Origin of the sequence: Zobellia sp. OII3, assembly GCF_002211465.1 — a bacterium.
Taxonomy (GTDB): domain Bacteria; phylum Bacteroidota; class Bacteroidia; order Flavobacteriales; family Flavobacteriaceae; genus Zobellia; species Zobellia galactanivorans.
The window spans coordinates 115,344-1,038,089 of sequence record NZ_MWRZ01000001.1 but is presented as its reverse complement, the minus strand read 5'-3'; the positions used below and the strand labels follow the sequence as shown (position 1 = coordinate 1,038,089).

Below are 922,746 nucleotides of genomic sequence, written 5' to 3'. Positions count from 1 at the left end.
TTCTTTTTAGCGACATCCTGGTCATACCCCAGGCCATGAATATCGAAGTAGAGATGAAGCCGAACTTTGGCCCCTACCTACCCAACCCTATTCGCTCTCAAAAAGACCTTGATAGCGTTATCGTTCCCGATGTGAACGAGGCTTTGGGCTATGTAATGGACGCCATAAAGCTTACTAAGGAAAAACTGAACAACGAAGTACCTCTAATCGGTTTTGCCGGATCACCCTGGACCATTCTGTGCTATTGTGTACAAGGACAAGGAAGCAAGACCTTCGACAAGGCCAAAGAACTTTGCTTTACCCAACCGGTAGTGGCCCACGAACTTTTACAAAAAATAACGGATACCACCATTGCCTACCTAAAGGCGAAAATCAGGGCCGGCGTAGACGCCGTACAGGTTTTCGATTCTTGGGGCGGTATGTTATCCCCCACCGATTACAATGAGTTTTCTTGGCAGTATATCCAACAGATCATCGACGCCCTAAAAGACGAAAGTCCCGTTATCGTATTCGGTAAAGGTTGCTGGTTCGCCCTAGGCGACATGGCCAAATCGGGAGCGGCCGCTCTTGGTGTAGATTGGACCTGCTCCGCGCGAAACGCACGATACCTCACTGGAGGAAAAGTTACCTTACAGGGTAATTTTGACCCGGCCCGATTGCTCTCTCCTCCTTCCGAAATAAAGAAGATGGTGACGCAAATGATCAATGAATTCGGTAAAGACAGCTATATCGCCAATCTCGGCCATGGTATTTTGCCCAACGTTCCCGTAGAGAACGCAAAAGCTTTTATCGACGCGGTAAAAGAGTGGAAGCCCGTAAGCTAGACCCGCACCGACTATGGAAAACGAAAACGCCCAGATTGCCCTTTTCGAACACTTTTCCATAGAACCCATACATGAAAAGTACGCTTGGCGTATGTGCGACTTCGTAACAATAAACACCAAGCGTTTACAGCGCTACTTTCCAAAAACCTTGGCCGCAAACCTAAATCCCACCCTTTCGCAAATCTTTGTGGAAGAAAAGGTACGCGAGTACATGAAAAGGGAGGAGTTTCTTTTTGTGCTAAAAGACAATGAAAGCCGAGCCCTTATCGGACTTGTCTATATCAAGGAACTGGACTGGGAAAAACGACAGGCCGAATTGGCCTACTGCATCGGATATCAATACGAAGGAAAGGGCATCACTTCGCTGGCCGTAGATACCTTATCGAAATACGCCATTAAGGAATTAGGACTCAAGACACTCAACATCATCGCCCATAAAACCAATACAGGTAGTGTAAGAGTTGCCGAAAAATGCGGCTACACATGGCGAAAGCAACTCCCCAAAGAACACACCCCGCCTAATGAAGCCCCTCTTGACATGGAGCTCTATGTGCTTTCGGTATAAAATCGCAGCTTACTAAAATAAACCGCTTTTGTCGAGCATATCGCTTCATAGCTTCCCCCGTAAGTCGTAAATTTACAGCCGATTCGCATAAAACCATTTCTCTTGATGAAAGACAAATTCTTTAGCTACATTCAAAACCTTCAAGATTCGATTACCAACAAACTTGAGGAAATCGATGGTAAAGTCAAGTTCCACGAAGACCTATGGGAGCGGCCGGAAGGTGGCGGTGGACGTACCCGCGTCATCGAGAACGGAGACGTTTTTGAAAAAGGAGGGGTAAATATATCTGCCGTACACGGCGCTTTGCCCAAAAGCATGCAAAGCTACTTTGGTGTTGAAGATGCCGATTTTTATGCCTGTGGATTGAGTTTGGTGCTACACCCGAAAAATCCCATGGTACCCACCGTTCATGCCAATTGGCGGTATTTTGAAATGTACGACAAGGAAGGAAACATTGTAGATCAATGGTTCGGCGGCGGACAAGACCTAACCCCTTACTACCTTTTTGATGAAGATGCCATTCATTTTCATACCTTGTGCAAGGCCGCCTGCGATGCACATGACCCCAATTTCTACTCGACCTACAAGAAGAAATGTGACGATTACTTTTGGAATGCCCACAGAAATGAAGCTCGTGGTATAGGCGGACTCTTTTTCGACTATTGCAAGGCTACCGAAGGGATGGACATGCAGAATTGGTACGATTTCGTAACCGAAGTAGGCAACAGCTTTCTAGAAAGTTATGTACCGATTGTTTTAAAAAGGAAAAATCTGGACTACACCTCTGAACAAAGGGACTGGCAAGAAATCAGAAGAGGACGTTATGTTGAATTCAACTTGGTTCACGATAAAGGCACCTTGTTCGGCCTAAAGACGAACGGGAGAATAGAAAGCATTTTAATGAGTTTGCCTCCCCATGTTCAATGGCGCTACGATCACCAGCCGGAAAGCGGAAGTAAAGAAGAGCGCTTACTCAACATTCTTAAGTCTCCCAAGGACTGGGTATAAATTTATAAGGCCTCATTATGTCAAAAAAAGGCAAAGAAAAGAACAAGGCCAACAAGGCCAAACACACCAAGCTTCTGAACCGAAAGAAAAACAAGCTCAAATCAGAAAAGTTGAACCGTAAGCAGCGTCTGAAAGAAATCATTTCGCTGAGTAAGCAAAAAGAAAATCGATCCGGGGATCATGAGTAAGCAAAAACCGTTGCGTTTTTTCTTTTCGGGGGTAGTCCATTCTACCACCTACCTCCTTATTTCCCTATGTTTTTTATCGTCTTGCCAGTCGAAAAAAACGAAAAGCGACCTAGACATTGTCTTTACCCAAGACACCCTAAACGTTGGCTACACCTATTGGTGGGAAGAATCAGGCCCCTTCATCGGCTACTGCGGAAAAGAATACGGATTGGTATTTTCTGGTATCGTCACACAAATCGACTCCCCGACCAATGAAGCCGCCCCACTGTATATCTCCCAACGCGGGACCATAGCCATTGAGGAAGTCTATAAGATAAAGCCTTTGGAAAGTCACGGCTACGCCAATCAAAAATACTTTGTTTCCGATTGCTTTAACAACCTAGATGTGTCAGTAGGGGATAAAGTACTGGTGTTCTGCTACGATTATGAAGATCAAATCAGCATCCCAGGACCCAACTCGATTGTCCCAATCAGTGATTTCGACCACCCTTTGGTTCAAGCGACCAAACGGTATATCGATGAAGATGAAGATGCGGCGGCCATAAAAAGGGATTCCAGCCTATGGTCGGCCTATGGTTATGGTAAACAAGTGGACCAGCTGCTACGCTGTAAAGAACATACCGAAGATGCTATTTCCAAGTAATCGTCTTTTCGGAAACCTCCTTAAATTGATAAACCACATGGGCCAAACGCGCCTTTAGCAGTTCCCTTCTACCCGACCGGGTTCGTGTATACAGGAGTTCTGAATCGTCTACGTGCTTCTTCCAAAAGCGATGAAAGCTTAAGGCATCTTCTTTTCGCCTCCCTAAGCTTTGTGGTACTACATAATACTTGCGGATACCCCATTTTTTCTTTAACCCATGGTTGCCGATCAATAAGTACCTCGGATTCTCAACAGGGGCCAGTATTTCGTGCAGCAATTGTACAAATAAATTACATTCGTAATTACTAGCTCCTTTTAGGTAACAAACAAAGGCACCATTGGCCTGCTGTTCGGCCGAAACGGAAACCCTAGAGTCTTCCGTATGGATCTGCCCTGTTTGCATGAGATAGTCTAACAAAGCATTAGCTATCTTCTTGGTCTTCTTAAAAGCGTTTCCGAATAAGAAATACAGCTTTAGGGCCTTATAGGTTTTTGGGGCAAAACCAATGATTATACCCGCCAATAAAAAATACATAAAGGCAAAAACACCCTTGTTCAGTAGCGTTGTTATATTCTTCATCAGAAACTCAGGCAGAAAGAGCCCCAAACCGGCGACCACCTCAATAAGCAGATATTGTGCCGCATCTACCGAACGCATTTTTTTGGCTTTTCTAAAAGGCGTTTTTCCCGCATAGGGTATCTTCACCTCCCTTACCAGCACACTACCCTTATCTATAGCCTCATGCCACCTCCCCTTTAACGTTTCGCGATTTGAGGCCGAATCAACCATGGTTTTGTTCAGTTCGTCAAGCTGGGCTTCCCCACTAAAGAGTTCTGGCAGCTGCAGTCTATCCAGTCCATTTTCAATATAAGCCTCGCCCACTATAGAAACCCCTGAAAAAGCGGTAAACCTCCGCTTTAGTTTTTCCAAGTCCTTACCGCCATCGGTCGCAGTAGGGTCCAAACAAGCCAAGTGCCAAATGTTTCCACTCTTGTCGGGGTCATTGGTATCGGTTCGAATCGCCCTACCCCGCATTTGGTTTGAAGACACAAAAGACCCAACATAAGACGCCAATACCAAGGTATTTATAGCAGGGGCGTCCCAACCTTCCCCCAAAAGGGATTTTGTACCAATGAGTATTTTTATTTTCCCTAACTGAAAAAGCCGGGTGACCACCCCTACAATCCTATTCTTGTGAGTCCCCGAAACCGAAATCTCTACAAAATCGCGATCCGAAGACATGGGTTTCATACCAATGGCCCCATCATCGCCCAACAACGCTTCAAAATCGGCGGTTAGTTTTTTATGAAGCACCACTAGAGAGCCCGTAAGAATGGCCAAATCATCCTTTTGCCCGAATTTTATCCGGAGGTACTGAAAAATAGATACCACTCCCAATTTATTGAGTGGGCGCGTCGCCTCCCCTTTAAATTCTAAAAATTCCTTTCGTATAAAATCAGTAAGTACTACCGCCTTCAAGCGATTGCCTAGCACCTTGTGTTCTTCCTCAAGAATATTATGAATACTTCTCAATTTACTAGAACTACTCGCCAAAGTCCTATAGAGCCGCTCATCTCCAACAAAATTTACCCTTTTCTTTTCGTATACCCCAATACGGGCCAGTCGCTTTTCAATCTTATTCAAGATGGACTCGTATGTGATCAACCCTTCACGCTGGACCACCAAGAGCTCTTGCAACAACAACTCTATCCATTCATACGTAAGCGCGGGAAACTCAACCGTTTTGCCCTCAAAACCGAGAAATAGCAATTTCTCTTTATCAATCTGAACCCCTGCGGAATTCAGAAAAATCAAGATGGCCGACAAAAACGAAGGTTTGGCATAAATTTCCTCAAGTCTATCTTCGGTTTCCGCATAAAAGGGATGCTCCAAAAGAAGCTTTTGAAACCCTATATCGGCCTTCAGTTCACTCATAAACCGAATAATATTCTCCCTATACGTGACAATAGATTTTATCTGTGCCTCTGAAGGTTTGGAGAAATACACAAAATCTTGATGCGGACAAAGGTCTCCGTTCTTTATAAGATCAGGTACGGCAATTTCATCATCTATAGGACCACAGAGCTCAAAGTACTTTTCGAGTTCCCCTCCTGAACTATCATAGGGCGGTGTTGCCGTCAACGCGATAACGGTCAAGCCCTTGATTTTCTTTAAGGCCATCAGACATTTATACCATTCGTTTTTTAAATGATGTGCCTCATCCAGCACAATGGTTTTTATACCATTCTTCGTGATGAATTGCAACAGGGAATCCTCTCCGTCGCCAGCAAAACGTTTGCTTAATGCATGTAACGACTGGTAGGTAGAAAAAGTCAAAAGTTGAGGCACCCTAAGATCCATGCTATAATCGGAAAACGAAGGGTCTTTTAAAAAAAACGATACCAATCGGTCTTTCCATTGGTTCCTAATAGTCAGTGTGGGCGCCAAGACCAAGGTGCGCTTATTGACCCTACGCAGCACTTCCAATCCTAAAATGGTCTTTCCTGAGCCAGGAGGGGCCACCACATGCAAATGATTATCCTCTATATGGTCTTCGAAATTATCTAGAAAACCCTGCTGATAGCTACGCCATTCAAACTTAAATTTTAGGAGGTCTATAAGTTGCGTCAAGAGTTGGTCCGTTTTCTGTTTTTTAGGAGGATAATAAGTAACTTTGGGTATTCAAAAATAGGCAAAAGTATGTACCCACTTAGAAGAAACCGTAGATTAAGAACAAACGATTCCATCAGACATTTAGTACGCGAAACCATTTTATCTCCCAAGGATTTTCTGGTACCGCTTTTTGTGACGGAAGGCAAGGGCATCAAAGAAGAGATCGCCTCTATGCCGGATTATTACAGATTGAGCCTCGACCTTCTAGAAACCGAGATCAAGGAACTATGGAATATGGGCTTACATGCCGTTTTGCTTTTCGTAAAAGTACCGGACGAGCTCAAGGACAATAAAGGCACCGAGGCCCTCAACGATGACGGACTCATGCAACGTGCCATAAAAACCATAAAAAACGCATGTCCGGACATGTTGGTAATGACCGATGTCGCCATGGACCCCTATTCTTCGTTTGGCCATGATGGTATAGTGGAGAACGGATTGATCCTCAATGATGAAACTTCAGAATTTTTGGCAGAAATGAGCGTTTCCCATGCCTTGGCCGGGGCAGATTTTGTTGCGCCGAGCGATATGATGGACGGTCGTATCCTTTCGATTCGTGAGGCCTTAGAAGATGAAGGCCTTATCAATACCGGAATCATGAGCTACAGTGCCAAATACGCCAGTGCCTTCTATGGCCCCTTTAGAGACGCCTTAGATTCGGCTCCCGTGGATGTAAAGAACGTCCCCAAGGACAAAAAAACCTATCAAATGGATTATGCCAATCGGTTTGAAGCCCTAAAGGAAACCGAAATGGATGTCGATGAAGGAGCGGATATCGTTATGGTAAAACCCGGACTCTGCTACCTAGATATCGTACGTGAAATTCGCAATGAAGTAGATGTACCCGTTGCCGTATACCAAGTAAGCGGCGAGTATGCCATGGTAAAAGCAGCCGCAGAAAAAGGATGGCTAGACCACGATGCCGTAGTAATGGAGCAATTGACCGCCATGAAAAGAGCCGGCGCCAATATCATTGCGACATATTTTGCCAAAGATGCTATTCGCTTGTTAGATTAAACCGACCCACAAAGTTATGCGATCGTGAAACAGCTATATTCCATCTTCCTGATTTTCGCACTAAACGTAATGTTAGCGCAGGAAGATGGACCTATACCCCTTAACTTGGACAAAGGCGAGGATGTACTCACGTACGCGCATCCATCGGAGGTGGGTTTGGACTCTTCCTATATATACTCCGAGGTCTCAAAAATTATAACAAACGGTATAAAAAAGAAGGCCTTTCCGGGTGCCCAAGTATTGGTCGCCAAGAACGGGAAGATTATCTTCCACCAAGCCTATGGCTATCATACTTATGACAGCATTCGGGCCGTTGCTCTGAACGACATTTATGACCTAGCCTCGGTCACCAAAATTACGGCGGCCCTTCCCGCCTTGATGAAACTCGTTGACGAAGGCGTACTCGACCTTGACCAAGCTTTTAGCACCTATTGGAAACCCTGGCGCAAGAGGAAGGACAAACGCGATATTACCCTACGGCAAATCTTGGCTCACCAAGCCGGCCTAGAACCTTATATCGTGCTACTGAACACCGTGCGAAAAAAAAATGGCACCTTAAAAAAACGCTTCGTGAGAACCAAACCAAATCCACGCTTTAGACGACGCGCCTATGATAACATTTATGTTAAAAGCAGATTTATAAAAAAAGCACATCGTCTCATCGACCGATCTCAGGTTTCAGATAAAAAAAGCTATAGATATTCCGGATTGGCCTTCCTTATTTTTCCTGATCTCATACAACAACTAACTGGCCAATCATTCTCCGAGTATTTACAAAGTAATTTCTATGGCCCAATCGGCTTAAATACCGTAAATTTTAATCCTAAGCTAAAATCGTATACGAATTTTATCGTGCCTACCGAGCAAGATTCCACCTTTAGAAAGGCCCTGACACACGCTTGGGTACACGATGAAAACGCAGCCTTGCTGGGTGGGGTGTCGGGCAATGCCGGACTCTTTGCTTCCGCTACCGATTTGGCCCAACTAATGCAGATGTACCTGCAATATGGCGTGTATAACGGCAAACGCTATTTCTCAAAAGCTGTCATCGAGGAATTTACCCGCGTACAATTTCCAGAAAACGATAACCGAAGAGGCCTAGGCTTCGACAAGCCCTTATTGAACAATGCGGAGCTAGCCCTCTCCAAGGCATACCCAGCTCCCGAAGTAAGTCCCGACAGTTTTGGACACAGTGGTTTTACAGGGACTTTCGTATGGGCCGACCCCGAAAACCAATTGGTATATATTTTCCTTTCCAACCGGGTATATCCCTCCCGTTCCCATCGACAGATCTACGACCTCAATATTCGTCCGGCCGTGCAACAGGTTTTCTATCAAGCTAGGCTCGCTATCGAATAAGTGCATTTCGTTTTCTAATAATTGGTATCTTCGTAAGATAAAACCGATTTATGGGCTTACTAATTTTTTACGCTTTCGTATCGATTTTCTTTTCTTTCCTCTGTTCCATTCTTGAAGCTGTGTTACTAAGCATCAACCCCACCTTCGTAAACGTCAAGAAAAAGGAAGGAAAAGCCTATGCCTTAATTTTAGAAGAACTAAAGAAGGATGTAGACAAGCCACTAATCGCCATTTTGACCCTTAATACCATTGCCCATACCGTTGGAGCCATTTTAGTAGGGGTACAGGCCAAGGTAGCCTACGCGGAACTGTACGGCACCACCACACGCCGTATATTCGGAATTGCTTTTACCGAAGACCTCATGGTAGGTGTGGTATCTACTTTGATGACCATACTCATTTTGGTAGCCTCGGAAATCATACCTAAAACCATTGGCGCCACCTATTGGCGACAATTGGCCAATTTTACGGCCAAGGCCCTACGTGTTATGGTCGTTGCCTTAAAGTATACGGGACTCTTATGGGTTCTGCAGATCTTTACCAAACTTGTAGGCGGCAAAGGCCACCACGGCAGCGTCTTAAGCCGGGAAGATTTTACCGCCATGACCGATATGGCCCGCGAAGAAGGTGTTTTCGAAAAATCTGAATCGACCATAATAAAAAACCTATTACGTTTTGACCAAGTATTGGTCAAGGATGTAATGACACCAAGGGCCGTGATGAAAATTGCTCCGGAAAGTAAAACAATAGCGGAATTTTTTGCGGACAACCCTAAAATGCGTTTTTCACGTATTCCGGTATATGGCGATAAAATGGACCATATAGACGGTTTTGTGCTGAAGGATACGATTTTGGAGGAAATGGTAAATAACAATGGGAACACGCCTCTTTCAGAAATAAAACGAGAAATTTTAATCACCGAAAGAAATACACCCATACCACGCCTTTTCGATACATTCATTTCCAAAAGAATACATATTGCCCTTGTTGTGGATGAATATGGCTCAGTAAGTGGATTAGTGACTATGGAAGATATTATAGAAACCCTTCTCGGCTTAGAAATAATGGACGAGAGCGACAATGTTGCCGACCTGCAGGAGCTAGCTCGAAAAAATTGGGAAACCCGTGCAAAACGCACTGGAATACTCGACAAGTAGATTTCGGGGCCGTTCCAATGGCCCACCAACACCAAAAATACCACAAGCTATGGAAACCGCCTTTATTCGCACCCCCCTCGGCATAGCCAAACTTGAAGGTGATGCCAATGGCCTGGCTTCCATAATTGTGCTGAATACCGAAGAAAACGTTTCATCCGTCATTCCGAAAAACCTTGAAGCGGCCGTAAGTCAACTGCAAGAATATTTTGCCGGCGAACGGAACAACTTTGATCTTGCGTTAAATCCCACGGGTACCGACTTTCAAAAACGTGTTTGGAAGGCCTTATCAAAAATACCCTACGGCAAAACGGTCTCTTACCTTGAACTTTCCAAGACCTTGGGCGACGTAAAGGCGATTCGGGCAGTAGCTTCCGCCAACGGAAAAAATCCTTTATGGATTATAGTTCCCTGTCACCGTGTCATTGGCACCGATGGCTCCTTAACCGGTTATGCCGGCGGTCTGCACCGGAAAAAATGGCTGCTAGACCATGAAAATCCCGTAAAACAGCAATCGCTCTTTTAAAAAAACCGACCCCCTGGTCCGTTGTTCCAAAAAATTCGCCCGATGCGTTCGCCGTTTGGCCAATCATCGATCAAAACGTATATTTCATTTGCATTCGACCTAACCCAAGCACATTCGCAAAAAAAGAAACCGACGCTAGGGTCGGTTTCTCTTAAAACGGTAAAAAAGACCTTCGGCTTAATTACACCTCGTCTCGCTTAAGTTTGCATCGTCGGAAATGGCATCCGCTTGGGTAATTAAATCATTAAAAAGTATGAATCGATCGATACCATGACCGGAAGACCTCGCTGAGATTTCCATGGTATAGACTCCCGCTTTCGCAAACACCACATAAATATTATGCCCATTATTATCGAAAGTACTGGACTGCCACTTAAAATCGAGATTATTTCCGCTACGGTAAATTTTAAACCATCCGTCTTTTGATGCACCTTCCGGGTTGGGAGTTTTTCCGGTGTCCTTCGGATAGACGATACTGTCGTCCTTCTGGGCATAAAAATCATCGGCATCGTTAAATCGTAGCCACGTATCGTTGTGGTCTGAGCCACTATTTCCCGATTTTACCGCAGATTTCCACAAAAATCGATAGGTACCCGTATTTTTTATCTCAATTTTAAAACTGGTCTTTCCCTTACCTGGGCTTCCTAAATACTGATCTCCTTCCCAAACCATATAGCCTTTTCCCGAAAAACTATCACCATCGTCCTTTAGCACCCAACCATCAGGGAACTGTGCATTTTCAAACTCGACATTCACCAAACCGTTCTTTTCCTTAAAAATATAATTGGCAACATCGGTACATGGCGAATTTCCAACTCCCTCGGTTTCGTCAGTCTCATCGCTCTCGTCAGTTTTATCGGTATCATCGGCTTCGTCGACCACATCGATTACATCGGTTTTATCTTCGGAATCATTGTCCATATCGGCATCTTTACTACAAGCCGCCAAGACCGTTAACAATACCAACACAGACAAGCCGCCCATTAATCGGCACCCTGTTTTAAAGCGATTTTTCATCATGATAAATACGTATAATTATAGTTTACAAACCCCAAACGTTACAATTTCAAAAAAAAGTGGACGCGATTCCATTATTTCGATGAACACCCACCAGGATCAGAAAGGAAGAAGGTGGTATGGGAACAAATTTGGCGGCAAACAGGATTAGTTTGTATATTTCAGTTGCTATTAAACAAAAAATAAGGTGCTATATAAAATCAATCTTGAACACATTCTTTTCCTTGATATCGAAACCGTTCCCGAAGAGCCGAATTTCGAAGCCCTGAACGATGAGAAAAAGGAGCTATGGGAGCAAAAATCAAGATACCAACGCAAGGATGAATTTACCCCCGAAGAGTTTTACGAGCGCGCCGGCATTTGGGCGGAATTCGGCAAAATCGTTTGTATCTCCGTCGGTTACTTCAGGTTTGTAGGGGAGAACAAAACTTTTAGAACCACCTCCTTTCACGGTGACGAGGCCACATTATTAAAAGAGTTCAAAAACCTCTTGGACGGTCATTTTAACTCCCCAAGACATTTACTTTGTGGCCATAATGCCAAGGAATTCGACTTTCCCTATATCGCACGTAGAATGATCATACACGGTATACAGTTACCTTACAAACTCAACCTGTTTGGCAAAAAACCTTGGGAAATCCCGCATTTAGACACCATGGAACTGTGGAAGTTCGGCGACTATAAAAACTTTACATCCTTAAAACTATTGGCAAATATATTGGGCATACCGTCGCCCAAACAAGACATTGATGGCAGTATGGTACGCCACGTCTATTACGAAGAAAACGACATCGACCGTATTGTTACCTATTGCGAACTTGATGTGGTCACTACTGCCCAAGTATTCTTGCGCCTACGCGGGGACGACCTTATCGATGAGGCCTACATCAAAAGTATATAGGCGTTATTAAGCGTTATACTTTAGCTGGATATAGACAGGAAAATGATCACTATACCCTCCTAAGTACCTATTCCCAACATAGGTGCGATAAGGCGAACCCATATATTTCCCTTTAAATTCAGTCAAAAAGTGCTCATCAAAAATATTGGCATGGGCAAAACTATGGGTACCTTTTTCAAAATTCAAAAAACTGTGCGAAACCATAATCTGGTCAAACAGCATCCACGACCTCTTATAATTGGCGCTACCCCTATCGGGTGTCAATAATTTTTCCATGGGATTGTAGAGGGTCTTGGTGTCGATAAGCTTTTTGATACTATCCGATTGCGGACCATCATTAAAATCGCCCATAATTATATAGTTTGGCTCGGCCTCCTCTTCTTCGATACGTGCCATAAACCGGATCATGGTCTCGGCGGCAATCATCCGCTTGTGCTCGGTAGTGGTATTTCCGCTTCGACGCGACGGCCAATGGTTCACGAATATATGCACCTGTTCGTTATTGAGCTTGCCTTTAACGTAAAGAATATCACGGGTGGTATCCCGTCTTTCATCCTCCTCATAAATCAACACGGCTATCGGTTCGGAGTACAATACCTCAAAATGATCTTTGTGATAAATGAGTCCACAATCAATACCCCTCTCGTCGGGCGAATCGTAATGGACATAATCGTAACTGATGTTGGCCAGAGGCTCGCTCGCCAAAAGGTCTTGCATCACCTGTTCGTTTTCAATTTCGGCCACACCGACCAGGACGGGCGGACTTTGGGTCTCCGTATTCCCGATTTCCGCTATAGTCTTGGCCAATTTGTACAGCTTTTTTTTGTACCTTCTAAGAGACCACTTTTTGCGCCCCTTTGGCGTAAAATCGTCATCAAGGGTTTTAGGGTCGTCTATCGTATCAAATAAATTCTCGAGGTTATAAAAGCTAATGGTGTTTAAATGGCTTCCCTTTTTCTTTCTGAAAAATGAAAAAATCATAAATTTCTCGATTGGAACCTTAAATTTACGAAAATAGCTCGGTCGGTATTACTTAAATTTGCATTTTAGTTTCGATATGTTAGAAAAGAAGACCATAGATCACGAAAAGGCCGTATTAATCGGCATTATAAACCGCGAACAGAGCGAGGGCAAAGTTACCGAGTATCTCGACGAGCTTGAATTTTTAACCTATACCGCAGGTGGCGAGGTAGTTAAACGATTTGTGCAACGCATGGATGTTCCCAACCCCAAGACCCTAATAGGTACCGGTAAGATGGAAGAAGTGGAAGCCTTTGTCAAAGCGAACGATATTGGTTCGGTAATCTTTGATGATGAGCTTACCCCGGCCCAACAGCGAAATATAGAAAAGCTACTACGCTGCAAAATTGTGGACCGTACCAGCCTTATTCTCGATATTTTCGCCCAACGCGCTCAAACGAGCTATGCACGCACCCAAGTGGAGCTGGCCCAATACGAGTACTTATTGCCCCGTTTAACGGGACTTTGGACCCACTTGGAACGCCAACGTGGAGGTATCGGGATGCGCGGACCCGGTGAAACCGAAATTGAAACGGATAGACGTATCGTAAGGGACCGTATTTCTTTATTGAAGAAGAAGCTCCTAAAGATCGATCGACAAATGGAAACCCAACGCGGTAACCGTGGTGCTTTGGTACGTGTGGCACTCGTAGGATATACGAATGTGGGTAAATCTACCCTGATGAACGTTATCAGTAAGAGCGACGTATTTGCGGAAAATAAGCTTTTTGCCACATTAGATACCACAGTGCGCAAGGTTGTCATAGGCAATTTGCCGTTTTTACTCAGTGACACGGTCGGTTTTATCCGCAAACTCCCCACCCAACTTGTGGAAAGTTTTAAAAGTACCCTAGACGAAGTTCGCGAAGCGGATCTTTTGCTACATGTTGTCGATATCTCCCACCCACAATTTGAAGAGCATATTGAATCGGTAAATAAAATATTGGACGAAATCGATAGTGCCGACAAGAATACTATCATGGTTTTTAACAAAATCGACCTCTACAAACATGCCGAAATAGATGAGGACGATTTGGTTACCGAACGCAGCGAAAGACATTTTACGATTGACGAGTGGAAAAAAACGTGGATGCAGCGTGTGGGCGACAAGGCCCTCTTTATATCGGCCCTGAACAAAGAAAACCTAGACGAGTTCAGAAAAAGGGTCTACGACGAAGTACGCGACATTCATGTGACGCGTTTTCCGTACAACAACTTTTTATACCCCGAACATTTAGACGAGTATTAGAATTTATAGGTTTTTGGCTTACCGTTCGTCGGATAAACCGAACCGCTGGTATTTTTCACAACAAGCTGCCTAACGTACACAACAATAATTTAGACAGCTAGGTATTCCGACGTAGGTTTACAGTGTAATTAAATGATAGTAATGACCCCAAATCGACTCTTGAACTTAACCCCAACAGCTAACAACCCCCAAATGTGTTAACTGACCTAAAAAGACAAACACCAAATTGACCAAATCTACTTGATAAAAACCTCTTTATAGAGGTTTTTTTTATGCCCTTACTTTCATAAAAAATACGCTTTGCCACTAGGGGATGCCGTTCATCGGATATACCGAACCACTGGTATTTTTCACAACAATTTGAGCTGCGTACACAACAATAATTTAGACCACAGGGCAAACCTATGTAGATTTACACTGTAATTAAGTGAGAGTAACGACCCCAAATCAATTCTTGAACTTAACCCCAACAAGTACGAATCCCAAATCCGGACTTGACCTACGAAACGCTTATAAACCGTGACCCCAAATCACGACCAAATCTTACAAGAATACCTACAAAACAAAAAAGCCCGTGTGAACGGGCTTTTTTGTTTTTGCATTTAACGCTCTTATCCGAGGGAAGAAATAAGCTGCATTTCATCGAACAAAAGTACATTTTAACGAGTTACACCACAAATTGGGCATGCTTTACAACAAAAATTTAGTGTTCACGACCTTGCCGATTACATTAGTCTTGTATTTGAAATTTAGTGTACGTCCCAAATAAATTACTTAATCAAGGTTTGATTTATTATTGACTGTACAACCAAACTTAACGTATCCTACTTAAAAACAAAACGCCCCGACAAATGTCGGGGCGTTTCGTTTATACTGAAACAAACAATTCTCGATTAGAACGAATAGTTAAGACCGAAAAGGTAGTAACTCTGCAAATCATTATCGATATTATCAAAAGTCGGGGCAGGAGTTGGAACCGGAACGGCGGCCAATGCATTGCCCAAAGCCTCTTGCTTATTGTTTCTCAATCCGAATTCAAAACCTACACCAATACCTTTCCAAAGTGTGTAACCAAAAGAGTTGATCCATGTCCAGTTTGAAAGGTCTCCACTCTTATAACTCTGAAATGTAGAGAAATTGGTCTTAAAGTTGATAGCACCCAATTTTTTGGTATAATCCACAACAATCTTAGCACCCGCAGATGATTCGTAAGCCGCATCGTTATCGGCAAAGACAAAGTTGTAGTTCAATGGGTGAATAACCACTACCATATCAGGAATAGGAGTCCATGTAGCACCAACACCAAAATCGAGGTAACCCGGGTCATTGAAATTGTTGATAATAGACGTTCTGTATTCCCCTAAGGCAGAAATTGCAAAGTTCTTGTTCAACTTATACCCGTAGAGGGACACAATGTTAAAAACATCGGTAGTTCCGTTAAATCCTTCTTCGTCTGCAGGGTTATCCTTATCATCGAGTTTTACCCACTGCAAGTTAACATTGGCAGAGTTCTTCCAGAAGAACTTCTCTCTATCTAAATTGGCATATGCGTTTACCGTAACCCCTATGTTTCCAGAAGAGTTGTTCGGTGTTCCTTGCGAATACCAATTGTTGAATTTTGAAAGATTGGCTCCAATGGTACCAAAAGCACCGATTTTCCATCCTGGAAAAGCATCGATTTGACCTTGAAGGGCATCTACCCTAGCCTGTATGGCGCTGATAGAATCTTTTTTAGCGGCCTGTTCCGCTTTTAATTCATCCACTGTTTGAGCAAAACCGAACGAAAATGTCAGAATTGCCATAGATGATAGAAGTAATTTTCTCATGGTTAATGTGTTTATTAGTTAAGACACGCAAAAGTACTAATTGTCACATTTCTTTGAGAAAAAATACTACTTTCTTTTATATAAAGGTACCGAAGAGCAGGCTTCGCCATACATAAGGGACTTAACAACAGGCTGTAACTTGCTTGTTGCTAGAAGGTAAGCATTTGAAGGAACAGGTTTATTGCTACACCCCTTGATGATTACCATCTTATCTTTAAACTCCGAAATTTTCAAATTGGAAAGGGTTTCGGTGTACAAAACGGTCTCCAAATCCTCTAAAGAGCCTTGAACACACTTTTTGGCAAAGGGATGTAGGTGTGTAGCCAATAACATATAAGCCCAACCCGGCACAATGGCATCGGTAGAACAATGTAGGGCCACATAGGCATCTTGATATTGAGACCAATCATGCTCCGCCGCACGGGACCGGAAATCCTTTTCCTTCAAAAGAAGTCCCTCAAACAGCCAGTTCGAAATATCAAAAAGCACACGCCTCCCCTGAACATAATAATCTTCCAAGTTAAACGTAACCAATTTGCTTTCGGCTACCCTATTGATGATTTCGTCAGACATAATCAACTTTTATAATAAGCCTAGTTCCAATTTAGCCTCTTCACTCATCAGATCTTGGGTCCATGGGGGATCAAAGGTAATCTCTACCTCGGCATCGCTTACCAAATCCAAAGATTTCACCTTCTCCTCGACCTCGGCAGGCAGTGACTCCGCAACCGGACAGTTGGGAGAGGTAAGGGTCATTAGAATTTTAACCTCATTTTCTTCGTTCACGAATACATCGTAAATCAACCCGAGTTCATATATATCAACAGGAATTTCAGGATCGTATATCGTTTTAAGTACGGTTACTATTTTTTCGCCCAATTCTTGGCTATCTACTGCTATTTCTTCGCTCATGTTCCTTAGATTAGTTCTTTTAAAATTCAGGCAGGTCACCCATCGGCCCACTACCTAGTTCAATTGGGTTTGGTACGCCACCGCATACAATTTCAATTGTTTTATCATGCTTACCAGACCATTGGCCCTGGTAGGCGAAAGGTGCTCTTTTAATCCGATTTCATCAATAAAATCGGTATTGGCGTCGATAATATCCTGTGGTTTTTGGTTGCTAAAGGCCCGAATCAAAATAGCGATTATACCTTTCGTTATAATTGCGTCGCTATCAGCGGTGAACACCAATTTATCATCATCGAGTTCCGCATGTACCCATACTTTGCTCTGGCATCCTTTGATGATATTGTCATCGGTCTTATATTTCTCGTCTATGAGCGGCAAGCTCTTGCCCAGCTCGATCATATACTCGTAGCGCTGCATCCAATCATCAAACATTGAAAATTCGTCTACTATTTCGTCTTGTATTTCCTTTATCTGCATTATCGCTATTTTCGGTAAAAATACAACAAGTATCTATGGATTTCAATACTTTAAGAGAATGATAACGCCCTAAGCTATTCCAACATCGCTTTTGCGCGTGCTACAGCCTTGACCAAGGTATCTACCTCATCCTTGGTATTGTAGAAACAAAAACTCGCCCTTACCGTGCCTGGAATCCCGTAAAAATCCATTATAGGCTGGGCACAATGGTGGCCTGTACGCACGGCAACCCCCAGTTTATCTAAAATAGAGCCGATATCATAGGGATGGAGCCCTTCAATATTAAACGATATCACCGAAGTTTTGTCTTTGGCCGTTCCGTAAATTCTAAGTCCCTCTATCTTCAGAAGTTCTTGGGTAGCATATTCAAGCAGACCGTGTTCGTATTCGGCAATTTCGTCAAAACCGATATGGTTCATGTAATCGAGAGCGGCACCAAAGGCGATACCTCCGCAAATATTAGGCGTTCCGGCCTCAAACTTATGTGGCAGATCAGCATAAGTCGTTTTTTCGAAGGTTACTTCGGCAATCATCTCTCCACCTCCTTGATAGGGCGGTAACTTATTTAGCCATTCTTCCTTTCCGTAGAGCATACCTACACCCGTCGGTCCGCACATTTTGTGGGCAGAAGCTGCGTAAAAATCGACATCCAGTTGTTGCATATCCGCTTTAATATGGGGAGCCGCTTGTGCCCCATCAATTAAAACAGCAGCGCCGACCGCATGTGCCTTATCTATAATTTCCTTGATGGGGTTAATGGTACCCAATGCGTTCGAAATATGGTTACAGAATACCAGTTTGGTCTTATCGGAAAGCAATTCATCATATACTTCCATCAATAACTCACCCTCCATATTCATCGGAATTACCCTTAAAACAGCACCTGTTCTTTCGGCTAACATTTGCCAAGGCACGATATTAGAATGGTGCTCCATCGCCGACACCAGTATCTCATCACCTTTTTTCAATAAGGTGGTAAACCCGTTGGCAACGATATTAATACTGTGCGTTGTACCTGAGGTAAATATAATCTCGTATGAATTCTTTGCATTGAAGTGCTCCTGAATCTTTTGCCGAGCTACTTCATACTTATCGGTAGCTTCTTGCGAAAGCGCATGCACACCTCGGTGTATATTGGCATTGTAATTATGGTAGTAATCCACTATAACATCAATCACCTGTTGTGGGGTTTGAGATGTAGCGGCATTGTCTAAGTATATTAAAGGCTTTCCGTTCACTTCTCTTTTCAGAATGGGAAAATCTTCTCTTATTTTTGTTATATCTAACATAGTCGGTCTTCTTAGATACAAAGATACCCGATCGTAAAAACAAATCGGGTATTAGAGTACTTGAATTTGTATCTGAGAATTAAAACCTAAAACCAACTCCAAATTTTAAATAACCCCGATTATAATCTACTCCTACGTTAGACCCATCATAATCATATGTATCCTTATCATTGATATAATCATATTGAGCTTGTAAAAAAAACCTATCCGTTATATCGTAGGAAAGTCCTAGGTTCAAATTAAATCCACCTGATGACACAGTATTTTCGTACGGTTGACCAGAAACCAATCCATCGTACTTAGATTCAATAATAGCATATCCTAATCCAATACTAGGGTGAAGCTTTTTTATTACCGGTATGTTGAACTCAGCGAAAATTTTAGGCTGTATCAACCAATTAGTTTCGTCAAAATCCATATTAGCTGGACTGACTTGATCATTTATATTTTCTTTAAAAACCCCTGTATTAATACCGGCACCAATTTTTACAATACTTAAATCTAAAAATAGATATTTTATACCAAGATCTATAATGCCTGGCGCATCATTTCCTAATTCATCTCCAATGGATAATGGATAATTTGCTTCCACACTCCATTTGTAATCCTGAGCAAATAAACTGGCTCCTAGAAAGAAAATTAAAACAGATAAAAAGTAGATTTTTTCATACGAACGATTCATTAATGGTTTATAATTCGGTCGTAAATTTATACGAAAATTCCTTCAAAAAAATAACGGCACTATTAAAGTGCCGTTAAAAAAATTCTATGTTTTAAGATAATTTCTTGTTAAGAAATCAAACAATTCTCTTTATAAGTCAAACCCAAGATTAACCCCCAACTTTTTGGCTATCAATTTATTGATTCGCGCTTTAAGTTCAGGGATGCGTACACTCTCCAAAACATTATTGGCAAAGGCATACATTAACAAGGCTCGTGCTTCTTTCTTAGGAATACCACGGGATTGTAAGTAGAACAAAGCGTCTTCATCTAACTGCCCTATGGTACAACCATGGGAGCACTTTACATCGTCGGCAAAAATCTCCAACTGTGGTTTGGTATTGATAGTTGCCTTATCGCTTACCAAAATATTATTGTTCTGTTGAAAGGCATTGGTTTTCTGTGCAATCTTATCTACGATGATCTTACCGTTAAAAACCCCTGTGGAACTATCCCCATAAATACCTTTATAATCTTGGTGACTTTCGCAATTGGGCTCTATATGATGCACTAGGGTGTGGTGGTCAACATGCTGCTTATCTCCCAAAATGGTAACCCCTTTCATGGTAGAATCGATATACTCGCCGTTCTGATAGAAATTGAGGTTATTACGGGTCAATTTGCCCCCAAAAGAAAAGGTGTGGATTTTTACCACGCTCTTGTCTTTTTGATCGATATAGGTGTTGTCTATCAAAGAAGCCGAAGGCGCATCGTTCTGGATTTTATAATAATCGACAATGGCGTTTTTGGCCGCAAAGATCTCGGTAACCGAATTCGTCAAAACTTCATTGGAAGTCAAACTCTGGTGACGTTCTATAATTTGAACTTCGGCGTTTTCTTCAGCAATGACCAAGTTTCTAGGCTGCAACAAAAGGGAAGCCTCATTACCTGTGGCGAAATGAATAATTTCGATAGGCTTTTTAGGCATTTTGTTTTTTGGGATGTATATATACGCCCCTTCCCTACTGAAGGCCGTGTTCAAACTTGTGAGCGATTCGTCTTTAGAGGCTACTTTATTGAAATATACATCAATGACAGGCCTGTACATGGGCTTGGTAAGGGCAGCGCTCATAAGGCAGATATCTACCCCATCATGGGTAGTTTCAGAAAGATAAGAGCTGTAAATACCGTCTACAAAGACAATTTTATACGAATCGACTTCGTGTAAAAAGTACTTTTTAACGTTTTTATACTCAAGGGTATTTTCTTCTCGTGGAAAAATGCTGAAATCTATCTTTTGAAGACTGTTCAAGGAAGTATACTTCCATGCCTCCTCCTTTTTGCTGGGAAAGCCTTTGCGTTCAAAATTCTTCATGGCCTCGGTTCGAACGTCGTGCACGGGGTGCTCGATATCTACGTTGTTTTCGAAGGCCATAAAAGATGATATCAATTTGTCTTTTAAATCCATATTTTCTAATATTTAGCAACAAGCACAAAGTATAAAGTCCTTTGTCCTCTTTACTAGGTACTTCCGTACTATTTTAAACCGCGGTCTCTTGCTTTAACCAATCGTAGCCTTTTTCTTCTAGTTCCAATGCCAATTCCTTTCCTCCGGACTTAACAATTTTACCATTGTGCAGTACGTGGACAAAATCAGGAACGATGTAATCCAACAAACGCTGGTAGTGCGTAATCACTATTACCGCATTGTCTTTACTCTTGAGCTTGTTTACCCCATTGGCCACGATGCGAAGGGCATCGATATCCAAACCTGAATCGGTCTCATCCAAGATGGCCAATTTAGGCTCTAACATAGCCATTTGAAATATCTCGTTTCTTTTCTTTTCCCCTCCGGAAAAACCTTCGTTCAATGAGCGCGACAAGAACTTACGGTCAATTTCCAAAAGCTCCGATTTTTCACGTATCATCTTCAACATCTCGTTAGCGGGCATATCGGCAAGACCTTTGGCCTTTCTAGATTCGTTTATGGCGGTTTTCATAAAGTTGGTAACGGAAACCCCTGGAATCTCAACAGGATACTGAAAAGAAAGGAAAACCCCTTTATGGGCGCGCTCTTCAGGAGACGTTTCTTCCAAATCCTCACCTTCCAACATCACGCTGCCTTCAGTTACCTCAAATTCCTCTTTACCTGCAATAACAGATGCCAAGGTACTTTTACCGGAACCATTAGGCCCCATTATGGCATGAACCTCACCGGCTTTCACCTCAAGATTGATCCCCTTTAATATTTCTTTGTCCTCTACACGGGCGTGTAAATTTTCTATTTTAAGCATTTTACGAATCTTATTTATTATTCAAACTATAAACTGCATTTGGCAAGATTAACCTACCGAGCCTTCTAAACTAATTTCCAACAATTTTTGGGCCTCTACGGCAAACTCCATAGGCAACTTGTTCAATACTTCTTTACTGAACCCGTTTACGATCAAGGCTATGGCTTTTTCGGTGTTGATTCCCCTTTGGTTACAATAGAAAATCTGGTCTTCGCCAATTTTACTAGTGGTCGCCTCGTGCTCTATTTGGGCGGACTTATTCTTCACCTCGATATAGGGAAAGGTATGCGCCCCACATTCGTTGCCCATTAAGAGCGAGTCGCATTGTGAAAAGTTTCGCGCATTCTCCGCACGGCTGTTCACTTGTACAAGCCCCCTATAACTGTTCTGTGATTTTCCTGCCGATATACCTTTGGAAATAATGGTACTACGGGTATTTTTACCCAAGTGTATCATTTTGGTACCGGTATCGGCTTGCTGATAATTATTGGTAACGGCAATGGAGTAGAATTCCCCAATTGAGTTATCGCCTTTCAATATACAAGAAGGATATTTCCAAGTAACGGCGGAACCGGTTTCTACCTGTGTCCAAGAAATCTTAGCGTTTTTCTCGCATAGCCCCCTTTTGGTCACAAAGTTGTAAACGCCCCCTTTTCCTTCCTTATTCCCCGGGAACCAGTTTTGTACCGTTGAGTATTTTATCTCGGCGCCATCTAGTGCAATAAGCTCTACGACCGCGGCATGCAATTGGTTTTCATCCCTTGACGGTGCCGTACAGCCTTCTAGGTAACTTACATAACTTCCCTCATCGGCTATGACCAAGGTTCTTTCGAACTGGCCCGTACCCGCTTGGTTGATCCTAAAATAGGTAGATAGCTCCATAGGGCAACGTACGCCTTTTGGAATATAACAGAAAGAACCATCTGAAAATACGGCCGAGTTCAACGCGGCGTAAAAATTATCTTTCTGAGGGACTACCGAACCAATATATTTTTTGACCAATTCGGGGTGCTCTTTGATTGCCTCCGATATGGAACAGAAAATTATCCCTTTTTCGGCCAAGGTCTTTTTAAAGGTAGTGGCCACTGAAACGGAGTCCATAACGATATCCACCGCAACACCTGCCAGCTTCTTTTGTTCGTCGACCGAAATCCCTAATTTTTTAAAGGTGTCCAACAATTCGGGATCCACCTCGTCCAAACTATCGTATTTGGGCTTTTTATTCGGGGCCGAATAGTATGATATGGCCTGAAAGTCGGGCTTCGTATAATTGACGTTCGCCCATTCGGGCTCCACCATTTCTTTCCAATGTTTAAAAGCTTCCAAGCGCCAAAGCGTCATCCATTCGGGCTCTTCCTTCTTTTTCGAAATGGCGATAACGATTTCTTCACTCAATCCTTTCGGAAAGGTGTCGGAATCGATATCCGTATAGAAACCGTACTCGTACTCCTTGGTTTCAAGTTCTTTTTTTAGTTCTTCTTCTGTATATGCCATCTTTTCCTGTTAACCAATTACCCGGAGTAATTGCATAAATATTTCGTTTTTTTGCTTTTCGCCCTATAACGAAAAACTCTCACCACAGCCGCAAGTACGTTGTGCGTTCGGATTGTTGAAGACAAAGCCTTTTCCGTTGAGTCCGCCCGAATATTCCAAAGTGGTACCCACTAAATAGAGAAAACTCTTTTTATCAACGATAATACGTACTTCGTTATCTTCAAAAACCTTGTCGGTCTCCCCCATTTCCTTGTCGAAATCGAGTTCATACGACAGGCCACTACAGCCCCCGCTCTTGACGCCTACGCGAACAAAGTCCTTAGAGGCATCAAAACCTCCTTCGGTCATCAAGTCGATCACTTTCTTTTTTGCTGTCTCAGATACTTGAATCATAAGCATTTGGATTTAATCTAAATAGTTCACAAATATACAGTATTAGTAGGGTTTTACCATAAGAACTAACATTATTATAACGCATATCTACATAAGCGTTTTCTATAGTTGCCTCAAAATTTGCACATTAAGCAAAAGACAGGCTTCCCCCTACCAATACACTTATTATATTCTAATATAAACAAGATTACCAAAGTGTTTTATAAGCTGCCACACTCAAAAAAACCGTTTTTGCGTTACCATAAAGCATAACGATTCTACCAGACTGTGCCCAGAAAGATATTTATTGTACGCTATTGCCTTAAAATTAGGTCTATGAAGATTTTCATTCTTACTTTTGCAAAATGTTAGAAGATAAAAATCCACAACGTACATCTTTGGAGAAATTGGGTGAGTTCGGACTCATTGACCATTTGACCAAAAATTTCGAAATAAAACACAAATCGACCTTAAAAGGGATTGGCGACGATGCCGCGGTCTTTGACCATAAGCAGCAGACGGTATTGACCACCGACTTTTTAATTGAGGGCGTACATTTCGACCTTAGCTATATGCCCCTAAAACACTTGGGCTATAAAGCGGTAATGGTCAACCTTTCCGATGTATACGCCATGAACGCCAAGGCGACCCAAATTACGGTATCCTTAGCCGTTTCGAACCGCTTTCCGTTAGAGGCCCTTGAAGAACTCTATGCGGGTATCGCCCTGGCCTCCAAGGTATATAATGTAGACCTCATCGGAGGCGACACGACCACCTCAACTTCGGGCATGCTTATCAGTATTACGGCCGTAGGCGAGGCTAAAAAAGAGGAAATCACATACCGTAGCGGCGCAAAACCAAACGACCTTCTTGTGGTCAGTGGTGATTTGGGAGCGGCCTATATGGGACTGCAGGTTTTAGAGCGGGAAAAAGAAGTCTTTAAAGTGAACCCGAACAACCAACCTGACCTTTCCCCCTATTCGTACATAGTAGAACGTCAGCTTAAACCGGAAGCGCGAAAAGATATCGCCGAGCTATTGAAGCAACTCGATGTGCTACCGACGGCCATGATAGATATAAGTGACGGACTTTCTTCGGAAATTCTCCACCTCTGCAAAAACAGCAAGGTCGGGTGCAATCTGTTTGAAGAGAAAATTCCATTAGACCCTACCGTAATAACTACATGCGAAGAGTTTAATATAGATAGCACCATGGTCGCCCTTAGCGGAGGCGAAGACTATGAACTCTTATTTACCATTGCTCAAAACGATTTTGACAAGATCAAAGGAAACCCCAACCTGACCGTAATCGGACATATGACCGAACCCAGTGAGGGAGCACACCTGGTTACAAGGGCCAATACCAAAATAGAATTGACCGCCCAAGGCTGGAATTCGTTCAAATCAAACGATTAGACCCTTATGAAAAGGCATAAAAGCACTGTAAAATGGGGACTACGGTTTTCTGTTTTCACCCTAGTTTCACTTTTCTTTTATGCTTGCGCATCGGTACCCAAACTATCGGATGAGACGGAAAGTATGATCAAGGAAGTCATGCACCAACCCGTGCCCGAAATGGTTAAGGGCCATACCGGTTACGCGATTTCGAACGGATGGAAAGTGTGGTACGAAAGTATTCCTCCCCAAGACCCCAAAAAGGGAAGCATTATTTTGATCATGGGCGCGGCCAATGACGCATTGAGCTGGCCTTCGGACTTTATCTCAAAACTTACTGATGCCGGATATGAGGTAATCCGTTACGACCACAGGGGAACAGGACTGACCGAGCGCCTAAAAAAAACGGACAAGGACTACTCCCTTACCGACATGGCCCACGACCCTATCGCCATTCTCGACAGCCTGAATATAAAAAAGGCCCATATTTTAGGGGTTTCCATGGGAGGTATGATCGCACAAGTGGCCACTATTAAAAATGAAGGGCGATTTAAAAGTTTGACTTCCATAATGTCATCGGCCGATCTCTTCGACAACTCACTACCGACCCCATCTGCCGAAGTACTGCCCAAAATGATCAGTGCAGTACTGAAATACGGTATTTTCGGAGGCAAGAAAAGCCAAATAAAACTACAGTTCGTTCACAAGAAAATCCTAATGGGTGAAGCTACGGGCGATATCGCCAGCCGAGAGCTTGCCGAAGCGGCCCTGTACACCTTAAAGAAGCGCAGCGGATACCATTTTATCGCGGGCAGGCAACACCAGAAAGCTATTGAAGGCTCCGAATCGAGATATACGCCCTTATCAAAACTGAAGATTCCTGTACTGGTCATCCATGGCGAACAAGATCCGGTCATACCTATTTCCCACGGCAAAAAAATGGCTTCGATCATACCAAATGCCGATAGCCTTTGGGTAGAGAATATGGGCCATGACCTGCCAGAAGCAAAAATGGACCTGATATGTGATAAGATTTTAAGGGGAATGGAAAAGAAATAATACGCTACCTGTTGATTTACTATTAACTACAAACAGATTCCGTGCGATTTAAAAACAAAAAATTCCCGAAAATAAAGGACATACCTAACTTGTACTGTTGTGGGGCGAACGACAGTGGAGAACGAGGCTGTTTCCTAAATTTCCGGAAATAAGTTTAAAATCCCGATACCTTTTAAAGCTCAGGATTTCGGTGCCAAAGCATAGTTAAGCGGCATGCTCTGCTGCCCTATGTCTTTTTTGAAATATATTTTCTAAAGTTTTATTGATGTCTTGCAGTTCTGGGGTAAGCGTCGAGAGGTTACCGCTTACATCCGTTGTTACTTGCTTGCCACAATGGATACATTTATACTCTTTAATGTGTAGGGTTACTTTCTTAGACACCGTGTAATGATGCCCGAATAAACTGCAAAAAAACTTCTTCATGATTGTAGGTTTTAAAACGCATCATCGGTTTTTGGGAAACCGCTTACTGCAAAAATTTGGGTCTAAAATTAAAAGTGTTTCCAATTACTTTATTACATCAACGCACACCTATCTTTTTTTATTGGATGCTATACTATCATTGCACGATTTTTTCGATGAAATACATTTTTTTCGACAAACGGAACACTAAAATGGATGAAGCCATCATTTGTTATCAAGTGAATTTACGGTATCTTTCCACGATTTTATCACTAAAAAAACAACCTCACGATTTAAGGGTATCCGTTCGTCGATTTCGATGAACAACCACCCTTTTTTCGATGAAGTGCCAAGCAAGCAATGGATAGTTAGCCGTGAAGTACCTTAATATTTTTTCTCGATGTATCTTATAAGAAAGGAAACCAAAGAGGTTTTAGTAACCGCATTTGCGCTATTCTCTTTATTCTTTGGGGCCGGCAATCTCATACTACCTCCCTTGTTAGGAAATCAATCGGGGGACCTGTGGTGGCTCGTTGCCTTGGGCTTTTGTGCCTCCGCCGTACTCATTCCCATTATGGGCATTATGGCACACGCCAAGCTTCAGGGCACCATATTCGATTTTGGCAAGAAAGTGTCCCCCACCTTTAGCCTTGTCTATTCTTTGTTAATTTACGCCATCTCCATTAGCCTGCCTTCACCACGAACGGCAGCGGTTACCCATGAAATGGCGATCGAACCTTTTTTCAACTCGCCTCCCCTACTCACCAGTATTATCTATTTCTCCCTGGTATTCGTTTTCGTAATCAATCGCTCAAAAATTCTGAATATTCTCGGGAAGCTTTTAACGCCGGCCATTATCCTTATTTTGTTCCTTATAATAGGTACGGCCATTTTTTCCTATGATTTTGCATTTGACGAAACCGTATTTCAAAATCCGTTTTCAGAAGGTATTCTTGAGGGCTATCAGACTTTTGACGCCATAGGTGCCGTAGTAGTGGGCGGCGTGATCATCATTTCGATCAACCTAAGGAAAAAAGAAGCCACCTATGAAGAAAAGAAAATGCTCATCAGGCGCTCAGGCTGGTTGGCAGGCTTAAGCCTCTTTCTAATTTATGCCGGACTCATTGTTACCGGGGCGCTCATGCACGGTGAATTTAGTGCCGATATTTCACGTACCGCCTTATTGGGCGGAATCAGCACCAAAACCTTGGGCGGCACCGCCAATTGGTTTTTAAGTATTTTGGTCAGTCTTGCCTGCTTTACTACCGCTGTAGGTATAGTAACGGGAACGGCCGATTTTATCAAGTATCGTTTTCACGATTCCCAAACCGTATATTTAACTACGGCCATACTAGGTTGTATTTTAGGAATAGTGATGGGCCAATTTAATGTGGGCTATATAATTGCGGTAGCCCTCCCCGCCCTTATGTTCATCTACCCGATTACCATTGTGCTTATTCTTTTAAATATAGTGCCGGATAAATTGGCTTCCCAAAAAGTGTTTCGGGCAGTGGTACTTACCACCATTATCTTTAGCATTCCCGATTTCTTGGGAAGCATTGGCTTTGCCGAAGCCTTATCGTACGTACAAACGTTCATTCCTTTGAGCACCTATAGCCTAGGATGGGTATTACCGGCAGGGGCGGTTTTTGCAATGGTCAATGTGCTCGATAAAGAACAGACCTAAAACTACCCCTGCCGGCTTCACCACTTAAACTATTTTCAGTAAGCTTATTCCGCGATCTCTGGGGAAAGCGCTTTGTAAACGAGTCCTGCCAGTGCGGCACCAACGATCGGGGCCACCCAAAACAACCACAGTTCACCCAAGGCCCAATCGCCCACGAATATCGCCTGGCTCGTACTACGGGCCGGGTTTACCGAAGTATTCGTGACCGGTATACTGATAAGGTGGATCAAAGTCAAACAAAGACCGATGGCCAATCCCGCAAAACCTCTTGGCGCCTGTGTATAGGTAGAACCAAGAATTACGAACAAAAAGACAAAGGTCATTACCACCTCGCACACCAAGGCCGCCATCATACTATAGCCTCCCGGGGAGTGTTCGCCATAACCGTTCGCGGCAAAGCCGCCCAATTCAAATCCGGGTTGACCGGAAGCAATAACATACAAGATACCTGCGCCGGCGATACCGCCCAATACCTGGGCTACGATATAAGGAACCAGGTCCTTTACATCAAAACGGCCACCGATCCAAAGACCAATGGATACCGCCGGATTCAAATGGCAGCCCGAAATATGGCCAATGGCATAGGCCATGGTCACGACCGTTAGACCAAATGCAAGGGCCACGCCCACAAAGCCAATTCCCAATTCAGGAAAACCTGCAGCCAATACTGCGCTTCCACACCCCCCTAGAACCAACCAAAGGGTACCGATAAATTCTGCTACTAATTTCTTCATTTTGAAATATTTAGTTAATGGTTATACAAAAGTACAACCCTAAGGTAGCAAAATTTTAAGTTTATTTTTGTAAGTTAAAGATTACTTTTTATTGAGCGATTTACTTTTCCCACTTCAATAGAAATTGGATTATTGAGATAAAGGGTTCTCCCCTTCTTAGTCTTTTCTACTTTTTTTAGAGAAGTAGTAAAGGGCATAGGCCACCAAGGCCAAAACTACAAATGGAAGGTAGGTACCTATGGTCAAACCTATTTCATAGGCATTATCCGGGGCCGCTTCGATTTTCTTTTCGATTTCGGAAACATCTTGCCAAAATAGAAACATACCCATACCCTAAAATGATATTTCAAGACTAATAGGGCAATGGTCGCTTCCCATTACCTGATCGTGAATTTCAGCTGATTGAACCTTGGGCCAGATAGATTCACTGACCAAAAAATAATCGATACGCCAACCAACATTACGCCCACGGGCGCCTCCGCGCATACTCCAAAAAGTGTATTTATCAAAGGTGGTCGGGTGCAAGGTTCTAAAACTATCTACCAAGTTCAACTCTTTTAATATAACATCAAAGCCATCTATCTCTACCTGTGTAAAGCCCGAGGTTTTATTGTAATTGGACTTAGGGTTGGCCAAATCGTTGGCGGTATGGGCCACATTGAAGTCCCCCGTAATTATCAAGGGTTTGCTCTCCGACAACTTTTTAAGATAGGCCGTAAAATCCTTGTCCCATATCGACCTATAATCCAATCGCTTTAGACCACTGCCACTATTGGGCACATATACATTGACCAAATGGAATTCTTCGTACTCTACATGGGTAATCCGCCCTTCGGTATCGTGTTCCTCTTTTCCCATATCGACGGTAAAGGTCAGTGGTTTTTTCTTGGAAAGGATTGCCGTACCGGAATAGCCTTTTTTTTCGGCACTGTTACAAAACAACTCGTAATCGGAAATCCCCGCCAAGGCTTCTTTAACCTGATCGTCTTGGGCCTTGGTTTCCTGAACACAAAACACATCCGCATCAAAACTTGATACAACTTCTTCAAAGCCCTTTTTCACCGAGGCCCTTATTCCATTAACATTCCACGATACTAATTTCATAATGCGGTATTATTGGTTCATCAATTCTTCAATTTCCTCGACTTCAATAGGAATATTGGCCATTAGGTTGAACGGTTCGCCACTCTCTTGGATTACCACATCATCTTCGATACGTATACCCATTTTTTCTTCAGGGATATAGATACCTGGCTCAACGGTAAAGACCATATTGGCTTTCATAGGGGCCTTTAGTTCGCCATAATCATGGGTATTCAATCCGATATGGTGACTGGTACCGTGCATAAAGTACTTTTTATAGGCGGGCCAATCTTTGTTTTCGTTCTGAACATCGGCCTTGTCCAATAGCCCCAAGCCTAAAAGTTCGGAGGTCATCAGTTTTCCGCATTCCACGTGATACTCGGCCCAAATAGTTCCCGGAACAAGCATTTTGGTAGCTTCGTTCTTAACGCGAAGAACCGCTTCGTATACCTCCTTTTGTCGTGGGGTAAACTTTCCGCTTACAGGTATGGTTCGGGTAAGGTCACTAGAATAATTGGCATACTCGGCGGCAACGTCCATTAAAATCAGGTCCCCGCTTTTGCACTGTTGGTTATTTTCAACATAGTGGAGTACATTCGCATTGTTTCCCGATGCGATAATAGGGGAATACGCAAAACCTTTTGAACGGTTTCGAATGAACTCATGCAGCAATTCGGCTTCTATTTCGTACTCCCAAACTCCGGGCTTTACAAACTCAAGCACACGACGGAAGCCTTTTTCCGTAATGTTGCAGGCCGTTTGCATCAACTCGATTTCTTCAGGTTCTTTTACCCCCCGTATCTTTTGTAAGATAGGATTACTTTTGGCCACCTTATGGGCCGGAAACTTGCGTTTACATTCTATAATAAACCGATCTTCGCGGGTTTGGGTCTCGACGGCCTGACGATAGTGCTCGTTGGTATTGAAGTAGATGGTTTCGGCCTCCGTCATTAAATCGAAGAACACTTTATCAAAGTCTTGTAGCCAATAAATGGTTTCAATTCCTGAAACTTCGGTCGCCTTCTCCTTGGTCAGCTTTTCGCCTTCCCAAATGGCTATATGTTCATTGGTTTCACGTACAAAGAGAATTTCACGATGCTTTTTTACCGTTGCATCGGGAAACAAGACCAAAATAGTCTCTTCTTGGTCGGCACCGCTTAGGTAAAAGATATCCCTATGCTGCTCAAAAGGTAAGGTGCTGTCGGCACTAATGGGATATATATCGTTAGAGTTGAAAACGGCAATGCTCTTCGCTTGCATTTCCGCCATGAATTTTTTCCTATTCTTTACAAATAGACTACTCTTTATTTGCTCGTACTTCATATCTATTTTGAATTTGATCAAAATTAATGATTTAGGACAACTCTCAAATGGTAAGGCCCCAAAGGTTTGTTAAAACCTTTGGGGCCCCTAATTTAAGTTGGTTATGTTACTTATTTGAAAGTCATCCGTTTCTGTACGAAACTTTAAACCATCATATGAATTTGAAACTTAGGTTGATTATCGTTTCAATTCCTTATTTCCAATAAATTAACAAAATTTTAAGCTCTCCTGCAACAGTATCTCATTTTTTTAACGATTTATTGCCCAACTGATCATTATAAAACGTTTTAACAGATCTACATCTCAGATTTACCGTAAACGACCCTATTTTTATATTTGAGTTTTGCTAACTTTCCTAACTATAGCAAAACTGTTTGCCCATGAAATCGTTTTTCCTTTCCCTTCTCTTTATCTGCCCTTTAATAGGCCTATCTCAAATTACGGCTACCCCAGCGGAAACCAGGGCTCAAGCCTTGGAACTCAAGGCACGTATGGCCAACCGTTCCCTGGTTAAAAACCTTCCGCTAAAGAGTATCGGTCCTTCAATAATGAGCGGTCGGGTAGTAGATGTAGACGTTAATCCCGACAATCCCATTGAATTTTACGTAGCCTATGCCAGTGGCGGACTGTGGTACACGAACAACAACGGAACCTCCTTCATTCCGGTAATGGACAGCTCACAAACCCAAAACATCGGTGATATTGCCGTGCATTGGAAAACGCGTACCCTATGGGTCGGCACAGGCGAAAACAACGCCTCAAGATCTTCCTATTCGGGCATCGGCATCTTAAAGTCGACCGACCAAGGCAAGACATGGCAAAATATGGGCCTGCGCGATTCGCACCATATCGGTCGCATCCTTATAAACAATAAAAACCCCGACGAAGTTTTAATCGGTGTTACCGGACACCTGTATTCACCAAATACCGAAAGGGGCGTCTACAAAACGACCGATGGCGGCAAGACATGGAAGAAAACCCTTTTTATTAGCGATACGGCAGGAATCATCGATTTGGCCCAAGTACCGGGCAATTTCAATATACTGTTTGCGGCCGCATGGGAAAAAGATCGTAAAGCATGGGATTTTTTAGGAAGCGGTAACGACTCGGGCCTGTACAAAAGTATTGACGGAGGAAGCTCTTGGACCAAAATATCAAACGAGGGAAGTGGATTCCCGACCGGTTTCGGCGTCGGCCGTATTGGTTTGGCGGTCTATGATGAAAACACAGTCTACGCCCTCCTCGACAATCAATACCACCGCGAGAAAACTGAAGTGCCGAAATCAAAGTCGAACGGACTCACAAAAGAGGACTTCAAATCGATGTCGGCAAACGATTTTGTAAAGCTCGATGACAAAAAACTCAACGCTTTTCTCAAAACCAATGGCTTTCAAGAAAAATACCGTGCCGAGAACATTAAGCAAATGGTACGCAGTGGTGTAGTCGCCCCAATAGATATTACCAAGTATCTGGAAAACGCCAACACTTCCCTTTTTGACACCCCCGTTATCGGTGCAGAGGTGTACAGAAGTGACAACGGAGGAAAAACATGGCAAAAACAGAATGAAGACTATATCGATGGCCTGCTTTATAGCTACGGTTACTATTTTGGTGAAATACGGGTAGCGGCCTATGATGCCAACAAAATATATTTGGGAGGAGTACCCCTTATCCGATCCGACGATGGCGGAAAAACCTATATATCCATTAATGGCGATAACGTTCATGCCGACCACCACGCCTTATGGGTGAACCCCAAAATGCCGGGCCATTTGATCAATGGCAACGATGGGGGCGTCAATATTTCTTATGACGACGGAGCCCATTGGACCAAGAACAACTCCCCTGCAGTAGGACAATTTTACGCCATTAACGTTGACGACCAAAAGCCTTATCACGTCTATGGAGGACTACAGGACAATGGGGTATGGGAAGGACCGCACAATGCCAAGGAAAATTCAAGATGGCACCAGACCGGCGACTACCCTTGGAAGTCCCTTATGGGAGGCGACGGCATGCAGATCCAGATCGACAAGCGCAACCCTAAAATCGTATATACGGGTTACCAATTCGGAAACTACTATCGTATTGACAAAAGTACAGGCAAGCGCCATTACATCCAGCCGAAACATGAATTGGGTGAAGCCCCCTACCGTTTTAATTGGCAAACCCCTATTTTGCTTTCACCACACAACCAAGACATCCTTTACCTAGGCGGCAACAAGCTTCATCGTTCCATGAACCAAGGCGACGATTGGGAAGCCATTTCGCCCGACCTTACCCGAGGCGGTAAAGGAGGCAATGTGGCCTACGGCACCCTAACGGCCCTATCAGAATCTCCCTTTAGCTTTGGATTGCTTTACACCGGAAGTGATGATGGCCTGGTTCACGTATCAAAAAATGCAGGGGGCAGTTGGGAAAACATTTCAAAGAACATCAATATCCCTGAATTCAAAAACCCAAAGCATATTGAAAAAGAGGCCCATCTTTGGGTAAGCCGCGTTATAGCCTCCAAACATAAAAAAGAGCGTGTCTACCTTACACTAAACGGCTACCGCTGGGACGATTTTACGCCTTATGTCTTCAAGAGTGATGATTATGGAAATACTTGGACCTCAATTTCCGGGGGAATTCCAGATGCGCCGGTAAACGTGATCATCGAAGACCCCGAAAACGAAAACCTTTTATTTGTGGGTACGGACAACGGGCTCTATGTTTCCTTTGACCAAGGAAGTTCTTGGGAAAACTTTCAAAACGGGATGCCCAACGTAGCCGTTCATGATCTTGCCATTCAACCCACGGCCAAACACCTTCTGGTGGCCACCCACGGCAGAAGCATTTACAAAGCGGACATTGCCCCTTTACAAAAAATGACGACCGAACTCTTAGCGAAAGACCTACATCTGTTTGAATTGGAAGATATCAAACACCTTAAAAACTGGGGCAACCCAAGCGGTGCATGGGCCAAGGCGAACACGCCCGGCCTAGATATCACCTTTTATAGTGCCCAGCCCCATACGTACGAAGCCATCATTAAAACGGAAGAAGGCTTAGTCGTCAGTGAGACGGAGCTTCAAGCGGACAAAGGATTGAATATTCTCTCCTACGACTTGGCCTTCTCGAAAACGGGTTTAGAGGCATACCTTAAGAAAAACAAAGCCAAAATCGAGGAAGCAAAAGACGGAAAGACCTATTTACCAAAAGGGAAATACACCGTACAGCTCAAAGGCAACCGCACCACGGAAGAAGCAAGGTTTCAGATCAAATGACACAAATAAAAAAGCTCCGAATCGGAGCTTTTTTTAAGTAGGTTTTGATTTTTCCGGTGGGGACCGGGATTTCTTGTAAGCTTGCGTAGGTTAAGTAGCGGACTTGGGATTCGTTACTTGTTGGGGTTAAGTTCAAGAATTGATTTGGGGTCGTTACTCTCACTTAATTACAATGTAAATCTACGCCAGTATAGGCTACTATCTAAATTATTGTTGTGAACCGGTCCATCCGTGTTGTGAAAAACACAAGCGGTCAATTTCTTCGACAAAATACCTCTTTATCAAAGCTTTAACTTCTCTATTTCCATAAAAAAAGTCCCTGCGCAAGGCAAGGACTTTATATTACTTTCTATATGCTTTGACCTAGAATTGATTAGGCATGTTGTTCCTCATGCTTACCTTCCTTGATCTCTTCTACCAACTTAGAATTGAAGGCAGGCAAATCGTCAGGGTTCCTACTGGTTACAAAACCTTGGTCTACTACGACCTCTTCATCAACCCAATGGGCACCGGCATTGACCAAATCGTCTTTTATAGAGTGGAAACTGGTCATTTTACGGCCTTTTACCACCTCGGCACTAATGAGCGTCCATGATGCATGACAAATCGCCGCTACGGGCTTCTCTTGCTTAAAAAAATCCCTTACAAAAGTCAATACTTTCCCTTCCCTTCTCAGTTTGTCGGGATTAATGACTCCCCCGGGCAACATCAAGGCATTGTAGTCTTTTGCCGCCACTTGGTCTATAGTCTTATCCACTTTATACGAATTGGACCAATTACCATCGGCCCATCCTTTGATTTCCCCAGATTCCAAGCTTACGATATCCACTTGAAAGCCTTCTTTCTCCATGGCCTCCTTGGGAGATTTCAATTCACTTTCTTCAAATCCATTTGTAGCTAATATGGCTATCCTCTTCATAGGTATAATTTTTAATGATTTATAATTCGTTATACCGCAATTTAGGTGTAAGCATAAGGATAGCTTGACGGAAAACAAATAGATGCTTGCTCTATTGAAGCGACCGTAAATGCTGAAGTACAGCACCCAGACATCTATCCAGTTCCTTTTTTATTTCGGTTTCCCAAAACCGGAATACTTTATACCCCAACCGTTCCAATTCAACATTGACCTCTTCGTCGCGTTGAATGTTCCGCTCTATTTTAGCGATCCAAAACTCACGGTTGGTCTTAACCTTGGGCTTTCGTTCTTCCCAATTATAGCCGTGCCAATATTCCCCATCTATAAATATGACCGTCTTATACTTTTTTAAGGCGATGTCGGGCTTACCGATAAGTTTCTTATAATCGACACGGTAGCGGTAGCCTGCTGCGTACAAGGCTTTACGAAAGGCCAGTTCGGGCTTGGTATTCTTTCCTTTGATCTTGCTCATGATCTTAGAGCGCTTGGCCGTCGTGTAGAAACCCGATTCCTCGTTGAAACGGGGCACTTTAATTCGTTCTTTCGGATAGTCTTTGGGCATGGTTTAAAATAACAAAAAATCCCAAACTCCATAAAGAGAAGTTTGGGATTTTATATTGTTTTAACGGTACCGGATAGGCACTCGTATTTTTATCCTTTTACGGACGCGCTTAAATATTCGCGGTTCATACGGGCGATGTTCTTCAAGGAAATTCCCTTAGGACATTCCACTTCGCACGCACCGGTATTGGTACAGTTTCCGAAACCTTCCAAGTCCATTTGGCGCACCATATTCTGCACACGGTCTACGGCCTCTACCCGTCCTTGGGGCAACAACGCAAACTGCGATACCTTGGCCGAAGTGAACAACATGGCACTTGCATTCTTACAAGCCGCCACACAAGCACCACAACCAATACAGGTTGCCGCATCCATGGCTTCATCGGCATCGTGCTTGTTAATAGGAATAGCATTGGCGTCTACGGTATTTCCTGAAGTGTTCACGGAAATATAGCCACCTGCTTGTTGAATTCTATCAAAAGCACTTCTATCTACCACTAAATCGGTGATTACCGGAAAGGCGGTTGCACGAAACGGTTCAATAACGATCGTATCGCCATCGTTGAATTTTCGCATATGCAATTGACAGGTGGTAACCAAACGGTCAGGCCCATGGGGCTCACCATTAATCTGTAATGAACATGCTCCACAGATACCTTCACGACAATCATGGTCGAATTGTACCGGCTCTTCTCCTTTATTGATCAATTGTTCGTTGAGCACGTCTAACATCTCAAGAAAAGACATATCGCCCTCTATACCTTTTAAGGTATAATCGACTAATTCACCTTTGGTCTTAGCATCTTTTTGACGCCATATTTTTAAATTAAGCTTCATAGCTATCTATTTATAACTTCTTGTCTTCAACTCGATATTTTCGTACACCAACTCTTCCTTGTGCAAGACGGCATCTTTAGGCTCGCCTTTGTACTCCCAAGCGGAAACGAACTTAAAGTTTTCATCGTCACGTAGCGCTTCACCTTCAGGAGTCTGGTATTCTTCCCTAAAGTGACCTCCACAAGATTCGTTTCTAGTAAGGGCATCTTTAGCGAAGAGTTCGCCTAGTTCTAGGAAATCGGCCACACGGCCCGCTTTTTCCAATTCTTGGTTCATTCCATCGGCCTTACCGGGTATTTTTACATTCTCCCAAAAATCGGCCCTTAGGGCGGCAATCTCTTCAATGGCCTCTTGAAGCCCTTTTGCGTTTCTTGCCATACCACATTTATCCCACATGATCTTTCCTAGTTTCTTGTGGTAATAATCTACGGAGTGCTGTCCACTACCCGACATCAATTTTTGCAAACGCTCTTTTACCGCAGCTTCTGTAGCTTCAAACTCGGGCAAGTCGGTAGGTATGGCACCAGTTCTAATATCTTTCGACAAATAATCGCCGATAGTATATGGCAATACGAAATAGCCGTCAGCAAGACCTTGCATCAGTGCCGAAGCCCCCAAACGGTTGGCCCCGTGATCACTAAAGTTCGCCTCGCCCGCACAGTAGCAACCCTCTATGGTAGTCTGTAGGTTATAATCGACCCATAGTCCGCCCATGGTATAGTGAACCGCTGGATATATCATCATTGGAGTTTCATACGGATTCTCGTCAACGATTTTTTCGTACATCTGAAAAAGGTTTCCGTATTTGGCCTCGATGACCTTTTTACCCAAGCGTGTTATTTCTTTCTCATCAGGATTCTTGATACCGTGAGTAAGGGCCTCTTCCTTACCGTAACGTTGAATGGCCGAAGCAAAATCCAAATAAACGGCCTCCCCGGTTTTATTCACTCCGAAACCGGCATCACAACGTTCTTTTGCTGCACGCGATGCCACATCACGAGGCACCAAGTTTCCGAATGCGGGATATCTTCGTTCTAGGTAGTAATCACGATCTTCTTCTTTTAATTGGACTGGTTTTAACCGACCTTCCCGAATGGCAATGGCATCATCGATACGTTTTGGCACCCAAATCCGTCCATCGTTACGAAGTGATTCCGACATCAGGGTCAACTTAGATTGATGATCTCCGGAAACCGGAATACAGGTTGGGTGAATCTGCGTAAAACATGGGTTCGCGAAAAAGGCTCCCCTACGGTGTGCCCTCCAAGCCGCCATCACATTACTGCCCATAGCATTGGTAGACAAGAAGAATACGTTTCCATATCCCCCTGTAGCCAAAACTACGGCATGTGCCGAATGACGCTCAATTTCGCCGGTAACCAAATTACGGGCAATGATACCCCTTGCTTTTCCGTCGACAAGCACCAAATCCATCATTTCATGACGGTTATACGCTTTGATCTTACCGCGATTGATCTGTCTATTCATTGCGGCATAAGCCCCTAACAATAACTGTTGGCCGGTTTGTCCCTTGGCATAAAAGGTACGCGAAACGAGTACACCACCAAAAGAACGGTTGTCGAGCAATCCGCCGTATTCCCTGGCGAAGGGTACACCTTGTGCCACACATTGATCGATTATGTTGGCCGATTCTTCCGCTAAACGATATACGTTGGCTTCACGCGAACGATAATCGCCCCCTTTTATCGTATCATAAAAGAGTCTATAGGCACTATCGCCATCCCCTTGATAATTCTTCGCCGCATTGATCCCTCCTTGAGCAGCAATGGAGTGAGCCCTACGTGGGGAATCTTGATAACAAAAAGTTTTTACGTTATAGCCCAATTCCGCTAAAGTAGCAGCGGCGGAACCACCTGCAAGTCCGGTACCCACAACGATAATATCAATATTACGCTTGTTGGCGGGGTTTACAAGATTAATGTCGTTTTTATGTTGGGTCCATTTATTGGCCAATGGCCCTTTAGGAACTTTAGAATCCAATATGCCCATAATTAATGTGTTATTGGGTTAAAATGATGGTATAGCGCGATAAATATGAATCCCAAAGGAATAACTATCGCATATATTTTTGTGAAAGTCTGTATGCCGGCCGAATACTTGTTATTGACACCCATAGTTTGAAAAGACGAGGCAAAACCGTGCCATAGGTGTAATGACAAGAGTACAAATGAAATAACATAGATTATAGTACGCGCGAAAGGCTCGAACTTATGTACCGTTTCCTCAAGGTATCGGGTCGGGTCTTCAGGACCCACCTCTATATACTTATAGGTTATCTCATGTATCCAAAAATCATACAAGTGCAACCCGAGAAAGGCAAGTACGACCAAGCCCGTGATGATCATGTTTCTCGACATCCAAGAAGCATTGGCACTACCCTTGTATTGTTTGTACTTAATTGCCCTGGCCTTGTTGTTTTTTATCTCCAATGCAATACCCATGGCAAAATGCACTATAACCCCAGCAATCAAAACAGGCTGAAGAATGTACTGGACCAACCCGTTGTAACCCATGAAATGAGACCACTCGTTGAACGTGTCGGGTGCAATTACCGAAGTAATGTTGATAATAAAGTGTTGCAAAAGAAAAAAGACCAAAAAAAGACCCGATAGGGCCATGACCACTTTTCGGGCTATCGAAGATTTTGTCAATCCGCTCATTTTATAATAAGTTGGAGTTAGTTTAAAGACTGTTCACAAAATTAGGGCATAAGCTCGGCTTTAACAAACTTTTGGGCATTTAGTAAAGGTATTTAGAAACGTTTTAAGCAAGCCTTCCCTACCCATGTGCCAAGGCCCGCATAGTCTTTGAACACTATCGGGCCACGCCATGACGTCAGCTACAAAAAAGAAGTCGCCCCTATATTTTTTTCCTTGTCCTTCGTCTTATTGCAATTTTTGACCGATATTCAAGTCGCAAACGACCACTAACCTTCTCTTTTAATTATGGATATTGGCCTACTATCAATGAGTATGAACGTCTATTCAACCCGGCGAATAGCGGATGAAGCCAAAAAGCTGGGACATTATATCGAATGGGTCGACCATACCAAATGCGCCATAAAGATAGGAGCCCACCCGCCCCAGATTATCTTTCGCCAGGAAAACATCATCGATGCCTTTGATGCCATCATACCCCGTATCGGAACAAAGGTCACCCGACATGGGGTCGCCGTTGTCAAACAATTTGAGATGAACCGTGTTTTCAGTACGGCGCACTCATTGGGCATTTCTAGGGCGCGAAACAAGGCAAGGGCCCTTCAAATCGTAGCCCATAATAAAATTGCCGTACCCGATACCTTATTCTCTATCGACCCCGAAAATATCTCGGCACAAATCGACGCTTTAGGAGGTGCCCCGGTAGTCATCAAATTACAGGAAGGCACCCAAGGTTTAGGGGTGATACTCGCCGAAACCAAAAAATCGGCAAAATCGATCATCGACACCTTCTACAAAATGGAAACCCATATTCTTGTTCAAGAATACATCAAAGAAAGCAATGGCGAAGACATTCGCGTCTTTGTAGTTGGCGATAAGATTGTTGCCGCCATGAAACGCAGCTGTGAGCTCGATGATTTTCGGTCGAACCTACACCGCGGTGGCACCACGCAAACGGTTAAGCTTTCTTCCAAAGAACAGGACATGGCACTAAATGCCGCCAAATACATCGGTCTAGGGGTGGCAGGGGTTGACCTGATCCGCTCAAAAAAAGGCCCTTTACTATTGGAAGTGAACGCCTCTCCCGGATTACAGGGCATTGAATCGGTATCGGGCGTAAACGTTGCCAAAGAAATCATTTTGTTCGTTGAACGTAGTTGCCGCAAAAGAAAACGATAGCCTATATAAAAAGTTACTAGTACCCTATGCACAAAAATAAAACCATAACCATTGGAGGTGAAAGCGTAAAGCCCGGTGAAAACAAGTTGCTGAAAATTCCTATCGACCGTTTGCCCACCGGAACCTTGATCGATATACCTGCATATGTTTTCAATGCCAAAAAACCAGGGCCGACCCTTTTGGTCCAGGCCGGACTACACGGAGACGAGATCAACGGAATTGAAATCGTAAGGCGCATGTTGGCCGAAAAACTATTCCATATTAGTGCAGGCGCCATTATAGCGGTGCCGGTATTGAATATTTTTGGTTTTATCCACTTTTCAAGGGATGTTCCTGACGGGAAGGATGTCAACCGTAGCTTTCCAGGTACCAAATCGGGTTCTATGGCCGGACGTATCGCCTATCATTATATGACTTCCATCCTTAACCAAATCGACTACGGTATCGACCTACATACCGGAGGAAGCCAAAGACACAATTTTCCACAGGTACGCTATACCGAAAAGGATGAAGAGAGCGCAAAACTGGCGGAAATTTTCAATGCCCCAATTTCCTTCCCTTCAAAGTTGATAAAAGGTTCTTTTAGAAATGCCGCCTTCTTGATGAAAAAACCCACCATCGTTTATGAAGCCGGGGAGAGTATGCGGCTTGACGATTACTCCATTCTCGAAGGAATGCAAGGCATTTTAAATATTATGAGCCACTTCGGCATGGCACAGCCCATAGCCCCTCCTTACGTACAACGCAGCAAAACCGCCCATATAGATAGCCGGAAATGGCTCAGGGCCCCAACTGCAGGTATGTTCATACCCAAAATATCGAATGGCAGTGAAGTTCACAAAGGACAGATATTGGGCATCGTTTCCGATACCTACGCCAAACATACAAAAACCATCAAGGCACCTTTTGATGGACTCATATTTTGCATCAACCATCAGGCCGTGGTTAACCAAGGAGAGGCTCTTTTTCATGTCGGGAAAAAAACCGTAGAACTTAAACGCCGGTAGCCCTAACCCAGACCCCTTGGCCCAATAAACTTTTAAAGGTCCCAAAACCTACATGCTATTGCGTCTTTGGTCGGTAAGGGCAAACCATTTGCCTGTCGAAACCAAATTTTTACAAGAAAAACGAAAAGAAAAACCGACCTCAAGGTCGGTTAATGGGGAACACGTTTTAAAACAACACCCAAATCCTGTTCTGCATCAATCATAGTCTATGCTATAGTCAACGGGCGGAACGCCTTCGGAATCGGATACAACCGAAAAACCCACCAGTTGCCCATTTTCGTTCCTGACCTCATTTTCATAAGTAAAACCATACTCCCCATATCCGTAGGATATGATGTTCTTCTTGTTTAAAAAGTACAGTTCCGAAGGGTTCAAGTAGTAGGTATTGGCATACCAAAGCAACATGGTCGTAGAAATATCGGCTTCGTGGAAAAGACCTTTTTCCGAATTACTGGTTACAAGTTCCAGCTGGGTTTCGCCAACACCAACTTCCCCTATATTCATATCGGAATCAAAGCCAAGGGTTATAGAAAGGCCCATATCGTAGTTAAGTCGGTATCTATGGTTCGGCACATCGTGCAAGAATTCGGTGTCTTGCTGCGACCCGCCATAAAATACGGCCACGTCGGAAAGAGTATCCGCTCCCGTATAGGTAAAGAACATTTCATACCCAGTCCCATTGGGTACATCTTCAAAAAAAACCGCCATTAGGTTTCCATTCGCATCGTACTGAAATTCAGAAAAAGTATGGTATCTATCACCCCCGGAGTCTCGATACATTTCCAATGTAAGTATCTGTTTTGCCCCGTTATAGGCTATTGTATACGTTACGGTTTGATCGTCGTTGTAATCTATGGTTATCTGGTGCGGAAGTCCGGTCTCCTTTTCGACCCCAGCTTCTTCAATTTTCGATTTATCGTTCTCTTTTGAACACCCTACGATCCAAAATATCAACACGTAAACTAGAAGGGACTTATTTGTATGTAGCTGTTTCATTTTAAATTATTAGTACGACACAGGGTTATTTCGAAAGGCAGAATTATACGGCCGCCCGAAACCTGTACCATGTCCTATTCGACAGTGACCCGGGGCAATAATAGGCGGGTGGGCCCATTTTATTAATCGTAATTTGCATTTGATATTCTACCTCCGAACTGCCCCCATAGGGTCGATGAATCGGGGTCGAACCGTATTATATACCACTGTCCCTGAATACTCGCCCCATCACTGCCATAATTGACCAAGGTTCCTGAATAGAAAGAATGTTCATCATAAGTCGGAACCTCCAATGAATCTGCGACTTCACAAGAAAAGCAAACATGCATTTCAAAAAGATTCCCGTTCAGGGACCACACCCCAACACCTAAGGAACCTTCTTCGTTAATGATCTTTACTTGCAAGGTGCCGTCGGAATTTAGTTTGAGTTGACGGGAAATCACTATGAGTTGGTGAGCATCGCCTTCTTTGTCATTGTTTCGGCCGAAGAGCCAATACGATTCCGACAAGGTACTCTCTACGGTCAAAGAAATTTCAACCCGGTCATTTCCGTTCTCGACCACAACCACTATGGGGGTAGCTCCTACCGCCAAGGCATTGTTCCAAGAAATAATGCCGGAATTTGCGTCGATGGCAATCCCTTCAACCTCATTTTTTAGTGAGAATACACCTGCGTCACCATTTCATTTCACATAGGGTGCCGGGGTTTCGCCCTCGGACCTAAAATCGACATCGAGCGTCTGAAGTCCATAAGAAACATCGATTTGGTGCGAAGCTTCCTTGCTACAGGCCGACAAAAGGAAAAGCGACATTATCAAAAAAAATCCTGTAATCGTTTTTAGTATCATATCTGTACATTTTACTGGTTCGATAACTTCAAAAACCGTCACCAAGGGGTATTGAAGTCCATTGACCGGCATGCTTGTTACCTAATATTGATTTCCCTTAGCCCTGCCCAAGGTCCATCTTGATCAAACCCACCGTTGTAACAAAGGGGGTAAGTGGTTTGCCCGGTCGTATCGAAACTCCCGGGCAATACCGGCCTACCTCCTTGCCGACTATCTTATTTGGGAATACCGAAGTAATCCACGACTTCGTCGTAAGACATTTTAGAATAATCAACAGCGGCCGCTTTTGTAGTGACCCCGCCAATTCCATCGCTCGCTTCCGTCCCTCCGGGGATTAATACATACCGATAGGTAGAAAATAGGGGCGAACCAATATCAGAAGTCCCGTCGGCCGTTGCCAGTCGTATATTGATTTCCTCCAAATCGAAGTAGTAATAGTAACTGACCCCTTGATTTCCAAGGTATGGCAAGGCATAGACAGTCCCGTTCGCCGCAACCTTACCGTATACCAAAACGGTTCCATAGTCGACGATTTCTTGACTAAGTCCCGCCACTTCCATAGAGGCGTTTGCGGTAGGAGACATAATGTTATTGTTTACAAAGGGCGAGTCGACCCAACCGGAATAAATAACGTTGGCCGTACCCGGGTCTCCTTTTTCGCCCTGTTCCCCTGTGTCACCCTGTTCACCGGTGTCACCCTGCTCTCCTTGAATACCCTGTTCACCTTGTGGGCCCTGTGGACCAACGGCTCCATCTTCCCCATCCTTGGAACAGGCGATAATAGATAAGGTCGCCACAAAAACACATAATAATTTAGTTTTCATCATATTATTTTTTAATTAGTTCCCCAAAACTAGATTTCACACAAATTCAAGTGTCCTATATTTTACAAATCGCAAAAAACAGGACTCCAAAAAATGTATTGACTATCAGTTATTTATATGTTTTTATTACTAATTGTAATCGATATATGACCTATTGTGTGCCATTTGAAACCATTTATACAAAATATTCCAAAGGAGCATTTTTGAAGGTTTTTTTAAGAGGAGAGAACCCCTATATATGCCATTGGAATACCGAATCACGGATAAGACAAAGAAATTATGATCTTCAGTGCTTTACGCCAACGCCTTTTTTAGCCTTCCCATCCCCCTTTCTGAACCCTGTTGGGGTAAGTCCAGTGTGCTTTTTAAAAACGGAGTAAAAAGTGGACTTAGAATTGAAGCCTGCTTCCAGGCCGATGGAAAGAATGGTATAATCATTATATTTTCCGTCGGCAAGCATATCTTTTGCGTCAAGTATCGAATAATGGTTTATGTGGTCGGAAAAGTTATGTCCGCCCAACTTATTGACCAAATGTGAGAGATAGGTTTCACTAATATTTAAAACGTCGGCCATGGCGCCCAGACTCAAGTTGGAATCACGATGCACCCTTTCTTGCGTCAAAAGTCGCACCCACTGCCCAGAATAAACCACCCCGTTGATCAATGGTTTGGAATTCTGAGTGCTTATACGCTCTAATTTTATGCCCGTGAGCTTGGCTATAAGTTGAAAAATAAGCACATGGCTTTCGGTAAAAAAGTTCTTTTCCGAATGTTCAAAATCAAGAACCCCCAATAAGTCGCCCGATCTCATTATAGGAACGGCCAATTCGGAAAACCTTCTTTTATCGTCCAATATATACCTCGACTCCATAGAAGTATCCGAGAGCAATATGGGCTGTTTGATTTGAGCGACCCGCCCACAATACCATCGCCCACTTTAATTTTCAAGGGACTCAATATTTGCCGTCCGCAGTATTTTCATTTCTTAATCTCCCAACACGAACGGTCTTGACCACAAAAAAAGAAAAGACCACTAGAATAGCGATAATTACGATGTGGTAGACGGTCAATCCCATAAGCTTGTATTGAACAATGCGTTTAAAAAAACCGACCGAACAGTTTGCCCATCCCCCGTCAAAAGGATTGGAACCCCTAGTTTTGGCAGTTTATCGATAATCGGCCCATAGAAAACGGGATTGTAATCTGGCGGTCTGTACCACTTACAACCTAGGAACCGACCCTTGGGTCGGTTCCTATAATTTTGCACAGAAAAGGGAAAGCTATCAGATTTTGCCTCAAATGTCAGTGGATTCAAGACTCAAAAAAAGCCTTTTGAACGCGGTCTGCCTACCCAGTATTGAAAACCTATTTAGTGAACTTTCGTGAACTGGTCTGCCCGGCGGTAGGAAAATCGGCAGGAATAGGCTGGCTTACCGCGCCTGTGGCCGCCCATTCGGCTCCTCTAAGCATACTGGTCAAAAAGCCGACACATTCTACCGAATAATCGACATGACCCATGATGTTATGAAAGATACGGCCCTTACCGTACTCTAGGCTCATAAGCGCAGGTTCGTGCCTACCTGTACCCTTGTTTTCCGGATCTGAATACGCGGTTGCCAAAACCTCCATATTCTCCGCAGGGCCACGAAGACTATTATACAACTCATCTTTGGTATGGAACCACACTTTGGGCATACCCTTGGTAATCGGATGGTCTTCATTTCTTATTTGAACCTGATATTCGCTTTGCGGACCATGGGAACCGGCATTTCCAGGACTATTATCCCTAATAAGCTCACCTGCATCATTGTAATACACATAAGGTCCGTCTTTTTCGGTACGATCGCCCCAACCGCCTAAACCGATCATTTGGTTATAGGCTTCCCATTCAGGAAAAGAATTGTCCGCAGCATGGAAAACGACCAATCCGCCTCCTTTTTTTATATACTTTTCAAACTTCTTCTGGGTCTTTTCGGGCCATGGTGCAGCGTTCCATCCAAAATTACAGATGACCACATCGTATTTTGAAAAATCGGGACTATAGTTCGGGTCGGCCATGGGCTTTTCCTTTGCCTCCGTTTTAGGTAAATCTTTTATTGGAAATTCAGCGATAAAGTTATCTCCTTTCCAAGTATATGCCGAACGGGCGACCTCTACGGTAAACAAGCCGGTGTTCTCCATTTCCGTTTTCAACATATACGTAATCTTCGGCCATTGATCGTGATTGTTTTGACCATCAACAATAAGTGTTCTTATTTTTTTGGATGAAGCCGTTTGTGAAAAAAGGGTATTTATGGTAAAAACCATGGAAAAAACTAAAACTAGAGTTCGAAAATTGCGCATATCATATGTTTTGGATGCATAAATATAAGGGATCACAATTAAGTTTATTAAAAAAAGAAAAAGTATATGCCCCATAAAGTTGTAAATTGAAATCTTAATTGAACAGTACCGAATGACTTCCTCTAATTTGAGATTTTCATCTAAACTCCCCAAGGCAAAAACCACCATTTTCACTACGGTGGGCAACTTGGCACGAAAGAATAAGGCCATAGACCTTTCCCAAGGCTTTCCAAATTTTGAAATAGACCCCAAACTGAAGGAGTTGGTCACAGATGCCATGGAAAACGGCCATAACCAATATGCCACCATGCAAGGCTATTATGGTTTAAGGGAAATTATTTCAGAAAAAATAGAAAAACTGCATAAAAGGCTTTACGATCCCGAAAGCGAAATTACCGTTACCGTAGGCGCAACACAGGCCTTGTTTACGGCAATTACCGCCTTCGTAAACCAAGGGGACGAGGTCATTGTAATAAAGCCTGCCTATGATTGTTATGAACCGGCCATACTATTGAACGGGGGAATTCCCGTTTATGTACAACTCGACGCCAATGGCTACGAGATCGACTGGCAAGCCTTGAAAAGCAAGATTTCCGAAAAGACGCGTATGGTCATCATAAATACGCCCCACAACCCGAGCGGACGTATATTTTCAAGGGAAGACATGCTGCAGTTACAGGAAATCCTTAGGCCCACCAATTGCATCTTGGTGAGCGACGAGGTATATGAACATATTATTTTCGATGGAAAGGAACACCAAAGTGCTTCCCGCTTCGACGATTTGGCCCAGCGCAGCTTTGTATGTGCCTCTTTCGGCAAAACTTTTCACGTCACCGGATGGAAAATCGGCTATTGCGCCGCACCTGCCGAATTAATGCAAGAATTTAGGAAAACACACCAATTTGCCGTGTTTTGTGTGGACCACCCCGTGCAAAGGGCAATGGCTTCCTACCTTAAAAACGAGCAAAACTATTTGGGCCTTCCTTCATTTTATCAAGAAAAACGAGATTTGTTCCTAGAAGGATTAAAAGGCTCCAGATTCAAGTACAGACCCTCGGAGGGCACCTACTTTCAACTTTTGGATTACACGCAAATCACGGAAGAAGGCGATGAAGCTTTTGCCATACGATTGATCCTTGAGCACAAATTGGCCAGTATACCTATATCGTCCTTTAATGTCGGCAATCGGCAAGACGGTGTATTGCGGTTCTGCTTTGCCAAGAAAAATGAGACCTTAGAAGAGGCCGTTCGCATTCTGCGTTCACTCTAGCAAGCACTATTTCGGCCCGAGACCAAAATATAGCGCATAAAAAAAGCGGCCTTTGGGTGAGCCGCTCTTTTAATTTCTTTTTCAAAACATTTTACAACATAAACAACTTCTTGGTCAGCATTACGATTCCGCTGAAAAAGTCATTTTTATAAACTTGTATTTCTTCTTGTGTGTGATTGATTTGAGCTTCCATAGGTTTTTTATTTGGGCAAAATCGGATTTGGGATGCGATTTTCGATTAATAACAATATAAATATACGAATCACTCTTTAAACGGTAAAAAACTTGTTGTGAAGTGTTCCCACATTGTTGTGAAAGCCAATTTTTATACGCCCTACAACAGAGAAACCCCTTCCTTTAGCCTAAATCGGCATTTCAGGAACAGTGCCTTCCACGATCAAACGGCCTTCGGTAGCCGCCTTAATTTCATCTACGGTCACCCCCGGGGCCCTTTCTACAAGCTTAAAACCAGCGGGCGTTACTTCAAGAACGGCGAGGTTGGTGACAATCTTGGTAACACACCCCACGCCCGTAAGGGGTAGGCTACACCTTTTTAAGAGCTTAGATTCGCCGGCCCTATTGGTATGCATCATGGCTACGATAATATTTTCCGCCGAGGCCACCAAATCCATGGCGCCGCCCATTCCCTTGACCATTTTTCCAGGTATTTTCCAATTGGCAATATCCCCGTTTTCGGCAACTTCCATAGCCCCCAAAATGGTGAGGTCTACATGTTGCCCACGGATCATACCGAAACTCGTGGCCGAATCAAAAAAAGAGGCTCCCGGCAAGGTGGTAATGGTCTGTTTTCCGGCATTGATAATATCGGCATCCTCTTCCCCTTCAAAAGGGAAAGGCCCCATTCCCAAGACGCCGTTCTCACTTTGAAACTCTACATTGATATCATCCCTGACAAAATTTGCGACCAAGGTAGGTATACCAATACCCAAGTTTACGTAGTAACCGTCTTTTACCTCTTGTGCTATTCGCTTGGCGATTCCGTTTTTATCTAACATAACAGTTAATTTGAAATGTGTCAATTTGAAAATTGAACAATTACGATTTTTTACTTGTTGATATAATTTTCGAAACAATCAAAGTCACAGAATTTAAATGAAGTAATTTTCAAAGGGTATACTTATCGCTTCCTAACCGTTCGTTGTTCTATACGCTTTTCATAGTTGCTCCCTTGAAAAATACGTTGTACGAAAATGCCCGGTATGTGAATCTGATTGGGATCTAGCTCACCTGCGGGAACCAACTCCTCCACTTCGGCGACCGTGATCTTCGCGGCCCCGCACATACAAGGATTGAAATTTCGGGCCGTACCTTTAAAGATCAGGTTTCCGGCTTCATCGCCCTTCCAGGCCTTAACAAAGGAAAAATCAGCTTTAAAGGCTTCCTCAAGCACATACATTTTTCCGTTAAATTCTCGGGTTTCCTTGCCTTCGGCGACTTCGGTACCATAGCCGGCTGGGGTATAAAATGCCGGGAAACCAGCTTGCGCGGCACGGCATTTTTCCGCCAAAGTTCCTTGGGGCGTAAGCTCTACTTCGAGTTCGCCACTGAGCATCTGACGTTCAAATTCTTCGTTCTCGCCTACGTAAGACGATATCATTTTTTTAATCTGGTGCTTGTGAAGTAAAAGTCCCAATCCAAAATCGTCTACACCGGCATTATTGGAAATACAGGTGATATCCTTGATATTGGAAGCGACCAATTCGGCAATGGCGTTTTCCGGAATCCCGCAGAGACCAAAACCGCCCAACATAAATGTCATGCCGTCTTGAACACCATCTAAGGCTTCTTTAACACTTGCTACTTTCTTAGAGATCATATAATAAGGAATAAAAGATTTCTATTGCAGTCAAGTTACAATTTTTAAACGAAAATTGCCCGTGACTTCTATTGAAAGTCACGGGCAATTCTTGTTATACCTTTATGTAGTAAGACCTTAGAAATCTAGGTCGTCTAAATCATCCTCTAGATCTGAATCTTGTTGATTGTCACCCGAGCTCTTGCTACAATCTACCTTGATAGACAGGTTTTCGGGTTTTTCAAAGGCTCCGTCAGAGATACCCAAGTCTTTATTCTCATAATTCTTTTTCATGTACAGTCCCCAAATCGGCAACGCCATAGAGGCACCTTGGCCATAGGCGATCGATTTAAAATGTATAGAACGCTCTTCACCGCCGACCCAAACACCGGTGACAAGGTTTGGTACCATACCCATAAACCAACCATCACTTTGGTTTTGTGTCGTACCCGTTTTACCGGCAATGGGGTTTGTAAACCCGTAAGGATAGCCCGTGATAACCTTTTTGTACACCGTAGAGTTCTTTGCCCCTGAATGTCTTAAACGCGTACCTGAGCCTCCTTGGGTAACCCCTTCCATAAGGTTTACCATAGCGTAGGCCACGTCTTTACTCAACACATCCTTGGTCTCGGGCACATATTCGTAAAGCACCGTACCGTTCTTATCTTCAATACGCGTTACCATAACAGGCTTTACATAAACTCCCTTATTGGCAAAAGTACCATAGGCACCTACCATTTCATAAACGTTAAACTCAACCGTACCCAGTGCAATGGAGGGTACTTCGGGGATTTCCTTCGTAAGTCCTAAATTCTTGACAATAGACACCACCGAGCGTGGCCCTACCCTGTCGATCAACTGGGCCGTAACCGTATTCACAGAATTGGCCAATGCATCTTTAAGGGTGTACATCTTACCCGAATATTGGCCTACGGCATTCTTAGGACACCAAGGGTCTGGATTACCGTGCTTATTGGCCTCAATACAATATTGCGTATCGGGAAGTGAATCACAGGGAGACAAGCGCAACTGATCAATAGCTGCCGCATATACAAAAGGCTTAAAGGTAGATCCCGCTTGACGCGAACCTTGAATAACATTGTCATACTGAAAATGTCTGTAGTCAATACCCCCGACCCATGCCTTAACATGTCCGGTCTGTGGCTCCATAGACATCATGGCCGCCCTTAAGAAGTTTTTATAGTATCTGATGGAATCTATCGGCGTCATAATGGTATCGCGTTCACGGCCATCGCTATTCCAGTCAAAAACGGTCATCTCCGTTTTTTTGGTGAACGATGCCCGGATAACCTCTTCAGATTTCCCTTCAGCCTTCATCTTGCGCCATCGATTCGAACTTTTCATTGCCCGCTCTAGAATACGTTTTTCTTCAGATTTATCTAAATCCAAGAAAGGTGCGGTCGGGTTTTTATCCGGTGTGTTTTGGCGAGAGAATTCATTTTGAAGATTGGCCATATGCTTCCGTACGGCATCTTCGGCATTCGCCTGCATACGTGAGTCTATGGTCGTATAGATTTTAAGTCCATCTAAAAATAGATTCCACTTATCCCTGCCACCTTCCATAGCTGGCTTAGGGTTTTTGGAAATCCAATCGTTCATAAATCTTTGGAGGTACATTCTAAAATAAGTAGCCAGGCCTTCCTTATGCGATTCTGGATTAAAGTTGATATCCATTTTCAGGGCCTGTAACGAATCTTTTTCCTTTTCAGTGATATAACCGTACTTCGCCATTTGGCCTAGCACTGTATTTCTGCGGTTGGCCACCAATTCTTCCCTTCTTATAGGGTTGAAGTATGAGGAGTTTTTAAGCATTCCGACCAAAACGGCAGATTCTTCGACCTTTAGCTCTTGTGGTTCTTTACCAAAGTATATTTTCGCCGCTGATCGAATACCATCGGCATTATTCAAAAAGTCGTACTGGTTCAAGTACATAGCAATAATCTCTTGCTTGGTGTACTGCCTTTCCAATCGAGTGGCCAAGACCCATTCCATCACTTTCTGCTTTATGGTCTCAAACTTGTTCTTTGACCTGACCCCCACAAAAAGCTGTCGTGCCAATTGTTGGGTAATGGTACTAGCCCCCCCTTTTTTTCCTAAATAGACAAAGGCCCTTAGGGTTCCTCGGGCATCGATTCCCGAGTGGTCAAAAAAGCGGGCATCTTCGGTAGCTACCAGGGCATCTACCAAGTTTTGTGGAAGACTGTCATAAGGCACCGGGGTTCTGTTATCGTCTAAATAGAACTTGCCCAATGTTTTTCCGTCTGAAGAAATAATCTCGGTAGCCAGATTGGTCTGGGGATTTTCGAGATATTCATATTCGGGCATGTCGCCCAAAAGGCCCCATGAAGCCGACAAAAATATTAATGCAACCAATAGAATACCTGAAACAAACAGGATCCAGAACCATTTGATATATTTAAAATACCCGGCAGGCTTTTTCTTTTTAACAACTTTGGACATAAGTTATTCGTTACTTTTTTCTATTTCAAATCCAACATCGGTGATTCCTTTCAAATCTTCAATACCGTTTACGCTTCCATTTTTGCGCATGGCGTGCCAAACGCGTAGATTATATACGCCCGAAGAGGGAAAAACGATGTTTTCTTTGTACCATAATTTATTTTCTTTGATACTTCCGTACCCTTTACCCAACCACGAACCATCGGGCAAGGCCATTTCGTACTCCAACGTATCTTTAACGGTTTCTCCCGAAGGAAATTCAAGTTCGGTAATCAAGAATAGGTTATTGTATGGAAAAGTGGCATCGTTACGGACCGTAATGAACATATTGTGCCTTTGCATGGTATCGATTTCAGAGAATGAAAAGTGAATGCTGTCGGTTTTGTTCCAGACGCCGCCTTTTGTGGCCTGAAATTCAGATTTCACCAAATTATCGTTACACGAAACGAGCCCTACGGCAAGGGCCAAAGCTAGCAAGACCCTAGCCATTTTTTTGCTGCCTTTTTTGATTGTTGTTTCTACGACCTCTTTTCTTTTGGGGGTTCGCGTTGTTTCCGCTATTGTTGTTATTGTTCTTCCCACTATTGCTCTTCGCCTTGTTTCTCTTACGGTTTCTGTTCCTAGGTCTTTTCGGCTTATCGAAACGGGTAAGGCTATCTTGGCCCACCACGTTCTCAAACACCTTTTCTTCCTTAACGAAATTATCTACCGTATATTCCTCTAGACTGGCAACTTTTTCTTTCTTTTTGTTTTTTTCCAGAATTTCCTGCACTTGTTCCTTGGTCAGGGTATGCCAATTGGAAGGGTCTTCCTTGTATGAAAACCACAACATTCCCTTGAAAATATCGGTCTTTTGACAGAAGGCGAGTCCTTTTTCGGTAAATAGTTTGGTGTCTTGTGAAGGAAAATCTTTTAAGGCCTCCAAGTACATATCAAGCTCATAGTTCAGGCAACATTTGAGCTTTCCGCATTGTCCTGCCAATTTTTGGGGATTCAATGACAGTTGTTGATACCGTGCAGCGGAAGTACTGACCGACCTAAAATCGGTCAACCATGTAGAACAACAGAGTTCACGCCCGCACGAACCGATTCCGCCCAAACGTTGGGCCTCTTGGCGGTATCCGATTTGGCGCATCTCGATCCTAATACCGAAGGCTTTGGCCATATCTTTGATCAACTGTCTAAAGTCGACCCGATCTTCGGCCGTATAATAAAACGTGGCCTTTGAACCATCACCTTGAAATTCTACATCGGAGATCTTCATTTGAAGCTTTAGGATGATAGCTATTTCTCGAGCACGTTTTTTTATTTCCTCTTCGCGGTCACGGCATTTTTGCCATTTATCGATATCGTTCTGCGTAGCCTTTCGGTGTATCTTAGGCAGGTCTTTATCTTTATAGTCTACCTTTTTGCGCTTCATTTGCACCTTGACGAGCTCGCCCGTTAAGGTTACCATGCCCACATCGTGGCCCGATGACGCCTGTGTTGCCACAATATCACCAATGGAAAGCGTAAGGTTTTCCGTGTTTCTGAAGAATTCTTTTCTACTGTTCTTAAATCGAACTTCGACGCAATCGAACGGCTTTTCCCCATTGGGAAGCGACATGTTGGAAAGCCAATCAAAGACCGTTAATTTATTACAACCATCGGTACCACAAGTTCCGTTGTTCTTGCAACCACGAGGTTGTCCGTCCTTACCGGTCGAACAACTGCTACAGCCCATATATTATATCTTGGTTTGGCCCAAACGGGGGTTTACGGCCAAATAGGGTTCGTACTAATTTTATATGTAAAGGTACTAATTTTTTAATGTGAACGAAAGTTATCTCAACTTACACGGCTTCTTCGTTTCTTTGCACGACATATGCATATGTTTAAAAAACAGGGAGACGGTCTTTATGGAAAAACCCAGAACACTAAGTAACGCGGTTCTCTACCTCATGAGTATCTCGGCAGGCCTGGTTGCTGCCAACCTCTACTACAACCAACCTTTGTTACACTTGATTTCCATGAGTTTTGAGGTAAGCGAATCGGCGGTGAGCAATGTGGCCCTAGCTACCCAGTTGGGCTATGCCTTCGGTTTACTTTTCGTAGTTCCGCTTGGTGACATGGTAAACAACCATAAAATCTTGAAATTGGATTTTATTTTAATGCTGCTCTCCCTTGTGGCCGCAGGCTTTGCCCCCTCACTATGGTTTCTGGTCATTGCCAGTTTCTTTATAGGATGCACTTCTGCCCTGCCCCAATTATTCGTACCTATGGCCGCCCAATTATCGAATGCCGAAAACAGGGGGCGGGCCATTGGCATCGTTATGAGCGGTTTGCTCATAGGTATTTTGGGAAGCCGTACCATAAGTGGTTTTGTAGGGGAACAGTTCGGATGGCGCAGTATGTATTTTGTGGCGACCCTTATCATGCTCATTCTTTTTATCGTCCTCAAATTTAAACTTCCGAAAATAGAACCGATCTACAAGGGCAATTATGCCGACCTTATGACATCCCTCCTACACTATTTCAAGTCGGAACCCCCGTTGCGACTAGCCGCAGTGCGAGGCGGACTCTCATTTGCCGGACTAAGTGCTTTTTGGACCACCTTGGTCTTTTTGATGGAAGACAACTTCGGTTATGGCAGTGGTATCACCGGAACTTTCGGACTCATTGGGGTAGTTGGGGCCTTGGCAGCCAGTATCGTCGGCAAATTAAGCGATAGGATAAGCAAGAACCTCATCATTATAACTTCTACCGTAATCTTGATCCTTTCTTGGTCGATTTTTATGATTTCGGCACATTCGATCATAGGAATCGTTCTCGGGGTCGTATTTGTCGACCTCGGGCAACAATCGCTTCACATTGCCAATCAGAACATTATATTCTCTAGAAACGAAAGTGCCCGAAACCGGATCAATACTATTTATATGGTCATTTTTTTTCTTGGAGGTGCCTTGGGCACTACCCTAGGAGCCTATGCATGGCAACATTACCAATGGATAGGAGTATCGGTGCTAGGCCTTAGCCTTTCGATACTTAGCCTTATCGCACATTTGATCTATGGTGACAAAAAAATGTAAAGTGAGCCTTTAACGCTTAAACTTCAACACCTCTGAACGGCCTTTTTTAAAGATTTTATTGCTAGCTCCCTTACCCTTACGCAGCTTTTTCTGTTCTTCGTAAGGCAATGCGTGTATTTCTTTACACTTATCGGAACAACAATCATCCATCTTTTTGGCACATTCCTCGCATTGTATAAATAAGAGGTGGCAGGCTTCGTTGGCACAGTTTACATGGGTATCGCAAGGTTTTCCGCATTGGTGGCAATTTGCAATTACATCATCGGTAATGCGTTCACTACGTCGATGGTCAAAAACGAAATTTTTTCCCAAGAACTTATTTTCGAGTTTTTTCTCTTCAACCTGTCGGGCATAGTCGATAATACCGCCCTCCAGCTGATAGACCTGCTTAAAACCTTTGTGCTTGTAATAGGCACTCGCCTTTTCACATCGTATACCGCCTGTGCAGTACATGACCAGCTTTTTGTCTTCCTTATAATCGGCCAGGTCTTTTTCTATAATATCCAAAGAGTCACGAAACGTATCGACGTCAGGAGTTATGGCATTCTTAAAGTGGCCTATCTCGCTTTCGTAGTGGTTTCGCATATCGACCAAAATGGTGTTGGGGTCCTCAATAAGTTCATTGAACTTTTCGGCACCTACGTGAACCCCTTTGTTGGTCACATCAAAGGTACTGTCGTTCAAGCCATCGGCTAGGATTTTCTTTCTAACCTTAATCTTCAGTTTTAAAAACGAAAGGTTGTCTTGTTCAATGGCGATATTAAGCCTTACGTTCTCTAAAAACGTTATGCTATCCAAGTGCTTTTTAAAAGCCTCGAAATTCTCGGCAGGAACCGATAATTGGGCATTTATACCTTCGTGGGCTACGTAAATACGCCCTAGAACCTCAAGTTCGTTCCAGTGTATAAAGAGATGGTTCCTAAAGAGTTGTGGGTTGCCGATTTGTGCATATTTGTAGAAAGAGATCGTCAAGCGCTCTTGTCCGGCTTCCTTAATAAGGGCCGCTCTTTCTTTTGCACTTAAATTATTGTACAGTTGCATTCTATACTAATGTTTTAAGTTTATAAAGATTTTCTAAGGCGGCAAAGATAAGAAATAATGTCACGTTGTTATGACCCCATACGCCCGGATTAAGTCGGCATGGTAACATCACAAATAAAAAAGAGCCCTGATGTGATATCAAGGCTCTTTATTGGCCACTCCATTTTTTTTCTTTTTCATAGCATCTTTTCAAGTACAAAAAAGGAAATGACCACCAACACTCCTCAACACTTAAACTAGAGAAGTCTATCAAGTATACGTACTTGGTTATGACCATAGACACTATTTCATACAATAGATGCAAAAACAGCTTTTCGGTTGCGTAACACCAAGTACCATAAATCTTTATCGCATAGGCTTAGTCGGCATAACCTATTCAAACTTACACGATTTCAATAAAAATTTTCAAACTTTCACTTCGTCAAAAAAAGCCTTGCGAGTTAATTTTTCTTTTTATAAAATGCAGGCTTTAACTGGCATTATGATAAAAGAAATGCTAATTTAGCATCCCTTAAAAAAAGAAAATATGAGCGCGGAAAAAGAAGCAAAACTAAAAGCCCTTAAATTAACCTTAGATAAATTGGACAAGACTTACGGTAAAGGTGCCGTAATGAAAATGGGCGATAGTGTGGTGGCAGATGTAGAAGTCATTCCTTCAGGCTCATTAGGTCTAGATATAGCTCTCGGCGTTGGCGGATACCCACGCGGAAGGGTCATTGAAATATATGGTCCTGAATCTTCAGGTAAAACGACCTTAACCCTTCATGCCATTGCCGAAGCACAAAAAAACGGTGGTATTGCCGCCTTTATCGATGCGGAACATGCCTTTGACCGTTTCTACGCACAGAAATTAGGTGTCGACATAGACAACTTGATTATATCGCAACCCGATAACGGGGAGCAGGCCTTAGAGATTGCCGATAACCTTATCCGTTCAGGTGCCATCGATATCGTAATCGTGGATTCCGTTGCCGCATTGACTCCAAAAAGTGAAATCGAGGGAGAAATGGGAGACTCTAAAATGGGGCTCCATGCAAGATTGATGTCACAGGCCTTGCGTAAACTGACCGGTTCGATCAGCAAGACCAACTGTACCGTTGTTTTTATCAACCAGTTGCGTGAGAAAATTGGCGTGATGTTCGGAAACCCAGAAACCACTACCGGTGGTAACGCCTTAAAATTCTATGCCTCCGTTAGGTTAGACATTAGAAGGTCTACCCAAATCAAAGATACCGACGGCAGCGTTCAAGGAAACAAGACACGGGTAAAAGTGGTCAAAAACAAAGTAGCCCCGCCATTTAGGACTGCTGAATTCGACATTATGTACGGTGAAGGAATCTCCAAAGTAGGAGAGATCATCGACTTAGGCGTTGAATATGAAATCATCAAGAAGAGCGGATCTTGGTTCAGCTATGGCGACACCAAGTTAGGACAAGGGCGAGATGCGGTTAAATCGTTATTGCTCGACAATCCCGAACTTTTTGAAGAGCTGGATGAAAAAATTCGTGCCGCTATTAATGCCCTTAAGAAATAATTTAGGCCATTAGCCTATTCCCGTTTTACAATTTACGCCTTAAAGAATGGTTGTCAACCCTTTCTTTAAGGCGTATTCTTTTTCAGCCTTTATGTGGTAAACTACGCAACCCTAGCGCCCTTTTTTCATCTTATATGTAAAAATCAAAACCACATGAAGAGAATATATCTAAAGCTACTTACCATAGCTTTCACCCTAGCGATTGCCTCCTGCAGTCTTGACGACGACGGGACCAACTTTCAGTACGCCCCCTTGGAAATAACGGGCGCCAGCTTGCCGGACACTTTTGAACTCGGGCGTGTATACAGCATAGATGTCAAAATCTTAAGACCTGACGATTGTACCTTGGTCGACCGTTTTGACGTAAGCCGTTCGTTTACCGATTCGACCCAGATCAGAACCGTCTCGGCAGTAGGTATTATTTTAGACAAAGAAAAATGCAATACGGTAGATGACGAAGTTCAAGATTCGTTTCAATTTGAAGTGCTTTATGACAAACCCTATGTTTTTAAGTTCTACAAGGGGAACGATGATCAAGGTGAACCTGAATTTTTAGAAATAGAAGTGCCTGTAAGCCAGAAACCTTAATTATCTTTAACCTAAGGAACCGTATGTGCTTTGCACAAAACCCATAAAATCGGTTTTAAAGGCATGTATAACCCCAAGAACACCTTGTAAAATGATGCGACCTTGAGTCTTGAAGAACTCATACATAACTGTAAAAAAGGAAACAGACAGGCACAGGAACAATTGTACCGTGATTATTCACGGGTATTGTTCGGTATCTGCCTGAAGTATTCGCGTAACCGTACGGAAGCCGAAGACAACCTGCATGACAGTTTTATGGTCATCTATGAAAAAATCGGCCAATTCAAGAATAAAGGCTCTTTTGAAGGATGGCTTAAGCGCGTTACCGTAAATACCGTTTTACAAAAATACCGAAAAGAAGAACCCCTTTCCTTGGTGACGGAATACGCCGAGAAAATCGATACGGACGATGAAAACGACTATGAAAGCCTAAGCTTGGACACCTTGCTGAAACACATACAAGAACTGCCGGATAAATACCGGTTAACATTTAACCTTTATGTCCTCGACGGATATACCCATAAAGAAATAAGTGAGCTCTTAGGTACCTCGCCAGGCACATCAAAAAGTAACCTGGCCCGTGCCCGCAACCTACTTAGAGAAAAAATAGCCACGTCTAAAAATAAAGCCATCATTGGAATGTTGCTTCCCTTGCTATTGCAAATATGCACCTGACCGATGAAAAACTATTACATCAAAAGAAAAAACCTTGTACCTAAGGCATTGAATAATGAATAAAAAAAATATAGACGAACTGTTCCAAGAGAAGTTTCGAGACTTCGGCGAAGTGCCGGACAAAAAAGTCTGGAATACCATCGAAGCTTCCTTGAACAAGAAAAAGAAGAAAAGGGTCATTCCCATCTGGTGGAAACTGGGTGGAGCGGCAGCCATCTTAACCGGTGTAGTGCTGGCAATAAACCTCTTTTCCACCCCGACCGATGCCGAAGGCAGTATCACCGACACCAAAACCCACGACAACAAACAGACCGAAGGAATAAAACAAGGTGAAGACAAGGACTTTCAGGAATCGTCCATCAGCAATGAAAATGCGATAACCCATACACAAAACGATTCCGGTTCGGAAGAAGGCGACGTAGAAAACACCGCCCATGATCAGGATGTAGAACACAAGTTAAACACCCTTCCCAAAGAAAATACCAATCGTTCTAAAAATTCAAAAACCAATAGAATTGCCCCTTCGGAACTAACCGAGGCCGGAAACCCAAGTAAAGACAAAACACAGGAGCCCTACAACGCCAAGAAGGAAGCTAGCGACAATAACCTAATAAACCCCGAAGCGGAAAATGCCCTTGCAGGCAGCCCCTCTACCGGTCAGGATACATATGCTTCGGACGATGGAAAAGAAGGGGCAACATCCCCTATCGACCAAGACCAAGAAAAACACCCAGATCCTATTGGTCTTAAACCCTCCGAAGGCATAGTACAGAATGCTATCGAAGACGAATCGCCAAACATCCCCGAAAATCAAGAAGACATTACTGAAAAGAAGTCCATTTTTGATGAAATCGACCCTGAAGAGGAAATTGCAAACAACGACGGGGAAAGCCGCTGGTCCCTTGGGCCGAATATAGCCCCAGTGTACTATGACGCCTTAGGCAACGGATCACCCGTAAACGCCATTTTCAGCTCCAATTCAAAATCGGGCAGCACCAATATGAGCTACGGCCTCTCAATAGCCTATGCCGTCAACGACAAGCTAAGGGTCCGTTCCGGCGTCAACAAGGTCGATTACGGTTACGACACCCAAGGCGTGGAATTTTCCGGCACCCTACAGGCCGTCGCCTCAGACTTATTGAAAAACATATCATATTCCGGCACTTCGAAAAACGTAGTCTTACAAAGCGAGACTGCCAACATTAAAAATTATGAGGTTTCCGACAATTCCTTTGCTCCTTCCCCAGGGCTCACGGAAAAGCCCGGGGGTCTACGCAACGGGTCGATGGCGCAGCAATTCGGGTATCTGGAGGTGCCCTTAGAGCTAGAGTACGCCCTAATCGACCGAAAGCTAGGACTAAACCTATTGGGCGGTGTAAGTTCGTTGTTTTTGATCGACAATTCAATCTCGCTTTCCTCAGGAGACCTCACCACCGAAATCGGCGAAGCCAACAACGTAAACTCGGTCAATTTCAGCACCAATGTGGGTTTTGGGGTAAACTATAAATTCACTCCCAAAATACGATTGAACATCGAACCCGTTTTCAAATACCAATTGAACACGTTTTCGAATGTTTCCGGAGATTTCAGACCCTTCTCGGTAGGGGTTTACAGCGGCCTGAATTTTATGTTTTAATTCCGCTCATCGACAGGAAGGAAACGTAAAGCCTTTCGCACTAGAACAGCATCAAAAATTTGAACGACTGATGAAGCAAAAATTCCAAATTTTCAAGGCAGCAGCGAACCATCTGAGCTTTACAAAGGCCTCTGAACAATTGTTCATATCGCAACCAGCGGTTTCAAAAGCCATTCGCAGTATTGAAGAAGAGTACAAAACCACCCTTTTTCTTCGCAAGCGGAATTCCATAGAACTCACCGAAGAAGGCAAGGCCTTTTTATTGTATACCAATAGAATATTGGACATACATGCGGAAATGGAGAATCAATTTCTCTATCAAAAGGAACACATCCCCGAAATGATCCAGTTTGGCGCCAGTACTACTTTGGTCAATCATATCGTTCCCAAAATAATTGCCCGATTCAGAACACAGCACCCACGTACCAATTTTGATATTAAAAGCGGCAACTCTGAAGAAATAGAGGAATATATCTTAAACCAACAATTGGATTTTGGGATTACCGAAGGAAATAACACCAATCGTAAACTACACTATAAAAAGTTTATAAAAGACGAAATCGTACTTGTCACGAACGCCAAGAACAACGGCATCAAACAAAGTGCCATAAGCGTAGACACCTTAGAACAACTACCGATCATAGAACGCGAAATGGGTTCGGGAACACGAGAGATTATTTATGATGCCTTAAAGTCGGTCTATATCAAAAAACTGAACAATGTAGTGACCCTGAACAGCACGGAAGCCATAAAAAACTACCTCAACAACTCCGATGCCTTCGCCTTGCTTTCCATTAGCGCCATTCACGAAGACCTGGTCACCAACAAACTCAAGATCATAGATATTAAAAACCTTACTATAGAACGCTGGTTCTACTTTGTTTCCAGAACCGGTTACCAGTCTCAGGTAATGGACTATTTTGAAAAGTTCGCCCGAAGCAATTATAACTTTTAGTTATTTCATATAGTATTTTAAATTGCTTAAAAGTAATTTGCCGACCCTACTTTTGTATCGTAAAAGAAAAATGATATGAAAGATAGAATCGCGAAAATTACGTTTCTCCTAATGGCCCTTATCGTTTTTAGTGGGTGGGTCAATAGTCCAACCGCCCTACTGCTCGGTTTCGGGTTTACCCTGTTTTTCAACAATCCATTCAAGGCATACTGCCACAAGGCCATTCACTCGTTTCTCAAGGTTTCGGTAGTTGGGCTCGGTTTTGGCATGTTCATCAAAGAGACCCTAGAAACGGGCAAGGAAGGTTTTATGCTGACTTTTTTATCGATCACCTTGACGGTAGGCCTCGGCTTCCTGCTGACGAAAGCACTAAAACTAGACAAAAAATTAGGCCACCTTATCACATCAGGAACCTCAGTTTGCGGTGGTAGCGCCATTGCGGCCATCTCACCGGTGATCAATGCCAAAAGCAAGGCCATTAGCATTGCATTGGCCGTTGTATTCCTACTTAACTCCATAGCCCTTTTCGTCTTTCCGGCCATAGGCCACTATCTTCACCTGAGCCAACATCAATTCGGACTATGGTGTGCCGTAGCCATTCACGATACGAGTTCGGTTATCGGTGCTTCCATAGGCTACGGTGACGAGGCATTGCGGACCGCCACAACCGTTAAGCTCTCCCGTATGCTCTGGATCGTACCTTTATCCATATTGTCTATGCTCGTTTTTAAGACCAAGGGTGAAAAAGTAAAAATGCCTTACTTCATCTTGCTTTTTATAGGGGCTATAATCGTAAACAGTTATCAGCTTATTCCGGCCATGGCAAGTTTGACCATCGTCTCCATTTCCAAAAAACTTTTGATACTAACCCTGTTTTTAGTAGGCTCTACCCTTTCTATTGAAGATTTACGCGCCATGGGAACAAGGCCTATGGTCTTGGCCGTATTACTCTGGGTCTTCATTTCGGCACTCTCATTGCTCTATATCCTATATTAAAGGCAAGAGGGGCGATATTACAGGCTTAACGGTTATCTTGTTTGCAGTTCTTTCAAGATAACCGTTCGTACTTTCTCCCTTAGGCCCGCCTTGTCGTCTTCGGAAAGGTTCTCGGTTTTGTAAAATGAGTGCACTTTGGCACGGATTCTTCCCGGTCCTCCACTGAAAAAAGAGAAAGAAAATCGCTTTTTGTTATCGTAGAAGGTCATCGGAACGACAGGAATCGTATGGGCTATGGCCATTTTAAAGGCCCCATCCTTAAAGTTGTCCAATAGGACACTTTCATCATCGGGCACTCCCCCTTCAGGAAAAATACAGATGCTCAAGCCTTGGTTCAACCTCTTTTGTGCCCGTCGATAAACGGCGGTTCTGCTCCTCGCATCGCCCCGATCTACCATAATACAGACCCGCTTATAGAAAAACCCGAAAACTGGAATTTTCGCCAGCTCTTTCTTCCCCACAAAAACAAAAGGGTTTTTACTGATGTAAAGCATCAGCATAATATCTAACATACTGGTATGGTTGGCAACGAGCATATAACTCTTTCCCCGCTCCAATCTTTCATCCCAATATACTTTTGGCGGGCAACCCATACCGTACAAAATGGGCAAGGCCCACAGGTTTCTGGCCAACCAAAAAAAGTACGGATACCATTTTTGCGACAAGGTGGTCAACAATAAAAAAGGAAAAAACAAGAAGATGGGTAGGGCTACCAAAATATAGAACCAAATACGGTACAAGGTGTAGCCAATTTTTTTAACTAATCTGGGCATAAAATCAAAAGTAACAATTTTATCAGGTATAATCGATTTCTTTTATCTTTGTGCTCCTTTGAAAATCGACAAATGGCTAGAATCTTAACAGGAATACAGAGTACGGGCATTCCGCACCTAGGAAACATTTTGGGCGCTATTATGCCCGCAATAGACATGGCGCAGGACCCAAAGAACGAATCGTTTTTGTTCATTGCGGACCTACATTCGCTCACACAGATCAAAAATGCGGAAGAACTTCGAAAAAACACCTATGCCATAGCTTCTACTTGGCTGGCTTTCGGACTGGATATTGAAAAGACCGTTTTTTACCGTCAGAGCGATGTCCCACAGACCACCGAGCTCTCTTGGTACCTAAGCTGTTTCTTTCCATATCAACGATTGACCTTGGCACATTCGTTCAAAGACAAGGCGGACCGCCTAGAGGATGTCAATGCCGGACTCTTTACCTATCCGATGTTGATGGCCGCCGATATTCTTCTGTACGATGCCAATATCGTTCCGGTAGGAAAAGACCAAATGCAGCATATTGAAATTACCCGCGACGTGGCTTCGCGTTTTCATGCCCAATTGGGAGAAACCTTCGTACTTCCTGAAGGAAAGGTACAAGAGACCACCATGTACGTTCCTGGAACCGACGGAGAAAAAATGAGCAAGAGCAGGGGCAACTTGATCAACCTTTTCCAGACCGATAAAAAGCTGAGGAAACAGATCATGGGCATACAGACCGACAGCACCCCCATGGAAGACCCAAAAGACCCAACGAAAGACAATGTATTCGCCCTGTACAAATTACTGGCCACTCAAGAACAAATTGAAGAAATGAGTGCCAACTACCTTGCGGGGAACTACGGGTACGGCCATGCCAAGCAAGCGCTTTACGAAGTCATTGTCAACAAATTTGGCGATGCCCGGGAAAAATACGAGTATTACATGAACAACACCCAAGAAGTAGACGAAGCATTGGCAATCGGCGCGGAAAAAGCCGGCAAAGTAGCCGATGGGGTACTTCAAAGAGTACGTGAAAAACTAGGATACTAAAATTTAACAAAACCGACCCTGAGGTCGGTTTTGTTTTTATACGGTCTTCCCCATATTCATAAACCTTTCGATTTGGGGAGGTTTTTTATCGATAACCGTCATTTATACCGATACAGCACCGGCATACACCAACTTTACAGACTCGTTGGTCGGTTGACCCATCATCACAGCTTCCGGTTTTGTTAAATCGCTTCGAACAATTTTCCGGGCAAAGGACGCACAACGCCCTTCATTTCCATATTCAACAAAGTAGAAGAAGCCTTAAAGACAGGTAAGCGACATTCCAAGGCAATACTATCGAGCAATTGCTTTCCATTCTTTTGTAAATAATCATATATCGATTGTTCGTCAGGCTCAAGATCCACGAAGAGCTGTTTTTGAACGGGCTTGGTTTCTTTCTCGGCCACATCCCATCCTAGGAGATATACCAAATCGGCAGCGGAAGTGAGTATATGTGCCTTTTGCTGTTTTATAAGATTGTTACAACCCGAACTGTACTTGTCCTGCGCCCTTCCCGGTACGGCAAAGACCTCGCGATTATAACTGTTGGCAATATCGGCCGTGACCAAACTCCCCCCTCTTTCGGCCGATTCAATGACCACCGTAGCTTCCGTCATACCGGCGATAATGCGGTTTCGTTTTAAAAAATTCTCCCTATCGGGCCGGGTCGTACTGCGAAATTCGGTGTAAAACCCTCCATTCTTCTCTACATCACTGACATACTTGCTATGGGCTTCGGGATAGATTTGGTTGAGGCCATGGGCCAGACATCCTATGGTTTGCAAACCATGTTTGATGGCGGCCTTTTGCGCGGTAATATCCACCCCGTAAGCAAAACCACTTACGATAACGGGATTCAAGGGCGCTATTTCCTCAATAAACTTTTCACAGAAGGCAGTGCCATAACTTGTAATCTTACGAGTGCCCACAATACTGATAAGCCTTCGGCCCTCCAAATTAATATTACCTCTTTTGTAAAGCAATACCGGACTATCGATACAGTGCTTTAGATAGCTGGGATAATCGGCATCTTTAAAATACGAAAAACCAATCTGGTTCTTTTGGATATAACCATATTCGCGTTCTGCGGCTTCTTGATGTTCCCCATCGTGCAAACCTTTTAAGATATGTGTGCCAATACCATCGATCTTTAAGAGATGGTGTCGTTTTTCCTCAAAAACGGCTTGGGCACTACCACAATGCTCAATAAGCTTTTTAATGGTTACATCTCCAATTTTCGGAACACTTTGTAAGCGCAAAATCGCAAGCAATTCATCTGTAATCATTTATACTAGCATCAAAGTTATCCACAAAATACACAAATTATAATGTTAATAAAAAGTGAGGTGGACTCTAGTCTTACCCTATAATTTTTTCCATATTTGCGTCATATGGGATTAGAACGCTATATATCTGAGTTAATGTACAGGTACAACTGTGTAGTTGTGCCAGGTTTCGGTGCTTTTTTAACCGAACAGAAATCTGCTGTCATACATGAGAGCACCAATACTTTTTACCCTCCAGTAAAAACCGTTTCATTCAACCAACAGTTATTGTCTAATGACGGCCTTTTGGTTTCATACGCTGCCGAGGCACAAAATATTTCCTTTGAGGAAATGCTCGGGCAGGTCAACGAAATTGTGACCGAGTGGAAAGCGGAATTAAAAAAAGGCGGTCAATTGCAATTGGCCGATATCGGAACCCTTTGGTTCAGCTCAGAAAATAAAATACAGTTTCAACCCTCCGGAAATGTCAACTACCTGACCTCTTCCTTCGGAATGTCCTCTTTTGTTTCCGCACCGGTAACCCGAGAGGTCTTAAAAGAAGAAGTGTCTCAGTTGGAGGAAAGCATTCCTTTGGCATTTACACCGGAAAAGCGGGAAACCCTGACCCTTCGCCCGTACTTAAAGTATGCTGCGGTCGCTTTGATTGCCTTAACATTGGGCGTTACAGGATTTCAGTTTTACAAATCTAACGCGAACAACCAACAGTTAGCTCGCGAAGAAGCCCAAGAACAGGTTTCAAAACGCATTCAAGAAGCCACATTCTTTGATGCACAACCATTAGAACTACCCACGATTACGCTTAAAACTTCCAAAAAAGAAGCGGCCGATAAAGCGGAGAAACGCATGCACCACATTATTGCCGGGGCATTCCGATACCGTACCAACGCCGACAGAAAAATAGAGGAATTAAAGCAGAAGGGATACAATCCATCTTATATAGGAACGAATCCGTTCGGCCTGTACTTGGTGGCCTACGACAGCTTTACCGACCCGAACAAAGCGTTAATGGCCCTTCGTGAAATCAAGCTTACCCAAAAGGATGCTTGGTTAAAATCAAGCCACTAACATTCCTTTAGACTTACGGTTTTACGCCTAAAACGTTCAATAGTCCATCTTTTTTTCAACTTGCCCAAGGCGAAAAGGTTCTGCTATGGAGCCCATTAAAAAAAGTATCTTTGACAAAAAATTGATTTATGCAGGCTAAAAATCCCAGCGATTCTAGAACGATACTGACCGATATGGTACTCCCCAGTGAGACCAACCCCCTTAACAATCTCTTTGGAGGCGAATTATTGGCCCGAATGGACCGTGCCGCAAGTATAGCCGCTCGTCGCCATAGCCGTCGTATTACGGTTACCGCTTCGGTGAACCATGTAGCCTTTAACCAATCCGTGCCCGTAGGAAGCGTTCTCACGGTAGAAGCAGCAGTTTCACGGGCTTTTAAGACCTCTATGGAGGTTTATATCGATGTGTGGATGGAAGATCGTTTTACAGGTGAAAAATCAAAGGCAAACGAAGCCATATACACCTTTGTAGCCGTTGACGATACCGGAAGGCCTACGGTAGTGCCCCCTTTACAACCCGAGACCCAGCTCGAGCAAGAACGCTACGATGGCGCTTTGCGCAGAAAGCAATTAAGCCTTGTCTTGGCCGGAAAAATGAAACCTCACGATGCCACCGAACTAAAGGCATTGTTCATGGAATAACCCTTCTTTAAAAATCGAAATTGTCGGGATCGGGTCCGGTGTGCTCACCTTTATCGAGACTATCTAGATAGTTGATATCCGAATGAGTAAGTTCAAAGTCGAAAATATCGGCATTGGACTTGATCCTATTTTCATGTATCGATTTCGGAATGGCCACTATGCCCTTCTGTAGATTGTAGCGCAAAATAATCTGTGCAATGGATTTATTGTATTTGCCGGTCAGCCCATCAAAGACATCGGACTTTGCATCAAAGACCTTTCCGTGCATAAAAGGCGACCAAGATTCGTACTGAACACCCTTGTCATTGCAAAAATCGATCAGGTCTTGTTGCACCAAATATGGATGGAATTCCATTTGATTGACCATTGGGACAATTTCGGCCGTTTCAAGCAAGTCTTCTAGGTGATGTCGTAAAAAGTTGCTCACACCGATCGCCCGAATACGCTTTTCGCGGTACAACTTCTCCATGGCACGCCAAGTATCCTTGTATTTTCCGGCCACTGGCCAATGAATTAGATACAAATCGAGGTATTCTACCCCCAGACGCTCCAAACTCGCTTCAAAAGCCTTTAAAGTGCTTTCATAGCCCTGATCGGCATTCCATACCTTAGACACCAGGAACACCTCTTCGCGCGCGACATTACTTTGCCGAATTCCCTTGCCAACCCCCTCTTCATTTTTATATATTGCGGCAGTATCAATATGTCTATAACCCAGGTTCAAAGCCGTTTTAACCGCATCAACCACATCTTGGTCATTATCGGCCAAATACGTTCCCAAGCCTAAATAAGGGATTTCTACCCCATTGTTTAATGCAAATGTGCCCTGTAAGTCTGTTATCTTCTTCATATCATTCCTATAATTGATACACCCACTCCTCTGGATTGAGCTTGGAAGTGTTCTGGTGTAAGTAAAACTTTAATTTGGTCTGTCCGTTAGACCGATTGGTATAAATCTCGCCCAATTCGGTTTTGGCTTCAACGCGATCTCCCTTCTTAACATAGAGTTTGGAAAGGTTATAATAGGTACTGATAAAGTTACCATGCTTCAATTGCACGGCCTTATTCCCCCCCGGTATAGACAGAATGGCTATAACCTCTCCCCTAAAAATAGCCCTCGCCTTCGCCCCTTGGTCGGTAGTTATGATGACCCCGTTACTCTGGTGTTTTATTCCCGGGTAAATGGCATCGGCATAAACACCGAAACCTTGGCTCTTAAACCCTTTCTCCACCGGCCATATCAAACGGCCCTTATTGGCGGTAAAACTATTGGCAACAATAGCGGCCTCCGGCGTCAATAAGAATTTACTCGGATCATCACTTTTCTTTCCGCTGTCTTTGTTCGACGCGGCGATGGCCTCACGGATCAAACGTTCGATTTGACGATCGATTTGCTTGGCTTGATTTTGTTTATCGCGTATTTGGGCCGCATATTTGGTCTCACTCTTACGAATAGACCCCAAAAGTTCTTGGTGGGCCTTTTTTTCGGTAGTCATGGCCTTCTTTGCCTTCAAGTTCTCGGCCACCAAACGTTCCTTTTCTTTTCGTTGTATGGTAAGTCCCGCATTAAGCTTGCCCAACTCTTCGGTCTTGACCACAATTTTCTCCCCCTGTTTACGCCTAAACTCGGTATATTGCTTGATATACTGCATCCGCTTAAAGGCTTGATAAAAATTTTCGGAGGAAAGAAGGAACATTAATTTACTCTGCTGGATCTTACTCTGATACCCCTTTTGTATCATCATGGCGTAATCATCCTTGAGCGCTTCCAATTCTTCCCTCAATTTGGTAATGACACGAATATTATCATTGATTTTCTTGTTCAGCAAATTCGATTGTTGATTGGTAACATCGATAAGCTTTTGGCGCACCTTTATCTTATTGTCAAGGGCTTCCATTTGATCGAGAACATTGCCTTTTTTCTTCTTTTGATCAAAAAGCAAGTAATTGATCTGCTCTATTTCCTTTTGCAACTGTTCGCGTTTAGCCTCTAGGGCTTCCTGCTCTTCGCTTTGGGCACAAAGCGTGCTCCATCCAAATAAACAGAAACCAAGAAAAATAACAAGAAAGTACTTATTACCGCGCATCGTCAGTTAGTGTGATTTCTTTAAAACCTTTCGGTATTTTATATGGAAAGTTCATGGGTTGGTCAAATTCAATATTGCGATATTCGATATCTACCGTATTTCGGTCGGCACCCTCTATGGCCGCAACGGCAATACGTTGGGGAAGAATATATTTTCCTATTTTTTGATAATCGGTATAGTTGACCTGCAGCAATCTTTTCTTTAAGGGTTGCGAGAGCTGTTGTGAGGCCATCTTAAAGTTTTTCGGTTCTATCTGAAAAACGACCTTGAACAATTCCATGGCTTTTTTAGGCTTCAACTGATAATCACCATTAACCACGGTAGCATCGTACTTTGCTTCCTTAAGGTTAAAAAGGGCCTGGCCCATTAGAAGGTTCTGCACCTGCTCAAAATCGAGTTCAGTACCTAAGAACTTGCTCAAATAAGCAAAATCACCATCAAAATACTCGTTCTGCAGTTTGTTGTAGAAAGTAACCCTTCCCGGGGTAATATAAGCCTTGACCATGCCCAAGGGGGCACTCATCCAAATGGCCTTGTCCTTTTCCATACGCAAGCTAACCGAAACCCCTTGTGTCGATTCACCGTCGGAATAATCAATACGCATTTTACCGCTCAAGGTATTGAAATCGGTAGTATTGGCATAATGGTTTTTAACTATGGCCTTCGCCGAAAGATTGCCATCGACCTTTCCGTCTGCCAAAACCTTGTTCGACTTACAGGAAAGAGAAAGGGATAGTACAACAAGCGCCATCAAGCGCAAGACAATTCGCAATGGTAAGGCCATAATTTTTGTAACAGTTTAAAACCCGGATTTTATCTTACGAAGATACATATTTGCCTTGACTGAATTGTTAATGGAATTATAAGCATCGGACAGCTCTTGATAAAATTTATTGGCCAGGGAGATATCGCCCACCAAGTAATCAAGTCCCGTTTCAAGCGTTTCAATGGCTTCGCGTGCCCTTCCTTTCCTGTTCAGGGCAAGTCCTTGGGCGTAATAAAAATAAGGTTGCGAAGGATAACTTTCCAAGGCTTCGGCCGCAACCCGGTCTAAGGCGAGGTAATTCTTGGTTTGAAGCATTCCTTGAATACGGCTTCTATATTGCTCAAAAGACCCCGATTCAGAACCGCCGTCATTGGAGAAGGTAAAGGAACTTTTGCTGGCCGCGGCTTCCTGTGCCTCGATTAAATCGGCCACTTTTATGGAAAGCTGTTGGGTAAAACTAGACTTAGGTGTTTCCTTTAAAACGGACTGTGCCTCCTTGGCCCTTCCCTTCCTGAAGAAAATCAGGGCGAGGTTTTCCTTAAATTTTACATTGTCAAAAGGCAATTGCTCCCTTGAGGAATCTACGGATTTTTGCTGCTTCAACGCGATATCAACGTAAGTATCGACATACCAAGGATTGTCGGGCCGGGCCAAAAGTGCGGCCAAGGCATACTCTTCGGCCACAGGATATTGTTTTTCCTTTAAATAGAGCTTTGCGAGCTCATGGTCTACCACATCGTTTTCGGCGTCGAGCTGTTTGCACTCGAGCATGAGATTAATGGCCCTATCATAGTTCTCGATACCCTTTTGCTTCAGGGCTTCAAAAAATTTCTCTTGAAAGTCGTCCGAATAATCCTCCAAAAAAACTTCGGCACTCTGGTTTTCATCTATAGCGGGCGTTTCTTGGGCATACGCCAATAGGGAGACCCAAAAAAATCCCCCTACAAATAGCAATATAAGCTGTCTCGTTTTCATTTGATACCCAAGGTAAATACTATGTTAGCCCTTGCCTATTTAACACCGGTACTTCCGAATCCACCCTCACCTCTGGCGGTTTCCGATAATTCTTTTACTTCCTCCCATTCCGCACGTTCGTGTTTGGCAATTACCAATTGCGCAATACGTTCACCATTTTCCACGGTAAAACTTTCGTTGGAAAGGTTGACCAAGATCACACCAATTTCACCACGATAGTCGGCATCTACCGTGCCCGGGGCATTCAATACGGTAATTCCTTTTTTAGCGGCCAAGCCACTCCTTGGCCTCACTTGGGCCTCAAAACCGACCGGAAGCTCTATAAATAGTCCCGTTTTAATAATGGCGCGCCCTAGAGGTTGTAACGTTACCGATTCGGAAATATTGGCTCTTAGGTCCATTCCCGCAGATGCTCCCGTTTCGTAATGGGGAAGTTCGTGCTGCGATTTGTTGATGATCTTTATTTGCATACTCTGTTTTTGAATGTCAACTATTGGTCTTATCCGCCCATTGCCATCTACGTCCGATGCCTGAAGGCAGATTTAATTCTTCTGTCTAAGGAAAATCTGTGTCAATGTATCCTTTTCAAGCTTATACACCAACCCCAGGAACAACAAAAATAAGATACTCCCCACAATTAAGTTCCTATCGAAAATATAAAAGGACAGTATAGAAAAGAGAATGGAAACCCCCAGATAGAAAACAATTTTTCTAAAATTGTACGGCACCGGATAGCGCGATTTTCCCAAATAGTACGATAGCACCATCATACTACCATAGGCCATGAGCGTTGCAATGGCACTGGCCATATAACCGATATAAGGGATAAAAATATAGTTTACGACGATGGTTATAAGTGCCCCGAAAACAGAAATAAACGCTCCGTAGCGTGTTTTATCGGTCACCTTGTACCAAACCGATAGGTTGTGGTAGATTCCAAGAAAGAAACTGGCCAAAAGTATGATAGGCACGACGGACATGGCTTCCCAATACGCCGGGTTTTTAACAAAAAGCACCTTGAGTACATCGGCGAAAACGACGACCCCCAATAAGATCACACTACCCAATACCACAAAATAATTGGTGATCTGCGCATAGGCCTTTTGCGGGTTTGCCGTACCCGCATGACTAAAAAAGAACGGCTCTATCCCCATACGGAAGGCAGTAGAAAACAAGGTCATGAACAAGGCTAGCTTTACACAGGCGTTGTACATGCCCACCTCTTTATTGGCAATTTCCTCAGGCAAGAGCGCTTCGAGCATTACCCTATCAAAAACTTCGTTAATGGTGAAGGCCACGCCCGCAATCAGTACGGGAATCGCATATTTCATCATTTGCTTCCAAAGCTTGTCATCAAAAGTATAGCGACTGATCAAATAGGGTTTCAGCATCAATAAGAGCGTAACGCCACTGGCGCAAAGGTTGGCTATGATGATATACGAAATTTGAAAATTGGGCCTGTACAAGGCGGCTAGAAGTCCATCTGGATTACTTGCGGCAATACCCGGTAACAGCAGTAAGAAGAACACATTGAGCCCAAAATTGATGACCACGTTCAAAATCTTGACCACGGCATACCTTAACGGCCTTTCATTGGCCCTCAACCACGCAAAGGGTATAATGACCAAGGCATCTAAAGAAAGGATGAACACCACGTACTTAATGTACTTTGGATCTATGCTCAAAAGCCGGGCCATTCCGTCTTGAAAAATCAGGGAAACCACCATAAAGAGCATAGTGGAGGCCAAAATAGAAATCAAGGAGGTAGAAATTACCGTCTCTTTATCGTCCGATTTGCTGTAAAACCTAAAAAACGCCGTTTCCATTCCATAGGCCAAGACCACATTGAACATGGCGAAATAGGCAAAAATCACTGCTAGCTCGCCATATATTTCCGGGGGCATGGCATCGGTATGCACCCTGACCAAAAAGAAGGAAATCATTCTGGGCAATACAGTGGCCAGACCGTAGATAGCCGTTTGCTTGAACAATTTTTTAAGCGGATTCAATAGAGCTGCATTTATATCCAAAAGTACCTATTTAAAGGCATCTAGCAAAGTGAAGTTAAACACGGATGGATTTCTTTTTAACAACGGCGGCTTTTTTTGGTTGAAAGGGAGGCGAAATAAACCAAAAGGGGGCCGTATCCCGCCCTTTAACGAGCTCTGCACAACCAAGCCCCATGCAATGAAAAAAGAACCCGTTTGGTCTTTAAAATAGATATTAGATGAAATATTACAGGGCTCTAAACCGTAACGAACGACACCGCAGTTTCACGTGGCGAGTTCGCTACGGCCCCATATAAAAAAAGAACCCCCACATGACTGTGGGGGTTCTTCTTATATCTATCATTTACTCCGACGAGGTCAAAGCAATGGTTAAGCCTAATTGTTCAAGGCTTCCGCACCACCTACGATCTCTAAGATCTCGTTGGTAATGGCAGCCTGTCTAGCCTTATTATAAGTTAATTTCAATTGGTCCCTCAATTCCGTAGCGTTATCGGTAGCCTTGTGCATTGCTGTCATTCGGGCCCCGTGCTCACTGGCAAAGGAATCACGAATACCTTTGTACAATTGTGTCTTTAACGACTTAGGTATCAACTGCTCTACGATTTCCATTTTTGATGGCTCAAAAACGTAGTCGGTGCTCAAGTTTTCCGCACCGGCCATAGGAACGATCGGCAAAAACTGCTCGGTCATTACAATCTGCGTAGCGGCATTCTTGAATTTGTTATATACGATATCGATACGATCATAATTACCTGAAGTGAATTGCTCCATTAAATCTTCGGCAATAACCGATACCTTATCGAATGTCAAATCTTCGTAAAGGCTACTATGATTGGCAATTACTTTAGATCTTTTGGTCAGGAAATCGTTGGCCTTCTTACCAATGGCAACAAAATCAACCTCTTTACCGGCATAGGTTTCGTTAATCAAAACCGTACACTGTTTTAAGATATTAGAGTTAAAGGCACCGGCCAAGCCCCTATTGGAAGTAATAGCTACTACCAAAACTTTCTTCACCTCTCTATTATCGGCATATTTACTACCAGAATCGGCATCTAAACTTGCACTTAGACCTTGTAACAACTCGGTAAGCTTATCGGCATAAGGTCGCATTGCAGTAATGGCGTCTTGTGCTTTCTTCAACTTTGCAGCCGATACCATTTTCATGGCACTGGTAATCTGCATGGTCGATGATACCGATGCTATTCTGTTTCGTATTTCCTTTAAGTTCGCCATTTGATTCAGTATTTAGTAAGCGGTACAAAGTGTTATTTTGAGGATAACACTTTGTACCTGCCACTCAGTACTCAGTACTTATTTAACTCTTATATTTACCAGAAAGGTCTTTGGCCACAGCAGTCAAGGTATCGGTTACCTCATCGGTAAGTTTACCGGACTTTAAGGTATCCAATACATCCCTGTGCTTAGCGTTCAAGAATTCCAAATAATCCCTTTCGAATTCCTTTACCTTTTCTACGGGAACATCACGTAACAAGTTTTTAGAACCTGCATAGATGATCGCGATTTGGTTTTCAACGGTATAAGGATCGTTTTGGGCCTGCTTCAAGATCTCAACGTTACGACGTCCTTTTTCAATAACGTTCAACGTAGCGGCGTCCAAATCGGAACCGAACTTGGCAAAAGCTTCCAATTCACGGAACTGGGCTTGATCCAATTTCAGTGTACCTGCCACTTTTTTCATTGATTTGATCTGCGCATTACCACCCACACGAGATACCGAAATACCCACGTTGATCGCTGGTCTTACCCCTTGGTTGAATAAATCTTGCTCCAAGAAAATCTGTCCGTCGGTAATCGAGATTACGTTCGTAGGAATATAGGCAGAAACGTCACCTGCCTGAGTTTCGATAATAGGAAGGGCCGTTAAAGAACCACCACCTTTTACCATGGGCTTCAACACATCAGGTAAATCGTTCATGTTCTGCGCGATCTTATCATCGTTGATGACCTTAGCGGCACGCTCCAACAATCTAGAGTGAAGGTAGAAAACGTCACCTGGGTAAGCCTCACGTCCTGGTGGTCTTCTCAAAAGAAGGGATACCTCACGGTAGGCTACGGCCTGTTTTGACAAATCATCATAGATGATCAAAGCAGGACGGCCAGTGTCACGGAAATACTCACCGATAGATGCACCTGCAAAAGGAGCATAAACCTGCATTGGCGCAGGGTCGGAAGCATTCGCGGCAACAATGGTAGTATATGCCATGGCCCCTTTATCTTCTAAAGTTTGCGCAATTGCAGCAACGGTAGAAGCTTTTTGGCCAATAGCAACATAGATACAATATACTGGTTCACCAGCATCGTAAAATTCTTTTTGGTTCAAAATGGTATCGATACAAACGGTAGTCTTACCTGTTTGACGGTCACCAATTACAAGCTCCCTTTGACCACGTCCCACAGGGATCATGGCATCGATTGCCTTAATACCGGATTGCATAGGCTCGGTTACCGGCTCCCTAAAGATAACACCGGGTGCCTTACGCTCCAATGGCATTTCGTAAGTTTCACCAGCGATAGGTCCCTTACCATCTATAGGAGTACCTAGGGTATCTACCACACGGCCAACGATACCTTCACCTACTTTGATAGAAGCAATTCGTTGTGTACGTTTTACGGTAGCACCTTCTCCAATAGCCTTGGAGTGTCCCAAGAGCACCACACCAACGTTATCTTCTTCAAGGTTAAGAACAATTCCTTCAAGGCCGCCTTCGAATTCCACCAATTCGCCGTATTGGGCGTTTGATAGACCGTAGACCCTGGCGATACCATCACCAACCTGTAGTACTGTTCCCACCTCGTCCAATGTGGCGGTGGCTTCAAATCCTGATAATTGTTTCTTTAAAATTGCTGATACCTCAGCGGCTTTTACTCCTGCCATTTTTATAGATATAAGACATGGAACTTAAGAAATTCACCTCAAGTCCTAGTTATTATTATAAACTACTTGAAAACTCTCTTTTTAAATTATTCAATTTATTAGAAATGCTGGCATCATACTGCAAATCGCCAACACGTAAAACAAATCCTCCAATAATACTTTCATCGATTTTGTTTTCGATGGTTACCTCATTACCGGTAATCTGAGCTAATTGCTTAAGCACCTTCTTCTCAAGGTCGGCGCTTAAAGGAACGGCTGTGGTAACATACGCAACACCCTCACCTTTTAAATCTTCGTTAAGAATGATGTACTTTAAGGCAACCTCGTTCAAAATAGATATCCGTTTGTTCGCGGCAAGTGTATTGATCAAACCCAAGGTAATCTGGTCACTACCGTCGAACACGGCCGCCAAGGCTTTCTTTTTGGTCTCCCCGTTCACTACAGGGCTGGCCAACATGGCTCTCAACTCTTTACTATCGGCAATCGTTGCCACAACCGAACGCATGTCTTTCTCGACTGCATCCGTGGCCTTGTTCTGTACCGCTAGGTCTAAAACCGCCTTTGCGTAACGTATTGCTGCTCTAGAATCGCTCATTTTTTATTTTGTTTTATTGTTCTGTCGGCAGACCTTCATCGGCACAACAAAAAGCAATATAGCTACTTAATTCAATTTAACATCGCCCAACATACTTTCCACCAATTTCAATTGCTGGTCTTTGTTGGATAGTTGCTCTTTCAACACCTTCTCTGCAATCTCTACAGAAAGTTCGGCCACTTGGTTTTTGATGTCGGCTACAGCGGCTTTCTTCTCACTCTCGATAGCGGCTTGGGCCTGCTTCAACATTTTGTCGCCTTCCACCTTGGCCTGCTCCTTAGAATCCGCGATCATTTTCTCTTTGATCTCACGGGCTTCCTTCAACATTGCCTCGCGCTCCGCACGGGCTTCCTTCAACAACTTATCGTTATCGGCCTGAAGGTTCTGCATTTCGGCACGGGCTTTTTCAGCGGCGTCCAATGCACCCTTGATTCCTTCTTCACGTTCGTTCAATGAAGTCAAAATCGGTTTCCAGGCAAATTTCACCAATAGGAATATCAAACCTAATAATAATATCGTCTGAACAACGAAAAGGCCTGGTGAGAAATCGTTTAATAAAGTTTCCATATATAATATTACTTTAAAATTCTAAACTTGATTAAAACACTTCCTGCAACCAACCGTTGCAGGAAAATGTTTTTTTGGTTTTTAAACCCTTAAGCTTTACCTAAGAACAAGGCACCGAATGCCAAACCTTCTAAAAGTGCAGCAATGATAATCATCGCAGTTTGTATTTTTCCGGTTGCTTCTGGCTGACGGGCAATACCTTCCATTGCTTTACCACCAATTTGACCAAGACCGATACCTGCTCCGATTACGATTAAACCAGCTCCAATTAAGTTGTACATAGTAATTGATTTATATAATTAAATTAAAAAACTCTCTTTTAGATGAAATCCCCTCGAACGTCTTCCGCGTCTGGAATCTCATGTCCTGTAGCATCGTGCTCATGATCGTGATCGTGCTCAGCAACGGCCATACCAATAAACAAGGCTGACAACATAGTAAAAATATAGGCCTGTAAAAAGGCGACCAATACTTCAATAAGCGTAATGAAAAACGACAACACCAATGATAGCCCTGTTGCCCCGACTACACCTAAGCTTTCCTTAAGCGTAAACATGATGGCGATCAAACTCATTACTACAATGTGACCTGCAGATATGTTCGCGAACAAACGTACCAACAATGAAAACGGCTTGATCAAAAAAGCACCGGCCAGTTCTATAATCGCAAGAATCGGTCTGATCAAAACAGGAACCCCCGGCATCCACAACATGTGCATCCAGTAATCCTTGTTTCCGCTAAAGGTATAAATGACCAAAGTAAAAATTGCCAAGGCAGCGGTTACGGCCAACTGGCCCGTTACGTTAAAACCTAATGGCGTCAAACCTAAAAGGTTCAAGATCCATATAAAGAAAAACACGGTCAACAGGTAACCTGTGAATTTGCGATATTTTTTCTCGCCGATGTTCGGCTTGGCGATCTCATCCCTAACATAGATTACCAATGGCTCCAATACCCTACCAAAACCGGTAGGTACTTTTTTACTGGCGTATTGTTTTGCCAATGAAGAGAATCCCCAAAGCATAAGAAGACCCACCAACAATATTCCAAAAACACTTTTGGTTATTGAAAAGTCAAGGACTTTGGCGGCATTTTTCGCATGGTGATGCTCATCAAACTGAACTTCGGAAGCTCCTGGGTTCAGTTCATATATTTTACTGTGAAGTTTTACAAATTTAGAACCACCTTTCTCGACAACGACCTTACCGGCATCGTCATGATGAAATTCAGAAGACATGAAAGTTACCAATCCGTTGCTCGACCAAAGGATGACCGGCAAAGGAAAACCAACGTGCTTACGCTCCCCATTATCACTTGTGTATGAAAACAAGTGAAAGTCATGAGCGTCCTTAATGTGGTGTTGGATATATTCACCTACCTCATCTTTTGTGTCTACCGCTCCTTGATCACCTCCCTCGGAGAATGCAAAACCCTGAAGAGAAATGCATAGTGTACAAAGTAATACTAGTGTTCTGATCATTTTTGAAACTTCCTTCATTATTTTTTATCAAAAAATTATGCTCCTGAAATTTTGCGCAAAAGTAGGTAATCTTGCCGTAATACAAACCATTTTTGTCCTTTAAAATTTTGAAACTATTCGCGTTGCAAAATTTTTGAAACAAAAAAGACCTCTAGGCACAAAAAAACAAACACTGGAATCAAAAGTGAAGCTCTATAAAATCTGGGTAAATGCTCATCTCCCATCAGTTGCGGGTAGCACATTGCAGTATATGCGGCAATTTTAAAAACCAAAAGGCCGATATAAACAAAACCCAATTGAACGAAGATTTTTTCGCTTTTGGAGAGTAGACGAAAGGCTATAATCACCGATAAAGAGAAAATGAAATGAAAAATATAGGCTTTTTGAAGCAGGGTATTGAAACCCGAATTGTCATCTGCCAATAAAAATTGATGAAGAAAAAAAGAAGCCGTGCCCACCAAAATGAACACGACTATATATTGTACTAATTGTTTGACCAATGCTACTTATTTAATGTCATCACTTTTTTGATGACGATATACATCGACAAAAATACGGCAAGTAAAGTAATTGTATCTTCTAAAAACGTTTTTTCAAACTTTACATCTAACCAGGCCCCCAAAAGATTGCCTAAATAGATGGTTGCCCCCATTTGTATGGCAATGCCCGAAAAACCGGCCGCTGTTCGTATTAAATTGGAATTATCACGAGGCTTTTGCTGCTTCATTGTTTTTGCTTAGCGGCGACTTAAACCCAGAGGAAGTACTACTGTTCAAGCTCCCCCCTTTACCTTTCATGGTACAAGACGCGTTAAAAGTAGCACCGGGCTCTACCGCCAACTTGGTTACCGACACTGTACCTTCTATTACTGCCGAAGACTTAAGCGACAATAGGTCCGACACCAAAAGCTCTCCGTTGAAGCTTCCCTCTATGTCGGCATTGACACACTCTACCTTACCATGGATGTAGCCATCTTTACCAATAACAACCTTACCTGTTGTCTTTACGTTGCCGTCTAATTTACCGTCAATTCTAAAATCAGCTTCAGATTCGATATCCCCTTTAATTTTTGTGTGCTTGGAGATCCTGTTGGGTTGTGCGCCTATTTCGTTCATAGTTCTTGGTTTTTTGTTATCAGAAAACATTGTTTATGGTTTTGGGGTTAAAATTTGACTTTTATACTCTTGTAAGTTTTTATGTACTTGAATAATTTTATAATTGGTAGATAAAATTACAAAATTCTCATTCTCAATACGGTAATCCTTGTTAAATTTTATAAGCTCGGCAAAACCGAGGGCGTAATCTTTAGATTTAAAGCCATGTACGACGACGAATTGGTCTTCTAAAGTATAAATATCTTTTGAAACCTTGTTCTTGTACCTCAAATCGATAATGGCGTCTTCTAATTCTTTCTTTACCCTTTTGGCTATTTCATCATTACTTCTTCTAAAGGGAAATACCACTTTCCAATTACCCGTTCCGGTTGAACCTAGTTCGGTAGAAAATTCCTTTACCGCTAGTTTAGGAAGCTGTTCGGCTACCATGGTCTCCGCTTTTTTCCCTTCCGGATTGTTAGGATAGGTCAATGCCACATAGTTGAGGGCCTCTTCAAACGCCTTAAAACCGTTAAGCCTTCCGATGGCGTTGGCCTTCAACATTTCGAACTTGGGAACTATGGGGTCTCCCGTGTACTTTTCTATATTCTCTTCGGCTCCCGTAATGGTCTTCAAGTATTCTTGCTGTCGATATAGGCGATATAGGGCCGCATAACGTGCCTCTGGGCTATCGGCATCGTCTTCGAGCACCGCTCTCGGGTTTAATATGATTTCGGCATAGCGCGAATCACCATGGTTTTGGAGAATATCTTGTTTCATGGAGGCCAAAAGCGGACTCCCCTCTTCTTCGTATATCTTATACAGGTTGTATTTGGAAGGAAGCACTAAACGCTCCTCAGGATCGGCATCCAAAACCTTTTCGAGTTTTTCGGCCGCCAATAGATTTTCCTTGAACTTCTCCTTGTAGATCAATCCGAGTTGATAATTGGCAAAATTTCGTTCGCCCTTAAGACTATCTATCACTGCTACATCCGTAGGCACTCGGTCCAAATAATAGTCCACAGAAAAGTTTTCCTCATCGGTAACCGTTCCCAAACTATCGTTCGAAACCGTGGCATTACCCGCTACTTCTTGTGGCAAGACTCGTCTTTTATCGCTCCAACGCCAGTCGTCTTCAAGCGTTCTCTTGCCCCATCTCTGAACAAAGTCGTTTTTACCATAGCCCAAACTGGTCAGGTTGTAGAAATAGAATTTTCCCTTGTTCTCTTTTCCGCCTTTGCTCTTTGCAAACTGGGCAAAACCGGCCGCCAATCTTCTTTCCTCTTTCTTGGCCGCGGCCTCTTTTGCCGCCTTGAGCTTCGCGATATGCTCTTCAAAATAAGCCGTACGCTCGGCCAAGGGAAGGTTGTACAAGCTTATGATACTGTCGGTACGATGTGCAATATCCTCATACTTGATAACGTCTTCAAGGTTATCGAGCTTTTTCTTGGTCCTCCTATATCTTTTTGTGTTTTCCTCTAAATTACTAACGACACTGTCGTAGTAGGCCCCCGCCAATTTATATTCGTTTCTATCAAAGTGGTAGACGGCCAGGTTTTCGTAATTGAGCGCGTTCAACTTCGGTTCGTTCTGTGTGGCGCGTAGCGACTTGTTGAAATAGACTACGGCCAAACTATCGTTTTCACGATCGAGGTAGTACTCCGCCATCTGGCGATAAATTTTATCCAAAAACGGGCGGTTCTCACGATTTTCCTGAAGGTCGGTCAGGTATTCCAATATTTCCTCGCTGTTCTCCGAAGTAATTTCGGTATTTCTCAACTTCTGTATTTCGGCATTGATCATATAGACCCTTGGTGACCTACGGTTTAGCTCAATTACCTTATTGAATGCGTAATTGGCACTGTCTTTATGGCCCAACCGATTGTACAATTGTCCTATAATGTAGTAATAACGCCCTTTTTCTGGGTTTTTCTTAGTGTAGTGCGATGCGATCTTTAAGTTTTGAACGGCAGTATCAAGTACCTTTTCATTGATGTAGGCTTGGGCGATCATAGCCCGTGTATCGGCATATTCTTGGTCGCTGAGCTGTTCATATTTCAAAAGCCGCTTTAGGTTTTTAATGGCCAGTTCCTCGTTTTCGAGGCGAATGTTGACCTTCTCGCGCCAGATATGGGCCTCGTTCAGTTTATCGCTGTAGTTGTATTTCTTTATAATGTAGTTGAAGGCCTCAAGTGCCGGCATATAGCGTTGATCAAAATAACGCGCCTTGCCCAAAAGTAAAAAGGCCTCGTCCGTTTGTGGGTTGCGCTCCACATCCTTAATATCCATACTGTGCTTTTGTATGGCCTTGGTCGCCTTTTCTTCGGCAATGATAAAGTTGGGGTTGTTATCTTCGGAATCTAACTTGATATCTTCGGTAACCTCCAAACGTTCAATAGGAAGTATTTCCCAATAGTCATCTTTATAGTTCAGGTTGAGTTCTTCCCTACCTTCATCAAAGGCAATATTGCCATTGTACAAGGTGTTGTACTTGGTATTGAGCGCGTGCCAATTTCGGTTCACGAACGCGTCTTTTTTGGTGGAACACGAATTTAACGCGATACCTCCTAGAACCGTACATAAGATGAGTTTAATGTGAAGTTTCATCTGCTCAAGTCAATCATTGTTTATGGTCAGATGCAATTTGCCCCAAACTGTTTTCATACTTTTTCCGTGTGTAAATGGCAGATTTTTATAATGTTCACCTGCTTACTTAACTCTAACTAAAAAAGAACCGGATTATTATGCAGTTGGTCGATAAAAAGTTAATTGTTCGGACCTTGCGTTGCCCAAAAAAAATAAAATCAGCCACAACCCAAATTCTATTTTCAAGGGATTATCCGCCGCTAACCGCCACTTTCTATTCTCGATTTCGATTTACCGCTTCAAATTGGGCCCTTATTTACTTGCTTTTTGCGCAAAATACGTGAAGTTAAAAAAAAGTGGAAGAAGTCGCTTTTATTTTTTACCGACCCAGCGGTCTGTGATTGCCCTTTTTAAAGATCAGGAGCCCGTTTTATACACATTAGACGGCAATAGGCAACAACTTATCGATGCATTTGCCAAAGTGCCGAATCGCCAAAAAAACAAGAACCGACCCAAGGGTCGGTTTACGGGTTTAGCATCATAGCGCAGATATTTCATCATGCGGAGCTTCGCTTCCCCCAAAAAACGACTCCAATTCCTTTAAGGTAGCCTCTGAAGTCTTTATATCTTTGACAATTTCCCCTTTGTTCAACACGACAATGCGTTCGCATACCTCCGTCACATGGATCAGGTCATGGCTAGAGACCAGTACGGTGACCCCTTGCTTAGATGCCAAGTCTTTAATTATACCTTTTAATCGTATTTGGGTCGTGGGGTCGAGATTGGCAAAAGGCTCATCTAAGATTACCACATCGGGATTGCCTATAAACGAGGCGACGATTCCGGCTTTCTTTTGATTCCCTTTGGAAAGGTCGCGCAAGTACTTTTTCTGGTTTAGGATCTCGCCGTGAAAGAAATCGTCAAAATTCATCAATAGCGTATCCACATCGGCCTTATTTTGGTTACGCAATTCGCCGATAAAATAAAAGTATTCCTCAGGGGTCAGGTAACCGATCAAAAAGCTCTCATCTATAAAAGCCGAGGTAAAAGGCTTCCATGCTTCGCTCTGGTCTACTTGCACCCCATGGTTCACTATATGTCCCGTAGTGGGTTGGATCAGATCTAATAAAAGGCTGAAAAAAGTAGTCTTGCCAGCACCGTTGTTCCCTACAAGTCCAAAACTCTGTCCTTTGGGTATATCAAGCTGTTCGATATTCAATACGGTTTTACCAAGATACTTCTTGGTGAGATTCTGTACGGTAAGCATAGATTCGATATAAAGTTCCTGTTTCGTTTAAAGCGTCATAAAGTAAATTGGGGTTTAGCTGTTCCGCTCCTTAAAGCCGGCAATCATCACATATTTTTTCTTCCTGTAGGCCCTAGTAATTAGGTCCAGCAATATATTTCTTAGGGAAAAACCTATAATTCCAAGGAGACAAAGGGCAATTATGGCCGCTTCAAAGGAGACGAAAAAGGACAATAGCCCATAAATCGCCATAGGCATTCCAAATAGCGGGAGGGCTACCAAAAACTGGGTTGCACTCGTTCCCTGCATATTACTAAGGGCACTTTTGGTCAAATCGATACGCTTTTTGTTCATAGACCCAAAGAAAAGGATTACCGGAACGTTGACACCTAGATTGTACAAGGCACAACTAAAATTTATGGCCAAGGAGTCCCACCCAAAATAAACATAGGGAATAGAGAGCAAAAACATAATTCCGATACTAACCGAAATCAGGGCCGCCTTAGACTCCAGGTATTTTCTTAGGGGAATGTTCTGCGACATCATCATACTGTAATAAGCGCTGTCCCAAGCCGGAATAAACTGCCCGAAGTTCATTAAAAACACCCCGGTCATAAAAATGCCGACAAAAACCAACATTCCAGACTGCATACCAAAGTCTTCCATAGTATAGAAGACCAATCCGTAAAAGGCCATTCCCAATGACACAAAGACCTGTGACCTCGTCCGCTTGTTTCGCCAAATGAGTTTTAGGTCCAACTGCAAAAAGGGCGCTATGGCTCCGAAACGGCGGGTCCATGCCAACTCCGAAGAACTTGCCTCTGCCATTTCCTTTTTTAGGGAGACATCTAAAAAAATGCGTTTCCTTAGATAGGAATAATTGATAAAATAGGACAATGCCGCAAGACCCAAGGGAAGCATGGCATAAAACGGATTTTCATAAAGGGCGTAAAATAATCCTCCGGCATAGGCCCTTATGGGGAGGAGTTGAAAATAATCCAAACCGTAGCAAGCCAACAAAAGCGTGCCGACCACGATCAAAGCCTTATCACTCTTATTTATGATAAAATTGATGTAGTTGACACTCAACACGATTCCTATAATCCCCAGCATCCAAAACGAAACGTTCAGAAGGGCATAGCCTTTTATAAGAAGGACCACCCCAAAGGGCACAAAGAAAAACAGGGCTAAAAAATTATAGAAAGAAACCGCCGAACGGCCTAGAATGTAATGTGCAATACTGCTTTTTTTTATAGGAAGGACCAGAAACGGCTTGATATCCATAACCGGAAGCTTTTGCATAAAATACCGTAGAAACAGTTCGGCGAGTACCCAATACACTAGATATTGGCTTAAGATGGCAAGCGGATCCGTATCGGGAAAGATCTTTTCTAAAGCAAAGAACAATGTGGACCCCAAGACGGACAACATACCCAAAAAGTACAGCGCGAAAAAGCCCATCATTATTTTCACCCCAAGGCTTTTGCCTAAAGATGAAGACCTAAAGAAGGATTTCCACTGCAGCCAACTGAAACTTTTAAACATAAGAAAGGGGTTACCTGTTCGGTAAGTTAGTATTTAAAGCGATAGGGTTTGTTACAAGCCATTACAATAATTTATATTCAGGATAAGTCTTCCCTAGCAATTCATCAGCCTTTGACGGAATAACGAAAATGGTAACATAAGAAAGAATAAGGGTAAGAACAATGCCTATGGCAAAAGCCATTAGCACCCAAAAATTATCCATGGGAACCCTATCTCTTATATAACCCATATTAAGGGTTAGGGGTAGAAGGTTTATCATATGGATTAAATTTCCATAGGAATAGATTACGTCTTTAAGCATCCATTTTTTACCATATTTTTTCGCTTCCAATTCATTATCCCTTCTGCTTTTGAAAGCCGAGTAAAAGACGGTCAGAACTATTAGAAAAAAAATCGCTATTACCGCGTTATACCGAAACACAAGCGGAATAAAAAGAAGTAAGGTCGTTATGAACAAGACCAAACCAAATATGAGTCCTATTTTAGGCCATCTAAAGAACTCTTTATAAAACCCCCATAGGATATGGCGGTATTTTTTTCGTATGGCTTGGCCCTTTTTATCTATGACATCTTGAAAACCGGCGACCCCAAACTTTTTAAATTCTAAACAACAGGCCTCGTTAAAACTGAGTTTCGGGTGACGTTTCCACTGCTCTTCTATACCATTGGCCAAGTGGTCGACCAATTCGGTCTGCAGATCGTAGTGCTCTACAAAATGTATCCGGGTAAACTTATAGAGTTCTTGTATTTGATTTTGGGTCAGGCCTACCATAACACTCAATTATTGTATAATTTGCTTTCGTAAACAGACGAAGCATCGCTTATTATGTTTTGAATTTAAAGCATCAATCAATGCTCCAATTCGGATTCACTAATTGCTGCATACTACGGATAAACTCCTCCAGTTCGGCCAAACGGTTTACGGTTTCCTTTTCTCCTGCTTCGGTCAGTTTATAATATTTGCGCAAACGGTTGTCGACCTTGGCCACTTCAACATCGAGCAGGCCTTCCGCCTCAAGCTTGTGAAGCGCCGGGTAAAGCGCCCCTTCGGTTATGTGAAGTTCGCCCTTGGTAAGGGCCTTCACTTTTTGGGTAATTTCATAACCATACATTTTTCCCTGTTCTTCCAACAGTTTTAAAATAATGGTGTTCAGACTTCCTTTATAAAGTTTTGAATTTGCCATTACTTCAAATATATACATAAATACCTTATGCATAAGATATTTATGTATTCTTTTTTTCATCTTTTCCGTTTCAATTGGCTATTTCAATGCTTATTTTCGCGTTTACATTACACCCAAAAAATTAATAATGGTGCATTTTCATTCCTTGACCGTAAAACATATCAAACCGCTCACGCCTAGTTCCGTGGCCATAACTTTTAGCTTACCTAAAGATCTTATACAAGCCTTCGATTTTATTCCCGGGCAGTATATTACCATTAAAACCGAGCTGAAGGGAAAAGAAATTAGAAGAGCCTATTCGCTATGCTCTTCGCCCAAAAGCGATTCTATCACCATTGGGGTCAAAAAAGTAGACAGGGGCGGATTTTCGGATTATGCGAATACCAAGCTTAAGGTCGGCGATATACTTGAGGTCATGCCTCCCGAAGGTAGATTTACCTTTCAACCTACCGGGAAGCCCAAGAATATAGCCGCTTTTGCAGCCGGTAGCGGTATTACCCCGATCATGAGCATTGCCAAGGCGGTATTGGCCGACAACCCCAACAATAAGTTCGTGCTGGTATATGGAAACAAGTCGTATAAAGAGACCATGTTCTATACCGATTTGGCAAAACTGGAATTGGACTACGCAGGCCGATTCAATGTATATTTCATTACCAGCCAGACCCAAGAGGACGACTCCCTTTTCGGACGCATTGATGTCTCAACCGTTAACTATGCCCTTAAGAACAAGCATAAGGATGTAAATTTTGACGGCTATTACCTTTGTGGCCCCGAGGCCATGATCCATTTGGTTTCTGATACCTTGCAAGAAAATAAGGTTCCAAAAGACAAAATACACTTTGAACTTTTTACCTCCACCGAAATTTTAGATGAAATGCCGGTGCAGGCCGAAGGCAAAACCGAGGTTTCCGTAGTGGTCGATGACGAAGAGTTCACCTTGACCATGGATAAAAAGGAAATCGTTCTCGATGCCGTTCTAAAACAGAATATCGATGCCCCCTACTCTTGTCAGGGCGGTGTTTGTAGTAGCTGTATAGCACGAGTGACCGAAGGCAAGGCCGAAATGGTAAAAAATCAGATCCTTACCGATGGGGAAATCGCCGACGGCCTAATTTTAACCTGTCAGGCACACCCAACAACACCAACTTTAAAAATCGATTATGACGATGTTTAAAAAATACATCGCCTAAAAATAAACCGAGCCACAAGCGTACCTTACACTTGTGGCTTTTTTAGTAGTTCCTCTAACCTGCGACAGGTGTTTTCATATCCTACGAGATAGGCCTTCTCTATTCCTTTACGGTCTAATACACCGATTTTTTCGAGTTCCTTAAACTCCATCAACAGATTACAAGCATTGAGTTTTTTGCGGTTGATGGCATAGATCATGAGTCCTGTTACCCTTCCGGTCAATTGCAAGGAATTCTTCAAGGCGTTTTTATTCAGTTCGCCCACCACCGATACATTGCTACCAATGATATAATCCGCTTGGCCCATTATGGGTTCCAAGGGGAAGTTGTTCATGATGCCGCCATCGGCATAAAGTTGCCCTTCCATCTCTACGGGACTAAAAACCGGAGGCAGGGCAGCAGAGGCCAATAGGGGCCGGATCAGTTCACCTTCGGAAAAATATTCAAGATCTCCCTTTTGAAGGTTCGTGGCCACCACGTGCAATTTCTTTTCGAGGGTATCAAAGCTGTTCTGGGGGAAATAGGTCTTGAACACATCAAAATACCTATCGGTATCAATGAAGCCCGGTTTGGCTATGGTCAAGAAATTGTACCGAAACAAGGGAGTTTCCTTAAAAAAGGCCATCATATCCAAAACAGAATTCCCATTAGCGTACAAGGCCCCTACCAAGGCTCCCACGCTACTACCTCCTACTACCTGTGCCGAAAGGCCAAACTCGTTCATCGCTTGTATAAGGCCAATATGCGCCATACCGCGCACCCCTCCGCCCGAAAGCACAAGACCAATTGATTTTGTTTGTATATCGTTCATTGTAGTTTGTCTGAAAGTCGCACTACGAAGGTATTTATTTCAACAGACTATCCATTAATTTTTTATGATAACCCGAAACTACATCATAGCAGTACTTCACGGGGAATCCTTCGCTTTTATCGCAGAGCAGATAGGCTTTAAAAACCTGTTTGTCGTTTTCCCGAACGGTATCGTCTTGGTGTATTTCAAGCCGCGCGTTCAGTTCTTCGCATACAATATCTTCCGGGGCGATGATATAGTGACTTGCCAGTACGTCAAAGGGGTTGAAACCCTCAGCACCTTGGTCGAGCCATTGTTGCAACCATGCCCTAGAAGCCTTGGCCAACCATTGGTTGCCCTTGTCCCCTTGCTCCAAAAGATCTAAATCTTCCGCTTTTAACCACACCTTGCTCGAAATTTCGAAGGGACAAAGGGTTACCGGCACACCGTGTTCGAACATTACCCGAAAGGCAACATTATCCAAATCAAAATTAAGGTCTTGTGCATGATTGCCCTTATTGCCGATCTTAAAATAATCTTGGGGGGTTCTACGGCCGGCGACAAGCACGACCTCCAAAATTCGGGATTTCAACTCAGGATATTTTAAAAGCAAAAGCCCTATGTTCGTGGCCGGACCGATGGCCATGATGACCATAGGCTGTTTTTTTAGCGCTTCTGCCAAGGCTTCTACCGCTTCGTTACTCTTTACCTCGTTCAAATCTATAGCTTCACCAGCCCCTTTAAAAACCGGTATTTCACCCAAGGCAAAATCTGAACTCATTTGTTGACTCAGCGGATAGGAGTTTTCGATAAGGGTATTTCCAAAAACGGCACTGATACCACATATTTCAACATTTTCGGCCTTCATCAATTGTAAAACGGCATATCCATCGTCTACATCACAGTAGCCTTCACGCTTATGTCTTGTCATACCTACGGAAAGATCGGTGTCTATCCATACCATTTTCTTCGTCATCATTATCTAATTTTACTATTGTCTTTTAACTCAACTTTTTTAGGGATTATTATCTTAGGCCTCCCCAAAATTCTATTTCATTTTGAACTCCTGTTTGCGGGTCTTGAATAAAATCTTTCTTGTCGTTATAAACGGTTAAGAGCCCGTTTTGCATAAAACCGATTTGGTCGCCCATCAATACGGCCTCCTTTAGGTCGTGGGTCACAAAAAGGGACGTAATATCATATTCCGCGGTCAGTTTTTTGAACAGTTCTTGCATCCGTTGCCTTGTGCCCGTATCTAAACTACCAAAGGGTTCATCCAAGAGTAAAAGGGAGGGATTGGTACTAATGGCCCGCCCAAAGGAAACACGCTGCCGTTGGCCGCCCGAGAGCTGGGTCGGCATTTTTTCGCCCTGCCCCTCAAGTTCAAGGCTATGCAGCATATGCCCTACCTTTTCCTTAATTAAACCTTCCGGTATTTTTTTTAGCCTTAATCCGAAAGCAATATTTTCGTATGCGTTCAAATGTGGAAACAATAAGTCTTCCTGATATAAATAAACGATGTTGCGCTTCTCGGGTCGGGTCTCCGTAATATCCTCACCATCCAACAGGATCTTTCCCGAATCGGGCGATATAAGCCCCCCTATGGTCTTGAGCATGGTGGTCTTGCCACAGCCCGATTTCCCCAAAATACTCAAGGTCTGCTTGGCCCGCAGCGAAAAACTCAGGTCTTTGACCACTTTTTCGGCACCGAAACTTTTTACAATATGCTGAACCTCAAGAAACATCAAACCAATTTTTTAAACACATAACGTTTGTTAAAATACAATAAAACCACGGGTGGAAAAATCAATAGGCAACAACTTAAGGCCCCATAATAATAATTGGCTTCCTTAATGAACATGAACACCTTGATGGTCAGGGTCTGCACTTTTCCGATACCAATGATCGAGGTGAGTCCGTATTCGAACCAAGAAATAAGAAAGGTCTGAAAAAAGCAGATCATCAAAAGGCCTTTGGCCAAGGGCAATACTACTTTTGTATAGGTCTGCCACTTGTTGCCGCCCAAGGTAGCCACCAAATCTTCATAACTCTTTACCTTTTCATTCCAAAAACTACTGAAAAACAGCAGTGCATATGGAAAGGCGATGATAAACTGAGCCACCACTACACCGGTCATATTGCCGAACAGGCCCATCTTTAAAAAGAAAAAACTCAAACACGCCGCAAACACGACCGGCGCCAAGATGTACGGGAAATAAGCCAATAGCGTTAAGGTTCTTTTCTTGGGATGGTAAAAAACCGCTTTACTGATCATAAACCCGGAAGCCGTAGAAAACACCGCCACGGAAAGCGAAATCAATAAGGATGAGAAAAAACTCTCTAGCAGTCCCGTTTCCGAACCAAAAACAGTGACCCAGTTCTTCAATCCAAGGTATGAAGGCCATACTTCGGGAAAGCGCCACTCTGAAGCCAATGATAAAAATACCAGGTACACGAAGGGAAATAGGATCAACAGCACTACCAGGCTCAATACAAAAGGTTTCCAATTAACTCGCATAGGCTCTTTTTCTTTTAGGGAGAAACAAGGCAAGGGCCGCTACCGACACCAATAAGGTGTATAATACGGCCACCACATATCCTTCTGAAATCTTATCCAGGTCATATTGTTTGATTTCCTGAATAATAAGCACCGATAGCATTTGTGGTGATTCTTGTCCTAAAATTAAAGGGACTTCATAGGCGCCCAATAGAAAGATAAAATAGAGCACGATAAGCACCCATGTCTTTCGAATAAGAATAGGAAGAAACACGCGCCGCACCACTTGTCGGCTATTGGCCCCGAGGGATTGTGCCAGTATTGAAAGTTCTTCTATCCGTTCGTTCTTGTACACATTCAAAAAGAGCAGTACAAAAAAGGGCATGACCATAGTAATAAAAGAAAGTATGATTCCGACGGCCAGGCCATCATTGACCAAATCGGGAAACTGCGAAGCCTCGGTAATAAAACCGAGTTTATGACTTATCCGAGCAAAAAAACCGCCCTTGGAAAAAAGTTGAAAGGTAAAGAAGCCCGTAACAATGCCCGGTATGGCCAAGGGCAAATAAATGACGAACGACAAGATCCGTTTTTCCAACTGCCTTCTAAACTTGAGGGTTATCCATAGGGCCCCTCCTACGGAAAGGCTTGCGGCCACGAACGCAATTACAACACTATAGCCCAACGATTTAAAAAATGTGCCCGAAGCCAACACCGACTTCCAGAACTGCAGGGTAAAACCGTTGTTCGCCACGCCTATTATACCAAAGCTATACAATAGCGCGTATACAAAGGCTGCAGCAAATGGCAGCACACCAATGACGACAAACAATACTATTCCTATGTTCGGTTTTTTAGTTTTCAATCACCTTTTTTCTAAAATCTTCGTACAAACGTATCATATATTCGGGGGCGGGTTCGGCAATGGCATTGGCCTCCAGTTCCTCTAAGATAGGCCCATATTGGCGTTTACGTGCTTCCAAGAACTTATCTTTCCATTCGAGTTCAAGCTTATCCATGGCCAAAACGGTATTGGAATCCATTCCATTTGCATCTGCCTTTTTAAATTGCGCCTCAGGGGAAAGCAAAAAATTAATGACCTGCATGGCCCCCGCTTTTTGCGGTGAATTATAAAGAATCCCCAAGTAATTTGAGTTTCTTATGGTGCCGTTTTCCCAGGCGTATCCTTTTGTGGTTTTAGGATAGAGACCGTTCAGTACTTTATCTTCTATTCCCCCTTCACTAAATCCATAGGCAATAAGCAATTCCCCGTTGGCGTAAAGCTGGTTCATTTTAGATTGTTCCTTGGGAAAAGTACGTCCTTCCTTCCAAAAATACCGTTTGTTATCATTAATGAATTTCCAAAGTTTTTCAGATAGCTCAATGTATTTTTTTTCATCGAACGGGCCATTTAATGCATTGGGACTTCCACCCAATTCTGCCAATAAACTCTTTAAAAGGGTCATTCCTGTAAAATCGTTCGATATGGTAAATGTACCAGGGTGCTCTTTGATGAAATTTTCAAGTTCGGGAATGCTTTTGGGCGGGTTCGGCACCTTCTTATAATCGTATACGATTGCAAATTGATTTATGCTCCACGGGGCTTCCATGCCATTTATAGGCTGCTGAAAATCGGTACTGATGAAACGGTCTTCAAAATTGATCAAAGCGGAGTTGGGAAGCTGTTCTACGAATGGCCCCCATAGGCCGTTTATCTTTCTTAATTGAAAAAAGGTCTCCCCATTGATCCACACCATGTCTACTTGGCCCTCTTCTCTATCGGCTTGTTTTTCGCCCATGACCAACTGCACAATTTCCGGACCTTGCCCTCCGCTGATCTGCAAGTCGATATCATATTTTTCCTTTACGGTAGGAACCACATAATTATTGATATAATCATTAATGGCGGAACTGCCCTGCCACATCATAAAATTGACCGTGGTTCCACGCGCCTCGGACGCAATCGATTCCCAGGTCGCCGTTTTGAGCCGCTCATCGTTCTTTGAGGCTTTCTCCCCGCAGGAAAGCAGTATCGCCCCCAATAATAAACCGACTAGTATATAATTGATTTTCCTCATTTTTTAAACTTCATGGTTATCTGTGGCCCTTAGTCGCTTAATCCGCTGAACCTTTAAAAAACTTCGCTATCATCTTTAATTAATCTTTTTCCCACCAGGATGGGCTGTTGATATTATCCCCGCCGATACGTTCTGCCGCAGCCTTGTAATTGACACTATTGGTCGCTTGCTCGGATTCCGGATATAAATACCGAACGGGATATTTATTGTCATTCAAATTGTCCGGCCCGGGCTTCAGCTTGGGAATGCCCGTTCTGCGTACGTTAAACCACGCTTCATGACCATTGGAAATAAGACTGAGCCACTTTTGGGTCATAATCTTGGTCAAGTTATCGCTACCGTTGAGGGTCACTGCCTCTTGGTCTAGGTACCCTTCTGGAAGCCCCACCTTATAATATTCGAAACTGGCCGCAATACCCGCTTCGTAATAAGCTTCAACATCACCGGTAATATATCCTCTTTCCGCAGCTTCCGCCAAGGCGAATTGAACCTCTGAATACTGCATAAATTGGGCATCTACCGCGTCGGGTACATCCCTAAAAATGGCACCGAACAAAGAAATATCATTTAGGTCGATTCCCTTTTCCGCGATGGTTTCGCGGTCTTGGCCGTTACGCAACCCTTTATATTCAGGTGTGCCCGCATTAACACTGGCCTGTGTTGGTTTGTATAGCACCTCTACCCTTGGGTCGTTCCACAAGGTCAATACCGAATCTACGGTAGTTGTCATACGGTGCTCTTGGTATAATCCCAAAGACGACAAGGCCATAGGGTATTGGTTCGGGGCGGAATTTAAATAGGGCAATACCGCATTGTCGGCATTCGACTGCATCAGTTTGCCAGAACTGGCCAAAGCCTGTATCTCCGAATAATCGCTTAAGCGTTTACTGATGCGCATAAGGTACCTTAAACGCAATGAATTGGCAAAACGTACCCATTTGTTCAGGTCTCCGTTGAACAACACGTCACCATTTATAGTCGCATTGGAATTTTCCAAGGTAGTCGCGGCACGCTCCAAAACGGCGAGAATTCCTCTTTCCGGGTCGGTATAAATACTTTCCTGGGTGTCGTAGGCAGGTGTAAACTGCCCGTCGAGGGCCTTTACGGCTTCGGTGTAGGGCACATCTCCCCATAAATCGGTGAGTTGAGAGAATAAAAAGCTCTGCATAATATCGCCTACGGCATTGTAAGCTTCGTTAGTTCCGGGTAGTTCCCGCATCGATTTTATGTCGCTCAGCAATTGAAAAATGATATTCCAATATTCACTGTTCGTTCCCATTTCATAGCGGTCGATCCGTTCAAATTCGACACTGGCGGCAAACTGTTCGATATAATTTGCCAAACGAAACCCTTGATAGAAGGCATTTTGATCCGCTTCAACTGAAATAACGTTCGCCAATAAAAACTGTGGATCTACGTTTTCCGGGGCGTTGGGATTTTCATTGAGTTCCTCGAAATCATCAGTACAAGCACCCAGCAGTCCGATACACCCTATAAAACCCAGTATATATAATTTGTTCATTGTTTTAATTTTTTGATTTCCGCTCATTGTTCCTTCCCTTTAAAAATCAGTTTTAACACTAAAGCCGAAACTTCTTGTGGACGGATATGAAAAGTCTTCCACCCCATAAACAATCCGCTGTTCTTGTAGCGCATTCAGTTCTGGATCGAAATGCGGGTTTTCGGTAAATAGCAATAAATTACTACCTACCAAGCCCAATTTAATGTTCTGAAAACCGATAGATTTAGACACTTTTTCAGGAAGGTTGTAATACAGGCCAACTTGGCGCAACTTCACATAGGAAGCACTGTAGAGGGCGCTGTCTTCATTTCCTCGATCATAAAAATTATTGTAAAACTGGCTGGCAGGTACCGAAGTGGTATTCGGTACATATTGCGGGTTTTCTACCGTGCCCACGTTCACGACCCCATCGCCGATAATGCCCTCTTCACGGCCGACCAAGGTTTCTTTTAAAACACCGGAAGTACTCCCTAACGCCTTAATACGGGAAACAATGGTTCCGCCCTTTCGCCAATCGAAAAGCACGGTCAAATCGATATTTTTATAGGAAAACCTATTATTGAAACCTAGGGTAAAATCAGGATTGTAATTGCCCAAAAGCCTTAAGTTTCCATCTTGGATCGGAAGTCCGTTGGCACCGTACAGGGTTTTTCCATCGATCTCAACAAAACCGGTACCGTACATATCGCCTACACGACCATTTTCCCTAGCGATATAAAAAACGGTATTGGAGCCTCCCCCACCGGAAAAAATATTGGCCGTGCCCGTTACAAACTGGTCGACCCCATCGGGCAACTTGGTGACTTCACTGCGGTAGGTTGAGAAATTCACCGATGATTGCCACCCGAAATCTTCAGAACGTACCAAGGCGGCACTCGCCAAGGCTTCAAAACCACGGGTTCTCACCTCTCCCCCGTTTACGTTAAAGTTCGCGAAACCACTGGTCTGTGATATGGGCCGTGAGATGATCTGGTCGATACTGGTGTTTTGATACCCGGCCAGGTCCAATTGAAGCTTTCCGTCTAAAAACCAAGCTTCTACACCCGCTTCCAAGGCATTCAAGCGCTCGGGCCTTAGATTGGCATTTTTCAAGACCGTTTCATTGGTCACCTTAAAACTAGAGCCGTAATTTTGGTTGAACACAAAATTCTGCACGTTCTGGTAGGGGTCGGTGTCATTACCTACACTGGCCGCGCTGAACCTCAGGTTTAGATACGATATGGCTTCGGGCAAGGTAAACATGTTGCTCACCACATAACTGAGTCCCGCTGAATAATAGCCAAATGAATTGCTATCACTTGGCAGTGTACTACTCCAGTCGTTTCGGAAAGTGGCATCAAAATAAAGGGAGTTTTTATAAGACAGGTTGCCGCTCGCATACACACTGTTAATGCGTTTACGGAATTTCTGACTGTCGCCCTTTAAAGGAGTCCGTGAATTGGCCAAGGTATAAATGCCCGGAATGGCCAATTGTGAGGCTTCGGAATATTTGTATTGAATATCTTGATCGAAACGATTGCCTCCTACCGATAGGTTGTATTTTACATCTTCATTGATCCTATCGGAATAAGAAAGAAGAAAATCGGTATTCAACTCCCGAAAACGTACATCGTCTTCGCGGTAGGTACCCAAGGGATTCTGGTTGGTACTGACCGCTCGGCGAAACTCCCTTTTATCATCGTAGGTATCGATACCTGCCCGAAGGCTTAAGCGCAATTTATCGGAGATATCGTACGTAGCGGACGCATTACCTAAAATCCGGTTTTTGTTGAAGCTATTGGTGTTCTCAAAAACGGTCAGGTACGGATTGGTCAGCCACAGGTAGTTAAAGTCAAAATGTTGTATTCCCTCTTGACCGGCCTGCCAGTAGTCGCGCAACGATTCAATATTGGTCTGGCGGCCCGTCCAGTTGAACCCATATAGCGGATTTTCATATCCATAGCCCAAATTAGGACGGTTGCCACTACGCGTATTGATATAGTTAAGGAAGGCCTTGACCTTGAGTTTCCCATGTAGCTTTTGGTCGACGCTAATGGCGAGACCGTTTCGTTTTAGGTCCGTATTGGGAACGATGCCGTCGTTCTTCAGGTTACTGTACGACAAGCGTGCACTCCCTTTTTCGCCGCCCGTGCTGATCGAAATATTGTTTTGATAGGTTACGCCCGTTTCAAAGAAATTGCGAACGTTATCGGGCCTTGATACCCAAGGTGTCGGGGTAATCTCGGTAAACGAGCCGTCGGACCGTGTCCTTGAGATGACATCGCCCGCACGAACGGGGTTTCCTTCAATATCAACGGAAGGGCTATCGAACTGGGCGATCAACTGTCCTTGATCCAAACGCGGACCATAACTACTGATTCCCCCGTCGTTTATACCGGCCCCTATTCCGTTCTGAAAGGCATACTCGCCATTCGACCCTCCACCGTATTCATTTTGATAATCAGGTAAGGTCAACAAAGTCTCTACGGTCAATGTGCTGTTAATACTTATGCCAAGACCTTTCTTCTTTCTGCCCCTTTTGGTCGTGATGACGACGACACCATTGGCCGCCCGCGCCCCATACAAGGCCGCCGAACCTGCTCCCTTTAAAATGGAAATGGAAGCAATGTCATCAGGACTGATATCGGCGCCCCCATTACCAAAGTCCACTTCTTGAAGTGCACCATCGTTTACTAGGTCACTCGTAATCTGCTCGTTGCTAATGGGCACCCCATCAACCACGAATAAGGGCTGGTTGCTTCCGCCCAAAGAATTCTCGCCACGGATAACGATACGTGAGGAAGAGCCCACACCCGATGAGCCATTCGTAATCTGAACACCGGCGACACGACCCGCCAGACTGTTTACCATATTGGTAAGGGGTACTTCGGTAAGCTGTTCGGCCTTAACGGTCGTTACGGCGGAGACCAGTGATTGTTTCTCGCGTTCAATTCCCAAAGCCGTTACCACGATTTCATCGAGCTGTTCTGAAGACAGTTCAAGGATAATTCGGTCGGGCAGGCTTCCGTTGACCGTTTTTATTTCTTTCGTTGTGTAGCCTATAGAGGCAATACTAATGGTAAAATCAGAGGCATCGGTCCGAAGGGTAAAAAAACCCGATTCATCGGTGACTACATAATTATTGGTTCCAAGTTCGTTTACCGTTGCATAGGGTACGGGCAAATTCTCGGTATCCACTAACTTTGCAGTATATGAATTGGCCTGGCCAAAAGACAAGACCGCACATAGCTGCATAAGCGCTATCATAGCTGTTTTCATTAAAAATCTTATAAGGAAGTTGTTATTTGCTTTTCGAGAGGGAAACCGCCACGTTATGGCCGTCTTCTCCCCTTAACCTAAAAATAGGTTTCAACTAGGCTGCTATGAAGGATGCAGGAGGGCCCCTTAAATAAGAAGAAAGCGAATGTTCGTTGGCATATAGCAAAACCGCCCCCTTAAAGGTCCGGTCAGTATAAACAAGCAAATGGGTTAAAATAAAGTCTACGAGGACTGCGTCTTCAGAACTATAGGCAAATTGAAGCAGTTGACGTACGGTATCAATATCCGAAAGTTCCTCAAGGCAATAGGCTCGGGCCCCTTTCGAAAAAGAGCCGTTTAGCATTGTCTTCAACAGATCCGATTGCAACCAAGGTAGGGCCTTGAATTTATCAAGCTCGAAGAATTCGCGGTGCATTCCCAGTAAATAGACCCCTCCATCGGACGAAGGCCCGACGAGCAAATCGTTTTGCTGCATCCGTTCAATGGCCTCAGCAAGAATATCGGAGGTTAAATCGGGCGTATCGTTCCCTATGGATATGACCTTGTCATAGCCTTGATTAAAAAGTCCTTGAAAGGCATTGGCATAGCGCTCGCCAAAACTTCGGCCTTTTTGTTGATGCTCATCCACCACAACCACATCGGCGCCGGTTCGGCTGGCCGTAGTCTTGGTAAGTTCGATGAGCATATCAAAAAAACTTTCGGTGGTCTTTTTGCCCCGTTTGCCAAAAAGCGTTTTACGCTCTGCTTCCCGACGTGCGGAAAGAGAGAATATCAATATGGCGGTATTCGTTTTGGCTTGCCCCATTTGCGGAACTTGGTCGTAAAAGTTGAAGAACCTTACTTGAATTCGCCTGCAAGATAGTAAAGAAGTGATGATACTTCTTTTCCGCGTGTGTATTTTCACACATTATATAGGTTATGAAGTCCAAAACATATCCATTGCTCGAAAAAAACAAATTTTATAAGGCCTCGAATGGATTTTCACTCGGCAATCGGCATCAATTTTCCGACTAGCCGGTTTGTAAGCAACTCGATGAATGACCACTTATGCAACGATTTTTACCTTTCATCGAAAAAAATGGTAAAACATCCCCCCATTTCTCACATAGCCCTAATACCGAAGGTTCTTTGTATGAGACCAATCGGTCGGTTTAACCCAAATCGTGAAATTATGACCAAGAGTTTAAAACGCATGGCTACCATGCAAAGAATGCAAGTAACAGGACTGGAGCTTTTTTACAGAAACGGTTATTACAACACTAGTATTGATGACATATTAAAAGAATTGTCATTGTCAAAAGGAGCTTTCTATTATCATTTTGAATCAAAGGAAGACTTCTTTATTCAAATCATAGAAAATCTTTTGGTCAGAAAAATGTACAGTATGCTCATAGAACCTATCGAAGGGCACGAAAACACCCTGGACCTTATTACGCAGTGTTTTGAGGAAGCTTTGGAAACCGCTGTACACAACGAATTCGACTTTGGATTTGTACTGAGCAATTTTATCAGCGAATTCAATGGCAAGAATGAAACCATAATGAAGCACTTGAACGATATCTTGCGTATTTGGGAAGTGAACTTGGTATCTGCGGTACAACGCGGAAAATTCAACGGATATATAGATAGACACGTAGACAGTGAAGGCGTTGCGGTGTACCTTATGAGCTCGTATATCGGTGTTAGGACCCTAATGGTGGAAACGGCCCCAAGTGCCCGTAAATATCGTTTTATGTCGCAATTACGCCAATACTTTAAATCATTGGAACCTAAAACGACTACAGCGTAAAACGGTTCAGTCCCTATCTAAAATGAGTTGGAGTTTATCTACAACGGTTTTGGGTAGTATAGTATGCATGGCCTTTTCGTATCCTTCCGGCATTTTATTACCATAGACCGATGTCGGAATCAGGGGATAAGTATTGCGATCGGAACATAGGGCGTTATCCAGATCTTGACCAAAGGGGGAAAAACCGGCGAACGGATGGGTAACCCCCCAAAGCGTAACCACGGGAACGCCATACATGGCGGCAAGGTGCGCATTTCCGCTATCCATTGATAACATGAGGTCTAAATTTGAAATCAGGGCGAGTTCTTCACCAAAAGACAGTTTCCCGACCAGGTTCAAGCAGTTTTTGAACTTCTTCTTAAAGCCTTCAAGCGTTCGCTCTTGATCGGCCCCTCCTCCAAATAGGAAAATAGTATACTTTTCACTTTCATTAAGTTCGGAAACGACTTCCTCCATTAATTCCAAGGGATAGGTTTTACCTTCAAATGCCGCAAAAGGGGCAATACCGATCCATTTTTTTGAATTCGCCCCGATCAGCCCCAGGGTTTTTTCGGATAAGCGCTGTTTAGACAACACCTGTTTTTTCGATACGTCTACGGGAAGTCCCGATTTTACGAATACATCGATGTATCGCTGATGCGTGGTCTTAAGCGGTTTAAAAAATTTTGGATTACCCGATGTCAGGGCCTTCTTTTCAGCCCGGCCCTTATCGATTTGAACAACGGGAATTCCCCCGAACTGAAAATACCTCTTCAAGACCTTGCTCCGCAACACATTGTGCAAGTCGGCAACAGCATCGATTTTCAATTGAAGGAGCTCTTTGTAGAGTTTCCAAAGTCCGAAGACCCCTTTATGCCTTCCCTTTACATCGGCCTCGTACACACTAAGGTTCGGTATGCTTTCGAACATCGGGGCAAAGAACTTTCGGGTAAGTACCGTCACCTTCAGTTTGGGGTGCTGCTGGGTCAAAGCAATAAGCACAGGCACTGTCATGGCCACATCGCCCATGGCAGATAGCCGAATGACCAATATATGTCCCGGTTTATTTTTGACCACGTAGGATAGGGTTCATCTCATCGTCATTGTACATCTTCATCTGCTTGTATACCTTCATGTATTTATCCCCGGCCTCGATATCGGCCAACAATTGGTCGATTGCCATGGAAAGGTCTTTACGCTGTTCGAGCAGTATGTTCAGTTTTTGGGTACATTTTTCAATGTGTTCGGAAGAAGCATCGGTGCGGCCGACCTCTTCTTGCATATGGTAAACTTTCAATGCCAGGATGGATAGACGATCTATGGCCCAAGCCGGACTTTCGGTGTTGATCGTTGCGCCCTCCTTCACCTCAACATCTTTGTACTTGTTAAGGAAATAACTATCTATAAATTCGACCAAGTCGGTTCGGTCTTGATTGCTCGCATCAATTTTTCTTTTTAGGACCAAGGCATCGGCAGGAGCGATGTCAGGGTCACGAATAATATCTTCGTAATGCCATTGTACGGTATCTATCCAGTTCTTACGATAGAGCAAGTGTGCAATATCATCTTTGGGATAAGGGTTTTCGAAAGTTTGATAAACATCGTCTATGACGTGGTACTTTTGAATACTTTCTTCAAAAATTGAGTAGGCGAACTTACTGAACATCTCTTTATAGCTTTAAAGGCAAAGTTATTCATAAATTATTTGATGGCAATGCCCGTTGCCAATACCAAAAAAGGAATTACTACGGCGGCCATAAGTACGATTTCGCGCATGCTCGCCTTTCTGAGCGACTCGACATATTTGGTCATGAACACTACGGATGGAAAAAAGGTGATCATCACCGGATACACGTTATCGGTCAACATAAATACGTTCAGTACAAGGCCTATAACAAAGGAGAAAGCTATTAAACGCATGGTAACCACCTTGCCAAAGCCCGCCTTTCCCAGTTTTAAAAAAGCCAGTAGCCCCGCAACAAAGGTAGCCAAGGCGAAAAGTATCAACTTGGAACTATGCCCCCAATAGGAAAAATAATTTACATCAAATGAAGCCTGAAACGTATAATGATCCACAAAAAATTGTTGATTATTGGCCAGCACAAGCACGCATTCGGTTATCATAACCACGGTAAAAACCCCGGCCAAGGGCACAAGCCAGTTCCTGAAATTTTTCGGTTCATAAAAATAGATGGCGGCAAAAACGAGGATCATGTACAACAAGGCCCAATCATAAAAAAGGCTGGCCGCCAGGATCCAAATGGTGGCATCAAAAATCTTAAACTTTATATTTTTCAGGGAACGCAAGCTAATAAGCCTACGTGTGGCCAGTAAAAGAAAAAAACTACAGAAGACCGCATTGGAATCGATCAGGGTCTCAGGAAAAATAACGACCAAAAGACCGTAGAAAAGGATGGCATAGGAGTTTAGCCCGGTAACCTTGTTTCGCTTCACTATAAAATTGACGAGAAAAACACTGAAAAACAGTACCGCTAAAATAAAAACATGCCATATCAGGTCAAAGGGTTCGTAAACTCTTTGGAAAAGATAGTAATGGGCGAACCAATAGAAAACAAAAAGAAACGAATAAACGATTATAAAATTTATTGGCTTTGTCTTGCCAAAAATGATTGATATCATCTGAAAACTATCTATTTATAAATGAGACGGCCTGAATATTGCCGGTACGAGCTTACCCCAAAACTTTCCGAAATACCTCTTAAACACTACGACCAACGACAGGTAAAAGAGGGAGCTGCCCGATAGCAACGATTAAAATTTAGAAAGTTTCTCAGCTTTTTTATACTTTTGCACACGTAAATATAGCTAAGATGACATCATTTTTTAAAGGAATAGAAGATTTGTTCGTAAACCACTTGTTTTGGCCACTTGATCAATTGCGTCACATGCACAGCTGGTGGGGCGCCAATACATTGAATTGGATCCTTATGGCCATTTGTTTTGCCGCATTTGTTTATTGGATGCTGCAATTGAAACAATACAGTGACAATGATGAAGAAGACAAATCGATTTCTTCCCATTCATACCTATAAATCCTAGTACCTTATTAGCTAAGGATTTTAAAGACATTGGATTCTTTCTTAAAGATCGAACCCAATGTCTTTTCTATAATTCATCTTATCGAACTTGATTTTTTCGATGTTCTTGTAGGATGTAGCCAAGGCTTCCTTAAAATCGTTGCCATAGGAAGTAATCGCCATTACCCTACCCCCACTGGTAACCACCTTGCCGTCTTTCAATTGTGTACCTGCATGAAAGACCAATGAATCCTCTACCCCTTCAAAGCCTTTGATCTCTATTCCCTTGGTATATGCTTCGGGATAACCGCCCGAAACCAACATTACGGTCGATGCCGTACGCGGATCGAGCTCTAAATCTATTTCATTGAGCCTTCCTTGGGCCACGGCTTCCAAAACGTCAACTAGGTCATTTTTGATACGTGGGATTACAACTTCGGTCTCGGGGTCTCCCATACGAACATTGTACTCGATAACCTTTGGGTCCTCGCCCACCTTGATCAGACCGATAAAGATAAAGCCCTTATAAGGCAAATTATCCTTTTTAAGCCCCTCTACGGTCGGTTTTACGATACGCTCGTGTATCTTACCCATAAAGCTGTCATCTGCGAAAGGGACGGGGGATATGGCCCCCATACCGCCTGTATTCAATCCGGTATCGCCTTCACCTATGCGTTTGTAGTCTTTGGCCGTGGGCAAAACCTTGTACCCTTCGCCATCGGTCAATACAAAAACGCTAAGTTCGATACCCGATAAAAATTCTTCAATGACCACTGTAGTGCTTGCAGCGCCGAATTTAGCATCGACAAGCATGGTTTTTAGTTCTTTCTTGGCCTCTTCGATATCTTCAAGAATGACAACCCCTTTACCTGCTGCCAATCCATCTGCCTTTAACACATATGGCGCTTGTAGGGTTTCGAGAAAATCATACCCTTGTTGTAAGGTTTCAGAAGTAAAGCTTTGGTAGGCCGCCGTAGGTATGTTATGGCGCATCATGAATTTTTTGGCGAACTCTTTACTGCCTTCAAGTTCGGCACCGGCCTTTTGCGGACCGATAACCGGTATATGCCGAATAGCGGCATCGTTTAAAAAGAAATCATGAACCCCGTTTACCAACGGGTCTTCGGGGCCGACCACGACCAAATCGATATCATTTTCCAAGACCGCTTCCTTAATGGCCTCAAAATCGTTTACCCCAATTGGCAGGTTGGTAGCGACTTCGCGTGTACCGGCGTTTCCGGGTGCGACAAAAAGATGGTTCAATTTGGAACTTTGGCTAAGCTTCCATGCCAAGGTGTGCTCACGACCTCCGGCACCTAAAATAAGAATATTCATGTTCTAAGGTTTGCGCAAAAATACGTTTTGAAGTGGAATTAGCACTAAAATGCACAAAATATTCATTTGTTGTGCCAGCTCTATGGAACCCAGCAATGGCAGCCCTAGGAATCACCAGGTTAAACGCCCCTGGAAAACAGAACTGTGGTCACGGTTTTGAACAATATTCGAAAATCGAGTGTTATGGATTTGTTCTTGACATAATACAGGTCGTACTCAAGCTTACGGATCGAGTCTTCAAGGTTTTCCCCGTATTTATATTTTACTTGGGCCCATCCGGTAATTCCCGGTTTGATCAAGTGCCGAACCCCGTAATAAGGTATCATTTCGTTCAATTGGTCTACAAACACCTTACGCTCGGGTCTCGGGCCGATAAATTGCATATCGCCATTGATTATGGAAATAATCTGTGGCAACTCGTCAATTCGGAACAACCTCAATATTTTACCAAAGGGGGTAATTCGCGCATCATTGGCCTTGGCCATGGCCGCACCACTTTTCTCGGCATCGACGACCATTGACCTGAACTTATATATCTTGAATTCCTTACCGTGTAAGCCGACCCGCTTTTGGGTGTAAAATAAGGGGCCCTTATTGAAAAAAAGGTTTAAGAACCAAACTATGGGGATACAAAAGACACAAATGAGCCCCACTACAATAGAGAGTATAAAATTTACACTGAAGGTAAAGATTCTACCTAGGTATCGTATTTTTCGATTTCTCAACTGCAATATCTCGTAAAAGCTATCATTTCGAGATCTAATGGGCAAAGCTTCGTAAGTATTCTCGTAGAACGAAGTAAATGTTACCACTTCCCTTCCCAACAAAATAGCCCTTAAGAGCATTTTCTCTAAATCTTTGGGCAAGTCGTCATAGCTTCGGAGGTTTATAATGTAGGCATCAATTTTATCGGCTGCCGAAATAAACGATGGCTTATTAAAGTAATTGGCGTCATCTAAGGGGTAGGTCAGCTTAACCTTGTAAAAGGTCTTCATCTCGTCCCCGTTGATTAATCCGATGTCGTCCTTTACCGTGCCCATTGCATGCCCGTCGTAGATATAAAGCACATTCTTAGTAACGGGAATCACGCTAAATATATTTCTAAAGAACAATCGCCAAAGACCGATTTCTATAGGGGTAAGTACCAAAAAATACAATAAGGGCATTCGCCAAAAACTGACATCGTAAACGATGACCAAGAAGAGGAAGACCGCCAAAACATATAATCCGCTTATATAGAGCGATTGCGAAAAAACCTTCTTGCGATTCGATACTTTCTCAAGATTATAAAATTCTAGAATATACGCTAATACCAAGTAACTAGTTATTCCGAATGAAAAAACAATTACTTTAATGCCCATTAGGATATACTTGGCATCAATAGCATTATTGACAAGTACATTCAACGATGCCAAAATAATAATTAAGTCACCTACAAACAGTATAAACTTTCGTTCTACAGAATTTAAAATGGAAGGCCTAGGCATTTCTTAATAATTTTGAACTACCAAATGTAGCTTTTCAATTTTAAAATGATTGCGGAAACGGTATAAAATATAGATTGTAAGAGGGATAAGCCTTCTACTTCTCGGTAAATTCGCCATTCATATTTAATCAATTTAAACTTATTGGAAGATATTGATTCATTGCCTATTCTGTAAGTAGATAATATCTTGTCTAAGCCATAGGCGTCGGTTTTCTTCAATAATTTCAGCCAAAGTGCATAATCTTGGCGCTTACGAATCTCCGGCATATATTGTTTCCCAAAAAAATCTACATCATACATTGCGGTCAAACAGCCAATAGGGTTTTTGAATAAAGCAGAACGGTAGGTGGTTTTAGATTTTACATTTACAGGTTGATTCAGAGATTCACCCAATTCATTCATTTTGTCATAGGCCGTATACGTAAAATAATAGTTGTTATCCTGCATAAAGGATACTTGCGTCTTTAACTTTTGGGGAAGCCAAGCATCATCACTGTCCAAAAAGGCTATATAACGCCCTTTGGCGGCTTCTATGGCCGTATTTCTTGCTATACCCGCACCACTATTACTCTCTAATTGCAAAAGACGAATTCGTGTGTCGTTTTTCGCATACTCAGATATTATTGCAATACTCTTATCTGTAGAACAGTCATCAACAAGAATATGCTCCCAATTACCGTAGGTTTGGGCGAGTACAGACTCAATACAATGAGTAATATACTTTTCTGAGTTATAGACGGGTGTTATTATACTAACCATTAAAAAAAATTAATTATTCCCCCTTCAGCTTCATCACACAAATTGACCTTACACCGGTATGGACAGAATCAAAACAGATCATATTCCCCAATCTATCCCATCTTGGATGCAAATCACACCTGTAGGTTTCCTTATATTTTAATGGCGAAAAAAAGGAGCCTAACACTTTTTTCTCTTGCTCAGCGACATCCAAGAGAAATAATTGTTGCATCCTGGACCTGTTAGGATAGGTGTCAGATACTATCAACCCGTTATTATTACAAAACTGAGGGTGACCATCTGAGTTAAATTCATCAGGATTTAGAATCGCAACATCTTCCGACTTATCCGTAAAAATAGTGTAAGCATCACCATATTTTTTTGTTGAAGCATAGGCTAAAATCTTATTCCCCCCAAACCACGTTAAGTGAGAGACCATCCCATTGCTATTGAGGAGATAAAGGTCTTTCCCTTCCAAATCACTTGTCAGTAGCCTGGTATTAACCCTTTTACTAGAACCTTCTTGCCACCTATGTAGAAATAAAAATCTTTTTGAATCTGGTGAAAATTGTGTGTGGGTCAAAAAGTGATACGCCCCATCCATTGATTCTTCCCTCTTATAATTGGCAATAGTCTTTACAGAAAATAACATCTTAAAGGTGTCCCCTTTGTAATCATAAAGGTAGATTCCACTATCCTCAGGTTCCTGAATAGAAACGTCTTCACCCCTGTCTACATGTTCATACCCATATCCCGGCATTCCAACACCAAGTCGATTGAATGAAAATGAAAGGGCAAACTGTCCACAATTGGAAACTACGCTAACCGGATAGTTAAGGTTTCTGATAACCTTTCCCGTCAAATCAATTATTCTAGCTCCATTGCCCTTTCCGTCCCAAACATTAAAAATAATCTCTTCACTATTTACCCACTGCAACATACTTCCCTGTTGCCAATTCCAAGATGAGGTTACCCCTAATGGCTCGAACGTTTCTAAATCTTCATGGAAATACCCAATTTCAATTTCCCCTTCACTATTGATTGAATTTACATTTTTGATTCGGTGTGCCAAAAGCTTAGAATTGTCATAAGACCATGGAATTTTATCATGAAATCCAAAAAAAAAGCCTTCTCGCTCAATAACATTATTGTCTGTTACTTTCTTGCTTTTAGGAGGAGAGACCATAACCATTATGCCCTGATAGACATCACGAACAAATGATTTCAAAAATGGAAATTTCTTAACCGTATTGTAAACGACCTTCTCGAACTTATTCATTTATTTCTATATTTAAAAAAGCCTTTAATTCCTGAAGAAATACCATTCATAAAGTTGAGCCCAGAATCCTTCATTTCTTTTCTTTTCTTAATACAAAAAACAATAATTATCGCTAATCCTTTTAAACCAAACATCCTTCTAAATACCGCTCCCTTTGCAAAAAGGTGTCCTGCATTTAGCACTCGTCCGGAATTTTCAAAAGGGTGAATTACGATTGTTTCGGGAACATACCCCATTAGCAGTCCTTTTCTATGAGCGTCGAAAAGAAAGATATTGTTCTCACCCGTATTATACTTGGCACCCAGACCGAACTGTTCATCAAATTTTACGTCAGAATTCAACTCACTAACATTCAACACCATATCAATCGACGAAACCTTTAGAAGACTCCTTGCATTATGCTCAAAAGCTTCACTAGCATAATCCTTGAAAAATCCGCCCTCGGGTGTTTCGATCCTAAATGTAAGTATAGCTCGCTTTTTGAACTTTTGAAAAGCCTGTCTTATTCTTTCTTCAAATCCATCAACATATACCACATCATCGTCAGCTACGATTGCATACCCGGACCTAACCTCGTTCAATGCCAAATTCCTACTGACGGACAATCCTTTTGTCTTACTGTTTATGATTTTACAGTGATCTCTCTGAATAGATAACGGCACATCGTTCTTTATCATTTGATTTACGATTACCATATTCAAACTAGTTGAAAGAGGCATGTTTAAAAGGGTGTCGTTCCGTAATATTCCACCGTCAACCGTTGATACCAAGATTGTAATTTTAGTCTCTGACATAGAGCTTATTTAATTTGATATTGACCATAATGTAAGAGACAAGAGGAATCAGAAAAAAAACAGCACTAATTCTATGTCTATAAGCTCCGGAAATATTTGTTTCAAATAAAGCCGGAACAACTAAGAAAATCAAAAACAGCAATAACCAACCCTTCATATATTTTTTATAAAACAGCAGAATCGGTGTAATTAGCACAAAAATAATATAGAATGAATCAATTAATGGAATTAATTTATTCATGGTTACCGTTGGGGAAACCAAAATAGGTAGAGGAGACAGTAAATATTGTAAAACTAAAAACATAACATTCTTAACGTAGTCAAAAGGTCCTGACCAGTTCATCGTAGAATAGCCTTCCGTTCCAAACCTTGCATTGGAAGCGTCACGATAAGATATAAGCCAAGCCATATTAAAGTCCAACTGGTATAAATTTGAAACCACTGTCTTTATACTAAAATTCACAATTACAATTATTACGGCCAACCAAATAAAGTTCTTTAAGGAATAGAGTTTGTTCTTATAACAATACCCCAAGAAAAGGGCGATTACCGAACACACCCCAGTTAGTGGCCTAGTTACAAAAACAAGGGTTAAAACAAAAAGGGCCATTAGCATCGTGCCTTTTTGGGTTACGATATATCTAATCAACAAATAACTAAATATAGCCAAGAACATAAGAGCCATAGACTCCCGTAAAATACTGGCATTAATAATGACTGTGATTGGATAAAACGAAGACAAAACGACAAGTATAGCATAAAACTTTCGCTTATCCACTATTTTGTTGTGGTAAACAAGAAAGGTCTTAAATGCCTTATAAACAAATAGAACGGCAACCTGATAATAGAAAATGTTAAAGACAACAAAAACAAAGGGCCTTTTAAAACAAAGTTGATACTGAAGGAAATTAAGGATAGAATACCCTTTTACACCAAACGAGTAAAAATTGAAATAAGTGCCAAAATCTTGTATTATACTTGCGTATACCACGCTATCAGGTGGGGTTGATTTGAAATTTACCACCTCATTTACAATGAAGAAAAAAAGGGGCCACAAAAAAGAAGCCATAACCAATATACAAACGACAAGGGAATTAAGTTTTTCTCTTTTTAGCAAAACAAAAAACAGTGCAAACAAGAAACAGGAATATACCCCCATCAAGAGCAATCCCAGAGCATCTAAAGTGAAAACCTTATCTAATTCAATCATCTAACCGGTTTTTTCAAATTCAACAAATGCAGTTGAAAAATAAATGCCATATATATTACCCCCATTTCCCGAACTAAGGTGCTTTCGGTCAGGGAAAATAACAGAAAGATTAAAAGTACGCCCAAGAAAAGGAAATCTTTGTATTTAATAAAGAAATAAAAACAAACTAGAACGAATAAAAACAAGACAATTATCCCCAATACTCCGTATCGCAAACCGAACTCGAGAAAATTATTGTGTGCGTTTTTTTCGACTAATTCTTCCTTGTTCGTTTTATCAAGTCGAGACCATATTTGTTCTTTGGTGTCCATACAGAAACGGCCAAAAGGGTTCTCTTCAATAAGCGTAATACTGGTACGCCAAATATGAATTCGCTCAGAAGCGGGACTGTTATTGTCTAAAACAAAATTTTTAGAAGCAAAGGTGCGATAATCTACGGTAATCCTATCTTTAATTGACGGTAAGGTATGGTACAACACGGATATCAGAACAACAAACACAAATAAAATACCTCCAACCCATTTCAATTTATTCGCTACAATTAGCCTAACTACAAATAGAACGAATAAAACAACTAAAATTAAATATGCCATCTTAGATGATAACAGCACAAGAAAAGTGAGGTTCAAAGCAAATACCGCTAATGACAGCCCACTAACTTTATTCTCCAATATGCTCCTATACAATCGCTCTAAATTTCCATTAATGGCAACCAAAACGAGCATTGAAACATAACTTGGGTGAAGGTTCAAAACAGATACCAAGGACCGGTGGACAAACAAATTCCACCAATATTTAGGAACATTATGGCTTAAGTCCAAAATAACATCCCCTAAGCATAATACAAATACAATTGCGATAATAACATTCAACGATTCGTACAAAAAGTGAATCGTTCTATTTTCGGAGAAACTCTTTGAACCAAATATGAAGAAAAATAAGGGAACAATAATATTAAGAACTACTACTTGGCCGCTACAATAGTTAACAAGAAAAAAAAGTAACGGCAAAACAAATAAAAACTGCAGAAGAAAAGAGGATGCCTTAAAAGAAACATCTCTTTTTTGTGAAACATAATCAAATATTGAAAAAAGCAGCATTCCCCCAAGGGCTATTCTATTGGGCACTAAGGTTCGCTCCAATAAAAATATGGATAGCACATACAGAAATACGAATAAACGAACGAATCCCTTCCTTAATCCTGGTGTATAGTATTTTTTAAGTTCCGTTTTCAAAAAGAAGGTCTATTCTAATTAATTACTTTGACGAAGAGCGTAATGACGCAAAAAATCAATATTTTACTATTTTGTTTTTAAGAAAAAATCAAGTCTTCTTTTCTCGAGAAAAGACACATCTATATATTGTAGAACATCTTCTTGCTTAATATCAAATGTGGCACACTGCATTAAGAACTTTTCTATTTTCGACGCATTCTCGGCTATCGAATAATTCTGAAAATCAACATTCAAAACCCATTCCGGGTAGCCATTAATTTCAAATGCCGTATCCTTATAAGGCAGGATCAGCGGTAGACAACAAGCTATATACTCCCTTACCTTAAGCGGGCAGGCTTCTTCCATTCTATTTCTAAACAGGGCCAATGAGCCAAGAGCAGCCGATGAATTCAATAAAATTTTCATATAATCTTCCTTGTCCAAAAAGCCGTGTAAAATTACATTTGGGGAAACATCTTTAACATCCCCTTCCTTGTAACCTATTAGATTAAAATCAACAAGAGGGAGCTCTTTCGCTAGATCCCTTAATATATCAATGCCATGCCAGGCCATGCCAGGGGTGCCCAAAAAAACAATACTGGGTTTTTTGGATCCGACAGGAACTTCACTCAATTCATAATTAGATACTTTTAGAGAGTTCGGCACCACTGCCACGGGTAGACCTTTATATTTTTGGGCGATTTCAGTGGTCACAGCAACTACACCCGAAACACTTTTTAAAAATAAAGAGTCTGTGCACTTAAAATATAGAAACCTAAGATACCTTTTAAGGTTTTCCTTTCGTATCAGATAGTACTCCGACGCAAAATCTGTATTAATTTCAACTATGAGCTTAAATTTTTCACCAATCCTACGGTAAAAAGGTTGAAACATACTGTATCTAGCATAAACTACATCAGGATGATAATCATCAAGGACCTTGCGTGCTTTTTTAAAAGATGAAGGTAAGCCTAACCAATCACCAATAACATCCGTAGGAAGCAAGCCTAGGCTCTTAACCTTGTATAATTTTACCATGCCGCTTTTAGCCAATGAAGAAAACGAGGTGCTATCTAGGTCTACTTCACTATCCCCTGTCATTATAATTAGCTTTACTTCATGTCCCATTGACTGCCAAGCTTCAACTTGATTCTTGATTTTATTGATAACCCCATTGTTTTTATAAAGGTTAATTTGGGCGAAATAAGCAATTTTCATATTGAACGGTTTTAGAAGTAGGCACTTTTGGATTAGGACTTGAATTACCTTAATACCCCATTAAGGGAATTTGGGCTAGGTTTTCACTCAATTGATTTAATAATCTTCGCAGGGTTCCCAGCTATGACCAAACGTCCCTGAGGGAAGCTTTTTGTAACAACAGAACCCGCTCCTACAACGGTATGATCTCCAAGGTGGACACCCGGCAAAAGAACAGAATTCATACCTATCCAACACTTTTTACCTAAAACAATATCCTTACCTTCTAGATGCTTGTCTAAATCGTTTAAATCGTGGTTCGTTGTTATGAGGCCAACGTTAGGAGCAATATAGCAGCCTTTTCCTAAAATAATTTTAGCCGAAAAATTTTGAAAATAGCAGCCTGGTGATTGAAAATTATTCAAATCGTCTACATGGAAATCTATATTTCTCCAGTTTGAAAGCGTTGAAGTATGGTTCATGGGCCAGGGTATGGACTTGTTGAACCCTAGAATTTTCTGTTTGAATAAACCATGGGCAACCCATCTCCAACCAATTTTTGAATCTTTAAAATATTTTCCATTAAGATATTCCTTTTTAAAAAAAACAGGGGCTATCAGCTTTACAAAAAAAAACAAGATACTTTTCATACTGTATAAAATTTTCAATAAAACCTATGCACTTATTAAACTGTTTCGTTTAAACGAACTATAGATATATCCTAGAATCAAAATGTAAACCACACTTAAACCTATTGCATATAGTTCAATGGCGTTTTTAATGCTCATTTCATAGATATATGCAAAAAACCAGATTAAGCCTGTGCCTATAATGATGGCAACGTGCATCAATAATTCTTTGTCTTGCTTTTCCATAACTGTTAGCGATATTGACAATGTTGAGACAATAAACCTAACGCCCATCAAAGGTGTCAATATTTTGGCATATTCTCCCGCAACGACCCATTTTTCTCCAAAGAAAATTGGGAAAAAATCTTCTATAAAAAAATACGCAGGCAAGAAAACGATAACAGCTATCAGAATTATTTTTTTTAAACTACCCAAAAAAATCTTCTCCATAGATTTGGCATTTCCACGTTGAGAAGAAAGTTTTTGAAAATAAACCTGACCTATTGATTTGCCTATTAAAGTGATGGGGACCGTTAAATATCTATAAGCATGGGCATATTGACCTAATATCACCATCGAATAGAACCAAGAAACAAAAAAGTTGGTTACATTAATAGCCAGTGTATTAAGAAAAATACCCCACATTGAAAATTTAGGAAAATTAATATATCTCTTCGCCAAAACTTTCAAATCTAATCTGGAAGTACTTCTAATTTCTTCCTTATATCTTAAAAAAGTCTTTGCCATTTTAATATTCCCAAAAAGATGGGACACTACTTGACCAATGATTAGCCCTCCACTTGTAAATTTTGCAAGCCCCAGAAAAAGTTGTGTTAAATTACCTCCAAATGATTTAAAAATATTTGCCTTAGCAATATTTTTAAACTTCTTCTTTCTCGTGTTGAAGTAATTCAAAGCATTAAACAACCCCATTAACAAAACACTAAGAGGAACTAAATAAAGCCACTCTGACAACTTTGGATCCCCAAGAGCAATGGCTATGTCATTCGAAAAGAAAAGAACAGCCAATAAAGTAACTGTTGAAAATATAAAAGTAATTATAATAGAAAGCAGTGTAACCTGAACTCCTTCTTTTTGCTTTTTAGGCAACATTATTGCCAACTCATAACGACCACTTGATACTACTCCTAAAACTTGAACAATTGACAAATATAAAGCCAATCTACCAAACTCCTCTGGGTTATAAATTCTAGATAAAAATGGGGCTAGTAGTAATGGTATTAACTGAGCAAACGCCGTTCCAGATGTCAGTGTAAGTACATTCCTAACGAACTCCGATTTGATTGTGAACTTCTTGGTCAAACTCCGGTTTATTGCAAAAATTGAATAATCTTATCAATCATTTTTGATCCACTAGCGCCATCACCGTACAAGGTTTCATCCCATTTTTTTGGGAGTTTTTGCAATTCTTCTTTTATTTTCAACAAATCCGTAAATACAAGAACATTTGCGTTGTCTTCCAAGGTTTCCCTCCACTCTGTCTCTTTTCGTATGGTCACGCATTTCTTTTTGAGCCAAAAAGCTTCTTTTTGCATGCCCCCACTATCTGTAATAAGACCATCCGAGTTTTGAAGGTACCCCAGGTTGGAGAAATAGGATTGTGGTTCTATAAAATTGATGTTGGTATAGTCTTCTAGATTTAAACCATAGCTGGAAGCCAAGTTTTTCGTTCTTGGATGAAGTGAAAAAACAACTTTTTTATCCAGTTGTTCAAGAACGTCCAACACATGTTTTAGTCGATCTTTTTCATCGGTGTTATAGGGCCTATGTATGGTTGCATAATAAAAGTTCCTTTCTTTTGGAACATGCTCCCTCAATAAATCGTTTTGGGTTACATATTGCACTAAATCCTTCATTATATCCCCAACTACATGTACTCCTTTTCGAACCCCTTCGTTTTCAAGGTTCTGTACAGAAATAGCACTAGGTACGAACAGTAAGTCTGAAATATGATCGGTAAGCACGCGATTCACCTCTTCGGGCATTTTTTTATTAAAGCTTCTCAAACCCGCTTCGATATGAAACAAAGGAATATGCATTTTTGATGCCACCAATGCACCAGCTAGAGTTGAATTGGTATCGCCATAAACAACCACCCCATTTGGCTTCGTCTCTTCTATGATTTTTTCTATCTCGATCATCATCTTCCCCGTTTGCTCACCGTGGGCACCACTTCCAACATGTAGCGTATAATCGGGCTGGGTCATTTTCAGTTGATTGAAAAAAACCTCACTCATATTTGCATCATAATGTTGCCCCGTATGAATCGTTACCAGTTCAACCTTCCCCTTACAGGCCAGTTCAAATGGAAAATGTTTGATAAACTGGGGCCTCGCTCCAATTATGGCTACTATTTTCATAAAATTTATTTACTATTTCAAAAAACTGTGATACTCCCCCTTCAAACCCACAGGCTTCGAGTTTCGAATATCATGAACGATTTCTATAGCTGTTCTGGCGGCATCAACGCCATAACCTTTGCCATCAAGTATATCTTTATAGACCATGGTGTGAAGGTCCGTAAAACCGCCGCTAAATTCCAATTCCTCGCCATTTATGGTAATCGACCTAAAGGTGGTCTGCCCTTTTTCCTTAATTTCTTTCGGCAAGTACTTTGAACTGATCGAAAGAAACCATTTTACCCTGGCGTTCTCGAACTCCAAATAACCCGCAGCACGGTCGTTTTCGTGCACGTGTACGATATTTTGCTGTACATCTCCGAATATCCAAGAGAGCATGTCATAAAAATGCACCCCTATGTTGGTAGCTATACCCCCTGACTTTGTCTTGTCTCCTTTCCATGAGGTATGGTACCAGTGTCCCCTAGAGGTAAGATAGGTAAGGTCTACTTCAAATTTTGTATCCTTCTTGGCGTTCTTTACTTTCTCCCTCAAGGCAATAATACTGGGGTGTACCCTTAACTGTAAAATGTTGTATATTTTCTTGCCCGTCTTTTCCTCAACATGCTGCAACTTATCTACATTCCAAGGGTTGAGTACCAAGGGTTTTTCACAAATGGCATCGGCACCACTACGCAATGCGAACCGAATATGCGCATCATGAAGATAATTGGGCGAACAGATACTTACATAGTCTAAGTAAGTATCCTTTTCATATTTCAACTTTTCTATATGGCGATCAAAACGCTCGAATTCGACGAAAAAGTCCGCATTGGGAAAATAAGAATCGATTACTCCCACACTATCGCCTTTATCGAAAGCCGTAAGTAAGTTGTTTCCTGTATCCTTAATGGCTTTCATGTGCCTGGGCGCTATATAGCCTGCTGCGCCAATTAGTGCGAAGTTTTTCATCTAAAAGAGTTTATTATGTTTGATGTTATATATTCTATTTCGTCGGTGGTTAAATACGGATTCATGGGAAGGCTCATGACCTCTGAAGCACAAGTCTCGCTAATGGGAAAATCACCCTTTTTGTGTCCTAAATAAGCAAAACATTCTTGTAAATGCATGGGTATCGGATAGTGTACCGCGGTAGGAATACCAGCTTCCTTCAGTTTAGACTGGAGCTCTTCCCGGTTTTTGATTCTAATGGTATACTGTGCCCAGACCGAAGTTCGGTCTTCTTTTATGCTCGGTGTCAATACATGGCCCTTGAGCAATTCGGTGTATTGCTTGGCAACCTGCTGCCTTCTTTCAATATCTTTCCCGTAATGTCGAAGCTTTACGTTCAGGATAGCGGCCTGAAGGTTGTCCAATCGTCCGCCCATACCGATATATTTGTGGGTATAGCGCTTTACCTGTCCGTGTACGCGCATCGCTTTCATTTTCTCGTAAAGCACCCGGTCTTGTGTAAAGACCGCTCCCCCGTCACCAAAGCATCCCAATGGTTTTGCGGGAAAGAAACTGGTACAGCCAATGGTTGAGGCCGAACAACTTCGTTTTCCCTTGTAAAGGGCCCCAAAGCTCTGTGCGGCATCCTCGATCACCACCAAGTTATGTTTAGCAGCAATGGCGTTGATTTCGTCCATATCGGCCATTTGCCCATATAGCGATACCGGCATAATAGCCTTGGTCTTGTCGGTTATGGCTTTCTCGATTTGAGAAACGTCTATATTGAAGGTTTCTTCATCTATATCGACAAAAACCGGTTTTGCTCCCAAACAGGCAATGGTCTCGGCCGTAGCTATAAAGGTAAAAGGCGTGGTTATGACTTCATCCCCTCCTCGTATGCCCAATGCCATCATACTTAATAACAACGCATCGGTGCCCGATGAGACCCCTAAAGCATAATCGCTTTTTACATATTCTCGCAAAGATGTTTCAAGCTCTTCCGTTTCCTTGCCCAAAATATACCTGGCCGATGACATCACATCTAAAGATACCTGCTCAAATTCGGCGCTATGTTCGTCATACGCCTTGGTCAGGTTGGCAAAATCGATTTTCATATAGGGTCTATGATTTAGTATTATTTTATTCGTATTACACTATTGCCCTCCAACTTGTATTCTTGTCCACTTTCTGGGCATATGGCCAAATGGTCCTCGTTAAATTTTAGACGGTGGCCGTACTCGCTTACCCAACCTATCTGCCTCCCGGGGTTTCCGACAATAAGCGCATAATCGGGTACTTCCTTGGTCACTACCGCACCGGCACCAATAAGACAAAACCTTCCTAAGGCATTGCCACAGACAATGGTAGCGTTGGCACCGACCGAAGCTCCTTCCTTTACGAGTGTCTCCTGATAACTATCGCGACGGATAATGGCACTTCTAGGATTGATGATATTCGTAAAGACCATGGATGGCCCTAGAAAAACATCATCCTCACAGATAACGCCCGTGTATATCGATACATTGTTTTGAACTTTAACATTGTTACCGAGCACTACCTGGGGCGAGACTACGACGTTCTGCCCAATATTACACCTTTGCCCTATTTTGCAATCGGACATGATGTGGGAAAAGTGCCATATTTTAGTACCTTCTCCAATGGTACAACCTTCATCGACAACGGCGGTTTCATGGGCAAAAAATGTAGGGGTAGACATATTGGGAAATTTATTCTATTATTTTTTTAAGACACTATACTTAGGCCTTCTAGCAAAAGTACGATAATTCTTCGCTTTCTCAAGCCGCACCTTATCCGCCAGATTATTTTCACTTAGTATTTTTTGTGCGAAACCGTACCAACTTAAACTTTCTTCATCCGTAAAATGGTGAATGCCATAAGTTTCACGGTCTTCTACGACTAAATCCAATACATATCTGGCCAAATTTTCTGCATGGGTCGGGCAACCGACCTGCTCATCGGTCACACTAAGATCAGCTCCTTCTTTGGCTTTTTGAAGAATCGTCTTATAGAAGTTTTTTCCATACTCCGAATAGAGCCAAGACGTTCTTACAATAAAATAGGCGCTCATCAAATTTTGGATATGCTGTTCCCCTTCCAACTTAGATGCCCCATAGACATTGATGGGATTCGTTGTATCGGTCACCAAGTATGGAGAACCTTTCTCCCCGTCAAAAACATAGTCCGTTGAAATATGGATCAGTACCGTTTGTTGTTCTTGACAAAGCAACGCCAAGTTCCTAACGCCCTGTGAATTGACTTTAAACGCCTTCTCAGGCTCTTTTTCAGAGTTTTCTACATTGGTATAGGCAGCACAATTGATACAATGGCTAAAGGCCTTATTCGAAAGTTTTTCCGCAATGGATTTTGGATCCGTAATATCTAAATCTTTGGAATCAGCGAATGTAAAGTGTAATTGTGGGTAGTCAGAAGCGATTTTCTGAATACTTTTCCCCAACTGCCCCTTGGCCCCGGTAACGAGTACGGACTTCATTGAAAAAATTCTTTAAAGGTAGGAAGTAACTTGTCTTTTTCAGAAATAATGGGCGACTCTACCGGGCCCTCCCAATCAATTTTTAAATCCTCATCATTATAGATTATACCACTTTCGGAAGCCAAGTTGTAAAAAGCATCGCACTTATATATAAAGGTGGCCTCTTCGCTCAAGGTCAAAAAACCATGGGCCATACCTTTTGGTATAAAAATAGAGGTTCTATTTTCACTTGACAATATTTGCTTAAAATGCTGTCCGAAAGTAGGACTTTCAGGCCTTAAGTCGACTACCACATCCAATACTTCCCCATGGGCTACCTGCACCAATTTGGCCTGGGCATGAAGCCCTGTCTGCAAATGAAGTCCTCTAAGTACTCCTTTTTTCGATACCGAGATATTATCTTGGACAAATTGGACTTCTTTCCCGATAGCGCTTTCGAATTTTTTCTGTTGATACGATTCAAAAAAGAGACCTCTCTCATCTCTAAATAATCTCGGTTGTATTATAAAACAGCCTTTTAAGCTGGTTTCCGTTATTTTCATATTGCGGTTTTCCGTCGATTATAACTCTAACAAATAGCTGCCGTAACCACTTTTTACCAGCGGTTTGGCCAATTTATGTAGTTGTTCCCGAGAAATATATCCCATCGTATAGGCCACCTCTTCAATGGCTCCCACCTTTAGCCCCTGACGCTCTTCAATTACCTCAACAAATTGCGAGGCCTGCATAAGGGAACTGAAGGTTCCGGTATCTAACCAGGCCGTACCGCGATCTAAGATACTCACCGTCAATTTTTCCTTAGCGAGATACTCTTTATTGATATCGGTAATTTCCAATTCGCCCCTAGGGCTGGGTTTAATGCGCTTTGCTATTTCCAATACCTCATTATCGTAGAAGTAGATGCCTGGAACCGCATAATTAGATTTAGGGTTCTGGGGTTTTTCCTCTATGGAAATTGCCTTTCCGTCCTTATCAAACTCCACTACACCGTAGCGCTTCGGGTCTTGTACGTGATAGCCATAAATAATACCACCATCAGGGTCGTTGTTCGCCTGGAGTAACTTTGCAAGGCCAGAGCCATAAAAAATATTATCGCCTAAAATAAGGGCAACTTTATCGTTTCCTATAAAATCAGCTCCTATAATGAAAGCTTCTGCCAATCCGTTCGGGTTCTCTTGTACGGCATATTGAAAATCACAGCCCAATTGGCTTCCGTCTCCCAATAATTTTTGAAAAAGGCCAATATCCTGTGGGGTCGTTATGATCAAAATTTCTTGAATACCTGCGGACAAAAGGGTGGCCAATGGGTAATATATCATCGGCTTGTCGTAAATGGGCATAAGCTGCTTGCTTACGGCCAATGTAAGGGGATGTAAGCGCGTTCCTGACCCTCCTGCTAAAATGATACCCTTCATACGCTAAACCTTCTGATATTTGTTTATATACCACGAAACCGTCTCCCGAAGTCCGGAATCAAAATCCGATTTCGGTCTCCAATCGAGTTCCGTCTTAATCTTGGTCGCATCTATGGCATATCTGAAATCATGTCCCAAACGATCTTTAACAAAGGTTATCTGTTCCGTATAGCTTCCTCCCTGCCTCGGATGTACTTCGTCTAAAATAGCACATATTTTTTGGGCAATGAAAATATTGTTGTGTTCATTATTCCCTCCAACAACATAGGTTTCTCCTGCTTTCCCTTGGGTAAAGGCGGCATTTATACCCGTACAGTGGTCCAGTACATATAACCAATCCCTAACATTCTTCCCATCTCCATAAATGGGGATTTCCTCTCCCGCCAAGGCCTTTCGGATAATGGTCGGGATCAATTTTTCATCGTGCTGTTTAGGCCCGTAATTATTAGAACAATTGCTGGTAACCACATTAAGTCCATAGGTATGAAAATAACTTCTCACCAAAAAATCGGAAGCCGCCTTCGAAGCGCTATAAGGACTATTGGGGGCGTATGCGGTATTTTCATTAAAAAATCCCGATTCCCCTAAACTACCATAGACCTCATCCGTAGAAATATGGTGAAAACGCGAGGTTTCAAAACCGGTCTTTGCACGGTTCGCCGTATCCAGCCAATGTTTCCGCGCAGCTTCCAGCAAGGTAAAGGTTCCGTTGATATTGGTCTTAATAAATGCCTCGGGGCCTTCTATTGAATTGTCTACATGAGACTCTGCCGCAAAGTGAATAACATCCGTAATGCGGTCGTTGTTAAAAATTGACCCCACCAAACCGGCATCGCAAATATCGCCCTGAACAAACTTATACCGTTCGTTATTTCTAACTTCTTCGAGATGGTCAAGGTTTCCCGCATAGGTAAGTTTGTCAAGGTTCACGATGGAAACATCGCGATGTTCCTCCAAGAAAAACGGAATGAAGTTGCTTCCTATGAAACCCGCCCCACCTGTTATAAGAATTGTTCTATTAGGCATTTTTGCTTTTCTATAACTGCAACTCTTTAGCTCTCCTGTTTAAAAACCGTATAAAGGATATCACAAAAAACAAAACCACCAAGGCCATAGGCACCAAGAAGAACTTATCGTTAAAAAAAGGCTTTTTAAAGACTTGGGGGTTTCCCATGTTGATAATACTAAGGATTTCTCCTTGATTCGTAAGTTCCGCTTTCTTTTCCTCTATTTCCTTTAAAAAATCGTTCTTTAGGGTCAATAGGGAAGCTATGTTCAAGGCACTTTCGTTTTCCATATAAACCGAACCATTTGCCTTTTCGGAACCCTCCCTCAATAAGGTTTTGGAGTAGTTCTCCAAAAGCTGATCAATTTGAGCAATAAGCCCGGTATTTTTGTCGATCCGCATTTGAGCATTTTCCTTAAATGTCTTTATAACTTTATCATAATAGGCGTTACCGTTAATATAATCCAATATTTTCCGGGCCGCTTCGGTTCCCTTGTCAGCATCGATATACGTAAAGGTCACACGGTGGGCCAAAATACTCTTTTTGGTAAGTTCTGAACGTACAATATCGACGACAAAGCTCTCCTCCTTAAAATTCTCTAAAAGCTCCAGATAACGCAGTTCCTGCTCTTCCTTCTCCTTAGCCTCCTCTAGGTCTGAAATAGGTTGGATCTCAATTTTAAACCCTTTTAAATCGTGTACCGAAATCCCCATTTTTTGAAAGAAGGCCGTGTCTTGACTGTAAATGTTGGACTGTATTTCCGCAATGGCATCGTACACATAATCCGTACTGTCAAAATTGGGCCTTACAATGGTCTCCGATTTCAATTTTTCATTCCCCAGCATGCTCAATACAAAACTAATGACCACGCCCAGCACAATCAGACCGATTAATATGAGTGCATTCCTCTTAAGGTATAAAAACACACGTAAAAAAGCGATCCCCACACGGTTAAAGCCATTCGCAATCATCTTGAGCAACTGCCCCAAATCGATTTCATCAGAGGAGGTAGTACTGTTTGGTTTGTTATCGGTCATCTATTATGAATTAAAAATTTGTTCCAATATTTTCTCGGTTATGAGATAGGTAGGCTTTACCCCTGTAGTTCCCAAGCCGCCCGAGGCCAAGGTACTTCCGGTTTCCAATGGGTTATCGGAGGCATAGTACGCATATCGTACTTTAACATTATCCTGTATGCTTTTACGAATCTTGGAGGCTGATTGTATGGCCTTTTGATAATGAACCCCTTCCATTTCAAGGCCTACCACGTTCCATGTACTTTGGTGAAAAAACTCGAGCACATCCTTGTTTTGAAGGGAAGTACCCAAAACAGTTACCATGGTACCTTCAAAAACCTTAAGTCCGTGTCCTTTAAAATCGTCGGCACACAGTTCGTTTTTGAACGGATAATTGTCTGCCGTACCTTCAAAGATATGGGCCGAAGGAATCATCAAATCTCCTTTTCCTCCTTCAAGAATACCCGCCTTTCCCATCACGGAAATAGAAGCTACATTCAGAAAAACCGGTTCTTTGCCCGGTTCCTTATAAGGCTTCAAGAGTTCATCAATGGTTTCATAGGCTTGTTCGCCAAAGGCATAATCCATTACAAAGATTACCGGCTTTTCCTCTTCCTTTATCCCTTTGGGCAAAGTATAACCACAAGCGTCCGCACTCATTTTTGCCGTATCGAACAACTGTACGTCTATGTTGGTACCTGAAAAATCATCAATAGCGATCATCCCGTTCTTTTTGGCCACTACCGTAACCTTGGCTCTCAGTTCTTCATTTAAGGAAGAGCTTAAGGCTTCATAGATTTTTAAGGATTCCTTTCCGGAAAATTCCTTTTTTAAGGCATTTTTGGCGAATAAGGTATTCATTACACTGTGCATATTCGCACTGATGATATGAATCGGCCGATGTAAGAGTCCGTTCTTTCGCAAGGTTTCCTTAATGGTGTCCGCCCAACGTTCCCCGTGGATATGGTGGCCCAAACGCTCGCGCAATAGCGAACTGAAGGTTATCGCCCTTTTATTACCGGTAATTTCTTCTTCTATGGCCAATTTGCCCAACCAATAAACAATTTCCAAAAAGCGATCGGGTTGTTCTTCGGTGGCAAATTGCTCATGAACCTCCATAATTTCAATAAAGGAGCGGCCTAAGATATTTGCGGTATGTATAACGGCCACCTCTCTTTCTGCCAAACTAAGTTCATCCTTATTGACGGCCTCTTCCAATTTAGACCAATCACGTATCGTACGATCGGTATCTTCGATCAACACCCTTTTACAGATTTTCTCCGACTCAATGAACAGAAACGTAAGGTGGGTCAAAATATCGTAGATATCTGAGCGTCCACGGGTAATTTCGATGTTCATTTGTTCGTCATCGATACGATAACAATTTCTTCGCCGTTTGGGAGGTACTATAGGTACAAAGTGGGATTTGCTATACCCTTCATCTGAGGTCAAATTGATAAATCGGCATTGTTCGATGCCCTTTGGCAAGCGTTCAAGGACATAAATGAGTCCGCTCAACTCGGCCTTTTCTTCAGCTATGGATCCGTATATTTCAGGTCGAAGTTGCAGCAATGCGTTTTTCAACGATTCACCCGATACGCCCGTAGGTTTATAGAAACCACGGTTGAACAGATGGCGCATTGTGATATAGAGGCGTTCAATGGCATTTGTAGATTCTTGAGCCCTCGTATTGTTAGTTGTATTTCCCATAACTAATTTCGTTCAAAATTACAATATTTTTCCCGGTATCGAGAACAAGGTAAATGTTGGTTTTTTCTTTGCTCGATATCCGTCTTCAATTGTTCTTAAGATTAAAAATATGGCAACTATTGCGCCCTACCAAAAAGAAAATATTCTTCTTCGTATTATTTCTTGAAAGAAACCAATCCATCCGCCACTTTACGGTCGTTGGCCAAACGTTGAACCTTGTTCTGCCCCCCCAGTTTTCCAATCGATTTCATATAAGCGTTGAAACCGCCTTCCTTTATTGGTGTGACCTTTAGGGTCTGCAAGATTTTCCCATCGATCAGGTCAAAATAATAACTGTTCTGCTTTTGTAAGGAAACATCTAGAATTTCTATGAACTTCGCCATATCGGTGGGTTCCTTTTCAAATTCCACCAACCATTCGTGATAGGGCAATTGATTGCCCTCGGGAGTAATTTGGGGTGCTACCGTAAACTCGTTTATACTGGCCCCGGTTTCGTTCACCGCCAATTGCATGGCTTCTTCCACTTCTTTCGCGATTACGTGTTCACCAAAGGCCGAGATAAAATGTTTGATTCGCCCAGAAACAATGATTTTATAGGGCTTTAAAGAAATAAACTGAACGGTATCCCCTAAGTTATAGGCCCAAAGACCGGCATCTGTGGAAATGATCATCACGTAGTTCACGTGCAGCTCTACATCTTTGATGGTAATCCGTTCGGGATTCTCATCAAAGAATTCATCGGCCTTAACAAACTCATAGAATATTCCCGAATCCAACAACAAAAGCATCCCCTTTTCATTTTGGGCATCTTGATAGGCAAAGAAGCCTTCACTTGCCGGAAAGAGCTCTATACTATCTACCTTTTTGCCGATCAAACCTTCAAATTTGGCCCGATACGGTTCGTAATTGACCCCTCCGTAAATAAAGAGTTGAAAGTTTTTGAAGAGGTCCCCTATTTTCTGTCCCGACTTACTTTCCAACTTTTCAAAATACATCTGAACCCAAGAGGGTATGCCCGCAATAACGGTCATATCTTCGTTCATGGTCTCTTCGACAATGGTATTTACCTTGGTCTCCCAATCTTCAATACAATTGGTCTCCCAACTGGGGAGGCGGTTTTTCTGGAGATAGTTGGGCACATAGTGAGCCGAAATGCCTGAGAGCCGACCCAATTTGATTCCGTTTTTTTCATCCAGTTCGGGACTCCCTTGTAAAAAAATCATCTTCCCGGTAACAAAATCGGCATTTCCGGTTTCGTCAATATAATTGAGAATGGCATTACGCGATGCGTTTACCTGATGTTTGATGGAAGTATCGGTAATGGGGATATATTTCGCCCCTGAAGTCGTTCCCGAGGTTTTGGCAAAATAAATGGGTTTGCCCGGCCAAAGGATATTTTCCTTGCCTTCTACAACTTCTTGTACATAAGGTTTTAAGGCCTCATAATCACGTATGGGCACCTTTTTCTTAAAATCTTCGTGCGATTTTATGTGCTCAAAACCATGGTCGACACCGAATTTGGTACGCTTCGCCTTTTGAATCAATTCACGAAAGACGGCTTCTTGGGTCGCTACAGGGTTATCTCTCCACTTCGCCGTTTGCTTGGCGATGCGTTTTGCGAAAATTTTTGCTGCAAGTGATTTTATCGACATATTAAGAATCAAATATCCAGGTTTAGGTGAGCACATCGGCCACGGCACTTCCGTAATTAATTAGGGGTATAAACTTAAAAATCTATGTAGTCTAAGGGGTTTACCGCATTACCATTGCTCCATAATTCAAAGTGTAGATGAGGTCCGGTGGTGAATTCGCCGGTATTGCCTACGGAGGCGATCACTTCTCCGGCCCTGACCACTTCGCCTTGCCTTTTATTGAGTGAACCATTGTGCTTGTAAACACTTATGAGTCCGTCCTTATGCTCTAGAATAATGACATAACCTGTATCGGCCGTCCATTCGGAGAAAATTACGGTACCGTTGGCAACTGCTTTTATAGGGGTGTCTTTAGGGGCCGTTACATCAACCGCGTAGTGTTGTTTTTCGGGATCGTAAGCGTTTGATATTTCACCGCTCAAGGGAGGAAATAGTTCGATTTCGGCCCCTGTGGCATTACGCTCGAACAAATTGTATTTATCTTCCAGGGCCACCTCGGCCCTTAATAGCGAATCTTCCTTTATTGGGGTAAGGTCTATACTCGATGGGTCAATTTTAAAACGTTCGCGCAATGAATCCAAATTCACTTCCTGTGATGCCACATCCCCTCGTAAGACCATACGTATACTCTCTAAATATCGATTCGTATTATGTAGGGACGCCACCAAAGAATCGGTTTTATAGGTCAGATCAGTAGCCTGTTTCTTAAGTTTGGTACTCGAGTAGCCCGGTATATATTCCCGCAGTGGCGTAAAGGCAATCAGCAGGGTGGTGAGTGCGATAAGACCAATGGTACAGAGCGAACCCGTAACAAAAACGTTCAGGCGACTCAGCTTGAAAGAGATTTTCTCTTCAAAGGTAGACTCATTAAGAATGACCAAACGGTACTTGTGCAGTAGCTTGCGTTTGATTTCTTTTCTCTTTTTGACTTTTTTCGCCATAAAGCAAATATAAAGGATGGAATCGGATTCTTATACGGTTGCCCGAAATTAATGATTCTTTGAAATACCACGGTCTAGCTTATAATACATTTAAGAAAACTCGGGCATATCTGTTAAAATAATTGCGTTGCCACTACATTTACGGTGATCGGAGTAACTTTTTTAGTATCTTTGAATCTGTTTAAAAACAAAACTATGACAACTTTACAGATATTTTTGGCGATAGGACCATGGCAAATAGCCATCGTCGTGTTGGTGGTTCTTTTATTGTTTGGAGGAAAAAAGATTCCTGAATTGATGCGCGGACTTGGTAGTGGTATAAAAGAATTCAAAGATGCTTCTAAAGAAGACGAGCCCCTAGAAGAAAAGAAAGACTAATTTATTACGACATAATTTTAGTTAGAAACCTTTGCCCAAAGCAGAGGTTTTTTTTGTTCCACAAATATACCATTTAGTATATTTATATTGCGGATTACGGGGAATCACTTGTTCCCTTCGACCTCCCAGACTTGAGAAGGCCTACTCTTCAGGCATCGTTCGTATAGGGTTTCATGCCTCAAAACCAGCATTTCACAACAAAAGAAAGCTCGCGTATAACCTTCACCTGAAATTTACGTTATCAAAGAATAATAGTTAAGGTATCCCCCTATCCAAAATAGCCTTAGCACCTACGTTTTTTAAAAATCCTACATGCCGTATCTTATGGATCGGCAAATTTTTTTCAACATACCAAATCATGAAAAAACTAATCGCCGCCTATATTTTTCTAGTGTCGTTCACCTGTATGGCCCAAGAGTTTCAGAATATCGACTCGGAAGAAATCGCACCCCCTTCCGAAACCCCAAGTGTTGATTTTACCCCAGTCTCGGAAGAAAGCTTTTCCGTCACCGAAACGTTTGAAGCGGCTGCCGATCGGCACGGTATTCCCAACCGAACCTTCAGCGACCTTGAAGGTGTTGAAAACGGCTATTACCTCATTTCCGGGGTTTTCACCGATTCTAAAACACTTGACAAAACCGTCAAAAAGTTAAAAAGAAAAGGCTTTGAATCGGCCAACTATATCAAAAACACAAACAATGACCTCAATTACCTCTATATAGCTTATTATCCTTTTGGACTAGAGGCCGTAGATGCATGGGTTTCAAAACTAGACGGTACATACAAAAATGATCTTTGGATATTGGAAATTGAAAACAGTGAAGCTATTGGTGGTGAAGGTATAATGTTCGACGACGAAGCCAAAACTATTGAAAGTGGCATAGCCTCTCTCAAAGACCAACCGGCCATGCCTGTCATTGAAACACGTGAAGACGGGATGTCCGCCGTTACTGAAACCACACCAAAGCGCGGCATCAGTGAATCTTCCGACAAGACCAAACTCATTCAAAGAGCCGATCATTTCTTTGATAAAATGTGGTATGCCGAAGCCGCCGAACTATACGAACAGGCATTGGAAAAAGGTGATAAATACCGATCAAAAGATGTCATCCAAAAAGCGGCCGACGCCTATTATTTCAACACCAATATGGAAAAGGCATACGAATGGTACAACGTACTTTATGAAAACTATGGCGAAGAGATGTCTTCCGAGAATATTTTTAAGTACGCCCATTCCCTAAAAGGCACCGGAAAATTTGCCCGATCCAAACGCCTTATGCGCCTCTACAACAAAAAAGTTAAGGATACCCCTAACGACGCATTGGCGAACAGGGCCCAAGCGAATGAGACCACCTTGGACAACATCCTAAGTTCCAAAAGCGATTTAGAACTCAAAAATTTGGCCATAAATACCCAGTACTCCGATTTTTCCCCAATGTTCCTTGATTCAAATCAGGTGGTTTTTTCCTCCGCCAAAGACTCCTCTATATTTACCTCCCGTAAGTACAAGTGGAACAACCAGCCTTACCTCGACCTGTACGTGGCCAAAATAAACGAAGAGACCAACGACCTAAAGGAAGCCTTAAAGCTTTCCAAAAAAATTAATACCAAATACCATGAAGCCTCGGTTACGTTTTCCCCCGATAACAAGACCATGTATTTTACCCGCAACAACTACGGTAAAAAACTCAAGAGGGATAAGAAGGGCATAAACCATTTGAAAATCTACAAATCGATCAAAGTGGACACCGAATGGACCGAAGCGACGGAAGTCTCTTTCAATAGCGATAATTACTCCACGGGCCACCCCGCATTGAGTCCTGACGGCAAGCAGCTTTATTTTGTTTCAGATATGCCAGGTAGCTTGGGCAAAACCGACATCTTTGTTGTAGACGTGCTTGATGACGGCAGTTTCTCCGAGCCCAGAAACTTGGGTCCGAGCATCAATACGGAACAACGCGAAATGTTCCCTTTCTTTAATGGGGAAAAGCTATATTTTTCTTCGGATGGATTAACCGGTCTTGGAGGATTGGACATCTATGAGAGCGCTTACGATCCCGAAAACGGTTTTCAAGAAGTAAAAAATCTCGGACAACCGATAAACAGCAATAAGGATGACTTTTCATATATCGTGAACGAAGCCAAGCAACAAGGATATTTTGCCTCGAACCGTGAAGGCGGCAAAGGCGATGACGATATTTATTCGTTCAAACGTTTGACCCTAGAGGAAACACCTGCCAACCATAATGCCATTGCCGGTGTCGTCACCGAACTGGTAACGGGTGAAGTAATGCCCCAGGCCTTGGTCGAGCTTTTAGATGAAAACGGGATAAAACTTAAAGAAACGATTGCCGATGATGAAGGGAATTTCATTTTCGAGGACCTCGACAGCTCAACCAAATACCTTCTTAAAACGGTTGAAGACAAATTTGTAGATAACGAAAGATTGATAGAAACGACGAAAAACGATACCGTAAAAGTCGATATCGCCATGAAACGTCTTGAAGAAATGATTGCCATTGAAGATGGTATCAAGAAAATCAAGACCGAAATGATCTATTTCAATTTTGACAAGTCGCACATCAGACCTGATGCCGCCAAAGAATTGGATAAGCTCGTCAATGTAATGAAGGAATACCCGAGCATGGTCATCAAAATTGAATCGCACACCGATTCAAGGGGTAGCAAAGTATACAACGAATACCTATCCGATAAAAGGGCCAAATCCACTAGGGACTATATCGTTTCCCAAGGTATCTCCCCTGAACGTATAGAGAGTGCCATCGGTTACGGTGAGAGCAAGCTTCTTAACGAATGTGACGGATCTACGCCTTGTTCGGAAGCGGACCACGTACTCAACCGAAGATCTGAGTTCATCATTACACATATGTAAAAACCAAAAAATATGGAAAAAGAAACCGCTGCCCTACCAACAGCGGTTTTTTTATGTCTTAAAGACACGGGATACTTTCAACATTAAGAGAAGTTTTTAAGTGACCCTACCCTCATTTACAGATGATAACACCCTAGGTACAGCGACTGTAAAAAGAGTTTGTTAGAATCCTTATGGCTACCCCAAAACGATTAGTTAAAATAGGTTTTGACATGGAAGCCAAATGTGTCAATACTTGTTTTAAGCGTATTTAAAAGTCGTTTCCTCCCTAATCGAGGTTCTTCTACTATGTCCGGGCGAAAAGACTAGGCAAAAGCCCCTATTTGCCCAAATAAAGCGTTTAGGCACCAAACAAATACGGCCATCTTTGAAGATGGCCGTATTTGCTGTTTTATGTGAGTAAAATCAGTTTTTGACTCCCTCTATTTTAAATGTCTTCAAGATTGCCTCCAATTCAAACAGATCGTTTCTTTTTTCGGTTGCCGGGGCAAATACAAAGCCTTCCAACACCAGTTTCCGATTGTTTTCCTTATCGTTTAAGATGTAGGTAAGAAAGGGTCCTGCCATAGGGAAGTTCTTAATATCCCAAAGGCCTCTTACTTCAACTCCTTTTAAACCACCGATTTCGGCAGGATAAACATAGGGAGCAAATGCAGGCTCGGTGCGCATATGGGTGATCTTGTTGGGCACATCGGGTCCGGGAATGTATAGGGCCCCTATAGAATCACGCATGGCCACAATATCCTTTACCAAGGTAGAATCGTTCGAAAAACTATCGCCGGGCATTTCATATACGGTGATATTGGCGGTGCCTCTTTGTATCTCTCTATCGATCCAAACAAAATTGTCTTCTTGCTTTCCCACCTTGTAAATAGAGGGTATGTTCAGGGAAATACCGAACTTGTCTTGCAATACGGTCTCTTTGCTCAATGAGCGTTCAAACCGTTTTTGGGCCGCCTCGATTTCCATATCCTTAAAAGCGGTGATGATATCATCGGCCTTGGCCTTTACATTTTCTATTATCTCGTCCTTGCTCGTACCCTTAATAACACCAACACGCTGCGGTGAGGCGTACATATCGGTTTTTACGTGGGCCAGGTTCAGAGAGTCTTCCATCACGTAAAGAATAGATCGTGTATTTCGAATTGATCCCGTGAAAAATTTTGGGGCGACCTGATCAATAGTGAACAAAGGCTCGTCCATAGGCATTCCGACCACGGGGGCCGCAAAGTGTCGCCTTATGGTATCACCCACGCTCCCCTTCCATAGTTCGTTATCTATAACAACGACCATAGAATTGATCGCGCCAACTGAAGATGGCAGGTATTTTTTGCTTTTTGATTCTTTACAAGAAGAAAATAAGAGGGTTAAGAGTAAAAATAATGTTCCAGCTTGTTTCATTTTAAGTTTAGGTTTACGATGAACATTCGCACAATTTCAATTTTGTGCCCGGTTTTAGGTTTTTACCACTAATACCGTTCCATTGTCGTAAATTTTCAACAGAAATTCCTGGATATTTTTTCGAGATGGTCCAGAGTGAGTCCCCGCTCCTTACTGTATGGGTCTTTGTCCCAGATGCGTAGTTTTTTGAAGAAGTCGATGTTTTGGTCGACGCCACCGTTGAACCTGGCATTCTTCTCGGGTAAATGGTAAGGCGCTGGCCAATTCTAAGATTGTTGCTTCTAAGACCGTTCCATTGTTTGATCTGGCTTACGCGCACCCCATAGAGTTCTGCGATACGTCCGAGAAAATCGCCGCTGCGTACCTTGTAGCGAACACGGTTTTCCTCTGCCTCCTTCACCAATTTCGGCAGGGGACTCTCCTCGCTCTCCAATTCTTTTTTTACATGGGCATAAATGGCCTCTTCGTTATGTACAAAACTGCCAATAGCATATTTCGGTAAGCGCAAAACGTGTTTTTTTCCCTCAACATAAGGGATAACGTTCAACTTGTACGAAGGGTTCAAAACGATGAGCTCTTCTTTTCCAACACCCGTAAGTTCGGCTAGCTGATCAAAGGTAATAAGGCTCTTTACATGAACGGTATCGGTTTCAAAATAGGCCCTTTCTACCTGTTGCCCCTTTAGACCGTGCTCTTCGGCATATTCAAACAAGTACATTGTAGCCAAAAAAGCCGGTACGTAACCTGCTGTTTCACGTGGAAGATAGCGACGAATGTTCCAGTAGTTCTTATAGCCCCCTGACCTTCTTATCGCCTTGTTCACGTTACCCGGACCGGAATTGTATGCGGCCAAGGCCAAATCCCAATCCCCATAAATATCATATAATTTCGCTAAGAACTGGCATGCGGCGGTGGTCGATTTAATAGGGTCGCTCCGTTCATCCACAAAACTGTTCACGTTCAGATTATACTGTTTTCCGGTACCGTACATAAATTGCCAAAGACCGGTAGCACCTACACGTGACCTTGCCCGCGGGTTCAATGCGGATTCAACAATGGAAAGGTATTTCATTTCCAAAGGAATATCGTAATTGTCAAGCTCTTGTTCAAACAAAGGAAAGTAGAACTGGCTTACCGTTAGCATGCGTTCCATTAGATCCCTTTTTCTGAAAAGAAAAGATTTGATGACATTTTCCAACGAAGGGTTATAGGCAATATTGAACGGAGTCTTTTGGTTCAATCGCTCCAAACGGGCTTTGAGGGTATCAGTAGGCAATGAGGTCGGATAGGATTTGTCGTAATCCAGCTTTTCAACTTCGTTGAACATCTCTTGTGAGAGGCTTGCGTTGGCGTAAAGTTCCTTCATCCACAGACTATCGTACTTAGCGGCTTCCGGCAAATCACGCAATTTCACTTTTAAGCCGGTACTGTCCTTTAAAAGCACAATGGGACTGTCGTTCAATGCGATACTGTCATGGGCCATTTGCTCCATTTGTTCAATACCGTTCAAATCCATCGCCAAGGTATCGGATACCATACCGACCGTTTCGTCTTGAGGGCCTGTAACAGAATCTCTTTCCTGTTCTTGGGCCACTATAGGCAAAGCCAATACCAGACTTGAGAATATCGTGAGAAAATGTTTTCTGTTCTTTGTCATCAAATGTGTTTATAAAACAAGGCGAATTTATTTATACAAATAGGGTTACAGCATGCCGTAACCCTACTAAAATCGTTCTTTTTTATTGAATAATAAAATTTTTAACCAATAAAGCGGTGGCGCACAGCCTCCCCGTTTATCGATAACGCCTTTACTAGCCCTTTATTGCAGCAATACCGGGTAGTGTTTTTCCTTCTAGGCTTTCTAACATGGCACCTCCACCGGTAGACACATAACTTACCTTGTTCTCAAAACCGAACTGTTTTACGGCCGCAACCGAATCACCTCCACCTACAAGTGAAAATGCCCCATTTTTAGTGGCCTCATCAATAAAATTCCCTACGGCTATGGTTCCTTTTGCAAAACTCTCCATTTCAAAAACACCGATAGGTCCGTTCCACAAAATGGTCTTTGACTTCAAAATGACTTCCTTGAAGATTTCCAAGGTTTTTGGACCGGCGTCCAATCCTTGCCATCCGTCAGGTATTTTAGTGACATCGACTATTTGGGTATTGGCATCATTGGCAAAATCGTCAGCTGCCAAAACATCAACAGGAATATGAACTTCAACGTTCTTTTCCTTGGCCTGCTTTAGAATATCCATTGCCAAGTCCATTTTATCGTCTTCGCAAATGGAGTCCCCAACGTGTCCTCCCTGGGCCTTGATGAAAGTATAGGTCATTCCCCCACCGATAATCAAGTGGTCAACCTTGTCCAAAATATTCTCGATAATGGTAATCTTTGACGAAACCTTAGCTCCCCCTAAAATTGCAAGAACCGGTTTTTCACCCGTTTGCATCACTTTATCGATAGCTTCGATTTCCTTGGCCAATAGTAGTCCAAAACATTTCTCTTCCGGAAAGAACTTGGCTATAATAGTGGTCGATGCGTGGGCCCTGTGTGCCGTACCGAATGCATCGTTGATATAAATGTCTCCCAACTTTGAAAGTTGCTCGGCAAAGGCTTCATCGCCCTTTTCTTCCTCAGCATGAAACCTTAGGTTTTCCAATAACAAAATTTCGCCCGGCTTCAAGTCGGCAACGGCCTTTTCGGCCACCTCACCAACACAGTCGGCTACGAATTTTACGGTTACGCCAATAACATCGGAAACCGTACTGCAGATATGCTGTAAAGACAGATCCGGATTGCTTTGTCCCTTTGGCCTTCCTAAATGGCTCATCAAAACAGCGCTACCGCCATCTTCAAGAACCTTGATAATAGTAGGTTTGGCCGCTTGAATCCGGTTGGAATCGGTCACATTGAAATGCTCGTCCAACGGAACGTTGAAGTCAACGCGAATTAGGGCTTTCTTATTTTCAAAATTAAAGTCGTTTACAGTTTTCATATCGTGCAGTTTTAGAGAGTCGCAAATGTAATAAAAAGGATGTTAGACTGGTAACCGAAAACCATTAGACTTATAGATATTAACCATATTTAAGAAGTGGCCCACCTAAGAATGTATGTATTAAAAAAGTTATCTTTGGGCCATGCTATTCAACACTATTTTAGGGCTATCGCACATTAAGAACCATTTGGCCACTAGCGCAGATGCTGGCCGAATTCCACATGCCCAATTATTCGTAGGGCCCGAAGGCTCGGGAACCTTGCCCATGGCCATTGCCTACGCCCAGTACATCATCTGCGGAAACTCAGGAGGGGAAAACGACGGAAGCAACGAAAGTTGCAACCTAAAATTCGGTTCGCTTTCGCATCCCGATATGCACTTCGCCTTTCCGGTATCGAATTCCGACAAGATAAAGAGCCATGCCGTGAGCGATCATTATATGGAAGAGTGGCGCAAATTCGTAAAAGAACAGCCCTATGGCAACCTTTTCGATTGGTACCAATTGATCGGTATAGAAAAAAAACAAGGCCAGATCGGGGTTGACGAAGCCCAAGATGTGGTTAAAAAGCTCGCCTTGAAATCGTACGAAGGCGGGTACAAGGTCATGTTGATCTGGATGGCCGAAAAAATGAATACCGCGGCCGCCAACAAACTCTTAAAATTAATAGAGGAACCCCCCAATAAAACGGTTTTTATATTGATTGCCGAAGACGAAGAACAAATTATACAGACCATACGTTCACGCTGTCAAGTATTACATTTTCCCCCACTGGCCGAAGAGGTAATGGCCAATGCCCTAGTCGAAAAAGGCGCCCTAAGGGAAGAAGCCTTGCGTATTGCCCATGAGGCAAACGGCAACTTTAACAAGGCCCTTGACCTCATGAACTCCGACTCAGAAGATTTGGTATTTGAAAAATGGTTCGTGCAATGGGTACGTAGCGCCTTTAAGGCGAAGGGCAACAAGAGTGCCATTCAAGACCTGATCATGTGGAGCGAGGAAGTGGCAAAGACCGGGCGCGAGACCCAAAAGAAATTTCTACTCTATTGCCTTGCGGTAATGCGACAGGCCATGCTTATTAATTTCAATGCCGACGAGCTTGCCTTTATGAAGGTTCACGTAGATGGTTTTAGCCTTGAAAAATTTGCTCCCTTTATTCACGAAAACAATATCATCACTATTACACAGGAGTTGGAAGACGCCATATATCATATTGAACGCAACGGAAATTCGAAGATTATCCTTACCGACCTATCGATAAAATTGACACGTCTTTTACACAGAAAAGCGGCCTAGTCTGTGCTATACTACGGAATTTTTGGTAACTTAATAGCAACCAACCGTATAACCAAGCCAGTATGGACACTTTTTTTCACTTTATTACCGAAATATTGATATTGATTTTTCTGATTATCGTCTTTATTCAAAGCGGTATCGATAAAGTATTTGATTGGAAGGGAAACCTCACATGGCTACAAGAGCATTTTTCAGATACACCTCTTCAAAAACTGGTTCCGATCTTATTGGGCACATTACTCCTAATGGAAATGGCCTCGGGCATCCTCTGCGCCGTTGGCTTATACCAAATGCTAATTATGGGGGAAAGCCATGTTGCCCTATACGGAAGCATATTATCGTGCATAACCTTGCTGATGCTGATGTTCGGTCAGCGTTTGGCCAAGGACTATGAAGGAGCGAAGACCATAGCCGTGTATTTTGTCCCTGCCATCTTTCTGGTATACATCTTACAGAAATAAAAAAAGCGTGCTTAGGGCTATTCCTAAGCACGCTTTTAAGACCCTGAAAGGCCTTATTATTTTTTCTTGTACTTCTCGTTCAGTAAGCTAACAATTTCGCTCGTTAGGTCGTTTGCATCTTTTCCATAAAGCACTGAACCGCCATCGCCGCCACCAAGTATGTAGCTATAGCCATTGGCTTTTCCGTACGCCTTGACTTCTTTCTTTACCTTGCTGATGATACTATCCATCTCGGTCTGCCCTTCTAATTGCAATTGTTGGTCTTCTTGCTGCAATTGCTGCCCGATCATCTGACCTTTTTGCTGCATCAAACCGTACTCTTCTTGCGCCTTTTGCTGCGATAGTTTTTGAGCCTTTATTTGGAAAGCCTGGGCTTCTTGCTGAAAAGCTTGGGAAATACTGTCTCTTTTCTTGGCTAAAGCATCGGCCTTAACTTTAAAATTGGCTTCAACGTCAATCTTTTCTTGATACTCTTCCATCAACTTTACGTTGTCTACAAATCCGATCTTTTCTTGTTGGCAAGAGGCCAATACCAAAATCGCCAATACCCATACTACGTTTTTCATAATTCTGTTTTATTTAAAATCTGCTTTGGTTGCTTCAAACCTGAAATCGAAAAAATTATTTGTGATGAAAGTTTATCGACCCATTCGAAGTTGGGCAAAAATAGAAAAGCTTTTCTAATTCACGAGAACTATTTTTTTTATGTGGACCCAAGACATGGTTCTCCATAAAATCCCTTCCCATCATCAAAATTACAGCAAAAATAGCAGCATAAACAATTCCTATGACATCTACAAGTGAGTATCAGAAAAAGCTATAAAAAACAAGCTTCTCAAATGCGCTCATTTAAACGATTAAAAATGAATCGACCCAATACACGTCAATTGGGTCAAAACGCCATTAAATCGCTCGACAATCAATTCTAACCTTGATTTTAAGGTCTAAGCTTCCTTTTTTAGAATGTATATCAATGAAGATGCCTGTCCGTTGAACAAGGCGAGGATATTCGACCACAGGCCAACACAAAATGCCCTAATAAAGTTTTGCTTGCCTGTTTTATATTTTTCGGAAAGCATGGACACATAGAACGAATCGAACCACATCGGTTTGATCTTTATCAATTTCATTTGATGCGAAGCAAACTTACCTTCGATAGCTTCACGCGAAAAATGCCACAAATGTCTGGGCACATCATAAGCCGCCCAAAACTCTTTATAGAACTTTGCGTCCTTGGATTTAAAATTTGGAACGGCAACAACAAGAACCCCGTCCGTTTCCAAAAGTGACAATATGGTCTTTATTTGATTATCGAGATCGGGTAAATGTTCAAGGACATGCCAAAGTGTAATGACCTGAAATTTGTTTCCGGCGACAAAAGACAGATCGGAAACCAGTTCCATTTTTTTTTCGCGCGATCTCATACGCGCATCAAGACTGGGTTCTACCCCATCAACGGACCACCCCCTACTTTGGGCATGCAATAAAAAATCGCCCGTACCGGCACCCACATCTAATAACGTTTTGTTCTTTTTTGCATAACGGCCGATCAGGTTTACTTTATTCCATAAACTAAACTTTTTGACCGCATGGTACATCTTATCCAGAGTAGACTTTCTGGAATCGGTGTGTGAGATATAGGCATCACTCTCATAATATTTTTGAAGATCTTTCGGCTGCGGTTGGGTCACCAACATTTGTAGATCTTCATCTAAAAGCAATTCAAATTCTTCACCGCTAACGGAGAAATCTTTAGTTCTTAAAAATGGTTTCATTTTAGTTCTGCGTGGTAAGGTATTCTTTCTTGAGGTAACGAAGATAATTTAAAACAACGGCTCTGGAAAACGATTTTCTACAAAGACCATCCTTGACCAAATTTGGGTATACTTCCATGGCCGTATATCAATTTTCATTTCGAACATTTGTACCACAATCCTGTAAAATTTCATCAGCATTTTTCAAAAACCAAATCTAACCGACATTGTTTTTCGTCGGGACAAAGTTTAAGGCTCCATTCGATTTCCCTACTCCATAAAGTGGAAAAAAAATCAATTCTCCCCCCTCCTCTTCAAATGAAACATCGTTATAAGCATTTTCATAATTCAACTCAAACTTGGCATCTACATAATCACAAAATTACTTCTCTTTTTGTTTCGCCAAGGATGAACCTATTCTGTTTTGAAAGCGACCGTTTAAATTCTTTCGCACCGATGACTTGATGTATTTTTTAAGGATGGCCCCATTCGAACAGGAAGCCAGGAGGGAAATAAAAGCAGACATGAAATCCCCCCAAAAAGTAATTTCATTGCTGCAATTTTCAATCTAGTTTTTATCGCCACAAAAATAAAATTCAACACAATTTTCCGCCTAAGAAAAACGTTCATAATACAAGGCCGCCTGGTTGTTAAAACAGCTCGACCCAATAATAGATTTCTCTGGTTCTATTTATTTTTTTTAAAGGCCTTAAATAAAAAACCTCGCCCGATTAAGGCAAGGCCATCTATATCCTCCAACCGATTTTCATTGGTGTCCGGAGGAAACCATCATTGTTCCACGTGGAACAATCAAGAAAATTATCTCCCCAAATACACCAAGAGAACACTTATATCGGAAGGGTTAACCCCACTCACCCGCGCCGCTTGTGCAATGGTAACAGGCTGTATAGAGTTGAGCTTTTCACGTGCTTCGTACGACAAGGATTTCAACTTTGAATAGTCAAAATTTTTGGGAATTTTTACGCCTTCCAAACGCAATAATTTATCGGCATTATGTTTTTCCTTCTCGATATATCCTGAATATTTCACTTGAATCTCGGCCTGCTCCATCACTTCCCTATCTAGATTATGTTCTTCTACAAACCCGGAAACAGCATCTAATTGAAGCATGTGCTCCATCGTAACTTTGGGTCTAGAAAACACCTTGAACATCTTATCGGATTGTTTCACTAAAGCGGAATTCACACTGTCCAAAATGGGATTAATTTCTTCGGGGCGTACACTTGTTTCCTTAAAAAAACTCACAAAGGCATCGGACTTTTTCTCCTTCTCCTCCATTCGCTTTAAGCGATTTTCCTTCGCCAAACCAATCTCAAAACTACGGGGTGTCAATCTCAAATCGGCATTATCTTGACGCAACAGCGTTCGATATTCAGCCCTGGAAGTAAACATTCGATAAGGCTCTTCAGTACCCTTTGTAATTAAATCATCGATAAGAACCCCGATATAGGCCTCATCCCTTTGTAGTATAAAATCTTCCTTTTCATTGATTTTAAGATGGGCATTTATACCCGCCATCAAGCCTTGGGAAGCTGCCTCTTCATAACCAGTTGTACCGTTAATCTGTCCGGCAAAATATAAATTCTGAACAAGCTTCGTCTCTAGCGTATGCTTCAATTGCGTAGGCGGAAAATAATCGTATTCTATCGCATAGCCCGGTCTAAAGAATTTTACATTCTCAAAGCCTTTTACCGATCGCAAGGCCTTGTATTGAACATCTTCAGGAAGGGATGTAGAAAATCCATTTACGTAGACTTCTACCGTATTCCAACCCTCTGGTTCGACAAAAATTTGATGGCTATCCTTATCCGCAAAACGATTGATTTTATCTTCGATGGAGGGACAATATCTCGGTCCGATACTTTTAATTCTACCATTGAACATGGGAGAACGATCAAAACCTTCACGCAATAAATCGTGAACCAAAGCACTGGTATGCGTCATATGACAATCACGCTGTGTTGTAAGAACCGGTGTATCTAAATAGGAAAATTTTTCGGGAACCACATCTCCTGGTTGGGGTATCATCACCGAATGATCTAAAGAACGGCCATCGACCCTAGGTGGAGTTCCCGTCTTCATTCGACCACTTTCAAAGCCTAAATCAACCAATTGTTCGGTAATACCGGTAGCAGCTTTCTCTCCTGCCCTACCACCTCCAAATTGCTTTTCCCCGATATGGATCAAACCATTTAGAAAAGTTCCATTGGTCAACACCACGGCTTTAGAGCGAATATCTATGCCAAGCGACGTCTTTACCCCGACCACCTTATCCTTTTCAATAAGTAGTCCGCCAACCATTTCCTGATAGAAATCTACATTAGGCGTACGCTCCAATGCCAATCGCCATTCCTCTGCAAATCGCATTCGGTCGTTTTGCGCCCTTGGACTCCACATAGCAGGGCCCTTAGATTTGTTCAGCATCTTAAACTGAATGGCCGATTTATCGGTAATTATTCCGCTATATCCACCCAAGGCATCAATCTCACGTACAATCTGCCCCTTGGCAATACCGCCCATGGCAGGATTACAGGACATCTGCCCAATAGTTTGCAAGTTCATGGTCACCAACAAGGTTTTTGAACCCATATTGGCAGCAGCGGCAGCAGCCTCTGCTCCGGCATGACCTCCACCAACAACAATTACATCATATTCTTCTCCAAACATTCTACACTCTCTTAATTACATGAAACCATGTCAATCCGTTAGAAACGGACGGGCATATTCTTCCTATTGTTCCACGTGGAACATTGCCATTTTTTCTTCTTCCTTAGTACGCATCAAACTGGCTTCCTCATCCGTCTTATCCTTATAGCCGAACAGATGCAACACGCCATGTGCCATAACCCGGCGCAACTCTTCTTCAAATTCGGTGTTTAAATCCTGGGCATTGTCCCTGACCCTATCGACCGAAATAAAAATGTCACCCGCTATGGCTTTATCCTCAGTATAATCAAACGTCAAAATATCGGTATACGTATCGTGCGAAAGATATTTTTGATTCATATCCAAGAGCTCTTCATCAGAACAAAAAATATAATCCAATTGCTCTAAGGAACCCTGTTCGGACTCAATAAGCTGTTCTAACCAACGGCTATATTTTTCTGGGTTCTCCAAAGAAAAATCAGTATTAAAATGAAAGTCAATCATTGCTCTTAAAATATTCTTTTACCTTATTTTGAAAATTGTGGCGCAAAGGTAGTGCTTGTCGGTTTAAAATCTCAATTTCATCCCGATAATTCTCTAATACTGAAGGCTTGGAGGTGATAGGGTTTTTAAACTGATTGGTATTGGTGTTGCTCTCCCTTTCGGACTTCTTCCCTTGCTTCAAGGTAGCATTCTCCAATTTCAACATTTCGTACTGAATGTTATTTATTTTCGAAAGACTTCGCTGGGTCACCCCGTTTTCCAACAGGTCATTTTCAAAATCTTCCATTTGCTTCACCAGCTTCTGGCCCAACTTCCTGTCGCCGGAATTCATCATATCCTTCAACTGCTGCTCCAACTTCTCCCGCAACATTTGCTGTGTTTTATAAATTTCGTAAATCTCTTTAAGTTCTTCTTCCGAAACTTGGTTAGAGTTCCCGCTCCCCTGTCCACCATTGGCTCCGGACTTCCCACCGTTCTCTCCTTCTCCATTCTTTCCTTGTCCCTTTCCCTTAGGGTCTCCTTGGTCACCACCTTGACCTTTACCCTTCTTCTGGCCTTCTCCTTCTTTACCCTCGCCCTGTTGGCCTTGGCCCTTCCCCTTTTGTCCTTGACCTTGGCCTTCGCTCGGTTTTCCTTGGCCTTCCTTTCCCATGCCTTCCATTTTCTCCTTAAGCTCCTGCTGGCCCTTGATAATATCTGGAAGTTGAAATTCCTCTCCTTCACCCTGCCCTTTACCGGACATCATACTTTCTTGCATATTGTCCAATATCCGAGCTAGAAAATCAGCTAAGCTATTCGATGCCGTAAGTACATATTTTTGATAAGATACACCTTGGTATATTTGATTCTCGGCCACGCTTTCCAAAGTCTTGTCGATATTGTAATACACCTCGGTGATTTGCTCATTTACAAATTCAGAAAGTTCGGCACGACGCAACGACAAGGCAAATAAGCTATCGTCAACATGTTCGAAAAGATCTCGTAATTCTTGTTGCTTACGGATGCTATTCGAAAACTGTGAGGTGTTGGCATCGACTTCCTCCAAATTTTCATACAAGCGCTCTTGCTTAAAACTAAAGGTAACTAGGTTATCTAAAATTTGTCGGAGCATTTCAGCATCTTCAGTAATGGAAGACCCCCCACCTCCAGCGGCCGCCTTAGATAAGGCTTCACTCATTTCCTTCATCTTTTGGGCTGCCGATTTTTGCTTCTTTGTGGCCTTTTCCCCAGACTCTTTCGGTTCTCCGGATTGCCTCTCTTTCTCTAACTTTTCAAGGGCATCCTTAGCTTCTTCCTGATCCTTTTCAACAGCTTCCTTCTTCTGTTGATCCATTTCTATACTCATTGGTTTTTTAAGATCTTGATTGTCCTTTTCCAACTCTTCAAGTTCTTTACCCAACTCGCTAAACTTCTGGTTCAACTTTTCCTGCTCTTCAAGCGATTTGGCTTCTGCCTTTTTTTGTGCTTCTTTTTCTTGTTCTTCGGCCAATTTTTCCAACTCCCTCCCTAACTGGTCCGCCTTTTCCGTAACATAATACCGTTTGGTCAATTCCAATAATTGCTCAAGGTTTCGCTCGCTGTTCTGTTGTTTTTTACCTAGTTCTTCGAGCTTCTTCGCCAATGATTGCTTATCAATTTTGTCAGCCACCTTATTCAATTCCTCCAGTAATTTTTCATTCTTTTTGGCCTCCATCTCCTGCCGTTCCAATCGCTCTTGCAACAACTGGTTCAACTTATCGTCCTTGTCCCCCTTGTTCAGATTTTCCTTTAACTGCTTCGAAAACTTTTGCATCTGGTTCTCTTGCAGCTGTTGTTTCCTAAGGAAGTCCTTGATTTGATTCTTATCATTAAAATTCAGTTGTTTTTTTTCCTTCTGGTTCTCGTTCAATTCCTTTAACTCGGTCTTTTGCTCCTTGAACTTGTTCAGCGATTTATCCAAATTATTAATAATGGCCTGCTGCGATTCCAACTCCTTATTTTTAAGCTGGGCTTCATCCAACAAAGCCAAAGAAAAGACTTGACTCTTACTACTCTTTCCTTTATGGATCGCGTCATTATCGGTGGCCTCAAAATAAAAGCTATAGTCTACCCCAGATTTCAAATCCAATCCCGAGGGGAAGGTATAGTAAAACTGATCAAAATTGGTCTCAGGTGTAGATATGGCGATACTTTGTCGGTCTTCAGGCTGGGAAGTCGAATAGCACACGAGTCTCACCTTACTCAACCTATAGTCATCGGAAGCCTCACCCACATAATAGGCCACATTGGGATTCAAGCTATCACGTATCTGCTGTACTTTAATTGTCGGATAGGCATCTCGAATTACCTTGAACTTATATCCCAATCTCTCATAATCACTCACATTACTGTTCGATGTGGTAATCTCATAGGCCAGATCGCGATATATACTTTTAGATAGTGTGAAGAATTGCTTCGACATCGTAAAATCCTGAACGGTGTCCTTGGTCAACAACCGTATCGATTCGGTGTTTTTTCCGATGACCTTCCACGTTACCCTTGTACCTTCCGGAAAGGTAGCGTTGCCCGTACTTTTTAGGGTTTCGGGAGGCATGTTCAAATAACTCGGGTACTGCAAATTTACCTCAAAGTCCTGTACGGTCGGTGTTCTCAATACCTTTAGGGTATATTCCCTAGAACGCACACCATTTGCCGTAAAAGCGAAACTCATATCACCTACCGGCGCATCAAAGGTATACTGGTAACGGCCACCAAATTCTTGTAAAACCGATTGCTTTCCATCGATTTCAATATAAACCATCTCAGGACGCACTTCCCCCTTGGTCATCACTTCAATGGTCAAGGACTCGGTGTCGAGTACACTCAGGTCATTGGATAAAAGGTGAAAGCTAAAAGGTGCTGGGGGTTCATAGGCCATGTTATAATTTACGACCCGATCCGCAGATCCGAAAAAAGGCCTAAGGTTGCCGGTAAGCCACATTATCAAAATCACAAGTAACGGTATACCCAAGTATTTGAGGTACTTCAGGTTTTCGCGAAAATCCACCGCCTTGGTAAAGGGCACGACCCCCATCTGCTGGCTTCGCTGTTCTATACTGGCCAAAAGCAACTCGGAACGATCCTTGTCCTCGCCCAACTCTATTAGGTTATACAACTTATCCCCTACCTCGGGAAAATGCTTTCCGATCAATACGGAGGCTTCCTTCTTGTCCATTCCCCGCTTTAACCTAAAAAGATAGAACAAAGGCGTTAAAATGTATTTAAACAACAATAACAGTTCCACGGCTATACACCCCAACAAAAGCAGCAAACGTCCCGTAGAATTGAGCCAAAGCATGTACTCGATGCCCAAAACCACAAAAAAGAAAAGCAAGCCCAAGGCAATAAACAGCAAAATGCCTTTAACCAGCATCTTGGTATAGTACTTTCTAACGAAAGCGTTGAGCTTGTGAAGTATGTTCTGATAGGCGTTCATAGATTGTAAAGATAAGGAAAAAAGGGCCTGGGCTCTTAGAAGCGGAATCAGGCGAATATAAGCGCGGTTTAAAGCTTATACCTTTGGGAGCTAGGGCGCTTTTTATACCTTTACGGCATAAATATTTTAGCCATGAGCCAAAGAGTACGCGTACGTTTTGCACCCAGCCCTACAGGGCCCTTGCACATCGGTGGTGTCCGCACTGCCCTATTCAATTATTTATTCGCCAAAAAACACGGTGGCGATTTTATATTAAGAATCGAAGACACCGATCAGAACCGCTATGTAGAAGGTGCCGAACAGTATATTATCGATGCCTTGAACTGGTGCGGACTCGCTTTTGACGAAGGTCCGGGATTACAGGGTGACCATGGTCCCTATAGGCAAAGTGAACGCAAACATTTATACAAGGAATACGCGGAAACCCTCATTGCCAAAGGAAAGGCATATTACGCCTTCGATACCTCGGAAAGCCTTGATGCCCACCGCAAAGGTCACGAAGCGGAAGGCAAGACCTTTATATATAATTGGCACAACCGACTGAAACTGGACAATTCTTTATCATTATCGCCAGAGGAAGTCAAAAACCGCTTGGAATCCGGTGAAGACTACGTGGTACGTTTTCTTACCCCTCCAGATGAGAAGTTGCATCTAAAGGACCTTATTCGCGGAACGATTGAAATCGACACCAATATCTTAGACGACAAGGTTCTTTTCAAAAGCGACGGTATGCCTACCTATCATCTCGCCAATATTGTAGATGACCATTTAATGGAAATTACCCATGTCATTCGGGGTGAAGAATGGTTGCCCTCTTTGGCCCTACACCAACAACTCTATGATGCCTTTGGCTGGAAGGCCCCTGAATTTGCCCATTTACCGCTCATTATGAAGCCGGTAGGAAAAGGTAAACTCAGCAAACGCGATGGTGAAAAGTTAGGCTTTCCCGTCTTCCCCCTAAGTTGGAAGGAATCGGAAGGCTATAAGGAAGCCGGATATTTTCCGGAAGCAGTTGTAAACTTCTTGGCCCTTTTAGGCTGGAACCCTGGTACCGAACAGGAGATTTTTAGCCTTCAGGAATTAATCGACACCTTTAGCATAGAACGCGTGAACAAATCAGGGGCACGATTTGATCCTGATAAAACCAAGTGGTACAACCAACAATATCTTCAAAGTAAAGATGACACGGAATTGGCCGCTCTTTATGCCGAAATCTTGAAATCAAAGTCGGTGGCAGTCGATGACAAACCCAAGGACTATATTGAAAAGGTCGTTGGCCTGATCAAGGAACGCGCCGTATTCGTGTCGGATTTTTGGGATTTATCGGATTATTTCTTCGAAGCCCCAACATCTTACAACGAAAAGGCCGCCAAAAAACAATGGAAGGCCGATACCCCTGACATTTTAAACCGTTTGGTATCAGTACTAGAAAGTATAGAGGACTTTAGCTCGGCACATGTTGAAACTACCGTAAAAGCATGGATTGGAGAAGAAGAACTATCCTTCGGTAAAGTCATGCCGCCCTTGCGCTTGGTCATTGTCGGCGATATGAAAGGTCCTCATTTGTTCGATATCATGGCCATGATCGGAAAAACGGACAGCATCGCCCGTATTCAAAAGGCGATGACCGCTTTAGCATAAATTATACCCACTATATTCCGATAAGGGGCAACGATTGGTTTTTGCAATCGTTGCTCCTTTTTTTGTTGGTCCCAACCAAGAATACTAGCGGCGTGTAACAAACTCACGAAAAATACTACATATATATAAAGCATTTCGTAAATTCAGTAATTCATTAAATCATCTAAATCTAAAATTATGGGCAGTTTTCTCTGGATACCAATTGCATTTTTCGTTATTGTGACCATCCTCTCAGGAGTCTTTATCGTCAAACAACAAACCGCGGTTTTAATTGAAACCTTCGGAAAATTCACTAGTGTCAGACATTCGGGCATTCAATTTAAGATACCCTTCGTTCAACGTATTTCCGCAAGGGTCGGACTTAAAATACAGCAATTGGATGTTATTATTGAGACCAAGACCTTAGATGATGTATTCGTAAAACTCAAGGTTTCGGTGCAATATGTAGTGATAAAGGAAAAGGTATACGACGCCTTCTATAAATTGGAGTACCCGCACGAGCAGATTACCTCCTACGTATTTGATGTAGTCCGTGCAGAAGTGCCAAAAATGAAATTGGACGATGTTTTCGTAAAGAAAGATGATATCGCCATTGCCGTAAAATCGGAGCTACAGGATGCTATGTTGGATTATGGTTACGACATTATTAAAACCTTGGTAACGGATATAGACCCCGATGCCCAGGTAAAGGAAGCCATGAACCGTATCAATGCGTCGGAACGTGAAAAAATAGCCGCCCAATTCGAAGGTGACGCCGCCCGTATCCTTATCGTAGAAAAGGCTAAGGCCGAAGCGGAAAGTAAAAGACTCCAAGGTATGGGTATTGCCGACCAGCGTCGTGAGATAGCACGAGGACTCGAAGAGTCAGTAGAGGTACTGAATAAAGTTGGTATCAACTCGCAAGAAGCCTCGGCCCTTATCGTTGTTACACAGCATTATGACACCCTACAATCCATAGGTGAAGAAACCAACACCAACCTGATCCTGTTGCCTAATTCACCACAAGCGGGTAGTGACATGCTAAACAATATGGTCGCCTCCTTTACGGCAAGTAATATGATCGGCGAGTCGATGAAAAAAACACATAAGAAAAAAGACAGCGAGTCATAAGGTACGGGAGCTTCACCTCCCCTGTCCCAATAATTAAAAAATGGCCTTAGGAAATTTATACCTAAGGCCATTCTTTAGTCTAAAGTAATACTAGTTGAACTTCTTCAACAGCTTTTTCGCCACCATGGACAGGGTCAGTTTTTGAATAATTCCGCTAAACCCACCCAACAAATGGCTTGGATATAGACTATTCTTTGTAATCTGTACATGCATCTTAAAATTTTCACGGCCTATCTCCTGCTCCAATTTCAAGATTTTCAAGTCTTGATCGATCTGTTCGAACGTAGTATATTTTTTTGGTATCATATTTCTTCAAAATAAAGTTCGGAAAAACGGGCCATGAGCGGTTTGACCAAGGTACGTCGGAATACAAAAACCAAAATACCCAACAGTATATAAAATCCCCCGACAATAAGAAAACCTAAAGCCGTATCCTCCAATTGGCCACCTAACCAAAAAGCTGCCCCTAGTGACAGGAACAGAAGGGCCAATATTAGCGCCACGGATAGAAAAGCAGCTTGGGCAAAGCCTGTAATTCCTTTCATAAGCAGCTTAAAAGCCTTTAACTTATAAAACTCCCTACTGCTATCAAGGTATGACTTGGCGCTTGCCTCGGCTTCTGATATACTTTCCTTTAGTTCCTCAAATGCCATATGCTATTTCTGTAGTTGTGCATTCTTCTTCTTCAGCTCGGCCAATTTAGCTTCCAAAGTCATGATAATATCATCAGCCTTATAGCTCATATTTGAAATGCTATCCTCAAGCTTCTGTTCAAAATCCACTTTCTTGGCCTCGGCAGTTTTCGTCAACTCATCGGTAGCCTGTGATATTCTGTTTGAAATATCCTCTTTGGTCTTTAAGGCATTCTTTTTAATTCTCTTTCTTGTTTTCTCTCCTTTATCAGGTGCATACAAAATCCCCGCTCCTACTCCAACAATTGCCCCAGTCAATACGGCTAATAATATATTTCCACTATCATTTGACATAATCTCAATTTTTTAAATTCATAATCCGTTAAATCTGTTCAGAAATATTTTAGGGAAGACCTAAAAAAATTTCACCTCCAACAGATACCATGCAAGTTAGCATGAAGAAATTCTAAAAATTACCTCAATCGAATCTAAAATTGACGTTTAAGTACATTTTAGGTGGACTGACGCCATTTAAGCCGATTTAAAAGCGCCGAATCACCCAACTAAAGCAATCTATAGGGAGAATTTTAAAACAGCCTGAAATCCCACGGAAATAAGTCGTTTTTAATATATATCATCAATACTCATTATGCTTTCCATAGAAATTAATTATACCGAGGAAAATGGGTGTTGCGCATAAAAAAAACTCCTTAAAAACAAAATTGCCTTTAAGGAGTTTCAACAAGTAAAAATATTAAATCTATTTGCTTTGAATTTTTGCCCAAGTATCCCTTAAGCCGACCGTTCTGTTAAAAACCAATTTTTCATCTGAACTATCGGGATCCACACAAAAATAACCCAAACGTTGAAACTGATAACGATCACCTGCTTTGGCCTCGGACAAACTCGGTTCCAAATAACCGGTAATCACTTTCAAAGAATCAGGATTTACAAATTCCATAAAATCTTTGTCCTTATGTGTATCGGGACTCTCATCGGTAAACAAGCGATCGTAAAGACGAACTTCTGCTTTCAAGGCATGGGCCACCGACACCCAATGTAAGGTTCCTTTTACCTTACGAAGGCTTTCCTCGGTTCCACTTCCACTTTTACTCTTAGGGTCATAGGTACATTGCACCTCTATAATATTCCCATCGGTATCTTTTGTACAGCTTTCAGCCTTGATGATATATCCAGATTTCAATCGTACCTCTCCCCCTAATTTTAAACGGAAGAACTTTCGGTTGGCTTCCTCCCTGAAATCTTCCTGCTCAATATAAAGTTCCCTTGAAAAAGGAATCTGCCGTGTACCGGCCGATGCATCTTCGGGGTTGTTTTCGGTATCCAACCACTCTACTTCTCCCTCTGGGTAGTTCGTGATCACCACCTTTAAGGGGTTAAGTACACCCATTACCCTAGGCGCAATTTTATTCAAATGCTCACGAACGTGGAATTCCAAAAGGGAAACATCAATAAGGTTATCACGCTTGGCTATACCAATGGTATCTACAAAATTACGGATAGATTCAGGCGTGTAACCCCGCCTTCTAAGTCCTGATATCGTGCTCATTCTCGGATCGTCCCAACCTTTGACCACCTTCTGCTCAACCAACTGTAGCAGCTTCCGTTTACTTACCACGGTATGGCTTAGGTTACGTCGCGCGAACTCACGCTGCTTAGGTCTAAGCTTTTTGGAGTCTACTACTTGATCCAAAAACCAATCGTAAAGTTCACGGTGCATAGCAAACTCTAGGGTACAAAATGAATGTGAGACCTGTTCGATATAGTCGCTCTCGCCGTGGGTCCAATCGTACATTGGATAAATACACCAATCGGTATTTGTTCTGTGATGGGCTTTATGTAACACTCGGTACATTATTGGGTCGCGCATTAACATATTGGAAGATGCCATATCGATTTTCGCCCTTAATACATGTGTGCCTTCGGCAAATTCACCGGCTTTCATCCTTTCAAAAAGCTCTAAATTCTCCTCAACGGAACGATTTCTATACGGACTCTCGGTTCCGGCTTGTGTGGGTGTACCTTTTTGGGCCGCCATTTCCTCTGAAGATTGCTCATCTACATAAGCCTTTCCTTTTTTGATCAACTCAATCGCCCAATCATATAATTGTTGGAAATAATCAGACGCATACCGTTCGGTATCCCATTTAAAACCGAGCCATTCCACATCTCTTTTAATGGCATCTACATACTCTTGTTCTTCCTTTGCCGGGTTGGTATCGTCAAACCTCAAATTTACCGGTGCGTTATACCGCAATCCCAATCCAAAATTCAAACAAATCGAACTTGCATGGCCAATGTGTAGATAGCCATTCGGTTCGGGCGGAAAACGAAAACGTAAATCTTGCTTTGAATAACCATTTTTCAGGTCTTCCTCAACTATGTGTTCGATGAAATTCAACGACTCGACTGCCTCGCTCATAGGGTTATTTTTTAGAGCCACAAAGGTAGTCAAAATGCACTAATCGCACTGCTTTGAATTTGCTTTCATACAAATACTGAGGTTTCACAACACTTTTTTCCCTTGATACAACATTAAATTCAGTGCGCGTGATATATAAGCCATATTTGTTTATAGAATTCCTTGTATCAAACCCAAATTGATCGATGAATTTGTAGTAAACCCAAAACTACGCCTACTTATGAGACAGAAAAGAAATCACATTCCGCGCACAATTTTGATGGCCGTTTTATTGATGGCCACCGTACAACTCTCTGCACAAACGGTTGTTTTACAAGCACCGAAACCTGCAGGAAACCCGAATTTTGGCGACCAGCCCAACGAAAACCAGTGGACGCAAATCTGTGCTGGTAACGCAGGCTTCAACCAATACTTCGCTACGATCGACTGGGCAGGCAACCCGAACAGTGACAACGAATGGATCCTTGAACTCTCAGATTCCAGTGGTAGTTTTTCCAACCCGGTTGAACTAGGGCGCGAATCAAGCAACACCACGGTTAAAAACCCCGGTTTTGAGTTTCAGTTGCCTACAACCGCTAGAGGTTCAGGTTACAAAATGAGGGTAAGAAGTACAAGTCCTGCCACAACAGGCCCAGAAACAACCGCTTATTCTATGTACTATTTAGGCTATACATCGAACTTACATATGAGTCCTAATGGAGACGGAACCACCCCTGGTACCGTCGAATCTTGCGGTGGTACCCAAATAACCCTAACGGTCGATAACATTCCGGCCAGCGAATTAAATACCTATCAGTATTCTTGGTACAGAAGCGGAACCAAGTTAGCTGAAACCGGCCCTTCCATAACCACCGATGGCGCAGGTGAATATTTTGTCTTTTTAGATTACGGTGCATGTACGGGTTCTGCCAATACGGAATCGAATCATATTATACTGAACTCAGGAATATCTACGGGAATCGCCATAACGGCCCCGGCAGCAACTTCCTTATGTGCAGGAGATACCGTGGCCCCATTGGAAGCTACCGTACAAAATGCTAGTTATACATATACATGGTATAGAAACGGAACCGAAGTACAGGCTGCCCAAACTGGCGGCTTTACCTATTCTATCGATACCAACGACCCCGCATTTATAGGGGACTATACCGTTGAAGTAAAAGGAGCCGGCATCTGTACCGAAACCTCGGCACCCGTAACCATAACAAACGCCGGTGCCTTTACGGTAACAAGAAACAACAATGCCAATTTAGTGGTGTTGCCTTCGCAGAGCCAAACCTTAAGTGTAACTACCGATGCCAATGCACCGACTTATGAATGGTTCAGAAACAATACACCCATACCAAGTTCCAACAACGCCACGTTAACGGTAACTCAAGCCGGAACGTATCACGTTGCGGTTACACAAACCGGGGGTACGTGTTCATCGACTACCATCAATTCGGAAAAAACCGTAGTGGTAGCACCGACTTCCTTCAAAACGGAAATCAACTATGCGACTTCTTACGAAGCGTGTAGCAGTACGAGCATAGCCTTGACCGCCGATAAGATATATGCCGTTTTAGGCGATGGAAGCGAGGTAGACGTTACTGCCGATGTAGCTTCGTCATTCACCTATCAATGGCAAAAAGACGGTGTAGATGTCACCGGTGAAACCTCACAATCGATCAGCTTGACCGATAGTGACCACAACGGTTCGTACCATGTAAACACCGAACAAGGCGGTATGACCACGGTCTCGAATACCCTACCGGTACAACTAGCTTCAAACCAATCGGTATCAATAACGGCTTCCAGTACGGTATACTGTAGTTCCTCCGATGTAATTACCATTACCACAGATGCCGATCTAACCGATAAGACCTTCGACTGGGAACGTGATGGAACAGTAGTAAACTCTACCGATACTTCCTTAAGCATAACCGAACCTGGGACTTATAGATTGGTCATCAAAAACGGTACTTGTAATCAAGTTTCGAATGAACTTTCCATTACGCCCCTAGATCCAGACCTGATCACTTTAGATGTTGACGGTGATGTTATTTTTCCTGAAGGAAGTTCAAAAACGGTGAACGCTAGTGGAGGTACCGCCTACAGATGGCTCGATGCCAATAATGTAGAGATTAGCAGCTCGTCTTCTGCCACATTCACTACTGAAGGAGACTATCTCCTAATTGCGAATATTGACAATTGTGAAGTAAGCAAACCGATTACCGTATCATACCTAGACCTATTTAATATACCAAACGTTATTACACCTAATGGTGACGGCGCCAACGACCAATGGGTTATTCCTAATTCATATTCGAACAAGTCAGACGTGAACGTCATCATCTACAATGCCAAAGGTGTAGAAGTCTTAAATGCAACCAACTACCAAAATAACTGGCCGGAGTCTTCGGTAAGCTTCGCTAAGCAAAACATGGTATTCTACTATGTCATCAAAAACGCTAGCGAAACTTTGAAGCAAGGCACCATAACAGTTATTAGATAATCTAACCACCATGAAATTTGTAAAATACCTTGCACTAACCCTACTAGCTGCCCTGACGTTTGCAAACGTTCAGGCGCAGGAAGACGATCCAGTACTGCTGTATAGTCCAGCATCACAGAATTTGTTGAAATTCAATCGATTCTTGATCAACCCAACGTTTTCGACGGTACAGGAAGATAAATCGTACATCAACCTGCTTCACAGAAACCAATCGGTACAATTTAAGGATAACGACCAAACGTATTTCTTAAGTTATAGCGGTAGGATCGGTGATAGGAGTGGACTAGGGCTTAGCCTTTATACACAGAGTATAGGTCCCGTTTCAAACATTGGGGTTTTGGCCAACTATGCCTACGGTATCAAGTTGAGTGACAAGAGTAATTTTACCTTTGGTGGTAACTTGGCCTACTATAGTACCGGCCTTGATCAAAACAGCATCGATGTTGTAGATTTGAACGATTACCGACTAAACGGTACGGAAGACAGCAATGTGCTTTCGTTTCAACCCGGTTTTAACATTTCCTATGGTAATTTTGACTTCGGTGTTTTTGCAGAGAATCTATTCGATTACAATTTAAAGACCAGCGAATCACTTACCGATTTCGCAGATAAGACCTATTCTAGTCACCTTCAATATACCCATAGTTTCAAAAACGGAGAGGGTATTATGGAAGGCAGTCGTCTAATGCCCATTGCACGAGTGCGGATGAATGGTCAAAACCGGTTTGCTTCCTCGGATGGCGAATCGCAAGACCTCACTTTTGGGGGTGGCGTAATTCTCGATCTACCTAAACTAGGTTGGCTGCAAGGAGGCTATGATAGCTTCTACGGAGCCTCTGCCGGAGCCGGATTTAACATCAACAAAAGACTTTCCTTAGGCTATACTATGGAAAAGGGATTTGGTACGGACTTCGACAACTTGGGGGTTACCCATGAAATCTCCTTCGCGTATTCCTTCACTCCGAACTTGACCGAAGACCGTGTAATGTTAGAGGATGATTATGAGGATAGCTTGGTAGAAGAAGACGAAATCGAAAAGAACAACTTGGTCGACAATGATGAAATAGAAGAGCTCAAACGCAAATTGGCCGAAAACGATGCCATAATCCAAGAGTTGATGTTCCGACAAGATTCATTGGAAGCCGACCGTCAAAAAGACCTTGAACGTCGTTTCAACATGGTCATGAGCATGGTCAGAAACGAAACCAATGGCAAGCGTCCCGACCTGGAAGACCGTGCCGAAAAACTCTTTTTAGGTCAGACCGATAAACCTACGGTAGCTTCAAATACTACGACACAAAACAATAATATACCGAACGGCACAACCGATGCCCTTGCCCAAAATACAGTTCGTCCCACTAGACCAACAGTAGCAAGAGACAAAACCCAAAACCAGCTTACGCGGCCGACCTCCACAGAGAGCAGTAGCAAAACCACTGCCCGTAGTGGTGTAAAAAGCCGAAAATTCAAGGACCTTGATGGCGTAACCGATGGCTACTATGTTGTGGCCAACGTTTACAAAGGAGGTCAATACATGCACAAGTTTATGGACAAACTTCAGCAAGATGGCTTTGAAAGCGACTATATAGACAACCCAAAAAACGGTCTGAAATACGTCTACCTAAAGCGTTATGATACTTGGGATGAAGCCGTAGCGGCACACAATAGCAACATGAACGGAGCCTATGATGGCGATACGTGGATCATGAACGTAGACAATCGCTATTCAAACGAAGCTTATGCCAATAACGTAAACAAGCTAAAAGAAAAATCGGCCAAATACGATACCGATGTCCTACAGACGAAAACCGTAGTAAAAGACCAAGTGGTATCGAACGAGATAACACCAAAAACACATAAAATAGATGGTATCGGCTCAGGCTATTATATCATCGCAAATGTATTTGCCAACCCAAAAAATGCAAATCGTTTTGTAAAACTTCTTAATTCTTACGGGCTTAGTGCCAGTTACTTCATCAATCCTGAAAACAACTGGAGGTATGTATACCTGAAAAGACACCAATCTTGGAACAACGCCCTTTTATCTTATTACACCAACCTAAACGATGCGTACAACGACAAAATGTGGATTATGCGTGTCCGACCAAACCTAATGGCCTAGATGAAATCTAATTTTTTCAAAAAATTATTAGTTGCCAGTATTTTACTATTGGCTTATTCCGGTTTTTCACAAGAGTACAATTCCTTTGAGGTTCGCTACCAAACCAACATTAAGGGAGATCTCACCTTTATTTCAAATAATATTTTGAATAGGGATGGAGGTACCTCAAGCACCGAACCGGAAGACCCGTATAATAATATTTCCACTAGCTGGAGTTCTAACCCGGAAACCGGTGGCTACTTCAATTACAACGATGACAAAAATATGCAGTACATCGATGTAGATGGCGACCCTTCTACATTTAACTCGAGTTCTGCGACATTTTCGTTTCCCAATGCCGATTGTAACCTCATTCGGTACGCAGGTCTATATTGGTCCGCTACCTATCCTAGTGCTACGGCCAATGGTCAGACTTATTGGTGGGGTGCCGTAAACAACAGTATACCCATAGGTCAAGGCCGACAAAACGATTTTAACCAAGTAAAACTTAAGGTTCCTGGCGGTACTTATGTAGATGTAACCGCTGATGAAGTACTCTTTGATGGTTTCACGAGTGCGGATAACTCGGTTAGAGGCAATAGTCCGTACGCCTGCTATGCAGATGTTACCCATCTCATAACGCCATTGGGCGATCCAACAGGAGAATATACCGTGGCCAATATTAGGGCTACATTAGGTTCATTAAAAGGACAGGGGGGTTCATCCGGTGGTTGGACCCTTGTGATCGTATATGAAAACCCCAATCTAACCGGAAAACTCATCACTACTTTCGATGGGTTCGCGCGCGTTAGGGATACCGATAGGGTAGATATCAACTATTCAGGCTTCAATACCATTCCCGTGGGTCCCGTTAGGGCCAATGTTGGTGCTGCCGCCCTCGAAGGAGATTATAGAATTACCGGAGACCGTCTAAGAATACGTGCCGCTAGCAGTGGTGGGTACACGACCCTGAGTAACGGAACCAACCCATCCAACAACTTCTTTAACAGTAACATTACCCTAAACGCGACCCTGACCACCAACAGAACACCCAACAGTAGAAACACATTGGGTTATGATACGGACATGTTTTATGTCTATAACCCGGCCAACGCCGTAATACCCAATAACGAAACCTCGGCAACGCTCAGGTTCGAGACCAACGGTGACCAGTATTACCCCTTCTTCAACTCCTTTAACATTGAAATCATCGAACCCGATATCGTTCTTGAAAAGCGGGTTGAAGATATTAGCGGTGTCGATATCACAGGGCAAGGTGTAAACTTAGGGCAAACCTTAGATTACGTACTTACCTTCCAAAACACGGGTAACGACAATGCGGTAAACTATACGATCCGTGATGTTTTACCGGTGAACGTAACCCTAGACGAGGCCAACATCACCATGCCTAGCGGTACCACCTATACCTATGACCCCGCAACGCGCGCCGTTGAATTCCGCATTCCCAACAGATATGTAGAGGTCGGCGACACCCCCGCAAACATTCGTATGCGGGTAAAAGTAGCGGAAAACTGCTTTGATTTTATAGATGCCTGTACCGATCTAATCGAAAACTTGGCCTATTCGACCTACCGTGGAGAAATTAACGATAACCAAATTACCGATGACCCCAGTGTATCTGACTTCGATGATTGTGGTTTTGTTACCCCAGGGGCGACGAACTTTTTGTTAGACGATCTTTCGGACTGTAATTTTAACCGCACCGTACAACTTTGTGGGCTCAATGTTACCCTAGATGCAGGTGACAATTTTGACGACTATATTTGGGTTCGCGATGATAACGAAAACGGCGAGATAGACGCATCCGATACCGTTTTGAACGATGGCGACCCCGACGGAGACCCTAGCACCTTGGTCGTTTCCGACATAGGTACCTACATTGTTGATAAAATCGTAGCCGACCCATGTAAAGGCTTTAAGGAAATCATCGTAGTGGAACGTTTTGGTACTACCCAAACCAACCCTATTGTAGATTATTTCAATGCCTTGAACAGCGATGCTGATCCAACTAACGATATTCAGGGAGAAATTGCCCAATGTAGTATTGATGGTGATCTTTTGCCCAAAATTTTTCTCTGTGGGTCGGGCGATACCCAACCTTTTCAGATAAACATAACCGATGCGCAAAGCCTAACATGGGAGCGTCTTGACGAAGGTAGCTGCTCTAGCGTTACCGATGATTGTGCCAACAAAAACTTGGGTTGTACTTGGAATACCGTTGGAACAGGAAATAACTTTAATGCCACATCTGCAGGTAAATACCGACTTGTCATCAACTACCAACTAGGATGCTTTAGCCGCTTCTATTTTGATGTTTACCAAAACAACCTAGACCTTCTCTTCAATAAGAGGGATATTATTTGTTCTACCGATGGAAACATTACCATCACCAATTTGGGCAGTAATTACGGTTACCAATTGGTAGACATAACCAACAACACCATTGTAGTGCCATTTAGCGCCAATAACGGCCCTAGTTTTGACATCTCTACCAATGGGGCCTATAGAGTAGACGTAACGCAATTAGACAGCTCTGGAAACCCTATTCCTGACGCATGTATTTTCAGTACGCCCGACATAGGTATACTCGACCGAGATTTTCAGGTCGACGTAAGCACGACCCCATCTAATTGTAATGCCCAAGGTATTATAAAAATCGACGTTCTTAATGTAGAGCCTAATTACACCTATGTACTTAGAAGAAGTGATGGAACCCTAATTGACGATGAAACCGCACAATCGGATAACACCCACTCCTTTAATGTAAATGCCGGTGATTATACCATTGAAGTTTCAACCGATGATGGGTGTTCGTTTAGCCAAGACGTAACCGTGGCCAGAACACCTGACCCAACCCTTATCGCACAAACGACAAAAGATATCGGCTGTACGGCTGGAACCATACAACTTACCGGTAGCGGAGGCTTGCCTAGTCCTGGCTATTCTTATGCTATTTGGAGTAAAGACGGCACCAATTTATATTCCGATGTAGCTTCAATACCCGGTGATGCCTATGAAACCGATCCTATTTTTACCTTCGGATGGCGTGACACGAATAGTGACGGTACAGACGAATATTTTGCAGGAGAAGAAGGGGATTATGTTTTTGTAATCGTTGATTCCAACAACTGTTTTGCCTTTTCCAACGAGGTGACCATAAACGATAACGGGGCCATGGCCCTTGACTCGATTACCGAGACATCGCCTTCTTGTAGTGGTGATTCAGACGGGGCCCTTACCATAAACACTACGGGCGGTGTCGCTCCATTTGCGTACAGCATCGATGGTGGAACCACTACCCAGGGATCGCCAAACTTCGTAAACCTTATTGCCGGCACCTATGAAGTACTGGTAACCGATTCTTCCGGTTGTAGTTTATCACAAACCGTAGAATTGACCGAGCCCTTCCCATTAAGCGCTTCGGCAGGTGTTTCTCGTGACGCTACCTGTGACCCGAACGGCGCGGAAGTCCGTGTAACCAATGTGGTGGGAGGAACGGGCTCATATCAATATAGCTTTGACGGCGGTGCAACCTATGGCGCCTCAAGTATAGCTGTACTTCCCCCTGGAGACTACACCGTAATCGTAACCGACGGTTCTTGTGAATATCCCATGAACGTAACCGTTGAAGATGAGCCGGCAGAACCGACCGTAACCCTTACTCCCGAGGTTAGCTATGATTGTAACGGAACGGGAACTATTACGGCTACCCCAGATATTGCTACGTACAACTATACTTATGCCTTAGATGGCGTACCCAATTCACCAGACCCCACAAGCAATGTTTTCCTTAATGTTGCTCCCGGCACCTATACGGTGAGCACCAGTTATGTATCTCAGACCCCTCCAACCCCCAGTTTATTGCTTACCGAGGATTTCGGAAGTGGGCCCACCATACCTAGCCCAAACACCAACGGCTATACCTACGAGGATCAAACTACAAACCCTCCTGGCGATGCCAACGAAAACATCAATGACTTTGAATATTCCGTAACGAGTGAAATAGTCGCTCCATTCGGCACATGGATCAATCCTATTGACCATACAACGGGAACAAGAACAGGTCAAGGCCGTTATTTGGTCATGAACGTAGGTACACCTACACCTACCCAAATCATATATTCCAAGGAAATAAACGATATTATTCCAAATCAAGATATAAGCGTAACCTTGTATATCATGAACCTGCTACGTCAGGGCACAAGCGGCCTTGACCCCAATTTGACCATAGAGATCCGAGAGCCCGGAACGGGCACCGTAGTACGCTCGATCACCACGGGAACGATCGCCAAAAACACAGGGGCCGACGATTGGATCGAATTTACGGCAGAACTCAACCCGGGAAGTAATACCACTCTAGATTTTGTAATACGTTCCGAAATACCTGGAAATGGCGGTAACGATTTCGCCCTAGACGACATTGTTATACACCAAGTACCCGAAGTCTGTGAACAGACGGTTGAAACCCCGGTTACCGTGGTTGCCGGTAAGCTTTTCTCAGCAACTATTACAGGTGCTACCGATACGAGTTGTAACGGACTTGACAACGGTTCCATCACCTTTGAAGTAGAGAACTTTAACGCCGCCGGATTTGAGTATTCAATAGACGGTAGTGCTTTTGTAAGCTCCACCACTTCACCGATTACTACTCCTGCCACCCTAAGTTCCGGTTCCCACACCGTGGTGGTCAGAAAGGTAGACGAGCCTAGTTGTTCTAGAACACTGACACATACCATCAATGCTCCGGAAGCCCTAGTGGTTTCGGCATCGATTACCACAGAATTAAGCTGTACCAATGGCGGTGCTACCATTACGGCCAGTGCCACTGGCGGTACCACGGCCTACGAATATCAATTGGAAGACCAGCTGGGCAACGTTATCGGGAGCTATGATTTTGCGACCAACGGAAACAATACCGTTTTCCCGAACCTTGTTGCAGGCGATTATATCGTACGCGTCAGGGATGCCAATACATGTGAAGACGTCATTGATACAGCCCTTACCGTTGCTCCAACAAACCCGATTACTTTCGATGTAACCCCTACGGCTTGCTATACGGGCGGAAATACGGCCTCCATCCAAGTTGATGTTACCGATGGTAACGGAGATTATACCTTCAGTATCAACGGAAACCCATGGATAAGCCCAAGCCCTGCGAACAGTACAACACATACGTTTTCGGGACTATCGAACGGAACATATACCATCAATGTACAAGATGGTTTGGGCTGTACGGGAACACCACAGACCATTACCATCGACCCACAATTGACCGTTAGCGCCACGGCCCCAAGAATTACGGCTTGTGCTACGGATACCGATATCAGCATTTCGGCCTCCGGCGGGGACAATAACTACGTTTATGCGGTAGTGGACAATGGTACCGCCGTAACCGACGGGGACTTTAATACGACCAATCCCGTGACGGTTGCCATCGCCGGCGATTACGATGTGTACGTACGCGACAACAGTGGCGCTGCAGACTACTGCCAGGCCATGTATACCGTAACCGTAACCAAAGACGACCCTATTGCCATAACCGCAACACCAACGGCGGTAAGCTGTTTTGGAAGTTCGGACGGAGCCATTTCAATTACCGTCGATTCAGGAGGAAATGCACCCTTTATGTACAGTATCGATAACGGCGCCACCTATGTACCCGGAAACAACTTCCCGAACCTATCGGCAGGAACCTATCCTGTACGTGTCAGGGACGCCAGCAATTGCGAAACCGTAGCGCAGGATGTAATCGTTACAGAACCGGCCCAATTGGTCGCAGAAGCGGTTATTACACAAAACTATACCTGTCTTGTCGATGGAGAGATCACCGTTGGAAGCATCACCCCAACATCAGGTGGCTCAGGAAACTATCAATACAGCATCAATGGAGGCGCTTGGACGGCCTCTACCACAGGCGGACATACCTTTACCGGTCTAAACGACGGAACGCACAGTATTCGCGTTAGGGATGCCAATGCCACTTCGTGCGGGATTACTTTGGCAGACATTATAATTTTGCCATTGCCCACCGAACCTACGCTTTCTACTTCCGTAACATACAATTGTGATGGAACAGGAAACATTACGGTATTGCCCAACGACCCTTCATATACCTACAGTATTGACGGAGGAACGGCCCAAACGGCAAACCTATTTAGCAATATCACTTTAGGAAACCATACCATTACCGTTAACTACGGCAGTGATTGTACCGTTGATACTACCGTTATTGTAGAAGACGGTCATGCCTTTGAAGCTAATATTACGGCTTTCGAAAACCTTGACTGTAACGGTGACAACTCAGGTAGCATTACCATAGATGCCAGCAATTACGGGGCAGGCGGATTCGAATATAGCTTGAATGGAGCGGCCTTTGTCGGTCCCTTTAGCGCACCGGAACAAATTACCGGTCTTGCCGCCCAAGCGCACAGTATTGTCGTAAGGGATGTAAACGACCCTGTTGCGGGTTGTACGGTTACCTTAACCCAAACCTTGACGGAGCCCGATGCCCTAGATGCCTCGGCCAGTATCACGGAACAGTTTACCTGTAACAATACCGGCGCTACCATTACGGCCAGTGCCATAGGGGGTACGCCCACCTATGAATACCAGTTGGAAGACGACCTGGGCAACATCATCGGAAGCTATGATTTCGCGACGAACGGCAACAACTCGGTTTTCACGAATATTCCTGCGGGAGACTATATCGTAAGCATCAGGGACAGTAACAATTGTAGCGATGCCATCGATACCCCGATTACCGTAACCGCTCCCTTAGTACCGACCTTTGACGCTACTCCTACAGCTTGTTATTCTGGTACCAACGATGCTTCCATTCAGGTGGATGTTACCGATGGAAACGGCGGATACACTTTCAGTATCAACGGCGGACCCTTTGTGGCTCCAACACCGAGCACCGATGTTACGTACACCTTTAACAACTTATCGAATGGCACCTACACCATAGATGTTAGGGATGCCTTTGGATGTACAGCCGTGCAACAAAGCATTACCATAGACCCACAGCTTGTAGTATCTGTTGACGTTGTTGACATCAATTCGTGTAACGACGGATCGATAACGGTCAACGCCACAGGCGGAAACGGAACATTGGTGTATGCCATTGTACCGGCCGGAGACGACCCATCAGGACTTTATACCACAACCAATACCTTGACCGTAACCAGTGCCATGGCAACCGCTCATCCGGCCGGTTATGATGTCTATGTACTTGATAACAATGGAGCATCACCCTCTTGTTCCTTTGTTCAGGAAGATATTATATTCACTCCTGCCACGCCTTTATCGGTAAGCGGAACGGCCACCGATCCCGAGTGTTTTGACGGACTGGGATCCGTAGATGCCACCGTTACAGGCGGTACGGCCCCATTCACCTATCAACTGGTAGATTTAACCCCAGCGGATGGTATCGATTATGGCAATACGAGCACCAACGTATTTACCCCTTCGCTAACCTTTAACGGTATCGGGGCAGGTGATTACGAAATAAATATTACGGATGACAACGGTTGTACCGTTACCTCAACAACAGTAACGATCAACAATGCCGTGGAAATTACGGCCGATATCATTCCTATACTACCTGCTACATGTGATGATCCTGATCTTAATCTATACGGATTTGAATTTGAGAATATAGTAACTCCAGCTGGAGGTACTGTTGAATATAGTGCGGATGCAGGTGCTACTTGGGAGCTTACCAATGAATTGAGAGGACATGATTCAGGTACGGTAGTATACCCTTCCATTCGAGTTACCCTTCCTAGTGGTACCATTTGTCAAAAAGATTTTGATCGATATATCATTCCTTATCCTTTAGATGACTTGGATATTACTTTGGCGGCCGTGGTTGTCAATTGTAACGACCTTCAGGTTCGCGTATTGGGTAGCGAAGGAAACCCGGTTCCTGGCTACGAGTACACCTATAGCGACGATCCGGCGAATTTTGACCCTGCCACCGCTATTTGGACCGCTCCAATCCCTGACGGAACGCCTCATATTTTCCAAAATATCGATGCTACCACACCCCAAACCCCAGGCTTGCCCCTTTTGGTTCCTGGAAGAACCTATGTCTTTTATGTTAGGGATGGTTCGGGCTGTGTACGCCAGAGCAACGAAAATGTAAACGAATTGCCCGGTGTCAATCTACCGATTGAGATTACTACGGATATAGTTCCTAGCTGTTTTGGTTCGTCAACAGGTAAAATAACGTTCAACATTAATCCAAATACAGCGCACCCTTTCATGCGCTATGAAATCTATGAGCTTGGCAACCCAACCCCTATAGAGGTCAGTGGACCTGGGCCGGCGGCCAGTAATGTTACCTACGATGACGAAATTGAAATCACCGGTCTTGGCGAAGGGGAATACTATATTCGACTCGTTCAGGTAGATGGAACAAACACCGATGCCTGTATTGGTGGTGGTGAAAATGCCCTTCTTGAAGAATTGGATGCCATCAACGCTACGCCAACGGTTACGCGTGATATTTCCTGTAATCTTCCGGGATTGATTACCATTACCGATGTTACCGGTGGTGGTGGGGCTCCGTACACTTATGATGTTACCGGTCCTGGTGGATTTACCTCCTTGACGGGAACGACTTCGAATCCTATTGAAATTCCAGTAAATTCCCCACCAGGAAGCTATACCGTTACGCTTTATGATCAATATAATTGTTCCGTAACCTTGGCTCCGGTGAATTTAGACCTTTCACCGAACCCGACCATAGACTCGGTTACCCAAGACAACTGTAGCGCTCCTATCGACCTTAGCGTTGTAGGTAGCTCTGCTGCAGGAAACATACGATATGCCATTGTACCGGCAGGAGATCCCGCACCGACAACCTATTTAAACAATGCCGGCTTATTTGAAAATGTAGCCGCAGGTTCATACGATATTTACATTATGGACGGCAATGGTTGTACCAACTCACAATCGGCCTTCGTGGTCAACCCCGTACTTTCGGCCAAAGCAGAGCTTACCAAGGTATTGGATTGTACCGGATCACCCGATGCCCTTATTAGCATTGAAGTATTGGATGGATCGGGAAGCTATGAGTACTCTATAAGCAATACCGCGGGTGTACCGGCAGTTGCACAAACGGCCATCCCGGGTAATCCGTTCGATTATCAAGCACCGGCGGCAGGAGATTATACGATTACCATCTATGATACCAATACACCGAACAGTGCGGCGTGTAACAGGCAATTTGTTGTAAACGTTCCAACCAGGGTCGAGCCTGTAATCGATACCTTTACAGCAACCGATGTTACTTGTTTGGGCAGTTCGGATGGTAGCATTACCATTTCGGCCATAGATAATGCCACGGGGCCATATACCTTTGAAATTACGTCATTTGATGGAACACCGGTGAGCATCCTTCCGGCAACTACCACAAATACCTCGGCTACGTTCACCGGTCTTGCTCCGAATTCAACTACGCTGCCAAGTGGCTATGTAGTTACCGTTAGGGGCAATTCGGCCACGAACAACTGTACTACGGATAGCGCTCCTATTACCATTGCGGAGCCGGCCGACATTGCCGTGACCCTAGATCCCGTTGTAGAGTTTGGCTGTACCACGGCCAACAACCAGAACGATGCAAGCATTTCCGTAGCCAGTGCAACGGGAGGTTCGAACAACTTTGTACGATACGAATTCATTAAAAACGACAACCCCGCCACCGCTGCGGTAGAACCCAATGTTGTGGTTCAGGACGGCTCTAACGACACCTATATCGAAACCGACCTCTTAGGTGGTGCCTATACCATCAACGTATATGACGATAAGGGTTGTGTTGGTACTACCACGGCCATAATAGCTCCTTTTGTAGCCATAAGCAATCCTACGGTAAGCATCGATACCGATGTAAGCTGTAACCCTGGTGATGATGCTGTCGTTTCCATAGGGGTAGACTTAACACCTCCTTCAGGAAGCCCAACACTCGAATATTCCGTAGTAGGTACCGATAATGCCTATAGCCAGCTTGGTCAAACTTCCAATTCATTTAGCGGAATAGGAGTAGGAAACTATGAAGTGACCGTTACCAATACCGATACCGGCTGTTTCGTACAGACTACCTTTGAAATTGAAGATCCAAATACCTTTGAAATCGATGCCACCACGGTCGATGTGGTTTGTCATGGGACAGATGGTTCCGTTAGCTTTACCATAAGCGATAGCACCAAGCCCTATACCGGCGGTTTCACATGGCAAATTTATAATTCACAAGGTACGGTCGACCCAGTCGATGATACCCTCATTGCCTCGGCAACCGGAACCTCGGCCAATGCAGGTCCCACAACACCTTTTGCCATTGGCGCGGGAGAATACCGCGTTGAGGTTACCCAAGATAGCAATCCTTCTTGTGTCGCTTCCGAAATGTTCACCATTGCAGGTCCGAGCGATCCGATCAGCGCAAACCGGGTATTTACCGATATCACTTGCGTACCTGGTAATAATGGAACCATAGAGGTTACCGAGGTTACCGGAGGATGGGGCGGTTATTCGTATCTCATTTTCGATACGGCCGGCCCAGTTATCGACACCAACGATGCTGCAAACTATGTTTCGAATCCAAAAGCAGAAAACCTAAGCGCGGCTACCTACGAGGTTTGGGTTATGGATTCAGAGGGATGCGCACATCAATTGCCCGATGTTACGCTTAACGACCCAACGCCGATTACGGCGGACCTAAGGATAAACCAACCGAATTGTACCGATTTGGAGGGAGAAATAGAGGTTATCAACGTACTTAACGGTCAGGGTAGCAACTATAGTTACCAGTTGCAGATGTACAATACAGGTACTTCTGCTTTTGAAGACCTAAGACCGATACAGACTTCTCCTATATTTGGTGGTTTAGGTGCAGGCGAATACCAAGTGATCGTTAGCGATCAATGGGGTTGTAGCAGTGCCACAAGCGCGAGCATCGACCTACACGAGCCTATTTCACCATTGGCATCCGTGGTTAAGACCATAGATTGCTCCGTTACCGATCCGGGAGGACAGATTACTATTAGCCAAACGGGAGGTTCGGGCAACTTTAGATACGATGTCCAATACCCATCATCGGCCCCTGCTACCGTAGATGATAGCAACACGACCGGTGTGTTTACAGGCCTGACCGAAGTTGGTGACTACGTGTTTACGATTACCGATTTAGATGCCGATCATAGCTGTAGTACTACTATAACCCAAAGATTGGAGCCAGCGGTAATACCTGTAATAGGCGTAGATTCATCTACCAATGTAAGCTGTAACGGCGCTGATGACGGTACAATTTCAGTTAGTGTTACCGACAATGGCGTAGGCCCCTATACCTTTACCATTACGGCGGGACCAGGAAGTACGGCAACATTCCCAATAACTGCTACTTCCTCTACCTCGACCTCCGCTTTCTTTGATGGACTCGAAGGTTCAACGACAGGAATAACCTATACCATTGAAGCCCGTGGTGCCAACAACTGCGCCATAACCACCGATGTTACCATTACCGAACGGGAAGCTATTACCGTAGATCCTATGAGCATTGTTCAGTATGGATGTACGGATGGCAATAACGGAAACAATGCCAGCGTATCGTTTACCAATGCATCGGGAGGTACGGGTACTTATGTAAGATATGTATTCGTACGTGACGGAAGCGTTGTTCAAGACGGTTCCAACACTACCTATTTTGAAACCGACGGTTTAGGCGGTTCATATGAAATAAGGGTATATGACGATGCAGGATGTTCCGCCATCTCGGCCGCGAATACAGTATTGCCTTTTGTAGAAATCAGCGATGCGATCGTAACCACTACCCAAGAAGCGGCTTGTTCGCCATTGAACAACGGTGAAATCGAAGTTGGACTGACCGTTAGCCCTGCTGCGGCAACACCTAACCTAGAGTATACCGTTGACGGAATCAACGTGACCTACACGAACACGATCGCCTCTACCAACAATCCCGAAACCTTTACAGGATTGGAAGTAGGTAACTACAGGGTAACGATCACCAATTTAGATACAGGTTGTGTTATCGAAACGGTACACACCATAGACGACCCAGATGTAATTGAAGTAATAGCCACAAAATTGACGGACGAACAGTGTTTGAACAATGGTGTGGACGACGGTAGCTTTAGTGTCGCTATCAATAATTATACGGGGCCGTATAGCTATCAAGTATATGACGTTAACGATAACCCGGTACCTGGGGCCGCATTCAGTGGAACCGGAGATACCAGTACGCCATTGATCATAACAAACCTTCCTGGAGGAAGCTATCATGTACGTATTGCGGAAACCAACGCGCCATTGTGCGACGACGATTCCAACATCATAACCATATTGGCGCCAAGTGACCCGATTACGGCCACAATAACTGAAGAAGCCAATGTTTCATGTAGCAATGACAAAGGCGAGATACTTGTTGATCCCGTCGGAGGCGAAGGTCCGTATACCATAGTATTGGATAATACCACTACTTCTCAAGTATATACGGAGACCAATGTTGAGGCTTTCATTTTCAGAAACCTATCTGCCGGTGATTTCCATGTAACCGTAACAGACGCCTTTGGTTGTGTGCTTTCTGATAACATCACCCTAATTAGACCTGATGATATCGTGGCCAATATTTCAGCAACGCCCCTATCGTGTTTCAATGGAAATACGGCAAGCGTCTTGGCTACCGTTGACCCTAGAAACATTACGCCTACATACCAGTTCCAGTTGAATACCTATGACGATCTTGCAGGAAGCAACTTGTTGACCACTTCAGTAGGTCGCAGTACCGGTAACTTCAACAATTTGGCTGCTGGTTTCTATAGTGTTACCGTAAGTGACGACGTAGGATGTTCAGTGGAAACCGCTATTGTCGAAATCGTTAATCCAACGGAAGTTGAAGCCCAACTGATAAGAACAAGTCCGTTGACCTGTGCTACCGGTGTTGAATTTGAATTGAGTGCAACAGGAGGAAGCGGAACCTACGAATTCAGTGAAGATAACGTGACATGGACAGCAATGCCCGGAAACAGTGTCAATTTACCTCTAAGTGGTATGTTGGGTGCCGGTATTTATCGCTACTATGTTAGGGATGCCGTAAACCTATGTACCGCGGTACAATCAAATTCGATAGAAGAAGATATTATCGAGCCCTTAACACTTACTGTAGATACGACAGCTGCCTTTATTAATTGTAATGGTGATAATACCGCTACGATCTATGCAGAAGCTGATGGAGGTCTTGGTAACTATCAATTTGCCCTGTACACCGATGCTACCTTAAGTGTGGCCTCACGTGTGGCCGGACCACAAAGCAATGGTATCTTCAGTAATCTGACAGCAGGCACCTACTATGTAGATGTAACCAGTCAAGACTGTACGACCACTGCGGAAAGTGTGGTTATTACCGAGCCTACGGCCCTTAGCTATACCGATGCGGTTACCAACGTTACCTGTAATGGTGAAGAAAACGGTTCCATTACGGTTACCTTATTGGGTGGTTCAGGAGGATATCAATATGCCATATCTCCAAACCTTAACCAGTTTGATGATAAAAATACCTTTGATAACCTTGCCCCTGGTGATTATACCGTAATAGCACAAGATCAAAACGGTTGTTTTATCCAATTGGAATACACCATTGATCAACCTGCTATAATCGAAGTAACGGCCACCTCAACACCTGAAATTTGTGTTGGCGAAGCCAATGGTACCATCGACCTTACCATCAGTGGTGGTACACCAGGTTATAGCACCCGTATGCATACGGAATCGGATTTTGTACAAGACAGGACGACCTTTACCGGTCTGGCTGAAGGAACATACATCATTTTTGTACGTGACGCCCAAGGCTGTGAAGAGGATATAACCGTAACGGTTGAGCCCGGTGTGAACCTTAACGCATCCGTAGAACCCGTGTATGGTTGTAACGGCAACATTCCGAACAACTATATCAATATTTCCCTTGAAGATACAAGTATTGCCGATCAGGTTCTTTATGGGGTGGATACTATGGATCCCGCAGAAATGCAACTGAATCCATATTTCAGGGACTTGTCTCCTGGTACGCACTATGTAGCCATATCACATGCCAATGGTTGTATTGTTACCTATGATGTAGAAATTGAAGATTACCAACCATTGAACATTACCCTAGAGCAATCCAATATCAATGAGATAACGGCCAACGTTTCTGGAGGTAGGGGTACATACACCATCACTTTTGATGGCAAAAACAATGGTTCAGATAATACTTACTATATCACTCGTACCGATACATACGTAGTTACCGCTACGGACGAAAACGGTTGTGAGGTGATGGCCACCATTGATATGGAGTTCATTGATCTTGATATTCCCAACTTCTTTACCCCAAATGGAGATGGGCTAAATCAGACCTGGAAACCTAAAAATGATGAAGGCTTCCCACAGATACTAACCGTCATATTTGATCGTTATGGTAGGGAGGTGTACCGAATGGGTCTTGGTGATCCAGGATGGGACGGTCTTTACAAACAAAAAGAACTCCCTTCCGGTGATTACTGGTATGTTATCAAACTCAACGGAGAGAACGATGACAGGGAATTCGTTGGACACTTTACCCTATATCGCTAAATAAAAAACTTAACCTACAACCTACAGTACCATGCGCAAATTTATATGGACCTTGCTGCTCTTATCGGGCATTACAACCGCGAGAGGCCAGGAGCTCAATTCGCCCCAACTCTCTCAATATTTGGCAGATAACCCATTTGTTCTCTCTCCGGTCTATGCCGGTATCGGAGATCATGTAAAAATCAGGCTTAACGGTCTTACCCAGTGGGTAGGTATTAAAGATGCCCCACAGACCCAATCTTTGGCAGCAGATATGCGTTTAGGCGAACAATCTGGTTTAGGACTGTTCTTGTACAACGATAAAAACGGCTATACGAAACAACAGGGGGCAAGGGTTTCTTTTGCACACCACTTGACCCTTGATAGATACGATGACGAATTTCTATCATTCGGTATTTCGTATAACTTTAACCAGTTTAGAATAGATGTCGATAAGTTTGTAGATGCCAACCTGGATCCCGGGGTTATCAACAACCGCCAGACCAGTAACCATAACTTTGATGTAGGTGCTTTGTACCGATACGGTAAATTCTATATCAGTGCCAACGCTTCTAACCTTTTAGGTAAAGATCCCAGTAATTTTACCTTTAATGTGGACGAACCTAACGAACTAAGAAACTACTATGTATATACCGGTTACCGTTATAGGAAAAACAAGAACAGTGACCTGGAAATAGAACCCTCTTTATTGTTCAAAATGTTCGAAAGTGATGGTCGATCGGAAACCGATTTAAACCTAAAATTCAGATGGTACAATTTTGAGGACTATTTTTATGCAGGTGTGAACTATCGTTTCCTAAATGACCAGATCGGTAGTCCGCTCTATATTGCACCCTTTGCCGGTCTAAAAAAGAACAATTTCTATTTTGGTTACTCGTATCAAATCATTCTTAATGAGATTATTACCTACAGTACTGGTACCCATGTAGTTACCATTGGTGTAGACTTGTTTCAAGGGCTTAGTAACTGTCGTTGTACGTATTAATAAAAAACATAGCAACAGTTTTCAACATGAACATATTTCTAAAAATTACATCTTAGCTTTTTATCCTTATTTGGCCTGTTTCAATTAAGTTTGCAGAAATAAATTTTATTTTGGATAAGGTTAAGGTTAATAACATAAGGGTATATGCCCACCATGGTTGTTTGGCGGAAGAAACCGCTATAGGTAGTGAATATTTGGTCAATGTTGCCGTAGATGCCGACCTAAGCAAGGCATCGGTTTCCGACAAGTTATCCGATACGGTAGATTACGTTCACATCAACCGAATTGTAAAGGAGGAAATGAAAATTCCCTCCAAACTTTTAGAGCATATCGGTAAACGGATCTTAGATCGAATATTTAAGGAAATAGCCATCGTTCAAAAAGCGGAGGTCGAGGTTTCAAAAATCAACCCTCCCATAGGTGGTGACGTTGAAAAGGTGACCATCGTTTTGAAGCAAAAACGAAAAAAATAGTTTTTTTAAGCGCTTTTAACATCATCCTAAACAACTGTAAATCTTTACCCTTACCCGTTTCCTTGCACTTTGTAAGTAGAACCGGTGAAAAAAAAGTAAAGTAAAAATAACATTTCCATCAAAAAAACTATCTTTGCACCTGCAAATGGCATCGTGGCCGAGTGGCTAGGCAGAGCTCTGCAAAAGCTTGTACAGCAGTTCGAATCTGCTCGATGCCTCAACAAAAAACCTTCGTAAAATACGAAGGTTTTTTTGTTTCCATTAGTGTACCATATCTTCAATAATCCAAATGACACCGGTTTCTTCTATAATTTTTCAATACGCTCTATACCGTTTTCAATATTGAACCGGTCTTTTGGTAAGAAGCCTTTGACTATAAGTACAATTCCGCATATGATAAGGATAATACCTATGCCCTTTTTTATAAGATAAATTCTATTGATCGTTAGCTTTTTCTTCAATTGTTTCGCCAGGAGAATTTTAAAGATATCGGTTACAAAATAAGCCCCGACCATGGTCGAAAAGAATACGATGATACGATTGGGATCATTATTCAGGCTCGGTCCGACCACAATGATAATCCCCAACCAAAAAACAAGTACACCGATGTTGATAAAATTGAGCAGAAAACCTTTGACGAACAGCCCCAAGTAATCACTTTTTTTGACTTTGATGCTCGTATCGACCTGTTTAGGAGGTTTTTTAAAAATGGTGGTAATCCCATAAACCAGAAGAATCACGCCCCCAAAGACATAGAGTCCGGGTTGGTTACTCAAATTTTCTAGAAGTTGAAAACTACTGAAATAGGCGATAACAAGAAAAAGGCCATCGGCAAGGATAACCCCGAAATCAAAAACGATTGCGGCCCTAAACCCTTTAATGGCACTAGTTTCAAGAAGCACAAAAAACACAGGCCCGATCATAAAGCTCAATAAAAAGCCTAATGGAACTGCTGCCTGAATGTCTTCCCACATGCGTTTTCTGCGTATTATAATTAATCGTTCGGGTACGGTGCAATCATTGACGCTATTGGTCTAAACGACAATGTTCATCATACAAAACTACGGGATTACAACAGGAATGAAAAAATTACATTCGAATTACCTTACCTCCAAAAACCGTTTTCTCATCCATTTTTGTTGGATTTCCATAAACCAGTACTTCTCCACCTGCCTTTACCGTAGCCTTTACATAGTCTGAGGCAAAGATTTCGGCCCTCGATCCCGCATTTACGTTAATGGTTGAAAACTTTGTCTTGAACTCCTTCCCTTCATAGATACCACCGGTATTAATGGCTACGTCCTGCAAATTTGAAGAGCCCTTGGTGACTATAACCCCACCTGTAACCGTCTTTATCAACATTTGTTCAACTTCTGCCTTGATGTCGAGCTCACCACCCTCTTGGGCCTTTAATTCAAGAACCTCTTGTTTTATAGACTGTTCACTTATGATGCGGGCATCTTCGTTAACGTCTATAACTACCAAGTTTTCGGTATAGTACAACTCTACAAAAGTGCGGTAACCACTAAAGATCTTTCCTATTTGCATTCGGATCTTAAGCACCCCATCGTTATTAACAATGGCCACCTTGTTGATATTCTCACCGGTTATGATCGCTTTGTTCACATCTGATTTTATCAGTTTAACCGATAGACCATCAAACGCCTTGACCTCAGTAAACTTCGTAAGGTCTTGTGTCATTTTTTCCCCTTGGGCCTCAAGTAAATTTTGCCCGAGTATAAAAACGACAAGCCACACAACTTTTTTCATGATGTACCTTTTAGGTTTATTATCGTTCAAAAACAAAATCCATTCAAAGAAATGGACTATCCCTCATGTTTTCCTAGCAGTGAAAAATCGAGATGGCGTTTGACCAAATCGGTATTTTTAACCATAACTACGACTTCATCGCCTAACTGATAGGTTTTCTTTGTTTTTTCACCTACAATAGCGTACTCCTTTTCATCAAAGGTATAATAATCATCTTTTATATCGCTTATCCTGACCATGCCCTCACATTTGTTGGCAATGATCTCGACGTAAACGCCCCATTCGGTGACCCCGCTGATTACCCCCACAAACTCTTGGTCTTGGTGGTCTTGCATAAACTTGATCTGCATGTATTTGATCGAATCGCGTTCAGCGCTAGAGGCCAAGTACTCCATATCCGACGAATGCTTACATTTCTGTTCGTAAACCTCTTCTTTGGCCGAATCGCCCCCATCTAGGTAATGTTGCAACAAACGGTGCACCATGACATCGGGATATCTTCTGATCGGCGAAGTAAAATGGGTATAGTAATCAAATGCCAAACCATAGTGCCCAATATTTTGGGTCGTATAGATGGCCTTGCTCATACTACGTATGGTCAGCGTATCGACCAAATTCTGTTCCTTCTTGCCCTTAACGTCGCTCAAGAGCTGGTTTAGAGAGGCGCTAATGGACTTTTTATCTTGAAAGTCGATCTTATGCCCGAACCTTGATATCAAGCCGTTAAGCGCGATTAATTTGTCTTCGTCCGGATCATCGTGGATACGATATACGAAGGTTTTTTTCGGTTTTTGTTTTCCGATAAACTCGGCCACCTTTCTATTGGCCAGTAGCATAAATTCTTCGATCAATTTATTGGCATCCTTAGATTCCTTAAAGAAGACTCCTATAGGCTCGCTATTTTCGTTCAGATTAAAACGTACTTCTACCTTATCGAAAGAAATAGCCCCTTGTTGCATACGTTTATCACGCATAATTTTTGCGAGACGGTCCATCTCCAGGGTCGCCTTAACTACATCATCGGAAACCGAATAGGCCTCTTCGCGTATAGAAATATCCTCAGGGATATGGCCTTCGCCGGTTTCTATAATATGTTGGGCTTCCTCATAGGCAAAACGTTCGTTCGAATTGATGACCGTTCGACCGAACCATTGGTTCTTTATCTGTGCCTTTTTATCGATTTCGAAAATTGCCGAAAAAGTATATTTTTCTTCATTCGGCCTTAGGGAACAGGCATTGTTCGACAAGACTTCCGGAAGCATGGGTACCACTCGATCCACCAAATAGACCGACGTAGCCCTTTCATAAGCTTCATCATCTAAAATGGTATCGGGTTCAAGGTAATGCGAGACATCGGCAATGTGGATACCGATCTCATAATTGCCATTTTCTAGCACTTCAAAGGAAAGGGCATCATCAAAATCCTTGGCATCCTTGGGATCGATAGTAAAGGTCAATGTATCTCTCATATCCCTTCTTTTGGCAATCTCCTCTTCCTTTATGGAAGTATCTATCTTATCGGCAAAATGTTCTACTTCCTCAGGAAAATCGTAGGGAAGTCCGTATTCGGCCAAAATAGCGTGAATTTCGGTATTGTGTTCCCCGGGTTTTCCGAGAACCTCGGTAATTTTTCCGGTAGGGGAATCGTCTCCATCAGGCCAACTTTCGAATTTTACGACTACTTTGTCACCATCGTTGGCATCCTTTATCTGGCCTTTCGGGACAAAGAAATCGGTATACATCCTAAAATCGGTAGGACGGACAAAGGCAAAGGTCTTCTGCAGATCGACTATACCGACAAACTCGGTTTTCTTACGTTCCAATACTTTGGTAACCTCACCTTCCAGCTTCTTTCCTTTTCTTCTAGGAAAGATATATACCTCAACGGTATCGCCGTGAAAGGCCTTGTTTACTTTATTGTACGGAACGAATACGTCATCGTCTAGACCTTCTATAACGATATAGGCATTCCCACGTCCGGTAAGGTCAACCGTACCGACACTGTATTTTTTAGTACTAGAGGCGATAGCCTTGTAACTTCCTTTGGCTTCTTCCTGTATTCTATTCTTTTCTTTGAGCTGCCCTAACCTTTTTATCAATTGGTTCCGGTCTTGAGTGTTATCTAGACCAAGTAAGGCGGCCATTTGTTTATAATTAAAGCTCTTCTGAGGTTCTTTTTCAAGAATAGTGAAGATACCTTTGGTTATCTCGTTGTTTTTATGGTTACGAGATTGTTTTTTCTTTTTTGACATTAACTGTTTTTATTTGAACGTAAATTACGAATTATAATCGACTACCCTTTATTGTTCCCCTCATCTTGATCTAAAACAAGGTTATCAACAAGTATATTATAATTTCTTTTTCTTTTAAATTTTTAAAAAATAAAATGGTGGTTATGATAGCTTGTTAATAGTGCTCATAAAATTATGGGAAAAAATTTGCTGTGAACGTGTTTAAGAAGTTGTTGACAATCTATACAATTATCATTTATCGGAAAACCAATGCAATAGAATAATTATCCATAATCGTTCATAAGGTTTATCAACATAAATTTTTTAATAAGTAAACGTAAATTTAATGTTAATTAGAGTAGATAAGATTTTAATAGCGGATTATAAAAAGAGGAAAAATATATTTCTCATTTCACGAATAGTTTTGTAGAGTACTATTCCAACGAGAAATCAAAATTTAAGATCTAATTTCTATTGTAAGGTTATTAACAATAAATACACCTTTTAACAATGACAAATTAACAACGTACATCCCTTGTAATAAAACTTATGTTGTGAGTGTATCATAAATTGTGGTGAATCAGTTCTATTTGTACCTTTACGCCTAAAATCAAAGGTTTTTTAATAGGGACATACCTCTATATATAATGTCAAACCATTCGTCCCATATAAGAAGTAAGATACAATGAAAATAGCTATTGGTAACGATCACGCAGGTACAGATTATAAATTGGCCATTGTTGGGCTGTTAAAATCTATGAGTATAGAGATAACGAATTATGGTACCGATACTATCGATAGCGTAGACTATGCCGATTTTGTACATCCTGTGGCGACCGATGTTCATAACGACGATGTTGATTTTGGTATCATTATATGTGGAAGCGGTAACGGCGCTTCAATGACGGCCAATAAGCATCAAAAAGTACGTTGCGCCTTGTGTTGGACAAAAGAGATCGTTCAACTAAGTAGGGAACATAACGATGCCAATATATTGAGTATTCCTGCACGTTTTGTTTCATTGCCCCAGGCATTGGAAATGGTAAAGACATTTTTAGATACGCCTTTTGAAGGCGGTAGGCACGAAAGAAGAATAGAAAAAATTCCTTGTAGTTAAAAAGGTAAAGCCCTACTTTTATAAAAGGGTTTACCAATTACCTTTCAATCGACCACCACACCAGTTTAGATACCATGGGCCTATAACGTGCAATGCACTTTATGACCTTGCCATTACCGTTAAGATAACTGTTAATTTATTTTTGAGACGAAATGGGAAACTTACATGATCGTTCCCACGGCCATTCGCATTCCGATTTAAAGGGAAGAAACCTAATCATATCTATTTTCCTGAACCTGTTGATAACGGTTTGTCAAGTTATTGGGGGCCTCGTTTCAGGTAGTTTGTCCTTGCTTTCGGATGCCTTGCACAATTTTAGTGATGTACTTTCTCTTATCGTTAGTTATATCGCTACGTTGCTAGCCAAAAAAGAGGCCTCTACCAATAGAACTTTCGGCTATAAACGCGCCGAGATCATTGCTGCCTTTATCAATGCGGCTACATTGATCGTAGTGGCCATTATTTTAATCAAAGAAGCTTCGGAACGTTTTTTGCAACCCCAAAAGGTAGAATCGGACCTGGTTATTTGGCTTTCGTTATTGGGTATTGCCGCCAATGGTTTTAGTGTACTGTTGTTGAAAAAAGATTCACAGAGCAGTATGAACATGAAATCTGCCTATTTGCATCTGTTAACGGATATGTTGGCTTCCGTAGCGGTACTTATCGGTGGCTTGGTAATGAAATTTTATGAAGTATATTGGGTAGATGCGGCCTTAACCCTGGTGATTGCCCTTTACCTGATTTTTGTAGGGTATGATTTATTAAAGGAATCGACCCGGGTCTTAATGCTCTTTACACCTAATACCATTCAGGTTCGGCAAATTGTCGAAGAGGTAGGCATGATCGATTCGGTGAAGAATATACATCATATTCATATCTGGCAATTAAATGAAAATGAGGTACACCTAGAGGCGCATGTAGATTTCAAGGAAGACATCAGGCTTTCTGAGTTTGACAAGGTTTTGGGGCAAATAGAGGAAATTGTATATCACAAATTCGGTATCAACCACGTTACTATACAGCCTGAATACGGTAAGAGTGATAGCAAACAGATAATAGTTCAAGATTGATAGAATGAAAATACATATAAAATCGTTTGAAGAACTAACGACAACGGAGCTTTATGAGCTACTTAAGATAAGAAGCGAAATATTCGTTGTTGAACAAGATTGCGTGTATTTGGATATCGACGGCAAAGACCAGAAGGCCCTGCACGTCATAGGAAAGAGAAACAATGAAATTGTAGCGTATACACGTATTTTTAAAGGGGGGGATTATTTTGAAGAGGCCAGTATCGGTAGGGTAGTGGTCAAGGCTTCAGAAAGAAAATACGGCTACGGAAAAGAAATCGTTAAGGCTTCAATACATGCCATAGAAGATCATTTTAAGGAAAGGCGTATAAAGGTATCGGCACAATTGTACCTTGAACGCTTTTATCACACCTTAGGTTTCAATCAAATAGGCGATGGTTATCTCGAAGATGGTATACCCCATATTGCAATGATCAGAAATAAGTAAGGCCCGTTTATACGGACCTTTTATTTTTATAATTACAAAATGTACGATTAAATACGAATAGGTTCTTTGTTGGTAAGGTTGATATCTTCCAACATATTATCGGTGAACTTGTAGTGTCCCTTGGTGGTAATGATACGGAACCGGTTCGAGTTCATTCGACTTAAAGTATCCAAGAAAAGCCATTTGGTTTTTAAGAGTCTTGGTTTAGATGATTTAAGGCTAATTTCAAAGTAATATTTTCTACCGTTCTTAAGGGCTACGATATCTGGTGTAATCTTTGAATCGCTTCCTTTTCTAACATAGGATTTAGGAGTTTCGTACCCCTCTATATCCGCTTTAATATCTTCAAAGCCGGTAGCTTCGAGATGATTGATCGACTTCTCTAAAAATTCCTTGTTTTCTGACTTTTCTGTTGTTACCATAAAGGATAAGATAGTAAAATTTTGCACAAAAACAAGTTTTTAGTATTGATTAACAGCATTTTAAGAGCTTAAGACCACTTATCAATTTTTATAGTACTATTTGTCAAAACCGACCAAATAGTCTGTTAGCGATTGGTCCGCTTGGGAAATAGAAGATTCTCAACCGATAAAAAGAAGCTTTCAATCGGTGTAAACCTATACTGCTGTATATATTCATGTGTTTGCCCAATTTACCGACCAAGCGGTCTGTAAAAGTTTTAGGCCAGTCTTTTGGCCACACCGGATTCCTCTAAAAAATCGAGTTTCAAAATAAGGTTTAAAGGCCTTTCCGCCTTGTTTTTGGTTGACGAAAATAGATATCCTTCGCTTCTATGGTGTAGCATATCCAGTTTTATTTTGCCGTGCAGCTTTTGGCGCAATAAGGCATACTTTTTTATGGAGGCCGCGGTAATGGAACGGCGTTTCAAAAGGGCAATGAGTTTTTGCCGGTTTACCAAGGTGATTTTACATGAGGTAAAAGTGTTCGGGGCATCGGCATAAATAGAAGTAATCAAAGCATAGAAATCCGTTTTCTTTGAGGTATCGAATAACCAACCTTTCTTTAATGAACCTTTCTTTTCATAACTCAGTTCAAAGGCAAAGGTGGGCAGGTTTTCATTGACATAATCGAGCTGTGCCTTTTCGTCTATAAAAAATTGCTTTCCATTGGTTTTATGCGTAAAGATGAGGTCTATACCTTTCAATTGGCGTCTTAGATCGCTTACCCGCTCAAAAGTGTAATGTTTAAGGTAGTGTTTGTAATAGCGGTCCAGTAAAATATAAAGCCTTTGTTCCCGCTCTAGATCCGATTTGAAATTACTCTGAGTGGACATATTACATTGATGGATGTAATTTTTAAGGGATTAAACTTCAATTTTATCCGCTAGGGCTTCGGCTATTTTTTCAACAACGCCGACAACCAGGGCATTGCCCATAAAAAAAGCCCGTTTGGTATCGCTTATGCCCTCTAAAAGGGTGTGATTGTCAGGAAACATATTCAGGCGTTCGAGTTCTATGGGCGTTAAGCGTCTCAATCCCTTTTTGGTCTGTACCACATGCTTGAAACGAGAAGGCGATTTTCCGCCCTCTCCGGTAATGATCGTCCTTGAAGCATTGTCCAATGCATCGGGAAATATCATTCCCCCTTCGCTGTAGTTATAAGTAAAACCTGATTTGGCCGTTCGTACTTCCTTTTTGGCCCCTTTTAAGTATTCCCATTTAGGATAGTCCTCTTCGGGAATGAAAAAGGCTTCGGTGACTTCCCCGTTTTGAAGCACATCGCCCAAAACGGTACGTTTGCCATCGTAGCTAGGTGCCGTTTTTACGGTAAAGACCTTTCCGTCGATAAATACCCCAGAGTTTTGAAAAGGGGAAAGTCCTTCTCCCAAATTAAAATTCTCCGAAATATGTACCAAATCTCCCTCGATTTCGAAGGAGGTGGGCTTTTGTACCGTTTGTTGAACGGGAAAAGCAGCGGGCATCGTTCCCGATGTATGTACCCAATCGGCGGCATCCGATTTTTTAAGGGCATTATAAAGGGGGGTTGATTTGTGGTAGCCCAAGAAAAAAATACGTCTACGGCGTTGGGGCATACCATAATCCGCAGCGTTTATCACGCGCCATTCGACGGCATAGCCCAGGTCGTCCAAACTTTTCAACATAATGGCAAAATCACGGCCACGTTGGGCGGAAGGTGATTTTAACAGGCGGTCTACATTTTCAAGAAATAAGTACTTGGGTGGGTTTTTCTTTTCAGACAATATGCGGTGTATGCTCCACCAGAGGACCCCTTTTTTACCGATCAGCCCTTTAGAATTTTGTAAAGTGGTCGCTACCGAGTAATCTTGGCAGGGAAAACCACCAACCAAAAGGTCGGCATCGGGAATGGCGTCGGTAGGTACTTCGGCTATATCTTTGTTGCAATGGTTCGCCTTACCGAAGCGGGCCTCATAAACGATAGAGGCATGTTGCGTTTTTGTAGAAGGTTCCCATTGGTTGCTCCAGACCACCTCGTATTGTCCGGTTTTTTCGAGTCCGAGGCGGAATCCCCCGACCCCTGCAAAAAGTTCTATTGCCTTGAGTTTGCTCATTTGCGATAAAATTACATAATTTCACGAAGAGACTGTTTCAAAATAGCCTCTAATGCAACGAAAAAATGATAATAAATTTAAGAATGAAGGGATATAAGATAGGTGGTTTGATCATTGGTTTTTTAGTATTGTTTTTGGTTTCCTGTACCGAAAAAAGCAAGAAGGAAGCCAAACTTTTAAAGACCATTTCTGAAATACGGGAGGAATATGCACCGGATAAAAGAACCGCACTTTTTGATGTACACGTTTTTACCGATACCGAAAAATATATATTAAAAGGAGAAAGCAACCTGCCGGAAGCTATAGGGAAATTAAGGGCCACCTTAAAGGCAGAAAACATTACCTATACCGATGCCATAGAAATATTGCCTTCAAAGGAACTCGGGAAAAAGACATGGGCCGTTGTCAATATCTCGGTGGCCAATCTTAGGAGCAAGCCCAAACATTCTGCAGAATTGGCCACACAGGCTACCTTGGGTACCCCGGTAAAGGTTTTTAAGAAAGACGATGACTGGTATTATATTCAAACTCCCGATAAATATCTGTCTTGGGTCGATGCAGGGGGAATTGTTCTGATGGATAAAAGCCAGGCTGAAAACTGGAAAAGCAAGGACAAACTTATTTATACCGCAACGGCAGGATATTCCTATCAGGATGCCGAGGAGGAACAACGGGTTTCCGACTTGGTTGCCGGTGATATTTTGGAAATGATAGGGGAGACCGAAGAATTTTTTGAAGTGCAATATCCCGATGGAAGAAAAGCTGTTGTAAGCAAAGAAGAATCGGAACCGTACCAAAGCTGGTTGGAAAAGTTGGAACCTACCCAAGAAAGCCTTGTCGCCACCTCAAAAACCCTAATGGGGGTGCCGTATTTATGGGGAGGGACCTCGACTAAGGGAATGGACTGTAGCGGTTTTACCAAAACTATCTTTTTCCTTAACGGAATGGTCATTCCCAGAGATGCTTCACAGCAGGTACATACAGGTAAAGCCGTTGATTCTGTAAAGAATTTTGATAAGCTACAAAAAGGCGATTTGTTGTTCTTTGGAAAAAAAGCAACGGATTCGTCCCCTGAAAAAGTAGTACATGTAGGTATGTGGATCGGCAATAATGAATTTATTCACGCCTCGGAGATGGTACGCATTAGCAGTATGGATAAAAATGCCGATAACTATGACGAGTTCAACCACGACCGTTATCTACGCTCAAAACGCATCTTAAAGGAAAATGATGATGCCTTAATTAGTTTGGTTAAAAACCCTGTTTTTAAGGATTAATGTTCGTTATGGGCACGAGCATGATGCTGGCGCAAGCATCATGCTTGTGCCAATGGCTATGGATGGTTTTACTTAGCACCAGTATGAGGCGTGCCTTAGCGGGCGGTATGAGCAGGTATGAAATAGAAGCTTAATGGCCCGTCCCAATTTTAACTGTAGAAACAATGGTTTCCATATCTTCAAGGCTCTGATGAATACTTACATAAGCGTCCAATTGGAGCAGTCCATCATAATCAATAGGTTCTCCGTTATCTAATTTTGAAACAACGGTTTCTCCAACGGAACACGTACATTTTTTGAGCGTGATAGCAATATTATCTTTTTCATCACCACTACTGTACCTAATGTAAGCAGGATGTTCATCCGTATTGGAATCGACTAATTTTACCAATACGTTTGTCGTGCCATCATCTCCTTCCGTAAAGGTTACTGTACCGGTAACATTGAAACCTTCCGTGGCTTCAAGTTGATATACTGTGCTTCGTAAGGCCTCTTCATGATCATCATCTTTGTTACAAGCCACTGATAAAACCACAATTACAAATAAAGACAGAAGTGATATATACCTTTTCATTCTACAGTTTATAGATTTTAATTACTTTTTTTCGACCCTTTTAAATAGATAATAGGGCCACCCAAAAAAAGATGCTAATGTAGATATTAAAATATTACGGAAATTAAGAAATTAAGAAATAATAGGGATTGAAAAAATAATTTACGTTCGTAGCGAAACCCTTGCTTAAAATAGCGGGTTCTTTCTTAATATTCTCTTGGTGATGTGTTTAACACTCCCCATGGTTTTGTCTATTCGTCTTCAAAGGAACTACCCGCCCTTCGGGAACTGCCTTCAAAGGGGTGTTTTTTACTTAACACGGGCATGATGTTCGTGCTAGCGGGGGACAATTTACTTTTCTTGTAGAACACCTTCTTTATAGTGCTTAACGGTTTTTGATTGCCCTGTTTCATCATAGTAACACCATTCCCCTTCCTTTTTACCGTTTTTATAACTGCCTTCTTCCCTTAGAATGCCTGATTTATAATAGAAATCTTTAAATCTGCCATCCCCGTTTAGTCCAAAATTGGTATTATAGAGCATGTTTCCATTGGTATCATAAACCTTATATACTCCGAACAAAAGGCCATTCTTGAAGTTTTCTGTCTTTATCAATTTATTCTTGAAGGTGGTTTTCCAAAGACCATTTTTATAACCTTTTACAAAAGACCCGAGTTGATTAAAATCGGTTTTCAGCCCTTTGAAAGGAGTGTTGGGAATATCATTTCCTTCCCCGTCATAATCTTGCTTTCTCTCTTTTTCTTTTCGAATCGATATAGAATATTTCCCCCTTAGAGCCTTTCCTTTTGGGGAACAATATTTCAATTTACCATCAACATTTTTTGCAATTATATCGAGGGAACCGATAGGAGTAGTTATTGGTTCCATTTTTTTTTGGGCAGACAACAACGTCATTGTACTGAAATAAACAAGTAATAAATATCTCATATTTATGGATTAGCGTAAAACTTTAAGACTTCTTCCTGCAATACCTTCCATTGAAACTTCCAAAAGCTTATACGGTCATCTGAATAGTCCATCAGATTTTCAGTACTTTTCTTATCAAATTTATAAGGGTTTCGATAGTGCGAATTTAAATAGCCTCGATACTTAGCATAATCTTCCTGATAATATCGCCATAGCTCCGATATTTCATTTTTAGGATCGTTGTTTGCTAACATAGAATTCATTTGATTATCAACAGCTATAATGTATTCATTCATTGCATGAATATCAGTTTCAGGAACATCATCACTCCCTTTAAAAGAATGCTCTAAGCCAGCAAAGTGGGCAATTTCATGCGCAAAAGTAGTAAGAGAATTTAAATTTGAGAGATAAATAGCCAGCTGTCTGGCATCCACATCCCTTAAATTGCCTTCTCCGCCTGCATCTTCTTTTTTTAATGGATTTAAGAAAACGACCATATCCTTTTTGTTCGCTTTATTAGGGTGTTGTTTTTGAAATTCTTCAAACAATTTATCAAGAACAGCATCTCCTTTAAATATGCACCCTTCATCTAAAATAAGGTCATCGGCTATCCATTTATTTTCATCGATGACTATATCATAAACTTTGCCAATGGTACATTGTAATAGGGCTTGGTTCAACGATCGCTTGTTTAGATATGTTTCCAAATTTTGTAAATCGCCTTCTATGTTACTATTCTTATTCCCAAAGCCATTTACACCATCTATTGTGTCCTCTATAGTTTTGGCGTCGTTAGCAGCTATTCCTTTTCTTAATACACGCACTGGAGTAATATTAAAATGCAATTTTTTATGGTGCGCATTTTTATAAACATTCAATTTACCAACAATTTCATCATCCCTGTTTAAAATGTCTATACTTACGTCATTAGTTAAGGGCTGATCACAAAAGACAGTGATAACATCGTTATCTTTGGTATCCTGTAAGGTCATTTGTTCAGGCTCAAATCGGATACCACTTTTTGCCTTGAACTTTATAATATCGTCTTCTGTAGGCGTACCTATGTTAGTATGGTTTTCCGGTTCGATCAGAACAAGTTTAAGCTTAACACCTTCTTGATTGGGAAACATACTCAACCAAGGCACGAAATATTCCTCGCCCTCAATTTCAGTAGGCGTATATTCATTCTTCAACTTATCATAATCGGCGCAACTATTTTTATAATCTGAACGCATCCAATCAAAACCAAATTCTCCAGAATAGTCATCCGGTCTTTCTAAGATCGCAAAGAATCTTATATCATTCACTATAACGTCCAAAGTTTTGGTTTGGCCCATTACTTCTAGCTTAAACGAATTCTTTCCCATTACTTTAGCTTTTGTCTTACTACTTCCAATTCGATTTTTTCTTTATTTTTTGAAATGGTCAAATCTTTTAATGTATCGTTCTCTAAAACCACTCCTTTATACATAAAATCTACAGTAGGGTCGTTCAAACCAATCGTCATGGTTTCCCCAATCATATCTTGGGTAATTATATTCAAGGTAATCGTTTCCCCTATCCTTGACTTCTCTATGCGATTACCATCTTTATCCGTTATATAGTAATCTTTAATGGTGGGTACCGTCTTTGGTTCGGCAATTTGAACCTGCTCGTCTTTTATTGCCAAATCAGATAATTTCCACCATTTTTCGAAGACCATATCTCCAATACGCAGGATTCCAGGAGAAAAAACATATTGATCAGTGGTAACCTTACCGCAAGTTCCATCATAATTTCGTCGATAGTTTACTATATACGTGTCAAAAAATTCATAATCCACCAACTTGGCCATACCACCCCTTTTGTAAAAACGTATATACCCCTCACACATGGTGTCGGGTGAAAGGGCAAGACCTAAGAGATCTGTGGCGCCGTCAGCTTCTATCGTAAGGCTGAATACCCCTCCCATTGGCAAGGATGCAGGTTTAAAATTATCGGAATCAACTTGTTGGTAAAACTGTATATTCGTATCCAATACATTAATTATCCGACTGTTGATAAATAGTTTAGCAAGAAAACTCATTAATTTATCTCTTTATTTTCTGAATTTAAAGTACAGTTTTCCTATTTAAACTAAGATGAATTATAACTGTATTCGTCAAAATACAAATTCAGAAGCCTTTTTCTTTAGGAAAAACGTCTTATCGATTATTGGTTGACCGAATCTTTTCTGTGTTTTTGGCGGGGTAGTAGTGGTGTTACTCTCTTAAACAACAGAATCTTTGCGGGATGTTATACTACCTCCGAATGTATTGCCCAAAGCTCCTTTTACGTTCGCCATGTATTTACTCAATATTCACTCCCCATATTTTTATCTTTTCGGATGTAAAGAAACATCCTCCGCCCTTCGGGCACTCCTTTTCAAAGGGGGGATTTATTTAAAATACCGCTGCAATATTTGCGTAACGGAGGCTTTGTACGAGCTTTCAAAAAGGTTGAGGTGTACTAAGAGATAGTAGAGTTGGTAGAGGTCGTTCCTTTCGTTTTCATGGCCTACAGGCCTAAAATGTTCTTGATAGGCACTATAGAAAGAAGGGCCAAAACCTCCAAAGAGCCGGGTCATGGCCAAATCTACTTCGTGATGGCCGTAATACACCGCCGGATCTATTAAATAGGGAGTTCCGTTTTGTGAGATCAAGTAATTTCCGCTCCATAAATCACCATGCAGCAAAGAAGGTTTTGCGTTTGGAAATAGATTTTGACAAGATTGCAGCAGCTTGTCTTCTGTAGGGATTTCGCCATCATTTAGCTTACCCGTTTCTTTTGCCAGTTGCAATTGGGGCATAAGTCGTTCCTGCACATAAAATTCGCCCCATTGCATGTGGTTTGAATTAGATTGGATGAGGTTGCCGATAAAGTTGTCGGTAGAAAATCCAAATTCGTTTTGGGTCGTATGGTGATGTAGGGCCGCCAGTTGATGGCCCAAAAGTTCAAAGTCGGTTTCTGTGGGGCGTTTGGGTTCGATATAGTCCATTACCAAAAACCCGCCTTTTTCAAGGGACTCACAGAGTAGAATCTTCGGTACGCCTATGGTTTTGGATTGGGCAATAGCCTCCAAGCCCAATTTTTCGGCCTTGAACAGCTCATAACCGTTTTTCCCATGATTGATTTTACAAAAGAAACGCTCCGTTTCGGTTTCTAGGAGATAGGCCTCTGAAATATCACCTCCGGAAACGGATTGAATCCGGTCAATATTCACACAGAGCAAATACGCGATATGTTCCTTTAGGTGCTTATCCACGCCGCTAAGTTAATACTATCGATTGATTTGCGCCGTTGGAGCAAGCTTCAGGCTTGTGGCACATCCGTATAATTTCTCGTCTTTCAAAGGGGACGTCATACCCCGGATATTACTCCAAGGCAAAAGCGATGATCGTATTTCCCTTTTTCGTTCCCAATTTTTCGCCCCCACAGGCCAGGGCAATAAATTGTTTTCCGTTTACTTCGTACATCGCCGGGGTGGCAAAGGCCGGGGCGGGCAGTTGGTATTCCCATAACTTGACTCCCGTATGTTTGTCGAAAACCCTAAAATAACCATCGCGCGTAGCGGCTATAAATAGGAGTCCGTTTTCCGTAACCACGGGCCCGCCGTAGTTCTCGGTTCCTGTCCCGGTGATGCCTTTTTTTAGGAGTTCGGGAGATTCGCCTAAGGCAATGGACCATATATACTCTCCGGTATTTAAATCGATGGCGTGCATCGTTCCCCATGGGGGATTTAGGGCCGGCAGGCCGTTTTTATCCAAAAATTTGTTGTAGCCCATATGTTTGTAGGGCGTGCGGTATCCTTTTTCGGCATTCGTGTTTTCCGCAAGGTTATGTTTGATTTCCTGGTTGAACAAAAAACGGATAAGGGCGTCTTTTTCCTTTGGCTTCAATTGGGGAAAACCCGTCATCATACCTTTACCATGGGTAATAATCAAAGCAACCTCATCTGCCGATTTACGGAGTTCAATATCTACCAATGAAGGAAATCCGCTCGCGGCCAGTCCTTTTCTATCTTCTTGATGGCAGCTTACGCAATATTGGGTATAGGTAGCCTCGCCCAAGGGCAGGGTTTCTAGCTTGGTGTCGTTTAGGCCCATTTGCATGATCCAGGGCATCTCGTTTGAATTCACGTAAATAATCCCTTCTTCGGGGTCTGCCGCCGTTCCGCCCCATTCCGCCGCTCCGTCGTAACCGGGCAAGAGCAAGGTGGGCTCCAAACTTGGCGGGGCATAGATGCGCTTGTCCAGTTTTCGTAAAATGGCCCTGAGCGAATCGGGGTTTTCGGCATAGGGACTCACATTGTTTTCGGTGATGTCGGTAGATTGTCGTGCAAAGGGTTTTGGTTTTACGGGTATGGGTTGGCTAGGCCATGCTTCTTCTCCTTTCAAAGTGGAGGCCGGTACAGGCACTTCTTCGATATCAAAAAGGGGTTCGCCCGTTTTTCGGTCAAATACGTACACATAGCCTTGTTTGGTCACTTGGGCGACGGCGGCAATTTTTTTCCCTTCCCGCTCTACCGTTAAAAGATTGGGCGGGGCAGGGGGGTCGCGGTCCCAGAGGTCGTGATGGGTAAATTGAAAGTGCCATAGCCTTTGGCCCGTATTTGCATCCAAGGCGAGCAGGCCGTCGGAATAGAGGTTACTTCCTTTGCGGGCTCCCCCGTAAAAATCGGGGGCGGCGGAACCTATAGGGGCATAGATAATTTCGAGTTCCTTGTCTACGGCCATACCGGCCCAATTATTTGCCGCACCGACCTCGTCGCTTCGATAGGCGTTTTCTTCCCAAGTATCATAGCCTTCCTCCCCAGGATGCGGAATGGTATGGAAAACCCATTCCACGGCCCCTGTAATTACGTTGAAGGCCATAAGGTTTCCCGGAGCGGCCCCAGCGCCTTCGGAGAGCCGAAGCGGCATTACAATAAGGTTTTTGAAGATGCTTCCGGGGGTGTTGGATATTACAAACTTTTCCCGTGCGCTTTCGGGCATTCCCGAACGCAGGTCGATTTTGCCCTTATCGCCAAAAGTGGGTACAGGCTTTCCCGTAAGGGCATCCAAGGCATAGAGATGGGGTCCGCGGGTACAAAGGATCCGTTTGTCATCGCCCTCTTCCCAATACGACACCCCCCTGCTGGTAGAGTGCCACACTTGTATGGAATCGCCAAACTGCCAAATTTCCTTGCCTGTTTCGGCATTTAGGGCCACTACCCGTAGCGCTGCGGTAACCCCGTACAAGATACTGTCTACGACCAAGGGGTTCATCTGCATCTGGCCCCAATCCTTGGCTTCATAGGTCCAGGCCACTTTTAGGTCTTTGACATTTTCCTTGTTTATTTGGGATAGCGTAGTGTAGTGGCTACGACCCGGGTCGCCCAGATACGACGACCAAGTCGTATAGGCCTTATGGGCCTGCCCTTTTTCGGTGTCTGATCGACAACTGAAAAGCACGCTTCCCAAAACAGTGCACAACACGGGTAAAACTAATTTTTTTAAAGACATCTAGAAGAAAGTATAGCTCCCCTAAATGTAGTCAAAAACTGAAAACTAGATTGTTACCAATTGAATTCTACGGTTTCATTGGGTTTTAAAGTAAGTTTCTTCTGCTTTGTGCCGTGCTTTAAAACAGTAGACCCTCCGGTAACGGAATGTATTTTTACCTGGGTAGGCACTTTGTTGTTCCAAGTAATGGCCACTTCAAAATTTCCACGCGCTTTCAAGCCCTCGACGGAACCATTGGCCCAAACATCGGGCAAAGCGGGTAAAAGGCGAATCTCTTGCAAAGTGGACTGTACCAACATTTCCACTACCGCAGCGGCACCACCAAAATTCCCGTCGATTTGGAAAGGGGGGTGTGCATCAAACAGGTTCGGATAAGTTCCGCCTCCTTTTTCATAGGAAGCCCTTACACCATCTGGGGCCACATAACGTAGCAGCTCACGATATTGTTTGTATGCACGGTTTCCGTCGAGCAAGCGGGCCCAAAGATTAATACGCCATCCTTTTGACCACCCCGTAGTTTCGTCGCCCTTAATGTTCAAAGTGGCCCTTGTAGCATCCGCTAATTCGGGAGTTTTTTCCGGACTGATATGATGCCCTGGGTAAAGGCCGTACAAGTGTGATTGATGACGATGCTTGGGGTCTACGTCTTCCCAATCGTGGTACCATTCCTGTAAATTACCTTTTTTTCCCACTTGATAGGGATAGAGCTTGGCCAGGGCCTTTTCCAGCTGGGTCCTGAACGCTGCGTCGGTTTTTAAGGTTTCAGAGGCGGCTATGGTCTGTTGAAAGCATTCTCTGATCATGGCAAGGTCCGATGTGGAACCGTACAAGGTAGCGCCTTGATATCCGTCTGGGGTGATGAACTTATTTTCTGGTGATGTTCCGGGCGAAGTCACCAAGTTTCCATCTTTATCTTCTACGAGCCACTCCAAACAAAATTCAGCAGCTCCCTTCAGGAGGGGATAAGCTCTGTTTTTTAGAAAATCCAAGTCTTGGGAAAAAGTGTAGTGTTCCCATAAATGCGAGCTTAACCATGTTCCGCCCATATTCCAATTGGCCCAGTTGATTCCGCCTTGACCAAAATCGCCCACAGGGTTGCTCATCGCCCAAATATCCGAATTATGGCATGCGGCCCATCCACCGGCACCGTAAAAGGTCTTCGCGGTAATTTTCCCTGTTTGGGCTATATTTTCTATAAAGCCCAGCATAGGCTGGTGCATTTCGGAAAGATTGGCATTTTCGGCCAACCAATAGTTTTCCTCGGCATTGATATTGAGGGTGTAGTTACTGCTCCATGGCGGTCTGATGTAGGGGTTCCAAATCCCTTGTAAATTGGCAGGTACATTCGGTGTTCTAGAGCTTGAAATCAACAAATATCGTCCATATTGAAAATAGAGCACTTCAAGGTTTTTGTCTTCCTCCCCTTTTGCGTAGCGTTTTAGGCGCTCGTCGGTAGGCAAGTCTTCCGCAGTGCTTTTTCCAAGGTCTAAATGCACCCGGTTAAAGTATTTTTGATGGTCTTTCAGGTGGGCTTCAAACAAGGCGTCAAAAGGCTTTGAACTAGCTTTGGAGAGTTGTGAACTTGCCATTGCTTTATGGTCGAGACCTTCGGTGGCCGGGTTTTTGTCAAATCCGTTAAAACTCGTGGCTATGGAAACATAAACAACAGCTTCGGTGGCGTCTTTTAGGGCTACCGTATTGTCCGTGCCGATGAGTTTTCCATCAGTGTGCTTTATTCTGAAGAGTGAGGTAAAACGCGTGCCCCTATTCGGGTCAAATTGCACCGGATTGGGCATTTTTCCGCGATAACTGGGCTCTACGTGATAGGGGGCATAGCCGTTCACTTCTAAGGTAGGGCCATTGGTGGCAAGCTCATATTTGAGCAAACTGTTGAATCCGATATTAAAATTAAGGGCCCCTTTTTTACTGCTCTTTAGCCGAATGACCATGGCTTGGTCGGCATGTGAAATAAAGTATTCGCGCGTAAAAGTGACGCCATCGACCTTGTAGGTCACCGTAGACAGTGCTTTTTCGAGTTCAAGCTGGCGGTGATAGGATTGGGGCTGGTTTTTGTGTTCAAAATTGAGGTATACCGTACCCAAGGGCATGTATGATTGTGAGAAACTCCCCTGTAATTTGCTTTGCAAGGAATCTGCCAGTTTGTAATTCTCGTTTTTTAGGGCCTCGCGAATGGCGGGAAGGTTTTTGTACGCTTCCGGATTCATATACGGGTCTACGGGTTCGCCGCTCCACAGGGTGGCATCGTTCAAATAAATGGAATCTGTGGCAACACCTCCAAAGATAGAAGCACCGGCCTTTCCGTTGCCCAGAACCAAGGTTTCCTCAAAATGTTCGGCCGGTCGGTCGAACCAAAGCGTATGGGCCGATTGAGATGAGAGTAGGTTTACCGAGACCAAGGAAAACAAAACGGGAAGTACTGAGGCTATTTTCAGCAAATAAGCGAACGGTTTTACCATGAAAATGAAGGTATATAAAATTAGACCTTAGCAAGATAGCAGCAATTAGTAAATGACAATGGTATTATTTTTTCTAAATTAGGGCAAATTTCAACCCAAGAGTCCCGATTTATCACGTTAGGGCAAAATATTCCCCTGAGGGTGAAATTCTAACTTGATCCGACCAGCCTATGTCTCAATTAGCCGAAAATGTATCGAAGCGTCTTTTTTCCTTGGATGTTTTTAGAGGTCTTACCATGTTTCTATTGATTGCGGAAGCAGCAGGTTTTCACCATAACTTTTCTGAATTGACCGAAGGCACGGCCTTTTCCGGCTTAGCAGATCAATTGCACCACCATCCGTGGAACGGACTCCGGTTTTGGGATTTGATCCAGCCCTTTTTTATGTTTATCGTAGGGGTGGCCATGCCCTTCTCTTTGCGAAAACGACTGGCCTCGGGAGATAAAAAAGGGGTGACCAAACACATTTTACGGCGTTGTTTTTTACTGTTCGCCTTCGGGGCGCTCCTGCATTGCGTATACAGTCATGCCTTGGTTTGGGAACTGTGGAACGTGTTGGTACAGTTGGCCTTCACCATCTTGATCGCCTATGCGGTAATGAACCTTTCGAATAAGACACAGATAGGCATATCTGTGGGGTTGCTTGTGCTTACCGAAGTGTTGTATCGCGCTTATAACCCTGAAGCGCCCTATGTGCAGAACCATGAGAGTTTTGGTGCGTATGTCGATATGCTGGTCATGGGGCAGGTAAATGATGGCTATTGGGTGTTCGTAAACTTTATACCGACGGCGGCACATACCATTTGGGGGGTTATTTGCGGAAAGGTCTTATTGTCGCACATCCCTTCAACCCAAAAGATCAAACCTTTTTTGATTTGGGGAGCGGTTTTGGTGGTTCTTGGGTTTGCTATGGATTTTGTCGGCATCACACCGATAGTTAAACGTATTGCTACTAGCTCTTTTACCTTGGCATCGGGAGGCATCGCCATTTTGACCCTAAGCCTTTTCTACTGGCTTATCGACATAAAAGGACATCAAAAAAATTGGCTGAAAATTTTCTCGGTAGTAGGCACTAATTCCATTTTTATCTACCTATTCGCCGAAACGGTAGGGGCACAATGGTTTCGGGGCTTTGGAACAATTTGGACGGAAGGCCTGTTGGCGCCCATTGGGGTTTCAGAAAAAGTCATTATGGTCATCAACGCCTTGTTTGTACTGTACATCTTTTGGTACATTACCTACTTTTTAGACAAGCACAAGGTCTACTTTAAAGTTTAAAACTCATATCTCAAATATAATTTTACTCAATACGCATACTATGAATCGCACTAAAATTGCCCTTTTTATTTCTTGTATGGCCCTAATGGCCTGTAACTCTACTAAAACAACGGTTACCGACGGGGGCTGGGAAGATATGTTCAACGGAAAAAATTTGGATGGATGGACCACCAAAATACACCATTACGAAACCGGCGATAATTTTGGTGATACCTTTCGGGCCGAAGACGGTATGATCAAGGTACGTTATGATAAATACGACGGTGATTTTAACGATAGGTTCGGGCATTTGTATTATGACAAGCCCTACTCGTATTTTCACCTTTCCCTTGAATATCGTTTTGTAGGGGAGCTGCATCCGGGTGCACCGGTTTTTACCGTGATGAACAGTGGGGTCATGTACCATTCACAGGATCCGCGTACCATGTTAAAGGAGCAGAACTGGCCCATATCCGTTGAGATGCAATTTTTGGGTGGTGTGAATGAGGGCGAAGAAAGGCCAACGGGCAATATGTGCTCGCCGGGCACTGAAATCGTTTATCAGGGCGAACTCTACCCGAGCCACTGTTTGAGCTCTTCTTCCAAAACCTATTACGGAGACCAATGGGTAAAGGCCGAATTGATCGTAAGGGGCGATTCTTTGGTAACGCACATTATAAATGGGGAAGTGGTTTTAGAATATACAAAACCTCAGATCGGCGGGGGTACGGTAGAGGGTTATGACCCCAAGGTAAAAATTGATGGTAAGCTGTTAAAAGAGGGAATGATTGCCTTACAGAGTGAAGGGCAGCCTATAGATTTCAGGAATATCAAGATCAAGAACCTGAAACCCTGATATTTCAGAAATTATTTTTCGTACAGTTCAAGGGGAAGTCCATCGGGATCGGCAAAGAAGGTGAATTTACGACCAGTAAATTCGTCGGTTCTGATGGGCTCGACGCTTATGCCTTGGTCTGACAGCCTTTTACTTTCCTGGGCAACATCGTCTACCTCAAAGGCCAAGTGGCGCAAACCTTGGGCCTCGGGCCTAGAAGGACGTTTTGGCGGGTCGGGAAAGGAAAAGAGTTCAATGATGTACTCCCCATTGAGGGCGAGGTCTAATTTGTACGACTGCCTTGCTTCCCTAAATACTTCGCTAAGAATCTCCAGGCCTAGAATATCTACATAAAAATGCTTTGATTTTTGATAGTCGGAGCAGATGATCGCAATATGGTGGATCTTGTTCAAGGCCATGGTCGAATGATTTGGAGTACAATTATTTTAAGATGCTCCAATATTTACTTTCGTTACTCAAAAGTTCGGTAGCGGCCAAGATGGCCTCATCGTTCTTAAGGTAATAGTCGTAAAGACCTTCGCGGTAGAAATAGCGTTTGACGATTTCATCTTCCAGCTTGTTCTTTATTTCGTTTTGGTAGTCTTCCAAGGCCGTGATCTTGCTTTTTTCAATATCGAGCAAAAGCTTTTTAAAATCGTTTTCTATGGCGTCGTTAAAAATAACCTCTTCGCGGTTGGTCATGGCCGTCTTCAGGGTTTTTTCGGTCTTGGTCTCAAAGGAAAAATCGCTTTTCGAGACGAAGTTTTTAAAGTCCTGATAGTCGCTATCGGAAAATTTGAACGTGTTTACATCGTTCACTTGGTGCTCGTAGAAATATTTAGTGGCATAGTCGAAGATGACGTTGTTTTGCAAGAGGGCCATGGTCAATTCGTTGGCCTTTGTAGCGGCTATTTCAATATCGGGCAGTACACCGCCACCATCTTGAACCTTGCGTCCGTTTCGGGTGGTAAAATCATGAATATCGGTTTTTTTAACGGCGTTGCCGTCCTTGTCCCTGTTCCAATAATCAAGCGATTGGATGCATCTTCCCGAAGGGGTGTAATAGCGGCTAATAGTGACCTTTAGTTGGGTGCCATAGGTCAGTTTCAAGGGGCGCTGTACCAAGCCTTTTCCAAAGCTACGGGCTCCCATGATCACGGCACGGTCAAGATCTTGGAGTCCGCCCGAAACGATTTCACTCGCCGAGGCACTACTTCCGTTTACGAGTACTACCAAGGGGATTTCCATATCCACAGGCTTGTTCTTCGTCTTGTATTCCCTATTGAATTTTTTGACCTTTGATTTGGTGGTCACGATCAATTCCCCTTTGTCAACGAAGAGATTGGTGACATTGATGGCTTCGGAAAGCAATCCTCCGGGGTTGTCCCTAAGGTCCAATATAATTTTTTCGGCACCTTTACCCTTGAGGTCTAAAAGGGCGGCCTTGGTTTCGCTTGAAGCCTTGGCGTTGAATTTAGAAAGAACGATATAGCCGGTTTTGTCATCTACCATCTTATAGAAGGGTACCGCATCTACTTCAACGGCGGCACGTGTTATGGTGGCCACCTTGGTCTCGCCCTGTCTTTTAAAGGTAACTTCGACCGAAGTATTGTTGGCCCCTTTTAGAAGCTCGCTGGCGTTATCGTCAAAATCGGAAACCTTAATGGCGCCGATCTTGATAATTTCATCACCGGCCTTGAGTCCGGCTTTGTCGGCAGGGTAGCCCTTATACGGCTCTATGATCAATAGTCGGTCTTTGAACGAGCGTACTAGGGCGCCTATTCCCGAGTATTCCCCCGCATTGTTGATACGGTAGGTCTCTACGTCTTGTTCGTTTAGAAATTTGGTGTAGGGATCGAGGTCGTCTAACATGTTCTTTATAGCCGTATCCATCAACTCTGCAGGGTTAGTCTCGTCTACATAGTTCATGTTAAGCTCTTTAAAGAGGGTAGTGAAAATTTCGATTTGTTTGGCAATCTCGAAGAAATCACTTTTTACAAACCCACTACCTATTACCAGAATAAGCACGGCAAAGGTGGAAACCAGCAGTTTTTTGCCGAAAAATTTTTTCATGTTACTTGTCGTTTGTGAGGGTTTTGGTTCTTAAAACCCATAAATTCTTGTTGTTTGGACGCCTTTTACGATTCATTTTTAGCTACAAACCGTTGAAGCAAGGCTTTCATGCTTCGCTCGGTAGAGGCATATGAAGGCATATCTTTACCAAGGTATAAAAATAAAAACGCAAAAGAGCCTTCCGTATTGTTAAGAATGTCGGGTTTGTTCAAACGGTAACTTTCACGTAATAAGCGCTTGATGCGATTGCGTTTCACGGCACTTTTAAAGTTCTTTTTAGGTACGGCCATACCGGCCTTAAAACGGACTTCATCGTTAAAAGGGGTGGGTAGGTATATGAGTTTTATCGGATAGACGGAAACGGACTTCCCCTCGGCGAACAAGCGTTCGATAAGCTTTTTGCTTTTCAGCTTTTCTTTTTTTGGGAAAGTGAAGTTCGACATCTACCTATGTTTAAAAAGTCGCCCCCTGGGAAGAGGGGGCGATTACAAATTTAATTCTTGAAATGGAAAGTAGTGTATATTATGGCGTTTTTTGCCAAACATTGTCTTCCAAGTCGATATCGGCCATTAATTGTGAAGGGTCGATCACTACTGCTTTTACGTTTTCAAGCGGTTTGTCGAAAGTGAAGCTGTAGTTGGACTGCGCCCATGGCCAATCTTCTAATACCGTACGGTTTATTTGTGGATAAGGATTTTCCTTTTCCCCACGCATCATCCGCAATGGCGCGTAAAAGATCTCTTTTGTTCCATCTTCATATATCACTAGGATATCTATAGGCATAGGCATGGCCCCTTTACGGATCAGGGAAACTTCGGTTTTGCCCTCCTTGTCCTTAACATCGGTAATACCGTAATCTATGGTGTTGGTCGTCTGTGTCCAGTCGGTTAGATACCAATCGAGTTCCATGCCCGAGACTTTTTCGGCGGTACGTTTGATATCGTTGGGTGTGGGATGCTTGAACTTGAAATCTTCATAATATTTGCGAAGGGTTTCCATCAATTTATCCTGACCGATAACATAGCCCAATTGTGATAAGAAAATAGACCCTTTGCTGTAAGCGGCTATTCCGTAGGCAAAGTTGAGGTCGTAACGATCGGCATGGGTGGTCTGGGGTTGTTCCTTACCGGAATTTACCATGCTGTAATAGCCTTTGTAGGTACCTTCAAAAGGATTTTCCTTGTTCTCTTGCATGACTTCGTTCATGGCCAAGGAAGAGATAAAGGTGGTAAAGCCTTCGTCCATCCATTCGTGTTTCGATTCGTTGGAGGCCAAGATGTGTTGAAACCAGGAGTGTGCCATTTCATGGGCCGTAACCCCGACCAAGCTTCCAAATTTTCTTTCACCGGTAATCAATGTGGCCATGGCGTACTCCATACCACCGTCACCGCCTTGTATCACGGAATACTGCTCGTATGGGTATTCGCCTATGTTCTTGTTGAAAAACTTCATGAGCTCCGCTGTTTTGGGCTGAAGTTTTTTCCAGTTGTCTATAATCTCTTTATTGTCTTTGTACAAAAAGTGAAGCGTAGGTCCGTTTTCTACTTGAAGGGTATCGTGTATATAATCGGGATCTGCCGCCCACATAAAATCGTGTACCATCGGTGCCTTAAAGTGCCATGTAAGGGTCTTGCCTTTCTGTTTTTTCACTTTGGTACCGGGAGCTTCATAGCCGTGACCGATTTCTTGAGGGTTTTGCAGGTAGCCAGTTCCTCCCACTACGTACTTTTTGTCTAGGGTCAGCTTTACGTCAAAATCGCCCCAAACGCCGTGAAATTCACGTGCAATGTAGGGGTCGGCATGCCATCCTTCAAAATCGTATTCGGCTAATTTCGGATACCATTGGCTCATAGATAGGGCTACACCTTCGGCACTGTTTCTTCCGGCCCTTCGGACCTGTAACGGAACCTGTCCCTTGAATTCCATTTCAAAGGTGGTCTTTCCGCCAGGAGGTATCGGTTGGGCCAATTCGACCACTAAAATCGTTTCCTCTTCCACAAAATCGACCTTAACACCGTCTTGGGTGAGCGAGTTTACGTGCAAATAACCGATTTCACTTTCCTTTAGGCTGGCAATACGGCTCTTTTTTTGATCATCGGTCATTCTACCGTCGGGATCCGGAATGCTCTGTAGTCGCATGTCCATTTCACTTCCCGGCTGAAATGCGTTGAAAAACAGGTGGTAGTATACGCGACTAAGCTCGTCTGGGGAGTTGTTGGTATAGACCAGTTTTTGTGTACCGGTATATTGAAAGTTGTCAACGTTCATATCAACTTCCATGGTATAATCCACGTGCTGTTGCCAATATGAACCGTTTTGCGCAACCGCCGCTTGCCCCAATAAGAGCATTACGGCGGCTATTCCTTTAAAGAAGTGTTTCATACTAATTATAATTTAATTTTGCCTTTTGCCACGTTATCGGCCATAATCAAGGCGTTGTAGGCATTTACGATTTTACCGGAGGTCGAAACCTTGTCCAAGCTTGCGGTTTTGGCCGCATCACCTCCCAAAATCACCTTTACCCTTGGAGCCAAACCAGATTCCATGATAATGTGTTTTACTTGGGAAGCGGTCAATTTAGGATAGTAAGAACGAATTAAGGCCGCAACACCGGCAACGGCGGGAGCCGCCATTGAGGTTCCTCCTTGAAAATCATATGAATTGTCGGGCATAGTTGAATAGATTTCGTCACCAGGGGCAAAAACGTCAACATTAACAGCTCCGTAATTTGAGAATGAAGCAAGCATTTCCGATCCGTATTTTGAAGACAATGCGCCTACGGTCAATACGTTATCGGCAATTTCAGGACCGTTGTCCACTTGGTCGTTCGGAAAGTTGGGATTTGCGGGATCGTCTAGGTCGGCACCTTCGTTACCGGCGGCATGAACAAAAAGCACATCGTTGTCGGCTGCGTATTTAATGGCGTCGTAAACCCATTCGGCCTTTGGGCTAAATCCTTTTCCGAAACTACCGTTAATAACCTTGGCGCCGTTGTCTACCGCATAACGGATGCCCAAGGCGATATCTTTGTCGTATTCATCACCGTTAGGTACCGCGCGAATACTCATAATGGCCACATTGTTGGCCACTCCGTTGGCCCCTTTGCCATTGTTGCGCTTGGCGGCGATAATACCTGCTACGTGCGTTCCATGGCTTTCGTCTTCTACCCTGTTTTTAGGATTTCCGTTTCCATAGCCCAAATCGGTAATGTCGTAGGGATCGTCTCCCACTACCTCACGGCCATTGAAATCAACGTTGTAGTTGTAGTTCAATTGATCGGAAAAATACTTGATACCCCCTTCGATTTGCTCTAAAACTTCAGGAATGCTGTCTTCGTAAGTGAGCATTTGTGTCAAGATCCCAATATTCTGCTGCATGGCCTCATCTTTGGGCTCGATAGCGGCAAGGTCTTTTTTGGTATAGGTCTCCTTACCCAATTCTTTTTTAACGGCATCATCGGCGTTTTTGACCGCTTGGTAGATTTGCTCGTACTGCTGTTTTTGTTGACCGGCCTTGGCGTATTCGCTGTCTACTTTAGCTTTGGCCTTGGCCTGCAATGAGGCATCGCCCAATTTCAATTTTACGATACGGGTTGCTTCCAGTTGTTCGTTGTACGACTCGCCTAAAAAGTTATATCCGTGGATATCATCGATGTATCCATTTTTATCGTTGTCTATACCATCACCGGCTTTTTCGCCTCTGTTGGTCCATAGAACGTCCTTTAAATCCTCATGGTCTAAGTCCATGCCAGAATCAAGTACGGCAACGATGACCGTTTCGCCTTTTTTATTTTTTATGATTTCGGCGTAGGCCTTGTCAACACTCATACCGGGAATGGTATCCGCTACAAGGTCTAGATGGCCCCAGTTTTTTTTCTGGGCATCGGTTAAATCGGATATTTTTAAGGGAGTGGTATCAATGTTCGCAATTGGGGTAGATACCAAGGCTGTTGAACCACAGCCCATAAGCAAAAGACCGGCGGATAAGCCTAATAAGGGTCTTGAAAAGAAAGGTGTCATATAGTTATATAAAGTTTAGTGTTTAATTGTTTTATCCATTTTTCGGGGTCAAATACATCAAAATAAGTGGATTACCATTGGAAAGCAAATTATTATTTTAACAGAATTGCTAGCAAAGGTAATATTTGGCACAATTTTTTAACCCAATCGTAATCTTTTTATGATTTTTTTATAGAGAATTTTACTGGGTTATTGTTTTTTTATGGGGTCAATATTGCCGGTCTCCCCATAAAATTTATCGCGGGCAATATGAGCCCCCAAGACATGTTTACAAATTTATTGAGCTCGTCTATGCTAGTGGAATCAGGGGCGGATGCGTTTTCGTATACGATTATAATCCGTAGCAAATACTTGAAGCCTTGGGTAAACGAGGGGTGAATTAGCCATAAATTGACTCAAAACGGAACGTTTCGTTTAACCGTGCCCCTTTTTCGGTAGCCTTTAGGGTACAGATCTCGTTATGGGCATCATGTTCAAAGAACAGATAGTAGTCGTTGGCAATGGCATCGTTCAAAAAAGCTTCCTTTTCGGTCAAGGTCAAAAGGGGCCGTGTGTCGTAGCCCATGACATAAGGCAAGGGAATATGCCCGACCGTAGGAAGCAAATCGGCCACAAAGACCAATTCCTTTCCTTTATAAGATATATGGGGCAACATCTGCTTATCGGTATGGCCGTCTACAAAATGTACCTTAAAACCAAGTTCAGGAAGCATTTGATAGGTGTCGGAGGTTCTTTCAATAAACTTTAACTGCCCGCTCTCTTGCATGGGCAGTAGGTTTTCCTTTAAAAAAGAGGCCTTTTCACGGGCATTGGGTTTTGTTGCCCATAGCCAATGGTCTTCGTTTGTCCAAAATGTGGCATTTTTAAAAGCGGGCTCGTAACCCGTTCTATCCTTATTCCATTGGATGCAGCCCCCACAATGGTCAAAATGCAAATGTGTTAAAAAGACATCGGTGATGTCATCGCGGTGAAAACCTAATTTCTGTAGTGAAGCGTCAACGGAATGATTGCCCCATCGGTTGTAATAGCTAAAGAATTTCTCCGATTGCTTTTGGCCCATACCGGTATCCACCAGGATCAACCTATTACCTTCTTCTATGAGCAGGCTGCGGGCGGCAATGTCAATTTGATTGTTGGCATCGGCAGGATTGGTACGTTGCCAAATAGTTTTGGGCACTACGCCGAACATGGCTCCGCCGTCGAGCTTAAAGTTTCCGGTTTCTATGGGATATAGTGTCATCGATCGTGGTTCAGAAGGGGTGCAAATTAAGAAAAGCGTTTATGAAGTACAACAAATGTGTAAATATCGAAAGAAACACCGAAGTAACGGAATCCCATAAAAAATACCGAATATTATATTTTATGGGATACCCATGGCGGACGGCCTTTCGATTTCGCAGATTAAGGCTTGGCGAGCCCGTTATACCCGCTTAGGCGGATTATTGGATATAGATTACATGCTCTCCGGGTTTGATGGTGTCGTTGTAGTGAAATGGTCGCTTAACCCCGTGCCCATCAAGAATCAATATGGGTAGCACCTCCTTGTCTTTTGAGTTTTTCTTTACCCAGTCCCTAGGGGTCATCTCTTTGTCGACCTTTTCTTCCTTTTCCTCAAAATCACCGGCCGAAATCTTGTACGACCAAGCGGCCATATCGGTTTTGTTGGCAAATAGGGAAGAGGCCTCCATGTGGTTCAATAGATTGGGGCCGGCCCCGTTTTCAACCGGGGACATCAGCACGATTCGATTGGGGATATAAAACGAATTATAGGCCAATTGTGCCGAGAGGAGGTTGATTTCACTGTTGCCCGTCAGGGCAATAAAGGTGTGTTTCGAAAGGGCGTCGGCGGTTTCGAAGGCCTCTTCCTTCAGTGCGTTTCCGTATATGGCCTTTAGTCCTTGTGCTTGGGCTTCGTTTACATGGTCTTTATTGGAGTCTATAAGGGTAACCTCGCTCTGTTGGGCGAGTTGTTTTGAAATGTACAGGCCCAAGGGGTTGGCACCTAGTACCAAGTAGCCTTTTCGGGCATCTTGTTTTACCAGTTCGCCCCGTTTCCTGAGCCAATTGGTGGTCCAGGTGAGTAGTACGGGAACGGTAAGCGTTGTGGAAATAGCCATAAACACCAATATGGAAAAAATCTCTTGGGAAATGATGTTCATCTGCAGTCCGATACCGGCAATAATGATCTCTACGGCGCCCCTTCCGTTCATTCCTGTACCGATAGTAAGTCCTTCGCGCCATCCATAGCCGCTTGGCAGGTAAAATAGGGCCGTTCCTAAAATTTTACCCACAACGGCACCTATGATGATCAATACCAATAGGGCGAGGTCGGTTTGAAAGACCTCCAAGGTAACATGAAAACCGGCCGTGACGAAAAATATGGGGGCCAGGAAACCGATGGAGATATCGTGAAAGACCCCGGTAACCTCTTTGAGCACCGGTCTTGAAAAGACGCCGTCGCGTATAAAGAGTCCGCCCATAAAGGCCCCTAAAATCCCGTGAAGCCCTGCGAGTTCGGCCAATTCGGCAAAACCCAATACGATGATGACCATGATGCTGAAATAGGCCGTACGCCCCGTGAGTTTGATTTTGGTAAGTAATTTTCCTATCAGGGGGAATAGGTAGACACCCGTTAGGCCCGAGAAGGCGAAAAACAGAATGGCCTTGGCCGCCACCCAGCCCAGACCAAGGGCATCGATACTGCCGGCATCGACAAAACCGATAATTCCGGCAAAAATAATCAGTGCCAAGGTATCGGAAATCAGGGCGCCGGCCATTAACACATAGGCTATACGGGTATCTAAAAGCTTAAGGTCTACCAAGATCCTGCTTTTTGTGGCCAAGGAAGTAACGCCTACGGCGATACCGACGAAGAGGCCGGCTATTTCCGTGCCACCAAAGGCCAAAATGGTATAATAGCCCAAGGCAAAAGGCACTACAAACCCACCAATGGCCGCCAGTAGACCGGCCCATGAGGCCTTGCCCAGATCCTTGAAATTAATTTCCATTCCGATATAGGCCATAAGAAAGAGAATTCCTATTTCGGCCAAAATGTTCAGGGCTTCGGAGGTATCGAGAATTCCCAGTATGGCAGGACCCAGTACGATCCCGATAAGGAGTTCGCCCAAAATGGAGGGGAAGCCCATACGTTTTGCCCCTATTCCTCCGATCCAGGCGGCGAACAATACCAATAGCAGGTTTACGATACTAAGTTCTTCCATAGGTTAAATTTATGGGGTTCAGGAAATTAAGATGAAAAAATAACCAATTAAAAATTATCCTGCAAGAGCGCCAAAAAGATAATTTCCAGGCCATAATCGCCAGTTGTCTGTAGGGCTTTGCTTACAGCGTCTTTTGTTGATTTTGCATGGAGCCTTTTTTAAGATGGGTTCAAGGTTTTTTTTGCTGTAGATGGATTTTTTCTATATTAAAACTTATCTTGCTTCAAATTTTTTTATGGTAGAATTAGCGGGAATAATTATCCTTGGAATTATTGCACAGTGGGTAGCATGGCGATTTAAACTACCGGCGATTTTGCCCCTTATCCTGATAGGCCTATTGGTGGGGCCCATATCTACGTTGTTTACGGAAGACGGCACCAAATTGATCCGCCCTATCTGGAATGAAAAGGAAGGGCTCTTTCTTGGGGAAAGCCTTTACCATTTTGTATCCTTGGCCATAGGCGTTATCTTGTTCGAGGGCGGACTCACCCTGAAACGTTCTGAGGTGACCAGGGTAGGCCCCGTAATTACCAAGCTGATTACCGTAGGTAGTGCAGTGACCTTCTTTTTGGCAGGTACTGCCGCCCATTTTATTTTTGAGCTAAGTTGGCAAATATCATTTTTGTTTTCGGCCCTTATCATTGTTACCGGGCCAACGGTAATTACCCCTATTCTTAGAAATATTCCTTTAAAGAAAGATCTTTCGGCCATATTGAAGTGGGAGGGTATTCTTATAGATCCCATTGGAGCCCTTGTGGCGGTATTGGTATTTGAGTTCATTAGCATCGGTGAGGGACAAGGGTATACCCAAACCGGCCTATTGGAATTTGTAAAGGTACTGTTGTTGGGCTTTACCTTTGGCTTCACCTTTGCGCACGCCTTGACCTTGGCCATAAAAAGGAACTATGTTCCCCATTATTTGTTGAATGTGGTGTCTTTGTCCGTAGTGCTTTCTGTTTTCGTTATTTCGGAGTTGTTTGCACACGAATCCGGTTTGTTGGCCGTGGTGGTCATGGGGATGGTCATGGGAAATACCCAGCTGCCCAATATTAAGGAATTGCTCTATTTTAAGGAATCTATCAGTATATTGTTGATTTCCATGCTTTTCATACTGCTCTCGGCAAGTATGAATTTGCCCGAACTTGAACTACTGTACAACTATAAAACCCTTATTCTTTTTGCCATAGTGGTGTTTGTCGTAAGGCCCTTGGGCGTATTTTTGAGTACTGCGGGATCCAAGCTCAACTTTAGGGAAAAGCTGTTTATCAGTTGGGTAGGCCCTAGGGGTATCGTAGCTGCGGGTATTGCTTCCCTTTTTGGCTCTAAATTGATCTTGAGAGGAGAGCCCGGGGCAGATTACATTACCCCATTGGTCTTTATGATCGTTTTGGGTACCGTTCTGCTCAACGCATCCACGGCGCGCTTCATGGCGAAGTTACTGGGCGTGTTCTTGGAAAAATCGGAAGGCATTGTAATTATCGGTGCGTCAAAAGTATCAAGACTGATCGCCGATTATCTGCATAAGAACAATCGACATGTCGTATTGGTAGATAACAACCAAACCAATATCGAGAAAGCCCAAAAGCTGGGCATAGAAGCCATTACGGCCAATATCTATTCCGATAACCTGACCGATAATATCGAGCTGAACGATGTGGGCTATCTTATGGCCCTTACCGGAAACTCCGATATCAACAAATATGCGGTTGAAAAATTCGGCAGTCAGTTCGGAGAGAACGGTTCGTTCAGGCTGATCGACTCCGATGAAATGAACGATCCGGAGAACAATCCGAAAGAAGGGCTATTTTCACATACGGACGATTTTATCAAACTGACCGAAACGGCCCGCATGTTCCCTATTATCCATGAGATTGAGATAAAGGACAAGGAACACTATGAGGGCCTTATAGAAATTACCAAGGCAGACGATCATGTGGTGCCCATTTTTCTTAAAACCCCTGATGGCGACCTTAAAATCATACCTTCGTTCAGTACGGATTTTGAGGATATCAGCGGAGGATACCGATTGGTGTATTTAGGAAAGATCTTAGAGGTTGACGAAACCGAAGATGAGGTCGAAACCAAGCATCAAGACGAAGAATAACCCCTTATTCTTTCATATGATTCCGTATTAACCTGAAAACGGCAAGGTCTCGTGTACGGTAATGTCGATATCGTCGAGTTGCACTTCACCTTCATAATTGTCGGCGACCAAGCTATAGAAGTGTAGTGCCGACTCCCTTTTTATTTTGTTGACGAGTAGGGTTATGTCTACTTCCCCACTTTCTTGTTGCCAAATAAAGATAGAGTTCTGTTCGGTCGGAATAATGCGGTGTCCCGCCGTAAAATGTGCAATGTAAGTTGTCATTTTCTATGTGCAATAATTTAACAGTACTAAAACTGAATGCAGGTTTAAAAATTGTGCTGTGCAAGAAGTATTTGTAAGAAAAAAATTAATTTCCGCTGTCGGAATGAAGAAAAGACTTGACAACGAAGAAATTATCTTTTTTAGCCATTTATGTCGAATCTATGGAAACAAAAACTTGTATTATTTTCTTACAATAATTAAAAATTGTTTGCGTTTTTGTGGTAATTCAATTTTATTAATATTAACGCATATTACTATGAAAAAAATCGTTTTATTCTTTGCTTTAGCCAGTACCGTTGCCTTTACCAGTTGTTCAAAAGATGAGGATGACACTGATGCAATCGTAGGGACTTGGGTATATGAAGTGAGCGCCACTCCCCAGGGCGGCGAAACGACTACCCGTGAAGATATATGGCTTTTTAAAGCGGACCACAGCGGGGAGTTTAAAAAGACAACGAATGGCGAAATTGATGCGGAGACAAGCTTTAGTTGGACCAAATCCGATGAGGGTTACCAAGTTGACTATAAGGAAGCGGTACGATCCAATGAAGTATTTACCATAGGGGAACTCTTAGGAAAACGTATATTGGAAAAAGGAGGAACTATGGTTGCCACTAAAAAATAAGGCAGAGGCTTTATAAAAAGAAAAAGTCCCTTACGTTCAACTCGTAAGGGACTTTTTTTAGTCGTTCAGTTTTAAAACGGCCATAAAAGCTTGTTGTGGTATTTCAACGTTACCCACTTGGCGCATACGTTTTTTACCTTTCTTCTGTTTTTCAAGCAGTTTTCTCTTACGTGAAATATCCCCACCATAACATTTGGCGGTAACATCTTTACGTAAGGCCTTTATGGTTTCCCTAGAAATAATTTTAGCACCGATCGCAGCTTGGATAGGAATATCGAACTGCTGTCTCGGAATCAACTCCTTTAATTTCTCGCACATTTTTTTACCAATGTTCTGGGCATTGTCAAAATGGATAAGTGCCGATAGGGCATCGACAGGCTGTGCGTTCAATAGAATATCTACACGGACCAATTTTGAGGTCCTCATACCGATCGGGGCATAGTCAAAAGAAGCATAGCCTTTTGAAACGGTCTTTAATCGATCGTAAAAATCAAAGACGATTTCGGCCAAAGGCATATCGAAGGTAAGTTCAACACGTTCTGTGGTCAGATAGGTCTGATTGGTGATGATTCCCCTTTTCTCGATACAAAGCGACATTACGTTACCGACAAAATCGGCTTTGGTAATAATCGTAGCCTTGATATAAGGTTCTTCTACGCGATCTATGGTCGAAGGGTCGGGAAGGTCCGAAGGGTTGTTTACGATCAATGGCTTTTCGGGATCCTTTCGGGTATAGGCGTGGTAACTAACGTTAGGTACGGTAGTTATTACCGTCATATCGAATTCGCGCTCTAAACGCTCTTGAATGATCTCCATGTGGAGCATGCCCAAGAACCCGCAACGAAAACCAAAACCTAGTGCCGCACTACTTTCGGGTGCGAATACCAACGAGGCATCGTTCAGCTGTAATTTTTCCATGGAAGAACGAAGCTCTTCGAAATCTTCGGTGTCAACAGGATAGATTCCCGCAAAAACCATGGGCTTTACATCTTCAAAACCTGCAATGGGGTTTTTGGTCGGATTGGCCGAATCGGTAATGGTATCGCCCACTTTTACTTCACGGGCATCTTTGATACCTGTAATCAAATAGCCCACATCCCCGGTTTTTATCGACTGTTTTGGATGTTGTGTTAATTTCAAGGTACCTACCTCGTCGGCAAAATAGCTTTTGTCGGTAGCTACGAATTTTATCTTTTGTCCCTTTTTGATCTCTCCGTTGATAACCCTAAAATAAGTCTCTACCCCACGGAAAGGATTATATACCGAGTCAAAGACCAATGCTTGTAGGGCTTCATCGGCATTTCCTTTCGGAGCGGGTACACGTTCAATAATGGCGGAAAGAATTTCCTCAATACCGATACCGGTCTTCGCACTGGCGGGAATTACTTCCTCTGCCGTACAGCCCAAAAGGTCTACGATGTCGTCGGTGACTTCTTCAGGGTTGGCACTGGGCAAGTCTACCTTGTTCAGAACGGGAATGATCTCTAAATCGTTCTCTAAGGCCAAGTATAGGTTCGATATGGTTTGGGCCTGGATACTTTGCGCTGCATCGACGACCAAAAGGGCTCCTTCGCAAGCGGCAATGGAACGCGATACCTCATAAGAGAAATCTACGTGGCCCGGGGTGTCGATCAAGTTGAGCACATATTGCTCACCTTTATAAATATATTCCATTTGTATGGCGTGGCTCTTAATGGTGATACCACGTTCTCGCTCTAGATCCATATTGTCTAGTAACTGTTCCTTTTTTTCTCGGGCAGTTACAGATCCTGTGAAATCTAAAAGACGGTCGGCCAAGGTACTTTTACCGTGGTCGATATGGGCGATAATACAAAAATTTCGAATATTCTTCATTGATGCTGAGCTCATTTCGGTAAGCAACTCCTTATTCATTAAGTAGGCAAAGATACGTTATTTTCGTACTGTTTTGTACAATAACGAAAAAGCAAGCCTAATTGTAGATGTGATCAGGGCAGAACCCGCGGATTTTCAAGGGTATCCTTTACGCTCTTGGGGGGCAATGCCCCAGCTTGAGCTGTATTTCATGTTCGTCCATTTACAAGCCAAGGCTTACGTCAGAAGGATTTAGGGGCTGAAATAAGGACTACGGCTGACATTTAATGTAGGCTACGTAGGGCTTTGTAATTTTTAAGGCTACATTTATTGTAGGATTTTACCGAAAATTGTTAGATTTGAGCAAGAATCCTACAGTTTTATGAAGCGTTTTTTATGTCCCTTATTTTTTATGTTCTTTTTTAATGGTGTGCTTTATTCCCAGGAACTAAGCATAACGGGTGTTGTAAACGACGAAGAAGATCACGCGGTTTCTTTTGCCAACGTACTTTTGTTGAGTGCTACCGATTCTAGCTTGGTGACAGGAACTTCTACCGATGAAGCGGGCGCCTATGAACTACAAAATATTACGGCTGGCCGTTACCTGATCAAGGCCAGTTATATCGGAAACGAGAGCGATGTAATGGCATTTGATCTCGATACGGACAAAGAGTTGGCCCCATTGGTGTTGGAAGATACCGATCAAAAATTGGACGAGGTGGTGGTCACCTCACAAAAACCGAGGTTGGAAAGAAAAATAGACCGATTGGTTTTTAATGTGGAAAACACGGCCTATGCGGATGGAGACGTCTGGGATGTACTCAAAATAACCCCTAGCGTGATGATCGTAAACGATAAGTTGAGCGTTAAGGGCAGTAACTCGGTAGGACTCTTGATCAACGGGCGAAAAATAAACATTCCCCATGACGATATCGTAAACCTCTTGTCAGGTACTTCCGCTTCCAATGTCGAGAATATTGAAGTCATAACCAATCCACCGGCCAAATACAGTGCGGAAGAAAGTGTGCTTATCAATATTGTGATGAAAAAGAACATAATAGCAGGCTATAACGGTGCGGTTTATAATAAATACGTACAAGGCGTATTGCCGAAGCATACCATAGGCACCGACCATTTTTTTAAGGGGAAGAAAACCCAATTATCCTTCAATTATAATTTTGGACATGACAGAAAGGTGGTCTACTATACCGATATCACCAATTTTCCACAAAATGATGGCTCCCTATCTACCTGGACGGCAGAGCAAGAACATTTGAATCGAAACAAAGAGCACAATTTCTCCCTCTTTTTTGACTACGATATTAGCGAAAAGAGCCGGTTGAGTTTTACGAGCATTACCCTGTGGGAACCCGAGATTGCGCGAGTATACGATACCGATACCGAATTGACCGGCGATAGCCGTTGGTCGAGTTTCGAGACCTTGAACAATGCGGAAAGGGAAAAACTGAACACCTCGTATTACATCGATTACATTCAAGATTTGGGCGAAAATGGCGAGCAATTATCCTTCAATGCCCACTATACCTTTTATGACGAGACCGACGCACAACTACTCAATACGGCTTTTTACAATACGACAGGCGGATTGGCCGGGGAAAACGATTTTACTACCGATGCCTCACAAAAAATCAACCTGTACAGTTTTCAGGGAGACTATGAGGCTCCTTTAGGGGATAACGGAAAAATAGAAACGGGCCTTCGCTATGCGGGAATAGCCTCTAACAGCAGTATTCTGCAAGAAGGCTTCGATCGTGACCAACCGGGTATTGACCCTTCGGCCTCGAGTAATTTCGACTATGACGAGTCTATTTATGCGGCCTATGTTTCCTATTCGGGCAAATGGGACCGTTGGAAGTTAAAGACGGGCCTACGTGCCGAATACGCCCAGACGGAAGGGGAATGGGATATGGAGCCTCAATTCAACGAACGTAAAAATTTTCAGTTGTTCCCTTCCGGATCGATCCAATTTAGTCCCAATGAGAAACACGACCTCAACCTGTATTACTTTAGAAAGATTTCTAGGCCCAGATACAATAGCATCAATCCCTTTCAAACCTTTCAAAGTACCTTTTCTACTATTGAGGGCGACCCAGAACTATTGCCTTCCACCAGATATTATATAGCCACAGGATATACTTATGACAAGTCCTATACGGTAGAATTGTTCTATAAAAGGAAGAAAAACGGACTCGCACAATTGATTTTTCAGAACAATGATAACAACTTGTTGCGCTTTATTTCTTCAAACCTAGACCAAGAATGGGCCTACGGGATAGATTTATCGCTCAATAAAAATTTTACCGATTTTTATAATTGCTATGTCTTGGCCAGTTTTTATAATGAAACCTTCCGTTTTTCCAACTTAAGTACCAATGAGCCGGTAGAACTGGACCAGTTTAGCTGGTTTGTAAGAACGAGCAATAGTTTTTCCTTCTTGAGCGATCGTTCCCTTACGGCCGACCTTAATTTGGTCTATACGGCACCTATGCTTTCGGGCAACTCTAAATTCGATGCCTTCGGGGCATTGAACCTCATGTTCCGTAAGACCTTTTACAATAAGAAGCTGAGCATATCCCTAGGGGTGGAGGATATCTTTAACCAAGGCAACCAGTTCAATACACGAAATTACCAAGACCAGAACGGAACCTCATTGCAAAGAGGGGAAAATAGATTATTGGTTACCGGTCTACGCTACAGGTTCGGAAACTCTAAAATACGCGATAACAAGAAGTCTAAGAGGGTTGATGAACGCAACCGGATCTAAATCTGCGACCTTACTTCGTATCCAAGCTAAAATTACTCAGCATAATTCCGCAAGTACCAAAGCTTATGAGCAGGTAAACACCGGTTAGAATAAAGAAAGTCTTGGCCATTTTTTTCTTTTTGCTCGCCAAACCTACAATGGCCAGAATCAAGAAAATTATAGGAGGCCCTATCATTAGAAATACAAGCGTAATCATACCGTTTCGTTTTGTAGTTGTTCTAAGTACTTTACTTTGTCATCCCTATAAAACAAGTTCATCGTTTCAAAAGGAATGATTTTATAGTCTTTGTTCACGATGTGTACACATGATTTTTTAATGGCACGTACATCAAAGTTATGGGCGTCTATAAACTGCATGATGATAATACGGAAGAGGTTGTCGTAACCGAGTTCCGGGGCATCGATCTCTGGCAAACAGCACATGATGCTCTTTAAGTTCTCCGAAGCTTTTTCAACGGAATTACCGGTACTGAAGAGCTCTATCATTTTTCCGTGAAGCGCCTCGTCTTGCTCGTAGATAATGGTGTTCTTGCCCTCGTTCAATAGATCGTCAGGGTTGATGTAGCGGGTAAGCGGACTCACCTCATCGCCCAATTTTAAGGCGTAGGCCATGACCAGGGCGTCGGGGTTGCAGGGTACGGGGATCAGGTCGTCGCTTTCAAAAATGGGCGATTGTTCCAAAATCTTTCTCCGTACCTCGGTAAGGGTTATTCGGTTGTCATCTACTTCAAAATTCTCTAGACGGCCCGCAATTTGCGTGGGCTGAAAAGTAACCCCGCGTACGCATTTTTGTTTGAGGGCAAAATCTATGGTATCGCCCATTTCATGGTCGTTCAATCCCTTTTGTAAGGTAACGACGAGCGTGGTCGACAAGTTGAGCCGGTTCAGGTGTTCCAAGGCCTTTAAACGTATATCGGCCATATCGGCGCCCCGTAGCGTTTGTAGTACCGCATTGTCCAACGAATCGAACTGTAGGTAAATTTCAAAATCGGGGGCATAGCTCGCCAGTCGCTCCGCAAAGGCAAAATCCTTGGCAATTTTAATCCCATTCGTATTTACCATCAAGTGTCTAATGGGCAAGGTCTTGGCGTAATCCAGAATTTCGAAAAATTGGGGATGGATGCTAGGTTCACCTCCGCTAAGCTGTACCACATCGGGCTCGCCCTCGTTCTTGACGATAACGTCGAGCATTTTTTTGATTTCCTCCAAGGTGCGATGCCTTCCATAGGAAGGGGAAGACGAAGCGTAACAGGTAGGGCAGGTAAGGTTACAGCGATCGGTGAGCTCAATTACCGTAAGGCAAGAGTGTTGCTCGTGGTCGGGGCATAGGCCACAGTCATAAGGGCAGCCATAATGCGTTTTGGTATTAAAGGTCTTGGGGTATTCGGAAGCCTTGTTGTAGTTTCTGATGTTTTTATAGTATTCGATATCATCGGCAATAAGCACTTTGCTCCTTCCGTGTTCCCTGCAGTTTTTGAGCATATAGACCTTGTCGTTCTCAAAAATGATCTTGGCATCTACACGCCGTAAACATTGGGGGCAAAGGCTTAGGGTAAAATCATAGTAGGTGTAATCTTTGGTAGGCATAGGCAATTCCTTGACGGATCGTTTTGTAGTAGTACAAAAGACAAATTAAGCATAATATTTGGATGCTGCTGAGCCCAAGAACAAAAAATGTATTGGGTTTCAAGAACTCGATAAAGAAGCGGAAAGAGAAGTAAAGGATCATAAAAATTTTAAAGAGCATGCCGCTTTCCAAGGCTTGGGCCCTGGTTTTTATCCGTTTTAAAAAAACGAAGAGCACGATTAGAAAAAGGACTTCGTAAAGGGCAATGGGATGCCTGCTGAGTCCGTCCCCCAAATCCATCCCCATAAAAAAGGAAGTTTCCTTTCCATAGGTAAATTCCTTGGTCCCCGCTAAAAAGCATCCTATCCTACCGATGATAATACCAAGAACAATAGGCAGGGTAAAGAGGTCTCCCGACGATTGCTTTTCCCCGATGATCCTCTTGGCCAATTCCACGCCCAATAGGCCTCCGAACAGCCCGCCCATAATGGTCTTGTTGTTCATGAGTACCATCCACCCCTGTTGGTAATGAACTAGGGGCTCTTCCAAAAAAGCCACGAGCCTGGAAAGTAGCAAGGCCCCAAAAATGGCCCCGATGATTATGGTCAGCCTATTGTTGGAAGAAATGGCGTCGGTGCTGCGTTTACGGGAAAATACATAGTACCTAAAGGCAATGAAAAACGCCAGATATTCGAGAATCAGGTGCATATTCCATTTTATACCGAAGAGTATGGGTTCAAAAGGTAGTGTTAAATCCATAGAACGGGGTAAAGATAGTTATGTTCTGCATTTTAATGCCTTGTAGATTAGTTGTAAATTTGCGGCCATGCCAAAAATAGGAGACATTCAATTGCCTGATTTTCCGTTGCTTCTTGCCCCTATGGAAGATGTAAGCGACCCACCCTTTCGTGCCCTCTGTAAAGAGCAGGGTGCCGACGTGGTGTATACCGAGTTTATTTCTTCGGAAGGATTGATTCGCGATGCCGCGAAAAGTGTAATGAAGTTGGATATCTATGAAAAGGAAAGGCCCGTTGGCATTCAGATTTTCGGGGCCAATCTAGACTCTATGCTGCAATCGGTAGATATTGTAGAGCAATCGAAGCCGGATATCATCGATATCAATTTTGGCTGTCCGGTGAAAAAGGTGGTCAGCAAGGGTGCCGGTGCCGGTATTTTAAAAGATATAGACCTTATGGTATCGCTCACCAAGGCCATGGTGGAGCGCACCAATTTGCCCATTACGGTAAAGACCCGCTTGGGATGGGACCATGATTCCATTAAAATAGTGGAGGTGGCCGAGCGTTTGCAAGACGTTGGCTGCAAGGCCATAGCCATTCATGGTAGGACCCGGGTGCAGATGTATAAGGGCGAGGCCGACTGGAAGCCCATTGCCGAGGTAAAGAACAACCAGCGTATGCATATTCCCGTGTTTGGAAACGGCGATGTAGATTCGCCCGAGGCCGCAATGCGAATGCGTGACGAATATGGACTTGATGGTGCCATGATCGGCCGTGCCAGCATTGGTTACCCCTGGTTTTTCGATGAGGTAAAGCACTATTTCAAAACCGGAAGCCACAAGGCGCCCCCCAGCATGCAAGAACGTGTAGACGCCGCCCGCCGCCATTTGCAAATGGCCATCGACTGGAAGGGCGAAAAACTAGGGGTCTTTGAAACCCGAAGGCATTATACCAATTACTTTAAAGGCATTCCCAACTTTAAGGAATACCGTATGAAGATGGTCACCAGCGACGATTCCGTCGATGTATTTTCGGCCTTTGACGAGGTGCTTGAGAAATTTGGCGACTACCAGTTTACTTCCTAAACCAAGGAAGATTAAATCGCGATCATTTTTTTGGTAATCCGGCTACTCGCAATTTTAGAGGCGATGATTCCCAAAATGAATATGGTACCGAACACGATCAGAACATTGATCCATTGGTATTCTACGGGATAGGCAAGGGAAGGCGTTATTTTCAGCCATCCAAAAGCCAGTTGCGACCAGATCAGCAGTGAAGCGAAGACCACACCTATAAATCCGCCCAAGCCCGTAACCAACACGCCCTGCATAAAATAGATGCGACGCAGTTCCTTGAGGGTCGTGCCCAGGCTGTATAGGGTTTTTAGGTTTTGCAGCTTATCTAAGATCATCATAATAATGGCGCCGACGACATTGAACAGGGCAATGCCCAAGACCAGGGTAAAGATGAGATAGGTGGCCAAGTTTTCGGTATTGAGCATGCGGTGCAAGGTGCTATTGAGCTCTTGTCGGTCTTTTAAGACCACTTTGTTTCCGAAAACCGCGGCAATTTTGCTTTTTACCGCGCCCAATTGCGTTACATTTTGCACTTTAAAGTTGACGCCCGATACCTGGTTGGCTTTCTTTTCCAACAGTTGCTGTACCGAAGGCAGATCGGCAAAAACGTATTTTTTATCTAAGTTTTCCTCAACGGAGTATACCCCACTGAGCACCAAGGCCTTTGTTTTTAGCGATTTTTGGGTGAGGGAGCCCTTGCCCGGCTTAAGGGCAAGTACCACCAAGGGGTTTTGGTACTGGTTGATGGTAAGCCCGAGAATGTTGGTGATGCCGATACCGGCCACGGCTTCTTGGCTATTGATCCGCCAAGTACCGTACAAAAGCGTGCTGTCAATACCCGTAACATGGGTGTAATTGGTGTCAATGCCCTTGATAAAGGCAATATGGCCCTTTTCGCGATGTTTGAGGTATACCTTTTCCTCCAGTTCCTTAGAATAGAAGGCAAGGCCTTCGATCTGGGCAAGTTCTGCTTCCTGTTCGGGGGAAACGCTAAAGAATTTGCCCGTTGCGGGCAAGGCTTTTAGGTCGGGGTCAAAGGTATTGCTGAACGAAAGGCTGAACGATTTGAGTCCCGCAAATCCCGAAAGCACGATAAATAGGGCTGCCGAGCCTATAACCGTTACCAAAAAGGTAATGAAGTTTATGACGTTCACCGCATTTTGACTGCTTTTGGAACGCACATAGCGCTTGGCGATGTAAAACGGAAAATTCAACCTTATAGTTTTTTTCTCTTGTCCAAAAGGTCTCTGTTCTCAATAGGGTTCTCTTCGCCCTTAAGCGATTTTTCAATGTTCTCGATATAATCGAGTGAATCGTCTAAAAAGAACAATAACTCGGGCACCCTGCGCAATTGGTGCTTGGTGCGCTGTGCCAATTCGTGCTTGATGAGGGGCTGATTTGATTTTATGCCCTCCATAAGTGCCTTGGCCTCTTTGTTCGGAAAAATACTGATATATACTTTTGCAATGGAGAGGTCGGTGGTCACCGAAACTTTCGTAACCGAAATCAACGTACCTTTTAACCCTCCTTCAATGGCGGCCCTTTGTAGAATATCTACGATATCTTCTTGTATGACCCCCGCAATCTTTTTCTGTCGTTGTGTTTCCATACCGCAAAAATACGGAGAAATAGCGTAAATTAGGGGGATAAACACCGATAGGGACAAAAATCATCGATCATTTGGAAAAAATTGAGCACATCGGCATAGCCGTAAACGATTTGGAGGCGGCCAATGAACGCTTTGGGAAGCTTTTGGGCCAAGACCACTATAAGGTCGAAGAAGTGCCCAGCGAAGGTGTCCGCACCTCGTTTTTTAAGACGGGCGACAGTAAGATAGAACTGTTGGAAGCCACCGACCCAGAGGGCCCGATCGCCCGGTTTTTGAGCAGGAAGGGCGAGGGCGTTCACCATATAGCCTTTGCGGTAGACGATATTGAAAAAGAGATGGAAAGGTTAAGGGGCGAGGGCTTTGTCTTGATTAACGAAAAACCCAAGAAAGGGGCTGACAATAAGCTGGTTGCTTTTCTGCATCCGAAGAGCAGCAACGGGGTGTTGATCGAATTATGTCAAGAAATACGAAAGTAGCCGTTAAAATAGCTTGCACCACCAAAAAATAAGTAGTAATATTGCAGTCCAATTTTTGGTCCTATAGCTCAGTTGGTTAGAGCACCTGACTCATAATCAGGTGGTCCCTGGTTCGAGCCCAGGTGGGACCACGGAAAACCCTTAGAAACACTATGTTTTTAGGGGTTTTTTAATTTAAGGGCGGCAGAAAGGGTGACATTTTTTTTTGGCTGTCAAACAAGGTTAGTTCTTGGGCTTTAAAAATGAGCTTATTTCTAGCCTTATTTTGGTAAGTTTGAAAATAAGAAGGTGAAGTATGGAAATTAAACTAACCAACAAGGAAAAACAATATATCTCCGAACAAATGGAATCCGGAAGATACACCAGCCCCAATAAGTTTTTTTCCGAAGTACTTTTGATTCATTCTTTATATTCGAACGAAGAACATACTCTATTAAAAAAACAAATTTTGAAAGGTTGGGATGGACGGAATAGTAAACTTACTATTCAAGATTTGGTTAATTTTTACAAAACACATTAAGGTATTTTCTATAAGCTTAAACCCCCACTTTACTTTAGTCTTTATGCTTCTCGTAGAAAGGCTTATAAAAACTCTTTTACAACACAAGCTTTAATCTTTTCAAAAATTTTCTATCAACAATAGCATCAAATAACCATTATATATGAATTTTTGAATTTCAGTGTAATCCCACTATCTTAGAAAGTATAAAATTAAATATCCGAAAGTAACATGGAAAAAGTACTTGATAAGTTAGACCGCCTGGAAAAATCGCTTAATACAAAGTATAATGTGATGTTGGGCATGACGGCTTTTCTTGGAATTGTGATAGTTCTCGGTTCTATTCTAATTGGTCCTATGTGATAGATTTTAGCTATGTTGATGTAATACTTTTTTGCGCATTGTCTTCTGTTATACTTTAAAAACAGAAAAAATGTTTAGTAATAGTCAATCAGGGAGATATAACTATAATTTATTTTTTTGTAAAAGGTTTTGGGCGAGAAAAAAAGGGCCTTTTGCATAAAGGTTTTACAAAGAATAGATGTTAGATTTTTCTTTTCTCTGTTTTTAGATATGGTTTCTTATTTTTGATTATAATTATTTACTCCCCCTTAAAAATCCAGTATACACTATATATGGCCAAAGCAGATATTGATTTTGAAAAAGAACTATGGGATGCCGCCAACGAACTTCGTGGTGCGGTTTCCGAGAATAACTATAAGAATTATATTTTACCATTGGTCTTTTTAAAACACCTCAGTGAGCGATTTGATATTGTAAAAGAGGAACTTGAAAACACCTTGAACGAACCAAGTTCCGAGTATTACACTACCGATCATGAGGAAAAAGACTATGTATTGAGCGACCCGGACGAATATCGTTCGCGTAATACGTTTATGATACCGAAAACCGCTTCTTGGCAGTATTTAAAGGATAACGCGGAGCAAGACGATATCAAGGTAAAGGTAGATGACGCTTTTGATACCATCCAAGATTTACTTACCGCCTACAATCCGCAGCTGAACAACCTTCTACCAAGAATATTTGTAAAGAGCGAACTTTCGGCAAAACAAACCGGTGGTATCATCAACCTGCTCTCCCATCCTAAATTCTCGGAAAAGGAAAACCCCGAGAGCGACATTCTAGGCCGTATCTACGAGTATTATATTGGCCGTTTTGCCATGGCAGAAGGTTCTGGTGCGGGGCAATTCTTTACGCCAGGAAGCATTGTACGTCTTTTGGTGGAACTATTGGAACCTTATAAAGGAAGAATCTTTGACCCTGCCTGTGGTAGCGGCGGTATGTTCGTACAGTCATTGAAATTCATTAAGGAACACGGCGGCAATAAGAGCGACATTTCTATTTACGGTCAAGAAATGACGGCTCAAACCCTGCGTTTATGTTTAATGAACCTGTTGCTGCGCAATCTTTCTTTTGATATCAAATTAGGGAATTCTCTGTTAGATGATAAGTTCCCTGATTTAAAGGCCGATTTTGTAATCGCCAACCCTCCTTTTAATGTCAGCAATTGGCACCCTGAGGATCTGCCGGAAAACGACACCAGGCTTTTTGGTCCACGGGAAGAATTCACTACAGATGGCAGTGCCAATTATATGTGGATGCAAACTTTTTGGCACCATCTGAACGACAGGGGTACGGCTGGCGTTGTAATGGCCAACGGCGCCATGACCTCCAATACCAAAGGAGAAAAAAATGTACGGCAATATATGGTAGATAAGGGCATGATCGATTGCATCGTTCGTATGCCCGATAAGCTTTTTTTGACCACTGGCATACCTGCCTGCTTGTTTATTCTTAGCAGAAATCGTGACGGTAAAGATGGCGAGCACCGCGAGCGCATGAACGAAATATTGTTTATAGATGCAGCAAAGATGGGTAAAATGGCCAGTCGTAAACTACGGGTTTTTGAAGATGCCGATATTAAAAAAATTGCAGACGCCTATCATGCGTACCGAACGGTTCCCGAGGCTCTTGAAGGGCGCTCATTAGCCCCCTATAAAGATGAGCTTGGCTTCTGTAAGGCAGCCACTGTAGAAGAAGTACAAAAGCAGGATTATAAACTTACTCCCGGCATTTATGTGGGTACAGAAGCTGAAGAAGATGATGGAATCCCCTTTGAAGAAAAAATGGAGGGTTTAAAGGCTGCTTTGTTAGAGCAGTTTGAAAAAGGAGAAAAATTGAAAAAACAAATAGTAGCCAATTTCGATAAATTTTAAACGCGGTGTTCACTAAAACCAAATGTTCATGTTACATGAACAATGAAAAAAATGAACAAAAACTATAATAAATACATGTCATGGCAGTGTTCGAAGACAGTCAAATAGATTATAAAAGTTTGAAGAAAGTCACGGGAAAAACTGCTGACTTTTCGAGTCTTGCTGAGACCTGCGTGGCTTTTGCCAATGCCCAGGGGGGAGAGCTAGTCATAGGAATTGAGGATAAAGAAGCTGCTCCAGACGAGAATCAAAAAATATCAACTGAAATAATGAATAAGACGGTTGCTAGGTTAAGAGATATGACCGATGCCGTTGGCTTTGTTAATCCAGAAATAATTACTCATGAAAATGGTGGACAGTATTTTAAATTCTCAATTTTTCCAACTACAAGGACAATTGCCACTACATCTAGTGGAAAAGTTTTTGTCAGGGTAACAGATAATAGTGTACCAATAGCCGGTGAGGAGTTAACCAATTTGGCGGCTGAAAAAAATGCATTTCAATGGGAATTGGTTTCTGTAGGGAAAATTACACTTGATCAAGCGGATATAAACGAGGTAACATACTTTGTTGAACAAATTCAGGAATCAAAATTAGTATCTGATTTCATCAAACAGAAAACCACAGAGGAAATACTAGAGCATTATCAATTAATCAATCAAGAAGGGCATCTTACCAATCTAGGAACAATTTGGTTGGGTAAAGCATCTCAAAGGGCCCGTTTAAGTTATCCGATAACCGTTCAATACATTGTTTATAATGATTTAGAGGAAAAAATACGAAAAAAGGATTGGCATTTTCATTTACATAATCCGAAGAAATTATTGTTAGAAATTGAAAAGGAAGCTGTTGAATTAAATTACTCTACAGAGATATCTAGTGGTCTTTTTAGAAAACAGATAAGGAATTACCCTACTGAGGTTATTAGAGAATTACTCACCAACGCCATTGCCCATAAGAGATATACACTTTCCGGGGATATTTTTATTGAAGTTTATCCTGATAGGATGGTGATTTCTAATCCAGGTGGTCTCCCGTTAGGTATAACTGCAAATAATATTCTGCATGAGAGGCAAAGACGTAACCCTCACTTAATTCTCACTCTGCAAGACTTAGGGCTGATGGAAGGCGAAGGGTCTGGTTATGATTTAATTTATGAAAAACTAGCCAGGGAGATAAAGCCCTTGCCGAATATTGAAAGTAATTTTAATAAAACATCGGTCACAATCTATTCTGGGGTAGTTAACAAAGAGGCTTTGGAAATACTTGATTACGTTGCACAGCATTTTAAACTATCCCAAAAAGAATTCACGGTTCTGGGTATAATAGCTTCAGAGAAAAAAATATTATCTACACAGTTATCCCAAAAATTACAGTTGAATACAGAAGATAGATTAAGCAGTTGGATTGGCAGTCTATTGGAAAAAAATATTCTAATGTCTAGGGGCATTAAAAAGGGAACAGAATATCTTTTAAATCCTGCTTTGTTTGCCCAGTCTAAACTAAATATTAAGCCATCATTAAAAACGATAGACAAAGAGCAATTGAAACATTTGATTATGGAATATCTAAAATATAATGGTGAACGCTCTAAACGAGAAATACATCAGCATATTCAAGACGTAGAAATTGATGATGTTCAAAAATGTCTTTACAGATTAGTTGAATCAGAAAAACTGACTACTACAGGCGCACGTAGGAATAGAAAATATATTTTACATAAAAAAAATAAATAAAAAATAAAATCGAAAATAAAAATTACAAAATGCTGATTATCAATATCTTATTTGTTTTTAAATATCTAAACATGTAATAAAAATAATTCTTGAACTAATTAAATAAATGAAAGAAGGCGAATACATACGCATACTAGAAAGGAATAAAGCCGAGTTGGAATTTTTTCAATCGGGTAAGTATGTTTATCGCTTTCTTCCTTTAGAACGTTTACTTGAAACTTTGCACAATAAGCAACTTACTTTCGTATCACCAACGAAATGGAATGACCCTTTTGACAATTTTCTCTTTCGACAAAATGGTATTTCAAATGATTCATTTTTAAATCGTTTGTATGTCATGTGCTTTACACATAATCCACATAGTCAAGCCTATTGGAAAACCTATTCGCCCAATGAACATTGTGTGCGTTTAAGGTTACGCAAAGATGTACTTATTCAAGTAATTCAATCTATCCCAGAAAAAGTTTGGTTGGGCAAAATGAAGTATGAATATGAAACTAAATTGGTTGAAAAATTAAAAGGAACGAAAGGCTTAAACGCCTCTTTAAAAAAACAAGATCCAGATGAAGTTTTTCTTAAAACATTTCATCTTAAACGTATGCCTTTTAAGTATGAAGAAGAATCGCGGATTAGTATTTTAACTACCAAAGCAAATCCAAAAGGTCTACGAAAAATAAGCTTTGACCCAAAACAACTAATCAGTCAAATGTACTTAGACCCTAGAATGGGTGATCATGAAGTGAAAGCTTGGAAAGAATATTTTAAGCAATTCAAAATACCTGTTCAACGTTCTTTACTTTTTAAAAATAAAAAAATTACAATTCAATAAATGCCCGAAAACTGGAAAACATATAAGCTTGGAGATTTAATCGAAGTCAATTCAAATTCAATTCGAAAAGGAGAATTAGAATGGTTACATTATATCGACATTAAATCGGTTGGATCTGGCTTTTATGAAAGTCCAACAAAACTCGATTTTAAGGATGCACCGTCAAGGGCAAGAAGGTTACTTTTAGAGGGGGATACTGTAATATCATCCGTGAGACCAAACCTCAAGTCATTCTTTTATGCAAATAACCTTAAAGAAAATACCATCGCATCTACTGGTTTTGCTGTTTTGACTCCTAAAAAAATTGACCCGCGTTTTCTTTATTATTTAACCACTAATGACAATTATATTGATTTTCTAGTTCAATCTTGTACTGGGAGTGCTTATCCAGCTTTTGGACCAAAAGTAGTTACTGATTCAACTGTTACAATCCCCGAAATCAAAGAACAACGCGCCATCGCCAGTATCCTCTCGGCCATAGACGACAAAATAGAGAACAACCTGGCCATGAACAAAACCCTCGAAGACATGGCCATGGCACTCTATAAACATTGGTTTGTAGATTTTGGACCCTTCAAAGACGGCAAGTTTATCGACTCTGAATTGGGTAAAATTCCTGAGGGGTGGGAAGTAAAAACATATTCCGATATCACAACAAAAATCACAGACGGAGCTCATTATAGTCCTAAAACTTATGATAAAGGTTTTCCTATGGCATCAGTAAAAGATATGAATGCTTGGGGATTTAATCTTAATACATGTAGAATAATTGGAGAAGATGACTACAATAAATTGGTCTCACAAGGTTGTCAACCTTTGAAAAATGATATAGTTATTGCAAAAGATGGAAGTTGGTTAAAACATGCATTTGTAGTTGAGCATGATTTGCCATTGGTTCTACTCTCTTCAATAGCAATTCTTAGACCTAATGGAACATTAAATCCTCACTTAATTAATTTAAATTTAAAATTGGAAGAAACAAAAGGCAGAATGGCTTCAATAGTTACTGGAGCCGTTATTCAACGAATTGTTTTAAAAGATTTTAGAAAATTTGAAGTTGTAGTTCCTGATATCAAAAGTCAAGAAAATGCTTGTAAAGACATCGTTCCACTTATTGAAAAATGCTGGGCAAACAACAACGAAAACCAAACTCTCACTCAACTCCGGGACACCCTACTCCCCAAACTTATTTCAGGCGAAGTGCGCCTAAAGGAATTTAAAGAAAAAATAACCGCAGCCCTATGAGCCTAAACGAACATACCGCCCAAAATGCGGCCATTGCTTGGTTACAGGGCCTGGGCTATACCCATATACCGGGCAATGCCTTGGAGCGCGACCTTAAAAAGGTGGTGTTGGAAGCGGAGTTCAAGAACTTTCTAAAAACTACCTACCCAGAGGTACCCGAAACAGCACGCAATGAGGCCTTTGCCCAGTTTACCCAACATGAGGGTATGGAGATTGCTTATCGTAACCGTGATTTTCACCGCAAACTCACCCAAGGTTTGGACATCGCTTGGAAAGATGCCCAAGGCAATGAAAAGGCAAAACACCTATACCCCATAGATTACACCCATCCTCAAAACAACAGTTTTATCGTAGCTGACGAAGTCAGTATCGTAGGCAAAAACAGCCGCCGCACGGATTTGCTTATTTTTATCAATGGGTTGCCGCTTATTGTCTTTGAGTTTAAGAACCCTTTTGACTCCACCGTTGGGGTTGAAAATGCGCATAGGCAAATCCATAACTATGTGTTAGATATTCCACAGCTGTTCGATTACAATGCCATTTGTGTGGCATCAGATGGTCTGGAGGCCTTGCACGGTATGTATTCCTCCGCCTTGGAATGGTTCGCCCCCTGGAAAAGTTTGGATGGGGACGATACCGAGCAAAAAGCAGAGCTACAATTAGAGGTGCTTTTGCATGGGCTATTTCCTAAAGAAACGCTATTGGATTACCTACAGCATTTCATTTTTCACGAAGACCATAACGGTAAGATCATAAAAAAGGGAGCCAAATACCACCAATATTGGGGCATAAGCCGTGCCTTAGAAAGTAGTTTAAAAAACATAAAACCCCATGGCGACGGTCGTTTGGGGGTCATTTGGCATACCCAAGGCTCCGGTAAGAGTATTAGTATGGCCATCTTAACGGGCATCTTACGCCAACGCCCGGAACTGAAGAACCCGACCATTGTAATACAGGTAGACCGTAGCGATCTGGACGAACAATTATATGACAATTTTGTACTCGCCAAAGATCTGGTAGGCGATGTACAGCATGCCAAAAGTACCGACCACCTCAGACGTTTATTGAGCTCCGATGGCGGTGGGGTAATTTTTACCACTATAGAGAAGTTCAGGTTAAAAGAACTAGCGGACGGAAAAGAAGTACAACACCCTGTTTTGAGCGAACGCTTTAATCTTATTGTCATGGCCGACGAGGCGCACCGAACCCAATACGGATTTGAAAGTGGCGGTTTTGCACAAAACATTCGCCGGGCCTTGCCCAATGCCTCATTTATTGGTTTTACCGGTACGCCGGTAGATAGTAAGGATGCGGATACCGAACAGGTTTTTGGCCCCACCATTCACACCTACGATATTAAACAAGCCGTAGAAGACGGTGCCACGGTGCCCATTTACTACGAGCCCAAAATGGTACCGCTCAACATAAAGGCGCAATACACCCAAGAATTGGAAGAGGTAGAGGAACAGGCCGAAGATACCACGGTAGGGGTTTGGGCTGCGGTGGAAGATGCGGCAGGTGCCGAGGATCGCGTAAAGACCGTTGCAAAGGATATTTTAGAGCACTTTAACGCACGTACTGCAACGTTGGACGGCAAGGCCATGATCGTATGTATGAGCCGCAGAAACTGCGTAAAAATGTACGATGCCTTGACCGCTTTGGAAGGTTGTCCCGAAATTGCCGTGATTATGACCAGCAACCCGGGCAAAGACCCCGTGAGCTGGAATCCCCACATGCGGACCAAAGATGCCATGGAAGCGGTAAAGGCAAGATTCAAGAACCCGGAAGACCCGCTTAAAATGGTCATTGTACGCGATATGTGGCTCACCGGTTTTGATGCTCCCTGTGCCCATACCATGTATGTGGACAAGATTATGAAAGGCCACAATTTAATGCAGGCCATTGCCCGTGTCAATCGGGTTTTTGAAGGTAAACCCAATGGATTGGTGGTCGATTTTATCGGTATCTCAGGTTTTCTGGCAGAAGCCACCAAAAAATACACCGGTAGCGGCGGGGCGGGTAAACCCACTTTAGATCTGGATGCAGCGGTCGAATTGTGTTTAGAGCAATTAAGCATAGTCAAATCCTTAGTGGGAGGGTTTGAATTGGATACCATCAATGGAATGCCTGCCACGGAGAAAATGAAGTGGACAACAGATGTCGTAAACAGGTTGTTAAAAGACGATGCCACGACAGAAGGCTATCTCAAGGAAGAACGAAAGTTGAGCGAGTTGATGGCCATGACCAATTCAGATGAACGGATTTGGGCTATTCAAGAAGAGGTGGCCATCCTTCAAAAATTTAGGGAGCAAATACGAAAAATAAAATATCCGCCAGGAGCACAACGCACCAAAAACGACCGTATAAAGGACCTCATCAGCAGGTCTTTGGAATCACAGGCCATTGTAGACCTAGCGGCCATGTACAACCTCGATAAAATCGATATCTCTATTATAGACGACTCCTTCCAGGCTATTGTAAAGGACAAAGGCGCCGAAAACATAAAAATAGAGCTCCTGCGCCGCATTATCAACGATGAGTTGAAAGTGCGTATGAGCAAGAACATCAAAAAAGGACGTAAGCTCAAGGAAGAACTAGAGAAAGTACTGGGCAAATACCATAAGAATAGTTTGGATTCCATCGCCGCAATAAAGCACTTGCTGGATATTGCGAACGATATGAAGGAAGATGATAAGCGAACCAAGGAACTAGGGCTTACCGAAGACGAACTCGCTTTTTACGATCTGCTTTCCGCCAATAGTGCCATCTTGAACGAGGCCGGCCCAGTTCAGGATTTGGTACATAACGTGGTAGCGTCCGTAAAGAAAAACCTGCAATTGGACTGGACCAAGAAAGAAGATGCCAAAGCAGCTATTCGCTTGGCGGTCAAAAAAGAACTCCGGGGCAAAGTCCCTTTCTCAGAATTGGACAAGCTACTAAAAGAAGTTATTGAACAGGCCGAAGGGCAGTATGCGGAGTGGCCGTTGCTTGGTTGATATTTTGGAAAAATTTATTCGTAAAATAATTAGGAAAAATAAGTTTAAAAAGAGATTGTAAGATGAGATTATTTTTGTTTTTATTTATGGTCAATACCTTGGCATTTTCGCAAATAGAAGTAGATAATGGCCAAGTCATTTGGCGAAGTATAAGGCAGTACAAGGGTACCTCTGAACAGCTACTGAAACAGCTAAAATCATCTGGCAAATTCTCTTCTCTAGAATTGAATACCAATTCTATTATTGGAAAATTTGCCGATGCCCCCATAAACTATAAAGGTACCACTAGTATGTATCTAATGGCTTCTAATATGATGGGCAGCTTTGTAATTCAATTCAAAGAAGATAGATACCGGATAACTGCCAAAAACCTGAAGTTTAAAAGCCAGACAAGTGTAGGTATATTTGACGAAGGAAGTATATACCCTATAGAAAAATACGCCCTTAATGGAAATGGTGAATTTAGAAAACGTTTTAAATCAAAAGACGTCCCAATAATTGAAGATAATTTAGCCAAGCTTTTTGAGTTCTCACAAGAAGATGATTGGTAAAAATGGTATGTTTTAATATTTAAGTTGTCACTGAATGTTGGATAGTAACTGTAGATACCCCAAATTTTAGGACAGTAAGTTTAATCATTAAATTTACTGATTTGACACGAGTATAATTCCCGTCAAAACTCAAGACCAAGATGTTCTAGAAGCGCTGAAAAAAGAGAAACCTTCAATGTCGTATTACTTCAACGATGAATCAAGGCCTCCTCTTAGCAAACCTTATCCAACTAACCCCTTTTAGGTGATTTTGTATAGGCGTATAAGGCGAGGTAATTAAAACCTAATACTAGAAGCCCTAAACCTACAATGATGCCCGAATGTATCAAATTCAATAGGATAAAATTTCTACTGGCCCCTGATAATATAGCATACCAAAGAAAAGGGCAAAATACCCCGACCAGTGCAATGTTTCGCCCCGTTTTTATACCGGCTTTAAACAAATGTGTTTTATTTTTTGCAGGCTTAGGGCTACTCGGCTGGCCCTTAAGCACATCCTTACATTGCTTTCCTAACAGCGCATACGGACAAGCTTTGACAAGCTTTTTAAAAAAATTGGAGAGTGATTGCATACAAATGGTTTTAGAAGAAAAAGTAAAAGATAAAACCACCGACTATGGCCATGGTCATTACAGAACCCACAAATGCGATTATAGCCTTGGGCTTTAGCATGGAAGAGATAATGGCAATCTCTGGCAAGCTTGCTCCCGTTCCCCCAATGATCAAGGCCATGGCCGCACCCATACTCATCCCCTTGACGATAAGTGCCTTTAGTATGGGAATCGCCATTTCTATTCGTAAATACAGGGGAACACCTATGCCCGCCGCTATGGGGATGGCAAGTGGACTATTGTTTCCGAGATATTTTTCTACCCATGCATCAGGTACGAATACGGCTGAAACCGCACTGATTACCGCACCAAGTAAAACGTAGGGGAAAATTCGCTTGAATAGTGCCCAGCCAAAAGTAAAGGCTTCTTTAAGTTTTGGATTCGATTCAGGGCTTGCCCCACAGGCCCCGGTAGAAGGTGGCGGGGTATCTGAACACGGACTTTGAACGGCTCCGCAAGAGGCTGTTGGACTACTTGAGACGGTGGCACAATCCGTAGCGGGTTGGGCCGTACAAGTATTTGTGGCGGCTTTTGAATTTAGATCGATGCGTTTTACGCAGTTTTTAAGAGAGGTCTTTCCGGCAATGCTACCAAAAAATATGGAACCCAAAAAAACGATCAAGAAGTAGACCAAGGCCACTTTCCATCCGAAAACACCAAAAATAAAGCCAACCACAACAAAATTGGCCAATGGGGCAGAAAGCAAAAAGGAAAACACCATGGCGAAAGGGGCTCCCATTTCTATCATTCCCATAGAAACGGGCACCATAGACGCACTGCAGAAAGGAGTAGGGATGCCGAGTAGGGCTCCCATTAATCCACTGTACTTTCCTGTTTTTGATAAGCGTTTTTGAAGTTTTTGCTGGGGTATAAAAGCCCTGATTAAACCGGTAACTAGCGATACTAGGGCAATTATAAGTACCAATACTACCCCTACATGTATAAACTCGTCTAATGCTAATTTTAATTTTTCGTTCATGATATTTGTTTTAATAGCGTTATAATATATGCGCCAAATCACATATGTTATGGCAAAAAAAAGCGAATGCTTTAGTTTTCTCTTTATTTAGGGCGTTCTGCCAGTAATATTTTGCATTTGTGTATTTCGTTATTCATCTGCGATTCGGGAATCGTTTTTATGGCTTCTTGAATCAATTGCCTGAATTCGCTCTTGATCGGTGTCAAATAGTAAAACACCCACTTTCCTTCTTTAACCTCTTCTACCAAATTGGCTTTTTTTAATATTTTCAGATGGCGCGATACATTATATTGATATTCGTCCAATACCTCTACAATTTCCGAAACGCAAATCTTTTCATCGATGTTCGTCAGCAGCCAAACAATCTTTAATCGCGTCGCATCCGATAAAGCTTTGAATATATTAATATGCTCGTCCATCTATCTTATTTTTTAACATATGCGTTTTTGCACATGTAAAAACTGGATTCAAATATATAAAAATAAAATAAACGGTCCTCTAATTTTTTTATAGGGCCTTCGCCCTTTTTTAAAGGTCATAATTTGAATTACTACCGTAAAGAACTCAAAGCTTTCATGGATGAAGGAGAATACAGAAGAATTACCATAATTAACTTTTTCACCGATTTGATACGGACAAAGACGGGCAACTGAGTGAAGCAGAGTTCGCCAAAGTTAAACCCGAATATGGTTTTAACGGCCCAGATGCCAATGCAGTGAACAAAGTCACGCCAACAGAAGTGGAAGCAGCACACGAAAGGGGACTTCTAGCACGTTCTAATACAAATGACATTTGGCGGATAAGGGCATCTTAAGCGAATAACGTATCTAATTTATAATCAATTCCAGCTTAGTCGTGAACCGCTACGCGTCGACATTCAATTCGGTACTTGATCGAAGTGACAAATCTTATATAAGACCGATTGCGCATATGCATAATAAGAGTAAGAAATGATAAAAAAACTAGGTGTTCTTCTTCTAATAATCTTGGCCACGTTTATAACATATCAGTACTCAAAACCTCCTTTTGAAATTAATAATACGGAAGCAAGGGATATTGATTATAAGGTAAGACCTTTTAGAGATAGTATGTTTATATACACACCCTATAAAATAACCATATTCAATAATCGATTAAGCTCTTTAAAAATAAGTAGTGTTTACGATGGATTACGAGAATATAGACCGAACTTATTATATAATGATGATGGAATGGAATTGGGAACGCTCTTCGGAGAATCCCGCGAACGATTTGAAAATGAACTTTTCCTTTTTAAAATAAAATACAGTAAAACTATTTTTCCTTTTACGAAAAGAGACTTCTACTACTACAAAAAATATACGATTAGTAATAAAAATGATTTGTTTGGGGTAAAAAACATCCCTAAAGATTCCATTTACAAACAACTTGCCGAACAAGACTATAATGTGTCTACAAATAGGCACGGGAACATTATTGATAGCCTATACAAAACCAATGATCAGAAAGTATTTGTTGTTTACTTCTACAATGACTCGGGAGATTTTGAGCCAAAATATGTAAAGACAAAAATAAATAGCAATCAACAGCTTGCGGTTAACATTTCCGATTCCATACAGAACATGAACTTGATGCAAAAAAAAGAGTATTTGTTAAAAGTATTGAAAACAAACCCGTTAACGGGCGACTTTTAAAAAAGACCCGATAGCCGCCTGGCAGGGCTTTTTTTCTACTTGGTCAGAAAGGAAAATCGTTAAAACGCTTTTTGGGCCAGCGTCGTTTTCCAACATACCAAAACCGAGGATGCAACGTTCTTTGGAAGGGTCAAATACATTTTTTATTGTAAAAACGGCCCATACATTACTACGACAATAAACCCCAAATCTTATGTTGAAAAGATTATTTAAGAAGAAAACACCTGTTGAACAATACTTGGCCCATTTAGACAGAATTTTTCAAACCGAACCTGAGTTTTTTAAAGGGGATGCCCATACGGATGGGACTCCGGGAGTTACGAATATTGTGTATAGGGATGTTCCTGAAAAAGGAATGATCACGGCAATTACATACGGACTTTCACTAGGGAACCACCCCGACTGGAAACTGGGGCGACCCGAATTGATCATTACGGTCGATTCAAATGATACTTCTTGGACCCAAGTGGCGGGATATGTCGCCGATACCTTAAGAGGAAATTGCCCCTTCTTTTATGGTAACACCATAAACTTTAGGGAAAAAATATCGGACGAATCTGAAATGGATGCCTTTTTGGTTTTTGCACCTTCCATCTTAGAGAGAAAAGACTTTGCCAATATCGAGATCGGCCTAGACTACAAGATCAATATTGCCGGACTTTACCCGATTTATGCCTCTGAAATGGATGTCATTGCTAAAAACGGCGTTCAAAAATTCTGGAAGCATCCGAACTTTGACCTGTATAACGTGAATCGAAAAAGAATAACCGAATAGAATTCTACCCGAAAGAGGGCAAGGATATTGGCGTGAAAAGGAAATTTGCAAAAAAAAGTAGCGTGGAGCGTTGTCGGACTTTGTTCGAAAAGCTGTTGAACATGCTATTGCTTGGGTGCTCGAAATAGGGAAACTTCCCTATGTCAATACCTTTTTAAGAATGTATATCACTGATGTCTCGGTCACTCGAAGCAATAAAATTTCAACCCACAAAGCCAGTCAAACTTCCAAAACAATATGTGCTTTGTTGATTTGGGGGGCTAGCCTGACAAAAAAGTGCTTTTAGCCTGATACTTAGGGGGTAATAAAATTGAATCTCTCTAGGGGGTAAGTCATGTTGGTATCCGCTCTAGAAATTTAGATTATATTTGCCGTACTGATTATTAGTAATTTGGATAAAAAACAAACGACTTTAAAAGATATTGCAGCCGAGCTGAAAGTTTCGGTTTCTACCGTTTCAAGGGCGCTGCAAGGTAACCCCCGTATTAGCATAAAAACAAGGGAAAGGGTATTGGAGCTGGCCCAACAATACGGCTACTTTCAAACCAAGTACATCACCCCTTTTTCCGCAAAGAAAATCAATGCCGTAGGCGTAATCGTACCGAGTGTCAAGTACCACCTTTACGCCATGGCCATTTCGGGCATTGAAGAGGTTCTGGAGCGGCACCATATGCAGATTATCATTTGTCAATCGAACGAATCGTACGAGAGGGAAAAGATCTTGGTCAAAGAACTGACCGATATCGGAGTTGCCGGCCTTATTGTAAGCTTGGCCAGTGAGACCAAGCAATACGAGCATTTTGCTACCACCAAAAAGAAAAAGATTCCCTTGGTATTCTTCAACCGCCTTTGCGAAGAGGTGGTGTCGGATAAGGTGATCATCGACAATTTTAAGGCGGCCTATGATGCTACACAACACCTCATTGCCGTAGGCTGTACACGCATAGCATATATTGGCGGACCTGAAAAACTACAGATTAGCGAAACCCGGCTTTCGGGCTATAGGGCGGCCTTGCAAGATGCCCAAATGGCAATAGACGAAAAGCTTATTGAAAACACCGATTTTACACGTGATGGCAACCTGAGTACGGCGCGAAAGCTCTTGTATTCCCCTGACCACCCTGACGGTATCCTTACCTTTAGCGATCAAGTGGCCATTGGTGCCATGATGGCCGCCAAGGAAAGGGGCTTGCGCATGCCCGAGGAACTGGCCATAATCGGGTTTAACAATGAACCGGTAGACCAATTGCTCGAGCCTACCCTTACCAGTATCGACCAACCGAGTTACGAAATGGGCAAAGAATCGGCCCAACTCATTGTAGATCGTATTGCCGATTTTGACAGGGCCGTAACGCGCAAGGTCTTGAAATCGCAATTGGTGATACGGAACTCCACCAATAGAAACCGGTCGTAAAACCCTTACCAAAACACATTTTTTTAAAGCTGTTAGTATTCGCCATCGGTAACGACCAATGGGGCATTCAAATTGTATTGACAATCCATCACCATTCGGTCTAGAGGTGTGCTTATCCGGTTAATGCCGGGCGAAGCCTAGTCTCCATGGTCGGCTGTTGATTTATGAAAGAAATTGAAAAAATGAAACATATACCTTATTCGATATTGGAACTGGCCACCGTGGGCGCAGGAAAGACCCCGAAACAGGTCTTTGATAATAGTCTTGAACTGGCCCAAAAGGCCGAGAGCTTCGGTTACAAGCGTTTTTGGCTGGCCGAACACCACAATATGCTCAGTATTGCCAGTTCGGCTACTGCGGTACTTATGGGGCATATTGCCGGGGGAACGAAAAGTATTCGTGTGGGCTCGGGCGGTATTATGCTGCCCAATCACTCCTCACTGCTTATAGCGGAACAGTTCGGCACCTTGGCGTCCTTATACCCAGGGCGCATAGAACTAGGCTTGGGAAGGGCCCCGGGCACCGACCAGCTGACGGCCAACGCCATCCGCCCCGACCGGATGCAGGCCGTCTACCGTTTTCCCGAGGAAATGCATAACATTCAACGGTATTTTTCAAAGGAGAACCAACAGGCAAAAGTTAGGGTGCCCATTGCCGAAGGGCTAGATGTACCTATTTATATATTGGGCTCGAGTACCGATAGTGCCCACCTAGCGGCCAAAGAAGGACTTCCCTATGTGTTTGCGAGCCATTTTGCCCCAGGACAGCTTTTAGAGGCCTTGGACATTTACTACAACAATTTTCAGCCTTCGCAATACCTAAAGGAGCCATATACCATGGCCGGTATCAATGTGGTCGCCGCCGAAACCGACGAAGAGGCCGATACCATATCGACTTCCATGTTGCGATTGATGCTAGGGGTGATGACAGGGAAAATCGATTATATGCAGCCCCCGATCAAAATGACGCCCGAATTGAAACAGGTCTCCATAGATCCGGCATTTCAGCGTATGTTAAAGTATGCCTTTGTAGGAAGCAAGGATAGCGTTAGACAAAAAACCAAGGCCTTTATCAAACAGACCGGGGTCAATGAGATCATTGCGGTTTCGCATATTTACCATCAGGAAGATAGAATAAACTCGTTCCGATTGTTTTCCGAGGCAATGAATGAGATCTAAAGGGCTACGGACGAAAAGGAGGTCGGGTTTTGTTCAATAGCGAGAGATTTTGATCGGTTTGGGTCAAGGTAGTTTGAATTGATTACCTTTCTTTGGAAACGGTAAACCGATCAAAAAATGGAGTTGTCGAAAATTCTTTTAGCCGGACTTGTGGGAACCAGCCTTATGACCGCCTTTAGTTATATGGTCGGCAGGGTGTGCGATTCCGATCTCGGAGAACCGAAGCTGCTCAACAAACTTTTGGACCGTTCAAAACGATTGGATGTAGAGGTGGGGCCAGATAGCATTTGGGGCTGGGTGTTTCACTACTTAACGGGCTTTCTCTTTGCGGGGGCCATGGCCTTGTATTTCTGTTTGACGGAAAACGATCCGACCTGGTGGTTGGCCATTGTTCTAGGTTGTGTTTTAGGGCTTTTCGGAGTGCTATGCTGGATAACCATGCTACGTATACACAGTTCCCCTCCGGAAATGGATTTAGAGCTTTTCCTATTACAGTTGGTAGGTGCCCATATTATTTTTGGTTTGGGGGCGACCTTGGTATTTCGGTTTTGGGCCTCGTGCTATGGCCTTTAGAAATCGGGGCGACCGGCAGTTTTAGGGTTCCTTTTTGTTGACCAGGCCCTTGGTAAACTCGTTAAGGGTCTCTACCTTTTCCTCAAAATCGCCTTTGATCGTCTTTCTGAATTCATTGAGGTTCTTGACCAAGTCATCTATGTTTTCGGGGATGACATCTTCAAAAAATTGCCGTAAGCGCTTGGCCGTAGTCGGTGATTTTCCGTTGGTGGAAATGGCCACTTTTACGTTTCCTTTGGTTACGATCCCTCCCATATAGAAATCACAAAAAGGGGGGTTGTCCGCCACGTTTACCAATATACTCTGTGCCCGACAGTCGTGGTATACCTGTTCGTTTACTTCTTCCTTATCGGTAGTGGCTACCACCATGTGCTTATTTTTCAGGAAGCTTTTGTTATAGGCGCTCGTATGCATGGTGATGCCGAATTTCCCGGCCAAAGCAATGGTTTCTTCCCTGAATAGGGGCGAGACCATTTCAACCTGTGCGTTCGGACTCGATTTTAGCAGGAAGCTCAGTTTTTCCAAAGCTACATTTCCGCCACCCACGATCAAAATGTTCAAGTTGGATACTTTTAGAAATACGGGGTACAGTTCATTCCGCTCCATGGTCTTCTTCTTTTTTGGTTTTATAATTGATGGTAACTCTTGTTCCCTCACCGGGTATGGAGTTGATAAACAATCGGCCGTTGATATAGTCTATGCGTTCTTTCATAAAGAAAAGGCCCATTCCGCCCTCGCTGTTGTTCTGGGGCGGGGTGTTGAGAATGGAATCGTCAAAACCCTTTCCGTCGTCATCGATGACCACGCTTAAAATATGGTCTTTGTAATTGATGGTAATCAAAATATAATTGGCCTCGGCGTATTTGATGGCATTGTTGACGGCTTCTTGAACGACACGGTATACGTTGGTTTCCGCCAAAGAATCGAATCGGATGTTGTCATCGGTCTTATTGTCGAAAAGAATGGTCTTTCCTGTCAGTTTTGAAAGTTCTACCGTCATTTTATGAAGGGCAGGAAAAATACCATGGTCGTCCAGTTCCGGAGGGGTAAGGTTGAAGGTGGCCGTACGTACGCCCTTGATCAGGTCTGAGGTCAATGACTTCAGGTAGGCTATTTTTTCCACCGTTTTTTCCTTGTTCTCAGGGTCGATGGATTCAATATTGAATTTAAGGGCGGTCAACATTTGTCCGATACCATCGTGAATGTCTTTGGCGATCCGTTTGCGCTCTTCCTCCTGTCCCTCGACAATTTGGCTGGCCTGTACTTTTTTCTGTAACATTCGGGCCTCAAAGTTCTGTTGGGTCAGCTGCTCGACCTTTATGCTGTTTTCCTTGCGTTCGGTAATATCGGAACACAGAATAAGAATACTCTGCTGTCGGCTCGATTGGTGCATGGGTACAATGGACATGTCGAGCCAAAAGTGTGCTCCCTTGACCGTTGTGATCTTTATTTCCTCACTACGGATGACATTTTTTCGGTTGCTCTTGAGTACTTCGCGAAGGTAGGCTTGTTGGCCTATGTCCGCCGTCAATATTTCGGAAAGGGGCTTGTTCAGTTCGTTTTGGTCAATCCCTAAGAGGTTCAGGAACTTTTTACTGATGAAGACAACGCTACCATCGCTTCTTGCACTGGCAAAGAGGGCCGCATTGTCTATTACAAAATTCAATTCTTGAAGCTCTTGTAGCGATTTTTCCTTTTCGGCATAGAGTTGCTCGATTTCCTTGGCACGGGCCTCTGAGTTGGCCTGATTTTGCACCAGCTGGGCAATGGTCTTACGTATTTGGATCGATAGGGGCCTAAAAACGAAGCCTATTTCGAGTACGAGGATCAAGAGCGAGAAGGCCAGGAGTAAAAGCTCTTTACGTTTTAGGTTTTGTAATTTTTCCTTACTGTTCTGGTCATAGGCATTTACAATGGTGTCCATCAACCTTAGAAAGGAGCGCTCATTTTTCAACAGTACGGAAATTTCCTTTCCTAGCGCCTCCTTGGCTAGGCTATCCTTGGCTGCCAGGCGTAATATGTTCTCTGCGGCCTTGGCCATGGCCGAATAATGGGGTTCTATTTCATGGAAGTGGGCAATGATGTTTTTATCCCTTTCCGGGGGGAGTCCCAGTTCGGCATCTCCAGCTTGTAGGCCTTCTTGGGAAGCCTTCCAAACGGTAAGCGTTTTCTTGATTTCGGAGGTGATTAAGCTGCGTTTTTCATCGGAAGTGGGCATCTCTTTCAAGAGCAGGGCCTCTTTGACCAATTTTTGGCTATTGGCACGTTGTCGGCCCGCCAGGTTGATAACACGGGAATCGCTCAATTGCGTGTTCAGATGGAATTGTATCAGGATTTGGGCGACAATAATGGTCACGGCAATGCCTGCCAAAGCCAAAAGATACCATTTTCTGATACTCAGAAACGTCTCTGAATCAAGAGGCAATTTTTTTTTATCTTTTGGCATAGGTCTATTTCTTGTTCCTGTAGGCCCAGCTTAGCCCTTGATCGCTTTTGAAACCAGTTCCAATGCCGGTTTTGAAAGCGGAAGCTTTAATGCGGCCTGGTGGCCTGCTTCAGACATTTTGCGCCAGGTCTTCTGAAGAATGTCTATCACCTTTTCCTCTTGGTGCTCGGCCGAAAAGGGTTCAAAGTAATACTGTAGAAAAACCAGACAGACCACGTCTTCCAAAGTCTGGGTCTCTTGGTTCTTTTTGAGTTGTTTTTTTTCCAGCAAGAAGGTCACCTTATCTATGGTTTCCTGGTCGTACCCCACTTCCTTCAATATTGCCGAGGCTTTTTCGGCGTGAAATGTTTTAAGGTCTTGACGCCATTTCAAATAGCCCGCACGGTTCATTTCGTATGCGTCACGGGGAATTTCCCAGCGGCAAATATGCTGGCACCTTGCGGTCAGCTGTAGGGCCTCGGAGGCGTTGGGCGCAAAATCGTTCAACTTCTCCGTCATACGAAGGGCATAAAGCAATTCCTTAGGGTATGTTTTTCCCGAAGGCACGGTTTCTGTATGGGGATCTTGTTCATTCGCCTTGTCGAACAAAGAAAAGGCTTGCTGTAATTTATCGGGCGATGCCATAGACTTATTTTTTGCCCTAATATACGAATACCGTGCAACCTATGGTACTTCAATTTGTAGGGAAACAAGTCTGGACCCTAAAGTTATAAATCACACCTAGCGTCCGTCGGTCTATTCCATAAAGCCAACGTAGACGGTTTCATCCTCTACCTTAACGGGATAGGTCGCGATGGCATCGAGGCTTCCGTTGAGGTTTTCCCCTGTTTTTAATGAAAAGGTGTTTTTGTGAAGGGGGCACGCAATCTTGGGGTGCCTATCTTCTTCCCCGATCATACCACGGGAAAGCACCATTTCCATTTTATGCGGACATAAGTTTTGACAGGCATACCACTGGCCTTGACGCGTAAAATTGAAAACGGCGATCTGTTTGTCTTTGTATTTGATGCAGGCTCCTCCGTTTTTTGGGAATTTATGTACAGGTCCGGCCTTGAACCAGACCTTTACTTCTTCGGTTGTTACGCTTTCGTATGTGCTTAGATTTGCGATCATAATGTTGTGTTTTTGTTTGGGATACTATTGAACCGATGCCGCTCAAAGCCGATGGGGCGGAAGCATCATTTCATTTTTTAGGCCCATTCCTTAGGCATTTTTTGCTCTCGTAAGGATACGAACTCAATATTGTCATCGGTTTCGTCAGAGTTGATAAAGTGGGTGTAGCGTTCCCTTATTTCGGGAGTCTCTACGGCCTCTTTCCATTCGCATTTATAGGTGTCGACAAACTTCTGCATATCGGCGTCCAATTCTTCTGCAATGCCTAGGGAATCGTTGATGACTACATTCTTAAGATAGGTAATGCCCCCTTCCAGTTTTTCAAGCCATGCGGCGGTTCTTGTAAGTGGCGGTGCCGTTTTGATATAGAACATCATAAAGCGGTCTACATATTTTATGGCAGTCTCCTTGTCCACTTTTTCGGCCAGTAATTCGGCATGTCTTGGGTTGGCGCCACCGTTCCCGCCGACGTATACGTTCCATCCGCCTTCAACGGCGATAAAACCAAAATCTTTACCACGGGCTTCGGCACATTCGCGAATACAGCCCGAGACACCACCTTTAAATTTGTGGGGGGAGCGTATACCCTTGTACCTGTTCTCTATTTCGATGGCAAAACTCACACTTTCATCCATACCGTAGCGGCACCAGGTAGAACCGACGCAACTTTTCACGGTCCGGAGCGATTTTCCATAGGCTTGGCCGGTCTCAAAACCTTCGGCGATAAGCTCTTCCCAAATCAAGGGTAGTTCGTGCAGTTTGGCGCCGAACATATCGATGCGTTGTCCTCCCGTAATCTTGGTATATAAGTCGTATTTTTTGGCGATTCGTCCCATGGCCATGAGTTGTTTTGGGGATATTTCCCCTCCGGCCACCCTAGGTACAACGGAATAGGTCCCGTTTCGCTGTATGTTGGCCAAATAACGGTCGTTACTATCTTGAATGGTTTCTTGGCGGTTGGCCGTTTCATTGTAGATGCTGGCAAAAATAGAGGCGGCTAACGGTTTACAGACTTCACAGCCATGGCCTTTCCCCACCTCGTCCAACAATTGGTCGTAATCTGTGATCTCCCTGAGTTTTACGATATCAAAAAGCTCTTGTCTGGAGTAATCGAAATGCTCACAGATGTTTTCCTTTACCGTTTTCCCCAAGGTCTTTAGGCTTTCCTTTACCAAATCGGCCACCATGGGTTTACACCCTCCGCAGCCCGTAGTGGCCTTCGTGGCCTTGGCGACGGCCTTTACGGTTTCGTTGCCATCGTCGATTACCGAACAACAGACGGCTCCCTTGGTTACGGCCTCGCAAGAACAGATAACGGCCGTGTCGGGCAGGTCCATGGCACTTCCGAAGGCAGAACCGCCTTCGCCCCTTGCGCCAACAATAAGCTCTTCGGCATTGTCGGGCAAAGGGATGTTGTTGAGGTACATCTGGTGAAGAATGCTGTAATCGGCGGCATCACCGACCATGATCCCTCCCAACAGGGTTTTTCCATCATGGCTTACGTTAATTCTTTTATATAGGCCTTTGGTCTTATTTTCATAGATAATGGAGAGCCCTTTGTCCGCAGGCATATACGGTACCCCAAAACTGGCAACATCTACCCCAATAAGTTTTAGTTTGGTAGACATGTCTATTTCCGCCCTCATTATAACCTCATGGCTTTCTACGATTTGGTTGACCGCCACTTCTGCCATTTCATAACCGGGCGCTACCAGGCCATATATCATTTGGTTGTATAGGGCCACTTCGCCAATGGCAAAGATAGAGGGGTCAGAGGTCTGCATTCTGTCGTTTACCACGATACCACCACGAACGCCCATTTCAAGGTTACAGGTTCTTCCGAGTTCGTCCCTTGGCCGTATTCCGGCCGAAATGACCAGCATATCCACTTCAAGGGTGTCGTCTTCGCCAAAATCCATTCCCGTTATGGCGCCGTTGCCCAGAATCCGGTTGGTAGCCTTTCCCGAGTGGACGTTGATACCCATATTTTCTAAGGTAAGTTGTAGCACATTGCTACTTCGGGAGTCGAGCTGTCTCGGCATCAATTTTGGGGCATATTCCACGACGTGGGGCTCTAATCCCATATCCATTACGGCTTTGCCCGCTTCAAGACCTAGGAGTCCCCCACCTAAAATGGCCGCTCGTCCGTTGGTCTTCTTTGACTTTATCTTTTCGGCATAATCGAGCATGGCTTCCAGGTCCTCTATGGTTCGGTATACGAAGACCCCTTCTTTTTCAACGCCGTTTATAGGGGGCACAAAAGGGCTGGAACCCGTAGCGAGTACCAAGTAGTCGTACGTATAGGTTTTATCGCTTCCGGTAGTTACCGTCTTTGTCTTGCGATGGATGTCGGTAATACGTTCGTTTACGATGAGTTCTATTTTGTTTTCGGTATACCAGTCCATGGGGGCAAGTTCCAATGCCTTTGCATCTCGGTTTCCAAAGAATTCACTGAGATGCACGCGGTCATAGGCGGCTCTTGGTTCCTCACCGAAAACGATGACCTTAAAATTTTCAGATTCTTTGCGGGCGGCGAATTTTTCACAGAACTTATATCCGACCATGCCGTTTCCGACAACAATAATAGTTTTCATAGGCTTCGATTTTAAACTACTTAGCAATATTACGTATAAATACGTACACTACATCAAATTTTATCGAAATAATTACGTAGTTTTGTTGAGGAATTACCAAAAGAAGCTTATAAAATCATTAGGGATGAAAATTGAAAAAGAAGCAAAAGTTACATTGATAGGAGCTGGCCCAGGTAGCTCAGACCTAATAACAGTTAGGGGTTTGAAGGCTTTGAAGGCTGCCGATGTCGTATTGTACGATGCCTTGATAGGGGAAGAGCTGTTACGTCAGATGGATACCCGTATTCCGAAAATATACGTAGGAAAACGATGTGGACAACATGCGTTTACCCAAGATGATATTAACGTTCTCATTGTGGAAAAAGCCTTTGAACATGGTCATGTGGTCCGCTTAAAAGGCGGTGACCCCTTTGTTTTTGGACGTGCCCACGAAGAAATAGACTATGTGGAATCTTTTGGTATACCTGTAACGGTGGTCCCAGGCGTATCAAGTGCCATTGCCGTTCCGTCCGGTCAGGGCATACCCATGACGCGTAGAGGGGTGAGTAGTAGTTTTTGGGTGATGACGGCCACCAAAAGGGACGGCTCCTTCTCCGAAGATTTAAAGTTTGCCTCACAGTCTTCTGCCACTATGGTTATACTAATGGGGGTTAGGAAACTCGCGGAGATTTCGGCCGAGGTAAGTAAATATAGGGGTTCCTTAACGCCGATGGCGGTCATTCAAAATGGTACCATGCAGAATGAATCCTGTATAGTGGGGACATTGGGGGATGTGGCATCGGCTATTTCCGATATCGATACTTCCAAACCGGGCATTATTGTAATTGGCGATGTGGTTGCCGAGCATCCTTCCTTTTTTGAGGAAGAGGTTCAGCGTGTGCTTCATTCGAGTCTCTAGGAACGGCAATTGCGCCGGGTGCGTATTCCTTGATATAATAGGTATCATCGCCCTAAAAAATACTTGTACTAAGTGTTTTGTAGGGCGGTTTTTTTTGTTTCGAATCCGATTTCGTCAATTTTCATAGATCTTTTTTTACGATATCTGATTTTTAACCTCATTTAGTTTACATCCTCATAAAAATACGTAGTATTCATATCCTTTTTTAAAATATACGTACTACTACGTATATTAATACGTAGTTTTGGTTATCCTTAAACCTAAAACATTAGTATTATGGAAACACAATCTAAAAAAGCGACTACCTTAAAACTGACCGATTTAAAAAGTATGCCTATCCGTACATTTTGGATTACTTCAATAGCCTTCTTTATTTGTTTTTTCGCATGGTTCGGTATTGTACCCTTTATGCCTGACGTGGTAAAGGACTTGGGACTTACTCCCGATCAAAAATGGAACTCGATCATATTGGCGGTAACAGGAACCGTATTCGCACGTTTACTAATAGGTAAGCTTTGCGATAAATACGGACCACGCCTATGTTATACCTATCTATTGGTTTTGGGCGCCATACCCGTTATACTTCTCGGTTTTGTACAGACGCCGACCCAATTTTTGATTTGCCGTCTATTTATCGGCTTTATTGGAGCATCTTTTGTTATTACGCAGTTTCATACTTCTATAATGTTTGCCCCTAATATTGTCGGTACGGCTAACGCCACATCTGCGGGTTGGGGAAATTTAGGTGGTGGAGCCAACCGTTTAGGGATGCCTTTAATTGCGGCGGCAGTTGTTAGTTTTGGTGTTGCCGATGAAATAGCTTGGCGCTATTCAATGGTAATAGCTGGTGTGATTGCTATGCTAATGGGTGTGGTGTATTACTTTTTTACACAAGACACTCCCGAAGGTAATTTTGCACAATTAAAGAAAGAAGGCAGAATGCCAACCATTAAAAAAGATGAAGAAGGCTTTTTAAGTGTCCTAAAAGATTATAGGGTTTGGATTCTTTTTGTTGTTTATGGAGCATCTTTTGGTATAGAGCTTACGGTTTATGGAACAATGGATGATTACCTTCAGAATACCTTTGGTATTTCACGGTCAATGGCGGGTAATTTAGTGCTTTCATTTGCCTTAATGAATATTTTCGCCCGTACATTGGGCGGCTTTTTTGGAGATAGATTTGGAAGGTTAAAAGGCCTTCGTGGTAGGGTTCTTTTTTTAACCATGATTCTTGCAGTAGAAGGGGTAATGTTGACAATTTTTTCAACTACCACAAGCATTGCTTTCGGTATGATTTTCTTGATATTATTTAGTCTTTCGGTACAAATGGCGGAAGGCGCAACTTTCTCCGTGGTTCCTTTTATAAATAAAAAAGCGATTGGCTCTATTTCCGGTATCGTAGGTGCAGGAGGAAACGTGGGGGCATTCATGGCTGCTATGTTTTTAAAATCAAAATCTTCAGTTGCCGAGACGGCAGCATTGGCTACAAATTCTAATTTGGGAGAAGAAGCTATGAAAGCTGCGCAAGCGGCAGCAGCTTCTGGTGCTGTTTCAAGTGGTTATTTCGTAATTGGCGGTTTCGTTGCTGTCACTGCACTAGTGACCTTAGCCATTAAATTCTCTACTGCCGATGAAAAAGCGGTAAAAGAAGAGTTAAAAGTTGAATTAGCGTACGCAGCAGATAAATAAAATTGTGGTAGACTATGATTTCAATCTCAAATAAAACAAGTGGATTAACCGATGATGTAAATTTGGTGAATACCGCTTGCGTGGCTTGTTCTAATGAATACTGCTTGATAAAGAGAAACATGAAATCTTCGGTTGGTTCTACTTTTGTCAAACAACGCAAGGAGATACGTTGTAAAAAGGGACAACAATTCATTATGGAAGGTGCCGCAGTAACTGGCCTTTTCTTTGTGTTAAAAGGGAAGGTTAAAGTACTGCGCACAGGACTTCATGGTAAAGAACAAATTGTGCGTTTTGCTAAAGAAGGCGAAATTATTGGTCATAGGGGGTTTGGAACAGAAGAATCTTATACTATAAGTGCTGTTGCCCTAGAAGATTGCACGCTATGTTATTTTTCCAAAGAAAATCTGCAAGAGGTATTGCGAACGGAACCCACATTTACTTATGATCTCATGTTATTCTATGCAAACGAACTGAATAAAAGTGAAGCCAAGGTAAAGACGCTTTCACAAATGAGTGTTCGGGAAAGGGTTATAGATACCCTGTTGTATGTTCACAGAAAATTCGGACAGCAACATAATTTTATATCCGTATTATTAAGACGGAGGGAGTATGCCGATTATGCCGGCACTACTGAAGAGCAGGTAATCCGTGTTTTTTCGGCCCTGAAAAAAGAAGAACTTATCGTAACCAAAGGTAAGCATATAGGTATTAACGATACCTCACTTTTGCAGCAGGAAATATCCGAACACAACTTCTATCTAGATAGTTAAGTCTCATTCCGCCTTACGCTTTATCACATTTTTTAATAAGTAGCAATACGTATCTATAAGTATATAGGTGCGTGTATTTGAATGCCCTGCTATTGTTTGTGTTACCTGAACAACCTGTTTTTTCGTAGGTATTGGTATGGTGTAAAAAGAGGAAACAACCTATTGTATCCCATGTGTGAAAAAGTTAATTACGTATACATTTGTCAAAAGTAAGTATTAATACGTAGTTAAATTAAAAACCATACTATTATGAAAACCATTTTTACAAAAGCATCATTACTAGCAACTATAGCTGCAGTAGTTATGGCTTGTGGAGGAAAAGAAACAAAAAAGACAAATGCAGCCGCTACGGAAGATGCGGTCGCTTCAAAAACAAAACAACTAGATATTGAAAAACCACAACTTACGTTCGGTTTTATCAAACTAACGGATATGGCACCTCTAGCCATTGCAAAGGAAAAAGGATTCTTTGAAGATGAAGGCCTCTTTGTTTCCGTTGAAGCACAATCCAACTGGAAAAATGTTTTAGACCGTGTTATTGATGGTCAATTAGATGGCTCGCACATGTTGGCAGGCCAGCCTATTGCCGCTGGTGCCGGTTTTGGAAGACAGGCTGAATTGGTGACTCCTTTTTCAATGGATTTAAACGGAAATGGAATTACAGTTTCTAACGATGTTTGGTCTAAAATGAAGCCCAATGTACCCGTTGGTGCAGATGGTAAACCAGTGCATCCTATTAAAGCAGATGCTTTAAAACCCGTAATTACGGAATACAAAAACAGCGGTAAGCCTTTTAAAATGGGAATGGTATTTCCTGTTTCAACACACAATTATGAAATACGTTATTGGTTAGCTGCTGCCGGAATTCACCCAGGTATGTATACTGCTGATAATGTTCAAGGTCAAATAGATGCCGAGGTTTTACTATCTGTTACGCCTCCGCCACAAATGCCGGCCACTTTAGAATCTGGTACTATTTATGGCTACTGTGTAGGTGAGCCTTGGAATCAACAAGCTGTTTTTAAAGGTATTGGCGTACCTGTAGTAACCAACTATGATATCTGGAAAAACAACCCTGAAAAGGTATTTGTAATGACGAAGAAATTCGTAACGGATAACCCAAATACTGCAATTGCGGTTACCAAAGCAATGATTCGTGCAGGAAAATGGTTAGATGAACCATCAAATAGAGCAGAAGCAGTAAAAATTCTTTCCATGTCTCAGTACGTTGGTGCACCAGAAGAGGTATTAGCCAATTCTATGACGGGTACTTTTGAATTTGAAAAAGGGGATAAAAGGGATATGCCAGATTTCAATGTGTTCTACAAGTACAATGCTACCTATCCTTTCTACTCAGATGGTATTTGGTTCTTGACACAAATGCGCAGATGGGGACAAATTCCTGAAACAAAAACTACGGAATGGTATAGCGAAACGATCAAAGAGATTTATCGTCCTGACATCTGGAAAAAAGCAGCAGACTTGCTAGTTGCCGAAGGACAAATTCCTGCAACGGATGTTCCTGAAACAGATGGCTTTAAACCAGCAACAACAGATTTCATTGACGGTACCTCTTATGATGCAAAAGACCCTATTGGTTACATCAATAGTTTCTCAATCGGAAACAAAGATTAAGGTTTACAGTACAATTTATCGAAGCAAAAGCATACTATCATGGAACAAGACATCACATTAAAAAAAGAAGGACAAGGCCTAGCGTTTTTAAAACCTTTGGTAACCAAATTTACTCCTAAGTTTCAAAAGGGAGATTTATTACCATGGCTTAAAAAATCGGGCATTACCTTACTATCTATCCTGTTATTTTTAGGGCTCTGGCACATGGGTTCTAAAGCATTATATAATAAAGAGGCGAATTACAAGATCGAAAAAGCATTGACAGAACAAGGTCAGGCAGCTGCCGACGCAGAACGTGATTGTATCGCTTCCGGCGATAGTAGTTGCCAGCCTAATACTTTGCCGTCTCCTACCCAGGTTTGGGTGTCGTTGCAAACTTTAATTGCAGATCATAAAGTGATTAATGCAGATAAAGCCGCTTTTAATGAAAAGATGGCCGCAACAAACGCCAAATTAGTAGCACAAGGTAAAAATGCTATTGTTTATACCGGTCGTGCCTCGTTTGTTGATATTGTGCTTACAAGTATAAAAACGGTTTTTGCAGGTTTCTTATTGGCCCTTTTAATTGCGGTACCTATTGGTGTTGTAATAGGTTTGAGTCCATCATTACGGAGTGCTTTTAATTGGTTCATACAAATCTTTAAACCGGTTTCTCCTGTAGTTTGGTACTTGCTTGTGTTCATGATCGTAAAAACTTTGTATATCGGTGATAGCTCTGATAATGCTTTTGTGATTTCATTTATAAGTGTAGGCCTGTGTGCCATGTGGGCCACTTTGGTTAACACGGCAATGGGTGTCTCCTCCGTAGATAAAGATTACATCAATGTAGCAAAGGTTCTAAAACTAGGAACTTTTCAAAAAATATTTAAAGTGATTTTACCATCATCATTACCATTAATATTTACGGGATTACGAATTACGCTTTCGGTCGCTTGGATGGTATTGATTGCTATTGAACTGTTAGCACAAAGTCAAGGTTTAGGCTTATTCGTTTGGGAGGAATTCCAAAACGGAGCTAACGATTCCAACGCGAAGATTATCGTTGCCATGTTTGTCATTGGTATTATCGGTTTTCTATTGGACAGAATTATGTTAAGTGTTCAGAATATGGTGTCTTTCAACAAAAACGAAGGAGTATAACCTCACCTAAAAAAATAGAAGATGGCATACTTAGAATTAAATAACGTCTACAAATCCTACGGAGAAGGAGATAACAGAACGGATGTATTATCCAACATTAACCTTTCTATAGAAGAAGGGGAGTTTGTAGCCATTGTAGGTTTTACTGGCAGTGGAAAAACAACCTTGGTAAACTTAATTAACGGCCTATTAAAACCCACAAGTGGCGAGGTTTTATTTAAAGGAGAACCGGTAGTTGATACCAGTCATGAACGAGGGGTTATTTTTCAGAACTACTCTTTGTTACCGTGGTTAACCGTTGGACAGAACGTATATATGGCGGTTAAGGAGGCATTTCCAAAAGAAAAGAAAGCTTTTCTAATGAAAAGAGTAAAGGATTATGTGGGGATGGTAAGTTTAACACCGGCCATTAATAAAAGACCCAAAGAATTATCCGGAGGAATGCGCCAACGTGTTGCGGTTGCAAGGGCCTTAGCGATGAATCCGGAAATGATAATCATGGATGAGCCTTTAGGCGCTTTAGATGCTTTGACTCGAGGAAATTTACAAGATGAAATATTGAATATCTGGAGCCAAGACAAGCGTACCGCTTTATTGATTACCAATGACGTGGATGAGGGTATTTATATGGCAGATAGAATTATCCCTTTAAAACCGGGTCCCAATGCAACTTTAGGTCCGGAATTTAAAATTGATATTGAACGACCTCGTGATAAAACCGCAATGAATGACAATCCTAATTTCAAAAAGACTAGAAATGCCATCATAGAATATTTAATGGATATTGGTGAGGCACGTAAATCGGTTTCTAACGAAACCTATGAGCTTCCTGATATAGCACCTAAAAGTTTTGTGGCCTAATAAAAAAATAACCTATGAGCACAGAAACCATACTTAACAAAGGCACAACGCAGAACGGAATTGTATTCCCTTCAAAAGTGATGCTTGATTTATCTAAGCTAAAGAAAGTGTACCCTACACCTAAAGGTGACTATGTGGTACTGGAAAATCTAAACCTTCAGATTATGAAGGAAGAATTTGTGACCATCATCGGGCATTCGGGCTGTGGAAAAACTACTATGCTTTCTATGATTGCAGGCTTGAATCCTATTTCTGGGGGAAATATTGCCGTTCTAGGAAACCCTGTTAAAGGGCCGGGACCAGATCGTGGCGTTATTTTTCAATCTCCCAGTTTAATGCCTTGGATGACCGCTTTGGAAAATGTGCTTTTAGGCGTGAACCAGGTATTTCCTCATGCTACCAAAGCACAACGCAAAGATATTGCCAAATACTACTTACATAAGGTAGGCCTTGATGGTGCTTTTGATAAAAAAGCTATTGAATTGTCACAAGGTATGCAGCAACGTGTTGGTATTGCAAGAGCTTTTGCAATCAAGCCTAAAGTGCTGTTGTTGGATGAGCCTTTTGGAATGCTTGATTCTTTAACCCGAGGGGAATTACAAGATATTTTAATTGAAATCTGGAACAAAGAGAAAATTACTGCGGTGATGATTACCCATGATGTGGACGAGGCTATTTTCTTGGCCGATCGCGTTGTAATGATGACCAGTGGGCCAAGGGCAAAAATCGGGGATATTCTTGACATCGAATTTGAAAGACCGCGTACTCGAAAGTCGGTATTAGAACATGACGACTACTACACCTATAGAAAACACTTGATTGACTTTTTAGAACATTAAACCATAACAACAAACTTTTTTAATATACCTAGATTATGAAAAGACAGTACACATTAATAACCCTACTAGCCCTATCGATTCAGTTTGCTACGGCACAATTTGAACTCGATGGGGAGCTTAAGCCCCGTACCGAATACCGTAATGGTTTCGGTAGTATTATTCCAGATGCTGCAGATGCGGGCTTTGGAATCGCTACGCGATTACGTTTGAACGCGGGCTATCAAACGGAAGCGTTTAAATTTTATATGAGTCTTCAAGACGTTATGGTTTGGGGAGAAAACAGACAATTAAAACCTGAGGACAGTAATAATTCGTTTTCTGTTTTTCAAGCATGGGCAGATATCAAATTAAGTGAAGGGTTCTCTACAAAAATAGGTCGCCAAATGCTTGTGTATGATGACCAAAGAATTCTTGGAGGAGTGGACTGGGCTATGCAAGCACGTAATCATGATGCAGCTTTGTTAAAGTACAGTAAAGGAAAGTTAATGATAGATCTTGGTCTGGCTTTTAATCAAGATTTTACGGCTACCACTGCAAATCCGGGAGGATTTCAGTCTGCAGGTACGGCTTATAATACCACGGGATTCTTCTCGTATAAAAGTATGCAGTACTTGTACTTAAAACGTAAAGGGGAAGCCTTTTCTATTAGCGGTCTCATATTGAACAACGGTTTCCAGAATTTTACAGGCGAAGCAGATGCACTTGTAGCGGATGGTGTTAGCAATTTAATTACTTTAGGTACGCATTTAGACTATAAAAAAGGAAGTTTTGGAGCTGCATTTAATGGGTATTTGCAAACCGGGGAGCGCCAAAATAGTGTAGATGTTAGCGGGGCATATCTTTTAGGGTTAGACCTAAGCTATAAAGTATCAAAAGGTGTTTCTTTAGGGCTTGGAGCTGAGATTATTAGCGGAAACGATGCAAGCACCACAGATAAGACAGAAGCTTTCTTTCCATTATACGGAACCAATCATAAATTCAATGGGTTTATGGATTATTTCTACGTAGGTAATCATGCCAACTCAATAGGACTTACAGATATTCATGCTAGTGCCAAATTTGCATTAGGTGAAACTTCTAGCTTATTGGTGAAAGTCTTGAATTTTAGTGGGGAACAAGAATTGGGAAGTGGTGAAAAATCACTTGGCACCGAAGTTGACTTGGTTTTTGCCAAAAACTTCAAAGGATACGGATTGGCCATAGGGTATTCGCAAATGTTTGCTAGTGATGGCATGTACGAATTAAAGGGAATTACCGAAGATGCTGCCGCTAGTGTTCAAAACTGGGCATGGGTGCAATTGACCATGAAACCTAAGTTCTTAAACACGGCAAAAGAATAGTTCATATTTATAAAGATGCTTCGATAGGGCCGTTACGACCTTTTTGTTGTAGCGGTTCTTTTGTTTTTAAATGGATCGAGGCCAGGTATAATGGCTTGTGCATCGCTCTTTATAAAAAACCAATTATATTTGTACGTATAATTACGCATATTTTGGACCAAACAACAAGTATCATTTTAGCGGACGACCATTCTTTGGTTCGAGACGGCATTAGGGCTTTACTGGAAAGTGAATCTGATTTAAAGGTTATCAGTGAAGCTTCCGACGGTATCGAAGCGATTGAAATGGTGAATAAAAAAAAGCCGGACCTGTTGATCATCGATATCCGAATGCCACGGATGACCGGTATAGAGGCCGTTGAAAAACTAAGTGCCCAAAATTCGCCCGTAAAGTGTATTATTCTTTCCATGCACGACTCTGAAGAGTATATTTTACAATCAGTGAAAGCTGGCGCACGCGGATACCTCTTGAAGGATACGGGTAAAACGGAATTCATCAAGGCCATTCATACGGTGCGTGAAGGAGGTAAATACTATAGTGGCGATATTTCAAATGTTTTGGTCAATAGTTTGTTGAGTTCTACGGCCCCGGCAGTTGAACGTCCTAAAAAGGCGACGCCGACCAGCAATCCGTTTGACCTGACCAACAAAGAGCTTCAGGTGTTGGAGTTGGTGTTATCCGGTTTAACGAACAAACAGATTTCCGAAAAACTAAAGAACAGTAAGCGTACTGTAGAAACCCACCGCTTTAACCTGATGCGTAAAATGGAAGTCAAGAATCTCATCGACCTTTCAAAAAAAGCGCAGCAGTATAATTTGGTATAGTACCGCTGTTTTAAACTTGCCCAGTAGTCTTGCCGAATATGGATTGCGCCATTTTTTATCATATTTATCCCTTAGGGCTTCTCGGTGCTGATAGAAGCAATAATTTCACGGCCGCTCCGGTTAATCGGTTTTCGGAGCTTCATATATGGCTGGAGCATATGGTAGATCTAGGGTGCAACGCACTTTATATCGGTCCGGTGTTTGAATCATCAACCCATGGCTACGATACTACGGACTATTATAAGGTTGACCGTAGATTGGGCGACGATACTGCGTTAATCGCTTTCGTAGAGAGGGCCCATGAGTTGGGTATACAAGTGGTTTTGGACGGCGTGTTCAACCATGTGGGAAGGGATTTCTTCGCTTTTAAAGACCTTCAGGAATGGGGGAAGCACTCAAAATATACCGAATGGTTTTCAAATGTGAATTTTAGGAAACGTAGTCCCCTAAAAGATCCCTTTATCTATGATACTTGGGCAGGTCACTATGAATTGGTAAAATTGAACCTTGCCAACAAGGAAGTGCGTGACTACCTCTTTGGGGCCGTTAAAAAGTGGATAGACACCTATAAGATCGATGGCCTGCGTTTGGACACTGCAGATGTATTGGATTTCGACTTTATGAAAGAACTGGCCCTTTTTTGTAAAAGGGAAAACCCCAACTTCTGGTTAATGGGAGAGGTGGTACATGGCGATTACAATCGGTGGGTAAATCCCTTTATGTTAGATTCCGTTACCAATTATGATTATCATACCCCTATTTATGAAAGCTTCAATCTAAAGGATTTCGGTAAAATATCCGAAACGGTGGAAGAAGATTTCGGTCCTAAGGGAGTTTATAAAAATCGGGCCCTCTATTCCTTTGTAGACAATCACGATGTTGACCGGGCCGCCAGTAGCTTGAAGAAACCTGAGCATTTATTTCCATTGTACCTTCTACTGTTTACGTTGCCAGGAATACCAGCTATTTACTACGGAAGCGAGTGGGGCTTTGAAGGGAGGAAATCTCTCCATAGTGATGAATTATTGCGTCCATCGGTAAAACGGAATGACCTCGGGAAGCTGGCCAAGCATCCAAAATTATTAGGGGCCATAAAGCAATTTATAGCGGCACGTAAAAGTAGCGAAGCCTTGGTTAAAGGCTCCTACCAGACTTTGTTGGTCACCGGGCAATACTATGCTTTCTCTAGAAAAAGTGATAACAAGACGGTCGTGGTCGTCGTTAATGCTTCGAACAGGTCGGCACGTATACACATCCCCTTTAAGGAACCGTCAGCAATGGTCCTTACGGATTTGCTCAGTCCGGAATATAGCCTTACGTCTGACAAAACAGGACTTTATGTTGAAGTTCCTCCATGTTGGGGCCGCATCTTGTGCCATTGATCGAAAACTAGTGAAAAGCGGCTTTTTTTGTTGATGTACGATTAAAACCTCAAACTATTACGAAAAAAACACTACGTATAAATACGTAATTTTCTAACTTGCTGTATCGAATTTTGGTGCTTGGTACCAGAAAGGAAAAAGCAATGTTAAAAAAGAAAACACATAAGACCGTTTGTTCCTACTGTGGCGTAGGTTGCGGTATACTGGTAGATGTAGACCATAAAGGAAAGATAGAGGTAGACGGTGATCCGGAATATCCTTCCAATAAGGGCATGCTCTGCTCTAAGGGGAGAAACCTGAATTATGTTGCCCAAGATACCAGTGACCGGATTATGCATCCGGAAATGCGATGGAGTAGGAACCATCCCCTGCAAAAAGTAAGCTGGGATACGGCTTTTGAGCGTGCCGCCGCCGTTTTTAAAAGTATCATTGCCAAACACGGACCCGATAGTGTCGGTTTCTACGTGTCAGGGCAATGCCTTACCGAAGAATACTATTTGGTGAATAAGATTACCAAGGGCTTTATAGGAACGAACAATGTAGATACCAACAGTCGCCTATGTATGAGTTCTGCGGTTGTGGGCTATAAAAAAGCCTTGGGCGAAGACTCCGTACCCATTTCCTATGAAGATATAGAACTGGCCGATTGTTTTTTGATCGCCGGAGCCAACCCCGCCTGGTGCCACCCTATTCTTTATAGACGCCTGGAGAAACATAAAGAAGAGAACCCCAACGTAAAGATTATAGTTGTAGACCCCCGAAAAACACAGACTTGTGCCTCGGCCGATTTGCATTTACAAATCCTTCCGGGTACCGATGTCATTCTTTTCAATGCCATAGCGAGATGGCTCATCGAAAAGAAAAAAATAGATAAGAATTTCATTAAAAAACATACCTCCAATTTCGATGCGTGTAAAGAGAGTGCCTTTACGCTTTCACTTCGCCAAGCGGCCGAAAAATGTGGAGTGCCCGTTGCCGATATCCGAAAGGCGGCCCAGTATATTGGCGATGCCAATAGGTTTATAAGCATGTGGACGATGGGACTCAATCAAAGCGTGATCGGGGTGTCAAAAAACGTGTCTTTGTTGAACCTGTCCTTGTTAACGGGACAAATAGGAAAACCTGGTTGTGGGCCATTTTCGCTAACAGGCCAGCCCAACGCTATGGGCGGTCGTGAAGTAGGGGGCATGGCAAGCCTTTTGGCAGCGCATAAAGATTTGGGCAATCCGCAGCACCGGAAGGAAGTCTCCGATTTTTGGGGAGGGAAGGAAATCAAATCCGAACCGGGCTATACCGCTACGGAAATGTTCGATGCCCTAGAGAGCGGGAAATTAAAGGCAATTTGGATTATTTGTACGAATCCCGCAGTGAGTATGCCCAACGTAAAGAAGGTTGAAAAAGCTCTCAAAAACGCGGCATTTGTAGTCGTTCAAGATATTAGTCATAATTCCGAAACCACAAAATTTGCCGATCTTCTATTGCCTGCGGCAGGCTGGTTGGAAAAGGAAGGTACCATGACGAATTCTGAAAGGCGCATCAGTTATTTGCCCAAAGTTATCGATGCTCCGGGAGAGGCCTTGCCCGACGCCGAAATTCTTTGGCGCTTTGCCCAGGCCATGGGTTACGAAGGTTTTGATTATAACAATGCTAGCGAAGTGTATGACGAGCACTGTCTTTTGACCAAAGGTACCAACATAGATATTACGGGTCTATCTCACGAACGCCTGAAAAATGAAGGAAGTTTCCAATGGCCGGTTCCCCACAAAACCCATCCGGGTACGCCGCGCTTGTTTACGGATTTCAACTTTCATACCAACGATAAAAGGGCCCACTTTAATGCGCCACAGAGTCTCTACAATAAATCTGAGGAAACCGATATTGATTTTCCTTTGGTATTGAATACAGGAAGGGTAAGAGATCAATGGCATACCCGAACCAAAACCGGAAAAGTAAAACGTTTGCTGACCCATATTCCGCAACCCTACCTAGAGATGAACAAGGTAGACGCCTATCTGCGAAAGTTAAAAGAAGGGGATGTCGCGGTCATTAAGAGTAGAAGGGGCGAAGTACAGGTGAAGGTAAAGATCAATTTTGATATTCGCGAACGCGTTGTTTTTCTGCCGATGCACTGGGGGAAAGTATTGAACAATGATTTTGGTAGGGCCAATAACCTTACCAACGACCTCGTTGACCCAGTCTCCAAAGAACCCGATTTTAAATACTGTGCCGTTCAGGTTGAGAAGTTTGTAAAACCTGTTCAGAAAATCATTGTTGTCGGGGCCGGTGCGGCCGCGTATCGTTTTATTCAGTCGTATCGGGAAAAAAATAAAAAGGACGAATTGCATGTGTTTTCCAAGGAGAAAGACCCTTTTTACAATCGGGTTCTGTTGCCTGAATATGTAAGTGATGAGCTTTCTTGGGAAGCTTTGGAAAAGCTAAAGTCAGGAGAATTACAAAAGCTGAACGTGAACTTGCACTCAGGGATTGGAATCAGTGATGTAAATACATCGATGAAGCAGGTTACCGATAGTGACGGATTGATTCATTCGTATGATTTGCTCATAATGGCCACAGGAAGCCGTGCCTTTGTGCCCAGTGAGGTACAAATAGACCTTCCCGGTCGTTTTACCATGCGTGAACGCGGCGATGCCGATAAATTGAAGCAATACCTACAAAAAACAGGACTTCCGGCAAACGAACAACATGTAGTGATTGTCGGTGGCGGTTTGCTAGGTTTGGAGTTGGCCGCCGCACTTAAAAAGATAGACATCAATATAAGCATCGTACAAAGGGCACCACGCCTTATGGAACGTCAGTTGGATAGTGTGGCTAGTCGTCTTTTGGCCGAAGATGTTTTCGAAAGAAACATCAACCTGTATTTTGATAGTGAGGTAAGTACTGTTTTTGAGGAAAAAGAGAATCCGTTTCGCTTACTGGTGAACCTAAAAACAGGAAGAACCATTCAATGTAATGCCATTGTTTACGCTATAGGAACAAGGCCCAATATTGAATTGGCAAAAAAAGCCGATTTGAATACCAGACGTGGGGTAATTGTCAATTCATACTTACAGACCAGCGACCCATCTATTTTTGCCTTGGGTGAAATAGCGGAGTTCAATAACTCGCTTTTCGGAATAACATCGGCTGCGGAACAACAGGCAGATATTGCCGCCAACTATATTTTAGGCGATTATGGCAGCATTTATAACGGCTCCGTCCTTATGAATATCCTGAAGTTCGAAAATCTTGACCTCTGTAGTATCGGTATGGTAAATGCACCTTCGGGAGATAGTAGTTACGAAGAGATTATTTTGATGGATGTCAGCAAGCGCTTCTACAAAAAATGCATCGTTAAAGACGATACGTTAAAAGGAGCCATATTAATGGGCGATAAGAATGAGTTCGCCGAGTTTAAACGTCTGATAGAGGAAGAAATTGAACTATCGGAGAAGCGAAACGAGTTGCTTAGGGGAGCAACGACCACTATTCCTTTAAAAGGAAAAATGGTCTGTTCTTGCAGCCAAGTGGGTGAAGGCAATATTATTGATGCTATAGCCGGTGGTTGCTCCGAATTTAACGCATTGTGTTCGGAAACCGGGGCAGGATTAGGCTGTGGTAGCTGTAAACCGGAAGTAAAGGCCATAATGAACAAACAACTACAATTAGCAAATTAAAAAATCGGGATTATGAACGATGATCTGCACCGTATATTGATAAAAGGAGGGGTTACCTCACCAGGGGAGCTTAAGGATATTATTGGTCTGTTGGAAACTGCCGGACTGAGCGAAGTCTACTTCGGGTCAAGACAAGATTTGCTCTTTCCGCTAAAGGGTGTAGAAGAAGGCCAGTTGGAGCATATATCAAAGTTCAACACCAATATCATTACCGAAAGGCTATACCAGAATATCGTAAGCTCGTATGTTTCTGCCGATATTTTTGATATGACCCATTGGTTAAAAGGTTCTACCTATCTCTATATTTTAGAGGGGTTTGATTTTCTGCCCAAACTAAAAATAAATATCACCGACCCCAAACAAAGATTGGTTCCGCTCTTTAGTGGTAACCTGAATTTTATAGCTTCGGAGAACGAAGACTATTGGTATTTGAACGTTAAACTGCCCCATTGGGAAAAAGCGGCCTATTATCCTGTTTTGATATATAGTTGGGATATTACTGCCGTTTCCAAGACCATTGAACGTATTTACGAAGATATTCAAGATGTAGAAGAACTGTTTTTTGTCCTGAACAGAAACCTGGATACCAACAACAAGACCATAGAAAAAGAGCTAAAAGTTCCCTACCTGACCTTCCCTTATTATGAAGGTATGAACCGTATGGGACTTGATCAATATTGGTTGGGCCTGTATTGGCGAAACAACAGATATGATCTTTCCTTCCTTAAGGAATTTTGTGGATTTTGCCTTGACAATAGCATAGGGAAGATTTGTATTACCCCATGGAAATCGTTCATCGTAAAAGGGATACAAAAACAGAGCAGGCAGGCATTAGAACGGTTTTTGGGGCAATGGGGGATAAATGTGAGGCATTCGCAGTTGGAAATGAATTGGCACCTTCCTGTAGACGATAATGAGGCTTTGGAACTCAAAAAGTTCTTGGTACGTAGTTTTGACCAGAACGATATTAGTACATACGGACTAACGTTTGGCATTAGCAACGATGTGGGCAAGCGGTCTCATTTTGCATCGGTCATAATCGAAAAAAACAGTTCGCCTACGATTGTAAAAGACTTTGACGTGCGCCCCACGTACAACGTACTCCACTTTGAAAATTTTGACCCCAATACCCAAAAATATTTGGCCTACGCCCAAGATGTAGATAAAATCGAGTTGCCAGGTCTGTTGATGGAACTCAGTAAAAAGTATTTTGACCAACTAGGTAGAGAGGTAGAAAAAACTGAAGCGCCAAAAAAGGCTATAGAGCAAGAGACAAAGACTATTCATCAATGTCAATCGTGCTTTACGGTCTACGACCCCCTCTATGGCGATTCAATAGCCGGAATTCCTGTAGGTACGGCGTTTGAAGATTTGCCTGAAACCTATGTTTGCTCGGTCTGTGAAGCTCCTAAATCTCAATTTGAAAAAGCCGAACTAAAATTCTCAAGCTGATTTTTGCTACATTTGGATAAACCTAAACATCATTCCAAATGAACAAAAAATATATGGTCTTATGGGGTTGTGTTCTACTATTCACGGCCTGTAAGAACCATTCCGATAAAAAAACGGAAGTAGCAGATCCGGTAGATCAGATAACCATTCAGAAGCCCACTATGAAATGGGAGCAAGTTGCGTCCGTAGATGGTAGTAAGCCCGTGGCACGCCATGAGGCGGCATTTGTGAGGGTAGGTGATAAATTCTATTTATTGGGAGGAAGGGATATTCGTCCTGTGAGCATATATGATACAAAGACCCAGACATGGTCGGAAGGAGCAAAACCACCTATTGAAATTCATCATTTTCAACCCGTAACCTATCAAAATAAAATATACCTAATTGCGGCTTTAACAGGCAAATATCCTGCAGAAACCCCCACGGAGCATATCTATATCTATGACCCGGCCACGGACAAATGGTCGAAAGGGGATGAAATTCCTGAGGAAAGAAGACGGGGTTCTACGGGAAATGTACTGTACGAAGGCAAAATTTATATTTCCTGCGGAATAAAGAACGGCCATATAGGAGACCATAAAAAATGGTTGGACCGTTACGACCCCAGTACGGGTGAATGGGAAGTACTGGCAGATGCCCCTCGTGCAAGGGATCATTTTCAGGCGGTTTTAGCGGATGGAAAAATTTATGTCCCTGCTGGGAGGAATTCGGGTATTGATCCGAATTCTGTTTTTGGGGGCACCATAGGCGAGGTTGATGTCTATGATATAAAAAGTGACACTTGGGAGACTTTACCGGAACATATTCCTACTCCGAGAGCAGGCAATGCCGCTGCACTTTATAATAATGAATTGATAGTTGTTGGAGGTGAATCTACAACGCAGGAAAAAGCACATGCTGAAGTTGAGGTTTTGGATTTGAACACACATAAATGGCATACGCTTCCCACTATGGTAGAGGGCAGACACGGTAGTGGCTTAGTGCTTTTTAAAGATGATTTATATATAGCTTCAGGATGTGGAAGTAGAGGAGGTTCTCCTGAACTCACTACAATGGAGAAGTTTGGTGTAGAAGATTGATTTTCAGACGTGTAATTTTAAAATTATTTTTTACATCGTGACCAAAAACATATTACATTTGATAGGGTATTTGCCCACATCAAACTGTAAAAATGGATTTAAGGGACGGGGTGAAAACCGCAGAAAACAAGGTGTCTTCCGAGACCAAAAAACTAAGTGAATTTGTTAGGGACAAAAGGAATTCGCTAGTTGATCGTTTGGAGTCGTATGAAGATATTATAAATCTCGAGGTCGGCGATACGGGCCTACATCGTGCCAAAGCCTTCGAGCGTGAGTTTGATATTCGCCAGCTTTATATCAAGTACGAAGGTGATAATCCTACCGGCACCCAAAAAGACCGAATTGCTTTTGCACAAATCTACGATGCCCTCCGAAGGGAGTTTGAAATGGTGTCTTTGGCTACTTGCGGCAACTACGGGGTTGCGGTGGCCTTGGCGGCTAACTTGGCGGGTATTGCTTGTAGAATTTATATTCCCGAGAGTTTTCATACCGATCGTGTGGTGGAGATGGAATTACTGGGGGCAGAGATCGTTCGTAGGCCGGGCAGTTATGAAGACGTGGTAAAGGAAAGCAGTGAATTGGCAAAAACCCATGATTGGTACGATGCCAACCCGGGCGGGGCGAATACGCCTTTACAGATTAGTGCATACTCCCAGATTGCGACGGAAATTTTCGAAGATTTGGGAGATGCGCCCAAGTATTGTGCCGTTCCCGTTTCCAACGGAACCTTGTTCGCAGGAATCTATCGTGGTTTCGTTAGTTTGTACAAGAGAGGGAAAACTTCTAGAATACCCAAAATGGTAGCGGCCTCATCCTCTAGAAAAAACCCGATTATTCAATCGTTTTTGCAGGGATTGGACCATTGCAAGGATTTGAATCCCGATACGATTAAAGAGACCAAATACAATGAGCCGCTCATCAACTGGCACAGTTTTGATGGGGAGGAAGCGCTGTATGCCTTAAGGGAATCCGATGGCGAAGCCTACAATATCAGTGATAAAAAATTAAAGGACATGACGGCTTTATTGGCCAAGAAAGAGGGTTTTCGCATTTTACCGGCATCAACTGCAGGACTTATAGCATTGCTGGAACTTGATGAAAAAATGAATTTTGAGCCAGACCGTTTTGTTGCGGTGCTGACAGCAAAAAATTAATACGAAGAGAATGAAAAAATCAATTGATGGAAAGGCCCTGGTGTATTGCGATGGGGCTTTCAATACCCCTAATGGAAAAACTGCACACGGCTTGGTTCGTTTTACCGAACGTTACGATATTGTGGGCGTATTGGATGCAAATTACGCTTCAAGGGATGCGGGCGAAGTACTTGATGGAAAAGCCAATGGTATTCCCATTTTTGCAACGATAGACGACGCCATTGAAACCTTGGGCGCTTCGGGAAATACCCCTGGGTCGCTGGTTATCGGTTTGGCTCCCGATGGCGGAAGATTGCCACAAGAAGCAAAGGCTACCATTTCCAAAGCCTTGGAAATGGGCTGGAATGTAGATAGCGGACTGCACGACTTTTTGACCAACGATACCGCATTGATGGCAATCGCCGCTAAACATAATTGTCGGGTACGTGATGTACGTAAAACACCGGATAGGGATAAACTCCATTTTTTTACAGGGGAAATAGAAAAGGTAGATTGTCTGAAACTAGCCATTTTAGGAACGGATTCCGCACTGGGAAAACGCACTACGGCTTGGTTATTGGTCCACGGTCTAAGGGATGCCGGTCAGAAGGCAGAAATGATAGGGACCGGGCAGACCGCTTGGATGCAAGGGGCAAAATACAGTATGGTAATGGACAGCTGCATCAACGATTTTGTCTCGGGTGAGATTGAACATGCCGTTGTGAGCGCGTATAAAAATGAAGACCCCGATGTTATCGTTATTGAGGGTCAGGGAAGTCTTATGAACCCGGCCTACCCAGGTGGTTTTGAGATTTTGGCAGCGGGAAGGCCTGATTATGTCATATTGCAACACGCCCCAAAGCGATTGGAATATGATGGGTTTCCAGGCTATAAAATGCACTCCTTGACCGAACAGATCAATGCCATTGAAGTGATTTCGGGCAAAAAGGTAATAGCCATTACCGTAAACCATGAAGAAATGGAGGAAGATGAGATTTTAGAGGCGTGCAAACAAATTACCTTAGAAACAAAACTCCCTGCCTTTGATGTCTTGAAATATGGCACCAAAGAATTGGTGGCCTTGGTAAAGGAAAGAATGATATGAAAATAACCAATGTATCTTACGAGCGACTTGACCTTAAGCTCTCCATTCCCTATACCATTGCTTACGAAACCATTGATCATACGGTAAATTTTATCCTTAAAATAGAGACCGATACGGCCATTGTTGGCTACGGTTGTGGAGCTCCCGATAAGATAGTGACGGGAGAGCATCCTAAAGAAGTAGAGGCGGCCTTAAAAGACATTATCCTTCCTTATTTAAAAGGCAAGGACCCTTTTACCTACGCCTTTATTCTTAAAGACCTTAAAAAGCTCTTAGGGCGCAAGTCATCTTCTTTGGCCATGGTAGATATGGCGCTTTTCGATGTCGTTTCAAAGAAGGCCGATGTGCCACTGTATAAGTTTCTAGGCGGTTACCGACAGAGCATTCCAACAAGTATAACGATTGGTATATTATCTTTGGGAGAGACCATGGCGCAGGCCAAGGAGTTTGTGCAACAGGGTTTTTCTATCCTTAAAGTTAAAGGAGGACATAGCTTAGCGGAAGACATTGAAAAAATGACCTTGTTACACGAAAAATTTCCCGAGGTGACTTTTCGCTTCGATGGAAACCAAGGGTATTCGGTAGTAGATTCGGTGGCATTTGTAAAGGCGACCAGCCAAATAGGGATCGAAATTTTTGAACAGCCAACGAAGCAGGAAAGGGAAGAACGCCTAGGTCAGGTCATGGATCAGATCGACATTCCGCTAATGGCCGATGAAAGTTTAAAAACCCTGACCGATGTATTCCGGCTGGCCCAGAATGAAAGGGTAGATATGGTAAATATCAAGTTGATGAAGGTAGGGGGCATTTTTGAGGGAATGCACATCAATTCCGTAGCCAAATCGGCAGGTATTGAAACCATGGTGGGCTGTAACGACGAATGTGCCTTGGGAATTTCGGCAGGACTTCATTTTGCACTCTCCCGACCCAACATAGGTTACGCCGATCTAGACGGGCATTTAGATGTGGTAGATGACCCTTTTAAAGGCTTGTTCTTACTGGAAAAAGGGGTGTTATACCCGTCCGATGTCCCGGGCTTGGGAAAAATAAATTGGTAATCGACTATTTTTCCTTGGTCTCTTGAATGGAATAATCTCTTCGAAAAGGAATAAACAAGGGGTCTACATCCTTGGTTTCTCCGACTACCGATTCGATTTCCCTTTTCAAATAGTTCAAATGGGCAATGGTCAGCCTATCGGTCATTACCGGGATGGTTCGCTTTATTTTGCTTTGCAGGTTGATAAGGTTGTCAAGGGCCAAGGAACGTACGTCGGTATTGGCGGTGTAACCTTCCGATAATTTGGCCAAGATACCTTCGACCAGACCTTCCGCTTCATCGGGTTTGTAAAGGGTAATAAGGTTGGAAACGTATGATTTTTGCAGTTTTCTACGGTAGGCGTTGGTTTGATAGAAAACGTTCATATCCCCCCAGACCAACTGGTTCAAATCATCCATATATTCCTGGGGATGATAGGGGTCTTCGTCTTCGTAGCGCTCGGCAATAAAGGTCATTCGGCTCAAACGGCTGCCGCCCAAAAGGTTCATCATGACGCTTTCCATGGTCTTGGTTACCGATTCTTTCGATTGGGGAGACTGAATGGCGTTCAATATATCGTTCCGCAACAACCATTTCGGTTCCTTAAAGATATAATTGCTCAAAAACACCAAGGCCTGTTTTTGCTTTTGCTTTTCAACCGGACGGTAGACTTCTCCTTCTTCACCCATGGTCTTCGGGGTAACATAGATGCCCCCAATGTTTTTCGCTACGTGAAAAATATAATCGCTATACTGCCCTACGAGGTCCTTATAGATTTGATCGAGGTTGGCGTAGTCATCGCTACTTTTTTCCTGCGTCCATTTTTTTAGATAGGGCGCAATACGCTGTAAGTTCAGAATGCCGTACATACTGGCTTGCATGGCATCGTCACCAAGGTCTTCGGTCTGTGACCTAGGGTCGAAATCACGGCCTTCGCCACCGAACCAAAGTCTTGGGTTGGCCGAAACACTGTCGACTACCATTTGGCTCAAAAGTTCTTTTTCTTCCTTTAACGACAAATCATCCGCAAACCTTGAATAGCCCCATTGTATGGCCCATTTATCGTAATCGCCGATGCGGGGCATTAGATCTTCCGCAGGAATACTGTCTTCAGGTTGCGCTACGTAATTGAAACGGGCATAGTCCATGATCGAACTGGTATGTCCGTTCTTACGTAAAAATTCCGCATCTCGTAATTTCTCTACGGGCGTTGCCGAGCTGGCGCCCATATTGTGTCTCAATCCTAACGTATGTCCGACCTCGTGGGAAGCGACAAAACGGATAAGGTTTCCCATAAGTTCGGTGTCGTATTCCATTTTTCTTGCGCGCTCGTCTACGGCACCTGCCTGAACCATGTACCAACTGTGCAATAGGCTCATCAGGTTGTGGTACCACCCAATATGGCTCTCTAATATTTCACCGCTTCTGGGGTCGACAATATTGGGGCCGTATGCATTTTTGGAAGGAGAGGCAAAATAGCGTAAAACGGAAAAGCGGGAATCTTCCAGGCTCATGCTTTTGTCGTTCTCTGGCCAAGGTTTGCCGATGATGGCGTTTTTAAATCCGGCCTGCTCGAAAGCCACTTGCCAATCGTTGATTCCTTGTATCAGGAAAGGCCTCCACTTCTTAGGGGTGGCCGGGTCGATATAATAAACGATCGGTTTTTTCGGCTCTACCAATTCGCCGCGCTTCCATTTCAATGAATCTTCAGGCTTGGGTTCTAGTCTCCATCTGTGAATGTAGGTATTGCGGTCGACCTGTTGCTGGTCGTCGCCGTATTCCAAGTACGAACTGGCAAAATAGCCTACGCGGGCATCGTACAGTCTTTTTCTCATGGGCTCCTTCGGAAGCAAGATAAAAGAGTTGTTGATTTCCAAGGTGACGACTCCTGCAAGAATGGCCGCAGGAAGTTCCTTTCTTTTATTGGAACCCGATTTGGCCTTATAGGTCTTAACGGTCTTGATTTCCGTATTTACGGGAAATGAATTGATTTCCTTTATATATGATTTGTCTTTTTCAAGCGAGGTAAGCTTGTAATCGTCTTTTTGGTCACTACTAAGGGCCAAGAGCGGATTTTCGCTATTGATGAAATCGGTAACCTCTATTACATGCGATTGTCGGTCTTCATTGGTCGCCTTAATCGGGAAGGCTTCAAGAATGGGGGTAATGTTGGAATTGTTGACCGCCTTTGATATGGCATCGTCTTCACTGGCAGCGCTTACCAAGGTAGAAATACGAAGAAAAATATTGTTTGAAGGTCCCCTTTCAAAGGTAATGGTGTTCTCTGAAATTTTTTCACCACCGTAGTTTCCCGCACCTGAAGGGGTTTTTATGAATCGGGTCACGACCAGCATCTCACGTTTGAAAAGACTATCGGGTATTTCAAAATAATACTTGTCCCCTATTTTGTGAACATCAAAAAGTCCGTTGTTGGTATCGGCTTCACTGGTAATCAAGCGGTCATAGGCCTTGGCACTGGTCGAGGCAAAGCTTTCGACCTTCCCTTTTTTATTTGATTTTCGGGCTACGCCTATGGAGCTGCACGATACAGCAAACAATAGCAAGCCTATATATGTAAAAAGTTGTTTCATTGCTATAAAAATTTACCGTCCCCTATAATTGGGAATTATAGGTGTTCGTCGGTATTTGCCCCTTAAAATCTGCCCGCGATGGGTCTTCGTATAAGTAGCGAACGCATCAGCGTATACTTTTAGTATGGTTTTGGCCGGGTCTTGGTCGCTTTTAACAGAAAATTGTACTGAACTTAAGTGGTTTACGCCCGTAATGATAAATATATACGACCATCCCAGCAAAAAAGACGAGTTCAATATACAATTCTGCCAGCTTGATATCAATTTAAATTTGAAAAAGCGTAGGCGATATGCTTTTAAGGGTAGAATGAAGCCGAAATCGTTAAACCGTATTAGCGTATCAGGATCATTATGGCCCCAAGGGCCGTAAGTACCAAAATCATCTTTCGGTAGAAATCCTCTTTAATGATCTTCACCAAACGTATGCCCAAGAAGACCCCTAAAATAATACCCGGTATCAGTTTCAGGTCGAATAAAAGGGTTTCAACGGTTATGGTCTCCCAAACAAAGATGTGCAGGGGTAATTTGAGTACATTGATAATAAGGAATAGCCAAGCGGCCGTTCCGATAAACTCATTTTTGGGTACCCGCATGGCCAAAAAGTAGATATTGCTGAAGGCCCCACCTAAATTACCGATCATGGTAGTGATGCCGGCAACGGTTCCTACAAGGCCCGCAAAGAGCCAATGCGTTGGTACGGATTTCGATTTACGCCTGTCCCACCAATACATCATAATGACGCTGACCAAGATGATAATGGCCATGGCAATTTTAAATACGGCTTCATCCAAGTCGTTTCCAATTAATACGCCGCAAACGATACCGACCAGGATCCACGGCAAGAACTTCACGATATGTGACCATCTGGTGTGGCGGTTGTAATAAATGACGGCAAAAATATCGCCCACGACCAGTAGCGGAACTACGATGCCCGTAGATGCCTTGGCGCTAAAGGCAAGGGCCATAAGGGTTACATTAACGATTGCAATTCCCTTAATACCAGCCTTTGAGAGTCCGATAACGATGGCGGCCGTAAATGCAAGGGCCCAAGCGGTAAGCGTAATGTCGAAAGAAGTGGTTAAAAACACAAGAAGAGGTTTGATTGATAAACAGCAAAAGTATTCTAAAAAAACAATATCTTTAACGATTCACCGAAAACCCTTAATTATTAATGGAGTTATCTACATTAGACTACAGTTTTATCATTGTTTTTTTTACAATTGTTCTTGGTATAGGTTTTTATGTTTCTAAAAAGTCGGGTAAAGATTCTTCGGAATTTTTTCTTTCGGGACGAACCATGCCTTGGTGGTTGTTGGGGCTGTCAATGGTTGCGACTACCTTTTCTACCGATACACCCAATTTGGTGACCGATATCGTTAGAACCAATGGCGTGTCGGGCAACTGGGTCTGGTGGGCGTTTTTGATTACGGGGCTTTTAACGGTTTTTGTCTATGCTAAACTTTGGCGTAGGTCAAATGTCAATACCGATTTAGAGTTTTATGAAATGCGTTATGGTGGTAAACCCGCTAGTTTTTTGAGAAAGTTTAGGGCCATTTATTTAGGGGCCCTTTTTAATATAATCACAATGGCTTCGGTTACCTTGGCGGCCATTAAGATCGGGGGTATTATGCTAGGCTTGGAACCATGGGAAACCGTGGTCGGAGCGGGTTTGATTACCGTTACTTTTAGCGCCCTAGGTGGTTTTAAAGGAGTGGTTTATACCGATTTTCTTTTGTTCTTCGTGGCTATGGCAGGAGCAATAGGCGCCGCGTATTATTTGGTGAACATTCCCGAAGTAGGCGGTATCGAGGCATTGATGGCCCACGAAAATGTAATGAACAAGCTTGATATCGTACCTGACTTTAGCAATAGAAAGGCGTTGATAACCCTCTTTATAATTCCTTTGGCCGTACAATGGTGGTCCTCTTGGTATCCAGGTGCGGAACCCGGTGGTGGGGGATATATCGCCCAACGTATGTTGGCGGCAAAAGATGAGAACCATGCTATCGGTGCCACTTTCTTTTTTAATATCATGCACTATGCCCTAAGGCCTTGGCCTTGGATTTTGGTAGCCTTGGCCTCATTGGTCGTATATCCTGATATTGCCAGTATCCACGAAGCCTTCCCGAATATTGCCGAAGACAAGTTGGGGCAAGATTTGGCATATTCCGCTATGTTGACCAAATTGCCGAGCGGACTCCTTGGGGTGGTTCTGGCTTCCTTGATCGCGGCTTATATGAGTACCATTTCAACCCAGCTAAACTGGGGGTCCTCCTATATTGTGTTTGATTTTTATAAGCAACAGGTAAATCCTAATGCTACGGAAAAGCAAATGGTGGCCGTGGGAAGAATCTCTACGGTGGTGCTTATGGTTCTCAGTGCAGGTTTGGCATTGGCCCTTGAAAACGCACTACAGATATTTGATATATTGTTGACTTTTGGTGCAGGTACGGGACTCATTTTTATCTTGCGTTGGTTCTGGTGGCGAATTAATGCATGGAGTGAGATTACCGCTATGTTCGCTTCCGGGATTATATCTATATTATTGAAGACAACGGCCTTAGGTCCTTTACTGTTTGCAGAAACGACCGGGGTTTTTCCAGATTGGGCCGAGTATCCCTTTGTGGTAGTGCTTACTACTACCATTTGGTTAACAGCGACCTTTATGACACAACCCGAATCGAAAGATACCCTTCGTTCTTTCTACAAGCGTATTCAACCCGGTGGTCCAGGATGGGCAAAAGTGGTAGATGAGGCCGAAGTGGACGGGGAAGTCATCAAGAAAGAAAATGAAAAGTGGAGTGTACCTCAAGGTATCACTGCAATGGTTCTTGGTTGTGTGTTGATCTATACCATTATGTTCGCGACGGGTTATTGGATCTATGGAAGAACCGAGTCCGCACTATGGCTTACCGGAATAGCCGTAGTATCCGGTATCTTGCTTATAAGGGCATGGGGCAAGATGAAAGAAAATATTCTGTAACCTCATAAAAAAAACAGGGGAAGCGTTCTAAAGCGCTTCCTCCAAGAAAATTTTAAACACCGCGTTTTTCTTGATCTCGACAATAGAGGTCGATTTGATTTCTTTTTTATTGCCTTCGGCATCAATGGTGTAGGCGCTATAGGGGATTTCTTCGCCTTCCGCAAATACCTTTATTTGGTAAATGGTCCGCGCTCCTTCCTCTAGCTCGGTATAACTGTATGTATCGAGACTTTGTCCGTATTCTTTTTCGGCATTGGTGCCATGCCTTAGCTTGAAGGTCACATGGTCGGCAGTGAAGCCTTGCGAGTTTACAAATGATAGTCCGGTTTCATTCGATATTTTGGCCTCTCCGTTTATAAGGTCGGGTTCCTTTTCGTCTTTTGAGCAACTTAGGGTCATCGACGCGAAAACAGTGCATAGTAGGTATACAAAGTACTTTTTCATAATGGCAGGTTTAGGGAGTGATTTGGGACTCCTGATTAGTGTAGATGTATGGGCAACATCTTATGAATCAACGCTGGTTGTTCGCTCTTATTGTGTTTTGGCCGATGGGTCGGTGCTCCTAATTTAGCGGGTTTAGTGGTTACATCTAGTTTTCCATATCACGTATACCAATTATGGGAAACCTGCGTTATCATCTATCCAAACCCAACAAAACCTGCCTCTGCCATGAGATTTCTTCGCATTTTGCTCGTAGTTTGTGCCCTGTCCGTTTTTTCCGTCCAAGGCCAAGAAAACACCAAATTGGAAACCCATTGGCAATACCTCTTTCAAAATCGGCAGTCTGAGGCACTCTCAAAGTTCGAAAAGAAGAAACAGAAAACCCTACAAGAAATACTCACTAGGGAAATTATTAAGAACGAGAACGGCATCTTCGCCAATGATGAAGGCTTTATAGAAAAAGTCAGTTCCTTTCCCGATTACGAATACTATCTCTATGCCCTTTGGAACCATAATTTCTTCTTTGATACCTATCTCAGCACGGGTTTTAACGGAAAAAACGTAAGGAACATAAATGAGCTAAAACTTGATGCGATCCAAAACCCAACGGTAAAGGAATCGCTTCGGTACCTAAAATCGGCCGTGGCCCAACATTCCGATGACTGGGAAACCTACTATCAAATAAATGCTGAAATACCCGCGATCAAAGCATGGCAATTCTGTGGTAGTTTTGAAAATTTGAATGGCAGTGGACTTGACACGGAATACGGTCCTGAAAAATATGCCGTGTCCCAAAATGATTTTAATGCCAACAGCAATGGTTTTATAAACTGGTATGAAATCGATGAACGTAAAAAGGAAGCCTACCAGTATTACTCGAACCATAGCGAATACGGAGGAGGGGTCAATTATGCCCAAACATTCATTTATAATCCATCGGATAGAAAGGTGGTAGTGCGCTTGGGCAGCTCGTCTTTTTCAAAACTCTGGTTGAACGATGTACTGATCTATGAGAATACTAATGATGGCATTACCGACTTAGATGCGTATAACGTTTTGGTCAACCTTCCCAAAGGCAATAACCGACTTTTAGTAAAAAATGCGGATACGAACGGCATTGCCTATTTTATTGTTAGGATTACCGACGAAGAAGGTCGCCCTATCAGTGATTTGACATATAGCGCCAAGCCGAGCGATTACCAAAAAAGTACCTTGGCTAGAATCGCCCCGCAACCGGTAGACCATCCGATAGAAGCTTTTTTTAAGAAGAGATTAGAGGCAAGCCCCAACGATTTTATGAATAAGCTGTGCCTGATCAACGCCTATTTGCGTAATTCAAAGTACAACGAGGCCAAGGCTTTGTTGCAGCCTTTGCTGGCAGCATACCCGCAAAGTTCGTTTTTGCGAAAGTACCTGATCGAAAGCTACTCCAAAGAAAACGATTACGTCTCGGCCAAAGAGGTGCAGAAGAATATTCAAAACGATGACGAAAATTATTATTTGTCGTATGTATACCAATTTGAAGATTCGCGTGAATTATTCAAGCTTCCCTTGGTTGAGTTTGAAAAATTTGTAAACGATTTTTCGGCCTCTACGGATATGGATGTTTTAAAGGAATCGGCCCAATTGTTATTGCATATTAGAAAAGAAGATAAGGGTGCCGTAAAGCAGAGTCTAAAGGAAATTACAGAAAAGCACCGTGACCAATTGGGCGTAGTAAAGGCCTATATCGGAATATACTCGGGCTATTTGAACGAAGACGACAAGGCTATTGAATTGCTTGAAAACATAAACGCCAGCTATTTTGATTACGCCGCCCTGAAGACCCTGGCCAGTTTTTACAATAAGCAAAACCGAAAAGACGAGGCCTTGTCCCTGTTTGAAAATAGATATGACCTGGTCGCCCATGATAATATCTATCTCTCAGATTATATAGCCTATCTGCACGAATATAAAAAGTATGAAGCGTCATTGCCCTATATTGACCAGATGCTCAAGAACTTTCCGTATTCCTTTGTTGCCATGGAATTAAAAGGAACGGCATTGGAACAGTCTGGCCGCAAAAAGGAAGCCTTGACCTGGTATAAAAAGTCATTGAAGCACAATAGCGCCAACGCCGCGCTCCGTAAAAAAATCGACGACCTTTCGAACGCCAAAGACTATTTGGAAGAATTTGCCACCCCAAATATTTACGAGTTTATGGCCGAGAACAGGAGCAGGGGCGTTAAAGGTCATTATGGTTTTAATTATTTGTTAGATGAAAGCCTGTTGCAACTCTATCCTGAAGGGGGAGGCAAATCAAGAACCCGTTATGTGGTGGAAGTCACCAGTGACAGTGGAATAGAATCGTTGAAGGAAGTAAACTTGGGGCTTTCGGGAAATTACCACATCACGAAATCCGAAATCGTAAAGCCGAACAAAAAAATCGTTCCGGCATCGAGGAGCGGTTCAAACCTTGTTTTCAATAACCTTGAGATCGGCGATATTCTCTATGTCGATTACGAAAGTAGTTATGCCAATAGCGGACGCTTTTATAAAGACCATGTCGAGTATTTTCAATTCGATTCCTATCACCCTATTTACAAGAACAGTTTAAAGGTATTGGTACCCAAGGGTAAAGAGTTTATAAGCAAGACCCTAAACGGAGAGGTGCCCTACCGCACCGAAGAGGTAGATGACTATGTCTACCATGAGTGGGAAACCACGGGTCAAGAAGAATTGGAGCCCGAAGAGAACTTTATGCCCAGCCTTGGCGATATTGCCAGGTATGTGCATGTAAGTACCATTGGTTCCTGGGATGATATAGCCCATTGGTATTCTGATTTGGTGCGACCGCAAATGGTGGTCAATTCAGATGTTCAGGAGGCCTTCGACAAAATCTTTCCAAGGGGAAGTGCATCCCTAACCGACGACGAAAAGGCTTCAAGGATCTACTACTATATTATGGAGAACTTCAGTTATAGCTATGTAGGTTTTAGGCAGAGCGGATACGTGCCACAACGGCCAGCGAAAACTATAAAGTCCAAACTGGGCGATTGTAAGGATTTTTCCACCCTCTACGTGACCTTGGCCCAAATGGCCGGGTTAAAGGCCCACTTGGTTTTAGTGCTGACTTCAGATTACGGGGAAAAAACCATGACCTTGCCCAGTCAAGATTTCAACCACTGTATCGCCAAGGTGTTTATAGAGGGCAAGCCCCAGTACTTGGAGCTAACGGACAACAATATGCCCTATAGGGCCATACCTACCAGTTTAGAGCATGCGACCGCTTTAGATATACCTAATAAATGGGTAAAGGACGTCAAAAGCGGTATTTACAAGCTAGACGATATTGCCCATATCGCCACGGAACTTGAAAGTAAAATGGAATACAACATAGGTGAGGGGAGACATCAGTTACGGATAGAATCTATTTTAAAGGGAAGCATCAATTCGCATTATGCGGCTATTTTTAAGGAGAAGAACTATGAGGTCATACGAAAGAGCCTTGCCGATGATTTTAAAAGTAGGATTTCGGAAGACTTCACCTTCGATAGTATTCACGACATTCATTATGAACTGCGTTCCCCGGTATTAAAATATGTGTCAGATCTTACCGTAAACGAAAAGTTCGATGAAATTGGCAGTATGAAGGTATTTCGTATTCCGGCCGTGAACAATGCCTATAATACTTCGATCATACAAGATGATGAGCGGGCCTTTCCCATAGATTATCTATTGTATGAGAATGCCGACACCTACAAATCGAGTTATGTGATCAAATTGGAGGAGGGTCAGCGCTTTGTTGAAATTCCTGAAAGTGCCGATTACAGTTTTAAAAAGCATCGTTTCAAAATCGATTACGATTTGGTCAAAGACAATGAACTACATATTTCCATAGAGGCAAATACCCCCAAAGTACGTATTGCCGCAAGTGACTACAAAGCCTTTAAGGCCTATGTAAAAGCGGCTTTGGATGCCAAGCAGCAACTGATCGGTTTTAAAAAGGACAAAAAGGGCACCAAGGTGAGCTTTTCGGAGAAAAAATAGTTTAAGCCTCGTTTCGGTGAGACATGAGCTTGGCTACATACTTGCCGATAACATCGAACTCAAGGTTGACCACCGTGCCGATTTGGTACGACTTAAATCGGGTGTGCTCGTAGGTGTAGGGAATAATGGCAACACTAAAACTGTTCTTGCCTGAATTTACGACAGTAAGGCTCGTGCCGTCAATAGTAATGGAGCCTTTTTCTATGGTAGGGTTTCCGGTAGCGGCATCGTATTCGAAGGTAAAGAACCAACTTCCGTCTTTTTCCTCAATGGCCGTACAGGTTCCGGTCTGGTCAACATGGCCCTGAACGATATGGCCGTCTAGGCGCGAACCCAAAATCATGGCGCGTTCCAAGTTTACCTTTTCGCCTACCTTTAATTCCCCTAAATTCGTTTTTTGTAGGGTCTCGTCAATGGCGGTTACGGTATAGGTGTTTTCATCTAATGAAACTACGGTAAGGCAGACACCGTTATGCGCTACGCTCTGGTCAATTTTGAGTTCTGGGGCCAAAGAAGATTTTACCGTTATGTGAAGGTTTCCGCCTTCATGTTGTAATTGCTGTATTTCGCCCAAAGTTTCGATAATGCCCGTAAACATGTTCCGTTAAATTTAAGTAGTTTTGTACCCTATATGATTAGGCAAAGGTAAAGAATAAGATGCAGGAAGAAGGAAAAATTAGACTCGGTATTTCAATAGGCGATTTGAACGGAATAGGTTGCGAGGTCGTACTCAAGACCTTTGAAGATGCCCGTATGCTCGATTTTTGCACCCCGGTTATCTTTGCTTCGAACAAAACCATTTCTTTTCAGAAAAAGGAATTGGGGCTCGATATCAACTATCACGGTGTAAGTGATGCCTCAAAAGCGGTGGACGGCAAGATAAACGTGGTAAATGTCTGGAAGGAGGTTCCTAAAATCAAATTCGGCGAAGCCACCCCAGAAGCCGGTAAGTTCGCCATTGCATCTTTACGTGCGGCGGTCGAGGCATTGAAAAACGACAGCATAGACGTTTTGGTTACGGCCCCGATCAATAAGAACAATATTCAGGCCGATGATTTTAAGTTTCCCGGACATACCGATTTCTTGGCGCAAGAGCTGGAAGGGGAGAGCTTGATGTTCATGGTCACCGACGATCTTAAGGTGGGCTTGCTTACCGATCACCTTGCGGTAAAAGATGTTTCTGCCGCAATCAACCCGATTTTAATTCGGGATAAAGTGCGCACCATAGAAAAATCACTTCAGATGGATTTTGGCATACGTGCGCCTAAAATAGCTTTGTTGGGCATTAACCCGCATAGTGGCGATAACGGCGTTATCGGCAAAGAAGACGATGAGGTGTTGAAGCCGGTCATTAAAGAAATGTCAGATGCGGGCCATTTGGTTTTCGGGCCTTACTCGGCCGATAGCTTTTTCGGTTCCGATGCCTATAAGAGTTTTGATGCCATATTGGCCGCATATCACGACCAAGGGCTTATCCCTTTTAAAACCTTGTCGTTTGGCAAGGGGGTCAACTATACGGCAGGCCTTTCAAAGGTGCGGACTTCCCCCGATCACGGTACGGCCTACGAGATTGCCGGAAAAGGAGAGGCCGACCCCAGCTCCTTCAAAGAAGCGGTGTTTACCGCCTTGCATATATTTAAGAACAGAAAAGAGTACCAAGAGCTTACTGCAAACCCCTTGCAAAAGCAGCGAATTCGCCGTTAAAATTGGGTTTTTGCCGTATACAAGCCGCTAAAATTCAATAAATGGGCTAAAAGATAGGCGAACTTCTTGAAATCCAATTAAAAAAGCGTTGGAATTTTACTAAAAAATAGTATCTTTGCACCCGCCTTTAATCAGGCGGTATATTAAAATCAGTGTTGAAATGATGAAGCAAAAGGAGTTTTACATTCCTTTCTCGGGGTTAGGACAAGGAAAACACGAATTTGAGTATACGATTAACAACCCGTTCTTTGAATCTTTTGGGTACGACGAATTCAACGCCGCCGACATCGATTTGCATGTGGTCTTGAATAAAATGAGCACTATGCTCGAGTTTGAGATGAAAGCCCAAGGCACGGTTAATGTAAATTGCGACCTGACCAACGAACCTTTTGATCAGCCTATTGGGGCAGATTTGGAATTAGTGGTCAAGTTCGGGAGTGAGTTTAATGACGAAGATGATGAGATTTTGATTATTCCCCATGGAGAACATCAGGTCAATATTGCGCAATACGTATACGAAATGTTAGTGTTGGCCGTACCACAAAAAAGAATTCACCCAGGGGTTTTAGATGGTACGTTGCAGTCGGAAGCTTTAAAAAAGCTAGAAGAATTGCAGCCCAAGGAAGAGAAAAAAGAGAGTGATCCCAGATGGGACGAATTAAAGAAACTGTTAACGGATAAATAAGTTTTAAATGGCACATCCTAAGAGAAAAATATCGAAAACCAGAAGGGATAAAAGAAGAACCCACTATAAAGCGGTAGCGCCAACTTTGGCAAAAGACCCTACTACTGGCGAGATGCACCTGTTTCACAGAGCACACTGGCATGAAGGTAAGCTTTATTACAAAGGTCAGGTTTTAATTGACAAGACTGAAGAAGCCGAAGCATAAATGTCTCCGGTTATCTTATAATGAATTCACGACTCCCGTATTTTATGACGGGAGTTTTTTATTTCTAGTACTCAAATCTCAAAAACGCTTAGTTTTAAAACAAAAATTCGTAAAAATTGATTAATTTTCACCAATTTTGAGGCATTTTTGAAGGTTTCTGATATCAAATCAACTTTAAGATGAGTAAAACAACAGCAGCGATTACAGCTGTAGGAGGATATGTTCCTAATTTTGTTCTAACCAATAAAATGCTGGAAGATATGGTAGAGACAAATGATGAATGGATCGTCTCTAGAACGGGGATTAAAGAAAGAAGGGTGCTGAAACCCGAAGAAGGTCAGGGTACTTCGTACTTGGCCATAAAAGCCGCTGAAGATCTTATCAAAAGAAAGAATATTGATCCAAAAGAAATAGACCTTGTTATTGTTGCCACGGCCACACCTGATAGTATGGTGGCATCGACCGCAGCGTTTGTAGCATCTAAAATAGGTGCCGTTGATGCGTATGCCTACGATCTTTTGGCCGCCTGCTCGAGTTTTTTGTTCGGTATGTCTACCGCGGCAAGCTATATTGAATCGGGAAGGTATAAAAAAGTACTATTGATCGGGGCCGATAAAATGTCGTCGATCATAGATTATACGGATCGAACCACTTGTATTATTTTTGGCGATGGTGCCGGTGCGGCGTTGTTCGAACCGAACGAGGATGGTTTTGGTCTGCAAGACGAATACTTGAGGGCCGATGGTTCGGGAAGACAATATTTGGGCATGGATGCCGGAGGTTCCCTAATGCCGGCTACGGAAGAAACCGTTAAGAACAGAAAACACTTTATCTATCAAGATGGTAGAACGGTGTTTAAGTTTGCCGTTTCGAATATGGCCGATGTTGCCGAAAAAATAATGAAAAGGAACGACCTTGAGCATACCGATGTTTCTTGGTTGGTGCCCCATCAGGCGAACAAAAGAATTATTGATGCCACGGCCAATAGAATGGGTCTCGACAATTCTAAAGTGCTAATGAACATAGAAAAATACGGGAATACCACATCGGCTACCCTGCCTTTGTTATTGTCCGATTTTGAAAGTAAATTGAAAAAAGGTGACAACCTTGTTTTTGCCGCTTTTGGAGGCGGTTTTACATGGGGTTCCATCTACCTAAAATGGGCCTACTAATAAAATACCGATCATTTAAATAAAATCAAATTCCATGGATATTAAAGAAATTCAAACCCTGATCAAATTTGTTGCAAAGTCGGGAGCCAGTGAAGTAAAGTTAGAGATGGAGGATTTAAAAATTACCATCAAGACCGGTTCTTCCGATTCTGGAAACGAAACGACTTACGTACAACAAATCCCAATGGCGCAGCCTCAAATGATGGCTTCCCCCCAACCGCCTGTGCAGAGCATTGAAGCAGGTTCGACCGATAAAAAGGCCGAGAAAAAGGAAGACGATTCAAAGTATATTACTATCAAATCACCTATCATAGGTACTTTTTATAGAAAGCCATCACCAGATAAGAGCCCCTTTGTAGAGGTGGGCAGTACTATCGGTAAAGGTGATGTCCTCTGTGTTATAGAGGCCATGAAACTTTTCAACGATATAGAGTCAGAGGTTTCAGGTAAAATTGTGAAGATTTTGGTTGAAGATTCCTCTCCGGTAGAATTCGACCAGCCCTTGTTTTTGGTAGATCCTTCATAAATGTAAATTCTGAATCCCAAATTATTGTCCCCGAACCGGGATTGCATTTTTGGTACTTGGATTTTAGAATTTAAATTGAAAAAGTATGTTCAAAAAAATATTGATTGCAAATAGGGGAGAGATTGCGCTTCGGGTTATACGTACCTGTAAGGAAATGGGTATAAAAACCGTTGCCGTCTACTCTAAGGCAGATGAAGAAAGTTTGCATGTGCGCTTTGCGGATGAGGCTGTCTGTATAGGTCCGGCCCCGAGTAGTGAGTCGTACCTTAAAATACCGAATATTATTGCGGCGGCTGAAATTACCAATGCCGATGCCATTCACCCAGGTTATGGTTTTCTTTCGGAAAACTCTAAGTTTTCTAAAATTTGTGCCGAACACGATATAAAGTTTATCGGTGCTTCCGGAGAGCATATTGACCGTATGGGAGATAAGTCTTCCGCCAAAAAAACCATGAAAGAGGCCGGTGTACCTACCGTTCCTGGATCCGATGGTCTTTTGAAAGATGTTGCCGACGCTAAAAAGATTGCCAAAAAAATGGGCTATCCCGTTATGATAAAGGCAACCGCAGGTGGTGGAGGAAAAGGTATGCGTGCCGTTTGGAAAGAAGAGGAAATGGAAGACCTCTTTGAAAGTGCCGTTCAAGAAGCTACGGCTGCTTTCGGTAACGGGGGTATGTATATGGAAAAATTGATCGAAGAACCAAGGCATATTGAAATCCAGATTGTAGGAGACCAATATGGTAAGGCCTGTCACCTTTCTGAAAGGGATTGTTCCATTCAACGTAGGCACCAAAAGCTGACCGAAGAAACGCCTTCTCCGTTTATGACCGACAAGCTTCGTGAAGATATGGGCAAAGCGGCCGTAAAGGCAGCCGAGTACATCAAATACGAAGGTGCGGGTACCATTGAGTTTTTGGTAGATAAACACCGGAACTTCTACTTTATGGAGATGAATACCCGTATTCAGGTAGAGCATCCTATTACCGAGCAAGTTATCGATTACGATTTGATCCGTGAGCAGATCTTGGTAGCGGGCGGCGTGCCGATCTCAGGTAAAAACTACCTGCCGAAATTACATTCTATAGAGTGTAGGATCAATGCCGAAGACCCGTATAACAACTTTAGGCCTTCTCCAGGTAGAATAACTACCTTGCATATTCCAGGTGGCCACGGTGTTCGTATGGATACCCATGTGTACAGCGGATACAGCATTCCTCCGAACTATGACTCCATGATCGCCAAACTGATAACCACGGCGCAAACCCGTGAAGAGGCTATCAATAAAATGAAAAGGGCGCTTGACGAATTCGTAATCGAAGGCGTGAAAACGACCATTCCTTTTCACAGACAATTAATGGATCATCCTGATTATTTGGCCGGTAACTATACCACCAAATTTATGGAAGACTTTAAAATGGATCCTCCCCCAGCGGAATAATCCATATTCTATAAAAAAAAAAGACCGTGATCATATCACGGTCTTTTTTTGGTTTTATCCTTTAATTAAAAGTGGTAAAATCTTTTAAGGGAGCGGTAACCATCTGCATCAAATGTAACTACTCTTGTAAAGTCGGGACTCGCAATAATCTTATTATATTGCTCAAGGGTTACACTACCGCTCAAGCTTACTTCATTTGCACCACCAATTTGATTTACGAAGTAGTTCTTTATCTCAATACCTCCAATCTTCAATTGGTATATGTCGTAATCTTCCGCCTCACTTATTAAATTGTTTTCAAACTTTACAACAAATTGTAAGGGTGTTGTTTCGTGTTCCGGTCCATAAAGTACAACACTCTCAATGTTGGCAGTAGTAGGACTGTACTCGGTTACGCGTACTTGAAGATTTTCATTATCGCTTTTTGAGTAGTACATGGTTCCATTCCAATCGGTATCCCAGCCAAGTTCAAACTGTAAATTGTACGTTTTATTGGTTTCTGGTACATCTTCTGAATCAAAATTATAGGTAATTGAACCATCCTGATTTATACCGAATGCCCCAGTAAACTTTTCACCGTCTAAGTAAAAGTTTACCTCATTCAATCCACCCTTGTCGTATAGATTTGGTATGGTGAATATACGTTTTGGTTCATTGGTCTCTTGCTCTATGGTAAAGGTAGCTGGGGGAGCGGGATCAGTGCTTATTTCCAAGGTATTACTAAAGGTTCTGCCTCCTTTGCGGTCAGTAGCCCTTACTTGTACCTTGTAAGTGGTGTTGGCCTGTAGACCATTTTGTCTGGCGCCACCGCTTCCTATGGTTACCGTTCCTCCATACTTCTCTTCGGTAGCATTCACATCATCTATAAATAGTTCATATTTTAAACTACCATCGTTATCAGGGTCTTCCGATTCGCCCACGTCTATTAGAAATGAATAAAAGGTGGTTTCCAAAAGGGTTATGTCAAAAGCTGTCGGAGGTGCGTTGTAGAGCGTCTTAAATTGAAACTCTTTCACTCCTAATTCCTTTCCGTCTTGCTTGGCCACTATCTTACCCTGATATTCGGTATCGTTTTCCAGCACGAAAAATTCGTATTTTTTATAGGTTAAATCGCTTTCGCGTAGTTCGTCCATAAAATAGAGGTCGTACTTGATTTCCCCTGAATTACTGGAAGTATAAGACCATGAAATTTTTGCATTGGTATATTTTGCATAATCTAAGGTAATGTTTAGGTTGGCATCTACCTTGGCCTTGTCCGTGGTGTTGAAGTTCAATTTTTTCTCATTGCGGTTGCCTTCTGGGTCGGTTGCGATGAGTTTCACTTCGTAGTTGGTCTTGCTTTCGAGTCCCGTTAGGTTGTAACTGTTTGTGCTAAGCCCTTCTACAATTGAAGAATTGTTCAGGTAAAGCGCATAGGATACAACACTTCCTTCAGGGTCTATGGCGGTGGTCCAATTTATTTCGGCCGTAGTGGCCGAAACTTCGCCTAGGCTTAGTTCAAAATCTTTGGGAGAAAGGTTGCCGTTTTCGTCTTTTGAACACGAAGAGAGGGCAAGCACCGCTATCAATAAAAGTGTGAACACTTTATTTTTCTTTGGGTACTTTAGGGGAACAAATTTGAGCATATGTTTATTTTTAGAATATTTTAACGAAGCTATGGTCTATATATTTCGATGGCGTGCGCTAAATAAGCTATTTAAAAACCAAGTAATTTTGTAACTAATCTTAACTGTCTTGAAACTAAGTTATTGGGAGTATAACACCTGGTTGACCGATATCGACTTTACCATTGTTGGCAGTGGTATCGTAGGGCTTAACTGTGCCCTGCGACTTCGTGAGCGATTTCCAAAAGCGAAAATATTGATTTTGGAAAAAGGCTTTTTGCCCCAAGGGGCCAGCACCAAAAATGCCGGTTTTGCCTGTTTCGGGAGTATTTCCGAGGTTATGGCCGATTTGGGGAGCCATAGCGAACAAGAGGTGATAGACCTCGTGGCCCAACGTTGGAAAGGCATAGGCTTGCTCCGAAAGAAACTCGGGGATCAAAGTATCGATTTTCAAGTGAACGGCGGACATGAACTGTTTCTCGATTCGGCCGAGGCACTTTATCTCGACTGTGCGGAACGGCTTCCTGAAATCAACAAACTCTTGCAATCGGTCTATGGGGCCGATGCCTTTCACTTGGGGCCCAATACGTTCGGCTTCCATAAAGTGAAGGAAAAATACATTACCAATAGCTTCGAAGGGCAATTGCATACCGGTAAAATGATGAACGGACTATTGCGCTTGGTACAGGCGGCAGGGGTTCTGCAATTGAACTCCATTACCGTAGAGGATTTCTCGGGGAAAGCATCGGGCGTGCACGTAAAGACCGACAGGTTTGAGTTTGTAACCCGTAAGTTGTTTATTGCCACCAATGGTTTTGCCGCCCAATTGTTGAACGAGGAAGTTCAACCGGCCAGGGCACAAGTATTGATTACCGAGCCTATCGCCGGTCTTCATATTAAGGGGACTTTTCATTTCGATGAGGGCTATTATTATTTCAGGAATATCGATAACCGTATTTTGTTCGGGGGAGGAAGGAATCTCGACCTAAAAGGTGAGGAAACCGACCGGTTCGCTTGTACGCCACGCATTCAAGAACGTCTGGAAATGCTGCTTAAAGAAGTCATCTTGCCCGATACACCCCATAAGGTTGCCCAAAGGTGGAGCGGGATCATGGGCACGGGGCCACAGAAGAAACCGATTGTTAAAGCGATTTCCGACCATGTTTATTGCGGACTGCGTTTGGGAGGGATGGGAATAGCCATAGGAAGCGCCGTAGGGGCAGAGTTGGCCGACTTGACCCAATAGGCCGTTACCCAAAAGAACCGTCTTTAAAACCGAAAAAATGTCTTTTTCTAGGGAATTGGTTTTTCGTTTTGTCAACATGGTTAGAATTGCTACTTTAACTACTTCCAAGTAATTTCTCCTTGATTTATGAAAGACAAGAAACACCTCCGCAGTAGTGAATGGTTTGGCGGAAAGGACAAAATGGGCTTCGTACATCGCTCATGGTTAAGAAACCAAGGTTATCCCGACGATTATTTTAAAGGCAAACCCGTAATAGGCATCTGTAATACCTGGTCTGAACTCACTCCTTGTAACGGACATCTGCGCGATTTTGCCGAAGTGGTCAAAAGGGGAATTTTGGAAGCCGGCGGTTTTCCTATGGAGTTTCCGGTCATGTCTTTGGGCGAAACCATTATGAGACCAACCTCAATGCTGTTCCGTAACTTGGCCAGTATGGATACCGAAGAATCGATACGCGCCAATCCGCTTGATGGCATCGTTCTATTGACGGGCTGCGATAAAACCACGCCCAGTACCGTAATGGGGGCCTGTAGCGTTGACCTGCCTACTATTGTCGTACCTGGCGGACCCATGCTCAGCGGAAGGTTTCGCGGTGAGAAAATGGGGTCGGGAAGTATGAATTGGATGATCAAGGAAAAACGCAGTGTAGATGGTTTTACCGATGATGATTTTACGGAGGCGGAAGTCTGTGTGGCACGGAGTATCGGGCATTGTAATACGATGGGAACGGCATCTACTATGGCTACTATGGTGGAAGCCTTAGGGTTGACCTTACCCGGGTTTTCGTCCATTCCCGCTGCCGATTCGAGAAAAAAGTTGTTTGCCCAGCTCTCGGGAAGGCGAATCGTAGAGATGGTAAAAGAAGATTTGACCTTGTCTAAAATATTGACCCGACAGGCCTTCGAAAATGCCATAGTGACCAATGCCGCGGTCGGCGGGTCTACTAACCTCATTATCCATTTGACGGCCATAGCGGGACGGATTGGGGTGGACTTAAACCTTGAGGATTTCGATACCTTGGGAAGTAAGGTTCCCCTTTTGGTCAATATGAAACCTTCAGGGAAGCACTTAATGGAAGACTTCTTTTATGCGGGCGGAATTTCCGTAGTGTTGAAGGAACTAAGTAAAAAATTACATGCCGATGCATTGACCGTAAACGGAAAGTATATTACCGAAAACTATACCCAGGCCGTCTGCTATGATGACGATGTGATCGGGACCATGGAAAAACCCTTTCAGCAAGAAGCGGGCATAGCCGTACTCAAGGGGAACCTGTGCGAAGATGGTGCGGTCATAAAACCATCGGCGGCCTCAAAGGAATTGATGAAGCATTCGGGTAGGGCCGTGGTTTTTGAGAGTATGGAAGACTACCATACCCGAATAGACGACCCTGATCTTGATATTGACAAAAACAGCGTTATCGTATTAAAAGGTGTGGGGCCAAAAGGTTATCCCGGTATGCCCGAAGTGGGTAACGTAGACCTTCCAAAAAAACTACTGATGCAAGGGGTTACCGATATGGTGCGTATTTCCGATGGGAGGATGAGCGGAACGGCGGCAGGAACCGTTATTCTACACGTTTCCCCTGAATCTACCGTGGGCGGTACACTGGCTTTGGTGCAAAATGGCGATTGGATCACACTCGATGTCGAGAACAGAAAGCTTCATTTAGACATTTCAGGGGAGGAATTGGCAAAACGTAAGGCGGCTTGGAAAGCGCCCGAACCCTTGGCGGATAGGGGCTATGTAAAAATGTACATAGATCATGTGGAGCAGGCGCACAAAGGGGCCGACCTAGACTTCTTGGTCGGTGGTTCGGGGTCTAAGGTGGATAGGGATTTACATTAAGCCATATGATAAGCAAAGAAGAACTCTACCGGTTTTGTAGCACTTTCGTAGCCGAGCGTATCGCTAGGATCCAAAAAAACATTGAAGACATTCAAACGTCGTTGACCTCAGAAACCAAAAGTAGTGCGGGAGACAAGCATGAAACAGGGCGTGCCATGTTGCAGCTGGAACGTGAAAAACTCGGGCAGCAGCTGGCGGAAGCTGAAAAAATGAAGCAGGTAATGTCTAAAGTTCCCAAAGACGGGAATACCGCCACCGTGGGCCTAGGCAGTTGGGTGGTCACGGCAAGGGCCGATTACTTTTTGGCGATTTCCGCAGGGGAGTTTAAAACCCGGCAAAAAAGCGTCTATTGTATTTCTGCGGCTACGCCGATCGCTAAATTGCTTTTCGGAAAACAAATCGGGGATGCCGTGGTTTTTAACGGGCAAGACCTAAAGATTGTAGATATAAAATAATCACGGCACGAATAAGGGAAATGCTAGCCCATGCCCTTCATTGATGCCAAGGTGGCCGACCAAACGATTACCGAAGAAAGAAAAATACCTATGGTATTGGCCCAAAAGGCTTTCGTTTTCTCGATTTTAAAGAGGTATGAGGCAATACTTCCGGCATATACGCCCGTACCGGGCATAGGAATCATCACAAAAAATATAAGGCCCCAAAAGCCGTAACGTTTTATTTTGTCGCCCGAACCGGTCTTGGCCTTTCGTGCAACGAATATGGCCGATTTCTTATAAAAGCCCCAACGCAAAAAATAGCGGTTGATCTTCTCAAGAAAGAAGAGCATTAACGGAAATACAAGCACATTGGCGGCAAAACAAAAAAGAAATACGAGATAGATATTAAGACCATTGAGCAACCCATAGGGTATACCTACCTTGGCTTCCCCAAAGGGGGAAAGGCTCCATAATATGGCAATGATAAAATCTATAATCACAATAATTTTTTTTAGAGGGCTAAACTACTAATCCACGGGATTTAAGCATCATTTGAACTCATAAATAATTCCAAAAATTGCATTGTGGCAAGATAGGTGGTCAAGTTTAACAATTTTTAACTATTCGACGTATGGTGCCATATTGTCTATAAGGGTTTGCGAATATAATTCAATTCAATAATCCGGCTTTCTCAAGCTAACACTTTCTAAACTAGGATGCCTTGTTTTTCTGTTAATATGCACCTTTTTTATAGGGTGTAAAATCGAAAATGGAGATATGGCCCTTGATGATGAAGAAAACAATAATGCCCGGGCCAAAGTGATCAAATTTGATGACAATCACTTAGTTGGTAGCGTTATACATGGGAAAAGGGAACCCGTTCAGGCTCCCTTTTTTATACTTATAAGTTCGTAGAACCCCCTGATGTTCCGCAAATTACTTAACAAGAATAGTATTGTCGGTAGCGGTTGGGTTCATGGGACAGAAATACACATACTCCCCGGCTTCCAAAACTGTGGGTTTAGACAATTGGGTTTTTCCGGTAGCTACCACTTCGGTAACATAAGCGGTTTGAATATGGTTTTCCGGCTTGCTGATATCTTCGCCCTTTTTAACCAAAACAAAACCGACATCGTGTCCAACATCTTTGTTGGCAATTTCAAAGATATAAGTCCCCGGGCTAACCGTAAGTTGCTTTTGGGTAAACTCCCCTGGAGTTTGTTCCAAGGCAATTGTCTTGACCTCTTTTTTGCTCATTTCATTTTGGGCATTTGCTGAAAATGCTAGGGTAAAAACCAATACTACTGCTGTTATTATATTTTTCATAATTTTTAATTTTTGTCCTTTGTTTGTTTTAAAAAGACGGTTGCTTGTAAAAAATGTGTAAATCAAATATCATAGGAGGCCCTAGGTGATATGGTATTGCCTAGGGCTTGTTTTTAAGCTTCTACGGCCTCTAAGGGTGCGGCTACGGGAAAGTCTACGGGAACATCGGTGGTTTTGTGCAGATAGTTAGAGATGGTTTTGTCGCCCACCAATACTATGGTGTCTACTAGGTTCTCTTTCGTCCATCCTGCATTTAAGAACTTTTCAACTACGGCCCCATCGGCTGCACCTCGGTTTTCCGTGACGTCTTTGGCAAAATTGGCCAAGGCGTCGAGTTTATGGTCAAAAGAAGCTTTTCCGGCCCTAAGTTCAAGAATTTCCGAATCACTGAAGCCGTTCATTTTTCCGATTGCGGTGTGTGCCGCAAGACAGTAACTACAATCGTTCACCTGGCTTACGGCTAGGTTTACCACTTCTTTTTGCTTGGCGGTCAAGGAAGTCTTGGCACTGCTCAATGCCAGGTAATTGGCCAAAGCGTTTTCCGAATAGGCATAAGTGGCATAAAGATTAGGTACAAAGCCTACCGCTTTTTCTAGATTATCGAATATGGCTTGGTTGTTTGAACTTACTTCTTCTCTTGTGGGTACGTTAAATTTGCTCATAATTTGTGACAGTTATATCATATGCCCGAACTGTTGTTTTTTCGCTACGGGAAATGACTGTTAATACGATGTTGTTTTAATATTTTATGTAGGGTCTTTCGGCATCACAATAAAAATCGTGATGTTGTTTTTGCTCACAATGGGTTTGCACATCTACGGTTTGTAGTTGTCTAGTGGGCCGAGAGAAAATCTCGATAAGGTTAAAAAGTGATATATGTTTTAGTTTCATCTTGCGTTGTTTTTAATTACAAGGCAAAGATGCGAATGAAAGAGGGGTAGGTGTTAGGAGCGATTGCCCGACCGCTTGTACAAATTTCCCTTTACAGGGCTATTTCTGGTGTTTCTCGGTATTGTGAGGGGGAACATCCCGTCATTTTCTTGAAAAACCGACTAAAATGGGCCGGGTCGTTAAAACCAAGGTCATAGGCTATTTCTTGGTTTTGCTTGTCGGTAAAATGGATCAATCGCTTTGCTTCAAGGGCCAGGCGTTCAAGAATAATTTGTTGTGGCGATTTTTGATTGTATATGGAAAAGAGGTTCGACAGCGTTTTCGGACTCTTAAAAAGAAGTTCGGCATAATCGCTTACCTTTCTTTTGGTCTTGTAATGGGTATCTACCAATACGTTGAACTTTCTTATAATTTCTACTTGGTCGTTGTTCAGCTTCTTTACGATAAGTTGCTCTTTGGCCAAGCGCGTACAAATAATGATCAATCGTTTTAAGAGCATTTGAAGCATATCGCCCTGTATGGCGTCAGGGGTGGAAAACTCATCTTGAAACACCTCGTATAGGGTGTCGAATTTTCGTTTTTGTTCTTTGGGAATGGAAATTATGGGAAGGTCTTGGGTGCCGAAAAATAGTATGCCGTTGCAAGACACTTCGTGGTCATGGTCATTGATGCAGTAAAATTCCCGATTAAAATGAAAGGCGGTCAAAGGTAATTCCGTTTTTTCATAGGAAACATGTTGCAGGTATGTGGTGGTGACCAATTGATTGGGCAATAGCTCTACAGGTATGCCGTCAACATGGAGTTCAAGGGAGGCTTGATTTCTATTCCACAGCATATAAATGTTCCCCGATTTTACCGAAAATTGCTTTTCATGCGCTTTGATGTCATCGGTAAACCCTAAATGCGATCCTATTTTGGTATCGTTGAACTCGAATTTCATATACGGTAAATAGATTGATTCTAGCTTTTGGTCTGTCTATAGGATAAAAACTTACGAAAGGCAACCAGCGTTAAACATTTGTTGTAATTTGTTAAACAAAATAGCTTTTTGTACTATTGAGGCCTAAGTAAAGCATGGAAGTAATTATATCTTTTGAAAAATGAAAGCGTACGATAAGGCGGCAAAAAAGTATTACGGTTCTTTAGATTTAGCACCTTTGCCCTTGTTGTCTTGGGATGTACATGCAACTCATGTTCGCGTACTGTGTGAAACCGGTAATGCCTTGGTCGATTTGTGCCAGTTTGCCGAAATGAATCGCTGGGCTTATTCAAAATTGAAGGATTTGGTTTTGGGGGAAGACCAAGTAGTCGTAATTACCGACCCCCAATTGAGTATAGTCCATACGACTCCCAATATAAATACAATGACGGGTTATCGACCCGATGAAATTATAGGGAAAACCCCTAAGATGTTCCAGGGGAAAGATACCGACAGGCAGGTCCTTTTAAAAATAAGAACGGCCATAGAAAGGAAAAAACCCTTCAAGGCCGTTGTTCTTAATTATAGGAAAGATGGCAGTGCGTATTCATGTCAAATACAGGCAGAACCTGTTTTCGACAAAGCCGGCCAACTCGTGAATTTCATTGCGTACGAAAGGGAGGTGGCCTAAAAGCTTCCCTCCTTCGAACCTTGAAATTACACTTATTCTATTTCTGTCACCCTTAGCGTGTTGACCATACCTTTGTCTTTGATCGGCATTGCCGCCAAACTGATAAGCATATCTCCAGTTTCTAAAAGGCCTTTATCACATGCCATTTTGTTCACGTCTTCGATCGTTTGATCGGTAGATACGTATTTGTCATAATAAAAGGCACGCACGCCCCATAAAAGGTTCAATTGCGTAAGTATACGTTTGTTTGAGGTAAACACCAAAATGTGTGCACTAGGTCGCCAAGCCGAGATTTGAAAGGCCGTATACCCACTATTGGTCAATGTAGAGATGGCCTTGGCCTTGATTTCATTGGCCATAATTGCGGCATGGTAACAAATCGATTTTGTAATATATCTTTTTGTACGGATATGTGGTGGATCGTGTGGTACTTGAATAAGTTCAGAGCTTTCTACACTTTGAAGGATACTGCTCATTTTTTCGATAACCTGTACCGGGTAATTCCCCACTGAGGTTTCCCCAGAGAGCATCACGGCATCGGCACCGTCCATTACGGAGTTGGCTACATCGTTCACCTCTGCACGTGTCGGTGTAAGGCTGGTAATCATCGTTTCCATCATTTGGGTAGCGATTATTACGGGGATACGGGCTTTTTTGGCCCTAAGCACCAATTGTTTCTGAATTAATGGAACCTCTTGGGCGGGAACTTCAACACCTAAGTCGCCACGGGCTACCATTAGTCCGTCGCAATAGGCAACGATTTTGTCTATGTTTTCAACGGCTTCCGGTTTTTCGATTTTCGCGATAATCGGAATTTTTACGTCTGTATGTTCTTTAATGATCGCTTGAAGATCAATAAGGTCTTGGCTAAAACGGACGAAGGAAAGCGCGATCCAATCGACATTTTGCGAAATGGCAAAAATGGCATCTTTTACGTCTTTTTCGGTCAAGGCGGGTAAAGAGATATTTGTATTGGGAAGGTTTACGCCTTTTTTAGACCGCAAAGGTCCTCCTTGTATCACCTTGGTTTTTACTTGCTCCTTTCCGTCAGTGGTTATGACTTCGAACATCAACTTTCCGTCGTCTAGCAAAATACGCTCACCGGGCTTGACGTCTTGAGGAAAAGCATCATAGTTCATATATACCCTTTCGGCGGTACCTTCAAAAGGTTCGCCCGTAACAAAGGTAATTTCGTCTCCAGGGGCTACAACGACTTCACTGGCCATAACACCGACCCTAAGTTTCGGGCCTTGTAAATCGGCCAGAATAGAGGTGTTTCTACCTGTTTCTTCATTGAGTTCCCTAATCATTTTTATACGTTCGGTAACGTCGTTATAATCGGCATGTGAAAAATTAATGCGAAAGACATCTACGCCGGCTTCCATCATATCTCTCAGCACTTCCTTTTTGCTCGTGGCCGGCCCTAGGGTGGCAACGATTTTTGTCTTTTTGTTACTTGGCATTGATTAAAAAATTAAATTGTTCTTAGATTTGAGTTTGTCGGTTTCTATGGCGTAAGCCGTAATAATCTTGGGTATGTTCTGTAGTGTTTTCACAAGGTTTTCCATATTGATGAATCCATCTTGTTCGATTTTTAAAAAGTAATCTACATCTCGATGTTCAGGAACCATGTGAAAAGTTGTGAACGAGGGCTCGTTTTGAAAAAGCCCATTTCTTTCCGCGGTGTCCTCTACAAAACCATTGTTGGTAAACAATGTCCAATACCTATCGTTAATGTCGTCTTTCCATTCGAAAATTGGAACGCTAACATGCCCCGAAAGGTCAAGGTCTTTACGACATCTCTTAAATTGTGTTTTCAACCCGAGATTAAGGGCGTAGGCCAAGGCGTAATCTTCAAGGCTGCTGTGCAAGGCAACTAAATCGAATGTATCTTCGTAAAAGTCGTTCGTAATTTTATGTACTGCTACCATAAGGCACAAAGTGGTAAAGATAATATTAATACCGTACAACGCCTAAATCAAGAAAGAGTAAAATTGGTTTTGAACAAACTATAACATTTTGGTTACATTAAACCACAATTTATGACTTGTCCATCTTGTCTTGAAGGGCGTAATAGGCCCTTTTTGAGGCGCGTTCTTCCGCTTTCTTTTTAGAGGTGGCCCTTGCTTTTGCAACAACATTGTCCGCAATGGTGAGTTTTACGGCAAAATGTTTTAAAGTGTCGTTTCCGGTGTCTTCGTAAACATCAAAATCAAATGATTTTTTCTGTTTCTGACACCATTCGATAATCAGGCTCTTATAGCTAATGACCTGTCCCTCCAATTGTTCGATATCGACGTACGGGGCAATTACTTTTCGATGAATGAACTTTTCACAGAACTTATACCCCCGATCGAGGTAAATGGCCCCGACCAAGGCTTCAAAAACATTGCCATGTATGTTTTCCCCAAAATGCGATTTTGGGATACGGCTTTTTACGAAATGGATCAGGCCCAGATCTTTTCCCAGTTCGTTCAGGTGTTTTCTACTCACTATTTTCGATCGCATCTTGGTGAGGTAGCCCTCGTCGCCTTCGGGTACCTTGTCGTACAGGTGCTTTGAAATTATAGTGCCCAACATAGAATCGCCCAAAAATTCAAGGCGTTCATAGTTCAATGGGTTGCCGTCTTCGTCTTTTTCGTTGGCCGAGCGGTGTAGAAATGCTTTTTTGTACACCGAAATATCTTTGGGCTTGAACCCTAATATTTTGGTCATCCCTCCAAAAAAATCCCCATCCTCTTTAGAATGGGAATTGAATATATTGGAAGGAAATCGCATAATAGACTACTCGCTAAATTTTTTGAAAATTACGCAAGCATTGTGTCCGCCAAACCCAAAAGTATTGCTCAAGGCAACATTTACTTCGCGTTTTTGCGCCTTGTTCAATGTGAGGTTCAGTTTGGGGTCAATATTTTCATCTACCGTGCTGTGGTTTATAGTCGGTGGTACCAGACTGTGTTCCATGGCCAAAATGGATGCAATGGCCTCAATGGCCCCGGCGGCACCTAGTAGGTGACCGGTCATCGATTTGGTAGAGTTGATATTGATGTTCGGGGCATGGTCGCCAAAGACCTCACTAATGGCCTTTAGTTCCGCTACGTCACCAAGAGGGGTAGAAGTACCATGGGTATTGATGGCATCTACATCTTCGGGCTTTAGTCCGGCATCCCTTAAACAGTTTTTCATTACTTGAACTACCCCTATTCCGTCAGGATGTGGAGCGGTCATATGGTAGGCATCGCTTGATAGTCCGCCTCCGGCAACTTCTGCATATATTTTTGCCCCACGTGCTTTGGCGTGCTCGTATTCTTCAAGAATCAGAGCTCCTGCGCCTTCACCCAGAACGAATCCGTCGCGAGTAGCATCAAATGGCCTAGAGGCCGTTTCGGGACTTTCGTTACGGGTCGATAATGCGTGCATGGCACCGAAACCGCCCATACCTGCTATGGTAACCGCCGCTTCACTACCCCCGGTAACTACTACGTCACAATGGCCCAAGCGAATATAGTTGAGCGCATCGATCATAGCGTTGGCCGATGAGGCACAAGCTGAAACCGTAGTGTAGTTAGGCCCCATAAAACCATGTTTGATAGAAATATGCCCTGGGGCGATATCAGCTATCATTTTAGGTATGAAGAAGGGGTTGAATCTTGGGGTACCATCACCTTGGGCAAAATTAATTACCTCGTTTTGAAAGGTTTCAAGACCGCCGATACCGGCGCCCCAAATGACGCCAACGCGAAATTTGTCTACTTGTTCTAGGTTTAATCCTGAATCGGCTATCGCTTCATCGGAAGAGACCAAGGCGTATTGCGCGAATCTGTCCAATTTTCTCGCCTCCTTGCGATCAAAATGATCTAGAGGGTTGAAATTCTTGAGTTCACAGGCAAATTTCACCTTAAATTTTTCGGTATCGTAGTAGGTAACGGGAGCAGAACCGCTCTTTCCGTTTTTAAGACCTTCCCAATATTCATCAATATTGTTACCAATGGGAGTCAACGCACCCAACCCGGTAACCACAACTCGCTTTAATTGCATTGAACCTAATTTTTGGTTTACTTAGTAAGTCAAGCGTAAATTAAAAAAATTATCCATGCGATAAAGGTTACCACATGGATAATTTTGAATCTCGTTCAAGAAATCATAAAGATTACTTCGCTTCTTCTATATAGCTAATGGCCTGGCCAACTGTTGCGATGTTCTCAGCTTGATCGTCGGGGATTTGAATATCAAATTCTTTCTCGAATTCCATGATCAACTCCACGGTATCCAATGAGTCTGCCCCTAGGTCGTTAGTAAAGCTAGCTTCCGTTACTACTTCGTTTTCATCCACACCTAATTTATCAACGATGATAGCTTTTACTCTTGATGCAATGTCTGACATAATAATATTGTTTTTAAAAAATTAAATTGATGGCAAAAATAAAAAACTTTGGACTAAATCCACTATTTGTCGTTAAAATGTCTTGTAATTTATAAAATTTCAGGATAAGAGCGGTATTTTTGATCTAAATAATTCGCTATCAGTAACGTTTAAAGGCTACATGAAAAACATCGTACTATTTGCTTCCGGTTCTGGATCCAATGTTGAAAATATCGTTCGCTACTTTCAAGATAATTCAAAGGTAAACATCAGCGCCGTACTTTCGAACAAAAAAGACGCTAAAGTATTGGATAGGTGCAATAATTTGAAAATCAACGCACTGTATTTTAATCGAAACGCTTTTTATGCCACTGAATGTGTGCTCGATATTTTAAGGGCATTCAATCCCGATCTTATCGTTCTGGCGGGCTTTTTGTGGAAAATACCCGAGAACCTTATCGCTGCCTTTCCCGATAAAATCGTAAATATTCACCCAGCCCTTTTGCCTAAATATGGGGGAAAGGGAATGTACGGAAATAATGTACACGAAGCCGTTCGGGCCAATAATGAGACCGAAACGGGCATTACCATCCACTATGTCAATGAAAATTACGACGAAGGCGCCGTTATTCGGCAAGTAAAAACGTCAGTTTGGACAGATGACACCCCAGAAAGCATTGCACGGAAAGTACATGAGCTTGAATACGAATATTTCCCGAAGGTTATTGCGCAATTGTTAGAGGTAGAATAATGGCGAAAAAGGCAAAATTCTATACGGTTTGGCAAGGGAAAAAACCAGGTATCTACGACTCGTGGGCCGATTGCAAAGCGGCCATCACGGGCTTCAAGGGCGCTCAATATAAGTCTTTTGAGACCTTTGAGCAGGCCAAAAAGGCCTTTAATGGCAATTACAACGATTTTAAAGGAAAGAAAAAAGGGAAACCCGTAATGACTCCCGAACAACTGCAAAGGTTCGGCACTCCCAATTACCATTCCATTTCGGTAGATGCGGCCTCCAGTGGAAACCCTGGGGTCATGGAATATCAAGGGGTCGATACCAAAACGGGCAAAAAACTTTTTAGACAGGGGCCTTTTGCCCAAGGAACGAACAATATTGGGGAGTTCTTGGCCATTGTGCACGGGTTGGCCTTTTTAAAACAGAACAAAAGCGACCGTATTATCTATACCGACTCCCGTACGGCTATGAGCTGGGTGCGTAAAAAGACCTGTAACACCAAATTAAAGGAGACGCCGCAGAACAAAGAACTTTTCGATTTGATCCGAAGGGCCTTGGATTGGTTGAAGAACAACTCGTACCAGACCCCCGTTGTAAAATGGGAAACTAAGGCTTGGGGCGAGATACCTGCCGATTTTGGAAGAAAATAAGCTGTTATTGGTATCGGTGTAAGGTTTAAAATATGCTTTGTGCGGCAATTGAATTGTTAAAAGTGGTTTGGGTTTTTGGGGCTGCATTCTTGTCAGTTGCCGTAGCTGCGGAGCTGAAAAAATCTAAGCTGACCGATCACTGTTTTTTGTAAGGGTATATTTGCACATATTCGCATTACAAAACCGTATATTTGCAGCTAAATTAAAAAACTTACATGGGCAAACTTCTAATCGTGGGCACTGTTGCCTTTGACGAAATTGAAACTCCTTTTGGTAAAACCGATAAAATTTTGGGTGGTGCGGCCACCTTTATTGGTCTTGCCGCTTCACAGTATAACGTAGAATCTGCAATTGTATCAGTCGTAGGTGAAGATCTTCCACAGGCTTACTTAGATGTATTAAAGGCCAAGAACATCGATCTTACTTCCCTAGAAATTGTAAAAGGGGGTAAGACCTTTTATTGGAAAGGAAAGTATCATAACGACCTTAACTCTAGGGATACCTTGGTTACGGAACTAAATACCTTAGCGGACTTTAACCCGGTAGTGCCTGAAGGTTTTAAAGATGCAGATGTGGTAATGTTAGGGAATCTTCATCCAAGCACCCAGTTGAGTGTTATTAATCAGATGAAAGAACGACCAAAGCTAATAGTATTGGATACTATGAACTTTTGGATGGACAATGCCCTACCTGAATTGACCGAGGTCATCAAACATATAGACGTGCTTACCATCAACGATGAAGAAGCACGCCAATTGACCAAGGAATACTCCTTGGTAAAAGCGGCGAAGGTCATCCAGGAAATGGGACCTAAATACTTGGTCATAAAAAAGGGAGAGCACGGAGCACTCTTGTTTCATGAGGGTAAAATTTTCTTTGCCCCGGCCTTGCCCCTAGAAGAGGTTTTTGATCCCACAGGAGCGGGAGATACCTTTGCAGGTGGTTTTTCAGGCTATTTGGCGGCAACGGAAAACCTTTCGTTCAACAATATGAAGAATGCGGTAATACACGGTTCAAATTTGGCATCGTTCTCCGTTGAAAAATTCGGCACCGAGCGTATGCAAGAACTGAAGAAGGACGAAGTGAACAAAAGGCTGCATCAATTTAAGGCCTTGACCCAATTTGATATAGAATTACAATAACGACACGCCCCAAATTTAGGGGCTTTTTTAATATGCAGATTTACAATGAGTGACGCTATCAAACATGAATGTGGTATTTCGGTAATTCGCTTGCTTAAGCCTTTGGAATACTATAAGGAGAAGTACGGTACGGCCTTTTACGGGGTGAACAAAATGTACCTGATGATGGAAAAGCAGCACAACCGAGGCCAAGATGGTGCCGGCTTTGCCAGCATAAAGCTTGATGTTGCTCCGGGGGAGCGTTATATGAGCCGGGTGAGGTCAATAGCCCAGCAGCCGATACAAGATATTTTTGCCCAAATCAACGACCGGATCAATAGTACCCTTCAGGAACACCCCGAATATGTTGACGACGTTGCAGCGCAGAAAAAGAACATACCTTATATAGGGGAAGTACTTTTAGGGCACGTGCGCTACGGGACCTTTGGTAAGAATAGTATAGAGAGTGTACACCCTTTCTTAAGGCAGAACAACTGGATGCACCGTAATATTATTGTTGCGGGGAACTTCAACATGACCAATGTTCATGAGTTGTTCGACAATTTGATCCAAATAGGGCAGCACCCTAAGGAAATGGCCGATACGGTAACCGTAATGGAGAAAATCGGTCACTTTTTAGATGATGCCGTTGCCAAGTTGTACAAGCAGATCAAGAAAGAAGGGTACACCAAGCAGGAAGCTTCACCGATTATAGCAGAACGCTTGAAAGTGCATAAAATATTGAGAAGGGCCGCCAAAAACTGGGATGGGGGCTATGCCATGGCCGGTCTTTTGGGCCATGGGGATGCTTTTGTACTCAGGGACCCCGCAGGTATTCGCCCTACCTATTATTACCAAGATGATGAGGTGGTCGTAGTGGCTTCCGAACGTCCGGCGATACAAACCGTTTTTAACGTGCCTTACGAATCGGTCAAGGAATTGGATCCGGGACACGCCATTATTGTCAAAAAAGACGGTACTTCTTCCATAAACCAAATTTTAGAACCTGTAGAGCGAAAGGCCTGTTCTTTTGAACGGATCTATTTTTCTAGGGGAAGCGATAAAGAAATTTATCAAGAACGAAAGAAATTGGGGCGCCTGGTTTTTCCACAAATCCTTAAGGCCATTGACCATGATATAAAGAATACCGTGTTTTCCTATATACCCAATACGGCCGAAACTTCTTTTTTCGGAATGGTGAGGGAAGCACAAAATTACCTGAACAAAAGAAAAGAAGAGCAAATTCTTTCCATTGGTTCAAAAATTACCAGCCAAGAGTTACATGAAATTTTGGAGGTTCGTCCGCGGATCGAGAAAGTGGCCATCAAAGATGCAAAGCTGCGCACTTTTATTACACAAGATAGCAGCCGAGACGATTTGGTGACGCACGTATACGACATTTCATACGGTTCTGTGAAGAAAGGGGACAACCTGGTCATTATAGACGATAGTATCGTTAGGGGAACGACCTTAAAGAAAAGTATACTTCGCATACTCGATAGATTATCGCCCAAAAAGATTATTGTAGTATCGTCGGCACCGCAGATCAGATACCCTGATTGCTATGGTATAGACATGGCCAAGTTAGAAGACTTTATCGCTTTTAGAGCGGCCTTGGCCTTGCACGAAGAGCGCCAGACCATGAATGTTGTAGAAGACATCTATAATAAATGTCTAAAACAGTTAAATACTAAGGATAAAGACGTAATCAATTACGTTAGGGAATTCTATGCACCGTTTACCGCAGACGAGATTTCACAAAAAATCGGAGAGCTGCTCAGTCCTGAAGATATTCGAGCTGAAGTAGAGATCATTTATCAGAGCGTTGAGTCACTTCATGAGGCTTGTCCAAAGAATTTGGGGGACTGGTATTTCACCGGAAACTACCCGACACCAGGGGGCAACCGCGTGGTGAACAAGGCCTTTATCAACTTCTATGAAGGAAAGAACGAAAGGGCATATTAACGATTTGTTTCGATGAAATGCATTTTTTAATGTAGTTCGTCGATCATATAAGCTATTTAGCGTGTTTTTAACTTCTTACAGCTGTTGTGGGACTACATTTGGTCTTGCCATAGCATAAGTAGGTTAAGTTCATGGTAAGATTTGGGGCAAAAAGGTGGAGATTTCTCCACCTTTTTATTTTTACAGACTTTTCTAACCATCTATAAGGTTTTTTACCCTTCACCTGTATTGCGTTTCTATTCACAATATCTCTTTTTCGCTCATTTCGTGTCTTTTATCCGATTTTTATACGGTTCGGCAAAGATGTTTTCACTCGCCTTAACACGGCTGTATATTTGTAGGACCATAGCATAAGTAGGTTAAGTTCATGGTAAGATTTGGGGAAAAAGGCGGAGTTTATCTCCGCCTTTTTATTTTCCAATATTTTCAAAACCATTTTACCCCCTTCCTCGGATAGTTCTCCTTTCCATAGTATAGCTCCAAAATATTGTAAATAATCCGGATTTTATTGATAAAGAGGTATTTCAGCCACGGTTTTAATCGTTCGTCCGAAACCTTTTTCTTAAGCCTCTTGAGGGCTTACATTTGTAGGACCATAGCATAAGTAGGTTAAGTTCATGGTAAGATTTGGGGAAAAAGGCGGAGTTTATCTCCGCCTTTTTATTTTCCAATATTTTCAAAACCATTTTTAACTCCTTCCTCAGATAGTTCTCTTCTCCATAGTATAGCTCCAAAATATTGTAAATAATCCGGATTTTATTGATAAAGAGGTATTTCAGCCACGGTTTTGATCGTTCGTCCGAAACCTTTTTCTTAAGCCTCATAACGCTTTATATTAGTAAGACCATAGCATAAGTAGGTTAAGTTCATGGTAAGATTTGGGGAAAAAAGGCGGAGTTTATCTCCGCCTTTTTATTTTTTCAATACATTCGAAACGATTTTAACTCCTTCCTCAGATAGTTCTCTTCTCCTTAGTATAGCTCCAGAACTTTAGAAATAATCCGGGCTTTATTGATAAAGAAGTATTTCAGCCACGGTTTTGATCGTTCGTCCGAAACCTTTTTCTCAAACCTGATAACGCTTTATATTAGTAGGACCATAGCATAAGTAGGTTAAGTTCATGGTAAGATTTGGGGAAAAAAGGTGGAGCTATGCTCCGCCTTTTTTATTATACAAACCCTTGTAAACATCAGACTTGACGGGCTTTTCAGGCGTTTTTGTCAACAATTGGGTTGAAAAAAAACCCCGAAAATAGTTTTTTTATTTCCCACAATACCAGTATTTTAGTATCGCCATAGCATAAGTAGGTTAAGTTTATGGTAAGATTTGGGACGAAAAGGGTGGAGTTTACTCCGCCCTTTTCTATTTTAAATAAGGAACTAAAAAAACCGCTACGATCTAAATCGTAGCGGTTTTTTGTGTTTTACAAGAGTAAATTCTCGGCTGCTTCTTACTTGTTGGCAGCGTAAAGTTCGGCAACTTTATTCCAATTGATAACATTGAAAAAAGCGCTGATGTAATCAGGTCTCTTGTTTTGATAATTTAAGTAGTATGCGTGTTCCCAAACATCAAGACCTAGGATAGGAAATCCGTCACAGCCTGTTTCGGGCATCAAAGGGTTGTCTTGGTTAGGAGTGGAGCACACTTCCAACTTGCCTCCCTTATGTACGCAAAGCCATGCCCAGCCTGAACCAAAACGGGTAGCGGCGGCGGCACTGAATTTTTCCTTGAAAGCCTCAAATGAACCGAAGGCACTGTTGATGGCATCTGCAAGTTCGCCAGATGGTTCTCCACCTCCATTAGGTGACATAACTTCCCAGAAAAGCGAGTGGTTGTAAAAACCGCCTCCATTGTTTCTGACGGCGCTGTTAGACATGTCTAGGTTCTCAAGGATTTCTTCGATCGATTTGCCGGCCAATGCAGTTCCTTCAATGGCACCGTTCAATTTGGTAGTGTAACCATTGTGGTGTTTTGTATGGTGGATTTCCATTGTTCTAGCGTCGATATGTGGTTCCAATGCGTCGTACGCATAGGGTAATTTTGGTAAATCAAAAGCCATTTTTATGTGTTTTTAGATTAAAAATTAACGAAACCAAATTTACAGTTTTTAACATACAAATTCACTAAATAATTTGTTAAGAACCTTTTTAGAATTAGTATTTTGCATAAAAAAGCACTTGCAACACAGCACTTTTAAAATATATAACGCTTCCGCGGGCTCGGGCAAGACCCATACGCTGACCAAAGAGTACCTTAAAATCGTACTCTCGCCAGGAGACCGTTTCAGTAAAATTTTGGCCATAACGTTTACCAATAAAGCGGTAAACGAAATGAAACACCGTATTTTGGACAGTTTGTTCAAATTTGGTCAGGTCAAGGACGAGGCCGGGGCTCCCCCACTTTTTCTTGACCTGATGAAAGAACTTGGTATCGATGCCGCTGAGTTGCGCCAACGTTCTAAGCAGACCTTAAAGGAAATTCTGCACAACTATGCCTTTTTCGATATTTCTACGATCGATAAGTTTACCCACAGGTTGATCCGAACCTTTGCCAAAGATTTAAAATTGCCCCAAAATTTTGAAGTGGTCTTAGATACCGACCTATTGCTCGATGAAGCGGTGGCAAAACTCGTGCACAAAGCGGGAACGGATAAACAGTTGACCCAGGTTTTGTTGGATTTTGCCCTGGAAAAAATTGACGATGATAAGAGTTGGGATATTGCCTATGACCTAGGAAACATAGGTAAGCTGCTCTTTAGGGAAAACCATGCCGAGCACCTGCAGAACCTCAGGGATAAAAATATTGACGATTTTGTGGGCTTGAAAAAAACCTTGCGCTCCAGAATAAAGGCTACCCAAGAAAGCCTTGTAGGCTTTGCTGACCTGGCCCTGCAGTTGATCGAGCAAAACGGATTGGAATTCCCTGATTTTACGAGGTCTTATTTCCCGAAATTCATGGAAAAAATTTCCAGCGGGGATTTGGCTATAGATTTCAACGCAGGGTGGAAGCAGAATTTTGAAGATACCGTACTTTATAATAAGTCTACTGCAGATGCTACAAAAGCCATATTAGATGATTTGCATCCACAGTTCTCTGAAATCTTCAATAAGATAAGGCATACGTTCTATGAGCTTTCCTTTCTGAAAAATGCCTATTCGAACCTAGTACCTTTAACGGTGCTGAACGCCATACAAGGGGAGGTCAAAAATTTACAGAACGAACGCGATCAACTTTCCATTGCGGAGTTCAATACTATTATATCAAAAGAAATAAAAAATCAGCCTGCGCCTTTTATTTATGAGCGTTTGGGTGAAAAATACCGCCATTATTTTGTTGATGAGTTTCAAGATACCTCAACCTTGCAATGGAATAACCTTATCCCTTTGATCGGTCATGCCTTAGAGGGGGAAGACCTGCAAGGAAATAAGGGCTCCTTGTTTTTGGTGGGCGATGCCAAGCAGGCCATTTATCGCTGGCGAGGTGGCCGCGCAGAACAGTTTCTTGATTTGGTCAATAAAACGGCGAGTCCGTTCGCAATCCCTGCCGAAACCGAATCCTTGCCTACCAATTGGCGTAGTTATGATGAGGTGATCAAATTTAATAACGACTTTTTTACCGCCACCAGTCCCTTTTTGAACAATGCCATGTACAATGCCATGTTCGTAGAAGGGAACCAACAGGGCTGTAATTCAAAACAGGGGGGCACCGTACAGCTCAAGTTTATAGATAAAGACGACGATAAGACCAAAGACGAACAGTACTGTGAGGAAGTACTGGCCACTATTGCGGCCGTCATCGAAAAAAAATACGGCTACGAAGACATTTGTATTTTGGTCAGGGGCAATCGGCAAGGGGTCTTGTTGGCCGATTTTCTCACCCAAGAACAAATACCGACCATTTCGTCAGAGAGTCTTTTGCTCAACAGTAGCGATAAGGTGCGTTTTTTGGCCGACCTCATTGGGTATATCGGTAACCCCGAAGACCTGGAAATCGCCTATAACCTACTTACCTTCCTTTCAAAAGGAAGACAAAGCAGGCACCAATACATTTCAGGGCACCTAAAAAGGCTGCCCGAACTGCTTAAAAATGAATTCGGTCTTGATGTAGACGAACTAAAAGAACTTTCGGTCTACGATGGTATGGAACGGGTGATACGCCAATGTAATTTGGTGGAAGGCTCTGACGCCTATGTTACTTTTTTTATGGATTTTGTTCTGGAAACCGAGCAAAAAGAAGGTACGGGCATTCAGGCTTTTTTAAACCTTTGGGAGAAAAAGAAAGGCAAACTCAGTATTTCGGCACCCGATAATATCGATGCGGTTCGTATAATGACCGTTCATAAATCGAAAGGGCTCGAATTTCCGATCGTGATATTTCCTTTTGCCAATGAGAATATCTACAAGCGAATGGATAAAAAGATATGGCTTCCGCTAAATGCCGAAGCTTTTGACGGGTTCGAGGAAATTTTGGTGACCGAGAAAAAAGAGGTTGAGCACTATGGCGAAGAGGCGGCACAGATCTATTCCGAAGAAGAACACAAAATGGAACTTGATGCCCTTAACCTTTTGTATGTAGCATTGACACGGGCCGAAAAGGCACTTTATGTTATATCGGAAAAGGATTTGGCCAAGGGGCAGCATAAAACGGATTATTATTCGGGACTCTTTATTGAATACCTAAAAGGAAAGGGCTTGTGGTCCGATGACGAATTGACCTATGCCTTTGGCGAACTTGAGGAAGCACCGCAAGTGCATCAAACAAAGGCCTTACGGCAAATCGATTATAGCTTTACCCATAAGGATAGGTCCGGGTTTAAGATTTTGACGCGTTCCGGAATGTTGTGGGATACCGATAGGGAAACCGCAATTTCAAAGGGAAACCTTATACATTATATATTAGGATGTATAGAAAGCGAAGAGGATATAGAGGCCGCATTAAACAAGGCGGTTCGGCAAGGTGAAATAGAAAAGCAGGAAATCGAGGAGGTGCGGGGTAAGTTAGAAGGCATCGTAAAACATCCGAAGTTAAATGCCTATTATACAAAAGGTAATACGGTCAAGAACGAAAAGGATATTATTACCGCCGAGGGCCAAGTTGTACGGCCCGATAGAATTGTCATAAACGGAAACCGGGCGACCCTTATCGATTACAAGACCGGTAAGGCCAATCCGAAGTATAAGGAGCAGCTCTATTTCTATGCCGATGCCTTGACCGACATGGGCTATGTTGTAGAAAATAAGATCATTGTCTATATTAATGATGACATAACACCAGAATTCATATAATAGAGGAAAAGATGTACGGAAAAATTCAGGAGCACCTAAAGCAAGAACTGGCGCAGATCAAGGAAGAAGGTCTTTATAAAAGCGAACGGATTATCACGTCGCCACAAGGGGCGGTGATCAAAATTTCAACGGGAGAAGAGGTCATCAACTTCTGTGCGAACAATTATTTGGGACTTTCGTCCCATCCGGAAGTGATACAGGCGGCCAAAGATACCCTTGATAGCCATGGCTTTGGTATGTCGTCGGTACGTTTTATTTGCGGTACCCAAGACATACACAAAGAGCTCGAAAGGAAAATAGCCGATTTTTACGGTACGGAAGATACCATATTATATGCTGCGGCCTTTGATGCCAATGGTGGGGTCTTTGAGCCCTTGTTTACAGCCGAAGATGCCATCATATCCGATGCACTCAACCACGCATCCATTATTGATGGGGTGAGATTGTGCAAGGCCAAACGTTACCGCTATGCCAATAGCGACATGGAAGACCTTGAAAAACAATTGAAGCAGGCCGATGCAGATGGGGCACGGTTCAAGATAATCGTAACGGATGGCGTATTCTCTATGGATGGTCTCGTGGCTCCATTGGATCAGATCTGTGACTTGGCGGATCAATACGATGCCCTCGTTATGATAGATGAATGTCATGCAACCGGCTTTATAGGCCCGACCGGAAAAGGCACTTTGGAAGAAAAAGGTGTTATGGGCCGTATCGATATCATTACGGGTACCTTGGGCAAAGCCCTTGGTGGTGCCATGGGCGGATATACTACCGGTAAAAGGGAAATTATAGAAATTCTACGGCAACGTTCTAGACCCTATCTGTTTTCCAATTCTTTGGCGCCCGCTATCGTAGGGGCTTCCATTAAGGTATTCGAACTTCTTGAAAGGGATGCTTCGCTACGCGATAAGGTGCAGGAAAACGCGGCCTATTTCAAGGAAGGAATGAAGAAAGCCGGCTTCGATATTATAGATGGGGAATCGGCAATTGTGCCCGTAATGCTGTATGACGCCAAATTAGCGCAGGAAATGGCGAGTCGTTTGTTAGAAAAAGGAATTTATGTAATAGGATTTTTCTTCCCAGTAGTCCCAAAAGGGAAGGCGAGAATTCGTGTTCAGCTATCTGCTGCCCATGAAATCAAGCATTTAGACCGTGCTATAGAGGCATTTATCGAGGTTGGAAAGGACTTAAAAATCGTTTAAATGCACTATTTACGGCATTAAATGCGTTAAAAAAAATAAGAAATTGATTTTGTTAATAATATTTAACAACTTACATTTGCAGCTAATAAACACTTAAACTTAAAAATTTGAACATGAAACATCTTAGCAAATTATTGGTTGTTGCTGTCCTTATTGTAGGCATCAATAACATACAAGCGCAAGACGAGAATAATCCATGGCAAGTACAATTCGGAGTTAATGCCATAGATGTGTACCCGACAAGCGATGACAATTTCCCGACACAGACTAGTTCTTTCGGTAATGAGCTTATGAACGCTTCGGACCACTGGAATATTCTTCCTTCTATCTCCTATGTTGGTGTGTCAAGATCTGTAGGTGACGGTCTTTCCGTTGGTGTTAGAGGATCTTTGAACAAAATCAGCAAATTAGGTGATATAGGTGTAGACGATCTTTCGCACTACGCTTTAGATGGTACAATTAAATATAACTTCCTTAAGGAAAAAGTTGTAGATCCATTCGTAGAAGTAGGTGGAGGTTATACCTGGGTTGACGAAATTGGTGCTGGTACCGTTAACGGTGGTGTTGGTGTAAACTTCTGGTTTACTGACAACATCGGTCTTACTGTACAGACTGTTTACAAGCACGCTTTCGAAGATTACGGTCGTAAGCACTGGCAACATTTAGCCGGTATCTCTGTTAAATTTGGTGGTACCGATACTGACGGTGATGGTGTATATGACAAAGATGATGCCTGTCCAGAAGTTGCTGGTCTAGAAGCTTTCAACGGTTGTCCTGATGCTGACGGTGATGGAATCGAAGACAGCAAAGATGCTTGTCCTAACGAAGCTGGTTCTAAAGAAATGAACGGTTGTCCTGATGCTGACGGTGACGGTGTTGCCGATAAAGATGACAAATGTCCTAATGAAGCTGGATTGGCTAACCTAGCAGGTTGTCCTGATGCTGACGGTGACGGTGTTGCCGATGGTGACGATGAGTGTCCTAACGAAGCAGGTCCTGCTGAGAACAAAGGATGCCCATGGCCTGATACTGACGGTGACGGTGTATTGGACAAAGATGACAAATGTCCAGAAGTTGCAGGTACTGTAGCTAACGCTGGTTGTCCTGAAGTTACTGAAGAAGTTCAAAAACAATTGAACGACTACGCTAGAACTATCTTGTTCGATACAGGTAAGTCTTCTATCAAAGCTGAGTCTACTTCTGTAATGGTTGACATCATCACTATCTTGAAAGAGTACCCAACTGCTAAATTTACAGTAGAAGGTCACACTGATAGTGTTGGTAGCAAGAAATTGAACCAAAGCCTTTCTGAATCAAGAGCACTTGCTGTAAAAGAGTTCTTAGTAGAAAAAGGTATCGAAGAGTTCAGATTGTCTGCTATCGGTTACGGTGAAGAAAAGCCAATCGCTTCTAACAACACAAGAAGTGGTAGAAAAGAAAACAGAAGAGTTGAAATCAACTTAGTGAAGTAATTTCTCTCAACTAAATAAATTGAAAAGCCCTGACATTTGTCAGGGCTTTTTTTATTTTTGGCTATGCAGAGTTTTCTAGAGGAAGTAGTCAAAGAAGTTTGGAATAAGCACAGTTCACATGAGCATATCGTTTTTGTGCTGCCGAGCAAGCGTGCGGGTACGTTTCTGAAAAATGCTATTGCCAAATCGGCCGACAGTACCTTTTTTGCCCCTGAGATATACAGTATCGAAACCTTTATCGAACAGATTTCGGGTTTATCGTATGCTACCAATACCCAGCAACTCTTCATCCTATACAACACCTATCTTAAGGAGTCTTCAAAAGAGAAGGACAGCTTTTATAGTTTCTCCAATTGGGCGCAGACCCTTTTACAAGATTTTAACGAGATCGATCGATATTTAGTTGACGCCAAAAGGCTATTTTCGAATCTTGCCGCCATTCAAGAACTGACACATTGGTCGGTTCAGAAAGAGAAGACCCAAATGATGGAAGATTACCTTCGTTTTTGGCATAATCTCGAATCGCTCTACAGCAATTTTAACGAGGCCCTTTTGTCTTCTGGCCTTGGACATCAGGGTTTGGTATATCGCGAAGCGTATGATAAGTTGGGCGACTATCTCGATGAGAACCCTGGCAAGTTCTTCGTTTTTATTGGGTTCAATGCCTTGAATACGGCGGAAACCAAAATCATACAGCATATACTCGAACATGCCGACTCCGATATCTATTGGGATATTGATTCTTATTTTCTTGAGGATAAGGTACACGATGCAGGCTTTTTTTTAAGACAGCATCTTAAAACATGGCCTTATCTTAAGAACAACGCCTTAAAAGGAGTAAGTTCCTATTACCTTGGCGATAAGAATATCAATATTATCGGTGTGCCGAAAAATGTATCGCAAGCAAAGTATACGGCACACTTACTAGAGGAAATACAGGCCAAACAACCCGCTGATTTAGCCCGTACCGCGGTAGTGTTGGGCGATGAATCCCTTTTGAACCCTGTCTTGAATTCCATACCTGAAAGCATCGAAAGGGTCAATGTTACCATGGGCTATCCTTTGAACAAGATTCCCTTGGCCAGTTTGTTCGACCAGTTCATCAATTTGTATATCAATCGCAACGAACAGGGTTGGTTTTACCAGAACCTTTTGTCGTTTTTGGCGCATCCGTACGTGCAGACCCTTTTGCACGCCGGGAATACGGCCGAAAGGGGGAATTCTATTGAGGAAACTATTAAAAGTAAGAACTGGGTCTATATAAATGCGGATCAGATCAAACAGATAGAAGGGGGCGAAGGAGGGGCTACCCAGCTTCTTTTTCATAAGGAAACACCTTCTCCCAAAGAAATTCTGGAACTCTGTTTACGTATCATCGCGGTCCTTAAAGACCGGCTTCATAACGCTAAGGATGCCCTGGCATTGGAGTATCTTTATAGGTATTTCAATCTGTTCAACCAGCTATCGGACCTGGTTACCAAGTACGAGTTTATAACCGACCTTAAATCTTTATTGGGACTTTACCGTGAGCTATTGTCTTCTGAAACCCTTGACTTTCAAGGGGAGCCTTTAGAAGGCCTACAGGTAATGGGAATGCTCGAAAGCCGTAACCTAGATTTTGAGACCGTAATCATTACTTCGGTCAACGAAGGCATCCTACCTTCGGGAAAATCGAACAACTCTTTTATTCCCTTTGATCTTAAGGTGCAATTGGGCCTTCCTACCTATAAGGAAAAGGATGCGGTTTACACCTATCACTTTTACCGCTTGTTACAAAGGGCTAAAAATGTCTATATCCTTTACAACACCGAACCTGATGTATTGGAAGGCGGTGAGCGCAGTAGGCTTATCAACCAATTGCTGACCGATGAAAATAGAAGCTTGAACATACATGAGAGCGTGGCCTCTCCTGCAATAGTGCCGAAACTGCACGCCTTGGAATCTATAGAAAAAGACGCGGGTTTAATCGAATTGATAAAGGCCCATGCCCTAAGGGGGTTTTCACCGACCTCGCTGAGCAATTATGTACGCAACCCCATTGATTTTTACAAGCGCAATTTACTCGGTATAGACGATGTGTTGGAGGTGGAAGAAACCATAGCCGCCAATACTTTCGGAACTATCGTTCACGATACCTTAGAGGAACTCTATACACCTTTTATAGGAAGCATCTTGACTGAGGAAAAGCTGGTGGATGCTAAAACAAAAGTGGTGGAACTGGTAAAAAAACACTTTGCCAAGACCTATTTGGATGGTGATATTTCGAGGGGGAAGAACCTTATAGCATTTAATGTAGTGCTCCGTTATATCGAGAATTTCATCAATCTTGAAATTGCCGATGTCAAAAAACATCAGATCAAGATCATTGGTTTGGAGGAAAATTTAAAGGTGGCCTTAGACATTGATGGGATTGACTTCCCGATCAACCTAAAAGGAAAACTCGATAGGATCGATGAGGTTGATGGTACCTTGAGGATCATAGACTACAAAACGGGTAGTGTTGAACGGAATCAGTTGGAAATTGTAAATGGTACATCCATTACCTCCGATTATAAGTTCAGTAAAGCGTTTCAGCTGCTGTGCTACGCGGGCATGTATGCATCGGAACACCCAGGGGTGCTTATGGAAGCGGGGATCATATCGTTTAAGAAACTGGGGTCGGGCGTTATGAAGTTCGCTACCAAGGATAAGGCGGGGAACGGGGCTAAAAAGGAAACAAAAATAGGGAAAGAAACCCTTTCCCTATTCTCTACCGAGCTTAGCGCCCTAATTACCGAAATCTGTGATATAAACATTCCCTTCACCGAAAAGGAAGTCTAGCTTATACCATAGGTTTCCTATTTATTTTTTATCCGGTCTTGTAGGTCGTACCTCTATTTTACTTGGCAAGGTACGCGGATGCATTTTCAGCAGGTCATATACAAGTTCGCCAATGTCTTCGGGCTGAATTTTCCAGGCATCCTTTTCATTGGTTTCGTTACCGGCAAAATCGGTCGCCACCGAACCGGGCATAATGGTAGATACCTTGATGTCATACTTGCGCAAATCTAGCATGGCCGCTTGGGTAAAACCGACCACCCCGAATTTTGAGGCGTTATATCCGGCTCCCGAAGCAAAAAAGTTGGTGCCGGCCAAACTCGCCAGGGTAATGTAGTAGCCCTTTGATTTTTTCAAGGCTTCTACCGACGCCTTCAGGGTGTGGAATACACCGCTCAAGTTCGTGTCTATCATTTGGTGCCAGGCATCCTCTTCAAGTTCGTCTACCGGGGCAAAATGGCCTACACCGGCGTTGGCTACGACCACATCTAACTGGCCCCAAGTATCCAATATCTTTTGAACCGCTGCCTTTTCATCGCCATGTTTGGCAACGTTTGATGCCAAGGCTAGAACACGGCCTTCCGCGTCGAGCTGCTTTGCAGCTTCCTGTACGGTTTCAAGCGTGCGTCCACTGATGGCCACTCGGGCCCCTGACTCTAATAATTTGGCGGCTACCCCGTAACCGATTCCCTTTGATCCTCCCGTGATATATACTACTTTATCCTTTACATCCATGTGTTTCGTTTTTTTTATAAAATTAAATCGATTTAAACAGAGAAGAAAGAGAAGGGCGTTATACTTTTCTTAAATGCGAGATCTTGGCCGTTTTAATTCTGAATGTGGTCAATACGATACTATTTGTGCAATTTTAACAGTCGGCTTTGTTAATATTGACTAGTGTTTGTTGCCCTAACGTTGATTGTGTAGTTTTTCTTGCCTATACCAGAATAGTAACCTATTTTAGAGGCAGCAGGTTGTTTCTAGAACCATGGAAAGCCCTGTAAAAGAAAAAAGAAGTTTGAACTACGTTGAAAAACCAATAAAAGTGACCAAATTTTTAGACGATAATTTTTTGCTCGAGAGCAAGCAGGCACAGACCCTCTATCACGAGTATGCCGCCCAGATGCCCATTATCGATTACCACAACCATTTACCGCCTAAAGACCTAGCCGAAAACCGGGTTTTTACGAGTATTACAAAGGCTTGGATCGATGGGGACCATTACAAGTGGAGAGCCATGCGTACCCTAGGTATCGATGAGAAATACATAACGGGCGAGGCTACCGATAAGGAGAAGTTCATGAAATGGGCCCAAGCGGTTCCGCATACGATGCGCAACCCATTGTACCATTGGACGCATCTGGAGTTGTCTCGGTATTTTGGAATTACGGAGACCCTGAACGAAAAGAACGCTTCAGCGGTATACGATGCCACTACGGAAATGCTACAGTCCCAAGACTTTGGTGCCAGGGGGCTTATCACAAAAATGAACGTAGATGTACTTTGTACTACCGAAGACCCGATCGATACACTGGAATATCACCAACAATTGGTGAAAAGCGATTTTAAGACCAAGGTGAGCACGGCCTTTAGGCCCGATAAGGCTATCTTGATCGGTAGCGAAACCTATAATGATTATGTCGATAGTTTGTCAAAGGTTTGCGACACCGAAATTACTACCTATGACGAGCTGTGTGATGCACTTCGGCAACGAATCGAATATTTTAATTTTAACGGTTGTTTCGTGTGCGACCACGGTCTATCGCACCTGTATGCCGAAGATTTTACCGAATCGGAAGTAAAAGCTATTTTCAAACAAAGAAGAAGCGGAAGTCAAGTAAGTCCCTTGGAAGCGGCGAAATTTCAGAGTGCCCTTTTGTTGTTCCTTTCAGAGACTTACCACGAATTTGGTTGGGTACAACAGTTTCATTTGGGGGCCTTGCGTAACAACAATACGAGAATGCTTTCCGAATTGGGTCCCGATACGGGATGGGATTCCATAGGTGATTATAGCCAAGGCGAGAGTCTCTCTAAATTTCTTGATACCCTCGATAGCAAAAATAAACTTACCAAGACCATACTCTATAACTTAAACCCCAGGGACAATGCCTTAATGGCAACCATGACCGGAAACTTTAACGATGGAAGTGTCAAGGGCAAGGTACAATGGGGCTCCGGATGGTGGTTCTTGGATCAAAAGCACGGTATGATCGATCAGATCAACACCTTGTCGAATATGGGACTTATCAGCTGTTTTATCGGGATGCTTACAGACTCAAGAAGTTTCCTTTCCTTTCCTAGGCACGAATATTTCCGTCGGATTCTCTGTAACCTGTTCGGCAATGAAATGGCCAAGGGCGAACTTCCCAACGATATGGAGTGGATCGGTACCATGGTACGGAACATCTGCTACAATAATGCAAAAGAATACTTCGATCTTTAATTAAGAGCTACATGAAACTATATTTAAAAGTTGTTTTTTTCAGCCTAGGTATGCTGTTGGTAAATGGCTGTGGCGAGCTTAGCGGGACCCGTACCTTGCGTTTGGCCCACGGCCTCGATGTCAATCATTCGGTACACAAGGCCATGGTTAAGATGGGTGAGGACCTGAAAAGGGTCTCAGGGGGCAAAATGCGCCTCGAAATTTACCCGAACCAGCAATTGGGTACAGAGCGCCAATGTTTGGAACTCCTGCAAATAGGCAGCTTGGATATGACCAAGGTGTCGGTAGGGACTTTGGAGAACTTCGCGCCAAAAATGAAGGTATTGGGCCTGCCCTTTTTGTTTAGGGACAGGCAACACTCATTCGATGTGTTAGACGGCCCTATTGGGCAGGAACTGTTGAACGACGGTGAGCAATATTGGCTCAAGGGATTGGGGTATTACGATGCCGGAAGCCGTAGTTTCTATACCAAAGACCGCCCCATAAATAGTCCGGAAGACCTTGAAGGTTTAAAGATCAGGGTTATGGAAAGTGTTACGGCCATGGACATGGTAAAAGACCTAGGGGGTTCACCAACGCCCATTTCTTGGGGCGAACTGTATACGGCCCTACAACAAGGTGTTGTCGACGGTGCGGAGAACAACCCGCCTAGCTTCTATCTTTCCCGACATTACGAAGTCTGTAAATTTTATACCCTAGATGAACATACCGTATTGCCCGATGTACTTTTGGCAGGTACCCATTTGTGGGATAGCCTTTCCGAAGAAGAACAAGGCTGGCTCAAGCAGGCCGTTGACGGATCCATCGGTTACCAACGTAAACTATGGGCCGAATCGGAAGAGGAAGCATTGGCCGAGGTAGAAAAGGCAGGGGTTGAAATTATCAGGCCCGATAAAAGTCTCTTTTCCGAAAAAATCAAGGATTCCTTTGACAAGTACAAGGATGACGAGGCCATGTATAAATTGATTCAAGAAATTCAAGCAACCAAATAATATGGAATTACGGAAAAACATAGACAAGGTGTTGGCCTATTTTCTCGTTACGATAATGGGCGTTATGGTGTTAAACGTTCTGTGGCAGGTGTTCAGCCGATTTTTATTGGGCTCTCCGAGCTCCTTTACGGATGAATTGGCTAGGTACCTTATGATTTGGATCGGGATATTGGGTGCGGCATATGTGTCGGGAAAAAACCTGCACGTAGCCATTGATGTTCTGCCAAAACGCTTCAGTGAAAGAACCCAGCGCAAACTACAGCTAGTGGTCCATTGGTTGGTGATACTCTTTAGCCTAGGGGCCTTGGTCATCGGAGGGTCTCGATTGGTGTATATTACGCATGTACTCGACCAGCATTCTCCGGCCTTGCAAGTTCCTTTATCCGTGGTATACTTGGTGATACCCATAAGTGGCTTGCTCATTATCTATTATAAAATATCTGACCTTCTTAACGATTAAGTATTATGGAGTATTTACCAATTTTAGTTTTGGTGCTGAGTTTTGTGGTTTTATTGGCCATTGGAACCCCCGTTGCCTGGAGTATCGCCATATCATCTGTGCTTACCATGTTGGTGAGCATTCCGGTATTACCGGCATTCACAACGGTTTCCCAACGTATAGGGACAGGACTTGACAGTTTTGCGCTTTTGGCGATTCCGCTCTTTATCCTTTCTGGGGAATTGATGAACAAGGGAGGTATCGCACACCGCTTGATCGCCTTTGCGAAGACCCTAGTGGGCGCTTTGCCCGGAGGTTTGGCCTTGATCAACATTGTTTCCGCCATGCTCATGGGGGCCATTGCAGGCTCTTCTATGGCCGCTGCGTCTGCCATGGGAAGTATTTTAGGGCCGGAGATGGAAAGGGAAGGCTATTCCCGTGAATTTGGTGCTGCCGTAAATATAACGGCCGCTACGACCGGTCTTGTCATTCCCCCTAGTAACGTGCTTATCGTCTATTCCTTGGCAAGTGGAGGGGCTTCGATCGCGGCCCTGTTCTTGGCTGGGTATATTCCTGGAATATTGACGGGACTCTTCCTGATGATCGTTGCTTCGTTCTGGGCAAAGAAAAAGGGCTATAAGGTTGGGAAACGCAGCTCGTTCAAACAGATCTTTAAGACATTTGTCGATGCCCTTCCAAGTCTTTTTATGTTGGTAGTCGTTATTGGCGGTATAGTTGTGGGAGTCTTTACGGCAACCGAAGCTTCGGCCATAGCCGTACTGTATAGTCTGTTGTTGGGACTCTTTTATAAGGAGATTTCATTCGAACGGCTTCCTAAGATTTTATTGGATTCTACCTCTACGACCGCTATTGTCATGCTCTTGATCGGAGCTTCAATGAGTATGTCTTGGGCCTTATCATACGAGAATATTCCCCAAGAAATAAGCTCTGGGCTTTTGGGCATCAGTGACAATAAAATCGTAATACTGCTTATCATCAACTTACTGCTTTTGTTCGTTGGTATTTTTATGGATATGACCCCGGCGGTATTGATCTTTACGCCCATATTCTTGCCGGTGGTAACCAAATTAGGATTAGATCCCGTGCATTTTGGTATTATTATGGTTCTGAACCTTTGTATCGGACTCTGTACGCCGCCCGTGGGCTCAGTGCTCTTTGTGGGAGTCGGTATTGCCAATACTACCATAGAAAAGGTCATAAAACCGCTATTTCCATTGTTTATCGCCATGATAATAGCCCTACTGCTCGTAACCTATATTCCGCAGCTTAGTCTGTGGTTGCCTAGTTTGTTCGATTTGTAGGATGCCCTAGCGTATTGGACCGATTTATGAACGGATTATATTTGTGGGGTGCTCGTATGCACCCCACTCTGATTTTAAGGGTAGCGAGGTAATTTCATGCTTAACACAAGCATAATAAAGCCCTAATCTTAGGGTTACGGTCAGGGCCCGAATAAGACCCATCTTTGCCGTGCAATATCCGGCATACGTTCTTATTTGAATTAGCTTGAATAATATTCAGCCGATGGGGACATCGGTTTTTTTGGTTTTAATGGCTTTCGTGTGTTTTCTTCCTTTTAAGAAATTACCGTACCATTTTCCCGAAGCCTTGATGGTGCGCTTTAAGGTTTGAAAATCGATATGCACCAAACCGAACCGCGGATAATAGCCTTCGGCCCACTCAAAATTGTCGGTAAAGGTCCATACAAAATAACCCGATACTTTTAATCCTTCCGAACGGGCCTTGTGGACCTGTGCGAGATAGTTTTGAAGATAGGAGGTTCGTTGGGTGTCATTGACTTCCCCTTCCTCCATACGGTCTTTAAAGGCGGCTCCATTTTCGGTAATCAAAATCTTGTTTACACCCTTGTAAGCGTTGAATTTTTTCAACATTTCGTATATGCTGGGCGGGTAAACCTCCCAATCCATTAAGGTCGTTGGGACGTTTCGCTCCGTGGCCTTTACAATTTTAGCCCTTAAATAGGGTACCGTATAGCTGTGGCGAACGACTTCCCGCGTATAGTTTTGAATACCGATAAAATCAAACTCAAAAACGCTGTTCTGGGCGTCTTCGGGTCTTTGGTATTTTTTTATTTTCCGAAGAACGGGTATACTTTCATTAGGGTAACCAAGGCCCAGGCTCGGTTCAACAAACAGTCGGTTTAAAAGCGCATCGGCCTTGTGGGCTGCCTTGATATCCTTTTTGCTTTTGGAGCGAGGTGTAATTTGCGAACAGGAAAAAGTGGTTCCGATTACGGCCTTTGGTACGGTTTTGCGTAATGTCTTTCCGCCCAAGGCCTGACATAGAACGGCGTGGTGTATAGCGGGAAGAAAGTTTTTGAGTCCCTTTTTACCAGGGGCGTGTACGCCTAAAAAATAGCCCGCCCCGGTAAATACCATAGGTTCGTTGAGTACCATCCAATGTTTGACGCGGTCACCGAAATTTTCGGCGCAAATTTGTGCATAGGCTTCGAACCAATGAAGTATTTTTCTATTGGTCCAACCGCCTAGGTCTTCAAGGGCCTGGGGTAGGTCCCAATGGTAGAGCGTGACCCAGGGGGTAATGCCGCACTCGAGACAAAAATCAATGAGGGCGTTATAGAAGTCGATTCCTTTTTGATTCACCTTGCCCGTACCGTCGGGCAGTATTCTCGACCATGATAATGAAAAACGGAAATGGTCGATATTCATTGATTTCATCAGGAGAATATCGGCTTTGTACCTGTTGTAGAAGTCACAAGCGATCTGCCCGTGTTGGTCTTGAAAAATGTTTCCTTTTTTGCTTACGAAGCCATCCCAAATTGATTTTCCCTTTCCATCGGTTTTATAGGCGCCTTCAATCTGATAGGCTGCGGTAGAAACGCCCCAGACAAAATCGGTTCCAAAATCTTCAGCTTGCAAGTCAAATAGGGGAGTCCCACTGGTATGCGTCATTTAAAGAGGTCTGTTTTTTTGAACCGTTAACGATTCTTGTAATACCGATTCTATTATTTCATCGGTAATATCGGGGTAGTGTACATCTAACCTGACTTCGGTGTCTACCCAATCTTTTATCTTGTCAATATGCTTCATCTTTAGTGATTTGATTACCGGAACCCCCATTTCTTTTAGGGCGGCGGCATTGCACTGCTGTTCATATTGACCTTTCATGGGGATGACCAAAAGTTTCTTCTGCATATGTAAGGCTTCGGCCGGGGTCTCAAAACCTGCGCCGCAAAGCACCCCCTTGCTGCTTGCCATACTTTTTATAAACGCCTCATTGGTAATGGGGCTAATGGTAATATTGTTCGAAAAAATCTCTTTTTGGTTGTGCTTAGAGAATACCTGCCATTTTACAGCCTTTATTTGAGAGAGCATATGGAGGAGTTTCTCATCGCTGTACGAGGGAAGGTAAACGGTGTAGTGTTCTCCCGAGGTGCGGGTAGTGGACCTAACATCTTGTCTGATGATCGGGGTAAATATACGTTCGTCATAAGATTTAAAATGGAATCCGTATTGGGTAGTTGACGGTGCGTATTTTTCGAGTATGATCTTACCTATGGGGTCGTTTTTCTTTGGTTTGGGCGCATAGCGAGATAAAACGGCCGCCTGGTGGCTCAATGCCACACAAGGAAGGTTCTTGGTCTTGCAGGCCCATGCCGAAATGGGTTCAAAATCGTTGATGACCAAATCATATGCCGCCACCGGAACGCTTTTTATTTCCTTCTTTATCCTGGCGGAATTTGTCTTTAGATAGGTGCTCCACATATCAACGCCACCTTTTTTTCCGAATATAAAACTCCATCCGCTTAGCTGGTATTTTACGGGAAAGGGAAGTTTAATATCGGCTTGGGTGCCACTGACCAGTATATCTAGTTCTATATTCTTTTTCATTAAGGCGGGAATGATGTCGCGAGCCCTGCTCAAATGCCCATTTCCCGTGCCTTGTATGGCGTAGAGTACTTTCATCTACCTTGTTTTTTGAGGTGGGTCATTTACTTACTTTTGATGCGACCATATCGTTGAACTCTGACATAAGGCTCTGGAAAAGTTCTTTTTTTTCCAGCATATCAACATGGTCGTTATGGTCTGAATTGTAGGATTGAATGTACATGTCGTCTTCGTACCTGTATAGTTCCCATTTGCCTTTGGTGTATTCAAGTGCGGTAAGGTTTTCGATCCAATCTCCCGAATTTAAGTAGATTACCGAACCGTTTTCGGTTTCTATGGATTTGATCTCGGGTTGGTGAATATGGCCACATACGACGTAATCAAAATCGTTTTCTATGGCAATATCCGCAGCGGTTTGTTCGAAGTTGTTGATAAACTTTACTGCCGATTTTACACTGTTCTTTATTTTTTTGGACATGGAAACAGGACCCCTACCAAATTTTTTATAGCAGAAATTTACGGCGCTATTGATGAGTATGAGGGTATCGTATCCAATGGCCCCCAACTTTGCCAACCATTTCGAATGCTGCATGGTAACATCAAAAACATCGCCGTGAAAGATCCAGGCCTGCTTGCCATGTACCGTTAAGACCAGTTTATTGACGATACTGAAGGAGCCAAGCTTAAATCCGGAAAATTTACGCATCATTTCATCATGGTTGCCGGTAATGTAGTGTACCTGTACACCTTTGGCAATCCACTCCATAAGCAATTTTACCACCTTCATGTGCGATTTGGGCCAGTAACGTTTGTTGAACTGCCATATATCTACAATATCGCCGTTGAGCACTACTTGCTTCGGGTTGATAGATTTTAGGTACTTGATAAGTTCTTTGGCATGGCAACCATAGGTGCCAAGGTGTACGTCTGAAATGACAACAATATCAACAGGTCTTTTTTTCATGGTAACGAAGGGGGCTAGGCTTTCTGGGTTTTTTGAATTTTAGGAGGCGAAAAATAGCTTCTAAGTTGCGAAATTAGAATGTGGGCCATAAGGGCGGATAGGTATACCGGAACTATTTTCATACAGAGAAAACAAGTTTCGATAAAGATTGGGTTTTTAGTTGACACGGCCGTAAACTCTAGATTAACAATTTGTTAGTTAATCTTTACGTGTGAAGAGGTGGTTTTTCGGCATGAAAAAACCGGTGCATGAGACAAATACACCGGTTTTACTAAACTAACTCAAACTAGACTAACTCAAATAATCACAGGGTAAAATTCGTTTAAACACACTGTTGGGGAGTTAACTTAATATCAAGCTATCATTATGAAAATCATTGTTTCAATCTTTGTTTAAGGATAGGACTTTTCCGGGCATGTTCGGCGCTTCGGTTTTAAGGTCCAAAGCCTTTAGAACCGTTGGTGCTATCTGGTTGCTGTATAGTTGTTTCGGACTTGAGATTTCACCATGGGCGGAAACGCCTTTTCCAAATAAAATCATCCATACCTGTCCGGCACCTTTTATTTTGTCGCCGTGGCTTTTCCAAGTTTCCAAAGGTTGGGTGCCCCTTCCGTGGTCTGTAGTGATTATAAAGAGGGTCTTGTCTTTGTAGAAAGGGTCTTGTTGAGTGAAATCGTACAGGTTTTTGAGCAGGGCGTCGGTGTTATGGGCCGATGTCAAGTAGGCTTCGTAATTGCCGTCATGGGCAAAGTCATCGGTTTCCCCATAGGCGATATAAGTTAATTGGGGGTGGTTTTTCTTCATATGCTCAATAGCATAATAGTGGGTAAATGCATCCAAACGAACGGTGCCCCATGGGCTGGGGACCTTTGGCTGTAGTTCGTTCAAGAATTTTTCGCGCTCGTTGAGCTGATCGCCTTTGGTAATTTCAAATCCGGCATTTACCGGTACCCCGGAACGTTCTTCGTTTACGATGAAAGGAAAAACATCCCAACTGCCAAAAGCGGCGACTTTGTTCTTATAGCGCTCATCCGAATGGGCGATTTCAAGAATGGTGGTGTTGGGATTGGGAATTTTGTCGTTACTGTTTATGCGTTTATCATCGGCCTTTCCGGTCAATATTTCATTGTAGCCCGGATATGAAAACCACATTCGGTTGGTAAGGTCTACCTTACTCCCGAGGTTTCGATTGCCATGTATTTGTCCTTTTTGCGAGAGGGTATTCCAAACAAAGGGCATTAAGGCCTTTCTTCTTTCTTGGGGCGTTGGTTTCCAAAATCGGGATTTCAATGCCGTGGTATCGTGAACGTAGGCGCGGTTTGACACCAAAAGGGGATCCGCTCCGGAAAAGAGTTCTTGCCATCGTAGTCCATCCAAAGTAATCAATATCACTTTTGTATCGCTCTCTTGAGCTTGGGCATTTACAAAAAGAAGTCCAAAAAGACAGAATATCAGTTTTTTCATGGGGTGTTGGTTTTAAAGGTTAAGGTGTTCGACCAGTCGCTCCAATTCAGGTGTTGGTCACGATAACGAACGCGCCAGAAATAGGTTGTGTCTGGCTTTAGTCTTTTAGAAGCTTCATCGGTAAGATCGTCACCTTCTTGTCTATTTTCAAGATAATACCAATTTTCCGACTGTTTCCAACTATCTAAGATCAAATCTGAAAAATCGGCATTGGTAGCAATTTGCCAATGCGTTGCGGCATGATAGGCTCCCTCAAATGAACTGGCGAAACTGCCGGCTTTAAGTGTGGTTCCGGTAAATGCGATGTTTTCTCCCTTGGGGGAAATGGCTTCGGGCGTTTCGGGCTTGTGGCTTTTGGCGTAAATGGTAATTTCATCGGTCTTTTCGTTGGATCTTGAGATGTTTTCATTGCCCCTGCTTATTCGTTTTAAAGTGAATTTAGGACGGCCCTCGGTGGCATCTACCTCTACCATGACAAAGCCATATTCATCTTGGGTTACGGTAAATTCGTCGTAATCGCGACCCTCAAATTCGCCCCAGTTGTCTATAGCACCACCGGCCGAAGCAACATTTACCCAAAGGTGTTTGTGGTCTTTCGATTGCCCTCGCGAATAGCCATGGGTGTGTCCGAAGAAGTGAATACTGGGTTTGCCGGTTTTTGTGGTGAAATCTTCAAGGAGCTTAATTACTTTTCCGGTAGATTCCTCTTCTCCGGGTATCCATAATTCCGATTTATGCGGATGGTGTAATTGGGCGAATACAAAGTCGATATCGGGGGTTTTGGCGGCTTCTGCCAAAACCTCCTTCAACCAGGTGTATTGTTGTTCTATATCTCGGTAGCCTTCGTTGGAATTCAGGCCGATGATGCGCGTATTGCCATAATCTTTATACCACCAGTGTTCGGCATAGGCAGGTGTTCCATTTTTTGGCAGGCTGAAGTATTTGAAGTAATAGGCCGAATTTTTTTCATGGTTGCCCAGTACGGGGTAAACGGGAACCTCCGAGAACAGTTTTTGTGCTGGGGCAAAGAAGTCGTCTTTCCACTGGTCGTATTTGGTGCCGTTTTCAACAAGGTCGCCAGGCACTAAAACCAATGCGAGGTTATCGGGAAGTTCTTTACCGTACTCCGTTTTAATATAGGGAAGAATACCCTCGTTTACGATTTCTGAAAACTTATCAGGATTCAAGTGGTCTTTTTGTATATCGCTCATGGCAAGCATATTGAACGATTGGTTGTCGCTTGCAAAAGGGGGAGTCTTGAACTGAAAGATGTCCGATACCGTTTTTCCGGTGCGTACACGGTAAAAATAGGTGGTAAACCTTTTAAGGTTTTCTAGTTGAACTTCGTGTATTCTAGAATCGGTAAAGTTGACGTCGAAGGCTTTGCCCTTTGTTTTTTTTCCCAGTTTCTGGGTCGTGCCCCACTCTACGATACTCTCTTCCCCACTAGAGGTTTGCCACATTATTTTGATGGAATTTGGGGTGGCGTCTTGTAAGTACGGAGATACCAATAAGCTAGATTGGACTTTTTGCCCATGTACTAGCGTAAAGAGCATAAAGGTTAAAATTAAGAGAGGTAAGGTATTTTTCATTTTTTGAGTTGGTTTAAAGGTTTAGCGAAGTAAGGGAATTATCGACAATTTGAATGGCCTCTTTAAGCTTATCTTCGGAAATAGTGAGGGCTGGGGCCAGTTGGAGTACGTTACCGGCCGAGACCTTAAAACTAAGTCCGTTTTTTAGACATTCGTACATAACTTTCTCCGCTTCGTGTATAGCTTTCTTTTTGGTCGTATGGTTCTTTACGAGTTCAATGCCCCAGAGTAGTCCTAAGCCGCGAACATCGCCTATAATATCATGCTTTGCTTGAAGCCTGTTCATTTCTTGGTACATGAAGTCCTTATCTTTTTTCACTTTGCTCAGCAGTCCTTCTTCTTCGATGATTTCTAGGGTTGTCAAAGCTGCAGCAGCTCCAAGGGGGCTCTTTTCATGGGTGTAATGGCCCAAGGAAATATCACTGAATTTATTATAGGAATCACGGGCAACGATGGCGGCCTGAGGAAAGATACCACCTCCAAGGCCTTTTCCCAAACAAAGTATGTCCGGTTCTATGTTGTAATGTTCAAAAGCGAACATTTTTCCGGTCCGGCCCAGGGCTATGGGGATTTCGTCTAAAATCAATAGCACGCCATATCTATCGCAAAGTTTGCGGGCTTCTTTCCAAAAAGCTTTGGAGGGAACCTGTACATCGGTATTCCGTACGGTCTCGGCCAAGAAGGCCCCTATATCGCCTTCCTTTGCAAATACATACTCTAGATATTCTAGGCATTTAGATTCGTTGTTTTCATAGATACCACGGTAGGTCACTGGTGGCGGTATACGTTCGACCCCGGGCATCATCGGCCCCATGTGCTCGCGAAAAACAGATTCCCCACCTACGCTTATGGCATCTAAAGAGGCACCGTGAAAGGAATCCCAAAATGAAACTACCTTGAATTTACCGGTGACCGCCCGTGCCAGTTTAAGGGCGATGCCAATGGCGGCACTACCATTGGGGGTCATAAGTGTGCGGTTGAGGTCCGATGGCAAAAGCGAGGCCAGTTTCTCGGCAAAATTAATGGCCGTTTCATTGGTATAACGCCGGGTAGAAAAGGTCAGTGATTGCAGTTGTTCGGTAAGGCGCTGTACGAGTTTGGGGTGTGAAAACCCCAACTGATGTACGTTATTGCCATGAAAATCAAGATATTTTTTACCGGAAAGGTTTTCTATATAGGGCCCCTCACAGTTTTTAAGTACGTCGAGACAGGGAGATGATAGGGCTTGGTGAAAAAAATAACGGGCATCTTTTTCAAGGAGGACTTTTGTAGTTTCATCGATTTCGTGGTCTAACCAAGCCTGTCTGGCAGGGGTGTAATTAATATCGCCCTCGGTTCTTTTGTTGGGTTTGATTTTTTTATTCGGATGCATAAGGACCGTGTTCTGATACAACTTCCCGCGTTTCTGAAGTATCGTTCAAAATAAATATTCTATAAGATGCCCCTCCTTTTTCAACCCGTAAGACTACGTGGCCGTTTTGACTTTTATATTGGTCAAGTCGCTCTCCGATGACATCTTTGTTGGCTTGCAGCATTGCCGTACTGAAAACATCCCGCTCACCCGGATAGAGTTCCCTAGATGTAATCCGGCGTAAGACTTCTTCGCCCGGATGGTCGCTAGACCAATTTTGTTGTATCCAGACCCGGGGCCTTAAGCTTCGTACGTAAAAGCTATTTTGGGAATCGCGATTGCCATGGTGGTTTAAGGTGGCCACATCAACAGCGCCGATGATAGGGGCAATGTTAGACTCCAATGAAGTAATATCGGTGCCGCCAAAAGCGTCAATACCGCTGATATCCCCTCCGGTAAAATAGTCGAAATCGCCATAACTGATTTTAAGGCAAGTGCTTAAGGGGTTCTCACCAGAATATTCGCCCTTTTTGAACAGTGAAAAGGTTTCGTTTGAACGGCCCGTCCATATATGGCCGTTAACCGCAATGTTTCGAATATTGAAATCTGGAAAATCTTTGGCTTGTGTTTTAAGGGCGATCTGGTTCACTTGACCCGCTTCAAATATTTTATGTTGGAGTCCGGTGGTCTTTGTTTGATGGGAAATGAACTTCCAGTAGTTTTGAAGCGTGGGAATCATTCCATAGGCATCGTTTTTATTGATTTCCTTTTGGATTTCAGTATCCTTGAGGTCGATAGGAAAATGGCTTCCGCGGTCTAGAAGGGTTTTAATGGGGATGTGGTGGCCTACTTCGGTTATTCCAGTCAGGGCGTAATCCCCTTCTTTTATTAGTTTTCGATTGGCATCCATTTCCCCGAAATGATCATCATGGTAATGGGTGATGAGGGCGTAATCGAGTTGTAGGATTTTGCCTTTTGGAGCGAATTGCCCAATATAGTCAACAATCCATTCCGGAGCCGATTTAGAATTATTAGGTACCCGTTTGGCATTTCTGGCGGAAAGGGTCCGGGCATGGGTCTCAGATAGGTCTCCAGCGTCTATCAAAAGGGTTGTGCCGTCCGGAAGAATGAAAAAAGCGGCATCGCCCCTGCCTGTGTTGATATGGTGTATGTCTAGCATGCCATATTTCCAGGGAGTCAGTTCATTGCCATTTTGCTGGGCACAAACTGTAGTACCCAGCGAAAACAGTGTTATAAAACAAAAATTGAGAAACTTCATTTAATCGGTGGTTAATAAGGGAGGGGTAAGTATTTGTTTGGCAGCATCGCCTTCTTCTACAAAAACATCCAACCAACCATCGCCCCCACCATTGAACCAAAGTACTTTAATGGCGTGCTTGCCTGGTTTTAGGTTGATTTGGCCATCTTTCGTCTTGACACCATGATCCCCATCATTATCCACTATCAGTTGGTTGTCAATAAAGAGTTGGCTTCCATCATCTGAGCGAAGGTAGAACCTATAATTGCTGTTTTCTTTCACCTGGATATACGAGGTGAACCTTACTACGGTATTGCTCTTGACCTTGTCTTTTATTTCATCTGAGGTTATTTCGAAGGTGTTGCCCGTTGCATTTGGTTTTTTTTCGCCCAAGGCAGGTAAAAACAAAAGCTTGTCCATGTAAAAAAGCTCGTATTTTACGGGTTTTGATAGGGTTTTGGGTTGTATTCTGAAAAAGGCCTCTGCTACCGGACTATTAATTTTTCCACCTCTGAACATCGCACTTTTTACTACCGTATTTTGGGTTAGCGGGATAGTCTTTTCGTAAGATTTGGAAGTTTTTGTGGGCAATGAACCGTCAAGCGTATACCGGATCACTCCCGTTACATTGGGGTTTTCGATTTTCAGGGAAGCCTTTTCGACGAAAACTCCGCCCGCTTTTTTATAGCCTTCCGCCTTAGGGGAAATAAGAGGTTCCTTCAACTGCTCAAGAACGGTATAGCCATCTTTTATTTCATGACCTTGAAAGGCCGATATAATAGGTTTTCCTATCCATGCATGTGGAGTTTTGATTCCGAGGGCAAAGGCTACCGTGGCAGCGTTGTCGTATTGGTATACCGGATGGGTGATTTTATGGTTTTGCTTCACCCCTTTTCCCCAAACGATAAACGGAATTTCGATTTCTTTGAGCGATTCGCCTCCGTGGCCTTTCCCCAAGCCTCCGTGGTCGGCACTTACGATGACCAAGGTTTTATCCGCTAAATCGGCCTGTTTTATGGCCGTGATGACTTGTTTCAAAAGGGCATCGGCCTTTTCGACCGATTCGTAATAGTGCGGTGTGCCATGGCCAAATTCGTGGCCCGCATGGTCTACATGGTCAAAATGGATGAAGGTCAGTTTTGGTTTTTTGCTTTTAATGTAGGCGCTGGCCAAAACAGCCGTTTCGTCTTCCGTTTCCGGGTTCACGTCATAATCAACCGCACTTTTCTCGAACAATCTTCCAAAACCGCTCCAATGATAAATGCTTCCTATTTCAGCGGAGGCTATTTGGTCGTGGGTCAATTGAAAAATGGTCGGAAAGATAAACTCTTCGCTTTGTGTTACCGCCGGAAGGGTAAAATTATCGCGTTCCCAAGCGTTGGAGGTAATACCGTGTTGTTCGGGGCCGGCACCCATGATCATTGAGGCCCAGTTGGAACTTGAACTCGTAGGAAGCACTGCCCTGGCATGCAAGGAATAGGCGCCTTCTTGCATGAGTTTATCAAAAGTCGGGGTATGTGCATTTTGCAGTCCGTCTGGACTCAGTCCGTCAAAACCTATGACCACTACGTGTTCGATGCCGAGGTTTGGTGCTTCTTGTGCCGTTGCGTAGTGGGAACATATTCCACAGAGCGTTAAAACACGAATAAGCGATTTTAGTAGTTTCATTTTTTGGGTGTAAGATTAAAATCAACAAGGAGGGTTGCCCCGATTGCAAGCCGAGGCACCCCCTGTTTTTACAATAAATGTTTTAATAGCGGCTTCCGGTTTCCCACCATCCTTTGGAATTAATGTTATCTCCACCGATGCTTTCAACTGCAGCTTTGTAATTGACCTCGTTGAGTGTTTGTTCGCTAGAAGGATATAAAAATCGAACAGGGTAACGACCTTGGTTCTCGTTGTCAGGTCCGGCCTCGAGTGCAGGTAGACCAGTTCTTCTATAATCGAACCAACCTTGGTAATCGACGTTCCATAGGGCCAGTGTTTTTTGGGTCATTAGCAATTCTACGCTTCCATTGTATGCTACGGAAGGTTGTGCCAAATAAGTATCGATTACGGCATCATCGGTTACGCCCCAGTATTTCATACTTTGTCGGATGCCTTCATTATAAAATGTTTCGGCATCACCTGAAATGAACCCTCTTTCCGCTGCTTCGGCCAAAATAAAATAAACCTCGGAGCTTTTTATAACGAAAGCCTCGGCTTCGGTTCTGGAGAAGTAGAACAATTCAACATCCAATCGGCTAGGGCTATTTGCATCATCGTAAGCCCTGGCATTATCTTGGTTCAGTCCAATGGGTATGCCAACATACTCGCCATTGCTATTGCGGTCAAACCAAATATCCAATCTAGGGTCGTTGAAACGGGTCAGATATTCCAGTCCTGTAGTACACAAACTTTTTTCGTCAAAACCACCGATACGTCCTGTGCTTTCGGGCCAGGAATCTGTATTCGAGGTGCCGCTAAAGGTAAGGGTCGCGTTGTCGTCGTTTGTGGTAATGTAGTTGCCGTCGTTAACAATGGCCTGCATTTCTGCGGATACATCCCTTTGTTTGGAGATGCGCAATAAGTAACGCAATCGCAGGGAATTTGCCAGTTTTCTCCATTTGGAGGCATCCCCATCGTATATCACATCGCCGGTAGCTCCGGTTATGGGTTGACCTTTGGACAAAACCGCATCGGCTTCGGCTAAATCAGCAAGTATACCATTGTAAATAGTTTCTTGGTCATCATATTTGGGGGTAAAAACACCCTCGGATTTACCTACAAGGGCTTCTGTATATGGAACGTTGTTATAAAGATCCGTTAAATTGGCAAAGCAAAGTGCCCTTAACGATAAGGCTATACCTTCATAGGTACTGTTCTTAGTGCCTTCTGTCCTCGATATTTCCAAAATATCGTTCACCTCCGGTAAAATCTGATAAAAGAAGTTCCACAGTCCTTGATCTCCCCATTCAAATTGGCCAAAACCTGGAAAGTTGTTTTTTGCCATGAGCTGGGTAATGGTGTTTCCGTCAGAATACCCTTCTTGGGTCAAGGTACGTACTATTTCAGAAGTAGCCGTAGCCGTAAGCAGATTTGCGCTTACTGCCTCAGGGGCATTGGGGTTTGAGTTTATTTCTTCAAAATCATCGGTACAACCAAGTAGGTTTAACCCCGTGATAAAAATTATCGCTATTATTTTTGATGTTTTCATCTTGAATTTATTGTGTTGATTAATTCTATTTAGAACTCAATGTTCAAATTAATACCATAGCTTCTTGTGCTAGGCAATGCCATATCTTCTACTCCGGGAACTACGGTGCCTCCTGAAAAAGAGATGGTTTCCGGGTCGACATGGGGGTTTTCCGTCCATAAGGCTAGATTACGGCCAACGAAAGAGATACTGGCCGATGTAATAGGCGATCGGTCAAATAGTTTTTTAGGGAAGTTATAGCCCAACTTGACTTCTCTAAGTTTCACATAAGTAGCATCGTACATTGTGGTTTCTTCGTTACTTCGGTTATATACTGTAGCGTAGTAACTAGAAGCTGGTACATTTATGGTGTTTTCTACGTATACAGGGTTTTCTTCCGTTCCTGTATTTATAACCCCTTCGGCAACAATACCGCTTTCCCTTCCTTCTGTTGTAAAATCCAAGAGGCCTGTAGTGCCGCCAATGGAGACCGTTCTTGAATGGTAAACACCACCTTGCCTCCAGTCGAAGAGCACACCTAAATTAAGGTTCTTGTAGCGGAAGCTATTTTGAAGTCCGACCATAAAATCAGGATTGTAATTGCCTAGGTTTCTAAGCTCACTGTCCCTCGAAGGGAGCCCGGTATCTTGATTGATGATCCATTGGCCAAAATGTGGGCTGTTGTCATCGGTTACTTCAACAAAACCGGTACCATATAAGTCACCCATTTTCTCTCCTACTTCCGCACCTACAATAAGGTAGTTTTCCTTGATTTGATAAAAATCAAGGCCATCGGTAAGTTCCGAAATTTCACCCCTGTTCGAAGTGAAGTTGATATTTGTGTTCCATGCAAAGTTTTTGGTTTTGACCGGAGTGGCGTTCACGGTGATCTCAAGACCTTCATTTTGCACTTTACCGGCGTTGATTACCCTTTGGTTATACCCTGAGGTATTGGAAACGGGAAGGGAAATGATCTGGTTTTCCGTTATGGATCTATATACCGCAATGTCTAGGCCTAAGCGACTACCAAAAAACCTGAGGTCCGTTCCTATTTCGAAAGAATTGGTTCTTTCGGGTTTCAATTCGGGCAACTTTAATTCCGATGGTGAGTTTACCCTTGAAAAACCATTGAAGGTAGTTCCAAATCCGTAGGTGGGCAATAAATTGTAAGGGTCGGTATCATTGCCGACACTTGCCCATCCAGCTCTTAATTTTGCAAAGGAAACGCTTTGAGGAAGGTTGAACATATCCGAAAGAATAAGGCTAAGCCCGGCCGATGGATAAAAATAACTGCTGTTCTCGAGTGGAAGCGTAGAAGACCAGTCGTTTCTGCCCGTTACGTCTAAAAAGAGATAGTCTTTGAAACCTAAATTTGCGAAGGCATATAAGCTGTTTACTTCTTTTTTATCGTCATAGTCGCTAGAAGTGAGTGGTTCTGCAGTGTTCCCAAAGTTGTATATGCCGGGAATAGACAGCGAGTTGGCGGTTATACGTTGGTAGCTACTCTTAAAAGTCCGGTTGTTGCCCCCAAATGAAACCGCGAGGTCGAAATCTTCGTGGAAGGTAGTGTTGTACCCAAGTAAAAAATCCGTGTTCTGCTCAAACGAATAGATATAATCTTCCCTGTATTGGCCTTTAGGAAAGCGCTGTGTTGAATAAGCTCTTTTTCGCATATCGACTTCGTCTGCATAGTCGAACCCGGTTCGGAACATAAAATCTAAACCTTTGGCCAATTTGATGTCTGCGCGCATGTTGGTAATTACACGATCTTTATCAAAACTATTGGTGTTTTCATAGACATTAAAATACGGGTTGTCATGGTAGTTGTAGTTGTAATTGTATTGTTGTACCCCCTCTAAGCCCGGTTGCCAGTAGTTTCGAAGCGAGTTCATGTCTACCTGTTGTCCGAACCAAACCCAGAGGTACATTATGTTTTCCGTACCATAGGAATTTACGGGTCTATTGCCGGAGTTACTGTTTATATAGTTCATGGAGCCCGAAATCTTAAACCATTCTGCAAGTTGGTAGGATCCGTTAAGGGCATAAGAACGTCTATTGTAATCTGTGTTGGGAACTATGCCTTCGCTCTTTAAGTCTGTAAATGACAATCTAAAATTACCGAATTCGTTACCGCCCGTTAGGGCAATGTTATTGCTTATCGTATGGCCGGTTTCAAAGAAGCTTTTGATATTGCCCGGTCTTGATAAAAAGGGTGTAGCGATAATTTCATCAGAAAAAGTGCCATCGGCATTTCGCGGGCGTACATGTACGTCTCCGGCAAGGAGTCCGCTGGTAGTCGGACTGTCGTGCTGTGCGATCAATTGCCCGTTAAGGGCGGGACCCCAGCTTTCATCAACATGGTCGTTTACACCTCCGGTAATAGAGCGGTTTTGACCGCCGTCTCCAAAAGCGAACTGACCATTGGAGCCTTGGCCGTATTCGTATTGGTATTCAGGAAATGTTAAAATAGATTCAAAAGTGGTATTGTTGGTATATGATACGCCTAGTCCTTTTTTATTCTTGCCCGATTTTGTAGTGATCAGTATAACCCCGTTCGCTCCCCTTGAACCGTAAAGGGCGGTAGCACTTGGCCCTTTCAGTACATTCATGGTCTCGATGTCGTCGGGGTTGATATCCTGTGCGCCATTTCCGTAATCTACTTCCATATTGTTTTCGCTTCCCCGGCTGTTGACGCTGTTGTTGATGGGGATGCCATCAACTACGAATAAAGGTGAATTTGCATTGGGACTTGGGTTCAGGGAACTTTCGCCGCGAATAATTATTTGCGAAGAAGAACCTACACCGGAATTACCGCCAGTAACCTGTACACCGGCCAATTTACCCGACAAAGAGTTGACTACATTGGTTTCCTTTGCTTCGGAAAGATCGTCCCCGGAAACCTTTTGTACCGAATAGGCCAGTTTTTTTGCTTCTCTTTTAATTCCTAAGGCGGTAACTACAACCTCGTCCAATTGTTCTGAGTTGGGTTGTAAAACGATGGTTGCCGTTGTTTTTCCGGAGGTGTTGAATTCGGAGGGGATGTATCCGAGATACGATACTACAAGAATTTCATTCCCTTGAGGTAGCTCTATGCTGAAATTACCGTCAAAATCAGCGGCTACACCGGTAGCGCTTCCCTTGATAACCAAAGAAGCGCCCGGAAGGGGCATGTTGTTTTCGTCGAGTACCGTTCCCGTAAAATTCGTCTGTGAACGGACGGCCATACTGACCATTAAAGTGAATAAGGCTAAAAGAACTGTTCTTTTCATTTTTTTCGTATTTGTAAACTTTGGTTAATTATTATGCAACAAATATCTAATGAACAGGTTAAGCGAAATGTCTTTAAATATTAAGTTATTGCAAGATTTTCGTAGGTGTTATTATAAAAATGTTATCTTAATGTTATTTACAAATAGTCAAATAAACATTTTGTAATTATGACTAAAAATTTGGAATTTTATCACCTAAAAATGTTATCCTATTTTGTGTGTTTAGGTGTCATAAAATCATTTAATAGTATGTTTGTATATTAAGTTTTAGATATGGAAGACTACCTTATTGGTATAGGAAAACGAATTAAGGAAATACGAAAGGAGAACAATAAGACCATTAGCGATATTGCGCGTGTTGCCGAAGTGACCGGTGGTTTGATTTCGCGTATAGAAAACGGGCGTACCATTCCGTCGTTACCTGTGCTGTTGAAAATTATCAATTCACTTGAAGTTGAGGTTACCGACTTTTTCAACGGCATGGCCAAGGTAAACGGCGCCAAATTTATCGTTTCCCGTAAAGAGGATAATTCCAGTATAGAAAAGGAAGCTAATGCCGTTGGTTTTAACTATACCTATATCTTCGGAAAACAACTTTCATCATTAGGGTTTGAAACTGTCTTGTTGGAAGTGCAGCCCAATTCGGAAAGGGAAAAGGTAACTACGGACGCCTATGAGTTCAAATATATGCTCAGTGGGGAGTGCTATTATATAATTGACGAAGAAGAGGTATTGTTGAAAGACGGCGATTCCATTTTCTTTGATGGTCGTATTCCGCATGTTCCTGTCAATCGAAGTGATGCGCCGACCAAGATGTTGGTGGTTTATTTCTTTATATAGAAATCAAAACCCTCGTATAAACAAAACGATCCGTTCCCAGGTTTCCTGGAACGAATCGTTCGTTGTAGCCCTATACCGCTACGGTAGCAACTCAACCTTTTATATAATCGGTGAGTTCCACAAGAGAATGTAAGACATAAGTAGGTTCAGCGGATTTTAATTGTGCAGCGGTATGGGCACCGGTGGTAACACCGACCGTAACCCCACAGTTTGCGTTTTTGCCTTCTTCGATATCAATGATCGAATCGCCGGCCTTCAACACTTTATTGGCATCGCTTACTTCTAGAATTTCCATGGCTTTACTGATCATAGCAGGGTTCGGGCGTCCTTCCAAAACATCGTCCGCCGTAACAAGTGCGTCGTATTGCTCTCCCTTGACCCAGTTCATTTTTTGTAACAACAGCTCGGCTATTGTTTTGTTGTAACCCGTATTAAGGGCTATTTTGATGCCTTGGGCTTTTAGTGTGGCCAATACCTCTTCCACACCTTCAAAGGAAGTCACCTTTAATTCACCGTAGGCTTCGTCTAACAAGTGCTTAAAATCTAAAAAAATAGGTTCTGAGGCTTGGTTTGGTAGATTGCCAATGGCTTGTAAAATATCTTTTATGGCCTGGTGTTTTTCCTTTCCGGCACCATGTTCCAGAACAAAATCTAGTGTTAGTTCATGTCCTGTTTTGTTAATGGCTTTTTGTAGGGTCTTGTAGACGATGTTGTCTTCGTTAACGACCGTACCGGCCATGTCAAATACTGCTAATTCTATGTTATGCATCTTGTAAATTGAATATTGAATTGATATTTTCTTTGGCAAATCCCGCACTACCGGTCATGCCTTTACCGCCTATGCCGGTCACGATATGGATGTTTCGGTCTATGGTCTGTTGGTAAATATCTGCCGATTTGCATTGGGAATAGAGACCGTACCAACGGTTTTGGATTCTATAGGTGGGAAGGTCGAATATTTTTTTGGCTTCTTGAAGAATGAAGTGATCAATGTCCATATTCAAATCCATTCCCAATTCTTCTATGCGGGATGCCGGTGCATATTCATGGGAATCGCCAATAATAACGGAGCCATCGGCAGCTTGCTTAAAAAGAATGTGTACTCCCCATTTTCTTTCAAGGGATTCATGGTTTTCCCTAGCCTTGATGGCCGAATAGGAGGGGCATTCTGAAAAAGCCTCGTAACGACGTATGGAAAGACCGGTCAGAACGGAGCTGGGTAATTTGTAATTGGGTTGTGGTTTGGTCTGCATCATCTGTAATTTTGATACCACAAGGTCGCTTTCGGCAAACCTGTTCGGGTATAAATTTTTAAAATCGCTACCGTTACAAATAATGACCTTGGTGCCCGAAAGGGTGGTATTGTCCGTGCTGTGTACCTGTACCCAGTTCGTAAGGGCATTGCACTCTATGACCGTTTTGTTGAAAAAGATTTCCAGGCCTAATTCTCGAAGATAGTCTTGGAGTCTGCCTATCATCAGTCGGGGTTCAACCATTATCTCTTCGGGAAAAAAGAGTCCCATTTTCACGTAGTCCGTACGCAACCCAGGATATTTTTCAAGGCATTCCCCTTGGGTCAATAATTTTGAAGGATATGCATTGGCAAGGTTTATGGCGTTAAGCTCGAGCAAGAGTTGCGTTTCTTCTTCGTTGGAGGCTATATAGACGCTGCCCTCCTGGCGGACCGATATATCGAATTTCGATTGGATGTTTTTGTAAATGGCTAAGCTTTCGCGTCCGTAAAGTTGCCATTTGGAGTCCATGCCCGAGGGTACTACCTGGCCAAAATTCCGTACCGTGGCGCCTTGGGGTTTTCCGTCTTTTTCAAGCAAGGCCACCTTAAGGCCTTTTTTTATGGCATGGTAGGCATGAAAGGTTCCTAGAATACCTCCGCCAACTACGATCAGGTCATATTTATTCTCCATGGTCATACTATCTGTAGTTCATTGTTTAATGTCTGTTGTTCCTGTCTGTATTTTTTTTTGAAGTAGAGTAATGAGCAAGTGGCCGCGACAAGACCGATAAGGGCTATGGCATAGGTTCCATAGCTAAAGAACTGTAGCCACGAGACGGAACCTTGGCCGAAATTCTTGTAGAGTAAAACGGCCATGCTTCCTAGGTATCCGAAGGCATCGGCTATATAGATGAGGTATCCTGCATTACCTTCGATCTTAAACGTGGCTATCATCCTGTCAAAAAATATACAATTGAAGGGGACGTAGCAGATGTACAGTCCCAAGCCAATTAGAATCATCCAAAGTACAGGGCCTATGGCCTGGTTTTGAAATAGAAATGTACTGATGCCAATTAATAAGGCGCCGAAAATTAGTAGGTAGTGATAGGTGACAAAGGCGCGGTAGTTGTTCTTTACAAAAGCAAAGAGTCCGATGGACAATAGTACGATTACTGCTACCGGAAGCTCCGAAAGTGTATAGATAGAGGCATTGTCTTCAAAGCCGACGGCGTCCCATATTTCTCGTGAAAAATTATCGCGAAAATCGCGTATGGCCGTAAGGCTGATATAGAAAAGGACAAGAATCAGGATAGGAAAGAAGAAGTTCGACAACACCTTTTTGCGGTCGGCCCGACTCATGGGCTTGCGTTCTTTTCGCAAGATTTTATCTTCTTCCGTAGGTTTTGGAATACGGTCGAGCATTATGGCAAAGATTAAAAAGGGAATGAGAAAGACGGCACCGGTCAAAGCCGGCATCCAAATTTCGGAAGCACCCGTGGCCCGCATCAATAAGAGTCCCGATGATTTTACGGCCCCACTGGAAACAATGAAACTCGAGCAGAGGGTAACTCCCAAAATTTCTGTAAATTTTCTTCCTTCCAGATATGAAAAAACAATACCCCAAATCATTCCTAATGAGAGACCGTTAAAAAACATAAATACAATGTTATAAGGAGGAGGGGCTAGCCCGAAAAGAACCAAACTCAATTCGGCAAGGGATATCATGAGAAGAAGGTAGGGCAGTCTCTTGGTCGCCCGAAGCTCGGAAATAAGCTTAATACCAATGAATTTGGAAAGCATATACCCTAAGACCTGGGTGATTATCAAAATGATTTTATAATCGATACCCATAAAAGAAAGTTGCTCGTAAGTGGCAACGGTAAACGGTTTGCGAAATGCGTACATACAGAAGTAGGTGCCAAAGGAAGCAAAGGTACCATAGGCAAGAAATCGTATGTCTTTGTATTGTATCTTGAAAGTTATCAAAAGTTTACAAATAGTAAATATTGAAATGCAAAATTCAATATAATTTCACTATTTGTAATTTTTTGGGCGTTAAGAAAAGCTTATCGAGTAATTATTTAATTGTGAAGTGAAGGGGGTAAAACGTACTCTTTTTTTTGGGGAAGGGGGTTAGTGTTCTGATTTGGTGAAATCGATAGATACGGAACCGTTGACCAATCTATTTTCGTTATCGATACCACTAAAGACCCCATCATGTTTTTCGCTATCTTCTTTTAAGAAGTAGGTTTTAAAGTAAACATCTACATGGTCAAAGGCTATAATACCTGCAAAATTAAAACTAAAATGTACTACGGAACCTTTATTGAGTAAATCCAGGTTATCCTTTTCAAAATAGACATTCTCTGTTTGAACAATCATTCTATAGTTGGTAGGCAAAATTTTAAAATAGAGTTTTTCTTCAAATCCGTTGGGAAAATAGAAAGTCAACATATAGGAGCCCGCAAGGCTTTCGTAAATTGATGCATATGGGCTAGCTTCGGAAATTTCAAGAAAGTGCTTGGGTACTATGCTTTTGTTTACAATTCTTTTGCTCCTGACTTCCATGGCAATGTAAGGGGGGATGGTCGGGTTTTTCGACCGCTCCTCCATGTCTTCCTTAGAATCACATCGTTCAAGAATCGATTGGCCTGCCACGGTATTTGTGTAGATGTCAAAAGTACAGTAGGTGCCTATTAAATACCTTACGTTAGAGGGGTCGGTATGCCCTATGTAATAGATTTCACTGGCTCCCTCCACCAATTTGCCGTCTAACAAGGTTTTGGAATTAATGTGTAAGGTGTCTTCTCTCCGGACTATATTTCCAAAATTGTAATGCTCTTTATTCGTTCCATCTTCTTGAGGGTATACATAGGTATGCTTTATCTTTTTCCAGTTGTTGGATATAATGGTTTCTCCTTTTAGGATAACATCATCCTCCCCATAGTAATAGTTTATGTAATAAAAAGTTTTGTTTGCCTGTTCATCATACAATAGGGCAAGCTGTTTTTTTTCCTTTGATTCTTCTAGCCGGTTTTCATCAAGAAAACTATCAACGGAATCATAACCTAAGTATAAAAGTAGAACGGATTTGTAATATTGGTTGATTTTTATGATCGGTTTTCCCTTTCTAAAGTCCCTAACTTTGTCATAAAGATACTTTCCATTGATAAAATCGCTTCCAATATGTTCTAAGTCTTCTTTAAGGTTTGGCTTCTCGGAATCATAATTTCCATACCCATAGAATTGCATGGATTTCGGTATCTCTTTTATACCATGCTTTTTTTTAAAGGTTTCTTTTAATTGCGCTATCAAAATTTCAAAATACGCAGCGGTGAGGGGCAGACTAAAAAATTCCTGTTTTTTCATGAATTCCGATTTATGTTTTAAAATTATTAAATAAACTTTTAGTAATCGTAAATAATTGATAAGAATATGTGCGAACTACTTTTATCAAACTAATTCAAAGCATATCTAAGCCAGTCACTTATGAAAAAACTACTATTTATTTTAATGTTGATGCCAATCGTAATTTTGGCACAAGAAAAGACGGTAAGCGGCACCGTAAATTTTAACGGAGAGCCTTTGCCGGGGGTAAACATTGTTGAAAAAGGAACAACAAACGGGGTAACCACAGATTTTAATGGAAATTTTGAAATTACATCCGCTATAGGTGCCGTATTGGAGATTTCGTATATCGGCTTTAAAAAACAAGAAGTAACGATAGGAGAGAACGCTAGCATAAACATTGTTATGGAAGAAGATGCACAACAATTAGACAATGTTGTGGTACAGGGCTTTGCCGGTGTAATGGGTAAATCTAGAAAGCGTACAGCTTCAATTCAGACAACTCCAGAATCCGTTACAGCCTTTAATTCTGACGGGATTGAAAAAGCGGGTATAAATAATGTAGCCAACTTTGCCAATTTAGTGCCTAACCTTAAGTTGAGCGAAAGTCAGGCTATCGGGGTAAATTCTTTGGTAATTAGAGGGATACCTCAAATTCGAAATTCTGATGCTCCTGTCGCATTCGTAATAGATGGGGTTACAATAGCAGACCCTAGTCTGTTGAATCAAGAATTGTTTGATTTGGCTTTGATAGAAGTTGTAAAAGGACCACAAGGTGCTCTTTATGGAAAGAACGCTATTGGAGGTGCCATTAATATTTACTCTAAGGAACCTACCAATACCATGCAGAATAAAGTAACCTTGGGTTATGGTAACGGTAATGCAATAACTGGAGGTTTGGTATCATCGGGAGCCGTTAAAAAGGATAAGATTTTTTACCGTCTTTCAACTCAATACAAAAATTTTGACGGCCTGTTAACTAACGAGTTTTTAGATAAAAAAGTAGATTTCAGAAAAGAGTTTACCCTTAGAGGGCAAATGATGTTTAAACTTTCATCACAATTTAAAGCAAGTGTTACGGCTCAATACATTGATTCTAAAGGTGGAGCTACATATTATTCTACAAACCCTAGTTCTGCAGACAATGATTTCTTTGCTGTTGGTTTAGATTATTTGAATCCAAACCCGGATAAAGGTGATAACGTTATTTCGCAAGATACTTTTGGAGATTCTGAAATGCAGAATTTCTATACCAATCTTAATTTGGAATACAGTTTAGAAAATGTAAAACTACAAAGTATTACATCTTATAATAACGTGAAAAGAAAAACAGTTGGTGATTTAGATTTTATCGAAGTTTTTTGGCTCGATCAAGGCGAAACCAATGATACCAAATCTTTTAACCAAGAGCTGCGGTTAACAAATAGAAGAACAGACACAAAATTTGACTGGAGCTTAGGGGGTTTTTATCAAAATATAGAGCGTCCATTTTTTCAAAGTGATTATTTTTTAAGCGATGAATGGGCCGTTACAGATTATGTTGCCACTTTTAAGACCTTGGCAGTTTTTGGTTTCTTTGATTATAAGTTAACAGATAAATTAACTGCTTCGGCAGGTCTACGTTTTGATAGCGATAGATTTGATTTGGATGATTTGTTAAACGGCCAAACCAATGAGAAAAAAGAGAATGTACTTCAACCTAAAGTCTCCCTGTCTTATCAATCTACAGAAAACGTATTGCTTTATGCAAATTATGGGCGTGGATATCGTGCGGGAGGGTTTAACCCAAAAGTAACCCCACTATTCAATAGGGATTTTAAAGGAGAATTTTCCGATAATTATGAGGTTGGGTTTAAAACGTCTTCTTGGAACAATCGTTTTATCTTGAATGGCTCAGTATTCTTTTCTGACTTTACCAACAGACAACAGTTTGCTATTACTGGTGATGATTTTACACCCGGTAATTTTAATTATGATAAGAGTACTATTGTTGGGTTTGAATTTGACACCAAAACCAGAGTGTCGAAATATTTAGATATTTTGTTCAATTACGGATTCGTGAAATCTAAAATAACTGAAGGCGGATTTACCGGAGGCGAAAGCGGAACCGAAAGAGACCTAAATCAGTTTAATGATAAAAACACCTCCTTGGTTCCTCAAAACAACTTCAATTTAGGTTTGGCGTCAAACATTCCGTTCAATGAGAAAACTACGCTAGATCTTAGCGTGAACTACAACGGAACCGGAAAAATATATTGGGAAGATTCCAATTCGGCAGATTACACATCAGACGCGTATCAACTGTTGGATGCGCAAGCAACAGTATCAATCAACAAAATTAAGTTGTCTTTATGGGCACGTAATATTTTAGATAAAAAGTATTATTTAGAATATTCTGAATCTGGATTTGGTTGGTTAGGAACACCTGCTACAGTTGGAACTACATTTACGTTTAGCTTTTAAAAAGAGATTGATAGGAAATAAACAAAACAAAACGATGAGTAACACATATAATTCAGAAACAGCAAAACTATCTCAGATAATGATAGTGGAGATGTTTAAAGTGCAACCCGGTGAAACCGTTGCTATAACGGGAGATAATGGTTCAAATAGAGATTTAGCCGATGCTTTGGCGGCAGAGACGAAAGCTGCAGGAGGTAAATCATTAATTTTATGGACCCCAAAAGCGGAACAAGACGGAGAAGCCGGTATGAAAGATTGGCCATCAGAAGTCTTAATAGCTGCTTTGAGCCATGTTGATGTTTGGATTGAATTAAATTCTAAAGTCTTTCTCTATTCAACCATTTGGGAAAAAGCATTTGAGAACAACAAGAAATTGAGATATTTAATTATTGGCGAAAGTTCTATTCCTTCTTTAATACGTACGTTTGTAGGTTTTGGGATTGATATTTTAGAAGAGTTTTTGAATAAAATTAAAGTAATGACGATGAAAGCAAAAGTCATTACCATAACCAGTGCCAATGGTACCAAACTTACTTATGAAACGGATTCTAATTATTCATTTGACATAGATAGTGGAGACTATTCAAAACCCATTTTTGGCACGGCACCGGGTTATGTTAACATTGTGCCTAAAACAAATACCATGAATGGTAACATTGTTTTTGATATGATACAGCATGCAGATGTGTATAACACTGACAATCATTTAGAATTTATAATGAAAGACGGAAGGATTGCTGAAGTAAAAGGTGGGGCTGAAGCTGAAAAATACAAGACCTATTTAGCTTCTTTCAATGATCCAAATATGTATAAGATTTCTCATAATATGTTTGGCTTTGGTCCAAATATTAGAAAATTATGTGGGGAAATTGTAGAAGATGAACGTATTTGGGGCGGCGTAGATTTTGGCTTCGGTCATACGAGTCCGATGGATATGCCACCTCTTGGCCAGCCGGCTAAATCTCATTTTGATGGTGTGGTCGCAAAAGTAAGTATCTTTTTAGATGATATCCAAATTGTGGATGACGGTGTCGTTTGCCATCCTGAATTAAAGCCATTAGCGGAAAAATTACTAAACAACTTGTAATGTCAAATGCAGCAGAAGAAGGTGTTGATGATTATTCAAAAACAAAAGTACCTCAAGATAAAACGGTCCATGGTATTCATATAGCTTCTATAATTGTGGGTATAGGTGTAACCTTGCCCACTTTTTTTTTAGGGGCAGAAGTAGCACAATCCATCGGGCTCTCAAATGCCTTTTGGGTTTTTCTAGGGGTAAACCTTGTCTTAAGTGTGCTTTGCGGCATTACGGCTATTATAGGCAATAGAACAAGATTGTCAACCTATATGCTTTTGCATTTTTCCTTCGGAAAAAAAGGAACCTTGCTCATAAATTTTTTAATAGGAATAACCCTTTTAGGATGGTATGCAGTAACGGTTGAAATATTTGGGGAAGCACTTACCGATGCTTTTAAACACCTTTTGGATATTGATGTACCATTATATGTTAGTATTATTTCAGGAAGTATTTTAATGACACTAACTTCTATTTATGGCTTTACAGTTGTAGAACGTTTTTCGGCAATTGCAGTACCTTTAATGATTGTTTTTCTGGTGTATGTACTTTACGTATGTACAAATGAGAATAGTATTGGGAGTCTGTTGGCTATTGAGGGTAATGGAAACATGACCATTATACAGGCCATTTCTGCTATTGTAGGTATGACCATTTTAACACCGGTTTTGATGCCTGATTTTACTCGCTTTGCCCGTACTGATAAAGATAGTTTAATATCTGTTTTGGCATTAGCATTTGGTTTTCCTTTGATTTTGTTGGCAGGGGCAATTCCTAGTTTGGCAACCGGTGAGATTGATATTATGAAAATAATGATAGGACTAAGTTTAACGGTACCTGCATTTGTGATTTTAATTTTTTCTACATGGACTACAAACACCTCTAATCTATATTCCACTCAACTTACCCTATCTACTGTTTTTAAGAAGCAGAGGTATGCTGTTTTAGGACTTATTGGTAGTTGCGTTGCAACTTTAGTAGCTGTAATTGGTATTGCTACTCATTTTATATCTCTATTAAACGTATTAAGTATTTTAATTCCTCCTATTTCTGCAATTTTTATAGCTGATTTCTTCTTCATTAGAAATCAAGATTATGATCTAAAAGATTTTGATAAATTACCAGCATTTGGTATACCGGCAATTATTAGTTGGTTGGTGGCCTGTGTAGTAGCTTTTCTAGGTTCTTATGATCATATTACGCTAACAGCTATTTCTTTTTTTGATTCCTTTTTAGTGGCCTTCATCTTATATTTTATCTTAAAAAAAATCTGGAAATAATGCAAATAACCAAATTAGAACCAAATGCTATTTGGCATCATTTTGAAGCCATTAATACTATACCGCGGGCTTCTACAAAAGAACAAGAGATTACGGGGTTTATGGTTGCTTTTGGGAAGTCGTTAAACTTAGAAACTTCTGTTGATGCAATTGGGAACGTTATCATCAAGAAACCGGCCACTAAGCGAAAGCTAGATGCTAGAACCGTTGTTTTACAGGGGCATTTAGATATGGTACATCAAAAGGAGGCGACCTCAAATTTTGATTTTGCAAGCCAAGGCATAGAAATGTTCGTTGATGGAGATTGGGTAAAGGCAAAAGAAACCACATTGGGAGCGGACAACGGGATTGGTGTGGCGGCCATTATGGCGGTATTAACGTCCAATGATATAGAGCACCCGCCAATAGAGGCCTTGTTTACGATTGATGAAGAAATGGGAATGACGGGCGCCATGGCATTGACCAAGGAACAATTGCAAGGTTCCGTTTTGTTGAATTTAGATTCGGAAGAAGACGATGAAATTACCATTGGTTGTGCCGGTGGGGTAGATGTCGCTATTGATGGATCGTATGATATAAAGCTTCTTGATGCCAAAGAATATAGCCTTAAGGAAATCAAGGTAGGCGGTTTGACCGGAGGTCATTCGGGAGTGGATATTCATTTGAACAGGGCCAATGCCATTGTCGTACTGGCCGAGTGTTTAGAAGAGTTGGCTACCCGAATAGACGGGAGGTTGCACAGTGTCAACGTGGGTACCTTGACCAACGTAATACCAAGGAACGGTTCGGCAATCATTGCGATCAGGGAAGACAAATATGAACTATTTGCCCAAGCATTGAAAGATATTGAGCAGGAACTTAGACGAAAATACCAAAAGACCGATCCCGATTTGGGCATTGAAGTTTTTAGGTCTGAAAACACTATGGGTGTTTTGGATATTAAGACCCAAAAGAGACTGATCGAGGCGATATTGACCATGCCCAATGGGGTGTATGCCATGACCGAAGGAATAGAAGGTTTGGTACAGACGTCGAACAATATCGCTATTTTGAATGTGGGTCAGGGCAGTTACCATATAGGCTGTCATACACGTAGTTCTGTAGATGGGGAGCGCGACGAACTTGTAAATAAGATAAAAGGTTGTTGTCCTTTTGCCAAAGTCTCTGAAAACGGTCCTTATCCAGGTTGGGAGCCTAAGCCAAATAGCGAATTGTTGGCATTGGCAACACGTTGTTACAAGGAACTGAATGGAGAGTTGCCCGCTATTAAATCGATACATGCCGGTTTAGAGTGTGGAATATTATCGGGCACCTTCCCTAATATGCAAATGATTTCTTTTGGCCCGAATATCTTGGGCGCGCATTCGCCGGAAGAACGGTTACAAATAAGTTCTACCCAGAAATTCTGGAAACTCTTGGTCAAATTACTTAAAGAATTGGATTGATCCATGCATTATGGCCGAGAATAATCAATATACAAACACCAAAGTACAATCTAAAGATTTTACTTCTGGTTGGCTTATTGCATTGCTTATTGCCGGCACAGGGTTAACGCTCCCTATTCTTTATTTGGGGTCTGAAGTTGCGTTGGGCATAGGGTTTAAAGGTGCTTTATGGGCTTTTGGTATAAGTACAGCCGTATTAACGCTAATGTGTCTGGCTACCACTAGAATCGGTAACCGTTCTCGTCTTTCGACCTATATGATACTTCATTTTAGCTTTGGTAGGCAAGGGGCCAAGATTATGAACACCATTTTTGGTATCACTCTTTTGGGCTGGTTTTCCGTAGCCTTGGAATTATTGGCTATAGCGGTCGCAGACACTGCATTCGCTACGTTTTCTGTAGTATTGCCACAGTGGATTATAATCTTGGTAATGGGGGTGTTAATCACCGCAACCACTTTTCGAGGTATACGAAGTTTGGAACGATTGGCAAATATGGCTGTACCGGTACTTACATTGTTTTTAATTTATGTTATTTATGTTTCCTTCGATCAAGGCATGTCTTTTCACGAGGTCTTGGATTTTGTACCGGAAAATCCGAGTATGACCCTGTTTGAAGCTACTTCCATACTGGTTGGTTCCTCTATTCTTTTTCCTGTGTTAATGGCAGATTTTTCCCGTTTTATATACAATGACAAGCAGAGTATGGTCGCCGTACTGGGTATAACGATCGGTTTCCCCATAGCCTTGATTTTAAGTGCTATTCCTTCGATACAAACAGGCGAAGTGGATATTATAAAAGTTATGCAGGAATTCGGACTGGTATTGCCGGCATTCGCTTTGTTATTGGTTTCTACATGGGTAGGCAACGCCTGTAACCTCTATTCTACAGCGCTCACTTTTTCTACGGTAAAAACGGGTTGGTCCTTTCAAAAAATGACCTTAACATCAAGCGTTCTTGGTATTATCTTTGCCCTACTCGGTTTTTCGAATTATCTGTTCGATTTTCTTAGTTTTCTAGGCGTTTTGGCGCCTGCTATTTCCTCAATCTATATCATCCATTTTTATTGGGTTAAAAAACAACACTACGAGTTGAGCGAAATTGCAGAATGGGAGCCAAAGGCCTTGATCAGTTGGGTTATTAGCTCGGGAATAACCGTGTTTACCTATTTGGACATTTTTCAATTGACCCACGCTTATTTTATTGATTCCTTTCTGCTGGGAGGGTTGACTTATATCCTTTTACAGTGGAAGGAGTTAAGGAAAAACAAAGCCTAAGCTATTCATACCTTTATAATTGACGACTTGTCACAACTCAGGGAACCCTTTAATATTTCTTAATAAAATGTTAATTCAAATATTCTTGATTTCAAGGGGGTTTTTCTGATTGATTCAAGATTATACTTTTTTAAATTGAATTATCATCTTGTTTTTAAGCGAAGTATTGATAAATGTATATCGATTTCATTATATCTGTGAAAATAATTTATCGATATGCTATTTTCTCGGTGAAAGATGTATTTACTTTAAGCTTTATAAGCATACCTACTTTTGTTGCAAATTGAAGAAACGTAGTAAATCAAGGCCCCCATTTTTTAGGTTCCTTGGCTTGCCTTCCCCAATGTTTTTTCACTTTCATTTGGCTTCAACCTATTGAATACATAGGAGTCTATTTTGAGGGGCAATGTCATATCCCCATATTTTAGATTCCGGTAATAACAGTTCAATAGTTGATACTTTTTGGTCCTAATAACTTAAAGAGATGATGCGTATGAAAAAGTCTTTGTTAATCATTCCGTTTTCAGTTTTAATACATTTATGCATTGTTAATGGGGTACTTTACTTCATGACCCCCCTTACATATTTAGAAGGAACCAATGCGCTCTATTATAATTTGGCTTGGCTCATTGCAGCCTTCAGTCTTAATTACTACCCTACGGAAAGAAGGGAAAGGTTTGAGACCAATCTGGGCAAATATTTTAGGTTGCTAGGTATTTTCGGGCTCGCCTATTTTGCGCTTTACGGCTTTAAATCTAATGGAGTTTATGCTTTTGAATACCGTGCTACGGTCTATTTGGTCGTTTGTTTGTTCATAACCGTTTATAGGTCTTTCTTCTATTGGGTTAGGACCAAATACAGGTTGTACGGCGGAAACTTTACAAACGTAGTTGTGGTAGGCCGGGATAAAAACCTTAAGAAAATCAGGAAGGTGTTCGATCAACCGGAATTGGGGTATCGGTACAAGGGTTTTTTTGACGACCGCCCTTCTGTGAGTCCCACGTATTTGGGAAAGATGAACGATTGTTTTAAATACGTGCTTGAAAATGATGTTGACTATATCTATTGCGTTACATCGAACCTTTCGAAAAAGGAGCTGGAGTACTTGATTACTTTCGCCGATAACAATTTGAAGAAATTGATGATTATTCCCGATAACAAGGAGATTTTTACACGTTCTATGTCCATTGAACTCTATGACAATATACCGGTTCTCGCAATGCGAAAATCGCCCTTAGAGCTTGAATATGCTCCGATCATAAAAAGAACTTTTGATTTGTTGTTTTCTTCCTTTGTGATTCTTACGGTATTGTCATGGCTTACGCCTATCCTCTTTGTGTTGATGAAATTAGAGTCAAAGGGTCCCTTGTTCTTCAAGCAAAAAAGACATGGGGTCAATAGAAAGCCTTTTTGGTGTTACAAATTTAGGTCTATGACACAGAATGCGGAGTCAGATACCCTTATGGCCACTAAAAACGATATGCGGGTTACCCGTATCGGTAGAATATTACGTAAGACCAGTATTGATGAGTTACCTCAGTTTATCAACGTTTTTTTGGGCAATATGAGTGTGGTTGGCCCAAGGCCGCATATGGAGTCGCACACGGAAATGTACGAGACTTCTATTGATAAGTACCTAGTTCGGCATTTTGTAAAACCGGGCATTACGGGCTTGGCACAAATAAAGGGTTATCGGGGCGAGATTATGAAAAAGGCCGATATTGTCAACCGCATTCGGTTCGATATTTTTTATACCGAGAGCTGGTCTCTCGGGCTTGATTTGAGTATAATTTATTTTACGGTAGTAAATGCCATCCGTGGAGAGGAAAAGGCATATTAGACGGGTTAAGATGATCGGGTTTGAATCGTCCGCCAGCGAAGTATAAAAGGGAACCGCCAATTGTTTTTGGCGGTTTTTTTTGAAGTATTATGAAGACCCGGCCCAGCTACGTGATTCGCTTATAGATGATGGATATTTCGGCCTTTCCATGTTTTAGAATCTATTTTTCCAAAAATAAAAAGATGCTTAGATAATGTAATTTGTAAACTATGGAATTGTGATTGTTTTGGGGTTTGACATTCAGGGATTTGCAATCTTAAAAGAAAGTTTTTACCTACACTTTTTTGTTGTACATTAAATGAATCTAAACCTTGGTGAATGATTAAACCGGAAATTCCACTTAACGAAGAGTACAGGCTCAAGGCCTTGGAAAGTTTTCATATCCTGAATACCTTGGAAGAGGAAGAATACGATGCCATAACCCATATTGCCGCGGATATCTGTAATACGCCTATGGCCTTGGTCTCCTTGGTAGATTCAAATCGGCAGTGGTTTAAATCGCATTACGGTATCGATGCTACGGAAACGCCGCGTGACCTGGCTTTTTGTGCCCATGCCATTAATGCGCCGGAAGATTTGTTCGTTGTTGAAGATGCGAGTCAAGATGAGCGTTTTCACGATAATCCTTTAGTTACGGGCGGACCAGGGGTTCAGTTTTATGCCGGGGCACCTTTGACAACGAAAGAGGGGCATTCCATAGGCACCTTATGCGTTATTGATACCAAGGCTAGAGACAACTTCACCGATCGACAAAAGGCTTCCTTAAAGGCATTGGCCAATCAGGTAATGACCCAATTGGAACTTCGGCGCCAAAACATCCTTCAAAAAAAAATAAATGATGAACTAAGTATAAAGAATGCCCAACTCAAGCATTTTACCTATCGTTTGGCCCATGATTTAAAGACCCCCCTCTTAGATATAAGCGCTTTGGTCGGGTTTATAAAGGAAGATTATCTGCACTTATTTAAGAATACCGAAATTGTTGGGTGGCTCGATACCATAGACAATCGTGTGGGATATATGGATACTTCTTTCAATGGTATTATGAACTACACCAACATCATGAACGATGAAATCGAGTTGCAAGAATTTCACATTGAAACGCAAATCAATGAAATTGTAAAAAAAGCGGGTGGAGCCGCTACTATCGATTTGAAACTTGAAAATTGCGGGCACGAAATAGTTCAGTCTTTAAAAAGTTTCGTTCAGATATTTTTTGAATTGATAATGAATTCCGTAAAGTTCTCGGAACGATCGGTGACCGAACTTCTAATTGCATTCTCAGAAGACAACGAGGGTTATAATTTTACCTACCAAGATAACGGACCGGGCATACCGGAGAAATATTGGGATAAGGTTTTTGTCATGTTCGAGACCTTAAGTTTTGAAAACACTATGGATACAGGCATCGGTCTAGCCACGATCAAGGCTATTGTTGATAAGCTTGGGGGAAAAATAGAGTTAGGCCATAGGCCCGATAAGAGACCGGGGGTCTATTTTTACCTGAGGCTTCCCAAGTGAACATAGGGGTCGACCCAACGTATTCTACATTGTTTTGTACAATGAATGGTTAGAAAACGCCGGGTAAACGTGTTCCCCCTATGCCTTTGGGGCAACTTCTCTCTTGCAACCCGCTATGGGTTGGGTGAATACCCGTACTTCCACAACTATTTTTATCATTCCATTATAGCTTGGAGCCGTCACAAGAATGTAAGGTCGTTTTTTAGTTCAATTTGTTGAGCTTTTACCTAGTTTACTATGGTAGAATCTTTGTTGCTACGAATGGCGGGCAATAGAAATAGACGAAAGAACGCGATTTTTTATGGGTTTACTTAAGTTCATAGGTTACCATAATATCGTAGTAAAACTCACCTGGCGGTCTGTCGTAGTATAGGCTAACCCCATATTGTTTTCCGAAAACGCTTCCATTTTCTTGTACCGATAAAATGTTTCCTAAGTCCTTATTCATGGTTTTGGCAAGAAGCGAGGCTTGTTTATATGATTTGTCAAAGGCCATCTGGGTGATTTTTTCTGCTTCGCGGTCATCGATTTGAATATTTGAGGTCATATTCAGGCTCTGAATAAGGGGCGATTTAATTTTCAAAAACTGTTTCATGTTCTCGGCCGATTTGGTCTTATATTGATAGATAATACCTTCTTTATTGTATCCCATGGTTTCAAAGCCAAAGGTGCCCGGATGCTCTTTTATATCGTTCCAAGACAAGCCGTTATCCTCAATGATTTTTTTAAAATGCGCTCTCATTTGATCGATCTGCATTTTGTTGATGCTTTGGTCCGAATAACTGTCGGTTAGGGAGACGTCCGCTTTAAAAACAGGGTCGGGGTCGATATAGATAGCCCGTGCGCTCACTCTTATCGTATTCGGCTGTTGTTGCGCCATTGATAAGCTGCAAAGGAATAATAGAATTAGTGTTATGCTTTGTGTCTTCATATCTGTTTTTTATGGAAATGTAATTTGGGTGAGGATGTTTTGTTCTTGTACCGTTGCTAGACTTTTGCCTTAAGATGAAAGTCTATTGCCAAGGTTTTGGTAGAAAAAAGGAGGCCGTTAACAGCCTCCTTATAGAACTGGCTTTATTTGGGAATATTAAAATGTGCCACGATCTCGTCATAGCTCATTTTTGAAAAATCCATAGTTTCCGTCTTGGTAGTCACTCCCCCAATTCCATTTTTAGCTTTAACGCCTCCGGGAATCAACACATAGCGATACGTACCGAACAAAGTCGTCCCTATATTCGAACCGTCTACGGTAGCCAGCCTGATATTGATTATGCCCTCGTCAAAATAGTAATAGTAACTGACCCCTTGGTTGCCCAAATAGGGCAGGGCATACACATTGTTGTTCGAGGTTACCTTACCGTATACCAATACGGTGCCGGTCTCGACGAACTCTTCGCTAAGTCCCGCCACATCTACAGAGCCATTGGCCGTCGACGACTCTATATTACCGTCATCGCCGAGAATAGGCGAATCAAACCAATCGGAATAAATCACATTGGCCGTACCTGTTTCCCCCTGCTCGCCATCGGCACCTGCTTCACCTTGTGGACCCGTCGGCCCTTGTTCCCCTTGTTCCCCTTGTTCCCCTTGTGGTCCTTGAGGCCCAATATCACCGTCTTCACCATCTTTGGAGCAGGCAATGGTAAGCAATCCGAAGAATGTTAGGAAAAGTACGTTTCTTAAAGTTTTCATAGTAATTGTTTTTTGTTTATAATTCACTTGATTTAATAGAAAGGAATCGTTGATTCCCCTTATTTTTAATTGTTGTTGTTCTCGAATGTCAAAGTGTTCTATTGGCTTGCCAGGGTCGATTTTTTTCGACAAGAAAAATTTCCTTATTAAGGTTACAGGTGCAAACCTAATCGTTAAGTCAAGGGGGGGAGTCCTGTATCTTTTGGATTTAAAAAATCAGGATAATACGCAGCAATCGTTCTTGTACTGCAGTGGGGTAAGGCCCGTATGTTTTTTAAAGGCCGAATAAAAAGCGGATTTGGAATTGAACCCGGCTTCGAGGCCTAAAGAAACGATCGTATAGTGGGCATAGCGGTCAGAATTTAGATTTTGTTTGACATCTGCAATTCTATACTCATTGATAAAATCGATAAAACTTTTGTTCAAAAGACTGTTGACCATACTTGATAGGTAGCATGCGGAAATGCCAAGTGCTTCGGAAACCGAGTTCAAGCTCAGGTTGGGGTTGCGGTACAGCTTTTTGAACCGCATGAGTTCTTCCAATTTTTTAAAGTATTGGTTGGCCTTGGTAAAGTTTTTTTTGGTTTTTAAGTTGAGCGCTTTGATCCTTTGTGCACAAAGTGCGGCAATGATATTCAATAGATGCAGGTGCTTCTCCGTAAAAAACGCTTTTTGCGGATGCTCAGAGTCTATAATGCCGAATAGGGTGTCATTTATAATAATGGGCACGCATATTTCCGAAAGGCGTGATGCATCGTCAACGATATATCTTGGGTCTTTAGAGGTATCGTTGATGATTTCAGCTGATTTTGACATAGCCACACTACCTACGATTCCCTCGCCCAATTCGAGTTTAATCCGATTGTGTATACGCTCATCGAACGGATTTTTAACACCATAAGCGGCATGTTGCGTTAGTTGGCATGTTTCGTAATCGTAAGTGTAAATAACGCAGTCAATGAATCCCAATCGATGGATCACGTTTTTGGTAATATCCCAAAGTATTTCATCAATCGTTTCTTTGGAACTTAAAGAGGTTGAAAAGAAGCTAATGGCCCTGATTTCTTCTAGGGTACTCAATGTGGTGGAATCTTGCATAATCCAAGGGTTTTAAATTTGAGGGGGAAAGGACAAATACCGTTCGGAATATCATAGATGTGAGTTAGGTGGGATTTTGATGATTTTTGATGATGGTAAAATTGGTATAGAAAATGCCTGCTGAAGCCGTTTGCAACGAAATTACACGCTGTATGGGAACTAGACCTTTAACATTGTTGTCAAAGTCTGGATTATTAGCTCATGATGCAGAATATTGTTGGAGTATTGTTGCCTTATTTAAGATAAGGAAAGGGTTAAAATACTGTTTTATAGGTTTTTATGTGTTTCACTTGGCGGATGGCCAAAAGCTTTTGAAAAGACCCTTGAAAAGTAGGCTGGATCGTCAAAACCGACTTCATATGCCACTTCCGAGACGTTTTTTTGTGAGGTTTTTAGAAGCAAACGGGCTTTTTGAAGCCTTACGGTTTGTATAAACATACTGGTTGATGAACCGGTAAGTGCCTTGAGTTTTCGATGTAGATGGCTTCGGCTAATGCCCAATTCCCTGCAAAGTTCTAAAATGCCGAAACCGCTATTGTCTATATTTTTTTCTATGATACTTCTTACTTTAAGAACAAAAGCATCGGTTTCGATGGCACCTTTTGAATTTTGGCCGTCCCAAAAAACGGGATTGCGATATTTATCGCGTAACACTTCCCTTTGCTGCAGTAGTTGGGCCATACGAATGATAAGTTCCTTTTCATCAAAGGGCTTTTTCAAATAGGCGTCGGCACCAAGTCTTAATCCCTCAAGTTTCGACTGGGCATCTGATTTGGCCGTAAGCATGATTACGGGTATATGATTGGTGACAGGATTCGACTTTATGGCGTGGCAGAGCTCGAATCCGTCTTTTCCGGGCATCATCAAATCGGTTATTACCAAGTCGGGTACGGATTCGAGAACATTTTCCCATCCACTATTACCGGTCTGGCTAAAGTTCAGTCTATACTCTTGGCTTAAAATAGTCTCCAAATACGAACAGATGTCCAAGTTGTCCTCTATGATTTCAATCAAAGGCAGTTGGTCGTCTATGCCCTTGCAGTCTTGGGTCGGCTGGTTTCTAACGAGATATTCTTTAGGTTCTTGATCGTATGGAATTTGCTCCGAGGCTTCGTTTAAAATAGGGAGGGTTATTTTAAAACAAGAGCCTACTTGCAGCCTGCTTTCAACCTTGATAGCCCCCTTCATAAGATTCACCAATTCTTTGGTAAACGATAATCCGATACCCGTTCCGGCCAATTGCCCTTTGGCTTGGTAGTACCGGTCGAAAATCAGTTCTGAATCTTCCTTTGAGATACCGATACCATTGTCTTTAACAACAAATTCGGCCTTGTCGTCTTTCTGTGCTATTTGAAGATAGATGTCTCCCTTAATACCCGTGTTTTTAATGGCATTGGAAATCAGGTTAGAGAAAATATGTTTTATTTTCTGGGGGTCGAAATCCATGTAGAGCGTTTCTACTTCGGATAAGAAATGCAAGCGTATTTCTTTTGCGCCGGCCAAGGATTCGAACGAACTCGATATATATTTGAGGTACACGATAATATCGCCGTGCACCATCTCTAGTTCCAATTTTCCCGCATCGAGTTTTGAAAGGTCAAGAATTTGGTTGATAAGATCGTTCAGTTCATTACTGTTTCTACTTATGGTCTTTGCGAAATGGGCTGTTTCTTTATTTCCTTTTTTCTGTAGGGTATTGGCCATACCTGAAATAATGGTCAAAGGTGTTTTTAGTTCATGGGCAACGTTGTTGAAAAAGCTCGTTTTAAAGGAATCGAGCTCTTGAAGTCTGTTTTTTTCCGCCAGATCGAGCTTCCTTTTCAAAAGGTAGCTGTGAACGGCAAAGAGCAAAGATATGAACAGCAATACGTAGGAGGCGTATGCTAGGTTGGTTTTCCACCAAGGCGGGTTGATTACGAATGTCATTCGTATGATGTCGTTGGTAAAATCTAGATCGGGGTTAATGGCGGCCACTTCAAGTCCGTATTCGCCCGGAGGCAAACTATTGAAGGTTACACTGCGCTCATTACCATTGTCTTGCCAAGTGTCGTAGAGGTTGTCTACTTTGTACTTATAGGTCGTTTTTTCGGCCAAATGGTAATTCAGGGTCGTATAGTTGACCGTGACCGAGTTGTTGTTATGGGTTAATACCAAGTCTTTATGTTTCGGAGAAAGCTTTCGTACTTGTTCCTCGCCCGATTTCGAAAGTAATCGCGTGTCAGTAAAAAAGAAGTCGATTTTAGGTCTTTCAAAATCCCTGAAGGCACTGGGGTCAATAATTTCTATGCCATTGTCGTTTCCGAAAAATAAGGAGCCATCGTGGTTTTTGTAGACCGAAGACAGTAGAAAGTTGCTGCTTTTTAAGCCATCTTCCTGACCAAAGAAATTGAAGACACCTGTATTTTGGTTCAGTTGAAAAATACCGTTACCAATGGTGCTGCCCCAGATATTGCCAAAATTATCCTCTACCATGGCCATGATTTTTTCATCTTTTAGCCCGTCTTTTTTGAGGTATCTCTTAATTTCAAAGCTTAGAGGGTCTATGGCGTTCAAACCGGCATCGGTTCCTACCCAGATAGTACCGTCGGAAGCTTCTAGTAAGGAAGTGGTCAAGCGATTGGAAAGACTGTTTTCATTTCCCGGCACATAATTGATGTTTTTAAATGCCGCGGTATCGCCCGATTTCAGTCTTTGGGGATTCTCTAAAAGATAGACGCCCGATTTTAAGGTACAGGCCCATAATCTACCTTTGGAATCGATGAGCAGGTCAATTCTCGGAATGTCCTTTAAAGTAGGAATGTCGGCTATGTCATAGGTTTCAAATCGATCCGAAGCTTTGCGGTAACATACCAGGCTTTCATCGGAAATCATCCATAGATCTCCCGTTTTGTCTTCGGTTATAGACCAGCCTCCCTTGAAATATGAAGCTGATAATACTTTTGTTTTGAAGGAAGCGGTATCTATCTCAAATAGGCCATTGCCGATAGCGAAAAGCCTCCCGTCATCGGAAAGGTGCATACCGTAGATTTTCTTCGGAAGAATTTCTTGAAGCCTTTTTTTCTTATCCAATGAAAAGAGTCCTTCGTTGGAAGCGATGAGCAAGGTACTGCCCACCTGATAAAACTCGCGTATATCGTTGAGGTTTTTGCCTTCAGGAAGCAGATGGCTCGAATGAAACCTTGAAGTAAAAGTAGAGATGAGCGCCAAGCCTTTGTTGGTGCCTATCCACATATTTTTATGAAGGTCTTCGAAAAAGCTGAGCGCCTGTACGCCCGTCATATCTTTTTCGAACATGCTTTCGTAAGAATGAAATTCTACCGAATCGAGGTTTTCGTCCACGATTGAAATGCCATTTTCCCCACCGATCCAAATTCTATGGTCCGAATCTTCAATAATGGGACTATTGGCAAAAAACAGCGATACCAGGTTGTCGATCTTAAGACGTTTAGAGATGTTGTAGGTTCCGTTTGAACCTTCAAAGACCAATAATGAATTTTTCTCAAGGACTAAAAGCCTATTCTTTGAATCAAAAAAGCTTTTTTCTATGCGTTTTCCCCCATTTTCAAACAATAGGGTATACGATTGGGTTTGGTCATTATAGGAGTAAACTTCTTTTCGGCCTAGAAAGAAAATTTGGCCCGATCGATTGGTGGTGATATCGATGACTCTTTTCTCAAATATTCGATCAAAGGTATTTTTGTTCTGTCTTTTTAGAAAAAGGCCATCTTCGCTCGCTATATATAAATCTCCTTCTGTAGAAGCGGTCATTTTATTGATCGATGTAATGGTGTCATTTTCGTAGACAAAGGCCTCGTGGGTAAATTCATTTTTCTCTACATCGATTCGGTCGAGGCCTCCATAGGCAACACCAAGCCATAGTTCGTCTTTCGATTTTTTTTCGATGCACTTGACCCAATTGGCTATCGGACTGTTAGAGTCGTCGGGGCTATGGGTATAGCTTTTAAAGGTATAGCCATCAAAGCGGTTGAGGCCATATTGGGTGGCTAACCAAATGTAGCCCTTGTCGTCTTGTGTAATATCGGAAATCCAGTTGTTTGAAAGCCCATCACGGGTATCCCACACCTTGGGTTTATACTGTGCACTGGCACTGTATGAGAAAAGTACCAAAAGAACTCCACAAAGCTTAGTAATGAAACGCATAAGGTTTAAATGGCCATGTTATTCAAGATTGCTCCTTTGGTTTGGGTATGTCCTTTAGAAGGCAATCTAATTTATAAAGGTACACAGTTGTTGTATCCCAAGGGTCGATTTTTTGTATCAATTGCCGTATTTCCGGTGTCAATTGACATGAATTAAGTGTTGCCGGAAAACTCTAATTAGTTTCCGCAAGTATAAACACTTTCCGTACCCAAAGCATAACTGGAAAACCAAAAAATACGAGTATAAGTTAAGACCTATGCCCTATTTGGGCAAGCCCGACGACTATATTTTGATATTCTAATTATGGCACATGGCCGATGGGTAGACTATTATTTTTCTGTTTTTTGAAAGGCGGAAAAGTATTGGCTGTCATTTGGTTATCCGCCGACACTTAGATAAACGTATGGTTTATTTAGGTAGGGCAAAATAACCCAAGATCAATTCTATCGAAATAAAAAAGGCTCCAAGAAATGTATCTTGGAGCCCTGTAATAGCTTGGTGGAGAATACCGGAGTCGAACCGGTGACCTCTTGCCTGCCAGGCAAGCGCTCTAGCCAGCTGAGCTAATCCCCCGTTTTGGCTAGGTGCAAAGGAAATACTTTTTATGAAAGTATCAAAATAGTTGGGCAAGTAATTATCGCAACTTTTTTAATCCTTCTTTACACTGAGTACAAGTACCGGAATACGGGCCGAGAACTCTGATTTAGGTATGGTATTCTTTTCCCAAAGTTTTTTGAAAAACCCTCTTTTGTGCCTAAAAACGCACAATAGGTCCGGATGTTGCGCCTGCATGTGTTCGAGTACGCCTAGGTAGGTCGTTGGGGCCTCGGTCATGGTTATCTGTGAGCTGACATCCATCAATGCCGTGTTGATCCGTAGATCGGCATCGGAGTAACCCGGTGTTTTTACCAAAAGTAGGTTTACCGTAGACCCGAATTTTTTCTTAATGTCCAACAAGGGGTTTAGAATACGGTTTCTTTTGAGTATACCCGATTTAAAGGCGGTCAGAATATTTTTAGGAGGGGCCATTACGCTGCCCTTGGGTACGATCAGGGTTGGGATGTCGGTCTGTTTGATGATTTTCCCCGAGGTATTGCCCAAATACAGCTCTTCGGTAACATCATTACTCCGTGGCGCCATGATGATCAAATCGATGCCCAGTTCCCTGTCGATATCCTTTAGGCCATCGACGATGCCTCCATTGTAGGTGGCAATCTTGATGTTAACACCTTTGGCGTCTATCTTTTCAATGACCTCCTTTAGGCGTTCTTTTCCACTTTCGGCCAGTTTTTGCGGAACATTGGCCAAACTTTTACCGGCCCCTACCGAAACATTGAAAACTTCCATCACATAGACCTGTGAGGAAAACACCGCGGCAAAGTCTACGGCATATTGTAAAGTACGGTGTGCATCGGGTGAAATACCTATAGGTACTAGTATGTGTTTCATATTGTTTTCGGATTTATCGTTTAAATTTACAATTTAATTGGATTTGAAAAAATGATTCGACCCGCTAAGAGATCCGAAATTGGTAAAATTCTGAATTTGACCCAAGCTTGTGCGGCCGCAATGATGGCTAACGGCATTTATCAATGGAACGAGCATTATCCTTCTCGGCAGGCATTTGAGTGCGATGTCGATAGAAAGGAACTGTACGTTTTGGAGGAAGATAACCAAATTATCGGAACTATGGTCATCTCTACTTTTATGGATGAAGAATATAAACCGGTTCGCTGGTTGACGCCTACCGATAAGAATATCTACATACATCGGGTGGCGGTACATCCTGATTTTCAAGGCAAGGGTTATGCCCAACAACTAATGGGTTTTGCCGAAAACTACGCGCGGGAAAAGGGGTTTTCTTCCCTACGCTTGGATACCTTCAGCCAAAACAAGCGCAATCAACGGTTTTATGAAGCTAGGGGATTTCAACGTTTAGGCGATATTTTCTTTCCGAAACAGAGTGGGCATCCCTTTCATTGTTATGAATTAGTGTTGTAATTTCGCCCCCTTGAAGGCTGAAATCAATTTTAGGTCCATTAATAAATTGGCGATACCTGCTACCGTTGCTGGTATTGCAGAACCCCTATTGTCCATTACCGATACGGCCATTGTGGGGAATATTCCCGTAGACGGACTTGAATCGCTTGCCGCGGCAGGTATTGTCGGCTCCTTTCTTTCGATGTTGATATGGATTTTGGGCCAGACCCGAAGTGCCATATCGGCCATTATTTCCCAGTATTTGGGTGCCGGACGTATCGCTGAGGTAAAGACCTTGCCGGCCCAAGCTATTTTTCTGAATATCGGCTTGAGTATTCTCGTTTTGCTATCCACCATTTTTGTGGTAGAGGATATTTTTCAATTGCTCAATGCTACGGGCAAGATCCTTGACTATTGTGTTTCGTACTATTCCATACGGGTTTGGGGCTTTCCGTTGACCCTTTTCGTTTTTGCCGTCATGGGTATTTTTCGAGGGTTGCAGAATACCTATTACCCGATGTTGATCGCCATTGTCGGGGCCGTTCTCAATGTAGGCCTTGATTTTGCCTTTGTTTACGGAATAGAGGGGCTCATAGAACCTATGTATTTGGAAGGAGCGGCATGGGCGAGCCTTTTGGCGCAGGCTGTTATGGCCATTATGGCTTTTGTCTTGTTGGTGACAAAGACCAATATAAGCCTTCGCTTGAAATTGCCGGTACATGAAGAGTTGGGCAGATTGGTGGTTATGAGCCTCAATCTCTTCGTTCGTGCCTTGGCCTTGAATACCGCATTGATATTGGCGGTGCGTGAAGCAACCGATTTAGGGCCGAAGTTTATTGGCGCCCATACCATTGCCGTTAATATTTGGCTGTTCTCCGCATTTTTTATCGATGGGTACGCCGCAGCCGGAAATATTATGGGAGGTAGGCTCTTGGGAGCAAAAGATTATAAAGGCTTGTGGCAATTGGCAAAGAAAATCGTCTACTACGGTCTATTGGTCAGCGTGGTATTGGTGGTGGCCGGCTTTTTGTTCTATAAGCCGATCGGACTCCTCTTTTCAAAGGAGGCCGTAGTGCTCAATGCATTTTATGCCGTATTTTTTATCGTGATCTTAGGACTGCCCATGAATACCATAGCTTTTGTTTTTGATGGAATTTTTAAGGGGATGGGGGAAATGAAATATCTTAGAAATACCCTGTTGGCGGCAACTTTCCTCGGGTTTGTACCTGTTGTCTTTTTAGGAAAGTATATGGGTTGGGGACTCTACGGAATCTGGATCGCCTTTACCGTATGGATGGCTATACGGGGCGGGGCCCTGGTCGTTAAGTTTATCAGAAAGTTTCGGCCCCTATTGCAAAACCATTAATTTTGATTGATACCTTTGTTCAACAATTAAATTACAGCTATGGGAACTACCCGGGAAAATGGAAGCCTTTATACCAAAATCGATAATAAGGTCGCTACTATAGAATTTGGTCACCCTGCGAGTAACTCTTTTGTAGAGGAGCTCTTAGATCGGTTGACCCTAGAGTTCAAAAAACTCTCTGAAAACAATGCTATAACGGTTATTGTGCTCAGATCTGAAGGAGACCGCGCTTTCTGTGCGGGTGCATCATTTGACGAACTTATGGCGGTCTCGGATCTAGATGAGGGTAAGGTGTTTTTTAGTGGTTTTGCCCATGTCATCAATGCCATGCGCCAATGTAAAAAGGTAATCGTGGGCCGTGTTCAGGGCAAGACCGTTGGCGGAGGTGTAGGCCTAGCGGCTGCGTGTGACTATGTCTATGCTTCGGAAGCTGCCTCCATACGGTTGTCTGAATTGACTATAGGAATCGCTCCCTTGGTAATAGCCCCAGCTGTAGAAAGAAAGATAGGAACCGCCGCTATTTCTGAACTTTCATTAGCTCCGACCGAATGGAAAAATGCCTATTGGGCACAGGAAAAAGGACTCTTTTCAAAGGTTTTCGACGATATGAGGGAATTGGATAAGGAACTTGATTTTCAGGTACAAAAACTGGCCGAGTACAATCCGGAAGCCCTTGAAGAATGGAAAAAAGTACTATGGCAGGGTACCGACCATTGGAACGAACTTTTGGTAGAGCGTGCCGCTATTACGGGAAGGCTGGTACTTTCTGAATTTACCCGTAACGCCCTTTCAAAATTCAAAAAATAACAATAACCCACTGTAGTTGACGTTTTACTTTTTTAAATCTCAGTTATGAATATTTTAAATTTCTTGAATGGTGACCTTGTTTTTCCCATTCTCGCCCTTTTTGTAGTGGTTGTCTACTTTGTAAACCGCGTTCGCACAAGAAGAAAGTTCAAGAGGTAGGTTCTACATTTTCAAAATCAACGGGTTTTTAACCAGCCGGTAATGCTAAGGCGTTCCCGTTTTGCGGGCTTCACCTCATGCTCCAAATCGCGACTTTCAAAGATGACCGCCCTGCCCGGAAATGGGTAAACGGTTTTTGGTATTTCGCCATTTTCCCCGTTTAGATAAAGTACCAATTCACCTCCGTGTTCAGGTTGCCAGTCGTCTTCGTTCAGATAACAAACGATGGAGAGCTTTCGTCGGTCATCGTTTTGAAAGGTATCTAAATGTCTTTCGTAGAATTTTCCTTCCGGATATACGGCATAGTGAAATTCCTTCCTTAAAATTCCCAAGAAACAGGTGCGGTTCAGGTAGGAGGCTAAATCGTTGATTTGGTCGAAAAACAAATTTTGGGCGTCGTTGGTATGGCTTTCGTCCATCCAAAGAATAAAATCGCCCCGAATACCGGTCTGTATCACTTCGTTCAGTCGGTTGCCAATGGCCGCTTTTTTGAAGAGGTCGTCCTCGTATTTTTCCAAGAGGTCCGTGCGCAATGCACTTACCGTGCTTTCCGAAAGTAAATCGTCTACAATACTATAGCCGTTTTCCAAGATGTCGGAAATTATCTTTTCGTATTGCGGGTTCACCGCAAAGTCTAGTTGCCCATACAGTTCTTCCACTTAAAACAAAATTAAAAAGCCGGTAAATGTAATCTAAAAACGAATTGGTTTTACAAATTGAATACCTTTGTGGCACAATCATATTTCATGGGTATAATCAGGATCACCAAGCAGTTTAATTTTGAGACCGGCCACGCGCTTTACGGCTACGACGGAAAGTGTAGAAATGTGCACGGCCATAGTTATAAATTATCGGTAACCGTTATCGGTAGGCCCATTACCGACACCTCTCATGTAAAATTGGGTATGGTCATCGATTTCGGTGACCTGAAGAAAATTGTAAAGGAGGAAATTGTAGATCAATTTGACCATGCTACGGTTTTTAATAAAAACACCCCACATGTAGAGTTGGCCAAAGAGCTGACCGATAGGGGGCACAACGTTATCTTGGCCGATTATCAACCGACCAGCGAAAATATGGTCATCGATTTTGCAAAAAGAATAAGGGCAAGGCTTCCTGATAATATCAGTCTACACTCCTTAAGACTTCAGGAAACCGATACTTCGTTTGCCGAATGGTATGCATCGGATAATCAATAATACTTCTTTAAAAAGGGTATTCGTTATATTTGACCTCAGATGAAAACCATTACCGTTCCACAAGGCAAAAAAGTCTATTTTTCCAGCGACAACCATCTCGGGGCGCCCACTAGGGCCGAAAGTCTTCCGCGCGAAAAAAAATTCGTCGCTTGGTTAGACGCCGTAAAGGAAGATGCCGCTGCCATTTTCTTGATGGGAGATCTTTTTGATTTTTGGATGGAATACAAGACGGTAGTGCCCAAGGGCTTTACCCGTACCTTGGGAAAATTGGCCGAAATATCGGATTCGGGCATACCGATTTATTTCTTTGTAGGAAACCACGATCTCTGGATGAACGGTTATTTTGAGGAAGAACTCAATATACCGGTCTTTCATAAGCCACAGCAATTCAATATAAACGGGGTCTCCTTTTTCGTGGGTCATGGTGATGGCCTTGGTCCTGACGACAAGGGGTACAAACGTATGAAAAAGGTGTTTACCAATCCTTTGGCCAAGTGGCTGTTTCGATGGTTGCACCCAGATATAGGCGTGCGTTTGGCCCAACACCTTTCGGTTAAGAATAAACTGATTTCAGGTGATGACGACGCCCAGTTTTTAGGAGAGGACAAAGAGTGGTTGGTGCAATATGCCAAGCGAAAGTTAGAAACCCGTCATTACGATCACTTCGTCTTTGGACACCGTCACTTGCCCATGGAAATAGAGGTGGGCGAAAATTCAAAATATACCAATCTGGGCGATTGGATCCATTACTACACCTATGCCGTTTTCGATGGCGAAGAGTTAAGCCTTGAAAAATTCGAACTCAAGCATTAGCCTCGTGCTCATCAATATCCTTTTGTAGATCCAGTTTTCTAAAGGAAGGCGAAACTATCGCCGTTGCACCAACGGTCAGCAAGGTCATGGCGCCGCCAAAGACTACTGCGGTTACCGTGCCCATCAGTTTTGCGGTGAGTCCGCTTTCAAAAGCTCCCAGCTCGTTAGACGAACCTACGAACATCGAGTTGACAGATGCTACGCGTCCTCGCATATTATCGGGGGTTTTAAGCTGCAATATGGTCTGGCGGATGATCATAGAGACCCCGTCTACGGCGCCACTCACGAACAAGGCTATTACCGAAAGCCAGAAATAGGTAGAAAGGCCGAAGACAATCATACAGATACCAAAACCGAATACGGCGAGCAACAGTTTCTTCCCGGCATTCTTATGTAGGGGGAAGCGGGTAGATCCCAACATGGTGAGTGCTGCGCCCACGGCGGGGGCGGCCCGTAGCACCCCAAAACCTTCGGAGCCAACGTTGAGGATGTCTTGTGCGAAAATGGGAAGAAGCGCTACCGCCCCGCCAAAAAGTACGGCGATCATATCTAAGGTCAACGCCCCAAAAACGGCTTTGGTACTGAACACAAAGTGAAGCCCTTCGCGCAGGCTTTGAAATACGGGCTCTCCAATTTTAGGGTTGAGAATGGGTTTTTTTGAAATCTGTAAGAGGGCTATGAGGGCCATGACCGAAAAACCGAATATCAGGCACATAGACCAGTGAACCCCTATCCAGCTTATGGAGAACCCGGCCAGGGCGGGACCTAAAACCGATGCCAATTGCCAAGTAGTACTGCTCCATGTGGCCGCGTTGGGATATATTTTTTTGGGAACGATCAGGGCAATCAGCGAAAAGATGGTAGGCCCGAGAAAGGATCGTACAATACCGCCAAGGAATACTAAAAAGTAGATGCCGTATAAAATGGTTCCGGTGTCGACCTTTTGGTCAAGGGAGGGCCAGCTGAGCATAAAGAGCCCGAAGCTGATGACCGAGAATCCGAAGATGCATTTGACCAAGAGATTCCGCTTTTCGGTTTGATCTACAATGTGTCCTGCAAAGAGTGCCATCGATACGGCAGGGATGACCTCCATGAGGCCGATGATTCCTAAAGAAAGCGGGTCTTTGGTCATAGAATAGACCTGCCACTCAATAACGATAAACTGCATGGACCAAGCAAATACCATGGCAAAGCGAACCAACAAAAAGATATTGAATTCTTTAAAACGTAGGGCGGCATAAGGATCCATAAAAACGCTTTTTCAAGAGAAATAGGGCGCAAAGGTATTACTATAAACCGACGAAATGTATGTGAATACGGCAATTTTTTTGTGGGGATTCCATTTTGTAAAACCGACTGTTCGGTCGGTGAACTAAGGCGTTGTAATGACCGTAAAATGGAGTTTTATCGATAAACGGTTAGTTTGTAGATGGGAAAAGTACAAAAGAGAGGCAAGCATTGGAAGGGAAGAAATAAAACCGACCGAGTGGTCTGTTGCCCGGTTTAAAGCGTGTTGGCCCAAACATAGAAATCGGTTTTTGTTGGTACTGAAATCGAGTCCGACCTTAGATAAAAGATCGTTAAACGGTAATTTCGATTCGGTTGCCCTCTGGGTCTTTGATAACACTTTCATAATAGCCGTCTCCTGTAGTTCTTGGTTCACCAGGAACCTGAAATCCGTCAGACCTAAGTTGTTCGGTAATGGCATCTACTTTTTCTTTTGAGCCTACGGAGAGCGCGAAATGAATAAAGCCCAAATGTTCTTCTGTAGAATCTGATGCTTTAGTAATGTCCGGTTTGTGCATAAGCTCCAATCGCGAGCCTTCATCAAAACTTAAAAAGTGAGACGTGAAGTTTTTATTCGGGTTGTGATACCGTTCTCCGCAAACAGCACCAAAGTAATGTTCATAAAAATGACGGGTGGCTTCAAGGTCAGATACCCATATGGCGAGGTGTTCTATTTTCATTGTATGTCTTTTAGTTTCATTTGCAAGCTTACGTTTCCTTGCCATTCATTTTCATCCAAGGAAAAAACGGCACTGAAAGGCTGCCTGTTCGCCACTATGGAAAGCTTGTCGCCCATGTTAAAACCGATGCCCCCTATGGGTCCGATTCCGTTTTGGGTGGCGGCCAATTTTAAATGGGCCCCATCTTCGCCGACGCCTTTGGCGTAGCCTGTATCCTTGAGGTTTTCTGCCATGAATACCGGGGTCATGTTGCCGGGGCCAAAGGGGGCAAATTGTTTGATGATGCGCATGAGCTTTGGGGAAATATCCCTAAAATCGATTTGGGCGTCTACGGAAATTTCCGGAATCAAGAGGTTCGGGTCTATGGTTTCAGCGACTACCTTTTCAAACCGGGCCTTGAATTCTTCGTATTGCGATTCCTGCAGGGTGAGGCCCGCAGCATATTTGTGTCCCCCGAACTGCTCAATACAGTCGGCACAGCCCTGTAGGGCGTTATAAACGTCGAAACCCTTTACCGAGCGGGCCGAAGCGGCCAGTTTCTCGCCACTCTTGGTAAAGACTAGGGTTGGGCGATAATAGGTTTCGGTAAGGCGGGAGGCTACAATGCCGATTACACCCTTATGCCAAGATGCTTTATAGACTACCGAGGTAAAGCGCTCTTCCTCTTTGTTTTCTTGGATCTGTTCTAGGGCTTCTTGGGTAATCTCTTTGTCGAGTCCGCGCCGGTCTTCGTTGAATTTTTCGATTTGGGCGGCAAAAGTCTCCGCTTGGGCCAGATCGGTTTCGGTCAACAGGTTTACGGCATGTTGCCCGTGTTTCATACGGCCCGCCGCATTTATCCGCGGAGCGATCACGAAAACTACATCGGTAATGGTGAGCACCGTTTTCTTGATTTGGTGGATGATCGCCTTAAAACCGGCTCTCGGATTGGTGTTGATTACCTGTAGTCCGTAATAGGCCAAAACCCTGTTTTCTCCCGTAATAGGCACAATGTCGGCGCCAATGGCGGTAGCCACTAGGTCAAGGTAGGGAATCAGGTCGTGAATGGTATGTCCTTGCCTTGAGCCCAAGGCCTGAACGAGCTTGAAGCCTACCCCACAGCCACAAAGTTCGTCGTAGGGGTAAGTGCAATCACCGCGTTTGGGATCGAGAACAGCCACCGCATCGGGAATATGGTCGCCTGGTCTATGGTGGTCGCAAATAATAAAGTCTATTCCTTTTTCTTTGGCGTAGATTACTTTGTCAATGGCCTTTACCCCACAGTCAAGGGCAACGATCAATGAAAAGCCGTTGTCGTCGGCGAAGTCGATTCCCTTAAATGAAACTCCATATCCTTCGGCATATCTGTCGGGAATATAGGTGGCCACGTTAGGATAGTAACTCAGTAGGTACGACGAAAGTAGGGCCACGGAGGTAGTTCCGTCTACGTCGTAATCGCCATAGACCAAGATGTTCTCGTTATGGGCAATGGCTTTTTCTATACGGGCTACGGCCAAATCCATGTCCTTCATTAAGAAAGGGTCGTGCAAATGGCTCAATTGTGGGCGAAAGAACTTTTTGGCTTCTTCGTAAGAAGAGATTCCCCTTTGTAATAACAATTGGGCCACTAATCCATCAACATGAAGCGCTTGTGCCAATTGGTCGATTTCATCTTGTTGGGGTTTCGGTTTAATGGTCCAGCGCATAGGGTGTATTGTGTGAAAGTTTTAGGTTAAAATCAAGTTCAAGTTTGAAGTGCAAGCTTAAAGTTCAAAGTTCAAAGTTCAAAGTTCAAGTTCAAGTTCAAAAGTCAAGCTCAAGTTCAAGATTTAAGTTCAAGCTCAGGTTCAAAGCTCAAGTTCAAAAGTCAAGCTCAGGTTCAAAGTTCAAGTTCAAGTTCAAGATTTAAGTCCAAAAGTTAATTTCAAAGCTCAATTTAATATGGATGTGCGATAATATACTAAGAAAATTAACTGTGTTTTTTGTTCCTGATAATGGCGGCAATGATTTTAATTAATTGTTGAACCTCATCTGTCAGGAGATTTCTTTTGGCTTCGTTGCCATACTCTATTTTGTTCAAAATCTTCAAGTTTACCCTAGACTCCTTTAGTTCTTTTAAACAAATACTTGCTTTGTGAACGTAATCTTTGGAGGTGTGCGTGCCTTGGGCTTCACCAAAATTAAGCGCAGAACTTCCGGCCGAACGTAAGAGTTGGTTACCGTAATATTCCCCGGTAAAGTCTTTAGGGATTTCTCGACAAAAAATAGCAATATCGGCAGCAAAGTTTACCAATCTATCTTCTAAATCATACTTTTTATCGTCCACAATGTTAAGCTTAGCCTTCAACTTAAAATTTCAACTTGAACTTGAGCTTAAATCTTGAACTTAAAACTTAATCCTTATGAAAAAAAGTCTTGATTTCCAATTTAGCAAATTGACGGAACATTTCCATAACGCCACAGTATTTCTCGACGGAGAGGTCTACCGCTCTTTGTAATTTTTTCTCGTCAAGGTTTTTTCCGTGGAAGTGGTATTCGATGGTAACGGCGTCGTAGAATTTTGGGTGCTCATCGGTAAGGTTGGCAATGGTCTCTATTTGAAAATCATCGACCTCCAACTTCATTTTTTTGATAAGCGAAGCTACGTCAAGTCCTGAACAACCGGCCAAACCAGATAGCATCAGGGCTTTTGGGCGTAGCCCTTTTCCTTCTCCGCCATCATCGGGGCTTGCATCTATAGTTAAGTTTAGACCTGATGGGTTAGTGCTTTCAAATTGCATGTTGCCCAGCCATTTGGTAGTGATATGATTTGTAGTAGCCATAATTTTTATGTTTTTTGTAAATATCAAAAATACGATTAATTGATAGATTTTAAGGGTCTATCACGGCTTGACTTTTTAAGGGAAGTCAAAACACATCAGTCGTTTCTGCCCTAAGAAAATAACGCGGAAGTAAAGATTTTGGGAAGAAGTATAAATTAGGAAGGTATTAGGCAAGTCTTTAGGTTTAAGTGTTACTCAAAACCACCTGAACCCTTTTCTGTAATTCTTTCACCACTTCCACCTCAAACCAAGGATTCTTTTTAAGCCAAAAGCGGTTGCGGGGCGAAGGGTGGGGAAGTGGAAAATACTTGGGCAAGTAGTTGTGGTAGGCCCTTACCGTTTCCGTTAGGTTTTTTTCCTTTCTCTCCTTTAGGTAGTATCCTTGGGCGTAAATGCCGATAACGATAATCAGTTGTAGGTGGGGCATTTGTTGAAAAAGGGCTACGTGCCAAAGTGGGGCACATTCGGGTCGCGGAGGTAGGTCGCCCGATTTTCCTTTTCCCGGATAACAAAAACCCATAGGGATCAAGGCAAATTTCTTTTCGTCGTAAAACTCCTCGTCCGTAACGTTCAGCCATTTTCGCAATTGCCTGCCGCTGGGGTCGTCCCATGGAATTCCGGTTTCGTGGACCTTGGTTCCGGGGGCTTGGCCGATGATCGCAATTTTTGATTGGCTATGTGCGGCTACAATGGGTCTTGGGCCGAGAGGCAAATGCTTACTGCAAACTTCACACGCACGTATTTCAGAAAGCAGTTTTTGCATTTGGTTTATTTTTTCTTCAAGGGGTCTTGTGCAAAGACCAGGCCTTGAAATCCGGTTTGCATAAAGTTCCTGATGTTCTGGTGTCCAGTTCCCTCGGGGTCATCAAGCACATCGTTAAAGTAGTAGCTTCCAAAGCAGGCCAAAGTCTCTTCTTTGCTCAGTTGTTGGTCTTTGGCGAAGGCAAAAAGCTTGCATGAGCCTGAATTTTGACCTTCGGCATTCTCTAGGGTGCCATTGGTAAAGGCCGAGGGAGTAAAGTGGTAATGTGCTTCGATCACCGACATGGTTTCTGAAAATTCAATGGCTTCCGGGGTAGATTTTAGTTTCTTTATAAACGTATCAATGGTCATCTGCTTTATTTTTTTCCTGCAACAACAATAACAATTTCGCCTTTTGGCGGTTTTTCGGTAAAATGACGTACCAGTTCTTCCGAGGTCCCCCTTAAGGTCTCTTCGTAGAGCTTGGTGAGCTCACGGGAAACGGAAATTTGTCTATCCTCCCCAAAATATTCGGCAAATTGACCAAGGGTCTTTACCAGTTTGTAGGGCGATTCATAGAAAATAATGGTTCGGGTTTCTTCCGCCAATAATTTCAATCGGGTCTGTCTTCCTTTTTTCGGAGGTAGAAATCCTTCGAAAACAAATTTATCGTTCGGTAGGCCGCTATTGACCAGTGCGGGAACAAAGGCGGTAGCTCCGGGCAGGCATTCTACCTCTATGTTTTTTTCAACACAGGCGCGGGTCAGTAAAAAACCGGGGTCAGATATGGCCGGAGTTCCTGCGTCGGAGATTAGGGCAATGGTCTCACCGGTCTGTAAACGCTTGACAATGGTGTCTACGGTCTTGTGCTCATTGTGCATATGGTGACTTTGCATGGGGGTGGCAATTTCAAAGTGCTGTAGCAGCTTTCCGCTTGTTCGTGTGTCTTCTGCCAGAATACAGTCCACTTCCTTCAGAATGCGAATGGCACGCAAGGTCATATCCTCAAGATTACCGATAGGTGTCGGCACCAAATATAATTTTCCCATAGAATTTAAGGTCGTAACTCTCTGCCCATAAAATATGCGCTCAATGTGGCTATAAGCCCGATAAAGGCGAAAAGATAATTATGGCCGTCGGTTATATAATGTGCAAAGAACGCCAAAAGCGTATCAAAAAAGAAACCGGCATAGGCCCATTCTTTAAGCCAAGACGAAAAATTGCCCCATATGGCTATAAGGCCTAATATTTTTGCGATGGCCAAGGGGTAAATAAGATAGGTGGGATAGTTTAGGTGTTCAAAAAAGCCGGATATCATTTCGTACTGAGTGAAATATTTATATACCGAAAACAGCATTATTCCAGTCAAAACCAAAAGGGCTGACCAGTAAATTGATTGTTGTGTTTTCATGGCGCGGCAATTTTCACCCTAAAATAGATATTTAGGTTGAAAACAGGACTGGTTTTGCCTCAAAAAACGACGTACTGCCCTAAAGAACCCAATGTTTTATCTGTGTCCCGGACAAAATCAAGAAAATTTCCGTTCAATAAACTGCATGAAGCGCTGGGCGTATTCTTCTTTTCCGACCCAGTTGTTGTAATCCGGTTTTACCATGTTTTCTATAAACGATAAGGAACGTTCTTCACTGTCAATGGTGTTCAATTGCGATAAAACACGATTGTAATCTTCCGTACTACCATTAAAAAGATGCTTTACAAAGGCAAGCCTATTGTTTAGGTCGATCTTAAGTTCTTTGGTAGATAGTTTGTCGTTTAAGGACTTGGTGTGCACCTCCTTTTTAGGGGAAGACCCATTGTGGACGGGAACGGCGGGGGTTTGTGGTTCAAAAAGCTCCTTGTCGTTCTTCATATAATCGGGTTTTGACAAGAACTCTTCTAAAACCTCGTCTACGCGCTCTTCATGGTTGGGCATCTCCGATACAATGTCCTTAATGGTATCCATGCCAGGGATGATGATGTCTTCCTCATGTGGGTTGCTCTCGGGTACCGAGGCATTTTCGTTCAGCACGGCATTGGCCATTTTTTCGAATTTCTGTGCAATGACGTTTTTCGATACGTCTATTTCAATATCGTTCAACTTCTCTTCGATGTATTTCAGAACGGCAAGCTTTTCATACAGACCTTTTGCGGCATCGTACATTTTACTAAGGTCCATATCGCGGGACGTAATGATTTCCGTAGATAATTTTCTCAGTTCTTCCTTTAATTTTTTCTTCATCGGTCAATTTTTTTTATTCTCCCGAGTTCGGGTAAAAAAGGTATCTCTATCTTTGTAAAACTATAGTTTAGGACTTAACACGGGGATTTTTTATGGAGTAAAAGAACAACTCGTGATAAGTTCTCTAATAATAAGAACGAAAAGCCCTGTATTTTCGTCTAAAATTACAAAATGTTTCTCGAAAATACTGTTAATCATAAAGAACAATTCGGTTGGATAGAGGTTATCTGCGGATCGATGTTCTCAGGAAAGACCGAAGAACTTATACGTAGGCTAAAACGTGCCCAATTTGCCAAGCAAAAGGTGGAAATCTTTAAGCCTACCGTAGATAATCGCTACGATGAAAGTATGGTGGTGAGCCACGATGCGAACGAAATTAGGTCGACACCGGTACCGGCTGCGGCAAACATTCGCATCTTGGGCGATACTTGCGATGTTATCGGTATAGATGAGGCCCAATTTTTCGATGATGAAATTGTTACGGTCTGTAACGATTTGGCCAATAAGGGGGTGCGTGTCGTAGTGGCCGGACTGGATATGGATTTTAAGGGAAACCCCTTTGGACCTATGCCCGCCCTTATGGCCACGGCAGAATATGTGACCAAGGTGCACGCCATATGCACCCGAACCGGAAATTTGGCAAATTACAGTTATCGAAAATCAAGTAACGATAATCTGGTACTTCTGGGCGAAACCGAAGAATATGAACCCCTAAGCAGGGCGGCATACTACAAGGCAAGGTTGAAGGAAAAGGTAAAGCACCTTAACGTAGATAGCGAAGAAGTGTCTTCAAGCAACAAAGATGCAGATGACAAAAATGGGTGAAACGGTGTTGGAGATCGATCTTTCGGCGCTAGAACACAATTATAGGTTTTTAAGGTCGCGATTGAAGGATACGACCAAATTTTTAGGCGTTGTAAAAGCCTTTGCCTACGGAAGCGATTCGGTGGCCATCGCCAAAAAACTTGAAAGTCTGGGTGCCGATTATCTTGCGGTGGCCTATGTAAAGGAGGGAATCGTTTTAAGGGAGGCGGGCATACGGCTTCCGATATTGGTGCTACACCCATTACCGGTGAGTTTTGATAGACTCTTGGCCTATGAGCTTGAGCCCAACATCTATTCGGTAAAAATACTGGCCGATTTTCTACAGTTTGCCCAAAAACAAGGGTTAAAGCGGTATCCCATACATGTAAAATTCAATACAGGACTGAACAGATTGGGCTTTTCCGAAGCCCAGGTCGATGAATTGGCACATGTCTTGGAGGGGCGAGATGAGGTAGAGGTAGTTTCGGTATTATCGCATTTAGCGGCCTCCGAAGATTTGAACGAGCGGGAGTTTACCGAACAGCAGATCGCTTCGTTTGAGCGTATTGCCCATGCACTTTTACCGAGGTTGAAAAGAAGGCCTGTACTGCATTTGTTGAATACTTCCGGCATAATCAATTATGATAGGGCACAGTATGACATGGTCCGTAGTGGAATCGGACTTTACGGTTTCGGGAACGAGGCCAGTATAGACAGGCAACTTAAGCCCGTAGCTACGCTAAAGACGGTTATTTCGCAAATCCATACGATTGAAAAGGGTCAAAGTATCGGTTACAATAGGGCGTATAAGGCTGATGAGAACGTGGTTACGGCGACTTTGCCCATTGGGCATGCCGATGGTATAGGAAGGCAATATGGCAATGGAAAGGCCTATGTGACGATCAATGGGCATAAAGCTCCCATTATCGGCAATGTCTGTATGGATATGATTATGGTAGATGTAAGTGGGATCGATTGCCAAGAAGGTGATGAGGTGGTGGTATTTGGGGAACGGCCTACGGCAGAGGAATTTGCCATGGGGGCCAAGACAATTTCCTATGAAATACTTACGGGCATTTCGCAACGTGTGGAAAGAAAAATTAAAAATTAGCCTTCAGAATTTACAAGTGGTTCTTTTTTTGTTAATTTGCATACTGTAAAACACTAATATTTAACCATTAAAAACATTCAATCATGTTAAAGGAGTTCAAGAATTTTATTATGACCGGCAATGTCATCGAGTTTGCCGTTGCCGTTATAATGGCAGGAGCCGTTGGCCTTGTGGTAAACGGGTTTGTCAATGATATCATAATGCCTATTGTAGGTGAGTTTGCGGGAGGTGTTGATTTCGCCAACCTGAAATACATCCTTACACCAACTTCAGGAGTTGAAGGGGAAGCAGGCTTCGTACCTGAAAATGCAATCCGTTACGGTGCATGGATCAACACTATCGTTAACTTGTTGATCGTAGGTTTCGTTATGTTCCTTATCGTTAAGGCCTATAACAAAATGAAAGCTCCGGCTCCAGCACCGGCACCATCAGGTCCTTCTCAAGAAGATCTTTTGATAGAAATCAGGGATTTGCTTAAAAAACAATAAGATAAAGGTCGCCTTTTAAGGCAGACTACCGCTGCACTGCAGTTTCATCTTAAAACCGTCACGGAAGCTTCGCAACTTCTTTGACGGTTCTTTTTTTATTTCAATGTTAAATTTGTAACATTTTGTTAAATAATGATTACACCCGTTTAAAAGGCTTGTCAGGTCAATAGGCTTGCACTACATTTGTGCTTCTAAATTAATTAAAGATGAAAGTAGCCGTTGTAGGTGCCACCGGTATGGTAGGCGAGGTGATGCTCAAAGTGTTGAGCGAACGTAATTTTCCCATTACGGAATTGCTATTGGTCGCTTCTGAGCGTTCGGTAGGAAAGAAACTCTCTTATAAAGATAAAGAATATGCTATTATAGGCTTGGCCGATGCAGTAGCGGCAAAACCTGATATTGCTATCTTTTCCGCTGGAGGTGATACTTCATTGGAATGGGCGCCCAAGTTTGCCGAAGTGGGTACTACGGTTGTAGATAACTCCTCTGCTTGGCGAATGGACCCTACCAAAAAATTGGTGGTTCCTGAAATCAATGCCAACGAGCTGACCAAAGAAGATAAGATCATTGCCAACCCTAACTGCTCAACCATTCAATTGGTAATGGCCTTGGCCCCCTTGCATAAGAAATACAAGATGAAACGCGTCGTTATCTCTACATACCAGTCGGTATCGGGGACAGGCGTAAAGGCGGTACGTCAGTTAGAGAACGAAATGGCCGGTGTACAGGGCGAAATGGCCTATCCTTACCCTATCAACCGAAATGCCTTGCCACATTGTGATGTTTTCTTGGAAAACGGATATACTAAGGAAGAAATGAAATTGGCGCGTGAGCCACAAAAAATATTGGATGACCGAAGTTTTTCAATAAGTGCTACCGCAGTGCGCATACCTACGGCCGGAGGTCACTCCGAATCGGTAAACGTTGAGTTTGAAAACGATTTCGACTTGAATGATGTGAGAAGGTTGTTGAACGATACGCCAGGCGTTACCGTACAAGATAATCCTGATACCAACACCTATCCGATGCCCATCTACGCCCATGATAAAGATGAGGTTTTTGTAGGGCGTCTTCGTAGGGACGAGTCGCAACGAAATACTTTGAATATGTGGATCGTTGCCGATAACCTTCGAAAAGGTGCGGCTACCAATGCGGTTCAAATCGCTGAATACCTGGTGAAAAACCAATTGGTATAAAAATTATATACTTTCTAAATTTTTAGTTAAAACCTATGCTGTGCAATGCCAGCATAGGTTTTTTTATGGTACTTTTAGCGAATTTCAATCGTCAAAGCATGAAGAAATATCTTTTACTTTTAGCATGGGCAGCTGCTATTATGGCCTGTAAATCATTACCAAATAAAGAGCATATTACCGTGAATTACCCAAAGACCCATACATCAGAAACCGTTGATACCTATTTTGGAACTTCCGTAGCGGATCCCTACCGTTGGCTCGAAGATGATATGAGCGAAGAAACCGGAGCTTGGGTCAAGGCCCAAAACGAAGTGACTTTCGGCTATTTGGAAAAAATTCCCTTTCGGAATGCCCTAAAGGAAAGACTGGAAAAGCTATGGAATTACGAAAAGCTGGGGTCTCCGTTCAAGGAAGGGGACTATATCTATTTCTATAAGAATAACGGCTTGCAGAACCAATACGTGCTGTATCGAAAAAAAGAAGATGGGCAAGAGGAAGTTTTCTTGGACCCCAATACTTTTTCAGAAGATGGAACGACCTCTCTTGCGGGCTTAAGTTTTACCAAAGATGGTTCCCTAGCGGCCTATCTGATTTCAGAAGGCGGTAGTGATTGGCGTAAGGCCATTGTCATCGACACCGAAAGCAAGCAGGTTGTAGAAGACACCCTTACCGATATCAAGTTTAGCGGAATTTCCTGGAAAGGAAATGAGGGTTTCTATTATTCGAGCTACGATAAACCCGAGGGGAGCGAGCTTTCGGCCAAGACCGACCAACATAAGGTCTACTATCATAAAATGGGAACTTCCCAAAAAGAAGATCAATTGGTATATGGGGGAGTAGCGGCTGAGAAACATAGGTATATTGGTGCTTCGGTAACAGAAGATGAACGTTACCTTGTGATTACGGCTTCGGTATCGACCTCTGGTAACAAGTTGTTCATTAAAGACCTTTCAAAGCCTGAAAGTGGTCTGGTTACGATTGTTGGGGATACCGATTCCGATAACTATATTATTGAGAATGAAGGCTCAAAACTTTATATCGTTACCAATAGGAAGGCCCCGAACAAAAAAATCGTCACCGTTGATGCTGAAAATCCCGGTGAAGGGAATTGGGTAGATTTTATTCCTGAAACGGAGAATGTACTTACTGCCGGTACGGGCGGAGGCTACTTCTTTGCCGAGTATATGGTTGATGCCATCAGTAAAGTATTTCAATACGATTATGACGGTAGGTTGATCCGTGAGGTGAAGCTTCCAGGGGTGGGGAGTGCTTCCGGTTTTGGGGGCAAGAAGGAAAATAAGGAGTTTTATTTTTCCTTTACGAACTATATCATTCCGGGCTCATCCTACAAATACAATGTAGAAACGGGCGAGTATACCTCGTATTGGAAGCCTGATATCGACTTCGATTCCGACGTCTATGAGTCCAATCAGGTGTTTTTTACTTCGAAGGATGGTACAAAGGTACCCATGATCATAACCCATAAAAAGGGATTACAACGCAACGGAAAAAATCCGACCATCTTATATGGTTACGGTGGCTTTAATATCAGTCTAACCCCTGCTTTCAGTATCGCCAATGCCGTTTGGCTGGAGCAGGGCGGGATATATGCCGTGCCCAATTTAAGGGGAGGTGGCGAGTATGGTAAAAAATGGCACGATGCCGGTACTAAAATGCAAAAGCAGAATGTATTTGATGATTTTATTGCTGCTGGGGAATACCTGATCGAGAACGATTATACTTCTTCAGAATACCTTGCCATTCGTGGTGGTAGTAACGGGGGACTGCTTGTTGGGGCTACCATGACCCAAAGACCCGACTTGATGAAGGTGGCCTTGCCGGCCGTAGGGGTCTTGGATATGTTACGCTATCACACCTTTACCGCTGGTGCGGGATGGGCCTATGATTACGGTACGTCGGAGGAGAGTAAAGAGATGTTCGAATACTTAAAGGGCTATTCGCCCGTTCATAACGTGAATGAAGGGGTGGCCTATCCGGCTACCTTGGTGACTACCGGTGATCACGATGATCGTGTGGTACCGGCCCACAGTTTTAAGTTTGCCGCGGAACTGCAGGCCAAACAAGCTGGAGATAACCCTACCTTGATCCGAATCGAGACCAATGCCGGCCATGGTGCGGGAACACCGGTAAGCAAGACCATTGAACAGTATGCCGATATTTTCGCCTTTACCCTATACAATATGGGATTCGAGAGACTTCCGATGGACGCCGGAAAAGACGTAAAATAGCTAGGAACCAACAAAAATACAGAATAGATTTTTTTTGACTGAAGGTCGTTGAGACAATTGAAGATGAAGATATGTTACAAGTAGATCATGTTTCTTTTAGCTATGTAGACGATATTCCCGTTTTGGAGAATATCAACCTTAAGGTGGCCAAAGGAGAGCATGTATCCATTATTGGTGAAAGTGGCTGCGGAAAGAGTACGCTTTTAAAAATTATTTACGGACTCTTGGATGTTAAAGTAGGCGAAGTCTACTGGAACGATACCCAAGTTTTAGGCCCCCTCCATAACCTGGTGCCGGGCGAACCATATATGAAGTACCTTTCTCAAGATTTTGACTTAATGCCCTTTACCACGGTAGAGGAAAATATTAGTCAATTTTTGTCGGTTTTTGAGCCTGAGGAGCTTGAAGAACGTACCCTTGAGCTGTTGGAGATGATCGAGATGACCAAATTTGCCAAAACCAAGGTGAAGTTGTTAAGCCGTGGACAACAACAACGTGTCGCCTTGGCCCGTGTGTTGGCGCAAGAGCCCAAGGTTCTCCTTTTAGACGAGCCCTTTAGTAATATCGATAACTTTAGAAAGAACAGTTTAAGACGCAACCTTTTCGGTTACCTAAAGCGGCAAAAAATAACCGTAATCACGGCTACACATGATCATATGGACATGCTTCCGTTTGCGGACAGGGTAGTCGTACTCAAAGATAGGTTCATTGTGGCTAAGGATAGCCCTAAGAACTTATACGAGCATCCTAAAGACCTTTATGTGGCCTCCTTGTTCGGTGAGGCCAATAAAATTCCTATAAACATTGTAAAATCGTATGCCGATACCAAAAGGCGGATCATTGTATATGCACACGAATTTAAGGTTTCTGGAAAATCGGGTTTGGAGTGTGTGGTAAAGGGAGCCTATTATATGGGAGGGCATTATATGATCGTGGGTATCTATGAAGGTGAAGATATCTATTTTCATCATGATAGGCCCCTAGAGGTCGGCAAGGTAATTTTTTTAAATCTTTCGTTGGAAACGATCAACCAACGTATGGCCGATTCTTAAATTATGAACAAGGCCCAACTGATACAAGAGTTAAATTTCAAGGCCGTTCGCAGCAGTGGTGCCGGAGGGCAACATGTAAACAAGGTGTCGACAAAAATAGACCTTAGCTTTTCGCTTGAAGATTCTAATGGACTTGCTACTACCGAGAAAGAGCGCATCTATAGAAAAATAGGACATAGGCTTACCAAAGATGGCGTTTTGCAAATGCAATGCGACGAAACCCGAAGTCAGCACAGAAATAAGGAACTGGCCATTGCCCGTTTTTTGACCCTTATGGAAGAGGCCTTAAAGGTCAAAAAGAAACGTCGCAAAACAAAGCCGTCTCGATCTTCCATTGAGAAGCGGTTAAAGCACAAAAAGAAGAACGCCCAAAAAAAGACAAATAGAGGAAAGCCCCAAATCGACTAAAAATCATTGGGGCTTTCTTGTTTGGGGTTGAAAACCCGATTCGTACTAAACATCAACTAATCGTTAGAATTCTTGCTTACCGAATTCACTATCAATGAATTTCGATTTATTCTTGTTTTTATTGAAATTATACGATAGGTTCAACAATACCATATCAACTTCATATACATAGTTCGTGGTCGTATAGAACTCACCTTCTCGGTAGGTCGTAATACGTTGTTCGTTCGTGTCCAATAGGCCCATATCTATATTTTGCCATTGTAATGTAGCCGTTAGACGGTCGTTGAGAAACGACTTTTTAAAGGTCAGGTTGGGCGAATAGAAACGCGAATCTTCCCCTTGTGCCGTAATCCGTTCCGATAGATAGTTAAAGGTGAATTGTAGGGAAGTGGTTTCGGTAAAGTCGTAGGTGCTATTCGCATTTATCGAGTAAACAAAAGAACTACTGTCTATGTTCCGACCGTCGTAGGTGCCGTCAATGGAATAATTGTAGAGGTTGGCCCCAATAAAATTCGACCAGTTTTTGGTGGGTTTTAGCTGTGCGCCTAATTCCAATCCTAATGATTTGGCCTTGCCTACATTAGAGTAGATTCGGTTTAGAATCGTATCGTTGTAGATGGTGTTTACCCTATTCACCAGATTTTTGGTGTCGCGGTAATAGGCCGTTGCAAAAATCGAATTTCCACCGTCGAAGTTTTTACTTATACCTACTTCCAACAAGTCTATAAATTCGGGTTTTAGGGTGGGATCTCCTTGCTCTAAGGTTTCAGAGTGCTCACGTTCCGGAAATGGATTCATCTTAAAAGTAGTCGTGCGTTCGACCCTTTTGCTGTAGGCGGCCTTCAATTTTGTGTTGTTTTCAAAAGTGTATTGAACCGAAGCGGACGGAAACGGTTTTACATAGTCGTAAGCATAGGTGGTATCGATAAGGCCTTGCTTGTCACGAAGGTCAAGTTCGCGGTCCATAGCTTCAATCCGTACGCCTGCGGCATATTCCCATTTATCTTTTGCTCCCGTCAATTGTGCGTAACCCGAATGGATGCTTCTTTGAAGGTCTACTTCACTTGAAAACTCGGGAACAAGTTCAAATGTCCCACCGGTAGTATCATCTTTTCTTTCGTAAACGAAATCACCCGTATGATCGAGGTTCCGGTATTGGTAGCCTGTTTCGAGCTGTCCTATGGCAAAGGGCTTCCAGGCATAATCCAACGATAGGCGAATACCGTTCAATGGGTTGTCGTTGGTGTTGTACTCTTGCTGGTATATGATATTTCTGTCGGGCTCGCCCAAGTTGTCGCTTTCCGTAGGACCGCCCAACAAGGTGTATTCGTATAAGAAGGAGGTCGATAGTTTTGAAGTATTGTCGAAAATGTGGGAATAGTCAAAGCTTCCCAATACAAAATCACTTTTTCGGGTCCTGAGGTTGTGGTTATAATACTGAAAGGTATAAAGTCGTTCCCCTCCTACCGCGGGGCTTATACCGTGGTTGTCGTAATACACAATATCGGCTAGACGGTCTTTTTTTCTTTTCCCCCCGTAAAAACCCAATGAATACGCATTTTTATCGTCTGGGGCATAGTCTACGGTAAACCTTCCGCTGTAGTTGATTTCGTCAAAACTGCGCTCTCCAGTGGAAGGAAACTGCGTAAGGGTGTTGTTTATAATGGTGAAAACATCGCCTTCACGTCTTCCGCCCAGGTCGTTACGTTGGTAGTTGGCCCCCATCGAGATGTTCCAATCCCCTTTGCGAATGTTGTAGGTGGCATCGGCCCCGTAGCGCTGGTGCGCCTTATCGTTTCCGTAAGTTTCAATGGAGGGAAGTCCCCCTTTTAGGTTTATTTGGGCAAAGCTGCCGTCTGCAGCACCTTTTTTGGTTATGATGTTCAAAATTCCCGCTTTTCCTTCGGGGTCGTATTTGGCCGAGGGTGCCGTAATCACTTCCACCCGCTCTATGGCATTGGCCGGAAGCTGGTTCAACAAGGTAGAAGCATTGCCCTGCACCGGGTTGCCGTTGAGCAATACCACAAAACCCGTACTGCCGCGAACACTGATCTCGCCTTGGCCATCGACACTTACCGAAGGTATGTTCTTGACCACGTCGGTAGCACTGCCCCCAAGGCTGTTCTGAAATTTTTTGGTATCAAAAACCTGTCGGTCTATTTTATTGATCATCGTGGCCCGTTCGCCCTTTACCACCACCTCTTCCAGTTGGGTTCCGCCCATGGTCAGGGCTATGGTGCCGAGGTCGGCTCCCTTCCTGTTTTCCACTACAATATCTTTGATGGTCTTGGTTTCGAAGCCGATAAAGGAAGCTTCGAGGTAGTAGGTGCCGTTTTTAACCTCGTCGATGGTGAATACCCCATCGAGGTTGGTGATTACCCCTGTGACCAGTTCGCCGCTCTCTTGGTCGAAGAGGGCCGCAGTGGCATATTCCAAGGGATAAGCGTTGTCCGCATCCGTTATTTTTCCCGTAATCTGGGCGGACAGGGATAAAGGAATTAGGCCGATCAGAAAAAGTAAAAAATGATAAAACTTCATATTCAATAGGTTTGGTAATAATTAGGTGTCGAAATTACCCTTAAGCCCTATTGAATTCTGGTCTGTTTGAAAAATTTAAGGTACGATCGCTACTTTTTTGTACTGTAGCGGGGTTTGGCCGTCATGGCGCTTAAAATATTTGACAAAATGCGAAACATCGGAAAAGTCGAAGTTGTACGCAATTTCGGTAACGGAGAGGTCGGTATAGAGGAGTAAACGCTTGGCCTCTTTTATAATGTGCTCGGCAATTACCGCCGAGGCCGTTTTTTCGTGTTTTTTTCTACACCAGGCGTTAAGGTTCTGCGCCGTGGTATTCAATTGTGAGGCATAATATGCCACATCGTTTTTTAATTTGTTTTCAAGCAATTCGGAAAAACGTTCGTCCAAATCATTGGTAGATAGATCCTCATCAATTTGTACATAGTTCAGAATTTTAGAAAAAAGGGCCTTAAGTACCCCTTCTACCAGAACATCCCTGCTGGAACAATTTTCCTTTATTTCTTTTGAGGCGATTTCAAAGAGCGACTGAATGCTCGAATCATAGGCAGGGTTGATGACCCTTTTGTTTCCTAGCTGCCTTAGTTGTAGGTTGATGTGCTTATCCAAGGTCTTTTCCATAAAACCTTCCTTGATAATGATGACGAAACCTTCGGGCAGGGTATCGATTTCCCAATGGTGCACTTCATCCTTCTTAATTATAAAAATTATGGGGGGTTCAATGGCGTAGCCGGTTTCATCCATGTAGTGTACACCGCTGCCTTTACTGAAATAGACCAGCTCCATATATTTATTATGGCGGTGCGGTTTGGTATATCGCTTGTTGACGTCGAAGGGCTCGATCTTGATATCTTCCAAGGCCGAAATCTTTGAATAGGTATTTATTTTTGTTCGTGTCAAGCGGTAGATTTTTTAGCAATCGAAATTTGGGAATCAAGGACTGTAACTAAGGAGCCCGATATTTTTGTAATCGTTAAAATGTGAGTTGTAAAGGTAGTGGATCAAAATGCAATCCAATAGTTGAAATGCCGCCGAATACCCAAAGATTCTAATACAAAACGTTTAAAATATAGGTCTTTTGGTTATTTGTTTGAAATTCCGTCAGTTTTGAAGTGAAATGCGCTTCAATTGCTAGAACTCGAACTTCAGTTGAACTGAAATGGATTCCTTGTCCGTTGTTTTTTCTTTTTTCTCCGTATTGAGGTTGGCGAGGGAAATACCGAGCAGGCGTACCGAGTTCTGTAGCTTTTCTTGATACAAAAGTTCCTTGGCCGTTTCCAATATAAGGCTCTTGGAGGATATATAATAAGAAAGGGTCTTGCTTCTGGTATTAAGGGTAAAATCGCTGTATTTGATTTTAAGTGTGACCGTTTTACCGGCAATATTGGCTTTTTTCAAGCGTTTTTCAAGCTCTTCGGCAATATGGTCTAGCCGTTCGAGCATAAATATTTCGCTACTCAGGTTTTCGTTGAAGGTACGTTCGGCTCCTACGGACTTTGGAATACGGTGTGGTTTTACGGGACTGGTATGAATACCGCGGACCACGTTGTAATAGTAGCTTCCGTTTTTTCCGAAATTCCCTTCCAGAAATTCAAGCGTTTTTAGTTTTAGGTCTTTACCGGTAAAGATGCCCAGTTTGTACATTTTTTCGGCAGTGACCTTTCCCACACCGTAAAATTTCCGGATTTCAAGCTCTTCCAGAAACAGCGATACCTCTTCGGGGTTTACGGTTTTTTGTCCGTTGGGTTTGTTGATGTCGCTGGCGACCTTCGCAATGAATTTATTGATGGAAATACCTGCGGAGGCGTTCAGGCCGATAGTGTCGTAGATTTTTTGCCTAATTTCCTTGGCGATCAATGAAGCGGAGGGATTTCCCTTCTTGTTTACGGTAACATCGAGATAGGCTTCGTCCAATGACAGGGGTTCTACCAAATCGGTATACTCGTAGAATATGTTTCTGATTTGATGCGAGATTTCCTTATAACGCTCAAAACGGGGTTTAACAAAAATAAGTCCGGGACAATTACGCTGTGCCAAAACGCTGCTCATGGCGCTACGAACCCCGTATTTTCTAGCTTCGTAGCTGGCCGCGGCAACAACGCCCCTTTTTGAGCTTCCGCCAACGGCAATGGGCTTTCCACGTAAGTCAGGATTGTCCAGTTGCTCTACGGAGGCATAAAAGGCATCCATATCCACATGAATAATCTTTCGTAATGGAAAATCGTTTGGCATACAGCAAAATTAGGTTATATTTAGTTGGATGGAAACACAAAGAAAGACAGCAATAATACTTGGGGCCACAGGTCTTACCGGAGGCATTTTGTTACGGCTTTTGTTGGAGGACGACCGGTACGGGAAAGTTAAGTTGTTCTCTCGTTCCAGCACAGGGCTCTCCCATCAAAAAATAGAGGAGCATTTGGGCGATTTGATGCAATTGGAACAATTTGAAGCCGACTTTACGGGTGATGAGGTGTTCTGTTGTATCGGTACCACAAAGTCAAAAACACCGAATAAGGAAGCCTATAGAAAAATCGATTATGGCATTCCCGTAGCGGCCGCCAAGCTTTCCGCCAAAAACGGCATTTCAAGTTTTTTGGTAATGTCCTCTATGGGGGCAAATGCCAAGAGTAACGTTTTCTACAGCCGTCTAAAGGGCGAAATGGAGGAAGCGGTACTTGGTGAAAATATAGAGAACACCTACCTCTTTCGACCTTCGTTGATCGGGGGGAAACGCGAGGAAAAACGAATCGGCGAGTTGTTGTTCAAACAATTGATGAAAGTTGTGAACCTTGTTTTGGCGGGTCCGCTTGAAAAATACCGCTCCATTAAGCCCGAAACCATAGCGAAGGCTATGATACGTGTGGCCAATGGAACATATACGACACCTATAATAGAATCCGATAAGATTAAAAAAATAGCAGGGGAGAGTGATTGAAATTGAACGTAAATTTTTGGTCACGTCAAGGGCGTACCAAGGGCAGGCCACATTGAAGGAACGAATTGTTCAGGGGTTTTTGAACACGCATCCCGAGCGTACCGTAAGAGTGAGGATCAAGGCCGATTCGGCATTTTTGACCGTAAAGGGAAAATCGAACGAGGCCGGAACTATGCGATTTGAATGGGAAAAGGAAATTCCGGTATCCGAAGCAGAACAACTTTTGCTTATTTGTGAACCAGGGGTTATCGATAAGGTGCGCTACAATGTTCCCGTGGGGCAACATATTTTTGAGGTAGACGAATTTTATGGTGATAATAAGGGCTTGGTAGTGGCCGAAATAGAATTGGCCTCTGAAGACGAGGACTTTGAAAAACCCGAATGGTTGGGGCAAGAGGTGACAGGTGAGGTTAAATACTACAATTCGCAACTGGGTAAAAACCCCTATACATCTTGGTAGGCTTACAATAGAAAGATCGAGTCGTTTTTGTTGAGGTATTCCTTTGTGGCAATACCTCTTAGGTTGTTGATTATGATGTGGTTCAAGAGCTCTTCGGGCGTAAATTGTTCATAGAAATTCTTGTTTTCGGCCTGCACGATGTATTCCATGCGATTGTAATAAAGTTCATAGGTCAGGTCTATATCGACGTCTTTTCTGATTTGTCCTTTCCCCTGTCCGTTTAAAAGTAGATCTTTCACCAGAACGGAAACGTCGTTTTCACGAAAATCGTTGAACAAACGGTACACATTGGGGTAGTACTTTTTTAAACTTCTTAAAAAGGTGGGACTGAAAGATTTAAAGGTATCCAACCCTATCCTATAAATGGCTATTACAGCTCGGATAGGGTCGGATTTTTCCTTTTCTACACATTCGTTTATTTGATACCTTAATTTGTTCAAAAGGGCTACCAAACTTTCTTGAATGATTTCTTCCTTGCCCTTAAAGTTCTCGTATATCGTTTTTTTAGAGATACCGAGTTCATGGGCCAGGTCATCCAAGGTAAAGCGCTTGCTTCCAAATTTTGTAAACTTGGAAAGGGCAAATTCTAAAAAGCGGTCCTTATTGAACATGGGTCAATACATTTTAGTGCCATCCACCACCTAGGGAACGGTATAGCTCTACTGTTGCGGATAATTGGGCCAACTTGTTGCTGACCAAGTTAAGTTCCGCGTTCAGGGAGTTTTCCCTTGCGGTCAACAGGTCCAAATAGGTCAGGTATCCACTGTTCAACAATTCTTCCGAATTGCTTTCCGCACGTTTGAGGGCCACTACCTGTTTGGTAACATAGGCTTCTTTTTCAACGGCAGTGTTATAATCGTATAGCGCATCCGACACTTCTTTACCTGCGGTAAGCAGGGTCTTTTTAAAGTTAAGAAGGGCTTGTTCTTGCTGGGCCTTTGCCACTTCGTAGGCGGTTCTGACTTTTCGGCCGTTCAAAATGGGCTGTGTAAGGCCACCAATAAGGTTGGCGAAAATAGAACTGCTGTCGATCCAATTATCGATTTCCAGACTTTGAAAGCCTCCTTGCGCCGATAAGGTAATGGAAGGATAGAAGTTGCTTCTGGCCACATTCGTCAGCTCAAAACTATTTACCAAACCGAATTCGGCCTGCATAATATCGGGTCTGTTGCGCAACAACAAGGCGGGAACCCCAAGTTGCATATCGCTGGTCAGTTCTTGGTCGTCCAATGAACTGCGGTCATAGGTTTGTGGTTGTTCTCCCAAAAGAATGCTCAAGGCCGTCTCGGTCTTAAAAAGCGAGTTTTTAAGATCCAACAGTTGGCTTTGGGCGCTGTACAATTGTGCGGCCGTTTGATCGACACCCACTTGGTTCGCCTGCCCTGCCTCTTTAAGGGCGGTAATGGTCTCCAAGCTTCTCATACGGTTTTCAATGGTCTCCACGGTTACGGCAACTTGCTTGTCTAGGGCCAACAATTGGTAATACGTGGTGGCAATTTGCGACACCAGACTGGTTTTAACGGCTTGGTGGGCCGCTACGGTCTGTAGGTAGCTGGCATCGCTTGCCCGTTTGGTGCTTCTTATCTTTCCCCAGATATCGGCTTCCCAAGATAGGGTTCCCGAGGCCTCGAATTGATTATAGGGTTGGGAAAAAATACTTCCGAACTGACCGTTTTCACTGGTTCTTGCCGTTCTTGTCGCACTTGCGGCACCGTTAATGGTGGGTAGGTAACCTGCCTTCCCTTGTTTTACATAAGCTTCGGCTGCCGAAATGTTTTCCAGCGCAATACGAATGTCAAGGTTGTTCGCTAAACCTCGTTCGATATAGGTCTTTAAATACGAATCCGTAAAAAGGTCCTTATATGATATCGAAGCAAATGACACGCTGTCTTGTGGCAGCTGGTCGGTTCGATATAGGTTTTCGGTCTCGACGGCCGGCCGCTCATAGTTTTTTGCCACAAAACAGGATTGTAGCAAGAGCGGAAGCATGGCTACCAATAAGAATTTATTTATTGCAAATTTCTTCATGATTTCTCTAGTTCTTTGATTCTTCAATAGTTTCTTGCGGCGCACCGGTGATACGCTCCTGGATGGTTTGGAAGATGACATATAGGGCGGGTATTATAAACACACCAAATATGGTTCCTATCAACATACCACCAACAGCACTCATACCGATCGAGCGGTTTCCTACGGCTCCAATACCTGTAGACAATGCCAATGGCATCAGTCCGAAAATAAAGGCGAAGGAGGTCATTAATATGGGCCTAAGTCGTGCTTTTGCACCATCAATGGCCGACTCAAGGATCGACATGCCGTGTTTTCTTCGCTGCAATGCAAATTCTACGATAAGAATGGCATTTTTAGAGAGCAGACCGATCAACATGATCAAGGCGATTTGAAAATATATGTTATTCTCAAGACCTGCCATACTTACAAAGCCAATGGCACCCGCAATGCCTACCGGAAGCGATAATAATATCGAGAAGGGTAGTATATACGATTCGTACTGTGCACTCAATAGGAAGTAAACGAAGATCAAACTCAATATAAAGATGATGGTCGTCTGGCTACCCGCACTGTTTTCCTCCTTGGTAAGTCCCGAATACTCATAAGTATAGTTGTTCGGCAGCACTTGGGCCGTAACTTCTTCAATGGCTTTAATGGCATCACCTGTAGAATAACCAGGGTTCATGGCTCCGTTAATTTTTACGGAACTTAAAAGGTTGAACCTGCTCACTACTTCCGGGCCGTAAATTTTCTTTAATGAAACAAACTGAGATACGGCAACAGATTCACCATTGGCATTGGTGACAAAAATGTGGTTCAACGAATTTTCATTGGCCCTATCTTCGGGTTTTGCCTGGATCATAACACGGTACTGCTTACCGAATTTATTGAAGTCCGTGGTATATAGTCCACCGTAATAGCCTTGCATGGCACTAAAGACATCGGTTACCGCTAAACCGGCCATTTTGGTTTTCTCTACATCTACCTCTACTTCGTATTGAGGGAAGTTGGCGTTGAAATTTGTAATGGCGTATTTTACTTCTGGTCTTGCGTTTATAGCCGCTAAGAATTCATTGGTAACCTTGTTTACGGTTTGCCAATCGTCGGCATCTTTGCTCTGTAGGTTCATCTCAAAACCGGTGGAGTTACCAAAGCCTCGTATACTTGGTGGCGTAAAGAAGAAGATTTTGGCATCTTTTAATCCGGCTGTTTTAGCGAACAGGCTTCCTACTACGGCATTCACCGATTCGGCATCACCTTTACGTTCGCCCCAATCTTTAAGACGGAGAACCGAGAATGCGTAAGAACCACCGTTAACACTGTTCAAAATACTAAATCCGGTAATGTTCATCCTAGCCTTTATGATATCCATAGATTGATAAATGGAATCTAACTGCTTCACGGTCTTTTGTGTCTGCTCTAAAGTAGTACCGGGAGGCATGGTAACATCGGCAAAGACAATGGCCTTATCTTCGTTAGGTATAAAACCGGTAGGTGTCGATTTGAATAACAAAAGTACTATTACTACAAATATGACAAGAGACAATCCGGTTACCCATTTTCTTTTGGCGATAAATTTCACCGAACCGACATATTTATTGGTTATGGCGTCAAAGCCGGTGTTGAAGGCCGAAAAGAAACGTTTTGTAAGTCCTTTTTTATGTTCTTCCGATGGATTATGGGGCTTTAGTAAAAGCGCAGCCAAAGCAGGGCTCAAGGTTAAGGCGTTTACCGCGGAAATAAGAATGGCAATAGCCAATGTTATACCAAATTGTTGGTAGAACACTCCTGATGAACCGCTGATAAAAGATACCGGAATAAATACGGCCGACATGACCAAGGTAATGGAGATAATGGCACCTGATATTTCTGACATGGCCGATTTAGTCGCCGTTTTGGCATGGGTGGCACCTTCTTCCATTTTGGCGTGTACGGCCTCCACTACCACAATGGCATCATCCACCACAATACCAATGGCCAGAATCATGGCGAACAAGGTCAACATGTTGATGGAATACCCGAATAGGGAGAGGAAGAAGAACGTACCAATAATCGCTACGGGAACGGCAATAGCGGGTATTAAGGTAGATCTAAAGTCTTGTAAGAATAGGAATACTACCAAGAACACCAATAAAAAAGCTTCGATCAATGTCTGTATAACATGTTCTATAGAGGCACTTAAGAAGTCTTTGGTGTTATAAGGAATTACATAGTCCAATCCTTTGGGGAAATCCTTTGAACTTTCCTGTAGAATCGTTTGAATTTCGTCGATAATGGCATTTGCATTCGATCCTGAGGTTTGGAATATACCAACAGCGGTACCGGGCTTGCCCATACCTTCGTTCTTTGTACCATAATTAAAGGCGCCTAACTCTATTTCGGCAACATCTTTAAGCCTTAAAAACTGTCCGTTTTCTTGAGCCTTGATTATGATGTTTTCATATTCAGCTTCATCTGAAAGGCGCCCTTTATATTTTAGTACATATTCGTAGATTCCATCGGCATTTTCCCCGATTTTCCCCGTTGCGGCCTCAAGGTTCTGTTCCCTAAGGGCATTTTGAATATCTGAGGGCATGAGTTTGTACGCCGCCATCTTTTCTGGGTTGAGCCATACGCGCATAGAATAATCCTTAGAACCGAAAACGGTAACGTTACCAACACCTTCGATACGTTGTAATTTCGGTACGATGTTGATTCTAGCGTAGTTCTCAACAAAAGTGGCGTCATAATCTTCGTTATCCGAGAATAGGGAGAAGAACAAAAGGGCACTCGTCTGGGACTTTTGGGTGATAACACCCGTTTGTACTACGGCTTGTGGTAAAACACTGTTGGCCCTGGCAACCCTGTTCTGAACGTTTACCGCAGCAATATCGGGGTCGGTACCCAATTTAAAGAATACGTTGATCGTAGCGGCACCATCGTTACTGGCGCTAGAGGTCATGTACAACATGTCTTCAACACCGTTGATCTGCTCTTCCAAAGGAATAACAACACTCTTTAGTACCGTTTCCGCATTTGCACCTGTATAGGTACTCTTAACCTGTACGGTTGGTGGTGCTATTTCTGGATATTCTTCAATGGGCAAGGTCGTTAGGCCTAGTATACCTAGAATAACTATAATAATCGATATTACCGTAGATAGTACGGGACGATCTATAAATTTCTGAAACATTGTTCTTTATTTATGTATTATGATGAATAGCGGATGCTTACTTGACCGGGCTAATGGTCATTCCGTCTTTGATTTTAGTCACACCTTCAAGAACAATGGTAGTTCCCTTTTCAATTCCATTTTCTACAATGTATCCTTTTTGGGTATTGGCAATGATATCTATAGGCATTGTTGTAATGGTGTTATCGTCTTTTAAGACGTAAACCAGTTTTTTACCTTGTAAATCTATTGTTGCCGCCTGTGGAATTTCATAGGCATTCTTGTAAATGGTTGGAATCTTGATCTTACCGGTGCTACCGCTGCTAAGAATATTATTTTTGTTTTCAAAATCGGCCCTAGCGGTCACACTACCCGTAGTACTGTTGATAATGGTGTTGATCATGGCGATTCTACCGGGCTCTGGGTATTCTTTACCATTGATCATTACAAGCTTTACCTCTGGGGCCTTTTCAAGATCCATTTGGTTTTTATCGTTTTTGGGCATAGATTCCTTCAACTTTAAAAGCTCTTTTTCATTTAGGGAAAAATAGGCGCGAACCTGGCTTATATCGGAAACGGTAGTCAAGGGCTTGCCCATGTTAGAACTTACCAAGGCCCCGGTCTTAAATGGAATTTCCCCGATATAACCGTCAACAGGGCTGGTAATACGTGAATAACTGATATTGGAAGCTACACTTTCGTAGTTGGCCTTGGCCTGTTCCAATTGGGCTTTTGCAGTTTCAAGCTGAACCTCGCTAATGATGTTCTTTTCAACCAAGGGCTTAAGCTTGTTTACTTCTACTTGGGCCACGTTAACCGAAGCCTTGGCAGCATTGGCATCTTGGTTTAAGGTTTGGGTCTCCAATTTGAAAAGCAATTGTCCTTTTTTGATTTTTTGACCTTCCTCTACGTACACGTGTTGAATGAAGCCAGAAACTTTTGGCCAGATTTCTACGTTTTGCTTGCCTTCTAAGGTGGTAGAAAATTCATTGTAAATGGTGATGTCCTGTGGAGTCAACTCACCGACCTTTAAACTCGGGGGAGGAGGGGTGGCACCACCGGCAGGAGGGGTTGGGGTGGTTCCAAAGCAGGAGCTTAGGAGAAGTCCTGCACTTAATAATCCTAATATAGATAGCTTTTTCATTTTTAGATGGATGTTATAATTCTTGTTAAGGTTTTGTTAATTCAGAATGTTCGGTAGTAAGCGAACTAAAATGGTAAAAAAATTATTGTTTTAGGTTTTTCAAATCGGCGATTGTCTTTCTATAAATTTCACGGGTGTCTTCCAGGCATTTCATGTAGATGCGTTTTTTCTCTTTGTTTTCTTCATGTTTTTGTGGGTTGTGGACTTTATTATATTCCGCAACTTTTTCTATCATCTGAGACTCATTCTCTATTTTTTTGAGCGTTTGATTTAACTTCTTGATAAAAAAGGCATCTTTCTCCGCTACTTTAAAATAGCGTTTCCGGTCACCCGATTTGGTGAAATAATTTATAAATCCAGTTTGTTGTAATAAGTTCAATGACGTGGAAATAGAGCTTTTGCTTGCACCTCTTTTGGTCAAGCAGTCGTCAAAAGTGAGGCCTTCTTCCTCGGTTACCACTAAATTTGCAAAGATTCTAGCGGCCAAAGGAGGTAGGGAATATTCAAATTCAAAGTGAACCCCTAGTTCCTCGATCAATATCTGTTTGCATTCTTCTTTGTCCATAATTAAAAAATTGAAAGGGCAAAGGTAGTATTAGTTCGGTATCAAACAAACCAAAAGAACTTAAATTTTCTAAAAGAGGGTTAAATATTCGTTAAGAGGTGTGGTTTAGCGAGGAAGTATACCTTCTAAATCGATAAGGGGAATGGGTTGTAGATCCCTTTCGTTTATCGTGTTCTTGGGAAACACGAAGCGTTTTTCAAAAAGCTTTCCCTCGGCAAAGAAAGTAACGAAAAACTCATTGTCAAGGGCAAGGATGTCTTCTTGTAGCACCTCTATCTTAGCAAAAGACTTGGCTGCAATGAGGCCTAGGCCATGGCGCATGGTCGAAGTTTTGCGTTCGTCGTCATAGCCCTTTGAGACTACAATGGTCATTTCTATGGCGTCGGTACGGTTGTTTAGAATATAGGCGTTCCAGTCTTTGGAGAGAAACTCTTCGTTCCACTCCCGAACAACCGCAACGTGAACGTCTTTGGCAATAGGTATCTCTATATCTTTTTTCACCTAGATAAAATTACAGTGCACTTTTGAACTGTTCAAGGAAGCGAACATCGTTTTCGCTCAACAGGCGAATGTCCGAAATTTGGTGTAAGAGAAGCGCGATACGGTCGATGCCCATTCCGAAAGCAAATCCGGAGTACTCCTTTGAGTCGATTCCGCAATTGTCGAGTACGTTTGGGTCTACCATACCACAGCCCATGATCTCTAGCCATCCAGTGCCTTTGGTCATTTTATAATCGGTTTCGGTTTCTAATCCCCAATACACATCTACCTCGGCGCTGGGCTCGGTAAACGGAAAGTATGAAGGACGTAACCTGATTTTCGATTTTCCGAAAAGTTCGGTAGTAAAATATTGCAGGGTTTGCTTTAGGTCGGCAAAGGAAACATCCTTGTCGATATACAAGCCTTCCACCTGATGGAAAAAACAGTGCGAACGCGCGGAAATAGCTTCGTTACGGTATACCCTACCCGGTGATATGGTACGGATTGGGGGGGTGTTGTTTTCCATGTAACGTACTTGAACCGAAGAGGTGTGGGTACGCAACAATATATCGGGATCGGTTTGAATGAAGAAAGTATCCTGCATATCCCTTGCCGGATGGTATTCGGGCAAGTTCAAGGCTGTAAAGTTGTGCCAATCGTCTTCGATTTCTGGGCCTTCGGAAACGTTGAAACCTATTCTTGAGAAAATCTCTATAATTTGGTTCTTGACTATAGATATAGGGTGGCGTGCACCCAGTTCTATGGGTTCGCCCGGCCGTGTCAAATCACCGTAGATGCCTTTTTCGTCGCTTTTGCTTTCAAGGGCGTCACGTAAGGTATTGAGCTTTTCGTTGGCGGCCTGTTTTAACTGGTTTATGGTCTGACCGAATTCTTTTTTCTGCTCATTGGGAACGTTTTTGAATTCTGCGAAGAAATCATTTAAAAGTCCCTTTTTACCTAAGTATTTGATACGGAAGCTTTCGAGTTCTTCCTTGTTGGTAGCGGTAAATTTTTCTACCTCTGTAATGTGCTTTTTTATGGTATCGATCATGATGTTCGGCTAATGCCGCAAATTTAGGACATTTGCGGCATTACCGAATACATAATTCATCATAAATTGGTCTAAATTCTACAACGCGGCTTCAACTTTCGGTGCTATAGTCTTCTGTTCCAAGTACTGTATACAGTCGTCAAAGGTGTCGAAAATGTGTTCCGTGGGTATTAAATCGGGTATAAGGTCTACCCGTTCCATCATGTAACGCGGTTGCTTCAGTACGTCTACGAACAATACCTCAATTTTTGAGTTGTGCAGGTCGATCAATACGTCTTCTAACGTGTAGAGTCCTGATTGATCCATATACTGCATACGGTCCATACGAATGATTACTGTTGAGGCGCTACGCGGTATTTGGTCGGCCAGTATTTGAAATTCGCTGGTAGATCCAAAGAACAAGGGGCCTTTAAGGTGTTTGATAAAAACCGATTCTTTTAGGTTTTGGGGGAAACGGGCTTCATCTGCCCAACCTTGTTCTTTTTCCAATGATTTTACATCCGAGCGTTCTGCGGTAAGGTCGCCCATCTTCTTCATGAACATTAAGGAAGCTATGACCAGGCCTACACCTACGGCGTATACCAAGTTCCAAACGGAAGAAAGAACCAATACAATAATCATAATCACTACTTCGGAACTGAATTTGATCGGTCCTAGACTCATGTCTTTTGGTAAACTAGGTATCGCTTTCAATCCTTTATAATCCATTACCCCTATACCCACGGTTACAAGAATACCGGCAAGTACGGCGGCAGGTATCTGTGATGCGACCGGACCTAAGGCCAAAAGAACGACCAATAGCAGAACACCGGCCACCATACCGGATAACTTGGTCTTACCACCGGCATTAATGTTGACAACGGTACGGATAGTTGCGCCCGCTCCTGGGATTCCGCCAAATATGGCCGCAATAGTATTTCCTATTCCCTGACCTACCAATTCCTTGTTGGGTTGGTGCTTGGTCTTGGTCATGTTATCGGCCACCACAGAGGTCAATAAGGAGTCGATGGCCCCCAGTAGGGCCAATGTTAAGGCGGTAAAGATGTAAGGGGTTACCGAGTTGAGATCAAAGTTGGTAAAGATGCCGAGGTTGGGTACGGGAAAACCACTTGGAATTTCTTCAATGGGTCTATAGTTCAAGCCGAAACCATAGGCTACGCCGGAAACTACGATAAGTGCTACCAAAGCACTCGGTATGGCGGTAGTTATTTTTTTGAAACCATAAATAATGATAATCGTGGAAAGGGCCAAGATAAACTCTAGCCAATTGATGTTTTGCAAAGCTCTGGGCATAACTTTAAGGGCCCCTAATACGCCTGAAGCTTCACTTTTTGCCAAAGTACTGGCTTCTTTGAGCATTTCCTCTTGGGTTATGGTCTCCGCGCGTTTAATGGTCTCCTCGAAATCTTCTAGAACGAGAATGCCCTCCCCGGCTTCCTCCTTTAGAATATTCTCCAATATAAGTTCTTCGGCCATTGGTTTGTACTGATCTACGAACTCTTTATCCTCATTAGGGTAATAGCCTACTGCAGGCAATATCTGGGTAACTAAAATGATAACACCGATAGCGGTCATAAAACCGGAAACTACCGGATACGGAATGTAGCGGATGTATTTTCCTATGCCGAGCACACCAAGGCCGATTTGCATAAGTCCGGCCAATAAAAATACGGTCAAGATGGCGGGTACCGCCTTTTCGAGACTACCATCGTTTATGGCGATAATTCCCGCTATGACGACCATACTTACGGCCGTCATGGGAGCCGTGGGCCCCGAAATTTGGGTGGGTGTACCACCGAAAAGGGCGGCAAAAAAACTAATAAAAATAGCGCCGTAGAGTCCGGCACTGGGTCCGAGACCTGAACTTACACCAAAGGCCAATGCCAAGGGAAGGGCAACGATACCTGCCGTTATGCCCCCAAATAGGTCTCCTTTAAAGTTTGAGAAAAGATTTTTCATACAATTACTTTTAATGCTGATGATTAGTATATATTTTGCTTTCGAATGTATGGGCCTGTTCAACGTTTTGGCCCCTACCGAATGATATGGATCAATCTAAATGATAGATTTCCATAATGTTTTTGAGATAGCCTTCAAAGTCTATTTTTAGATCTATCAATTTTCCGGTATGGACGTCAAATATCCATCCGTGTACTTTCAACCCGTGATCGCGAAATGCTTTTTGCACCACGGCCGTTTTGATTAGGTTTACGCATTGTTCCTTTACGTTCAGTTCAACCAACCGATCGTATTTTTTGGTCTCGTCTTCAATGGCGTTGAGTTCTTCTTTATGAAGGCGGTATACATCGCGTATATTACGTAGCCATGGGTTCAAGACACCTAAATCTGCCGACTGCATGGCGGCTTTGACCCCTCCGCAGGCGTAATGTCCACAAACGATGATATGTTTTACTTTCAAGTAATCTACGGCATACTTTACCACCGAGAGAACGTTAAGGTCTATACTGATTACCATATTCGCGATGTTGCGATGCACGAACACCTCGCCCGGCTTGGCGCCCATAACCTCTTCTGCGGTAACCCTGCTATCTGAACAACCAATATATAATAACTCAGGGTTTTGACCCGTGGCCAATTCTTTAAAATAATCAGAACTAGTTTCCAGTTTTTCAGCAATCCATCTTTCGTTGTTCTCAAAAACAGTTTCTAGGTTCATAGTTTTATTTTTTACAAAATAAGGCTAATTCTACGGTAATATTTTAAAAAAGGCCAATGCCATCACTGGCCTTTTTGTATTTACCTGGTCCTCAATATACTAGTAGAAAGTTACTTCGCCATTAGATATGTCGTACATGGCGCCAACAATCTTGATTTCTCCTTTATCTTCCATTTCTGTCAGTACAGAACTGTTTTTACGAATATTCTCTATTGTTAAGAGTACATTCTTTTCAGAAACTTTATCTACAAAATCAAGGTTTTTTGAATTTCGCAAGCTTTCGTCCGTTGGTTCTTTAACAGCTTCAACTGCTGGCTCTATTTTGTTGATTAAAGCGGTTAAGTTGCCCAATCTAGCATGATCGCAAGCCCCTTTTATGGCCCCGCAACTGGTGTGGCCCAAAACAACGATCAATTTGGTGCCGGCTAGTTTGCAACCGAATTCCATACTGCCCAAAATATCTTCGTTTACGAAGTTACCGGCAATACGGATGCTGAAAATATCACCAAGGCCCTGGTCGAAGACCAATTCTGCGGAAACCCTCGAATCGATACAACTCAAGATGGTTGCAAAGGGAAATTGACCTTCACTGGTATCGTTTACCTGTTCTAAGAGATTTCTGTTGGCTTTCAGGTTGTTTTGAAAGCGTTGGTTACCTTCTTGTAAAAAGTTTAACGCTTTTTCCGGAGTCATCGTTGCTTGTGTCTCCTTAGTATGTGCTTTCATATTTATCTATTTAATTATGCTATTTTTAAAATATTTTGATATTTGAGATGCAGGCGTTTTTCGCCGGCAATCATAAGGGTAATTCCTAGTTTCTTTACTTTGTCATACATGGCTAATGGTGAAGAAGTGCTTTCTTTTTCCTTCTTTTTTCTCTCTACGAATAATAGGTTAATATTACTCTTAGATAAATAAGTTGGAAGTTTCTTCAACGTATTTTCATTGTAGTCAAATACGTATTCCACAGTCTTCTGTCCCAAAAATTGCTGAGATTGTTGTTGCTTTGTGTGAGAGCCGTCTACAATGTTAAAAGACGTTAATGGGCTGTCCGTATAAGCAAAAAGGGCTTCAGGAAAGGAAGAACTAGATGATTCTTTGGAACAGTTTAGTGTTCCAATGCCAATCTTCATATCTGGTTCTAGGCCATTTTCTTCAGAGACAATCATTACGGAGCCTTTAAAGATGGTTAGAACATAATTAGCAATCCTATCATCTATTCTACTGAAAATTCTCGTTTTTCTCCTACCAAGGACTATAATGTCCGGATTGTTTTTAGCTAAATACCGTTCAATTTCGGTTTTTACGTTGCCAAAGGTACTTGAGTAGCTAATGTTCACTCCGTAATCTTTAGAGATAGGCGATAATATGTTTTTCATTCGCTTATCGGTTAAGATGTATTCACGATTTATAGTCCGAATAGCCGATAGTTGATTGTCTTTTTCAATAATATCAGTAGGCTTCCTCACATTAAAAACCTCTATCTCGCCATCTACCATTTTAGCTAGGCTAACCGAGCTCTTTAAAAGGTTATGCATGCCATCTCCCAAATCTGAGAATAAGGCTACTTTATATTTGTTTTCTTTCATAGCGCTTAACTTAAACTTAGTTTAGATTTAGGTCTTGTCTTAAAAAACTCAATAAAACTTGTTGGGTTTTCTACTGCACCTCGTTTTGAAACGAGTTGAATGTCTATGTTTCGCTCTTTGGCCTTTATGGAGAAATCTTCTAGAATTTCTATAATATCTAAATCAAGGTATCTTGTTTTAAGTAAATTTAGTTCTAAATAGGTATCTCTTGGTAAGCTGTCAAGCTCTTTAAGAATGACGCCTTTGTTAAAAAAGGTCACTTCTTCCGCAAGGGTCATTTTTATTCTATGTTTTCCGTTACTAACATCTTCAATATGTAGAAAGTGTGAGTTCTGGTAACTCTTGATTAAAATAACTACCACACCAACGGCTAAACCTAGGCTAATTCCAACAAGCAAATCTGTAAATACAATTCCTGCTACCGTAACTGAAAAAGGAACAAATTGCTTCCAACCTAATTTATACATTTTTGCAAAAAGGGCAGGCTTTGCCAGTTTGTAACCAACTATAAAAAGAATGGCCGCCAATACGGACAAAGGAATCATGTTCAATAACTTTGGAATAAGGATAACAGAAATCAATAAAAGAATACCGTGTAGAATAGCTGACATCTTTGATTTTCCTCCTGATTGTATGTTGGCCGAGCTACGAACAATAACCTGAGTGATAGGAAGCCCTCCTATTAAACCAGATAATACGTTACCTGCTCCTTGAGCAAGCAATTCACGGTTTGTAGGTGTCACGTTCTTTTGAGGATCTAACTTGTCAGTAGCCTCAACACATAATAAAGTCTCAAGACTGGCTACTAAGGCAATGGTGAAAGCAGTAATCCAAACCTCGGGATTTGTAATGGCTGAAAAATTAGGGAAACTGAACTGCCCTAAGAATGAGGCCGCATCCTCAGGAATTGGTACGCTTACCAAATGATTTGTAGAAATAGCCAATACCTCGCTATTTTGAGTTACTATGAAAAAGATAATTCCTACTGCAACGGCAACCAAAGGCCCTTGAATCAATTGAAAAATTCTTCCTTTTTTGGAAAGTACCTTGTCCCATAATAATAAAATAGACAACCCAATGATAGCAACCAATGTAGCGCCTGGGCTAATATTATTAATGGTATTGAAAATTTCTGAGAAGGTATTTTCTCCATCTACTTGAAAAAAGGCCCAATCTCCTTCTGGATCAGGGTCATAACCAAAAAAATGTGGAATTTGTTTTAGTATGATAATGATACCTATACCGGTAAGCATTCCTTTAATTACCGAAGACGGAAAATAATATCCTATGATACCTGCTTTTAAAATCCCAAATATCATCTGGATAGCTCCACCTAGAACTACGGCAACCAAAAAGTTTTCAAAACCTCCTAAAGTACCAATAGCGGTCAATACTATTGCGGCTAATCCTGCCGCCGGACCACTTACACCAATTTTTGAACCACTAAGTGCTCCAACAAAGATACCACCAATTATACCGGCAATTAAGCCCGAAAACAAAGGGGCGCCACTGGCTAAGGCTATACCCAAACATAGGGGTAGGGCCACAAAGAATACTACGACACTTGCGGGAAGGTCGCTTTTTAAATTTTTGAACATATAATAAAATAGTTTCGTCCCCAATGAAAATCGAGGACAAGTTTTTAGCTAATCGAAATAAATTGTCTGAAAAGATTAACTAATATGTTCAGGTGGAGGAAGAATAATGTCAAGAGTGAAATCTATATAGCCCATCATGTAATAATGGCCCATAGTTGTCTGCTCTGACAGTGCTATCAGGGAAAAGTTGAAGTAATTATCGTTTACGAATTTTTCTTCTAACGGAGATTTTTTGCCAGTTTCTTGTTGCTCCTCTTCATTGAGGTTCGTTACAATAATTGGGTTGTCAACATCTAGTAAGGTTATGACGCTCGGAGCCGTAATGGCAAATAGCCAAAAAGAAAGCAAAAGAAAACGAGCAAAAATTTTCATAGAAGTTTGTAACAAACGCAAATATAACACCAACCTTTTTAATCCTCGTTAAGGAAATATTAAAAATCTTTTAAGATTTTTATGTCCTCAGTCTGAATCCAACCTGTAGTACCGTCAGGAATGCGAATCTTTTTCCAGTCGTTGAGTTCTTCTAGAACATTGACTTTGGTGCCCTCATGTAGTGTAAACGCTTCAAGGCTTCTTTTATTGGGTTCGGATTTTACGCTGGCCTCTTTTGCAAAGACAATGGCGGGGTCGTCGGCCTCGAATTCACTGTGTTGCAAAAAGGCGAACACGACCGAGGTGAGCATGGCTAAAAGCGAGATCATACTGAAAATAAAGGCCAATCGTTTTCTCGAAGAATAGTGAAAATAGTAGAAAGCGATGTACAGCAGTACAAAGAGTATCATAAAAACAATGGAGGCATAGGCCCATTGGTCAAAAGAGAGAATGCCGATCGAACTGTCGTAGATCTTTGTAAGCCCTGTGGCCGGCATACGGTCTATGGCATCTAATGTCATATTTTGGGCATAGCCCAGATTGTTCTTTATTTCGCTATCATTGGGTTTTAGCAAAAGGGCCTTCTCATAATAGTAGATACTCGGGGCAATTTGGTTGAGCTTGTAATAGGCGTTGCCTAAATTGTAATAGAGTTCCGCAGAGTGTTGCCCGTTCTGCAATATCTCTAAGTAGCTGTCTACCGCTCTTTGATATTCGCCCACGTTATAGGCTTCGGTGGCCTGGTCGAACAATGCCTTGTTCTGGCCTGACACCGTAAGGGTCACAAAAGCTATTACTATGAAAAATATCTGTCTCACTTTATTATAATTGTTTATCTAGATGTGAGATTACCTCACTGGCCTTATCGTAATCATGCTGCATCTGTACCTCTGAAAAAGGACTGTAACGGGCCATTTCGCAATTCTTCAGCAAGGCGATAAAGCCATCGTTCGTAGTGTCATCAACTTGTTTTTCGTTGAGCAAGGTGGCAATTTTATCTTTGCTGAATTCCGATGTCTCTATCTTTAGCTTAGCCTTTAAATAATTGTGCAAGGCCTTCTCGAGGGCGATGTAAAAGCCTTCTTTGTTGCCAAGTTCCTTTTTGGCCTTAGAAAGGTATTTCCGGGCAAGTTTGTTCGCTTTACGTACCTTGTTCCCCACGACATCACTGGCGATGGCCTCCCGTTTTTTACCTAGTATTATGGCAATAGGAATCAATATCAACGGTAGTAGTAACCAAAGATAATATTGGGTGGAACCAAAAAAGAAATTTGATTTTATAGGTGACAGGTTCGGGTTCAGCTTCAGGAAGTTGAATTGGTTCCCGACGGTAACGGCCTGTTTTTGACCTCCTGTCGCTACGGCAGTCCCGATACTTGAATTGGTCGGTCCCTCTTTTACATTGATCAAGATCTCATCGGAGGTAAGGGTCTTGTACGTTTTTGCTTTGGGGTCAAAATAGGTGAACGATATGCTCGGTATAGGGTATTTCCCCTTAAACGAAGGAACGATAGTATAGTTGTTGCTCACCTTGCCCTGTGATCCCGATAGGGTGGTGCGTACGTTCTCGTTGAACTCAGGTTCGTAAACTTCCAATGCGCTGGGTAGGTTCGGCTCGGGAAGTTGAAAGAGCTTTAGGTTTCCCTTACCGCTCACTTCTACCTTCGCTTGTAAGGATTCTGAAGCGTTCAAAGTGGTTTTGCTGGTGCTTACCGAAAAATCAAAACTACCTACGGCACCACTAAAGTTGACCGGCTTCCCTTTTTCGGGCAGTGGCTTTACATTGATGGTGCGTTTTCCCGCAGAAACGGTTTTGTTCGTTTGGGTATAGATACGTCCTCCGAAAAAATCGCGTTTGTTGGTGGGTACGTCTACCGTAACTTCCAGCGAAAGCGGTTCTATTTCTAATTTACCCGATTTCTGGGGATATAATACCACGCGCTTTAATACTACGTAACGATAGGGTTTGCCCTTGTAGGTGCCATTTTCCGCCACGGGTCTTGAAACCGGAATGTCTTGGCTCCAAAAGTTGTTGTATTTGGGGTTGTCGAGCGGTTGATAGTTCGATACGCTTATGGAAGGACTCACATAAAGTTTGTAGACTACGCTAAGGCCTTCGTTAAGATAGGGGTCCGTTTTAGATACTTCGGCCACAAGGTGAAGGCTTTCGTCGGCCACATCGTCTACGGTCATCTCGTCACTGGGCTTGTCAACGGCCGCGGTTACCTCTACCTTTTTGGGAAGGGACTTGTAGGTTTTTCCCGCGATGACAATAGAGTCCTGCTTAATGGTTACGGTTCCCCTAGTGGTGGGTGCCAAAGTGTAGGAGTATGTTTTTGAATAGCTGCGTACCCCATTGATCCATGACGAACTTATCGATTGTGAAGGTCCCATGAGCACCCGGAATCCTTCAAAGTCGGGAGGATTGAAATTGTCACCGTCTTTGTTCATGGTGAAATCGACCCGTAAGCGTTCGTTGATGCCCAGCTTCTCCTTGCTGAGTTTCATTTCAAAGGTAACGGCATCGTCTTGTGCGTTCATCGAAAAAACGACGAGCAGCATAGCGATGATTGCAATCAGATTTCTATGTAAAGCGCTTTTTACCAATCTTTTTCGTTTTTAACCTTAACACCTTTTACTTTTTGGGCGTCTATTTTTTCTTGAACTTTTTTCTCTTCGTTTTGCATGGCCTCCAACAAATTTTGGATCTGTTGTTTGCTTAACTGGTTAGGCCTGGGCTGTTGTTGCTGTTCTTGGGGCTTATCTCCTTGTTCGGGCTGCTTTTTCTGTTCTTCCTTTTCATCGCCTTCACCCTCTTTGTTTTCGTCTTTCTGTTCTTCGTTCTCGTCGCCCTCGTCTCCCTTGTCGCCTTCGTTTTCTTTATCTTGGTCTTGGTTGTCTTCTTTGTTGTCGCCCTCTTTCTTGTCTTCGTTCTGGTCTTTTTGGTCGTTTTTGTCCTGCTGGTCTTTATTGTCTTGGTTTTGGTCGTTCTGCTCTTGTTCTTTTTCGAGCATTTTTTTGGCCAAGGCCAGATTGTAACGTGTTTCGTCGTCGGTAGGGTCGTTTCGAAGGGCTTCTTTGTAGGCCTCTATCGCTTTTTGATATTCCTTTCTTTTCATGAACACATTGCCCATGTTGTGGTAGGCGCGGTGTTTGTCTGCCTTGTCCGTAGCGAGTTCACCGGCTTGTTTAAAGCGTCCGAAAGCTTCGCTATAGGTTTCTTTGGCGTAGTAGGCATTTCCTAAATTGTAGGGTGCGGCCGAATTTTCGTCGCTTTTGGCAATGGCCTTTCTATAATCGGCCTCGGCTTCTATAAAATTGTCTTCCGAAAGGGCCTTGTTGGCCTCCCAGGTCAAGTTTCTCGATTCGTCAAGGGCCTTTGCGCGTTCTTTTTCCCCATCCTGTGCAAAAGAAACGAAACCGATGCAGAACAATACCAGTATAAGTGAATGTTTCATCTATTCTATCTCTTTTTCGTTAAACAAATTCAGCTTTGCAAGCCACTTTGTACGTTTCTCTAAAATAAAGACATCTAAAATCAAGAATAAAAGGCCAATGCCTAAGAACCATTGAAACTGGTCTTTGAATTCGGCAAACTGTTTGGCTTCAAATTCCTTTTTGTCCATTTGTAACAGTTGTTCTGTTATTCTTTCTACCGCAGCTTCGGTATTTGTACCGTCTATATACTCTCCGTTGCCTTCTTCGGCAATATCGATGAGTACCTCTTCGTTCAATTTTGTAATGACCACTTCGCCTTGGGCATCCTTTTTAAGGCTCTCGACCACGCCATTGCGTTTTATGGGAATGGGTGCTCCCTTGGCCTTTCCTACGCCGATGGTAAATATGCGGATACCTTCCTCTTCTACTGCTTTTTCTACAGCGTCTTTGGTATTGCCTTCCGAATGGTCCTCGCCATCGGATATAATGAACAATACCCTGTTGGTCTGCTCTTCATCGTTATAGAACGTAGTGGCCAGTTCAATGGCCTCGTTGATGGCCGTTCCTTGGGATGTAAGCATGTCGGTGTTCATGCTTTGCAAGAACATTTTTGCCGCACCGTAATCAGTGGTAATGGGCAATTGGGGAAAGGCTTGCCCGGCATAGGCGATAATACCGATCCGGTCGCTCGCCAATTGGTTTATGATCTCGGATACCAAGCGTTTGGCCTTTTCCAAACGGTTGGGCGCTATGTCTTCGGCCAACATACTCTTAGAGACGTCTACCGCAAAAACGACATCGACACCTTCGCGTTTTACCGTCTCCAATTTCGTGCCAATTTTCGGATTGACCAATCCGAGGGTGAGAAAAGTTAGGCCCAAAAGGAAAAACAAAAGCTTAAGGGTCGATTTAAATGTAGATTTGTCAGGTGACAGCCGCTTGAGCAATTGGCTATCGGCAAATTTGTTTTGGGTTCGCTTCTTCCAAAGTTGAACCACAATGAACAAGACGACAATGACCGGTATAACGGTCAGCAAATAAAAGTAAATCTTTTCGTCTAATTGAATCATTCTTGTTCTGTTCGTTTTCTAAAATTCAGTGAGGTACGATGGGGTTTCAAAAGGACGTGCTTAGATAAAACTTCTAAAAAGTGTATTTCTGAGTAGCCATTCGAACACTAACAAGGCCATTGCCAAAAATATCCAAGGCCTAAATTTTTCCTCGTACTTGTAATATTTAAATTCTTCTATTTCGGTTTTTTCAAGCTTGTTGATTTCGTCGTATATAGCTTCTAACTTTTGGTTATCCGTAGCCCTAAAATACTTTCCTCCCGTAACTTTTGCAATATCTTTTAGCAAATCTTCGTCGATTTCCACTTGGCGCATACCGTAGCGGAATGAACCATCGCTGTTGTAGGCAATGGGGGAAAGTGCGTTTCCGTTGGTGCCTAGACCTATGGTGTAGGTCTTGATGCCGAATTCCGTGGCCAAGTCGGCGGCGGTCTGCGGTTCAATAAAACCAGAGTTGTTCACCCCGTCGGTGAGCAGGATGATGATTTTACTGGAAGCCTTGCTTTCTTTCAGGCGGTTGACCGATGTGGCCAGTCCCATGCCTATGGCCGTACCGTCGTTCAACTGCCCATATGTAATTTCTTTTAATGCCCTTAAGACGATTGATTTGTCACTGGTAATCGGGGTCTTTGTATAGGCTTCGGCGGCATAGGCAACCAGACCGATACGGTCGTTGGGCCGTTCCTTGATAAATTCGGCCGCTACTTCTTTTAGGGCGGTCAAGCGATTGGGCTTGAGGTCTCTGGCCAACATACTTGATGAGACATCGATGGCCATGACAATGTCGATACCCTTGGTCGTTTTTGTTTTGGTGGAAATATCCTCGGTCTGCGGTCTCGCCATGGCTACTATAACCGCCGTCAAGGCCAGAAGACGTAGAATGAACAACAAAGGTTTTAGTTTAGAAAGAACATCCGTATGGCCAAAACCCTGTATGGTCGGAATCTTTAGAGAGGCTACATGCTCGTTGCGCTTGTAGAAATACCACAAGATGGCCAACGGAAGCAAAAGTAGCAACCAAAAGAATTCCGGATTTGCAAAGGTTACGTTATCCAACATCTATAATTCCGTTTTTACTTCGACCGAACCTAAAATACGATCGACAATTTTTTGTGCATAGGTGTCTCCGTCCAACCAATTTAGAATAACCTGTTGTTGGAAGCCTTTTCCGCCAAATAGCAAAATGGCATATTTTCCGTCTACAAGCTCTTTCGACTGGGGTATGGGGAACTTTCCGCTACCGAAAACCTTAATGCCCTTTACACCGGTCAAGGTGGTGAACTCTTCCTGTTTGGTAATAATGTTCTTTGCACCTTGTTTTTCAAGGTTTTCTATGAATGACTCAATCGATTTGTTGAATTCGGGTTCTACTTCTTGGGTCAAGGTGGTCGAGCTAGCACCAACGGTAAACAAGCTTTCCGTATTACTGTATGAGAACATTTGAAGGTCTTTTATGTTGGCCTTCATTTCTGGACTGAGCTTGGTCTCCTGTCTTTTCAGTACGTGGGGTGTCTCTAGGTTGATCGGTGGATAACCATATGAACTCGCTACCCATTCGCCTTCCAGGAGTTTTTTGGTCGGATGCCCCAAAAGGGTGTCTTTTACATAGGTGAAACCGTAATACGCGGTAACGGCCGATGTGCCGATTACAAGAAGGCCAAAAAGGGCCAAACTGGCATAGACTATTTTTTTCTTCTGCTTCTTCCTTTCGAGTTCCTCCTTGAATTCCTCCTGTTCCATCAATTCTTCTTCCGTGGGTTCAGGTAAGGCCTCATGTGTTTTTATTACGATTTCCTCTATGGCCTTGCGGTCTTGTTCGGCTACGGAACTTTCGGGTTTTGATTTGGCAAATTTTACTAAATCCGCAGTCTGTAGAATGCGTTTGAACTGAAGTAAGGTGTCGTCTTCAATTTGAAGTTCGCCCGCATCTTTAAGTAGCTCAAGTTTATTGATCAGTTCATCGGTAGTACTCTCCAAGGCCGAAACGTGAACATCTTCCTCTAGGTAAGAACGGACAATGTCGGTAAGTTCGGAGTAGTACTGCTTGTACTCGTCTTGAATGATATATCTCGAGTTTTCCAGTTTTTTTAGCTCTAAGAGGGCACGGTCATAAGGGGGTAACAACGCCACTTTCTCCTCCTCGGTCAAGGGCTTTTTCTTAAAGAAGAACCAATATACTAGGGCACCTATAAGCAATAGGCCTAAAAGAACGCCTAGAATCCATAGCCATAGTTTAGCGTTGCTTTTTTCAACCTCCATTAAAGGTTTGATGTCGTACATCTTTTGCGCCAAGGTATCTACCGCTACATTGGCTACATTGATGGTCGTGGTGGAGTCGGTCAAGAAACCGTTGCCGTTAATGTCTATACGTTGGGCCGGTATTTTGTACGATCCCGAATCAAATTGGGTAAGGGCGTAGATTTTTTGCAGGGTCATTCGGTCGTTCTGCCGTGTTGTATCGGTAGCAAAGGCTTCTACGGTTTCCAAGGGCGAAAAGGTCTGGCCTTCGGGAAAAATAACCTGGGCCGTAGTGTCGGCCTCGACGGTAACGGTAAATCTGACCTGTTCGCCAATTTTAATCGACGTGGTATCGACCTCGGTGCTTACCTTGGGGCTTTTTTGGGAGAATGCTGAAAAAGCCATCAACAAAAAGCATAGCAAGGTGAATCGCCTTATGGGCAATAGTTTGTTATTTCTTTGGTTTAGCAAGTAATTTTTTAGCATTAGCCTCTGCGCTTAAAATAGCCCAATAATTTTTTTACATAACTTTCGTCGACCCTACAATCCAACACGCCACAGCCCGATTTCGTGAACGTTTCCTTGAAGTAATTGACACGCTGCCGGTAGTATTCGCCATAGGCCATACGTACTCTTTTAGATTGGGTGTTTACCAATCTTATCTTGCCGGTTTCGGCATCCTGCATTTGTACCATACCTAAATTAGGTATGTTCTCTTCGCGTTCATCAAAAACCCTGATGCCCGTAAGGTCGTGCTTGTTCCCTGAGATCTTCAAGGTCCTTTCATAGTCTTCGGCAATAAAGTCGGATAGTACAAAAACAATCGCTTTTTTCTTCATTACGCTGCTCAAAAACTTCAAGGCTTCGGCAACGTTCGTACGATTGCTTTTCGGTTTGAATTCCAACAATTCCCTAATAATCCGCAGCACATGGCTTTTTCCTTTTTTAGGAGGAATATACAGCTCTACTTCATCGGAAAACAGGATGAGTCCTGCTTTGTCGTTGTTCTGAAGGGCGGAGAAGGCCAAGGTGGCCGATATTTCCGTAATTACATCTTTTTTGAACTGATTGGTCGTGCCAAAATGTTCAGAGCCACTTATGTCGACCATAAGCATCATGGTCAGTTCGCGTTCTTCTTCAAAAACCTTGATGTAGGGTTCGTTGTAACGCGCTGTAACGTTCCAATCAATATTTCGTACGTCATCGCCAAATTGGTATTGGCGTACTTCGCTAAAGGTCATACCCCGACCCTTAAAAGTGGAGTGGTATTCCCCACCGAAAATATGATCGGAAAGACGCCGTGTCTTGATCTCGATCTTACGTACTTTTTTAAGTAGCTCTTTCGTATCCATTCTTCAGTAAACAGTTTTCAGCAAGCAGTTTCAGGGGTAGGGACAAAACGTCAAATACTACCGACCACATCTGCCAACTGCCCACTTTTTAGGGTACTTCAATCTCGTTAACGATCTTGTTGATGATTTCTTCGGAAGTAATATTTTCTGCTTCGGCCTCGTAGGTGATACCAATTCTGTGCCTTAACACATCGTGAACCACGGCCCTTACATCTTCGGGGACTACATATCCCCTTCTCTTGATGAAGGCATAGCATTTTGCCGCATTGCCCAGGTTGATACTACCCCTTGGGGAAGCACCGAAGCTGATCAATGGTTTTAAATCGGGCAAATTATATTTTTCTGGGTATCGTGTGGCGAAAACGATATCGAGAATGTATTTCTCTATCTTTTCGTCCATATACACATCACGTACCGCTTTTTGGGCGCTTAGTATCTGTTCTAGGCTTACTACCGGTCTTACCGTTTCGTAGGCTCCTAGAAGATTCTGCCGCATGATCATTTGTTCTTCGTTTAGCTTCGGATAATCGATTACCGTCTTGAGCATAAAACGGTCGACCTGTGCTTCGGGTAAGGGGTAGGTACCTTCTTGCTCTACGGGGTTCTGCGTGGCCATTACCAAAAACGGCTTGTCCAGTATAAAGGTCTCGTCGCCAATGGTGACCTGCTTTTCCTGCATGGCTTCCAAGAGTGCCGATTGTACCTTTGCGGGGGCACGGTTAATTTCATCCGCCAGCACGAAATTTGCGAAAATAGGACCTTTCTTTATCGAAAAGTCGTTTTCCTTCATGTTGTAGATCAAGGTACCGACTACATCGGCAGGCAAAAGGTCGGGCGTAAACTGAATTCTGCTGAAGCTGCCCTTAACTGCCTTTGATAGGGTGTTGATCGCCAAGGTTTTTGCAAGCCCGGGTACACCTTCCAATAAAATGTGGCCTTGACCAAGAAGTCCGATCAGTAAGCGTTCCACCATGTGTTTTTGGCCAACGATTACTTTGTTCATTTCTAATATCAACAGGTCGATAAAAGCGCTCTCCTGAGCAATTTTTTCGTTTACCGCATTAATATCTACCGTAGTATTTTCTTCCATATAACGCTACAAATTTTGGTTTGGGTCGGTTGTTGTTAGAATAGACATGCAAATTGAAAATTTATTAGTTGCTTAGCTGTTAACGATTGGTTAAAAAAAAAGTACGAGCCCTCTTTTTGTGAAGTTTTTAAGGGATTTCTTTTTAATTTAACGCACCTATGCAAAAGAACAAATTTTATTCTAAAGTTATAGCGGGAACTATGACTTGGGGAAGTTGGGGAAAAGGTTTTTCAAAATCGGAAATGATCGAAGTGATGAATCACTGCGTCAATGTAGGAATCACAACTTTTGACCACGCCGATATTTACGGTGGGTATACGACCGAAGAAGATTTCGGGAAGGCCTTTGTCGAAGCTGGAATTTCTAGGGAAAACATCCAGTTGATTTCCAAGTGCGGTATCCAACTCGATGCCGATGCCCGGCCCAACCGGGTGAAGCACTATCAATATGATGCCGAATACATCGTTTGGTCAGCGGAACAATCGCTTAAAAAACTGCGGACCGATTATTTAGACCTTCTTCTCTTGCATAGGCCCAGTCCGTTAATGCGGCCCGATGCCGTGGCAGAGGCCATCGTAAAATTAAAGGATCAAGGAAAGGTCAGGGCCTTTGGGGTGTCTAATTTTTTGTCATCGCAAATAGCTTTGATAGAAACGGAAACGCCCATTGCGGCAAATCAAATAGAGTTTTCGTTGACCCATAACGGGCCCATGTACGACGGTACGCTCGATGATGCATTGGTAAATAAGAGAATGGTCATGTCTTATAGTCCGCTCGGTTCCTTTTTTAGGGAAAAAGATGAGGTGTATAAGCGCGTTTCAAGAGCAATGGAGCCTATGTTGCCCAAATATGGGGCTACTGAAGACCAATTGCTTTTGGCTTGGGTAATGAGGCATCCTTCAAAAGTATACCCGGTAGTAGGTACCACTACAAAACCACGCCTATCGGCGGCGATAGAGGCTACAAAAATAGAAATGGAACTGACCGATTGGTTTGTCTTGTTAGAGGCGGCCCAGGGACACGAAGTACCATAAACGAAAAGAATAAAAACCATGAACAAAACTGTATTAATAACCGGAGCCACGAGTGGCATAGGTAGGGCAACGGCAATTCTCTTTGCCGTTCAGGGCTTTAGGCTGGTGCTCTGCGGAAGGAGGCAAGAACGTCTTGATGCCCTTGAGGTTGAGTTGGGCAAAAATTGCGAGGTGCACACGTTGAACTTCGATGTGCGTGATAAAGATGCCGTTTTTGAGGCAATTGGCTCGCTTCCAAAGGAGTTTTCGAAAATAGATGTATTGGTCAACAACGCGGGTAACGCCCATGGTCTTGATCCTATAGACGCAGGTGATATTGACGATTGGGACGCTATGATCGACATTAATGTTAAGGGACTATTGTATGTTTCAAAAGCGATTATTCCGAGCATGGTGGAACGCAAGTCGGGGCATATCATCAATATCGGTTCAACGGCGGGAAAGGAAGTGTATCCCAAAGGAAACGTGTATTGCGCGAGCAAGCATGCCGTAGATGCGCTTACCAAGGGAATGCGCATGGATTTGAACCCCTATGGAATCAAGGTCGGGGGCATTAATCCGGGGGCTGTCGAGACGGAATTTAGCAATGTCCGCTTTAAAGGGGACGATGATAAGGCCGATTCGGTTTATGAAGGCTTTGACCCCTTATTGCCCCAAGATATTGCCGAAATCATACATTTTGTAGTAACCCGGCCCTATCATGTAAATATTGCCGATTTGGTGGTCATGCCAACCGCACAGGCCTCCGCAACTATATTGAACAGGTCGTTATGATCAATAAACGCTTACTTGTAAAAAACCTACTTGCCCACAATGATGAGAATAGTTTTTATGATAAGAAGCGTTTTATAAGCATTGGGGAAAAAGAAGGTAAGGCCAAGTTTTTAAAGCACGTTTGCGCCTTGGCCAACAGCAACCCTAAAAATAATTCTTTTATCGTTATCGGGGTGGAGGATGAAGACAACAAAATTGTAGGGGTCGATTTCTTTGATGACAGTAAGATCCAAAACTTGGTCAATGCCTACCTAGACAATCCTCCCTTGATTTCGTACGAAAACATTCCCTTTCCTAATTTAAAAGAAGGCAAGGTGGTCGGCCTGGTTACTATCAGGTCTAATGGAAAGGTATGCGCCCTGCGCAAAAACATTTGGAAATACTATGGGGGCATGGTCTTTTTCCGGGAAGGGAGTATCAGTATGCCGAAGGCCTATGGAGTAGAATTGAAAGATATCAATTCCGATACGGTGGCCACCATTGAGCAGCACGCCCGTAACAATATTGAACTAACCTTAGATGGTGTAATCGACTTCATCAATAACCGACATAAAAACCTAAGTAGTAACTACAAGGTTTTTAAAGAGCAGTTTGTGGTCTGTTGGGCAGGGAATAAAAAGAAGGTGAAAAATGAGGTTTATTTTTCCAGGGTCGATATTGAGTTGATCAATGAACAGGTAAAACTGTTTTATTCGGCCTTGGATGAAATCCGTATTGCCTATACGGAAGACTCTTTTACTACTGTGGAATATGTACAATTGGGGCTTGGTACAAAGCAAAGATATTTTCCTTTGGAAGAGATGGTCATTCATTTTTTTGATAACGGAACGTACAAAATAGAGAGTAAACTCATCTTTGAGCCCCCGCAATACGATAAGAAGTCGCTTTTTCATATCTGGAATGCGAATAATGCCCTTTTGCAAAAAATCCGAAATAATATAAAACTGACGCCTTCCGATAAAATAGACCTCAAGAGTCTGCCCGATACTTATCTTATTTGTTACCTGAACGGTTTTGACGAAGCCAAGAAGCAGATGGAAGCTTCCCGTTCCTTATTGAGAAAAGATTACCCTAAAGTTTATACGGGCATTAAGGAGTCGTTGCGTATCATTAGAAAGGTGACCTACAACTAGCTGTCTATTCCCCGAAAACCATGCTGTTGTCGGGAAGTGAAGGAATGGCCCCGTAACCGGTAGTGGTAATGGCTCCTGCCTTATTGGCCATGGCAACCATTTCGATCAATTGCCCATAATCGGATAGGATGAGGTGTGGGTCTCCTATGTTGGCAATTTGGTACAACAAACAGCCGATAAAGGCATCGCCGGCCCCAGTGGTGTCTATGGCCCTTACTTTTATACTGGGTACTATGGTCTTCTTTTTAGGGGTGCTGACCAAGGTGCCTTCGCTCCCCAAGGTAAGGGTAATAAGGGGTGACCCTATTTCATGTATGGTGTTACAGGCACGTTCAAGGTCTGACTCTCCCGAGATAAGTTGGGCTTCCTCTTTACTGAATTTGCATAAATGCGATTTTTCAATGAAGCGCAAACACTTTTTAACAAAGGTGCTTTCTTCTCCTTTCCAAAGGTCTTTCCTGAAGTTAGGGTCAAAGCTGATGAAGGTGTTTTGGGTCAGGGCATCGAAGAGGTAGCGGTCGTAGGCTTCCTCTAGCCCTCCTCCTAGCAAAGCGGTGGCCGCCCCAAGGTGTATAATGCCATTCTGTAGCTGTTTTTTCAATGTGGGGTCGTATTTCAGCTTCTTGTCGGCACCCCTGCTAAAAACAAAATCCCGTTCCCCATCTTCGGCCAAGGAAACAAATGCCATGGTCGTAAATGTTTTGGAACGCTGCACCAATGAAGTGTCCACTCGATTTTCTTTCAATACGTTCAGCAAAAAGGTTCCGAAGGGGTCATTACCTATGGCTCCTATAAACTGGCTTTTACCCCCTAATTTAGCTATGGTGCAGGCTACGTTGGCGGGAGCTCCTCCCGCTTTTTTCGTGAATTCGGTCGCCTTTGAAAGGTCGTTGCCTTGTTTTATCGCTACAAAATCTATGAGTAATTCTCCAATGCAGTATACGGTTTTCATAGGCGTTCTTGAAGTGATGGGTGTTTAAAAGGGACTCTCTTGTTTCGTAAAAGTACTTAAATTATAGGGTTTAAGAAGTATCTTGTTTTTTTGATGTGTGTGGCGATTCGAAAATTCATTTGCACAAAAAAGCCACTTCACGAACGAAGTGGCTTTTAGTGAAAATTTCAAGGTCTTGTTGCGATTAGTACCCTGGGTTTTGTGAAATATTCGGATTTTGATCTATTACATTTTGGGGAATAGGGCTCATATACTGACGTGCTTCGAACTTAGGGGTGAATTTTACCTCTGGCTCGACACTATAGGTCCAAACTCCCGAATTGTCGGATGGTACTGTGTTTCTAATGACCATGTTGTGTCTGGCAACGCCCATTGTTTCTTCTTGTTGCATCCATCTTTTGTTGTCGTAGTAACGCTTGTTTTCAAAACAAAGCTCGACTCTACGCTCAGTGTGTAGGGCATCCCTCATTTCATCCTTGCTTAGACCGGCAGGAAGGTCGGGGAGATCGGAACGGTTCCTGATTTTATTGGGAAGCGTCCATTTTTGTGCAAAAAAGTGATTGCTTTGGAAGCCACTTTTGTAAGTAAGATGGGGTGTTTTGTGGTATACCCGCCTAAATTGCCCTTCCCTTCTTTGTGCCTTTTCTAGAAATCCACTACCTTATTAAAAAATTTAAAACAGGGTGTAATGGACATATTCAACGAAATAAAAAACAAACTAAGTCATGAGTTTATCGATATCATTGAATGGTTAGACCCGACCAATGATACTATTGTACACCGTTTTGAACGCTATCAGAACGAAATAAAGAACAATGCCAAGCTTATCGTTCGAGAAGGGCAGACCGCGGTATTTATAAATGAAGGCCAGCTGGCCGATGTGTTCAAGCCCGGTACCTACACCCTAAACACGAAGAACCTACCTATATTGACTACCCTGAAAGGTTGGAAATATGGTTTTGACAGCCCTTTCAAGGCTGAGGTCTATTTCGTGAATACCCGTTTGTTCACCGATGAAAAATGGGGGACCAAAAACCCCTTTATGCTGAGCGATGATCGTTTCGGACTAGTGGAAATACGTGCCTTTGGAACCTATAGCTTTAGAATAAGCGATGCGGGGAAATTTGTTGTAGATGTAGTCGGAACGGATGCTAATTTTACGAGTTACGAGATTAATGAGCATTTAAAGAGTTTGATCGTTACCCGTTTTACCGATACGGTCGGCGAGGCCAATTTGCCTATAGAACTCTATGCGGCCAATACGAGCGAATTATCGGAAACCTGTCAAGAGGTGATGCAACCCGAATTCGGAAGGGTCGGTATAGCGTTGGAGCGCTTCTATATTGAAAATGTTTCTATGCCTGAAGAGCTTAAAAAAGAGATTTTCGAGTATAGTAGGTTAGATAAGTTGGATATGGTGAAGCTTTCCCAATTTAAGGCCGCAAAGGCCATGGAAGCCGCGGCGAAAAACGAAGGAGGTACGGCAGGAGCTGGAATGGGCATGGGTATGGGCTTTGTTCTGGCCCAACAAATGGGCAATATGATGGCGCCACAAGGCCAAAACCCCGTCTTTGGAGCGCAAAAAACCGATACGCCCGCACCACCGCCAATGCCTGCCCATACCATGTATTATTACGGACTTAACGGCCAGCAGAGTGGCCCCGTGACTTTTGATAGGCTCAAAGAACTGTTTGCCAATAGAACGATTAACAGGGAAACCTTGGTTTGGAAACAGGGCATGCAAAACTGGACGGCCCTAAAAGACGTGGACGAACTCAAATCTTTTTTGGGAGGTAATACACCTCCACCCCTGCCAACGGCCTAAAACGTCATTTCTTTAGGGTGAACTCTCTTGTTTAGTGGAAATGACCTAAAATACCAATGGAAGATACCAAACGATCCGAACATAAAAAGGCATGCGCCAACTGTGGTGCAGAACTTAAATTCAAGCCAGGTACGCACCAGCTTGTTTGCGAGTATTGCGGGTACGAAGAGTTTATCGAACAGGCCAAAAGCAGCTTAGAGGAACTTGAGTTACAGCATTATTTAAAAGTGGTGGGCGATAACGCCTATACCAAAACCATTGATGTACTGCACTGTAAAAATTGTGGGGCCAATCAGCATGTTCAAGAAAATTATAAATCGCTACAGTGTATCTATTGTAGTGAACCCCTGATTATAGAAGATGTTGAAGAGGAAGGCTGGATACTGCCCATGGCCTTGGTTCCTTTTCAAATCGATGCCCAGAAGGCGAAAGTCTTGTTTAAAAACTGGGTGAACGGTCTTTGGTTCGCCCCGAACAAGTTAAAACGTGCCGCACTCGACCCCGAAGGTCTTCATGGTTTGTACGTGCCCTATTGGACTTTCGATGCCAATCTTTCTGCCCGGTATGAGGGGCAGAGGGGCGATTATTATTACGAAACTCATCGGGTTAAGACGAAGAATGGAACGCAGACCCGGCAGGTTCGAAAAACCCGATGGTCTAGGGCGTCGGGTTCCGTTAATGGTTTTGTAGATGACATCTTGATCAATGCTTCCCAAAAGAAACGACAGGAAATCCCCCCTAAGGTGGCCCAGTGGGACGTAAAGGAGCTGGTAGCCTTCAATTCCAAATACCTCTCGGGCTTTGTAACGGAAAAATATTCGGTTTCCTTAAAGGAAGGGCACCACTTGTCTTTTCAAGAAGCCAAGGAAATAGCATACAGCTGGATCCGTCGTGATATCGGTGGTGATACCCAACGCATTACACAGTCCGATATCACTTTGACCGATGAAACCTTCAAACACATTCTGCTGCCGGTATATATCAGCTCGTATCGGTACGACAACAAAGAGTATAATTTCTATATTAACGGCCAAACCGGAAAACTCAGTGGTACTCGACCCTATTCTTTTTATAAAATATTTTTTTTGGTACTTTTTATTGTGGTAATCATTGCTATTATTTCGATTTTTGCAAAATGAGAACTTTTGTAGTAGGTGATATTCATTCAGGATTAAAAGGATTAAAACAAGTATTTGATCGGGCGGGTGTAACACCCGACGACCAACTTATTTTTTTGGGCGATTATGTCGACGGGTGGAGCGAAGCTGTCGAAACCGTCGATTTTTTAATTGAATTGGGCAATTCCCACAATTGCATTTTTATACGGGGAAATCACGATGAGCTTTGCTTGGAGTGGTTGCGCGATGGCAAAGACAACCCACTTTGGCTTCAACATGGCGGCGGGGCTACCTTGGCTTCGTACGAGAAGGCCGATGCCCAAACTAAACGGAACCATATTCAGTTCTACGAAGGTTTGAAAAACCATTATGTCGATAGTAATAAACGTTTGTTTTTACATGCAGGATTTACTAACTTGAAGGGGATTGAATACGAGTATTTTAAGCAGACCTTCTATTGGGACCGTACACTGTGGGAACTGGCTCGTTCGCTCAATCCGAAATTGGAGCGGTCTAACCCAGACTACCCCAAACGGTTGACGCACTACAAAGAAATTTTTATTGGCCATACCCCTATTTCCAAAACCACGGTTGCCCAGCCTACAAGGGCCGCCAATGTTTGGAACGTAGATACGGGGGCCGCATTCAAAGGCCCGCTTTCTATGCTCGATATCGATTCGAAAACTATATTTCAAAGCGATCCGGTACATCAGCTATATCCTGGTGAACCTGGAAGAAATTGAAATTAGATATCGTATTTTTATATTTTAATTATATTATTGACGAACTTTGTTAAAAACACACACATATGCCTGAAAAGAATATTCGATTAGAGGTGATGCAGGCGATAGAGCCACAAGTTGAGGGATTTATGGATTCTTTTCTGATTCCCGTAGAAGATATTTGGCAACCTAGTGACTTTTTGCCCGATTCCGAAAGTGAAGGCTTTCTTGAAGAAGTTCGCGAACTTCGGGGCGAGTCTAAGGAACTAGGATACGATTTTTGGGTGACCATGGTTGCCGATACCATAACGGAGGAAGCATTACCGACCTATGAATCTTGGTTGATGGATGTTGAGGGAATTGACCAACACGGACCAAATAAGACAAATGGGTGGTCAAAATGGGTAAGGGCCTGGACGGCTGAAGAAAATCGTCATGGTGATGTACTTAATAAGTACCTCTATCTATCGGGTAGGGTAAATATGAGGGAAATTGAATATACTACCCAGCACCTGATCGCCGATGGTTTTGATATCGGAACCGATAGGGATCCTTACAAAAACTTTGTATATACTTCCTTTCAAGAGTTGGCTACCAACATTTCGCATAAAAGGGTAGGCCAAATGGCAAAGAAAAAAGGAAACGCCCTATTGGGTAAGATGTGTACCATAATTGCAGGCGATGAAATGCGACATCACTTGGCCTATAGGGAGTTTGTAAAAACCATTTTTGGTGAAGACCCCTCGGGTATGATGTTGGCTTTTGCCGATATGATGAAAAAGAAAATTGTTATGCCGGCCCATTTCTTACGTGAATCCGGTGGAACCATAGGTGCGGCTTTTGAAAACTTCTCTAACTGTGCACAACGCCTTGGGGTATATACCGCTCAAGATTACGTGGATATTCTTAGAAAATTGAATGCTTATTGGGAGTTGGAAAAAGTAAGAAGCCTTAATGATGAGGCAGAAAAAGCTCGTGATTACCTGATTAAATTGCCAGAACGATTGGAGCGTATTTCAGAGCGAATGAAATTTCCTGAAGATCAATACCGGTTCAAGTGGGTTGAGGCCAACGGTATGATATAGGTTTTATGGTTCGTCATAAAATAAAATAAGAAAATCCGGTCTATCTCTAGGCCGGATTTTCTTATTAAGTAGGTTTTAACTTGTTGTAGGTCAAGCTTCGATTTGGGATACGTAACTTGTTTTCGGTTAAGCTCTAGGATTGATTTGGGGTCATTACTATCACTTAATTACAATGTAAATCTACCTTGACATTTTCTTTTTTCTAATTATTTGTTGTGAACGGAGCCCAATTTGTTGTGAAAAATATGAGCGGTTCGCTTTCTTCGATAAACGGTATGGTCTGCTTGTTATGGAGCGATATGATGGGGTATAAAAAAACCCCGCATAGCGAGGTTTGGATTTGAAATATAAGGAAGGTTTATAACTTTCCGTGGTCGTGTTCATCTTGCCATTTTGCAAGTTCCGTCCATTTTCCTTCATAGCACATCTTGGCCTGCATTGGCCAAGACGCCGGGTCATGGATCTTGTAGCGATCACCACCGCCTTTTAGAACTTCTTGGCAGCGGGCAACGGAGGTTTCCGAAAGATCCTTCCATGTTTTGATACCCTCGGCATGAAAGAGCCCTTCTATTTTAGGTCCAATGCCCTCTACGACCTTTAGATCGTTTTCTTTTACGGTTTTACCGATTGCCGCTTTTGCCGCAGCAGCGTCGAAGGGAATAAGGATTGGAACGGCGGCCATGGGCGTAGCGCCCAATGAAGATGAAACATCCTTGGTTTCGGGCATGGTGATCAGTTGTTGCTTGCAGGCCTCAAGTTGGGCCCGTAGTCTCGAATTATCGTCATTACAGCGCTTTAACTCGTCAGAATTATCGATAACCTTGGTGTTCGACTTGCCTAAGAGATACCCTAAGATTCCACAAATGATCCCGACAAGAAGTGGGATCAACCAGCACATCATATTTATATTTCCAGATTCCATTTTATTTTAGTTTTAATTATTGATTATTTAATAGATATTACGGTTCTTCTGTTCTTGGCCCTTCCCTCTTCGGTAGCATTACTGGCTATGGGGTCGTTGGGTCCCTTTGATGTTGTCGCTACTCTATCGGCCGCAATCCCGTTTTGAACAAGATAGGCTTTGGCAAAATCGGCCCTACCTTGCCCGAGACGGAGGTTGGTCTGTCTACCGCCCTTGCTATCGGTATATCCCACGATGTTGCATTTGGCATTTTCGACCTTGTCAAGGTACCTTACGATGTCCGCGATTTTTTGGCGCTGTTCTTCGGAAGGATTTATAGAGGCTTCCGCCGTATCAAAATAAAGCACCAAAGGATCTGATGTTATTTTTTCGTAAAGTGCCTTTATTTCATCATCGTCATTACCTGATTTTTCGCTAAAAGCATAGGCAATGGGGCCTTTGAATATGTTGCCGTCGGCTACCATATCGCCCATCAATTTCCCTTGAATGTCGATTTGTGAGGACGGAATTTCAAGTGATGTGAGGTGGTTTTTGACCGAGTTTGCCCGTGCGAGGCCCAAGTTCGGAAAAGCGGTGTTGTTGTCTTCGTCACTTTGGTAATATCCGGTAAGGGTCAATACCTTGTCTTTATGGGTGGCCAAATAGTCCTTTAGGCCCGGGCTGATACCACGGGTAACGTTTTCCGATACCGGTTCTAAAAAACGGGGGCTAGATCGATTAAAGTTATAATTGTCTTGGGTCTCATAGTTAAAGTCGCCGTCACTCAGGGCAAAAGGATATGAACTGGCCTTAGGAGGGGCCGGGGTAGGTGCTACCTCTTGTTTAGCTTCCTCTTGTTGTTGAACCATTGGACTACAATAACTACAGCAGTTGATGTAAAAATAGATACCTACTATTATGGTAATGATGATACCAAGTAGGTATAGGGTTGAACGTTTCATCGTAATGGAGTGTTAAGTGTTTAGACTACAATGTATTAAAAAAAACAAGACAAATGTTAAAACCGACTAATTAATAAGTAAAGTATTACAAAATGCATTTCGGTTTTCGATGAAATACGGTTGTAGAAGGGGAGATATGTTAACCTTTTCTATTTAGGCCACATTAATAGGTGGAAGATAGGGTTGCCGATTGCTATTCCCAACGGATTGACACGGCGACCGATTATACAGGAAATCTAACTAGTTGTGTATCTAATGGATGGGCCTATACATTATTACTTTGGGGACAAGACTTAGATATATACTTTTATAAGGCAGAAAGGATAATTCTAAAACGAGAAGTTATGAAAACTGAAATTATCAAAATAGCGAATTTTATGTGCATGTTCATTGTGTTGGGCATGCAAGCTCTACTCCACGGAAGTTGGAAAATGCCCAAGACCGCAACCGTACGCGGTAATAGGGAAGGAATTAAAGGTATGTAATGAAAAAGGAAAGTGTATACAAAGATGTTTGAGTTAGTCTAGTGTTTAAAAACCCGCTATTTTTTTGCTTGTCTATTCGGGGGAAGGTCAAGTAATTAACGGCGGGTTTTCACATAAACACATTTCACTTCTATAAATCGAATTTGATGCCTTGCGCCAAAGGAAGCTCGGTAGTATAGTTAATGGTATTGGTCTGCCTGCGCATATAGACCTTCCAGGCATCGGAACCTGATTCGCGACCGCCACCGGTTTCTTTTTCCCCTCCAAAAGCACCTCCAATTTCAGCACCTGATGTACCTATATTTACATTGGCAATACCACAATCGCTACCTGCAACCGATAAGAAGTACTCGGCTTCACGAAGGTTGTTGGTCATAATGGCCGAAGACAGGCCTTGGGCCACGTTGTTTTGAATATCGATGGCGTCTTCAACGCTTCCCGAATATTTCAAAAGGTAAAGTACCGGGGCAAAGGTTTCGTGTTGTACGATTTTAAAATCGGGTTGCGCCTCGGCAATGGCCGGTTTTACATAGCAGCCACTTTCGTAGCCCTCGCCTTCGAGAACACCTCCATCCACAATAATTTTTCCTCCTTCTTCAACTACTTTATCAAGGGCATTTTTATAATGGGCCACCGCATCGGTATCGATTAGTGGGCCTACATGGTTGTTTTCGTCCAATGGGTTGCCGATTCTAAGTTGTTTATAGGCTTCTACAAGGGCCGTCTTGACCTGGTCGTAAATACTTTCGTGAATGATGAGCCTTCTGGTGGAGGTACAGCGTTGACCTGCCGTTCCTACCGCACCGAATACCGCGCCGATTACCGTCATCTTAATATCGGCATCGGGGGTGACGATTATGGCGTTGTTGCCACCCAGTTCCAAGAGCGATTTGCCTAAGCGGGCCGCTACGTTCTGGGCTACGATTTTGCCCATACGGGTAGACCCTGTGGCCGATATCAGGGGGATTCGTGTATCGGTGGTCATCATCTCACCTACGCGGTAGTCACCGTTGATCAGGCAAGAAATACCTTCGGGCAAACCGTTGGCCTTAAAGACCTCTACGGCAATATTTTGACAGGCCACCCCGCATAAGGGTGTTTTTTCAGATGGTTTCCAAACGCAAACATCACCACAGATCCATGCCAAGGCCGTGTTCCATGCCCAAACGGCAACAGGAAAGTTGAAAGCCGAAATAATTCCGACCACACCCAGTGAATGATATTGCTCGTACATTCGGTGACCTGGGCGTTCGGAATGCATGGTAAGACCGTGCAACTGCCTCGAAAGACCTACGGCAAAGTCACAGATGTCGATCATTTCCTGTACTTCTCCCAAGCCTTCTTGGTAGCTTTTTCCCATTTCGTACGATACCAATTTGCCTAAGGCTTCTTTTTTCTCCCTTAACTTTTCTCCAAATTGCCTTACGATTTCACCTCGTTGCGGTGCCGGCTTGCTTCGCCATACCTTAAAGGCCTTGGTCGCGGCGGCCATCACTTGTTCGTAATCTTCTTTAGCGGTCGTCTTGACTTTAGCGATCAGGGCCCCGTCTACTGGCGAGTATGATGAAATAATTTCTCCGGAACCAAAATGTGAGGAGCCTGTTGAGGTACCGTGGTTTATATCCATTACACCTAAATCCTTAAGTGCTTTTTCGATACCGAATTGCGATGCTAAATGTGACATTTTATAACTTTTTATTGCGTTATTGTTATATTTTTTGATAAAGGTACTGCAACTATTCCAGAAAAGTAAATTTTAATCGCATGTATACCGGCTAGGAATGCAATCAAAACTAAGGGACCATTATGCGGCCTAGTTTAGATTAAGATAAGGACAATGGCCAATAGGGCGGGAAGGGCCTGTATGTATAGGATTTTTTTGTCTACCGAATAGGCTCCGTAGATTCCGGCGATAGCAACACAGCTTAGAAAGAAGAGCGCGATGTTTTGTTGCCAGAGTGGGTCGGTTATAAAAAAGGTCCATGCTAATCCAGCGGCGAGAAAACCATTGTAGAGCCCTTGGTTGGCGGCCATGGGTTTGGTGGCCTCAAAGAGTTCGGACGGAAACTTTCTAAAAATCTTTTTCCCCTTGGTTGTCCAAGCGAACATTTCAAAATACAGGAAATAAAAGTGTAGGAGCGAAATAAAACCAATAAGTATTTTTTCAGCCATAACGCTTCTGTTTTTCTATGTTTGGTTATTAAAAATAACACTAAAGTTGGTGCCGGTACTGTCTGAATTATACGAAAGCTCGGCTGAAATCTGTCGGCAAAGTGCCTTTATGATATCGAAACCTATGCCTTCGGCGTTTTCGATGGCAAAGCCTTCGGGAAGGCCTTTACCGTTATCGCGTATGGTCAATGAGATATTCGATTTGTCTAATTTTTTTACGTCGATACGGAGTTCGTTGTAATTTTTTTTGTCAGGGTAGGCGTGCTTTACCGCGTTGGTCACAAGTTCGGAAATGATCAAGGCCAGCGGAACCGCCTTATCTAGGTCAATCGATATTTCCGGGCAATCGATCTTGTAGCTGAAAGAGGGTGATATTTTATTCTGGTACTCCATAAGGTCTTTCAGGTACTCATGCAGGTTCACGGCTTTTGAATCTTTGTCTTGATAGATTTTTTGATGGGTGAGCGCTATGGCCGATATGCGCGCTTGACTGTCTTCTAAGGCCGTTATGGCCTCTTTGCTTACCAATTTGCGTTTCTGCATGTTGATCAAGCTAGAGGTGATCTGAAGATTGTTCTTTACCCTGTGGTGGATTTCCCGTAACAAGTTTTCCTTTTGTTTGTTCGATTCCTCAAGTTCGGCCGTACGCAATAGTACACGGGCTTCAAGGCGGTCGTTATGATTGTCCCTCCTTCTGGCCAAATGGGCCAAGAGCAGTGTTGTGGCCAGGCCGAGGATAAGAACTACATAAGATTCGAAGACGTGCGGAAAGGAGAGGTACTCTTGTTTGGGCACGAAATGAACGTCCCATTTGCGATCTATTGCATTGATGCTTTTTTTGATAACGGTTTTCTCGTACTGATCTTTATGGGTCTTGCTGGTGTGTACATTTGAAAACAATAAGGTATCGCCGGCTTCGTGATCGTGGATGCATAGGTTGAATACCTTAATTTCAGATTTTAAGGTTTCGGAAATCAACTTATCCATGCGGTATACCCCAAGAACAATTCCCTTGTTTTCGGGAGATATGGCCGAGCTTACCGATTTTAAGGCAAGGATTCCCCCGACCCCGTCAGCTTCCGAAATCAATTGGATGGGGCCTGAAATGGCAGGTTTGCCGGTTTCTATGGAACGTAAGATGGCCTCTCTTTTTGTACTATCGGAAAAAACGTCGTAACCCAAGACCTGTTTAAATGGTACTACGGGGTTTAAGGTGGTAACCGGGTAATGTACATTATTTGATGTTGTGGGAACGAGCTGACCGCTAGAGTCGATTTGGGTAATCGTTCTATATTCTTCAAATTTTGTCCTCAGCGAGTCCTCGACCTTTGGAGCCCAGGCCAAGGCCTTGATACCGTTGAGTTCTTTGATAAAAGGGTCGGTAAAGCGCTCAAAAAGCTTTTGGGGTATATAGCTTTTATTCTCGTAGAAAAAAGCCATTGACTCGACTACCAAATTTATTTTGTTGAGCTCGTCTTCAAGTTTTATCACCGACTTGGTAACGGCACTGTCTACGGCCGACTTGTTTTGAAGTAGGTACCTGTTATTGATCGAAAAGAAAATAAATAAGGCTAAACTACTTCCGATAAGGAGAACGGCCAAGTATTTTAGAATTTGCAGAGTGGTCATAAGAGGTTGGTATGGGGAATCCTAAAAACTTCGGCGACGCTAATGCCATTACCAAAGAACGACAATTTTATGTTGATAAGCCAACAAAAATGTCAATCATCAGCGATAAATCTCTCATCTACGGGCATTACCGTCCCACAATTGTCGCAAGTGCGAAGTGTTTCAGAGCTGTAAAAATGCTTGAAGTGTTTTAGGAAATCTACTTCAATATCATTGAGTTTAAAGTAAACGTCATAAAGCTTATGGTTGCAATTGTCACAGAACCATAGAAGTCCATCCTCAACATCCATGTCGGCGCGCTTTCTTTCGATGACCAAGCCTATGCTTCCTTCATGGCGAACCGGGGAATGCGGTACTTTTGCGGGGTGTAGGTACATGTCGCCAGGACCGAGCTTCATGGTTTTCTTTTGTCCGTCTTCTTGTATGTGTACTTCTATTTCGCCCTCCAATTGGTAGAAGAGCTCTTCGGTTTCGTTAAAATGATAGTCTTTTCTGGCATTTGGGCCAGCTACTACCATAACAATATAATCACCGGCGTCTTTATACAGGTTTCTATTGCCTACCGGAGGTTTTAGGGTATGTCTGTTTTCATCAATCCAGCGATTGAGGTTGAAGGGAGCTTTTATGGGCATTTTGTTCAAAATTTACGATCACTTCTCCTTCCCAAATAAAATTGAAAATGGGAATAGTGGTTGTTACAATCTCAAATTTATGAAAAAACTCGTCCTTATCCCTATAAATATCAGACGATAATGCTCGTTTAAAGCTGAAAAATTACCTATAAAAGATTTGTGTAAAGTACATTTTGCCATTGCTGCCTTTCTTGACACTTACCGCGGTATGGGTAAACTCCCCTTCTATGGTTCGCTTATGACTGGCACTGCTTAGCCAGCCATCTAAAGCCTGTGAAGCGTTGGCGTAATCCCGACCTACGTTTTCGGCAACAAATTTAGCGGCTTCTTTCGCGGAAATATCCGAAGCCCTAGTACTAAAATTATCGTGGTTAAGGGTGCCTTTGGCAATCATGTAATCGGTATGTGCGTTGGCGTGGGTGTAGGCCACGGCGCTGAACTCCAGTGAGTTTTGTCCGATAGAGACGCGGTGTCCGTTCACGGCTTCCAATAATTCTTTTTCTACTGCTTCGGCAGTCTCGGCCTCGGTAATATTTGTAGTGTCAACAGACTCTTTACTGCAAGAGGCCAAGGTACATACAAATAAAACGAGTGCAGCAAAGTGCATTCTCATTTTCATACAAAGTTCTATTTGTAAGTAGGCGTATTCTAGAAAAGTAGGAAGGAAGAATGGGGTATTCTCGTGTTCTAAACGTGATAAGGGGAGTTATCGTCTGGCTAATATCTAAAATATTATGATTGCTAGGCTCTATAATTTACTCTTTTCGATGAAATACACCCTTCAATTTTGCGTTGTAAGTCAAACCGTACGATAGGCCCGTTATTTGATCTACGGTAGAAATTTTAATTGTTCGGCGAATTTGAAATGCTTGGTACGGTCCTTGTTCAGATGCGACTTAATTCACGGTAAACCGTGATGGATTCCATAATTCTATCCGCTAATTTTGTAAGAAATAGGTTTTTATGAAAATCAACATCCGTTTTTACGTTTTGCTCCTTTTGTTAGGAATCGCTTCTTGTACTTCAAAGAAGGAAGGCGCCCATATGCAATTAGACGATATCAGCAAGTTTCAAGACTATGTTACCCAAGTCTCACATGGAGTTATTTCGGCGCATAGCGATGTTCGCGTGGTACTGACCGAACCTGTAGCGTCTTGGGAGAGCGGAAAGGAGCTTGAACCTGACCTTCTTACCGTGGAACCGAAAGTCAAAGGAAAGATCGTGGCGCTCGATGCACGAACTATTGCCTTTACCCCCAACACCCAATTTGAACAAGACACCGAATACCGTTTTACGCTCGATCTTGAACGTATCAAGAAAGGGCTTCCTGAAGAACTCGAAGAGCTTAATTTTAGCGTAAAAACGTTAAAGCAGCAATTTAATGTTTATACCAACGCCCTTCAGTCTTACTCTTCCTCGTTGCAATATGTAACGGGGCAGCTTCGTATGGCCGATGTTCTTCCTCTGGAAAAAGCAAAACAACTTATAAGCGTAAAACATAATAGTAAGTCCATTCGTGTACGCTTCGACGATGCGGTACAAAAGGGAACCCTGTTCGCCTTCACCATCGATAGTATACAGCGACTTGAAAACGATTCGGAACTTGAGGTAGAGTGGAACGGAGATAAGTTCGATATTGAAAGTAGCGGCAGTAATACCATACGAATACCGGGAAAAAACAACTTTACGGTCTTAGATGCAACCGTAGAAACCGGTGAAAATGCCCGGGTCTTGATCAATTTTTCAGACCCCATAAAAAAAGGACAGAATTTTAAAGGTTTGGTGGTGTTGGAACAGGACGATGATCCCAAATACTCCGTTGACGGCAATACGCTTAGGGTGTATCCTTCCAAAGATATACAGGGTACGGTCAATATCGATGTTTTTGAAGGTATAGAAAGTACGGAGGGCCGTAAACTGAAATCGAAATTTACCGAGCGCGTGGCTTTTGAACGGTTAAAGCCCCAAGTGCGACTGATTTCCAACGGTACCATACTTCCTTCTTCCAATAATCTAAAGATCAATTTTGAAGCGGTAAGCCTGAAATCGATAAAAGTTTCCGTATTTAAGATTTATGAAAATAATGTCTTGCAGTTCCTTCAGGGGAACAATTTAGGGGGGCAGGGCAATTTACGGGCCGTAGCTAGGCCGATTGCACGTAAAAAAATTGTGTTGGACAACGCCGCCGGCCATAGCGAAAAATGGAGAGCCCATGCCATAGACTTAAAAAACTTGATTTCGCCCGAAACGGGTGCCATGTACCGCGTTGAATTCGACTTCGGCCCCGAAGACAGCGCCTATAAATGCGATAGTACCAATTTTGACCTTTCGTCCGATGAAGAGGAAAATTACGATGAGGAAAGCGAGGACAGCTCGTGGGACAATGTAGAGGATTATTATTATAACGATTATTACTACGATTATAACTGGAACGAACGTGATAACCCTTGCGATCGCTCCTATTACTACAATAAGAAGATCGGGACGAATATTTTGGCTTCCGACATAGGCCTTACCGTTAAAAGGGGAACGAATAAAAGTTACTTTGTAGTGGCAACAAATATTCTGGATGCCATGCCTATGGCCGGGGTAAAGGTCACCTTTTACAACTACCAGCAACAAGCCCTTGGACATGTGATTACCGATGCGGAAGGGAAGTCCATTTACGATGCCGATGCCATGGCCTATTTTGCCGTAGCCGAAAGCAACGGTCAAAAAACCTATGTAAAGCTCAATGATGGCAATACGCTATCGGTAAGTAAGTTCAAAGTGGCCGGAGTGCAATTGCAAAAAGGATTGAAAGGCTTCATTTTTGGCGAACGCGGGGTCTGGAGACCGGGCGATGAAATTTACCTATCCTTTATCTTGAACGACAATGCGAACAAGCTTTCCGCGGGGCACCCCGTTAAATTGGAGCTGTTTGACCCCTACCACAAGGTGGTGCACCGGGAGATGAAGACGAGCGGCCTCAATAATTTCTATCAGTTCAATGTCAAGACCGATGCAAACGCGCCTACGGGAAATTGGATGGCCAAAATATCCGTCGGAGGGGCCTCCTTTAGTAAGACACTAAAAATAGAGACGATAAAACCCAATAGGTTAAAAATAAAGACCGATTTTGACGAGGACCTTCTTAAGGGAGACAAACCTATTTCGGTAGACATGTCGGTCAATTGGTTGCACGGCGCCGTGGCCAAAAACCTCAAGGCCGATATTACGGCAAAGTTCAGCCCTGCCTTAACGGAGTTCGATAAGTTTCCTGGCTATGTTTTTGATGATCCTACCCGCAATTTTTCGGTAGAGGATCAGGTCGTCTTTACCGGTAAGGTAGATGAACAAGGTAAAGCCCGGTTTACGATTGCCCCTCAGCTGAAGAGCAAGGCCCCGGGTATGTTAAAGGCTGCTTTTATTACCAAGGTTTATGAAAACGGAGGCGATTTTAGCACCGATGTCTTTACTAAAAAGTACGCGCCTTACAGCACCTACGTAGGTTTGAACGTGCCCAAGGGAGATAAAAGCAGGGGAATGCTGCTTACCGACACCCCGCATAATTTTGAAATCGTTACCGTTGATGAAAACGGAAAAGCCAAAGCGGTCAAGAACCTGAACGTTACGGTGCACAAGGTCAATTGGCGATGGTGGTGGGATACTTCTGCCGATAACCTGTCGAATTTCAGTAGCAGTCAATACCGCGAAAAAGTTTTTGAAAAGACGATAAGCACAGGTTCGAACGGAAAGGCGGAGTTTCAGTTTGAGTTAAAATATCCAGAATGGGGTAGATACCTTGTTTACGTAGAAGACCCGAACGGAGGGCATGCTACCGGAAAAACAGTATATATCGATTGGCCGGGATGGGCCGGAAAATCTAGAAAGACCGACCCTTCGGCCGCAACCATGTTGGTTTTTTCAACCGATAAGGAAACCTACAATGTTGGGGAGTCGGCTACGGTTACCTTTCCGAGTTCCGCCGGTGGCCGGGCCTTGGTTACGGTAGAAAACGGTTCTGAGGTGCTTGAAAGCCTATGGGTAGGGACAACCCAGGGCGAAACCAAGTTTCAGTTGCCGATAGAGGCGGCTTACACGCCTAACATTTATGTGCACATCTCCTTGCTACAACCCCATGCCAGTACGTTGAACGATAGCCCTATTCGATTGTACGGGGTGGTGCCGGTTTCCGTAGAGGATCCCGAAACAAAGCTAAGTCCGGTAATATCAATGCCCGAAGTGCTTAGGCCCGAAGAGACCATCACGGTAAAAGTAGCGGAAAAGAGCAAAAAAGCCATGACCTATAGCATTGCCATTGTCGATGAAGGACTGCTCGACTTAACACGATATCAAACACCGGATCCATGGAATACATTTTATGCGCATGAGGCATTGGGGGTAAAGACCTGGGATGTTTTTGACGAGGTCATAGGTGCGTTCGGGGGCAAGGTCAACCAAGTCTTCGCTATCGGCGGCGACGGGGAACTGGCAGGAGCCAAAAATAAGAAGGCCAACCGCTTTGAGCCCATGGTGGTCCATTTAGGGCCTTTCAGCCTTAAAGAGGGGGAAAGTAAATCGCATCGGATCAAGATTCCGAAATATATAGGTTCGGTACGTACCATGGTCATTGCCGAAAACGAAAAGGCCGAAGCTTATGGTATGGCCGAGAAAACCGTTCCGGTGCGCAAACCTTTAATGGTACTTGCATCTTTGCCCAGAAAGATTACACCAGGTGAAAAAGTGACTTTACCCGTTACGGTTTTTGTTATGGAAGAAAAGGTGAAGAACGTAACCTTAAGGTTGAAGCCCGACCCATCTTTTGTTATTTCGGGGGATGCGCAACAATCGCTTAGCTTTGCCCGGCCCGATGAAAAGATGGCCTATTTTGAACTGAAGGTTGCCGATTTCAAGGGAATAGGAAAAGTAGTGGTGGAAGCTTCCGGAAACGGGGAAAAAGCCTCTTTTGAGATTCCTATCGATGTGGTCAATCCGAACCCGGTAACATCCGACAAGCAAGAAGTAGTGCTGGAAGCGAATTCCTCAAAAAACATTTCCTTGGAAACCTTTGGCATATCTGGAAGCAATTCGGCCCAGATAGAATTTTCTACCCTACCGCCAATGGACTTCAACGGGCGTATGCAATACTTGATACGATACCCACATGGATGTGTCGAACAAGTTACTTCGGCCGCATTTCCGCAACTCTATCTGAACGATATTTTTGATTTGGACGGAAACAAAAAGAAAAGGATTCAACAGAATATCGTACGTGCGGTAAAAACTCTGGGAGGCTATCAAAATGCCACGGGCGGTTTCTCTTATTGGCCCGGTCAGAATTATTCTAACGATTGGGGCACAAGTTATGCCGGCCACTTTTTACTGGAGGCCGAAAAGAAAGGCTATGTTCTTCCCTTGGGTTTTAAATCGAGTTGGCTTCCCTATCAGCAGAACAAGGCCAAACAATGGCGTTCGGGTTCGGGTGCGAGTGCCTTGGCGCAGGCCTATCGCTTATATACCTTGGCCTTGTCGGGTAATGCCGATGTGGCCAGTATGAATCGATTGCGAGAGAAAAACGGCCTGTCGAACGATGCGAAGTTTCGTCTTGCGGCAGCCTATGCCCTTATCGGACAGCATAGTGTGGCCGAAAATATTCTAAAAATGGCCCAAACCAATTTTAACGACCATAAAGGGAATACCTACGGTTCTGAAGATAGAAATCGCGCTATGGCCCTAGAAACCTACGTGCTCTTAGACGAAAAGACAAAATCACATAGCCTTGCCGATGATTTGGCCAAGCGGCTTTCGTCGAATCAATGGATGAGCACCCAAACTACGGCATACAGTTTGATCGCCATGGCCAAATTTGCAAAAATGGTGGGCGGTAAAGGTATAAAAGCGAGCTTGACGGTCAACGGAAAACAGGAAGATGTGAGTACTTCCAAAAGCTTGGCCAATCGTGAAATCGCCATTAAAAAAGGAAGCAACCAGCTCATCCTTGAAAATAAGGAATCGAATACCTTGTTCGTAAGCCTTGTCAACCAAGGGGTACTGCCGGTAGGTGAAGAGAAGGCTATCCAAAGAAACCTAGGGGCGCGGCTAACGTTCAAAGGGAGAAACGGCAATGTTTTAGATGTATCGCAAATAACCCAAGGAACTGATTTTGTTGCGGAGGTGAGCTTGACCAATACTACGGGGCAGGCAATCAAAAACATGGCGCTTACCGAAATATTTCCGAGTGGATGGGAAATTGTAAACACCCGCTTTACCGATTTTGGCGACTTTGCCGATAACCAAGTCACCTATACCGATATTAGGGATGACCGAAGTAACTTCTACTTTGATATGGAAGCCAATGAAACCAAAACGTTCAGGGTACTTTTGAACGCCTCGTATTTAGGACGTTATTATTTGCCCGGTATACAGGCCGAAGCCATGTACGACAACGATTATGTAGTGCGAACCCAAGGTCGATGGGTAGAGGTGGTGCAATAAAAGTACCTTCTGAAATTCAACAACAAAAAAAGACCTTCCAGAAGGTCTTTTTTTGTTTAGGTGCCGTAGTTAGGGGGCTATTTCTTTTTGTATTTCTTTTTATATGTTCCATTTCCTTCATCAAAGGTAAGGGTCAGGATGTCACCTGAAATACTGAATTTGGCAACAGTAATATCTGGGTTGTTTTCGGTACCATAGTCCAATCGTACCTTGCTGTCGAATTGATAGGTCCAAGAGCCCGAGGAATGGGTGCCTTCTATGCACTCATCGCCTGCTGTACTGGCAAAGTGGTATTCATAATCAAAAACATTACCGTTTTTAAAGCGAAGCAGGTCCATACGCGCACATTCATCGGCGGGTTCTTCGCCATTGTCATCGGCATAGGCAATATATGACCAAGTACCCAAAATGTCGCCATCACCTCCGGAGTCATCTTTTTTACATGAAGTAAACATACAGCCTAGGGCCATGGCGAATAGTAAAATCGGTTTTTTCATCTTGTTTCCGTTTGGTGAGGCCTTAAAACGGACCAATTTTTGGGAAATTATATATGAAGACGTCTTTTAGGGGAAATACAGGGTTTTATGGGTGAAGTCGAAATGAAAAATCGATGTCTTGCACACTGTCTAGCCCTAGGCCACATTTGTATTTTTATATTTGAGAGAGGTCATTTAGGCTTCCCAAGTGTTGGAAAAGGTAGCGGAAGGTCAAAAAAATGTTTAATAGCCCGTAATGTATCTCGCATATTTGGGCATGATTTTCTTAAGCAATAAGGCCAAGAACATACTGCCAAATATGAGGGCGGTCCATACCAAGAAATAGGTAGCCCAGGGGTGCGGAATCGGAATTTGGAATTTTGCCTTTAAAACCGTGAATAATTGCAGTACATAACCATGAAGAAAATAGATGGCAAAACTTGTGGAGGCCAATATTGACAATAATTTGTTTTGATTGTTTTCAAAGCGATGTAAGAAAAGCATAAAGAAAACACACAGTATTGACTTTTGAAGTAATATAAGGTCGATGCCATCATATTCAAACGCGTGTTTTTGATAGTTGTCGTACCTGCCGAGCGATGCCTGTAATGCCGCAATCGAGAGAACGATTGTCAGGAGTAATAGTTCTTTGTTTTTGAGGCTTTTGTAAATAAAGGTTTTGTTCTGTGAACAGAGGATGCCCAATAGATAGGGGGGCGTAAAGTATACCACGGACTGAAGTACGTTAAGTTCGTCTACCGGTCTGTGTATGAGAAGTGCGATTACAAATAATAGAAAGAGTATTGAAAGCTGATAGGTCGGTTTCAGTTCAATAAATTTGATATGGATGGGATACATTATAAATAAACAAACGGCAAAGGGAATGTACCAATAGGCTACCAAGTGTGCACCCGTTATGTAATAGAGGATTGTAGGAATGAGGTATCCGTTTACAAAACCGTCTGATCCTAAAGGGAAATATTGGCCCCAGAAGTTGGGTTCTAGCTGTAATTTGAGGAAGATGGGGACAATCGATAAAATGGTATAGGGAATTAAAAGGCGTCTTAGTTTTTGTGTCAAAAATTGCCTGGTTTTTTCCCTGAGATAAAAAACGTGATGAAACAAAAAGCCTGAAATAAAAATAAAATTTATGGTGCTTCCTGCGGTAAGATTGGCAAATAGGGCTTCCGGGAAGGTGTCGATTTTAATCTCTGAAATAGAATAGCAATGTGCCGAGACAATAAGCAAAATAGAAATCCCCCTATAAATATTGATTGAGTTTAAGTACATAGAAAAGTCGATTGTGGGGGGAGCACATCATGGGTATTGAAAATTCGGTTTTAGATAACTACACTTTCGATTTCTTCGGTTTCTTCCTTTGGTTCAATGGGGCTATCTTCCTTTAAAACCTTCGAAAATACGAAAGCCCCAATTTCTTTAATGGGTCCGTATAATACCGATTCTTGCATGGTCTCATCTTTTACGACCCCGGCAGAATTGTTGACGCGTTCAAAGAATATAAGCAAGGCCCCCAATATCACGGCCACTTTAACCACGCCAAAAATGCCTCCAGCAACTTTGTTAAGTAGTCCTAACATGGCAAAGTTGGCAATTTTGGTCAAGAACTTGCCGGCCAGTTGTACTGCCAATACGATTACGATAAAAGTAATGACAAAGGCGGCAATAGTAATGTACCGTTCGTTCCAATCCATGTTTTGTGAAAGGTAGTCGCCGGCGTAATATGAAAAATGAATGGCGCCATAAATTCCCGCAATTAAGGCGACAATAGAGGCAAGTTCCACAAAAAGCCCGTTTTTTAAGCCTTTCCAAAGGCCGTATAAAAGCAGTAATCCTAAAATAATATCCAAGAAACTCATAAGGGTAGTCTTTACACAAAAGTAGTGTTTTGATTCGTACCTTTGTGGACTACAGCGCAGTAAACAAAAAACGCGAGAATAGATGTCTAGAGATGAAGAATTAAAAGGAAGATGGAGTGCATTGGTAGAGAAGTTGTCGGCCCAGTTCGCCGATGGTGACCCCTTAGAGCTCGATGCCATTATCTATTTGGTTGGCGTACAGGAATTAGGACAGTACCATCGAAAATACAGGAAAGACGACAAATTAGACCTGATGCACATTGCCATCTGTCGTTTGTTGGAGCCCTATGGCTATTATGAATTCGATTATTTTGATGAGGAAGGATGGCCTCACTACCATGTCAAGGAAGAATTGCCGCCTTTGAAAGCGGGGGAACAGGCCGTATTGATGAAGGAAGCCGTTGTCGGCTATTTTCTAGAGAAGGAATACATTGTTTGATGCCTTCGAAAATACGTCCTATAGGCGACTTGTCTTTAGGGGTGCATAAGGGAAGTAAAGGTTTCAAAAGATAGGCCTTCTGTTAGTTTGATGGCGCAAGTACGATTTTAAGAGATGAAAGGTTTGATCCAGTTTTTTAAGAGACACCCCATAAAACTTACCTTGTTGTTTGTGGCTGTGGTGGCATATTACTTTTGTCTTCCCCGGAACCTCTTTGATGCACCAACGGCCACAGTAGTGGAAAGCAGGCAAGGAAGCTTGTTGGGCGCCCGCATTGCCGACGATGGCCAGTGGCGTTTTCCTGTTGCCGATAGTGTTCCGGAGAAGTTTGAGCAATGTATTTTGCAGTTTGAAGATGCCCATTTTTATGAGCACTTTGGCTTCAATCCGATTTCAATGCTAGAGGCCCTACGGGAGAATGTTGCCCGAGGAAAGGTAGTGAGGGGCGGTAGTACGCTCACCCAACAGGTCGTACGTCTGTCAAGGGGCCAAAAAAAGCGTTCGTATTTTGAAAAGCTTATCGAGTTGGTATTGGCTACCCGCCTAGAAATACGGGAGTCAAAACGGAACATTTTAAAACTCTACTGTGGGCATGCGCCTTTTGGGGGCAACGTTGTAGGACTTGAAATGGCGGCGTGGCGGTATTTCGGACTCAGGCCTTATCAGTTGTCTTGGGCGGAAAGCGCAACATTGGCGGTGCTTCCTAACGCCCCAGGCCTTATTTATCCGGGAAGGAATCAAGATCGACTTTTAAAAAAACGCAATCGGCTGCTGAAAAAGCTGTTTGACAATATGATCATTGATCGAGTTACTTACGACCTTTCCTTACTTGAACCACTTCCTGCCAAACCTTTTTCCTTGCCCGATAAGGCTCCGCACCTAGTGCAGTATATGTCAAAAATCAATAAGGGAAAACGTATGGTAAGCAGTGTTGATGAAAAATTGCAACAGCATGTGAACGCCATCGTTAAAAAACACCATGCCAACCTCAAGCAAAATCAAGTGCACAATGCTGCGGTAATGGTAGTCGATGTACACACACGTAAGGTTTTGTCATATGTGGGGAATACGCCTACCGATGCTGAGCATCAAAAAGATGTCGATATGGTACGGGCCAACCGCAGTACCGGAAGTGTACTCAAACCATTGTTGTATGCGGCTATGTTAGATGCAGGAGAGCTATTGCCCGATATGTTGGTGGCCGATGTGCCTACCCAAATAGCGGGGTATACCCCTGAGAATTTCAGTGAAAATTATAGTGGGGCGGTCGCGGCCAAAAAAGCGTTGGCACGTTCGTTGAATATACCTGCGGTGCGACTTCTACAAGCGTACGGATTGGAAAAGTTTAGAGACCAACTCGATGTTTTTAAGCTAAGGGGTATAACAAAATCTGCCGACCATTACGGACTTACCCTTATTTTGGGAGGGGCCGAAAGCAATCTGTGGGATCTTTGTAAAACCTATGCGAACTTGGCCGGAACCCTTAACCATTTTAATGCCACATCGAGCGAATATTACACCGGGGAGTTTACCGATTTGGACTTAAAAACCGACGCAACGGTCGATTATGGAAAAAAATCCCTTGAAAAAACGGTTTTCGATGCCGCAAGCATTTACCTCACTTTTGAAGCTATGAAGGAGGTAAACAGGCCCGAGGGCGATGAATCTTGGCAGTTCTTCGATAGTAGCAAGGAAATTGCCTGGAAAACCGGAACGAGTTTCGGTAACAAAGATGCATGGGCCATAGGTGTTACTACCGACCATGTGGTCGGTGTGTGGGTCGGGAATGCCGATGGCGAAGGACGGCCCAACGTAAGCGGTGTTTCAAGTGCCGCTCCACTTATGTTCGATGTTTTTGATGTCTTGCCCCGTAGCCAGTGGTTTCAAAAACCCTTCGACGAGTTTACCGAAATCAACGTATGCGCCGAGAGCGGTTATTTGGCAACCGACCTTTGTCAAGTAAAGCGGATATCTATTCCTAATAAGGAGAATTATGTAAGTTCTTGTCCGTATCATCAAATGGTCCACTTAAATGTCCAACGGCAATTTCAGGTCAACTCTTCATGTGCCGACGTGTCGAATATCGTCTCGGAACCATGGTTTGTGTTGCCTCCCTTAATGGCCTATTATTACCGCTCGGCAAATCCATCGTATCGCGAGCTACCTCCTTTTCAGGCCAATTGTCGCAATGACGGCGACCCGCCCATGCAGTTTATCTACCCAAAAAACGGAAGTCGTATCACGCTCGCCACGAATTTTGAGGGGAAGACGAACGAATTGGTCGTAAAATTGGCCCATATAAAAGCGGGCGCCGATGTTTATTGGTATCTCGATGAAACTTTTGTGGGGCAGACCCATACCTTTCATGAAATCGCCCTATTACCCAAGGAAGGCCGTCACAAGATTATGGCCCTAGACGGTTTTGGTAATGAAGTTTTCGTTACCATTACCATTGAATAAAATTCCTACTTTGTAGTTGCGTAATATTCGAGTATATTTATATATCTTTGCTGTGCTACACTATGCTACTATTGTGTGGTTTTGGCTTTAAAACTTTCGCAAATGAAATACATTATATCTCTAGACCAAGGTACCACCAGTTCTCGCGCATTGCTTGTAGACCAAGAAGGCAAGATTCAGGGCATGGTGCAGAAAGAATTCAAACAGATCTTTCCAAAGTCGGGTTGGGTAGAACACGACCCCAAAGAAATTCTTGAAACCCAATTAGGGGTGTTAAAAGAATTGTTGAAGAACGAAGGTGTTGCCGCAAGTGACATTTTGGCCATTGGGATTACCAATCAGCGTGAGACCACAATGGTATGGGACAAAACTACGGGCGAGCCCGTTTATAACGCTATTGTTTGGCAAGATAAACGTACGGCAGATATTTGTGAGCATTTAAAAAAGAGTGGATTATCAGAGCACGTTGGGCAGACTACCGGACTTGTAATTGATTCTTATTTTTCCGGAACCAAGGTAAAGTGGATTTTAGATAATTTAGAAGGGGCACGTGCAAAAGCCGAAAATGGTGATTTGTTAATGGGTACTGTAGATACTTGGTTGGTATGGAATATGACCAATGGTGCAAACCATGTTACAGATTATACCAATGCATCACGTACCATGATTTACGATATCGTAAACCTAAAATGGGACGATAAGATGCTCAGGGCCCTTGGCATTCCAAAATTGATGCTTCCCGAAGTAAAACCATCGGCACATCATTTCGGTGATTATGAAATCGATGGGGTTAAAATTCCGATTGCCGGTATTGCCGGTGATCAACAGGCCGCTTTGTTCGGACAGGCCTGTTTCAATAAGGGGACGGCAAAAAACACCTATGGAACCGGTTGTTTTATGTTGATGAATACAGGGGAAAAACCTCAATTTTCCAAAAACGGACTCCTTACTACCATTGCTTACGGATTGGATGGAAAAGTGAACTATGCACTTGAAGGAAGCATATTTATTGCAGGTGCAGCCATTCAGTGGCTTCGCGACGGATTGGAAATTATTAAAGATGCCAAGGAAACAGAAGCGCTTGCCGATTCCGTTGAAGGTGAAAACCCGGTTTATGTGGTTCCCGCTTTTGCAGGTTTGGGAGCGCCCTATTGGGATATGTACGCCAGGGGAGCGGTATTTGGATTGACCAGGGATACGGGTAAGGCACATTTGGCCAAGGCTACTTTAGAATCATTGGCTTACCAGACCAAAGATATTTTAAAAGCGATGGAAGATGATTCTGGAATTCAGTTGAAAAACCTTCGTGTAGATGGTGGTGCTTGTGCCAATAACCATTTAATGCAATTTCAGGCCGATATATTAGATTCTGAGGTTCACCGCCCAGAGGTAATAGAGTCTACAGCTATGGGTGCCGCGTTTTTGGCAGGTATTCAAGTGGGGCTGTGGAAACAAGAAGATGTGGATCAAAATAGACCTATGAACAGAATCTTTAAGCCTACCTTTGACCGCGTAAAACGGAAACGTCTTTACAAAAAATGGAAGCAGGCCGTAGAGCGAACCAAAGGATGGGAAGAACAATAAAAGAAAGACACAGCAGTATAATACCGCAATACAGTAAAAGAATATTATGAAAAATATTAGGTTTTCAAATTTGGATAGGGCAAAAACGATTGCCGAGCTTACCTCCAGCACCTACGATCTTGTCGTTATCGGTGGAGGTATTACAGGCGGGGGGATTGCCCTTGATGCCGCCTCACGTGGACTCAAAGTGGCCTTGGTCGAAAAAGGGGATTTTGCCTCCGGAACCAGTAGTAAATCGACCAAATTGATACATGGCGGACTGCGATATTTAAAGCAATTCGATTTTTGGCTGGTAAAGGAAGTCGGATCTGAACGTGCCATCGTCCATAAACTGGCACCACATTTGGTCCTTCCCGAAAAAATGTTGCTTCCCCTTATTGAAAATGGTTCATACGGTAAGTGGCTGACTTCAATCGGTCTGAAGGTATACGACATTTTGGCCCAGGTAACCGGTGACGATAAGCGTCAAATGCTTGAGAAAAAAGAAGCTTTGAAGCTTGAGCCTTTGCTTCCAAAGAAAATATTGAAAGGCGCCGGCTATTATGCCGAATACCGTACCGATGATGCGCGATTGACCATTGAGAATATCAAGTCGAGCCTATTGTTCGGGGCACAGGCCTTAAACTATGCCGCGGTTGAGGATTTTATTTACGAGGATGGAAAAGTAGCGGGGGTTCAAGTAAAAGACGGGGTCTCAGGGGCTACTTTCAATATTAAATCGAAATACGTGATCAGTGCTGCGGGCCCATGGGTCGATGAATTGCGAAGTACCAATAACTCTAAAAAAGGAAAGCAATTACATCTGACCAAAGGGGTGCATTTGGTCTTTCCTAAAAAGAAATTACCGATAAAGCAATCCGTTTATTTTGATGTGCCCGACGGTAGAATGATGTTTGCAATACCGCGCGGTAAAGTGACCTATATCGGTACTACCGATACCAATTACAATAAGGACAAGGATAACGTTCGCACAGACTTGGCCGATGCCATCTATCTCATATCCGCAGTGAACAACATGTTTCCCGATATCAATCTGGAAATGGACGATATTATATCATCGTGGGCAGGTCTGCGTCCCTTGATCCATGAAGAGGGAAAATCGGCTTCCGAACTTTCTAGAAAAGATGAAATATTCACTTCCGATACAGGCCTGATAAGTATTGCCGGAGGTAAGCTTACCGGGTATAGGAAAATGGCGGAAAGGGTCGTTGATCGCATAGCCAAAAGAATGGAAGAAGAAGAGGGTACCGAACTAAAAGAGTGTTATACCGAGAAGATATTTCTTTGTGGCAACGTAGATTTTAAAAAGTTCAAGCATGTTGAAAAATACATCAGTGAAGTTTACGGCCGTATCAAAGGGGATGGTTTTACCAAACACGATGCTTGGTTCTTGGTTACCACCTATGGAAAGCAGACCGAAATGATTCTAGAAAATTACGACGGTTTTAGCGATACCGATAAATACGTACGTTTGGCAAAGGCCGAACTGCGTTTCTGCATCGACTATGAAATGGTGCAGAATCCCATGGATTTTTTCATTAGAAGAACGGGCCGACTGTACTTTGACATTGATAGCGTGAGAACGCTAATGGAGCCTATTCTGGAAGAATTTAAATCCATTTTTGCCGTAACCGATGAACAACTGGTCTCATGGCGAAAGATTTTGGAAAACGAATTAGACGAGCATTCTAATTTTTCCCTAGATCGTGGATAACCTATTTGGGTAATTTTAAAAATAAGTTGAGTTGGAAATCGGGCCGTAGTTGTAAACTGCGGCCCGATTCTTTTTTACCTTTATCTGGTATGGTTAATCTAATTTATCGGTAAGGCCCTTGAAGACTTTACTGGCACTTTTTCCTTCGTAGAGAACGGCGTATACGGCATCGATAATCGGGGTTTTGACCTTCTTCTTGAAGCTCGATTTCAGTTTGTAGGCACTGGCCGTGGCATAATAGCCCTCGGCTACCATACGCATCTCCATTTGGGCGCTTTTTACGGTGTATCCCTTGCCGATCATATTACCGAACATGCGGTTACGGCTAAAGGTAGAATAACCGGTTACTAACAGGTCTCCCAAATAAGCCGACTCGTTGATGTTGCGGTCTATTTTGTGTATGCGCTTGGTAAAGCGTTTCATCTCACGAATGGCATTGCTCATGAGTACGCTCTGAAAATTGTCGCCGTAACCAAGGCCATGGGCTATACCGGCTGCTATGGCATAGATGTTCTTTAGCATGGCCGCATATTCCGTACCGATGATATCATTGGTGGTCTTGGTCTTGATGTAGCTACTGCTCAGGTTTTTGGCTACAAATTTGGCTTTTTTCGTATCTGCACAGGCTATGGTCAGGTACGATAGACGTTCTAGGGCAACCTCTTCGGCATGGCAAGGCCCGGCAATAACGCCAATGTTCTCAAAGGGTATTCCGTATTTTTTGTGAAAATGCTCGCCCACGATCAATCCTGTTTCGGGTACAATGCCTTTGATGGCCGAAAACACGATTTTATCTTTTAGCGAACCTTTGATTTTTTGCAACTCGCCCTCAAGAAAAGCCGAAGGTATGGCAAATATGAGAATGTCAGAATTGCTGACCGCCTTGTTGATGTCGTCGGTAAGCTCAAGTTTATCGGTGTCAAATGTTACCGATGTTAGATAATTGGGGTTGTGTTTTTGAATGTTGATAAAACCTACGGCATCTGAATTTCGCATGTACCAACCCACTTTTTCTTGGTTCACACAAAGCATTTTTACAATGGCCGTAGCCCAGCTTCCGCCGCCTAATACTGTAAATTTTTTGGTCATGGTGCTATGATAAATGACTTAGTTACTATGGTATGGTTGGTTGTGGGTATTGGGGTTTCACTAGGTACAAAACTAGTTAATTTAAAAATTGAAACCTTAAGTGCTGATTAACAGTTTGTTAAAAAACTTGGCACGGTGATTGATTTTTGAAGTGTGAACTATAATACCAAGATTATGAAAGCAAAACTACTTTTGACCTCCGTACTTATGGGCGTTTTAATGACGTCATGCTACACTGAAGTTATCGTTGAAGATGAATATATAGATGAACCCGTATACAATACAAGTCAAGTGCTACACGCATATGACCTGTGGTATGTTGATATAAACGCTACTAGGGGAAATGGGGAAGTACCTTTTTTACAACGGGCGTTTACGATTTCCTTTGATAGGGGGACCTTGTACGCTAACAATAATATTGTAGGGATAGGAAAGACCGGAAACGGTTTTGGAATCGATGTAGGTTTTTACGATACGGTACGTGGTGCCGTGGAAATCGATCACGATGTAGATGGACAATGGTTTTTAGATGTGTTTGCCGTAAACGGTAATACCATAGAACTCTATGATGCACGCTCCGATACTTCGTATTTTTTAAAGGGATATCAGGTGGGTAACTTTGATTATGACATGGTGTTCTATGATAACATCAACTATTTCTTACAAGAATATGATGCTTGGGAAAAGACATATACAAGTCTTGAAGGTGCCTTGAACGAATTTGACAACGAGAACTTTTTACAGTTTAATCCGGGCTATTTTAGATCGTCGATCGATGCCCCTGGAACACGCTTGGTAGACCTTCAGTGGGATTTTGAAGGGAATTACTCGGTGTATGACATAGAAAACGATGAAACGCTCAAAACTTTAACACTGGACTACCGTTTATCGAGCAATGATTATTTTGAATTGTACGTTATTAATGATAGTACTATCGAGCTGTATCACCCCCGTAGCAAAACGGTTTACGAATTTAGGGGAAGAGGCTATCAACAGTACTTAAAAGCCGGAAAAGGCGCAGTTGAAAAAAAGAGAAAAAAGACTTCCAATCCCATTATGAAGGTGAAAAGAAGTAGAGATATATAAACGTTTTTTGGTTGGTTATTTAGTTAGGAATCGCCCTGGGCAGCAATGCTTGGGGCGGTTCTTTTTTTATAGGATCGGTTTTTCTGTTATATTTCTTACGGGCTATTCTTTGTAAGGAAATAAGCTTAAATAGTAATATTTTGATGTTCAGATATTTATAGTTGTAATTTCTTCAAATGCATTTAATCCCCTAGTCTATGGCTTATAGGGTATTTTGGTGTATTTTTGCCCGCTCAAAATCCTACTGTCGTGAAGAAGTATTTCAATTTATTCGATTTTAAGCAAAAGGTAGATTACAAGACCGAGATTCTATCGGGTCTTACCGTGGCCTTGGCCTTGGTTCCAGAGGCCATTGCATTCGCCCTTATTCCGGGGTTTTCTCCGTTAACGGGTTTATATGCGGCCTTTATTCTTTGTTTGGTAACTTCTATTCTCGGAGGTCGTCCTGGTATGATTTCCGGAGCCACGGGCGCAGTAGCCGTAATTTTTGTCGGATTGATTTTAGAGTTGAAACGCACGTTTCCGGGTATTGAGCCCGAAACCATATTGAACTATGTTTTTGCTACCGTCATCATTGCGGGAGTACTACAGATTCTGGCCGGTGTACTAAGGTTGGGTAAATTCATTCGCTTGGTGCCGCATCCGGTAATGTTTGGATTTGTTAATGGTTTGGCCATTATCATTTTTATGGCACAGTTTCCTAACTTCTATCAAAAGGGTACGGATCAATTGTTGACCGGGCCATCTATGTATATTATGCTAGGACTTACGTTGTTGACCATGGTTATCATTTGGGGTTTTCCAAAGTTGACCAAGGCCATCCCCTCTTCATTGTTGGCCATTGTTGTAGTCTCTGCAATAGTTATCGGTTTTGGCGTTGACACCCTTACCGTGGCCGATACCATGGGTGAAGGAGAAACGATCAAAGGTGGTTTTCCCCCGTTGTCCATTCCCCAATTGCCAATGACGCTTAAAACACTTAGTATAATTTTCCCTTACGCCGCCATTGTTGCAGGTGTTGGCTTGATTGAAAGTTTGTTAACCTTGAATATTATCGATGAAATTACGGATACCAGGGGTAGCGGAAACAAAGAATGCGTTGCCCAAGGAACGGCCAACATCCTTTCCGGTTTCTTGTCAGGAATGGGCGGTTGCGCTATGATCGGTCAGAGTTTGATCAATACCTCTTCAGGAGCTAGGGCACGTTTGTCAGGTATTACTGCAGCGATTATGCTATTGGTTTTTATCATGTTTGGCTCTAGTCTTATCGAACAGTTGCCTATGGCCGCATTGGTCGGGTTAATGTTTATGGTGGCCATCGGTACTTTTGAATGGGCGAGCTTTAAGACTTTTGGAAAGATGCCAAAGTCCGATGTAGTGGTTATGGTCTTGGTAACCTTGATTACCGCCATTACCCACAACTTGGCCATTGCCGTTCTATTAGGTGTGATTATCTCTGCATTGGCCTACTCTTGGGAAAATGCCAAGCGTATTCGGGCTAGGAAATATACCGATGAAAACGGAGTAAAGCACTATGAAATATACGGCCCCTTATTCTTTGGCTCAACGACCTTATTTTCTGAGAAATTCGATATCGCGAACGACCCCAAGGAAGTGGTTATAGACTTCAAGGAAAGCCGTGTGGCCGATATGTCGGGTATAGAGGCCTTGAATAAGATTACGGAGCGTTATGCCAAAGCCGGTAAAAAGGTACACCTTCGCCACCTAAGCAAAGATTGTATCCGTCTATTGGCGAACGCCGAAGATATTATCGACGTTAACGTTATGGAGGATCCTACCTACAAGGTTGCCGTTGACAAGCCTGAGATCGAAATCTAATATTTAGAGCGGCCGTGATCTATATGATACGTTGGTGTTTATTCGCCTCCGTAAAGTTTATATACTTCAGAGCCTGCACTTAAGAAAGCCCCTGTTCCGTATACTTCGGTTTTATCGGGCCAAGCTTTTCCTGGGGCTGCGCCAATAGGTTGCACATAGCCTAGCATACCGTCTTTTGTTACATGGCTTACCATGGCGTTCCAGCCTTTTTTTACGGCCGGTTCGTAAGTCTTTTTGTCCAGTATCCCATTGTTGATACCCCATGCCAGGCCGTACACGTAAAAAGATGATCCGCTTGTTTCTGGGGTAGGGTAAAACTCTTGTCCCAACAGGCTCATGGCCCAATGCCCTTCGGAAGTCTGTATCGCAATTAATTTTTCGGCCATTTTTTTATAGATGTCCAAGAAATAGGCGTAGGCTTCACTCTGTGGGTCAAGTTCGTTCATGATATTGACAAGACCGGCAAATACCCAGCCGTTTCCTCTAGACCAAAATACTTTAGTGCCATTGTCCAATTTGTCGAAGTATCGTTCGTCACGGTAATATAGGCTCTCTTCCTTATCAAAAAGAAAATCGGTGGAAGCCTTAAACTCGGAAAGCATGAAATCTAGGTATTTTTCTTCGCCCGTAACCTTATACAATTTAGCCCATACAGGGGGAGACATAAAAAGGGCATCACACCAGTTCCAACGGTCTTGGTGGTATGGGGTAGCCCAATTTAAGACACTTTGTGAGGGGTGGTACATTAAAAAATTGAATTGCTCTTTGGTAGGGGCAATCATTTTTTCGTCTTTGTATTTTCGATACAGCTCAATATACATTTGACCAACCGTATGGTCGTCTGCGTGGTATTTTCTTCTGTACAATTGCCAGGCGTTTTCTTCACCTATCTTCTTTAGCCATTCGTAATAACTATCGTTGTCTGCCATAGCGGCCCATTTGACCATGCCTACATAGAGTGCGCCATTGGTCCAGTCCAATGGGTGATGTGGCTTCTTATGGTCGCTGTACAATCCGTCAAAGTGGTCAATTTGCCAATCGGCAACACGTTGCATGGTTTCCTTTACTTTCTTTGGCTTTATCTTTTGGGAAAAAGACGTGCCCGTACACGAAAAAATAATAATGGTAGTAAAAAAATGGCGTAGTAGTTTCAATGTAAATGTTTTTTTGGATGGGTTAAGAACCTCTAATATATTCAAAAAAAGTATGCCGTTACCCTAAGATAGAAGGATAACGGCATAATAATATAAAAAATGTCGACCTTAAAGGGTGCGCAAGTATTCCGCAACCGCTCTTGTATCTTCGTCAGAAAGATTTTGGTTCAACATTATGGCGTTGTTGTATTCTTTTAGAAGTGCTTTAGCAATCGGGTCTTCTTTCAACATTTTATCAGGGTTGGCGATCATGTTCATAACCCAAGCCGGACTCCTTCTTTCGTAAACACCTTTTAGTGCTGGGCCTATCAAACGTTTATCGACCATGTGACAAGCCGTACAAACCGCTTTGAACTTGGCTTCACCGGCAGTGGCCAACTCGGCATTGATATCGGCATCAAAGGAAATATCTTTATACGGGCCTACACCTTGGTTGTCCATGTCTACCGGAACACCTTCGGATTTAGCTTCTACCGCTTTGGTTTCGGTTTTGGTACGGTTCATTTCAAAACCACCCTTTTTTTCTTCTTTTTTTTCTTCGCCACAACTGGCTAGTAGTGCACCTAGTGCCAATACGCTTAATAATTTTTTCATTTTATGCCTTATTTCAATATTCAAGCCTTTATTGTGGCTTTTTGTTTGCGGCACTAATATAGCGAATCACTAAATTTAAACCATGTCTTGCACAAATTTAATTGCTGTTTTTTCGGAGTAATAAAAGTTTGAAGAGCTTACGAAGCCCACATGACCCCCATAATCGGGAAGGTTTAAATACAGATGCCGATTTTTGTTGGCTTCGGTCACCGGATAACATTCCTCGCCCAAAAAAGAATCGTTTTTGGCATTGATGATTAAGGTAGGGATTTTTATGTCGGGCAAGAACTGTCTGCAACTGCATTGTTGGTAATAATCAATGGCGTTTTTAAAACCGTGTGCCCTGCTCGTATAGATGTCGTCAAAGTCTTTTAAGGTTTTAATATTCGTGATATCCTCCATTGATATGTTATTGGGAAACATCTTTTGTTTGGGATATAATTTTTCGACCAAATGTTTTTTGAAACGTTTGGCATAGAGGTAGTTGTTGGGCGATAGGAGCGCTCTGAGCGAGCTGTAAAGGTCACAGGGAACCGACACACCGATTACCGCTTTTAGCTCAGGGGGCAAGTCCCTTGCTTCTCCGGCATATTTTAGGGCCATATTTCCGCCCAGACTAACGCCTTTTATATAAATTTCAGAATAGTTTTTGTTTTTTACGATATGTTGAACAACGGCGTCGAGGTCTTCGGTGGCACCGGAATGGTACGAACGAAACAAGCGGTTGGTTTCACCGCTGCATCCCCTGAAATTTACGGCGCATGCATCGATACCATCTGCATTAAAGGCTTTGGCGCTTCCTGTGATATAGGGGCGTTGGGCATTGCCTTCTAGGCCGTGCAATAGTATCACCACTTTTTCTGAGGCAATTTTGGCATAGCTCCAGTCCAAATCCATAAAATCCCCATCGTCAAGCTCAATGCGTTCTCGGGTTTGCTGTACTCCTTTTATGCGTCTAAAAAGACCGGAATATACTGTAGAGAGATGTCCGTTCTTAAATATAAAGGGGGGATTGTAATGTGAGGTAACTAAAGGCATTTTGGCAAGATATATAAAATGATATTAAGGAAAACGGCCGTGTGAAACTTTATTGTAAATTTAAGCATGTCAAAAATAGCCCAAAAATGTGGTCATTTAAATCAGATCACGGAAGTAAAACAGGCAAAGGCACAGGAATGTGCCAAATGTGTGGAAACCGGAGATAGTTGGGTTCATTTACGTACCTGTCAATCTTGCGGCGTTACACTTTGTTGTGACAGTTCACCCAATCGACACGCCAGCAAGCACGCCCATTCAAGTGGGCACCCCGTAATAAGTAGTGCAGAACCTAACGAAAGATGGCTTTGGTGCTATGAAGATGAACAAATCGCTAGATATTAAATTATGAATGATCCCAGATTTCCGCAATTGCCCCAAAGCCATGTCAATATTTTAAAGGGATATGGGAATATTGAACACTATAACGAAGAAGCGGTAGTATTCGATTTAGGCCAACTGAGGTATGATTTCTTCGTTGTACTCGAAGGAGAAATTGCCATACTCAACCCTAACAATGAAAAAAAAGTAATAGTTGTACATGGTAAGAACGAGTTTTCGGGAGATAGTGGAATGTTATCTGATCGCGGAGCGCAGTTTAGGGCCGTTGCCAAAGCGGGTTCGGAGCTTCTTAGGGTGAGTCCCTATAAATTAAAAGAGGCCATAGCCAAACATAGTAATCTAAGTGATTTGCTGCTTAATGCTTTTTTGCAGCGTCAAGATACCATTTTGAACGAGTACGTAGGAGGTATCAAGTTGGTAGGGTCGGGCAACTCAAAAGAGGCCTACGCCATTCGCGATTTTATGGATAAGAACTATATCTGGTATAACTTTTTAGATGTAGATCAAACTTCGGAAGCCAATGATTTGCTCAAAAATTTTGACCTTTCCGAAAAGGATCTGCCTCTTATGATCTGCAACGGAGGCCAGCTTCATATGAAACCTTCCTTAGATGAAGTGGCCCGTTTTTCTGGGGTGTTAATGGATTTTGAAGACAAGATATTCGACCTGTTGGTCATCGGCGCAGGTCCATCGGGCTTGGCGGCCAGTGTCTATGCGGCTTCTGAAGGATTAAGTGTCGTTACCATAGATAGCAATGCCCCGGGAGGCCAGGCCGGAAAGAGCTCTAAAATCGAGAATTATTTGGGATTTCCTACGGGAATATCGGGGCGTGACCTTGCGAATCGGGCCTATGTACAGGCCCAGAAGTTCGGTTGTAATATTTCCATTCCCCATAGGGCGGAAAAAATAGAGCATACGGGCAACCATTTTGTGCTTTCGGCCACTAACGGAAAAGTAATAAAGGCAAAGTCGTTAATGGCGGCTACGGGAGCCAATTATCGGCAATTACCTATTGATACCATTCAAAAATACGAAGGTAGCGGGGTGTATTATTCCGCTACGGGGATGAATGCATCGGCTTGCAAAAGTGAATTGGTAGGCGTTGTGGGAGGAGGAAATTCGGCTGGTCAGGCTGCATTGTTTCTTGCCGATTATGCCAAAGAGGTACATGTGGTATTACGGGGAGGTGACCTCGGGGCGAAAATGAGCGATTATCTCGTACAGCGCATTGAGGCGGCACCTAATATTTACGTGCAATTGAACGCCCAAGTAACCGAATTGAAAGGAGATCATCATTTGGAATCGCTTGTATTGCGTAAAAAGGATGGCCAGGAAACCGAAATGAACATTACCAACCTGTTTACCTTTATAGGGGCCAAACCATGTACCGAATGGTTGGAGGGCATTGTGGCCACCGATGAAAAAGGTTTTGTTTGTACAGGGCCGGGAATTAATGAAGAAGACCTGTATATGTGCGATATCTACAGCCAACGGAAACCACAGTCCCTAGAGACTAGTATACCGGGTTTTTTCGCGGTGGGCGATGTGCGCAAGGGTTCTGTAAAGCGGGTTGCTTCCGCGGTAGGCGAAGGGTCGATGGCGGTAAGTCAAGTCCATCGGTTTTTGGCCGATTTGAGGGCTAGGGAATCGGCAGGTGTAAAAGCCTGGTCAATAAAATAAGGGACCGCCGAGAGAGTTGATTCCACGAGGGTCCCTTGCAAACTTTTAATTGGTTTTACTTCGGATATTTTTCCAATACCTTTATTTGTTCTTCAATGGCCGATTTGAATTCGCTTTTTAGTTGGGAAATCAACTCTGAAACCGGAAGCGTATTGTCGATCAAGGCCGAACCTTGACCTGCCGACCAAATGGTCTTCCATGCTTTGGCCTCGGTATCGAGCTCTTTCCCAAAATCGATTTTCCTGTCCTTTTTAAGGTCTTCCTCGGTCAGTCCCGCCGCTTTTAGGCTTGCCCCTAGAAAATTGGCATGAACCCCTGAAATGGCAGCCGTATAGACTACGTCATTCGCTCCGGCATCAATGATCATCTTTTTGTATTCGGGAGATGCCTTGCTTTCTTCGGTATTGATAAAGCGCGTGCCCATATAGGCCAAGTCGGCGCCCATTTGTAGTGCAGAGGCAATATCGCGCCCCGTACTGATACATCCTGAAAGAATGATGGTCTTGTGAAAAAATTTCTTTATTTCGGAAACCAATGGCATTGGGTTGGTCGTACCTGCATGCCCGCCTGCACCTGCGGCAACTAGGATCAAGCCATCGACCCCAGCTTCCTGGGCCTTTTCCGCATGACGTTTTTTGATGATATCGTGAAATACGAGTCCGCCATAACTATGAATGGCATCAACCACCTTGGAGACCGCCCCAAGAGAGGTGATGACCAGGGGGACTTTATGTTTTATGCAGAGTCTTACATCGGCCTCGAGCCTTGGGTTGGTCGGGTGTACAATAAGGTTTACGCCATAGGGCGCTGGCTTCTTACCGGTTTCTTTTTCAAAATTTTCAAGTTCGGTTTTGATCTCGATAAGCCACTCTTCAAAACCCTCGCTAGTGCGCTGGTTAAGGGCGGGAAATGTTCCGACAATACCGTTTTTACAACATTCTACAACCAGTTTTGGGCTTGATATCAAAAACATGGGGGCTGCAATGGCTGGCAGCGCCAATTCGTCTATAAATGAAGGTTTAGCACTCATATGTATCGGTATTAGATAGAATTAAATTAGCAGTAAACTTTAAGGCTAGAAATTCCTTTGTTTTTCAAAACTATGGTATTTTTGCTATTCTTATGCATGCATAAGAAATTAATTCGCAAAATATGTATCTAAAAGAGTTTGAAATTCGCTGGAGCGATGTTGACGCAAACCGGCATTTGGCCAATTCTGCTTATCTGAATTTTATGAGCCACACACGGATGAGTTATTTGACCGAAATCGGTTTTAGCCATCGAACACTATTGGAGAGAGAGATCGGTCCGGTGGTTTTTTACGAACATATGTACTACTTCAAAGAGGCTTTTCCCGGTAAGCCCGTAAAGGTTTCCATGGAAATTATGGGAATGAGCGAAGATGCACAGTTCTTTGAATTCCATCATAATTTTTACGATTATAAGGGAAGGAATTTTGCCCATTGTGAAATGATGGGTGCCTGGATTGACCTGAAGACCCGTAAGCTCACCGGTTTGACCAACGATTTGTTGGAAAAATTCAGTGCTATTGAAAAGGCCGAAGGGTTTAAGGTATTGACCAAAGAGGATACTAGAAGGTTCGCTAAGGCTCCAAGGGATTTGGTTTAGGTTTTTTACTGGCCAAGTATACGCCTAAAAATACCAAGCAACCAGCGAGTATTTTAAGTGTGGTAAGTTTGTCCTGCCCTGTGGCCACTGCAAAGAGGATGCCTATTAAGGGTTGAATGTATACAAAGGCACTTAGGGTAGAGGCTTTCAACTGGGTCAAGGCAAAAATGTTGAATAGATAGGTGCAAAATGTAGTTCCTAAAACTACAAATGCAATTTTCCACAAGGCTTCAAAAGGTAGGTTGGGCCAGTCTATGGCCATAAGTTCATGATATCCGAACGGAAGACAGATAAATATGCCGATGGTAAAAAGCCATTTCATAAAGGTAAAGGGGTGGTACTTGGCAATTAAGGTTTTTGCTCCGATCAGGTATGAACCGTAGAATACCGAATTCATAAAAATCAGAAAATTTCCCAAGGGAATATTGGGGGCGTCCGCTCTTAGTTCCGTTCCGAAAAAGATAAGTCCAAGTGCGCCTAAAAGGCCTATCAAGATACCTATCATTTTTTGGGGTATGATTTTTTCCTTGATCAAAACCGCCGAGAGCAATACCACTATAATCGGTGTGGTGGTGATTAAGACAGCGCTATTGATAGGGGTAGATAAAGAAAGGCCCTTGAAGAACACCAGCATATTGAGGCCCATGCCCAAAAGCGCGCAGATGAACATTCTCGGATAATCCTTTTTTTCAATCTTTTCCTTGGGGCCAAAGAAGGAAACGCTCCAAAACAATATCGATGCGCCAATGACCCGCAACATGATAAACCCAAAGGGCTGTACATGGTTCGGCATTACCCCTTTGGCAATCGTATGGTTCAAGGCGTAGATTATGGTTGCGCCGATGGCGGCCAATATGGCTAGTGTGCGCCGGCTCAATGGTGTAAGGCGACTTTGGCTTCTTCAACTGTTTTTTTGCTGTTCCCCACAAAAATTTGCCCGTCTACAATGATGACCGGCCGTTTCAGAAAAGTATAGTGCTTTAGGATCAAATCTTTCAACTCGCTTTCCGAAGGCTGCTTTTCGTGTAGTCCCAGTTGTCGGTAAAGGCGGGCGCGTTTGCTGAACAAGGCTTCGTAGCTTCCGGCAAGTGCTTGCATTTGTTCTACCTGTTCGGGCGTCATGGCCTCCGTTTTGATATCTTGAAGGGCAATGCCATCTAAGGGCGCTAATTCCTTGAGTATTCTTTTACAGGTGTCACAGGTGGAGAGGTAGTAAATCTTTTTCATTCTTCTTAACATAAATTCACTTTGCAAAGAAACCCAATTCAGTTCAATTGTACTATTTTTGGGGCCTACTATTAAAATTCAATTGCCGTGGAGAAAATTTTTGATGTTACTCTAGAGAACAGAAAACGTCTTTATAAGATACTTACCGAAATCCCTAAGGAGCAACTGCTTGAAATACCCAAGGGTTTCAACAATAACGTTTGGTGGAATATTGCCCATACCGTAATCACTACACAAATATTGGTATACAAATTGGGTAAGCTTCAAATGCGGGTTCCCGGTGAGCTTGTTGAAAAGTTTATGAAGGGCACCAAGCCTGACGGAACTGCCACGGAGGAAGAAATGAAGCTTATTGCCGATTTCTTGATCTCTACGGTAGAATGGGCCAAGGAAGACTACGAGGCAGGTCTTTTTCAAGACTACACTACCTATACTACCAGTGCGGGGGTTACCTTAACATCGGCTGAAGATGCACTTACCTTTAACTTGTATCACGAAGGATTGCATGCCGCTGCCATTATCGCCTTGCTCAAAGTGGTAGGAAAGTAATATTTACGATTTGTTTTTGGCCAAATATGGTTTTATTTCTGAGAATGGTAAGGTTAGAACTATGGGGCCATCCGCATAGGACGCCACCTCATAAGGGTTGTATAACAACCTTATGCCTTCTTCGGTAAACCCGATGTTTTCAGGCAAGTGGAATACATCGCTATCGAACATAAACCCGGTACTATTGATCGGACTGTCTTGGGGGATGTGTTCTTGGTCCCTGAATTTTTGTTCGGCGAACTTTTCAAAATCTTTACGGTCTTGAAAAAGTTGCCAGTTCTCCAGTTCTTTGGCTTTGTGCTTGTCAAAATTCAAAAAACGCTGAGAGCCGTAACCGTGGGCGCCTCCGGTGAAAATATAGGAATTTAGCTCAATGGTAAGAAAGTCGTTGTCTTCATACGACACCTTACCTTCTATATTGGCCTCCCAACGGGTAGCCTCTTCGGGGTATAGCTTTTTAAGCTCCCAATAGCCATTGCTAAAAGATTCAACGGCATCTTTTATCGATGATGCCTCTAGCTCATCGTCGTAGTTTAGGGTTTCAATGATTTCTTCTTTCAGGGCGGTATTGATCGTCTTGGCCATCTTTGAATTCTCAAGGGCTTTTGGAATCTGTATTTCAACCGTCGGACACTCCGAACAGCGTGTCTCATCGAGGTTTAAGGTCTCAAAGGTCAGTTTGTTTTCTTTTTGGCAGCCGACAAATACCAAAAGTAAAATGATATAGGTAACTTGGGTTCTCATAGTGAAATTTAGTTGGGGTAGAATAAAAATAAGCTGGATTGTCCAGCATCAAAGATAATGATAGATTTGAACGAATAAATATAAAAAATGGGCGAAAAAACGTTAAAATTCAACAGTAAGACAATACACGGAGGGCAGCAGCCAGACAAGGCCTATGGCGCCGTTATGCCTCCTATTTATCAAACATCTACCTATGCACAGACCACTCCTGGTGGACATAAGGGCTACGAGTATTCGCGAAGTGCCAACCCCACCCGAACGGCATTGGAGAATTCATTGGCCAGCATTGAGAATGGCACCTATGGTTTGGCCTTTGCAAGTGGCTTGGCGGCTATTGATGCCGTTATAAAATTACTTGGCCCAGGTGATGAGGTGGTTTCAACAAACGACTTATACGGGGGAAGCTACCGATTGTTCAAACAGATATTCGAGAAATATGGCATAAAATTCAATTTTGTCGGCATGCAAGATACCGATACCATCGAAGCGGCCATTACAGGAAATACGAAGTTGATATGGGTCGAGACCCCGACCAACCCTATGATGAATATTATAGATATAAAGGCGGTGGCCGCAGTTGCCAAAAAACACAATGTGTTGTTAGCGGTAGATAATACATTTGCCACACCGTATTTGCAGACTCCCTTGGATTTGGGGGCGGATATCGTTATGCATTCCGCGACCAAATATTTAGGCGGGCATAGCGATGTGGTCGCAGGGGCCTTGGTCGTTAAGAACAAAGAACTGGCAGACCAACTTTATTTCATCCAGAATGCTAGTGGGGCGGTATGTGGACCTATGGATAGCTTTTTGATTTTGAGAGGTATAAAAACATTGCATGTGCGTATGCAGCGCCATTGTGAGAACGGCGAAGCCGTTGCGCGATATTTGGAAAATCATCCCAAAATCGAAAAGGTGTATTGGCCCGGTTTTGAGAGCCACCCCAACCATGAAGTCGCCAAAAGTCAAATGAACGGATACGGGGGCATGATTTCCTTTGTAACAAAGGGCAGTAGTTATGAGGAGGCTATAAAGATAGTTGAGCGGCTTAAATTGTTCACCTTGGCCGAATCCTTGGGAGGGGTGGAGAGTTTGGCAGGACATCCGGCCAGTATGACCCATGCGAGTATACCCAAAGAAGAACGGGAGAAGAGCGGGGTGGTCGATGCTTTGATCCGCTTGAGTGTGGGTATCGAAGATAAGGACGATTTGATAGCCGATTTGGAGCAGGCTATAGGATAAGCGTCACGGGGGATTTTTTGAAAAATCGGCTTTTTTATTCTTAATAATAACATAATTTTACCGAGACTATCAAAATCTAACAAAATAATTCTATAGGACATCTGTTTATGGATTCAAAAATTAAAGACTTCATGGATGAAGTCAAAAAGCGAAACGGACATGAGCCCGAGTTCATTCAAGCGGTGCAAGAGGTTGCTGAGACGGTAATCCCATACATTGCGGAAAATGAAATATACAAGGGCAAAAATATCTTGACCCGAATGGTAGAGCCCGAAAGGCTGATATCGTTTAGGGTGGCATGGGTAGACGATGAAGGTGTTATCCATGTAAACAGGGGATATCGCGTTCAGATGAACTCAGCCATTGGTCCATATAAAGGAGGTTTGCGTTTTCATCCTTCCGTAAATGCCAGTATCTTAAAATTCCTAGCTTTCGAACAGGTGTTCAAGAACAGTCTTACGACCTTGCCTATGGGCGGTGGTAAAGGAGGCTCCGATTTTGACCCGAAGGGCAAGTCAGACGATGAGGTTATGCGCTTTTGCCATGCGTTTATGACGGAGCTTTGCCGTCATATCGGCCCGAATACCGATGTGCCTGCGGGAGATATCGGTGTTGGCGCCCGTGAAATCGGGTTCTTGTTCGGTATGTACAAGAAAATTAGAAATGAGTTTACCGGGGTATTGACGGGAAAGGGACTCTCATGGGGAGGCTCTAGGATCCGTCCGGAAGCTACAGGGTATGGAACGGTATATTTTGCAGAAAGTATGCTCAACACCAAAAATGAAAGTTTTGAAGGTAAAACCGTGGTTATTTCGGGATCCGGTAACGTGGCGCAATACGCGGCGGAAAAAGTGTTGCAGCTAGGCGGTAAGGTGGTTACACTTTCCGATTCTGCCGGGTATATCTACGATCCAGAAGGTATCGATGTCGAGAAATTGGACTATGTAATGGATCTTAAGAACAATAAACGCGGTAGGATTTCGGAATATGTGGAAAAATACAGTGGGGCGCAGTATCATAAGGGTAAGACGCCTTGGAACGTAAAATGTGATATAGCCCTTCCTTGTGCTACCCAGAACGAGTTAACAAAGCACGATGCGGAAGCTTTGTTGAAAAACGGTTGTATCTGCGTGGTCGAGGGAGCCAATATGCCGTGTAATGCGGATGCCGTGCATAAATTCCACGAAGCCAAAATTTTGTTCGCACCAGGCAAGGCTTCTAATGCCGGGGGCGTGGCAACCTCAGGTCTGGAAATGTCGCAAAACTCATTGCGTATCAGCTGGACAAGGGAAGAGGTCGATGAACGACTCCGTGATATCATGAAGGAAATTCACGATTCTTGCATCAAATACGGTAAAGAAGACGATGGCTACTGTAACTATGTAAAAGGCGCAAACATCGCTGGTTTTGTAAAAGTTGCCGATGCCATGTTGGCCCAAGGGGTGATTTAATAGGTAACTTAATAATAGTAAATAGACGAGACCCGTAGCTTTTGAAAGTTACGGGTCTTTTTAGGGTTGACCGTGTTTTCCACTACGTAGATTTTAAAGCTATATTTGTGCTAAACCCTATCACATAAATGCAGCTAACCACCAAAGCTATAGTACTTTCTTCGCTTAAATATGGCGACACGAGCTTGATCGTAAAGGCTTTTACGGTTTCCGATGGGGTAAAACCCTATTTGCTGCGAGGGGTTCTGGCATCGAAAAAGGGAAAATTGAAATCGGCCTATTTTCAACCCTTGACCCAGTTGGAGATTGTTGCCAACCATAGAAATAAGGGAGCCCTCGAAAGTATACGGGAGGCGAAGATACATTATGCGTACCAGACGCTGCATTCCGATATCTCAAAAAATGCCATGACCATGTTTCTCTCTGAAATGTTGGCCAACAGCATTCACGAGGAAGAGCCCAACCCTTCGCTTTTCGAGTTTATAGAGGTAAGCTTGCAATGGCTTGATACACAGGTTGATTTTGCTAATTTCCATATTTACTTTTTGATTCGGCTTACCAAATATTTGGGCTTTTACCCAGATACCGAACAGATGGGCGCAAGTAGTTTTGATTTGCTCGAAGGGGAGTTTACCGATACGCCATCGTTGAACCCTATTCTTAGTGGGGAAAATCTTACCTACTTTAAAACCTTCTTGGGCATAAATTTTGATGGGATACATCATATCAAAATGAATAAAGGCAACCGTCAAGAACTTTTACAATCGCTTGTGCTGTTTTACGAGTTGCATTTACAGGGGTTTAGAAAACCAAAATCCCTGGCCATCTTAAACGAAGTATTCAGCTAGTATGAACAAAGTTCTGTTTTTGCTTATTTTTTTGTGTGCCCAAGTTGTCTTTTCCCAAGAGGTAACGGTCTTGGATTTTGATACCCGTGAACCTATTTCCAATGTGGCCATATATAATTACGATCGAACGAAAACGGCATTGACCGACTTTGACGGTAAGGTAGACTTGAAGGTGTTCGGGGTTGACGAACGTATTACCTTTCGGCACTTGAGTTATCAACTCGGAAGAACTACAAAAGCCCAGATACAAAGGCATGGAGACCGATTTTTTTTGAGCGTGAAGGCCGAAGAGCTTGATGAGGTGGTGATGTCGGTGTCGAAGTGGGAACAGCAGAAAAAAGATATTCCCAACAAGATTGCGGTCATCAACGCCCGTGATATCGCCTTTACTAACCCACAGACTTCGGCAGACCTGTTGCAAAGCAGTGGAAAGGTATTCGTTCAAAAGAGTCAATTGGGGGGAGGGAGCCCTATGATACGGGGCTTTGCTACCAACCGCTTGTTGTTGTCGGTAGATGGGGTACGTATGAACAATGCCATTTTTAGGGGAGGGAATCTGCAGAATGTAATCTCCATTGACCCATACACCATACAGAACACTGAAGTTATCTTTGGTCCGGGCTCTGTAATTTATGGTAGTGATGCCATAGGCGGGGTAATGAATTTTTATACCAAAAAGGCCGAATTTTCAACCTCCGACAGTCTTTCGTTCTCAGGTGGGGCCAAGTATCGTTTTGCTTCGGCCAATTCTGAGAATACCTTTCATTTCGATTTTAATTTGGGAAAAAGGAGGTGGGCGTTTTTGACCAGTGCTTCCTATAATGATTTTGGTGATTTAAAAATGGGGGGCCACGGTCCGGAATCCTATCTTAGAAAAAACTTTGTCGGCAGCTTGAACGGTACGGATGTCTTGCTTCCTAATGAAAATCCTAAAAAACAAACCCCAACAGGCTATAGTCAACTTAACCTAATGCAAAAAATAGCCTATACACCTAACAATACTTGGGAGCACAAGCTTGGGCTACACTATTCCGAAACCTCCGATTACGCTAGGTACGATCGCTTGATACGCCCGAATAAGGCAGGTGACGGACTTCGGTCGGCGGAATGGTTCTATGGGCCACAAAAATGGTTTATGGGCAATTTGCAGATGAGCAAAAGGGGGAAAGGTATTTTTTACGACGGATTAAAAATAACTACTGCCTACCAACATTTTGAGGAGAGTAGAAATGATCGTGATTTTGGAGATCTGCTACGTTACACCACTGAAGAAAAAGTAGATGCCCTTTCTGCGAATGTCGATTTTGAAAACAAGAAAATCGGAGACCTTCGCTTGTACTATGGAGGGGAATATATCTTCAACAAGGTCGGGTCAACGGGAGAGCAGGTAAATATTGAAACCAAGGAGCTGGTCGAGGGCGCTTCGCGCTATCCCGATGGCGCCACTTGGCAAACCTTGGCCGGTTATGTGAACGGGGAGTATAGGGCAAAGCCTAATTTTACCCTTTTGTCGGGCCTTAGGTACAGTCACGTCTGGATCAATGCCGTTTTCGACAAAACCTTCTACCCCTTCCCTTTCGATGATGCAATGCTTGATAATGGGGCATTGACGGGAAGCATCGGTTTTAGTTGGTTCCCCAAGGCCGATTTACAGATTACCTTGAACGGCTCTACCGGTTTTAGGGCGCCGAACCTTGACGATGTAGGCAAGATATTTGACTCGGAACCTGGGGCGGTAGTGGTGCCCAATCCCGATTTGGAACCGGAGTATGCCTATAACGTGGAACTGGGGGTACAGAAAAACTTTAATGACCGGGTGGTGCTTAAAAGTGCCGCTTTTTATACCTACTTGGTAGATGCATTGGTACGAAGGGACTATAAGTTCAATGGGGAAGATGCCATTATGTACAATGGGGAACTCAGTAGTGTGCAGGCCATACAGAATGCCGCTAAGGCCTATGTATACGGGCTTGAGTTTGGGGCTGAGGTGTTTTTTGGGGATAAGCTCTCGGCCGTGGCCAACCTTACGCTTACGGAGGGTATCGAAGAGGAAGATGACGGTACGGAATCTCCGGGAAGGCATGTGGCACCTACTTTCGGCGATTTGCACTTCATTTACAAAGGCCAGAAGCTAACGGCCGATTTGTTCCTGAATTATAATGGCGAGATTTCCTATGGTGATTTGGCGACTTCCGAAAGAAGTAAAACATATATCTATGCGGTCGATGAAGAGGGCAATCCTTTCTCCCCTTCTTGGTACACCCTCAATTTACGCGCACAGTATGCTATTACCAACGCATTAAAAACTTCCCTTGGAGTTGAAAATATTACGGATCAGCGTTATCGTTCATATTCTTCGGGTATTGTGGCGCCAGGTGTTAACTTGGTATTGGGAGTCGACTATCGGTTTTAGTGCTGGCCTGTTAAAAAAAATAAAGCCCCCCGACCATTGGTCGGGGGGCTTTCGTTGTAATATGTATAAGATATATTAGTTGACGGCAGCCTTGGCTTTGTCAGCAGCACTGTTGGCGGCGTCTTTGGCCTTGTCCGTAGCATCGTTGGCGGCATCTTTAACATCACTGGCAGCTTCATTGGCTTTTTCCTTGATGTCGTCACCAGCTTCTTCAGCTTTTGATTTTAGGTCGTTGGCGGCATCTTCTGCACCAGCTTTGATTTCTTCACCGGCTTCTTCGGCCTGCTCCATAGCTTCGCTACCAGCTTCTTTGGCGTCTTCCATGGCTTCGGTGCCCATTTCTTTGGCATCCTCGCCAGCTTGTTCCATTGCGGCACCAGCTTCGTCGCTAGCGCTTTTTGCTTTGTCTGCGGCGTCTCTACAAGAAACGAAAGAGATACTTAGGGCAAGCATCAAAACGGAACTTAAAATTACTTTTTTCATGATTTTGTGTTTAAAGTTTTTGTTTAATTGTTTTCTGAATATACGTATGAAACGACATTTTAGACGCTATATTTTAACATTTTCTTACAAGCTTGTTTAATACGGCGTATTTCAATTCTTTCAAATCGACTTAATTCGGGTAAAAATTGCTAATTTTGCAGCCTTAAATTAATGCAGTAGAGCCACTTATTATGAAGTTTGCGGAATATAAAGGATTGGATTTGCCCAAAGTAGCTGAAGATATACTCGATTATTGGAAGCAAAACCAGATTTTCGAGAAAAGTATTTCCTCTAGGGAGGGTAAACCTAGTTATGTTTTTTATGAAGGTCCGCCGTCGGCAAACGGTATGCCAGGGATCCACCATGTCATGGCGCGAACGATCAAGGATATCTTTCCGAGGTACAAGACCATGAAGGGTTTTCAAGTGAAGCGTAAGGCCGGTTGGGATACACACGGATTGCCTATTGAACTGGGTGTAGAGAAAGAATTGGGGATAACCAAGGAGGATATCGGTAAAAAAATATCCGTAGAAGAATATAATGCGGCCTGCAAGAAGGCGGTTATGCGCTATACCGATGTGTGGAACCGAATGACCGAACAAGTAGGCTATTGGGTAGACATGAACGACCCATATATTACCTACAAGCCAAAATATATGGAGTCTGTTTGGTGGTTATTGAAGCAGATATACGACAAAGGCTTGATCTATAAGGGGTACACGATACAGCCGTATTCACCTAAGGCGGGTACGGGCTTAAGTTCGCATGAGCTTAACCAACCGGGTACATATCAAGATGTGACCGATACTACGGTAGTGGCACAATTTAAGACGATAGAAGAATCGCTGCCCGATTTTCTCCAGAATGAGGGTGATGTATATTTCTTGGCGTGGACGACCACCCCATGGACACTGCCTTCGAACACCGCGTTGACCGTAGGGCCAAAAATAGAATATGTCTTGGTAGAAACTTACAACCAGTATACTTTCCAGCCTACCAAGGTAATATTGGCTAAAAATTTGGTAAAAAAACAGTTCGACAAAAAAACTTTTTTTCAAGTTCCTAATTCAATTGAGGTTTCGCAATTGGATGCAAAAATTGATGGAGATAATCGAATAAATCTTATTTGTGGTAAGAATTTAATTAAAGAACAATTTCAGACTTTTTTCGATATCCTAGTTGGTGAGAAAAGAAAGAAGTATGATTTGAAAACAGAATTTTCTAAACATGGATATGATTTTGACGATGAAACTGTTCAGCTTTTAAAGGATGCCGATATCCAGAATATAAGTAATAAGACTCCTTATAGAGTTTTATCGGAATTCGCGGGAAAAGATTTAGTGGGTATTCGATATGAGCAACTCCTTGAGTATGCACTTCCTTATCAAAACCCTGAAAATGCATTTCGTGTAATTGCCGGTGATTTCGTAACTACGGAAGACGGTACCGGTATTGTACATACGGCCCCTACTTTTGGTGCCGATGATGCCTTGGTGGCCAAACAGGCTGTGCCCGAAGTTCCCCCCCTATTGGTATTGGATGAAAATAAAAATCCGGTTCCATTGGTAGATTTGCAAGGGAAGTTCCGTCCTGAAATGAAAGAGTTCGGGGGCAAATATGTTAAAAACGAATATTATACGGCAGGGGAAGAGCCCGAACGTTCGGTCGATGTGGAAATTGCCATAAAGCTCAAAGAAGAGAACAAAGCATTTAAGGTGGAGAAGTACGTACACAGTTATCCCAACTGCTGGCGTACCGATAAGCCTATTTTATATTACCCCTTAGATTCATGGTTTATTAAGATCAGCGATGTGAAGGATCGTATGTTCGCCTTGAACCAAACCATTAATTGGAAGCCGAAATCTACCGGGGAAGGCCGTTTTGGTAACTGGTTGGCGAATGCCAATGACTGGAACCTTTCTAGGTCTAGGTATTGGGGCATACCACTTCCTATTTGGAGGACCGAAGACGGAAAAGAGGAAATGATCATTGGATCCGTGGCCGAACTGAAGTCGGAAATGGCAAAGGCCGTGGCTGCCGGTGTAATGGAAAAGGATATTTTTGACGATTTCGTGGTTGGTGACCTATCTGACGAAAACTATGAAAAAATAGACCTTCACAAGAATATCGTTGATCAGGTGGTTTTGGTTTCCGCTTCGGGCAAACCGATGAAGCGCGAAAGTGATCTGATCGATGTTTGGTTCGATAGTGGTTCCATGCCTTATGCCCAATGGCATTATCCATTTGAAAACAAAGACTTGATCGATGAGGGCAAGACCTATCCTGCCGACTTTATTGCCGAAGGGGTCGACCAGACAAGAGGGTGGTTCTATACCTTACACGCCATAGCTACAATGGTTTTCGATTCCGTAGCCTATAAAAATGTAGTGTCTAACGGACTTGTGTTGGACAAGGAGGGCAAAAAAATGTCAAAGCGCTTGGGCAATGCCGTGGATCCCTTCGATACCATGAACGAACATGGGGCGGATGCTACACGTTGGTACATGATTTCGAATGCGAACCCTTGGGATAATTTAAAGTTCGATACCGAGGGTATCGTTGAGGTGAAGCGCAAATTCTTCGGAACACTTTACAATACCTATTCGTTCTTTGGCCTTTATGCCAATATCGATGCTTTTGATTATTCAGAGGCGGAAATTCCGCTGAACGAAAGACCTGAAATCGATCGGTGGATCTTATCGGAACTACATTCGTTGATTAAAACCGTTGACGAAGCCTATGCCGATTACGAGCCTACCAAGGCTACACGTGCCATTTCAGATTATGTTCAGGAGAATTTGAGCAACTGGTATGTGCGCTTGTGTAGAAGACGCTTTTGGAAAGGAAGTTATGAAAAGGATAAGATATCGGCGTATCAGACTTTATATACCTGTTTGGAAACCGTAGCCAAACTTTCGGCACCCGTGGCACCCTTCTTTATGGACCGATTGTACAAAGATTTAACGAATACGACCAAAAAGGAAGCATTTGAAAGTGTACATTTGGCCGAATTTCCGAAGTATGATGAGGCAGTCGTAGATAAGGACCTAGAAAGTAAGATGGAAAAAGCACAGACCATTTCGTCCTTGGTACTCTCGATCCGTCAGAAAGAAAAGATAAAGGTCCGTCAGCCCTTACAAAAGATAATGATACCTGTTCTTGATGAAAATCAAAAGCACGAGATCGAAGCGGTGGCCGATTTGATCATGTCGGAGGTGAACGTAAAGGAAATAGAATTGCTTGATGATGCATCGGGCATTTTAGTGAAGCAAATTAAGCCGAATTTCAAGGTGCTAGGCCCTAAATACGGTAAGGATATGAAGAAAATTGCCCAGGCCGTTGCGCAATTGGGTCAAGATGATATCCAAAAAATTGAGCAGAATGGCGAAATTTCGCTTGACATTGACGATAAAATTATTACATTACAACTGCAAGATGTAGAGATAGCCTCGCAAGATATCGAAGGTTGGTTGGTTGCAAGTTCTGGTACGCTTACCGTAGCGCTGGACGTAACAATCAATCAAGATTTGAGGGAAGAAGGTATAGCTCGAGAGCTTGTAAATAGAATTCAGAACTTGAGAAAAGATTCTGGGTTCGAGGTGACCGATAAGATTGATATCAAGATTCTTAAAGACGGTTTTGTTGAAAAAGCGGTATCGAATAACCTCGGTTATATCAAAACCGAAACGTTGACTGCCGAACTTGTTTTTGAAGAAAGCTTGGATAGGGGAACTGAGGTTGCCTTTGATGAAGTTAAAACTAAATTATTTATTGAAAAACATTAAGATAATGGCAGAAGATTTAAAAGTTAGATATTCGGACAAGGATCTGGCCGAATTCAGGGAGTTGATCGAAGACAAGATCGAGAAGGCTAAGAGTCACTTGGAGTTATTGAAAAGCTCATATATGAACGACGGTAATAATGGTACGGACGATACTTCGCCTACCTTTAAGGCTTTTGAAGAAGGGTCCGAAACCATGAGCAAAGAGGCGAACACCCAATTGGCCATCCGCCAAGAGAAATTTATTAGAGACCTTAAGAATGCGCTTTTGCGTATCGAGAACAAAACATACGGCATTTGTCGGGTTACCGGTAAGCTTATCGCCAAGGAACGTTTGAAGTTGGTTCCCCATGCTACTTTGAGCATCGAGGCGAAGAACATGCAAAAGTAATTTGCTGCTCTGTAAAAATTATCGAACCCACGAGAAGTGTATTCTTGTGGGTTTTTTTATATCTGTACCTATGAGGTTGTTCGTGTTTTTATTTTTGTCCTTCCATCTTTTGTCGGCCCAAAAGGTGGTGAGAAAATCATTGGTAAACAGCGAAATCACCTCAATTAACATTGATGTGACCAATTGCTACAAATTAGCGGTGGAAACGGCACCAGGGGCCGAAATGTCGGTAGAGGCCACCATAGACGGGGAGTACATGAAAGACCTTTTGGTTTCGGTAAAAAAAGAGGGTAACTCTATTATGGTCAGTAGTGGGTTCCAACCCAATTTTCACAATCCTAACGATAAGCTTAGTGCCCATAAAGTGGTTTCAATAGAATTGAAAGTGGTGTTGCCTCAGTACAAATACGTGACCGTGTTCGGTACAAGCTGTAACGTGTTGATGAGTGGAGACTATACGGATCTGAACGTTTCTTTAAACGACGGCCGCTGTGCGCTTTCAAACGTTTCTGAAAACGTGAACGTGCATACCCAAAGCGGGAGCATATTGCTTGCCGCGAAAAGCGGGAATATCCATGTGATTAATAAATACGGTAGTGTTGAAAGGGATAATATTCCCGTTGGGGATACGAAGTATACGCTTACTACCGTTACAGGGGATATTCAAATTACGAAAACCGAATAATATACTTATTTTTGCGGATTCAACTTGTATACGTACCATGAACTTAAAGAAATCGTTGCTCATTATTATAGCTGTTTTAATCATAGATCAGCTGAGCAAAATCTATATCAAGACCAATTTTCAACTGGGCGAGTCGGTTGAGGTTTTCAGTTGGTTCAAAATATTGTTCATTGAGAACTCTGGTGCGGCCTGGGGAGCTAAACTAAGTGATTTCCTTCCTATATCGGAACCTTCCGGTAAGTTGGTGCTGACCGTATTCCGTTTATTTGCCGTTGCCGGAATCGGATATTGGCTATACGATACCATACGTAAAAAATCTTCCCAAACACTCGTTCTTGCGGTGTGTCTGATCTTTGCCGGTGCATTGGGCAATATAATAGATTCGGTTTTTTACGGCGTAATATTTAGTGATAGCTATCAACAGCTGGCTACTGCCTTTTCCGATGAGCCTTACGGAAGTCTTTTTTACGGAAAGGTCGTAGATATGCTCTATTTTCCTATGGTAGATACTACCTGGCCTTCATGGGTACCCTATTTGGGCGGGTCTAGTTTTCGCTTCTTTGAACCTGTCTTCAATATTGCCGATATGGCTATAAGTACAGGTGTAGGTATACTTTTGGTATTTAATAAGAAAGCCTTTGGCAAAGCAGGTGATGAGTCTGTAGAAGAAACGGAGTAGTTTTTAAAAAGAATACGTTTTTACGGGCGTTACGCAGTAATCTAAACCCACATCGTTGCTATTGGTGTCCTCTATTAATTCTTCTTCTGGAGAAAACAGGGATAGGCCTATCTTGACGACATCGGGTCGGCATTGGGCTAAAAAGCCATCGTAAAAGCCTTTGCCGTAGCCCACTCGGTTTCCTTTTTTGTCAAAGGCCAGCAAGGGAATGAAAACAACATCGATTTTATTTAGCGGTACCTCAATACCGTCAATGGGTTCGGGTATATTCCAATGGTTTTTCTGGATACGGGTAGAGTCGGTCAGCAGATAGTGTTGTAAAGTTGCGCCATCGGCCATTTTGGGCAAGACGATATTCTTGTCTTTCCCTTGAAGGATAGTCAGAATGAAAGAGGTATCTATTTCCTTATTTTCGGTAATCGGCAAAAAGATATGGTAATAACTGAAAGACCATATCGGCAAGTGGAGTAATGCGTTGGCAATACTTAAACTAGAATCGGAGAGGGATTCTTGATCTAAAGAAGCTCTTTTGGTCTTGTAAAGAGATCGTAAATCGTTCTTAAGCATTGAGCGTAATCTCTTTTGAAATGGGAAACTTCGAGTACGTCTATTCTTTTACAGACACTGCGTAATATATCTTAAAAGATATCATTAAGATAAGATACAGGCCGAGGGTTATGATATATTTATCCATGTGGTATGTGATTTTGATGTTTAAATCTAAATAAAAAAATGATTGAAAACACTTTTAAGTGCAAGTTTTTATCGGTGAAATACATTTTTTAGTGTTTTTTTAACAGAAATGGGTCAAATCATGTGCAACAGTGTGCAAATATTTTCTTAAAACAAACAAAACAAAGAGGTTTCCTACTTTTGCTTCTTACGTTAAAAATAGCCTTAGATGTTTCGTTAAAAAAGCGTAAAAGACCTAGTCCTTTTAATAAAACGTAGTAATTTAACGTGGTAGAACCACGATGGTCTGCCGCTACAATTGATAAACGAATTTATAATGCCCCAAGTACCTATAGACGTACAGCTTAGTACCTTGCCCAAAAGTCCCGGTGTTTATCAATTTTATGATGCTGACGATAAAATATTATATGTAGGAAAAGCAAAAAACCTAAAAAAAAGGGTCTCCTCTTATTTTACCAAAAATCACGAGTACGGTAAGACGAGAGTGCTGGTCAAAAAGATCCGAAGGATCAAGCATATCGTTGTGCCGACCGAATCCGATGCCTTGCTTTTGGAGAACAACCTTATTAAAAAATATAGGCCGAGGTACAACGTCTTGTTGAAAGACGATAAATCGTATCCGTGGATATGTATCAAAAATGAACGCTTCCCCAGAATATTTCCTACGCGGAAAATGATTAAGGATGGAAGTGAATATTTTGGTCCGTATACCAGTATGAAAACGGTTCGGACCTTGCTTGATTTGGTCAAGGGGGTGTATCCCCTGCGAACATGTAACTACGACCTTTCCAAGGAAAAAATAGAGAGTGGCAAGTATAAGGTCTGTCTCGAATACCACCTCGGCAACTGTAAAGGTCCCTGTGAAGGCTTGCAGGATGCCGAAGAGTATCACGCCCAAATTGAGGATATCAGAAAAATCATAAAAGGTGATTTTAAATCATCGTTGAGCTATTTTCGAACGCAAATGAAATCCTTGGCATCGGAAATGAAGTTTGAGGAAGCCCAGCAAGTAAAGGAGAAAATAGAGATACTTGAAAACTATCAGGTGAAATCTACTATTGTTAACCCGAAAATCAATAATGTTGACGTGTTTTCCATTATTTCTGACGAATCCCACGGTTATGTGAATTTCTTGCAATTGTCGCACGGGTCCATAATACGTTCGCATACGCTCGAAATGAAGAAGAAACTCAATGAGACCGATGCGGAGTTGTTGGCCTTGGCCATTATAGAAATCCGCCAGCGGTTTAATTCCCTTTCAAGGGAGATTTATCTGCCGTTTGAAGTGCCGGTCGAGTCTCATCTTAAAGTTACGATACCAAAATTGGGTGATAAGCGGAAAATTTTAGATCTATCGGAGCGGAACGCCAAATTCTATAGGCAAGAACGGTTCAAGCAGATCAAGATCATCGATCCCGATCGGCATACCAACCGTATTATGGCCCAGATGAAAAAGGACCTGCACCTGTCCGCAGAGCCAAGGCATATAGAGTGTTTTGACAATAGCAATATTCAAGGAAGCAATCCTGTGGCCGCCTGTGTAGTCTTTAAGGATGGAAAACCTTCAAAAAAAGATTACCGGCATTTCAATATTAAGACCGTTACGGGGCCCGATGATTTTGCTTCTATGGAGGAAGTGGTTTTTAGGCGCTACAAGCGTTTGTTGGAAGAAGAAGAGCCCTTGCCGCAACTCATTGTTATCGATGGGGGAAAGGGGCAATTGTCGTCGGCCTTGAAAAGTCTCGATGCTTTAGGGCTTAGGGGAACAATTGCGATTATAGGCATTGCCAAGCGTTTAGAGGAGATCTTTTTTCCAGAAGATCCGATTCCGTTGTATCTTGATAAAAAATCGGAAAGCTTAAAAATAATACAACAGCTCAGGAACGAAGCCCACCGTTTTGGTATAACTTTCCATAGGAATAAAAGGAGTAAGGCCGCTATAGATTCCAAGTTGGAAAGTATAGATGGTATCGGGGCAAAAACAGCGGAAGAGCTGTTGAAAAAATTCAAATCGGTAAAACGTATAAAGGAAGCATCCATAGAAAACTTGACCGAAGTGGTGGGTGTGTCTAGGGCCAAAAAAGTTTATGAAGCATTTCATTAAATATTACTGTGGGTTGCGTTTCGTGAGAACATGTATGTTCTTATTATGCCTGTTTTTTGTGGTTGGGCCTGCTATGGCGCAGCCATCAGGGGAAGATGGTATAAAGGTAGGCCTGGTTCTCAGCGGTGGTGGGGCCAAGGGTATGGCACATATCGGCGCGATAAAGGTGATAGAGGAAGCGGGTATAAAAATCGATTATATCGGGGGCACCAGTATGGGGGCTATCGTCGGGTCTTTGTACGCGGCGGGTTATACCGGTGATCAATTGGATTCCATTTTTAGGGCAACGGATTTTACCAACCTGATACAGGACAACCTGCCCCGTAGCGCAAAAACGTTTTATGAAAAGGAAAATTCCGAAAAATATGCAATAACCCTTCCGTTCGATGGATTCAAGGTTTCCGTGCCTCCGGCCTATTCAGGTGGACAGAACGTGTATAACGAACTTGTGAAGTTTTTGTACCCGGTAAGAAATATAACCAAGTTCGACGAGTTGCCGATCCCGTTCGTTTGTATCGCAACCGATGTCGAAACGGGCAATGAGGTTATTTTAAAGGAAGGCTACCTTCCGGAAGCGGTAATGGCAAGCGGAACCTTGCCCTCGCTTTTTGAACCGGCAAAAATTAACGGAAAAGTGTTGATCGACGGTGGGGTGGTCAATAATTACCCTATTGACGAGGTGAAAGAAATGGGGGCCGATATCGTCATAGGGGTCGACGTGCAGCACGGACTCAGAAACCGTGAATCGCTATTGACGGCAACCGAAATCCTATTACAGATAAACAATTATAGAACGGTGCTCGATATGAAGGAAAAGTCTAAAAAGACCGATATTTATATCAAGCCCAACATGAGTGAGTTTTCTATGATGGATTTCGATTTGCACGATGTGCTGATCAAAAGTGGGGAAGATGCGGCGCTCAAAAATATAGATGCCTTAAAAGCATTGGCCGAAAAACAAAAGGAAAAGCCTTCGGAGCGGGCTAAAATTGTGCCTTCGGATACCTTGTCCATAGACCGTTTGATCATTCGTGAAAGTCCTAATTACTCTCGAGGTTACGTAAAGGGTAAGCTTAGGTTCGATACCGATAAGCCTACTACGTTCTCTAAACTTCAGCAAGGGATCAGCAATCTTGCGGCGACCGGAAATTTTCAAACCATTCACTATCAATTACGCGATAATGACGATGAGCGAATAATCGAGCTTGACCTCGACGAAACCAAGACCAAATCGTTTATCCGCCTCGGGGCCCATTACGATAATCTCTATAAGACCGCTGCAATACTCAATTATACAAGGAAAAGCCTGATTACCCGAGATGATGTTTCTTCCTTTGATTTTATTGTAGGCGATAACCTTAGGTACAATCTACAATACTATGTCGATAAGGGGTTTTACTGGAGTTTTGGCTTCAACTCAAGGTTCAATAAGTTTGAAAAGGAGGTTAATTTCGATTTATTGCGCGAAAACTTTGATGTTCAGGCCGGATTGAATGTAAATACCATTAACATGGATGTTACAGATCTTACCAATCAGGTGTATGTCCAAACCGTACTTCGGGAAGAGTTTGCCTTTAGAATGGGCTTGGAACACAAATTTTTAAAATATACCACTAAAACCTTGAGGCGAGATGTAAATTTACCTGCCGGTCAAGACCAAGATGAGCGGACCATATTTGAAAAAAGTAATTTTTACAGTGCTTTCGGGCAGTTGACCTTTGATACGTACAACGATAAATACTTCCCCTCCAAAGGACTGTATTTTGACGGGGATTTTCACTTTTATGTATTGTCTTCCGATTTTAATGACAACTTTAAGGAGTTTTCAATAGCCAAGGCCAGGGCGGGCTTGGCCATACCCTTGATCGGCAATCTGTCTTTGAATACGGAAATTGAGGGAGGTTTTAAATTGGGGACCTCAAATGTCACCTCTTTCGATTTTGTACTTGGGGGTTACGGAACGAACCTTATCAACAACTTTCGGCCCTTTTTCGGCTATGATTTTTTATCGTTGCCCGGAAACGCCTTTGTAAAGGGGTATGGTCGCCTCGACCTTGAGTTTGCGCCCAAAAACCATTTTATGTTCACCGCCAACTATGCCAATGTTGATGATGACCTTTTTAGAACTGGCGAATGGTTTGACCTGCCCATTTATTCGGGGTATGGTGTCGGTTATGGATGGGAGTCTTTTTTAGGTCCGCTACAAGTACACTACACCTGGACCCCAGAGGGTAGTCAGGGGAATTTCTTCTTTAGTTTTGGGTATTGGTTTTGATGAGGTTTGCCGGTCTTTATTATTTTTTGCGATATTTGTAAGTATGTTAGAGCTACGAGTTGATATTACCTCGCACTTGAGGGCTATGTGGTAAGTGAAATGAATTGGGGCGGGTTTCCGCTAAGGGCATTTTATTGCCTTAAAGGCCTTTGGTTATATTATTTCACTTTCATTTAAAAATACGCTTATGTCAACTTTAGATAATACCTCGTTACAATTACCAAAAGAAAACCCGCAGGCAGAAGATTTTCTTCCGTTATTGGGAACCGATTATGTAGAACTATATGTGGGTAACGCCAAACAGGCCGCCCATTATTATATGTCGGCTTGGGGCTTTCAGCCACTAGCGTATGCCGGTCTGGAAACGGGCCTGAAAGACCGTGTCTCTTATGTATTGGAGCAGGGGAAAATACGTTTGATACTTACTTCACCTTTAAAACCTGGAGGCGAGATCAATAAACATATAGATTCTCACGGTGATGGCGTAAAGGCCATAGCCCTTTGGGTAGATGATGCGCGCCATAGTTTTAATGAGACCGTGAAACGTGGGGCGGAAGCCTATTTTGAGCCTAAGACCTTACAAGATGGGGAAGGGGAGGTTGTACTATCGGGTATTCACACTTATGGGGAAACCGTACATATTTTCGTAGAACGAAAAAATTATAAAGGGGTATTTATGCCAGGCTTCAAAGCTTGGAAGCCTTATTACCAGCCAACCAACGTAGGCTTGAAGTATGTGGACCATATGGTCGGTAACGTGGGTTGGAACGAAATGAACAAGTGGTGTGAATTCTACGCCAAGGTCATGGGCTTTGCCCAGTTGGTGTCTTTTGACGATAAAGACATATCTACGGAATACACGGCCTTGATGAGCAAGGTTATGAGCAATGGAAACGGTCGTATAAAGTTTCCGATAAACGAACCTGCGGACGGCAGAAAAAAATCACAAATAGAGGAGTATATAGAATTCTATAATGGTGCGGGGGTACAACACATGGCCCTTGCTACGGATAATATTATAGAAACCGTCTCTTCTTTACGTGACCGCGGTATTGAGTTTTTGACCGTACCCGCGAGCTACTATGAAGACGTTTTGGATCGTGTGGGTGAAATTGATGAGGATTTGGTACCGCTTAGTGAGCTGGGGATTCTTATCGATAGGGATGATGAGGGCTACTTGCTTCAGATTTTTACAAAGCCTATTTTGGATCGCCCGACAATGTTCATAGAAATTATTCAACGTAAAGGGGCCAAATCGTTTGGCAAAGGAAATTTTAAAGCCCTTTTTGAAGCGATTGAAAGGGAGCAGGAATCTAGGGGTACCCTGTAAATTCGAAATTTTTCCACGGCCAAACTTTGAGCTTTGAAGGCCGCTATTTTAAGGCATAGCACAGCACAACTTCTTAATGAAATGCCAAAATCCTTGCTGTAAGTAAAAAGAACTGTTAATGTAATAGTTAAAGTAAGTTAAAAGGGTTTGAGGTTTAAAGGTTTGCCTTAAATTTGTTGGCGTAAGGGGTGGTTCCCTTACAACTTTAAGTATTGGTTTTTCATAATTTAAAGTTTGGTTGGTTATTTAGGAAAAGCCCTGACATATAATGTTGGGGCTTTTTTTCTGTATAAAGGGGTCGTTCCTTTGTTTTCGCCCCGAGGAGTTGTTTTATGTAAATTCGGGACCTAGTTTTTAGGTCGCGTCAAAAACTAAATAGTCAGGCATAGCGATACATGCAATACTTTGGAATAAATTTTGTTTAAGTAATTGTGAGTCCGTGATAATATACAAGTGCATTTTGTATTTTTATCGTAATACTATAGCTATGAAAAACGCCTTTGCCCTATTTTTGCTCTTTACTGTTTTTTCTTCCTATTCCCAGCAAAGTAAATCTGCTTTTCAACCCGGTGAGTGGTTGAAGTTTAGAATGCATTACGGTTTTTTGAATGCCAGTTATGCGACCTTGCACTTAAAGACTTCTGATATTGATGGAATTCCGGTATATCACGTCGTAGGAAAGGGCCGAACAACTGGGTTTGCCAGTGTGTTCTTTAAGGTAGACGATACCTATGAAAGTTACTTCGGGAAGGAAGACGGTCGCCCGTATAGGTTCATTCGTAAAATTGACGAAGGTGGTTATACCAAGGATATTGAGATAAATTTCGATTATAAGGAAGATAAAGCTGTCCTGTACGATAAAAAACACAATAAAAAGTATAAATTTGAACTAAAGGACAGTATTCAAGATTTGCTATCTGCCTTCTATTATCTTCGAAACAACTACGAACCAAGCGATTTGGTAGTTGGGGAAGCCATAAAATTGAAAATGTTGTACGATGATGACGGAATTTTCAATTTTAAGCTTAAATATTTGGGAACAGAAATACTTAAAACCAAGTTCGGTAAGGTAGAATGTTATAAATTTAGACCCTTGGTGCAGTCCGGTCGTGTTTTTAAAGAAAGGGAGAGCCTTTCGTTATGGGTTTCGGCAGACGATAATAGGATTCCTATCCGTATACAAGCAGATTTGGCGGTGGGGTCTATTAAAGCCGACCTTGACGGTTATAACGGACTAAAACACCAGTTCAAGATAATAATGGACTAAGCCTGATGAGAGATAAAGAGCGAATAGATTCACAAATTTCAAAACTAGAAGAAAAATATAAAGATTCTGGTCAAGATTTGAGCTCTTATTTAGATGGCCTTTTGTACCAACGTTACCTTACCTATTGGGATTATATCCATCTTGATACGCTGTTAAGTCTACAAGTTCCCCGTACCTACTTTCCCGATGAGGAAATTTTTATCATGTACCATCAGATTACCGAGCTTTATTTTAAGCTTATTTTGCACGAACAAAAGCAGTTGGTAGATGATAAATCACAGAATATTGATTTCTTTATAGAAAAGGCCAGGCGGATCAATAGTTATTTCAAAGCCCTGATTTCTTCTTTCAGTATTATGATCAAAGGTATGGAGCGCGAGCAGTTTCTACAGTATAGAATGGCTTTGTTGCCTGCTAGTGGATTTCAGTCGGCCCAATACCGAATGATCGAGATTTATGCCACGCCTTTAGAAAATTTGGTGCATCACACCCAACGCGACAATTTTTCGTCGGCGAACAGTATAGAGGAACTGTACGAGGAGATATATTGGAAAAAGGGGGCTACGGATTTGGCTACCGGGGAGAAGACCTTGACATTGAAGCAGTTCGAGTACAGATATACGCCGCGATTGATACGAATTGCCAAACAAATAGAAGGAAATACCATATATCAAAAATATCTGCAATTGCCTGAGGGCAAGAAAGATAATAAAGAGCTGATAGATGCGTTAAAGACTTTGGATATGAATGCGAACGTCAACTGGCCTTTGATGCATATGGGCTCTGCCCATCGTTACTTGGCAAAGGACAAAGAGGAAATAGAGGCCACTGGTGGAACCAATTGGAAAAACTATTTGCCGCCAAGTTTTCAAAAAGTCATATTTTTTCCTGAGATATATTCTAAACAAGAGTTAAATGATTGGGGCAAAGAGTGGGTAGACCATATCTTTAACCCAGAAAAGAAACAAACACATTAGCATGCAAAAATATTGGGGCCTTTTTTTAATCGTTTTATTATCCTTATCCTGTAAAGATGATCGGCCAGTCCTTAAGGAGCCGGTCGATAAAGAGTTGGCTGTTGTAGTACCCGAAAAACCCGTAATGAAACAGTTTGGGTTCAATCTAGATGAGTTCACCGTGCAATTGGACACCGTGAAAAATGGTGATAGTTTTGGGGAGCTCATGTTACAGCATAAAGTGGAATACCCCAAGATTGCCAAGATAACCCAAGATTTTAAAGATACTTTCGACGTTCGGAAAATCCGTGTGGGCAAACCCTACCTGATTTTAAAGTCGAAGGATACTACGGAAGCGGCTCAGGTCTTTATTTATGAGAACGATGCGATCAATTATACCGTTGTCGATTTAAGGGATACCGTAAAGGCCTATAAAGACAAAAAGGAAGTTACTTATGTAGAGCGTGAAGCTTCTGGGGTAATTGAAACTTCTTTGTCGCAGGCTATTCTAGATCAAGGGATAGACTATACGGTAACCAATAGCCTTTCTGAAGTGTATGCTTGGACCATTGACTTCTTCCGTCTTCAAAAAGGAGATAAATTCAAGGTAATCTACAAGGAAAAATACATAAACGATTCGATATATGCTGGAGCCGGCCCAATTGAAGCAGCTTATTTTGAGCATAATGGAAGACCGATTTATGCCTTTTCTTACGAGAACGATTCTTTAAAAAACATTCGCGATTATTTTGATGAGGAAGCAAACAATTTAAGAAGGACCTTTTTAAGGGCTCCGGTTCAGTTTAGCCGTATCTCATCGAGGTATAACCTTAAACGTAGAATAAAATATTACGGAAACCGCATCAGGCCCCATAAGGGAACCGATTATGCTGCGCCGTTAGGAACGCCTATTTTGGCCACTGCCGATGGTACGGTTACGGAATCTACAAGAAGGGGTGGTAACGGTAAGTATGTAAAAATCAGGCATAACGGAACCTACTCTACGCAGTATCTGCACATGAAAAAGCAGAATGTAAAACGTGGTCAGTATGTAAGACAAGGCGATGTGATCGGTTGGATCGGTATGACAGGTAATACCAGTGGTCCACATGTTTGCTATCGTTTCTGGAAAAACGGTAGGCAGGTAGATCCGTTGAAAGAAGAACTTCCTTTGGCAGAGCCTTTGGACGAATCGTTGCAGCCCGAATACTTCGACTACATCGGTCCGATAAAGGATCAACTTGACTGTATGTCTTACCCGGAAATTCCAACGGAAGAAATTATAGAGGCCGAAGATTTGGCGTCGGCAGAAAAATAAGGTCTGTAGAGGTTTTGGTTTAGTTTGAATATGGCTTATTTTCGCCATGGACAATTGCTAACACCTAAAATAAACCAGAATGTCTTTACAGAGCACGAACCCTACGGAAACTCCTATTTGGGAGAAACTTACCCAACACTATACAAACAGTCAGGCGGAAAAGGTAAAAGACCTTTTTGCGTCCGATCCGTCGAGGGCGGAGAAGTTCACTTTAAAGTGGAACGATTTCTTGGTCGACTTTTCAAAAAACAGAATCACGGAGGAAACGATGGAGTTGCTTTTGCAGCTGGCCGAAGAAGTAAATTTGGCCGAGGCCATTAAAAAACAATTCGATGGCGACCTGATCAACCAAACCGAAGGGCGTGCGGTACTACATACGGCATTAAGGGCCAAAAAGTCCGATACCATTCTCGTTGACGGCAAGAATGTTGTAGAGGAGGTCTATCAGGTGAAGGAACATATAAAGGCGTTTGCTGATAATGTAATTTCAGGAACAGCCACAGGATATACCGGCAAAGCGTTTACCGATGTCGTAAATATTGGTATTGGTGGGTCTGATTTAGGTCCCGCAATGGTCGTTGAGGCCTTAAAATTCTATAAGAACCACCTGAAACTTCATTTCGTCAGCAATGTAGATGGCGACCATGTCAACGAGGTGTTAAAAGACCTAGATCCAGAGACCACTCTTTTCGTTGTGGTGTCGAAGACCTTTACCACGCAGGAAACCCTCAGTAATGCTACTACCATAAAAAAATGGTTCTTAAAACATGGCAGACAAGAAGATATTGCCAAGCATTTTGCTGCGGTATCTACAAATACCGAGGCCATTGCCGAGTTCGGTATTGCTGCCGAAAATGTATTTCCTATGTGGGATTGGGTCGGTGGCCGTTTTTCCTTATGGAGCGCTGTAGGACTTTCGATTGCTTTGGCAGTGGGTTTTGATCATTTTGATGAGCTGCTATCGGGAGCCAATGAAATGGACGAGCATTTCAAAAACACCGATTTTAAAGATAATATTCCCGTTGTATTGGCGCTATTGAGCGTTTGGCACAATAACTTCTATGGGGCCGAAACCGAGGCCATCATACCCTATGCCCAATATTTGAGTAGGTTTTCCGCCTATTTGCAACAAGGTATAATGGAGAGTAATGGTAAAAGCGTAGATCGCAATGGTAAACGTGTTGGTTATGAAACCGGCACCATTATATGGGGCGAACCGGGAACCAATTCACAACACGCCTTCTTTCAGTTGATCCATCAGGGAACAAAAATCATCCCTGTTGATTTTATTGGTTATAAGAAGTCCTTGCATGGTGATGTGGATCACCACAATAAACTCATGGCCAATTTCTTTGCACAGACCGAGGCGTTAATGAACGGTAAAACCGAAGAGCAGGTGCGTGAAGAGTTGGAAAGTAAGGGAATGAGTGAAAACGAGATGGAAAAATTATCGCCTTTCAAAGTCTTTGAAGGTAACAAGCCCACCAATACAATTCTGATAGACCAATTGACGCCTAAGAGCTTGGGTAGCTTAATTGCGTTGTACGAGCATAAAATATTTGTTCAAGGCGTGATTTGGAATATCTTCAGTTATGATCAATGGGGTGTTGAATTAGGCAAGCAGTTGGCGGGTACAATTTTGAAGGATATTCAAGGTTCGGAAATTGCTGATCATGACGGTTCTACTTTGCAACTTTTAAGATATTTTAAGAGTTAAAATGAAGTTTTCTCAGTTTTTGTAAATGTGGGCGTAACTTCCTGTTTTTAAGGGGTAATTCGTCTTCATATTAGTATATTTGCGAAAAGGTTATTTAACCTTCCCTTAACATTCGTACACCTAAAATGCAGCACTTTTGCAGCAAACTGAAAAAACGTAAAAACAGAACAAATGAAAAAAATGTACTTCGCTTGGGTCGCATTTCTAATGACGACTATCGCATTTTCACAGGGAACCATTACAGGTACTGTTATTGATGGCGAACTTAATGAACCACTGCCAGGGGCTAGTGTTGTTCTGCAAGGAACGACCAACGGAACCTCGACAGATTTTGATGGTCAGTTCAAAATTGAAACGACCAAAAACACAGGAACGCTTCTCGTTTCTTATATTGGATATACATCTAAAAAAGTGGCCTTTACCAGTGCTGGTGATATCGGTCGGATTGTGTTGGAACCAGATGCGGAGCAATTAGGTGAAGTTGTTGTAATTGGTACAGGTATTATCGATTTAGCAAATGATAGAGAAACTCCTATAGCAGTATCTTCTATTCCTGCTAAGCAAATTCAAGAGAAGATTGGGACGCAGGATATTACCATGACAATGGTCAACACTCCATCTGTATACGTCGCTGGACAATCTAGTGGTTATGGGGACTCTCGAATGTCAGTTCGTGGTTTTGGTCAAGATAACACCGCCTTTTTGTTAAATGGACAACCAATAAACGGTATGGAAGATGGATTAATGTACTGGTCTAACTGGTCTGGTCTGGCTGATATAGCGAATGGTGTTCAGATTCAAAGGGGGCTTGGTTCTTCTAAACTAGCAATATCTTCTGTTGGTGGTACAGTTAATTTTGTTACCAAGGCTACTGATAAAAAAGAAGGTGGTTTTGCTTCTTTTGGTATGGCAAATGATAGTTATTATAAAGGTACTTTAGGTTATAGTACAGGAATGAATGAAAATGGTTTTGGAGTAAGTGTTATGTTGAGCCATTGGCAGGGTAACGGGTATAATGATGGTACCGAAGGGTATGGTCAAAATTATTTTATTTCCTTTGGCTATGCCCCAAGTGATCGTCATAATTTGAACTTTTTGTTGACCGGAGCCCCACAATATCATGACCAGAATTACTCAAAACCTATTTCTACATATTTGGAGTATGGACGAAAGTATAATAATAATTATGGTTATCTGGGGGATAAGTTTATTTCTGAGCGTGGTAATTACTATCATAAACCTGTAGCTAATTTAAACTGGGATTTTGATATAAATGATAAATCACAGCTTTCAACAGTTTTATATGCTTCTTGGGGTAGAGGAGGAAGTGTAGGTAATGTTGGTAGCAGAGTGCGTACGGAAGACGGTTATATAAATTGGGGAGCTATAGTCGCTAATAATGAGGCAAGTGCAGATGGATCGTCAACTTATGCTTTGCGTAACTCGGTCAATAATCATTCTTGGTATGGTTTGGTAACCAACTACAATCTTGAATTGAGCGATAATCTTGATTGGAATGTAGGTTTTGATTTGCGTACTTACAAAGGGTCTCACTTTAGGCAAATTCACGATTTGTTAGGTGCTGATTATTTTGAAGATAATGGAAATGTAAGGTATCCTTCTGGAAATCAAATTACAGCAACTTTTAAAGCTAATCCATGGAGCGCGCTTACTAATTATGCGGATGAAGGTGAAAGGTATGCGTGGGATTATGATGAGAGAATTAATTACGGTGGAATATTCACCCAACTTGAGTATGCTGTTGATGATTTCTCATTGTTTGTGCAAGGAGCAGCATCTTCACAGTCACATGTTCGATGGGATAGGTATCAATATGATGAAGCTAACGAAGAGTCTGAGAAAGTGACTAATCCTGGCTTCAATGTAAAAGCGGGAGGAAGCTATAAAATTGATGGGGTTCATAGTATTTATGCAAATACCGGATACTATTCAAGACAACCTTATCATGATAATATTTATCTGAATTTTGGAAATGAGATAAACCCACTTACAGAGAATGAGAAAATATTCGGTTTGGAAGCGGGTTATGGACTACGTCTGAATAATTTCTCTGCTAATATAAACCTATATAGAACTTCTTGGGAAGATAGAGTGGTTACTTCTGCGACTACCGACGATATAACTGGTGAGCAAATCTATACATCTAACTATGGGGTAAAACAGCTGCACTCGGGTATTGAGATAGATGCTAAAGGTCATATCAACCAATTAATGTTGCGAGGGTTTTTATCCATAGGTAATTGGGAATACTCGGGGGATTCAAGAACTGTTGTGAGAGACGAGGATAGAAACCTTTTATCTGAGGTAACTGAAGATGTTGATGGAGGAAAAGTTGGTGATGCTGCTCAATTAACTTTTGGTTTAGGTGCTGATTACCAAATACTGGAGAACTTTTCGGCAGATGCTGATTATAGATTTTATGATAAGCTTTACGCGGATGTAGGTGCTGTCAAAGAGAATTTGGAACTACCTAGTTTTGGTATTCTTGATTTAGGGGCTACCTATAATTTCCCAATAAGTGCAGAAAATAATCTAAGTTTGAGGGTTAATGTTAATAATGCATTGCACAAAATATATATATCTGAACTAACCTCTGCAGATTTGCCAGTTGCGGGTGAGCAAACCTATGATGGGATTGCATTATCTAACTATGCTTATTTTGGTTTAGGTAGAACTTGGAACGTAAGTCTTAGGTATAGCTTTTAATTAAAAAGTAATACGGGATATAACCCTGCCCATCGGCAGGGTTTTTTTATGCTCAAAATTCAGTACATTTAAAGCTTAAAATATAACTACTATGTACGAAATTATTCAAGTTGTTCACTCTTACTTGGCTTATGTTGTTCTTGGCCTTTTATTCTTTGCGGTCGCCAATGCCATAATCGGCTTGGTAGGCAATAAAATGTTTACCATGGAAAAGGACTTGCGCCTAAGTCTTTTTACCTTGATTCTAGCCCATATTCAGCTGTTGATAGGCCTAATCTTATATTTTGTCTCTCCGAGCGGAGTACAGGCAATTCAAACCCTTGGTATGGGAGGACTAAACACTGCGTCACGATTATTGGCAGTAGAGCACCCGTTCATTAACATTATCGCCATTGTCTTGATTACCATAGGTTGGTCACGTCATAAAAAGTTTGTGGAAGGGAATAAAAAATTCAAGAGCATTGCCATTTTCTATGGTTTGGGACTTGTATTGATTCTCAGTCGTATTCCTTGGGGCCAATGGCTCAATTAGTTCCAGGCGAATATCACTTTAAAAACCAACTTAAATTTTATAAAATGAAACACATTACCCTAGCCGTATTGCTGCTTTTTACGTTCACGACCTTTGCTCAAGAAAAAGAACTTTTTAACGGGAAGGACCTTGAGGGATGGACCGTCTATGGCACCGAAAAATGGTATGTAGAAGACGGGCTGTTGATTTGCGAAAGTGGTCCCGATAAACAATATGGTTATTTGGCCACGGATAAGCACTACAAAAATTTTGAGTTGACCTTAGAATTTAAACAAGAGGCAAACGGGAATAGTGGTGTCTTTATTCGCTCAACGGTAGATGGTACCAAGGTAAGCGGTTGGCAGGTAGAGGTAGCTCCTCCTGGGCATAGTACCGGAGGTGTGTACGAATCATACGGTCGTGGCTGGTTGATAAAACCTGAAGCCGAGAAAGATAAAGCCCTGAAAATGGGAGAGTGGAATACCATGAAAATTAGGGTCGATGGAGATACCATTACCTCATGGTTGAACGGTACCGAAATGATTACGCTTACCGATGAGACCATTGGTGCGGGAGAAGGTTCTGTAGCACTTCAGATTCACGATGGTGGTGGTATTAAAGTGAAATGGAGAAATATTAAGATTAAATTACTTCAGTAAAAACGAGTCTACAGGCTTGATTAGATGCTCCGTCGAGAGCGGAATAATCAATTTTTTTTAAGTAGAATAGCATTTGGTCGATGTCTCGAAGGTAGGGTCTTCTAAGGGTGCTTTCAAATACCGGTAAAAATTATTTTTTGCTAGAATCCCTAAAATATTTTCAGACATTAAGACGTTATCGAATAGGTGTAAGCAGAATAAACTTACACCTATTTTAGTTTTTTATGTCAAATTTGTAAAGGAAGGGCAAATGTGAGTTGTTCGGCCTTTTATAAATAACAGATAATTGTAATCTCATTATGAAATCCAATAGTAAAAAATCACCTAAAGGTATTTTAGTTTTATTTTTAGTAATGTTCGTAACGACTATGGCTATTGCCCAGAAGAACGGGGCAAAGACTATAGAGTATGTGCGTACGGCTAAATTTGGGAAGGAAATTGTTTATTATGGCGAAAACAACGAGGTGCTCAATGGTACTTTTAAAATAGCCGAAAGGTCGGGCGCTTACAGTGAAGCCAATTTTATAGATGGAAAACCGGATGGAAAATGGATGGCTTACGATAGTTCTGGGAGACTTGAGTTTTACTCTACTTTTGCTATGGGAGTGGGTCATGGTAAAGGAGAATCATATGCCCAAGATGGTAGCGTACTTAATACATATATGTATAAGAATGGGGAAAATGACGGGGAATGGACCTATCGAAATGCCAAGGGAGTATATAAAATAGAGAATTACAAAGAAGGTTCAAAAGAGGGAAAATGGACAAGTATTACTCGAGATTCTAACGGTAAGGTAACTTCAACGACAACGGAGTATTATAAGGCAAATCAACCAACTGGAAAATGGGAGAGCAAAAATGGAGAAGGTAAGACGATTTGGTTAAAAGTCTATACAGGTGCCAAATCATATACCGAAACCAAATATTTTGAAAATGGAAAAGTGCGATCGTTGGAGACTTATGCCGACGGGAAAAGAAACGGTAAACAGGAATCGTACTATGCTAACGGTTTTAAAAAAGAAGAATCCAAATACGATCAAGGTCTCAAGGTCATGGAAAAAAAGTACCATGACAATGGTAAATTGGCCTTTTCCGCTACTTATAATGCTAATGGACCTATTGGGGTTAGGGAGGAATATAATAAGAAAGGGATAAAAACAAGGCATACCCCTTATGTTGACGGACGTTTGCAAGGCGTAGATATTACCTATAATTTCAATACAGGTAACAAATATGTTGAAAAAGAATATAAGGATGACATCGTAGATGGTATCTATAAGGAATATTATCCTAGTGGGGAATTGGCCAAGGAAGGGCAATATGTCAAGGGGCAGCGAGAAGGGAAATGGAAGTATTACAAAGCGGGAAAAGTAACTAGAGAGATTCAATTTGAAAACGGCAGTCAGGTTTCCGAAAAAAGATTTGATTAGCTGCAGTTCCTAATGTCGTACATTGAGTACTTTAATGGCCTTTCCGGTTCGTTTTTTTAGGGGTGTAATATCGGTTTGATTAAATATATATAGACCGGAAAATGGTCCGAATACCCGCCCGTATAACTGCCTCCCGAATAGGTCCGTTTCGGATACCCTTTGTATCGACCCTTTTTTGTGACCAGGTAAGGGGCGTTGAAAATCCCTGCTTTCCAAAATTTATAACCTCCTTCCGAAGCTTGCAACAGGTTTTGGGTGAAGAATATCTGGTCAAACAAATTCCATTGGTCCCTATAGGCCAAAGAACCTATTCCTTTTTTGTATAATTTCTCCATGGGGTTGTATAGGTCGTTACCTTTCAGTTGACTGACTTTGCCAACGGTTTTGAGCACTTTTTTGAAGCTGTCGTTGGTCGGATCATCGTTAAAATCGCCCATGCTTATAATTTTGGCATTCGCATCTAGCCGCTGAACCGAATCCATAATGTGTTTGTTGAGTTTGGCGGCGGCCATTCGGTTGGGTCTACTTCTCGCTTCTCCCCCACTACGCGAGGGCCAATGGTTTACGATAAAAAATAGTTGCTCGTCATCCAATAGGCCGCTGACTATGAGTTGGTCCCTAGTATAGTTTCTTTCGCCGTCCTCGTTAGTCAATACCAAACGATGACTTGAAGATGAGGTGGGCAAGAATACCTTTTTTTTGTAGAGTAGGGCAACATCTATACCTCGTTCGTCGGGCGAATCGTAATGTACGACGCCGTAATTTTTTGTAATCAAATTTGGGTGATGTAGCAGGTCTTCTATAACCTTGCGGTTTTCAACTTCACAAACACCGATGATATCTGGTGAAGTCTTACTGATGTTAGATCCAATTTCCGATAGAACCTGGGAAAGGTGGTCAAGTTTCTTTCTATAACGTTCCGGGGTCCATTGGTCTTTTCCTTCGGGTGTGCGGTCGTCATCGAATGTAAGACTGTCGTTTTCGGTGTCGAATAGATTTTCGAGGTTGTAGAATGCAATGGTGCGAATACGGTAGGGTTTGTTTTGCTGTGAATTGGCCAAGAATACGAGCAAAAGAAAAACAAGGGTAATTCTAAATTTCATAGTATCAGCGATATAAAAATTTCAATTAACGAAAAAACAGTGATTATTGTAGGGTATTTTTGTAGGAATTTATAAAATTTTTATATATTGAAAGGGTTTGTGGAATATTAAATCTTGGTTAATGCGATTTTCCTTTGTCGCTTTTTTCATGGTTTTCTGCTATGGCCCCGCATGGGCTCAAACGAGCTTTTCCGTAGAGGGAAAAATTGTCTCCCGTCGGTCGGAATTGCCAATCACCAATGCTAAAATCGGTCTTGAGGGACTTCTGATATCTACCCAAGCGGATGACCAAGGAAGGTTCGGGCTTAAGGTTCCCGACGCAGGCGAATATATTCTAACGATTACGGCCGCCGACTATTCGGTAAAACGGCTTCCTATTTCCATAGAAAATGAAAATATTGATTTAGGAGCACTTTATTTAGAAGAGGATATTCGGGCGGAACAAGCCGATAACCTCATTTCCTTAAGCGATTCCGAGCTGTTGGATGATGAGGTCAACTCTAATTCTTCGGCCTTGCTAAGGGCTACTCGAGATGTATTTCTTAATAGGGCCGCCTTTGATTTTGGACAAGCTTTTTTTCGTGTACGGGGCTATGATTCGCAATACGGAAAAGTGCTTTTGAACGGAATCGAAATGAACAAATTTTACGATGGCAGGCCCCAATGGAATAATTGGGGAGGAATGAACGACGTTACGCGAAACCAACAGTTCTCAAATGGCCTGGAAGTATCCGATTATACTTTTGGAGGTATTTTTGGGAGCACCAATATAGATACACGTCCTTCCGGTTTGCGGCCGGGCACCAGGTTGTCCTCTTCATATTCCAATCGTACCTATGCTGGTCGCCTTATGGCTACTTATACATCGAGACTCCATAAAAATGGCTTGGCCTATACGGTATCGGGTTCGAGAAGATGGGCAAAGGAAGGGTATATAGAAGGGACCTTGTATGATGCTTTTTCGCTTTTTGGCGCTGTGGAATACCAATTCGACCAAGACCATAGCATTGCGCTAACTGCGCTATGGGCTTCAAATCGTAGGGGGCGTTCATCGGCCATTACCCAAGAGGTTTTTGATTTAGGGGGGAGTACATACAACCCTTATTGGGGAGAACAAGACGGTGAGATCCGAAATTCTCGGGAACGTATGATCGCAGAGCCTATCTTTATGTTTAACCATTACTTCAGTTCCGATAAGTTTAATTTAAATACGGGCGTTGCCTATCAGTTCGGAACAAATTTTAGAAGTAGATTAGGTTACTTCAACGCCCCGAACCCCGACCCGACATATTATCGCTACCTCCCCAGTTTCTATATTAATAGTCCTATTGGGGCCAATTTCATCAGTGCCCATACGATAAAGGAAGGTTTTTTGAAAAATGCGCAAATCGATTGGGACCTGCTCTATAGTGCGAATGCACAGGGGCAGGCGGCCTATGTATTGTATGACGATGTTTCCGACGACACTCAATTGAGTTTCAATACCACTGGAAACCTGTCTTTGGCCGATGGGCTTTTTGCTGATTTTGGTGTGAGCTATAAAAACCTGGAATCTCATAATTATGCAATGATCGACGATTTGCTGGGCGCGGATTATCATATGGATGTCGACCCCTTTTCAAATACCTTGAACGATAGTAATGGTTCGGTCGAGAAACGGGAAGATGATGTGTTCGGTTATAACTATCGAATGACGGCCGATGCCCTTGAATCGTTTGTTCAGTTTAGGTATGAGCGTAAAAAATGGAATGCCTTTGCCGCAGCAAAGTATGCCGCTACCCAATACCGTCGTAAGGGATTTTTTCACAATGGGCGCTATCCCGATAGTTCATTGGGAGAGAGTGATGAGATTACATTCAATACCTATGGCCTTAAATCGGGGTTGGCCTATAAATTGACCGGAAGGCACTGGTTTGCCGCACACGGGGCATACCTTGTGAAGCCTCCGGTATTGCAGAATGTTTTTGTCAACCCGCGTGAGAATAATAGTGTCGTACCCGACATTCAGGCTGAAACGAATACGAGTCTTGATCTTAATTATTTTTATCGCCTTCCCCAAATGACCGGTAGGCTTACGGGTTTTTATACCCGCTTTCAAAATACCACCGATGTAAATTTCTTTTTTGTCGATACCGGTGTGGGGTCGGACTTCGTTCAAGAGGTCCTCACGGGGCTTGACAAACTGCATATGGGCACCGAACTAGGATTGGAGTATAAAGTGTCGTCTTCTGTGAAATTAAGCGCTGTAGCGGCCGTAGGTAAATATGTCTATGCGAGTGACCCGAATGTAACGATCAATTTTGATACCGCGGGCAGGGAAGAGGATCTGATCAACCTAGAAGGTGCCGTGGATTTAGGGGTGGCCAAAATCAAAGATTACAAATTGGCACAGGGGCCGCAACAGGCCTATGCAATAGGTATAGAGTATCGTGACCCGAAATATTGGTGGGTAGGGGCAACAGCAAATTATTTGGCGAACAACTACACCAATATTTCTACGGTTTCCAGAACCCGAAGCTTTTATTTGAACCCTGAAACAAATGAGCCTTTTGTAGATGCTACGGAAGAAAATGTTCATAAGATATTGGCGCAAAAACCCTTGGACAATTTTTATCTTCTGAATCTAGTCGGAGGCAAATCTTGGTTAAAAAACGGAAAATATATCAGTGTTTTTGCCAGCATCAACAATGTATTTGACGGTGTGTTCAGAACAGGTGGGTATGAACAAAGTCGCAATGGGAATTACGGACAGTTCAAACAGGATAATTTGAGTGGCACCCCATCTTTTGCCCCAAAATATTGGTACGGTTACGGTCGCACTTACTTTTTGAATTTAGCGTACAGCTTCTAAAATACAGTAAATGAGAAACACATTTTGTTGGAAGAGGGTGTTTATGGGATTTTCGGCGCTTATGGTCGTATGGCTTGCCGCTTGTGTAAAAAACCGCAGTTATGATGTGCCTCCTGTCGCTTGCCTTTCCAATATAAAGGCCAATGCCACTTATTCCGAAGTGAAAAATTTGTATAAGGGTGAGACGATCCAGATTCAAGAGGATCTGATCATAGAAGGCTTTGTCGTTTCTTCCGATGCGGCGGGTAATTTTTTTAGTGTATTGTATTTTCAAGACAGTCCCTCAAATCCGACACAGGGCTTTCAAATTGAGATCGACCTCCGTGATTCGCATTTGTTTTATCCGGTAGGCAGTAAGATCGGAATCAAATTAAAAGGCTTGTACTTAGGTAAGAGTAAAGATGTGTTCAAATTGGGAGGAAGCTTTATGTCTTTCGGGAATATTTCCGTGGGGAGACTGCCTGCAGCTGTCGTAAATGAACATATTTTTAGGTTTTGTAATGGGGATGCCGTCATCGAACCTACCCAGATTGTTATTTCGGATATAGAAAAAGAACAGACCAATACCTTAGTGACCTTGAACGATGTGGAGTTTGTGGAAAATGTCTTGGAGCAGAATTTTGCCGAAGTCGGAGAGGAGACCGAACGTCTTTTAACCGATTGTGCCGATAAGGAGATTGTGGTCTTGAATAGCGGTTTTTCCGATTTTCAGTCAGAGACACTTCCTGATGGTAGGGGTAGATTAACGGGAGTTTTGTTACGTGAGAACGATAGTTATATGATGCGTATCCGGAACTTGGACGATGTCGATTTTGACCAAGAACGATGTGCTGAGTTGATAGATGAGTTTACTTCTGAACATATTCTTATTTCAGAATTGGCCGATCCCGACAATAATGCTTCCGCCCGGTTTGTGGAGCTCTACAACGCTTCCGATGGGGCACTGAGCCTAAAGGGATGGACGTTGGAACGATATACCAATGCAAATACCGAAGTGGGGTCGAAAATCGACTTGTCTCCCTTGACCATAGATGCTGGTGGTTATGTGGTGATTTCCCCTAATGCAGCGGAGTTTGAGTCCGTTTATGGTTTTTCGCCCGATTTGGCCGTAGGTACGAATAGTCCGGCAGATTCAAACGGAGATGATAACCTTCAGTTGGTAGATCCTTTCGGAAAAATTATAGATGTATTTGGTGTTGTTGGTGAAGACGGCACCGGAACAAATCATGAATTTGAAGATGGCAGGGCCATACGTAGGCCAGAAGTTTTAAAAGGGAATGCAAACTTTAATTTTGATGAATGGCAAATATGGAACGACTCTGGCAGTATGGGAACAATTAAACAGGTGAAAATAGCACCGGATGATTTCTCTCCCAAAGAAAAAGATTAATAACTATAATTAGACCAGAATGGCTTGCAATGCTTCCGCGTAAATAGGTTTAATAAGGTAGTTGTTTTCTAATTTAAAGGTTTTGGCAGTCTCAATATCCATAGGGCTAAGAGAAGAGGTCATCATATAAACGGTTGGTTCTTCTTTGTCTTTAGGCCAGATTTCACGCATTTCTGAAATAAAATCCCATCCTCCCATCACGGGCATATTAATGTCAATTAAAATTAGCGAAGGTAGGGTTGTGTCTTCATCGATCATTTCCTGAAAGCTCTCTATGGCGTCAAGGCCGTTCTCGTAAACTAATAGCTCCGATGAGAATTCAAGAGCTTGCATTGCTCGTTTTAATCCAAAAACGGCTATGGCGTCATCGTCTACGATGCATGTTTTTTTTAAATTATTCATTCAATAAAAAGTGTGAATTGCTAGATTTTAAGGATGCTGTTATACTGTCCTAGCGGTCTAAAATAAGCAAATACCCTTAGCTACCCACATGTTTAAGAATATTATGTAGGTCTTCTACTGAAATAGGTTTTAGAATGTAATTGTTAACAACCTTATATTCATGTATCCTTGCAATATCCCGCGGGTCAACAGAAGAACTTATAATGTAAATGGTAATATTTTCACTGTTGTTATTGGGTAATTGAACAAATTCATCTAAAAACTCCCACCCGTTCATTATGGGCATGTTTATATCCAAAAAAATCATAGATGGCAGTTCCTCTCCCTTTTTAGTCATTGCCTTTAGTCCGTCAAACGCAGCGAGGCCATCATTATAAACAATGATCTCGTCAGCAAAGTCAACTTCGTTCATGATACGTTTGGTACCGTAGATAAAGATAGGGTCGTCGTCTATAATGCAGACACTCTTAATTTTAGTGATATTCATATTCATGTCAATGGTTTTTTAAAGTGTAGTTTAAAGGTACTTCCCACACCTACGGTGCTTTCTACCTCAATTTTTCCGTTCATGGCTTCTATTTGGTTTTTCGTAATAAACAGACCTATGCCTTTGGCGTCTTTATTGCGATGAAACGTTTTGTACATACCAAAAAGTTTTTCCCTATGCTTGTTTAGGTCTATTCCCAAGCCATTGTCTTTAAATGAAAGAATTATATTTTCTTCGTTTACTTCTGAACTTATTTGGATTAAAGGTTTTCTGTCTGGTGAACTGTATTTAATACCATTAGAGAGTAAGTTTAAAACAATGCTGTCTAAATAGGCAGGGATAGCACTAACCATCAGATTTTCAGGAATGTTGATTTCGCAAACCGCATTTTTTTCCTGTATTATAAGATTGAGGTTTTTCTTTACATTTTTGATGCTATCATATAGGTTGATGCTCTTCATCTTTTCCAAAGCACCTACTTTTACCTGAACCACCTCGTTTAAATGTAAAATGGTCTCATTAAGACTGTCTGATGCGCCACTAAGCATGCCCAAAAGGTTTTGGCGCTCTTCATCACTTTCTTCTTTAACAAGAAATTTAGTAAGCATTGCCAAGTTACTGGAATGTGATCGTAGGTTATGTGATACGATATGGGCAAAATTTAGAAGGCTTTCATTTTGTTCTGATGTGATATCTACTAAGCGAGTCAATTTTTTCTCATTCTCTATCTGAGGTGTGATATCCGTAATCTGTGAAATGAAATGTAATATTTTACCATTAATATTTCTGACCGCGGTTACCGTAAGTATTCCGTGAACAATACTGCCATCTTTATGGAAATAACGTTTTCCCATTCTATAGCTGGGTATTTCTCCGGCAATAGTTTGGTTTAATAGTTCAATATCGTTCTGTAAATCTTCTGGATGGGTAATTTGCTGAAAAGTTAATTTAAGAAGCTCCTCTTCTTCATACCCTAGACTAGAACAAAGGCTTTGGTTTACTTTTATCCATTTGCCATTTATACTTACAATGGCCATACCTGTATCCGAGTTTTCAAAAGCACCAAAAAATGATTCTTGACTTTTGGAAAGCATCATTTGGGTATTCTTCAACTCGGTAATGTCCCAATTGGTCCCCGTCATTTTAATGGCCTTCCCATCGGCATTTCGTTGGGTTACTGCAGAGGCCTTTATGTATCGTGTCTCGCCGTTGGGCCATACGACTCTAAACTCGGTATCGAACTCTTTTTCACCTGATATGGCCATTGCAATTTCTTTCTCTCCCCGTATCTTGTCACCTGGGTGAAGGCCCGATTGCCAAGCTTCATACACGCCATTAAAATCTTTTTTGTCAATTCCGTAGAGTAGATACATATTATCGTCCCACACGAGTTGGTTGTTTACGATGTCAAAGTCCCAAATGCCAACATTTGCCCCTGTAGTAGCAATTTCCAGTCTTTGGGTGGCCTCAAAAAACTTAAGTTCTGTCTTCTTTTTTTCATCAATATCTTGAAAGGTGCCAAAAAGTCGTACACATTTGCCATCTAAAAACTCTACTTCGCCCTTTGCCCTAACCCATACTTCATTACCTTTTTTGGTAATGATTATCAATTCTGTATCCCAAGGGGTACCATCCGCAATAGCGTTGGTTATTAAATTCGTTATTTTCTCTCTGTGCTCTCCTTTTTTATAAAAATTTATTCCAGTTTCAAGGTCAGGTTTAAAATCTCTGGGTACTTCATGTATGTCTTTTGTAATATCTGTCCAGTATATAAAATTTGTGGTCATGTCAACCTCCCAACCACCAATTCTAGCTACACGCTCTGCTTTTTGATAAAGTTCTTCAAGACGCTTAGTTTTGGTTACATCTTCCAGAAGAACAATGAGACCGCCAATTTCTTCGTCACTATTGGTCCAAGCATTTATTTTCCACTTTAACCATTGGATTTTACCACTTGGGAAAATGAATTTTTCACCCTCGCTAAGGTTTCTTGATCCGTTTTCAAGGCATTCACATAATATAGATTTTAGTTTTTCTGGAGTATGTGGAATAACGTCAAAATAATTTTTGCCTAAGATTGATTCGTGATCAGGACAAAAATCATTGAGCCACACTCTGGAGTTTCCTGCAAAACGTAGTTGCGTGTCTAAAATAGCAACTGCGCTGGGGGAATCTTTTATTAGGGATGTGATTGATAGTGTTTGCAAGTTGGGGGATTTATGTTAAAAATATGAGCGCTACACTTTGTTGTGAGAATTTACCGTCCCAGTCGATGTCTGTATTCCAACAAGAGTTATGTAGCTATAATCTAAAAAGATACTGAAAAACTTTCTAATCTGTATGAACAAAGCCTGAAAATCTTCAATAGGGGCAAATTCATGTTCTATTAACGCACTGCTTAGTATCTTATTTAATAGTAAAAATCTATGTCAAGATAATTATTTAATATAAAAATTTTATAGTTGTCTTTGTGTTTTAGGTAAATTTACAAATAGAATTGCTTGATTATCAATTTAATCACTCATTATACAACATATATAAACAACAATTAGAACCATGAAGAAAAAACTAACTACATCAGCAGGAGCACCGGTATCTAATAATCAACGATCAAAAACCGCAGGAGAACGAGGTCCGGTAGTCGTTCAAGACTACAAGCTTTTAGAGAAACTTGCACATCAGAATAGGGAAAGAATACCCGAACGTGTAGTGCATGCCAAAGGTTGGGGCGCCATGGGTACCTTCACCGTAACACACGATATATCAAAATATACTTGTGCGAAAATATTTTCCGAGATAGGAAAGAAGACGCCCGTTCTCACAAGGTTTTCTACCGTGGCCGGAGAAATGGGAGCAGCCGATACCGAACGTGATGTTAGGGGGTTCTCGGTCAAGTTTTATACCGAAGAAGGCAATTGGGACATGGTGGGTAACAATACCCCCGTTTTCTTCTTAAGGGACGGTTATAAATTCCCCGATTTTATCCATACCCAAAAAAGACATCCTAAAACCAATTTGCGTTCGCCGGAAGCCATGTGGGATTATTGGTCACTTTCACCTGAAAGCCTTCATCAAGTAACCATATTGATGTCGGACAGGGGTATCCCTATTACGCCAATGCATATGAATGGCTACGGCTCACACACGTATAGCTTTTGGAACAATGATGGCGAGCGGTTTTGGGTAAAGTTCCATTTCAAGACCCAACAAGGACATAAGCATTATACGAATGAAGAATCGGCGGAAATCATCGGTCAGACCCGGGAAAAGTATCAAGAAGAACTTTTTGGGGCCATTGAAGCGGGCAATTATCCGAAATGGACATTGAAAGTGCAGATTATGCCCGAAGCCGATGCCGAAAAAACACCTTATAACCCTTTCGACCTTACCAAGGTATGGCCACATGCCGATTACCCTTTAATCGAGGTAGGTGAGCTAGAGTTGAACAAGAATCCCGATAATTATTGGCAGTTTGTTGAGAATGCGGCGTATTCGCCCTCTAATGTTGTACCGGGTATAGGCTTTTCTCCCGACAAAGTATTACAGGCCCGTATTTTTAGCTATGCCGATGCACATAGGTATCGTTTGGGAACCCACTACGAGGCACTGCCTGCAAATGCACCTATCAACGAACTGAACCACTATCATAAAGACGGGGCAATGCGCTTTTTTACGAATGATTTTGGTAATCCGGATGCGTATTATGAGCCTAATTCAAAAGGAGGGCCGGAAGAGGTGCCAAGTGCAGAGGAGCCGCCAATGAAAATAAGTGGTGATGTGATGCGATATGAAGAAAACGATACTCTGGGCGACTATAAGCAGCCGGGAGATTTGTTCCGTATGTTCGATGAAGGCCAAAGACAACGTTTGTTCAATAATATTGCTACGGCCATGGAAGGCGTTTCCGAAGAAATAGTGCAACGTCAATTGAAACATTTTTACGCAGCCGACCCAGCCTATGGGGCAGGGGTTGAAAAGGCGCTAAGTGACCAAAAAGGAGGACTCGACCCTAATTCAAATGTAAGGCCCGAAGAGGTCGGGGCATAGTTCCTGAACCGAACGGGGATTTCCAAAATAGAAATCCATTAATAAAACACTAGGGTCACGGCGCATACCGTGGCTCTTTTGTTTAAATTTATAAAACGAAAGTTTATGGTTGAATACCATAAGACAAATAAAGACAAGTGAGATTATGAGCGATAGGTTTTTTAATGAAATACGCCTGGGCAACCTAGAAGCGGTAACCCATATGTTAAATGATAATCCCGAATTGGTAGATGCCGTAGATCAAAGGGGCTCTACCCCCCTTATTTTGGCTACGTATTACGATCAAATGGAAATAGCCGAATTGTTGTTGGACAAAGGTGCTAAGATCGATGCCATAGATGGGTCCGGGAACACCGCGCTAATGGGGGTGTGCTTTAAGGGATTTGCGGGCATTGCAGAAATGTTGATCGAAAGAGGGGCGAATGTGAACGAACGGAATTCTATGGGGGCTACCAGCCTTATTTATGCCGCTACCTTCAATCGGCCGGAAATTGCCAAACTCTTGCTGGAACACGGGGCCGATACTACGGCTAAAGATGCTAGGGGCAACACGGCCCATGATCATGCAAAAATGCAAGGTGTGCCCGAATTGATAGAGTTGTTGGCCGCTGAGCTTTAATTTAGGGAGGGAATGAAGCAATTAGAGCAAATTAAACGTATAAAGGCGCTGGCGGAAACGGGACTTGTATATGCCGAAGATGAATACAACCGCGAACGCTATACCGAACTCAAACAGCTTGCCCTTGAACTTTTGGCCTCGGTAGCCGATAAACCTTTGTCGGTTTTAGATGATTTTTATATGCCGGTTACGGATTATCCCACCCCTAAAGTCGATGTACGTGGATTGGTCCTTAACGAGAAAAATCAGATTTTGATGGCCAAGGAAAGTGTAGACGGCAAATGGACCATACCCGGTGGATGGGCGGAGGTGGGTTATTCGCCCTCGGCTTGCATTATGAAGGAGATAGAAGAAGAAACGGGGTTGATTACCAATGTGGTAAGGCTTATGGCCGTTTATGATAAGCAATCGCATCCGCATCCGCCACAGCCTTTTTACGTATATAAACTGTGTTTTTTATGCCGACTTAGCGGGGGCAAGCTTACCCCTGGTTTCGATATGCGTGGGGCCGCTTTTTTTGATATTGACGATTTGCCCGAAATATCAAAAGACCGTATTTTGGTTTCCCAACTTAAACAATTGCACGCCATGGCAATTGAAAATAAAACGGAAGTGTATTTTGATTGATGTTTTCTATGGATAAACTATTGAAGGTAGCCTTGGTACAAACCGCACTGGTATGGGAAGACCCCCGTGCGAATCGATTGGAACTGGAAAAGAAATTAGGGGGGCTTGCTTCAGATGTTGACCTGATTGTGCTTCCTGAGATGTTTACCACCGGTTTTACCATGAATCCGCAGCACATAGGAAAAGAAGAAGGGCCCAAGACCCTTGATTGGATGAAAACGATGGCGCGACAAAAAAACGCCGCCATCACCGGTAGTTTGGTGTACTTCGATAATGCAGTCTATACCAACCGACTCTTCTTTGTAGAACCTGATGGTACAACTTCGGTCTATGATAAACGGCACACCTTTACCCTTGCGGGGGAAGATAAGGTGTACCATGCGGGCAATGAACGTTTATTGGTGCGTTATAAAGGATTTAGAATATGCCCGTTGATCTGTTATGATCTCCGTTTTCCCGTATGGGCCAGAAATACCGAAGACTATGATGTATTGCTCTATGTTGCCAATTGGCCGGAGCCTCGAATCAATGCGTGGGATGCTTTGTTAAAAGCACGGTCTATAGAAAATATGGCCTATTGCATTGGTGTAAATAGAATCGGGGCTGATGATTCGGGACATCAATACCCAGGGCATTCTGTGGTTCTTGACGGTTTGGGACAAGAGATGGTGTTTAGCACAACTGAAGAAGTCGTGACCGTTACCTTGTCGAAAAAACATATTAAGGAAGTTCGCGACAAACTAAAGTTCTTGAACGATAGGGATTCTTTTATTCTGGAAGAATAAAGGTTTGTTCCATTTCCCAATTGGCCCTTACCTCAATAATGTCGGGGTAGTAACTAATTTTTTCGGGTTGTCGTTTTTTAAGAAAATTACCGGTATCCCATTTCCCGTTACCGTTGGCATCAAAAATGACCCGAATTAGGTATTTAGCGGGTTCAAGGTGGTTGAATTCAAAAACTTTTGGCTCGGTGGCTATAATTTCCCTTTTTAAGACGCCTTTTTCGTCGGTCAACTGAACGATTAAAGGGTAGTCTCCTCCTGTGATATTAAACCTCAAGTTTCCGTAATCGGCATAGCTTCCTGTAGATAGGTAATATGATATGGTGTCATTCGACTGTCCGAATAAATCGCTGATGGCCCCGGGAAGAAGGTCCAATTGGTAGCTTTGGTTCGGTTCAATGGTAAAATCGATATCTATTTTATTCTCTACCGTGTCTAACTCGGTTTTGAAATTGACGGCAAGCGAATCTTGGTCCGTCATGAAAAATAGGGTTGAGTCGATTGTGGTGATAGGGGTATTGGCGGCAATGTAGAAAGGGTCGCTGAAATTGAGTGTGCCGTTCTGATTGGGGCGCAACTGTAAAGAGTCAACACCTACTTTTCGACTCTTTACGGTAAAGGTGTCTATTACTTTTAATTTTTCGTTGGTGGCCGTAAACACGATAGAATCCATTTCATAGGGCGTAAACCAAAAATTAAGGGTGTCTTTGTTTTTTTCCTTTAATATTTTGGTCTTTACGGTATCGGGCAAGACGGTTAAGGGCTTGATCTCGACCCCGGAGGCATCCCCGTAATAACCGAAAATGATACGGTTTTTGGCCACTAAACTCGGTACGGACATACTGTAGTTGGGTACTTCCTTAAACAGGGTCAACACATAGGTAGAATCTGTGGGAAGGGTGATCGTGTCTTGAAGAAAGGCTATTTTGTCTACGTTTTGATCGAAGATGTTATTTTTTGCCTCGTCTTTTAGGGCAAATAGTTTGTACTGTCCTTCCTTTAGGTTTTTCAATCTAAAAATAACGGCACTGTCCAAGGTATTGGTGATGTAGTTGGGCGGTTTTTTAAAGATGGTAGAATCGGTATAGGCCGTATCGATTTTGTAGAGCATCACACTGATGAACTCGTCCGCTTTTTTCTTAAAGGCATCTTTTACCGCACCCGTAAGGGCAAGGGAATCGATATAGTCTCCCGTGGAAAAAACATAGGTTAGAAAACTACTGGGATTGCCTTCGTTGTTGTCTTGAATACTTTGACCGAAATTTAAGGTGTAGGTGGTGTTTTCGTGTAAGGTGTCCTTGAATTTTATCTCAACATATTTACTGGCCCCGCCCTGTGGTGTTATGTCGGGTTGGTATTTTAGCGGAGGCGAGACGATCAATTGTTCCTGAATATCCTTTAACTTGATGAATTCATCAAAATAAAGACGAATACGACTGGCCTTAAAGTTGGTAGTCATACTGTCGGGCTCCGTCTTGGTAAGCGTAGGTGGGGTAATATCTTTCGGGCCACCGCTCGGGCTACCTCTTCGCGCGCACTGCCACAATACCGCAACGATTAAAAATAAAAATAAAAAAGACACAAAACGACGCACCATATTGCTCAACTATGACACAAAGAAACAACTAATTTTTCTTAATTCCATAACTTGTGTACTACGGCCATACTGGCTACGTACAAGGTGGTTCCCGGCGCTTTGGCCAGTGCCCGGGCGCACAGTTCCATAGTGGCGCCAGTGGTGATTACGTCGTCTACCAACAGAATATGTTTGTTCTTGATGAATTCAATATCGGTTACCGTGTAAAGCATCTTGTCGCTTTGCCATCTCCCGATTCTACTTTTTTTAGTCTGGGTTTTGGTGTTTGCGGATTTGACCAAAATATGGTCGACATAGGCCGTTTTAAGATGAAAGGCCAATCGCTTGGCGAAGGAGGCAACCTGGTTATAGCCGCGTTTCTTTAGTTTTTTTCGATGTAGTGGAACAGGTATGACCATGTCGATGGTATCGGTGAGCTCGTGGTTGTCTTTCAAGATTTGCCCGTACCAATCCCCGAGAAATGTGCCTATTTGCTCTTGATTTCTGTACTTTAGGTAGTGAATCAGTTCGCGGACGATGCCCCTGTTTGAGAAAAAAAGCATAGAACTGGCCTTTTTTATGTTAATTCTACCGTAAAATATACGGTCTACGGGGTTTTCATCGTTAAAAGAATAATCGGTAAGCGGCAAATCGTTTCGGCAAATGGTACAGAGGAGTTGCTCTCCTCCGTATAAATGAGCATTACATCCAAAACAGACCCGTGGAGCTAAGATTGAATTGATATCATTTAGTATATTTGTTAACATTTTAAACTTCAATTTCTTAGCCAAACCAAGCTTACCATAAAAGCCCAACACGCCCCAATGGACGTTCAAGATACTAAATTCAACTATAAAATAATACTTACTGCATTGGTTGCCGTTATAATAGGCATTTTGATAGCCTTTTATTACAGCTATGCCCAATCAAGAAGTCAAATTGCCTTTTTGGAGCAAGAAAAGGAACTGCTTGTAAAAGATTTGACCTTAATGAAGACCGACGTAGATCGGCTTTCGGCACTTAACGAGGTCAACGAAATAGAACTGGAAAGCTCTAAATATAGGGTGCAACAATTGTTGGATTCTGTTGGGAGGTTAAACTTTACGGTAGAGAAGCTAAGGGAGTACAAAAGCGAACTTAGGCGCTTAGAGGCCAAGAACGATAGCCTGAAGTTAAAGAACAACTTCTTGAAATATAACAACATGGTGTTGTCCGAGAAGTATCAAGAAACCAAAAAACAGATAGAGTTACTGCGCGGGAAGAGCAGTTCTTTGGCCGAGGCCGAGGCCATGCAGCGAAAAAAAATAACCGAACTGAACAAAGAACTTAAGGCGAAGCGATATTTGGCCTTGAACAATCCCGAAGGAAGCGGTTTTCGCTTGCGTTCGGGCAAACCCATAAAGACCAACAAGGCCTCCTTGATCGAAAAATTACGCGGCTGCGTTACTGTAGCGCCCGATGGCAATGAGCCTAATTCGGAAAAAGTCATCTATTTCCAGTTTTTGGATCCCAATATGCGCGTACTGGAAGATAATGCCAATACCATTTCGGTCAACGGAAACATTTACAGCAAGAGGGTGCAGTTTTTATTCAGTGGCGAAGAGACCAATATTTGCGACTTTATTACGCTTCCTCAAGGCTCTCTGAAGGAAGGGGTCTATAGGCTGAATATTTTTGAAAATCAAAAACTCCTCACTTCATCCGAATTTGAGCTAAAATAAATTTTCTGACATTGGGCTAATATCCTATTTTTGCCGCATGGCAAAACAAGAAGACGATTTTAAGAAAGTAATATCCCATGCAAAGGAGTATGGGTACGTATTTCAATCAAGTGAGATTTACGACGGACTTAGTGCCGTTTACGATTACGCACAAAACGGTGCGGAACTCAAAAAAAATATAAGGGAGTATTGGTGGAAAGCCATGGTTCAGCTCAACGACAATATTGTCGGGATCGATGCGGCCATATTTATGCACCCCACTACTTGGAAGGCTTCAGGACACGTTGATGCTTTCAACGACCCATTGATCGATAACAAAGACTCCAAAAAAAGGTATCGTGCCGATGTATTGGTTGAAGACCATGTGGCAAAAATCGAGGCCAAAATAGAAAAAGAGGTGGCTAAGGCGGCCAAACGCTTTGGCGATAAGTTTGACAAGGAACAGTTTTTGGCTACCAACCAAAGGGTAGTCGATTACCAAGAGCAGGCCACTGCCATTTTGAAAAGATTGGGCAGGTCTCTCGAAAACGAAGACCTTGCCGATGTTAAGAAGTTGATAGAGGAATTGGATATTGCCTGCCCTATGTCAGGTTCAAAGAACTGGACCGAGGTAAAACAGTTTAACCTTATGTTCGGTACAAAATTAGGGGCAACGGCAGACAGCGCCATGGATCTGTACCTTCGCCCCGAAACCGCACAGGGTATTTTTGTCAACTTTTTGAACGTTCAGAAAACCGGACGGATGAAAATTCCTTTTGGAATCGCACAAACCGGAAAAGCCTTCCGAAACGAAATTGTTGCCCGTCAGTTTATATTCCGCATGCGCGAATTTGAACAAATGGAAATGCAATATTTCATTAAACCGGGTACGCAGCAAGAGTGGTACGAAAAGTGGAAGGAGAATAGAATGAAGTGGCACCTTTCATTAGGTCTTGGTGAAGATAACTATCGTTTTCACGATCACGAAAAATTGGCCCACTACGCCGATGCCGCTGCAGATATAGAATTCCGTTTTCCATTCGGGTTCAAAGAACTGGAGGGAATTCACTCACGAACCGATTTCGACTTGTCTAGCCATGAGAAATTCTCAGGAAAGAAACTTCAGTATTTTGACCCGGAAACAAGGGAAAGCTATGTGCCTTATGTGCTAGAGACTTCCATAGGTCTTGATCGTATGTTCTTGGCGGTCTTTTCAAACTCTTTGGTCGAGGAAGAACTCGAGAACGGATCAACTAGAACCGTACTTAAGCTTCCTGCGGTCTTGGCACCGACCAAAGCGGCTATCTTGCCATTGGTAAAAAAAGATGGTCTTCCCGAAGTGGCCCACGAAATTATTGAAGACCTGAAATGGGATTTTAACGTCACTTACGATGAAAAGGATGCGGTAGGACGTCGTTATAGGAGACAAGATGCCAATGGTACTCCTTTTTGTATTACCGTCGATCACCAGACCTTGGAAGACCGAACGGTTACCATTCGTCATCGTGATTCTATGGAACAAGAACGTGTGTCCATTTCTAGCTTAAAAGAAATTATTCATAAAGCCGTAGATATGAAGACCTGGCTTATGAAAATGCAGAAACTCTAGAGTTTCAGCTTAAGGTTAAGGCCCCCGTACCAATTTCTTCCGTTTCCAGGGTAGAAGTATCGGGGCTCCCTTCCTCCAAAACCGGTAGCGTTTATAAGTACCGATTGGGCATATGCGGTATCGAAGATATTGTTCACGCCCAAGTTTAGGCCTAGGTCCAAACGGTCTGAAAACTGCCTTCTATAGCCTATTTTCATATGTGCTAGTTGAAAAGGGGCACTGTATAGGGTGTTGGCGTCCGTCAATGAAATTTTATCCACATACTGGTAGGTCGTGTTCCAGAAGAAGCCGTTCTTGAGCTGAATTTGCAAGCCAGAACTAATTCGGTGTTTTGGTACGCCGGTCAAGGGGTTTCCCGAATAATCATTGTCGCCGTCAATGAATTCCATAAAACTAAAATCGCTGAGCGTATAGTTGAAAAATGGGCGTAGACGTAGCTGGCGACCTATTTCTATGGTGTAGTTCAACTCTGAGTCGATACCTTGGTGTCGGGTACTTCCGGCATTTTTTCCAATATATTGGTCTTCGCCAATGCGTTGGTCTACCAATAAGTTTTTTATGTTCATACGGTAGAGGGCTATATTGATGTAGAGTTTCTTTTTTAAGAAATAAGTATCTCCGCCCACTTCATAGTTTGTACCCGTCTCTTGGGCAATATCTGGGTTGATAACTCCATCCGGGGTCAGTGATTTTTCTAAACTGGGGTTCGAGAACCCTTTACTTATATTGGCAAATATATTTAAGCCTGAGGGGAGGCGATAGTTTAGGTTTAGGCTAGGGAGGGCAATGGTATTGAAATCTCGTTTTGCACTTTTGTTTTGGCTTCCTAGGTTGAACTTATCGCGAAAATCATAATGGGTCTTGTTGATATTCAGGCCGAATTGGGCCTTAAAAGCTTCCGAAAGGGCCAGTGTGAGCGTTCCGAATACGTTGAATTGCCTTCTGAACTCTTTGTTGTCGCTAATGCGGCTTCCTTCTAGGCTTCCCTTACCGTTGTTTTCCTCGTATAAATTTTCAATTGTGGCCCACTGGTATTCATCTTTGTAAAGCTCTCCTCCAAAAGTGTATTCGGCTGGGCGCCGAAGGAGGTCGAATGTTCCATAAAACCGGGTTCTGAAACCATAGCCGTTCGTAATTTCATCTAGAATATTGAACGGTCTGGGTTCGTAGTGGTCGAGATAGGTGTAGAAGATGCTAGTACTGTTTTTGAGATGGGGGCTGAGGTCATGGGTGTACGACAGGCCTGCCAAGGTGTATTTGTTGGCTTCGTAGCCTTGGGCGGCATTCCAAGTGAAATCGGCTTGTTTGGGATTTGTTTCAAAGGCCGTTTGGCCCAATGAACTTGGAATTTCGGCGGAATAATCGATATGGTTCAGTAAGACGGAAATCTTTTGGTTCGGTTTGATTTTATAGGAAGCGTTTAAAAGGATACCGTCTCTTTCGAAGGCATTGTTTTCACGATAGCCATCGTTTTCCATATGTCCATATTGTAACTGAAGGGAAAGTTTGGAATCGGTATGTGAAAATTTGAGGTTGTCTTTTAGAAGTCCGTAAGAGCCCACGGTAAGTTTGTTGTTCAAGAAAGTGATATCGGCGTCGCTTTCTTCGGAAACAAGTATGATGGCACCTCCAAGCCCTGCGCCATAAGCCGTGCCCTTGGGCCCTTTTATAACTTCAATGGCCTCTAGGTTTTCAAGGTCGTAGGCTTCAATGGTAGAGGCTCCTGTGCCATTGGTAATGGGAATATCGTTGTAGTAGAGGTGTAGCTTGTCCGTACCGAATTGTGAGCGGGCGCCAATGCCCCTAATAGTAATCCTATTGGTATTGAGGGCTCCGGAAAGAACAAAGACCCCGGGAATTTGATTGATGGCCGACACCATGTCTACCGGACTGTAATTTTGAAAGGTTTTTGGTCCGATCAAGCTGGAGGCTACTATGCCTGTGGCGTTCTTGACGGTGAGGGTGTCGGTCAGTACAATTTCATCAAGTATCGTAACACGGTCTTTTTGAACGTCGTCTTGTGCGTGAATATGAAGAGGTAAAAGGAAGGAAAGGAAAACAAAAAAGAGATGCTTCATAAAGGCTTTTGTTGTGGGAAAAGTAAAAATAGGAAACTTAGCGGCCATCTTTGTCAACAATGTGTATTTTCGTAAAAAGCATACCTGTGAAAATAATTTCTTATAACGTAAATGGCATTCGAGCCGCATTGAACAAAGGTTTTTTAGATTGGCTGCAAGCCGTAGATCCCGATGTAGTCTGTCTACAGGAAATCAAGGCCATGGAAGAACAATTGGACCTTTCGCTTTTTGAGGAGGCGGGCTATAGTAATAACTACTGGTTCAGTGCCCAGAAAAAAGGTTATAGTGGTACTGCGATTTTATCAAAGAAACAGCCTGATGCGGTTCAGAAAGGGACAGGTATCGATTATATGGATTTTGAGGGGCGCAATATCAGGGCCGATTTTGGGGATATATCCATCATGAGCATGTATTTGCCCTCGGGGACCAACTTGGCGCGTTTGGAACATAAACTCATGTATATGGCCGACTTTCAGAAATATACCGATGAACTTAGAAAGACCCACCCGAACCTTATTGTTTTGGGTGATTATAATGTCTGTCATCAGGCCATAGACATTCATGATCCGGTGCGCAATAAGAATGTTTCGGGCTTTTTGCCAGTCGAGCGTGAGTGGATCGGTAATTTTATGGATAGCGGTTTTATCGACAGTTTTCGTCATTTTAATAAGGAACCCGATAATTATACCTGGTGGAGTTACCGCGCCAATGCGAGGAACAACAATAAAGGGTGGAGGTTAGATTACGGAATGGTGGCCGAACCGTTGAAAGATAGGCTAAAGCGCTCCGTGATACTTTCAGAGGCAAAACACAGTGATCATTGCCCCATTTTGGTCGAGGTGGAAACGCCCTGATGGGGGGCTTTTAGGTCTACTAAGGAAGACTGTGTGTATTCGAATTTTCGGAAACATGCGATTCGCTTTGTTTGCTAACCTATGAATTGCTTAAATTTGAGACTTTTTCAATCAATACCCCAAAGAATACATGGAATATACTACTTTGCCCCACACCGATATTGAGGTCAGTAAAATTTGTCTCGGCACTATGACCTGGGGCAACCAGAATACGGAAGCGGAAGGTCATGAGCAGATGGATTTTGCCTTGGATAAAGGGGTCAATTTTTTTGATACGGCCGAATTGTACCCGGTTCCTGCGCACCCAGACCGTCATTCCGATACCGAAAAGATCATCGGTACCTGGTTTAAGAAAAATGGCAATCGCGATAAGGTGATTTTAGGAACCAAAATTGCCGGAAAGGCCGATTTTACGAAATTTATCAGAACCACAGGCTTTACACCTGACTCCATCCGTAGTGCGGTCGATGCCAGTTTAGAGCGTCTTCAGACCGATTATATCGACCTTTATCAACTGCATTGGCCGGAAAGGAATACCAATTACTTTGGAAAAAGAGGGTATACGCACGATGTTTCCGACCATTGGGAAGATAACATTCACCAAGTTCTTGAGACCTTGCGAGATTTGATACGCGAAGGAAAGATCAGGCAGGTCGGGATTTCGAACGAAACGCCATGGGGAACCATGCGTTTTTTAACCGAAAGCAAGGTGCATGCCAGTTTGCCAAGGGCGATTACCATTCAAAACCCCTATAGCCTGTTGAACCGTCAATTCGAAGTGGGACTGTCGGAAATATCCATTCGCGAGAAAGTCGGACTTTTGGCTTATTCCCCTTTGGGTTTTGGTACCTTGTCAGGAAAATATTTGGGAGGTATGCAGCCGGCCACGGCAAGAATTACCTTGTTCCCCAATTATAAGCGGTATAGTAGCGAGCAGGCGGTAAGGGCCACTGAAAAATATCATAAACTGGCCCAAGAACACGGGCTCTCAATGGCACAAATGGCTTTGGCTTTTGTAAATACACGACCGTTCGTTACCAGTACCATCATCGGTGCTACCTCAATAGAGCAGTTAGACCAAAATATAGCAAGTATAGACTTGACCCTAAGTGAAGAGGTGCTCAAGGGCATAGATGAAATACATAACGCCATACCCAATCCGGCACCCTAAACCGTAATTATGTTTTTTTTAAAAGTAGGCCTCGGGCAATTGATCGTAATCGTTGCGGTAATCTTGATTATCTTGGTTACTGCCCGTATACTCCGCGATAAGCGATAGAGGAAGATATAGTTTCGGGATTAGCCGAACAAAGCGCTGACCATGTCTTCGATTTTTGAAACGAGATGGATTTCGATTTTCGTGTTTTTCAGGGTGATTTTGTTATTCTTGGAGACATAGATTGATGTGAAGCCAAGTTTTTCCGCTTCCGAAATCCGTTGGTCGACCCGTTGTACGGGCCGTATCTCGCCTGCAAGTCCTACTTCCGCAGCAAAGCACACCCCTTTTTCAATGGGTATATCCTCGTTGCTCGATAGTATGGCGGCGATGACCGCAAGGTCTATGGCAGGGTCGTCTACAGATATCCCTCCGGTAATATTCAAAAAAACATCTTTCGCCCCCAATTTGAATCCGGCCCTTTTTTCAAGTACAGCCAATAGCATATTGAGCCGTTTGGCGTTATAGCCCGTGGTAGAGCGCTGAGGTGTACCGTAGACGGCCGTACTCACCAAGGCTTGTATTTCTATCATCAGGGGGCGCATACCCTCTACGGTGGAGGCTATGGCCGTTCCGCTTAATCCTTCGTCGTTTTTGGAAATCAATATTTCGGAAGGGTTGTTGACCTGTCTGAGTCCTCCTCCCTGCATTTCGTAGATGCCTAGCTCGGCCGTTGACCCGAAGCGGTTCTTCAGGGCCCTAAGAATGCGGTATACGTAGTTGCGGTCACCTTCAAACTGCAATACGGTGTCGACCATGTGTTCCAGGATCTTTGGTCCCGCAATAGAGCCGTCTTTGGTAATGTGGCCAATTAAAATGACGGGGGTGTTGGTTTCTTTGGCAAACTTGATGAGTTCAGCAGTGCATTCACGTACCTGCGATATGCTTCCTGCGGCCGATTCTATATAATCGGAATGAAGGGTTTGAATGGAATCGATGACGACAATGTCGGGTTCGGTGGCCTCTATTTGCCTGAAAATGTTCTGGGTCTTGGTTTCTGTTAAAATGAAACAGGTTTCGCTATTGGGGTGGATCCTATCCGCCCGCATTTTGATTTGTTTCTGGCTTTCTTCCCCTGAAACATAAAGCGTTCTGTACGGAAGTTTTAGTGCGATCTGCAAAAGCAAAGTACTTTTACCTACGCCGGGTTCGCCTCCCAGTAAAACCAATGCCCCTGGAACGAGCCCCCCTCCAAGAACACGGTTGAATTCTAGGTCAAAAGTGTTTAGGCGAAGCTCCTTGTCCGTGCTGATTTCGTTGACACGTAAGGGTTTGGCTATTTTTGAAACAGTTGTAGTGTTTGCCTTCCAGCTTGTTTTTTCTTCCTTTTGAATGACTTCCTCAACTACGGTATTCCATTCTTTACAAGCGGAACATTGTCCCACCCATTTGGCGTACTGAGTGCCGCAGTTCTGGCAGAAAAAGGCTGTTTTTGTTTTGGCCATACTTAGTTTTTAAGTTGGCCTTAAAGGTAAAACTTTGTTTGATATTTGCGGGGTGTACCTTGTTGTTATTTAGTATCCGAAATCAGCCTTCAAGGCATCGATTTTTTCCAAGGCCATCTCTTTGGTCAAGAAATCTATTTCATCCATGGCAAAGGCCTTTTCAAAGGTTTTGAACGCTTTTTTGGGTTCGCCGATCTGCTCGTAGTATTCACCCTCAAAATAGAAGCCCATCATGGTTTCCGGAAACTCTTTTTTACAAAGATCGGCAAGAGGTTTTAAGGATTCTACGTCTTCCTTTTTTCGGCATGCGGCGTATATGGCCATGATGTCGTTAAGGTCTACTGTTTTTTTGAATCCGAATAAATCTTCTATGCTTTGATACTTGGTCTCTAGATATTGAAATGCAGGATCTTCGGAAGTCAATATTTGCGTTTTATACTCTTTTGGACTAATAGGCTTGAACATGCCGAAAATGTTGTCGAATGCTTTTCCTAGTCCGTAAGTGGCTATAGAAATATGGTCGGCGCCTTCGTATTGTAGAAAAGTGTAATGGAGCGATTCTTTGTCAATGGCCTTAATGGCCTTGTCCATTTGAAGAATGCGCGGGGTGTTTTCGTTTTTCTCGGTTTCGACTATTAGCTGATAGAATATCTGTTTGTCAAAAGAGGCCAAGCGAGCGGGCACCCTAGTTTCCATTTCGGGGGCCAAGTCGGGAGATATGTTTATATAGGCGTTGAAGAGGGAACTCTCTTTAAATAACCAGTAGTTGGTGAAATTGGCCGTAATATCATATCCGACGATCATTTTGAACGGGGCTGTGCTATAAGTGAGGTCGAGGAAGGGTATCATTTCCATCCCCAAAAACTCAAAGAAATTCTTGGCTTTTTCAGAAGGGAGTCCGGTGTCGGGTTCATAGGCGCAATCGTCAAGGCGAATGCTCTTCTTGCCTTGTTGTATACCTACGATGATACTGGCGGGCATACCGTGGAATTTATTGTAAAACTTAGCGTTGGCCACTACCTGGTCGAACAGGTATTCGCCATCCAGTACCACGATTAGAGGGTATTTTTTTTCTTTGTCGTAATCTTCTGGAATGTAGTATTTTACATCTCTTCGTTCTTGTAGTTTGAACGATTCGAAAATCTCTTGGGTAACCTGGGCATTCAGGCTAGCGCATAGTAGGAATGCAAAAAAAGTAAGTTTGCGTAACATGGTTTAGTTTTTGGGTACAACGAAACCTTATCGGTTTCTGTTGAATAACGGTAATACCAGAAAAGATATTGCCCCAAAAACTACGATCATGAGAGTTTGTGCGATCCACATAATCCAACCGAAGGCATCGCCCGATACGGCGCTGATGCCAAAAATGGCCAATGCACTGCTCACGGCAATGGGGTAAAGGCCTATACCGCCATTGGTGGCGGTCATTGCGAAGGAGCCCGCTACAAAAGCAACCATAAGCTGGCTCAGTGATAAATGTATGGTTTCGGGCACGGTAAATTTAATTACCCACAGCATACCGACATAACAAGCCCAAATGAAAAGGGTGTGGAATACGAAGGCCCACTTTTTTTTCATTTTAAAGATGCTAAAAACACCTTCCATCAGTCCCTTGATAAAGCCTTTGATCTTCAGGGCGATCCTATGTGATGATTTTTTTATGAAAATAAAAAAGAGAACCAGTCCGAACAGTCCCGCGCCCATTAAAAGCAGCAGTCCTTTTAAGTTAAATCCTTTGTTTTGTAAAAAGCCTAGAATGCTGTCGGTCTGCAAGAGTAAGGTGAGGCCAATAAGCATTAACAGCATGATGACATCTATGACCCGTTCGGTTACAATGGTGCCAAAGCCTTTTTCGAAGGGTACGTCCTCGTAAGTGGTCAAGGCGGTGGCCCGAAGGATTTCCCCGGTTCTGGGGATGCCTAAATTTGCAAAATAGGCCATTAGGATAATAAAAATGTTATTGATGATTTTGGGCTTGTACCCCAAGGGCTCCAGTAGGTAATTCCAACGTACGGCACGGGAAATATGCCCGAGTATGCCGAGTACGATTGAAATGCCGACCCAGAAAAGGTCCGCGTCCTTAATGTAATATAATATCTGCTCCCTGTCTTCTGGTGAAGTCTTGTAGTAAGAGTACCAAACTAAAAAAACTCCCAAGGCTATTGGGAGTACTGTTTTTAGTGTTTTTTTGAGTTTTTGGTTCAAGTCTACTTCAACAAATTAGTCTCTTCATTGGGGAAAACCAACGCGGGGTTGAACGTTTTGGCTTCTTCGATATCCATACGTGCATACGTAATCAGAATAAGTATGTCGCCTACGGCTACCTTTCTGGCCGCGGCCCCGTTCAGTGTAAGTTCTCCACTGTTTCGTGGGCCCGGTATGGCGTAGGTCTCTAGGCGTTCGCCATTGTTGTTGTTGACGATCTGTACTTTTTCGCCACGAATAATATTGGCGGCATCCATCAAATCTTCATCAATAGTTATGCTGCCGATATAGTTCAGGTCGGCCCCGGTAACTTTTACACGGTGTATTTTAGATTTTACAACTTCTATTTGCATGTGACAAAGATAATTAATTATAGGGCAATATTGTCTATAAGTCGGACTCCGCCAGCATAAACGGCGATAAATGCCCTATATTTTAGGTTTTCGTTTTTTATTGTAATCGGACGTAGCGTGTTTACATCGGTTATTTCTATGTATTCCAGTTCTAGGTCTTCGTGTTGGTCAAATTCTTTCTTGACCCAATCCACTACATAACCAGCACTTTTCGTGCCAAATTTTTCCTTGGCAGCAAGTAGGGTGCTGTAGATGAACGATGCCTTTTGTCGCAATTCGGGCGATAACCTTTCATTGCGCGAACTCATGGCCAGTCCGCTAGGTTCCCTGACAATCGGACAGCCTATGATTTCTACGGGTATTTGTTGCTGTTCGACCAGTTTTCTGATAATCTGTAGCTGCTGGAAATCTTTTTCGCCAAAATAGGCGCGATCGGGTTTTACGAGCAAAAGAAGTGCCTCTACTATAGTGCCTACGCCATTAAAATGGTCTTCTCTAAAGGCACCTTCCATAACTTGGTCCAATCCTTCAAAATCATAAGTCTTGGCTTTGACGTTCTTATCGTAGACTTCTTCGGCCGATGGGGCGAATATGATGATGTTTTCGGAGGTAGCTGACAGTAGGTCGAGGTCGGCCTGCAGCGTTTGTGGATATTTTTCTAGGTCTTCTTTGTTGTTGAACTGGGTGGGGTTTACAAAGATGCTCACCACCACGGTCTCATTTTCGGCAATGGCCTGTTCGACCAATGATACATGACCTTTGTGGAGTGCTCCCATGGTAGGAACCAATGCTAAACGGTTCGTTTTTGGGAGTGCTGAAACGTGCTCGGTCAGCTCTTTTTTCGTTTTGAATACCAACATAGGTTTGTTTTAAAAGCGAGCAAACTTACTATAATTACGGCTAATGTGCATAATTTTTGTAATTTTGCACGCACGTTGCACCAAATACATAAAACATTGCAAATATGAATGGTAAAAAGATATTGTTCGTATCATCGGAGTTGGTACCCTATCTTCCGGAGAACGAAGTTTCCCTAATGTCTTATGAAACGCCAAGGATGGTCAACAGCAATGGTGGCCAAATTCGCATATTCATGCCTCGGTACGGAAATATTAATGAGCGAAGGCATCAACTTCACGAAGTTATACGTCTGTCAGGGATGAATCTTGTGATCAACGATATCGATATGCCGCTTATTATAAAAGTCGCTTCCATACCGAGAGAGCGTATTCAGGTGTATTTCATAGACAATGACGAATACTTCAAGCGAAAGGCGACCTTTACCGATGCTGAAGGCACTTTGTTTCCAGATAATGATCAGCGCGCCATCTTTTTTGCAAAGGGTGTAGTTGAGACCGTCAAGAAATTGAATTGGTCTCCCGATATTATCCATGTCCATGGTTGGATGGCTTCTTTATTGCCATTGTACCTAAAGAAATACTATGCAGACGAACCTTTGTTCAATGCCAGTAAAATTGTGACATCGGTATATGGTAAGTCCTTTGAGGGCGAGCTTGATTCCGACATGATCAAAAAAGTGGCTTTTGACGGTATTGCCGAAGAAAGTATAGCTCCGCTAAAAACTCCTACATATAATAATTTGTTAAAGGTTGCTGTAGATCATTCCGATGCCATTATTTTAGCGGCGGAAGATATTCCAGAAGATTTACAAAGCCATATATCCAACCTTGAAAAACCTGTGTTGCCGTACGTTACCCTTCAAGAATTTGAAGAGGCATACGCCAATTTTTATAACACTGAAGTTTTAAATTAGCCCGAATGATTTTTTTGAACAGATTGAAGCTCCCTGCGCTGGCAGTAATAGTATTTGTCACCATTTTTGCATCATGTGAAGAAGACTTGACAACCATCGGCTCGGGCGTAGTCGGGGGTGAACCGTTCAAAAATAATAAGGCTAGCTACGATGTCTTTGCCTATAATAAAAAAATAAAGGCCGTATCTGCGAACCGGTTGGCCATTTACCAATTAGGTGTATACGATGATCCCCTTTATGGGAAAACCGAGGCAAGTGTGACCTCTCAAGTGTTATTGCCCAGTGCGAACCCTATTTTTGGTTCGTATACCCAGGAACAAGAAGAAGAGGAGGATCCGAGTTCCGTTTTGCAGATTCCCGAAAATGAAACGATCGATTCGGTGTATCTTTATATTCCTTTTTTGACCAACCCTTCAGGTGATGCCGATTTAGACGGACTTATAGATGCATTGGATAAAGATCCAACGGATCCCAATAGCGATACCGATGGCGGTGGTCTTACCGATAACCAGGAAAAAACAAAAGGTTCGAACCCGTTAGACCCCAATGATGACGAAGACGATGCCGATTTTGTAAAGGACCAGTTTCGTAAGGCTTTCGATTTGGACAGTATTTACGTAGGTGGAAAACTGTACGATGAATTGGAAGATCCGGTGCCTAGCTTTAACCTGAAAGTGCAGCGGTCTACATTTTTTATGCGAGACCTGGATCCTTCGGCTAATTTTGAGGAAGCGCAAGAGTATTATTCAAGTCAGGAATTTGCGCCGACTTTTGTTGATGAAGTGATTTATGATAGTGCCGAGTCGGAACCTATCGTGGTCAGTTCAAAGCAGATTCAATTGAAGAAGCGAGACGATGAATCAACTGAAGATGTTGATGAATCTACCCAGTATAGTTATTTGTCGCCTGGTATCCGCGTGGCTTTGGACAAAGATTTTTTCCAGGAAAATATCTTGGATAAGGAAGGGTCGACCGAACTCTTCAGTCAAAGCAATTTTAAGGAGTTTTTACGAGGCTTGCATTTTTCGGTTTCCGGAGTGGAGAGCGATGTTATGTTCTTGTTCAACATAAGGGCGGCGAACATTACAATTTCCTATAGTTATGATAGTGCCGATTCCGAGGGGAATGTTACTCCTCAGGGTAAGCAAAAAGACGTTGTCTTGGGCTTTGTAAGGGAATCGTATAGTTCTCAGGGCCAGCTTACCGGAATAGATGGTAATGCGGTGAATACTTTCGTTAATGAGGCTTATCCTACTGAAATAGCGGAAAGTCTTGATACGGGCGAAAATGCATCGAAGATTTATTTAAAGGGTGGAGCGGGTAGTTTTGCCGAAATCAAATTGTTCGATAGTGCAGGTAGTCGCGAGGTAATCGATGAGATCAAGTCTAAAAATTGGATTATCAATGAGGCCAATCTTGTATTTCATGTGGCCGATGATAATCTAGGGGAAGAGCCTAGCCGACTTTATTTGTACAATATGGATACCAATACCGGACTGCCTTTGTCGGCTAGTGATGCTGATGGTCAATCTGCTGAATATGACGGGTATTTGGTCAAATCGAATTCAGATGGGAGTTCTACGTATACGATAAATATTACCACCTACCTTAATAGTTTGGTGTCGGGCAGTGCCGAGAATGTGAGCTTGGGACTTACCGCTACGGCCAATGCGTTTATTACGGCAACTGGCAATGCAATGCTAGAGAATGGTGGCGAACAACAATTACCCGTGGCAAATACCTTGACACCTTTGGGTACCGTTCTTTACGGTAGCTCGGTCGACGGTGCTGACTCCGATAAGAAATTGGAGCTTGAAATTTTCTATACTGAAACCAACTAATTGTTTTTAAGTCGACTACGATAACAATAACTCGTGAGTTTGTTGATATGGGGCATGCTTTTTGCTTTATCATACCAATTAACGATAAATTACGTTTTATAGGAGTATTCTGAGGGGATTTGGGCAGCATCCATTACATTTGCGCCGAAGTATATGTATTTCCCCAACTTTAATTAACTTAGATAGTATGTGTGGAATAGTAGGTTATATAGGTCATAGAGAGGCTTATCCGATTATAGTAAAAGGTTTGCAACGTCTTGAATATAGAGGTTATGACAGTGCCGGTGTTGCAATCTTTGACGGCGAAAAAATAAACTTGGCTAAGACCAAGGGTAAGGTGGAAGACCTTAAGAAAAAGGCGGAAAGTACCATTTCATTAAAAGGAAATCTAGGTATAGGTCATACACGTTGGGCTACCCATGGGGTACCCAACGACATCAACTCCCACCCACATTATTCCAATTCGGGTGATTTGGTAATCATTCATAACGGAATTATCGAAAACTACGAATCGGTAAAGAAGGAGCTCACCAAAAGGGGCTACACTTTTGAATCGGATACCGATACCGAAGTTTTGATCAACCTGATCGAAGAGGTGCAAAAAACCGAAGGTGTTAAACTGGGTCAAGCGGTTCAGATTGCGTTGAACGAAGTGGTTGGCGCATACGCCATTGCCGTTTTTGACAAAAAGAAGCCCGATGAAATCGTGGTGGCCAAATTGGGAAGTCCATTGGCAATAGGTGTTGGCGACAATGAGTTTTTCATTGCTTCCGATGCTTCACCCTTTATCGAGTTTACCAACAATGCCGTATACCTTGAAGATGAGGAGATGGCAATTATTCGATTGGGAAAGGAAATCAAACTTCGTAAAATAAAGAATGACGCCGTAGCGTATCCGAATATTCTTGAGTTGAAAATGAACCTCGAGGAAATTGAAAAGGGAGGTTACGATCATTTTATGTTAAAGGAAATTTACGAGCAACCAAGAGCTATTTTAGATACGTATCGAGGAAGGTTACGTGCATCGCAGGGTCTTATAAAGATGGCGGGTATTGACCAAAACCTTGAGAAGTTCATGAATGCCAATCGCATCATTATTGTGGCGTGCGGTACCTCATGGCATGCAGGTTTAGTGGCCGAATACATTTTTGAAGATTTGGCAAGGATTCCTGTTGAGGTCGAATATGCTTCTGAGTTCAGATATAGAAATCCGGTGATTACCGATAAGGATATTCTTATTGCCATATCACAATCGGGAGAGACGGCAGATACCTTGGCCGCCATTAAATTGGCTAAAGAAAAGGGAGCCTTTGTTTTCGGTGTATGTAATGTAGTAGGTTCTTCTATTGCACGAGAGACCGATGCGGGTGCTTATACCCATGCCGGTCCTGAAATCGGGGTGGCTTCAACTAAGGCTTTTACGACCCAGATCACGGTACTTACCTTATTGGCCTTGAAATTGGCGAAAGAAAAAGGAGTGTTTTCCGAGTCTAGGTTCCATGAGTTTTTGACCGAGCTTGAGACCATTCCGGCTAAAGTAGAGAAGGTTTTGGAGAGCAACGCCCTTATAGAGATCATTGCCGATGTGTATAAAGATTCTACCAACTGCCTCTATTTAGGTAGGGGGTATAATTTCCCAGTGGCCTTGGAAGGAGCGTTGAAACTTAAGGAAATTAGTTATATCCATGCCGAGGGGTATCCAGCCGCAGAAATGAAACATGGACCTATCGCGTTGATTGATGATCAAATGCCGGTTTTCGTTATTGCTACTAAAAAAGGGCATTATGAAAAGGTGGTCAGTAATATTCAAGAGATAAAGTCGAGAAAAGGAAAGATAATCGCCATAGTTACTGAAGGTGATACGCAGGTGACCGAACTCGCCGATCATGTGGTAGAAGTTCCAGAGACCCTTGAAAGTCTTTCTCCCTTATTGAACACCATTCCATTGCAATTATTGTCTTATCATATTGCCGTTATGCGTGGCTGTAATGTAGATCAGCCTAGAAACTTGGCAAAATCGGTTACTGTAGAGTAGGCGCTTAAAACCATATAATTATCAGCATTTAACAGGCCTTGACGTACGTCAAGGCCTGTTTGTTTTGGTAAATATGTAATTTCAAGGGGTGTTTTTTAGCAAATATATACTATGCATGCATAATTTTTTTCATTTTATGATTATTGGTCGAAAAAAAAATGTAACTTCGGGTTACTAACATATTTAACTTAAACTTAACATGAGAGCAATACTATTTTTAGCCTTGCTGTTGGCGACTAGCTTTGGATTTTCGCAAACGACGGTAAACGGAAAAGTGGTAGATCAGAACAGTCAACCCGTACCAGGGGCCAATATCGTTATCGAAGGAAAGGCGATTGGTGCCACAACGGATTTTGACGGAAATTTTAGCTTACAAACCTCTGAAGTACCCCCTTTTCAGTTAAGAATTACGAGTATCGGATATTCCGATGTTACTGAGGAAGTTACCTCGAACAATCAAACCTTGACCATTGTAATTAATGAGTCGCAAACATTTTTAGATGAAGTGGTTATTTCTGCTTCAAGAACGCCCGAGCGTATTTTTGAATCTCCGGTTACAGTAGAAAGAATTGGAGTTTCTGAAATAAAGAACGGTACTGCCGCAGATTTTTATGGAGGTCTTGAGAATCTAAAAGGAGTTGATGTTAACACCAACAGTTTAACCTTTAAATCTGTCAATACAAGAGGGTTTGCGTCTTTTGCCAATACGCGTTTTATGCAGTTGGTAGATGGTATGGACAACTCAACACCGGCATTGAACTTCCCTATCGGGAACTTGGTGGGTTTAGTTGAACCTGATGTTTTAAGTGTTGAATTATTACCGGGAGCATCATCTGCACTTTATGGGGCAAACGCCTTTAACGGTATTTTGTTTATGCGAAGTAAAAATCCTTTTGATTATGAGGGTATCAGTGTATCCATCAAACGAGGGATAACTTCCCAAGAAGCTGCCGGTGACAATGCGTACACCGATGTCGGTATTAGGGCTGCATATAAATTCAGTGATAAATTTGCGGGAAAAGTCAATTTCGGATATTTGAAGGGAACCGACTGGGCGGCGAATAATATAGATGATAAGAATACACCGGGAGGTACAAGGGATAACTTGAACTATGACGGTGTTAATGTATATGGAGATGAGGTTGCTACAAACATTAAGGATGTTGCGCTTACTTTAGAGGGCTTAGGCATCTTGCCTGCCGGTGCCAATGCCTTGGTTCCTTCGGAAATCGTAAGTAGAACGGGTTATGATGAAGGTGATCTTACCCAGTATAATGCAGAAAGTATAAAGGCCGATTGGGGTTTATATTATAGACCGATTGAAGATAACAGTTTGGAGATTTCTTACGTAGGTAAGGTGGGTACAGGTACTACTATTTACCAAGGTACCAATAGATATAATATTGATGGATTTTTTCAAGAACAACATAAGTTTGAAGTCAAGAATGACAACTTTTTCGTAAGAGGGTATTTAGTTGGTGATAAGGCTGGAGATTCTTATGATATGGTGTTCACCGGTATCAATATTAACCAGATTTGGAAAGATAATAATACTTGGTTCGGAGAATATACAGGGGCCTATGTTCAAGCAACCTTGGCAGGGGCTACAGATGCCGAGGCGCATGCTGCAGGTAGGGCACAAGCGGAGTCGGGAAGATACTTGCCCGGTACCCCTGAATTTGAAGCGGCCTTCAATAAAGTTATTAAAGACCCGGATTTGAGCAAGGGGTCCCAGTTTTACGACCAATCTAAATATTATCATGCAGATGGTAATTATAACTTCAGTCATTTGATTGATTGGGCGGAAATTCAAGTCGGTGGTTCTTTTAGGGAGTATAGTTTAAATTCCTTAGGTACGATTTACACCGATATAGATGGCCCAATTGATTACTCCGAATTTGGAATTTACTCGCAGGTTCAAAAGACCTTGCCTTTTGAAGGGGAAAAAAGTTTGAAGTTAACGGGATCTATCCGTTATGATAAGTCTGAGTTCTTTGACGGATTTTATTCGCCAAGATTGTCCGCTGGTTATACCATCAGTAGAAACCATAACATTAGGGCTTCTGCCCAAACCGGATTTAGAAACCCGACTACCCAAGATCTTTTTATTGGTCTAGATGCGGGAAGGGCCATTCTGGTGGGGTCTGCGCCGGAGAATTTGAATCGATATTCAAGAGATTACGATATCAGCGCTACCGGGCAACTTCAGTATCAACAACCATCATCGATTACGCAAACTGGTGCGGCAGCATATAATAATTCGTACTCTGCGGCTTCTGTAGCGGCTTTGGGTGAAACAGGGGATCCTTCGGTTCTGGAAATTGCCAATCCCGATTTAGTTAAACCTGAAAAAGTTACTTCTTTTGAAATTGGATATAGAGGTAAAGTTGATAAGTTGGTAATTGATTTCAGTACATACTATAACACATACAAAGATTTTATTTCCCAAGAAGTTGTGGTTTCCCCTTTCTACGGAGAAGTTGGGGATGGGGGACTCTCTGTCGCGGCAATAGCCAATGGAGATTACCAACCATACAGTACGTATACCAATACTGATGCCGATGTTAGTTCATACGGCGCTTCTTTAGGTCTTAATATGAAAGTATTTGGCGACTATAATTTAGGAGGTAGTTATACCTATACAAAATTAGATTTTGACCGTGATGCCAATCCAGATGTAATGCTGAATTTCAACACTCCGGAGCACAAGTTCAAGGCGTCTTTTGGAAATGAGCAATTATTTAAAAATTTCGGATTTAACGTGTCGTACAGATTCAGTGATGATTATTTCTGGGAAGCTACTTTTGGTAACGGTGTTATTCCAGAATTTCATGTAGTCGATGCACAAATCAATTATGAAGTTCCAAGTATTAAATCCTCTTTTAAATTAGGGGGTACAAACCTAACCGGTAAAGAGTACTACACTGCATTCGGTACCGGACATATCGGGTCTATGTACTACTTGTCTTGGACAATTAATAATTAATTTTTTAATCTAAAGTCGAAATGAAAAACTTAAAATATATATACATCTCTTTGGGTATCTTGGCTTTTACGGCCTGTAATGATCCTGAAGATGTTGACCTTGAGCCAGAAGTAATAGCGGAAGCGCCCGTTGAATTAAATGCGGGTTCAGCGGATTTTTCAACTTATGTTTCCTTAGGGAATTCCTTAACCGCAGGTTTTACGGACAATGCCCTTTTCAAAGCGGGTCAGGCCAACTCTTTTCCGAATTTGTTATCGACCAAGTTTGCCTTGGTAGGTGGCGGTTCTTTTACGCAGCCCTTGATGAACGACAACGTTGGGGGGCTTTTGGCTGGAGGGGCCCAATTGGAAGGTTTTGATCCAAGATTGGTTTTTTTTAGTGGAAATGACGAGCAATCTGCTGGTCCTGTTCCCTTGGCATTTTTAAATAGTGAGGCAACTGTTACTACAGATATTATTTTAAACAACCCAACAGGTCCTTTTAATAATTTAGGGGTTCCTGGGGCAAAGAGTTTTCATTTATTGGCTACCGGTTACGGTAATGCCGCAAATTTGGAAGCCGAGTTGGCCAATCCTTATTTTGTTAGAATGACAGGTGCTACGCCAGATGCCAAGGTTTTGGAATTGGCCATGGCGCAATCACCTACCTTTTTTAGTCTGTGGATCGGTAATAATGATGTATTGGGTTATGCGCTTTCGGGCGGTGACGGTAGCAATCCTATTACCGATAAGGCCACTTTTGATTCGGCCATAGGGGCCTTGGTGACCACATTGACTTCCGGCGGGGCGAAAGGTGTGATGGCGAATATTCCCTATGTTACCTCTATTCCCCATTTTACGACCGTTCCCCATGATCCTATAGATCCGAATGAGAATGATTTTGCGGAGCAAGTGCCGACATTGAATAGGGTTTACGGTGCCTTGAACCAAGTGTATGATGCTCTTGGTGAAACCGAGCGAATGGTTGTTTTTTCAGATTCCTTAAATAATGCGGTAGTTATAAAAGATGAAGCCCTTGCTGATATATCGGCGCAAATTACCGGGGCCTTTAACGCCAATCCGAATTTTCCAATATTCGTTCAGGGCTTAGGTTTGCCTGAGGCGGCAGCACCTTTGGTGGCTACGCTCTTAGGAAATGCCTATGGACAGACAAGGCCTGCTACCGAAAACGATTTGTTAGTGTTGTCAAGTAGCCAGGTAATCGGAAAGGTTAACCAAGAATCTTTTGCTGCCCTTTCTGCTGAAAATCTTCCACCGGCAGTGGCCGGTCAGTTTTCTGTGGAGGGTATAACGCTTCCTTTAGCCGATAAGTGGGTTTTGACGCCTGAAGAACAAGATGAGATCAAGGCGGCAACCGATGAGTTCAATGCTACGCTTTCGTCGGCGGCCTCAGGAGCTGGTTTGGCCTTTGTCGATGCGAACCGATTATTGCAAGACCTGGCGCAAGGTGGGGTTACCGATGGGGATTTTACCCTTACGGCCAACTTGGTCACCGGCGGGGGCTTTTCCTTAGACGGAGTGCACCTTACGGCTAGGGGCTATGCCTTAATGGCCAATGAATTTATGAAAGCGATTGATGCTACTTACGGATCTAACTTTGAAGCTTCGGGTTCATTGTTCAATATTGGAAACTATCCAACAAATTATTCACCTGCATTGCAGTAGATGTTGTTTTTGTAACATTTTATAGGGCGCCTTATCAAGGCGCCTTTTTTTATGCGAAAAAAGAACAAAAAGTAGTTTTCAATTCGAGTTGAAAAACATACCTTTGCAGCCTGAAAAACACGGCTGTATAAAGGTGTTTTTCAATACAGTAAGTAATTTGAATTCATAAACTAATAAAGTAATGTCAAAAGTTACAGGTAAAGTTTCCCAGATTATTGGGCCGGTAGTCGATGTGGAATTCCAATCGGGAGATGCCCTTCCAAAAATATACGATTCTCTGGAAATCGCTGGTAAAGATGGTTCTAAACTAGTTTTAGAAGTGCAATCCCACGTTGGTGAAAATACAGTAAGAACAATCTCCATGGATTCTACTGATGGTCTAAGTAGAGGAACAGATGTGCTTTCGACAGGTAGCGCAATTCAAATGCCGGTCGGTGATGATGTATATGGTCGTCTTTTTAATGTGATCGGTGATGCTATCGATGGTTTGGGCGATTTGCCTAAATCAGGTAAAGATGGTCTTCCAATTCACAGGGAAGCACCAAAATTTGAAGATCTTTCCACTTCTACAGAAGTTCTTTTCACTGGTATCAAGGTTATCGATTTGATCGAGCCTTATGCAAAAGGTGGTAAGATCGGTTTGTTCGGTGGTGCCGGTGTGGGTAAGACCGTATTGATTCAGGAATTGATCAACAACATCGCCAAAGGCCACGGTGGTCTTTCTGTATTTGCAGGTGTTGGTGAACGTACCCGTGAAGGAAACGATTTGCTTCGTGAGATGTTGGAATCGGGTATTATTAAATACGGTGACGACTTCTTGCATTCAATGGAAGATGGCGGATGGGACCTTTCCAAAGTGGACAAAAAGGCCATGAAAGACTCAAAAGCAACCTTCGTGTTCGGTCAGATGAACGAACCACCAGGAGCACGTGCCCGTGTGGCATTGTCAGGTTTGACCATTGCCGAGTATTTCCGTGATGGTGCCGGGGAAGGCCAAGGTAAAGACGTACTTTTCTTTGTAGATAATATTTTCCGCTTTACACAGGCAGGTTCAGAGGTGTCGGCCCTTTTAGGTCGTATGCCGTCTGCAGTGGGTTACCAACCAACTTTGGCAACAGAGATGGGTGCCATGCAAGAGCGTATTACATCGACCAAAAGAGGTTCTATTACATCTGTACAGGCGGTTTACGTACCTGCGGATGATTTAACGGATCCGGCTCCGGCAACAACGTTTGCCCACTTGGATGCTACAACGGTACTTTCACGTAAGATTGCGGAATTGGGTATTTACCCAGCGGTGGATCCATTGGATTCAACTTCCCGTATCTTAACGGCGGATATTTTAGGTAACGATCATTATAACTGTGCACAACGTGTAAAAGAGTTGTTGCAACGTTATAAAGAGCTACAGGATATTATCGCCATTCTTGGTATGGAAGAACTTTCAGAAGAGGATAAATTGGCGGTAGGACGTGCAAGACGTGTTCAGCGTTTCCTTTCACAGCCTTTCCACGTAGCGGAACAGTTTACCGGTATACCAGGGGTATTGGTTGATATTAAAGAAACCATCAAAGGATTCAATATGATTATGGACGGTGAATTAGACCACCTTCCTGAGTCAGCTTTCAACCTAAAAGGAACCATCGAAGAAGCTATCGAAGCCGGTGAGAAAATGTTAGCTGAAGCTTAATTAGTACAAGTACATAGTATTTAGTATCCTATACTAACTACTTATTACTAACTACTCAATACTATAAGGATGTATTTAGAAATTGTATCACCAGAAGCCACATTATTTTCAGGCGAGGTAACGTCGGTAACCGTACCTGGGGTAAATGGGGAGTTCCAGATTTTGAACAATCACGCACCCATCGTTTCCTTGCTTCAAGAAGGTAGTGTTCGTGTTGAGGGAAATATAACAATAGATGAAGCGTACGCCTCTAAGTTCTCTAAAGACGCTAGTGGAAAGGTCATTCTTCCCATAGCTAGTGGAACTGTTGAAATGAGTGATAATCGGGTAATTGTATTGGCCGATTAAAAAGCGCAATCATATTATAATTTCTAAAAGCCGTACTTAATTGTGCGGCTTTTTTTTGTTTTGGCATGAATGAAAAATGAATGGAATCGTTCCAGAAGGCAATCATGCATTTTAGAATAGTGTTGGCCGCTTACGGCAGTTTAAAAAATGAAAAAGCCCAAAGGATAAGTTTTGGGCTTTTTCTATGGGGATTTATAATTGATGTGGTTTTATTTGATAATCACTTTTCTTAAGGTTTTTCCATAGGGGGTTTCAAGTAATACGGCATAGACGCCTGCGGGAAACCCCGAAAGGTCAAAAGGAATGTTGTACGATGATTCCCCACGATCTTTTTTAGAGGCTATAAGCGCATTATTTGCCAAGCTGAATACTTTGATACTGATGTTGCCCCTTTCGGAGAGTGTAACGTCTGCAGTGAACTCACCGCTACTGGGGTTCGGGTATACGATAAACTCATCGATAAGTTTTTTACCGTTTTCGGTATTTTCCTTTTTAATTGTGGCGTCGGCCTCCAACACAATTATTTTTTTAGTCTGTTGTGCCCAGCAGTCGCCTCTTGAGGTTATGATTCCTATCTCGTATTCACCAGGTTGATCGAACCTAAACTCCGCCTCATCGTTATCGGTCTTCAATATGGTCGCCTCATCAGGTAGTATCCATTCCGATTTATCGGGCAGGGGATAGCTGATATCAACGGCAACGACCGTTTCGTTAACAAATACTTGGGTAGAAGCCGCAAATTCGGCATCTATTTCTTCGGGACTTACATCTACCCTTACGCTTCCTTCTGCCGAGCAACCTGTTGGTGTCGATACCCTGACCGTATATGTACCGCTCTCCACCAAGCTTACCTTGGCTTCATTGCTCGTAAACCCATTATCGGATGACCAAGTGTAAGATGCTTGCCCATCTTCCACACTGGCATCTAAAACTAATTCTTGACCTGCACATAGGGTGCGGTTTTCCCCAAGGTCTACCTGTAGGGGTAAGGGGTCTTCAAGAATATAGGTCCGGGTTAAAGGGCCGTCACCAAATCCGTCTATGGTTACCGTGTAACTTCCCGCACCAAGGTTTTCAATATTGCTAGTGGTGGCCCCGGTACTCCATTCGTAGGTAAACGCGCCATTGCCTTTGTTTACCAAAATGGAAATACTACCGTTGGTATCGCCATGGCAGCTAGGCCGTACAATAGTTTCCTCTACGATGTCGGGCTGGGTAATCTCATACGTTTCGCTTATAGAGCAGTTGTTATCGTCGGAAATAGATACTAGGTAAAAACCGGCAGATAGCCCGGAAATAGTCTCTTGGTCACCGATAGGGCTATTGTCGGATAAGCGTAGCCAGCTGATGTCGAATGGAAATGCACCACCATCAAGTTGTAGGGAGATGCTACCGTCATTGGCTTGGTATTCAGAGGCATGGGTTATATTGGTGTCTGTGATCTGCAAGGGGTCAGGTGCTGGTTTTACTATAGCCGTAGTCGTAGCGGAACAACCATTATCGTCGACTACCTCAAGGATATACTCCCCTGCCGTTACTCCGACTAGGTTCTGATTGCTTTCCCCATTGCTCCATATATAGATGTACGGGGGCGTGCCCCCTTCAACTTTTACGGTCACGGCACCTGTTGCCTCTCCATCACAAAGTATATCAGTGGTGTCTTCTATAGAAACCTCTAGCAGGTCAGGTTCGGCAATGGAAATAGGATTGGCGTCCTTAATTATACCATTGGCATCGGTTACCCTTAAAAAATAGGTTCCTGCGCTTAGGTCCCCCAAGATTGGTGATTCCTCGTTTAATAGATTGTCGGAGCCGAGAGAACTTTGGTACCATTCAAGGGTGTAGGGCTCGACCCCTCCTTCGATACGGGCCATGATTTCGCCGTAGTCATCGCCATGGCACAATAAGAATTCGGTTTGTTCAAGAACGACGGTCAGTTCTCCGGGTTCTAAAATCTCAAAGTTTTCTTGAAGGGTACACCCGTTACTGTCCGTTACTGTAACGGTATAGGCGCCTTCCATTAGGTTATTGATGTCTTTGGTGGTCGTTCCATTTATACCAGGGCCTGTCCAGTTATAGCTGAAAGGAGGTGTTCCGCCTGTGAATACCGGGGATATGGCCCCATCACTCCGACCGGCGGCACTTATGTGAACGACGATGGTATTATCGGAATCCCACGTTATTATTGGGTATTGGTCAACGGTAACATCGGTCTGGACGAATTCACATCCATTGCCATCGCGTACTATAACGGTATAATTACCTGCGGGAACATTTTCGAACAGGGGAGAGTTTTGAAAGGAATTGCCGTTGTCGATACTATAGGTATAGTCTTGCAAGGCTCCGGGCGTACCCCCCGTAACGTTAGAGATACTAATCGTACCCCTATCGATACCGGAACAGGTAGAAGAGCTGGCGACATCGGCCATTAGGGTACTCGGAGCGACGAGTTCAATGATAGTACTCTCTAGGGGTGTTGGCACGGATGGATCTTTTAGGAAAAGTTGATACTCCCCGGGTGGCAGATCGGAGATGGTATTTTGGTCGACCAGCACGTCGTATAGTGAGCCGTTGCGCCACCATTCGAAGGTAATGGGCGTATTACCGATAACATCGGCTCTTATAGAACCGTCATTGGAAGCGGAACAAGTTATCTGGTTTTCAATTTCCACATTGTTTATGGCCAAGGGACCGGGTTCCGTAATTTCAATCGACAAGGTGGCGGATGTACAAGAATTGGCGTCGGAGACGGTTACTTCGTAGAATCCTGCGGTAAGTCCGCTTATATTTTGAGTGTTACTAGAGAACGAGGTGTTGTTAGGTCCTGTTCCTATCCAATTAAAGGTGTATTCTTCATTAGGATCGATTTCCGGTAGTCCTCCCGAGACGTTAATGACTATGGAGCCATCGTTACCTCCGTTTGAGCTAACATTCATGTGTGCATCGGTATTTTCCGAGACTATAATTTCGGAAGGCTCTTCTACGAGGAAGGAGTCTAGCAATGGAGTGGCCTCACACTGGGTATCCTTGTCCCGCAGGTATAGGTCGTACACCCCTCCCGTAGCGATGGGGATGGTAAAATTGACCAAATCTTGCCAATCGTCATAGGCATCGAGCTTGTATTCATAGTTTGTCGCACCCGATACGGCCACGAGAATACTTCCATCTTGGGCACCGTAACAGCTAATAGGTGTAATCGACGTATTTCCTTGATCTATAACAACTGCTACAGGGGCTTCAAGTTCGATGGAAGTGCTAACGTAGCCTGAAGCATCGTCAAAATCAGTAAAACCATCGGAGGCGACTTTTAGAACATACGTCCCTGGTTCGGTTAAGTTGTTAAGCGAAATTTGAGGGGAAGAAGTCGTTTGTGTTGCGGAAACGCTACCATTAATGGTCCATTGGTAGTTATAAGGGGTTAGACCGCCGGAAACCGTTACTGCTATGGTAGCTTGGTCGCCAGAGCACGACATAGGGAAAGATTCGACCGTTTCAATGGTTGGGGGAGGAGATGCGGTAACAATGGTATTGTCGGAGGTTTCGGTGCATCCATTGCCGTCGGTGATTACGATTCTATAAGTGCCGATTTCCAGACCGGAAAATTGGGCACTTTTATTAATTGAATTATGCAAAAAATCAGGGTTTGCGACTACTTCAAAGCTCGAGGTGGACGTATTCAGTTTTTCGAGTTGAAAGGTATAATTCGGTACTCCACCTTCGTAGTTTAAGGTAATGAAATAATCGGGACCTCCGGCAGAGGGAGCAACACCTGCCTTTGTCTCCAAAATTTCCAAATTGGGGATAGCGGCATTTATTTTGGTATCTAAAAGCACGGTTGAGCTGCCACATTGGTCCTCTTCACTCTGTCCGTTTAAGCGGTAAAAAGCTTGTATGTTGACTGTTTGATCTGTATCGGTAGGGGTAATCTCTACCTCGTTCCCGGTAACATTGTGCCAATCGCCCGCACCATTAAGCTGGTACGAGTAGTAGTAGGTGCCACTTGTATCCAAATTATTACCTCCCGTTGCCGCGAATTTTATGACGGCATTGGGGTTATCGCAAGAGGCTTGGGTTATGGTGGCCGAGGGGATGATTTCGGAGGGTTGGTTGATGGTGAATGAAACGGGGAAACCATTACCTATGGGGTATTCTGGATTGTTTCCAGGGCCATCTGGGTCAATCCATGATTGATAGTGGATTAGATAGGTGCCTTGTACAAAATCATAAGGGAAACTGAAAGAATTGGTTGAGTCTAATACATCTATGTTGTAACTATGGCTTGGAATAATAAAACCGTCAGGTGTGTCATTGAACTCTACTAGGATGTATTCATTTTCTTCGGTGTTTAAAGCACGTGAAAAGCTTAACTCTACAGAACCTTTACTATCAAAACAAGATGCGTGTATAGGATGGACTTCTACTGATGGGGTGCATTCTTCAATCGTGACTTCTATAATATTGGAATAGATAAAACCTGAATAACCCATAAAAAATTCCACTTTACTTCCAGCGTAATTTTTGATTTGCTCACCTATAAGGTCGTACATTGTAAATGAGGCTCTTGTTTTTTCAGGAGTTAAAAACTCGTTAGGTATTTGACCACTAACACTGGGGAAACCGTTATGTGTTTGCACCCTAAAATTCCAGATTCTAGCTTGACTAGGGTAATTGTCTGTGTTACTCAAGTCTATCGTTCCTCCAATGCACTCCGAATGGCTATCGGTAGAAATACTCATATTCTCAGGAATGGCCTTTACCTGAAAATTAGATTGACAATAGTCTATTGATCCAGGAAAAGTGGGGTCTACATTGTCAGGTGAGGGGATTAATTTTTCAACAGGACTAGTTTTGCTAGTAGGTGTTGAAGGAGTACAAGAACTTGGGGCTGGGTAATATTGCGTGCGTAGATATAATGAACTGAAGGATTTGTTTTCTAGTTCTTCGTTAATGAGCACATTTTGCTTGTCATTATTTCTGAAGGTGAAGTTTACATTTCCACCTAAAACTGTGATTGTTCCATCACCCCCTGATGCCGAATAAGAAGGTAGTCTACCTTCTATAATGACTTTATAAGTTGTAGGGTTTTGTCCGAATACTCTTGTGCCAAATAAGCAAAGGGCTAAAAAAAGAAAATACTTCATAAGCTTATTTTATTATAGACCATGCTCTTTAATACATTACGTCAATTTTTTTTATTACAGACTGTTTGCCCGAGTTTAAAACAATTTGTAGTGCGTAGCTGTATTTAGAGTTTATTTTCAATTGATAATCAGAATACTTTGTTGTTTTTCCATCGAAAGTTTTAAAAAGTTTTAAACTCTCTTCCCCAACTGATTTGTATAAACGATACTCGGAAACATTGTCGTGGGTTGCTTTCCATGTTAAATGAATAAAGCGTAGTTCTCGATTGGGAACTGCACTGAATTTTCCAATTTCGCCCTTAGATGTTTCACCGAGGTAATTAATCTGAATTGGTTTTGATGGATTGCTTTCCAGTCCCCCCTTCGTTTTTGCTATTATTACATAATTATAAATATTTGTTTCCTTTTTTTCGGTGTCAACAAAAACAGTTTTTTCGTTAATAGGAATCGATGCAATAAGTTTCCAATACGATTTTTTTTCGATTGATGCATTTCTATATACGTCGTGGGATATAATATCTCTACTCGTACTTGGCGTCCATGTAATTTCAATACCGTCGTTCGTAACCTTATAATTATTGATGACGGGAGGAGAAGGGGCTGACATTGTTGGTAATTCTATTTTTAAAACCTCTGAAAATTTGGAAGCATTATATCTTTGGTCTAACGCTTTTATTTTATAGTAAATATTTTTGTTCAATTTCATGTTTAATGTATCGACAAATACATTTTTCTTGAGATTTTCCTTTGTGACTTCAAAAAATTCTATAGAGGGGTCCTTGCTCCGGAATATTCTGTATCCTGAGAAATCTTCCTCGGTGTTTTTAGTCCATTCAAGTTTAATGAGACCCGTTGTATCTGCCTCTCCCTTAAGGCCAGTCGGGGGGCTTGGAGGAATCGAATCTATTGGTTGTACGATTGTGGCATATGAAGCAGAAGAACTATTGTTTTTAGCTTTAGCTATTACCTTAAAATAATTGATTCGCTTTAGATTTTTATAGGTAGCTTTTCTACTGGTTGGTGGTATATTGGTTATTACGGCTTCATATGGACCATTTATATTATTACTTCTGTTTAATTCAAAACCATTTATCAATTTATTGGCGTCTTCTGGAAATTCCCAAAATAGTATTGCAGTATTATCGTCCGGAATTTCTTTCTTATATATTCTAGGGGTGAATTTCAAGGCTTCATAACCAATACCTTCAATTATATCGGAGGGAGGACCGTTTTCCCCGAATGGAGAAATGCCTCTTACTCGATAGTAATACTTTTTATTGTTAACAATCGAATCGGTATAAAAAATCGATGCGGATGGATTTTTGCTATCATTATTATGGGCTTGGAACAGGGGGTGGCCCGTTAGTTGGTGGAATGTTACTCTATCTTCTGATCTTTCAATCAAGTAACTCGTATAAATGTCTTTTAAAGATTCGAAATCCCAATTTAGCAAAACAGTTTTGTCCCCAAAGGTTGCAACCAAACCAATTGGTTTGGGAAGCGGTTGGAAATAATCCAGACTAGCGTCAACAGTGCCCTCTTCTATGTAGATTTGAGTGCTGTCAGGAATGGCCACGGAAACTTTGTAAAGATAAGTTTCTCCTTTTTTAACCAAAGTGTCCTCTAGACCCCATCCTGCTATTTTTGCGGTATCATAACTTTGATCAGCCGCGAGTAGGGCAAATGTGAAGCGTCGTTCCATTTCTTCGTTTATTGTCATGATTTGATTTCTGACAGAATTGGAAATGTTTACTTCAAAAGATTTCCCGTATAGAGCTTGGGCGACAATGGCTGCATTCTTATTTTTTTTTGCTAAATCTTTCCACTCCTCTATAGGCTTAGGTTTAAGGGGTACAGGTGTAAGTGTTTTTCTTTCCATTGGAAGAACAGGCTCTTCATTTCTTGTGATAGTTATTCTTTCTACCAAAAAGCCATAGTTGTTTGCTTGTTGCCATTCTAATGGTTGGTCTACGGCCCATCTTAGGAGTACTTTGTCCTCTAAAGGTCTAGCTAAGACTTGAACCTTTGCCATTTCTTGACTCCAAATAATATTATGAACCAGAAGGCTTAATAAAATAGGAATTAATTTTGTCATCAAAACTTAAATTTTTTTAATCAACGCGTTTAAATTGTATACTAGAGCTATTGGTATGAATACCTCCTGGGGTTCTATATATTAACTTAGTATCATATTTTTCCTTTCTTAAAGCAGGAAAATGCTTTTTAGTTAAAATGTGTTTATATTTTATAAAGTAGTCGAAACTTTCATTTTTTTCATATCTAGATAATAGAGTCAATTTTGTATGCATAAAATCGGATCGATAAGTTGATGGTAAGTTATAGATTAAAGGGTATCGAGTTGTTACGTAAACATTTTGATTGTCGTTTAGTAAATAGAATTTATACCAATTGGGAAGGGACATTGCTTTGACAGGAGGCAACCCAAGAATGTCGGGATTACGGTTGACAACGATGCTATCAATAGGATAGCCATCGTACGTAATGGGAAAAATGTCGTTTTTGTAATATTTGTCGTTTAGAATTGCTTCTCCATAAACCATCGGTTCGTTTTCTGTATATTTTGATCCAAGAAGTTCAGAGACTTCAAAATTTTCATATTTTTCTAATGTAAGATGAATGGCATGCACATTCTCCGTTTTGATATCCGTTATATAGTCGGTGACGGATAGAGAACGAACTTTGTTTTTGAATGTATTGTGCTGGCTAGTTTTAAATTTATACTCAAAAATAGATTTTGGGGCGGCATTCGAAATGGTGACACTTGATGCTTTTTTGTTAGCGACTACTGCGCTGGCCGATGTGTTTTTGATGCTTTGCGTATCTGTGTTGGGATCGAACCATGTCGTGTCCCCAGCATCTTCATCTTCCAACAATTCGGTTTCCTCAACCACGATTTCGGTAGGGATTTCTTGTCCCGAAGGAAAAACCATTAGGTTTAGGTCGTATTCTGCATCAAGGACCATATCAGGAATATCAAAAAAGACCATGCCCTTATTTTTATCATAACTTACAGGGGTTCGGATACCTTGCCCTGAAGCTCTGGATACAAATTCGGCCCTAATTTCAAAGCCTTTATTGAAGAGATTGTCTTGGGGCTGGATCATTTTGACATAACCCATCTTGTATTCCTTTGGATAGAAATTTCGCTGCTCTTTCACGGGATACAAATAAGCCACGTTTTCCCATACAATATGGTCAGGTGCCTTATCGGTAACAAAGGAGATTTCTTTTTTTTCTACAACAGGCTTGCCGTCTTCGGTCATGGTTTTATATGTACCGTTAATTTTTTCGTCAAAACTCACTTCGACTATCACTTTTACTTCTTTTTCCGAAGGCAAAGGCCGTTCCGGTTTGAACGTAACCGCGTCGTTAGTGTCATTCCATTCCAAGGTGCCTTTTATTTTTTTTCCTTCAGAAGTGACGGTAAAGTTTTGCAGCTGTAACTTAAAGGTCCTGACCTCCTCTTCTATGTCAACGGTAAAGTCTGAATTGACGGCGTAATTGAAAACGGCTTGGGGTGCGGCAAACACCGAAATATCATCGTCTCCATCCCTAGGTGTAAGATCGGATATCATCGGCACCCCAATAGTGTCGTTTATGTTCTCTAATTCACATTTTTCCCCTAATTCTACCTTCATCCTCATCCTTCCCTTAACACGTCCGCCTAAGATTTTGTAATACATGCCCACATAGCCTTGAATATAAACGGGGTTTGGAAATTGACCTCTTAACGCGGTAGCAACGCCGGCCTCTACGATCTTGAAATTTCCTTTGATAAAGGCGAGGTCTACCTTAACACCAAATTCACCGTAGAGATAGGCGTATACTTGCCCCATACTGTACCACCCATTGTTTCCGACAGGCCCTGGTCGGCCAACACATTTTGCATTCGGGTAATAGGCATGCATAACATCGAAACCGGCACCGATTTCTAACATTGCGTAGAATAAGCCCCAATCAAAATTATAGCCGTAGCCGAAATTCATACCGAAGGCGAAGCCTTTTCCGGATACCAGTTGATTGTCTTTGCGTTCGCCACTTAAGATGTCATTACCCAAAATTTCGATAACTGTTGGGTGTGGACTGATGTCACCTGGGGCCGGTAATTTTGTTCCCGTCATAAAGTAACCGCCGACCCTTACCTGAACACCGGAGTTAAACAATAAATCTATCCGTTGGTCGGGCGTACCGATGTACATGTACCAGTCGTTGGGGCCAGTGTGTATTTTGGCATAGCCGGCCAAATTATTGGCTCCACCCCCTTTAATGGCCCCAAGGTCTAGATAGAGTTCAAACTCCCCATCAAAGGTGTCGTTAACAAAGTCTTTTTCGATACCCACGTAAACTCCAACCTTGCCCGATGCGGCTACATCGTGTATGGGAATCGATTCTTTGGCAGTGGTCATAAAATTACCGTACCGTTTATTTGCCGCGGCGGCGGAGTTATCCCGTAGCGACTTGTCAACTTTCTCCGCTACTTCGGCCGATTTCTTCAAGTCATCGGGACCTGATTCGTCCTTGCCCATTATGGCCCCTTCGCCCATAAATCCGATTCGGTTGAGTCCGCCATGGGCATTGAACTCCATTTCCAAGTATGCTTTGCAAGAGAAGGCATCGGCATTTTCTGTGGTAATCTTGACTCCTGCGCGTACCCCTAGCCCGGTATTGGCATCGGGTTCGTAAACTGCGGTTCCCGGTTCAAAACCGGAACTGTTGCCGCTGACCTTTTGCATTTTGTACGATAGACCACCAACAAAGGCTTTAATGGGTAGTTTTGTTGTTCCTTCATTTTGTATGGAGTTAGTGGCGATGTCCACGGTCCAATATCTGAAATCTGTATTTCCAAAGATGGCATTCCCTTCTGCACTAAACTTTAATTTTTTAAAAGTGGCGGTGAGATTCCCCTTAAACCCGTTGCCGTAGACGGGGTCGTCTTCCATTACGTCCAATTCACCCTTAATTTGAAAATTGGCTTTGGTGTAGTCGATCTCAATTCCATCGACCGATACTTTTTCAAATTTCCATTTGTGGATTTTGGAACCGTCTTCCAACTTGCCGATAATGTCCATGCTGGTAGTGGCATGTGATCCATCGCCATCAAGGTTGATCTTTAGGTCAAAGGATAGGCCCACTTGATTCTTTGGGGTGACCAACTTCAGGTTTTCTACGGAGGCCGGAAAGTTCATGAGTTTCATTTCTCCCGTAAAACCGAACTTGTCGGCACTGATGGTTTTTTTGCCGGGCTCGGTCTCCAATTTTAGTTCTTGAAACTCGATTCCTGGAAAGCTGAAGCCCTTTCCACTCGCTTTCGCTTCTTCGGCGCTAGGGGATGCTTCCCCCTCTTTTTGGCCTATTTCACCGATAACGGATAGCTGTCCGGTCAGGTTGGCCGAGGGGTAAACATTGCCATCTTTCACATTAATGGCTACGCTAGAGTTGCGTTCCAGTTGCATTTCACCCAAGAATACAGGGGTTTTGTAATTGCTCTTGAGTCCCACTTCCAGACCATATCCGTTTTGGGCTATGTATCCCTTGTAGTCCATGGGCTCTTCGAAGATGGGAACGGCAATATCTCCGCCGATGGATCCGTCGGTCAAGGAATTTCTGGAGAGGGAAATGCTTACGTCGTCAATGGTAAAGGCCCATTTGCCAGCGGCGCCTTCGCCTGTTTTTAAGACGTTTTCTCCGTGGAAAGTGCCCGAGACACCTTGACTGTCCAATACCAAATTTTCGGCTACGAATTCAACCCTGCCATTCGATTTTTTAGTGTTCTCTATACCTTTGGGTAACATGATTTTCACTTCTTCGGCATAGAAGCCCCGCCATAGTTTTTTGTCTTCACCGGGGTAGATCTGGTCATACTCCTCGGGGAGGTCTAGTTTGGGCGCGTTTCTGCTATCGCTTAAATCTAAGACTACCTTAGTTAGGTCAAAGCCCCAGCCTTTGAGGCCCACCACTTCAAAACGCGGTAGATTGACATCGACCAACAGGTCGTTCCAACCTTCGGCCTTGACACTGAACGAGGTGCCCACATAACACTTGTTGTCGACAGCCTCTTCATTGTCTTCCATGTATTGGTTTTCACTGCTGTCCCCACAGACGTAGTTCCCATTCTTGTCAATGGGCAAGAGCACGTTTCTGGAAACACGTAAATCCCCTTCAAGGCTGATGCCTTTTAGTTCGGAGCAGTCAAATTCAATATATGATTGGTCGTCGAAGGTATTTTTTTTAAGGTTGATCCCCCCTTTTAGGGTCAATAGCCAGTTGTCGCCTTGAATGGGGATGGCCTGATTGCCCAAGAGCACCAGTCTCATGTCGCCCGATAGGCCGCCGTCATAGGATAGTTTTACGTTTTCGGCGCCAAAAAAGAGTTCACGTTCAATGCCACGATCTTTTTCGTTTTTAACTTCGCCCTTTTCGGGTATGATCAATCGGGCCCATACTTTAAGAAGGGCATAGCCGGGGGTGAACTGTACCTCGGTAATGGCGAGCTCCACGGAGTTGTTGGAGGTCTGGTCGGTCTTTTTGAGTCCCACCGGGAGTTCCAATAGGTCTTCGCCGGTTATGATGTCTACAAAATTGCCGAGCTCCTTGACGGCATCGAGGGCGCCTTTGGCATTGTTGATCAGTTTTTCTACGGCAGGGTTTTGCTGGAAGTTTTCGGCCAGGTAGGCTTCGTTGAATTCAGGTGCGCGATTGGCAAAGGATACGTTAAAATCTTGGCTTTGGGCCAACTGCTGGTCCAAGGAAGGGAAGGAACGGAACACCTTTTCTTCCTCAACGGCTGCTTCTTCTGTTTTTTGGGGGATAGGGGCCGTTACGGCGGGTGTCAATACCGAGCCGCGAAGGGCCGCCAATTGTTGTAAGTGGACCAACTGTTGAGCTTTGGCTTTTTTGAGTCTAACGCTGTCGCTTGGACTTGCCGAGGTCGAGTCTTTTTCCGTTACGGGTGTCGATAGGCTTTTTGACCCGATATTGTTGGTCGGGAGGGAATAGCTTGAATGTGCCCAGGGGTTGCCATGGGCGTACGCCGATTGGCCGAACACGACGGCAGCGAAGCATAGGAGTGAAACTATGTACAGGTAGTTGTTTTTCATACTACGTGAATTTTTTCGTGTTTATGTACCTCCCCAGGGAACTAGGGAGGCTCAATCATTTTTTATTTTTTCTTCTTTTTGTTTTATTCACTTTTCTGTTTTTTCCTTCTATCTGCATCGGTTCTATCCTATATCCCCGCCCTCCGGGCACCCCCTTCGAAGCCTGCATGGCACTTGTCGTAGTGGGGGATTTACGAGCGTGAGGCTTGTGGTAGCGGGGAATACAATTATAAAATAGCAATCCCTATTCGTTTTTTGGAAAAATACTATTGTTCTCAGTTATTATGGTTGCCAACTTTTTTATGTCAATTGCGCCATTTTCATTTTTAATTTGGGGTTTTAACTCGTTTAGTTCGGGATAATCGGGATTATCTCTGTCATTGAAAATTTCAAAAAACATTTCTACAGAAATCTCTTTAAATATTTGCTCCAACAATGCTGTTTCCTCATCATTTTCTACATTTACATTCCACTTATTTTCCCTACGTACCGTTTTAAAAATCTGTTCTTCGGTTTCTTTATCGTTCAATCTGGTCGAATATTTAATAAAGCATAATCTATCGGAGTTGATATCTACTAACAACCTGGATTTTAAAAGAATCTCAAAAGAGGTCGAATCCCTTTCGCGTTCCATAATTTCAGCGGCATACCTTTCGGTTAATAAACCTTCGGGAATAGTGGAGCTTAGCTTTCTGGTGATTACGGAGTCTTCCTTGCTTGCATTTACTTCATAGTCATAAAGATTGGCATAGGAATATTCTTTGCTGAAAGAAATTTTGCCGGATTCCCCAATAAAACTTTCATAGTCTAACTGCGCAATTACTGAATGCGAAACAGTCCATATAAATAAGAACAATAGATTTTTCATGTTGAGAGCATTTTTTTTGATTACCATGTTCTTGGGTCTTTGTACAACTCAATTTTGGTTTCATCTATTTCAGGACTGTACCAGCTGCCGAATTCTTCTTCAAGTAGTGATAGATCCAAGCCCGCTTCAGTGGATACCCTTTCGGCAATGGCCTTTATATTTGGGTCGTCTGAATTTTGCAACACAATACCTTCAAGCACTTCAGACTTCATTCGCATTACAATAATAGAAAGGGTTGATAATGATGGGTGCGAAGTTTTTTGCCATCTACCATCTACGAATTGCATAACAGCGGCTCCGGACAAGACATCCATACCTTCAAAATGTGTGAAAAATTTTATAATAGCGGTGGGAACATCTCCAACTGTAAACGTGAGTTTATGGTCAAGTTCAAAATAATTATTGTCCTTGTCCATAGTCATTATTTTGTCAAAATGGCTTTGCTTTTTCTGTGATGCCTTTTCGGCACCTCCTAAAGTGTTGTAATTGACCCATTCTTGATTCGTAGCTGAAATAATGGACTCTAATAATTGTTCTGGGTATACATTAGTCGCCTCTGCTTGACTTTTATAGATTGCCTTGGCGAAAGTTCCTTCGGGATATTGAAAAAAGGAAATTTCGGATTCCTCTGGGTAGCTTAAAATTAAGTTGGCATCTTCTTCTTGGGCATTACAAGAAATTGAGAAAAATAACAGGATTAAAATTTGTATTAATTTATGCTTCATGCTTTATGTTTTTTGTAGTTTACAAAGTATCTGACACAAAGAATAGTAACTAGTATTAGAAAAAGATTAAAGATTAGTTTGTATTGAAATGATGTTACATCCAATTCTTTTTCGTTTTTAAAACCATATAAATTCGATTTGGGGCCTTGCCAAACGCTAATTGAATCACTTGAAAAGTGGTTAAGCCAACCATTCTCTTTTAAAATGTTTTTTTCAAAATCTTCATATATTTTATTTGTTCTTTGTGAAAATGAAAATCTGTTTTGATCTACTATAGGTATTTGTAATTTTTCTTTTTTGTCATTAAAAAAAACATTATAACTAGTTGCTTCATCAGGCAAACCACTAGAGGACATAATCCCCGTAGAAATAGAATCTATTTTATATCTTTTTAATAAATATTTATCCTTATTGACTAAAATGTTGGCACATCTATATACATTAATTATGTATGCTGGGGACATACATATTATGAAAAGAAAAATTAGGTTAAATAGTACTTGTTTAAAGGAAGTTGTATTTTTCATAATAACTTCATTAATCTAGAAAATCCACACTTTTTCGATCTGTAACTTTAAAGCTATCTTTCCATTCTATCAATTCAAAATCCAATAACCCTTTGGATTTAACCTTTACCCAGCCTGAAAGAACTAAAGGGTCAAAGTAAAGCTGGCCCTCCCATTGTTCTGTAGCAAATTTATATTGAATAATACCTCCTATGCAGGAACTGACATCTCCGCCAATATCTATTTCTAGTAAATTTTTTGCGACTAGTAATTCGGCACCCAATTTAAGTGTTGCACACCCATAAGGGTTGAATTTTATATAAGGGTCATCATTTTCAAAATAGTCATTCTCTACAATTTTTATTTTTTCAACGCCCCCTTCTAATTTGACACCCGCTTGAAATTCTAGAGTTAAACCAATTTTTGCAACCCCTGTCCTTTCTAATAAAACCAGTTGCGGAGGTGAGAAAAATTTATCAAAGTATACGGAGAGCCCTCCGTTTATATATCCTTTTTCTACATATTTGTATTTTCTACTATCTGGTATTTCAATATTAGCTTTTGAACCACCTACTTTTATTGGGTCAATTACGACAGGTATACTACCTATACTATAATCATCAAATATCCCAAATATTTGTTCAAGAGAACCATACTTTGAAACTATGACATTATAAACACCGGTAGGCAGAAAATTAAATTGTGAAGTGCCGCCTTCAACCCAAACCACATCAATCCCCTTCTCAATTAAATCCGGTTTACCCGCTTTTACATTTACCGAATAAGTAGATTCTTGTTCTGTTAGGTTTAAATGGATGTCTTTTATACCATAGTCCTTACCTAAATTAGATTGTGTGTTGGGAGTATCATAATACCACGTAATATGTTGTGTAGAAATATCACCTTTTGATAAATCAGGACTGATATGGACACTAAAATCTACCTTACGTTTAGGGCTGATTAATGATGTAGGAGACTTTTTTACTAGATATAATTTTTCGCCACTTTTCGCAATCCTTTTTGGACTGTCTTCAGGCTTGGCATAAATATCTACCAATTCAAAGTCTTGAAGTTCCCTTTTTAACCTAACCTGTATTTTTTTGTCGTTATAATTTGCTACAACATCTAATTTGGAAACCTTTTTCATGTCAATACCCAAGTTGTCGTATTTGGGTTCATTGGTAACATACTTGGAAGTGTAGTCTGTTCCTTGATACAATACTTGCCAATTGAATGTTGCGTTTTCCGGGTGATTTTTTAATGAAAACGCATAGTGGGAATTGTTTTTATCATAGGGAACAACAATTACTTCACCATTCTTATATTCGATACCATTATGAACTATAACTACTTCCTCACCACTGGATGCCGTATTTTCTGATTCAGTATCTGGTGTAGAGGCTATATTTCCGGTATCAACCGTATTTTGACCTGTCCCAGAATCTGCAATTCCTGTTCCGTTCCCGCTAGAGGGATTCGCCGAGGTATTTCCTTGGTTTCCACTTGTGGTTTCCGATACCGTGATGTCGGGTTCTCCTTCATTGATTTCCGGATCCATTGGCGGAGCATTTTCTTCATCCGCGTCTTCTTCTCCGAATACGTTCTTTAAAATGTCGTCTATGCTTTCACCCAAATCCCCCACAGCCTCCACTGCATTATCTACAGTCGCAATGGCCTCATCAACATCCAAAATGTTCTTTAAACTCGGGTCGTAGGTGGTGACTACCGTGCCTTCGGCCAATTTTTTGTCGGTATTGATAAGCACGTTGGTAAATTCTACGCCCACTCGAATGTTGTTCAGGTAGGGGATGGTCACGTATCCTTTGCCCGTAAAACGGCCATTGCTACCGCTTACCGTTAAAATATTTACGGGGAAGTCGCCTGCGATAAATTTTTCACCGGAGGAGATGCTGGGCAGGGGCTCTTTGTTCGAAACGTCAAAATCGGGCGTAATGCCACAATCGTAGACACTGGCTTCGTCATCGGCGATAAAGGTAGTAAACTCCTTGGCCGTGCTCCAATCGCTACCGGTCACCGTACATTGTTTCTGCACCTGGTATTCGTAGGTGGTGCCTGGCTTAAGGTCCCACAGGGTGGTTTGGTTCGAAGTGGTCTTGTTCGTAAACCACTCTGCCCCCTCGAGGTTCTTTTGGCGGTAGCGCACCGTATATTCGGGTACTTCGGTAGCGAAATCGTCCCAAAAGATATTGGCATTGGTACTGCCCTTTACCTCGTGGTTGATACCGATGGGCAGGTCGCAGGTGCCGGCATAACTGAAGGAATAAATCTCGCTATAGCCTTGGTTTTTAAAGAGTCCGATTTCCTCGACCCCTTGCTTGGCCTTGGCCTGTACGCGCCAGGCGTAGTTTTTTCCCGAAAGAAAAAGCGGGTCGGCCGGACCGTATACGTAGGTGGTGGCGGTAGTCGTGACCTGAAAAACGGGGGGCGAGCTTAAAAAGGCCTGTTGCGGGTCTACTTGGGTGTCCCAGATTTCCACGATGCTCAGTTCGTATTCCACATTGCTCACGTTGATGTGGCGTGGCGTCCATTGGAAGACGATGTTCTGCGGATTGGTTTCCGTTAGGTTGGACTTGTTTCTCGGTGCGACCAGAAAGGGCGGTTCGTTTTGAAAGACTACGCTGGTGGCGCAACTTTTCTGCGACAGGCGGTTGCCGGTCAGGGCGTCGTACACCTCAAAACAAAAGGAGTAGGCGCCTTCGGGAATGGCCTTTCCGTATACGTTGGGCGATATTCCGCTAATGTTCTCGAACCTAAAGTACGGGGCCAGTTGTACGTTGGTGAGTATCAGGGGAACACCTCCTTCCAAATAGTGTTTTTCGGCACCTGCTACAACGTCGTTGCTCTGAAAACTGATGCCCCCGCCCTCAAAATAGGTGCGCAGGCGTATCTCGCGGTTGGCGATCTCAAAATCGTTCAAGACGATCTGCACGCGCAGCGGACTGCTCAAGGTACTCGCGTCGGCATAATCGGAAAAATAGATGGGCGCCGGCGGGGTAACCTGCGGAATCACCTGAACGGGGAAGGACTGGGCGGTTGCGGGGAGGCAGGTCAGGGTCAATAGAAAGAAAAAGAGGGCATGAAAAAGAACAGTTTGCAGTCTGCAATTTATGTCTCGCAAGAGACCACGGTAATTTGTCAGCGCTTTATTGAAATGCTGCAATTGTAACCTGCTGTTTTTCATGTTTTTTAGAACTCTGTAAACCATTAACTACTCAATGTTTTTTAATTTTCTTAGCACTAATTACTGTCCACTGCCTACTGCTTATTAATATATCTCAGTTCAAACAGTTCGGGGTTGACTGTTTTTAGCGATTTTTTATAATAGAAATCGATAATCTCGTTTTCTAGATAGTATTCCAGTTTTTCTTGATTTTTGGTTTTTTCATAAAGCTCAAAGGCTTTTACGGCTTGATTTTCCTTAAACTCTTGCAAAAAGCCTGTGCCTTTCAGTATGGCTTCCTTAGAGGAGAACTCGTCGAACTGGGTTTCCATCCACCTATGCCCTACCAGTTTTTGTAAACGGGTCTCCCGTTCTTCTAAAAGTGCTTCGTACCGTGGCACCAGTGCTTTGTCCTTGTTCGTATAGTCTTTCGGGGCCTTTCCGTTCAATGGGTGTTTGTCGGCTTCCAGTTTTTTGACTACGAAGAGCTTTTCCAAGGCCATGTCCACTTTCTTCATATCGTCTTTTATCGACATTACTATGTTATAAAGGGCATCGTCATAAATGGTTTGAAAATCGTCATAGGCGTAGAGTTCCTCAAGAAAAGTGAGGGCCTGCTCCTTATACTTCTCCTCTCGTTTTTGCTCTTTAACAGTGGCCAAAAGGATTTTAAGCTCGTCTTTTTTAAACTGGGGAATATTGGCAAATTGTGAACTTTCGTATACGTTGGTCAGCTGCTCGTTCAGTTCGGGTATTGTACCGCTGTAGGATACATTGCGGTAACGGAAGCTCAAGGTGTTCTCCCTGCTGCGGGGGTCGCGTTCGTTGGGACTGCGCCTATGGGAATCAAGGTCGAGCTTAAAGTTGTCAAAGGCATAGCTGTAGCCGAAGGTTAGGGTCAGGTCGCGTCCCGTATTGAGTTCCGAATTCCTGAAAAGCATCAGAAAATTAAGGCTGAGGTTGTGTTTTTTGTACAGGGTATAGTTGCTGCCCAGCCTAAAATTAAATATGTTGTTCTGCTGCTCCCCATTGGCGAAGCTCGTATTGTATGAACTTGAAAAATTGGTTCGGAGTTGCTTGTCGAAAAACTGCTTGCCGACAGATAGGGTGGGGCCAAGGGTCATGTTGTCGTCCTCGGCTACGGTGTTGTACGAAACGTTGGCGGCCAAGGAAATATTCAGGGCCTGTTTGGGGTATCCCAGGGTGTAGCCCGCCATACCGTTATAAAACGAATTTTCCCCGCCTTCTATGGTTTCGCCTTCTTGTTGATTGGTACTGTTTTGATAGACCAGGTTAAGGTTGGTACTGTGCTGTTTGGTCTCAGTTTTTTTTAGGATATAGTTGATGCCCAAGTTGGCATTTTGAGAGACCTGGCGATAGTTCAGTGTATCTACATTGTCATAGGTCCCTACTTGGTTGATGTAGTCGAACTGGTCGCGAATATTGGTGTACGATTGAAAGTTGCTGTACGATGCATTGAACCCCAAGCGGTCGGAGGCCGTGTAATTGGCGTTGACGGCACTTACGACGCGCTGTTGGTCCGATGATTTGGTATTGTCTAAGTTATCACGTTGCAATCCTGCGTTTACGCTGAGGTTGAGTTTGTTGTCGAAAACCGACTGGCTCGCGTTTACCGTAATGTTTTCGAGGTCGTTGTTGAAATAATAGGCTCCCAAGGTCTTATATTCGGGGTCGATACGTTCATATCCTAGTCCCAAGGTTCCGTTGCCCGCGGGATAATCGAAAGAAGCATTGAGGGCCTTGTAGTATTGGGTGCTTATGTTTTCTTTTAAGAGGAAGGACAGCAGGCCGGTAGATGAAGGATCTTCGGTCAGTCTAGTGTCCTCCGTAACACCTGAAATAGCGTATTCTACGTGAATCCTAGCCTTTTCGAAAAGTCGGAATTCCGATTCGAACGAGAGCACCGCATTGTCTTTGGGGGAAAGTCCGAGTTCCAAGGGAAAGGGAGTTTTCAGGGAGTTCTCCTGGTCGTTGGCCTTAAAGAGAATAAGCCCTAGTTTCATAAAATCAAAATCATAGGCGGTCTTTACCCCGTAGCCCATGCGTTTGTAGGCGGTAAGGGCTTCGGGATATTCTTCGTTGTATTCGGTGGCCTTTAAAAAGCGGCCGTACATGGCGCTTATTTGAAATTTCCCTTCGGGATTCAGGTCGAAACCGCCACCCGTAAATTGGTGGCCGGCCAAGGTATATGGTGAAAAGGTCATGCTTACATCGCCGATATGTGCAGTAGCCCATTTGTAGGACGGATGTAGGCTTAAGCGGTTAAAGTTAAAGGGATTGGGGAAATTGAACTCTTGATTCGAATAGGTGAACGAAAGCGGAATATTGTACACCCCGGCAATGTTGAAGTTTAAGCTTCCGGTGAGATAATAAGTCAGTGCCTGTCGGTTGGCGGTACCGTCATAGTATACAGCATTGGCGGACACACCACCATTATATCGGAGCCATTTCTCCTTGCCCAATTGATCAAAGTTGATACTTTGGGAAAAACCAAGTGTACAACACATAAGAAGGGGGACTAATAATCGGTACAATGATTCGTATTCTTAACGCGTTAAATTTAAGTTAAAAAGCGAAAAATACTACAAAAATTTCGATGAAATGTAATGAATTTCAGATTTTTTATAATTAATATATCGTGTTTATAATGAGAAAAGTACGTGTTGTGTATTGTAAATATGGGCCTTGTGGGGACTACAAAAAAATTAATGTTTGTGTAGGAAGTGTTGTTTTGTTGTAAGTATTTAATACGCCCGGTTTTCCAGTCCTGGGCCCACTTGCTGGTCCGCGTGGCCAGTACCGAAGACAATTCCAAATGCATAGCAGCGAACTATCCCTAAGGCGAAACATTCCCCGCCCTTCGGGCACCCCCTTCGAAGCCTTGCGCCGAGCCTGCCGAAGTGGGGGGTCATTGTCTGTTGCGGACACGAGCGTGAGGGAACTATTAGAAATTTATATTTTTTTAATTGATGATTTCCGCAATATGTTTGAATAGTGTGCTTATCTTGGCTCTAATGTTTTCCCCAAGTAATTTATTGAATTCAATAGCCTTAGAAATTAATGGATGCTTTTTATCCATGTCATTAGTTAGACTATAGGTTACCATAAAGTTCTCGTCAATTTTGTAGTTCTTCCAAAAAGGGATCCAAAAGCAAACACTGAGTTCTCTTTTTTCTTTTTTCCAGATAAATTCTATATGGTCATCTTGACTTCTTGCATCACCAAACCCACATTTTAAAAAATTAAACCCAAGTTCTGAAAATGAATCATCTTCCTTTTCGATTAAGTCTTGAAAAGAATGAAGAATTTCGTCTTTATTTCTATTATAATCTTTTAGATAGCCCATTGAAATTATTAAAAGTATTAATCGAAAATTATATCCGTTTCCATATCATAAAATGCACTAGAATCTGGTAAATTTTGTCTGTCATCTGAGTTAATAAATTGACCTGGATTATCACCTATAACATAATAATCTTCAATAGCACGAACAACTCTTTCCATTTTACGCTCAATACTTGTTGTACCCCAAAGTGATTCTTGGTCATTATATTTCTTTTTAAAAGCTTCATAACTAAAATTATTATCTTTTTTGGGCGTATAAATAGTATAGGTGTCATATGTTTTTGAGATAAAATCTTCCTTACTTTTTTTGAATATATCTTTCGGGTAGTCCTCATTGAAAAGGGAAGCAGAACTTTACTATTTTTTTACACTTGCTTTGAGAAGACCTGTACTATCGTATAAGGCTTGCATTTTGTTTTAAAATCTTCGGTGAAAAGCGTAAAATTTTCCTCTTTTTGTTGACCCCATCCACTAAAAAAACTATTTGCGTAGTTTTTTGGCAACTTAAGGTATTACAGTCCTCAGGAAATAGAGGGGTTATAAGTTCTATGTCATAAACTGTAAAAGCTACATACGTCAACAAATCACTAGCTGCATTTATTGAAGCTATCTTACTGTTCATATTGGACAAATACGAATCATCCATATGTTCGGTTTGATCCAAAATATGCTCTAACTGTTTTACATCGGCACCTAGAAAATAAATGTACCATTGCTCGGAAGGCTTACATTCTTGAACTTTTTTTCGTTATAGTCGATTAAGAAGTTAATCTGATCAGCTGCATTTTTTACCCATCCATCATTTGACTTATTTCCACGAACAATCGTTACATGCATTGATAAAAAGCATATAAATATTGTCAATAAAGTTTTGTTTAATTTTTTTTCAAATTATGACTCATTATTAGTACTATTTTTTTGTAAATATTCCTTTATCAAATGATAAATGGGTTTTAATCCAAGGATAAGAAGACCAATCTTAACTAGATAATAGCTAATAAGGTTATTGCTTGCGTAGTAGATAATGATACGTGCCAACGATGATTTAGCTGATCCACGGCTGATGAACTCTTTGGTTAAGTTTTGTTCAAATAAATAACACATATACAAAAAGACTGCGCTTAATGCGAGTTTCCCTAAAATATTTCTCCACTCTATTTTCTTCATCTTTCTAAAATTCTGGTAAACCATCTACTAGTATCAAACTAAAACTACGTCTAAGTTCTTCTTTAAGGAAGTCGATAATTTCTTGTTTCGTCTTATTTTCTCTCTTTAAGGTCTCAATTTCAACAATAAATTTGATGTCAATACTTTCTAGTTTTTCTAAGAAAACCTCTAACTTTTGATTATCTGGATCTTCTTGACTTAATAGCTGCGCAAATACATATGTAGCTATTTTGGATTCAGCCTCATTAAGGGCCTCTTGTTCTTTATTAATAAGTGAAATTGAAATTTCACTTTCTTCAACCATTTCATTATCCAAAAAAATTATATCTCCCAGATTATTTAAAACGTTTTTGCGTTCTTCAATTATAGTTTGATATTCGGTAATTAAGGTGTTTTCAACTTCCTTTCCCTCCCTATATAAATCAAGTATAGCTTCCTTTAACAAATCAACCACCTCATCTTTATATTTATCCACTTCTTTTTGAGCTTCTTCCAAATTACCTTGAGCAATATTAAAATTGTTTTGAGCAGTTTCCGCTGCTGTTACATCACCATTTGCATTATCATATTGCTCTTTTGCTTCTTTGATTTGAGCTGCAGCGGTTTCAATTTTGTTTTTTAGTGTTGTGTTCTTGGAATATACTTTATGAGATAGTCTTTTTATATATATTTTTTTGCGGTAGATTGCTAATATGACCCATTTGCTTTCCCTTCCATTTTCCTTAGATCCTTCCCATCCAGATTCAAATTTGAGCCGTCCTTAAACCTTGCGATTTTGCCCCCTTTAAAGTCTGTACGGCACTTGTCGTAGTGGGGCGGATTGAGGACGCCATAGCGTAAGCTATGGGCGAGATGGTGCGCTGGCAAAGCAAGGCAAGAGTTGCTTTACAGGGGTGTTTTGAACATGGTTCGGGCGTGACGCTCGCGCCAGCGAGGATGCTTTCTTGCTTAAGTCTAATCTTAAACAACAGTTGGGGTAGTTTCTTCCTCTTCAAAAACAATTGAATATTCAATTGTTTTTTCTAAATCATCACTAGTGACTTCAGACATCTTCTTTAAAAACCCTGTTTTTTCTAGTTCTATTAGTTCTTTTTCCCCTACACCATCCCAACCGCTAGGAATATCATATTTATTTAATAGCTCAATACCTGAGATTTTTAATGAATGAGATGGTGCCCCAAACCAAAAATGAATTTCATAAATAACTTTGTTAGAATTCAATTCTTTTGATGCATTCTTCAACGCTATTTTTAGTTTTTCAATCATATCAAGGAATTAAATCTGTCATTCGATATTTTTTAAGTGTCGGTAAAGTTTTATTTCCAACAACATCAAATAAAGCTTTACCCAAAACTTGTTTATCTCCTAAAGGAGTCGAAGCTCCTTGAATTATTCTATTGTAATCTGTAACACCTTCTTTTACCACGAATGATATTATAACCAGCTAAAATGGCAAGTAAAAGGGCGCTTTTCCATGTGCCAAAAAAACTATTATTACTAGTCTTTTCTGTTTTGTTATCCGGAACATCTTTATGAATAAAATATTGGCACTCCCTTTCAAAAACTGGTGGGGCAGAGGTCAAATCACAAATGATATTTTTGTCATAGTCCAAAGCCTTGTTCTTACATTGTTGGCAATATTTAAATCGTTTTTTTTATGTTCATTTTGTATTGTGACAATTTTTTGCCCTTTCAAACCTTGCATTAGGTAGATATTTTTAAGTCTTGGCGTACAAGATTACTCACGGACAGGGTTATTAATTTTCTTATAGTATAACATACTTTATACATCTTCATTAAAAGTTAAAACCTCGTACTAATAGTGGGATCGACAATTTCCCAAATTCCATGAACATGAATAATATTTTCTTCAAAATCCGTACTTCCTTTTTTAGCAAAAATTATGAGATAGTAATTCTGGCTTGTTTTTTTTATCGCACCATAACAGGAATAACCAAATGAATCAGATATATTAGGGATCTTGGCGATAAGAGTAGTTTTCGATAATGGATGTTGAGATGTTTCTAATGAAAATTCCTTACAAAAATTTTTCAATTCTTTTTTATTAAAAAGTTCACTCTCAATTAATACAAATTGTTTTATTTCATTTCTATCATAGTGTATTAAGTCAATACATATTGATTTTTTATTTATTTGAAAACAAACCTTTTGCTTTTTTGACCTATTAGGAAATGTGATTTCCTGACCAACTGATAGATTAGATTCTTGAAAAGAGTCGTCACCTACAACAAAAAAGTTCTCTATTTGTCTTAATTTCTTCATATTCAAGGTGTAATAGTTGTCCATTGTCCATTTTGATAAACTAACTTTTCTATAACATCATAATGAACATCTTCAATTAAATCGCTAAACTTATAACTGGACTTTATTTGGTCTGCATTACCCAATGCACCTCCCCAAGGAACTAAGGGAGGCTCAATCATTTTTTATTTTTTCTTCTTTTGTTTTGTTCACCTTTCTATTTTTCCCTTCTATCTGCATCGGTTCGATCCTACATCCCCGCCCTTCGGGCACCCCCTTCGAAGCCTTGCGCCGAGCCTGCCGAAGTGGGGGATTATTTAAATTCATATTTTGCTTAGTATTGTTCAAACTAAATTGATTAAAAGCTAACGATTTTCCATTGTACTATATACTTCTCCCGTATTGGCGTCAATCCTTTTTTTAAACTCCCCAACATAAGCGGTCAATAATTCTTTACCTCTAAACAGTTCTAAAAACTTTTCAAAATGTTTCTTTGAAACGAAATCCGATTCTCTTTTTTTGTCTATTGATTCCGGAAAAACCGCTTCTACATTTGCTAGTTCCCAGAGTAATACTTTGTCTTTTTTTGATATACAGACCAAAGAACTTTCACTTTTGTTTTCTAGTAAATCTTTAGAGTCTTCTGTTTGCGGAAAAGAAAGGAAAACTATTACTTCGGTAAATTCGATTATGGAATGAATTCTATATTTAAGTTCATAAAACTCCCCGTCAATTCGAACTTGTGTATTTGCCTTGTTCTCAAATATTATGCTTTTCATTTTATTTGTTTATAAATTGGTTAATATTACCCATGTTCTTGAACCAATCACCCATATACTGCCAATCGAAATTTATTATCTCAAATTGAGTGGCTCCACCAGATAAATGACCTTGACCACCCCAATCTTGTGGTCTTGCAACACTTTTTCGAATTGTAGTTCCTGCTGGAACTTTAACAAGAACAAGTTTGTCTGGTTTTTGTATGCTACCAAACTCATCTACTACGGGCAGTGCTGTTTTATTTATAAAATCATCGACTGAATTAAAATTAGGTATATCCTCAATTGACACCAACCATCTACCTATTTTATGCTGATTAAAGGCACGAACAAAATAAGCAGACTTTATTCGATTTTTAGCTTCCTTTTTACTTATATCCATGTCTTGCACAATACCATTTTGATTCTTGAATATGACCTGCCAACCCTCTGTATTCTTATGCAATACAGCATTGAATTCTTTATATACTCCGTAATAACCGAACCTGAATTTCATTCTATTATTTTTTTACAAATTTTCCCTTAACTATAACACCTCTTAGAATTTCTGTACCATCATTCATTATTTCCCATAATTCTGCTCCATTATCCATTTTAATATTTTGAGGCAAATGCCATTCCGGAGCACCCGATCTTCCATTTTTTCCTGCACTAAACCCCTGCAGCGAATCGTGTTTTGTTTTCCTTTTTTTCTTTCATTTTATTAGGTTATATCTTCATCATCCTCCGGAATCAAAGGGTCGGGCAAGGGTTTATCTATATTATAATATACCCTGCTGGGTTCACTGACTTCCCCGTTCTTATAAAAGGTTCCTTTTAGGGCATCACCGTTTAAGAGTATTTCCCCTTTAAAGATCAATTCAATATCTTCTCCGTAATAGAAATTCCATCTCATTTCTATTTGGTTGTTATCCAATAAGGAATACTTTCCAATAGAAACCGGGTCCTTGCCTTTTTCAATAGATTTAATAAGATTTTTTCTTCTTATTTCTGATAAATCGTTTTGAATCGTTCCATAAATATTACCATTGTTATCTTTCCTATCTATTGAGGACCACCTAACAACTATATTGTCATTATATATGTACAGAAATCCCCATGTGAATTCGGTATAAATAGATCCTTGAACATCATTTTCTTGTACTGTTGGAGTTGACGTCATTTGACGAAATTCTTTACCTATTATCTTCATATTAGTATTTCCATTTAGACCAATCCATATTACTTAAATCTACCTCATCTAGATTCAAATTTGAGCCATCACCTGCTAGCGCCGGTGTCACGCTTGTGCGGTTAAAAATTTGTTGCAAACCCATATTCGTTTTGCTTTTATAGCCTACTGGGTATTATCGCTGTAGCGGGTACGGTCGTGAAACTGCGGTAAGCTTAGTTCAAGTGTTCGCGCTAGCGGGAGTTCTAACTCAATTTTGTTCGCTCCCAAAAAGTATATATACCATGTCTTGTCTGGGTTTCCTTTAACAATTTGAGTTTTATTGTGTTCATATAAAAAAATTAACTGTTCGGTAGTATTTTTTACAAGCCCATCATTTGAGTTTGCTTGAACCCAAGAACTCAACCACATCAACAATAGAAAGAAAAGATTTTTCATTTTTTTTTGACTAAAATTTTAGCGATATTAAAAACGGACAGCGCAATAAAAAATGTGCATACCCCTTTTAAAATGTAGATTGAAACCTTGTCGGAAAAAAGGAGTTCAAATACCAATTCCATAATTTTTAGATTACGATGTCTATAAGATATTGGAGAGGGATTATTGACAAGAAATAAGAATAAGGAGAAAAGCACGAGTACAAAAATCCATTCAAAGAGACCAAGTTTATTTTTATCCTCTTTCATAGCAAAAATCTGGTAAGTTGTCTATCAATGTACTTAGTGTTGTGTTCTTGGAATATACTTTATGAGATAGTCTTTTTATATATATTTTTTGCGGTAGATTGCTAATATGGCCCATTTGCTTTCCAATCCATTTTCCTTAGATCCTTCCCATCCAGATTCAAATTTGAGCCGTCCTTAAACCTTGCGATTTTGCCCCGTTCGAAGTCTGTACGGCACTTGTCGTAGTGGGGGATTGAGGACGCCATAGCGTAAGCTATGGGCGAGATGGCGCGCTGGCAAAGCAAGGCAAGAGTTGCTTTATAGGGGTGTTTTGAACATGGCACGAGTGTGAGGCTCGAGCTGGCGGGGCATATAGTAGAATTGATAAGTAAATAAGCTTAATTTTCATTAGTTTAACTTTTCTAAGATTTTTTTTTACGTTTTTGAATTTGATAACGAATAATATACCATGTACAAGGCAAAAAGAGTATCCACGTTATAATATTGACATAAGCGTCAATTTGTCTTATTGAATATAGTTTGGGAAATTTTTCGGAAGTTCTTATTGAAATTGCACCGTCCATAGTATTGTACCATACGGGTATTTTGAACTCATTCTCAGGATAACCATCCGTTGTCCATATTTTTTTCATTGACTTTTCATTAGCAAAAACTCTCTTTTTTGTTTTGTATTTTTTTTAATGTTCCATTGAAATAGTACATGTCTCTACCCCCGCTGCCAGACCCCATGGTCTGGCTCTCATATATTAGGACATCCTTCCTAAAGTACTCTGTAGGATAAAAAGATGCATATAGCCGTTTAAATTCCGAATAATCGTGTAATACACTGTCTAATAGCCCGGAAAGCGCTAAAACAACTACTATCCAACTAAAAACGTATTTTGTTCCTTTACTCATAGTTAGGTCCGATTGAGGAAACCCCTACAGTACCATTATCAGATGCCTTTAATCCCATTTTTGGGTCTAATCCCATTTTTGCGTTAAAGTGATTTCTGAAGGGATGGCATGTTAAATATAAATTTAACGGAGAAAAATACTACAAATTATTCGACAAAATACAGGAGGTATTGTATTTATAATGAGGTAAGTATGTGTGGTGTGCCATTCGTATGGCGCTAACAAGGATTACAGCTTTAAAAAAATATGCAGGAATTTTGTTTTTTAAAGGTGCTGAAAACGGACGTTTTTGGCGTTTGGAAAGGAATCGCACCTACCGGGATATCTAGGTCTACTAGAAGGTTTGTGTTAGGGACTCGATCATTTAGTTCTGCTATTGGAGTAGAGGGTATCTACAGATATTATTGTAATCTTTTATAATATCCTCATCTAAGGATTTAAACAATTCGGGATTTAGATTCCATAATTCTTCTGCTTTCTTAGGGTTTTTAAATATATTCTGAAAAGCTAGTTTGGCCTCCTCTGCATTGCCATTATAATAGTACCTAAATTCATTTTTACTTTTGACATACTGGTAAAACTGACTTGTTTCATCCGCGGCAATCGTTTTTACCTCTTTCCAATTTTTAAGTTCTACAGATCGGTAAAAGTTGGTTGATGGATTTCTGAATAACGCATCTAGTTTGTGGCCCGTTTCTATATCTGGTATACTACCCTCAAACCTTGTGAAAGTGTAACCGCAGTAGGAACACCTCCAACATCAAAAGTGAGTTTATGAGCCAATTCAAAGTAATTTTTATCCTTATCCATAGTCATTATTTTGTCGAAATGACTTTGCTTTTTTTGTGATGCCTTTTTGGCACCTCCCAAAGTATTGTAATTGACCCATTCTTGATTCGTAGCTGAAATAATGGACTCTAATAATTGTTCTGGGTATACATTAGTCGCCTCTGCCTGACTGTTATAGATTGCTTTGACAAAAGTTCTTTCAGGGTATTGAAAAAAGGAAATTTCGGATTCCTCAGGGTAACTTAAAATTAAGTTAGCATTATTATCTTGTGAATAACAATAAGTGTAAGCCACAATGAGAAAACAAAAGATAATTGTTGAATTTTTCATACTTATTTTTTCTTTGCTTTAAGTTCATTAATATGATAATGTAAACAGCCAAAACCTATTAGGCACAGTACAATAAAGAGGATTCCTTGTAGCCAGAATGCTTTTGTGTTAAACATTTTTTCATGAGGCAAAGCATAAAAATCTTTAGCTTCTTGGTTATGCCAAACCCAAATTGAGTCATTTTTATCAACAGGTTTAAAGCCTCCGAAAATGCTATCTTCTTTGCCGGCATTCATAAAATGCACAAATTTGTCATTGGATTCTCTCAGGTCTACTTTTGATTCTAAAATTTCACCATTTTCCACAACATCATATATCAACCGGTATTTAGTATATTCTAAACCTCTTCTACCTGATGATAAATCAACCACTTCCTTTACTTGAACTTTTTTTAAGCGATAATTACTTTTTTGACTAATGAAATAAAAATTTTGGTATACCATGTACAGGGATATTGGTAAAGCAAATACGTTGCCTACCAATAGAAAAATTATTATTTTTTTAATGATTTGCATACGCACTAATCCCTTGGGTATATTTTAATTTCATTAGTTACAGTTATGCTTTTTTGCCAGTCTACCAGTGTGAAATTTAACATACTTGAATCTTTTGTTTTAATTGCTGCTCTGCCAGATAGTACAACAGGAGGGATGGACACGTTTCCTTCAAATTCTTCCGTGTCAAATTTATATTTTAATGACCCTTGCAGACACCCAATTGCGCTACCCAAAATTTCAATGTCCACTAATACCTCTGCAACTAAGAGTTTTGCACCAAGTTTCCCCCGCTGCCAGCTTCCTTGCTCTGGCTCTCATATATTAATACATCCTTGCTAAAGTATTTTGAAGGATAAAATGATGCATATAGCCATTTTAATTCCGGAAAATCGTAGAGCAACCCAAAGAATAGCCCAGAAAGTTCAAAATAAACTACAATCCAACTAAAAACGTATTTTGTTCCTTTACTCATAGTTAGGTCCGATTGAGGAAATCCCTACAGTGCCATTATCAGATGCCTTTAATCCCATTTTTGGGTCTAATCCCATTTTTGCGTTAAAGTGATTTCTGAAGGGATGGCATGTTAAATATAAATTTAACGGAGAAAAATACTACAAATTATTCGACGAAATATTGTGTTTTCAACGATTTTTGGCTAGGGTTTATTGTGTTTGTAATCAGGTGGGTATGGTTAATAAATCAAAAATATGGAATTGGTAAGGACGACGGGTCAAATAAGCTACATGTAGGAGTGTTCGGGTTTTTTACAGGTATCGAAAACGCACGATTTTCCACTCCCGGGCTCCCGACGTATAGCTGTGCAGTTCTTTGAAGCCAACGGCGAAATGCGCCTGTAGGGAGCGGGTATTGACCGCGTCGATCTCGGTGATGATACTGCTAAAGTCCTTTTTTGTCTTGGGCTGCATGGTTTCGTACAATTTTCTGAAAACGCCCTGCCTGCGAAAGTCCTTGTCGATACAGATTTGGCCCATGACGATATAGTTTTCCTCGGGGGGAAGAATGCCTTCGATCTCGTCGAACATGGGCTTTAAGACCTCGATGGCATCCGAAAACCTAGGATGCATACAGAGGGCATAGCCGATGACCGCATGCTCCGATCGGGCAATGATATGGGGGCAGACAGTGTTCATGGCCTTTAAGGTTTCAAAGGTATGCACTACGGTTACAAAGCCTTCTTTTGCCTTTTCCGAATCTGAAAGCCCGGAGGGCAGGTTTCTTTCCTGAAGGGCGAGGATCTGCTTCAGTTCGTCATCGGTCGATGCCGTGCCGTAACGTATCACCGCGTTTCGGTTTTAAGCCATTCCTTTCTTTGGCGCATTTGTTTTTTCGATGGCTTTCCGCCTTCCTTCTCCATTAACGATAGCCGGTAATCGGGATTTGCCCCTAGAACGACCGTACAACGCTTTTCTGTCCCAAAACGCTCGAAGGTGATCTTTAGGGTGTCGCCGACCTTGAGCTTTTCGATGTAGGCGCTGAATTGCTGTCCGTCCGGAAAACCGCTCCCGTTGATATCGGTAATGATATCGCCCTTGTCGAGTCCGGCTTCATAGGCCGGTGTGCCTATTTTGGGGTTGGACCGGATTTCCCCGTGGCCATCGCCATTTAAGGAAACGGCGGCACCAAAATAGGGGCGTTCGGAATCCTGTTGCAAAGTAACCCCGACGGAACCTAAGAGCGATGCATAATCGGGCATTTCGCTACGGTAGATGTACTTGTCGAAATAGGTCTCGGCAAAATCGCTTCCGGCATATTCGGCTAGTGATTGCCGAAGGTTTTCGAGGGTATAGGGTTTTTCGGTTTTTCCGTACTGCTTCCAAACCAGCTTCATAAAATCGTCGAGGTTCAGTTTTTCCTCGCGAAGCGATAGATCCAAGGCAAGACCGAGGACGCTTCCGTACGAATAATAGGAAATAAAGGTATTTTCGCGGTTCACGGGATCTACCGAGGTAGCGGCGTCCACAAAGGGGGCTTGATAGCTCATTTCTATGGGATTGAAGAATTGGCGGGCCGGTGAGTTCCATACATAGTTGAAGGTACCCGAAATGCCCTCTACGTATTTTTCGGGGGAGATGATGCCGGCCCTGCAAAGGATGAGGTTGGTGTAATAGCTCGTAAAACCTTCGGCAAACCATAGGGCCCCGCTCATGTTGGCTTCCTCAAAATCGAAAGGTTCCAAGGATTTGGGGCGGATGCGCTCTACGTTCCACGCATGGAAGAATTCGTGGGAAACCGTGCCGATGTTGCCTTCCATACCCCCGCCCGAAAGACTGCGCGTACTGGTCAAAACGGTCGAGTTGCGGTGCTCCATCCCGTCGCCCGATGCATTGGGCACATAGCACGCCAAAAAGGTGTAGGTGCCGTAGTCGAAATCGGGCAGTTCACCATAAACCTCTTTTTCGGCGAGGACCACCTTTTTAACCTGTTCAAAATAGGCGTCGAGTTCTTCGTCCGTGCCGTTGTGGTGCAGTACAAATCGTATGTTCTGCTGCTTTCCGTTATGGTCTACTTCAAATTCACGAACGGCATGGTCGCTTATCTCCGTTGGGCTATCCATAAAATAATAGAGGTTAGGGGCGGAATAGGTAGTGCCTGACACCAAGGGGAGCTGGGTGGCGATTTTCCAGTTTAAATCTTCCCGAAGCTTAAAATCCACTTCAATTTTTCGATCGCTTAGATCGGGGCCATACATAAAGGTGGCCGGTATGTTCAGGTGGGCGTGGGTCTCGTCTACCTGCGAATAGGTGCCGCCGCCTCGGTTGGCGAACAAGGTGTAGCTTATGGCGATTGTGCCGTCGTGCCCGATTACCTGCCACGAATAGGGGTCGGGGCGTAAGACCTCAAGGGCCTTCCCCTTGCTGTCGGTGGCTTTGAAATTGTACACGTTCTTTGCGAATTCGTGCAGGGCATAGCGTCCGGGCGACGTGCGGCTCATACGAAAAGCGACCGTGTCGGCTTTCAGCTCTATAAAAGTACCCTTTACTACCGCTTCGTGGTGTACGGCATTGTCAAAGGAAATTTCGTAGCGGTTGGTTTGGGCATAAAGAATGCTGGCGGTAATACACAGAAGGAAGGATAAAGAGAATTTCATTAAATCAGGATTGTGGATGTTCAATAGGTTAAAGGTATAATATTCGTCAAAAAAACGGTAGAATAGGGTAAGGAATAGAAAGGACCTCGATCCGGATGCCCGCCGTGGTTTTTCTATTCGTTCAAAGATGCTACATTTGGGTTATGGTAGACCTTCCCGAAAAATTAGCGAAAAAGCTAAGCGATAGAAATGCTGTTAATGCCTTAAGGAGCTTGCCCGTATCCCATGGTTTGGTCGATTTTTCGTCCAATGATTATTTGGGACTTTCAAGGAGCCAATCCGTTTCTAGCGAAGCCTTGCGTCTTATGGAAGGGCATAAGGTCTTGCAAAACGGGGCAACGGGTTCGCGTTTACTTTCGGGGAACCACTCTCTTTATCAGGCCTTGGAGGCTGAGCTATGTCAGTTTCACCAAACCGGGGCGGCCTTGGTCTTTAACTCGGGTTACGACGCCAATATCGGCTTTTTTAGTTCGGTGCCCCAACGCGGCGATGTCGTTTTTTATGATGAGTACATTCATGCGAGTATTCGCGACGGTATTCGTATGGGCAATGCCAAGAGTTATAAATTTAAACATAACGACCTCGACGACCTGAACAACAGATGCCGGATGGAACGGAGTCGAAATCTCGCCGACACCGAAATATACGTGGTGACGGAATCGGTTTTTTCGATGGATGGCGATGCCCCCGATTTAAATGATTTAGCGGCCCTATGCAAAGCTCAAAATTGCCGTTTGGTGGTCGACGAGGCCCATGCCCTTGGTGTCTTTGGAAGCCATGGGGAGGGATTGGTGCAAGTCTTGAACTTGCAGGACAGCGTATTTGCCCGCTTGGTTACCTTCGGAAAAGGTGTGGGCTGCCATGGTGCTGCAATTTTGGGCAGCGAAGGCCTAAAATCGTACCTGGTGAATTTTGCCCGTAGTTTTATCTACACGACAGGGCTTCCGCCTCATTCGATAGCCTCGGTACTATCGGCATATGGCCATTTGAAGATGCCTAGTGATGGATTGGAAAAACTGAGGCACAACATTTCCTATTTCAACCGTAAACAAAGCGATTTGGGCCTGAAGGAACAATTCATCATCAGTGATTCGGCCATTCACTGTTGTCTGGTCCCAGGGAACCACAAGGCCCGGAACATGGCCAAGGCCATTCAAGATAAAGGCTTCGATGTTCGCGCGATCCTTTCGCCCACCGTTCCGGAGGGACAAGAACGATTGCGGATCTGTCTGCATAGTTTTAATACCGAAAAAGAGATTGATAACCTACTGGAAGAAGTGGCCAGCCTATTGTAATATGAAAGAGAAGTTTTATACCATAGCCTCCTTTGAATATCCCTCCGACGTTCAAATACTTAAAGGAAAATTAGAGTCCGAGGGCATTCCTGTTTTTCTGAAGGATGAGCATACCTTAAATTCCGACCCGCTCATCAGCAATGCCATTGGTGGGGTCAAATTGCAGGTGTACACCGAAGATAAAGAGAAGGCCATTGAAATATATAACGAGGTTAGGGCTTATGCCCTAGATGATAAAGGGAATTTAGTGGTCTGTCCGAATTGTAAAATGCAAAAATCTGAGGTGTATTATAACAGAAAAGGAATTTTATATAAACTTTTTCCTTTTTTTGAAGAAAAAAAATACAAATGCCTACATTGTAACATGATAACAAAACCTCAATAGCATGCAGCAAATTTTTGTGACAGGAATATCTACCGAAGTAGGAAAGACCATAGCTTCCGCAATTATTGCCGAAGCCCTTGAAGCGGATTACTGGAAACCCGTTCAGGCGGGAGAGCTGGATCATACCGATAGTGACAAGGTGAAGTCTTTGGTTTCAAATGATAAAACGGTCATTCATAAAAGCAGCTATGAACTGAAAACACCTATGAGCCCACATGCGGCGGCGGAAAAAGAAGGGGTAAGTATAGATCGACTTGATATTGTTTTGCCCGAGACGGATAATGCCTTGGTGATCGAAGGGGCAGGGGGGATTTTAGTTCCTTTGAACGAAAACGACACCGTGCTAGATATCATTATGCCTACTTATCATGTTGTAGTAGTTTCGAGACATTATTTGGGCAGTATCAACCACACCTTGTTGACCGTGGGTTGGTTACAACAAAAAGGATATGATGTTTCCATACTCTTTAGTGGGGATGCCAATCCGGAAACCGAAAATATCATCCTGCACAAAACAGGGGCGTCGTTGATCGGTCGTATAGATGAGGAGCCTGTTTTTGACAAGGCCGTCGTTAAAAGATACGCCGATAAGTTCGCTTCCATATTGAAAACGCTCTAGGTAGGCTCAGTCTATTTTTACCAAGGCCAAATCTACCTTGCTTATGGTGAATTCGTATAGGGGTTCGCGGCCTTCTAGGTTCTGCTTGTTGAAAATATAGTAGCCGGGCAACTCACACTGATCCGTATTCATTACGATTGACTTGCGCAACATTTCTAGATATGATGCCGTTTCGTATAATTTGAACGGCGTTTGGATGTGGGTCCGTAAATCTTCCTGTGTAAATACGTAAAGCGGAGTTTCGTCCTCGCCTATAATCTTATAAATGTCCTCAGCATAGCTCTTGTGTGCTGCCCCGGATGAGGTCAAGGCCTTCATGGGTAGGGCCACATGGTCAAAGACCAATCTACAGAGTACGATAAAGGTAATAACGAAAAGGTGTTTGGTATATCCGATGGTCTTATGGTGAAACACAAGGGTGAGCACAAGAAGCAGTCCGAAAAGCGGCATGGTGTATTTTAGATGAGGTAAAATGGAAAAATAGCCCACAAACGGAATCACCATACAGGCAAGGGCGGCAATGGCCATGATTACCTTAAAAAGAGTGTGATAGGCCTTGTGTTTCCAGTTGGTTTCTTTTAGCCGAAGAAACAAAGGGTAGCTCAATACGGTTACTACCATGGGGAAGAACATATAGGTGTACCTGATTCTAGCTCCGGGAGAAACCCAATACACCAAAAAGTTGGCGATAAAGGCGATGACCAGAAAAACAAGGTAGGGTTGTGCCTTGATGTTTTGTATCTGTTCTTTTTTCCAAATAAACAATAGGAACAGGGTAGAGGGAAAGATCACGCCTAAGAAATTCAAGGGAAACATGAAAAGGTGTTTTACGATTCCATCAAACCGGTCGCTGAGTAAGGTGCGCTGTTGTGTTAGGCCCCACATTTCCGAAATATACCTGCCTAGGTTCTCATAACTTCCGTAAATATAAAAGTAGAAATAGACCGCAGCCGCAGATAAGAGGGCACAAAAGATATGTGGCCAAGAGAAAAGTCGCTTGAGGTCTTTTTTATACAATAGGTATGAGCCCAAGGTGATTATTATAAAGGCGAAAGAGGCAAAGCCCTTGGTCAAAAAGGCAAGGGTAATAAAAAAATAGGCAGCACCAAAAAGACGGTAAAACTGTTTCTGTTCGTAAAAATGAAAGATGCTGAATATGCTAAGGGTGACCAGTAGGGAGTAAAAGATATCGATTTCGGCGGTTACGGAAAAATAGAAATAAAGGTCGGCACAGACCAAGTAATAGAAGGCGCTTAAGATGCCGAATTTGGTGTTAATGTATTTTCTGCCCATGTAAAAGGCAAGAATGCCCGTGAGCAGAAGTGAAAATGCCGAAGGAAAACGAAGGGCAAAGGTGTTGTAACCAAAGAGCTTTATGCTTCCGGCGAGTACAATGTTCCATAATGGCGGGTGGTCGTAAAAGGTTTGGTTTAGAATGGTGGTGACTACAAAGTTGTTGTTCAACAGCATTTCCAAGGCTACCAATGCACGCCGTGGTTCTTCCGAATACAAGGGTGCGAGGTGCAGATTGTAAAAAAGGGATATCGTGTAGAGGACAATGATTAAAAACGATAGCCGATATAGGTTTTTTGTATTGGTCGGGTGTAAAAATCCGACATCAAAAAATTTCATTTTCCTTTGATTTTTCTAGGCTAAAGATCAACAAAATACTTCAAAAAAAAAGTTTTAATTTCTCATCTTTGCATTATGAAGAAGGCAAACGCGTCAGAAACCCTGGTAAGGGAAAGTTTATCACTTAGGGATAAAAAGCACTTATGGCACCCTTTAACACAGCATAAGTTGCATCCTGATATGTTAGGGATCGCCAAGGCGAAAGGTGCGGTTTTGTACGATGAGGATGGAAAGGAGTATATAGATGGTATCGCTTCTTGGTATACCAGTGCCTATGGCCATTGTAATACCTATATCACCGATAGGGTCTACGCCCAGATGCAAAAATTGGATCAAGTGGTCTTCAGTGGTTTTACCCATGAGCCTGCCGTAAAACTGTCGGAAGAACTGATAAAGTTACTGCCCGAAAACCAAGAGAAACTTTTCTTTTCCGATAATGGCTCTACGGCTACGGAAATCGGGATCAAAATGGCCTTGCAATTCCATTTTAACCAAGGCAGAAAGCGCAAGACCCTTCTGGCCTTTGAGGAGGGGTTTCATGGGGATACCTTCGGGGCGATGTCCGTTTCTGGACTATCGGTTTACAACGGTCCGTTCGAGGAGTTTTTTATTGATGTGGAGCGAATAGCCGTGCCCACCGATGAAAATATAGAAAGCATTCTGCTACAATTGGAAGCCAGATTGCAACAAAACGATATTGCAGGGTTCATTTACGAGCCTTTGGTACAAGGCGCCGCGGCCATGAAGATGCACAAGGCCGAAAACCTAGACCGCATATTGGTGCTTTTGAAAAAACACGAGGTACTTACGATCGCCGATGAGGTAATGACGGGCTTCGGTAAGACCGGAAAGGCTTTTGCTTCCGACCACATAGCTTCCAAACCCGATATCATATGTATGTCGAAAGCCCTAACGGCGGGACTGGTGCCTATGGCAATTACGAGTTGTACCCTAGAGGTTTACAACGCGTTTTATAGTGATGACCTGGCAAAAGGCTTGTTCCACGGGCATACCTATACGGCCAATCCCTTGGCCTGTACGGCAGCTTTGGCAGGCTTAGACCTGCTACGGTCACAAGAGATCCAAGACAGTATCAAAAGAATAATCGCCTCACACCAGGGCTTCGATCTTAAAATAAAGAATCACCCCAAGGTGGCCCGTACACGACAGTGTGGAATCATATATGCGTTGGACCTGAACGTGAAAATGGAGCGTTATGGCAATTTACGCGACCAAATTTTCAGGCATTTCATGAATAATGGGGTATTTTTGCGGCCTTTGGGTAGTACCGTTTATATTTCTGCACCATATGTCATTACCGATGCGCAGCTGCAGAAAATATATGCTACCATAGAGGATCTACTGAACCGTATTTAAATCCAACGCTTGAAAGAACAACCGATATCCATTACCGCAATAGGCTCAATTTCCCCGTTGGGAAAAACGTCAGGGGAAACCTGGGAGAGCTACCTTAAAGACAGCCATCTTTTTGAACAAAAGGATTTTGGTGAAACCAAGGAATGGGCCGCTCCCTTGTCAAAGGACTCAAAGGAGGAGATAGAACAGCTAAGAAATTCCGACAACAAATACAAAAGCCTTGACGATTCGGTCTTGTTCGCACTTTATGCCTCGAGGGATGCAATTGCCAAAGCCGGATGGAAGGCGGGCGATGATTTTGGCGTCAATATCGGTTCATCACGGGGGGCAACGGCACTCTTTGAAAAATACCATCAAGAATTCCTTGAAAACAATAGAACGGCAACACTCTCGTCGCCTACCACCACCTTGGGGAATATTTCGTCTTGGGTGGCACACGACCTAAAGACCAAAGGTCCCGAGATTTCGCATTCCATTACGTGTTCTACGGCCCTTCATGCCGTTTTAAACGGAGTGGCATGGCTAAGAAGCGGTATGGCCAACAAGTTTCTGGTAGGGGGAAGCGAGGCTCCATTGACCCCTTTCACCATTGCGCAAATGAAGGCCCTCAAAATTTATTCGCAGTATCGGGAGGAGAACGCTTCCGAAGGAAATGGAGGTTTCCCCAGTCGTGCTTTGGACTTTGAAAAGGAAAAAAGTACTATGATCCTCGGTGAAGGGGCTTCTGTAATCTGCTTGGAAATGGGGTTGACAGAGAAGACCTTGGCCGTTATCGAAGGAGTGGGCTACGCAACGGAACCCTTGCGCCATAATATCTCTATTTCTACAGATGCCGAGTGTTTTCAGGCCTCCATGAAGATGGCCTTGGGCGAAATTCATCCCGATGAGGTAGATGCCATCGTAATGCATGCACCGGGTACTGTCAAGGGCGATATATCTGAATATAAGGCCATTGAAAAAGTATTCTGTAACAACTTACCGTTTTTGACTACAAATAAATGGAAAGTAGGGCATACTTTTGGAGCGTCGGGAGCGTTAAGCATAGAACTGGCGGTCTTGATGTTGCAAGAACAACAGCTGATAAAAGTACCATTTGTTACGAATGCTTCAGCACCGGGAAAGCTTGGAAAAATACTGGTAAATGCAGTAGGTTTCGGTGGTAATGCGGTTTCCATTCTGTTGTCCCGTAAGGTCTAGCCTGCTTTTTGAATTCGATTGAAGTGAGATTATTCTTATCTTTAATCGCCAACCTAAACTTTTTTTTAGCTTATGGAACTAGGGTTCGAAATGATGACGTTGTTCGAAAAAATCTACTGGGTCACAGCCATAACGGCATCCATTATTCTCATTATTTTATTGATAATGACCTTTATCGGAGGGGAGATAGACGACATCGAGGGTGATGTCGATGTTGAGATAGAGGGCGACACCGGTATAGAATTTCAATTTTTATCCTTTAAAAACCTTGTCGGCTTTTTTACCATATTCGGATGGTCGGGCATTGCTTGTTTAGACGCCGGAGTAGCAAAAGGCCTTACGGTGGTTATATCTGTCATATGCGGTTTGCTTATGATGTTGGCCATGGCTTCGCTGTTCTATTATTTAGGCAAATTGCAGAGCAGTGGAACCCTAAAACTAAAGAATGCATTGAACCAGATCGGCGAGGTGTATTTGACCATTGGGGCCAATCGCAAGAGCATCGGTAAAGTAAGTATCAATGTGCAGGGCACGCTACGTGAATTGGAAGCATTGACCAACGCTGATAAAGACCTGGTGCAGGGCGATGTGGTCGTCGTAAAGGAAGTGACCGCGAACGGAATTTTAATTGTTGAACCCATAAATAATTAACTAAATGCTATCAGTACCCCTACAACTTGCGGGAAGCGCTTCGTTGCTTGCCATTGGCTTTGCCATTCTTTTCTTTTTTATCATTATCATATCGTTTATCAGACGGTACAAACGCTGTCCTTCCGACCGTATCCTTGTGGTTTACGGAAAGGTGGGAGAAGGTAGTTCTGCCAAGTGTATACACGGTGGTGCAGCCTTTATCTGGCCGGTTATCCAAGATTACGAATACTTGGACCTGACGCCTATTTCAATCGAGGTAAACCTGGTAAATGCCTTGAGTAAACAGAATATTAGGGTAAACGTACCTTCCCGTTTTACCATCGGTATCTCTACCGAACCCGGAATCATGCAAAATGCCGCCGAACGTCTTTTGGGTCAGGGTATGCAAGAAGTGCAAGACTTGGCCAAGGAAATTATTTTCGGTCAGTTGCGTTTGGTAGTGGCTTCAATGGATATTGAGGAAATTAACTCGGATAGGGATAAATTTTTGACCAATATCTCTCAGAGTGTAGAATCGGAATTAAAGAAAGTGGGACTAAAACTCATTAACGTAAACATTACGGATATTGTTGATGAGTCGGGCTATATAGAAGCACTGGGTAAAGAAGCTGCGGCACATGCCATTAACGCGGCAAGAAAATCCGTTGCGGAGAAAAACAGGGACGGTTCCATTGGTGAGGCCAATGCCGTTCAAGATGAGCGTACCCAAGTGGCCGCTGCCAATGCCCAGGCCGTTGAAGGGGAGAACATTGCGAAAATTAATGTGGCGAATTCTGATTCCTTGCGTCGTCAGCGCGAGGCCGAGGCCGAAAGAACCGCGATCGCAGCGGAGAAAGTACAGGCGGCAAAAGCTTTGGAAGAATCGTATGCTGCTGAAAAAGATGCGGAAATTGCAAGGGCCGAAAGGGTTCGTAGCTCACAAATGGCCGATATTGTAGTTCCTGCGGAAATCGATAAAAAGAAAGTAGAGATCGCTGCCGAAGCCGAAGCGGAAATGATCCGTAGAAGGGCAAGAGGTGAGGCCGATGCAATCCTTTTCAAGGCACAGGCCGAAGCGAAGGGTCTTTTTGAAATATTGACCAAACAGGCACAAGGTTTCGATGAAATCGTAAAAGCGGCAGGTAACAGTCCTAAAGACGCCGTACTGTTGTTAGTGGCCGATAAGCTTCCTGAACTGGTGAAAACCCAGGCCGAAGCTATCAAGAATATCAAAATAGATAAGGTGACCGTATGGGATTCTGGCGCCAAGACGGGTGATGGAAAAGGCTCCACCGCCAACTTCATCTCCGGAATGTACAAGTCCGTTCCACCTTTACAGGAAATGTTCAATATGGCCGGAATGCAATTGCCCGACTACTTGAAGGGTAAGGAAGTGGCCGAAGCCGCCAGGGCACAGGAAAACGAAGCGAACGAGATCGATAAGGAATCCGATAAGGAGTAACGCGATTCTAAATCATAAAGAACAAAAGCCCGTGGATTCATTTTTACGGGCTTTTTTATGGGCTTGGGTAGGATTGTTGGGGCGAATTTGGAATATCAATTTTAGAAAGGTTATTTTTGAACCGAGATTTCAATAAGACTATGAGCGAAACAAGACATAATTGGACGAAAGAAGAAATTCTTGATATATATAATAAACCTTTGATGGAACTGCTTTACGATGCGGCCACCATTCATAGAAAACATCACGATCCGAATACGGTTCAGGTTTCGACCCTACTTTCGATAAAGACCGGGGGCTGTCCCGAAGACTGCGGCTATTGTCCGCAAGCGGCCCGCTATCACACCGATATCGAGGGCAATGACCTGATGTCGGTTTCGCATGTAAAGGCGCAGGCGCTAAGGGCCAAGGCCTCGGGAAGTTCGCGTGTTTGTATGGGGGCGGCTTGGCGTAATGTAAAAGACGGACCCGAGTTCGATCAGGTCTTAGAAATGGTTCGCACCATCAACAAGCTTGATATGGAGGTTTGCTGTACCCTAGGTATGTTGACCGAAAACCAGGCACAACGTTTGGCCGAAGCAGGTTTGTACGCTTACAATCACAACCTGGATACTTCTGAAGATTATTATAAGGATGTAATCTCTACCCGTGCTTTTGAGGATCGCTTAGAGACCATAGATAACGTTCGTAAGAGCAATGTAACGGTTTGTAGCGGTGGTATCATCGGTATGGGCGAGGCTATTGAAGACCGCGCCGGAATGTTGGTGGCCTTGGCCAGTTTGAATCCCCAGCCCGAATCTGTTCCGATTAACGCTTTGGTGGCCGTAGAAGGTACTCCGATGGAGGATATGGAGCCCGTTTCTATTTGGGATATGATCCGTATGGTGGCCACTACCCGTATCGTTATGCCCGAAACACAGGTGCGTTTGTCCGCCGGCCGTACCGAAATGAGCAGGGAAGGGCAGGCTATGTGCTTCTTTGCGGGGGCCAATTCGATTTTTGCTGGAGACAAGTTGTTGACCACTCCGAATCCTGACGTAAACGAAGATATGGAGATGTTCAAAATGTTGGGTCTGAACCCCCAGAAGCCCTTTACCAAAGTTTCCCAACCCAAGACGGTGGAAGCTGCGGAATCAAAATTGAAGCCCTTGGGCGAGAAGCCCAAATGGAGCCGACCGGGGCATACCATAGAACGTAACGAAGAAGCCAAGGCAAAGAGCAAAGTGGTAGATTAGTCATTTAAATTAATTTTAATAAAATCTTTCCACAACGTTATTTAAATTTGCCGCTTAAACTGCAATAAAGATTCCATTGAAGTTAACTGCTGTTCCTAGGGTATCTACTATAACCAAGGAAGACTTTTTAGAGCATTATTTTAAGCCGCAGAAACCTGTGGTGATAGAGCGTGCGATAGAAAATTGGCCCGCTTTTGAAAAGTGGAACCTTGATTATATCCGTGAGGTCGCGGGAGACAAGGTCGTTCCCCTGTACGATGATCGGCCCGTAAGCCATAAAGATGGTTTTAACGAGCCCCACGCCCAAATGAAAATGTCGGAATACATAGATTTGTTAAAGGCAGAGCCTACCAAATACCGCATTTTTCTTTGGAATGTACTCAAGGAAGTGCCCCAGTTGCAAAAAGACTATCAATTTCCCGATTTCGGATTGAAATTAAAGAAAAAGTTACCGATGCTTTTTTTTGGAGGAAGGGAATCGTATACCTTCATGCATTACGATATTGATATGTCGAATATCTTTCATTTTCACTTTGAAGGAAAAAAGGAGTGTATCTTATTTGCACCATCCGAAACGAAATACCTCTATAAGGTTCCAAATTCGCTTATAGCGCACGAAAGCATAGACTTCTCCGATCCCGATTATGAAAAATGGCCGGCCTTGCGGAATGCCAGAGGTTTTAAGGCGGAACTCAATCACGGGGAGGTGCTCTATATGCCCGAAGGGTATTGGCATTATATGAAATATAAAACCCCAGGTTTTTCCATGAGCCTAAGATCTTGGCCAAAGAATCCTATAAATTTCGCCGAGGGGCTTTATAATGTTTTCGTAATGCGTAATTTTGACGTTTTAATGCGAAAGATACAAGGTCAGAAATGGATAGACGGTAAAAATAAAAGGGCGATTGAGCGAACCACCAAGTTAGCAGCTAAATAATTTTTTTGAATATCCTTTTCCTTAAAAAACACTTTAAATGAAATTCTACGTTTTATCCGTTTGCTTACTTCTTACGACTACTTTTGTTTCTGCACAGGCTTATGAAGGTAGAGATGATCAAAAGTTTCAGGTAGGTGCCAATTTGCAGAATAATGGTACCGGAATAATGGCGTCATATGACTTTGGTCTGGGCGAAAATATATCTATTGGCGCAACTTCGACCTATTTGTTGGGTATAGATGAAAGCGTTTCGGCCAGTACTTGGGACCGGTTTGATCTAAAGGCCCGCTTTAGTGCCCATTTGGGGAATATCATCGGCCTTAGCGATGAAGTCGATATATATCCGGGTTTGGATCTAGGACTTAAGAATTTCGGGTTTCACACAGGGGCGCGTTTCTTTTTCTCCGACGGACTGGGTATTTATACCGAAATCGGTTTCCCTATAGCAAAGTATAAAATAGAAGATTTGGAACCTGCCGAGAAATTACACAACCAGTTTATGGTGAATATCGGGGCAGTGTTCAATTTTTTATAGGAGGAATTTGTTGCTAGGGTACGAGCTCTTTTAGCTTTTCATAGACCAAGTGGCTTTCCCATCCTCTGTACAAGAGGTAGTCTGCCAATTTTTTCTTTCGTTTTTGCGGATTGCGTTCCGTAATCTGTGCCAATCTTTTCTCTGCTAGGGCGTCTAAGGTCTTTAGGTAGTCTTCAGGGTCTATTTCCTTAAGGGCCGTGGCAATGTTGTATTTTGAGATATTGCGTTGCTTCAGCTCGCTTACAATGCGGTTTCTACCCCATTTCTTTATGGAAAACTTGCCTCGGGCAAAACTTTGGGCAAAGCGTTCTTCGTTCAAAAAATTTTCTTGGATCAAATGCACCACGATTTGGTCGATCGCTTCGGGAATCATGCGCATTTCACGAAGCTTTGCGACCACTTCCTTATGGCAACGGTCTTGATAGGCGCAGTAGCCTTCCAGTTTTCTTTTGGCTTCTTCTATGGAATAAGCGCGTTCCGTTTTCATGGGGGTATTGGGTTGGATTGAAGTGTTTCTTTATGCGAAAATACACTTTACGCACCAAACGGTTGGGGTGGTGATCGTAAAATAGTGGGCATAAAAAAAGCGACCATCGTAGTCGAAGGTCGCTTTTAAATTCTTAATATATGGTTTTACCGTCTTTATCCTTAAAGCGGTATTCAAGATACGTATACGCATCCCTAGGTTGAATTTTAATCCATTTTTTATGCTCTAAGAACCACTTAGAACGTATGGAAGGAAAACCTTTAGTAATATAGGCCGCGATAAACGGATGAATGTTAAGTGTAATTCCGTTATCTTTCTTGGGTCCTTTCAACAACTTTTCAAGGTCGGCGTTAATTTTGTCTATCAAGACAATTGGGGCTTCTATTTCTTTGCCCCCACCATTCGGATTCTCCTCGGTGGTCTTGATGTTCATTTCGGGCCGTACCCGTTGTCTGGTAATCTGTATAAGTCCGAATTTACTCGGAGGCAATATTTTGTGCTTGGCCCGGTCATCTTTCATCTCATCACGAAGATGGTCAAAAAGTTTTCTACGGTGCGGCGCTTTTACCATGTCTATAAAATCGACTACGATAATTCCGCCCATATCGCGCAAGCGCAACTGTCTGGCTATTTCTGAAGCTGCCAAAAGGTTGACTTCCAAAGCTGTGTCTTCTTGATTCTTGGCCTTGTTCGAACGGTTACCGCTGTTTACGTCTATAACGTGCAATGCTTCGGTATGTTCTATAATGAGGTACGCGCCCTTGCTCATGCTGGCGGTACGGCCAAAAGAAGTTTTTATCTGCCGCTCGATCCCGTATTTTTCAAAAATAGGAACGGTCGAGTTATACAGTTTTACTATAGATTCCTTTCCAGGTGCAATCTCTAGCACATAATCTTTGATCTGCTCGTAAAGGGTTTCGTCATCTACGTGTATTCCTGTAAAGGAATCATTAAAAACATCCCTAAGGATGGAAGATGCCCTATTGAGCTCGACCAACACCTTTGAAGGTGCTTGTGCCTTGTACAATTTTTTACACATTGTCGACCATTTGGCCAACAAGTTTTCTAGGTCTTTGTCTAATTCCGCTACTTTTTTGCCTTCGGCCACTGTTCTGATAATGACACCGAAACCTTTAGGTTTTATACTTCTTACGAGTCTTTTTAACCTGTCTTTTTCTTCGTTGCTTCCAATTTTTTGGGATACGGAAACGCGATCAGAAAAGGGTACCATCACCAAATAACGCCCCGCAATGGAAAGTTCGGAGCTAATTCTGGGTCCTTTGGTAGAAATGGGTTCTTTAACGATTTGAACCAGTAATGATTGATTTGCTTTAATGACGTCTGTAATAACGCCATTTTTGTCAATGTCTTTTTCGAATGGAAAGTTGGCAAGTGAGTAATCCTTGATTTTGTTGGTACTCACGCCCTTGATGAATTTAAGCATAGTGGCCAATTGTGGCCCGAGGTCATGATAGTGCAAAAAGGCATCTTTTTCATAACCTACGTTTACAAAGGCAGCGTTCAAACCGGTTACCGGCTTGCGTACCTTTGCCAAGAATATGTCACCAACAGAAAAATTGTTGTTGTCTTCTTCTTTATGCAATTCAGTGAGCTTTCCATCTTTTAACAGGGCAAAATCGACGGCATCGGAACTAGATCTTACGATTAATTCTCTATTCACCTGAATGTATTTGTATTCGTTCGGCCCCTATATAAAAATAGATATATAGTGTGAACGAATAGATTAAACAATGCTTGAAACGGACTATAAAATCCGCCGAAATTTTCTTAAATCTCTATGTCAATGAACGTATGTGATGAAAAAACAAGCAAAGGGGCTGAAAATTTTTTCAACCCCTGGCAATTATTTTTTCTTGTGTCGGTTAGCTCTCCTACGCTTCTTGCGTTTATGGGTAGCCACCTTATGTCTTTTTCTTTTTTTACCGCTCGGCATAAAATTCTACTTTTAGTTAGTATATTTATTTAACTTGTACGTTGCTTTTGACACCTTCTACAAAGACCTTAGCGGGCTTAAATGCAGGAATATTGTGTGCCGGTATTTTAATGGTGGTGTTCTTGCTGATGTTTCTTCCGGTCTTCTCAGCTCTTGTTTTAATGATAAAACTGCCAAAACCACGAAGGTAAACATTATCTCCACCTTCCAAAGAAGATTTTACCTCTTCCATAAAACTCTCAACTGTGGCCTGTACATCTCCTTTTTCAATTCCCAGCTTGTCTGAGATTTTCGATACAATTTCTGCTTTCGTCATCTTTCGTGTTAAATTTTCAGTATAATTTTTTTGGGATGCAAATATATAAATTAAAATTAATCTTTCCTGCTAAAGACTTAATTTTAAGTCGTTCACCGTTTCTTTTTATTTCTGGCGCCTTCTTGGCAATACATATCGATCGCGAAACCATTAGTTTTGTGGTTTAACCTTAGGGCATAATGAACTTTTCAGAGGAAATTCTCAAGTGGTACCAAGTTAATAAAAGGAGCCTGCCTTGGCGTGGTTCTACGGATCCCTACAAGATTTGGTTGTCAGAGGTCATATTACAACAAACTCGGGTGGTACAGGGTATTCCCTACTACCTTAAATTTGTTGAGACCTACCCGAAAGTAGATGATTTGGCCCGTGCTTCGGAGGCTGAAGTCTTGAAGCTTTGGCAAGGTTTGGGCTACTATTCAAGGGCTAGAAACCTGCATGCCGCGGCCAAGATGGTGAGTGAACAATATGGGGGTGTTTTCCCTGAAACCTATGGCGGATTACTTGGGTTAAAAGGGGTGGGCGACTATACGGCAAGCGCTATTGCAAGCATTTGTTTCAATGTGCCCGAACCCGTTGTAGATGGTAATGTTTATCGGGTATTGGCGCGTTACTTCGGAGTCGATTTGGCCATCAATAGTACCGAAGGTGTTAAATATTTCAAAAAATTGGCGAGAGAGGTGATGGATGTGGGCCAAATTAGGGATTATAATCAGGGTGTCATGGAATTTGGGGCCATTCAATGTGTGCCTAAAAGTCCTGATTGTGAGGTGTGTCCGTTGAATGAAAGTTGTGTGGCGCTTCAAATGAAGCGCGTGGGTGATCTTCCGTTAAAATTAAAAAAGGCCAAGGTCAGGACGAGGTACTTTAATTATATTGTTTTTGTTTCCGAAGATGGCCGAACGGTGCTTGAACAGCGCAAAGGGAAGGGAATCTGGGAAAATTTATGGCAATTCCCGCTTATAGAATCCCCCGAAAAACTTTCGCCATCCCATTTTCAACGGTATTTTGAGGGGATAAACCATAAGGTAGACCCGGTTTCCATAGACCTTTTCAATCCAGAGACCATTGTTCATAAATTGTCGCACCAGCATTTGTATACCAGCTTTTGGGTGGTACGTACAAAGGAACTTCCTAAGAATGGAATTTCGTTCGAAGAAGCCGACACATACCCCGTACCCGTGTTAATTGCAGACTTTTTAAGAAGCTTTAAAAAATCGTATTTTTGAAAGGGTCCTTTGTTGTGAATTTCTTTTGGGGCAGGGTTATCCCGTAAATTTTAGGCTCCCATAGGAAACACTTGGTAGCGAAGGCCAAAAAACGAGTATATTTGTAGATTCAAATTGCAAAAAAGGAAGATTATGAGTGGTACGTTGAATAAAGTTATGTTGATCGGGCATTTGGGCGATGAGGTTAAAATGCACTATTTTGAAGGAGGAGGATGCATTGGCCGCTTTCCTATTGCCACCAATGAAACCTATACCAATAAGCAGACCGGAGAACGCGTAACCAATACGGATTGGCATAATGTCGTGGTCAGGAATAAAGCTGCCGAAATATGTGAAAAGTACCTGAGCAAGGGTGATAAGGTGTATGTTGAAGGTCGCCTTAAAAATAGGCAGTGGCAAGGTGAAGATGGCAATACACGCTATAGCACCGAGGTTCACGTACAAGATTTTACATTTCTTTCTACCAAAAAAGAAAGTATGGCAAATCAGCAATCGGGAGGGCAACAAGCTCGCCAAAATACCGTTTCAAATACATCGAGTGCCCCTAAAGAGGCTCCGTTAGTTAGACCAGAAGAAGACGATGATCTTCCATTCTAAATAAAAATGAGTAATTTTAGTAAACAAGAGGTATAGCCAAACATTATGATACGATTGTTTTCAGACCGATTTAGTGTTAAGAAGTATCGCAACTTTACTTGCTCTTTTGAAAAGGGGTGTGGATCAAAGTGTTGTTCACGAACCTCCGTTTATTATTAAATTACTGACCGTTGGACCCTGACCCCCTTAGTTTACAGCCTTACTTTATCAATTTCGGAAGTGCTTTTGCACTGGAAATTACTATTCTATTACTCCTACTGATATGCTCGGCCCTTATTTCGGGTGCTGAAGTGGCCTTTTTTGGCCTTTCGCCGACCGATGTAAACGAGATTGCGGAAAAGAAAAGTGTGCGGGGCAATATTATAGCCAAGCTCTTGGAAAGGCCCAAAAAGCTTTTGGCTACCATTCTTATCGCCAACAATGCGATCAATATTGGGGTGGTACTGCTGTTCAGTACCATTGGCAACAGCCTTTTTGCCAATATAGAACTTGAATGGCTCAGGTTTTTATTGGAAGTTGTAGTCGCTACTTTTCTTATATTGATGTTCGGTGAAATCTTGCCTAAGGTGTATGCCAATCGAAACCGGGTGCTCTTTGCACATTTGATGGCCTATCCGTTGAAAATGCTCGATTTCCTGTTTTCGCCGTTGAGCCTACCTATGAGGGCCGGTACCCTATTTCTCTACGATAAGTTGGGAAAACAAAAATCCAATCTTAGTGTAGACCACCTTTCACAGGCGTTGGAGCTTACCGTAGATGGCGATACCACTAAGGAGGAACAGAAGATTCTACAAGGAATTGTTACTTTTGGCAATACCGATACCAAACAGGTGATGCGCCCGCGTATAGATATTTTTGCGGTTAGTGAGGATATGAAGTTTATAGAGGTCTTGGCCGAGATCAAAAAGCATGGATATTCGCGTATCCCCGTCTTTTCCGAAAACATGGACAATGTATTGGGGGTGCTCTACGTTAAAGACCTGTTGCCCTATATCGATAGAAAGACATTCAATTGGATGTCGCTTATTCGGGAACCTTATTTTGTGCCCGAGAACAAAAAGCTTGACGATCTTTTACTTGAATTTCAAGAGAAGAAAAACCACCTGGCCGTCGTGGTCGATGAATATGGAGGTACTTCGGGGATCGTAACCTTGGAGGATATTATTGAGGAAATAGTAGGTGACATCAGTGATGAGTTCGATGATGAGGACTTGGTGTTTTCAAAATTGGATGATTTTAATTTTGTTTTTGATGGAAAGACGGCATTGAAAGATTTTTACCGTGTGACCAAAATTGAAGACGAGAACGAATTTGAAGAGCAAAAAGGAGAGTCGGAGACCATTGCCGGTTTCGTACTCGAAATAGCGGGAAGCTTCCCTAAGCGGGGAGAAACCGTGGTGTTTAAAGACTATCGATTTGTTGTGGAGAGTTTAGACAAGAAAAGACTGAAACAGATAAAAATTACCTTGCCCCAAAATGTTGAAATGTAGCCCATTGCTTTTTATTGTTTTTTTAATGGCCATCGGCTGTAAGGAAGATGTGTTGCCCAAGCCCAAGGCGCAATTGCGTTTGGAGTACGAGGCACCGAAGTTAGGCGAGCTGCAAACCGACCATTTCGAGTTTACGTACAACACCAAGGCCAAGATCAAGACACGTACCGAAACCGCGTTGACCCTTGAATATCCTGAAATGAAGGGTGAAATCTATATCAACTATAAAAAGGTGGATGGCAATATCGATAAATTGCTTTCAGATGCCCAAAAGTTGAGTTATGAACACTCGGTAAAAGCCGACGGAATCACGGAACAGCCTTTTGTAAACGATGAGAAAAAGGTATACGGAATGTATTATCAAGTCAGTGGGAATGCCGCTTCGCAGGCGCAGTTTTACGCCACTGATAGCACCGATAACTTTGTGATGGGTTCTTTGTATTTCTATACAAAACCCAACTACGATTCCATTTATCCGGCAGCGGCCTATCTTCAGAACGACATTCGCGGTATCATGGAAACCCTTAAATGGAAGGAATAAGGGGGTAAAATTTAAAATAAAAAGGTATTTCTTATTCTATGCCTAAGGTAGTTTTTGCTTGGGCGATACTCAAATCTATCTCTTCGTCGAGCAAGGCAACTTTCTTTTCCTCTTCCAACAGCCATTTTTTCTTTTGTGCGCTTAGCTTTTTGCCTTTGAACATTTCGTCGGCCGTAAAACGCTTACCGAAATTCTCCATCCAGGTCATCATGGATTTATTGGCATTTTTAAGGTCGGCTATCGCGTTCTCGTATTTCGTTTTTTCGTAAGAGGCATTGGCCTTGGTCTGTAATTTGCTTATGAGTTTAGAGACCATGGGCATTTTGTCCATGACCCTGTCGTGCGATTCCATAACCTCTTCCATTTTAGTGGGTTCGGCAGCGTCATTTTGTGCACTAGCGCTAGGTGTACCCAAAACCAAAACAGTGGTAAGTAGTAAGAATAAGTTTTTCATAGCCATATAACCGTTGTAATTAAGCAAGGTAAAAATACGGTTTCGGTAGAGCCAAGGCCCTGTTTGTCCGTTAACGCTATGTTTTTTCGTTGTACGGTAGCTTTTGCCCTACTTTTTTAATAATTCTTCGGCATTTTTGATGCTTCCGTTTATCTGGTCGCGCACTTTTTCAATGTTCGTTTCTTCCTCGTCCAACCAGGCTTGCTTTTCTTTTGATAGCGCTGCTCCGTTCAAGATTTCATCTGAGGTAAATCTAGAGCCAAAATTCTGCATCCAGTCCATCATAGATTTGTGGGCCGCTTGAAGGTCTTTACGGGCTTTTTTGTATTCGAGGCCTATTTCGGTGCTGTCTTCCTTGCTGCTCAACTCGCCAACTAATTTGCCTATTTTTCCCATTTCGGGCATTACTTCATCGTGAATGGCCATCACGGTTTTCATTTGGTTGCTTTCTTCTTTTGACTTACATGAAACCGTAATTACGGTACATGCTATGACCAATGCCATTATTATTTTTTTCATTGTTAGTTCTTTTTTGCAAATATAATACTCCTGCGATGGTTAAGGTGTGTCTGTGGCCCGAATTGATCTTTTTGTTAGGGATATATCTAATTTTTTTGAATAAAAAGGCATGTAGATACGGGGCTAAATTCGAAAGCTTCTCAATAAAAAATCGCACTTTTGTGGCTTATTTCCAATGACGGGATATAATACGGCAAGACCTTGAGCGATTACAACAAAAAGTGGCTATACTTGATTCTTTTATCGTTGGTCTGGGGCTCTTCCTTTATTTTGATAAAGAAGGCCTTGGTTGGGCTTACGCCTATGCAATTGGGAGGTCTGCGCATTGTATTTGCCTCCTTGGTCCTTTTTTTGGTGGGTTTTAAATCGGTACGTTCCTTAAATCTAAAAGATTGGAAATGGATAACCTGGGCCGGTTTGTTAAGTTCTTTTTTTCCTCCTTTTTTATTCGCCTTGGCGCAAACCCAGATCGATAGTGGGGTGACTTCTATTTTTAATTCGGTAGTACCCTTGTTGACCACTATCGTTGGGGTGCTTCTTTTTGGCGCAATTATTACCAAACGACAGGTGCTTGGCGTGTTCATTGGTTTGGGCGGAACGATAGCCCTGATCGTTGCCGGAATGGACTTTAATCCGGATCAGAATTATTGGTATGCCATATTTATATTGTTATCGGCCTTGGGCTATGCCTTGAACATCAATATTGTTAAGAAGCATTTGTCTCACTTGAGTCCTTTGGCGGTTACCACATCTAGTTTTGCCATTGCGTTTCTACCTGCCTTGGCCTTGGTCGTTTATTCCGGTTTTTTTAATGAGGTCCAAGGAAACCCGAGTATGCAGACTTCCTTGTGGTATCTGTTGGCCTTGGCCATCATAGGGACGTCGATAGCCAATATCTTTTTTAATAAGTTGATATACTTGTCCAGTCCGGTTTTTGCAGCTTCCGTAACTTATACCATTCCTTTGGTGGCTATTTCTTGGGCCGTGCTGGATGGAGAGTCTTTAAACGCTTACCAGCTTATTGGTGGGGTAATTATCTTGTTGGGGGTATGGATGGTCAATAGACGAAAGAAGTAGTAAATCACTGGTTTTTCCTACTTGGGTCGATTGTAAGTAGTGGATTTCAAATTACTCAAATTAGGGTGTTGGTGAAGTATATGTGGCTTTAACCCGTCAAGCTATTCGAAAAGGGTTTAGTGTTGCTCAGCCCTTTGCGAAAGATGCTAAGGTCATGAAATAAAAAACGGTCGAGGAATGGGAAAGAACCCACACCCTCGACCGCGTAAAAATTTTATTCTATAGTCGCCTCTACTCAAAATCGGAGTCTGAAACCCCTTCGTTGATTTTAATTTCGGAAACTATAAATTCAAAACGTTGTGGCCCGACGGCCTGGGCCATGATAAACGGAAATTGTACGCCGGAAACCTCTTTGTAATCCATATAGTTTATCGTGCTGGTGATGGTCTGCTCTCCCATTTCTGCGGTGGTCACCTCTTGTAGTTTGAGTCCGCTTTCCACATCGTAGAAGGCCGTTTTTTCTTCCGACAATTTAATTTTATAGGCTTTTTTATCTTCTACGACCTCAATGCCTTCTAAAGTGATATCGGTGCTGAGGTAGTTCAATTCGGGAAAGGGTGCCGATTCGGCTTTTACCTTTTCGATTTCATCGTCGCCCATATCTTTTCTTTGTCCTTGCATGACCATATAGCCCTTGCCTCCGTTAAGAACCTGTTTGCTCATGGAATTTCCGGCTACCTTTATATCTTGCATAAACTGGGCTTCGGTCGTTTTTTTAACCTCTAGGTTCAGTTTTGTGCCCTGCATTTCGGCTTCTGCCAAAAGGAAGTACGATTTTACGCCCTCTAGTTTTTCCTTGCCACCTATGGCCTCAATGTACTTGTTCAGTACTGTAGTGGCCGAAACATCAGAGGGTACATTCGCACTATAGTCTGGTTTTTCTACGGCATTGGCATATTTGTCAAAGTACCAAACCGGAATTTTTTTGCCTTTGAAGCTTATCTTTTCAAGGTTTTCGAGTACCTCGCTTCCCTTTCCTGCCACAACAATGCGGATGTTGCCCGGTTTCATGTATTTCTGTGCCGCCCGTTGTACATCTTCAATGGTAATGGCGTTGATTTTTTCAAGATAGGTTTTGTAAAAATCCTTGGGGAGGTTCTCGGTTTCTATGTTTAGGGCATAATTGGCAATGGTAGAAGGGTCTTCCAAAGCCATTACGAAGCGACCGGTATATTTGGCCTTGGTGTTTTCTAGCTCTTCTTTGGAGACCGGTTCGGTGCGGATGCGATCGATTTCCTTGAGGATCTCTACTACGGAGCTATCGGTAACGGCGTTTCGGACACTGGCGGTAGCCCTAAAGCGTGCCGGAGCATATTTGTCGTTGCCCAATCGGGAGTAGGAACCATAGGTGTAGGCCTTGTCTTCTCGTAGGTTTAGGAATAAGCGGCCTTCCCCGCCACCGCCTAAGATTTCGTTTACCATTAGTGCCGGAAGGTAGTCGGGATCTTTCATTTCTAGGTTGACCAAGTTTCCGACGGTGATTTCAGATTGAACCGCATTAGGTACGTCTACAAAATTGATTTGTGCATATTGGGCATCACTGGGTTTGGAAAAACCAAAAGAAGGCGGTACGGCCTTGGTCCATGGGGTAAAATGTTCTTCTACCAAGGTCTTTACATCGTCGAATTTGATGTCTCCCACAACCACCAAATATGCGTTAGCGGGAACAAAATAATCCTCATAGAATTGAATGACATCGGTAAGGGAAACCTTGTTCAGGGTCTCTTCGGTCATAAATTCCCCATATGGGTGTTTTTTGCTATAGGCCAAGGCCAGACCGACCCGTTGGGAGATGGCGGCCACACTTTTTTCTTCCGACTTGAGTCCGGTGATAATCTTTTGTTTTTCCTTGTCGAACTCATCTTGGGTAAAGTTCGGGTTTAAAGCGGCGTCTGCCATCAGCTCTAAGATTCTAGGAAAGTATTTTGAAAGCGAAGAAGCATAGGCCCCTTGGTAATTGAAATTGATACGGGCCCCGAGAAAATCGACTTCCTCGTTAAAATCGTCTTTTTTAATGTTTTTGGAACCCTTGCCCAACAGGCTTCCCATCAAGGAGGAAACCCCGGCCTTGTCAGCCTCCAATACGGGGGGGTTGTCAATGCTCAGTTGAATGGAAACCCGAGGTAGTTTGTGGTTTTCCACGACTAAGACCTTGAGTCCGTTCCTCAGTTCAAAACGCTGTGCGTCTTCGAGCTTGATTTCTGGTGCCGGACCGGCTTCGGGCATTTGACTACGGTCTATCTGTGCTTTTGCAACAAAGGCAAAAGCGAGAAAGAATAAGCTTGTAAATATATGTTTCATGAATAGTGTTTTTGCTTTTTAAAAAGAAAAAATAAGGTGGCGAGTGTAAAGCACGCCCTGATTAGTTTGATTGCGGTTCTTTCGGAAGGTAATCTATGATTACGCGCTGATCAGGTCTTAGGTATTTGTTCGCGACTTCCATGATTTCCTCACGGGTAATGGACCTGAAGATGTCAATTTCCTTATTGATCAGCTCCGTATCCCCATAGAGTAAGTAATATTGGGCCAATGAATGGGCTATTCCTTCTACTCCGGAATTGGAATTGACGAATTGGTTTTCAAACTTGTTCAGCAGTTTTTGGTGGTCTTTTTCAGATATCAAGCTGTCCCTTACCTTGGCTACTTCCTCTTCCATTTCGGTAATCAGGGTTTCAAGGTCGGTTTCCCCAACGGGAAGCGCATATACCAAATACATGCCATAATCTTCTTGGCCTACATTAAAGGCGCCTACCTGTATCGCCTGTTTCTGCTCGTCTACCATTTTTTTGTAGAGTTTCGAGCTGCGCCCGTCACTTAGGTAGGTGGAAATCATATCGAGAACATAGGCGTCCCTTTCCTTAAAGCCTGGGGTCCGATAGGAAATAACCGAGGCGGGAAGCTGAATATTAGGGTCGTAGGCCTTGGTCCTTACCTCTTTTAAGATAGGGTCTTCTTTTGGGTAGTTGCGCACTACGTCTTTTCCCTTGGGTATCGGCCCGAAATAGTCTTGGATCATCTTTTTGGTTTCGGCTAGGTCAATGTCGCCCGCAACTACCAAAACGGCATTGTTGGGTACGTAATATTTGTGGTTGTAGGCAATTACATCGTCTAGGGTGGCTGCGTCCAAATCTTCCATATACCCAATGTTAGGGTCTTTATAAGGATGCTTTTTAAACAGGTTTTTGCCAACTTCCGAAATCAGTTGGCCGTAAGGCCTATTGTCGTATCGCAGTCGTTTTTCTTCTTTTACCACTTCTTGTTGGGTCTCTACTCCCTTTTGGTCGATCACGGGGTGCAGCATACGCTCCGATTCGAGCCAGAGCCCGAGTTTTAGGTTGTTCGATGGAAAAACTTCGTAGTAGTAGGTGCGGTCTTGGGAGGTGTTGGCGTTGTTTATTCCGCCGTGGGAAGAAACGATTTCAAACCATTTTCCGCGTTCTATATTTTTAGTGCCCTCAAAGAGTAGGTGCTCAAAGAAATGGGCGAAGCCTGTACGGCCTTCGGTACGGTCTTTGCCCCCAACATGGTACATGACCGAAGTAGTGACCAAGGGAGCCGAGTTGTCTTGATGGAGAATGACATGGAGGCCGTTATCGAGGTCGTACTCTTCATATTTTACTTCTTGCGCTCGCAGGCAAAGCCCGATGAGAAGGAGAAAACCTCCTATAAGTAATTTTTTTTTCATGATATAGTGTGTTAGTTGCATTATTAGTGGACGATTGCCAAAGATCGTTACACGAAGATATTCATTTTTTGTAAGAAAAATAACCTACAATAACATCCTTTAACACGCTTTTGTGGTGTTGCTTTATTTTTTTTATTAACTTAAAGAATTGAACTTCAAAAACTTAGAAAATGAAACAATTTGCACAACCCATTCGATTCGGAATCGCTACGAGCGGTTGCCTAATTGCTTATTTTTTAATACTCTCTTTGTTTGATTTGCACACCAATATATTCTTTAGTCTGTTTAACGGTTTTATAACCGGTTTCGGAATTTACGAGGCCATTAAGTATTTTAAACTGAAGAATCCCGATAGCTTTAACTACGGGAAAGGCTTTACGGCCGGACTTGTGACCGGTTTTGTGGCTACATTGGTGTTTACCATTTTCTTTGCATTTTACAGTACGGAAATCAACTTGTTGTTTTTAGAACAACTTTCTACGGTGTGGTTTAAAGACTACAAAAGTTTTGAGGGAATCGTATTTTTTACCGTTGCGATAATGGGCTTTGCCTCTACTTTGGTGTTGACACTTTCGTTTATGCAGTTGTTCAAAACAAGCCGTAATCTTAAAAGAAAATTGGTTAAACATAGTTGAGGATTACCTCGAATAAAGTAAAGTTGGAGCCGCAAAGATGATTTGCGGCTTTATTTTTGGACTTTCAGCGTGAAAAATGAGGGTAAAATATATAAAAAACGCTTGTAGGTTAACGATTTAGGCGTATATTTGCATCCGCTTATTGAAAAAATGGGCGGAAACAATAAACTAATATATACACAATTATGTACGCAATCGTAGAGATGGCAGGGCAGCAATTTAAAGTTGCGAAAGACCAAAAAGTGTATGTTCACCGTTTACAGGCAGAAGAAGGAAAAAAGGTAACTTTTGACAATGTACTTCTTTTAGCTGACGGATCGGACATTACTGTTGGCGCCCCGGCTATAGATGGAGCCGCTGTTGAGGCAAAAGTCGTGAAACACCTAAGAGGTGACAAAGTAATCGTCTTTAAGAAAAAGAGACGTAAAGGGTACCAAGTGAAAAATGGTCACCGTCAAGCTTTGACCGAAATCGTAATCGAGAGTATCGTTGCGAAAGGTGGAAAGAAAGCTGCTGCTCCTAAGAAAGAGGAGAAGCCTGCCAAAAAGGAAGCTGCGCCAAAAGCCGCTCCCAAGAAAGCAGCAAAAGCAGATGATTTGAAAAAAATTGAAGGTATCGGACCGAAAATCGCCGAGACCTTGATTGCAGCCGGTGTTTCTACCTTTGCCGAATTGGCAAAGACTGATGCCGCCAAAATTTCCGAGATCATCGCCGATGTACGTGGTAACCACGTAACCGATACTTGGCCTGCACAAGCTAAATTAGCTGCTGAAGGTAAGTGGGACGAGTTGAAGAAATGGCAAGACGAATTAGACGGTGGTAAGGCCTAATCGCCAAACCCCACAAAGTATAATCAATATAGTGTATCCTTTAAGTGATTACTGAGGGAAACACTTTTTAAAACCTAATATCATGGCACACAAAAAAGGTGTAGGTAGTTCTAAAAACGGTAGGGAATCGGAATCGAAACGCTTGGGCGTTAAGATTTTTGGTGGCCAAGCCGCTATTGCCGGAAATATCATCGTTAGACAACGTGGTACAAGACACAATCCAGGTGAGAATGTGTATGCCGGTAAAGACCATACATTGCATGCCCGTGTAGACGGACTAGTAAAGTTTGAAAAGAAAGCTGGTGGAAAATCTTATGTTTCCATAGAGCCGTTCGAGGCTTAAGAAGTTTTTCTTTTATCGTATAAAAACCCTTTCCAAGATTCTTGGAGAGGGTTTTTTTGTTTGAATGTTTGTACATTAAGATAATGTTGGGGTAATATAAAGGCAATGTTAGCAACGTAACTTGCTCGATTCTTACCTTCCTTATGTACCATAAAATTAGAACCACGTTTTTTCTTTTTAATTTCTTGGCAATTCCGTTTTTGATGGTGGGGCAATATTCCAATGATAAGGGTATTGATGCTATTTTTGTCGAGTTAAGTGAAAACCTAAAAACGGAGCAGGCCAAGGGGGGCGTTAAAAACATTGCCCTGGCCCATGCGGAACTAGGTTATTTCTGTCAAGAAAACGGTGTTTATATAGAGGCTTTAGATCAATTTAATAAAGCTCTTGTCTTGTTGGAGAACGAAGTCCACGATACGCTATACGTTGACCTGGTCAATCGTTTGGGCTCAATTCATCTGGGGCTAAAAAATTATGAGGCCGCCATTACCCATTTCGAAAAATGTATTCTAGAAGCGCAGATTATAGATGCGGGATATATTGTCGCTACCACAAAAAGTAATCTAGGTACCTGTTATGAAAAGAAGGGTGATTACGCCAAGGCTTTAGTCTATCAGAATGAAAGTCTTAAAATGTATTTAGAGTTAGACGATTCCAATGGTATTTCCTTGGTAAATGAGAGTATTGGTAGTATTTATGAAGATTTAGAAGATTTTGAAACGGCCCAGGGTTATTTTGAAACGGCATTAAAATACCATTCCACTCTCGATAAAGGACGGGCCAATATTTTGAACAATTTAGGTGATGTCCATAGAAAAACGGGCGCCCTTGATGAAGGACTGCAATTTACCCTAGAATCTTTAGACGTAGCTACACGTGTTGGTCATACTGGAGAACAGGCAAGTGCGCACAAAGATTTGTCTAAAACCTACTATCTGATGGGGGAAGGGGAAAAGGCATACGAAGAACTTACCGCTTTTTTAGAATTGGACGAGCGAAACAAGTCCTTGTACAGAAGTAATCAAGCCAGTGCCTTACAAGTAATCTACGATACCAAGGAAAGGGAAGCCAAAATACAACAGCTTTTACACGAAGGGGAAATAGATCGCGCCCAAAAGTATCTGTTGGTCTGTGCTATGGCGACCTTCGGTATACTCGGTATACTCTGGTTGTTATATGTTAAACGAAAAAAAAGGGAAGGTCAAAAAATAGCGGATTTTGAAAAGCGTATTCTTGAGGCGGAGCTTGAAAATAAGCGTATGGAAGAAATAGGCTTGCAGAAAGAGGTGTACCTTAAAAATGCCGCACTATCACGGTACAGTTTGCATCTCGCACAAAAGAATAAGATGTTATCAGGACTTTCTCATACCTTGAAAAATAGTCTTGGGCGTTCCAATATAGATTTAAAACGAAAGTTGCGGGAAGTAGTCAATGAAATTGATTTTAGTTTATCTCAAGAACATGAGTGGGACGAGTTCTTGGTTCTTTTCAATGAAATCCATCCAGATTTTATAAAGCAATTGCATGCTAAAGTTTTAGGCCCCCTATCGCCTGCAGAATTACGGTTGTCTATTTTGTTGCGCCTTAATTTATCTTCCAAGGAAATCGCGGCAATCTTACGGCTGACTCCAGACAGTGTACGTGTATCTAGATACCGGCTTCGTAAAAAATTACCTATTGGTCCAAAAGAAGAATTGAGCCGTTTTTTGTTGACTTTTTAGCCCTGTGTTTCCGGAAGGTTACTTCTATGTAAACCCAGTATTATTGTTGCCTTGTTGTTTCCTTCTTTTTTTCGATTGTTGCCTATTTGTTTCCTTTTAGAAAACATTGTATGTGATTGATATCCATATTTTTGGAATCGTAAAACCAATCAAAAATGAATTCGAGAAAAGCATTTAAAAGTCTAGTGCTATTACTATTTGTTGCCTGCTCAAATATGGTTGTTTCGGCTCAGTTAGGAAATGTAGAGGGGACAATTTCAGATGAAAACGGTATTAATGTACCTGGGGCCAATATTATTATTTCTGAACTAAAAAAAGGGGCTATTTCAGATTTTGACGGTCGTTTTTCACTTGTTGGTATTCCTGCTGGTAACTACACCTTGAACATTACTTATTTAGGGTATGCTGATATTACCCAAGAAGTAGTGGTCAAAGAAAGGGAAACGGCATCGGTATCTATTTTTATTACACCTAAGACCTTAGAATTGGATGGAGTGGAGGTTACTGGTTTCGGGTTGGGTAGCCAAGCTAGGGCGTTGAATACACAGAGAACCAATATGAATATTACCAATGTGGTAGCAACCGATCAAATCGGGAAGTTTCCCGATGCCAATATTGGTGATGCCGTAAAGCGTATCCCCGGTATTACCATGCAGGTAGATCAAGGGGAGGCTAGAAATATTATTGTTCGCGGACTTTCACCGCAGTTAAATTCCGTTTCGCTTAATGGGAGTCGTGTGCCATCGGCCGAAGGCGATAATAGAAATGTGCAGATGGACTTGATTCCTGCCGATATGATACAAAGTATTGAAGTGAGTAAAGCGGTCACTCCCGATATGGATGCAGATGCCTTGGGAGGTTCCGTAAACTTGGTTACTAGAACGTCGCCGCAAGGTTTTCGGCTTTCTTCGACCTTAGGCTCAGGCGTGAACTTTATAACCGATAAGCCAATTATTAATGGGTCTTTCCTGTTGGGCAATAGAAGTGATAATGGCAAATTTGGGTGGATGGTCAGTGCTTCGTATAATGATAATGATTTTGGTTCCGATAATGTCGAGGCAGAATGGTCGGATGAATTTGAATACTATACGGGTTCAGATGATGTTGACGGTGAACCTATTTTAGAAGAGGTTGATGTGAATCCGTATACAAGTGCCTTTGAGCAACGTGAATACTTGGTGCAGCGGGTGAGGCGTAGTCTTTCGGCCAATTTTGATTATAGGTTCGATGCCAACAACTCCATCTTTCTTAAATCGATATACAATTGGCGTGACGACCGCGAGAATCGATTTGTACTGCAGAGTGAAATACTGGATGGCGAAGATATAGAAATAGGTGATTTTACGGTAAATCAAGGCAATTTGACACGGTTCCCCGCTGAAATTACCAGAGAGACAAAAGGCGGAATTGATAATAGCCGTAACAAGAACAGACGCCTAGAAGACCAACGAATGCAAAACTACAGTCTTGGAGGCAACCATTTATGGGGAAGTTTAAAAATGGATTGGATGACCTCCTTTGCAAAGGCTTCCGAAGAGCGGCTAAATGAACGGTATATTGTATTTGAAAATGAATATGCCGTACGAAACGACAATAGTAGTTCTAGATACCCTTTAATGACTGCAGAAAACAGTGCCGATGCAGATTTGTCGAATTTTGAATATGACGAGGTGACCGAAGAAAATCAATTCACTAAAGAAGAAGATTTTAATGTTTTTGTAAACTTTGAAGTCCCTTCCGATTTTTTTGGAAACGGAGATGGGAGTATAAAATTCGGCGGAAGGGCAAGAATGAAAACCAAATTAAGGGATAATGATTTTTTTGAATATGACCTGGAAGATGATTTTCCCACATTGGCAGATGTTGCCCAAAGAGACCTTTCCGACACCAAATTTCTGGCCGGTAGCCAATATGTAGCTGGGTCTTTTGCTGATGAAAAATGGCTTGGAGCATTGGATTTGGTAGATGGGGAGTCCGTTCCGGACGAATTTTTGAGAGCTAATTTCAATGTAGATGAAAATGTTTTCGCGGCCTATGCCATGACCAATCAAAAGATTACTGAAAAACTAAGTGTTCTGTTTGGGCTTAGGTTGGAGGCGACTAAAGTCACCGCGGTCGGTAACAGTATCATTGATGAAGAGGATTTAGTAGGAAAAATAACAGAGGAGAGTTCGTATACTAACGTCTTGCCGGGCTTGCATCTCAAGTATGACCTTAGTGATGCAACTATTCTGCGCCTTGCATGGACAAATACCTTGGCTAGACCCAACTATGAAGATTTGGTGCCTTCTTTGGATGTTGTTTCAGGCGATGAGGAAATTTATTTAGGTAATCCGGAATTGGCGGCGACCACATCGATGAATTTTGATGTTATGGCCGAACATTATTTTAGGAGTGTGGGTATTCTTTCCGGGGGACTTTTTTATAAGAACATCGATAACTTTATATACTTGTCCAGAAGTGAGACTAGTGATGATTTTTACGGAGATGATACAGCGGGTTTTGAAATTTTTCAACCCTTAAATGGAGATGGTGCCCGAATTTTTGGAGCGGAGATTGCTTTTCAAAGGCAGCTTGATTTTCTGCCAGGTTTCGCACGAAACTTTAGCTTATACTTAAATTACACTTTCATTTCTTCTTCTGCAGAAGGTATTAAGAACGAAGATGGAGAGGATCGAGAAGGTATAGATTTGCCCAATACCACTCCAAATACCTTTAATGCTTCTTTGGGGTATAACGATAAAAAATTCTCGGCTCGTATGTCCGTTAATTTTTCAGATGCATATATAGATGAGCTTGGGGGCAACGAATTTGAAGACAGGTATTACGACACACAGCTTTTCTTAGATTTTAATGCTAGTTATAAGATTACCAATAGCCTAAGTGTGTATGCAGACCTAAATAATATAAGCAACCAACCGTTGCGTTATTTTCAAGGTGTTAAAGGCCGCACGCAACAGATTGAGTTCTATGGAAGACGATTGACATTTGGTCTTAAATATGATCTCTTTAAAAGGTAGCTCCTAGATCGAAAGAACAATTCCAAAATCTAGTCTAAAATATCAATCTCCCTATACGATGAAAAATATATTCTTATTTCTTTTGGCCCTTATGGCCATGCAGTCTTGTAACACTTCAAAGCTACCTGCTGTAGCCCCAAATGTGATTACCGAAAAAACGGTTAACGATACAGATGATCCCGCTATTTGGGTCAATCCTATGGACGCATCGAAAAGTATTGTTTTTGGAACTGATAAGGAAACCAATGGGGCTATCTATGCTTTTGATCTTAATGGTAAGATACTTGAAGAAAAATCCATAAGCGATATTCGTCGACCTAATAATGTCGATATCGCTTATGGCTTTGCGATAAACGATACAACAAAGGTCGATATTTTAATGTTTACGGAGCGAGAGAAAAGTCAAGTTCGTTTGTTTTCGGTGCCGGATATGAAGCCGTTGGATAATGGAGGTTTTCCGGTTTTTGCAGACGAGAAAAACCCTGAAATGAGGCTGCCTATGGGGGTCAGTTTGTACAAATCCTCAAAAGACCAGAGCATATACGCCATAGTGGGACGAAAGACGGGGCCTACGCAAGGCTATCTGTACCAATATAAAATAGTGGCTAATGACAAGGGCCAGGTAAATGCCGAGTTGGTGCGTAAGTTTGGAAAATTTAGTGGGAAAAAAGAGATTGAGGCCATAGCGGTAGATCATGAACTAGGCTTTGTCTATTATTCAGATGAGCAACATTGTATACGGAAATATTATGCTGAGCCGTCCATGGGGGATGTGGAGCTAAGTTGTTTTGGCGGCGAAAATTTTAAAAGTGATATAGAGGGCATTGCTATCGCACAATATCCGAATGGTGAGGGGTATATTATTGTTTCCGATCAACAACGTGGACAGTTCAATATCTATTCAAGAAAAACGAATGCTTTTGTAAGGGCGGTCAATCTTTCAACTTTGGAAACCGATGGGTGCGAGGTTGTAACCGTCCCGTTGAATGATACGTTTAAGAGCGGCCTATTTGTCGCTATGAACGATGAAAAGAATTTTTATTTCTACGATTTGGAAAAATTAGGAATAGAATAGGCCATTTCCTTTATCCGGTTAGGCATGATTGGGTGTTAAGATTTGGCAGTTATGGTAAACGATGGCAGGGGTTTTTGCTTTATGCTAAAAGTCAGGTTCGGAAAAACAAAAAACCCTCACATTGCTGTAAGGGTTTGGGGTTTTATATTAGGATTGGGCCCTTGGCCCTGTATTAAGACCGAGTGCGGTCGAAGGCCTAATATCTGTAATAGTCCGGCTTGTAAGGCCCTTCTACGGTTACGCCGATATATTCGGCCTGTTCCGGTTTAAGCTCCGTTAATTCGGCTCCTAAACGCGACAAGTGCAAGGCGGCTACCTTTTCATCCAAGTGCTTGGGCAACATGTATACTTCGTTGTTGTACTTTTCGCTGTTCTTCCAAAGTTCGATTTGGGCCAAGGTTTGGTTTGTGAACGAGTTGCTCATTACAAAGCTCGGGTGTCCCGTGGCGCAACCTAGGTTTACCAAGCGACCTTCGGCCAAGACGATAATGTCTTTTCCGTCTATGGTGTACTTGTCTACCTGTGGTTTGATTTCGTCTTTGGTGTTGCCATAGTTCTTGTTTAACCAGGCCATGTCAATTTCATTGTCAAAATGGCCAATGTTACAAACAATGGCTTTGTCTTTCATTGCCTTAAAGTGTTCGGGGCGAATGATGTCTTTGTTCCCTGTAGTGGTAATGACAATATCGGCCTTGCCAACAACAGTTTCCAATTTTTTTACTTCAAAACCGTCCATACACGCCTGTAGGGCGCAAATAGGATCGATTTCGGTAACGGTAACGATAGAACCGGCGCCTCTGAAAGAAGCGGCAGTACCTTTACCGACATCACCGTAACCGGCAACTACTACTTTTTTACCGGCTAGCATGGTGTCGGTTGCACGGCGAATGGCATCAACGGCACTTTCGCGACATCCGTACTTGTTATCAAATTTCGATTTGGTAACCGAGTCGTTTACATTGATGGCCGGCATAGGCAAAGTACCGTTCTTTACGCGTTCGTACAAACGGTGAACACCGGTAGTGGTTTCTTCGGAAAGACCTTTAATGGCCTTGGCCAATTCAGGATAATCGTCCAATACCATATTGGTAAGGTCGCCACCATCGTCCAAGATCATATTCAAGGGCTTGCGCTCCTCGCCAAAAAACAGGGTTTGCTCGATACACCAGTTAAATTCTTCCTCGCTCATGCCTTTCCAAGCATATACAGGTACGCCCGCAGCGGCAATGGCGGCGGCGGCATGGTCTTGTGTAGAGAATATATTGCAAGAGCTCCAAGTAACATCGGCGCCCAATGCCACCAAAGTTTCTATAAGAACAGCGGTTTGAATGGTCATGTGAAGACATCCGGCTATTCGTGCACCTTTTAAAGGTTGCTCTTCTCCGTATTCTTCGCGCAAAGCCATAAGGCCAGGCATCTCGGCTTCTGCAAGTTCGATTTCTTTTCTTCCCCAGTCCGCCAAAGAAATATCTTTTACCTTATAAGGCACATAAGAAACAGTTTTGGTATCCATATTCTTTTTTATTTTTTACTTTCGTTATATTAGCTATACAGCTATTTGTGGTTGCAAAGTTAAGAAAAACGTATAGAACCCTATGCCTCTTTATAAGATAGTCAAGGTAAATAAAGACACCAAGGTGTATATCTGGAAGGTTACCGAGTCGGAACAGGAACTTTCTAAGGGTATAGACCTGACGCCGCATTGCCAAAAAAGAATGCGGGGCATGAAATCTGAAATGCATCGCAGGGGGTTCTTGAGCATCAGGCACTTGATGGCCGAAGCTGGATATGTAGATGCCGATTTGTATTATGATGAATTTGGAAAGCCCCATTTAAATGATGGTAACAAGATAAGTATTACCCATTCAAACCATTTTACGGGAATCATCGTAAGCAGTAAGGACGATGTAGGGATCGATATTGAAATGCAAAGGGAAAAAATCTTGCGAATAGCACATAAATTCACCCCTATAGAAGAATACCGGACCATAGCCAATACCGACGCCCTTATACGAAAATTGACTATTGTATGGGGAAGCAAGGAGGCCCTCTATAAAATATATGCCCAGCAAGGTCTAAGTTTTATACATCATATTGATGTAAAGGACTTTGTTTTCGACAGTGCGGCGACCACTGCGGAAATATTGTACCAGGGCGACCTCTCTATGTACCATATAAGGTTTATGGAGTTCGAAGGGTTTACCTGTGTCTATGCCTTAAAAGGCTAGCCAGAATAAAGAGGGGGCAAAAACATATTAAAAATTGAAGGTGTACGTGATTGTTGTAACGCTTGCGGCCATAATCGACGAACAACCAAATATAAAATAGAATGAACATATCGGTAGAGCTTACCTTTTCTCCCTTACAGGATGATTTTGAAGAACACATTATCAACTTTATTAAAAAGTTACGGGCTTCAGGACTTACTGTTTTGGAAAACCCTTTAAGTACCCAGGTCTATGGTGAGTATGATGAAGTAATGGACCTTCTTAAAGAAGATATTAAGGAAGCTTTTGAATTGATGGACAAAGGGCTGTTGTATATGAAAGTGGTAAAGTCTGACCGAAGCGATTATGAGCCACATTTTTGATTGGATTTTTGCACAGTACGAAGGTGTTCCCATCCATTTGGTGGTCTTGGAAATCATAGGTGTAATCTTCGGGTTTTTAAGTGTACGGTTTTCAAAAAAGGAGAATATCCTGGTTTTTCCTACCGGTATAATTAGCACCGCTATATTTGTTTATATCCTCCTGATTTTTGGCTTGTTGGGCGATATGCTTATCAATGCCTACTATTTTTTAATGAGTATATATGGATGGTATTTCTGGACGCGAAAAGTAGACCAGACCCATTTTATACCGATTACACGAACGACAAACAAAGAGAAGCAATGGTCGGCCCTGTTGTTTGTGGGGACCGTCATTTTCGTGTGCTTGGTCTATTACCTTTTTGATAAGTTCAACAATTGGACAGCGTATGTAGACACCTTTACCACGGCTATTTTCTTTGTAGGAATGTGGTTGATGGCAAAGAAAAAGCTTGAAAACTGGGTGTATTGGATTATCGGGGATATTATCAGCGTTCCCCTTTATTGGTACAAAGGCCTTATATTTACCTCCCTGCAATATTTCTTGTTTACGATTATTGCGGTTTACGGTTATCTCGCATGGAAAAAAAGTTTGAACAAGAGCCCTCAGATGTTGTTAAAATAGTACTGTTCGGTCCTGAATCTACAGGAAAGACCACGCTTTCCGATCAGTTGGCCCGTGAGTACAATACGGTTTGGGTACCCGAATATGCTAGGGAGTATTTGCAAAACAAATGGAACAACGAGCGAAAGACCTGTGAGCCCAAAGATTTATTGCCGATAGCCGAAGGTCAGATGCGGCTTGAAAACGAACTTGCCAAAAAGGCTACAGAGGTACTTATCTGCGATACCGACCTGCTTGAGACCAAGGTATATTCGGAAGCCTATTATCTGGGCTATTGCGATCCGGTCTTGGAAAAGTACGCGTTAAATAATCATTATGATTTGTATTTTCTTACGTATATAGATGTGCCCTGGGTGGGCGATGATCTAAGGGATAAACCCAATGAACGTGAGCGTATGTTCAATTACTTTAAAGAAACCCTTGAAAAATATAATCGTAATTTTATTATATTGACCGGAGGAAGGGAAGAACGCTTGGCGACCGCCGTAAAACATATAGATAACTTATTGAAGAATAAATGACACTAACAGAAAATGATTTGGCCCTGCTGGCCAAAAAGGGAATTTCGGAGAAAAAGGTAAACGAGCAAATAGAGACCTTTAAAGAGGGTATTCCGTTTGTACAACTTGAAAAGGCCGTTACAATAGGTGAAGGGCTTTCAAAATTTACCCCATCCGAAGAAAAGGATTTGATTCAAAAGTTCGAAGCCTCGAGTACCGGGCTGTCTTTGTTGAAATTTGTGCCTGCTTCAGGGGCCGCATCGCGTATGTTCAAGGCTTTGTTCAATTTTTTGGATGCTTACGACCCTAAGGAAGAATCGTTGGAAGCGTATTTTGAACGTACGGACGATAAGGCCATGAAAGCCTTTTCGGAGGGTATAACCGACTTCGCCTTCTACGATTTGGTCAAACAGCGCATTGCGGGAAAGACTTCTTCCAAAGATGAGGAACTCTATCTTTTAGTAAAGGAAATGATGTCTGAAGATGGTCTTAATTACGGGTTTTATCCAAAAGGATTATTACCTTTCCATAACTATGGGGACCATACGGCTACGCCTTTTGAAGAACATTTAAAGGAAGCATCGGTGTATGCCAAGACTGGTAATACCGCAGAGTTGCACTTTACCATTAGCGAACAGCATGGCGATATGTTCAATGCGGAGTTCAACGCCGTAAGTGAGAGGGTGTCGAAGGCTACCGAGACCTCTTTTAAGGTGAGTTATTCCTATCAAAAACCATCGACCGATACTATTGCGGTAGATATGCGGAACGAACCCTTTCGAAACAGTGATGGTTCCGTCTTGTTTAGACCTGGAGGCCATGGTGCCCTAATCGAGAATTTGAACGAGCAAGATGCCGATATCATATTTATCAAGAATATCGACAATGTTACCGTTCCAAGATTTGCAGGCGAGGTAGCGGATAGTAAAAAGATATTGGCAGGGGTGCTCTTAAGTGTCCAAGAAAAGGCCTTTGCCTATGCCAAAAGTCTCGATAACGATGAACTGACCTCAAGTCAATTAGACGAGATCAAGAGCTTCTTGGAGAACGAACTTAACGTGCGTTTCTCAGATAATTTCGCAGGATTCAGTATCGGCGAACAAATTGAAGTGTTAAAAGATAAGATTGATAGGCCCATACGTATCTGTGGGATGGTCAAGAACGAAGGAGAACCCGGAGGCGGCCCATTCTGGATCAATGACCGAAAAGGAAATATTTCGTTACAGATCATTGAGTCAGCCCAAATTGATATGGATAACGCGCATCAGGCCGCGATCCTCAAAAACTCGACCCATTTCAATCCGGTCGACTTGGTCTGTGCCGTGAAGAACTATAAAGGGGAAAAATACAACCTGATGAACTACATCGATACCAAGCAAGGGTTTATTACGGGCAAGACCAAAGAAGGCAGGGAGTTAAAGGCCCTGGAACTTCCAGGATTGTGGAATGGCGCCATGGCGTTTTGGAACACCATATTTGTAGAGGTACCATCTTCAACTTTCAACCCGGTAAAAACCGTAAACGATCTATTGCGGCCCGCACATCAGGTCAAATAGCGCGTCATAAGCTGAAGTACAGTATAAGGTTTACCTAAAAAAGTGTGTATTTTTTACACACTTTTTTATGTTTTTACACACCTGTATACAAGTGATGTATGAGGTGGTTTTAAATTAGTTATCTGTTAATCAGGTGTTTAGTGTGTTCTAGGTGGGGGTGTTTCGAGTTGGCATCATTTTCTCTTAGTACTAAGAGATTATCAAAACAAATCAATAATTTAAAACACACACAAAATGAAAAACTTAATGTTTGCTGCAGTATTGTCTTTAGGTACAATGACTGCTTTTGCACAAGAAGAAGAAACAGTAGTAGAAGAAACAGTAGCAACTGAGGTTGTTGAAGCTCAAGATGCTTTTGCTGAAGTAGCAGTTGAAGAAGTTCCTGCCGCTATCTCTGAAGCTTTAGAGGCTGCCCACCCAGGTGCAACTATTTCTAAAGCCTTCATGAACGAAGATGCCCAGTACAAATTGGAAGTTGCCAAAGAAGATGGTGAAACTGCTGAATTGTATGCTGACGCCGAAGGTAACTGGATCGAAAAATAAGCTAATACTTTTATTAGTAGCATAGTTAGATAGTTAGTAAAAGGCCCCATCTTCATTTGAAGATGGGGCTTTTTTAATATATCTAGCTATAGGGTTTCAGTTCGAAAGATGCTGTATGCGAAGGAAGGTGTTGCTGATACTTCGCTCGGGTGTGGATCATGGGTATTCGTATACATTTTACACACCAAAGTACTAGAAATACACACAATTACACACTTTACATATTTTAAAAATATGTTATATAACTGTAAATCAAATATTTATGTTTGTTTTGCGATTTTGGTATCATTATTTCTTTAGAGTATACAGTTATTAATTCTAAAGAACACATCATGAAAAAGATATTTATCACAGCAATATTGGCATTAGGAAGTCTTTCGGCTTTTGCCCAAGAGGAGTCTACGGCAGTTGAAGCTGCAGCCACTGAGGCCGCAGCGACTCAAGATGATTTTTCTGAAGTATCTGCCGATGAGTTGCCCGAAGCGGTGACCGCAGCAGTTGCTAAAAACTATCCTACTGCATCTATTGATAAAGCATACGTGAACGAAGCAAAGCAGTTCAAGCTAGAGGTTTCCCTAGAAGATGGTACTGCCGGTACTTTGTACGCTGACGAAAATGGTAACTGGATTGAAATGTAAATAACTTGAGTTATTTGTTTTGTATCAAGTTGGTTTGGTCAGAAAGGGGTTGCATCTGCAGCCCCTTTCTATTTTGTATAAGGTCATAATTTTTTGAGTGTTCGAAAATATAAAGTAATAGGGCATCGTCTAATTTATAAAGAAGTGAGAATAACGATATTGATGTAGCTTCCTAGAGTACCGATACCGGCTTATCGATTAAAGGAAAAAAGAAGAAGGTCTTAATGTAAAATGGTCCGGCATAAGTTGCCCGGATTTTTTGCTTTTAGACCTGATCCATCCCAAGAAAGTAAAAAAGCCCAAGGCTAGGGTTTTACATCGCGATGGTTGAGTTGTGAAATTATTACCCAAATGAAACAGAATTTTACAATAATACACAGTTTTGAAAATCGACAAAATATATAACCAACTGTTTTTTAATTGATTAGGGGTTTTGGCTTTTTTGGTATCATATTTTCTATATACTAACTGAAATTAATTAATAACACTTAAAACCTGAATATCATGAAAAAAATATTTATCACTACCGTTTTCGCATTAGGAAGTTTAACTGCATTCGCTCAAGAAGAGCAAGCTACTGACGCTACAGAAACAGCTACTGAAGCTGTAGCCCAAGACGCTTTTGCCGAGGTTGCTTTGGAAGAAGTTCCGGAAGCCGTAACTACAATGGTTGAAACCAACTACCCTGGAGCTACGATCAACAAGGCTAGCAAGAATGAGGCTAACCAATACAAATTGGAAGTTTCTTTGGAAGATGGTACTTCTGGTGCCCTTATCGTTGATGAAGAAGGCAACGCCGTTCAACAATAAAAAGCGCCTAGCGTTTAGTTCCCCTACATTGAATATTACCATTAATTAGTTACACATATAAAATAAGAATATTATGAAAAAATTATTTATTACCACCGTTTTCGCACTAGGAAGTTTAACTGCATTCGCTCAAGAAGAGCAAGCTGCCGACGCTACAGAAACAGCTACTGAAGCTGTAGCCCAAGATGCTTTTGCCGAGGTTGCCTTGGAAGAAGTTCCAGAAGCCGTAACTGCAATGATCGAAACCAACTACCCAGGTGCTACGATCAACAAAGCAAGCAAGAACGAAGCTAACCAATACAAATTGGAAGTTTCTTTGGAAGATGGTACTTCTGGTGCCCTTATCGTTGATGAAGAAGGTAACGCCGTTCAACAATAAGAAGAACTAAATTGTCGGAAGAAATTCCGAACCAATTTTGAGAAAGGAACCGTGATATAACGGTTCCTTTTTTGCGTTTTGGCCCTTTTTTAAAAATATCTTTTATGATAAATTTAGAGGAGAGACAGCTTTCTTGTACTATTTTTACGTAGATAGATACAGAATACTAAACAGCTTTATGCCAAACCTTTTAATCATTGAAGATGACGCCGCTTTTTGTCAGATGCTTCAAAAGTTTTTGACGAGACACGGCTACGAAGTAGAGACGAGCTTTACAGCCCCAGATGCCAAGGAAAAATTCGGGAAAACCGATTTTGATTTGATATTAACCGATTTGCGTTTGCCCGATTATGACGGTATACAGTTACTGACCGATATAAAAGGAGTGAGTCCAAAGACACAGGTAATCGTTATGACCGGTTATGCTGAGGTTGGTACGGCCGTAAATGCCATGAAAAAGGGGGCCTTCGACTACATTTCAAAGCCTTTTACCCCTGATGAAATCGTAATGATCTTAGATAACGCCTTAAAGGTGGAGGTCAGTATGGCCCAAACCGCCCCAACAGAGGGAGACGGGTCTAAAAAGGACTCAAGGCAAAATGGTTCCAAGGCTACCCGCCCAGTGGGAGGAACGAATACTATAGTTAAAGGAGTGAGTGAGGCTTCCAAAAAATTGGAAGACTATATAAAATTGGTAGCCCCTACCGATATGTCCGTTTTAATTACCGGGGAAAGCGGTACGGGTAAGGAGGTGACGGCCAAGGCCATTCACGATAACAGCAAGCGCAAGGACTTTAATTTTATTGCTGTCGATTGTGGTGCCATACCCAAAGAATTGGCGACAAGTGAGTTTTTCGGACATATAAAAGGAAGTTTTACCGGAGCGGTAGAAGATAAGATAGGGAATTTTGAGGCTGCCAATAAAGGGACCTTGTTCTTGGATGAGGTGGGTAACCTATCGTACGAGAACCAAATACAATTGCTTCGGGCCTTGCAGGAACGAAAAATAAAACGGGTTGGTAGTACGAAAGAGATTGATGTAGATGTGCGTATCATTACGGCTACTAACGAAGATTTGACCGAGGCGGTGGAGAAAGGTACTTTTAGGGAAGACCTTTTTCATAGATTGAATGAATTCTCCATACAGATTCCTTCCCTAGAGGAACGATTCGAGGACTTGATGTTATTTGCCGAGAATTTTTTGAACAAGGCAAATGCAAGTCTGGATAAAAACGTTGACGGATTTTCTTCGGAAGTTTGGGAAGCTTTTCAGCAATACCACTGGCCGGGTAACCTTCGTGAACTACAGAATGTAGTGAAAAGGGCCGTGTTATTGACCACGGGCGATGAGGTTCAAATGGAAGCCTTGCCACGAGAGGTGCTTCAACCGCAAGAAAAAACGACTACCATAGAGAATTTTTCAAAATCGGAATTTGAAAAGGACCGTATTATCAAAGCCTTGAAAAAAACCAATTTCAATAAGTCGAAAGCGGCAAAATTACTTCAGGTGACACGGAAAACGCTTTATAATAAAATCAATCATTATAATCTGGACTTGTAGCCAGGCGCTCTTTGAGTTCGCTTGTTAAATCCGCTACATCTGATTTCAAATTCGCAAATGAATCTGAAAGGGTCTTATGGTCCATGGCTTCAGGGGTTGCAACTTCCATGTGTTCCAATGCAACTACACAGCTTTCGGCTTTCAGTTGCCTGAACATGGGCAGCATACGGTGTGCTACTTGATTTACTTGGGGGTAGTCTTGTGTGCCAACCGTTTCCTCAAGAAGTTTCATGTTGGTTTCTGTATCGCTTAAAAAGGTGCCCAGTACGTCTTGTATCGCATCTTCGTTCCTTCCTAAAAAAGAATGGATGATGTCAAGGTTGTATAATTTGGGTTCACGGTCAAGGGCCTCTGTCTTTCCTTCTTTGGGCGCTTCGTCTTGGGTGGTAATGCCCAATAGCTTGAGTGTGGCAATAAGTTCCCCTTTTGGAAAGGGCTTTTGTAGCACTTGGGAAAATCCGACCCCAATATAGGCTTCCGGCCCTAGGTCCCTTCTGCCGGTCATGGCAACGATAGGTTGGTCGGTATAGTGCTTGTAGGCCCCCGATTTGAGTTTTTTCAATACTTCGAACCCCGTTACCTGTGGCATTTGAATATCGGTAAGTACTATGTCATAGGCTAAATGGGAGTCTTTTTCAATGGAAAGAAAATTGGTAAAGGTATGTGCCGTAATGCCCATACTCTCTGCCAGTTCGCGTAGCATATGTAATAAGGCCGTATCGTCGTCAATGATCAGCATACGTAGTTTGGGGGCCAAATAGGGCATTTCCTTATTTGGTTTTTTTACCGCATCGGTAATTTCAAGGGGTAGCTGTAGGGTAAAGGTACTTCCTGAGCCCAATTGGCTTTCAAGGGTCAAGCTGCCCTTTAGGAGCTCGGCCAATTTTTTTGAAATGGTGAGTCCCAGACCGTGACCGCCAAACTTTTTATCCGTATCACTGTCGGCTTGGGTGAATTCCTTGAATATTAAATGTTGTTTTTCCTTGGCTATGCCTATGCCTGTGTCGACCACTTGAATACGTGCCGTTATGGCCTTGTCCTTGCCCTTGGTTGCGGTGGCTATAATCTTGATTTGGCCCTGCTCCGTAAACTTAAAGGCGTTGCCCATAAGGTTGGTCAGTATTTGTCGAATCCTGAACGGGTCGCCCAATACGGTTTGTTGAAGTTGTGGGGCGATTTCCAAGACCAATTTTAGGCCTTTTTGCATGTTTAAGGCCTGAAGGTTTTCGGCGGTTTCTTGAATCAGATGGGCCGGGATAAAGGGAACCTTTTCGATTTTGAGCTTACCTGCTTCCAGTTTTGAGAAATCGAGTAGGTCGTTCACTAGATTGCCGACATATTCCGAGGCCGATTTTACATTCTTTATATACCCGTTTTGCTTGCGGGTAAGTCCCGTGCTTTCGAGTAGTTCCGAATATCCACTAATGGTGTTTAACGGTGTGCGCAAATCGTGGCTTACGGTAGAGATCAGCTGCTCGCGACTCTTTAAAATCGACTCGGAGAATTTTTTCTCTTTTTCTAACCGCATTCGATAGGTCTGTACTTTCCAATAATCCCTTGTAATCAAAAAAGAAAAGATGCCCACGATCAAAAATCCTAATAGAGCCGCCAAACCGGCGATCCGGGTAGTTCTTTTTAGGGTTTCCCGTTTTACGATACTGGTGTTGTAACTGCTGGCTATAATTTCTTTTTCAAAGGCGGCAATGATATTTTGGAGCTGGCGCGAGAGTTCAAGGTCGTTACGGTTTACCTCGATTTCCTTTTGCGCCAAGGAGCGTTGCGATCGGGTATCGGCCAATTTGGCCTTTCTCAACATGGCTTTTGAAACGTTCAAGATAGAATCTACATAGGCGGCGTTCTTGGTGTTATCGCCTGAATTCGGAACGTTTTTACTGATCAGGTCGGCATAGTCCCTTAGGGATTGCTGCACCTTTGGGGACAACTGGTCGAAGTCGGTAAAAAGGTTTTCTGCTGAAAACTTGCCGAAAGATTCCTCTATTTTTTCAAATTCCTTTAAGGCCTTGTCCAACGAATTGGCCGACTTGCTTTTGACTTTCAATTTTCGCAACTCGTTGTTGTTGCTTACTTTTTGGCTCAATAGAACCTGCAGGCTATCTAACAGGCTTTTTTGTTCTTCGCCCAACATTAGCTGCTTTAGGGTGTCGATTTCTATTTGTATGGAGTCTATTTTAAGGGCGTAGGCGTCAAAATTGATTTTCTCGTCGCTCTGTAAGGCGAGCTTAGAAAGACTTTCGGCCTCGTAAAGATTGGTCATCAACGAACTTGTCCGTAGTAATTTTTCATCGTTTACATCGGCGGTTTCGGTTGAAATATAGGTTTGTATCTCGGTATATACGAAATAACCAACGGCTGCCGCCAGTATAGCCAAAATGAGATAGCTGGCGACAATTTTTAAGGTGAATTTGTTTTTAGATTTTTTAGAGGCGTTTACCATGTTCGTATGTTGCACAAAAGTCTTTCTAAAAATACGGATATAATGTTGATAGGGTTTACCGATAAGCGTTAATTGTTTGCAGGCTATGGCACGATCGATGAACGAAGCCCTGTCTTTTGATCAAATTAGTTATGAAATGTAAAAGGGCCGAGCTATATTTGCGCCATCTCAAAGGGGTGCGAACCCTTGAAACGGTCAAGGCCAACATAAGGCCTTGGTTGAATCAAGATAAGCTGAGATTATACCCAATGAACCTGGGCGGGTAATGCTGCCAAGGGACAGTGATTTTTTTTCACTTCTTGGATTTTTTATGCCGGTCCATAATTGGACGAATTTTCAAAACAACATATAGAATAAGGCCCCTTTTATTCGTAGCTAATTTATACGAATGAAACACATTGTAATGCTTTTGGTCGGCCTGTTGATTACGGGCCAGGTTTTTGCCCAAGAAAAGGAAGTCGATTCCCTTACCGGCAAAGAAATAAACCTAGATGAGGTTTTTGTTTCTGCTATTAGGGTCAATAAGGCTACTCCCGTAACTTTTTCCAATCTTAAAAAAGAAGAATACGCTTCGCGTAATTTGGGTCAAGATATTCCTATTCTCATGAATTTTCTGCCTGGGGTGGTAACTACCTCCGATGCGGGAGCCGGAGTTGGCTATACAGGTATTCGCGTACGTGGTAGTGACAATACGCGCGTTAACGTTACCATAAACGGTATACCTTACAACGATTCTGAGTCGCATGGTACCTTTTGGGTCAATATGCCCGATTTTGCCTCCTCTACCGAAAGTTTGCAACTTCAGCGTGGTGTGGGTACGTCTACCAACGGTTCAGGAGCCTTTGGAGCTAGCCTGAACCTATTGACGGATGCCGTTTCTGAAGAAGCCTATGGCCAGGTTTCATCGTCCGTAGGGAGCTTTAATACGCTTAGGAACAATATCAAGTTCAGTACGGGTCTACTCAATGATCGGATAGAGATTTCCGGTCGATTGTCGCGAATAACTTCAGATGGCTATGTGGATAGGGCTTCCTCCGATCTGGATTCTTACTTCTTGCAAGCGGCCTACAGCGACGGTAAAACACAATTGAAGGCCTTACTCTTCGGTGGGCATGAGGTGACTTATCAGGCATGGAACGGCGTTGATGCGAAAACCTTATTAGAGGATAGAACTTATAATTCGGCGGGGGCCTACACCGATGAAAACGGAGACGAGCAATTCTATGACAATGAGGTGGATGACTACAAGCAAAACCATGCCCAATTTCTTTGGAATCAGAAGCTTTCTGGGAATTGGAGTTCTAATGTAGCCCTTCATTTTACCAAAGGGAGCGGATTTTTTGAACAGTACAAACAAGAAGATGACTTTGCAACATACGGCTTTGATCCCATAGTGGTGAATGGTGATTTGGTTGAAACGACCGATTTGATACGTCGTCGCTGGTTAGATAACAAGTTCTACGGCCTAGTCTTTTCGGCCAATTATACCAAAGACCGTTTAGATGTTATTTTAGGGGGAGGATGGAATTCGTATCAAGGGGATCACTTCGGTGAAGTTATTTGGGCACGATATGCTACCGATAGCCATATTCGCGATAGGTATTATGAAGACGATTCCAATAAATCGGATTTCAATGTGTATTCAAAGGTGAATTATGGTCTAAACGATAAATGGAGCCTCTTTGGCGACCTTCAATATAGAAGGGTGGGTTATTCGGCCAACGGTGAAGATACCGGACTTGTTGATGATACCTTTGGTTTTTTCAACCCTAAGGCGGGGGTGGTATTTAACTTGGATGCCAATAACAATTTCTATTTCAGTTATGCCGTTGCTAATCGTGAGCCGAATAGGAACGATTACGAAGGGGGAAGCCCTAAATCGGAAAAATTGAACGATTTTGAGTTGGGGTGGCGTTATGTCTCCACTTCGTTCCAACTGAATGCCAATGCCTATTATATGAAGTACAAAGACCAATTGGTGTTGACAGGGCAGCTCAACGATGTAGGGGCTCCGTTGCGTGCCAACGTTGGGGATAGTTACCGACTCGGATTCGAGTTGGATGCAAATGTTCAGATCGGGAAGAAGTTTTTTTGGCGACCGAATTTAGCCGTAAGCTCTAATAAGAACATAGATTTTTTTACGGAGAACAATGGCGTTTTAGAAGAATTGGGCAATACCACCATCGCATTTTCCCCTAATATCATTACGGGTAACGTTTTGGGCTACAATCCCCTTTACAACCTGCAGTTGTCCTTGTTGAACAAATACGTGGGAAAACAATACATGAACAATATTCATAACGAAGACTCGGTGTTGGATTGGTATTCCCAGACCGATTTCAATATTCAATATCAAATTGATGTAAATACTTTTGTTAAGAGCATCACCCTATCCGGTTTGGTGAACAATATCTTTGATTCAAAGTTTGTTTCGAACGGAGCGGATTATGGAGGTGGGTATATCTATTACTATCCACAGGCAGGAACGAATTTCTTATTGGGAGCTACGGTTAGGTTTTAATGCCGAGGTTGTTTTTCTTCGTAATCGGATGGCGTTAAAAACTTATGGAATTAGTTTCATCGCGGCTTAGAAGCTGTTCTTAAATCCGTTATTTTTACGCGATAATCGAGATGAAATGCTTCGAGGCTTGCCTCGAAATCAAGATGTATTCCCTTTAATGCCTCGCCGGCTTGCCCCGAGGTTGTTTACTACAGATTCAAAGTGTCGATGGTATGGAAGAAAGAAAGAAAATTCGCTGGGGTATTTTAGGTTGCGGAAATGTAACCGAAGTCAAAAGCGGACCGGCCTATCAAAAAACAGAAGGTTTTGAAGTCGTGGCCGTTATGCGGCGCGATGCCGGGAAAGCTGCTGATTACGCCAAAAGGCATGGTATTCCTAAATACTATTCAGATGCCGATGCCCTTATAAACGATGAAGAGGTAGATGCCGTCTATATCGCCACGCCTCCCGATAGTCATAAGCGATATGCGCTAAAGGTTGCTGCTGCGGGAAAGCCTTGTTGTATTGAAAAACCGATGGCTCCGAGCTATGCCGATAGTCTTGAGGTCGAGCAAGCATTTGCAAAGAAAAACATACCCCTTTTCGTAGCGTATTACCGTCGTTCCTTACCGCGTTTTTTAAAGGTGAAGGAATGGTTGGATACCCATCAAATAGGGGAAGTCCGCCACATTCGTTGGTTTTTGGGAAAACCGCCCAATGAAGTCGATTTAATCGGGCAGTACAATTGGCGTACCGATGCCCAAGTGGCCCCGGGCGGGTATTTTGACGATTTGGCCAGTCACGGCCTAGATCTCTTTGCCTATTTGTTGGGTGATTTTGACGAGGCTTACGGAACGGCACTGAACCAACAGGGCTTGTATACCGCCAAAGATGCCATAACGGGGCATTGGCTTCATAAAAAGGGCATCACGGGTTCGGGTACATGGAATTTTGGAACCCACCAAAGGGAAGACTTGGTCGAGATTTACGGAAGTGAAGGTAAGATCGGTTTTTCCGTTTTTGAGGAGGCCGATGTGGTCTTGGTCAATGCCAAGGGCGAAGAGCGCTTGTTTATAGCCCATCCCGAACATGTGCAGCAATTTCATGTTGAAAATTTAAGGGAGGATCTGTTCGGGGGTAAAAGCCATCCGTCAACAGGAAAGACGGCCTTGCATACCAGTTGGGTAATGGACCGTATTTTAGGTAGTCTATAGACGGCCTGGCCCTGCAGTTTTACTGAAGTATAATGGTTAAAAATACCCAAGAGCATATGAAAAAAGTACCGGCCTTTGGAAGTAAGCTGCGGAAGAATATCGTAGCCGTCCCTGAAATTATAGACGAGTGCTCGGGTATTCGTGTTTTCGGGCAATTGTTAAAGTCTTTTTTGTTCAGTACCGATGTGGCCATCATACGCAATACCAATGCCAATGCCATTATTGCGGTCTACCCGTTTACACCACAGCCCACCATTTCCAATGCCTTGATTTTGGCGGCCGATAAGCCTATTTTTTGTGGCGTAGGGGGAGGAATCACTACGGGTAACCGGTCTATTGAGTTGGCCGTACATGCCGATTTTCAAGGGGCCTTAGGGGTAGTCTTGAACAAGCCGGCCCCCAATGACCTGATCCGGCAGTTGAAAGACCGAATCGATATTCCGGTAACCATTACCATTGTATCTGAAAAAGATGATATTAAGGGAAGGATACGGGCCGGTATCGATATCTTTAATGTTTCAGGGGCGGGTAAAACTACCGATATCATTAAGCGTATAAGGGATATCGATGATGAGGTTGCGATCATTGCCACTGGGGGAAAAACGGATGAAACCATTGTGTCGGCCATCGAGGCCGGGGCCAATGCTATTTCTTACACCCCGCCTAGTACGGGTGAACTTTTCAAGGCCATTATGGAGCGCTATAGAAACGAGTAAAAGTGCTAGTTGGTGACCAGTATGATCCTGCCGCTGCGTGTAGCGCGATATTCGAGCATGTCGTAATACCGTTTGCCCTCTTCCGGTGGGTTGATCAGTTGACCGGTGAATAGGTTGTAAACAAGGTCGTCGCACGAACAGGTAACCTCTAGGCCGTTCTGGGTCATGGTAGAGCAATCGTTGGGCACGTGGTTGGGGCAGGTGGCCTCGAAGGCACGGTATTGGTCAATACCCGATTGAATGACATAAATGCCTCTTATGCCCACACCCGCATTGTCGACGAAAACGATACTTCCGATATTGGTCAGCTGACTGTACAGGGGAAGGTTGAGGTTCATATCGAACCGAAAACCCACCTCTTGCAAGTAGGGATTGCGCACAACCCCATCTTTGCTACACGATAAGGTTGATAAGACAATAAGTATGCTGAACAAACGCTTCATAGAAAAGGATGTAGGTTAAAAATCCGTACAGCAAAAGTGAACAAAATTTATGTATATTTGCGTTAAATCCTCTCTAAAATGGCTGCAATGTTACGGTCTATGTAGAGGATTTTCCTATTTTACCTGATATATTAAACGAGTATCATATGAGTAACGTATCTTACTATACAAAAGAAGGACTACAAAAATTAAGGGACGAGTTGAATCAATTGAAAGATGTTGAACGACCCAAAGCTTCCCAAGCCATTGCCGAAGCACGTGATAAGGGTGACCTTTCCGAAAATGCGGAGTACGACGCGGCCAAAGAGGCCCAAGGCCTATTGGAGCTCAAGATCTCTAAGATGGAGGAAATCCTTTCCAATGCGCGTCTTATTGATGAATCTCAATTGGACACCTCTAAGGTACTGGTGCTTTCTACCGTTAAATTGAAGAACCAGACCAACGGTATGGAAATGAAATACACCTTGGTAGCCGAGAGCGAGGCCGACCTGAAAACAGGCAAGATTTCGGTAAGCTCACCTATAGGTAAAGGACTGTTGGGTAAGAAAGTAGGCGATACCGCTGAGATAACCGTACCGAACGGAACCTTGAAATTCGATATTTTAGAGATTACAAGAGCATAAAATTTTAGAGCGCTATGGCATCGATCTTCACAAAAATCATCAACGGCGAAATTCCCTGTTATAAAATAGCGGAAGACGATGACTATTTCGCCTTTTTAGATATCAACCCCAACGCCAAGGGGCATACTCTTTGTATTCCGAAGAAAGAGGTAGATAAGATTATGGATCTTGACGAGGCTACCTATATGGGACTCATGGCCTTTTCACGAAAAGTGGGGAAGGCCATTGAAACTGCCATCGATTGTAAACGGGTAGGAATGACGGTCATTGGCCTTGAGGTGCCGCACGTTCATGTTCATCTTATACCTTTGAACAGTATGCAAGAGGCTACTTTTCAGCACAAGGTCTCACTTGCCAAGGAAGAATTTGAAACGATTGCCGCGAAGATCCGCGCCGAACTAGGCTAGGTCTATTGAATCGTAAAATAAATACCAGCGGCCACTATGGCCACGATAAGCAAGATTAAAACCCAGAATAGGGGAGTAAATTTTAGGGTGTTGCGATCAGGGGTCACCATTTTTTGGTAGTACTTGAAACTACGCTCAATATCGTCCGTCCAACTTACAGGATAGATTTTCGACTCACATTTATTGCATACGATTTCATGCGTAACCTCATTCGTAATGGAATGAAAGAGTTTGCCATACTTGTGTTTTTGGTAAAAAGAAACCTTTAAATCTTGATTGAAGCATTCCGGGCAATTGTTTGTCAGTTCCGCTTCCTTGATCATCACTAATTTTTCCTTTGCCATTTCAACTGCTTGTAAAAAATAAAATCTCTTATTTCTGAATATACTCTTTTTATACGAAAATAGAGGTCTTAGGGTTTTCGACCTTCTAACTTAAAGCCTTTAGGGTAACCTGCATAACTGTACCCTGCTTATTCGACGAAAGTACTTTTATCTTCCCCTTATGGTACTCTTCAACGATTCTTTTTACCAACGAAAGGCCCAAGCCCCAACCTCTTTTTTTGCTGGTTACCCCAGGGTTGAAAATGGTCTGGAAGTCACTTTTGGGTATGCCGTGACCGGTATCCGAAACTTGTACGTGTACTTGTTTGCCCTCGCTTCGTATCTCTATGTGGATGCTTCCCTTGCCCTTCATGGCGTCGATACCGTTTTTGACCAGGTTTTCTATCGTCCAATTGTAGAGGGAGCGGTTCAGTAATACCGGAAGCTGCCCTACATTTGAAGAGAACGAGAAATCGATCAGTTTTGAGCTACGCAATTTTAGGTAGTCGTAGGCATCTTTGGTTTCTTTTACAATATCGTGGGGGTCGAGCTTGGGTAGCGAACCTATTTTTGAAAAGCGTTCGGTAATGGTCTCTAGCCTAGAAATATCCTTTGAGATTTCCTTGGTAATCTGGGGGTTGATGTTTTCGCTTTTTAAAAGTTCGTTCCATCCCAATAAGGAAGATAAGGGCGTACCGATCTGGTGTGCCGTTTCCTTGGCCATGCCCGCCCATAGTTTGTTCTGTTCAGAGGCCTTGTTGGTCTTGAAAAAGAAGAAGATTACCGCCCCGAACAAAAACATGATCAATAAGAGGGCTATGGGGTAGTATTTCAATTTGTTCAAAACCTCCGAATTGCCGTAATAAAGCGTAGCCAAATGTTCGCCCTGTTGGTTTATTGAAATGGGTTTGTTCTCGCTTTCGAACTTCCGTATTCTATTTTGAACATAAACAGAGTCGCTTACTTTCTGCTTATCCATGTTATTGGTCTTGTACGAACCGTCTTTGTTGACCAAGATCATGGGGGTCGAGGTGTTGTTCTGGAAAACTTTGAGGTGTAGGTTGCCCAGATCGGTATCTTCCGACGATTGTTGGAATTCCGATTGTGCCGTGGCCCAAATTTCCATCTTAAGCCGTTCTTCTTCCTTGAACTTTTTAAAGAAACTGTTCGTATTCCACAGTATAAGGCTCACAATACCAAAGGAGGTAATGAGTAAAATGAAATTCGATGTTTTATTTTTAGGATTGAAATTCATCCGCATAAATACCTATTGAATGGGTCCAAGCCCGTATTTCGTTAAGGGTTGAACCCGTCAAAGATAAGGTAAATATGAAGAAAAAGATGTAGGGTAGATGGGCATCGGTGTTTTTGATGGATTCTATTTTCTTATCTTTATGCTATGGCAAAAGAAATGATTTCAGTACTACCCGAAGCGGTTTCTACCGCTCAGTTGCATGCTTATCTTTTGGGGGCCGTAGGTCCCAGGCCAATTGCGTTGGCCAGTACGGTAGATGAAAAGGGAAACCCCAACCTGTCTCCCTTTAGTTTTTTTAATGTGTTCAGCGCCAAGCCTCCTATTTTGATTTTCTCACCGGCACGTAGGGTGCGTGACAACACCACAAAGCATACCTTGCAGAACGTGTTGTTGACCAAAGAGGTGGTTATAAATGTCGTCAATTACAATATGGTACAGCAAATGTCTTTGTCGAGTACCGAATACGCCAAGGGAGTGAACGAATTTGAAAAGGCCGGCCTGACTATGCGATCTTCAGATATCGTAAGGCCTTTCCGTGTGGCCGAATCGCCTGTACAATTTGAATGTAAGGTAAGCAAGGTGGAGGCCTTGGGGCGTGAAGGCGGTGCGGGTAACTTGGTGTTTTCCGAAGTGGTAAAAATACATGTCGACCCCGATATTCTTGATGAAAACGGGGTAATCGACCAATGTAAGATCGATCAAGTGGCGCGTATGGGAGGCAATTGGTACAGCAGGGCCAATCTAGGATTGTTCGAAGTGCCCAAGCCCTTGTCTTCCTTGGGGATCGGCTTTGATCAAATACCCGAACATATTCGTTTGAGCAAGACCCTCACCGGTAACGATTTGGGAATGTTGGGCAATATAGAGGAAATACCCGACCGCAAATCGGTAGAAGATTTTGTTGCGAAGCATATCGAAATAAGGTCTTTGCTCAGTGGAGGGGAAAGAAAGCCGCTAGAGTTAAAGGCCCAAGAATATTTACATAAGAACGATGTGCTTTCCGCATGGAAGGTATTGTTGGCGGAGTAATCTACAGGAAAACCAGTATTTTAGTAGGGTTTATATGGGTTGAAGTGTTTTAGGTGAAATTAACGATCATCTATTCCTTTGCGTATTATGAAAACCCACCTGTCCGTTTTGCTCTTGTTACTTCTGGTCGTGCCCCATGCATTTTCGCAGGAAAATGATGTGGCCCGTCAAAGTGGTGCCTCTTCGTATATTGCTGTTAGTCCTTTTTCATCTTTGGATATTTATGCCCCTAGGTTGCGGCTTGGCTATATCCAGCATGTAGCGCCCCATGTGAAAATGGGTGTCGACATCGGTTATGGCAATAAGGGAATAGGCTTCTTGAGCAATCATCTTGGGGATAGTTACCGCTTATGGGAAATAAGGCCCGAGTTTCATTATGTGCTCAACCCTAAGGCGAGAACCCTAAAATATATTTCTGCCGAACTGTTTTATATCGACCAGGCCAATATCTTTTCCAATGGGGAGTACCAGACTGAAAACGGTGAAGATTTTCGTTATGACCGGGCTCGGTTCGAACGTCAAAAATATGGAATGCACCTTAAGTTTGGTTTGTTTTTGAACTTGGGACAAAAGGTCGGATTGAACTTTTATGGAGGAATCGGTTTCCGTTGGCGCAACAGTGAATATCTCGATGTGGAAAACCTAGAAAGCACCGATGTTTTTCGCGAATGGTATTCTTCCTTGTATGATAAGGAAGGCCGGGATTTTGGTCCCAACCCATCTTTGGGGGTAAAATTCTATTATCGCTTATAGCTGATAACCTTTAATAACTTCTATTTGTTTTTTTAGGTGGATTATGCGATTAAAACTACTTTTATCCACTATAAAAATTAGTTCACATATAATTCATAATCATGGAAGTTCAAGGAAAAGTAAAAATGATCGGGGAAACCCAAACCTTCGGGAATAACGGGTTTAGAAAGCGCGAGATAGTGGTAACTACCGAAGAACAGTACCCACAACATATAATGGTAGAGTTTGTACAAGATAAAACCGATTTGTTGAATAACTTTAGTGTAGGTCAAGACGTAAAGATCAGTATCAACTTAAGAGGTAGGGAATGGACCAACCCACAGGGTGAGGTTAAATATTTCAATTCTATCCAAGGTTGGAGAATCGAGGCTGTTCAAGCGGAACAAAGCGCGCCTGGAATGCCGCCTGTGCCACCAGCGGAAGCGTTTCAACCTGCTGACAACCTAAATGAGGAAGATCACGACGATTTACCCTTTTAAGTTTTACATGGGCTGATCAGGCCCGTGAAGAAAATTATAGAAGCCCCGTTAGCTAGACTGCCTAACGGGGCTTTTGGCTATTTTTGCAATATCTCTAAAACGAAAGGGTGAAAGGAAACGAAGCTCAAAACAGTTTATTTTTTCTCGGCGAAGCCTTGGTGTTTCCTCCGGTGGAATATGCCCAAGACGATGGCCTCTTGGCGGCCGGGGGCGATCTGTCGGTCGAACGTTTGTTGTTGGCCTACAAAAGCGGTATTTTCCCCTGGTTCAATACTGATGCGCTATTGCTGTGGTGGAGCCCCGACCCTAGAATGGTGCTTCGTCCAAAGGATGTGAAAATCTCTAAAAGCATGCGTAAAGTATTGCGCGACGACAGGTTTAAGTTGACCAAAAACCAGTCTTTTGAAGCTGTCATCGAAGCCTGTTCCAGCATTGAAAGAGAAGGCCAAGACGGCACGTGGATAACCGATAAGATGAAAAGGGCCTATCTGCAACTGCATGAAAAAGGATATGCCACCTCGTACGAAGTCTGGGAAAACGATAGGCTCGTGGGCGGACTCTACGGTGTAGACCTAGGGACTGTTTTCTGCGGGGAAAGCATGTTCAGCAAGGTGAGCAATGCCTCAAAGTTTGCCTTCATCAAAATGGCTCAGGAACTGGAAGCAAAAAACTATAGGCTCATCGATTGCCAGATCTATACGTCCCATCTTGAGAGTTTGGGCGCCCAAGAAATCCCCCGTTCTGAATTCATTCAAATTCTAAAGGCTGAAAATAAGCGAGGTGAGTAAGAAGAAGATATGCTGTGTCGCCTGTGTATAGTCTTCTGCGCGATACTCGGCACCGATTTCCAATTTTGTTCCGTGGTCGAGCAACCAACCGAAGTGCGATGTGAGACGTTGGTCGTATATGGGGCTCTCGCCTTTGGAGACACTAAGGAGTGGTTCTGCGGAAGCGGAAAAATATGGGTCTCCTACGTCAAGTTCTTCACCTTTTAAAGGAAAGTCGATCGCGAAGCGATACCGAAAGCGATGAACGGTCAATGAAGGCGTGATGCGCTGTTCGGCCCGAAAACGGCTACCCATGTTTAGGTTTTTGTTGCTATGCGAATATTTGTACTGCTGTACCGTTCTTAGTTCGTTCTCTTCCGGTTCATCGAAAGTGTGCCTGAAGCGGTACTGTACCCCAAGGGCCAAACTTTGTTTCGGGTCGATTTTAAAAGAGGAAAAGTGAACAAGGTCAATTTGTCTGATACGATATGAAAAATCATCTTCGTAAATATAGGCGCGCTGGGCTGCCTTGAAACTATGTGAATAATTGGTGCTCACCTTATATTTCAACGAAATATCGGGCTGAAAATAGCCTGTGAGATTCTCTTGGCAGAACCCCAAACTGCTCAACAACAAGCTAAAAAGAACAAAGAGCTTTTTAATATAGTATATGGTCATAGTTTGGAGGTAGGGCCTTTTTGATCAATTCCAATTTACCTTCGGCATTAAAGATGATTTCAAATTTTTCAACATCCTTACCGTTCTTCCTGCCTTTGACGGCAAATTTGTAGGTAATGGAGGGAAGCATCAGGTTTTGAAAGGCATCTTTCAGGCTTTGGTCTATGTCGTTACCTTCGGTAAGATATTGTTGTTGTATTTTTTGTACGCGGTATTTTTCGAAATTATTTTCCAGATAAGCGATGATTTGGGAATAGGAATCGTTGGGGATGTCTACCGGCTTTATTTCAAATTCAATGTCTTCGATATTGCTGTCGTTGTTGAATTTTATACCGTATCGCAAACGGTCTTTTTTAAACTTAACCTTGTAGCTGACCTCGTTGCTGTCTATTTCCTTGTAAAAACGTATTTGCCTCGCATTTTCCAATTTTTCCTCGATGCCCATAAGGGCCTTTTCCGGAAATTGTGATTTTCGAATACGGTGTTCGCGCTCACTTTTGACTTGGGCGAAGAGTGTACCGGTACCAAAGGAGAAAATAAATACTAAAAGGAAAATAGACTTAAAATTCATATCGCTATACTTTCTGTAAGGTTCATTTTTTAACTACACTTGCTCATACCTAAAACATGAGATTTCATGGTCGTTGACCATACCTACGGCCTGCATAAAGGCATAGGTTACGGTACTGCCCACAAACTTGAAACCTCGTTTTTTCAGGTCTTTGCTCAGGGCATCCGAAATTTCTGTGGTGGCAGGGCCATTTTTGTAATTTTCTACCCTGTTCTTTATGGGGCTATGGTTAACAAAACTCCAGACATAATCGCTAAAACTTCCAAATTCATCTTGCACCTTCATAAACGCCAAAGCATTGGAAACTGTTGCTCCTACCTTTAATTTGTTTCTGATGATTCCGGCATCGTTCAGTAAGGCTTGTATCTTACTTTCTTCGTACCGGGCTATTTTGCGGTAATCGAAATTATCTAGGGCCTTTCTGAAATTTTCGCGCTTCTTTAAAATGGTAATCCAGCTCAATCCGGCCTGAAAGGTTTCCAAGACCAAGAACTCGAAAAGGGTATCGTCGTCCTTTACCGGTGCCCCCCATTCTACGTCATGGTAGGCCTCGTAAAGGGGGTCGCCTTTGCACCAACCGCATCTTTGTTTTTCCATTTTGTTTTTTGAATCGCGAAAATACGTCTTTATGAACAAAAGGTTATGCTTGTGTTACTTTCAATCGATGTTTTGCAGTCCAATATTAAGAAATTATGAATCAAGGTTTGTCTAGTAATCGTTTTTTAGTGGAAGGTGCCCTTTGGATCAATGCATTGAAAGTGCGTTTTAGTATCGTAAATCGGACTTTGTTCTTGTTGAGGCCCCGTTCAACGATGCAGATGTAAGTTCTTGTGGGAAAGTGCTACCAATGTTACCCAAGTTACGCAAGCTGTACCGACAGAGTGTTAACTTTGTAACGAATTAAAGAAGATTGAAATGGCAATACCTACAACATTGAACAATACGCAGCAATTACTTGAAAAAGCCTTGTCGCAAGCAATTTCGTACGACGATTATCGTGCCATGGTTAGCCAATTGGCCATAGAGGGGAAGTCTACCGGACCGAACCAGACGGAAGCCTTGGCCAATTATACCATGCTTAACGATAGACGGATGAAACGTTTTGATAAGACCGTTAAGCTTAGTGATGAGCATGTTGCGCAAATTGCCAAGCTCGGCAAAAAATTGCAACTGATCGTTTTGACCGAAAGTTGGTGTGGGGATGCTGCGCCGGCCTTGCCCGTTATCAATAAGGTGGCCCAGTTGAACGAACATATCGATTTTAAAGTGGTTTTGAGGGATGAGAATATAGACCTTATGAACCAGTTTTTGACCAATGGCGGAATGTCTATCCCTAAATTGATTTTTTGGGATCGTGAAAACCAAGAAGTACTTGCTGATTGGGGACCGCGGCCTGAGCCTGCCGCAAAATTGGTGGCCGACCATAAGGCAAAACACGGAACGCTGTTGCCTGAAATCAAAGAGGATTTACAGCAATGGTACAATAAAGATAAGGGGCAAACAATGTTGAAGGAACTCTTAGCGCGCCTTCCCTTGAAATAGGTAGGTAATCGTACCTTTTTGTATGGACTTTTCACCAGAGCTAAATTTCGCCTTTAAAGCGTAGGCTATGGCGTTGTCTATGAGACAGCCGTTTGTAGTTCCGGAACTTTTGGCGTTGTAATCGGCATCGACAACATTGCCTGTGGCATCTACTTGAATGTTTATGACCACTTTTCCTCCTTCGATACAGGTGTATATGGGAGGGGGTAACTTGTAGTAGCTACGGTTTACCAAAGAATAGGAAACCGAAGTTCGGCGTTTGGCCAAGTTATTGGTGAATTCTTTCTTCTGTGCTTCTTTTTCGCCTAATAGTTGCTTGGCTTCCTGGCGCTTCTTTTTAAGTTCCTTTACGCGTTCCGCGTATTCGGAATCTGAAAGCATGCCCGTTGGGTCGTCGTTATTCTCGGCGGCCAATTTTTCCTCCATCAACTCCTCTAGGGTTTTTAAGGGTTCTGGGTTACCGTAGCTCGGCTTTGCCGTTTCGTTGTACGCCATGTGGCTTTTAAGGGGCTCCGATTTTTCAATTTCTTCTTCCAGCTCTTCCTTTTTTTCGAGAAGCTCTTCAATATCTTCTTCCAGCATCATTTCCACCACGTACTCATCCTGCTCCTTGTCTTGTCCTAAATGAATGTTGTACAAGGCCAACACGATTATGGACATCGAAAAGATGGTGATAAGAAACGATAAGTGTTTACGGTTCAAGGTCATGGTGGTATAACCACAATTTTAAAAAAATATTTTAATTATTCGTTGAACGGAAAGACTAAGGTGTTCTTTTTACGATTTTGTCGTTTTTCCCAGTAGATTTTCCGCAAAAACATTAGGATCTGTGGCTGTATTTACGTTGTATTCTCCTATTTTGGTTCTCCTGAGTTCAGATAAATGGCCTCCGCTCCCTAATGCTTGCCCCAAATCGTGTGCCAAAGATCTAATGTAGGTGCCTTTACTGCAAACAATCCTGAATTTTAGCTCGGGCAGCTTCATTTGGGTGATTTCAAAAGTCGAAACGTTTACGATCCTTGTTTTTATTTCCACGTCCTTTCCTTCGCGGGCATATTCGTAAAGGCGCTTGCCGTCTTTTTTTAGGGCCGAAAATACAGGGGGGCGTTGCTCGATATCGCCTATAAATTGTAAGAGGGTCTCGTTGAGCAAGGCTTTGGTGATATGTTCGGTAGGGTAGGTTTGGTCGACTTCGGTTTCCAAATCGTACGAAGGGGTGGTGGCGCCGAGGGTTATGGTGCCCGTATATTCCTTTACCTGGCCTTGAAGCTCCGGTATTTTCTTGGTGAACTTTCCGCAGCAAATGATGAGTAGTCCTGTAGCTAAGGGGTCTAAGGTTCCCGCATGGCCGATTTTAAACTTCTTGAGCTTGAATTTTGAGCGAATGGCCCATTTTAATTTGTTTACGGCTTGAAAAGACGACCATCCTAGCGGCTTGTCGATAAGCAATATTTGTCCGTCAAGAAAGTCTTCTTTGCTACGCGAATCCATGTAAAAAAATATTAATCCCTTTTTAGCGAAACTGAAATCGCTCTAACTCATAAAACCGTAGGCAATGGCGATCAGCCCTACAACAAAGCAGTAAATGGCGAAGTAAGAAAGCTTGCTCTTCTTGACCAATTGGATCATCCAGGTGCAGGCAGCGAGACCGGCTACAAAGGCGGCGATAAAACCTGCGCCCATGGCAACATTGTTTCCGCCGTCAAAGTTAAGGTCGCCGCTCATAAGGTCTTTTGCTATTTTTCCAAAGATCAGGGGTACGACCATCAAGAACGAAAAACGGGCCGCCTTGGTCTTATCTACGCCCAAAAGTACCGATGTGGAGATGGTGGCGCCACTTCTTGAAATACCTGGTAACATGGCTATGGCCTGTGAGATGCCGACGATCAGTGCGTTGCCGAAGCTAACTTTTTTATCCGTGTCCTTGGCTTTGTCCGCAAAATATAAAAGAACGGCCGTTATCAATAGCATGAAGCCTACAAAGCGAACGTTGCCCCCGAAAAAGGCTTCCAGTTGTTCCTCAAAGAAGAGGCCCACAAAAACGGCGGGCAACATAGATATGATAATCTTTACCGAGAATTGCGCTTCTTCGTTCCATTTAAAAGTCAAAAGACCGCTGATGATTTCCCATATGTCTTTCCTGAAAACAACAATGGTGCTTAAGGCGGTGGCAAAATGCAGTACCACGGTAAACAAAAGGCTTTCTTCGGGTACGGAATGGTCGCCTAAAATGGCTTTTCCCAATTCTAAGTGTCCACTTGATGATACGGGTAAAAATTCGGTCAATCCTTGAATGATACCGAGAATGATGGCGTCTAGCGTCTCCAAATTAGTCTTTCTTCTTGTGCGGATTCAACAATATGGCGTATATCTCAATACCTAATCCAATTAATACTAGGGTAGGTGCTAAGCGTATCCTTCTGAAACTGTAGATGTCTTCGTTGAATACATTAGGGTCATCACTACCGCCGCCGCTCATGAGTATAAAGCCGATGGCTATAAATGCAAGACCGACGAAAAAGAAGGTGTAGTTCTTTTTCTGAAAAATGAATTCTTGCGTGACCTGTTTGCCTGTGTGTTCTTTTTGTTTCTTACCCATGCTGCAAATTTAACGAAGTTCTATTTAAAAAAGTTTATGGTCGTAAAGGTTTATTGTTTCAAGGGTATTTCTGCCGATATTGGCGGGCTTAATAATAGAGTTCATCGGTCCTGAGGTTCAAGAACCGTTGTGTTGCGAAAAAGGTGCTGATCAGTGAGATGAAAATACCCAAGACAAAAATTGCCGCATAGAGCATGCCCAGTTGTTCCATATCTTTAAAAAGTTCCAGTTCCGGAAAGTTTTGGTCTAAATAATACAAGATCCCGGTCAAGGCCAAAAGCGCGGTTAGGGCCCCGAACATACCCAGTTTGATATTCATCCATATAAAAGGACGACGAATAAAGGTCTTGGTGGCCCCTACCATTTGCATGGTCTTGATGATAAAGCGTTTGGAGTAAATACTCAATCGTATAGAGCTGTTGATGAGTAAAATAGCGATAAACGTAAGTACGCCACTGGCGATCAAGATCCAAAAGCTGATCCGTTTTACGTTCTCGCTCAACAGGCCGACCAAGGGCTTGTCATAACTTACTTCTTCTATATAGGTCTTTTGGGCAAGGGTGGTGGCCAATGAATCGATTTCTTGGGGGGTGACATAATCGGCCCGTAATTGCAGGTCGATGGAGTTTTTAAGCGGATTGTACCCTAAGAAATTCTGAAAATCCTCACCTATTTCCTCGCTGTGCTGTTCGGCGGCCTCTTCTTTTGAGACGAATACCGCACTTTTGGTGTGTTCGGCCTGTAAAAGGTTTTTTTGTAATTGGTCTATTTCAGACTCTTTGGCTTCATCCTTTAGGAAAATGGAAATGGTGATCTGTTCTTTAAAGTGATCGGCCATCTTCTTGGTGTTGATGACCAAAAGACCCAAAATTCCTAATAAAAATAGCACCAAAGCAATGCTCAATACCACCGAAAAATAAGATGATATCAATTTTTGTTTCTGATATTGTTCAAAAGACTTACCCATAATCGCGTATACGGGCGTAAATTTAGGAAAGTAAATTGAATAAACTTATTTTTGCGCCACATTGAAAAGAAAGATATCAGATGCACTACGATTTTAGGAAAATAGAGAAAGATTGGCAAGACTTTTGGGCCAAGAACGAAACCTTCAAGGCCGAGAACAATTCCGATAAACCAAAGTACTATGTGTTGGACATGTTTCCTTACCCTTCAGGTGCCGGATTACATGTGGGGCATCCGCTCGGGTACATCGCCAGTGATATCTATGCACGCTATAAAAGACACAAAGGTTTTAATGTCTTGCACCCGCAAGGCTACGATTCTTTTGGCTTGCCGGCGGAGCAGTATGCCATCCAGACCGGACAGCATCCTGCCATTACTACGGAAGCCAATATAAAAACCTATAGGAGGCAACTGGATCAGTTGGGCTTTTCTTTTGATTGGAGCCGTGAGGTACGTACTTCCGATCCGCAGTATTACAAATGGACGCAGTGGATCTTTATTCAGTTGTTCAATTCGTGGTACAATAAAGCTTCGGATAAGGCGGAAGCTATTGAAGATTTGATTTCCATATTCGAACAAGAGGGGAATGCAAATGTACAGGCGGTTTGTGATGAAGATATAACGCAGTTTTCGGCGGCCGATTGGAAGGCCTTTTCAGCTAAGGAAAAGCAAGAAATTTTATTAAAATACCGCCTGACCTATTTGGCGGAAAGCGAGGTCAACTGGTGTCCCGCCCTAGGTACGGTCTTGGCCAACGACGAAATCGTCAATGGGGTCTCCGAACGCGGGGGGCATCCGGTAGTCCGTAAAAAAATGACCCAGTGGAGCATGCGTATCACAGCCTATGCCCAGCGTTTGCTAGATGGCTTGGATACGGTAGATTGGCCGCAGCCCCTGAAAGATTCACAGATCAACTGGATCGGTAGAAGTGAAGGTGCCGAGGTGGAGTTCGCCTTAAAAGGGTCGGAACATAAGATAGCCGTATTTACGACCCGTCCCGATACTATTTTTGGGGTGAGTTTTATGACCTTGGCCCCAGAGCACGAACTGGTCACCAAGATAACCACGCCCGAACAGAAGGCGGAGGTGGAGGCCTATATAGAAGCTACGGCCAAACGTAGCGAACGGGAACGTATGGCCGATGTAAAGACCATTTCAGGTGCTTTTACCGGAGCCTATGCCGAGCATCCGTTTACCAAAGAGCCGATTCCGGTTTGGATCGGTGACTATGTGTTGGCCGGATATGGTACGGGAGCCGTAATGTCGGTGCCTTGTGGGGATCAAAGGGACTACGATTTTGCAAAGCATTTCAATATTCCTATCCCAAATATTTTTGAAGGGGTCGATATATCGGAGGAAGCCTTTGCCGATAAGGCGACCACCGTTATTGCCAATTCCGACTTTTTGAATGGCTTGGGCTATAAGGAGGCTACTTCAAAGGCCATTGCCGAATTGGAAAAATTGGGTGTGGGAAAAGGTAAGGTCAACTACCGTCTGCGCGATGCCGTTTTTAGCCGTCAGCGCTATTGGGGCGAGCCTTTTCCTGTGTATTATGTAGATGGAATGCCACAGATGATCGCTCCTGAACATTTACCTATAAAATTACCGGAGGTCGATAAATATTTGCCTACCGAAACCGGGGAGCCGCCTTTGGGCAATGCTACCGTTTGGGCTTGGGATACAGGGAAAAATGAAGTTGTAGCCAATGATAAGATTGATAATAAAACTGTTTTTCCTCTTGAGTTGAACACTATGCCAGGTTGGGCGGGAAGCTCACAGTACTTTAATAGGTACATGGACCCGCATAACGAGAACGAGATCTTCTCTAAGGAAGCCATAGAATACTGGCAAGATGTGGACTTGTATATTGGCGGTAGCGAGCACGCTACCGGCCACTTGCTCTACAGCAGGTTCTGGCAGAAGTTTATGTTCGATCTAGGTTTGGTGCCTAAAGATGAATTTGCTAAAAAGTTGATCAACCAGGGGATGATTACGGGGACGAGTGCTTTTGTGTATGAATTGTTAGGTACTTTGGGCTTGCCAAAGGTTTATTTGTCTTTAAAAGTTAAAAATGATAATAAATTTGAGGTAATAAATAAAGCCTTAAAGGTTGTACATGAAAAATATGGCCCTAATTCGGAGTTTAAGGCTTTGACATTAGGTATTAGGCCAATTAGAGTTGATGTTTCTTTTGTAAACGCTTCAGATGAATTGAATCTAGAGTTATTCAGGAATTGGCGAGAAGAATATGGGGAAGCTGTTTTTATTGGAGAAAATGGGGAGGTGATTGATGGAGATAATGATAAATACATTGTTGGCCGCGAAGTAGAGAAAATGTCCAAGTCCAAGTACAACGTGGTCAACCCCGATGCCATTTGTGAGGAGTACGGAGCCGATTCATTGCGTCTGTACGAAATGTTCTTAGGGCCCTTGGAGCAATCCAAGCCATGGAACACTGCGGGTATCACGGGGGTGCACAGTTTCTTGAAAAAACTATGGCGTTTGTACCATTCGGGTCCTGAAGGTGCCTTTGAGGTGTCGGAAGCAGAACCGTCAAAAGACAGTTACAAGACCCTGCACAAGACCATTAAAAAAGTTGAGGGAGATATTGAGAACTTTAGTTTCAATACCTCGGTATCTACCTTTATGATCGCAGTAAACGAATTGAGTTCGCAGAAATGTAACAGCCGTGCGGTATTGGAGCCCTTGGCAATTTTAGTATCGCCCTACGCCCCCCATATTGCCGAGGAGCTTTGGAGCAAGTTGGGCCATGAGGGTTCGATCGCTACGGTACCTTTTCCGAAATTCGAAGAAAAATACCTGGTGGAAAGCAGTAAGGAATACCCGGTTTCCTTTAACGGAAAAATGCGTTTTAAACTTGAACTCCCGCTAGACTTGAGCAAAGATGAAATTGAGGCGGCGGTAATGGCCCATGAAAAAACGCAACAGCAATTGCAAGGGCGTACGCCTAAAAAAGTAATCGTGGTGCCCGGTAAAATTGTTAACATCGTAGGCTAAGCTATACGGCCATCAACTTGGTATAATATGGACTATATTGAAATTCTCGGGTTGGTGGCCGCTATTTTGACCACGGCCGGCTATGTACCCCAGGTCTACAAAACTTGGGTAGACAAATCTACCAAAGACATTTCGCTTACGACCTATCTGGTGCTATTTGTAGGGGTGGTCCTGTGGCTGGTATACGGTTTGATGATCAGTAGCCTGCCTGTTACCTTGGCCAATGCCGTAACGGCCTGCCTCCTTTTTTTAATGCTGGTTTTAAAGTTCAAGTACAAATAAGCCAAAGACATTTTGGCAGAATCTATCTCGTAAAACCTTGTCAATTCCTTTTGGCGGGGTTTTTGCTTTTGCTAAGGTAACGGATTGCAGAGGGTCTGCCTTCGTCTGGATTATGAAAAGCCGCACTTCGCTTTCACGGGAAGTGAGCCGGTATATGAAATGAAGAGTTTTTGATTATCTTTAAATTTAATTTTAAAAAGGAATATAGTTATGATGGGATATTATATTTTGATAGGAGCCATAGCTTTAGTAAGCTGGTTGGTGAGCAGTAAGCTCAAGAGCAAGTTTAAGTATTATTCCAAGGTGCATTTGAGCAATGGAATGAGCGGTGCCGAAATAGCCGAAAAAATGTTGGCCGACCATGGTATTCGCGATGTTAAGGTTGTTTCTACCGCCGGTATGCTTACCGATCATTACAACCCAAAGAACAAAACGGTAAATCTAAGTGAAGGTGTGTATAACCAAAGAAATGCGGCCTCTGCTGCGGTAGCGGCCCATGAATGCGGACACGCCGTACAACATGCACAGGCGTATGAATGGTTGACCATGCGTTCTAAATTGGTGCCTGTAGTAAGCGTTACCTCAGGAATGTCTATGTGGGTCGTTTTTGGCGGTCTGATGCTAGGTGCTGCCGCAGGTGTCGGTCTTGGGTACTGGATTGCGGTTGCCGGATTGGTTATGATGGGCATGGCCACCCTGTTCAGTTTTATCACCCTACCTGTAGAATACGATGCCAGTAACCGGGCCTTGGCTTGGTTGAAAGCAAAGAACATAGTAACCCCGCAAGAATACAAGGGCTCAGAGGATGCCTTAAAGTGGGCTGCGCGAACCTACTTGGTAGCGGCTATCGGTTCTTTGGCTACCTTGGTCTATTGGGGAATGCAAGTACTTGGAGGAAGGGATTAATTCAAGAAACCATAAGCATATAAAAAAGGCTGTCTAAATATTTAGACAGCCTTTTTCTTGAGTTAGTCTAAGTGTTATGCTGCATTGATACGTTCATCGATCAGTTTTAAGGCGATACCGTCGCGGCCCATCAGTTCAAATAGGTCTAAGATGTCGCGTATTGACTTTTCCTCTTCCAATTGTTCGGTAATGAACCACTGCATGAAGTTTTCAACGCCAAAATCGCTGTTCTTCCTGGCTGTGGCAACTATTCGATTGATCGATTTGCTTACTTCTATTTCTTGGGTCAAGGCCGTTTCGAAAACTTCCTCCAAGGAAGAGAAATCATGGTTGATATTTGTTACTTCGGGTGAAATGGCATTTCCGCCACAATCGTTGACGAACTTGAAAATCTTCATCATATGCTCCCTTTCCTCGGCCGCTTGTTGGTACATAAAGTCCGCGCTGCCCGTATAACCCCGTTGATCGCACCAAGAGGCCATGGCCAAATAAGAGGCAGATGCTTTTCCCTCCATTTGTATTTGGGCGTTAAGCATATCCATGCTTTCCACCTTTATACTCATCTGTTGTCTCGCTATATCTTTCATTGTCTTTTTCTTTATCTGTCTAACGTAAAGTTATCACAAAAGCGTGTACAGAGCTAGTGGGTTAACCAATTTATAACTGGTTTTAGACTGGTTAAAAATAGGAAGGTTTAAATTTTGGAGGTAAGGGAGGGCGTTTGGGCGGCAATACCGAGCACAAAAAATACATCGCTAAGTAAGGCCTTGAGGTCGAGAATTTCCAAGGTGTTCAATACGAAAAGGTGTTCTCTGTTGCAAAGGGTCAGGATCTCTATTCCATGGGGGTTGATTTCCTCGTCAAAGTGATGTTCAATGGTAATGCCCCACACTTTTTGACGCAGCGATAAGAGTTGGCAAAACGATAAACGCACCAACTTCTGACCGAGGTCTATATAAAAACATCTTTCCTTATCCGATTGGAAAAATGAGTAGTATTGTGATGAATGAATGCGTACCATTGAGGACAAAAATAATCCTTATTTAGATTTAATACAAATATTAGATCTGAATTTGTCGATCAATTTGCTGGGCCAAGGAAATAAAGGTTTCCGTACGCGATACCCCTTCTATCTGTTGAATTTCCTTGTTCAGCACGTGCATCAGGTGTTCGTTGTCTTTACAGAGCACTTTTATGAGAATAGACCAATTGCCCGTGGTATAGTGGCATTCCAGTACTTCGGGAATCTTTTCGAGTTGTTTTACTGCAACAGGGTTGCTCATGGCCTTGTCGAGGTATATGCCTATATAGGCCATGGTGGTGTAGCCCATGACCTTGGGGTTGATTATAAATTTTGAACCGGCCAGTAATCCCGATGCCTCTAATTTTCTAAGGCGTTGGTGAATGGCCGCCCCAGATATACCAATGTTTCGGGCAATTTCCAGAATGGGCTTTCTGGCATCTTCCATCAAGTACCTTAGAATCTTTTTGTCGATACCGTCAATTTTTACTTTATCGTTACTTGGTTTCATGTCAGGGTTTCAATTTGATGGTAAAAGTAGCTATTATTGTTTGAATTTCATACCGCTAGTAAATGCCGTTTTGGATAAAGCCTAAATGAATATGCTTAATCTTCATTGGACACGGAATCAGGATTATAGCCTAGGTATGGTACTTTGTATTCCTTAAAATGGATCCCATATGATTTAAGTTCTTCTAATAGGGGTTGGTACACTTCTTTTTTGATGGGTATTTGTATGCCGGGGGTGCTTATCTTTTTGTTCAGGATGGCCAAGGTGGCGATGGCTACGGGTAGTCCTACCGTCTTGGCCATGGCCGTATGGATTCGGTTCTCGCCAATGACGACCATATTGGCATCGATTTGGTATTTGTGGCCTTGAAGTTCGTAACCTATTTTATGGTACATAACGATCATGTCCTTATCATCGTCGTTGAGGTTCCAGCTCTTTTCCAGTATGTATTGAAGAATCTGGGCCGGGGTGGCATGTTTTAACGGAATGGACTTTTGGTCGTTAAAAAGGTCGAGCTCCAAGAGCTTTTCCCACATAATGTCGTCTTGGTCGATTTTAAGGTAATGCCTAAGTTTTAGTTCTACCGAATCTGTTGGGGAATACGGCAGAAATAGGTTGGTGAACTCGCGGTAAGACATGTTCTCGGAGTTCTCAATGGTATAACTGTCGTCGGTCATGCCCAGTTGTACGAACATGTTCCAGGCTTTTGAAAACCCCACCCGGCGCATCGTACCCCGATAGAGGGTGAGCACATCTTGCAGGCCGTAGGCTTCCCTGTAATTTAAAGAGTTTCGATTGGCGTAGCCTTCAAAACGGCCATAGCCTTCAATGTCGAAAAATTCGGTGCGCCGGAACAGTTTATGGTAGGGAAGATATTTGTAGGTGCCTTCCTGAATAAACTTTGCCGCACCACCTTGACCTGCAAGGACAACGTTTCGCGGATTCCAGGTGAATTTGTAATTCCATAGGTTGTCGTCACTTTCAGGAGCGACCAATCCCCCGCAAAACGACTCAAAAAGCAGTATTTTTCCGCCTTTGTCCCTGATCCTGTCAATGATCTGCATGGCACTCATATGGTCGATACCGGGATCGAGGCCTATTTCATTCATAAATACCAGTCCCCTCTTCTTTACCTCTGCCTCCAAGTCCTTTAGGCTATCGCTTACATAGGAAGCCGTAACCAAGTGCTTGTTCAATGCCAAACAATCGACGGCAACCTTACTGTGCAAGAATGCGGGAAGCATAGAGACCACAATGTCGCTTTCGAATATGGCTTTCTTTCTTGCGGCTTCGTTCTGTATGTCGAGTTGAATTACCGTACAGTTTTTATGGTCTTTGACGGCTTTGTAAATGGACTCTGGATTGAGGTCGCCAATGGTAAGGTGAAGTTGCTCTTCATTAGATTTTTCGAGAAAATAATCCAGAAGATAGGAGGTAGATTTCCCTGCTCCGATAACAAGTATATTTCGCGACATTTAGTTTTGTACTTTTAATAGGTATAACGAGAGACTAAGGTAGTGATTGTTATATTTATAAAAAAATACATCATATAAGTTATGAACAAAACAATATTTCTAACAGGAATCGTCCTAGGGGCTATGGCTGTCATTTTGGGTGCTTTTGGTGCTCATGGTTTGGAAAAATTAGTAGATGCCGATGCGATTCAAACTTTTGAGACCGGGGTAAGATACCAAATGTACCATGCCTTGCTGTTGTTGGTTTTAGGTAATATGCAAGCATTGCCCGAAGCTAGTAAAAAGTTGGTTTTCTATTTTGTGTTGGTGGGAATTTTTTGTTTTTCTTTCTCTATTTACCTCTTGGCGATTAACAGTCTGACCGATTTTGATTTTAGGGTAATCGGTCTGGTAACCCCATTGGGCGGTACCTTGCTTATTGTAGGTTGGGGCCTATTTGGATATCGGGTATATAAATATTTGCGCTAATAAATTCTCATTTTAAGGCATATAAAGTTATTATTTTGATAATTTTATACCCGAAAACAAACTCTGAATTAACAATTCACAAAAAATGAGAAAATCTATTTCTTTAAAATCGTACGGTATCACGCACGATAATCTGCATTATCAGCTGTCTCCTTCAGAGCTACATGCCATTGCTCTTGAGAAGAAGATGGGAAAGGAAGCCTCTTCTGGGGCCTTGGCGGTAAATACCGGGGAATTTACCGGTAGGTCGCCTAAGGATCGGTTTATCGTAAAAGATAAGATTACCGAAAAAAAAGTATGGTGGGGCGATATCAACCTTCCCTTTGAGCCCTCTAAGTTCGATGCGCTTTATGACAAGGTGATTGCCTATCTGAATGAAAGGGAGTTGTACGTGCGCGATTGTTACGCCTGTGCCGATCCTAATTATCGAATTGATATTAGGGTCATCAATGAGCATCCTTGGGCAAATCAATTTGCCTATAATATGTTCATCAGGCCTACGGAAGAGGAATTGCGAAATTTTGACCCGGAGTGGACGGTGATAAATGCCCCGGGCTTTAGGGCCGATGCCGAAATCGATGGTACGCGACAACACAATTTCGCAATTTTGAACTTCACCCGAAAAATTGTGCTTATCGGGGGTACGGGCTACACTGGCGAAATTAAAAAAGGGATTTTCTCAGCGCTGAACTTTATACTTCCTGTAGAGAAGAAAACCTTGCCGATGCACTGCTCGGCAAATGTGGGTAAAGATGGTGATACGGCTATATTCTTTGGTCTTTCGGGTACTGGAAAAACGACTTTGTCTACCGATGCCTCACGAAAACTTATTGGTGACGATGAGCACGGTTGGAACAATGAGAATGCCGTTTTTAATTTTGAGGGTGGTTGCTATGCCAAGGTCATCAACCTTTCGCAAGAGAACGAACCCGAAATCTTCGGTGCTATCAAAAAAGGCGCCATTTTAGAGAATGTGGTCATGGATGAGGCCGGTAATGTCGATTTTGCCGATACTTCCATAACACAAAACACAAGGGTGAGTTATCCTATCTACCATATTGAGAACGTGCAGCGACCTTCCATGGGTAAGAATCCTAAGAATATATTCTTCCTTACGGCCGATGCCTTTGGTGTATTGCCTCCCATATCGAAATTGACCCCGAGCCAAGCGGCCTATCATTTCATTTCGGGCTATACCGCCAAGGTTGCGGGCACCGAAGCTGGGGTAGTCGAGCCTGTTCCTTCTTTTTCCGCCTGTTTCGGAGCACCGTTTATGCCCTTGCATCCGGCCAAATACGCCGAAATGCTAAGTAGGAAAATGAAAGAAGCCGGGGTGAACGTTTGGCTGGTCAATACAGGGTGGACCGGAGGTCCTTACGGAGTAGGTACGCGTATGAAGCTAAAGTATACCCGGGCTATGATCAATGCCGTGCTCAATGGGGACTTGGGGCTATATACCTATGATGATTACCATATCCATTCGGTGTTTGGTGTTGCACAGCCAAGGGAATGCCCAGGGGTACCTACCAGTGTATTGAGTCCGCGTACGACATGGAACGATGATGAAGCCTATTATACTACGGCCTTTAAGTTGACGAATGCCTTTAGGGAGAACTTTAAGAAGTTTGAAGCCTATGCCAGCGAGGAAATCCGAAGGGGTGGACCGCAGCGCTATGCGTTTTAAATGTCGACCGAAAGACTGGAAATATAGAAAACCCTCTGTTCGTGAACAGGGGGTTTTTTATATGTTTTTGAATCAAGAAGTCTTATTTCTTGTTTACCGTAGTAATGTACTTTTGAAGTGCCATGGTCATAGACGGTGTTTCAGGCGTTGGAGCCTTGATGTCTATGCGTAGGCCGGCTTGGGTAGCGGCATCTATGGTCGAGTTGCCGAATACGGCAATGCGCGTATCGTTTTGCTCAAAATCCGGAAAATTCTGTAGCAAGGATTCAATACCCGAAGGGCTAAAGAATACCAAGATATCATAGTATACATCGCGAAGGTCAGATAAGTCGCTTATCACGGTCTTGTAAAAAATACCACGCTTCCATTCAATGTCCAATCCGTCCAAAATTTCTGGAATGATGGGTTTGAGGGCATCAGATGAAGGTAAAAGGAATTTTTCGCCTTTGTACTTTTTGAACAAAGGAACCAAATCGGCAAAATTTCGCTTGCCGACATAGATTTTACGCTTCCGGTATACTACATATTTTTGTAAATAGTACGCTACGGCTTCCGACTGGCAAAAATACTTCATAGAGTCGGGTACCTTAAAGCGCATTTCTTCGGCAATGCGGAAGAAATGGTCAACGGCGTTGCGGCTGGTCAAGATGATAGCCGTATAGTTTTTCAAATCTATTTTTTGCTGGCGCACATCTTTAGCATCCACACCCTCAACATGAATAAAAGGCCTAAAGTCTACTTTGACTTTTTCCTTGTCAATCAGTTTCGAATACGGTGAGTTTTCCATCTTCGGTTCTGGTTGCGAGACCAAAATCGTTTTTACTTTCATATAAACCTATTGTTTAAGATAACTGCCAATGATAACAAATGGGGAAATTTCGAGAGCGCAAAGGTACAAAATAAAATAGAAAAAGTAGTTGGTGATGAATTTTTGATGATTCCTTAATACTGTAACCCACCCGATTACATTGATTAAGAGGACCAACAATATGGCGATATACACCACGGTTTTCGAGCCCTGCGCAACGTAGGCCAATATAACGTTGGCCAAAAACATGATAATACCACTATAATTTAGGTATGATAATTTTTTAAAAATAAGTTCACCTATGGTCTTTATGGAGCCAAAAATGAAGCCGTTACCTAGCTGTAAGATAATTTTTACGACAATAAACCCAAAAAGACACGCTAAAATAATAGGATATATAAACGGGTAAATGTCTTCGGTGCTTTCCCTTAAAACCTGTCTAGCCAAGAAAATGAACAAGGCAAAGTTGATGACCTGAAAAATGGTAAAAAAGATATGAAACCAGTTCATCAGTTTTTCTTTTTTGCCATACATGAAAATGTACTTGTTGTTGAAGGGCAGTATAATAAAATTCAAGAACCGACTATAGAACAGGCGCTTTGCCAAGACCAAGAATAAGATACTGCCGATAAGTATTATCGTAATCCAGTCGGCTGTTCCCGCGGTGCGTAGTATCGGTTCCATTTATTTGATTTTGGTGTTTTTTCCGTTGATGCCGTAATTCATGCCGTTCTCCATAATACCTATTCTAACGTATTTTGGGTCTTTTAATTTTTTGGGCTCTGGAAATTTAAAGGTGTAGGTGATCGTATCCTTCGCCCCAATGCTCGTTATGTTCGGGTCATTGGGTTTTGGGCTAATGGGCAGGCGGTCAATGACGATCTTGAAATCGGTCATATACGCTACATTAAAGCGCAATTTGCTCAGGTCGATTTCAAAATCGTAGGGATTGTACAGTTGAAAGGTCTGTTCTTTTTCAAGGTTGAAATCGATAGGTCCATCGAGCAAGGTTTTTAGCTTTCTGAACGATTCAAAGTTGTCGATGTATCTGCCGTAGATTTTACTGCCGTTACTTTTTGTGAAAGTAAGGTCGGCATTCGAGGCACGGCCAGAAAGGTAAAGTACTTTTTGGTGCTGCACCTTCGATTCGGAATCGTCTATGGAATATTGGTTTCGGCGATAGCTTTCGTTGTTGAGCGAGTAGGTAGTGTTGCCGGAATAAAAGGCGAACATAGGGGCTTTTCTATAAGAGTTCTCAAAGACCAAGGGCATGTCGCCTACGGCTGCCCGTACATCTTCGGCCAAGGCTATGTTCCCATGGGTTTCATAATAAATGGGCGACATGGGTTCGTATACCAGTCCTACCCTGAGGTATAAGATCAGGGCGATGTTTGTCAGCCCCATTCTATAGATCCATTTTTTCGCCACCTCATTTTCCATCATAAAACGGAATACGATTATGACAAGCGGAATGGATATGACAATGATCCATTGGGTCTGTATTCTTCGGTTAAAGCTTGAGATAAAGAAGAAAATAAGTACCCCGTAAACGAGAAATAATAAGGCCCTTGTAAATTTATCGTTGGCCTTGGTCTTAAAAAGGGCCCAATACACCCATGGAAAGGTGAGGCCGAAGAGCGCCAATAAGTTTACAAAATAGCCGAGGGTGTATTTATTAAAATTATAGGGGTCGTTGGGGCGGTCGAAAAGATGGTAGTTTATGGTGACGAACTCGTTTTCGTAAAGCCAGATGAAATGGGGGGTGTAACATAACAGCGCAATGAATACCGAGAGCCATGCATATTTGTTGAAGACCAGTTTTAGGTTAGACAACAGAATGAAGATGATGACCAGGGCGGCGTGGTATTTACTGTACATCAAGCCTGCCATGGCGATGCCCATAGCAATGCCCCATAATAATCCGGGCTTTTCCAGGAATTTTTTATAGAGGAAGAGCAAGAGTGCCGTAAAGAACAACAATGGGGTGTCGGGCAGTGTAAAAAAACCATAGGCGTTCAAGAGCGTCATCGAGTAGGCGAGTACAAAATAATGCACTACATATTGGTTTTTTTTCGGGTGGTCTATGGTGTTCCACAAAATCAGCAATGTGGCGGTAGACAGTACACAGCTCATAAAACGAACCCCAAGCTCGCCATCAAAGAAAAAGCTGCTGATCTTAATGAGCAGGGCCACTAGGGGCGGGTGGTCAAAATAGCCCCAAGACATCTTTTTTGCGAAATGCCAATAATAGGCCTCATCAAAAATGAGCGGTGTAAAATACGACTGAAGCAGGTTGATCAGAAAACCAATTCCTAGTATAATTAAAAATAATCGGGGTAGTTTAGACTTCATTCTTGGTCGGGATCTCGGGTTTAGGCTTGGCCTGTCACAATTAACAACGCTCAAAATTACAAATTCTGATAGATAGCCAACCTTTAAAAATATCACAATTCGATAGTTGTCATTTTTCGGTGACTTTTAAAATGCTATTTTTGTCAAAACTCAATCGTATCCGTGTCAGATAGTCTAGTTATAATCCCCACCTACAATGAGATAGAGAATATAGAAGCTATAATTCGAGCTGTCTTTGTCCTCAATAAGAAATTTCATGTTTTGATAGTTGATGACAACTCTCCCGATGGGACATCTGCAAAGGTAGAGGAGTTGCAGCAAGAATTTCCGGAACAACTCTTCCTGGAAGTACGTAAAGAGAAATCGGGTTTGGGTACGGCCTACATTCATGGGTTCAAATGGGCCATTGAAAGGAAGTACGATTATATTTTTGAGATGGATGCCGATTTTTCACACAATCCCGAAGACCTGTTAAGGTTGTACAGGGCTTGTGCCAATGGAGCCGATGTGGTGGTAGGTTCCCGATATAAAAAAGGGGTGAACGTGGTCGATTGGCCGCTTCAACGTGTCTTGCTATCGTATGGGGCCTCGTTTTATGTAAAGATGATTACCGGAATGCGCGTTCACGATCCGACGGCTGGTTTTGTGGTCTATAGGCGTCATGTCTTAGAAAATATCAATTTAGATTCCGTTCGCTTTGTAGGTTATGCTTTTCAGATAGAAATGAAATTCAGGGCCTATCTAAAGAATTATAAGATAGAAGAGGTTTCCATTATTTTTAGGGATAGGGTCAGGGGAAAATCGAAAATGTCGGGATCTATAATAAAAGAGGCCATCTTTGGTGTTTTTATGATGAAAATACGGAGCATGTTTCAAAAATCTAGGTTTTAGTATGGGAAAAGTGTTGATAAAGAATGCCAGAATCGTAAACGAAAACTCGATTTTTGAAGGAGATCTTTTGATAAAGGGCGACTTGATAGAGAAGATAGCCGCCAATATCTCAGATGATACTGCCGAAGTAATCGATGTTCAGGGCAGGTACCTTTTACCGGGGGTAATCGACGACCAGGTACATTTTAGGGAGCCGGGCCTCACTCATAAGGGCGACATTGCCTCAGAAAGTAGGGCGGCGGTAGCCGGAGGGATTACCACTTATATGGAACAGCCCAATACCACACCTCAGACGACAACCATTGAAAAGCTCGAAGAGAAATTTGAAATGGGCGCCCGGTCTAGCTTTGCCAATTATTCTTTTCTTTTTGGGGGTACCAATGACAACCTGGAAGAGTTAAAGCGATTGGATAAAAATGCCTGCTCGGGAGTGAAACTCTTTTTGGGGTCTTCAACAGGTAATATGCTGGTCGATGACGAGGAGGTTATAGAGAAGATTTTCAAGAACACCGAAATGGTGATTTCCGCCCATTGCGAAGATGAGGGGACTATAAAAAGAAACCTCGCCGAGTATAAGGCGAAGTACGGAGATGACATTCCCGTAAAATACCATCCTAAGATCCGTAGTGTCGAAGCGTGCTACCTTTCGTCTTCGAAAGCCATAGCACTGGCCGAAAAAACCGGGGCGAGACTGCATGTGTTTCATTTGTCTACCGGAAAGGAAACGGATCTTTTTAGAAACGATATCCCGCTAGAGCAGAAAAAGATAACGGCCGAAGTATGTGTGCACCACCTTTGGTTTTCCGAGGAGGATTATGACACCAAGGGCACCTTGATCAAGTGGAATCCGGCCGTAAAGGCCGCAGAGGATAGAGACCGCTTGTGGAAGGCCTTGCTGGACGACCGTATAGATGTGATCGCTACTGACCACGCCCCACATTTGTTGGGCGAAAAAGATAATGTATATACCAAAGCCCCTTCGGGCGGTCCCTTGGTGCAACATGCGCTTCCCGCCCTGTTGGAAAAGGTTCGGGAAAAGGTGATTTCACTGGAAAAGGTAGTACAGAAAATGAGCCATAACCCGGCCATACTTTTTCAGATTGAGAAACGAGGTTTTATCAGGGAAGGGTATTTTGCCGATTTGGTAGTGGTGGATCTAAATGCGCCTTATCAAGTGACCAAGGAGAACATCGCTTACAAGTGTAAATGGTCGCCTTTTGAAGGCACTACGTTTAAGTCGACCGTTACGCATACCTTTGTAAACGGTCATTTGGCCTATGAAAATGGAAATTTCTCTGCCGAACGCAGGGCAAAACGACTAACCTTCAATAGATAATATGAGATTTTTAACGATAGCCTTGATGTTTTTGGTTTTGGTCTCGTGCAACGAAACACTTTTAGAGAAGCCGGAAAACCTCATTCCTCAAGAAAAAATGGTTGAGATACTCCAAGACCTGGCTATTGTCAATGCCGCCAAGACGACCAATTTGGAAGTGCTTAGGGAAAACGGCATTGAGCCCATGGACTATATCTTTAAAAAATACGACATTGACAGTCTGCAATTCGTGGAAAGCGACCGTTACTACGCTTCACTTCCCGTAGAGTACGAAAAAATCTATAAAAAGGTAGAGACCAACCTTGAGAAAAAAAGCAAGGAACTGGAAGAGCAAAAAAAACTGAACGACAGTATTCGGGTGGCCAAGGAAAAACTCGAAAGGGAAAAAGCAAAGGCCAAAAAGGCTAAAGACACTCTTCGGTAAACCGCTTACAGCAAAACGATATAGCTTCGTCTAGGGCTTCGAACTCAAAACCAAGGTCGGTCTTGATTTTTTGGTTGTCGTATATTTCCCTATTTTTTAAGGAGCGGATGGAGTTTTTTGTAATCCGGCGCCCATTTTGAAGGAAGAGGTTTTTAAGCCAGTCGAACCACCTTCCGACTTCAAGTTGCCAATATTTTAATGGGGTAGTGGGGGGCTTGATACCCAGTTCAGATGTAATCTTTGTAAGGATTTCTTTAAACGTCAGGTTCTCGGCCACGGCAATATAGCGTTCATTGCTGATTTCGGAACCCATTAACGACACCATCATTTTAACTACATCGTAAACGGTTATAAAGCCGGTTCCCCCAGGGGGGTAAAAACGATATCCTTTTTGGGCGACGGTAAAAAGGTCGCCACTGCCACTGTTCCAAAAGCCCGGGCCGATAATTACCCCCGGATTTACCATTACTACCGATAGTCCTTCCTGTGAGCCGCGCCAAACCTCCATTTCCGCAGCCTGTTTTGTGAGTCCGTATACATTGGCCTCTCTTGATGTCCACGGGTTTTCTTCGTTGGCCATGGCATTGCCCATGCTTTTGCCGATAGCCCCGATCGTACTGGTGTAGCACAGTTTTTTGATTTTGTGGGCAATACAGAGGTTGACCACATTGGCCGTGCCCTCGGTATTTATTTTTTCGAGGATGTCGAATTTTTTAGGGTCGAAGGAAATAAGGGCAGCGGTATGGTAGACTTGGCTGACCTGGTCAAAGGCGCTTTCAAGGGCGGGAATGTCGGTAATATCGGCCTCGACCCATTCTATTTTATTGAAAAGGGCTTGGGCATCGTCGGTATAATAGCCAAAGACCTTGGCTACGCGCTCAAGATTACTGCCTTTCCTATATATGGCTCGAACGGAATCACCGTTCTGCACCAATTTCAATAAAAGATGTGAGCCTACTAACCCCGTTCCGCCCGTTACCAATACCATGCCTCAAAGTTAGCAAATCGCCGGGAATAATTTCCGCTATTATTCGGGGGTTGGGCGATGATTTACTTTTATATTTGTAGCTCAATTTTCAGAACAGAACGAACATGACTTCAAACTTTGTAGAAGAATTAAAATGGAGAGGCATGTTGCACGATGCGATGCCCGGAACGGAAGAACACCTGATGAATGAAATGCAATCGGCCTATGTAGGTATAGACCCGACCGCAGATTCATTGCACATCGGTCATTTGGTAGGGGTGATGATGCTCCGCCATTTTCAGTTGGCCGGCCATAAGCCTTATGCCCTTATTGGCGGTGCCACGGGCATGATCGGGGATCCTTCCGGAAAATCGGCAGAGCGTAATCTGTTGGATGAAGCTACCCTTCGGTATAATCAAGAAGCCATAAAAGGGCAGTTGTCGCGATTTTTGGATTTTGATGGCGATGCCGAGAATGCCGCGATTTTGGTCAATAATTACGACTGGATGAAAGACTTTACCTTCTTGGATTTTATCAGGGATGTTGGAAAACACATTACCGTAAACTATATGATGGCCAAGGATTCCGTAAAAAAACGACTTTCGGCCGAATCTAAAGAAGGAATGTCCTTTACCGAGTTCACTTATCAGATGGTACAGGGCTACGATTTTCTATACCTCTATCAAAATTATAATTGCACCTTGCAAATGGGAGGTAGTGATCAGTGGGGAAACATTACTACAGGTACTGAGCTGATCCGAAGAATAGGAAATGGAAAAGGCTATGCCTTGACCTGTCCGTTGATTACCAAGGCCGATGGAACCAAGTTCGGTAAGACCGAAGGCGGTAATATTTGGTTGGATGCGGAGCGGACCTCCCCCTATAAGTTTTATCAATATTGGTTGAATACCTCAGATGTCGATGCCGAGAAATACATCAAAATATTTACTTTTCTGAGTAAGGACGAAATAGAGGCATTGATAAAGGAGCATCAAGAAGCCCCACATATGAGGGTCTTGCAGAAGCGCTTGGCAGAAGAGATTACCGTAATGGTGCATTCACAGGAAGATTTGGGGAATGCCCAAAAAGCAAGTAATATCCTTTTTGGAAAGTCGACTTCGGAAGACCTTAAAAACTTGGACGAAAAGACTTTTTTAGATGTTTTTGACGGTGTGCCACAGGCTGAAATTTCGAAGTCTGAGCTCACTCCCGGATTGGATATGATCGGGGCTTTGGCCGATAAGACCGGATTCTTGACTTCCAACAGTGAAGCCCGTAGGGAGCTGAAGCAGAATTCCATTTCCGTAAACAAGGAAAAAGTAAAGGCCGATTACCAGATTGGCGAAAACGATCTGATCAATGGCAAATTTGTACTCTTGCAACGAGGCAAAAAGAACTATTTTGTTTTGGTAGTGAACTGATCGGGCGATGTTAATTGCCGGATAATTAGAATAAAAGGGGTTTAAAGGCGTTATCGAACAGTAACGTTTTTAAACCCTTTATTTGATGCGTATTTTTATATTGGTTCTCGCCGTTTTTGTAACGCTCGTTTCTTGTGATAAGTTAGATGAACTCACCAAGTTCGATCTAGAATATAAAAGTCAGGTAACCATCCCTTCTACGGCGGGTGTAGACCTTCCGTTCGACATGTTCACACCGGACATGGAAACCAATTCAGATTCGCAGTTTGAGGTAAACGATACCCGTAAAGACCTTATCGAGGAAATTAAACTGACCCGGTTACAGCTGGTAATCACATCACCTGACGATAGTGATTTTAGTTTTCTTGAGTCCTTGGTCGTTTATATTTCAGCAGAGGGCCTTGATGAGATTAAAATAGCTTCAAAAGAGGTTGTCGATGAAAATGTAGGCGATGTTTTAGATGTAGATGTACTTGATGTAGACTTAAAAGAATATATTAAAAAAGACAAGTTCAACCTTCGTTTAAAAACGGTGACGGATGAATTGATCAGTACGGATCATGAAATTGACGTGAATTCTACTTTCTTTGTAGATGCCAAGATCCTGGGGCTTTAAAGCACCATTAGATTGCATCCCCTTACATCGGAATGATCAAACCTACCGAGCACCTCAAAGCTACCGTTTGTATAGGTTTTGCCTAGGTCTTGCGTTGCGATAAAGGCGCAAGAATCTATATTGGCTAAATCGATGACATTTATGCCTCCCGTTTTTTGATGGCCTTGATAGGTCAATGGATCCTCAGTATCGCGTATTAGTATTTTCATCCAAGGTGGGGTCTCAAAAATACCGTTTCCCTTAGAGTAGCCCTGTGACAGTAGTTCGGTCATTCCATATTCGGAATGTATGGACTGAACACCGAATCCTTTTTTTAGGATGTGGTGCAATTCTTCGCGGATCAATTCTTTTCTGCGCCCTTTCATCCCTCCAGTTTCCATAACAATGGTATGGTTTAGCCGAAGCGAGTGGCTCTCTGTCATATCGAGAAGGGCAAAAGACACTCCTATCAATAGAACTTTCTGCCCGCTGGCATCTAGGGCGATCAATTTTTCTCGCAGACCATCAAGGTCGTGAAGGTAGAAGCCGCTGTCGGGGTGTTTGCTCTTTTGGATCATGTCGTCTACCATGTAGATGAGCGAAGATCCCTCACGTTCGAGATAAGAAGGTAGTAGGGCCAATACGCAATAGTCTTCTATGTTTCCATAAAACAGGCTAAAAGCTTTTCGAAAACTCTGCTCGTAAAGGGCGATGCGGTTTACAATATGCTTGCTGGTCTGGCTTCCGGTGGTACCACTACTTGTAAAGATGGCTTCCGGGTGTTTTTTTCCGGAAATGATTTCCTTCGATTTAAAGAAGGAAATGGGGAGGAAGGGAATTTCGCTTATATCCCTGACGTTCTCGGTAGATTTTCCCAAATACGAACAAAATTCACGATACACCTCATTTTGGTCATATTGATGCCTAAAGACTTTGAGGGCCTGTACATCAAATTCACCTTTTGATTCGATATTGAAGATTTGCTTACCGTCCATAATTGAAAATACTTTGGCAAAAGTAGCGATATCCTTTGCCGTATAAAATAAACGATATGGGTAAAAGTGGATAATTTTGTTTACAAAGGCTACTCGCTTAAAACCAACTTCCTTAAATGTTAATTATTTTAACGAATACAGAAAATTATGTTAATGTTTTCTAAATACCTAGGGGGCTGGGGTTAAAGATTTTGTAGCCGTTTTTATACCTGTACCTTTACCGAAATAGTTAAAAAATAGCATTTTGCTGTTTTTTTTTAAAATGATAATATGAGTCAAGTTAAAGAGAACGATAAAGTAAAGGTACATTATACAGGCAAGTTGGCCACTGGAGAGGTTTTTGACAGCTCTGTGGAAAGGGGAGAGCCTATTGAGTTCACCCTAGGTCAAGGCCAGTTGATACCAGGTTTTGAAAAAGGACTTATTGATATGAAGGTCAATGAGAAGAAAACCGTTAATATTCCTAAGGAGGAGGCTTACGGTTTGCCTAGAACCGAGTTGATACAAGAAGTGCCTAAAAGTCAATTGCCTCAAGATATTGAGCCAAAAGTGGGAATGGGACTTGTTTCTCAGACGCAAAGTGGGCAAGAGATCAATTTGGTCGTAACCGATGTAAAGGAAGAGACTATTGTAGTGGATGGGAACCATCCATTGGCCGGTAAAGATTTGGTATTCGATATAGAAGTGGTCGAAATCTTGTAAGCCGTACATTATCCCTTAATTTAGGGTAATGCAAAAACATAATACTTGTTTTTTTAATTAGATTGAATAGCTCCTGAAAGGGAGCTTTTTCTTTGGGATTATTTTATCACCAACTTTCTGTTGCTCGTCTTTTTGTTTTCGGTTACTTGCAAAACGTAGACGCCAGGGACCAAGCCGGATATGTTCAGGTTACTTCTTGATATTTTTTCAGAGAGTACAATTTCCCCGAACACGTCGTAGACCCTTACCTGTTTTAAGTGGTTGTCTCTGGTTATGACATTGACAACATCGGTGAAGGCTGGATTGGGGTATATTTTAAAGCCTGGGATTTCTTCGCTTTTCTGATTTTGAAAATCGAAAGCATCTTGGGCGGACGCACCAAGGGTGAATACACACATAAGTATGAAGTAGGTTATACGCATAGATTATTGATTTGGGATCAACGGTCCAAAGGTAGCTAATGAAGGTTGTAGGTCGGCTAAAATGTTGTGAAAATAGACGAACTGTATGGAAAACGGTATAGGGTGGTCCGTTCGTCGTAATTTTGGGACCGTTTATCGAAAGGGGCTCCGTTGGTTTGTCAAACGAAAAAAATAGGGTAATAAGCGCAGGCAAGGCTGATTCGAGTGAAATCGATTGTAATTACTTTACGATCAACTTTCTTGTCGCTACTTTGTTGTTTTGGTAAACGCGTAGGACGTATACGCCGGCATCAAGCTCGGAAAGATTGAGTTCGGTACCGTTAATCTGTGTTTGTAGCACCTGGGTGCCTAACACATCATATATGGCAATCTGCTTGGGCGTACTTTCTGAGGTGCTAATATATACCTTGCCGTTCGTGACGGGGTTGGGATAAAGTTTAAACCCTTTAATATCACCATTACCTTTGGCGTCTTGGCCATAGGAAAAGGAGATACATAAGAAAGTAATTACCAAGTAAAAGTGCTTCATATGATTATGTGAGCAAATAGTATACCACAAATATACGAAATCTTTAGTTTGATCGTTGTTCGATTTTATATTTTGTAGGAATATATGTATGAATGGTGGTGTCCAAAGTATTGCTTATGTATTCTTTTTAAGAAACAGCTTCCTTTTTTTTGGACGAGTTATAGGTTTTATCTTAAAAGGAGCCTATTGGAGCATTCCGAATAATTGACCTTTGGCTTTGCAGGATTTTTGTTGAAAATATAAAACCCCGCATTTGCGGGGTTTTTCATGATATTATGGTAGGGCCTTAAAAAGAAAGGCTATATCCTAAAGAGAAAGAAGTTCCAGGGTCTCTGTACGAAAATCTTTGATCGGGAGTGTTGTAAGACTCATATAGGCTCTCGCGTGTGTCACCGAGCAAGTTGTTTACCTTGAAGCTTATTTTCGAACGTTGCTCCTCTCCAAAGGTCTTGGAGATATTGAAATTTAAGCTGCTGAAAGGCTGGGTAAATACATCGGGATTTTGTCCGAAACCAACAACTTGCAAGGTCTTGCCTTGAACGTTATAAAAGATCCCGGTTTCAAGACCACTGTCTCTATTGTCGTATTTCAGGCCTAGATTGATCAAGAAAGGTGACTGGCCTTGTAATTGTCTGTTGTCGTCGATAGCCTCTCCGTCCCTGGCAAAAATTTGTCTCGATTCATATTCTTGGCCTTCGCCCTTGGCCATATCAATTTGCGAATCGATAATCGAAACATTGAGGTTAAGGCTTAGGTCTTTAAGGCCTTCGGAAATAAACCCAAAGTTTTTTCGGGCTTCGAGCTCCACGCCGAATACACTTGCTGAAGGGGCGTTACGTGGGGTAAATTGGTTAGGCGCCGTAATATCATAGGCGACAATTTCAATCGGGTTTTTGAACTTTTTATAAAAACTACTGAATGCAATCATTTGGGCACTGTTGCCGAATACTTCGTATCTAAAATCGAAATTGTCGATATAGGTCGGGGCCAAGTCTAAATTGCCCAAGAAGAGGATTCCGGTTAAAAGGTCGGGAATTTGCACTACAGAAAGTTCCTTAAAACTGGGTCTTGCCGTGGTTCTAGAATACGATAGCCTAAAGTTCATGTTTTCCTTAAATCCATAGATTAAATTTGCCGAAGGAAAGAAATCGAGTTCATCTATGGTCTTTTCGTGGTCATAGACCTGGCTCCCCGTATTGTTTTGCCCTGTAAAATAGGTGGTAAACTGTTCTGCCCTTAGGCCTAAAATGGCGCGAAACTTATCGGAAAACTTGAATTCGTTCGAAAGATACGCTGCTAGGGTATTCTGCTCGGCATCATAACTGTTTGCGGGTTGAAAATTTCCCCTGATGTACGATCCCGAATTACTTTCTGCGGTCCATATATTTTCGTCGGCCAAGATTGCATTTGCATCACCATTGAGGTCGGCAGTGGTAAATTGGCGAAAGGCAATGTTGTAGTTTTGTATGTCGTATTCCCTTTGCTTGTAGCTGTAGAGTCCTCCAAATTTTAACATGGACTTGTTGCCGAACATTTCATAGCTTTTGGAAAAATCGACCTTGCCAACAGCGTTGACCTCTTTAAGGTTTCTCCAAAGGCGTTGGGGAAAACCGGCATCCGAGCTTATTGAAAACCCATCGGGATCAACGGTAAAGGTAGTTAGTCTTACGTCTTTATCGTGAACATTGGTCAAGGTCGGCGATACATTCCATTCGGTAACAAAGGAAGCGTCTTCAGAGGTGTGCTTTCCTGAAAGCAAAATATTGGAAACCGAACTTTGGGTATATTCGAGGTTGTCCTTAACTACGTCTATGGCATTTGAAATAGCTGTTTCCTGGTCGAAAAAAGCCGCGCGCGACTCACCGTTTTGAATGTGTAGAAAGTTTAACTTGTACTTCGATTTTCCGGTTTTATAGGATAGGCCGGTCAATACCGAGGCCAATACATTGTTCGAGCCTACATCTCCTTGTTGTCTTCGGTCGAAACGCAGTTCGTAGGTATCGCTTTCAGCGGCTTTTTGATAGATACCATTTTCGAAACCATTATAAAAGGTGGTCGTATTCTTGTAATCCAGCGATGCGATAAAACCGAGTTTGTCGTCTCCTACATCGAATTGATTGCCATAGCTGAATCCCAAACTGAAATCAGGTTTTGAATTTTGTCGTTCGGCGGCCAAGGTTTTGTCAAATGAGCGGGTAATGCCTTCCAAACTGCCATTTTCGCTGGAGTTGGACGGATTGGGAATGTCGGTATTGGCCGGAATAGGCAATTCCCGGGTACCGTCGTCGAAGCCTAGGAAATCGGTGGCCCCTCCTTCGTAGCCGAGGTAGTTGTCTTTGAAGTGCATGCTGGGGTTGTATCCTACCGAAGCGGAAATGGACATGTGTTTTTGTGCGGGAAAATCTTTGGTGACAATGTTTACTACACCGCCCGTAAAGTCGGCAGGCAATTCTGCCGCGGCCGATTTAAGGACTATTACGTTTTCTAGAATGTTCGTAGGGAAAATATCCATTTGCACCGTGTTCTTGTCGGGGTCTAGTCCGGGTATGTCCATGCCGTTTAAAATGGTTTTGGTGTAACGGTCGCCCAAACCTCTGACGTATACATATTTTCCTTCTTGTACCGATACGCCGGGTACGCTTTTGATAGCGGAGGCAATATTGCTTGCCCCTGTGGTTTTCATGGCTTCCAACGATAGCCCGTCCATAAGGGTTACCGAATTTTTCTGAAGATTTAAAACTGAGGCTTCCGTGTTTTTGCTTACGGTGGTGGTAACGACCACTTCGTCTAATTGTGAAGATGCAGGTTCTAAGGTTATGTTTACCTCTACTGTTTTATCTGCTTCGACCACAACATCGGTAATTTCCTTTGATGTGTATCCTAGGTAGGAAAAGGTTACGGTGTAAGTGCCGGGCTCTACTTCCAAGGAATAGGTTCCCTCAAAGTCGGACGAGGTCCCTATGGTGGTTCCCTTTATCAATACATTGGCAAATGGAAGTACGTCATTAAACTCACCGTCCATCATTTTTCCGGATATGGTGCCTGTTTGACAAAAGCACCATTGCGCAAAAACAAGGGTGGTCACAAAGAGAATTTTTTTCAACATTTTATGTTCGTTTATGTAGCGCTCAATTTTTTAATAAAATAGTCCAAAGGCTTATTTTCAAGCCTTTGGACATTTGTTTTCTTTTGTTTTATTCTTGTGTTACAAGCCCAATTCACCAGAGGCAAGGGTCCATGAAAACACTGATATATCGGCACCAGTGTTGGCATCGTCCTTAGACGCAATGGAAGCAACATTGTCTGTAAACTTGGTTTCGTCACCGGCATTGAAGTCGCCAGAGAAGATATCTCCGATTACCTGTCCTTCGGGCAGAACGATCTCCCAGTTAGAGAAAGTAATTCGGTCTGCGGCAAGCTCGGTGGCCGAGTCGGCACCGTCAACCTTTACGGAGGCATCAGATCCGAACCCGTATGCGAATACGTTGTTCAGGTTGGCGATGAGCCCGTCCCTAAGGTCGGCGTACTTGCTTGAGGTGCCTGCACCGATAAGGGTTATGTTTTCCATTGTAAATCCGCCCTCGGTAGCTGCGCTTCCTTCGGGGCCATCAAGCTCAAGACCTGTACCTGATTCTCCGCCCATGATGACTACTCCGTTCGAAAGGGTTCCGCTCCATGCCTGGTCGGCATCGAAACCGTCGTCGCCTTGCGCCCATACCAAGGCATTGCTTACGTTTACGGTTCCACCGAACCATTCGATACCGTCGTCTTGGTTCGATACGACCTCTACATGGTCTATTACGGTTCCCGAACCAACACCGCCAAGGGTCAGTCCGTTGATTTCGTTGTCCTGTCCTATGGTGATACCACCGTGTCTGATGGAAACGTATTTGATAACGCCCGAATTGTCGGCAGCGTCGCTACCTCCGTACTGTCCGTACGACTCGTCGGCCGGCAATCCTTCGATTTGTGCCGTTTCAACGTCGCCGTTCACCGAGATGGGGGCCTTTCCAAGAACGATGATTCCTCCCCAAAGACCGGTGTCGGAATCGTCGAGGGTACCTGTGGTCTCTCCTTGCTCGATGTCGTCGAGTACCGAGGTAAAGATAATGGGCTTATCTGCTGTTCCCTCTGCCATAATCATACCTCCTTGGTCGATTACCAATGCAGAAGCAAGAGACTCTAGGCCTTCTTCGCCTTTTATAATGGTACCGGCTTCAATGGTAAGGGTTACGTTTTCATCGACAACTACCCTGCCATCCAATATATAGATGTTTTCGGCCGTCCAAGTTTCATCTTCGGTAAGAATACCTTTTTTTGTAATGGTAGCTCCAATGGGCTTAGCTGATATAGCTCCTTTGCTGGCGGCCAATGTCCATCCAAATACATCAATATCGGCACCGATGCTTCCTGTTCCAACGGCGGTAGCGTTGTCTGTAAACTTGGTTTCGTCACCGGCATTGAAGTCGCCAGAGAAGATATCTCCGATTACCTGTCCTTCGGGCAGAACGATCTCCCAGTTAGAGAAAGTAATTCGGTCTGCGGCAAGCTCGGTGGCCGAGTCGGCACCGTCAACCTTTACGGAGGCATCAGATCCGAACCCGTATGCGAATACGTTGTTCAGGTTGGCGATGAGCCCGTCCCTAAGGTCGGCGTACTTGCTTGAGGTGCCTGCACCGATAAGGGTTATGTTTTCCATTGTAAATCCGCCCTCGGTAGCTGCGCTTCCTTCGGGGCCGTCAAGCTCAAGACCTGTACCTGATTCTCCGCCCATGATGACTACTCCGTTCGAAAGGGTTCCGCTCCATGCCTGGTCGGCATCGAAACCGTCGTCGCCTTGCGCCCATACCAAGGCATTGCTTACGTTTACGGTTCCACCGAACCATTCGATACCGTCGTCTTGGTTCGATACGACCTCTACATGGTCTATTACGGTTCCCGAACCAACACCGCCAAGGGTCAGTCCGTTGATTTCGTTGTCCTGTCCTATGGTGATACCACCGTGTCTGATGGAAACGTATTTGATAACGCCCGAATTGTCGGCAGCGTCGCTACCTCCGTACTGTCCGTACGACTCGTCGGCCGGCAATCCTTCGATTTGTGCCGTTTCAACGTCGCCGTTCACCGAGATGGGGGCCTTTCCAAGAACGATGATTCCTCCCCAAAGACCGGTGTCGGAATCGTTGAGGGTACCTGTGGTCTCTCCTTGCTCGATGTCGTCGAGTACCGAGGTAAAGATAATAGGGCTGCTAGGCGTACCCTCTGCCATAATTTTACCACCCTGGTCGATGATTAATGCCGAAGCAAGTGATTCTAGGCCTTCTTCGCCTTTTATAATAGTACCTGGCTCAATGGTGAGAGTAGCACCTTCGCTTACAACTACCCTGCCATCCAATATATAGATATTTTCGGCTTCCCAGGTTTCGTCCTCCGTAATAATACCCGTTTTAGTTATTTCCTCACCCTCTGGATCAGGATTGGGATTAGGGGTTGGACCACCGTCGTCGCTACTACAAGAAGAAATAATGGCGAGTGACGCAAAGGCCAATAAAGAGAAAAGAGATTTTTTCATTTCGTTACTATTTAGTTTCATTATAAATGTTTGAGTGTTATTTAGTTCTACTCAATTATTAAACAAGGCAAATAACGCTACGTGAGGTAAAAGTCGAGTTATGTGCATGTTAAACCTTTATTGCGATAAGGTTAGCCTAACGTTACTATATTAAATCAACGTTAAGAGACCCCGGAATGTCGGTATTATATTTACTTTTGACGAAATAACCATCTTTACACACCTTATGAAAAAGAAAGACATTAAGATATTATTGGTAGACGACGAGCCGGACATTCTAGAAATTGTCGGGTACAATCTTACTACCGAAGGCTATCAAGTCTTTACGGCCAAGAATGGAGTTGAAGGCGTAGCCATGGCAAAGAAGAAGCAGCCCCATTTGATAATACTGGATGTGATGATGCCCGAGATGGACGGTATAGAGGCTTGTGAGACTATTAGAAACACGGCCGGACTGGAGAACTCTATCATAACTTTTCTTACGGCACGCGGCGAAGACTATTCGCAAGTGGCCGGTTTTGATGCCGGGGCCGATGATTATATTACCAAGCCCATTAGACCGAAAGTTCTGGTCAGTAAGGTGAAGGCCCTTTTAAGAAGGTTAAAGGAAGAAAGTGCCCCGCAGGATGATATTGTTAAGGTGGGCAATATTGTAATCAATAGGGAAGAATACAAAATAATGAACGATGGCCAAGAAATCGTTCTGCCTAGAAAAGAATTTGAACTTTTGGCCCTGTTGACTTCAAAACCCAATAAGGTTTTTAAAAGGGAAGTTATACTAGATAGGGTCTGGGGCAATGAAGTCGTGGTCGGTGGACGTACGATCGACGTGCATATTAGAAAGCTTCGTGAGAAAATCGGGGAGCATCATTTCAAGACCGTAAAAGGTGTAGGCTACAAGTTTGTGCTCTAATAAAATCTACATCGTTAAGTAATACGTCTTTTTTATAGTAATTTTGGGCCGTTCTCCCCTTGATTGGGTTTTGAACGCCGAAAAATGCCCTGAAATGACGTATAAAGGTTCCGTAGCGAATATTAAACACTTTTTTTATGCCTCCTAGATTAAGAAGGTCATACCGCTTTGCGCTACGGTCTTCTTTTATGATTACCGTAATCTTTGTTTTGCTGTTGGCGCTGTTTTTGCTCCTTTTCAATGCTTTTAATTGGGTAGTCATTATCGTTACCTCCTTTTTGTTGTTTCCTATTAGTTTTACCGTTTTACAGGTGCGGATAGAAAAGTTTATCTACCGCCGGATAAAGAAAATATACGATGATGTGGCTATGTTGGAAACGTCTTCGATTGTCTCTGGTCCCATTACTACCGACATGAAAACCCTTACCGAGGAAATCGGGAAATTTGCCAAAGACAAACGTATAGAGATCGATACGCTCAAAATTAGGGAAGAGTACCGGAAAGATTTTCTCGGCAACGTATCGCACGAGCTTAAAACACCGCTGTTTACCGTTCAAGGGTATATAGAAACCCTATTGGACGGGGCCATAGACGATAAAAATGTACGCCGAAAGTACCTTCAAAGGGCCAGTAAGGGGGTGGATCGACTTATCTATATCGTGAAAGACCTTGACCTTATTACCAAGTTGGAGGTAGGCGACCTTAATCTGAAGAGGGAGCCTTTTGATATTATTGAGCTCATTCAAAATGTCTTCGATCTTTTGGAAATGAAATCGGCCAAAAAGAAGATCATACTTACTTTTGATATGGAGTATGACGAGCCTATTATAGTATTCGCCGATAAGGAAAAAATACAGCAAGTAGTAACCAATTTTCTTGTAAACTCCATAAAATACGGACATACCAACGGTACTACCGAGGTAAGTGTGGAAAACCTGATCAAGAACAAGGTAATCGTTAGGGTAACCGATAACGGAGAAGGTATTCCGAAACAACACATACCCCGCCTTTTTGAACGTTTCTATAGGGTGGATAAAAGCGGTAGCCGCAGCGAAGGAGGTTCTGGTCTAGGCCTTGCTATTGTAAAGCATATCGTTGAGGCGCACGGGGAAAAGATATATGTGGAAAGTGAAATGGGTGTAGGTTCGGAATTTTCTTTTACTTTGGAAAAAGCAAAAGAGAAACAGCTGGCCAAAGCCTCACCAAAAATTTAATTTTATACCATTGGGAAGTAAAAACAAACTGAAACGCTTTAAGGAGAACGAGACTTTTCCAAATGTCATTCAACCAAGCAGGGAAGCCGTAAAACAAGGTTTCGGGTTAAGGGGCAAGTGGAACGATTTTTTTAAGAACGACAATCCTATTGTGTTGGAGCTGGGCTGTGGTAAGGGCGAATATACCGTAGGCTTGGCCAAGCAAGACCCCAATAAGAATTTTATAGGTATCGATATCAAGGGGGCAAGGTTGTGGCGTGGGGCCAAGACGGCACTCGAGGATGATCTCAAGAACGTAGCCTTCCTAAGAACACAGATCGAACTGGTAGACGAACTCTTTGCCAAGGATGAGGTTTCCGAAATCTGGATAACCTTTCCTGATCCCCAAATAAAGTACAAGCGTACAAAACATCGAATGACCAACGAAAGTTTCTTGGCCAAATACAGGAAAATATTACGTCCTGACGGCCTAATGCACCTAAAGACCGATAGTGAGTTTATGCACGGTTATACTTTGGGGCTTTTGCATGGTTTAGGACTGACAGTGAATTACGCCAACCATGACGTATACAAAAATGAAGGAAGCCCAAAAGAGGTTTTGGAACTTCAAACTTTCTACGAAAAACAGTATCTTGAAAAAGGGAAACCCATAACCTATATCCAATTTAAGATCCACTAGGCATGTTGCATCTTTTGCTACTTTTTTTTGCTACTTTTTCGGCGGCCTTTATAGCGACGGTACCACCAGGGCTGTTGAATATGAATGCGGCAAAGGTGAGTGTGGAAAAAGGTAAGCTGAACGGAATTATTTTTGGCTTAGGGGTGGCTACCGTAGTCATTCTTCAGGCTACCGTTGCGGTCTATATTTCAAGGTTTTTACATAAAAATCCCGAAGTAATAGACGTGCTCTTGAGAATTGCCCTTGGGGTCTTCGGTTTTTTTATGGTGTATTTTTTTATCGCAGGGCGCAAAAACAAAAAGAAGGCCCCGAAAATTGTCAAGGTCAGCAAGAAGAACAGTTTTTTTAAGGGAATGTTGTTGGCCGCATTGAATCTGTTGACCATACCCTATTATAGCGGACTCAATATCATGTGGAACGCCTCCGGCTGGATCAAATTTCAGGCTTGGGATATCCTTGTATTTATTTTGGCGGCAGGTAGCGGAACCTTTACGGTACTTTATATGTACGCGGTGTACTTCAATAAACTTGAGCATAAATCGAACCGATTTTCAAAGAATAGTAACTATATTATCAGCGCGCTCATGTTGGTCTTATTGATTATAACTATTTTAAGAATCGTGTTTCGGTAATGAATCCTGACAATAAAAATTTCTTTCAGAAAGTATACGAAGTGGCCCGGCTCATACCCGAGGGGCGCGTGACTTCCTACGGGGCCATTGCCAAATATCTAGGGGCCGCCCGTAGTGCACGAATGGTCGGTTGGGCCATGAACGGAGCCGGTAGTATGCCGGAAATACCCGCTCACAGGGTAGTCAATAAAATCGGGTTGCTTACAGGAAAACACCATTTTGACGGTACCAACCTTATGCAACAATTGCTCGAAAATGAAGGGATAACCGTAGTCGACAACCAAATTATCGACTTTGAAAAGCACTTTTGGGATCCCTTTAAGGAGTTGGGTGGCCCGGCTTAGGGCTAGTTGAAGGTGAGCGTGAAAACCGTGTTCTCTTTTGAATTAACTTGAATGGTACCTCGATGTAGGCGCATGATCTGTTTTGATAGACTAAGGCCTATTCCCGTACCTGTATTTTTGGTGGTAAAGAAGGGCACGAAAACTTCATTGATCAGCGCTTCAGGTATTCCTGCGCCATTGTCAATAACCTGAACGAATTTCTTATCTTTTGAATTAAGGCCAGCTTTGAATATGATTTTGCCATTGGGGTTGTCGGCAATGGATTGTTGGGCGTTTTTACCTAGGTTTAATAATACCTGAACCATCTGTTTTACATCTACGTAAAGTTCTAGATCGTCGGGGAGTACGTTGGTTTCTATGGTGATATTTTCGTGTTCCGATTTATTTTCCAATAGAAGGCTTACTTTATCGAGTAGGGTCTCGGCGGGTATAAGTTCTCTTTCCGGTTCCGGTACGCTTAAGAACTTGCGGTACGACTGTACAAATGTCATAAGGTCGCTACCTTGGTCTTTAATGACTTCCAGTCCTTTTACCGTACTGCGTAAATGTTCTTCCGACAATTCCCCAATATCCAATAAGGTTCCCTCTTTTTTATAGTACTTGAGAATCGATTCGGAAATTGAGGTAATCGGGGTTATGGCATTCATGATTTCATGGGTGAGTACCCGAATCAATTTTACCCAAGAGTCCGTCTCTTTTTCTTCCAGCTCTTTTTGTATATCTTGTACTATGACCAGCAGCAGCGCTTGGCCGTCTACACTTATGGAGCTTGCTTTTAGCGCCAGTTCCCTTTTTTCCCTTTCATTGACAAGTTGGTATACATTGCTTTCAAAGGGCTTCAATCTTGAGAACAGCTCATATAGTTTTTCGTCTATTTGGTTCAACTGCTTCACGTGGTTCAAGGGGTGATAGTTGAACAGCGTTTCTATAGTAGGGTTGGCGAAGAGAATATGGCCTTGGGGGTTAACGGTCATAATGCCTATGTCGGCCTGTTTTAATATTTCTTGATAGAACTGTTCTTGGGCCTGTTTTTTTATATGGATATTTTGAATGGCAGAATTGAGTGTATTTAAGCTTTGGTTCAGTTCTTTTAATGATTTAACACTGAGTTTTTCGGGGAAACGAAGCGTAAAGTCTTCATTTTTGATAGCATCGAAGAAATAAGCGATTTTACGATTGGTCTGGTTGACAAAATGGATTAAGGAAAAGGTTTGTAAAATGAGTAGGAGGAAGAAGAGACCTGAAAAAATATATCGTTCCGAAAAAAATAAAAATCCTAGGCCAAGGGCAGTGACTGTAAGTAGTACAATGCGCAAGACCAATTGAATATAAATGTGTTTGCTTACCATTTTAAATACTGCTTACTTTCCTATTTTCTTTAGTTTGTTGTAGAGTGTTTGTCTAGATATGCCTAACTGTTCCGCTGCGGCACTATAATTGCCTTCGTTTTGTTCTAGGGCTTTATTGATCATCAAAATTTCCATTTGCTCCAGTGTGGCAGGAACATTGGTGTCGACCATTGGGCTTGGTTTATTGCTTAGTAAAAAATCTTCGGGCTTGAGTACGTTTGCTTCCGATAAGATTACGGCACGCTCTATGGTGTGTAGCAACTCCCGTATGTTGCCCGGCCAGCGGTATGCCATTAGTTTTTCCTGTGCCGCTTGATTGATTCGTAGGCGGGGCTTTCCGTATTTTGCGGCAAACTTGTTTAAATAAAAATCGGCCAAGACTAGAATATCGGTATCTCTGTCTCGGAGCGAGGGTACTTCAATTCGAATGGTATTGATGCGGTAGAGTAGGTCTTCCCTAAAAAGTCCATCGGCAACCATTCTGTCCAAATCTTCGTTAGTGGCACAGATAAGCCGTATATCTACGGGGATGGGTTTATTGGAGCCGACCCTGATTATAGTCCGATTCTGAATGGCTGACAGTAGTTTGGCCTGTGCTTGTAAAGATAGGTTCCCTATTTCATCTAAAAATAGGGTGCCACCATGAGCCGCTTCAAATTTACCCACCCTATCTTCTTTGGCATCGGTAAACGAGCCTTTGGTATGGCCAAAAAGCTCACTTTCGAACAAATTTTCGGATATAGAACCCATGTCCACCGAGATAAAGACCTCGTTACTGCGATTTGAAAGCTTATGTAGCTCACGCGCAATTAATTCTTTCCCTGTGCCGTTTTCACCGGTTACCAATACGTTTGCATCGGTTTTGGCAACTTTTGAAGCCAACTTGAGTACGGTGTTTAATGCTTTTGAATTACCGATAATATAGTTCTTGTTCTGGTTGATGACCTGTTTTAACTGACTTTCTTTCTTTTTGAGTTGGGTAACTTCTTTTTTTGATTTTCTGAGTTCATAGGCGGCCTTGACCGTAGCCAATAGTTTATCGTTGTTCCAAGGTTTAAGGATGAAATCGGAGGCCCCTTCCTTTAGGGCCTTAACGGCAAGATCTACAGCTCCATAGGCGGTCATCATAACCACAGAGGTTTGCGGTGCTCGTTTTTGTAGCTCTCTCAGCCAATACAGGCCTTCGTTTCCGGTATTGACGCCGGCAGAAAAATTCATATCCAATAATACGATATCTATCCCCGATAGGTTGGGGAAAGACGGGATTTGATTTGGGTTTGAAATGGCTTCTATATGTTTGTATTCAAACTGCAATAGAATTTCCAGAGCACTTAACAAGCTCTTGTTGTCATCAACAATTAAAATTCTTGCGTCTACCATAAATAGGTGTTTTTGTCCGGTCCGTTCCGGAAATATTCAAAAATTATTGGAACAACGGTCCCGTTGGGTATAGTTAAAACTACAATTAGAATTTTAAAAACTATATGCACTGTCAAAATTTTAGACAATAGTTGTACAAATATTTTACAATACAATTCGAGTTACATGAAAAAAATAAAATGTAATTTGCTGATAATGAGTTATTTGTTATTTCGGCATGAGGATCGCTTTAAGTTTGGCACACTTAAAAAATTATGATTCACATATTTAGATTTTTAGTTATAATTATTCTTATGATTACCGCAAAGATGGCGGGCCAAGAAGTATATACGTTGGATGAGTGCGTCACCTATGCCTTAAAGCATAATTTACAAATGAGGGATTATGACCTTAATGCATTATCTGGCCGTGAATCTTATCGGCAATCTATTCGCGACCTTTTGCCTTCGCTCATTGGGTCTTCCAACTATGTAATCAATTTTGGCCGTAGTACCGATCCCTTTACAAATGATGTGGTTACCACTGATTTTTTTTCCAATAGGTATACCCTAGAGACTTCGGTAGATCTTTATAGGGGGTTTCAAAAGCAGAACACTATCAGGGCCACCAAATTATTGTATAAGGCGACACAAGAAGAAGCTTTGCAGCAACGTTACTTGTTGGCATTTAGGGTTATGCAAGCCTTTTATGATATTAAGTTCTTTAAGGGCTTGGTGGCAATCTCAAAGGAACAGGTGGCGGTATCGCAGGCCAATTACGATCTGGTAGTAAAACAGATTGAATTGGGGATGAAGGCGGGTGCTGACCTTTACGAAGCCGAGTCGTTGTTACTATCCGATAAGTTGAACCTTACACAAAGCGAAAATCGGTTGGTCTCGGCCAAACTTCAATTGATACAAGAAATGAATCTAGAGGGTGCAAACGATATTGAGATTCGTCCAAATCTAGAATTTGAAAGTGCATTGTACGATGAATCCCTTGTACAATCCGATAGTATTTATGGTAGGGCCAAAGAGTTTTTGCCCTTACTAAAGGCACAGGAATTGAGGGTGAAGGCGGCAAAAAAACAATTGGCGGCCGAAAGGGGCGCTTTGTTTCCTTCTTTGTCTTTGTTTGCGGGTACGGCTACTGGTTATTTTGAGACTACCCGTGATAGCTTGGCAAATACGATACCTTTTCGTGATCAGTTTCGCGACAATACTTCACAATTTGTTGGATTTAGTCTTAATGTGCCTATTAGTAATATTTGGGCTGCCCGTGGGCGTATTAAGCAACAAAAAATTGAACGATTAAGAGCGGAAAACAATATGGAAATCCAACATCAGGTCGTGTTTGAGACCATTCGGCAATTGGTTCAGGAATACCGATCGCTTGAGATTCAACGAGAGCAGAGTTCCCAAAAGGTCAAGGCCCAAGAATTGGCGTTCACCATCGCTCAAAAACGGTATGAAAAAGGGTTGATCAATGCCCTTGAGCTATTTACGGCAAAGAATCTTTTTGCCAGTGCCCAAAACGAGAACCTTCAAGTAAGCCTTCGTTCCGAAATAAATAGAAGCACCTTAAATTTTTACAAAGGCCTGCCCGTGTTCAATATTTGTCAATGAAGCATAAAACAAATTAACAAGTATAATTTAGAGTAGGATGGATATACAATTGGAAAAGAAAAATGGATTACGCCCTAAACATTTCGGTTACATAGCCTTAGGGGTGTTGTTGCTTTTTGTAGGCTACCAAATAATATTTGCGAGTTCGGTATCTACCTTTCGTGTAGATAAGGAAAAACTTTCCTTGGCAACCGTTTCCCAAGGGAAGTTTGACGATTATATCACCATAAGTGGTAATGTGGCCCCTATAGCGACTATCTATATGGATGCCTATGAAGGGGGAAGGGTTGAGGAAAAACTAATAGAGGAGGGTTCTATGGTCAAAAAGGGGGATATCATTCTAAGGCTTGATAATATTAATTTATACGAGCAAATACTGCAAAGCGAGAGTGGATTGGCCCTTAAGCAAAACGATTTACGGTCTACTAAGCTAACCTTTGACTCTAGGCAAGTTGAAGGAAGAAGGTCCTTAGCTACTGCTGCGACTGAACTACAACGGTTAAAGCGCAATTTTGAACAAAACCGTGCCCTGTATGAAGAGGAGTTGATCTCTAAGGAAGAATACTTGACTTCAAAAGAGAACTTTGAACTTTCGCAAAAGCAGTACGATATCATCAAAGTACAGACTGAAAACGATGATCAGGTTCGGAAAACTTCCTTGCCCGTCTTGGAGGCCGATTTAAACCGCATGCAAAAAACGTTGGGGATGGTCTATCAGCGATTGGATCACTTGAACGTACGTGCGCCCGCCGATGGTCAATTGGGCTTTCTTGATGCGGAAATAGGTCAGAATATTGCTCAAGGGCAGCGTATCGGCCAAATTAATGTGCTGACGGATTATAAAATCGAGGCTCATATTGATGAACATTATATCGACCGGGTAAAAAGAGATTTGGTGGCTGAATTGCAACGTAACGGAAAACATTTTCCGTTGAGGGTGAGAAAGGTATACCCCGAAGTACGCAATGGCAGGTTCAAGGTCGATTTGGTATTTATTGCCGAGAAACCGGAGACCATACGTACAGGCCAGAGTTACAATATACGGCTACAATTGGGTGAGTCTAACGATGCTTTGCTCTTGCCCAAAGGAAGCTTTTTTCAGAGTACGGGCGGTCAGTGGGCTTTCGTTGTAGCGGCCAATGGCGACGAAGCTAACAAGCGAAATATAAGGATCGGAAAACAAAATTCGCAGTATTATGAAGTTCTAGAAGGGCTTGAAGCCGGTGAGAAGGTAATCACGAGTAACTACGATGCTTTTGGTGAAGCGGAAAAAATAGTTTTGAAATAAGTATAAACTGTCACTTTTGACCGAATTGCTAGTCTTATAATATAAACATAGAAATCAATCAAAAACATGATACAAATACAGAAATTAAAAAAGAGCTTCAGAACGGAAGAAGTAGAGACCTTGGCGCTAAATAAGGTGAGCCTAAAAGTTGAGGATGGTGAGTTCGTGGCCATCATGGGCCCATCAGGCTGTGGTAAATCTACACTATTGAATATTATAGGAATGCTCGACAACCCGACGGAAGGCACCTATAACTTTGCAGGCCATGAAGTAAGCCGGCTTAAGGAACGCCAACGTACCGAGCTGAGAAAGGGTAATCTGGGCTTCGTGTTTCAGAGCTTTAACCTTATCGATGAGTTGACGGTCTATGAAAATGTAGAACTGCCCCTAATTTATTTAAAGATGGCAAAGGCGGAACGAAGGCAAAAGGTGCACGAAGTTTTGGAACGGATGAAAATTGCCCATAGGGAAAGACACTTTCCACAGCAATTATCGGGAGGCCAACAGCAACGTGTGGCTATTTCAAGGGCGGTGGTAACCAATCCAAAACTGATCCTAGCCGATGAACCTACAGGAAACTTAGATTCAAAAAACGGCATAGAGGTCATGAACCTATTGACCGAATTGAACCAGGAAGGTACGACCATAGTAATGGTGACACACTCTGACCGAGACTCACATTACGCCCATAGGGTTGTGAATCTATTTGACGGTCAAATTGTTACGGAAAGTCAAAATAGGGCCATAGGGGCCATGATGTAGCGGAGTTTATTCATCAATCAAAGTATATCAAAAGGTCCCCTAATCAAGGACAACCAATTATAAATACGAAAATCATGTTCAAAACATACCTTAAAATAGCATGGAGAAGCCTTAAGAAACAAGCATTTTTTACTTCGTTGAACATATTTGGTCTTGCCATCGGTATGGCCGGTGCATTGCTCATATCGTTGTACATATATGAGGAATTGAGCTATGATAAAATGTTTCCTGATGCTGAACGGATCTATCGTGTAAACAATGATATAAAATTTGGCGGAGACGAACGTCAATTCGCCGTTACCCCTGCCCCTATGGCTGAAGCCCTCAAATCCGACTTTTCCGAAATTGAGGTGGTAACGCGCTTTAGAACACGTGGTAGCGCCCTTGTGCGCAAGGCCAATGATCTGGCAAACGTAAAGGAAGAACATACCACCTATGTCGATCCCTCTTTTTTTGAAATGTTCGGTGTAACGCTGTTGGCGGGTGATGTAGGTGCTGCCTTGAAAGACCCGAATACCTTGGTCTTGACCAGAACGGCCGCCGAAAAGCATTTTCCCATTGACAATGCGGTGGGGCAAAATATGGTGCTTAACAATGAGGAAAACTATACCATTGTCGGGGTTATCGAAGATTTTCCACAAAATTCCTTTCTGAGAGGGTATACCGTTTTTGAGGCAATGGCCGGATACGAAGATGCCGTAGTGGGCAATTGGGGAAGCAATAATTACCAGACCTTCATCAAATTACTTCCTACGGTCAATGCAGACCAAATTCAAGAACAGTTGCGCGGCTTTTTGGGTAAATATGTTATTCCCGGTGTCCAACAATTTATGCCCGGGATTACCGAAGAGCAATTCAAGGCGGCGGGCAACCATTTGATATATAGTACTATTCCTTTGACCGATATTCATTTGAATTCGCATAGGGTGGCGGAAATGAGTGCGAACAACGACATACAGAGCATATATATCCTTTCTTTTATAGCTGTTTTTCTTTTGGTCTTGGCCAGTGTCAATTTTATGAACCTCTCTACCGCCCATTCACTGAAAAGGGCAAAGGAGGTTGGGGTTAGAAAGACTCTGGGATCCAATAAAAGGGACTTGGTACGTCAGTTTTTGGTGGAATCGGGGTTGGTGTCTTTTCTGGCCTTGGTTTTAGCCTTGGTTTTGGCTCGTGTAGCCTTGCCTTTTTTTAATACCCTTGCCGATAAAAATATTTCAATACCTTTTCAAAATCCCGTTTTTTGGTTGATTTTGTTGGCTTCCGGTATTGTCTTAGGATTGTTTTCAGGAAGTTACCCTGCTTTTTTTATGTCGCGATTTATGCCCGCAACGGTGCTGAAGGGAAGTGGCGAACGCAGTGTGAGGGGAGGTGAAATCAGAAACTCCCTTGTGGTATTCCAGTTTGCCATTTCGGTTTTTTTGATCGTTAGTACCTTGGTGGTATACCAACAGTTAAAGTATATACAAGGCAAAGATTTGGGCTTCTCAAAAGATCAGGTCTTGATCGTAAATGACGTGTATACGGCAGGAGACAAGGTATCGTCACTCAAAGAACAGGTGAAACAATTGAGTTTTGTCGAAAATGTGACGTTGAGCAGTTATTTTCCTACTCCCTCGTCCCGTAGTGATACCACTTTTCTTCCTGATTCGGGTGAAACCAGTGTAGAATCTTCCATTAATATGCAAACCTGGGACGTCGATTACGATTATGTTTCCACTATGGATTTTGAATTGGTGGCAGGCCGAGATTTTGATAGGTCCTATGGCAATGACTCTACGGCCATCATTTTAAACGAAACGGCTACAAGAATAATGAATTTGAGTCCGCAGGAGGCCCTAGGCAAGCGCTATACACCAGATTTTGATTCTGATACTCCAACGTATTATACCGTTGTTGGGGTATTAAAAGATTTCCATATAGCTTCACTAAAAGAAGATATCGATGCCGTAAGCTTGCACTTGGGAGGTGAGGCCTATGCCATGGCAGTAAAAATTAAGCCTGGCGATTTTACCAATGCAATTGCACAAATTGAAGGAATCTGGAATACTATCGTACCCGGTGAGCCATTTGATTATTACTTTATGGAAGACGCCTTTAACGACATCTACGCAAGCGAACAAAGGTTGGGCGATATCTTTATCATCTTTACGGTACTTTCCCTTTTGATTGCCTGCTTGGGACTCTTTGGCCTTGCGGCCTTCAATGCCCAAAAACGCACCAAGGAAATAGGGATTCGCAAGGTTTTGGGGGCTAGTGTGGGGCAGGTCGCCTATGGCTTGACCGTGGACTTTTTAAAATTGGTCGGACTAGCTATTCTAGTGGCCTTGCCTTTGGGCTGGTATGCCATGAACCGGTGGCTCGAAGATTTTTCATATCGCATAGACATTCCGTGGTGGGTCTTTGGGCTAGCAGCATTTCTGGCCGTTTTGATATCGGTGATAACCGTGAGCTATCAAAGTATAAGGGCGGCCGTAGCAAACCCTGTAACAAGTTTACGTACCGAGTGAAATAAGGCCGCTGAACATCAAAAAACGAAAACCATGTTTAAAAACTATCTGAAAATTGCTTGGCGTAACCTCTTGAAAAATAAGGGGTATTCCGTTATTAACATTGGAGGTCTGGCATTGGGTATGGCCGTAACGCTTATCATTGGGCTCTGGGTGTACGATGAGCTTTCGTACGACGATTATTTTAGCAAGAAAGACCGTATCGCTCAAGTGTTCCAATCGCAGACCTTCAACGGGGAGACCAGCACCGGCCCCGCTATACCACGGCCCCTGGAAATGGCACTTCGAGATGGGTACGCCGATAATTTCAAGCATTTGGTCATGTCGTCTTGGAGCAACCCCGTCTATCTTAATTACAAGGAAAAAAGCCTTTCTAAAATCGGAAACTTCATGCAGAAGGAAGCCCCTGAACTTTTGGGCCTTAAAATTCTGAAAGGAGAGAAAAACGGTTTGCGAAAGGTTAACTCGATTATGCTTTCGGAGTCTTTGGCCCATGCCCTTTTCGGGGATGAAGATCCCATAGGAAAGGTCATAAGGGCCAATAGCCAGTACGATATGGAAGTATCGGCCGTCTACGAAGATATACCTCAAAACAATTCGTTCAGTGAGATGGAATATATAATGCCATGGGAAAAATACCTTTCCCTGTTCGAGTGGATCAAGAATGCGGAAGACCAATGGGGTAACAATTCGTTTCAAATGTTCGTTCAGATTGCCGATAATACCAGTATGGCTCAGGTGACGTCGAAAATCAATGGCGTTAAAAAGAACGTTAGTAAAGCGGAGGCCGAATACAACCCCCAGTTGTTCTTGCTGCCGATGAAGGACTGGTACCTGAGTAGTAGCTTTGAGAACGGAAAACAGGTGGGCGGACGTATCAAGTACGTGTGGATGTTCAGTGTCATCGGAGCCTTTGTACTGCTTTTGGCCTGTATTAATTTTATGAACTTGAGCACCGCCCGCTCTGAAAAGCGTGCTAAGGAAGTGGGAATACGAAAGTCTATTGGATCGCAGCGCAGTCAGTTGGTATATCAATTTTTGAGCGAATCTTTTTTGGTGGTCTTGTTCGCTTTTGCCATTGCCGTACTTATTGTTTTGTTGTCCTTGGACGGGTTTAACGATTTATCGCGAAAAGAAGTCGTTTTTCCTTGGGGCAATCCGCTTTTCTGGTTGTTTTCCTTGTTCTTCGTACTGGTTACCTCGCTATTGGCGGGAAGCTATCCTGCTCTCTATCTGTCATCGTTCAAAGCTGTGGACGTGCTAAAGGGTACATTTATGGCGGGTCGGTATGCAGGGCTTCCCAGAAAGATTTTAGTAGTACTACAGTTTACGGTTTCGGTAGCCTTTATTATAGGAACGGTCATCGTTATGCAACAGATCAATCATGCCAAGAACCGTCCCGTAGGATATGATAAGGAGGGCTTGGTGCAGATACCGGTTATGAGCCAAGACTTTACGGGTAAGTACGATTTAATGCGAAACGAGTTTTTAGCTTCCGGTGCGGTGGTCGAAATGTCAGGGTCGAGCAGCCCAACGACCGAAGTATGGTCGAACAGGGCCGGTTTTAATTGGGAGGGCAAACCGGAAGGCTTTCAGGAAGATTTGGCCTGGACGCAAGTAACCCCCGAATACGCAAAGTCGTTGAACCTTGAAATTCTTAAGGGACGGGATTTTTCGAGGGAATTTGCTTCTGATTCCAATGCCGTTCTTATCAATGAAACGGCAATGAAATACATGGGGCTTACCGATCCAATAGGAAAGTTCATTACAGATGACGCTATTGAAGACCCCTTTCCTCCCCTAAAAATAATCGGTGTGGTACAGGACATGATTACACAATCGCCATACGAACCTGTAAAACAAGGTATTTATGCCTATGATAAACATGGCAACACCAGTTTTTACAATTTACGGCTCAATCCCGAAAAGAGTGCCGGCGAAAATATTTCGATTATAGAAAGCGTCTTTAAAACACATTTTCCGGCCATCCCTTTTCAGTACGATTTCGTCGATTCGGAATACGCGGAGAAATTTGCCGCCGAAGAACGCATCGGTGCGCTTTCGGCCATTTTTACGGCACTGGCCATATTGATCAGTTGTTTGGGACTGCTCGGGCTTACTTCTTTTGTGGCTGAGCAACGCCGAAAGGAAATAGGGGTTAGAAAGGTATTGGGTGCCTCGGTTTTTAATGTTTGGAACATGCTTTCAAAAGACTTTTTAAAGCTTGTGGCGATTTCTTGTTTTATAGCCGTTCCCATTTCTTACTATGTCATGAACGGTTGGTTGCAAGATTATCCGTATCGGGTGATTTTGGAATGGTGGATTTTCCTCTTGGCCGTAGTAGGGGCCCTCGCCATAACCATTCTTACCGTAAGTTTTCAGGCGATCAAGGCAGCAAATTCAAATCCAGTCAAAAGTTTAAGAATGGAATGAACAGTGGGTAATATGCAAAAAGAAAGTGTGACTTCCTTCAACCAATTTGTCCTAGTTTTTCAAAAATTAGGACAACTTGAAAAAAGCGGATTCTTTTCCATCCCAATCCTGCCAATACCCTAAGTTAAAAAATCGCCTCTCCCCCTAAATAAACAAACCTTAATCAGGAATACCTATCGGCCTATATTACATTTCAATACAAACACTTTAGTTTCTTGCCCTTATGACCTATCTTTGTTCTTTAGAATGAGTTTATATAATGAAGATTGATAAAAAGGAAGTTTTAAAGGCACTAGAGAACATTACCGTACCCGGTGAGGGGCAAAATATGGTAGAAAGCGGTGCGGTCAAGAATATTCAAATTTTTGGTGATGAGGTCGAGGTAGATATTACCATTGGTAATCCTAGCCTGCAGGCACGTAAAAAGACCGAAGTGGAAATCTTGAAGGTCATACACCAGAAGGTGTACGAAAAGGCCAAGATCAAGGTAAACATAAAGGTAGATGCCCCGGCAAAGCCAAAAACGAACGAAATAAAGGGGAAGCCCATACCCGGTATACAGAACATTATTGCAGTCGCCTCGGGTAAAGGAGGGGTAGGTAAATCTACCGTCACGGCCAATTTAGCGGTGACCTTGGCAAAAATGGGCTTTAAGGTAGGGGTTTTAGATGCCGATATTTATGGGCCTTCGATGCCTATTATGTTCGACGTGGCCCTTGAGAAACCCTTGGCGGTCAATGTTGATGGTAAATCAAAAATGAAGCCGGTAGAGAGCTACGGCGTAAAGCTGTTGTCTATTGGATTTTTTACCCAGCCCGACCAAGCGGTCATCTGGCGTGGTCCTATGGCGGCTAAAGCCTTGAATCAAATGATATTCGATGCACATTGGGGCGATCTTGACTTTATGCTGATCGACCTTCCGCCCGGAACCGGGGATATCCACTTGAGCATCATGCAGGCCATGCCCGTAACCGGTGCCGTAGTGGTGAGTACGCCGCAGAACGTGGCCCTGGCCGATGCCAGAAAAGGTGTGGCCATGTTTCAACAAGATTCTATAAACGTTCCCGTATTGGGAATTGTAGAGAATATGGCTTATTTTACACCTGAGGAGCTTCCCGATAATAAGTACTATATTTTTGGTAAGGAAGGGGCAAAAAATCTGTCTGAAGATTTAGGCGTGCCTTTCTTAGGGGAAATACCCTTGGTACAGAGTATACGCGAAGCAGGTGATATAGGAAGACCGGCGGCAATGCAAACGGCCACGGCCGTAGAGGAAGCCTTTGAAGAGTTGACCAAGAACGTGGTTCAAGAGGTTGTGGGCAGAAATAAGAGCCTGCCTCCAACGGAAGCAATTAAGATAACAACAATGGCGGGCTGTTCCGCTGTTAAGAAAAAGTAATATGACATCGGAAGAACTAAGGCAGAATGTAGAAAAAGCGCTTGAAGAAATTCGCCCTTTTTTACAAAGTGACGGCGGAGATATATCGTTAATCTCTATAGATAACGAAAATTCCGTAAAAGTAAAGCTCGAAGGGGCGTGTGTAGGGTGTAGTGTCAATCAAATGACTTTGAAGAGCGGTGTTGAAATGACCATTAAAAAATATGCCCCGCAAATCGAAGAGGTGATAAATGTCGCCTAAGAGGCTGATCTTTGTCATATTCTTACCCGTCTTTTAATCTTAATTTCGTCCGAACTTTAATGTAAAACTCAATGATCAAAACAGACATATTGATTATTGGAGCTGGCCCAACTGGGCTTTTTGCCGTTTTTGAGGCAGGCCTGTTACAGCTCAAATGTCATTTAATCGATGCGCTACCTCAAGCAGGTGGACAATGTTCCGAGATTTATCCAAAAAAACCGATTTACGATATACCTGGTTTTCCAGAAGTATTGGCTGGCGATCTGGTCAACAACCTAATGGAGCAGATCAAGCCCTTTGAGCCTGGTTTTACCTTGGGCGAAAGGGCACAGACCATCGAAAAATTGGAAGATGGTACCTTTATCGTAACAACGAACAAAGGAACTAAACACCATGCCCCCATTGTGGCTATTGCAGGTGGACTCGGTAGTTTTGAACCCCGAAAACCATTACTTGAAAACCTGAAAAAATACGAAGATAACGGTGTGGCCTATATCATAAAAGATCCCGAGGTATACCGCGATAAAAGAGTGGTTATTGCCGGAGGCGGCGATTCCGCACTTGACTGGAGTATCTTTTTGGCCGATGTGGCCTCGGAAGTTACGCTTGTACATCGTAGAAACGAGTTTAGGGGTGCACTTGATTCGGTGGAAAAAGTACAGCAGCTTAAGAATGAAGGTAAAGTCAACCTGATTACGCCCGCGGAGATAACGGGTCTTATAGGGGAAGATAAACTGGAAGCCGTTACTATTAGAAAAACAACAGATCCGAGTGAGGATGTTACCTTGGAAGTTGATAATTTTGTACCCTTGTTCGGACTTTCTCCCAAATTGGGGCCGATTGCCGATTGGGGTCTTGAAATCGAGCGGAATGCCATAAAGGTAGATACCTTCGATTATCAGACCAACGTACCGGGAATTTATGCCATTGGCGATGTAAACACGTACCCCGGGAAGTTGAAACTGATTCTTTGTGGCTTTCATGAAGCGACCCTCATGTGTCAAAGTGCTTATCAGCGTATTTATCCTGATAAGAAGTACGTAATGAAATATACGACCGTTGGCGGGGTAACCGGTTTTGACGGTAGTAAGAAGGAAGCGCCAAAGGCGGTTGTTAAAAGTATAAATTAAGGACTTAGGTGTTAGGTGTTAGGAAAATATAACTAGCGTAACTGAAATAATGGCTGTTAAAAAATTTGAGGATTTATGGTTGTGGCAAAAAGCACAAGATTTTGCTGTAGCGATTTATCAAAATTTTTCCGATTCTAGAGATTACTCCTTTAAAGACCAAATCCTAAGAGCTTCCATATCTATTTCCAATAATATAGCTGAAGGTTTTGACCGAAGTACGAACCCTGATTTCATTAGTTTTTTATATTTTGCAACAAGCTCAAATAGTGAGGTAAGGTCAATGCTATATTTATCAAAAAGACTGAATTTTTTGGACTCTGAAGAGACATCCAAATTTATTGAACAATCAAACGAAATTTCTAAAATGCTTTTCGGGCTCATACAATCAATGACCCGAAGCAAATCAACTAACTCCTAACTACTTACTACTAATTCCCTTATCAATGAGTGATATAAAAATAAAAATTACCGACCGAGATGGTGTTACCCATGAGGTCGACGCCCCAACCGATATGAATATGAACCTTATGGAGGTGGTTCGCTCGTACGAATTGGCCCCAGAGGGAACCATTGGTATCTGTGGCGGTATGGCCATGTGTGCTTCTTGTCAATGCTACGTGCAGTCTGACCATCAGCTTCCTGAGAAATCGGATGACGAAGATGCTATGTTGGCCGAAGCTTTCAATGTGGAAGACAACAGTCGTTTGGGCTGTCAGATCCATATGACTCCTGATCTGGATGGCTTGGTAGTGGAATTGGCTCCTGAGAGTTAAATCCTTGCCTGATACGTAAATAGGTTAAAGTACCTGCCTTCTTTGGCAATCAGCTCATCGTGGGTGCCTTCTTCGGCAATTCTACCGTTTTCTATAACCAAAATCTGATTGGCCTTGCGAATCGTGCTCAATCTGTGGGCGATTACAAAGGTGGTTCGGCCTTCGGTCAAGGTAGCCAAACTCTTTTGGATCAAGGCTTCACTTTCGGTGTCTAAATTAGAGGTAGCTTCATCTAGTATCAAGATTTTAGGGTCGGCCAAAACGGCTCGGGCAATGGCAATACGCTGGCGTTGCCCGCCCGAAAGTTTAACGCCCCGCTCCCCGATCAATGTGTCGAGTCCGTCTTCGAACCTATCGGTAAACTCGTTGACATAAGCAGCTTCCACCGCTTGTTGTAATTGCTCTTCCGTAGCATTGGGACGTGGGAAAAGAATATTCTCGCGTATGGTGCCCTCAAAAAGAAAATCGTCTTGTAAGACTACGCCGAGATGCTGTCTAAAACTGTTTAGGTTCACTTGCGCCAGGTCTTTTCCGTCAATGGTGATTTTACCCGATTGGGGATTAAGGAAAGTAGCGGCCAAGCCTGCTATGGTAGATTTTCCAGAGCCTGAGCTTCCTACCAAGGCGACCACGTTACCTGGTTTTACCTCAAAACTGATGTTGTGCAAGACTTCCTTGTCTTCTTCATAGGCAAAGGAAACATCATCGAAAACAATATTTCCCTGAATTTCATCGAGAACAATGGTGCGGTTTTCTTCATCGGATTCCGGTACCATGTTCATAAGCTCTTCGGTACGGTCTAAACCGGCCAAGGCCTCGGTAAGTTGGCTGCCGATGTTGCTCATTTGCACTATAGGGGCCACCATCAGACCCAATAAAAAGGTAAAGGTCAAGAATTCGCCTATGGTCAGCTCGTCCATCATGATCTTATAGCCGCCAATACCCATTATACCTGTTGTGGCAATACCTAAAAGAAAGGTGGAAGAACTGGTCATAAAGGCCGTGGCGGTCAAACTCTTTTTTACGTTCTGAAAAAGTCGGTCGACCCCCTTTTCGAAAATTTTGTTTTCTTGTTCTTCGGCGTTGAAACCTTTAATTACACGTACGCCGCCCAAAGTTTCGGTGAGTCTGCCTGTTACCTCGGCATTTATCTTTCCGCGATTTCTAAAAATAGGACGAATGATCTTAAAGGCCTTTAGGGCAATCAGGGCGAAAATGGCCAAGGGTACCAAGGTAAAGATGGTCATGGTCCAACTGATGCGTAAAAGCAATATAAGTGATACTACGGCCGTGATGCTACCCCCTACGAGTTGCACCAGACCTGTGCCGATCAAGTTTCGAACACCCTCGACATCGCTCATGATACGTGATACCAAGGCACCTGATTTGGCGTTGTCGAAAAAACTAATAGGAAGGGAGAGTACTTTTTTCTGCACCTGCGCCCTGAGTTCTGAAATCAAGAATTGGGCCTGTACACTTAATATCTTGGTCAATAAGAAAGAGGTGACCGCCTGCACCAGTATAGCCAATGCTACCGCCCCAACCAGTAATTTTAAGAAGTCAAGGTCTTTGTTGGGTATAATGTCGTCCATTAAATATTTTAAGGACATAGGGGCTACAAAACTTGCGGCCTTACTGATGACAATAAGCACCAGGCCAATAAATACGAGGTTTCGTCTTGGCCAGATTATGGTCTTGAACGCGGTAAGGATGCTAACTTTTTTTTCTGACATAAAGTGCTGGTTAATATAGGTGCAAGTTACTTTAAATCTAAAGAATCAAAGGCTTTCCCCTTGTCGTTTTAAAATTGATCCATATTCTGATAAAGGGTTTATATTTGAAGTAGGTATTATACAAAGCATGCGCAAAAAAGCCTTTACACTTGTTTTTTTACTGGGTTATCTATTTGCTGCCGCACAACAACAATATTACGAACTACGTGATTTTGTTACCGATAGCGCACAAATATTTACCGCTGCCCAAGTTTTCGACCTGAACCAAAAGCTTGTTGATTTTGAAAGGGAAACTACCAATCAATTGGTGGTCGTTACCATCGATAAACTCGATTTTGAAACGATAGAAACCTATGCGAATGGCCTTTTTAACCAAAATGGCATAGGCCAAAGCGGGAAGGATAACGGACTTCTGGTTTTGTTCTCAAAATTTGATAGGGAAGTGCGTATAGAGGTGGGCTATGGTTTGGAGCCCTATATAACCGATGCCGTGGCTTCGCGAATAATACGGAATACAATGATTCCCAATTTTAAAGACGAACGTTACTACGAGGGAATCGATGCTGCGGTAAATCAAATGATCAACTTTTTGAACGATCCCGAGGCCTTGGCCGAATTTAAAAGCGATATTGCGGCAAGTGAACGTAAGGCCAAAACCTTCGAAAACATCTTTTTGGGGGTATTCGCGCTCCTTTTTGTAGGGGTCGGGGGCTTTTCCTTCTTTAGGGGATATCGGACGTTAATTGAGGTGTTTAGAGGTGTTTTTACGGGAAAATTGGGGGTTTTGCCTGGTTTCGTTATGCTGATTTCGGCTTCGTTCTTTTCGTTGTTGGGACTGGTATTTATTCTTGCCCTGCTCGGAGTAGTCTATAATATCTATACCTCCGAGAGCTACATAGGGTACAACATAGCGAGGCTTATAGACGACCCGTACCTAGGGTTATGGGGATTGCTGCCTTTTTGGGGTATAGCCATATGCATTGCCTTAATCAAACTAAAATTGGGAGGTAAGGAAGATCTAAAACTATCATGGATAAAAAGTGACAAAGCCTATGTGGGAAGAACATTTTCTTCCTCGGGTACACATTCGTTTAGTTCGGGCGGAAGTTCCGGTTCGTTCTCGGGCGGGGGCGGAGGCTCCGGAGGCGGCGGGGCTAGTGGAAGCTGGTAAAATTAATTGAAAAAGGTTAACTTCAGACTTCATAAAACCATTTCAATGAACCGCATTCCGTTTTTTTTTGCTTTTTTACTGATTCTTGCCTGTAAGCCCGAAACCACTGGTACTTCGGAAGAGGAACAATGGAAGGCCAGGGCCGAAAATGTCGAAATTATCAGGGACGACTTTGGGGTGCCCCATATTTACGGCAAAACGGATGCCGACGCCGTTTTTGGATTATTGTATGCCCAATGCGAAGACGATTTTAACCGGGTGGAACAAAATTATATATGGGCCACGGGTAGATTGGCCGAGGTAGAAGGGGAGGAAGCCATTTATAGTGATCTAAGGGCCAAATTGTTTATGACGGAGGAAGAGGCGAAGGCGAATTATAAAAAAAGTCCCAAATGGTTACAAGAGCTTTGTGATGCCTTTGCGGATGGCATAAATTATTATTTGTACACCCATCCAGAGGTAAAACCCAAATTACTGGATCGCTTTGAGCCTTGGATGCCCATGTACTTTAGCGAAGGAAGTATTGGTGGGGACATTGAAAGAATAGCTACCAAAAAAATAAAGGCTTTTTACGACAGTGGGATGGAGCTGCCGGAAATGGAGCTTTTGGAAATGAAGAAAAAAAAGGAAATGGAAGAACCCCAAGGTTCTAATGGTATTGCCCTTTCCGGAAAATTAACGCAATCGGGCAATACCATGTTGCTGATCAACCCACATACTTCCTTCTATTTCAGGGGCGAGGTGCATGTGGTAAGCGAAGAGGGATTAAATGCCTATGGTGCGGTTACCTGGGGGCAGTTTTTTGTGTATCAAGGATTCAATGAAAAGACCGGCTGGATGCATACTTCTACCTATACCGATGTGATGGACGAGTTTAAGGAAACCATTGTAAAAAAAGAGGATAAGCTGTTATATCAATACGGGGAAGAACTGCGCGAAGTAGAATCATATCAAATTGTTTTAAAGTATAAGGATGGTGATTCGTTAAAGGAAAAAACCTTCCCGGCTTACCGTACCCACCACGGCCCCATCACCCATTTGGTAGATGGTCAATGGACGGCCTCGGCCATGATGTGGGAACCGGTCAAGGCCTTGGAGCAATCCTATATCAGGACCAAGCAAGAGGGGTATAAAGGCTTTAGGGATATGATGGATATCCGAACCAACTCCTCCAACAATACGGTTTATGCCGATGCAGAGGGCAATATTGCTTACTTCCATGGTAATTTTGTTCCTAAACGTGATGTGCAGTTTAACTATTCTGAGCCCGTAGATGGCAGCGACCCTAGAACCGATTGGCAAGGGTTGCACACGGTAGACGAGAATATTTCGGTGTTAAATCCGGTAAACGGTTGGATCCAAAACTGTAATTCCACCCCGTTTACCTCGGCAGCGGAGTTTAGCCCTAAAAAAGAGGACTACCCATATTACATGTCCCGTGATCAAGAGAATTTTAGGGGGGTGCATGCCATAGCATTATTGACCGATAGAAAAGGCTACACTTTGGATAGTTTGATCCAATTGGCACACGACCCCTATTTGCCCGCTTTTAAAGCCTTGATTCCCGGGCTGGTAAAAGCATACGACGCCCATCCAAAACCAAATTTGAAAGAAGCCATTGAAGTGTTACGGGGATGGGATTATAGAACATCGAAAACCTCCGAAGCTATGACCTTGGCCCATTTTTATGGCACTATTAGTTACCAAAAGGCAAAGAGGCCGAAAGGACTTAATAGTATGGAGTTGATAGAGTTTTGGGGAAGCGATTCGCCCGATACCGAAAAGCTGGGTTTGTTCGAAGAAGTAGTGGGCAATTTAGAAACCGATTTCGGTTCATGGAAAATTCCATGGGGGGAAATCAATAGGTATCAAAGATTGAACGGCGATATAAAACAAGCCTTCAACGATAGTTTGCCCAGTGTGGGAGTTGGCTTTGCTTCCGGTACTTGGGGGGCTTTGGCGGCCTTTGGTGCTAGATATACGGCGCCGGGCGCCAAAAAGATATACGGCACAAGGGGCAATAGCTTTGTGGCGGCCGTTGAGTTTGGCGATAAGGTAAAGGCAAAAACTATTTTGGCAGGTGGACAAAGTGGAAATCCAAAATCGCCCCATTTTGACGACCAGACCGAAAAATACATCAATATCGATTGGAAGGATGCGGCCTATTATCGCGAAGATGTATTAAAACACTCGGTAAAAATCTATACCCCGGGTGCCGGCGAATAGCGTTACTCCTTGGTAATGATCAAGGTAGCCTTTGATCCCTCCGATAGCAACCATTTATTGGCATAGATAAGTTCGCCCTTGTCATCATAGACATTGATCTGAGCGGTGTTCGGGGGAGATGAGCCAACGTTAAGGGCTTCAAAATCGATACGATTGAATCCTTTTTTTAAATCGACGTTTACGCCCTTAAAAGAGCTGGTTAAAAGAATATTGGGGTCGACGACATCGCCGTTGACATATATCTTTACACGGTCGCCGTCTACAAATTCATGGTCGCGGCAGACGATACCGACAAACTTTCCATTGTTCTTGACGTCGCCCAAATACATATCGGCAAAGTGTTGTTTAGAACCTTCCTTGGGTTGTCTTGGTCCTACTTTTGGGTCGATTTTCATACCGGCGCCGGCCTGTACCAGTTCGCGGTCATCGATCATTCTGACGGGATTGCGCTTCGCAAAATCAAAATCCACTTGGGGTTGGTCGTCTACAACGGATGGAATTTTTAAGGAAGTACCTTGATTGGGTTTTGCGTTATCATCGATTTTATTGGCCGTATCGATTTTTAAATCTTTCTTTTGGGGAATATCGGTCTGGGCCATTCCCGAAACGGAAAACAGCATTACAGTGAATAACAGTGCCGAATAGTTTTTGATCATCGAATAAAAAAAATCCAAGATAAAGATAACAAATACCTTGCCATGGGGGCTTAAGGCAATGTTAAAACGCTAGTTTCGAGAAAATCGTATCGGCAATCAGGCGTTGTCCGGCTTTATTCGGGTGAATAGGGTCTTTGTCGTAACATGGGTCTTGGCCGTAAAGTACATCGCGGATGTTTATGCGTGCATTGGCATAGGGGTGTTGCATTTCGAGTATGATACGGGTAAACTCTTTTAAGACTTCTTCGTCATATTTTGGATAGGGATTCTTGTAACCGAAGGATGTGGCTTCAGGGTCTTTTCTAGGGGCTATGGCGAGGGCCAAGGGAGGAGGGGTGATCAATATGGTCTTGATATCTCGTTGCCGCATCTTTTCAAGAAAGGAATATACCCCTATTTTAAAGCTGTTGAAGAGGGTTTTCGAAGGTTTGCCGTATATACCGTCGTTCATGCCGTAACAGAAGAGGGCAACGTCTATGTCGTTATTGTCAAGGGCTTGGTCGAGCCGTTCAAAAAGATAAGGTCTTGGGCCGGGATGGTCTTTTTCCGTAAGGCCGGTTACGGTTTCACTGTTTTTTCCGAGGTTTATAAATTTCAGGTTTAGTTCGGGCCTTTCCTCATTGAATTTTCCCTGAAGCATTTCTACATACCCGTTACCTTGGGCAAAGGTAATGCTATCGCCGAAGCAGCCTACGACCTGGTTTTTTTCGAATTTGAACCGATTGCGGTCGAAACAGCCAAAAAGCGTGGTTCCGGCCAGGGCCAATACCGATCTATTAATGAATTTTCTTCTGTTCATGTTACTGAAATCTGCCATTGAGGTCTGATCGTTTTAAATAAAAATGTCCAATACAAGCACTCCTATTAGTCCCATTACACCTACCGTTGTTTCCATAACGGTCCATGTTTTTAAAGTATCTTTCACCGATAGGTTGAAATATTCCTTGTAAAGCCAAAAACCGCTATCGTTCACATGCGAGAGCATTAGACTGCCCGATCCGATAGCGAGTACCATCAACTCCGGACTCACGTTTGTATTGGCGATCAATGGTAAAACAATGCCGGCGGCAGTTAAGCCCGCTACGGTTGCCGAGCCTACACAGACCCTAATAACGGTAGTGATCAACCATGCCAAGACCAGTGGTGAAATAGTGGAGCCCTTGAGCATTTCGCCAATATACTCACTAACGCCACTGTCTATGAGTACTTGCTTTAGGGCACCGGCACCTGCTATGATCAAAAGTACGATGGTTATGCCAGAAACGGCACTTGACACCGAATCCATCACATCTTTCATTTTTTTACCACGAGCCAGTCCTAATGTATATATGGCCACCAAGACCGAAATGAGCATGGCGATTACGGGATTCCCCAAAACATCGGTCGCTTTTCTAAATATATTTTCCTCAGGAAGTAATAGGGCTATTACCGAAGCAAATCCAATAAGGATAACGGGAAGCAATGCCGTCAACATACTGGTTGAAGTACTGGGCATTTCCTCATCGGTCAAAATTCTCGGGTTTAAGAACTCCTTTAGCGGGGTGGCCTCCACATTTTTGATAAAGCGCGATAAAATAGGGCCTGCAACAACAATGGCGGGTATGGCCACAAGAATACCGTAGAGTAGTGTTTTGCCTATATCGGCTTTAAAAATGACTGCAATGCCCGTAGGGGCGGGATGGGGAGGAAGGTAGCCGTGGGTAACCGAAAGTGAGGCCAACATGGGAAGACCTACATATATCAAGGGTAAGCCTGTGGCCGCGGCAACCGTAAAAACCAATGGGATCAATATAACAAAACCCACCGTATAGAACATGGGGATGCCCACGATAAAACCAGTGAGCACTACGGCCCATTGAATGTGTTTTTTTCCGAATTTCTCTACTAATTGGGTGGTTATACGCTGTGCGGCACCGCTATCGGCCACTAATTTTCCCAACATGGCGCCAAGGCCCAAGATGAGGATAAGGTAGCCTAAGGTATTGCCTATGCCCGTTTGTATAGATTGGCTTACCGTTTCAAAATCTAAGCCCTGGGCGACCCCGACCAAAAGGGATACGATGATAAAGGAAATAAAGGCGTTGAGTTTGAAATGGGCGATAAGGATAAACAGAATAAGAATTCCGGCGGAAACAATAACAATTGGCATGGGTTAGATAGGTATTAAGGCTTCTAAGATACTAAAATAGATGATGACAAGTAAAGATGGTGGGCATTACCCCAAAAGGCGATACTAAACTTTATTGGTGTCAATTTTACGAATAGCTCTTAGACAGGCGTTCTAACACCTCAATAGCATTTGCGCCATCCTTAATATCTACAAAAATATGGTCATGGTAATAGGCGGCTATGACGTTACAGCTAATATTGTGTTTGGCCAGTTCCGAAGAAAATAGGGCGGTAAGTCCGACCCCTTCTAGCGATGAATGTATCGATAGGGTAATCCAAGATGCAATATAATCATAGGTGAGTCCTAGTTCGTCGGCTTTTGGTTTTGTAATTACTAGGGTAGTACCTTCGTGTTCCTTGAATTCGCAGAGGATATCTTTACGGGCGATATGGTCGGCGTTTTTGAGGGTTACAAATACAAATTCCCCAGGGTTCAACTTGGGGGTCATTCCCTTTACCATTTCCGCAAGGTTTTTTTCTCCAGCCATAGTGTTCTGTTTTTATTTGGATATAAGGTTTTTCAAGATATGGCCTTCTTTGTGAAGTACTGCTGTTCTATGGGATTTTTTTCGCTCATATCTCTATTTTTGAAAAGAGGTTTTGCTTTACTTTTTTTGATCCTTTTAAAAGGCATTGTCTGTCAAACGTATAAAATTAGTATTTCCGGGGCACAAAAAAACGGCAACTATTTAGGGATGCCGTTTTATAGGGTTTATTTTATGCTTAAAGCGCCCGAAGGGCATTGGGCCACTTGGTCGCGCAGTGCTGCGGTGCTGGCGTTAGCTATATTGACCCAGGGTTTCCTTTTTGGGTCGTACACTTGTGGTAGCATTTTTACGCAGATGCCCGCATGTATGCATTTTTCCGGTTTCCAGAGAATGGTAATCTCATTATTGCCGTATTCTTTTGTTTTCATGTTTTTTAGTTTTCCAGATATCCGAATTTTCCATTGTTAAAATCGTGAAAGGCTTGCATAAGCTCTTCCTTGGTATTCATTACAAAAGGGCCATGGGCCGCTATAGGCTCGTTCATAGGTTCTCCGCTCAATACCAATACCACGGCGTTTTCTGTAGCTTCGATAGTGAAGTTTTCACCCTTGTTTTCCATTAACACCAAGTGGTCGGTAGGGGCTTCTTCTTTCCCGTTTACCACAATGCTGCCTTCAATAACCAGTAGTACGGTGTTGTAATTTTCCGGGAAGGAAAAATCGGCCTTGCCCCCTTTTTTCAACCTAGCGTTGAGCATGTTGATCGGTGTAAAGGTAGAGGCCGTGCCTACGGTATCCTTGTATTTTCCGGCAATTACCTCAATTTCCCCTGTTTGATCGGGTAAAGGGTAGCGGTTGATATCTTCCTTTTTAATGGCTTGATATTTTGGCGCGCTCATTTTGTCTTTTTTGGGCAGGTTTACCCAAAGTTGTACCATTTGGAATTCGCCTCCTTTTTTGGCCCATTCTTCTTCGTGGTACTCTTTGTGGAGTACGCCGCTTGCCGCGGTCATCCATTGTACATCACCTTCGCCTATGACACCTCCACCACCACTACTGTCATGGTGGGCTACTTTGCCCTTGTAAGCTATGGTTACGGTTTCAAATCCTCTGTGTGGGTGTACATCTACCCCTCGAGGCGAGTCGGTAGGCGAAAAATAAAACTTAGAGTTGTAATCCATCATAATAAACGGATTCATGCGCTCCATATCTAACCGAAAGCCGCTCGGAATGAAATTATGTACCCTAAATCCGTCACCTACAAAATGTGGGGCTTTTGGGCTGGCCACTAATTCTACTGCTCTTGTTTTCATATCTTTTAGATTTAATACCACAAATTTATCATCAGTGACCAAGCTGTGCATTGATGTATGGTAAGAACCTATTTTACTCGATAATCGAGATTAAATGCTCTGAGGCTTGCCTCGAAATCAAGGTGTATTTTTTTTAATGCCTCGCGAGCTTGCCCCGAGGTAGTTTACTTGGTTTTTGCGGGCCAGTTCTCGGCGTACCCTGCTCAGGCTTTCAGGCGTGATACCCAAATACGAGGCAACCATCGTTTGGGGCACGCGCAGGAGAATGTCGGGATATGTCTTTATAAATTGGAGGTAACGTTCTTTGGCAGAATCGCTCAATAGGGTGTTTACCCTTCTCTGCAAATGTCGAATATGATTGTGTAGCAGCCTATTGTTGAAATTGGTAAAAGAGGGCACTTTTTCAGAGAGACCTTGAATGAAATTTTCATCGATCAGAACGATTTGACTGTCTTCCAAGGCCTGGATGTAATAGGCGGAAGGAGCATTGAAATAACTGCTTTCACGATCGGTAACGAACCAACTTTCGGGCGCAAAGGCCAATATATGTTCTTTGCCTTTTTCGTCTATGGAATATTGTCTTAGTAATCCTTTTTCAACGAAGAAGGTATGGCTGCAACGTTCGTTTTTCCGCAATAGGAAGGTGTCTTTTTTGACTTTTTTGGTCGTACAATGGGATAGTAGGGTCAGAATATCTTGTTCATCAACATTCAGATGGCTCGTTAAAAACGATTTCAGGCTCGTGCTGTTCATACGCTTCTTTAGTTCTAATACTAAATTAAGCTAAATATGAACCGATAGGAAGCTCGAAGGCCTCTTAATCTCCATCCGTTCAACTTAGGGCTTCTTCCGGCTCGGTTCGGAGCGGAATAGTAAATTTAAATTGGCTTCCCTTTCCTTGGATGCTGTTGGCCCATATTTTACCCCCTATCTTTTCCGCCAAGTCTTTACTGAGAATAAGACCGAATCCGGAGCCTTTTTCTTTGGCCGTACCTATGCGTCCATGGTCTGAATTTATATTGAACAATTTTTGACACTCCTCTTGACTCATTCCTATGCCATTATCGGCAACGGTTACTTCAACCTGTTCTTTGTTAGATACCGTTGATATGTTGATATGGCCCCCAGAAGGGGTGAATTTGATGGCGTTGGAGACCAAGTTGCGTATGATGGTCTTTATAACCTTTGGGTCGGAAACGACTTCAATATTTTTATTTTCAATATAGTTCAGACTGATGTTTTTGGTCTTTGCAATGGCCTTAGATAGTTCTAAGGTTTCATTGACGATTTGGCCGAGGTTTATTTGGTCGGATATAATATAGATTTGTCCCGATTGCGATTTGGCCCAACTCAAAAGGTTATCGAGCAGGCAGATAGCATTTTGGGTAGTGGTGTCGATCAGTTCCAAACATTCTTTACTCTGAGACAGATTATTACTTGCTATGGCATTCGAAGCCATGTCGGAAAGCATGGTAATATTGTTGAAAGGACTTCTGAGGTCATGGGCGATTATGGAAAGCAATTTGTCTTTGGTCTCCCCTATTTTTTTTAATTCTGCCTCGTTTTGGTGGAGGGTTTCCTCGGCCTTTTTACTTTCTGTAATGTCGCGTACCACACAAAGGAGGAACTTTTCTCCATTTTCATCTATAAATCGTGATTTTCGAGTGGATAGAATTCGTTTTTCACCACCTTGAAGTGTCATCGTTTCCTCTCTGATACATTCAATGCCATCGGATAGAACTTGTTGGTCGATTTTTAGGAAGCCTTCGCGTTCTGTCGGGCTTACTATTTCGGCGAGGGTCTTTCCGATGATATTTTCACGGGAAAGGTCGACCAACTTGCAAAAAGCATCATTGACCATTACAATTTTGCTATGTATGTCTTTTACAAATACAGAATCACCCATATTGTTAAGTATGGTCTGGGTATATTTTCCGTCGTGATAAATGCCGTAATCTAATTCCATTTTTTTTCGCAAAGTCAGGGTTTGTGATTGTAGGTTTCGGGGTCTACATAAGAGGCGGATGTCTGTTTTTTATTGGTTCTATGCCGTATTCAGTGTTTCTGTCCAAATGTTAATTTATTGTTCTAAAATTCTGTAAACCAGCTTGTAGTGATGGCTACAATTTAATGTTAAAAACAATAAATTGAAAATTTATGGTGAAATTAATTTGGGTTTGGAAGGTTTTTTTTGAAAAGTATATGAATTCTGCCTGGGTTGAAGGGTGGCTTTTTTACCCCCTGAAATGAGGCTCTAGATAGGTAATTTATTGGAGCACGTACTTGTTAAAAAGGTCGTGCAATTCTTTTTCCGGGTCGAAGCAAAGACCTGGGTGCGGTTCGGAACTTTGAATGATCGTACTTCTTGAAGCGGTGAGCCAACGGAACCGCGAAGGCTGGTCAAGTTTGCCGATAGCCCCGCCCTGGGGTTCGCCCATACATACTTCTTTCCATGCTTTGAGGTATGCTTCAATGGTATTGGGGTCTATATCACTGGCAAATGCGTTGAGGCGTGCCTTGTCAACATGGTATCGCATGTCTAAAAACTTCTTCCTTTTAGAGAAAAGAATAGCTCCTACGTTAATGAATTCTTCACGTTCTACCCTGGGCACCAACCTAATGATGGCAAATTCGTAAACAACCCTATCTTGCATTTTTTGCCTCTTTTACCAGTAGATTCAATTGGGAAAGTCTTGTCTCCAAGAATTGTATATATGCCGCCCTAATGGCATCGGGGCTTAGGGTGTCCGTTTCACTGTTCAGCCATTCTTCGGGTATTTTAGAAACAATTTCGGCAATGGTAGCGGGGTCTATTCGGTTTTCGATTTCCGTTGCGGCCTCTTCCAATTTTGTGGCCCGTTCCAAGAGCACATGGTCTTTTATTGCCGGGAAGGTCCTAGATAGGTGGGTTTCCCATGTCGCCCAATTATGGTGAAAATAAAAACTGGATCCATGGTCTATAAGCCATAGTTCTTTATGCCAGTTCAAGAGGTTCGTGTTTTTGGCGGTGCGGTCAATATTGCTGATCATACTGTCGAGCAGTACCACCTTCGATGCGGTCATGGGGTCGGCAATAGAGACCAGGGGATCGTAAACAATGGCGCCCGATAAAAAGTGTAAGCCTAAATTGAGCCCGACACTGAACTTTAGTAGGTCTTGTATTTCTTCATCGGGTTCGGTCTTGCTAAAGGTGTCGTCTAGGTTCATAAAGACGATTTCGGGTACGTGAAGACCAATGGCACGGGCAAGTTCCCCACCTATAAGTTCGGCTATAAGGGCTTTTTTTCCTTGGCCTGCGCCCCTAAATTTTATGACGTACAAGAATTCGTCATCGGCCTTGACAAGACCGGGTAGGGAACCGCCTTCCCGTAAAGGTTTTAGGTATTGTACCACATTTACCGTTCTGATTTCAATGGGCTTCATGGTGCTAAGGTACTAAAAGAAGTATTTTGAAATCATTCGGAGGGTATTTCTGGGCTATTTTCTTGGTTTTCCTATTGCCCGTTGTAATGAACGTACTTTTTTACTCGGGTGTCTTCACAGATAAAAGCCAAATCTTTGTTGTATAAATTTGTATAATCTGAGTAAACTTGATCACAGTTGCTTTCGTTATAATGAACGATGATGACCAGTTTTTCATCTTCCAAAAAACTTTGGGCGCCCGATGTCTCCCACCAATTTTTTTCATCGTGGTATGACTCGTATGTGACCCCGTCAAAGTTTTTGGCATTTTCCACAAAATTTTTCGCCATGCATTTCATGCCTTTTTTGTGGACATAGGCGCAGAGTTCTTGAAAATAGGCTATGCTTTCCTCTTTGGTAACCTCTAAACCGTAGGCTTCCCTTGCATCTTCGTACAGGGCCCAGTCCATATTGTCAAATTCCACCCAATCAAAACCCCAGTCCGCAATTTGGTCGATGCGCGATTTCATAAGGGCTACAATTCCGGTAGTCGTGTTATTTACAAAATATTCGCCGGGCCATTCATTCCATTGCTCGGTGGTCAAGTAAGGCTTAAGGTCGTCAAAATCATCTCTCCAATCTTCACCGGTGCCAATACTGATATAGGCTGCCAATTGATTTCCGTTGGCCTTTATTTTCGGGATAGACTCAATGACACCATCTTCATAGGGGTCTAACAGAACATAGGCTTCCTTTGCATTTAAAACGATTTCACCTACCTGGTCGGCAGTATGGTTTTCGATATATGCATGGTTATAGACCGCTATGGCACCAGTGTTGCCGACCGTTTCTTCTGCAACAATGGTGTCGTCTTTGTCGCTACATGCCACTTGAACGCAAGCTATAAGAACGGTGAGCAAAATTTTCATGGTTCGTGTACTCACAATAAAGAAATTCAGTGTTTTTTGCATGGTCAATAGAGTGTTAAGGGCTTATTTTTTCTTCTTAACACATAGGGGCAATGTTCATGCCGTTCGGTTTTTATTCCGATATTTTTTTGATTTCACCCTCTATGGAACAGATAGACTTAACGGTGTTGTAGATAGTCCCGTACTTTTCAATATTCTTTTTGAGCAAATCGGTATTTAGATTTTGGTCTTGGCTGTATATGTTTAATACATAGTTTATGTTGTCCATCCTTGGAGGCTTTTCAAGGAGGGTCGCGTTTACCCTTATTTCGGCGGAGGAATATTCAAAATTCATTAAAATGGAAAAGCGTTCGACATTTTTAAGAATGCAAGATGAGAAGGAACCCAAAAATAGCTCGGCAGGGTTAGGTAGGCTATCGGCCGATTCAGGGGTAATCCCAAAACTGATTTCGGAGTTTTTGATGCCGATATGCGCATTGCTTTTTGAACTAGAGGAGGCCTTAACGTGATATTCCATAATTTAAATTCAATTAATTGGACTTAAAGACAAAGACAAAGACAAAGTTGTGCCTTCAATTTTTCTTAATGGACCGATGTTGTCAAAAGGTCGAAAATTAGGGGACGTATTATTTGGGGGTTATGGTAACGATGACCCTTTTGTATCGTGTCAATGGGGGTTCGGCTTTGTCGGTTACTTTTACTATAAAATGCGCGGTTTCCTTTTTCTTCACTTCGGGGGCCGTGAAATAGGCCATATGAACGTTCTCTGCTCCGTTGACCTTTATTAATTTTTTATAGGAGCCGGCCTCTGGATAATTAAACCATAGAAAACTAATGTGGTCACCGTCGGGATCGGTACTTTCAAAAGCATCTAGGGTAAAGCCTTGCCCCGATTTCACAGTGATGTGTTCTGGGTGGCTCAATACGGGAACGGGAGGGTGGTTGGCTTCTTTGTAAGACAGGGTACACCAATCCATACGGGCGGCAAAATCGTTTTGAAAATCATCTCTCCACCGCCATAAGGTAACTTTATCGTTGGTAAATGAAATGGTATCGTGCTCTATGGATCGGCCATACGTCTTGGCTATATAAGGGGTGTAATGATCGATGGCATTGGTCCATATCGGCCTGGTCTCGGGAGCGATGTTTACTATTGAGTTTCCTTCCTTGGTTTTTGAAAAATCGGGTTTGTACAGTTCGTATCGGCCGCCCCAGCCGCCCCATTCAGGATGCTCTGCTGCGTTGAGTCCATTTGGTATAAGGGATAAGAACGCAGGGGTGTCGCCTTCTACGCCCCATGCCACATCAGGGTATACCGCACCCAAGGGGCCGTGGCCTTGTTGTATGTTCTTCGTTATCCAGTGATTGCTGATACTACTGTTGTCAATACCTTTTACATAGCTGTTCACACCGGTCCAAGTGGCGCTTTCATAATGGTCACCGGGACTAACGATATAAAACAGGTCGGGAAAATTGTTCCTGATCCAAATACCGCTGTCATCTTGGTCGGATATCGTATAGACCCTAAGTTTGGAGATCAACCTTTTGGCCTCTTTTTCTTTTTTGGTGTGTTTGATTTTGTACAGTGCTTGGGCAAGGGTGTTGACGCCACCCCAAGTAGATATCCATAATGGGCGGTCATCATTTTCTTCCAGTACTTTTATGATCCATTCGGAGCCTTCCGAGTCCATTCCTTTGCCAACGCCCTTCATACCGTATTTGGGCAGGCCTTTCTTGATTAGGGAGGATAGGGTTTCTGCATCGGGAAAACCGGCTTCGTGTTTTAAAAGGTTCGGTTGTACTTTGCCATAGGCCGCAATTACTTTTTCAATAGATTCGGGATGTATATTCGAAGTAAGCCAACAAGATGTGGTCGCAACAATCCCTTTGATGTCAATTTGGTTCGCATATAAGAACAAACGGACCAAAGATTGGGTGTCATCGGGGTCGGCTTCAATATCGGTCAATATGATTACCCTGTTTTTTTGTTCTTCCTGGGCAAAAGTGAAAGTAAGGGGCGAAGAAAATAGTAGCAAAAGGATAATGCCTCTCATAATGATAGTTGTTGGTTGGTTATGGACAAATATATCAAATAAGTTGTTGACCTTCTGGGTTTTCTAAATCTACGGAATATGAGCTTGCTGGTTCAACCTATAATATATTCTTCATATTAGGCCAAGCTATTTCAAGGGCTATAAATCCTTTTGCCCCGTGTTGTTGTGAAACGCAGTTGTGAGGATACACATTTTATTCCCCCAATTCGGTAATCTTCTTTTCGTAAAGTTTTTTGCTCTCGACAACCGCGACGTTGAGCTCTTGCATAATACCGTCTACACGGCCTTCTATGCTTTTCATCTGGTCGTTTATGTTGTCAAAGGAATTAAGGGCGGCGGCAACCTCTAGGGCTTTTACCACCTCTACGGCATCGCCGTGGAGTAGTTTTAGTTTGTCTATGGCCTTTGAAGTATTGGTCAAGGTGGTGCTGTATTTGGTGCGGGCCTTTTCAATGGCCTTTAAAAGGGTTTTTTTGCTGGTTTCATCACTTAGGCTATTGGTCTGTTTTTCCATGGCGGCAAACAGGTTTGAGGCCTTTTCTTTTAAGTCCTCGTACTCCTTGTTCAGGTTTTGTACACGACGGTCTACTTTTTCCCAATCACCGTAAACCTTGGCAAACTCCTTGTCTTCGTTCTTGGTATCTTCCAAGGCACTTTTTAGTGCATTTAAAGATTCAAGGCCTTTGTTTACGTTTTTGTTGGCGGTCTCTTTTTTGTTTTCAAAGGCGTTGACCTGCGATTTGAATTTGTCTTTTAAACGGATAAGGTCTTCAGGACTTTTGTCTTTCCAGCATGAGGTAAGGGCAAGCGCAATCAAGGCAAGGGATAGTGTTCTTTTAAACATGAAATGTGATTATTAGTTAATGGTGGCGTAAAGATACGTATTCTTCTAAGCTTTTACTTTTTGGTAATCGGTCAGCTTTTGTGGGCCTTCCAATAAAACCCTGACCACCCGTAGGGTGCCATCGTCGGTAGTGGAAATTTGCCACTTGATCAGTGAAATGTGGCCTTTTTCGATTTCAATGCCCGTGATGCTACGGGGGTGTACACAGCTACCATCGTTAAAAAACGGAATGTCGCCCGGTTCTGGGAAACGAGGCCTATGGGTATGTCCTACAATGGTGATCTTTAACTGGTTCTTCAGTATCCACCGCTTAATGCGGCGTTCCATTTTAATGAGTTCCTTGTAGTTTTTTGCCGGGCTTGTAGGGTCGGCAATGCCCCATACTTGAAGGGGCTTCCAGAGTACACGTACTAAAAATCGGCTCCAACGCCAAAACGTGTAGTTCCACCAATCGGCCTGATGGCCGTGGGTCAAGAAAATTTCCTGTTGGGTGGTCCTGTGTTTTAGAATGATTCCTTCGTGGTAGGTAATACCTTCAAAGAGCTCCTTAGATTCGCCATCAATGGGTTCGAAATAACTGCCTAGGTTCTTTTTTACATATTCGGGGTCTTTATAGACCATGTCGTGGTTGCCCCATATCATATGCAGCCTGCCGGATAAATGGAATTTTCGCAATAGGCCGTAAACGTTTTTGTGGGCCTCGAAAATAGATTCGAAAAACCGGTTTTCCCAAAGCTCGTCACCATCTCCTATTTCGCAGTAGTCGAAGCCTTCCTTATAGTAGAAATTAAGTGCGTGGTAGTAGATATTCCGGTTGTTGGCGAAGTCATCGGCAAAACTATTGTCGCCCCTATGGCAATCACTGAAGAGAATAAACTTCGAGTCATCGTCAAAAGGTACCGTTTTGGCACTTTGGTATGCTCTGGATAACCGGGTATTCGACGACATATTGTAAGTTTGCATAAATATCTGAAAAAAGAAGGGAACAGCGCAAAGATTGCTTTGACAAAACTTTATTGTCCTTTGTAACATTTGACTGGTATTTACGACTGACTAGACGCATGATGAAAGACTGTTACGAAAATAAATTGCCTATTCAGCAGCTCATTAGTTTTGATAAACTTTTGCGGCAGTACGATATTATGGCTGAAAGTGACGATATGGCAACGGCCAAAAAGGCAAAGCGTATCTTGAAACTGGCTGATCCCTACCCCGAGTTACGCGATGGGTTTAGCGATGTTTCCTTGCTCAAAAAGCACAAAGAGGTCATTAATGTTATTTTGCAGGATATCTTTCCCGAGGTCTTGACCAATAATGAGATCAAGACGGCTTCTTTACCTTATAGCGATGTGATTTTTAATTCATCGCAGCGGTTTAGGAATATATTGAAAGATGCCGGGGGCGAAAATTTCAGGCCACAGATGCGGAACCTGCCCGAAGACCAGATGTATATTGTGGCCTCAACGGTAATTCTTAATTTTCATTACGGCTTCAGTTTTGACTTCAAAAGGCCCTTCTTTTACGATATTCCCGATAAGCATGGGGTAATGCGGCATTATAGGATTTTGTACAACGCCGATTTTATTGAAATTTTACCTACGGATAAGTCCAAGAAGCTTACGCAGGAAGATGTAGACGAGCTACTTGATAATTTTGACAATATTGAGCTTTGGAAGGAAAAAATCCCACCCCATAGTTTTGTCGCAAAGGGTTTCGTTGTTTCCAATATGTTCGATGTTACCGCCGAGCATTCGATTTCTGAAATAAAGTCGGGCTTGATTGCCAACGACAAACGGAACGGTGGAAACTTCATGGGCAATTTACAGGAGACCTTTAGGTCTTTCTTTAATGTTCCCAATATCAAGGTGGGCTTTGTTGAGTATAATCCTAAAGATAATCGCTTTGAAAGGGTTTTTGTCAATGGAATGCAGAGTTTTCTCTTAGGGGATGACGAGGTCTTGCCTTGTACCAGTGCCCTATGTAAAAATTCCTACCATAAGCTGCTAGAGGAAAACAGTTATTTTGCCATATCCGATGTGGATCGGCATTATAAGCGTTCGGAAGAGATAATGCTCTATAAAGGGCTCAAGGAGAAAGGAATTAAAAGTGCCATTTTAGCGCCTATAGCGGAAAATGGCAATCTCTTGGGGGTTTTGGAACTCGTGGCCTATGAGCCTAACGTACTCAATAGTGTAAATGCCAATAAGTTGGAAGATGTAATGCCTTTTATCGTATCGGCGGTACTTCGCTCCAAAAACGAGGAAAGCAACTTGATCGATGCCGTGATTCAGAATGAATGTACTTCTGTTCACGATTCGGTATACTGGCGTTTTGAAGAAGAGGCCAAGCGTTTTATAAAAGATAATATAGAAGGGCGACAACCTACGTTTAAGGAAGTCGTCTTTAAAGATGTATATCCACTATACGGACAAATTGATATTAAAGATTCATCGCATGCACGTAACGTGGCCATTCAGCGCGATCTGATGATCCAGCTCTCTACCATAAACGAGGTATTGGAGTCTGCTTGGCAAAAACGAAAGCTGCCTATTTACGAAGAGCTGATGTTTAGGGTGAACAACCACATCGACAGTATTAAGGAAACCCTTCATACCAATAGTGAACAGGCGATCTTTAATTTCGTTATGGAAGAGATCAATCCTGTATTCGCCCATTTGAAGCAGTCCGATGAGGCCTTGGGGAATTTGATTCTAAGCTATGAATCTTCGATAGACATGGGTACCGATTCATACTATGATCATCGTCGTAATTATGATGAAAGTGTTACGCGGATCAATATGCGCCTAGCCTCCTTGATCGATAAAAAGCAAAAAGCCGCCCAAGCCATGTTTCCTCATTATTTTGAGCGTTACAAGACCGATGGTGTAGAGCATAATATCTATATCGGTAAGGAAATTGTCGACGATCGAGAGTTTGATATGATCTATTTGAACAACCTTCGGTTGTGGCAGTTACAGGTAATGTGCGAGATGGAAAATGCACACTATGCCTTAAAGCCGAAGCTTCCGGTGCCCTTGGATGTGGCTTCGCTGATTTTGGTGTACAGTACTTCATTATCTATCCGTTTTCGAATGGACGAAAAGCGATTTGATGTAGATGGCACCTATAACGCACGCTACGAAATTATCAAGAAGCGTATCGATAAATCCTATATAAAAGGAACCAACGAACGTTTGACCCAAGCCGGTAAGATGGTCATTGTGTATTCGCAGAAAAAAGATGAGCTAGAATATTTGCGCTATATCAAGTTTTTGCGTTCTAAGGGCTATTTTACGGGAAAGGTTGAAATCGTTGAATTGGAAGGACTTCAGGGAGTCAGTGGAATGAAGGCCATACGCGCCGATATCCTCTACAAGAATGGGCAGAAAGACCATGAAAAGACCTATACCTACGAAGACCTTATGAACGAGTTGAAGGCCTAGTGGGGCAATTCAATTATTCTTTCGGGGCCGTAGAATTTCAAGGCCACGAAAAAAGCGATAACCGATAACGTCATTCCAATCATAAATACGGTATACGTCCAACGCAAAAGTTTGTACTTCCTATCCAAAACAAGTCCGAGAAAATAAAGATCCTTGGTCAATGAAGCATAGACGTACTTCTGGTCTTTGATCAACTCTTGAATGGCCCACTCATAATCTTCGAGCTTCATCTTATGGAAGTTGCCGAAGAACAAGAGGTTTACTTTTTTCTGGTTGACATCCTCTTTGGTAAATTCCCCACTGGTAACGTTCGGGCGCGTCGCCATAATCGACATGATCATAGAGGTAACGCTGAAAAGCACAAAAATACCTGCCGGAATGACCAGATAGTCATTGGAAGGGTTATCTAGTTTTGGGATGAGGTTGGTTAGCATCAACGAAATGATAATCGCGTTGACCGACAAAAGGATATTGGCCTTGGTATCGGCAATATCACTTAACTTCAGGTGGTTCCGCATGGTCACCCTGAACATGGTCTGTATACCCCTTTCCGGACTTTGGTTCTTTAATTGGACCTTAAGTTCTTCTTTTTTGCGGACCTTTTTTTGCTTTTTATCACGCTTTACCAATTTCTTGAGGTTCGCGTCCTTGCCTTCTTGCCAATGTTTTATGGCATAATCGGTATAAAAACGATGTTCGGTCTGAAACATTTTAATGTTGGCACGGCGCCACTCCTTTGGTGTGATTTCGGCAATGCCCAATAAGGCTAACTCTTCCCGTAACATTTCACAGGTTTCATCATAACTTGATCGGGCCAAATGCGATGCATCGGCATCACGCATTATTTCTTCCATCAGGTTTTGTGGCTCGTAGCCCTTCTTGGTAGCCATAATAAGACTGCAGACCGTTTCTATGGTCTGTGGGTCGCAATTTTGGTCCGTAAGAAATTCTCTGGCTATGATACAGCTGTTTTCCTCGTGGTTTTCTGCGCCTTTTGTGTAACCGGTGTCATGCAACCATGCGGCAAGGGTTATTGCATCACTATCCTTGGTATTTAAGTTATAATAGTCCAGTAATTCTTTAGTACTTTTGACCACGCGTTGCGTATGTCTAAGATTGTGGTATAAGTAATTGGTATCTAGATCTTTGGCGAGTAGATGAGTTGCAAATTCCTCGGTTTTCGATAGTAAATCCGGCATGAAAAATGGTTTATGGATCCAAATTACAAAATATTGAGAATGAATAGTCTCCTATTGGGCAAACATTTTGCTCTAATAGTCTTAATCGCCTTATTCACGGGCTGTGCCACATATAAGACGAAATACGCCGATGTATCCGGTGCGCACGATGTGTCTTCCGATAAAAAGGTGGCCCATACGTTCTACCTGATCGGCGATGCCGGTCTTTCCCCTATGAACGATATGAACGATGCCTTGAAGGTTTTTAAAAAAAGCCTCGACAATGCCGATGAGAATAGTACGGCCTTATTTTTGGGCGATAATATATATCCGGCAGGCATGCCCGACCCCAAAGATTCCACGGAAGCTTACTTAAAGGCGAAGAATGATTTGGATGCCCAATTAAAGACGCTCGAAAACTTTAAGGGAAAGCCGATTTTTATTCCGGGAAACCACGATTGGTATACCGAGGGCCTTGTAGGCCTTGAACGCGAACAAAAATATATTCAGGAAAAACTCGATAGCAAAGAGGTCTTTTTTCCTGAGGATGGATGCCCGATAGAGACCATTGAAATCAATGATGATGTTGCGGTTATCGCCATTGATACGGAGTGGTACTTGACCAATTGGAACAAAAGGCCCGATATCAACGATAAATGTGATATTAAAACGCGTGACAAGTTTTGGTTGGAACTAGAGGATGAAATTAAGGACAATCGTCAACGTACCACCATTATAGCCATGCATCACCCGATGTTCAGCTACGGTACCCATGGCGGGTATTACCCTTTACGAAATCATTTTTACCCCAAAGGAAATATTGGTCCTTTGCCTATTTTCGGCACCCTTGTCAACGTCTTGAGAAGAACTACGGGAGCTTCTATCGAAGATATGCAGAACAAGCGCTATACCGAGTTGCGAAAACGTTTATTGACCTTGGCGCAGTATTCCGAGAAGGTGATCTTGGCTTCAGGGCACGAGCATACAATGCAGTATATAGTAGAGGAGAACACCCCACAGATTGTAAGCGGTTCGGGCGCGAAAACAGGGGCTACCCGCTTGTTGAACGGAAGCCGGTTTTCTACGGGGCACCGGGGTTTTGCCGCTTTGGAAGTGTATACCGACGGTTCTTCGCGTGTGCGGTATTTTGGCGTGGCACCTAATGATGAAAAGGAATTTTTGTTCACAACGGAAGTGCTGCCCCCAGATCGAACGTTTTCCGAAGAAAAATACCCCGAAAAATTTCCGGCTACCGTTGAAGCTTCGGTATATTCACCAGAAGAGGTAGAGCGAAGCGGTTTTTTTAAGTTCCTATGGGGCGACCGTTACCGGAAATACTACGCTACCAAAGTAAAGGCTCCCACTGTAAACCTAGATACGCTTATGGGCGGACTTGTACCGGTACACAAAGGGGGAGGACATCAATCAAAATCGTTGCGGTTAAGGGATAAGGACGGTAAGGAGTTTGTTATGCGGGCCCTGCGCAAAGATGCGGAGCTTTATCTGCAGGCGATGGCCTTTCAGGAGCAATACGTGATGGGCGATTTTGAAAATACCTATACCGAAAAGTTCCTTTTGGATTTTTATACGGGTTCACATCCTTATGGACCTTTTACCACAGGGGTATTGTCTGATGCGGTGGGGCTGTTCCATACCAATCCGGTCTTGTATTATGTACCCAAACAACCGGCCTTGAAAGAATACAACCAATCCTTCGGCAACGAACTCTATATGATCGAGGAGCATGCCGGGGACGGTCATGGCGACTTAGAGAGCTTTGGCTACTCCGACGAACTCAAGAGCACGGATAGCATGCTCGAAGACCTACGCGACGACGAGAAATACTCCGTAGACTCACAGCTATATCTAAGGGCACGGCTTTTCGATATGGTTACGGGAGACTGGGACCGTCATGTGGATCAATGGAGATGGGCCGAATTTAAAGATGAGGAAAATGATAAGGTCGTCTACAAACCGGTACCTAGGGACCGTGATATGGTCTATTCGAAACATGGCGATGGCTTTTTTATGAACTTGGCCACGAGAATCATACCTGCCCTACGTTTAATGGAAGGCTTTAATGAAGACATACGAAACGTAAAGGGGTTTAATTCTTCGCCAAAAACCTATGTGCTCGATATGGCCCTTTTAACGGAAACGACCTCTCAAGAATGGCAAGAACAGGCGCAATTTATACGAGAGAACCTTACCGAAGAGGTTATTGACAGGGCATTTGCCTATTTTCCCGAAGAGGTAAGGGATGAAACGGTTGCCGAAATCAAGCGTATATTGTTGGCAAGGGCGGCCAAGATCGAAGAGACCGCGGAAATCTATTATGGAGTATTGAATAAATACGCGGTAGTTTCTGGGACGGATAAAGACGACTGGTTTGAGGTGAATGTCCTTAACGGGAAGGAAACCCAAGTAAAGGTATACCGTAATATCAAAGGGAAGAAAGACAAACTATTCTTTGAAAAGGTATTTCAAAGGGACGTCACCAAGGAAATTTGGGTCTACGGCTTAGACGACGACGATATTTTTGAAGTGAACGGCGATGTACCCAGTGCGATTAAGGTTCGATTGATAGGCGGGCAGAACAATGATACTTATATCGTGAACGAAGGACGCAACATTGCGATCTACGACTATAAATCGAAAAAAAATACGGTTGAGTCGAAAAGTGGGGCCAAAGTGAAGCTGACCGATGATTACAACACTAATAATTACTTGCCCTTACAAATTCGCAATTCGGTTAATCAAATTATCCCGACTATCGGTTATAATCCAGATGATGGCGTTAAGATCGGGGTGAGCGATACGTATACCTTTAACGGTTTTAGGCAGAATCCGTTTTCGCAACGGCATAAGCTAGATGCTTCTTTTTACTTTGCCACAAGCGGGGTGGAATTGGGGTACAGCGGTGAATTTGCCCATATTTTTGAAAATTGGAACCTGCTATTGAACGCACGCTTTACGAGCCCGAATTTTGCGATCAATTTTTTTGATTTTGGAAACAGCACCGAGAATTTTGACGATGATTTGGGAATGGACTACAACCGGGTACGCCTTCAGACCTTAAAGTTCGCACCTGCCTTGGTTTGGCGTGGCCAGTTGGGTGGAAAGTTCAGGGCGGGCGTGTCGTATGAGTCTATAGAGGTAGAGGAGACCGATAATAGGTTTATCAATACGTATTACCAAGCGAACGGAGAGGAGACCGCGAATAAATTCGTTGGAGTAGATGCCGAGTATTCATATGCCAATACCGACAACGAGGCATTCCCTACCATGGGTATGTCGACGTCGTTGGTGGCCGGTTATAAGCGTAGTGTCGATAATGGGAATACGTTTGGGTATGTAGTGCCCAGCCTAGGCTTCGATTATAAATTAATACCTAGCGGTAGATTGGTCTTGGCCACGAAATGGAAGGCGCATTTTAACATTGGAGATGATTATGAGTTTTATCAAGCGGCCAGTATAGGTGGTGTAGATGGATTGCGAGGTTTCAGAAACCAGCGTTTTACCGGTAAAAAAGCCTACTACCAAAATACCGATATCCGTTATAGCCTCAGAAAAATAAAAACTCAGTTACTACCCTTGTCAATGGGGCTCTATGGAGGTTTTGACTACGGAAGGGTATGGTTGCCCAAAGAAAATTCCAAAGATTGGCATACCTCCTATGGAGGCGGTTTTTTCCTGAACGGTGCTGACATCGTAACGGCACGTTTGGCACTGTTCAACAGTGATGACGGATTGCGCTTTTCCTTTGGGGTAGGTTTTGGTTTCTGACCCTAACTTATTTGAGAACGTATTTATATAAATTTCTGCCTTGTTTGTTGCTTTGCTCATCGGAAAGCAATAGGGTAACGTTGTCTATAAAACTGACCGATTCCAACTGGGTGCGAACCATTAGGTCGGTTTCTTTTAAACGGCTTTCCGGAAGGTTTTCCAAATCGAAATCAGTGATGGTCCAAATTTTCCCGGAACCCAATAGCACTATGGTCTTTCCGTCAGGTGAAATATCCGCGGAGGTGACCTTACAGCTGTCCCAATCGTCGCAGGTCGTTAACTTGCCCAAATACTCGGCATCGTAATCTCCTTTCCTGTCGGGTACCCGGTAAATGAGTGATTCGCCAGTGAAGGGGTCTGCCCTGTTCTTTGTGAAAATATAGAGGTAATTATTGTAATGGAAAAAGGCCTCGGCGTCGTAAAGGCGTTCGCTTTTTTTGGCAGGAAAGTGTTTTTGTTCAGGATACCTGAAGTTTATTTTTTCTGCGGTGATATGGTCGCCCGACTCCGTTTCCGGATTGGGCAACTTGTAGATGACCAGATTTTTTCGGTCACTATCGTTGTTTCCAAAATCGCCGATATACAGATGGCCCTTTTTGTCTTCGGTCAAATCTTCCCAATCGTGGTTTTTGGCATTTTTGACCTTCAGTTCCCTTAAGATATTTCCTTGGTAATCTACCTTGGTAATGTCGTCGTCGTTGCCGCTATCTTCTATAAACCAGGCCGAATCGTTGTTGTAGAGGGCTATTCCGGAGTTTTCCTTTAGGCTTTTTGGCAGTTTGGTCACATAGGTCAGTTGACCGTGGTTGGAGCAGCTATAGAAAAGGAAAACAAATATGAAATGAATCGATAGGTTCTGCCGGCGTATTTTCATCAGGTAAATTTTATTACCTGCAAAGGTAGGCACTATTCCTATTTTTGCTCTTTTATAGGCATGAAAATTTCCGTTTTCCAGTCCAACTCGTTTCCGCCCATATTGGGATTGGAGTGGAAGACTTCCAAAGGCGTTTTTACAAGGGGTATGTCGTTCCGTTCGGCATAATCTAGCAAAGCGTACCAAGCACGATCGGAAGTTAGGTAATTACCGTTATAAATGGCCTTTAGGGCCTTTCTTTCCTTGATTTGTTTATAGATGATACCCTTTTCTTGGGGTAGACTGTAGGTTTTGATGATGGGAAAACAAAAGTTGTAGGCGATACTGTCGTTTTCGGTATTCCAGTTTTCGACCTCTACCATGGGGCGGCCATTTGGTTCCATACCGTTCTTGGCCACAAAGTTGCTCAATTTTGAGTAGTACTGCATCATGCCGGTCACCTTCTTTAGCTGGGTGTTCTCCAAGGGCACACAGAGGCAGTATTTTTCAGGGATGACCGCTTCGCCCACAACTTTGGTCTTAAACTCGGAAAGATGTTCCTGTAAAAGCGTGTATACTTCCTTAACGGTGCTTTTGCTCCGCTTTTCAAAATCGGTGTCGGAGAAGGGAAGCCCTATTCTGTTCTTTAAGCTGTGCGCATGGTCGGAAATCTTGACTTTTACAAGGGAAGTCGAGTCGTTTTCCCGGCTTATTTCCCAACGAAAGGTCAGCGTGGTATCCGCCTGGGTAAGTGTACTGGTGAAGTCCCCCAGGCTTTTTTGCTGCACAAAGGAAGCATTCCCCTTTTGGCCGGCCCAGAATTTTACGATCTGGTTTACCGTGCCGGGCAAGGCCTTTGTGTGAAAGCGGACCAGATAATCTTGGGGCATGATAAAAAGATACCAGAGGAGTCCCGCTACCAAAAGGGCGGTTGCGGTCAGAGCTATTTTTTTCGCCATAATACCCTAGTTTTGGGCTACTTTCTTATCGGATAGCATATGTAGTTTGTTTACGACAAAGGTACCTAGGTCCCTGCCTTGTTTTACCCCTACTTCAATAGCTGCACGGTAGTGTATGCCTCCGTACATGCGACTGATCGCTGCTTCGTCGGCAGCTTGCTTAAAGGATTTAAAGCTTCGGATAGGTAGGCCGTAAGGTACTTCCGTATCGTCGTCAAAGGAGAAATTGTCACCAAAGACCTCGGTCAGTACAACCGATGCCGCCCCTGAGACTACACTATGTCCGCTGGTGTACTCTGGAAACGGAGGGGTTTGTAGCACTGGTTTCCAGCTGTCGTCTATATGTTGGTTGATTACGGTTTCCGGACGGATGAGGTTGCTTCTGTACTTTTCGTCCCAACAACTGATAAAGGCATCCGCCATGGCTACCGAGGCCTTGGTATAGGCGAAAAGGGTTTTGGCAAAATCACTGTTGGTTTTACGTGCGGCAATTTTGGCAATTCCCATCCAATGCGCACCTGGGGTTATTTTCTTGGTGGCGAACATCAAGTGGCCACGGGTAACCGATACATAAGGGTTACAATCCCAAAAGCGGGCAATCTGAATTTCTTCGGAACTATCGCCTTCCTCGGTGATTTTGTTCCTTACGTCATAGACTTCTTTTAATTCTTTATAAAACGCGGAGTCTTCTTCAAGGGAATATGCCGGAGGTGGAACGGGCTTGAACTGTGCAGCCGAATCCAATACAAATGGCCTGATTTTATTCCAGTGGGGTTCAATACCGTCCATGTAGGCAGGTGGGGTGGGTTGCCAGCGGCCGGGGTCGTCCGCATCTACCGTAAATTTCGGCATGGTGCGGGTTTGGGCGTAATTGTCCTTGTTCATCCATTCGCCTATATGGTCGGCCACTTGTAGGCCGTAGGCTTTGGAATCGGAGAATAGAACAGGATTTTTCCCTTCCCAAACCATGTATAGGCTATCGCGCAGGGATTCCATTCGGTCTTCTGAGAAAATCAACCTTTTGCTAAGCTCCATATGGGCGACGACGGCTGCAAGCTCGTAGTTGATGGTCTTAGTGGTATCGGGTTCCGGTATGGCGGTCAGCCCGTTCAATTGGCCGGCCAAGGAGTTGTAGTTGTCATTGGTGGCGGCTACAATTTCGTAGGCGGCAACGTTGGGATAGGCAAAGATCCTACTCGCAACGGGAGGGGAAAAGATATCGTGGATCATAATTTCCGTCACCCTGTCTATTGAAGCGTCAAGCTCTTCGGGGGTAATGTTAATAGGTTCTTCTTTTTGTGGAGCTTTGCACGAAACCGCAAAAGCAAACGATATTAGTGTGATAAGAATCTTCTTCATTGATCTTTTATTTTCTTTTTAGCCGATAAATCTGCGCGTTGGAATTATTTAGGGTAATCAAGAGATAATTTTCTCCGTTTATAGGTAAAAGGTTTAAATGTCTAACAGATTTTTGGCTAAGGTCTAAACCGATCCGGGCGCTTAAAATTACATTATTTTCCCCTTTTATCAAGGCGCCGCCAAAAGAATCAAACCTTCCATGATAGGGTTTAACGCCAAAATAGTTTCCGGCCGCCAGCACTTCTTCTTTTCCGTCCCCGTCAAAATCATGGCGAAGCATGGCCATAAGGGGAGAAACTTGTAGTTCGTTCGGAAAAGGGACAAAACTAAATCGTCCGTTTTCGTTTTTTAGGAAGCCGGAACGTAGCTCATGTACTTCCAGTATTTTTGCATTTTTTAAGGCTTCCTTATCAAGGATCGATTCAATGGGGGAACCTGCGAAGGACTTATAGGTGTTGAATTTCTTTTTAAGGGAAACCAACTGGGATGAAAGTCCGTCTAAGCCTTCCAAAGGATAATATTTTCCATCTTTTTCTATGGTCGTGATGGTTTCGGTCTGTCTGTTCTTGTCGAAATCGCCATAGTACATTTTCATCGGGTGTTCTGCCGAGGCCTTGAACTTGGTGTTGCTTCCCCAGTTGCCGAGCAGGTAATCGGTATCTCCATCGTTATCAATATCAAAAGGGACGATACTTTGCCAGAGACCGTTCAGGTTTTTTTGAACCATATCGATCTTGGTAAGTTGTCCTTTGGTATTCTTGAAAAAAGTAGGGGACATCCATTCGCCTACCACAATCAGGTCTTTGGTACCGTCGGCATCAAAATCGTGCCAAATGGCATTGGTGACCATCCCTATGTTCTTAAGGTCGTCTGGGGTTTGGTCTATAAGGCTTCCATTGTCGTTTAAGAGTAGGGCGGACTCTGGAACCTTTCCGAAGTCGTTCGAGATCGCTTGGCTTCCTAGGAACAGGTCAAGGTCTCCATCGCCATCCATATCGTAAGGGGCGAGTACAGAGGTGTTTTGAAAGCTTTCCGGTAGGTTGGCGGCATTGAAACCGGCGTCGTTTTGAACGTAATACGAGTTGAGCAAAGGCTTCATTTTATTGTAAAAGTCCCCTCCGCCGGTGCCTAGGATCAAATCGTTTTTTCCATCCGAATTAAAATCCCCGATTACGGCCGCTACATCTTCCTTGATAGAATCATTGGCAATAGTACTGATGTGCCAAGGGGAAAATGTGGTATCGTTTTGTACAAAGACTTGTGAAGGAATATATTTTGAGCCTCCGAAGAAAATATCCTTCTTTCCGTCACCGTTCAGGTCACCAATGGCAGTAGCGGGGCCACGGTCGGATATTTGGTAGGGAATAAGTTTTTGGCGATTAAAATCAGTGTAGTTGTCTTCAATATGCAGAAAATCGATTCCCAGGTTATTCTCGACCTTTTCAAAAAGAGGCGCTTGCTGTGGCCGTAAATTGGAATAGTTAAACTTTTTGGTGTTTTCGGGTCGTATTTCCAAGCTTTGGTTGGTAGCAATGTCGGTCAGGGTCTGATAGCTTCCATCGGGCCATACTATTCGTAGGGAATCTATTTTTTCAGTCTTTCCATATCCGAAATGGAGTATGGGTTCCGAGGACGCCTGAAATCCTCTCACCGTGTAGAGTTCTTTGTATTGTAATTGGCCTTGGGTATACGAAAAAACCTTGGTTCCCAAACCGAAGTGATTGTGCTGTCCGTACTTTAAACTTATTTTGAGAAAGTTGGCATTTTGGTCGGTTTTGTTAATGTAGAGTGCCGGGGTGCCGTTCAGGTTGTTGGTTATCAGGTCGAGGTCACCGTCGTTGTCAAGGTCGCCCATGGCCGTGGCGCCTGAGACCAAGGTATCTTTTGATATCCATTGGCCCGATTTGTCTTTAAAGGTCAAGTTGTCGGAGCCTTTGAATACGTAATTGTGAATTTTTCCGGCCGGCATTTTGTCCAAGGCTTGCTGATCCATAAGCTTGGTGTTGTTCATCTTGTTCCGGATTTGTTCACTGCTGACAAAATTGATGAAGTCTAGGTCGTTGGGGCGCTTGGGTATCCCGTTGGAGATAAACAGGTCTTGTTCCCCATCTTGGTCATAGTCGCCGAAAAGCGCGCTCCAGCTCCAGTCCGTGGCGGCTACCCCGCTCATTAGGGCCGTTTCTAGAAAGCTGCTGTTTTGTTGGTTGATGTTTAGCATGTTTCGGGTGAACTGATACCCGTATCCATAGCGTTCGGTGCGTAATTTTTGAGTCTGTACGTTATCGTCGCCTTCGGAAGATTTGAGCGTATGTTCGTCTTGCGGAAGCATATCTAGGGAAATAAGGTCGGGCCAACCATCATGGTTGATGTCGGCCACATCGTTACCCATCGAAAAGCGCGAGGTGTGTGCGAAAAATTGCTTTGAGCTTTCGGTAAACGTGCCATCCCCATTGTTGAGATAGTAGTAATCGTCTTCATGAAAATCGTTGCCCACATAAATGTCGGGATAGCCGTCTTGGTTGAAATCTGAAATGGCCAATCCGAGTCCGTAACCGTTTACGCCCCCGTATATACCGGCAGATTCACTGACATCTACAAATTTGTCTCCATCGTTGCGAAGAAGTTTGTCCCCCGTTTGGTAGTTCCGCTTTAGGCGTAGATCTGCCTTGCCAAAAGATTCTTGGGTATGTACCGCATGGTTCAGGAGATAAATGTCTAGATCGCCGTCGAGGTCAAAATCGAGAAAGGCCGCATTGGAGCTGTACGAGTCGAAATCAAGTCCGTATTTGGCGGCGCTTTCGGTAAAGGTGCCGTCACCGTTGTTCAGGAACAGTTCGTTATGTCCGTTGAAACCGTTGATGCCTACAACGGCACACACGTAAATATCCAAAAGCCCGTCTCCGTTTACATCGCCCATTACCGAGCCGGTGTTCCAGGTGCTGTTGCCTTCAATGCCCGCACTTTTACTGATATCCTCAAATTGGAGGTTGCCCTTGTTTCGGTAGAGTTTGTTCTTTACTTGGTTGCCCGAAAAGAAAATATCGGCTAGGCCGTCGTTATCAATATCACCTACGGCCACACCGCCCCCGTTGTAGAAGTAGAGGTAGTCCAAAATATTGAGGTCGTCGGTCTCGGTAAGGGTATTCTCAAAGGTAATGCCCGTTTCCGATGCGGGAAGAAGCTGAAATAGTGAACCCTGCTTGTCACCGCAAGCCGTAAGGGTCGATAGGGCAAGGCAAAGCGTAATATACGTGTTCTTTAAATGCACGGGACTATAGGTTTTTCTTGTGGATTCTTGCTTTGGTAATGACATCTAATCTAGCGCATAAATTTTTGGTGTGCCGTTGTTTATGGCGGCAATGAGGTAGCTTTTGCCGTTCTTGTCCTTAAACTGCTTCAGGTGTTTTACTTCCTCTTTAATGAAAAAGCCACTGGTATTGTAGTCTTGCCATTTGAAGTTTAGGTTTCCGTCACCTAAGAGCACATTGCCGTAGCTGGCGTCTAAACGGGAGTATTGTGGCTTGAACTCAAAATTGTTCCCGGCCATAATAAGGTCTAGGTTGCCGTCTTTATCGATGTCGGCACAACTGATGCCGCATACGCAGGAGAGCTGCACCCGTGAGGGCAATTTCTTGATGGTGAACTTGCCACCGCCCTCGTTTATGGCGATTACCGATGTCATGGTATTGGCCTGCTTAACGATACTCCTGTCGAAAATTTCCTTGGGGAAGAGTTCGTTGATGGTCTTTTTTGCGTATTCGGAAGCTTTGAGGCTTTGTTTTTTGAGCGATACAATTTGCTCGGTCAATTCTTTTTTCTGGTGGATGGGATAATCTTTTCCGTCAAATCCACGGGTAGTGATCTGCTCCAAGGTGCCGTTGTTGTCATAATCGTTGATCCATAGCTTCATAGGATGCTCTTCGGAAGCCTCGTAAGGTACGTTGGTGCCTTGGTTGCCCAATACCAAGTCCATGTCGCCATCGTTATCTAGGTCGACGGCTTCTATGGCGTTCCACCAGCCGAATAGGCTATCGAGGTCGGTCGGTAGCCTGCTCAGGCGTCTGCCCGAATTCTTGTAGATATTCGGTCGGTCCCATTCCGATACGGTCAGTAGGTCTTTTTTGTTATCACCGTCAATATCGGCCCAAACGGCACCGGTTATCATACCGGCATCTTTAAGGTCGTAGGCTAATTTTTCGGTGGCATTGACGAATTTTCCATCACCTTGGTTCTCTAAAAACAGATGGTCAGGGTCTATGCCGTAAGTACCCACAACGCTTCTGGAACCGACAAACAAATCAATGTCTCCGTCTTGGTCGAAGTCATAGGGGGAAATAACCGAAATGTTTTTGAATACGGATGGTAGGTCTTCGGTGGTTTTACTGAAGTTCCCCCTGCCATCATTAAGATATAATCGGGGTTTATAAGAGTTTTCTTTGTTGATCCGGTTGCCTCCCGTGCCTACGACCAGGTCTTGGTCTCCATCACCGTCGGCATCAAAGAATGCGGCTGCCGTATCTTCTAGGTCAATATCGAAATCCAATGTTTTTTTCGAAAGCCTTCCATTGCCCGAATGGACGTAGACTATTCCGGGATGGCCGCTGGCTCCTCCTAAAAAGATATCCTCGTTGCCGTCACCGTTTATATCACCCACGGCCAAGGCTGGTCCTTCTTGTGAAACAAGTTTGGAAATCAGGCTTTCGTAATCGAAGTCGGTATAGGTGTCCTCTTTATGGGCCACTAATTTTCCAGCCTCTATTTCCTTGAGTAAGGTTTTGGTATTGGACGGTTTTTTCGGGATGTATTTTTCTGTGGCATCCGACCGTTTTAGGGTCAAAAGTTGATCGGCGGAAACCTTTTCTAGCTTTTGGGTATAGTCATCGGGCCAAATCACCCTAAGGGAATCGATAGTGGTGGTCTGGCCCAGGCCTATGTCCATAATGTAATCGACCGACGATTGAAAGCCCCGAGAAGGAATCAGTTCTTGAAACACGACTTGGTCGTTATAGTACATTTTGATGCTGGCACCCACGGCAAACGGATTCTTTCCTTCTCCTATGAACTTTAATTTGATGTAATGGTTGTCGGTAAGTTCATTGGTCTTGTTTTTGTACACGAAGGATTGCATGTTTACATTGTTTACCACGAGGTCTAGATCGCCGTCATTGTCAAGGTCGCCATAAGCCGCCCCGTTTGAGAGGCTGGGTATTTCAAACCCCCAGTCCACCGCGGCATTGTCGAAAGTGATATCGCCATTGTTGCGGTAGGCGTAGTTGGGTTGTGGTACCACTGGCATTTTGTTGATAATGGAATCAATGGATTCCTTTTTACCCGTAAGGGCCATTTTTTGAATGATTTCATTGGCAAAGAAGTCGACGAAATCAAGGTCGGTAAGGTCGTGGTTTATACCGTTGGTAATATAAATATCACGTAGTCCGTCATTGTCCATGTCGAATAACAGACCGGCCCAGCTCCAGTCGGTTTTTGCCACACCGCTATGGTATGCGATTTCAGAGAAGGAACCATTACCGTTGTTGAGTTGTAGCGTGTTTTGAATGTACTGTTGGTAAAAATCTTTGCTTTGTTTGAGCTTAAAAACATTGTAACCTTCAAATTCCATTACCGATTTTACACGTTGGTCGCTCTCGGGAAGCATATCGGTAATGAAAATATCGGCATTACCGTCATTGTTGATATCGGCCATATCTATACCCATGGCCGAAAGTGATAGGTGGGAGGTCCATTCCTCTATTTCCTCTTTGAAAGTACCGTCTTTTTGATTGATGTAGAGGTAATCGCGCTCATAAAAATCGTTGGAAACATAAATATCGGGCCAGAGGTCGCCGTTAATGTCACTGACCATAACCCCAAGGCCAAAGCCTATCAAACTTCCATAGATACCTGCCTCTTCACTGACATCGGTGAATTTGCCGTTGTCGTTTCGCAAAAGCATATCGCCTACGCCCCTAAAAATATGGGGAACGCCCTCCCAATCTTGGGCCCTAACGCTCCGTTGTTCGGCGTATCCCAAGCTACTGACCGGGATGTTGCTGTTGTTCAAGATGTAGGCATCGAGATCGCCATCTTTGTCGTAATCGAAAAAGGAGGCATGGGTAGAGAAACCGGTCTCGGCAAGGTTGAATTCTTTTGCCCTTTCGGTAAAGGTAAGGTCGCCATTGTTGATGTAAAGGTCGTTGTCATGGTTGTTGCCTTCCATGTTTCCGGCGTTACTAACATAGATGTCCAAGAGTCCGTCGGCATTGATATCGGCCATGACGACCCCGGTAGACCATGGTTTATTGCCCGTAACGCCTGCTTTTTCGGAGATGTCCTCAAACTTAAAATCCCCTTTGTTCAGGTAGAGTTTGTTGGGTCCCATATTGGCGGAAAGATAAATGTCCGCTAGACCATCATTGTTGATGTCCCCTATGGCTACGCCCCCACCGTTATAAAAATTACGGTACTTGAATATGTTGAAATTCTTTTGGTTCTGTACCGAGTTGATAAAATCTATACCGGTTTCTTCCGGAGGAAGCATGCTAAATAGCGTTTCTTTTTTAGGTTCTTTGGAAACTTCTTCCTTAGTTTCGGAATGGCACGAAATCATAAGAATCATCACGGGAAGGAATGCCCGAACCGGGGCAAAAAAAACCTTTTTGACTGTTGATCGCATATTAGTTGTTGCTTTTTCTTGATAAGAAAACCGGAACATCGTTGTTTATACCAACGATATAGACCGGGTGGTTGTTAATTCTAATTTTGGCAATGCTTCTTGCTGACCCTTCAATATTGAAATCTTGGCCGTCTGACCACTCGAAATCGCCCTTGCCATTGTTGCGTAAAATGATACCGTGGGAAGCATCCATTCGGCCTAGTTGGGTACTTATTTCGGTAGAGTTGCCTACAATTAATAGGTCTTTAAAGCCGTCATTGTCAAAGTCATCTACTGCAATATCATGAATTGTGGAGGCTTGTGCAATAGTTGGGAGCGCTTTTATATTAAAATTGCCAACTCCATCGTTTTCGTAAAACGAACTTTGTAATTCGTAGACCTTTTTTTGGTCAGATTTTGTCAATTTCTCTTTTGAGAAGAGGTCGAAAACCGAAGCTTGGGCAAAGTCTTTATAAGATAAAAACCGTTTGTTCAAATAGGGCAATTGTTTGACGAGTTCGTCTTTTGAGGCAAAGGGGGTTTCTTTGTGGTGATGAAAATAGGTGACTATAGGGTCTATGTTTCCGTTTTCGTCAAAATCGGCATTGTAAAGGGTGATCGCTTCGGTGGCAGATGCCCTGAACTTGCTGTTGAGTCCCCAATTTCCTGCAACAAAATCGATATCGCCGTCATTGTCAAAGTCATCGGCCACAACTACGTTCCACCAGCCATTGGTGTTTTTGAGTGCAGGGTCTTTCCGGGGCTGTAAACTTTTTCCATCATTGTAAAAGATGCTGACCGGCATCCAATGCCCTACGGCTATAAGGTCTTGAAACCCATTTCCGTCCAAATCCGTCCAAATAAAATCTTTTACGTTGCCTACGCCTTTAAACGCCTTTCCGAAGGTGTCGGATACGTCGGTAAAGTTTCCTGAACCATCGTTTTCAAATATATATTGCGAAGGCGTGGTACCGAACTGGTGCGGGACCTGGTCGGAGGCTATGATGAGGTCGAGGTCGCCGTCATTGTCAAAATCTACGGAGCCTACCTTTGAAGCATTGGGAGAAATATTGGAGAACTGCTGGTCTTCTTTTTTGAATTGCCCCTCGTGGTTTCGATAAAACCTTGGCTGTAGGGGCTTTCCCGATTGAAATTCGTTACCGCCACTGACAATGATGAGATCTTGGTCGCCATCGCCGTCGGCGTCAAAAATGAGCTGTGATAGGTCTTCGTTAATGGCGTCTTCCTCAAAGAGCCCCGTTTGCTCTTCTTTGAATACACCGTTCGGTCGTTGCACGAACAAAGCCGTAGCTTGGCCCTTTCCACCACCGATTAAAATATCGTCGAGACCATCTGCATTGATGTCGGCCACTGAAATTTCGGGACCTTCATTGGTATTGGCAAAAGGAACCAAGGGACTTCGGTTGAATTCAAGGGTAGGGCTGTCTTTATGGTAGAAACCAAGGAAGTCGTTTTTGTTGTGTAGTAAGGTGGCCGCAGATGTTTTAGGCGTTTCGTAATAATTTCCACGGGCCTCTGAAATGCTCAGTTCTATTTTTTGGTCGGCTTGCAGGTTTTTTAGGGTTTGAAATTTTCCGCCCGGCCATATCACTTTTACCGAATCGAGAACTGAATCTTTACCTATGCCCAAATGCAGTCGGGGCGATACCGATGATAAGTATCCCCTGCTGACGAAATTTTCAGCGCTTATGGCCTTATTCTTGCTATAGGCGATGACTTTTGCCCCAATACCGAACAAGTTGCTCGGGGCTCCTTTAAAACCGATATTTAAAAAATGGTTTTCCGCAGTCGTTTCGCTGGTGTTTTCCAGAACAAAGGCCTCTTGGTCGACATTGTTCACTACAATATCTAAGTCGCCGTCATTATCAAGGTCGGCATAAACACTGCCGTTGCTGTAACTCTTTTCTAGGTCGGACCATGTTTTGGATACGTTTTCAAAAGTCAGGTCACCTTTGTTCCTGAAAAAGTAATTCGGTTCTTTTTTATGGGGCATTTCATCAATAAAGGCCATGTCTTCTTCGGTCATGCCTTCTTCAATACGTTTTTGAATATTGTCGTTGGCAATAAAGTTGATGAAGTCCATATCGTTGGTGGCCCCTTTGATTCCGTTTGAAACAAAAAGGTCTTTTAGTCCGTCGTTATCATAGTCCGCCAGCAGGGCTCCCCATGACCATTCGGTAGCGGAAATACCGGCTAAATGGGCTATTTCGCTAAAGTTGCCGTGGCCGAGGTTGAGGTGCAGGGTATTCTGCATGTATTGGGGGGCATAACCGTTCCGTAAGTAGTTTTGATAGGTGGGATAGGGATATTCCAGTCCTGATGTTTTGTAGGTTTCCAGGTTTTCGGGAAGCATATCTAGGGAAACAATATCCGTGAGACCGTCGTTATTGATATCGGCCAGGTCATTGCCCATTGAAAAGTGGGTGGTATGCCCTAACTTCTTGTCGTTTTCAGAGATGATTTCTTTAAATGTGCCGTCTTTTTGATTGATGTAGAGGTAGTCGTTCTCAAAAAAATCATTACCTACGTATACATCGGGATAGCCATCATTGTTGACGTCGCTTATGCCAAGGCCAAGGCCGTATCCGATTTCACCTTGAAAAATATGGGCTTCGGAAGAAACATCTACAAATTTTCCGTTTTCATTTTTGTAAAGTCGATCGCCGGATAAGGGGGCGGTCTTTTTTCTTTTGCTTCCCTTGCCATAGGTGCGGTTGGGGTGTACCGAGTGGTTGAGGAGAAACAGGTCTAGGTCACCATCAAGATCGTAATCGAAAAATGCGGCTTGGGTCGAAAATCCCGAGAAATCAAGTCCGTATTTCTTTGCTTCCTCCTTAAAAACAGGGTTTCCGTCTTTGTCATTACCTTGGTTTACATAGAGCAGGTTCGAGCCTTCCATATGTTTGTACTTGCCGACTTTACAGATGTAGAGGTCTAGCAGTCCGTCATTGTTGATGTCGACATGGGTGACTCCGGTGGTCCATCCCTCGGTATTGTTGATGCCCGCTTTTTGGCTTATTTCCTTGAATTTGAGGCCGCCCTGGTTCAGGTAAAAATGGTCTGCCGCCTCATTGGCCGTAAAGTAGAGGTCTACGCTTCCGTCATTATTAAAATCCGCTGCCGCTATTCCAGCCCCGTTGTAATAGTAGAGATAGTTAAGTATGTTAAGCTCGGGGGTGTTCTTGAGGGCGTTTTTAAAGGTGATTCCCGTCTGGGAATTCTTACGTTTTTGAAATAGGAATGGGGGTTCCTGCTTTTTTTCTGAGCAGGAAAGTATAAAAAAGGACAGCGTCCCGACCCAAATTAAAACCAGTGCTTTTTTCATAGTAAAAATCATCTGCAAGATAATCAAAGCCCAGAGGTATAGAAAATTACAGGCCTGTGAAATTTTATCTTAATTTATGAGGCATATGTGATATCGCATATATTGTCTGTTAAACCTTGAGTTTTTCGCAAATAATCCAATATATTTAGCCGAAATATCAAACCAGTTTATAATGATAGGAATTTTGTCTTTTGTTGGCTTTACCGCTTTGGTGGCCATAATATCTTACTTTGCTACACGAACGACGGATGAGAAATCTTCTGATGGTTATTTTTTGGGAGGAAGGAGCCTTACGGCCGGTGTTATCGCCGGATCCTTATTGTTGACCAACCTTTCTACCGAACAAATTGTAGGTCTTAACGGGCAGGCATATACCGAGGGAATCGTTGTGATGGCCTGGGAAACCTTGGCGGCTATAGCCATGGTAATAACGGCGATTTTTTTGTTGCCCAGATATTTAAAAGGGGGGATTACTACGGTTCCCCAATTTCTAAAAGATCGCTATGATGTTACTACAAAGACCCTTACTTCGGTTTTGTTCCTTACAGGCTATGTGGTGGTATTATTGCCGACCATTCTTTATTCGGGTGCGCTTGCTATTAGCACCATGTTCGATTTGCCCACTATGCTGGGAGTTTCCGATAGTACGGCCCTAAACCTCAGTATTTGGGGAATAGGCATTATCGGTTCTATCTATGCGGTGTTTGGTGGACTTAAGGCGGTTGCCGTTTCAGATACGATAAATGCGGTAGGGTTGTTGATAGGTGGGCTTTTAATACCCGTTTTCGGGCTTATGGCCATTGGGGATGGAAGTGTATTCGGCGGTTTAGACGTACTATATCAGTCCAATCCCGATAAATTCGATTCTACCGGGGAGATTACCAATAGTGTGCCGTTTTCTACCCTTTTTACCGGTATGATGCTGATCAATCTGTTTTATTGGGGTACCAACCAGCAGATTATACAAAGGGCACTGGGGGCGAAGAACCTGGCCGAAGGGCAGAAAGGACTGTTATTGGCCTCCTTTATTAAAATTTTAGGGCCCTTGATCGTAGTGCTTCCGGGTATTATCGCCTTCCATTATTTTCAGGGCGGATTGGAAATGCCGGATCAAGCCTATCCTGCATTGGTAAATGCCGTATTGCCAAAATATTTGGTCGGTTTCTTTGTGGCCGTTCTTTTCGGGGCGATCCTGAGTTCTTTCAACAGTGTATTGAACAGCTCGGTAACCCTTTTCGGTCTTGATGTTTACAAACAACATATCAATCCTGACGCAACGGAGCAAACGGTGGTGCAATACGGTAAGATTTTTGGTATCGTACTGGCCATTGGGGCAATGCTCATCGCTCCTTTGATCTCTAATGCCGGCAGCCTTTTTGCTTACTTGCAAGAGTTGAACGGTATTTATACCATTCCGATATTTACCATAATCGTTGTGGGCTATTTGACCAAGCGTGTACCTGCCATTGCGGCAAAGATCGGTATCATTGCCGGTGTGGTCCTGTATTGCTTCAGCCAGTTCTACTTACAGCCGATGTTCGTTGATGGTGCTTTGGAAGAGGCCGCCGCTGCCGGAATAACCGACCCTGAGGCCTTGGCCTTGATAAAGGCGGAAGCTTACCCTCACTTTATACATATCATGGCCATTCTGTTTGTACTGAATGCGACTATTATGTTGGTTATCGGTAAAATATGGCCGAACGAAAAACCATTTGAACTCGAGTACACGGAACAGGTATCGATTGAGCCTTATAAATATGTAAAACAGATAGGTATCGTTATCTGTTTGATCGTTGTGGCACTGTACGTGTATTTTGCCAAGTAGGATATATTTTTAAAAAGAAAAGGCCTTGCATTAGTTTTAGACGGTGCAAGGCCTTTTTGTTTTAGGAAGATTTTGTTTGCGAAGGAGGGGTATGGCCGACAGGAATAGCTATAAATTACCTTCTTCTATTCGGTAAGAGGGGAGGGGGCTCCCCGGAAAAAGGATTCCATCGGCTGATGCTTTTGGCTTCCATTCCAGCGGCACTGATAACGGAGCGGTCTCCGTAGCGCTCGCGCATTTTGTCTATGGCAAGGCTAAGGCGTATCAGTTTTTCGTTGTCTTCAAATAGGTTGATCTGATGCCCGCCCTCTACCAAATGACTGAACCTAACACCGATTAAACGAACCAGCAGGCGCCTGTTGTAGAGTTTTTCGAACAAGTTCAGAACAACGGGCAATATGCTGCTGTCGAGGGAGCTGTAAGGTATTTTCTGTTGTTGTGTATAGGTTTGAAAATCGGAATAGCGTATTTTAAAGGTGATGCAGGCCGTTAGTTTATTGCCCCTTCTTAACTGATAGGCTAAATTTTCGGCCATGGCTATAGTGATGCTTTTTAGCTTTTTAATGTCTGTGGTGTCTTTGTCGAAGGTGCGTTCCGTAGATATCGATTTTCGTTCGTGATATTGGATTACGGGGCTGTTGTCTATGCCGTTGGCTTTCTTCCAAATACTCAATCCGTTTTTACCCAGTACCTTATGCATTAATTGCATGGGCATTTGTTGTACGGTGACAATTTTTTTGATTCCCAGATCGCATAGCGATTTATAGGTGACCTCGCCGACCATGGGTATTTTTCGTACGGATAGGGGGGCCAAGAAGGGTTTTTCCGTACCCTTGAAAACCCTGATTTGGTTATTGGGCTTGGCCTGTCCCGTGGCTATTTTGGATACCGTCTTATTGGTCGATAGCCCAAAGGAAATCGGCAATCCCGTCTCCCTGATGATCCGTTGCCTAAGTTCGATGGCCATTTGATGGCATCCGAAAAATTTGTCCATTCCCGTTAGGTCTATAAAAAATTCATCTATCGAACTTTTCTCATATAGGGGCACACTGTCTTTGATTACCTCGGTAACCAGGTTTGAATATTTGCTGTAGGTTGTGGCATTGCCTCTTAGCACAATGGCTTCGGGGCAGAGTTGTTTGGCCATACGCATGGGCATGGCCGAATGAATACCGAACTTTCGGGCTTCGTAACTGCATGAGGCTACTACCCCTCGGTCTGATGTGCCCCCGATCAATATGGGCTTGTGGTTTAGACGACTGTCTTGCAAGCGCTCGCATGACACGAAAAACGTATCGAGGTCCATGTGTACTATAGCTCTTTCTTCAGACATGGGACAAGGTTGTATTATGGTTATCCGAATATCTTGGGTCTTCAATAATGGCCTGGCGGTACATGGTCGTTACTTCAATATTGACGCACTCAAATTCTTCCATTACTTTTCCGGTGATGGAGTAGATGCCCTTTCCCCTAAATGGAAATTTGGCCGCTACGGGAGGAAAGTGAACGGTATCGATAAAGTCGCCGCTTCGGTCTAAAAATGTACCGAAGTACATGGGTTTTCCGTTTGAGGTAGCGGTATTTTTTGTGGCTACCAAATAGCCTTCAATAGTAACGATCTTGCCTTTATAAGAAAGTAGCTCGCTAGCCCTCAAAGCATTCTTTTTTGGGGAGGCGAGTAAATCGAACGGATTGCACAATGGAAAGCCTAAAAGTTCATATTCGTCAAAGGCGTTTTCTAGTTCGCTACTTTTTAGTTCAGGGGTTTTATACGATATTTTTTCTGAACGGAACAAGGTGTTGACATGCTCTTCTTTGGGAATCTTGCTTGTTTGTAGGTAGGCAGACCAAAGAAGTTCCCTTTTATTGCTTCCGGTAAAACGAAATGCATTGATTTTAATGAGTATGGCCATCTGTTCTGTTGAAATGGAGACCCTATCGATAAAATCGTCAAGGTTTTTGTAGGTCCCATGTTGTGCCCTGTCGGCAAGTATTTTTTCTACCGTACGGGTTTCCAAATCTTTTAGAAGGCTAAAGCCGAGATAGATTTTTTTCCCTTGTACCCGGGTTAGGTATTCACTATGGTTGATACAGGGCGCTTCAATAAGGGCCCCGTGCATCTTGGCCTCGTGTATGTACAGTTCCCGATTGTAAAAGCCACCGCCATTGTTGAGCGTGGCCACCATGTATTCTATAGGGTAGTATGCCTTTAAGAAAAGGCTCTGATAGCTTTCAACGGCATATGAGGCAGAATGTCCCTTGGCAAAGGCATAGCCGGCAAAACTTTCGATTTGCCTCCAGATATCACGGGTTACCGCATCGGGCTTGCCATCAGCCTTGCAATTGTCGAAAAACCGTTGTTTTACTTTTAGGAACTCGTCTCGGGAGCGAAATTTTCCCGACATCCCCCGACGTAGCATATCGGCCTCGCCCAGTGTTAGCCCGCCAAAGTGGTGTGCCACTTTAATGACGTCTTCTTGGTAGACCATAACGCCAAAAGTTTCGGGCATAATGTGCAATAGAACAGGGTGGGCCTCTTTTCGGCGTTCGGGGTAACGGTAGCGTAAAATATACTCCCGCATCATTCCTGACTTTGCCACTCCCGGTCGAATGACCGAACTTGCGGCGACCAGGCCTAAGTAGTTGTCGACCTGTAATTTTTTTAAAAGCATACGCATGGCGGGCGATTCTACGTAAAAGCAGCCTATGGCCTTGGCATTTTTCAATAAGTGTTTAATACGTTGGTCTTCCTTGAACCGTTTGATGTCATGAATATCTATCGACTTTATGTTCCTGTGGTTTTTTGTTATGATTTCAACGGCGTCCTTAATCTTTCCTAGGCCGCGTTGACTTAGAATATCGAATTTGTACAGACCGATATCTTCGGCGACCACCATGTCGATTTGTGTGGTGGCGAAGCCTTTGGGAGGCATAAAAGTGGCGCAATAATGGTGTATGGGCTTTTCCGAAATTAAAACACCTCCGGCATGAATGCCCAAGTAATTTGGGAAGCCTTGTATATACCGACTGTATTTTATGACCAGTTGTGAAAGTCTATCGAGCTGGTTGATGTCATATTTGCCTTTGCTAAGTATATCTATCTCTGATTTGGGCAGGCCAAAAACCTTTCCCAGTTCACGTACCGATGCCCTAAACTTAAAAGTATTGTAAACGGTAATGAGGGCGGTATTCTTAAACCGTTCGAACATAAACCGGGTGATGTCATCCCTGTCCGACCAAGAAAAATCAATGTCGAAGTCAGGGGGATTTTGGCGGTATAGGTTGATGAAGCGCTCAAAATACAGGTCAAGTTCTATGGGGTCTACATCGGTTATCCGCAGTAAATAGGCAATGATGCTATTGGCCCCGCTGCCGCGACCTACATAAAAGTATCCTTTGCTTCTTGCGTATTTTAAAATTTTCCAATTGATCAAAAAGTAAGAAACGAAACCTTTCTCCTTTATAATGTTCAATTCTTTTGACACCCGACTGTATATGGTTTCGTCTACTTTTTTATAACGATAGGGTATGCCGTGATAAGCAAGCTTTTGAAGCAAACGAAAATCCAGTTCTTCGTTTTGGGTATACGAACGCTGGTTGTTGGGCGTGGTTTTTGAAAAATCAAATTTAATATGGCAGCTATCAAGTAATCGTTTTGTGTTTTCTGTCAATTCAGGAAAATCGACGGCAATCCGCTCCCTTGCTTCAGCAGTTAAGAAACGGTCGGTTTCACTACCTTGTTCGTGCTCAGGTAATTTGCTCAACAAGGTGTTGTTGTCGATGGCCCGCAAAAGGCGATGGGTGTTGAAGCCTCTTTTGTCGCGAAAGGATACTGTGTGCAATAGCACCAATTTATCCGTTTCAAAAGTGCTTTTCGAAAATTTTAAATGGCGTAATTTTTTTGGTGCGACCCCTAGGTATTCGTTTTTGTTCAGAAGACGGTCTTTTCCTTTTTCAAAGGGATAGATCACAAAACAGTCCTCCATTTCAATAGGGCTTTCCGGTATGATCGCCCCTGGTCGGTGCAAAAAGGAAGATAGATAGGCATTGATGCGCCTAAAGCCATCATTGTTCTTGGCTAGGATTACAAATTGCTGGTCGACCCCGTTTCTGAAGTCTACACCTAAAACCGGTTTGATACCATAATTCGGGGCCAGACGTACAAAATCGAGGCAGGCTGAGGTATTGTTGATATCGGTCAATGCCAAAACCCCATTGTTGTTCTCGGCCGCCAAAGCCAAAAGTTCTTCTGGTTTTAATGTGCCATAGCGAAGGCTGTAATAAGTATGACAGTTCAAATACATGCGCAAGGGATTTTGAGAAAGGCGGTTGTATCTGTGCTTATGGTAACGGACAGGTTTGCAGTTGTTTCTGCAGATCTACTAAAGTGTAAAAGGACGGGCGGTGAGAGAATCTTTTGCATAACTATCCTTTAAAAAATTGGATAGCTAAATTATGGAATAATTCCTAATATATGGATTATATCCAATAAATGATAGTGTTAAAATTGAAAAGCCCTGCGTTACACAGGGCTCTCGGTTATAGATATGTTTTTTTGGTCTTAATGAAGGGGTATATATCTAAAATTCAAAGCTCAGATGTATAGTTATGGGTTCATCGTCGTTTCCAAAGTAGTTTTCCGAATTTCCTTGAGGTCCCATTTTGTCTCCTGTTTGAAATTTGGTTCCAATTGCGGGAATGTTTTTTACGAAGGAAATATCGCCTTCCGGAAAATCTACCGAAACCCTATGGTTGGGATCTTCTTTAGGATGCTGGGGGGTAAGCATGCGCAAAAAGGTATTTTCGGAATTACAATATACCGTAAAACCGTTGTTGTTTTTCCCTTTTACTTTTACCCAATACAGGCTCGAAAAGAATCCTTTAAATTCTGGGTATACAAAACCGGATTCACCGGTAACGGTATTGTTGTAATCGTTTTCCCAAACTTGAAATTTGGTGCCCTTCATTCTGTTCCGCCATACGCGATAGGGGCCATCACCCAGCCATTTCATACCGCTAACTTCAGATTCGGGAAAAGAAAAGGTAATGCCCTTAAACCCCTTTACTATTTTTTTGCCTTTAATTTCTACATGTAGGTCCAACAGGCCGTTGGAGTGTACGGTCCATTTGATGACATCGGAACTATACTCTTTATGGCTGGCCCAACTGGGCGACTTATCCGATGCTTCGAAAACGGTAAGAATCTCTACCTTGCCTTTAAGTTTGTTGATCTTTACGGATTCGATTTTGTCTTTATGGTCAAAAATTATCGGGCCATTATTAAAAGGAATAATTTTACCTGCCTTCTTCACCTCTTCTAACAAAGTTGTTTTTTCTGAAAAGCTATACTGAATCCCATTCGCTACAACCTTTATTCGTCCGGCTTCGGTATGGGTTGAGATTTCCCCTTCTTCCGATAGGTCGATGTAGGTTTCGTTTATTTTCTTAGGAATTTTTATGGGGTAGGACCATGTAAATATTTCGGAGCCATTAGGGGCCGTTGCCGTTAAGTACAAGGCATCTGCGGTTTGCCAGTTATTGGGGAGGTCAACTTTAAACTCTCCTTTTGTAACAGGGGCCAGATTTGGTAATGCAACTGTGGTTTCGGATATGGTCTTAACCTTATCCGTTCCTTTGGGGCCGTCGAACCGTACCCATTTAGCTATCATTTTAATTTCGTTTAAATGGGTAAAGTGATACCTGTTCTCTATCCTAAAAACACCGTTGAAGTCCGGTTTTATATAGCGGTCTTCTATGTATATCGGAGACCAGATTTCCTTAATGCTAAAGTAACTGGCCTCTTTTTCGCCATAGGGTCCGACGATACCATCGGCTGCATGATTGCCATCGGTATCTAGTATTCCTTTTTTATCTGTTCGAACCACGGCCTCATCTGCAAAGTCCCATAAAAACCCTCCGGCAGCTAGGGGCATATTCCACATCTGTTTCCAATAATCGTCTAAGCCCGCGCCGTGTCCACCGTCGTATAGGCCGTGCAAAAACTCGGTAGGGAAGTATATTTTGTCTTTTGCATAGGTGTCGTATGCAAAAACGTGATAGCTGGGGTAGTGCATTGTATTCGTCTTTCTGAAGATGTTCCATGGGTGGATGACTTCCCGTTGTTGGATGTCCCATTTGGCATAATCATCATCGAGGGCGGTGTTCCATCCGGTTTCATTGCCATTGGCCCAAAGGAGAATGGAGGGGTGGTTGACGTCTCGAACCACGGTTTCCTTAACAATTTTTCGGCCCACTTTGGTATCTAGATGGGGCGAATGCCAAGTGCACACTTCATCTATAACAAAAAGTCCCAGTGAATCGGCAACGTCTAAAAAGTGGGGGTCTGGTGGGTAGTGCGACATACGAACGGCATTCATGTTCATGTCTTTCATCATTTTTACATGTTCTATACTTAGTTCTTTAGATGTGGTTCTACCGGAGGACGGATAGAACGAATGCCTGTTCACCCCTTTGAACTTAATGCGTTGCCCGTTTACGTATATCCCGTCGCCTTCAAGAACTTCAACGGTTCTAAAACCTATGCGTTCTAGGGTCTTGTGTAGAATCTCCCCTTTTTTGTTCAAAAGTTCAATATTCAAGAAGTACAGTTGTGGTGATTCTGGGTTCCATGATTTGATATCATGGGCTTTTGTTGAAACGTGCCATTTTCCTTGTTCCTTGCTGATATCGGTAAGGGGGAGTTCTTGCAGTTTGTTATGGCCGAGGTCTGATAGGGAAAGGCGTAGCGATTGCGCCTTTTTAGATGTTGTAAAGATATCGGCTTCTAGACTTCCGTCGGCTTTGGCGTTGATGGCGACACGTTCTATGTTTTCTTTTGGAAAAGCTTGTAGGTAGACCGGTCTAAAAATTCCACCGAAAATCCAGAAATCGGCTTCACGCTCGGCGTGATTGATGGAGGAGTTGGAAGAAGCCTTGTTGACCTTGACTTCCAACATGTTTTTTTCACCGTATTTCAAAAGGTGTGAAATAGAGTACTTGAATTCATAGAAGGCCCCTTGGTGCACCTCGCCGGCCAATTTTCCGTTGATCTTGACCTCGGCATCGGTCATAACGCCTTCAAATACGATTTTTATTTCCTTGTTCCTCCATTTTTTAGGGAGGTCGAACTGGTATTTGTAGCGTCCGTACTCGTTCTTGCGTACCTTGAAATCGTCCTTGCCGTAGTTGTAGTAACCAAAACCCTGTAATTCCCAACAAGACGGAACACCGATGGTCGTCCATTTGCCGCTGTTCATTCCATCGGAACAGAAGAACTCCCAGTCTACCATATCGTCCTTTCCCGTGCCGGAAAGGTACATTTTTTCGGTTTCGACCTCGTTGGGTTCCGTATTCGATTGCATGGCATTCGCGCCGAACATGCAGAGCAGGGTGAATAGTAATACGCTAGAGCTTATATTCATTTTCATGGTTAGGATGTATTAATGGCATGAATGCCGTGTCGGTTTGTTTTATCGATTGCCTATGCCCTTGCCAAAAGTGTATTGGGGTAGGGAATGGCGTTGAAATCAATGGGGTAAATGTATATTTTACGCTTTATTCTTAGTACTTTAACCCTTCTTTAACGGTAGCTATAACGGTTAAAGCAGATTTGAAACTACCTATTTTATTGTATTCTTCATGCATTTGAGCGAAAAACTTGAACAAGAGATTGTTTCTAAAATTAAGGAAAGTGAAACCTTTAAAAACGCCCCGACCAGCAGAGGGCTACTTCAGTATTTGTACGAGGCGACCAAGAAAGGAACCCATTTAAAGGAAGCCGTAATAGAACTCGAATTCTTTAAGGATGATCAGGTCGAAGAAAAGAACAATCCGAGGGTCAGGGTCAATATATACAACTTGAGAAAAAAGTTACTGGCCTATTACGAGAGCGAGGGCAGTGCCGAAGCTTGGCAGTTAAAAATCGATAAAGGGCAGTATAAAGTGCGGTTTGTCAAGAAACAGGTGTCGGTAGGATGGGCAAAAAAAATAGGCTGGAGGCAAGTACTCCCGTACGGATTGTTGCTTCTTGCGTTGGTAGCCTTGTTGGTGGCCTACATGCCTCCTAAAACACCATCGCTATGGAGGTCTTTTCTCGGTTCCGGTGCTTCTACCAACCTTGTTCTTGGAGATCACTTTGGGGCTATGGGACAAACCTTGACCGGGGGGAAGGGGTGGACCCGTGATTTTGAGATCAACAATATTGATGAATTCTACGATTTATTGGAAAGAAAACCCGAGTTGAAGGGGATGCTCCATCCTGCGAAGTACAGTTACACTACCCGTATGGCGGCAATGGCCTCGCAACGGTTTCAGCAGTTTTTTCAGCGCTATGACAAAGGGTTTTCCATCAGGTTCTCTACCCAGACTACCTTGCCTGAAATCAAAGAGGGAAATGCCATTTATGCCGGGCCTTTGAAAAACGAGAACCAATTCATAGGTTTTTTTAACGATGCTAACCCGTTTTTCACCTTAACATCGCGAACATTGGTACTTTCGGGGCATCCTAGCCTAGAGGATACCTCGTGGAGCATGGGGTCTACCTTGGTAGATGAAGAATATGCGATTGTCTCAAAATACCCGAGTATTGGCAATACCGAACACTTTGTGTTTTTCTCCCAACACGATATCGGTGTGAGTGCTACTGCGGAATATTTTACGGATAAGGATAGTCTTCAGAAGTTCGAGGCCGATCATCTGAAGGGGAAAAAGTATTTTACGGCCCTGTTCAAGGTCAAAGGACAGCATAGGGTCGACACAGATTTAAAATTGGAAATGGTCGTTGGCTTTTAATAGTTGTGAAAGGCTGTTTTTGAAGTAGGATACATTCGCCTCTGTTATAAAAAAAAAGGCCCCGACTGTTAAGTCGGAGCCTTTTTAAACACTTAAATCGTAAACTCTAGTATCCTGGATTTTGAACTAGGTTGGGATTGGAGATTATAGCTGTTGCAGGAATAGGGAACAATGTTTTTGTTTCGTCTCCTGAAGTTTCTTTATACTGCCATGGTGCCGTGAATTGGCCGAAGCGAATCAAATCGTTTCTTCTCCATAATTCCATATAAAGTTCTCGTCCCCTTTCAGCTAGTAAATCACTTTCTGAAACTGTAGGTAAAGGAGTAGCTTCCCTAATTACACGAAGTTCGTTTACCAAATCTGTGGGGTCTCCACCACTTCTCATAATAGCTTCTGCTTTCATAAGGTGGGCGTCAGAATATCGAAAAACAATTTTATGATTGGCAAAGGCGCCATTTTCTGGATGGTATTTAATTACGCGTATACCCGTAACCTCGTTGTTTACTATAAGTCCGTTTGGCAATTCCTTTGTGAAGGCAAGGGGATTACCTTGGCGGTCTTTTAGAGGCTTTCCTTCAGCATCGTATTGTTGACCTATTAAAAATCCGTATCCGATGCCGTAATGTGATCCATCGGTTGGGACAAAACCTCTTCTTTCTTCTTGGTTAGATCCAGGTATGTTTATGTCTGGGTCTCCTTCAAAAGAATCGTAAAACTCAGCTAAGGTCGTAAAACCATTCCAACCACCAGATTGATCGGGTACTACTTGGTTGTAATGGAGTGAGTTCCAAATATTGTTACCTGCACTGGATGTAGTGAAGAGTATGGTTTCATTATCTACATCTTCTTTAAACAAATCGAAGAAACCGGCTTGTAAATCAAAGCCATCAGCTTTAATATCGTCTACTAGGCTAATTACTTCTGCCATATCACCAGAGTCAGGCGTACCTGAGCCGTTATAGATGTGTTTGTTCAAAAGTATTTTTGCTAAGAGATAACGAGCTGCCGCTTTTGTAGCTTTGTTCAAACCATCACTTGGTCCGGATGCCGGTAAATCGTTAATAGCCTCGTTAAGATCAGTAATTGCAAAATCAGTAGCTTCGTTCCTAGTTAAAACCGTAGGGTTTACATCAGGCCCTTCATCGGGGGTTCTAAAAGGAACTTGGCCATATAAGTCAATTAGCCAGAACATACTTAAGGCCCTTAAAAATTTTGCTTCCGCGACTTGTTGTGTAGAAGCGCCACTTCTACTGTCGATAATTGCCGTTGCGTTGAATATGTTCTTGTTTTGGTCATTCCAAGTGTTTTTTATTCTCGGATGGGTTGCGCTCCATGTATGCGAATGTAAAGTACGCCATACACCGTTGTCACCCCAATCGGTTCCACGGGTAGGAACCAAAAATTCATCACTGCTCACTTCTTGAAGGGCAAATAGGTTTTCTTGGCTTTCAATTTGTCCGCGAAAATCGTTGTAAAGTCCCTCCAAACTCGCATTAGGGTCTTCTACACCGGTGAATTCACCGGTTAATGTAGAGAAGACAGAATCTGATTGTTCTATCTCAAGGTCCGTACAGCCAACGAATACCAAGGCTATACACCAAATAAAAATTTTACTTATGTTTTTTATCATCATAGTTTTTTTAGAATGTTGCATTTATGCCCAATGTAAATGTTCTTGGTCTTGGATATGCTGTATAGTCAATTCCTAATGAAGGAATGTTGTTTAGTGATTTTGGAACGTTTACCTCGGGGTCAAGACCTGAGTAATTTGTGATTACAAAAAGGTTTTGACCGATTAAAGATAAGCGCAGACTTTTAAAAAGACCTTCACCGCTCATCGGGAAGTTATAGCTAAGTGAAGCATTTTGTAGCCTCATAAAATCACCTTTTTCCAAGAAGCGGGTAGATACATCTGCAGCGTTAGCTCCTGACTCATTAGAAGAAACAACATCTTGAGTGACATTTTTACCTACGGCAAGAATACCTGCGGTAAAGTAGGCGTTTTGCGTATTGTTGTAAACATAGAAACCATATTGGCCAGCTAGAAAAGCATTGAAATCCCAATTTTTATAGTTTACATTGGTATTTATACCAAGATTCACTTTGGGTAATGCGCTTTTACCAACAAATTGCTGGACGTCACCGTTGGGGTAAGTCGAAAAGCCATCGGAGTCAAATCCGCCAAATTCTCTAAGATAGTAAGAAAACAAGGGTTGCCCGCCGGCAAGTAATTGTGAGTAGGCTCCAGTTAAACCGTTTCCGTTGATTTCGCCAGTTTGAATTAATCCGTCAAAATTCTTAACCTCATTATCATTGTAGGCAAAATTGAAACCTAGATTCCAACTAGCATTTTCAGCTCTAATAATATCGTAGGCCAAAGAGAACTCAATACCTTGGTTGATAACTTCGGCATCTAGGTTGCTAAAGAAAAAAGGTTGAGGAGAGGGTTGGGCAGCTTCTTGTTTCAGTAACAAATCTTTGGTGGTTTTGTGATATACATCGATGTTACCGGTCAGTCTTTGATTCGCGAAACCAAAGTCAAGTCCAATATTAGCTTGGGCGGTAGATTCCCATTTTAGGTCAGGGTTCGTAAACGAAACTGTTTCAAGGCCCGGAGGGTTGATGTTTTGGTTGTTTTCAATACTTATTGATGCAAAACGCTGTCTAGTAGTGAAGTTACCGTAACCAAGACCGTCTTGGTTACCTACAATTCCATACCCTAATCGAAGTTTTAAATTGGAAACTACTTCTGGGATAAAATCCTCTTCACCTATTTTCCAAGCAAAAGCTCCGGAGGGGAAATACCCGTATTGGTTGTTAGGTCCAAAACGTGAAGATCCATCAACTCTAAGCGTTCCTGTCAATAAATATTTTTCTGAAATAGTGTAATTCAACCTTCCGAAGAATGATTGAAGTTCATCGGTAAAGTCTTTAAAATCCCCTCTTACTGCTGAAACAGGAACTCCTCCAGGAGAAGATACACTTTCGTTTTGAGAAATGTTCGGGAACAATCGGTTTACAAAGGTACCGTTTTGGTTATATCCAAATTGTTGGTAGCTGCCGTCTAAGCTATTTTCAATTAGTAGTTTAGAAGTATTTAAATCGCGTACCATTTTGTTTAAATCCGTAGTGGAGTAGCCTACACCTTGATAGTTTCCTTCTTCTCTCCTGAAACTTTGAAAGCTGTAACCAACCAAGGCTTCCAATTTAGAATTGTCAAAATCTTTTGTATAGTTAAGGGTTACATCCATTAATTTACTAGTGGCATAAAGCTCGCTTAAAAAACCTTCTCCTTGTCCAGCGGCCTTTCCAATAGCAGTCGAGAGAGAGGATTGTGCTTGATTTTTCTTTGATCCCGAATCATCATAGCCAACAGAAACTTTTGCTTTAAGATTTTCAAGAATACTGTATTCTGCCGATAGATTAATTAGAAATCGATTTGTGTCTGTATGATCTTGATAATAATTTAAAAGTTGTAACGGGTTAATTTCCGCTCCTCCAGTCGAAAAGCTGGTACTCGCCGGCCATGTCGGATTGGCGAAGTAGGCTGACCCCAATAAATCCCCAGTAGAGCCTGCATTGTTGCTGATTGCCGCGGCTTCATCATTAATTCTGGAAAAAGTAACATTGGCATCTAATTTTAACTTGTCTTCAAAGAAACGGTGAGAGGCATTTATTCTACCTGTCATACGCTGCTGAGATGAGTTTTTGACCACACCGAATTGTTTTCCGTAGCCTAATGAAACCCGTACATTCCCTTTGCCATAGTTTTTGGCGTAGGAGATATTTTGGTTTTGCGAAGCGGCATCGCGCAAAATTAAATCTTGCCAATCGGTATCGTAACCATAGTCAAGAGCACTGGCGTCACCTCCAAACTTGGAAACAGCACTTAAATATTCTTCCCGGTTCAGAAGGTCGAATCTATTGGCAGGAGTGGAATAACTTAAGTTTGAACTCCATTCTAATTGACCTTTCCCTGTTTTTCCGCTCTTAGTGGTAATAATAACAACGCCATTGGCTCCTCTTGACCCATAAATGGCCGTAGCCGAAGCATCCTTTAAAACACTGATGCTTTCAATGTCGTTGGGGTTCAAAAAGTTTAATGGGTTTCTAGGTGAACTGTCACCTGCTCCTGTGTTTCCTCCACTGGCGGAAGTGTCTTCTCCAGATAGAGGGATGCCGTCAACAACAAATAGTGGGTTGTTGTTCGATCGTACCGATGCGGTACCTCGAATACGTATATTCATTCCAGCTCCAGGCTCACCACTTGATTGGGTTATTTGAACACCTGAGGTTTTACCTTGAATAAGTTGCTCTGGAGAAGAAATAACCCCTTGGTTGAAATCGTCTGAAGTGACAACGGCAACCGATCCCGTTGCATCCTTTACGGTTGTTGAACCGTATCCTATAATGACCACTTCGTCCAAAGCTTGGGCGTCTTCCTGTAAAGTTACGTTGATCGTAGATTGGCCGTTTACAGGTATTTCCTGAGAAGCATAACCAATATAGCTGAACACCAAAGTAGCGTCTTCGGGCACTCCGCTCAAGGTGTAATTTCCATCAAAGTCCGTTTGTGCCCCAGTGGTGGTGCCTTTTACCACAATACTTGCTCCCGGTAAAGGGCCACTGGCGTCGGAAACCGTTCCCGATACGTCTTGGGCCTGTGCTATGCCAAAGCTTAAAAAAGCCGCAAGCATAACCAGGTTTTTTAGTAGCGTAATCTTCATAAATGAATTGTTTTAAGTTGAGTTAATTAGAGTATTAAAAGTTAAATATATGTAAAAACGAGGTTAATTTTCGAACAGGACGACTCGTCCAGACTACGAAAACGGTTTCGTGTTGATAACTTTTTTATTATTCGATACTAATAATAATTGTATCGAATAAATATCAAATTAATAATAAGTGAAGGTTGAAAACGGGGAGTCGGTATGTGAATCAAAGATACATTTTTCTTTTGAATAGAAAAATGGCCCAAATTCGAGCGTAAATAGTTAAGATTGTTAAAAATTATGGAACATTCTTGTTTGCCCATATTATAGTTTAATTTCACTACATAAAAGTTATTAAGATTTGAAGCGAAAAATCACTCTAAAACAAATAGCAAGAGAATTAGAGGTATCTATCTCCACGGTTTCAAAAGCGTTAAAGGACAGTAACGAGATAAGTAAAGATACCAAACAGAAGATACAGGCCTTTGCCAAACTGTATAATTATAGACCAAACAACATAGCCTTAAGCTTAAAAAATAGAAGGACGAAGAATATAGGGGTCATAATTCCCGATATTGTGCATTACTTTTTTACCACTGTGTTCAGGGGCATAGAAAAGTATGCCAATGCGCGGGGTTACAACGTCATCGTCTGTGTGTCGGACGAATCTTATGATAAGGAGGTGGTAAATATGGAGCTGCTCGCCAATGGGAGTATCGATGGTTTTATAATGTCGATCTCTGCCGGAACACAACAGAAAAACGACTTCCATCATTTAAGGGAGGTCATGGATCAGGGCTTTCCCTTGGTGCTGTTCGATCGGGTCATAGATGGGATAGAATGCGATAAGGTGGTGATGAACGATGAGGAAATAGCATATGAAGCTACCTGTAAATTTTTGGAAGAAGGAAAAAAGAAAGTAGCTTTGGTGACTACCGAGAGTTATTTTAATGTAAGCGAAAAAAGGGCGGAAGGCTATAGGCGGGCCCTAATTGAACAAGGTGCCCATTACGACCCCAAACTCACTCTTGTGGTGCCTTTTAGGGGCGGGGAAGAATCGTGTATCGAGGCCTTTTTTGTAGAGGAAGAGTTCGATGCCGTATTATGTGTAAACGAGGTCTTTGCGGTTCAGGTTATGGGTATAGCACAAGAAAAAGGATATAGGGTGCCGGAAGATATTTCGGTTATTGGTTTTACCAATGGCCTTTTATCGCGATATTCCTCCCCAACATTGACCACCATAGCGCAGCACGGTGAGCGAATGGGGGAAGTTGCCGCGGAAATGTTGATCGAAAAACTTGAAAATGAAATCGGGTTTGAGGAAGAGGAAACCTATAGGACCGAGATTATAGAGGCTACCCTAATAGAACGAAACTCTACGGGCAAGAAAAAGTAAAATGGCCAGACACCTAACAGTGGCTGGGTCGGGTTGATGTCGGTTGATTTATAATTAAAAACATTAAAATTATATGGGAGCATCAGCGTTTATATTTGATCTTGACGGAGTCATTGTCGACACCGCAAAATATCATTATTTGGCTTGGAAAAAACTGGCCAATGAACTTGGATTTGAATTTACAAAAGAACAGAACGAACTCTTCAAAGGGGTAAGTCGTAAACGATGTCTTGAGATTCTTCTTGATATAGGGGGGATTACCGCTACCCAAGAACAGTTTGATCGATGGATGGTCGAAAAAAATGAGGACTATCTTGAGTATATAGAAAAAATGGACGCTTCGGAAATTTTGCCCGATGTGCCCAAGGTCATAGGTTTTCTGAAGGATAGAAATATTCCCATTGCCCTAGGTTCGGCAAGTAAAAATGCACGCCCTATTTTGGAAAAGGTCAAACTTTTACCTTCTTTTGATGCCATTGTTGATGGTAACGATGTAAGCAAGGCAAAACCGGACCCCGAAGTGTTTTTGATCGCGGCCCGAAAATTGAATGTGGCCCCCGAAAACTGTGTCGTATTTGAAGATGCGGTTGCGGGCATACAGGCGGCCAACAATGCCGATATGATAAGCATTGGTATCGGCGATGCCCAGATTCTTTCTGAGGCGGATTATAATTTCAACGACTTTACCGAAATGAGCCTTGCTTTTCTTGAAAGCTTGACATCGGTTCAAGCTTAAGTTCATCATCTTTTTACCCTTAAAACTTTAATCATATGCAAGAGTATATAAAAGCCGACCCCTGGTCGATAATCGAAGAGGGGTTTGATAAGGAATTGGTCAAGTCTTCCGAAAGTATTTTTAGCATCGGCAACGGGGCTATGGGGCAACGGGCCAACTTTGAGGAACAGTATTCGGGAGAAACCTTTCAAGGTAGTTATATCGCTGGGGTTTACTATCCCGACAAGACCCGTGTCGGGTGGTGGAAAAATGGCTATCCCGAATATTTTGCAAAGGTTTTAAATGCGCCTAGTTGGATTGGTATAGATGTTTATATCAATGGCGAAGCCCTAGATCTGAACACTTGTAAAAAAGTAGACCGATTTAGTCGGGAACTGAATATGAAAGAAGGTTGGTACCGCCGTGTTTTTACCGCTGTGCTGCCCAATGGCACGCAGGTGTCGGTAAAGGTTACCCGTTTCTTGTCACTTCATTTAGATGAGGTAGGGGCCATCAATTATGAAATCACCCCCGAAAATGCCGATGCGGAAATTAAGTTTGTTCCCTATTTAGATAGCGGTATTACCAACGAGGATTCCAATTGGGACGATAAGTTCTGGAACACCACCTCGGTCAGATCCGAAGCGGGTCAGGCCTTCATAGAGGCCCATACAATGAAAACCCATTTCGAGACCTGTACGTTTATGGAAAACAGATTGTTCCTCAATGGCCAGGCCTTGATCGCTAAGCTTGCGGAACATACGGCCGATATGCGCGTGGCCCATGAGTATGTTCAAACGGCCAGGCAAGGTGAGACTTTGTCGCTCCATAAATTCGGAGGGTATACCGTGTCGAGAAATCACCAGGCCTCTGCTTTGGTAGAAGCCTCAAGAACAGCCTTGGGCAAAGCTTTCGAATTGGGTTTCGATACGCTTCTCGAAAAGCAAAAACAGGCATGGGCCAAAATTTGGGAAATGAGCGATATCACGATTGAAGGCGATATTAAGGCGCAACAAGGTATCCGTTTTAATATTTTTCAGTTGAACCAAACCTATCTGGGAAAAGATTCCCGGTTGAATATTGGCCCTAAAGGGTTTACCGGGGAAAAATACGGAGGTAGCACCTATTGGGATACCGAAGCTTATTGTATCCCTTTTTATATGGCCACCAAAGACCAGAACGTTGCCCGGAGTTTGTTGAAATACCGGTACAACCACCTTGAAAAGGCTATCGAGAACGCTCAAAAATTAGGTTTTTCCAATGGCGCCGCCCTTTATCCCATGGTTACCATGAACGGGGAGGAGTGCCATAACGAATGGGAGATTACTTTTGAGGAAATCCACCGTAACGGGGCCATAGCTTTTGCCATTTACAACTACTATCGGTTTACGGGCGACTATTCGTATATCCCTGAAATGGGACTTGAGGTGCTTATTGGTATCGCGCGTTTCTGGCACCAGCGGGCGAGCTTTTCAACCGCAAAGAACAAATACGTTATCTTGGGGGTTACCGGACCCAACGAATACGAGAACAATGTCAATAATAACTGGTATACCAACTATTTGGCCAAGTGGTGCATCGACTTCGCCGTAGAGCAGTTGCAGAAAGTCGAAGACGGCTATAACGATGACTACCGTAGGGTAATAGGAAAGACCAAATTGAACGCTAGCGAGGTCGAGCAATGGAAGAAGGTGGCCGGTAATATATACTTTCCATATTCCGAGGAAAAAGGCGTGTTTTTACAACAGGATGGCTTTTTGGACAAGGAGTTGATTACGGTCGACCAGCTTCCTAAAAACCAGAGGCCTATCAATCAAAAATGGAGTTGGGACCGCATTCTTCGCTCCCCATACATCAAACAGGCCGATGTACTTCAAGGCTTCTATTTCTTTGAAGACCATTTTACGGAAGAAGAACTCGAAAAGCATTTTGATTTCTACGAACCTTTTACGGTACACGAATCTTCATTGTCGCCCTGTGTGCATAGTATACAGGCGGCAAAGCTCAATCGTATGCAACAGGCCTATATGTTTTACTTAAGAACATCGCGCCTAGACCTTGATGATTACAACAAAGAAGTGGAAGAAGGCCTGCATATTACCTCTATGGCCGGTACTTGGATGAGTATCGTAGAAGGTTTTGGGGGCATGCGGATCGTAGACGATAAACTTTCGTTCGAACCGAAAATACCGGAACAGTGGGAAGCCTATTCCTTCAAGATCAACTTTAGAAACCGAATCCTTAAAGTGACGGTAAAAAAGAATAGTACCGAATTCTTATTGAACGGTCAAGATGATATGTCGATTCGCTTAAATGGCGAGCGCGTCGTTCTCAAGCCGAACAAGCTAAAAGTCGTTTAATCCATGGGTGGAAATAAAAAAAAGGTCGTTTATCAGGTGTTTGCCAGGTTGTTCGGTAATACAAATACCAACAATAAACCATGGGGTACGATTGAAGAGAACGGGGTGGGTAAATTTTCGGATTTCTCAAAAAAGGCCCTGCAAGAGATCAAAAACCTGGGCGTGACGCACATATGGTACACCGGTGTACCCCATCATGCCGTTATCAATGACTATACGGCCTATGGTATTTCAAACGACGACCCCGATGTGGTCAAGGGAAGGGCGGGTTCGCCCTATGCCGTAAAAGATTACTACAACGTCAATCCCGATTTGGCCGATCGGCCTGAAAACAGGTTACAGGAGTTTGTCGATTTGATCGACCGTACGCATAAATCGCAACTTAAAGTGATTATTGATATTGTGCCCAATCACGTGGCGCGAAATTATGAGGGAAAATCTACACCTGAAGGGCAAGAACCCTTTGGGGCCTCCGACGATACTTCGGTAGAATACCGCCGTGATAACAATTTTTACTACATCCCCGGCACGCCTTTTCAAGTGCCCGAATGGCGTGATGGTTATTTGCCCTTGGGCGGGGAAAAACATAAGGGGGTCGACCATAAATTTTATGAAAACCCGGCAAAATGGACCGGTAACGGTTCGCGTTTGGCGCAACCCGATTTTAATGATTGGTACGAAACGGTCAAAATAAATTATGGCGTACGACCCGATGGTTCTTACGATTTTGAAGTCTTGCCCGATGATTTTGGGGCAAAAGACCATAAGGCTCATTATGAGTTTTGGCAAAAAAGGTCGGTACCCGATTCTTGGGTGAAATTTAAGGATATAGCGCTGTATTGGATAGATATGGGCGTAGACGGATTTCGTTATGACATGGCGGAAATGGTGCCGGTAGAGTTTTGGAGCTATATGAACTCGAACATCAAGATGCAAAATCCGGAGGCCTTTTTAATGGCTGAGGTCTACAACCCCAACGAATACCGAAATTATATTTTTAAGGGTAAGATGGACTACCTCTACGACAAGGTGGAGATGTACGATTCCCTAAAGCACATCATGCAGGGCAACGGATGGACAGACCATATCCCCGTAGTTAAAAACGGAACCAAGGATATTGAACATCACTTGTTGCATTTCTTGGAAAACCACGATGAGCAGCGTATTGCTTCCCCAGAGTTTGCCGGTGATGCCAGAAGGGGAAAACCGGCCATGGTGGTGTCGGCAACGATGACCACGGCGCCTATCATGGTTTATTTCGGGCAAGAAGTAGGCGAGCCGGCCGTGGAAAAAGCGGGTTTCGGTGGGCCTAGCCGAACGTCCATCTTCGATTATATCGGCGTACCCCACCATCAAAGGTGGTTGAACGATAAAAAGTTCGACGGTGGGCAGCTTTCTGGAAATGAGGCGGAATTACGCGATTTCTATCAACGTTTGTTGACGTTTACGGTCAAGAGTGATGCCTTGATGGGGGCGTACCAAGACATTCATTTTTATAATAAAGACCATACCGAATATTATAACCACCATGTACTTTCCTATGTACGGTGGTCCGAAAACGAGAAGTTGATCATTATCTCTAATTTTGATGCCAACGATTGGTTCGGTTTTGAACTGAAGCTTCCTGAAAATATAGTTCGCGAATGGCAATTGTCAGATGGCGAACATACCATCGTAGATGCGCTTTACGGCGTAGAAAAAATTTTAAGGATAGAGAACGCCTCCGCCCAGGTGCGTATCGATATCGATCCGTTGGAATCCTTTATTTTCATTGTAAAATAATATATCATGAATAAGTTGTCCGTTCTGGCTATCTTTTGTGTTTTAGTTGTATCGAGTTGTATGGAAAATAAAAAACCGCTTGTTATTGGTCACCGTGGGGCCATGGGGCATGAAACCGAGAATACCATAGCTTCTATTGAAAAAGCCATGGAAATGGGGGTAGATATGTTGGAAATTGATGTTTTTAAGATCGCAAGCGGTGAAATCGTAGTGTTTCACGACGATAGCGTAGAACGCTTGACCGATGGGGAGGGGGCAATAGAGAGCTATAGCCTGGCCGAACTGAAAGCTTTGACCCTAGAAGGTGGGCATAAGATACCCACGCTTCAAGAAGTATTGGAGGTTATGGGGGGAAGGACCCAGCTCAATATCGAGCTAAAAGGAAGAAACACTGCGGCCGATGTAAATACCATGATGGAAGCCGCTGTAAAGACGGGGAAATGGAAGCTGGACGATTTTATCATTTCCAGTTTTGAGTGGGAGGAACTGCGGGACATGCGCGCTCTGAATACCGATGTCCGTATCGCCATATTGACGGAAGGGGATCCCTTAGGGGGGCTTGTCATTGGTGAGGACTTGAATGCAGAGGCCGTCAACCCTAATTTTAAACGGCTCACGGCTAAGAATACCCAAAAGATAAAGGAAGCAGGCTTCAAGATCTACCCTTGGACGGTAAACGACCCCCAAGATATACTGCAAATGAAACGATTGGGCGTAGATGGTATCATTACCAATTATCCTGAACGCATAGAATAATGTTCGATGTAATAGTCATAGGTGGTGGTGCGGCCGGGTTTTATACAGCAATACATATTGCGGAGGCAAGGCCCCATTTGAAAATTGCGATTCTCGAGCGTGGTAAGGACGTTTTGGGCAAGGTGAAGGTTTCCGGGGGCGGCCGGTGCAATGTAACCCATGCCGAATTTGACCCAAGGGAACTGGTAAAGAACTACCCGAGGGGAGAGAAAGAACTTTTAGGCCCCTTCCATACCTATTGTAGTGGTGATACCGTAGCCTTTTTTGAGGAAAGGGGAATAAACCTAAAAATAGAACCGGACGGGCGTATGTTTCCTACCTCCGATTCATCGCAGACCATTATTGATTGTTTTTTAGGGGAAGCGGCCCGTTTGGGTATTAAGGTTTTAAAACATAGTGCCGTTTCCGCAATTGAGTCCCTTCCCATGGAAAATCATGAAACGGCCTGGCAGATTACCACTATCAAGCATCAATATCAATGTAAAAAAGTTGTGGTCGCTACCGGAAGTAATCCTAAGATATGGAAACTTTTAAAAGATCTTGGCCACTCCCTAGTTCCTGCCGTACCTTCATTGTTCACTTTCAATTGTAAGGACAAGCGTATTTGCGGTATACCCGGGGTAAGTACTATGGCCGAGGTCGAGGTATTCGAAAATCGGGTGTATCAGTCAAAGGTCACCACAAAACTGAAAAGTAACAACGGTAAATCGGCTATTTTAACTTCCGATGGCCCCTTGCTTATAACCCATTGGGGTTTGAGCGGGCCTGCTATTTTAAAACTGTCGGCATGGGGAGCCCGTGTATTGAACGAGATGGAGTACCGCTTTAAGATTCGGGTAAATTGGTTGCCCGAATACAATTTTGAAGGTTTAATGGGGCTCTTCTCTGAAATCAAGGAAATAGAGGCAAAAAAAACTGTGCTACGAACCAAGGCGGTGGAAGTGCCCCGTCGTTTATGGACGAACCTAGTTAGGGCTTCCGATATTTCCGAAACCGATAAATGGGCCGATATCACCAAGAACCAATTGGAGAAGTTGGCCCGGCAACTTACGGAATGTGAGTTGAAAATTGATGGGAAAAGCACCTTTAAAGAGGAGTTTGTTACGGCCGGGGGAATCGATTTAAAGGAAATCAATTTTAAAACCTACGAGAGTAAAAAATTACCTGGAATGTACTTTGCAGGCGAGGTTATCGATGTAGATGCTATAACAGGGGGCTTCAATTTTCAAAATGCATGGACCGGGGGCTATATTGCCGCACAGGCCATCGCAAATGCTTTTAAATGAAAACATATATCGCCCTGTTAAGGGGAATAAACGTCGGTGGAAAAAAAAGGCTTCCTATGGCCGACTTGCGGGCCATGTTGAAGGATATGGGTTTTTTGAATGTAAAAACCTATATACAAAGCGGCAATGTGGTCTTCCAAAGTCATAAAGAAGATACAGGCGGCCTTGAAGCTTCAATTACGGAACACATCAAAAGTAGCTTTGGGTTTGAAGTACCCGTTCTCGTGAAAACGAAAAAGGAATTCGAAAACCTAGTTATGGGCAATCCATTTACCGATACAGGGGCCATTTCAAGGAAACAAGTGTATTTCGTATTGTTGAAAAACCCACCTGAAAAAGAACGGTCGGCGACTTTTGGTAGGGAAACCTATGCCAATGAAGATTTTACAATTACCGATCTTTGTGTATACTTACTTTGTAAAGCCGGGTACGGTAAGGCAAAATTGAATAACAATCGTATCGAAGGAAAATTAAAGGTTGAGGCTACTGCCCGTAATTACGGTACCATGGTCAAGTTACTGGAAATGGCCTCGTAGGGCGATGCTAGTTGAGTTCCCAAAGCTTATAGTTCAGAACGGTGGCAAAGCACACCCACAAGAGGTAGGGTACGAGCAGCCAAGCGGCGGTTTTGCTCACTACCTTGAACCATTTTATGGTCAAGGATAGCACAATGACCAGGGCAATAATTACGAAAAGGGCCCAAAGCGGTTCCTTTAATCCGAAGAAAACAATGCTCCAAGCGGCGTTGAGCAATAGCTGAAACCCGAAATGGTACAATGCCGTCTTTACCCAAAGGTGGTAAAGCCCCTTGGCCCAGACAATGCCGGCGGCCACTCCCATCATGATATAAAGTACCGTCCATACGGGGGCAAAAAGCCAGCTAGGTGGGTTGAAACTCGGTTTGTTGAGCGTAGTGAACCAATCGTTTACCGAACTTTGGGTAGCGAAACTTGATAAAAAGCCAATGGCCAGACAAATACTTATGGCAAAGGTGATATAGAGGGCTTTCTTTTTCAAAACGGGAAGCTTTAAGCTCTAAATTAGTGATTTATTCTTTTGGCTATTACAACATTTGTTGTAAAAACTATCTTTGCACAAAATATTTCCCGATGACCGTAAAAGAATTTATTCCTTCGCCCTATACTAAGCCCGTTGCATCTGGAAACACAAGGTACAAGTCTCCCAGTAACATTGCTTTGGTGAAATATTGGGGAAAAAAGGAAAACCAAATACCCGCTAACCCGTCCATCAGCTTTACATTGAACGAGTGTGCCACGGTAACGACCCTTTCATATAGAAAAGCCGATAGGCCAAACGATGCTTTTTCCTTTGAGATTTCTTTGGACGGTAAGAAAGAGGAAGGCTTCAAGCCAAAAATCAAAACGTTTTTTGAACGGGTATACCCATATCTTCCGTTTTTGAAGGAATATCATTTTGAAATAGAAACGTCCAATTCGTTTCCGCATAGCAGTGGTATTGCATCTTCGGCTTCAGGTATGAGCGCCTTGGCGCTGTGCCTTATGGAAATAGAACGGAATTTGGACCCTGGCATGTCGGCCGATTTTTTCAATCGGAAGGCTTCGTTTTTGGCGCGATTGGGTTCGGGAAGTGCCGCCCGCAGTATCAAGGGTAGTTTGGTGCAATGGGGCGAACACGCAGGAACCGAGGGTAGTTCCGATCTGTACGGTATTGAATATCCTTATAAAGTCCATTCGGTTTTTAATGACTATTGCGATACCATTCTTTTGGTCGATAAAGGTCAAAAGCAGGTAAGCAGTACGGTAGGACATGATTTGATGCACAATCACCCGTTTTCAAAACAACGATTTGACCAAGCTCATGAAAACCTTTCGAAACTACGGTCTATTTTTGAGAGTGGTAATCTCGATGAATTTATTGGGCTTGTAGAAAGTGAGGCACTTACGCTTCACGCCATGATGATGACCAGTCGCCCCTACTTTATACTGATGAAGCCGAATACCCTTGAGATCATCAATAGAATATGGGCTTACCGTGAGGCAACCAAGACCCATGTGTGTTTTACCTTAGATGCCGGGGCCAACGTTCATGTGCTTTATCCTAAAAACGAAAAGGCCTTGGTGGAACGCTTTATTGCCGATGAACTGGCGGGCTATTGTCAAAACGGACAGTTCATTCACGACCATGTTGGAAGGGGTGCCCGAAAAATTAATTAAAACTTCATAATTAAAAGCGGCGGTCGCCGTTAGTGCTTTAAGAAGTACGTGCCGCTTTAATCCATAGCGGAGGAAAAAACGTATATAGGGCATGTCTTTATTAAAAGCGGATAACCAATTGGGCCAGTGATAGGTAAGAATTGTTCTTTCGATTCGACTTATTGAAAGCAAGTTGTGGGTTTTAATAGATAAAATTGTAGCTTTAATCGTGTTGTGGGGCAGAATTATAGAAGCATCAAAGGGATATTTCGTATTTTTGCAGCATATCTAATCAACTAGATAATGAAAGGACCATTGTTTTATTCTAAAATACTTCTCTTCGGGGAATATGGGATCATCAAAGATTCGAAAGGACTTTCCATTCCCTATAATTTTTTTAAGGGAGCATTGAAGACCGATGAAAATCCGTCGGATACAGCTAGGAAATCGAACGCAAGCCTTCGTGAGTACGTGGGCTATCTTGAAATGGTGCATAAAAACAGTCCTGATTTGGTTTCTTTTGATTTTGATGCGATGAAAGCCGACGTGGCCAGGGGAATGTATTTTGATAGTTCCATTCCGCAAGGTTATGGTGTGGGCAGTAGTGGTGCGCTCGTGGCGGCTATTTATGACAAATACGCGCAAGATAAGATTACGGTTTTAGAGAACTTGACAAGGGAGAAACTGTTGAGGTTAAAAGATATTTTTGGTAAAATGGAGTCCTTTTTCCACGGAAAATCTTCAGGCCTTGATCCTTTGAACAGCTATTTGAGTATTCCTATCTTGATCAATTCAAAAGACAATATCGAATCAACGAGTATACCTACCCAAAACCCCCAGGGCAAGGGTGCCGTATTCTTGTTGGATAGTGGGTCAACGGGCGAGACTGCGCCCATGGTCCAGATCTTTATGGAAAAGATGAAGCAAGAGGGTTTTCGTAATATGCTCAAAGACCAGTTCATCAAACACACCGATGCCTGCGTAGAAGATTTTGTAAGCGGTAACGTAAAATCACTTTTTGGCAACTTGAAGCAATTGTCTCATGTTGTACTCGATAATTTCAAGCCTATGATACCTGCCAAATTTCATGACTTATGGAAAAAAGGTATCGAGACCAACGACTACTACCTCAAACTTTGTGGTTCCGGTGGCGGTGGTTACATCCTAGGTTTTGCACAAGATTTGGAAAAAGCAAAAAAAGCATTGAAAGGCTATAATTTGGAAGTGGTCTACAACTTCTAAAAAGACATACACATGCTTAGTAGAAAACATAGGCTTTTACTATTAAAGGTATTTGGTCTGTTTTCTGTGGTTCGCGGCTACAATATCTTAATGGTCATTTTAGCCCAGTATTTGGCGTCCATTTATATATTGGCCCACCAATTACCGCTTCGCGAGGTAATTTTTGACCTAAACCTTTTTCTTATTGTCGTATCATCGGCCTTGGTCATTGCCGGAGGCTATATCATCAACAATTTTTACGATGCCGAAAAAGACTTGATCAATAAGCCGAGAAAGAGCATGATCGACCGGTTTATCAGTCAGCAGTTCAAGCTCAGTACTTACTTTATCCTTAACTTCTTGGCGGTCATAGCGGCAAGCTATGTTTCGTTTAAGGCCGTGTTTTTCTTTTCGGCCTATATTTTTGGTATTTGGCTGTATTCGCATAAGTTGAAGCGACTGCCCTTTGTGGGCAATTTTGTTTCCGCAACCTTGGCCATCGCACCCTTTTTTGCGGTATTCGTCTATTACAAGAATTTTGAAACGGTCATATTCGTACATGCCATGTTCTTGTTTCTCCTCATTTTGGCCCGTGAGATGATAAAAGATCTTGAAAATATAAAAGGGGACTTGGTACACAACTATAAGACCATTCCTATTTTATATGGGGGAAAGGTTTCTAAGATACTTATTTCGATTTTGATCTTGCTCACCTTGATCCCTTCCCTGTTATTGATCCTTAAGTTTGATGTAGGGTATATGAATTACTATTTTATGGCCTGTGTGCTCCTTTTGATCCTGTTCTTGGTGCTGTTGGTTAGGTCACAATCAAAGAAAGATTATGTGTGGTTGCACAACATTCTTAAACTGATCATCATCGTAGGTGTTTTTAGCATTCTCTTGATAGATGTCGACCTAGTATTAAATAGGATTTTATAATGGAAAATATACTGAAAGTGGCCATGGCCCAAATCGCCCCGGTGTGGTTGAATAAGGAAGCGACGCTTAAAAAAATAGAGGCTTGCATTCAGGAAGCCGCGGTTGAAAAAGCGGAGCTTGTGGTTTTTGGTGAAGCCCTTTTGCCCGGTTATCCGTTCTGGTTGGCCTTGACCGATGGTGCCGCTTGGGATACCAAGGTCAATAAAGAACTGCATGCCCACTACGCCCGCAATGCCGTACAGATTGAAACGGGCGAACTTGATTCGGTATGTAAACTGGCGCAAGAGAACAAGATAGCCGTTTATTTGGGAATGATAGAAAGGGCCCGGAATAGGGGAGGACATAGTTTGTACTGTTCCTTGGTATACATTGATGCAAATGGTAAAATCAAGTCGGTACACCGTAAATTGCAGCCTACTTATGACGAACGCCTGACGTGGGCGCCGGGTGATGGAAACGGACTTCAGGTTCATCCCCTAAAGGAATTTACCGTTGGAGGACTCAACTGTTGGGAGAACTGGATGCCATTGCCGAGAACCGCCCTTTACGGACAGGGAGAAAATTTGCATATTGCCGTTTGGCCAGGGAGCGATCACAATACAAGGGATATTACACGTTTTATAGCACGCGAGTCCCGCAGTTTTGTGGTTTCCGTTTCTTCGTTGATGAAAAGGGAAGATTTTCCTGAAACGACCCCGCATTTATCTGAAATATTAAAAAAGGCACCCGAAGTGATGGCCAATGGAGGATCGTGTATAGCGGGTCCTGATGGGGAATGGTTGGTTGAGCCTGTGATAGATAGGGAAGGCCTGTTGTATCACAGCCTCGATTTTAACAGGGTTTACGAAGAACGCCAAAATTTTGATCCCGTAGGGCACTATTCAAGACCGGATGTAACGAAGCTTACCGTAAATCGGGAGCGTCAATCTACCGTAGAGTTCAAAGATTAAAGCTACCTTTGCATAAATTATAGATATGGGCAGATCAGATTCCAACAATGATAAGAGAGCCTCAGGGAGGCAAGGTGGTACTTTTCGAAAGAAGAGTTATGCTCGTGGCAATTCACCTTTAAAAAAGAATACGGAAGCACCTAAGGCGCCATCCGATCCCAACGTGATGCGTTTGAACAAATATGTGGCCAATTCTGGCGTATGTTCACGTAGGGAAGCTGATATTTATATTTCCGCGGGCAGTGTGACCGTAAATGGAAAACCGGTAACCGAGATGGGGTATAAAGTGAAAATTACCGACGAAGTAAAATTCGATGGTCGCTTGTTGAACCCTATTAAAAAAGAGTACGTACTACTGAATAAGCCGAAGGACTTTACTACTGCCAGCAGAAATGAGCAGGGGAGACGTACGGCCCTAGGCCTGATTTCCAAAGCGACAAAAACAGAGCTCAAGCCTGTTGGTAAACTGAGTAAAGATACGACAGGACTCCTGTTGTTTACCAATGACGGCGAATTGACCAAACGTCTGAACAGTCCTAAAAACGGATTGCGAAAGATTTTTCATATCGAATTGAACAAACCTTTGCGTAGTGCGGACATGAAGAAGATCCAAGACGGTCTTACCGTTGACGAGAAAGTGGTGAGGGTACAAGATATCAGTTTTGTAGACAAGGCTCCTAAAACCCAAGTTGGGATGGAGATTTTCAGTACGCGAACCAACATCGTTCAACGTATTTTTGAGACCTTGGGTTATGATATCATAAAACTAGACCGTGTGGTTTATGGAAGTCTTACCAAAAAAGATTTACCTAGGGGACATTGGCGCTACCTGACCGAACAGGAGGTAGTGAATTTGGGTATGATTAAATAATCGAATCGATACTGGAAATAGATTGGATTCGATAACCATAAAGTAAGGTTAAGGTAACTTTTGAAAGTTATAAAAGCTACATCTTTGTGTCATAGTTTATTTGTTTAAGTAAACGGCAACAAGCCTTAAGACCGATATTCGTATCGGTTTTGTCTTTTCTAGAACTTTTTTAACCGAAAATCTAGATTTTATCGTTTCTCTAATCGTTCTTTTCCTCAAACAACAGCCAAGATTCCGGGTCTAGGATTACCTTGTCGGGTTTAGAATCCATTTTTATGGTATGCTTTTTTACGGCCGTATCGATTTCTGTTGTGTAGGTCGTAATCTTACCGTCTTTTATGACCCCTATTTCCAAGGGAAATTTAAAAATGTGATGTTTTTGGAGCTGCGCTATGTTGATTTGTAGCTTCCTCTTGTTGTAACTCCAGTCCCATTTGAGTTCTGGGTGTCCTTTGGTGAAAAGCCATTGCTGAAAGAAGGTCTCTAGGTCTTCTCCGGAAACCTCCTCCATTATTTTCTGGAAGTCGGCCGATATGGCGTTCGAGTTCTGAAAAGCTTTGTAATAGGTCCGTATGCCTTTCCAAAAGCTTTCATCGCCAAGCTTATGGCGTAGCATGTTCAATACCCAACCGCCTTTTTGATAGGTGTTGACACTTAACACTTTCATCGGGTCGGTAATGCTAGGGTCTATAATGGGTGAGGGATGCTTTAGGTAGTAGTCGATGATTTGCTTGCGATCAAGCTCCAATTCTTCTTTTCGCTTCTCATTGCCGTACACACTTTCCTGATAGAGTATAGCGAAGTAGGTAGCAAAACCTTCACTGAGCCACACATGGTTCCAGTCCTTTTCACTGGCCGAATTGCCAAACCATTGGTGGGCGACTTCGTGGGCTATGAGTCCTTCTACCTCGTTTTTTCCGGTAACGGAATTTTCAAAATAGGCAATGGTACCAGCGTTTTCCAATCCGCCCCACTGGGTCTTGGCCTGCATATTGGCGAGTTTGGCGTAGGAATACGGACCAATGTTGTCGATAAAGTATTTTAATACTTTGGTGGCCACCCCGTAATCGGAAAAACCCTCAAGTCGGTTTTCGGGATATACCCAGGCCGAAACGGGAATATCGTAAACCTCGTCCAATAGTTTGCTCGCAAATTTGGTAACCCCAATGGTCACGACTTTCATGGCTACCGGGGCCGGTTCTTTATAGCTGGTGAGCTTTAGGCCGTTGCCCAGGTTGCTTTCCTCTATTTTTTCGCCCGTGGCCACCACGTCGTAGTAGGCGGGGGCCGTAATCCGGAACTCTACCGATGCCTTGTCGTAAGGGTGGTCTACCGATGGAAGCCAATGCCTTGCCAAGTTCGGCCAGTTATCGCCAAAGAAGGAACGCTGTCCGAATTTGGTGGTGTCTATAACGAGTCCCCTTTCAGGAATACCTTCATACAGCACTCGGTAGGTGCGGGTTTTTTCTTCGGATGGGCCAGGGGCAATTTTTATTTTATTTCCCTCATAGCTGTAGTTGGCCGGGGTATCACCTTCAAAAACACCGGAAACATCCATACCGTAATTTCCCGATTGGGCAATGAGGTCCAAGGCAAAGGGATTTACCCCGTTTTTAAAGGCCACCGTAATTTCGGCCTCGCCCTTTATCTTGTTTGATTCGTCGGATAGGCGAAGGGCGAACACATAGTTCTGTACATCGGCGGACGTATTCCTTTGATAGGTGTCTTGGGCGTTTATACTTGGCGCCACCACCATTACTAAAATCAAAAAAAATAAATGAATGTACTGTTTATGCGTTCTCATGAAGCCTTATTTCTGTGATACCTTGTCCAATTTAAGAAATCTTGTCCATCTTCCCTTTAATTTCCTCCAAACACAAATTCCCTAAACTACCTTCATGGGTATGATGGATGTCGCGTTTAGGGGTAAAGGTGCCTTCCTGGATCTCCATCCCCATTTTTTTATAGGCGTCCCTAAAGGGCATGCCGCTCTGTACGAGTTCGTTCAGTGTATCGACACTAAAGAGATAGTCGTATTTGGGGTCTTCCAGTATGCCTTTGTTCACTTTCATTTCCTTAAGGCTGAAAGTCAATATTTCCAAACAGGCCTGCATGTCCTGAATGGCGGGCACGATGATTTCCTTTACCAATTGCAGGTCCCTGTGGTAGCCACTGGGCAGGTTGTTGATGACCAAGGTCAACTGGTTGGGAATGCTCTGTAGCTTGTTGCACTTGCCTCGAACCAATTCAAAAACATCGGGGTTCTTTTTGTGCGGCATAATGCTACTACCGGTAGTCAGTTCGTCGGGAAAGGACAAAAAGTTGAAATTCTGGCTCATGTACAGGCAGATGTCCATGGCCAGTTTTGATAGGGTAGCGGCAATATTGGCCATCCCGAAGGCTGTAGCTTTTTCCACCTTGCCCCGGCCCATTTGAGCGGCGACTACGTTGTATTTCAGGGTCTCAAAACCCATTTCCTTGGTCGTAAAACTACGGTCTATGGGGAAGGAACTTCCGTAACCCGCAGCGCTTCCCAAGGGGTTTTGGTCGGCCACTTTATAGGCGGCATCGACAAAATACAAATCGTCGATAAGGCTCTCCGCATAGGCCGATAACCATAGGCCAAAAGAAGACGGCATGGCAATTTGTAAGTGGGTATACCCAGGAAGTAATACGTCTTTGTATTTCTCGGCAAGTTCCAATAACAAATCAAACAGTTCCTTGGTTCCCGATTTTATCTCGGTCAGTTCGTTCTTCAGGTAGAGGTGCATGGCCACCAAAACCTGGTCGTTTCGCGATCGGGCCGTATGTATTTTTTTACCGGTGTCCCCTAGTTTTTCGGTGAGTACGTACTCTATTTTGGAGTGCATGTCCTCAAACGAATCCTCGATGGTGAATTCACCCTTTTCAATGGTTTCGGCAATGGCATCCAATTCTTTGACCAAGTCCGAGGTTTCCTCATCGGTCAACAATCCTATTTTACCCAGCATTTTGGCGTGGGCCTGCGAAGCGATCACGTCGTACTTCGCCAAGTGCAGATCGAGTTCGCGGTCGTTTCCCACGGTGAAATGGTCTATTTTTTTGTCGGTGCTAAAGCCTTTGTCCCAGAGTTTCATTTTTATAAGTATTGAGTAATCAGTACGAAGTACAAAGTCTAAGATTAAGTGAAACTTAATACTTTGTACTCAGTACTTAATTCTGTTTTAAGAATCCTTTTAATAAGTTAATGTACAGATCAATTCCCTCTTCAATTTCATGAACGTAAATATATTCATCGGCAGAATGCGAACGGGTACTATCGCCAGGGCCCAATTTCAATGATTGACAGCTCAGGGCCGCTTGATCGGAGAGTGTAGGCGAGCCGTAGGTCTTTCTTCCCAATGCGATTCCCGACTGCACTAAAGGGTGGTTTATATCAATAGCCGAAGAGTTCAGTTTTAAAGAGCGCTCCTTTAGTTCGCAAGGTGCTTCCTTTTTTAAGATTTCGGCAATTTCACTATTCGTGTATTTATCGTTCACCCTTACATCTATAACCAAGTCTACCTGCGCAGGAACGACATTGTGTTGGGAACCTCCGTTAATTTGTGTGACCGTTAATTTTACAGGTCCGAGTGCGTCGGAAACCCTGTCGAACTTATAATTTTTGAACCACTCCAAAACTTCTATGGTGTTGTAAATGGAGTTGTTGTCGTTCGGATGTGCGGCATGCGATGGTGTACCTTTGATGACTGCATCAAAAACAACCAATCCCTTTTCGGCTATGGCCAAATCCAATAACGTAGGTTCGCCCACTATGGCTACGTCAATTTTGGGTAGGTGTGGTAAAAGTCCCCTAAGGCTATTGGGCCCGGAACTTTCTTCTTCCATAGAAGCTACCATCAAAATGTTGTGGTTGAGGTTTTCTTCGGCGTAGTAGTGTGTAAAGGTAGCAATAAGGGAAACCAAGGCGCCACCTGCATCGTTACTGCCCAATCCATAAAGTTTGCCATCCTCGATATGCGGAAGGAAGGGGTCTCGCGTATAGGCCGAATTCGGTTTCACCGTATCGTGGTGCGAATTGAGAAGAAGCGTGGGCTTGCTTTCGTCGAAGTGCTTGTTCACCGCATACACGTTATTAAGGTGTCGTTTAAAGGGAATGTCAAAAGCTTTGAACCAGTTTTCAATGGCGTCGGCAGTTTTGTCTTCCTCCGATGAAAACGACTGTATCGAAATCAGTTCCTTTAGTAATTCTATCGCTTTTTGCGTTAATGCTGCTTGTTCCATTTTTATAGGGTGAGGGTCGTGAATAAAGTAGAATTAGGGTCGAGCATGCCGATATCGCCAATACGTACCTGGTGTACGTTTCGTTTTAGGGCGTGAAAGCAATTTTCCATTTTGGGAAGCATGCCGTCAGCGATGACGTTCTGCTCAAGTAAACTTTGGTACGATTGGCTATCGATGTGTTTTACCACCGATGCGTCATCGTTTACGTCCATTAAAACCCCCTTTTTTTCAAAACAATAATACAGGGTGGTTTCGTAGTTTTCGCTCATGCCAATGGATAGTTCAGAGGCTATGGTATCTGCGTTGGTGTTCAGTAATTGTCCCTTTCCATCATGCGTCATGGCACAGAAAACAGGGGTAAGTCCCGCTTCCAAGAGTTTGGAGACCGTTGGGGCGCTCACGCCGTCAACATCGCCTGCAAAGCCGTAGTCGATCTCCTTTACGGGCCGTTTATGGGCTTGAATGGTATTGCCGTCGGCGCCACTGAGTCCAATGGCATTACAGTTAAGGGATTGTAGTTCGGCCACGATGTTCTTGTTTACGAGTCCGCCATAGACCATGGTAATGAGTTCGAGGCTTTGGGCATCGGTAATGCGGCGTCCGCCGATGAGTTTCGATTCTATGCCCAGCCTTTTGCCCAGTTGGGTGGCGAGTTTTCCGCCGCCATGGACCAAGATTTTCGGGCCGTCCAATTCGGAAAACGCCTTTAGGAACTTAGAAAGTTCTTCTTTGTTTTCAATGACGTTACCGCCTATTTTGACAATGGATAATTTCATGGGCTTATTGTTCCAAGATTTTTTTCAGTACGATCTGGGCGGCATAGGTTCGGTTATTGGCCTGTTCGATGACCAGTGATCGGTCGCCGTCTAAAACGGCATCGGCCACCACAACGTTTCTTCGTACCGGTAGACAGTGCATAAATTTGGCCTTACCCACTTTTTCAGGGGTCATCGTCCAATTTTTATCTTGGTTCAGCACCTTTCCGTAGTCGCTATAGCTGCTCCAGTTTTTTACATAGATGAAATCGGCATTTTCGCAAGCCTTTTTCTGGTCGTATTCGATGGTCGCCCCCTTGGTGATCTCGGGATTGAGTTCATAGCCTTCGGGATGGGTGATCACAAAGTCGGCATCCTGTAAATGCATCATTTCTACAAATGAATTGGCTACGGCATGTGGAAGCGCCTTCGGATGCGGGGCCCATGAAAGCACCACTTTAGGACGTGCCTTGGTATTCTGTTCGGCCAGGGTAATGGCATCGGCCAAGGCTTGTAAAGGATGGCCTACCGAACTTTCCATATTCACGATAGGTACGGAAGCGTATTTTTTAAATCCGTTTAGGACTTTCTCGGCCTCATCCTCTTCTTTGTCCTTAAGTCCGGCGAAGGCCCTAATGGCGATAATGTCACAATACTGCGAAACCACTTGCGCGGCCTCCTTGATATGTTCGGAAGTGCCTTGGTCCATAACGGTACCATCGGCGTATTCCAGAGCCCATCCTTCGCTTCCAAAGTTCATGACAATAACTTCCATACCAAGGTTCATAGCGGCTTTTTGGGTGCTTAGGCGGGTACGGAGACTGTTGTTGAAGAACAATAGCCCAATCGTTTTGTCGGAACCTAGGTTCTTGTGCTTTTTGGGATCTTCTTTTAGGTCTCGGGCTTCTTCCACCCAATGGTCCAATGAATCTATGTCTTGTACGGAAAGGTAATGTTTCATCTGTGTCCTGTTTCTCTGGCTGTTCTAATTTTTTCTATGGATTTGCTTCAGTGGCCTTTTAAAAAGTGGCCGTCCTTGGTTTTGATCTTCGTATGCTTTCCCGATCCCCTAAAGGCGTCGCTTATAAAATTGTCGTTAAGGCCGTTGACGATCCAGGTTTCAATGCCGGCCTTTTGGGCAATGGTTGCGGCCTCTACTTTAGATTGCATGCCGCCCGTACCGTGTGACGACTTATGCGAGCTGATCTCTTGTTGCAGGCTATCGATGCCCAAAACTTCAAAAATCGTTTCGGGTTGCCCGTTTTCAATTGAGGTTTTGGTATAGATACCGTTGGTATTGGTCGCAATCAACAAAAGGTCGGCCTTGAGCAATGCCGCGGTCAATGCGGCCAGTTTGTCGTTATCGCCAAATTGGATCTCATCGGCGGCTACCGTATCGTTTTCGTTAATGATCGGAATAAAATTGTTGCTGGCCAAAATATCAATGGTGTTCTTGATGTTTGCCTTTGATTTCGGATTCTCAAAATCGGAGTACGATAAAAGGCATTGGGCCGCAAATAGGCCGAGTTCCCTAAAACTTTCCTGAAACATACGCATCAGGTGGGGCTGGCCAATGGCCGCCAAGGCTTGTTTTACGTTAATGTCCTCTCCGTTGTGCTCCAACTTTACGAACTGTTTGGCGGCGGCAATGGCCCCCGAACTTACGATGATAAATTCATAGTCGTCTTTGAGCGAAGCGATCTGCCTCCCTATATCCTCTATCTTTCCCCTAGAAATCTGATCGGTTTCCTTGGTTAGGGTGTTCGAGCCTATTTTTAATAAGATCCGTTTTTTCATCGGTGTTCTATTTCATCGTTTATGCCGAGGCGCGAATGCTGGTCGAGCCCTCTGGCCGTATTCCTACCTTCGGGTCTGGCCGTCTCCTTTTACATACCATTTATTGGTGACCAAATGCTGAAGTCCGATTGGGCCTCGCTGGTGCAATTTATCGGTGCTGATGGCCAGTTCGCCACCTAGGCCAAATTGGCCCCCGTCGGTAAAACGGGTGGAAGCGTTATGGTATACGGCGGCCGTATCTACATTGTTCATGAAGTATTCGGCCGTTTCGTCGTTGGCCGTGATGATCGCTGCGGAGTGCCCGCCACCATAAGTGTTTATTTTAGATATGGCATCTTCGATATCGGAGCTTTGTCCGATGGCGATCTTATAATCTAAAAATTCCTCGTACCAGATCTGTTCGTCGTCTATGGTCTTTGTGCCTTCCATACCTGAAATGGCCTCGTCGGCCAGAATTTCGACCTTGCTCTTTTGCAACTCTTGGATCAAGTGTTGGAGGAATTGCTGTTTTCGGGGCAAGTCGGAAGAAACAAGTACTTTGTCCAAGGCATTGCAGGCCGATATTTTGGTTGTCTTCGCGTTGATGATGATGTCTATGGCCATCTCTAGGTCGGCCTCATGATCGATGTAAACGAAGTTGTTTCCGCGTCCACTTACGATAACGGGGCAGGTAGCGTGCGCTTTTACGAAGGCGATCAGCCTTTCGCCTCCCCGAGGTACGATAAGGTCTATTTTTTGGTTGGGCTTTTCGAGAAAAGCCTGCGTTTCAGTTCTGTTGAACTGCAAATAAGTCACCCAGTCCGTTTCGGCTCCGTTGGCCTCTAGGGCCTTATGCCATAAATCGACAAGGAATAAATTGCTGTTCAACGATTCCTTTCCTCCCTTTAATAGGATTTTGTTGCCCGATTTAAAAGCGATTCCGGCCGCTTCGATGGTAACATCGGGCCTAGATTCGTAAATAATAAGAATGGTTCCGAAAGGAGCCGTTTTATTGCTTACGTGCATACCGTTATCGTGGGTGAAACTAAAGCGTTCGACACCCAAGGGATCTTCTTGTGCCGCAAGTTGCTGCAGGCTCAAGATCATGCCGTCTATTTTTTCTTGGTCAACCTTAAGGCGGTCCCTCATGGCAAGGTCATCGCCCGAATAGCTGTCCAAATCTATTTTATTGGCCGCCAAGATAGCGGTCCGTTCTTGTTCGAGCAATTGGGCCATGTCGGAAAGTACGGCATTGCGTTGTTTTATGTCCAATAATAAACTCATTACAATTCTGCTTTTAAGGCGGTGAAAAAAGTGTCTAAATGGGCTTTGGTAATATTTAAGGCGGGAAGTACGCGCAACACATGTTTGTCTTTTGCGCCCCCGGTGAATAGTTTTTGGTTGTGGATCAAGTTTTTTCTTAGGCCGGCCACCTCAAAATCGAATTCAAGGCCTAGCATAAGGCCTTTTCCCTTTACTCTTTTGATTTGTGGGATATCTGCGGCCAGGGCCTTGAAGTAGCCTTCCAGATGGGCGGCATTTTCAATGAGTTTTTCGTCTTCCAAGACTTCCAAAACGGCCAATGTGGCCGCACAGGCCAAATGGTTCCCCCCAAAAGTGGTGCCTAGCATTCCGAGGGAAGCCTTAATGTCTTCGTGGATCAAAATGCCGCCTACGGGGAAGCCGTTCCCCATACCTTTGGCAACCGAAATAATATCGGGTTGAATGTCGTGGTGTTGAAAAGCAAAGAATTTACCGCTTCGGCCGAAACCACATTGTACCTCGTCTGCGATCAGTACCGTTTTATTGGCCTTGCAAAGCGATGCCACTTCTTGGTAAAACTCGGTGCTAGGTTCGTCCAATCCGCCAACCCCTTGTATGGTCTCTATGATAACGGCGCAAACATCGCCTTTTTCAATTTCCGCCTGAAAGGCCTGTAAGTCGTTAAAGGGGAGAAAGGTAACCTTCTGTTGTAAATTGATCGGTGCGTTTATCTTGGGATTGTCCGTAGCGGCAACAGCCGCGGAAGTACGCCCGTGAAACCCATTGGTGAAGGCAATGACCCTAGATTTTCCGGTGTGGAAAGAAGCCAGTTTTAAGGCGTTTTCATTGGCCTCGGCCCCTGAATTGCACAAAAACAGATTGTAATTTTCACAATTGGAAAGCTGTCCGAGTTTTGTGGCCAATTCCTCCTGCAAGGGATTTTTTACTGAATTGCTGTAAAACCCTATTTTGTTCAACTGCTCGGTGATGCGCTTTACGTAATGCGGGTGGGAGTGGCCAATAGAGATTACGGCGTGACCTCCGTAAAAATCTAAGTATTCCGTTCCCTTGTCATCGGTTACTACTATTCCCTGTGCCGAGACTGGGGTTACATCGTATAATGGGTAAACATCGAATAAATTCATAACTTTTACTAGGGTGCGACGCTTGTGTTCTACACCTAATTTTAGCGAGACGTTCTACAACTGATTCTCTTTGATTCTACTGATTTTTTCATAGGAAGCCACAATCCCTTGGATAAGGGAGGAGCTTAGCCCCTGGTGTTCCATTTCGTTCAAACCTTGAATGGTACAGCCCTTTGGGGTGGTAACCTTGTCGATTTCCGCTTCCGGGTGGCTGCCCGATTCAATTAACAAGCTGGCAGCGCCGTTACAGGTGTGCATGGCCAGTTCCTGAGCTTCCTTGGCATCGAAACCCAGTTGGATGGCCCCTTGGGTCGTGGCCCGTATCAAGCGCATCCAAAAGGCAATTCCGCTTGCGCAAATAACCGTAGCGGCCTGCATTTGTGTTTCGGGTATTTCCATGGAATGCCCCATACGGTTGAAAATGGCCTTGGCCAAATCGATTTTCTTTTTGCCTTTTTCGTTACTGCAGATACAGGTCATTGATTGCCCTACCGAAATAGCGGTGTTGGGCATACTTCTGATAATATTGTGGTCGGTACCCAGAATGCTTTCCATTTTTGCAATGCTGAAACCGGTAATGGTAGAGATCACCACATGGTTTTCGGTAAGCAGATCCTTGGTGCTTTCCAGAATATTTTCGAGCTGACTGGGCTGCACGGCCAAAATAAGGATGTCGGAATTCTTAACGGCTTCCCGGTTGTCTGAAGTGATGGTTACATTTCCATACTTTTCATACTCTTCTATCTCGGCAGTGTTTCTCTTCGTGAGATACATGGTCGTGGCACCGTTCGAATTTAAAATTCCCTTCGCAATGGAAAGGCCTAAATTCCCGGCTCCTATGATGGCTATTTTCATTTTTGATATTTTGGTTGTTTCCGCTTTATGGTTGACGTGGACTTTACGCCACGGAGCTTTTTTCTTGTGTTCTAAAATACGCCCGCCTTAAGGTTAAGGCCAATGCCTTCGCCCAATCCGAAAATCAGGTTCATGTTCTGTACCGCCTGGCCCGATGCCCCTTTCAATAGGTTGTCTATGGCCGAGGTGATAAGCAAGGTGTTTTCATGCTTGTGCAAGTGAACGTGACACTGATTGGTGTTTACGATTTGTTTTAAATGGATGGGCTCTTCGGCTACCTGTGTAAACAGTGCATCTGAGTAAAAGCCTTTGTAGAGGTCGATGGCTTCTTCCAGGCTACCGTCGAATTCGGTATAGGCCGTCGCTAAGATTCCCCTTGCGAAATTACCGCGGTTCGGCAGGAAAAACAGCTCTCCAGAATCGGCTTGCAAGAATTTTAAATTCTCGTTGATCTCTCCCAAATGTTGGTGGGTAAAGGGCTTGTACCAGCTAACGTTGTTGTTCCTCCAGCTGAAGTGCGATGTGGCCGACGGGCTAACGCCTGCACCCGTACTACCGGTAACGGCATTGATATGTACCGTATGCCCCAGTTTGTTCGCTTTGGCCAAGGGAAGGAGTCCCAATTGAATGGCCGTTGCAAAACAACCGGGGTTGGCAATGTAGTTCGCCTTCTTTATCTCTTCCTTTCTAAGTTCGGGGAGTCCGTAAACAAATTTTTTGCCTTCAAAAACGGCATCGGCCTGCAACCTGAAATCGTTGCTGAGGTCGATGATCTTGGTGTTTTTCGAGAACTGGTTTTCCTGTAGGAACTTAGAGGAATTGCCATGGCCCAGACATAGGAATACAACGTCTACATCGGGATTGATGCTTCCGGTGAATTCCATTTCGGTCGTGCCCAACAGATCGGCATGGGCCGTTGTAATTTTCTTGCCCGCCCGGGTAGTGCTGAAAACAAAATCTATTTCGGCCTCGGGGTGGTGCAGTAGAATTCGTATTAATTCCCCACCTGTATAACCCGAACCGCCTATAATACCTGCTTTAATCATCACTTGGGTTTACGTGGTTGTATATTTTTCCGGCGTTGGACTGTATTTTGATAAAGCCCTTGGCCTCGTCGGCCGTCCAGCCTTTGTTCATTTCGCCATAGCTTCCGAAGGAGGCGTTCATTAAATCGTGTTTCGAGGAAATACCGTTCAATCGGAACTGGAAGGGGTACAATCCTACGAAAACGTCGCCCGAAACCGTTTTTTGGGTGTCGGTCAAAAAGGCTTCGATATTTCTCATTACGGCATCGAGGTAATTGCCTTCATGCAATAGCATGCCGTAGAAGTTGCCCTGCTGTTCTTTTTGGAACTGTTGCCACTTGGTCAAGGTGTGTTTTTCCAGAAGGTGGTGGGCTTTGATAATGATCAAGGAAGCAGGAGCTTCAAAACCTACCCGACCTTTGATCCCGATAATGGTATCGCCCACATGGATGTCGCGTCCGATGGCGTATTTAGAGGTCAGGGCGTCGAGTTTAATGATATTGTTTACGGGAGTGTCTTCTTTGCCGTCTATGGCCACAAGCTCGCCCTTTTTGAAGGTGAGTTTCACTTCGGTCGGGTTCTTTTCCTGTAACTGGCTCGGGTAAGCCGAATCGGGCAATGGTTTTTCCGAGGTCAGGGTTTCTTCCCCTCCAACGGAAGTACCCCAAAGTCCCCTGTTGATAGAGTATTTTGCCTTTTCCCAAGAATATTCGACACCGTTTTGTTTCAGGTATTCAATTTCTTCCTCTCGGGCCAGTTTCTTGTCCCTGATCGGGGTGATGATCTCAATCTCGGGGGCAATGATCTGGAAGATCATATCAAAACGTACTTGGTCGTTTCCTGCACCCGTACTACCATGGGCAATATATTCCGCGCCTATTTTTTTGGCATAGTTTACAATTTCAATGGCCTGTACGATGCGTTCGGCACTTACCGAAAGCGGATAGGTGTTGTTCTTTAGAACATTGCCAAAGATGAGGTATTTTACCACCTTGTCGTAAAAGGTTTGAACGGCGTCTATGGAAGTATATGAACTAGCACCCAATTGAAGGGCCTTTTCTTCGATTTCGGCTATTTCTTCCTTGGAGAAACCTCCGGTATTTACGCTTACCGCGTGTACGTCAAAACCTTTTTCCTGTGATAGATATTTAGCGCAGTACGAAGTGTCTAATCCGCCGCTGTATGCTAAAACTAATTTTTTCATATTAAAAGATGTATTGTCTGGGCCATAATCGTATGATTTGCTGGCCTATTATGATTATTGGTTCGTTTTCTTTTTTAGAAAAAGCGATTCTTTAATGCTTTTGAGTCTTTTGAACGCTTTGCTGTTCACTTCCTTTTTGATTACTTTTTTTTCTTTATCCCCATCGTAGAGCATGCCGGTACAGAGGCACATTTTGCGTTCGGTACGGGTAAGGATGTCAAAATTTTTGCAGGTCTGGCAGCCTTTCCAGAATTCGGGATCATCGGTCAGTTCGGAAAATGTAACCGGTTTGTATCCGAGTTCGTAATTCATTTTCATTACGGCCAGTCCCGTGGTTATGCCGAAAATTTTGGCATCGGGGAACTTTTCCCTCGAAAGCTCGAAGATTCTTTTTTTGATTTTTTTTGCCAATCCTTGATTTCTATAATCGGGATGGACAATAAGGCCAGAGTTGGCTACGAATTTTTCGTGCCCCCATACTTCTATATAACAGAAGCCGGCAAACTTGTCTCCGTCTAAAGCAATAACGGCATTGCCGTTTTCCAAACGTTTCTGAATATATTCCGGTGTACGCTTGGCTATGCCTGTGCCTCTTACCTTAGCAGATTCCGTAATGGTATCGCTAATGATCTGGGCGTATTTAACATGTGACTTGTTAGCAATAATTAATTTCATTGCCAAAAGGATTTAAACTGTAAAAAATAATGAATTGTTGGTTGTTGTGCGGAAATGGACTCACCTATTCCCATGAAATATGAAACACCCTTACGGGCGACGGCGACGAGAAAACGGGCGAACGGGAGCAAGGTTGCTCAAGGTATTAGATATGTGTCTTTGTCCTTTCATGGAAGGTCAAATGTACAAGTTTAGGTCGAAAGTATAACGTTTACGGCTTATTTTTTACGAAAAAAAGGTATTTGCCTCTTTGAATTAAGAATTTCATAAATCAAAAACACATATACGGAAATATATTCAACGGCAATTAGCCCTAGGTTTTCCTTGAAGTCTGCCTTAGAATACGCATAATAACTGAGAGCGACCGTTGCTGACCAAAGTAGGGCATATCTGTAGGGACTAAAGACGCCCAGTACCAACAAAAATATAATGTACCATGGGTGAACCGTAGCCGACATAAAATAGTACAAGGTGAGTACGGCAAGCATTGAAGTTATGAGTACGGATATTTTTTGGTTGTCCCTGAAAAAAGTAAACAAGAGCACCGCTATAACGGTAATGATCGGTGTTATTTTTCCATAGATCTTTATGAGTTCCCAAGGTTTGCCATCAAATTGGATGGCCATCTGTTTGATCGCATTGTATAGCCCGGCGTTGAATTCAAAATTCGAAAACCAAAGGCCAACGGTCTTTGAATAGTTTGCAATAAACTCGGCGGAATAAAAAGGAAGGAAGAGCAGCAAACAGCTCAGTCCGATCAAGGCATAGAACCCGGTACTTTTTTTTAGACCCAAGTGTTTTAGGAAAAGGGGAAGGAAAAGCAAGGGCACCAGTTTTACGCAAATGGATAAGGCGTAAGGAATGGCGGCCAATCCCCATTTTTTTTCAGACAGCAGGTAAAGGGCCCAAACGAAAAAGAAGAGCATGACGCCTTCAAAATGCAGATTTCCCGTAAGTTCGATAATGACCAAGGGGTTCAGGAAGTACCAAAAAATAAGATGGGGCGAACGGTTCAGCTTCTTCAAGAGCTTTCTTCCAAAATAGAAAATACCGATATCCGATAAGATGATCATGGTTTTCATGACGAGTACGGATCCCATGATGCTCTTACCGCCCAAGAGCGCCGCAATGGCAAAAAGCAACTGGTTCAAAGGGGGGTAGTTGCTGAAGTGTTTGGCGCTTAGGTCGCCCATGCCGTCGTAAAGCAACTGGGCATTGGGTATGGCCAGGTCGCTTTGTAAGATAAGGGCGTTAGGTACCGCTAAATAGGGATTGATAAAATTGCCGACCAAGTGCCCGTCCCAAATAAATCGATAGTAATCTTGAGAGAGGTTGGGCTCTGCGGCCAAGAAGATCAGCCGAAAAAGAATACCTGTAATGATCAGAAACTTGAAGTTCCATTTTTCGAACTGTATGAGTTTGTAACAGATAAAAAAGGAAGCGGCAAAGAGCGTCAATAGCTTAATGAAGTCCGTTCGCTCAAGTTGATAGGCAAAGGTGTAATATAAAAATGCACTCAATAGGGCCAAGATAATGGGCACCTTGTGCAATTTTAAATATGTAGTAGGCTGGTTGGGCATTTATCGGTGTGTTCTTGCAACCGAAAAAATAAGAAAATTAAATGACTTGTAGGTATGAATTATTTCTTTAGGCCCGAGCTGTTAAAGATTTGGTGAAAACAAATCCAAAGCCCACAAAAAGCATAAAGTGAAACGGAAACAGTCCGAAATCGTTCAAAGGAATGGCGCTATACATTCCGAATAGGAAGTAGACCATAAGAACGGCTTCAAGAATCATGTTCGGCGACAATTTTTTGGTCAGGTACTTGTTCCCTTTCCAAGAGTCGGTAAGACTGTTCAAGTTGAATTTCGGTGTACGTACAAATTCACTACGCTTGCCCATATGCCCTTCAAGAACGGCAATTGAGTTGTGTAAGGAAAAGCCTAAGGCCACCGAAAAGAAGGTAAAGAACAATTTTATATAATCTACAAAATTGTCAAAGCTGCTACCCTGTATGCTCTTATAGGTGAACCAATAACAGACAAAGAGTATAATCGTACTCAGAACAAAGAAGCTCAACATGGTAAAGACGATATCCAGTTGTGGGAAAATGGCCTTGATGTACATGGCGGGAATGCTCAATAGCGAGACCAAGAATACACAAAGGAACATAGAGCTGTTCAGCAAATGCATAACCCCGTGAAATTTCGTCTTGAACGAAATGTTCTTGGCGGTAATAACGCTCCATACCGTTTTTCTGAAGTTTTCGGCCCCTCCCTTGTTCCAGCGGAATTGTTGTGAACGGGCGGCACTTATAACCACAGGCAGTTCTGCAGGGGTCTCAACGTCTTCAAGGTATTTGAATTTCCAGTTCTTCAGCTGGGCGCGGTAACTGAGGTCAAGGTCTTCGGTCAAGGTATCGCCTTCCCAGTTTCCGGCATCGAGAATACATTGCTTTCGCCATATACCGGCAGTACCGTTAAAATTGATAAAGTGACCTTTTGCGTTTCTTCCGACTTGCTCAAGGGTAAAATGGGCATCCAAGGCAAAGGCTTGGATACGGGTCAATGTTGAATATTCGCGGTTGATATGTCCCCAACGGGTCTGTACGACCCCTATTTCGGGATCTTTAAAGTAAATAACGGTTTTTTTCAGCCAGTCGGCGGAAGGCATAAAATCGGCATCGAAAATGGCAATGAACTCACCTTTGGCTATTTCCAAGCCCTCTTTTAAGGCACCGGCCTTAAAGCCTTGGCGGTTTTCACGCCGTATGTGCTGAATATCGAGACCGGTTTCCTGTAGGGCTTTTACCCGTGCCGCCGTATCGATTACCGAGTCGTCGGTAGAGTCGTCAAGCACTTGGATCTCAAGCTTACTTTTGGGGTATTCTATTTTTGCAATGTTTTCCAATAAGCGCTCCATAACGTATTCTTCGTTATAGACAGGCAGCTGAATGGTTACGTAAGGAATTTCTTTCGGATCTAGAAGATTGAACTTTGGTGCTATTTGGTTGCGTCTTTTGTAGCCCAAGTAGTTCACCAAGAGGTTGAGTTGTGCTAAACTGTAAAAAAATATCAACAATAGCGCGATACTGTAGATTGCGATAATAATGTAAGCGATCAATAAACCCATATTATTTTATGCTATATTTAAAAATCCAACCTAATATTTTTATGCCCGCAAATATACTACCTTTTACGGTTCCCGATACTTTTGAGACACCAATTCTTTTTTTGTAACGTACTGGTACTTCGGTGTATGTCAATTTTTTCTTTAAAGCCTTCAATTGCATCTCTACCGTCCATCCGTAAGTTTTATCCTCCATGTTGAGTTTTAATAACTTATCATAGGCTATTGCTCTAAACGGACCAAGGTCGGTAAATGTTGCCCCAAAAAACAATTTCATTAAAAAAGTAGCCAACCAATTGCCAAAAATCTGCTGTGGCGTCATGCTTCCCTCTTCTCTAAGTCGCTTTACGCGGGCGCCAATTACAAAATCAAATTCTTTGTTGCGTATCGGAGCTACAAGTTTATCAAGTTCTTCAGGATAATCGGAATAGTCTCCGTCAACAAATACGATAATATCGGGTGCTTTGGATTGTTTAGCGATATAGTCCATTCCTTTTAAACAGGCATATCCATACCCCATCTTGCTCTCAGTCAATACGGTAGCTCCGGCATCAGCGGCATTTTTAGCCGTATTATCGGTAGAATTGTTATTAACAACGATGATTTCAGAGACCGATTTCGGAATTTCGGCAATTACCGAAGCTATGGAATCGGCCTCGTTAAAGGCGGGAATTATGACTTTAATGTCTGTTGTTGGCATTATTGAGACTTATTTTAGAATGTAGGTATGTTGGCCGTGTTTTAAAGGGATGTGTTTTTCGTTCCAAACCAGTTCGCCGGACATTTCCTTAGGAACTGTAATTTCTGCCGAAAGCTTTGATCTTATTTTTTTTAGATGGAAAAGGATGTTTCCTTTTGAGGTAGGAAGCAATCCTTCCATATCTTCGAGAATGCCGAAAACGGGAGCTATTTCAATTTCCTGAAAATCGTTCTTTACCGATTTTATTCCCGCTAAATAATTAAAATAAAAATAGGCAGGGGAAGCACTCCATGGGTGTACTTCAGAGCGTGTGGGCTTTTTATCGCTTTCAAAACGTTCAAGGGTAGTGGTCATATGGTTGTCGATCATGGCTTGCCAGGGGCGTTGGGCAAGGTCGAAGAGCTCGGGTGCCCCAACTTTTTTTATGGCTTCGAATAAATAGTAGCGGTAATAATAAGTGGCCTGCAACAATTTGGGGTCGTTCAATATGTTTGACAACAGTGCCTTTTGTTCGCTTTCGGCAATGGCATCGGTGAGTACGGCCATGATATTGGTGTGCTGGTCGTAAACGGTCTTGTCGGGCCGTTCCGCAAAAATATTTTTGTTCGGGTCAAAACAGAGTTTATAGACCGAGCTTTTAATGGCTGTCGCGCGGTCGAGGTAAGTGTCGGCGGTGTGTTTGTCCCCTATGGCCTTGAATAGGCGCGCGGCATTTTGAAGTGCATGTACATAATGAAGGCTTACCACGGCGGAATTCTTGCCATTGTTCTTGGTGGCCGTGCCGCCTCCGTTGTTGGGGCCGGTATACCAATCTACAAAATAGCGGTACTGGGTTTCGTTCACCAAATTCAGCTCGTTCATGTTCTTTTCAAAACCGGCCAAGGTGTGTATTATACCGTCTTTATAGGTGTTGATAAAATCGGTGTCGTTCGTAAGTTGGTAATAGTCATAGACCATATCTACCCAAACCAAGGAATAGGTGGGGTAAATAAAGGTTGATCGCAGGGGATAGGCACCCAAGATATTGCCGTCGGCATCTCGTGACCGATGGAACTGTTCAATGGCGTTCTTGGTATGTGCAAAGTTGCCGCTCATAGCTTGCCAAAGAAGCGCGTGGATTTTGGTGTCGCCAACATATTGCATGGTCTCGTAATAGGCATCGCTCAAGAAATAATCTTGGGTACAGATGTCTACCGTTCTTTTACAGATGTCGAAGATGGCATTGTACGTTTCGTTGTTCGATGAAAACCGGGCTATGGAGGGGATGTGGGTCCGTGACCGGTAGTTGCTAAAACTGTCGAGTACCAATTCTTGCCCCTTGGTTTCTATCTCAAATTCCACAAAGCGGAAGGTGCGCATCCAATTGGGGGTGAATTTCTGTCGTTCTTTTCCGTTGGAGACGACATGGTCGTAATACCCTAGCAGCTCCTTTCCTTTTATAATATTTCGGTCTCCCTTGGTGTTCTTGGGTCCAAATAGGTTTTCGGCGTATTTGATTTTGATATGGGCGTTTTTTCCTTTACTGAAAATAAGCTCGGGAAAACCATTGGTGACATACTTCCGGTCGATGAGAAAGCGTATTTTTTTATGCTCGGGAACCACGGTTTTGCCTGAAACCGGAAATTCGGAAATGTCAATATCGGAGGTTCTTACCGTATGTCCTATGCCTTCTTTTTCCCAAGTGAGCAAGGGTAGGTTTCTCGGTTCAAGCAAATAGGCCATGGATCCGCCCATACTGCTCGCCCCTTCAAAAAATTGGGTGTCAACCCAGTCGGAATCATCAAAATCGGCCTGTTCCCAGTCGGTAGGATAGTGGTTTTTGTCTACAAAATCAGTGGGGTTGTTCGCGTAAAAACCACCTACGATAGATTTAGGGCCGCCACCTCTCCAATTTACTTCCAAGGCTCGGTACGAATCGTCTATGGAACATTTCCATCCATCGTCTGTGCCCGAGGTGTTGAGTACTTTTGCATTTTTGGTCGCCCCGTTTACCATAAGTGAGGTAAAAATCGATTGCATACCGTAAAATCTGCGTTTACCATAATTGACCACCTTTATGGCGATCACGTTTTTGCCGGTCTTGAGATAGGTCTTGAGGTCTATGGTTTCGTATTTCCAATGGCGTATATCGCTCAATTGGGGCCCATGCGTCACCAAATTGCCGTTTACGTACAAGAAGTAATGGTTGTCCGCTGAAATATTTATAATGAATGCTTCCGAAGGGTCGTCTACCATCCATTCGTTTCGGAACAATACAATACGGTCTTCCCCACCCTGAATATCGGGATGGCTCACCCAATTGGCCTTGATGGCCTGAGGTGGATATAGCAGCTCCGGATAGTTAAGTTCGCTTTGTCCTAAGAGGAATAGAGGCGAGCAAAAAAGAAAGATGGAAAGGAATAGGTTCATTTTAGGTCGGAGAGCTTGTTTTCGCGTCTAAAGCTACTAAAACTAAACCACTCGTTGATTTTTTTGCCATTTCTGTATTTTTCTGCGGAAGTTAGTTTTTCGTTGATATACTTAAGGCAATATCCGTTTTTCAGGCCGTTGCTCAGCTGACATTTATGGTTGACTTTGCCTTGGGCATCGTAGAACAACCACCAGTCCCATTTCTTGCCATTTTTAAAATGTCCTTCTTGAACCGATTTTCCGTTACGGTCAAAAAAGTGCCAGTAGCCGGTACGTTGGTCGTTTTGATAGTGCCCCTGTTCGGCAATCCGTCCATTGTTGTGGTAAAACTTCCAATAATCGACTTTTTTTCCGTTTTGTAGCCAACCTTCGGCCTTTAAGGTTCCGTTCTGAAAATACGCTTTATGGTATGTGCCGTCCTTATCGGGTGTAAGCCCCGACAGCACTAGAAGAGCCATGACAAAGAGTTTTACGAACATTTTCTATAGTGTTGGTAATTGGTCGCTAACGCAGGGTAGTACTTACGTCTTAGGGCAATTTCATTTAGGGACTTCTTGTTTTGTCCTAACGGATTATTTTTTGTTGACCAGTTCCATTAAATCAACATCATTGCCCAATAGTACTTCGGTTGGATTGATACGTCCTTCTTCCGGGCCATTCTCCAATTTTAGTACGCCTCTCGGGCATACGGCGGAACATATACCACAGCCTACACAGCTAGAGCGTACGATATTCTCGCCTTTTTGGGCATAGGCACGTACGTCAATACCTTGTTCGCAATAGGTGGAACAATTTCCGCAAGAGATACATTGTCCGCCATTGGTCGTAATTCTAAAACGTGATTTAAAACGTTGTACGAAGCCAAGGTATGCGGCTAAGGGGCATCCGAACCTACACCATACGCGGTTACCGAAAATAGGGTAGAACCCAGTGCCGATAACCCCCGCGAAAATAGCTCCGATCATAAGGCTATAGGTGTTTTGAACACTTTGGGTCTTTATGCCAAATATGGTGCTAGACTCCGTAAAGAAACTATATAGCGTCATACCGGTCATCACTATGGCAAAAAGCAAAACACCGTGTATCAGCCAACGCTCTACCTTCCAAGAAAACAATGATTTACTCGAATGCTGACGGTAAGGGTCGCCTAAGGTTTCGGCCAGTCCTCCACAGCCACAGACCCAAGAACAGTACCATCTTTTTCCAAAGAAATAAACCATTACGGGCACGATAACCAAGGTGAGGACAATGCCCCAAACTAGAATGAACAAACCAATGCCTCCGCTATTGAGGAGTTCTTTTAAATTCCACTGAAAAAAGAAATCATAATCTAGGGGAAAGGCATTCTTGAAATCGTAATAGGGCATTTGTAAACGCACCATTATTTCAGGAATCAAGAAGGCAAAGACAATTTGAAAGAAGAGTACCGATGTGGTCCGAACCACTTGGTACATATTATGTCGGTATTTGATGTACATACGAACGGCCATTACCGTCATGACTACACAGTACATAAAGCCATATACAAACCAATGTCCCGCAGGGTTTCCACTTAGGCTTTCACTTATGGGGTCTACGAGAAAGGTCCAGTTTACGGCAAATTCGGGCCTGAAATATAGAACGAGGTAAAACGAGACCAGAAATATAAAGACCATCCACGCGATCCAACCTCGGTTCGTGGCGCTCTCATGGTAGACGCCGTTGTTCTTGATTCCCTTTTTGCCCAATAAAACAACATTGGGCAGAATGAACATTAGTGCACCGATAATGCCCAGGCCAAAGGTAAAGAACCACATGAGGCCTTTGTTTTGGGCAATAAACCCGGTTCCGGATTTCTTGCCGACCAAGGCGGCCATATCATGACCGGAGGTATAGATTACCTTGTTGTATTCTTTGTTTTTTCTGTGCTGGCTATTGGCTGCATCTATGGCGGAACTGACTACTGGCGATAGGCTTAGCATGCCCTTGAAATCTTTGCCGACTACATTTTCGTTTATAGATTGAATAAAAACATCACTTTTAATGTTCTTTTCCTTTATGATTTCGTCAAAGGTGCTTTGGTTTAATCTGAACGTGCCTAATACAGGAACGGCAGTAAAAATGGCAAGTCCTATTAAGAAGATAACTAGGCCTAAGTTTTTTATTGCTTTCATTTTTTATTTCGGGTTAAGCTTTGCTCGATAATCGAGATTAAATGCTCCGAGGTTCGCCTCGAAATTTCCCAGTTATTCCTTTACGATTGCCTCATGGGCTCGCTTCTTGTTGGTTTACTAAAAATTCGTTTCCAGCTCTTTTTCTTTACGGATAGGCTGGTTTGCATTACCGAGTTGTATTTTGAGATGATCTGCTCTTCGTAATGCGAATAGAATTCTGGGTCGAAATTGGCGTCTTTTAGGTATTGCATTACGTAATCGACGTCACGTTCTTCGGTGAGCCATCGGTCAAATATTTCGTGACGCATGCGAATACCGAAGGTGTTGATGCCAAGGAATTTTTTGGAATCTTTATCGTAGGCTACGGTAATACATATTTTTTCGGAAGGATGGCGCCAGTGAAAATGGCTTTCGTGTTCTTTTTTTGTTCTTTCGCTAAAGACCCATCCATAAGTTTGGTATTCGATGTCGAGAAACTTGGCGGAATTGAACCAATGGCCCGGGCTATATTTTCGGGGTTTACCGCAAATGGTCTGTGCCAATGCCTCGCCCATCATTCGTCCAGTATACCAAACGGCCTCTATGGGGCGTCGGTTTCCTATGGGTTCGTGCTGTTCCGCACAATCGCCGATCGCGTAGATTCCCTTTATATTGGTCTCAAGAAAGCGGTCGACTTTTACGCCTCTTCCCAGTGCAATGCCCGAATCTTTCAAGAAATCGATATTGGGGGTCACACCGGCCGTCAAGCCTACCAGGTTGCAAGCTATGGTTTCTCCCTTGTCGGTAACTACGGCCTTGGCCCGACCGTTTTCATCGGGCAGGATTTCAACAAGATTGGTGCCTAACTTAAGGTCGATATGGTGTTCTTTAATATGTTCATTGATCATCTGAGATTCACCCTTGGGTAAAACCCCGTTCCAAAAACTTTCCTCACGGACCAAAAAGGTTACCGGTATTTCCCGACTTCTGAGCATTTCGGCCAATTCTATACCGATCAATCCCCCGCCGACGATTACGGCACGGTTGCAAGCATCTTTGTTTGGGGCATCGGCTTCGAGCTGATCAAGGTCTTGCTTGGAGTATAGCCCTTGAACCCCCTTCAGATCTTGCCCTTTCCAACCGAACTTATTAGGTTTTGAACCCGTAGCAATTATCAACTTGTCAAAGTCCATGGTTTTCCCTTCGGTAAGGACCAAACGTTTGTTCTCGGGGTCGACTTGGGTGACGTAGTCTTTTACCAATTCGATTCGGTTCTTTTTCCAGAACCAGTTCTCGTAGGGCTGGGTGTGTTCGAACTTCATATGGCCCATGTATACATACATTAAGGCCGTTCGCGAAAAGAAATAATCGGTCTCTGCCGAAATGATGGTAATTTTCTTGTCCGAGAGTTTACGAATGTGCCTTGCGGCCGTTACGCCCGAAATTCCGTTGCCAATGATGACGATATGCTCCATATTATTCTGATAATTGTGTGTTCTGTCGTTTTTAAAGATAACTACTTAACCTACCTTTCTAATTTAGAATCATTTTAAATTTTTATTTTTCTGTAAGGTTTTGAGATGAAAATCGAACATGTAATGCCTTGATTTCTAAAATTTTGAACAATATGTAAAAAAGGGTTCTTTTTTGTATGGATGTCGAAATTGTCTCGACGAAGCCTCAAGTATAACAACGAAACTATCAAATCATGAAGTATTCAATTTTGGCCTTGGCATTTTCCTTGGCCACCATATCGGGGGCTTTCGGACAAAGCACTACTGATTTTTTTACAAAGGCGGATGCCTTCTTTAAGGCCAATGTTTCAAAAGGTCGGGTTCATTATCGGGCGATAAAGGAAAATCCATCGGACTTGAACGAACTACTCGAAGAGGCTCAACACATAAGCGTGTCGAAAGCCAATGCCAACGAATACCAAGCGTTTTATATTAATGGCTACAACTTACTTGTAATCAAGGGTGTAGTGGATAACTACCCGTTGAGGTCGCCTTTGGATGTAGGCGGGTTTTTCGATGGGAAGAAATACGAAATAGGGGGTAAAAAGACTACCCTTAACGATATTGAGAACAAATTGTTACGTGCAAAATTCCCTGAAGAGGCACGCTTTCATTTTGTGCTGGTATGCGGCGGTCTGGGATGTCCTCCGATTATCGCTGAAGCCTATCTTCCCGCAACTTTGGATGCACAACTTGATAGGCAGACCCGCTTGGCACTGAATGACCCGCAATTCATTCAATTGAATAAGAACAAAGTAAAGGTTTCCCAGATTTTTGAATGGTACAAGGGCGATTTTACACAAAACGGCCAAGGCTTGATAGACTTTATAAACAAGTATAAAGCTGAACCGCTTCCTGAAAAAACAAAGGTTTCTTATTATCCATACGACTGGACATTGAACGAAGCCAAATAATATCGACCAACTTTTAACTATAAACTACATTTTATGAAATCAATACAAAGAAACCTTGTTCTTTCCGCCCTGCTTTTGACTACGGGTATAGCCTTTTCCCAAGACGATAAGGAAGACGAAAGCACGCAGAGCAATATTCAACAATATACGCCCTCTAAACTAATAGGTAAGGGACAGATAGACCTCAAGTGGTTCAATAACCTCTATACACAAACGGAAAGTACTTTTACCGATGGAAAAGAACCACGGCAGACGTTTTTTACTTCTACCTTGGAAGCTTACACGGGAGTGGGACAGAACAAACGATGGAACCTAGGCGCCATTTTCGAATTTCGTTCGAACGTTATAGGAGACCGCTCGGCCCTTGATGTGTTTTCGTTCGACGGTGACCGTGATACGGCCCGTTCAGGACTTACCTCTATAGCGCCATCGGTCAAATTTGTACCCTTTAGATCGATCAGTAACTTTTCGATCCAGAGTTCCTTCTTTATTCCCTTGGTAGACAATGAAACCGAAAACGGGGTTTTTCTGGATCAGAAAGGGTATGTGTGGCAGAACCGTTTTTTCTACGATTATACCTTTCCGGGAAATAAATGGCAATTGTTCAGTGAACTGAATTCGGAACTGAGTTTCGGCGATAAGGAAGAAAGTTTTGCTAATAACAGCCTGAACTTGACCCCTGGGGTTTTCCTGAGTTATTTTCCCAGTGCAAAATTTACCGTCTTGGCCTTGGCCCAACATTCGCAACGCATCGATTTGGGCAATGACTTTTCACAAGACTTTACGGCTTTGGGCGGAGGTGCCAAGTATCAATTGACCCAAGCCCTAAACCTAGAGGCGCTATATACCAACTTTGTACGTGGTAGCAATACAGGGCTCGGACAAACCTTTAATTTGGGCTTAAGGGCGATTTTTTAAAAGCTGATCATAAATACCGTATTTTAGGAGTCTTATTCAGTGATACATGCGTATAGTAAGACTCCTTTTTTTATGTTTTCTCCAGTTTTCGTGTACGAGCCAAGCCCCCGAAAAAATAAACGGGGTAAGTTTCGTGGCTTCTAGAAGTGAAGCTTTGCAAACCCACCTTGAAGAGGTAAAACAGGTGTATGCCAATCATGCCGCCGTAATGCCTTTTGGTTTTATCAGGGATGTCAATTCGCCCGAAATCATCTTCAATACCGATAGACAGTGGTTCGGCGAGACCAAGAAAGGGGCCATGCAGTATATTGGACTTTTGCATAAAAATGGCATAAAGACTATGGTGAAGCCCCAAATATGGATATGGCGTGGCGAATTTACCGGAACCCTACACATGAATTCCGAAGCGCACTGGCAAGAACTCGAAGCTTCTTACGAAAAATTTATAATGACCTACGCCGAAATGGCGCAAGAAACGGGCACGGAAATATTCTGTATCGGTACCGAACTTGAAAAATTTGTGACGAATAGGCCCGAATACTGGCATAAACTGATTTCAAAAATTAGAACGGTCTATAAGGGAAAACTGACGTATGCGGCCAATTGGGACGAGTATCCGAGGGTGCCTTTTTGGAAAGATTTGGATTATATAGGAATAGATGCGTATTTTCCGCTGTCGGATGAGAAGACCCCTTCGGTCAAGCAGTTACGTGAGGGCTGGCAACGTTGGAAACCTGATATGGCAGCCTTGGCCGAAAAAACCGGAAGACCTGTACTCTTTACCGAATTTGGGTATAGAAGTATGGACTATACGGCAAAGAAGCCGTGGCTGGTGGATCGTAACCAAGAAAACGTGAACCTAAAAGCGCAAGTCAATGCCAAACGGGCACTATTTGATGAGTTTTGGGGGGAAGACTGGTTCGCGGGCGGTTATGTCTGGAAATGGTTTATCGATCATGATAAGGCAGGTGGGGAAAACGATAATCGATTTACACCACAGAACAAACCGGCACAAGAGGTGATTAAAGAAGTCTATAAAAAGTATTGATATGCGTTCCCTTGTTCTTTTTGCTTTTTTGGTATTGATTGTCGGATGCTCTTCCGATCTTGAGAATCAAGACGTAACCCTTAGCGATGCCCTAAAGCAAGACGCTCCCGTACTCGATAATGTAATCGCATGCGCCGCCAGTAATGAGAACGACCATATGGTAAGCGTTTTTTTCTATCCGCGGGACGGGGCGAGCAACGTACGTTATTATGAGACCGAAAACATAAAGGTATCAAAGGATGACTTTGAACAGTATTACCGTATAGACAACCCTGTGTTCGACGTTTTTAACGGATATCTCAAAAAGTTCGAAGTAGTGGTGACCGAGGAAAAATGGGCCATTGTTTCCTTTGAAGAAGGAGGTAAGATCCATTTGTCAAACCCCATCCGGATAAAACATCATACGAAGCCTACGGAATATACCGAACAGAGTATTGTTGTTGATTCGGCGGATACGGGCTCGCCCCTTTTTCATTGGACCGATGGAAAATATACGGATTCAAGGATTTACTTTGGAGTCGTTTCCGATAGCGATGATAATTTTATTTCAGGAACCTATACCCATGAGCATCGGTTTCAATATTATGATCTTGAAAACGTGGTGGTGAACATTACTAAAGGTACCCCTCCGACATTGAAAGCCGATAATACCTATAGTTTTACTTTGATGGCAGTAAGTGAAGATAATTGGGTGAACCTTTTTTCTGAAATAGAATTCTAAAAAAATAAACCGACCCCTATCGCCTACTGTGATAATTTTATGAAGAATACAATTTACATTTATGGCGTTACACACTAGGGCATGGTCTTAAGAATACTCGTTTTTCTTCTTGTTATCCTCTTAGGATGGCCTTCTAGGGCGCAAGAAGGAAGGGTGCTCGAGGTCAATATCAAGGGAACTAAACGAACTAAGGTCTCTTTTTTGAAAAAATTGATCGGACTTCAACCGGGTATGCCCTTAGATTCTATACTATTGAAAGAAGATGTGGCGCGCCTTCAAAGCCTTCCGTCTATTTCACATGCTTATTATCAAGTGGCCGTATCTCGGAACAATGGGTATGAGGTGTCTTATAACGTAGAGGAAAATTTCACTTTGATTCCCTATGCCAATCTCTTTTCCTCCTCTAATGATGCCTTTGCATTTAGAGTGGGACTTCAGGAGTTTAATTTTTTGGGAAGGGGTATTACCATAGGAGGCTTCTATCAGTATGATACTTTTAATTCTTTTGGTGTGGGATTGAGGGCTCCTCATCTATTTAGTAGAACTACAGGCTTATCGGTCAGTTATAACGATTTTACTACCCAAGAGCCCGTTTTTTTTGAAAATACCACGGCCGATTATCGGTACAATAACACGGGTTTTGAGCTTATGGGATTGCATGAGTTCAATTTTAACCATCGGATAGAGCTGGGTGGAAGTCTTTTTTCGGAAGATTACACCTATCTGTCGGGGGCGACCAGTACGAGTGTACCACAGGCCTTAAAAGTAGACAAACATCTTATGAAGTTTATCTACAATTACGAGAACATCGTCTATTATTTCTATTATTTAGAGGGGTTTAAAAGTACCCTTAACTTTCAATATGTGGGCAGTAGCAATAGCAAGCTGCCCGAATTTTTGATAGGCTTCAACGATTTTGTTTACTACAAGCGGGTAGGGAAAAAAGGCAATTGGGCAAATCGGTTGCGACTGGGGCTGGCCAGTAACGTAAATAGTCCCTTTGCACCGTTTACGGTCGATAATAACCTGAATATTCGTGGGGTGGGCAATACCATTGACCGCGGTACGGGGGCCATTGTTTTTAATACCGAATACCGGCATACGCTGATCGACGAAAATTGGTTCGTACTACAGGGCAATTTTTTTGTCGATGGGGGGTCTTGGCGTAACCCTGGCGGTAGTTTTAGCGATTTTTCAGATGACCGAAACATTCGTGTCTACCCTGGGATAGGACTTCGATTGATGCACAAGCGCATCTTTAATGCTATTTTTAGGATCGATTATGGCTATGGCATTACCAAAGATGCTTCAAGGGGATTTGTATTCGGAATCGGGCAGTACTTTTGATCAGACGTTCCAATAGGTGTCGTACTCTTCTTGAAAGCTAAGGGTTTCCATAGAAGGCATACGGTCGATCAATAGTACTCCGTTGAGGTGGTCGAGTTCATGTTGGGCCACTATGGCCGAAAAATCGTCAAGAACCTTCTCGAACCTATTTCCTTTTATATCGTATCCGCTGAGTTTTACGGTTTTGTAGCGTTTTAACCGGCCGCGTATTCCCGGTATGGAAAGGCAGCCTTCCCAACTATCTACCATTTCATCCGATAAGGTTTCGATCTTAGGGTTGATCACTACCGATAAAGGAAAGGACTTTTTGTCGGGATAGCGCTCGTTCTTTTTCGCTTCCATGGTAAACACCCGTTTAAGGACGCCCACCTGCGGAGCTGCTATACCTACGCCCGATTTATCGCGCATGGTAGCGATCAGGTCATCTACAAAGCCTTGGAAATCATCGGACTTTATTTCATCGATGTCTACCGCTTCCGATACTTTCCGCAATAGGGGGTTGCCCATTTTAATTACCTCAAGAACTGCCATGTTTTATTTTTTTACCCGATAATCGAGATTAAATGCTCCGAGGTTGGCCTCGAAATCAAGGTGTATTCCTTTTAATGCCTCGCGGGCTTGCCCGGAGGTAGTTTACTGGGCTAAATTTACAACCTTCTCCGTTTCTATTTTAGATAGCTCTTCTAGTGCTCCCTTTTCGTAGAGCTCGGGCAGTTGTTTTAAGGGAGTGCCTATTGGAGCCTTGTAGTTGATGTAGTCTTGAAATACGATTCCGTCTATGTTTCTTCGGTTATAGGCGCTTCTAAAGCGTACTCCCCCGTTATTGGTGCTGTATTTATAGGCCAAATAGTCTACGGTCTTTGTTTTTGAGTTGATCCAATACATAAAGACGTCATCATGGTCGGTGCCGCCCCCATTTTGGTCAAAGTTGATTTTTACGGCCTTGTAATCTTCGCCCTTGACTTTTGTTGGCCCTATTAGGGTTTTATTGACGGCCTTGTCTTTTAGTTTGTGCGGCAGGGTTGCAAAATAGATGACCGAGTTTAAGGCTTCGGTATGTTTTATGACGTCTTTTTCCGAAAGCCTTATAGGCTTGCCGTTCACTTTACGGACGAACTGTCCGTTGTCAAGAACGTCTAAAGTGTCTTGTCCGTTTTTCCCAAATGTAACCGAGTAGGTATATGCTTTTCCCTTGTTGTGAAAAGTGTATTCCTTTTCCCTGAAGGTAAATCTGTAGTGGGCCGTGTCATAAGCTTGGCCCCCATGGGTATCAATGGCTTCGTTGACCACGGTATCGGCCTTGTTTATTTCCCTAAGGGTGCCACGGTCGACCGGTTGTATGGTTTTCGCCTTTGTTTCTTCTTTTTTAACCTCCTGCTTACAGGAAGATAGGCCTATCAAAAGGCTCAGACTTAAAAAATAGAGGGAATTCTTCATATTCGAAATTAAATTTCAACAATGCCCTTAGGGCTTTGTATAATCGCTTTTAGACTTATATTTTTATTACGTTCTATTCGGAACCGTACACCCAATTCCGTAAATATATTTGCTAATAAGTCGGGGTTTGGGTGATTACCATACAGTTCGATCAATTTACAGCCCATCTGGGGCAAGGCCTTATGGGGATGTGTTTCTGTTTGGCTCCAGTCTACCATAAAGGGCACAAGTTCTACTTCAGGTGATGGCAAAGGTAATATGAGTTGCCATTTTAATAGGGATCCTTCTGCCGTATGGCGGCTTCCCGCGCTAATATTTCCCATTTTCGCGTTGTATTGGTTCAAAATATTGGCATCTTTTTTAAGCTGCTCCGACTTTAGTGCCCAACGGGTGATTTGGTCCTTACTTAGCATATCTACGCCCATCCATCTTGGAGGTGGTATTTTTTTGTTGGTGTCATCGGCGACTAGCAGTTCAAGATAAGTTCCATTGTCTAGATTTATAAGTGCGTTTTTAGTGCCTTGCGTGGCATGGTATCCTCCAAAAATTGCTTGAACGCCTAGTTTCTTTTCCAAAGTTAGAATTGCAGCGTCCAAATCCCGCACGGTATAAACGATATGGTCTAATAAGCCATGATTCATATATGTTCACTTTATAGCCTAAAGATATTTGAAAAGTAGGGAGATTTTGCTATCTGTTTCCGAAAATTACCATGGATTCTCCTTATTGTGCCGTTCCGGCCTGTAGAACCGAAATACCTTTGTATCAACAAAACATATAAAAAAGTAAACTATGAAACGAGCATTGATTATAGGAGGTAGTAGCGGAATTGGAAAAGCAACGGCCCAAAACCTATTAAACGAAGGAGTAGAGGTACATGTGGTTGGTACGAACCCTGAAAAACTTGGGGCTTTTAAAGAAGAGGCCACAGGAAGTTTGCTTACTTATAAGGTTGATATTACGAGTGCAAGCGAATTGGACGGCTTAAACGCGGAAATAAATGGTTGGGATAATTTAGATTACTTAGTGAATGCTTCAGGTATTTTTGGCCCCAAACCATTTTTAGACCATACCGTGGCAGATTATGATTCGTATATGGATTTGAATAGGGGGTTCTATTTTATTACTCAGAATGCAGCTAAAAAGATGGCGGATACAGGTGGTGGGTCTATTGTAAATGTGGGCTCTATGTGGGCCAAACAAGCTGTGAAAGCAACTCCTTCAACGGCATATTCTATGCAAAAGGCAGGTTTACATTCGCTAACACAACATTTGGCAATGGAGTTGGCAGATTTTAAAATTCGTGTGAATGCCGTATCTCCGGCGGTAGTTCAAACTCCGGTTTATGATAGTGTTTTTGGAGGAAAAGAAGAGGCAAAAGAGGCTTTGCAAGGTTTTCATGGTTTTCACCCTATTGGACGGTATGGGAAACCGGAAGATGTCGCCAATACCATATCTTTTTTGCTTTCGGAAAAGGCTTCTTGGGTGACTGGTGCGATTTGGGATACAGATGGTGGTGTAATGTCAGGAAGAAATTAAACGTAATAAGCCCTAGGGAAGATTGAGGCAATTTATGGTTTAATAAATAAATGAAGTGCTTCATTTTTCTTCCCCTCTAAAAAAATCTTGAAGATATGTATGATATGAAGAATCTTGAGAATTTAAAAACTCTAGGAAAAGAATCGGAAAAAACAATGAAAGCTTTTTGGGCTTTTGATCAAGCGGCTTTGGCCGAGGGTGCCATACCAAAAAAGTATAAAGAATTAATGGCAATTGCTGTAGCTTTGACAACACAATGCCCTTATTGTCTTGAGATACATAAAGACGCTGCAATAAAGGCAGGAGCCACTCAAGAGGAGTTGGCGGAAGTTACTATGGTTTCTGCCGTATTAAGAGCGGGAGCAGCAGTAGTACACGGAACACATTTAATGAAATAAGTTTGAAAGGGAATTTTTCTAAATATATTATCATAGGTGCAGGGCTTTCAGGTCTTACATCTGCATATAAGTTATTTAATAAAGGTGAAACCAGTTTTACGGTTCTTGAATCTCGAGACCGCATAGGAGGGCGAATCGTAACCCGAGACAGGATTGATTATGGAGCTACGTGGTTCCAGACGCACCATGAAGAGGTTATAGCGCTTTTGAACGAGCTTGGCGTTGAGAAATACCATCAGTATAACAAAGGGAAGAGTATATTGGTCTATAGCACCATGGCGCCCGAACATTATTTTGAAAACGACCCAAATACCCCATCTGCTTATCGTATTAAAGGCAATTCACAAGCTTTGATTCGCGCATTGGCTAAAACGGTATCGGATAAAATAAAAACAGAAACTAAGGTTTTGAGTATCCATGAGACGGAAAATGGAATGCAGGTAGCAACTGATAATGGGGTATTTTTTGGGGAGAAGGTAATCGTTACCATTCCTCCAAAAATAGCAACTCGTATTTCATTTTCTCCCGAATTACCTGTTGAGGTTGGGGCGGTGATGGATAAGACCCATACTTGGATGAGCAATGCCATAAAAGTAGGGTTAACGTTTAAAGAGCCATTTTGGAGAAACAATGATTTTTCAGGAATGATCATTGGTCAAGTGGGGGCCGTTACTGAACTTTATGACCATAATGATGCCGAAAACGAACATTATGCATTGATGGGTTTTGTAAACGAAGGGCTTCGCGATACATCGGCCGAGAATAGGAAGCAGCGTATTTTGGGTTATTTGTCCCAATATCTGGGAACTGAAATCTTAGATTACCTTTCCTATGAAGAAAAAGATTGGTCTCAAGATTGGCATACCTCATGTGAAAATATCAAATCTATTTATATGAGCCCGTCTTATGGAAACCCCGTTTTTAACAGAAACTATATGAACGGTAAATTACGGTTCTCGGGGGCGGAAACGTCCCCTGTTCATGGCGGATATATGGACGGTGCCATTTATAGCGGAATTCAAACGGTGGAAAAATTATAAATTGGGACGTTAGTGATGCATCTTTTTATCGACGAATAGGTTAACCGGTTACAAACGAATTGAATGCGCCATTCAAAATATCAAATTGAGCAGTACCATTTGCATAAAAGGCAGCCTGGAAAGCTTCAGTTTGAGCTGTACGATTTAAATGCGTATAGGAAAAAAAGTGGTGATTTGGCTGCCGTGCCCCACTCACATAGTTATTATCAAATTATATGGTTCATTAATGAAGGAGGAACGCATGTAGTAGATTTTAAGAAGTATGATATAAAGAAGAACACCGTGCTTTTTATTACCAAAGATCAAGTGCATGCTTTTGATGATAATGAAGATGTGCAGAGGTGGCTTATTCACTTTAACGAAAGCTTTTTTAAACATACAGATGTAGATATGTTTCTGAAATTCAACATTTTTCACATGTTGGATAAACCTTGTTGTACTATTGAAAAGGGAGTTCTTAACGTTGCATCAGCTTACATCACTCTAATACAGAGTGAATTGGAGCAGCGTGATAGGTTTGGATATGAAGATATTATCCGTTTTTTGTTGAAGTCCTTTTTAATTCAATTAGAGCGTATTCATCAAAAAAATGATAGTGCGCCTATTCAGCTTAATAGTCTCTATAAAAGGCAGTTTTTTGAATTTAAAGAACTCATAGAGGTACATTTTAAAAAAGGACTATCGGTGGGTGATTATGCTAGTTTGCTGCATATTTCCTCCAAAACATTATCTACACTTACAAATACTGTCATTGGCAAGTCTCCTTCTCAGGTTATTTCAGAACGCACCGTTTTAGAGGCCAAACGCCTCGTGCGGTTTACGAGTCTGCAAATCAATGAAATCGCGTTCCGGCTAGGTTTTGAAGATGCTTCCTACTTTGTAAAATACTTTAAAAGGCATTTAGGGCAATCGCCCAAAAGCTATCGCCAAAGTCAATTGGCGTAAAGAAAAAGGGGATATGGGCCGACTGTTGAAGAAATCGTTAACTAAATTGTTCAAGGTCTTGCTGTTTTATTCTTTGGTTCTTTAATTTTGTAGCGGATTCCCATAATTTTAGGCATTGTTTTTGATTTTCAAGGAAAGAACGGTTTTTCGTTGAAGCTCATGAATGTCGATTTTTGATACAGATCATTGAATGGATTATAGTTTTTCTTATCGCTTAAAGATGGCAGGTTTCCTCATTGCTGCCATCGGTTATACAATATCGTCTTTTTCCCAAGATACGGTACAGACCGTTGTTGCCGAAAAGGGAGATGGCATACTCTCCTTACTGAGAAAGCAAGGTGTAAACCCGTATGAGCACTACGACGATTTTGTTTCCATGAATATTGAAAACCTACGCGATAGTATTCATTTATATGCGGGAAGGACGTATCGGATACCCGTAGCGGATCTTGATACGGTGAAGGTGGTAGATTCCATCCAAAGAAAAACCAAGGAAATCAAGAAGATCGAAGGAAAGCGATATGCCATTTTTGGAAAAGACCATGAAATGGTACTGCCGAATAGTGAAAAACTCAAAGGTGCGGTCTATTACCTGGTTTCGGGGCACGGTGGTCCTGATCCGGGGGCGATGGCCACTTATGGGGGAAAATCTATTGCCGAAGATGAATATGCGTATGATATAACACTGCGTTTGGCCAAAGAGTTATTGTCGCACGGGGCTACGGTCTATATTATCATAAGGGATGAGAACGATGGGATCAGGGATGAACGTATACTCGAAATCGACCATGACGAAGTAGCTTACCCGAATAAAACCATTCCGCTCAACCAAGTGGCCCGGTTAAGACAACGGGTAGATATCGTAAACAATCTTTACAAAAAAAATAGGGGCAAGTATCAACGCCTTATTGTGACCCACATAGACAGTCGTAGCGTGGGGCAGAACATCGATGTGTTTTTCTACCATCACGAAAAGAGCAAGAACGGTAAAAAGTTGGCCGAAAGCATACACAAGACCTTTCAGAAAAAATACAAAAAATACCAACCGAACCGAACGTATTCAGGCACTTTTGAAGATAGAACTTCCTTGTATCTCGTAAAAAAGACCCATCCGGCCATGACCTTCATAGAAGTCGGAAATATTAGGAACAAGAAAGACCAAAGGCGCATTCTTGAGCCCGAAAACCGACAGGCATTGGCCAAGTGGATAAGCGAGGGTATTCTGCTCGACTATAAGTTGGGGGAAATCGGGCCTATTCGCTAAACGGAGATTTTGCGTTTGTAATAATCGTACAACTGCTCGGGCCCGGCGCCCAAATAGTTTTTTAGGTGCATGATGCCGAAGTGGTACTGTAGTTTTATCATGCCCTGTTCTTCATACCTCCTAGCCGAGGTCTTTACATGTCGAGGTAAGACCTTAAAAAACGTGCTTTTGTAAAGTCGGCCGATAAACTCATTGTCTTCGTAAACTACGTAGGCCTCGTTAAAGCCTCCGGTGTCTTCAAACAGCTCTTTTGTGATGAATAAGGATTGGTCACCACCACGGCACAATTGATGGTTCAAGCGTGTAAACCAAGCGAAAAATCGTAAAAAGGCACTGTTACTGTCGAATTTCATTTGAAAGCATCCTGTCTTAAACCCCTCTTCAACGGCCTTGATGATCGATAGATCAAAATGTTTGGGAGGAAGGGTGTCTGCATGTAGAAAATAGAGAATACCACCTTTTGCGTGTTTTGCCCCAAGGTTCATCTGTCTTGCGCGGCCTTTGGGGGAAAGCACGGTCTTGGCGCCGTTCTTTTCGGCAATAGAGGGGGTGTTGTCTGAGCTTCCACCGTCTATGACCAAGATCTCCTCGATGTTTTCGGGTGAGCTGTTAGCGGTCAGGTACTGAAGTACCTTGGCAATGCACTCGGCCTCGTTCAAGACCGGAATTACGATACTGATGCGAAGTTTATTTTTTTTCATTTAGGCTCCAATCATAAGTAAGGTATTCAATATCGGCCTTTGCGTCAATGTCTATCTTGCTATAGGGCCTTATGTATTCTATGAGGTTGCCGTGGGTGGTAAAATCGCTTTTATACCATTTGAAGATATTGGAAAGCTGTAATTTTTCTTTTGAAATGATATTCCTGGTGGGGTCGTTCACAAAATCTTCGGATACTTTTTGCAGCTGACGCTCGAGTTGTGATGCCGTATACGCCTCGTTGAGCAATTTTGGGCACGAAAATGAGGCGCAATTAATAGCGAAATGAATACGGGGTTCGTCCATTTTGCGAAGTATTTTGTGTTCAATGTCTCCTAGGGAGTATGTTTTTTCACCGATTTTTACCCAATCGTTGCTCCAAGGTCTTTTAATGTCCTTGATGCTCTTGGTGGGGTAATGGTTCAATATCAATTGAACGGTGGCCGCGTTGTAGAGGTTGATGTAATAGGCTAGGCCTTCCTCCTTGGTCCAATTGTCAGACGGGGCATTATTGGCCAAATGGTCAAGATATGCCGTTAACGATTGCTGTTCGTTTTTGAAGTTCTTGTAGTCGACGTCGCCGCTGAGGTCTACATATTTTTTGAGCAAGGCGTTCCAAGCTGAATGGTCTAAGGTGTTGCTTTGAACCTTACTCTCAAATTGATGCTTGGGCATTTCCTTTCTTCCGAAAAAAGAACAAAGGCCAGCCAGTGAAAAAAGTGAAAAAACAGCCGTTTTTGCCATTAGTTTAAATTGCATAGAACAAAAGGTTTCCTAATAAGTAGCGCCTTTTGGTCAAAACTTACACATTACTCCCTGTCATTTTTTAGGAAAAAGAAAGCCTAGGTCTATAAAGTCTTGATCAGTTCTTTAAAGAGTTTGACCATTTTTGGTTCCGCTACTTCCGCCGTTTTTATGATTCGATCGATATCTACGGGCTTCAGGTTTTCCGGGTTGCATTCGTCGGTAATTACCGAGACGGCGACTATGGGAAGGTTTAAGTGGTTTGCAACGATGACCTCCGGTACGGTACTCATTCCTACGGCATCGGCACCGATAATTTTAAGCATGCGGTATTCCGCTTTGGTCTCTAGTTGAGGTCCCACTACGGAAGCGTAAACGCCTTGGCCAAGGGTGATGTTTTCTTTGTTCGCAATTTTCATCAAGCTTTCGCGCATGGGTACATCATAGGGTTCTGACATGTCGGCAAAGCGTTCGCCGAACTGGGCAACGCTTTTGAAGGCCAAAGGCGATCCGCCTTGAAGGTTGATATGGTCTTCAATGAGCATTAAATCACCTTCCTTATAGTTTAGGTTGATCGCACCGGCCGCATTCGAGATAAAGAGCTTTGTTATTCCCAATTGGTGCATGACCCGAATAGGGTAAGTGATGTCTAGAAAATCATAGCCTTCGTACAAATGAAAGCGTCCTTTCATGACTACCGCTTTTTTGCCTTCCAGTGTGCCATATATAAGTTTTCCGGAATGGAATTCTACCGTGGCAAGGGGAAAAAAGGGAATATGGTTGTAGTGTGCCTCAATGGGGTTTTCTATCTGATCGGCCAATTTGCCCAGACCTGTGCCGAGTACGATACCGATTTCGGGTTGGTCAAATCCTTTACTTTGTAAATAGGCGACGGATTCGTCTAATTGTTTTCGCATCATGATGTTAAATGTTTTAAGTAAGGGCGAAACGCATCGATATGTTGTATGTCTTCGTAAACATCGACATCGTTTCGCTCGTCTAAAATATGATGTTTTTCGTTTTTTAGGTTTTCCAGCGTATCGGCCAAGACACTTTCTTGGCCCCAAGCCTTGTTGGAGAACAGTTCGGGTTTAAAACGGTTCATGCCCAGCAGGTAATAGCCTCCATCTTGGGCCGGCCCAATAACAAAATCGTTTTTTTTCAATTCGGAAAAAGCCTGTTGCAGGTCATTTTGGTCGAGGTCGTACATATCGCTTCCTATTACGATAATACGCTCGAAACCCGAAGCGAATCCCTCTTGAAAAGCATGGGCCATACGCACGCCCAAATCAGGGCCTTGCTGTAATTTTTTATCGAATATGATCGGACTCCAAATATCATCGGTCCAAATTTCCTCAGAATACCAGACCTGCTTGGCCGTGTTCAGGTTTTCGGTGGTTTTTACGGTATGGCCGAGCAAAAACCTGTAAATGTCCAAGGCCGCCTGGTCGCCAATGGTAGCGGCCAAACGGGTCTTGCATTTTCCCAATTGGGGGTTTCGCGTAAAAATGAGCAGTAGCTCTTTGGAGGCTATATTGGTATAATTGACCGTTGCGTCCTCTTTTTGTTTTTCGTTAGGGGTTATAAAACTCAAATAGCTATAGTTTTAAGGTTCTGGGTTTGGTGAAAAAGGCATAGGGGAAAGGTTGCTGAATTACGGTCCGTATACTTTCTTGCCGTTTTTTAGCAATTTGCCCCACTGCTTGTTAAAGGCGTGTACTTGTTCGGTTTCGTTACCTGACGAATCGAAGACGGGGTTTCCGCGGTTTTTCCATTCGAATATACCTCCGTAAAGGTTTTTGACCTTGGTGTAACCTGCCTGTTGTAACTTTTCCCCAATATCTTCGGAGCGTACGCCTATGGAACAGTAAACGACTATTTCACTGTTTTTATTTTTAATTTTTTGAACAATGGAATCGAGTTCGAACGTATCGTAGCCGACCCACATGGCATTTTTTAAATGACTGACCTCGTATTCCGATCTCTCACGGGCATCGAGCAGCACTACGTTCGACCCGTTTTTAAGTGAGTCGGCATGAATATAGTCTACCGATGCTTCGTTCAGCTTTTTTAAGGTCTTGTCAATTTTGCTCTGGGCGAACGAAATCGAAGTAAGCCAAAGAAATAAAAAGACGTTTAAGGTAGTTCTCATGGGTATGCTGCGTATGGCGCAATTACAAATATACTATTTTAAATAGCCTTGGTTTGTTAAGTAAAAACTAAGGCTTGACTGAATTAGGATACTTTTTTTCGGTAATCTCACGGGCAAGCGCTTCGAGGTCGATTCCCATATTTTCCTTGTTGACCTTAAGGGCTTGGGCGCGGAGCGATACGGGTAGTCGTGAGTAGCCGTACTTGGCGCCTAGTATCATTCCGGCCACGGCGGCCACGGTGTCGTTGTCACGACCGTAGTTTACTATAAACTGTAAAGTCTTTTCAAAATCGCCTTCCCCATACTTCAGGGCCGTAATCAATATTTGATAGATTTCCCCGGAGTGAAAGGGTATGGCCTTTTTGTGCTCCTCCAAAAAGGCATAGGCCATTTCTTGGCGCATCCACTCTTTCTGGTTTCCTTGGAATCCTGAGGGAATCTTATAGAGCAAGCTGTCTTTTGTCGTTAAGGAGTCGGGTAGGCTGCGTTGTTTTATTTGCAATATCGTTTTGACCGAAGCATCTGCCATTTGGTAAGCAATACGCCCTACCAATCTGCTGTCTTGATAACCTAATGGGTCAACAAAGGTGGTGGTATTGATAATGGAATCGATGTCTTGGGTGCGAAGGGCCATATGGGTCATAGCCGAAACCAAGGCCGAAATGTCTTTGGCGTAGCCCAAATCGAACAAGCTGTGCTCGTAAGCGAGCTCATAGGCCGCTTCGGGCGTTTCGGTTATCAGTCCGAACATTGGGGTGTACAATTGTCCCGCGCATGACATTTCTCCCCCGTAAAAGCGGTTCATGGCTTTTAGGTAAGCCTCGGGGCTTTCTTGATAGGCCATAGAGACCCGTGCCCATTCTTTGATCCAGTCTATTTTTTCGATTTGGGTATCTAGAAAATCGGTGTCGGGAACCTTTTTTCCATCACTTATGGTTCGGGTTAAGGTAGAATAATAGGAGGTTATAAAATCGGCGAAACGGTCAGCGGTCAGGTTTCCCTCATTTTCTGAAAGGTATTTGACCATGGTGTACTTCCATCGGGTGTCATCGGTGGTCGCACCTGCATTAAGGTTGTGGCCCCATGTACCTTCGGGCGATTGTTGGCGTACCGCCGGGGTCAAGGTGTTGATGTAGCCGTATTTGAGCTGAATGTCTTTTCGGTGCCACATTTCGGTGGAAGCTCCCATGGCGTCACCTATGGCGGAACCTACCAGTGCTCCTAAAACCTTATCGTAGTATCTGGCTTCCGAAAGTTGCAATGTATCGGTGGTGTAAGTGTTTTTTTCGGGTGCCGGTAAATCTACAGGGGAAGTCGTCTCTTTGCAGGCTAGAGAGAGGAAAACCAAAAACCAAACTAATAGGCGTTTCATGGGTTTAAAATGAGTTTACGTGCCTTTTTCAAAAGTTTGCCCTTTTCTTTTAGGGAGCGGTCCAAGGGAAGTTGGGCAAGTCCGATCAACCGGCGCATAATTTCTATACCGGCCACTTGCGACATTAGTTCAAGGTTGGCTTCGCCCTGATAGGCCCCGTGAATACGTTTTATGTATCCTTTTTTGCCCGTAGCAATAATAATATGGGCCGCCATGACGCCCAAATCGAATTCGGGAAAGCCTACAAAGCCGAATTCAGGGTCTATAATATAAAGGTTTTCGGCTTCGGTCATCCAACTTCCAGGGTAGTAGTCGCCATGCAAGAGGGTGTTTCCTGGGGCCAAATATTTCTTGCCTATTTTCTTAACGACCTTCCTGATTTTTTTGTCTTGTTTGTAGGGCAGGGAAAGTTCTTGGAGTCCGGGCTGTATATCGTCAAGTTGAAAACCCTTGTCTTCCATGAAGGGAAGTACAAAAATATGTTGGTGGTTCAATTGGCGCATTTCTAGGTTCTCTGGAAAATCGCTTGAAACTTTTTTTCTATGGATCAGGCCCAGAATAAAAATGAGAAGATTTAGCTGTTTGTTTGAAATTTCTCTTTGTTGATAGATGAGGGTCATGTCTTCACAATGGCCCAAATCTTCTAGGAGCAAGAGGTTTTCTTCAACGTCAAAGCCCAAAATTGTGGGAATATGGGCATGAACGGCATTGTCTTGAACCGCTTGATAGAAGTTTTTTTCTACCGCAATCCGGTTTAAGGGGGCCTTTATTTCTTGGTATTTTTCAACGTAGGGCCTAGACTGTTTCAAGATGAAGGAACGCTGGTCGGTAATAACGCGAATGACTACGTTCATGTTGCCATCACCGGGTTTTTCTATGGATACGATTTTTTCTCCATAACGCAACCATTCTTTAGATTGCAGGAAATTTTGAAGCTCCTCTAGTGACGTATTGGTATCTATAATGGTCAAAACAGTAGTTTTTTGCAAGATAGGTCCAAAAACAAAAAAATCCTTACAGATTGTAAGGATTTTTTGTGGTGCCTCCAGGAATCGAACCAGGGACACATGGATTTTCAGTCCATTGCTCTACCAACTGAGCTAAGGCACCATACCCGTTTGCGGGGTGCAAATATAATTTCAAATTTGCGATATGCAAACAAATTTCGAAAAAAAGATGTTTGTTAGGCTGCATTTTTTGATCTTTGTATCTATGAACCTAGTAATCGATGCCGGTAATACTTGTGTGAAACTCGCCGTGTTCGAGGGAGATACCCTCGTTTTCAGGCAGAATTCAGAGGTGGGTGATGTAGCCAGGGAAATAAAGGAGATTTGTGACCACTATCCGAGAATTAAACATGGAATAATCGCTTCGGTTGGAAATTTAGACCGAAAAGTGATGGCTGTTTTGACGGTTTTCTGCGAGGTACACGAATTGACGCCCATGAGTAAGTTGCCTTTTAAGAACTCATATGCTACGCCTCAGACTTTGGGGGTAGACCGTATTGCCTTGGCCACGGCGGCATTTTACCGTTACCCGAAAAAAAATGTATTGATCATTGATGCGGGAACCTGTGTTACCTACGATATGGTCAATGACTATGGTGAGTATTTGGGCGGGGCTATTTCGCCGGGACTACATATGCGATATAAGGCCTTGCACGACCAAACTTCAAAATTACCCTTGTTACAACCCAAAGAATTTTTAGATTATATCGGAAATTCTACGGAAACCAGTATCCACAGTGGTGTGGTGAACGGTATTTGCCAAGAAATTGACGGTGTAATCGACCAATATGGATCCCGTTTTGCAGATTTAACAGTTATTTTAACAGGCGGTGATGCGCTATTTTTGTCTAAACGGTTAAAAAATACCATATTTGCGGACTCCAAATTTCTCCTTGTAGGATTAAATTATCTGTTGGAATACAACAAACGCTAATGATCAAAAAAATAGGTTTTGCCATAATTTGCCTTTTAGTAACAGGCACATACGCTCAAGATGGTTCGGTTTCCCCATATTCATATTTTGGTTTAGGAGAGTTAAGAAGCGGTTCCACCGTAGAAAACCAAATGATGGGAGGGATAGCTATGTATGCCGATAGTATACATGTCAACCTTCAAAACCCCGCCGCATATAGCCAGTTGGGCGTGCAGATGCGGGAAGATTTTGGTATAACGACCTATACTGCGGGTATCTCGTATAAGCAATCGCGATTGAAGAGCTTTACCGAAGAGCAGAGTAGTGCTGTATCTAATTTGGATTACCTGGCATTGGGGCTCAGTTTGAAAAAAGGCCTTGGCCTTGGTTTTGGTATTCGGCCCTATTCCTCGGTCGGATATAATTTTCAAGATCAAATCGGTGCCGAGGGGTCTCGTGAGATCAATCAGTATTCAGGTGATGGTGGCCTCAACAAGGTATACGTGTCTATGGGCTACGAGTTTGCTAAAAACTTTAGTGCAGGGGTTACGGTAAACTATAACTTTGGTAGGATTGAAACCTTAAAGGTTCAAAGTACCGAAAATGTTCTCCTTGGGTCTAAAGACGAAAGGGTTTCGAAAATAGGTGGTATAGACCTTAACTATGCCTTGAGCTATACGCCTGCGATAGGCGAAAATCATAGGTTGCATACCTCCGTACGGGTCAATACCCAGGCCAATCTTTCGTCCAGAAATACGCAAAGAATCGGATCTTTTATCGGTTCGCCCGATTTGGAACGCTTTGTAAATGACGTTGATTTGTATGCCCAGGGCTTAAAGGAAACAGAAGTAACCATTCCTACGATCACCACCTTGGGTGTAGGTTATGGAAAAGATATGCAATGGTTTTTAGGGGTTGAATACAGTTTTCAAAAGCTTGGGAATTTCTCTAATGAGTTCTTGGAATTGGACAATTTAATCTATAAAGACGCGAGTACACTGGCCTTGGGAGGTTTTTATACCCCCGAGCGAAACTCTTTTGGAAGCTATCTCAAGAGGGTAACCTATAGGGCGGGGGTACGCCTTGAGAAGACCGGAATGTACGTTAATGATAAAGACATAAATAACTTTGGCATAACTTTTGGACTAGGCCTACCACTGGGAAACAATCTCTCAAATTTGAATCTTGGTTTTGAGCTTGGTAAAAAAGGAACCACCTCGGCCGATTTAATTGAAGAGAGCTATTTTAAAGTTAATGTAGGATTGTCTCTTAGTGATCAGTGGTTTCAAAAAAGAAAGATTTATTAAACGTTCTGGGATATTGAATATTTGCTAGAATTTACCTTGGTAGATAGCGAATTTTTCAATTAACGTAAAAATAAACTGTTGTGCAGGAGATTTCTAATTCTTACCGTAGATGTCTTGGTAAAAAATTAGTACATTACCCCTCCAAAAAATTGGAACACTAAATAAGCCATAACAATTCTGGGCACTAACCGAAATTTTGATTGGCAATTTGTAATTTCAAAAAACAAGTAAAAATTAAAAAATGAAAACGAAACTTTACTTCACGGCGATTATGCTTTTAGGGTTTATGGGAGTAAGTAATGCCCAAGCTCAAAATCAAGAATGTATGACCAACTTATCTATATATGTTGAGCATGCAAAAGTGAAAAATTATGAGGCGGCATATACACCTTGGAAAATGGTTTATGACAACTGTCCTGATATCAATAGGGCTAACTTTATTTATGGCGAAAAAATATTGGCCGACAAAATAGAAAAATCTTCCGGGGCCGAAAAAGACGGCTATGTGAAAGATATGTTGGCTTTGTACGATAATAGCGCCAAGTATTTTCCTAAAAAATACTCGCCAGCAACAGTTGCTATAGACAAGGCTTTGTTTTTGTACGATAATAAGATGGCTTCCGATAGCGAATTGTACGATATGTTAGGTGGGGCTTTCGAAAACGATGCCAAAAACTTCAAGAACCCCAAGGCTCTTTATCTTTACTTTTCTAGTTTGGTAGACTTGCATAAGGCGGGAAAGAAAGATTTGCAAGAGGTTTTTGATGTATACGATAACGTAAACGATAAAATTGAGGAAGAGAACAAAAAGCTTACCGATGTAATTACCAAGTTGCTTCCTAAAGATTCGACCGGAACCATTACATCAAAGGAGAAAAGAACTTTGAAAATTGCTACGACCAACTCTACCTCTTATGGTAAGATTGCCGGTAGTGTAGATTCTAAGCTTGGAGCCTTGGCCGATTGTGACAACCTTATTCCTTTGTACGAAAAGAGTTTCGAAGAGAAGAAGGGTGATGTAAACTGGGTAAAGAGAGCTGTGAGTAGAATGTTCAACAAAGAATGTACTGACGATCCATTGTTCCAGAAATTGTTCGAAGCTCAGTTGGCCTTAGATCCTTCGGCAAGTGCCTACGTTTACGGTGGTACCTTGAAAATGAAGAATGGCGATTCAAAAGGGGCCTTGGCCGATTTTGATAAGGCAATGAGCTTGGAGACCGATAACTATAAAAAATCAAATATCGCTTATAAGGTTGCGGTTATCAACAAAAGAAAAGGTAGTAAGTCTACCGCTAGGAAATATGCCCAAATGGCCATTAACGCCAATAAAGCGAATGGTAAGGCGTATTTGTTGATTGCCAACCTATATGCTTCTAGTGCCAATGATTGTGGTAGTAGTGCTTTTGAAAAGCGTGCTATTTACTGGAAAGCTGCAGATATGGCCCGTCAGGCCGGACGAGTGGATCCATCCATTAGCTCTAGTGCCAATCAGGCTGCCCAAAGCTACGCTGCCAAGGCGCCTTCAAAAACAGACATATTCAACTCAGGTATGGCAGGTAAGACTGTTAGCTTCAACTGTTGGGTTGGGGGTAGTGTAAAAGTACCGAACTTATAGAGAGATGATTTCATCTTACGGATATAATTTTAAAAGTATTGCCATGGTTTGTACCATGGCAATACTTTTTTTTTCTTGTCAGGACAACTATAAAAGGTCTGGGGAGGAAAAAGTGCCTTTGGTATATCCCATGGGTATAGCCGAGAATTTTACGGCAACCTATACCGAGGCAAGGGAGATGCTAGAGAGTGAAGACTCTACTTCTACTAGGGTAATAGCGGTATTGACCAGTCCGCTAAACGAAGATTATAACAATCTTAAGTTTCCCCACCGTATTTTTCCAAAGGGCTTATTGGTCAATTATTATAATGAAGAAGGGCAGAAGAGCATTATTAAGGCCGATTACGGCATTATTTATTCTGCTACAAATGTGATAGATTTACAGGGAAATGTGGTTATAGAAAGCCATGATGGTAAAAAGCTTGAGACCCCTCAGTTGTATTGGGATCAAGATGACAACTGGATTTTTACACAAGAAAAGTTTAAGTTTACCAATCCGGAAGACGGTACTATTATGGACGGTGAAGGCATGGATTTTAATCGGGATCTAAGTTTTTTTATTGCCCATAAGACCTATGGTTTAATGACTATTAAAGAAGAGTCTGATGATTAAAATTTTAAAGTATACCGAATATTTGTACTTGGCGGTAGCCTTTTTTTCGCTTTACAGGATATTTACGGATTGGAATACAAACCGTGAAGGCACCTATCTTTTTATCTTTTTTGCCTTAGTTTCTATTGGTATGTTTTTGTTCAGAAGAAACTATCGGAAGAAATTTGAACAGCGCAAGCAAGATAACCAACAGTAATTTTGGAGGCTTCCATTTTTATTATCGTTTTATCGCTGATATTTTCGGCCTTCTTTTCGGGCATGGAAATTGCATTTATTTCCGCCAACAAAATTCATATTGAAATAGAAAAAAAGCAAGAGGGCTTTTTGGCTAAAGTGCTCACGCGTTTGACCAAAAAACCATCGAAATTTATTGCCACCATGCTTATCGGCAATAATATCGCCTTGGTCATATACGGACTGTTCATGGGCGATTTGCTTATGCTTTGGTTTAAGGGCATGGTGCCTTCGGGCAGTGAGTTCCTCAATCTCTTGTTGGGCGACTTTAGTTTGGTCACCCAAACGGTGATATCTACCTTGGTCATTCTTTTTACCGCGGAGTTTCTTCCTAAGGTGCTCTTTCAGATCTATGCCAATAAGTTGTTGAAATTTTTGGCCATACCGGCCTATTTTTTCTATGTGGTATTCTCGGTAATCTCCGAATTTGTAATTTGGATTTCCGATGCTATACTCAAGGCTTTTTTCAAGACCGATGGCGATGAAGTCCAGTTGGCCTTTAGTAAGATTGAACTTGGTGATTATATTACCGAACAGATGGAAACCGTTGAGGAGGAAGATGAAGTGGATTCGGAGATTCAGATCTTTCAGAACGCCCTTGAGTTTGCCGCTGTCAAGGCGCGTGAGGTTATGGTGCCCAGAACCGAGATAATGGCCGTAGAGCTTCATGAGACCCCTAAGAACCTTGCCAAGCTCTTTACCGATACCGGATATTCGAAAATCTTGGTCTATAAAGATACCATCGATAATATCATCGGCTATGTGCATTCCTATGAACTCTTCAAAAAACCAAAGACCATAAAGAGCATTTTGTTACCGGTGGAATTTGTGCCCGAAACCATGCTTATACAAGATATTTTGAACGTTTTGACCAAAAAACGCAAGAGTATAGCTGTCGTTTTGGATGAATACGGAGGTACCTCGGGTATTGTAACCGTTGAAGATATTGTTGAGGAACTTTTTGGGGAAATAGAAGACGAACACGATACTACCGACCTTATTGAGGAGCAACTCGAGGATGGAAGTTATAAGTTTTCGGCCCGGCTTGAGGTCGATTACATAAACGAGGTGTATCGGTTGGAACTTCCAAAAAGTGAAGAGTATGAGACACTTGGCGGTTTGATCGTCAATGAGACCGGGGAAATACCCGAAAAAGATTCTGAAATACGGGTCGAAAATTTTTTATTTAAAATAATTGAGGTTTCAAATACTAAAATCGATTTGGTATCCATGCAAATCGTTGAAAAAGAATAGTTTTTCAATTCTTTTATAATTTGATGGAAAATGGTAATTTCGCAAACTGATTTAAAAAAATCCTAATTAATGGCAATTTTAGAAAACATACGAAAACGGACAACCGTTCTAATACTGATTATTGGCTTGGCCCTTTTCGCATTTGTAATTTCCGGGGTGTTTACCAATGGAGATGTTAGCGGGGGAAAAGTAGGCTCTAGTATAGCTGAAATCAATGGAGAGGAAATTTCAATTGACGCATTCCGTCAAAAAGTGGATGTCGCTTCCCGAAGGTCGGCGAATCCTTCTACCATGCAAACAGTGAACCAAGTTTACGAACAAGAGGTTCGCAATGCCATTTTAGGGCAACAGTTCGAAGAGTTGGGCGTTGATATCGAGCAAGATCAAATCTTGAACTATATCGGTACCATTCCTTCTTATTCACAGAGCCCTCAATTTCAAAACGAGAGCGGTGTGTTCGACCAGAACAAGTTCAGGAACTTTATTGCGGAACTTAAGACAAACAATCCCGAACAATACAATTTGTGGTTGCAAGATGAGCAGGCCATTATTCAGAGCGCCAAACAACAAACATATTTTAACCTTATCAGGGCAGGGATAGGGGCAACCTTGAAAGAAGGGGAGTTCGATTATAAGTTGGCCAACGATAAGATGGATATCAAATATGTCCGTATTCCGTTTACTAGCATTGCCGATAGTACCATCGCGGTGTCAAAAAGTGAAATCCAATCGTACATCAACGAACATAAGAAAGATTTTAGGCAAGAGCCCGCTAGGGATATTCAGTTTGTCTATTTTCAGGAAAAGCCTTCTGTCGAAGACGAGAATGCGGTAAAAGAGGAAATAGCCAAGTTGATCGAAGATGCCGTAGAATACAATGAGCAGACCGATAAGACCGATACCATTGCCGGTTTTAGGACTACCAATGATATAGCCGCTTTCTTAGACCGTAATTCCGATATCAAATTCGATACGATCTATAAATCGAAAAGGGAATTGCCCGCCAAATTTGCCGATACCTTGATGAGTTTAAAGGTTGGCGATCTTTATGGTCCGTATAGGGATGGCGATTACTTCAAGGTTTCCAGAATGGTGGGAAGAAAACCTAATGGGTCGGTAAAGGCCAGCCACATTCTTATTACATACGAAGGGGCGGATCGTGCCAATCCTGATATTACCCGTACCAAAGAGGAAGCTGAGGCTGAAGCCAAGCGTTTGCTTGCGGAAGCCCGAAAGAAAGATGCCAAATTTGTTGAGTTGGCCCGCGATAACTCTGATGGTCCTTCAGCGCCCAACGGTGGCGATCTTGGATATTTCCAAGAAGGAAGAATGGTGCCTGAGTTTAATGATTTCGCCTTTCAGAACAGCGTAGGAACCATTGGTATGGTAGAAACCAGCTTTGGTTTTCACGTGATAAAAATCGACGATAAGCAAGATATTGTTCAGATAGCTACCTTGGCCCGTGAAATCGAGCCATCTGAAGAAACGACCAGCAAATTGTTTACCGATGCTACCAAATTTGAAATGAATTCAATAGAGTCCGATAAGGCTTTTGGTGATTTGGCAAAGGAAAACAAATACGTTGTTCGCCCAGTGAACAAGGTCAAGGCTACCGATGAAAACTTGCCAGGTCTTGGTGAGCAAAGAAGTATCGTACAATGGGCCTTTAATGAAGAAACCCAAATTGGTGATATCAAGCGTTTTGATTTGGTAGGTGGATACGCCGTGGTGCAATTGACCAAGACATACGACGAAGGTTTGATGTCGGTAGAGGATGCATCGGCAATCGTACTACCTAAAATCAGAAAAGAAAGAAAAGCCGAGCAAATTATCGCCGCTAATAAAGGCAAGTCTATCGATGATTTGGCCAAGGACAACAATGTGAGCGTTTCAACGGCTACCGCTTTGACCGTAAAGTCACCGACTATTCCAGGTGCAGGTTCGGAACCGGCAGTTGTAGGTACCGCCTTTGCCATGAAAGAAGGAACTACTTCAGGTTTGATAGAGGGCAATACCGGGGTTTATATGTTGACCGTGACCAAAAGGACCGAAGCGCCTAAATTGGACAACTATAGTACATATGCGAATGCTGTAAAGTCTTCTCGTGAAGCTAGGGTAAGTACAGCGGTTTATCAAGCCTTGAAAGATGCTGCCGAAGTTGAGGATAACCGAGCGGTTTTCTATTAAGAAAATACGCTTATCGATATAATAAAAAAGGCCTTTCTCAAGAAAGGCCTTTTTTTTGTATTACAAAACCATTTGGGCGTAAGTCAAGGTCGTAGGATATCCTTTTTTCTTGAAGTATTCGGGAGTGTTTTGGTTTCCCGATACGAGAACAAAGTCACCGCCCCATGCCCCTAAGCTTTTTACGGTTCCGGGATAGTCGCGAAAAAGTTGTTGTTTGATCGTTGGTGTCTGAAGTGTTCGTGATAATAGGGCTTCATGGCGCTCCATAAGGGTCTCAAAAGTGGCTAGGTCTTCGCACTTCAATACTTCTTGGGTGAGTCGTGTCACGCTCTCGGTCAGCCTAAGGGAGTCGAATTCCATCTTTCGGTATTGGGAAATACCCTCGCGGCTGTTCTGTTTTTTATCCAAATGCACGAAAAAAAGGCGGTCGGTAAATTTCGGATTGAATTCAACGGGCTTCACCGTAGCTTTTTTTTCTTTTACTTGGTAGAGGATCGGACTGTTGTTTTGGGCACAGGCAATGTCATATCCACTTCCTGAAAAAGCATTCCACAACAGTTGAAAGGCATCCACTTTGGCCCATTGGGCTATGTTGTTGATTAGGGTAGACGAAGAACCGAGTCCCCAATCCCTTGGGAAATCCAGTCGGGTCTCTACTTTAAACCCTTGGCTTCCTGAAAGAAAATCAGGGTTCAGTTGATTTGCTTCCTGCAAAAGCCCGATCAATACCCCATCTACCGATTCGTCAGATGGTCTGTTTTTAGGGTTCAGTACTTTGTCGATGTCCAAGGTGGTTTTGAACCAAGGGTTTCCCTTTTCATCGAGACTCTTCCATGAAAGTTCACGGGTGGTGTTCGGACTGATTTTTAGGCTCTGTCCGAATTTTGTGGGCACGGCCAGTCCCCATGCGCCGTCAAGTATGGCATATTCGCCGGTTAAAAGCAGTTTTCCGTTACTGTAGAACTCTTTTGTCATTTGGTGTTCCTCAGCTTTTCAAAGGCCTCTACTACTGCATTGTGTGTGGCCGAGTGTTTTTTAAAATGGTGGGTCAAGGTTTTCTTTTCATCTTCTGTGGCCCCTAGCTGGTTCAAGATGTTCAATAGGTGCATTTTCATATGGCCTTCTTGAATACCGGTGGTGACCAAAGAGCGTACTGCCGCAAAATTTTGCGCTAGGCCCGCAACGGCCACGATCTGCATCAACTCTTGGGCCGATGGTTTTCCTAATATTTCCATGGCCAATTTTACCAATGGGTGAAGGCTTGTGAGTCCGCCAATGGTACCGAGTGCCAGGGGCAGCTCGATCCAAAATTTGAAGGTTTCGTTTTCGATGGCGGCATGGGTGAGGCTTGTGTATGGTCCGTCTTTTGAGGCGTAGGCGTGTATGCCCGCTTCAACGGCCCTAAAATCGTTGCCTGTGGCAAGAACAACGGCATCTATACCGTTCATAATACCCTTGTTGTGGGTCACGGCCCTATGGGGTTCTACCTTTGCAATATTGACGGCCTGCACCATTTTTTCGGCAAATTGCCGTGACGATTCGCTGCTTCCGTCTTTCAATTCGTCTACCGGGCAGCTTACTTCCGCGCGTACCAAACAATCGGGGACATAGTTCGATAAGATGCTCATCACAATTTCAATCGCTTTTTCTTCCTCCGAAAAAAGAGGGAAGGATTGGGCTTCGGCCTTCAAGGTCTTGGCAAACTGCTCTAGGCAAGAATTGATGAAGTTGGCCCCCATGGCATCGAGGGTCTCAAAGGTGCAGTGCAACTGGTAATAGTGGTCGAGGGCTTCGGTTTTGTCACGTAGCTCGATCTTGTTGATGCCGCCGCCCCTTTTTTCCATGTTCTTGGTAATGGCCGAAGCATCGGAAAGAAGCTTTGGGCGTACCTGCTCAAAGAAAGCGGTAAGCCGCTCCTTATTGCCGTGGTACATAAAGTGCACCTGTCCAATTTTTTCCGTTCCTAGAACCTGGGTTTTAAACCCGCCCTTGTCGAGCCAGAATTTGGCCGCCTTGCTAGCTGCCGCTACAACCGAACTTTCTTCTATGGCCATCGGAATGGCGTAAAGCTTGTTGTTGATCAGAAAATTGGGGGCGATACCAAGGGGAAGGTAGTAGTTGGTAATGGTGTTTTCTATAAATTCGTCGTGCAATTGCTGAACGTCCTCGGCAACATTCCAGTACCTTTTAAGCAGTGCTTTTGCCGCTTCCGGGTCTGTTGTGTAATGGGTCGTTAGCCAATCTATTTTTTGCTCTTTCGTCAGTTTTGAGAATCCCTCTATGGGCTGGGTCATAGCTTTTGGTTTCGGTCGGTAAAGATAATGATAATGGTTTATACCTGAGATTGAGATTAAGCACGATAAAACAAGGGATTTTTATGATTTAAAGTTTAAATCTTTGTAAAATTATCACTAAACTTGGGCGATTTAATCTTTTTATAACATTCTATGCAGAAATTAGTTTTAAGCGTCTCTTTTGTCTTCGCCTTTTTGGCGTTTTCATATGCTCAAGAGAAACAAGTTATTACAGTAGAGGCAGTATATGGTGGGGAATTTTCTATTGAAAGGCTTGATGTCCTTAGGTCAATGAAAAATGGGAAGCAATACACCATTTTGAACAGAGGGGCGAATGGGGCTACCACCATTGACAAGTTTGATTATGCCAGTCAGAAAAAAGTGGAGACCATCGTCAGTTCGGCGGATTTGTCGGGAATAGATGGTTTTAGCTCGTACCAGTTTAGTGATGACGAATCACAAGTGCTCTTGGCTACGGAACTAGAGTTCATTTTTAGACGCTCTACCCTTGGTGTTTTTTATGTATATGACCTAAAGTCAAAAAAGTTGACCAAGGTTTCAGATACCAAGATACAAGAGCCTAAGCTATCGCCTGACGGAACAAAAGTGGCCTATGTGAGCAAGAACAACCTGTATTTGTTCGATTTGCTTTCGGGAAATACAAAGCAACTCACAACGGACGGGGAGAAGAACAAGATTATTAACGGGGTTACCGATTGGGTCTATGAAGAGGAGTTTGCCTTTGTCCGTGCTTTTGATTGGAATACCGATGGAAGCAAAATAGCCTTCTTGCGTTTCGATGAAAGCGAGGTGCCCGAGTTTTCCATGGATGTATTTGGAACCGACCTGTACCCAAGCCAAGAAACGTTCAAATACCCTAAGGCCGGTGAGGCCAATGCCAAGGTGAGTTTGCATTTGTACGATGTGAAGTCCGGAAGCACGGCAGCGGTAGATTTAAACGACCCCTATTACATTCCGCGTATCAAGTGGATGAACAACCCGAACTATCTTAGCGTCCAGACCCTGAACCGTCATCAGAACGATTTGAAGCTTTATTCGGTAAACGCAAAGAACAATACGGCTTCGGTCTTGCTCGAAGAAAAAGACAAGGCCTATGTCGATATCACCGATAACCTTACTTTTTTGGCGGACGATAGCTTTATCTGGACCAGTGAGAAAGACGGATATAACCATATTTACCTTCATGATCAAGACGGGCGTCTTGTAAATCAGATAACCAAAGGCCCGTGGGAGGTCACCCGATACTATGGGTATGACCAAAAGGAAGACAAGGTATATTATCAATCTACCGAGAACGGTTCTATCAATAGGGGCGTCTACAGTATTGAAAGTAATGGAAAGAAGAAAAAGGCCTTGGCTGTCGAAGCTGGTACGAACTCGGCCGACTTCAGTGCTGATTTCACTTATTTTATCCATACCTATTCCAATGCCAAAACCCCGCCTGTATATACCTTGCGAAAAGCACTTAGCGGTAAGGAGGTGAAGGAAATAAAGAACAATGAGGCCTTAATGACAAAATTGAAGGCTTATGAACTTAGTGAGAAAGAGTTTTCCTCCATAAACATCAATGGTAACGAGTTGAATATGTATATGGTGAAACCAAAAGATTTCGACCCTTCTAAAAAATACCCCTTATTGATGTACCAGTACAGTGGCCCAGGGTCGCAGAGCGTTTCCAACAGTTGGTTGGATGCCCGTGATCTATGGCACCAACAATTGGCTTCCCAAGGTTATGTGGTGGCCTGTGTAGATGGTAGGGGAACAGGCTTTAAGGGGGCCGACTTTAAAAAATCGACCTACCTAAACTTGGTGAAGTATGAAACGGAAGACCAAATCGCAGCCGCTAGGGAGCTGAGTAAATTGCCTTATATAGATGAAGACAGAACCGGAATTTGGGGCTGGAGCTTTGGGGGACACATGGCTACGAACTGTATTCTGAAAGGAAACGATGTCTTTGAAACGGCCATAGCCGTAGCGCCCGTTACTACTTGGCGTTTTTACGATACCATTTATACGGAGCGCTTTTTGCGTACGCCTGCGGAAAATCCGGCAGGTTACGATGAAAACTCCCCGTTGAACTATCCTGAAATGTTAAAAGGTGATTATTTGTTGGTTCACGGATCGGGTGATGATAACGTACATGTGCAGAATTCAATGCGTATGATAGAAGCCCTGGTACAGGCCAACAAACAGTTTGACTGGGCCATTTATCCCGATAAAAACCACGGAATTTACGGAGGGAATACCCGAGTACATCTTTTTAATAAAATGACAAACTTTTTGGGCGAGCACCTTTTGCATCCCAAAAAATAAACGACCAAAGCAACAAAGATTAGTGAAGGAAGTTCTTTCGACAAGAACGAGGACCCGAAAAAAAGAGTATTTTAATCGACTTTTAAGCTAATCTCGATAGAAATCAATTTAACAAATAACAAATTTTATGGCATTAGTAGAAAAGGCACCGCATGAAAAAGAGCTGTTCGGGCATCCGGTAGGTTTATACATCCTGTTTTTCACTGAAATGTGGGAACGGTTTTCGTATTATGGAATGCGGGCTATTTTGGTTTTGTATCTGGTAACGAAGACCTCTGAGGTAAATTCTGGTTTGGGTTGGACCAATAATGAGGCTTTGGCGCTTTACGGTTGGTACACCATGTTGGTTTATGTGGCCTCTATACCAGGCGGAATTATTGCGGATAGGATCCTTGGGCAAAAGAAGGCCGTAATTCTAGGGGCGATTCTTCTTGTTATTGGCCATAGTATTTTGGCTATTGAGGAAATGTGGGCGTTTTACACGGGTCTGGGATTCATTATTTCAGGTGTTGGTATGCTAAAGCCTAATATTTCCACTATGGTAGGAGGCTTGTACAAAAAGGATGATATAAGAAGGGATAAGGGATTTACCATTTTTTATATCGGCATTAATATCGGGGCATTTCTTTCTAGTTTAATAGTGGGATATGTAGGCGAGGTCTATGGCTGGCACTACGGTTTTGGACTGGCGGGAATTTGTATGTTCTTTGGCTTGGTTCAATTCGTTCTTGGTCAAAAATACCTCTACGGCGTTGGTGACTATTTAGGGAAATCGAAAAATGTAGAGGATCGCGAGTCCTTGAAAAGGCCCTTGACCAAAATTGAAAAGGATAGGGTTGTCGTTTTGATCATATCTTTCTTAATGGTAATCGTATTTTTTGGCGCCTTCGAGCAGGCAGGGGGCTTAATGAACCTGTATGCCAAGGATTATACGGATAGAATGTTGTTCGGATGGGAAGTTCCGGCTTCATGGTTTCAGGCCGCTAATTCCTTTTTTATTATTACCCTCGGAACTGCGGTTGCCGGCTATTGGGCCAAACGAAAGTTGAAGGGCAAACATGCTTCCTCGCTATTTAAAATGATAATGGGTCTTATTATCATGGGTACGGGATTTTTGTTTATGACAGCGGCAACGGCACAATATCAAAGTACGGGATCATCAGCTATGTACTGGTTGGTTTTGGCCTATTTGTTCCATACCGTTGGCGAATTGAGCTTGTCGCCGGTATCGCTTTCATTCGTGACCAAATTGGCTCCGGCAAAATATGCTTCCTTAATGATGGGACTATACTTTGCAACTACGGGCTTTGGAAATAAATTGGCAGGTATTTTAGGGGAGTCCGCATCTCAATTTGGAGAATATAAGGTGTTTACGGGTATTGCTATTTTCTGTATCCTATTCGGTGCTTTGGTATGGTTGTTTTTGAGCAAACTAAAAGCTTTGACACATGGGGCGGAAGATAACGAAAGGAAAATGACAAGTGCCGATGCTTCATAGGTAATTGAGACACGGGTAATGTCAATCGAAATAATAGGCTCCCTTTTCGCCAGTAGCGTGAAAAGGGAGTTTTCTTTTTAGGCAGGTCTGCTTCCACCGGTCGATATAGCTTTTGTAGTTGCTGCCATCGGCAATAATACACCGCGGCTCCAATTTGGCGATGACCCTTTCAAGATTGAGTTTGGGCGATTGGGTAAGGATAAGGTAATCGACCTGCCTATTGTTTCCGGGATAGACGGCAAGACTGTCGATGACCAAAAGCTTTTTATCCTTCCATACATAGCTGTTCTTGAGGTTGGGGTAGGAGATGTCGGAAATTCGCTCAGCAACGCTGTAATCGCGGATAATTGTACCTAGGCGGGCTGTGTCCCTGCTTATGCCCTGCAGTTCTTTTCCCATTTGGTGAATGAGGGCGGTGTTCTTGGTTTGATGGACCAGAAGCAGTACATTTTTTTCTGAAGCTTCGTAATGGCAATATAGAAGCCACAACTGAAATGTTATGACCGTCATGGCAAGGGCAAGCACCTTTTTGAAATTTGGACGGCCGATCAGTAAGGCGAGGCAAAAAAGACCGGCATAGGCCAGTGCCATTTGAACCCCGTCGAATGGGATGTTCTTGAAAACAAAGGCTTCTTGTTGTGCTACCCAGGCAATGATGGAGTTCATCCACCCGATCAGGGTGTCGTAAGAGCTGATCAGTAGGTTAGGATAGACGTCTGCCAAGGCCAATAGAATGATCAAGATACCGATTCCCAATAGGGCGCCCAGTGCAGGAACGATCAGCAGGTTGCTTATGAAGAACAAAGCCGGAAATTGATGGAAATAGAATAGGCTTATCGGGAGAACGCCCAACTGTGCGGCTATACTTACCGATAGTAGCTCCCAGGCCTTGCGAACGACCAGGTTTTTGGGGAGCCACAACTTCTGTATCCGTGGATAGAACCAAACGATGGCGAGCACTGCCGTATAGCTCATTTGAAAACCTACCTGAAAGAGCAGGTTCGGGTCAATGGCCAATAGAATGAAGAACATGGATAGGGCCAAAATGTTGAACGTATTGTTCGGTCGGTTGAGATACATGCTATAGGCCAAGAACGAAAACATGGTCACCGCCCTTACGACCGAGGCCGATAGGCCCGAAAGAAAGGCAAAGCCCCATAGTAAAATCACGGTCATGGCCAGTTTTACGCTTTTGCCCTTAGGAAGCCGCTCAATGGGGCGTAAAAGAAACTGTAGCAATAGCAACAAAATACCAATGTGTAGTCCTGAAACCGCTAGAATATGAACGGCGCCCGCGTTTTTGTAATCTGTGTAGGTTTCTTCGGAAATATCGTTGCGTTGCCCAAGGAGCAAGGCTTGGATAATGCTTAGTTCGTCTTTGCCAAAACGGGCTTTCCGTAGTTGGGAGATGATGTGGTTACGTGTCTTTGCGGCTAGACCGTATAGGCTTGAAGAGGTCTTTTCAAGGGAGATAAATGCTTTGGGCGCCATCTGTATTTGATGGGATATGCCCAGTCCGTTTAGGTATGCTTTGTAATTGAACTGATGCGGATTCAAAGCCTCCCTTGTTTTTGTAATGCTTCCGTACCATACCAATTCGTCATCGACTTGAAGTTTTTGAAGGGTGGAATCAGGAGTAAGGTTGAGCAATACCTTACCTGTGGCCCTTTGTTGGTCCAGCCCTCGGATTTCGCCAATATATCTATCGGAAAAGGACGTGGGCTTCAATACCCTTGAAATCTTGATGTGCCAAGTGTGGTTTCCCTTAAAATCGTGGTTGAGATAGTGGTTTGCCTGGTTTTCAGGGTGAGCCAGTGACGTGGCGAAAATACCGGTGGATAGTGTGGTCAAAACAGCTAGATAGCCAAATAGATGCGATTCGTTCCATTTATCATTGAAACGTAGTATGCCTAAAGCCACGAGAAGGGCTAGACAAGTTGCCATAGGGTAAGGAACGGGAAGCTGAAGATAATTGCCCACTATAATACCCAAAATCAAAACCAGTGTCAGTTTAATGGGTATGAAGCGAAGCAACTTCATCGTTTAGAGACTATAGAATTCGATTGGCTTTTATGAATGCACTGCTCCAATAACCTTCCCTGAGGGAGGAAACGATTACGCCCCTAGACGTCGAGGCATGTACAAATTTGATATCGTTGTTCTTTACCGAAACCACCATGCCCACGTGGTTAATACGCTTGCTCCGCTTACTGGTCTTAAAAAAGAGGAGGTCTCCCTTCTCAATATTGCCCTTACGTATGGTCTTGCCTTCTTCGGCCATGTGGTAAGAGGTACGGGGCAGTTTTATGTCGTTTTCGCCAAAAGCCACGTAAAGCAGGCCAGAGCAGTCCATTCCTTTTTTTGTGGTACCGCCATATTTGTAACGGACACCTGAAAATTTAAGGGCCGTGTCGATAATGTCATCGGCTTTTGAGCGCTTGGACGCAGCAGTTTTTTTAACGGGCCTAGATTCTCTTTTAGGGGCTTCCGTGGTTTTGGCCGCTACGGTTATTTTGCGCGGCTCCCTTTGGGCGGCTTTCTTTTTTGAGCTGCCACAACTGGCAAGCAAACAGATGAATAGAATGAAGAAAATTTTACGAAGCATGAACACAAATCCTTTTCTTGATGGGGTACCAAGGGTATACCCAAATTTAAACATTTTCTATTATACGGGTAGCGGCATTCTCACTTGCGCCTTTGCCGCCCAGTTTTTTTTCAAGCTCATCATAGGCTTGAATTTGTGCCGTACGGGCCGGCCCTTTAAGTATTTTGTTCAGTTCGGTTTGGATATTCTTGGTGGTCAAATCGTTTTGGATCAGCTCTTTTACGACCTCTTTGCCCATGATCAGGTTTACGAGCGAAATGTATTCAAGGGTAATGATACGTTTGGCAATCTGATAGGAGAGCCAGTTGGCCCGATAGCAAACCACTTGGGGGACTTTGAAAATCGCGGTTTCCAAGGTGGCGGTTCCGCTGGTGACCAAGGCGGCATAGGCTATGCTCAAAAGGTCGTAGGTTTTATTGGCCACAAAACTTACGTTCGGGTTTTTGAGAAAGGGCTGGTAAAAATCGTGGTCGAGACTGGGCGCCCCGGCAATTACGAATTGATAGTCGGAAAAATCCTTGATGACCGATAACATTAAGGTCAGCATCTTTTGAACCTCTTGTTTCCGGCTTCCGGGCAATAGGGCGATAATCTGTTTATCGGGATCTAAATTGTTTTCCTTTCGGAAATTTTGCTCGTTAACGGGGCTCCGGTCGCTAATGGCATCTATAAGTGGATGTCCCACAAAGTTCACCGGATAGCCGTGCTTCTTTTCATAGAAATCTTTTTCAAACGGAAGAATAACGTGCATGGCGTCAATATCCCGTTTGATGTCTTTGATACGTCCTTCCCTAGAGGCCCAGATTTGAGGGGAAATATAGTAATTGGTCTTAAAGCCCAGTGCTTTCGCCCACTTGGCTATGCGAAGGTTAAAACCCGAATAGTCGATAAAGACAATGATGTCGGGCTGAAATTCCTGGATGTCGGCCTTACAGAATTTAATGGCTTTTGCGATGGTACCTAAGTTCATCAGCACCTCTAAAAACCCCATAAAGGCCATTTCCTTGTAATGTCGCACCAAAGTGCCTCCGGCTTGTTGCATAAGGTCGCCTCCCCAAAACCGGATGTCCGCGTTCGGGTCTTTGGCCTTAAGGGCCTTCATCAGATTCGACCCGTGAAGATCGCCCGACGCCTCGCCTGCAATTATATAGTACTTCATTACAAATTGAATACAGTTAATACCTGCCCTGTAAAAGAGAGAACTCGGTTAAGGTAAAATTCGTATACCCTGGCCCGAGTAATTTTTATCGTTTAAAAAACTTTATAGTAAAGAATGGCCAGTGCCGTTAGGATCGTGGCGATAAGAACACCCTTGGCCCTGTTGTCACGCCTAATGCGAAGAAAACCAAAAAAAGCGATAAGGTTTAAAATAGCGCCCAAGGCCAAAAGGCTGCCAATGTGGCCTTGTTGTATTGCTGCCTCAAAAGTTTCGGCTATACCGAAATCTGAAAACAGTAGAATGTAGAGCAAGGTGCCGATGGTATTAGCTATAATTCCTACCAAAAAACCTATGGCAAGTTCTTTTTTAACGTTCATGCTTGTTTAGTTTAGTCGATTCTTTTCGGTGGTGCAAAGGTATACTTCTTTAACGTTCTTTTGGTTATTGGTCAAAATGCCAGCCGTTCAGTTGCTGGATGACATGGTGGGCCGTAAGGTCGAATTGGGTGGGCACTACCGATACATAGTTGTGCGCCAAGGCCCATTCGTCGGTATCTTCCCCTTTGTCGAGCAATTCAAATTCACCGGTCAACCAGTAGTAATCCTTGCCTCCGGGACTTTTGCGTTTATCGAATTTTTCCTTCCAGTTTGCACGGGCCTGCCTGCAGATTTTTATTCCTTTGATATCCTCCTTCTTCGCTTTCGGGATGTTTACATTTAAAACCACACCTTTAGGAATGCCGTTGGCCAAAGATTCACTCACGATTTTTTTGATGATATCGCCGGCAGGTTCAAAGTCGGCATGCCATGAATAGTCGCAGAGCGAAAAGCCTATGGCGGGAATACCTTCGATTCCGGCCTCTATGGCAGCACTCATGGTTCCTGAGTAGATTACGTTTATAGATGAGTTGGATCCGTGGTTTATGCCACTGACACAGATGTCGGGTTTGCGGTCGAGCAATTCTTGAAGTGCCATTTTCACACAATCCGCAGGGGTGCCGCTACAGCTGTATTCTTCTCGGGCGCCGTGCTCCTTGTCGACCACAATTTTTGCCGAAAATAGGGTGTTGTCTATGGTTATGGCGTGTCCTTGGCCCGATTGGGGGCCGTCGGGAGCTACCACCACTACGTCGCCCAGTTCTTTCATGTAACGAATTAAGGCCCGTATTCCCGGAGCGGTAATGCCGTCGTCGTTCGTTACTAAAATCAAAGGTTTTTTCATGCGGAATACTTTATAGCGCAAAAATACGTTTTACAGAACATATCGGCCTAAGTTCGTTTAACAAAAAATTAGTGCCTTTGCTCAAAGGGTGGCATGGTTTTTTCAGTATCTTAGGGAATTCATTACTTTTAAGTGTGAAAAGTACAATCTTCACCCTCTACCAGGGTTGGTTATTAAAAATAAAACGAAAATAGAATATATGAAAAGGAATCTTGCCTATTCACTTTTGGTAATGCTCATATCCGTTGCCTCATGTAGCTTTACCAATAAGTCTTTTGAGAATGACGATAAAGACAAATTGCTTTTAGATCTTATTACCTATGTCTTGGAAAAAGGGCACTACGAACCTAAGAACATCGATGACGATTTTTCGGTCAGTGTATTTGAGGATTTTATAGATGTTCTTGACCCTACCAAAAGATATTTTTTGGAGGAAGACATCAAGGAGTTTGAGCAATACAAATTTCAACTTGACGACCAGATCAAGAGTACCGATATCTCTTTTTTCAATTTAGTCTATGGAAGGTTAAGGCAACGCATGACCGAGGCGGAAGCTTTGTACAAGGAAGTATTGGAGAAACCTTTTGACTATTCAAAAAATGAGAGCATCAATATCGATTACGAGAAGATGACCTTTGCCAGTTCAAAAAAGGAACTAAGGGAGCGTTGGAGGCAACAATTAAAGTACGCCACCTTGGGAACATACGATTCTAAGATGAAACTGGTAGGCGAAAAGCCGGAAGATGGCGGAAAGCCATTGACACAAAAGGAAGCTGAAAAGTCCGCTAGGGAATCTACCAAGAAAACCTTGGACGAGTTTTTTGATTTTGTCAACGACCTACAACGTAAAGATTGGTTCGTACAATACATCAATACCATTGTTGATGAGTTCGATCCGCATACCTACTATTTTGCTCCCGATGAAAAGGATAAGTTCGATACCAGTATGTCGGGTAAGTTTGAAGGTATAGGCGCACGATTGCAAAAAAAGCCCGAAGGGGCCAAGATTGTCGACATTATCTCTGGAGGACCTGTCTGGCGTGATGCACGTTTGGAAGTCGGAGACCAAATCATAAAAGTGGGTCAAGAAGGTGAAGAGCCTATCAATATTGTAGGTATGCGTTTAGACGATGCCATTAAATTGATCAAGGGGCCTAAAGGTACCGTGGTTGAATTAACAGTACGTAAAATAGACGGTTCATTGGAAACCGTACAACTTACCAGGGATGTGGTAGAGCTTGAAGAGTCTTTTGCCAAGTCGGCGAATATTATCAAGGACGACCGTAAGTACGGAATCATCGATTTGCCCAAGTTCTATGTAGATTTTGACGATTATACCGAGAGAAACGCGGCTACCGATGTGGCCAAAGAAGTTGAGCGCTTGAAACAAGAAGGGGCAGAAGGACTTATTCTTGATTTGAGGGACAATGGTGGCGGATCTCTAAAGACCGTAGTTGAAATGGCCGGACTCTTTATTAAAGACGGTCCGATCGTTCAGGTAAGGTCTTCGGGCAAGGGCAAGGATGTTTATGATGACAAAGACGAACGTATTCAATGGGATGGACCTTTGGTTATCTTGGTGAACGAACTTTCGGCTTCAGCCTCTGAAATTTTGGCCGCAGCCATGCAAGATTATAAAAGGGCCATTGTTATAGGAAGCAAGCAGACCTTTGGAAAAGGTACCGTACAGAACGTCATTCCACTTGATAACATCGTACGCAGTAATGAGCATGGCGATTTAGGGGCCATAAAAATCACGACCCAAAAATTCTACCGTATCAACGGAGGGTCTACTCAGCTCGAAGGGGTAAAGAGTGACGTGGTGGTTCCGGACAAATATAGCTATATCGACCTAGGGGAAAGGGATCAAGCGAATCCATTGAAATGGGATAAGATCTCACCGGCCGATTATAAGCCATGGGATGGTTATATCGATTACGAGAAGACCATTGCCAATAGTACCAAAAGAATGGCCAACAACCCACAGATCAAGTTAATCGAAGAAAATGCAAAATGGTTGAAGTTGGAAAGTGATGAAACCGAAATTTCTTTGAACTACGATGCGTACAGAGAAGAAGAAAAGGAACACAAGAAAAAGTCCGATTACTTTAAGGCGATAAGCGAATACGATTCTAAATTGGCTTTCGAGTCATTGAAGTATGAAGAGCAATTGTTTACAAAAGATTCGGTCTTGCGTGAAAAGCGTGACAGATGGCACAAGGCCTTGGCTAAAGATGTGTATGTTGAGGAAGCCGTGAATGTTTTGGAGGACTTACAAAAGAATAATATAGAGCACGGTAAATTGGCCGCTGTAAAAGGATAATAAGAAGAGTTTATATTGAAAAGCCCTGATGTCAGTACATCAGGGCTTTTTTTATTTAAGGGTAGGCCGCCCATCGTAAAAAAATAGAGGTAGTAGCTTTGGGGCTACTACCTCTCGCAAACAAAGGGGGTTAAAGCTTCTTAATTGTGGGTTACGCTTAGGTTTTTGATACGAACCAAACCGTAGGATCCCGTATAACTTGCGCCTTTAACGGATTGCAAGTAGTTACCGACTTTAAAATAGTTTTCAGATAGATCGTCAACTTCCATTTTCTTTCTGAATACGCTAGAGCCGTTCATAAAGAGTTCTACGTAACCTCCGGAATATACCAGTTTACAGTTGTAAGTGGTGTCAAGACTGTAGCCGCTGAAGGTTTGGCTGCCTCCTTGTTCTTCGGTAACATAGCCGCTGATCTTTAGTTTTACCGATCCCGATGATTGGTTTTCTTCACCAATGAACTGAACCCTTACTACATCATCGACTTCAACGCCGTCTGAATTTTTACTTGGCCCATGTATTTGACCAAAGCAGAGTACCCCGCCATCGCCGTCGGTATCTTGTGGGAGCTGGTTTACCTGTACGGTCCATTCCATGGTATGGGTGCCGCTATCGCCGGTCCAACTTGCCAAGTTGCCGTTGTCCATCTCACGTAGCTCTACCCTTGGGTTTTGTGAATTGGCCGAACCGCCCAAACCTCTGTAGCATTTAAAGTATACCCATTCGCCATCGGTATAGAAGTAATTGTCATCGGAATAGGTATTGTACGAAATGCCACTGGCATCGGTAATGTCATCGTAATAGGTGGCAGATGAGCCTGGACTTCCTATAAAACTGTTTATTTTCCAAGTGTTTGCCGTGATGCCTAGAACTGAGGCAGGTGAGTTTCCGCTAATGGGAAGGGTGGACGAACCACCGGAGCCCCATGCTTGGAATTTGGTAATGCTGTTCCATAGAACGGTGCTTCCACCGCTGTTAAGTACATAGCCCTTACCGACAATCCTAATATAACGGGCGGTAGAGTTGGGGAGGTCAATAGTTTCGTAATCCGAAGTAGAACCTGAACTGGTTTTCGATTTGATTTTCGTTAGGCTAGAAGTAGAATTACCTACCCAAACTTCATACTTGGTCTTTCTGCTGTCTCCTTTATAGAAAGCGATTTTCACGTAATCAATATTGGCCGAACTGCCAAGGTCGTATGTGATGGAAGCCCCATCACCATAACCTGACCAACGGGTAGACGTAGATCCGTCTAGGGTATTACTGGCTACATTCGGTGATTGTGAGGTGCTGGCCGAGACCGAAGAAATTCCAATGGCCGTTGAATTGGCGGAAAGTTTGGTAAGGACCGCTTCTTCCTCTGGGTCGACTGGTTCTTCCGAACAACTTCCTAGGCATAAGGCCAAGAAAAATACGGGAATAAGTTTCCACATAATGTCTCCGTTGACGACCGTGCGAAGCGTCGTAAATACATTTTTTTTCATAATAGTTCAATATTAAATTTAGGATTATTGGTTATCCACTTTGGTTAACCAGTTGTATAATGTTAGAAATTAATTTCATATTAACAAAATATTAGTAGGTAAATTCGATAAAAAGATAAAGTTTTGTCTGTTTGTTTTGTTGATTAATTTTGTAGGTAATTTCTTTGGAATCAATGTTTTGTAAGGGGGTATTCTTTTTTGGTTTCTTGTAAGAAAAGTGAAGGGGAGGGTGAGGAGTAGATACTGATATGCAGCAACACTTCTTTTAAGAATAGCGGAACGCGGGTATGTTTTTAGAAAAGGTAAATAGGAGTTTTTCGGTCTAAGTCCTTTTAGTCGATCGAGGTTACCAAGGTTCTAAACTGGCTTAAGAGCAATTGTAGTTTAGGGGCGATATACGCTTTACAAAATGGTTTTTCAGGGTTGCTGATGTAATAATTTTGAAAGCGGGCTTCTGAAGGTTTAAATGAAACAAAAGGTAGAACCTGGGTTATTAATGGGGCGCTAAAATCTTTTTGCAATAGTTTTAGAAGGCCGATGACATCACGGTGCTGTTGCTGCGAAAAGCTGTAGACTGCCGAGCGATACTTATCGCGCATACTATGGTACGAAGTGCTTTTATGGGTGTGGAGGTGAATTTCGACCAGGTCTTTTAGAGTAATGCTTTCTGGCTTGAAATGTACAATGATGGCTTCTGAGAAAGTGCTATGGCTTCCCGTTGATGCCACAAAGCCCTGCTCTACCTTGTCGACTCCCCTTAAGGATTGAAAAACGGCTTCCGTACACCAGTGGCAACCTCCGCCCAAAGCTATTTTTTCCATATAACACATTTGTATCGTTCCTGTTTTGTCGCTGTATGGGGCCAATACTTGCTAGGGGGTTAAAATAAAAAGACCCACTGGGAAAGTAGGTCTTTAAATCGCGAATGTAAAGCTGTAGCGCCCAAATCATGCTACAGTTTCTAGCCTAGGTCGAGTTTGAATAGCGTTTATGGCCAATTTGTTTTGTTCGTTCAGTTTTCTGTTCTGTATGTAGGTTATATAAAGGGCTACGATACAGAAAACGGCAGCTGCGCCATTGCCATCCTTGACCAATAGGTGGGCAATGATTCCGAAAGTAAGGTTGAGGAAAAATCCGGCATAGGCCCATTCGCGGACCCAGCCACTTTTATTGAAAACAAGAACGGCCAGCCCCAATAATTGGGCGCTTCCTAAAACAAATATTAAGTAGGGTGGGTATCCTAATTCTTCAAATTTGAGAACTACGGCCTCGTAGTTGAAGAAAGAATTGGCTACGGCATAAATGATAGCCAAAGAAAAAAAGGAGAGGGCAATGCGGTAGTAAAGCTTTGTGGTTTTCATAGAAATGGGTTTTAAGAGAGTCTACCGAAGTTACTTTCTTAAAACCCAATTTCTTATGTGTGATAGCTCAATTGCAATTTACCGTAGATTAATGGCAAGAATCTGGTTACGAGCTCGTTTGCCCCTGTTTTAACTTGTCGGCGTGCATTTTTCTTAACTTGGCCAACTTTGGGGTTATTACGGCGCTACAGTAACCTTGAGAGGTATTGTTGCGGTAATAGTCTTGGTGATAATCCTCGGCGTCGTAAAACGTGGGAAGCGGGCTCAATTCGGTAACGATCGGGTCTTCAAAGTAAGACGATAGTTCCTGTATTACGGATTCGGCCACCGTTTTTTGGGTATCGTTGTGGTAGAAGATTACCGAACGGTATTGGGTGCCCACATCGCCGCCTTGTCGGTTGAGGGAGGTGGGGTCGTGGCTTGTCATAAATACGATCAATAGATCTTGATATGAGATGACCGAAGGGTCAAAACTGACCTGTACTACTTCGGCATGGCCTGTAAGGCCCGAACAGACCTCTTTGTAGGTAGGTTTTCCGGGTGCATTGCCCCCGGCATAGCCTGAAACGAGTTTTTCAACCCCTTTCAATTCTTGTAATACTGCTTCTATACACCAAAAACAGCCACCGCCTAGGGTAGCAATTTCTAAATTTTTCTCGCTCATTTTTTAACGCTTTCTTTTTGTAGTTGCATTGATTCCGAATTGACACAGTAGCGGAGGCCACTCGGTGGAGGGCCGTCTGGAAATACATGGCCCAAATGCGCATCGCAAGTATTGCACATGACTTCAACCCGTATCATACCAAAGGAAGAATCTTTTTCGTATTTGATGGCATTTTCCTTTATGGGTTGTGTAAAACTGGGCCAACCTGTGCCCGATTCAAATTTAATGGTGGAGTCGAACAAAGGCGTATCGCAACAGATGCAGTTGTATTTTCCGGCTTCGTGGGCACTACATAGGGCCCCGGAATGCGCACGTTCGGTTCCTTTTTGACGGGTAATCCTAAATTGTTCGGCCGTGAGAAGCTCACGCCATTCGGCCTCGGTCTTCTCGACCCTTCGGTCGGGCTCCGGATTTCCCTTTACACTAAAATTGATTACATCTTTCCATGTAAGCATAACGTTCCTTTCTATTTAAACTAATTCATTCTAAATTAGATAGTACAAAATAAATACATTGTACTATAGCAAATGTGCTTATTCGTCGAAATTTTTAGCCCTTACTTACATTGGGGCACCAAAAGCCCGACCGGTGTATTGGCCTTACTTTGATTACTGTTCTAAGTTTTGTTTTCGGTATTGGGGTATAAGGGCGTCCATAATGAATCGCACGTCCGTTCTATCGGTCTAAACCTAAAATTTACCCTATTTTTGAGGTGCATGAATAGAAAAACAATTTATACCATTTTAACCATCTGCTGCGTGGTCGGCTTTTGGTTGTTCGATAATTTTTATACGCCCGCAACCTATTCGGATACGTCAGGGGATGGGCCTAAAACTGCGATTGCCTCCAGTTTGATGCCCAGCTCCACAACGGGGGAAATTGTCGAGCACAGCCATTTTACCCTTTCCTATAACGAGCCTTATGAGCAGGCGGAATGGGTGGCCTATACTTTAAAAAAAGAGCACCTGACGAACGATGATCGTAAAAGGCCCTACTTTATCGAAGACCCCAAGGTGCGCACCAAATCTGCCGACTGGCGAAATTATAAAGGTTCGGGATATGATAGGGGGCATTTGTGCCCTGCAGGTGATCGAAGGTTTAGCAAACAAGCGTATAACGAGACGTTTTATACGAGTAATATCAGTCCCCAAGACCGTGATTTCAATGCCGGGATTTGGAATGAATTGGAGAAGCAGGTTCGTATATGGGCCAAGCGACATGGGGAAATTTTTGTAGTTACGGGGGGAGTTTTGGAAGAAGGGCTTGACGAGATCGGTGAAGAAGATGTAGATGTGCCAAAGTACTATTATAAAGTAATAGCCCGGGGCTATGGTGATGAAATAAGGATGCTGGCTTTTTTGATGGAAGGAAAAGAGTCTTCGAAACCTTTGAAGCAATTTAGTGTTTCCGTCGACGAAGTTGAAAAACGCACGGGAATCGATTTTTTCCGGAAGCTTCCTAAAAAATTACAAGATCAAAAGGAAAGCAAGGTCGATATCGGAAGCTGGAAGTTCAGTTTTTAGCCATCCAAAGCAATAGTCCTAATAAACAGGCATGGGCCTATCGTCTTAGATACCTTCCTTAAGACGGTTGGCATCCAATTTTAGGAAAATAAAAAGTAGGGCCGTAAAAAATAGGAGTCCCGATCCACCATAACTAAAGAAGGGCAGGGGAATACCAATGGTAGGCAATACGCCTATCACCATGCCGATGTTTATAAAATAGTGCACCAATAGGATGGATATAACGCCGTAACCATACATGCGTGCAAAGCCCGTTTTCTGACGTTCGGAAAGGTAGACCAGCCGTAATAATAGAAAGGTAAAGAGCAATACCACGGTAGCGGTGCCCAAAAAGCCCCATTCTTCACCAACCGTACTGAAGATATAGTCAGTATGTTGCTCAGGTACGAAGTCGCCTTTGGTTCGTGTTCCTTCCAAGAAACCCTTTCCCCAGAAACCACCCGATTCAATGGCTTTTTCAGATTGATAGGTGTTGTAGCCAATGGTTTTTCGGATCTGCTCCAATTTAGCAGGGTCTTTCTCCAATCGTAACCACAGGCTGAATCGGTCTCGGTGACGTTGTTCAAAAACGTTGTTGAAGACAAAATCAACGGAGAGCGAAAACAAGATGGTCAGCACCACGGCTATGGCCGTAGGGATGACCGGAACCTTGAATTTCTTCTTTTTGAGCAAAAAGAAGAGTATTAAGATAAGGGCGATACCGATGGTGATCCAAATCGTACCGAACATTAGGGTCGTCACAAAAATAAGAATGGCAAAGAAGGCAATTCCCAAATAGTATATAGGAAGCCCTTCCCTAAAGATAACAAAGGATAGGGAGAAAAAGACCAAGGCACTACCGGGATCCGGTTGAGGGATGATCAGTATGGCCGGAATCAAGATGATCAAGAAAGCATAGAGCTGATCTTTGTTGCGTTTGATGTCGGTTTGAATATCACTGAGATATTTGGCCAAGGCCAAGGCCGTAGCTACTTTGGCGAGCTCAGAGGGTTGAAGGTTAAAAAAACCGAGGTCGTACCACGAGGTAGCTCCGGCAATGGTCTTTCCGAAAGCGAAAAGGCCGAGCAGCAGCACCATGGAGATGATATAGAGTACACTGGAGAAGCGTTCGTAAAAATTAGCTTCAAGGGCCAGCAAGATTACAATCGATGCAAAACTGGTAAGGATAAAGAAAAGTTGTTTACCGTGAAGGGTGCTGAAATCGAATATAGACGAATCGCTTTCGGAAAAAGTACTCGAATAGATATTGACCCATCCAATGGTCAGTAGCAATACATAAAAGAGAACGGAGAGCCAATCGATACGTTTGAGGACGCTTTTACCAGACATACTCGTTTATCTTGAATTCTTTGCCGCTATAAGGTTTGGCATATTCCTTTTCCAAAGTTTTTTCTAACATACGTTTTTCAAGGTCTTTTCTAGTAATTTCTCCCTTGATGTATTTTTCGATCATAAGCGAAGCTATGTGGCCCGCATACCGAGATCCGTAATAGCCGTTTTCGATGTATACCGCAATAGCTATCTTAGGGTCTTCTACTGGGGCGAAAGCAACAAATACCGAGTGGTCGGTAAGCTGCACGCGAACACTGTCTATTTTGGTATAATTTTCGACCGTACCGGTTTTTCCGGCAATTTTGACACCAGGAATCTGAAGCCATCGGGCCGTTCCTTTTTCGTAAACGTCGGCCATACCTTGAACGACCGGTTCAAAATATTTTTTGTCGATCGTAGTATGTTTCGGCTCTACAAAATCGGGTATGCTAATGTCTTTTCCGTCAACTTTCTTTAAGATATGCGGGGTAAAATAGTGTCCGCGGTTGGCAATGGCTGCCGTCATATTGGCCAATTGTATGGGGGTTGCGGCTACCTCGCCCTGGCCTATGGAGTTGGATATGATATATGAAGATGACCATCGGTTGTCTCCGTACCATTTGTCGTAATACTCCTTGCTGGGGATCCTCCCTTTCTTTCCTGTCGGCAGATCATAGCCCAAGTATTGGCCTAGGCCAAAACTCTTCATGTGTTTTTCCCAGACGTCCATACCCTCGTCAGTGGTCTCGAATTTGTCGTATATCTTCCGGAAGGTCGCGGCAAAATAGGCGTTACAGGATTTGTAGATTCCGTCGTTCAGTTTGCGCAGGCCGCCTCCACAGTGGCATCCTCTTTTTTTTCTTCCAACATAAAAACCGTTGTAGCATTGTACCGTTGTGTTCGGGGTAATCACACCTTCCTGTAGTGCGACCAAGGCGTTTAGGGTCTTAAAAGGGGAGCCGGGCGAGCCTTCGGCCAAAATAGATCGGTCGAACAATGGTTTTGATATAGAATCGTAATGTAGTTTGCTGTAATTTTTTGAACGTTCCCTGCCTACCAATAAGGAGGGGTCGTAAGTAGGGCCGGATATCATGGCCAAAATCTCCCCAGAGGAAGGTTCTAAGGCGACAATGCCCCCACGCTTACCGTTCATGAGAAGTTCTCCGTATTCTTGAAGGGTTTTGTCTATGGTGATGTTTATTTCTAGGCCTTGTTCGGGAAGGGTGTCCATTATACCCCCTTTATACTTGCCTATATCGCGATTGTAGCGGTCTTTTTGAATGTACTGCACCCCTTTTCGGCCACGAAGGATGTCTTCGTATTGTTTTTCCACGCCGGTACGTCCGGTGAGCTCACCCTGTACGTAGTACGGGTTTTTGGCCAGGTCGCGATCGTTTACCTCACTGATATATCCAAGTACATTGGCGGCACTCTTGGTGTCGTAATAGCGCAAGGAGCGTTTTTGAATATAGAATCCGCGATAGTGCCTCATTTTTTCTTGAAGCCTGGCGTAATCTTCTTTTGAAAGTTGGGGGACAAAAACGGAGGGCAACCTAGGGGAATAAACCCGTGCTTTGTGCAGTTCTTTTTTGAACTTGGCCTTGTCGATGCCAAGTAGGCCACAGAATTCAAGGGTGTCGAGTTCCCTTACTTCCCTGGGAATTACCATTACATCATAAGCAGGATCGTTACCCACAAGTAGCTTTCCGTTTCTATCGTAAATATAGCCGCGCTCAGGATAATCGTAGACCCTTTTTATGGCGGGATCTTCCAAGACCTGGTCGGGCGAGAAACTGAATATCTGTAGATAAGACAGTCTGCCGAGAAACGTAATACCAATGATTACGATTATAGATGATAATAGCAACTTTTTCATCTAAGATGAAATTTATGATTAAAGAAGTTCAAATTAGCGATTTGATCTATTCTTTCTTTACACTAAAAAGTGAGCCAAAAAGCAAGCAAAGAATTAGGGTTCCAGTACCTGTAGCCAATACTTTCTTCAAAATTAAGAGGAAATTGGCCAAACTAAAAATTTCCAACGTAAAGAAAACAAAGTGATGTACTATAATCAATAACGCTAAAAACGTAATTTGTTGTACCCTAGTGGTATTACTTAGTTTAAAACTTTGAAATTCAAAATTCACCCCAAAAACAAAACGCATAATCGCCGGTCTCATATAGGCGATCGTAATGGTCGATGCGGCGTGAATGGCCATGGTGTCGGAAAAGAAATCTATGGCTATACCGAGTAAAAAACCGAGTCCGATAAAGGCGGCCCTATTTTCTTTAATAGGGTACCAATAAAGAAACAGAATGTACACCATGGGGTTGATAAACCCGAAAAAGTTCAGCTTATTGAAGACCAGCACCTGAACGAGTACCAGTAGCAGAAAACGAACGACATTTAAAAAATAGTAGTTACTGACCATTCGTCTCCGTTTGTTTTTCGAGTTCTAAAATTTCTTCGCGATAGGTGTTTTTTACAATATAGACATTTTTGATATTCGTCATATCGTTAAATAGGGCCACGTCTATATTGTAAAAACTTTTAGAGGTGTTGAGGTCAAACTTCCGAATGGTCCCTATCGGTATGCCTTCTGGGAAAATACTGCTCATTCCGCCCGTAACAATGGTATCGCCGATCGTAAGCGGTACCAATCGTGGGATGTCGACCAATTGCACTATGTTGTATTGTTTCATATTCCAGACCAAGGAGCCGAAATGGTCGGTGTTCTTGATCTTGGCGTTGATGTTCGATTTCTCGTTCAGGATAGATTGTACGGTAGAGAAATTGTTGGAGGTGTTCTCTATGATACCTAAAATACCCTTACTGGTAATTACCCCCATATCGGGTTGAACACTATCTTTTCGCCCCTTGTCTATGGTGATGTAATTGCGGGGGTCGGCAAAGCTGTTTTTTATGACCTTGGCGGTAGTAATGGTATAGGTTTGTTGAACCGAATCAAGCACGGTCGTATCGATTTGCGTTCTGTTGAACAGCAATTTTCGGAGATAGGTGTTCTCTTCCATGAGTTTTTGGTTCTCTTGGTCAAGGCCGAAATACGTAGAAACGTTATTCGATGTTCTTAATATGTTTCCGGTAATCCAGTTTGATGAATTAAAGAACCGCGATTGGTGGTACGAATGTGATTGAATAGTGAAACCCAGGGAAACAATCATCAAAAAGACATAAAGAAGGAAATTCTTATATCGAATGATAAAATTGATGATCTGCTGCATTCACTTGTTGTTTGGTGAAAACTGCGAAGCAATTCCGAACGGAAATAAAATTAAAACCCTTGAAATCGCCCCGAAATCTTTAGGTTTTATTTGATAAGGATACTTTTGTAACGCTCTAGGTTCTTGAGTGCAATACCTGTGCCCCTAACTACGGCCCTTAGGGGGTCTTCTGCAATGTATACGGGTAAATCCGTTTTTTGCGATAACCGTCTGTCAAGTCCGCGTAACATAGAACCACCACCGGCGAGATAGATACCGGTATTGTAAATATCGGCAGCTAATTCTGGAGGGGTTTGCGAAAGCGTTTCCATTACCGCATCTTCTACACGAAGAATCGATTTGTCCAAAGCCTTGGCGATCTCACGGTATGAAATCTGAACTTGTTTGGGCTTACCGGTCAACAGATCTCGACCTTGTACGGATTTTTCGTCCGGAGGGGTCTGAAGGTCTTCGGTAGCCGAACCTATTTCGATTTTTATATTTTCTGCGGTAGCCTCGCCCACATAAAGGTTGTGTTGGGTACGCATGTAGTATATGATATCATTGGTGAAAACATCACCTGCAATCTTTACTGATTTGTCGCAAACAATACCACCTAAGGCAATTACGGCAATCTCGGTAGTACCACCCCCTATATCGACGATCATATTTCCTTTGGGCTGCATAATGTCAAGACCGATACCGATGGCGGCTGCCATGGGTTCGTGTATCAAATAGACTTCCTTGCCGTTCACACGTTCGGCCGATTCCTTTACCGCACGCATTTCTACCTCTGTAATGCCCGAAGGAATACAGATGACCATGCGCAATGCAGGTGGAAACCACTTTTTCTTTAGGGCAGGTATGTTTTTGATAAACATATTGATCATCTTTTCAGATGCATCAAAATCTGCGATAACCCCATCTTTTAGCGGACGGATCGTCTTAATGTTTTCGTGGGTCTTGCCCTGCATCATATTCGCTTCTTTCCCTACGGCAATAATTTTGCCTGATATTCGGTCGCGGGCGACAATGGACGGACTGTCAACAACTACTTTGTCCATGTGAATGATTAGGGTGTTCGCCGTACCTAAATCGATGGCGATTTCCTCTGTCAAGAAATCAAAAAATCCCATTTGTAATCTTCTTTGGTTATGTTACTAGCTTGATAAGGGGTGTATTTCATCGGTAAAAGTAGTGAAATTAATGCTTGAAATGACGTGTTCCCGTCATTACCATAGATACATTGTTTTCATTACAATAATCGATACTTAATTGGTCTTTTATAGACCCGCCCGGCTGTATAACGCTAGAAATACCACTTTTATTGGCTATTTCTACACAATCTGGGAAAGGAAAGAACGCATCGCTCGCCATTACGGCCCCTTCAAGGTCGAAATTAAATGTTTTTGCCTTGTGAATCGCTTGGTTTAAGGCATCTACGCGAGAGGTCTGTCCAGTTCCGCTAGCACATAATTGTTTGTTTTTTGCAAGCACTATGGTGTTCGATTTGGTGTGCTTGCACAACTTTGAAGCAAAAAGAAGGTCTTCCAATTCGCGTTCCGATGGTTTTGAGTCGGTTACGTACTGTAATTCGTCAAGGGTGTCGGTCCTGTAATCTTTGTCTTGAACCAAATACCCGTTAAGGCATGTCCTGACCAAAGTCTCTGGCAAGGCCACGTCGTTTTGGATCAGAATGATCCTGTTCTTTTTACCTTTTAATATTTCAAGGGCTTCGGCAGAATAGCTCGGTGCGATGACCACTTCACAGAATAGGCCGTGGATTTCTTCGGCCGTAGCTTTGTCGATCTCTACATTGCTGATCAAGATGCCGCCAAAAGCCGATACCGGATCACCGGCCAAGGCATCTACATAGGCTTGGTGAATGGTTTCGCGTTGGGCAAGGCCACAAGCGTTGTTGTGTTTTAAAATGGCAAAGGTAGGGGCGTCGTTCTTGAATTCGCTCATGAGGTTGACGGCTGCATCAACATCTAAGAGGTTGTTGTACGAAAGTTCCTTTCCGTGCAATTTGTCGAACATAGAGTCGAAATCGCCAAAGAAAAACCCTTTTTGATGGGGGTTTTCCCCATAACGCAATACCTGGCCTTTAGATTCGCTTATTTTAAGCGTAGCTTCTTGCTGCTCGCCGTTAAAGTAATTGTAAATGGCGGTATCGTAGTGGGAGGAAACATTGAACGACTTGGCTGCAAATCGTTTGCGGTCTTCAAGACTGGTACTTCCGTTGCCGTTCGAGATGACCTCTAGGAAGTCTGAATAGTCTTCCATGGAAGAAACGCAGAGTACGTCTTTGAAGTTTTTGGCGGCTGCGCGGATAAGCGAAATGCCACCTATGTCGATTTTTTCAATAATATCTTGTTCCGAAGCACCACTGGCAACGGTTTTTTCAAAAGGATAGAGGTCTACGATAACGATATCTATCTGGGGTATTTCAAACTCTTCCAACTGGGCAACATCACTTTCGTTGTCTTGTCGGTTCAAGATTCCCCCAAAAACTTTGGGGTGTAATGTTTTTACCCTACCCCCTAAAATGGAAGGGTAACTGGTTACATCTTCAACGGGTATTACATCAACGCCAAGCTCTTTTATGAATTTTTCCGTTCCCCCGGTGGAGTATATCGTAATACCGAGTTCTTGAAATTTTTTGATGATCGGTTCCAATCCATCTTTATGGAATACGGAAATAAGTGCGGAAGAAGCTTTTTTGATGCTCATTTTGATAGGATGTTGTTACTTGGTTAAAAGACACGCAAAAGTAATTTTTTTGAAAGAAAAAACAGGCGAGGTTATCAACAAAACTTCTAAAGTTTTGAACCGATAAGGCCGAAATTACGGGGTCTTTAGGCCTAATTGGGGCAATTTACCAAAAATGAGCTGGTTCAGCAGGTCTATAAAGTGTAGATTTTGGCTACTTCGGCATTGATGAATTCCAGAAAGCGCTCGTCTTCTTCCGTAAATGGGTCAGGGGTGTTCGAGTCGATGTCGATCTGTCCCACATTCGCTCCGTCAATGAACAAGGGGACAACAATTTCGGCCTTGACCGTAATGCTGCAGGCAATATAATTGTCTTGGGCCTGTACATCCGGAACCACGAAGTTCTGGTTTGAAACGGCAACTTGGCCACAAATTCCCTTGCCGAAAGGTATGATGGTGTGATCCGTAGGTGCGCCGGCATAGGGGCCGAGTTTTAGCTCTTCCTTGTCGCCGTTCTTAAAATAGAAGCCTACCCAATCATAGTGGGGTACGGTTTCCTTTAATAGCTCGCAAAGCTCTTGAAGGCGTTGGTCTACGGTTAGATCGGTAGTGTTGAGGATGGCGCTGGCCTTGGTGCGTAATTCGTTGAACATGCTATTTTTTGTGCAAAAATAAGCTTTTGGAAAGAAAAAAAGGGATGCCGAATTAACGACATCCCTTTTCGATTGCTTTTAAAAGATTAAGGTTGGATCTTTACGTCAAAGACAATGTAGTCTTTAGTGCCGTATCCGGCTTTGATCTCTGTAATTTTAATCAGGCCTTTTTTGCCGTATTCATCAACAAATTCGATAACATCTCCAACGTTAAGGTTGGTTGTCTTTTCAAAATTAGGTTTGGCAATGTTGTTTAAGTCTCCTGAAGAGGTAATGGCGTCAAAATCGGCCGCAGTTTTGCTGGAGAGTTCCAAGTAAAAATTATTCAACGTTTCCGTTGCAGCGTTTTCTTCCGTTGCATCGGCCTCAAGTCCTTCAACGTCAAATGGGAATACATCGTTATACGTGGCGGTAGAGGCAAATGAGGCTTTGTCGTCAGCCGAATCCCCTGAGGCGCCATAGTAGTATCCGAAATCCCAAAAAGCTCTATATTCAGGTCCTTTGTCTATTCGGTATGCGGAACCGTTTAGAAGGGAGAAGAATGTTTCGGTAGAACCATCTTCAGCTGGGGCATATAGCTTGATATCTGTAAATTCACGTACGTTAGCGGTAGGGTTGGTTCCGTTACCAACTTTAACGGTAATCGTTCCTACGCCTAGGGCTTTTCTTTTGGTAGGATCCCTAAAATCTCCTTTTCCCGTTGTGGTCCAGAATTGGTAAACGATTTCCCCGTTGTCAATATCGGGCACAGGAAGTTCAAAAGTAAAGTCAATGGCTTTTTGGGTATCTCCATCCAAATCTACCGAACCATCGCCTTTGAGGGCTTTTTTAAGGTCTTTACCTTCAATGTTGAAGTTGTTGAAAGGCATTTCTCCGCTACCGGAGATGTTTTGCGTGATGTATAATCTCTTCTGGTTCTTTGTAGATGTGTAAATGATACGCCCAGGTACGGTCGTACCTACCTCGCCGGATGCTTCGGCGACCAAAATATCATTGGAACCATCGTTTTCGTTAATTACTAGGGTGGCTATTGAGGATTCATCCCCTGTATCTATTGGGGAGTCGAAAACAGAGCCTTCATCCGTGCTACAGCTTGTTGCTAGAAAGGCTAATGCAAATACTGCAAATCCTGATTTTACGACTGATCTTAATTTTTTTTTCATTTGTATTGCTTTACTTTTTTAATACTAATTGTTCGGGGAGTGAGTTTAATCCGTCATGCCATAACTCAAAAAACGGACTATAAGTATGTCAAGTGGTAAAAAAAATACGATGAGAGGCTATTTTGCGGCAATAATTAAATGTTTATGTCTTAGGATAGAGGTCGTGAAACCTCTAAATTTTAGTTAAAGCGAGCTATTTGGGCCGGGCTAGGTCGTTTATTTCATAAATTTGCGTTAATGAAAGAAAAACTACATCGTTGTCTTTCTTGCCTTATGGCAATTGTACTCTTGCTTTCTACCACTTCGTTCAAAGTAGAGAAGCACTATTGTATGGGGCATTTGGTAGATGTTGCTTTTTTTGTCGATGCCCAGGATTGTGGTATGGATTTGCCATTGGGTGATGACATGCCCGCATCTGTTGAAAAATCGTCATGCTGTGCCAGCGAAGTAATCGCCATGGAAGGGCAGAACGATGTAAAACCTTCTTTTAACGACTTCCAGCTAGATCAAAAAGTGTTTTTGGTCGCTTATACATATTCTTATATTGGCTTGTTTGAACCTTTGACAAAAAGGAACCAGACCTATGCACAATATCATCCTCCTAAGATTGTCGAGAACATCCAGTTGCTCGACCAGGTTTTTCTGATCTGATTTATTTTTAGTTTCCTTTCCAATCTATTCTCGAAGTAAGTATGGCCAAGCTGCCAATGTGCTTCAAATTGTTTTGAATTTGCTAAAAATAGTTCTGATGAAAACAGTTTTTCATATTAAAAATATGGTCTGTGATCGGTGCAAAATGATTGTTTCGCAGTCATTTGAGGCCCTGGGCGCGACACTTATTGATGTTGAGCTGGGCGCGGTTACCGTTGCTTCCGACAAGGCCTTCGACCACGGGCGACTTCGCCAGGTCTTGGAAAATAAGGGCTTTGAATTGATGGCCGATAAAACCGATATTGTAATCGAACAGATCAAGGCCGCACTTATCGATTTTGTCGATTCCGAAAAGTCGGGCGACGAGATCAATGTTTCCGTTTTCCTATCGGGAAAGCTCAACCGCGAATACTCTTATTTAAGCAAGCTTTTTAGTAGAAGGGAAGGTATTTCCATAGAAAAGTATGTCATTAACCTGAAAACGGAAAAGGCCAAGGAATTGATCCAGATGAACGAATTGAGCTTTTCTGAAATTGCCTATGCCCTGGGCTATAAAAGTAGCAGCCATTTGGCCCGGCAGTTTAAGTCGGTTACGGGGTATTCAATGACGGAATACAAGAACATGGGGAATTGGGAGCGCAAATCCCTTGACCAAATTGTATAAGCCTTAACCATAACTAGTCAAAAGTACTCCGTATTTACGGTGTAATTTTGTGGTGTATTTAAAGATTGTAATAATGAAACAGACCTATCATATACACGGAATGAGCTGTAATGGCTGTAGGGCCCACGTCGAGCAGACCTTGTCGAACGTCGAGGGGGTGGCCAAGGTGTCGGTCGATTTGAAAAAGGCCGAAGCGGTCGTGGAAATGGACGATCAACTGTCCTTGGCCGATTTACAAGTGGCTATGGAGAAGGATGGCGGACACTATTCCATTCACGAGCTAGGGGCGCACCACCATGAAGTTGAAAAAGCAAGGAAGGTGGAAAATGGCAATGGGGTTTTCTATTGCCCCATGCACTGTGAAGGCGATAAAACCTATACCGAACCCGGTGATTGTCCGGTTTGCGGAATGGATTTGGTGGAAGAGGTAAGCGCGGTGCCAAGCAGTGCCCAAGAATACACCTGCCCCATGCATCCTGAAGTTGTACGTGATGTCCCGGGCGATTGCCCGATTTGTGGGATGGATTTGGTGCCTAAACAGGCCGATATATCCGCAGAGGAAAAGAGCTATAATAAATTGTTGCACAAGTTTAAGGTCGCCGTGGCCTTTACCTTGCCCATTTTTATCATTGCCATGTCCGATATGATACCGGGCAATCCGTTACAAGATGTCTTGGGACGGAAATATTGGAATTGGATCCAGTTCGGTCTTTCGCTTCCAGTGGTTTTTTATGCTACATGGATGTTTTTTGAACGGGCCTACCGATCGGTAAAAACATGGAACCTTAATATGTTCACCTTGATCGGTATCGGCGCAGGTGTGGCATGGTTGTTCAGTGTTTTTGCCATTTTGGTGCCCGATTTTTTTCCGCCCCAGTTCAAAACCGATCAAGGTACGGTACATGTGTACTTTGAGGCGGCCACGGTTATCTTGACCCTAGTACTTTTCGGTCAGCTTTTAGAGGCCCGTGCCCATAGCAAAACCAACAGTGCGGTAAAGGAGTTGCTCAAATTGGCGCCCAATAAAGCTGTTCGTGTTGTTGATGGAAAAGAAGAGACCATTACCATCGACCAGATCGTAAAGGGCGATTTGCTTCGCGTAAAACCAGGGGATAAAATTCCTGTGGACGGAATTGTTACCGAAGGTGAAAGTGTGGTGGACGAATCCATGATTACGGGTGAACCGGTACCTGTTCAAAAAGAGGAGGGCGCTACGGTGCATTCGGGAACCATAAACGGCAAGGGGTCTTTTATAATGAAGGCCGAAAAAGTGGGTGCGGAGACCTTGCTTTCACAGATTATCGATATGGTCAATAAGGCCAGTCGTAGTCAGGCCCCCATTCAGAAACTGGCCGATAAGATCTCGGGTTATTTTGTGCCTACGGTAGTCTTTGTTTCGGTGGTCACCTTTATTGTTTGGGTCATCTTTGGTCCCGAACCCGTGTATGTTTACGCCTTGGTAAATGCCATTGCCGTATTGATTATTGCCTGCCCTTGTGCTTTGGGTCTGGCTACGCCGATGTCGGTAATGGTAGGGGTTGGCAAAGGGGCGCAATCGGGCGTCTTGATAAAAAATGCCGAGGCCCTCGAGCGTATGGCCAAGATAGATACCTTGGTCATAGATAAGACAGGGACCATTACCGAGGGAAAACCTTCGGTGGAAGGGCTGTATGCAGTTGCCGACTTTGACAGCAACAAGGTGTTGCAATATATCGTTTCCTTGAACCAATACAGTGAGCACCCGCTGGCCGATGCTACCGTGCAATATGGTAAGGCCCAGGGCGTAACTGTCTTAAAGGTGCTTGATTTTGATTCCGTTACCGGAAAAGGGGTGCGGGGGAAAATTGGTGATGAATCCGTGGTTTTGGGCAATGAGCAAATGATGGTCGGGTCTGAAGTCCCTATTTCCGAGGCCTTGAAATATGAGGTCGAGGTATATCAAAAACAAGGTAAAACGGTGTCGTATCTGGCAGTAAACGATAAGGCGGCAGGATATGTGGTAATTGGCGACAAGATCAAGGAGACCAGTAAAAAGGCCATTCAAAAGCTGCAGGATTCGGGTATTGCCGTGGTTATGTTGACAGGTGATAACTGGAATACGGCGAAGGCTGTTGCCGATGCGTTGAACCTGGCCGATTTTAAGGCGGGTATGCTTCCGCAAGACAAACTTGCAGAGGTAGAGCGCTTACAGGCCCAAGGAAAAAAAGTGGCCGTGGCCGGAGATGGTATCAATGATGCTCCTGCATTGGCCAAGAGCGATGTGGGCATCGCCATGGGTACGGGTACCGATGTGGCTATCGAAAGTGCGGCGATTACCTTGGTAAAGGGCGATTTGCACGGTATTGCAAAAGCTTATGGGTTGAGTCGTGCGGTTATGGAAAATATCAAGCAGAATCTCTTTTTCGCCTTGATCTACAATACGGTGGGCATACCCATAGCCGCTGGGGTATTGTACCCGGTATTTGGCTTGTTGTTATCACCCATGATTGCGGCCTTGGCCATGAGCTTTAGCTCGGTTTCGGTCATAGCGAACGCCTTGCGTTTGCGGACCAAAAAAATAGATGAATAGTATTGAATAAAATATAAATGAATAAATATATAGTAGTATGGGTAGCGGCGCTGTTGCCGTGGTTGGCTTTTTCACAGGAAAAAGTTGAAGGAACAGTCATCGATTCGGGGGCGTCAAATGAACAGGGGCTTCCGGGTGCCAACGTGTATTGGATGAATTCCCAAATCGGGGTGGTAACCGATATTGACGGAAAATTTTCCATTCCTTATAAAAAAGAGTACAATAAGTTGATCGTGAGTTATGTCGGATATGAGTCCGATACCTTAACGGTCAACGCCCCCAAGACGCTTCGGTTGCGGTTAAAGGCTTCCAATACCTTGGATGAGGTGGTAGTGCAGCAAAAACGGGACGATATTCAGAAAGCCTATTTTAGTCCGCAGAACGTGGTTACGGTAAACAGTGCCGAATTGTTGAAGGCGGCCTGTTGTAATTTGGCCGAAAGTTTTGAGACCAACCCCGCCATAGATGTGAACCTATCCGATGGTTTAACGGGTACCAAGCAAATTCAGATGTTGGGATTGACGAGTCCGTATTTGTTGATTACCCAAGAAAATATTCCCATGGTCCGCGGGGCTTCGCAGGCCTATGGCCTCACCTTTACGCCCGGAACCTGGATCGAAAGTATTCAGATTACCAAGGGGGCGGGAAGTGTGGTGAACGGATATGAGAGTATTTCGGGCCAGATCAATACCGAGTTGGTAAAACCCCTTACCGATAATGCCGTTTTTGTGAATGGGTATGGGAATGAAAACGGACGCTATGAGCTGAATACGCATTTCAATAAAAAGCTTAACGAAAAGTGGAGTACGGGACTGTATATTCACGGAAACAAAAGAACCCAAAAGGAAGATGATAACGAAGACGGCTTTCTCGATGCTCCCCTGGCCGACCAGATCAATGTAATGAACCGATGGCAGTACCAGGATCCCGAAAAGGGATGGGTGAGCTTCTTTAACGTGCGCTTTTTGAATGATGGGAAGCAGGTCGGGCAGGTAGATTTTAATCCCGATACCGATAAGTTTACGACCAATGCATGGGGTAGCGAAATCAATACCCGAAGGTTCGATACTTCCTTGAAACTGGGCTACGTTTTTCCGGAATTGCCTTTTCAGAGTTTCGGCTTTCAAACGGCCTATAGCCTCCATAAGCAGGATTCGTACTTTGGATTTAGGACCTATGATATCAACCATGAGAGCATATACACCAATTTGCTTTTTAATTCGATTATCGGCGATACCCGAAATAAGTTTAAAACAGGACTCTCCTTTGCCTATGATGGATATGATGAGTTGGTGAATACAACGGATTATTCCCGGGAAGATAAGTCCGTCGGCGCTTTTATGGAGTACAGCTATGAGAACCTGGAAAAGGTAAGCTTGACGGCGGGCCTTCGTGTAGACAACCATAATAGGTTGGGAACTTTTGTAACCCCGAGGTTTCATATACGTTATACGCCATGGGGTCAAGGAAGCCTAAGGGGCTCTTTCGGAAGGGGCAAGCGTGCGGCCAATATCTTTGCCGAAAACCAACAATTGTTCGCATCGTCGCGGCAAATCAATATCTTGAACGAAGGAGGGGAGGTTTACGGGCTGGAGCCCGAAGATGCCTGGAACTACGGAGTGAGTTTTTTGCAAGGGTTTAATTTTCTGAATAAGAAAGGTAATATTGCCCTTGATTATTATATTACCGACTTTAAGAACCAGGTGGTTGTCGATTGGGAAAACCCACAAGAGGTGTCCTTCTACAATTTGGACGGAGATAGCAAGGCGAAAAGTTTTCAGGTAGAGGTGAATTATGAACTCTTGACGGGACTTGATTTACGTACGGCTTATAAGTATTACGATGTATCCACGGATTACAAGAGCGGTAATTTGCAAAAGCCTTTACAGGCCCAGCATCGGCTTTTTGCCAATTTAGGGTATAAGACCAAGGTAAAGGAAAACGGTTCGCAGTGGAAATTTGACTATACCCTGCATAGCATGGGGGAAAAGAGATTGCCCAACACGGCCTCAAACCCTGTGGCCTATCAACTGGCGGCATATTCATCGCCGTACAACCATATGAATGCCCAGATAACAAAAGTGTTCTCCAATACGTTTGAAATATATGTAGGGGGTGAAAACCTGTCGAATGTACAGCAAGATAATCCGGTGTTGGGTGCCGATAATCCTTTTGGCCCTAATTTTGATACCACTATCATATACGCGCCTATAATGGGCCGAATGTTCTATGGCGGATTCAGGGTTAAAATTTAATGACTATAAATAAACACAAGTAAAATGAAGACAACGATTGTAACAATGGTAATGACCCTTATGGTCATGGTGACATTTGCACAAGACAAGAACAAGAAAATGACCTTTGATGTCAACGGAAAATGTGCCATGTGCAAGGCGCGTATAGAAAAGGCGGCCCTTAATGTAAAAGGGGTCAAGTACGCTTCATGGGATATAGCTTCACATCAATTGTCCCTTATCATGGATGAACGAAAAACGGACCCCATGAAAATTAAATCGGCCATCGTGGCCGTTGGACACGACACCAAGGAGCTTAAGGCTACGGAAGAGGCTTACGAGAGTGTGCATCCTTGTTGTAGATATAGGGAAGACAATACCGATGATAGTGGGCATCACTAAAGTTATGGTGCTGTAAATTAGTTTTTATGTCGGGTTTCGGGCAAGGTTGACCTATGCGAATTATTTTTGGTTAATTTTTTCCCAAAGCGGATATCACGAGTCAAAAAGTAATCTACCTTAGATTTGCTTATTTAATTATAGAAACTATGGCACAAGCAAAAAATGCAGGTAAACCATCTGCTAAGCCTTCACCGGCAAAGTCCGGTAAAAAGGCTGCTCCGAAAGCTGCTCCTAGAAAGAAGTAGTCGGTCGACCCGGTAGGGTCTAGATGTCGGACAGGAAAACCATCCCTTAAAAAAGGATGGTTTTTTTGTTTGTATAGGTGCATAAAAAAAACCGCTCTTGTACATTCAAGAGCGGTTTAATATTATAATATTGAAGCACAGGCCAATTAGGAATCGGCTGTGGTGCCTCGCTACTACATCATACCTGGCATTCCGCCTCCACCCATTGGTGGTGCAGCAGGAGCATCTTCTTTAATGTCTGTCAAGGCGCATTCGGTAGTTAAGATCATACCGGCAACAGATGCGGCATTCTCCAATGCAACACGGGTTACCTTCTTAGGATCGATAATACCTGCTTTGAACATCTCAACGTATTTTTCAGATTTGGCATCGTAACCGTAATCAGCCTTGCCGTCCAATATTTTGGCAACTACTACCGAACCTTCGCCTCCAGCATTGGAAACAATGGTGCGAAGTGGAGCTTCAATGGCACGGGCAACAATCTGTAGACCAGTTTCTTCGTCTGCGTTTTCAACGCTTACTTTTGAAAGAACGGTTTTGGCGCGAACCAAGGCTACACCACCACCGGCAACGATACCTTCTTCAACGGCAGCTCTAGTGGCATGCAAAGCATCGTCAACACGATCTTTCTTCTCTTTCATTTCAACTTCAGAAGCGGCACCAACATAAAGTACGGCAACACCACCGGCCAATTTGGCCAAACGTTCTTGAAGTTTTTCTTTGTCGTAATCAGAAGTTGTAGTCTCGATTTGAGATTTGATTTGGTTTACTCGGGTCTTGATGTCTTTTTGAACACCACCTCCATTAACAACGGTTGTGTTGTCTTTGTCGATAGAAACTTTTTCACAAGTACCCAGCATATCGATAGTGGTATTGTCTAAAGAGAAACCTCTTTCTTCAGAGATTACCGTACCACCGGTCAAGATAGCGATGTCTTCCAACATAGCCTTTCTTCTGTCACCGAAGCCTGGAGCTTTAACAGCGGCAATTTTTAGGGATCCGCGAAGTTTGTTTACTACCAAGGTAGCCAATGCTTCACCGTCAACGTCTTCGGCAATGATCAATAAAGGTTTACCTGATTGGGCAACGGGCTCCAATACGGGAAGCAAATCTTTCATTGAAGAGATTTTCTTGTCGAACAACAAGATGTATGGGTTCTCTAGGTCCGCAGTCATTTTCTCGGAATCGGTCACAAAATATGGGGAAAGGTAACCTCTGTCAAACTGCATACCTTCAACAACGTCAACGTAAGTATCGGTTCCTTTGGCTTCTTCAACGGTGATTACACCTTCTTTACCAACCTTACCGAAAGCCTCGGCGATCAATTCGCCAATGGTCTCGTCGTTGTTGGCGGAAATAGAAGCAACTTGCTTGATTTTTTCTGAAGAATCGCCAACTTTTTTAGATTGTTTGGCCAGGTCTTCAACAATAGCATCAACAGCTTTGTCTATACCTCTTTTTAAATCCATTGGATTTGCACCTGCAGCTACGTTCTTCAAGCCTTCTTTTACGATAGCTTGGGCAAGGACAGTGGCGGTAGTGGTACCGTCACCTGCAAGGTCGTTGGTTTTGGAAGCAACTTCCTTAACCATTTGTGCACCCATGTTCTCAAGGGCGTCTGCCAATTCAATTTCCTTTGCAACTGTAACACCATCCTTGGTTACCTGTGGGCCACCGAAAGATTTACTGATGATTACGTTTCTACCTTTTGGTCCTAAAGTTACTTTAACTGCATTTGCCAATGCATCGACACCTCTTCTAAGGCCGTCGCGTGCATCGATATCAAACTTTATATCTTTTGCCATAATATATTACTATTAGTTTTTTCCACCGGGGTGGATATTTTTTAAATTGATCTTATTGTTTCATAAAAAATTCCTGTGGTTAACAACAGGAATGACAAAAAAAATTAGATAATGGCCAAAACGTCACTTTCGCGCATCATAAGATAATCAACGCCTTCAAGCTTAAGCTCTGTACCAGCATATTTACCATACAATACAGTATCGCCAACTTTTACTGTCACCTTTTCGTCTTTGGTGCCAGGCCCTACGGCAACAATTTTGCCTTGTTGAGGTTTTTCTTTAGCCGTATCTGGAATGTAGATACCCGATGCTGTCTTGGTTTCAGCAGCCATAGGTTCGATAAGAACCCTATCTGCCAATGGTTTAATGTTTACTTTTGCCATATTTTTAGTTTTTAGTTTGAAAAATTATATTCTCGAATTCCTATTGGGCAGAAATTATGCCATTAGCTGAAAACTGACACATTGTTAAACCAAAAATGCCAGCTTGTCACTAAGCTGGCATTTTCGTATATGATTATGTGTGTTTTTATAAGCTGTCGGCAGGACTACTTGTCGGTGCAGGTGCCTCTTGTGGCACAGTTTCCGGTAGAGCTTCTGGAACAACGGTCTCAATGCCGTCTCCGTTTAAGAGTTTAGAGTCCATGTCGCTATAGTTGCCTTTAAGGGCAACGTTAGAGGCTAGAATTAAAACAACGAGTAGTATGGCTAACGTCCATGTACTTTTGTCGAGGAAATCCCCTGTCTTTTTTACACCGCCTACGATTTGACTGCCGCCACCACCAAAAGAAGATGATAGTCCGCCACCTTTAGGGTTTTGAACCATGATGACCAATATCAGCAAAAAGCAAACTATAATGATAAGTATTAAAAAAATGGTAAACGTACTCATAGCTACCTTACTTGTTTTCTTGTTGTAATTTTTCCACCGCTTTTATTCGGTCTGCAAAGAAACCACTTTTTTCCGGATATTTCAAACTTAAAATTTTGTAAGATTGAATTGCTTTTTTATATTTTTTTTGTTCCAAATAAACCTTGGCCAAGGTTTCGGTCATCAGTTCCTTTTTGTCAAGGGTGAGCGAAGTTTCAATGGCTATCTTTTGAACGTCTTTTTTGGGTTTGATTTTTGGGTTCTCGGCGATGAACTTGTCGATCAGCTCGAACTTCTTTCTTTTTAAGATTTCTTCCTCCAAAGGGAATTCTATGGCCTTGGGCTCTTCCTTGGCAGAGGTTGGTGTATTTTCTTCCGCTTCGGTTTCGTCGGTGTTGCGGTTTACCGATTTAAAGGTGGTAAGCTGTAACCATTCGGCGAAGGAGTATTTTTCCCTTTTGGTAAAGGGTAGGGGTTCGCCCAGTTGCAGGTTTTCGGAGGCATTTCTTTTTGCTTCCGCAATTTCCTCATCGATCTTAGGGTCTTTCGATTGAAAGAGCTGAGGGTCTAAGAGTTTTTCGGCATCGGCCGATGTTAGTGGGATAGGGGTTTCGCTTTTTTCGACCGGAACCACTTCTTCCGAAATGGTCTCGGTGTCGGCTAGGCCCATCGTCTTGCCTGAAATTTTATCGGCAATGGTATTTTGTAAAAATTCTTCCGAAGTAATAAAATCAAAAAGAACATCGCGATCTGTGGTATAGGCCGCCGTTACTTTTAGGGCATTGTTGTATTTAAAACTGTTGAGGTTTTTTAGGCCCTTTAGGTGCAGCGCCCGTGCTGCCTGAAAGTACGGATACTCTTTAAGCACATCTTCCAGCTGTTTGGTCTGAAGCGGAGAGACCACCTTGTCTGGGTGCTGTAAAAGGTATGTAAAATCTTGTACGTTCATTTTAAAGGGTACTATATATAAGGTACTGTTGATTCTTTGTGCCTAGCGAAAAAAATTACCAATCGGCCAATGAGGCGTTGAATATATCTTGGGTGATTCTTTCGAAAATTACTTCCAAGGCCTCCGTCTTTACCGCAGAGAGTTGTGAGTTGGCCGGGTAGTCATAGAAAAACGAAAAACGTTGTTCGAAATCGGCATCTTCTTTTGTCTTATTATAGAAACGGACGTTTACTGCCATCGATAAGCGGTTTTGGGCCGCGGTCTGTTGGGCCGTGGCACTCATGGGCGAAATGCGGAACTCTACAATTTCCCCTTCGTAAAGCAGGTCGCCATTGGAAGATGTAAGGTCAAGACTGGTCTGGTTCAAGATACGGTCTTGAAGTGCCAATGTAAAGTCTCTTTCGAGTCCGGGCTCGAACGTAGAGCCGGGGTTCTGTGTGGCGTAGTTCTGAAAGGTGGGTATCGTAAAAGTAGTGGCGGTACCCACGTTGCCCCCTGTAAAATTATAGACGCCACAGCCGCTTAGGCTTAAGCATAGAACTAAACAGAGTATGGTGTATGTGTTTTTTTTCAAGGTCTCGTTTAAATATTAAGGTTGTAACTGTATCGCTTTAGGGGTGCTACAGGTCGTATTGTTTTATTTTACGGTATAGGGTGCGTTCCGAAATGCCGAGTTCGGCGGCGGCCGCCTTGCGTTTTCCGCGATTGCGTTCCAGTGATTTTTTTATAAGTTCAACTTCCTTTTCCTGTAAAGATAAGGTTTCTTCTTCTTGAATTTCTTCGGCAAAATGATACTTGTCTTCCATCACGGGCTTGGGAGTGTGCTTTTCCATTCGTGATTCGGGCAAGTGTAGTACTTCTAAAGGGGTGCGTTCGTCTTCCTCGACTTCTTCGCCATTGTCGCCATAGATTTTTTTGATAAGGCCTTCGTTTTCCTCTTGTACCTTTTCACCATCGCTGTTCTTCATCAGCTCCAAGGTGAGTTTCTTTAGGTCGTTAAGGTCACTTTTCATGTCGAACAAGACCTTGTAGAGAATTTCCCTTTCGTTGCTAAAGTCACTTTCCGATTTTTTTTGGCCTATGACCGCGGGTAGGTTTGAGCTACTGGCATTGGGTAAGTAACCGTTGAGGGTTTCCCACGATACATTTCTGCTTTCTTCGAGTACCGAAATCTGTTCGGCTATGTTTCTTAGTTGGCGGATGTTTCCGGGCCAGCGGTATTTTAACAAAAGATCTACGGCATCGTCGTCTAGGCGTATGGTGGGCATTTTGTACTTCTGTCCGAAATCGGAGGCGAATTTTCTAAAAAGCAAATGAATGTCGCCCTGTCGCTCGCGCAAAGGAGGAATATTGATTTCAACCGTGCTCAACCTGTAATATAGGTCTTCCCTGAATTTTTCCTTTTTTATGGCATCGAGCATATTCACGTTCGTGGCCGCTACAATACGCACATTGGTCTTTTGAACCTGGGAAGAACCCACTTTTAGGAATTCGCCGTTTTCTAAAACGCGAAGTAACCTTACTTGGGTGGTTAGCGGCAATTCGCCCACCTCGTCCAAAAAGATCGTTCCCCCGTCGGCAACTTCAAAATAACCGCTTCGGGTTTGGGTGGCACCGGTAAAGGCCCCTTTTTCGTGTCCAAAGAGTTCACTGTCGATTGTGCCCTCGGGTATGGCCCCACAGTTTACCGCAATGTACTTTGCGTGCTTTCTATGGGAAAGGGAATGGATTATTTTCGGAATGGCCTCTTTGCCCACACCACTTTCGCCCGTTACCAAAACGGAAATATCGGTCGGGGCCACTTGAATGGCCTTCTCTATGGCACGGTTGAGCTTGGGGTCGTTGCCAATAAGCTCAAATCGTTGTTTTATGGCTTGTATGTTCTCCATCTTAGTCTGCAATTCGTGGGCTGTTGGATTTAGTTGTTTTCTGAATATCCCACGGCCTCTCCAATGAGGGTGGCCGAGGTACAATCGTCCATTCGTACCATGACAAAATCACCTACTTTATAATTTTCTTTAGGGAAAACTGCAACGGTGTTCTGTGAGTTTCGGCCCATGAAATGCTCGTCCGATTTCTTGGAAGTGCCTTCGATCAACACCTCTTGAACCTTACCAAGATGCTGTTCGGTGCGCTCTTGGCAATGTTGTCTTTGAAGGGCGATGATTTCGGAAAGCCTTCTTTTTTTGATTTCCTCGGGAACGTCATCTTCCATTTTGCGTTCGGCCAATGTTCCCGGTCTTTCGGAATAGGCAAACATGAAGCCGTAATCGTATTTTACATACTCCATCAATGACAGGGTGTCTTTGTGATCTTCTTCCGTTTCCGTAGGGAAGCCGGTGATCATATCCTGTGAAATGGCGCAATCGGGAATGATCTTGCGAATGTTGTCTATAAGCTCAAAATATTCCTCACGGGTATGCAGCCTGTTCATGGCCTTTAAGATGCGGTTGCTTCCGCTCTGTACCGGAAGGTGGATGTAGTTGCAGATATTGTCGTACTTGGCCATGGTATGTATGACGTCAAGGGTCATGTCCTGGGGGTTTGAAGTTGAAAAACGAATACGCATTTTGGGCTGGGCCAAGGCTACCCTTTCCAGCAATTGTGAAAAGTCTACCGCGGTGGCCTTTTGCATGTCCGATGCTTTTTCGAAATCTTTTTTCAAACCGCCCCCATACCATAGGTAGCTGTCTACGTTTTGTCCGAGTAAGGTAATTTCCTTAAAACCTTTGCTCCAAAGGTCGTTGACCTCGTCTATGATAGACTGCGGGTCACGACTGCGTTCACGGCCACGGGTAAAGGGAACCACGCAAAACGTACACATATTGTCGCAGCCTCTTGTAATCGATACAAATGCGGTTACTCCGTTGGTGTTGAGCCGCACCGGGGCAACATCGCCATAGGTTTCGTCTTTAGAGAGAATAACGTTTACGGCACTACGGCCTTCGTCGATTTCTTGGATCAGATTGGGCAGGTCTTTATAGGCATCGGGGCCTACGACCATGTCCACTATTTTTTCTTCCTCTAAAAATTGGTGTTTAAGGCGTTCGGCCATACAGCCCAGTACACCTACTTTCATATGTGGCCTGTCTTTCTTGATGGCATTGAATTTTTCCAATCGCTTGCGAACGGTAAGTTCGGCCTTTTCGCGTATCGAACAGGTGTTTACCAATACTAGGTCGGCCTCCTTTAGGTTTTGTGTGGTATTGAAACCTTCGTTGGCCAATATCGATGCGACGATTTCACTATCTGAAAAATTCATCTGACACCCATAGCTTTCAATATAGAGTTTTTTGCTATTGGCGTTTTTATCTTCAATGGTCAGGGTAGTTCCCTGAAGCGATTCGTCTATAATTTTCTCCATATCTAAGCTTACCTTTCTAATATAACGGGCAGCAAATATAGGGCTTAATACAAGTTTGTGACAAATTGACAGTGAATTTTAATATTATTTTACAACTGTACTCGTGTCAAGATCTTTTTATCTTAGGCGAAAACTAAAAATTATGACCTTGAACCAGCTTACCGAAAAAATAGAACAGAACCCTATCCTCGATTTTGGCACCGTCTTTAGTAGCGCTATTGAGCTTTTTAAAAAAGTATGGTTGCAAGGGTTTATAACAATCTTGTTGACTTTGGTGCTAATGATTCCCCTTTACCTGATTTTTTATGTTCCCTTTATTGTGCTGGGAGTCAGTAATCCCGCTACGTTCGAAAGTGATGTGATGGCACCTGTAATGGGTTTGGCCATGTTTCTTCTGATGCCTGTGTTGATCTTGGGGGTTATGACCATATCGGTGGCCCTTAATGCGGCCTTTATGAGAATTTGTAGGATGAAAGACCTAGGGATTTCAGAACCCGAGGATTATTTTTATTACTTGAAAAATGGCAGATGGAAGAAAAGTTTGGGGCTGGGGCTTTTAATGTTGTTGGTGGCCATAGCGGGAATGTTGCTTTGTGGTGTCGGATTAATATATGCCATGGTACCCCTGTCCCTGTTACCGGCATTTTTTGCGTTTAACGAAGAATTATCTTCGATAGATATACTAAAGGCTTGCTTTAAATTGGGCAACAAGAATTGGTTCATTATTTTCGGATTGATCATTCTTTCGGGTATAATGGCCGAGCTTGGTATTGTACTTTGTGGGGTGGGGATATTCTTTACCGCCATGTTCTCTAAGGTTCCTACCTATTATATGTATAAAAATGGTGTCGGTTTCAAAGAGGATGGGGTCTAGCCTGTCGATATAATTTTTTAGGAAGCTACGCAACGTTACATTGCTTGGCGCATCTGATTGGTAGATAGGTCGATAGGGTATCGACCGTTTTTCAACCAATCAAACCAAAAACTATGAAAAAGACCCTAGGTTTAGTATGGGTAATTGCTGTGCTGGCCTTTATCGGCTGTGCCGATGATAAAGACGATGCCCAAGGGGGCGAGTATCTTGTGGCAACACCCATTACTGCCGATTTAAAACAGTTTAAAGAGGAGGCCGTTGCCGTTACCGAGCCTGTGCCCATCAAAGAATCGGGTAAAATCTACGCCTATAAAGATTATGTTTTCGTTAACGATGTAAACCGGGGCTTTCATGTAATCGATAACAGTAATCCCGTAAACCCGCATGCCATTTCGTTTATCAAGTTGGAGGGGAATTATGATATCTCCATCAAAAATGACCACCTATATGCCGATAGTTATGGCGATTTGGTCATTATGGATATTTCGGATATCAATGCAGTTAAGATGGTGAAGCGAATGGAAGGGGCCATCTACCAGCAATTTTGGTGTACCGTAGGTTTTGATGTCGATTGGCCACAGGCCGATTTTTATGATTATGAGGGTTTCGATGCCAGTAAGGAAGCTATTGTTGGATGGGAGGTAAAGTCGCAACGCCTTTCGGAAGAAGAGCTTCAGGATAAATACGGGGTCGGCGGTCCCAATGGCGACGTCGCCTTTAGTAACACTAGTTCCGAGACGGGGCAGGGTGGGTCATTGGCGCGGTTTAAGATCGTAGACGATTATCTGTACGCGGTAGAGTGGTCCAGTATCAGTGTCTTTGATATTTCCGATTTGAGTGAACCCAAGACCTTAGAGGATGTTTATGTAAACGGGGCGATCGAGACCATATACAATCAGGGGGATATATTGTTTATAGGAGGTACCCAAGGTATGTATATCTACGATATCTCATCGCCTGAAAAACCGAAGTACGTTTCAGAATTTGTCCATGGCACGGCTTGTGATCCTGTAGTGGTCGATGGCGATTATGCCTTCGTTACCCTAAGGGGCGAAAACTCCTGTGGGAACACCGAGAGCGGACTCTATATCGTTGATGTTTCAAATTTGGCGAGTCCTGAACTGGAGAAATTTTATCCGTTGGAAGGTCCTTATGGTATAGGTTTTAAAGATAGTTGGCTTTTTGTTTGTGATGGGGATGATGGCCTAAAGGTGTATGACAAGACCGATGTAAATGATTTAAAATTGGTAAGCCACTTTAAGGACATTGTGACCTATGATGTGATTCCCCTAGAGGAATCCCTGTTGATGATAGGTGATAAAGTGCTGTATCAATATGTGTATTTGAACGATAGCATTCGATTGCTGAGTACCTTCGATTTGAAGTAAATTTATGGTAAACGAATTTGAAACGCCCCTATTTACGGGGTGTTTTTTTTATGTCTAATATATAAGGTATGGCAGCTAATTAAAAAAATCAATTACTTTTGTTTTATCAAACAAACCATGAATGGCTAAGAATTTAGTAATAGTAGAGTCACCTGCAAAGGCAAAAACGATAGAAAAGTTTTTAGGAAAGGATTATAAGGTAGAGTCCAGTTTCGGGCATATTGCCGATTTACCTTCCAAAGAACTAGGGGTAGATGTCGAGAATGATTTTAAGCCCAAATATATTGTCGATAAAGACAAGAAAGCCTTGGTGAAAAAACTTGGGGATTTGGCCAAGAAAGCGGAAACAATATGGCTCGCAAGTGATGAAGACCGCGAAGGAGAAGCCATTTCCTGGCATTTAGCGGAAACCTTGGGCCTAGATAAAAATAAGACCAAGCGTATTGTCTTTAACTCCATTACCAAGTCTGCCATACAGAAAGCGATAGAAAATCCGCGAGAGATCAATTATAACTTGGTCAATGCCCAACAGGCCAGAAGGGTGTTAGACCGCTTGGTGGGGTACGAGCTTTCTCCCGTGTTATGGAAAAAGATCAAACCGGGACTTTCGGCCGGTAGGGTACAATCCGTTGCCGTTCGTCTTATAGTGGAACGGGAAAGGGATATTGAGGCCTTTACAGCAGAAGCGTCCTTTAGGGTGTCGGCAGAGTTCAAGACCCTTGAGGGTAGTGTGTTTACGGCAAAATTGAACAAAACCTTCCCTACAAAAGAAGAGGCACAGGCCTTTTTGAACGAAAACATAGGGGCTGATTTTTCAGTTGGGAACCTAGATAAAAAACCGGCAAAAAAGTCGCCATCGGCACCTTTTACCACCTCTACCTTACAGCAGGAAGCTTCAAGAAAGCTTTATTTTTCGGTAGGTAGAACAATGCAAGTGGCACAGCGTCTATACGAGGCGGGGCTTATCACCTATATGAGAACCGATAGTGTGAACCTTTCGGGGGAAGCCATAGCGGCGGCCAAAGATGCCATTATAGACAACTACGGTGAAAAGTACAGTACCGTCCGTAACTTTAAAGGGAAGTCGAAAGGGGCGCAAGAGGCTCACGAGGCCATTCGACCCACGGATATAACCAATCAATCACCATCACTTGAGCGCGACCAGTCTAAATTGTACGAATTGATTTGGAAGCGTACCATAGCCTCGCAGATGAGCGATGCCCAATTGGAACGTACGAACGTAAAAATTAAGGCAAGTACCCATTCAGAGCTATTTACGGCCAATGGGGAGGTCATTAAGTTCGATGGTTTCCTTAAGGTGTATATGGAAGGCCTTGATGAAGAAGATGTGGCCGAAGAGCAAGAAGGAATGCTTCCTGCCATGAAAGTGGGCGAAGCTTTAAAGAACAATTATATTACCGCGACCGAACGTTTTTCAAGGCCGCCATACCGCTTTACCGAAGCATCTTTGGTGAAAAAGCTCGAAGAACTGGGTATTGGTCGACCGTCTACATATGCGCCGACCATTTCCACTATTCAGAATAGGGGCTATGTAGAAAAAGGAACGGTTGAGGGTACGGAACGAAATTATGTGCAGTTGCTTTTGGAAGCTGGTGCCGTAAAAGAGAAAAAACTCTCTGAAATGGTCGGTTCCGACAAAGGTAAGCTGGTGCCTACCGATATCGGCATGATCGTAAACGACTTTTTGGTAAGTCATTTTGCCACGATCCTTGATTATAATTTTACCGCCAAGGTAGAGGAAGATTTTGATGAGATCGCCGAGGGAGAAGAAGATTGGCAGAAGGTGATGAGGGATTTTTACAAAGATTTCCACCCGAATGTACTCGATGTGCAAGAAAATGCCGATCGAGCCAGTGGCGAACGTATTTTAGGCGAGGATCCTAAAACGGGCCGTCAAGTGTCCGTTCGTTTGGGGCGTTTTGGGCCTATGGTTCAAATGGGTACCGTTGATGATGAGGAAAAACCCAAGTTTGCAAGCCTTTTGCCCGAACAGTCCTTGACCACTATTACTTACGATGAGGCAATGGAGTTGTTCAAGCTTCCGCGAAAGCTAGGGGTTTATGAAGGAGAGGAAATCGAGGCGAATGTAGGTAGGTTTGGACCTTATGTGCGTTTTGGGAAGAAATTCGTGTCCCTGGAAGCGGGAGAGAGCGCCTTCGACGTAAACTTCGACCGTGCGGTCGAGTTGATAAAGCAAAAGCAAAAAGCCGATGCCCCCATCTATACCTATGAAGGTAAGGAGGTAACGAAAGGAACCGGAAGGTTCGGGCCTTTTATCAAATGGGACGGTATGTTTATTAATGTTAATAAGAAATATGATTTCGATAACCTTTCGAATGATGACCTTATTGAGTTGATTGAAGCTAAAAAACAAAAAGAAATCGATAAGGTAGTGCAAAACTGGCCTGAAGAAGGTATACGTATCGAAAAGGCACGTTGGGGCAGGCACAACATTATAAAAGGTAAGGTAAAGGTAGAGCTGGCCAAGACCGTTGATGCGGCCAAGATGTCTTTGGACGAGGCCAAAAAAATGATCGAACAGAAAACGCCGAAGAAAAAAACAAAGGCTAAGCCCAAGGCCAAAAAGAAATAGCTTGTGCCGATAGCTTCGTCCTTTAGGGCGGGTTTTATAAACGAAAATGAAAAAAACGGAGGCGCATTATATGCGTCTCTATGGTTTAAACACAAATAATCTTTCAAGATAAATGGCATTTGATTTTTTGGTTCCAGTAGAAGATAAAGTAATTGCCCACTGTGAACTATTTGCGGCCCAGTCTTTGGGCAAGCATACAAGGTTGCACACCACAAGGGACGGTATTCCCGACCTAGAGGGGGTGTCTATTGCCATTCTAGGTGTGAAAGAATCGAGAAACGCTTTTGAAAAGAAGACCGAAAAGCTCGATGTCTCGGCTATACGGATTCAATTGTACAAGTTGTTGTTGGGCAACTGGGATTCAAAATTGGCCGATATGGGCGATATTGAGGAAGGAGCAACGGTAGAGGATACGTATTTTGTAGTAAAGAATACCTTGGCGGCCCTTCTCGAGAAGAAAATCATACCTATAGTAATAGGGGCGACCCAAGACATTACCTACCCGGCTTACCGGTCGTTCGACGGTATTATCGACTTGGTCAATCTCGTGGCGGTAGACAGTAGGTTCGATTTTGGAATGGACGACGAGCTGATTTCATCGCATTCGTACATGAGCAAGATCATTACCGATAAGCCCAATAACCTGTTCAACTTTTCCAATATCGGCTATCAGAGCTATTTTAACGCACAAGAGGAAATCGATCTGATGGAGCGTCTGTTTTTTGATGCCTATCGTTTGGGGGAACTGGGTTCCGATATTAGCTTGGCCGAGCCGGTGCTGCGCAACGCCCATATGATCAGTATGGATGCCCGTGCCGTAAGGGCAAGTGAAATAGGATTGTCTGATAACTTTTCGCCCAACGGTTTTACCGGGCGCGAGATATGTGCCATTGCCAGATATGCGGGAATAAGTGATAAAGTAAACATATTTGGACTCTATGAAATGGAGAATACCAATCAATCGTGTCAGCTGATGGCCCAGATAATTTGGTATTTCATCGAAGGTTATAATTTTCGAAGAAACGAATCGCCATTTGAGAGTAGTGAAAACTTTACCAAGTATATTGTTCCAACAGACACCGAGGAGCTTACCTTTCACAAGAGTCACCTGACCGATAGGTGGTGGGTAGAGGTCCCTTCTATTTTGACGCCGCATACTAAATCAAATTCGGTGGCGTTATTACCATGCACCAAAAAGGACTATCTGGAAGCATGCGACCAAAACATTCCTGAGCGGTGGTTCAAGGCCTATAAAAAAGGTTTTAATTGAGTTGAAAAAAAATATAGTATAATTGCCTTCAATACAATAATTTGATCAAATCACAGTTTTAGAGTGTAGAATTAAATCATAGTATTTGCAGTTAGTAACCAGAATCGAAATTTAACCTAAAGTATGAAAAAGCTATTGTTATCATCTATAGCGTTTGTTTTTTTGCTCAGCAGTTGCGGGTCAAAAACCAAAGGAGAGCTAGTCGGGGTCCAAGGAAAGAAATGGTACCCTGAGAAACCTTATGGTATGGAGCTCATTCCAAGAGGTTCCTTTATCATGGGTAAATCCGAAGAAGACCAGGCTAAAGTTCTGAACGCACCAACAAAGACCGTTACGGTCAGATCGTTCTACATGGATGATACCGAGATTACGAACAGCGAGTATCGTCAGTTCGTAGAATGGGTGCAGGATTCCATTACCAGGACGCGATTGGCCATATTGGCCGACGAACTAGGTTTGGGGCCGGAAGACGGAGGTATTGGCGAGTATGCGTTCAAGGATGCGGACACAACAAAACTTTCAGCTTACGACAAGTACATGTTGGACAATTATGCCGGCATGGGCGAAACTGGTTTTGAAGGTCGCGCTTTGAACAAAGAAGAAGATTTGATCTGGGATATCTCTGAATATCCAGATGAGTATTATACCGAGGTTATGGATTCCTTGTACATTCCCGAAGAGGAATCGTATAACGGTCAGCGTACTATCGATGTAACCAAATTGAAGTACAAGTACAGCTGGATGGATATCGAAGCTGCCGCCCGTTCTAGAACCGGAAGCAGAAAAGATTTTATCCGTCAGGAAGAACTTGAAATCTATCCAGATACAACCGTTTGGATCCGTGATTTTGAATACTCGTACAATGAACCGATGCACAACGATTACTTTTGGCACGATGCGTACAGCGAGTATCCTGTAGTCGGGGTGTCTTGGCAGCAAGCCAGGGCCTTCTGTAACTGGAGGACCAAGTTCAAGAACGATGACCAAAAAAGTAAAGGCAAGCAATTTGTAAACCAGTTCAGGTTACCTACCGAAGCTGAATGGGAATATGCTGCCAGAGGTGGTATCGAAGGAGGAACCTACCCATGGGGCGGACCTTACGTGATAAGCGATACAGGTTGCTTTATGGCAAACTTTAAACCACAACGAGGCGATTATGCGGCCGATGCAGCTTTATACACTGTAGAAGCGAAATCATATGAGCCTAACGACTTCAACCTTTACAACATGGCCGGTAACGTGTCTGAATGGACCAACTCCAGCTATGATCCATCATCTTACGAATTCGTTTCTACAATGAACCCCAACGGTGGCGACGGGGCAAATGCTAGAAAAGTAATACGAGGTGGTTCTTGGAAAGATGTTGCTTACTTCCTACAGGTAAGTACAAGAGATTACGAATATGCCGATTCGGCACGTAGTTACATCGGTTTCCGAACGGTACAGGATTATATGGGAGAAGAAGATTCAACACAATAGAACACCTACGTTTTATAGTTTATTTCAAATACACAAATACACCCTCGGATTTTTCAAGCCATTGGAAATGACGAAAACAAATCAAACAGTAAACCAAATCTTTATTATTAACATTAAATTTCAAATTAAATCTTAAATTATGGCACAGTCAAAATCAACAAAAAAGTTATTCAACATGGCCTACGGTCTTGGAGCGTCGGTAGTAATTATTGGTGCGTTATTCAAGATACTTCACTGGGAATTCGGACCTTTAACAGGTGGTCTTCTTTTGGCGATAGGTCTTATCACTGAAGCTCTTATTTTTGCCATTAGTGCATTTGAGCCTGTAGATGACGAGTACGATTGGTCTTTAGTATACCCAGAATTGGCCGGTGGTGCTTCTTCAGGAGTTGCTAGAAGTAACGAAGCCCAGGAAATCAAGGAAGCTGAGGCTTCATTGTCCGCTAAATTGGACAACTTGCTAAAAGAAGCCGGTGTTGATGCCAGCTTAATGGAGAGCCTTGGTTCTAGTATCCGCAACTTTGAAGGTGCTGCCAAAGGTATTGCCCCAACGGTTGACGCTATGGAGTCTACAAGAAAATATTCTGAGGAAATGGTTCAGGCCGCAGCCCAGATGGAATCTTTGAACAGCTTGTACAAAGTACAGTTGGAAAGCGCTAGCAAACAAGCTTCGGTAAACGAAGAAGTTGTACAGAACGCATCTGCCCTAAAAGATCAAATGGAGTCATTGGCTACCAACCTTTCTTCTTTGAACGGAGTCTACGGAGGTATGTTGACTGCAATGAACAGAAACTAATTAGAGATTAGTTAACCCCAAATCGAACAATTAATCAAATCTAATTAGAAAAAAACATGGCAGGAGGAAAAGCAACACCACGTCAGAAGATGATCAATCTTATGTATTTGATCTTCATCGCTATGCTGGCGTTAAACATGAGTAAAGAAGTACTTGCAGCTTTCGGTATTATGAACGAAAAGATGGAGGCTTCTAACGCAAAGACCACAGAAAGTAACCTAGCTTTCTTAGATGGTCTAGAAACTAAAGCTTCCGAAGATTCGGAGAAATACGGAAAGCTTTATCAAGACGCCCAAAAAATCAAGCAATTGTCGCAAGATTATTACGACTATCTTGAGGGTCTTAAACAAGGAATGACAGAAGGTCTGGAAGATGCAAAAGATTATGCACGAATGGACAATTCCGATTTCTTAGATCAAAAATTCTTTCAAGGCGATAATCTTTCCGAAGGTGGAAAGGAGTTTATGAAAAGAATCAATGATTACCGTACACAAGTTGCGGCTATCGTACCAAAGGATTTGAAAGAATCTGTAAATGTCCGCTTCAAGACCGGTGATGAAAACGGTCAGGAAGTAAAAAGGGACGGTACAAAACAAGATTGGATCAATTACCACTACGAAGGATATCCCTTAGTAGCTTCTTTAGCCAAGATTACTGCGCTTCAAGCAGACGTTAAGGCCACTGAGGAAGACGCTCTTAAAAGAATGTTGGAAGGTGAGTTGACCAGCCAAGTATCACTTAAGAATTTTGCAACATCGCTACAGGCTAGTAAGTCTGCCTTTTATGCCGGTGAGAAGTACGACGGTAAGATTATCATTAGTAAAACCGATAATTCTTCTACACCAGTAAAAGCTGAGTTGACCCTTGATGGAAGAAAACTTTCTGAAGGTACCGACTATAAATTAGAGGCCGGTGGTGTTAAAATGTTGATCGGTGCAGGTGCTGCAGGTGATCACGTTGTAGAGGGTACATTGTACTTTAAGCAAGATGGCGAAGAGATTCCCGTACCGGTTAAGAATAGTTTTGCTACTATTAGCAAGCCTAATGCTGCTTTGATCGCTGCCGATAAGATGAACGTTGTTTATCGTGGTGTAGCTAACCCAATGAGTATTTCTATACCCGGTATACCTAATAACAAAGTTAACGCTTCTGCACCTGGTTTGAAATCAGTAGGTGGTAGCAAGTATGTTATGAACCCTGGTACAGGTAGAACGGTTACCATTACCGCATCTGGTAAATTACCCGATGGTCAGACCATATCTTCTAAATCTGAGTTCAGGATTAAGGATATTCCAAGACCTGCCGGTTCTGTAAGTAAGCAGACAGGTAGTGCTAAAATGCCTAGGGCCAACATGGAAATCGCTACTATCGGTGCAATGTTAGAGGACTTTGATTTTGACTTGAACCTTGCCGTTAGCGGATTTAAGTTCAAGGTTCCTGGTCAGCCTACCGTAAGCGTAAACGGAAACAGATTGAACGCTAATGCCAAGTCGGCCCTTAAAAGAGCCAAAAGAGGTGATGCTGTTCAGATATTTGATATCCAAGCTTACATTACAAATAACAAGAGTTATAAATTGAAGAAAGTATCTCCGGTTGTAGTGGAGATAACAAACTAATAACAACTAGTAAAACCGAGCGGTCTTCTGATCGCTCGGTAATTTAAAATTTTACAAACATGAATTGGAAAAATGCTTTAGTAATTGGTGCAGTAACTTTGTTACCGGTTTCCATGATGGCGCAGGCGAACATCTTGAACGCCAAAAAGCCCGAGGAAATAGGTATCAAGACCGAAGCTCAGAAAGCTTTGGACAATGATGCTCCCCTTGAGTATGGTTATGTTGATGATCGTGACATCCTTTGGTCTAAGACCGTTTGGGAAGTTATTGATCTCGACGAAAGGGTGAACTTCCCCTTATACTACCCTACTGACACTATCGATATAGGCAACGACAGAAGATCATTGTACGATGTGCTTATTAAGAACATCAAAAATGGTAGACTGAAAGATGTGTATGCGGATTCTTACTTTACCGATAAACGAAAGTTTAGTGATCTTGAGAGTACACTGCAAAAGGTAGATACTACCGATTACGGTTACGAACAGATCAATGCTGGGGAGGAATTGTCTCCTGAGTATGTAATGAAGAGAACCCTTACCGCAGCCGATATTGAGGAATACCGAATTAAAGGTATGTGGTATTTTGATAAACGTCAGGGTGAGCTAAAGTACCGCTTGTTAGGTATAGCCCCGGTTGCCCCGGATGTTAACTTTATTGATGATGACTCTATGGATCCCAGTGATGCCAAGGTTGAGCTTTTTTGGGTATGGTACCCAGATGCCCGACAGATATTGCATGAGGCCAAAGTCTTCAACCAAAGAAACTCTGCACAGCCTATCTCTTTTGATATGTTGCTTAACGCAAGACGTTTCAACGGTGTAATCTATAGGGAAGACAACGTTCATGGCGATCGAAAGGTAAACGATTATATCACCGACAACGCCTTGTTCCAATTGCTTGAAGCCACTAGGATTCAAGAGGTCATTAGAGACCGTGAACAAGATATGTGGGCTTACTAGACCCTAGAACATTCCAATTCAAATAGTATTTAGCGCCCCGACATTTTTTGTCGGGGCGCTTTTTTGATTGTCAATTTTCTACCTTTGGGACATGGTAGATTATATAATTGTAGGCCTGGGTTTGGCCGGTATTTCATTTTGTGAACAGTTAGAGGGGCACAATAAGACTTTTAAGGTCATCAACGATAATTCACAAACCTCTTCCAAGGTTGCAGGAGGGCTTTATAACCCTGTTATCTTAAAGCGGTTTACTTTGGCCTGGCAGGCCGATGAACAGTTGCAGGAGGCAAAGAGCTTTTATGCCGATTTGGAGGCCAAACTAAAGGTGAGGCTTGACTACGGGCTTCCGGTGTACCGACGCTTTCACTCCGCGGAAGAGCAAAACCAATGGTTTGAAGCTTCCGATAAAAAAGGCTTGGGCAAGTTTTTGAGTACGGACCTCATACCCAATACCAATGCCGGAATAGACGCCCCTTTCGGATTTGGCGAGGTAAAACATACCGGAAGAATAGATACCGAAGCGCTCTTGTCTTCCTATAAAAAATACCTCCTTGAAAAAGCATTGCTGCTAGAGGAGACTTTTGATTTTGACAACTTACGGCATACCGAAGAAGGTGTGGCCTACGGCACCCTGAGGGCCAAACGTATTGTTTTTGCCGAGGGCTATGGTTTAAAGAACAATCCTTTTTTCAACTACTTGCCGTTGCAAGGTTCCAAAGGCGAATATTTAATGGTCAAGGCACCCGACCTAAAAGAGGATAAGGCCATTAAGTCGGCCATATTCATTATTCCCCAAGGGGGCGATGTATATCGGGTAGGGGCTAATTATGAGCGGAACGACAAGACGAATACGCCTACCGAAGCCGCTAAGAACGGTCTATTGGATAAATTACGGGCCGTGTTGAAATGCGATTTTGAACTTATCGACCAAGTTGCGGGTATACGCCCTACGGTCGAGGATAGGAAGCCTTTGGTGGGCAGACATCCCAAAATGGAGCATATGTATGTGCTTAACGGCTTTGGTTCCCGAGGAGTGCTAATAGGGCCATCGGCATCGAAGCAATTGTACGGTTTTGTCGAAAACAGGGAGGCCTTAGACCCACAGCTCGATATAGCCCGTTTTACGCAGAAGTATTTTCGGTAGCTTTTTTATGGTATTCGGCCACGGCATTGGGGTCGTAGCCAATAAAGAAATTGATCCAGATGTTTCTTGAAAGTCGAATGATCAGGGGCATAAACACGATCATCGTGCAGACGATGGCAATAAAGGTGTTGACCAAGTTGGTCCCTACGAATAAAAAGCTGATGACGAATGCGGCTACGGCAAAGGCGATACCCACGGCATAGCTAACGTACATGGCCCCGTAAAAGAAAGAGGGCTCGATCTTATATTTGGTGCCGCAATGGGAGCAACGTTCGTGCATGTCGAAAATTTTACCCAAATGATAGGGGTTTTTGTCTTCGTACATACTCTCTTCATGGCATTTGGGACAACTTCCTGTTAAAATGCTGTATAGTTTGTTTCCTTTTTTTAACATTTGCAAAACTTTGGACAAAAGTACAATTTTGACTTTTCATTCAACGTAACGATTATTACAAATAATAGTTTTTTTCTTAGTAACAGAGTAAACCACCTTTTAGGCACGAAGCCTATCTTAATCTAGAATTTTATAGTATGTTGAACGTTCATAATCTTTCCGTATCCTTTGGCGGAGAATATCTTTTCGAAGAAATTTCATTTCGTTTGAACGGGGGCGACCGGGTAGGTCTCATCGGCAAGAACGGGGCGGGTAAATCAACACTCTTAAAATTGCTGTCAAAAGATATGCCTATTGATTCGGGTACGATCGCTACGGAGAAGAACATCAAGATCGGTTTTCTTCGTCAGGATATTGATTTTGTCGTGGGACGTACCGTTTTGGAAGAGTCGTATCAAGCGTTTGAGGAAATAAAGGCATTGGAGCTCAAGCTCGATGATATCAACCATCAATTGGCCGAACGAACCGATTATGAAAGTGAGATCTACCATCAGTTAATGGTCGATTTGAGCGATATTACACATCGGTATGAAATTTTAGGGGGGTATAATTACCAGGGCGAGACCGAAAAGATCTTGCTCGGCCTTGGTTTCAAGCGTGAGGATTTCGATAAAAAGACCGATACCTTTTCAGGGGGGTGGCGTATGCGAATAGAATTGGCCAAGTTATTGCTACAAAGCAACGATGTACTGCTTTTAGATGAGCCTACCAACCACTTGGATATTGAGTCGATCATTTGGTTAGAGCAGTTCTTGAACGGTTATACGGGGGCTGTTGTCATTGTTTCGCATGATAAGATGTTCTTGGATAACGTGACCAACCGAACCATAGAAATTTCGTTGGGCCGGATCTACGATTACAATAAGCCGTATTCACAATTTCTAAAACTTAGGGGCGAGATCAAAGAGCAACAGCTCAATGCCCAAAAGAACCAAGAAAAGGAAATTCAACAGGCCGAACGGCTTATCGAAAAGTTTAGGGCCAAAAGTACCAAGGCTTCCATGGCGCAATCGCTTATCAAGAAACTGGATAAGATGGAGCGCATTGAGGTGGATCAAGATGACAACGCCGTCATGAACCTGCGTTTTCCGGTTTCGGTAACGCCCGGTAAGGTGATAGCTGAGCTAGAAGGCCTTTGTAAAAGCTACGGAAGCAAAGAGGTTTTAAAAGATATCAACCTGCTGTTGGAACGTGATAGTAAAACCGCTTTCGTGGGACAAAACGGCCAAGGAAAATCCACATTGGCCAAGATAATGGTCGGGGATCTTGATTACGAAGGTAAAATGAAGTTGGGGCACAATGTGCAAATTGGGTATTTTGCCCAGAACCAGGCCGAGTACCTTGATGGGAACAAAACCATATTGGATACCATGATCGACGCCGCCAACGAAAAGAACCGAAGTAAGGTAAGGGATATATTGGGATCCTTCCTGTTTCGGGGAGATGAGGTCGAAAAATATGTAAAGGTGCTTTCCGGAGGGGAAAGAAACCGTTTGGCTCTGGCCAAAATGTTGTTGCAACCCTTTAATGTGTTGGTTATGGATGAACCTACCAACCACTTGGATATACAATCGAAGAATGTGCTGAAACAGGCATTGCAGAATTTTGACGGTACCCTGGTGCTGGTTTCGCATGATAGGGACTTCCTTCAAGGGCTGACCAATAAGGTGTATGAGTTTAAGGATAAAGGGATTAAGGAATATCTAGGCGATATCGATTTTTACCTTGAGCAACGTAAGGTCGAAGATTTTAGGGCCATTGAAAAAAAACAGGACCAACAAAAAAAGGCCGTAACGCCTAAATCCAGTGGCAACGATTTTAAGGATCAAAAGAGATTAAAATCACTTAAGAATAAATTGAGCAATGTAGAAAGTGATATTTCTAGACTTGAAAAGGAGATTGCCGAAATAGACCATCAGTTGATGATGGATTACGACGCTACCATTGCCAAGCCTAATTTTTTCGATGGCTATCAGAAGAAGAAAAAGCAATTGGAGCAGCTGATGGCCAAATGGGAAGATATTACCTTGGAACTTGAAAATTTCTAGAAAAAGGTCCAATCTAGGGCCCGTGTTTGTTCTCACAACAGATTATCGGGTTTTCACAACATATTCAAGCACTTAATCGATATTTTTTGTTTTTCGACCATGTTTAGTCTTACTTTGTAGGGTAATTCTCAGTGACTTACGCCCAAGCTTACTGTCAATCGAAAAAAACATGATATGAAAAATCTATTTAGTTGTCTGATACTTCTCTGCATTACCGTGCATACGGTATGGGCCGAAGTACCGAACAAAGAGAAAGAATTTCTTGTAGATCTTTACAATGCTACAGATGGGGATTCGTGGGAAAGGAAGTGGGATTTGACCGCTGATATAGAGACATGGCAAGGTATTACCGTGCGAAACAATCGTGTGGTAGAAATCAATTTGTTTAAAAATAACCTACAAGGAACGATCCCGGCCAGTATTGCCAATCTTGAAAAGCTTGAGAAGTTGAATTTGGCCTTTAACGGGATTACCGGCGAACTTCCGAAAGAAATTGCCCAGTTGTCAAGACTTCAAGTGCTAAAATTGGAAATGAACCGAATTAAGGGCGAACTGCCCGAAGAATTGGGTGGAATGCGAAGCCTTAGGGAATTTACCGCATTCAATAATTTCTTGACAGGAAGCATTCCCGAGAGTATTGGGGAAATCAAGAACTTAAAGGTGTTGAACCTTTCCAGTAATAGTTTAAAGGGAAATATTCCTAAATCGGTCGGTGGTTTGGCGCAATTGGAGAGCCTCGGTCTTTTTGAAAATACCTTGGAAGGAAGCATTCCTTCCGAAATAGGAGGTCTGACCAAATTGAAGGAGCTTGTGTTGGCCAATAACCAATTAGGCGGAGATGTACCCGTAGAATTCGGTCAGCTTGCAAGCCTAGAGGTATTACAGATACAAAACAATAAGTTTGATTCGTTCAAGAACTTGAAATCGTTGGAAGAGAAAGAATTCTTGGTATTCGATTACGATAGGGAAGACGATAAAATCGATTTCAAAAATGTAAAGTATGGCAAAACAAGAATGGCCGATACAAAATTTGAAGACGAAGAATAGAAAAATAGATTTCCATAATTTATTAGTTAGTTTGGTTAAAGGGATACTGTAGAGTATCCCTTTTTTTGTGCATAGTGCAAAAAACAATGTTTTAAGATACATTTAACTTAACGGGCTTAAACTATTAAATAGTTTTGTAGTCCAAGCATTTTTGGCCAAATAGCCCAACCACTTATGAATACAAGAAAGATCATCTTATCCATTATTGGTGTTTTACTGATTATAGTTTCTATCTACGGAGCCATAACCATTGTAAACAATAAGAAAAGACCAAGGCCTCAACCTGAAAAAATTGTCAAAACGGTTTTTGTAGATACGGTTAAAAACGGAACGGTTTCCATAGTCATTCCGGCTAACGGTAATCTTAGGGCAAAACAAAGGGTAGAACTCTATTCCGAGGTTCAAGGTGTCTTTAAAAGAGGACATAAGCTATTCAAGGCCGGGCAAGTGTATCGGTCGGGCGAGACCATTATCGGTATCGATGCTTCCGAATATGCCGCAAGTGTACAATCGGCCAAAAGCAGTTTGTACAATTTGATTACTTCCATAATGCCCGATTTAAGACTCGATTATCCTGAGGTCTTTCCGAAGTGGCAAAAATATCTCAGTGATTTCGATATGGATAAAAGTACGCCGGCTTTGCCCGAAATGACTTCTGAGAAAGAAAAGTACTTTATTTCCGGACGCGGTGTATTGACCAGTTTTTACAATGTTAAGAATTTAGAGCAACGCTTATACAAATACAGAATATCCGCCCCTTTCAACGGGGTGCTCACCGAAGCCTTGGTTACCGAAGGTAGCTTGGTAAGGTCGGGCCAAAAACTGGGCGAGTTTATCAATACCGATGTTTACGAATTGGAAGTGGCCATAGGTAAGGTCTATGGAGACTTGCTGATGGTAGGTGAGAGCGTAGAATTGGTCAACTTGAACCGAACAAAGACTTATAAGGGTAAGGTAACCCGAATCAATGGAAAGGTAGATCAGGCTTCACAGACCATCAAGGCTTTTATTGAGGTAAAAGATCCCAACCTAAAGGAGGGAATGTATCTTGAGGCCAGCCTCGATGCCAAGGAAGAAAAAGATGCCATAGAGATCGACAGGGGGCTCTTGCTCGAGAACGATAGGATTTTTGTGGTTAGGGACACCATTTTGGATGTCATTGATGTTAAGCCCGTTTATTTCTCCGAAAAAAAGGTAATACTAAAAAATGTCCCTGACGGATTGACCATTGTTTCCAAACCTGTGGTCGGTGCGTATGCCGGTATGCTGGTCAAGGTCTTTGATGAGACTAATGTAAAAACAGCGGAATAATGAGGAACATCATCTCTTATTTTATAAAGTACCATGTTGCGGTAGATGTCTTTGTCTTGGCCTTTATGATATTTGGTGTAGTCGGGGCGCTTTCATTGAAATCGAGTTATTTTCCGCTTACCGACTCAAAGAACATTACCATCAATATAACTTATCCGGGAGCTTCGCCTCAAGAGGTGGAAGAGGGTATCGTACTTAAGATCGAAGATAACCTCAAGGGCTTGGAGGGCGTGGATCGTGTTACTTCTACGGCGCGGGAAAATAGTGGTGTGATCAATGTTGAGATCGAGAAGGGTCGCGATATCGATTTTATGCTTCTCGAGGTAAAGAATGCGGTAGATAGGGTGCCTTCGTTTCCTACGGGGATGGAGCCTTTGATCGTCTCAAAACTTGAGGCCGTAAGGGAGACCATAACCTTCGCCATAAGCGGCGACCATATACCATTGGCTACATTAAAGGAAGTCGGTAGACAGGTCGAGAACGAATTGCGGACGATCGATGGCATTTCCCAGATAGAAATGAGCGGTTATCCCTTGGAGGAAATAGAGATTGCCGTTAACGAAAATAGCTTACTGGCCTATAATATGTCCTTTAGCGAAGTTTCGCAAGCGGTGGCCAATGCCAATATTTTGGTAACGGGGGGAAATATCAAGACCGATGCCGAGGAGTATTTGATACGGGCCAATAACAGGGCCTATTATGGCGATGAGCTTTCCAATCTGATTATTCGGGCCGATGCTTCGGGTAGTACGGTGCGGTTAAAGGATGTGGCCATCATACGCGACCGTTTTGAAGAATCGCCCAATGCTTCTTATTTTGATGGGAACCTTTCCGTTAATGCTTCTATCACCAGTACCAATACCGAAGATCTTTTGGGCTCTGCGGAAAAGGTGAAAGAATACATAGAAGATTTCAACCATAAACATAACAACATAAAATTGAGCGTGGTCAGTGATCGTAGTATCACCTTGAACCAGCGTACCGAGCTGCTTACCGAAAATGCTATAGTAGGTATGATCTTGGTGCTCATTTTCTTATCGTTGTTCTTAAATACGCGCCTGGCGTTTTGGGTGGCCTTTGGCCTGCCTATTTCCTTTTTGGGAATGTTCATTTTCGCCGGTTATTTTGATGTAACGATCAATGTGCTGTCGCTTTTCGGTATGATTATCGTAATCGGTATTCTGGTCGATGACGGTATTGTAATTGCGGAGAACATTTATCAGCATTACGAAAAGGGCAAGTCGCCTATACAGGCTGCCATTGATGGTACCATGGAGGTAATCCCTCCCATAGTTTCGGCCATTATCACCACATTATTGGCTTTTTCCATATTCCTGTTTTTAGATGGAAGGATAGGGGAGTTCTTTGGAGAGGTGTCGGTTATTGTTATACTGACCTTGACAGTTTCGCTAATTGAGGCCGTGATTATCCTACCGGCGCATTTGGCCCACTCAAAGGCCTTGAAGACCATAGATAAGGAGCCTACGACGGCCGTAGGGAAAGCTTTTGCAAAGTTGCGTGTTATCAACGAAATGGGAGACCGTTTTATGGTCTGGATGCGAGACAAGTTATACAGTCCGGCCTTGCGCTTCGGATTGCGCTACAAGGTGCTGATGTTTGCCTTTTTTGTGATGGCCTTGGTGCTTACTTTGGGCTCCGTAGGTGGTGGGATCATTAGAACCGCCTTTTTTCCAAGGGTGGCCAGTGACCGTGTTTCCGTAGAACTCTTGATGCCCAACGGAACCAATGAAAAGGTGACCGATTCCATTATCTCGTTAATTGAGGAGAAATCGATAATCGTCAATCAAGAGCTTACCGAAAAGTATTTAAAGGGAACGGGTAAGGTCTTGTTTGAGAACACCATTAGAAAAATTGGTCCGGGTAGTGCGGCCGCATCATTGGATATCAACCTTTTGCCGGGTGAAGAAAGACCTGATGAAATTAGTTCCGATATGGTGACCAACCGCCTGCAAGAATTGATGGGGCCGGTAATCGGAGTGGAAAGCCTTATCTATGGTTCGGGAGGAAATTTTGGGGGCAACCCTGTGTCGGTTTCCCTTTTAGGAAACAATATTGCCGAATTGAAGGCGGCCAAAAAGGAACTTAAGGCGGTACTTGAAAATAATGCCTTGTTGAAGGATGTAGCGGACAATGATCCTGCGGGAATCAAGGAAATAAGACTTGAACTAAAGGAAAATGCCTACTTGTTAGGCCTTGACCTCCGTACCGTAATGAACCAGGTCAGGGCTGGGTTTTTTGGTACACAGGCCCAACGTTTTCAGAGAGGGCAAGACGAAATTAAGGTTTGGGTACGGTACGATCGTGAAAACCGCTCATCGATTACCGACCTTGACGAAATGCGGATAGCTACGCCAAGTGGTGACCGCGTACCCTTAAAGGAAATCGCCAGCTATATCATCGAACGGGGCGATGTGGCGATCAACCACCTCGAAGGGCAGCGTGAAATTCAGGTTTCAGCCGATATTAAAGATGCTAAGACCACCAGTGCTACGGATATTATGGATGAAATCCGTACCGAGGTAATGCCCGAGATACAATCAAAATACCCTACCGTTAGCGCTTCTTATGAAGGGCAGAACAGGGAAGCCAATAAGATGACGAGTTCCTTAAGGGTAGTCGGTCTTTCGGTCTTGTTGTTGATTTATATTACCATAGCATTTACCTTCAGAAGTTTTAGTCAACCGTTGTTATTGCTTTTATTGGTGCCTTTCAGTTTGACCGCGGTGGCTTGGGGGCATTGGATCCATGATTTTCCCGTAAACATCTTATCCATGTTGGGTATTATCGCCCTTATCGGTATTATGGTGAACGATGGTCTTGTACTCATTAGTAAGTTCAATGGCAATCTGCGCGATGGAATGAAATTTGACGATGCCATTTACGAGGCAGGGCGTTCTCGTTTTAGGGCCATATTTTTGACGTCTATAACCACTATCGCAGGTCTGGCTCCCCTCTTGTTGGAAAAAAGTAGGCAAGCGCAGTTCTTAAAGCCTATGGCCATATCCATTGCTTATGGTATTGCATTTGCCACCGTGCTTACCTTGTTGTTATTGCCTTTGTTCTTGGCCTTTAGCAATAGGTTTAAAGTGACGGCCAAGTGGCTGAAGACGGGTGACGATATTACCAAGGAAGAGGTTGAGCGCGCCATAAAGGAACAAAAGGAAGAAGAACATATGTCTGAACGGCCAGAACATTTGTTGAAGGAGGCGTCAGAAGACAAAACGGGAACGACACAAACTGGGGAGGATATACCTACGACTACCCATCCAAAGAAACCAGAACAAGAATGATACATAAAATTGTAACTAGCCTTATTTTTCTTTGCCTTACGTTTGGGTTGAGTGCCCAAGAAAAACGTTTGTCTAAAGAAGAGGCCGTACGTTTGGCCCTCGAGCACAATTTTGGTATAAAGATGGCCAAAAACCTGACCAAAATTGCCGATAACAACCAAGGGATACTGAATTCGGGATACCTTCCCAGTTTGACCGGTACTGCCGGAGCCAATTACAATGACCTGAACAGTAGCACGGAATACCCCGGGCAGTTCGATACGTCGGGCGGCGCACGTGAAGACCTAGAGATCGATCATGCCGAATCGCAAACCTATAATGCCGGGTTGAACTTGAATTATACCTTGTTCGATGGACTAGGAAGGTTGTATAATTACAAAAGGCTAAAAGAACAATATCAGCTTACCGAGCTTCAGGCCAGGGAAACCGTAGAGAATACCTTGTTGCAATTGTTTAGCATCTATTTTGAGGTGGCGCGACTTACCGAGAACGAAAATGTGCTCAAGCAGGCCCTCGAAATTTCATTGGACCGTATTACACGGGCGGAATATGCTTTTGAATACGGGCAAAATACCAAATTGGATATTTTAAATGCCCAGGTCGATGTTACCAATGACAGTATCAACCTGTTGAACACCAAACAGCAACTGGCCAATACAAAACGCGACTTGAACGTTGTGCTCAATCAAAGTCTGAGCGAGGACTTTCAGGTAGATACCATTGTCAAGTTTATTCCGCGTTTGCAATTGGACGAATTGATTGCCCAGGCACGGGAAAACAATGTATCCATACTTCAGGCGGAACGCAACCTGAACATTAACGAATACGATATCAAGGTCAATCGTTCGGGGTATTTGCCGCAAATCGGTCTGACGGGTTCCTACGGATGGAACCTAAACCAAAGTGCGCCCAATTCGTTTTTGCCGGGCCAAGTTATTCCCGGGAGTAACCGGTCTAGCCTTACCTTCGGTTTGGGGGCGAGTCTGACCTGGAATCTCTTTGATGGGGGAAGGACCACTACCTTGCTCAAGAATTCTAAAATAAGCTATGAAAACCAAGAGTTGCTTCAAGAACAAGTAGAGCTTGAAGTCGACCGTGATATTCTCAATGCCTTGGCGAGCTATGAAAACCGCTTGAACATTTATGAGATCCAAGAGCAGAACGTAATCACCAACCGCAACAATTTTGAGCGCTCCAAAGAACAGTTTCAATTGGGGCGGATTACGTCTATAGAATTTCGTCAGGCGCAGATCAATCTTTTGAATGCCCAGACCAATAAGAATTTGGCCAAGTATGACGCCAAATTGGCGGAATTGCAATTGCTTCAACTTACGGGGCAATTGTTGAATGTTGAACTGTAACCTAATAGCTTGGTTTGTCGCTTACGTAATTTCTTCGTAGTATAGTCGAAACTCCAAAATAGCTTTTACATGTCGCAAATCGGTATCGGAATCGTGGGTACGGGATCCATCGTACGCACCTATCTCAAGTGTATTTCAGAAATGGCAACGGCCAAGGTCGTGGCGCTATGTACTACATCTCCCTATAGGGCTAGGGAAGTTGAGGCCGAATTCGGATATCCGGTCTTTAGTGATTACCAAGAGTTTCTTGCCGAAAGCGATATCGACCTTGTATGTGTGTGCAACGAGAGCGGTAAACATGGGGAGGCGATCGAGGCTGCGGCAATGGCGGGCAAGCATATTTTAAGTGAAAAACCCTTAGAAGTAACCACGGAAAAGATAGATGCCCTTATCACCTTGTGCAAAGAACGCCAGGTTTATTTGGGCTGTGTTCTTCAAAATCGATGTGCGGCGGACTATAAACGTGCCGAGGAGGCCATACGGTCGGGTAAGTTGGGGAAGCTGCTTATGGGAAACGCCAGTATCGATTGGTATCGGTCAGAAGACTATTATGCAAAGAGCGAATGGCGCGGTACCCTGGCTTTGGATGGTGGTGCGGCCTTTATCAATCAAGGCATCCATACCATAGATTTACTTATGAACCTTATGGGCCCCGTTGTTTCGGTCTATGCCCATGTGCAAACGAGGGTACACAAAATTGAAGGGGAAGATGTGGGCGCTGCCCTCGTGAATTATAGCAATGGGGCCATCGGCACCCTTACGGCAGGAACGGCCCTTTATCCTGGCTATCCCGAGCGCTTGGAGGTGTATGGGGAGAAAGGTAGTATCATTATGGAAGGGGGGCAGATCATTGCTTGGAATGTCGAAGGGGAAGACCCTAAAGGTGTATCGTCGGAAACCTTGGGGAGTGGGGCTTCGGATCCGACCGCAATCGGTCATGAAAACCATAAAACGGTACTCGAAGATATGGTCGAGGCCATCCAGATGAAGCGGCCGCCAATGGTAGATGGAGAGGAAGCCAGAAAATCCGTGGCACTTATAAATGCCATTTACGAGTCGTCAAAGCGGCGTAGTTTGATTCACCTATAACCCGATACGCATGTACGAACACTTTTTTCAATGCCCGTATTGCTGGGAAGAGATATCTATGTTGATGGACCCGTCCGTAAGCAAACAGACCTATGTCGAAGACTGTGAGGTCTGTTGTAATCCGATAGAGGTAAGTCCGCAATTCCAAGATAACGAACTGGTAGCCTTTGAAGCCCGTGATATTGAGCAATAGGCTTAATCCATTTCTTTGATCTTTCCTCCAAAGACTTTGTCCTTTTCAACGCTTTTAGGGTTTCCGTAAATGTAGATGGATCCACCTGCACGTACTTTGGCGCTAACTTTTTCGGAGGCGTTTACGTCGGCCCTTCCCCCGGCATTGACCACTACCGTGGTTTCCTTGGTGTCAAGCTGCTTATTGTAGGTTTTTCCTCCCGTATTCACCATAATCTCTTGCTGGTCGGCCGAACCGCTAAGGGTTACTTCCCCGCCGGAAACGGATTTAGTATAAAGATCCTTGATGTCCACTTTTAGTTCTATCTGTCCTCCCTCTTGGGTCTTGATTTCAACGCGTTCCCCTTTTACCGTTTCGTCGGATTGTATGCTTGCGTTTTCGTTCGCATCGATCAAGGTGAGTTCCTCGGTGTAGTATAGGGTGGCTTTTGCCTCGTTCCCATCTAAGAAATTATCGAACTCCATTTTTATCTTTAGGAGTCCGTTCTTGTTGGAGATGTTTACTTCATCCTTGTCATCGCCGGTAATGACCAATTTGTTCTCGTTGCTTTTTACAAGTTTAACGATAATACGATCGTAGACTTTGAGTTCGTTGAACTTTTCCAGGGTTTTTGTATTTGACTTTTGAGCCAATACACCTGCCGATACGAACAGGGCAAGGACGAGTAGTTTTATTTTTTTCATCGCGCTTATCATTTCTAGTGTAGGCCCAAATATAGGCTATTTTTGGTGAAGCGATTTTGTGGACCGTGCCCCACAATGTTATGCCATCATTGGTTTTGTTGCTTTTTCAAACAAAAGCTGTAAGTCTTGTTATCTCTTTGTCCGTACTGTGTTTTTAAGGCGGGCGGGTTTGTGTTCTATCGATAAAAAAAGCTATTTTTAACAAAAACCAAACATCAATGCAAATTCCGTATACTAAAGTTACCATGGCAGTCTGCCTTCTAGGCGTGATGCTACAGTCTTGTAAAACTTCAAAACCAGCGGCAGAAACCCCAGTTCCAGAAGCAAAGACGGAGACCCCGTCTACCGCTAAAGCCGTTCCGGAAGCTGTTGAAGGTTATACTGAAATCGTACCCGGCACCGATAAGGGGTTTAAGATGGTTTACATCCCCGCGGGAAAATTTACCATGGGTAGTCCAGAAACTGAAGCGAACAGAAAGGCCGATGAAGGACCTCGGAAGGAAGTGGAACTCGACCCCTTTTATATGGCCCAACATGAATTGACTTGGGATTTGTTCGAACTGTTCTTTAAGCAGAACAAAGAGCTATTTGTTAAATTGGAGAATGATAAGGTGATGAAAATCGATGCGATCACCCGACCAAGCCCACCATATGAGGATCCTTCCTATGGTATGGGCAAGGACGGTTTTCCTGCCGTGAGTATGTCGGCCTATTCGGCCTTGGTCTATTGCAAATGGCTCAGTACCGTGACCGGAAAATTCTATCGATTGCCTACCGAGGCGGAATGGGAATATGCCGCAAAAGCGGGAACACAAACGGCCTACAGTTTTGGGGATGACCTTGCGCAATTGGATGACTATGCGGTCTATTATAAAAACTCCGATGGGAAGTATGCCAAAGTAGGAAGTAAAAAACCGAATCCTTGGGGCTTGTACGATATGCACGGAAATGCCGCGGAATGGACCTTGGACGAGTATAAGAGCGATGCCTATGCCACAACCGATGCTAAAAATCCATGGGTGACACCCACGGTAATACACCCGAGGTCGTACAGAGGGGGCTCATGGGACGATGATGCCGATAAACTGCGTTCATCCGCTCGGTCGGCCTCAAGTCTGAAACAACAAAAAAGAGATCCCCAGATCCCAAAGAGTTTTTGGTGGTTTACCGATTCCAATTATGTTGGCTTTCGGTTGGTGAGTCCTAAGAAACAGCCCAGTCCTGAAGAGCAGAAAAAGTTCTGGCAAATTGTTTTGGACGAATAGTAGGGCGTACTAAGTCAGGTTGAAATAGAATTAATAACGCCAATCACTTAATTGGCTCCATATGCTTACAATGAAAAATATATGTTTAGTATGGCTTTTGGTCGCTTTTACCTTTGTGGGAAGGGCACAAGATGAATACGTACTTTCCGATCAGAGTAAATTGACGATCAGTGGCACTTCTACCGTGCACGATTGGACGGTTGCGGCTAATGCCCTTTCGGGCCGATTGGGTTACGACGGTACGGCGCCTACCGAAATCGATTTTGAGGTGGCCGTCGAGAATATTCAGAGTGAACGTGGAGCGGCCATGGATAAAAAAATGCACGCCGCCCTTAAGAAGGAAGAGCACCCGACCATAACGTTCAAACTTAAGGAAGTAAAGGATAAATCGATTTTTGTAGGGGTGCTGAACATCGCAGGTGTAGAGAATTCCGTGGAGATTCCGGTCGATATGGAATCCGATTCCGAAGGATTGAAAATTACAGGAAAAAAGCAATTGACCTTACAAGATTATGGAATGGAACCCCCCACGGCGATGTTCGGGCAGATTATCGTAGGGGACGAGGTTACCGTTAATTTCGATCTGCGCTTCTCAAAAAACTAAGGTGTTTTCGGAGGTCGGCTTTTAAAAACCTTTTCTATGGATGAACGTCAAAAGATTAAAAGGCTTGCCGCCCAATATGCTCCCGAGTTTGTTTCCGTAAGAAGGTATCTGCACCAGCATCCTGAGCTTTCCTTTCAAGAACACCGTACCTGTGCCTACCTTAAAGAACAATTGTTGTCGCTAGGGGTGACCGATATTGTATCGGTTGCCGAAACGGGCCTTTTGGCTACCATCCATGGGGGGCGAGCGGGAAAAACGGTACTCTTACGGGCCGATATCGATGCCTTGCCCATTCAGGAACGCAATGCGGTCGATTATGTTTCCAAAAACGATGGGGTCATGCATGCCTGTGGTCACGACGCCCATAGTGCCTCGCTTTTACTCTGTGCCAAGATTTTAATGGAATTGAAGGAAGATTTTTCAGGAAGCGTAAAGCTGCTTTTTCAACCTGCGGAAGAGTTGAGTCCAGGTGGAGCGAGTGCGGTCATCCGTGAGAAGGCCTATACGGCTTTAGGAAGCCTTCCGCATTTAGGGCAACACGTACGGCCCGATATCCCGGTGGGAAAGGTAGGTTTCCGCTCCGGAAAGTTTATGGCCAGTATGGACGAACTTTTTTTAACGGTCAAAGGGAAAGGGGGGCATGCCGCCATGCCCGAAAAGACCATAGACCCCGTTTTGATCGCTTCCCATATCATAGTGGCCGCCCAGCAATTGGTCAGCCGTAGGGCCGATCCCAAAATACCTTCCGTACTTTCTTTTGGAAAGGTAATCGCCGATGGGGCTATAAATGTCATTCCTGATGAGGTGGTCATAGAAGGTACGTTCCGAACATTGGACGAAGATTGGCGAAAGACCGCTTTGGGACAACTCGACAAATTGGTGACGACACTGGCCGAAGCCATGGGAGGCCGTTGCGAGCTAAAGATCAACCACGGCTACCCGCATTTAAAAAACGAGCCTGTACTGACCGAGCGGCTAAAGGCCTTGGCCGAAGACTATCTCGGCAAGGAAAACGTGTTAGGGTTGGACCAATGGATGGCTGCGGAAGACTTTGCCTATTACAGCCAACAAAGTCCCGCCTGCTTCTACATGTTGGGTGTGGGCAATGCGGAAAAGCATATTGGCTCGGGCTTGCATACCCCCACCTTTGATATTGATGAGTCCGCCCTTGAGGTCGGCGGGGGACTCATGGTCTGGTTGGCCTTAAGTACACTCTCGGCCTAACCTCTCTATGTCTGCTTTGGCCTTGATGTATTTTTATCTTTTGATTGATAGTTTTGGTGATTTTATTGAAAACGAGGCTGAATATTCAAAAAATACTAAAGAATAGCGAAAAAGTACAACTCATTGAGTTGCCGACAGAGCCCTAAACGATTACTTTTAAGGAATAACATTAAGTGTATAATGTACTATTCCTAAAAATGAAATATAAGGTAATTATTGCAGTAGCTTTGGCAAGTTTGATCGGTTTTCTTTTCCTATATAAGAAAGGGGTATTCGATAGGGAACAGAATGCCTATTCCGATATGAAGCTTCCTGAAACCGTAGATTACAATTTTCATATCAAACCTATTCTTTCCGACAATTGTTATACCTGTCACGGACCCGATGCCAATAAAAGAAAGGCGGGCTTGCGTCTCGATTTGGAAGAGGCAGCTTTTAAGGAGCTTTCCGAAAACCCCGGACACTATCCCATCGTTTCTGAAAATTTGAAGAAAAGCAGGTTGTACCAGGTCGTCGTTTCCGATGATGACGATGTGTTGATGCCCCCTCCCGATTCAAAATTGGCCTTGAATTCCTATGAGAAGAAATTAATAAAAAAATGGATCCAACAAGGGGCAAAGTTCGAAAAGCACTGGGCTTATATTCCTCCTAAAAAGAAAAGCGCCCCCCAAACGGAAAACACACAGTGGGTGCAGAACGAAATCGATGGTTTCATTTTGGAAAAACTGGAAGAAAAAGGTTTGGTCCCTTCGGAAAGGGCAGCCATAGAAACCTTAATACGACGGATAAGCTTAGATTTAACGGGTTTGCCGCCCCAGCTAGAGCAGGTGGAACAGCTTAGGTCGGAAACCGATGTAGCCAAGATCATTGATACTTTTTTAGCGTTGCCCGCCTATGGTGAACGTATGACGCAGTCTTGGCTAGACGTTGCCCGCTATGCCGATTCGCACGGATATCAAGACGATAGTTACCGTACCATGTGGCCTTGGCGTGATTGGGTTATCCATGCGTTCAATAAAAACTTGCCCTATGACGAGTTTTTAACTTGGCAGCTGGCCGGTGATCTATTGCCCAATGCAACCAAGGAGCAGATACTGGCCACGGCCTTTAACCGCAACCACCCCATAACCCAGGAAGGAGGGGTAATCCAAGAAGAGTATCGTACCAATTACGTTTTGGATCGCACCAATACACTGGGGAAGGGCATTTTGGGGATTACCTTGGAATGCGCCCAATGCCATGACCACAAGTACGACGCCATTTCTCAGGCCGACTATTTTGAGATGTTCGCCTTTTTTAATCAGGTCAATGAAAAGGGCTTGCAGATGGATGCCGTTCAGGCAGGAAGGCGAAAATTCTTTGCCGACCCCCCTTATATCACTATTTCAAAGGAGGAAACGGAAGACGTTTTATCGTTTATCCATATGGATAGCCTGTCGCAGATCAATGTGATGGTGATGAACGATTCGGCTTCGCGAACGACCCATATATTAAACAGGGGGCAATATGATCAACCGGCAGATTCGGTGAGCCCTAAAACGCCCGAGGCCATTTTGGCCTTTTCCGATGACCTTCCAAAGAATAGATTGGGACTTGCGCAGTGGCTGGTCGATAAAGAAAATCCGCTAACGGCAAGGGTATATGTAAACCGTATTTGGGCCATGTTGTTCGGTAAGGGCTTGGTAGAGACCTCCGAAGATTTCGGAGTTCAGGGAAGCCTGCCTACCCACCCCAAACTATTGGATTGGCTGGCGGTAGATTTTGTGGAACACGATTGGGATATCAAGTACCTCCTAAAAAAGATAATGCTATCGGCAACCTATCAGCAAAAATCGGAATTGCGGTCCGATCTCAAAAAGGCCGATCCCGAAAACAAATTGTTGGCACGGGCACCGCGCTTTAGAATGAGCGGTGAGATGATCAGGGATTATATTCTGGCCACAAGCGGCTTGCTCAACCCTGAACTGGGAGGGCCTAGCGTAAAACCTTACCAACCTGCGGGTCTATGGGAAGAGACCAATGCGGGGGGCCACCGCGGGGTACTTACCAAATACGTACCCGATACCGGGGAAGATTTGTACCGTCGTTCGTTGTACACCTTTTGGAAGCGGACTTTACCACCGCCGAACATGACGATTTTTGATGCGCCTACAAGGGATTATTCGGAAGTACGGAGGCAGAAGACCAATACGCCCTTACAGGCCCTGGTGATGCAGAACGATACCCAGGTATTGGAAGCGGCAAGGGTCTTGGCACAACGTTGTATAGAGGCCACCCCCGATGATCCCGATATTGTGGCGACCCTATTTAAGCGCATACTTGTGCGGAGTCCGAGGGAAGAGGAGTTATTGACCTTGAACGGTTATTACCACAGCGCATTGGAGCAATACAAGAACGATAGTGAAAGTGCAGAAAAGCTGATCGCGGTCGGTGAATACGAACAATTACCGGTCGATCCCGGAAAAACGGCAGCCCTGATGCTTACGGCACAGGTGATTTACAATTTAGACGAAACCATTACAAAAGAATAGGCCATGAAAGAAGACGAAAACCAAAAAGAAAATCCGCTAAAGGGAAATCGACGCCATTTTTTTTCACAACTGAGTGTGGGTATCGGTTCCTTGGCCTTAGGGTCATTGTTGATTCCCGATTTGTTCAAGGGAGGCAATGCCCAACCTTTGACCCAGCCCTTGGGGATACCCCATTTTGCCCCCAAGGCGAAAAGGGTAATTTATTTATTCCAGGCCGGGGCACCCTCACAATTCGAGTCGTTCGACTATAAGCCGACCTTGCGCAAACGTATGGGGGAAGACTTGCCCGAATCGATACGGAACGGACAGCGCCTGACCGGAATGACCGCAGGGCAGGACAAATTTCCATTGATGCCGGCGGCTACCAATTTTAAGCAATACGGCGATAGCGGAACGTGGATCAGTGACTACTTTCCCCATATCGCAAAAATAGCCGATGATATCACGGTGGTACGCAGTATGCATACCGAAGCCATTAACCATGACCCCGCCATTACCTTCTTTCAAACCGGAAGCCAGATTTCGGGTCGTCCCAGTATGGGGTCATGGATGAGCTACGGTTTGGGAAGCGAAAACAAGAACTTGCCCTCTTTCGTTGTGCTTACCTCACGGGGTAAGGGCAATAGCCAAGGACTGTACTCCAAACTATGGTCAAGTGGTTTTTTAGATTCCAAACATCAGGGGGTACTATTGCGTTCGGGCAAAGATCCGGTATTGTACTTGAACGATCCCGACGGTATTTCAAGATCCGACAAGCGCCATTTGTTGAACGAGGTTTCCCAATTGAACAAGCTACACCATGTGGAGACGGGCGACGATGAGATAGAATCGCGTATTGCCCAGTATGAAATGGCCTACCGTATGCAAATGTCGGTGCCGGATGTCATGGATATTTCAAAAGAACCGGAATCGATTATCAAACTGTACGGTGAAGACTGTCAGGTGCCGGGTACCTATGCCGCAAACGCCTTACAGGCACGAAGATTGGCGGAAAATGGCGTACGCTTTATACAACTCTATCACCAAGGGTGGGACCAACACGGTAATTTGCCCAATGCCATGGCAGGCCAGGCCAAAGATGTGGATCAGGCGTCTGCCGCCCTGGTCATGGACCTGAAGCAGCGGGGCATGTTAGAAGATACCTTAGTGGTTTGGGGCGGTGAATTCGGTAGGACCAATTATTGCCAAGGCAAATTTGATCCGACCGATTTCGGTAGGGACCACCACCCAAGGGCCTTTAGCATTTGGATGGCCGGAGGCGGTATCAAACCCGGACTCAATTACGGGAAGACCGATGAGTTTGGATACAACGTTATTGAGAATCCCGTACACGTAAATGACTTTCATGCGACTTTAATGCATGCCATGGGACTTGATCACGAGCAATTGACCTATAAATATCAAGGTCGGCGATTTCGATTGACCGATGTGGCCGGTAATGTAGTCAAAGACCTTTTAGCGTAGCCGATGACCGATATTTTAAAAAAACGTTGGGTAGATTATACCGTTTTGGGCCTATCCGTATTCCTGGTATTTTGTTTGGTTTTTGATGCGTATATCGTACTGCCCAATCTGGTGGCGTGGTTGGGACGTTGGCATCCCTTGGTGCTCCACTTTCCGATCGTACTCTTGCTTATAGCTGCTTTTTTAGGGTTGACGGGAAGGCCAATTCCACATCGCTTGTTGGTCATAGCCGTATTATCGGCCCTGCTTACCGCTATATCCGGTTTTTTTCTCGGAAAGGAAGCGGCCGTAAAGGGCGATTTGCTCTTTTGGCACCAGTGGATGGGCGGCGCCGTGGCCCTTATGGCATCGGTATGGTACCTTCTGAGCGATAGGGGGCTGGACCGTACGGTTTACGTGAAAGGACTTCAAGTTGTTTTACTCGTTTTGGTAGGGTTTACGGGACACTATGGTGGAATGGTGACCCATGGGGAAGAGTTTTTGGCCCTTCCGACATCAAAAAAACAAAAAGAGATACCCGAAAACCCAATAGTGTATACCGACGTGGTGGCGCGTATCTTGGATGACAAATGCGTGTCTTGCCATAATGCCAATAAAAAGAAGGGGGAATTGCTGATGACCAATATGGCGGAACTGCTGGAAGGTGGTAAAAGCGGGCATACGATTGTTGCAGGGGAGCCCCTTAAGAGCGAATTGATAGGCAGGTTACACTTGCCCTTGGAAAACGAAGAACATATGCCTCCCGAAGGGAAAACGCCCCTGACGGATGCGGAAATCAAAATCTTGGAAAGATGGGTGGCCTTAGGGGCTTCCGATACCTTGCGTTTTGATCAATTGCCCAAAAGCGAACCCTTGGTCGCACTGATCAAAGGGCTTATGGAGCCCGACGCCATGTCAAAATGGGCGGACTTGCCCTTCGTGGCCGATAGCACCCTACAAAACTTGGGATCGGATTATCTGACGATTGAGCGGGTGGCAAGCAATTCCAATGCATTGAGCGTTGATGTGTATTTGCCGCCCGAGTACGATCCAGCGGCTATTGTGGCCATGGAGCGTATTGCTGGCCATATTGTGGAACTCGACCTGAGTGGTCTGCCCATAGGGGGCACGGAAATGGATTTTGTTGCAAAATGCCAAAATCTGGAATGGTTGGAAATCGACAAAACCCCTATAGGTGACAGCGAACTTAAAAAGTTGGCGAGCTTGAAAAACCTGAAGTTCTTAAAGACCTATGCCACTTCCATTACCGATAAGAGTATACCGGTCTTTGAAAATATGAAGGGACTAAAAAACCTCTATGTGTATCAAACCGGCATTTCTAAGGAAGCTCTTGAAAAACTTCAGACCAAGAGCCCAACGCTGTCCGTCAACTATGGCGTCGACCCGGAAATTGAAGCGTTTTTCGTGGCTGGCGATTCCGTGGTTGTAGCGAAATAGTTTAATATCTTGTTTTTACAGGAAAAGCACTGGCCCTATAGGGCTTTTGCCGTTTCTGAAGTCCCTGTTGTTGAAGAGGTTTTCAAACCAATGGTTAGCCTGGTGAAAAGGCATAAAAAAAGGCTTCCGATAATTCGGAAGCCTTTTTACTAAGAGTGATCGCGCCAGGATTACCTTTAGTGTTCCTTTTTTATCAATGGTGCAAATAGAAAACCATGGGCTGTCGTCCCGGTCCATTGTTTTTTTCCAAAACCTAAAACTTTGTTTTGGTTTTTCCATAAAACAAAGAACCATGCTCATAAGAGCATGGTTTTCTGAGTGTCGTGATCGCGCCAGGATTCGAACCTGGGACCGTCTGCTTAGAAGGCAGATGCTCTATCCAGCTGAGCTACGCGACCATTTCAAAAGCGGTGCAAAGATAGTTTATTTTCGTAAAAAAAAGGACAGGTGGCGGCAAAAATAAGATTTTGTTGAAAAATAGGGGGTTTTTCAACGGATCTGCAGGGACTTGGAAGTGGGTTTTGCCCCTAGGAGTGGGGTTCGGCGCGTAGTCAGTATGGTTATTTTGAGCTTTCAAATTTTGATTCGTACAGCTTTTGGCGTATGATTTCAAATTCCGAAGTCAATTCGTATTCGTCTATGGGTTTTTTGAGAATGTGGATCGGGCCGGTCTTTCGGGCGCTTTCCAAGGTGCCTAAATCGGAGCTTCCCGTAATATATACAAAAGGAATTTTGTATTTCTCCTTAATGAATGTAGCCGTTTCAATGCCATTGAGCGTTCCCGATAGTCCTATGTCGAGCAGCACTACGTCGGGCATGTACGACTCTATGATGTAGAGCGCATCTTCACCATTGTCGGCCGTCTTTACATGCGTGCTGCCCACATTGGTAATGATGTGCTCAATGAACATTTGTATAATCAGGTTGTCTTCTACTATTAGAACTTTTGTAGTCATACTGTTAAGATATCTGTTCAATTTCTTGAAACGTTATTATATAATGAGTGCCCTCTTCGCTATTGTCTTTTTCTATGTTGCCTTTTAATTGTAGGGTGAGCATATGAATGAGTTTTAGGCCCAATGATTTGGTATTCCTAAAGTTCACCGTTTCTGAAAAACCGCTTCCGTTATCCCCAATGTGTAAAAGGTAGTTGGGGTATTGTGCTTTTTCGAATTTGATGGTAATGAGACCCTTGTCTTTGTTTTTAAAACCGTACTTCAATGAGTTGGTAATGATTTCGTTGATCATTAGGCCTAGTGGTACCGAGGTATCAAGGTTCAAATGAAGTTCTTCGGCTTCAAGTTTTAAATCGATTTCCTTTTTTCGGCCCTTCATGGAAGCGATCAAGGTCGTAGCCAGTTGGTTGACGTAGCGGCCATAATCGATTCTATTCAGGTCGTTCGATTTGTAGAGCATTTCATGTATAATGGCCATGGAATTGATACGGTATTGGCTGTACCTGAACAAGGCCTTTATCTTTTCGTCGTTTATAAAACTCGATTGTAGGCTTAAGAGACTGGTAATGACCTGTAAATTGTTCTTTACGCGGTGGTGTATTTCTTTTAAGAGGGTATTGCGTTCGTTGAGTTGCTGGGTGACGATCCTGTTAAGGGTGTTGACTTGCCTATTCTTCTTATAGAGCATATAGACGATGCCCAATAATAAGAGAAGGCCAAGGGTTAGAATGGCCGAGGTGATATAGGTCGATTTTTTGTATTCCGACAATTGGCTCTGTATGGATGCAAGGTCGGGTTTGGTATAGAGGGTCCATATATGCTTCCCTTCATGGCTTATATTACGAACATGGTAATAGGGATCGCCGGAGGGGTCTTTTTGATTAAGGTCGATTTTAGTGGTTTCGTATGATTTCTCGTTATCACTACTATAGAAAACCTCGTTTTTTGAATTTAGAAAACTGATGTGTTGTCCCTTAAAGTTATCCAGCCATTTTGTGGCGTTGAGGTTCAGCCCTACGACACCTTTGACTTCATGTTGTAAAAAGATCGGGGTAAAAAACCGGATGGTCGGTCTATGTGGAACTTCCACTTCATGGTTTTCTATGTTGAGGTCGATATTCGAAATGTATACCTCTCCCTTGGGCAAGGTCAGTGCCTTTTTAAAATAGTCTCGGTCACCTTTGTATTGATTATTGGTGTTGGCCGTATCGTTTTTGTTCTCGATCCGGATGGTTTCCATGCCATTACGGTCGATTAGGCGGACTTGAAAATAATTGTTGTCGATATTGAGAAAACGGGCCAGTTTCTGTTGGGTGATTTCTATAGGAATATTCGTTTTAAGGTCCAGTTCGATAAGATCCCTTAGAAAAATGACATTCTTTTTACTGATGTTGTAGAGTTCAAAAAGTCGCGATTCCGCATCTTTAAGTTTGTTCTTGGTCGTAATCTCCTCTACGAGGGAGATATTTTTTTTATACAGATTGATGCGTTGAACGGAAAGGTTCCACACAATACTACACGTAATCAAGAATAGTAGGGTCGATGCGATTATTAGTTTTTTTCCCAGCATTGATTCTATTCTTAGGGTTGTAGATTTATATGAGTTTAAGCCTTGTCAATATGATTTTTTCATCATGTAGAGCAGTTGTATCTTTAAATTTACTTCAAAATTTTAGCCGACGGAGTTAAAATGTGTTAAATTTGTAGTACAAATAGTACAAATTTGTTGTATTTTGCTATTTGCTCAACAATATAAAACGTAGGGAGGCTTCACTTCTTCAGCAGGAAAAAGTGTAGCTGTGAAAATGCCTGATTTTCAGTTCAGATTTGAACTCAGGGGCCTTCGTCAAGTAAGATCTCGAGAATAAGAAGGGCGGCTTCGGTAATTTTGGTCCCCGGTCCGAATACGGCTATGGCCCCGCTTTCGAGTAGAAAGGGATAATCTTGTTTCGGTATGACACCGCCCACTACAACCATAATATCGTCGCGTCCATAAGATTTTAGTTCGGCGATCACTTCGGGTACCAAGGTCTTATGGCCTCCGGCCAAAGAGGAAACCCCCAAAATATGAACATCGTTTTCAACGGCCTGCTTGGCCACTTCGGCAGGGGTTTGAAAGAGCGGACCTATATCTACGTCGAAGCCTAGGTCGGCATAGCCTGTAGCTATGACCTTGGCGCCGCGGTCGTGCCCGTCTTGGCCCATTTTGGCAATCAAGATGCGGGGGCGCCTACCGTCTTGCTCGGCGAAGCGGTCTGAAAGTTCGCGCGCCCGTTTAAAGCTTTTGTCTTCCCTTATTTCTTTTGAATACACGCCGGTTATCGATTGAATGTTAGCCTTGTATCTGCCGAATACCTTTTCTAGGGCCGTGCTGATCTCGCCCAAGGTGGCCCTATGTCTTGCGGCATCTACCGCTAAAGCTAATAAATTTTCGCGGGTGTTTTGCCCTTGTGATGTATTCGCAATTTGTCGTGCCGCCTCGGTGAGTCGGTCTAGGGCCTGTTCTACCTGTTGTTTATCGCGATTCTGCTTTACCGATTGTAGGCGTTCGAGTTGCTTTTTCCGTACAGCGTGGTTGTCGACTTCCAGAATCTGCAACATATCGTCATCTTCGGTCAGGTATTTGTTGACCCCGACGATGATATCGCGGCTACTGTCGATGCGGGCCTGTTTTATAGCGGCCGTCTCTTCGATACGTAATTTGGGGATGCCCGTTTCTATGGCCTTGGTCATACCTCCCATACCTTCTATTTCCTGGATCAGTTCCCAAGCCTTGTGGGTGAGCTCTTCCGTGAGTTGTTCCACGTAATGGCTGCCGGCCCATGGGTCTACGGTTTTGGTGATTTTGGTTTCTTCCCGTAGGAACAATTGGGTGTTTCGGGCAATGCGGGCCGAAAAATCGGTAGGAAGGGCAATGGCCTCGTCCAAGGCGTTGGTGTGCAGGCTTTGGGTACCGCCCAATACGGCCGACAGGGCCTCTATGGTGGTCCGGGCCACATTGTTGAAGGGGTCTTGTGCGGTAAGGCTCCATCCACTGGTTTGGCAGTGGGTGCGGAGCGACATCGATTTCTCGTTTTTCGGATGGAACTGTTTTACCAGTTTCGCCCAAAGGATACGCCCTGCCCTTAACTTGGCGATTTCGGCAAAATGGTTCATGCCGATACCCCAGAAGAAGGAAAGTCTTGGCGCAAAACTATCGATGTCGAGTCCTGCTTTAAGGCCTGTTCGGATATACTCCAGGCCATCGGCCAAGGTATAGGCCAGTTCAAGTTCGGCGGTGGCGCCCGCTTCGTGCATGTGGTAGCCCGATATACTGATGCTGTTGAATTTGGGCATATGTGCACTGGTATAGCGAAAGATATCGGCAATAATTTCCATGGAGGGCGAAGGCGGATAGATATAAGTATTGCGCACCATAAACTCCTTCAAAATATCGTTTTGTATGGTGCCCGTAAGTTCCTGTAAAGACACACCTTGTTCTTCGGCGGCAACGATATAGAAGGCCATAATGGGCAATACGGCCCCGTTCATGGTCATGGAGACCGACATTTCGTTCAGGGGAATACCCTCGAAGAGAATTTTCATGTCCTCTACCGTATCGATGGCCACGCCTGCTTTCCCCACATCGCCGACCACTCGCTCGTGGTCACTGTCGTATCCCCTGTGTGTCGCCAGATCAAAGGCAATGGAGAGTCCTTTTTGGCCTGCCTTCAGGTTCCTTCGGTAAAAGGCGTTGCTTTCTTCCGCCGATGAAAAACCGGCATATTGCCGGATCGTCCAAGGGCGTTGTACGTACATGGTACTGTAGGGGCCGCGTAAATAAGGAGGGATGCCCGCCGCAAAGTTTAGGTGCTCCCTGTCGCTTCCGGTCGGGGCCTCGGCCGGCCTTTTTTCAAATGCTATGTGCTGTATGTCTTTTCTCATCTGAATCACGTTCTACTGATTTGAGCGTTCTTGCCATCCTTCCTGCTGTAGGCGTTCCCGTTCCAATTTTTCGCTTAGGCGTTTCGGAATGATCGGTTCGATCAAGGTTTTTTGCGCACGTCGGGTCATAAAGGGATTCCGGTCGAGTTGGGACTTCATTTGGTCCTCGCGATTGGAGTAGGCATTGCTGCCGACCAATACTTCTTGTGTATTGTCGAAGCGGAGCTGCTCCTTTTGGGCGCTTTCCTTGATTTTCTTTTGAAGGGTGTGCTGTTTCAGTTGTTTTAAAAAACCGCCTCCCGCCTCTATGTTTTTAAAGAGCAACAAGGCTTTTTCCGCCAGTTGGTCGGTAAGGCTTTCAATATAGTAGCTGCCGTCCGCTACCTTTTCAAGCGAGTTGAAATAGCTCTCGGTCTTTAAGATAAGCAATTGGTTGCGAGCCATACGCTCGGCAAATTCGTTGTTGTGGTGATATATAAAGTCGTAGTTCAGGCTACTGACGGCATCGGCCCCGCCCAATACGGCCGACATGCCTTCGGTAGTGGTCCGTATCATGTTCATATTGTAATCGTAGAGGGTTTTGTTCCGTTGCGACGGAAAGGCTTCGATGTGGCAATGCAGGTTACTGTTGTATTCCGGGGCGAGCAAATTGAAAAGCTTTCGCAAGGCCCGTATTTTCGCAATCTCGAAAAAATAATTCCCGCCTACCGCCACTTTAAGGTTTAGGGAGGTCAAGTTTGGGTAGCGGTTCAGGTATTCATTGGCATGGGCCAGGGCATAGGCCAGTTGTTGCACCATGGTCGCCCCCGCATTTTGGTAAAGTGAGGCATCTACGCTGATCGTGTTTTTTTGGGGAAGGGCTTTGGGCGGGAGCAGTAGCGTATCGAGCAGCTCAAAATCGTCTTTCATACTACGGTACCAGTTACCGCTGCGGGCCAGTTTGCCTATAGGGTCTAGATTCAGGGCCAAAGGATCGTTTTGTAGGGTGCCCAAGTATTGTACGGCATCTGGAGGAAGGTCTTGAAAATCAAGGGTAACCTCGGTATGTTCAAGCGCGATGTTTTGATACAGGGCCTTAAGGTCGGCTGGGGCCGAAGTAATGCTAAAGCGAATGCTGTCGGCTCCGTTTTCCAAGGCGTGCAAGGCCCTAGCATTGGCCGTGGCAGCTGTTTCTACGCTAATATGTCCAACAATGTTCCATGATTTCGGGGCAGTCGGGGCGGGCAAAAGTTCGGTGGTCCGGTCATCGGCATGGTAAAAGGGTTTGACCTTGATGCCTTCGGGGGATTCCCAGACCAATTTTTCGTTATAATCGGCCCCTTTAAGATCATACTGGATCTTTTGTTTCCACGCTTTCGCGGAAACTTCCTGAAAATCGGTGAACAGTTCTTCTTTCATAAAAATCGTTACATAGAAACCTAGTTGAAAAGTACGATTTTAGGGGCTAAAGAGAAAGTGAAATATGAAAGTTAATGGATAAGCTATTTGTTATAGTATTCCATATACGATATTACTTTGAAGTTAAGAATGACTTTTTTGAGTCATATAGGTGGTCAAATCTAATTTATCTGTTGCCAATCCGTGCCATCACTTTGTAACCATAAGGTGCCCTTGTGTTTGGTGTTCAAGGATTTTTTGCTTTTTAGGTCAACGTAAGGTATGTTGAGTTTGGTTGTTTGACCTCCTAAATCTTTAATGATATAAATGTGGCCTAGATTCTGTTCTCCAGGTATAGGTAGGGAAAGGTATTCCACTGCATCCTCTAAAACTACCGTGTAATCGGTAAGGCTTAAATGAGCTTTTCTACTGGAGAGTCTTCGAATATTGGTTTCAGTTTTTTGTTGTTTGGCTACGGTGGTTCCATTGCGGCCAATAATGGCGCCATCAACTCTAAGGTCCCCCCCGACGTGTAAGGTAGCTTGTGGATTGGTCACCATAATGCCCATTCGATTGCCACCCGTGATACGAGCCACTTCTTTTCCGGCGGAGGCCATCGCCAAATCACCTGAACTAGGGACGAATAGGCCAGAATTGAAGCTTCCGGTAAAATGGTACGAAGGAAAACTTGCCGTGCCAAATGAACTGGTAATCCTTGATGATTTCAAAATACCAACCACCTCTACTTGGTTTGATGGTGTATTTGTGCCGATGCCCAATCTTTTATTGGTATTGTCCCAAAATAGATGTTCGTTGGCTTCAAAAGGCGAACCATTGTCTTCATTTGCAAAAAAAATCGACCCTGGTGTTCCTCTATGGGCTACGCCCGATATGCCAGTGTTAATGATGGTTTCTTGCTTGTTTTCATCCACATAGGTATAAGAACCGTCTCCATTATCGATAAAGCGTGTAAGGGTTTCCGGTGCTGTATTGAACGTGAAAGACCCACTGTCGGTATGAATTGTAAAAGTACCATCATTATTGTCCGTAAAAGAGAGGTCTCCAGAACCGTTACAAAGATCGGCCCACGTAGCGCCATTAAAATAAAATACACAAGATTCTTCGGTATTATATACCAAGGCCCCTTCCTTAGGGTTAATGGCGAACATTTGCTCATTATTTATCCTGCTTAGAACTAAAGCACGTGTGGTGCTTTCTAGTTCAAGTAATGAAGTATCATCTATTTGGTCAGGGTTTTCCCCGATTTTCACCTGTGCTGATATTGTTGATGTACATACAAATACACCAGCAATACAGATTAGATTATATAGAGAGAGGGAACTTCTGAAAAATCGTCTCAAAATAAGTGCTTTAGACTATATACGGGCAAAGAATACTTTTTGTCAGAAAACCACGTTTTTTTTCGTTCATATACCTAATTCATAGACCAAATAAAGGTTATTCCTACATTGTTTAAGTTGGTGTTCTGAATATGGAACTAATCGTTTGTTTCTTTTGAAGGCCATTAAAAAATATCCTATTTTATTTTTTGATAGGTGTTTGCAGAAGGCTAATAATTTTGATTGGTGACTTCAGGTGAAATGTGGGAATAGGAGTGTATTGCATGTTACACCGAAAAAGGAGGAAAAAGCACTAAAGCTTTGGCTCTTCACTGAGGTATGCTATCCGCCAATCGTTGAAATTCAGTAGTGGAACGATGGAAAAGGACTATTTAAACACCATTATTTAAATCTTATGTTTTTGTCAAACAAGCGTAAAACAAACGTAATATTGCTTTTAGGTTCAGGGGGTCGCAAGATGTTTTTTTGGGTATGGCAGACCAGTAAGCGGGCATGGAGACTAGCTTGAAATAATGTTAAGCTAAGTGATGATTTCATGAAATGTGTTACGGTAGCTCAATTGTGGGCTGATGAGAGGGCAACTATAAAAAAAGGATAAAAAGCTCAAATGAAATAACTTAACGGAAAACATTTAAGACTGATGTTTGCCGATTTGGGGGCAGTTGATAATCTTATAATTAAAAGAAACTATATAGGGCAAATGCGTATTGCTCTTGTGTTTGATGTGTTAAAAAGTGTTAATTATGAAGTGTGTAATAATTAAAGCGTTGTCTCGCTATTTTTAGGTCAGGAGCGATGCTTTGTTAAAATTAATAAAAAATGCTAAAGCTTTTGCTGTCATATTCTCAATAGTTGACAAACACCTCGAGGGATGAAATCATAAGTTAACTTACTTTTACATAAAAGATTACGTTTGTCTAGGCTTTGGCTTTATGTTGAATTCTGAACATTTCGCAGGAACTTTTTTTTATGTGGATGCACTTTTGATGTGGGACTCACAAGGCGGAGCCGTATTTCAATGCATAGTTTAATTTGTTTTGATTCGAAGGTTTTTCAATGCGGTGCTATTATTTTAGATTTTGTTAATCGATTGATAACGGAGAAGTTGTATGGAATATTCTTTAAGGACTACAAAACAATGTTTCTGTTTTAATTATTATAAATTTATTCAAATTGAAAGGGGTGACAAGTGATTTTCTGAGCCGATTTAAATTTCTTTCTGGTAGAACAAAAAACATTCTAAAGCATATAGGTTGGTCCTTTATATTTAAAATAGGGAGTGTTGTATCTAATTTTCTGATAGTTCCGTTAACCATTGACTATTTAAACACTGAGAATTATGGGGTTTGGTTGACAATCAGCTCTTTTGTCAGTTGGTTCTCATTTTTTGATGTTGGTTTAGGTCATGGTTTAAGAAATAAATTTGCCGAAGCTAAATCCGTTGGTAATGATATCTTGGCTAGAGCTTATGTTAGCTGTGCTTATTTTACTATTGGTATTGTAGCTTTAGGATTAATGCTCCTTTTCTTAGTTGTAAGTAGTTTTGTAGATTGGTCCTTGGTTTTTAATACTGGTGAAAACCTAAATGAGGTGCTACAGACCTTAATGTTGATAATATTCTCTTTCTTTTGCATTCAATTGGTTCTGAAATTGATAACCTCTGTTTATCTAGCAGACCAAAACCATTCGATTAATGTAAAGATTGAATTTTTGACCCGAATTTTATCGCTCTTCTTGATTTGGGTTTTATTAAGGGTGGATGTAAGTTCATTTTTGCTTTATGGCATCTTGTTTTCTGCTTTGCCGGTTTTGATCCTTTTGGGCTTGAACTTTTTTGCTTTCTCTAAGAAATATGAGATTTATAAACCTACCATATCTTTATTTCAAGTTAAATATCTTAAAGAGATTACGGGTATTGGATTAAATTTTTTCATAATCCAAATAGGTGTTTTAGTTTTATTTTCAACGGATAATTTTATAATCACAAAAATTTTTGGTCCTAGTGAAGTTGTTCCATATAATGTGGCCCAAAAATATTTTTCCATTGTTTTTATGTCTTATTCCATTTTGGTTGCGCCTTATTGGTCTGCAATAACGGAGGCATATGCTAAAAAGGAATATGATTGGATAAAAAACTCTATTGGAAAATTACAGAAAATTTGGTTTGGTGTTCCTGTAGTACTATTCATAATGGTGATTTTTTCAAACTGGTTTTATAATATTTGGGTAGGGGATACCATAAATGTTTCCATGGGTTTATCTGCTTCAATGGCTTTGTTTACCCTATTAATGACTTTTCAGGCCATTTATGTCCAATTCTTAAATGGGATAAGTAAAATGAGACTACAACTTTATGTGAGTTTGTTTTCATTGGTAATGAATATTCCTTTAAGTATTTATTTTGGAAAAACGCTCAATTGGGGATTGTCAGGAGTGATGTTGGCAACCTGTGTTTCATTGTTGATAGCATGTATTATATATCCGATACAATATTTTAAAATTATAAATAACAAGGCGAAAGGACTTTGGAACAAATGAATCTATATGTTCATTTTTTTCTATAATGATAATGTCAAATATGTCTTTGGCCAAAAGTTGATTTATTGAAATATTCATTTTGTAGACAATGTTCGAACGTTTAAAGATCAAATTTTTTATTTTAAAGAATCTATTCGTTTTTTACCTGGCTGGTGTCAAGGTAGGTAAAAGCCTTATGGTTATGGGGCCGATAAAACTTGTTGTAAGAGGACAGTTGATTATAGGCGATAACCTTAATGTAATTAGTGGAAATATGATGAATCCGCTTGGGCGCAATTTAAAAACTTGTATCAGGGTTGATGAAAAGGCTGAAATCTTAATAGGGAATAATGTGGGGATGAGTTGCGTTTCCATTTGGAGTAGGGAAAAAATCACGATTGGCAATAATGTGAAATTAGGGGGCAATGTGATTCTCTTTGATTCTGATATGCATTCCTTGGACTATAAATTGAGAAGAAATGTTGAGACGGATAGCGTAAATGCCAAAAGTGCTGCTGTTGTTATAGAAGATGATGTATTCATTGGAGCGAGTTCTATTATAACGAAAGGTGTAAGAATAGGTCAAAGATCTATCGTAGCGGCAGGCAGTGTTGTCGCAAAATCAATACCTGAAAACGAAATTTGGGGAGGGAATCCGGCAAAATTCATTAGAAAAATTTGATAGCGGCATTGAGGAGTTTATCATGCTGAAAGTGCTTGTATGAAGTAGGGGTAAAAAGGAAAATGCGGATATCTAGTGGGTTAAGTTTAAGGGGAGGCTGGTGTAACATCGGTTTTCCTGTGAAATTTTTTCACAAAAACTAGAGCGTATAAGTTTTTTCGAGATTCTTTTTGCTTAGGGAAATTTGTTGTGCTAATAATAATGGCTATGGTATATTCTTTAAACTTTGCTAATGGAGATTTTAAAACGAAACAGCGTTGGAATACTGTTACGGCAAAATTTTTGGGAGGTATAGATAAGGTTTTTGAATATAGCCCTGAAGATATAGATTCTTCTTTTTTGAACCAAAATGAAGAGTTGTTAAAGCATTCTAAGGGGTTTGGCAACTATTTTTGGAAACCCTATTTGGTAAAAAAAGCTTTAGCTGAAATTGAGGAAGGAGATTATTTGATTTATGCGGACAGTGGAACAATATTTTTGAAAAATGTAAGGCGAATTATAAATTACATGAATGAGAAAAATGAAGATGTAATATGTTTTACCTTGCCTTTGATTGAAAGACAGTGGACCAAACGGGATGCCTTTGTTTTGATGGAATGTGATGAACCGAATTTTTCCGATACCGTTCAGGTTACCGGTAATTTCTTTATTCTTAAGAAAAGCCCGAAATCAATTAGTTTTGTAGAAGAGTACCTCAAATATTGTAGTGACCATAGAATTATAAGTGACACCCCCAATGCTATGGGATTAAATAATTATCCGGAATTTAATGCCCATAGACATGATCAATCGGTACTCAGCCTTTTGTGTAAAAAAAGAAATATTCTACTTGAAGGGGACTTAAGTGACTATGGATATTTTCCTTATAAATACATTCATAATGATGGTTATTTATATGATCAAAAGTCTCTAGATGATATTAAAACTAAAAAATTTAAGGGTACAATATTGGCTAATCGAAAAGCACACCCGTTGATTTATGCCTTAAAATATTACGTTAGACTTTTTCTTTACAGATTTGGAATTAGAACCTAATGGTTGTGAAAATGGGGATGTTTAAATACACAAAATATTTAAAATTTTGAAGAAACTTATTTATGATACTGTTATCACAGGTCATCATTCAGAGTATATAGGGCATTTAGTAGATTATTTACACGAGTCCCCTTGTGGTGGGGTTACATACTATTTTGTAGTTCATCCTAATTTTTCTGAAATGTTCCCGGACATTTATTTAAAATCCAAAAATGTTGAAAACATCATTTGGACACCCATTTCATTAGACGAATCACAACAACTAGATGCTTCCAATGGTATATGGTCGTCGCTTCGTTCTTTTGATACTATGAATCGCTACGCTAATAGATTAAAGGTGGATAGTGTTGTGGCCCTTGATTTCCATTTCATTAAATACGCAGCTATTTTTAGGAGGTTTTCCTATGAACTCACTTCAATTTTGTTCTTGCAGTTTTATAGGTTAAAAAGAGAATCCTTAAAACAGAAAGTAGAATTTTATAAGCGGTACTATGTTACCAAATGGTGTGTTGGTAATCCAAAGGTAAGGAAGGTTTTTGTGCTTAATGATCACGAAACGGTAGATTATATGAACAAAGAGTTTCGCACAAATTGTTTTCACATGTTGCCTGATCCCATTCCCCAGCTTCGGCCTTTGCCGAATTTCGATATTTATGAGCATTATAAAATTGATCCGCATAGAAAAATATACCTCCATATTGGGGCTTTGGGAGCAAGAAAAGGTACCGATGAAGTTATTAATTCTGCTCATTGTGTGGATGTTGCCGAGCAGAAGGATATAGCTATTTTGTTAGTGGGTAAGGCGAGTAATGAAAATGACATGGCCGTATATAAGGGTCGAATTCAGGAAGTAAAAGATAAAACTGACGTTCAGATTATTTGGGACAATCAATTTGTGCCATCGAAAATGATGAAGAGTCTTTTTGACCAGTGTCATGCAGTTTTGTTACCCTATAAAAATGCTGAATTCTCTAGTGGTATATTGGGGCATGCCGCTGCCTCTCAGAAAATGGTGCTTGCGACTAATGCAGGACTTTTAAGGGAGTTGGTGTTAAAATATAAATTGGGGGAATTGTTAGACGTGCCCGATGCGAAACATATTGCTTTGAAGATGGTTGAAATGATAGGAAAAAAAGCAGAGGTAGTTGGTCAGCATCAATTCGTTAAAAACCATAGCCCTAAAATGTTTGCCGAAAAAGTATTAGGTATTTAGCTTTGGGCTTTTTTTCAAACTGGGATAGTATTTTCTAAATGCCCGTAATGGTGTTTGGATTAAAACATAAATATGAATTTTTATAAAACTTACAAGGAAAGGCTACATTTTTCATTGAATTTTTACAGCCTTTTTTTATTGGTTACTTTCATACCTGATCTTGTAGGTCTGCCACCTTCATTTGCTTCGAATGGATTATGGGCTTTGAGGGTCGCTGCAGCTGTGTTTATAATAGCCTTTCATCATCGGAAATTATATCGTTTTAACTGGGGGGAACAACTTTTTCTTTTTGTTTCGCTTATATACTTGGTTAATGTTTTTATGGATGTCTTTTGGAAGAATTATCCAATTGGGATGGGGCAGCCAAAAGATTTTATAGGATTGTTTTTAAGTATACTTATAGCTTTTGCCTTTCGATATGATAAGGCTTTTGTAAAAAATAAATCTTATTTTTTCTTCTTAACCAGTTTGGGTTTGGGGCTCTTTATCGCTTTTTTTCTAGCGAAACAAAGCCCTCCACCATTAGTTGGGCGCTATGATGCCAATTCTACCGTGAATACCATAAATTATGGGCAAATGGGATGCTCTTTGGCATTAATTGCCATGTACGGTTTCCTTAATAGGCCATTTAAATATGGCAAAATACTTTATGTGCTTTTATTCCTTTTAGGAATCGTTTCTATTATGAAAGCTGGGTCTCGTTCGCCTGTAGTTGTACTCTTGGCTGTTAGCGGTTTTTATTTTTTAGCTAAGTCAGGTCTTGTCAAAGGGGTAATATTGGTAGGATGTTCAGCATTGGTTTTTTATTTTTCGTTGGATTTTTTGATCGAATTGTCAGAAGTTGTGGGCAGTAGTATTGTAACCCGACTATTATCTGCCATAGAAACAGGGGAAACAAGTGGGAGGGATTTGATTTATGCGAATGCCATAGGTCATTTTCTAGACTCGCCGATTTTTGGCAGCTACTATTTAATTCCGTCAGGTATAGGTAATGGGGGGTATCCCCATAATTTTTTTATTGAGGCGTTTATGACGACAGGTCTTGTTGGTGGAATACCTTTTGTCGCCATGGTATTGGTAACCTTAAAAAAATCATTCCTTCTGTTAAAGAAACAAGATGATTCGGGTTGGGTGGTTTTATTGTTTTTGCAAGTATTGGTTTTTGGAATGTTTTCCTCCTCTTTATATAGTTCGCAAGATTTTTGGGCATTAAGTTTTTTTATATTGTCAATGGGGCCGGTCGTTCGGAGAAAATTAGCTAAACCCAAAATTCAAAGGCCTACAGATTTAACTTTTAATACTTCTAAAAAATGAATAGCCAGGCGCAGAATTTGAGTCCAATAGCACTATTTGCGTATAATCGCATAGAGGAATTAGCCCAGACCATAGATCGTTTGAAAAAGGCGCAATTGGCAAGTAAGAGTCTTCTTTATGTGTTTTCAGATGGGCCCAAAACACTCGAAGACCAAAAAGGTGTGGAGAAAGTTCGTTCTTATTTGAAAACCGTAACGGGCTTTCAGAAGGTGGAACTAAGGTTTTCAGAGAAAAATAAAGGGCTGGCCCATTCTATAATTACCGGGGTGTCTGGTGTGTTAAAGGAGCATGGAAAAATTATAGTATTAGAAGACGATTTGCTGGTAAGCGATAATTTTCTAGTCTTTATGAACCAGGGGTTGGAGTACTATCGGGAAAACCCTAGAATTTTGTCAATATGTGGCTATAATATGGGCGTTCGTAAGCGAAAATCGGATGAGTACCGCTATGACGCTTTCTTTGCCCAAAGGTCATCTTCATGGGGCTGGGCAACTTGGGATGATCAATGGCAGGGTATTGATTGGGAGATTCGTGATTTTGACTCCTTTTCTAAGAACAGAAAGAAAATACGTGAGTTCAACATATATGGAAGCGATTTGTTCAGAATGTTAAAAAGGCAAAAAGAAGGAAAAATTAATTCGTGGGCGATCCGATATAATTATCATCAATACAAACATGACCTGTATAGTGTTTTTCCTTTGATTTCTAAGGTTAGAAACATTGGGTTTAGTGAACAGGCTACACATACCAATCAAAAATATAATCGCTTTGATGTTGAGCTTGATGATACCTCTGAAAACAATTTTACATTCCAAGAATGTATTGCGGTTGATGCTGAAATTCTCAAACAATTTAGTAGTATGAATAGCATTACCAATAGAATTAAGTTTAAAATAAAGAACCTTTTTTAATTCTATGTAAAATGATGAGCTACCTATTTCAAGACTGGAAAAGCAATAAACGTAATATCAAGGCACAGTTAATCATGTTAGGCTTTCGATTGGCTAATTTGGCAACAAGAAACCGTATTGTTTTTATCTTGTTTATCCCTTATCTGGTATTTTACAGAATTACTGTGGAGTGGTTTCTTGGGGTAGAGTTGCCTTATAAAACCAGAATAGGTAGAGGCTTGAAAATTTTTCATGGACAAGCATTGGTCGTTAATGACGGAACTATAATTGGAGAGAATTGTACACTTAGGAATTCTACCACTATTGGAAATAAAATCTTGTCAAATGGAGAGTTGTCACGCAGCCCGATTATTGGCAATAACGTAGAAATAGGTTGTAATGTTTGTATTATAGGTGATATAAAAATAGGTGATAATGTTAAGATAGGTGCCGGGTCCGTTGTTGTAAAAGATGTAGCTTCTAACTCAATAATAGGGGGTAACCCTGCCAAAGAGCTACGAATTAGCAGAGAATAATATTGGTATAACAGAATTTTGTAAAGAAGGTTCCCAGTAATTATAAAGAATCGGGTAAAATGGCTACATTTCCACCTGATAGTTAGAACCGTGTCTCCTGTCCCCCCACTTCTTCCCCCAATGAAATAGTTAAACGGTTTGTTACCTACGCTTGCTATAAGAATCAATTATTGTAATACTAAATGTGTCAATGAAGAAAAAAATTCTTTTCATATTGCATATTCCCCCTCCCGTGAATGGTGCGGCTATGGTTGGGAAACAAATTAAGGAGAGTCAAAAGATCAACTCGGCATTCGAGACGGACTATATTAATTTGACAACCTCTTTTACCTTAAGTAAAATCGGAAAGGGAGGTTTTCAAAAGATTGCAACGACCTTCGCTATAGGTTGGCAAGTAATCAAAGCCTTGAGCACGAAGAAGTATGATTTGTGCTATATGACCCTGACGGCAAAAGGAGCTGGGTTTTATAAGGATTTTCTGATAGTACTCATACTTAAGTTATTTGGTAAGAAAATTCTGTATCATTTTCATAATAAGGGAGTAGCAAAAAGTAGCGAGAAGTATTTGAACCATTTATTATATAGTTTCGTCTTTAAAAATACGAATAGTATTCAGTTATCATCACTTTTGTTTTATGATATACAAAGGTACGTAAGACCGGAAAATGTGTATTTCTGCCCTAATGGAATACCGGAAGAGTCAGATGTTGTACAAAAAAGGCAAAGGCTTCCTGAAACACCATGTAAATTTCTTTTTCTTTCCAACATGATGGAAGAGAAGGGAGTTCTGGTTCTTTTAGAGGCTTGCAGTCTTTTGAAAGAAAAAGGACTGGATTTTGAATGTCACTTCATTGGAGCTTGGTCCGATATTTCGGAGGATTATTTTTATGAGAGAGTAAGGCAATTGGGCATTACGCAAAATATATTCGCCCATGGGAAACAATACGGAAGACAGAAGATAGGGTTTTTTAGTAATGCTGACGTATTTGTTTTTCCTACATACTATCATAATGAATGTTTTCCTCTAGTGCTTCTTGAAGCAATGCAATACGGTTTGCCTGTAATCAGTACCCATGAAGGGGGGATCGATGATATTGTGGAAGATGGGAAAACGGGATTTTTGGTGCCTCGCAAGGATGGGAAAGAGTTGGCAAGGGTTCTTGAACGTTTCGTTGTGAATCCAAGTTTAAGTGAGCAACTAGGGAAAGAAGGTAGAAATAGATATGAAAAAATGTATACGTATAAAACTTTTGAAAATAATTTAATGGCCATACTTCTGGAAATCAGCGAATAAGCAGTTTTTGAATTGATTCTCCAACAGAGAGGTGTTTTCCATTACTCAAAGTGCTATTGTGATGAAAGGTTTAAAAACGGAAGAATGCTTAGGGTATTCCCTCTTTGTGGATGAATTAAAAAACATCCCCTTTAATAGTAAGCTTGAGATAAATACGGTAAATCAGTATTCCTATTGTATAGCTGAAGAAGACAAGGAGTTTCAAAAGGCTTTGGCACATGCAGACATTCTTTTGCCAGACGGTATCGGTATGGTTTGGGCCACAAGATTTTTGAAAGGCAAAAAGATTAAAAAGATAGCGGGTGCCGATTTACATGACTTTCTATTGCATAAGCTGAACGAAACTAATGGCTCATGTTTCTATTTAGGCGCTTCTGAAGATACTTTGACAAAAATCGAAAAACGTTTAAAATCGGAGTTTCCCAATATTTCTGTTGCCAGTTATTCACCTCCTTATAAGTCATCTTTTGACCAACATGATTCTGAAATGATGGTCAACGCTGTAAATGCATTCCGTCCCGATGTTCTTTTTGTCGGGATGACGGCACCCAAACAAGAAAAATGGAGTCATGCCCATAAAGAGAACTTAAATACCAGTTTAATTTGTTCTATAGGGGCTGTTTTCGATTTTTATGCCGGAACGGTGAGAAGACCAAGTAAAATATGGATAAATTTGGGGTTTGAATGGTTGGGGCGTTTGTTGAACGAACCTAAAAGAATGTGGAAGAGGTATATCTATTACGGAATTGTTTTTCTGTATTACTTGATCAAAGAAAAAATTAAAGGAAAGCCCTCGATAAAGAGGTAATAGTTTTTAAAACGTCAATTATTGAAATAGATATTCTATAGGTGCTTTTTAATCGGCCCTTGTTGATAGGAATAATGATAATATCAAACTTGTAAAAAAATTATGGCTATAGAAAAAGAGGAATATTACACTTCTGAACGGGAATTACCTGATTTTAGGGAGTTGCTCGATAGTTATCTACGCTATTGGCCTATGTTCTTGATCAGTATTGTCATAGCCTTGGTCGTGGGGCTCTTGTACCTTCGCTTTACAATACCAACCTACGCGGCCTCCACTAGTGTAATTATTGAAAATGAAAAAAGTAAAGGCCCATCGGGAGATGCTTCGGCCTTTGCTGATTTAGGCCTGCTTAAAGGGTTAAGTACGAGTAGCATAGAAAATGAACTCGGTCTGTTGCGATCAAAACGTTTAATGGTTAATGCCGTGAAGGCATTACAGCTTCAGGTTTTATATTATGATCAAGAGGGATTCCCGAGGCGAGAGGTCTATAAGCAAAGTCCGTATTTGTTACGGATTATGCGCATGGATGAAAAAGTTTTGGAAAAAGCGGTGCAAGGAGAGAGTAACTTTTTTAGTCTTCAAAAAATGGACTCAAGCCGTGTTGAAATTACTTTGTTCGATGAAAAAAAGCTCGTTGGTGAACTTGGGGATGTAATCCAGCTTGATTTCGTTGATTTTGTAATTGAGGCAAATGAAGATTTTGTTCCAGAACCGGACAAGCCGGTCGGGGTGGATATTAAGTTTGTTTCCGTAGAAAGTCTTGCAAGTCGTCATATAGCGAATTTAGGGGTTGAATTGGTTGATGAAAACTCGACCTTGATTCGTGTGAATATTGTTGACGAGGTAAGGGAAAGGGCAGAGGACATTTTAAACCAATTGATTTTTGAGTATAACCAGGAGGCTATCGAAGATAAAAATTTGATTGCACGAAATAGTGCATTTTTTATTGACGAAAGGTTAAGTATAATCAACTCCGAACTAGATTCTGTCGAATCGGGAAAGGAAGAATTTAAGACTTCCAATAGGTTGACCGATATTGATGCGGAATCGTCCCTTATAATTCAAAATGCAAGTGAATATGAGAAACAGCAGCAGGAAGTAAGTACTCAATTGGAACTCACGAATGCTATGATCGAGCATTTGCGAACCAATGATTTTAATTTGTTGCCGACCAATCTCGGGATTGACGAATCGGGCACCAATGCCTTAATAGATGAATTCAACTCTACCTTGCTTGAGCGGAATCGATTGTTGAACGGAGCAACGGAAAAAAACCCTCTTGTAGTTCGTTTGACAGATCAAGTTCAGCAGATAAAGAGCAATATTCGGGCAAGTTTGGAACGTAGGCGAATTAATTTAAGAATAGCCGGGGATAATCTGAGTAGGCAAGCCGGTATTCTAGGGTCTCAAATTTCCGAGGTGCCTTCTCAAGAAAGACAGTTTAGGGGAATTGAACGTCAGCAAAACATTAAGGAGGCTCTTTATTTGTTCCTTCTTCAAAAGCGTGAAGAAAATTCGTTGGCCCTTGCGGTTACGGCGCCGAAAGCAAAATTGGTCGATGCGGCACACGCTAATGTCGTGCCGATTTCACCCAATAACAAAATAGTCATAGCCGTATCATTGCTTTTAGGTTTGTTCATACCCTTTCTGTCGATTAACATAAAAAGACTCTTGGATAATAAAATACGAACCCGAGAAGAAATAAGGAGGGCTGCTGCGATGCAGATTCCCTTGGTTGCGGAAATTCCCCATATAACGGCAGGTGAATCTCTTGTAGTTGGGGCAAATGAGAGATCTTTGATTGCGGAATCGTTTAATATTTTAAGTGCTAACTTAAATTATATCATAGGGGGGCAAGCCACGGCAGGAAAGGGAAAATGTATATATGTTACCTCATCGACCCAAGGGGAAGGTAAGACGTTTACAGTTGTCAATCTTGCAATGACCTTGGCTCAAACCGGAAAAAGTGTTGTCGTAATCGGGGCCGATTTAAGAAACCCCCAATTGCAACGTTATGAAGGAGGTGGTTTGAGCGCTAAAGGATTAAGTACGTATTTGGCGGGTTCAGATAGCGCGATTGATGATTTTATTGAGGATTCAAAACTACATGAAAATTTAAAGTTATTCCCATCTGGGCCAGTACCTCCGAACCCTGTTCAGCTTTTGCAAAACGAGAAATTGGGTTATATGTTCAAAGAGCTTAAGAATAGTTTCGATTATGTGATTGTGGATACGGCTCCTTCAATGATTCTGGCGGACACTTTTTTAATAAGTGAGTATGCTGATTTAACACTCTACTTAATTAGGGCAGGTCATACCAAAAAGAAAGTCATGGAGTTCATTCTAGATATTAATGCTCATGGAAAACTCAAGAATATGGGCTTTTTGTTGAATGACGTTAAAATGTCAGATTCAAATTATGGGTATCAATATGGCTATGTTTAAAGATTTGCCATTAGAAGGACCTTTTTTTCAATAGTCTGTTTTTAGTTCTAGAATAGGCCTATTTAGACTACCTTTTTAAGTAGCTGAAACCTAGCGTTCATTTACGCAGCGGTATCTGGGCCGGTGTGTTGTGCCTACGGTGCCAAGCGGAAAAAACAGAAGTGTGTTTCTGTCTTTGGCTTCCAGGAACACATAAGGGGCGTTAAACATCGATAAACGGTAAGTGATGGTGCAGTTGGTCGAAAACCATCATAAATGCTGCCTTGGCTTGTAATACAAGTGGCTATTGGTCGTTTCTCCCAGCATGAAACAAGTGTTTAGTTCCCTTATCGTATTGGCCTTCTGTGTTGTAGGCAAGGCGCAAAATGTGGCAAAGCCCGAAAATTCTTCCGCGGCCATGGCTTCCTTGAACGTGTCGGGGGGCGAGGCCAGCAGTAGTAAAGGTTCTGTGGTATATTCCGTGGGGGCTCTCTTCTATACCAATATAGAAACACAGCACAATACGGTGTCTCAATGTATACAACAGGCCAAGCTAGAAAAGGGCGATGACTTAAAAGATATTTCGGCGCTAAAGGTAATGGCCTATCCGAATCCTACTACCGATTATGTGCTGATCGATATTTTGGACTATGAAAATGAAACGGCCCGATACGAATTGTTCGATTCTAGGGGGAGTCTTATAAAGAGTGAGCGTATTCATACAGCTACAACAAAATTACCGATGGACGATCTTAGGTCGTCCACTTACTTTTTAAAAGTGAGCGTATTGAACCGATTTGAAAAAACACTGACCTTGTTGAAATTATAGCTGATGACGACTGTGGGACCATCGGTGGTTTTTTGGGGAAAACGATCTAAATAAGGGTATTTTGTCGATATTATAATATATTACATCGATTATTAGTAATTCTGCAGATCTTGTTTTTTCCAGTAAATTATTAATCCAAAACAGGTAATTTCACGTATACAAGTAGCCTTTGTCCCCCAACGATAGCGCTACTTATGAAAAAAATTGTCCCCTTGTTAGTATTGGTTTTCGGCTATGCTTGTGTGCAAGCTCAGCAGAATATAAGTAATACATCCGAAAATATGGTAATCTATAATGCTTCAGGAGGTGATGCTCTTTCCGGCAGTGGGTCGGTGGCCTATTCCCTTGGAAGTATTTTTTATAGTGTAATTGAATCACCCCGTATATTGGTTTGTGAAGGTGTGCAACAGGCCGAAATGGAGGAAGAAACGGTAGTCGATGAAGAGGAAGTCGATGAAGAGGAAATCGAAGATTCCGAAGAAAATCCCACCTTACCCGAGACTCCGATTGAAACCCCTGATCCCGTAGTGGATGAGGTCCCGTCGGAACCCTTTCCGGAAGCACCGGTAGACGAAGGGGAAGAGGAAGGTCCTGAGGAGAACCCTAGCCTGCCCGAACCCGAGACTCCGATTGAAACCCCTGACCCCGTAGTGGATGAGGTCCCGTCGGAACCCTTGCCGGAAGCACCGGTAGACGAGGGGGAAGAGGAAGGTCCTGAGGAGAACCCTAGCCTGCCCGAACCCGAGACTCCGATTGAAACCCCTGATCCCGTAGTGGATGAGGTCCCGTCGGAACCCTTTCCGGAAGCACCGGTAGACGAGGGGGAAGAGGAAGGTCCTGAGGGGGACCCTAGCCTGCCCGAACCCGAGACTCCGATTGAAACCCCTGACCCCATAGTGGATGAGGTCCCGTCGGAACCCTTGCCGGAAGCGCCGGTAGACGAAGGGGAAGAGGAAGGTCCTGAGGAGAACCCTAGCCTGCCCGAACCCGAGACTCCGGTTGAAACTCCTGATCCCGTAGTGGATGAGGTCCCGTCGGAACCCTTGTCGGAAGCACCGATAGTCGGAGGGGAAGATGCCCAGGCACCTCCCTTGAGTCCCCTGCCGGAACCTGTTGTAGTAGACCCTCCGGTGGAAGAGGAAGTGCCGGACACCGACCAAGAGCCCGGGTTGGGCCAGTCTTATGAACTGCCTCGCCCCTTAAAGGCCCAAGATATTATAGGGCATGCGCTTCAAGACGTGGGAGAGGTTGACATTGTCACCTATCCGAACCCCGTAGTGGACGATTTTTCCATCGGAATTAAAAATTATAAAAATCAGAACGCCTGGTATCAACTTTTTGATCAGCGGGGTAGGGCGCTTCTCGATGGGCGAATCTCTGGGAGAACCACTGAGGTCGCCATCCCCCATTTGAGTCCCGCTACCTATGTACTGCGAATATATATTGCCAACCAAACGGTCAAAACCTTAAGAATTTTAAAAAAGTAACGCTATGAAATTGAAAGTTCTATTTGCCTTTATGCTGCTCGCCTTCATGGACATGTCGGCGCAAGCTCCCGAAAAAATGAGCTATCAGGCCATTATTCGGTCGAGTGATAACAGTTTGGTAATCGATGCGCCGGTCAACCTTAAGATTATTGTACGCCAAGGAAGTGTAAACGGAAGCGGCGTATACGAAGAGTCGCATTCGGCCACCACCAATGCCAACGGTTTGGTAAGTTTGGAAATCGGTGCCGGCAGCCAAATTTCAGGTGATTTTAGTGAAATACCATGGGACAACGGTCCCTTTTTTATAGAGACCCAAGTAGACCCAAAGGGCGGAAGCAATTACTCTATTATCGGGGTGAGCCAGTTGTTGAGCGTGCCCTACGCCTTGTATGCCAAATATGCCGAAAACGTCTCGGGTGCGGCTACGGGCGGTGGGGGGTATTCCAGTGCCGCTGTGGTATCCTTACAGGCGTCGCGTAATATTGCCGCAGGTGATATCGGGAATACCTTGGAATGTACCAAGACCGCTACGGTAACCCTTACTTCCGGATTTTCGGATATGAAGGTGGGGGAGACGGTGAATTTAGAGGCCCATAACGGGGCTTCGCTTACCGTAAAAGCGGCAAGTGGTGTATCTTTGAATTACAAAGAGGGCGGTACTGCCAATTTTGAAAGCGAGAGCGGAAACGTACGCTTTGGACTATTGCGAAAATCAGGGGATAACGCCTATATAATATCAGGACAATGAGGTATTTTAAATTTCTATTTCTATTGTGCGTAGTTTCGGTAAGTGCGCAGAACTACAATTATGCATTGGATGAAAAACCGGTGCCTGATCCCCAACATTCCGAGGTAGATAGTGGTCCGGTACGTATTATACCCTTGGCGTTTGACTGGCAGAATATACCGGAGGACTATAGTGATTCGGTATGGGAGATTCGCTATGACTTTGATCTTGCGGGGCAAACCGTTATTTTGCCTGAAAATGTAACTATACGCTTTAATGGTGGAGTATTGGCCAACGGAACCGTCCGTGGGGATGAAAGTGTGATAGAGACCAAAACGGAAGACCAAATTTTCGATGCCCTTGATTTAGAAGGAAGCTTTACAACCGATTATTTAAAACCTCAATGGTTCGGTGCCGCCATGGATGGTGCCAGCGATGATAGGGAAGAGTTTGTTGAAACTTTGGCCCAGGCAGAGCGTATCAGTGCTAAGGTGCTAGTGGATAGGGATATGTTTTTGGATCTTGAGGAAACGGGCAAGAAATCTATTTTCCTAGAGGATAACACATGGATCGAAGGGGCCAATGACGCCAATATTATTATCAATAATTTGTTGTCTCCGGCTTTTTATATGGCCTTGACCAAAAACATTACCATTAAGAATGTGACATTTTTATACGACCAAAAGTATGATGCGACTTTTGGGTGGAATGAAATAACTCATAGGCAGAATACGATTGTCTTAACAAATTACCTTAAATCTAATCATGGCTTAGAATTTGAATCAAGTACCGCATTAACAAAATCACCAATAGCTTGGAGGTCTACGTTCTATCTAGATGCCCCGGAAAACGTAAAATTTGAAAACGTAAAATTTGTGTCAAAAGGTGAAACAGCGGATACTTTTATTCAATGGGCAATTAAACTAAAAGAAGAATATAACCCCAATCAGAAAATCTATAATAATAAAGGAGTTACTCGGATACCAAAGAACATTCTATTGAAGAATGTTACGATGGATGGTGTAATAATGGGTGTTCAAGGTGTTGTGGATAAGTTTCGTTCCGTGGGGTTAATCTCGAAGAGATATTCTGATATTCAAGATGTTAGTGGAAATAATGTTGGAGGCTCTGGTGTAGGAGGCCAATATTGGATGCATCCTCCTCATCTCATATATTTGAACGGAGACAATTCTGATAAGTATAATTCTCGAGACATAAATATTATTAATACAATTGATTATGGGGATTATGTTGGAAGTAATAAGATTCGAGGGTCTCATGGATATTGTCATTCACTTAAACTGGTGGGGTATATAAATGATGTAAACGTGATTAATTATAAAAATTATCGACGTGATGGTTTATGGGATTTGGAGAACATTAAGAATGGTTTATTTACCGATATATATTCGGAAAGTTATTCTGATATTTTTGACAAGAGCTATAAGTTTAATGCAGCACGTTTTCTGGGTAAACTAACTCATTGTAAGTTTACGAATATTACTATTAAGGATAAGGCAAATACTTCAGAAATATATCCTTGGGATTTTACATCTGGAGATTTCGTTACGATGGATAATGTGAATATATATGTTCAAGAACTAGTCGTTGAAGAGGATGGTCCTTTTGCAATATTTGGCTCAAATAATAAAATAATTAATTCTAGTTTTCATATTGGTAAACATTCTTCAAAAAATGAACACCTTGGAGTTATAGCACTTGACGAACATACTAGAGATAATGGGGCGAATAACTATTATGATATAAGTGTTTATGGTTGGCGTAAACTGGTGAATCATGTTGCGGGAAATTGTATAAAGTTAACTTATCATAGTCAATCTAATCCAAATAATAATTATGCTAAAATAACTGATGTGAGGAATAATTTTATTTCAGAAAAAGTTAATGCTGAAAGAAAAGATGTTTGGGTTCAGACAGAAACGGTTAGTTTGAAAAATGGAGTGGAACAATTAATAGAAATTAAAATTCCAAATAATTTCACTGCTGTTAGAATTAATGTTAAGACTTTAGGTGCTTTGGTTACTAAGGCTAATGTAAGTGTTGTGGCTAGGTCATCAGATGGAGATGTTGAATTGTCTAGAGTTTCAAATGAGATAGGAGACGTGTCGAAATCGTTGGATCTAATGCCTTTTAAATTGAATCAATCAATTTTTTTAAAATCGGATATTGATTTTAAAAATACAGGAAAAATTTATTTAGAATTGGATTTGAGGAGAAATATAAAATCATAAGAATAAGTAAAAGACAGGACTTTGCTATACTTATAAAAAGTATTTAACGGTATTTAGTGCGATGCGTTATTCACTAAAAATTAAAAGAAATAATAGTGGAATAATGAATGTATTATGATGTTTTGTAGGAAGGTTGTAAAAATGAAAAGAATAACTAAAAATTGTTCTGGATTATTTGAAATTGCTTCTTAATTAAATGATATTTACTGTCTATAGTTTATAGGTTTAAACTTTAATTTAGCAAAATAATATACTGTATTTGGGATTTTATAGATGGTAAGCTTAATAAATGGTTGTTTTGCATATGGTAGGAAATAGAAAGCTTAGGAAATCGAAAATATACTACTTATGAAAGTGACTTATTTTTTTCGACACCCAACCGTGGGGTTTTCAATTCAGCGAGTCTTTCAAACCATTAATAAAGGAGTGTGCCCTGCTTATGATATAGCTGAATATTTTTTACCAAGTCCTAAATCTAATTTTGCGTCTATTCTTAAAAATGGTTTTTTTGCAAAAAAAAGACAAGGAAACATTAACCATATAACTGGTGATGCGCACTATCTATTGTACTTTTTAAGTTCAAAAAAAACGATTGTTACGGTTCATGATATTATGTATTTTTCATACTTATCAGGAATAAAAAAAAAGCTTTGGAAAGTTCTTTATATAAACTCCTTGAAAAGAGCTAAAAAAGTTGTTTTTATATCTGAATTTGCTAAAAATCAAGTTTTGAAAGTTGTGGATTTACCGGAGAGTCGGTATTGTGTTATTCCTAATCCCGTTTCCCCTGATTTTTCATTTGAATATAAGGAATTTAATAAAGAAAAGCCTGTAATCTTACATATTAATGGTAGTTTGGAACGAAAGAATTTAGCAAGAACTATTGAAGCCCTTCACGAAATTTCTTGCCACCTAAGAATTGTGGGAAGATTAAGTTCCAGAAATATAGAATTGTTGGATGAATATGATATTGATTACAGTAATGTACGTGATTTGAGTAATGAAGAAGTAGTGAACGAATACAAGAATTGTGATATTGTTAACTTTCCTTCTCTTTTTGAAGGCTTTGGAATGCCGGTTATTGAAGGTCAAGCTGTGGGAAGGGCTGTTGTAACGTCTAATATCTCTCCAATGAAATATGTTGCCGGAGAAGGTGCTATTTTGGTGGATCCTGAAAATGTACAATCAATTAAAAAGGCATACTTAAGGGTTATAAATGATGCGGATTTTCGAAATGAATTAATTGAGAAGGGTAAAAAGAATGTAATGCAATTCCAGTTGAAATCTGTGTCGGAAATGTATGTTAACCTTTACCATGAAATACAACTATGATGAAAAAAATATTAGCCATAGTAATTGTTGTTTTTCCTTGGAAATTAAGAAGGTTTCTATTAATTAAAATTTGGAAATATAAAATTCACCCTACGGCACGAATTGGTTTGGCTTATGTTTATCCTAGATATCTAGAGATGGAGAAAGGTACCCGAATTCAACACTTTACGGTTGCTGTTCATTTAGATGCTCTTATAATGAAAGAAAATGCATCTATTAATAGGTCAAACTGGATTACGGGTTTTCCGACAAATAGTACCTCCAAACATTTTAATCATCAAAAGGATAGGAGCAGCCGATTGGTTATGGGAAGGGAGTCGTCAATTACGAAGCATCATCATATTGATTGCACAAGTGAAATTAAAATTGGTAACTTTTCTACAATAGCGGGTTACTATTCTCAATTTTTAACGCATTCAGTAAATATTCAGGAATGTATTCAAGATAGTAATCCCATAAATATTGGTGATTATTGTTTTGTTGGTACCAACAGCACAATACTTGGAGGGGCATCACTGCCATCGTATTCCGTATTGGGAGCTAAGTCGTTATTAAATAAAGGATATACTATGGAATATATGTTGTATGGAGGTGTGTCTGCTAAACCGATAAAGGCTATAGATAAAAGTGCGAAATATTTCCATCGTCAGACTAGGGTAATTATATAACTTTCTCAATTTGTCTTTTATGAAAATACTTCGCATCATACCCAGTATGAACCCTAAACAAGGAGGGCCTTGTCAGGGTATACGAAATGCTATACCGGAATTGCTCAAGATGGGGGTGGAAAATGAAGTAGTTTGTTTTGATAACCCCGATGATGATTACATAGGGCAAGATTCATTCGTTATTCATTGTATTTCCGGTGCAAAAACTTCTTGGAAGTATAACGCAAAATTACAACCTTGGCTATTGGCTAATTTTCATCAATATGACATGGTTATTGTTCATGGCTTATGGCAGTATCATACTTATACAGCTATTCGAGCAATACGTCTATTTAGGAAGAATAATAAAGTTTCTCCAAAAATATATGTCATGCCTCACGGAATGCTAGATCCATACTTTCAGAAGGCGAAAGATCGAAAAATTAAAGCACTTAGAAATGATATCTACTGGAGGATATTTGAGAATAAGGTAATTAATAGGGCAGATGGTCTATTGTTTACCTGTGAAGAGGAATTGTTATTGGCACGTACCACATTTCCTAATTATGAGCCAAAGAGAGAAATTAATGTGGGCTATGGTATTCAGCCCCCTCCTTCAAGAACTGTTAAAATGAAAGAGGCTTTTTATCATTCGGTACCTCAATGGAATGGAAGGCCATATTTTCTTTTTTTGAGTAGGATTCATGAGAAAAAAGGAGTCGATTTGATGATTAAGGCATATCTAAAATTGGAGAACAAGAATTTGGATATGCCTCAATTGATTATAGCTGGTCCAGAGAAACACACATATGGACAGGAAATGCAGAAGTTGGCTGCCAAATCTAATAATATTTTATTTTCAGGAATGTTAAATGGTGATGCCAAATGGGGTGCTTTTTACGAAAGTGAAATATTTATTCTTCCAAGTCATCAAGAGAATTTTGGGATAGCAGTTGTTGAAGCGTTAGCTTGCTCTAAGCCGGTTCTAATTAGTAACAAGGTGAACATATGGCGTGAAATTGAAAAAGGAAGGGGAGGATTTGTTCAAAACGATACAGAACAAGATACGATTTTCCTCTTTGAAAAATGGTTGTCATTGACCTCCGGTGAAAAGCAGGATATGTCTAACAACGCTAGAGAGGTATATCAGAACTTTTTTACAATTTCTCAAGCAGCAAAAAAATTTATCAAAGGAATTAATATTAAATAGGTGAGATGAAAAAAACAGGAATTATTACTATTCTCAATGTCAATAATTATGGTGCCGAGTTGCAGGCTTTTGCTTTGCATCATAAGCTCAAGCTTATGGGTTTTGATAATGAGATTATAAACTACCTCTATTATAAAAATCCAGAATATAGGAGTGAGACAGCATCTCGACCATTAATAAAAACCTCATTTAAGAATAAGTTAAAAGACATAGCTATAAAATGGATAGACAAGTATAGTGCTTTTAGATACCCTGAAATAGCAAAAAAAAGAAGACAACGGTTTCATGATTTTCATCGAAAACATTCTTCACTGTCGAGGGTTTATAAAAGTTACTCAGAATTGTATGGTGCGAAATTAGATTATGAGAATTATATTGTCGGAAGTGATCAAGTATGGAATCCTAATAACGGAACTAATTTAGCCCCTTATTTTCTTACGTTTGCCCCAAAGAAGTCAAATAAAATTTCTTTTGCGTCGAGTTTTGGAGTTGGCGAAATTAATGAAAGTTATTACCCAAAGTATAAGGAGTGGATAAACAATTTGGACCATATTGGTACTAGGGAAACAAGTGGAGTTGAACTTATTAATAAGATAACTGGCAGAAGAGTAGAACATGTTGTGGATCCAACTCTTTTATTGAGTAAAAATGAATGGGAAGAGTTAATGATTCCTTATACAGATAAAGAACCATATATCTTATTGTTTATTTTTAAGAGAAATAGATATGCGGAAGAGTTAGCTTACAAAATTCAAAAGAAAACAGGGTTCAAAATCATTCGTGTTTGTAAAAATGAGATGCCCTTGGAGTCCGATGATAAAATATTAAATATCAGGGACTTTGGGCCTCTAGAGTTTTTGGGTTTGTATAGTGGAGCTAATATAGTCTTGACCACATCTTTTCATGGGAGTGTATTTTCTTTGATTTTTGAAAAACCTTTTTATACGATTACACCTGCAAGTAAAAACAATAATAGCCGTCAAGAGAGTTTGATGACTATGATGAATCTTAATGAAAGATTATTGAGAGAAGGTGATGTAGTTAATTTGGAAAATCTCTACAGAATAGATTTTAATGATGTGAAAAAAAGATTAGGAGGACATATAGAGAGTTCACTTAAATATTTAAGAAAGGCATTAAATTAGAAAAGCGAATAGTAATTTATTGGTTATTTGTGTAAACATAGAAAGACAATATTGAAATTTATAATATGGAAGAGTTATCAATGACGGCTACAAGGCATAAATTTTCTGTCTCCAATAAGATTGGACGAGCTGTTTGGAATATTACTTATCTAATTTTGTTTAGACCTTTCTCCTTACGTGTTTTTCGAAAATGGCGAATATTTGTACTCCGTGTATTCGGAGCTAATGTTTCTTGGAATAGCATGATTAATTCATCGGTAAAAATTTGGGCACCTTGGAATTTGGAAGTAGGTGATTATTCGTGTTTGGGTAAAAGGGTGAATTGTTACAATCAAGGAAAAATTGCATTAAAGGATAATGTTACTGTTTCTCAAGACTGTTCTTTATGTGCATCTAGTCATGATTATACAAGTAAGTTTCATAGTTTGTTTTTAGCTCCTATAGTAATTTATGATAAGGCTTGGGTAGCGGCGGAAGCTTTTGTGGGGCCTGGTATAAGTATTGGAGAGGGGGCAGTTGTCGGTGCTAGGGCTTCAGTGTTTAAAAATGTTGAGCCTTGGACGGTTGTAGGGGGTAATCCTGCAAAGTTTATTAAAAAACGAGAAATCAAAGGTTAATGAATTCTATATCAACTATAATACTTACTTATAATGAGGAGCAACATATTGAGCGTTGTATTAGGAACGCACAACAGTTTTCGGAAACTATTTTTTTAGTAGATTCTTTCTCGTCTGATCGGACTGTAGAGATAGCGGAGTCATTAGGAGCTAAGGTTTATCAGAATAAATGGGAAAATAATTATGCTAAGCAATTTAATTGGGGACTTGAAAATTTACCTATAACTACAGATTGGGTTTTTCGTTTAGACGCTGATGAATATTTAATGGATGACCTTATTATTGAAATTAATCAGAAGTTACCCACTTTGGATCCTATAGTATCAGGTGTTGTTTTTGAGCGAAAAATGTTTTTTTTGGACACTTTGATGACCAAGGGTATGTTGCAAATGAATATGTTACGGTTGTTTAAGTTTCGTCATGGTTTTTGTGAGGAACGTTGGATGGACGAGCATATAATTCTTACGGAGGGAGAAAGTGTTATATTTGATGGTTATTTTGTAGATCATAATTTAAACCCTTTAGGTTGGTGGATTGAAAAACATAATAATTATTCTATAAGAGAAGCTGTTGATTTATTGGATTTAGAATATCAGTTATTAAAACCCAAGACTCAACAAGCAGAGCAATATACGTTATCTGCAGATGCCCAATCCAAACGTAACAAGAAAAAAAAGTATGCCAATATGCCCCTCTTTTGGCGTTCCTTTATCTATTTTATTTATCGTTATTTCTTTAAGTTTGGTTTTACCCAAGGCAAAGAAGGCTTTTTATGGCATTTCTTGCAAGGATGGTGGTACCGTACTTTGGTTGATGCTAAAATATACGAAGTAAAAAAAGCTTGTGGAGGGGATATACAGAAAATGAAGGAGTTCTTGGCAGAGAACTATCGTATATTTATATAGCTGAAAAATATAGTATTGTCAGGATTTGTGAAAATTCTCCCACCCTAGACCAATAAAACATGGGCCTTGGGTCATTTCAGAAAAAGCAACATCGCTACCATAGCCATTCCATTCCATTAAAACCGTTTTGCCCTCTTTATCAATAATAAGGTCCCAGCCAATAACCCCTACCATCGGCATTTGTTGGTGTAAGGATAGGGTTTCCGCAACAGCTTCTTTAAAATTTGGGATGACTAGGCCTTTAAAAGCGATATGGTGGTCCGGGTGGTGGGTGCAACTTGTCCAGTTGGGATGGTAGCCTGTTGCATGCAGTGCTCCACTTGCCAAATCAATGGCTACGGCAATTTCACTATGGTATTGTACATGGGTATCATTTGCCTGGCCAAGTCTTAAAAAAGCGCCTCTGAGTTCGGTCTGTCCATTGGGGGTTATGACCGTGGTCAGGCGTATACAGGCAGTAGATACGGATGAGAATTGACTAAAAAAATCGTGTTGTTTGATAAAGCGCTGGACTAGACCGTTTCCTTTTTGTGTTAGTTCGCCAAGATTTAATGAGTTGGTAGATCTAACATATATACCACGTCCTTGGTACGATCCATCCAATTTGTAGACCATTTTATCAGACTCTTTTTTGAGCATCACATGCACTTCTACCTCAGACATTGGTATGCCATCTAAAGTATACCAATTACCATTGCTAAAATAGGCTAAATCAGGATGGACATTACTTTTGAACAACTTATGTGCTAGCGAACGGAGGTTGGACGTTTTACCATAGGACCCCTGGATTTTGGGCATAATTTGCGTTCCAAAATAATTCTCAGGTATCCATCCTTCCCTAAATTTTCCAGATCTCAATGTATAGAGTTGTAGCCAAGGAGAATAACCTTGCCAGCCTAAAATTTCGCGGGAGTAATTATCACATTTTTTTTTATCTATTTGGTTCAATGGTCCAGTTTCGGTACGAACTGCTTTTATACGTTTTCGGACAAAGTTATTTTGATTTTGATGATATCTCCATAATAATACTCTCTCACCATTTTTTTTTACAAGTTTTTTAAGTTTTTCGGATTGTAACATGTTCTGAAATTATTATTGGAGATGGCTTATGATTAAAGGGGTCTTGGTAGTTGTACGTTGTATTTGTTGTACTTTATTAACAGAAACAGTAATCTCGGAACGTGCTCGCTGAATTAATAATTCTGCCATTTTTTCAGCTTCTTTTGTGCCTTCGCTAATTTTTCTTGGAACAAAATTGATGTAAACAGAAAAGTCCTCATTCTGTTGTAGCTGAACTTCTTTAAAGACTTTCATGTACCCATCAAACATAGCCATTAGGTGTTCTCCGCGAATAAGCAAGCCTGAAGGAGTCTTAATATTAACTGTTTGTCTACCACGTACATTTTCCATTAGTGGTAAGGGTCTCCCGCAAGAACAGGTATAGTCTAGATATTTGCCTTCGTCACCAATTTCATAGCGGATCAAGGGGAAGGCGTAATTAGTGAGGTCGGTCAGAAGTATTTTACCCGTAGTATTGGGGGGTACGGGCTGATTATCTTGGTCTACGAACTCAATATGTACGGTGTCTTGCATGATGTGCAAGCCATTTTGTTCGGGGCACTCGGCCGCAATCAATAAAATTTCGGTATTGCCGTATTGGTCACATACAGGAGCCCCAAAAGCTTTTTCCATAAGTTCACGCTGATCTTCAAACAAGGGGGCGGAGGTGACCCATACCATTTTGGGAGGGTGGATTTCAATTTTATTATCTAATAAGTATAAAGCAAATTCAAATATTACGTCAACATAGCCTTGAAGAAGCGCAGGTTTAATACGATTAAAATCGCGAACAAATTTGTTAAGCTTTTTTTCGTTAAGGTCGGCGGCCGCCAAGAATATCCGTTGTGTCGGCCACCATATAATATGATTTTTTATTCGCTTTTTCAATGGTCTTTTATATCGGTAAACAAACGCTTGATTTTCCCATGGTTGAACACCCCACCAGTTTAAAATACGCCAGCGTATGGGGGTTTCTGGATGCCTGCGGTCATGAAGAACCGAGATTGGAAATCCTGTACTTCCAGAGGTACTGGCTTTGCGAAAATGGGCTTTCGAAATATTATCCGCTTGTATACTGCCAAAGTTTTCCCTGAGTTCGGATCGGGTCAATGGGGGGAGCTTTGTAAAGTCCTCATTACGAATTACCCCCTTTTTTAAAAAATCCAACCCTTTATATTTTTTTTGATAAAAGGGGGAATGGGTCAAGGCATGTTTGAGAAGGTCTTGACGCTTTCTTAGGTTTAATTGGGTTAAATCTTCCACTTGCAAGTTTGCGGCCGTACTGCGGCGTAAACCTTCAAGTTTTGGATCTACAATTTTGGTCTTAAATGAAAAAACCGCTTTTAAAAAGCTATTCTTCATAATGGTCTGGTATTTATGATAGCCAAGATAAGGATATCGGATAATTATTTGGTCTTTCAAATTGGTATGGCACCGTCAATTAAGTTGCGGGGGATGATGCAATGAGCTTAAAGTTACAAATGAATCTGCAAACCGTACGGGATACTTTATCAATAGCGCTATTGATCGATAAACTACATGTATAAATTCGCTCAAGTATACAGTTTTTTTTCAAATGCCTTCATGATGGTATCGATGGCCAAATAGTTCTCGGCATAGGTTCTTGCCGCTTTTTTTATGGAAGCGTTATCTCGGTTTTGAAAAGCTTCTAAAATTCCCGTGTTTAAAGCTTCTTGGTTTTCGGCCGCAACTAGAAGGCCCATGTTGTATTTCCGTACAATTTTGTACAAACTAGATTGTTCATTGGCCGTAATCAGGGCCAAGCCGCCCACGGCCAAAATAGTGGTCAATTTTGAGGGCATAACGAGGTCACTGGCCTTTTCTTTTTGTATCACCAAATGTAAGTCCGCCATATTTAAAAAAGCATTAAAATCGGCTTTGGGCTGTAAGGGAAGGAAATGCATGTTCGGCAGGCCCATTTCCTCTGCCATATGGATTAGGGTTTCCTTATAAGGTCCTGTACCACAAATAGCGAATTGTAGTTGCTTATGACCTTTAAGGGTTTGGGCGGTATGGAGAATGGCTTCAAGGCCCTGTTTTTCGCCAATGGCACCCGAATAGAGTACAACCCAGTCGTTTGGGGCAAAACCAAATTTTTCTTTTAACCCCCCTCTATTCTCAATCATCGGATAAAAGCTATGGGTCTCCGTCCAATTGGGAAAGAACAATAGGGGTTTTTGGGCCTTTTTTTCAATGCGGGCCATCATACCGTCCGAAATACTGCTGACCACATCGGTATTTCTAAAAATATAGCGTTCGGTACCGTATAATAATTTGAGCAGTCGAGGTGATCTTATGAGTCCTAAATCTTGTGCTGCCTCAATCTGTAAATCCTGAATATGGTGTAGATGTTTGGCCCCTTTTAATTTTTTATAGAGCACGCCCAAAAGTCCAAATTGAAAGGAGGGAGCTACAGATATAACCCAGTCGTATTTTTTATAAAATAATATGGGTAATATTCTTCCAAAGGCTGAAGCAGAAAAAGAAGAGTCTAAAAGCATTCGCTTTAGCCCGCTAGGTTTCTTGGGTACGTACATAGGACATCGCAAAACCTTCAGTTGTCCTCCAGAGGAAAAGTTTTTTACTTCTTTTTTATACCAAAATCGATTTTTTCTATAGGGTTCCTGTACCTTCCAATAAGGGTAATAGGGATAAGCCGTCAGTACCGTACATTGATGGCCTTTTTCAGCTAACCATAGCATCATTTCACCTGAATATTTCCCAATACCTGTAAGCTCTGGAGAATAGTTATAGCCGATAAATAGAATACGTTTAACCTTTTTTGTTTGCATAAGTTATGGTTTGTACGTTCATAATTTTAAAAAATGTTAACTGGTGTGCTCTATACCTTCTATTTGTTTATAAATTTTCTCTATTTTTTGTAATAATCTATCTGGTTCAAATCTTTTAGAATTCAGTAGAGAGGCTTCCACTAATTTCACTCGTTCTGAGTCAGATATTGATAGAATATATTCTAGTATTTCAGCTGATTTAACAGCCCACTTACTAATGTTTTCATGTAAGGAACACTTGTCGATATAAATAGCGGCATCACCACCAACTTCGTTCATTGGGGCTTCATTTGTAGTGATTACAGGAGAGCCTGAAGCCATAGCTTCGGCAACGGGCCATCCAAAACCTTCATAAAGAGAAGGGAATACAAAAACCTTTGCACCTTGATAAGCTTTTAGCAAAAGATTGTTGTCTACATCTTTTAAAAAATGAATATCATGTTTGTATGGTGAACTCTCAAAGTATTTTTTTATTTTTAAAGATGGTGCATATCCTATCATTAAAAGTGGGATGGATTTTTTAGTTTTTTTTCGCCAAGCATTATAAAGAGCAATTACACCTATTCTATTCTTATAAAAATCATTACCTCCAACATGCAAAATGTATCCTTCTTCTAAGGATAAACCTAAATGTTGGCATAATTCCAACCTTATATCTTTTACTGATCCTGGTTTGAACATAGTATCCAAGGCATTGTATACTTGTTCATTGATGGAAGGAGTTTTTTCAAGAAAAAAGTTTAATTCTTTTTGAGTGTGTTTCGATACAGAAATAAAACACTTAGCTTGTTTAAAACCTTTCAGGATTAGTTTTTGATACATTTTTCCAGTTAAACCCGTAGGGTTCTCCTTTATTTCTCCTAAAGATGATTTGAGCGCTGTAAAGTCATGACAATGAACTACATGTTTTCTGTTTTTTATTAGTGGCATCCACATACCTAAAGCTTGGTCAACTAAAACATAAATTGTAGTTTTTGGATGCCTTGAACTTCTGATTAGAAAATAAATCGGGAATATTAAAAATTGATCACAGTATCTCAACCACTTTTTAATCCCTTGGGGAAAAAATCTTTTTGCTAAGTAGGATTTTGGATACCATATTTCACAATCATGCCCACGTTGTTTCATACCTTCACACAAATAATTTGCATAGCGGGTCATACTATAGCCCATAAATTGTTCATGATGGTTGAGTAAAACGATTTTCATATTAGTGGAATAATTTATAACTGCTAGTTTACTTAATAGTATTTCCTAAGTTTTTGGTTTCTGTATCACTGGAAATAGATAATATCTCGATAAATTTCAGTTTGTGTATAACCCCAATCAATAATATTATTAGTGTAAAGGCGATTGTTTTTGCTAGAATTGCATCTAACTTTTGCTCCGTTGCATATGCTAAACTAAAAATAGAATACACAACGTACAATGAAACAATAGTCTTTCCAAATAACGATTCGGAGGTTCTAGAAATAAAGAACCATAAGCGATAAATTAAAATGTAAAATATAACAGTAATTAAAGAGCCGAGAATTGAATAATCTGCTAATGCTAGTAATAGTACTGAATCTGCTGAGTCATAATCTACATTTTGTCTGTCTTGAAGAGTAATTTCGGACCCTAGACCTTTGTTAGGATTGACTATACGAGGTATTGCGTGGTCAATAGCAGATAAGGTTATTTCCCCCCATGAAATATCATCATCGCTATCATGTAAGGCTACTCGATAAATAGCTTTATATAAGTTTATAGCTCTGGTATCCGTTAAATCTGATGCATTATCATTGTCTTTGCTAAATTTATTTAAACCGTAATCATAGATTTTTTGAATAGAAGTTATCGGTTGTGATATTTTAAATTCAATTGGTGAGGTTCTTATAATATTGTAAAATGGGAAATATATGAAATATAAGAAAGCACCGAAAACCAATCCATAAACAATGAGTTTTTTGCTAATTAATTCGCGATTAATGCTATAAAAAACAATTGCCCCAAACAAGAAAAATTCTAATAATTCTCTTCTAGAAAGCATCAAATAGTTTAGTAAGAAAAGTAGTAAGGAAATTATTATAAAAATATCATATTTCTTTTGTTTAATATTTTGAAAAAATAATACCATAGGGACTATTAGACCAAATCTGAATATTGTAGAAAAGAATTTAATCATGGAAGATTGCTCGTAGGAGGCATTCGAGCTTTCTTGTTGTATTTCCTCAAATGCTGAGATTAGAGACATTTGTGGTATATAATATATGATAGAAAAAATAGGTAATACAATCAGAAAAATCTTATATAACAAACTGATTTTTATGCGAGGATATTTCTTTATAAAATGGGTAACATTGATAGGTGAATTATTGTCATTGGCAATCAAGTTACTTGCTATTAGAGATGCAAGGAAAAAGAACATCAAATAGAAAAAAACAAAAATAGATGTATTTGTAGATAACCTTCCTATTGCATTAAAGACAATTTGATTTGATTTAAGTGGGATAATAACAAAGAAAAGAGTATTAAAAACTAACAATAAATCAAAAAAGTTCAAATCAGCTTTTTGAACTAATTTACGTATCACTGAGATTGACGGTAGTAATAATATTATTGACAAAAATTTAATTAATATCATTATTTAGAGTGATTATTTTAGTTTGAAAGCTTCATTCGTATTTTCTGATAAATTAAATTGAAATCGCCTAGGCCGTTTGCAAAGAGCTCTTTAATTGACATGCGCATAACTTTACAGCCAGAAGGTAACACCACAAAAACCAATATAAGATCTAAAGAAATGGCACCCATAGCAGCTCCATTGATGCCAAACTCATTCGATAAAAAGTAGGTGAGGGATGTTGAAATTAATGCAGAAATAATTCCATATACCCCCATTCTTTTAGGTTGATTGACCGCTCGAAAAACCATTTCTGTTGTATACCACAAGGCATTTAGCAACATACCCGAAATGAAGATATACCACATGGTGCTGGGTACATCTAATTCATTGTTTGTCCAAATACCGTAGAACCAAAGACCGAATATTGCTAAAAAGGTAAAACCGACTATTGATAGAGCAAACACCCCTAATATCGATAATCTAAAAATCTTTTGCGCGGTCTTCCAGTCCCCTTTTCCAATTTGATTGATCAGCTCAGGAAAAACAGTGGGCTCGACCATATATAGGACCTGGTTAAAGGAACGACTCAAGGTGCGTACCGTGTTAAAAATGGCAACGGCTTCCGGTCCTAAAACAATACGTACCACAAAGGTGGTACCTTGAAAATAGATGATCTGCCATAGGGGTAACATCAAATAACTCAAGCCTTTGGTGGTGATGGCTTTTAGAATGGTGTTGTCTCTTTGGCCTCGATGTATCTTGAACAATCCGATGACCTGACGGCCTTTTATCCAGTATAAGGCCATAAATACCAACATGACCAGAAGTTGCGAGATGGCGAATTCTACAATGCCATACCCGAGGAGTAGAACCAGTAAGCCCGCGCCTAAATTAGCAGCGGCTTTGGAGGTAATCAGGTTAATGCTCAGGGCAGCTTTTTCGGCAGCTCTGTAGTAGGCTTCAATGAGTTGAAGGTAGAAGTTCAATAATTGAGCGAAAATTAGAATAGAGACCGCTAAGATGGCTTCTTGGCTATCGATAAGGGATTTGTCAAAAACATGAAAGTGGTCTAGCGTAAAAATAGTAATACTACTTATCATCATGGCTACAAATACCATGATGGTAATGATGTATATCCCGGTTTTACTGATGTTGGCCGCTTCTTGTTTGCGACCGGCGGCATAGCTTAAGACAAAGCTATTGGCTGCTGCGGAACCAAACCCTAGGTTGGAGAAGGCAATAATACTAGGGATAATGGTCAGCGTTAACCATTCCCCATAATAGGCGGCTCCCCAAGCCGATATAAAAAAAGGAACCAGAAACAATTGTTCTAGCACCCGAACCCCTTTTTGGAAAACGGAAGCTAGCCCATTGCTTAGTACTCTTTTTTTTAGTGACATGTTCTGAATATTTGCTAATCGATTATTTTGGGCCCATAACCATAACCTTGAGCTGAATCACTATCGTTCAACAGAACCATGGTATTTCTTAATTTGCCATTCTTGTAAATGGACTCAATAGTTTTGGAATGCTCTTTTTTCGTTAGGTTTTTTCGTACTACATAGATGGTACTATCTATATAGGCATTTAAGGCAAATGCATCTGAAATAAGTCCGATGGGAGGAGTGTCGATAATGATGCGGTCGTAGTCCTTTTTTAAGCTGTCCATTATAACTTCAATTCGTTTGCTCAACATTAAACGGCCAACTTGATTGACCTCCATACCTGAGCCTATCAGGTAGAGGCTGTCTATGGAGGGGTGTTTTTGAATAATATCGGAGATATTAATATCATTTTGAAATATAAAATCTGTTAATCCGGGTGTGTCCGATAGGTTAAAGGCCTTCATTAGTCGCGGCATCCTTAGGTCGAACGATAGTATTATTACTTTCTCCCCATTTGAAGCCAAGGTAAGAGCCAAATTTGATGCAACGTAGGTTTTACCCTCACCTTGGATAGTTGAGGTTACCAATAAAGTCTGATTCGTATCCGATTTTTTTAAATATTCCAGGTTAAAGCAGAGTAGGCGAAACAATTCTGCCGATGGGGTACGACTATTGTTGTTGATGGTAATCAGTTCTCCCTCTTTGCTTCTGGATAGTTCTCCTAAAATAGGTGCAGTGGTTAAGTTTGACAAATCCTCGATAGAGGTAATCTTGTTGTTCAGTAAGTCTTTCGTATAAATAAGGGAAAATGGTAAGAACAGACCTAAAAGCAATCCACCGAGATACATTGCTGTTTTATTTGGGCTTACGGGGAAAGTTCCTGCTTTCGGAAGACTTACGATACGTGTTGATGAAACGGGGGCGGCTAAAGAAAGTACTTCTTCTTCTCGCTTTTGGAGCAAATATAAATAAAGTCCTTCTTTGGTACTCTTGTCGCGGCTGATGTCTACCAATTGGCGTTCCATTGAGGGGACCTTGGCGATCTGGGCCTGGTATTTGTTGGCATTTGATTGCAAATTGCGCTGGGCGATCATCAAACGGTTTTTGGCACTACGCACATTTTCAACGATAGCTTTACTTAGGTCGTTTAGCGTACGGTCTAGATTGACAATAACGGGGTTGGCACTAGAGGCGGACTGGGCCATTTGCCCTTTTTGTAATAGGGTGGCGTTGTATTGGTCGATCATACTGGTCAAGGAGGGGTCGTTGGCACTTAACGAAGCCGGAATAGGAGTTTCCGAATTTCCTTGCTGTAGGTAGGTTTCAATGGCGTTAATAACGTTGATCTCGGTCTGGTAATCGGAAATCAATTTTTTGTAATCATTGGCCTGGGTGATATAGATTTCAGTGTTGTTGGCCACATTCGATGGGTCATTCTTCGTCCTGAATTCCTCCACGGTTTTTTCTACGCCCTCAATTTCACCTGAAAGCAACTTTAGGCGGTTGTCGATCATTTTGATCGTATTTTCCGCCAATTCGTTTTCGTACTTGATCATTTCCTCGACATAGGTTTCGATAAGGCCGGCAACTACATCTTCTCCCTTTTTCTTGTGCCCATATAAAAACTTTATAGTTAGTAGGTTACCTTCTCTATTTGTTTGTTCTATGCTTAAATTCGCTAAGAAATTGGAGATTACCCTATCGGTATTTTGGATAACAAAGTACAATGGTTTTCCTATGTCTACGTATTCATTTTCTTCTCGGAAGTTTATGGAAAAGGTTCCAAAAGGAGAAGTAACTAAATCACCAAAAGTATGCTCTGATTCGTATGGTTCATTTTTAATAGAAGTTTGTAATTTATACTTGTTGTTTTCAAGAAGGATTATTTTTATGGGCAAATCATATATTAAATTTTTTGCCGTTTCATCCACTAAAATTTCTATAGGAGTCTCATTTCCATAGATTTCAACATCACGAATACGACCTTCAATATAAAAGTTAATGTTTAGGGACCGATTCGCAATAACCTTTTCCATCAGCCCTGATGATTTAAGTATGCCTATTTCATCCTCAACATTCGTGTTGTTCTTTAACAACCCAAGATCTTTTATGTTCTGAGATTGGATTGTTCCTTGGCCCGCATCTTGGTTTTTGACAAGAAGGGTGCTGGTTATTTCGTATTGGGTTTCTGCCTGGTATCTGAGATAAAGAAATACGACTATTAAACAGGTAACTACCCCAATGGCAAAAAGAGGCCAGTGTTTTAGGTATTTTGAGAGTAGTTTGTTAATGTTTGTCTGTTCCATATAAAATCGGTTTAATACAAATCTTCAAGTTGAGTGAATTGGTTATTTGAGTGTGAAGCAGGATTCCATGATATCAGTATAAGCTTTTTCTTTTTTCGAAAGCTTTGTAAAACGGTCAAAGAAACAGCATTTTTACTACACCCAAAACTTTTATTCCCTTTAAATAAAACAGGGGCTAGGAGCTTATTTACAATCTGTTGAAATTGCGGATGGCCTATTGAATTAATATAAATTAGGGGCTTGTGAAACTGTATAAAAAACAAATCGAGGGCCATTTTATAAGAATATGAAATTTAACATTTCCGCTAGTTTTATATCGTTAGCCTAATAGGCCTTTTCTTCCCCGCGTACGGCATTGACTACGGTTTGTACTATGATCTGTAAATCCAACAACAGGCTCCACTTTTCCACATAAAAAATATCGAGTTTGGTGCGGTTGAGAATATCTTTCTTTTCCGCAATTTCGCCCCTGTAGCCTTTTACCTGGGCAAGGCCGGTAATGCCGGGCTTTACAAAGTGGCGTACCAAATACTTGTCTACCGACACTTCATAGTCCCACGTATGCAACTCCATATGCGGTCTGGGGCCTACCACACTCATATCGCCCAAAAACACATTGAAAAACTGGGGTAGTTCGTCTATGCTCGTCTTTCTGATAAACTTGCCTATACGGGTCACGCGCATATCGCCCTTGGTGGCCATTTTTGAGTCGGCATCCTTTGAGGGGCGCATGGATCGGAACTTATAACACCAAAAGGTTTTACGCTTTAGGCCGTGCCGTTTTTGTTTAAAATAGAGGTCGCCCGGTGATTCCAATTTGATCAATACGTACATAATGGGCACTAGCCAAGAGAGTACGGTAAGAATCACAAGGGAAGAGAAAAGAATGTCGAAGCTGCGTTTGGAGATACGTGCAAATTCGGTATCCAAGGGTACTTTTCTCAGGTTGAGGACAGGAATCGTATCATATAGTTCAATCGACATGCCTCGGGAATATACTTCCTTGTTATCCGGAATGATCTTTATACGGATCAGGTTGTTGTCGGCAAAATCGATCAGGTTGCGCAGCTCTTTGTTGTTGAACTTTGAGGCAACGCAGTAGATTTCATCAATGTCGTTCTCCAAGATATAGAGGAAGCAGTCGATGACCGGCCCCAGATAGGTCTTGCTTTTTGATTTTTTATCGTCAAAGTAACCCATGTAACGGTAGCCCAATTCGGGCTCGTCAAATACCTTTCGTATTTTTTTTAGGTTTTTGTCACGGCCAATGACCACCACTTTTACGGAGTTGCCGCCCCATAGACGGTATTTGCGGCGAACCCAGAAAAATAGGGCCCTGTACAGGGTCAGGGCAATGCATATGGTCAAATAGACAAAGAGCTGGTGCTCCAACGATTCATAAATGCGTCCGGTAATGCCAAAAAGGGCAAAATAGGCCAGGCCATAGATAAGATAGAGCTGGACCATCTTATGAATGTTGGTCATAAAGCGCTCTTTACGCACCCTTACGTAGTACCCTAAACCATAGGTGATGAGCAGCCACGATATGTTGTAGTGCAAAATGTAATAGACATGGGTGTAGGTGTCGGGGGTAAGTAAAAACAAGAGCCCGTTTATGATACACAAATGTGCCGTTACGGATATGGGTAAAATTAAGTCTGAATTCTTTGCATTTATCATCTCCGTAGTTCTAGTAAATTGTCAACTGGAACACCTTGTTCGTTTGCAATGTAGTCTTTTTTATGTCGTGCATTTCAAAATGGACCATTGTAAGAATTTAATACATGGTTGATGTCACCGTAACAATAAATTTCAACACATTACCTCATTGTTTTAAAAAGATTTTAATAGTAATTTTTAGCTTATGGGCACCTTTTAAATACGGCGACAAATATAAGATTTCGGCTATAACGGGCAAAATTATTAGGCTTCAATAAGCGGAATACGCAATCGTTTGGCAGGGATTTAATTCTTTAAAATGTAGACAGTTGTAATGAAGATAAGGGCTGCCAAAGGTTGGGAGCGAATGCATTTTTTTAAATTTTAATTTGTTCGTTTTTTTCTTGTTTTTTCAAGAAAAAATAGGGGTGCAATCTTCTCAAAATCCTCTATTCGATAATTTTCAACGGGGCTTTTGAGAAAGCTGAAATTAAATCGGCGGTTTGTTGTTGTATTCGTAGTTGAAATATGTAAAATCTTACTTTTTAGTATTTTTTAACCTTCGTATAAATGGGGCTTGCCCAAGATTGGGGCATAAAAAAGGGAGCGCACCCCTACGCTCCCTTTAACTAATTATACAATTACTATTTCACAAGTGAAATAGGTAATCAACCTACTTATGAGTTACAAAGATGGGGTGGTTTACCTTACTGTATTGACCCTAAAAAAATCAAGATTGACGCTATTGCCAACCCTAGTTGATCACATAGCCCAGTATCCAGTACAGAATGATAAAAACCACAATGCTGCCTATACATCCGCATTTGCCTCCGCCTATTTTCTTGGCGCCCCAACCGGCCAGTAGGGCTTTTAGTATATTTTTCATAGCGTTCTGGGTTGGGTTTCTGTTGGTCCGGTCCTATACTTGGTATTGTAATCCATTCGCAGACTTTGAATGGTGCTGTTCAAATCTTCTGCCTGTGATTGTAACAGGGCACTTGTAGTTTTGGGCAACTTATCAAAGGCCAAAAGGTTTTGATATTGTAGAACCAAGGCTTCTTCGTTGGCCGTAATTAAAACAATCACTTCCCTGTCCGATAGGTTCTTTTCCAACAACTGTTTTTCCAAGGGCTCAAATATAGGGGTCTCTGTCCGAATATCGGGGACCACTTTGTTTTCGTTTACGGCATAGTATTCGTCGGCTAAGATTTTATCAAAATCCCGTTCCTCAAAATGACGCTTTTTAAAATAGGTCTGCCAGGTGGGGTATCGGTCCGATTGTATTAAGGTACCGTAAGTGTGTTCACAAGCTTTTGTTTGTGCTACAAGTTCGTTTAGTGCATTTTCCCATGCGCTTCGTTCTCGTTCCATGTTTTAAAATTTTAAAGGTTCATTTCATTTTTTTCGTCGCCATCAAATCAACCAAAAGCGGATTCTACGGCACCCCCATCGATACGGACATTACTTCCGTTAACGAAACTGGCGTGTTCCGAACACAAAAAGGCCACAACGGCGGCTACCTCTTCGGGCTTGCCCCTTCGTTCCATGGCAATATGGGGGCGTTTGTTTTTTGCAAACCATTCCACGGCTTCCTCTACCGAAATGTCCTTTTCCTTGGCCAAGGTTTCCATCATGGCGTCGGTCATCGGGGTTTCTATATAGGCCGGGGAAATACAGTTGAAAAGAAGGTTTTCTTTGGAGTAGGCCCGCGATAGGCATTTAGACAGGTTGATGATACCGGCTTTACACGCGTTGTACGGACTCTCTTCTTCGTAGGGTTGGAAGGCATTTTCACTGGCCACCAGCACCATACGGCCCCATTTCAGTTTTTGCATTTGGGGAATAAAGGCCCGGGCTACCCGTACGGCTCCCATAAGGTCGATGTCAATGGTCTTCATCCAATCGTCATCGGTCAGTTCTAGAAAATCGCCTGCGGCACCACGGGCTCCCGCCGAATGGAAAATGATGTGCGCACCGCCAAATTCGGCTTCGATTTTCTTGGCGAGGTCCAGTACTTCTTGGTTCTTTGAAATGTCAGCGGCAATACCCATTACCTTGGCACCGTCTTGGGCGTCTTTCTCTACCTGTTTGACCGCGTCCCTCAGTTCTTTGCCATTGGCTTTGTCCGATAAGACTACGTTGACGCCTTCCCTGGCTAAAAACTTGGCGGTTTCAATGCCTAGTCCTGAATCCCCTCCGGTTACGAGGGCCGTTTTTCCTTTTATATTTAAATCCATTGTCTTTGTTTTTACTCGATAATCGAGATTAAATGCTCCGAGGCTTGCCTCGTAATCAAAGTGTATTCCTTTTAATGCCTCGTGGGCGTGCCTCGAGGTAGTTTGCGTTATTTCTAATAGGTTGTCTTATCCGTTCGTGGTAAAGCCCGGGTAGCAGGTCATTCCGCCATCGACGAAAATAGTGGTACCATTGATGTATTCCGATTCGTCGGAAGCCAACCAGCTGGCCACGCTGCCGATGTCTTCGGGTACGCCAATACGTTTATAGGGTATTAATTTTAGCATGTCTTCCTTTCCTTGTTCTGTGCTCCATACATCCTTGTTGATATCGGTCTTTATGGCTCCGGGAGCAATACTGTTGCACCGGATTTTATGTGGGGCGTAGGCTTGGCATATGCTTTCCATCAACATAAGGAGTCCCCCTTTTGACGCGGCATAATTGGCATGGCCGGCCCAGGGAATCTCTTCATGTACCGAGCTCATATGGATGATTTTTCCCAAGGAACGCGATACCTCCTCGCGCATGCCCCTTCTCAGGAATTCGTTAATGGCTTCCTTGGCACACAGAAACTGTCCGGTGAGGTTGACGTCCAAGACCTTTTTCCAAGCCTCCAAGGGCATCTCGTGTAGGGGGTGGTCTATTTGTAGGCCGGCATTGGCTACACATACATCGACCGTACCGAAATGGGAAATCGTTTGCTTGAACAATGCTTTTACTTCTTCCTCCTTACTTACGTCGCACTTTAGAACGATCGCCTCGCCACAGCTTTGGTGGGAATTGATCCAGTGGGCCACTTCCTCCGCAGCTTCCTTTGAACTGCGGTAATTGACTACAATATTGGCGCCTTCGGTCCCTAAGGCCTTGGCCACGGCGGCACCTATACCACCACTTGATCCGGTGATAATACAGGTTTGTTGTTCGAGTCTTTTATTGGGTTTTTGCATTTCTATCGTGGTTAGAACCTAAAATTACATTGGTAGGCCGGGCCGGAATGGCTCGATACATAAAATTGATAGCTCAATGCCATTAAACCTAAATGAAGGGGAACGGTAGCTGTCCCTTTTTGTTTTTAGGGCACAAATTTTTGTTATCAAGTCTGTCGAAGGCGTCAGCATCCTGTTATTTTGTAAGTAGAGTAGCTGACAGGGCTATTACATTTCAAATTGAATTGAAGCGAAACCTAAAATGTAAATAAAGGATGATTAAACCTAAAACGGAAGTACCCAAGATAGAACTCCCCCTTATAAATGATACGCAATGGAACTTGGCCGCCCAGAAAAGCGAGTCTTTTACAGTGTTGGTCTTTTACAGGGGGCTACACTGCCCGGTATGCAAGAATTATTTGGAGGAACTGGCAAAGAGATTAAAAGACTTCACCGATAGGGGCGCCCATGTGGTGGCCATCAGTAGTGATAGTGAAGCGCGTGCAAAAAAATCGGGAAAGGAATGGAACGTTCCCGAGTTGCCCATAGCTTACGGATTATCTATTGAGGAAGCGCGGAAATGGGGACTATTCGTTTCCAAGGGAATAAAGGATTCCGAACCCGATGCGTTTTCCGAACCTGGGGTATTTCTCGTGCGGCCCGACCATACCTTGTATGCCAGTGCCGTCCAGACAATGCCCTTTGCACGGCCCGATTGGGACGATATACTCAATGCCATCGATTACATAGAAAAGAACGATTACCCGGCAAGAGGAGGGGAATAAAGATGGCCGTTCTAGGGCGAATAGTTACGTTGTCGCCCTATAGATAACGGGAGGTAATCTTCGAATGATTTCCCAACTCTAGGCGTGAAAAATAATATATGCAAAGAAACACCATGGGAATACCCTGATCTCAAGGCTTGGGTAGGGAACATGTTAAATGCACAGGATTATGGAAGTGAATTATAAAATTTATCGGAAAGTAAAAATCTACTTTAACAAGGTCTGTGCCGCTATACCCCATCTTGAGCAATTACAGGAAAGGTCTTCATTGGCTTTTGGCGCCTCCTTGGTTCAATCGAGAATTGAGGAAATGCGTTTGGTTCAGGCCGAATTGGTTAGTTTTTTTATGAATCCTTCCTTGAAGGTGCCCTTCGTGCCGGCTTCCAGGTGTTTGGCCTTGATGAATTGGTATTCCGATAATGCCTTGTTCTCTTGTGCAAGCCTAGCGGCCTACAGTGAGATGCTCGTCACGGAAGACCACAAAGTAATACAAGACGCCAACTATATTCTTTCCGGTCGACTCTTGCCTTCAAGGTTGAAGGTGATATTTGAAAACCATAGGAGCAGGCTCCAAGGTATTCAAACCTCTAGCGATGTGTTAAACAAAGACTAGATGAAGATATATACAGGTTTGAAATACGAGAAAATAGGAAGGGGAAAAAAGACCATCGTCTTTGTGCATTATTTTGGGGGCGATGCCGGAAGCTGGCGTTGGCTGGCGAAGCGCTTACGCAAACGCTACACCTGTATCTTGCTGAATCTGCCCGGTTTTGGGGGGACGAAACCCCTATCGGAACCTTCGATTTACGGTATGGCCCAGTACATCAATCTGTGTCTGGACGAGTTGAAACTTAAGGACTATATCCTCTGTGGACATTCCATGGGAGCTAAATTGATCCTCTACGCCGCCCAGATCAAAAAAGGGAATCTACCCGACAAGTTATTGCTTATTGCACCTTCGCCACCTACCGTGGAAGACATGGCCGACGATGAACGTCAACGTATGCTCAGACATCCCGATAGGGAAGAGGCGGCAAAGACCGTACTGGGCGCCACCAAAAAGAAAATGGGGAAGAAGAGAAGCTTGTACGCGGTCAATTCCCAATTGCGTATCGATGAGGCCACATGGCAATGGTGGTTGAAGGTGGGAATGAAAAACAATATTGCCGAACGTATTAAGCGACTCGATATGCCTACAACGGTCATCTTTTCGAAAGATGACCCCGTAATCGCTACTGAGGCCATCTACAACGAGGTCCTTCCCTATTTGTGCCAACCGTCTACCGTAACCTTGAGCAGGGTGGGGCACTTGATCCCAATGGAAATGCCGCGAAAATTGGCCCACATCATTAAAAAGTGGGACCGGTAGTCCACCTCTTATAGGGGTAACGTAGGTATAAGGTCAAGATGAATAGCAATTACGTCAATTTATGATGGTGAAAAGTATGCAAGTCATGGGCTTATTACTGATCTTTGTACCTTATGCAAGAGGAGAAAAGGAAATATAGGTGGCTAAGGCGCTTCGGACGGGTGTCTTTAGTGCTGGTCTTGCTATTTCTAGCCTTGGTGCTTTTTATTCGAAGCCAATGGGGGCAAGACCTCATTGTCGGTAAACTGACGGACTACGTTTCCCAAAAGACCAACACCAAAGTGACTATCGACCGCTTGTTCCTTACCTTTTCGGGGAATCTTTTTTTGGAGGGACTCTATTTGGAAGATACCAAGGGGGATACCTTGGCCTATTCAAAAAACTTGGAGGTCAATCTGGCCCTAAGGCCTTTGATCTTTGGGAATGAACTGAATTTAAAATCGGCTACTTGGGAAGGTCTCCGGGCAAATGTCCATAGGGCTGAAAATACCGAGGATTTCAATTTTACTTTTTTGGTCGATGCTTTTGCTGCTGCCGATACCACTACGGTGTCTACAGATACGGAACCCATGAAAATACGCATAGGGGAGCTTCATTTTACGGATTTTAAAGTGGACTATCATGATGCTTATTTGGGAATGGATGGCCGTATCCGACTTGGTAAATTGCTATTGGATGCCGATGAAACCGATTTGGAAAAACTGAGGTTCGAGATCGATGGGTTTCAGCTATCGGATACGGAAATCTTCTATAGGCAAACAAAAGCCTTTTCTTCCGAAGATACGACCCAGACATCCTTACCTTACCTGGCCGTAGACCATCTTCAATTTAATAACGTAAAGGCCGACTATGCTTCGGTTCCCGATTCCACGTTTGCCCATTTGAATTTTTCAAGCTTTGAACTTGAATTGCCCAAAGCCGATTTGGCAACAAATACGATAGAGGTGGATAGAATGGCCCTAAAAGGTTCATCATTAGCTTTGCATCTTCCGTCAGACGTCGCCGCGGTAGATTCGACCGAAACCGATGTTCCCGATGCCGCCTTTGAGTGGCCCAAGTTTTCGGTACGTGCCGATGGGGTCGATTTTGAAAACAACACAATTGTATATACTAGGGGAAGGGCCCAAGCCCAAAAGGGTGATTTCGATCCGAACGCGATTTCCCTATCGGAATTCAAGCTACAGGCGGGGGCGATACGCTATCAACCTAGAATGGTGCAAATGGATTTAAAGGCCTTGTCCTTTATTGAAAAAAGTGGAATCGTATTGCGAAACCTTGCCTTCGGTGCCGAGATGGATGATACTTCCGCAGCCTTGGAAGGCTTGCAATTACGTCTTAACGAGAGTGCTTTGGCAGGGGAAATGACATTGAGTTATCCCTCCGTGGAAAAGCTGATGGATACCCCAGGTCAAACCGAGGTAGATATGGCACTTGGGGAAGTATACCTCGATTTAAACGATGTGTTCACCCTTCAGCCCCAACTTGCGGATAACACCTATCTAAAGTCCGCGGCGCAACATCCCGTTCAGGGCGCAATTATGGCAGAGGGTACCTTGGAAGAGATCGATATAAAAAATATGCAGTTGAACTGGGGAAAGACAACCCAATTCATTGCCCGTGGAAGCCTCCAAAATATAACCCGGCCAGACGCTTTGTTCTTCAATTTCGATACCATTCGACTCAATACCGTCAAAGCGGACATCGCCCAATTTGTTTCCGAAAAGGAGTTGGGAATATCCCTTCCCCAGACCGTAGCTGTCGATGCGGAAGCAAGGGGGGAAATAAATGACCTAAGGGCCCAGGCAAAGCTAGTCATTCCGGAAGGGACCATAGCCGCAAAAGGCGACTACCAAGAAGGTACGGAGATGCGGTTTAAGGGAGACCTAAAAGTAGACGGCCTTCAACTCGACAAGCTGTTGAACAATCCGAAATTAGGCGGGGTTTCCTTTACCATGGATGTATCGGGAGGTGGCGATGTCAATAACCTCGACGCCAAACTTAAAGCCGATTTCTCTCAGCTTCAGCTAAACGACTACGACTTTTCGGCCCTAAAACTCGAAGGGGATATACAGAACGGTAAAGGGACCATAGATCTTTCTTTTAAGGATGATAACTTGAACTTTACGGCCCAGACCAAGGTGCTGCTCGATTCTGTAAGTTCAGGGTTCGATGTCGACCTGAACATGATAGGGGGCGACCTCTATGCTTTGGGGCTAACAAAGGAGGACATTAAAGCTGGACTTCAAATGAATGCCCAATTCAAGGGCAATGCCGAGGTTTTTAATATAGAGGCCCAAATTGAAAATGGGGTGGCCGTCTATGATAATGAGCAGTATCAATTGGGAGGCGTTCAGCTAAGTTCTTCCGTAGATCCGGCCCATACAGGATTAAGCCTTGATAGCGATTTTTTGACGGCCCGTTTAGAGTCGAACGCCTCTCCGCAAGGTTTGGGCAAAGCCTTGCGGCAACAGTTTGAAAACTATTTTAAGGATAGCCTCGCCGAAAAATCGGAAACGGATTCGGTAAAGGTGAAGATGAACCTAAAATTGTCGCCTACCCCCATTTTGACCGAAGTGTTTTTAAGGGGAGTAGAACGATTGGATTCCCTTTTGGTCGAAGCGGACTTTGATGCAAGGACCAAAAAGATGAATGCGGATGTATTTGTGCCTTCCCTGGCCTACCAAGGCAGTTCCATCGATAGTTTGGGCGTCCAATTGAGGGGGACCGCCACCGACCTGAATTTTAGTACGGGCTTTGGGGGCTTGGTGTTCGAACCTATTCGAATGGAAGGTACCTATATCACGGGCAATCTAAAAAACAAGGAGCTTCTCTTGGATTTTGTGGCCCTGGACGGTAAGGAGGAAATGGTCCATGTTTCCTCGGTCATGACCCTTTCCAAGGACACTACCTTAATCCGCATCGATCCCTCCAACCTGCTATTGAACAAGAAAAAATGGACCCTTCCCCAAGACAACCAAATTGCCGTAGGTGAAAAATTATTGCGTTTTAGGAAGCTGAGTTTTTCCCGTAACGAGCAAGAACTAACCATTAGCAATAGTATGGAAGGGGTTGAAAAGGAACATATCGGAATCGGCTTTGACAATTTTAAGCTACAGACCTTTTTGAGCTTGTTGAACCCGGATGAGAACTTGGCTTCCGGTCTGGTCAAGGGCGATTTGGTAATCGAGAATCCCTTCGGGGCTACGGGCCTTGTGGCCGATTTTAAGATCAATTCCCTAGAGGCGCTCGAAAATCCCTTGGGCAATTTAAGCCTTAAGGCCAATTCCACTGGGGTCTCGGCCTATGACTTTAATCTGGCCTTGAAAGATGGGGGTGTCGATTTGGACTTGGTGGGCGATTATGCCGCAGCCGAAAAAGGGGCCTTGTTGAATTTAGACCTCGATTTGAACCGTATCGAATTAGGAAAGCTTCAAGGGTTCACCAAAGGCGCCCTTAAGGATGCACACGGTGCCATTTCAGGACGGATTAATGTATCGGGAACAACGGCATCCCCAGAATACAAAGGGGTGCTCGATTTTAACGGGGTCGATTTTAACGTAGCTTCGCTCAATGCCGTTTTTAAGATTTCCGAAGAGCAGCTCAAATTAGATACCGAAGGCATATATTTCGATGGTTTTCAAGTGACGGATACGGATGGAAGTGCCTTTACCGTGCAAGGTGGTATCGGTACCCAAAGCCTACTGAACCCCAGCTTTGACCTGAAGTTGAACGCCGAAAAATTTCGGGTCTTGAACTCTACCGAAAAAGACAATGAACTTTTTTATGGGGAAGCGAGTTTAGATGCCGATATCGCCGTTCAGGGCGATTTGGAGTTACCGAAAATCACCGGAAAACTAAGGATCAGAAAGGTTACCGATATCACCTACGTGGTACCTGAATCGCAGTTGGATGTAGAGGAAAGGGACGGGGTGGTACTTTTTGTAAACCGAGAAAATCCCGATGCCATACTGACCCGTAACGACCAAGAGGAAGTGCCTTCCTTTTTTCAAGGTATGGATGTGAGGACCGTATTGGAGATTGCCGAGGATGCCGATTTTCATGTTATTATTGACGAGCGTACCGGAGATAATCTAGAGGTTTCGGGCGAGGCGGCCCTGAACCTGAATATAGAGCCCAACGGAAGAATGAACCTTACGGGAAGGTATGAGCTTAAATCGGGCCATTACGAGACCAATCTTTACAATCTGGTGAAGCGCCGCTTCGAGATCAATCCCGGAAGCACCATTACCTGGCAAGGGGATCCCGCCAATGCCAAATTAGATGTAACGGCCGTTTATAAAGTGGAGACTTCGGCCGCGCCATTGATGGCCACGGTTACCTCAAGTGAAGATTTGGGCGTGTCGAGCCAATACCAGCAAGTACTGCCCTTTTTGGTGTATTTGAACGTCGATGGGGAACTTTTACAGCCTGAGTTATCGTTCGGGCTCGATATGCCCGAAGACGAACAGGGTTCCTTGGGAGGTGCGGTTTACGGAAGGGTACAGCAACTCAACGGTCAGGAAGCGGAACTGAACAAGCAGGTGTTTTCCTTATTGGCACTCAATCGCTTCTATCCCGATTCGGGAAGTGACGGAAGCTTGGGGGGTACGGCCGCCATCGCCAGGGACAACGTAAACAAGGTGCTCTCGGGCGAACTCAATGCTTTTTCCGATAAGGTTTTCGGCAGTACCGGCCTTGAGGTCGATTTTGACCTCGATAGCTTTACCGATTATCAGGGCGATACCCCCCAAGACCGCACCCAACTCAATATCAACGCAAAGAAGAAATTGTTCGATGACCGTTTGGTGGTTACCGCGGGTAGTGCCGTAGATGTAGAGGGAAGTGCCCAGTCGGGACAGGAGCAGACCCCTATTATAGGGAATGTAAGCTTGGAGTATCTGCTTACACAAGATGGACGGTACCGCCTTAAGGGCTTTCGAAAAAGTGAATATGAAAATATTGTTGACGGTCAGTTGATCGTTACCGGAATGGCCGTTATTTTTAATCGGGAATTCAATAAGTTCAGTCAGTTGTTCAACCCCTTAAAAAAGGAAACGGGCACGGACAAGAAGAAAAACAAGACCAAAGAAACCCAGGAGAATCAATAGATATGAAGTGGAGAACGCCCTTTATTTCACGCTTTTTTTTACTGCTCTTTCTATCGGGCCTGACCGCCTGTAGCGTGCGCAAGTACATACCTGGGGATGAAACCCTGTACAAGGGAGCCGAGGTCGACGTGGTTACGGATGGGGGCAAGGGTGCGAAGAAGGCCGTAACGCAAGAGTTACATACCTTGCTCAGGCCCGAGCCGAACGCTACGGTTTTGGGGATGCGCCTGGGCCTGTATTACCATTATAAGTCTCAGCGCAAAAAACCGGGATTTTTAAACAAATGGCTCAATAAAAAGTTCGGGGAAGAACCCGTCTACCTCAGTGACGTGGATCCCCAGCGTATAACGGAACTTATGCGCAATAGGCTCGATAATCGAGGGTTTTTCTATAGCAAGGTGTCGTCGGCCATTGACAGTACCCGAGACTATGCCTCTGTGGCCTATTCGGCCAAATTGTCAAAACCCTATACCTTACAGCAGTGGAAAATCGACAAAGATTCCTTGGCGATTTATGGGGAATTGGAGAAGGCCATGGCCGGTACACGGCTAAAGGCGGGCGAACGTTTCGATCTTGAACTGCTGAAGTACGAACGGGAACGCATAGACGGGGTTCTCAAAGGCCGGGGATATTATAATTTTAACCCTGATTTTTTGATTTTTGAGGCCGACACCAATCGCTATGACCAGAGAAAATTCGATCTGTTCCTGCGCTTAAAGAAGGGAACGCCACAAAAATCGGTGATTCCGTATACGATCGATTCCATTGCGGTCTATCCTAATTATTCGATTGAAAACGACAGTCTGCCCAAACCATGGGCAACGACCGAAGAGAACGGTATCTATTTTGTTCAGGAGGAAGAATTCTTTAAGCCCAAGCGCTTGGAGCCCTACATCCTTTTTGAAAAAGGGCAGGAGTACAATGCGGAAACGGCAAGATTGACAAGTAACCGACTTTCCGATTTGGGAAGTTACAAGTTCGTAAACATACGATTTAACGAAAACGATACGGTTTCCGCAGACGGAAAGGGCTCGCTTACGGCCGATATTTTTCTCTCGCCCTTGACCAAACGCTCGGTGAGGGCAGAACTTCAAGCGGTGACCAAATCAAATGGCTTTGCCGGGCCGGGTATAGCCCTGACCTACAACAATCGGAATGTTTTTAAAGGAGGGGAGACTTTTAGCCTAACGGGTGATTTTTCGTATGAAACCCAGCTATCGGGATCCCAGAATTCCGGTTTAAGCAGTATAGCGGGCGGGTTAAAGGCCAATTTACTATTGCCGAGGCTCCTGCCTTTTTCTCCCAGTCGTTTTAACTATGCGGTACCTAAGACCAAGATCAGTTTGGGGGGCGATTTCCTTAAGCGGAGCCAACTTTATACCTTGACCTCGTTTAATGGCTCTTTTGGCTATACTTGGAAGGCCAACCGCTTTGTGTTCCACGAGTTGAATCCCATTAATATTACCTATGTCAATCTTTCGAACACCACGGCGGAGTTCGATGCGATCTTAGAGAAAAATCCGTTTTTGAGCAGCAGTTTTGAACAACAGTTCATCGCCGGTCTCACCTATACCTTTAGCTATAACGAGCTGGTCGATGAAAATAAGGACCATCCTATTTATTTGTCCACAAGCTTAGATGTGGCGGGCAATACCCTGAGCCTTTTGAACGGGGGGAAGAGCACGGCTTTCGGTTTGGAATACGCACAGTATGCCAAGGCCGATATCGATTTTCGGTACTACCTCAAATGGGGCAAGGAGAGCGCCTTGGTAAGTCGCGTTTATGCCGGATGGGGTATTCCATACGGTAATTCTTCGACCCTTCCTTTTGTAAAACAGTTTTTCTCGGGAGGGCCCTATAGCGTTCGTGCCTTTCAGATCCGATCCTTGGGTCCCGGAACCTTTAGCAGTGATGAAGATGGGAACAGTTCGTTTTTTGATCAATCGGGAAACCTGCGCTTAGAGGCCAATCTTGAATACCGTTTTCCGATATGGTCGTATTTAAAGGGTGCTTTTTTTGTTGATGCGGGGAATGTCTGGTTGACCAATGAGGTGGAGGTAGACGAGGACGAATCGGCCGAAAGTATAGCCTTTAACCAGCGTCTGGCCACCGAAGGCAAGTTCGGTTCCGATTGGATGAAGGAGCTGGGTATTGGTTTGGGCTTCGGACTCAGGGTAGATATACAGAGCTTTGTCATCCGCTTCGATTTTGCTTCGCCCTTGCAGGTGCCCTATTGGCCCGAGGGGGAACGTTTGCGTACGCCCTTCATCGATGGGGGCAGCAATAATCTTATATTTAATTTTGCCATAGGGTATCCGTTTTAGGTATTCCTCCCAAAGGGTAAGCTGTGGTAGTACTGTTTTTTACGGGTTTTACGTTCGTATCTGGTAATTTGTAATTACTTTTGCTATCTTCATGCATGCTGTTTGTGAAGTTTTTATTTAGAAATGGAAACGAGGGCAAGGAGCAATAGAATTTGCTTTGTACCATGGACTAGGGTCATGGGCAAAATAATCATCCCCATTCTATTTTAGAAATGTATACACTTACTTACGAGTCAAAAGCGATCAAAGGGCTTTCAAGTGCCGACATCGAAGCCATCTTAGAGACGGCTATAAATTTTAATAAGGACAATGGATTGACAGGTTGCCTCATTTTCTACAAGCGAAAGTTTATTCAAATCTTAGAAGGGGAAAAGGAAAAAGTGCAAGCGCTTTTTGAAAATATCAAACAAGATTCTCGGCATACCGGTGTTTACCTGTTGTCGGAAGGCGAAACGGAAGAACGGAATTTCCCGAACTGGGGAATGGTCTACTATCCCATAGACGATAACGAGCTCAATAAGAACGAGTACGAACAGTTCAAGAGAAATTTACTGCTATTGGCCGATTTGTCGGTACATTCCAATAAGACGGCCATATTGTTTTGGAAACGGATGAAGGTCTTGATTACCATGCCCCCGGATACTAGGTAAGGTATGGGTTGTAAAAACATAAAAAACGGCGATATTATCGCCGTTCTTTGTTTGTGGATTGATCGGTTTTAATCGAACTGTTTTAAGGAGGCCCTTAGCATCCAAGCCATTTGTTCGTGGGCCTGGAGGATTCCTGTAATGAAATCCGCGGTACCTTCGTCGTTATGGGCCTCGGCATTATCGCCAATACTTTCCCTGATGAATTTGATGACCTTGTCGTGGTCTTTCAGCAATACGGTCATAAAGCTGGCGCTGTCGGTTTGGTCGGGCTTGTTCTCATCTAAATTTGACAACTCTAAAAATTCTTTTAATGTGCCCGGGGAATAAAACCCTAGCATGCGGATACGCTCGGCTACCTCGTCCATAAAGGTTTCCAGTTTTCCGTACTCTTCTTCAAAGAATACGTGCTTGGTGTGAAAATCTATGCCCTCAACGTTCCAGTGGGCATTGCGGGTCTTGGTATAGAGTAAAAATTCATCGGCCAATAACTGACGGAGCATTTTGACTACAGCCTCACGGTTTGATTTTTTTATACCTATTTCGGCTTTTTGTGCTTCTTTAACTTCCATGATGTTGTTTTTAGGTTCATAGGCAATGTACTATGGAAATGAGGTATTTGTTGACCTGAAAAATATATTCTTTATCCCTAAAAAAGTAGGGAATAGGAACGGGGTGACCTGGTTGTATTACAGCACTTTTTTCTTTAATCAGGTCAATTTTCTATGGCTACCTTGCTTATTTTTAGGCTTGCAAATAAGTAGTATTAATTTGAAAAGAGAAGGAATATGAAGACGTTGAACGACTTATTCGAGCATAAACTTAAAGATTTGTACAGTGCCGAAATCCAATTGTTGGCGGCACTTCCCGATATAGTGGAACACGCTAATGACAAGCGGTTGAAGCAGGCTTTCGAAAACCATTTGGAGGAAACCAAGGAGCAAAAGAGCAGAATTGAAAATATTTGCCGCGAATTGAACATTACGCCAAGTGGTGAAACGTGCCAGGCGATGAAAGGACTGATCAAGGAAACGAAACAGTTTATTGGGCAGGCCGAGGGCGATGAGCTCATGGACGTTGGCTTGATCGCGGAAATCCAAAGGGTACAGCACTATGAGATTTCCGGTTATGGTACCGTGGTGCGCTTCGCCAAGGAATTGGGCTACCGACAAATCGCAAAGACCTTGCAAGAAACCTTGAACGAAGAGTACGATGCCGATAACGTTTTAGAGAAACTGGCCGAAACCCGACTCAACAAAAAGGCCATAAACGACGCTTAGTCCATTTCTTGGCCATCCCCATTTTTAATTCTGTGAATCTATTTTGATAATAGGCCGTGTGGCATGGCCCCCGAAAGAGGGCATCACATCGTTATACGGCTATATTTCACTTTATCTATCTTCCTTTGGGGCACACCTCTTGATATAAGGGAGTATTACCTTAAGTTTCCCATTGCCTAAAGTAAGCCTAGGGTTGTTATGCATAAAAAAACCGGCACGTTATGTGCCGGTTCTTATCAACAACCAAACTATATAAGCGAATTTATTATGCCGATACGGCCATCATGTTTTGCTTGTCTTTGTATTGTTTAGGGCTACAGTTGTATTTGTTCCTGAAAATTTTAGAGAAGTAGCTACGGCTGGTAAAACCAATGCTGTAGACCACCTCTGAAATGTTGAGGTCGGTGTTTTTGATCAGCTCTTCGGCTTTTATGATCCGTACCTCGCGGATGTAGTCGGTTACCGTAGTACCGTGCATGAGTTTAAAACCTTCTTGCAATTTACAAGGTGAGAGTCCTGATTTACGACAAAGCTCTGCAATGGACAGTTGTCTCTCGGGATAGTTGTGTACAAAACTGGAAATCTCCCTCACCGATTCCATTTCCCTGGTGTTCAGGCTTCCGGTCTGGTTCTCTTGGTTCTTAAGGTCGTCCGTGTGTTGTTGGACCTCTAGGGCCAAAATCATATGTACCAATCCCTCTATAAGAAGGCTGCGCACGATGCCCTGTTGCTTAATGGCTTTCAATTGTTTGATTTGATCGGCAATCTTTAGGTTGTACGAACCGATATAGATGGTGTTCTCTGCGGTCTTTCCCTTTAAGATACGTTCTTGAAGCCTATAGTTCAATCCGTTTCGTTTTTCGGTCTGTTCGGCCCCAACGGTCTTAACAACGATCAATGAGGTGTTGACCCGAACATCCTTTCTAAAGTATAAGGTATTTACGGCATTGCTCTCATTGGTCAATATTCCGGTTTGGAAATTCTCCAAGGTATGTCTTTCGCTCTCGTTGTTAAAACTGTGCTCGATACGTCCTTCGGAGCAGTAAGCAAAGCATATAGGGGCGTTCTTGTCCGTGCCGGTTCTTAAGGTTACGTCTTCCGAAAATTCCATATCGAATTCTAGGTAAGAAATTCCTCCTTTAAAGGTAATTCCCCTAATGTGTCCTCGTCCTAGCTCATTGTCAAGGGTTAGGATATGTTCTTTTACGTTTACCGAAAGCGACCCCCCAAAGTTATGGTGAAGTTGTTCGAACATATTTTTAATAGCTGCGGATGATAAGGTGATAGTTGTCATAGTGTTCTTTTTTAAGGTTGTTAATTTCTTTTGGTTGAAATTGATTATCCTTGGGGGTGTTGTTCCGTTCGGGATGCCCCCATATTGAAATGGTCGGATGTTGCTCCATTAGCGGAGAACTCATGAATCGATCGTACGCGGCCTACTTTGGCCAGTTGTTCGGATACTTTTTCCATTAAATTTTTCATAAGGACCAGTTCAATTGTTTAACTGTTACAAATATCGGATGAGAGGGAGCCTAGCCTCTTACACAATTACTGCATTGTGTTATACAATTGTGGGTTTTGGTCAAAAAATGCGTTAAAATGGTCTAAAACGAAGGGTAGGGAGTGTCGTCCTTACTCGGTTTTAAGTCAAGTAAGGAGATATGTAGGCCGGGGTGGAAAACAAAAAATGGGAGCTTACGGGTTAGGCCGGAAGGTAAAAAACAAAGGCGGAACCTTTACCTAGTTCACTAGTGGCATAGATAAAGCCATGGTGATTTTCAATAATCTTTTTACAAATGGCGAGTCCGATTCCCGTACCCGAATATTCCGATTTTTGGTGGAGTCGCTGAAATACTTCGAATATTTTTTCAGCGTGTTCGGAAGAGAAGCCGATACCGTTGTCGATTACGGTAATCTTATAATAGGTGTTGGCCGTCTTAAAGAAATTCTCGGGAATTTGTTTGGAATGTACTTTTTCGGCCTGAATGGTAATAGTGGGGACCGCCTCGACGGCCCTATATTTAAGGGCATTTGAGATGAGGTTGTTGAAGAGTTGTTCCAACTGGTACGACACCCCTTTTATGGAGGGGAGGTCTTCGCTCTTGATCAGGGCGCCGGTATCGGTGATATTGGAGGAAAGGTCTTCTTTTACTTTTTTCAGCACTTCGTTAAGGTCGATGAGGTCGAAATCCTCATGTTTTGAATCGATGCGGGAGTAGGTGAGCAGGTTCAATACGAGCGATTGCATACGCGAGGCGGCATTGACAACTTTTTGAAAGTAAATGCGTCCCTTTTCTGATAGGTTTTCGGCCTCGGTGCTCTCTAGGCGCGATATGAACATCTGTGTCTTTCGCAAGGGCTCCTGAAGGTCGTGGCTGGCTACCCGGTTGAACGATTCCAGTTCGGCATTGGAATGTTGTAATTGTAGGTTGCTCGCCCGTAGTTTTTCTTCGGCCGCGATGTTTTGGGTAATATCTTGGGCCACCCCTAGCATGACCGACGTATTGTTTTTCTCGATCAATTGTCCGTTGACTTCAAAATGTTTTACTTCTCCCTCGGTGGTGATAATACGGTACCGGTGTTCCTTGACCTTTAGTTCCTTTGTTGAATTTTCGATGTTTTCGTCGAAGATCTTTACATCTTCGGGATGGATGAACTTACGAAACGCCTTTAATGACGATTTAAAACCTTTGGGCTCAAAACCTATCATACGATAAAAGTTATCGGAGATTTCAATTTCATCGGTGCCTACGTGCCATATAAAACTTCCAATTTTGGCAATGCGCTCGGCATCGGTAAGTATGGAGTTCTGAATGGAGAGTTCTTGGTTGAGCGCCGCCACCCGATTTGTTTTTTCTTTTTCTTCGGTTACGTCGAGAACGACCCCCACCGAGGCTTTTCTTCCGTTTCGGATCATACTACGCCCGTTCAGTTCAATGTGTTTTATATCGCCCTGCTTGGTGATGATGCGGTAGCCGTTTACCTGTGATTGGCCGTGTTCCGAGGTTTCCTTGCCCAATTGGTCGTACATCTCGCGGTCATCGGGATGAACAAACTTACGGTAGCTGTCGTAGTTGATTTTAAAGGCATTGGGCTCATAGCCCAAAATGCGATAGAAGTTGTCGGATATGGTAGCTTCACCGTTATCGAGATACCAAATGTAACTACCGATATTGGCAACGTTTTCCGCATCGATAAAAATGGAATTCTGGGTCTCTAACTGTGTGTTCAGGTGCAGCAGTTCGTCGGTCTTTTCCTTTTCTTCGGTAATCTCCCGGGTGGTAAGCGTAATGCCATCGCCTAGTTTAATGGCCCGGGCACTGAACCATTTGGTCTTTCCGTCTACCTCATAGGGTACTTCGTAGGAAGTCGGTTTTCCCGAGTTGACTACCTCTTTTAGATAGCCGAAGATTTCCGTTTCAAATATGGTAGGGAAGACGCTCGAAATGTTCTTGTTGATGATTTCCTGGGGCAGGTCTCCCGTAATCGGGGTAATCTTATCGTTGATGAACAGTATTTTAAAATCGATTATGGCGCCGGAACCATCCCTTACCGATTCAAAGTTCATGACCACATGGGAGATGCTTTTAAAGATATTGTTGAGAAAGGCCCGGTGATCCAACAACTCTAGGTTTTGTTCTTCCAGCTGTTGGTTGAGCAGTAACTGCTCTTCCTTTGCTTTTTCTTCGGCGGTTGAATTGCGTGCGGTAACCATAATGCCATCGGCCAGTGGGGTAATGATCGATTTAAACCATAGTCGTTGGTTAGGGCCCAAAATTTGTCGGTCGAGCGTTATCTTTTTTTTCTCGGTGTAACAGGTTACCAGTTTTTCGAATTCGCCGTTCAACATTAGAAACGGAAAAACCTTTGAAATGCGCTCGCCTATGATTTCATCTGGGTCGAGCCCTAGGTAGTCGCGGTTGCATTCGTTGGCAAAGCTGATCTTAAAATCGATTATTTTTTTCTGGGTATCGAATATGGGTTCGTAATAATTGACGATGTTATCGGTGGTGGCCAAAACGCTACGCAGAAAACCTTCTGACCTGCGAATGCGCAATTTGTTCCGGTAAATTTTAAAGAAGGCCAAGACAAAGACCAATAAAGCAAAGAAAGCCAAGAAGAGCGATGTTAGCGGGGCCAGGTATTTATTGGTGTCGTATTCACTTCGGGCATTCTTTATGGACAAACGCTCTTCGGCCAGCATTTGGTTCTTGATGTTCCGAATACGATAAAGGGTAAAGTTGATGTTGTTCTTTTGCAATTTTTCGGCATCCTCCAAACTCAGGGTGTCGGAATTTGCCGTAGGTTCTTTCGACAAATTATAAAGGTCTTCGTACAGCGTATCTAGAAGCAATTGCATCGGGGCCAACCTAATCTGCTGCGATGAATCGCTGGCGGTCAATTTTTTTAGGGTGTCGAGTATCTTGGTGCCGTCTTCCTTATAGCTATTGAAAAGGGCATCATTCGTATCTACGGTTTTCAACTGCTTTCTAAACTCCTCAGACTCGGCTTGGGTATAATGGGCGCTGAGCTCACTTATGGCATTGTTCACCTGAAGGGTGTGGGCCACCTTTTCCGCAAGGTCTTGCATACGCATGATCTGATAATAGGCCATGTTCGCCGTAAATAAAATGATGGCGAAGGAGATAATCAGTAATACAATGTAGGTCTTTGAAGATTGATATATTCGTTTGAAATCCATAAAGTCTATATGCGGAACAGAAAAGTATCTTTGTTTAGGTTTGACGTATGGTACTGCCAATTAAGCTGCAATATACGTTCAACCGAATCTTGCAATTTAACAAAGTTGTTGGGCTTATTCAGATAAATATTTGCCCCATTTAAAAAGGTTTCCTCGATATCTTTTTCAGAGGAAGAAGTTGAATATATGGCAATGCAAAGGTCTCGCAAGGCCGGATTGCTTTTGATTTCCTTAAGGCATTGCATGCCGTTTTTGATAGGCATGTTGAGGTCAAGGAAGATGAGGTTGGGCAATGTGATATTGGGCGTGTTCAAATGCTCCATCAATTCCTGTCCGTGCTTGAAGCAGGTCAATTGGGTCTTGATGGCGATTTCTTCAATGGCTTCACTGAAAAGCATTCTATCATCTTCATCATCATCGGCAAGTACAATGTTTAACAGTTTGTTGCTCATGGGTAAAATTTAAGTTCCCGAAGGGGTCGTATAATTCGTCTTTTTCGCCATAATCCTTTGAAATGTGCTAGGGGTAAGGCCGGTGGTCTTTTTAAACTGCCCAGATAAATGGGCCACACTGCTATAATTCAATTGAAAGGCAATTTCCGTAAGGGTCAGGTCCGTATTACAGATCAGTTCCTTGGCGAGGTCTACTTTGCGCAAAATAATGTAATTTTCAATGGAAGTATAGGTACTCTCCGAAAAAATGGAGGAGAGATGGGCATAGGAATAATTTAAGGTGTCGGCCAAATACGAGGATACTTTGACGGATTTTAGCTTTTCGTCCTTTAAGAGTTCGTCAATGGCATTTTTGATCCGTTCCACCAAGGTAATCTTTTGGTCGTCTAAGATTTCAATTCCGTATCGCTTTAACGAACTGGCGAGCGCTTGTCTTTGTTCTTCGGGAAGCTTCCCTTTTATATGGACTTCCCCCAGACTGCCCAAGGTGTATGAAATACCAAAAGCATCAAGATGTTCCTTTAAAAGTGTCTTGCATGCCAGGTTAAAATCATATTTCACAAAGAGAGTCATAGGGTAACGGTCAATGAATTTTATGAATAGGAAAGATATGTACTTTATTTTAAAAATTAAGCTATTTAATTTTCGATGGGAAGGAAAAGTGCAAATTGAAGATTTTTTTGATTACCGTTGTATTCACTTAGTTTTTCGGAGCCCTTGTCGACTGTGATAATATAGGTGTCGGTTAAATGATCCTCGGAAATACTATTTGGGCAAGACCCAAAAAAAGCGGGAGCCTCCCCAAGGGAGAGCTCCCGCTTTAACAACCAACCAAACTTATTCTAATTGTCGTCTACAGCATCTTCGATACCGTCTTCAACATCTTCGGCGCCTTCTTCAATGGCATCTCCTGTATCGTCAATGGCATCCTCTATCTTATCACCGGTATCTTTATGCTCTTCCCTGCAACTTGTCAGGGTAGTGAAAGATGTGGTCATTATGATCATTAGCATGATATATAGTGTACGTTTCATATGTTTCGATTTTATAGATTAATATAGGTTATACGGTCTTCTTTCCAGTGAACAAAGAGATCACGAAAAGGATGAGAAAAATAAAGAACAAGACTTTGGCGATGCTTGCAGCTCCAGCTGCGATTCCTCCAAATCCGAATATAGCGGCAATGATTGCCAGTATTACAAAAGTGACTGTCCAGCGTAACATAATATGTGGTTTTAGATTAGTAATTCTTAGTGTCGTACTTATCCGACTTCTATGATACAAAGATGGGGGATAGTCACCGTTCGGGTTGACACTATAAATTTTGATTTTGCCTTAAAACAACAAGGGTGTGGGGCGTACTACGCTTAAATACAAGGGGGTAGGACTTAGTTCTCGTCTAGGTAAATGTTGTTCTGGTACAACAGCTCGCTTAGGGAAGTCGGCAGAAAATCTTCTTCCTTTAAATGGGGGAGGTCGCCATAGGCATCGGAATGCATGTCGTAAAGATAATCTTCAGCAACCGCTTCGGCGGTCAATGTGAGGGTAGCCGATAGGTCTACTTCGTTCACCGATATCTTATCTTCCAGCCATTCCCTGCGTTGATGATCCGGTATCAAAACCGGCATTTGATCATCGATGTTATGTACTTCGGAAAATGAGCCGTAGGCCTTTCGGGTGATGAGGGCGCTGGTGACAAAGCCGTCTTCGAGTTCGTTGCAAATTCCGGCAAGACAAAAGGGTTTGCCCGATTCTTGGGCCATATGGAAAAAGAGGGGTTCGCCTTCATGAACGAAAGTGGTGAAAAAGCCCGTTACGATCAAAAGGCATCTTTCCGTTTCTTCGGTCTGGGCATACCACGGTTTTGAGTATAAGGAAGTCCAAGGTACCGAAAGGGTATTTACGTGTTTTTGAAATACGGCCCAATCGCCTTGGAATTTCTTGGGCAATAGGCCCCAAATAGAGGTGATAATGGTTTTTTGCTGCCTTGAGGTAATTATGGGAACGGTACTCTCCTCGAGTCCGTTTACAATAGGTCGGGGCTTATAGATGTCGGGAAATCGAAAGTGGGCACCATAGGCTTGCTCGATCCGCTCCCGGTCTGCCCTGATAGATAATTTGTTGTACATGTCTAGCTTATCAATGGTTTGTAAAATGTAAAAAAGGGATACAAACGCATCCCTTTTTATTTTGGTCTTTACCACGCTTATAGCGCGTCTTCCACTCTTTTGATATTGTTTAGATCGGTACTGATCTTGTTCATCTGCTGGGTGAGTAGCGTAGTGGTCGAGGTAGGCAGGGAAACTTCCTTCAATACTTCCTTGTACTCGTCTATAGCCGCCTTTTCACCGGTAATGGCTTCCTCTAGCATGGCTTCGTCATTGTCTGCGCTAAACCAAGCTTTTACATCCATCCAGCTGCGGTGCATAGCTCCAGCGGTGCTTCCGCCCTTTTCAAAATCTTGTCCGTAACGTACAATCTCCGTTTTTAAATCGTGACCGAAGCTATAACGTTCATCGGCCTTGCGCTTAAAAAAGGTTTTTAAATCCGTGCTCTTGGCGTGTTCGGCCGCTTTTTTAAAGCCTTTTTCCGCATCGTACGTTTTCTCCAATATGTTATTCAATTTAGTCTGTACTTCTTCGCTATATGTGCTCATAATAGTATCTGTTTAAATGAACGGCAACTTGTTTCTGGGGGATGTGTGCCGCATGACATCTTGTTAACTGATAGTAAAATTAAGGAGATGTTCTTGCGGGCCTTTACCTGAAAAAATCAATTCTTGATGCAATCCGTAAATGCGGCGTTCAAAGGGTATCTATTTGTAATTCAATGTGAAGTAAAATAAAGATCCGTGTTAAAATTGGGGAGTGTACTGTTCAAAGAGTTCGAGTATGACCATTTCGGAAGTGGAAAAATGTTCCGATTGAGAATCGCTTTTATGGGTCTTGTCGAAGTATTTTTTTATGGACCCGTCTTCATAGGAAGTAGGCAAAACCGGATGCACGTAATATTTGCGACATACATTTCTGGTATTACCTAGGGCCGCAGCGGCGGCATCAAAACCCATGAGCAGGTTTTTTGGGGTTTCCTTTTGGGTTTCCGCTAGGCCCAGGTCTAAAAGGGTATCGAAAAAAACCACCGAAGCGGCCCAAGTCCTAAAATCCTTGGCGGTAAAAAACTCACCGCTGATCTCGTGCAGGTATTCATTGACCATAGCACTGTCTACCGATTGTTTTTTGCCCGCTTCATCGTAATACTGAAAAAGTTCCCAACCCGGTATGTCTTCACAACGACTGATAAGGCGCATTAATTTTTTGTTGCGTACCGTAACCGAGTGCTTCTTGCCTTTTTTTCCCACGAACTCGAACTTGATATTGTTTTTAAAAACTTCAATATGTTTTTTGCGCATGGTAGAAAGTCCGTACGATTTGTTGCGTTTGGCATACTGCTCGTTGCCGATGCGTATGTGGGTTTCATCCATCAACTTTATGATCAGGGCCACCACTTTGGCCTTTGACCATTCTTTTAACGAGAGGTCTTTTTCTACCTGGGCCCTGATGACCGGCAACTTTTTTCCGAATAGGGCCATTTTATAAAACTTGGTCTGCTTTCTGATTTTTACCCAAGTCGGGTGGTAGCGGTATTGCTTCCTTTTTTTAAGGTCTTTGCCTACGGCTTGAAGGTGGCCATTGGATAGGTGGGTAATCTGTACGTCTTCCCATGCAGGTGGTAAAACAAGGCTTGTAATGCGCTTCAGTTCCTTGGGGTCGGTAAGGGGCTTTTGATTGTATACATAGGTAAACCCCTCTCCCTTTCGAAGCCGGGATATCGACAGCTTACCGTGGTCTACATAGACCAAGTCGAGGTTTTCGATGGCCAATTCGGGAGCTTTTAATAGTTGGCTTAATAATTTCGCTTTGGTCATCGGTCCGTGGGTGAAAAAGGGTTGTCTATACAGTTCAGTTTAAAGATATCCCAAATCGTATATCGGCTTTGGGCTCAATCGATTATTAGTTTGACCGTTTTGGTAAAAGCGCTTTTTAAAGCAAAAAATCGCTGTATATTGAAACAAATCGAGGGCTAAAACCTGAATATTCAAAGGGTTTTCCATCGTTTGAATAGGCTATTGACAAATCGAAAAAAAGGAAAATAAGTATGGAAAATAAAGTAGAGGATAAAAAAGTAGAGAAGGAGGAGACCGAATTGGCCAAGGAAGCCCACGACCCAAAGGAGTCGTACATCTTTCAAAAGAACGGAATCACTATAAAAGGGTTTTTCATCATTGTCGCCATTTTGGTGCTTTTGATCGTGGCCCTTGTGGCATCGGGAGTGGCTTTTTAAATTTAGGTACGACCTTAGAACGTTTGGAGTAAAATAGATAGAATAGTTACAGCCCTTTAGTTAGGGCCGTAACTATTTTGTTTTTAGAGACGACTTGTTTCAAGACCACCTTTATTACCGTATATGCGGGTACGGCCAGCATCATGCCCACAATACCGAAGAGCAGGCCGGCACAGAGTATTACCAAGAATATTTCAAGGGGATGCGACTTTACGCTATTACTAAAGATAATGGGTTGGGAGAAAAAATTATCGATAAGCTGGCCGATTGTCACCCCAAGAAGTACATATCCTACCTTGGGTAGAATAATGGTGCTAAAATCTAGGCCGGGATTGCTGGTAACGGTAAACATCACCATAATCGTAGCGCCTATCATAGGGCCCAAATACGGAATGATATTAAACAGGGCGCACATAAAAGCTATGAGAACGGCATTCTCCAAGCCCACCAAGATCAGGGTAATGGCATACAGGGAAAATAAGATGAACAGTTGAATCAAAAGTCCGACAAAGTATCGCGAGAGCAGGTTTTTGATCTTCGTTAGGGAATTGAGGGTCTTTTCCCTATGGGCGTCCGGTACCGATAGCAAGATGGACCTTTCTATCATATTACTGTCCCTAAGGAAGAAAAAGGAAATGAAAAGTACGGAAAACATTCCGATCCCAATATTGTCCAATACCTGTAAAATCGATTTGATAAATGAGGGTACCAAATCTTTCCCGAGGTCATTGACCGAATTTTTATCCAAGGCAGCGTCTTCTACCAAGTCTTCAACCACTTTTTTGGTCGTACCAAAATACTCGGAAACCATAAGGTATAGTTTGTCGAATTCAGCTTGGATGATGCCAAAATCGAATAGGTACAGGTTTTTGCCCTGTTCGGTAAGTAGGGGTACGAGCAAGGTGATGATTCCGCCGAAAAGCGCGGTCAAAATCAGCATGGTAAAAATAACGGCCATGGTATTCGGTATTCTCAAGCGGGTCTTCAGTAGGGTTACAACGGGTCTCCCTATCAGGGCCAATACGGCCGAAATAACCAGGTAGGCCACTATTGACTGTAGTTCGTAGATCAGGAATAAAAGAAGTAGAAAGCCGCATACCGCGGCGATCGCTTTTAGAATTCCTTGGGCTATTTCGTTCGATTTCATGAATTCACTTTAAGTGTATGAGTGTATGTTGAACAATAGGGTAATTTGGCCTCGTTGTTTTTCTGTTCGCCGGTCCTAAGACTCCGCTTTGATCGTATTGGCGTTCATGTTCAGGCTATTCTTTCCGAAATCCAAGGTGCGGATGGGGAAGGGAATATTGATGTCTTTGGCGTCAAAATGATACTTGATCAGTTTTACGGCTTCATGTCTGGCTTCGAGTTCTTGCTTGGCTCCTTTCATATCGATCCAAAAGCGGACCATAAAATTAATAGAGCTATCCCCGAATTCGGTAAAGAAAAATTCTACCGATTCATTTTTTTTCTGGGGAAAGTTTTCACCGATAATCTTCATTACCAAGTGCTCTACCTCCTGAAGCTTACTCTCGTATCCTACACCACAATTGACCGCAATACGACTTCTTTCGCTGAGGGAATAGTTTTTAAAAGACCCGTCAATAAATTTAGAGTTGGGTATGATCACGTAATTGTTATCGGGTTGACGGACGACAATATTGCGAAGGCTTATTTCCGAGACGAACCCTTTAATACCGTCACTCTCAATAAAGTCGTCAATATTTATTTTCGGCATAAAGGAAAGAATGAGTCCCCCAAAAGTGTTGCTCAATGTCCCTTGCAATGCCAAGCCGATAGCTAGGCCGACGACCCCGGCACCTGCAAGAATGCTGGTAAGGACCTTGTCAAGCTCGAGTACGCCCAAGGCGATGAAGAAGCCGATTAAAATTACGGTTAAGAAAACAAAGCGCGCAATAATATCTTGAATGGATTGTTGGCTGATACGCTTTAACAAAAACTTTAGCAATAGCTTACGTATGCCCCGGGCTATAAAATAGAACAAGACCATAATGAAAATGGCCATTACGATGTTCGGAAGCTTTAGGATAATGGCATCGAGCCATCCGTCTAATTTGCCCCATAATTTACCGATTGAATTTTCTACTGAGAATTTACTTTCCATAATTCATATTCTTATAACATATTGGTTAATAAAAGGGAAGCCACTACCGCCAGAATAAGGCTCAAAAGGCCACCAATGATTAAAAAATGGCCAAACCTATAGTTTCCTAGGCTATATATAAGTGTGTTGGTCTGGTATCCTACGGGGGTGAAAAAGCTAAAATTGGCAGCGAACATAACCGCCAGGATAAAAGGTTTGAAGTCGTATTGCATTCCCTGTGCCACGGCTATGGATATAGGGGTCATAATAATGGCCGTAGCATTGTTGCTTATTACGGCACTTAATATCATTGTAGAAAAGAAGAGTGTACCTATGACCACATATCCGGGTTGGTCAAATAGAAATTTTAAAAGTCCTTCCGAAATAAAAACATCCGCCCCCGTGTTGTGCATAGCCGTACCTAAGGGAATCATACCGGCCAATAGAAAGAAAATCTGCCAGTTTACCTTTTTGTAAACCGTAGACAAGTCCAAATTTTTGGTCAGTAGTAGGATGCAGACCCCCGTAAGGGCACTGACCATAATAGATAGTATACCGGAAGCTGCCAGACCTATGACCAAAAGGAGTACGGCCAAGGAGAAATATCGTTTGAACTTAGAGCTCGATCGTACACTGTCAAATTCTTCGAGCAGTAAAACGTTCTCCATGGTGCTCAGTGTTTCTAGCTTTTCCCTAGAGGTTTCCAAGAGCAGGCGATCGCCTACTTTTAAAACCAATTTGTTCATGCTGCTACGGACCAACCTCTCCTTTAGGTTGGTCAGGGTTTTTCTTTTTTTTATGGCAATAGGAATAATATCTTGTATCATGGAACTCCTAAGCACACCTAAGGTCTTACCTAAAAATTGGGCCCCGGGAAGCATAAGGAGTTCAACAAAAACCCGTGCCTCGAGCTCACCTTCCTTTTCCTGGGCTTCTTTTGGGCCGATTTCGTCAAATGTTGGTGCGGTAATATGTTGTTTCTCGTTCAGGCTGAGGTTTTCCGATGCATTTATCCGCGATAGGTTCTCTAGGTCGCACATCAGGAGCAGTTCGTCACCCGCCTTAAAGGTGATGTACTTTCCCGGGGAATTGTGGACTCTATGGTTTCGGGTCAATTTAAGGAGCGTAACATCGGGGTTTTCAAATAGAAAACTTTCTTGAACGGTCTTTCCGACCAATTGCGAATCGGCATTGATATGCACATGGGTCACATAGTTATCGAGGTTATAGTCCTCGTCAATATTTTTTGTTTTTCCCCAAGGCAGCCAGTGTAGGGTAAGCGTGAGGTAAACCATTGAGATGATGAGAAAAATAGATCCCAAGAGGGAGAATTCAAAAAATCCCAGTTTTTCAGCGCCTAGGTCGGTCGCCACAGAATTTACGATCAAGTTGGTAGAGGTGCCCATAAGGGTGCAAGAACCTCCTAGAATACCCGCAAAAGATATGGGCAACAGCAATTTGCTTTGGGGTACATTGTATTTTTCCGAGAGCTGGTTTACTATTTTAATAAAAACAATAACGACGGCAGTAGTGCTGATAAAGGCCGATATGCCCGCGGTTACGAACATAAAGAGAGGGGCCATGACATAAAGGGGGAAGCCCTTGATCCGGCCCATGCCCGATGCCAGCCAATTGATGACGCCATTCTCTTCTAGGGCAATGGCAAGAATCATTAAGGCAAGAACGGCTATGGTGGCGCTGTTGGAAAAACCGCTAATGGCTTCCTCAGGTTTCACCAAACCCAACAGGGTAAGGGAAACGATAATCAAAAAGGCAATCTTATCGACCGGAAAAACCTCGAACACAAATAGGATTACCGTCACCAGTAATACACAAAACATTAAGGTTATTTCCCAAGTCATTTTTTTTTGTTCGGCCTTGAACCAGAGGTACAGGGCCAGATTAATTAGCCTTTAAGTTTTTTTCTCTTTTTCCTTCCCTTGCCTGATTCTTTGCTCTGTATGAGTTTGTATCCCAAGTAGGCAAATTGCATTCCTACCAAGGCAAGTTTGAGTTTTCTACTGCTGGCCAGTGCCGAGGCAATGCCAATAAGCGATGTGGGTTTCATATTCGTTCTTTAAAGGTTTTACATTGTGAGACATCGGTTTAGTGTTCCGACATCTTCTCTTTTATTTTTCGCAGTTGGTGTTCTAGGTCGCGAACGGTCTCGTTCAAGGCCGTATCAAAGGTCTCGGCATTGGAGGAAGCGAAGATGCGTGGTCCGGGCATGCTCAAACGGATATCGCAGAACATACCGTAGTCGTCGCTTCGGTTCTCAGTCTTGAAAAACACATCGGCGCGATGTACGAAATCGTATTTCTTTTCAAGCTTTTCGAGTTTTTCCTTGGCCAAGCCCTCTAAACGTTGACTGGCCGATACATCGTGATACTCATAGATAATTTGCATAGTATTTTCTTTTAGGTTATAATTTTTGATAGCTCTTGGTCGAGCCGAGCTAAAAAATGTTCTATAGCCAGCATCATGTTATATTAGGGATACTTTTAAAAAGTACTTAGCCCGATTAGGCTTATTGTTAATGCTATAAAACTGCTAGTGCTCTGGGGTTTATGCTCTTATGCCCTTTCCCGATTTTTAGGTTAAGGTTTTAAATGTCAAGGCTCGTCGTGACTTATCTCTTTGCCGTATTCTTGTTTATAGATTTGAACGATGATAAGAAAGAGGCTGACAAATAGTGGGCCGAAGATCAATCCGATAAAGCCGAAAAGGGGAATACCGATAAGTACCCCGATCAAGGTTATTAGGGGATGGACATCATCTAATTTCCGGAGGATGTACAATCGGATGATATTGTCTGTAGAACCTACCACAACGATGCCGTAAATTAGAATACCCCAAGCCTGAAAAGTGTCTCCGTTCGATAAGGTCAGTATGAATACGGGCAGCGTGCCCAACATATTGCCTACGAAGGGTATCATTGACCCTATGGCTACGATGGCCGCCCAAAAAAATGGGTTTTCGATACCGAAAATGAGGAAGCCTATTAAGGCCACAACCCCTTGGGCAATCGCCACTAAGGGAATGCCAAGGGCATTGGCACGTACCATCTGTCTTATTTTACTGCCAATGGTTTTTAAATTGTCCGTGCTGATCGGAATGTATTCATAGAGCGACTCTCGCATTTCCTTGCGGTTCGTTAGCATAAAGTAAAGAATGAAATACATGATGCCAATAGCGATAACCGAGGTGAAGGTACTGCCGGCCAGTCCCTGTAGGTTGTCGGAGAGCCATCCCGATACGGCCGAAACGTCAATTTGCGACGACAGGTCGTAGCCGACATAGCGCTCTAGGTTTTCCAGTTGTGACTTTACGGCTTTTACCACTTTTTCTGAATTTTTGACCGTTTGGCTCACTTTGTTTCCCAACATGAGCACCGCACCGGAAACCGGTATTAAGATGACGATGACCGAGGCGAACATCAAAAGGCCCGCCGCAAGATTGGGTTTCCAGCCCTTTTTGATCAGTCGGGCCATGGGCTTTTTTAGTAAGACGTAGAGCGTAATAGCCCCTAGAACCCCTGAAAAATAGGGCGCCATTTCTTTAAAAATGAGTCCGCCTATAAGTACTATAAGCAATAGCACGAAAATTTGGCGAATGACTTTTGGATGTATCGATTTCATAGGGCATAGTTAAAATGGGAAATGACCGGTCGGCCTACTAATTGTTCCGAAGGGCATGGATGAGCTCTGACTTGCTCATTTTCGAACGGCCCTCAATGTTTACATTTTTGGCTTGTTCGTAAAGCTCCTCTTTGGTCCGTTCTTCATATGGCTTTGCTTTTCCGCCTTTCTTTCCGGGGTGGCTAGAATTGGCTATCCTCGCTGATTTTTCTTTGCTGTACCCCTTGTCCCTCAGCGCCTCGTATCGGTCTTCGTTCTTTATGCTAGGTATGTCCATTTTGTGCGTTTTATAAGTGAATAATCCGTTTCAAATCAAATGGGCCATTCTATTTTTGTTGCTCTGTAGGCATGATATAGACATCGTTGATATTGGCCCTGGCAGGTTGTGTCAAGGCGTAGTGAATGGCCTCGGCAATGTCTTTCGCTTCTAAAAAGGTCATTTTTTGCATCTCCTTAAAGGTTTCCTTGATATCCTCGTCGGTTATGGTATCGGTGAGTTCAGTAGCGACCGCGCCGGGTTCAATAGAGGTTACGTTAATACCATATTTAGGGGCAAGTTCTTGTCTAAGGCCTTCGGAAAACATTTTTACGGCCGATTTTGTGGCGCAATAGACGGCCCCGCCCGGGAAGTAATTGTGGGCCGCACTCGAAGATATATTGATGATGCTTCCTCCTTTGTTTTCGATCATGGTTGGAAGTACGGCCGCTACACCGTTCAAAACACCTTTGATGTTTACGTCTACCATCTTCTCCCATTCGTCCGTCTTTAATTTTTCAACGTAAGAGAGCGGCATTAGACCCGCGTTATTGATAAGGACATCAATCGTTTTAAATTTGCCCAGCGTTTTTTCGACCAGTTTTTCGTAATCCGATTTTTTGGTAACGTCACCTGTGATGATCAAGGCTTCACCGCCCCTTTCCTCAATTTTCTTCTGTAGGTCTTTGAGTCGGTCTTCCCGTCGTGCGGTAAGTACAAGCTTGGCACCTTCTTCCGATAGTTTAAGGGCGGTAGCTTCCCCTATTCCACTTGAAGCTCCGGTGATGATGACGACTTTATTATCTATGTTCATTTTTTTATGTTTTTAAATTGAAAGTTAAAGTGTTACAAAGGTTCCGATTCGGGGCGTAAGGGCTTGATCACATCAAAAAAAATATTGACTATAACCGTCTGCTGGTGAAGAGGATTATTCGACCAGCTTTTCGGAAGACTCCTTGGGCACCCCATGCCCATATCGTCTGGCATAGACCCATGTGAATTCGGCCCCGAAGAAAAGAATCAAGCAGGAGTAGGAAACCCATAGAAGAATCAGCACTATGGTACCCGCCGCGCCATAGGTAGAGCCTGGGTCTGCCTCGCCAAAATAATAGCCTAAGAGCGACTTGCCCAGAACAAAGAGAACAGCGGTGATAAGGGCGCCTATCCAGACCGTTTTCCAGCGTATTTTCGTATCTGGAAGATAACGGAAAATCAAGGCAAAGAGCACGGTAATGATTCCTACGGAAACGGCAAAATCAAGAATATAGGCAATGTAAACAATAACGTCGGGCAAGATACTGCGGATGTATCCGTTGAGGGCCGAAATGGCAGCGGTGACCAAAAAGCTGATAAGCAACAAAAACCCTATGGCGAGAATAAATGCGAAGCTTCGGGCCCTATCGATAAGCATTTTTATAAAATTGGAATCGGGTTTGGGGTCGACCTCCCAAATCTGGTTAAGCGATAATTGCAAGTGGTAGAAAACCCCGGTGGCCCCAAATACCAGGGTGCCTATACCTAGAATGCTGGCAATGGTACTGCGGTCTTTGTTTTGGGTTTCGATCATCATCGACTGTATGGCCTCGGCGGCATCACGCCCTAGGGCACTCGATATTTCTTGGGTGAGCTCACCTTGAACGATTTCCGTACCCCAGACCGAACCTACCAGATTCACGATAATCACTAAAAGTCCGGGCAAGGAAAGCACCGCATAGTAGGCGATAATGGCACTCAGCCGAAAGGGGTCATCGGCCTCCCAAGCCTTGTAGGTATCTACAATAAGCCGTGGCAAGTGCTTGAGTTTAAATCTTTTTTCAGAATCTGTAGCTGTCATAAGGTTTAGGCTCAGGTAGGGTCTGCAAACCTGAGCGTGGTAAAATTAGCCTTAGGCTTTTCAAAGGCTTGACCGAAAAGCGTAATGTTTTAATGGGATTGCATCATGCGGGCTATGCTTTTTTATGGGAAGGCGGTTTAGGTAGGGAAATAAAAAACCATCGGGCGGACCGATGGTTACGGGAACAGGAAGGAAGTCCTGATTTTATATTTCGAGTTGGGGAAGAAGCCGTTGCTGAATGAATTCGATCCTGTCTTTGGCACGGGGCATAAAACGGGAGCTTATGGCCACGACCGTTTTCTTTTCCGGGCTCACGTAAATAATGTTTCCGCCATCACCAATGGCCGCAAAGCAAGGGTTTTCGGCCCCATCAATAATCCACCAGAGATAACCATAGTGTCGCTCTTTCCAGCGGCTATGTGTTTTGGTGCTTGTTTCTACCCATTCTTCGGATACGATCTCTCGGTTTTGCCACTGGCCTTTGTTGAGGTAGAGTTGGCCAATTTTTGCCATGTCGCGTGTGTTTAGGGCCAGTCCCCAACCCGCTGTATTGACCCCTTTGGGGTCGATGACCCAACCTTTGACAAATCTATCTTTGAGGAAGGCAAAATGTTCTTCCTTATTATGGATGCTTACGTTAGGGGGCGTTTTGATGTTCAGGGGCTTGAACAGGTGTTCCGTGGCGAAATCGAGTACGGAGGTTTGTGTGGCGTTCGCGAGTATTCCTGATAATACCTGTAGCCCTACGGTGGTGTATTTAAAATCACCGCTTAAAGTTTTTCCTCCCAATAGATCCAATACGGCCTTTGTCCAATCGTCGCTCGAATACACTTTGGTATAGGGTTCGTATTTGAATTTGAAGGGCGCGGTCATGGTAAGCAAGTGCCTAAGCTTTATTTTTTGGATGGTTTTTTCCCTTTTTTTGAGGGTGTATTCCGGAAAAAAATCCAAGATATTTTGATCGACACTAGCGATAAAGCCCTTGTCTATGGCGATGCCTATGAGAATGGACAATATACTTTTGGTTACCGATGCGATATGAACCGTATCGTTCGGGGCGTATCCGTGAAAGTAGCTTTCATAGGCCATTTTACCGTCTTTTAGAACTACCATGCCCGTAATGTTATCATAGTCCCTCTGTATGAGTTCCACCAGCTCTTTTGGAAGTTTTTTCGTCATGGTCAAGGTATCGTTTTTTTATGCGTAAATGGTTTGACAAATATTTCTTGACTGTATATAAGGCTTCCTCCCTAAGACCGATTGGTAAAAGGGGAGTTTGGAATTGAAGATAGCACATTTACCTAATTTAGGCTAGGGGTGAAAAGCGAAGTACGGGGTTTTGGACCTCTATTTTTTAAAAGAGTAGTAGAGTTGTTTGTGAATTACAGGATGTCATAAGGTTTTATAAAAAAGGAGAAGGGCTTCGGTCTATTTCAAGGCTGTGGCCAAATGCTCCAAATAGGTATCGGTATATTTTTCCCCGAAACTGTCAATGGCAATGGCAAAACCCAAATGCAGGATAAGGGCCGTAAAGATACCGAACAAGATAGATTTTGATGCTAGGAAGGACATGGTCACGACCAATGCCACAATTAAGATGCCGTAGATCAGTTTAAGCCAGAAGAACGATTTTAAGGCCTTTTGGGTCGCTACGGATTCCGCTTTAAGGAATTCGGTGTGATTATTTTCGTAGGTGGATATCTTATCCTCTATTTTTTGTGAATATTTCAGGTAATTAGGAAACATGGCGGCCATTTCCAAAAGCCCGATGACGATCATGGTCGTAGCAAAACTCTTCTGACCGGAGAATATGAGGAAGAGCAGACCGAGCACCACCGAAGCCGTGCCGATTATTCCCGCGAAAAGATATAGTGTTTTTTCGCTGTTTAAAAAGTCCGATATAAATTCCATAATCGAGGGTTTGTTTAGCACAAGGTCTTTGTTTTGGGGTAAGAACGATGTTTTTCTTGTCTGCGTTGGTTTTGGTCCGCATGGCATGGGTAGGGGAATATAGTAAAAATCCCATTAGGACTTATAACTAGCTATAGAAAGGGGAGGGATATTTCCTTATTGGCAAACTGGGATTTCCTTGGTCAATAGGAGTAGATTTTATAGGGGAGTTTCAATACCCTATTTTCTGTTTAAAAGGAAAATAAAAGGATGGGGCCCAATCCGTGAAAGTTTGTTTTTTGCTCGATAATCGAGATGTATTCCTTTTAATGTTTCACGGGCTTGCCCGAGGTAGTTTAGGCTGTTTTTAGAAAGAGGCAAGGCAAGAAAGTGAAAAATAATAATGGGAAGTGAAACTAGGGCCATCCGTTTGTGGTGCGGGGTTCTTGTCTTATTGTTGGCTGTAAATGAGTAGGTTAAAAAATCATTTATGTAGGATAATTAGGTCAGTCGGAATATTTGACCTATATTTGTCACTGTTCCGGGTATGAAAATTGAATCCCACGAACAAGATAAATAGTAAAAATAGGCTACTCTTCCAGTAGTTCTCCGTTAAGCAATTCTTCACTAGATTTTACTTCAACGTTTCAATTTGATTTCACAAGTCGAATATCATTTTTACCCTTTCTCGAAGTAAATATTGTTTAACTAATTTCTTTTCCTATTAAAAATTTAACCTTTTCTAGATCAGTAAGCTCTGATTTTTCCAAAACACTGAAAGTTCGTGTTTCGGAATATTTTAAAAGCACAGAAAAAAGTAGGTACGGCAATACACGTATGGTTTTTAAAACCGCTATTATGTTGTTGTTGTTCTTCACGCCATTATCAATCATCATTTTCTCATCGATAACCAGTGTTCCATTACTGTTCGGTCTTTATATTCTGAGCGGCCTCGGTATGGCCGGTATCGGTATGGGCGTAATGCACGATGCGATCCACGGCTCCTACTCAAAGAACAAGACCATTAACCGAATCATGGGGTACACCATTAATTTAATTGGTGCGAACGACAAGGTTTGGAGGCTACAGCACAATGTGCTTCACCATAGCTTTACCAATATCGATGAGCATGACGATGATATCAATGCTCCTTTTTTCCTGAGGTTTTCTCCCCATGCCAAGCGGAACAAACTACATAAGTACCAACATTATTATGCTTGGTTCTTTTACGGACTATCGACTATTTCGTGGATTACGTCAAAAGACTTTATCCGATATAAGCGATACTATAAAATGGGATTGATCAAAGATCGAAGTACTTATAGAAAAGGTATGATGAAGATCATAGCGTGGAAACTGCTGTATTATTCCTATGCCCTGGTACTTCCGATCGTTCTGACCGCTTTTGCACCTTGGACCGTAGTGTTAGCTTTTTTGGCCATGCATTTTGTAACCGGGTTGAGTATCTCCTTGGTCTTTCAAACGGCCCATGTTTCTCCCAATGCCGCATTTCCCTTACCGGACGAAAACGGACATTTGGAATCGGGACGCCTGGCCCACCAGCTGGAAACCACCTGTAATTTTGCACAAAAAAGTGTGCTCCTATCATGGTTGATAGGTGGCCTTACACATCAAATAGAACATCACCTTTTTCCGAACATCTCGCATGTACATTACCGGAAAATAGCACCGATCGTTAAACGGACCGCAGAAGAGTTCGGACTGCCTTATCATTCCAATGGCTCTTTTGTATCTGCCGTCTCTAAACATTTTCAAATGCTCCGCGACTTGGGGCGCATGGATATGCTTCCTATTGAAGCAATTCCCACAAATCAATAAAATACAAGAATGAATTATAAAAAGAATAAGTTCCGGACGAAAACGTCTGGAAGAAGGCCAGCCTCTACCTTAAACCCAGAATTGCTGGTCAAGAAATCAACAGGGGTTTCAGTAACACCTTTTGAGTCGGAACGCAGTTTCGACCAGTTGGAACTCAATTCCACACTGTTGAAAAACATAGAGGGAAAGGGATATAAAAGCCCTACCGAAATACAAGAAAAGTGCATTGATCCGTTGATGTCGGGCAAAGACCTCATAGGTATTGCCGCCACCGGTACGGGTAAAACGGCCGCTTTTCTAATTCCCATAGTGCAGCAAATGCTCGCCTCTAAGGATACCACCGGATTGGTGGTCGTGCCTACCAGGGAATTGGCACAACAGGTGTACAGCGAATTTAAATCGTTGACCGAGGGTACGGCTTTGTCGGCTGCCTGTTTTATAGGAGGAACCAGTGTGAACAAAGACAGTTCGCTGGCCAGAAGAAACCCAAGCCTGATCGTAGGTACTCCGGGAAGGTTGAACGACCTGATCGACCGGAAGGCCCTAAACACCCAAGCACGCTCCGTTTTGGTCTTGGATGAATTTGATAGAATGCTCGATATGGGCTTTATCAAAGACATCAGGAAGATTGTATTGGGAATGCACGGCAGAAGGCAAACCATGCTCTTTTCGGCTACCGTAGACCCGTCACAAGAAAGGGTGATCAATGAAATTATTGGAGACCCTTTACGGATCAGTGTGTCTAGCGGCACGAAATCTAGCGACAATGTTGATCAAAGTATCATCAGGGTCGGTAGGGACGAGAATAAGTTCGAAGTCCTTTTTAACCTAGTCAACGCGCCCGCTTTTGAAAAGGTGCTGTTGTTCGCGGAAACCAAAAGAGGAGTAGACAAATTAAGCAAGCAACTTATGCAATCAGGTATTCGGTCTGATGTGATCCATGGCAACAAATCACAGAACTACCGATCTAGGGCCATTGAGTTGTTCAAATCGGGTAAAACCAAAATATTGGTAGCAACGGATGTTGCGGCCAGGGGAATTGACATAAAGGGGGTAACCCATGTCATCAATTACCAATTGCCCCAAACCATGGATAGCTATATCCATAGAATAGGTAGGACCGGCCGGGCAGAGAGCACGGGAACGGCCTACACGTTCGTCAATTAATAAACATTAAATAAAATAATATAATAATGAAAGAAGGAACAGTAAAATTTTTTAATGATGCGAAAGGATTCGGTTTTATAACACCGGCCAATTCGGATCAAGATATTTTCGTACACGCATCGGGTCTAATCGATGAGATACGTGAAAATGACCAAGTTCAGTTTGAAACGGAACAAGGTAAAAAAGGCCTAAACGCCTTTAATGTTGAAGTGATTTAACATTCTCAAGAAATAGATTGTTGAGAAGCGGCTCTTTTTAAGAAAGGGGCCGCTTTTTTATGTTTAAAATTGTTTGGGTTTCCGTTTTTGGGAAGCCCGTTCGGCGATTTCCTGTATGCGCTTTTGTCGGGTCTCGGGCCGTTTGGCAAGTACTACCCATTGCAACATGGCCTTGCGCACCGATTTGCTTAAGCTGAGAAAATAGTCCTTCGATTCAGTCCTTAGGCCTAACTCCTTCTCTAGGTCCATTGGGATTTCAAGCTTTTCAACGCTGTCTAAGAGGTTCCACGAGCCATTTTGCTTGCCGGTTTCAATACTTTTTAATCCCGATTCGGTAAGGAGTCCCGATTTTTCGAGTTGTACAATTTTCTCCTTGTTTATCTTCGACCAGGTACTATTGGCTTTTCGCTTGCTGAAGTATTGCTTGTACCGCTCAGGGTCTATAGATCTCTTTACACTGTCGATCCATCCGAAACAAAGGGCTTCGTCAACGGCATCGCTCCAATTGATGTTCGGGGTAGGAGCGTTTTTCTTATGGATAATAAGCCAAATGGCATCTTCTTTTGCGTGATTTACTTCTAGCCATTTTCTCCAATCTTTTCTATTGGAGGGGGTAAAGCTTTGTACCTCATTGTCCATGAACACGTTTTTTTGGGATGGAAGGCAAACCGAAGCGATTTGACAACGTCATAAATATACGCAAGCTTTTAAATCTAAGGCCGATACCCATATCGATTTTTAGGGGATCGGCCTTGTCAAATATGCTATAGGCAAGCTATTTTTAAGAGGTATTTGATGTCGATTGGAAGTCTAGCTTTTATGTAGGGCCAAAATTAGATGGCGCCTTGGGTTCCATTGTCTATTACCCACCATCTACTGGCGGGACTGTAGTTGCACTATCAAAGGTTTTTCACCGGACAGCCGATGGCCTTGGTGAAATTGGGGTTTGCTTGTTCTCCATTTTCCAATGCTTTAATGGCATTCTCAACGTATTTTACTTTTACATCTTGGGCAGAACGGGCGTTGTCGTCTATAGTGCCGATGTATTGAACCTTTTTTTCTTTGTCCAATAAAAATACGTGAGGTGTTCTTACCGCTCCGTATTGTGGCGATATCTTTTGTCCCATATCGGCCAAATAAACAAAGGGGAACTGCTTTTCCTCGGCCCTTTTTTGCATCGCCTTAAAACTTTCCCGCTCATTGGTTTCACTAACGTTGGGATTAATGGCGATTACGGGATATCCACGAGGGGCATATGTATTGTGCAGCGCAATTAAGCGATCTTCGTACATTTTTGCGAACGGACATTCGTTACAGGTAAAAACTACAATATAGCCCTTGGCATCTTTGATATCTGACAATGAAAATGTATTTCCATCAACATTTTTAAGTTGAAAATCAGTTGCGGCTTCTCCAATTTTGTAACCTCCTATTTCTTCCAAGGTTTTTGATTGTACGGGGCTATGGCCGCCTGGAGGTGGGCCCTTACGCTCGCCATTTTGCGGAGGCCCCTTTCTTTCCTGGGCGTTGATGTTGACCGTTACTAAAAGACTGCTTAATAAGAGAATCGTCGTAAAAAATACATTGCTTTTCTTCATGCTTATTTTTTGTTTCTTATTTTATTTATTTCACTTTTTAAATCTTCGATATTTTCAAAGACCCGTTCGTGATAGGAACGGTGCCTATGGTTGAATACTATGGTAAACGGAATCGCCCCTGACCAATTGGGATCGATTTTGTCAATCCAGCTGTTCGCACCGGGGTCATCCAATAAGATTACCTTTGAGGTAATGCCTTTCTTTTTTAAAAAAGGCTTGAGTTTTGTTTCAATATTTTCAGGGAAATCAAGGCTCACCAATAGCACTTCTACATTAGGGTCGTTCTTTTCATATTCTTGAATTATGGGGAGTTCCTTGACGCAGGGGGCGCACCACATAGCCCAAAAATTGACGATATGGATTTTATCGGAATCGGTATGTAGCAAAGGTTCTAAAGCGTCAAAATCGTAAATGGCGATTTCTCTACTTGCTTCGTGATCATTAAGCTTGGGGGAGGATGTAGACGAACTTACCTGGGCGTAGGAAAACGGCATGAACAATAGGCTTAATAAAATCGTGTGTAATCTCATCTTTAATCTTTAAGGGATGAAAGATGGGGCCATAAATTGCCATGACGAAAATGAATAGACGTATGGGCAGATTGGCTATACCAAGCCCCTTGTTTTATCGATGGAATTTTGGGTCCAGTAGATTTGATAGGGATACTAGGTACACGGTGTGCTTAGGCCGCGCAGACGGGGTGATGCTTCCTTTTTTTGAAGTAGATTGTTTTTGTTCAATCAGGGGCTTGACTAAAACTGATCTTCCAGTTCACCCCAAATTTGTCCAAACAGATGCCGTAATACGAGCCCCAAAACTGTTCTGAAATAGGAAGTTTTATCTCTCCTTCTTGTGCCAATGAACTAAACAGTCTATCGGCTTCTTCCCTGCTATTGGTATGAACAAAGAGTGAGAAGTGTTTTGCCGTGTTATTTTCTTTTTCACTGAGGTCGATAAGGTCGGCTCCCATCAACATTGTTTCCTTGCTAATGGGGAGGCCAATATGCATAATATGTTGATCTTCGCAATGTGGGAAACTGGGTCGTACAACTTCCGGAACATCTTTATAGCGCCCAATGAATTTGAATTTTTTGTTAAAAACGGATTTATAAAAATTAAATGCTTTTTCGCAATTCCCGTTAAAATATAAATAGGTGTTCACTGTTGCCATAATTTTCTTCTTGAATTTTCTGACCTAGTTATTGTGATGGTCGAATTTTCGAAGTACGACAAACAAAAACAGTTGGTCATCTTCAAAAGCTTCCCTGATCTTGGTAAAGGCAATGCGCATTTGCGCTTCAACGGTTTTGATGGATATGCCCATGTGTTCGGCAATGTCTTTGTATTTAATCCCTTGAATTTTATTCATTTGAATGATCTCTTTGCACTTGGGGGGAAGTGAGTCAATAACCTGTCTCATTTTTTGAATTCGCCTTTCCTTGGCATCCATATCCTCCTCAATTCGGTCCCTTAAGGCACGTTCCCAGATTACGCTCATTAGTTTCTCCTGCTTTTTTTTGGTTTTTAGCGTATCGCAATATATGTTGTAGGCAATGGCGTAGAGGTAGCCTTTAGGAGATTGGTCCTCATCTAATTTCTGCCTGTTGTCCCAGAGCCTTATAAAGGTCTGTTGAATCACATCTTCCGATTGGGCAATATTGTGGTTATAAGTCGTAATGTATGCTACAAGACGATTGTAGTAGGTGTTAAACAGATATTTGAAAGCGACTTTACTTCCCTTCTTTAAGTCCCTGACAGCTTCTATATCATTCATTTATTTTTCACTTCGTTAAGGGAATTGTTTGAAAAAATACAAATATCAAAAAATATATGAGTTTGTTTTAAGGGTTTTGTATTATTCTGCAGTATAGATTGTGTTATGTGTATTATTTTGGGGTTAAAAGGAAATCGCATCGCTAAAAATACAATCGCAATAAATGAAAAATAATATTACCAAACTACTAATGGGGACTATTTCCGAAGAAGAGCTTGTTGCCTTGAGGAAATGGTTGGACAATCCGGAAAATCAGTCCATTCTTGAGACCTACGTTAAAGAGTACCACGATCTGAACTTAAGTTTGTTAAAAGACAATGTGGAGGAAGCCTATGCAAAAGCCTTACGGCAAATCGAGAGGACGGAACGGCCTGTTAGAAAACTGTTCCCCAATTGGGCGAAGTATGCCGCTGCGGCCGTTTTGATTTTCGGGCTTGGCTTGATGTACCAACAAGGGGTTTTTTCCACAAAGAAGTCCCATATCCTAATTCCCAATGACGATGTAGTAACCTTGGTAACGGAGAACGGTAGCGTGCAAACCATCGATGTACAGACTTCTGAAATCGTCAAGGACGAAAATGGTAATGTTATCGGCAAGCAAGAAAAAAATCAAATCAACTATTCTGTAGGGAACGAGGTTAAAGAGTTGATCTATAATACCCTGAACGTCCCTAAGGGGAAAACGTTTCAAATTACCTTGTCAGACGGTACCGTCGTGCATATGAACGCCGGTAGTTCTTTGCGATACCCTGTAAACTTCTCACCTACCCAGTTGCGAAAAGTATTTCTTGATGGGGAGGCGTATTTTGACGTAACCAAAGACAAATCGAGGCCCTTTATCGTAAATGTAGATGATCTTGACATCAAGGTTTTAGGAACCGAATTCAATGTTTCCTCATATAGTGAAGATGCCAACATTGAGGTAGTACTCGTTGAGGGGGCGGTGGGCCTTAACAAAATATCCTCATCCCGTGAAGAGGGCGTGAAACTCGTGCCGGGGCAACGGGGGGCGTACCGCCGCAATTCTGAAAACATCCACATAGATAGCGTAAATACCGATTTGTATACGTCTTGGATGCAAGGCCATTTGGTGTTTAGGGAGCTGACTTTCGATCAAATACTGACCAAGCTAGGGCGCCATTATAACATAGAACTCGAAAATAGAAATAGCGAACTGGGCCATGAAGTTTTCAATGCAAGTTTTAACGACGCCACTATTGAAGAGGTCATGAGTTTCTTTAACGATACCCATGAAATCGATTATGAAATAAGCGATAACAAAGTAATCATTAAATAAAAGGAAGTTGAACCCATAAAAGAAGTTTATATGACATAGCCTATTAAGAAAAACAGGCGACACTTTGTTTGTAAAAAAACAAAACCGAAAAATGTTGGAGCATTTTTCGGTAGAAAAAAGTGATCGCGCAACTATTTGCTAACCACTATAAATCACTCAAAAATATGAAAAAACCAATGAACCGGCGAGGGTTATACCAACCTTTGTTGAAATTCGACCTGAAAATGAAACTGACCACACTGCTATTGATGACGACCTTGTTCGGGTTATATGCCAATGACAGTTATGCCCAAAAGACAAAAGTAACATTGAATGTTAAGAACGCTACCGTTCGAAACGTTATCGATAATATCGAATCTTCTACCGATTTCCGATTCATTTATAAGACGAAAGATGTAGACCTAGAGCACAAGATATCGCTAAGGGTTAGCAAGGAATCTATTAAAAAGGTACTAGAAAGTTTGTTCGGAAATACCAATACCGTTTATAAGGTTAGGGGAACCCATATTATTTTAAGGAGGAGTTTGAAAGAACAACCATCGCCCGAAACAATTTTGGAAGATATTCCGATAGATAGGGGACAAGACTTTACGGTGACCGGTACAATAACAGATGGTAATGGTATGCCCTTGTCTGGAGCGAACATTGTAGAAAAGGGGACTGTAAATGGGGTAACCGCAGATTTTGACGGGAATTTTGCAATAGAAGTTTCCGACCAAAATGGTACACTTGTTATTTCTTATATCGGCTTTGCTACTAAAGAAGTGAACTTAAATGGCCAGACCTCATTTTCTATTGCTTTGGAAGATGCTGCTGCCGGCTTGGATGAGGTTGTGGTTATTGGTTACGGAACACAAAAAAAATCAGATTTGACAGGTGCAGTGGCAACCGCAAATATCGATGCTTTCAGGGAGTCACCTAATATAAGTATTGTACAGTCCTTACAGGGAAGTGTAGCGGGCTTAAATATTGGTCAAGTTAATTCTGCCGGTGAAAATCCAAGTATTTCAGTGAGAGGAAGAACTAGCATCAATGGGAATCTAGATCCATTAATCGTATTGGATGGTATACCTTATTCAGGTAATATTTCCGATATAAACCCTAATGATATAGAATCGATAAATGTATTGAAAGACCCAAGCAGTAAAGCTATTTATGGGGCACAATCGGCAAACGGGATAATTCT

At 42.9% G+C, this 922,746-nt stretch carries 780 protein-coding genes, 5 tRNA genes and 2 pseudogenes (2 of these 787 running past the window's edge); 350 read left to right on the top strand and 437 right to left on the bottom strand.

All coding sequences use genetic code 11. The annotated features are described in order from the left end of the window. The 5 genes from hemE to B4Q04_RS04350 form a co-directional block, all read left to right on the top strand. Window positions 1-824: the 3' portion of a uroporphyrinogen decarboxylase gene (gene hemE, locus B4Q04_RS04365; protein WP_088696088.1), read on the top strand. The gene continues 211 nt to the left of window position 1, outside the view; 824 of the gene's 1,035 nt are visible here — the last part of the coding sequence; its start codon lies beyond the left edge, outside the window; it ends in the stop codon at window positions 822-824. 13 nt (window positions 825-837) lie between these two features. After that, window positions 838-1,389 (top strand): GNAT family N-acetyltransferase, encoded by a 552-nt coding sequence (locus B4Q04_RS04360; RefSeq protein ID WP_088696087.1) that lies wholly within the window; start codon window positions 838-840, stop codon window positions 1,387-1,389. A gap of 105 nt (window positions 1,390-1,494) precedes the next feature. After that, window positions 1,495-2,397 (top strand): oxygen-dependent coproporphyrinogen oxidase, encoded by a 903-nt coding sequence (gene hemF, locus B4Q04_RS04355; protein WP_088696086.1) that lies wholly within the window; start codon window positions 1,495-1,497, stop codon window positions 2,395-2,397. A gap of 17 nt (window positions 2,398-2,414) precedes the next feature. Further along, window positions 2,415-2,585 carry a hypothetical protein gene (locus tag B4Q04_RS22810; protein WP_013993219.1) on the top strand — a complete coding sequence of 57 codons (171 nt, stop codon included), beginning with the start codon at window positions 2,415-2,417 and terminating at the stop codon, window positions 2,583-2,585. Beyond that, the gene (locus tag B4Q04_RS04350; protein WP_088696085.1) at window positions 2,578-3,228 is read left to right on the top strand and encodes a hypothetical protein; all 651 of its coding nucleotides are present in this window, start codon (window positions 2,578-2,580) and stop codon (window positions 3,226-3,228) included. The genes B4Q04_RS22810 and B4Q04_RS04350 overlap by 8 nt, the downstream gene beginning before the upstream one ends. Here B4Q04_RS04350 and B4Q04_RS04345 read toward each other — a convergent pair. Then, a complete protein-coding gene (locus tag B4Q04_RS04345; protein WP_161496039.1) occupies window positions 3,215-5,860 on the bottom strand; it encodes a DEAD/DEAH box helicase family protein in 2,646 nt (881 codons plus the stop codon). The two genes, B4Q04_RS04350 and B4Q04_RS04345, sit on opposite strands and share 14 nt — an antisense overlap. 69 nt (window positions 5,861-5,929) lie before the next feature. Between B4Q04_RS04345 and hemB the strand changes: the two genes are divergently transcribed. The 4 genes from hemB to B4Q04_RS04325 are packed head-to-tail and all read left to right on the top strand — an operon-like array spanning window position 5,930 to window position 9,958. Continuing rightward, window positions 5,930-6,919 (top strand): porphobilinogen synthase, encoded by a 990-nt coding sequence (gene hemB, locus B4Q04_RS04340; RefSeq protein ID WP_088696083.1) that lies wholly within the window; start codon window positions 5,930-5,932, stop codon window positions 6,917-6,919. A 24-nt stretch (window positions 6,920-6,943) separates the two neighbouring features. Then, complete coding sequence (locus B4Q04_RS04335) at window positions 6,944-8,278, top strand: serine hydrolase domain-containing protein (RefSeq protein WP_236630966.1); 1,335 nt, start codon at window positions 6,944-6,946, stop codon at window positions 8,276-8,278. Window positions 8,279-8,328: 50 nt separating this feature from the next. Next, window positions 8,329-9,435, top strand: a complete 1,107-nt coding sequence (locus B4Q04_RS04330; protein WP_088696081.1) for a CNNM domain-containing protein — start codon at window positions 8,329-8,331, stop codon at window positions 9,433-9,435. Window positions 9,436-9,484: 49 nt separating this feature from the next. Next, entirely contained in the window at window positions 9,485-9,958 is a 474-nt protein-coding gene (locus B4Q04_RS04325; protein ID WP_013993213.1) for a methylated-DNA--[protein]-cysteine S-methyltransferase, read from the top strand. A 177-nt stretch (window positions 9,959-10,135) separates the two neighbouring features. On the opposite strand, the gene B4Q04_RS04320 is transcribed toward B4Q04_RS04325, so the two are convergent. Continuing rightward, window positions 10,136-10,978: a hypothetical protein gene (locus B4Q04_RS04320; protein ID WP_236630965.1), complete on the bottom strand. Its 843-nt coding sequence runs from the start codon at window positions 10,976-10,978 to the stop codon at window positions 10,136-10,138. A 184-nt stretch (window positions 10,979-11,162) separates the two neighbouring features. Between B4Q04_RS04320 and B4Q04_RS04315 the strand changes: the two genes are divergently transcribed. Next, a complete protein-coding gene (locus B4Q04_RS04315; RefSeq protein WP_088696080.1) occupies window positions 11,163-11,876 on the top strand; it encodes a 3'-5' exonuclease in 714 nt (237 codons plus the stop codon). Window positions 11,877-11,882: 6 nt separating this feature from the next. Here B4Q04_RS04315 and B4Q04_RS04310 read toward each other — a convergent pair whose 3' ends face one another. After that, entirely contained in the window at window positions 11,883-12,857 is a 975-nt protein-coding gene (locus B4Q04_RS04310; protein ID WP_088696079.1) for an endonuclease, read from the bottom strand. Between the two features lie 76 nt (window positions 12,858-12,933). Between B4Q04_RS04310 and hflX the strand changes: the two genes are divergently transcribed. Next, window positions 12,934-14,145, top strand: coding sequence for a GTPase HflX (hflX, locus tag B4Q04_RS04305; RefSeq protein WP_013993209.1), 1,212 nt, complete (start codon window positions 12,934-12,936; stop codon window positions 14,143-14,145). 893 nt (window positions 14,146-15,038) lie between these two features. Here the strand turns inward: hflX and B4Q04_RS04300 are convergent. The 10 genes from B4Q04_RS04300 to B4Q04_RS04255 form a co-directional block, all read right to left on the bottom strand. Beyond that, complete coding sequence (locus tag B4Q04_RS04300) at window positions 15,039-15,971, bottom strand: DUF3078 domain-containing protein (RefSeq protein ID WP_013993207.1); 933 nt, start codon at window positions 15,969-15,971, stop codon at window positions 15,039-15,041. 66 nt (window positions 15,972-16,037) lie between these two features. Beyond that, complete coding sequence (locus tag B4Q04_RS04295) at window positions 16,038-16,544, bottom strand: DUF2480 family protein (protein WP_088696078.1); 507 nt, start codon at window positions 16,542-16,544, stop codon at window positions 16,038-16,040. Window positions 16,545-16,553: 9 nt separating this feature from the next. Beyond that, on the bottom strand, window positions 16,554-16,883 hold the full coding sequence (locus B4Q04_RS04290; RefSeq protein ID WP_013993205.1) for an SUF system Fe-S cluster assembly protein: 330 nt from the start codon (window positions 16,881-16,883) through the stop codon (window positions 16,554-16,556). A gap of 54 nt (window positions 16,884-16,937) precedes the next feature. Next, window positions 16,938-17,360, bottom strand: coding sequence for a SufE family protein (locus B4Q04_RS04285; protein ID WP_013993204.1), 423 nt, complete (start codon window positions 17,358-17,360; stop codon window positions 16,938-16,940). 74 nt (window positions 17,361-17,434) lie between these two features. Then, entirely contained in the window at window positions 17,435-18,649 is a 1,215-nt protein-coding gene (locus tag B4Q04_RS04280; protein ID WP_088696077.1) for an aminotransferase class V-fold PLP-dependent enzyme, read from the bottom strand. Between the two features lie 79 nt (window positions 18,650-18,728). Next, window positions 18,729-19,331: an outer membrane protein gene (locus tag B4Q04_RS04275; RefSeq protein ID WP_088696076.1), complete on the bottom strand. Its 603-nt coding sequence runs from the start codon at window positions 19,329-19,331 to the stop codon at window positions 18,729-18,731. A gap of 129 nt (window positions 19,332-19,460) precedes the next feature. After that, on the bottom strand, window positions 19,461-20,777 hold the full coding sequence (sufD, locus tag B4Q04_RS04270) for a Fe-S cluster assembly protein SufD (RefSeq protein WP_013993201.1): 1,317 nt from the start codon (window positions 20,775-20,777) through the stop codon (window positions 19,461-19,463). A gap of 73 nt (window positions 20,778-20,850) precedes the next feature. Further along, window positions 20,851-21,603 carry a Fe-S cluster assembly ATPase SufC gene (sufC, locus tag B4Q04_RS04265; RefSeq protein WP_013993200.1) on the bottom strand — a complete coding sequence of 251 codons (753 nt, stop codon included), beginning with the start codon at window positions 21,601-21,603 and terminating at the stop codon, window positions 20,851-20,853. 48 nt (window positions 21,604-21,651) lie between these two features. Further along, window positions 21,652-23,097, bottom strand: a complete 1,446-nt coding sequence (gene sufB / locus B4Q04_RS04260) for a Fe-S cluster assembly protein SufB (RefSeq protein ID WP_088696075.1) — start codon at window positions 23,095-23,097, stop codon at window positions 21,652-21,654. 63 nt (window positions 23,098-23,160) lie between these two features. Next, window positions 23,161-23,490: a HesB/IscA family protein gene (locus tag B4Q04_RS04255; protein WP_046287834.1), complete on the bottom strand. Its 330-nt coding sequence runs from the start codon at window positions 23,488-23,490 to the stop codon at window positions 23,161-23,163. Window positions 23,491-23,834: 344 nt separating this feature from the next. Here B4Q04_RS04255 and thiL point away from each other — a divergent pair, with 344 nt between their 5' ends. Together thiL and B4Q04_RS04245 are read left to right on the top strand one after the other, a co-directional pair. Next, on the top strand, window positions 23,835-24,884 hold the full coding sequence (thiL, locus tag B4Q04_RS04250; protein ID WP_013993197.1) for a thiamine-phosphate kinase: 1,050 nt from the start codon (window positions 23,835-23,837) through the stop codon (window positions 24,882-24,884). Window positions 24,885-24,890: 6 nt separating this feature from the next. Next, window positions 24,891-25,922 carry an alpha/beta fold hydrolase gene (locus tag B4Q04_RS04245; RefSeq protein WP_088696074.1) on the top strand — a complete coding sequence of 344 codons (1,032 nt, stop codon included), beginning with the start codon at window positions 24,891-24,893 and terminating at the stop codon, window positions 25,920-25,922. Between the two features lie 204 nt (window positions 25,923-26,126). Here the strand turns inward: B4Q04_RS04245 and B4Q04_RS04240 are convergent, their stop codons facing one another. After that, window positions 26,127-26,345, bottom strand: a complete 219-nt coding sequence (locus tag B4Q04_RS04240; RefSeq protein WP_038236978.1) for a hypothetical protein — start codon at window positions 26,343-26,345, stop codon at window positions 26,127-26,129. 379 nt (window positions 26,346-26,724) lie between these two features. Here B4Q04_RS04240 and brnQ point away from each other — a divergent pair, with 379 nt between their 5' ends. Beyond that, entirely contained in the window at window positions 26,725-28,011 is a 1,287-nt protein-coding gene (gene brnQ / locus B4Q04_RS04235; RefSeq protein ID WP_088696073.1) for a branched-chain amino acid transport system II carrier protein, read from the top strand. Window positions 28,012-28,055: 44 nt separating this feature from the next. Here the strand turns inward: brnQ and aqpZ are convergent, their stop codons facing one another. The 4 genes from aqpZ to B4Q04_RS04220 all read right to left on the bottom strand — a co-directional run bounded on the left by aqpZ (window position 28,056) and on the right by B4Q04_RS04220 (window position 31,151). Continuing rightward, complete coding sequence (gene aqpZ, locus B4Q04_RS04230) at window positions 28,056-28,745, bottom strand: aquaporin Z (protein WP_088696072.1); 690 nt, start codon at window positions 28,743-28,745, stop codon at window positions 28,056-28,058. A gap of 156 nt (window positions 28,746-28,901) precedes the next feature. Continuing rightward, window positions 28,902-29,069 (bottom strand): hypothetical protein, encoded by a 168-nt coding sequence (locus B4Q04_RS22805; RefSeq protein ID WP_201723380.1) that lies wholly within the window; start codon window positions 29,067-29,069, stop codon window positions 28,902-28,904. A 9-nt stretch (window positions 29,070-29,078) separates the two neighbouring features. Beyond that, window positions 29,079-29,849 carry an exodeoxyribonuclease III gene (locus B4Q04_RS04225; RefSeq protein WP_088696071.1) on the bottom strand — a complete coding sequence of 257 codons (771 nt, stop codon included), beginning with the start codon at window positions 29,847-29,849 and terminating at the stop codon, window positions 29,079-29,081. 9 nt (window positions 29,850-29,858) lie between these two features. Beyond that, on the bottom strand, window positions 29,859-31,151 hold the full coding sequence (locus B4Q04_RS04220) for an aminopeptidase P family protein (protein WP_046287833.1): 1,293 nt from the start codon (window positions 31,149-31,151) through the stop codon (window positions 29,859-29,861). Between the two features lie 380 nt (window positions 31,152-31,531). Between B4Q04_RS04220 and B4Q04_RS04215 the strand changes: the two genes are divergently transcribed. Beyond that, window positions 31,532-34,420 (top strand): sialidase family protein, encoded by a 2,889-nt coding sequence (locus tag B4Q04_RS04215; RefSeq protein ID WP_088696070.1) that lies wholly within the window; start codon window positions 31,532-31,534, stop codon window positions 34,418-34,420. A 373-nt stretch (window positions 34,421-34,793) separates the two neighbouring features. Here the strand turns inward: B4Q04_RS04215 and B4Q04_RS04210 are convergent, their stop codons facing one another. From B4Q04_RS04210 to B4Q04_RS04190, 5 genes are all read right to left on the bottom strand, one after another. Continuing rightward, the gene (locus B4Q04_RS04210) at window positions 34,794-35,339 is read right to left on the bottom strand and encodes a type 1 glutamine amidotransferase domain-containing protein (protein ID WP_013993186.1); all 546 of its coding nucleotides are present in this window, start codon (window positions 35,337-35,339) and stop codon (window positions 34,794-34,796) included. Window positions 35,340-35,430: 91 nt separating this feature from the next. Further along, entirely contained in the window at window positions 35,431-35,901 is a 471-nt protein-coding gene (locus B4Q04_RS04205) for a very short patch repair endonuclease (protein WP_088696069.1), read from the bottom strand. Window positions 35,902-35,990: 89 nt separating this feature from the next. Continuing rightward, entirely contained in the window at window positions 35,991-36,737 is a 747-nt protein-coding gene (locus B4Q04_RS04200) for a succinate dehydrogenase/fumarate reductase iron-sulfur subunit (protein ID WP_013993184.1), read from the bottom strand. Between the two features lie 6 nt (window positions 36,738-36,743). Continuing rightward, window positions 36,744-38,747: a fumarate reductase/succinate dehydrogenase flavoprotein subunit gene (locus B4Q04_RS04195; RefSeq protein ID WP_013993183.1), complete on the bottom strand. Its 2,004-nt coding sequence runs from the start codon at window positions 38,745-38,747 to the stop codon at window positions 36,744-36,746. Window positions 38,748-38,749: 2 nt separating this feature from the next. Then, window positions 38,750-39,418: a succinate dehydrogenase cytochrome b subunit gene (locus B4Q04_RS04190; RefSeq protein ID WP_013993182.1), complete on the bottom strand. Its 669-nt coding sequence runs from the start codon at window positions 39,416-39,418 to the stop codon at window positions 38,750-38,752. A 285-nt stretch (window positions 39,419-39,703) separates the two neighbouring features. Here B4Q04_RS04190 and B4Q04_RS04185 point away from each other — a divergent pair, with 285 nt between their 5' ends. Both B4Q04_RS04185 and B4Q04_RS04180 read left to right on the top strand, forming a co-directional pair. Next, window positions 39,704-40,594 (top strand): RimK family alpha-L-glutamate ligase, encoded by an 891-nt coding sequence (locus tag B4Q04_RS04185; protein ID WP_046287413.1) that lies wholly within the window; start codon window positions 39,704-39,706, stop codon window positions 40,592-40,594. A 26-nt stretch (window positions 40,595-40,620) separates the two neighbouring features. Further along, the gene (locus B4Q04_RS04180) at window positions 40,621-41,601 is read left to right on the top strand and encodes a succinylglutamate desuccinylase/aspartoacylase family protein (RefSeq protein ID WP_088696068.1); all 981 of its coding nucleotides are present in this window, start codon (window positions 40,621-40,623) and stop codon (window positions 41,599-41,601) included. 195 nt (window positions 41,602-41,796) lie between these two features. Here the strand turns inward: B4Q04_RS04180 and B4Q04_RS04175 are convergent, their stop codons facing one another. From B4Q04_RS04175 to B4Q04_RS04150, 7 genes and pseudogenes are all read right to left on the bottom strand, one after another. Next, entirely contained in the window at window positions 41,797-42,597 is an 801-nt protein-coding gene (locus B4Q04_RS04175) for a hypothetical protein (protein WP_088696067.1), read from the bottom strand. Window positions 42,598-42,719: 122 nt separating this feature from the next. Further along, complete coding sequence (locus tag B4Q04_RS04170) at window positions 42,720-43,190, bottom strand: hypothetical protein (protein WP_088696066.1); 471 nt, start codon at window positions 43,188-43,190, stop codon at window positions 42,720-42,722. 90 nt (window positions 43,191-43,280) lie between these two features. Next, a complete protein-coding gene (locus tag B4Q04_RS22660; RefSeq protein WP_161496038.1) occupies window positions 43,281-43,445 on the bottom strand; it encodes a hypothetical protein in 165 nt (54 codons plus the stop codon). A gap of 215 nt (window positions 43,446-43,660) precedes the next feature. Beyond that, window positions 43,661-44,269, bottom strand: a complete 609-nt coding sequence (locus B4Q04_RS23065; RefSeq protein ID WP_215933171.1) for a collagen-like protein — start codon at window positions 44,267-44,269, stop codon at window positions 43,661-43,663. Window positions 44,270-44,555: 286 nt separating this feature from the next. Then, a complete protein-coding gene (locus tag B4Q04_RS23155; protein WP_410543964.1) occupies window positions 44,556-45,002 on the bottom strand; it encodes a helix-turn-helix domain-containing protein in 447 nt (148 codons plus the stop codon). Continuing rightward, window positions 44,976-45,191, bottom strand: a pseudogene (locus B4Q04_RS23055) (GAF domain-containing protein); the annotation flags it as partial. The pseudogene B4Q04_RS23055 and the gene B4Q04_RS23155, both read right to left, overlap by 27 nt. 443 nt (window positions 45,192-45,634) lie before the next feature. Continuing rightward, window positions 45,635-46,612, bottom strand: a complete 978-nt coding sequence (locus B4Q04_RS04150; RefSeq protein ID WP_088696383.1) for a ThuA domain-containing protein — start codon at window positions 46,610-46,612, stop codon at window positions 45,635-45,637. 112 nt (window positions 46,613-46,724) lie between these two features. Here B4Q04_RS04150 and B4Q04_RS04145 point away from each other — a divergent pair, with 112 nt between their 5' ends. Next, window positions 46,725-47,882 (top strand): methionine aminotransferase, encoded by a 1,158-nt coding sequence (locus B4Q04_RS04145; protein WP_088696063.1) that lies wholly within the window; start codon window positions 46,725-46,727, stop codon window positions 47,880-47,882. 362 nt (window positions 47,883-48,244) lie between these two features. Here B4Q04_RS04145 and B4Q04_RS04140 read toward each other — a convergent pair whose 3' ends face one another. From B4Q04_RS04140 to B4Q04_RS04120, 5 genes are all read right to left on the bottom strand, one after another. Next, entirely contained in the window at window positions 48,245-48,898 is a 654-nt protein-coding gene (locus B4Q04_RS04140; protein ID WP_013993170.1) for a CoA transferase subunit B, read from the bottom strand. A 122-nt stretch (window positions 48,899-49,020) separates the two neighbouring features. After that, complete coding sequence (locus tag B4Q04_RS04135; protein WP_013993169.1) at window positions 49,021-49,719, bottom strand: CoA transferase subunit A; 699 nt, start codon at window positions 49,717-49,719, stop codon at window positions 49,021-49,023. 117 nt (window positions 49,720-49,836) lie between these two features. Beyond that, a complete protein-coding gene (locus tag B4Q04_RS04130) occupies window positions 49,837-52,179 on the bottom strand; it encodes a penicillin-binding protein 1A (RefSeq protein ID WP_088696062.1) in 2,343 nt (780 codons plus the stop codon). 3 nt (window positions 52,180-52,182) lie between these two features. Next, the gene (locus tag B4Q04_RS04125) at window positions 52,183-52,668 is read right to left on the bottom strand and encodes a gliding motility lipoprotein GldH (RefSeq protein ID WP_013993167.1); all 486 of its coding nucleotides are present in this window, start codon (window positions 52,666-52,668) and stop codon (window positions 52,183-52,185) included. Next, window positions 52,661-53,902, bottom strand: a complete 1,242-nt coding sequence (locus B4Q04_RS04120; protein ID WP_013993166.1) for a stage 0 sporulation family protein — start codon at window positions 53,900-53,902, stop codon at window positions 52,661-52,663. The genes B4Q04_RS04125 and B4Q04_RS04120 overlap by 8 nt, the downstream gene beginning before the upstream one ends. Before the next feature lie 175 nt (window positions 53,903-54,077). Between B4Q04_RS04120 and B4Q04_RS04115 the strand changes: the two genes are divergently transcribed. Beyond that, window positions 54,078-55,247, top strand: coding sequence for an MFS transporter (locus tag B4Q04_RS04115; protein WP_046287829.1), 1,170 nt, complete (start codon window positions 54,078-54,080; stop codon window positions 55,245-55,247). A 9-nt stretch (window positions 55,248-55,256) separates the two neighbouring features. Here B4Q04_RS04115 and B4Q04_RS04110 read toward each other — a convergent pair whose 3' ends face one another. Next, a complete protein-coding gene (locus tag B4Q04_RS04110; protein ID WP_013993164.1) occupies window positions 55,257-56,288 on the bottom strand; it encodes a rhodanese-related sulfurtransferase in 1,032 nt (343 codons plus the stop codon). Between the two features lie 526 nt (window positions 56,289-56,814). On the opposite strand from B4Q04_RS04110, the gene recA reads away from it, so the two are divergent. The 6 genes from recA to B4Q04_RS04080 all read left to right on the top strand — a co-directional run bounded on the left by recA (window position 56,815) and on the right by B4Q04_RS04080 (window position 62,672). Further along, the gene (recA, locus tag B4Q04_RS04105; RefSeq protein ID WP_013993162.1) at window positions 56,815-57,822 is read left to right on the top strand and encodes a recombinase RecA; all 1,008 of its coding nucleotides are present in this window, start codon (window positions 56,815-56,817) and stop codon (window positions 57,820-57,822) included. Window positions 57,823-57,975: 153 nt separating this feature from the next. After that, entirely contained in the window at window positions 57,976-58,410 is a 435-nt protein-coding gene (locus tag B4Q04_RS04100) for a hypothetical protein (RefSeq protein WP_013993161.1), read from the top strand. A 102-nt stretch (window positions 58,411-58,512) separates the two neighbouring features. After that, entirely contained in the window at window positions 58,513-59,085 is a 573-nt protein-coding gene (locus B4Q04_RS04095) for an RNA polymerase sigma factor (protein WP_013993159.1), read from the top strand. Between the two features lie 55 nt (window positions 59,086-59,140). Continuing rightward, window positions 59,141-60,721 (top strand): hypothetical protein, encoded by a 1,581-nt coding sequence (locus B4Q04_RS04090; protein WP_013993158.1) that lies wholly within the window; start codon window positions 59,141-59,143, stop codon window positions 60,719-60,721. Between the two features lie 70 nt (window positions 60,722-60,791). Continuing rightward, the gene (locus tag B4Q04_RS04085) at window positions 60,792-61,676 is read left to right on the top strand and encodes a LysR family transcriptional regulator (protein WP_013993157.1); all 885 of its coding nucleotides are present in this window, start codon (window positions 60,792-60,794) and stop codon (window positions 61,674-61,676) included. A gap of 75 nt (window positions 61,677-61,751) precedes the next feature. Then, a complete protein-coding gene (locus B4Q04_RS04080) occupies window positions 61,752-62,672 on the top strand; it encodes a YeiH family protein (RefSeq protein ID WP_088696061.1) in 921 nt (306 codons plus the stop codon). 32 nt (window positions 62,673-62,704) lie between these two features. Here the strand turns inward: B4Q04_RS04080 and B4Q04_RS04075 are convergent, their stop codons facing one another. After that, a complete protein-coding gene (locus B4Q04_RS04075; protein WP_013993155.1) occupies window positions 62,705-63,445 on the bottom strand; it encodes a lysophospholipid acyltransferase family protein in 741 nt (246 codons plus the stop codon). A 72-nt stretch (window positions 63,446-63,517) separates the two neighbouring features. Here B4Q04_RS04075 and trpS point away from each other — a divergent pair, with 72 nt between their 5' ends. Next, window positions 63,518-64,486 carry a tryptophan--tRNA ligase gene (gene trpS / locus B4Q04_RS04070; RefSeq protein WP_013993154.1) on the top strand — a complete coding sequence of 323 codons (969 nt, stop codon included), beginning with the start codon at window positions 63,518-63,520 and terminating at the stop codon, window positions 64,484-64,486. A 182-nt stretch (window positions 64,487-64,668) separates the two neighbouring features. Here the strand turns inward: trpS and dprA are convergent, their stop codons facing one another. Further along, the gene (gene dprA, locus B4Q04_RS04065) at window positions 64,669-65,772 is read right to left on the bottom strand and encodes a DNA-processing protein DprA (protein ID WP_013993153.1); all 1,104 of its coding nucleotides are present in this window, start codon (window positions 65,770-65,772) and stop codon (window positions 64,669-64,671) included. 105 nt (window positions 65,773-65,877) lie between these two features. Here dprA and B4Q04_RS04060 point away from each other — a divergent pair, with 105 nt between their 5' ends. Together B4Q04_RS04060 and B4Q04_RS04055 are read left to right on the top strand one after the other, a co-directional pair. Further along, complete coding sequence (locus B4Q04_RS04060) at window positions 65,878-66,837, top strand: SPOR domain-containing protein (protein ID WP_013993152.1); 960 nt, start codon at window positions 65,878-65,880, stop codon at window positions 66,835-66,837. 128 nt (window positions 66,838-66,965) lie between these two features. Beyond that, on the top strand, window positions 66,966-67,478 hold the full coding sequence (locus B4Q04_RS04055; protein ID WP_013993151.1) for an acyl-CoA thioesterase: 513 nt from the start codon (window positions 66,966-66,968) through the stop codon (window positions 67,476-67,478). Between the two features lie 7 nt (window positions 67,479-67,485). Here B4Q04_RS04055 and B4Q04_RS04050 read toward each other — a convergent pair whose 3' ends face one another. From B4Q04_RS04050 to B4Q04_RS03950, 20 genes are all read right to left on the bottom strand, one after another. Continuing rightward, complete coding sequence (locus B4Q04_RS04050) at window positions 67,486-68,328, bottom strand: aldo/keto reductase (RefSeq protein ID WP_088696060.1); 843 nt, start codon at window positions 68,326-68,328, stop codon at window positions 67,486-67,488. Between the two features lie 7 nt (window positions 68,329-68,335). Then, a complete protein-coding gene (locus B4Q04_RS04045) occupies window positions 68,336-69,565 on the bottom strand; it encodes a murein hydrolase activator EnvC family protein (RefSeq protein ID WP_088696059.1) in 1,230 nt (409 codons plus the stop codon). Further along, window positions 69,555-70,349 carry a DUF4292 domain-containing protein gene (locus tag B4Q04_RS04040; protein WP_013993148.1) on the bottom strand — a complete coding sequence of 265 codons (795 nt, stop codon included), beginning with the start codon at window positions 70,347-70,349 and terminating at the stop codon, window positions 69,555-69,557. Before B4Q04_RS04040 ends, B4Q04_RS04045 begins: the two co-directional genes overlap by 11 nt. Window positions 70,350-70,364: 15 nt before the next feature. Continuing rightward, on the bottom strand, window positions 70,365-71,306 hold the full coding sequence (locus B4Q04_RS04035) for a tetratricopeptide repeat protein (RefSeq protein WP_088696058.1): 942 nt from the start codon (window positions 71,304-71,306) through the stop codon (window positions 70,365-70,367). Between the two features lie 35 nt (window positions 71,307-71,341). Beyond that, complete coding sequence (dut, locus tag B4Q04_RS04030) at window positions 71,342-71,776, bottom strand: dUTP diphosphatase (protein WP_013993146.1); 435 nt, start codon at window positions 71,774-71,776, stop codon at window positions 71,342-71,344. Between the two features lie 72 nt (window positions 71,777-71,848). Further along, complete coding sequence (locus B4Q04_RS04025; RefSeq protein ID WP_046287411.1) at window positions 71,849-73,315, bottom strand: lipopolysaccharide biosynthesis protein; 1,467 nt, start codon at window positions 73,313-73,315, stop codon at window positions 71,849-71,851. A 375-nt stretch (window positions 73,316-73,690) separates the two neighbouring features. Further along, the gene (gene atpG / locus B4Q04_RS04020; RefSeq protein WP_013993143.1) at window positions 73,691-74,551 is read right to left on the bottom strand and encodes an ATP synthase F1 subunit gamma; all 861 of its coding nucleotides are present in this window, start codon (window positions 74,549-74,551) and stop codon (window positions 73,691-73,693) included. Window positions 74,552-74,633: 82 nt separating this feature from the next. Continuing rightward, the gene (atpA, locus tag B4Q04_RS04015) at window positions 74,634-76,214 is read right to left on the bottom strand and encodes a F0F1 ATP synthase subunit alpha (protein ID WP_013993142.1); all 1,581 of its coding nucleotides are present in this window, start codon (window positions 76,212-76,214) and stop codon (window positions 74,634-74,636) included. 55 nt (window positions 76,215-76,269) lie between these two features. Continuing rightward, on the bottom strand, window positions 76,270-76,809 hold the full coding sequence (gene atpH / locus B4Q04_RS04010; protein WP_013993141.1) for an ATP synthase F1 subunit delta: 540 nt from the start codon (window positions 76,807-76,809) through the stop codon (window positions 76,270-76,272). Window positions 76,810-76,875: 66 nt separating this feature from the next. Then, on the bottom strand, window positions 76,876-77,376 hold the full coding sequence (locus B4Q04_RS04005) for a F0F1 ATP synthase subunit B (RefSeq protein WP_088696057.1): 501 nt from the start codon (window positions 77,374-77,376) through the stop codon (window positions 76,876-76,878). Window positions 77,377-77,465: 89 nt separating this feature from the next. Next, the gene (gene atpE / locus B4Q04_RS04000) at window positions 77,466-77,657 is read right to left on the bottom strand and encodes an ATP synthase F0 subunit C (protein WP_076453121.1); all 192 of its coding nucleotides are present in this window, start codon (window positions 77,655-77,657) and stop codon (window positions 77,466-77,468) included. Window positions 77,658-77,695: 38 nt separating this feature from the next. Next, window positions 77,696-78,874, bottom strand: a complete 1,179-nt coding sequence (gene atpB / locus B4Q04_RS03995) for a F0F1 ATP synthase subunit A (protein WP_088696056.1) — start codon at window positions 78,872-78,874, stop codon at window positions 77,696-77,698. A gap of 95 nt (window positions 78,875-78,969) precedes the next feature. Further along, window positions 78,970-79,314, bottom strand: a complete 345-nt coding sequence (locus B4Q04_RS23150) for a DUF6168 family protein (RefSeq protein WP_367998105.1) — start codon at window positions 79,312-79,314, stop codon at window positions 78,970-78,972. Window positions 79,315-79,358: 44 nt separating this feature from the next. Further along, window positions 79,359-79,583, bottom strand: coding sequence for an AtpZ/AtpI family protein (locus tag B4Q04_RS03985; RefSeq protein WP_013993136.1), 225 nt, complete (start codon window positions 79,581-79,583; stop codon window positions 79,359-79,361). Continuing rightward, window positions 79,561-80,001, bottom strand: a complete 441-nt coding sequence (locus B4Q04_RS03980) for a polymer-forming cytoskeletal protein (protein ID WP_013993135.1) — start codon at window positions 79,999-80,001, stop codon at window positions 79,561-79,563. Before B4Q04_RS03980 ends, B4Q04_RS03985 begins: the two co-directional genes overlap by 23 nt. A 3-nt stretch (window positions 80,002-80,004) precedes the next feature. Then, complete coding sequence (locus B4Q04_RS03975; RefSeq protein ID WP_013993134.1) at window positions 80,005-82,557, bottom strand: tetratricopeptide repeat protein; 2,553 nt, start codon at window positions 82,555-82,557, stop codon at window positions 80,005-80,007. A 517-nt stretch (window positions 82,558-83,074) separates the two neighbouring features. After that, window positions 83,075-83,803 (bottom strand): ABC transporter ATP-binding protein, encoded by a 729-nt coding sequence (locus tag B4Q04_RS03965; protein WP_088696054.1) that lies wholly within the window; start codon window positions 83,801-83,803, stop codon window positions 83,075-83,077. A gap of 54 nt (window positions 83,804-83,857) precedes the next feature. Further along, on the bottom strand, window positions 83,858-85,327 hold the full coding sequence (locus B4Q04_RS03960; RefSeq protein WP_088696053.1) for a DUF5687 family protein: 1,470 nt from the start codon (window positions 85,325-85,327) through the stop codon (window positions 83,858-83,860). A gap of 61 nt (window positions 85,328-85,388) precedes the next feature. After that, complete coding sequence (locus B4Q04_RS03955) at window positions 85,389-86,108, bottom strand: hypothetical protein (protein WP_123772328.1); 720 nt, start codon at window positions 86,106-86,108, stop codon at window positions 85,389-85,391. Window positions 86,109-86,172: 64 nt separating this feature from the next. After that, on the bottom strand, window positions 86,173-86,511 hold the full coding sequence (locus tag B4Q04_RS03950; protein WP_046287827.1) for a PadR family transcriptional regulator: 339 nt from the start codon (window positions 86,509-86,511) through the stop codon (window positions 86,173-86,175). A 127-nt stretch (window positions 86,512-86,638) separates the two neighbouring features. On the opposite strand from B4Q04_RS03950, the gene B4Q04_RS03945 reads away from it, so the two are divergent. After that, window positions 86,639-87,688, top strand: a complete 1,050-nt coding sequence (locus B4Q04_RS03945; protein ID WP_088696051.1) for a ferredoxin--NADP reductase — start codon at window positions 86,639-86,641, stop codon at window positions 87,686-87,688. 41 nt (window positions 87,689-87,729) lie between these two features. On the opposite strand, the gene B4Q04_RS03940 is transcribed toward B4Q04_RS03945, so the two are convergent. The 9 genes from B4Q04_RS03940 to B4Q04_RS03900 form a co-directional block, all read right to left on the bottom strand. Next, window positions 87,730-88,515, bottom strand: a complete 786-nt coding sequence (locus tag B4Q04_RS03940) for a patatin-like phospholipase family protein (protein ID WP_013993127.1) — start codon at window positions 88,513-88,515, stop codon at window positions 87,730-87,732. A 34-nt stretch (window positions 88,516-88,549) separates the two neighbouring features. Further along, entirely contained in the window at window positions 88,550-89,473 is a 924-nt protein-coding gene (locus tag B4Q04_RS03935) for a nucleoside hydrolase (RefSeq protein ID WP_236630963.1), read from the bottom strand. 46 nt (window positions 89,474-89,519) lie between these two features. After that, a complete protein-coding gene (locus B4Q04_RS03930) occupies window positions 89,520-90,239 on the bottom strand; it encodes an ABC transporter ATP-binding protein (RefSeq protein ID WP_013993125.1) in 720 nt (239 codons plus the stop codon). Beyond that, window positions 90,239-91,012 (bottom strand): ABC transporter permease, encoded by a 774-nt coding sequence (locus B4Q04_RS03925; protein ID WP_013993124.1) that lies wholly within the window; start codon window positions 91,010-91,012, stop codon window positions 90,239-90,241. Before B4Q04_RS03925 ends, B4Q04_RS03930 begins: the two co-directional genes overlap by 1 nt. Next, window positions 91,002-91,856 carry an ABC transporter permease gene (locus tag B4Q04_RS03920; protein WP_088696050.1) on the bottom strand — a complete coding sequence of 285 codons (855 nt, stop codon included), beginning with the start codon at window positions 91,854-91,856 and terminating at the stop codon, window positions 91,002-91,004. Before B4Q04_RS03920 ends, B4Q04_RS03925 begins: the two co-directional genes overlap by 11 nt. Continuing rightward, a complete protein-coding gene (locus B4Q04_RS03915) occupies window positions 91,846-93,069 on the bottom strand; it encodes an ABC transporter substrate-binding protein (RefSeq protein WP_088696049.1) in 1,224 nt (407 codons plus the stop codon). The genes B4Q04_RS03920 and B4Q04_RS03915 overlap by 11 nt, the downstream gene beginning before the upstream one ends. A 79-nt stretch (window positions 93,070-93,148) precedes the next feature. Then, entirely contained in the window at window positions 93,149-94,591 is a 1,443-nt protein-coding gene (locus B4Q04_RS03910; RefSeq protein ID WP_088696381.1) for a SusD/RagB family nutrient-binding outer membrane lipoprotein, read from the bottom strand. A gap of 39 nt (window positions 94,592-94,630) precedes the next feature. Next, window positions 94,631-97,849 carry a SusC/RagA family TonB-linked outer membrane protein gene (locus B4Q04_RS03905; RefSeq protein ID WP_088696048.1) on the bottom strand — a complete coding sequence of 1,073 codons (3,219 nt, stop codon included), beginning with the start codon at window positions 97,847-97,849 and terminating at the stop codon, window positions 94,631-94,633. A 94-nt stretch (window positions 97,850-97,943) separates the two neighbouring features. Beyond that, window positions 97,944-98,753 carry a DUF2064 domain-containing protein gene (locus tag B4Q04_RS03900; RefSeq protein ID WP_123772327.1) on the bottom strand — a complete coding sequence of 270 codons (810 nt, stop codon included), beginning with the start codon at window positions 98,751-98,753 and terminating at the stop codon, window positions 97,944-97,946. A 267-nt stretch (window positions 98,754-99,020) separates the two neighbouring features. Here B4Q04_RS03900 and B4Q04_RS03895 point away from each other — a divergent pair, with 267 nt between their 5' ends. Beyond that, window positions 99,021-99,638: a TetR/AcrR family transcriptional regulator gene (locus tag B4Q04_RS03895; protein ID WP_088696380.1), complete on the top strand. Its 618-nt coding sequence runs from the start codon at window positions 99,021-99,023 to the stop codon at window positions 99,636-99,638. 6 nt (window positions 99,639-99,644) lie between these two features. On the opposite strand, the gene B4Q04_RS03890 is transcribed toward B4Q04_RS03895, so the two are convergent. From B4Q04_RS03890 to B4Q04_RS03880, 3 genes are read right to left on the bottom strand one after another with little or no spacing between them, the layout of a single operon-like run. Continuing rightward, window positions 99,645-100,694 carry a glycosyltransferase family 9 protein gene (locus B4Q04_RS03890; protein ID WP_316932905.1) on the bottom strand — a complete coding sequence of 350 codons (1,050 nt, stop codon included), beginning with the start codon at window positions 100,692-100,694 and terminating at the stop codon, window positions 99,645-99,647. Then, on the bottom strand, window positions 100,681-101,283 hold the full coding sequence (locus B4Q04_RS03885) for a DUF4254 domain-containing protein (protein ID WP_088696047.1): 603 nt from the start codon (window positions 101,281-101,283) through the stop codon (window positions 100,681-100,683). Before B4Q04_RS03885 ends, B4Q04_RS03890 begins: the two co-directional genes overlap by 14 nt. A gap of 35 nt (window positions 101,284-101,318) precedes the next feature. Further along, window positions 101,319-102,257, bottom strand: a complete 939-nt coding sequence (locus B4Q04_RS03880; protein ID WP_088696046.1) for a hypothetical protein — start codon at window positions 102,255-102,257, stop codon at window positions 101,319-101,321. 191 nt (window positions 102,258-102,448) lie between these two features. Between B4Q04_RS03880 and B4Q04_RS03875 the strand changes: the two genes are divergently transcribed. Continuing rightward, the gene (locus B4Q04_RS03875) at window positions 102,449-102,670 is read left to right on the top strand and encodes a DUF6341 family protein (protein WP_013993114.1); all 222 of its coding nucleotides are present in this window, start codon (window positions 102,449-102,451) and stop codon (window positions 102,668-102,670) included. Between the two features lie 48 nt (window positions 102,671-102,718). On the opposite strand, the gene purD is transcribed toward B4Q04_RS03875, so the two are convergent. The 22 genes from purD to B4Q04_RS03760 all read right to left on the bottom strand — a co-directional run bounded on the left by purD (window position 102,719) and on the right by B4Q04_RS03760 (window position 126,101). Next, a complete protein-coding gene (gene purD, locus B4Q04_RS03870) occupies window positions 102,719-103,990 on the bottom strand; it encodes a phosphoribosylamine--glycine ligase (protein WP_088696045.1) in 1,272 nt (423 codons plus the stop codon). Between the two features lie 119 nt (window positions 103,991-104,109). Further along, entirely contained in the window at window positions 104,110-105,477 is a 1,368-nt protein-coding gene (locus B4Q04_RS03865; RefSeq protein ID WP_088696044.1) for a sugar transferase, read from the bottom strand. 17 nt (window positions 105,478-105,494) lie between these two features. Then, window positions 105,495-106,235 (bottom strand): glycosyltransferase family 2 protein, encoded by a 741-nt coding sequence (locus B4Q04_RS03860; RefSeq protein WP_013993111.1) that lies wholly within the window; start codon window positions 106,233-106,235, stop codon window positions 105,495-105,497. A 13-nt stretch (window positions 106,236-106,248) separates the two neighbouring features. After that, window positions 106,249-107,493 (bottom strand): hypothetical protein, encoded by a 1,245-nt coding sequence (locus tag B4Q04_RS03855; RefSeq protein WP_013993110.1) that lies wholly within the window; start codon window positions 107,491-107,493, stop codon window positions 106,249-106,251. Next, window positions 107,490-108,287 carry a glycosyltransferase gene (locus B4Q04_RS03850; protein WP_013993109.1) on the bottom strand — a complete coding sequence of 266 codons (798 nt, stop codon included), beginning with the start codon at window positions 108,285-108,287 and terminating at the stop codon, window positions 107,490-107,492. Before B4Q04_RS03850 ends, B4Q04_RS03855 begins: the two co-directional genes overlap by 4 nt. Then, window positions 108,274-109,497: a hypothetical protein gene (locus B4Q04_RS03845; protein ID WP_088696043.1), complete on the bottom strand. Its 1,224-nt coding sequence runs from the start codon at window positions 109,495-109,497 to the stop codon at window positions 108,274-108,276. Before B4Q04_RS03845 ends, B4Q04_RS03850 begins: the two co-directional genes overlap by 14 nt. After that, on the bottom strand, window positions 109,494-110,732 hold the full coding sequence (locus B4Q04_RS03840) for an O-antigen ligase family protein (RefSeq protein ID WP_013993107.1): 1,239 nt from the start codon (window positions 110,730-110,732) through the stop codon (window positions 109,494-109,496). The genes B4Q04_RS03845 and B4Q04_RS03840 overlap by 4 nt, the downstream gene beginning before the upstream one ends. A 66-nt stretch (window positions 110,733-110,798) precedes the next feature. Further along, window positions 110,799-111,929: a glycosyltransferase gene (locus tag B4Q04_RS03835; protein ID WP_088696042.1), complete on the bottom strand. Its 1,131-nt coding sequence runs from the start codon at window positions 111,927-111,929 to the stop codon at window positions 110,799-110,801. A gap of 83 nt (window positions 111,930-112,012) precedes the next feature. Continuing rightward, window positions 112,013-112,558 carry an acyltransferase gene (locus B4Q04_RS03830; RefSeq protein ID WP_088696041.1) on the bottom strand — a complete coding sequence of 182 codons (546 nt, stop codon included), beginning with the start codon at window positions 112,556-112,558 and terminating at the stop codon, window positions 112,013-112,015. Between the two features lie 24 nt (window positions 112,559-112,582). Beyond that, a complete protein-coding gene (locus tag B4Q04_RS03825; protein WP_161496037.1) occupies window positions 112,583-113,860 on the bottom strand; it encodes a lipopolysaccharide biosynthesis protein in 1,278 nt (425 codons plus the stop codon). A gap of 8 nt (window positions 113,861-113,868) precedes the next feature. Further along, window positions 113,869-114,918 carry a non-hydrolyzing UDP-N-acetylglucosamine 2-epimerase gene (gene wecB / locus B4Q04_RS03820; RefSeq protein WP_013993102.1) on the bottom strand — a complete coding sequence of 350 codons (1,050 nt, stop codon included), beginning with the start codon at window positions 114,916-114,918 and terminating at the stop codon, window positions 113,869-113,871. A 12-nt stretch (window positions 114,919-114,930) separates the two neighbouring features. After that, window positions 114,931-115,869, bottom strand: a complete 939-nt coding sequence (locus B4Q04_RS03815; RefSeq protein WP_088696039.1) for a Gfo/Idh/MocA family protein — start codon at window positions 115,867-115,869, stop codon at window positions 114,931-114,933. After that, complete coding sequence (locus B4Q04_RS03810; RefSeq protein ID WP_088696038.1) at window positions 115,866-116,963, bottom strand: DegT/DnrJ/EryC1/StrS family aminotransferase; 1,098 nt, start codon at window positions 116,961-116,963, stop codon at window positions 115,866-115,868. Before B4Q04_RS03810 ends, B4Q04_RS03815 begins: the two co-directional genes overlap by 4 nt. 20 nt (window positions 116,964-116,983) lie before the next feature. After that, the gene (locus B4Q04_RS03805; RefSeq protein WP_088696037.1) at window positions 116,984-117,565 is read right to left on the bottom strand and encodes an acyltransferase; all 582 of its coding nucleotides are present in this window, start codon (window positions 117,563-117,565) and stop codon (window positions 116,984-116,986) included. A gap of 18 nt (window positions 117,566-117,583) precedes the next feature. Next, window positions 117,584-118,360, bottom strand: coding sequence for a dTDP-4-dehydrorhamnose reductase (gene rfbD / locus B4Q04_RS03800; protein WP_013993098.1), 777 nt, complete (start codon window positions 118,358-118,360; stop codon window positions 117,584-117,586). Further along, a complete protein-coding gene (gene rfbC, locus B4Q04_RS03795) occupies window positions 118,357-118,902 on the bottom strand; it encodes a dTDP-4-dehydrorhamnose 3,5-epimerase (RefSeq protein WP_088696036.1) in 546 nt (181 codons plus the stop codon). Before rfbC ends, rfbD begins: the two co-directional genes overlap by 4 nt. An 18-nt stretch (window positions 118,903-118,920) precedes the next feature. Beyond that, complete coding sequence (rfbA, locus tag B4Q04_RS03790; RefSeq protein ID WP_013993096.1) at window positions 118,921-119,775, bottom strand: glucose-1-phosphate thymidylyltransferase RfbA; 855 nt, start codon at window positions 119,773-119,775, stop codon at window positions 118,921-118,923. Window positions 119,776-119,778: 3 nt separating this feature from the next. Beyond that, complete coding sequence (gene rfbB, locus B4Q04_RS03785) at window positions 119,779-120,801, bottom strand: dTDP-glucose 4,6-dehydratase (protein WP_088696035.1); 1,023 nt, start codon at window positions 120,799-120,801, stop codon at window positions 119,779-119,781. A 10-nt stretch (window positions 120,802-120,811) separates the two neighbouring features. Further along, window positions 120,812-121,819 (bottom strand): hypothetical protein, encoded by a 1,008-nt coding sequence (locus B4Q04_RS03780; RefSeq protein ID WP_088696034.1) that lies wholly within the window; start codon window positions 121,817-121,819, stop codon window positions 120,812-120,814. A gap of 3 nt (window positions 121,820-121,822) precedes the next feature. Next, window positions 121,823-123,508, bottom strand: a complete 1,686-nt coding sequence (locus tag B4Q04_RS03775; protein ID WP_088696033.1) for a DUF6909 family protein — start codon at window positions 123,506-123,508, stop codon at window positions 121,823-121,825. Between the two features lie 155 nt (window positions 123,509-123,663). Then, window positions 123,664-125,160 (bottom strand): GH3 auxin-responsive promoter family protein, encoded by a 1,497-nt coding sequence (locus tag B4Q04_RS03765; RefSeq protein ID WP_013993091.1) that lies wholly within the window; start codon window positions 125,158-125,160, stop codon window positions 123,664-123,666. A 74-nt stretch (window positions 125,161-125,234) separates the two neighbouring features. Next, the gene (locus B4Q04_RS03760) at window positions 125,235-126,101 is read right to left on the bottom strand and encodes a M23 family metallopeptidase (RefSeq protein WP_013993090.1); all 867 of its coding nucleotides are present in this window, start codon (window positions 126,099-126,101) and stop codon (window positions 125,235-125,237) included. 195 nt (window positions 126,102-126,296) lie between these two features. Between B4Q04_RS03760 and tatA the strand changes: the two genes are divergently transcribed. Both tatA and B4Q04_RS03750 read left to right on the top strand, forming a co-directional pair. Further along, the gene (gene tatA, locus B4Q04_RS03755; protein ID WP_013993089.1) at window positions 126,297-126,479 is read left to right on the top strand and encodes a twin-arginine translocase TatA/TatE family subunit; all 183 of its coding nucleotides are present in this window, start codon (window positions 126,297-126,299) and stop codon (window positions 126,477-126,479) included. A gap of 358 nt (window positions 126,480-126,837) precedes the next feature. After that, window positions 126,838-129,372, top strand: coding sequence for an OmpA family protein (locus B4Q04_RS03750; protein ID WP_236630962.1), 2,535 nt, complete (start codon window positions 126,838-126,840; stop codon window positions 129,370-129,372). A 405-nt stretch (window positions 129,373-129,777) separates the two neighbouring features. On the opposite strand, the gene B4Q04_RS03745 is transcribed toward B4Q04_RS03750, so the two are convergent. The 3 genes from B4Q04_RS03745 to B4Q04_RS03735 all read right to left on the bottom strand — a co-directional run bounded on the left by B4Q04_RS03745 (window position 129,778) and on the right by B4Q04_RS03735 (window position 133,775). Beyond that, window positions 129,778-130,773, bottom strand: a complete 996-nt coding sequence (locus B4Q04_RS03745; protein WP_088696032.1) for a DUF4837 family protein — start codon at window positions 130,771-130,773, stop codon at window positions 129,778-129,780. 13 nt (window positions 130,774-130,786) lie between these two features. Continuing rightward, entirely contained in the window at window positions 130,787-132,430 is a 1,644-nt protein-coding gene (locus B4Q04_RS03740; protein ID WP_088696031.1) for a lytic transglycosylase domain-containing protein, read from the bottom strand. A gap of 154 nt (window positions 132,431-132,584) precedes the next feature. Further along, a complete protein-coding gene (locus tag B4Q04_RS03735) occupies window positions 132,585-133,775 on the bottom strand; it encodes a phosphoglycerate kinase (protein WP_013993085.1) in 1,191 nt (396 codons plus the stop codon). 142 nt (window positions 133,776-133,917) lie between these two features. On the opposite strand from B4Q04_RS03735, the gene B4Q04_RS03730 reads away from it, so the two are divergent. Then, entirely contained in the window at window positions 133,918-135,069 is a 1,152-nt protein-coding gene (locus B4Q04_RS03730) for an ATP-binding protein (RefSeq protein WP_088696030.1), read from the top strand. A 62-nt stretch (window positions 135,070-135,131) separates the two neighbouring features. Further along, window positions 135,132-135,530 carry a DoxX family protein gene (locus B4Q04_RS03725; protein WP_088696029.1) on the top strand — a complete coding sequence of 133 codons (399 nt, stop codon included), beginning with the start codon at window positions 135,132-135,134 and terminating at the stop codon, window positions 135,528-135,530. Window positions 135,531-135,586: 56 nt separating this feature from the next. Here the strand turns inward: B4Q04_RS03725 and B4Q04_RS03720 are convergent, their stop codons facing one another. The 5 genes from B4Q04_RS03720 to B4Q04_RS03700 form a co-directional block, all read right to left on the bottom strand. Next, on the bottom strand, window positions 135,587-136,096 hold the full coding sequence (locus B4Q04_RS03720; RefSeq protein ID WP_013993082.1) for an OmpH family outer membrane protein: 510 nt from the start codon (window positions 136,094-136,096) through the stop codon (window positions 135,587-135,589). 378 nt (window positions 136,097-136,474) lie between these two features. Beyond that, window positions 136,475-137,305, bottom strand: a complete 831-nt coding sequence (locus B4Q04_RS03715) for a class I SAM-dependent methyltransferase (RefSeq protein WP_088696028.1) — start codon at window positions 137,303-137,305, stop codon at window positions 136,475-136,477. 798 nt (window positions 137,306-138,103) lie between these two features. After that, entirely contained in the window at window positions 138,104-139,972 is a 1,869-nt protein-coding gene (mnmG, locus tag B4Q04_RS03710; RefSeq protein ID WP_013993078.1) for a tRNA uridine-5-carboxymethylaminomethyl(34) synthesis enzyme MnmG, read from the bottom strand. Between the two features lie 63 nt (window positions 139,973-140,035). After that, window positions 140,036-140,455 carry an rRNA maturation RNase YbeY gene (gene ybeY / locus B4Q04_RS03705; RefSeq protein ID WP_088696027.1) on the bottom strand — a complete coding sequence of 140 codons (420 nt, stop codon included), beginning with the start codon at window positions 140,453-140,455 and terminating at the stop codon, window positions 140,036-140,038. After that, window positions 140,448-143,909 carry a cell envelope integrity protein TolA gene (locus tag B4Q04_RS03700; protein ID WP_088696026.1) on the bottom strand — a complete coding sequence of 1,154 codons (3,462 nt, stop codon included), beginning with the start codon at window positions 143,907-143,909 and terminating at the stop codon, window positions 140,448-140,450. The genes ybeY and B4Q04_RS03700 overlap by 8 nt, the downstream gene beginning before the upstream one ends. Window positions 143,910-144,041: 132 nt before the next feature. On the opposite strand from B4Q04_RS03700, the gene gltX reads away from it, so the two are divergent. Both gltX and B4Q04_RS03690 read left to right on the top strand, forming a co-directional pair. Continuing rightward, window positions 144,042-145,550: a glutamate--tRNA ligase gene (gltX, locus tag B4Q04_RS03695; protein WP_088696025.1), complete on the top strand. Its 1,509-nt coding sequence runs from the start codon at window positions 144,042-144,044 to the stop codon at window positions 145,548-145,550. 177 nt (window positions 145,551-145,727) lie between these two features. Next, window positions 145,728-146,660 (top strand): SPFH domain-containing protein, encoded by a 933-nt coding sequence (locus B4Q04_RS03690; RefSeq protein ID WP_013993074.1) that lies wholly within the window; start codon window positions 145,728-145,730, stop codon window positions 146,658-146,660. Between the two features lie 90 nt (window positions 146,661-146,750). Here B4Q04_RS03690 and B4Q04_RS03685 read toward each other — a convergent pair whose 3' ends face one another. From B4Q04_RS03685 to B4Q04_RS03670, 4 genes are all read right to left on the bottom strand, one after another. After that, window positions 146,751-146,966: a DUF6327 family protein gene (locus tag B4Q04_RS03685; protein WP_013993073.1), complete on the bottom strand. Its 216-nt coding sequence runs from the start codon at window positions 146,964-146,966 to the stop codon at window positions 146,751-146,753. Then, on the bottom strand, window positions 146,963-147,313 hold the full coding sequence (locus B4Q04_RS03680; protein ID WP_013993072.1) for a hypothetical protein: 351 nt from the start codon (window positions 147,311-147,313) through the stop codon (window positions 146,963-146,965). Before B4Q04_RS03680 ends, B4Q04_RS03685 begins: the two co-directional genes overlap by 4 nt. A 3-nt stretch (window positions 147,314-147,316) precedes the next feature. Further along, on the bottom strand, window positions 147,317-147,646 hold the full coding sequence (locus B4Q04_RS03675; RefSeq protein WP_013993071.1) for a YtxH domain-containing protein: 330 nt from the start codon (window positions 147,644-147,646) through the stop codon (window positions 147,317-147,319). 406 nt (window positions 147,647-148,052) lie between these two features. After that, the gene (locus B4Q04_RS03670; protein WP_013993070.1) at window positions 148,053-149,735 is read right to left on the bottom strand and encodes a glutamine--tRNA ligase/YqeY domain fusion protein; all 1,683 of its coding nucleotides are present in this window, start codon (window positions 149,733-149,735) and stop codon (window positions 148,053-148,055) included. 220 nt (window positions 149,736-149,955) lie between these two features. On the opposite strand from B4Q04_RS03670, the gene B4Q04_RS03665 reads away from it, so the two are divergent. The 6 genes from B4Q04_RS03665 (at window position 149,956) to B4Q04_RS03640 (ending at window position 170,652) form a co-directional block, all read left to right on the top strand. Continuing rightward, window positions 149,956-152,229, top strand: coding sequence for a gliding motility-associated C-terminal domain-containing protein (locus tag B4Q04_RS03665; RefSeq protein ID WP_013993069.1), 2,274 nt, complete (start codon window positions 149,956-149,958; stop codon window positions 152,227-152,229). Window positions 152,230-152,239: 10 nt separating this feature from the next. Continuing rightward, complete coding sequence (locus tag B4Q04_RS03660) at window positions 152,240-154,351, top strand: PorP/SprF family type IX secretion system membrane protein (RefSeq protein ID WP_088696024.1); 2,112 nt, start codon at window positions 152,240-152,242, stop codon at window positions 154,349-154,351. Then, a complete protein-coding gene (locus B4Q04_RS03655) occupies window positions 154,352-168,976 on the top strand; it encodes a T9SS type B sorting domain-containing protein (RefSeq protein WP_088696023.1) in 14,625 nt (4,874 codons plus the stop codon). A 31-nt stretch (window positions 168,977-169,007) separates the two neighbouring features. Further along, a complete protein-coding gene (locus B4Q04_RS03650) occupies window positions 169,008-169,961 on the top strand; it encodes a type IX secretion system membrane protein PorP/SprF (protein WP_013993065.1) in 954 nt (317 codons plus the stop codon). 110 nt (window positions 169,962-170,071) lie between these two features. Next, a complete protein-coding gene (folB, locus tag B4Q04_RS03645; RefSeq protein WP_013993064.1) occupies window positions 170,072-170,434 on the top strand; it encodes a dihydroneopterin aldolase in 363 nt (120 codons plus the stop codon). Between the two features lie 147 nt (window positions 170,435-170,581). After that, window positions 170,582-170,652 (top strand) — tRNA-Cys (locus tag B4Q04_RS03640). A gap of 87 nt (window positions 170,653-170,739) precedes the next feature. On the opposite strand, the gene B4Q04_RS03635 is transcribed toward B4Q04_RS03640, so the two are convergent. The 3 genes from B4Q04_RS03635 to rnr all read right to left on the bottom strand — a co-directional run bounded on the left by B4Q04_RS03635 (window position 170,740) and on the right by rnr (window position 174,456). Then, the gene (locus B4Q04_RS03635) at window positions 170,740-171,408 is read right to left on the bottom strand and encodes a LysE family translocator (RefSeq protein ID WP_013993063.1); all 669 of its coding nucleotides are present in this window, start codon (window positions 171,406-171,408) and stop codon (window positions 170,740-170,742) included. Between the two features lie 115 nt (window positions 171,409-171,523). Further along, window positions 171,524-172,204 carry a head GIN domain-containing protein gene (locus tag B4Q04_RS03630; RefSeq protein WP_088696022.1) on the bottom strand — a complete coding sequence of 227 codons (681 nt, stop codon included), beginning with the start codon at window positions 172,202-172,204 and terminating at the stop codon, window positions 171,524-171,526. Between the two features lie 56 nt (window positions 172,205-172,260). Continuing rightward, window positions 172,261-174,456 (bottom strand): ribonuclease R, encoded by a 2,196-nt coding sequence (gene rnr / locus B4Q04_RS03625; protein WP_013993061.1) that lies wholly within the window; start codon window positions 174,454-174,456, stop codon window positions 172,261-172,263. A 664-nt stretch (window positions 174,457-175,120) separates the two neighbouring features. Between rnr and B4Q04_RS03620 the strand changes: the two genes are divergently transcribed. The 3 genes from B4Q04_RS03620 to B4Q04_RS03610 all read left to right on the top strand — a co-directional run bounded on the left by B4Q04_RS03620 (window position 175,121) and on the right by B4Q04_RS03610 (window position 177,070). Further along, window positions 175,121-175,552 (top strand): RpiB/LacA/LacB family sugar-phosphate isomerase, encoded by a 432-nt coding sequence (locus B4Q04_RS03620; RefSeq protein ID WP_013993060.1) that lies wholly within the window; start codon window positions 175,121-175,123, stop codon window positions 175,550-175,552. Window positions 175,553-175,704: 152 nt separating this feature from the next. Further along, on the top strand, window positions 175,705-176,622 hold the full coding sequence (locus B4Q04_RS03615; RefSeq protein ID WP_088696021.1) for a cation diffusion facilitator family transporter: 918 nt from the start codon (window positions 175,705-175,707) through the stop codon (window positions 176,620-176,622). Window positions 176,623-176,626: 4 nt separating this feature from the next. Further along, on the top strand, window positions 176,627-177,070 hold the full coding sequence (locus B4Q04_RS03610; protein ID WP_013993058.1) for a GNAT family N-acetyltransferase: 444 nt from the start codon (window positions 176,627-176,629) through the stop codon (window positions 177,068-177,070). Between the two features lie 47 nt (window positions 177,071-177,117). Here B4Q04_RS03610 and B4Q04_RS03605 read toward each other — a convergent pair whose 3' ends face one another. The 3 genes from B4Q04_RS03605 to dcm all read right to left on the bottom strand — a co-directional run bounded on the left by B4Q04_RS03605 (window position 177,118) and on the right by dcm (window position 179,621). After that, a complete protein-coding gene (locus B4Q04_RS03605) occupies window positions 177,118-177,492 on the bottom strand; it encodes a hypothetical protein (protein WP_013993057.1) in 375 nt (124 codons plus the stop codon). Window positions 177,493-177,749: 257 nt separating this feature from the next. Beyond that, window positions 177,750-178,364: a hypothetical protein gene (locus B4Q04_RS03600; RefSeq protein WP_088696020.1), complete on the bottom strand. Its 615-nt coding sequence runs from the start codon at window positions 178,362-178,364 to the stop codon at window positions 177,750-177,752. Window positions 178,365-178,394: 30 nt separating this feature from the next. After that, a complete protein-coding gene (gene dcm / locus B4Q04_RS03595; protein ID WP_013993055.1) occupies window positions 178,395-179,621 on the bottom strand; it encodes a DNA (cytosine-5-)-methyltransferase in 1,227 nt (408 codons plus the stop codon). Window positions 179,622-179,704: 83 nt separating this feature from the next. Between dcm and B4Q04_RS03590 the strand changes: the two genes are divergently transcribed. Continuing rightward, window positions 179,705-180,898 (top strand): C40 family peptidase, encoded by a 1,194-nt coding sequence (locus B4Q04_RS03590; protein ID WP_088696019.1) that lies wholly within the window; start codon window positions 179,705-179,707, stop codon window positions 180,896-180,898. Window positions 180,899-181,028: 130 nt separating this feature from the next. Here B4Q04_RS03590 and B4Q04_RS03585 read toward each other — a convergent pair whose 3' ends face one another. The 7 genes from B4Q04_RS03585 to B4Q04_RS03555 form a co-directional block, all read right to left on the bottom strand. Beyond that, window positions 181,029-181,433 (bottom strand): hypothetical protein, encoded by a 405-nt coding sequence (locus B4Q04_RS03585; protein ID WP_123772326.1) that lies wholly within the window; start codon window positions 181,431-181,433, stop codon window positions 181,029-181,031. 369 nt (window positions 181,434-181,802) lie between these two features. Next, window positions 181,803-182,339 carry a toxin-antitoxin system YwqK family antitoxin gene (locus B4Q04_RS03580; protein WP_123772325.1) on the bottom strand — a complete coding sequence of 179 codons (537 nt, stop codon included), beginning with the start codon at window positions 182,337-182,339 and terminating at the stop codon, window positions 181,803-181,805. Between the two features lie 62 nt (window positions 182,340-182,401). Continuing rightward, window positions 182,402-183,745, bottom strand: coding sequence for a hypothetical protein (locus tag B4Q04_RS03575; RefSeq protein ID WP_088696016.1), 1,344 nt, complete (start codon window positions 183,743-183,745; stop codon window positions 182,402-182,404). Beyond that, complete coding sequence (tssD, locus tag B4Q04_RS03570) at window positions 183,745-184,443, bottom strand: type VI secretion system tube protein TssD (RefSeq protein ID WP_013993050.1); 699 nt, start codon at window positions 184,441-184,443, stop codon at window positions 183,745-183,747. Before tssD ends, B4Q04_RS03575 begins: the two co-directional genes overlap by 1 nt. A gap of 351 nt (window positions 184,444-184,794) precedes the next feature. After that, a complete protein-coding gene (locus tag B4Q04_RS03565; protein ID WP_088696015.1) occupies window positions 184,795-185,661 on the bottom strand; it encodes a fructosamine kinase family protein in 867 nt (288 codons plus the stop codon). 109 nt (window positions 185,662-185,770) lie between these two features. Next, window positions 185,771-187,900 carry a pyrroloquinoline quinone-dependent dehydrogenase gene (locus tag B4Q04_RS03560; RefSeq protein ID WP_088696014.1) on the bottom strand — a complete coding sequence of 710 codons (2,130 nt, stop codon included), beginning with the start codon at window positions 187,898-187,900 and terminating at the stop codon, window positions 185,771-185,773. A 53-nt stretch (window positions 187,901-187,953) separates the two neighbouring features. Then, window positions 187,954-190,377, bottom strand: coding sequence for a glycosyl hydrolase family 95 catalytic domain-containing protein (locus B4Q04_RS03555; protein ID WP_088696013.1), 2,424 nt, complete (start codon window positions 190,375-190,377; stop codon window positions 187,954-187,956). A gap of 170 nt (window positions 190,378-190,547) precedes the next feature. Here B4Q04_RS03555 and B4Q04_RS03550 point away from each other — a divergent pair, with 170 nt between their 5' ends. Beyond that, window positions 190,548-191,654, top strand: a complete 1,107-nt coding sequence (locus B4Q04_RS03550) for an acyltransferase family protein (RefSeq protein ID WP_236630961.1) — start codon at window positions 190,548-190,550, stop codon at window positions 191,652-191,654. Window positions 191,655-191,694: 40 nt separating this feature from the next. Beyond that, on the top strand, window positions 191,695-192,489 hold the full coding sequence (locus tag B4Q04_RS03545) for a DUF1080 domain-containing protein (protein WP_013993045.1): 795 nt from the start codon (window positions 191,695-191,697) through the stop codon (window positions 192,487-192,489). 11 nt (window positions 192,490-192,500) lie between these two features. Here the strand turns inward: B4Q04_RS03545 and B4Q04_RS03540 are convergent, their stop codons facing one another. From B4Q04_RS03540 to B4Q04_RS03505, 7 genes are all read right to left on the bottom strand, one after another. Continuing rightward, window positions 192,501-192,887: a VOC family protein gene (locus B4Q04_RS03540; protein ID WP_013993044.1), complete on the bottom strand. Its 387-nt coding sequence runs from the start codon at window positions 192,885-192,887 to the stop codon at window positions 192,501-192,503. Between the two features lie 22 nt (window positions 192,888-192,909). Next, window positions 192,910-194,541 (bottom strand): S41 family peptidase, encoded by a 1,632-nt coding sequence (locus tag B4Q04_RS03535; RefSeq protein WP_013993043.1) that lies wholly within the window; start codon window positions 194,539-194,541, stop codon window positions 192,910-192,912. Between the two features lie 65 nt (window positions 194,542-194,606). After that, the gene (gene rnpA / locus B4Q04_RS03530; protein ID WP_013993042.1) at window positions 194,607-194,984 is read right to left on the bottom strand and encodes a ribonuclease P protein component; all 378 of its coding nucleotides are present in this window, start codon (window positions 194,982-194,984) and stop codon (window positions 194,607-194,609) included. A 79-nt stretch (window positions 194,985-195,063) separates the two neighbouring features. Then, window positions 195,064-196,923, bottom strand: a complete 1,860-nt coding sequence (locus B4Q04_RS03525; RefSeq protein ID WP_088696012.1) for a M1 family metallopeptidase — start codon at window positions 196,921-196,923, stop codon at window positions 195,064-195,066. A 5-nt stretch (window positions 196,924-196,928) separates the two neighbouring features. Next, window positions 196,929-198,560, bottom strand: coding sequence for a S8 family peptidase (locus B4Q04_RS03520; RefSeq protein WP_088696011.1), 1,632 nt, complete (start codon window positions 198,558-198,560; stop codon window positions 196,929-196,931). A gap of 379 nt (window positions 198,561-198,939) precedes the next feature. Further along, window positions 198,940-199,800, bottom strand: a complete 861-nt coding sequence (locus tag B4Q04_RS03510) for an MBL fold metallo-hydrolase (RefSeq protein ID WP_088696009.1) — start codon at window positions 199,798-199,800, stop codon at window positions 198,940-198,942. Between the two features lie 199 nt (window positions 199,801-199,999). Beyond that, a complete protein-coding gene (locus tag B4Q04_RS03505; RefSeq protein ID WP_088696008.1) occupies window positions 200,000-201,781 on the bottom strand; it encodes a cation:proton antiporter in 1,782 nt (593 codons plus the stop codon). Window positions 201,782-202,016: 235 nt separating this feature from the next. Between B4Q04_RS03505 and B4Q04_RS03500 the strand changes: the two genes are divergently transcribed. Beyond that, on the top strand, window positions 202,017-203,885 hold the full coding sequence (locus tag B4Q04_RS03500) for a cation:proton antiporter (protein ID WP_013993036.1): 1,869 nt from the start codon (window positions 202,017-202,019) through the stop codon (window positions 203,883-203,885). A gap of 27 nt (window positions 203,886-203,912) precedes the next feature. Here B4Q04_RS03500 and B4Q04_RS03495 read toward each other — a convergent pair whose 3' ends face one another. Next, entirely contained in the window at window positions 203,913-204,149 is a 237-nt protein-coding gene (locus B4Q04_RS03495; RefSeq protein ID WP_013993035.1) for a hypothetical protein, read from the bottom strand. A gap of 256 nt (window positions 204,150-204,405) precedes the next feature. On the opposite strand from B4Q04_RS03495, the gene B4Q04_RS03490 reads away from it, so the two are divergent. Beyond that, window positions 204,406-204,774, top strand: a complete 369-nt coding sequence (locus B4Q04_RS03490; RefSeq protein ID WP_123772324.1) for a hypothetical protein — start codon at window positions 204,406-204,408, stop codon at window positions 204,772-204,774. 57 nt (window positions 204,775-204,831) lie between these two features. On the opposite strand, the gene lepA is transcribed toward B4Q04_RS03490, so the two are convergent. Beyond that, window positions 204,832-206,628 carry a translation elongation factor 4 gene (gene lepA, locus B4Q04_RS03485; protein ID WP_046287816.1) on the bottom strand — a complete coding sequence of 599 codons (1,797 nt, stop codon included), beginning with the start codon at window positions 206,626-206,628 and terminating at the stop codon, window positions 204,832-204,834. Between the two features lie 361 nt (window positions 206,629-206,989). Between lepA and B4Q04_RS03480 the strand changes: the two genes are divergently transcribed. After that, the gene (locus tag B4Q04_RS03480; protein ID WP_088696007.1) at window positions 206,990-209,392 is read left to right on the top strand and encodes an outer membrane beta-barrel family protein; all 2,403 of its coding nucleotides are present in this window, start codon (window positions 206,990-206,992) and stop codon (window positions 209,390-209,392) included. Window positions 209,393-209,402: 10 nt separating this feature from the next. Here B4Q04_RS03480 and B4Q04_RS03475 read toward each other — a convergent pair whose 3' ends face one another. The 3 genes from B4Q04_RS03475 to B4Q04_RS03465 are packed head-to-tail and all read right to left on the bottom strand — an operon-like array spanning window position 209,403 to window position 211,718. Next, window positions 209,403-209,588: a hypothetical protein gene (locus tag B4Q04_RS03475; protein WP_046287403.1), complete on the bottom strand. Its 186-nt coding sequence runs from the start codon at window positions 209,586-209,588 to the stop codon at window positions 209,403-209,405. After that, complete coding sequence (locus B4Q04_RS03470; protein ID WP_088696006.1) at window positions 209,585-210,979, bottom strand: radical SAM protein; 1,395 nt, start codon at window positions 210,977-210,979, stop codon at window positions 209,585-209,587. The genes B4Q04_RS03475 and B4Q04_RS03470 overlap by 4 nt, the downstream gene beginning before the upstream one ends. Next, window positions 210,951-211,718 carry a prolipoprotein diacylglyceryl transferase gene (locus B4Q04_RS03465; RefSeq protein ID WP_088696005.1) on the bottom strand — a complete coding sequence of 256 codons (768 nt, stop codon included), beginning with the start codon at window positions 211,716-211,718 and terminating at the stop codon, window positions 210,951-210,953. The genes B4Q04_RS03470 and B4Q04_RS03465 overlap by 29 nt, the downstream gene beginning before the upstream one ends. Before the next feature lie 67 nt (window positions 211,719-211,785). Here B4Q04_RS03465 and dusB point away from each other — a divergent pair, with 67 nt between their 5' ends. Continuing rightward, entirely contained in the window at window positions 211,786-212,781 is a 996-nt protein-coding gene (dusB, locus tag B4Q04_RS03460) for a tRNA dihydrouridine synthase DusB (protein WP_013993027.1), read from the top strand. An 11-nt stretch (window positions 212,782-212,792) separates the two neighbouring features. On the opposite strand, the gene B4Q04_RS03455 is transcribed toward dusB, so the two are convergent. Together B4Q04_RS03455 and rbfA are read right to left on the bottom strand one after the other, a co-directional pair. Further along, window positions 212,793-213,986 carry an ABC transporter permease gene (locus B4Q04_RS03455; protein WP_088696004.1) on the bottom strand — a complete coding sequence of 398 codons (1,194 nt, stop codon included), beginning with the start codon at window positions 213,984-213,986 and terminating at the stop codon, window positions 212,793-212,795. 2 nt (window positions 213,987-213,988) lie between these two features. Further along, entirely contained in the window at window positions 213,989-214,381 is a 393-nt protein-coding gene (gene rbfA, locus B4Q04_RS03450; RefSeq protein ID WP_013993025.1) for a 30S ribosome-binding factor RbfA, read from the bottom strand. Window positions 214,382-214,452: 71 nt separating this feature from the next. On the opposite strand from rbfA, the gene mce reads away from it, so the two are divergent. From mce to B4Q04_RS03405, 8 genes are all read left to right on the top strand, one after another. Further along, window positions 214,453-214,857 (top strand): methylmalonyl-CoA epimerase, encoded by a 405-nt coding sequence (gene mce / locus B4Q04_RS03445; RefSeq protein ID WP_013993024.1) that lies wholly within the window; start codon window positions 214,453-214,455, stop codon window positions 214,855-214,857. Window positions 214,858-214,914: 57 nt separating this feature from the next. Continuing rightward, a tRNA-Ile gene (locus tag B4Q04_RS03440) sits at window positions 214,915-214,988 on the top strand. A 1,003-nt stretch (window positions 214,989-215,991) separates the two neighbouring features. Next, window positions 215,992-217,593 (top strand): type I restriction-modification system subunit M, encoded by a 1,602-nt coding sequence (locus tag B4Q04_RS03430; protein WP_088696002.1) that lies wholly within the window; start codon window positions 215,992-215,994, stop codon window positions 217,591-217,593. 80 nt (window positions 217,594-217,673) lie between these two features. Continuing rightward, on the top strand, window positions 217,674-219,329 hold the full coding sequence (locus B4Q04_RS03425) for an ATP-binding protein (protein ID WP_088696001.1): 1,656 nt from the start codon (window positions 217,674-217,676) through the stop codon (window positions 219,327-219,329). A 106-nt stretch (window positions 219,330-219,435) separates the two neighbouring features. Continuing rightward, the gene (locus tag B4Q04_RS03420; RefSeq protein WP_088696000.1) at window positions 219,436-220,158 is read left to right on the top strand and encodes a hypothetical protein; all 723 of its coding nucleotides are present in this window, start codon (window positions 219,436-219,438) and stop codon (window positions 220,156-220,158) included. Beyond that, window positions 220,159-221,403 carry a restriction endonuclease subunit S gene (locus B4Q04_RS03415; RefSeq protein WP_088695999.1) on the top strand — a complete coding sequence of 415 codons (1,245 nt, stop codon included), beginning with the start codon at window positions 220,159-220,161 and terminating at the stop codon, window positions 221,401-221,403. It begins immediately after the preceding gene. Beyond that, window positions 221,400-224,399, top strand: coding sequence for a type I restriction endonuclease subunit R (locus tag B4Q04_RS03410; protein WP_088695998.1), 3,000 nt, complete (start codon window positions 221,400-221,402; stop codon window positions 224,397-224,399). Before B4Q04_RS03415 ends, B4Q04_RS03410 begins: the two co-directional genes overlap by 4 nt. Window positions 224,400-224,461: 62 nt before the next feature. Next, window positions 224,462-224,950, top strand: coding sequence for a hypothetical protein (locus B4Q04_RS03405; RefSeq protein ID WP_123772323.1), 489 nt, complete (start codon window positions 224,462-224,464; stop codon window positions 224,948-224,950). A 582-nt stretch (window positions 224,951-225,532) separates the two neighbouring features. Here B4Q04_RS03405 and B4Q04_RS03395 read toward each other — a convergent pair. After that, window positions 225,533-226,540, bottom strand: coding sequence for a permease (locus B4Q04_RS03395; RefSeq protein ID WP_201723372.1), 1,008 nt, complete (start codon window positions 226,538-226,540; stop codon window positions 225,533-225,535). A gap of 83 nt (window positions 226,541-226,623) precedes the next feature. Further along, the gene (locus B4Q04_RS03390; RefSeq protein ID WP_013993013.1) at window positions 226,624-226,959 is read right to left on the bottom strand and encodes an ArsR/SmtB family transcription factor; all 336 of its coding nucleotides are present in this window, start codon (window positions 226,957-226,959) and stop codon (window positions 226,624-226,626) included. A 531-nt stretch (window positions 226,960-227,490) separates the two neighbouring features. Here B4Q04_RS03390 and B4Q04_RS03385 point away from each other — a divergent pair. From B4Q04_RS03385 to B4Q04_RS03365, 5 genes are all read left to right on the top strand, one after another. Continuing rightward, entirely contained in the window at window positions 227,491-228,213 is a 723-nt protein-coding gene (locus B4Q04_RS03385) for a hypothetical protein (protein ID WP_013993010.1), read from the top strand. Between the two features lie 193 nt (window positions 228,214-228,406). Continuing rightward, window positions 228,407-228,988, top strand: coding sequence for a suppressor of fused domain protein (locus B4Q04_RS03380; RefSeq protein ID WP_046287400.1), 582 nt, complete (start codon window positions 228,407-228,409; stop codon window positions 228,986-228,988). Window positions 228,989-229,379: 391 nt separating this feature from the next. Continuing rightward, on the top strand, window positions 229,380-230,402 hold the full coding sequence (locus tag B4Q04_RS03375; protein ID WP_013993006.1) for a LacI family DNA-binding transcriptional regulator: 1,023 nt from the start codon (window positions 229,380-229,382) through the stop codon (window positions 230,400-230,402). 182 nt (window positions 230,403-230,584) lie between these two features. Next, window positions 230,585-231,580 carry an LLM class flavin-dependent oxidoreductase gene (locus B4Q04_RS03370; protein WP_236630960.1) on the top strand — a complete coding sequence of 332 codons (996 nt, stop codon included), beginning with the start codon at window positions 230,585-230,587 and terminating at the stop codon, window positions 231,578-231,580. A gap of 117 nt (window positions 231,581-231,697) precedes the next feature. Beyond that, complete coding sequence (locus tag B4Q04_RS03365) at window positions 231,698-232,153, top strand: hypothetical protein (protein ID WP_088695994.1); 456 nt, start codon at window positions 231,698-231,700, stop codon at window positions 232,151-232,153. Between the two features lie 21 nt (window positions 232,154-232,174). Here the strand turns inward: B4Q04_RS03365 and B4Q04_RS03360 are convergent, their stop codons facing one another. The 5 genes from B4Q04_RS03360 to nirB all read right to left on the bottom strand — a co-directional run bounded on the left by B4Q04_RS03360 (window position 232,175) and on the right by nirB (window position 238,306). Then, window positions 232,175-232,759: a bifunctional precorrin-2 dehydrogenase/sirohydrochlorin ferrochelatase gene (locus B4Q04_RS03360; RefSeq protein ID WP_088695993.1), complete on the bottom strand. Its 585-nt coding sequence runs from the start codon at window positions 232,757-232,759 to the stop codon at window positions 232,175-232,177. Next, entirely contained in the window at window positions 232,746-234,599 is a 1,854-nt protein-coding gene (locus B4Q04_RS03355) for an ATP-binding protein (protein ID WP_088695992.1), read from the bottom strand. Before B4Q04_RS03355 ends, B4Q04_RS03360 begins: the two co-directional genes overlap by 14 nt. A gap of 30 nt (window positions 234,600-234,629) precedes the next feature. Beyond that, window positions 234,630-235,223 (bottom strand): DUF4202 domain-containing protein, encoded by a 594-nt coding sequence (locus B4Q04_RS03350; protein ID WP_088695991.1) that lies wholly within the window; start codon window positions 235,221-235,223, stop codon window positions 234,630-234,632. Window positions 235,224-235,334: 111 nt separating this feature from the next. Next, window positions 235,335-235,712 (bottom strand): nitrite reductase small subunit NirD, encoded by a 378-nt coding sequence (gene nirD, locus B4Q04_RS03345; protein ID WP_013993000.1) that lies wholly within the window; start codon window positions 235,710-235,712, stop codon window positions 235,335-235,337. Window positions 235,713-235,789: 77 nt separating this feature from the next. Continuing rightward, window positions 235,790-238,306: a nitrite reductase large subunit NirB gene (gene nirB / locus B4Q04_RS03340; protein ID WP_013992999.1), complete on the bottom strand. Its 2,517-nt coding sequence runs from the start codon at window positions 238,304-238,306 to the stop codon at window positions 235,790-235,792. 124 nt (window positions 238,307-238,430) lie between these two features. On the opposite strand from nirB, the gene cobA reads away from it, so the two are divergent. From cobA to B4Q04_RS03260, 16 genes are all read left to right on the top strand, one after another. Continuing rightward, on the top strand, window positions 238,431-239,204 hold the full coding sequence (gene cobA, locus B4Q04_RS03335) for a uroporphyrinogen-III C-methyltransferase (RefSeq protein WP_046287815.1): 774 nt from the start codon (window positions 238,431-238,433) through the stop codon (window positions 239,202-239,204). 276 nt (window positions 239,205-239,480) lie between these two features. Next, entirely contained in the window at window positions 239,481-240,893 is a 1,413-nt protein-coding gene (locus B4Q04_RS03330) for an MFS transporter (RefSeq protein WP_088695990.1), read from the top strand. 14 nt (window positions 240,894-240,907) lie between these two features. Beyond that, entirely contained in the window at window positions 240,908-241,663 is a 756-nt protein-coding gene (locus B4Q04_RS03325) for a Crp/Fnr family transcriptional regulator (RefSeq protein WP_013992996.1), read from the top strand. 249 nt (window positions 241,664-241,912) lie between these two features. Continuing rightward, window positions 241,913-243,298 (top strand): CmpA/NrtA family ABC transporter substrate-binding protein, encoded by a 1,386-nt coding sequence (locus B4Q04_RS03320; protein ID WP_013992995.1) that lies wholly within the window; start codon window positions 241,913-241,915, stop codon window positions 243,296-243,298. Between the two features lie 39 nt (window positions 243,299-243,337). Next, the gene (locus tag B4Q04_RS03315) at window positions 243,338-244,438 is read left to right on the top strand and encodes an ABC transporter permease (RefSeq protein ID WP_088695989.1); all 1,101 of its coding nucleotides are present in this window, start codon (window positions 243,338-243,340) and stop codon (window positions 244,436-244,438) included. Between the two features lie 21 nt (window positions 244,439-244,459). Continuing rightward, window positions 244,460-245,299, top strand: coding sequence for an ABC transporter ATP-binding protein (locus B4Q04_RS03310; RefSeq protein WP_088695988.1), 840 nt, complete (start codon window positions 244,460-244,462; stop codon window positions 245,297-245,299). Between the two features lie 14 nt (window positions 245,300-245,313). Continuing rightward, a complete protein-coding gene (locus B4Q04_RS03305; RefSeq protein WP_013992992.1) occupies window positions 245,314-246,138 on the top strand; it encodes an ABC transporter ATP-binding protein in 825 nt (274 codons plus the stop codon). 35 nt (window positions 246,139-246,173) lie between these two features. After that, window positions 246,174-247,478: an alginate export family protein gene (locus B4Q04_RS03300; RefSeq protein ID WP_088695987.1), complete on the top strand. Its 1,305-nt coding sequence runs from the start codon at window positions 246,174-246,176 to the stop codon at window positions 247,476-247,478. 152 nt (window positions 247,479-247,630) lie between these two features. Beyond that, a complete protein-coding gene (locus tag B4Q04_RS03295) occupies window positions 247,631-248,302 on the top strand; it encodes a response regulator transcription factor (protein WP_046287398.1) in 672 nt (223 codons plus the stop codon). Window positions 248,303-248,340: 38 nt separating this feature from the next. Beyond that, complete coding sequence (locus B4Q04_RS03290) at window positions 248,341-249,684, top strand: alpha-amylase family glycosyl hydrolase (RefSeq protein ID WP_088695986.1); 1,344 nt, start codon at window positions 248,341-248,343, stop codon at window positions 249,682-249,684. 143 nt (window positions 249,685-249,827) lie between these two features. After that, on the top strand, window positions 249,828-253,358 hold the full coding sequence (locus tag B4Q04_RS03285; protein ID WP_088695985.1) for a nitrate reductase: 3,531 nt from the start codon (window positions 249,828-249,830) through the stop codon (window positions 253,356-253,358). A 12-nt stretch (window positions 253,359-253,370) separates the two neighbouring features. Beyond that, window positions 253,371-254,810: a rubredoxin gene (locus tag B4Q04_RS03280; RefSeq protein WP_088695984.1), complete on the top strand. Its 1,440-nt coding sequence runs from the start codon at window positions 253,371-253,373 to the stop codon at window positions 254,808-254,810. Between the two features lie 38 nt (window positions 254,811-254,848). After that, a complete protein-coding gene (locus B4Q04_RS03275; protein WP_013992986.1) occupies window positions 254,849-255,889 on the top strand; it encodes a Kelch repeat-containing protein in 1,041 nt (346 codons plus the stop codon). Between the two features lie 92 nt (window positions 255,890-255,981). Then, window positions 255,982-257,043 carry a pyridoxal-phosphate dependent enzyme gene (locus B4Q04_RS03270; RefSeq protein WP_013992985.1) on the top strand — a complete coding sequence of 354 codons (1,062 nt, stop codon included), beginning with the start codon at window positions 255,982-255,984 and terminating at the stop codon, window positions 257,041-257,043. Between the two features lie 10 nt (window positions 257,044-257,053). Next, entirely contained in the window at window positions 257,054-258,127 is a 1,074-nt protein-coding gene (locus B4Q04_RS03265; RefSeq protein WP_088695983.1) for a DUF1611 domain-containing protein, read from the top strand. After that, a complete protein-coding gene (locus B4Q04_RS03260) occupies window positions 258,124-259,185 on the top strand; it encodes a mandelate racemase/muconate lactonizing enzyme family protein (RefSeq protein ID WP_088695982.1) in 1,062 nt (353 codons plus the stop codon). Before B4Q04_RS03265 ends, B4Q04_RS03260 begins: the two co-directional genes overlap by 4 nt. A gap of 4 nt (window positions 259,186-259,189) precedes the next feature. Here B4Q04_RS03260 and B4Q04_RS03255 read toward each other — a convergent pair whose 3' ends face one another. Together B4Q04_RS03255 and B4Q04_RS03250 are read right to left on the bottom strand one after the other, a co-directional pair. Next, a complete protein-coding gene (locus B4Q04_RS03255) occupies window positions 259,190-261,754 on the bottom strand; it encodes a zinc-dependent metalloprotease (RefSeq protein WP_088695981.1) in 2,565 nt (854 codons plus the stop codon). Between the two features lie 332 nt (window positions 261,755-262,086). Then, the gene (locus tag B4Q04_RS03250) at window positions 262,087-262,842 is read right to left on the bottom strand and encodes a sulfite exporter TauE/SafE family protein (protein WP_013992980.1); all 756 of its coding nucleotides are present in this window, start codon (window positions 262,840-262,842) and stop codon (window positions 262,087-262,089) included. 83 nt (window positions 262,843-262,925) lie between these two features. Here B4Q04_RS03250 and B4Q04_RS03245 point away from each other — a divergent pair, with 83 nt between their 5' ends. Continuing rightward, a complete protein-coding gene (locus B4Q04_RS03245; RefSeq protein ID WP_013992979.1) occupies window positions 262,926-264,737 on the top strand; it encodes a sodium:solute symporter family protein in 1,812 nt (603 codons plus the stop codon). A gap of 27 nt (window positions 264,738-264,764) precedes the next feature. Here the strand turns inward: B4Q04_RS03245 and B4Q04_RS03240 are convergent, their stop codons facing one another. Next, the gene (locus tag B4Q04_RS03240) at window positions 264,765-265,181 is read right to left on the bottom strand and encodes a hypothetical protein (protein ID WP_013992978.1); all 417 of its coding nucleotides are present in this window, start codon (window positions 265,179-265,181) and stop codon (window positions 264,765-264,767) included. Window positions 265,182-265,406: 225 nt separating this feature from the next. Between B4Q04_RS03240 and B4Q04_RS03235 the strand changes: the two genes are divergently transcribed. Beyond that, complete coding sequence (locus tag B4Q04_RS03235; protein ID WP_088695980.1) at window positions 265,407-269,207, top strand: transglutaminase domain-containing protein; 3,801 nt, start codon at window positions 265,407-265,409, stop codon at window positions 269,205-269,207. Window position 269,208: 1 nt separating this feature from the next. On the opposite strand, the gene B4Q04_RS03230 is transcribed toward B4Q04_RS03235, so the two are convergent. Beyond that, window positions 269,209-269,805 carry a riboflavin synthase gene (locus B4Q04_RS03230; RefSeq protein WP_013992976.1) on the bottom strand — a complete coding sequence of 199 codons (597 nt, stop codon included), beginning with the start codon at window positions 269,803-269,805 and terminating at the stop codon, window positions 269,209-269,211. Window positions 269,806-269,864: 59 nt separating this feature from the next. On the opposite strand from B4Q04_RS03230, the gene pdxA reads away from it, so the two are divergent. The 6 genes from pdxA to accC all read left to right on the top strand — a co-directional run bounded on the left by pdxA (window position 269,865) and on the right by accC (window position 274,937). Beyond that, window positions 269,865-270,911 (top strand): 4-hydroxythreonine-4-phosphate dehydrogenase PdxA, encoded by a 1,047-nt coding sequence (gene pdxA, locus B4Q04_RS03225; protein WP_013992975.1) that lies wholly within the window; start codon window positions 269,865-269,867, stop codon window positions 270,909-270,911. Between the two features lie 160 nt (window positions 270,912-271,071). Then, on the top strand, window positions 271,072-271,596 hold the full coding sequence (locus tag B4Q04_RS03220; protein ID WP_013992974.1) for a YceD family protein: 525 nt from the start codon (window positions 271,072-271,074) through the stop codon (window positions 271,594-271,596). Between the two features lie 7 nt (window positions 271,597-271,603). After that, complete coding sequence (rpmF, locus tag B4Q04_RS03215) at window positions 271,604-271,801, top strand: 50S ribosomal protein L32 (protein WP_013992973.1); 198 nt, start codon at window positions 271,604-271,606, stop codon at window positions 271,799-271,801. A gap of 179 nt (window positions 271,802-271,980) precedes the next feature. After that, entirely contained in the window at window positions 271,981-272,973 is a 993-nt protein-coding gene (locus tag B4Q04_RS03210) for a beta-ketoacyl-ACP synthase III (protein WP_013992971.1), read from the top strand. Between the two features lie 34 nt (window positions 272,974-273,007). After that, window positions 273,008-273,499: an acetyl-CoA carboxylase biotin carboxyl carrier protein gene (gene accB / locus B4Q04_RS03205; RefSeq protein ID WP_013992970.1), complete on the top strand. Its 492-nt coding sequence runs from the start codon at window positions 273,008-273,010 to the stop codon at window positions 273,497-273,499. 85 nt (window positions 273,500-273,584) lie between these two features. Beyond that, window positions 273,585-274,937, top strand: coding sequence for an acetyl-CoA carboxylase biotin carboxylase subunit (accC, locus tag B4Q04_RS03200; protein ID WP_013992969.1), 1,353 nt, complete (start codon window positions 273,585-273,587; stop codon window positions 274,935-274,937). Window positions 274,938-275,002: 65 nt separating this feature from the next. On the opposite strand, the gene B4Q04_RS03195 is transcribed toward accC, so the two are convergent. Beyond that, window positions 275,003-276,562 carry a fibronectin type III domain-containing protein gene (locus B4Q04_RS03195; RefSeq protein WP_013992968.1) on the bottom strand — a complete coding sequence of 520 codons (1,560 nt, stop codon included), beginning with the start codon at window positions 276,560-276,562 and terminating at the stop codon, window positions 275,003-275,005. Between the two features lie 109 nt (window positions 276,563-276,671). Here B4Q04_RS03195 and B4Q04_RS03190 point away from each other — a divergent pair, with 109 nt between their 5' ends. The 3 genes from B4Q04_RS03190 to B4Q04_RS03180 all read left to right on the top strand — a co-directional run bounded on the left by B4Q04_RS03190 (window position 276,672) and on the right by B4Q04_RS03180 (window position 280,090). Beyond that, the gene (locus B4Q04_RS03190; RefSeq protein ID WP_088695979.1) at window positions 276,672-277,787 is read left to right on the top strand and encodes an NAD(P)/FAD-dependent oxidoreductase; all 1,116 of its coding nucleotides are present in this window, start codon (window positions 276,672-276,674) and stop codon (window positions 277,785-277,787) included. Window positions 277,788-277,913: 126 nt separating this feature from the next. Continuing rightward, on the top strand, window positions 277,914-279,635 hold the full coding sequence (locus tag B4Q04_RS03185) for an IlvD/Edd family dehydratase (RefSeq protein ID WP_088695978.1): 1,722 nt from the start codon (window positions 277,914-277,916) through the stop codon (window positions 279,633-279,635). 5 nt (window positions 279,636-279,640) lie between these two features. Continuing rightward, window positions 279,641-280,090 (top strand): 3-oxoacyl-ACP synthase, encoded by a 450-nt coding sequence (locus B4Q04_RS03180; RefSeq protein WP_013992965.1) that lies wholly within the window; start codon window positions 279,641-279,643, stop codon window positions 280,088-280,090. 23 nt (window positions 280,091-280,113) lie between these two features. On the opposite strand, the gene B4Q04_RS03175 is transcribed toward B4Q04_RS03180, so the two are convergent. The 5 genes from B4Q04_RS03175 to B4Q04_RS03160 all read right to left on the bottom strand — a co-directional run bounded on the left by B4Q04_RS03175 (window position 280,114) and on the right by B4Q04_RS03160 (window position 283,229). Then, window positions 280,114-280,572 (bottom strand): COG2426 family protein, encoded by a 459-nt coding sequence (locus tag B4Q04_RS03175; protein WP_013992964.1) that lies wholly within the window; start codon window positions 280,570-280,572, stop codon window positions 280,114-280,116. Between the two features lie 436 nt (window positions 280,573-281,008). After that, on the bottom strand, window positions 281,009-281,398 hold the full coding sequence (locus tag B4Q04_RS03170) for a cupredoxin domain-containing protein (RefSeq protein ID WP_013992962.1): 390 nt from the start codon (window positions 281,396-281,398) through the stop codon (window positions 281,009-281,011). Between the two features lie 113 nt (window positions 281,399-281,511). Beyond that, entirely contained in the window at window positions 281,512-282,060 is a 549-nt protein-coding gene (locus B4Q04_RS03165) for a carboxymuconolactone decarboxylase family protein (protein ID WP_013992961.1), read from the bottom strand. A 76-nt stretch (window positions 282,061-282,136) separates the two neighbouring features. Next, a complete protein-coding gene (locus B4Q04_RS22650; RefSeq protein ID WP_013992960.1) occupies window positions 282,137-282,289 on the bottom strand; it encodes a hypothetical protein in 153 nt (50 codons plus the stop codon). Between the two features lie 91 nt (window positions 282,290-282,380). Then, window positions 282,381-283,229: a helix-turn-helix domain-containing protein gene (locus B4Q04_RS03160; protein ID WP_013992959.1), complete on the bottom strand. Its 849-nt coding sequence runs from the start codon at window positions 283,227-283,229 to the stop codon at window positions 282,381-282,383. A 160-nt stretch (window positions 283,230-283,389) separates the two neighbouring features. Between B4Q04_RS03160 and B4Q04_RS03155 the strand changes: the two genes are divergently transcribed. Next, window positions 283,390-283,899 (top strand): PAS domain-containing protein, encoded by a 510-nt coding sequence (locus B4Q04_RS03155; RefSeq protein WP_013992958.1) that lies wholly within the window; start codon window positions 283,390-283,392, stop codon window positions 283,897-283,899. Between the two features lie 32 nt (window positions 283,900-283,931). Here B4Q04_RS03155 and pyk read toward each other — a convergent pair whose 3' ends face one another. The 5 genes from pyk to B4Q04_RS03130 form a co-directional block, all read right to left on the bottom strand. Next, the gene (gene pyk, locus B4Q04_RS03150) at window positions 283,932-285,362 is read right to left on the bottom strand and encodes a pyruvate kinase (protein ID WP_013992957.1); all 1,431 of its coding nucleotides are present in this window, start codon (window positions 285,360-285,362) and stop codon (window positions 283,932-283,934) included. Between the two features lie 3 nt (window positions 285,363-285,365). After that, window positions 285,366-285,830: an IPExxxVDY family protein gene (locus tag B4Q04_RS03145; protein ID WP_013992956.1), complete on the bottom strand. Its 465-nt coding sequence runs from the start codon at window positions 285,828-285,830 to the stop codon at window positions 285,366-285,368. 109 nt (window positions 285,831-285,939) lie between these two features. Further along, entirely contained in the window at window positions 285,940-286,677 is a 738-nt protein-coding gene (gene rnc / locus B4Q04_RS03140) for a ribonuclease III (RefSeq protein WP_013992955.1), read from the bottom strand. A gap of 6 nt (window positions 286,678-286,683) precedes the next feature. Next, window positions 286,684-287,937, bottom strand: coding sequence for a beta-ketoacyl-ACP synthase II (gene fabF / locus B4Q04_RS03135; protein WP_013992954.1), 1,254 nt, complete (start codon window positions 287,935-287,937; stop codon window positions 286,684-286,686). A 112-nt stretch (window positions 287,938-288,049) separates the two neighbouring features. Next, window positions 288,050-288,283, bottom strand: a complete 234-nt coding sequence (locus B4Q04_RS03130) for an acyl carrier protein (protein ID WP_008269813.1) — start codon at window positions 288,281-288,283, stop codon at window positions 288,050-288,052. 160 nt (window positions 288,284-288,443) lie between these two features. Here B4Q04_RS03130 and B4Q04_RS03125 point away from each other — a divergent pair, with 160 nt between their 5' ends. The 4 genes from B4Q04_RS03125 (at window position 288,444) to B4Q04_RS03110 (ending at window position 292,734) form a co-directional block, all read left to right on the top strand. Continuing rightward, on the top strand, window positions 288,444-289,013 hold the full coding sequence (locus B4Q04_RS03125; protein WP_088695977.1) for a phosphoribosylglycinamide formyltransferase: 570 nt from the start codon (window positions 288,444-288,446) through the stop codon (window positions 289,011-289,013). Further along, on the top strand, window positions 289,013-289,648 hold the full coding sequence (locus B4Q04_RS03120; protein ID WP_088695976.1) for a viroplasmin family protein: 636 nt from the start codon (window positions 289,013-289,015) through the stop codon (window positions 289,646-289,648). Before B4Q04_RS03125 ends, B4Q04_RS03120 begins: the two co-directional genes overlap by 1 nt. Before the next feature lie 215 nt (window positions 289,649-289,863). Further along, window positions 289,864-290,790 (top strand): PfkB family carbohydrate kinase, encoded by a 927-nt coding sequence (locus tag B4Q04_RS03115; RefSeq protein ID WP_013992950.1) that lies wholly within the window; start codon window positions 289,864-289,866, stop codon window positions 290,788-290,790. Between the two features lie 45 nt (window positions 290,791-290,835). After that, window positions 290,836-292,734, top strand: coding sequence for an amidophosphoribosyltransferase (locus tag B4Q04_RS03110; RefSeq protein ID WP_013992949.1), 1,899 nt, complete (start codon window positions 290,836-290,838; stop codon window positions 292,732-292,734). 1,450 nt (window positions 292,735-294,184) lie between these two features. Here the strand turns inward: B4Q04_RS03110 and B4Q04_RS03100 are convergent. Further along, window positions 294,185-294,793 (bottom strand): superoxide dismutase, encoded by a 609-nt coding sequence (locus B4Q04_RS03100; RefSeq protein WP_088695974.1) that lies wholly within the window; start codon window positions 294,791-294,793, stop codon window positions 294,185-294,187. Window positions 294,794-294,911: 118 nt separating this feature from the next. Between B4Q04_RS03100 and B4Q04_RS03095 the strand changes: the two genes are divergently transcribed. The 4 genes from B4Q04_RS03095 to B4Q04_RS03080 all read left to right on the top strand — a co-directional run bounded on the left by B4Q04_RS03095 (window position 294,912) and on the right by B4Q04_RS03080 (window position 303,516). After that, entirely contained in the window at window positions 294,912-298,019 is a 3,108-nt protein-coding gene (locus B4Q04_RS03095) for a UvrD-helicase domain-containing protein (RefSeq protein ID WP_046287396.1), read from the top strand. Window positions 298,020-298,030: 11 nt separating this feature from the next. Continuing rightward, entirely contained in the window at window positions 298,031-299,224 is a 1,194-nt protein-coding gene (kbl, locus tag B4Q04_RS03090) for a glycine C-acetyltransferase (protein WP_013992945.1), read from the top strand. A gap of 113 nt (window positions 299,225-299,337) precedes the next feature. Further along, entirely contained in the window at window positions 299,338-300,696 is a 1,359-nt protein-coding gene (locus tag B4Q04_RS03085; RefSeq protein ID WP_013992944.1) for an OmpA family protein, read from the top strand. Window positions 300,697-300,759: 63 nt separating this feature from the next. Further along, the gene (locus tag B4Q04_RS03080; RefSeq protein WP_088695973.1) at window positions 300,760-303,516 is read left to right on the top strand and encodes a PD-(D/E)XK nuclease family protein; all 2,757 of its coding nucleotides are present in this window, start codon (window positions 300,760-300,762) and stop codon (window positions 303,514-303,516) included. A gap of 21 nt (window positions 303,517-303,537) precedes the next feature. Here B4Q04_RS03080 and B4Q04_RS03075 read toward each other — a convergent pair whose 3' ends face one another. Next, window positions 303,538-304,248 (bottom strand): SDR family oxidoreductase, encoded by a 711-nt coding sequence (locus B4Q04_RS03075; protein ID WP_013992942.1) that lies wholly within the window; start codon window positions 304,246-304,248, stop codon window positions 303,538-303,540. A 304-nt stretch (window positions 304,249-304,552) separates the two neighbouring features. Between B4Q04_RS03075 and uxaC the strand changes: the two genes are divergently transcribed. From uxaC to B4Q04_RS03055, 4 genes are read left to right on the top strand one after another with little or no spacing between them, the layout of a single operon-like run. Continuing rightward, window positions 304,553-305,956 (top strand): glucuronate isomerase, encoded by a 1,404-nt coding sequence (gene uxaC, locus B4Q04_RS03070; protein WP_236630984.1) that lies wholly within the window; start codon window positions 304,553-304,555, stop codon window positions 305,954-305,956. An 11-nt stretch (window positions 305,957-305,967) separates the two neighbouring features. Beyond that, the gene (locus tag B4Q04_RS03065; protein ID WP_013992940.1) at window positions 305,968-306,948 is read left to right on the top strand and encodes a TRAP transporter substrate-binding protein; all 981 of its coding nucleotides are present in this window, start codon (window positions 305,968-305,970) and stop codon (window positions 306,946-306,948) included. A gap of 1 nt (window position 306,949) precedes the next feature. Continuing rightward, entirely contained in the window at window positions 306,950-307,408 is a 459-nt protein-coding gene (locus tag B4Q04_RS03060) for a TRAP transporter small permease (protein ID WP_013992939.1), read from the top strand. A 5-nt stretch (window positions 307,409-307,413) separates the two neighbouring features. Further along, window positions 307,414-308,709 (top strand): TRAP transporter large permease, encoded by a 1,296-nt coding sequence (locus B4Q04_RS03055; RefSeq protein WP_088695971.1) that lies wholly within the window; start codon window positions 307,414-307,416, stop codon window positions 308,707-308,709. Window positions 308,710-308,925: 216 nt separating this feature from the next. On the opposite strand, the gene B4Q04_RS03050 is transcribed toward B4Q04_RS03055, so the two are convergent. The 10 genes from B4Q04_RS03050 to B4Q04_RS03005 form a co-directional block, all read right to left on the bottom strand. Beyond that, window positions 308,926-310,341 carry a GH1 family beta-glucosidase gene (locus tag B4Q04_RS03050; RefSeq protein WP_088695970.1) on the bottom strand — a complete coding sequence of 472 codons (1,416 nt, stop codon included), beginning with the start codon at window positions 310,339-310,341 and terminating at the stop codon, window positions 308,926-308,928. Then, window positions 310,342-311,355 carry a glycosyltransferase family protein gene (locus B4Q04_RS03045; protein ID WP_088695969.1) on the bottom strand — a complete coding sequence of 338 codons (1,014 nt, stop codon included), beginning with the start codon at window positions 311,353-311,355 and terminating at the stop codon, window positions 310,342-310,344. A gap of 22 nt (window positions 311,356-311,377) precedes the next feature. Next, on the bottom strand, window positions 311,378-312,241 hold the full coding sequence (locus B4Q04_RS03040; RefSeq protein ID WP_088695968.1) for a UDP-2,3-diacylglucosamine diphosphatase: 864 nt from the start codon (window positions 312,239-312,241) through the stop codon (window positions 311,378-311,380). A gap of 381 nt (window positions 312,242-312,622) precedes the next feature. Further along, window positions 312,623-313,705, bottom strand: a complete 1,083-nt coding sequence (locus tag B4Q04_RS03035) for a sulfatase-like hydrolase/transferase (RefSeq protein ID WP_088695967.1) — start codon at window positions 313,703-313,705, stop codon at window positions 312,623-312,625. Further along, window positions 313,702-315,261 (bottom strand): fibronectin type III domain-containing protein, encoded by a 1,560-nt coding sequence (locus tag B4Q04_RS03030; protein ID WP_236630959.1) that lies wholly within the window; start codon window positions 315,259-315,261, stop codon window positions 313,702-313,704. The genes B4Q04_RS03035 and B4Q04_RS03030 overlap by 4 nt, the downstream gene beginning before the upstream one ends. A gap of 49 nt (window positions 315,262-315,310) precedes the next feature. Continuing rightward, complete coding sequence (locus B4Q04_RS03025; RefSeq protein ID WP_088695965.1) at window positions 315,311-316,669, bottom strand: aspartate aminotransferase family protein; 1,359 nt, start codon at window positions 316,667-316,669, stop codon at window positions 315,311-315,313. After that, entirely contained in the window at window positions 316,656-317,927 is a 1,272-nt protein-coding gene (locus B4Q04_RS03020) for a ComEC/Rec2 family competence protein (RefSeq protein WP_088695964.1), read from the bottom strand. The genes B4Q04_RS03025 and B4Q04_RS03020 overlap by 14 nt, the downstream gene beginning before the upstream one ends. Beyond that, a complete protein-coding gene (locus B4Q04_RS03015; protein WP_088695963.1) occupies window positions 317,928-319,574 on the bottom strand; it encodes an alkaline phosphatase family protein in 1,647 nt (548 codons plus the stop codon). A gap of 82 nt (window positions 319,575-319,656) precedes the next feature. Then, complete coding sequence (locus B4Q04_RS03010; protein ID WP_088695962.1) at window positions 319,657-321,102, bottom strand: SusD/RagB family nutrient-binding outer membrane lipoprotein; 1,446 nt, start codon at window positions 321,100-321,102, stop codon at window positions 319,657-319,659. A gap of 29 nt (window positions 321,103-321,131) precedes the next feature. After that, window positions 321,132-324,350, bottom strand: coding sequence for a SusC/RagA family TonB-linked outer membrane protein (locus B4Q04_RS03005; protein ID WP_088695961.1), 3,219 nt, complete (start codon window positions 324,348-324,350; stop codon window positions 321,132-321,134). 273 nt (window positions 324,351-324,623) lie between these two features. On the opposite strand from B4Q04_RS03005, the gene B4Q04_RS03000 reads away from it, so the two are divergent. Next, a complete protein-coding gene (locus tag B4Q04_RS03000; RefSeq protein ID WP_013992926.1) occupies window positions 324,624-325,190 on the top strand; it encodes a helix-turn-helix domain-containing protein in 567 nt (188 codons plus the stop codon). Window positions 325,191-325,281: 91 nt separating this feature from the next. On the opposite strand, the gene B4Q04_RS02995 is transcribed toward B4Q04_RS03000, so the two are convergent. The 4 genes from B4Q04_RS02995 to B4Q04_RS02980 all read right to left on the bottom strand — a co-directional run bounded on the left by B4Q04_RS02995 (window position 325,282) and on the right by B4Q04_RS02980 (window position 329,793). Next, window positions 325,282-325,959, bottom strand: coding sequence for a phosphonatase-like hydrolase (locus B4Q04_RS02995; protein ID WP_013992925.1), 678 nt, complete (start codon window positions 325,957-325,959; stop codon window positions 325,282-325,284). Continuing rightward, window positions 325,952-327,115, bottom strand: coding sequence for a TIGR03364 family FAD-dependent oxidoreductase (locus tag B4Q04_RS02990; RefSeq protein ID WP_046287811.1), 1,164 nt, complete (start codon window positions 327,113-327,115; stop codon window positions 325,952-325,954). Before B4Q04_RS02990 ends, B4Q04_RS02995 begins: the two co-directional genes overlap by 8 nt. Window positions 327,116-327,117: 2 nt before the next feature. Beyond that, entirely contained in the window at window positions 327,118-328,410 is a 1,293-nt protein-coding gene (locus B4Q04_RS02985; protein ID WP_236630958.1) for a DUF5690 family protein, read from the bottom strand. A gap of 147 nt (window positions 328,411-328,557) precedes the next feature. Continuing rightward, entirely contained in the window at window positions 328,558-329,793 is a 1,236-nt protein-coding gene (locus B4Q04_RS02980; RefSeq protein ID WP_088695960.1) for a hypothetical protein, read from the bottom strand. A gap of 120 nt (window positions 329,794-329,913) precedes the next feature. On the opposite strand from B4Q04_RS02980, the gene B4Q04_RS02975 reads away from it, so the two are divergent. From B4Q04_RS02975 to B4Q04_RS02945, 7 genes are all read left to right on the top strand, one after another. Further along, a complete protein-coding gene (locus B4Q04_RS02975; RefSeq protein ID WP_088695959.1) occupies window positions 329,914-332,235 on the top strand; it encodes a TonB-dependent receptor in 2,322 nt (773 codons plus the stop codon). A gap of 34 nt (window positions 332,236-332,269) precedes the next feature. Beyond that, window positions 332,270-333,322 carry a hypothetical protein gene (locus B4Q04_RS02970; RefSeq protein ID WP_123772322.1) on the top strand — a complete coding sequence of 351 codons (1,053 nt, stop codon included), beginning with the start codon at window positions 332,270-332,272 and terminating at the stop codon, window positions 333,320-333,322. After that, entirely contained in the window at window positions 333,322-334,590 is a 1,269-nt protein-coding gene (locus tag B4Q04_RS02965) for a cytosine permease (RefSeq protein ID WP_088695957.1), read from the top strand. The genes B4Q04_RS02970 and B4Q04_RS02965 overlap by 1 nt, the downstream gene beginning before the upstream one ends. Beyond that, window positions 334,590-336,035: an aminoacyl-histidine dipeptidase gene (locus B4Q04_RS02960; RefSeq protein WP_088695956.1), complete on the top strand. Its 1,446-nt coding sequence runs from the start codon at window positions 334,590-334,592 to the stop codon at window positions 336,033-336,035. The genes B4Q04_RS02965 and B4Q04_RS02960 overlap by 1 nt, the downstream gene beginning before the upstream one ends. A gap of 10 nt (window positions 336,036-336,045) precedes the next feature. Beyond that, window positions 336,046-337,311: a purine-cytosine permease family protein gene (locus B4Q04_RS02955; protein ID WP_088695955.1), complete on the top strand. Its 1,266-nt coding sequence runs from the start codon at window positions 336,046-336,048 to the stop codon at window positions 337,309-337,311. Between the two features lie 568 nt (window positions 337,312-337,879). Beyond that, a complete protein-coding gene (locus tag B4Q04_RS02950) occupies window positions 337,880-339,151 on the top strand; it encodes an exopolysaccharide biosynthesis polyprenyl glycosylphosphotransferase (protein ID WP_013992915.1) in 1,272 nt (423 codons plus the stop codon). Between the two features lie 318 nt (window positions 339,152-339,469). Continuing rightward, entirely contained in the window at window positions 339,470-340,672 is a 1,203-nt protein-coding gene (locus tag B4Q04_RS02945) for a sensor histidine kinase (protein WP_088695954.1), read from the top strand. A 307-nt stretch (window positions 340,673-340,979) separates the two neighbouring features. On the opposite strand, the gene B4Q04_RS02940 is transcribed toward B4Q04_RS02945, so the two are convergent. The 6 genes from B4Q04_RS02940 to B4Q04_RS02915 all read right to left on the bottom strand — a co-directional run bounded on the left by B4Q04_RS02940 (window position 340,980) and on the right by B4Q04_RS02915 (window position 349,072). Beyond that, window positions 340,980-341,603, bottom strand: a complete 624-nt coding sequence (locus B4Q04_RS02940; RefSeq protein WP_013992912.1) for a hypothetical protein — start codon at window positions 341,601-341,603, stop codon at window positions 340,980-340,982. A gap of 143 nt (window positions 341,604-341,746) precedes the next feature. Next, window positions 341,747-342,364 (bottom strand): hypothetical protein, encoded by a 618-nt coding sequence (locus B4Q04_RS02935; protein WP_123772321.1) that lies wholly within the window; start codon window positions 342,362-342,364, stop codon window positions 341,747-341,749. A 216-nt stretch (window positions 342,365-342,580) separates the two neighbouring features. Then, window positions 342,581-343,462, bottom strand: a complete 882-nt coding sequence (locus tag B4Q04_RS02930; RefSeq protein WP_013992910.1) for a helix-turn-helix domain-containing protein — start codon at window positions 343,460-343,462, stop codon at window positions 342,581-342,583. Window positions 343,463-343,729: 267 nt separating this feature from the next. Beyond that, window positions 343,730-347,623 (bottom strand): hybrid sensor histidine kinase/response regulator transcription factor, encoded by a 3,894-nt coding sequence (locus tag B4Q04_RS02925; RefSeq protein WP_088695952.1) that lies wholly within the window; start codon window positions 347,621-347,623, stop codon window positions 343,730-343,732. A gap of 496 nt (window positions 347,624-348,119) precedes the next feature. After that, window positions 348,120-348,196 (bottom strand) — tRNA-Ala (locus B4Q04_RS02920). Window positions 348,197-348,271: 75 nt separating this feature from the next. Further along, complete coding sequence (locus tag B4Q04_RS02915) at window positions 348,272-349,072, bottom strand: universal stress protein (protein ID WP_013992908.1); 801 nt, start codon at window positions 349,070-349,072, stop codon at window positions 348,272-348,274. Between the two features lie 51 nt (window positions 349,073-349,123). On the opposite strand from B4Q04_RS02915, the gene B4Q04_RS02910 reads away from it, so the two are divergent. The 3 genes from B4Q04_RS02910 to B4Q04_RS02900 are packed head-to-tail and all read left to right on the top strand — an operon-like array spanning window position 349,124 to window position 351,776. Beyond that, entirely contained in the window at window positions 349,124-349,624 is a 501-nt protein-coding gene (locus tag B4Q04_RS02910) for a GNAT family N-acetyltransferase (RefSeq protein ID WP_088695951.1), read from the top strand. Between the two features lie 10 nt (window positions 349,625-349,634). After that, on the top strand, window positions 349,635-350,969 hold the full coding sequence (locus B4Q04_RS02905) for an MATE family efflux transporter (RefSeq protein ID WP_013992906.1): 1,335 nt from the start codon (window positions 349,635-349,637) through the stop codon (window positions 350,967-350,969). Window positions 350,970-351,008: 39 nt separating this feature from the next. After that, a complete protein-coding gene (locus tag B4Q04_RS02900; RefSeq protein ID WP_088695950.1) occupies window positions 351,009-351,776 on the top strand; it encodes an enoyl-CoA hydratase/isomerase family protein in 768 nt (255 codons plus the stop codon). Between the two features lie 176 nt (window positions 351,777-351,952). Here the strand turns inward: B4Q04_RS02900 and B4Q04_RS02895 are convergent, their stop codons facing one another. Then, window positions 351,953-352,594 (bottom strand): 2OG-Fe(II) oxygenase, encoded by a 642-nt coding sequence (locus B4Q04_RS02895; protein WP_088695949.1) that lies wholly within the window; start codon window positions 352,592-352,594, stop codon window positions 351,953-351,955. Between the two features lie 87 nt (window positions 352,595-352,681). On the opposite strand from B4Q04_RS02895, the gene B4Q04_RS02890 reads away from it, so the two are divergent. After that, window positions 352,682-353,134, top strand: a complete 453-nt coding sequence (locus tag B4Q04_RS02890; protein WP_088695948.1) for a 6-pyruvoyl trahydropterin synthase family protein — start codon at window positions 352,682-352,684, stop codon at window positions 353,132-353,134. 39 nt (window positions 353,135-353,173) lie between these two features. Further along, the gene (locus tag B4Q04_RS02885; RefSeq protein ID WP_013992902.1) at window positions 353,174-353,947 is read left to right on the top strand and encodes a UDP-2,3-diacylglucosamine diphosphatase; all 774 of its coding nucleotides are present in this window, start codon (window positions 353,174-353,176) and stop codon (window positions 353,945-353,947) included. Here the strand turns inward: B4Q04_RS02885 and B4Q04_RS02880 are convergent. From B4Q04_RS02880 to B4Q04_RS02835, 10 genes are all read right to left on the bottom strand, one after another. Continuing rightward, window positions 353,937-355,196 (bottom strand): MFS transporter, encoded by a 1,260-nt coding sequence (locus B4Q04_RS02880; RefSeq protein WP_088695947.1) that lies wholly within the window; start codon window positions 355,194-355,196, stop codon window positions 353,937-353,939. The two genes, B4Q04_RS02885 and B4Q04_RS02880, sit on opposite strands and share 11 nt — an antisense overlap. Window positions 355,197-355,527: 331 nt before the next feature. Beyond that, a complete protein-coding gene (locus B4Q04_RS02875; RefSeq protein ID WP_013992900.1) occupies window positions 355,528-355,914 on the bottom strand; it encodes a VOC family protein in 387 nt (128 codons plus the stop codon). After that, window positions 355,911-357,599, bottom strand: a complete 1,689-nt coding sequence (recJ, locus tag B4Q04_RS02870) for a single-stranded-DNA-specific exonuclease RecJ (protein WP_088695946.1) — start codon at window positions 357,597-357,599, stop codon at window positions 355,911-355,913. Before recJ ends, B4Q04_RS02875 begins: the two co-directional genes overlap by 4 nt. 263 nt (window positions 357,600-357,862) lie before the next feature. Next, entirely contained in the window at window positions 357,863-358,219 is a 357-nt protein-coding gene (locus tag B4Q04_RS02865; RefSeq protein WP_088696375.1) for a four helix bundle protein, read from the bottom strand. 67 nt (window positions 358,220-358,286) lie between these two features. After that, the gene (locus tag B4Q04_RS02860; RefSeq protein ID WP_013992897.1) at window positions 358,287-358,715 is read right to left on the bottom strand and encodes an OsmC family protein; all 429 of its coding nucleotides are present in this window, start codon (window positions 358,713-358,715) and stop codon (window positions 358,287-358,289) included. Between the two features lie 184 nt (window positions 358,716-358,899). Next, complete coding sequence (locus tag B4Q04_RS02855) at window positions 358,900-359,478, bottom strand: uracil-DNA glycosylase family protein (protein ID WP_088695945.1); 579 nt, start codon at window positions 359,476-359,478, stop codon at window positions 358,900-358,902. Window positions 359,479-359,483: 5 nt separating this feature from the next. Next, window positions 359,484-359,828 (bottom strand): HopJ type III effector protein, encoded by a 345-nt coding sequence (locus B4Q04_RS02850; protein ID WP_088695944.1) that lies wholly within the window; start codon window positions 359,826-359,828, stop codon window positions 359,484-359,486. 5 nt (window positions 359,829-359,833) lie between these two features. Continuing rightward, window positions 359,834-360,505, bottom strand: a complete 672-nt coding sequence (gene rsmI, locus B4Q04_RS02845; protein WP_013992894.1) for a 16S rRNA (cytidine(1402)-2'-O)-methyltransferase — start codon at window positions 360,503-360,505, stop codon at window positions 359,834-359,836. Window positions 360,506-360,510: 5 nt separating this feature from the next. Beyond that, the gene (locus B4Q04_RS02840; RefSeq protein WP_076453300.1) at window positions 360,511-360,867 is read right to left on the bottom strand and encodes a DoxX family protein; all 357 of its coding nucleotides are present in this window, start codon (window positions 360,865-360,867) and stop codon (window positions 360,511-360,513) included. 117 nt (window positions 360,868-360,984) lie between these two features. After that, on the bottom strand, window positions 360,985-361,695 hold the full coding sequence (locus tag B4Q04_RS02835) for a hypothetical protein (RefSeq protein WP_013992892.1): 711 nt from the start codon (window positions 361,693-361,695) through the stop codon (window positions 360,985-360,987). Window positions 361,696-361,866: 171 nt separating this feature from the next. Between B4Q04_RS02835 and B4Q04_RS02830 the strand changes: the two genes are divergently transcribed. The 7 genes from B4Q04_RS02830 (at window position 361,867) to arfB (ending at window position 369,003) form a co-directional block, all read left to right on the top strand. Further along, window positions 361,867-362,520: a thymidine kinase gene (locus B4Q04_RS02830; RefSeq protein WP_013992891.1), complete on the top strand. Its 654-nt coding sequence runs from the start codon at window positions 361,867-361,869 to the stop codon at window positions 362,518-362,520. Then, complete coding sequence (gene alr / locus B4Q04_RS02825; RefSeq protein WP_046287806.1) at window positions 362,504-363,610, top strand: alanine racemase; 1,107 nt, start codon at window positions 362,504-362,506, stop codon at window positions 363,608-363,610. The genes B4Q04_RS02830 and alr overlap by 17 nt, the downstream gene beginning before the upstream one ends. An 83-nt stretch (window positions 363,611-363,693) precedes the next feature. Continuing rightward, window positions 363,694-364,098, top strand: a complete 405-nt coding sequence (gene mscL, locus B4Q04_RS02820; RefSeq protein ID WP_013992889.1) for a large conductance mechanosensitive channel protein MscL — start codon at window positions 363,694-363,696, stop codon at window positions 364,096-364,098. Between the two features lie 206 nt (window positions 364,099-364,304). Continuing rightward, a complete protein-coding gene (locus B4Q04_RS02815) occupies window positions 364,305-365,294 on the top strand; it encodes an aspartate-semialdehyde dehydrogenase (RefSeq protein WP_013992888.1) in 990 nt (329 codons plus the stop codon). A gap of 98 nt (window positions 365,295-365,392) precedes the next feature. Further along, the gene (locus B4Q04_RS02810; protein ID WP_088696374.1) at window positions 365,393-367,543 is read left to right on the top strand and encodes a prolyl oligopeptidase family serine peptidase; all 2,151 of its coding nucleotides are present in this window, start codon (window positions 365,393-365,395) and stop codon (window positions 367,541-367,543) included. Between the two features lie 71 nt (window positions 367,544-367,614). Continuing rightward, window positions 367,615-368,595, top strand: a complete 981-nt coding sequence (locus tag B4Q04_RS02805) for an ABC transporter ATP-binding protein (RefSeq protein ID WP_013992886.1) — start codon at window positions 367,615-367,617, stop codon at window positions 368,593-368,595. Between the two features lie 3 nt (window positions 368,596-368,598). Beyond that, the gene (gene arfB / locus B4Q04_RS02800; protein ID WP_088695943.1) at window positions 368,599-369,003 is read left to right on the top strand and encodes an alternative ribosome rescue aminoacyl-tRNA hydrolase ArfB; all 405 of its coding nucleotides are present in this window, start codon (window positions 368,599-368,601) and stop codon (window positions 369,001-369,003) included. 63 nt (window positions 369,004-369,066) lie between these two features. On the opposite strand, the gene B4Q04_RS02795 is transcribed toward arfB, so the two are convergent. From B4Q04_RS02795 to dinB (B4Q04_RS02785), 3 genes are all read right to left on the bottom strand, one after another. Beyond that, complete coding sequence (locus B4Q04_RS02795; protein WP_088695942.1) at window positions 369,067-371,541, bottom strand: outer membrane beta-barrel family protein; 2,475 nt, start codon at window positions 371,539-371,541, stop codon at window positions 369,067-369,069. Between the two features lie 75 nt (window positions 371,542-371,616). After that, window positions 371,617-372,438, bottom strand: coding sequence for an AraC family transcriptional regulator (locus tag B4Q04_RS02790; RefSeq protein WP_013992883.1), 822 nt, complete (start codon window positions 372,436-372,438; stop codon window positions 371,617-371,619). Between the two features lie 231 nt (window positions 372,439-372,669). Then, window positions 372,670-373,770 (bottom strand): DNA polymerase IV, encoded by a 1,101-nt coding sequence (gene dinB, locus B4Q04_RS02785; RefSeq protein WP_088695941.1) that lies wholly within the window; start codon window positions 373,768-373,770, stop codon window positions 372,670-372,672. Window positions 373,771-373,798: 28 nt separating this feature from the next. Here dinB (B4Q04_RS02785) and B4Q04_RS02780 point away from each other — a divergent pair, with 28 nt between their 5' ends. Beyond that, window positions 373,799-374,473, top strand: coding sequence for an NAD(P)H-binding protein (locus tag B4Q04_RS02780; RefSeq protein WP_088695940.1), 675 nt, complete (start codon window positions 373,799-373,801; stop codon window positions 374,471-374,473). Further along, window positions 374,466-374,933: a CYTH domain-containing protein gene (locus B4Q04_RS02775; RefSeq protein ID WP_088695939.1), complete on the top strand. Its 468-nt coding sequence runs from the start codon at window positions 374,466-374,468 to the stop codon at window positions 374,931-374,933. Before B4Q04_RS02780 ends, B4Q04_RS02775 begins: the two co-directional genes overlap by 8 nt. A 2-nt stretch (window positions 374,934-374,935) precedes the next feature. Here B4Q04_RS02775 and B4Q04_RS02770 read toward each other — a convergent pair whose 3' ends face one another. The 21 genes from B4Q04_RS02770 to B4Q04_RS02670 form a co-directional block, all read right to left on the bottom strand. Then, a complete protein-coding gene (locus B4Q04_RS02770) occupies window positions 374,936-375,544 on the bottom strand; it encodes a TetR/AcrR family transcriptional regulator (protein ID WP_088695938.1) in 609 nt (202 codons plus the stop codon). A 13-nt stretch (window positions 375,545-375,557) separates the two neighbouring features. Next, window positions 375,558-376,961 (bottom strand): TolC family protein, encoded by a 1,404-nt coding sequence (locus B4Q04_RS02765; RefSeq protein ID WP_088695937.1) that lies wholly within the window; start codon window positions 376,959-376,961, stop codon window positions 375,558-375,560. Window positions 376,962-376,968: 7 nt separating this feature from the next. Beyond that, window positions 376,969-380,115, bottom strand: coding sequence for an efflux RND transporter permease subunit (locus tag B4Q04_RS02760; RefSeq protein WP_088695936.1), 3,147 nt, complete (start codon window positions 380,113-380,115; stop codon window positions 376,969-376,971). Between the two features lie 37 nt (window positions 380,116-380,152). Then, window positions 380,153-381,238, bottom strand: a complete 1,086-nt coding sequence (locus tag B4Q04_RS02755; protein ID WP_013992876.1) for an efflux RND transporter periplasmic adaptor subunit — start codon at window positions 381,236-381,238, stop codon at window positions 380,153-380,155. An 82-nt stretch (window positions 381,239-381,320) separates the two neighbouring features. After that, window positions 381,321-381,803 (bottom strand): GbsR/MarR family transcriptional regulator, encoded by a 483-nt coding sequence (locus B4Q04_RS02750; protein WP_013992875.1) that lies wholly within the window; start codon window positions 381,801-381,803, stop codon window positions 381,321-381,323. Window positions 381,804-381,908: 105 nt separating this feature from the next. Next, a complete protein-coding gene (locus B4Q04_RS02745; protein ID WP_088695935.1) occupies window positions 381,909-382,304 on the bottom strand; it encodes a hypothetical protein in 396 nt (131 codons plus the stop codon). Window positions 382,305-382,314: 10 nt separating this feature from the next. Next, the gene (gene pheS / locus B4Q04_RS02740) at window positions 382,315-383,334 is read right to left on the bottom strand and encodes a phenylalanine--tRNA ligase subunit alpha (RefSeq protein WP_013992873.1); all 1,020 of its coding nucleotides are present in this window, start codon (window positions 383,332-383,334) and stop codon (window positions 382,315-382,317) included. Between the two features lie 78 nt (window positions 383,335-383,412). After that, the gene (locus B4Q04_RS02735) at window positions 383,413-385,293 is read right to left on the bottom strand and encodes a SulP family inorganic anion transporter (protein ID WP_088695934.1); all 1,881 of its coding nucleotides are present in this window, start codon (window positions 385,291-385,293) and stop codon (window positions 383,413-383,415) included. Window positions 385,294-385,384: 91 nt separating this feature from the next. Continuing rightward, the gene (locus B4Q04_RS02730) at window positions 385,385-386,011 is read right to left on the bottom strand and encodes a carbonic anhydrase (protein ID WP_088695933.1); all 627 of its coding nucleotides are present in this window, start codon (window positions 386,009-386,011) and stop codon (window positions 385,385-385,387) included. 99 nt (window positions 386,012-386,110) lie between these two features. After that, window positions 386,111-386,737 carry a carbonic anhydrase family protein gene (locus B4Q04_RS02725; protein ID WP_088695932.1) on the bottom strand — a complete coding sequence of 209 codons (627 nt, stop codon included), beginning with the start codon at window positions 386,735-386,737 and terminating at the stop codon, window positions 386,111-386,113. A gap of 14 nt (window positions 386,738-386,751) precedes the next feature. Further along, window positions 386,752-387,600: a universal stress protein gene (locus B4Q04_RS02720; protein ID WP_088695931.1), complete on the bottom strand. Its 849-nt coding sequence runs from the start codon at window positions 387,598-387,600 to the stop codon at window positions 386,752-386,754. 5 nt (window positions 387,601-387,605) lie between these two features. After that, window positions 387,606-389,198 (bottom strand): SulP family inorganic anion transporter, encoded by a 1,593-nt coding sequence (locus B4Q04_RS02715; protein WP_088695930.1) that lies wholly within the window; start codon window positions 389,196-389,198, stop codon window positions 387,606-387,608. A 75-nt stretch (window positions 389,199-389,273) separates the two neighbouring features. Next, window positions 389,274-389,570, bottom strand: a complete 297-nt coding sequence (locus tag B4Q04_RS02710; protein WP_088695929.1) for a hypothetical protein — start codon at window positions 389,568-389,570, stop codon at window positions 389,274-389,276. A gap of 59 nt (window positions 389,571-389,629) precedes the next feature. Continuing rightward, window positions 389,630-390,388 (bottom strand): SH3 domain-containing protein, encoded by a 759-nt coding sequence (locus tag B4Q04_RS02705; protein ID WP_088695928.1) that lies wholly within the window; start codon window positions 390,386-390,388, stop codon window positions 389,630-389,632. Window positions 390,389-390,392: 4 nt separating this feature from the next. Further along, on the bottom strand, window positions 390,393-392,132 hold the full coding sequence (locus B4Q04_RS02700; protein ID WP_088695927.1) for a BatD family protein: 1,740 nt from the start codon (window positions 392,130-392,132) through the stop codon (window positions 390,393-390,395). A 38-nt stretch (window positions 392,133-392,170) separates the two neighbouring features. After that, window positions 392,171-393,028: a tetratricopeptide repeat protein gene (locus B4Q04_RS02695; protein ID WP_013992865.1), complete on the bottom strand. Its 858-nt coding sequence runs from the start codon at window positions 393,026-393,028 to the stop codon at window positions 392,171-392,173. Then, a complete protein-coding gene (locus B4Q04_RS02690; RefSeq protein ID WP_088695926.1) occupies window positions 393,029-394,078 on the bottom strand; it encodes a VWA domain-containing protein in 1,050 nt (349 codons plus the stop codon). A 60-nt stretch (window positions 394,079-394,138) separates the two neighbouring features. Beyond that, window positions 394,139-395,137, bottom strand: a complete 999-nt coding sequence (locus tag B4Q04_RS02685) for a vWA domain-containing protein (RefSeq protein ID WP_076453327.1) — start codon at window positions 395,135-395,137, stop codon at window positions 394,139-394,141. Then, window positions 395,138-396,721 (bottom strand): BatD family protein, encoded by a 1,584-nt coding sequence (locus B4Q04_RS02680; RefSeq protein ID WP_088696373.1) that lies wholly within the window; start codon window positions 396,719-396,721, stop codon window positions 395,138-395,140. Window positions 396,722-396,801: 80 nt separating this feature from the next. Further along, window positions 396,802-397,668, bottom strand: a complete 867-nt coding sequence (locus B4Q04_RS02675) for a DUF58 domain-containing protein (RefSeq protein WP_088695925.1) — start codon at window positions 397,666-397,668, stop codon at window positions 396,802-396,804. 88 nt (window positions 397,669-397,756) lie between these two features. Further along, window positions 397,757-398,758, bottom strand: coding sequence for an AAA family ATPase (locus B4Q04_RS02670; protein ID WP_013992860.1), 1,002 nt, complete (start codon window positions 398,756-398,758; stop codon window positions 397,757-397,759). A 158-nt stretch (window positions 398,759-398,916) separates the two neighbouring features. Between B4Q04_RS02670 and B4Q04_RS02665 the strand changes: the two genes are divergently transcribed. The 3 genes from B4Q04_RS02665 to B4Q04_RS02655 are packed head-to-tail and all read left to right on the top strand — an operon-like array spanning window position 398,917 to window position 401,699. Continuing rightward, on the top strand, window positions 398,917-399,792 hold the full coding sequence (locus B4Q04_RS02665; protein WP_088695924.1) for an aldo/keto reductase family oxidoreductase: 876 nt from the start codon (window positions 398,917-398,919) through the stop codon (window positions 399,790-399,792). Window positions 399,793-399,810: 18 nt separating this feature from the next. Next, on the top strand, window positions 399,811-400,566 hold the full coding sequence (locus tag B4Q04_RS02660; RefSeq protein WP_088695923.1) for an SDR family NAD(P)-dependent oxidoreductase: 756 nt from the start codon (window positions 399,811-399,813) through the stop codon (window positions 400,564-400,566). Continuing rightward, window positions 400,563-401,699, top strand: coding sequence for an ATP-binding protein (locus tag B4Q04_RS02655; RefSeq protein WP_013992857.1), 1,137 nt, complete (start codon window positions 400,563-400,565; stop codon window positions 401,697-401,699). Before B4Q04_RS02660 ends, B4Q04_RS02655 begins: the two co-directional genes overlap by 4 nt. 4 nt (window positions 401,700-401,703) lie before the next feature. On the opposite strand, the gene B4Q04_RS02650 is transcribed toward B4Q04_RS02655, so the two are convergent. Further along, window positions 401,704-402,651: a carbohydrate kinase family protein gene (locus B4Q04_RS02650; RefSeq protein ID WP_088695922.1), complete on the bottom strand. Its 948-nt coding sequence runs from the start codon at window positions 402,649-402,651 to the stop codon at window positions 401,704-401,706. Between the two features lie 184 nt (window positions 402,652-402,835). Then, complete coding sequence (locus tag B4Q04_RS02645) at window positions 402,836-403,174, bottom strand: RagB/SusD family nutrient uptake outer membrane protein (RefSeq protein WP_088695921.1); 339 nt, start codon at window positions 403,172-403,174, stop codon at window positions 402,836-402,838. 165 nt (window positions 403,175-403,339) lie between these two features. Between B4Q04_RS02645 and B4Q04_RS02640 the strand changes: the two genes are divergently transcribed. From B4Q04_RS02640 to B4Q04_RS02625, 4 genes are all read left to right on the top strand, one after another. Then, on the top strand, window positions 403,340-404,476 hold the full coding sequence (locus tag B4Q04_RS02640) for an SPFH domain-containing protein (protein ID WP_088695920.1): 1,137 nt from the start codon (window positions 403,340-403,342) through the stop codon (window positions 404,474-404,476). A 56-nt stretch (window positions 404,477-404,532) separates the two neighbouring features. Next, complete coding sequence (locus B4Q04_RS02635; RefSeq protein ID WP_013992852.1) at window positions 404,533-405,615, top strand: hypothetical protein; 1,083 nt, start codon at window positions 404,533-404,535, stop codon at window positions 405,613-405,615. Then, entirely contained in the window at window positions 405,612-406,337 is a 726-nt protein-coding gene (locus tag B4Q04_RS02630; RefSeq protein WP_088695919.1) for a metallophosphoesterase family protein, read from the top strand. Before B4Q04_RS02635 ends, B4Q04_RS02630 begins: the two co-directional genes overlap by 4 nt. Window positions 406,338-406,402: 65 nt before the next feature. Beyond that, window positions 406,403-407,401 carry an acyl-ACP desaturase gene (locus B4Q04_RS02625; RefSeq protein ID WP_013992850.1) on the top strand — a complete coding sequence of 333 codons (999 nt, stop codon included), beginning with the start codon at window positions 406,403-406,405 and terminating at the stop codon, window positions 407,399-407,401. 358 nt (window positions 407,402-407,759) lie between these two features. On the opposite strand, the gene B4Q04_RS02620 is transcribed toward B4Q04_RS02625, so the two are convergent. Then, window positions 407,760-408,323, bottom strand: a complete 564-nt coding sequence (locus B4Q04_RS02620) for a hypothetical protein (protein ID WP_013992848.1) — start codon at window positions 408,321-408,323, stop codon at window positions 407,760-407,762. Between the two features lie 23 nt (window positions 408,324-408,346). Continuing rightward, window positions 408,347-409,264: an OmpA family protein gene (locus B4Q04_RS02615; RefSeq protein ID WP_088695918.1), complete on the bottom strand. Its 918-nt coding sequence runs from the start codon at window positions 409,262-409,264 to the stop codon at window positions 408,347-408,349. A 344-nt stretch (window positions 409,265-409,608) separates the two neighbouring features. Here B4Q04_RS02615 and B4Q04_RS22645 point away from each other — a divergent pair, with 344 nt between their 5' ends. Further along, window positions 409,609-409,749 (top strand): hypothetical protein, encoded by a 141-nt coding sequence (locus B4Q04_RS22645; RefSeq protein ID WP_161496036.1) that lies wholly within the window; start codon window positions 409,609-409,611, stop codon window positions 409,747-409,749. 130 nt (window positions 409,750-409,879) lie between these two features. Here the strand turns inward: B4Q04_RS22645 and B4Q04_RS02605 are convergent, their stop codons facing one another. From B4Q04_RS02605 to B4Q04_RS02585, 5 genes are all read right to left on the bottom strand, one after another. Further along, window positions 409,880-411,433, bottom strand: coding sequence for an aldehyde dehydrogenase family protein (locus B4Q04_RS02605; RefSeq protein WP_013992845.1), 1,554 nt, complete (start codon window positions 411,431-411,433; stop codon window positions 409,880-409,882). A 134-nt stretch (window positions 411,434-411,567) separates the two neighbouring features. After that, complete coding sequence (locus B4Q04_RS02600; protein WP_088695916.1) at window positions 411,568-411,921, bottom strand: DUF1304 domain-containing protein; 354 nt, start codon at window positions 411,919-411,921, stop codon at window positions 411,568-411,570. Between the two features lie 15 nt (window positions 411,922-411,936). Further along, window positions 411,937-413,550 carry a CHASE domain-containing protein gene (locus B4Q04_RS02595; RefSeq protein ID WP_013992843.1) on the bottom strand — a complete coding sequence of 538 codons (1,614 nt, stop codon included), beginning with the start codon at window positions 413,548-413,550 and terminating at the stop codon, window positions 411,937-411,939. A 92-nt stretch (window positions 413,551-413,642) separates the two neighbouring features. Next, on the bottom strand, window positions 413,643-414,182 hold the full coding sequence (locus B4Q04_RS02590; protein ID WP_088695915.1) for a 3-hydroxyanthranilate 3,4-dioxygenase: 540 nt from the start codon (window positions 414,180-414,182) through the stop codon (window positions 413,643-413,645). A gap of 142 nt (window positions 414,183-414,324) precedes the next feature. Beyond that, the gene (locus B4Q04_RS02585) at window positions 414,325-414,801 is read right to left on the bottom strand and encodes a CAP domain-containing protein (RefSeq protein WP_013992841.1); all 477 of its coding nucleotides are present in this window, start codon (window positions 414,799-414,801) and stop codon (window positions 414,325-414,327) included. A gap of 344 nt (window positions 414,802-415,145) precedes the next feature. On the opposite strand from B4Q04_RS02585, the gene B4Q04_RS02580 reads away from it, so the two are divergent. Beyond that, window positions 415,146-420,659, top strand: coding sequence for an alpha-2-macroglobulin family protein (locus tag B4Q04_RS02580; RefSeq protein ID WP_088695914.1), 5,514 nt, complete (start codon window positions 415,146-415,148; stop codon window positions 420,657-420,659). A 77-nt stretch (window positions 420,660-420,736) separates the two neighbouring features. Here the strand turns inward: B4Q04_RS02580 and B4Q04_RS02575 are convergent, their stop codons facing one another. The 3 genes from B4Q04_RS02575 to B4Q04_RS02565 all read right to left on the bottom strand — a co-directional run bounded on the left by B4Q04_RS02575 (window position 420,737) and on the right by B4Q04_RS02565 (window position 423,012). After that, window positions 420,737-421,156 (bottom strand): lipocalin family protein, encoded by a 420-nt coding sequence (locus B4Q04_RS02575; protein ID WP_088695913.1) that lies wholly within the window; start codon window positions 421,154-421,156, stop codon window positions 420,737-420,739. Between the two features lie 222 nt (window positions 421,157-421,378). Then, window positions 421,379-422,425: an acyltransferase family protein gene (locus tag B4Q04_RS02570; protein WP_088695912.1), complete on the bottom strand. Its 1,047-nt coding sequence runs from the start codon at window positions 422,423-422,425 to the stop codon at window positions 421,379-421,381. A gap of 50 nt (window positions 422,426-422,475) precedes the next feature. Further along, a complete protein-coding gene (locus B4Q04_RS02565) occupies window positions 422,476-423,012 on the bottom strand; it encodes a CvpA family protein (protein WP_088695911.1) in 537 nt (178 codons plus the stop codon). Window positions 423,013-423,094: 82 nt separating this feature from the next. On the opposite strand from B4Q04_RS02565, the gene B4Q04_RS02560 reads away from it, so the two are divergent. The 4 genes from B4Q04_RS02560 (at window position 423,095) to B4Q04_RS02545 (ending at window position 429,209) form a co-directional block, all read left to right on the top strand. Beyond that, window positions 423,095-423,451 (top strand): hypothetical protein, encoded by a 357-nt coding sequence (locus B4Q04_RS02560; RefSeq protein WP_013992836.1) that lies wholly within the window; start codon window positions 423,095-423,097, stop codon window positions 423,449-423,451. 114 nt (window positions 423,452-423,565) lie between these two features. Continuing rightward, window positions 423,566-425,911: a penicillin-binding protein 1C gene (gene pbpC, locus B4Q04_RS02555; RefSeq protein ID WP_088695910.1), complete on the top strand. Its 2,346-nt coding sequence runs from the start codon at window positions 423,566-423,568 to the stop codon at window positions 425,909-425,911. Window positions 425,912-426,013: 102 nt separating this feature from the next. Beyond that, the gene (gene glpK / locus B4Q04_RS02550; protein WP_088695909.1) at window positions 426,014-427,495 is read left to right on the top strand and encodes a glycerol kinase GlpK; all 1,482 of its coding nucleotides are present in this window, start codon (window positions 426,014-426,016) and stop codon (window positions 427,493-427,495) included. A gap of 46 nt (window positions 427,496-427,541) precedes the next feature. Then, window positions 427,542-429,209: a glycerol-3-phosphate dehydrogenase/oxidase gene (locus B4Q04_RS02545; RefSeq protein ID WP_088695908.1), complete on the top strand. Its 1,668-nt coding sequence runs from the start codon at window positions 427,542-427,544 to the stop codon at window positions 429,207-429,209. Window positions 429,210-429,302: 93 nt separating this feature from the next. Here the strand turns inward: B4Q04_RS02545 and B4Q04_RS02540 are convergent, their stop codons facing one another. After that, complete coding sequence (locus B4Q04_RS02540; protein ID WP_013992832.1) at window positions 429,303-430,298, bottom strand: NAD(P)H-dependent glycerol-3-phosphate dehydrogenase; 996 nt, start codon at window positions 430,296-430,298, stop codon at window positions 429,303-429,305. A 174-nt stretch (window positions 430,299-430,472) separates the two neighbouring features. Here B4Q04_RS02540 and B4Q04_RS02535 point away from each other — a divergent pair, with 174 nt between their 5' ends. Both B4Q04_RS02535 and B4Q04_RS02530 read left to right on the top strand, forming a co-directional pair. After that, window positions 430,473-431,384: a hypothetical protein gene (locus tag B4Q04_RS02535; protein WP_013992831.1), complete on the top strand. Its 912-nt coding sequence runs from the start codon at window positions 430,473-430,475 to the stop codon at window positions 431,382-431,384. A gap of 249 nt (window positions 431,385-431,633) precedes the next feature. Then, window positions 431,634-433,223 (top strand): SulP family inorganic anion transporter, encoded by a 1,590-nt coding sequence (locus B4Q04_RS02530; RefSeq protein WP_013992830.1) that lies wholly within the window; start codon window positions 431,634-431,636, stop codon window positions 433,221-433,223. 38 nt (window positions 433,224-433,261) lie between these two features. Here B4Q04_RS02530 and B4Q04_RS02525 read toward each other — a convergent pair whose 3' ends face one another. The 3 genes from B4Q04_RS02525 to B4Q04_RS02515 all read right to left on the bottom strand — a co-directional run bounded on the left by B4Q04_RS02525 (window position 433,262) and on the right by B4Q04_RS02515 (window position 436,009). Then, window positions 433,262-434,377 carry a glycoside hydrolase family 105 protein gene (locus B4Q04_RS02525; protein WP_201723371.1) on the bottom strand — a complete coding sequence of 372 codons (1,116 nt, stop codon included), beginning with the start codon at window positions 434,375-434,377 and terminating at the stop codon, window positions 433,262-433,264. A 108-nt stretch (window positions 434,378-434,485) separates the two neighbouring features. Further along, entirely contained in the window at window positions 434,486-434,971 is a 486-nt protein-coding gene (locus B4Q04_RS02520; RefSeq protein ID WP_013992828.1) for a c-type cytochrome, read from the bottom strand. A 75-nt stretch (window positions 434,972-435,046) separates the two neighbouring features. Next, complete coding sequence (locus B4Q04_RS02515; protein ID WP_088695906.1) at window positions 435,047-436,009, bottom strand: YheT family hydrolase; 963 nt, start codon at window positions 436,007-436,009, stop codon at window positions 435,047-435,049. A gap of 66 nt (window positions 436,010-436,075) precedes the next feature. On the opposite strand from B4Q04_RS02515, the gene B4Q04_RS02510 reads away from it, so the two are divergent. Both B4Q04_RS02510 and B4Q04_RS02505 read left to right on the top strand, forming a co-directional pair. Beyond that, complete coding sequence (locus B4Q04_RS02510; protein ID WP_088695905.1) at window positions 436,076-436,351, top strand: UBP-type zinc finger domain-containing protein; 276 nt, start codon at window positions 436,076-436,078, stop codon at window positions 436,349-436,351. Between the two features lie 3 nt (window positions 436,352-436,354). After that, a complete protein-coding gene (locus tag B4Q04_RS02505) occupies window positions 436,355-438,028 on the top strand; it encodes an FAD-dependent oxidoreductase (RefSeq protein WP_088695904.1) in 1,674 nt (557 codons plus the stop codon). A 55-nt stretch (window positions 438,029-438,083) separates the two neighbouring features. Here B4Q04_RS02505 and B4Q04_RS02500 read toward each other — a convergent pair whose 3' ends face one another. Continuing rightward, window positions 438,084-439,058, bottom strand: a complete 975-nt coding sequence (locus B4Q04_RS02500; protein WP_013992825.1) for an NAD(P)H-dependent flavin oxidoreductase — start codon at window positions 439,056-439,058, stop codon at window positions 438,084-438,086. Between the two features lie 122 nt (window positions 439,059-439,180). Between B4Q04_RS02500 and B4Q04_RS02495 the strand changes: the two genes are divergently transcribed. After that, on the top strand, window positions 439,181-439,657 hold the full coding sequence (locus B4Q04_RS02495; RefSeq protein WP_013992824.1) for an acyl-CoA thioesterase: 477 nt from the start codon (window positions 439,181-439,183) through the stop codon (window positions 439,655-439,657). Here the strand turns inward: B4Q04_RS02495 and B4Q04_RS02490 are convergent. Continuing rightward, entirely contained in the window at window positions 439,632-440,534 is a 903-nt protein-coding gene (locus B4Q04_RS02490) for a DMT family transporter (RefSeq protein WP_013992823.1), read from the bottom strand. The genes B4Q04_RS02495 and B4Q04_RS02490 overlap by 26 nt on opposite strands. Beyond that, complete coding sequence (locus tag B4Q04_RS02485) at window positions 440,531-440,884, bottom strand: arsenate reductase family protein (protein WP_046287388.1); 354 nt, start codon at window positions 440,882-440,884, stop codon at window positions 440,531-440,533. The genes B4Q04_RS02490 and B4Q04_RS02485 overlap by 4 nt, the downstream gene beginning before the upstream one ends. 87 nt (window positions 440,885-440,971) lie before the next feature. Between B4Q04_RS02485 and B4Q04_RS02480 the strand changes: the two genes are divergently transcribed. Further along, on the top strand, window positions 440,972-441,433 hold the full coding sequence (locus B4Q04_RS02480; RefSeq protein ID WP_088695903.1) for a DinB family protein: 462 nt from the start codon (window positions 440,972-440,974) through the stop codon (window positions 441,431-441,433). Window positions 441,434-441,436: 3 nt separating this feature from the next. Here the strand turns inward: B4Q04_RS02480 and B4Q04_RS02475 are convergent, their stop codons facing one another. After that, window positions 441,437-442,177 carry a DUF3298 and DUF4163 domain-containing protein gene (locus tag B4Q04_RS02475; protein WP_088695902.1) on the bottom strand — a complete coding sequence of 247 codons (741 nt, stop codon included), beginning with the start codon at window positions 442,175-442,177 and terminating at the stop codon, window positions 441,437-441,439. 87 nt (window positions 442,178-442,264) lie between these two features. Here B4Q04_RS02475 and B4Q04_RS02470 point away from each other — a divergent pair, with 87 nt between their 5' ends. The 4 genes from B4Q04_RS02470 (at window position 442,265) to B4Q04_RS02455 (ending at window position 448,131) form a co-directional block, all read left to right on the top strand. Next, window positions 442,265-443,419, top strand: coding sequence for a cystathionine gamma-synthase (locus B4Q04_RS02470; protein ID WP_013992819.1), 1,155 nt, complete (start codon window positions 442,265-442,267; stop codon window positions 443,417-443,419). 107 nt (window positions 443,420-443,526) lie between these two features. Next, the gene (gene gdhA / locus B4Q04_RS02465) at window positions 443,527-444,870 is read left to right on the top strand and encodes an NADP-specific glutamate dehydrogenase (protein ID WP_013992818.1); all 1,344 of its coding nucleotides are present in this window, start codon (window positions 443,527-443,529) and stop codon (window positions 444,868-444,870) included. A gap of 128 nt (window positions 444,871-444,998) precedes the next feature. After that, entirely contained in the window at window positions 444,999-445,718 is a 720-nt protein-coding gene (recO, locus tag B4Q04_RS02460; RefSeq protein ID WP_013992817.1) for a DNA repair protein RecO, read from the top strand. A 1-nt stretch (window position 445,719) separates the two neighbouring features. Next, the gene (locus B4Q04_RS02455) at window positions 445,720-448,131 is read left to right on the top strand and encodes a TonB-dependent receptor plug domain-containing protein (RefSeq protein WP_088695901.1); all 2,412 of its coding nucleotides are present in this window, start codon (window positions 445,720-445,722) and stop codon (window positions 448,129-448,131) included. A gap of 75 nt (window positions 448,132-448,206) precedes the next feature. Here the strand turns inward: B4Q04_RS02455 and B4Q04_RS02450 are convergent, their stop codons facing one another. Then, window positions 448,207-448,614, bottom strand: coding sequence for a hypothetical protein (locus tag B4Q04_RS02450; protein WP_088695900.1), 408 nt, complete (start codon window positions 448,612-448,614; stop codon window positions 448,207-448,209). Window positions 448,615-448,805: 191 nt separating this feature from the next. Here B4Q04_RS02450 and ileS point away from each other — a divergent pair, with 191 nt between their 5' ends. The 4 genes from ileS to B4Q04_RS02430 all read left to right on the top strand — a co-directional run bounded on the left by ileS (window position 448,806) and on the right by B4Q04_RS02430 (window position 454,151). Beyond that, window positions 448,806-452,399 carry an isoleucine--tRNA ligase gene (gene ileS / locus B4Q04_RS02445; RefSeq protein WP_088695899.1) on the top strand — a complete coding sequence of 1,198 codons (3,594 nt, stop codon included), beginning with the start codon at window positions 448,806-448,808 and terminating at the stop codon, window positions 452,397-452,399. Between the two features lie 4 nt (window positions 452,400-452,403). Next, window positions 452,404-452,787 (top strand): TraR/DksA family transcriptional regulator, encoded by a 384-nt coding sequence (locus B4Q04_RS02440; RefSeq protein WP_013992813.1) that lies wholly within the window; start codon window positions 452,404-452,406, stop codon window positions 452,785-452,787. A 70-nt stretch (window positions 452,788-452,857) separates the two neighbouring features. Continuing rightward, entirely contained in the window at window positions 452,858-453,472 is a 615-nt protein-coding gene (locus tag B4Q04_RS02435; protein ID WP_046287387.1) for a hypothetical protein, read from the top strand. A gap of 37 nt (window positions 453,473-453,509) precedes the next feature. Next, window positions 453,510-454,151 carry a lipoprotein signal peptidase gene (locus B4Q04_RS02430; RefSeq protein WP_088695898.1) on the top strand — a complete coding sequence of 214 codons (642 nt, stop codon included), beginning with the start codon at window positions 453,510-453,512 and terminating at the stop codon, window positions 454,149-454,151. A gap of 3 nt (window positions 454,152-454,154) precedes the next feature. Here B4Q04_RS02430 and B4Q04_RS02425 read toward each other — a convergent pair whose 3' ends face one another. Further along, on the bottom strand, window positions 454,155-454,718 hold the full coding sequence (locus tag B4Q04_RS02425; protein ID WP_088695897.1) for a 5-formyltetrahydrofolate cyclo-ligase: 564 nt from the start codon (window positions 454,716-454,718) through the stop codon (window positions 454,155-454,157). A 442-nt stretch (window positions 454,719-455,160) separates the two neighbouring features. Here B4Q04_RS02425 and uvrC point away from each other — a divergent pair, with 442 nt between their 5' ends. From uvrC to B4Q04_RS02370, 11 genes are all read left to right on the top strand, one after another. After that, on the top strand, window positions 455,161-456,948 hold the full coding sequence (uvrC, locus tag B4Q04_RS02420; protein WP_013992809.1) for an excinuclease ABC subunit UvrC: 1,788 nt from the start codon (window positions 455,161-455,163) through the stop codon (window positions 456,946-456,948). After that, window positions 456,932-459,223 carry a patatin-like phospholipase family protein gene (locus B4Q04_RS02415; protein WP_013992808.1) on the top strand — a complete coding sequence of 764 codons (2,292 nt, stop codon included), beginning with the start codon at window positions 456,932-456,934 and terminating at the stop codon, window positions 459,221-459,223. The genes uvrC and B4Q04_RS02415 overlap by 17 nt, the downstream gene beginning before the upstream one ends. Before the next feature lie 187 nt (window positions 459,224-459,410). Continuing rightward, window positions 459,411-460,553: a 4-hydroxyphenylpyruvate dioxygenase gene (gene hppD / locus B4Q04_RS02410; protein WP_088695896.1), complete on the top strand. Its 1,143-nt coding sequence runs from the start codon at window positions 459,411-459,413 to the stop codon at window positions 460,551-460,553. Between the two features lie 487 nt (window positions 460,554-461,040). Further along, the gene (locus B4Q04_RS02405; protein WP_013992806.1) at window positions 461,041-461,820 is read left to right on the top strand and encodes a DUF3108 domain-containing protein; all 780 of its coding nucleotides are present in this window, start codon (window positions 461,041-461,043) and stop codon (window positions 461,818-461,820) included. 5 nt (window positions 461,821-461,825) lie between these two features. Beyond that, complete coding sequence (locus B4Q04_RS02400; protein WP_013992805.1) at window positions 461,826-462,797, top strand: tryptophan 2,3-dioxygenase family protein; 972 nt, start codon at window positions 461,826-461,828, stop codon at window positions 462,795-462,797. Window position 462,798: 1 nt separating this feature from the next. Then, window positions 462,799-464,094 carry a M23 family metallopeptidase gene (locus tag B4Q04_RS02395; protein ID WP_013992804.1) on the top strand — a complete coding sequence of 432 codons (1,296 nt, stop codon included), beginning with the start codon at window positions 462,799-462,801 and terminating at the stop codon, window positions 464,092-464,094. A gap of 79 nt (window positions 464,095-464,173) precedes the next feature. After that, window positions 464,174-465,811 (top strand): glucose-6-phosphate isomerase, encoded by a 1,638-nt coding sequence (pgi, locus tag B4Q04_RS02390; protein ID WP_088695895.1) that lies wholly within the window; start codon window positions 464,174-464,176, stop codon window positions 465,809-465,811. A 171-nt stretch (window positions 465,812-465,982) separates the two neighbouring features. Then, window positions 465,983-468,538, top strand: coding sequence for a TonB-dependent receptor (locus tag B4Q04_RS02385; protein WP_013992802.1), 2,556 nt, complete (start codon window positions 465,983-465,985; stop codon window positions 468,536-468,538). 91 nt (window positions 468,539-468,629) lie between these two features. Next, window positions 468,630-469,070: a hypothetical protein gene (locus B4Q04_RS02380; protein ID WP_088695894.1), complete on the top strand. Its 441-nt coding sequence runs from the start codon at window positions 468,630-468,632 to the stop codon at window positions 469,068-469,070. A gap of 44 nt (window positions 469,071-469,114) precedes the next feature. After that, window positions 469,115-469,708 (top strand): DUF1080 domain-containing protein, encoded by a 594-nt coding sequence (locus tag B4Q04_RS02375; protein ID WP_088696372.1) that lies wholly within the window; start codon window positions 469,115-469,117, stop codon window positions 469,706-469,708. Window positions 469,709-470,007: 299 nt separating this feature from the next. Then, the gene (locus B4Q04_RS02370; RefSeq protein ID WP_088695893.1) at window positions 470,008-471,138 is read left to right on the top strand and encodes a toxin-antitoxin system YwqK family antitoxin; all 1,131 of its coding nucleotides are present in this window, start codon (window positions 470,008-470,010) and stop codon (window positions 471,136-471,138) included. A gap of 56 nt (window positions 471,139-471,194) precedes the next feature. Here the strand turns inward: B4Q04_RS02370 and B4Q04_RS02365 are convergent, their stop codons facing one another. Beyond that, complete coding sequence (locus tag B4Q04_RS02365; RefSeq protein WP_088695892.1) at window positions 471,195-472,241, bottom strand: endonuclease/exonuclease/phosphatase family protein; 1,047 nt, start codon at window positions 472,239-472,241, stop codon at window positions 471,195-471,197. A gap of 121 nt (window positions 472,242-472,362) precedes the next feature. Here B4Q04_RS02365 and B4Q04_RS02360 point away from each other — a divergent pair, with 121 nt between their 5' ends. Together B4Q04_RS02360 and B4Q04_RS02355 are read left to right on the top strand one after the other, a co-directional pair. Next, a complete protein-coding gene (locus B4Q04_RS02360) occupies window positions 472,363-475,092 on the top strand; it encodes a carboxypeptidase-like regulatory domain-containing protein (RefSeq protein WP_088695891.1) in 2,730 nt (909 codons plus the stop codon). 10 nt (window positions 475,093-475,102) lie between these two features. Beyond that, window positions 475,103-476,482: a DUF5689 domain-containing protein gene (locus B4Q04_RS02355; RefSeq protein WP_088695890.1), complete on the top strand. Its 1,380-nt coding sequence runs from the start codon at window positions 475,103-475,105 to the stop codon at window positions 476,480-476,482. Between the two features lie 9 nt (window positions 476,483-476,491). Here B4Q04_RS02355 and B4Q04_RS02350 read toward each other — a convergent pair whose 3' ends face one another. The 3 genes from B4Q04_RS02350 to B4Q04_RS02340 form a co-directional block, all read right to left on the bottom strand. Beyond that, window positions 476,492-476,884: a response regulator gene (locus tag B4Q04_RS02350; protein WP_088695889.1), complete on the bottom strand. Its 393-nt coding sequence runs from the start codon at window positions 476,882-476,884 to the stop codon at window positions 476,492-476,494. Between the two features lie 76 nt (window positions 476,885-476,960). Continuing rightward, entirely contained in the window at window positions 476,961-477,377 is a 417-nt protein-coding gene (locus tag B4Q04_RS02345; protein ID WP_236630956.1) for a response regulator, read from the bottom strand. Continuing rightward, window positions 477,374-479,578 carry a PAS domain-containing sensor histidine kinase gene (locus B4Q04_RS02340; protein ID WP_088695888.1) on the bottom strand — a complete coding sequence of 735 codons (2,205 nt, stop codon included), beginning with the start codon at window positions 479,576-479,578 and terminating at the stop codon, window positions 477,374-477,376. The genes B4Q04_RS02345 and B4Q04_RS02340 overlap by 4 nt, the downstream gene beginning before the upstream one ends. A gap of 349 nt (window positions 479,579-479,927) precedes the next feature. Between B4Q04_RS02340 and B4Q04_RS02335 the strand changes: the two genes are divergently transcribed. The 4 genes from B4Q04_RS02335 to B4Q04_RS02320 all read left to right on the top strand — a co-directional run bounded on the left by B4Q04_RS02335 (window position 479,928) and on the right by B4Q04_RS02320 (window position 483,449). Further along, window positions 479,928-481,418: a catalase gene (locus B4Q04_RS02335; RefSeq protein ID WP_088695887.1), complete on the top strand. Its 1,491-nt coding sequence runs from the start codon at window positions 479,928-479,930 to the stop codon at window positions 481,416-481,418. A 145-nt stretch (window positions 481,419-481,563) separates the two neighbouring features. Continuing rightward, window positions 481,564-482,037 carry an ankyrin repeat domain-containing protein gene (locus B4Q04_RS02330; protein WP_013992791.1) on the top strand — a complete coding sequence of 158 codons (474 nt, stop codon included), beginning with the start codon at window positions 481,564-481,566 and terminating at the stop codon, window positions 482,035-482,037. A gap of 12 nt (window positions 482,038-482,049) precedes the next feature. Continuing rightward, window positions 482,050-482,664, top strand: a complete 615-nt coding sequence (locus B4Q04_RS02325) for an NUDIX hydrolase (RefSeq protein ID WP_088695886.1) — start codon at window positions 482,050-482,052, stop codon at window positions 482,662-482,664. An 8-nt stretch (window positions 482,665-482,672) separates the two neighbouring features. After that, the gene (locus B4Q04_RS02320; RefSeq protein ID WP_013992789.1) at window positions 482,673-483,449 is read left to right on the top strand and encodes an amidohydrolase; all 777 of its coding nucleotides are present in this window, start codon (window positions 482,673-482,675) and stop codon (window positions 483,447-483,449) included. Here B4Q04_RS02320 and B4Q04_RS02315 read toward each other — a convergent pair. After that, complete coding sequence (locus B4Q04_RS02315) at window positions 483,433-484,992, bottom strand: Ig-like domain-containing protein (RefSeq protein ID WP_317042101.1); 1,560 nt, start codon at window positions 484,990-484,992, stop codon at window positions 483,433-483,435. The genes B4Q04_RS02320 and B4Q04_RS02315 overlap by 17 nt on opposite strands. 89 nt (window positions 484,993-485,081) lie before the next feature. Beyond that, complete coding sequence (locus B4Q04_RS02310) at window positions 485,082-485,789, bottom strand: ComF family protein (RefSeq protein WP_013992787.1); 708 nt, start codon at window positions 485,787-485,789, stop codon at window positions 485,082-485,084. A gap of 57 nt (window positions 485,790-485,846) precedes the next feature. Here B4Q04_RS02310 and B4Q04_RS02305 point away from each other — a divergent pair, with 57 nt between their 5' ends. Then, the gene (locus B4Q04_RS02305; protein WP_013992786.1) at window positions 485,847-486,743 is read left to right on the top strand and encodes a hypothetical protein; all 897 of its coding nucleotides are present in this window, start codon (window positions 485,847-485,849) and stop codon (window positions 486,741-486,743) included. 37 nt (window positions 486,744-486,780) lie between these two features. After that, complete coding sequence (locus B4Q04_RS02300; RefSeq protein WP_013992785.1) at window positions 486,781-488,331, top strand: glycine--tRNA ligase; 1,551 nt, start codon at window positions 486,781-486,783, stop codon at window positions 488,329-488,331. On the opposite strand, the gene B4Q04_RS02295 is transcribed toward B4Q04_RS02300, so the two are convergent. Next, window positions 488,328-490,409 carry a TonB-dependent receptor family protein gene (locus tag B4Q04_RS02295; RefSeq protein ID WP_088696370.1) on the bottom strand — a complete coding sequence of 694 codons (2,082 nt, stop codon included), beginning with the start codon at window positions 490,407-490,409 and terminating at the stop codon, window positions 488,328-488,330. The two genes, B4Q04_RS02300 and B4Q04_RS02295, sit on opposite strands and share 4 nt — an antisense overlap. An 86-nt stretch (window positions 490,410-490,495) precedes the next feature. On the opposite strand from B4Q04_RS02295, the gene B4Q04_RS02290 reads away from it, so the two are divergent. Both B4Q04_RS02290 and B4Q04_RS02285 read left to right on the top strand, forming a co-directional pair. After that, window positions 490,496-491,263 (top strand): exodeoxyribonuclease III, encoded by a 768-nt coding sequence (locus B4Q04_RS02290; RefSeq protein ID WP_088696369.1) that lies wholly within the window; start codon window positions 490,496-490,498, stop codon window positions 491,261-491,263. A 130-nt stretch (window positions 491,264-491,393) separates the two neighbouring features. Then, window positions 491,394-492,434, top strand: coding sequence for an NADP(H)-dependent aldo-keto reductase (locus B4Q04_RS02285; protein WP_013992781.1), 1,041 nt, complete (start codon window positions 491,394-491,396; stop codon window positions 492,432-492,434). 128 nt (window positions 492,435-492,562) lie between these two features. Here B4Q04_RS02285 and radA read toward each other — a convergent pair whose 3' ends face one another. The 5 genes from radA to panC all read right to left on the bottom strand — a co-directional run bounded on the left by radA (window position 492,563) and on the right by panC (window position 497,342). Continuing rightward, window positions 492,563-493,924, bottom strand: a complete 1,362-nt coding sequence (radA, locus tag B4Q04_RS02280) for a DNA repair protein RadA (RefSeq protein WP_088695885.1) — start codon at window positions 493,922-493,924, stop codon at window positions 492,563-492,565. Window positions 493,925-493,993: 69 nt separating this feature from the next. Further along, the gene (locus tag B4Q04_RS02275) at window positions 493,994-495,136 is read right to left on the bottom strand and encodes an alpha/beta hydrolase (protein WP_013992779.1); all 1,143 of its coding nucleotides are present in this window, start codon (window positions 495,134-495,136) and stop codon (window positions 493,994-493,996) included. 27 nt (window positions 495,137-495,163) lie between these two features. After that, window positions 495,164-496,129, bottom strand: coding sequence for a lysylphosphatidylglycerol synthase transmembrane domain-containing protein (locus B4Q04_RS02270; protein WP_013992778.1), 966 nt, complete (start codon window positions 496,127-496,129; stop codon window positions 495,164-495,166). 2 nt (window positions 496,130-496,131) lie between these two features. Beyond that, complete coding sequence (gene panD / locus B4Q04_RS02265; protein ID WP_013992777.1) at window positions 496,132-496,482, bottom strand: aspartate 1-decarboxylase; 351 nt, start codon at window positions 496,480-496,482, stop codon at window positions 496,132-496,134. 17 nt (window positions 496,483-496,499) lie between these two features. Continuing rightward, window positions 496,500-497,342 (bottom strand): pantoate--beta-alanine ligase, encoded by an 843-nt coding sequence (gene panC, locus B4Q04_RS02260; protein ID WP_013992776.1) that lies wholly within the window; start codon window positions 497,340-497,342, stop codon window positions 496,500-496,502. A gap of 104 nt (window positions 497,343-497,446) precedes the next feature. On the opposite strand from panC, the gene B4Q04_RS02255 reads away from it, so the two are divergent. The 7 genes from B4Q04_RS02255 (at window position 497,447) to B4Q04_RS02225 (ending at window position 508,820) form a co-directional block, all read left to right on the top strand. After that, on the top strand, window positions 497,447-498,256 hold the full coding sequence (locus tag B4Q04_RS02255; RefSeq protein WP_013992775.1) for a glycogen/starch synthase: 810 nt from the start codon (window positions 497,447-497,449) through the stop codon (window positions 498,254-498,256). 5 nt (window positions 498,257-498,261) lie between these two features. Continuing rightward, the gene (locus B4Q04_RS02250) at window positions 498,262-500,097 is read left to right on the top strand and encodes a DUF4270 domain-containing protein (protein WP_088695884.1); all 1,836 of its coding nucleotides are present in this window, start codon (window positions 498,262-498,264) and stop codon (window positions 500,095-500,097) included. A gap of 187 nt (window positions 500,098-500,284) precedes the next feature. Beyond that, window positions 500,285-502,132, top strand: a complete 1,848-nt coding sequence (gene glmS / locus B4Q04_RS02245; RefSeq protein WP_013992773.1) for a glutamine--fructose-6-phosphate transaminase (isomerizing) — start codon at window positions 500,285-500,287, stop codon at window positions 502,130-502,132. 199 nt (window positions 502,133-502,331) lie between these two features. Further along, a complete protein-coding gene (locus B4Q04_RS02240; protein WP_013992772.1) occupies window positions 502,332-505,118 on the top strand; it encodes a TonB-dependent receptor in 2,787 nt (928 codons plus the stop codon). Between the two features lie 20 nt (window positions 505,119-505,138). Next, the gene (locus B4Q04_RS02235) at window positions 505,139-506,782 is read left to right on the top strand and encodes a hypothetical protein (protein WP_013992771.1); all 1,644 of its coding nucleotides are present in this window, start codon (window positions 505,139-505,141) and stop codon (window positions 506,780-506,782) included. A 181-nt stretch (window positions 506,783-506,963) separates the two neighbouring features. Next, window positions 506,964-508,472, top strand: coding sequence for a F0F1 ATP synthase subunit beta (atpD, locus tag B4Q04_RS02230; RefSeq protein WP_013992770.1), 1,509 nt, complete (start codon window positions 506,964-506,966; stop codon window positions 508,470-508,472). 69 nt (window positions 508,473-508,541) lie between these two features. Beyond that, window positions 508,542-508,820, top strand: coding sequence for a F0F1 ATP synthase subunit epsilon (locus tag B4Q04_RS02225; RefSeq protein WP_013992769.1), 279 nt, complete (start codon window positions 508,542-508,544; stop codon window positions 508,818-508,820). Between the two features lie 209 nt (window positions 508,821-509,029). Here B4Q04_RS02225 and B4Q04_RS02220 read toward each other — a convergent pair whose 3' ends face one another. From B4Q04_RS02220 to B4Q04_RS02090, 24 genes are all read right to left on the bottom strand, one after another. Further along, complete coding sequence (locus B4Q04_RS02220; protein WP_088695883.1) at window positions 509,030-513,961, bottom strand: T9SS type A sorting domain-containing protein; 4,932 nt, start codon at window positions 513,959-513,961, stop codon at window positions 509,030-509,032. A gap of 28 nt (window positions 513,962-513,989) precedes the next feature. Further along, the gene (locus B4Q04_RS02215) at window positions 513,990-516,056 is read right to left on the bottom strand and encodes a fibronectin type III domain-containing protein (protein ID WP_088695882.1); all 2,067 of its coding nucleotides are present in this window, start codon (window positions 516,054-516,056) and stop codon (window positions 513,990-513,992) included. Between the two features lie 16 nt (window positions 516,057-516,072). Then, window positions 516,073-521,079: a hypothetical protein gene (locus tag B4Q04_RS02210; RefSeq protein WP_088695881.1), complete on the bottom strand. Its 5,007-nt coding sequence runs from the start codon at window positions 521,077-521,079 to the stop codon at window positions 516,073-516,075. A gap of 244 nt (window positions 521,080-521,323) precedes the next feature. Next, on the bottom strand, window positions 521,324-521,947 hold the full coding sequence (locus B4Q04_RS02205) for a hypothetical protein (protein ID WP_123772320.1): 624 nt from the start codon (window positions 521,945-521,947) through the stop codon (window positions 521,324-521,326). Window positions 521,948-521,967: 20 nt separating this feature from the next. After that, the gene (locus tag B4Q04_RS02200; protein ID WP_088695879.1) at window positions 521,968-522,672 is read right to left on the bottom strand and encodes a hypothetical protein; all 705 of its coding nucleotides are present in this window, start codon (window positions 522,670-522,672) and stop codon (window positions 521,968-521,970) included. Then, complete coding sequence (locus B4Q04_RS02195) at window positions 522,669-523,199, bottom strand: hypothetical protein (protein ID WP_088695878.1); 531 nt, start codon at window positions 523,197-523,199, stop codon at window positions 522,669-522,671. The genes B4Q04_RS02200 and B4Q04_RS02195 overlap by 4 nt, the downstream gene beginning before the upstream one ends. A gap of 10 nt (window positions 523,200-523,209) precedes the next feature. Continuing rightward, complete coding sequence (locus B4Q04_RS02190) at window positions 523,210-526,380, bottom strand: fibronectin type III domain-containing protein (RefSeq protein WP_161496035.1); 3,171 nt, start codon at window positions 526,378-526,380, stop codon at window positions 523,210-523,212. A 74-nt stretch (window positions 526,381-526,454) separates the two neighbouring features. Continuing rightward, window positions 526,455-528,887 carry a hypothetical protein gene (locus B4Q04_RS02185; RefSeq protein ID WP_088695876.1) on the bottom strand — a complete coding sequence of 811 codons (2,433 nt, stop codon included), beginning with the start codon at window positions 528,885-528,887 and terminating at the stop codon, window positions 526,455-526,457. A gap of 455 nt (window positions 528,888-529,342) precedes the next feature. After that, complete coding sequence (locus B4Q04_RS02180; protein WP_088695875.1) at window positions 529,343-529,726, bottom strand: hypothetical protein; 384 nt, start codon at window positions 529,724-529,726, stop codon at window positions 529,343-529,345. 17 nt (window positions 529,727-529,743) lie between these two features. After that, window positions 529,744-529,884, bottom strand: coding sequence for a hypothetical protein (locus tag B4Q04_RS22640; protein WP_161496034.1), 141 nt, complete (start codon window positions 529,882-529,884; stop codon window positions 529,744-529,746). A gap of 732 nt (window positions 529,885-530,616) precedes the next feature. Further along, on the bottom strand, window positions 530,617-530,892 hold the full coding sequence (locus B4Q04_RS02165) for a hypothetical protein (protein WP_123772319.1): 276 nt from the start codon (window positions 530,890-530,892) through the stop codon (window positions 530,617-530,619). A 4-nt stretch (window positions 530,893-530,896) separates the two neighbouring features. After that, complete coding sequence (locus B4Q04_RS02160) at window positions 530,897-531,388, bottom strand: hypothetical protein (RefSeq protein ID WP_088695871.1); 492 nt, start codon at window positions 531,386-531,388, stop codon at window positions 530,897-530,899. Window positions 531,389-531,852: 464 nt separating this feature from the next. Further along, window positions 531,853-532,158: a hypothetical protein gene (locus B4Q04_RS02155; protein WP_088695870.1), complete on the bottom strand. Its 306-nt coding sequence runs from the start codon at window positions 532,156-532,158 to the stop codon at window positions 531,853-531,855. Window position 532,159: 1 nt separating this feature from the next. Then, window positions 532,160-532,318, bottom strand: coding sequence for a hypothetical protein (locus tag B4Q04_RS22635; protein ID WP_161496033.1), 159 nt, complete (start codon window positions 532,316-532,318; stop codon window positions 532,160-532,162). 377 nt (window positions 532,319-532,695) lie between these two features. Beyond that, a complete protein-coding gene (locus B4Q04_RS02150) occupies window positions 532,696-533,175 on the bottom strand; it encodes a hypothetical protein (protein ID WP_088695869.1) in 480 nt (159 codons plus the stop codon). 344 nt (window positions 533,176-533,519) lie between these two features. Next, a complete protein-coding gene (locus tag B4Q04_RS02145) occupies window positions 533,520-533,933 on the bottom strand; it encodes a hypothetical protein (RefSeq protein ID WP_088695868.1) in 414 nt (137 codons plus the stop codon). A 1-nt stretch (window position 533,934) separates the two neighbouring features. Further along, window positions 533,935-534,429: a hypothetical protein gene (locus B4Q04_RS02140; protein WP_088695867.1), complete on the bottom strand. Its 495-nt coding sequence runs from the start codon at window positions 534,427-534,429 to the stop codon at window positions 533,935-533,937. Between the two features lie 207 nt (window positions 534,430-534,636). After that, window positions 534,637-535,125 carry a hypothetical protein gene (locus B4Q04_RS02135; RefSeq protein ID WP_088695866.1) on the bottom strand — a complete coding sequence of 163 codons (489 nt, stop codon included), beginning with the start codon at window positions 535,123-535,125 and terminating at the stop codon, window positions 534,637-534,639. Between the two features lie 144 nt (window positions 535,126-535,269). Continuing rightward, a complete protein-coding gene (locus B4Q04_RS02130; RefSeq protein ID WP_088695865.1) occupies window positions 535,270-535,542 on the bottom strand; it encodes a hypothetical protein in 273 nt (90 codons plus the stop codon). 1,841 nt (window positions 535,543-537,383) lie between these two features. Next, complete coding sequence (locus tag B4Q04_RS02110) at window positions 537,384-537,806, bottom strand: hypothetical protein (RefSeq protein ID WP_088695861.1); 423 nt, start codon at window positions 537,804-537,806, stop codon at window positions 537,384-537,386. Between the two features lie 2 nt (window positions 537,807-537,808). Beyond that, the gene (locus B4Q04_RS02105) at window positions 537,809-538,321 is read right to left on the bottom strand and encodes a hypothetical protein (RefSeq protein WP_088695860.1); all 513 of its coding nucleotides are present in this window, start codon (window positions 538,319-538,321) and stop codon (window positions 537,809-537,811) included. A gap of 244 nt (window positions 538,322-538,565) precedes the next feature. Continuing rightward, window positions 538,566-538,775: a hypothetical protein gene (locus B4Q04_RS02100; protein ID WP_088695859.1), complete on the bottom strand. Its 210-nt coding sequence runs from the start codon at window positions 538,773-538,775 to the stop codon at window positions 538,566-538,568. Between the two features lie 292 nt (window positions 538,776-539,067). After that, entirely contained in the window at window positions 539,068-539,604 is a 537-nt protein-coding gene (locus B4Q04_RS02095; RefSeq protein WP_088695858.1) for a GNAT family N-acetyltransferase, read from the bottom strand. Then, window positions 539,601-541,412: a M61 family metallopeptidase gene (locus B4Q04_RS02090; protein ID WP_088695857.1), complete on the bottom strand. Its 1,812-nt coding sequence runs from the start codon at window positions 541,410-541,412 to the stop codon at window positions 539,601-539,603. Before B4Q04_RS02090 ends, B4Q04_RS02095 begins: the two co-directional genes overlap by 4 nt. A 143-nt stretch (window positions 541,413-541,555) precedes the next feature. Here B4Q04_RS02090 and B4Q04_RS02085 point away from each other — a divergent pair, with 143 nt between their 5' ends. The 3 genes from B4Q04_RS02085 to bioD are packed head-to-tail and all read left to right on the top strand — an operon-like array spanning window position 541,556 to window position 543,711. Further along, the gene (locus B4Q04_RS02085; protein WP_088695856.1) at window positions 541,556-542,707 is read left to right on the top strand and encodes an aminotransferase class I/II-fold pyridoxal phosphate-dependent enzyme; all 1,152 of its coding nucleotides are present in this window, start codon (window positions 541,556-541,558) and stop codon (window positions 542,705-542,707) included. Between the two features lies 1 nt (window position 542,708). Continuing rightward, window positions 542,709-543,092, top strand: a complete 384-nt coding sequence (locus B4Q04_RS02080; protein WP_088695855.1) for a DUF2007 domain-containing protein — start codon at window positions 542,709-542,711, stop codon at window positions 543,090-543,092. Window position 543,093: 1 nt separating this feature from the next. Continuing rightward, window positions 543,094-543,711, top strand: a complete 618-nt coding sequence (gene bioD, locus B4Q04_RS02075) for a dethiobiotin synthase (protein WP_088695854.1) — start codon at window positions 543,094-543,096, stop codon at window positions 543,709-543,711. 6 nt (window positions 543,712-543,717) lie between these two features. Here bioD and B4Q04_RS02070 read toward each other — a convergent pair whose 3' ends face one another. After that, window positions 543,718-545,343, bottom strand: coding sequence for an ArnT family glycosyltransferase (locus B4Q04_RS02070; protein WP_088695853.1), 1,626 nt, complete (start codon window positions 545,341-545,343; stop codon window positions 543,718-543,720). Between the two features lie 75 nt (window positions 545,344-545,418). On the opposite strand from B4Q04_RS02070, the gene bioA reads away from it, so the two are divergent. The 7 genes from bioA (at window position 545,419) to B4Q04_RS02035 (ending at window position 552,716) form a co-directional block, all read left to right on the top strand. Next, entirely contained in the window at window positions 545,419-546,720 is a 1,302-nt protein-coding gene (gene bioA / locus B4Q04_RS02065) for an adenosylmethionine--8-amino-7-oxononanoate transaminase (RefSeq protein ID WP_088695852.1), read from the top strand. A gap of 9 nt (window positions 546,721-546,729) precedes the next feature. After that, a complete protein-coding gene (locus B4Q04_RS02060) occupies window positions 546,730-547,917 on the top strand; it encodes a beta-ketoacyl synthase N-terminal-like domain-containing protein (protein ID WP_088695851.1) in 1,188 nt (395 codons plus the stop codon). 72 nt (window positions 547,918-547,989) lie between these two features. Beyond that, window positions 547,990-548,568, top strand: a complete 579-nt coding sequence (locus B4Q04_RS02055; RefSeq protein WP_013992746.1) for a hypothetical protein — start codon at window positions 547,990-547,992, stop codon at window positions 548,566-548,568. A 4-nt stretch (window positions 548,569-548,572) separates the two neighbouring features. After that, a complete protein-coding gene (locus B4Q04_RS02050; RefSeq protein WP_013992745.1) occupies window positions 548,573-550,009 on the top strand; it encodes a flotillin family protein in 1,437 nt (478 codons plus the stop codon). Between the two features lie 140 nt (window positions 550,010-550,149). Continuing rightward, window positions 550,150-551,244, top strand: coding sequence for a biotin synthase BioB (gene bioB, locus B4Q04_RS02045; protein ID WP_013992744.1), 1,095 nt, complete (start codon window positions 550,150-550,152; stop codon window positions 551,242-551,244). Between the two features lie 70 nt (window positions 551,245-551,314). Further along, window positions 551,315-552,181 carry a cupin-like domain-containing protein gene (locus tag B4Q04_RS02040; protein WP_046287380.1) on the top strand — a complete coding sequence of 289 codons (867 nt, stop codon included), beginning with the start codon at window positions 551,315-551,317 and terminating at the stop codon, window positions 552,179-552,181. 37 nt (window positions 552,182-552,218) lie between these two features. Then, window positions 552,219-552,716, top strand: coding sequence for a DUF6646 family protein (locus B4Q04_RS02035; RefSeq protein WP_013992742.1), 498 nt, complete (start codon window positions 552,219-552,221; stop codon window positions 552,714-552,716). A gap of 13 nt (window positions 552,717-552,729) precedes the next feature. On the opposite strand, the gene B4Q04_RS02030 is transcribed toward B4Q04_RS02035, so the two are convergent. From B4Q04_RS02030 to B4Q04_RS02020, 3 genes are all read right to left on the bottom strand, one after another. After that, on the bottom strand, window positions 552,730-553,203 hold the full coding sequence (locus tag B4Q04_RS02030) for a regulatory protein RecX (protein ID WP_013992741.1): 474 nt from the start codon (window positions 553,201-553,203) through the stop codon (window positions 552,730-552,732). Window positions 553,204-553,336: 133 nt separating this feature from the next. Next, on the bottom strand, window positions 553,337-554,884 hold the full coding sequence (locus B4Q04_RS02025) for a ribonuclease E/G (protein ID WP_013992740.1): 1,548 nt from the start codon (window positions 554,882-554,884) through the stop codon (window positions 553,337-553,339). Window positions 554,885-555,182: 298 nt separating this feature from the next. Further along, the gene (locus B4Q04_RS02020) at window positions 555,183-555,473 is read right to left on the bottom strand and encodes an HU family DNA-binding protein (RefSeq protein ID WP_013992739.1); all 291 of its coding nucleotides are present in this window, start codon (window positions 555,471-555,473) and stop codon (window positions 555,183-555,185) included. 179 nt (window positions 555,474-555,652) lie between these two features. Here B4Q04_RS02020 and mutY point away from each other — a divergent pair, with 179 nt between their 5' ends. The 4 genes from mutY (at window position 555,653) to gldD (ending at window position 559,327) form a co-directional block, all read left to right on the top strand. After that, on the top strand, window positions 555,653-556,699 hold the full coding sequence (gene mutY, locus B4Q04_RS02015; RefSeq protein WP_088695850.1) for an A/G-specific adenine glycosylase: 1,047 nt from the start codon (window positions 555,653-555,655) through the stop codon (window positions 556,697-556,699). A 132-nt stretch (window positions 556,700-556,831) separates the two neighbouring features. Continuing rightward, the gene (locus B4Q04_RS02010) at window positions 556,832-557,296 is read left to right on the top strand and encodes a single-stranded DNA-binding protein (protein WP_013992736.1); all 465 of its coding nucleotides are present in this window, start codon (window positions 556,832-556,834) and stop codon (window positions 557,294-557,296) included. Window positions 557,297-557,466: 170 nt separating this feature from the next. Next, window positions 557,467-558,786, top strand: coding sequence for a gliding motility-associated protein GldE (locus tag B4Q04_RS02005; RefSeq protein ID WP_088695849.1), 1,320 nt, complete (start codon window positions 557,467-557,469; stop codon window positions 558,784-558,786). Continuing rightward, on the top strand, window positions 558,773-559,327 hold the full coding sequence (gene gldD / locus B4Q04_RS02000) for a gliding motility lipoprotein GldD (RefSeq protein ID WP_013992734.1): 555 nt from the start codon (window positions 558,773-558,775) through the stop codon (window positions 559,325-559,327). The genes B4Q04_RS02005 and gldD overlap by 14 nt, the downstream gene beginning before the upstream one ends. A gap of 31 nt (window positions 559,328-559,358) precedes the next feature. Here gldD and B4Q04_RS01995 read toward each other — a convergent pair whose 3' ends face one another. Next, complete coding sequence (locus B4Q04_RS01995) at window positions 559,359-559,781, bottom strand: hypothetical protein (protein WP_123772318.1); 423 nt, start codon at window positions 559,779-559,781, stop codon at window positions 559,359-559,361. A gap of 108 nt (window positions 559,782-559,889) precedes the next feature. Continuing rightward, window positions 559,890-560,300 carry a hypothetical protein gene (locus B4Q04_RS01990; protein WP_013992732.1) on the bottom strand — a complete coding sequence of 137 codons (411 nt, stop codon included), beginning with the start codon at window positions 560,298-560,300 and terminating at the stop codon, window positions 559,890-559,892. Between the two features lie 231 nt (window positions 560,301-560,531). Here B4Q04_RS01990 and B4Q04_RS01985 point away from each other — a divergent pair, with 231 nt between their 5' ends. Continuing rightward, a complete protein-coding gene (locus tag B4Q04_RS01985) occupies window positions 560,532-561,377 on the top strand; it encodes a DMT family transporter (protein WP_231854803.1) in 846 nt (281 codons plus the stop codon). A 231-nt stretch (window positions 561,378-561,608) separates the two neighbouring features. On the opposite strand, the gene B4Q04_RS01980 is transcribed toward B4Q04_RS01985, so the two are convergent. Continuing rightward, window positions 561,609-563,678 (bottom strand): M16 family metallopeptidase, encoded by a 2,070-nt coding sequence (locus B4Q04_RS01980; protein WP_013992727.1) that lies wholly within the window; start codon window positions 563,676-563,678, stop codon window positions 561,609-561,611. Window positions 563,679-563,739: 61 nt separating this feature from the next. Then, window positions 563,740-565,062, bottom strand: coding sequence for a M16 family metallopeptidase (locus tag B4Q04_RS01975; protein WP_088696368.1), 1,323 nt, complete (start codon window positions 565,060-565,062; stop codon window positions 563,740-563,742). 170 nt (window positions 565,063-565,232) lie between these two features. On the opposite strand from B4Q04_RS01975, the gene B4Q04_RS01970 reads away from it, so the two are divergent. From B4Q04_RS01970 to B4Q04_RS01945, 6 genes are all read left to right on the top strand, one after another. Then, window positions 565,233-565,697, top strand: coding sequence for a DUF4199 domain-containing protein (locus tag B4Q04_RS01970; RefSeq protein ID WP_013992725.1), 465 nt, complete (start codon window positions 565,233-565,235; stop codon window positions 565,695-565,697). Between the two features lie 185 nt (window positions 565,698-565,882). Further along, on the top strand, window positions 565,883-566,527 hold the full coding sequence (gene rplU, locus B4Q04_RS01965; protein WP_013992724.1) for a 50S ribosomal protein L21: 645 nt from the start codon (window positions 565,883-565,885) through the stop codon (window positions 566,525-566,527). Between the two features lie 82 nt (window positions 566,528-566,609). Next, window positions 566,610-566,870: a 50S ribosomal protein L27 gene (gene rpmA, locus B4Q04_RS01960; protein ID WP_013992723.1), complete on the top strand. Its 261-nt coding sequence runs from the start codon at window positions 566,610-566,612 to the stop codon at window positions 566,868-566,870. A 143-nt stretch (window positions 566,871-567,013) separates the two neighbouring features. Beyond that, on the top strand, window positions 567,014-568,591 hold the full coding sequence (locus B4Q04_RS01955) for a tetratricopeptide repeat protein (RefSeq protein ID WP_088695847.1): 1,578 nt from the start codon (window positions 567,014-567,016) through the stop codon (window positions 568,589-568,591). Between the two features lie 155 nt (window positions 568,592-568,746). Further along, on the top strand, window positions 568,747-571,611 hold the full coding sequence (locus B4Q04_RS01950; protein ID WP_201723370.1) for a TonB-dependent receptor: 2,865 nt from the start codon (window positions 568,747-568,749) through the stop codon (window positions 571,609-571,611). 58 nt (window positions 571,612-571,669) lie between these two features. Continuing rightward, window positions 571,670-572,686: a phytase gene (locus B4Q04_RS01945; protein WP_088695845.1), complete on the top strand. Its 1,017-nt coding sequence runs from the start codon at window positions 571,670-571,672 to the stop codon at window positions 572,684-572,686. Between the two features lie 196 nt (window positions 572,687-572,882). On the opposite strand, the gene ahcY is transcribed toward B4Q04_RS01945, so the two are convergent. Beyond that, window positions 572,883-574,199, bottom strand: a complete 1,317-nt coding sequence (ahcY, locus tag B4Q04_RS01940) for an adenosylhomocysteinase (protein ID WP_088695844.1) — start codon at window positions 574,197-574,199, stop codon at window positions 572,883-572,885. 82 nt (window positions 574,200-574,281) lie between these two features. Here ahcY and B4Q04_RS01935 point away from each other — a divergent pair, with 82 nt between their 5' ends. The 10 genes from B4Q04_RS01935 (at window position 574,282) to B4Q04_RS01890 (ending at window position 581,885) form a co-directional block, all read left to right on the top strand. After that, window positions 574,282-574,914 (top strand): 4'-phosphopantetheinyl transferase family protein, encoded by a 633-nt coding sequence (locus B4Q04_RS01935; protein WP_088695843.1) that lies wholly within the window; start codon window positions 574,282-574,284, stop codon window positions 574,912-574,914. A gap of 101 nt (window positions 574,915-575,015) precedes the next feature. Next, the gene (locus B4Q04_RS01930) at window positions 575,016-575,276 is read left to right on the top strand and encodes a thiamine-binding protein (protein WP_013992716.1); all 261 of its coding nucleotides are present in this window, start codon (window positions 575,016-575,018) and stop codon (window positions 575,274-575,276) included. After that, complete coding sequence (pnuC, locus tag B4Q04_RS01925) at window positions 575,260-575,898, top strand: nicotinamide riboside transporter PnuC (RefSeq protein ID WP_088695842.1); 639 nt, start codon at window positions 575,260-575,262, stop codon at window positions 575,896-575,898. The genes B4Q04_RS01930 and pnuC overlap by 17 nt, the downstream gene beginning before the upstream one ends. After that, window positions 575,853-576,419, top strand: a complete 567-nt coding sequence (locus B4Q04_RS01920; protein ID WP_046287377.1) for an AAA family ATPase — start codon at window positions 575,853-575,855, stop codon at window positions 576,417-576,419. Before pnuC ends, B4Q04_RS01920 begins: the two co-directional genes overlap by 46 nt. Beyond that, window positions 576,416-577,954, top strand: a complete 1,539-nt coding sequence (locus B4Q04_RS01915) for a DUF4301 family protein (RefSeq protein WP_088695841.1) — start codon at window positions 576,416-576,418, stop codon at window positions 577,952-577,954. The genes B4Q04_RS01920 and B4Q04_RS01915 overlap by 4 nt, the downstream gene beginning before the upstream one ends. A gap of 234 nt (window positions 577,955-578,188) precedes the next feature. Further along, on the top strand, window positions 578,189-578,497 hold the full coding sequence (locus B4Q04_RS01910; RefSeq protein WP_013992712.1) for a hypothetical protein: 309 nt from the start codon (window positions 578,189-578,191) through the stop codon (window positions 578,495-578,497). A 332-nt stretch (window positions 578,498-578,829) separates the two neighbouring features. Further along, window positions 578,830-579,135 carry a hypothetical protein gene (locus tag B4Q04_RS01905; protein ID WP_013992711.1) on the top strand — a complete coding sequence of 102 codons (306 nt, stop codon included), beginning with the start codon at window positions 578,830-578,832 and terminating at the stop codon, window positions 579,133-579,135. 504 nt (window positions 579,136-579,639) lie between these two features. Continuing rightward, the gene (locus B4Q04_RS01900; RefSeq protein ID WP_088695840.1) at window positions 579,640-579,945 is read left to right on the top strand and encodes a hypothetical protein; all 306 of its coding nucleotides are present in this window, start codon (window positions 579,640-579,642) and stop codon (window positions 579,943-579,945) included. Window positions 579,946-580,018: 73 nt separating this feature from the next. Further along, window positions 580,019-580,324 carry a hypothetical protein gene (locus B4Q04_RS01895; RefSeq protein ID WP_013992709.1) on the top strand — a complete coding sequence of 102 codons (306 nt, stop codon included), beginning with the start codon at window positions 580,019-580,021 and terminating at the stop codon, window positions 580,322-580,324. 178 nt (window positions 580,325-580,502) lie between these two features. Next, window positions 580,503-581,885: a sigma-54-dependent transcriptional regulator gene (locus B4Q04_RS01890; protein WP_013992708.1), complete on the top strand. Its 1,383-nt coding sequence runs from the start codon at window positions 580,503-580,505 to the stop codon at window positions 581,883-581,885. Here the strand turns inward: B4Q04_RS01890 and B4Q04_RS01885 are convergent. After that, entirely contained in the window at window positions 581,860-584,355 is a 2,496-nt protein-coding gene (locus tag B4Q04_RS01885; RefSeq protein WP_123772317.1) for a hybrid sensor histidine kinase/response regulator, read from the bottom strand. The genes B4Q04_RS01890 and B4Q04_RS01885 overlap by 26 nt on opposite strands. 373 nt (window positions 584,356-584,728) lie before the next feature. On the opposite strand from B4Q04_RS01885, the gene B4Q04_RS01880 reads away from it, so the two are divergent. From B4Q04_RS01880 to B4Q04_RS01870, 3 genes are all read left to right on the top strand, one after another. Continuing rightward, window positions 584,729-586,861, top strand: coding sequence for a TonB-dependent receptor (locus B4Q04_RS01880; RefSeq protein WP_088695838.1), 2,133 nt, complete (start codon window positions 584,729-584,731; stop codon window positions 586,859-586,861). Window positions 586,862-587,073: 212 nt separating this feature from the next. Beyond that, complete coding sequence (locus B4Q04_RS01875) at window positions 587,074-588,054, top strand: Gfo/Idh/MocA family protein (RefSeq protein WP_088695837.1); 981 nt, start codon at window positions 587,074-587,076, stop codon at window positions 588,052-588,054. A 56-nt stretch (window positions 588,055-588,110) separates the two neighbouring features. Beyond that, a complete protein-coding gene (locus B4Q04_RS01870; RefSeq protein ID WP_046287799.1) occupies window positions 588,111-588,770 on the top strand; it encodes a hydrolase in 660 nt (219 codons plus the stop codon). Window positions 588,771-588,775: 5 nt separating this feature from the next. On the opposite strand, the gene B4Q04_RS01865 is transcribed toward B4Q04_RS01870, so the two are convergent. After that, entirely contained in the window at window positions 588,776-589,213 is a 438-nt protein-coding gene (locus tag B4Q04_RS01865) for a hypothetical protein (protein WP_088695836.1), read from the bottom strand. A 146-nt stretch (window positions 589,214-589,359) separates the two neighbouring features. Here B4Q04_RS01865 and greA point away from each other — a divergent pair, with 146 nt between their 5' ends. Then, window positions 589,360-589,836, top strand: coding sequence for a transcription elongation factor GreA (gene greA / locus B4Q04_RS01860; protein ID WP_013992701.1), 477 nt, complete (start codon window positions 589,360-589,362; stop codon window positions 589,834-589,836). Window positions 589,837-589,850: 14 nt separating this feature from the next. Continuing rightward, window positions 589,851-590,243: an HIT family protein gene (locus tag B4Q04_RS01855; RefSeq protein WP_013992700.1), complete on the top strand. Its 393-nt coding sequence runs from the start codon at window positions 589,851-589,853 to the stop codon at window positions 590,241-590,243. Between the two features lie 2 nt (window positions 590,244-590,245). Here the strand turns inward: B4Q04_RS01855 and B4Q04_RS01850 are convergent, their stop codons facing one another. Continuing rightward, window positions 590,246-590,587: a hypothetical protein gene (locus tag B4Q04_RS01850; protein WP_088695835.1), complete on the bottom strand. Its 342-nt coding sequence runs from the start codon at window positions 590,585-590,587 to the stop codon at window positions 590,246-590,248. 85 nt (window positions 590,588-590,672) lie between these two features. Continuing rightward, window positions 590,673-591,821 carry a sensor histidine kinase gene (locus B4Q04_RS01845; RefSeq protein ID WP_046287375.1) on the bottom strand — a complete coding sequence of 383 codons (1,149 nt, stop codon included), beginning with the start codon at window positions 591,819-591,821 and terminating at the stop codon, window positions 590,673-590,675. Window positions 591,822-591,965: 144 nt separating this feature from the next. On the opposite strand from B4Q04_RS01845, the gene B4Q04_RS01840 reads away from it, so the two are divergent. The 4 genes from B4Q04_RS01840 (at window position 591,966) to aat (ending at window position 594,870) form a co-directional block, all read left to right on the top strand. After that, on the top strand, window positions 591,966-592,850 hold the full coding sequence (locus B4Q04_RS01840; protein WP_410543957.1) for a flavin reductase family protein: 885 nt from the start codon (window positions 591,966-591,968) through the stop codon (window positions 592,848-592,850). Window positions 592,851-592,937: 87 nt separating this feature from the next. After that, window positions 592,938-593,603, top strand: a complete 666-nt coding sequence (locus B4Q04_RS01835; protein ID WP_088695834.1) for a hypothetical protein — start codon at window positions 592,938-592,940, stop codon at window positions 593,601-593,603. A 101-nt stretch (window positions 593,604-593,704) separates the two neighbouring features. Further along, window positions 593,705-594,082, top strand: a complete 378-nt coding sequence (locus B4Q04_RS01830) for a DUF3127 domain-containing protein (RefSeq protein ID WP_013992695.1) — start codon at window positions 593,705-593,707, stop codon at window positions 594,080-594,082. 107 nt (window positions 594,083-594,189) lie between these two features. Next, window positions 594,190-594,870 (top strand): leucyl/phenylalanyl-tRNA--protein transferase, encoded by a 681-nt coding sequence (gene aat, locus B4Q04_RS01825; protein WP_088695833.1) that lies wholly within the window; start codon window positions 594,190-594,192, stop codon window positions 594,868-594,870. Here the strand turns inward: aat and B4Q04_RS01820 are convergent. The 3 genes from B4Q04_RS01820 to B4Q04_RS01810 are packed head-to-tail and all read right to left on the bottom strand — an operon-like array spanning window position 594,841 to window position 596,695. After that, entirely contained in the window at window positions 594,841-595,527 is a 687-nt protein-coding gene (locus tag B4Q04_RS01820) for a DUF2490 domain-containing protein (protein WP_013992693.1), read from the bottom strand. The genes aat and B4Q04_RS01820 overlap by 30 nt on opposite strands. Next, a complete protein-coding gene (locus tag B4Q04_RS01815; protein WP_088695832.1) occupies window positions 595,508-596,098 on the bottom strand; it encodes a hypothetical protein in 591 nt (196 codons plus the stop codon). The genes B4Q04_RS01820 and B4Q04_RS01815 overlap by 20 nt, the downstream gene beginning before the upstream one ends. Before the next feature lie 33 nt (window positions 596,099-596,131). Then, window positions 596,132-596,695, bottom strand: a complete 564-nt coding sequence (locus B4Q04_RS01810) for a DNA-3-methyladenine glycosylase I (RefSeq protein WP_013992691.1) — start codon at window positions 596,693-596,695, stop codon at window positions 596,132-596,134. Between the two features lie 318 nt (window positions 596,696-597,013). On the opposite strand from B4Q04_RS01810, the gene B4Q04_RS01805 reads away from it, so the two are divergent. Beyond that, window positions 597,014-597,640, top strand: coding sequence for a thioredoxin family protein (locus B4Q04_RS01805; protein WP_088695831.1), 627 nt, complete (start codon window positions 597,014-597,016; stop codon window positions 597,638-597,640). Here the strand turns inward: B4Q04_RS01805 and B4Q04_RS01800 are convergent. The 5 genes from B4Q04_RS01800 to B4Q04_RS01780 all read right to left on the bottom strand — a co-directional run bounded on the left by B4Q04_RS01800 (window position 597,617) and on the right by B4Q04_RS01780 (window position 601,206). After that, on the bottom strand, window positions 597,617-598,300 hold the full coding sequence (locus B4Q04_RS01800) for a hypothetical protein (protein WP_316932903.1): 684 nt from the start codon (window positions 598,298-598,300) through the stop codon (window positions 597,617-597,619). The genes B4Q04_RS01805 and B4Q04_RS01800 overlap by 24 nt on opposite strands. A gap of 117 nt (window positions 598,301-598,417) precedes the next feature. Beyond that, the gene (gene truB, locus B4Q04_RS01795) at window positions 598,418-599,131 is read right to left on the bottom strand and encodes a tRNA pseudouridine(55) synthase TruB (RefSeq protein WP_013992688.1); all 714 of its coding nucleotides are present in this window, start codon (window positions 599,129-599,131) and stop codon (window positions 598,418-598,420) included. 42 nt (window positions 599,132-599,173) lie between these two features. Next, window positions 599,174-599,968 (bottom strand): undecaprenyl-diphosphate phosphatase, encoded by a 795-nt coding sequence (locus B4Q04_RS01790; protein ID WP_013992687.1) that lies wholly within the window; start codon window positions 599,966-599,968, stop codon window positions 599,174-599,176. A 1-nt stretch (window position 599,969) separates the two neighbouring features. Then, window positions 599,970-600,239, bottom strand: a complete 270-nt coding sequence (locus B4Q04_RS01785; protein ID WP_013992686.1) for a DUF3098 domain-containing protein — start codon at window positions 600,237-600,239, stop codon at window positions 599,970-599,972. 88 nt (window positions 600,240-600,327) lie between these two features. Further along, window positions 600,328-601,206: a cell division protein FtsX gene (locus B4Q04_RS01780; protein ID WP_013992685.1), complete on the bottom strand. Its 879-nt coding sequence runs from the start codon at window positions 601,204-601,206 to the stop codon at window positions 600,328-600,330. 80 nt (window positions 601,207-601,286) lie between these two features. Between B4Q04_RS01780 and B4Q04_RS01775 the strand changes: the two genes are divergently transcribed. The 3 genes from B4Q04_RS01775 (at window position 601,287) to B4Q04_RS01765 (ending at window position 605,411) form a co-directional block, all read left to right on the top strand. Beyond that, the gene (locus B4Q04_RS01775) at window positions 601,287-604,223 is read left to right on the top strand and encodes a leucine--tRNA ligase (RefSeq protein ID WP_088695830.1); all 2,937 of its coding nucleotides are present in this window, start codon (window positions 601,287-601,289) and stop codon (window positions 604,221-604,223) included. Window positions 604,224-604,250: 27 nt separating this feature from the next. Then, window positions 604,251-604,505, top strand: a complete 255-nt coding sequence (locus tag B4Q04_RS01770; RefSeq protein WP_013992683.1) for a SemiSWEET family sugar transporter — start codon at window positions 604,251-604,253, stop codon at window positions 604,503-604,505. 210 nt (window positions 604,506-604,715) lie between these two features. Then, complete coding sequence (locus B4Q04_RS01765; RefSeq protein WP_013992682.1) at window positions 604,716-605,411, top strand: zinc metallopeptidase; 696 nt, start codon at window positions 604,716-604,718, stop codon at window positions 605,409-605,411. Between the two features lie 74 nt (window positions 605,412-605,485). Here B4Q04_RS01765 and B4Q04_RS01760 read toward each other — a convergent pair whose 3' ends face one another. From B4Q04_RS01760 to B4Q04_RS01745, 4 genes are all read right to left on the bottom strand, one after another. Beyond that, window positions 605,486-605,998, bottom strand: coding sequence for a ferritin (locus tag B4Q04_RS01760; RefSeq protein ID WP_013992681.1), 513 nt, complete (start codon window positions 605,996-605,998; stop codon window positions 605,486-605,488). Window positions 605,999-606,105: 107 nt separating this feature from the next. Next, entirely contained in the window at window positions 606,106-606,432 is a 327-nt protein-coding gene (locus B4Q04_RS01755) for a hypothetical protein (RefSeq protein ID WP_046287374.1), read from the bottom strand. A 40-nt stretch (window positions 606,433-606,472) separates the two neighbouring features. Further along, window positions 606,473-606,943 (bottom strand): Lrp/AsnC ligand binding domain-containing protein, encoded by a 471-nt coding sequence (locus B4Q04_RS01750; protein WP_013992679.1) that lies wholly within the window; start codon window positions 606,941-606,943, stop codon window positions 606,473-606,475. 95 nt (window positions 606,944-607,038) lie between these two features. Then, entirely contained in the window at window positions 607,039-608,418 is a 1,380-nt protein-coding gene (locus tag B4Q04_RS01745; protein WP_088695829.1) for a saccharopine dehydrogenase family protein, read from the bottom strand. An 81-nt stretch (window positions 608,419-608,499) separates the two neighbouring features. On the opposite strand from B4Q04_RS01745, the gene B4Q04_RS01740 reads away from it, so the two are divergent. After that, window positions 608,500-608,886 (top strand): DUF423 domain-containing protein, encoded by a 387-nt coding sequence (locus B4Q04_RS01740; protein WP_088695828.1) that lies wholly within the window; start codon window positions 608,500-608,502, stop codon window positions 608,884-608,886. A gap of 85 nt (window positions 608,887-608,971) precedes the next feature. Continuing rightward, the gene (pckA, locus tag B4Q04_RS01735; RefSeq protein WP_088695827.1) at window positions 608,972-610,570 is read left to right on the top strand and encodes a phosphoenolpyruvate carboxykinase (ATP); all 1,599 of its coding nucleotides are present in this window, start codon (window positions 608,972-608,974) and stop codon (window positions 610,568-610,570) included. Between the two features lie 82 nt (window positions 610,571-610,652). On the opposite strand, the gene B4Q04_RS01730 is transcribed toward pckA, so the two are convergent. From B4Q04_RS01730 to B4Q04_RS01720, 3 genes are read right to left on the bottom strand one after another with little or no spacing between them, the layout of a single operon-like run. After that, complete coding sequence (locus B4Q04_RS01730) at window positions 610,653-611,399, bottom strand: uroporphyrinogen-III synthase (protein WP_013992675.1); 747 nt, start codon at window positions 611,397-611,399, stop codon at window positions 610,653-610,655. A 6-nt stretch (window positions 611,400-611,405) separates the two neighbouring features. Continuing rightward, the gene (locus B4Q04_RS01725) at window positions 611,406-612,062 is read right to left on the bottom strand and encodes a DUF4271 domain-containing protein (protein WP_013992674.1); all 657 of its coding nucleotides are present in this window, start codon (window positions 612,060-612,062) and stop codon (window positions 611,406-611,408) included. Next, window positions 612,063-613,730: an ArnT family glycosyltransferase gene (locus tag B4Q04_RS01720; RefSeq protein WP_088695826.1), complete on the bottom strand. Its 1,668-nt coding sequence runs from the start codon at window positions 613,728-613,730 to the stop codon at window positions 612,063-612,065. 162 nt (window positions 613,731-613,892) lie between these two features. Between B4Q04_RS01720 and B4Q04_RS01715 the strand changes: the two genes are divergently transcribed. The 3 genes from B4Q04_RS01715 to B4Q04_RS01705 are packed head-to-tail and all read left to right on the top strand — an operon-like array spanning window position 613,893 to window position 616,381. Beyond that, window positions 613,893-614,621 carry a polyprenol monophosphomannose synthase gene (locus tag B4Q04_RS01715; protein ID WP_013992672.1) on the top strand — a complete coding sequence of 243 codons (729 nt, stop codon included), beginning with the start codon at window positions 613,893-613,895 and terminating at the stop codon, window positions 614,619-614,621. Between the two features lies 1 nt (window position 614,622). After that, window positions 614,623-615,957 carry a dihydroorotase gene (locus tag B4Q04_RS01710; protein ID WP_088695825.1) on the top strand — a complete coding sequence of 445 codons (1,335 nt, stop codon included), beginning with the start codon at window positions 614,623-614,625 and terminating at the stop codon, window positions 615,955-615,957. Between the two features lies 1 nt (window position 615,958). Next, on the top strand, window positions 615,959-616,381 hold the full coding sequence (locus B4Q04_RS01705) for a DUF4296 domain-containing protein (RefSeq protein ID WP_046287373.1): 423 nt from the start codon (window positions 615,959-615,961) through the stop codon (window positions 616,379-616,381). On the opposite strand, the gene B4Q04_RS01700 is transcribed toward B4Q04_RS01705, so the two are convergent. Further along, complete coding sequence (locus B4Q04_RS01700; protein ID WP_088695824.1) at window positions 616,362-617,369, bottom strand: NAD-dependent epimerase/dehydratase family protein; 1,008 nt, start codon at window positions 617,367-617,369, stop codon at window positions 616,362-616,364. The two genes, B4Q04_RS01705 and B4Q04_RS01700, sit on opposite strands and share 20 nt — an antisense overlap. 104 nt (window positions 617,370-617,473) lie before the next feature. On the opposite strand from B4Q04_RS01700, the gene tyrS reads away from it, so the two are divergent. Both tyrS and B4Q04_RS01690 read left to right on the top strand, forming a co-directional pair. After that, a complete protein-coding gene (gene tyrS / locus B4Q04_RS01695) occupies window positions 617,474-618,769 on the top strand; it encodes a tyrosine--tRNA ligase (protein ID WP_088695823.1) in 1,296 nt (431 codons plus the stop codon). Between the two features lie 85 nt (window positions 618,770-618,854). Then, window positions 618,855-619,385, top strand: coding sequence for a hypothetical protein (locus B4Q04_RS01690; protein ID WP_013992667.1), 531 nt, complete (start codon window positions 618,855-618,857; stop codon window positions 619,383-619,385). Here B4Q04_RS01690 and B4Q04_RS01685 read toward each other — a convergent pair. Continuing rightward, window positions 619,382-620,359, bottom strand: coding sequence for an acyl transferase (locus B4Q04_RS01685; protein ID WP_088695822.1), 978 nt, complete (start codon window positions 620,357-620,359; stop codon window positions 619,382-619,384). The genes B4Q04_RS01690 and B4Q04_RS01685 overlap by 4 nt on opposite strands. Before the next feature lie 270 nt (window positions 620,360-620,629). Here B4Q04_RS01685 and B4Q04_RS01680 point away from each other — a divergent pair, with 270 nt between their 5' ends. Beyond that, on the top strand, window positions 620,630-621,061 hold the full coding sequence (locus B4Q04_RS01680) for a peptidylprolyl isomerase (RefSeq protein ID WP_088695821.1): 432 nt from the start codon (window positions 620,630-620,632) through the stop codon (window positions 621,059-621,061). Window positions 621,062-621,159: 98 nt separating this feature from the next. On the opposite strand, the gene B4Q04_RS01675 is transcribed toward B4Q04_RS01680, so the two are convergent. The 4 genes from B4Q04_RS01675 to B4Q04_RS01660 form a co-directional block, all read right to left on the bottom strand. Beyond that, window positions 621,160-621,483 carry a T9SS type A sorting domain-containing protein gene (locus B4Q04_RS01675; RefSeq protein ID WP_013992664.1) on the bottom strand — a complete coding sequence of 108 codons (324 nt, stop codon included), beginning with the start codon at window positions 621,481-621,483 and terminating at the stop codon, window positions 621,160-621,162. Between the two features lie 220 nt (window positions 621,484-621,703). Next, complete coding sequence (locus B4Q04_RS01670) at window positions 621,704-622,012, bottom strand: T9SS type A sorting domain-containing protein (protein WP_088695820.1); 309 nt, start codon at window positions 622,010-622,012, stop codon at window positions 621,704-621,706. A 286-nt stretch (window positions 622,013-622,298) separates the two neighbouring features. Next, the gene (locus tag B4Q04_RS01665) at window positions 622,299-625,118 is read right to left on the bottom strand and encodes a TonB-dependent receptor (RefSeq protein WP_088695819.1); all 2,820 of its coding nucleotides are present in this window, start codon (window positions 625,116-625,118) and stop codon (window positions 622,299-622,301) included. Window positions 625,119-625,217: 99 nt separating this feature from the next. Then, window positions 625,218-627,584 carry a hypothetical protein gene (locus B4Q04_RS01660; RefSeq protein WP_088696366.1) on the bottom strand — a complete coding sequence of 789 codons (2,367 nt, stop codon included), beginning with the start codon at window positions 627,582-627,584 and terminating at the stop codon, window positions 625,218-625,220. 226 nt (window positions 627,585-627,810) lie between these two features. Between B4Q04_RS01660 and B4Q04_RS01655 the strand changes: the two genes are divergently transcribed. The 5 genes from B4Q04_RS01655 (at window position 627,811) to B4Q04_RS01635 (ending at window position 631,366) form a co-directional block, all read left to right on the top strand. Further along, on the top strand, window positions 627,811-628,497 hold the full coding sequence (locus B4Q04_RS01655) for a response regulator transcription factor (protein WP_013992660.1): 687 nt from the start codon (window positions 627,811-627,813) through the stop codon (window positions 628,495-628,497). A gap of 137 nt (window positions 628,498-628,634) precedes the next feature. Then, window positions 628,635-629,711 carry a sensor histidine kinase gene (locus B4Q04_RS01650; protein ID WP_013992659.1) on the top strand — a complete coding sequence of 359 codons (1,077 nt, stop codon included), beginning with the start codon at window positions 628,635-628,637 and terminating at the stop codon, window positions 629,709-629,711. Window positions 629,712-629,721: 10 nt separating this feature from the next. Further along, window positions 629,722-630,390, top strand: coding sequence for a tRNA (guanosine(46)-N7)-methyltransferase TrmB (gene trmB, locus B4Q04_RS01645; protein ID WP_088695818.1), 669 nt, complete (start codon window positions 629,722-629,724; stop codon window positions 630,388-630,390). 2 nt (window positions 630,391-630,392) lie between these two features. Then, a complete protein-coding gene (locus tag B4Q04_RS01640; RefSeq protein ID WP_013992657.1) occupies window positions 630,393-631,022 on the top strand; it encodes a LysE family translocator in 630 nt (209 codons plus the stop codon). Next, on the top strand, window positions 631,022-631,366 hold the full coding sequence (locus B4Q04_RS01635) for an MGMT family protein (protein ID WP_088695817.1): 345 nt from the start codon (window positions 631,022-631,024) through the stop codon (window positions 631,364-631,366). The genes B4Q04_RS01640 and B4Q04_RS01635 overlap by 1 nt, the downstream gene beginning before the upstream one ends. A gap of 2 nt (window positions 631,367-631,368) precedes the next feature. On the opposite strand, the gene B4Q04_RS01630 is transcribed toward B4Q04_RS01635, so the two are convergent. Both B4Q04_RS01630 and B4Q04_RS01625 read right to left on the bottom strand, forming a co-directional pair. Next, entirely contained in the window at window positions 631,369-632,715 is a 1,347-nt protein-coding gene (locus tag B4Q04_RS01630; RefSeq protein ID WP_088695816.1) for a sensor histidine kinase, read from the bottom strand. Between the two features lie 12 nt (window positions 632,716-632,727). Further along, complete coding sequence (locus B4Q04_RS01625; RefSeq protein WP_088695815.1) at window positions 632,728-634,095, bottom strand: sigma-54-dependent transcriptional regulator; 1,368 nt, start codon at window positions 634,093-634,095, stop codon at window positions 632,728-632,730. Between the two features lie 293 nt (window positions 634,096-634,388). Between B4Q04_RS01625 and B4Q04_RS01620 the strand changes: the two genes are divergently transcribed. The 10 genes from B4Q04_RS01620 to B4Q04_RS01575 all read left to right on the top strand — a co-directional run bounded on the left by B4Q04_RS01620 (window position 634,389) and on the right by B4Q04_RS01575 (window position 646,235). After that, the gene (locus B4Q04_RS01620; RefSeq protein ID WP_236630955.1) at window positions 634,389-635,699 is read left to right on the top strand and encodes a TolC family protein; all 1,311 of its coding nucleotides are present in this window, start codon (window positions 634,389-634,391) and stop codon (window positions 635,697-635,699) included. A gap of 37 nt (window positions 635,700-635,736) precedes the next feature. Continuing rightward, a complete protein-coding gene (locus B4Q04_RS01615) occupies window positions 635,737-636,987 on the top strand; it encodes an efflux RND transporter periplasmic adaptor subunit (RefSeq protein ID WP_088695813.1) in 1,251 nt (416 codons plus the stop codon). A gap of 66 nt (window positions 636,988-637,053) precedes the next feature. Further along, complete coding sequence (locus B4Q04_RS01610; protein WP_088695812.1) at window positions 637,054-637,749, top strand: ABC transporter ATP-binding protein; 696 nt, start codon at window positions 637,054-637,056, stop codon at window positions 637,747-637,749. 74 nt (window positions 637,750-637,823) lie between these two features. Further along, the gene (locus B4Q04_RS01605) at window positions 637,824-640,259 is read left to right on the top strand and encodes an ABC transporter permease (protein WP_088695811.1); all 2,436 of its coding nucleotides are present in this window, start codon (window positions 637,824-637,826) and stop codon (window positions 640,257-640,259) included. Between the two features lie 33 nt (window positions 640,260-640,292). Beyond that, window positions 640,293-642,692, top strand: a complete 2,400-nt coding sequence (locus tag B4Q04_RS01600; RefSeq protein ID WP_088695810.1) for an ABC transporter permease — start codon at window positions 640,293-640,295, stop codon at window positions 642,690-642,692. Between the two features lie 259 nt (window positions 642,693-642,951). Then, on the top strand, window positions 642,952-644,091 hold the full coding sequence (locus tag B4Q04_RS01595; protein ID WP_013992655.1) for an Mrp/NBP35 family ATP-binding protein: 1,140 nt from the start codon (window positions 642,952-642,954) through the stop codon (window positions 644,089-644,091). A gap of 1 nt (window position 644,092) precedes the next feature. Beyond that, complete coding sequence (locus B4Q04_RS01590) at window positions 644,093-644,332, top strand: NifU family protein (RefSeq protein ID WP_013992654.1); 240 nt, start codon at window positions 644,093-644,095, stop codon at window positions 644,330-644,332. Window positions 644,333-644,403: 71 nt separating this feature from the next. Further along, window positions 644,404-645,462, top strand: a complete 1,059-nt coding sequence (locus B4Q04_RS01585; protein WP_013992653.1) for an NAD(P)/FAD-dependent oxidoreductase — start codon at window positions 644,404-644,406, stop codon at window positions 645,460-645,462. Window positions 645,463-645,511: 49 nt separating this feature from the next. Next, a complete protein-coding gene (locus tag B4Q04_RS01580; protein ID WP_088695809.1) occupies window positions 645,512-645,880 on the top strand; it encodes a four helix bundle protein in 369 nt (122 codons plus the stop codon). A gap of 25 nt (window positions 645,881-645,905) precedes the next feature. Next, on the top strand, window positions 645,906-646,235 hold the full coding sequence (locus tag B4Q04_RS01575) for a 2Fe-2S iron-sulfur cluster-binding protein (protein ID WP_013992651.1): 330 nt from the start codon (window positions 645,906-645,908) through the stop codon (window positions 646,233-646,235). Here B4Q04_RS01575 and B4Q04_RS01570 read toward each other — a convergent pair. Continuing rightward, window positions 646,232-647,968, bottom strand: coding sequence for an ABC transporter ATP-binding protein (locus tag B4Q04_RS01570; RefSeq protein WP_013992650.1), 1,737 nt, complete (start codon window positions 647,966-647,968; stop codon window positions 646,232-646,234). The genes B4Q04_RS01575 and B4Q04_RS01570 overlap by 4 nt on opposite strands. A gap of 127 nt (window positions 647,969-648,095) precedes the next feature. Here B4Q04_RS01570 and B4Q04_RS01565 point away from each other — a divergent pair, with 127 nt between their 5' ends. Both B4Q04_RS01565 and B4Q04_RS01560 read left to right on the top strand, forming a co-directional pair. Next, a complete protein-coding gene (locus tag B4Q04_RS01565) occupies window positions 648,096-649,139 on the top strand; it encodes a TPM domain-containing protein (RefSeq protein ID WP_088695808.1) in 1,044 nt (347 codons plus the stop codon). A 45-nt stretch (window positions 649,140-649,184) separates the two neighbouring features. Then, on the top strand, window positions 649,185-651,365 hold the full coding sequence (locus B4Q04_RS01560) for an acylase (RefSeq protein ID WP_088695807.1): 2,181 nt from the start codon (window positions 649,185-649,187) through the stop codon (window positions 651,363-651,365). Window positions 651,366-651,367: 2 nt separating this feature from the next. Here B4Q04_RS01560 and B4Q04_RS01555 read toward each other — a convergent pair whose 3' ends face one another. The 15 genes from B4Q04_RS01555 to B4Q04_RS01485 all read right to left on the bottom strand — a co-directional run bounded on the left by B4Q04_RS01555 (window position 651,368) and on the right by B4Q04_RS01485 (window position 664,167). Continuing rightward, a complete protein-coding gene (locus B4Q04_RS01555) occupies window positions 651,368-652,021 on the bottom strand; it encodes a hypothetical protein (RefSeq protein ID WP_088695806.1) in 654 nt (217 codons plus the stop codon). A gap of 61 nt (window positions 652,022-652,082) precedes the next feature. Next, window positions 652,083-652,838: an SGNH/GDSL hydrolase family protein gene (locus B4Q04_RS01550; RefSeq protein WP_088695805.1), complete on the bottom strand. Its 756-nt coding sequence runs from the start codon at window positions 652,836-652,838 to the stop codon at window positions 652,083-652,085. Between the two features lie 15 nt (window positions 652,839-652,853). Continuing rightward, window positions 652,854-654,170, bottom strand: coding sequence for a gluconate:H+ symporter (locus tag B4Q04_RS01545; protein WP_088695804.1), 1,317 nt, complete (start codon window positions 654,168-654,170; stop codon window positions 652,854-652,856). Window positions 654,171-654,276: 106 nt separating this feature from the next. After that, the gene (locus B4Q04_RS01540) at window positions 654,277-654,678 is read right to left on the bottom strand and encodes an ACT domain-containing protein (protein WP_013992644.1); all 402 of its coding nucleotides are present in this window, start codon (window positions 654,676-654,678) and stop codon (window positions 654,277-654,279) included. A 224-nt stretch (window positions 654,679-654,902) separates the two neighbouring features. Continuing rightward, on the bottom strand, window positions 654,903-655,106 hold the full coding sequence (locus tag B4Q04_RS01535) for a (4Fe-4S)-binding protein (RefSeq protein ID WP_088695803.1): 204 nt from the start codon (window positions 655,104-655,106) through the stop codon (window positions 654,903-654,905). Window positions 655,107-655,111: 5 nt separating this feature from the next. Next, the gene (locus tag B4Q04_RS01530; RefSeq protein ID WP_088696365.1) at window positions 655,112-655,990 is read right to left on the bottom strand and encodes a pirin family protein; all 879 of its coding nucleotides are present in this window, start codon (window positions 655,988-655,990) and stop codon (window positions 655,112-655,114) included. 117 nt (window positions 655,991-656,107) lie between these two features. Then, entirely contained in the window at window positions 656,108-656,743 is a 636-nt protein-coding gene (locus tag B4Q04_RS01525; protein WP_088695802.1) for a Crp/Fnr family transcriptional regulator, read from the bottom strand. A 79-nt stretch (window positions 656,744-656,822) separates the two neighbouring features. Further along, window positions 656,823-657,956, bottom strand: coding sequence for a PAS domain-containing sensor histidine kinase (locus B4Q04_RS01520; protein ID WP_088695801.1), 1,134 nt, complete (start codon window positions 657,954-657,956; stop codon window positions 656,823-656,825). Between the two features lie 301 nt (window positions 657,957-658,257). Next, window positions 658,258-658,644: a DUF3037 domain-containing protein gene (locus B4Q04_RS01515; RefSeq protein ID WP_088695800.1), complete on the bottom strand. Its 387-nt coding sequence runs from the start codon at window positions 658,642-658,644 to the stop codon at window positions 658,258-658,260. Beyond that, window positions 658,634-659,413 carry a HipA family kinase gene (locus tag B4Q04_RS01510; protein ID WP_088695799.1) on the bottom strand — a complete coding sequence of 260 codons (780 nt, stop codon included), beginning with the start codon at window positions 659,411-659,413 and terminating at the stop codon, window positions 658,634-658,636. Before B4Q04_RS01510 ends, B4Q04_RS01515 begins: the two co-directional genes overlap by 11 nt. A 71-nt stretch (window positions 659,414-659,484) precedes the next feature. Next, a complete protein-coding gene (locus B4Q04_RS01505) occupies window positions 659,485-660,363 on the bottom strand; it encodes an endo alpha-1,4 polygalactosaminidase (protein ID WP_088695798.1) in 879 nt (292 codons plus the stop codon). Between the two features lie 70 nt (window positions 660,364-660,433). After that, on the bottom strand, window positions 660,434-660,838 hold the full coding sequence (locus B4Q04_RS01500; RefSeq protein ID WP_088695797.1) for an OsmC family protein: 405 nt from the start codon (window positions 660,836-660,838) through the stop codon (window positions 660,434-660,436). A 109-nt stretch (window positions 660,839-660,947) separates the two neighbouring features. Beyond that, the gene (locus B4Q04_RS01495; RefSeq protein ID WP_088695796.1) at window positions 660,948-662,375 is read right to left on the bottom strand and encodes a DUF1593 domain-containing protein; all 1,428 of its coding nucleotides are present in this window, start codon (window positions 662,373-662,375) and stop codon (window positions 660,948-660,950) included. Window positions 662,376-662,568: 193 nt separating this feature from the next. Continuing rightward, window positions 662,569-663,219, bottom strand: coding sequence for a hypothetical protein (locus tag B4Q04_RS01490; RefSeq protein ID WP_088695795.1), 651 nt, complete (start codon window positions 663,217-663,219; stop codon window positions 662,569-662,571). A 45-nt stretch (window positions 663,220-663,264) separates the two neighbouring features. Next, window positions 663,265-664,167 (bottom strand): metallophosphoesterase, encoded by a 903-nt coding sequence (locus tag B4Q04_RS01485; protein ID WP_013992633.1) that lies wholly within the window; start codon window positions 664,165-664,167, stop codon window positions 663,265-663,267. A gap of 116 nt (window positions 664,168-664,283) precedes the next feature. On the opposite strand from B4Q04_RS01485, the gene B4Q04_RS01480 reads away from it, so the two are divergent. Then, entirely contained in the window at window positions 664,284-666,662 is a 2,379-nt protein-coding gene (locus tag B4Q04_RS01480; protein ID WP_088696364.1) for a GAF domain-containing protein, read from the top strand. Here B4Q04_RS01480 and B4Q04_RS01475 read toward each other — a convergent pair. Further along, window positions 666,659-667,861, bottom strand: a complete 1,203-nt coding sequence (locus B4Q04_RS01475; RefSeq protein WP_013992631.1) for a Pycsar system effector family protein — start codon at window positions 667,859-667,861, stop codon at window positions 666,659-666,661. The genes B4Q04_RS01480 and B4Q04_RS01475 overlap by 4 nt on opposite strands. 39 nt (window positions 667,862-667,900) lie before the next feature. Here B4Q04_RS01475 and B4Q04_RS01470 point away from each other — a divergent pair, with 39 nt between their 5' ends. Continuing rightward, complete coding sequence (locus tag B4Q04_RS01470) at window positions 667,901-671,626, top strand: metallophosphoesterase (protein ID WP_088696363.1); 3,726 nt, start codon at window positions 667,901-667,903, stop codon at window positions 671,624-671,626. A gap of 7 nt (window positions 671,627-671,633) precedes the next feature. Here B4Q04_RS01470 and B4Q04_RS01465 read toward each other — a convergent pair whose 3' ends face one another. The 6 genes from B4Q04_RS01465 to B4Q04_RS01440 are packed head-to-tail and all read right to left on the bottom strand — an operon-like array spanning window position 671,634 to window position 684,795. Beyond that, complete coding sequence (locus B4Q04_RS01465) at window positions 671,634-672,500, bottom strand: hypothetical protein (RefSeq protein ID WP_013992629.1); 867 nt, start codon at window positions 672,498-672,500, stop codon at window positions 671,634-671,636. A gap of 38 nt (window positions 672,501-672,538) precedes the next feature. Further along, window positions 672,539-673,438, bottom strand: coding sequence for a GyrI-like domain-containing protein (locus B4Q04_RS01460; protein WP_088695794.1), 900 nt, complete (start codon window positions 673,436-673,438; stop codon window positions 672,539-672,541). 6 nt (window positions 673,439-673,444) lie between these two features. Beyond that, window positions 673,445-674,797, bottom strand: a complete 1,353-nt coding sequence (locus B4Q04_RS01455) for a phosphatase PAP2 family protein (RefSeq protein WP_088695793.1) — start codon at window positions 674,795-674,797, stop codon at window positions 673,445-673,447. A 7-nt stretch (window positions 674,798-674,804) separates the two neighbouring features. Then, window positions 674,805-678,110: a VCBS repeat-containing protein gene (locus B4Q04_RS01450; protein WP_088695792.1), complete on the bottom strand. Its 3,306-nt coding sequence runs from the start codon at window positions 678,108-678,110 to the stop codon at window positions 674,805-674,807. Continuing rightward, a complete protein-coding gene (locus B4Q04_RS01445; RefSeq protein WP_088695791.1) occupies window positions 678,111-681,470 on the bottom strand; it encodes a VCBS repeat-containing protein in 3,360 nt (1,119 codons plus the stop codon). 1 nt (window position 681,471) lies between these two features. Then, window positions 681,472-684,795 carry a VCBS repeat-containing protein gene (locus tag B4Q04_RS01440; protein WP_088695790.1) on the bottom strand — a complete coding sequence of 1,108 codons (3,324 nt, stop codon included), beginning with the start codon at window positions 684,793-684,795 and terminating at the stop codon, window positions 681,472-681,474. A 172-nt stretch (window positions 684,796-684,967) separates the two neighbouring features. On the opposite strand from B4Q04_RS01440, the gene B4Q04_RS01435 reads away from it, so the two are divergent. Beyond that, a complete protein-coding gene (locus B4Q04_RS01435; protein WP_013992623.1) occupies window positions 684,968-686,620 on the top strand; it encodes a solute:sodium symporter family transporter in 1,653 nt (550 codons plus the stop codon). A gap of 115 nt (window positions 686,621-686,735) precedes the next feature. On the opposite strand, the gene dinB (B4Q04_RS01430) is transcribed toward B4Q04_RS01435, so the two are convergent. The 3 genes from dinB (B4Q04_RS01430) to B4Q04_RS01420 form a co-directional block, all read right to left on the bottom strand. Then, complete coding sequence (gene dinB, locus B4Q04_RS01430; RefSeq protein WP_013992622.1) at window positions 686,736-687,953, bottom strand: DNA polymerase IV; 1,218 nt, start codon at window positions 687,951-687,953, stop codon at window positions 686,736-686,738. After that, window positions 687,946-690,924 (bottom strand): DNA polymerase III subunit alpha, encoded by a 2,979-nt coding sequence (locus B4Q04_RS01425; RefSeq protein ID WP_088695789.1) that lies wholly within the window; start codon window positions 690,922-690,924, stop codon window positions 687,946-687,948. Before B4Q04_RS01425 ends, dinB (B4Q04_RS01430) begins: the two co-directional genes overlap by 8 nt. 276 nt (window positions 690,925-691,200) lie before the next feature. Further along, the gene (locus B4Q04_RS01420; RefSeq protein WP_236630954.1) at window positions 691,201-694,047 is read right to left on the bottom strand and encodes a glycoside hydrolase family 2 protein; all 2,847 of its coding nucleotides are present in this window, start codon (window positions 694,045-694,047) and stop codon (window positions 691,201-691,203) included. A 217-nt stretch (window positions 694,048-694,264) separates the two neighbouring features. Here B4Q04_RS01420 and B4Q04_RS01415 point away from each other — a divergent pair, with 217 nt between their 5' ends. Beyond that, on the top strand, window positions 694,265-695,410 hold the full coding sequence (locus tag B4Q04_RS01415; RefSeq protein WP_123772316.1) for a helix-turn-helix domain-containing protein: 1,146 nt from the start codon (window positions 694,265-694,267) through the stop codon (window positions 695,408-695,410). Between the two features lie 106 nt (window positions 695,411-695,516). Here the strand turns inward: B4Q04_RS01415 and B4Q04_RS01410 are convergent, their stop codons facing one another. Further along, window positions 695,517-697,043, bottom strand: a complete 1,527-nt coding sequence (locus tag B4Q04_RS01410) for a RagB/SusD family nutrient uptake outer membrane protein (RefSeq protein ID WP_088696362.1) — start codon at window positions 697,041-697,043, stop codon at window positions 695,517-695,519. A gap of 7 nt (window positions 697,044-697,050) precedes the next feature. Beyond that, on the bottom strand, window positions 697,051-700,137 hold the full coding sequence (locus B4Q04_RS01405; protein ID WP_088695786.1) for a SusC/RagA family TonB-linked outer membrane protein: 3,087 nt from the start codon (window positions 700,135-700,137) through the stop codon (window positions 697,051-697,053). Window positions 700,138-700,483: 346 nt separating this feature from the next. Between B4Q04_RS01405 and B4Q04_RS01400 the strand changes: the two genes are divergently transcribed. The 7 genes from B4Q04_RS01400 to B4Q04_RS01370 all read left to right on the top strand — a co-directional run bounded on the left by B4Q04_RS01400 (window position 700,484) and on the right by B4Q04_RS01370 (window position 708,953). After that, window positions 700,484-701,518, top strand: a complete 1,035-nt coding sequence (locus tag B4Q04_RS01400) for a LacI family DNA-binding transcriptional regulator (protein WP_088695785.1) — start codon at window positions 700,484-700,486, stop codon at window positions 701,516-701,518. A 73-nt stretch (window positions 701,519-701,591) separates the two neighbouring features. Next, entirely contained in the window at window positions 701,592-702,254 is a 663-nt protein-coding gene (pgmB, locus tag B4Q04_RS01395; RefSeq protein WP_013992615.1) for a beta-phosphoglucomutase, read from the top strand. A 35-nt stretch (window positions 702,255-702,289) separates the two neighbouring features. Continuing rightward, window positions 702,290-704,593, top strand: a complete 2,304-nt coding sequence (locus B4Q04_RS01390) for a glycoside hydrolase family 65 protein (RefSeq protein WP_088695784.1) — start codon at window positions 702,290-702,292, stop codon at window positions 704,591-704,593. Between the two features lie 3 nt (window positions 704,594-704,596). Then, window positions 704,597-706,375 carry an alpha-amylase family protein gene (locus B4Q04_RS01385; protein WP_088695783.1) on the top strand — a complete coding sequence of 593 codons (1,779 nt, stop codon included), beginning with the start codon at window positions 704,597-704,599 and terminating at the stop codon, window positions 706,373-706,375. A gap of 60 nt (window positions 706,376-706,435) precedes the next feature. Continuing rightward, on the top strand, window positions 706,436-707,131 hold the full coding sequence (locus B4Q04_RS01380) for a glycerophosphodiester phosphodiesterase (protein WP_088695782.1): 696 nt from the start codon (window positions 706,436-706,438) through the stop codon (window positions 707,129-707,131). Continuing rightward, window positions 707,131-708,417: an NAD(P)/FAD-dependent oxidoreductase gene (locus B4Q04_RS01375; RefSeq protein ID WP_088695781.1), complete on the top strand. Its 1,287-nt coding sequence runs from the start codon at window positions 707,131-707,133 to the stop codon at window positions 708,415-708,417. The genes B4Q04_RS01380 and B4Q04_RS01375 overlap by 1 nt, the downstream gene beginning before the upstream one ends. After that, window positions 708,414-708,953 (top strand): DUF1697 domain-containing protein, encoded by a 540-nt coding sequence (locus tag B4Q04_RS01370; RefSeq protein ID WP_088695780.1) that lies wholly within the window; start codon window positions 708,414-708,416, stop codon window positions 708,951-708,953. The genes B4Q04_RS01375 and B4Q04_RS01370 overlap by 4 nt, the downstream gene beginning before the upstream one ends. Window positions 708,954-708,960: 7 nt before the next feature. On the opposite strand, the gene B4Q04_RS01365 is transcribed toward B4Q04_RS01370, so the two are convergent. Next, window positions 708,961-709,434 carry a TspO/MBR family protein gene (locus B4Q04_RS01365; RefSeq protein ID WP_013992609.1) on the bottom strand — a complete coding sequence of 158 codons (474 nt, stop codon included), beginning with the start codon at window positions 709,432-709,434 and terminating at the stop codon, window positions 708,961-708,963. A 92-nt stretch (window positions 709,435-709,526) separates the two neighbouring features. Between B4Q04_RS01365 and B4Q04_RS01360 the strand changes: the two genes are divergently transcribed. The 5 genes from B4Q04_RS01360 (at window position 709,527) to B4Q04_RS01340 (ending at window position 714,572) form a co-directional block, all read left to right on the top strand. Continuing rightward, window positions 709,527-710,612, top strand: coding sequence for a diphosphomevalonate/mevalonate 3,5-bisphosphate decarboxylase family protein (locus tag B4Q04_RS01360; protein ID WP_013992608.1), 1,086 nt, complete (start codon window positions 709,527-709,529; stop codon window positions 710,610-710,612). 282 nt (window positions 710,613-710,894) lie between these two features. Continuing rightward, entirely contained in the window at window positions 710,895-711,833 is a 939-nt protein-coding gene (locus B4Q04_RS01355) for a mevalonate kinase (RefSeq protein WP_013992607.1), read from the top strand. Between the two features lie 12 nt (window positions 711,834-711,845). After that, window positions 711,846-712,751, top strand: coding sequence for a geranylgeranylglycerol-phosphate geranylgeranyltransferase (locus tag B4Q04_RS01350; RefSeq protein ID WP_088695779.1), 906 nt, complete (start codon window positions 711,846-711,848; stop codon window positions 712,749-712,751). Then, window positions 712,751-713,701, top strand: coding sequence for a carbon-nitrogen hydrolase family protein (locus tag B4Q04_RS01345; RefSeq protein ID WP_088695778.1), 951 nt, complete (start codon window positions 712,751-712,753; stop codon window positions 713,699-713,701). Before B4Q04_RS01350 ends, B4Q04_RS01345 begins: the two co-directional genes overlap by 1 nt. Before the next feature lie 25 nt (window positions 713,702-713,726). Next, complete coding sequence (locus B4Q04_RS01340) at window positions 713,727-714,572, top strand: pseudouridine synthase (protein WP_046287369.1); 846 nt, start codon at window positions 713,727-713,729, stop codon at window positions 714,570-714,572. A 199-nt stretch (window positions 714,573-714,771) separates the two neighbouring features. On the opposite strand, the gene B4Q04_RS01335 is transcribed toward B4Q04_RS01340, so the two are convergent. The 19 genes from B4Q04_RS01335 to B4Q04_RS01245 all read right to left on the bottom strand — a co-directional run bounded on the left by B4Q04_RS01335 (window position 714,772) and on the right by B4Q04_RS01245 (window position 737,378). Further along, window positions 714,772-716,376, bottom strand: coding sequence for a M1 family metallopeptidase (locus B4Q04_RS01335; RefSeq protein ID WP_236630953.1), 1,605 nt, complete (start codon window positions 716,374-716,376; stop codon window positions 714,772-714,774). Between the two features lie 31 nt (window positions 716,377-716,407). Next, window positions 716,408-717,688 carry an argininosuccinate lyase gene (gene argH, locus B4Q04_RS01330; RefSeq protein WP_088695776.1) on the bottom strand — a complete coding sequence of 427 codons (1,281 nt, stop codon included), beginning with the start codon at window positions 717,686-717,688 and terminating at the stop codon, window positions 716,408-716,410. A gap of 76 nt (window positions 717,689-717,764) precedes the next feature. Continuing rightward, entirely contained in the window at window positions 717,765-718,835 is a 1,071-nt protein-coding gene (locus B4Q04_RS01325) for a M20 family metallo-hydrolase (RefSeq protein ID WP_013992601.1), read from the bottom strand. A 2-nt stretch (window positions 718,836-718,837) separates the two neighbouring features. After that, window positions 718,838-719,611, bottom strand: a complete 774-nt coding sequence (gene argB / locus B4Q04_RS01320) for an acetylglutamate kinase (protein ID WP_088695775.1) — start codon at window positions 719,609-719,611, stop codon at window positions 718,838-718,840. A gap of 4 nt (window positions 719,612-719,615) precedes the next feature. Next, entirely contained in the window at window positions 719,616-720,551 is a 936-nt protein-coding gene (locus B4Q04_RS01315) for an N-acetylornithine carbamoyltransferase (RefSeq protein WP_013992599.1), read from the bottom strand. 47 nt (window positions 720,552-720,598) lie between these two features. Further along, complete coding sequence (gene proB / locus B4Q04_RS01310) at window positions 720,599-721,387, bottom strand: glutamate 5-kinase (RefSeq protein WP_088695774.1); 789 nt, start codon at window positions 721,385-721,387, stop codon at window positions 720,599-720,601. A gap of 63 nt (window positions 721,388-721,450) precedes the next feature. Further along, on the bottom strand, window positions 721,451-722,650 hold the full coding sequence (locus B4Q04_RS01305; RefSeq protein WP_013992597.1) for a glutamate-5-semialdehyde dehydrogenase: 1,200 nt from the start codon (window positions 722,648-722,650) through the stop codon (window positions 721,451-721,453). After that, complete coding sequence (locus tag B4Q04_RS01300) at window positions 722,650-723,774, bottom strand: aspartate aminotransferase family protein (protein ID WP_088695773.1); 1,125 nt, start codon at window positions 723,772-723,774, stop codon at window positions 722,650-722,652. Before B4Q04_RS01300 ends, B4Q04_RS01305 begins: the two co-directional genes overlap by 1 nt. A gap of 54 nt (window positions 723,775-723,828) precedes the next feature. After that, a complete protein-coding gene (gene proC / locus B4Q04_RS01295; RefSeq protein WP_013992595.1) occupies window positions 723,829-724,629 on the bottom strand; it encodes a pyrroline-5-carboxylate reductase in 801 nt (266 codons plus the stop codon). Between the two features lie 71 nt (window positions 724,630-724,700). Further along, window positions 724,701-725,675, bottom strand: a complete 975-nt coding sequence (gene argC / locus B4Q04_RS01290; RefSeq protein WP_088695772.1) for an N-acetyl-gamma-glutamyl-phosphate reductase — start codon at window positions 725,673-725,675, stop codon at window positions 724,701-724,703. Next, window positions 725,668-726,858, bottom strand: a complete 1,191-nt coding sequence (argG, locus tag B4Q04_RS01285) for an argininosuccinate synthase (RefSeq protein WP_088695771.1) — start codon at window positions 726,856-726,858, stop codon at window positions 725,668-725,670. The genes argC and argG overlap by 8 nt, the downstream gene beginning before the upstream one ends. Before the next feature lie 54 nt (window positions 726,859-726,912). Further along, the gene (locus B4Q04_RS01280; protein ID WP_013992592.1) at window positions 726,913-727,533 is read right to left on the bottom strand and encodes a GNAT family N-acetyltransferase; all 621 of its coding nucleotides are present in this window, start codon (window positions 727,531-727,533) and stop codon (window positions 726,913-726,915) included. A 218-nt stretch (window positions 727,534-727,751) separates the two neighbouring features. Next, window positions 727,752-729,113, bottom strand: coding sequence for a mannosyltransferase (locus B4Q04_RS01275; protein WP_088695770.1), 1,362 nt, complete (start codon window positions 729,111-729,113; stop codon window positions 727,752-727,754). A gap of 67 nt (window positions 729,114-729,180) precedes the next feature. After that, window positions 729,181-730,665 (bottom strand): cellulose synthase family protein, encoded by a 1,485-nt coding sequence (locus B4Q04_RS01270; protein ID WP_013992590.1) that lies wholly within the window; start codon window positions 730,663-730,665, stop codon window positions 729,181-729,183. Window position 730,666: 1 nt separating this feature from the next. Then, window positions 730,667-731,362 (bottom strand): glycosyltransferase family 2 protein, encoded by a 696-nt coding sequence (locus B4Q04_RS01265; RefSeq protein ID WP_013992589.1) that lies wholly within the window; start codon window positions 731,360-731,362, stop codon window positions 730,667-730,669. Window positions 731,363-731,371: 9 nt separating this feature from the next. Next, window positions 731,372-733,771 (bottom strand): family 78 glycoside hydrolase catalytic domain, encoded by a 2,400-nt coding sequence (locus tag B4Q04_RS01260; protein ID WP_088695769.1) that lies wholly within the window; start codon window positions 733,769-733,771, stop codon window positions 731,372-731,374. After that, window positions 733,768-734,229 (bottom strand): toxin-antitoxin system YwqK family antitoxin, encoded by a 462-nt coding sequence (locus B4Q04_RS01255; RefSeq protein WP_231854800.1) that lies wholly within the window; start codon window positions 734,227-734,229, stop codon window positions 733,768-733,770. The genes B4Q04_RS01260 and B4Q04_RS01255 overlap by 4 nt, the downstream gene beginning before the upstream one ends. Before the next feature lie 114 nt (window positions 734,230-734,343). Further along, window positions 734,344-735,924 carry a 4Fe-4S binding protein gene (locus tag B4Q04_RS01250; RefSeq protein WP_088695768.1) on the bottom strand — a complete coding sequence of 527 codons (1,581 nt, stop codon included), beginning with the start codon at window positions 735,922-735,924 and terminating at the stop codon, window positions 734,344-734,346. Window positions 735,925-736,004: 80 nt separating this feature from the next. After that, window positions 736,005-737,378 (bottom strand): NAD(P)/FAD-dependent oxidoreductase, encoded by a 1,374-nt coding sequence (locus tag B4Q04_RS01245; protein WP_088695767.1) that lies wholly within the window; start codon window positions 737,376-737,378, stop codon window positions 736,005-736,007. Window positions 737,379-737,611: 233 nt separating this feature from the next. On the opposite strand from B4Q04_RS01245, the gene B4Q04_RS01240 reads away from it, so the two are divergent. The 5 genes from B4Q04_RS01240 (at window position 737,612) to B4Q04_RS01220 (ending at window position 742,365) form a co-directional block, all read left to right on the top strand. Further along, window positions 737,612-738,331, top strand: coding sequence for a DUF547 domain-containing protein (locus tag B4Q04_RS01240; protein WP_088695766.1), 720 nt, complete (start codon window positions 737,612-737,614; stop codon window positions 738,329-738,331). Between the two features lie 33 nt (window positions 738,332-738,364). Further along, window positions 738,365-739,249, top strand: coding sequence for a hypothetical protein (locus B4Q04_RS01235; protein ID WP_013992583.1), 885 nt, complete (start codon window positions 738,365-738,367; stop codon window positions 739,247-739,249). A gap of 46 nt (window positions 739,250-739,295) precedes the next feature. Then, the gene (locus tag B4Q04_RS01230) at window positions 739,296-740,297 is read left to right on the top strand and encodes a glycoside hydrolase family 113 (protein ID WP_088695765.1); all 1,002 of its coding nucleotides are present in this window, start codon (window positions 739,296-739,298) and stop codon (window positions 740,295-740,297) included. A 1-nt stretch (window position 740,298) separates the two neighbouring features. After that, window positions 740,299-741,018, top strand: a complete 720-nt coding sequence (locus tag B4Q04_RS01225; protein ID WP_088695764.1) for a hypothetical protein — start codon at window positions 740,299-740,301, stop codon at window positions 741,016-741,018. Between the two features lie 81 nt (window positions 741,019-741,099). Beyond that, entirely contained in the window at window positions 741,100-742,365 is a 1,266-nt protein-coding gene (locus B4Q04_RS01220; RefSeq protein WP_088695763.1) for a POTRA domain-containing protein, read from the top strand. Here the strand turns inward: B4Q04_RS01220 and def are convergent, their stop codons facing one another. From def to B4Q04_RS01205, 3 genes are all read right to left on the bottom strand, one after another. Further along, window positions 742,366-742,896, bottom strand: coding sequence for a peptide deformylase (def, locus tag B4Q04_RS01215; RefSeq protein ID WP_088695762.1), 531 nt, complete (start codon window positions 742,894-742,896; stop codon window positions 742,366-742,368). A 102-nt stretch (window positions 742,897-742,998) separates the two neighbouring features. Then, on the bottom strand, window positions 742,999-743,802 hold the full coding sequence (locus B4Q04_RS01210) for a DUF6503 family protein (protein ID WP_088695761.1): 804 nt from the start codon (window positions 743,800-743,802) through the stop codon (window positions 742,999-743,001). 8 nt (window positions 743,803-743,810) lie between these two features. Then, window positions 743,811-744,443 (bottom strand): VOC family protein, encoded by a 633-nt coding sequence (locus tag B4Q04_RS01205; RefSeq protein WP_088695760.1) that lies wholly within the window; start codon window positions 744,441-744,443, stop codon window positions 743,811-743,813. A gap of 151 nt (window positions 744,444-744,594) precedes the next feature. On the opposite strand from B4Q04_RS01205, the gene B4Q04_RS01200 reads away from it, so the two are divergent. The 5 genes from B4Q04_RS01200 to B4Q04_RS01180 all read left to right on the top strand — a co-directional run bounded on the left by B4Q04_RS01200 (window position 744,595) and on the right by B4Q04_RS01180 (window position 748,988). After that, entirely contained in the window at window positions 744,595-745,341 is a 747-nt protein-coding gene (locus tag B4Q04_RS01200) for an SDR family NAD(P)-dependent oxidoreductase (RefSeq protein WP_013992576.1), read from the top strand. 95 nt (window positions 745,342-745,436) lie between these two features. Then, a complete protein-coding gene (locus B4Q04_RS01195) occupies window positions 745,437-745,739 on the top strand; it encodes a carboxymuconolactone decarboxylase family protein (protein WP_088695759.1) in 303 nt (100 codons plus the stop codon). Window positions 745,740-745,741: 2 nt separating this feature from the next. Beyond that, on the top strand, window positions 745,742-746,779 hold the full coding sequence (locus tag B4Q04_RS01190) for a flavin monoamine oxidase family protein (protein WP_088695758.1): 1,038 nt from the start codon (window positions 745,742-745,744) through the stop codon (window positions 746,777-746,779). 63 nt (window positions 746,780-746,842) lie between these two features. Beyond that, window positions 746,843-747,724: an AraC family transcriptional regulator gene (locus tag B4Q04_RS01185; protein ID WP_088695757.1), complete on the top strand. Its 882-nt coding sequence runs from the start codon at window positions 746,843-746,845 to the stop codon at window positions 747,722-747,724. A gap of 190 nt (window positions 747,725-747,914) precedes the next feature. Then, window positions 747,915-748,988, top strand: a complete 1,074-nt coding sequence (locus B4Q04_RS01180) for an N-acetylmuramoyl-L-alanine amidase (protein WP_013992572.1) — start codon at window positions 747,915-747,917, stop codon at window positions 748,986-748,988. Here B4Q04_RS01180 and B4Q04_RS01175 read toward each other — a convergent pair. The 8 genes from B4Q04_RS01175 to B4Q04_RS01140 all read right to left on the bottom strand — a co-directional run bounded on the left by B4Q04_RS01175 (window position 748,985) and on the right by B4Q04_RS01140 (window position 755,065). Beyond that, entirely contained in the window at window positions 748,985-749,689 is a 705-nt protein-coding gene (locus tag B4Q04_RS01175) for a TIGR04283 family arsenosugar biosynthesis glycosyltransferase (protein WP_088695756.1), read from the bottom strand. The two genes, B4Q04_RS01180 and B4Q04_RS01175, sit on opposite strands and share 4 nt — an antisense overlap. Next, on the bottom strand, window positions 749,676-750,446 hold the full coding sequence (locus B4Q04_RS01170; RefSeq protein ID WP_088695755.1) for a DUF547 domain-containing protein: 771 nt from the start codon (window positions 750,444-750,446) through the stop codon (window positions 749,676-749,678). The genes B4Q04_RS01175 and B4Q04_RS01170 overlap by 14 nt, the downstream gene beginning before the upstream one ends. 89 nt (window positions 750,447-750,535) lie before the next feature. Next, window positions 750,536-751,351, bottom strand: coding sequence for a purine-nucleoside phosphorylase (locus tag B4Q04_RS01165; RefSeq protein WP_088695754.1), 816 nt, complete (start codon window positions 751,349-751,351; stop codon window positions 750,536-750,538). After that, window positions 751,348-752,025, bottom strand: coding sequence for a TIGR04282 family arsenosugar biosynthesis glycosyltransferase (locus B4Q04_RS01160; protein WP_013992568.1), 678 nt, complete (start codon window positions 752,023-752,025; stop codon window positions 751,348-751,350). Before B4Q04_RS01160 ends, B4Q04_RS01165 begins: the two co-directional genes overlap by 4 nt. Window positions 752,026-752,085: 60 nt before the next feature. Further along, window positions 752,086-752,583 carry a rhodanese-like domain-containing protein gene (locus B4Q04_RS01155; RefSeq protein ID WP_013992567.1) on the bottom strand — a complete coding sequence of 166 codons (498 nt, stop codon included), beginning with the start codon at window positions 752,581-752,583 and terminating at the stop codon, window positions 752,086-752,088. A gap of 67 nt (window positions 752,584-752,650) precedes the next feature. Further along, complete coding sequence (locus tag B4Q04_RS01150; RefSeq protein WP_088695753.1) at window positions 752,651-753,955, bottom strand: ADP-ribosylglycohydrolase family protein; 1,305 nt, start codon at window positions 753,953-753,955, stop codon at window positions 752,651-752,653. Beyond that, the gene (locus B4Q04_RS01145; protein WP_046287789.1) at window positions 753,952-754,926 is read right to left on the bottom strand and encodes a phosphotransferase; all 975 of its coding nucleotides are present in this window, start codon (window positions 754,924-754,926) and stop codon (window positions 753,952-753,954) included. The genes B4Q04_RS01150 and B4Q04_RS01145 overlap by 4 nt, the downstream gene beginning before the upstream one ends. Window positions 754,927-754,992: 66 nt before the next feature. Beyond that, window positions 754,993-755,065, bottom strand: a tRNA-Phe gene (locus B4Q04_RS01140). Window positions 755,066-755,167: 102 nt separating this feature from the next. Here B4Q04_RS01140 and B4Q04_RS01135 point away from each other — a divergent pair. The 7 genes from B4Q04_RS01135 (at window position 755,168) to B4Q04_RS01105 (ending at window position 763,085) form a co-directional block, all read left to right on the top strand. Beyond that, window positions 755,168-755,896, top strand: a complete 729-nt coding sequence (locus B4Q04_RS01135) for a type III pantothenate kinase (protein ID WP_046287788.1) — start codon at window positions 755,168-755,170, stop codon at window positions 755,894-755,896. Continuing rightward, on the top strand, window positions 755,896-757,182 hold the full coding sequence (locus tag B4Q04_RS01130; RefSeq protein ID WP_013992564.1) for a membrane protein: 1,287 nt from the start codon (window positions 755,896-755,898) through the stop codon (window positions 757,180-757,182). The genes B4Q04_RS01135 and B4Q04_RS01130 overlap by 1 nt, the downstream gene beginning before the upstream one ends. A gap of 241 nt (window positions 757,183-757,423) precedes the next feature. Next, complete coding sequence (locus B4Q04_RS01125; protein ID WP_236630952.1) at window positions 757,424-758,797, top strand: tetratricopeptide repeat protein; 1,374 nt, start codon at window positions 757,424-757,426, stop codon at window positions 758,795-758,797. A 4-nt stretch (window positions 758,798-758,801) separates the two neighbouring features. Then, on the top strand, window positions 758,802-759,410 hold the full coding sequence (gene lptC, locus B4Q04_RS01120; RefSeq protein ID WP_088695752.1) for an LPS export ABC transporter periplasmic protein LptC: 609 nt from the start codon (window positions 758,802-758,804) through the stop codon (window positions 759,408-759,410). Continuing rightward, on the top strand, window positions 759,403-759,606 hold the full coding sequence (locus tag B4Q04_RS01115) for a hypothetical protein (RefSeq protein WP_013992561.1): 204 nt from the start codon (window positions 759,403-759,405) through the stop codon (window positions 759,604-759,606). The genes lptC and B4Q04_RS01115 overlap by 8 nt, the downstream gene beginning before the upstream one ends. A gap of 2 nt (window positions 759,607-759,608) precedes the next feature. Continuing rightward, window positions 759,609-760,898 carry a hemolysin family protein gene (locus B4Q04_RS01110; RefSeq protein WP_013992560.1) on the top strand — a complete coding sequence of 430 codons (1,290 nt, stop codon included), beginning with the start codon at window positions 759,609-759,611 and terminating at the stop codon, window positions 760,896-760,898. Window positions 760,899-760,967: 69 nt separating this feature from the next. Continuing rightward, window positions 760,968-763,085, top strand: coding sequence for a peptidylprolyl isomerase (locus tag B4Q04_RS01105; protein WP_013992559.1), 2,118 nt, complete (start codon window positions 760,968-760,970; stop codon window positions 763,083-763,085). Between the two features lie 60 nt (window positions 763,086-763,145). Here B4Q04_RS01105 and B4Q04_RS01100 read toward each other — a convergent pair whose 3' ends face one another. Then, the gene (locus B4Q04_RS01100; protein ID WP_088695751.1) at window positions 763,146-764,060 is read right to left on the bottom strand and encodes a GYDIA family GHMP kinase; all 915 of its coding nucleotides are present in this window, start codon (window positions 764,058-764,060) and stop codon (window positions 763,146-763,148) included. Further along, the gene (locus tag B4Q04_RS01095; protein ID WP_262508223.1) at window positions 764,057-765,421 is read right to left on the bottom strand and encodes a hydroxymethylglutaryl-CoA reductase, degradative; all 1,365 of its coding nucleotides are present in this window, start codon (window positions 765,419-765,421) and stop codon (window positions 764,057-764,059) included. The genes B4Q04_RS01100 and B4Q04_RS01095 overlap by 4 nt, the downstream gene beginning before the upstream one ends. 111 nt (window positions 765,422-765,532) lie before the next feature. Between B4Q04_RS01095 and B4Q04_RS01090 the strand changes: the two genes are divergently transcribed. Both B4Q04_RS01090 and B4Q04_RS01085 read left to right on the top strand, forming a co-directional pair. Continuing rightward, window positions 765,533-767,713, top strand: a complete 2,181-nt coding sequence (locus B4Q04_RS01090; RefSeq protein ID WP_088695749.1) for a S9 family peptidase — start codon at window positions 765,533-765,535, stop codon at window positions 767,711-767,713. Between the two features lie 127 nt (window positions 767,714-767,840). After that, window positions 767,841-769,211, top strand: coding sequence for a peptide MFS transporter (locus tag B4Q04_RS01085; RefSeq protein ID WP_088695748.1), 1,371 nt, complete (start codon window positions 767,841-767,843; stop codon window positions 769,209-769,211). A gap of 21 nt (window positions 769,212-769,232) precedes the next feature. Here the strand turns inward: B4Q04_RS01085 and B4Q04_RS01080 are convergent, their stop codons facing one another. The 5 genes from B4Q04_RS01080 to surE all read right to left on the bottom strand — a co-directional run bounded on the left by B4Q04_RS01080 (window position 769,233) and on the right by surE (window position 774,196). Next, complete coding sequence (locus B4Q04_RS01080) at window positions 769,233-771,251, bottom strand: ComEC/Rec2 family competence protein (protein WP_088695747.1); 2,019 nt, start codon at window positions 771,249-771,251, stop codon at window positions 769,233-769,235. A 10-nt stretch (window positions 771,252-771,261) separates the two neighbouring features. Continuing rightward, complete coding sequence (locus B4Q04_RS01075) at window positions 771,262-771,816, bottom strand: C40 family peptidase (protein WP_046287786.1); 555 nt, start codon at window positions 771,814-771,816, stop codon at window positions 771,262-771,264. Between the two features lie 46 nt (window positions 771,817-771,862). After that, a complete protein-coding gene (gene lpxB / locus B4Q04_RS01070) occupies window positions 771,863-772,975 on the bottom strand; it encodes a lipid-A-disaccharide synthase (protein WP_088695746.1) in 1,113 nt (370 codons plus the stop codon). Between the two features lie 92 nt (window positions 772,976-773,067). Continuing rightward, the gene (locus tag B4Q04_RS01065) at window positions 773,068-773,352 is read right to left on the bottom strand and encodes a hypothetical protein (RefSeq protein WP_013992551.1); all 285 of its coding nucleotides are present in this window, start codon (window positions 773,350-773,352) and stop codon (window positions 773,068-773,070) included. A 64-nt stretch (window positions 773,353-773,416) separates the two neighbouring features. Then, entirely contained in the window at window positions 773,417-774,196 is a 780-nt protein-coding gene (gene surE, locus B4Q04_RS01060; protein ID WP_013992550.1) for a 5'/3'-nucleotidase SurE, read from the bottom strand. Window positions 774,197-774,395: 199 nt separating this feature from the next. Between surE and B4Q04_RS01055 the strand changes: the two genes are divergently transcribed. Continuing rightward, window positions 774,396-776,519: a carboxy terminal-processing peptidase gene (locus B4Q04_RS01055; RefSeq protein WP_013992549.1), complete on the top strand. Its 2,124-nt coding sequence runs from the start codon at window positions 774,396-774,398 to the stop codon at window positions 776,517-776,519. A gap of 140 nt (window positions 776,520-776,659) precedes the next feature. Here B4Q04_RS01055 and B4Q04_RS01050 read toward each other — a convergent pair whose 3' ends face one another. From B4Q04_RS01050 to msrB, 5 genes are all read right to left on the bottom strand, one after another. After that, window positions 776,660-778,000, bottom strand: a complete 1,341-nt coding sequence (locus B4Q04_RS01050; RefSeq protein ID WP_013992548.1) for a polysaccharide lyase family 7 protein — start codon at window positions 777,998-778,000, stop codon at window positions 776,660-776,662. A gap of 332 nt (window positions 778,001-778,332) precedes the next feature. After that, window positions 778,333-778,830 (bottom strand): peptide-methionine (S)-S-oxide reductase, encoded by a 498-nt coding sequence (locus B4Q04_RS01045; protein WP_088695745.1) that lies wholly within the window; start codon window positions 778,828-778,830, stop codon window positions 778,333-778,335. 117 nt (window positions 778,831-778,947) lie between these two features. Further along, the gene (locus tag B4Q04_RS01040; protein WP_013992546.1) at window positions 778,948-779,361 is read right to left on the bottom strand and encodes a DoxX family protein; all 414 of its coding nucleotides are present in this window, start codon (window positions 779,359-779,361) and stop codon (window positions 778,948-778,950) included. Between the two features lie 106 nt (window positions 779,362-779,467). Next, window positions 779,468-780,025 (bottom strand): peptide-methionine (S)-S-oxide reductase MsrA, encoded by a 558-nt coding sequence (gene msrA / locus B4Q04_RS01035; protein ID WP_088695744.1) that lies wholly within the window; start codon window positions 780,023-780,025, stop codon window positions 779,468-779,470. Further along, window positions 780,022-780,480 carry a peptide-methionine (R)-S-oxide reductase MsrB gene (gene msrB / locus B4Q04_RS01030; protein ID WP_013992544.1) on the bottom strand — a complete coding sequence of 153 codons (459 nt, stop codon included), beginning with the start codon at window positions 780,478-780,480 and terminating at the stop codon, window positions 780,022-780,024. The genes msrA and msrB overlap by 4 nt, the downstream gene beginning before the upstream one ends. Before the next feature lie 261 nt (window positions 780,481-780,741). Between msrB and B4Q04_RS01025 the strand changes: the two genes are divergently transcribed. Beyond that, window positions 780,742-781,548: a DNA/RNA non-specific endonuclease gene (locus tag B4Q04_RS01025; RefSeq protein WP_088695743.1), complete on the top strand. Its 807-nt coding sequence runs from the start codon at window positions 780,742-780,744 to the stop codon at window positions 781,546-781,548. A gap of 45 nt (window positions 781,549-781,593) precedes the next feature. On the opposite strand, the gene rodA is transcribed toward B4Q04_RS01025, so the two are convergent. The 8 genes from rodA to B4Q04_RS00985 form a co-directional block, all read right to left on the bottom strand. Next, window positions 781,594-782,877, bottom strand: a complete 1,284-nt coding sequence (gene rodA / locus B4Q04_RS01020; RefSeq protein ID WP_088695742.1) for a rod shape-determining protein RodA — start codon at window positions 782,875-782,877, stop codon at window positions 781,594-781,596. After that, window positions 782,867-784,735, bottom strand: coding sequence for a penicillin-binding protein 2 (mrdA, locus tag B4Q04_RS01015; protein WP_013992541.1), 1,869 nt, complete (start codon window positions 784,733-784,735; stop codon window positions 782,867-782,869). The genes rodA and mrdA overlap by 11 nt, the downstream gene beginning before the upstream one ends. A 46-nt stretch (window positions 784,736-784,781) precedes the next feature. After that, window positions 784,782-785,291, bottom strand: a complete 510-nt coding sequence (locus B4Q04_RS01010; protein WP_013992540.1) for a hypothetical protein — start codon at window positions 785,289-785,291, stop codon at window positions 784,782-784,784. Further along, complete coding sequence (gene mreC / locus B4Q04_RS01005; protein ID WP_013992539.1) at window positions 785,281-786,102, bottom strand: rod shape-determining protein MreC; 822 nt, start codon at window positions 786,100-786,102, stop codon at window positions 785,281-785,283. Before mreC ends, B4Q04_RS01010 begins: the two co-directional genes overlap by 11 nt. Window positions 786,103-786,188: 86 nt before the next feature. Continuing rightward, window positions 786,189-787,217 carry a rod shape-determining protein gene (locus B4Q04_RS01000; RefSeq protein ID WP_013992538.1) on the bottom strand — a complete coding sequence of 343 codons (1,029 nt, stop codon included), beginning with the start codon at window positions 787,215-787,217 and terminating at the stop codon, window positions 786,189-786,191. A 67-nt stretch (window positions 787,218-787,284) separates the two neighbouring features. After that, entirely contained in the window at window positions 787,285-788,814 is a 1,530-nt protein-coding gene (gene purH / locus B4Q04_RS00995; protein WP_013992537.1) for a bifunctional phosphoribosylaminoimidazolecarboxamide formyltransferase/IMP cyclohydrolase, read from the bottom strand. 173 nt (window positions 788,815-788,987) lie between these two features. Then, the gene (locus B4Q04_RS00990) at window positions 788,988-789,446 is read right to left on the bottom strand and encodes a GAF domain-containing protein (protein ID WP_013992536.1); all 459 of its coding nucleotides are present in this window, start codon (window positions 789,444-789,446) and stop codon (window positions 788,988-788,990) included. 86 nt (window positions 789,447-789,532) lie between these two features. Continuing rightward, a complete protein-coding gene (locus tag B4Q04_RS00985; RefSeq protein WP_013992535.1) occupies window positions 789,533-790,609 on the bottom strand; it encodes a hypothetical protein in 1,077 nt (358 codons plus the stop codon). A gap of 237 nt (window positions 790,610-790,846) precedes the next feature. Between B4Q04_RS00985 and B4Q04_RS00980 the strand changes: the two genes are divergently transcribed. The 5 genes from B4Q04_RS00980 (at window position 790,847) to B4Q04_RS00960 (ending at window position 797,129) form a co-directional block, all read left to right on the top strand. Continuing rightward, window positions 790,847-791,260, top strand: coding sequence for an HYC_CC_PP family protein (locus B4Q04_RS00980; RefSeq protein ID WP_088695741.1), 414 nt, complete (start codon window positions 790,847-790,849; stop codon window positions 791,258-791,260). A gap of 97 nt (window positions 791,261-791,357) precedes the next feature. Next, a complete protein-coding gene (locus tag B4Q04_RS00975; RefSeq protein WP_236630950.1) occupies window positions 791,358-791,924 on the top strand; it encodes an AraC family transcriptional regulator in 567 nt (188 codons plus the stop codon). Between the two features lie 73 nt (window positions 791,925-791,997). After that, the gene (locus tag B4Q04_RS00970; protein ID WP_088695740.1) at window positions 791,998-794,493 is read left to right on the top strand and encodes a heavy metal translocating P-type ATPase; all 2,496 of its coding nucleotides are present in this window, start codon (window positions 791,998-792,000) and stop codon (window positions 794,491-794,493) included. A gap of 17 nt (window positions 794,494-794,510) precedes the next feature. Next, window positions 794,511-796,748 (top strand): TonB-dependent receptor, encoded by a 2,238-nt coding sequence (locus B4Q04_RS00965; RefSeq protein WP_088695739.1) that lies wholly within the window; start codon window positions 794,511-794,513, stop codon window positions 796,746-796,748. Between the two features lie 24 nt (window positions 796,749-796,772). Further along, window positions 796,773-797,129, top strand: coding sequence for a heavy-metal-associated domain-containing protein (locus tag B4Q04_RS00960; RefSeq protein WP_013992530.1), 357 nt, complete (start codon window positions 796,773-796,775; stop codon window positions 797,127-797,129). Window positions 797,130-797,547: 418 nt separating this feature from the next. On the opposite strand, the gene groL is transcribed toward B4Q04_RS00960, so the two are convergent. The 7 genes from groL to miaB form a co-directional block, all read right to left on the bottom strand. Continuing rightward, complete coding sequence (gene groL, locus B4Q04_RS00950) at window positions 797,548-799,179, bottom strand: chaperonin GroEL (protein WP_013992528.1); 1,632 nt, start codon at window positions 799,177-799,179, stop codon at window positions 797,548-797,550. 104 nt (window positions 799,180-799,283) lie between these two features. Beyond that, entirely contained in the window at window positions 799,284-799,562 is a 279-nt protein-coding gene (gene groES, locus B4Q04_RS00945) for a co-chaperone GroES (RefSeq protein ID WP_013992527.1), read from the bottom strand. 145 nt (window positions 799,563-799,707) lie between these two features. Further along, window positions 799,708-800,070: a preprotein translocase subunit SecG gene (gene secG / locus B4Q04_RS00940; protein WP_013992526.1), complete on the bottom strand. Its 363-nt coding sequence runs from the start codon at window positions 800,068-800,070 to the stop codon at window positions 799,708-799,710. Between the two features lie 7 nt (window positions 800,071-800,077). After that, window positions 800,078-800,998, bottom strand: coding sequence for a hypothetical protein (locus B4Q04_RS00935; RefSeq protein ID WP_088695738.1), 921 nt, complete (start codon window positions 800,996-800,998; stop codon window positions 800,078-800,080). 55 nt (window positions 800,999-801,053) lie between these two features. After that, complete coding sequence (locus B4Q04_RS00930) at window positions 801,054-801,572, bottom strand: LptE family protein (RefSeq protein ID WP_013992524.1); 519 nt, start codon at window positions 801,570-801,572, stop codon at window positions 801,054-801,056. A 46-nt stretch (window positions 801,573-801,618) separates the two neighbouring features. After that, window positions 801,619-802,887: a sigma 54-interacting transcriptional regulator gene (locus tag B4Q04_RS00925; RefSeq protein ID WP_013992523.1), complete on the bottom strand. Its 1,269-nt coding sequence runs from the start codon at window positions 802,885-802,887 to the stop codon at window positions 801,619-801,621. Between the two features lie 29 nt (window positions 802,888-802,916). Continuing rightward, a complete protein-coding gene (miaB, locus tag B4Q04_RS00920) occupies window positions 802,917-804,362 on the bottom strand; it encodes a tRNA (N6-isopentenyl adenosine(37)-C2)-methylthiotransferase MiaB (RefSeq protein ID WP_013992522.1) in 1,446 nt (481 codons plus the stop codon). Between the two features lie 142 nt (window positions 804,363-804,504). Here miaB and B4Q04_RS00915 point away from each other — a divergent pair, with 142 nt between their 5' ends. The 9 genes from B4Q04_RS00915 (at window position 804,505) to B4Q04_RS00875 (ending at window position 816,505) form a co-directional block, all read left to right on the top strand. Next, a complete protein-coding gene (locus tag B4Q04_RS00915; RefSeq protein WP_088695737.1) occupies window positions 804,505-805,236 on the top strand; it encodes a hypothetical protein in 732 nt (243 codons plus the stop codon). Between the two features lie 113 nt (window positions 805,237-805,349). Then, window positions 805,350-806,624 (top strand): LVIVD repeat-containing protein, encoded by a 1,275-nt coding sequence (locus B4Q04_RS00910; protein ID WP_013992520.1) that lies wholly within the window; start codon window positions 805,350-805,352, stop codon window positions 806,622-806,624. 121 nt (window positions 806,625-806,745) lie between these two features. Next, on the top strand, window positions 806,746-809,238 hold the full coding sequence (gene topA / locus B4Q04_RS00905; RefSeq protein ID WP_088695736.1) for a type I DNA topoisomerase: 2,493 nt from the start codon (window positions 806,746-806,748) through the stop codon (window positions 809,236-809,238). Between the two features lie 112 nt (window positions 809,239-809,350). Further along, window positions 809,351-810,508 carry a formimidoylglutamase gene (locus B4Q04_RS00900; RefSeq protein WP_013992518.1) on the top strand — a complete coding sequence of 386 codons (1,158 nt, stop codon included), beginning with the start codon at window positions 809,351-809,353 and terminating at the stop codon, window positions 810,506-810,508. Between the two features lie 123 nt (window positions 810,509-810,631). Beyond that, window positions 810,632-811,987, top strand: coding sequence for a gliding motility lipoprotein GldK (gene gldK, locus B4Q04_RS00895; protein WP_013992517.1), 1,356 nt, complete (start codon window positions 810,632-810,634; stop codon window positions 811,985-811,987). Between the two features lie 139 nt (window positions 811,988-812,126). Further along, window positions 812,127-812,783, top strand: a complete 657-nt coding sequence (gene gldL / locus B4Q04_RS00890) for a gliding motility protein GldL (RefSeq protein ID WP_013992516.1) — start codon at window positions 812,127-812,129, stop codon at window positions 812,781-812,783. Window positions 812,784-812,839: 56 nt separating this feature from the next. Next, window positions 812,840-814,399, top strand: a complete 1,560-nt coding sequence (gldM, locus tag B4Q04_RS00885) for a gliding motility protein GldM (protein WP_013992515.1) — start codon at window positions 812,840-812,842, stop codon at window positions 814,397-814,399. Between the two features lie 59 nt (window positions 814,400-814,458). Then, a complete protein-coding gene (gene gldN / locus B4Q04_RS00880; RefSeq protein WP_088695735.1) occupies window positions 814,459-815,361 on the top strand; it encodes a gliding motility protein GldN in 903 nt (300 codons plus the stop codon). 91 nt (window positions 815,362-815,452) lie between these two features. After that, window positions 815,453-816,505, top strand: coding sequence for an NAD(P)/FAD-dependent oxidoreductase (locus tag B4Q04_RS00875; RefSeq protein ID WP_088695734.1), 1,053 nt, complete (start codon window positions 815,453-815,455; stop codon window positions 816,503-816,505). Here the strand turns inward: B4Q04_RS00875 and B4Q04_RS00870 are convergent. After that, complete coding sequence (locus B4Q04_RS00870) at window positions 816,483-816,899, bottom strand: DUF983 domain-containing protein (protein ID WP_013992512.1); 417 nt, start codon at window positions 816,897-816,899, stop codon at window positions 816,483-816,485. The two genes, B4Q04_RS00875 and B4Q04_RS00870, sit on opposite strands and share 23 nt — an antisense overlap. A 137-nt stretch (window positions 816,900-817,036) precedes the next feature. On the opposite strand from B4Q04_RS00870, the gene B4Q04_RS00865 reads away from it, so the two are divergent. The 7 genes from B4Q04_RS00865 (at window position 817,037) to B4Q04_RS00835 (ending at window position 827,259) form a co-directional block, all read left to right on the top strand. Beyond that, the gene (locus B4Q04_RS00865; RefSeq protein ID WP_013992511.1) at window positions 817,037-818,947 is read left to right on the top strand and encodes an ABC-F family ATP-binding cassette domain-containing protein; all 1,911 of its coding nucleotides are present in this window, start codon (window positions 817,037-817,039) and stop codon (window positions 818,945-818,947) included. A 174-nt stretch (window positions 818,948-819,121) separates the two neighbouring features. Continuing rightward, window positions 819,122-819,994: a leucine-rich repeat domain-containing protein gene (locus B4Q04_RS00860; RefSeq protein ID WP_088695733.1), complete on the top strand. Its 873-nt coding sequence runs from the start codon at window positions 819,122-819,124 to the stop codon at window positions 819,992-819,994. 174 nt (window positions 819,995-820,168) lie between these two features. Continuing rightward, window positions 820,169-821,305 carry an efflux RND transporter periplasmic adaptor subunit gene (locus B4Q04_RS00855; RefSeq protein WP_088695732.1) on the top strand — a complete coding sequence of 379 codons (1,137 nt, stop codon included), beginning with the start codon at window positions 820,169-820,171 and terminating at the stop codon, window positions 821,303-821,305. After that, a complete protein-coding gene (locus B4Q04_RS00850) occupies window positions 821,305-824,616 on the top strand; it encodes an efflux RND transporter permease subunit (protein ID WP_088695731.1) in 3,312 nt (1,103 codons plus the stop codon). The genes B4Q04_RS00855 and B4Q04_RS00850 overlap by 1 nt, the downstream gene beginning before the upstream one ends. Further along, window positions 824,613-825,977: a TolC family protein gene (locus B4Q04_RS00845; RefSeq protein WP_013992507.1), complete on the top strand. Its 1,365-nt coding sequence runs from the start codon at window positions 824,613-824,615 to the stop codon at window positions 825,975-825,977. Before B4Q04_RS00850 ends, B4Q04_RS00845 begins: the two co-directional genes overlap by 4 nt. Window positions 825,978-826,046: 69 nt before the next feature. Further along, window positions 826,047-827,066 carry a Gfo/Idh/MocA family protein gene (locus B4Q04_RS00840; RefSeq protein ID WP_088695730.1) on the top strand — a complete coding sequence of 340 codons (1,020 nt, stop codon included), beginning with the start codon at window positions 826,047-826,049 and terminating at the stop codon, window positions 827,064-827,066. A 10-nt stretch (window positions 827,067-827,076) separates the two neighbouring features. Next, window positions 827,077-827,259: a CPXCG motif-containing cysteine-rich protein gene (locus B4Q04_RS00835; RefSeq protein WP_046287365.1), complete on the top strand. Its 183-nt coding sequence runs from the start codon at window positions 827,077-827,079 to the stop codon at window positions 827,257-827,259. A gap of 2 nt (window positions 827,260-827,261) precedes the next feature. Here B4Q04_RS00835 and B4Q04_RS00830 read toward each other — a convergent pair whose 3' ends face one another. Continuing rightward, the gene (locus B4Q04_RS00830) at window positions 827,262-827,942 is read right to left on the bottom strand and encodes a head GIN domain-containing protein (RefSeq protein WP_046287364.1); all 681 of its coding nucleotides are present in this window, start codon (window positions 827,940-827,942) and stop codon (window positions 827,262-827,264) included. A 218-nt stretch (window positions 827,943-828,160) separates the two neighbouring features. Between B4Q04_RS00830 and B4Q04_RS00825 the strand changes: the two genes are divergently transcribed. The 6 genes from B4Q04_RS00825 (at window position 828,161) to B4Q04_RS00800 (ending at window position 836,467) form a co-directional block, all read left to right on the top strand. Then, complete coding sequence (locus B4Q04_RS00825; RefSeq protein ID WP_236630949.1) at window positions 828,161-829,207, top strand: formylglycine-generating enzyme family protein; 1,047 nt, start codon at window positions 828,161-828,163, stop codon at window positions 829,205-829,207. 70 nt (window positions 829,208-829,277) lie between these two features. Then, complete coding sequence (locus tag B4Q04_RS00820) at window positions 829,278-829,811, top strand: YceI family protein (protein ID WP_161496032.1); 534 nt, start codon at window positions 829,278-829,280, stop codon at window positions 829,809-829,811. A 36-nt stretch (window positions 829,812-829,847) separates the two neighbouring features. Further along, window positions 829,848-831,035: a M20 family metallopeptidase gene (locus tag B4Q04_RS00815; protein WP_088695728.1), complete on the top strand. Its 1,188-nt coding sequence runs from the start codon at window positions 829,848-829,850 to the stop codon at window positions 831,033-831,035. Window positions 831,036-831,232: 197 nt separating this feature from the next. Further along, on the top strand, window positions 831,233-833,566 hold the full coding sequence (locus B4Q04_RS00810; protein WP_088695727.1) for a PSD1 and planctomycete cytochrome C domain-containing protein: 2,334 nt from the start codon (window positions 831,233-831,235) through the stop codon (window positions 833,564-833,566). Between the two features lie 3 nt (window positions 833,567-833,569). Further along, entirely contained in the window at window positions 833,570-835,030 is a 1,461-nt protein-coding gene (locus tag B4Q04_RS00805; protein ID WP_013992498.1) for a DUF1501 domain-containing protein, read from the top strand. Window positions 835,031-835,033: 3 nt separating this feature from the next. Then, window positions 835,034-836,467 (top strand): c-type cytochrome domain-containing protein, encoded by a 1,434-nt coding sequence (locus tag B4Q04_RS00800; protein WP_088695726.1) that lies wholly within the window; start codon window positions 835,034-835,036, stop codon window positions 836,465-836,467. Window positions 836,468-836,791: 324 nt separating this feature from the next. On the opposite strand, the gene B4Q04_RS00790 is transcribed toward B4Q04_RS00800, so the two are convergent. The 6 genes from B4Q04_RS00790 to B4Q04_RS00765 all read right to left on the bottom strand — a co-directional run bounded on the left by B4Q04_RS00790 (window position 836,792) and on the right by B4Q04_RS00765 (window position 843,995). Then, window positions 836,792-836,865 (bottom strand) — tRNA-Arg (locus B4Q04_RS00790). A 162-nt stretch (window positions 836,866-837,027) separates the two neighbouring features. Beyond that, window positions 837,028-837,423, bottom strand: a complete 396-nt coding sequence (locus B4Q04_RS00785; RefSeq protein WP_013992495.1) for a response regulator — start codon at window positions 837,421-837,423, stop codon at window positions 837,028-837,030. 4 nt (window positions 837,424-837,427) lie between these two features. After that, window positions 837,428-838,993 carry a sensor histidine kinase gene (locus B4Q04_RS00780; protein WP_088695724.1) on the bottom strand — a complete coding sequence of 522 codons (1,566 nt, stop codon included), beginning with the start codon at window positions 838,991-838,993 and terminating at the stop codon, window positions 837,428-837,430. A 263-nt stretch (window positions 838,994-839,256) separates the two neighbouring features. Continuing rightward, the gene (scpA, locus tag B4Q04_RS00775) at window positions 839,257-841,347 is read right to left on the bottom strand and encodes a methylmalonyl-CoA mutase (RefSeq protein ID WP_013992493.1); all 2,091 of its coding nucleotides are present in this window, start codon (window positions 841,345-841,347) and stop codon (window positions 839,257-839,259) included. A 12-nt stretch (window positions 841,348-841,359) separates the two neighbouring features. After that, window positions 841,360-842,745: a methylmalonyl-CoA mutase subunit beta gene (locus tag B4Q04_RS00770; RefSeq protein WP_088695723.1), complete on the bottom strand. Its 1,386-nt coding sequence runs from the start codon at window positions 842,743-842,745 to the stop codon at window positions 841,360-841,362. A gap of 161 nt (window positions 842,746-842,906) precedes the next feature. Beyond that, window positions 842,907-843,995: a hypothetical protein gene (locus B4Q04_RS00765; protein ID WP_088695722.1), complete on the bottom strand. Its 1,089-nt coding sequence runs from the start codon at window positions 843,993-843,995 to the stop codon at window positions 842,907-842,909. A 1,272-nt stretch (window positions 843,996-845,267) separates the two neighbouring features. Here B4Q04_RS00765 and B4Q04_RS00760 point away from each other — a divergent pair. The 20 genes from B4Q04_RS00760 (at window position 845,268) to B4Q04_RS00665 (ending at window position 867,949) form a co-directional block, all read left to right on the top strand. After that, window positions 845,268-846,623, top strand: a complete 1,356-nt coding sequence (locus B4Q04_RS00760) for a lipopolysaccharide biosynthesis protein (protein WP_236630981.1) — start codon at window positions 845,268-845,270, stop codon at window positions 846,621-846,623. An 88-nt stretch (window positions 846,624-846,711) separates the two neighbouring features. Beyond that, the gene (locus tag B4Q04_RS00755) at window positions 846,712-847,284 is read left to right on the top strand and encodes an acyltransferase (RefSeq protein ID WP_088695720.1); all 573 of its coding nucleotides are present in this window, start codon (window positions 846,712-846,714) and stop codon (window positions 847,282-847,284) included. A gap of 207 nt (window positions 847,285-847,491) precedes the next feature. Continuing rightward, the gene (locus tag B4Q04_RS00750; protein ID WP_123772315.1) at window positions 847,492-848,319 is read left to right on the top strand and encodes a hypothetical protein; all 828 of its coding nucleotides are present in this window, start codon (window positions 847,492-847,494) and stop codon (window positions 848,317-848,319) included. Window positions 848,320-848,365: 46 nt separating this feature from the next. After that, entirely contained in the window at window positions 848,366-849,532 is a 1,167-nt protein-coding gene (locus tag B4Q04_RS00745) for a glycosyltransferase (protein ID WP_123772314.1), read from the top strand. A 72-nt stretch (window positions 849,533-849,604) separates the two neighbouring features. Continuing rightward, window positions 849,605-850,846 carry an O-antigen ligase family protein gene (locus B4Q04_RS00740; protein ID WP_088695717.1) on the top strand — a complete coding sequence of 414 codons (1,242 nt, stop codon included), beginning with the start codon at window positions 849,605-849,607 and terminating at the stop codon, window positions 850,844-850,846. Then, on the top strand, window positions 850,843-851,757 hold the full coding sequence (locus B4Q04_RS00735) for a glycosyltransferase (RefSeq protein ID WP_088695716.1): 915 nt from the start codon (window positions 850,843-850,845) through the stop codon (window positions 851,755-851,757). Before B4Q04_RS00740 ends, B4Q04_RS00735 begins: the two co-directional genes overlap by 4 nt. Before the next feature lie 11 nt (window positions 851,758-851,768). Continuing rightward, window positions 851,769-852,272: a serine acetyltransferase gene (locus B4Q04_RS22915; RefSeq protein WP_088695715.1), complete on the top strand. Its 504-nt coding sequence runs from the start codon at window positions 851,769-851,771 to the stop codon at window positions 852,270-852,272. 190 nt (window positions 852,273-852,462) lie between these two features. Then, a complete protein-coding gene (locus B4Q04_RS00725; RefSeq protein ID WP_088695714.1) occupies window positions 852,463-853,566 on the top strand; it encodes a glycosyltransferase family 4 protein in 1,104 nt (367 codons plus the stop codon). 61 nt (window positions 853,567-853,627) lie between these two features. Then, window positions 853,628-854,374: a WecB/TagA/CpsF family glycosyltransferase gene (locus B4Q04_RS00720; protein ID WP_088695713.1), complete on the top strand. Its 747-nt coding sequence runs from the start codon at window positions 853,628-853,630 to the stop codon at window positions 854,372-854,374. Window positions 854,375-854,476: 102 nt separating this feature from the next. After that, window positions 854,477-856,819: a GumC family protein gene (locus B4Q04_RS00715; protein WP_088695712.1), complete on the top strand. Its 2,343-nt coding sequence runs from the start codon at window positions 854,477-854,479 to the stop codon at window positions 856,817-856,819. A 304-nt stretch (window positions 856,820-857,123) separates the two neighbouring features. Further along, the gene (locus B4Q04_RS00710) at window positions 857,124-857,627 is read left to right on the top strand and encodes a T9SS type A sorting domain-containing protein (RefSeq protein ID WP_013992491.1); all 504 of its coding nucleotides are present in this window, start codon (window positions 857,124-857,126) and stop codon (window positions 857,625-857,627) included. Window positions 857,628-857,821: 194 nt separating this feature from the next. Further along, the gene (locus tag B4Q04_RS23050) at window positions 857,822-859,114 is read left to right on the top strand and encodes a T9SS type A sorting domain-containing protein (protein WP_088695711.1); all 1,293 of its coding nucleotides are present in this window, start codon (window positions 857,822-857,824) and stop codon (window positions 859,112-859,114) included. Window positions 859,115-859,118: 4 nt separating this feature from the next. Further along, window positions 859,119-859,862, top strand: a complete 744-nt coding sequence (locus B4Q04_RS00700; RefSeq protein ID WP_088695710.1) for a hypothetical protein — start codon at window positions 859,119-859,121, stop codon at window positions 859,860-859,862. A 65-nt stretch (window positions 859,863-859,927) separates the two neighbouring features. Continuing rightward, on the top strand, window positions 859,928-862,093 hold the full coding sequence (locus B4Q04_RS00695; protein ID WP_123772313.1) for a hypothetical protein: 2,166 nt from the start codon (window positions 859,928-859,930) through the stop codon (window positions 862,091-862,093). Between the two features lie 348 nt (window positions 862,094-862,441). Beyond that, window positions 862,442-863,425: a glycosyltransferase family 4 protein gene (locus B4Q04_RS00690; RefSeq protein WP_088695708.1), complete on the top strand. Its 984-nt coding sequence runs from the start codon at window positions 862,442-862,444 to the stop codon at window positions 863,423-863,425. Continuing rightward, window positions 863,422-864,093: an acyltransferase gene (locus B4Q04_RS00685; protein ID WP_236630948.1), complete on the top strand. Its 672-nt coding sequence runs from the start codon at window positions 863,422-863,424 to the stop codon at window positions 864,091-864,093. The genes B4Q04_RS00690 and B4Q04_RS00685 overlap by 4 nt, the downstream gene beginning before the upstream one ends. Before the next feature lie 19 nt (window positions 864,094-864,112). Then, complete coding sequence (locus B4Q04_RS00680) at window positions 864,113-865,282, top strand: glycosyltransferase (protein ID WP_088695707.1); 1,170 nt, start codon at window positions 864,113-864,115, stop codon at window positions 865,280-865,282. A gap of 5 nt (window positions 865,283-865,287) precedes the next feature. Next, window positions 865,288-866,427 (top strand): polysaccharide pyruvyl transferase family protein, encoded by a 1,140-nt coding sequence (locus B4Q04_RS00675; protein WP_088695706.1) that lies wholly within the window; start codon window positions 865,288-865,290, stop codon window positions 866,425-866,427. 65 nt (window positions 866,428-866,492) lie between these two features. Further along, on the top strand, window positions 866,493-867,044 hold the full coding sequence (locus tag B4Q04_RS00670; RefSeq protein WP_088695705.1) for a putative colanic acid biosynthesis acetyltransferase: 552 nt from the start codon (window positions 866,493-866,495) through the stop codon (window positions 867,042-867,044). Continuing rightward, a complete protein-coding gene (locus tag B4Q04_RS00665) occupies window positions 867,044-867,949 on the top strand; it encodes a glycosyltransferase family 2 protein (RefSeq protein ID WP_088695704.1) in 906 nt (301 codons plus the stop codon). Before B4Q04_RS00670 ends, B4Q04_RS00665 begins: the two co-directional genes overlap by 1 nt. 18 nt (window positions 867,950-867,967) lie before the next feature. On the opposite strand, the gene B4Q04_RS00660 is transcribed toward B4Q04_RS00665, so the two are convergent. The 12 genes from B4Q04_RS00660 to B4Q04_RS00605 form a co-directional block, all read right to left on the bottom strand. After that, complete coding sequence (locus tag B4Q04_RS00660; RefSeq protein WP_088695703.1) at window positions 867,968-869,029, bottom strand: sugar-transfer associated ATP-grasp domain-containing protein; 1,062 nt, start codon at window positions 869,027-869,029, stop codon at window positions 867,968-867,970. 12 nt (window positions 869,030-869,041) lie between these two features. Then, the gene (locus B4Q04_RS00655) at window positions 869,042-870,370 is read right to left on the bottom strand and encodes a phenylacetate--CoA ligase family protein (protein ID WP_088695702.1); all 1,329 of its coding nucleotides are present in this window, start codon (window positions 870,368-870,370) and stop codon (window positions 869,042-869,044) included. 191 nt (window positions 870,371-870,561) lie between these two features. Beyond that, window positions 870,562-871,821 (bottom strand): WcaI family glycosyltransferase, encoded by a 1,260-nt coding sequence (locus B4Q04_RS00650; protein WP_088695701.1) that lies wholly within the window; start codon window positions 871,819-871,821, stop codon window positions 870,562-870,564. 36 nt (window positions 871,822-871,857) lie between these two features. After that, window positions 871,858-873,030, bottom strand: coding sequence for a glycosyltransferase (locus B4Q04_RS00645; protein ID WP_088695700.1), 1,173 nt, complete (start codon window positions 873,028-873,030; stop codon window positions 871,858-871,860). 28 nt (window positions 873,031-873,058) lie between these two features. Next, window positions 873,059-874,447, bottom strand: coding sequence for a hypothetical protein (locus tag B4Q04_RS00640; protein WP_088695699.1), 1,389 nt, complete (start codon window positions 874,445-874,447; stop codon window positions 873,059-873,061). A gap of 17 nt (window positions 874,448-874,464) precedes the next feature. Further along, window positions 874,465-875,829 carry a lipopolysaccharide biosynthesis protein gene (locus B4Q04_RS00635; protein ID WP_088695698.1) on the bottom strand — a complete coding sequence of 455 codons (1,365 nt, stop codon included), beginning with the start codon at window positions 875,827-875,829 and terminating at the stop codon, window positions 874,465-874,467. A 14-nt stretch (window positions 875,830-875,843) separates the two neighbouring features. Beyond that, window positions 875,844-878,120: a GumC family protein gene (locus B4Q04_RS00630; protein ID WP_088695697.1), complete on the bottom strand. Its 2,277-nt coding sequence runs from the start codon at window positions 878,118-878,120 to the stop codon at window positions 875,844-875,846. Window positions 878,121-878,444: 324 nt separating this feature from the next. Next, window positions 878,445-879,800, bottom strand: a complete 1,356-nt coding sequence (locus B4Q04_RS00620; protein ID WP_013992473.1) for an exopolysaccharide biosynthesis polyprenyl glycosylphosphotransferase — start codon at window positions 879,798-879,800, stop codon at window positions 878,445-878,447. Window positions 879,801-880,533: 733 nt separating this feature from the next. Next, entirely contained in the window at window positions 880,534-880,665 is a 132-nt protein-coding gene (locus B4Q04_RS23045) for a hypothetical protein (protein ID WP_013992472.1), read from the bottom strand. Further along, on the bottom strand, window positions 880,662-881,150 hold the full coding sequence (locus B4Q04_RS00615) for a hypothetical protein (RefSeq protein ID WP_088695695.1): 489 nt from the start codon (window positions 881,148-881,150) through the stop codon (window positions 880,662-880,664). The genes B4Q04_RS23045 and B4Q04_RS00615 overlap by 4 nt, the downstream gene beginning before the upstream one ends. A gap of 47 nt (window positions 881,151-881,197) precedes the next feature. Beyond that, window positions 881,198-882,016, bottom strand: coding sequence for an SDR family NAD(P)-dependent oxidoreductase (locus tag B4Q04_RS00610; RefSeq protein WP_013992470.1), 819 nt, complete (start codon window positions 882,014-882,016; stop codon window positions 881,198-881,200). A gap of 126 nt (window positions 882,017-882,142) precedes the next feature. After that, window positions 882,143-882,961, bottom strand: a complete 819-nt coding sequence (locus tag B4Q04_RS00605; protein WP_088695694.1) for an SDR family oxidoreductase — start codon at window positions 882,959-882,961, stop codon at window positions 882,143-882,145. 254 nt (window positions 882,962-883,215) lie between these two features. Here B4Q04_RS00605 and B4Q04_RS00600 point away from each other — a divergent pair, with 254 nt between their 5' ends. From B4Q04_RS00600 to B4Q04_RS00570, 6 genes are all read left to right on the top strand, one after another. Continuing rightward, entirely contained in the window at window positions 883,216-883,725 is a 510-nt protein-coding gene (locus tag B4Q04_RS00600; protein WP_013992468.1) for a peroxiredoxin-like family protein, read from the top strand. A gap of 169 nt (window positions 883,726-883,894) precedes the next feature. Then, window positions 883,895-884,338 carry a hypothetical protein gene (locus tag B4Q04_RS00595; RefSeq protein WP_088695693.1) on the top strand — a complete coding sequence of 148 codons (444 nt, stop codon included), beginning with the start codon at window positions 883,895-883,897 and terminating at the stop codon, window positions 884,336-884,338. After that, complete coding sequence (locus B4Q04_RS00590; protein WP_088695692.1) at window positions 884,339-885,094, top strand: alpha/beta fold hydrolase; 756 nt, start codon at window positions 884,339-884,341, stop codon at window positions 885,092-885,094. A gap of 113 nt (window positions 885,095-885,207) precedes the next feature. Then, window positions 885,208-890,202 carry a translocation/assembly module TamB gene (locus B4Q04_RS00585; RefSeq protein WP_088695691.1) on the top strand — a complete coding sequence of 1,665 codons (4,995 nt, stop codon included), beginning with the start codon at window positions 885,208-885,210 and terminating at the stop codon, window positions 890,200-890,202. A 2-nt stretch (window positions 890,203-890,204) separates the two neighbouring features. Next, a complete protein-coding gene (locus tag B4Q04_RS00580; RefSeq protein WP_088695690.1) occupies window positions 890,205-892,526 on the top strand; it encodes a BamA/TamA family outer membrane protein in 2,322 nt (773 codons plus the stop codon). A 212-nt stretch (window positions 892,527-892,738) separates the two neighbouring features. Then, complete coding sequence (locus B4Q04_RS00570; protein ID WP_013992462.1) at window positions 892,739-893,176, top strand: BLUF domain-containing protein; 438 nt, start codon at window positions 892,739-892,741, stop codon at window positions 893,174-893,176. A 68-nt stretch (window positions 893,177-893,244) separates the two neighbouring features. Here B4Q04_RS00570 and B4Q04_RS00565 read toward each other — a convergent pair whose 3' ends face one another. After that, complete coding sequence (locus B4Q04_RS00565; RefSeq protein WP_088695688.1) at window positions 893,245-893,745, bottom strand: Dps family protein; 501 nt, start codon at window positions 893,743-893,745, stop codon at window positions 893,245-893,247. Between the two features lie 216 nt (window positions 893,746-893,961). Here B4Q04_RS00565 and B4Q04_RS00555 point away from each other — a divergent pair, with 216 nt between their 5' ends. Continuing rightward, window positions 893,962-894,453 carry a ferritin-like domain-containing protein gene (locus tag B4Q04_RS00555; RefSeq protein WP_013992459.1) on the top strand — a complete coding sequence of 164 codons (492 nt, stop codon included), beginning with the start codon at window positions 893,962-893,964 and terminating at the stop codon, window positions 894,451-894,453. A 265-nt stretch (window positions 894,454-894,718) separates the two neighbouring features. On the opposite strand, the gene B4Q04_RS00550 is transcribed toward B4Q04_RS00555, so the two are convergent. The 10 genes from B4Q04_RS00550 to B4Q04_RS00505 form a co-directional block, all read right to left on the bottom strand. Beyond that, complete coding sequence (locus B4Q04_RS00550) at window positions 894,719-895,747, bottom strand: helix-turn-helix domain-containing protein (protein ID WP_013992458.1); 1,029 nt, start codon at window positions 895,745-895,747, stop codon at window positions 894,719-894,721. Between the two features lie 44 nt (window positions 895,748-895,791). Continuing rightward, complete coding sequence (locus B4Q04_RS22630; protein WP_158499718.1) at window positions 895,792-895,935, bottom strand: hypothetical protein; 144 nt, start codon at window positions 895,933-895,935, stop codon at window positions 895,792-895,794. Between the two features lie 220 nt (window positions 895,936-896,155). After that, window positions 896,156-899,155 (bottom strand): PAS domain-containing protein, encoded by a 3,000-nt coding sequence (locus B4Q04_RS00545; protein ID WP_123772312.1) that lies wholly within the window; start codon window positions 899,153-899,155, stop codon window positions 896,156-896,158. Between the two features lie 5 nt (window positions 899,156-899,160). Next, entirely contained in the window at window positions 899,161-899,607 is a 447-nt protein-coding gene (locus B4Q04_RS00540) for a response regulator (RefSeq protein ID WP_088695687.1), read from the bottom strand. A 9-nt stretch (window positions 899,608-899,616) separates the two neighbouring features. Next, window positions 899,617-900,180 (bottom strand): helix-turn-helix domain-containing protein, encoded by a 564-nt coding sequence (locus B4Q04_RS00535; protein ID WP_013992454.1) that lies wholly within the window; start codon window positions 900,178-900,180, stop codon window positions 899,617-899,619. Window positions 900,181-900,449: 269 nt separating this feature from the next. Next, on the bottom strand, window positions 900,450-900,641 hold the full coding sequence (locus B4Q04_RS00525; protein ID WP_013992453.1) for a hypothetical protein: 192 nt from the start codon (window positions 900,639-900,641) through the stop codon (window positions 900,450-900,452). 28 nt (window positions 900,642-900,669) lie between these two features. Further along, the gene (locus B4Q04_RS00520) at window positions 900,670-900,831 is read right to left on the bottom strand and encodes a DUF1328 family protein (protein WP_013992452.1); all 162 of its coding nucleotides are present in this window, start codon (window positions 900,829-900,831) and stop codon (window positions 900,670-900,672) included. A 164-nt stretch (window positions 900,832-900,995) separates the two neighbouring features. Further along, complete coding sequence (locus tag B4Q04_RS00515) at window positions 900,996-901,736, bottom strand: SOS response-associated peptidase family protein (protein WP_123772311.1); 741 nt, start codon at window positions 901,734-901,736, stop codon at window positions 900,996-900,998. A 77-nt stretch (window positions 901,737-901,813) separates the two neighbouring features. Continuing rightward, window positions 901,814-902,263 carry a ferritin-like domain-containing protein gene (locus B4Q04_RS00510; RefSeq protein ID WP_013992450.1) on the bottom strand — a complete coding sequence of 150 codons (450 nt, stop codon included), beginning with the start codon at window positions 902,261-902,263 and terminating at the stop codon, window positions 901,814-901,816. Window positions 902,264-902,461: 198 nt separating this feature from the next. Next, entirely contained in the window at window positions 902,462-903,532 is a 1,071-nt protein-coding gene (locus B4Q04_RS00505; protein WP_088695685.1) for a DNA topoisomerase IB, read from the bottom strand. A 230-nt stretch (window positions 903,533-903,762) separates the two neighbouring features. Between B4Q04_RS00505 and B4Q04_RS00500 the strand changes: the two genes are divergently transcribed. After that, window positions 903,763-903,948 carry a hypothetical protein gene (locus B4Q04_RS00500; protein ID WP_013992447.1) on the top strand — a complete coding sequence of 62 codons (186 nt, stop codon included), beginning with the start codon at window positions 903,763-903,765 and terminating at the stop codon, window positions 903,946-903,948. Window positions 903,949-903,994: 46 nt separating this feature from the next. Here the strand turns inward: B4Q04_RS00500 and B4Q04_RS00495 are convergent, their stop codons facing one another. The 11 genes from B4Q04_RS00495 to B4Q04_RS00450 form a co-directional block, all read right to left on the bottom strand. Beyond that, the gene (locus B4Q04_RS00495) at window positions 903,995-905,095 is read right to left on the bottom strand and encodes an AI-2E family transporter (RefSeq protein WP_013992446.1); all 1,101 of its coding nucleotides are present in this window, start codon (window positions 905,093-905,095) and stop codon (window positions 903,995-903,997) included. A 75-nt stretch (window positions 905,096-905,170) separates the two neighbouring features. After that, window positions 905,171-906,070, bottom strand: coding sequence for a mechanosensitive ion channel family protein (locus B4Q04_RS00490; RefSeq protein ID WP_013992445.1), 900 nt, complete (start codon window positions 906,068-906,070; stop codon window positions 905,171-905,173). An 11-nt stretch (window positions 906,071-906,081) separates the two neighbouring features. Then, window positions 906,082-907,911, bottom strand: coding sequence for an SLC13 family permease (locus B4Q04_RS00485; RefSeq protein ID WP_088695684.1), 1,830 nt, complete (start codon window positions 907,909-907,911; stop codon window positions 906,082-906,084). A 44-nt stretch (window positions 907,912-907,955) separates the two neighbouring features. Next, entirely contained in the window at window positions 907,956-908,117 is a 162-nt protein-coding gene (locus B4Q04_RS22625; protein WP_013992443.1) for a hypothetical protein, read from the bottom strand. Window positions 908,118-908,155: 38 nt separating this feature from the next. After that, window positions 908,156-908,455, bottom strand: a complete 300-nt coding sequence (gene hpf, locus B4Q04_RS00480; protein WP_013992442.1) for a ribosome hibernation-promoting factor, HPF/YfiA family — start codon at window positions 908,453-908,455, stop codon at window positions 908,156-908,158. Window positions 908,456-908,661: 206 nt separating this feature from the next. Continuing rightward, window positions 908,662-909,687 (bottom strand): AI-2E family transporter, encoded by a 1,026-nt coding sequence (locus tag B4Q04_RS00475; protein WP_013992441.1) that lies wholly within the window; start codon window positions 909,685-909,687, stop codon window positions 908,662-908,664. A gap of 37 nt (window positions 909,688-909,724) precedes the next feature. After that, window positions 909,725-909,964 (bottom strand): Rho termination factor N-terminal domain-containing protein, encoded by a 240-nt coding sequence (locus B4Q04_RS00470; RefSeq protein ID WP_013992440.1) that lies wholly within the window; start codon window positions 909,962-909,964, stop codon window positions 909,725-909,727. A gap of 49 nt (window positions 909,965-910,013) precedes the next feature. After that, the gene (locus tag B4Q04_RS00465) at window positions 910,014-910,757 is read right to left on the bottom strand and encodes an SDR family oxidoreductase (RefSeq protein WP_013992439.1); all 744 of its coding nucleotides are present in this window, start codon (window positions 910,755-910,757) and stop codon (window positions 910,014-910,016) included. 114 nt (window positions 910,758-910,871) lie between these two features. Continuing rightward, window positions 910,872-911,777 (bottom strand): YihY/virulence factor BrkB family protein, encoded by a 906-nt coding sequence (locus tag B4Q04_RS00460; RefSeq protein WP_013992438.1) that lies wholly within the window; start codon window positions 911,775-911,777, stop codon window positions 910,872-910,874. Window positions 911,778-911,981: 204 nt separating this feature from the next. Then, entirely contained in the window at window positions 911,982-912,956 is a 975-nt protein-coding gene (locus B4Q04_RS00455) for a serine hydrolase domain-containing protein (RefSeq protein WP_088695683.1), read from the bottom strand. A 249-nt stretch (window positions 912,957-913,205) separates the two neighbouring features. Next, window positions 913,206-913,688 carry a hypothetical protein gene (locus tag B4Q04_RS00450; protein WP_013992436.1) on the bottom strand — a complete coding sequence of 161 codons (483 nt, stop codon included), beginning with the start codon at window positions 913,686-913,688 and terminating at the stop codon, window positions 913,206-913,208. Window positions 913,689-914,525: 837 nt separating this feature from the next. Here B4Q04_RS00450 and B4Q04_RS00445 point away from each other — a divergent pair. From B4Q04_RS00445 to B4Q04_RS00435, 3 genes are read left to right on the top strand one after another with little or no spacing between them, the layout of a single operon-like run. Further along, the gene (locus tag B4Q04_RS00445) at window positions 914,526-915,506 is read left to right on the top strand and encodes a fatty acid desaturase family protein (RefSeq protein WP_084724382.1); all 981 of its coding nucleotides are present in this window, start codon (window positions 914,526-914,528) and stop codon (window positions 915,504-915,506) included. A gap of 9 nt (window positions 915,507-915,515) precedes the next feature. Beyond that, complete coding sequence (locus B4Q04_RS00440; RefSeq protein WP_088695682.1) at window positions 915,516-916,673, top strand: DEAD/DEAH box helicase; 1,158 nt, start codon at window positions 915,516-915,518, stop codon at window positions 916,671-916,673. A 26-nt stretch (window positions 916,674-916,699) separates the two neighbouring features. Continuing rightward, on the top strand, window positions 916,700-916,891 hold the full coding sequence (locus tag B4Q04_RS00435; protein WP_013992432.1) for a cold-shock protein: 192 nt from the start codon (window positions 916,700-916,702) through the stop codon (window positions 916,889-916,891). 63 nt (window positions 916,892-916,954) lie between these two features. On the opposite strand, the gene B4Q04_RS00430 is transcribed toward B4Q04_RS00435, so the two are convergent. The 5 genes from B4Q04_RS00430 to B4Q04_RS00410 all read right to left on the bottom strand — a co-directional run bounded on the left by B4Q04_RS00430 (window position 916,955) and on the right by B4Q04_RS00410 (window position 920,263). Beyond that, window positions 916,955-917,530, bottom strand: a complete 576-nt coding sequence (locus B4Q04_RS00430) for a YdeI/OmpD-associated family protein (RefSeq protein ID WP_088695681.1) — start codon at window positions 917,528-917,530, stop codon at window positions 916,955-916,957. A 260-nt stretch (window positions 917,531-917,790) separates the two neighbouring features. After that, the gene (locus tag B4Q04_RS00425; protein ID WP_013992430.1) at window positions 917,791-918,489 is read right to left on the bottom strand and encodes a thioredoxin family protein; all 699 of its coding nucleotides are present in this window, start codon (window positions 918,487-918,489) and stop codon (window positions 917,791-917,793) included. Window positions 918,490-918,491: 2 nt separating this feature from the next. After that, on the bottom strand, window positions 918,492-919,019 hold the full coding sequence (locus tag B4Q04_RS00420) for a TlpA family protein disulfide reductase (protein WP_236630947.1): 528 nt from the start codon (window positions 919,017-919,019) through the stop codon (window positions 918,492-918,494). A 206-nt stretch (window positions 919,020-919,225) separates the two neighbouring features. Further along, entirely contained in the window at window positions 919,226-919,660 is a 435-nt protein-coding gene (locus B4Q04_RS00415; RefSeq protein WP_088695679.1) for a VOC family protein, read from the bottom strand. 24 nt (window positions 919,661-919,684) lie between these two features. Beyond that, on the bottom strand, window positions 919,685-920,263 hold the full coding sequence (locus B4Q04_RS00410) for an RNA polymerase sigma factor (protein ID WP_088695678.1): 579 nt from the start codon (window positions 920,261-920,263) through the stop codon (window positions 919,685-919,687). A gap of 163 nt (window positions 920,264-920,426) precedes the next feature. Here B4Q04_RS00410 and B4Q04_RS00405 point away from each other — a divergent pair, with 163 nt between their 5' ends. The 3 genes and pseudogenes from B4Q04_RS00405 to B4Q04_RS00400 form a co-directional block, all read left to right on the top strand. Further along, entirely contained in the window at window positions 920,427-921,560 is a 1,134-nt protein-coding gene (locus B4Q04_RS00405; RefSeq protein ID WP_088695677.1) for a FecR family protein, read from the top strand. Between the two features lie 164 nt (window positions 921,561-921,724). After that, window positions 921,725-922,069 (top strand): annotated as a pseudogene (locus tag B4Q04_RS23145) (STN domain-containing protein); the annotation flags it as partial. Window positions 922,070-922,084: 15 nt separating this feature from the next. Then, on the top strand, window positions 922,085-922,746 hold the 5' portion of the coding sequence (locus B4Q04_RS00400; RefSeq protein ID WP_236630946.1) for a SusC/RagA family TonB-linked outer membrane protein. 2,323 nt of this gene lie beyond the right edge of the window; 662 of the gene's 2,985 nt are visible here — the first part of the coding sequence; its start codon is at window positions 922,085-922,087; the stop codon falls past the right edge of the window.

Coding starts and splice junctions, on each gene's coding strand:
- B4Q04_RS04360 (WP_088696087.1), top strand. CDS start 838: ATGGAAAACGAAAACGCCCAGATTGCCCTTTTCGAACACTTTTCCATA.
- hemF (WP_088696086.1), top strand. CDS start 1,495: ATGAAAGACAAATTCTTTAGCTACATTCAAAACCTTCAAGATTCGATT.
- B4Q04_RS22810 (WP_013993219.1), top strand. CDS start 2,415: ATGTCAAAAAAAGGCAAAGAAAAGAACAAGGCCAACAAGGCCAAACAC.
- B4Q04_RS04350 (WP_088696085.1), top strand. CDS start 2,578: ATGAGTAAGCAAAAACCGTTGCGTTTTTTCTTTTCGGGGGTAGTCCAT.
- hemB (WP_088696083.1), top strand. CDS start 5,930: ATGTACCCACTTAGAAGAAACCGTAGATTAAGAACAAACGATTCCATC.
- B4Q04_RS04330 (WP_088696081.1), top strand. CDS start 8,329: ATGGGCTTACTAATTTTTTACGCTTTCGTATCGATTTTCTTTTCTTTC.
- B4Q04_RS04325 (WP_013993213.1), top strand. CDS start 9,485: ATGGAAACCGCCTTTATTCGCACCCCCCTCGGCATAGCCAAACTTGAA.
- B4Q04_RS04320 (WP_236630965.1), bottom strand. CDS start 10,978: ATGATGAAAAATCGCTTTAAAACAGGGTGCCGATTAATGGGCGGCTTG.
- B4Q04_RS04310 (WP_088696079.1), bottom strand. CDS start 12,857: ATGATTTTTTCATTTTTCAGAAAGAAAAAGGGAAGCCATTTAAACACC.
- hflX (WP_013993209.1), top strand. CDS start 12,934: ATGTTAGAAAAGAAGACCATAGATCACGAAAAGGCCGTATTAATCGGC.
- B4Q04_RS04300 (WP_013993207.1), bottom strand. CDS start 15,971: ATGAGAAAATTACTTCTATCATCTATGGCAATTCTGACATTTTCGTTC.
- B4Q04_RS04295 (WP_088696078.1), bottom strand. CDS start 16,544: ATGTCTGACGAAATCATCAATAGGGTAGCCGAAAGCAAATTGGTTACG.
- B4Q04_RS04290 (WP_013993205.1), bottom strand. CDS start 16,883: ATGAGCGAAGAAATAGCAGTAGATAGCCAAGAATTGGGCGAAAAAATA.
- B4Q04_RS04285 (WP_013993204.1), bottom strand. CDS start 17,360: ATGCAGATAAAGGAAATACAAGACGAAATAGTAGACGAATTTTCAATG.
- B4Q04_RS04280 (WP_088696077.1), bottom strand. CDS start 18,649: ATGTTAGATATAACAAAAATAAGAGAAGATTTTCCCATTCTGAAAAGA.
- B4Q04_RS04275 (WP_088696076.1), bottom strand. CDS start 19,331: ATGAATCGTTCGTATGAAAAAATCTACTTTTTATCTGTTTTAATTTTC.
- sufD (WP_013993201.1), bottom strand. CDS start 20,777: ATGGATTTAAAAGACAAATTGATATCATCTTTTATGGCCTTCGAAAAC.
- sufC (WP_013993200.1), bottom strand. CDS start 21,603: ATGCTTAAAATAGAAAATTTACACGCCCGTGTAGAGGACAAAGAAATA.
- sufB (WP_088696075.1), bottom strand. CDS start 23,097: ATGGCATATACAGAAGAAGAACTAAAAAAAGAACTTGAAACCAAGGAG.
- B4Q04_RS04255 (WP_046287834.1), bottom strand. CDS start 23,490: ATGATTCAAGTATCTGAGACAGCAAAAAAGAAAGTGATCGACTTGATG.
- thiL (WP_013993197.1), top strand. CDS start 23,835: ATGTTAGAAGATAAAAATCCACAACGTACATCTTTGGAGAAATTGGGT.
- B4Q04_RS04245 (WP_088696074.1), top strand. CDS start 24,891: ATGAAAAGGCATAAAAGCACTGTAAAATGGGGACTACGGTTTTCTGTT.
- B4Q04_RS04240 (WP_038236978.1), bottom strand. CDS start 26,345: ATGAAGAAGTTTTTTTGCAGTTTATTCGGGCATCATTACACGGTGTCT.
- brnQ (WP_088696073.1), top strand. CDS start 26,725: ATGTATCTTATAAGAAAGGAAACCAAAGAGGTTTTAGTAACCGCATTT.
- aqpZ (WP_088696072.1), bottom strand. CDS start 28,745: ATGAAGAAATTAGTAGCAGAATTTATCGGTACCCTTTGGTTGGTTCTA.
- B4Q04_RS22805 (WP_201723380.1), bottom strand. CDS start 29,069: ATGTTTCTATTTTGGCAAGATGTTTCCGAAATCGAAAAGAAAATCGAA.
- B4Q04_RS04225 (WP_088696071.1), bottom strand. CDS start 29,849: ATGAAATTAGTATCGTGGAATGTTAATGGAATAAGGGCCTCGGTGAAA.
- B4Q04_RS04220 (WP_046287833.1), bottom strand. CDS start 31,151: ATGAAGTACGAGCAAATAAAGAGTAGTCTATTTGTAAAGAATAGGAAA.
- B4Q04_RS04215 (WP_088696070.1), top strand. CDS start 31,532: ATGAAATCGTTTTTCCTTTCCCTTCTCTTTATCTGCCCTTTAATAGGC.
- B4Q04_RS04210 (WP_013993186.1), bottom strand. CDS start 35,339: ATGAAGAGGATAGCCATATTAGCTACAAATGGATTTGAAGAAAGTGAA.
- B4Q04_RS04205 (WP_088696069.1), bottom strand. CDS start 35,901: ATGCCCAAAGACTATCCGAAAGAACGAATTAAAGTGCCCCGTTTCAAC.
- B4Q04_RS04200 (WP_013993184.1), bottom strand. CDS start 36,737: ATGAAGCTTAATTTAAAAATATGGCGTCAAAAAGATGCTAAGACCAAA.
- B4Q04_RS04195 (WP_013993183.1), bottom strand. CDS start 38,747: ATGGGCATATTGGATTCTAAAGTTCCTAAAGGGCCATTGGCCAATAAA.
- B4Q04_RS04190 (WP_013993182.1), bottom strand. CDS start 39,418: ATGAGCGGATTGACAAAATCTTCGATAGCCCGAAAAGTGGTCATGGCC.
- B4Q04_RS04185 (WP_046287413.1), top strand. CDS start 39,704: ATGGATATTGGCCTACTATCAATGAGTATGAACGTCTATTCAACCCGG.
- B4Q04_RS04180 (WP_088696068.1), top strand. CDS start 40,621: ATGCACAAAAATAAAACCATAACCATTGGAGGTGAAAGCGTAAAGCCC.
- B4Q04_RS04175 (WP_088696067.1), bottom strand. CDS start 42,597: ATGAAACAGCTACATACAAATAAGTCCCTTCTAGTTTACGTGTTGATA.
- B4Q04_RS22660 (WP_161496038.1), bottom strand. CDS start 43,445: ATGATACTAAAAACGATTACAGGATTTTTTTTGATAATGTCGCTTTTC.
- B4Q04_RS23065 (WP_215933171.1), bottom strand. CDS start 44,269: ATGAAAACTAAATTATTATGTGTTTTTGTGGCGACCTTATCTATTATC.
- B4Q04_RS04150 (WP_088696383.1), bottom strand. CDS start 46,612: ATGCGCAATTTTCGAACTCTAGTTTTAGTTTTTTCCATGGTTTTTACC.
- B4Q04_RS04145 (WP_088696063.1), top strand. CDS start 46,725: ATGACTTCCTCTAATTTGAGATTTTCATCTAAACTCCCCAAGGCAAAA.
- B4Q04_RS04140 (WP_013993170.1), bottom strand. CDS start 48,898: ATGTTAGATAAAAACGGAATCGCCAAGCGAATAGCACAAGAGGTAAAA.
- B4Q04_RS04135 (WP_013993169.1), bottom strand. CDS start 49,719: ATGATCTCTAAGAAAGTAGCAAGTGTTAAAGAAGCCTTAGATGGTGTT.
- B4Q04_RS04130 (WP_088696062.1), bottom strand. CDS start 52,179: ATGTCCAAAGTTGTTAAAAAGAAAAAGCCTGCCGGGTATTTTAAATAT.
- B4Q04_RS04125 (WP_013993167.1), bottom strand. CDS start 52,668: ATGGCTAGGGTCTTGCTAGCTTTGGCCCTTGCCGTAGGGCTCGTTTCG.
- B4Q04_RS04120 (WP_013993166.1), bottom strand. CDS start 53,902: ATGGGCTGTAGCAGTTGTTCGACCGGTAAGGACGGACAACCTCGTGGT.
- B4Q04_RS04115 (WP_046287829.1), top strand. CDS start 54,078: ATGGAAAAACCCAGAACACTAAGTAACGCGGTTCTCTACCTCATGAGT.
- B4Q04_RS04110 (WP_013993164.1), bottom strand. CDS start 56,288: ATGCAACTGTACAATAATTTAAGTGCAAAAGAAAGAGCGGCCCTTATT.
- recA (WP_013993162.1), top strand. CDS start 56,815: ATGAGCGCGGAAAAAGAAGCAAAACTAAAAGCCCTTAAATTAACCTTA.
- B4Q04_RS04100 (WP_013993161.1), top strand. CDS start 57,976: ATGAAGAGAATATATCTAAAGCTACTTACCATAGCTTTCACCCTAGCG.
- B4Q04_RS04090 (WP_013993158.1), top strand. CDS start 59,141: ATGAATAAAAAAAATATAGACGAACTGTTCCAAGAGAAGTTTCGAGAC.
- B4Q04_RS04085 (WP_013993157.1), top strand. CDS start 60,792: ATGAAGCAAAAATTCCAAATTTTCAAGGCAGCAGCGAACCATCTGAGC.
- B4Q04_RS04080 (WP_088696061.1), top strand. CDS start 61,752: ATGAAAGATAGAATCGCGAAAATTACGTTTCTCCTAATGGCCCTTATC.
- B4Q04_RS04075 (WP_013993155.1), bottom strand. CDS start 63,445: ATGCCCAGATTAGTTAAAAAAATTGGCTACACCTTGTACCGTATTTGG.
- trpS (WP_013993154.1), top strand. CDS start 63,518: ATGGCTAGAATCTTAACAGGAATACAGAGTACGGGCATTCCGCACCTA.
- dprA (WP_013993153.1), bottom strand. CDS start 65,772: ATGATTACAGATGAATTGCTTGCGATTTTGCGCTTACAAAGTGTTCCG.
- B4Q04_RS04060 (WP_013993152.1), top strand. CDS start 65,878: ATGGGATTAGAACGCTATATATCTGAGTTAATGTACAGGTACAACTGT.
- B4Q04_RS04055 (WP_013993151.1), top strand. CDS start 66,966: ATGCAGGCTAAAAATCCCAGCGATTCTAGAACGATACTGACCGATATG.
- B4Q04_RS04050 (WP_088696060.1), bottom strand. CDS start 68,328: ATGAAGAAGATAACAGACTTACAGGGCACATTTGCATTAAACAATGGG.
- B4Q04_RS04045 (WP_088696059.1), bottom strand. CDS start 69,565: ATGCGCGGTAATAAGTACTTTCTTGTTATTTTTCTTGGTTTCTGTTTA.
- B4Q04_RS04040 (WP_013993148.1), bottom strand. CDS start 70,349: ATGGCCTTACCATTGCGAATTGTCTTGCGCTTGATGGCGCTTGTTGTA.
- B4Q04_RS04035 (WP_088696058.1), bottom strand. CDS start 71,306: ATGAAAACGAGACAGCTTATATTGCTATTTGTAGGGGGATTTTTTTGG.
- dut (WP_013993146.1), bottom strand. CDS start 71,776: ATGCAAATAAAGATCATCAACAAATCGCAGCACGAACTTCCCCATTAC.
- atpG (WP_013993143.1), bottom strand. CDS start 74,551: ATGGCGAACTTAAAGGAAATACGAAACAGAATAGCATCGGTATCATCG.
- atpA (WP_013993142.1), bottom strand. CDS start 76,214: ATGGCAGGAGTAAAAGCCGCTGAGGTATCAGCAATTTTAAAGAAACAA.
- atpH (WP_013993141.1), bottom strand. CDS start 76,809: ATGAGCGATTCTAGAGCAGCAATACGTTACGCAAAGGCGGTTTTAGAC.
- B4Q04_RS04005 (WP_088696057.1), bottom strand. CDS start 77,376: ATGGAAACTTTATTAAACGATTTCTCACCAGGCCTTTTCGTTGTTCAG.
- atpE (WP_076453121.1), bottom strand. CDS start 77,657: ATGTACAACTTAATTGGAGCTGGTTTAATCGTAATCGGAGCAGGTATC.
- atpB (WP_088696056.1), bottom strand. CDS start 78,874: ATGAAGGAAGTTTCAAAAATGATCAGAACACTAGTATTACTTTGTACA.
- B4Q04_RS03985 (WP_013993136.1), bottom strand. CDS start 79,583: ATGAAGCAGCAAAAGCCTCGTGATAATTCCAATTTAATACGAACAGCG.
- B4Q04_RS03980 (WP_013993135.1), bottom strand. CDS start 80,001: ATGTTTTCTGATAACAAAAAACCAAGAACTATGAACGAAATAGGCGCA.
- B4Q04_RS03975 (WP_013993134.1), bottom strand. CDS start 82,557: ATGAAACTTCACATTAAACTCATCTTATGTACGGTTCTAGGAGGTATC.
- B4Q04_RS03965 (WP_088696054.1), bottom strand. CDS start 83,803: ATGCTTACCGTACAGAATCTCACCAAGAAGTATCTTGGTAAAACCGTA.
- B4Q04_RS03960 (WP_088696053.1), bottom strand. CDS start 85,327: ATGTTTAAAAGTTTCAGTTGGCTGCAGTGGAAATCCTTCTTTAGGTCT.
- B4Q04_RS03950 (WP_046287827.1), bottom strand. CDS start 86,511: ATGGCAAATTCAAAACTTTATAAAGGAAGTCTGAACACCATTATTTTA.
- B4Q04_RS03945 (WP_088696051.1), top strand. CDS start 86,639: ATGGTGCATTTTCATTCCTTGACCGTAAAACATATCAAACCGCTCACG.
- B4Q04_RS03940 (WP_013993127.1), bottom strand. CDS start 88,515: ATGAACGATATACAAACAAAATCAATTGGTCTTGTGCTTTCGGGCGGA.
- B4Q04_RS03935 (WP_236630963.1), bottom strand. CDS start 89,473: ATGATGACGAAGAAAATGGTATGGATAGACACCGATCTTTCCGTAGGT.
- B4Q04_RS03930 (WP_013993125.1), bottom strand. CDS start 90,239: ATGTTTCTTGAGGTTCAGCATATTGTAAAAAGTTTCGGTGCCGAAAAA.
- B4Q04_RS03925 (WP_013993124.1), bottom strand. CDS start 91,012: ATGCGAGTTAATTGGAAACCTTTTGTATTGAGCCTGGTAGTGCTGTTG.
- B4Q04_RS03915 (WP_088696049.1), bottom strand. CDS start 93,069: ATGAGGAAAATCAATTATATACTAGTCGGTTTATTATTGGGGGCGATA.
- B4Q04_RS03910 (WP_088696381.1), bottom strand. CDS start 94,591: ATGAACAAATTATATATACTGGGTTTTATAGGGTGTATCGGACTGCTG.
- B4Q04_RS03905 (WP_088696048.1), bottom strand. CDS start 97,849: ATGAAAACAGCTATGATAGCGCTTATGCAGCTATGTGCGGTCTTGTCT.
- B4Q04_RS03895 (WP_088696380.1), top strand. CDS start 99,021: ATGACCAAGAGTTTAAAACGCATGGCTACCATGCAAAGAATGCAAGTA.
- B4Q04_RS03885 (WP_088696047.1), bottom strand. CDS start 101,283: ATGTTCAGTAAGTTCGCCTACTCAATTTTTGAAGAAAGTATTCAAAAG.
- B4Q04_RS03880 (WP_088696046.1), bottom strand. CDS start 102,257: ATGATATCAATCATTTTTGGCAAGACAAAGCCAATAAATTTTATAATC.
- B4Q04_RS03875 (WP_013993114.1), top strand. CDS start 102,449: ATGACATCATTTTTTAAAGGAATAGAAGATTTGTTCGTAAACCACTTG.
- purD (WP_088696045.1), bottom strand. CDS start 103,990: ATGAATATTCTTATTTTAGGTGCCGGAGGTCGTGAGCACACCTTGGCA.
- B4Q04_RS03865 (WP_088696044.1), bottom strand. CDS start 105,477: ATGCCTAGGCCTTCCATTTTAAATTCTGTAGAACGAAAGTTTATACTG.
- B4Q04_RS03860 (WP_013993111.1), bottom strand. CDS start 106,235: ATGGTTAGTATAATAACACCCGTCTATAACTCAGAAAAGTATATTACT.
- B4Q04_RS03855 (WP_013993110.1), bottom strand. CDS start 107,493: ATGAATAAGTTCGAGAAGGTCGTTTACAATACGGTTAAGAAATTTCCA.
- B4Q04_RS03850 (WP_013993109.1), bottom strand. CDS start 108,287: ATGTCAGAGACTAAAATTACAATCTTGGTATCAACGGTTGACGGTGGA.
- B4Q04_RS03845 (WP_088696043.1), bottom strand. CDS start 109,497: ATGATTGAATTAGATAAGGTTTTCACTTTAGATGCTCTGGGATTGCTC.
- B4Q04_RS03835 (WP_088696042.1), bottom strand. CDS start 111,929: ATGAAAATTGCTTATTTCGCCCAAATTAACCTTTATAAAAACAATGGG.
- B4Q04_RS03830 (WP_088696041.1), bottom strand. CDS start 112,558: ATGAAAAGTATCTTGTTTTTTTTTGTAAAGCTGATAGCCCCTGTTTTT.
- wecB (WP_013993102.1), bottom strand. CDS start 114,918: ATGAAAATAGTAGCCATAATTGGAGCGAGGCCCCAGTTTATCAAACAT.
- B4Q04_RS03815 (WP_088696039.1), bottom strand. CDS start 115,869: ATGAAAAACTTCGCACTAATTGGCGCAGCAGGCTATATAGCGCCCAGG.
- B4Q04_RS03810 (WP_088696038.1), bottom strand. CDS start 116,963: ATGAAAATCGATTTTGCCAACCTGACCAAGGCGTATGACGAACATAGC.
- B4Q04_RS03805 (WP_088696037.1), bottom strand. CDS start 117,565: ATGTCTACCCCTACATTTTTTGCCCATGAAACCGCCGTTGTCGATGAA.
- rfbD (WP_013993098.1), bottom strand. CDS start 118,360: ATGAAGTCCGTACTCGTTACCGGGGCCAAGGGGCAGTTGGGGAAAAGT.
- rfbC (WP_088696036.1), bottom strand. CDS start 118,902: ATGAAAATAACGGAAACCAGCTTAAAAGGCTGTTTTATAATACAACCG.
- rfbA (WP_013993096.1), bottom strand. CDS start 119,775: ATGAAGGGTATCATTTTAGCAGGAGGGTCAGGAACGCGCTTACATCCC.
- rfbB (WP_088696035.1), bottom strand. CDS start 120,801: ATGCCTAATAGAACAATTCTTATAACAGGTGGGGCGGGTTTCATAGGA.
- B4Q04_RS03780 (WP_088696034.1), bottom strand. CDS start 121,819: ATGACCGATAACAAACCAAACAGTACTACCTCCTCTGATGAAATCGAT.
- B4Q04_RS03775 (WP_088696033.1), bottom strand. CDS start 123,508: ATGGGAAATACAACTAACAATACGAGGGCTCAAGAATCTACAAATGCC.
- B4Q04_RS03765 (WP_013993091.1), bottom strand. CDS start 125,160: ATGTCGATAAAATCACTTGCAGCAAAAATTTTCGCAAAACGCATCGCC.
- B4Q04_RS03760 (WP_013993090.1), bottom strand. CDS start 126,101: ATGGCGAAAAAAGTCAAAAAGAGAAAAGAAATCAAACGCAAGCTACTG.
- tatA (WP_013993089.1), top strand. CDS start 126,297: ATGACAACTTTACAGATATTTTTGGCGATAGGACCATGGCAAATAGCC.
- B4Q04_RS03750 (WP_236630962.1), top strand. CDS start 126,838: ATGAAAAAACTAATCGCCGCCTATATTTTTCTAGTGTCGTTCACCTGT.
- B4Q04_RS03745 (WP_088696032.1), bottom strand. CDS start 130,773: ATGAAACAAGCTGGAACATTATTTTTACTCTTAACCCTCTTATTTTCT.
- B4Q04_RS03740 (WP_088696031.1), bottom strand. CDS start 132,430: ATGACAAAGAACAGAAAACATTTTCTCACGATATTCTCAAGTCTGGTA.
- B4Q04_RS03735 (WP_013993085.1), bottom strand. CDS start 133,775: ATGAAAACTGTAAACGACTTTAATTTTGAAAATAAGAAAGCCCTAATT.
- B4Q04_RS03730 (WP_088696030.1), top strand. CDS start 133,918: ATGCTATTCAACACTATTTTAGGGCTATCGCACATTAAGAACCATTTG.
- B4Q04_RS03725 (WP_088696029.1), top strand. CDS start 135,132: ATGGACACTTTTTTTCACTTTATTACCGAAATATTGATATTGATTTTT.
- B4Q04_RS03720 (WP_013993082.1), bottom strand. CDS start 136,096: ATGAAAAACGTAGTATGGGTATTGGCGATTTTGGTATTGGCCTCTTGC.
- B4Q04_RS03715 (WP_088696028.1), bottom strand. CDS start 137,305: ATGAAACCATTTTTAAGAACTAAAGATTTCTCCGTTAGCGGTGAAGAA.
- mnmG (WP_013993078.1), bottom strand. CDS start 139,972: ATGTTTGGAGAAGAATATGATGTAATTGTTGTTGGTGGAGGTCATGCC.
- ybeY (WP_088696027.1), bottom strand. CDS start 140,455: ATGATTGACTTTCATTTTAATACTGATTTTTCTTTGGAGAACCCAGAA.
- B4Q04_RS03700 (WP_088696026.1), bottom strand. CDS start 143,909: ATGAACGCCTATCAGAACATACTTCACAAGCTCAACGCTTTCGTTAGA.
- gltX (WP_088696025.1), top strand. CDS start 144,042: ATGAGCCAAAGAGTACGCGTACGTTTTGCACCCAGCCCTACAGGGCCC.
- B4Q04_RS03690 (WP_013993074.1), top strand. CDS start 145,728: ATGGGCAGTTTTCTCTGGATACCAATTGCATTTTTCGTTATTGTGACC.
- B4Q04_RS03685 (WP_013993073.1), bottom strand. CDS start 146,966: ATGATACCAAAAAAATATACTACGTTCGAACAGATCGATCAAGACTTG.
- B4Q04_RS03680 (WP_013993072.1), bottom strand. CDS start 147,313: ATGGCATTTGAGGAACTAAAGGAAAGTATATCAGAAGCCGAGGCAAGC.
- B4Q04_RS03675 (WP_013993071.1), bottom strand. CDS start 147,646: ATGTCAAATGATAGTGGAAATATATTATTAGCCGTATTGACTGGGGCA.
- B4Q04_RS03670 (WP_013993070.1), bottom strand. CDS start 149,735: ATGAGCGAGGCAGTCGAGTCGTTGAATTTCATCGAACACATAGTTGAG.
- B4Q04_RS03665 (WP_013993069.1), top strand. CDS start 149,956: ATGAGACAGAAAAGAAATCACATTCCGCGCACAATTTTGATGGCCGTT.
- B4Q04_RS03660 (WP_088696024.1), top strand. CDS start 152,240: ATGAAATTTGTAAAATACCTTGCACTAACCCTACTAGCTGCCCTGACG.
- B4Q04_RS03655 (WP_088696023.1), top strand. CDS start 154,352: ATGAAATCTAATTTTTTCAAAAAATTATTAGTTGCCAGTATTTTACTA.
- B4Q04_RS03650 (WP_013993065.1), top strand. CDS start 169,008: ATGCGCAAATTTATATGGACCTTGCTGCTCTTATCGGGCATTACAACC.
- B4Q04_RS03635 (WP_013993063.1), bottom strand. CDS start 171,408: ATGTGGGAAGACATTCAGGCAGCAGTTCCATTAGGCTTTTTATTGAGC.
- B4Q04_RS03630 (WP_088696022.1), bottom strand. CDS start 172,204: ATGAAAAAAGTTGTGTGGCTTGTCGTTTTTATACTCGGGCAAAATTTA.
- rnr (WP_013993061.1), bottom strand. CDS start 174,456: ATGTCAAAAAAGAAAAAACAATCTCGTAACCATAAAAACAACGAGATA.
- B4Q04_RS03620 (WP_013993060.1), top strand. CDS start 175,121: ATGAAAATAGCTATTGGTAACGATCACGCAGGTACAGATTATAAATTG.
- B4Q04_RS03615 (WP_088696021.1), top strand. CDS start 175,705: ATGGGAAACTTACATGATCGTTCCCACGGCCATTCGCATTCCGATTTA.
- B4Q04_RS03610 (WP_013993058.1), top strand. CDS start 176,627: ATGAAAATACATATAAAATCGTTTGAAGAACTAACGACAACGGAGCTT.
- B4Q04_RS03605 (WP_013993057.1), bottom strand. CDS start 177,492: ATGGTAACAACAGAAAAGTCAGAAAACAAGGAATTTTTAGAGAAGTCG.
- B4Q04_RS03600 (WP_088696020.1), bottom strand. CDS start 178,364: ATGTCCACTCAGAGTAATTTCAAATCGGATCTAGAGCGGGAACAAAGG.
- dcm (WP_013993055.1), bottom strand. CDS start 179,621: ATGAGCAAACTCAAGGCAATAGAACTTTTTGCAGGGGTCGGGGGATTC.
- B4Q04_RS03590 (WP_088696019.1), top strand. CDS start 179,705: ATGAAGGGATATAAGATAGGTGGTTTGATCATTGGTTTTTTAGTATTG.
- B4Q04_RS03580 (WP_123772325.1), bottom strand. CDS start 182,339: ATGGAACCAATAACTACTCCTATCGGTTCCCTCGATATAATTGCAAAA.
- B4Q04_RS03575 (WP_088696016.1), bottom strand. CDS start 183,745: ATGGGAAAGAATTCGTTTAAGCTAGAAGTAATGGGCCAAACCAAAACT.
- tssD (WP_013993050.1), bottom strand. CDS start 184,443: ATGAGTTTTCTTGCTAAACTATTTATCAACAGTCGGATAATTAATGTA.
- B4Q04_RS03560 (WP_088696014.1), bottom strand. CDS start 187,900: ATGTCTTTAAAAAAATTAGTTTTACCCGTGTTGTGCACTGTTTTGGGA.
- B4Q04_RS03555 (WP_088696013.1), bottom strand. CDS start 190,377: ATGGTAAAACCGTTCGCTTATTTGCTGAAAATAGCCTCAGTACTTCCC.
- B4Q04_RS03550 (WP_236630961.1), top strand. CDS start 190,548: ATGTCTCAATTAGCCGAAAATGTATCGAAGCGTCTTTTTTCCTTGGAT.
- B4Q04_RS03545 (WP_013993045.1), top strand. CDS start 191,695: ATGAATCGCACTAAAATTGCCCTTTTTATTTCTTGTATGGCCCTAATG.
- B4Q04_RS03540 (WP_013993044.1), bottom strand. CDS start 192,887: ATGGCCTTGAACAAGATCCACCATATTGCGATCATCTGCTCCGACTAT.
- B4Q04_RS03535 (WP_013993043.1), bottom strand. CDS start 194,541: ATGAAAAAATTTTTCGGCAAAAAACTGCTGGTTTCCACCTTTGCCGTG.
- rnpA (WP_013993042.1), bottom strand. CDS start 194,984: ATGTCGAACTTCACTTTCCCAAAAAAAGAAAAGCTGAAAAGCAAAAAG.
- B4Q04_RS03525 (WP_088696012.1), bottom strand. CDS start 196,923: ATGAAACACTTCTTTAAAGGAATAGCCGCCGTAATGCTCTTATTGGGG.
- B4Q04_RS03520 (WP_088696011.1), bottom strand. CDS start 198,560: ATGACACCTTTCTTTTCAAGACCCTTATTAGGCTTATCCGCCGGTCTT.
- B4Q04_RS03510 (WP_088696009.1), bottom strand. CDS start 199,800: ATGACACTATATCCCATAGAAACCGGAAACTTTAAGCTCGACGGCGGA.
- B4Q04_RS03505 (WP_088696008.1), bottom strand. CDS start 201,781: ATGGAAGAACTTAGTATCGTAAACCTGCTATTGGTATTGTTCGCCGCC.
- B4Q04_RS03500 (WP_013993036.1), top strand. CDS start 202,017: ATGGTAGAATTAGCGGGAATAATTATCCTTGGAATTATTGCACAGTGG.
- B4Q04_RS03495 (WP_013993035.1), bottom strand. CDS start 204,149: ATGACAACTTACATTGCACATTTTACGGCGGGACACCGCATTATTCCG.
- B4Q04_RS03490 (WP_123772324.1), top strand. CDS start 204,406: ATGAAAAAAATCGTTTTATTCTTTGCTTTAGCCAGTACCGTTGCCTTT.
- lepA (WP_046287816.1), bottom strand. CDS start 206,628: ATGAAGAATATTCGAAATTTTTGTATTATCGCCCATATCGACCACGGT.
- B4Q04_RS03480 (WP_088696007.1), top strand. CDS start 206,990: ATGAAGCGTTTTTTATGTCCCTTATTTTTTATGTTCTTTTTTAATGGT.
- B4Q04_RS03475 (WP_046287403.1), bottom strand. CDS start 209,588: ATGATTACGCTTGTATTTCTAATGATAGGGCCTCCTATAATTTTCTTG.
- B4Q04_RS03470 (WP_088696006.1), bottom strand. CDS start 210,979: ATGCCTACCAAAGATTACACCTACTATGATTTTACCCTAAGCCTTTGC.
- B4Q04_RS03465 (WP_088696005.1), bottom strand. CDS start 211,718: ATGGATTTAACACTACCTTTTGAACCCATACTCTTCGGTATAAAATGG.
- dusB (WP_013993027.1), top strand. CDS start 211,786: ATGCCAAAAATAGGAGACATTCAATTGCCTGATTTTCCGTTGCTTCTT.
- rbfA (WP_013993025.1), bottom strand. CDS start 214,381: ATGGAAACACAACGACAGAAAAAGATTGCGGGGGTCATACAAGAAGAT.
- B4Q04_RS03430 (WP_088696002.1), top strand. CDS start 215,992: ATGGCCAAAGCAGATATTGATTTTGAAAAAGAACTATGGGATGCCGCC.
- B4Q04_RS03425 (WP_088696001.1), top strand. CDS start 217,674: ATGGCAGTGTTCGAAGACAGTCAAATAGATTATAAAAGTTTGAAGAAA.
- B4Q04_RS03420 (WP_088696000.1), top strand. CDS start 219,436: ATGAAAGAAGGCGAATACATACGCATACTAGAAAGGAATAAAGCCGAG.
- B4Q04_RS03415 (WP_088695999.1), top strand. CDS start 220,159: ATGCCCGAAAACTGGAAAACATATAAGCTTGGAGATTTAATCGAAGTC.
- B4Q04_RS03410 (WP_088695998.1), top strand. CDS start 221,400: ATGAGCCTAAACGAACATACCGCCCAAAATGCGGCCATTGCTTGGTTA.
- B4Q04_RS03405 (WP_123772323.1), top strand. CDS start 224,462: ATGAGATTATTTTTGTTTTTATTTATGGTCAATACCTTGGCATTTTCG.
- B4Q04_RS03395 (WP_201723372.1), bottom strand. CDS start 226,540: ATGAACGAAAAATTAAAATTAGCATTAGACGAGTTTATACATGTAGGG.
- B4Q04_RS03390 (WP_013993013.1), bottom strand. CDS start 226,959: ATGGACGAGCATATTAATATATTCAAAGCTTTATCGGATGCGACGCGA.
- B4Q04_RS03385 (WP_013993010.1), top strand. CDS start 227,491: ATGATAAAAAAACTAGGTGTTCTTCTTCTAATAATCTTGGCCACGTTT.
- B4Q04_RS03380 (WP_046287400.1), top strand. CDS start 228,407: ATGTTGAAAAGATTATTTAAGAAGAAAACACCTGTTGAACAATACTTG.
- B4Q04_RS03370 (WP_236630960.1), top strand. CDS start 230,585: ATGAAACATATACCTTATTCGATATTGGAACTGGCCACCGTGGGCGCA.
- B4Q04_RS03365 (WP_088695994.1), top strand. CDS start 231,698: ATGGAGTTGTCGAAAATTCTTTTAGCCGGACTTGTGGGAACCAGCCTT.
- B4Q04_RS03360 (WP_088695993.1), bottom strand. CDS start 232,759: ATGGAGCGGAATGAACTGTACCCCGTATTTCTAAAAGTATCCAACTTG.
- B4Q04_RS03355 (WP_088695992.1), bottom strand. CDS start 234,599: ATGCCAAAAGATAAAAAAAAATTGCCTCTTGATTCAGAGACGTTTCTG.
- B4Q04_RS03350 (WP_088695991.1), bottom strand. CDS start 235,223: ATGGCATCGCCCGATAAATTACAGCAAGCCTTTTCTTTGTTCGACAAG.
- nirD (WP_013993000.1), bottom strand. CDS start 235,712: ATGATCGCAAATCTAAGCACATACGAAAGCGTAACAACCGAAGAAGTA.
- nirB (WP_013992999.1), bottom strand. CDS start 238,306: ATGAAAACTATTATTGTTGTCGGAAACGGCATGGTCGGATATAAGTTC.
- cobA (WP_046287815.1), top strand. CDS start 238,431: ATGAAAATTGAAAAAGAAGCAAAAGTTACATTGATAGGAGCTGGCCCA.
- B4Q04_RS03330 (WP_088695990.1), top strand. CDS start 239,481: ATGGAAACACAATCTAAAAAAGCGACTACCTTAAAACTGACCGATTTA.
- B4Q04_RS03325 (WP_013992996.1), top strand. CDS start 240,908: ATGATTTCAATCTCAAATAAAACAAGTGGATTAACCGATGATGTAAAT.
- B4Q04_RS03320 (WP_013992995.1), top strand. CDS start 241,913: ATGAAAACCATTTTTACAAAAGCATCATTACTAGCAACTATAGCTGCA.
- B4Q04_RS03315 (WP_088695989.1), top strand. CDS start 243,338: ATGGAACAAGACATCACATTAAAAAAAGAAGGACAAGGCCTAGCGTTT.
- B4Q04_RS03310 (WP_088695988.1), top strand. CDS start 244,460: ATGGCATACTTAGAATTAAATAACGTCTACAAATCCTACGGAGAAGGA.
- B4Q04_RS03305 (WP_013992992.1), top strand. CDS start 245,314: ATGAGCACAGAAACCATACTTAACAAAGGCACAACGCAGAACGGAATT.
- B4Q04_RS03300 (WP_088695987.1), top strand. CDS start 246,174: ATGAAAAGACAGTACACATTAATAACCCTACTAGCCCTATCGATTCAG.
- B4Q04_RS03290 (WP_088695986.1), top strand. CDS start 248,341: ATGGATTGCGCCATTTTTTATCATATTTATCCCTTAGGGCTTCTCGGT.
- B4Q04_RS03285 (WP_088695985.1), top strand. CDS start 249,828: ATGTTAAAAAAGAAAACACATAAGACCGTTTGTTCCTACTGTGGCGTA.
- B4Q04_RS03280 (WP_088695984.1), top strand. CDS start 253,371: ATGAACGATGATCTGCACCGTATATTGATAAAAGGAGGGGTTACCTCA.
- B4Q04_RS03275 (WP_013992986.1), top strand. CDS start 254,849: ATGAACAAAAAATATATGGTCTTATGGGGTTGTGTTCTACTATTCACG.
- B4Q04_RS03270 (WP_013992985.1), top strand. CDS start 255,982: ATGGATTTAAGGGACGGGGTGAAAACCGCAGAAAACAAGGTGTCTTCC.
- B4Q04_RS03265 (WP_088695983.1), top strand. CDS start 257,054: ATGAAAAAATCAATTGATGGAAAGGCCCTGGTGTATTGCGATGGGGCT.
- B4Q04_RS03260 (WP_088695982.1), top strand. CDS start 258,124: ATGAAAATAACCAATGTATCTTACGAGCGACTTGACCTTAAGCTCTCC.
- B4Q04_RS03255 (WP_088695981.1), bottom strand. CDS start 261,754: ATGAAACAACTTTTTACATATATAGGCTTGCTATTGTTTGCTGTATCG.
- B4Q04_RS03245 (WP_013992979.1), top strand. CDS start 262,926: ATGGAGTTATCTACATTAGACTACAGTTTTATCATTGTTTTTTTTACA.
- B4Q04_RS03240 (WP_013992978.1), bottom strand. CDS start 265,181: ATGAAAAAGTACTTTGTATACCTACTATGCACTGTTTTCGCGTCGATG.
- B4Q04_RS03235 (WP_088695980.1), top strand. CDS start 265,407: ATGAGATTTCTTCGCATTTTGCTCGTAGTTTGTGCCCTGTCCGTTTTT.
- B4Q04_RS03230 (WP_013992976.1), bottom strand. CDS start 269,805: ATGTTTACGGGCATTATCGAAACTTTGGGCGAAATACAGCAATTACAA.
- pdxA (WP_013992975.1), top strand. CDS start 269,865: ATGCAGGAAGAAGGAAAAATTAGACTCGGTATTTCAATAGGCGATTTG.
- B4Q04_RS03220 (WP_013992974.1), top strand. CDS start 271,072: ATGATGAAGCAAAAGGAGTTTTACATTCCTTTCTCGGGGTTAGGACAA.
- rpmF (WP_013992973.1), top strand. CDS start 271,604: ATGGCACATCCTAAGAGAAAAATATCGAAAACCAGAAGGGATAAAAGA.
- B4Q04_RS03210 (WP_013992971.1), top strand. CDS start 271,981: ATGAGTAAAACAACAGCAGCGATTACAGCTGTAGGAGGATATGTTCCT.
- accB (WP_013992970.1), top strand. CDS start 273,008: ATGGATATTAAAGAAATTCAAACCCTGATCAAATTTGTTGCAAAGTCG.
- accC (WP_013992969.1), top strand. CDS start 273,585: ATGTTCAAAAAAATATTGATTGCAAATAGGGGAGAGATTGCGCTTCGG.
- B4Q04_RS03195 (WP_013992968.1), bottom strand. CDS start 276,562: ATGCTCAAATTTGTTCCCCTAAAGTACCCAAAGAAAAATAAAGTGTTC.
- B4Q04_RS03185 (WP_088695978.1), top strand. CDS start 277,914: ATGAAAGACAAGAAACACCTCCGCAGTAGTGAATGGTTTGGCGGAAAG.
- B4Q04_RS03180 (WP_013992965.1), top strand. CDS start 279,641: ATGATAAGCAAAGAAGAACTCTACCGGTTTTGTAGCACTTTCGTAGCC.
- B4Q04_RS03170 (WP_013992962.1), bottom strand. CDS start 281,398: ATGAAAAATATAATAACAGCAGTAGTATTGGTTTTTACCCTAGCATTT.
- B4Q04_RS03165 (WP_013992961.1), bottom strand. CDS start 282,060: ATGAGCAAATTTAACGTACCCACAAGAGAAGAAGTAAGTTCAAACAAC.
- B4Q04_RS22650 (WP_013992960.1), bottom strand. CDS start 282,289: ATGAAACTAAAACATATATCACTTTTTAACCTTATCGAGATTTTCTCT.
- B4Q04_RS03160 (WP_013992959.1), bottom strand. CDS start 283,229: ATGAAATTCGAGTTCAACGATACCAAAATAGGATCGCATTTAGGGTTT.
- B4Q04_RS03155 (WP_013992958.1), top strand. CDS start 283,390: ATGAAAGCGTACGATAAGGCGGCAAAAAAGTATTACGGTTCTTTAGAT.
- pyk (WP_013992957.1), bottom strand. CDS start 285,362: ATGCCAAGTAACAAAAAGACAAAAATCGTTGCCACCCTAGGGCCGGCC.
- B4Q04_RS03145 (WP_013992956.1), bottom strand. CDS start 285,830: ATGGTAGCAGTACATAAAATTACGAACGACTTTTACGAAGATACATTC.
- rnc (WP_013992955.1), bottom strand. CDS start 286,677: ATGCGATTTCCTTCCAATATATTCAATTCCCATTCTAAAGAGGATGGG.
- fabF (WP_013992954.1), bottom strand. CDS start 287,937: ATGCAATTAAAGCGAGTTGTGGTTACCGGGTTGGGTGCGTTGACTCCC.
- B4Q04_RS03130 (WP_008269813.1), bottom strand. CDS start 288,283: ATGTCAGACATTGCATCAAGAGTAAAAGCTATCATCGTTGATAAATTA.
- B4Q04_RS03125 (WP_088695977.1), top strand. CDS start 288,444: ATGAAAAACATCGTACTATTTGCTTCCGGTTCTGGATCCAATGTTGAA.
- B4Q04_RS03120 (WP_088695976.1), top strand. CDS start 289,013: ATGGCGAAAAAGGCAAAATTCTATACGGTTTGGCAAGGGAAAAAACCA.
- B4Q04_RS03115 (WP_013992950.1), top strand. CDS start 289,864: ATGGGCAAACTTCTAATCGTGGGCACTGTTGCCTTTGACGAAATTGAA.
- B4Q04_RS03110 (WP_013992949.1), top strand. CDS start 290,836: ATGAGTGACGCTATCAAACATGAATGTGGTATTTCGGTAATTCGCTTG.
- B4Q04_RS03100 (WP_088695974.1), bottom strand. CDS start 294,793: ATGGCTTTTGATTTACCAAAATTACCCTATGCGTACGACGCATTGGAA.
- kbl (WP_013992945.1), top strand. CDS start 298,031: ATGTACGGAAAAATTCAGGAGCACCTAAAGCAAGAACTGGCGCAGATC.
- B4Q04_RS03085 (WP_013992944.1), top strand. CDS start 299,338: ATGAAACATCTTAGCAAATTATTGGTTGTTGCTGTCCTTATTGTAGGC.
- B4Q04_RS03080 (WP_088695973.1), top strand. CDS start 300,760: ATGCAGAGTTTTCTAGAGGAAGTAGTCAAAGAAGTTTGGAATAAGCAC.
- B4Q04_RS03075 (WP_013992942.1), bottom strand. CDS start 304,248: ATGGATGTAAAGGATAAAGTAGTATATATCACGGGAGGATCAAAGGGA.
- B4Q04_RS03065 (WP_013992940.1), top strand. CDS start 305,968: ATGAAACTATATTTAAAAGTTGTTTTTTTCAGCCTAGGTATGCTGTTG.
- B4Q04_RS03060 (WP_013992939.1), top strand. CDS start 306,950: ATGGAATTACGGAAAAACATAGACAAGGTGTTGGCCTATTTTCTCGTT.
- B4Q04_RS03055 (WP_088695971.1), top strand. CDS start 307,414: ATGGAGTATTTACCAATTTTAGTTTTGGTGCTGAGTTTTGTGGTTTTA.
- B4Q04_RS03050 (WP_088695970.1), bottom strand. CDS start 310,341: ATGACGCATACCAGTGGGACTCCCCTATTTGACTTGCAAGCTGAAGAT.
- B4Q04_RS03045 (WP_088695969.1), bottom strand. CDS start 311,355: ATGAAAGTACTCTACGCCATACAAGGCACGGGAAATGGGCATTTGAGC.
- B4Q04_RS03040 (WP_088695968.1), bottom strand. CDS start 312,241: ATGAAAAAAAGACCTGTTGATATTGTTGTCATTTCAGACGTACACCTT.
- B4Q04_RS03035 (WP_088695967.1), bottom strand. CDS start 313,705: ATGAAAAAACTGATATTCTGTCTTTTTGGACTTCTTTTTGTAAATGCC.
- B4Q04_RS03030 (WP_236630959.1), bottom strand. CDS start 315,261: ATGCTCTTTACGCTAGTACATGGGCAAAAAGTCCAATCTAGCTTATTG.
- B4Q04_RS03025 (WP_088695965.1), bottom strand. CDS start 316,669: ATGCATCCGAATAAAAAAATCAAACCCAACAAAAGAACCGAGGGCGAT.
- B4Q04_RS03020 (WP_088695964.1), bottom strand. CDS start 317,927: ATGAAGTTTCTCAATTTTTGTTTTATAACACTGTTTTCGCTGGGTACT.
- B4Q04_RS03015 (WP_088695963.1), bottom strand. CDS start 319,574: ATGAAACTACTAAAATCGCTTATTCGTGTTTTAACGCTCTGTGGAATA.
- B4Q04_RS03010 (WP_088695962.1), bottom strand. CDS start 321,102: ATGAAAACATCAAAAATAATAGCGATAATTTTTATCACGGGGTTAAAC.
- B4Q04_RS03005 (WP_088695961.1), bottom strand. CDS start 324,350: ATGAAAAGAACAGTTCTTTTAGCCTTATTCACTTTAATGGTCAGTATG.
- B4Q04_RS03000 (WP_013992926.1), top strand. CDS start 324,624: ATGGAAGACTACCTTATTGGTATAGGAAAACGAATTAAGGAAATACGA.
- B4Q04_RS02995 (WP_013992925.1), bottom strand. CDS start 325,959: ATGCATAACATAGAATTAGCAGTATTTGACATGGCCGGTACGGTCGTT.
- B4Q04_RS02990 (WP_046287811.1), bottom strand. CDS start 327,115: ATGGAGAATAAATATGACCTGATCGTAGTTGGCGGAGGTATTCTAGGA.
- B4Q04_RS02980 (WP_088695960.1), bottom strand. CDS start 329,793: ATGAAAAAACAGGAATTTTTTAGTCTGCCCCTCACCGCTGCGTATTTT.
- B4Q04_RS02975 (WP_088695959.1), top strand. CDS start 329,914: ATGAAAAAACTACTATTTATTTTAATGTTGATGCCAATCGTAATTTTG.
- B4Q04_RS02970 (WP_123772322.1), top strand. CDS start 332,270: ATGAGTAACACATATAATTCAGAAACAGCAAAACTATCTCAGATAATG.
- B4Q04_RS02965 (WP_088695957.1), top strand. CDS start 333,322: ATGTCAAATGCAGCAGAAGAAGGTGTTGATGATTATTCAAAAACAAAA.
- B4Q04_RS02960 (WP_088695956.1), top strand. CDS start 334,590: ATGCAAATAACCAAATTAGAACCAAATGCTATTTGGCATCATTTTGAA.
- B4Q04_RS02955 (WP_088695955.1), top strand. CDS start 336,046: ATGGCCGAGAATAATCAATATACAAACACCAAAGTACAATCTAAAGAT.
- B4Q04_RS02950 (WP_013992915.1), top strand. CDS start 337,880: ATGACCCCCCTTACATATTTAGAAGGAACCAATGCGCTCTATTATAAT.
- B4Q04_RS02945 (WP_088695954.1), top strand. CDS start 339,470: ATGATTAAACCGGAAATTCCACTTAACGAAGAGTACAGGCTCAAGGCC.
- B4Q04_RS02940 (WP_013992912.1), bottom strand. CDS start 341,603: ATGAAGACACAAAGCATAACACTAATTCTATTATTCCTTTGCAGCTTA.
- B4Q04_RS02935 (WP_123772321.1), bottom strand. CDS start 342,364: ATGAAAACTTTAAGAAACGTACTTTTCCTAACATTCTTCGGATTGCTT.
- B4Q04_RS02930 (WP_013992910.1), bottom strand. CDS start 343,462: ATGCAAGATTCCACCACATTGAGTACCCTAGAAGAAATCAGGGCCATT.
- B4Q04_RS02925 (WP_088695952.1), bottom strand. CDS start 347,623: ATGCGTTTCATTACTAAGCTTTGTGGAGTTCTTTTGGTACTTTTCTCA.
- B4Q04_RS02915 (WP_013992908.1), bottom strand. CDS start 349,072: ATGAAACACATACTAGTACCTATAGGTATTTCACCCGATGCACACCGT.
- B4Q04_RS02910 (WP_088695951.1), top strand. CDS start 349,124: ATGATTCGACCCGCTAAGAGATCCGAAATTGGTAAAATTCTGAATTTG.
- B4Q04_RS02900 (WP_088695950.1), top strand. CDS start 351,009: ATGGGAACTACCCGGGAAAATGGAAGCCTTTATACCAAAATCGATAAT.
- B4Q04_RS02890 (WP_088695948.1), top strand. CDS start 352,682: ATGGGTATAATCAGGATCACCAAGCAGTTTAATTTTGAGACCGGCCAC.
- B4Q04_RS02885 (WP_013992902.1), top strand. CDS start 353,174: ATGAAAACCATTACCGTTCCACAAGGCAAAAAAGTCTATTTTTCCAGC.
- B4Q04_RS02880 (WP_088695947.1), bottom strand. CDS start 355,196: ATGGATCCTTATGCCGCCCTACGTTTTAAAGAATTCAATATCTTTTTG.
- B4Q04_RS02875 (WP_013992900.1), bottom strand. CDS start 355,914: ATGAAAATAGAACACCTCGCCATATGGGTATCTGACCTTGAAGCCACC.
- recJ (WP_088695946.1), bottom strand. CDS start 357,599: ATGCGCTGGACCATTAAACCGAAACCCCAACAAGATGAAATCGACCAA.
- B4Q04_RS02860 (WP_013992897.1), bottom strand. CDS start 358,715: ATGGCTACTACAAATCATATCACTACCAAATGGCTGGGCAACATGCAA.
- B4Q04_RS02855 (WP_088695945.1), bottom strand. CDS start 359,478: ATGCAAAAACTGCTTTCTGAAATACGTGCGTGTGAAGTTTGCAGTAAG.
- B4Q04_RS02850 (WP_088695944.1), bottom strand. CDS start 359,828: ATGACCATTGATACGTTTATAAAGAAACTAAAATCTACCCCGGAAGCC.
- rsmI (WP_013992894.1), bottom strand. CDS start 360,505: ATGGGAAAATTATATTTGGTGCCGACACCTATCGGTAATCTTGAGGAT.
- B4Q04_RS02840 (WP_076453300.1), bottom strand. CDS start 360,867: ATGAAAACACAACAATCAATTTACTGGTCAGCCCTTTTGGTTTTGACT.
- B4Q04_RS02835 (WP_013992892.1), bottom strand. CDS start 361,695: ATGAAGAAAAAATTAAAGGAAGAACTGAGAAAATTATCTACGGAAATC.
- B4Q04_RS02830 (WP_013992891.1), top strand. CDS start 361,867: ATGTTTCTCGAAAATACTGTTAATCATAAAGAACAATTCGGTTGGATA.
- alr (WP_046287806.1), top strand. CDS start 362,504: ATGACAAAAATGGGTGAAACGGTGTTGGAGATCGATCTTTCGGCGCTA.
- mscL (WP_013992889.1), top strand. CDS start 363,694: ATGTTAAAGGAGTTCAAGAATTTTATTATGACCGGCAATGTCATCGAG.
- B4Q04_RS02815 (WP_013992888.1), top strand. CDS start 364,305: ATGAAAGTAGCCGTTGTAGGTGCCACCGGTATGGTAGGCGAGGTGATG.
- B4Q04_RS02810 (WP_088696374.1), top strand. CDS start 365,393: ATGAAGAAATATCTTTTACTTTTAGCATGGGCAGCTGCTATTATGGCC.
- B4Q04_RS02805 (WP_013992886.1), top strand. CDS start 367,615: ATGTTACAAGTAGATCATGTTTCTTTTAGCTATGTAGACGATATTCCC.
- arfB (WP_088695943.1), top strand. CDS start 368,599: ATGAACAAGGCCCAACTGATACAAGAGTTAAATTTCAAGGCCGTTCGC.
- B4Q04_RS02795 (WP_088695942.1), bottom strand. CDS start 371,541: ATGAAGTTTTATCATTTTTTACTTTTTCTGATCGGCCTAATTCCTTTA.
- dinB (WP_088695941.1), bottom strand. CDS start 373,770: ATGCCAAACGATTTTCCATTACGAAAGATTATTCATGTGGATATGGAT.
- B4Q04_RS02780 (WP_088695940.1), top strand. CDS start 373,799: ATGGAAACACAAAGAAAGACAGCAATAATACTTGGGGCCACAGGTCTT.
- B4Q04_RS02770 (WP_088695938.1), bottom strand. CDS start 375,544: ATGTTCAATAAGGACCGCTTTTTAGAATTTGCCCTTTCCAAGTTTACA.
- B4Q04_RS02765 (WP_088695937.1), bottom strand. CDS start 376,961: ATGAAGAAATTTGCAATAAATAAATTCTTATTGGTAGCCATGCTTCCG.
- B4Q04_RS02760 (WP_088695936.1), bottom strand. CDS start 380,115: ATGTTTCAGAAATTTATAGATCGTCCCGTACTATCTACGGTAATATCG.
- B4Q04_RS02755 (WP_013992876.1), bottom strand. CDS start 381,238: ATGAAAAAGCTATCTATATTAGGATTATTAAGTGCAGGACTTCTCCTA.
- B4Q04_RS02750 (WP_013992875.1), bottom strand. CDS start 381,803: ATGGACAAAGAAGAATGCAAACAGATATTGATCGAGGAACTAGGGGTT.
- pheS (WP_013992873.1), bottom strand. CDS start 383,334: ATGATCGATACCATAAAAAAGCACATTACAGAGGTAGAAAAATTTACC.
- B4Q04_RS02735 (WP_088695934.1), bottom strand. CDS start 385,293: ATGAAAAATCTTTTCTCAAACTTTAAAGGAGACCTATTTGGGGGCATA.
- B4Q04_RS02730 (WP_088695933.1), bottom strand. CDS start 386,011: ATGAACCTAGAAACTGTTTTTGAGAACAACGAAAGATGGATTGCTGAA.
- B4Q04_RS02725 (WP_088695932.1), bottom strand. CDS start 386,737: ATGAAAGCACATACTAAGGAGACACAAGCAACGATGACTCCGGAAAAA.
- B4Q04_RS02720 (WP_088695931.1), bottom strand. CDS start 387,600: ATGAAAGAAAACAAATATAAAGTAGCCTTATTCTCAGATTTGGGAGAT.
- B4Q04_RS02715 (WP_088695930.1), bottom strand. CDS start 389,198: ATGTTCAAAAATTTAAAAAGCGACCTTCCCGCAAGTGTCGTAGTATTC.
- B4Q04_RS02710 (WP_088695929.1), bottom strand. CDS start 389,570: ATGAAAATTTTTGCTCGTTTTCTTTTGCTTTCTTTTTGGCTATTTGCC.
- B4Q04_RS02700 (WP_088695927.1), bottom strand. CDS start 392,132: ATGCTGCTCGTCGTTTTTTCGATGAACGCACAAGACGATGCCGTTACC.
- B4Q04_RS02695 (WP_013992865.1), bottom strand. CDS start 393,028: ATGAAACATTCACTTATACTGGTATTGTTCTGCATCGGTTTCGTTTCT.
- B4Q04_RS02690 (WP_088695926.1), bottom strand. CDS start 394,078: ATGATTCAATTAGACGAAAAGATTTACTTTTATTTGCTGACCGTTATA.
- B4Q04_RS02685 (WP_076453327.1), bottom strand. CDS start 395,137: ATGTTGGATAACGTAACCTTTGCAAATCCGGAATTCTTTTGGTTGCTA.
- B4Q04_RS02680 (WP_088696373.1), bottom strand. CDS start 396,721: ATGGCTTTTTCAGCATTCTCCCAAAAAAGCCCCAAGGTAAGCACCGAG.
- B4Q04_RS02675 (WP_088695925.1), bottom strand. CDS start 397,668: ATGGATACGAAAGAGCTACTTAAAAAAGTACGTAAGATCGAGATCAAG.
- B4Q04_RS02670 (WP_013992860.1), bottom strand. CDS start 398,758: ATGGAAGAAAATACTACGGTAGATATTAATGCGGTAAACGAAAAAATT.
- B4Q04_RS02665 (WP_088695924.1), top strand. CDS start 398,917: ATGCAAAAGAACAAATTTTATTCTAAAGTTATAGCGGGAACTATGACT.
- B4Q04_RS02660 (WP_088695923.1), top strand. CDS start 399,811: ATGAACAAAACTGTATTAATAACCGGAGCCACGAGTGGCATAGGTAGG.
- B4Q04_RS02655 (WP_013992857.1), top strand. CDS start 400,563: ATGATCAATAAACGCTTACTTGTAAAAAACCTACTTGCCCACAATGAT.
- B4Q04_RS02650 (WP_088695922.1), bottom strand. CDS start 402,651: ATGAAAACCGTATACTGCATTGGAGAATTACTCATAGATTTTGTAGCG.
- B4Q04_RS02640 (WP_088695920.1), top strand. CDS start 403,340: ATGGACATATTCAACGAAATAAAAAACAAACTAAGTCATGAGTTTATC.
- B4Q04_RS02635 (WP_013992852.1), top strand. CDS start 404,533: ATGGAAGATACCAAACGATCCGAACATAAAAAGGCATGCGCCAACTGT.
- B4Q04_RS02630 (WP_088695919.1), top strand. CDS start 405,612: ATGAGAACTTTTGTAGTAGGTGATATTCATTCAGGATTAAAAGGATTA.
- B4Q04_RS02625 (WP_013992850.1), top strand. CDS start 406,403: ATGCCTGAAAAGAATATTCGATTAGAGGTGATGCAGGCGATAGAGCCA.
- B4Q04_RS02620 (WP_013992848.1), bottom strand. CDS start 408,323: ATGGAATCTGGAAATATAAATATGATGTGCTGGTTGATCCCACTTCTT.
- B4Q04_RS02615 (WP_088695918.1), bottom strand. CDS start 409,264: ATGAAACGTTCAACCCTATACCTACTTGGTATCATCATTACCATAATA.
- B4Q04_RS22645 (WP_161496036.1), top strand. CDS start 409,609: ATGAAAACTGAAATTATCAAAATAGCGAATTTTATGTGCATGTTCATT.
- B4Q04_RS02605 (WP_013992845.1), bottom strand. CDS start 411,433: ATGTCACATTTAGCATCGCAATTCGGTATCGAAAAAGCACTTAAGGAT.
- B4Q04_RS02600 (WP_088695916.1), bottom strand. CDS start 411,921: ATGGCTGAAAAAATACTTATTGGTTTTATTTCGCTCCTACACTTTTAT.
- B4Q04_RS02595 (WP_013992843.1), bottom strand. CDS start 413,550: ATGACCACTCTGCAAATTCTAAAATACTTGGCCGTTCTCCTTATCGGA.
- B4Q04_RS02590 (WP_088695915.1), bottom strand. CDS start 414,182: ATGCCCATAAAAGCTCCCTTCAACCTCAATCGCTGGATTGATGAAAAC.
- B4Q04_RS02585 (WP_013992841.1), bottom strand. CDS start 414,801: ATGAAAATGAGAATGCACTTTGCTGCACTCGTTTTATTTGTATGTACC.
- B4Q04_RS02580 (WP_088695914.1), top strand. CDS start 415,146: ATGAAAATCAACATCCGTTTTTACGTTTTGCTCCTTTTGTTAGGAATC.
- B4Q04_RS02575 (WP_088695913.1), bottom strand. CDS start 421,156: ATGAAAAAACCGATTTTACTATTCGCCATGGCCCTAGGCTGTATGTTT.
- B4Q04_RS02570 (WP_088695912.1), bottom strand. CDS start 422,425: ATGTACTTAAACTCAATCAATATTTATAGGGGGATTTCTATTTTGCTT.
- B4Q04_RS02565 (WP_088695911.1), bottom strand. CDS start 423,012: ATGAGTTTCTTGGATATTATTTTAGGATTACTGCTTTTATACGGCCTT.
- B4Q04_RS02560 (WP_013992836.1), top strand. CDS start 423,095: ATGTCTAGAGATGAAGAATTAAAAGGAAGATGGAGTGCATTGGTAGAG.
- pbpC (WP_088695910.1), top strand. CDS start 423,566: ATGAAAGGTTTGATCCAGTTTTTTAAGAGACACCCCATAAAACTTACC.
- glpK (WP_088695909.1), top strand. CDS start 426,014: ATGAAATACATTATATCTCTAGACCAAGGTACCACCAGTTCTCGCGCA.
- B4Q04_RS02545 (WP_088695908.1), top strand. CDS start 427,542: ATGAAAAATATTAGGTTTTCAAATTTGGATAGGGCAAAAACGATTGCC.
- B4Q04_RS02540 (WP_013992832.1), bottom strand. CDS start 430,298: ATGACCAAAAAATTTACAGTATTAGGCGGCGGAAGCTGGGCTACGGCC.
- B4Q04_RS02535 (WP_013992831.1), top strand. CDS start 430,473: ATGAAAGCAAAACTACTTTTGACCTCCGTACTTATGGGCGTTTTAATG.
- B4Q04_RS02520 (WP_013992828.1), bottom strand. CDS start 434,971: ATGAAAAAATTATTAAGCGTATTGGCACTAGGTGCACTACTAGCCAGT.
- B4Q04_RS02515 (WP_088695906.1), bottom strand. CDS start 436,009: ATGCCTTTAGTTACCTCACATTACAATCCCCCCTTTATATTTAAGAAC.
- B4Q04_RS02510 (WP_088695905.1), top strand. CDS start 436,076: ATGTCAAAAATAGCCCAAAAATGTGGTCATTTAAATCAGATCACGGAA.
- B4Q04_RS02505 (WP_088695904.1), top strand. CDS start 436,355: ATGAATGATCCCAGATTTCCGCAATTGCCCCAAAGCCATGTCAATATT.
- B4Q04_RS02500 (WP_013992825.1), bottom strand. CDS start 439,058: ATGAGTGCTAAACCTTCATTTATAGACGAATTGGCGCTGCCAGCCATT.
- B4Q04_RS02495 (WP_013992824.1), top strand. CDS start 439,181: ATGTATCTAAAAGAGTTTGAAATTCGCTGGAGCGATGTTGACGCAAAC.
- B4Q04_RS02485 (WP_046287388.1), bottom strand. CDS start 440,884: ATGAAAAAGATTTACTACCTCTCCACCTGTGACACCTGTAAAAGAATA.
- B4Q04_RS02475 (WP_088695902.1), bottom strand. CDS start 442,177: ATGAGAACCCAAGTTACCTATATCATTTTACTTTTGGTATTTGTCGGC.
- B4Q04_RS02470 (WP_013992819.1), top strand. CDS start 442,265: ATGGGCGAAAAAACGTTAAAATTCAACAGTAAGACAATACACGGAGGG.
- gdhA (WP_013992818.1), top strand. CDS start 443,527: ATGGATTCAAAAATTAAAGACTTCATGGATGAAGTCAAAAAGCGAAAC.
- recO (WP_013992817.1), top strand. CDS start 444,999: ATGCAGCTAACCACCAAAGCTATAGTACTTTCTTCGCTTAAATATGGC.
- B4Q04_RS02455 (WP_088695901.1), top strand. CDS start 445,720: ATGAACAAAGTTCTGTTTTTGCTTATTTTTTTGTGTGCCCAAGTTGTC.
- B4Q04_RS02450 (WP_088695900.1), bottom strand. CDS start 448,614: ATGAAAAAAGTAATTTTAAGTTCCGTTTTGATGCTTGCCCTAAGTATC.
- ileS (WP_088695899.1), top strand. CDS start 448,806: ATGAAGTTTGCGGAATATAAAGGATTGGATTTGCCCAAAGTAGCTGAA.
- B4Q04_RS02440 (WP_013992813.1), top strand. CDS start 452,404: ATGGCAGAAGATTTAAAAGTTAGATATTCGGACAAGGATCTGGCCGAA.
- B4Q04_RS02435 (WP_046287387.1), top strand. CDS start 452,858: ATGAGGTTGTTCGTGTTTTTATTTTTGTCCTTCCATCTTTTGTCGGCC.
- B4Q04_RS02430 (WP_088695898.1), top strand. CDS start 453,510: ATGAACTTAAAGAAATCGTTGCTCATTATTATAGCTGTTTTAATCATA.
- B4Q04_RS02425 (WP_088695897.1), bottom strand. CDS start 454,718: ATGCTTAAGAACGATTTACGATCTCTTTACAAGACCAAAAGAGCTTCT.
- uvrC (WP_013992809.1), top strand. CDS start 455,161: ATGCCCCAAGTACCTATAGACGTACAGCTTAGTACCTTGCCCAAAAGT.
- B4Q04_RS02415 (WP_013992808.1), top strand. CDS start 456,932: ATGAAGCATTTCATTAAATATTACTGTGGGTTGCGTTTCGTGAGAACA.
- hppD (WP_088695896.1), top strand. CDS start 459,411: ATGTCAACTTTAGATAATACCTCGTTACAATTACCAAAAGAAAACCCG.
- B4Q04_RS02405 (WP_013992806.1), top strand. CDS start 461,041: ATGAAAAACGCCTTTGCCCTATTTTTGCTCTTTACTGTTTTTTCTTCC.
- B4Q04_RS02400 (WP_013992805.1), top strand. CDS start 461,826: ATGAGAGATAAAGAGCGAATAGATTCACAAATTTCAAAACTAGAAGAA.
- B4Q04_RS02395 (WP_013992804.1), top strand. CDS start 462,799: ATGCAAAAATATTGGGGCCTTTTTTTAATCGTTTTATTATCCTTATCC.
- pgi (WP_088695895.1), top strand. CDS start 464,174: ATGTCTTTACAGAGCACGAACCCTACGGAAACTCCTATTTGGGAGAAA.
- B4Q04_RS02385 (WP_013992802.1), top strand. CDS start 465,983: ATGAAAAAAATGTACTTCGCTTGGGTCGCATTTCTAATGACGACTATC.
- B4Q04_RS02380 (WP_088695894.1), top strand. CDS start 468,630: ATGTACGAAATTATTCAAGTTGTTCACTCTTACTTGGCTTATGTTGTT.
- B4Q04_RS02375 (WP_088696372.1), top strand. CDS start 469,115: ATGAAACACATTACCCTAGCCGTATTGCTGCTTTTTACGTTCACGACC.
- B4Q04_RS02370 (WP_088695893.1), top strand. CDS start 470,008: ATGAAATCCAATAGTAAAAAATCACCTAAAGGTATTTTAGTTTTATTT.
- B4Q04_RS02365 (WP_088695892.1), bottom strand. CDS start 472,241: ATGAAATTTAGAATTACCCTTGTTTTTCTTTTGCTCGTATTCTTGGCC.
- B4Q04_RS02360 (WP_088695891.1), top strand. CDS start 472,363: ATGCGATTTTCCTTTGTCGCTTTTTTCATGGTTTTCTGCTATGGCCCC.
- B4Q04_RS02355 (WP_088695890.1), top strand. CDS start 475,103: ATGAGAAACACATTTTGTTGGAAGAGGGTGTTTATGGGATTTTCGGCG.
- B4Q04_RS02350 (WP_088695889.1), bottom strand. CDS start 476,884: ATGAATAATTTAAAAAAAACATGCATCGTAGACGATGACGCCATAGCC.
- B4Q04_RS02345 (WP_236630956.1), bottom strand. CDS start 477,377: ATGAATATGAATATCACTAAAATTAAGAGTGTCTGCATTATAGACGAC.
- B4Q04_RS02335 (WP_088695887.1), top strand. CDS start 479,928: ATGAAGAAAAAACTAACTACATCAGCAGGAGCACCGGTATCTAATAAT.
- B4Q04_RS02330 (WP_013992791.1), top strand. CDS start 481,564: ATGAGCGATAGGTTTTTTAATGAAATACGCCTGGGCAACCTAGAAGCG.
- B4Q04_RS02325 (WP_088695886.1), top strand. CDS start 482,050: ATGAAGCAATTAGAGCAAATTAAACGTATAAAGGCGCTGGCGGAAACG.
- B4Q04_RS02320 (WP_013992789.1), top strand. CDS start 482,673: ATGGATAAACTATTGAAGGTAGCCTTGGTACAAACCGCACTGGTATGG.
- B4Q04_RS02310 (WP_013992787.1), bottom strand. CDS start 485,789: ATGTTAACAAATATACTAAATGATATCAATTCAATCTTAGCTCCACGG.
- B4Q04_RS02305 (WP_013992786.1), top strand. CDS start 485,847: ATGGACGTTCAAGATACTAAATTCAACTATAAAATAATACTTACTGCA.
- B4Q04_RS02300 (WP_013992785.1), top strand. CDS start 486,781: ATGGCAAAACAAGAAGACGATTTTAAGAAAGTAATATCCCATGCAAAG.
- B4Q04_RS02295 (WP_088696370.1), bottom strand. CDS start 490,409: ATGAAGCATCTCTTTTTTGTTTTCCTTTCCTTCCTTTTACCTCTTCAT.
- B4Q04_RS02285 (WP_013992781.1), top strand. CDS start 491,394: ATGGAATATACTACTTTGCCCCACACCGATATTGAGGTCAGTAAAATT.
- radA (WP_088695885.1), bottom strand. CDS start 493,924: ATGGCCAAAACAAAAACAGCCTTTTTCTGCCAGAACTGCGGCACTCAG.
- B4Q04_RS02275 (WP_013992779.1), bottom strand. CDS start 495,136: ATGTTACGCAAACTTACTTTTTTTGCATTCCTACTATGCGCTAGCCTG.
- panD (WP_013992777.1), bottom strand. CDS start 496,482: ATGCAAATAGAAGTTGTAAAATCTAAAATACACCGTGTAAAAGTTACC.
- panC (WP_013992776.1), bottom strand. CDS start 497,342: ATGTTGGTATTCAAAACGAAAAAAGAGCTGACCGAGCACGTTTCAGCA.
- B4Q04_RS02255 (WP_013992775.1), top strand. CDS start 497,447: ATGAATGGTAAAAAGATATTGTTCGTATCATCGGAGTTGGTACCCTAT.
- B4Q04_RS02250 (WP_088695884.1), top strand. CDS start 498,262: ATGATTTTTTTGAACAGATTGAAGCTCCCTGCGCTGGCAGTAATAGTA.
- glmS (WP_013992773.1), top strand. CDS start 500,285: ATGTGTGGAATAGTAGGTTATATAGGTCATAGAGAGGCTTATCCGATT.
- B4Q04_RS02240 (WP_013992772.1), top strand. CDS start 502,332: ATGAGAGCAATACTATTTTTAGCCTTGCTGTTGGCGACTAGCTTTGGA.
- B4Q04_RS02235 (WP_013992771.1), top strand. CDS start 505,139: ATGAAAAACTTAAAATATATATACATCTCTTTGGGTATCTTGGCTTTT.
- atpD (WP_013992770.1), top strand. CDS start 506,964: ATGTCAAAAGTTACAGGTAAAGTTTCCCAGATTATTGGGCCGGTAGTC.
- B4Q04_RS02225 (WP_013992769.1), top strand. CDS start 508,542: ATGTATTTAGAAATTGTATCACCAGAAGCCACATTATTTTCAGGCGAG.
- B4Q04_RS02220 (WP_088695883.1), bottom strand. CDS start 513,961: ATGAAGTATTTTCTTTTTTTAGCCCTTTGCTTATTTGGCACAAGAGTA.
- B4Q04_RS02215 (WP_088695882.1), bottom strand. CDS start 516,056: ATGACAAAATTAATTCCTATTTTATTAAGCCTTCTGGTTCATAATATT.
- B4Q04_RS02210 (WP_088695881.1), bottom strand. CDS start 521,079: ATGAAAAACAACTACCTGTACATAGTTTCACTCCTATGCTTCGCTGCC.
- B4Q04_RS02205 (WP_123772320.1), bottom strand. CDS start 521,947: ATGAAAAATCTATTGTTCTTATTTATATGGACTGTTTCGCATTCAGTA.
- B4Q04_RS02200 (WP_088695879.1), bottom strand. CDS start 522,672: ATGAAGCATAAATTAATACAAATTTTAATCCTGTTATTTTTCTCAATT.
- B4Q04_RS02195 (WP_088695878.1), bottom strand. CDS start 523,199: ATGAAAAATACAACTTCCTTTAAACAAGTACTATTTAACCTAATTTTT.
- B4Q04_RS02190 (WP_161496035.1), bottom strand. CDS start 526,380: ATGAAAAACAGCAGGTTACAATTGCAGCATTTCAATAAAGCGCTGACA.
- B4Q04_RS02185 (WP_088695876.1), bottom strand. CDS start 528,887: ATGTGTTGTACACTTGGTTTTTCCCAAAGTATCAACTTTGATCAATTG.
- B4Q04_RS02180 (WP_088695875.1), bottom strand. CDS start 529,726: ATGGGCTATCTAAAAGATTATAATAGAAATAAAGACGAAATTCTTCAT.
- B4Q04_RS22640 (WP_161496034.1), bottom strand. CDS start 529,884: ATGGAAAGAGTTGTTCGTGCTATTGAAGATTATTATGTTATAGGTGAT.
- B4Q04_RS02165 (WP_123772319.1), bottom strand. CDS start 530,892: ATGAAGAAAATAGAGTGGAGAAATATTTTAGGGAAACTCGCATTAAGC.
- B4Q04_RS02155 (WP_088695870.1), bottom strand. CDS start 532,158: ATGATTGAAAAACTAAAAATAGCGTTGAAGAATGCATCAAAAGAATTG.
- B4Q04_RS02150 (WP_088695869.1), bottom strand. CDS start 533,175: ATGAAGAAATTAAGACAAATAGAGAACTTTTTTGTTGTAGGTGACGAC.
- B4Q04_RS02145 (WP_088695868.1), bottom strand. CDS start 533,933: ATGAAAAGCATAATATTTGAGAACAAGGCAAATACACAAGTTCGAATT.
- B4Q04_RS02140 (WP_088695867.1), bottom strand. CDS start 534,429: ATGAAATTCAGGTTCGGTTATTACGGAGTATATAAAGAATTCAATGCT.
- B4Q04_RS02135 (WP_088695866.1), bottom strand. CDS start 535,125: ATGAAGATAATAGGTAAAGAATTTCGTCAAATGACGTCAACTCCAACA.
- B4Q04_RS02130 (WP_088695865.1), bottom strand. CDS start 535,542: ATGAAAAATCTTTTCTTTCTATTGTTGATGTGGTTGAGTTCTTGGGTT.
- B4Q04_RS02110 (WP_088695861.1), bottom strand. CDS start 537,806: ATGAAAAATTCAACAATTATCTTTTGTTTTCTCATTGTGGCTTACACT.
- B4Q04_RS02105 (WP_088695860.1), bottom strand. CDS start 538,321: ATGCAAATCATTAAAAAAATAATAATTTTTCTATTGGTAGGCAACGTA.
- B4Q04_RS02100 (WP_088695859.1), bottom strand. CDS start 538,775: ATGAGTAAAGGAACAAAATACGTTTTTAGTTGGATTGTAGTTTATTTT.
- B4Q04_RS02090 (WP_088695857.1), bottom strand. CDS start 541,412: ATGAAATTCTCTTTATCCTTCCTTCTGTGTATTACCGCCAGCATTCTT.
- B4Q04_RS02085 (WP_088695856.1), top strand. CDS start 541,556: ATGGTAGACCTTCCCGAAAAATTAGCGAAAAAGCTAAGCGATAGAAAT.
- B4Q04_RS02080 (WP_088695855.1), top strand. CDS start 542,709: ATGAAAGAGAAGTTTTATACCATAGCCTCCTTTGAATATCCCTCCGAC.
- bioD (WP_088695854.1), top strand. CDS start 543,094: ATGCAGCAAATTTTTGTGACAGGAATATCTACCGAAGTAGGAAAGACC.
- B4Q04_RS02070 (WP_088695853.1), bottom strand. CDS start 545,343: ATGAAATTTTTTGATGTCGGATTTTTACACCCGACCAATACAAAAAAC.
- bioA (WP_088695852.1), top strand. CDS start 545,419: ATGAAGAAGGCAAACGCGTCAGAAACCCTGGTAAGGGAAAGTTTATCA.
- B4Q04_RS02055 (WP_013992746.1), top strand. CDS start 547,990: ATGGAACTAGGGTTCGAAATGATGACGTTGTTCGAAAAAATCTACTGG.
- B4Q04_RS02050 (WP_013992745.1), top strand. CDS start 548,573: ATGCTATCAGTACCCCTACAACTTGCGGGAAGCGCTTCGTTGCTTGCC.
- bioB (WP_013992744.1), top strand. CDS start 550,150: ATGAGCGAAACAAGACATAATTGGACGAAAGAAGAAATTCTTGATATA.
- B4Q04_RS02035 (WP_013992742.1), top strand. CDS start 552,219: ATGAAATTCTACGTTTTATCCGTTTGCTTACTTCTTACGACTACTTTT.
- B4Q04_RS02030 (WP_013992741.1), bottom strand. CDS start 553,203: ATGAAAACGGAACGCGCTTATTCCATAGAAGAAGCCAAAAGAAAACTG.
- B4Q04_RS02020 (WP_013992739.1), bottom strand. CDS start 555,473: ATGACGAAAGCAGAAATTGTATCGAAAATCTCAGACAAGCTGGGAATT.
- mutY (WP_088695850.1), top strand. CDS start 555,653: ATGAACTTTTCAGAGGAAATTCTCAAGTGGTACCAAGTTAATAAAAGG.
- B4Q04_RS02010 (WP_013992736.1), top strand. CDS start 556,832: ATGAGTGGTACGTTGAATAAAGTTATGTTGATCGGGCATTTGGGCGAT.
- gldD (WP_013992734.1), top strand. CDS start 558,773: ATGTTGAAATGTAGCCCATTGCTTTTTATTGTTTTTTTAATGGCCATC.
- B4Q04_RS01995 (WP_123772318.1), bottom strand. CDS start 559,781: ATGAAAAACTTATTCTTACTACTTACCACTGTTTTGGTTTTGGGTACA.
- B4Q04_RS01990 (WP_013992732.1), bottom strand. CDS start 560,300: ATGAAAAAAATAATAATGGCATTGGTCATAGCATGTACCGTAATTACG.
- B4Q04_RS01980 (WP_013992727.1), bottom strand. CDS start 563,678: ATGAAACATATATTTACAAGCTTATTCTTTCTCGCTTTTGCCTTTGTT.
- B4Q04_RS01975 (WP_088696368.1), bottom strand. CDS start 565,062: ATGAAAAAAAAATTACTTATAGGAGGTTTTCTCCTTCTCATCGGGCTT.
- B4Q04_RS01970 (WP_013992725.1), top strand. CDS start 565,233: ATGAAACAATTTGCACAACCCATTCGATTCGGAATCGCTACGAGCGGT.
- rplU (WP_013992724.1), top strand. CDS start 565,883: ATGTACGCAATCGTAGAGATGGCAGGGCAGCAATTTAAAGTTGCGAAA.
- rpmA (WP_013992723.1), top strand. CDS start 566,610: ATGGCACACAAAAAAGGTGTAGGTAGTTCTAAAAACGGTAGGGAATCG.
- B4Q04_RS01955 (WP_088695847.1), top strand. CDS start 567,014: ATGTACCATAAAATTAGAACCACGTTTTTTCTTTTTAATTTCTTGGCA.
- B4Q04_RS01950 (WP_201723370.1), top strand. CDS start 568,747: ATGAATTCGAGAAAAGCATTTAAAAGTCTAGTGCTATTACTATTTGTT.
- B4Q04_RS01945 (WP_088695845.1), top strand. CDS start 571,670: ATGAAAAATATATTCTTATTTCTTTTGGCCCTTATGGCCATGCAGTCT.
- ahcY (WP_088695844.1), bottom strand. CDS start 574,199: ATGGATACCAAAACTGTTTCTTATGTGCCTTATAAGGTAAAAGATATT.
- B4Q04_RS01935 (WP_088695843.1), top strand. CDS start 574,282: ATGCCTCTTTATAAGATAGTCAAGGTAAATAAAGACACCAAGGTGTAT.
- B4Q04_RS01930 (WP_013992716.1), top strand. CDS start 575,016: ATGAACATATCGGTAGAGCTTACCTTTTCTCCCTTACAGGATGATTTT.
- pnuC (WP_088695842.1), top strand. CDS start 575,260: ATGAGCCACATTTTTGATTGGATTTTTGCACAGTACGAAGGTGTTCCC.
- B4Q04_RS01920 (WP_046287377.1), top strand. CDS start 575,853: ATGGAAAAAAAGTTTGAACAAGAGCCCTCAGATGTTGTTAAAATAGTA.
- B4Q04_RS01915 (WP_088695841.1), top strand. CDS start 576,416: ATGACACTAACAGAAAATGATTTGGCCCTGCTGGCCAAAAAGGGAATT.
- B4Q04_RS01910 (WP_013992712.1), top strand. CDS start 578,189: ATGAAAAACTTAATGTTTGCTGCAGTATTGTCTTTAGGTACAATGACT.
- B4Q04_RS01905 (WP_013992711.1), top strand. CDS start 578,830: ATGAAAAAGATATTTATCACAGCAATATTGGCATTAGGAAGTCTTTCG.
- B4Q04_RS01900 (WP_088695840.1), top strand. CDS start 579,640: ATGAAAAAAATATTTATCACTACCGTTTTCGCATTAGGAAGTTTAACT.
- B4Q04_RS01895 (WP_013992709.1), top strand. CDS start 580,019: ATGAAAAAATTATTTATTACCACCGTTTTCGCACTAGGAAGTTTAACT.
- B4Q04_RS01890 (WP_013992708.1), top strand. CDS start 580,503: ATGCCAAACCTTTTAATCATTGAAGATGACGCCGCTTTTTGTCAGATG.
- B4Q04_RS01880 (WP_088695838.1), top strand. CDS start 584,729: ATGAAACACATTGTAATGCTTTTGGTCGGCCTGTTGATTACGGGCCAG.
- B4Q04_RS01875 (WP_088695837.1), top strand. CDS start 587,074: ATGGAAGAAAGAAAGAAAATTCGCTGGGGTATTTTAGGTTGCGGAAAT.
- B4Q04_RS01870 (WP_046287799.1), top strand. CDS start 588,111: ATGAAAAAAGTACCGGCCTTTGGAAGTAAGCTGCGGAAGAATATCGTA.
- B4Q04_RS01865 (WP_088695836.1), bottom strand. CDS start 589,213: ATGAAGCGTTTGTTCAGCATACTTATTGTCTTATCAACCTTATCGTGT.
- greA (WP_013992701.1), top strand. CDS start 589,360: ATGAGTAACGTATCTTACTATACAAAAGAAGGACTACAAAAATTAAGG.
- B4Q04_RS01855 (WP_013992700.1), top strand. CDS start 589,851: ATGGCATCGATCTTCACAAAAATCATCAACGGCGAAATTCCCTGTTAT.
- B4Q04_RS01850 (WP_088695835.1), bottom strand. CDS start 590,587: ATGGCAAAGGAAAAATTAGTGATGATCAAGGAAGCGGAACTGACAAAC.
- B4Q04_RS01845 (WP_046287375.1), bottom strand. CDS start 591,821: ATGAATTTCAATCCTAAAAATAAAACATCGAATTTCATTTTACTCATT.
- B4Q04_RS01840 (WP_410543957.1), top strand. CDS start 591,966: ATGGCAAAAGAAATGATTTCAGTACTACCCGAAGCGGTTTCTACCGCT.
- B4Q04_RS01835 (WP_088695834.1), top strand. CDS start 592,938: ATGAAAACCCACCTGTCCGTTTTGCTCTTGTTACTTCTGGTCGTGCCC.
- B4Q04_RS01830 (WP_013992695.1), top strand. CDS start 593,705: ATGGAAGTTCAAGGAAAAGTAAAAATGATCGGGGAAACCCAAACCTTC.
- B4Q04_RS01820 (WP_013992693.1), bottom strand. CDS start 595,527: ATGACCATATACTATATTAAAAAGCTCTTTGTTCTTTTTAGCTTGTTG.
- B4Q04_RS01815 (WP_088695832.1), bottom strand. CDS start 596,098: ATGAATTTTAAGTCTATTTTCCTTTTAGTATTTATTTTCTCCTTTGGT.
- B4Q04_RS01810 (WP_013992691.1), bottom strand. CDS start 596,695: ATGGAAAAACAAAGATGCGGTTGGTGCAAAGGCGACCCCCTTTACGAG.
- B4Q04_RS01805 (WP_088695831.1), top strand. CDS start 597,014: ATGGCAATACCTACAACATTGAACAATACGCAGCAATTACTTGAAAAA.
- B4Q04_RS01800 (WP_316932903.1), bottom strand. CDS start 598,300: ATGTCCATAATCGTGTTGGCCTTGTACAACATTCATTTAGGACAAGAC.
- truB (WP_013992688.1), bottom strand. CDS start 599,131: ATGGATTCGCGTAGCAAAGAAGACTTTCTTGACGGACAAATATTGCTT.
- B4Q04_RS01785 (WP_013992686.1), bottom strand. CDS start 600,239: ATGGGTAAGAAACAAAAAGAACACACAGGCAAACAGGTCACGCAAGAA.
- B4Q04_RS01780 (WP_013992685.1), bottom strand. CDS start 601,206: ATGGGTAAGTCTTTTGAACAATATCAGAAACAAAAATTGATATCATCT.
- B4Q04_RS01775 (WP_088695830.1), top strand. CDS start 601,287: ATGCACTACGATTTTAGGAAAATAGAGAAAGATTGGCAAGACTTTTGG.
- B4Q04_RS01770 (WP_013992683.1), top strand. CDS start 604,251: ATGGACTATATTGAAATTCTCGGGTTGGTGGCCGCTATTTTGACCACG.
- B4Q04_RS01765 (WP_013992682.1), top strand. CDS start 604,716: ATGATGGGATATTATATTTTGATAGGAGCCATAGCTTTAGTAAGCTGG.
- B4Q04_RS01760 (WP_013992681.1), bottom strand. CDS start 605,998: ATGAAAGATATAGCGAGACAACAGATGAGTATAAAGGTGGAAAGCATG.
- B4Q04_RS01755 (WP_046287374.1), bottom strand. CDS start 606,432: ATGGTACGCATTCATTCATCACAATACTACTCATTTTTCCAATCGGAT.
- B4Q04_RS01750 (WP_013992679.1), bottom strand. CDS start 606,943: ATGAAACCAAGTAACGATAAAGTAAAAATTGACGGTATCGACAAAAAG.
- B4Q04_RS01745 (WP_088695829.1), bottom strand. CDS start 608,418: ATGTCGCGAAATATACTTGTTATCGGAGCAGGGAAATCTACCTCCTAT.
- B4Q04_RS01740 (WP_088695828.1), top strand. CDS start 608,500: ATGAACAAAACAATATTTCTAACAGGAATCGTCCTAGGGGCTATGGCT.
- pckA (WP_088695827.1), top strand. CDS start 608,972: ATGAGAAAATCTATTTCTTTAAAATCGTACGGTATCACGCACGATAAT.
- B4Q04_RS01730 (WP_013992675.1), bottom strand. CDS start 611,399: ATGAAAGTAAAAACGATTTTGGTCTCGCAACCAGAACCGAAGATGGAA.
- B4Q04_RS01725 (WP_013992674.1), bottom strand. CDS start 612,062: ATGGAACCGATACTACGCACCGCGGGAACAGCCGACTGGATTACGATA.
- B4Q04_RS01720 (WP_088695826.1), bottom strand. CDS start 613,730: ATGAAGTCTAAACTACCCCGATTATTTTTAATTATACTAGGAATTGGT.
- B4Q04_RS01710 (WP_088695825.1), top strand. CDS start 614,623: ATGGGAAAAGTGTTGATAAAGAATGCCAGAATCGTAAACGAAAACTCG.
- B4Q04_RS01705 (WP_046287373.1), top strand. CDS start 615,959: ATGAGATTTTTAACGATAGCCTTGATGTTTTTGGTTTTGGTCTCGTGC.
- B4Q04_RS01700 (WP_088695824.1), bottom strand. CDS start 617,369: ATGGTATTGGTAACGGGCGGAACGGGGTTAGTAGGCTCACATCTTTTA.
- tyrS (WP_088695823.1), top strand. CDS start 617,474: ATGACTTCAAACTTTGTAGAAGAATTAAAATGGAGAGGCATGTTGCAC.
- B4Q04_RS01690 (WP_013992667.1), top strand. CDS start 618,855: ATGCGTATTTTTATATTGGTTCTCGCCGTTTTTGTAACGCTCGTTTCT.
- B4Q04_RS01685 (WP_088695822.1), bottom strand. CDS start 620,359: ATGGACGGTAAGCAAATCTTCAATATCGAATCAAAAGGTGAATTTGAT.
- B4Q04_RS01680 (WP_088695821.1), top strand. CDS start 620,630: ATGAGTCAAGTTAAAGAGAACGATAAAGTAAAGGTACATTATACAGGC.
- B4Q04_RS01675 (WP_013992664.1), bottom strand. CDS start 621,483: ATGCGTATAACCTACTTCATACTTATGTGTGTATTCACCCTTGGTGCG.
- B4Q04_RS01670 (WP_088695820.1), bottom strand. CDS start 622,012: ATGAAGCACTTTTACTTGGTAATTACTTTCTTATGTATCTCCTTTTCC.
- B4Q04_RS01665 (WP_088695819.1), bottom strand. CDS start 625,118: ATGTTGAAAAAAATTCTCTTTGTGACCACCCTTGTTTTTGCGCAATGG.
- B4Q04_RS01660 (WP_088696366.1), bottom strand. CDS start 627,584: ATGAAAAAATCTCTTTTCTCTTTATTGGCCTTTGCGTCACTCGCCATT.
- B4Q04_RS01655 (WP_013992660.1), top strand. CDS start 627,811: ATGAAAAAGAAAGACATTAAGATATTATTGGTAGACGACGAGCCGGAC.
- B4Q04_RS01650 (WP_013992659.1), top strand. CDS start 628,635: ATGCCTCCTAGATTAAGAAGGTCATACCGCTTTGCGCTACGGTCTTCT.
- B4Q04_RS01640 (WP_013992657.1), top strand. CDS start 630,393: ATGTTGCATCTTTTGCTACTTTTTTTTGCTACTTTTTCGGCGGCCTTT.
- B4Q04_RS01635 (WP_088695817.1), top strand. CDS start 631,022: ATGAATCCTGACAATAAAAATTTCTTTCAGAAAGTATACGAAGTGGCC.
- B4Q04_RS01630 (WP_088695816.1), bottom strand. CDS start 632,715: ATGGTAAGCAAACACATTTATATTCAATTGGTCTTGCGCATTGTACTA.
- B4Q04_RS01625 (WP_088695815.1), bottom strand. CDS start 634,095: ATGGTAGACGCAAGAATTTTAATTGTTGATGACAACAAGAGCTTGTTA.
- B4Q04_RS01620 (WP_236630955.1), top strand. CDS start 634,389: ATGATTACCGCAAAGATGGCGGGCCAAGAAGTATATACGTTGGATGAG.
- B4Q04_RS01615 (WP_088695813.1), top strand. CDS start 635,737: ATGGATATACAATTGGAAAAGAAAAATGGATTACGCCCTAAACATTTC.
- B4Q04_RS01610 (WP_088695812.1), top strand. CDS start 637,054: ATGATACAAATACAGAAATTAAAAAAGAGCTTCAGAACGGAAGAAGTA.
- B4Q04_RS01605 (WP_088695811.1), top strand. CDS start 637,824: ATGTTCAAAACATACCTTAAAATAGCATGGAGAAGCCTTAAGAAACAA.
- B4Q04_RS01600 (WP_088695810.1), top strand. CDS start 640,293: ATGTTTAAAAACTATCTGAAAATTGCTTGGCGTAACCTCTTGAAAAAT.
- B4Q04_RS01595 (WP_013992655.1), top strand. CDS start 642,952: ATGAAGATTGATAAAAAGGAAGTTTTAAAGGCACTAGAGAACATTACC.
- B4Q04_RS01590 (WP_013992654.1), top strand. CDS start 644,093: ATGACATCGGAAGAACTAAGGCAGAATGTAGAAAAAGCGCTTGAAGAA.
- B4Q04_RS01585 (WP_013992653.1), top strand. CDS start 644,404: ATGATCAAAACAGACATATTGATTATTGGAGCTGGCCCAACTGGGCTT.
- B4Q04_RS01580 (WP_088695809.1), top strand. CDS start 645,512: ATGGCTGTTAAAAAATTTGAGGATTTATGGTTGTGGCAAAAAGCACAA.
- B4Q04_RS01575 (WP_013992651.1), top strand. CDS start 645,906: ATGAGTGATATAAAAATAAAAATTACCGACCGAGATGGTGTTACCCAT.
- B4Q04_RS01570 (WP_013992650.1), bottom strand. CDS start 647,968: ATGTCAGAAAAAAAAGTTAGCATCCTTACCGCGTTCAAGACCATAATC.
- B4Q04_RS01565 (WP_088695808.1), top strand. CDS start 648,096: ATGCGCAAAAAAGCCTTTACACTTGTTTTTTTACTGGGTTATCTATTT.
- B4Q04_RS01560 (WP_088695807.1), top strand. CDS start 649,185: ATGAACCGCATTCCGTTTTTTTTTGCTTTTTTACTGATTCTTGCCTGT.
- B4Q04_RS01555 (WP_088695806.1), bottom strand. CDS start 652,021: ATGATCAAAAACTATTCGGCACTGTTATTCACTGTAATGCTGTTTTCC.
- B4Q04_RS01550 (WP_088695805.1), bottom strand. CDS start 652,838: ATGGCAGATTTCAGTAACATGAACAGAAGAAAATTCATTAATAGATCG.
- B4Q04_RS01545 (WP_088695804.1), bottom strand. CDS start 654,170: ATGCCAATTGTTATTGTTTCCGCCGGAATTCTTATTCTGTTTATCCTT.
- B4Q04_RS01540 (WP_013992644.1), bottom strand. CDS start 654,678: ATGGCTGGAGAAAAAAACCTTGCGGAAATGGTAAAGGGAATGACCCCC.
- B4Q04_RS01535 (WP_088695803.1), bottom strand. CDS start 655,106: ATGAAAACAAAAGAATACGGCAATAATGAGATTACCATTCTCTGGAAA.
- B4Q04_RS01530 (WP_088696365.1), bottom strand. CDS start 655,990: ATGAAAACAAGAGCAGTAGAATTAGTGGCCAGCCCAAAAGCCCCACAT.
- B4Q04_RS01525 (WP_088695802.1), bottom strand. CDS start 656,743: ATGAACAGCACGAGCCTGAAATCGTTTTTAACGAGCCATCTGAATGTT.
- B4Q04_RS01520 (WP_088695801.1), bottom strand. CDS start 657,956: ATGGAATTAGATTACGGCATTTATCACGACGGAAAATATACCCAGACC.
- B4Q04_RS01515 (WP_088695800.1), bottom strand. CDS start 658,644: ATGCAAGATAGGGTTGTTTACGAATTTGCCATCATTAGGTTGGTGCCC.
- B4Q04_RS01510 (WP_088695799.1), bottom strand. CDS start 659,413: ATGAAGCCCATTGAAATCAGAACGGTAAATGTGGTACAATACCTAAAA.
- B4Q04_RS01505 (WP_088695798.1), bottom strand. CDS start 660,363: ATGCAAAAAACACTGAATTTCTTTATTGTGAGTACACGAACCATGAAA.
- B4Q04_RS01500 (WP_088695797.1), bottom strand. CDS start 660,838: ATGGAATATCACGTTAAGGCCTCCTCTAGTTCAAAAAGCAATGCGCAT.
- B4Q04_RS01495 (WP_088695796.1), bottom strand. CDS start 662,375: ATGAGAGGCATTATCCTTTTGCTACTATTTTCTTCGCCCCTTACTTTC.
- B4Q04_RS01490 (WP_088695795.1), bottom strand. CDS start 663,219: ATGTTTAAAAGAACACTATCCCTTGCCTTGATTGCGCTTGCCCTTACC.
- B4Q04_RS01485 (WP_013992633.1), bottom strand. CDS start 664,167: ATGTCGTCGAATACCCGGTTATCCAGAGCATACCAAAGTGCCAAAACG.
- B4Q04_RS01480 (WP_088696364.1), top strand. CDS start 664,284: ATGAAAGACTGTTACGAAAATAAATTGCCTATTCAGCAGCTCATTAGT.
- B4Q04_RS01475 (WP_013992631.1), bottom strand. CDS start 667,861: ATGCCGGATTTACTATCGAAAACCGAGGAATTTGCAACTCATCTACTC.
- B4Q04_RS01470 (WP_088696363.1), top strand. CDS start 667,901: ATGAATAGTCTCCTATTGGGCAAACATTTTGCTCTAATAGTCTTAATC.
- B4Q04_RS01465 (WP_013992629.1), bottom strand. CDS start 672,500: ATGAAAATACGCCGGCAGAACCTATCGATTCATTTCATATTTGTTTTC.
- B4Q04_RS01460 (WP_088695794.1), bottom strand. CDS start 673,438: ATGGCGAAAAAAATAGCTCTGACCGCAACCGCCCTTTTGGTAGCGGGA.
- B4Q04_RS01455 (WP_088695793.1), bottom strand. CDS start 674,797: ATGAAGAAGATTCTTATCACACTAATATCGTTTGCTTTTGCGGTTTCG.
- B4Q04_RS01450 (WP_088695792.1), bottom strand. CDS start 678,110: ATGTCATTACCAAAGCAAGAATCCACAAGAAAAACCTATAGTCCCGTG.
- B4Q04_RS01445 (WP_088695791.1), bottom strand. CDS start 681,470: ATGCGATCAACAGTCAAAAAGGTTTTTTTTGCCCCGGTTCGGGCATTC.
- B4Q04_RS01440 (WP_088695790.1), bottom strand. CDS start 684,795: ATGAAAAAAGCACTGGTTTTAATTTGGGTCGGGACGCTGTCCTTTTTT.
- B4Q04_RS01435 (WP_013992623.1), top strand. CDS start 684,968: ATGATAGGAATTTTGTCTTTTGTTGGCTTTACCGCTTTGGTGGCCATA.
- dinB (WP_013992622.1), bottom strand. CDS start 687,953: ATGTCTGAAGAAAGAGCTATAGTACACATGGACCTCGATACGTTTTTC.
- B4Q04_RS01425 (WP_088695789.1), bottom strand. CDS start 690,924: ATGTATTTGAACTGTCATACTTATTACAGCCTTCGCTATGGCACATTA.
- B4Q04_RS01420 (WP_236630954.1), bottom strand. CDS start 694,047: ATGAAAATGAATATAAGCTCTAGCGTATTACTATTCACCCTGCTCTGC.
- B4Q04_RS01410 (WP_088696362.1), bottom strand. CDS start 697,043: ATGATGATAAAAAACATAAGTAAAATTTTTATTTGGTGTATAGCCTTG.
- B4Q04_RS01405 (WP_088695786.1), bottom strand. CDS start 700,137: ATGAAGATTACGCTACTAAAAAACCTGGTTATGCTTGCGGCTTTTTTA.
- pgmB (WP_013992615.1), top strand. CDS start 701,592: ATGGGAGCATCAGCGTTTATATTTGATCTTGACGGAGTCATTGTCGAC.
- B4Q04_RS01390 (WP_088695784.1), top strand. CDS start 702,290: ATGCAAGAGTATATAAAAGCCGACCCCTGGTCGATAATCGAAGAGGGG.
- B4Q04_RS01385 (WP_088695783.1), top strand. CDS start 704,597: ATGGGTGGAAATAAAAAAAAGGTCGTTTATCAGGTGTTTGCCAGGTTG.
- B4Q04_RS01380 (WP_088695782.1), top strand. CDS start 706,436: ATGGAAAATAAAAAACCGCTTGTTATTGGTCACCGTGGGGCCATGGGG.
- B4Q04_RS01375 (WP_088695781.1), top strand. CDS start 707,131: ATGTTCGATGTAATAGTCATAGGTGGTGGTGCGGCCGGGTTTTATACA.
- B4Q04_RS01370 (WP_088695780.1), top strand. CDS start 708,414: ATGAAAACATATATCGCCCTGTTAAGGGGAATAAACGTCGGTGGAAAA.
- B4Q04_RS01360 (WP_013992608.1), top strand. CDS start 709,527: ATGACCGTAAAAGAATTTATTCCTTCGCCCTATACTAAGCCCGTTGCA.
- B4Q04_RS01355 (WP_013992607.1), top strand. CDS start 710,895: ATGAAAGGACCATTGTTTTATTCTAAAATACTTCTCTTCGGGGAATAT.
- B4Q04_RS01350 (WP_088695779.1), top strand. CDS start 711,846: ATGCTTAGTAGAAAACATAGGCTTTTACTATTAAAGGTATTTGGTCTG.
- B4Q04_RS01345 (WP_088695778.1), top strand. CDS start 712,751: ATGGAAAATATACTGAAAGTGGCCATGGCCCAAATCGCCCCGGTGTGG.
- B4Q04_RS01340 (WP_046287369.1), top strand. CDS start 713,727: ATGGGCAGATCAGATTCCAACAATGATAAGAGAGCCTCAGGGAGGCAA.
- B4Q04_RS01335 (WP_236630953.1), bottom strand. CDS start 716,376: ATGAGAACGCATAAACAGTACATTCATTTATTTTTTTTGATTTTAGTA.
- argH (WP_088695776.1), bottom strand. CDS start 717,688: ATGAAACTCTGGGACAAAGGCTTTAGCACCGACAAAAAAATAGACCAT.
- B4Q04_RS01325 (WP_013992601.1), bottom strand. CDS start 718,835: ATGGAACAAGCAGCATTAACGCAAAAAGCGATAGAATTACTAAAGGAA.
- argB (WP_088695775.1), bottom strand. CDS start 719,611: ATGAAATTATCCATTGTCAAAATAGGCGGTAACGTCATTGAAAACAAA.
- B4Q04_RS01315 (WP_013992599.1), bottom strand. CDS start 720,551: ATGAAACATTACCTTTCCGTACAAGACATAGATTCATTGGACCATTGG.
- proB (WP_088695774.1), bottom strand. CDS start 721,387: ATGAAAAAACGGATCTTATTAAAAATAGGCTCGAACACCCTAACCAAG.
- B4Q04_RS01305 (WP_013992597.1), bottom strand. CDS start 722,650: ATGAGTTTATTATTGGACATAAAACAACGCAATGCCGTACTTTCCGAC.
- B4Q04_RS01300 (WP_088695773.1), bottom strand. CDS start 723,774: ATGAATTTATTCGATGTTTACCCATTATACGATGTAACCCCAGTCTCG.
- proC (WP_013992595.1), bottom strand. CDS start 724,629: ATGAAAATAGCCATCATAGGAGCCGGGAATTTAGGCCTTTCCATTGCG.
- argC (WP_088695772.1), bottom strand. CDS start 725,675: ATGATTAAAGCAGGTATTATAGGCGGTTCGGGTTATACAGGTGGGGAA.
- argG (WP_088695771.1), bottom strand. CDS start 726,858: ATGAAAAAATTAGTTTTAGCATACAGCGGCGGATTAGACACTTCGTAC.
- B4Q04_RS01280 (WP_013992592.1), bottom strand. CDS start 727,533: ATGAAATTAATTATTGCTAACAAGTCACATGTTAAATACGCCCAGATC.
- B4Q04_RS01275 (WP_088695770.1), bottom strand. CDS start 729,113: ATGCCCAACCAGCCTACTACATATTTAAAATTGCACAAGGTGCCCATT.
- B4Q04_RS01270 (WP_013992590.1), bottom strand. CDS start 730,665: ATGGGTTTATTGATCGCTTACATTATTATCGCAATCTACAGTATCGCG.
- B4Q04_RS01265 (WP_013992589.1), bottom strand. CDS start 731,362: ATGCCAACAACAGACATTAAAGTCATAATTCCCGCCTTTAACGAGGCC.
- B4Q04_RS01260 (WP_088695769.1), bottom strand. CDS start 733,771: ATGAACCTATTCCTTTCCATCTTTCTTTTTTGCTCGCCTCTATTCCTC.
- B4Q04_RS01255 (WP_231854800.1), bottom strand. CDS start 734,229: ATGGCTCTTCTAGTGCTGTCGGGGCTTACACCCGATAAGGACGGCACA.
- B4Q04_RS01250 (WP_088695768.1), bottom strand. CDS start 735,924: ATGAAAGCAATAAAAAACTTAGGCCTAGTTATCTTCTTAATAGGACTT.
- B4Q04_RS01245 (WP_088695767.1), bottom strand. CDS start 737,378: ATGGAGCATATCGTCATCATTGGCAACGGAATTTCGGGCGTAACGGCC.
- B4Q04_RS01240 (WP_088695766.1), top strand. CDS start 737,612: ATGAAGTATTCAATTTTGGCCTTGGCATTTTCCTTGGCCACCATATCG.
- B4Q04_RS01235 (WP_013992583.1), top strand. CDS start 738,365: ATGAAATCAATACAAAGAAACCTTGTTCTTTCCGCCCTGCTTTTGACT.
- B4Q04_RS01230 (WP_088695765.1), top strand. CDS start 739,296: ATGCGTATAGTAAGACTCCTTTTTTTATGTTTTCTCCAGTTTTCGTGT.
- B4Q04_RS01225 (WP_088695764.1), top strand. CDS start 740,299: ATGCGTTCCCTTGTTCTTTTTGCTTTTTTGGTATTGATTGTCGGATGC.
- B4Q04_RS01220 (WP_088695763.1), top strand. CDS start 741,100: ATGGTCTTAAGAATACTCGTTTTTCTTCTTGTTATCCTCTTAGGATGG.
- def (WP_088695762.1), bottom strand. CDS start 742,896: ATGGCAGTTCTTGAGGTAATTAAAATGGGCAACCCCCTATTGCGGAAA.
- B4Q04_RS01210 (WP_088695761.1), bottom strand. CDS start 743,802: ATGAAGAATTCCCTCTATTTTTTAAGTCTGAGCCTTTTGATAGGCCTA.
- B4Q04_RS01205 (WP_088695760.1), bottom strand. CDS start 744,443: ATGAATCATGGCTTATTAGACCATATCGTTTATACCGTGCGGGATTTG.
- B4Q04_RS01200 (WP_013992576.1), top strand. CDS start 744,595: ATGAAACGAGCATTGATTATAGGAGGTAGTAGCGGAATTGGAAAAGCA.
- B4Q04_RS01195 (WP_088695759.1), top strand. CDS start 745,437: ATGTATGATATGAAGAATCTTGAGAATTTAAAAACTCTAGGAAAAGAA.
- B4Q04_RS01185 (WP_088695757.1), top strand. CDS start 746,843: ATGCGCCATTCAAAATATCAAATTGAGCAGTACCATTTGCATAAAAGG.
- B4Q04_RS01180 (WP_013992572.1), top strand. CDS start 747,915: ATGGATTATAGTTTTTCTTATCGCTTAAAGATGGCAGGTTTCCTCATT.
- B4Q04_RS01175 (WP_088695756.1), bottom strand. CDS start 749,689: ATGAAAAAAAATAAACTTCGCATCAGTATCGTAATTCCGGTCTTGAAC.
- B4Q04_RS01170 (WP_088695755.1), bottom strand. CDS start 750,446: ATGCAATTTAAACTAATGGCAAAAACGGCTGTTTTTTCACTTTTTTCA.
- B4Q04_RS01165 (WP_088695754.1), bottom strand. CDS start 751,351: ATGATGCGAAAACAATTAGACGAATCCGTCGCCTATTTACAAAGTAAA.
- B4Q04_RS01155 (WP_013992567.1), bottom strand. CDS start 752,583: ATGAGAACTACCTTAAACGTCTTTTTATTTCTTTGGCTTACTTCGATT.
- B4Q04_RS01150 (WP_088695753.1), bottom strand. CDS start 753,955: ATGAAACGCCTATTAGTTTGGTTTTTGGTTTTCCTCTCTCTAGCCTGC.
- B4Q04_RS01135 (WP_046287788.1), top strand. CDS start 755,168: ATGAACCTAGTAATCGATGCCGGTAATACTTGTGTGAAACTCGCCGTG.
- B4Q04_RS01130 (WP_013992564.1), top strand. CDS start 755,896: ATGATCAAAAAAATAGGTTTTGCCATAATTTGCCTTTTAGTAACAGGC.
- B4Q04_RS01125 (WP_236630952.1), top strand. CDS start 757,424: ATGAAAACGAAACTTTACTTCACGGCGATTATGCTTTTAGGGTTTATG.
- lptC (WP_088695752.1), top strand. CDS start 758,802: ATGATTTCATCTTACGGATATAATTTTAAAAGTATTGCCATGGTTTGT.
- B4Q04_RS01115 (WP_013992561.1), top strand. CDS start 759,403: ATGATTAAAATTTTAAAGTATACCGAATATTTGTACTTGGCGGTAGCC.
- B4Q04_RS01105 (WP_013992559.1), top strand. CDS start 760,968: ATGGCAATTTTAGAAAACATACGAAAACGGACAACCGTTCTAATACTG.
- B4Q04_RS01100 (WP_088695751.1), bottom strand. CDS start 764,060: ATGACAAAAGAGTTCTACAGTAACGGAAAACTGCTTTTAACCGGCGAA.
- B4Q04_RS01090 (WP_088695749.1), top strand. CDS start 765,533: ATGCAGAAATTAGTTTTAAGCGTCTCTTTTGTCTTCGCCTTTTTGGCG.
- B4Q04_RS01085 (WP_088695748.1), top strand. CDS start 767,841: ATGGCATTAGTAGAAAAGGCACCGCATGAAAAAGAGCTGTTCGGGCAT.
- B4Q04_RS01080 (WP_088695747.1), bottom strand. CDS start 771,251: ATGAAGTTGCTTCGCTTCATACCCATTAAACTGACACTGGTTTTGATT.
- B4Q04_RS01075 (WP_046287786.1), bottom strand. CDS start 771,816: ATGCTTCGTAAAATTTTCTTCATTCTATTCATCTGTTTGCTTGCCAGT.
- lpxB (WP_088695746.1), bottom strand. CDS start 772,975: ATGAAGTACTATATAATTGCAGGCGAGGCGTCGGGCGATCTTCACGGG.
- B4Q04_RS01065 (WP_013992551.1), bottom strand. CDS start 773,352: ATGAACGTTAAAAAAGAACTTGCCATAGGTTTTTTGGTAGGAATTATA.
- surE (WP_013992550.1), bottom strand. CDS start 774,196: ATGAAAAAACCTTTGATTTTAGTAACGAACGACGACGGCATTACCGCT.
- B4Q04_RS01055 (WP_013992549.1), top strand. CDS start 774,396: ATGAAAAGGAATCTTGCCTATTCACTTTTGGTAATGCTCATATCCGTT.
- B4Q04_RS01050 (WP_013992548.1), bottom strand. CDS start 778,000: ATGAAAAAAAATGTATTTACGACGCTTCGCACGGTCGTCAACGGAGAC.
- B4Q04_RS01045 (WP_088695745.1), bottom strand. CDS start 778,830: ATGTGTTATATGGAAAAAATAGCTTTGGGCGGAGGTTGCCACTGGTGT.
- B4Q04_RS01040 (WP_013992546.1), bottom strand. CDS start 779,361: ATGAAAACCACAAAGCTTTACTACCGCATTGCCCTCTCCTTTTTTTCT.
- msrA (WP_088695744.1), bottom strand. CDS start 780,025: ATGAGCGAGAAAAATTTAGAAATTGCTACCCTAGGCGGTGGCTGTTTT.
- msrB (WP_013992544.1), bottom strand. CDS start 780,480: ATGCTTACATGGAAAGATGTAATCAATTTTAGTGTAAAGGGAAATCCG.
- B4Q04_RS01025 (WP_088695743.1), top strand. CDS start 780,742: ATGAATAGAAAAACAATTTATACCATTTTAACCATCTGCTGCGTGGTC.
- rodA (WP_088695742.1), bottom strand. CDS start 782,877: ATGTCTGGTAAAAGCGTCCTCAAACGTATCGATTGGCTCTCCGTTCTC.
- mrdA (WP_013992541.1), bottom strand. CDS start 784,735: ATGAAAAAGTTGCTATTATCATCTATAATCGTAATCATTGGTATTACG.
- B4Q04_RS01010 (WP_013992540.1), bottom strand. CDS start 785,291: ATGGTCAGTAACTACTATTTTTTAAATGTCGTTCGTTTTCTGCTACTG.
- mreC (WP_013992539.1), bottom strand. CDS start 786,102: ATGCAGCAGATCATCAATTTTATCATTCGATATAAGAATTTCCTTCTT.
- B4Q04_RS01000 (WP_013992538.1), bottom strand. CDS start 787,217: ATGGGATTTTTTGATTTCTTGACAGAGGAAATCGCCATCGATTTAGGT.
- purH (WP_013992537.1), bottom strand. CDS start 788,814: ATGAGCATCAAAAAAGCTTCTTCCGCACTTATTTCCGTATTCCATAAA.
- B4Q04_RS00990 (WP_013992536.1), bottom strand. CDS start 789,446: ATGTTCAACGAATTACGCACCAAGGCCAGCGCCATCCTCAACACTACC.
- B4Q04_RS00985 (WP_013992535.1), bottom strand. CDS start 790,609: ATGAAAAAAAAATTAAGATCAGTCGTAAAATCAGGATTTGCAGTATTT.
- B4Q04_RS00980 (WP_088695741.1), top strand. CDS start 790,847: ATGAAAGAAAAACTACATCGTTGTCTTTCTTGCCTTATGGCAATTGTA.
- B4Q04_RS00975 (WP_236630950.1), top strand. CDS start 791,358: ATGAAAACAGTTTTTCATATTAAAAATATGGTCTGTGATCGGTGCAAA.
- B4Q04_RS00970 (WP_088695740.1), top strand. CDS start 791,998: ATGAAACAGACCTATCATATACACGGAATGAGCTGTAATGGCTGTAGG.
- B4Q04_RS00965 (WP_088695739.1), top strand. CDS start 794,511: ATGAATAAATATATAGTAGTATGGGTAGCGGCGCTGTTGCCGTGGTTG.
- B4Q04_RS00960 (WP_013992530.1), top strand. CDS start 796,773: ATGAAGACAACGATTGTAACAATGGTAATGACCCTTATGGTCATGGTG.
- groL (WP_013992528.1), bottom strand. CDS start 799,179: ATGGCAAAAGATATAAAGTTTGATATCGATGCACGCGACGGCCTTAGA.
- groES (WP_013992527.1), bottom strand. CDS start 799,562: ATGGCAAAAGTAAACATTAAACCATTGGCAGATAGGGTTCTTATCGAA.
- secG (WP_013992526.1), bottom strand. CDS start 800,070: ATGAGTACGTTTACCATTTTTTTAATACTTATCATTATAGTTTGCTTT.
- B4Q04_RS00935 (WP_088695738.1), bottom strand. CDS start 800,998: ATGAACGTACAAGATTTTACATACCTTTTACAGCACCCAGACAAGGTG.
- B4Q04_RS00925 (WP_013992523.1), bottom strand. CDS start 802,887: ATGGAGAACATACAAGCCATAAAACAACGATTTGAGCTTATTGGCAAC.
- miaB (WP_013992522.1), bottom strand. CDS start 804,362: ATGGAGAAAATTATAGACGAATCGCTTCAGGGAACTACCCTGACCATT.
- B4Q04_RS00915 (WP_088695737.1), top strand. CDS start 804,505: ATGACCTTGAACCAGCTTACCGAAAAAATAGAACAGAACCCTATCCTC.
- B4Q04_RS00910 (WP_013992520.1), top strand. CDS start 805,350: ATGAAAAAGACCCTAGGTTTAGTATGGGTAATTGCTGTGCTGGCCTTT.
- topA (WP_088695736.1), top strand. CDS start 806,746: ATGGCTAAGAATTTAGTAATAGTAGAGTCACCTGCAAAGGCAAAAACG.
- B4Q04_RS00900 (WP_013992518.1), top strand. CDS start 809,351: ATGGCATTTGATTTTTTGGTTCCAGTAGAAGATAAAGTAATTGCCCAC.
- gldK (WP_013992517.1), top strand. CDS start 810,632: ATGAAAAAGCTATTGTTATCATCTATAGCGTTTGTTTTTTTGCTCAGC.
- gldL (WP_013992516.1), top strand. CDS start 812,127: ATGGCACAGTCAAAATCAACAAAAAAGTTATTCAACATGGCCTACGGT.
- gldM (WP_013992515.1), top strand. CDS start 812,840: ATGGCAGGAGGAAAAGCAACACCACGTCAGAAGATGATCAATCTTATG.
- gldN (WP_088695735.1), top strand. CDS start 814,459: ATGAATTGGAAAAATGCTTTAGTAATTGGTGCAGTAACTTTGTTACCG.
- B4Q04_RS00875 (WP_088695734.1), top strand. CDS start 815,453: ATGGTAGATTATATAATTGTAGGCCTGGGTTTGGCCGGTATTTCATTT.
- B4Q04_RS00870 (WP_013992512.1), bottom strand. CDS start 816,899: ATGTTAAAAAAAGGAAACAAACTATACAGCATTTTAACAGGAAGTTGT.
- B4Q04_RS00865 (WP_013992511.1), top strand. CDS start 817,037: ATGTTGAACGTTCATAATCTTTCCGTATCCTTTGGCGGAGAATATCTT.
- B4Q04_RS00860 (WP_088695733.1), top strand. CDS start 819,122: ATGAAAAATCTATTTAGTTGTCTGATACTTCTCTGCATTACCGTGCAT.
- B4Q04_RS00855 (WP_088695732.1), top strand. CDS start 820,169: ATGAATACAAGAAAGATCATCTTATCCATTATTGGTGTTTTACTGATT.
- B4Q04_RS00850 (WP_088695731.1), top strand. CDS start 821,305: ATGAGGAACATCATCTCTTATTTTATAAAGTACCATGTTGCGGTAGAT.
- B4Q04_RS00845 (WP_013992507.1), top strand. CDS start 824,613: ATGATACATAAAATTGTAACTAGCCTTATTTTTCTTTGCCTTACGTTT.
- B4Q04_RS00840 (WP_088695730.1), top strand. CDS start 826,047: ATGTCGCAAATCGGTATCGGAATCGTGGGTACGGGATCCATCGTACGC.
- B4Q04_RS00835 (WP_046287365.1), top strand. CDS start 827,077: ATGTACGAACACTTTTTTCAATGCCCGTATTGCTGGGAAGAGATATCT.
- B4Q04_RS00830 (WP_046287364.1), bottom strand. CDS start 827,942: ATGAAAAAAATAAAACTACTCGTCCTTGCCCTGTTCGTATCGGCAGGT.
- B4Q04_RS00825 (WP_236630949.1), top strand. CDS start 828,161: ATGCAAATTCCGTATACTAAAGTTACCATGGCAGTCTGCCTTCTAGGC.
- B4Q04_RS00820 (WP_161496032.1), top strand. CDS start 829,278: ATGAAAAATATATGTTTAGTATGGCTTTTGGTCGCTTTTACCTTTGTG.
- B4Q04_RS00815 (WP_088695728.1), top strand. CDS start 829,848: ATGGATGAACGTCAAAAGATTAAAAGGCTTGCCGCCCAATATGCTCCC.
- B4Q04_RS00810 (WP_088695727.1), top strand. CDS start 831,233: ATGAAATATAAGGTAATTATTGCAGTAGCTTTGGCAAGTTTGATCGGT.
- B4Q04_RS00805 (WP_013992498.1), top strand. CDS start 833,570: ATGAAAGAAGACGAAAACCAAAAAGAAAATCCGCTAAAGGGAAATCGA.
- B4Q04_RS00800 (WP_088695726.1), top strand. CDS start 835,034: ATGACCGATATTTTAAAAAAACGTTGGGTAGATTATACCGTTTTGGGC.
- B4Q04_RS00785 (WP_013992495.1), bottom strand. CDS start 837,423: ATGACTACAAAAGTTCTAATAGTAGAAGACAACCTGATTATACAAATG.
- B4Q04_RS00780 (WP_088695724.1), bottom strand. CDS start 838,993: ATGCTGGGAAAAAAACTAATAATCGCATCGACCCTACTATTCTTGATT.
- scpA (WP_013992493.1), bottom strand. CDS start 841,347: ATGAGAAAAGACATACAGCACATAGCATTTGAAAAAAGGCCGGCCGAG.
- B4Q04_RS00770 (WP_088695723.1), bottom strand. CDS start 842,745: ATGAAAGAAGAACTGTTCACCGATTTTCAGGAAGTTTCCGCGAAAGCG.
- B4Q04_RS00755 (WP_088695720.1), top strand. CDS start 846,712: ATGTTCGAACGTTTAAAGATCAAATTTTTTATTTTAAAGAATCTATTC.
- B4Q04_RS00750 (WP_123772315.1), top strand. CDS start 847,492: ATGGTATATTCTTTAAACTTTGCTAATGGAGATTTTAAAACGAAACAG.
- B4Q04_RS00740 (WP_088695717.1), top strand. CDS start 849,605: ATGAATTTTTATAAAACTTACAAGGAAAGGCTACATTTTTCATTGAAT.
- B4Q04_RS00735 (WP_088695716.1), top strand. CDS start 850,843: ATGAATAGCCAGGCGCAGAATTTGAGTCCAATAGCACTATTTGCGTAT.
- B4Q04_RS22915 (WP_088695715.1), top strand. CDS start 851,769: ATGATGAGCTACCTATTTCAAGACTGGAAAAGCAATAAACGTAATATC.
- B4Q04_RS00725 (WP_088695714.1), top strand. CDS start 852,463: ATGAAGAAAAAAATTCTTTTCATATTGCATATTCCCCCTCCCGTGAAT.
- B4Q04_RS00720 (WP_088695713.1), top strand. CDS start 853,628: ATGAAAGGTTTAAAAACGGAAGAATGCTTAGGGTATTCCCTCTTTGTG.
- B4Q04_RS00715 (WP_088695712.1), top strand. CDS start 854,477: ATGGCTATAGAAAAAGAGGAATATTACACTTCTGAACGGGAATTACCT.
- B4Q04_RS00710 (WP_013992491.1), top strand. CDS start 857,124: ATGAAACAAGTGTTTAGTTCCCTTATCGTATTGGCCTTCTGTGTTGTA.
- B4Q04_RS23050 (WP_088695711.1), top strand. CDS start 857,822: ATGAAAAAAATTGTCCCCTTGTTAGTATTGGTTTTCGGCTATGCTTGT.
- B4Q04_RS00700 (WP_088695710.1), top strand. CDS start 859,119: ATGAAATTGAAAGTTCTATTTGCCTTTATGCTGCTCGCCTTCATGGAC.
- B4Q04_RS00690 (WP_088695708.1), top strand. CDS start 862,442: ATGAAAGTGACTTATTTTTTTCGACACCCAACCGTGGGGTTTTCAATT.
- B4Q04_RS00685 (WP_236630948.1), top strand. CDS start 863,422: ATGATGAAAAAAATATTAGCCATAGTAATTGTTGTTTTTCCTTGGAAA.
- B4Q04_RS00680 (WP_088695707.1), top strand. CDS start 864,113: ATGAAAATACTTCGCATCATACCCAGTATGAACCCTAAACAAGGAGGG.
- B4Q04_RS00675 (WP_088695706.1), top strand. CDS start 865,288: ATGAAAAAAACAGGAATTATTACTATTCTCAATGTCAATAATTATGGT.
- B4Q04_RS00670 (WP_088695705.1), top strand. CDS start 866,493: ATGGAAGAGTTATCAATGACGGCTACAAGGCATAAATTTTCTGTCTCC.
- B4Q04_RS00665 (WP_088695704.1), top strand. CDS start 867,044: ATGAATTCTATATCAACTATAATACTTACTTATAATGAGGAGCAACAT.
- B4Q04_RS00660 (WP_088695703.1), bottom strand. CDS start 869,029: ATGTTACAATCCGAAAAACTTAAAAAACTTGTAAAAAAAAATGGTGAG.
- B4Q04_RS00655 (WP_088695702.1), bottom strand. CDS start 870,370: ATGAAGAATAGCTTTTTAAAAGCGGTTTTTTCATTTAAGACCAAAATT.
- B4Q04_RS00650 (WP_088695701.1), bottom strand. CDS start 871,821: ATGCAAACAAAAAAGGTTAAACGTATTCTATTTATCGGCTATAACTAT.
- B4Q04_RS00645 (WP_088695700.1), bottom strand. CDS start 873,030: ATGAAAATCGTTTTACTCAACCATCATGAACAATTTATGGGCTATAGT.
- B4Q04_RS00640 (WP_088695699.1), bottom strand. CDS start 874,447: ATGATATTAATTAAATTTTTGTCAATAATATTATTACTACCGTCAATC.
- B4Q04_RS00635 (WP_088695698.1), bottom strand. CDS start 875,829: ATGTCACTAAAAAAAAGAGTACTAAGCAATGGGCTAGCTTCCGTTTTC.
- B4Q04_RS00630 (WP_088695697.1), bottom strand. CDS start 878,120: ATGGAACAGACAAACATTAACAAACTACTCTCAAAATACCTAAAACAC.
- B4Q04_RS00620 (WP_013992473.1), bottom strand. CDS start 879,800: ATGATAAATGCAAAGAATTCAGACTTAATTTTACCCATATCCGTAACG.
- B4Q04_RS23045 (WP_013992472.1), bottom strand. CDS start 880,665: ATGAAAAATATACTAAAAGCCCTACTGGCCGGTTGGGGCGCCAAGAAA.
- B4Q04_RS00615 (WP_088695695.1), bottom strand. CDS start 881,150: ATGGAACGAGAACGAAGCGCATGGGAAAATGCACTAAACGAACTTGTA.
- B4Q04_RS00610 (WP_013992470.1), bottom strand. CDS start 882,016: ATGGATTTAAATATAAAAGGAAAAACGGCCCTCGTAACCGGAGGGGAT.
- B4Q04_RS00605 (WP_088695694.1), bottom strand. CDS start 882,961: ATGCAAAAACCCAATAAAAGACTCGAACAACAAACCTGTATTATCACC.
- B4Q04_RS00600 (WP_013992468.1), top strand. CDS start 883,216: ATGATTAAACCTAAAACGGAAGTACCCAAGATAGAACTCCCCCTTATA.
- B4Q04_RS00595 (WP_088695693.1), top strand. CDS start 883,895: ATGGAAGTGAATTATAAAATTTATCGGAAAGTAAAAATCTACTTTAAC.
- B4Q04_RS00590 (WP_088695692.1), top strand. CDS start 884,339: ATGAAGATATATACAGGTTTGAAATACGAGAAAATAGGAAGGGGAAAA.
- B4Q04_RS00585 (WP_088695691.1), top strand. CDS start 885,208: ATGCAAGAGGAGAAAAGGAAATATAGGTGGCTAAGGCGCTTCGGACGG.
- B4Q04_RS00580 (WP_088695690.1), top strand. CDS start 890,205: ATGAAGTGGAGAACGCCCTTTATTTCACGCTTTTTTTTACTGCTCTTT.
- B4Q04_RS00570 (WP_013992462.1), top strand. CDS start 892,739: ATGTATACACTTACTTACGAGTCAAAAGCGATCAAAGGGCTTTCAAGT.
- B4Q04_RS00565 (WP_088695688.1), bottom strand. CDS start 893,745: ATGGAAGTTAAAGAAGCACAAAAAGCCGAAATAGGTATAAAAAAATCA.
- B4Q04_RS00555 (WP_013992459.1), top strand. CDS start 893,962: ATGAAGACGTTGAACGACTTATTCGAGCATAAACTTAAAGATTTGTAC.
- B4Q04_RS00550 (WP_013992458.1), bottom strand. CDS start 895,747: ATGACAACTATCACCTTATCATCCGCAGCTATTAAAAATATGTTCGAA.
- B4Q04_RS22630 (WP_158499718.1), bottom strand. CDS start 895,935: ATGAAAAATTTAATGGAAAAAGTATCCGAACAACTGGCCAAAGTAGGC.
- B4Q04_RS00545 (WP_123772312.1), bottom strand. CDS start 899,155: ATGGATTTCAAACGAATATATCAATCTTCAAAGACCTACATTGTATTA.
- B4Q04_RS00540 (WP_088695687.1), bottom strand. CDS start 899,607: ATGAGCAACAAACTGTTAAACATTGTACTTGCCGATGATGATGAAGAT.
- B4Q04_RS00535 (WP_013992454.1), bottom strand. CDS start 900,180: ATGACTCTCTTTGTGAAATATGATTTTAACCTGGCATGCAAGACACTT.
- B4Q04_RS00525 (WP_013992453.1), bottom strand. CDS start 900,641: ATGAAACGTACACTATATATCATGCTAATGATCATAATGACCACATCT.
- B4Q04_RS00520 (WP_013992452.1), bottom strand. CDS start 900,831: ATGTTACGCTGGACAGTCACTTTTGTAATACTGGCAATCATTGCCGCT.
- B4Q04_RS00515 (WP_123772311.1), bottom strand. CDS start 901,736: ATGTACAACAAATTATCTATCAGGGCAGACCGGGAGCGGATCGAGCAA.
- B4Q04_RS00510 (WP_013992450.1), bottom strand. CDS start 902,263: ATGAGCACATATAGCGAAGAAGTACAGACTAAATTGAATAACATATTG.
- B4Q04_RS00505 (WP_088695685.1), bottom strand. CDS start 903,532: ATGACCAAAGCGAAATTATTAAGCCAACTATTAAAAGCTCCCGAATTG.
- B4Q04_RS00500 (WP_013992447.1), top strand. CDS start 903,763: ATGGAAAATAAAGTAGAGGATAAAAAAGTAGAGAAGGAGGAGACCGAA.
- B4Q04_RS00495 (WP_013992446.1), bottom strand. CDS start 905,095: ATGAAATCGAACGAAATAGCCCAAGGAATTCTAAAAGCGATCGCCGCG.
- B4Q04_RS00490 (WP_013992445.1), bottom strand. CDS start 906,070: ATGGAAAGTAAATTCTCAGTAGAAAATTCAATCGGTAAATTATGGGGC.
- B4Q04_RS00485 (WP_088695684.1), bottom strand. CDS start 907,911: ATGACTTGGGAAATAACCTTAATGTTTTGTGTATTACTGGTGACGGTA.
- B4Q04_RS22625 (WP_013992443.1), bottom strand. CDS start 908,117: ATGAAACCCACATCGCTTATTGGCATTGCCTCGGCACTGGCCAGCAGT.
- hpf (WP_013992442.1), bottom strand. CDS start 908,455: ATGCAAATTATCTATGAGTATCACGATGTATCGGCCAGTCAACGTTTA.
- B4Q04_RS00475 (WP_013992441.1), bottom strand. CDS start 909,687: ATGAAATCGATACATCCAAAAGTCATTCGCCAAATTTTCGTGCTATTG.
- B4Q04_RS00470 (WP_013992440.1), bottom strand. CDS start 909,964: ATGGACATACCTAGCATAAAGAACGAAGACCGATACGAGGCGCTGAGG.
- B4Q04_RS00465 (WP_013992439.1), bottom strand. CDS start 910,757: ATGAACATAGATAATAAAGTCGTCATCATCACCGGAGCTTCAAGTGGA.
- B4Q04_RS00460 (WP_013992438.1), bottom strand. CDS start 911,777: ATGACAGCTACAGATTCTGAAAAAAGATTTAAACTCAAGCACTTGCCA.
- B4Q04_RS00455 (WP_088695683.1), bottom strand. CDS start 912,956: ATGACGAAAAAACTTCCAAAAGAGCTGGTGGAACTCATACAGAGGGAC.
- B4Q04_RS00450 (WP_013992436.1), bottom strand. CDS start 913,688: ATGGAATTTATATCGGACTTTTTAAACAGCGAAAAAACACTATATCTT.
- B4Q04_RS00445 (WP_084724382.1), top strand. CDS start 914,526: ATGTTGTTGTTGTTCTTCACGCCATTATCAATCATCATTTTCTCATCG.
- B4Q04_RS00440 (WP_088695682.1), top strand. CDS start 915,516: ATGAATTATAAAAAGAATAAGTTCCGGACGAAAACGTCTGGAAGAAGG.
- B4Q04_RS00435 (WP_013992432.1), top strand. CDS start 916,700: ATGAAAGAAGGAACAGTAAAATTTTTTAATGATGCGAAAGGATTCGGT.
- B4Q04_RS00430 (WP_088695681.1), bottom strand. CDS start 917,530: ATGGACAATGAGGTACAAAGCTTTACCCCCTCCAATAGAAAAGATTGG.
- B4Q04_RS00425 (WP_013992430.1), bottom strand. CDS start 918,489: ATGAAGAAAAGCAATGTATTTTTTACGACGATTCTCTTATTAAGCAGT.
- B4Q04_RS00420 (WP_236630947.1), bottom strand. CDS start 919,019: ATGAGATTACACACGATTTTATTAAGCCTATTGTTCATGCCGTTTTCC.
- B4Q04_RS00415 (WP_088695679.1), bottom strand. CDS start 919,660: ATGGCAACAGTGAACACCTATTTATATTTTAACGGGAATTGCGAAAAA.
- B4Q04_RS00410 (WP_088695678.1), bottom strand. CDS start 920,263: ATGAATGATATAGAAGCTGTCAGGGACTTAAAGAAGGGAAGTAAAGTC.
- B4Q04_RS00405 (WP_088695677.1), top strand. CDS start 920,427: ATGAAAAATAATATTACCAAACTACTAATGGGGACTATTTCCGAAGAA.